Source organism: Janthinobacterium sp. BJB301 (genome assembly GCF_002735685.1).
Classification (GTDB): Bacteria; Pseudomonadota; Gammaproteobacteria; order Burkholderiales; family Burkholderiaceae_D; genus Janthinobacterium; species Janthinobacterium lividum.
Map to the genome: position 1 here is coordinate 230687 of NZ_PDZJ01000002.1, position 915264 is coordinate 1145950.

Annotated in this window: 821 protein-coding genes, 8 tRNA genes, 1 other RNA gene and 6 pseudogenes (2 of these 836 only partly in view); 410 read left to right on the forward strand and 426 right to left on the reverse strand. The window is 63.1% G+C overall.

Annotated features, from left to right (window positions below):
* On the forward strand, positions 1-551 hold the 3' portion of the coding sequence (locus tag CSQ91_RS14325) for a 2-hydroxychromene-2-carboxylate isomerase (RefSeq protein ID WP_099388790.1). 49 nt of this gene lie to the left of the window's left edge; the window shows 551 of its 600 coding nt (coding positions 50-600); its start codon lies beyond the left edge, outside the window; its stop codon occupies positions 549-551.
* Here the strand turns inward: CSQ91_RS14325 and coaD are convergent.
* From coaD to CSQ91_RS14350, 5 genes are all read right to left on the reverse strand, one after another.
* Positions 548-1702, reverse strand: a complete 1155-nt coding sequence (gene coaD, locus CSQ91_RS14330; RefSeq protein ID WP_099389270.1) for a pantetheine-phosphate adenylyltransferase — start codon at positions 1700-1702, stop codon at positions 548-550. The two genes, CSQ91_RS14325 and coaD, sit on opposite strands and share 4 nt — an antisense overlap.
* Before the next feature lie 94 nt (positions 1703-1796).
* On the reverse strand, positions 1797-3131 hold the full coding sequence (locus CSQ91_RS14335) for an ATP-binding protein (RefSeq protein ID WP_099379071.1): 1335 nt from the start codon (positions 3129-3131) through the stop codon (positions 1797-1799).
* Between the two features lie 2 nt (positions 3132-3133).
* On the reverse strand, positions 3134-3793 hold the full coding sequence (locus tag CSQ91_RS14340; RefSeq protein ID WP_034783312.1) for a response regulator: 660 nt from the start codon (positions 3791-3793) through the stop codon (positions 3134-3136).
* Between the two features lie 29 nt (positions 3794-3822).
* A complete protein-coding gene (locus CSQ91_RS14345; protein ID WP_070281235.1) occupies positions 3823-5337 on the reverse strand; it encodes a Do family serine endopeptidase in 1515 nt (504 codons plus the stop codon).
* A gap of 259 nt (positions 5338-5596) precedes the next feature.
* On the reverse strand, positions 5597-6058 hold the full coding sequence (locus tag CSQ91_RS14350; protein WP_092606594.1) for an Hsp20 family protein: 462 nt from the start codon (positions 6056-6058) through the stop codon (positions 5597-5599).
* 222 nt (positions 6059-6280) lie between these two features.
* Between CSQ91_RS14350 and CSQ91_RS14355 the strand changes: the two genes are divergently transcribed.
* On the forward strand, positions 6281-6631 hold the full coding sequence (locus CSQ91_RS14355) for a hypothetical protein (protein WP_035827997.1): 351 nt from the start codon (positions 6281-6283) through the stop codon (positions 6629-6631).
* Between the two features lie 196 nt (positions 6632-6827).
* Here the strand turns inward: CSQ91_RS14355 and CSQ91_RS14360 are convergent, their stop codons facing one another.
* The 4 genes from CSQ91_RS14360 to imuA form a co-directional block, all read right to left on the reverse strand.
* On the reverse strand, positions 6828-7586 hold the full coding sequence (locus tag CSQ91_RS14360) for an alpha/beta hydrolase family protein (protein WP_099388791.1): 759 nt from the start codon (positions 7584-7586) through the stop codon (positions 6828-6830).
* Positions 7587-7656: 70 nt separating this feature from the next.
* On the reverse strand, positions 7657-8361 hold the full coding sequence (locus CSQ91_RS14365; RefSeq protein WP_070260403.1) for a glutathione S-transferase N-terminal domain-containing protein: 705 nt from the start codon (positions 8359-8361) through the stop codon (positions 7657-7659).
* Between the two features lie 81 nt (positions 8362-8442).
* Positions 8443-9930 carry a Y-family DNA polymerase gene (locus CSQ91_RS14370; protein ID WP_099388792.1) on the reverse strand — a complete coding sequence of 496 codons (1488 nt, stop codon included), beginning with the start codon at positions 9928-9930 and terminating at the stop codon, positions 8443-8445.
* A complete protein-coding gene (imuA, locus tag CSQ91_RS14375; protein ID WP_099388793.1) occupies positions 9860-10570 on the reverse strand; it encodes a translesion DNA synthesis-associated protein ImuA in 711 nt (236 codons plus the stop codon). Before imuA ends, CSQ91_RS14370 begins: the two co-directional genes overlap by 71 nt.
* A 206-nt stretch (positions 10571-10776) precedes the next feature.
* Here imuA and CSQ91_RS14380 point away from each other — a divergent pair, with 206 nt between their 5' ends.
* On the forward strand, positions 10777-12042 hold the full coding sequence (locus CSQ91_RS14380; RefSeq protein ID WP_034783303.1) for a putative Na+/H+ antiporter: 1266 nt from the start codon (positions 10777-10779) through the stop codon (positions 12040-12042).
* A gap of 52 nt (positions 12043-12094) precedes the next feature.
* On the opposite strand, the gene CSQ91_RS14385 is transcribed toward CSQ91_RS14380, so the two are convergent.
* The 3 genes from CSQ91_RS14385 to CSQ91_RS14395 form a co-directional block, all read right to left on the reverse strand.
* On the reverse strand, positions 12095-14128 hold the full coding sequence (locus tag CSQ91_RS14385; protein WP_099388794.1) for a GNAT family N-acetyltransferase: 2034 nt from the start codon (positions 14126-14128) through the stop codon (positions 12095-12097).
* A gap of 83 nt (positions 14129-14211) precedes the next feature.
* Positions 14212-15426 (reverse strand): MFS transporter, encoded by a 1215-nt coding sequence (locus CSQ91_RS14390; protein WP_034783299.1) that lies wholly within the window; start codon positions 15424-15426, stop codon positions 14212-14214.
* 308 nt (positions 15427-15734) lie between these two features.
* Complete coding sequence (locus CSQ91_RS14395) at positions 15735-16784, reverse strand: extracellular catalytic domain type 1 short-chain-length polyhydroxyalkanoate depolymerase (RefSeq protein WP_257217353.1); 1050 nt, start codon at positions 16782-16784, stop codon at positions 15735-15737.
* A 387-nt stretch (positions 16785-17171) separates the two neighbouring features.
* Between CSQ91_RS14395 and CSQ91_RS14400 the strand changes: the two genes are divergently transcribed.
* Positions 17172-17777: a PRC-barrel domain-containing protein gene (locus CSQ91_RS14400; RefSeq protein ID WP_070281252.1), complete on the forward strand. Its 606-nt coding sequence runs from the start codon at positions 17172-17174 to the stop codon at positions 17775-17777.
* A 116-nt stretch (positions 17778-17893) separates the two neighbouring features.
* On the opposite strand, the gene hrpA is transcribed toward CSQ91_RS14400, so the two are convergent.
* The gene (gene hrpA, locus CSQ91_RS14405) at positions 17894-22126 is read right to left on the reverse strand and encodes an ATP-dependent RNA helicase HrpA (protein WP_099388795.1); all 4233 of its coding nucleotides are present in this window, start codon (positions 22124-22126) and stop codon (positions 17894-17896) included.
* Positions 22127-22182: 56 nt separating this feature from the next.
* On the opposite strand from hrpA, the gene argA reads away from it, so the two are divergent.
* Positions 22183-23493 carry an amino-acid N-acetyltransferase gene (gene argA, locus CSQ91_RS14410; protein WP_046685875.1) on the forward strand — a complete coding sequence of 437 codons (1311 nt, stop codon included), beginning with the start codon at positions 22183-22185 and terminating at the stop codon, positions 23491-23493.
* 47 nt (positions 23494-23540) lie between these two features.
* Here argA and kdsA read toward each other — a convergent pair whose 3' ends face one another.
* Entirely contained in the window at positions 23541-24386 is an 846-nt protein-coding gene (gene kdsA, locus CSQ91_RS14415) for a 3-deoxy-8-phosphooctulonate synthase (protein ID WP_034750794.1), read from the reverse strand.
* 219 nt (positions 24387-24605) lie between these two features.
* Between kdsA and CSQ91_RS14420 the strand changes: the two genes are divergently transcribed.
* Positions 24606-24878, forward strand: a complete 273-nt coding sequence (locus CSQ91_RS14420; RefSeq protein WP_034750797.1) for an oxidative damage protection protein — start codon at positions 24606-24608, stop codon at positions 24876-24878.
* Between the two features lie 188 nt (positions 24879-25066).
* A complete protein-coding gene (locus CSQ91_RS14425) occupies positions 25067-25591 on the forward strand; it encodes a DUF6622 family protein (protein WP_099388796.1) in 525 nt (174 codons plus the stop codon).
* 32 nt (positions 25592-25623) lie between these two features.
* Here the strand turns inward: CSQ91_RS14425 and rpiA are convergent, their stop codons facing one another.
* Positions 25624-26301, reverse strand: a complete 678-nt coding sequence (rpiA, locus tag CSQ91_RS14430; protein ID WP_092606625.1) for a ribose-5-phosphate isomerase RpiA — start codon at positions 26299-26301, stop codon at positions 25624-25626.
* 206 nt (positions 26302-26507) lie between these two features.
* Here rpiA and CSQ91_RS14435 point away from each other — a divergent pair, with 206 nt between their 5' ends.
* The 23 genes from CSQ91_RS14435 (at position 26508) to CSQ91_RS14540 (ending at position 46521) form a co-directional block, all read left to right on the forward strand.
* Positions 26508-26876: a response regulator gene (locus CSQ91_RS14435; RefSeq protein WP_034786991.1), complete on the forward strand. Its 369-nt coding sequence runs from the start codon at positions 26508-26510 to the stop codon at positions 26874-26876.
* A gap of 2 nt (positions 26877-26878) precedes the next feature.
* Positions 26879-27505 carry a chemotaxis protein CheC gene (locus CSQ91_RS14440; protein WP_034786994.1) on the forward strand — a complete coding sequence of 209 codons (627 nt, stop codon included), beginning with the start codon at positions 26879-26881 and terminating at the stop codon, positions 27503-27505.
* Between the two features lie 5 nt (positions 27506-27510).
* Complete coding sequence (locus CSQ91_RS14445) at positions 27511-28482, forward strand: sensor domain-containing diguanylate cyclase (protein ID WP_070281254.1); 972 nt, start codon at positions 27511-27513, stop codon at positions 28480-28482.
* Positions 28483-28632: 150 nt separating this feature from the next.
* The gene (locus CSQ91_RS14450; protein ID WP_034786998.1) at positions 28633-30300 is read left to right on the forward strand and encodes a sensor histidine kinase; all 1668 of its coding nucleotides are present in this window, start codon (positions 28633-28635) and stop codon (positions 30298-30300) included.
* Positions 30297-30998, forward strand: coding sequence for a response regulator (locus CSQ91_RS14455; protein WP_240317720.1), 702 nt, complete (start codon positions 30297-30299; stop codon positions 30996-30998). Before CSQ91_RS14450 ends, CSQ91_RS14455 begins: the two co-directional genes overlap by 4 nt.
* 248 nt (positions 30999-31246) lie before the next feature.
* Positions 31247-31393: a hypothetical protein gene (locus CSQ91_RS28945; protein ID WP_157814672.1), complete on the forward strand. Its 147-nt coding sequence runs from the start codon at positions 31247-31249 to the stop codon at positions 31391-31393.
* Between the two features lie 83 nt (positions 31394-31476).
* Positions 31477-31650, forward strand: a complete 174-nt coding sequence (locus CSQ91_RS14460; protein WP_070281259.1) for a Flp family type IVb pilin — start codon at positions 31477-31479, stop codon at positions 31648-31650.
* 95 nt (positions 31651-31745) lie between these two features.
* Positions 31746-31919: a Flp family type IVb pilin gene (locus CSQ91_RS14465; protein WP_071653370.1), complete on the forward strand. Its 174-nt coding sequence runs from the start codon at positions 31746-31748 to the stop codon at positions 31917-31919.
* Positions 31916-32986, forward strand: a complete 1071-nt coding sequence (locus tag CSQ91_RS14470; protein ID WP_092606631.1) for a phosphatase PAP2 family protein — start codon at positions 31916-31918, stop codon at positions 32984-32986. The genes CSQ91_RS14465 and CSQ91_RS14470 overlap by 4 nt, the downstream gene beginning before the upstream one ends.
* Positions 32983-33570: an A24 family peptidase gene (locus CSQ91_RS14475; protein ID WP_052140553.1), complete on the forward strand. Its 588-nt coding sequence runs from the start codon at positions 32983-32985 to the stop codon at positions 33568-33570. The genes CSQ91_RS14470 and CSQ91_RS14475 overlap by 4 nt, the downstream gene beginning before the upstream one ends.
* 39 nt (positions 33571-33609) lie before the next feature.
* Positions 33610-34230, forward strand: coding sequence for a methyltransferase family protein (locus tag CSQ91_RS14480; protein WP_034787006.1), 621 nt, complete (start codon positions 33610-33612; stop codon positions 34228-34230).
* 31 nt (positions 34231-34261) lie between these two features.
* Complete coding sequence (locus CSQ91_RS14485) at positions 34262-35608, forward strand: ATP-binding protein (protein ID WP_205412600.1); 1347 nt, start codon at positions 34262-34264, stop codon at positions 35606-35608.
* Positions 35605-36453 (forward strand): Flp pilus assembly protein CpaB, encoded by an 849-nt coding sequence (gene cpaB / locus CSQ91_RS14490; RefSeq protein ID WP_070281266.1) that lies wholly within the window; start codon positions 35605-35607, stop codon positions 36451-36453. The genes CSQ91_RS14485 and cpaB overlap by 4 nt, the downstream gene beginning before the upstream one ends.
* A 22-nt stretch (positions 36454-36475) precedes the next feature.
* Entirely contained in the window at positions 36476-38065 is a 1590-nt protein-coding gene (locus CSQ91_RS14495) for a type II and III secretion system protein family protein (RefSeq protein WP_099388797.1), read from the forward strand.
* Positions 38066-38074: 9 nt separating this feature from the next.
* Entirely contained in the window at positions 38075-38353 is a 279-nt protein-coding gene (locus CSQ91_RS14500) for a hypothetical protein (protein WP_034787014.1), read from the forward strand.
* A gap of 46 nt (positions 38354-38399) precedes the next feature.
* Entirely contained in the window at positions 38400-39950 is a 1551-nt protein-coding gene (locus CSQ91_RS14505; RefSeq protein ID WP_099388798.1) for a Tad domain-containing protein, read from the forward strand.
* A 7-nt stretch (positions 39951-39957) separates the two neighbouring features.
* The gene (locus CSQ91_RS14510; protein ID WP_034787020.1) at positions 39958-40425 is read left to right on the forward strand and encodes a TadE/TadG family type IV pilus assembly protein; all 468 of its coding nucleotides are present in this window, start codon (positions 39958-39960) and stop codon (positions 40423-40425) included.
* Between the two features lie 10 nt (positions 40426-40435).
* Positions 40436-40954 carry a TadE/TadG family type IV pilus assembly protein gene (locus tag CSQ91_RS14515; RefSeq protein ID WP_099388799.1) on the forward strand — a complete coding sequence of 173 codons (519 nt, stop codon included), beginning with the start codon at positions 40436-40438 and terminating at the stop codon, positions 40952-40954.
* 22 nt (positions 40955-40976) lie between these two features.
* Entirely contained in the window at positions 40977-42128 is a 1152-nt protein-coding gene (locus CSQ91_RS14520; protein ID WP_092606640.1) for an AAA family ATPase, read from the forward strand.
* A gap of 43 nt (positions 42129-42171) precedes the next feature.
* The gene (locus CSQ91_RS14525) at positions 42172-43539 is read left to right on the forward strand and encodes a CpaF family protein (protein ID WP_034787023.1); all 1368 of its coding nucleotides are present in this window, start codon (positions 42172-42174) and stop codon (positions 43537-43539) included.
* Positions 43540-43549: 10 nt separating this feature from the next.
* Positions 43550-44524, forward strand: a complete 975-nt coding sequence (locus CSQ91_RS14530) for a type II secretion system F family protein (protein ID WP_092606643.1) — start codon at positions 43550-43552, stop codon at positions 44522-44524.
* A gap of 19 nt (positions 44525-44543) precedes the next feature.
* The gene (locus CSQ91_RS14535; RefSeq protein ID WP_099388800.1) at positions 44544-45491 is read left to right on the forward strand and encodes a type II secretion system F family protein; all 948 of its coding nucleotides are present in this window, start codon (positions 44544-44546) and stop codon (positions 45489-45491) included.
* 13 nt (positions 45492-45504) lie between these two features.
* A complete protein-coding gene (locus CSQ91_RS14540) occupies positions 45505-46521 on the forward strand; it encodes a LytR C-terminal domain-containing protein (RefSeq protein ID WP_099388801.1) in 1017 nt (338 codons plus the stop codon).
* Positions 46522-46541: 20 nt separating this feature from the next.
* Here the strand turns inward: CSQ91_RS14540 and CSQ91_RS14545 are convergent, their stop codons facing one another.
* From CSQ91_RS14545 to edd, 3 genes are all read right to left on the reverse strand, one after another.
* Positions 46542-47054: a hypothetical protein gene (locus CSQ91_RS14545; protein WP_081345913.1), complete on the reverse strand. Its 513-nt coding sequence runs from the start codon at positions 47052-47054 to the stop codon at positions 46542-46544.
* Between the two features lie 61 nt (positions 47055-47115).
* A complete protein-coding gene (eda, locus tag CSQ91_RS14550; RefSeq protein ID WP_099388802.1) occupies positions 47116-47745 on the reverse strand; it encodes a bifunctional 4-hydroxy-2-oxoglutarate aldolase/2-dehydro-3-deoxy-phosphogluconate aldolase in 630 nt (209 codons plus the stop codon).
* A gap of 3 nt (positions 47746-47748) precedes the next feature.
* The gene (edd, locus tag CSQ91_RS14555) at positions 47749-49662 is read right to left on the reverse strand and encodes a phosphogluconate dehydratase (RefSeq protein ID WP_070260459.1); all 1914 of its coding nucleotides are present in this window, start codon (positions 49660-49662) and stop codon (positions 47749-47751) included.
* A gap of 334 nt (positions 49663-49996) precedes the next feature.
* On the opposite strand from edd, the gene pgi reads away from it, so the two are divergent.
* On the forward strand, positions 49997-51661 hold the full coding sequence (pgi, locus tag CSQ91_RS14560; RefSeq protein WP_099389272.1) for a glucose-6-phosphate isomerase: 1665 nt from the start codon (positions 49997-49999) through the stop codon (positions 51659-51661).
* A gap of 9 nt (positions 51662-51670) precedes the next feature.
* Positions 51671-52567 carry an SMP-30/gluconolactonase/LRE family protein gene (locus tag CSQ91_RS14565; RefSeq protein ID WP_099388803.1) on the forward strand — a complete coding sequence of 299 codons (897 nt, stop codon included), beginning with the start codon at positions 51671-51673 and terminating at the stop codon, positions 52565-52567.
* A gap of 170 nt (positions 52568-52737) precedes the next feature.
* Here the strand turns inward: CSQ91_RS14565 and CSQ91_RS14570 are convergent, their stop codons facing one another.
* The gene (locus CSQ91_RS14570) at positions 52738-53691 is read right to left on the reverse strand and encodes a chemotaxis protein (protein ID WP_070281275.1); all 954 of its coding nucleotides are present in this window, start codon (positions 53689-53691) and stop codon (positions 52738-52740) included.
* Positions 53692-54252: 561 nt separating this feature from the next.
* Here CSQ91_RS14570 and zwf point away from each other — a divergent pair.
* Together zwf and CSQ91_RS14580 are read left to right on the forward strand one after the other, a co-directional pair.
* A complete protein-coding gene (zwf, locus tag CSQ91_RS14575) occupies positions 54253-55725 on the forward strand; it encodes a glucose-6-phosphate dehydrogenase (protein WP_070260463.1) in 1473 nt (490 codons plus the stop codon).
* A 211-nt stretch (positions 55726-55936) separates the two neighbouring features.
* On the forward strand, positions 55937-56791 hold the full coding sequence (locus CSQ91_RS14580; protein WP_034750862.1) for an SIS domain-containing protein: 855 nt from the start codon (positions 55937-55939) through the stop codon (positions 56789-56791).
* A 49-nt stretch (positions 56792-56840) separates the two neighbouring features.
* Here the strand turns inward: CSQ91_RS14580 and CSQ91_RS14585 are convergent, their stop codons facing one another.
* Genes CSQ91_RS14585 through CSQ91_RS14605 form a run of 5 tightly spaced genes read right to left on the reverse strand, consistent with a single transcriptional unit; the run spans position 56841 to position 63747 of the window.
* Entirely contained in the window at positions 56841-57296 is a 456-nt protein-coding gene (locus CSQ91_RS14585) for a DUF3304 domain-containing protein (RefSeq protein WP_099388804.1), read from the reverse strand.
* 35 nt (positions 57297-57331) lie between these two features.
* On the reverse strand, positions 57332-59560 hold the full coding sequence (locus CSQ91_RS14590) for a phospholipase effector Tle1 domain-containing protein (RefSeq protein WP_257217355.1): 2229 nt from the start codon (positions 59558-59560) through the stop codon (positions 57332-57334).
* On the reverse strand, positions 59508-59960 hold the full coding sequence (locus CSQ91_RS14595; protein WP_099388806.1) for a DUF3304 domain-containing protein: 453 nt from the start codon (positions 59958-59960) through the stop codon (positions 59508-59510). The genes CSQ91_RS14590 and CSQ91_RS14595 overlap by 53 nt, the downstream gene beginning before the upstream one ends.
* A gap of 42 nt (positions 59961-60002) precedes the next feature.
* On the reverse strand, positions 60003-60932 hold the full coding sequence (locus CSQ91_RS14600) for a DUF4123 domain-containing protein (protein ID WP_099388807.1): 930 nt from the start codon (positions 60930-60932) through the stop codon (positions 60003-60005).
* 13 nt (positions 60933-60945) lie between these two features.
* Positions 60946-63747, reverse strand: coding sequence for a type VI secretion system Vgr family protein (locus CSQ91_RS14605; RefSeq protein WP_257217356.1), 2802 nt, complete (start codon positions 63745-63747; stop codon positions 60946-60948).
* 207 nt (positions 63748-63954) lie between these two features.
* Between CSQ91_RS14605 and tal the strand changes: the two genes are divergently transcribed.
* Entirely contained in the window at positions 63955-64890 is a 936-nt protein-coding gene (gene tal / locus CSQ91_RS14610) for a transaldolase (RefSeq protein WP_034787048.1), read from the forward strand.
* 67 nt (positions 64891-64957) lie between these two features.
* On the opposite strand, the gene CSQ91_RS14615 is transcribed toward tal, so the two are convergent.
* Positions 64958-65815: a hypothetical protein gene (locus CSQ91_RS14615; RefSeq protein WP_143451032.1), complete on the reverse strand. Its 858-nt coding sequence runs from the start codon at positions 65813-65815 to the stop codon at positions 64958-64960.
* A 203-nt stretch (positions 65816-66018) separates the two neighbouring features.
* Here CSQ91_RS14615 and CSQ91_RS14620 point away from each other — a divergent pair, with 203 nt between their 5' ends.
* The 3 genes from CSQ91_RS14620 to CSQ91_RS14630 all read left to right on the forward strand — a co-directional run bounded on the left by CSQ91_RS14620 (position 66019) and on the right by CSQ91_RS14630 (position 70248).
* The gene (locus tag CSQ91_RS14620; RefSeq protein WP_099388810.1) at positions 66019-67092 is read left to right on the forward strand and encodes a patatin-like phospholipase family protein; all 1074 of its coding nucleotides are present in this window, start codon (positions 66019-66021) and stop codon (positions 67090-67092) included.
* Between the two features lie 122 nt (positions 67093-67214).
* Entirely contained in the window at positions 67215-68930 is a 1716-nt protein-coding gene (locus tag CSQ91_RS14625; protein WP_070281281.1) for a methyl-accepting chemotaxis protein, read from the forward strand.
* A 130-nt stretch (positions 68931-69060) separates the two neighbouring features.
* Positions 69061-70248 (forward strand): tetratricopeptide repeat protein, encoded by a 1188-nt coding sequence (locus CSQ91_RS14630; RefSeq protein ID WP_070281843.1) that lies wholly within the window; start codon positions 69061-69063, stop codon positions 70246-70248.
* 14 nt (positions 70249-70262) lie between these two features.
* Here the strand turns inward: CSQ91_RS14630 and hemW are convergent, their stop codons facing one another.
* The 3 genes from hemW to rph all read right to left on the reverse strand — a co-directional run bounded on the left by hemW (position 70263) and on the right by rph (position 72985).
* Positions 70263-71537 carry a radical SAM family heme chaperone HemW gene (gene hemW / locus CSQ91_RS14635; protein ID WP_070281282.1) on the reverse strand — a complete coding sequence of 425 codons (1275 nt, stop codon included), beginning with the start codon at positions 71535-71537 and terminating at the stop codon, positions 70263-70265.
* Entirely contained in the window at positions 71534-72118 is a 585-nt protein-coding gene (gene rdgB, locus CSQ91_RS14640) for an RdgB/HAM1 family non-canonical purine NTP pyrophosphatase (protein WP_070281283.1), read from the reverse strand. Before rdgB ends, hemW begins: the two co-directional genes overlap by 4 nt.
* A 138-nt stretch (positions 72119-72256) precedes the next feature.
* Complete coding sequence (gene rph, locus CSQ91_RS14645) at positions 72257-72985, reverse strand: ribonuclease PH (RefSeq protein WP_034787067.1); 729 nt, start codon at positions 72983-72985, stop codon at positions 72257-72259.
* A 301-nt stretch (positions 72986-73286) separates the two neighbouring features.
* Between rph and CSQ91_RS14650 the strand changes: the two genes are divergently transcribed.
* The 5 genes from CSQ91_RS14650 to CSQ91_RS14670 all read left to right on the forward strand — a co-directional run bounded on the left by CSQ91_RS14650 (position 73287) and on the right by CSQ91_RS14670 (position 77908).
* A complete protein-coding gene (locus CSQ91_RS14650) occupies positions 73287-74177 on the forward strand; it encodes a YicC/YloC family endoribonuclease (protein WP_034787070.1) in 891 nt (296 codons plus the stop codon).
* A gap of 3 nt (positions 74178-74180) precedes the next feature.
* Entirely contained in the window at positions 74181-74504 is a 324-nt protein-coding gene (locus CSQ91_RS14655) for a hypothetical protein (protein ID WP_099388811.1), read from the forward strand.
* 138 nt (positions 74505-74642) lie between these two features.
* Positions 74643-75281: a guanylate kinase gene (gmk, locus tag CSQ91_RS14660; RefSeq protein ID WP_080753685.1), complete on the forward strand. Its 639-nt coding sequence runs from the start codon at positions 74643-74645 to the stop codon at positions 75279-75281.
* A 59-nt stretch (positions 75282-75340) separates the two neighbouring features.
* Positions 75341-75544, forward strand: coding sequence for a DNA-directed RNA polymerase subunit omega (gene rpoZ, locus CSQ91_RS14665; protein WP_010400723.1), 204 nt, complete (start codon positions 75341-75343; stop codon positions 75542-75544).
* Between the two features lie 81 nt (positions 75545-75625).
* On the forward strand, positions 75626-77908 hold the full coding sequence (locus CSQ91_RS14670; RefSeq protein WP_099388812.1) for a RelA/SpoT family protein: 2283 nt from the start codon (positions 75626-75628) through the stop codon (positions 77906-77908).
* 55 nt (positions 77909-77963) lie between these two features.
* Here CSQ91_RS14670 and greB read toward each other — a convergent pair whose 3' ends face one another.
* A complete protein-coding gene (gene greB / locus CSQ91_RS14675; RefSeq protein WP_034787078.1) occupies positions 77964-78530 on the reverse strand; it encodes a transcription elongation factor GreB in 567 nt (188 codons plus the stop codon).
* Between the two features lie 115 nt (positions 78531-78645).
* Between greB and CSQ91_RS14680 the strand changes: the two genes are divergently transcribed.
* The 4 genes from CSQ91_RS14680 (at position 78646) to CSQ91_RS14695 (ending at position 83215) form a co-directional block, all read left to right on the forward strand.
* Positions 78646-79233: a hypothetical protein gene (locus CSQ91_RS14680; RefSeq protein WP_099388813.1), complete on the forward strand. Its 588-nt coding sequence runs from the start codon at positions 78646-78648 to the stop codon at positions 79231-79233.
* A gap of 17 nt (positions 79234-79250) precedes the next feature.
* A complete protein-coding gene (locus CSQ91_RS14685) occupies positions 79251-80759 on the forward strand; it encodes a sensor histidine kinase (RefSeq protein ID WP_257217357.1) in 1509 nt (502 codons plus the stop codon).
* A 23-nt stretch (positions 80760-80782) separates the two neighbouring features.
* The gene (locus CSQ91_RS14690) at positions 80783-81430 is read left to right on the forward strand and encodes a response regulator (RefSeq protein ID WP_034753998.1); all 648 of its coding nucleotides are present in this window, start codon (positions 80783-80785) and stop codon (positions 81428-81430) included.
* 201 nt (positions 81431-81631) lie between these two features.
* Complete coding sequence (locus tag CSQ91_RS14695; RefSeq protein ID WP_070281285.1) at positions 81632-83215, forward strand: diguanylate cyclase; 1584 nt, start codon at positions 81632-81634, stop codon at positions 83213-83215.
* Positions 83216-83305: 90 nt separating this feature from the next.
* Here CSQ91_RS14695 and CSQ91_RS14700 read toward each other — a convergent pair whose 3' ends face one another.
* The 4 genes and pseudogenes from CSQ91_RS14700 to CSQ91_RS29410 form a co-directional block, all read right to left on the reverse strand.
* Positions 83306-84517 (reverse strand): class I SAM-dependent methyltransferase, encoded by a 1212-nt coding sequence (locus tag CSQ91_RS14700; protein ID WP_099388814.1) that lies wholly within the window; start codon positions 84515-84517, stop codon positions 83306-83308.
* The gene (locus CSQ91_RS14705; RefSeq protein WP_070281287.1) at positions 84514-85455 is read right to left on the reverse strand and encodes a UDP-glucuronic acid decarboxylase family protein; all 942 of its coding nucleotides are present in this window, start codon (positions 85453-85455) and stop codon (positions 84514-84516) included. Before CSQ91_RS14705 ends, CSQ91_RS14700 begins: the two co-directional genes overlap by 4 nt.
* Positions 85452-86996 carry an O-linked N-acetylglucosamine transferase, SPINDLY family protein gene (locus tag CSQ91_RS14710; protein WP_257217359.1) on the reverse strand — a complete coding sequence of 515 codons (1545 nt, stop codon included), beginning with the start codon at positions 86994-86996 and terminating at the stop codon, positions 85452-85454. The genes CSQ91_RS14705 and CSQ91_RS14710 overlap by 4 nt, the downstream gene beginning before the upstream one ends.
* Positions 86997-87197: 201 nt before the next feature.
* A pseudogene (locus CSQ91_RS29410) lies at positions 87198-87497 on the reverse strand (hypothetical protein); the annotation flags it as partial.
* Between the two features lie 428 nt (positions 87498-87925).
* On the opposite strand from CSQ91_RS29410, the gene CSQ91_RS14715 reads away from it, so the two are divergent.
* From CSQ91_RS14715 to CSQ91_RS14750, 8 genes are all read left to right on the forward strand, one after another.
* Positions 87926-89407, forward strand: a complete 1482-nt coding sequence (locus tag CSQ91_RS14715; protein WP_070281289.1) for a flagellin N-terminal helical domain-containing protein — start codon at positions 87926-87928, stop codon at positions 89405-89407.
* 84 nt (positions 89408-89491) lie between these two features.
* Positions 89492-89860, forward strand: a complete 369-nt coding sequence (locus CSQ91_RS14720) for a flagellar protein FlaG (RefSeq protein ID WP_070281290.1) — start codon at positions 89492-89494, stop codon at positions 89858-89860.
* A gap of 244 nt (positions 89861-90104) precedes the next feature.
* Positions 90105-92783, forward strand: coding sequence for a flagellar filament capping protein FliD (gene fliD / locus CSQ91_RS14725; protein WP_257217361.1), 2679 nt, complete (start codon positions 90105-90107; stop codon positions 92781-92783).
* 21 nt (positions 92784-92804) lie between these two features.
* Positions 92805-93251: a flagellar export chaperone FliS gene (gene fliS / locus CSQ91_RS14730; protein ID WP_070259350.1), complete on the forward strand. Its 447-nt coding sequence runs from the start codon at positions 92805-92807 to the stop codon at positions 93249-93251.
* A 3-nt stretch (positions 93252-93254) separates the two neighbouring features.
* Positions 93255-93581 carry a flagellar protein FliT gene (locus CSQ91_RS14735; protein ID WP_070259351.1) on the forward strand — a complete coding sequence of 109 codons (327 nt, stop codon included), beginning with the start codon at positions 93255-93257 and terminating at the stop codon, positions 93579-93581.
* 17 nt (positions 93582-93598) lie between these two features.
* Entirely contained in the window at positions 93599-94786 is a 1188-nt protein-coding gene (gene fliK, locus CSQ91_RS14740) for a flagellar hook-length control protein FliK (RefSeq protein ID WP_099388816.1), read from the forward strand.
* Positions 94779-95105, forward strand: coding sequence for an EscU/YscU/HrcU family type III secretion system export apparatus switch protein (locus CSQ91_RS14745; protein WP_034787205.1), 327 nt, complete (start codon positions 94779-94781; stop codon positions 95103-95105). The genes fliK and CSQ91_RS14745 overlap by 8 nt, the downstream gene beginning before the upstream one ends.
* Before the next feature lie 25 nt (positions 95106-95130).
* A complete protein-coding gene (locus CSQ91_RS14750) occupies positions 95131-95877 on the forward strand; it encodes a flagellar brake protein (protein ID WP_080753686.1) in 747 nt (248 codons plus the stop codon).
* Positions 95878-95957: 80 nt separating this feature from the next.
* Here CSQ91_RS14750 and fliE read toward each other — a convergent pair whose 3' ends face one another.
* The gene (fliE, locus tag CSQ91_RS14755) at positions 95958-96260 is read right to left on the reverse strand and encodes a flagellar hook-basal body complex protein FliE (RefSeq protein ID WP_230539976.1); all 303 of its coding nucleotides are present in this window, start codon (positions 96258-96260) and stop codon (positions 95958-95960) included.
* On the opposite strand from fliE, the gene CSQ91_RS29260 reads away from it, so the two are divergent.
* The 14 genes from CSQ91_RS29260 to fliR all read left to right on the forward strand — a co-directional run bounded on the left by CSQ91_RS29260 (position 96157) and on the right by fliR (position 107902).
* On the forward strand, positions 96157-96513 hold the full coding sequence (locus CSQ91_RS29260; protein ID WP_242704698.1) for a hypothetical protein: 357 nt from the start codon (positions 96157-96159) through the stop codon (positions 96511-96513). The genes fliE and CSQ91_RS29260 overlap by 104 nt on opposite strands.
* An 86-nt stretch (positions 96514-96599) precedes the next feature.
* The gene (fliF, locus tag CSQ91_RS14760; RefSeq protein ID WP_099388817.1) at positions 96600-98315 is read left to right on the forward strand and encodes a flagellar basal-body MS-ring/collar protein FliF; all 1716 of its coding nucleotides are present in this window, start codon (positions 96600-96602) and stop codon (positions 98313-98315) included.
* On the forward strand, positions 98308-99306 hold the full coding sequence (gene fliG / locus CSQ91_RS14765; protein ID WP_034787109.1) for a flagellar motor switch protein FliG: 999 nt from the start codon (positions 98308-98310) through the stop codon (positions 99304-99306). Before fliF ends, fliG begins: the two co-directional genes overlap by 8 nt.
* A 43-nt stretch (positions 99307-99349) precedes the next feature.
* A complete protein-coding gene (locus tag CSQ91_RS14770) occupies positions 99350-100051 on the forward strand; it encodes a flagellar assembly protein FliH (protein WP_052140559.1) in 702 nt (233 codons plus the stop codon).
* An 89-nt stretch (positions 100052-100140) separates the two neighbouring features.
* A complete protein-coding gene (fliI, locus tag CSQ91_RS14775; RefSeq protein ID WP_225317475.1) occupies positions 100141-101457 on the forward strand; it encodes a flagellar protein export ATPase FliI in 1317 nt (438 codons plus the stop codon).
* A 32-nt stretch (positions 101458-101489) separates the two neighbouring features.
* Complete coding sequence (gene fliJ / locus CSQ91_RS14780) at positions 101490-101930, forward strand: flagellar export protein FliJ (RefSeq protein ID WP_070259362.1); 441 nt, start codon at positions 101490-101492, stop codon at positions 101928-101930.
* 19 nt (positions 101931-101949) lie between these two features.
* Positions 101950-103215: a flagellar hook-length control protein FliK gene (locus CSQ91_RS14785; RefSeq protein ID WP_257217362.1), complete on the forward strand. Its 1266-nt coding sequence runs from the start codon at positions 101950-101952 to the stop codon at positions 103213-103215.
* 186 nt (positions 103216-103401) lie between these two features.
* Positions 103402-103914, forward strand: a complete 513-nt coding sequence (fliL, locus tag CSQ91_RS14790) for a flagellar basal body-associated protein FliL (protein WP_099388818.1) — start codon at positions 103402-103404, stop codon at positions 103912-103914.
* A 6-nt stretch (positions 103915-103920) separates the two neighbouring features.
* Positions 103921-104907, forward strand: coding sequence for a flagellar motor switch protein FliM (gene fliM, locus CSQ91_RS14795; protein WP_034754035.1), 987 nt, complete (start codon positions 103921-103923; stop codon positions 104905-104907).
* Positions 104908-104957: 50 nt separating this feature from the next.
* Entirely contained in the window at positions 104958-105392 is a 435-nt protein-coding gene (gene fliN, locus CSQ91_RS14800; RefSeq protein ID WP_034754038.1) for a flagellar motor switch protein FliN, read from the forward strand.
* Positions 105389-105979: a flagellar biosynthetic protein FliO gene (gene fliO / locus CSQ91_RS14805; RefSeq protein WP_034787132.1), complete on the forward strand. Its 591-nt coding sequence runs from the start codon at positions 105389-105391 to the stop codon at positions 105977-105979. The genes fliN and fliO overlap by 4 nt, the downstream gene beginning before the upstream one ends.
* 7 nt (positions 105980-105986) lie before the next feature.
* Entirely contained in the window at positions 105987-106745 is a 759-nt protein-coding gene (fliP, locus tag CSQ91_RS14810) for a flagellar type III secretion system pore protein FliP (RefSeq protein ID WP_370385431.1), read from the forward strand.
* Positions 106746-106755: 10 nt separating this feature from the next.
* Positions 106756-107025, forward strand: a complete 270-nt coding sequence (gene fliQ / locus CSQ91_RS14815) for a flagellar biosynthesis protein FliQ (RefSeq protein WP_034754044.1) — start codon at positions 106756-106758, stop codon at positions 107023-107025.
* 22 nt (positions 107026-107047) lie between these two features.
* Positions 107048-107902, forward strand: a complete 855-nt coding sequence (fliR, locus tag CSQ91_RS14820) for a flagellar biosynthetic protein FliR (protein ID WP_099388819.1) — start codon at positions 107048-107050, stop codon at positions 107900-107902.
* Position 107903: 1 nt separating this feature from the next.
* On the opposite strand, the gene CSQ91_RS14825 is transcribed toward fliR, so the two are convergent.
* The 13 genes from CSQ91_RS14825 to flgB all read right to left on the reverse strand — a co-directional run bounded on the left by CSQ91_RS14825 (position 107904) and on the right by flgB (position 120882).
* Positions 107904-109163 carry an MFS transporter gene (locus CSQ91_RS14825; protein ID WP_099388820.1) on the reverse strand — a complete coding sequence of 420 codons (1260 nt, stop codon included), beginning with the start codon at positions 109161-109163 and terminating at the stop codon, positions 107904-107906.
* A 48-nt stretch (positions 109164-109211) separates the two neighbouring features.
* Positions 109212-109655, reverse strand: a complete 444-nt coding sequence (locus CSQ91_RS14830; protein ID WP_070281298.1) for a MarR family winged helix-turn-helix transcriptional regulator — start codon at positions 109653-109655, stop codon at positions 109212-109214.
* 167 nt (positions 109656-109822) lie between these two features.
* Complete coding sequence (gene flgL / locus CSQ91_RS14835; protein ID WP_170846374.1) at positions 109823-111064, reverse strand: flagellar hook-associated protein FlgL; 1242 nt, start codon at positions 111062-111064, stop codon at positions 109823-109825.
* 52 nt (positions 111065-111116) lie between these two features.
* Positions 111117-113084 carry a flagellar hook-associated protein FlgK gene (gene flgK, locus CSQ91_RS14840; RefSeq protein WP_070253730.1) on the reverse strand — a complete coding sequence of 656 codons (1968 nt, stop codon included), beginning with the start codon at positions 113082-113084 and terminating at the stop codon, positions 111117-111119.
* A 214-nt stretch (positions 113085-113298) separates the two neighbouring features.
* Complete coding sequence (gene flgJ / locus CSQ91_RS14845; protein ID WP_070253729.1) at positions 113299-114225, reverse strand: flagellar assembly peptidoglycan hydrolase FlgJ; 927 nt, start codon at positions 114223-114225, stop codon at positions 113299-113301.
* A gap of 10 nt (positions 114226-114235) precedes the next feature.
* On the reverse strand, positions 114236-115351 hold the full coding sequence (locus tag CSQ91_RS14850) for a flagellar basal body P-ring protein FlgI (RefSeq protein ID WP_034787148.1): 1116 nt from the start codon (positions 115349-115351) through the stop codon (positions 114236-114238).
* A gap of 2 nt (positions 115352-115353) precedes the next feature.
* Positions 115354-116004: a flagellar basal body L-ring protein FlgH gene (locus CSQ91_RS14855; RefSeq protein ID WP_034787150.1), complete on the reverse strand. Its 651-nt coding sequence runs from the start codon at positions 116002-116004 to the stop codon at positions 115354-115356.
* A gap of 50 nt (positions 116005-116054) precedes the next feature.
* Positions 116055-116837, reverse strand: coding sequence for a flagellar basal-body rod protein FlgG (flgG, locus tag CSQ91_RS14860; protein WP_034754070.1), 783 nt, complete (start codon positions 116835-116837; stop codon positions 116055-116057).
* 72 nt (positions 116838-116909) lie between these two features.
* Complete coding sequence (locus CSQ91_RS14865) at positions 116910-117653, reverse strand: flagellar basal body rod protein FlgF (protein ID WP_070253727.1); 744 nt, start codon at positions 117651-117653, stop codon at positions 116910-116912.
* A gap of 60 nt (positions 117654-117713) precedes the next feature.
* A complete protein-coding gene (locus CSQ91_RS14870) occupies positions 117714-119261 on the reverse strand; it encodes a flagellar hook protein FlgE (RefSeq protein ID WP_034787155.1) in 1548 nt (515 codons plus the stop codon).
* A 53-nt stretch (positions 119262-119314) separates the two neighbouring features.
* Positions 119315-120010, reverse strand: coding sequence for a flagellar hook assembly protein FlgD (locus tag CSQ91_RS14875; protein ID WP_034787157.1), 696 nt, complete (start codon positions 120008-120010; stop codon positions 119315-119317).
* Between the two features lie 15 nt (positions 120011-120025).
* Positions 120026-120427: a flagellar basal body rod protein FlgC gene (gene flgC, locus CSQ91_RS14880; RefSeq protein ID WP_034754081.1), complete on the reverse strand. Its 402-nt coding sequence runs from the start codon at positions 120425-120427 to the stop codon at positions 120026-120028.
* 2 nt (positions 120428-120429) lie between these two features.
* Positions 120430-120882, reverse strand: coding sequence for a flagellar basal body rod protein FlgB (flgB, locus tag CSQ91_RS14885; protein ID WP_034754084.1), 453 nt, complete (start codon positions 120880-120882; stop codon positions 120430-120432).
* 191 nt (positions 120883-121073) lie between these two features.
* On the opposite strand from flgB, the gene flgA reads away from it, so the two are divergent.
* From flgA to CSQ91_RS14900, 3 genes are all read left to right on the forward strand, one after another.
* Complete coding sequence (gene flgA / locus CSQ91_RS14890) at positions 121074-121769, forward strand: flagellar basal body P-ring formation chaperone FlgA (RefSeq protein WP_034787159.1); 696 nt, start codon at positions 121074-121076, stop codon at positions 121767-121769.
* A gap of 111 nt (positions 121770-121880) precedes the next feature.
* Positions 121881-122189, forward strand: coding sequence for a flagellar biosynthesis anti-sigma factor FlgM (gene flgM, locus CSQ91_RS14895; protein ID WP_034787161.1), 309 nt, complete (start codon positions 121881-121883; stop codon positions 122187-122189).
* A gap of 8 nt (positions 122190-122197) precedes the next feature.
* A complete protein-coding gene (locus tag CSQ91_RS14900; protein ID WP_034787165.1) occupies positions 122198-122665 on the forward strand; it encodes a flagella synthesis protein FlgN in 468 nt (155 codons plus the stop codon).
* Between the two features lie 48 nt (positions 122666-122713).
* Here CSQ91_RS14900 and CSQ91_RS14905 read toward each other — a convergent pair whose 3' ends face one another.
* From CSQ91_RS14905 to CSQ91_RS14955, 11 genes are all read right to left on the reverse strand, one after another.
* A complete protein-coding gene (locus CSQ91_RS14905; RefSeq protein ID WP_143451033.1) occupies positions 122714-123568 on the reverse strand; it encodes a hypothetical protein in 855 nt (284 codons plus the stop codon).
* A 72-nt stretch (positions 123569-123640) separates the two neighbouring features.
* Complete coding sequence (locus CSQ91_RS14910; protein WP_099388822.1) at positions 123641-124003, reverse strand: translation initiation factor Sui1; 363 nt, start codon at positions 124001-124003, stop codon at positions 123641-123643.
* A 64-nt stretch (positions 124004-124067) separates the two neighbouring features.
* On the reverse strand, positions 124068-124856 hold the full coding sequence (motD, locus tag CSQ91_RS14915; RefSeq protein ID WP_099389276.1) for a flagellar motor protein MotD: 789 nt from the start codon (positions 124854-124856) through the stop codon (positions 124068-124070).
* A 5-nt stretch (positions 124857-124861) separates the two neighbouring features.
* Positions 124862-125608 (reverse strand): flagellar motor protein, encoded by a 747-nt coding sequence (locus tag CSQ91_RS14920; protein WP_099388823.1) that lies wholly within the window; start codon positions 125606-125608, stop codon positions 124862-124864.
* Positions 125590-126321 carry an RNA polymerase sigma factor FliA gene (locus CSQ91_RS14925; protein WP_010400804.1) on the reverse strand — a complete coding sequence of 244 codons (732 nt, stop codon included), beginning with the start codon at positions 126319-126321 and terminating at the stop codon, positions 125590-125592. Before CSQ91_RS14925 ends, CSQ91_RS14920 begins: the two co-directional genes overlap by 19 nt.
* 45 nt (positions 126322-126366) lie before the next feature.
* A complete protein-coding gene (locus CSQ91_RS14930; RefSeq protein WP_099388824.1) occupies positions 126367-127230 on the reverse strand; it encodes a MinD/ParA family ATP-binding protein in 864 nt (287 codons plus the stop codon).
* Positions 127223-128551, reverse strand: coding sequence for a flagellar biosynthesis protein FlhF (gene flhF, locus CSQ91_RS14935; protein ID WP_034785293.1), 1329 nt, complete (start codon positions 128549-128551; stop codon positions 127223-127225). The genes CSQ91_RS14930 and flhF overlap by 8 nt, the downstream gene beginning before the upstream one ends.
* 267 nt (positions 128552-128818) lie before the next feature.
* Entirely contained in the window at positions 128819-130915 is a 2097-nt protein-coding gene (gene flhA / locus CSQ91_RS14940) for a flagellar biosynthesis protein FlhA (RefSeq protein WP_099388825.1), read from the reverse strand.
* Entirely contained in the window at positions 130912-132105 is a 1194-nt protein-coding gene (flhB, locus tag CSQ91_RS14945; protein ID WP_099388826.1) for a flagellar biosynthesis protein FlhB, read from the reverse strand. Before flhB ends, flhA begins: the two co-directional genes overlap by 4 nt.
* A 139-nt stretch (positions 132106-132244) precedes the next feature.
* Positions 132245-133243, reverse strand: coding sequence for a fumarylacetoacetate hydrolase family protein (locus CSQ91_RS14950; RefSeq protein WP_099388827.1), 999 nt, complete (start codon positions 133241-133243; stop codon positions 132245-132247).
* Positions 133244-133330: 87 nt separating this feature from the next.
* Positions 133331-134041, reverse strand: coding sequence for a pseudouridine synthase (locus CSQ91_RS14955; RefSeq protein ID WP_034785285.1), 711 nt, complete (start codon positions 134039-134041; stop codon positions 133331-133333).
* 256 nt (positions 134042-134297) lie between these two features.
* Here CSQ91_RS14955 and CSQ91_RS14960 point away from each other — a divergent pair, with 256 nt between their 5' ends.
* On the forward strand, positions 134298-134657 hold the full coding sequence (locus CSQ91_RS14960) for a hypothetical protein (protein ID WP_099388828.1): 360 nt from the start codon (positions 134298-134300) through the stop codon (positions 134655-134657).
* A gap of 367 nt (positions 134658-135024) precedes the next feature.
* On the opposite strand, the gene CSQ91_RS14965 is transcribed toward CSQ91_RS14960, so the two are convergent.
* The 4 genes from CSQ91_RS14965 to CSQ91_RS14980 all read right to left on the reverse strand — a co-directional run bounded on the left by CSQ91_RS14965 (position 135025) and on the right by CSQ91_RS14980 (position 138183).
* Positions 135025-136026 carry a S49 family peptidase gene (locus tag CSQ91_RS14965; RefSeq protein ID WP_034785283.1) on the reverse strand — a complete coding sequence of 334 codons (1002 nt, stop codon included), beginning with the start codon at positions 136024-136026 and terminating at the stop codon, positions 135025-135027.
* A 39-nt stretch (positions 136027-136065) separates the two neighbouring features.
* Positions 136066-136443, reverse strand: coding sequence for a Rieske (2Fe-2S) protein (locus CSQ91_RS14970; protein ID WP_099388829.1), 378 nt, complete (start codon positions 136441-136443; stop codon positions 136066-136068).
* A complete protein-coding gene (locus CSQ91_RS14975) occupies positions 136440-137099 on the reverse strand; it encodes an HAD-IIIA family hydrolase (RefSeq protein ID WP_034785432.1) in 660 nt (219 codons plus the stop codon). Before CSQ91_RS14975 ends, CSQ91_RS14970 begins: the two co-directional genes overlap by 4 nt.
* An 88-nt stretch (positions 137100-137187) precedes the next feature.
* Positions 137188-138183, reverse strand: a complete 996-nt coding sequence (locus tag CSQ91_RS14980; RefSeq protein ID WP_034785281.1) for an RluA family pseudouridine synthase — start codon at positions 138181-138183, stop codon at positions 137188-137190.
* A gap of 686 nt (positions 138184-138869) precedes the next feature.
* Between CSQ91_RS14980 and CSQ91_RS14990 the strand changes: the two genes are divergently transcribed.
* From CSQ91_RS14990 to CSQ91_RS28950, 5 genes are all read left to right on the forward strand, one after another.
* Positions 138870-142013 carry an Rne/Rng family ribonuclease gene (locus tag CSQ91_RS14990; RefSeq protein ID WP_099388830.1) on the forward strand — a complete coding sequence of 1048 codons (3144 nt, stop codon included), beginning with the start codon at positions 138870-138872 and terminating at the stop codon, positions 142011-142013.
* A 92-nt stretch (positions 142014-142105) separates the two neighbouring features.
* Positions 142106-143443: a chromate efflux transporter gene (gene chrA, locus CSQ91_RS14995; RefSeq protein WP_099388831.1), complete on the forward strand. Its 1338-nt coding sequence runs from the start codon at positions 142106-142108 to the stop codon at positions 143441-143443.
* 29 nt (positions 143444-143472) lie between these two features.
* Complete coding sequence (moaA, locus tag CSQ91_RS15000; protein ID WP_099388832.1) at positions 143473-144594, forward strand: GTP 3',8-cyclase MoaA; 1122 nt, start codon at positions 143473-143475, stop codon at positions 144592-144594.
* A 62-nt stretch (positions 144595-144656) separates the two neighbouring features.
* A complete protein-coding gene (gene moeA, locus CSQ91_RS15005; protein ID WP_257217363.1) occupies positions 144657-146504 on the forward strand; it encodes a molybdopterin molybdotransferase MoeA in 1848 nt (615 codons plus the stop codon).
* A gap of 316 nt (positions 146505-146820) precedes the next feature.
* Positions 146821-147732: an MHFG family PEP-CTERM protein gene (locus CSQ91_RS28950; protein WP_180278439.1), complete on the forward strand. Its 912-nt coding sequence runs from the start codon at positions 146821-146823 to the stop codon at positions 147730-147732.
* Between the two features lie 9 nt (positions 147733-147741).
* On the opposite strand, the gene rmuC is transcribed toward CSQ91_RS28950, so the two are convergent.
* Positions 147742-149112 carry a DNA recombination protein RmuC gene (gene rmuC, locus CSQ91_RS15015; RefSeq protein ID WP_099388834.1) on the reverse strand — a complete coding sequence of 457 codons (1371 nt, stop codon included), beginning with the start codon at positions 149110-149112 and terminating at the stop codon, positions 147742-147744.
* Positions 149113-149117: 5 nt separating this feature from the next.
* Complete coding sequence (locus tag CSQ91_RS15020; protein WP_034785429.1) at positions 149118-149513, reverse strand: group II truncated hemoglobin; 396 nt, start codon at positions 149511-149513, stop codon at positions 149118-149120.
* A 132-nt stretch (positions 149514-149645) separates the two neighbouring features.
* Between CSQ91_RS15020 and CSQ91_RS15025 the strand changes: the two genes are divergently transcribed.
* Genes CSQ91_RS15025 through CSQ91_RS15035 form a run of 3 tightly spaced genes read left to right on the forward strand, consistent with a single transcriptional unit; the run spans position 149646 to position 151796 of the window.
* Positions 149646-150911, forward strand: a complete 1266-nt coding sequence (locus tag CSQ91_RS15025) for an MFS transporter (protein ID WP_099388835.1) — start codon at positions 149646-149648, stop codon at positions 150909-150911.
* A gap of 12 nt (positions 150912-150923) precedes the next feature.
* On the forward strand, positions 150924-151271 hold the full coding sequence (locus CSQ91_RS15030; RefSeq protein WP_070281315.1) for a GIY-YIG nuclease family protein: 348 nt from the start codon (positions 150924-150926) through the stop codon (positions 151269-151271).
* 57 nt (positions 151272-151328) lie between these two features.
* Entirely contained in the window at positions 151329-151796 is a 468-nt protein-coding gene (locus tag CSQ91_RS15035) for a MarR family winged helix-turn-helix transcriptional regulator (RefSeq protein ID WP_070281316.1), read from the forward strand.
* A gap of 10 nt (positions 151797-151806) precedes the next feature.
* Here CSQ91_RS15035 and cqsA read toward each other — a convergent pair whose 3' ends face one another.
* A complete protein-coding gene (cqsA, locus tag CSQ91_RS15040) occupies positions 151807-153054 on the reverse strand; it encodes an alpha-hydroxyketone-type quorum-sensing autoinducer synthase (RefSeq protein ID WP_070281317.1) in 1248 nt (415 codons plus the stop codon).
* A gap of 152 nt (positions 153055-153206) precedes the next feature.
* Between cqsA and CSQ91_RS15045 the strand changes: the two genes are divergently transcribed.
* Together CSQ91_RS15045 and CSQ91_RS15050 are read left to right on the forward strand one after the other, a co-directional pair.
* Complete coding sequence (locus CSQ91_RS15045) at positions 153207-154505, forward strand: sensor histidine kinase (RefSeq protein ID WP_099388836.1); 1299 nt, start codon at positions 153207-153209, stop codon at positions 154503-154505.
* Positions 154506-154508: 3 nt separating this feature from the next.
* Positions 154509-155516 (forward strand): response regulator, encoded by a 1008-nt coding sequence (locus CSQ91_RS15050; RefSeq protein WP_070253702.1) that lies wholly within the window; start codon positions 154509-154511, stop codon positions 155514-155516.
* 2 nt (positions 155517-155518) lie between these two features.
* Here CSQ91_RS15050 and CSQ91_RS15055 read toward each other — a convergent pair whose 3' ends face one another.
* Both CSQ91_RS15055 and CSQ91_RS15060 read right to left on the reverse strand, forming a co-directional pair.
* The gene (locus tag CSQ91_RS15055; RefSeq protein WP_099388837.1) at positions 155519-158050 is read right to left on the reverse strand and encodes an ABC transporter permease; all 2532 of its coding nucleotides are present in this window, start codon (positions 158048-158050) and stop codon (positions 155519-155521) included.
* A 24-nt stretch (positions 158051-158074) separates the two neighbouring features.
* Positions 158075-159106: an adenosine deaminase gene (locus CSQ91_RS15060; protein ID WP_099388838.1), complete on the reverse strand. Its 1032-nt coding sequence runs from the start codon at positions 159104-159106 to the stop codon at positions 158075-158077.
* A 570-nt stretch (positions 159107-159676) separates the two neighbouring features.
* On the opposite strand from CSQ91_RS15060, the gene CSQ91_RS15065 reads away from it, so the two are divergent.
* The 14 genes from CSQ91_RS15065 to CSQ91_RS15130 all read left to right on the forward strand — a co-directional run bounded on the left by CSQ91_RS15065 (position 159677) and on the right by CSQ91_RS15130 (position 176574).
* Positions 159677-161599, forward strand: a complete 1923-nt coding sequence (locus CSQ91_RS15065) for a PrkA family serine protein kinase (RefSeq protein WP_034785249.1) — start codon at positions 159677-159679, stop codon at positions 161597-161599.
* Positions 161600-161671: 72 nt separating this feature from the next.
* Positions 161672-162940, forward strand: coding sequence for a YeaH/YhbH family protein (locus CSQ91_RS15070; protein ID WP_034785247.1), 1269 nt, complete (start codon positions 161672-161674; stop codon positions 162938-162940).
* Complete coding sequence (locus CSQ91_RS15075) at positions 162940-164541, forward strand: SpoVR family protein (RefSeq protein ID WP_052140385.1); 1602 nt, start codon at positions 162940-162942, stop codon at positions 164539-164541. The genes CSQ91_RS15070 and CSQ91_RS15075 overlap by 1 nt, the downstream gene beginning before the upstream one ends.
* A 539-nt stretch (positions 164542-165080) precedes the next feature.
* Positions 165081-165737: an energy transducer TonB gene (locus CSQ91_RS15080; RefSeq protein ID WP_099388839.1), complete on the forward strand. Its 657-nt coding sequence runs from the start codon at positions 165081-165083 to the stop codon at positions 165735-165737.
* A gap of 86 nt (positions 165738-165823) precedes the next feature.
* Positions 165824-166753 (forward strand): MotA/TolQ/ExbB proton channel family protein, encoded by a 930-nt coding sequence (locus CSQ91_RS15085; RefSeq protein WP_167468694.1) that lies wholly within the window; start codon positions 165824-165826, stop codon positions 166751-166753.
* A gap of 5 nt (positions 166754-166758) precedes the next feature.
* A complete protein-coding gene (locus CSQ91_RS15090; RefSeq protein ID WP_034785240.1) occupies positions 166759-167187 on the forward strand; it encodes an ExbD/TolR family protein in 429 nt (142 codons plus the stop codon).
* Positions 167188-167292: 105 nt separating this feature from the next.
* Positions 167293-167724 carry an ExbD/TolR family protein gene (locus CSQ91_RS15095; protein WP_177886013.1) on the forward strand — a complete coding sequence of 144 codons (432 nt, stop codon included), beginning with the start codon at positions 167293-167295 and terminating at the stop codon, positions 167722-167724.
* Positions 167725-167802: 78 nt separating this feature from the next.
* Positions 167803-169014, forward strand: coding sequence for a hypothetical protein (locus CSQ91_RS15100; RefSeq protein ID WP_070281322.1), 1212 nt, complete (start codon positions 167803-167805; stop codon positions 169012-169014).
* 186 nt (positions 169015-169200) lie between these two features.
* Entirely contained in the window at positions 169201-170172 is a 972-nt protein-coding gene (locus CSQ91_RS15105; RefSeq protein ID WP_034785236.1) for a bifunctional riboflavin kinase/FAD synthetase, read from the forward strand.
* Positions 170173-170253: 81 nt separating this feature from the next.
* A complete protein-coding gene (ileS, locus tag CSQ91_RS15110) occupies positions 170254-173154 on the forward strand; it encodes an isoleucine--tRNA ligase (RefSeq protein WP_099388840.1) in 2901 nt (966 codons plus the stop codon).
* Between the two features lie 83 nt (positions 173155-173237).
* Entirely contained in the window at positions 173238-173747 is a 510-nt protein-coding gene (gene lspA / locus CSQ91_RS15115) for a signal peptidase II (RefSeq protein WP_034754175.1), read from the forward strand.
* Between the two features lie 17 nt (positions 173748-173764).
* Positions 173765-174985: a bifunctional phosphopantothenoylcysteine decarboxylase/phosphopantothenate--cysteine ligase CoaBC gene (gene coaBC, locus CSQ91_RS15120; protein WP_034785232.1), complete on the forward strand. Its 1221-nt coding sequence runs from the start codon at positions 173765-173767 to the stop codon at positions 174983-174985.
* Positions 174986-175010: 25 nt separating this feature from the next.
* Positions 175011-175460, forward strand: coding sequence for a dUTP diphosphatase (gene dut, locus CSQ91_RS15125; protein WP_034785229.1), 450 nt, complete (start codon positions 175011-175013; stop codon positions 175458-175460).
* A 10-nt stretch (positions 175461-175470) separates the two neighbouring features.
* A complete protein-coding gene (locus CSQ91_RS15130) occupies positions 175471-176574 on the forward strand; it encodes a M48 family metallopeptidase (RefSeq protein WP_099388841.1) in 1104 nt (367 codons plus the stop codon).
* A 146-nt stretch (positions 176575-176720) separates the two neighbouring features.
* On the opposite strand, the gene CSQ91_RS28955 is transcribed toward CSQ91_RS15130, so the two are convergent.
* Complete coding sequence (locus CSQ91_RS28955; protein WP_162835767.1) at positions 176721-176861, reverse strand: hypothetical protein; 141 nt, start codon at positions 176859-176861, stop codon at positions 176721-176723.
* A gap of 98 nt (positions 176862-176959) precedes the next feature.
* On the opposite strand from CSQ91_RS28955, the gene CSQ91_RS15135 reads away from it, so the two are divergent.
* The 5 genes from CSQ91_RS15135 (at position 176960) to CSQ91_RS15155 (ending at position 180713) form a co-directional block, all read left to right on the forward strand.
* Positions 176960-177967 (forward strand): XdhC family protein, encoded by a 1008-nt coding sequence (locus tag CSQ91_RS15135; RefSeq protein ID WP_070281325.1) that lies wholly within the window; start codon positions 176960-176962, stop codon positions 177965-177967.
* Between the two features lie 68 nt (positions 177968-178035).
* Positions 178036-178953 carry a DNA-3-methyladenine glycosylase family protein gene (locus CSQ91_RS15140; protein WP_070281326.1) on the forward strand — a complete coding sequence of 306 codons (918 nt, stop codon included), beginning with the start codon at positions 178036-178038 and terminating at the stop codon, positions 178951-178953.
* A 57-nt stretch (positions 178954-179010) separates the two neighbouring features.
* Complete coding sequence (locus tag CSQ91_RS15145; RefSeq protein ID WP_099388842.1) at positions 179011-179382, forward strand: COG4315 family predicted lipoprotein; 372 nt, start codon at positions 179011-179013, stop codon at positions 179380-179382.
* 21 nt (positions 179383-179403) lie between these two features.
* A complete protein-coding gene (locus CSQ91_RS15150; RefSeq protein WP_099388843.1) occupies positions 179404-179925 on the forward strand; it encodes an RNA polymerase sigma factor in 522 nt (173 codons plus the stop codon).
* On the forward strand, positions 179922-180713 hold the full coding sequence (locus tag CSQ91_RS15155) for an anti-sigma factor family protein (protein ID WP_099388844.1): 792 nt from the start codon (positions 179922-179924) through the stop codon (positions 180711-180713). The genes CSQ91_RS15150 and CSQ91_RS15155 overlap by 4 nt, the downstream gene beginning before the upstream one ends.
* A gap of 43 nt (positions 180714-180756) precedes the next feature.
* Here the strand turns inward: CSQ91_RS15155 and mug are convergent, their stop codons facing one another.
* Entirely contained in the window at positions 180757-181278 is a 522-nt protein-coding gene (gene mug / locus CSQ91_RS15160) for a G/U mismatch-specific DNA glycosylase (protein WP_099388845.1), read from the reverse strand.
* A gap of 150 nt (positions 181279-181428) precedes the next feature.
* On the opposite strand from mug, the gene CSQ91_RS15165 reads away from it, so the two are divergent.
* Both CSQ91_RS15165 and CSQ91_RS15170 read left to right on the forward strand, forming a co-directional pair.
* Positions 181429-181905 carry a (2Fe-2S)-binding protein gene (locus CSQ91_RS15165; protein ID WP_070281329.1) on the forward strand — a complete coding sequence of 159 codons (477 nt, stop codon included), beginning with the start codon at positions 181429-181431 and terminating at the stop codon, positions 181903-181905.
* Positions 181902-184208 carry a xanthine dehydrogenase family protein molybdopterin-binding subunit gene (locus CSQ91_RS15170; RefSeq protein WP_099388846.1) on the forward strand — a complete coding sequence of 769 codons (2307 nt, stop codon included), beginning with the start codon at positions 181902-181904 and terminating at the stop codon, positions 184206-184208. Before CSQ91_RS15165 ends, CSQ91_RS15170 begins: the two co-directional genes overlap by 4 nt.
* Here CSQ91_RS15170 and CSQ91_RS15175 read toward each other — a convergent pair.
* Positions 184205-185401, reverse strand: coding sequence for an MFS transporter (locus tag CSQ91_RS15175; RefSeq protein WP_099388847.1), 1197 nt, complete (start codon positions 185399-185401; stop codon positions 184205-184207). The two genes, CSQ91_RS15170 and CSQ91_RS15175, sit on opposite strands and share 4 nt — an antisense overlap.
* 110 nt (positions 185402-185511) lie before the next feature.
* On the opposite strand from CSQ91_RS15175, the gene CSQ91_RS15180 reads away from it, so the two are divergent.
* On the forward strand, positions 185512-186300 hold the full coding sequence (locus CSQ91_RS15180) for a helix-turn-helix transcriptional regulator (RefSeq protein WP_099388848.1): 789 nt from the start codon (positions 185512-185514) through the stop codon (positions 186298-186300).
* Positions 186301-186359: 59 nt separating this feature from the next.
* Here CSQ91_RS15180 and CSQ91_RS15185 read toward each other — a convergent pair.
* Both CSQ91_RS15185 and CSQ91_RS15190 read right to left on the reverse strand, forming a co-directional pair.
* Positions 186360-186436: transfer RNA gene (locus CSQ91_RS15185), tRNA-Met, on the reverse strand.
* Positions 186437-186577: 141 nt separating this feature from the next.
* Positions 186578-186654 (reverse strand) — tRNA-Met (locus CSQ91_RS15190).
* A 185-nt stretch (positions 186655-186839) separates the two neighbouring features.
* On the opposite strand from CSQ91_RS15190, the gene CSQ91_RS15195 reads away from it, so the two are divergent.
* Genes CSQ91_RS15195 through CSQ91_RS15205 form a run of 3 tightly spaced genes read left to right on the forward strand, consistent with a single transcriptional unit; the run spans position 186840 to position 188960 of the window.
* A complete protein-coding gene (locus CSQ91_RS15195) occupies positions 186840-187430 on the forward strand; it encodes an NUDIX hydrolase (RefSeq protein ID WP_034785201.1) in 591 nt (196 codons plus the stop codon).
* Between the two features lie 30 nt (positions 187431-187460).
* A complete protein-coding gene (gene aat / locus CSQ91_RS15200) occupies positions 187461-188177 on the forward strand; it encodes a leucyl/phenylalanyl-tRNA--protein transferase (RefSeq protein ID WP_099388849.1) in 717 nt (238 codons plus the stop codon).
* A 60-nt stretch (positions 188178-188237) separates the two neighbouring features.
* Complete coding sequence (locus CSQ91_RS15205) at positions 188238-188960, forward strand: arginyltransferase (RefSeq protein WP_034785198.1); 723 nt, start codon at positions 188238-188240, stop codon at positions 188958-188960.
* Positions 188961-189063: 103 nt separating this feature from the next.
* On the opposite strand, the gene CSQ91_RS15210 is transcribed toward CSQ91_RS15205, so the two are convergent.
* Positions 189064-192357, reverse strand: a complete 3294-nt coding sequence (locus CSQ91_RS15210) for a S41 family peptidase (RefSeq protein WP_257217364.1) — start codon at positions 192355-192357, stop codon at positions 189064-189066.
* Positions 192358-192578: 221 nt separating this feature from the next.
* On the opposite strand from CSQ91_RS15210, the gene CSQ91_RS15215 reads away from it, so the two are divergent.
* From CSQ91_RS15215 to CSQ91_RS15225, 3 genes are all read left to right on the forward strand, one after another.
* A complete protein-coding gene (locus CSQ91_RS15215) occupies positions 192579-193628 on the forward strand; it encodes a quinone-dependent dihydroorotate dehydrogenase (protein ID WP_034785196.1) in 1050 nt (349 codons plus the stop codon).
* A complete protein-coding gene (locus CSQ91_RS15220; RefSeq protein ID WP_099389278.1) occupies positions 193628-194674 on the forward strand; it encodes an aldo/keto reductase in 1047 nt (348 codons plus the stop codon). Before CSQ91_RS15215 ends, CSQ91_RS15220 begins: the two co-directional genes overlap by 1 nt.
* A gap of 296 nt (positions 194675-194970) precedes the next feature.
* Positions 194971-197391 (forward strand): TonB-dependent receptor plug domain-containing protein, encoded by a 2421-nt coding sequence (locus tag CSQ91_RS15225; protein WP_099388851.1) that lies wholly within the window; start codon positions 194971-194973, stop codon positions 197389-197391.
* 82 nt (positions 197392-197473) lie between these two features.
* Here CSQ91_RS15225 and CSQ91_RS29265 read toward each other — a convergent pair whose 3' ends face one another.
* The gene (locus CSQ91_RS29265) at positions 197474-198031 is read right to left on the reverse strand and encodes a PEP-CTERM sorting domain-containing protein (protein ID WP_092608397.1); all 558 of its coding nucleotides are present in this window, start codon (positions 198029-198031) and stop codon (positions 197474-197476) included.
* Positions 198032-198389: 358 nt separating this feature from the next.
* Here CSQ91_RS29265 and CSQ91_RS29270 point away from each other — a divergent pair, with 358 nt between their 5' ends.
* Positions 198390-199001 (forward strand): immunity protein Imm33 domain-containing protein, encoded by a 612-nt coding sequence (locus CSQ91_RS29270; RefSeq protein ID WP_070256663.1) that lies wholly within the window; start codon positions 198390-198392, stop codon positions 198999-199001.
* Positions 198998-199351: an MmcQ/YjbR family DNA-binding protein gene (locus CSQ91_RS15240; RefSeq protein WP_099388852.1), complete on the forward strand. Its 354-nt coding sequence runs from the start codon at positions 198998-199000 to the stop codon at positions 199349-199351. The genes CSQ91_RS29270 and CSQ91_RS15240 overlap by 4 nt, the downstream gene beginning before the upstream one ends.
* Here CSQ91_RS15240 and CSQ91_RS15245 read toward each other — a convergent pair.
* The 8 genes from CSQ91_RS15245 to CSQ91_RS15280 form a co-directional block, all read right to left on the reverse strand.
* Complete coding sequence (locus tag CSQ91_RS15245) at positions 199348-200280, reverse strand: CysB family HTH-type transcriptional regulator (protein WP_070256667.1); 933 nt, start codon at positions 200278-200280, stop codon at positions 199348-199350. The two genes, CSQ91_RS15240 and CSQ91_RS15245, sit on opposite strands and share 4 nt — an antisense overlap.
* A gap of 12 nt (positions 200281-200292) precedes the next feature.
* Positions 200293-201363, reverse strand: coding sequence for a sulfate/molybdate ABC transporter ATP-binding protein (locus CSQ91_RS15250; RefSeq protein WP_034747519.1), 1071 nt, complete (start codon positions 201361-201363; stop codon positions 200293-200295).
* Position 201364: 1 nt separating this feature from the next.
* Entirely contained in the window at positions 201365-202291 is a 927-nt protein-coding gene (cysW, locus tag CSQ91_RS15255; RefSeq protein ID WP_034785420.1) for a sulfate ABC transporter permease subunit CysW, read from the reverse strand.
* On the reverse strand, positions 202288-203097 hold the full coding sequence (gene cysT, locus CSQ91_RS15260; RefSeq protein ID WP_099408869.1) for a sulfate ABC transporter permease subunit CysT: 810 nt from the start codon (positions 203095-203097) through the stop codon (positions 202288-202290). Before cysT ends, cysW begins: the two co-directional genes overlap by 4 nt.
* A 299-nt stretch (positions 203098-203396) precedes the next feature.
* A complete protein-coding gene (locus CSQ91_RS15265) occupies positions 203397-204035 on the reverse strand; it encodes a peroxiredoxin (RefSeq protein WP_034785187.1) in 639 nt (212 codons plus the stop codon).
* Positions 204036-204080: 45 nt separating this feature from the next.
* Positions 204081-204647, reverse strand: a complete 567-nt coding sequence (locus CSQ91_RS15270) for an RBBP9/YdeN family alpha/beta hydrolase (protein ID WP_034747509.1) — start codon at positions 204645-204647, stop codon at positions 204081-204083.
* Between the two features lie 44 nt (positions 204648-204691).
* Positions 204692-205696 (reverse strand): sulfate ABC transporter substrate-binding protein, encoded by a 1005-nt coding sequence (locus CSQ91_RS15275; protein ID WP_034785183.1) that lies wholly within the window; start codon positions 205694-205696, stop codon positions 204692-204694.
* A 130-nt stretch (positions 205697-205826) separates the two neighbouring features.
* On the reverse strand, positions 205827-206210 hold the full coding sequence (locus CSQ91_RS15280) for a diacylglycerol kinase (RefSeq protein ID WP_070281337.1): 384 nt from the start codon (positions 206208-206210) through the stop codon (positions 205827-205829).
* 151 nt (positions 206211-206361) lie between these two features.
* Between CSQ91_RS15280 and CSQ91_RS15285 the strand changes: the two genes are divergently transcribed.
* Positions 206362-207141 (forward strand): IclR family transcriptional regulator, encoded by a 780-nt coding sequence (locus CSQ91_RS15285; protein ID WP_034785179.1) that lies wholly within the window; start codon positions 206362-206364, stop codon positions 207139-207141.
* A 33-nt stretch (positions 207142-207174) separates the two neighbouring features.
* Here CSQ91_RS15285 and pbpG read toward each other — a convergent pair whose 3' ends face one another.
* The 3 genes from pbpG to CSQ91_RS15300 all read right to left on the reverse strand — a co-directional run bounded on the left by pbpG (position 207175) and on the right by CSQ91_RS15300 (position 210089).
* On the reverse strand, positions 207175-208248 hold the full coding sequence (pbpG, locus tag CSQ91_RS15290) for a D-alanyl-D-alanine endopeptidase (RefSeq protein ID WP_099388853.1): 1074 nt from the start codon (positions 208246-208248) through the stop codon (positions 207175-207177).
* 177 nt (positions 208249-208425) lie between these two features.
* On the reverse strand, positions 208426-209145 hold the full coding sequence (locus CSQ91_RS15295; protein ID WP_070281339.1) for a nitroreductase: 720 nt from the start codon (positions 209143-209145) through the stop codon (positions 208426-208428).
* Between the two features lie 26 nt (positions 209146-209171).
* A complete protein-coding gene (locus CSQ91_RS15300; protein WP_099388854.1) occupies positions 209172-210089 on the reverse strand; it encodes a DMT family transporter in 918 nt (305 codons plus the stop codon).
* A gap of 350 nt (positions 210090-210439) precedes the next feature.
* Here CSQ91_RS15300 and CSQ91_RS15305 point away from each other — a divergent pair, with 350 nt between their 5' ends.
* On the forward strand, positions 210440-211003 hold the full coding sequence (locus tag CSQ91_RS15305; RefSeq protein ID WP_070256671.1) for a phasin family protein: 564 nt from the start codon (positions 210440-210442) through the stop codon (positions 211001-211003).
* 122 nt (positions 211004-211125) lie between these two features.
* Here the strand turns inward: CSQ91_RS15305 and CSQ91_RS15310 are convergent, their stop codons facing one another.
* From CSQ91_RS15310 to CSQ91_RS15345, 7 genes are all read right to left on the reverse strand, one after another.
* Entirely contained in the window at positions 211126-211845 is a 720-nt protein-coding gene (locus CSQ91_RS15310) for an ABC transporter ATP-binding protein (RefSeq protein WP_070256673.1), read from the reverse strand.
* Entirely contained in the window at positions 211842-212615 is a 774-nt protein-coding gene (locus CSQ91_RS15315) for an ABC transporter ATP-binding protein (RefSeq protein ID WP_034785170.1), read from the reverse strand. Before CSQ91_RS15315 ends, CSQ91_RS15310 begins: the two co-directional genes overlap by 4 nt.
* Positions 212616-212627: 12 nt before the next feature.
* Positions 212628-213845: an ABC transporter permease subunit gene (locus CSQ91_RS15320; RefSeq protein WP_034785169.1), complete on the reverse strand. Its 1218-nt coding sequence runs from the start codon at positions 213843-213845 to the stop codon at positions 212628-212630.
* A gap of 22 nt (positions 213846-213867) precedes the next feature.
* Complete coding sequence (locus CSQ91_RS15325; protein ID WP_034785168.1) at positions 213868-214797, reverse strand: branched-chain amino acid ABC transporter permease; 930 nt, start codon at positions 214795-214797, stop codon at positions 213868-213870.
* Positions 214798-215094: 297 nt separating this feature from the next.
* A complete protein-coding gene (gene ispH / locus CSQ91_RS15335; protein WP_034785166.1) occupies positions 215095-216042 on the reverse strand; it encodes a 4-hydroxy-3-methylbut-2-enyl diphosphate reductase in 948 nt (315 codons plus the stop codon).
* A 9-nt stretch (positions 216043-216051) separates the two neighbouring features.
* Entirely contained in the window at positions 216052-216507 is a 456-nt protein-coding gene (locus CSQ91_RS15340) for an FKBP-type peptidyl-prolyl cis-trans isomerase (protein ID WP_034785165.1), read from the reverse strand.
* Between the two features lie 134 nt (positions 216508-216641).
* The gene (locus CSQ91_RS15345) at positions 216642-218513 is read right to left on the reverse strand and encodes a LamG-like jellyroll fold domain-containing protein (RefSeq protein WP_034785163.1); all 1872 of its coding nucleotides are present in this window, start codon (positions 218511-218513) and stop codon (positions 216642-216644) included.
* Between the two features lie 245 nt (positions 218514-218758).
* Here CSQ91_RS15345 and radC point away from each other — a divergent pair, with 245 nt between their 5' ends.
* The 3 genes from radC (at position 218759) to rpmG (ending at position 220107) form a co-directional block, all read left to right on the forward strand.
* Positions 218759-219433: a RadC family protein gene (gene radC, locus CSQ91_RS15350; protein WP_070256677.1), complete on the forward strand. Its 675-nt coding sequence runs from the start codon at positions 218759-218761 to the stop codon at positions 219431-219433.
* A 247-nt stretch (positions 219434-219680) separates the two neighbouring features.
* Entirely contained in the window at positions 219681-219917 is a 237-nt protein-coding gene (gene rpmB / locus CSQ91_RS15355; protein WP_010400928.1) for a 50S ribosomal protein L28, read from the forward strand.
* A gap of 22 nt (positions 219918-219939) precedes the next feature.
* Positions 219940-220107: a 50S ribosomal protein L33 gene (rpmG, locus tag CSQ91_RS15360; RefSeq protein WP_010400929.1), complete on the forward strand. Its 168-nt coding sequence runs from the start codon at positions 219940-219942 to the stop codon at positions 220105-220107.
* A gap of 154 nt (positions 220108-220261) precedes the next feature.
* On the opposite strand, the gene CSQ91_RS15365 is transcribed toward rpmG, so the two are convergent.
* The 6 genes from CSQ91_RS15365 to CSQ91_RS15390 all read right to left on the reverse strand — a co-directional run bounded on the left by CSQ91_RS15365 (position 220262) and on the right by CSQ91_RS15390 (position 227893).
* Positions 220262-222355 (reverse strand): PKD domain-containing protein, encoded by a 2094-nt coding sequence (locus CSQ91_RS15365; protein WP_180278440.1) that lies wholly within the window; start codon positions 222353-222355, stop codon positions 220262-220264.
* 207 nt (positions 222356-222562) lie between these two features.
* Positions 222563-223732 (reverse strand): DesA family fatty acid desaturase, encoded by a 1170-nt coding sequence (locus CSQ91_RS15370; protein ID WP_369811458.1) that lies wholly within the window; start codon positions 223730-223732, stop codon positions 222563-222565.
* Between the two features lie 172 nt (positions 223733-223904).
* The gene (locus CSQ91_RS15375) at positions 223905-225263 is read right to left on the reverse strand and encodes a mechanosensitive ion channel family protein (protein ID WP_099388856.1); all 1359 of its coding nucleotides are present in this window, start codon (positions 225261-225263) and stop codon (positions 223905-223907) included.
* Between the two features lie 125 nt (positions 225264-225388).
* Entirely contained in the window at positions 225389-226708 is a 1320-nt protein-coding gene (locus tag CSQ91_RS15380; protein WP_070281345.1) for an RsmB/NOP family class I SAM-dependent RNA methyltransferase, read from the reverse strand.
* 21 nt (positions 226709-226729) lie between these two features.
* A complete protein-coding gene (gene purN, locus CSQ91_RS15385; protein ID WP_034785137.1) occupies positions 226730-227338 on the reverse strand; it encodes a phosphoribosylglycinamide formyltransferase in 609 nt (202 codons plus the stop codon).
* 156 nt (positions 227339-227494) lie between these two features.
* Complete coding sequence (locus CSQ91_RS15390) at positions 227495-227893, reverse strand: barstar family protein (protein ID WP_099388857.1); 399 nt, start codon at positions 227891-227893, stop codon at positions 227495-227497.
* 401 nt (positions 227894-228294) lie between these two features.
* Here CSQ91_RS15390 and CSQ91_RS15395 point away from each other — a divergent pair, with 401 nt between their 5' ends.
* From CSQ91_RS15395 to CSQ91_RS15410, 4 genes are all read left to right on the forward strand, one after another.
* Complete coding sequence (locus tag CSQ91_RS15395) at positions 228295-228807, forward strand: glycine zipper 2TM domain-containing protein (protein WP_034785134.1); 513 nt, start codon at positions 228295-228297, stop codon at positions 228805-228807.
* Between the two features lie 222 nt (positions 228808-229029).
* Complete coding sequence (locus CSQ91_RS15400; RefSeq protein ID WP_099388858.1) at positions 229030-229818, forward strand: spermidine synthase; 789 nt, start codon at positions 229030-229032, stop codon at positions 229816-229818.
* Between the two features lie 47 nt (positions 229819-229865).
* Positions 229866-231620 (forward strand): GspE/PulE family protein, encoded by a 1755-nt coding sequence (locus CSQ91_RS15405; RefSeq protein ID WP_180278441.1) that lies wholly within the window; start codon positions 229866-229868, stop codon positions 231618-231620.
* 68 nt (positions 231621-231688) lie between these two features.
* Positions 231689-231764, forward strand: a tRNA-Lys gene (locus CSQ91_RS15410).
* Positions 231765-231837: 73 nt separating this feature from the next.
* On the opposite strand, the gene CSQ91_RS15415 is transcribed toward CSQ91_RS15410, so the two are convergent.
* Positions 231838-233154 carry a caspase family protein gene (locus CSQ91_RS15415; RefSeq protein ID WP_099388859.1) on the reverse strand — a complete coding sequence of 439 codons (1317 nt, stop codon included), beginning with the start codon at positions 233152-233154 and terminating at the stop codon, positions 231838-231840.
* Positions 233155-233196: 42 nt separating this feature from the next.
* Positions 233197-234036, reverse strand: coding sequence for a hypothetical protein (locus CSQ91_RS15420; protein ID WP_143451035.1), 840 nt, complete (start codon positions 234034-234036; stop codon positions 233197-233199).
* Between the two features lie 235 nt (positions 234037-234271).
* On the opposite strand from CSQ91_RS15420, the gene CSQ91_RS15425 reads away from it, so the two are divergent.
* Entirely contained in the window at positions 234272-234682 is a 411-nt protein-coding gene (locus CSQ91_RS15425; protein ID WP_099388861.1) for a hypothetical protein, read from the forward strand.
* On the opposite strand, the gene CSQ91_RS15430 is transcribed toward CSQ91_RS15425, so the two are convergent.
* Together CSQ91_RS15430 and CSQ91_RS15435 are read right to left on the reverse strand one after the other, a co-directional pair.
* Complete coding sequence (locus CSQ91_RS15430; protein ID WP_143451036.1) at positions 234683-235150, reverse strand: hypothetical protein; 468 nt, start codon at positions 235148-235150, stop codon at positions 234683-234685.
* Between the two features lie 39 nt (positions 235151-235189).
* The gene (locus CSQ91_RS15435) at positions 235190-236236 is read right to left on the reverse strand and encodes a lysozyme inhibitor LprI family protein (protein ID WP_099388863.1); all 1047 of its coding nucleotides are present in this window, start codon (positions 236234-236236) and stop codon (positions 235190-235192) included.
* 173 nt (positions 236237-236409) lie between these two features.
* Between CSQ91_RS15435 and CSQ91_RS15440 the strand changes: the two genes are divergently transcribed.
* Positions 236410-238566, forward strand: coding sequence for a dipeptidyl-peptidase 5 (locus tag CSQ91_RS15440; RefSeq protein WP_099388864.1), 2157 nt, complete (start codon positions 236410-236412; stop codon positions 238564-238566).
* Between the two features lie 156 nt (positions 238567-238722).
* Here the strand turns inward: CSQ91_RS15440 and CSQ91_RS15445 are convergent, their stop codons facing one another.
* From CSQ91_RS15445 to CSQ91_RS15455, 3 genes are all read right to left on the reverse strand, one after another.
* Positions 238723-240015, reverse strand: a complete 1293-nt coding sequence (locus CSQ91_RS15445; RefSeq protein ID WP_034786573.1) for an MFS transporter — start codon at positions 240013-240015, stop codon at positions 238723-238725.
* A 157-nt stretch (positions 240016-240172) separates the two neighbouring features.
* The gene (locus CSQ91_RS15450) at positions 240173-240904 is read right to left on the reverse strand and encodes a BON domain-containing protein (RefSeq protein WP_099388865.1); all 732 of its coding nucleotides are present in this window, start codon (positions 240902-240904) and stop codon (positions 240173-240175) included.
* Positions 240905-241008: 104 nt separating this feature from the next.
* Positions 241009-241701 (reverse strand): hypothetical protein, encoded by a 693-nt coding sequence (locus tag CSQ91_RS15455; protein ID WP_099388866.1) that lies wholly within the window; start codon positions 241699-241701, stop codon positions 241009-241011.
* 193 nt (positions 241702-241894) lie between these two features.
* Here CSQ91_RS15455 and CSQ91_RS15460 point away from each other — a divergent pair, with 193 nt between their 5' ends.
* A complete protein-coding gene (locus CSQ91_RS15460) occupies positions 241895-242863 on the forward strand; it encodes an IS1595 family transposase (protein ID WP_099388867.1) in 969 nt (322 codons plus the stop codon).
* Between the two features lie 58 nt (positions 242864-242921).
* Here CSQ91_RS15460 and CSQ91_RS15465 read toward each other — a convergent pair whose 3' ends face one another.
* Positions 242922-244655, reverse strand: a complete 1734-nt coding sequence (locus CSQ91_RS15465; protein WP_099388868.1) for a dipeptidyl-peptidase 3 family protein — start codon at positions 244653-244655, stop codon at positions 242922-242924.
* A 111-nt stretch (positions 244656-244766) separates the two neighbouring features.
* Positions 244767-245366 carry a short chain dehydrogenase gene (locus CSQ91_RS15470; protein ID WP_099388869.1) on the reverse strand — a complete coding sequence of 200 codons (600 nt, stop codon included), beginning with the start codon at positions 245364-245366 and terminating at the stop codon, positions 244767-244769.
* A gap of 112 nt (positions 245367-245478) precedes the next feature.
* Between CSQ91_RS15470 and CSQ91_RS15475 the strand changes: the two genes are divergently transcribed.
* On the forward strand, positions 245479-246396 hold the full coding sequence (locus tag CSQ91_RS15475; RefSeq protein ID WP_034786568.1) for a LysR family transcriptional regulator: 918 nt from the start codon (positions 245479-245481) through the stop codon (positions 246394-246396).
* A gap of 9 nt (positions 246397-246405) precedes the next feature.
* Here the strand turns inward: CSQ91_RS15475 and CSQ91_RS15480 are convergent, their stop codons facing one another.
* From CSQ91_RS15480 to CSQ91_RS15490, 3 genes are read right to left on the reverse strand one after another with little or no spacing between them, the layout of a single operon-like run.
* Complete coding sequence (locus tag CSQ91_RS15480; protein ID WP_230520729.1) at positions 246406-247884, reverse strand: efflux transporter outer membrane subunit; 1479 nt, start codon at positions 247882-247884, stop codon at positions 246406-246408.
* Between the two features lie 40 nt (positions 247885-247924).
* On the reverse strand, positions 247925-249523 hold the full coding sequence (locus tag CSQ91_RS15485; protein ID WP_034786566.1) for a DHA2 family efflux MFS transporter permease subunit: 1599 nt from the start codon (positions 249521-249523) through the stop codon (positions 247925-247927).
* 6 nt (positions 249524-249529) lie between these two features.
* Positions 249530-250729 carry an HlyD family secretion protein gene (locus CSQ91_RS15490; protein WP_099388870.1) on the reverse strand — a complete coding sequence of 400 codons (1200 nt, stop codon included), beginning with the start codon at positions 250727-250729 and terminating at the stop codon, positions 249530-249532.
* Positions 250730-250873: 144 nt separating this feature from the next.
* Here CSQ91_RS15490 and CSQ91_RS15495 point away from each other — a divergent pair, with 144 nt between their 5' ends.
* The gene (locus CSQ91_RS15495) at positions 250874-251590 is read left to right on the forward strand and encodes a TetR/AcrR family transcriptional regulator (protein WP_099388871.1); all 717 of its coding nucleotides are present in this window, start codon (positions 250874-250876) and stop codon (positions 251588-251590) included.
* 23 nt (positions 251591-251613) lie between these two features.
* Here CSQ91_RS15495 and CSQ91_RS15500 read toward each other — a convergent pair whose 3' ends face one another.
* The 4 genes from CSQ91_RS15500 to aceE form a co-directional block, all read right to left on the reverse strand.
* Positions 251614-252783, reverse strand: a complete 1170-nt coding sequence (locus CSQ91_RS15500; protein WP_099388872.1) for a hypothetical protein — start codon at positions 252781-252783, stop codon at positions 251614-251616.
* Positions 252784-253038: 255 nt separating this feature from the next.
* Entirely contained in the window at positions 253039-254823 is a 1785-nt protein-coding gene (gene lpdA, locus CSQ91_RS15505) for a dihydrolipoyl dehydrogenase (protein ID WP_070281363.1), read from the reverse strand.
* A gap of 10 nt (positions 254824-254833) precedes the next feature.
* A complete protein-coding gene (gene aceF, locus CSQ91_RS15510; RefSeq protein WP_099388873.1) occupies positions 254834-256522 on the reverse strand; it encodes a dihydrolipoyllysine-residue acetyltransferase in 1689 nt (562 codons plus the stop codon).
* A 94-nt stretch (positions 256523-256616) separates the two neighbouring features.
* Complete coding sequence (gene aceE, locus CSQ91_RS15515; RefSeq protein WP_034786560.1) at positions 256617-259313, reverse strand: pyruvate dehydrogenase (acetyl-transferring), homodimeric type; 2697 nt, start codon at positions 259311-259313, stop codon at positions 256617-256619.
* A 536-nt stretch (positions 259314-259849) separates the two neighbouring features.
* Here aceE and folD point away from each other — a divergent pair.
* From folD to CSQ91_RS15540, 5 genes are all read left to right on the forward strand, one after another.
* Complete coding sequence (gene folD, locus CSQ91_RS15520) at positions 259850-260695, forward strand: bifunctional methylenetetrahydrofolate dehydrogenase/methenyltetrahydrofolate cyclohydrolase FolD (protein ID WP_099388874.1); 846 nt, start codon at positions 259850-259852, stop codon at positions 260693-260695.
* Positions 260696-260815: 120 nt separating this feature from the next.
* Positions 260816-262900, forward strand: coding sequence for a M3 family metallopeptidase (locus CSQ91_RS15525; protein ID WP_373630521.1), 2085 nt, complete (start codon positions 260816-260818; stop codon positions 262898-262900).
* 5 nt (positions 262901-262905) lie between these two features.
* Positions 262906-263331, forward strand: coding sequence for a DNA polymerase III subunit chi (locus tag CSQ91_RS15530; RefSeq protein WP_034786773.1), 426 nt, complete (start codon positions 262906-262908; stop codon positions 263329-263331).
* Entirely contained in the window at positions 263328-263696 is a 369-nt protein-coding gene (locus CSQ91_RS15535) for a hypothetical protein (RefSeq protein ID WP_099388875.1), read from the forward strand. The genes CSQ91_RS15530 and CSQ91_RS15535 overlap by 4 nt, the downstream gene beginning before the upstream one ends.
* Before the next feature lie 269 nt (positions 263697-263965).
* Positions 263966-265108, forward strand: coding sequence for a branched-chain amino acid ABC transporter substrate-binding protein (locus CSQ91_RS15540; RefSeq protein WP_070301412.1), 1143 nt, complete (start codon positions 263966-263968; stop codon positions 265106-265108).
* Positions 265109-265199: 91 nt separating this feature from the next.
* Here CSQ91_RS15540 and CSQ91_RS15545 read toward each other — a convergent pair whose 3' ends face one another.
* Positions 265200-266102: a LysR family transcriptional regulator gene (locus tag CSQ91_RS15545; protein WP_099388876.1), complete on the reverse strand. Its 903-nt coding sequence runs from the start codon at positions 266100-266102 to the stop codon at positions 265200-265202.
* Positions 266103-266193: 91 nt separating this feature from the next.
* On the opposite strand from CSQ91_RS15545, the gene CSQ91_RS15550 reads away from it, so the two are divergent.
* Positions 266194-267207: an NAD-dependent epimerase/dehydratase family protein gene (locus tag CSQ91_RS15550; RefSeq protein ID WP_099388877.1), complete on the forward strand. Its 1014-nt coding sequence runs from the start codon at positions 266194-266196 to the stop codon at positions 267205-267207.
* Positions 267208-267228: 21 nt separating this feature from the next.
* On the opposite strand, the gene CSQ91_RS15555 is transcribed toward CSQ91_RS15550, so the two are convergent.
* Both CSQ91_RS15555 and ilvD read right to left on the reverse strand, forming a co-directional pair.
* Positions 267229-267540, reverse strand: coding sequence for a c-type cytochrome (locus CSQ91_RS15555; protein ID WP_034786554.1), 312 nt, complete (start codon positions 267538-267540; stop codon positions 267229-267231).
* A 345-nt stretch (positions 267541-267885) separates the two neighbouring features.
* Entirely contained in the window at positions 267886-269751 is a 1866-nt protein-coding gene (ilvD, locus tag CSQ91_RS15560; RefSeq protein WP_034786553.1) for a dihydroxy-acid dehydratase, read from the reverse strand.
* Positions 269752-269921: 170 nt separating this feature from the next.
* Here ilvD and CSQ91_RS15565 point away from each other — a divergent pair, with 170 nt between their 5' ends.
* From CSQ91_RS15565 to CSQ91_RS15575, 3 genes are all read left to right on the forward strand, one after another.
* A complete protein-coding gene (locus CSQ91_RS15565; protein WP_099388878.1) occupies positions 269922-270833 on the forward strand; it encodes a LysR family transcriptional regulator in 912 nt (303 codons plus the stop codon).
* Between the two features lie 79 nt (positions 270834-270912).
* Positions 270913-271743: a prolipoprotein diacylglyceryl transferase gene (lgt, locus tag CSQ91_RS15570; RefSeq protein ID WP_034786551.1), complete on the forward strand. Its 831-nt coding sequence runs from the start codon at positions 270913-270915 to the stop codon at positions 271741-271743.
* Between the two features lie 193 nt (positions 271744-271936).
* Positions 271937-273418, forward strand: a complete 1482-nt coding sequence (locus CSQ91_RS15575; RefSeq protein ID WP_180278442.1) for a GGDEF domain-containing protein — start codon at positions 271937-271939, stop codon at positions 273416-273418.
* Here CSQ91_RS15575 and CSQ91_RS15580 read toward each other — a convergent pair.
* The 5 genes from CSQ91_RS15580 to CSQ91_RS15600 all read right to left on the reverse strand — a co-directional run bounded on the left by CSQ91_RS15580 (position 273415) and on the right by CSQ91_RS15600 (position 275803).
* Positions 273415-273879, reverse strand: coding sequence for an EVE domain-containing protein (locus CSQ91_RS15580; protein WP_099388880.1), 465 nt, complete (start codon positions 273877-273879; stop codon positions 273415-273417). The two genes, CSQ91_RS15575 and CSQ91_RS15580, sit on opposite strands and share 4 nt — an antisense overlap.
* Positions 273880-273958: 79 nt before the next feature.
* Positions 273959-274136: non-coding RNA, 6S RNA (gene ssrS, locus CSQ91_RS15585), on the reverse strand.
* 189 nt (positions 274137-274325) lie between these two features.
* Positions 274326-274637, reverse strand: coding sequence for a cell division protein ZapA (locus tag CSQ91_RS15590; protein ID WP_034747344.1), 312 nt, complete (start codon positions 274635-274637; stop codon positions 274326-274328).
* Positions 274637-274900: a hypothetical protein gene (locus tag CSQ91_RS15595; protein WP_034747342.1), complete on the reverse strand. Its 264-nt coding sequence runs from the start codon at positions 274898-274900 to the stop codon at positions 274637-274639. Before CSQ91_RS15595 ends, CSQ91_RS15590 begins: the two co-directional genes overlap by 1 nt.
* Before the next feature lie 156 nt (positions 274901-275056).
* The gene (locus CSQ91_RS15600) at positions 275057-275803 is read right to left on the reverse strand and encodes a hypothetical protein (RefSeq protein WP_143451037.1); all 747 of its coding nucleotides are present in this window, start codon (positions 275801-275803) and stop codon (positions 275057-275059) included.
* 512 nt (positions 275804-276315) lie between these two features.
* On the opposite strand from CSQ91_RS15600, the gene groES reads away from it, so the two are divergent.
* From groES to CSQ91_RS15625, 5 genes are all read left to right on the forward strand, one after another.
* Positions 276316-276606 (forward strand): co-chaperone GroES, encoded by a 291-nt coding sequence (gene groES / locus CSQ91_RS15605; RefSeq protein ID WP_010400979.1) that lies wholly within the window; start codon positions 276316-276318, stop codon positions 276604-276606.
* A 50-nt stretch (positions 276607-276656) separates the two neighbouring features.
* Positions 276657-278306 (forward strand): chaperonin GroEL, encoded by a 1650-nt coding sequence (gene groL, locus CSQ91_RS15610; RefSeq protein ID WP_034786546.1) that lies wholly within the window; start codon positions 276657-276659, stop codon positions 278304-278306.
* Between the two features lie 247 nt (positions 278307-278553).
* Positions 278554-279030, forward strand: a complete 477-nt coding sequence (locus CSQ91_RS15615) for a hypothetical protein (RefSeq protein ID WP_257217365.1) — start codon at positions 278554-278556, stop codon at positions 279028-279030.
* Between the two features lie 85 nt (positions 279031-279115).
* Positions 279116-279673 (forward strand): GNAT family N-acetyltransferase, encoded by a 558-nt coding sequence (locus CSQ91_RS15620; protein WP_180277015.1) that lies wholly within the window; start codon positions 279116-279118, stop codon positions 279671-279673.
* A 117-nt stretch (positions 279674-279790) separates the two neighbouring features.
* The gene (locus CSQ91_RS15625) at positions 279791-281329 is read left to right on the forward strand and encodes a POT-type proton-dependent oligopeptide transporter (protein WP_162835773.1); all 1539 of its coding nucleotides are present in this window, start codon (positions 279791-279793) and stop codon (positions 281327-281329) included.
* A 51-nt stretch (positions 281330-281380) separates the two neighbouring features.
* On the opposite strand, the gene CSQ91_RS15630 is transcribed toward CSQ91_RS15625, so the two are convergent.
* Positions 281381-283024, reverse strand: coding sequence for an alpha-D-glucose phosphate-specific phosphoglucomutase (locus tag CSQ91_RS15630; RefSeq protein ID WP_099388883.1), 1644 nt, complete (start codon positions 283022-283024; stop codon positions 281381-281383).
* Positions 283025-283192: 168 nt separating this feature from the next.
* Between CSQ91_RS15630 and CSQ91_RS15635 the strand changes: the two genes are divergently transcribed.
* The 11 genes from CSQ91_RS15635 to CSQ91_RS15685 all read left to right on the forward strand — a co-directional run bounded on the left by CSQ91_RS15635 (position 283193) and on the right by CSQ91_RS15685 (position 297094).
* Positions 283193-283678 carry a sigma-70 family RNA polymerase sigma factor gene (locus CSQ91_RS15635; RefSeq protein ID WP_180278443.1) on the forward strand — a complete coding sequence of 162 codons (486 nt, stop codon included), beginning with the start codon at positions 283193-283195 and terminating at the stop codon, positions 283676-283678.
* An 8-nt stretch (positions 283679-283686) separates the two neighbouring features.
* The gene (locus tag CSQ91_RS15640; RefSeq protein ID WP_099389283.1) at positions 283687-284775 is read left to right on the forward strand and encodes a FecR family protein; all 1089 of its coding nucleotides are present in this window, start codon (positions 283687-283689) and stop codon (positions 284773-284775) included.
* A gap of 91 nt (positions 284776-284866) precedes the next feature.
* Positions 284867-287263: a TonB-dependent siderophore receptor gene (locus CSQ91_RS15645; RefSeq protein WP_099388885.1), complete on the forward strand. Its 2397-nt coding sequence runs from the start codon at positions 284867-284869 to the stop codon at positions 287261-287263.
* A gap of 294 nt (positions 287264-287557) precedes the next feature.
* The gene (locus tag CSQ91_RS15650; protein WP_099388886.1) at positions 287558-289819 is read left to right on the forward strand and encodes a TonB-dependent siderophore receptor; all 2262 of its coding nucleotides are present in this window, start codon (positions 287558-287560) and stop codon (positions 289817-289819) included.
* Between the two features lie 76 nt (positions 289820-289895).
* Positions 289896-290642, forward strand: coding sequence for a DUF4198 domain-containing protein (locus tag CSQ91_RS15655; RefSeq protein ID WP_099388887.1), 747 nt, complete (start codon positions 289896-289898; stop codon positions 290640-290642).
* A 2-nt stretch (positions 290643-290644) separates the two neighbouring features.
* The gene (locus CSQ91_RS15660) at positions 290645-290980 is read left to right on the forward strand and encodes a DUF3649 domain-containing protein (RefSeq protein WP_099388888.1); all 336 of its coding nucleotides are present in this window, start codon (positions 290645-290647) and stop codon (positions 290978-290980) included.
* Positions 290977-292599, forward strand: coding sequence for a PepSY-associated TM helix domain-containing protein (locus CSQ91_RS15665; protein ID WP_099388889.1), 1623 nt, complete (start codon positions 290977-290979; stop codon positions 292597-292599). Before CSQ91_RS15660 ends, CSQ91_RS15665 begins: the two co-directional genes overlap by 4 nt.
* Entirely contained in the window at positions 292599-292952 is a 354-nt protein-coding gene (locus CSQ91_RS15670; RefSeq protein ID WP_034786538.1) for a DUF3325 domain-containing protein, read from the forward strand. Before CSQ91_RS15665 ends, CSQ91_RS15670 begins: the two co-directional genes overlap by 1 nt.
* Before the next feature lie 123 nt (positions 292953-293075).
* On the forward strand, positions 293076-293618 hold the full coding sequence (locus tag CSQ91_RS15675; RefSeq protein WP_099388890.1) for a sigma-70 family RNA polymerase sigma factor: 543 nt from the start codon (positions 293076-293078) through the stop codon (positions 293616-293618).
* Positions 293615-294568, forward strand: coding sequence for a FecR domain-containing protein (locus tag CSQ91_RS15680; RefSeq protein ID WP_099388891.1), 954 nt, complete (start codon positions 293615-293617; stop codon positions 294566-294568). Before CSQ91_RS15675 ends, CSQ91_RS15680 begins: the two co-directional genes overlap by 4 nt.
* A 78-nt stretch (positions 294569-294646) precedes the next feature.
* Complete coding sequence (locus CSQ91_RS15685) at positions 294647-297094, forward strand: TonB-dependent siderophore receptor (RefSeq protein ID WP_099388892.1); 2448 nt, start codon at positions 294647-294649, stop codon at positions 297092-297094.
* On the opposite strand, the gene CSQ91_RS15690 is transcribed toward CSQ91_RS15685, so the two are convergent.
* The 10 genes and pseudogenes from CSQ91_RS15690 to CSQ91_RS15735 all read right to left on the reverse strand — a co-directional run bounded on the left by CSQ91_RS15690 (position 297085) and on the right by CSQ91_RS15735 (position 309232).
* Positions 297085-298899, reverse strand: a complete 1815-nt coding sequence (locus CSQ91_RS15690) for a putative bifunctional diguanylate cyclase/phosphodiesterase (protein WP_257217366.1) — start codon at positions 298897-298899, stop codon at positions 297085-297087. The genes CSQ91_RS15685 and CSQ91_RS15690 overlap by 10 nt on opposite strands.
* 168 nt (positions 298900-299067) lie before the next feature.
* Entirely contained in the window at positions 299068-300696 is a 1629-nt protein-coding gene (locus CSQ91_RS15695) for a methyl-accepting chemotaxis protein (RefSeq protein ID WP_099388893.1), read from the reverse strand.
* Positions 300697-300922: 226 nt separating this feature from the next.
* Positions 300923-302398, reverse strand: coding sequence for a xylulokinase (gene xylB / locus CSQ91_RS15700; protein WP_099388894.1), 1476 nt, complete (start codon positions 302396-302398; stop codon positions 300923-300925).
* A 17-nt stretch (positions 302399-302415) separates the two neighbouring features.
* Positions 302416-303306: an AraC family transcriptional regulator gene (locus CSQ91_RS15705; RefSeq protein ID WP_034786532.1), complete on the reverse strand. Its 891-nt coding sequence runs from the start codon at positions 303304-303306 to the stop codon at positions 302416-302418.
* A 69-nt stretch (positions 303307-303375) separates the two neighbouring features.
* Positions 303376-304464 (reverse strand): annotated as a pseudogene (locus CSQ91_RS15710) (ABC transporter ATP-binding protein); the annotation flags it as partial.
* Between the two features lie 2 nt (positions 304465-304466).
* Positions 304467-305507, reverse strand: coding sequence for an NAD(P)-dependent alcohol dehydrogenase (locus CSQ91_RS15715; protein WP_070281392.1), 1041 nt, complete (start codon positions 305505-305507; stop codon positions 304467-304469).
* Between the two features lie 11 nt (positions 305508-305518).
* The gene (locus CSQ91_RS15720) at positions 305519-306346 is read right to left on the reverse strand and encodes a carbohydrate ABC transporter permease (protein WP_070257990.1); all 828 of its coding nucleotides are present in this window, start codon (positions 306344-306346) and stop codon (positions 305519-305521) included.
* Positions 306334-307224, reverse strand: coding sequence for a carbohydrate ABC transporter permease (locus CSQ91_RS15725; RefSeq protein WP_099388896.1), 891 nt, complete (start codon positions 307222-307224; stop codon positions 306334-306336). Before CSQ91_RS15725 ends, CSQ91_RS15720 begins: the two co-directional genes overlap by 13 nt.
* 81 nt (positions 307225-307305) lie before the next feature.
* Positions 307306-308577 carry an ABC transporter substrate-binding protein gene (locus tag CSQ91_RS15730; RefSeq protein WP_034786528.1) on the reverse strand — a complete coding sequence of 424 codons (1272 nt, stop codon included), beginning with the start codon at positions 308575-308577 and terminating at the stop codon, positions 307306-307308.
* A gap of 172 nt (positions 308578-308749) precedes the next feature.
* Positions 308750-309232: a very short patch repair endonuclease gene (locus tag CSQ91_RS15735; RefSeq protein ID WP_306508838.1), complete on the reverse strand. Its 483-nt coding sequence runs from the start codon at positions 309230-309232 to the stop codon at positions 308750-308752.
* A gap of 315 nt (positions 309233-309547) precedes the next feature.
* On the opposite strand from CSQ91_RS15735, the gene CSQ91_RS15740 reads away from it, so the two are divergent.
* Complete coding sequence (locus CSQ91_RS15740) at positions 309548-310780, forward strand: DNA cytosine methyltransferase (RefSeq protein WP_257217367.1); 1233 nt, start codon at positions 309548-309550, stop codon at positions 310778-310780.
* A 102-nt stretch (positions 310781-310882) separates the two neighbouring features.
* Here the strand turns inward: CSQ91_RS15740 and CSQ91_RS15745 are convergent, their stop codons facing one another.
* From CSQ91_RS15745 to CSQ91_RS15760, 4 genes are read right to left on the reverse strand one after another with little or no spacing between them, the layout of a single operon-like run.
* Positions 310883-311800: an Eco29kI family restriction endonuclease gene (locus CSQ91_RS15745; protein ID WP_099388897.1), complete on the reverse strand. Its 918-nt coding sequence runs from the start codon at positions 311798-311800 to the stop codon at positions 310883-310885.
* 35 nt (positions 311801-311835) lie between these two features.
* Positions 311836-312369: a GNAT family N-acetyltransferase gene (locus CSQ91_RS15750; RefSeq protein ID WP_218963752.1), complete on the reverse strand. Its 534-nt coding sequence runs from the start codon at positions 312367-312369 to the stop codon at positions 311836-311838.
* An 8-nt stretch (positions 312370-312377) separates the two neighbouring features.
* Positions 312378-312896 (reverse strand): GNAT family N-acetyltransferase, encoded by a 519-nt coding sequence (locus CSQ91_RS15755; protein WP_034786527.1) that lies wholly within the window; start codon positions 312894-312896, stop codon positions 312378-312380.
* Positions 312897-312932: 36 nt separating this feature from the next.
* The gene (locus CSQ91_RS15760; protein WP_099388898.1) at positions 312933-314207 is read right to left on the reverse strand and encodes an amidohydrolase family protein; all 1275 of its coding nucleotides are present in this window, start codon (positions 314205-314207) and stop codon (positions 312933-312935) included.
* Positions 314208-314588: 381 nt separating this feature from the next.
* On the opposite strand from CSQ91_RS15760, the gene CSQ91_RS15765 reads away from it, so the two are divergent.
* From CSQ91_RS15765 to CSQ91_RS15780, 4 genes are all read left to right on the forward strand, one after another.
* Positions 314589-315431, forward strand: a complete 843-nt coding sequence (locus CSQ91_RS15765) for a phasin family protein (protein ID WP_099388899.1) — start codon at positions 314589-314591, stop codon at positions 315429-315431.
* A 165-nt stretch (positions 315432-315596) separates the two neighbouring features.
* On the forward strand, positions 315597-317348 hold the full coding sequence (locus CSQ91_RS15770; RefSeq protein ID WP_099388900.1) for an ABC transporter ATP-binding protein: 1752 nt from the start codon (positions 315597-315599) through the stop codon (positions 317346-317348).
* Complete coding sequence (locus CSQ91_RS15775) at positions 317338-319146, forward strand: ABC transporter ATP-binding protein (protein WP_099388901.1); 1809 nt, start codon at positions 317338-317340, stop codon at positions 319144-319146. The genes CSQ91_RS15770 and CSQ91_RS15775 overlap by 11 nt, the downstream gene beginning before the upstream one ends.
* 182 nt (positions 319147-319328) lie before the next feature.
* Entirely contained in the window at positions 319329-321386 is a 2058-nt protein-coding gene (locus CSQ91_RS15780; RefSeq protein WP_306508760.1) for a tetratricopeptide repeat-containing diguanylate cyclase, read from the forward strand.
* A 62-nt stretch (positions 321387-321448) separates the two neighbouring features.
* Here the strand turns inward: CSQ91_RS15780 and CSQ91_RS15785 are convergent, their stop codons facing one another.
* Both CSQ91_RS15785 and CSQ91_RS15790 read right to left on the reverse strand, forming a co-directional pair.
* Entirely contained in the window at positions 321449-321778 is a 330-nt protein-coding gene (locus tag CSQ91_RS15785) for a hypothetical protein (protein ID WP_034786523.1), read from the reverse strand.
* A 138-nt stretch (positions 321779-321916) separates the two neighbouring features.
* Positions 321917-323221 (reverse strand): cytochrome-c peroxidase, encoded by a 1305-nt coding sequence (locus CSQ91_RS15790; RefSeq protein ID WP_257217368.1) that lies wholly within the window; start codon positions 323219-323221, stop codon positions 321917-321919.
* Positions 323222-323360: 139 nt separating this feature from the next.
* Between CSQ91_RS15790 and acpA the strand changes: the two genes are divergently transcribed.
* Positions 323361-325481 carry an acid phosphatase gene (gene acpA / locus CSQ91_RS15795; RefSeq protein ID WP_257217369.1) on the forward strand — a complete coding sequence of 707 codons (2121 nt, stop codon included), beginning with the start codon at positions 323361-323363 and terminating at the stop codon, positions 325479-325481.
* A 57-nt stretch (positions 325482-325538) separates the two neighbouring features.
* Here acpA and CSQ91_RS28960 read toward each other — a convergent pair whose 3' ends face one another.
* Positions 325539-326465, reverse strand: a complete 927-nt coding sequence (locus CSQ91_RS28960; RefSeq protein ID WP_180278444.1) for a hypothetical protein — start codon at positions 326463-326465, stop codon at positions 325539-325541.
* 168 nt (positions 326466-326633) lie between these two features.
* Between CSQ91_RS28960 and CSQ91_RS15805 the strand changes: the two genes are divergently transcribed.
* Both CSQ91_RS15805 and CSQ91_RS15810 read left to right on the forward strand, forming a co-directional pair.
* The gene (locus CSQ91_RS15805; protein WP_143451038.1) at positions 326634-327509 is read left to right on the forward strand and encodes a hypothetical protein; all 876 of its coding nucleotides are present in this window, start codon (positions 326634-326636) and stop codon (positions 327507-327509) included.
* Complete coding sequence (locus CSQ91_RS15810; RefSeq protein WP_099388906.1) at positions 327506-329020, forward strand: hypothetical protein; 1515 nt, start codon at positions 327506-327508, stop codon at positions 329018-329020. The genes CSQ91_RS15805 and CSQ91_RS15810 overlap by 4 nt, the downstream gene beginning before the upstream one ends.
* A gap of 211 nt (positions 329021-329231) precedes the next feature.
* Here CSQ91_RS15810 and CSQ91_RS15815 read toward each other — a convergent pair whose 3' ends face one another.
* Entirely contained in the window at positions 329232-329651 is a 420-nt protein-coding gene (locus tag CSQ91_RS15815) for a hypothetical protein (protein WP_099388907.1), read from the reverse strand.
* A gap of 280 nt (positions 329652-329931) precedes the next feature.
* On the opposite strand from CSQ91_RS15815, the gene CSQ91_RS15820 reads away from it, so the two are divergent.
* Positions 329932-331002: a hypothetical protein gene (locus CSQ91_RS15820; RefSeq protein ID WP_099388908.1), complete on the forward strand. Its 1071-nt coding sequence runs from the start codon at positions 329932-329934 to the stop codon at positions 331000-331002.
* Between the two features lie 14 nt (positions 331003-331016).
* Here the strand turns inward: CSQ91_RS15820 and CSQ91_RS15825 are convergent, their stop codons facing one another.
* Positions 331017-331976 carry a LysR family transcriptional regulator gene (locus CSQ91_RS15825; RefSeq protein WP_257217370.1) on the reverse strand — a complete coding sequence of 320 codons (960 nt, stop codon included), beginning with the start codon at positions 331974-331976 and terminating at the stop codon, positions 331017-331019.
* A 109-nt stretch (positions 331977-332085) separates the two neighbouring features.
* Here CSQ91_RS15825 and CSQ91_RS15830 point away from each other — a divergent pair, with 109 nt between their 5' ends.
* From CSQ91_RS15830 to CSQ91_RS15890, 13 genes are all read left to right on the forward strand, one after another.
* Positions 332086-332925, forward strand: a complete 840-nt coding sequence (locus CSQ91_RS15830; protein WP_099388910.1) for a phytanoyl-CoA dioxygenase family protein — start codon at positions 332086-332088, stop codon at positions 332923-332925.
* On the forward strand, positions 332925-333743 hold the full coding sequence (locus tag CSQ91_RS15835; RefSeq protein WP_099388911.1) for a sugar phosphate isomerase/epimerase family protein: 819 nt from the start codon (positions 332925-332927) through the stop codon (positions 333741-333743). The genes CSQ91_RS15830 and CSQ91_RS15835 overlap by 1 nt, the downstream gene beginning before the upstream one ends.
* 101 nt (positions 333744-333844) lie before the next feature.
* Complete coding sequence (locus CSQ91_RS15840) at positions 333845-334306, forward strand: MarR family winged helix-turn-helix transcriptional regulator (protein WP_070281408.1); 462 nt, start codon at positions 333845-333847, stop codon at positions 334304-334306.
* 165 nt (positions 334307-334471) lie between these two features.
* Positions 334472-336847 (forward strand): M1 family metallopeptidase, encoded by a 2376-nt coding sequence (locus tag CSQ91_RS15845; protein ID WP_092608191.1) that lies wholly within the window; start codon positions 334472-334474, stop codon positions 336845-336847.
* Positions 336844-337350 (forward strand): DUF6702 family protein, encoded by a 507-nt coding sequence (locus tag CSQ91_RS15850; protein WP_099388912.1) that lies wholly within the window; start codon positions 336844-336846, stop codon positions 337348-337350. The genes CSQ91_RS15845 and CSQ91_RS15850 overlap by 4 nt, the downstream gene beginning before the upstream one ends.
* Positions 337347-339383 (forward strand): TonB-dependent receptor, encoded by a 2037-nt coding sequence (locus tag CSQ91_RS15855; RefSeq protein ID WP_099388913.1) that lies wholly within the window; start codon positions 337347-337349, stop codon positions 339381-339383. Before CSQ91_RS15850 ends, CSQ91_RS15855 begins: the two co-directional genes overlap by 4 nt.
* A gap of 103 nt (positions 339384-339486) precedes the next feature.
* Positions 339487-340221 carry a 2OG-Fe dioxygenase family protein gene (locus CSQ91_RS15860; RefSeq protein ID WP_034786511.1) on the forward strand — a complete coding sequence of 245 codons (735 nt, stop codon included), beginning with the start codon at positions 339487-339489 and terminating at the stop codon, positions 340219-340221.
* Between the two features lie 142 nt (positions 340222-340363).
* Positions 340364-341725, forward strand: a complete 1362-nt coding sequence (locus CSQ91_RS15865) for a hybrid sensor histidine kinase/response regulator (RefSeq protein ID WP_034786510.1) — start codon at positions 340364-340366, stop codon at positions 341723-341725.
* Positions 341726-341990: 265 nt separating this feature from the next.
* A complete protein-coding gene (locus tag CSQ91_RS15870; RefSeq protein ID WP_099388914.1) occupies positions 341991-342719 on the forward strand; it encodes a CerR family C-terminal domain-containing protein in 729 nt (242 codons plus the stop codon).
* Positions 342716-344134: an efflux transporter outer membrane subunit gene (locus tag CSQ91_RS15875; protein ID WP_257217371.1), complete on the forward strand. Its 1419-nt coding sequence runs from the start codon at positions 342716-342718 to the stop codon at positions 344132-344134. The genes CSQ91_RS15870 and CSQ91_RS15875 overlap by 4 nt, the downstream gene beginning before the upstream one ends.
* 13 nt (positions 344135-344147) lie before the next feature.
* Entirely contained in the window at positions 344148-345323 is a 1176-nt protein-coding gene (locus tag CSQ91_RS15880) for an efflux RND transporter periplasmic adaptor subunit (RefSeq protein ID WP_099388915.1), read from the forward strand.
* Positions 345324-345332: 9 nt separating this feature from the next.
* Positions 345333-348449: an efflux RND transporter permease subunit gene (locus tag CSQ91_RS15885; protein WP_099388916.1), complete on the forward strand. Its 3117-nt coding sequence runs from the start codon at positions 345333-345335 to the stop codon at positions 348447-348449.
* A gap of 131 nt (positions 348450-348580) precedes the next feature.
* Complete coding sequence (locus CSQ91_RS15890) at positions 348581-349552, forward strand: hypothetical protein (protein ID WP_099388917.1); 972 nt, start codon at positions 348581-348583, stop codon at positions 349550-349552.
* A 39-nt stretch (positions 349553-349591) separates the two neighbouring features.
* Here the strand turns inward: CSQ91_RS15890 and CSQ91_RS15895 are convergent, their stop codons facing one another.
* The 6 genes from CSQ91_RS15895 to CSQ91_RS15920 all read right to left on the reverse strand — a co-directional run bounded on the left by CSQ91_RS15895 (position 349592) and on the right by CSQ91_RS15920 (position 357927).
* Positions 349592-350332 carry a tetratricopeptide repeat protein gene (locus tag CSQ91_RS15895; RefSeq protein ID WP_070254494.1) on the reverse strand — a complete coding sequence of 247 codons (741 nt, stop codon included), beginning with the start codon at positions 350330-350332 and terminating at the stop codon, positions 349592-349594.
* 104 nt (positions 350333-350436) lie between these two features.
* The gene (locus CSQ91_RS15900) at positions 350437-351834 is read right to left on the reverse strand and encodes an efflux transporter outer membrane subunit (RefSeq protein WP_099388918.1); all 1398 of its coding nucleotides are present in this window, start codon (positions 351832-351834) and stop codon (positions 350437-350439) included.
* Positions 351831-353033 carry an HlyD family secretion protein gene (locus CSQ91_RS15905; protein WP_052140506.1) on the reverse strand — a complete coding sequence of 401 codons (1203 nt, stop codon included), beginning with the start codon at positions 353031-353033 and terminating at the stop codon, positions 351831-351833. The genes CSQ91_RS15900 and CSQ91_RS15905 overlap by 4 nt, the downstream gene beginning before the upstream one ends.
* Positions 353020-354714 (reverse strand): MFS transporter, encoded by a 1695-nt coding sequence (locus tag CSQ91_RS15910; RefSeq protein WP_070254491.1) that lies wholly within the window; start codon positions 354712-354714, stop codon positions 353020-353022. Before CSQ91_RS15910 ends, CSQ91_RS15905 begins: the two co-directional genes overlap by 14 nt.
* A 208-nt stretch (positions 354715-354922) precedes the next feature.
* A complete protein-coding gene (locus tag CSQ91_RS15915) occupies positions 354923-357334 on the reverse strand; it encodes a catalase (protein WP_099388919.1) in 2412 nt (803 codons plus the stop codon).
* Positions 357335-357573: 239 nt separating this feature from the next.
* Entirely contained in the window at positions 357574-357927 is a 354-nt protein-coding gene (locus tag CSQ91_RS15920) for a DUF883 family protein (protein ID WP_099388920.1), read from the reverse strand.
* Positions 357928-358297: 370 nt separating this feature from the next.
* Between CSQ91_RS15920 and CSQ91_RS15925 the strand changes: the two genes are divergently transcribed.
* Positions 358298-359698: an aminotransferase-like domain-containing protein gene (locus CSQ91_RS15925; RefSeq protein ID WP_070281422.1), complete on the forward strand. Its 1401-nt coding sequence runs from the start codon at positions 358298-358300 to the stop codon at positions 359696-359698.
* Here the strand turns inward: CSQ91_RS15925 and CSQ91_RS15930 are convergent.
* Positions 359695-360108, reverse strand: coding sequence for a DoxX family protein (locus tag CSQ91_RS15930; protein WP_205412594.1), 414 nt, complete (start codon positions 360106-360108; stop codon positions 359695-359697). The genes CSQ91_RS15925 and CSQ91_RS15930 overlap by 4 nt on opposite strands.
* A gap of 185 nt (positions 360109-360293) precedes the next feature.
* On the opposite strand from CSQ91_RS15930, the gene CSQ91_RS15935 reads away from it, so the two are divergent.
* The 3 genes from CSQ91_RS15935 to CSQ91_RS15945 all read left to right on the forward strand — a co-directional run bounded on the left by CSQ91_RS15935 (position 360294) and on the right by CSQ91_RS15945 (position 362839).
* Positions 360294-361274, forward strand: coding sequence for an alpha/beta fold hydrolase (locus CSQ91_RS15935; protein ID WP_099388921.1), 981 nt, complete (start codon positions 360294-360296; stop codon positions 361272-361274).
* Between the two features lie 165 nt (positions 361275-361439).
* Positions 361440-362183 (forward strand): sensor histidine kinase, encoded by a 744-nt coding sequence (locus tag CSQ91_RS15940; protein ID WP_099388922.1) that lies wholly within the window; start codon positions 361440-361442, stop codon positions 362181-362183.
* Between the two features lie 8 nt (positions 362184-362191).
* The gene (locus tag CSQ91_RS15945) at positions 362192-362839 is read left to right on the forward strand and encodes a response regulator (protein WP_257217372.1); all 648 of its coding nucleotides are present in this window, start codon (positions 362192-362194) and stop codon (positions 362837-362839) included.
* A 12-nt stretch (positions 362840-362851) separates the two neighbouring features.
* Here CSQ91_RS15945 and CSQ91_RS15950 read toward each other — a convergent pair whose 3' ends face one another.
* Positions 362852-363133, reverse strand: a complete 282-nt coding sequence (locus CSQ91_RS15950; RefSeq protein WP_099388923.1) for a XapX domain-containing protein — start codon at positions 363131-363133, stop codon at positions 362852-362854.
* Between the two features lie 73 nt (positions 363134-363206).
* Entirely contained in the window at positions 363207-363893 is a 687-nt protein-coding gene (locus tag CSQ91_RS15955) for a hydrolase (protein WP_070281851.1), read from the reverse strand.
* A gap of 209 nt (positions 363894-364102) precedes the next feature.
* Here CSQ91_RS15955 and CSQ91_RS15960 point away from each other — a divergent pair, with 209 nt between their 5' ends.
* Positions 364103-364735 (forward strand): response regulator transcription factor, encoded by a 633-nt coding sequence (locus CSQ91_RS15960; protein WP_034786496.1) that lies wholly within the window; start codon positions 364103-364105, stop codon positions 364733-364735.
* On the opposite strand, the gene CSQ91_RS15965 is transcribed toward CSQ91_RS15960, so the two are convergent.
* Entirely contained in the window at positions 364709-367783 is a 3075-nt protein-coding gene (locus tag CSQ91_RS15965; RefSeq protein WP_099388924.1) for a sensor histidine kinase, read from the reverse strand. The two genes, CSQ91_RS15960 and CSQ91_RS15965, sit on opposite strands and share 27 nt — an antisense overlap.
* A gap of 8 nt (positions 367784-367791) precedes the next feature.
* The gene (locus CSQ91_RS15970; protein ID WP_099388925.1) at positions 367792-368490 is read right to left on the reverse strand and encodes a YoaK family protein; all 699 of its coding nucleotides are present in this window, start codon (positions 368488-368490) and stop codon (positions 367792-367794) included.
* A gap of 249 nt (positions 368491-368739) precedes the next feature.
* Between CSQ91_RS15970 and CSQ91_RS15975 the strand changes: the two genes are divergently transcribed.
* Together CSQ91_RS15975 and CSQ91_RS15980 are read left to right on the forward strand one after the other, a co-directional pair.
* A complete protein-coding gene (locus CSQ91_RS15975; protein WP_099388926.1) occupies positions 368740-370614 on the forward strand; it encodes an amidohydrolase in 1875 nt (624 codons plus the stop codon).
* A 4-nt stretch (positions 370615-370618) separates the two neighbouring features.
* The gene (locus tag CSQ91_RS15980; RefSeq protein WP_099388927.1) at positions 370619-371713 is read left to right on the forward strand and encodes a porin; all 1095 of its coding nucleotides are present in this window, start codon (positions 370619-370621) and stop codon (positions 371711-371713) included.
* A 7-nt stretch (positions 371714-371720) separates the two neighbouring features.
* Here CSQ91_RS15980 and CSQ91_RS15985 read toward each other — a convergent pair whose 3' ends face one another.
* The 4 genes from CSQ91_RS15985 to pepN all read right to left on the reverse strand — a co-directional run bounded on the left by CSQ91_RS15985 (position 371721) and on the right by pepN (position 376237).
* Positions 371721-372161 (reverse strand): hypothetical protein, encoded by a 441-nt coding sequence (locus CSQ91_RS15985; RefSeq protein WP_034786491.1) that lies wholly within the window; start codon positions 372159-372161, stop codon positions 371721-371723.
* Positions 372162-372356: 195 nt separating this feature from the next.
* Positions 372357-372432 (reverse strand) — tRNA-Thr (locus CSQ91_RS15990).
* A gap of 116 nt (positions 372433-372548) precedes the next feature.
* The gene (locus CSQ91_RS15995) at positions 372549-373550 is read right to left on the reverse strand and encodes a class 1 fructose-bisphosphatase (protein WP_092608140.1); all 1002 of its coding nucleotides are present in this window, start codon (positions 373548-373550) and stop codon (positions 372549-372551) included.
* Between the two features lie 32 nt (positions 373551-373582).
* Positions 373583-376237 carry an aminopeptidase N gene (gene pepN / locus CSQ91_RS16000; RefSeq protein ID WP_099388928.1) on the reverse strand — a complete coding sequence of 885 codons (2655 nt, stop codon included), beginning with the start codon at positions 376235-376237 and terminating at the stop codon, positions 373583-373585.
* A gap of 197 nt (positions 376238-376434) precedes the next feature.
* Here pepN and CSQ91_RS16005 point away from each other — a divergent pair, with 197 nt between their 5' ends.
* On the forward strand, positions 376435-377064 hold the full coding sequence (locus CSQ91_RS16005) for a DUF4136 domain-containing protein (protein WP_092608134.1): 630 nt from the start codon (positions 376435-376437) through the stop codon (positions 377062-377064).
* 170 nt (positions 377065-377234) lie between these two features.
* Here CSQ91_RS16005 and CSQ91_RS16010 read toward each other — a convergent pair whose 3' ends face one another.
* The 4 genes from CSQ91_RS16010 to CSQ91_RS16025 form a co-directional block, all read right to left on the reverse strand.
* On the reverse strand, positions 377235-378224 hold the full coding sequence (locus CSQ91_RS16010) for a quinone oxidoreductase family protein (protein WP_034786488.1): 990 nt from the start codon (positions 378222-378224) through the stop codon (positions 377235-377237).
* A 23-nt stretch (positions 378225-378247) separates the two neighbouring features.
* Positions 378248-378637: a methylglyoxal synthase gene (locus CSQ91_RS16015; protein ID WP_034786684.1), complete on the reverse strand. Its 390-nt coding sequence runs from the start codon at positions 378635-378637 to the stop codon at positions 378248-378250.
* Between the two features lie 29 nt (positions 378638-378666).
* Positions 378667-379587: a DMT family transporter gene (locus CSQ91_RS16020; protein ID WP_099388929.1), complete on the reverse strand. Its 921-nt coding sequence runs from the start codon at positions 379585-379587 to the stop codon at positions 378667-378669.
* Between the two features lie 118 nt (positions 379588-379705).
* On the reverse strand, positions 379706-382189 hold the full coding sequence (locus CSQ91_RS16025) for an alkaline phosphatase D family protein (RefSeq protein WP_257217373.1): 2484 nt from the start codon (positions 382187-382189) through the stop codon (positions 379706-379708).
* Between the two features lie 173 nt (positions 382190-382362).
* On the opposite strand from CSQ91_RS16025, the gene CSQ91_RS16030 reads away from it, so the two are divergent.
* The 14 genes from CSQ91_RS16030 to CSQ91_RS16090 all read left to right on the forward strand — a co-directional run bounded on the left by CSQ91_RS16030 (position 382363) and on the right by CSQ91_RS16090 (position 393418).
* Complete coding sequence (locus CSQ91_RS16030; RefSeq protein ID WP_034786485.1) at positions 382363-383088, forward strand: YebC/PmpR family DNA-binding transcriptional regulator; 726 nt, start codon at positions 382363-382365, stop codon at positions 383086-383088.
* A gap of 58 nt (positions 383089-383146) precedes the next feature.
* Positions 383147-384415 carry a phosphoribosylamine--glycine ligase gene (gene purD, locus CSQ91_RS16035; RefSeq protein WP_070254269.1) on the forward strand — a complete coding sequence of 423 codons (1269 nt, stop codon included), beginning with the start codon at positions 383147-383149 and terminating at the stop codon, positions 384413-384415.
* A 243-nt stretch (positions 384416-384658) separates the two neighbouring features.
* Positions 384659-385255 (forward strand): hypothetical protein, encoded by a 597-nt coding sequence (locus CSQ91_RS16040; protein WP_099388931.1) that lies wholly within the window; start codon positions 384659-384661, stop codon positions 385253-385255.
* A gap of 83 nt (positions 385256-385338) precedes the next feature.
* Complete coding sequence (locus CSQ91_RS28965; protein ID WP_180278445.1) at positions 385339-385476, forward strand: hypothetical protein; 138 nt, start codon at positions 385339-385341, stop codon at positions 385474-385476.
* A 4-nt stretch (positions 385477-385480) separates the two neighbouring features.
* A complete protein-coding gene (locus tag CSQ91_RS16045) occupies positions 385481-386128 on the forward strand; it encodes a hypothetical protein (protein WP_099388932.1) in 648 nt (215 codons plus the stop codon).
* A complete protein-coding gene (locus CSQ91_RS16050; RefSeq protein ID WP_099388933.1) occupies positions 386125-386928 on the forward strand; it encodes a hypothetical protein in 804 nt (267 codons plus the stop codon). Before CSQ91_RS16045 ends, CSQ91_RS16050 begins: the two co-directional genes overlap by 4 nt.
* Positions 386929-387029: 101 nt before the next feature.
* Positions 387030-387944 (forward strand): oxygen-dependent coproporphyrinogen oxidase, encoded by a 915-nt coding sequence (hemF, locus tag CSQ91_RS16055; protein WP_034786480.1) that lies wholly within the window; start codon positions 387030-387032, stop codon positions 387942-387944.
* Between the two features lie 44 nt (positions 387945-387988).
* A complete protein-coding gene (nadD, locus tag CSQ91_RS16060) occupies positions 387989-388636 on the forward strand; it encodes a nicotinate (nicotinamide) nucleotide adenylyltransferase (protein WP_225317413.1) in 648 nt (215 codons plus the stop codon).
* Positions 388637-389326, forward strand: a complete 690-nt coding sequence (gene rsfS, locus CSQ91_RS16065; protein ID WP_034786479.1) for a ribosome silencing factor — start codon at positions 388637-388639, stop codon at positions 389324-389326.
* 6 nt (positions 389327-389332) lie between these two features.
* Positions 389333-389803 carry a 23S rRNA (pseudouridine(1915)-N(3))-methyltransferase RlmH gene (rlmH, locus tag CSQ91_RS16070; protein WP_034747108.1) on the forward strand — a complete coding sequence of 157 codons (471 nt, stop codon included), beginning with the start codon at positions 389333-389335 and terminating at the stop codon, positions 389801-389803.
* Positions 389804-389811: 8 nt separating this feature from the next.
* On the forward strand, positions 389812-390432 hold the full coding sequence (locus tag CSQ91_RS16075; protein WP_099388934.1) for a Maf family protein: 621 nt from the start codon (positions 389812-389814) through the stop codon (positions 390430-390432).
* A 43-nt stretch (positions 390433-390475) separates the two neighbouring features.
* Entirely contained in the window at positions 390476-391939 is a 1464-nt protein-coding gene (rng, locus tag CSQ91_RS16080; RefSeq protein ID WP_034747098.1) for a ribonuclease G, read from the forward strand.
* A gap of 2 nt (positions 391940-391941) precedes the next feature.
* Positions 391942-392718 (forward strand): AraC family transcriptional regulator, encoded by a 777-nt coding sequence (locus CSQ91_RS16085; protein WP_099388935.1) that lies wholly within the window; start codon positions 391942-391944, stop codon positions 392716-392718.
* Between the two features lie 73 nt (positions 392719-392791).
* Complete coding sequence (locus CSQ91_RS16090; RefSeq protein ID WP_099388936.1) at positions 392792-393418, forward strand: LysE family translocator; 627 nt, start codon at positions 392792-392794, stop codon at positions 393416-393418.
* Here the strand turns inward: CSQ91_RS16090 and CSQ91_RS16095 are convergent.
* The 3 genes from CSQ91_RS16095 to CSQ91_RS16105 form a co-directional block, all read right to left on the reverse strand.
* On the reverse strand, positions 393394-393933 hold the full coding sequence (locus CSQ91_RS16095; RefSeq protein WP_257217374.1) for a hypothetical protein: 540 nt from the start codon (positions 393931-393933) through the stop codon (positions 393394-393396). The genes CSQ91_RS16090 and CSQ91_RS16095 overlap by 25 nt on opposite strands.
* Before the next feature lie 64 nt (positions 393934-393997).
* Positions 393998-394477 (reverse strand): hypothetical protein, encoded by a 480-nt coding sequence (locus tag CSQ91_RS16100; protein ID WP_180278446.1) that lies wholly within the window; start codon positions 394475-394477, stop codon positions 393998-394000.
* Between the two features lie 126 nt (positions 394478-394603).
* On the reverse strand, positions 394604-395629 hold the full coding sequence (locus tag CSQ91_RS16105; RefSeq protein ID WP_034786474.1) for a LacI family DNA-binding transcriptional regulator: 1026 nt from the start codon (positions 395627-395629) through the stop codon (positions 394604-394606).
* Between the two features lie 206 nt (positions 395630-395835).
* Between CSQ91_RS16105 and CSQ91_RS16110 the strand changes: the two are divergent.
* The 4 genes and pseudogenes from CSQ91_RS16110 to CSQ91_RS16125 all read left to right on the forward strand — a co-directional run.
* Positions 395836-397074, forward strand: a pseudogene (locus CSQ91_RS16110) (malic enzyme-like NAD(P)-binding protein); the annotation flags it as partial.
* A 252-nt stretch (positions 397075-397326) separates the two neighbouring features.
* The gene (locus CSQ91_RS16115) at positions 397327-398538 is read left to right on the forward strand and encodes an O-antigen ligase family protein (protein WP_099388938.1); all 1212 of its coding nucleotides are present in this window, start codon (positions 397327-397329) and stop codon (positions 398536-398538) included.
* 45 nt (positions 398539-398583) lie between these two features.
* On the forward strand, positions 398584-400317 hold the full coding sequence (gene msbA, locus CSQ91_RS16120; RefSeq protein WP_099388939.1) for a lipid A export permease/ATP-binding protein MsbA: 1734 nt from the start codon (positions 398584-398586) through the stop codon (positions 400315-400317).
* A gap of 35 nt (positions 400318-400352) precedes the next feature.
* On the forward strand, positions 400353-401453 hold the full coding sequence (locus tag CSQ91_RS16125) for a glycosyltransferase family 9 protein (RefSeq protein WP_070254278.1): 1101 nt from the start codon (positions 400353-400355) through the stop codon (positions 401451-401453).
* Positions 401454-401468: 15 nt separating this feature from the next.
* On the opposite strand, the gene CSQ91_RS16130 is transcribed toward CSQ91_RS16125, so the two are convergent.
* The 4 genes from CSQ91_RS16130 to CSQ91_RS16145 form a co-directional block, all read right to left on the reverse strand.
* Complete coding sequence (locus CSQ91_RS16130) at positions 401469-402080, reverse strand: response regulator transcription factor (protein WP_099388940.1); 612 nt, start codon at positions 402078-402080, stop codon at positions 401469-401471.
* A complete protein-coding gene (locus CSQ91_RS16135) occupies positions 402067-403662 on the reverse strand; it encodes an ATP-binding protein (RefSeq protein ID WP_099388941.1) in 1596 nt (531 codons plus the stop codon). The genes CSQ91_RS16130 and CSQ91_RS16135 overlap by 14 nt, the downstream gene beginning before the upstream one ends.
* 125 nt (positions 403663-403787) lie before the next feature.
* On the reverse strand, positions 403788-405170 hold the full coding sequence (locus CSQ91_RS16140) for an ATP-binding protein (RefSeq protein ID WP_099388942.1): 1383 nt from the start codon (positions 405168-405170) through the stop codon (positions 403788-403790).
* Positions 405167-405853, reverse strand: a complete 687-nt coding sequence (locus tag CSQ91_RS16145; protein ID WP_070254281.1) for a response regulator — start codon at positions 405851-405853, stop codon at positions 405167-405169. The genes CSQ91_RS16140 and CSQ91_RS16145 overlap by 4 nt, the downstream gene beginning before the upstream one ends.
* A gap of 157 nt (positions 405854-406010) precedes the next feature.
* Between CSQ91_RS16145 and CSQ91_RS16150 the strand changes: the two genes are divergently transcribed.
* The 4 genes from CSQ91_RS16150 to CSQ91_RS16165 all read left to right on the forward strand — a co-directional run bounded on the left by CSQ91_RS16150 (position 406011) and on the right by CSQ91_RS16165 (position 408873).
* Positions 406011-406832, forward strand: a complete 822-nt coding sequence (locus tag CSQ91_RS16150; protein ID WP_070254282.1) for a MipA/OmpV family protein — start codon at positions 406011-406013, stop codon at positions 406830-406832.
* A gap of 88 nt (positions 406833-406920) precedes the next feature.
* Positions 406921-407475 (forward strand): universal stress protein, encoded by a 555-nt coding sequence (locus CSQ91_RS16155; protein WP_099388943.1) that lies wholly within the window; start codon positions 406921-406923, stop codon positions 407473-407475.
* A gap of 46 nt (positions 407476-407521) precedes the next feature.
* Positions 407522-408520, forward strand: coding sequence for a VirK/YbjX family protein (locus CSQ91_RS16160; protein WP_099388944.1), 999 nt, complete (start codon positions 407522-407524; stop codon positions 408518-408520).
* 122 nt (positions 408521-408642) lie between these two features.
* Positions 408643-408873 (forward strand): DUF6139 family protein, encoded by a 231-nt coding sequence (locus tag CSQ91_RS16165; protein ID WP_034786466.1) that lies wholly within the window; start codon positions 408643-408645, stop codon positions 408871-408873.
* A gap of 63 nt (positions 408874-408936) precedes the next feature.
* On the opposite strand, the gene dnaE is transcribed toward CSQ91_RS16165, so the two are convergent.
* Positions 408937-412476, reverse strand: a complete 3540-nt coding sequence (dnaE, locus tag CSQ91_RS16170; protein WP_099388945.1) for a DNA polymerase III subunit alpha — start codon at positions 412474-412476, stop codon at positions 408937-408939.
* A 213-nt stretch (positions 412477-412689) separates the two neighbouring features.
* Here dnaE and CSQ91_RS16175 point away from each other — a divergent pair, with 213 nt between their 5' ends.
* The 14 genes from CSQ91_RS16175 to CSQ91_RS16240 all read left to right on the forward strand — a co-directional run bounded on the left by CSQ91_RS16175 (position 412690) and on the right by CSQ91_RS16240 (position 428868).
* Positions 412690-413586, forward strand: coding sequence for a sulfurtransferase (locus CSQ91_RS16175; protein WP_099388946.1), 897 nt, complete (start codon positions 412690-412692; stop codon positions 413584-413586).
* 399 nt (positions 413587-413985) lie between these two features.
* Positions 413986-415461, forward strand: a complete 1476-nt coding sequence (locus tag CSQ91_RS16180; protein ID WP_099388947.1) for a flippase — start codon at positions 413986-413988, stop codon at positions 415459-415461.
* Complete coding sequence (locus tag CSQ91_RS16185; RefSeq protein WP_099388948.1) at positions 415412-416641, forward strand: O-antigen ligase family protein; 1230 nt, start codon at positions 415412-415414, stop codon at positions 416639-416641. Before CSQ91_RS16180 ends, CSQ91_RS16185 begins: the two co-directional genes overlap by 50 nt.
* A 34-nt stretch (positions 416642-416675) precedes the next feature.
* The gene (locus CSQ91_RS16190; protein ID WP_143451039.1) at positions 416676-417866 is read left to right on the forward strand and encodes a glycosyltransferase family 2 protein; all 1191 of its coding nucleotides are present in this window, start codon (positions 416676-416678) and stop codon (positions 417864-417866) included.
* The gene (locus CSQ91_RS16195; RefSeq protein ID WP_218963753.1) at positions 417859-418680 is read left to right on the forward strand and encodes a 2OG-Fe(II) oxygenase; all 822 of its coding nucleotides are present in this window, start codon (positions 417859-417861) and stop codon (positions 418678-418680) included. Before CSQ91_RS16190 ends, CSQ91_RS16195 begins: the two co-directional genes overlap by 8 nt.
* Positions 418681-419706, forward strand: a complete 1026-nt coding sequence (locus CSQ91_RS16200) for a glycosyltransferase (RefSeq protein WP_143451040.1) — start codon at positions 418681-418683, stop codon at positions 419704-419706.
* A complete protein-coding gene (locus CSQ91_RS16205; RefSeq protein ID WP_099388951.1) occupies positions 419703-420935 on the forward strand; it encodes a glycosyltransferase family 4 protein in 1233 nt (410 codons plus the stop codon). The genes CSQ91_RS16200 and CSQ91_RS16205 overlap by 4 nt, the downstream gene beginning before the upstream one ends.
* A gap of 25 nt (positions 420936-420960) precedes the next feature.
* Positions 420961-421815, forward strand: coding sequence for a dTDP-4-dehydrorhamnose reductase family protein (locus tag CSQ91_RS16210; RefSeq protein WP_099388952.1), 855 nt, complete (start codon positions 420961-420963; stop codon positions 421813-421815).
* Between the two features lie 13 nt (positions 421816-421828).
* Complete coding sequence (locus CSQ91_RS16215; RefSeq protein WP_099388953.1) at positions 421829-422839, forward strand: polysaccharide biosynthesis protein; 1011 nt, start codon at positions 421829-421831, stop codon at positions 422837-422839.
* Positions 422832-423956, forward strand: coding sequence for a non-hydrolyzing UDP-N-acetylglucosamine 2-epimerase (gene wecB, locus CSQ91_RS16220; RefSeq protein WP_099388954.1), 1125 nt, complete (start codon positions 422832-422834; stop codon positions 423954-423956). The genes CSQ91_RS16215 and wecB overlap by 8 nt, the downstream gene beginning before the upstream one ends.
* 50 nt (positions 423957-424006) lie before the next feature.
* Positions 424007-424942: a UDP-glucose 4-epimerase family protein gene (locus tag CSQ91_RS16225; RefSeq protein ID WP_099388955.1), complete on the forward strand. Its 936-nt coding sequence runs from the start codon at positions 424007-424009 to the stop codon at positions 424940-424942.
* 11 nt (positions 424943-424953) lie between these two features.
* Positions 424954-425514 carry a sugar transferase gene (locus CSQ91_RS16230; RefSeq protein ID WP_099388956.1) on the forward strand — a complete coding sequence of 187 codons (561 nt, stop codon included), beginning with the start codon at positions 424954-424956 and terminating at the stop codon, positions 425512-425514.
* 94 nt (positions 425515-425608) lie between these two features.
* Positions 425609-427564, forward strand: a complete 1956-nt coding sequence (locus CSQ91_RS16235; RefSeq protein WP_099388957.1) for a polysaccharide biosynthesis protein — start codon at positions 425609-425611, stop codon at positions 427562-427564.
* 92 nt (positions 427565-427656) lie between these two features.
* Positions 427657-428868: a lipopolysaccharide biosynthesis protein gene (locus CSQ91_RS16240; protein ID WP_099388958.1), complete on the forward strand. Its 1212-nt coding sequence runs from the start codon at positions 427657-427659 to the stop codon at positions 428866-428868.
* Positions 428869-429043: 175 nt separating this feature from the next.
* Here the strand turns inward: CSQ91_RS16240 and CSQ91_RS16245 are convergent, their stop codons facing one another.
* The gene (locus tag CSQ91_RS16245; RefSeq protein ID WP_099388959.1) at positions 429044-430603 is read right to left on the reverse strand and encodes a DEAD/DEAH box helicase; all 1560 of its coding nucleotides are present in this window, start codon (positions 430601-430603) and stop codon (positions 429044-429046) included.
* A 375-nt stretch (positions 430604-430978) separates the two neighbouring features.
* Between CSQ91_RS16245 and CSQ91_RS16250 the strand changes: the two genes are divergently transcribed.
* Positions 430979-431197 carry an oxidoreductase-like domain-containing protein gene (locus tag CSQ91_RS16250; RefSeq protein WP_099388960.1) on the forward strand — a complete coding sequence of 73 codons (219 nt, stop codon included), beginning with the start codon at positions 430979-430981 and terminating at the stop codon, positions 431195-431197.
* Here the strand turns inward: CSQ91_RS16250 and CSQ91_RS16255 are convergent, their stop codons facing one another.
* Positions 431198-432883, reverse strand: coding sequence for a methyl-accepting chemotaxis protein (locus CSQ91_RS16255; RefSeq protein WP_099389293.1), 1686 nt, complete (start codon positions 432881-432883; stop codon positions 431198-431200).
* Between the two features lie 548 nt (positions 432884-433431).
* Between CSQ91_RS16255 and CSQ91_RS16260 the strand changes: the two genes are divergently transcribed.
* The gene (locus tag CSQ91_RS16260; RefSeq protein ID WP_034779829.1) at positions 433432-434151 is read left to right on the forward strand and encodes a Crp/Fnr family transcriptional regulator; all 720 of its coding nucleotides are present in this window, start codon (positions 433432-433434) and stop codon (positions 434149-434151) included.
* Positions 434152-434219: 68 nt separating this feature from the next.
* Positions 434220-434853 (forward strand): annotated as a pseudogene (locus CSQ91_RS16265) (glutathione S-transferase).
* Positions 434854-434864: 11 nt separating this feature from the next.
* Here CSQ91_RS16265 and CSQ91_RS16270 read toward each other — a convergent pair.
* Positions 434865-435347: a GFA family protein gene (locus CSQ91_RS16270; RefSeq protein ID WP_306508768.1), complete on the reverse strand. Its 483-nt coding sequence runs from the start codon at positions 435345-435347 to the stop codon at positions 434865-434867.
* A 54-nt stretch (positions 435348-435401) separates the two neighbouring features.
* On the opposite strand from CSQ91_RS16270, the gene CSQ91_RS16275 reads away from it, so the two are divergent.
* From CSQ91_RS16275 to CSQ91_RS16290, 4 genes are all read left to right on the forward strand, one after another.
* Positions 435402-435893 carry a DUF4265 domain-containing protein gene (locus CSQ91_RS16275; RefSeq protein ID WP_099388962.1) on the forward strand — a complete coding sequence of 164 codons (492 nt, stop codon included), beginning with the start codon at positions 435402-435404 and terminating at the stop codon, positions 435891-435893.
* A gap of 42 nt (positions 435894-435935) precedes the next feature.
* Positions 435936-436382, forward strand: a complete 447-nt coding sequence (locus CSQ91_RS16280; protein ID WP_099388963.1) for a hypothetical protein — start codon at positions 435936-435938, stop codon at positions 436380-436382.
* An 82-nt stretch (positions 436383-436464) separates the two neighbouring features.
* Positions 436465-437178 (forward strand): YjjG family noncanonical pyrimidine nucleotidase, encoded by a 714-nt coding sequence (locus tag CSQ91_RS16285; protein ID WP_099388964.1) that lies wholly within the window; start codon positions 436465-436467, stop codon positions 437176-437178.
* A gap of 97 nt (positions 437179-437275) precedes the next feature.
* Entirely contained in the window at positions 437276-437470 is a 195-nt protein-coding gene (locus tag CSQ91_RS16290; RefSeq protein ID WP_099388965.1) for a hypothetical protein, read from the forward strand.
* Between the two features lie 16 nt (positions 437471-437486).
* Here the strand turns inward: CSQ91_RS16290 and CSQ91_RS16295 are convergent, their stop codons facing one another.
* The 9 genes from CSQ91_RS16295 to ybiB form a co-directional block, all read right to left on the reverse strand.
* The gene (locus tag CSQ91_RS16295; protein ID WP_099388966.1) at positions 437487-437822 is read right to left on the reverse strand and encodes an FKBP-type peptidyl-prolyl cis-trans isomerase; all 336 of its coding nucleotides are present in this window, start codon (positions 437820-437822) and stop codon (positions 437487-437489) included.
* A gap of 101 nt (positions 437823-437923) precedes the next feature.
* A tRNA-Ile gene (locus tag CSQ91_RS16300) sits at positions 437924-438002 on the reverse strand.
* A gap of 109 nt (positions 438003-438111) precedes the next feature.
* Positions 438112-440352, reverse strand: a complete 2241-nt coding sequence (gene rpoD, locus CSQ91_RS16305) for an RNA polymerase sigma factor RpoD (RefSeq protein WP_034779848.1) — start codon at positions 440350-440352, stop codon at positions 438112-438114.
* A gap of 465 nt (positions 440353-440817) precedes the next feature.
* Positions 440818-442614: a DNA primase gene (gene dnaG / locus CSQ91_RS16310; RefSeq protein ID WP_070254315.1), complete on the reverse strand. Its 1797-nt coding sequence runs from the start codon at positions 442612-442614 to the stop codon at positions 440818-440820.
* 130 nt (positions 442615-442744) lie between these two features.
* The gene (locus CSQ91_RS16315) at positions 442745-443197 is read right to left on the reverse strand and encodes a GatB/YqeY domain-containing protein (RefSeq protein WP_034746974.1); all 453 of its coding nucleotides are present in this window, start codon (positions 443195-443197) and stop codon (positions 442745-442747) included.
* 193 nt (positions 443198-443390) lie between these two features.
* On the reverse strand, positions 443391-443603 hold the full coding sequence (gene rpsU / locus CSQ91_RS16320; RefSeq protein ID WP_008451879.1) for a 30S ribosomal protein S21: 213 nt from the start codon (positions 443601-443603) through the stop codon (positions 443391-443393).
* A gap of 155 nt (positions 443604-443758) precedes the next feature.
* Positions 443759-444364 (reverse strand): FxDxF family PEP-CTERM protein, encoded by a 606-nt coding sequence (locus CSQ91_RS16325; RefSeq protein WP_099388967.1) that lies wholly within the window; start codon positions 444362-444364, stop codon positions 443759-443761.
* Positions 444365-444525: 161 nt separating this feature from the next.
* Complete coding sequence (locus CSQ91_RS16330) at positions 444526-445740, reverse strand: NAD(P)/FAD-dependent oxidoreductase (protein ID WP_099388968.1); 1215 nt, start codon at positions 445738-445740, stop codon at positions 444526-444528.
* Between the two features lie 56 nt (positions 445741-445796).
* Entirely contained in the window at positions 445797-446789 is a 993-nt protein-coding gene (ybiB, locus tag CSQ91_RS16335; protein ID WP_099388969.1) for a DNA-binding protein YbiB, read from the reverse strand.
* Positions 446790-446959: 170 nt separating this feature from the next.
* Between ybiB and CSQ91_RS16340 the strand changes: the two genes are divergently transcribed.
* Both CSQ91_RS16340 and CSQ91_RS16345 read left to right on the forward strand, forming a co-directional pair.
* Entirely contained in the window at positions 446960-447637 is a 678-nt protein-coding gene (locus tag CSQ91_RS16340; RefSeq protein ID WP_099388970.1) for a hypothetical protein, read from the forward strand.
* A 144-nt stretch (positions 447638-447781) separates the two neighbouring features.
* Positions 447782-448843 (forward strand): 3-deoxy-7-phosphoheptulonate synthase, encoded by a 1062-nt coding sequence (locus tag CSQ91_RS16345; RefSeq protein ID WP_034779875.1) that lies wholly within the window; start codon positions 447782-447784, stop codon positions 448841-448843.
* Between the two features lie 126 nt (positions 448844-448969).
* Here CSQ91_RS16345 and CSQ91_RS16350 read toward each other — a convergent pair whose 3' ends face one another.
* Positions 448970-449377: a nitrite reductase (NAD(P)H) small subunit gene (locus CSQ91_RS16350; RefSeq protein ID WP_034779878.1), complete on the reverse strand. Its 408-nt coding sequence runs from the start codon at positions 449375-449377 to the stop codon at positions 448970-448972.
* Positions 449378-449586: 209 nt separating this feature from the next.
* Between CSQ91_RS16350 and tsaD the strand changes: the two genes are divergently transcribed.
* A complete protein-coding gene (gene tsaD / locus CSQ91_RS16355; RefSeq protein ID WP_034779881.1) occupies positions 449587-450627 on the forward strand; it encodes a tRNA (adenosine(37)-N6)-threonylcarbamoyltransferase complex transferase subunit TsaD in 1041 nt (346 codons plus the stop codon).
* Here tsaD and eutC read toward each other — a convergent pair whose 3' ends face one another.
* The 21 genes from eutC to ybaK all read right to left on the reverse strand — a co-directional run bounded on the left by eutC (position 450628) and on the right by ybaK (position 471756).
* Positions 450628-451401: an ethanolamine ammonia-lyase subunit EutC gene (gene eutC, locus CSQ91_RS16360; protein ID WP_099388971.1), complete on the reverse strand. Its 774-nt coding sequence runs from the start codon at positions 451399-451401 to the stop codon at positions 450628-450630.
* A gap of 8 nt (positions 451402-451409) precedes the next feature.
* Positions 451410-452798: an ethanolamine ammonia-lyase subunit EutB gene (locus tag CSQ91_RS16365; RefSeq protein WP_099388972.1), complete on the reverse strand. Its 1389-nt coding sequence runs from the start codon at positions 452796-452798 to the stop codon at positions 451410-451412.
* 34 nt (positions 452799-452832) lie between these two features.
* Positions 452833-454296: a TIGR01777 family oxidoreductase gene (locus tag CSQ91_RS16370; RefSeq protein WP_099388973.1), complete on the reverse strand. Its 1464-nt coding sequence runs from the start codon at positions 454294-454296 to the stop codon at positions 452833-452835.
* Positions 454293-454934, reverse strand: coding sequence for a DUF4166 domain-containing protein (locus CSQ91_RS16375; protein WP_099388974.1), 642 nt, complete (start codon positions 454932-454934; stop codon positions 454293-454295). The genes CSQ91_RS16370 and CSQ91_RS16375 overlap by 4 nt, the downstream gene beginning before the upstream one ends.
* Entirely contained in the window at positions 454931-455485 is a 555-nt protein-coding gene (locus CSQ91_RS16380) for a GbsR/MarR family transcriptional regulator (RefSeq protein WP_070281486.1), read from the reverse strand. Before CSQ91_RS16380 ends, CSQ91_RS16375 begins: the two co-directional genes overlap by 4 nt.
* A gap of 67 nt (positions 455486-455552) precedes the next feature.
* Complete coding sequence (locus CSQ91_RS16385) at positions 455553-456671, reverse strand: fatty acid desaturase family protein (protein WP_257217375.1); 1119 nt, start codon at positions 456669-456671, stop codon at positions 455553-455555.
* Positions 456668-457783: a sterol desaturase family protein gene (locus CSQ91_RS16390; RefSeq protein WP_099388976.1), complete on the reverse strand. Its 1116-nt coding sequence runs from the start codon at positions 457781-457783 to the stop codon at positions 456668-456670. The genes CSQ91_RS16385 and CSQ91_RS16390 overlap by 4 nt, the downstream gene beginning before the upstream one ends.
* Complete coding sequence (locus CSQ91_RS16395) at positions 457780-458418, reverse strand: phosphatase PAP2 family protein (protein WP_099388977.1); 639 nt, start codon at positions 458416-458418, stop codon at positions 457780-457782. Before CSQ91_RS16395 ends, CSQ91_RS16390 begins: the two co-directional genes overlap by 4 nt.
* The gene (locus CSQ91_RS16400) at positions 458415-459719 is read right to left on the reverse strand and encodes a F390 synthetase-related protein (RefSeq protein ID WP_099388978.1); all 1305 of its coding nucleotides are present in this window, start codon (positions 459717-459719) and stop codon (positions 458415-458417) included. Before CSQ91_RS16400 ends, CSQ91_RS16395 begins: the two co-directional genes overlap by 4 nt.
* Positions 459716-460546 carry an MBL fold metallo-hydrolase gene (locus CSQ91_RS16405; protein ID WP_099388979.1) on the reverse strand — a complete coding sequence of 277 codons (831 nt, stop codon included), beginning with the start codon at positions 460544-460546 and terminating at the stop codon, positions 459716-459718. Before CSQ91_RS16405 ends, CSQ91_RS16400 begins: the two co-directional genes overlap by 4 nt.
* A complete protein-coding gene (locus CSQ91_RS16410; protein ID WP_099388980.1) occupies positions 460539-461576 on the reverse strand; it encodes an NAD-dependent epimerase/dehydratase family protein in 1038 nt (345 codons plus the stop codon). Before CSQ91_RS16410 ends, CSQ91_RS16405 begins: the two co-directional genes overlap by 8 nt.
* A 10-nt stretch (positions 461577-461586) precedes the next feature.
* Positions 461587-462567, reverse strand: coding sequence for a 3-oxoacyl-[acyl-carrier-protein] synthase III C-terminal domain-containing protein (locus tag CSQ91_RS16415; RefSeq protein WP_070281491.1), 981 nt, complete (start codon positions 462565-462567; stop codon positions 461587-461589).
* Positions 462568-462616: 49 nt separating this feature from the next.
* Positions 462617-463525 carry an ion transporter gene (locus CSQ91_RS16420; RefSeq protein ID WP_034779933.1) on the reverse strand — a complete coding sequence of 303 codons (909 nt, stop codon included), beginning with the start codon at positions 463523-463525 and terminating at the stop codon, positions 462617-462619.
* 92 nt (positions 463526-463617) lie between these two features.
* Positions 463618-465369, reverse strand: coding sequence for a cation:proton antiporter domain-containing protein (locus CSQ91_RS16425; protein ID WP_099388981.1), 1752 nt, complete (start codon positions 465367-465369; stop codon positions 463618-463620).
* A gap of 107 nt (positions 465370-465476) precedes the next feature.
* A complete protein-coding gene (locus CSQ91_RS16430; protein ID WP_099388982.1) occupies positions 465477-466721 on the reverse strand; it encodes a metal-dependent hydrolase in 1245 nt (414 codons plus the stop codon).
* Positions 466722-466750: 29 nt separating this feature from the next.
* Positions 466751-468412: a GDYXXLXY domain-containing protein gene (locus CSQ91_RS16435; RefSeq protein WP_099389294.1), complete on the reverse strand. Its 1662-nt coding sequence runs from the start codon at positions 468410-468412 to the stop codon at positions 466751-466753.
* The gene (locus CSQ91_RS16440) at positions 468409-469368 is read right to left on the reverse strand and encodes a DUF2157 domain-containing protein (RefSeq protein ID WP_099388983.1); all 960 of its coding nucleotides are present in this window, start codon (positions 469366-469368) and stop codon (positions 468409-468411) included. Before CSQ91_RS16440 ends, CSQ91_RS16435 begins: the two co-directional genes overlap by 4 nt.
* 37 nt (positions 469369-469405) lie before the next feature.
* Positions 469406-469696: a DUF427 domain-containing protein gene (locus tag CSQ91_RS16445; protein WP_070281496.1), complete on the reverse strand. Its 291-nt coding sequence runs from the start codon at positions 469694-469696 to the stop codon at positions 469406-469408.
* Between the two features lie 70 nt (positions 469697-469766).
* Entirely contained in the window at positions 469767-470432 is a 666-nt protein-coding gene (locus CSQ91_RS16450) for a DsbA family oxidoreductase (RefSeq protein ID WP_099388984.1), read from the reverse strand.
* Positions 470433-470522: 90 nt separating this feature from the next.
* Positions 470523-471167, reverse strand: a complete 645-nt coding sequence (plsY, locus tag CSQ91_RS16455) for a glycerol-3-phosphate 1-O-acyltransferase PlsY (protein WP_230520638.1) — start codon at positions 471165-471167, stop codon at positions 470523-470525.
* 97 nt (positions 471168-471264) lie between these two features.
* Complete coding sequence (gene ybaK / locus CSQ91_RS16460; RefSeq protein ID WP_034779956.1) at positions 471265-471756, reverse strand: Cys-tRNA(Pro) deacylase; 492 nt, start codon at positions 471754-471756, stop codon at positions 471265-471267.
* A 37-nt stretch (positions 471757-471793) separates the two neighbouring features.
* Here ybaK and CSQ91_RS16465 point away from each other — a divergent pair, with 37 nt between their 5' ends.
* A complete protein-coding gene (locus CSQ91_RS16465) occupies positions 471794-472780 on the forward strand; it encodes an endonuclease/exonuclease/phosphatase family protein (RefSeq protein ID WP_099388985.1) in 987 nt (328 codons plus the stop codon).
* On the opposite strand, the gene CSQ91_RS16470 is transcribed toward CSQ91_RS16465, so the two are convergent.
* Positions 472777-475311, reverse strand: a complete 2535-nt coding sequence (locus CSQ91_RS16470; protein WP_099389295.1) for a sensor domain-containing protein — start codon at positions 475309-475311, stop codon at positions 472777-472779. The two genes, CSQ91_RS16465 and CSQ91_RS16470, sit on opposite strands and share 4 nt — an antisense overlap.
* A 393-nt stretch (positions 475312-475704) precedes the next feature.
* Between CSQ91_RS16470 and CSQ91_RS16475 the strand changes: the two genes are divergently transcribed.
* From CSQ91_RS16475 to CSQ91_RS16490, 4 genes are all read left to right on the forward strand, one after another.
* Positions 475705-476937, forward strand: a complete 1233-nt coding sequence (locus CSQ91_RS16475) for an efflux RND transporter periplasmic adaptor subunit (RefSeq protein WP_034779962.1) — start codon at positions 475705-475707, stop codon at positions 476935-476937.
* 3 nt (positions 476938-476940) lie between these two features.
* The gene (locus tag CSQ91_RS16480; RefSeq protein WP_099388986.1) at positions 476941-480060 is read left to right on the forward strand and encodes an efflux RND transporter permease subunit; all 3120 of its coding nucleotides are present in this window, start codon (positions 476941-476943) and stop codon (positions 480058-480060) included.
* A gap of 369 nt (positions 480061-480429) precedes the next feature.
* Entirely contained in the window at positions 480430-481149 is a 720-nt protein-coding gene (locus CSQ91_RS16485; protein ID WP_205412515.1) for an MgtC/SapB family protein, read from the forward strand.
* Positions 481146-481460: a hypothetical protein gene (locus CSQ91_RS16490; RefSeq protein ID WP_092607970.1), complete on the forward strand. Its 315-nt coding sequence runs from the start codon at positions 481146-481148 to the stop codon at positions 481458-481460. The genes CSQ91_RS16485 and CSQ91_RS16490 overlap by 4 nt, the downstream gene beginning before the upstream one ends.
* Here the strand turns inward: CSQ91_RS16490 and CSQ91_RS16495 are convergent.
* A complete protein-coding gene (locus tag CSQ91_RS16495) occupies positions 481452-482849 on the reverse strand; it encodes a sensor histidine kinase (protein WP_099388987.1) in 1398 nt (465 codons plus the stop codon). The two genes, CSQ91_RS16490 and CSQ91_RS16495, sit on opposite strands and share 9 nt — an antisense overlap.
* The gene (locus CSQ91_RS16500) at positions 482842-483522 is read right to left on the reverse strand and encodes a response regulator transcription factor (RefSeq protein ID WP_099388988.1); all 681 of its coding nucleotides are present in this window, start codon (positions 483520-483522) and stop codon (positions 482842-482844) included. Before CSQ91_RS16500 ends, CSQ91_RS16495 begins: the two co-directional genes overlap by 8 nt.
* Positions 483523-483749: 227 nt before the next feature.
* Between CSQ91_RS16500 and CSQ91_RS16505 the strand changes: the two genes are divergently transcribed.
* The 3 genes from CSQ91_RS16505 to CSQ91_RS16515 are packed head-to-tail and all read left to right on the forward strand — an operon-like array spanning position 483750 to position 489235.
* A complete protein-coding gene (locus tag CSQ91_RS16505) occupies positions 483750-484874 on the forward strand; it encodes an efflux RND transporter periplasmic adaptor subunit (protein ID WP_099388989.1) in 1125 nt (374 codons plus the stop codon).
* Positions 484867-487971, forward strand: coding sequence for an efflux RND transporter permease subunit (locus tag CSQ91_RS16510; RefSeq protein WP_099388990.1), 3105 nt, complete (start codon positions 484867-484869; stop codon positions 487969-487971). Before CSQ91_RS16505 ends, CSQ91_RS16510 begins: the two co-directional genes overlap by 8 nt.
* Positions 487958-489235, forward strand: a complete 1278-nt coding sequence (locus tag CSQ91_RS16515; protein WP_099388991.1) for a TolC family protein — start codon at positions 487958-487960, stop codon at positions 489233-489235. Before CSQ91_RS16510 ends, CSQ91_RS16515 begins: the two co-directional genes overlap by 14 nt.
* 65 nt (positions 489236-489300) lie before the next feature.
* Here CSQ91_RS16515 and CSQ91_RS16520 read toward each other — a convergent pair whose 3' ends face one another.
* The 6 genes from CSQ91_RS16520 to CSQ91_RS16545 form a co-directional block, all read right to left on the reverse strand.
* Positions 489301-489507, reverse strand: coding sequence for a hypothetical protein (locus CSQ91_RS16520; RefSeq protein ID WP_070257461.1), 207 nt, complete (start codon positions 489505-489507; stop codon positions 489301-489303).
* 80 nt (positions 489508-489587) lie between these two features.
* Positions 489588-490505 carry a site-specific tyrosine recombinase XerD gene (gene xerD / locus CSQ91_RS16525; protein WP_231958314.1) on the reverse strand — a complete coding sequence of 306 codons (918 nt, stop codon included), beginning with the start codon at positions 490503-490505 and terminating at the stop codon, positions 489588-489590.
* Positions 490502-491014, reverse strand: coding sequence for a methylated-DNA--[protein]-cysteine S-methyltransferase (locus tag CSQ91_RS16530; RefSeq protein ID WP_099388992.1), 513 nt, complete (start codon positions 491012-491014; stop codon positions 490502-490504). The genes xerD and CSQ91_RS16530 overlap by 4 nt, the downstream gene beginning before the upstream one ends.
* A 425-nt stretch (positions 491015-491439) precedes the next feature.
* A complete protein-coding gene (locus CSQ91_RS16535) occupies positions 491440-492720 on the reverse strand; it encodes a TRAP transporter large permease (protein ID WP_070257459.1) in 1281 nt (426 codons plus the stop codon).
* A complete protein-coding gene (locus tag CSQ91_RS16540; RefSeq protein WP_034780017.1) occupies positions 492717-493289 on the reverse strand; it encodes a TRAP transporter small permease in 573 nt (190 codons plus the stop codon). Before CSQ91_RS16540 ends, CSQ91_RS16535 begins: the two co-directional genes overlap by 4 nt.
* 116 nt (positions 493290-493405) lie before the next feature.
* The gene (locus tag CSQ91_RS16545) at positions 493406-494398 is read right to left on the reverse strand and encodes a TRAP transporter substrate-binding protein (RefSeq protein WP_373606054.1); all 993 of its coding nucleotides are present in this window, start codon (positions 494396-494398) and stop codon (positions 493406-493408) included.
* Positions 494399-494534: 136 nt separating this feature from the next.
* Between CSQ91_RS16545 and CSQ91_RS16550 the strand changes: the two genes are divergently transcribed.
* Positions 494535-496553 carry a sensor histidine kinase gene (locus tag CSQ91_RS16550; RefSeq protein WP_257217376.1) on the forward strand — a complete coding sequence of 673 codons (2019 nt, stop codon included), beginning with the start codon at positions 494535-494537 and terminating at the stop codon, positions 496551-496553.
* Between the two features lie 32 nt (positions 496554-496585).
* Positions 496586-497170 (forward strand): response regulator transcription factor, encoded by a 585-nt coding sequence (locus tag CSQ91_RS16555; protein ID WP_034780029.1) that lies wholly within the window; start codon positions 496586-496588, stop codon positions 497168-497170.
* A gap of 15 nt (positions 497171-497185) precedes the next feature.
* On the opposite strand, the gene CSQ91_RS16560 is transcribed toward CSQ91_RS16555, so the two are convergent.
* From CSQ91_RS16560 to CSQ91_RS16570, 3 genes are all read right to left on the reverse strand, one after another.
* Positions 497186-497689: a hypothetical protein gene (locus CSQ91_RS16560; RefSeq protein ID WP_143451041.1), complete on the reverse strand. Its 504-nt coding sequence runs from the start codon at positions 497687-497689 to the stop codon at positions 497186-497188.
* A gap of 114 nt (positions 497690-497803) precedes the next feature.
* The gene (locus CSQ91_RS16565) at positions 497804-498631 is read right to left on the reverse strand and encodes a siderophore-interacting protein (RefSeq protein ID WP_099388995.1); all 828 of its coding nucleotides are present in this window, start codon (positions 498629-498631) and stop codon (positions 497804-497806) included.
* Positions 498632-498653: 22 nt separating this feature from the next.
* Entirely contained in the window at positions 498654-499346 is a 693-nt protein-coding gene (locus CSQ91_RS16570) for a PadR family transcriptional regulator (RefSeq protein WP_099388996.1), read from the reverse strand.
* A gap of 146 nt (positions 499347-499492) precedes the next feature.
* Here CSQ91_RS16570 and CSQ91_RS16575 point away from each other — a divergent pair, with 146 nt between their 5' ends.
* Positions 499493-499837 (forward strand): DUF3052 family protein, encoded by a 345-nt coding sequence (locus tag CSQ91_RS16575; RefSeq protein WP_180278447.1) that lies wholly within the window; start codon positions 499493-499495, stop codon positions 499835-499837.
* 31 nt (positions 499838-499868) lie between these two features.
* On the opposite strand, the gene queG is transcribed toward CSQ91_RS16575, so the two are convergent.
* Complete coding sequence (gene queG, locus CSQ91_RS16580) at positions 499869-500960, reverse strand: tRNA epoxyqueuosine(34) reductase QueG (protein ID WP_034780040.1); 1092 nt, start codon at positions 500958-500960, stop codon at positions 499869-499871.
* Positions 500961-501038: 78 nt separating this feature from the next.
* Here queG and tsaE point away from each other — a divergent pair, with 78 nt between their 5' ends.
* The 3 genes from tsaE to CSQ91_RS16595 are packed head-to-tail and all read left to right on the forward strand — an operon-like array spanning position 501039 to position 503742.
* The gene (gene tsaE / locus CSQ91_RS16585) at positions 501039-501527 is read left to right on the forward strand and encodes a tRNA (adenosine(37)-N6)-threonylcarbamoyltransferase complex ATPase subunit type 1 TsaE (protein WP_034780043.1); all 489 of its coding nucleotides are present in this window, start codon (positions 501039-501041) and stop codon (positions 501525-501527) included.
* Positions 501491-502891 carry an N-acetylmuramoyl-L-alanine amidase gene (locus tag CSQ91_RS16590; RefSeq protein WP_070281515.1) on the forward strand — a complete coding sequence of 467 codons (1401 nt, stop codon included), beginning with the start codon at positions 501491-501493 and terminating at the stop codon, positions 502889-502891. Before tsaE ends, CSQ91_RS16590 begins: the two co-directional genes overlap by 37 nt.
* A 14-nt stretch (positions 502892-502905) precedes the next feature.
* A complete protein-coding gene (locus CSQ91_RS16595; RefSeq protein ID WP_099388998.1) occupies positions 502906-503742 on the forward strand; it encodes a D-hexose-6-phosphate mutarotase in 837 nt (278 codons plus the stop codon).
* Here CSQ91_RS16595 and CSQ91_RS16600 read toward each other — a convergent pair.
* Complete coding sequence (locus tag CSQ91_RS16600; protein WP_373630530.1) at positions 503739-504719, reverse strand: carbonic anhydrase; 981 nt, start codon at positions 504717-504719, stop codon at positions 503739-503741. The two genes, CSQ91_RS16595 and CSQ91_RS16600, sit on opposite strands and share 4 nt — an antisense overlap.
* A gap of 214 nt (positions 504720-504933) precedes the next feature.
* Positions 504934-505584 carry a VTT domain-containing protein gene (locus CSQ91_RS16605; protein WP_034780059.1) on the reverse strand — a complete coding sequence of 217 codons (651 nt, stop codon included), beginning with the start codon at positions 505582-505584 and terminating at the stop codon, positions 504934-504936.
* Positions 505585-505853: 269 nt separating this feature from the next.
* On the opposite strand from CSQ91_RS16605, the gene CSQ91_RS16610 reads away from it, so the two are divergent.
* The 8 genes from CSQ91_RS16610 to CSQ91_RS16645 all read left to right on the forward strand — a co-directional run bounded on the left by CSQ91_RS16610 (position 505854) and on the right by CSQ91_RS16645 (position 514374).
* The gene (locus tag CSQ91_RS16610) at positions 505854-506792 is read left to right on the forward strand and encodes a peptidylprolyl isomerase (protein WP_099388999.1); all 939 of its coding nucleotides are present in this window, start codon (positions 505854-505856) and stop codon (positions 506790-506792) included.
* A gap of 38 nt (positions 506793-506830) precedes the next feature.
* On the forward strand, positions 506831-508735 hold the full coding sequence (gene mutL, locus CSQ91_RS16615; protein WP_099389000.1) for a DNA mismatch repair endonuclease MutL: 1905 nt from the start codon (positions 506831-506833) through the stop codon (positions 508733-508735).
* Positions 508736-508840: 105 nt separating this feature from the next.
* A complete protein-coding gene (gene miaA / locus CSQ91_RS16620; RefSeq protein ID WP_099389001.1) occupies positions 508841-509800 on the forward strand; it encodes a tRNA (adenosine(37)-N6)-dimethylallyltransferase MiaA in 960 nt (319 codons plus the stop codon).
* 91 nt (positions 509801-509891) lie between these two features.
* Positions 509892-509968 (forward strand) — tRNA-Met (locus CSQ91_RS16625).
* A gap of 61 nt (positions 509969-510029) precedes the next feature.
* Positions 510030-510106: transfer RNA gene (locus tag CSQ91_RS16630), tRNA-Met, on the forward strand.
* Between the two features lie 182 nt (positions 510107-510288).
* Positions 510289-510816 carry a sigma-70 family RNA polymerase sigma factor gene (locus tag CSQ91_RS16635; protein ID WP_099389002.1) on the forward strand — a complete coding sequence of 176 codons (528 nt, stop codon included), beginning with the start codon at positions 510289-510291 and terminating at the stop codon, positions 510814-510816.
* Positions 510813-511814 (forward strand): FecR family protein, encoded by a 1002-nt coding sequence (locus tag CSQ91_RS16640; RefSeq protein ID WP_099389003.1) that lies wholly within the window; start codon positions 510813-510815, stop codon positions 511812-511814. The genes CSQ91_RS16635 and CSQ91_RS16640 overlap by 4 nt, the downstream gene beginning before the upstream one ends.
* 79 nt (positions 511815-511893) lie before the next feature.
* Positions 511894-514374 carry a TonB-dependent siderophore receptor gene (locus CSQ91_RS16645; RefSeq protein WP_099389004.1) on the forward strand — a complete coding sequence of 827 codons (2481 nt, stop codon included), beginning with the start codon at positions 511894-511896 and terminating at the stop codon, positions 514372-514374.
* A gap of 133 nt (positions 514375-514507) precedes the next feature.
* Here CSQ91_RS16645 and CSQ91_RS16650 read toward each other — a convergent pair whose 3' ends face one another.
* The 7 genes from CSQ91_RS16650 to CSQ91_RS16680 all read right to left on the reverse strand — a co-directional run bounded on the left by CSQ91_RS16650 (position 514508) and on the right by CSQ91_RS16680 (position 521505).
* On the reverse strand, positions 514508-515794 hold the full coding sequence (locus tag CSQ91_RS16650) for an MFS transporter (RefSeq protein WP_034780077.1): 1287 nt from the start codon (positions 515792-515794) through the stop codon (positions 514508-514510).
* 544 nt (positions 515795-516338) lie between these two features.
* Entirely contained in the window at positions 516339-516659 is a 321-nt protein-coding gene (locus CSQ91_RS16655) for a thioredoxin family protein (protein ID WP_373630536.1), read from the reverse strand.
* Positions 516660-516680: 21 nt separating this feature from the next.
* Positions 516681-517376 (reverse strand): fumarylacetoacetate hydrolase family protein, encoded by a 696-nt coding sequence (locus CSQ91_RS16660; RefSeq protein ID WP_099389006.1) that lies wholly within the window; start codon positions 517374-517376, stop codon positions 516681-516683.
* A 71-nt stretch (positions 517377-517447) separates the two neighbouring features.
* Positions 517448-518743, reverse strand: a complete 1296-nt coding sequence (locus tag CSQ91_RS16665) for an MFS family transporter (protein WP_034780684.1) — start codon at positions 518741-518743, stop codon at positions 517448-517450.
* 153 nt (positions 518744-518896) lie between these two features.
* Positions 518897-520099, reverse strand: a complete 1203-nt coding sequence (gene pcaF / locus CSQ91_RS16670) for a 3-oxoadipyl-CoA thiolase (protein WP_099389007.1) — start codon at positions 520097-520099, stop codon at positions 518897-518899.
* A 55-nt stretch (positions 520100-520154) separates the two neighbouring features.
* On the reverse strand, positions 520155-520796 hold the full coding sequence (locus tag CSQ91_RS16675; protein ID WP_099389008.1) for a 3-oxoacid CoA-transferase subunit B: 642 nt from the start codon (positions 520794-520796) through the stop codon (positions 520155-520157).
* A 10-nt stretch (positions 520797-520806) separates the two neighbouring features.
* A complete protein-coding gene (locus CSQ91_RS16680) occupies positions 520807-521505 on the reverse strand; it encodes a 3-oxoacid CoA-transferase subunit A (protein ID WP_034780092.1) in 699 nt (232 codons plus the stop codon).
* A 165-nt stretch (positions 521506-521670) separates the two neighbouring features.
* On the opposite strand from CSQ91_RS16680, the gene CSQ91_RS16685 reads away from it, so the two are divergent.
* A complete protein-coding gene (locus CSQ91_RS16685; RefSeq protein ID WP_099389009.1) occupies positions 521671-522498 on the forward strand; it encodes an IclR family transcriptional regulator domain-containing protein in 828 nt (275 codons plus the stop codon).
* Positions 522499-522515: 17 nt separating this feature from the next.
* Here CSQ91_RS16685 and CSQ91_RS16690 read toward each other — a convergent pair whose 3' ends face one another.
* From CSQ91_RS16690 to CSQ91_RS16705, 4 genes are read right to left on the reverse strand one after another with little or no spacing between them, the layout of a single operon-like run.
* A complete protein-coding gene (locus tag CSQ91_RS16690; RefSeq protein ID WP_099389010.1) occupies positions 522516-523373 on the reverse strand; it encodes a ChaN family lipoprotein in 858 nt (285 codons plus the stop codon).
* A gap of 42 nt (positions 523374-523415) precedes the next feature.
* Complete coding sequence (locus CSQ91_RS16695) at positions 523416-523847, reverse strand: YeeE/YedE family protein (RefSeq protein ID WP_070257440.1); 432 nt, start codon at positions 523845-523847, stop codon at positions 523416-523418.
* An 8-nt stretch (positions 523848-523855) separates the two neighbouring features.
* Positions 523856-524281, reverse strand: a complete 426-nt coding sequence (locus CSQ91_RS16700; protein ID WP_034780106.1) for a YeeE/YedE family protein — start codon at positions 524279-524281, stop codon at positions 523856-523858.
* Positions 524282-524289: 8 nt separating this feature from the next.
* Complete coding sequence (locus CSQ91_RS16705) at positions 524290-524643, reverse strand: ArsR/SmtB family transcription factor (RefSeq protein ID WP_099389011.1); 354 nt, start codon at positions 524641-524643, stop codon at positions 524290-524292.
* Positions 524644-524976: 333 nt separating this feature from the next.
* Between CSQ91_RS16705 and CSQ91_RS16710 the strand changes: the two genes are divergently transcribed.
* Positions 524977-525381, forward strand: coding sequence for a PEP-CTERM sorting domain-containing protein (locus tag CSQ91_RS16710; RefSeq protein WP_143451042.1), 405 nt, complete (start codon positions 524977-524979; stop codon positions 525379-525381).
* Between the two features lie 70 nt (positions 525382-525451).
* Here CSQ91_RS16710 and CSQ91_RS16715 read toward each other — a convergent pair whose 3' ends face one another.
* The 4 genes from CSQ91_RS16715 to CSQ91_RS16730 are packed head-to-tail and all read right to left on the reverse strand — an operon-like array spanning position 525452 to position 528203.
* On the reverse strand, positions 525452-525631 hold the full coding sequence (locus CSQ91_RS16715; RefSeq protein ID WP_034746783.1) for a hypothetical protein: 180 nt from the start codon (positions 525629-525631) through the stop codon (positions 525452-525454).
* Positions 525628-526029 (reverse strand): DUF3224 domain-containing protein, encoded by a 402-nt coding sequence (locus tag CSQ91_RS16720; RefSeq protein ID WP_070257437.1) that lies wholly within the window; start codon positions 526027-526029, stop codon positions 525628-525630. Before CSQ91_RS16720 ends, CSQ91_RS16715 begins: the two co-directional genes overlap by 4 nt.
* On the reverse strand, positions 526029-526610 hold the full coding sequence (locus CSQ91_RS16725; RefSeq protein ID WP_099389013.1) for a DUF1697 domain-containing protein: 582 nt from the start codon (positions 526608-526610) through the stop codon (positions 526029-526031). Before CSQ91_RS16725 ends, CSQ91_RS16720 begins: the two co-directional genes overlap by 1 nt.
* Positions 526611-526625: 15 nt before the next feature.
* Positions 526626-528203 carry a sensor histidine kinase gene (locus tag CSQ91_RS16730; RefSeq protein WP_034780121.1) on the reverse strand — a complete coding sequence of 526 codons (1578 nt, stop codon included), beginning with the start codon at positions 528201-528203 and terminating at the stop codon, positions 526626-526628.
* Between the two features lie 214 nt (positions 528204-528417).
* On the opposite strand from CSQ91_RS16730, the gene CSQ91_RS16735 reads away from it, so the two are divergent.
* Complete coding sequence (locus tag CSQ91_RS16735) at positions 528418-528747, forward strand: hypothetical protein (protein ID WP_306508788.1); 330 nt, start codon at positions 528418-528420, stop codon at positions 528745-528747.
* Positions 528744-529589, forward strand: coding sequence for an HDOD domain-containing protein (locus tag CSQ91_RS16740; RefSeq protein WP_092607885.1), 846 nt, complete (start codon positions 528744-528746; stop codon positions 529587-529589). Before CSQ91_RS16735 ends, CSQ91_RS16740 begins: the two co-directional genes overlap by 4 nt.
* A 162-nt stretch (positions 529590-529751) precedes the next feature.
* Here CSQ91_RS16740 and CSQ91_RS16745 read toward each other — a convergent pair whose 3' ends face one another.
* Positions 529752-530078 carry a hypothetical protein gene (locus tag CSQ91_RS16745; RefSeq protein WP_034746769.1) on the reverse strand — a complete coding sequence of 109 codons (327 nt, stop codon included), beginning with the start codon at positions 530076-530078 and terminating at the stop codon, positions 529752-529754.
* A gap of 650 nt (positions 530079-530728) precedes the next feature.
* Between CSQ91_RS16745 and miaB the strand changes: the two genes are divergently transcribed.
* The 11 genes from miaB to CSQ91_RS16800 all read left to right on the forward strand — a co-directional run bounded on the left by miaB (position 530729) and on the right by CSQ91_RS16800 (position 542141).
* On the forward strand, positions 530729-532096 hold the full coding sequence (miaB, locus tag CSQ91_RS16750) for a tRNA (N6-isopentenyl adenosine(37)-C2)-methylthiotransferase MiaB (protein WP_070281530.1): 1368 nt from the start codon (positions 530729-530731) through the stop codon (positions 532094-532096).
* Entirely contained in the window at positions 532093-533157 is a 1065-nt protein-coding gene (locus tag CSQ91_RS16755) for a PhoH family protein (protein WP_034780157.1), read from the forward strand. The genes miaB and CSQ91_RS16755 overlap by 4 nt, the downstream gene beginning before the upstream one ends.
* Entirely contained in the window at positions 533141-533605 is a 465-nt protein-coding gene (gene ybeY, locus CSQ91_RS16760; protein ID WP_034780171.1) for an rRNA maturation RNase YbeY, read from the forward strand. The genes CSQ91_RS16755 and ybeY overlap by 17 nt, the downstream gene beginning before the upstream one ends.
* A 4-nt stretch (positions 533606-533609) precedes the next feature.
* The gene (locus CSQ91_RS16765) at positions 533610-534029 is read left to right on the forward strand and encodes a DUF4259 domain-containing protein (RefSeq protein WP_034780174.1); all 420 of its coding nucleotides are present in this window, start codon (positions 533610-533612) and stop codon (positions 534027-534029) included.
* Positions 534030-534146: 117 nt separating this feature from the next.
* Positions 534147-535025 carry an HlyC/CorC family transporter gene (locus tag CSQ91_RS16770; protein WP_034746750.1) on the forward strand — a complete coding sequence of 293 codons (879 nt, stop codon included), beginning with the start codon at positions 534147-534149 and terminating at the stop codon, positions 535023-535025.
* Positions 535026-535104: 79 nt separating this feature from the next.
* Complete coding sequence (lnt, locus tag CSQ91_RS16775; protein WP_099389014.1) at positions 535105-536622, forward strand: apolipoprotein N-acyltransferase; 1518 nt, start codon at positions 535105-535107, stop codon at positions 536620-536622.
* Between the two features lie 147 nt (positions 536623-536769).
* Positions 536770-537687, forward strand: a complete 918-nt coding sequence (gene glyQ / locus CSQ91_RS16780) for a glycine--tRNA ligase subunit alpha (RefSeq protein WP_034780177.1) — start codon at positions 536770-536772, stop codon at positions 537685-537687.
* A 39-nt stretch (positions 537688-537726) separates the two neighbouring features.
* Positions 537727-539829 carry a glycine--tRNA ligase subunit beta gene (glyS, locus tag CSQ91_RS16785; protein ID WP_099389015.1) on the forward strand — a complete coding sequence of 701 codons (2103 nt, stop codon included), beginning with the start codon at positions 537727-537729 and terminating at the stop codon, positions 539827-539829.
* Positions 539829-540416 carry a D-glycero-beta-D-manno-heptose 1,7-bisphosphate 7-phosphatase gene (gmhB, locus tag CSQ91_RS16790; protein WP_052139990.1) on the forward strand — a complete coding sequence of 196 codons (588 nt, stop codon included), beginning with the start codon at positions 539829-539831 and terminating at the stop codon, positions 540414-540416. Before glyS ends, gmhB begins: the two co-directional genes overlap by 1 nt.
* A gap of 16 nt (positions 540417-540432) precedes the next feature.
* A complete protein-coding gene (locus CSQ91_RS16795) occupies positions 540433-541173 on the forward strand; it encodes a lysophospholipid acyltransferase family protein (protein WP_034780186.1) in 741 nt (246 codons plus the stop codon).
* Between the two features lie 44 nt (positions 541174-541217).
* Complete coding sequence (locus CSQ91_RS16800) at positions 541218-542141, forward strand: M48 family metallopeptidase (RefSeq protein WP_099389016.1); 924 nt, start codon at positions 541218-541220, stop codon at positions 542139-542141.
* Between the two features lie 123 nt (positions 542142-542264).
* Here the strand turns inward: CSQ91_RS16800 and waaA are convergent, their stop codons facing one another.
* The 4 genes from waaA to CSQ91_RS16820 all read right to left on the reverse strand — a co-directional run bounded on the left by waaA (position 542265) and on the right by CSQ91_RS16820 (position 546368).
* Positions 542265-543539, reverse strand: a complete 1275-nt coding sequence (waaA, locus tag CSQ91_RS16805) for a lipid IV(A) 3-deoxy-D-manno-octulosonic acid transferase (protein ID WP_099389017.1) — start codon at positions 543537-543539, stop codon at positions 542265-542267.
* Between the two features lie 18 nt (positions 543540-543557).
* Positions 543558-544580, reverse strand: a complete 1023-nt coding sequence (gene waaC, locus CSQ91_RS16810) for a lipopolysaccharide heptosyltransferase I (protein WP_099389018.1) — start codon at positions 544578-544580, stop codon at positions 543558-543560.
* A gap of 4 nt (positions 544581-544584) precedes the next feature.
* The gene (locus tag CSQ91_RS16815) at positions 544585-545967 is read right to left on the reverse strand and encodes a phosphomannomutase/phosphoglucomutase (protein ID WP_034780201.1); all 1383 of its coding nucleotides are present in this window, start codon (positions 545965-545967) and stop codon (positions 544585-544587) included.
* Between the two features lie 92 nt (positions 545968-546059).
* Positions 546060-546368, reverse strand: a complete 309-nt coding sequence (locus CSQ91_RS16820) for an H-NS histone family protein (protein WP_034780203.1) — start codon at positions 546366-546368, stop codon at positions 546060-546062.
* A gap of 455 nt (positions 546369-546823) precedes the next feature.
* Here CSQ91_RS16820 and CSQ91_RS16825 point away from each other — a divergent pair, with 455 nt between their 5' ends.
* From CSQ91_RS16825 to CSQ91_RS16855, 7 genes are all read left to right on the forward strand, one after another.
* On the forward strand, positions 546824-547663 hold the full coding sequence (locus CSQ91_RS16825) for a symmetrical bis(5'-nucleosyl)-tetraphosphatase (protein WP_070281537.1): 840 nt from the start codon (positions 546824-546826) through the stop codon (positions 547661-547663).
* A 107-nt stretch (positions 547664-547770) separates the two neighbouring features.
* Positions 547771-548691: an AraC family transcriptional regulator gene (locus CSQ91_RS16830; RefSeq protein ID WP_034780206.1), complete on the forward strand. Its 921-nt coding sequence runs from the start codon at positions 547771-547773 to the stop codon at positions 548689-548691.
* A 118-nt stretch (positions 548692-548809) separates the two neighbouring features.
* Positions 548810-549364: a carboxymuconolactone decarboxylase family protein gene (locus CSQ91_RS16835; RefSeq protein WP_070281539.1), complete on the forward strand. Its 555-nt coding sequence runs from the start codon at positions 548810-548812 to the stop codon at positions 549362-549364.
* A 1-nt stretch (position 549365) separates the two neighbouring features.
* A complete protein-coding gene (locus tag CSQ91_RS16840) occupies positions 549366-550451 on the forward strand; it encodes an acyl-CoA dehydrogenase family protein (RefSeq protein ID WP_099389019.1) in 1086 nt (361 codons plus the stop codon).
* Positions 550448-551251, forward strand: a complete 804-nt coding sequence (locus CSQ91_RS16845; RefSeq protein WP_099389020.1) for an ABC transporter ATP-binding protein — start codon at positions 550448-550450, stop codon at positions 551249-551251. Before CSQ91_RS16840 ends, CSQ91_RS16845 begins: the two co-directional genes overlap by 4 nt.
* A 17-nt stretch (positions 551252-551268) precedes the next feature.
* The gene (locus CSQ91_RS16850; RefSeq protein WP_070255916.1) at positions 551269-552513 is read left to right on the forward strand and encodes an ABC transporter substrate-binding protein; all 1245 of its coding nucleotides are present in this window, start codon (positions 551269-551271) and stop codon (positions 552511-552513) included.
* 2 nt (positions 552514-552515) lie between these two features.
* Positions 552516-553280: an ABC transporter permease gene (locus CSQ91_RS16855; protein ID WP_034780216.1), complete on the forward strand. Its 765-nt coding sequence runs from the start codon at positions 552516-552518 to the stop codon at positions 553278-553280.
* On the opposite strand, the gene CSQ91_RS16860 is transcribed toward CSQ91_RS16855, so the two are convergent.
* The 6 genes from CSQ91_RS16860 to CSQ91_RS16885 all read right to left on the reverse strand — a co-directional run bounded on the left by CSQ91_RS16860 (position 553277) and on the right by CSQ91_RS16885 (position 558110).
* The gene (locus tag CSQ91_RS16860; RefSeq protein WP_099389021.1) at positions 553277-554023 is read right to left on the reverse strand and encodes a lysophospholipid acyltransferase family protein; all 747 of its coding nucleotides are present in this window, start codon (positions 554021-554023) and stop codon (positions 553277-553279) included. The two genes, CSQ91_RS16855 and CSQ91_RS16860, sit on opposite strands and share 4 nt — an antisense overlap.
* 87 nt (positions 554024-554110) lie before the next feature.
* Positions 554111-555412, reverse strand: coding sequence for a dihydroorotase (locus CSQ91_RS16865; RefSeq protein ID WP_070255919.1), 1302 nt, complete (start codon positions 555410-555412; stop codon positions 554111-554113).
* 24 nt (positions 555413-555436) lie between these two features.
* Positions 555437-556402: an aspartate carbamoyltransferase catalytic subunit gene (locus CSQ91_RS16870; RefSeq protein ID WP_034746695.1), complete on the reverse strand. Its 966-nt coding sequence runs from the start codon at positions 556400-556402 to the stop codon at positions 555437-555439.
* Positions 556395-556919, reverse strand: a complete 525-nt coding sequence (pyrR, locus tag CSQ91_RS16875; protein WP_034780225.1) for a bifunctional pyr operon transcriptional regulator/uracil phosphoribosyltransferase PyrR — start codon at positions 556917-556919, stop codon at positions 556395-556397. The genes CSQ91_RS16870 and pyrR overlap by 8 nt, the downstream gene beginning before the upstream one ends.
* A 39-nt stretch (positions 556920-556958) precedes the next feature.
* On the reverse strand, positions 556959-557342 hold the full coding sequence (gene ruvX, locus CSQ91_RS16880; protein WP_034747830.1) for a Holliday junction resolvase RuvX: 384 nt from the start codon (positions 557340-557342) through the stop codon (positions 556959-556961).
* A 165-nt stretch (positions 557343-557507) separates the two neighbouring features.
* Positions 557508-558110: a YqgE/AlgH family protein gene (locus CSQ91_RS16885; RefSeq protein WP_034746689.1), complete on the reverse strand. Its 603-nt coding sequence runs from the start codon at positions 558108-558110 to the stop codon at positions 557508-557510.
* Between the two features lie 442 nt (positions 558111-558552).
* Between CSQ91_RS16885 and CSQ91_RS16890 the strand changes: the two genes are divergently transcribed.
* Positions 558553-560016 carry a cryptochrome/photolyase family protein gene (locus tag CSQ91_RS16890; RefSeq protein WP_099389022.1) on the forward strand — a complete coding sequence of 488 codons (1464 nt, stop codon included), beginning with the start codon at positions 558553-558555 and terminating at the stop codon, positions 560014-560016.
* Here the strand turns inward: CSQ91_RS16890 and CSQ91_RS16895 are convergent.
* From CSQ91_RS16895 to CSQ91_RS16925, 7 genes are all read right to left on the reverse strand, one after another.
* Positions 560009-560638 (reverse strand): hypothetical protein, encoded by a 630-nt coding sequence (locus CSQ91_RS16895; protein ID WP_099389023.1) that lies wholly within the window; start codon positions 560636-560638, stop codon positions 560009-560011. The two genes, CSQ91_RS16890 and CSQ91_RS16895, sit on opposite strands and share 8 nt — an antisense overlap.
* Before the next feature lie 29 nt (positions 560639-560667).
* The gene (locus CSQ91_RS16900) at positions 560668-565980 is read right to left on the reverse strand and encodes a hybrid sensor histidine kinase/response regulator (RefSeq protein WP_099389024.1); all 5313 of its coding nucleotides are present in this window, start codon (positions 565978-565980) and stop codon (positions 560668-560670) included.
* Positions 565981-566020: 40 nt separating this feature from the next.
* Positions 566021-568258: a methyl-accepting chemotaxis protein gene (locus tag CSQ91_RS16905; protein ID WP_070281547.1), complete on the reverse strand. Its 2238-nt coding sequence runs from the start codon at positions 568256-568258 to the stop codon at positions 566021-566023.
* The gene (locus tag CSQ91_RS16910) at positions 568258-568839 is read right to left on the reverse strand and encodes a chemotaxis protein CheW (protein WP_070281860.1); all 582 of its coding nucleotides are present in this window, start codon (positions 568837-568839) and stop codon (positions 568258-568260) included. The genes CSQ91_RS16905 and CSQ91_RS16910 overlap by 1 nt, the downstream gene beginning before the upstream one ends.
* Before the next feature lie 59 nt (positions 568840-568898).
* Positions 568899-569264: a response regulator gene (locus tag CSQ91_RS16915; RefSeq protein WP_034780235.1), complete on the reverse strand. Its 366-nt coding sequence runs from the start codon at positions 569262-569264 to the stop codon at positions 568899-568901.
* 36 nt (positions 569265-569300) lie between these two features.
* Complete coding sequence (locus CSQ91_RS16920; RefSeq protein WP_070255929.1) at positions 569301-569723, reverse strand: response regulator; 423 nt, start codon at positions 569721-569723, stop codon at positions 569301-569303.
* An 85-nt stretch (positions 569724-569808) separates the two neighbouring features.
* Positions 569809-569961, reverse strand: a complete 153-nt coding sequence (locus CSQ91_RS16925; RefSeq protein WP_034780237.1) for a rubredoxin — start codon at positions 569959-569961, stop codon at positions 569809-569811.
* 96 nt (positions 569962-570057) lie between these two features.
* Here CSQ91_RS16925 and thiD point away from each other — a divergent pair, with 96 nt between their 5' ends.
* Positions 570058-570915: a bifunctional hydroxymethylpyrimidine kinase/phosphomethylpyrimidine kinase gene (thiD, locus tag CSQ91_RS16930; protein ID WP_034780239.1), complete on the forward strand. Its 858-nt coding sequence runs from the start codon at positions 570058-570060 to the stop codon at positions 570913-570915.
* Positions 570916-570960: 45 nt separating this feature from the next.
* Positions 570961-572250: a glutamate-1-semialdehyde 2,1-aminomutase gene (gene hemL, locus CSQ91_RS16935; RefSeq protein WP_099389025.1), complete on the forward strand. Its 1290-nt coding sequence runs from the start codon at positions 570961-570963 to the stop codon at positions 572248-572250.
* A 5-nt stretch (positions 572251-572255) separates the two neighbouring features.
* Here the strand turns inward: hemL and CSQ91_RS16940 are convergent, their stop codons facing one another.
* Positions 572256-572972 carry an HAD family hydrolase gene (locus CSQ91_RS16940; protein ID WP_099389026.1) on the reverse strand — a complete coding sequence of 239 codons (717 nt, stop codon included), beginning with the start codon at positions 572970-572972 and terminating at the stop codon, positions 572256-572258.
* 286 nt (positions 572973-573258) lie between these two features.
* Positions 573259-574224, reverse strand: a complete 966-nt coding sequence (gene corA, locus CSQ91_RS16945; protein WP_034746658.1) for a magnesium/cobalt transporter CorA — start codon at positions 574222-574224, stop codon at positions 573259-573261.
* Here corA and CSQ91_RS28970 point away from each other — a divergent pair.
* Positions 574223-574381: a hypothetical protein gene (locus CSQ91_RS28970; RefSeq protein WP_161789554.1), complete on the forward strand. Its 159-nt coding sequence runs from the start codon at positions 574223-574225 to the stop codon at positions 574379-574381. The genes corA and CSQ91_RS28970 overlap by 2 nt on opposite strands.
* A 64-nt stretch (positions 574382-574445) precedes the next feature.
* Here CSQ91_RS28970 and mtgA read toward each other — a convergent pair whose 3' ends face one another.
* From mtgA to mpl, 7 genes are all read right to left on the reverse strand, one after another.
* The gene (gene mtgA, locus CSQ91_RS16950; protein ID WP_099389027.1) at positions 574446-575171 is read right to left on the reverse strand and encodes a monofunctional biosynthetic peptidoglycan transglycosylase; all 726 of its coding nucleotides are present in this window, start codon (positions 575169-575171) and stop codon (positions 574446-574448) included.
* Positions 575168-575995, reverse strand: a complete 828-nt coding sequence (gene aroE, locus CSQ91_RS16955; RefSeq protein WP_099389296.1) for a shikimate dehydrogenase — start codon at positions 575993-575995, stop codon at positions 575168-575170. Before aroE ends, mtgA begins: the two co-directional genes overlap by 4 nt.
* 11 nt (positions 575996-576006) lie before the next feature.
* The gene (locus CSQ91_RS16960; RefSeq protein WP_034780245.1) at positions 576007-576864 is read right to left on the reverse strand and encodes an energy transducer TonB family protein; all 858 of its coding nucleotides are present in this window, start codon (positions 576862-576864) and stop codon (positions 576007-576009) included.
* A gap of 139 nt (positions 576865-577003) precedes the next feature.
* Positions 577004-579091 carry a ribonuclease catalytic domain-containing protein gene (locus CSQ91_RS16965; RefSeq protein ID WP_034780246.1) on the reverse strand — a complete coding sequence of 696 codons (2088 nt, stop codon included), beginning with the start codon at positions 579089-579091 and terminating at the stop codon, positions 577004-577006.
* A gap of 2 nt (positions 579092-579093) precedes the next feature.
* A complete protein-coding gene (locus tag CSQ91_RS16970) occupies positions 579094-579708 on the reverse strand; it encodes a chorismate--pyruvate lyase family protein (protein ID WP_099389028.1) in 615 nt (204 codons plus the stop codon).
* Positions 579705-580289 carry a YqiA/YcfP family alpha/beta fold hydrolase gene (locus CSQ91_RS16975; protein WP_099389029.1) on the reverse strand — a complete coding sequence of 195 codons (585 nt, stop codon included), beginning with the start codon at positions 580287-580289 and terminating at the stop codon, positions 579705-579707. The genes CSQ91_RS16970 and CSQ91_RS16975 overlap by 4 nt, the downstream gene beginning before the upstream one ends.
* Positions 580286-581662 (reverse strand): UDP-N-acetylmuramate:L-alanyl-gamma-D-glutamyl-meso-diaminopimelate ligase, encoded by a 1377-nt coding sequence (gene mpl / locus CSQ91_RS16980; protein ID WP_099389030.1) that lies wholly within the window; start codon positions 581660-581662, stop codon positions 580286-580288. The genes CSQ91_RS16975 and mpl overlap by 4 nt, the downstream gene beginning before the upstream one ends.
* A gap of 115 nt (positions 581663-581777) precedes the next feature.
* Between mpl and CSQ91_RS16985 the strand changes: the two genes are divergently transcribed.
* The 8 genes from CSQ91_RS16985 (at position 581778) to CSQ91_RS17020 (ending at position 588760) form a co-directional block, all read left to right on the forward strand.
* The gene (locus CSQ91_RS16985; protein ID WP_034780250.1) at positions 581778-582416 is read left to right on the forward strand and encodes a hypothetical protein; all 639 of its coding nucleotides are present in this window, start codon (positions 581778-581780) and stop codon (positions 582414-582416) included.
* Positions 582417-582435: 19 nt separating this feature from the next.
* Entirely contained in the window at positions 582436-583002 is a 567-nt protein-coding gene (locus CSQ91_RS16990) for a TlpA family protein disulfide reductase (protein ID WP_099389031.1), read from the forward strand.
* Between the two features lie 82 nt (positions 583003-583084).
* Positions 583085-583522: a type II 3-dehydroquinate dehydratase gene (gene aroQ, locus CSQ91_RS16995; protein ID WP_034746628.1), complete on the forward strand. Its 438-nt coding sequence runs from the start codon at positions 583085-583087 to the stop codon at positions 583520-583522.
* 91 nt (positions 583523-583613) lie between these two features.
* Positions 583614-584075 carry an acetyl-CoA carboxylase biotin carboxyl carrier protein gene (gene accB, locus CSQ91_RS17000; protein ID WP_034780252.1) on the forward strand — a complete coding sequence of 154 codons (462 nt, stop codon included), beginning with the start codon at positions 583614-583616 and terminating at the stop codon, positions 584073-584075.
* Between the two features lie 101 nt (positions 584076-584176).
* Complete coding sequence (accC, locus tag CSQ91_RS17005; RefSeq protein ID WP_034746622.1) at positions 584177-585592, forward strand: acetyl-CoA carboxylase biotin carboxylase subunit; 1416 nt, start codon at positions 584177-584179, stop codon at positions 585590-585592.
* On the forward strand, positions 585589-586533 hold the full coding sequence (gene prmA / locus CSQ91_RS17010; RefSeq protein ID WP_034780253.1) for a 50S ribosomal protein L11 methyltransferase: 945 nt from the start codon (positions 585589-585591) through the stop codon (positions 586531-586533). Before accC ends, prmA begins: the two co-directional genes overlap by 4 nt.
* An 8-nt stretch (positions 586534-586541) precedes the next feature.
* Complete coding sequence (locus CSQ91_RS17015; RefSeq protein ID WP_099389032.1) at positions 586542-587810, forward strand: DUF3426 domain-containing protein; 1269 nt, start codon at positions 586542-586544, stop codon at positions 587808-587810.
* An 11-nt stretch (positions 587811-587821) separates the two neighbouring features.
* Entirely contained in the window at positions 587822-588760 is a 939-nt protein-coding gene (locus CSQ91_RS17020; protein WP_070255959.1) for a carbohydrate kinase family protein, read from the forward strand.
* Between the two features lie 49 nt (positions 588761-588809).
* Here CSQ91_RS17020 and CSQ91_RS17025 read toward each other — a convergent pair whose 3' ends face one another.
* Positions 588810-589343, reverse strand: coding sequence for a YggT family protein (locus CSQ91_RS17025; RefSeq protein WP_034780256.1), 534 nt, complete (start codon positions 589341-589343; stop codon positions 588810-588812).
* Between the two features lie 253 nt (positions 589344-589596).
* Between CSQ91_RS17025 and CSQ91_RS28975 the strand changes: the two genes are divergently transcribed.
* A complete protein-coding gene (locus CSQ91_RS28975; protein ID WP_180278448.1) occupies positions 589597-590592 on the forward strand; it encodes a hypothetical protein in 996 nt (331 codons plus the stop codon).
* 900 nt (positions 590593-591492) lie between these two features.
* Here the strand turns inward: CSQ91_RS28975 and CSQ91_RS17035 are convergent.
* Positions 591493-592413 carry a LysR family transcriptional regulator gene (locus CSQ91_RS17035; RefSeq protein WP_099389034.1) on the reverse strand — a complete coding sequence of 307 codons (921 nt, stop codon included), beginning with the start codon at positions 592411-592413 and terminating at the stop codon, positions 591493-591495.
* Positions 592414-592534: 121 nt separating this feature from the next.
* Here CSQ91_RS17035 and CSQ91_RS17040 point away from each other — a divergent pair, with 121 nt between their 5' ends.
* Positions 592535-592864, forward strand: a complete 330-nt coding sequence (locus CSQ91_RS17040; protein ID WP_180278449.1) for a nuclear transport factor 2 family protein — start codon at positions 592535-592537, stop codon at positions 592862-592864.
* Positions 592861-593637 (forward strand): SDR family oxidoreductase, encoded by a 777-nt coding sequence (locus CSQ91_RS17045; protein WP_099389036.1) that lies wholly within the window; start codon positions 592861-592863, stop codon positions 593635-593637. Before CSQ91_RS17040 ends, CSQ91_RS17045 begins: the two co-directional genes overlap by 4 nt.
* An 85-nt stretch (positions 593638-593722) precedes the next feature.
* On the opposite strand, the gene CSQ91_RS17050 is transcribed toward CSQ91_RS17045, so the two are convergent.
* From CSQ91_RS17050 to CSQ91_RS17120, 15 genes are all read right to left on the reverse strand, one after another.
* Entirely contained in the window at positions 593723-594874 is a 1152-nt protein-coding gene (locus tag CSQ91_RS17050) for a ribonucleotide-diphosphate reductase subunit beta (RefSeq protein ID WP_099389037.1), read from the reverse strand.
* 118 nt (positions 594875-594992) lie between these two features.
* Positions 594993-597956 carry a ribonucleoside-diphosphate reductase subunit alpha gene (locus tag CSQ91_RS17055; protein WP_099389038.1) on the reverse strand — a complete coding sequence of 988 codons (2964 nt, stop codon included), beginning with the start codon at positions 597954-597956 and terminating at the stop codon, positions 594993-594995.
* 391 nt (positions 597957-598347) lie between these two features.
* Entirely contained in the window at positions 598348-598959 is a 612-nt protein-coding gene (ampD, locus tag CSQ91_RS17060; RefSeq protein ID WP_034780263.1) for a 1,6-anhydro-N-acetylmuramyl-L-alanine amidase AmpD, read from the reverse strand.
* Positions 598937-600001, reverse strand: coding sequence for a sigma 54-interacting transcriptional regulator (locus tag CSQ91_RS17065; protein WP_099389039.1), 1065 nt, complete (start codon positions 599999-600001; stop codon positions 598937-598939). Before CSQ91_RS17065 ends, ampD begins: the two co-directional genes overlap by 23 nt.
* A gap of 111 nt (positions 600002-600112) precedes the next feature.
* Entirely contained in the window at positions 600113-600373 is a 261-nt protein-coding gene (locus CSQ91_RS17070) for a PP0621 family protein (protein WP_034780264.1), read from the reverse strand.
* The gene (locus CSQ91_RS17075) at positions 600370-601173 is read right to left on the reverse strand and encodes a cytochrome C assembly family protein (RefSeq protein WP_034780265.1); all 804 of its coding nucleotides are present in this window, start codon (positions 601171-601173) and stop codon (positions 600370-600372) included. The genes CSQ91_RS17070 and CSQ91_RS17075 overlap by 4 nt, the downstream gene beginning before the upstream one ends.
* A gap of 229 nt (positions 601174-601402) precedes the next feature.
* On the reverse strand, positions 601403-602386 hold the full coding sequence (locus tag CSQ91_RS17080) for an ABC transporter substrate-binding protein (protein WP_099389040.1): 984 nt from the start codon (positions 602384-602386) through the stop codon (positions 601403-601405).
* A 152-nt stretch (positions 602387-602538) separates the two neighbouring features.
* Positions 602539-604533 (reverse strand): MacB family efflux pump subunit, encoded by a 1995-nt coding sequence (locus tag CSQ91_RS17085; protein ID WP_099389041.1) that lies wholly within the window; start codon positions 604531-604533, stop codon positions 602539-602541.
* A 5-nt stretch (positions 604534-604538) separates the two neighbouring features.
* Complete coding sequence (locus tag CSQ91_RS17090; protein ID WP_070255985.1) at positions 604539-605726, reverse strand: efflux RND transporter periplasmic adaptor subunit; 1188 nt, start codon at positions 605724-605726, stop codon at positions 604539-604541.
* 91 nt (positions 605727-605817) lie between these two features.
* Positions 605818-606159, reverse strand: a complete 342-nt coding sequence (locus CSQ91_RS17095) for a DUF3325 domain-containing protein (protein ID WP_070281569.1) — start codon at positions 606157-606159, stop codon at positions 605818-605820.
* Positions 606156-607859: a PepSY-associated TM helix domain-containing protein gene (locus CSQ91_RS17100; protein ID WP_257217377.1), complete on the reverse strand. Its 1704-nt coding sequence runs from the start codon at positions 607857-607859 to the stop codon at positions 606156-606158. The genes CSQ91_RS17095 and CSQ91_RS17100 overlap by 4 nt, the downstream gene beginning before the upstream one ends.
* Positions 607856-608137, reverse strand: coding sequence for a hypothetical protein (locus CSQ91_RS17105; protein WP_080753264.1), 282 nt, complete (start codon positions 608135-608137; stop codon positions 607856-607858). Before CSQ91_RS17105 ends, CSQ91_RS17100 begins: the two co-directional genes overlap by 4 nt.
* Positions 608138-608253: 116 nt before the next feature.
* The gene (locus CSQ91_RS17110) at positions 608254-610452 is read right to left on the reverse strand and encodes a TonB-dependent siderophore receptor (RefSeq protein ID WP_099389042.1); all 2199 of its coding nucleotides are present in this window, start codon (positions 610450-610452) and stop codon (positions 608254-608256) included.
* 111 nt (positions 610453-610563) lie between these two features.
* Entirely contained in the window at positions 610564-611556 is a 993-nt protein-coding gene (locus CSQ91_RS17115) for a FecR domain-containing protein (protein WP_180278450.1), read from the reverse strand.
* Complete coding sequence (locus tag CSQ91_RS17120) at positions 611553-612062, reverse strand: sigma-70 family RNA polymerase sigma factor (RefSeq protein WP_070255996.1); 510 nt, start codon at positions 612060-612062, stop codon at positions 611553-611555. The genes CSQ91_RS17115 and CSQ91_RS17120 overlap by 4 nt, the downstream gene beginning before the upstream one ends.
* Positions 612063-612301: 239 nt before the next feature.
* Between CSQ91_RS17120 and ffh the strand changes: the two genes are divergently transcribed.
* Positions 612302-613669, forward strand: a complete 1368-nt coding sequence (gene ffh / locus CSQ91_RS17125; protein ID WP_034780269.1) for a signal recognition particle protein — start codon at positions 612302-612304, stop codon at positions 613667-613669.
* 161 nt (positions 613670-613830) lie between these two features.
* Here the strand turns inward: ffh and CSQ91_RS28700 are convergent, their stop codons facing one another.
* Positions 613831-614028: a hypothetical protein gene (locus CSQ91_RS28700; protein WP_143451043.1), complete on the reverse strand. Its 198-nt coding sequence runs from the start codon at positions 614026-614028 to the stop codon at positions 613831-613833.
* 77 nt (positions 614029-614105) lie between these two features.
* Between CSQ91_RS28700 and CSQ91_RS17130 the strand changes: the two genes are divergently transcribed.
* Positions 614106-614501, forward strand: coding sequence for an SWIB/MDM2 domain-containing protein (locus tag CSQ91_RS17130; protein ID WP_071653383.1), 396 nt, complete (start codon positions 614106-614108; stop codon positions 614499-614501).
* 138 nt (positions 614502-614639) lie between these two features.
* Here the strand turns inward: CSQ91_RS17130 and CSQ91_RS17135 are convergent, their stop codons facing one another.
* Both CSQ91_RS17135 and CSQ91_RS17140 read right to left on the reverse strand, forming a co-directional pair.
* Positions 614640-615257, reverse strand: a complete 618-nt coding sequence (locus CSQ91_RS17135) for a lytic transglycosylase domain-containing protein (RefSeq protein ID WP_099389043.1) — start codon at positions 615255-615257, stop codon at positions 614640-614642.
* The gene (locus CSQ91_RS17140) at positions 615254-616993 is read right to left on the reverse strand and encodes a proline--tRNA ligase (RefSeq protein WP_099389044.1); all 1740 of its coding nucleotides are present in this window, start codon (positions 616991-616993) and stop codon (positions 615254-615256) included. The genes CSQ91_RS17135 and CSQ91_RS17140 overlap by 4 nt, the downstream gene beginning before the upstream one ends.
* A 204-nt stretch (positions 616994-617197) precedes the next feature.
* Between CSQ91_RS17140 and CSQ91_RS17145 the strand changes: the two genes are divergently transcribed.
* Positions 617198-617830: an RNA pyrophosphohydrolase gene (locus tag CSQ91_RS17145; protein ID WP_034780273.1), complete on the forward strand. Its 633-nt coding sequence runs from the start codon at positions 617198-617200 to the stop codon at positions 617828-617830.
* 102 nt (positions 617831-617932) lie between these two features.
* Here CSQ91_RS17145 and mqo read toward each other — a convergent pair whose 3' ends face one another.
* Positions 617933-619531, reverse strand: coding sequence for a malate dehydrogenase (quinone) (mqo, locus tag CSQ91_RS17150; RefSeq protein ID WP_257217379.1), 1599 nt, complete (start codon positions 619529-619531; stop codon positions 617933-617935).
* A gap of 132 nt (positions 619532-619663) precedes the next feature.
* On the opposite strand from mqo, the gene CSQ91_RS28705 reads away from it, so the two are divergent.
* From CSQ91_RS28705 to CSQ91_RS17175, 6 genes are all read left to right on the forward strand, one after another.
* Positions 619664-619861 carry a hypothetical protein gene (locus CSQ91_RS28705; protein ID WP_139144129.1) on the forward strand — a complete coding sequence of 66 codons (198 nt, stop codon included), beginning with the start codon at positions 619664-619666 and terminating at the stop codon, positions 619859-619861.
* Between the two features lie 139 nt (positions 619862-620000).
* Positions 620001-620468, forward strand: coding sequence for a DUF1203 domain-containing protein (locus CSQ91_RS17155; protein ID WP_099389046.1), 468 nt, complete (start codon positions 620001-620003; stop codon positions 620466-620468).
* Positions 620469-620527: 59 nt separating this feature from the next.
* Positions 620528-620950 carry a DUF1841 family protein gene (locus CSQ91_RS17160; protein ID WP_070281576.1) on the forward strand — a complete coding sequence of 141 codons (423 nt, stop codon included), beginning with the start codon at positions 620528-620530 and terminating at the stop codon, positions 620948-620950.
* Positions 620951-620996: 46 nt separating this feature from the next.
* A complete protein-coding gene (locus CSQ91_RS17165; RefSeq protein WP_218963754.1) occupies positions 620997-622115 on the forward strand; it encodes a saccharopine dehydrogenase family protein in 1119 nt (372 codons plus the stop codon).
* Complete coding sequence (locus CSQ91_RS17170) at positions 622112-622582, forward strand: DUF2269 family protein (protein ID WP_099389047.1); 471 nt, start codon at positions 622112-622114, stop codon at positions 622580-622582. Before CSQ91_RS17165 ends, CSQ91_RS17170 begins: the two co-directional genes overlap by 4 nt.
* Positions 622579-622962: a DoxX-like family protein gene (locus CSQ91_RS17175; protein WP_052140001.1), complete on the forward strand. Its 384-nt coding sequence runs from the start codon at positions 622579-622581 to the stop codon at positions 622960-622962. Before CSQ91_RS17170 ends, CSQ91_RS17175 begins: the two co-directional genes overlap by 4 nt.
* Positions 622963-623010: 48 nt before the next feature.
* Here the strand turns inward: CSQ91_RS17175 and CSQ91_RS17180 are convergent, their stop codons facing one another.
* Genes CSQ91_RS17180 through nirK form a run of 3 tightly spaced genes read right to left on the reverse strand, consistent with a single transcriptional unit; the run spans position 623011 to position 627487 of the window.
* The gene (locus tag CSQ91_RS17180; protein ID WP_099389048.1) at positions 623011-625284 is read right to left on the reverse strand and encodes a nitric-oxide reductase large subunit; all 2274 of its coding nucleotides are present in this window, start codon (positions 625282-625284) and stop codon (positions 623011-623013) included.
* Positions 625285-625298: 14 nt separating this feature from the next.
* Complete coding sequence (gene ytfE / locus CSQ91_RS17185) at positions 625299-625976, reverse strand: iron-sulfur cluster repair protein YtfE (protein WP_070256015.1); 678 nt, start codon at positions 625974-625976, stop codon at positions 625299-625301.
* 26 nt (positions 625977-626002) lie between these two features.
* Entirely contained in the window at positions 626003-627487 is a 1485-nt protein-coding gene (nirK, locus tag CSQ91_RS17190) for a copper-containing nitrite reductase (RefSeq protein ID WP_070281580.1), read from the reverse strand.
* A gap of 150 nt (positions 627488-627637) precedes the next feature.
* On the opposite strand from nirK, the gene norR reads away from it, so the two are divergent.
* The gene (norR, locus tag CSQ91_RS17195; RefSeq protein WP_034780282.1) at positions 627638-629194 is read left to right on the forward strand and encodes a nitric oxide reductase transcriptional regulator NorR; all 1557 of its coding nucleotides are present in this window, start codon (positions 627638-627640) and stop codon (positions 629192-629194) included.
* A gap of 140 nt (positions 629195-629334) precedes the next feature.
* On the opposite strand, the gene CSQ91_RS17200 is transcribed toward norR, so the two are convergent.
* The gene (locus CSQ91_RS17200; protein ID WP_034780283.1) at positions 629335-629676 is read right to left on the reverse strand and encodes a c-type cytochrome; all 342 of its coding nucleotides are present in this window, start codon (positions 629674-629676) and stop codon (positions 629335-629337) included.
* Positions 629677-629687: 11 nt separating this feature from the next.
* On the reverse strand, positions 629688-630017 hold the full coding sequence (locus CSQ91_RS17205; RefSeq protein ID WP_034746524.1) for a c-type cytochrome: 330 nt from the start codon (positions 630015-630017) through the stop codon (positions 629688-629690).
* 234 nt (positions 630018-630251) lie between these two features.
* On the opposite strand from CSQ91_RS17205, the gene CSQ91_RS17210 reads away from it, so the two are divergent.
* The 8 genes and pseudogenes from CSQ91_RS17210 to CSQ91_RS17240 all read left to right on the forward strand — a co-directional run bounded on the left by CSQ91_RS17210 (position 630252) and on the right by CSQ91_RS17240 (position 640000).
* Entirely contained in the window at positions 630252-631121 is an 870-nt protein-coding gene (locus tag CSQ91_RS17210) for an AAA family ATPase (RefSeq protein ID WP_034746522.1), read from the forward strand.
* Between the two features lie 9 nt (positions 631122-631130).
* Positions 631131-631778 carry a GNAT family N-acetyltransferase gene (locus CSQ91_RS17215; protein WP_099389049.1) on the forward strand — a complete coding sequence of 216 codons (648 nt, stop codon included), beginning with the start codon at positions 631131-631133 and terminating at the stop codon, positions 631776-631778.
* On the forward strand, positions 631772-632941 hold the full coding sequence (locus tag CSQ91_RS17220) for a vWA domain-containing protein (protein ID WP_070256030.1): 1170 nt from the start codon (positions 631772-631774) through the stop codon (positions 632939-632941). The genes CSQ91_RS17215 and CSQ91_RS17220 overlap by 7 nt, the downstream gene beginning before the upstream one ends.
* 311 nt (positions 632942-633252) lie before the next feature.
* Complete coding sequence (locus CSQ91_RS17225; RefSeq protein WP_034780723.1) at positions 633253-634440, forward strand: cation:proton antiporter; 1188 nt, start codon at positions 633253-633255, stop codon at positions 634438-634440.
* Positions 634441-635571 carry a YbdK family carboxylate-amine ligase gene (locus CSQ91_RS17230; RefSeq protein ID WP_034780287.1) on the forward strand — a complete coding sequence of 377 codons (1131 nt, stop codon included), beginning with the start codon at positions 634441-634443 and terminating at the stop codon, positions 635569-635571.
* A gap of 390 nt (positions 635572-635961) precedes the next feature.
* A pseudogene (locus tag CSQ91_RS29275) lies at positions 635962-636444 on the forward strand (sigma-70 family RNA polymerase sigma factor); the annotation flags it as partial.
* A 54-nt stretch (positions 636445-636498) separates the two neighbouring features.
* Entirely contained in the window at positions 636499-637278 is a 780-nt protein-coding gene (locus CSQ91_RS29280; protein WP_257217406.1) for a FecR family protein, read from the forward strand.
* Between the two features lie 256 nt (positions 637279-637534).
* A complete protein-coding gene (locus CSQ91_RS17240) occupies positions 637535-640000 on the forward strand; it encodes a TonB-dependent siderophore receptor (protein ID WP_143451044.1) in 2466 nt (821 codons plus the stop codon).
* On the opposite strand, the gene CSQ91_RS17245 is transcribed toward CSQ91_RS17240, so the two are convergent.
* Positions 640001-641080 carry an alginate lyase family protein gene (locus tag CSQ91_RS17245; RefSeq protein WP_099389052.1) on the reverse strand — a complete coding sequence of 360 codons (1080 nt, stop codon included), beginning with the start codon at positions 641078-641080 and terminating at the stop codon, positions 640001-640003. It abuts the gene before it with no gap.
* Positions 641077-642084 carry a gamma-glutamyl-gamma-aminobutyrate hydrolase family protein gene (locus tag CSQ91_RS17250; RefSeq protein ID WP_034780288.1) on the reverse strand — a complete coding sequence of 336 codons (1008 nt, stop codon included), beginning with the start codon at positions 642082-642084 and terminating at the stop codon, positions 641077-641079. Before CSQ91_RS17250 ends, CSQ91_RS17245 begins: the two co-directional genes overlap by 4 nt.
* 212 nt (positions 642085-642296) lie before the next feature.
* On the opposite strand from CSQ91_RS17250, the gene CSQ91_RS17255 reads away from it, so the two are divergent.
* From CSQ91_RS17255 to CSQ91_RS17265, 3 genes are read left to right on the forward strand one after another with little or no spacing between them, the layout of a single operon-like run.
* A complete protein-coding gene (locus tag CSQ91_RS17255; RefSeq protein ID WP_225317423.1) occupies positions 642297-642605 on the forward strand; it encodes a hypothetical protein in 309 nt (102 codons plus the stop codon).
* Positions 642602-643639: a 4-hydroxy-tetrahydrodipicolinate synthase gene (gene dapA / locus CSQ91_RS17260; protein WP_099389053.1), complete on the forward strand. Its 1038-nt coding sequence runs from the start codon at positions 642602-642604 to the stop codon at positions 643637-643639. Before CSQ91_RS17255 ends, dapA begins: the two co-directional genes overlap by 4 nt.
* Before the next feature lie 10 nt (positions 643640-643649).
* A complete protein-coding gene (locus CSQ91_RS17265) occupies positions 643650-644159 on the forward strand; it encodes a cobyrinic acid ac-diamide synthase (RefSeq protein ID WP_231958290.1) in 510 nt (169 codons plus the stop codon).
* Between the two features lie 55 nt (positions 644160-644214).
* On the opposite strand, the gene CSQ91_RS17270 is transcribed toward CSQ91_RS17265, so the two are convergent.
* The 7 genes from CSQ91_RS17270 to kdpF all read right to left on the reverse strand — a co-directional run bounded on the left by CSQ91_RS17270 (position 644215) and on the right by kdpF (position 653261).
* Positions 644215-644964, reverse strand: a complete 750-nt coding sequence (locus CSQ91_RS17270) for a TorF family putative porin (protein WP_099389300.1) — start codon at positions 644962-644964, stop codon at positions 644215-644217.
* Positions 644965-645096: 132 nt separating this feature from the next.
* The gene (gene kdpE, locus CSQ91_RS17275; protein ID WP_034746496.1) at positions 645097-645795 is read right to left on the reverse strand and encodes a two-component system response regulator KdpE; all 699 of its coding nucleotides are present in this window, start codon (positions 645793-645795) and stop codon (positions 645097-645099) included.
* On the reverse strand, positions 645792-648533 hold the full coding sequence (locus CSQ91_RS17280) for a DUF4118 domain-containing protein (RefSeq protein WP_099389054.1): 2742 nt from the start codon (positions 648531-648533) through the stop codon (positions 645792-645794). Before CSQ91_RS17280 ends, kdpE begins: the two co-directional genes overlap by 4 nt.
* A 159-nt stretch (positions 648534-648692) precedes the next feature.
* Entirely contained in the window at positions 648693-649268 is a 576-nt protein-coding gene (gene kdpC / locus CSQ91_RS17285; protein ID WP_034780301.1) for a potassium-transporting ATPase subunit KdpC, read from the reverse strand.
* A gap of 10 nt (positions 649269-649278) precedes the next feature.
* Positions 649279-651357: a potassium-transporting ATPase subunit KdpB gene (kdpB, locus tag CSQ91_RS17290; protein WP_034780304.1), complete on the reverse strand. Its 2079-nt coding sequence runs from the start codon at positions 651355-651357 to the stop codon at positions 649279-649281.
* A 9-nt stretch (positions 651358-651366) separates the two neighbouring features.
* Positions 651367-653172, reverse strand: coding sequence for a potassium-transporting ATPase subunit KdpA (kdpA, locus tag CSQ91_RS17295; RefSeq protein WP_099389055.1), 1806 nt, complete (start codon positions 653170-653172; stop codon positions 651367-651369).
* Entirely contained in the window at positions 653172-653261 is a 90-nt protein-coding gene (gene kdpF, locus CSQ91_RS17300; RefSeq protein ID WP_034746483.1) for a K(+)-transporting ATPase subunit F, read from the reverse strand. Before kdpF ends, kdpA begins: the two co-directional genes overlap by 1 nt.
* Before the next feature lie 462 nt (positions 653262-653723).
* Here kdpF and CSQ91_RS17305 point away from each other — a divergent pair, with 462 nt between their 5' ends.
* The 5 genes from CSQ91_RS17305 to CSQ91_RS17325 all read left to right on the forward strand — a co-directional run bounded on the left by CSQ91_RS17305 (position 653724) and on the right by CSQ91_RS17325 (position 662030).
* A complete protein-coding gene (locus CSQ91_RS17305) occupies positions 653724-655721 on the forward strand; it encodes a DNA topoisomerase IV subunit B (RefSeq protein WP_099389056.1) in 1998 nt (665 codons plus the stop codon).
* Complete coding sequence (locus tag CSQ91_RS17310; protein ID WP_034780312.1) at positions 655721-657430, forward strand: molecular chaperone HscC; 1710 nt, start codon at positions 655721-655723, stop codon at positions 657428-657430. The genes CSQ91_RS17305 and CSQ91_RS17310 overlap by 1 nt, the downstream gene beginning before the upstream one ends.
* Before the next feature lie 12 nt (positions 657431-657442).
* Positions 657443-659239, forward strand: coding sequence for a J domain-containing protein (locus tag CSQ91_RS17315; RefSeq protein ID WP_143451045.1), 1797 nt, complete (start codon positions 657443-657445; stop codon positions 659237-659239).
* Between the two features lie 48 nt (positions 659240-659287).
* On the forward strand, positions 659288-661642 hold the full coding sequence (parC, locus tag CSQ91_RS17320) for a DNA topoisomerase IV subunit A (RefSeq protein WP_034780316.1): 2355 nt from the start codon (positions 659288-659290) through the stop codon (positions 661640-661642).
* A gap of 199 nt (positions 661643-661841) precedes the next feature.
* Positions 661842-662030, forward strand: a complete 189-nt coding sequence (locus tag CSQ91_RS17325; RefSeq protein WP_034780317.1) for a helix-turn-helix domain-containing protein — start codon at positions 661842-661844, stop codon at positions 662028-662030.
* Here CSQ91_RS17325 and CSQ91_RS17330 read toward each other — a convergent pair.
* The 13 genes from CSQ91_RS17330 to CSQ91_RS17390 all read right to left on the reverse strand — a co-directional run bounded on the left by CSQ91_RS17330 (position 662021) and on the right by CSQ91_RS17390 (position 679792).
* Positions 662021-662374 carry a hypothetical protein gene (locus CSQ91_RS17330; RefSeq protein WP_143451046.1) on the reverse strand — a complete coding sequence of 118 codons (354 nt, stop codon included), beginning with the start codon at positions 662372-662374 and terminating at the stop codon, positions 662021-662023. The two genes, CSQ91_RS17325 and CSQ91_RS17330, sit on opposite strands and share 10 nt — an antisense overlap.
* Positions 662375-662400: 26 nt before the next feature.
* Positions 662401-664722 (reverse strand): M43 family zinc metalloprotease, encoded by a 2322-nt coding sequence (locus CSQ91_RS17335; RefSeq protein ID WP_218963755.1) that lies wholly within the window; start codon positions 664720-664722, stop codon positions 662401-662403.
* Positions 664723-664886: 164 nt separating this feature from the next.
* The gene (locus tag CSQ91_RS17345) at positions 664887-665363 is read right to left on the reverse strand and encodes a hypothetical protein (RefSeq protein WP_034780321.1); all 477 of its coding nucleotides are present in this window, start codon (positions 665361-665363) and stop codon (positions 664887-664889) included.
* A gap of 215 nt (positions 665364-665578) precedes the next feature.
* Complete coding sequence (locus CSQ91_RS17350; protein ID WP_099389059.1) at positions 665579-666796, reverse strand: acetate/propionate family kinase; 1218 nt, start codon at positions 666794-666796, stop codon at positions 665579-665581.
* Complete coding sequence (locus CSQ91_RS17355) at positions 666793-668208, reverse strand: bifunctional enoyl-CoA hydratase/phosphate acetyltransferase (RefSeq protein ID WP_099389060.1); 1416 nt, start codon at positions 668206-668208, stop codon at positions 666793-666795. Before CSQ91_RS17355 ends, CSQ91_RS17350 begins: the two co-directional genes overlap by 4 nt.
* 9 nt (positions 668209-668217) lie before the next feature.
* Entirely contained in the window at positions 668218-670482 is a 2265-nt protein-coding gene (locus CSQ91_RS17360; protein WP_257217380.1) for a DUF3141 domain-containing protein, read from the reverse strand.
* A 47-nt stretch (positions 670483-670529) separates the two neighbouring features.
* Positions 670530-671654 (reverse strand): ABC transporter permease, encoded by a 1125-nt coding sequence (locus tag CSQ91_RS17365; protein WP_099389061.1) that lies wholly within the window; start codon positions 671652-671654, stop codon positions 670530-670532.
* Between the two features lies 1 nt (position 671655).
* Positions 671656-674400 (reverse strand): ribosome-associated ATPase/putative transporter RbbA, encoded by a 2745-nt coding sequence (gene rbbA / locus CSQ91_RS17370; protein ID WP_099389062.1) that lies wholly within the window; start codon positions 674398-674400, stop codon positions 671656-671658.
* Positions 674401-674402: 2 nt separating this feature from the next.
* On the reverse strand, positions 674403-675476 hold the full coding sequence (locus CSQ91_RS17375) for an HlyD family secretion protein (protein ID WP_099389063.1): 1074 nt from the start codon (positions 675474-675476) through the stop codon (positions 674403-674405).
* Between the two features lie 18 nt (positions 675477-675494).
* Entirely contained in the window at positions 675495-676943 is a 1449-nt protein-coding gene (locus tag CSQ91_RS17380) for an efflux transporter outer membrane subunit (protein ID WP_099389302.1), read from the reverse strand.
* Positions 676944-676953: 10 nt separating this feature from the next.
* Positions 676954-677739: an enoyl-ACP reductase FabI gene (gene fabI / locus CSQ91_RS17385; RefSeq protein ID WP_180278451.1), complete on the reverse strand. Its 786-nt coding sequence runs from the start codon at positions 677737-677739 to the stop codon at positions 676954-676956.
* Positions 677736-677921, reverse strand: coding sequence for a hypothetical protein (locus CSQ91_RS28710; protein WP_143451047.1), 186 nt, complete (start codon positions 677919-677921; stop codon positions 677736-677738). Before CSQ91_RS28710 ends, fabI begins: the two co-directional genes overlap by 4 nt.
* Positions 677922-678349: 428 nt before the next feature.
* Entirely contained in the window at positions 678350-679792 is a 1443-nt protein-coding gene (locus tag CSQ91_RS17390) for an IgA Peptidase M64 (protein WP_034780334.1), read from the reverse strand.
* A gap of 209 nt (positions 679793-680001) precedes the next feature.
* On the opposite strand from CSQ91_RS17390, the gene CSQ91_RS17395 reads away from it, so the two are divergent.
* Positions 680002-680604, forward strand: a complete 603-nt coding sequence (locus CSQ91_RS17395; protein WP_099389064.1) for a TetR/AcrR family transcriptional regulator — start codon at positions 680002-680004, stop codon at positions 680602-680604.
* 8 nt (positions 680605-680612) lie between these two features.
* Positions 680613-681797: a DUF418 domain-containing protein gene (locus tag CSQ91_RS17400; RefSeq protein ID WP_218963756.1), complete on the forward strand. Its 1185-nt coding sequence runs from the start codon at positions 680613-680615 to the stop codon at positions 681795-681797.
* Positions 681798-681805: 8 nt separating this feature from the next.
* Here the strand turns inward: CSQ91_RS17400 and CSQ91_RS17405 are convergent, their stop codons facing one another.
* The 3 genes from CSQ91_RS17405 to CSQ91_RS17415 form a co-directional block, all read right to left on the reverse strand.
* Positions 681806-683059: a cyanophycinase gene (locus CSQ91_RS17405; RefSeq protein ID WP_034780338.1), complete on the reverse strand. Its 1254-nt coding sequence runs from the start codon at positions 683057-683059 to the stop codon at positions 681806-681808.
* Positions 683060-683236: 177 nt separating this feature from the next.
* The gene (locus tag CSQ91_RS17410; RefSeq protein ID WP_099389066.1) at positions 683237-686035 is read right to left on the reverse strand and encodes a TonB-dependent receptor; all 2799 of its coding nucleotides are present in this window, start codon (positions 686033-686035) and stop codon (positions 683237-683239) included.
* Between the two features lie 31 nt (positions 686036-686066).
* Positions 686067-687068, reverse strand: coding sequence for a MurR/RpiR family transcriptional regulator (locus CSQ91_RS17415; RefSeq protein WP_099389067.1), 1002 nt, complete (start codon positions 687066-687068; stop codon positions 686067-686069).
* Between the two features lie 201 nt (positions 687069-687269).
* Between CSQ91_RS17415 and CSQ91_RS17420 the strand changes: the two genes are divergently transcribed.
* Both CSQ91_RS17420 and CSQ91_RS17425 read left to right on the forward strand, forming a co-directional pair.
* Entirely contained in the window at positions 687270-688406 is a 1137-nt protein-coding gene (locus CSQ91_RS17420; protein WP_099389304.1) for a succinylglutamate desuccinylase/aspartoacylase family protein, read from the forward strand.
* Between the two features lie 17 nt (positions 688407-688423).
* Positions 688424-689812, forward strand: coding sequence for a YfcC family protein (locus CSQ91_RS17425; RefSeq protein ID WP_083299835.1), 1389 nt, complete (start codon positions 688424-688426; stop codon positions 689810-689812).
* Positions 689813-689817: 5 nt separating this feature from the next.
* Here CSQ91_RS17425 and CSQ91_RS17430 read toward each other — a convergent pair whose 3' ends face one another.
* Together CSQ91_RS17430 and CSQ91_RS17435 are read right to left on the reverse strand one after the other, a co-directional pair.
* Entirely contained in the window at positions 689818-690243 is a 426-nt protein-coding gene (locus CSQ91_RS17430) for a GNAT family N-acetyltransferase (RefSeq protein ID WP_099389068.1), read from the reverse strand.
* 182 nt (positions 690244-690425) lie between these two features.
* Positions 690426-690632 carry a hypothetical protein gene (locus CSQ91_RS17435; protein ID WP_092607672.1) on the reverse strand — a complete coding sequence of 69 codons (207 nt, stop codon included), beginning with the start codon at positions 690630-690632 and terminating at the stop codon, positions 690426-690428.
* A 273-nt stretch (positions 690633-690905) separates the two neighbouring features.
* On the opposite strand from CSQ91_RS17435, the gene argH reads away from it, so the two are divergent.
* Positions 690906-692303, forward strand: coding sequence for an argininosuccinate lyase (gene argH, locus CSQ91_RS17440; RefSeq protein ID WP_099389069.1), 1398 nt, complete (start codon positions 690906-690908; stop codon positions 692301-692303).
* Between the two features lie 51 nt (positions 692304-692354).
* Here argH and CSQ91_RS17445 read toward each other — a convergent pair whose 3' ends face one another.
* A complete protein-coding gene (locus CSQ91_RS17445; RefSeq protein WP_034780353.1) occupies positions 692355-693011 on the reverse strand; it encodes a hypothetical protein in 657 nt (218 codons plus the stop codon).
* A gap of 671 nt (positions 693012-693682) precedes the next feature.
* Between CSQ91_RS17445 and CSQ91_RS17450 the strand changes: the two genes are divergently transcribed.
* The 12 genes from CSQ91_RS17450 (at position 693683) to CSQ91_RS17505 (ending at position 706379) form a co-directional block, all read left to right on the forward strand.
* The gene (locus tag CSQ91_RS17450) at positions 693683-696214 is read left to right on the forward strand and encodes a M4 family metallopeptidase (protein WP_034780355.1); all 2532 of its coding nucleotides are present in this window, start codon (positions 693683-693685) and stop codon (positions 696212-696214) included.
* Between the two features lie 250 nt (positions 696215-696464).
* Positions 696465-697658 carry a type II secretion system F family protein gene (locus CSQ91_RS17455; protein WP_070281608.1) on the forward strand — a complete coding sequence of 398 codons (1194 nt, stop codon included), beginning with the start codon at positions 696465-696467 and terminating at the stop codon, positions 697656-697658.
* 25 nt (positions 697659-697683) lie between these two features.
* The gene (locus CSQ91_RS17460) at positions 697684-699381 is read left to right on the forward strand and encodes a GspE/PulE family protein (protein WP_092608652.1); all 1698 of its coding nucleotides are present in this window, start codon (positions 697684-697686) and stop codon (positions 699379-699381) included.
* Complete coding sequence (locus CSQ91_RS17465; RefSeq protein ID WP_099389070.1) at positions 699368-700156, forward strand: hypothetical protein; 789 nt, start codon at positions 699368-699370, stop codon at positions 700154-700156. Before CSQ91_RS17460 ends, CSQ91_RS17465 begins: the two co-directional genes overlap by 14 nt.
* Positions 700147-700689 (forward strand): hypothetical protein, encoded by a 543-nt coding sequence (locus tag CSQ91_RS17470; protein WP_034780361.1) that lies wholly within the window; start codon positions 700147-700149, stop codon positions 700687-700689. The genes CSQ91_RS17465 and CSQ91_RS17470 overlap by 10 nt, the downstream gene beginning before the upstream one ends.
* Entirely contained in the window at positions 700677-701297 is a 621-nt protein-coding gene (gene pilO, locus CSQ91_RS17475) for a type 4a pilus biogenesis protein PilO (protein ID WP_092607661.1), read from the forward strand. Before CSQ91_RS17470 ends, pilO begins: the two co-directional genes overlap by 13 nt.
* On the forward strand, positions 701294-701830 hold the full coding sequence (locus tag CSQ91_RS17480; protein WP_099389071.1) for a hypothetical protein: 537 nt from the start codon (positions 701294-701296) through the stop codon (positions 701828-701830). The genes pilO and CSQ91_RS17480 overlap by 4 nt, the downstream gene beginning before the upstream one ends.
* A gap of 17 nt (positions 701831-701847) precedes the next feature.
* Positions 701848-703731: a secretin and TonB N-terminal domain-containing protein gene (locus tag CSQ91_RS17485; RefSeq protein ID WP_099389072.1), complete on the forward strand. Its 1884-nt coding sequence runs from the start codon at positions 701848-701850 to the stop codon at positions 703729-703731.
* Positions 703728-704198 carry a type II secretion system protein gene (locus CSQ91_RS17490; RefSeq protein ID WP_257217382.1) on the forward strand — a complete coding sequence of 157 codons (471 nt, stop codon included), beginning with the start codon at positions 703728-703730 and terminating at the stop codon, positions 704196-704198. The genes CSQ91_RS17485 and CSQ91_RS17490 overlap by 4 nt, the downstream gene beginning before the upstream one ends.
* A gap of 5 nt (positions 704199-704203) precedes the next feature.
* Positions 704204-704587, forward strand: coding sequence for a type II secretion system protein (locus CSQ91_RS17495; RefSeq protein ID WP_099389305.1), 384 nt, complete (start codon positions 704204-704206; stop codon positions 704585-704587).
* Positions 704574-705110, forward strand: coding sequence for a type II secretion system protein (locus CSQ91_RS17500; RefSeq protein ID WP_257217383.1), 537 nt, complete (start codon positions 704574-704576; stop codon positions 705108-705110). Before CSQ91_RS17495 ends, CSQ91_RS17500 begins: the two co-directional genes overlap by 14 nt.
* Before the next feature lie 45 nt (positions 705111-705155).
* Complete coding sequence (locus tag CSQ91_RS17505) at positions 705156-706379, forward strand: M24 family metallopeptidase (protein WP_099389073.1); 1224 nt, start codon at positions 705156-705158, stop codon at positions 706377-706379.
* A 30-nt stretch (positions 706380-706409) separates the two neighbouring features.
* On the opposite strand, the gene CSQ91_RS17510 is transcribed toward CSQ91_RS17505, so the two are convergent.
* From CSQ91_RS17510 to paaA, 20 genes are all read right to left on the reverse strand, one after another.
* Entirely contained in the window at positions 706410-708008 is a 1599-nt protein-coding gene (locus CSQ91_RS17510; RefSeq protein ID WP_257217384.1) for a methyl-accepting chemotaxis protein, read from the reverse strand.
* A 65-nt stretch (positions 708009-708073) separates the two neighbouring features.
* Entirely contained in the window at positions 708074-708481 is a 408-nt protein-coding gene (locus CSQ91_RS17515; protein WP_070281618.1) for a hypothetical protein, read from the reverse strand.
* Positions 708482-708491: 10 nt separating this feature from the next.
* Positions 708492-709754, reverse strand: a complete 1263-nt coding sequence (locus CSQ91_RS17520) for a hypothetical protein (RefSeq protein WP_099389074.1) — start codon at positions 709752-709754, stop codon at positions 708492-708494.
* 565 nt (positions 709755-710319) lie between these two features.
* Positions 710320-712371 (reverse strand): phenylacetic acid degradation bifunctional protein PaaZ, encoded by a 2052-nt coding sequence (gene paaZ, locus CSQ91_RS17525; protein ID WP_099389075.1) that lies wholly within the window; start codon positions 712369-712371, stop codon positions 710320-710322.
* A gap of 32 nt (positions 712372-712403) precedes the next feature.
* Positions 712404-713018 carry a phenylacetic acid degradation protein PaaY gene (gene paaY, locus CSQ91_RS17530; RefSeq protein WP_034780378.1) on the reverse strand — a complete coding sequence of 205 codons (615 nt, stop codon included), beginning with the start codon at positions 713016-713018 and terminating at the stop codon, positions 712404-712406.
* 102 nt (positions 713019-713120) lie between these two features.
* On the reverse strand, positions 713121-713852 hold the full coding sequence (locus tag CSQ91_RS17535) for an ABC transporter ATP-binding protein (RefSeq protein WP_099389076.1): 732 nt from the start codon (positions 713850-713852) through the stop codon (positions 713121-713123).
* The gene (locus CSQ91_RS17540; protein WP_034780381.1) at positions 713852-714607 is read right to left on the reverse strand and encodes an ABC transporter ATP-binding protein; all 756 of its coding nucleotides are present in this window, start codon (positions 714605-714607) and stop codon (positions 713852-713854) included. Before CSQ91_RS17540 ends, CSQ91_RS17535 begins: the two co-directional genes overlap by 1 nt.
* Position 714608: 1 nt before the next feature.
* Entirely contained in the window at positions 714609-715613 is a 1005-nt protein-coding gene (locus tag CSQ91_RS17545) for a branched-chain amino acid ABC transporter permease (RefSeq protein ID WP_099389077.1), read from the reverse strand.
* A complete protein-coding gene (locus CSQ91_RS17550) occupies positions 715610-716488 on the reverse strand; it encodes a branched-chain amino acid ABC transporter permease (protein ID WP_034780386.1) in 879 nt (292 codons plus the stop codon). Before CSQ91_RS17550 ends, CSQ91_RS17545 begins: the two co-directional genes overlap by 4 nt.
* Positions 716489-716560: 72 nt before the next feature.
* Positions 716561-717712, reverse strand: coding sequence for an ABC transporter substrate-binding protein (locus CSQ91_RS17555; RefSeq protein ID WP_034780388.1), 1152 nt, complete (start codon positions 717710-717712; stop codon positions 716561-716563).
* A 73-nt stretch (positions 717713-717785) separates the two neighbouring features.
* Positions 717786-718991, reverse strand: coding sequence for a 3-oxoadipyl-CoA thiolase (gene pcaF, locus CSQ91_RS17560; RefSeq protein WP_099389078.1), 1206 nt, complete (start codon positions 718989-718991; stop codon positions 717786-717788).
* Positions 718992-719017: 26 nt separating this feature from the next.
* Entirely contained in the window at positions 719018-720346 is a 1329-nt protein-coding gene (paaK, locus tag CSQ91_RS17565) for a phenylacetate--CoA ligase PaaK (RefSeq protein WP_070254579.1), read from the reverse strand.
* A 67-nt stretch (positions 720347-720413) separates the two neighbouring features.
* The gene (paaI, locus tag CSQ91_RS17570) at positions 720414-720839 is read right to left on the reverse strand and encodes a hydroxyphenylacetyl-CoA thioesterase PaaI (protein ID WP_373630531.1); all 426 of its coding nucleotides are present in this window, start codon (positions 720837-720839) and stop codon (positions 720414-720416) included.
* Positions 720840-720849: 10 nt separating this feature from the next.
* Positions 720850-722418, reverse strand: a complete 1569-nt coding sequence (gene paaH, locus CSQ91_RS17575) for a 3-hydroxyacyl-CoA dehydrogenase PaaH (protein ID WP_099389080.1) — start codon at positions 722416-722418, stop codon at positions 720850-720852.
* A gap of 1 nt (position 722419) precedes the next feature.
* The gene (gene paaG, locus CSQ91_RS17580) at positions 722420-723211 is read right to left on the reverse strand and encodes a 2-(1,2-epoxy-1,2-dihydrophenyl)acetyl-CoA isomerase PaaG (protein ID WP_099389081.1); all 792 of its coding nucleotides are present in this window, start codon (positions 723209-723211) and stop codon (positions 722420-722422) included.
* A gap of 50 nt (positions 723212-723261) precedes the next feature.
* On the reverse strand, positions 723262-724341 hold the full coding sequence (paaE, locus tag CSQ91_RS17585) for a 1,2-phenylacetyl-CoA epoxidase subunit PaaE (RefSeq protein WP_034780398.1): 1080 nt from the start codon (positions 724339-724341) through the stop codon (positions 723262-723264).
* Positions 724342-724381: 40 nt separating this feature from the next.
* Positions 724382-724915, reverse strand: a complete 534-nt coding sequence (gene paaD, locus CSQ91_RS17590; protein WP_070281626.1) for a 1,2-phenylacetyl-CoA epoxidase subunit PaaD — start codon at positions 724913-724915, stop codon at positions 724382-724384.
* Complete coding sequence (gene paaC / locus CSQ91_RS17595) at positions 724915-725667, reverse strand: 1,2-phenylacetyl-CoA epoxidase subunit PaaC (RefSeq protein ID WP_099389082.1); 753 nt, start codon at positions 725665-725667, stop codon at positions 724915-724917. Before paaC ends, paaD begins: the two co-directional genes overlap by 1 nt.
* Positions 725668-725681: 14 nt before the next feature.
* Positions 725682-725966 carry a 1,2-phenylacetyl-CoA epoxidase subunit PaaB gene (gene paaB / locus CSQ91_RS17600; protein ID WP_034746356.1) on the reverse strand — a complete coding sequence of 95 codons (285 nt, stop codon included), beginning with the start codon at positions 725964-725966 and terminating at the stop codon, positions 725682-725684.
* A gap of 28 nt (positions 725967-725994) precedes the next feature.
* Complete coding sequence (gene paaA, locus CSQ91_RS17605) at positions 725995-726984, reverse strand: 1,2-phenylacetyl-CoA epoxidase subunit PaaA (protein WP_099389083.1); 990 nt, start codon at positions 726982-726984, stop codon at positions 725995-725997.
* A gap of 267 nt (positions 726985-727251) precedes the next feature.
* On the opposite strand from paaA, the gene paaX reads away from it, so the two are divergent.
* The gene (gene paaX / locus CSQ91_RS17610; protein ID WP_099389084.1) at positions 727252-728181 is read left to right on the forward strand and encodes a phenylacetic acid degradation operon negative regulatory protein PaaX; all 930 of its coding nucleotides are present in this window, start codon (positions 727252-727254) and stop codon (positions 728179-728181) included.
* Between the two features lie 111 nt (positions 728182-728292).
* On the opposite strand, the gene CSQ91_RS17615 is transcribed toward paaX, so the two are convergent.
* Entirely contained in the window at positions 728293-728553 is a 261-nt protein-coding gene (locus CSQ91_RS17615; protein ID WP_034780410.1) for a hypothetical protein, read from the reverse strand.
* Between the two features lie 141 nt (positions 728554-728694).
* Here CSQ91_RS17615 and CSQ91_RS17620 point away from each other — a divergent pair, with 141 nt between their 5' ends.
* Complete coding sequence (locus CSQ91_RS17620) at positions 728695-729819, forward strand: M14 family metallopeptidase (protein WP_034780413.1); 1125 nt, start codon at positions 728695-728697, stop codon at positions 729817-729819.
* A gap of 57 nt (positions 729820-729876) precedes the next feature.
* Here CSQ91_RS17620 and CSQ91_RS17625 read toward each other — a convergent pair whose 3' ends face one another.
* Complete coding sequence (locus CSQ91_RS17625; RefSeq protein ID WP_099389307.1) at positions 729877-731184, reverse strand: aminotransferase class V-fold PLP-dependent enzyme; 1308 nt, start codon at positions 731182-731184, stop codon at positions 729877-729879.
* 11 nt (positions 731185-731195) lie between these two features.
* Positions 731196-733598 (reverse strand): TonB-dependent receptor plug domain-containing protein, encoded by a 2403-nt coding sequence (locus tag CSQ91_RS17630; RefSeq protein ID WP_218963758.1) that lies wholly within the window; start codon positions 733596-733598, stop codon positions 731196-731198.
* A gap of 398 nt (positions 733599-733996) precedes the next feature.
* Here CSQ91_RS17630 and CSQ91_RS17635 point away from each other — a divergent pair, with 398 nt between their 5' ends.
* The gene (locus CSQ91_RS17635; RefSeq protein WP_139144624.1) at positions 733997-734998 is read left to right on the forward strand and encodes a hypothetical protein; all 1002 of its coding nucleotides are present in this window, start codon (positions 733997-733999) and stop codon (positions 734996-734998) included.
* 66 nt (positions 734999-735064) lie between these two features.
* On the opposite strand, the gene pmbA is transcribed toward CSQ91_RS17635, so the two are convergent.
* A complete protein-coding gene (pmbA, locus tag CSQ91_RS17640; protein WP_099389085.1) occupies positions 735065-736417 on the reverse strand; it encodes a metalloprotease PmbA in 1353 nt (450 codons plus the stop codon).
* Positions 736418-736509: 92 nt separating this feature from the next.
* Between pmbA and yjgA the strand changes: the two genes are divergently transcribed.
* The 3 genes from yjgA (at position 736510) to CSQ91_RS17655 (ending at position 738477) form a co-directional block, all read left to right on the forward strand.
* The gene (gene yjgA / locus CSQ91_RS17645) at positions 736510-737109 is read left to right on the forward strand and encodes a ribosome biogenesis factor YjgA (protein WP_070281632.1); all 600 of its coding nucleotides are present in this window, start codon (positions 736510-736512) and stop codon (positions 737107-737109) included.
* 73 nt (positions 737110-737182) lie between these two features.
* A complete protein-coding gene (mog, locus tag CSQ91_RS17650; protein ID WP_099389086.1) occupies positions 737183-737812 on the forward strand; it encodes a molybdopterin adenylyltransferase in 630 nt (209 codons plus the stop codon).
* Positions 737809-738477 carry an alpha/beta hydrolase gene (locus tag CSQ91_RS17655; protein ID WP_099389087.1) on the forward strand — a complete coding sequence of 223 codons (669 nt, stop codon included), beginning with the start codon at positions 737809-737811 and terminating at the stop codon, positions 738475-738477. The genes mog and CSQ91_RS17655 overlap by 4 nt, the downstream gene beginning before the upstream one ends.
* Before the next feature lie 56 nt (positions 738478-738533).
* On the opposite strand, the gene CSQ91_RS17660 is transcribed toward CSQ91_RS17655, so the two are convergent.
* From CSQ91_RS17660 to CSQ91_RS17680, 5 genes are all read right to left on the reverse strand, one after another.
* Complete coding sequence (locus CSQ91_RS17660) at positions 738534-740087, reverse strand: S1C family serine protease (RefSeq protein ID WP_257217386.1); 1554 nt, start codon at positions 740085-740087, stop codon at positions 738534-738536.
* Between the two features lie 95 nt (positions 740088-740182).
* Complete coding sequence (locus CSQ91_RS17665; protein ID WP_099389089.1) at positions 740183-740749, reverse strand: carboxymuconolactone decarboxylase family protein; 567 nt, start codon at positions 740747-740749, stop codon at positions 740183-740185.
* Positions 740749-741597 carry a fumarylacetoacetate hydrolase family protein gene (locus tag CSQ91_RS17670; protein WP_034746323.1) on the reverse strand — a complete coding sequence of 283 codons (849 nt, stop codon included), beginning with the start codon at positions 741595-741597 and terminating at the stop codon, positions 740749-740751. The genes CSQ91_RS17665 and CSQ91_RS17670 overlap by 1 nt, the downstream gene beginning before the upstream one ends.
* Complete coding sequence (locus CSQ91_RS17675) at positions 741542-742882, reverse strand: MFS transporter (protein WP_257217387.1); 1341 nt, start codon at positions 742880-742882, stop codon at positions 741542-741544. The genes CSQ91_RS17670 and CSQ91_RS17675 overlap by 56 nt, the downstream gene beginning before the upstream one ends.
* A 2-nt stretch (positions 742883-742884) precedes the next feature.
* Positions 742885-744249 carry a KamA family radical SAM protein gene (locus tag CSQ91_RS17680; RefSeq protein ID WP_257217388.1) on the reverse strand — a complete coding sequence of 455 codons (1365 nt, stop codon included), beginning with the start codon at positions 744247-744249 and terminating at the stop codon, positions 742885-742887.
* 282 nt (positions 744250-744531) lie between these two features.
* Here CSQ91_RS17680 and CSQ91_RS17685 point away from each other — a divergent pair, with 282 nt between their 5' ends.
* Together CSQ91_RS17685 and CSQ91_RS17690 are read left to right on the forward strand one after the other, a co-directional pair.
* Positions 744532-744990 carry a cache domain-containing protein gene (locus CSQ91_RS17685; protein WP_071075415.1) on the forward strand — a complete coding sequence of 153 codons (459 nt, stop codon included), beginning with the start codon at positions 744532-744534 and terminating at the stop codon, positions 744988-744990.
* 68 nt (positions 744991-745058) lie between these two features.
* The gene (locus CSQ91_RS17690) at positions 745059-746753 is read left to right on the forward strand and encodes a methyl-accepting chemotaxis protein (protein ID WP_099389091.1); all 1695 of its coding nucleotides are present in this window, start codon (positions 745059-745061) and stop codon (positions 746751-746753) included.
* On the opposite strand, the gene CSQ91_RS17695 is transcribed toward CSQ91_RS17690, so the two are convergent.
* A complete protein-coding gene (locus CSQ91_RS17695; RefSeq protein ID WP_099389092.1) occupies positions 746750-747328 on the reverse strand; it encodes a DNA-3-methyladenine glycosylase in 579 nt (192 codons plus the stop codon). The genes CSQ91_RS17690 and CSQ91_RS17695 overlap by 4 nt on opposite strands.
* Before the next feature lie 290 nt (positions 747329-747618).
* Here CSQ91_RS17695 and CSQ91_RS17700 point away from each other — a divergent pair, with 290 nt between their 5' ends.
* From CSQ91_RS17700 to CSQ91_RS17710, 3 genes are all read left to right on the forward strand, one after another.
* Positions 747619-748485 carry an HDOD domain-containing protein gene (locus tag CSQ91_RS17700; protein ID WP_034780441.1) on the forward strand — a complete coding sequence of 289 codons (867 nt, stop codon included), beginning with the start codon at positions 747619-747621 and terminating at the stop codon, positions 748483-748485.
* Between the two features lie 106 nt (positions 748486-748591).
* A complete protein-coding gene (locus CSQ91_RS17705; RefSeq protein WP_099389310.1) occupies positions 748592-749800 on the forward strand; it encodes a hypothetical protein in 1209 nt (402 codons plus the stop codon).
* Positions 749801-749903: 103 nt separating this feature from the next.
* Positions 749904-750566, forward strand: a complete 663-nt coding sequence (locus CSQ91_RS17710; RefSeq protein WP_143451048.1) for a hypothetical protein — start codon at positions 749904-749906, stop codon at positions 750564-750566.
* 9 nt (positions 750567-750575) lie between these two features.
* On the opposite strand, the gene CSQ91_RS17715 is transcribed toward CSQ91_RS17710, so the two are convergent.
* On the reverse strand, positions 750576-751097 hold the full coding sequence (locus tag CSQ91_RS17715) for a DNA-deoxyinosine glycosylase (protein WP_052140011.1): 522 nt from the start codon (positions 751095-751097) through the stop codon (positions 750576-750578).
* A 95-nt stretch (positions 751098-751192) separates the two neighbouring features.
* On the opposite strand from CSQ91_RS17715, the gene CSQ91_RS17720 reads away from it, so the two are divergent.
* The 4 genes from CSQ91_RS17720 to CSQ91_RS17735 all read left to right on the forward strand — a co-directional run bounded on the left by CSQ91_RS17720 (position 751193) and on the right by CSQ91_RS17735 (position 753992).
* Entirely contained in the window at positions 751193-751621 is a 429-nt protein-coding gene (locus CSQ91_RS17720; protein ID WP_034780447.1) for an Mpo1 family 2-hydroxy fatty acid dioxygenase, read from the forward strand.
* 153 nt (positions 751622-751774) lie between these two features.
* Complete coding sequence (locus tag CSQ91_RS17725) at positions 751775-752224, forward strand: glycine zipper 2TM domain-containing protein (protein ID WP_034780449.1); 450 nt, start codon at positions 751775-751777, stop codon at positions 752222-752224.
* A gap of 320 nt (positions 752225-752544) precedes the next feature.
* Positions 752545-753489 (forward strand): DMT family transporter, encoded by a 945-nt coding sequence (locus tag CSQ91_RS17730; protein ID WP_099389094.1) that lies wholly within the window; start codon positions 752545-752547, stop codon positions 753487-753489.
* Positions 753486-753992 carry a GNAT family N-acetyltransferase gene (locus tag CSQ91_RS17735; RefSeq protein WP_070254603.1) on the forward strand — a complete coding sequence of 169 codons (507 nt, stop codon included), beginning with the start codon at positions 753486-753488 and terminating at the stop codon, positions 753990-753992. The genes CSQ91_RS17730 and CSQ91_RS17735 overlap by 4 nt, the downstream gene beginning before the upstream one ends.
* 336 nt (positions 753993-754328) lie before the next feature.
* Here CSQ91_RS17735 and CSQ91_RS28980 read toward each other — a convergent pair whose 3' ends face one another.
* The gene (locus CSQ91_RS28980; RefSeq protein ID WP_157751284.1) at positions 754329-754466 is read right to left on the reverse strand and encodes a hypothetical protein; all 138 of its coding nucleotides are present in this window, start codon (positions 754464-754466) and stop codon (positions 754329-754331) included.
* A 218-nt stretch (positions 754467-754684) separates the two neighbouring features.
* On the opposite strand from CSQ91_RS28980, the gene CSQ91_RS17740 reads away from it, so the two are divergent.
* Positions 754685-754864: a hypothetical protein gene (locus tag CSQ91_RS17740; protein ID WP_034746290.1), complete on the forward strand. Its 180-nt coding sequence runs from the start codon at positions 754685-754687 to the stop codon at positions 754862-754864.
* Between the two features lie 11 nt (positions 754865-754875).
* Here the strand turns inward: CSQ91_RS17740 and CSQ91_RS17745 are convergent, their stop codons facing one another.
* The 12 genes from CSQ91_RS17745 to ada form a co-directional block, all read right to left on the reverse strand.
* Positions 754876-756306 carry an ABC transporter permease/substrate-binding protein gene (locus tag CSQ91_RS17745; protein WP_099389311.1) on the reverse strand — a complete coding sequence of 477 codons (1431 nt, stop codon included), beginning with the start codon at positions 756304-756306 and terminating at the stop codon, positions 754876-754878.
* Positions 756307-756396: 90 nt separating this feature from the next.
* Entirely contained in the window at positions 756397-757623 is a 1227-nt protein-coding gene (hutI, locus tag CSQ91_RS17750; protein ID WP_099389095.1) for an imidazolonepropionase, read from the reverse strand.
* A gap of 12 nt (positions 757624-757635) precedes the next feature.
* Entirely contained in the window at positions 757636-758211 is a 576-nt protein-coding gene (locus CSQ91_RS17755) for a HutD/Ves family protein (protein ID WP_099389096.1), read from the reverse strand.
* Complete coding sequence (locus CSQ91_RS17760; RefSeq protein ID WP_099389097.1) at positions 758211-759587, reverse strand: formimidoylglutamate deiminase; 1377 nt, start codon at positions 759585-759587, stop codon at positions 758211-758213. Before CSQ91_RS17760 ends, CSQ91_RS17755 begins: the two co-directional genes overlap by 1 nt.
* Positions 759572-760360, reverse strand: coding sequence for an N-formylglutamate deformylase (gene hutG, locus CSQ91_RS17765; RefSeq protein WP_099389098.1), 789 nt, complete (start codon positions 760358-760360; stop codon positions 759572-759574). The genes CSQ91_RS17760 and hutG overlap by 16 nt, the downstream gene beginning before the upstream one ends.
* A 20-nt stretch (positions 760361-760380) precedes the next feature.
* Positions 760381-761940: a histidine ammonia-lyase gene (gene hutH / locus CSQ91_RS17770; RefSeq protein ID WP_034780488.1), complete on the reverse strand. Its 1560-nt coding sequence runs from the start codon at positions 761938-761940 to the stop codon at positions 760381-760383.
* A gap of 19 nt (positions 761941-761959) precedes the next feature.
* Entirely contained in the window at positions 761960-763663 is a 1704-nt protein-coding gene (gene hutU / locus CSQ91_RS17775) for a urocanate hydratase (RefSeq protein WP_099389099.1), read from the reverse strand.
* Positions 763664-763769: 106 nt separating this feature from the next.
* Positions 763770-765443, reverse strand: coding sequence for an amidohydrolase (locus CSQ91_RS17780; protein WP_099389100.1), 1674 nt, complete (start codon positions 765441-765443; stop codon positions 763770-763772).
* Positions 765444-765509: 66 nt separating this feature from the next.
* Positions 765510-766124 (reverse strand): GNAT family N-acetyltransferase, encoded by a 615-nt coding sequence (locus tag CSQ91_RS17785; RefSeq protein WP_099389101.1) that lies wholly within the window; start codon positions 766122-766124, stop codon positions 765510-765512.
* A 145-nt stretch (positions 766125-766269) separates the two neighbouring features.
* On the reverse strand, positions 766270-767928 hold the full coding sequence (locus CSQ91_RS17790; protein ID WP_099389102.1) for a mechanosensitive ion channel family protein: 1659 nt from the start codon (positions 767926-767928) through the stop codon (positions 766270-766272).
* Between the two features lie 75 nt (positions 767929-768003).
* A complete protein-coding gene (locus CSQ91_RS17795) occupies positions 768004-768693 on the reverse strand; it encodes a 2OG-Fe(II) oxygenase (RefSeq protein WP_373630532.1) in 690 nt (229 codons plus the stop codon).
* Entirely contained in the window at positions 768690-769745 is a 1056-nt protein-coding gene (ada, locus tag CSQ91_RS17800) for a bifunctional DNA-binding transcriptional regulator/O6-methylguanine-DNA methyltransferase Ada (protein ID WP_099389103.1), read from the reverse strand. The genes CSQ91_RS17795 and ada overlap by 4 nt, the downstream gene beginning before the upstream one ends.
* Before the next feature lie 180 nt (positions 769746-769925).
* On the opposite strand from ada, the gene hutC reads away from it, so the two are divergent.
* From hutC to CSQ91_RS17840, 8 genes are all read left to right on the forward strand, one after another.
* The gene (gene hutC, locus CSQ91_RS17805; protein ID WP_070254615.1) at positions 769926-770645 is read left to right on the forward strand and encodes a histidine utilization repressor; all 720 of its coding nucleotides are present in this window, start codon (positions 769926-769928) and stop codon (positions 770643-770645) included.
* 330 nt (positions 770646-770975) lie between these two features.
* The gene (locus CSQ91_RS17810) at positions 770976-774299 is read left to right on the forward strand and encodes a PAS domain-containing hybrid sensor histidine kinase/response regulator (RefSeq protein WP_034780814.1); all 3324 of its coding nucleotides are present in this window, start codon (positions 770976-770978) and stop codon (positions 774297-774299) included.
* Positions 774300-774369: 70 nt separating this feature from the next.
* Positions 774370-774828 carry a response regulator gene (locus CSQ91_RS17815; protein ID WP_070254834.1) on the forward strand — a complete coding sequence of 153 codons (459 nt, stop codon included), beginning with the start codon at positions 774370-774372 and terminating at the stop codon, positions 774826-774828.
* Positions 774829-775140: 312 nt separating this feature from the next.
* Complete coding sequence (gene trxA, locus CSQ91_RS17820) at positions 775141-775467, forward strand: thioredoxin TrxA (RefSeq protein ID WP_034780502.1); 327 nt, start codon at positions 775141-775143, stop codon at positions 775465-775467.
* A gap of 155 nt (positions 775468-775622) precedes the next feature.
* Complete coding sequence (gene rho / locus CSQ91_RS17825; protein ID WP_034746249.1) at positions 775623-776885, forward strand: transcription termination factor Rho; 1263 nt, start codon at positions 775623-775625, stop codon at positions 776883-776885.
* Positions 776886-777178: 293 nt separating this feature from the next.
* Positions 777179-777448: a type B 50S ribosomal protein L31 gene (locus tag CSQ91_RS17830; RefSeq protein ID WP_034746247.1), complete on the forward strand. Its 270-nt coding sequence runs from the start codon at positions 777179-777181 to the stop codon at positions 777446-777448.
* A gap of 154 nt (positions 777449-777602) precedes the next feature.
* Positions 777603-779327 (forward strand): ArnT family glycosyltransferase, encoded by a 1725-nt coding sequence (locus tag CSQ91_RS17835; protein WP_034780504.1) that lies wholly within the window; start codon positions 777603-777605, stop codon positions 779325-779327.
* A 198-nt stretch (positions 779328-779525) separates the two neighbouring features.
* Positions 779526-780506 (forward strand): choice-of-anchor A family protein, encoded by a 981-nt coding sequence (locus CSQ91_RS17840; protein ID WP_070281654.1) that lies wholly within the window; start codon positions 779526-779528, stop codon positions 780504-780506.
* A gap of 74 nt (positions 780507-780580) precedes the next feature.
* Here the strand turns inward: CSQ91_RS17840 and CSQ91_RS17845 are convergent, their stop codons facing one another.
* Positions 780581-782260: an AMP-binding protein gene (locus CSQ91_RS17845; protein WP_099389104.1), complete on the reverse strand. Its 1680-nt coding sequence runs from the start codon at positions 782258-782260 to the stop codon at positions 780581-780583.
* 133 nt (positions 782261-782393) lie between these two features.
* Between CSQ91_RS17845 and CSQ91_RS17850 the strand changes: the two genes are divergently transcribed.
* The 9 genes from CSQ91_RS17850 (at position 782394) to CSQ91_RS17890 (ending at position 792128) form a co-directional block, all read left to right on the forward strand.
* Positions 782394-784757, forward strand: coding sequence for a DNA polymerase II (locus CSQ91_RS17850; RefSeq protein ID WP_099389105.1), 2364 nt, complete (start codon positions 782394-782396; stop codon positions 784755-784757).
* Positions 784758-785030: 273 nt separating this feature from the next.
* Complete coding sequence (locus tag CSQ91_RS17855) at positions 785031-786347, forward strand: enoyl ACP reductase FabMG family protein (protein ID WP_099389106.1); 1317 nt, start codon at positions 785031-785033, stop codon at positions 786345-786347.
* 154 nt (positions 786348-786501) lie between these two features.
* Positions 786502-786588: transfer RNA gene (locus tag CSQ91_RS17860), tRNA-Leu, on the forward strand.
* Between the two features lie 171 nt (positions 786589-786759).
* Positions 786760-787986, forward strand: a complete 1227-nt coding sequence (locus CSQ91_RS17865) for a tyrosine-type recombinase/integrase (protein WP_099389313.1) — start codon at positions 786760-786762, stop codon at positions 787984-787986.
* 77 nt (positions 787987-788063) lie between these two features.
* The gene (locus CSQ91_RS28715) at positions 788064-788558 is read left to right on the forward strand and encodes a hypothetical protein (protein WP_143451049.1); all 495 of its coding nucleotides are present in this window, start codon (positions 788064-788066) and stop codon (positions 788556-788558) included.
* Positions 788559-788635: 77 nt separating this feature from the next.
* On the forward strand, positions 788636-788839 hold the full coding sequence (locus CSQ91_RS17875; protein WP_099389108.1) for a helix-turn-helix transcriptional regulator: 204 nt from the start codon (positions 788636-788638) through the stop codon (positions 788837-788839).
* Positions 788836-789138, forward strand: a complete 303-nt coding sequence (locus CSQ91_RS17880; RefSeq protein ID WP_099389109.1) for a hypothetical protein — start codon at positions 788836-788838, stop codon at positions 789136-789138. Before CSQ91_RS17875 ends, CSQ91_RS17880 begins: the two co-directional genes overlap by 4 nt.
* Positions 789135-791342 (forward strand): AAA family ATPase, encoded by a 2208-nt coding sequence (locus CSQ91_RS17885; RefSeq protein WP_099389110.1) that lies wholly within the window; start codon positions 789135-789137, stop codon positions 791340-791342. The genes CSQ91_RS17880 and CSQ91_RS17885 overlap by 4 nt, the downstream gene beginning before the upstream one ends.
* Positions 791343-791594: 252 nt before the next feature.
* Positions 791595-792128, forward strand: a complete 534-nt coding sequence (locus tag CSQ91_RS17890) for a hypothetical protein (RefSeq protein ID WP_099389111.1) — start codon at positions 791595-791597, stop codon at positions 792126-792128.
* Between the two features lie 550 nt (positions 792129-792678).
* Here CSQ91_RS17890 and CSQ91_RS17895 read toward each other — a convergent pair.
* Complete coding sequence (locus tag CSQ91_RS17895; protein WP_099389112.1) at positions 792679-794370, reverse strand: AIPR family protein; 1692 nt, start codon at positions 794368-794370, stop codon at positions 792679-792681.
* A 639-nt stretch (positions 794371-795009) separates the two neighbouring features.
* Here CSQ91_RS17895 and CSQ91_RS17900 point away from each other — a divergent pair.
* Together CSQ91_RS17900 and CSQ91_RS17905 are read left to right on the forward strand one after the other, a co-directional pair.
* A complete protein-coding gene (locus CSQ91_RS17900; RefSeq protein WP_099389113.1) occupies positions 795010-798060 on the forward strand; it encodes an SIR2 family protein in 3051 nt (1016 codons plus the stop codon).
* 622 nt (positions 798061-798682) lie between these two features.
* Entirely contained in the window at positions 798683-799006 is a 324-nt protein-coding gene (locus tag CSQ91_RS17905) for an addiction module antidote protein (protein ID WP_180278452.1), read from the forward strand.
* Between the two features lie 143 nt (positions 799007-799149).
* Here CSQ91_RS17905 and CSQ91_RS28720 read toward each other — a convergent pair whose 3' ends face one another.
* Together CSQ91_RS28720 and CSQ91_RS17910 are read right to left on the reverse strand one after the other, a co-directional pair.
* Positions 799150-799557 carry a hypothetical protein gene (locus CSQ91_RS28720; RefSeq protein ID WP_143451050.1) on the reverse strand — a complete coding sequence of 136 codons (408 nt, stop codon included), beginning with the start codon at positions 799555-799557 and terminating at the stop codon, positions 799150-799152.
* 74 nt (positions 799558-799631) lie between these two features.
* Positions 799632-799997, reverse strand: a complete 366-nt coding sequence (locus CSQ91_RS17910) for a hypothetical protein (protein WP_099389115.1) — start codon at positions 799995-799997, stop codon at positions 799632-799634.
* A 131-nt stretch (positions 799998-800128) separates the two neighbouring features.
* Between CSQ91_RS17910 and CSQ91_RS17915 the strand changes: the two genes are divergently transcribed.
* Entirely contained in the window at positions 800129-800371 is a 243-nt protein-coding gene (locus CSQ91_RS17915; protein WP_099389116.1) for a helix-turn-helix domain-containing protein, read from the forward strand.
* A gap of 215 nt (positions 800372-800586) precedes the next feature.
* Here the strand turns inward: CSQ91_RS17915 and CSQ91_RS17920 are convergent, their stop codons facing one another.
* The 3 genes from CSQ91_RS17920 to CSQ91_RS17930 form a co-directional block, all read right to left on the reverse strand.
* On the reverse strand, positions 800587-801162 hold the full coding sequence (locus tag CSQ91_RS17920) for a GNAT family N-acetyltransferase (protein ID WP_257217389.1): 576 nt from the start codon (positions 801160-801162) through the stop codon (positions 800587-800589).
* An 11-nt stretch (positions 801163-801173) separates the two neighbouring features.
* Positions 801174-801755: an NnrU family protein gene (locus CSQ91_RS17925; protein WP_099389118.1), complete on the reverse strand. Its 582-nt coding sequence runs from the start codon at positions 801753-801755 to the stop codon at positions 801174-801176.
* 68 nt (positions 801756-801823) lie between these two features.
* Positions 801824-802216: an Imm10 family immunity protein gene (locus tag CSQ91_RS17930; RefSeq protein WP_052140012.1), complete on the reverse strand. Its 393-nt coding sequence runs from the start codon at positions 802214-802216 to the stop codon at positions 801824-801826.
* A 147-nt stretch (positions 802217-802363) separates the two neighbouring features.
* Between CSQ91_RS17930 and CSQ91_RS17935 the strand changes: the two genes are divergently transcribed.
* The 3 genes from CSQ91_RS17935 (at position 802364) to CSQ91_RS17945 (ending at position 804099) form a co-directional block, all read left to right on the forward strand.
* On the forward strand, positions 802364-802780 hold the full coding sequence (locus CSQ91_RS17935; protein ID WP_034780821.1) for a GNAT family N-acetyltransferase: 417 nt from the start codon (positions 802364-802366) through the stop codon (positions 802778-802780).
* Positions 802781-802787: 7 nt separating this feature from the next.
* Positions 802788-803534 carry a M56 family metallopeptidase gene (locus CSQ91_RS17940; RefSeq protein ID WP_099389119.1) on the forward strand — a complete coding sequence of 249 codons (747 nt, stop codon included), beginning with the start codon at positions 802788-802790 and terminating at the stop codon, positions 803532-803534.
* Positions 803535-803598: 64 nt separating this feature from the next.
* Entirely contained in the window at positions 803599-804099 is a 501-nt protein-coding gene (locus CSQ91_RS17945; protein ID WP_099389120.1) for a hypothetical protein, read from the forward strand.
* A 3-nt stretch (positions 804100-804102) separates the two neighbouring features.
* On the opposite strand, the gene CSQ91_RS17950 is transcribed toward CSQ91_RS17945, so the two are convergent.
* A complete protein-coding gene (locus tag CSQ91_RS17950; protein ID WP_099389121.1) occupies positions 804103-804909 on the reverse strand; it encodes a class I SAM-dependent methyltransferase in 807 nt (268 codons plus the stop codon).
* A 290-nt stretch (positions 804910-805199) separates the two neighbouring features.
* On the opposite strand from CSQ91_RS17950, the gene CSQ91_RS17955 reads away from it, so the two are divergent.
* From CSQ91_RS17955 to CSQ91_RS17970, 4 genes are all read left to right on the forward strand, one after another.
* On the forward strand, positions 805200-808553 hold the full coding sequence (locus tag CSQ91_RS17955) for an MHYT domain-containing protein (protein WP_099389314.1): 3354 nt from the start codon (positions 805200-805202) through the stop codon (positions 808551-808553).
* On the forward strand, positions 808550-809563 hold the full coding sequence (locus CSQ91_RS17960) for a response regulator (RefSeq protein WP_099389122.1): 1014 nt from the start codon (positions 808550-808552) through the stop codon (positions 809561-809563). Before CSQ91_RS17955 ends, CSQ91_RS17960 begins: the two co-directional genes overlap by 4 nt.
* Positions 809564-809875: 312 nt before the next feature.
* On the forward strand, positions 809876-810712 hold the full coding sequence (locus CSQ91_RS17965; RefSeq protein ID WP_099389123.1) for a universal stress protein: 837 nt from the start codon (positions 809876-809878) through the stop codon (positions 810710-810712).
* A gap of 69 nt (positions 810713-810781) precedes the next feature.
* A complete protein-coding gene (locus CSQ91_RS17970) occupies positions 810782-811651 on the forward strand; it encodes a hypothetical protein (protein ID WP_139144108.1) in 870 nt (289 codons plus the stop codon).
* Between the two features lie 53 nt (positions 811652-811704).
* On the opposite strand, the gene CSQ91_RS17975 is transcribed toward CSQ91_RS17970, so the two are convergent.
* The 4 genes from CSQ91_RS17975 to CSQ91_RS17990 all read right to left on the reverse strand — a co-directional run bounded on the left by CSQ91_RS17975 (position 811705) and on the right by CSQ91_RS17990 (position 816414).
* On the reverse strand, positions 811705-814023 hold the full coding sequence (locus CSQ91_RS17975; RefSeq protein WP_034780543.1) for an NADP-dependent malic enzyme: 2319 nt from the start codon (positions 814021-814023) through the stop codon (positions 811705-811707).
* A gap of 174 nt (positions 814024-814197) precedes the next feature.
* The gene (locus CSQ91_RS17980; protein WP_213086519.1) at positions 814198-814575 is read right to left on the reverse strand and encodes a hypothetical protein; all 378 of its coding nucleotides are present in this window, start codon (positions 814573-814575) and stop codon (positions 814198-814200) included.
* Positions 814568-815161 carry an SMI1/KNR4 family protein gene (locus CSQ91_RS17985; protein ID WP_099389124.1) on the reverse strand — a complete coding sequence of 198 codons (594 nt, stop codon included), beginning with the start codon at positions 815159-815161 and terminating at the stop codon, positions 814568-814570. The genes CSQ91_RS17980 and CSQ91_RS17985 overlap by 8 nt, the downstream gene beginning before the upstream one ends.
* Before the next feature lie 44 nt (positions 815162-815205).
* Positions 815206-816414, reverse strand: a complete 1209-nt coding sequence (locus CSQ91_RS17990; protein ID WP_099389125.1) for an MFS transporter — start codon at positions 816412-816414, stop codon at positions 815206-815208.
* 136 nt (positions 816415-816550) lie between these two features.
* Here CSQ91_RS17990 and CSQ91_RS17995 point away from each other — a divergent pair, with 136 nt between their 5' ends.
* Positions 816551-817072, forward strand: coding sequence for a MarR family winged helix-turn-helix transcriptional regulator (locus CSQ91_RS17995; protein ID WP_099389126.1), 522 nt, complete (start codon positions 816551-816553; stop codon positions 817070-817072).
* Here CSQ91_RS17995 and CSQ91_RS18000 read toward each other — a convergent pair.
* Positions 817069-817635, reverse strand: coding sequence for a hypothetical protein (locus CSQ91_RS18000; protein WP_143451051.1), 567 nt, complete (start codon positions 817633-817635; stop codon positions 817069-817071). The genes CSQ91_RS17995 and CSQ91_RS18000 overlap by 4 nt on opposite strands.
* Before the next feature lie 116 nt (positions 817636-817751).
* On the opposite strand from CSQ91_RS18000, the gene thiL reads away from it, so the two are divergent.
* Positions 817752-818732, forward strand: coding sequence for a thiamine-phosphate kinase (gene thiL, locus CSQ91_RS18005; RefSeq protein WP_070254634.1), 981 nt, complete (start codon positions 817752-817754; stop codon positions 818730-818732).
* Positions 818733-818751: 19 nt separating this feature from the next.
* Here the strand turns inward: thiL and CSQ91_RS18010 are convergent, their stop codons facing one another.
* The 3 genes from CSQ91_RS18010 to CSQ91_RS18020 are packed head-to-tail and all read right to left on the reverse strand — an operon-like array spanning position 818752 to position 823877.
* Positions 818752-821328, reverse strand: coding sequence for an EAL domain-containing protein (locus tag CSQ91_RS18010; protein ID WP_099389128.1), 2577 nt, complete (start codon positions 821326-821328; stop codon positions 818752-818754).
* Positions 821325-823355 carry an ATP-binding protein gene (locus tag CSQ91_RS18015; protein WP_034780560.1) on the reverse strand — a complete coding sequence of 677 codons (2031 nt, stop codon included), beginning with the start codon at positions 823353-823355 and terminating at the stop codon, positions 821325-821327. The genes CSQ91_RS18010 and CSQ91_RS18015 overlap by 4 nt, the downstream gene beginning before the upstream one ends.
* On the reverse strand, positions 823356-823877 hold the full coding sequence (locus CSQ91_RS18020; protein WP_034780562.1) for a YfiR family protein: 522 nt from the start codon (positions 823875-823877) through the stop codon (positions 823356-823358).
* A gap of 320 nt (positions 823878-824197) precedes the next feature.
* Between CSQ91_RS18020 and CSQ91_RS18025 the strand changes: the two genes are divergently transcribed.
* Positions 824198-824680 carry a CinA family protein gene (locus CSQ91_RS18025; RefSeq protein WP_099389129.1) on the forward strand — a complete coding sequence of 161 codons (483 nt, stop codon included), beginning with the start codon at positions 824198-824200 and terminating at the stop codon, positions 824678-824680.
* Here the strand turns inward: CSQ91_RS18025 and CSQ91_RS18030 are convergent.
* Positions 824670-826442 carry a GGDEF domain-containing protein gene (locus CSQ91_RS18030; protein ID WP_034780832.1) on the reverse strand — a complete coding sequence of 591 codons (1773 nt, stop codon included), beginning with the start codon at positions 826440-826442 and terminating at the stop codon, positions 824670-824672. The two genes, CSQ91_RS18025 and CSQ91_RS18030, sit on opposite strands and share 11 nt — an antisense overlap.
* 212 nt (positions 826443-826654) lie before the next feature.
* Here CSQ91_RS18030 and CSQ91_RS18035 point away from each other — a divergent pair, with 212 nt between their 5' ends.
* The 3 genes from CSQ91_RS18035 (at position 826655) to CSQ91_RS18045 (ending at position 830632) form a co-directional block, all read left to right on the forward strand.
* Positions 826655-827383, forward strand: coding sequence for a hypothetical protein (locus CSQ91_RS18035; RefSeq protein WP_034780566.1), 729 nt, complete (start codon positions 826655-826657; stop codon positions 827381-827383).
* Positions 827384-827740: a hypothetical protein gene (locus tag CSQ91_RS18040; RefSeq protein WP_099389130.1), complete on the forward strand. Its 357-nt coding sequence runs from the start codon at positions 827384-827386 to the stop codon at positions 827738-827740. It begins immediately after the preceding gene.
* Between the two features lie 66 nt (positions 827741-827806).
* On the forward strand, positions 827807-830632 hold the full coding sequence (locus tag CSQ91_RS18045; protein WP_099389131.1) for a M16 family metallopeptidase: 2826 nt from the start codon (positions 827807-827809) through the stop codon (positions 830630-830632).
* Between the two features lie 2 nt (positions 830633-830634).
* Here the strand turns inward: CSQ91_RS18045 and CSQ91_RS18050 are convergent, their stop codons facing one another.
* Both CSQ91_RS18050 and CSQ91_RS18055 read right to left on the reverse strand, forming a co-directional pair.
* Entirely contained in the window at positions 830635-831036 is a 402-nt protein-coding gene (locus CSQ91_RS18050; protein ID WP_052140015.1) for a ribosomal maturation YjgA family protein, read from the reverse strand.
* Between the two features lie 100 nt (positions 831037-831136).
* Positions 831137-832018, reverse strand: a complete 882-nt coding sequence (locus tag CSQ91_RS18055) for a LysR family transcriptional regulator (RefSeq protein ID WP_099389132.1) — start codon at positions 832016-832018, stop codon at positions 831137-831139.
* Between the two features lie 99 nt (positions 832019-832117).
* Here CSQ91_RS18055 and CSQ91_RS18060 point away from each other — a divergent pair, with 99 nt between their 5' ends.
* Positions 832118-833422 (forward strand): SGNH/GDSL hydrolase family protein, encoded by a 1305-nt coding sequence (locus CSQ91_RS18060; protein WP_218963759.1) that lies wholly within the window; start codon positions 832118-832120, stop codon positions 833420-833422.
* On the opposite strand, the gene cysK is transcribed toward CSQ91_RS18060, so the two are convergent.
* Both cysK and CSQ91_RS18070 read right to left on the reverse strand, forming a co-directional pair.
* Positions 833383-834315 carry a cysteine synthase A gene (cysK, locus tag CSQ91_RS18065; protein WP_099389134.1) on the reverse strand — a complete coding sequence of 311 codons (933 nt, stop codon included), beginning with the start codon at positions 834313-834315 and terminating at the stop codon, positions 833383-833385. The genes CSQ91_RS18060 and cysK overlap by 40 nt on opposite strands.
* Before the next feature lie 84 nt (positions 834316-834399).
* Positions 834400-834864: an FKBP-type peptidyl-prolyl cis-trans isomerase gene (locus tag CSQ91_RS18070; RefSeq protein WP_034780576.1), complete on the reverse strand. Its 465-nt coding sequence runs from the start codon at positions 834862-834864 to the stop codon at positions 834400-834402.
* Between the two features lie 96 nt (positions 834865-834960).
* On the opposite strand from CSQ91_RS18070, the gene thpR reads away from it, so the two are divergent.
* Positions 834961-835479 carry an RNA 2',3'-cyclic phosphodiesterase gene (gene thpR, locus CSQ91_RS18075; protein WP_180278453.1) on the forward strand — a complete coding sequence of 173 codons (519 nt, stop codon included), beginning with the start codon at positions 834961-834963 and terminating at the stop codon, positions 835477-835479.
* On the opposite strand, the gene CSQ91_RS18080 is transcribed toward thpR, so the two are convergent.
* On the reverse strand, positions 835476-836336 hold the full coding sequence (locus CSQ91_RS18080) for a tRNA threonylcarbamoyladenosine dehydratase (RefSeq protein ID WP_257217390.1): 861 nt from the start codon (positions 836334-836336) through the stop codon (positions 835476-835478). The two genes, thpR and CSQ91_RS18080, sit on opposite strands and share 4 nt — an antisense overlap.
* A gap of 112 nt (positions 836337-836448) precedes the next feature.
* On the opposite strand from CSQ91_RS18080, the gene pdxH reads away from it, so the two are divergent.
* Both pdxH and CSQ91_RS18090 read left to right on the forward strand, forming a co-directional pair.
* Entirely contained in the window at positions 836449-837657 is a 1209-nt protein-coding gene (gene pdxH, locus CSQ91_RS18085) for a pyridoxamine 5'-phosphate oxidase (protein WP_099389137.1), read from the forward strand.
* 127 nt (positions 837658-837784) lie between these two features.
* Positions 837785-839020 (forward strand): SAM-dependent methyltransferase, encoded by a 1236-nt coding sequence (locus CSQ91_RS18090; RefSeq protein ID WP_034780842.1) that lies wholly within the window; start codon positions 837785-837787, stop codon positions 839018-839020.
* A 15-nt stretch (positions 839021-839035) separates the two neighbouring features.
* Here the strand turns inward: CSQ91_RS18090 and msrA are convergent, their stop codons facing one another.
* Complete coding sequence (gene msrA / locus CSQ91_RS18095) at positions 839036-839569, reverse strand: peptide-methionine (S)-S-oxide reductase MsrA (RefSeq protein ID WP_034780844.1); 534 nt, start codon at positions 839567-839569, stop codon at positions 839036-839038.
* Positions 839570-839745: 176 nt separating this feature from the next.
* Between msrA and CSQ91_RS18100 the strand changes: the two genes are divergently transcribed.
* Positions 839746-840252, forward strand: a complete 507-nt coding sequence (locus CSQ91_RS18100; RefSeq protein ID WP_034780584.1) for a flavin reductase family protein — start codon at positions 839746-839748, stop codon at positions 840250-840252.
* 38 nt (positions 840253-840290) lie between these two features.
* On the opposite strand, the gene CSQ91_RS18105 is transcribed toward CSQ91_RS18100, so the two are convergent.
* The 11 genes from CSQ91_RS18105 to CSQ91_RS18155 form a co-directional block, all read right to left on the reverse strand.
* Complete coding sequence (locus CSQ91_RS18105) at positions 840291-840977, reverse strand: OmpW/AlkL family protein (protein ID WP_070281675.1); 687 nt, start codon at positions 840975-840977, stop codon at positions 840291-840293.
* Positions 840978-841076: 99 nt separating this feature from the next.
* The gene (locus tag CSQ91_RS18110) at positions 841077-842468 is read right to left on the reverse strand and encodes an SGNH/GDSL hydrolase family protein (protein WP_099389138.1); all 1392 of its coding nucleotides are present in this window, start codon (positions 842466-842468) and stop codon (positions 841077-841079) included.
* Between the two features lie 239 nt (positions 842469-842707).
* On the reverse strand, positions 842708-843730 hold the full coding sequence (locus CSQ91_RS18115) for an L-threonylcarbamoyladenylate synthase (RefSeq protein ID WP_099389139.1): 1023 nt from the start codon (positions 843728-843730) through the stop codon (positions 842708-842710).
* Positions 843727-844923 (reverse strand): 5-(carboxyamino)imidazole ribonucleotide synthase, encoded by a 1197-nt coding sequence (locus CSQ91_RS18120; protein ID WP_099389140.1) that lies wholly within the window; start codon positions 844921-844923, stop codon positions 843727-843729. Before CSQ91_RS18120 ends, CSQ91_RS18115 begins: the two co-directional genes overlap by 4 nt.
* 15 nt (positions 844924-844938) lie before the next feature.
* Positions 844939-845436, reverse strand: coding sequence for a 5-(carboxyamino)imidazole ribonucleotide mutase (purE, locus tag CSQ91_RS18125; protein WP_099389141.1), 498 nt, complete (start codon positions 845434-845436; stop codon positions 844939-844941).
* Position 845437: 1 nt separating this feature from the next.
* Positions 845438-846331 (reverse strand): phosphoribosylaminoimidazolesuccinocarboxamide synthase, encoded by an 894-nt coding sequence (locus CSQ91_RS18130; RefSeq protein ID WP_034780603.1) that lies wholly within the window; start codon positions 846329-846331, stop codon positions 845438-845440.
* Between the two features lie 104 nt (positions 846332-846435).
* Positions 846436-847500, reverse strand: coding sequence for a class II fructose-bisphosphate aldolase (gene fba / locus CSQ91_RS18135; RefSeq protein WP_010401625.1), 1065 nt, complete (start codon positions 847498-847500; stop codon positions 846436-846438).
* Between the two features lie 82 nt (positions 847501-847582).
* A complete protein-coding gene (gene pyk, locus CSQ91_RS18140; RefSeq protein ID WP_034780607.1) occupies positions 847583-849031 on the reverse strand; it encodes a pyruvate kinase in 1449 nt (482 codons plus the stop codon).
* 112 nt (positions 849032-849143) lie between these two features.
* Complete coding sequence (locus CSQ91_RS18145; RefSeq protein ID WP_099389142.1) at positions 849144-850355, reverse strand: phosphoglycerate kinase; 1212 nt, start codon at positions 850353-850355, stop codon at positions 849144-849146.
* Positions 850356-850432: 77 nt separating this feature from the next.
* Complete coding sequence (locus CSQ91_RS18150; protein WP_034780613.1) at positions 850433-850783, reverse strand: AzlD domain-containing protein; 351 nt, start codon at positions 850781-850783, stop codon at positions 850433-850435.
* Positions 850776-851510, reverse strand: coding sequence for an AzlC family ABC transporter permease (locus CSQ91_RS18155; RefSeq protein ID WP_099389143.1), 735 nt, complete (start codon positions 851508-851510; stop codon positions 850776-850778). Before CSQ91_RS18155 ends, CSQ91_RS18150 begins: the two co-directional genes overlap by 8 nt.
* Positions 851511-851768: 258 nt before the next feature.
* Between CSQ91_RS18155 and CSQ91_RS18160 the strand changes: the two genes are divergently transcribed.
* The 4 genes from CSQ91_RS18160 (at position 851769) to CSQ91_RS18175 (ending at position 854083) form a co-directional block, all read left to right on the forward strand.
* On the forward strand, positions 851769-851963 hold the full coding sequence (locus CSQ91_RS18160; RefSeq protein WP_099389144.1) for a zinc-finger domain-containing protein: 195 nt from the start codon (positions 851769-851771) through the stop codon (positions 851961-851963).
* Positions 851964-852037: 74 nt separating this feature from the next.
* Complete coding sequence (locus tag CSQ91_RS18165; RefSeq protein WP_034746103.1) at positions 852038-852463, forward strand: YybH family protein; 426 nt, start codon at positions 852038-852040, stop codon at positions 852461-852463.
* Positions 852463-853500: a YheT family hydrolase gene (locus CSQ91_RS18170; protein WP_099389145.1), complete on the forward strand. Its 1038-nt coding sequence runs from the start codon at positions 852463-852465 to the stop codon at positions 853498-853500. Before CSQ91_RS18165 ends, CSQ91_RS18170 begins: the two co-directional genes overlap by 1 nt.
* Positions 853493-854083 (forward strand): DUF2946 family protein, encoded by a 591-nt coding sequence (locus CSQ91_RS18175; protein ID WP_099389146.1) that lies wholly within the window; start codon positions 853493-853495, stop codon positions 854081-854083. The genes CSQ91_RS18170 and CSQ91_RS18175 overlap by 8 nt, the downstream gene beginning before the upstream one ends.
* Before the next feature lie 3 nt (positions 854084-854086).
* On the opposite strand, the gene CSQ91_RS18180 is transcribed toward CSQ91_RS18175, so the two are convergent.
* Entirely contained in the window at positions 854087-855676 is a 1590-nt protein-coding gene (locus tag CSQ91_RS18180; protein WP_099389147.1) for a beta-barrel assembly-enhancing protease, read from the reverse strand.
* A gap of 196 nt (positions 855677-855872) precedes the next feature.
* Here CSQ91_RS18180 and moaC point away from each other — a divergent pair, with 196 nt between their 5' ends.
* Positions 855873-856379: a cyclic pyranopterin monophosphate synthase MoaC gene (gene moaC, locus CSQ91_RS18185; protein WP_034780632.1), complete on the forward strand. Its 507-nt coding sequence runs from the start codon at positions 855873-855875 to the stop codon at positions 856377-856379.
* Positions 856380-856550: 171 nt separating this feature from the next.
* Here moaC and CSQ91_RS18190 read toward each other — a convergent pair whose 3' ends face one another.
* A complete protein-coding gene (locus tag CSQ91_RS18190) occupies positions 856551-857471 on the reverse strand; it encodes a sialate O-acetylesterase (protein WP_180278454.1) in 921 nt (306 codons plus the stop codon).
* A 21-nt stretch (positions 857472-857492) separates the two neighbouring features.
* On the reverse strand, positions 857493-858023 hold the full coding sequence (locus CSQ91_RS28985) for a hypothetical protein (protein WP_180278455.1): 531 nt from the start codon (positions 858021-858023) through the stop codon (positions 857493-857495).
* On the opposite strand from CSQ91_RS28985, the pseudogene CSQ91_RS18195 reads away from it, so the two are divergent.
* Positions 857989-858153 (forward strand): annotated as a pseudogene (locus CSQ91_RS18195) (cyclic pyranopterin monophosphate synthase MoaC); the annotation flags it as partial. The gene CSQ91_RS28985 and the pseudogene CSQ91_RS18195 overlap by 35 nt on opposite strands.
* Here CSQ91_RS18195 and CSQ91_RS18200 read toward each other — a convergent pair.
* Positions 858154-858534 (reverse strand): DUF6713 family protein, encoded by a 381-nt coding sequence (locus CSQ91_RS18200; protein WP_099389149.1) that lies wholly within the window; start codon positions 858532-858534, stop codon positions 858154-858156.
* Positions 858535-858697: 163 nt separating this feature from the next.
* Here CSQ91_RS18200 and CSQ91_RS18205 point away from each other — a divergent pair, with 163 nt between their 5' ends.
* Complete coding sequence (locus tag CSQ91_RS18205) at positions 858698-859420, forward strand: flagellar brake protein (protein ID WP_034788650.1); 723 nt, start codon at positions 858698-858700, stop codon at positions 859418-859420.
* A 21-nt stretch (positions 859421-859441) separates the two neighbouring features.
* On the opposite strand, the gene CSQ91_RS18210 is transcribed toward CSQ91_RS18205, so the two are convergent.
* From CSQ91_RS18210 to CSQ91_RS18225, 4 genes are all read right to left on the reverse strand, one after another.
* The gene (locus tag CSQ91_RS18210; RefSeq protein ID WP_099389317.1) at positions 859442-859906 is read right to left on the reverse strand and encodes a pilin; all 465 of its coding nucleotides are present in this window, start codon (positions 859904-859906) and stop codon (positions 859442-859444) included.
* A 214-nt stretch (positions 859907-860120) separates the two neighbouring features.
* Complete coding sequence (gene sucD / locus CSQ91_RS18215; RefSeq protein ID WP_099389150.1) at positions 860121-861002, reverse strand: succinate--CoA ligase subunit alpha; 882 nt, start codon at positions 861000-861002, stop codon at positions 860121-860123.
* A gap of 13 nt (positions 861003-861015) precedes the next feature.
* On the reverse strand, positions 861016-862185 hold the full coding sequence (gene sucC / locus CSQ91_RS18220) for an ADP-forming succinate--CoA ligase subunit beta (RefSeq protein WP_034788653.1): 1170 nt from the start codon (positions 862183-862185) through the stop codon (positions 861016-861018).
* A gap of 72 nt (positions 862186-862257) precedes the next feature.
* The gene (locus CSQ91_RS18225; protein WP_034788654.1) at positions 862258-862818 is read right to left on the reverse strand and encodes a DUF2889 domain-containing protein; all 561 of its coding nucleotides are present in this window, start codon (positions 862816-862818) and stop codon (positions 862258-862260) included.
* A 198-nt stretch (positions 862819-863016) separates the two neighbouring features.
* On the opposite strand from CSQ91_RS18225, the gene CSQ91_RS28730 reads away from it, so the two are divergent.
* Positions 863017-863226 carry a hypothetical protein gene (locus CSQ91_RS28730; RefSeq protein WP_143451053.1) on the forward strand — a complete coding sequence of 70 codons (210 nt, stop codon included), beginning with the start codon at positions 863017-863019 and terminating at the stop codon, positions 863224-863226.
* An 83-nt stretch (positions 863227-863309) separates the two neighbouring features.
* On the opposite strand, the gene recX is transcribed toward CSQ91_RS28730, so the two are convergent.
* Both recX and recA read right to left on the reverse strand, forming a co-directional pair.
* A complete protein-coding gene (recX, locus tag CSQ91_RS18230; RefSeq protein ID WP_070254658.1) occupies positions 863310-863765 on the reverse strand; it encodes a recombination regulator RecX in 456 nt (151 codons plus the stop codon).
* Positions 863766-863992: 227 nt separating this feature from the next.
* Positions 863993-865096, reverse strand: coding sequence for a recombinase RecA (gene recA / locus CSQ91_RS18235; protein WP_034788660.1), 1104 nt, complete (start codon positions 865094-865096; stop codon positions 863993-863995).
* A gap of 241 nt (positions 865097-865337) precedes the next feature.
* On the opposite strand from recA, the gene CSQ91_RS18240 reads away from it, so the two are divergent.
* From CSQ91_RS18240 to CSQ91_RS18265, 6 genes are all read left to right on the forward strand, one after another.
* The gene (locus CSQ91_RS18240; protein WP_034746066.1) at positions 865338-866072 is read left to right on the forward strand and encodes a response regulator; all 735 of its coding nucleotides are present in this window, start codon (positions 865338-865340) and stop codon (positions 866070-866072) included.
* A gap of 2 nt (positions 866073-866074) precedes the next feature.
* Positions 866075-867607, forward strand: a complete 1533-nt coding sequence (locus CSQ91_RS18245) for a sensor histidine kinase (protein WP_070281687.1) — start codon at positions 866075-866077, stop codon at positions 867605-867607.
* On the forward strand, positions 867600-867905 hold the full coding sequence (locus CSQ91_RS18250; protein WP_099389151.1) for a DUF4212 domain-containing protein: 306 nt from the start codon (positions 867600-867602) through the stop codon (positions 867903-867905). Before CSQ91_RS18245 ends, CSQ91_RS18250 begins: the two co-directional genes overlap by 8 nt.
* Positions 867902-869950: a sodium:solute symporter family protein gene (locus CSQ91_RS18255; protein WP_099389152.1), complete on the forward strand. Its 2049-nt coding sequence runs from the start codon at positions 867902-867904 to the stop codon at positions 869948-869950. The genes CSQ91_RS18250 and CSQ91_RS18255 overlap by 4 nt, the downstream gene beginning before the upstream one ends.
* An 88-nt stretch (positions 869951-870038) precedes the next feature.
* Positions 870039-872126 (forward strand): alpha/beta hydrolase family protein, encoded by a 2088-nt coding sequence (locus CSQ91_RS18260; protein WP_257217391.1) that lies wholly within the window; start codon positions 870039-870041, stop codon positions 872124-872126.
* Between the two features lie 33 nt (positions 872127-872159).
* A complete protein-coding gene (locus tag CSQ91_RS18265; protein WP_034788665.1) occupies positions 872160-873386 on the forward strand; it encodes a 6-phosphofructokinase in 1227 nt (408 codons plus the stop codon).
* On the opposite strand, the gene CSQ91_RS18270 is transcribed toward CSQ91_RS18265, so the two are convergent.
* Positions 873383-874231, reverse strand: a complete 849-nt coding sequence (locus CSQ91_RS18270) for an IclR family transcriptional regulator (RefSeq protein WP_080753760.1) — start codon at positions 874229-874231, stop codon at positions 873383-873385. The two genes, CSQ91_RS18265 and CSQ91_RS18270, sit on opposite strands and share 4 nt — an antisense overlap.
* A 163-nt stretch (positions 874232-874394) precedes the next feature.
* Between CSQ91_RS18270 and CSQ91_RS18275 the strand changes: the two genes are divergently transcribed.
* Positions 874395-876011: a GMC family oxidoreductase gene (locus tag CSQ91_RS18275; protein WP_099389154.1), complete on the forward strand. Its 1617-nt coding sequence runs from the start codon at positions 874395-874397 to the stop codon at positions 876009-876011.
* A gap of 184 nt (positions 876012-876195) precedes the next feature.
* Positions 876196-877473 (forward strand): MFS transporter, encoded by a 1278-nt coding sequence (locus CSQ91_RS18280; protein WP_373630533.1) that lies wholly within the window; start codon positions 876196-876198, stop codon positions 877471-877473.
* Positions 877474-877537: 64 nt separating this feature from the next.
* On the opposite strand, the gene purM is transcribed toward CSQ91_RS18280, so the two are convergent.
* A complete protein-coding gene (gene purM, locus CSQ91_RS18285; RefSeq protein ID WP_099389156.1) occupies positions 877538-878581 on the reverse strand; it encodes a phosphoribosylformylglycinamidine cyclo-ligase in 1044 nt (347 codons plus the stop codon).
* Positions 878582-878769: 188 nt separating this feature from the next.
* Between purM and CSQ91_RS18290 the strand changes: the two genes are divergently transcribed.
* The 6 genes from CSQ91_RS18290 (at position 878770) to panB (ending at position 884245) form a co-directional block, all read left to right on the forward strand.
* Positions 878770-879852 (forward strand): AI-2E family transporter, encoded by a 1083-nt coding sequence (locus CSQ91_RS18290; RefSeq protein ID WP_034788685.1) that lies wholly within the window; start codon positions 878770-878772, stop codon positions 879850-879852.
* Between the two features lie 216 nt (positions 879853-880068).
* Positions 880069-880737: a DnaA regulatory inactivator Hda gene (gene hda, locus CSQ91_RS18295; protein ID WP_034788687.1), complete on the forward strand. Its 669-nt coding sequence runs from the start codon at positions 880069-880071 to the stop codon at positions 880735-880737.
* Complete coding sequence (locus CSQ91_RS18300; RefSeq protein WP_070254851.1) at positions 880737-881408, forward strand: HAD family hydrolase; 672 nt, start codon at positions 880737-880739, stop codon at positions 881406-881408. The genes hda and CSQ91_RS18300 overlap by 1 nt, the downstream gene beginning before the upstream one ends.
* The gene (gene pcnB, locus CSQ91_RS18305; protein WP_099389157.1) at positions 881401-882771 is read left to right on the forward strand and encodes a polynucleotide adenylyltransferase PcnB; all 1371 of its coding nucleotides are present in this window, start codon (positions 881401-881403) and stop codon (positions 882769-882771) included. The genes CSQ91_RS18300 and pcnB overlap by 8 nt, the downstream gene beginning before the upstream one ends.
* Entirely contained in the window at positions 882771-883259 is a 489-nt protein-coding gene (gene folK, locus CSQ91_RS18310) for a 2-amino-4-hydroxy-6-hydroxymethyldihydropteridine diphosphokinase (protein WP_099389319.1), read from the forward strand. Before pcnB ends, folK begins: the two co-directional genes overlap by 1 nt.
* Before the next feature lie 110 nt (positions 883260-883369).
* The gene (gene panB, locus CSQ91_RS18315) at positions 883370-884245 is read left to right on the forward strand and encodes a 3-methyl-2-oxobutanoate hydroxymethyltransferase (protein WP_180278456.1); all 876 of its coding nucleotides are present in this window, start codon (positions 883370-883372) and stop codon (positions 884243-884245) included.
* 141 nt (positions 884246-884386) lie between these two features.
* Here panB and CSQ91_RS18320 read toward each other — a convergent pair whose 3' ends face one another.
* Complete coding sequence (locus CSQ91_RS18320; RefSeq protein WP_099389158.1) at positions 884387-885871, reverse strand: aldehyde dehydrogenase; 1485 nt, start codon at positions 885869-885871, stop codon at positions 884387-884389.
* A gap of 309 nt (positions 885872-886180) precedes the next feature.
* Between CSQ91_RS18320 and CSQ91_RS28735 the strand changes: the two genes are divergently transcribed.
* Positions 886181-886924, forward strand: coding sequence for a hypothetical protein (locus CSQ91_RS28735; protein WP_143451054.1), 744 nt, complete (start codon positions 886181-886183; stop codon positions 886922-886924).
* Between the two features lie 387 nt (positions 886925-887311).
* On the opposite strand, the gene CSQ91_RS18330 is transcribed toward CSQ91_RS28735, so the two are convergent.
* The 6 genes from CSQ91_RS18330 to CSQ91_RS18355 all read right to left on the reverse strand — a co-directional run bounded on the left by CSQ91_RS18330 (position 887312) and on the right by CSQ91_RS18355 (position 894031).
* Entirely contained in the window at positions 887312-888145 is an 834-nt protein-coding gene (locus CSQ91_RS18330) for an ABC transporter permease (protein WP_099389160.1), read from the reverse strand.
* Complete coding sequence (locus CSQ91_RS18335; protein WP_099389161.1) at positions 888142-889071, reverse strand: ABC transporter permease subunit; 930 nt, start codon at positions 889069-889071, stop codon at positions 888142-888144. Before CSQ91_RS18335 ends, CSQ91_RS18330 begins: the two co-directional genes overlap by 4 nt.
* A 7-nt stretch (positions 889072-889078) precedes the next feature.
* Positions 889079-890227, reverse strand: a complete 1149-nt coding sequence (locus tag CSQ91_RS18340; RefSeq protein ID WP_099389162.1) for an ABC transporter ATP-binding protein — start codon at positions 890225-890227, stop codon at positions 889079-889081.
* Between the two features lie 138 nt (positions 890228-890365).
* Positions 890366-891826: an aspartate aminotransferase family protein gene (locus CSQ91_RS18345; protein WP_099389163.1), complete on the reverse strand. Its 1461-nt coding sequence runs from the start codon at positions 891824-891826 to the stop codon at positions 890366-890368.
* A gap of 12 nt (positions 891827-891838) precedes the next feature.
* Entirely contained in the window at positions 891839-893209 is a 1371-nt protein-coding gene (locus tag CSQ91_RS18350; RefSeq protein WP_034788700.1) for a glutamine synthetase family protein, read from the reverse strand.
* Between the two features lie 54 nt (positions 893210-893263).
* Positions 893264-894031, reverse strand: coding sequence for a gamma-glutamyl-gamma-aminobutyrate hydrolase family protein (locus CSQ91_RS18355; RefSeq protein ID WP_099389164.1), 768 nt, complete (start codon positions 894029-894031; stop codon positions 893264-893266).
* 282 nt (positions 894032-894313) lie between these two features.
* On the opposite strand from CSQ91_RS18355, the gene CSQ91_RS18360 reads away from it, so the two are divergent.
* A complete protein-coding gene (locus tag CSQ91_RS18360; protein WP_099389165.1) occupies positions 894314-895459 on the forward strand; it encodes an MFS transporter in 1146 nt (381 codons plus the stop codon).
* Between the two features lie 6 nt (positions 895460-895465).
* Here CSQ91_RS18360 and CSQ91_RS18365 read toward each other — a convergent pair whose 3' ends face one another.
* The 5 genes from CSQ91_RS18365 to CSQ91_RS18385 all read right to left on the reverse strand — a co-directional run bounded on the left by CSQ91_RS18365 (position 895466) and on the right by CSQ91_RS18385 (position 901920).
* The gene (locus CSQ91_RS18365) at positions 895466-896266 is read right to left on the reverse strand and encodes a hypothetical protein (RefSeq protein ID WP_099389166.1); all 801 of its coding nucleotides are present in this window, start codon (positions 896264-896266) and stop codon (positions 895466-895468) included.
* Positions 896263-896829: a sigma-70 family RNA polymerase sigma factor gene (locus CSQ91_RS18370; RefSeq protein WP_257217394.1), complete on the reverse strand. Its 567-nt coding sequence runs from the start codon at positions 896827-896829 to the stop codon at positions 896263-896265. The genes CSQ91_RS18365 and CSQ91_RS18370 overlap by 4 nt, the downstream gene beginning before the upstream one ends.
* A 49-nt stretch (positions 896830-896878) precedes the next feature.
* A complete protein-coding gene (locus tag CSQ91_RS18375; protein WP_099389167.1) occupies positions 896879-898768 on the reverse strand; it encodes a beta-propeller domain-containing protein in 1890 nt (629 codons plus the stop codon).
* A 94-nt stretch (positions 898769-898862) separates the two neighbouring features.
* Positions 898863-899486 carry a trimeric intracellular cation channel family protein gene (locus CSQ91_RS18380; RefSeq protein ID WP_070254674.1) on the reverse strand — a complete coding sequence of 208 codons (624 nt, stop codon included), beginning with the start codon at positions 899484-899486 and terminating at the stop codon, positions 898863-898865.
* A 4-nt stretch (positions 899487-899490) separates the two neighbouring features.
* On the reverse strand, positions 899491-901920 hold the full coding sequence (locus CSQ91_RS18385; RefSeq protein ID WP_257217395.1) for a penicillin-binding protein 1A: 2430 nt from the start codon (positions 901918-901920) through the stop codon (positions 899491-899493).
* Between the two features lie 138 nt (positions 901921-902058).
* Here CSQ91_RS18385 and CSQ91_RS18390 point away from each other — a divergent pair, with 138 nt between their 5' ends.
* Positions 902059-902952, forward strand: coding sequence for an HTH-type transcriptional regulator ArgP (locus CSQ91_RS18390; RefSeq protein ID WP_208672440.1), 894 nt, complete (start codon positions 902059-902061; stop codon positions 902950-902952).
* On the opposite strand, the gene CSQ91_RS18395 is transcribed toward CSQ91_RS18390, so the two are convergent.
* Genes CSQ91_RS18395 through CSQ91_RS18410 form a run of 4 tightly spaced genes read right to left on the reverse strand, consistent with a single transcriptional unit; the run spans position 902953 to position 906601 of the window.
* Positions 902953-903825 carry an ABC transporter permease gene (locus CSQ91_RS18395; RefSeq protein ID WP_099389168.1) on the reverse strand — a complete coding sequence of 291 codons (873 nt, stop codon included), beginning with the start codon at positions 903823-903825 and terminating at the stop codon, positions 902953-902955. It abuts the gene before it with no gap.
* Entirely contained in the window at positions 903822-904667 is an 846-nt protein-coding gene (locus CSQ91_RS18400; RefSeq protein WP_099389169.1) for an ABC transporter ATP-binding protein, read from the reverse strand. The genes CSQ91_RS18395 and CSQ91_RS18400 overlap by 4 nt, the downstream gene beginning before the upstream one ends.
* A 1-nt stretch (position 904668) precedes the next feature.
* Positions 904669-905682, reverse strand: a complete 1014-nt coding sequence (locus tag CSQ91_RS18405) for an ABC transporter substrate-binding protein (protein ID WP_099389170.1) — start codon at positions 905680-905682, stop codon at positions 904669-904671.
* Positions 905683-905716: 34 nt separating this feature from the next.
* Positions 905717-906601, reverse strand: a complete 885-nt coding sequence (locus CSQ91_RS18410; protein ID WP_070254678.1) for a TauD/TfdA dioxygenase family protein — start codon at positions 906599-906601, stop codon at positions 905717-905719.
* A 211-nt stretch (positions 906602-906812) separates the two neighbouring features.
* Here CSQ91_RS18410 and CSQ91_RS18415 point away from each other — a divergent pair, with 211 nt between their 5' ends.
* The gene (locus CSQ91_RS18415) at positions 906813-907298 is read left to right on the forward strand and encodes a tetratricopeptide repeat protein (RefSeq protein ID WP_099389171.1); all 486 of its coding nucleotides are present in this window, start codon (positions 906813-906815) and stop codon (positions 907296-907298) included.
* A 21-nt stretch (positions 907299-907319) separates the two neighbouring features.
* On the opposite strand, the gene can is transcribed toward CSQ91_RS18415, so the two are convergent.
* The 6 genes from can to recN all read right to left on the reverse strand — a co-directional run.
* Complete coding sequence (can, locus tag CSQ91_RS18420; RefSeq protein ID WP_034788731.1) at positions 907320-907991, reverse strand: carbonate dehydratase; 672 nt, start codon at positions 907989-907991, stop codon at positions 907320-907322.
* A gap of 136 nt (positions 907992-908127) precedes the next feature.
* Complete coding sequence (gene dnaJ, locus CSQ91_RS18425) at positions 908128-909261, reverse strand: molecular chaperone DnaJ (protein WP_034745985.1); 1134 nt, start codon at positions 909259-909261, stop codon at positions 908128-908130.
* Positions 909262-909422: 161 nt separating this feature from the next.
* Positions 909423-911366 carry a molecular chaperone DnaK gene (dnaK, locus tag CSQ91_RS18430; RefSeq protein ID WP_034745982.1) on the reverse strand — a complete coding sequence of 648 codons (1944 nt, stop codon included), beginning with the start codon at positions 911364-911366 and terminating at the stop codon, positions 909423-909425.
* A 91-nt stretch (positions 911367-911457) separates the two neighbouring features.
* A complete protein-coding gene (grpE, locus tag CSQ91_RS18435) occupies positions 911458-911994 on the reverse strand; it encodes a nucleotide exchange factor GrpE (RefSeq protein WP_034788734.1) in 537 nt (178 codons plus the stop codon).
* A gap of 344 nt (positions 911995-912338) precedes the next feature.
* Positions 912339-913448, reverse strand: a complete 1110-nt coding sequence (hemH, locus tag CSQ91_RS18440; RefSeq protein WP_070281706.1) for a ferrochelatase — start codon at positions 913446-913448, stop codon at positions 912339-912341.
* Positions 913449-913720: 272 nt separating this feature from the next.
* Positions 913721-915264, reverse strand: partial view of a DNA repair protein RecN gene (recN, locus tag CSQ91_RS18445; RefSeq protein WP_092607376.1) — the 3' portion only. The gene runs 124 nt beyond the window's last position; the window shows 1544 of its 1668 coding nt (coding positions 125-1668); its start codon lies beyond the right edge, outside the window; its stop codon occupies positions 913721-913723.

A 915264-nucleotide genomic window follows, 5' to 3' on the forward strand; every position in this document is an offset into this window, starting at 1 on the left:
TGAGCGCCATGCGCATCGACGCGCTGGCGCGTGAAAAGAAGGTGCATGTGATCTGGAAACCCTTCCTGCTGGGCGTCGTCTTCAAGGCGCTGGGCTGGGAGACATCGCCCTTCATCTTGCAAAAACTCAAGGGCGACTACACGTGGCGCGACATGGCGCGCCAGTGCGAAAAGTACGCATTGCCATGGCAGCAACCGAGTTCCTTCCCCCGCACAGCCCTGCTGCCCATGCGCGTGGCGCTGATCGGCGCGGACCAGGGCTGGATTGCGCCCTTTGCGCGCCGCATGATGGCGATGAATTTTGCCGAAGACCGCGACATCGACAACCTCGAAGCCGTCAGCGAAACCATGGAAGGGCTGGGCCTCGATGCGCGCACCGTTCTGGCGCTGGCTGTGACATCGGACAACAAGCTGCGGCTGCGCCGCCAGACCGAGCAGGCACAAGCGCTGAACCTGTTCGGCGCCCCCAGCTTCGTCAGCGCTGGGGAATTATTCTGGGGCAATGATCGGCTCGAGGATGCACTGCTGCATGCGGTAGCCAGCCGCCGTTAAACGCCACTCCCCGCCAGCGCCGCGATTTCCTTCTGCATGTTTTCAATGGCCCGCTCGTTGTACTGGTCGGCAAAATACGCATCGCCAAACAGCTGGCCCGCCTGCGCCTTGCCGCACAAATGCTGCAGGGCCAGGCCCCGCTGCTCGTTGAAGCGCACGGGGTCCACGTGCGCGTATTCGCGGACGATGGCTTGCGTGTAGGCTTGATACACCTCTTCATCTTGCCCGAGAATGGCCAGGTCGGCGCTGAGCATGGCGTCTTTCAGCGGATGGCTGATGCCCGGTCCCTGGAAATGGTCGGTAACGCGTATCAATTGCGCCACATCGAGGTTGTCGCCCGCATCGAGGCCGCTCGCCAGCCACAGCTGGGCGCTCGCCTCTTCGCTCGAATACAGGGCATCGTCGTCGTGGCTGTAAACGGCGTCGTGGAACCAGAACGCCTTCTTGACCAGCGCGCTGTCGCGCTTGGGCGCAAAGGTATTGTCGGCCCACACGCGGATCTCGGACAGGCCGTGCACCAGGTGGTCGAGGTTGTGATAGTGGCGGTCCGCGCCGCCATACGCCTGCGGCCCAGTCAGGTACGCGAACCAGTGGTCCGCCAGCGCGATGTCCGCTTGCGAGGCTGTCGCGTAGTTCCACAGCGCTTCCCACTCCTTGCGCAGGCAATCGAGTATCCACGCCTGGTAGGCCGGGCCGGGGACGAATTTCTTCATGGTCCAATTCCAGCCGACGGGACCTTCCAGCGCCTTGACGAAGCTGGAACTGACGGAACCGAGGTCGCGTGGCGGCATGACGAAAATCGTCTTGGCGCCCTGCAGCACGTCCACATTGGTTTGCTGGATCAGATTTTCATAGTCGAAATCGGCCGTCGTGCGAATGCCGCGGATCAGGTAGTCGCAGCCATGCTTTTTCGCCGCGCGCGCCGTGTAGTCGCCCTTGACGATGACCACCTGCACATTGTCCCAGCCGCACTCGCGCGCGCTCTGCTCGATGATGCGCTTGCGGTCTTCGGCGGGAAATTGGGGGCGTTTGGCAGGGTTTTGCGACAGGAACACGATCACCTCGTCGGCGAGCGAGCGCGCTTCGCCGATCACCCACATGTGGCCGTTGGTGATGGGGTCGAGGGTTCCTGAAAAGCCGATCTTCTGCATGCTGCGCTCCATTTGCTTGAATGCTTATTGCGCAGACAATATATGCCAGCGGCGCGCGCGTCAATGCAACATGCCAAAGATCATGATCAAAACGTTATTTTTTCACGGCTTGCGGGAATTCCACGCGCACGCACAGGCCGCCCAGGCGCTCGGACTTGTCCAGCACCAGGCGCGCGCCGTGGCGCTCGGCGATGGCCTTGATGATGGCCAGTCCCAGGCCGCTGCCGTTGGCGTCCGTGCCGGGCACGCGGTAGAAGCGGCTGAAGACGCGCTCGCGCTCTTCGGGCGGGATGCCGGGGCCGCTGTCTTCCACGGACAAGGTCACGCCGACGGGGCTGGCGCGCAGGTCGATGTCGACCGTGCCGCCCTGCGGCGTGTACTTGATGGCGTTGTCGACCAGGTTGCGCAGCATGATGTTGAGCGCATCGGCCTGGCCCGCCACCTTGGCCGGGTCCATGTGATGCAGGCCCAGGTCGATCTTGCGCGCCTGCGCGATGCCGGCCATGTCGCCCAGCGCGCGCTTGACGACATCGTTCAAGTCCACCGCCTGCAGCTGGTCGCCGCTGGCGGCGCTCGCCTCCTGACGCGCCAGCACCAGCAGCTGCTCGACCAGGCGCGTGGCCCGCTCGATGCCGGCGCTCACGCGACTGATCGCCAGGCTGCGCTTTTCTTCCGATTCGGCCCGCTCCAGGCTCAATACCTGCAGCTTCAGGGCCGCCAGCGGCGTGCGCAATTCATGCGCGGCGTCGGCGACGAAATGCTGCTGCGCGTCGAACGCCGTCTTCACGCGGCCGAACAGCAGGTTCAGTTCATGCACGAGGGGACGCACTTCGTCGGGCAAGCCCGCTTCCGAGACGGGCGACAGATCGTCCGCCTGGCGCGCCGCCACCTGCTTGCGCACGCGCGAAACGGGCGCCAGCGAGCCGCTGACAACCCACCAGACGACCAGCATCAATATCGGCGCCATCAGCGCGATGGGCCCCACCGTGCGCAAGGCCAGGCTGCCGGCCATGCGCTTGCGCACGGCCATGTCCTGGGCGATCTGCACGGTCTGGGAACTGGTTTGCACGGAGAAGATGCGGTAGGTCGTGCCGTTGGCCTTCACATTCGAAAAGCCCAGCACGGCGCGCTGCGGCAGTTCCGCGCGCGTGATCGAGCGGAACACCTGCACGCCGTCCGGCGTCCATACCTGCACCACCATGTCGTTGTTGACGGGGTCGGCAGGCAAGGCTTGCGCATGGTTGGCCAGCGGCGCGCCGGAGCGCAGCGACAGGGCCATCTGCTGCATGTGATAGTCAAAAATCTGGTCGGCGTCATACAGGGCGCTGCGGTAGGCGATCGACGCCTGCGCCAGGGCCGCCATGATGATGGCCGCCAGCAAAAACCACAGCAGGCGGCCGCGCAGCGAGTGCGTCACCGTGACCTTCATCCTCATGCCTTGGGCACCATGTAACCGAGGCCGCGCACGTTCTGGATCAAGTCGCTGCCCAGCTTCTTGCGCAAGCCGTGGATATACACTTCCACGGCATTGCTGTTGACTTCATCCTTCCAGCTATACAGCTTTTCTTCCAGCTGCGCGCGCGACAGCACGATGCCGGGACGCGCGATCAGCGCTTCCAGCACGGCCCATTCGCGCGCCGACAGGTTGACGGGATGGCCCTCGGCGATCACTTCGCGCGTCAGCGGATTGATACTCACGCCCTGGTGCTCGAAGATCGGTTCCGGCCGCCCCGAGGCGCGCCGCAGCAGGGCGCGTATGCGCGCCAGCAATTCGTCGAGGTCATACGGCTTGAGCACGTAATCGTCGGCGCCCGCGTCGAGGCCGGCGATGCGCTGCTCGATGGCGTCGCGCGCCGTGGCGACCAGCACCGGCGTGTCGAGCTTGCGCAAGCGCATCGAGCGCAGCACGTCGAGGCCATCCTTGCGGGGCAGGCCCAGGTCCAGCAGCACCAGGTCATAGGTCTGCGTCTGCAGGGCCGTATCGGCCATGTCGCCATCCTTGACCCAGTCCACCGCGTAATGCTCGGCGCGCAGCAGATCGAGCACCACCTCGCCGATCATCGTATCGTCTTCTACCAGCAATAAGCGCATGGCTTGCCTCTCTCTAGTTACTCTTGTTTTCAGCCCAAACGCACGGGAATGAAGATCTTGTCCGGTCCCCGCTGGATCAGCAAGGCCACCGACTTGGCGGATTTTTCCACCACGTCGCGCACCTGCTCGACCGTGTTGACGGGACGGCCATTCACCGACAATAGCACGTCGCCCGGCTGCACTCCGGCATTCGCGGCGGCGCCGCCCGCGTCTTCCACCAGCAGGCCGGCACTGATGCCCGCCTCGCGTTTTTCATCCGATTGTAACGGACGCAGGGCCAGGCCCAGCTTTACCTTGCCGGCGGCGCTGTCGCTCTTCGCCACTTCGGCCACCTTGTCGGCCGCATTGCCCAGGGTTGCCGTCAGGCTGACGATCTTGCCGTCACGCCAGACATCCATGCTGATCTTGTCGCCTGGCAAAGAGGTGCCCACCAGCGCCGGCAGGTCGGCCGAGCCGATGATGCGCTGGCCATTCACCTTGCGCACCACATCGCCCGACTTCAGGCCCGCCTTGTCGGCCGGGCTGCCCCGCTCCACGTTGGCGACCAGCGCGCCTTCCGGCGTGGCCAGCTTGAACGAGTCGGCAAAGCCCTGGTTGACTTCCTGCACCGTCACGCCCAGCTTGGCATGGCTGGCCTTGCCCGTGGCCACGATCTGGTCCTTGATGCGGCCGGCCAGGTCGATGGGGATGGCGAACGACAGGCCCTGGAAGCCGCCCGTCTGGCTGTAGATCTGCGAATTGATGCCGACCACTTCGCCGCGCGTATTGAACAGCGGGCCGCCCGAGTTGCCTGGATTCACTGCCACGTCCGTCTGGATGAACGGCACATTGCTGTCGTCCGGCAGGGAACGGCCCTTGGCGCTGACGACGCCTGCCGTCACCGTGCTGTCGAAGCCATATGGCGAACCGATGGCCAGCACCCACTCGCCCACTTTCAGGTCGCTGGAATGGCCGAGCGGCACGATGGGCAGGTTGTTGGCGTCAATCTTCAGCACGGCGATATCGGTCTTCGGATCCGTGCCGAGCACCTTGGCGCGGAATTCGCGGCGGTCGTTCAGCTTGACGGTCACTTCGCGCGCATCGCGCACCACGTGGGCATTCGTCATGATGATGCCGTCCGGACTGACGATGAAGCCGGAACCGAGGCCATGCGTGGGCACGTCGCGGCCACCGCGCTGCCCGCCTTGCGGACCCTGGAAGCGGCGGAAGAACTCGAAGAAGGGGTCGTTGCCGAAATCGTCGTTGCCGGCCTGGGCCGAGGGGTCATAGGCCACCTTGGTGCTGCCCGTGACGCTGATATTCACCACGGCCGGGCTGTTGCGCGCGGCGATCTGGCTAAAGTCGGGCAAGGCCACCAGCGGCGCGGCAGCGGCGGGCGCCACGGCGGCAGCCACGGGAGCGGCAGGTACGCCAGCGGCGGCATTCGCGCCAGCATTGTTCTGATGCACCACCATGGCGCCACCGGCGCCCAGCACACCGATCGCGGCCAGCGCGGCTACGGTGCGTTTGATTTTCAGGGATGCGGTATTCGTTTGCTGTTCCATGAATTGCTCCTCATTCAATGAGATTTTGATGTATGCAATATTGGGCCACGAGTCTTAGGCGGTGCTTAACATTTTTCTATTTGGAAACAGGCATTTGCGCCTTTAAGCATGGTTTAATCTTGCGTGCCGCGCGCACCGCGCATGGCGGGCGATGAAGGGCCCGAACGGGCTCCGGACGTGACACTGGCCGGATCAACCGGCCAGTATTTTACTGCATGAAAGGAACCTGCCCGGGCGCCCGGAGGGCGCCACGATCAGATCAGGCCGCCTGACGCTGTTCCAGCGCGCTGACGGTGGCGCCGCTGCCGGAGCCGATCTCGATCTTGCGCGGTTTCAGCGCTTCCGGCACCTCGCGCACCAAGTCGATCGTCAGCATGCCGTTTTCAAACGTGGCGCCCGTGACTTTCACGTGGTTGGCCAGCTGGAAACGCTGTTCGAAATCGCGGGCAGCGATACCGCGATGCAAGAAGGTGCGCTCGACGCCATCTTTCTGCTTGCGGCCCGTGACGTGCAGGGAATCGCGTTCGGTGATGATGTCAATCTCTTCACGTGAGAAGCCGGCCAATGCCATCACGATGCGGTATTTATCTTCCGACACCAGTTCGATGTTGTACGGCGGATAGCTCGGTTGCGCATCGGCGCGCTGTTCGTTGAGCAGCTGTGCCAGGCGGTCAAAGCCAATGGCGGAACGGTACAGGGGAGCAAGGTCAAAAGTACGCATGATAAATATCCTTTTCAAATGAAGCGATAAGAGGGGCGGACCTCACCATGAGCATCCGCTTGTTACCGATATACGGCCTCTCCAGCCCCTTTCAAGGCCTTGAAATTGGCGAAAAGCGCCCCAGACGCCGCCAAATTTGTAAGAAATTTTTACATGCGCAGCCCAAGGGGATTTTGCATGGCGTCCCCCATGCGGCACCGGCTTTTGGTGTATGCTGGCGGCATGAACAATGACACCGACATCCAGCTCAGCGGCCCCTTCAAGGCCACCGACGGCTCCGGCCGTGCCCACGACATCAAGGCCATCCGCATCTTCGACGAAGGCTACGGCATCATCGACGTCTACGTCGATTTCGCCGCCCCGCTCGAAGCGGGCGCCTATAAGGACAAGACCCTGGTCGGCCACATACTGGCCCGCCTGCGCAGCCTCGGCTACGTGGGCCCCGATTTCGGCCACGGCGACCTTGGCTTGCAAGACAAGAAACTGATCGTTCTGGAAGCGCCCGAGGAATTTTCGGCCTTTGCCATCAGCAAGGGCTGGAAGGATCTATCCGCCGAATTTGACGAAGACTGAGAACACCTGACCAAATCTACTGCGCGTCGCGCTTTGCGGCCGGCGATGCTCACCGTGCTTTAGCACGGCTGCGCTTCTCGGCCACAAATCACTGCCGCTCGCTACGATTTTGTCAGATGTTGTAAAGTACCAATAGTATCCGCGCCGCGCCAGCTTCTGCTGCCGCGGCGTTTTTCATGGGCGACCGCTTGCTTACTTAGCTGATATAGCGCGCGCTCCAGGCGGCGATCACGTTGGCAACGTAGGCCGCGTCATCGCGTCCCGTCAACAGATGGTCGGCGTCGTCGAGCGAAACGAAACTTTTCGGGTGCTTGGCGGCCGTGAAGATATCCATCGCGTTCGACAGGCTCACCGTCGTGTCGTTCGGCGCGTGCATCACCAGCAGGGCGCGGCGCAGGCCGGTGATGTGGGTCTTGAGGCTGTGGCTGCCCGCGTCGTCGACGAATTGCTGGCGGATGCGGAAAGGCCGCCCTTCCAGCTGCACCAGCGCTTCGCCTTCGGCGGCGATTTGCTCCAGGTGCTCGCTGAACATGCGCGTCACGTAGGCGGGCGTGCTGGGTGCGGCCAGGGTGGCGATGGCGGTCGCTTCCGGCACTTGCGCGGCAGCGGCCAGCACGGCCGCGCCGCCCAGGCTATGGCCGATCAGCAATTGCGGCGCGGCGTGTTTTGCCCGCAGAAAATCCGCGGCGGCGACCAGGTCGTCGACGTTCGACGAGAAATTGGTGGCGGCAAACTCGCCCTCGCTGGCGCCCAGTCCCGTGAAGTCGAAGCGCAGCACGGCGATGCCGTGTTCCGTGAGACCTTGCGCGATGCGCCGCGCGGCCAGCACGTCCTTGCCGCAAGTAAAACAGTGGGCGAACAGCGCATACGCGCGGATGGCGCCGTCGGGCGCATCGAGGCGCGCCGCCAGCACATGGCCGTGCGCGCCGAGAAAATCTTGCCGAGTGGATTTCATTGTCTCAGATCAAAGCTGCCGCGCAGGGCGGCCGATGGCGCATTGTAGCGCCGCCCGGCTACTTCCTGCTTTAATCCCGCTTGGGAATATTGACTCCTTTGGCAACGGCTGGCCTGGCCAGAAACGCGTCCAGCGCGCGCTGCACATGCGGGAAATTGCCAAAGCCGACGAGGTCGCCCGCCCCATAGAAACCCACCAGGCAGCGCACCCACGGGAAGATGGCGATATCGGCAATCGTGTACTGGCTACCCATGATCCAGTCGCGGCCCTGCAGGCGCTGCTCGAGCACGCCCAGCAGGCGCTTGGCCTCGCCGATATAGCGTTCCAGCGGCCGCTTGTCCTCGTAATCCTTGCCGGCGAATTTATGGAAGAAGCCCACCTGGCCAAACATGGGGCCGATACCGCCCATCTGGAACATCAGCCACTGTATCGTTTCATAGCGCAGGCCTGCGTCCTGGGGGATGAACTTGCCCGTCTTTTCGGCCAGGTACAGCAGGATGGCGCCCGACTCGAACAGGGCCAGCGGCTTGCCATCGGGACCGTCCGGGTCGAGGATGGCGGGAATCTTGTTGTTCGGATTGAGGGACAGGAAGGCGGGCGACAGCTGGTCATTCTGCTCGAAGCTGACCAGGTGCGGCTCGTACGCCAGGCCCAGCTCTTCCAGCAGGATCGAAACCTTGATGCCGTTCGGCGTCGGTAGCGAGTACAGCTGCAGGCGCTCGGGATGCCGGGCAGGCCATTTTTGGGTGATGGGGAAGTCGGAAAGCTGTGTCATGGATATCCTTCATTTCAATTAAAGATGCGGCGCCGGGAAGCCAGTATAGCCAAGCATGGCAGTTTCAGCAGGACAGCGCATTCAGCCAAACAAGCCATGCAAAAACCAGCGCGGCGCGGCATCTTCTCCGCTGCCGGCGATGCGTTCACGGTAGACCCAGTAGTGGGCATGATCGAGGCCTTCGGCGATGAAGTAATCGCGCGCCTGCGACTGGCCCCACCAGCCCGCTTCAATGCGCTCGGCGACAGAGACCATTTTCAGGGGCGAGCCATAGAATGGCCGGTGTTCGCGCATCAGGAGGGCGATGGGCTGGGCCAGCAGCCAGCCGGGACGGGGCATGCCGGGCAAGCCGGGCGGCAAGTCCGGCACCGCGTTTCTGCCGCCGGCCTTGGCAGGCAGCGGCAGCCACTGGTTGGCCGCCTCGGGACGGTAATCGGCGCGCGGCGCGGCCTGCAAGACATTCTCCGTGCCCAGGCGCGCCACCAGCAATTCCATCAAGCGCTGGCGCTCTTGCGGCGTGCCGCCCGGCTCTGGAAACAGGGTGTCGCTGGGCGGCGCCATCGGCTGCACCTGCAGCGCTTCCAGCGTGAGGCCGATCACGGGCGCGTCCAGCGCCAGCTGCGCCAGGCGTTCCTTGAGCAGGCGCACCAGGTGCTCGTCGCGCCAGACGGCCTCGCCCAGGGCCAGGTCGATGACGGTGGGCGCACGCGCCACCCGGCCCCGCTCGTGCGCCAGCAACAATTGGATGCGCTCGACGGCAAATTGCCGCGCGCACAGCCAGCCCGTCATTTGCTGCAGCAGCCGGCGCGCGCCGAACAGCAGCGCGTCGGCGTGCTCCACGCGGTCGAACAATTCCAGACTGGCGCGGAACGTGGGCGGCGCTTCGAGCCACAGGTACAGTTCCGTGCCGTGACCATGCGCATCGTCGAGCATGTCCAGCAAGGCCCCGCCGCAGCGGCGCTGCAAGCCGGGCCGGGGCAAGTGGCGCAGCTGCCCCAGGGTGCGGCAGCCGATGCCGTCCAGCCATTCCAGGTAGGGGCGCGCCGGCGGCAGCAAGGCGCACGGCAGGCGGTCGAGGCGGCGCACCAGGCTGGCCATGCTCAATGTGCGGCCCCGGCGCGTAGCGGCGCGCGCCAGCAGCCAGGCGCCGCGCGCCGTGGGGGCGCAGGACAGCTGGGCCGTGTAGCCGAGCGCGCGCAAGCTGGCCGCGATTTGCCGGCACAGGGCGCGCACGCCGCCGAACAAGCGCAGGCTGGCGCCCGCATCGACGAGCAGGGTCGCTTCCTCGCCCTGCGCCACCAGCGGCGAATATTGCAGCAGCGCCAGCGCCACCGCTTGCAGGGCTTGCGCTTCCAGTTCGGGAGAGCGTTCGTGCAGGCGCGCCTGCGGCGCCAGCATCAGCGCGCCGGCGCGGCGCATGCCCGGCCGGATGCCGGCTGCCCGCGCCAGCGGCGACACGGCCATCACTTGCTCCTGCTCCAGCACCACGCCGAGGCTGTCAATCGACCAGCGCGGGCAAAACACTTCGAGCGGGAGCCGGGGCAGGCACAGGCCGATCCAGAGTCGCATGGCGTAGCAGTAATGAAGGAGGTTGCAGGGGCAGGAACAGGGGCGCGTCGCGCTGCGGTCCCCGGCGCTTGATGAAGCCGATCTCGATGCCGCCGGCGGCCGGACGCACGGACAGGCGCAGCGGCGCCGGCGACGCATCCTGCGCGCCGTGCAGCGGGCGCAGCATGCAAAACAGGGTGTTGCCGGACTGCGCGGCCAGGTGCAGCCGGCGCAGGCTGTCGGCGCGCACATGCGGCTGCCAGAACAGCAAGGCGCCGCAACTACCGCTGCGCAAGATGTTTTCCGCCGCCCACAGGGCATCCTTGCTGCTGGCGCTCTTTAACCACAGCAATTGCGACGGCGCCAGCCCCTGCGCGGCCAGGGCCAGCGCCTGCGGCGGATGGGGCGGCTGCAGCAGCACGATGGGCAAGCCCGGCAGCTGCGCCAGCGCGGGCGCCAGCAGCCGCAATTCGCCGCTGCCCGGCTGCTGCACCAGCAGATCGATGAGGCTGCCGCTGGGCCAGCCGCCGCCGGGCAACTGCGCGGACAGGGCGGCAAAGCCGGTGTCCAGGCAGCGCGTGGCGCCCTGCCCCAGCTGCGATGCGCGCCACAGGGACGGGTGCAAGGCTTCCGGCGAGGCCATCAATTGGGAATGTTGCATAATTGAATATGAAGATAAATACTGTATTTATATACAGTACTATCCAGCCCCGTTTTTGGCAAGGCTTATCTGCGCCGCAGCTCCCCGGGGGACGTCCCGCCACATCCGAAAAACACCGTTTTTCACATCGATTGCTGTACCATAAGCACTCTCCTTACCGTCTGGCAACGTACCAGTCGGCCTCCTCCGTCCATAAGGAAACGCATTTGACCACCATCCAAATCATCAGCGCCATCGTCTTCGGGCTTGCGCTCATCCACACCTTTGCCGCCAAGTCGTTTGAAACCTTGTCGCGGCGCCACCCCCGCCATGCGGGCCTGCTGCACTTGCTGGGCGAAGTGGAAGTCGTGTTCGGCTTCTGGGCCTTCATCTTGATCATCATCATGGCCTTTGTCTCGGGCGGCGATGCGGCCATCGAGTATGCCGAGTCGCGCCATTACACGGAGCCGCTGTTCGTCTTTGTCGTCATGGTCGTGGCTGCCTCGCGCCCCGTGCTCGACGCCGTGCAGCGCCTGTTGAAAGGCGTGGCGCGCGTGATGCCGCTGCGCACGGAACTGGCCCTCGTCTGGCTGGGCCTGGCGCTTGTGCCCCTGACGGGTTCGTTGATCACGGAACCGGCCGCCATGACCCTGGCCGCGTTGATGCTGGCACCGCAAATCTTCCGCCCGGGCATTCCTGAATGGCTGAAATACGGCGCGCTGGGCGTGCTCTTCGTCAACGTTTCCATCGGCGGCACGCTCACCTCGTACGCGGCGCCGCCCGTGCTGATGGTGGCCACCACGTGGAACTGGGATAGCGCCTACATGGCCACCCACTTCGGCTGGAAGGCGGCCATCGCCGTCCTCGTCAACGCCACCGGCGTGAGCATTTTGCTGCGCAAATACCTGCACAGCAACACCTCCGACATCAAGCCGAAGGCCGGTGAAGTGGAAGCGCCAAAAGTGCCGCTGGCCGTCAGCCTGGTGCACATGATCGTGCTGGCCGGCGTCGTCGCCCTGGCGCACCATCCCGTGCTGTTCATCGGCCTGTTCCTGTTCTTCCTCGGCTTCGTGCAGGCGTATGAGCGCTATCAAAGCCCGCTGATCCTGAAAGAGGGTTTATTGGTCGGCTTCTTCCTCGGCGGCCTGGTGGTACTGGGCGGCATGCAGCAATGGTGGCTGCAGCCCATCGTTTCCAGCCTGAAACCGCTGGCCCTGTTCTTCGGTGCCCTGGGCTTGACGGCCATTACCGACAATGCGGCCCTCACTTACCTCGGTTCGCTGATCGTCGGCATGACGGACGAAGCGAAATACATGCTGATGGCCGGCGCCGTAGCCGGCGGCGGCTTGACCGTCATCGCCAATGCGCCGAACCCGGCCGGCGTGGCCCTGCTGCGCCGCGGCTTCAAGGATGAATCGATCGGCGCCGTCGGTTTGCTGGCCGGCGCCCTGCTGCCGACGGCCGTGGCGGGCCTGGCCTTCCTGGCCCTGTAAGCCTCATCACGGGGCGGCTGCCGGCCGCCCCTGCTGCCTTCAATTTCCCTCTTCAGTTCCCTTCATACACGAGGAAATGCAGCCGGTCATAGAACAGGCTGTAGGCATAGTCGAACGTGCCCACGCTGCGAAAACCCTTGTGCAGATACACTTGCAGCGCCTCGCTTTTTTCCCATACCGTCAAGGTGATGCGCGCACAGCCCTTGCGGCTGGCCAGGTCGCGGATTTCATGGAACATCTGCCGGAACAGGCCCTGCCCCCGGTATTTCTCGTCGATGGCCAGGCTGCTGACGAAACAGTCGTCATTGCGCGCATGCGCGAGCACGAATGCGTCATAGGCATCGTCGAGCGCCTTCATGTCGTCTCGGTAATACGAGACGGCGCCGCAAGCCTGGAACTCGGCCATCGTGGCGGCAGTGAAGAAGCCGATGAAACGCCCATCTTCGTCGTGCAAGCCGTGGATGTGCTGCAGATACGGGTCGATATTCTGCCGCCGCTGCAATTCGACGAACTGCAGATTGAGTTTATTGCCGAACGAGCAGTATTCGAGATAGCTGGTGGCAAACAGCAGTTTCGCCATGCGGTTCTTCGTCTCATCGCCCAGCAGTTCACCCGGCACCAGCTTGAGCGGCGCATGCGACAGCAGGCCCGCCTGCGTCTCGTCGCCGGACGGGACGGCATCGCTGGCGGCCGGCATGCGGCTGCCGTGGCGGCCCACGGTCGGGCGCCAGAAATCGCCAGCGGCAATATGCTGCGAACGGTGGGCCAGCAGGTAGCGGCAAAAGACGCCATTCACGCGATCGAGCTGCGGGTCGTCCGACAGCACCGAGTAATAGTGAAAATGGTCGATGTCCGCCCGCAGCTGGGCCGCATACGCCATGCGCGGCACTTCCTCGATATCGAACACATCGACGATGTCGGGCAGGCTCAAAGGATCGTCGAGTTGCCAGCCGATTTCGTCGAGCCTGGCGACGCAGCGCGCATACGCGCGCCGTTCCTCGTCACTGAGGGGAATGTGCACGTCGGTAATGATATCGTCCAGCAAGCGCATGCCCCGGATGCCGCCCGCCACCGCTTCCCGCGCACCGTCATACAGCACGCAATAACGCTGGTAGAACTCGGCATGGCTGAGCAGGGTCACGCCCAGGTTTTTCTTCCATTCGGCATAGAACTGGCCAAACAGCTGCGCCTCGAATTGCGGGCAGGAACGGGGAATCCGCGCATCGATACCCGCATAGGCGAGGTTCACATTGCGCTGGATCACACGCAGCGCGGCATCGTTCTTCTTGGCGATCAGCATGCCCGTTTCATCGAGAAACAGATTCATCCAGCTGACATGCTGGCGCTCTTCGCTGTCGCCATCCTTGCGCTGGAAATAATCGGGTACTTCCGGCTTCATCAGGAAAATCGTCGCCGGATTGTGCGGGATCGTATCGACATCCATATACATGCCGCCGTATTCGCACATGATGAGGATGCGGAAATAATCGGACAAGGTGGCGAAGTAGCGCTGCATATGCAGGGTATCGAGTACGCCGAAGCGGGCCGGCGCGAAATCCAGCGCCAGCGCGCGCAGAGAATTGATATGCAGGGTCGTGCCGCCGATGGCGTAGCGGCCTATCGTGTAGCGCCCGGCGCCGCCCGTGGGGCTGAAGCGCTCGTCATTGCGCAGCTGCTGCGCATCCCACACCCACAGGATGGAGACGTACGGCGCGCCGCCGTTGTGCCGCACCGCTTCCAGCGCCGCGCCCCACTGCTGGATCGCTTCGGCTGCGATGGCCGGCAACGGTCCGCCCATCCAGATGCGGTGCAGGTAGCGCTCATCGTCGCCGAGCGCGCGGGTGGGAATGCAGCTCAGCGACGAGCAGCTTGCTGCATTGAAATGGTTGAAATTCAGGGCGACGAAGCTGCGCAGGGCCGCGATGCCCGCCTGGTGCTCCACGGCCAGCTGTTCCAGGTCGCTGCCGGCCGGCCGGACATCGGCCAGGGTGATGTAATCGAGTTTCAGCCGGTTGATGCGGAACTCGTATTCCAGGTTGAAAATCTTTGCTTGATCGTGTTTCGAGGCCAGGTCATCTATTTTCATGGGCGCACCATTTTCCGCAGGAGAGTGTCAATAAACTTCGCAGGAGGTAAAACAAGGTCGACAACATGCGCATCGCTGCGCCATCAGTGCCGGGCGAGCAGCACCTCGCTTTCCCGGCGCCCCGCCATGCCCCGCGTAAACAGCAGCAGGCAGGCGGCGATGACCACAATGACGGGGATATTGAGCAGCGCATACGTTTCCAGCGCATAGCCGAAACGCTGGCACAGCACGTTATAGAGCTGCAGCCAGGCGGACAGATAAATGCAGTACAACAAGCTCATGGCAGCCGTCGTCAAGGTCACCGATTCCTTGCTGGCCGTGATCGCGCTGCGTATCAGGGCGCCATTGAACAGGCCGAAGCCGATGGAATAGACAAACATGCAGGCGGCGAACACGTCGACGTGATGGCGGCCCGCGCCGGCGCCCAGCATGCCGGCGGCCGCGACCAGCCCGCCCAGGCGCAGCAGATGCACGAGGGGGAAATCCTGGCGCAGGCGCTGGATGGCGATGCTGCTGAGGACAAAGCCCGACAAAATCACGCATTGCAAGGCGATATACGTGGCGTAGGAGGCGCCCATTTCCTGCAGCACGAAGATGGGCGAAAAGCCGATCCAGGCCGTCAGGGGCACGGTGGCCAGCCCGGCCGTGAACATGCCGAACATGAAGCGCTTGTTGCTGAAAATGGCCGCGTAGCTGCGCACGATGGCGGCAAGGTCCAGGCGCGTGACCCTGGGGGCCGCGCGCGGCATGGTCTTGAACAGGCCCAGCAAGGACAGCAGCGCCAGCAGGCCGGAGAGGAAAAAGACGTAGCGCCAGTCCAGCCGGCTGATGATGGCGCTGCCGAGGATGGGGCCGGCAAGGGGCGCGAGGATGGTGGTGCTCGACAGGATGCTGCTCAGCTTGACGGCCGCCATGTCATCGAACAGTTCATGGATCATGGCATAGCCGACGAAGATGAAGCAGCAGCCCATGCCCTGGATGAAACGCGCGGCGAGAAATTGCTCGATCGACGCGGCAAATGGCACGGCCAGCGTGGCCAGCAGGAATAAGGTATTGCCAGTCAGCACCAGCTTGCGCTTGCCGATGGTGTCGGCCAAAGGCCCCAGGAAAATCTGCAGGGAACTGCCGCCCAGCAGATACAGGCTCAGGGACAGGGGGACGAATTTTTCCTCCGCCTGGAACTCGCCGACGATGCCCAGCATGGCCGGCATGATCATGTCGTTCGACAGATAGATATTCAGTTCAAAGACGAGGAAAAACGCAAAAAACCACAGCAACTGCTTGGACTTGATGGACATGGCGCGTTCCGTAACGTGGGTGGCTGCCGTCAGTGCATATCTGCCGTCGGGGCATGGGACGGCAGACACGCTTCACACTGAAAACGTGTACCAATTGTATACCAGTTCGTATTTTTAGCGCCTGTTTTTGTGATTTTTAAATACCGCAGCAATACCAATTAGATAAACTCGATGGTACTGCGGCATGTGGAATCTGTGCTGAAATGGGCGCGGCCAGCGCCCCGCCGCGCGGCAGCGGCCCTGAGGGGGAATGAAAGAACGATGCGTACCAGTGCCTGCGCGCCGTTGCGGCGCGCAGGCACGCTGGCTTACCGGCGGCGGTGGCTGGCGAAGAAATCGAGCAGCATCCTGCTGGCGTCGGGCTTGGCCTTGTCGTTGAACGGCAGGCTGGCATCGCCGCCGCTCCACGCGTGCTCGAGGTGCTCGACCTGCGCCACGCGCAGCAGCACATCCTTGCCCACCTGATAGTCGTGCAGCGCATACGCATGGGCCGGATTGCGTCCGCCCGCCGCGCCGCCAGGCAGACGCTGCGCCGTCACCACGGTATCAAACGGCAAGCGGTTCACGCGCACGCTCTGGCGGACCAGCTGCGTCTGGTTGATGGGCCGCACCACCTTGTCGGCCAGCCCTTGCAGCAGGATGGTGGGCAAGCGGGGAAACGCGGGCTGGCGCGCCAGCACTTCATCGATGGCCGCGTCGGCACGGGCGGCAGCGCCATGCTGCATCACGCCCAGCGCGCCGATCAGGTTATGCCCGGCGCCAAACACGGGCCCGGAATGCAGGCCCAGCGCGGCGAACAGATGGGGATGGTTCAAGGCCACGATATGCGCCATGCCGGCGCCGGCGGAAATGCCGCAGATATAGATGCGCGCGCGGTCGATCACATAGCGGGCCGCCACCTGCTCGATGGCGCCGACGATCAGGCGCACGTCGCCGCCGCCCTCCTGCGTCAGCTTGTCGTACCACTTCCAGCAGCGGCGCGCATGCGAGCGCAGCGACTGCTGCGGATACAGCACGGCATAACCCTTGCGTTCGGCCAGGCGGTTCATGCGCGTGCCTTCGGCAAACTGCGTGGCGCTCTGTTCGCAACCGTGCAGCATCACCAGCAGCGGCCGGCCACGGCTGCGCATGGCGGCGCTGGGCGCCTTCTCGGGCAGGTACAGGAAATAGGGCAGGCGCCGGCCCGGCAACTGCCCCAGCTCCGGCAATGGCGCATAGTGGGCGGCCAGCCACTTGCCCGGCGGGGGCGGCGTTCGCTTGCGCACGCGCGGGGGCGACAGGGGCGTGGCAAAGGGCGCCAGCGAGGGCACGGCGTCGCTGGCAGGCCTGGCGCGCGGCGTCGGCCTGGTCTTGGCCACGGGCTTGCTGCGGGGCTTAGGTTTAGATTTAGGCGTGGGCTTGGCCGGCACGGACCCGAACAGCACCTTGGCCAGCTTAGTCGCAGTGCGCTGCTGCGCCTTACCGGCGCGCAATAACCCGCGCAGCCATTTGGTGGCGGGCTTTACCATGGCAAGCGGCGCCCATGTCGTGGTGGAGCGTACCGCAAGTTCATCCCACTGCATCGTTGCATCGTCAGCATGTGCGGCCTCCTCTTTAGAACGCATAGAGTACCGCAATTGGCTGACCACACCGTACGCTTGCACACCGATAAAAGTGCCGCTGGCACCATTGAGGCAGATCAAGCGCGACTTGGTGCGCATGCGTAATCTGGGTGTTCGATCAGCACTTCACGAGGAGAGAACACCATGAGCTATCTGGACCGCGACATCCTGGGCATGTACCGCAACCACGACGGCCCGGGGCCGGCCCTGATGGGGGCTGACACCCTGCTCGGCGACGATGTCTACAATCACAGCGGCGAGGAACTGGGCGACATCAAGGAAATCATGCTCGACATGCGCACCGGCCAGATCGCCTATGCCGTGCTGTCCTTCGGCGGCATGCTGGGCATGGGCGACAAGCTGTTTGCCGTGCCCTGGGAACGCTTGACCCTGGACACCGTCAACAAGCGCTTCCTGCTCAACGTGGACAAAGACTTGCTGAAAGAGGCTCCCGGTTTCGACAAGAACAACTGGCCCGACATGGGCAGCGATGCCTGGAACCAGCAGATGGAAGCGTTCTATGGCAGCGGCATGCGCTACGGCAGCGGCGCCATGGCAGGCAGCCGCATGCCATCCGGCAGCGACCTGCGCAGCGGCGCCAGCCTGCAATCGGGCAGCGAAGGCAGCCTGACCGGCACCTCCATGAGCGGCAGCCGCGCTGGCACGGGCAGCAGCCAGGGCGACCTGGGCTCGCGTTCGGCGCTCGGCGACGATGAGTTCGATAAACATGGGTCGGGTAGGTCGGATTAGCGGCTAGCCGCGTAATCCGACACCACCAGCGACACCGATAACACCGTTGACACGGCACCACCGGTAGCGCCAACGATGTTGTCGGATTACGCGTGGCTTTGCCCCGCTAATCCGACCTACCGCTGCATCGACTCCCACACTTTCTGCAAACGCTTGGCAGAAACAGGCATCGGCGTGCGCAATTCCTGCGCAAACAGCGACACGCGCAGCTCTTCCAGCATCCAGCGGAAGTCGACCAGTTTCGGGTCCGTATTCTTGCCGGCCTGGCGATCCTTGGCCTGACGCAGATACGGCGCGGCGGCCGATTGCCATTCGGCCATCAACTTGGTGTCGCGCGCGGGGTCGGCGCGCAGCTTTTCCAGGCGCACGTTGATCGCCTTCAGATAGCGGGGGAAATGCGCCAGCTGCGTGTACTCGTTTTCCGTCAGGAAGCGCTTATGCACGAGGCCTTGCAGCTGCGACTGGATATCGGCGGCTGCCGCTGCGGGAATATTCTGCAGGCGCTTGGGCAAGCCGTGGAATTCCGTCAGCACTTGCGACAGCAAACGGGCGATTTCATTGACCAGCAAGACGAGGCGCGACTTGCCCTCCGCCTGGCGCTTGGCAAACGAGGCGGCATCCAGCGGCAGCGGATCTTGCAGGCAAGCGATGTCGAGCGCCTTGTTAATGATTTGCTCGCGCAACTCTTCCTGCGAACCGAGGGCCATGAATTGCATGCCCATCTGCTGAAGACCGGGGATGCTTTTCTCGACGTACTTGATCTGTTCCTTCATTTGCAGCGCGAACAATCGGCGCAAACCCACCTTGTGCGTGCGGGCGGCTACGGTCGGATCATCGAACACTTCCAGGTCGCAATGCGTACCCTTGTCGACCAGGGCGGGGAAACCGATCAGGGTCAGCTTGCCTTGCACGATTTCGAGCAACTCCGGCAATTCGCCAAAGGTCCAGCCCGTCAAGCCCATGTGCTGCGAGACGGTGGCATTCGGGGACGCCGGCGCTGCAGCGGCAGCCACTCCCTTGGCCGGCGCGCCGCCCTTGCCTGCTGCCGCGTTGGCGGCGGCGCCTTGGGCTTGCGCCTGGAGCCGCGATGCCACTTGCGCGCCCGCCACCTTGGCACCGGGCGTGCCCGTGCCGGACACGCCCGACACTTCGGCCAGCTTCTGGAAACTCTGGCGCGCCTGGCCGCCGAATTCCGCCTGCAGGGTGGCCAGGTTGCGGCCCATGTCCAGCTGGCGGCCATGCTCGTCGATCACCTTGAAATTCATGAAGTGATGGGCAGGCAGGGTTTCCGGCTTGAAGTCCGTCGTCAGCACATTGATCGTGATCTGCGTGCGGATGTCGGCGATGATGGCATCGATCAGGTCGCCGCGGCCAAACACGCCCGCCTCATGCACGCGCTCGCAGAACCTGGCCGCGTAATCGGGCAGCGGCACGCAGTGGCGGCGCAGCTTTTGCGGCAGGGATTTGAGCAGCAGATGCACTTTTTCCTTCAGCATGCCCGGCACCAGCCATTCGCAGCGCTCGCGCGGCAACTGGTTCAAGGCATACAGCGGCACGCTCAAGGTCACGCCATCGCGCACGCTGCCCGGCTCGAAGTGGTACGTCAGGCCCATTTCCAGGCCCGTCACGGACATGGTCTTCGGGAACAGGTCCGTCGTCACGCCGGCCGCCTCGTGGCGCATCAGCTCTTCGCGGTTCAAATACAGCAGCTTCGGGTTTTCGCGCGTGGCTTCCTTGTGCCATTTCTCGAAACCGGCGCCATTGCACACGTCCGCCGGCAGCAGCTTGTCGTAGAAGGCGGCGATCAGTTCATCGTCGACCAGCACGTCCAGGCGGCGCGACTTGTGCTCGAGGTTTTCGATGTCCTTGATCAGCTTGTGGTTGTGCGCAAAGAAGGGCGCGCGCGTGTCGAAGTCGCCGCCCACGAGGGCGTCGCGGATGAAGATTTCGCGCGCTTCCGGCAAGTTGAAATTGCCGTAATTGATGCGCCGCTGGCTGTACACCACCAGGCCATAAAGAGTAGCCCGTTCGGACGCCGTCACCTGCGCCGAGCGTTTTTCCCAGCGCGGTTCGCCCCAGGATTTCTTCAGCAAGTGTACGCCGACTTTTTCCAGCCATTCGGGCTGGATCTGCGCCACGCAGCGCGCGTACAAACGCGTCGTGTCGACCAGCTCAGCCGCCATGATCCACTTGCCCGGCTTTTTCAACAGCGAGGAACCGGGCCAGATGTGGAACTTGATGCCGCGCGCACCGAGGTAGCCGGCGCCCGGTTCGTCCTCGCCCTTGAAACCGATATTGCCCAGCAAGCCGGTCAGCAAGGCCATATGCAGGTTGTCATAGGTAGCCGGTGCCTCATTCAATCGCCAGCCCTGCTCCTTGACGATGGTCAGCAGCTGCGAATGCACGTCGCGCCATTCGCGCAAGCGCATCTGCGACAGGAAATTCGTGCGGCAATTGTCCTGCAGCTGGCGGTTGGTTTTCTTGTGCTCGATGGCGGATTCGAACCAGCGCCAGATTTTCAGGTAGCTGAGGAATTCCGACTTTTCATCGGCAAATTTCTTGTGCGCCTCGTCGGCCGCCTGCTGGTGTTCCATCGGGCGGTCGCGCGGGTCTTGCACGGACAGGGCCGAGGCGACGATCAGCACTTCCGTCAGGCACGCGTTATCGAGCGCGGCCAGGATCATGCGGCCCACGCGCGGGTCCAGCGGCAGCTTGGCCAGCTTGTTGCCCAGCGGCGTGAGTTTATTGACCTCATCAACGGCGCCGAGTTCCTGCAGCAACTGATAACCGTCCGCGATCGCGCGCGCCAGCGGAGGTTCGATGAACGGAAAGGTTTCCACGTCCGTCAGGTGCAACGATTTCATGCGCAGGATGACGGCCGCCAGCGAGGAGCGCAGGATTTCCGGCTCCGTGAATTTGGGCCGCAGCAAATAATCCTGCTCCTCGTACAGGCGGATGCAGACGCCGTCGGCGACGCGGCCGCAACGCCCGGCGCGCTGGTTGGCGGCCGACTGGGCGATCGGCTCGACCTGCAGCTGCTCGACCTTGTTGCGGTAGCTGTAGCGTTTCACGCGCGCCAGGCCCGCATCGACCACATAGCGGATGCCGGGCACCGTCAGCGAGGTTTCCGCCACGTTGGTGGCCAGCACGATGCGGCGCGCGTTGCTGGTTTTAAACACGCGCTCCTGCTCTTCGGCCGACAAACGGGCGAACAGGGGCAAAATCTCCACGTGCGGCGGATGGTGCTTGCGCAGCGCCTCGGCGCAGTCGCGGATTTCGCGCTCGCCCGGCAAGAACACCAGCACGTCGCCCGAACCGATGCGGCACAGTTCTTCCACGCCATCGACGACGGCATCCATCAAGTCGCGCTTTTCGCGCGCGGCGGCCGTGCGCTGGCCCGGCTTGTCGGTGCCGCTACTACCCGCGCCCGAACCAGGCATGGCTACCTGCTCGCGCTCCACGGGACGGTAGCGCACTTCCACCTGGTACAGACGGCCCGACACTTCGATCACGGGCGCCGGTTTTTCCGGCGTGCCGAAATGGCGCGAGAAGCGTTCCGCATCGATGGTGGCGGACGTGATGATGATTTTCAGGTCCGGCCTGCGCGGCAGCAGCTGTTTCAGATAACCGAGCAGGAAATCGATGTTCAGGCTGCGTTCGTGCGCCTCATCGATGATGATGGTGTCGTAATTTTTCAACAACGGATCGGTCTGCGTCTCGGCCAGCAAGATACCGTCCGTCATCAGCTTGACGGACGCGCCACGGCTCAGGGTATCGGTAAAGCGGACCTTGAAACCCACCGTTTCGCCCAGCGGTGTACCGAGCTCCTGCGCAATGCGCTTGGCCGTCGAGGAAGCGGCGATACGCCGCGGCTGCGTGTGGCCGATCATGCCCTTCTGGCCGCGTCCCAGCTCCAGACAAATCTTCGGCAACTGGGTCGTCTTGCCGGAACCCGTCTCGCCCGAGACGATGATCACCTGGTTTTCCATCAGGGCCTTGGCGATTTCCGCGCGCCGGCCCGAGACGGGCAAGTCTTCCGGATACGTAATCGGCGGCAGCGGATTGCGGAAAGCCTTTTCCGCCTCGCGCGCGGCGCGGGCCGCATCGCGGGCTTCGCGGCTTTCCTGCCCCTCGCGCGGCGCGCGCGCGGCCTGGGGCTTGCCCTCTCCCGATCGCTGCTGCTGTTGCTGTTTCTGCTGCTCCGCGCGCGGCGGCTGCTGCCTTTGCTGGCTCACGGGCGGGCGCTGACGGCCCTGCGCAGGCGTGGCGGCAGGCGCGGAAATATCCCCGCTGGCGGGCACATTTGCAACGTTGGAAGGAGGGGAAGACTTATTGCTGGCTGAAGACATTGTTTTTTACAGGTATTTTAAGCGCGCACATCGCGCAGCGAATTATAATGCGCTTAATGGAAAACCCTACCCAATTCGTCCAATGGCTGCGCTCAGTCGCGCCCTACATCCACGCCTTTCGCGGCAAGACCTTCGTGGTCGCCTTCCCCGGTGAACTCGTCAGCGCCGGGGCGCTGCAGGTGCTGGCCCATGATTTGTCCCTGCTGCATGCGCTGGACATCAATGTCACCGTCGTCTACGGCTCGCGGCCGCAGGTGGCGGAACAACTGGCCCTGCGTAACGTCGAAGGCCGCTTCCACAATGGCGTGCGCATCACGGATATCGCCGCGCTGGAATGCGCGAAGGAAGCCGCCGGCGAGCTGCGCCTCGATATCGAGGCCGCCTTCAGCCAGGGCTTGCCGAACACGCCCATGTCGCATGCTGCCATCCGTATCATTTCCGGCAACTTCATCACGGCGCGCCCGCTGGGCGTGATCGATGGCGTGGACCTGGAACTGACGGGCATCACGCGCAAGGTCGACGCCGAAACCATCCATTCCATCCTCGGTTCGGACGGCCTGGTGCTGCTGTCGCCGCTGGGCTTCTCGCCCACGGGCGAAGCGTTCAACCTGACCATGGAAGACGTGGCCTGCAGCGCCGCCATCGCCCTGCACGCGGACAAGCTGATTTTCATCACGGAAACACCGATGATGGAAGACGCCACGGGCGTGGAAATCCGCGAACTGTCGTCGCACCAGGCCGAAGCCGTGCTGATGGCGGGCTTCCTGCCGGACGCGACGGCGTTTTACCTGAAACATTGCGTCAAGGCATGCCATAACGGCGTCGAGCGCTCGCACATCGTGCCGTTCTCGATGGATGGTTCGGCCCTGCTGGAATTGTTTACCCACGATGGCGTGGGCACCATGATCAGCCATGAAAACCTGGAAAGCCTGCGCCAGGCCACCATCGAAGACGTGGGCGGCATCATCAAACTGATCGAGCCGCTGGAAGCGGACGGCACTTTAGTGAAGCGGGGCCGCGAGCTGATCGAACGCGAAATCGATTATTTCTCCGTCATCGAGCATGATGGCGTGATCTTCGGCTGCGCCGCCCTGTACCCGTTCCCCGCGCAAAAGATGGCGGAAATGGCATGCCTGACCGTCAACCCGGAAGTGCAAGCCCAGGGCGACGGCGAACGCATCCTGAAACACATGGAAAACCGCGCGCGCGCCGCCGGCCTGAACAAACTGTTCGTCTTGACCACGCGCACCTCGCACTGGTTCAAGAAACGCGGCTTCGTGCCGGCCACCGTCGACGATTTGCCGAAGGATCGCCAGCATATGTATAACTGGCAACGCAAGTCCCAAGTGCTCATCAAGACACTGTAAAAATGAAAAAGCCCGGCATGCCGGGCTTTTTCATTACTTAGATACCATTACTTGATGTTCAGCGGCGCAAACGATTTGACCAGGTCGTCCAGCGCCTTCAATTGCGCCAGGAATGGCTCCAGCTGATCCAGCGGCAAGGCGCTGGGGCCGTCGCAGCGGGCGTTGTCGGGGTCAGGATGGGCTTCCAGGAACAGGCCGGCGATGCCGACGGCCAGGCCGGCGCGGGCCAGATCCGCCACTTGCTGGCGGCGGCCGCCCGAAGCGGCGCCACCGGGGTCGCGCTGCTGCAGCGCATGCGTGACGTCGAAGATGATCGGCAAGTCGTCGCAGGTTTTCTTCATCACGCCAAAGCCCAGCATGTCGACCACCAGGTTGTCGTAGCCGAGGCAGGTGCCGCGGTCGCACAGGATCAGTTGATCGTTGCCCGCTTCCTTGAATTTCTCGACGATATTGGCCATCTGGCCAGGGCTGAGGAATTGCGGCTTCTTGATGTTGATGACTTTGCCCGTTTTCGCCAGGGCCACGACGAGATCCGTCTGGCGCGCGAGGAAAGCAGGCAATTGCAGCACGTCGACCACTTCGGCCACCTGCTGCGCCTGCCATGGCTCATGCACGTCGGTAATCACGGGCACGCCGAACGCCGCCTTGACGTCCTGGAAGATGCGCATGCCCTCTTCCAGGCCCGGGCCGCGGTAGGAATGGATCGACGAGCGGTTGGCCTTGTCGAAGCTGGCCTTGAACACATATGGAATACCCAGTTTTTGCGTCACGCGCACATATTCTTCGCAGGCGCGCATGGCGAGATCGCGCGATTCGAGCACGTTGATGCCGCCAAACAGCGCGAAGCTGCCGGTATTGCTGACATCGATGCCATGGACTTTCACTGAGGTCATAGGGATTCCATCTTGGTTAATTACTACTACTTGGTTGGAAGGGGCGCAGCCAGCGGCTGGCGCGATAAGGCATCTTACTAGCTAGGGCGGCGCAGATCAAATTTGATCCAGCGCAAGGGCGCGGCAAACGGCGTGTCGCCAGGCCGCGACGGCCCCGCGAGGGCTGGCGCAAAGTGCCTTATAATCACGCTTTATCTCTACACTGATTCAGGAGCACAGATGGCCCGCACGATCCACTGCATCAAACTCAACAAGGAAGCCGAAGGACTGGATTTCCCGCCGTACCCGGGCGAACTGGGCAAGAAGATTTACGAATCTGTGTCGAAAGAAGCCTGGGCTGCCTGGCTCAAGCACCAGACCATGCTGGTCAATGAAAACCGGCTGAACCTGGCCGACGCGCGCGCCCGCAAATACCTGGCCACGCAGATGGAAAAACATTTCTTCGGCGATGGCGCCGATGCGGCCATGGGCTACGTTCCGCCGACCGAGTAAGTTTTTCCGTATTCCCGCCCGTGGCCACCGCGCCGCGGGTAGTTTCCCCTTGATTCTCCCCTCCCCCTTTCACGCCGCCTGACGCTGTTTCACGGCTGCCCTTCCCCGTTTCGTCGCACACGGCTCGCCGCCCCCGCCGCCGGCTGGCACAGTACGTCCATCGACAACCTCATTCCAAGGCGGACACCATGTTGCAGCAAATCTTCAGCCACACTCCCCTCTACGTCTGGGCCATCCTGGGCTTTCTCGTCTACCGCGGCGTGCTGGCCAGCCGGGCCCGCGAAGTGAGCTTGCGCAAGCTGTGCATCATTCCCCTGGTCATGCTGGCCCTGTCCCTGAGCGGCGTGCATGGCAGTTTCGGCTTCGCCGGCGTGGCGCCGTTCGCCTGGGGCGCCGGCGCGCTGGCTGGCGCGGCGCTGGCGTGGAGGCTGGCCGATGCGCGCAAGATAGCCGCCATTCCCGCGCGCGGCAGCGTGCAGCGTCCCGGCAGCTGGGTACCCATGATCTTGATGATGAGCATTTTCTGCATGAAATATGCGGTCGCCGTGACCCTGGCCATCGCCCCGGCCTATGCCCATGCGACCAGCTTCATCGTACCTGTCTGCCTCGCCTATGGCTGCTTCAGCGGCATCTTCCTCGGCGGCTTGCTGCGCACCGTGGCCGTGTACCGCCAGGCGCAAATGACAAGCGGCCCGCAAGGGGCCGCCGTTTAAAACATCTATGCCGGCGAACGCCGGCTATCATCTTAGTACGCCAGGGTACGCACGCCTTCCGGCATGCCCAGCAGGCAGACATTGGCGCCGCGCACGGCGAACAGGCCGACGGCGATGACGCCGACGATCTGGTTGATCTGCTGTTCCAGCGCCACCGGGTCGGCAATTTTCAAGCCCAGCACGTCGATGATTTCGCCGCCATTGTCGGTAATGAACGCTTCCGTGCTGCCGGCCTTCAGGCGCAGGCGGGGCGTGCCGCCCAGCGCAGCCAGCTGGCGCGATACGGCAGCGCGCGCCATCGGCACCACTTCCACCGGCAGCGGGAAGGCGCCCAGGGTTTCCACCAGCTTGGAGCCGTCGGCGATGCAGACGAACTGTTTCGCGACGGAAGCAACGATCTTTTCACGCGTCAATGCCGCGCCGCCACCCTTGATCATGGCGCCGCTGGCCGTGATTTCATCGGCGCCGTCGATGTAGACGGCGATCGACTCGACATCGTTCAGGTCGAAGACGGGAATGCCATGGCCAGCCAGGCGCGCGGCCGTCGCTTCGGACGAGGCGACCGTGCCCTTGATGCTGTCCTTGATCTTGGCCAGTTCATCGATGAAAAAATTGGCGGTGGAACCGGTGCCGACGCCGATGATTTCACCTTTTACTACGTAGTCGATGGCGGCGCGGGCTACGGCTTGCTTCAATTCGTCTTGGGTCATGGCATTCAGGCTAAAGTGAGGAATGGCGCTATTTTAACGGATTGCCAGCCTGGCCAGCCGGCCAGCATGCCTGGCGATGCGACTCAATACAACAGGCAGGCGGGAAAACTTTGCCCTAGGGCAATCGCGCACCCAAATACACTCTATGCCCTCTAAAATATGCGAAAATGGCACGATAGTCCGATATGACGTTTCAGGAATAGCACATGAATCACAGTAAACAGGTACTTGTTGTCGATGACAGCCGGGTTTCACGTTTGATGTCGCATCAATTCATCCTCAGCAAACATGCCGACTGGCAAGTGATTGAGGCGGCGACGGGTGAGGAAGCCCTGGAAAAAGTCAAGACCGTCAACCCTGTGCTGATACTACTGGATGTCAACATGCCCGGCATGGGCGGCATGGCGGCGGCAGAACAATTGCGCGTGCTGTGCCCGCAGACGCACATCATTCTCGTCACGGCCAATGTGCAGAACGCCACCCGCAACCGCGCCAGCGAACTGGGCGTGGGCTTCATGGAAAAACCGATCACGGAAACGCGCATCCACCAGTTGATCGAATCACTGGGACTGTGAGCATGGTCAATCTTTCCGAACTCGAGAACGACGCCCTGGTAGAGATATTCAACATCGGGGTGGGCCATGCGGCGGCGGCCATGAGCGAGATCGTGAATGAAGAAGTCACCATGTCGGTGCCGTCGATCACCTTCCTGAACCGTGCCGACGCGGCAGCCTTGCTCGGCAGCAAGAAGGATGGCGAACGCATCTGCGGCGTCAGCCAGCATTACGATGGCGCTTTCGCCACCGAAGCCATTCTGATGTTCCCGGAAGACAAAAGCCTGGAAATCGTGCGCCTGATGGTGGGCGACGCCATGCCGCTGCAGGAACTGACGGAGATGGAACAGGAAGCGATGAGCGAGATCGGCAACATCATCCTCAATTCCTGCGTCGGAACCCTGGCCAACCTGTTCGACAGCGAACTGCATGGCTCGCTGCCCCTGTACCACGTGGGCACCAGCGCGGAAATCCTCTCCTCGTTCGGCGGCCAGGATGACGAAGCCGTCGTGCTGATGCTGCATATCGACTTCGTGCTGTCCAAGCACCAGATCCACGGTTATGTGGCATTCGTGCTCGACCTGTCCGCCTTGCACGACCTGAAACAGCAAGTCAGCCGCTACCTGGCCAAGGTGCTGGGACAGGCGTGACGATCATGCCGGATGTCTTGCATCGACTCGCCCTGCTCGAGAGCATACTCGGCGCCGTCAACCTGGGCGCCATCGTGCTCGATGAGCAGCATCGCATCGTGCTGTGGAATAAGTGGATGGCGCGCCACTCGGCCTGCCAGGCCGACGCCGTGCTGGGCCAGGATTTCTTCGCCGTCTTTCCGGAACTGCGGCACAAGCGCATGGATTCGGCCATCACCCAGGCACTTCGCGACAATTTCCAGTCGCTGCTGTCGCAAACCCTGCACAAGGCGCCGTTTGCGCTGTACACGCATGGCGCGGCCACGGGCGGCAGCGACGGCGAGGAACGCATGCAGCAAGCCATCGCCGTCACGCCGATCAACCTGCCCGGCTCGCCACGCCATTGCCTGATCCAGATCAATGATGTCACCATCGCCGTGGGGCGCGAAAAGCTGCTGCGCGAACAGACCATGGTCTTGCGCTCGCAAACCTTTTCCGACGGCTTGACGGGCATCGCCAACCGCCGCCATTTCGACGTGGCGATCGAGAAGGAAATGCGGCGCGCCATGCGCACCAGCAGTCCGCTGTCGCTGCTGATGATCGATATCGACCATTTCAAGGATTACAACGACCATTACGGCCACCAGCAGGGCGACGATTGCCTGATCCGCGTGGCAGCCGAACTGGCCGCCATGCTGCAGCGCCCCACCGACCTGCTGGCCCGCTATGGCGGCGAAGAGTTTGCCGCCATCCTGCCCGACACGGACGCGGCGCAGGCGCTGCGCATGGCCGAGGCGATCCGCCAGCACGCGGCCGAGCTGCGCATTCCGCATGCCAAGACGGGCAATGACGTCAAGCACATCACAGTGAGTATCGGCATCGCCACGCAGCAGCCGCAGCAGCCGCTGGCCATCTCCGCCCTGATCGGCGCGGCCGACCGCGCCCTGTACCTGGCCAAGCGCGCCGGACGCAACCGCGTGATGGTGCAGCCGCTGTAAAAAAAGCAACATCGGAGAAAGGATTCCAGTAGACATCTTTACGGCGTGTGCGTAGACTCGTCATTGCTTGCAGCAACAATAACAAGAATTTATCTGTGGTATCTATCCCTGCGCATGGCCCCACCATGCGGGACATGGCCAGGAGCGCTTGTGAATCTCGATCCTCCCCTCAGATCAGGCTTGCCGGGTGCCGGCATGGATACGACCATGGTGAACGGCATGCGCCTGCTGCTGTCGAGCGCCACCCTGCTCACCCTGTTCATCGACCCCGAAAGCGCCGGCAAGCTGACCAAGATCACCTGGCTAATCTTTTCCGCGTACACCATGCACAGCCTGCTGCTCTACGTGCTGGCCCTACTGGGCCTCAGCCTGCCCCAGGACATCTTGCTGTACTGGCTCGACGTGGCCTGGTATGCGCTGATCGTGTTTTCCAGCAGCAGCCACAACAATTTATTCTTCCTGTTTTTTTTCTTTGCCATCCTGACATCGTCGTTCCAGCGGGGCTTCGAGGAAGGCGCGCGCGTCACCCTGGCCTCTGCCGGCCTGTTCGCCGCCACCGCCCTGTTCGGCGAAACGGATGCGGAACTGTCGCGCCTGCTGCTGCGCACCACCTTCCTGCTGGCGCTCGGCTACATGATCGCCTACTGGGGTGGTTCGGCCATCACCCAGCGCAGCCACCTGGCGCTGCTGCGCGATGTCAGCCAGCTGTCCAATCCCCGCTTCGGCGTCGACCAGACCATCACCTCGGTGCTGGAAAAAACCCGCAGTTATTTCAACGGCCGCAGTTGCCTGCTGATCATGCAGGACAAGGGTACGCGGGTCTGGTCGCTGCGCAGCGTGATTCACACGGGCACGGGCGTCGTGCATACCAGCTCGCTCCTCAGCGACGACGCGGCCAGTCCCCTGCTCGCTTTCCCGCACGATAAAATCGCGCTGTACAACCAGCCCGCCGGCCCCTGGCTGCCATGGATAGGCGGCGCGCGCATGCTCGAGCCAAACAGCGGACGCTGGCTACGGCATGACGACGCGGCGGGCGCCCGCCTGGCCGAACTGCTCGAAGCGCACGCCTTCATCAGCGCGCCGCTGCCCCTGCGCAATGGCAAAGGCCGGATCTTTATCGTGTCCGCCACCAGCATGAGCAAGACGGATGCCCTGTTTCTCAGCCATATCGGCGCGCAGGCGTTTCCCGTCATTGAAAACATCAACCTGCTCGACCGCCTGGCGTCGCAGGCGGCCTCGCGCGAACGCGAAAAGATCGCGCGCGACCTGCATGACACGGCCGTGCAGCCGTATATCGGCTTGCGCCACGGCCTGGCCGCCCTGCGCAACGAAGCCACGCCGGGCAACCCGCTGCTGCCGGAACTGGAAAAGCTGATCATCATGTCGGGCCAGGTGATCACCGACCTGCGCAGTTACGCGCGCACGTTCAAGAATGGCCAGGTGCAAAGCGAGCCGGAACTGCTGGTCGCGCTGCGCCGCCAGGCCACGCAGATCCGCGAATTCTATGGCATCGACATCGCCCTGCATATCGAAGGCGACCTGCACATCAACGACCGCCTGGCGGCCGAGGTGTTCCAGATCGTCAATGAAGGCATGAGCAATATCCGCAAGCATACGTCGGCGCGCCACGGCGCCGTCAAGCTGACCTGCGTGCAGGGTGCGCTGCACATCAGCATCGACAACGAATGCGCCGCCGCGCACGTCCCCGATTTCCTGCCCGACTCGCTGGCCGAGCGCGCCGCCGCCCTCGGCGGCACGGCCCGCGTCACGCATGGCATGCTGGGCAACACCTCCGTCCAGATCGAGATACCCATATGAATGACGTACGCCACATGCCACCGGCCAGCCATGTCATCAGCGTCATGCTGGTCGATGATCACAAGACCATGCTGTGGGGCCTGGAGCGCCTGATCGGCGGAGAGCACTCCGGCATGCGCGTGGTCGCCACGGCGTCCGACGGCACCGAGGCGCTGGAGCAGGCGAAGGCGCTGCAACCGGACGTGATCGTGCTGGACCTGGACCTGGGCGGCATCAGCTCGCTGGCCATCCTGCCCGCGCTGGCCCAATGCGGCGGCACGCGCGTGCTGGTGCTGACGGCCAGCCACGACCAGGCCATCCTCGACCAGACGGTACTGAAAGGCGCGCGCGGCATCGTCAGCAAGGACGCGCCGGCGGAGATGGTGTTGAAGGCCATCGAAAAGGTGTACCAGGGCGAGCTGTGGCTGGAACACGCGATGCTGGGACGCATGCTGACGCAGTTGACCCAGCCCGGCGGCGGTTCGGCGCACGCCATCGCCATCGCCAGCCTGACCCTCAAGGAAAGAAAGATCATCGCCGCGCTGGTGCACGGCAGCGGCACGCCGGCCAAGCTGCTGGCGGACCAGCTGTTCATCTCCGAACACACCTTGCGCAATCACCTGACATCGATCTACCGCAAGCTGGGCGTGTACAACCGCCTGGAACTGTACGCCTACGCCACCAAGCACCAGCTGGGCCAATTGCCGCCCGGCGCCTGATACCACTGTCCTCCTGCACGGCCACTGCACGGCCGCGCATTCCCTCCCATCGCCAAGCAGCGGCGCGGCATGCGCCCCTGCGTTCCTGCGCGCGCCAGACTCGAGCATGACAATTGTCACGAAAAAAACGAGCAGTTCCTCCTTGCAATAAAAGGATGTTCTTCTGATGTAGATCAAGGTGCCGACTTCTATAGTGGATTTACCGGAGTGCAAATCACCGCGCGGCCCACCACGACACGGAGCACAGCATGCGCCTTGACAAGTTTCTTCCGACGGCCCTGATCACCTATTTACAGGGCAAGGAAAAGGCTGCGTTCTACCGCTATGCCCTAGTGGCGGCCCTCATGGCGGTGGTCTGCATCATCGGATTGCTGGCACTGGGCGAAAGTCCATGAGCGCGCCAGGTCGTAGCACCAGGAAGCAACGCTGCAAAACCGTTTCATCCACCGTCGTACCTTAACCACCACCAGGAGTTGTCATGAACCTCATCAAAAACTTTATCCGCGAAGAAGATGGCGTCACCGCAATCGAATACGGCCTGATCGCTGCCCTGATCGCCGTGGTGATCATCGCCGCCGTCACCATCGTCGGCACGCAGCTGAAAAAAACCTTCAGCACCATCGGCACCAAGCTGACCACCGCCAATGCCTGACGCGCTGCTGTCCGGGCCGGCCCAGCGCCAGCCCGGACTACGCTGCCCAATATTCTCGGCACGCCCACCTTGACGAACGCATAGCGAGGCCCATCGTGAAATCTTTCTTCAGCCGTTTATCCGACGAGTCCGCCGTCACAGCGATCGAATACGCGCTGCTGGCCGGCCTGATCGCGGCAGTGCTGGTGGTCACGATCACCCTGCTTGGCGACCAGGTCAAGCTGCTGTTTGTCTACGTCAAGGACCAAGTGGTCCTGGCCCTGTCATGAACACCCTGCGCGCCTCGCTGCGCACCCACCGCGCCCTGCTGCTGATCGTGCTGCCGTACGCCGCCGTGGCGACGCTGCTGGCCGGCGGCCTGCCCAGCGCATCGGACACCCTCAACGTGCTGGCCGGCTTCTTCATGGCCATCCTGATCGGCCCCGTCTTCATCCTGTGCGGCTACACCATCCATGTCATGGTGATGAAACGCCCGCACCGCCTGTGCCACTATCTGTACCACGATCTGCGCCGCTACCTGAGCAACGAGCGCCTGCTGCACGCGCTGCCGGCCATGCTGCTGATCCCCGTCTTCGCCTCCAGCTTCACCGTCATCAAGGGCGCCATCCCGCGCCTGCATCCCTACACCTGGGATGCCACCCTGTCCGCCTGGGACATCGCGCTGCATGGCGGCAAGGCCCCATGGGAAAGGCTGCAGCCACTGCTGGGCCACCCGCTCGTCACGGGCTTGCTCAACTTCAGCTACCACTTCTGGTTCTTCCTGTTCTACGCCATCCTGTACTGGCTCATCCTCGACACGCGCCGCCCCCTGCTGCGCATGCAGTTCCTGCTCAGCTTTGCGCTGACCTGGATCGCCCTGGGCAGCATCCTGGCCGTGCTGTTTGCCTCGGTCGGCCCCTGCTACTACGGCCACCTGCATGCCAGCGACCCGTATGCGCCGCTGATGGTCTACCTGCATGACGCCAACCAGCACGTCCCCGTCTGGGCCCTGCAAGTGCAGGAGATGCTGTGGCAAGGCTATCAAAGCAAGGGCGCGAACGGTGAACTGGGCATCTCCGCCATGCCCAGCATGCATGTGGCCACGGCCGTGCTGCTGGCCATGATGGGCTGGCGCGTCAACCGCGCCGCCGGGATCTCGCTGACCGCCTTTGCCGTACTGATCCTGCTCGGCTCCATCCACCTGGGCTGGCACTATGCGCTCGACGGCTATGTGGGTGCGGCCGGCGCGGCGCTGGTGTGGCGCCTGGTGGGACGGCTGCTGGGCAGCCAGGCCGCGGCGCCGGCCATGCACATGGCCACCGCTCCCTGCATGAGCAAGGAAGGACTGACATCATGAACGCCCACCTGCCCATGCTGCTGTGCCTGGCCGTACTCGCCACCCTGCTCGCCGCCGCCCTGTGGCACGACCTGCGCACGCGCCGTATCCCGAACCGGCTGGTGCTGTGGGGCACCCTGGCGGGACTGATCATCAACAGCTTCGTGCCGTCCGGCGCCGGACTGTTCGACGCCTCCTTCGGCGGCCTGGGCCTATTGCAGGCGCTGGCCGGCGCCGCCGCCGGACTGGCCCTGCTGCTGCCCATGTATCTGCTGCGCGCCCTGGGCGCCGGCGACGTCAAGCTGATGGCCATGTGCGGCGCCTTCCTCGGTCCCGACGCCGTGCTCGAAGCGGCCCTGCTGACCTTCCTGTGCGGCGGCGTGCTGGCCCTGGCCGCCGCGCTGGCCGGTCAGCGCCTGCGCCAGGTACTGAAAAACACCTATCACATGATGCTGGGCGCGCTGCTGCACAGCCTTGCCGGCGGCGCCGCCACGATCGCCGAACCGCCGCCTGCCACCGGCAAGCTGGCCTACGCCTTCGCCATTGCCAGCGGCACCCTGCTGCAGGTCTTCCTGCACTATACCCACCTGTGGAGCCTGCGCTGAAACGCGCCGCTCCGACGACCAGCCCCCTAGGACCTGACCATGCACACTCTCACCACCCTCTGCCACTCGCGCCACGCCAGCCTGTTCACCAGCATCGCCATGGCTTGCCTGTGGACGTTCTTCGCCAGTGCCCACGTGATGGGATTCCTGCACAGCGGCGACTGGAGCTATCTGCTGTTCTGCGCCGCCGAAACCCTGGCCGCCCTGTTCTTCATCGTGCGCACGGCCCCCGTCAGCGTTTCCACCGATGCGGGCGACTGGCTGCTGGCCATCGGCGCCACCTTCGCGCCCTTCCTTTTGTCTCCCGCCGACATGGCCATCTGGCCCGGCGCGCGCTACCTGCTGGCCGTCGGCAGCCTGCTGCAGATCGCCGGCCTGCTGTCGCTGAACCGCAGCTTCGGCCTGGTGGCGGCGCAGCGCGAAATCAAGACGGGCGGCGTCTACCGCGTGATACGCCATCCGCTGTATGCCAGCTACCTGATTTCCCTGAGCGGCTACCTGCTGGCCAACACCTCGCCCGCCAATACCGTCATCTATGTCGCGACGATGAGCATGATGGTGATGCGCCTGCTGCGCGAAGAGCGTTTCCTGTCCACCGACGTGCGCTATCGCGTCTACATGCGCCAGGTGAAGTACCGCCTGCTGCCTTTCATCTTCTGATATCCGGCCACCCGAACGAGGAGTACCCATCATGCCTGACACCTATCCAGAACGCAGCGACGGCGGCGGCGTCGAACCGGCGGCCAAGCGCGCGCCACGCACGGTCGAGGAAACGGGATTGCCCTTCCTGTTCCTGGTCGAACTGCTGGTCAAGATACTCTTCCTGCGCGGCCAGATCGGCCTGCCCGCCCTGTCGACACACGTAAAACTGGGCGCTGGCGTGCTCGAACCGCTGCTCACCTTCATGCGCGCCGAAAAGCTGTGCGAAGCGCGCCGCAACGGCGGCAGCGGCACCGACGCCGACCTGTGTTACCTGCTGGGCGACCAGGGCCGTCTGCGCGCCGCCGAGTACATGCGCCGCAACGCCTACAGCGGCCCCGCCCCCGTCACCCTGGCCGACTACAGCAACCAGGTACTGGCGCAAAGCGTGGCGGACATGCAGGTCACCCGCGATGATGTGCAGCGCGAGTTCCGCGACGTGGTGGCCAGTTCGGCCGTGCTCGACCAGCTGGGCGCGGCCATGAATTCCGGACGCGCCCTGTTCTTCCACGGCCCTGCCGGCAGCGGCAAGAGCTACCTGGCCGAGCGGCTGAACGGCCTGCTCAGCGGCGCCATCGCCCTGCCTCATGCCGTGATGGTCGATGGCGAAGTGCTGCCCTTCCTCGACCCCATGCTGCACACCCTGTCGCGCGGCGGCCTCGTGCCATCCGACCCGCGCTGGGTGCGCGCCGAACGCCCCGCCGTGCTGACGGGCGGCGAGCTGACGCTCGACATGCTGGACCTGCAATTCGACCATGGCAACCGCTTGTACCAGGCGCCGCCGCACCTGAAGGCCAACAACGGCATCTTCGTCATCGACGACCTGGGCCGCCAGCGCTGCTCGCCCGTGGAACTGATGAACCGCTGGATCGTGCCGATGGCGCGCCACATCGATTACCTGTCGCTGCACACGGGCTACAAGTTCCCCGTGCCCTTCGACGTCATCGTCGTGTTCTCGTCGAACCTGGCGCCGCAGCACCTGGCCGACGACTCCTTCCTGCGCCGCATCGGCTACAAGATCCATGTCGGCCCCCTGAGCGCCTACCACTACCTGGCCGTGTTCCGCAGCACCTGCGCCCAGCTGGGCATCAATTTCGACGAAGCCTCCTACACCTACCTGCTGCACCTGCATAGCCTCTACAAGCGGCCCTTGCTGGCCTGCTATCCGCGCGACATCCTCGCGCAGATCTGCGACCAGGCGCGTTATGAAGACCACCCGGCGCAACTGTCTCCGGAAGTCCTGTTCTGGGCATGGCAAAACTATTTCGGCAGCGATGACGACCTTGCAAGCACACACACCGGACCGGAAGCGGTCCAGCACAAAGGGGAAGCAAAATGAGAAACGCACGCGCTCTGACGATGATGGCCATTGCGGTCATCCTGGCGTTCGCCGCGGTCATCGTGGCCGCGCGCTGGATCAATGCCCAAGCCTCGGGCAACATCAACAAGGTGGCCGTGGCCCAGGTCGACATCAGCCTGGGGGCGCGCCTCACGCCCGACATGGTGCGCATGGTGGACTGGCCATCGAATGCGCTGCCGCCGGGCGCCGTCAACGATCCGAAACTGCTGGAAACGCGCGTCACGCGCACCAGCATCCAGCACGGCGAACCGATCATGGAAGGCAAGCTGGCGCCTCCCGGCACGCAAGGCGGCCTGTCGGCCGTCGTCGCCGAGGGCAAGCGCGCCATGACCGTGCGCGTCAACGATGTGGTGGGCGTGGCCGGCTTCGCCCTGCCCGGCAATTTCGTCGACATCCTCGTCAATACCCAGGGCGAAGGTGCCCGCAAGACGCCGGACCGCGACCCGAACATTTCCAAGATCGTGCTTGAACGCATCCTCGTGCTGGCCATTGCCCAGGAATCGAGCCGCGACGACACCAAGCCCAAGGTGGTCAACGCCGTGACCCTGGAGCTGACGCCGGAGCAGGCGGAAAAACTCGACCTGGCACGCAGCGTGGGCACCCTGTCGCTGGTGCTGCGCAACCAGGTCGAGGACAAGCCCGTCAACACGGAGGGCGCCACCAAGTCCAGTTTGCTCGATGAAAAGGTCGCCATGGCAGCCCCCGCCGCCATGGTGCAAGCCAAGCCGCTCCCGCGCCGCCGTCCTGCAGCCACAGCCGCGCCACAGGCCGGTCCGCGCGTCGATGTCATCAAGGGGCTGGAACGCAGCTCCCAACAATTCTAACCTGCACCAGAGGAGTCACGCCATGAGCACATATTGCACAGCAAGCGGAAGCCGGGTACTCAGCCTGGCGCTTGCCCTCGCCATGATCGGCGCCCTGGCGCCCCAGGCACGCAGCGAACCCGTTGCCGCCACCGCCGTTGCCGCCGACACCGGCGCCGCCCGGACCAGCCGGGCCGCCGCCCGCCCCAAGGCCACGCCGCCGCAAAGCGAATCGCGCGCCGGCCGCACCGAGATGGCGCCGCAAATGAGTCTGGCCGAAGGCAAGTCGACCCTGATGCGCCTGCCGTTCGCCGCCAGCCGCATGTCCGTCGGCGACCCGCGCATCGCCGACGTCATCCTGCTCAATCCCAACGAGGTGTACCTGCTGGGCCGCTCCGTCGGCACCACCAACCTGATCCTGTGGAACAAGAGCAATGACGCCACCATCATCGACCTGGCCGTCGGCATCGACAGCAGCAGCCTGCAGGCACGCATGGCCGAGCTGCTGCCGAACGAAAAGATCAACGTCACGGTGGCGGGCGACACCCTGATCCTGTCTGGCATGGTCAGCGATGTCGTCAAGGCCGACCAGGCCCTGTCGCTGGCCAACGCCTATGTGCAGCGCAGCGCCCGCAGCGGCAGCGCCGCCTCCGGCGCCGCGCCAGCCGCAGGCGCCGCCGCGCCCGCTCCCGCCGCTGCGCCCGATGCGGGCATGCCGCGCGTGATCAACCTGCTGTCGATCGCCGCGCCGCAGCAGGTGATGCTGGAAGTGAAGGTGGCCGAAGTATCGAAAGTGCTGGTCGACCAGCTGGGCGCCAGCCTGGGCATCAACAAGACCATCGGCAGCTGGTCGTACTCGCTGCTGTCCAGCCTGCTCAGCAACAACCCCAGCGGCTTGAGCGGCGCCAGCAAGAACAACTTCTTCAACCTCGACGCGCAAAAACGCGATGGCCTGATCAAGGTGCTGGCCGAACCGAACATCATGGCCATCAGCGGCCAGGAGGCCAGCTTCCTGGCCGGCGGCAAAATCTTCATCCCCGTCAGCCAGACCAACAATAACGGCGTGCCGACCATCACCCTGGAAGAGAAGGAATTCGGCGTGGCCGTGAAATTCACGCCCACCGTGCTCGAAGGGGGGCGCATCAACCTGAGGGTGGCGCCGGAAGTGTCGGACCTGAACAAGGACGGCATCGGCATCACCGCCACCGGCATCTCGGCCACAGCCATCCTGCCATCGTTTACCACGCGGCGCGCCACCACCACGGTGCAGCTGTTCGACGGCCAGAGCTTCGCCATCGGCGGCCTGATCAAGAACAACGTGACCAGCAATATCAAGGCCCTGCCAGGCCTGGGCGAAGTGCCCGTGCTGGGCGCCCTGTTCCGCAGCACGGACTTCCAGACGGACCGTTCGGAACTGGTCTTCATCATCACGCCGCACCTGGTCAAGCCGCTGCCGCCCGACTACAAGCTGCCCACCGACGGCTACATCCAGCCGACGCGCGGCGACATGTTCATGCAGGGAAAAATGGAAGGCAGCGCACCGGCGCCCGCCCCCGCAGCGGCACAGACACCGGCCCCCATGCAGCCGCAAGCGGCCGCGCCCCAGCCTGCCGCCGGCTTCGACCTCAAATAGGAGAACACCATGAAAACCGCACATCGCCTGCCTTGCGCCGCCCTGTTCTGCCTGCTGGCCGGCTGCGCCGCCACCACCACGCCCGTGCTCGATTCGCACTTTGGCGAATCGGTGGCCCTGCTCAAGGCGCAGCAGATCATGTATCCGGACGCCTACCGCAATGCCAACCCGGTCAGCGGCATCGACGGCAAGGCCGGCGTCAGCGCCTACCAGCGCTACCAGAAATCGTTTGCGGCGCCGGAACCGCAACCGAATGTCTTCACCATCGGCGTGGGCGGACGCCAGTAGGCGCCAGTCCCGCGATGCACTTTTCCCAGGCCACCAGGAGACAGCCATGAACACCGCATTTCGCAGGCACGACAAGCAGCAGGGCGCGATCGCCATCGTGCTGGGGCTGACCCTGGTGGTGCTGTTTGCCATGGGCGGCCTGGTGCTGGACCTGGGCCACCTGTACATCGCCAAGACGGAGCTGCAGAACGGCGCCGACAGCGCCGCCCTGGCCGGCGCCGTGGAACTCAACCAAAGCGCCACCGGCATCGACAACGCGCAGGCCAAGGCCATCGCCATCGCGCAAAAGAACCGCTACGACTTTTCCACCACGCTGACCCTGACGGCCGCCAACATCAGTTTCGGCCCCAGCCCCGACGGGCCGTGGTCTTCCGGCGCCAGCGCCCGCACCAGCCCGCAGGGCCAGACCTTCATCCGCGTCGACACGGGCAGCAAGACCTTCGCCACCTACCTGATGGGCATCGCCGGCATCGCCAGCACCAGTACCTCGGGCGTGGCCGTGGCGGGCCGCTTCGTCAACGACGTCACGCCGATCGGCGTGTGCGCCGTCGATCCGGCCAACAAGACGGCGCAATACACGTATCCGGCCGCGCCGGCCGGCACGGGCCTGACGGAACTGCTGGAATTCGGCTTCCGCCGCGGCGTCACCTACAACCTGTTCGGCCTCAATCCGCTGGGCGGCCCGTCCGACCCCTACCTGATCAACCCCGTCGACGCCCCGCCCGGCAGCTGCAGCGCGTCGCATTCGAGCGCAGCCTCCACCGCGCCGTTCATGTGCACGGGCAGCAGCGCCGTCATCACCAGCGGCACGGGCCAGGTCTACACGAACACGGGCCTGTCGGCCTCGCTGGCCGCCTCGCTCAATTCGCGCTTCGACGATTACGGCGGACCCTCCGTGTGCGACCCCGCGACGGCGCCGCCCGACACCAACATCAAGGAATATCCCTGCGTGGGCGGCGCGTCGCCCTGCGCCGCCACCGCCGCCAACTCGCCGCCCACCGGCTGGATGCAGCCGGGCGCCAGCACCCTGCCCAGCCAGCAGCCCGTCAGCCTGTCCGGCAACAAGCCGAATTACCAGCTGCCGTCGGCCGGCGCCGTCCCCGCGCCCTCGGCCACGTTCGCCCAGTTCGCCGGCTACGGCGTGCTGTGGTCCTACGGCCCGGCCTACCAAAGCAATGGCGCCACTCCGGCCAAGGCCGGCACGGCGTACAGCGTCGCGGACGCCAACGCCAACCCCATGTACAGCACGGCCAAGGCGAATTACTTCGACACGGCCAGCTACCCCGTCAGCCCAGGCGCAGGCTTTCCTGCCAGTACGCCGCCTTCGCCGTACAACCAGACCAGCGGCCCCACGTTCCAGGCGCCCTCGGCCGCCCATCCGGGCCAGCGCAACCGGCGCATCCTCAACGTGGTGCTGGTCGACTGCCGCACGGCGCCCGTGGGGCCGGCTTCGTGCGGCGTCATGAATGCGGTGGGCATCGGCAAATTCTTCATGACGATGAAGGCCGATTTCAGCGGCGGCACCAAGCGCCTCGACGTCGAGTTCGCGGGCCTGATCGAGCCCGTGCCGAATTCCGAAATCAAACTCTACAAGTGAGGCGGCCATGCGCATCCACCTTTCCCCCCTCAGGCAGCGCGGCGGCGCCGCCGTCGAATTCGGCATCGTGCTGGCCCTGCTGATCACCCTGCTGGCGGGCATCTTCGGCTTCGGTCGCGCCTTCTGGTACTACGACGCGCTGACCAAGGCCACGCGCGATGCGGCGCGCAACATGTCCGTCAAGGCCAAGGCCGGCATCGCATCGCAGGGCGTGCCTGCCGCCAAGCAGACGGTCGTCGATGCGGCCACCAGCGCCGGCATCAGCGGCTTCACCACGGCCAACGTGACGGTCACCTGCCTGGATGCGGCGTTCAACGACAGCAGCTGCACCGATGGCACGGCGCCGGGCGGCATCCGCGTCGAAGTCGTCAACTACACGCTGTCGGTGGGCCAGTACCTGCCCTTCGTGATCGGCGCGGCCAGCAGCTATGCCACGCCGCTCTCGCCGCGCACCACCATGCGCTACATGCTGTAAGGAGAACGCCATGCGCCACCGCCTTTCATCGTCTCCTCCAGCCGGCCGCCAGCGCGGCGCCGCCGCCGTCGAATTCGCCCTGGTGGCACTGCTGTTTTTCACCCTGCTGTTCGGCATCCTCGAATTTGGCCGCATGCTGTACCTGTACAACACGGTGCAGGAAGTGAGCCGCCGCGCCGCGCGCGAAGCGGTAGTGCGCTGGATCGACCAGACGGACACCGTCAAGACGCTGGCTCTGTTCGGCGGCACGGCCCTGCCTGCCGCGCCGGAACTGACGGCCGCCAACATCACCATCCGCTACCTGAACAAGAGCGGCGCCGAAGTGACCTTGCCGCCGCTCGATCCGGGCGACAACCTGTCGGCCTGCGGCGACATCACGCGCACGGCCAGCTGCATCGACAGCGTGCGCGTGTCGATCGACAACGTCAGCTATACGCCGATGGTCAGCCTGTTCGGTTTTCTCAATATCGCCGTGCCAGCCTCGGTCGTGGTCATGCACGCCGAAAGCCTGGGCTTCCAGATCAACTGAACGCCATTACCGGGAGTACCAAGTGAATATCGTCATCGTCTCGAAGAATGAAGCCCAGCTCAAGCGGCTCACCCGCTTGCTGCGCGAACGCAGCGCGGCCGACCGCGTCGCGCTGCTGGCGAGCATACCGGATGTATTCGACAACGGCGCCACGCCGGACTTGCTGCTGCTGGAGCAGGAGCAGGCGGGCGAGACGGAGCTGGAGCGGCTCGAACTGCTGGGCGGGCGCCATCCGAACCTGGCCATCATCGTGCAATGTCCGCAGCAAAGTCCGCAATTCCTGCTGCGCGCGATGCGCGCCGGCGTGCGCGAAGTGCTGCTGCCGGACGACGACGCGTCCCTGTGCGCCGCGCTGCGCCGCATCGAGGACAAGCTGCAAAAGCAGGTCACGCGCAAGGGCCAGGTGCTGGCCTTCGTCTCGTGCAAGGGCGGCAGCGGCGCCACCTTCATCGCCGCCAACCTCGGCTACGCGCTGGCCGCCGGCGAACAGCGCAAGGTGGCGCTGTTCGACCTGAACCTGCAGTTCGGCGACGCCGCCCTGTTCGTCTCGGACCACAAGCCGGCCACCACCCTGTCGCAGCTGTCGCAGCAGATCGTGCGCCTCGACGCCTCGCTGCTGACCGCCAGCATGATCCAGATCACGCCCGCCTACAGCGTGCTGGCCGCCGCCGACGATCCCGCCCATGCGGCCGACGTCGAGGCGGACCATATCGACCGCTTGCTGACCCTGGCGCGCAGCCAGTACGACTACATCCTGCTCGACGTGGGACGCGGCCTCGACCCCGTCAGCGTGCGCGCGCTGGACCGGGCCGACCTGATCTTCCCCGTGCTGCAGGCCACCTTGCCGTATGTGCGCGACGGCAAGCGCCTGCTCGACGTATTCCGTGGCCTCGGCTACCGCGAAGACAAGATCCGCCTGATCCTGAACCGCTATGCCAGCAGCGACAGCATCCGCGTGGCCGACCTGGAAGCGGCGTATGGCAAGCACGTCTACAAATCCATCCCCAACCACTACGAGGCGGTGGCCGCCTCCGTCAGCCAGGGCGTGCCCATCCTCAAGCTGGCGTCGCACAATTCCGTCTCGCGCGCCCTGCAGGAACTGGCCGCCAGCCTGGCCGGCGAAACCCCGCCCGCCGCGCAAGGCTGGGTTTCGCGGCTGCTGGCGCGCGCTTGATTCCCTACAGCGCGCCTGATACCCCATTCACCGGAGACCGACCATGACTGCCGAAAAACTCACCCTGCGGGACCGCCTGGGCTATGCCCAGGATGACGCCAGCCTGAATGACGATGCCGCGCACCAGGGCGCATCGAGCCAGAGCTACCAGCAACTCAAGCACCGTACCCACCAGGCGCTGCTCGACCGCGTCGATCTGGAAGGCATGCAGCGCCTGTCGCGCGAGCAGATCCGCGAAGAGCTGAAAATCCTCGTCAGCGACGTGCTCACGGAAGACAATGTGGTGATCAACGAGCTGGAACGGCGCTCGCTGATCCGTGACATCCAGGACGAGGTGCTGGGCTTCGGCCCGCTCGAACCGCTGCTCGCCGATCCCGGCGTGTCCGACATCCTCGTCAACACCTACCGCCAGGTGTATGTCGAGCGCCACGGCCGCCTGGAGCTGAGCGACATCTGCTTTACCGACGACGCCCACCTGATGAAGATCATCGACAAGATCGTCTCGCGCGTGGGCCGGCGCATCGATGAATCGAGCCCCATGGTCGATGCGCGCCTGCCCGACGGTTCGCGCGTCAACGCCATCATCCCGCCGCTGGCCATCGACGGACCCGTGATGTCGATCCGCCGCTTCTCGGCCCAGCCGCTGCGCCTGGCCGACCTGATGCTCAAGCACAGCCTGACGGAGGAAATGAGCACCACCCTGCAGGCGCTGGGCAAGGCCAAGGTCAACATCCTGATCTCGGGCGGCACGGGCAGCGGCAAGACCACCATGCTCAATGCGATTTCCGGCTTCATCAGCACGGCCGAACGCATCGTCACCATCGAGGACGCGGCCGAACTGCAGATGCAGCAGCCGCACGTGGTGCGCCTGGAAACGCGGCCCGCGAACATCGAGGGCAAGGGCGAAGTGACGCAGCGGGCGCTGGTGCGCAACGCGCTGCGCATGCGTCCCGACCGCATCATCCTGGGCGAGGTGCGCGGCGCCGAGGCGCTCGACATGCTGGGCGCCATGAACACGGGCCACGAAGGCTCGATGGCCACCATCCATGCGAACACCCCGCGCGACGCGCTGACGCGGCTGGAAAACATGATCAGCATGGCCTCGGCGGGCCTGCCCGTGAAGGCCATGCGCCAGCAGATCAGTTCCGCCGTCAGCGTGGTGGTGCAGGTGGCGCGCCTGACGGATGGCAAGCGCAAGATCATTTCGATCCAGGAAATCACGGGCATGGAAGGCGAGATGATCACCATGCAGGAAATCTTCACCTTCCGCCAGACGGGCATCGGCGAGGACGGCACGGTGCAGGGACATTTCCATGCCAGCGGCGTGCGGCCGCACTTCCTGGAACGCCTGCGCGCCTTCGGCATCAGCCTGCCGGAAACCCTGTTCGATCCCGCCCGTCAGTACCATTAAGGGGAGCATCATGGACTATCTCTATTACGTATTCGCCATCCTCACCTTCATCGCCGTGGTGCTGCTGATCGAGGGGGTGTACCTGGCGTGGAACACCTCGCGCGGCCCGGAAGCGGAAAGGGTGGCGCGCCGCCTGCGCATCATGTCGGCCGGTGCGCATGGCGACACGGGCAGCTCGATGATCAAGAAGCGCCTGCTGAGCGACACCCCGGCCCTGCAGCGCCTGCTGCTCAGCGTGCCCCGCGTGCATGCGCTAGACCGCCTGCTGGAGCAATCGGGGCTGACCTGGAGCGTGGCCAGCTTCGCCGGCGTGATGCTGGCCACGGCCGGCGCCGCGTTTTTGCTGCTCAGCTACTTCGGCGTGCCGTGGATGCTGCGCCTGCCGCTGGTGGCTGGCGCGGCCCTGCTGCCGCTGCTGGTGGTCTTGCGCGCCAAGGCCAAGCGCCTGCAGCGCATCGAACAGCAATTGCCCGATGCGCTCGACCTGATGGCGCGCGCCCTGCGCGCCGGCCACGCCTTCCCCACCGCCCTGAAAATGGTCGGTGATGAAATGAACGCGCCGCTGGCCGTGGAATTTCGCGCCACCTTCGACGAAGTCAATTTCGGCATCGCCATGCAGGACGCCCTGATGAACCTGGCCACGCGCGTGCCCAGCACGGACCTGCGCTACTTCGTCATCGCCGTGCTGATCCAGCGCGAAACGGGCGGCAACCTGGCCGAGCTGCTCGACAGCATCAGCCGCATCATCCGCGAGCGCATCAAGCTGCTGGGACAGGTGCGCGTGCTGTCGGCCGAAGGCAGGCTGTCGGCCTGGATCCTGTCGCTGCTGCCCTTCGGCGCGGCGGCCATGATCCACCTGACCAATCCGCAATTCCTGGAAATGCTGTTTGTCGACCCGGGCGGACGCAAGATGCTCGTCGGCGCCCTGCTGCTGATGGTATGCGGCGTCCTTGTCATGCGCAATATCATCCGCATCCGTGTCTGAGCCCGCAAGGAGAACCCTCATGAACCCCGTCCATTTTGCCTTTCTCGCCCTGCTCTTCATTGCCGTCTTCGGCACCGTGCTGGTGGCCATGCGCAGCTTTGCCCCCGATCCCTTGCGCCAGCGCATGGACAACGCCACCGGCAAGAGCGCGGCGGCGCCTGGCGCATCGGCGCCCAGCCCATGGCTGGCGCGCATGGTGCGCCTGAGCGGTCCGCTGGCCAAACTGTCGCTGCCCGACCAGGGCTGGGAAGGTTCCGTGATGCGCCGACGCTTCATGAATGCCGGCCTGCGGCAGGCGTCGGCGCCCATCCTGTTCTTTTCCGCCAAGACCATGCTGGCCATCGGCCTGCCCCTGCTGCTGTTCCTGGGCCTGAGCGCGTCGGGCAGCCAGATGGCGGGCAAGGCATTGCTGTTCTGGCTGCTGATCGTGGCCGCCATCGGCTACTACCTGCCCAATATTGTCCTGGCACAAATGATCAAGCGGCGCCAGCGCGATATCTTTGAAAGCTTTCCCGATGCGCTGGACTTGATGACGGTGTGCGTGGAAGCGGGCCTGGCCATGGATGCCGCGCTGGCCCGGGTGGCCGCGGAGATCGCCCTGAAAAGCACCGTGCTGGCCGAAGAATTGCACCTGGTGATGCTGGAACTGCGTGCCGGCAACACCAAGGAGCGGGCCCTGCGCAACCTGGCCCTGCGCACGGGCGTCGAGGATGTCGACGCGCTGGTGGCCATGCTGATCCAGGCCGAACGCTTCGGCACCAGCATCGCCGCCTCGCTGCGCGTACAGTCGGACCAGCTGCGCACCAAGCGCCGCCAGATGGCCGAGGAAGAAGCGGCGAAGATCGCCCTCAAGCTGCTGTTCCCGCTGATCTTTTTCATCTTCCCTTCGCTGCTGGTCGTCTTGATGGGACCAGCCTTCCTGCAAATCTACCGCGTGCTCCTGCCCAGCATGGGCAGCGGCAGCTGACCGGAGAACCGCCATGTCACAGCACACCACCCTGATGCTCATGCTCGCCTGCGCCGGCCTGCTGCCCGCCTGCGGCCACCTGCCCGGCCCGGCCAGCCAGGGCAGCCATGTTGCGCCACCCCAGGCGCGCATCGATGACAGCCCCGCCACCCGCACCGCCGCGTTCTGCAAGCTGGGCAAGCGCATGCTGGAACTGGGCGACCCGCGCGCGGCGCTGGCCGCCTACCGCGAAGCTCTGCTGCTTGAGCCCGACTCGGCCGATGCGCGCAATGGCGCCGCCGTGCTGCACGCGCAGCTGGGCCAGCTGGAAACGGCCCGCAGCATGCTGCAGGCGCTGGCGCTGCAAGCGCCGACGGCCAGGACCTACAACAATCTCGGCTACGTGCTGTACCTGCAGGGAGAGTATGCCCAGGCGGCCGATGCGCTGCGCCAGTCGCTGCAGCTCGACAACGGCCAGCAGCCGGCGCGCGCCAACCTGGACCTGGCCATCGCGGCGCTGGCGCGCAGCATCGGCACAGTCGATGCCACCGCGGAGGCCATCGCGCCCGACCTGGCGCCGGCGCCCATGCCAGCAGCGCCGGCCAGCCGCTTGCAGCTGACGCAATTGCAGCCGAATATCTTTGCGCTGAGCTGGCGCGACGCGCCCGTGGCGGCGCAAGCCGCGCCAGCGGCTATCCCCGTCTTGGCCAAGCCGGCGATGCCGCTGCCACGGCTGGAAGTCATCAACGGCAATGGCGAAACGGGAATGGCGGCGCGCATGCGCGGCATGCTGGGCGGCATGGGCATCAGCGTGCTGCGGCTGGGCAACCAGCGGCCGTACGGCATCCAGGCCAGCAGCATCGTCTACCGTCCCGGCCACGCCGAGGCAGCAGCCGCCCTGGCCCTGGCATTGGGCGGCATGCCGCAACTGCAGGCGGCCGGCGACAGCGGCATCGGCGCGGGCGCCGACCTGCGTTTATTGCTGGGCAAGGATGCGGCGGCCAGCCTGCGCGCGCCGGACATGCGCCTGGCATCGAACACGGCGCCGTAGCAGTGGCATCAGCGACGGCGTCAGCGTGGCAGCAGGCGGCGGTCGGCAGGGTTGATCAGGAAGCCCTGCAGGATATCCTGCAGCTGCGGCAGTTTCGCCACGTAGGCGGGAATGCCCAGCTGGCGCGCGCCGAAGTAGTGGGCGATGATGTCGCCCTGCTGCTCCATGTTGAAGTCGGACAGGACGCCGCCAGCCTGCGCATCGTAGCGGTAGGCGCGCTGCCCGATGTAGCCGCCGCGCAGCGCCAGCAGCACGCCATGCAGCAGCACGCCGTAGCCGAGCTGGTACTGCCACACGTGCACCATCTCGTGGATGAAGAACAGCTTGCCGCTGTTGCCTTCGCGGGAAAAATCGTCGCGGTACTGGGCCGGCATGAAGTGCAGGCTGCCGCGCGGCGTCATGGCCGTGTTCTGGTCCTGCAAGCCAAACGGAAGAAAGGAGCCGCGCACGACGCGCACGCGCGCGTAGTCGATGGCGCCCTGGAAGACGCTGCGGGCCATGGCGGTTTCGCCGATGGTGAGGGGACGGCGCAAGACTCGCATGAGAGAAAGAAATAAAGCGCGGCAAGCGGGAAGCCTGCCGCGCCGGAGCCGCTTACGCTGAACGCAGGCCGCTGGCCGCTTTCGCGATTTCCGTGATGCGGTCCCAGTTGCCGGCCGCGATCGCGTCTTTCGGCGTCAGCCACGAACCGCCCACGCAGGCGACGTTCTTGCACGCCAGGAACTGCGACGCCGTCTCTTGCGAGATGCCGCCCGTCGGGCAGAACGTGATGTCCGGCAGCGGGCCGTAAATCGCGTTGAGCATGCCGATGCCGCCCGCCGGCACGGCCGGGAACAGTTTCAGCTGCTGGAAGCCGTTTTCACGCGCCGCCATCACTTCGCCTGGCGTCATCACGCCTGGCAGCAATGGCAGGCCGCTGCTTTTCGCCGCCGCCACCAGGGCGGGAGTCAGGCCTGGCGAGACGCCGAAGACGGCGCCCGCATCGCGCGCCTGCGCGAATTCCTCGGGACGGGTCAAGGTACCGACGCCGACGATGGCGCCCGGCACTGCCGACATGGCGCGGATCGCCTCGAGGCCGTGCTTGGTGCGCAGGGTCACTTCCAGCACGCGGATGCCGCCCGCCACCAGCGCGCGCGCCAGCGGTACGGCGTGTTCAGGATCGTCGATCGCAATCACGGGGATCACGCTCGAAGTGCGCATAATTTCCAGTAGTGTCATGGTCATCTCTTATTTCCTAGCCAAAAAGTCTTCATCGGAACCCGGTACGGTATCACCGACATTGTCGGCGTCGTGCAAGGCGACGGTGGTGGGAATCGGCGACGGCAGGCCGAAGGTGGTGGCACCCTCTTCCGCCGCGCTGACGGTGGAACGGAACATGGAAAACAGCTCGCGGCCCATGCCGACGTGGTTCGGCGACAAGTCGGCCGTGACCAGCGAACGGGCGTGCCAGACATCGGCCGGCACCAGCGCTTCCAATACGCCGGTAAAGGCGTCGAGACGGATGATGTCGCCGTCGCGCACCAGGCCCAGCGGGCCGCCGGCGAGGATTTCAGGCGAGACGTGGATGGCGGCCGGCACCTTGCCCGACGCGCCCGACATGCGGCCATCGGTGACCAGCGCCACGTGGCGGCCCGCATCCTGCAGGTTGGCCAGCGCCGGCGTCAGCGCATGCAGTTCCGGCATGCCGTTGGCGCGCGGTCCCTGGAAGCGCAGCACGGCGACGAAATCGCGGTCCAGCGTGCCCGCCTTGTAGGCGGCCATGAAATCTTCCTGCGAATTGAACACCAGCGCCGGCGCTTCCACCGTGCGGTGCTGCGGCTTGACGGCCGAGACCTTCATCACGGCGCGGCCCAGGTTACCTGCGACCAGCACCATGCCGCCGTCCGGCGCGAACGGGTTCGAGGCGGGGCGCAGCACGTTTTCGTCGGCGCTGGCGGCCGGTGCATCTTTCCAGAAAACCTTGCCGTCTTCGCCGAGGAACGGCTCCATGCAGTGGGCGCGCAAGCCGTGGCCCAGGATGGTGTTGACGTCGTCGTGCAGCAAACCCGCGTCCAGCAGTTCGCGGATCAGATAGCCCGTGCCGCCGGCCGCGTGGAAATGGTTCACATCGGCATCGCCATTCGGGTAGATGCGCGTGAGCATCGGCACGATGGCCGACAGTTCGTTGAAATCGTTCCAGTCGATGACGATGCCGGCCGCCTTGGCGATGGCCACCAGGTGCAGGGTGTGGTTGGTCGAACCGCCCGTGGCCAGCAAGCCTACGACGGCGTTGACGATACATTTCTCGTCAACAATATGGCCGACCGGCAAGTAGCTGGCGCTTTGCGCCGTGATGACGGCGGCGCGCTGGGCGGCCGCTCTTGTGAGCGCATCGCGCAGCGGGGTATTCGGCGTGATGAAGGCGGCGCCCGGCAAGTGCAGGCCCATCACTTCCATCAGCATCTGGTTGCTGTTCGCGGTGCCGTAGAAGGTACAGGTGCCGGCGCCGTGGTAGGCTTTCGACTCGCCTTCGAGCAAGTCTTCACGCGTGGCCTTGCCTTGCGCATACAGCTGGCGCACCTTGGCTTTTTCCTGGTTCGACAGGCCCGACGTCATCGGACCGGCCGGCACGAAGACGGCCGGCAAGTGACCGAAGTGCAGCGCGCCGATCAACAGGCCCGGCACGATCTTGTCGCACACGCCCAGGTACAGGGCCGAATCGAACATATTGTGCGACAGCGCCACGGCCGTCGACATGGCGATGGTGTCGCGCGAGAACAGCGACAGTTCCATGCCCGGTTGGCCTTGCGTCACGCCATCGCACATGGCGGGCACGCCGCCGGCGAACTGGGCCACGGCGCCCACTTCGCGCACGGCTTGCTTGATGATCTGCGGGAAGCCTTCAAACGGCTGGTGCGCCGACAGCATGTCGTTGTACGAGGAAACGATGGCCACGGAAGGCTTCTTGTATTCCTTCAGCGACAGCTTGTCGTTGGCGGGAAAGGCGGCAAAGCCGTGCGCCAGGTTGGTGCACGACAGGGCGCCGCGCTGCACGCCCTGGATGCGGGCAGCATCCAGATGCGCCAGGTAGGCGCCGCGCGATGGCCGGCTGCGCGCGATGATGCGCGCTGTTACGGATTCGACTACTGGATGCAGCGCCATATGGATTTCCTTAAAAATGAGTATTTCGTGAAATTTTACTACAAAATGGTCGCGCAGAAGCACTCTTGCAGTGGCCAGTGGCAGAAATAATCCATTTCTCCACGACATTTCAAGGCAAAACAACAGCGTGCCACGCCCACTTGTCTTGCTTGCCTATCTATTACAGCACGGATAAAACGCTGAAAAAACGCTGAAAATGCCATGCGCCTGCACAAACTGTAGTGAAATTACGTTTTTCTGATGTATTATTCTCATACCAATGCCGGATCCGCTGTTCGCCATCACGAACGCGCCGCGCTCCTTTCAACCGAGACAAGCACCCAAGCCGACCGCCATGCGCCAGCCAGCACCTACTCCTGCCATCACCGCCACCGCCAGTTTCCAGTCCCTGCAAGCGCATGGCGCCAGCCTGCGCGACGTGCATTTGCGCCAGCTGTTCGCGGCCGACCCCGCGCGTTTCTCGACGATGACGGTCGATGCGGCCGGCCTGCTGCTCGATTACTCGAAGAACCGTGTCGACGCCACCGCCATGCGTCTGCTGATGGACCTGGCCCGCGAGCGCGGCGTGGAAGCGCAGCGCGAAGCCATGTTCACTGGCGAGAAAATCAATCTTACCGAACATCGGGCCGTTCTGCATACCGCCTTGCGCGCGCCACGCGGCACCAAGCTGGTGGTCGACGGCCAGGATATCGATACCGACGTGCAAGATGTGCTGCAACGCGTCAAGGCGTTTACGGACAAGGTGCGCAATGGCAGCTGGCTCGGCTACACGGGCAAGCCGATTTGCGACATCGTCAACATCGGCATCGGCGGCTCGGACCTGGGCCCGAAAATGGCTTGCCTGGCCCTGCGCTCGTATGCCAACCCGGGCCTGGAAATGCACTTTGTTTCCAACGTCGACGGCCACGACATGGAAGCGACCCTGTCGAAGGTTGATCCGGAAACGACCCTGTTCATCGTGGCCTCGAAAACCTTCGTTACGGCCGAAACCATGCTCAACGCCAACACGGCGCGCGCCTGGTTCCTGCTCGAAGGCGAAGAAAAGGACCTGGCCAAGCACTTCGTGGCCGTTTCGACCAACACGCAAGCCATCGTCGACTTCGGCATTTCGCCGGACAACATGTTCCCGTTCTGGGACTGGGTGGGCGGCCGTTACTCCGTCTGGTCGTCGATCGGCCTGGCCGTGGCGCTGTCCATCGGCTTTGAATACTTCAGCGATTTCCTCGCCGGCGCGCATGCGATGGACCAGCACTTCCGCCAGGCGCCGCTGGAACAGAACATGCCCGTCGTGCTGGCCATGGTGGGCTTCTGGAACCGCCAATTCCTCGATTGCGGCTCCGTTTCCATCGCGCCCTACCACCAGGACTTGAGCCGCTTTGCCGCCTATTTGCAACAGCTGGACATGGAAAGCAACGGCAAGCGCGTCACCAAGGATGGCGTGCCCGTCGACGTGCCGACCGGCCCCGTCATCTGGGGCGACTGCGGCACGAATGCGCAGCATGCGTACTTCCAGCTGCTGCACCAGGGCACGGACATCACGCCCATCGATTTCATCGCCGCCCTGCGCGCCACGCACGATTTGCCGGGCCACCACGACGCCCTGCTGGCGAACTGCTTTGCCCAGTCGGAAGCCTTCATGACGGGCAAGACGGGCGATGAGGTGCGTCTTGATCTGCAGGCGCAAGGCTTGCCGGACAGCGAGATCGAGGCGCTGGTGCCGCACAAGACCTTCCCCGGCAACCGCCCCAGCAACACCATTTTGATGGACCAGCTGACCCCGACCACCCTGGGCGCCCTGATCGCGCTGTACGAACACAAGACCTTCGTGCAGGGTGTCTTGTGGAACGTCAACAGTTTCGACCAGTGGGGCGTGGAACTGGGCAAGGTGCTGGCCAAGAAAATCCAGGCCGAACTGACGGGCGAAGCCCGTCCCGACCACCACGACAGCTCGACCAATGGCTTGATTGCGCTGGCTAAAGCTGCAAAAGCCGCATACTAAAAGAGATAGATGAATATTTACGAAATTAAGGTAGTGAGCGACAAACCCATGCAAGTGGGCGAATGCCCGCTATGGCATGGCAAGGAAGCGGCCCTGTACTGGGTCGATATCGACGGGCGCGCCGTGCACAAGCTGCACCCGGCCAGCGGCAAGCATGACCAGTGGAGCATGCCGACGGAACCGTCGGCGCTGGCCATCAACGCGGGCGGCGGCCTGATCGTGGCCTTGCGCAGCGGTTTTGCCCACCTCGACACGAAGACGGGCAGCCTGGCGGAAATCGCCCCGGCGCCGTTCGACATGGCCACCACGCGCTTCAACGATGGCAAGGTCGACCCGGCAGGCCGTTTCTGGGTCGGCACGATTTTCGAGCCGCGCAACGCCGATGCGGCGGAAATGTTCGTGCTGGAAAAGGGACAAGTGCGCAAGGTCTGGTCGGGCGGCATGACCGTATCGAACGGCCTGGGCTTTTCCCCCGACAAGCGCACCATGTACCACTCGGATACCACCACGCACCGCATCGACCGCTTCGATTTCGATGCGGCCAGCGGAGCCATTTCCGCGCCGCAGCCGTTCCAGCGTTTTTCCATGGACAAGAAAGCTGCGGACTACGGCGGGCGCCCCGATGGCGCGGCCGTCGACAGCGAAGGCAATTACTGGTCGGCCATGTTTGAAGGCGGCAAGATCTTGCGCTTCGCCCCCGATGGCCAACTGCTGGGCGAAATTACCGTGCCCGTGCGCTGCCCCACCATGGTGACGTTTGGCGGCCCCGACCTGCGCACCCTGTACATCACCAGCGCCAGCCACAACCGCTCGGCCGAGGAAATTGCCAACTACCCTTTGAGCGGCCACGTGCTGTCCGTGCGCGTGGACGTGGCGGGCCAGCCGGAGACGGCTTACCAGGCGTAATCGTTCCAGACATGAAAAAGCGCCGGCACCTGCGAGGGTCCGGCGCTTTTTTACGCTCACGTAAGTCGGATTGGCGGGGCAAGGCCCCGCGTAATCCGACAACAATGTTGGCCATGGTGGCGTCGGATGACGCGGCGTACACCGCTAATCCGACCTACAGTTGCTTCAGCTTACCGCGCCAATACTTTACGGATCGTCTCGGCCAATTCAGCCGCCACGAATTTCGCCACATAACCATCGGCACCCACGCCCTTGACGTGGTCTTCGTTGGTCGAGCCCGTCAGCGACGAGTGGATCACCACGGGGATGTTGGCGAAGCGGCCATCGTTCTTGATGTTGCGCGTCAGGGTAAAGCCATCCATTTCCGGCATTTCCAGGTCGGTCAGCACCAGCGCCACCTTGTCTTTCGCCGTCTTGCCTTCCGTGGCCGCCTGGGCCGAGATGGCCTGCAGGCGTTCCCATGCTTCCTTGCCCGTCTTGGTCATGATGAAAGGCACGCCCATCGCTTCGAGGCCCTTTTCGATCAGCGAACGGGCCAGCGAGGAATCGTCGGCCGCGAGGATCACGGCGCCGGCAGGCAAGCGCACTTGCGGGCCGATGCTGTTCTCGTCCACGTCCGGGTCGCCCGACGGCAGCACGTTGCGCAGGATTTGTTCCACGTCCAGCACTTGCGCCAGGCGCGTCTTGTCCGTGTCGCCATCGAGGCGCGCGATACTGGTGACGAGGCCGCCACCGACGCTCGATTCGGCCGACAGCACCTGGTTCCATTCCAGGCGCACGATTTCATCGACCTCTTCCACGGCAAACGCCTGTGTCGAACGGGCAAATTCGGTCACCATCAGTATCTTCAAGCCATTGCTCTTGCAGCCGACCGCCATCGGCAAGTCGATCACGGGCACGATCTGGCCACGGATATTAACCACGCCCAGCATGTGCGGGTGCGAACCGGCCACGGCCGTGATGGCCGGCATTTCCATGATTTCACGGACTTTGAACACATTGATGCCGAATAGTTCGCGGCTGGTCGAGTGATCACTGGTACCCAGCTTGAACAGGAACAGTTCGAATTTGTTATTGCCTGTCAGGCTCGTGCGTTCATCGACATCTTGCTGCATTGAATTCATTGTGTCCCCTTGAGCCGTCTTGTAAAGTTAAGTCGCCTGCCCTGATGCTGCGGACAGTGCGGACTGCACGTCGCATGGACGTCGGATGGCGGGTTCGGGGCATGGCCGGCGCTAGCGGTGCAGTGTATATCGTACAATTTCTTACAACCAATAGTTGCTATCAATTCGAGCTTGAATTATACGGTTTTTTACTTTCTTCAAAGCTACTTTACGCTGCCAACAGCGATCCTGACAGCATTTCTTGATTTGCTTGTTGCTACAGCGCAAATGATGACGGAGAGAACTAGAAATTTCCCTGGCAACCATGGTTGCTTTGAAAAGGCTATGAAAAGCAGGACACCGCGCCGGCACCGGCGAACGGCATATAATGGCCATGCCGGCGCCGCTGGCGGGCATACCTGGCAAAATGGCGACGGCAGGGGCTGGAATGTAGTAAAATTTCTTGCAATTGCCTGTTCTACGTAGTAAATTTACACCACCGATTATAGTAGCGACAGACTGGCACTTCCGGTCGGTTTCCTCCCCGCTCCGGCCCTTTTACTTTTGCGACGACACTCACTTATGGCACTTACCGATTTTGACCTGGTCCTGTTTGGCGGCAGCGGCGATTTAGCAATGCGCAAATTGTTGCCTGCGATGTATGCGCGCGACGTCGCGAACGATTTGCCGCCGACGGCGCGCATCATCTGCGTGGGCCGCCAGGACAGCGGCCAGGATGCCTTCCTGAAAATGGTGGAAAGCAACTCGCGTCCCCACATCAAGGCCAGCACCCTGAATGCCGCCACCTGGAGCAAATTCTGCGCGCGCATCGTGTATGTGTCGCTCAACGCCAGCGATGCGGCCACGTATGCGCCGCTGGTCGAAGCGCTGCGCGGCGATGCCGACCTGACGCGCGTGTATTACCTGGCGACGCCGCCGCATCTGTTCGCTCTCATCTGCGACAACCTGGAAGACAACGGCCTGGTGACGCCGAACTCGCGCGTGGTGCTGGAAAAGCCGCTGGGCCGCGACCTGGCCAGCGCCAAGCAGATCAATGCCGAAGTGGGCAAGGTTTTCCAGGAATCGCAGATCTACCGTATCGACCATTACCTGGGCAAGGAAACCGTGCAGAACTTGCTGGCCCTGCGCTTCGGCAATATCCTGTTCGAACCGCTGTGGCGCCGCGAGTGGATTTCCGACGTGCAGATCACCATCGCCGAGAAACTGGGCGTGGGCAACCGCATGGGTTACTACGACACCTCGGGCGCGCTGCGCGACATGCTGCAAAACCACTTGCTGCAACTGCTGTGCATCGTCGCCATGGAACCGCCGACCTCGATCGCGCCGGACGCCGTGCGCGATGAAAAGCTGCAAGTGCTGCGCTCGCTGAAAAAATTCACGCCCACCACCCTGGCGCAAAACATCGTGCGCGGCCAGTACCGCGCCGGCCACGTCGACGGCGCCACCGTGCCAAGCTACCGCGACGAGCCGGATGCGCCGGAACATTCGCGCACCGAAACCTTCGTTGCGCTGAAGGCGGAAATCGATACCTGGCGCTGGGCCGGCGTGCCGTTCTACCTGCGCACGGGCAAGCGCATGGCCGACAGCCTGGCCGAGATCGTCGTGCGCTTCAAGCAGATTCCGCACTCGATCTTCAACCAGCCCACGTCGAGCTTCCAGCCGAACTGCCTGGTGATCCGTTTGCAGCCGGACGAAGGCTTGCGCATGAACCTGATGGCGAAAACCCCGGGCGACGGCATGCGCTTGAAACCGGCGGAACTGGAACTCGATTTCCGCGAATCGTTCAAGACCCCGCGCATGGACGCCTACGAGCGTTTGCTGCTCGACGTGCTGCGCGGCCAGCTGACCCTGTTCATGCGCGGCGACGAACTGGAAGCGGCCTGGGAATGGGTCGAGCCGATTCTCGACAACTGGGAACAGAACGACAGCGCGCCGATTCCGTACACGGCCGGCACCTGGGGTCCCGCAGCCGCCAGCGCCCTGATCGGCCGCGATGGCTTGCAGTGGCGTGAAGAAGCGCTTCCTGAAGACTAGTTTGGAAGCGCAAGGAGTCTGGCCTTGCAAGGCCAGACCGTTACGCAGGCGTGGAGCGATGCTCCACGAAACCCCTGCTTCACCCCTGCCTGAAGACTAGTTTGGAAGCGCAAGGAGTCTGGCCTTGCAAGGCCAGGCCGTTACGCAGGGGTGGAGCAGTGCTTCACGAAACCCCTGCTCCACCCCTGCCAGAAAATAGAAGACTAATTTAATGCTGCTTGACTCCATCCGCACCCAGCTCGATTCGCTCTCCAAGTCGGAGAAAAAGGTCGCGCTGGCCGTGCTTGACCAGCCCAACCAGACGGTCAGCCAGAACATCACGGCGCTGGCGAAAAGCGCGCAGGTGTCGGAACCGACGGTGGTGCGCTTTTGCCGCACCCTGGGCTATGACGGCTGGCATGAATTCAAGCTGAAGCTGGCGCAGGGCCTGGCCCTGGCCATGCCGGGCGCGAACGAACAGCCGGCGCAGGACGACCTGGCGGCCGACCTCGTGAATAAAATCTGCAGCCGCTCGATCAACACCCTGCTCGACCTGCGCAACAACCTGAACCCGGAAGCGATCCAGCGCGCGCTCGACATCCTGTCGCGCGCCAGCAAGATCGAATTCTATGGCCAGGGCACGTCGGGCATCGTGGCGGCCGACGCGCAGCACAAGTTCTTCCGCTCGGGCGTGCCGACGGTGGCCTACAGCGATCCGAACATCCACAGCATCGCCGCGGCCCTGCTGCGCGGCGGCGACTGCCTGGTGGCCATCTCGCAGCGCGGCAACAGCCCCGCCCTGGTCCGCTCCGTGAAACTGGCGCGCCGCGGCGGCGCCGACGTCGTCGTGCTGGCCCCATCGGGCACGCCGCTGGCCGACCTGGCGACCGTGCTGATCCCGATCGACCTGGTCTTCAATACCGACCCCTACACCCCGATTTCCGCCCGCCTGGCCTACCTGGTCGTGATCGACGTGCTGGCCGTGGGCCTGGCCCTGCAACGGGGCCCGGAGTTCCGCAAGAAGATGCAGAATGCGCAGAAGGCGCTGCAGGAATTCGACATGCAGTTCGATTCCTTCATCGGCTGATCCCCATCGGCGCCAGCCTCGCTGGCGCTCATCCTTTTCGCGACAGACATCAAGGCATATCAGCAGGTTTTCCGGAATGAAGAATAGGATGATTTTTACTATCGCCATCCACATTTGACACAACAACTCTCACCTCGTCATTCTCAAAAAAATGCATATAGATATCTCCTGGTCTATCATATTTTTCCACTTCCACCATCTTTTCTTTGATTACGTCGGTATGCCCCTCAGGCATATTCCACCGCACTAGAACCATCATCCCCGGATACCACACTCTCGGGATAGAGGCACAGCAAATTTCTGCCCCTCCCGCTCCCCATCTGGCCATATTGGCCCCTCCGGCCCCATCCACCGATGCGGAATAAATATATTTTCCCGTATGGTTGACAATACCCACCTGCGCCGTCGCGGTAGGACTTGGGCCGGCTTCCTCAACCTGCCTGGCCTTGAACGCACAGCCGCTCAGCAGCAAGGCAGTGCCAAGACAAATAATCCATTTCATCATTTTCCTTTCCGCTCCAGCCGCGCTGAAATTACGTCCTATGCGAGCGCTTCGGCCCGCGTTGCGTAGCGCTGCTGCGCCAGGTAAATTTCTTCATCGACTTTGGCTTGCGCAATATCCTGTGTTAAGTTGTCGCTCCATACGAATTCTTCGGGTACTTCTTTTGCCTTGATGCCGGCCGTCGGCATGCGTTGCAGCTCGTTTTCGTGCACGCTTTTCCGGAAGAAGCCGCTTTGCGGATAATAGCCTCGGCGCAAGATATAGCCGCCACCCTCGCGACGCGTATAGGTTTGCGTGGTGATCACCGCGCTGCGCATGGCGGCGCTGTCGGCATCCGTACGGATTGGGTAGGGCGTGCCATACTGCGCTTCCTTGAGCAGTGCTTCCTCATCCGGCGTCAATGCTTCGCCATTCTTCTGCTTCAGTTGCGCGGCTTCCGTCTTCCGGCTGAGCTCATACGCGCGTTTATAAAAGCCGTCTTCAGGCGGTTTATTGGCGAACGAGGCGATCTTGGCCCGCTTGTCGTATTCCGTCACTTCGCCCGCCATATAAAAGCCGGCAAGGGAATCATGTACATAATCGTCAAAAAACCGCATCACTTCGAGCGGTAGCGGTTTGGGGTGATCGAATATATCGAGCGCCCATGCTTCCCATTCATCCAGGGGCGTGTGATTTTGGGCGCGATAGTATTGCCAGTGATTGATGCGCGCAATATCCCGGGCGCTGAACGGTTTCTCCTCATCACCATGGCGAAAGGCCTTGCGCGCGCGCAACGCTTCCAGATCGCCTGCCAGCAAGCGGTTGTAGGAACCCAGATCCTCGCGCTCCTGCGCGCTGGCTGCCTTGAAACTCGCCGTGGCTTCCAGGGTCTTGACGCGCACTGCGCGCCAGCGGTAATACAGCTCCATATGCTTGCTCAGCAAGGCGCCTTGCTTGTTAAGCTCGGCGGTATATGCTTCCCATGCCTTGGCAAGCTCTTGACTGACCTGAAAATCATCTCGGTCCGTTGCCTCCAGTTCACTGAACGGTATCAAGGGCACGCCCTTGATACGGGCCTCCTTGAACATATGTGCCAGCGGGATTTGCGACAGCAAGGCCGCTTGTCCGCCACGCCCCTTTCCCTGCTCGCCCGGACCATAGCCGCCTCCCACGTCGGAGTGCACGCCTGGAAAATACACTTCCTCGATTTTCCCTGTCAGGCGCGTGACGGGAAAATTCATGCGCTGCTCATGCGTGGCAATACAATGCAAGCCGGCTTGGACGCAGGACGGCAGCGGTTTGAGCAATTCATTGGCCCAGGCCCAATGGCCATCGAACATCGCGCCAGGCGCAATCGTGGTTTTCGCGACAGACGCCGAACTGCCCACGGTTGCCACCGTGTCGAAGACGCCAAGAAAATCGATGCTGACGGGGATGCCGGCAAACTTCTGCACCTCACCTTCACCCGGCGTGAGCAAATCGGCAAACAGCTGGCAAAACGCCACCGCCTCGGCGGCACCCCGCGAAAAACCGAACACGGACAGGGTCAGCGATGGGATATGCGGCTTGGGCCGTGCCACCATCGCCTCCCTTAGTTTTTCAATATGCTCAGCGAACCAGTCCGAGTGGGTCATGAAACGCTCCCTGCCGGTTGAGGGATGCGGCACCTTTTTGTGGCCTACGGCATTATCATAAGTACGGGCAAGTTCGCCAGCCTTATCTGATTTATATAATGGAGTTTCATCTCCATATACCGTTCGATGAATTGCATTTAAAACCTGCAACAATCCCCACACAATTCGTGGCTGCCCTCCTTTGGCAAAAGCTTTCCCCTCATCCGTTTCAGTCAATTCACCGATTTCCGCAAATGGAGTTCCGACGCCAGGAATATAATTTCGAAAATATCCCGCACCCCGTTTATTCGATGGAAAACTTGAAAATAGCCGCGCCACATTACTATGACTGGCATTATTGGCGTCGACTACAACATTACTTATAGGAATAGGCTTCTTTGTTTTCGGGTCGAGCACGCCTGTCCTAACCCCATTCCTATCGCGCTCCAGGTTATTATTGGTTCCATCAAAGAAAAGTCCAACCCTTACTGGAATACTGCACGGTGCATTATCTTTATTGTCACATGCCTCCTTGGCAATTTCGGATTGTTCTTTCGTCGACGGTTTGAGAAAGAAATCGACGGGAAACGGCGCGGAATGGGGAGTTTCACTGATCATGATATCAAGGAATATTGGCAGGTTTCCCGGAGTGAAGAATAGGATGAGTTTTTGCACCCCCTCCCGCATTTGACACGACAACTCTCACCTCGTCATTGGGGAAAAAATGCATATAGATATCCCCGGGCTCATCGTATTTTTCCACTTCCACCATTTTTTCTTTGACAATATGCGTATGTTCTTCCGGCATATCCCAGCGCACCCGGACTTTCATTCCCGGATACCATACCCGCGGAATAGAAGCACAACAAACATCAGCCCCCCCCGCTCCCCATCTGGCCATATTGGCACCTCCTGCCCCATCCACCGATGCGGAATAAATATACTTCCCCGTATGGTTGACAATACCCACCTGCGCTGTCGCGGTAGGACTTGGCCCGGCTTGCTCAACCTGCCTTGCCTTGACAGCACAACCGCTCAGCAGCAAGGCGGCGCCAAGATACATAATCCATTTCATGATTTTCCTCTTATAAAAAAATTAGCAGTTGAAGGAACAAGGCTAGGCAGCTGATCGCGCCTGCCAGAAATCGTCGGGCAGCGTGTCGAGCTCGGACAGGTAATTCGCACCCTGGCGCGTCCGCCGCAGCAGGCTGGCCATCGCCGGATGCAAGGTGAAATCATCGGCCAGCATCAAGGCCAGGGCGCTGAAATGCTGACGTTGACCCGCCGCCTCGATGCCGCTGGCATTTGCCACAAGCAAATGACGCGCCACGCGCGCGTGGCACTCGGCCGGAGTACCGGAATGAAACAGGTCCGGCTGCACATCATGCAGATTGGCCAGGATGGCGTCGGCCTCGGCGATATCCACCAAGGAGGCAAAGGCGGTGTCGCTCAAGGGAAATTTATCAAACTCCGCAGGGACGGGACTGGCCTGTGCCGCCCCTTGCCAACTGATCAGGGAACCATCGCGCCGCAGCGACCACCAGCGGTAGATGGGACTCAGCAAATGCGCATATTGGGTTTTCGTCAAGGCCGCCAGCAAGGCCGGCAATGTGCGACTATCGGCCCAGCGCACTGGCCATTCGACGGTATCTGGCGTGATGGCAATCAAATAGGGGCGCAGATGCTGCTCCAGCTGGTCGATATTGAGCGTGCTGGCGATGATGCTGAGCATGGGCTTGCCTGCGCATAGCGAAAACAGGCGCTGCAGCCACGCGGCCTGCTCGCTGCTTGCCAATGGCGCCGCCATTAAATGCGGTGCGGCGCTCTTGAAGTTTTGCAACGAGGTATAGGCATACAGCGACTGGCGCCGCAAGCGGCTCGGGTAGCGCTTGGTGAAAAATTCCTCGTCGCAGGCGCCGTCGAGCAGCGCCAGCAGATGCAGGGGCTGGCCGCCGTTCGCCACTACCGCGTCCGCACGCAAGGCCTGCAGTTGCTGCGCGATCAGCGCTGGAACTTCTGGGTCGGGAACATCGATGGCAAAGTACATCAGGGCTCCTTTTCTAGGCTGCCGTGGGTGCGACAAACGGACTACCGCTACGCAACGCTGCCAGCAGACACGCTTTACAGACGCTGGCAGGCAGCGCCGGCAATGGATAAGCGAGCCGTGTCGGCCCGATAAAACTCTTCCTGCCGGCATGCACCGTGATCTTGCCCGGACACTGGATCGTAATATTGCCGCCCTCGATGGTGATATTCGCCCCGCCCGCCGTCGACAGGCGGATGCTTTTTGCCGCCGCCCAGTCGATATGCGCGTTGGCGCTGATCAGATTGACTTCCTCGCGCGCCTGGACCTGGAGCAGGTCGGCCTGCGCCTGCACGTCGATGGCCTGTTTGGCGGCGATTATCTGCAGGCCGATATTGTTCTCGCCCGCCTTGACCACGCCGCCCAGGGCGCCGATGGCCTGGCCGCTGTGCACGCGCAACTGGCCGCCGCCGGTGAACTGGGTATCCTGGCCGCTCATCAGTGTGACGGTTTCGCCGTTGGCCAGTTGCATGTCTTGCCCCGCGACAACGCCCAGTCCGGCCCTGGCGGCAATCGCGATGATGGCGTCCTTGGTCTGTGGCAACTGGTCGTGCATGCCCGCCACAGTGGCCAGCATCGCCTTGAGCGGCGCGGCCTTGTTGTCGAGCACGCTGGCGTCCGGCGTCTCTGCGCCAAGATGGCTGGCGTACGTTACCGTTTGATGCGTCTTGGCGGCGGTGTTAAATGTGTCGCCCAGCATCACGGCCTGTTTCAGCAGGGCAATGCCGGATCCGTTGTCGCCGGCCGGATCGCGCTGCGACGCGTCGTGCCCGAGCAGATAGCTGGTCACCAGCAGACCCGCCCTGGCGCGCACCGCGCCATACGCATCGGTGCGCAGCTCGGCGCCGGCGCCGCGCAGGCTGCCGCGGTAATTGTCGGCACCGTGGATCAGATGCCCCAGGCTCAGTTCGCTGGCCGCATGGCTGCTTTTCAGCTGTACGCGGCCCTGGCTGTCGCTGTCGTCGAACAGCAGCTGGTTGTAACCGGCCATGCCGCCCGCCTTGCCGAACTCCTTGCTGCGGATGCCCCATTGCGCTGCTCCATTGCGGTGCGCCGCGCTGGCGCCTGCGGCGCCATGCCACAGCGGACTGTTGCCGCCCGCCAGGTTGCCTTGGCCCGCTACCGCGTGATCGTGTGCCGGCTGGAAAACACCAGCGTCACCTGACTCGCCCCCGACGCCGCCCGGGGTCGGTTTGGTGCCGCCCTCGCCCTGCCCGTTGTACAGCGCGCCGATGATGACGGGCCGGTCGATATCGTTTTCCAGGAATTGCACCAGCACTTCCTGGCCGATGCGCGGCAGGAACTGGCTGCCCATGCCGCCGCCGGCCGCGCGCTGCGCCACGCGCACCCAGCAAGTCGCGCCAGTCTCCTGCTGCCAGTGGAAACGGATGCGCACCCGGCCCAGCCTGTCGCAATAAATTTCATCGGCGCCGCTGGCCACGTCATTGCCATCGGCGCCGACGACGATGGCGCTCTGGCTGCCCAGGGCGGTCGGCGTGGCGTGCTGGCGCGCATCGTTGCTGTCATGCACCGGACGCCACGGGGTGCTGGCGGTGATCATCTCGATGCAGTTGGCGTAACCGCTGGTTTGCGCCTGGGCGATCGCGGCAGCGACATCGGAAAATCCTGCGCCCCACTCCGCCACGGTTTCTTCCAGCAATTCCGGTATCGGGCCGAACAGTTCCGCCAATCCCTCCAGGGCCGGCACTGGCAGGTTGTTGACGCCGATGCTGGCCACGCGCAGCACGACATATTCGGACGCGGCACCATCGGCCTGCGGTAACGGTCCCTGCGTCAGGGTAAAACGCGTGCCGGCGCGCAGGGTGCGCACGGTCGAGCGCGCCTGCCACAGCTGGGCGCGCGCTTCATGGGCTTGCATCTGCAACTGCGCGTAGCGCTGCGCCTGGGCGGCGCTGGCGTACCAGTACTGGCCCGGTGTGTCGTAGCTTTCCAGCACCGGCGCGTTCTTGCCGCCAAGCGCGTTGTTGGCCGGCACGCTGGCGGCCACGGCCTTTTTCGCCTTGTAGTCATAGCTGAGCACGCTGCTCAGGCCCACCTGCAGGCTGCGCCGCGCACTCAAGGCTTGCACGCTGTCGCCCGGCTCGCCGACGCGCGCGCCATGAAAGCGCAGTCCGCCCGCCTGCGCGCTGCTGGCGTCCTCGGGCGTGGCGCAGGGCTGACTGCTATCGGCAAACAGGACCAGTGTGTGCGCCTCGAAGCGCCAGGCGATACCCTCTTCCGTCAGCAGGCGGCGGATAAAATCGAAATCCGATTCGCGGTACTGGCAGCAATAGCTGCGTTCGCCCACGTCCTGCATGAAAGATGCGACCTCGTCGCTCCAGCGCCACAGCGCATATGGCGCATACGCTTGCAATACCTCGTCGACGATGACCGTCACGCTCCGATCTTGCCAGACGCGGCTGTTACGCACTTGCGTCAGCAGAAACAACCAAGGCGTGATGCGCAGGCGGTAGCGCGCCAGGCCACCATTGCTGCCCAGCATGGCCGCTTCGCTGACATAGCCGGAAAACTGCGTGCGCGTGCCGTCCGCCAGGCTGATATGCAGGCTGGCAGGCTGGCCCAGCAGGGACGCCAGCGCAACATGGGCGCTGGTGGACAAGGCAATGATGTCGCGCGCGCCGACCTCCTGCAGCCGTTCGTCAGCGGCAAAGGCTTCGACCAGCAAGCCGCTGTCCTGGCCATCGTCGCCGATAGCCAATGCATACAGGCGGGCCGCGCCGTTGAAGGCGGCCACTGCGCTAACGATATCTTGTGTCAAAAGATGCTCTTCATCTGGAGTGTGGCATCGCACATTGCTTATCAGAACAGTGTGCAAAATAAACAAGTCCAGGCAATTATGCGCGAGTTCTCAAAAAAGCAAGATTCAATTGAGCAAGTAGCGCACGGGGAAGACATTAGTCGATGCTTGATGCAATGGATTCGGTACAATACTCCGGCAAGCCCATTCACTCTTTCCCGTGCAGCCATGAACCAACTCGAACAACTGAAGCAATTTACTACCGTGGTGGCCGACACCGGCGACTTCCAATCGATCCAGGCTTACACGCCGCGCGATGCGACGACGAATCCGTCGCTGATCCTGAAGGCCGTGCAAAAGGATGAATACAAGCCGCTGCTGGAAAAGGCCGTGCGCGACCATCCGAACGCCTCCACCGCCGAGATCATCGACCGCCTGCTGATCGCGTTTGGCGTGGAAATCCTGCAAACCATCCCCGGCCGCGTCTCCACCGAAGTCGATGCGCGCCTGTCGTTCGACACGGAAGGTACCGTCGCCAAGGGCCGCGACCTGATCGCCCTGTATTCGAACGCCGGCATTCCACGCGAGCGCGTGCTGATCAAGATCGCTTCCACCTGGGAAGGCATCCGCGCCGCCGCCATCCTGGAAAAGGAAGGCATCCGCTGCAACATGACCCTGCTGTTCTCGCTGGCCCAGGCCATCGCCTGCGCCGAAGCGGGCGCGCAGCTCATTTCGCCATTCGTCGGCCGCATCTACGACTGGTACAAGAAATCGACGGGTATCGACTACATGGGCGCGGAAGATCCGGGCGTGCAATCGGTCCGCCGCATCTACAACTACTACCGCAAGTTCGGCTACAAGACCGAGGTGATGGGCGCGAGCTTCCGCAACACGTCGCAAATCCTCGAACTGGCCGGCTGCGACCTGCTCACCATCAGCCCCGACCTGCTGCAAAAGCTGGCCGACAGCGATGCGCCGGTGGAGCGCAAGCTGAGCGCCGAAGCAGCGCCATCGACCAACATCGTGCAAATGTCGCTGAACGAGGAAGCCTTCCGCTTCATGATGAATGAGGACGCGATGGCGACGGAAAAACTGGCTGAAGGCATCCGCGCCTTCTGCGTCGATTCCGGCAAGCTGAAACAGATGATCTCGGCACTGCGCTGATCACGACCTGCATAAAAAAAGCGGCGTCCGTGCAATGCACGGCGCCGCTTTTTTCATGCCCGCGTGATCAGGAACAGCGGAAGGTGGCCACGCCCTGGTAATTCGCGCCATTGGCCAGCTGCGCCTTGTACGCGGCGATCAGCAGATAGCGGCCAGCGCCGCCGTCGCCCAGCATCAGCTGCGCGCCCGTGCCATTCGACAGGTAGCCGCCGGTGATGCTGCTCGACGCGGCCGAAGCCATGCTGGTAGCAGCACTCACCTTGCCCGTGCTGCCACTGGCGCTGGCATCGATGGACAGCGCCACCTTGGCGCCGGAAGCATCGAACGATACGCTGGCGGTGCCGCTGGCCGTGCCGAAGTAAGCGGTCGACGAGACGCTGCTGCCTCCCGTATAGCTTGGCGCCGTGAACGCACCGGCATCGCAGGTCAACGTGCCGGTCGCTGGCAGTGCGGCGAGCACGTTATAGGCGACATAATGCGCACTGGCATTATTACCGGTCAAGGTCGTGGCGCCGGAAATATTGCTGAACGCGCCCTTGAACCAGCGGCCCTGCGCGAAGGCCGCGTCGCCGCTGATGTCACGCGTCACGGACGGATTGCCCGTCAGGACGATGCTGCCGATAGTGCTCAAGGCGCCGGAGGCGTCCTGCACCAGCGTGCTGGCCTTGCCATTGCTCTGCAAGCCGATCGACGTAAAGACGAAACGGCTGTTGTCGCCATTGACGAAACGGGCGCTGACGGAGCCCGTGTCTTCGCCGGTGGCGGTCGGCGTGACAGGCACCACTGGCGGGGCAACAGGTACTACGGGCGTCACGGGTGGATTCACGGCGACTACCGGGTCAGCTGGGGAGGACGAGCCGCCACCGCCGCAGGCAACGAGAGAGCCAGCGATGAGGGTCAAAACAAAAGCGTGATTCAATTGCATACGATTCCAATAAAAAAGCAGGGCATAAGGAATCCTTGGCACATGCCAAAAATTCAACGTCCAATATTATGCAACATTTCTCAAGAGAATGGTTGCCTTAAAGAAATTTACTAATACTAACAATGTGACTATAACGAGCGCGACTGTTTCGTGACGCCACGCTGGCGGTAAAATAGCTGGCCACAGGCCGTCAACGACTACTCATGCAATCACCGATCACCATCCGCCTGGGCCGCCGCGCCCGGGCGCGCATCGCCGACAACGGCTTGCGCGCGCTTGACGTCGCCATCGTCCCTGCTGCCGCAGGCGGGCCAAAAGGCTTGATCCTGCACCAGCTCGATTGCTGGCTGTTCGGCGACTTCCTGGCCCAGGCGCCACGCCCGCGCCATTTCGTCGGCGCCTCGATCGGCGCCTGGCGCATGGCCGCCGCCGTGTTCCCCGACCCGGTGGCCGCGCAGCGCCGCCTGGTGCGCGAATACGTGGGCCAGCGCTATCCCGACAAGCCCGATGCGGCGCACGTCAGCCGCACCTGCCGCGCCCTGCTCGACGCGGTCCTCGATGGCCAGGATGCGCAGCTGCTGCGGCACGAGCGCCATAGCTTGTCGGTGCTGGCCGTGCGCGGCATCGGCGCGCTGGCGCAGCCGGGCAAATGGCGCGACCGGCGCGGCTTCCTGCTGGCCGCCGCCGGCAATGCCGTGGCGCGGGCGCACTTGGCCGCCTCGCTGGAACGCGCGGTGTTCCATGCGGGGCCGGACGGCGCCAGCTGGCTGCGCTCGCGCTTCGACGCCTTTCATTCGCATTTCGTGCCCCTGGCGCAAGAGAACCTGCGCGACGCGCTGCTGGCCTCCGGCTCCATCCCGCTGGTGCTCGACGCCGTGACGGACATCGCCGGCGCGCCGCCCGGGCGCTATTGGGACGGCGGCCTGGTCGACTACCATCTGCACCTGCCTTACCAGCGCGAACCGGACCTGGTGCTGTACCCGCATTTTGCCGACCATATCGTGCCGGGCTGGCTGGACAAGGCCATGCCCTGGCGCCGCGCGCGCAGCGGCGATAGCGCACTCGACAACATGATCCTCGTCTCGCCCTCGCCCGCCTTCGTGGCCAGCTTGCCGAATGGCAAACTGCCGGACCGGCGCGACTTCCCCCATTACGGGCAGGACCACGCGGCGCGCATGCGCGACTGGCGCCGCGCCATCGCGGAAAGCGAGCGCATGGCGGCGGCCTTCGCCCGCTGGGCCGAGCAGCCGGACCTGCGCCAGGCGCTCGACCTGTAGCAAGGGCGAGACTGCAACACGCGCAAAGACAAGCGCGCTTTTCCCTCGCCTATTGGTCACTTATCAGTGCATACTATGTCGCACAGGCAACCTTCAATCCCTCTGCGACAGGAGTTTCAACCATGCACGCCCTCTCCCACCTTCGTATCGGCACGCGCCTGGCTGCAGGCTTCGCGCTGGTGCTGCTGCTGTCCGTGATCTCCACCTCGTACGCGCTGTACAGCGCCCATGTGAATGCCGAAGCAACGCGGCAAATGATGGAAAAACCGCTGGCCAAGGAACGCCTGGTATCGGACTGGTACGTGCTGATCTACTCGGCCATCGCGCGTACCTCGATGATCGCCAAAAGCACGGATGAAACCTTGTCGAGCGTGTTTGCCGACACCATCGCCGACAGCACGAAACAGGGCAGCGAACTGCTGAAGAAGATCGAGGCGCTGCTCGACAGCAATGAAGAAAAAGCCATCTTCAAGTCGTCCATCGCCGAACGCGTCAAGTACCAGGATGCCAAGACCCTGGTAATGAATGCGCGCAAGGCCGGCAACGCGGCGCAGGCGGAAAGCGCCTACCGCGACAGCTTCGCGCCGGCCGCCGCCAAATACCAGAACAACGTCAAGGCCCTGCTGTCGCAGCAGCGCCAGGCCATCGACGCCACGGCGCAAGCGATCGAGGAAGCCAACGGGCGCAGCTTCACCCTGCTGCTGACCTTGTGCGCGCTGGTGGTGGCGCTGGGCAGCGTCTGTGCCTGGCTGATCACGCGCTCGATCACTCAGCCATTGAAGGCCGCCGTGAAGGTGGCTGAAACGGTGGCCGACGGCGACTTGCGCACGCATTTCGGCACGCCCGCCAGCGATGAAATCGGCGACCTGATGCGCGCGCTGCACGGCATGAACGAAGCGCTGCGCAAGGTGGTGTCGGAAGTGCAGACGGGCACCAATGCGATTGCCACGGCCTCCGGCGAAATCGCCGCCGGCAACCAGGATCTGTCGGCGCGCACGGAACAGCAAGCCAGTTCGCTGGAAGAAACGGCGTCGTCGATGGAGGAATTGACCAGCACCGTCAAGCAGAATGCGGACAATGCGCGCCAGGCCAACCAGATGGCGGTGGCCGCTTCCGGCGTGGCCGAACGGGGCGGCAGCATCGTCAGCCAGGTGGTCGACACGATGGGTGCCATCGATACGGCATCGACGAAAATCGTCGACATCATCGGCGTCATCGACGGCATCGCCTTCCAGACGAATATCCTGGCCTTGAACGCGGCCGTCGAAGCGGCGCGCGCCGGCGAGCAGGGGCGCGGCTTTGCCGTCGTCGCCACGGAAGTGCGCAGCCTGGCGCAACGCTCGGCCGCGGCGGCGCGCGAAATCAAGACCCTGATCGGCGACTCGGTGGAACAGGTCAACAATGGCACGCGGCTGGTACATCAGGCCGGCAGCACCATGAACGAAGTGGTCGACAGCGTACGCCGCGTCACCGACATCATGGCCGAGATCACCGCCGCCAGCGCCGAGCAGAGCATGGGCATCGACCAGGTCAACCAGGCCATCGCGCAGATGGACCAGGTGACGCAGCAAAATGCGGCCCTGGTGGAGGAAGCGGCGGCAGCGGCCGAAAGCATGCAGGACCAGGCCGCGCGCCTGGCGCAGGTGGCGGCCGGCTTCCAGCTCGAACACATGGCGACAAAGGCGCCGGTACGCAGCGCGCGGCCGGCACCCACCCAGCAGGCCAAGCCGGCGGCCAGGAGTGCCGCCAAGCAGCCAGCCATCGCGGCCAGGAGCGCGCCTGCTGCGCGCAAGCCCCAGGCGCAGGTGGCTGGTGAGCAGGATTGGGAAGAGTTTTAAGACTGGCAACAGGGCCAGTCAAAAGGGTTTGACAGCGCCGTGGCGCGCGAGGATACTTGTTTCAGGTGGCAGGGTGCACCACCGGCAGCAATACGTGTTGCGCCTGACATCGTTCTGCGGGAGCACGAACATGAAATGTATCCGCCGCGTCAGCGCACAACTGCGCCTGGGCCTCCTGTCCCCCTTGCTGCTGTGTGCAGCCCTTGCCGGCTGCGCCACGGCACCCGCCACCCCGCCTCCGCCCGACCTTTTCAACGATGCCAGCTTTGCCGCGCCGGCCGTGCCGGTCGACCCGCGGCAGGCGTTTGCCATGAGCGACGCCATGCGGCAGTACGTGCGCGTCGATATCGCGCGCGAGGGGCGCAGCAAGAATCCCCGCCGCGCGCTGGCCGATGCCCTGCGCAACAGGGCCGGGCTGCAGCTTGAATATGATGCCGCCATGACGCGCACGGCGGCACAGGCGTTCGATGCGCGCAGCGGCAATTGCCTGTCACTGGTGCTGATGACGGCCGCGCTGGCCAAGGAAATGGGACTCAATGTGCACTACCAGCTGGTTCTGGGAGAAGAGAGCTGGAGCCGCAGCGGCGGCATGTATTTCGTCGCCGGCCACGTCAACCTCGCGCTGGAACGCCGTGCCGCCGGCAATACCGTCGGCTACGAGGCCGACGCCATCATGCTCATCGACTTCCTGCCTGGCGAAGACCTTGCAGGCCAGCGCACGCTGCAAATCAGCGAGGCGACCATCCTGGCCATGTACCTCAACAATCGCGCCGCCGAAACCATGGCCAGCGGCGAGCTCGATCAAGCCTACTGGTATGCGCGCGCCGCCATCCTGCAAGATCCCACGTTTGCGGGCGCCTTCAATACGCTGGGCATCATCCAGCTGCGCCACGGCGACATCGAGCCGGCGCGGCGCACGCTCGCTTACGCACTGGAACGCTCGCCATCGAATACCGTGCTGCTGTCGAACCTGGCGCAGGCACTCGACGGCCTGGGACGCGCGAACGAAGCGCAGCTGCTACGGCGCAAATTGCTGGCCTTGCAGCCGGAACCTCCGTTCCACTTCTTCAACCTGGGCCAGCGCGCCATGGAAATGGCCGACTACCAGGAAGCGGCGCGCCTGTTCAAGCGCGAGATCGCGCGCGATCCCTACTACCATGAATTCCACTTCTGGCTGGCGCAGGCGTATGCGCGCATGGGACAACTCTCGCAGGCGGGCCGGCAGCTGGAACTGGCGATGGACAACAGCACCACGCGCAGCGAGCACGGGCTGTACGCGGCCAAGCTGCAGCGCCTGCGCGCCGCCACCGCGCACTAGCGCATCAGACCGCGTCAGTCTTCCAGGAACATCTGCTGCAGGTCGTTCAGGAAGCACAACCCCCGCTCCGTCGGGCGGATGACCTGGTGGTCGCGGTACAGCAAGCCTTTCGTTTCGGCCGCGTTCAGCGGCTGCTCGATGGCGTTGATGGCCAGGCCCGTGCGCTCGGCGAACAGGTTCGGTGTAAAGCCCTGCGTCAGGCGCAGGGTATTCAACATGAACTCGAAACCCATTTCCTCGCGCGCCAGCTCGCGCTCTTCCTGCACCGGCTTACCGGCCAGTACCGCGTCCATGTAGGCGCGCGGCTGCTTGTAGCGGGCCTGGCGCAGCACGCGGTGCGGGAACGAAATCTTCGAGTGGGCGCCCGCGCCGATGCCCAGGTAGTCGCCGAATTCCCAGTAATTGCGGTTGTGCTTAGCCTGGCGGCCCGGCTGCGCATAGGCCGACACTTCATAGCGGCCGTAACCGGCCTGCGCGGCGCGCGCGGCCACCATGTCGGCGATATCGGCGCTCTCGTCGTCGTCCGGCAGCACGGGCGGATACTTGGCGAACAGGGTGTTCGGTTCGAGCGTCAGGTGGTACAGCGACAGGTGCGGCGGCGCGAACGACAGCGCCGTTTCCAGGTCCTGCTGCGCCTCGGCCAGGGTTTGCGTGGGCAGCGCGTACATCAGGTCGAGGTTGAAATTGTCGAAATTGGCGTGCGCGATGTCCACCGCGCGGCGCGCCTCGTTGTCGTCGTGGATACGCCCCAGCGCCTGCAGGTGGCGGCCATTGAAGCTCTGGATGCCGATCGACAGGCGGTTGATGCCGCTGGCCCGGTAGGACTTGAATTTTTCCGCCTCAAAGGTACCCGGATTGGCTTCCATGGTGATTTCGCAGTCGGGTTCCAATGGCAGCAAGGTGCGCACGTCCGACATCAGCCGGTCCAGGCCCGCCGCCGACATCAGGCTGGGCGTGCCGCCGCCGATGAAGATGGTGTGGATCTTGCGGCCCCAGATCAGCGGCAGCGCCATTTCCAGGTCCAACCGCAGGGCCGCCAGGTATTCCCCTTCCGGCAAGTCGCCGCGCACCTCGTGCGAATTGAAATCGCAGTACGGGCATTTTTTCACGCACCACGGGAAATGGATGTACAGCGACAGCGGCGGCAGTGCCGTCAGGTTCAGCGCGCCCGGCTGCAGGTATTTCAGGGCCGCCCCGGCCGCGCCGGAAATGCCTTCCTGCGGCGCGGGCGAGGCTCCGGGTTTCGCTGCGGATTTGGCAACGGCGCCCACCAGTTTGATCGGGATCATCGCAGTTTTTCCACCAGCGCGCGCAGGGCCTGGCCACGGTGCGACAGCGCGTTCTTTTCATCGGACGTCAATTCGGCCGCGCACTTGCCCAGCGCGGGGAGGAAGAAATGCGGATCGTAGCCGAAGCCGCCGTTGCCGCGCGGCGTAGCAATCATCTCGCCATTCCAGCGGCCGTCGGCGATCACCGGCTGCGGGTCGTCCGCATGGCGCACGTACACCAGCACGCAGTAGTAGTACGCGGACTTGTCGGCATGCGCTTCCAGGTCGGCGATCAGCTTGGCGCTGTTGGCCGCATCCGATTTCGGCTCGCCCGCATAGCGGGCCGAATACACGCCCGGCGCGCCACCGAGCGCATTGACGCATACGCCCGAATCGTCGGCCAGCGCCGGCAAGCCCGTCAGGCGCGACGCATGGCGCGCCTTTTGCAGGGCGTTTTCAACGAAGGTGTGGAATGGTTCGTCGCTTTCCGGCACGGCGTACTCGCCCTGGGCGTGGACGGAAAAACCGATGGTCGAGAGCAGCTCGTTGAATTCCTTGAGCTTGCCGGCGTTGTTGGAGGCGAGGATGAGGCGTTGGGTCATGTCAGTAGTCCGGTTGAAGTGCCGACATTGTAAACCTTTTGCGCTCCCCTCACCCTGGCCTGCCGCTGCCGCAAAAAGCGGCAGCTGTGGGTTTCTTGCCCGGCGTGGCGGGCAACAGGATGTAAATCTATGTAAAGATCAGATCCCCAATGCCTGCTTCTGCAGGGCGATGAGGTCGGCGATGCCGCCCTGCGCCAGGTCCAGCAAGCGGTTCATGCCGGCGCGGTCGAACGCGGCGCCTTCGGCCGTGCCCTGCACTTCGATGAAGTGGCCCGCTTCCGTCATCACCACGTTCATGTCCGTGTCGCAGCCCGAGTCTTCCACGTAGTCCAGGTCCAGCACCGGCATGCCCTGGTAGACGCCGACCGAGATGGCGGCGACAAAGCTTTTCACGGGAATGGCGGCAATCGCGCCGCGTGCCTGCAACTGGGAAAACGCGTCATACGCGGCCACCATGGCGCCCGTGATCGAGGCCGTGCGGGTGCCGCCATCGGCCTGGATGACGTCGCAATCGAGGTGCAGGGTGCGTTCGCCGAACGCCTGCAAATCAAAGGCGGCGCGCAGCGAGCGGCCGATCAGGCGCTGGATTTCCTGCGTGCGGCCGGACTGCTTGCCGCGCGCCGCTTCGCGGTCCATGCGCGTGTGCGTCGAGCGCGGCAGCATGCCGTACTCGGCCGTCAACCAGCCCTGGCCCTTGCCTTTCAGGAAACCCGGCACCTTGTCTTCGATGCTGGCGGTGCAGATGACCTTGGTGTCGCCGCACTCGATCAGCACCGAGCCTTCGGCATGCTTGGTGTACTGGCGGGTGATGCGGATGGCGCGCAGCGCGTCGACGGCGCGGCCGCTCGGGCGGGATTCAAATGTCATGGGATGTCCTGTGTGATTGGGGTTGCGGCAGCGATTTTACCACCGCGCGCCCGTCTATTTGCAGTCATGCAACAGCGCAAGACGCAATGGCAGGCGGCGCACACATGATCCCTACAATCCTGCCCCGCCAAACACAATTTTCTTTACAATGCCGTAAAACGCACACTATTCAGCAATTTTCAGGCCATCGTGCTCTTCGGTCCTGTTTTGCGGCGCGGGCGGTATTGCCTGCGCTGGCTGATTAAGTGTATAAGTGACTGTATACAAGATCAAATCGGGGAATCCTTTGAGCATTTCAAGCATGACAGGCTACGCGGTTGCCACCAGCGAAGGTGCTGCAGGCACACTGACAATTGAAATCAAGAGCGTCAACTCGCGCTTTCTCGACCTGCAATTCCGGATCAACGACGATCTGCGGGCCCTGGAGCCAGACTTGCGCGCCGCTGTCATGTCCGCCATCACGCGCGGCAAAGTCGAGGTACGCCTGAGCTTTGGCCGCAAGGCCGCGACGGCAGGCACGCAGGCCCTGAACCTGCCCCTGCTGGCCGAACTGGCGCGCCTGCAAAACGAAGTAGGCCAGCATTTTGTCTCCGCCCCCGTCATGACGGTGGCCGAACTGTTGCGCTGGCCTGGCATCATCGAAGAAGCGCAAGTGGGGCAAGAGTCCCTGCAGGCGGACGTGGGCGCGCTGACCAAGCGCACCGTGGCGGCCTTCGTCGACAGCCGCAAGCGCGAAGGCGCGGCGCTCGAAGCGGTGCTGGTGTCGCGCATCGAAGCGATGGAAGCCATCGTCAAGCGCATCACGCCATTGATACCGCAAGTGGTGGCGGCCTTCCAGCAAAAAGCCATCGAACGCATGCAGGATGCGCTGGGCCTGGCCAGCCAGGGCTCGAATTCGGCCCTGTCGCGCCAGGACGCCATGGAACGCATCCGCCAGGAAGTCATCCTGTACGGCATCCGCATCGACGTGTCGGAAGAACTGGCACGCCTGTCGGCCCACCTGGGCGAAACGCGCCACATCCTCACCAAGGGCGGGCAAGTAGGCAAGCGCCTCGACTTCATGATGCAGGAACTGAATCGCGAAGCCAATACGCTGGGAGCCAAGGCGTCCGTCAAGGAACTGGCCGACGCCTCGATGGACTTGAAGCTGCTGATCGAGCAGATGCGCGAACAAGTGCAGAACCTGGAGTAAGCCATGGCCACGCCACGCACAGGGACATTTGCCGCCTTGCTGGCGCTGCTGGCGGCCGGAGCGCAGGCGCAAACGGCGCAGTTGCCGTCGCCATATGCGATCGAAAGCTGCACGGCCGGCTGTTTTACCCTCAAGGAGCGCGGCGCATCCATCTACACGGGCGCCGATGCCGCCTCCTACCGCATCTGCTCGCGCAGTAGCCTGGGCGCGGAAGTGTCGGTCGACAGCACGGTCGTGCGCATCAGCAACCGCGACTGTACAGATGTGAATGGCCGGGCCATCATCCTGAACACGGGCGAAATCACGCTGGGACGGCTGCCCCGCTGAAACGCCCCGGCCAGCTTGATTTTTTACCATGTCGCCAGCGGGGGCTGGCTCACCGCCTTGCCTCTTGGTAAAATACCGGATTGGGCGGCGCCCGTGCAAGCGCAAACGCCGCCATCACACGCATATGGAAAGATCCGCATGAGCCACCCTACCGCCTTCTCCGGCAGCCTGTTCGTGGTCGCCGCGCCATCGGGCGCCGGCAAATCGACACTGGTCAATGCATTGCTGGCGCAAGAGCCCGGCATCAAATTGTCGATCTCGACCACCACGCGCGCGCCCCGTCCGGGCGAGCAGCACGGCCGCGAGTACTATTTCACGACGGCGGAAGACTTTGTCGCGCGCGCCGACCAAGGCGAATTCCTGGAATGGGCGGAAGTCCATGGCAATTACTACGGTACCTCGCGCATCATGGTGGAACAGCAAATGGCCGCCGGCACCGACATCCTGCTGGAAATCGACTGGCAAGGCGCGCGCCAGGTGCGCAAGCAATTCCCCCGCGCGGCCGGCATTTTCATCCTGCCGCCATCGATCGATGCGCTGGAAGAACGCTTGAACAAGCGCGGCCAGGACGAGCCGCACGTGATCACGCGCCGCCTGCTGGCGGCTGGCGGCGAAATCGCACACGCTCCCGAGTTCGAGTATGTTATTATCAATGAAGAGTTTACGGTCGCTTTGTCCGAACTGAGCGCGATCGTGAGAGCGGCCCGTTGCCGGTTTGCGCAACAAGCGGCCCGCAACGCATCGCTATTCGCCCAGCTGGGCCTGCACGCAGAGTAATTAGTCTGCACGCCAGTTCACACAGCGCCCCGCACCACGCATAAAATTTAGGAGTTACTATGGCCCGTATCACAATCGAAGATTGCCTGAAGCAGATCCCTAACCGTTTTCAGCTGACCCTGGCTGCGACTTATCGCGCACGTCAGTTGTTGCAAGGCCACACCCCAAAGGTGGAAGCCAAGGACAAGCCTACCGTTGTCGCACTGCGTGAAATCGCTGCCGGTAAAGTCGGCATCGAAATGCTGAAAAAGGTCCCAATGTAGTGGGAAGCCGCGTGCCGGAACAGTGCTGACCCCTGGTTCTACCGTATCCTTTATTCACACTGTGAAGCAACGCGACGTTTTATGAGTCTGACCCCAGCCGACACGACTTCCGCAGCACTGCCGTCCCTGGCCTCGCGCCAGGCGGCAAAATCGCAGGGCGCTTCCGCGCCCGGCACCGGCACGTCCGGCAGCAACACCCCCGCAGCACCGCCAGCACCCGCCTTGGGCGTGGCCTCCGTCAGCCACCTGGCCGACAAGCTGACCGAATACCTTTCCCCTGCCGACCTGAAAAAAGTCAAGGAAGCCTACCGCTTCTCCGACGAAATGCACCTGGGCCAGATGCGCCGCTCGGGAGAGCCGTATATCTCGCATCCGATCGCCGTCGCCGAAATCTGCGCCGACTGGAAGCTCGACGCGCAAGCCATCATGGCCGCCCTGCTGCATGACGTGATGGAAGACCAGGACGTCAAGAAGGATGAATTGATCGAGCGCTTCGGCGCACCCGTGGCGCACCTGGTCGACGGCCTGTCGAAGCTGGAAAAGATCGAATTCCAGAGCCAGATCGAAGCGCAGGCGGAAAACTTCCGCAAGATGCTGCTGGCCATGGCGTCCGACGTGCGCGTGATCCTCATCAAGCTGGCCGACCGCCTGCACAATATGCGCACGCTGGATTTCATGACGGCGGCAAAAAAGCGCCGCATCGCCAGCGAGACCATGGAAGTGTACGTGCCGATCGCGCATCGCCTCGGCCTGAACAATATTTACCACGAGCTGCAGGATCTGTCGTTCTCGCACCTGTACCCGATGCGCTACCGCACCCTGGCGAAAGCCGTCAAGGCGGCGCGCGGCAACCGGCGCGAAGTAGTCAACAAGATCATGGAAGCGGTGAAAAGCACCCTGTCCATGGCCGAGCTCGAGGCCGACGTCACTGGCCGCGAAAAGACCCTGTACGACATCTATAAGAAGATGCGCAGCAAGCATTTGTCGTTCTCGCAAGTGCTGGACGTGTACGGCTTCCGCGTGGTGGTCGGCAGCTTTGCCGACTGTTACGTGACCCTGGGCACCCTGCACAGCCTGTACAAGCCCATGCCGGGCAAGTTCAAGGATTACATCGCGATTCGCAAGCTGAACGGCTACCAGTCGCTACACACGACCGTCATCGGCCCCTACGGCACGCCCGTCGAATTCCAGATCCGCACCCAGGAAATGCACCGCACGGCCGAATCCGGCGTAGCGGCGCATTGGCTGTACAAGAGCGGCGAATCGAACCCGTCCGATCTGCAGCAGCGCACCCATGCGTGGCTGCAATCCTTGCTCGACATCCAGCAGCAGACGGGTGACTCGGCCGAATTCCTCGAACACGTCAAGGTCGACCTGTTCCCCGATTCCGTCTACGTATTTACGCCGAAATCGAAGATCATCGCCCTGCCGCGCGGCGCCACGGCCATCGACTTCGCCTACTCGATCCATACGGGCATCGGCGACCAGACCGTGGCTGTCAAGATCAACAACGAAACCTCGCCCCTGCGCACAGAGTTGCACAATGGCGACATTGTCGAGATCATCACCGATTCCTCGTCGCGCCCCAGCCCGACCTGGCTGTCATTCGTGCGTACAGGCAAGGCCCGTTCGGCCATCCGCCACCATTTGCGCACGATCAACCTGCCCGAATCGATCGCCCTGGGTCAGCAATTGCTGTCGCAGGCGCTGCACACCCTGAACATCGACGCCGACCTGCCGGCGCCATTGATCGAACGCCTGCTCAACGAATCGAGCGCCAATTCCATGGACGAGCTGTACGCGGACATCGGCATCGGCAAGCGCATGGCCACCCTGGTGGCGCGCCATATCTTCGGCCTGATCGGCGGCGAAGCAGCCAGCATGCCGGTGGAACACAATAGCGGCAGCGAACTCGACCCCGTCACCATCTGCGGCAGCGAAGGCGTTTCGGTACAGCTGGCGCCATGCTGCCTGCCGATCCCGGGCGACCAGATCATCGGCCAGCTGCGCCGCGACCAGGGGCTGCTGGTACACACGAGCGACTGCTCGCAAGCCAAGCGCCAGCGCGCCAAGGAACCGGACCGCTGGATCGCCGTGCGCTGGGGAACCGAACTGAACCGTCGCTTCGACTGCCGCATCAAGGTGCTGATCAACAGCGAACGGGGCATCCTCGCCCGCGTGGCCGCCGAAATCGGCGAGTCCGACGCCAACATCATCTATGTCGGTATGGACGAAGACAAGGACAACGTCCTCGACCAGCTGCGCTTCACCGTGCAAGTCAAGGACAGGGTCCACCTGGCCGCCCTGCTGCGCAATGTGCGCCGCGTCGCCGGGGTCAATAGGATATTGCGCGAACGCAACTAGAAAACGGCTGGCCAGATTCTCTGCCCAGCCGTTTTTTCATGCGGAACACATCAATTCAAGTCTCCCCAGGCGCCGGATACGTCACTTCCAGCAACTCCAGTTCCTGCTCGCCCAGCGGCGTGGTGAGGGTGATCACGTCGCCTTCGCGCGCCTTGGTGATGGTGCGGGCCATGGGCGAGACCCAGCTGATCTTGCCGTTCAGGGGGTCGAATTCATCGATGCCGACGATGGTGATGGTGTGCGTTTCGCCGTCGCTGGTGCGGTAAGTTACCGTGGCGCCGAAAAACACCTGGTCGTTGCCATGGTGCACGCTGGGGTCGACGATGGCGGCCAGGTCCATGCGCTTGGTCAGGAAGCGGATGCGGCGGTCGATTTCGCGCAGGCGCCGCTTGCCGTAGATATAGTCGCCATTTTCCGAACGGTCGCCATTCGACGCCGCCCAATGGACGATGCGCACGACTTCCGGACGGTCGACGTCGATCAGCTGCAGCAGCTCATCCTTGATGCGCTGGTAACCGGCCGGCGTGATGTAGTTCTTGGCGCCGGCGGGAATGGCCAGCGCCAGCGCGGCCGCTTCTTCATCGTCGTCGTTGTCGGATTCTTTTACAAAGGCTTTATTCATCTGCCTATTGTAGCCCCGCCAGGGACCCGCAGGCACACGGGATGCGGGGGCAGACGGGCTTTTTTGACGTATCATCGTGGCAATCGCGGCAAACCTGCGCCGCACACGGAGACGGATGAAAAAATTCTACAGAGTCAGGCGCTGGCTGTTCGCGCCGCTGGTCTACCTGGCCGCCATCTTCCTGCTGATCGAGGAATGGCTGTGGGCGACGGGCGCGCGCATCATGCAGGTGGTGGCGCAATTTCCGCCCCTGCATGCACTGGAAGCGTGGATCAGGCGCCTGCCGCCGTACTGGGCGCTGGCCATCTTCGTGCTGCCAGCCGTGCTGCTGTTACCCGTCAAGCTGCTGGCCCTGCTGGCGATCGCGCGCGGCCATGCGTTTTCCGGCATCGGCGTGATCGTCATCGCCAAGCTGGGCGGCGCGGCCGCCGTGGCCCGCCTGTACAGCCTGACGCGCCCCACTCTGCTGACCTTGCCGTGGTTTGCGCGCTGGCATGGCCTGTTCATGGAAACCAAGGACCGCTGGATCGCCCGCCTGCGCGCCACGCGTCCGTGGCGCAGGATCAGCCGCCTGTCGGCCGCGCTGGGCCGCGCCCGCCGTGCTTGGTGGCAACGCTTGCGCAAGGGCACGCCAGGCCGGCATAATTCCCGCCCAGCCAGAGTGCTGCGCCGCTTCGCCGCCTTCTGGCGCGCCCGCCGCTGATGAAGAAAGACGACTCCATGCACGACACTCTCCAGCTGGCCCCCGCCATGCGCGCGGCGGCGCCGGAAATCTACCTGTACGACTCTGCCAGCTTGCAATTGCTCGATGCCAACGACGCCGCCTGCGACAACTTGCAGTACACGCGCCAGGAATTGCTGGCGATGACGCCGTTCACGCTGGCGCCGCAGCTGGACGCGCAGCACTTGGCCGCCGTGCTGGCGGCCCTGGACGACAGCATCGGCGCGCAAGCCCGGCTGCATGTACAGCAGCGCCGCCGCGATGGCAGCCTGTATTCGCTCAGCCTGCAACTGTCGCGCGCCAGCCGCCAGGGACGCGCCCTGCTCCTGGCCGAGGGCGAAGACTTGCACACGCCGCAGGCGACGGCGGCCGCCCTGGCGCAGGTGCAGTCGCGCTTCAACGCCATCGTCTCGAATACGCCTGGCCTCGTGTACCAGTTCTGCCTGCATGCGGATGGACGGGCATCCTTTGCCTACCTGAGCGACGGCTGCCAGGCCCTGCTGGGCCTGGGGCCGGCACTGCTGCATGCGCGTCCGGAACTGTTCTATCAATTGATACTGGCCGACGATCGCGCCTCGTATCTGGAATCGATGCAGGCCTCAAAAAACGCCTTGTGGAGCTGGAACTGGGAAGGCCGCATCTGGATCGATGCCTGGAAAGACGTCAAATGGATCAACCTGCGCTCCACGCCGCGCGCGCTGGCCGACGGCACGGTGCAGTGGGAAGGCATCATGACGAATATCACGGAAAGCCGGCTGGAACAGATCGAGGTGCGCCAGTCGCGCGCCCGCCTGGCCGAGCTGACTGCGCATATCGACAAGGTCAAGGAACACGAACGCACGCGCCTGGCCCGCGAACTGCACGATGACCTGGGCGGCAATCTGACGGCGATCAAGATGGCGCTGGCCATGCTGGCACGCCGCCTGCCGCCGGACGACCCGCTGCTGCAGGAAAAGGCCGACTATGTCGATGCCCTGGTCGACCGCAGCATCGACGCCGTGCACCGCATTTCGCTGGACTTGCGCCCCTCCATGCTGGACCTGGGCCTGGTCGCCGCGCTGGATTGGCAAGTGAAGGAATTCGCGCGCCAGGCCGGCATCGAATGCCAGTTCATGTCGAACCGCCAGCACATCGAACTGGAGCTGGACCAGGCGACCAGCCTGTTTCGCATCGCCCAGGAGGCGCTGACGAATATCGCCAAGCATGCGCAGGCGAGCAAGGTCAGCGTGCGCCTGGCCCGGCAGCGCCAGCATCTGCGCCTGACCATCGCCGACAACGGCGTCGGCATGCGCCTGTCCGACCGAGCCAAGCCGCAATCGTTCGGCATCCGCGGCATGGCCGAACGCGCCAGCGCGCTGGGCGGCACCCTGAGCCTGATGGACGGGCCGGACGGCGGCACCATCCTCAGCATAAAAATCCGGCTGACCACGCCACGAGAGGCGATAATAGCGGCTGCAGCCAGTGCGCCCGCGCACAGCGGGCCGCCACCAGAAGCGGCCAGTGGGTGAATTAGATAGGAAACAACGCAGTCATGAAAGAAAAAGCCACCATCCGGGTATTTATCGCCGACGATCACGCGATCGTGCGCGAGGGCTTGAAGCAAATCCTCGCCGATACGAAGGACATCATCGTGGCCGGCGAGGCCGAAAATGGCCACGACGCCATCAAACTGTTCCGCGGCTCGAAATGCCAGGTGTTGCTGCTAGACATCTCCCTGCCCGACCGCAGCGGCATCGAGGTGCTCAAGCAGATCAAGAAGGAAAAGCCGGAACTGGCCGTGCTGATGCTTTCCATGCACCGCGAGGACCAGTACGCCATCCGTTCGCTCAAGGCGGGCGCGGCCGGCTACCTGACGAAACAGAGCGCGCCGCGCGAGCTGGTCACGGCCATCCGCCAGGTGGCGCAGGGCTTGAAATACATCAGCGCCTCGCTGGCGCAGGAACTGGCCAACACGGTGGGCGAAGACCACGAAACGGCCTTGCACGACACCCTGTCGGACCGCGAATACCAGACCCTGGTCATGATCGCCTCGGGCAAGGCCGTGGGCGCCATCGCCGAAGAGCTGAAATTGTCCGTGAAAACCGTCAGCGAATACCGCGCCCGCCTGCTGGTCAAGATGAAACTCAAGAACAGTGCCGAACTGACACATTACGCCATCCGCAACCAGCTGGTGGATTGACGGCAAAGCGGCATGCATGCTGGCATCGGGCGAATTGACAGGACTTCTCCTTGCTTCTCGCACAATAAGTTCTTTGCCAACTCGCATATCATGAGGATAATGAGAAATATCTAAAAAGGCTGTGCCTACATGTCCAGTAAATTGCCATCTTCACCAGCAAGCGCTCCCGCTGGCGCCACGAATACCGCCGCCGCTGCGGCGATGAACCCGGCCGATATCGCCCGCGAAGCGTTTCGCCGCCTGGCCACCCGCCGCATCGCCCCCACGCCGAGCGCCTACCGCGATATCTACAATGAAATCGCCGGCATCAGCGAACCGGCGGACAGCCCTGCCGCGCCGGGAGCCGTGCTGGCCGCCAGCGCCAATGTAGAAAAAGGCGCGGAAAGCGGCGCGGAAAACGTCCTGACGCAGTTTGCCGCCAAGATGAGCGAATCGACAGGCGAACTGGGCGACTTTGGCCGGCGCTTCCAGCGCGCCCTGAAAGCACGCGACTGGGACAGCTATGCGCGCACCCTGGCACAACTGGCGGAAAAACAGGTCAAGAAAGGCGGCGGCATCGAATTGCCGCCCCTGCCGGACGGCGAACAGACGCGCACCCTGCGCGAATTGCTCAGCCGCACCCTGGGCTTTGCCGTCGCCACCTTGCTGACGGGAACGCCCGCGCTGGTGGAAGAGGCCGAATCGCTGGGCGCGGCCATCAAGCTGGCCCACACGGAAGAAGCGCTGAACGAAGCGGCCCTGCGCCTGAAACAGCTGTGCTACCAGATCGAATTGAAAAGCGGCGACACGGCCGAACAGCAGGAATTGCTGCTGCGCCTGTTCAAGTTGCTGTTGGATAACGTCAGCCAGTTGCTCGACGACGACAGCTGGCTGCGCGGCCAGGTCGATGCCGTGCAAAACCTGATCGCCGGCCCGCTCGACCAGCGCGCGCTGGAAGACGCCACGCGCAGCCTGAAGGAAGTCATCTACAAGCAAGGCCAGCTCAAGCACAGCCTGTCCGACGTCAAGCTGACGGTCAAGAACATGATGATGACCTTCATCGACCGCCTGGGGCAAGTGGCGGCCAGCACGGGCGACTTCCATGAAAAGATCGGCGGCTATTCGGAAAAGATCAGCCAGGCGGAAAATATCAGCGAACTGAACAGCGTGCTCGACGAAGTCTTGCGCGAAACGCGCATGGTGCAGAACGAAGCCTTGCGCGCGCGCGACAAGATGGTGCTGGCGCGCCAGGAAGTGCAGGATGCGGAACAGCGCATCCACACCCTGGAAGCGAAGCTCCAGCATATGAGCGAACTGGTGCGGGAAGATCAGCTGACGGGCAGCCTGAACCGCCGTGGCCTGGACGACGTGTTCGAGCGCGAGACGGCCCGTTCCGACCGCCGTGGCACGCCGCTGTGCATCGCCATGCTGGACCTGGACGATTTCAAGCGCCTGAACGACACCTATGGCCACCTGGCCGGCGATGCGGCGCTGAAACACCTGGTAAAGATCGTCAAGGAAACCCTGCGCTCGATGGACGTCATCGCCCGCTTCGGCGGCGAGGAATTCCTCATCCTGTTGCCGGAAACCACGGTCGAGGCGGCGTCATCGACGATGACGCGCTTGCAGCGCGAGCTGACCCGGCATTTCTTCCTGCACGACAACGAAAAGGTCTTGATCACCTTTTCCGCCGGCGTGGCCCTGCGCCTGCCCAACGAAGACCAGGCCGAACTGGTCAAGCGCGCCGACCGCGCCATGTACCAGGCCAAGCAGACGGGCAAGAATCGGGTGGTGGTGGCGGACTGAGCCACTTCAAACGGTACGCGCCAATAGAAATGCCGCTCATCGAGCGGCATTTTTGCATTCCGGCGCCAGCTGGGCACCTGGCGGGGAGCATCAGCGGTAAGGATGCTCGTCAGCAAAGAAGTCGATCAAGCCACCCTCGTGCTCAATCAAGATGGACTTGGCGATAATGCCCTCGCGCGCCATTTCCGCCGCGATATCGCGCGCGCGCCATTGCGTGGGGATGATGACCACGTCGACGGGCGCTGTTTTCAGCACGTCGCGGTAGACGATTTCCTGGCCCAGGCCCGGCACAAAGGTGCCGGCCTTGTCGGGATCGGAATCGACCACCAGCGGGAAGCGCTGCGCATCGGCGCCGAACTGATGCATGAAGGCGGCGGCCTTGCCCGTACCTCCCCAGATGGCCACGCGCTGGCCGCCCGTGGCCAGGGTGTCAAGCTGGGCGGCAATGGTCTTGCGGCTGCGCTGAGCGGCAACGGCAAACGCATTGCTGTGGCGCGCCTGGTCGCGCAGCGCCTTCGGAATCTGCAGGCGCACCAGCGCATACACCACTTCGCCGTCATAGCCATGCGCCAGTTGCACCACTTCGCCTGCGCGCTGCATCAGGGTACGGAACGATTCCGTCGTGAAATGCGACATGTGCTCATAGAAGAAATCGGCCAGGCGGCCCGTGGCGAAGACCCTGTCGATGCACGGCACTTCGGCAAACAGCCAGATTGGTTTGTCGGAGCGAGAAGCGGCCCACGCCATCTGCTCGACCAGCGAAGCGGGGTCGGTCAGGTGTTCCAGCACATGGCGGATCACCAGCGCATCGGGCGCGAATTCGGGCACGTCCTGCAGCGGCTGGAAATAGCGCGCGTGAAACTCCACGCCACGGCCCGTTTCCGGCGTGGCGTTCGGATCAAAGCCGATGAACCGCCCCTGCTCGCTACGGGCATCGGCCAGCGCACGCACGAAATGGCCTTCGCCGCAACCGATGTCGATCACCGTCGGCGAAGCCGGCAACTGGGCCAGCAGCACGTCGCGCGTATCGGCCAGGTGGCCTTTCCAGATACCGCCCTTGTTGAACATGCGGTTAGGATTGTTTTGATAGGGAATGGCGTCATAGGAAAACGCGCGGTTCCATACGTGGGTGCACTGCGGGCACTGCACGAAATCGTGTGGCTGCACGGCCATTGCCTGCGCTTCGGCCGCACTGGCCGGCCAGCCCAGGGTAGCCAGGGCTTGCTGGCCGCCGTCGAAAAACGCTGCCGCCACCGTGTGGGCACAGACCGGGCACACTGCCGGGAGCAATTGCTGTTTCATGCGAAGATCACTTTCTTGAAATAGGCAATAGTTTCTTTCAAACCATCATGCAGGCTCACCGTCGGCTCCCATTCCAGGGCGGCGCGCGCCCTGGCGATGTCGGGCTGGCGGCGCACGGGATCGTCGGCCGGCAAGGGACGGAAGACCAGTTCGCTTTTCGACTCCGTCAGGCGCAGCACCAGCTCGGCCAGTTCGCGGATGGTGAATTCGGCGGGATTGCCCAGGTTCATGGGACCGATTTCCTGCGTCTGGTTCATCATGCGCACCATGCCTTCGATCAAGTCGTCGACATAGCAGAACGAGCGCGTCTGCTGGCCATCGCCGTACAGGGTGATCGGATCGCCGCGCAGCGCCTGCACGATGAAGTTGCTGACCACGCGGCCATCGTTCGGATGCATGCGCGGGCCATAGGTGTTAAAGATGCGCACGACGCGGATATCCACGGCCGACTGGCGGTGATAATCGAAGAACAGGGTTTCGGCGCAGCGCTTGCCCTCATCGTAGCAGGCGCGCGGGCCGATCGGATTGACGTGGCCCCAGTAATCCTCGCGTTGCGGATGCACTTGCGGGTCGCCATATACTTCCGAGGTGGACGCCTGCAGGATGCGAGCGCGCTTGCGCTTGGCCAGGCCCAGCATGTTGATGGCGCCCAGCACCGAGGTCTTGGTGGTCGAGGTGGGGTCGTTCTGATAATGCACGGGGCTGGCCGGACACGCCAGGTTATAGATGCGGTCCACCTCCACGTACAGCGGCAGCCAGACGTCGTGGCGCAGCAGCTCGAAGCGCTTGTGGCCCAGCAGGTGGCGGATATTGTCCTTGCTGCCCGTGTAGAAATTATCCACACACAACACATCGTGGCCATCGGCGATCATGCGGTCGCACAGGTGCGAGCCGAGGAAGCCGGCGCCGCCGGTAATCAGGGTGGTACGGGCCATCATTGTTCTCCTGCGTTGTCAATCACAGCCATCCGCGCCTGCCACATGCCCCACATGGCGTCTTCGAAATGGCGGGCAAAACGGGGCGCATCGTAGAGGGGCGAGGCCAGTACCTGGGCGCGCAAGCCGCCGCGCAGGGCCGCCAGCTGCGCCAGGTCTCCGGCTTTCCGGGCCGCGATGGCCACATATTCCTCGTCGTCCGCGGCGATCCAGTCTGGCAAGCCCGCATTGTGCATGACCGACTCGCCCAGGTGAGACAGGAAGCATTCGCCGCAACGCGTGACGATGGGCAAACCCATCCATAATGCTTCCATGCTGGTGGTGCCGCCTGGATACGGGAAGGGATCGAGCACGATGTCGGCTTGCTGGTAGGCGGCCAGCAGCTCGGCGCGCGGCGCGGAGCCTTCCAGGCGCAGGCGTTCGGCGCCTATGCCATGGGCGGCAAAACGGGCGAGGGTGCGGCTGCACACGCCAGCGTCAGTCAATTGCAATGTTTTCAGGAACAGTCGGGAACCAGGCACGGCGTGTAGCACCCTGGCCCACACGGCCACCACGCCATCATTCATCTTGTTCAGTTTATTGAAGCAGGCAAACGTGACAAAGCCGTTTTCCAGGGCGGGCAAGGGGCTGACGGGAATATCGAAGGCTGGCGGGCTGAAACACAAATAGCTGTCCGGCATATGCCACAGCGTTTCCGTGAACGCCCCGCTCTCTTTCAGCGGCGCGACGAAGCGGTCGCCCAGCAGATAATCCATCTGCTGCACGCCCGTCGTGGCGAAATAGCCGAGCCAGGTAGCTTGCACGGGGGCGGGCCGCCAGGCAAACAGCGGCAGGCGGTTATCGGCAGTATGGCCGGCCAGGTCGAGCAAGACATGCACGCCATCGGCTTCGATCATTTTCGCGGCCTCTTCATCTGTCTTGTCGACAATGGGGCGCCATGCGGAAAAATAAGGAGCGAGGCGGTCCGTCAAGTCATCCACCTTGATCACGGTGGGATAGGCAATCAGTTCGACTCGCCGCGTGTTCAGCGATGCCAACATGCCTTCCAAAAAATACCCGACCGGATGCTTGCGCAGGTCGCCCGAGACGACGCCGATGCGCAAGCGCGCGGCATCGCGCCGGCACGACCAGGTTTTGAAAGGCTTGCTGGCACAGGAAGCCACCGCTTTACCGTAACGCCTGGCTTCGGCCAGATGGCGGCCGGCGGCACTCATGGCACTGTAGCTTTGCAGCATCAACAAGTTGCTATGGGCACTGAAAAACTCGGGCATCATGGTGATCGCCCGGCGATAGCTGAGCTCAGCGGGGCCCAGCCGCCCCAGCTCCTGCAAGACCAGCCCCATATTGTTCTGCACTTCCACATCGCGTGGCAATAATCGGACGGCTTTCTGCATGCATGGCAAGGCAGGCCTGAGGCGCCCCTGCATCAACAAGGCAAGCCCAAGCATCTTCCAGGCCACGCCGTCATTTTCCTTACGGCGGGTCAACGCGCGCGCCTCGCGCTCCAGTTCCGGATAACGTTGCTGATCGAACAATATCGTCATGGCTTCCGAGCGTGGCCTCTCAGAAGGGGCGGACACATTTTCTGGCTCAGGCGGTGGCAATGCGATAGGCCCTGGCACGCCATTCATACGCGCGATCAATTCCTGCTGCAAGCGGTCGGTGTCCAGGCTGTCGAGGCCATGCTGGCGCCCGAGCGTCAACATTTGCTGGGCTGTTTCATATTGCCCGGCCACTATCAGTGCTTCAATATAATCGAGCCAACTCGTGGCCTGGTCCGGGTGCGCGCCCAGCACGACAGCAAAATAAGGCACGGCAGCAGCCGCATCGCCGACCCGCATGGACAGCAAGCCAAGCTGCCGATTGGCAAATGGTTCCTGCGGCGCCAATTCCAGGACAGCCAAAAACAGTTGTGCAGCTATGTCCAGTTCGCCATCACGCAAATGCTGCTGCGCCATGTCCAACGCCGCATTGATGGTCTGTGTCACGTCTTGCGACAGCGGCGCGGCGGCGGAGCTGTTTGCGTCCATATCAGTCGTTATCATAAAAGCTCGAGGTTAGGCCAGATCGCGCTGCCACGACAGCCACGGCAGGCGGAATGTGCAATTTGGTAACAATATTACCAGCTATGCCATGCGCCAAGACGACGAGCACGGGGGGAAAGGGGCGGCTAATAGATGCTTTGCAGAATGATGAGGCAGACTGGCATGACTGATGGACAAGTAAAGCAGGCGTGCAAAATAATGAAAATAAACATTTTTCCACCCTCAAGTTTTTCCCGCCTCTGTCGTCTAGCGTGCCGCGGTACGGAAAAATGAGGGTAAAAAAATAAAATAAAGAATGTTTTTCCCTATCAACTTTTTCAGGCAGCCACCGATAAACATTACAACGACGGTTTGATTGCTTCAAAGTACAGAGGCAGACCAACGTGAATAGCACATAGCGCAATGTAGTACCTGTCTGGAGAATTAAAATGGCTGCAGTAATTAACACCAACATCGCTTCCCTGAACTCGCAACGCAACCTGTCGACTTCGCAATCGTCCTTGAGCACCTCGCTGCAACGCCTGTCCTCCGGTCTGCGTATTAACAGCGCCAAAGACGATGCCGCCGGCCTGTCGATTTCCGACCGCATGACGTCGCAAATCAACGGCATGACGCAAGCCACCCGCAACGCCAACGACGGCGTATCGCTGGCGCAAACGGCTGAAGGCGCTCTGTCGAGCTCGGGCGACATCCTGCAACGCATCCGCCAACTGGCCGTGCAATCGTCGAATGCCACCAACTCGGCCAGCGACCGTCAAGCGCTGCAAACCGAAGTCGGCCAGCTGAACTCGGAACTGAACCGTATCGCCACCACCACCTCGTTCAACGGCCAGGCTTTGCTGGACGGCACGATGGGTACGGCCAACTTCCAGGTCGGTGCCGATGCCAACCAACTGATTTCGGCCAATGGCGCGAACTTCCTGACCAGCACCTACGGCAACAACCGCGTGGAAAATGCTGCAGTGCAAGCATCGACGGCCAGCAACGCTGTCGCTTCCGGCAAGCTGGCAATCTCGGGCAAGTTTGGCGCCGCCACCATCGACACGACGACCACGTCGTCGGCCAAGTCGGTCGCCGCCGCAGTCAATGCCAAAACGGCCAATACCGGCGTGACGGCTGAAGCCCGCACCGACGTCAACCTGGACTTGGGTGCTGAAGCGTACTCGTTCAAGATTGCCTCGGACAATGCTGCCGACGTCACCGTATCGTTCGCCGTCACGGGCGCCGCCAACACGGCTGCTGACTTTGCCGCTGGTATCAATGCGATCAATGCCCAAACAGCGAAGACGGGCGTCACCGCCCAATTTGACTCGGTCAATCAAGGCATCAAGCTGAGCAATGCTTCCGGCGCCGATATCAAGATCACCAACGGCACCAATGCCAACGTCAAGCTGGCAGTATCCACCTATGACACGGCAGGCATTAAAGTGGCTGGCCCATTCACGGCCGCTACCGCAGCTGGCGGTGTTGCAACTGCCAACGGCCGCGTCACCTTCGACGGCGACAGCAGCTTCTCGGTCAGCGAAACAGCCGCAACCGGCCTGAAACTGACGGGTGGTGTCGCTGTTGGCGCCAACCAGGGTTCGACGCTGAAATCGGTCGCCACGCTGGACGTCACCACGTTCGACGGCGCCCAGCTGGCACTGAAGATCACGGATGCAGCCCTGTCCACGGTCAACAGCCAACGCGCACAGTACGGTGCTTTGCAATCGCGCTTCTCCTCGGCGATCAGCAACCTGCAATCGACGACGGAAAACCTGTCCGCCTCGCGCAGCCGCATCGTCGATACCGACTTTGCTGCAGAAACGGCCAGCCTGACCCGTGGCCAGATCCTGCAACAAGCTGGTACCGCCATGCTGGCACAAGCGAACTCGCTGCCAAACGGCGTGCTGAGCCTGCTGCGCGGCTAATCTTCGATTAGCAACGCCACATCGCTGGACTCAGGTTCCCCTGCCGGATTTCTTCGGCAGGGGAATTTTCACTAGGGGAGCAACATGACTATCGACACCATAGCTGCCGCCTCCGCAGCGCGCATCGACAAGAACTACCCATCCGCGGAAGCGGCTATCGCACGCCCGCAGACGGCACGCAGCGCGAACACCGGCATCGACGCGACGGCCAACAAAGCCAAGGAACCGAGCCGCGAAGAGTTGGACCAGGCCGTTTCGGAACTGAACCAGTCGCCACAGGTCAAAACTCAGGGCTTGCAATTTTCCATCGACGAAGACAGCCAGCGTACCGTGGTCAAAGTGATTGACCAGGAAACACAGGAAGTTCTGCGCCAGATCCCCACCCGGGAAGCGCTGGAAATCGCCAAGTCATTTGCCTCGGCAAAAGGCCAGCTGATCAGCCAGAGCGTCTAGGCCCATGCCGACAGCAAGCGCAGAACCAATGCAGTATCGCAACATAGCAAGGGAAGCGCGAGCCAGGGCCAGCCAGACAACCTCCGGTCTGGCCCTGCCTTTTATCATGTCACTCATGCAACACTCCTCCACATTTCCCGCCTGACTTTTCCGCAAATAGGAAACAGGGCCATAAAAGCCCCTCTCAAGTCCTGATTAATTCTGCCGATAACAGCTTATATTAGTGTTTTCCTAGGAGCAGACAGTGGCCATCGCACCAACCTTATCCTCCCCGGGCATCGGCAACAGCATCCTGGACGTGAACTCCATCATCGAAAAGCTGATGACCGCCGAATCGGCGCCCCTGGCAGGCTATGACAAGAAAACCGCTTCCTACCAGGCCAAGCTGAGTGCGCTGGGCACCCTGAGCGGTGCCGTGGGCGCCTTCCAGACGTCGCTCTCCGGCCTGAGCAACAGTAACAACTTCCGCGCCGTTTCGGCCAGCCCCGGCGACCCGCTGGTATTCACGGCCACGGCCGGCGCCAAGGCCGTGGCCGGCAACTACAATATCAATGTCAGCCAGCTGGCGCAATCGCAAACCTTGACCTCGGCCGGCTACGCCAGCAAGATCTCCACCATCGGCTCGGGCGCCAAGACGACCATTTCCTTCCAGCTCGGTAAAGTTGCCGGCGGCACCTTCGGTCTGAACGGCACGGCGCTCAGCGGCGCGACTTTGCAAAATGGCATCAGCAACGGCTCCCTGACACTGAATGGCACGGCCATTCCCACGGATAGCACGATCAAGAGTGCGCGCGCGCTGGCCGAAGCCATCAATGCCAAGAGCAGCACCACGGGCGTAACGGCCACGGCGCAGCCGGCCGCCAGCAGCGCCACCCTGTTCGCCGGCTATGGCAATGTTGCCACCGGTGCCGATGGCACCTATGCACTGTCCGTCGGCGGCATCAATATCGTTACGCAGGGCAATGGCGTGGGTGCCGGCGCCGGCATCACGGGCGCCTCGCTCGACACCACCCTGGCCGGCCCGAACGCCGTCTCGAATGCGCTGGCAGAGGCCAACATTACCGTCAGCGGCAAGGCTGCCGACGGCACCCTGCAATTTACGCGCGCCGACGGCACGAACATCCAGATCGAAGAAGTCGTCACGGGCGACGTCAAGGGCGGCATCGGCCATGCATCCACGGCCACCAACACGGGCTTCAACGTCACCGTCGCCAGCTCCATCACGCTCAGCTCGACCAATGGCAGCCCTATCACGGTTGCCGGCAGCAATCCGGCCGCCGCCGGACTGACGGCCGGCACGGGCGGCGCCTATATCGGCAGCGGCTTTACCCAGGATGCCACGCAGGCGACCGGCACGGTGGTCATCGACTCCACGAACAACTCGCTGCAAGGCATCCGCGACGCCATCAACAATGCGGGCCTGGGCGTGACCGCCAGCATTGTTTCCGATGGTTCGGACAAGCCCCACCATTTGGTGCTGAGCTCGGCAAAGTCGGGCGCCAATTCGAGCATGAAAATTTCGCTCAGCGGCAGCGATGGCCAGCCTGCAGACAGCGCGCTGAGCGACTTGCTGTCGTACGACGCGTCGGGCACGCAAAACCTGAATCAGAACAGCGCCGCGCAAAACACCATGCTCAGCGTCAATGGCATTCCCATCACGAACAGCTCGAACAGCATCGACAGCGCCATCGAAGGCGTGACCCTGAACGTGCTGAAAGTAGGCAGCAGCTCCCTGTCCATCTCGAAAGACACGTCGACGGTGAAGACCAGCGTCACCGCCTTCGTCAAGGCCTACAATGACCTGAACGCGTCGATTTCCAAGATGACGTCCTACAATGCGGAGACCAAGCAGGCTGGCGTCATGCTGGGCGATTCGACCACGCAATCGATCCAGTCGCAGCTGCGCAAACAGCTGAGCACCTCGATCACTGGACTGGCCGGCAACCTGAAGACCCTGGACCAGGTCGGCATCACCTTCCAGAAAGACGGTAGCCTGGTGCTGGATTCGGCCGTGCTCGACAAGGCTATCAACGCCAATTTCTCGGATGTGGCCGGCCTCTTCTCCGCGCTGGGAAAAACCACGGACAGCAACGTCAGCTTCACCAGTTCGACGGCCGCCACCAAGCCTGGCACGTATGCACTGAACATTACCAACATGGCCAGCCAGGGCACCCTGAGCGGTGCCCTGACCTTGCCGGCGTCGACGACGATCGCCAGCGATACCACCTGGAGCGTCACGCTGAACGACACGGACCCTGCGGCGGCCAAGAATACGGCCACCGTGACCATTCCTGCCGGCAACTACACACCTGCCCAGCTGGCCGGCATGATCCAGTCATCGATCAATGGCGTAAAAGCCTTCAGCGAAAACGGCGCGTCCGTGACGGCATCCATCGACGGCAGCGGCCGCCTGGTGGTAGCGTCGGCCCGGTATGGTTCCGTCTCCAACCTGGCCGTGGCCAGCGTGACCGGTACGGGCGTCGAGTCGCTGATCGGCGCCGGCATCACCCCCACCAAGGGCACGGACGTGGCCGGCACCATCGGCGGCCAGCCCGTCATCGGTTCGGGCCAGACCCTGACAGGCGCGCCCGGTTCGCCGGCCGACGGCTTGAAGGTCGAAGTGACGGGCGGTGGCCTGGGCGACCGGGGCACGGTGAGCTTTTCGCAAGGCTATGCCTACCAGCTGAACAACATGGCCGCCTCCTTCCTTGGCACGGACGGCCTCATCACGGGCCGCACCACGGGCATCAATAACAGCATCAAGGATGTGGCCGACCAGCGCCAGCGCTTTGCCGACAAGCTCAATACCATCGAGGCGCGCTACCGCGCCCAGTATTCGCGCCTGGACGTGACGCTGAGCAAATTGACGTCCACGCAAACTTATTTGACCCAGCAGCTGGCCTCCATCGCCGCCAACCGCTAAGCCCAACCATCAGGAGAACATATGTTTGGAACCCAACAACGCGGCGTCAACGCCTATGCCAAGGTCGGCCTGGAAACGGGCATCGTTTCGGCCTCGCCGCATAAGCTGATCGTGATGCTGTACGACGGCGCCCTGGTGGCTGTGCTCAGCGCGCAGATGCACATGAAATCGGGCAATGTGCCGGAAAAAGGCAAGTCCATCTCGAAAGCCATCCAGATCATCGACAATGGCTTGCGCGCCAGCCTGGACAAGGAAGCGGGCGGCCAGATCGCCGAAGGCCTCGACGCCCTGTATGAGTACATGAGCGCGCGCCTGCTGACGGCCAACCTGAACAACGATATTACCCTGCTGGAAGAAGTGCAGCGCCTGCTGACCGACCTGCGCGAAACCTGGAACGCCATCGGCGCCACCCCCGCCGCCATTCCCGGTGCCGATTTGAAACGTATGCCCAGCCTTGCGAGCGCCTGACCCATGATGACGAATCAAGAAGTCCTGACCACCTACGAAGCCATGCAGACCCTGACGGGCCAGATGGTAACCGCCGCCACCAACGCCGACTGGGACGAGCTCGAAGCGCTGGAACAGCGCATCAGCGCGCATGTAGCCACGCTGAAGGCGAATGAAGAAAAAGTCGTGCTGGAAAGTGCTGGCCGCCAGCGCAAGGTTGCCCTGATCAAGCAGATCCTGGAAGACGACCGCAAGATCCGCGACCTGACCATGCCATGGATGGCACAATTGTCCAAGCTGATCAACAGCACCGGCACTGAACGGCGCCTGGCCAACGCCTACGGCGCGTAAGCGCACACGGGGGCGCCATGTTGCCGAAGATGGATGCGATCGGCATGACGCCCTTGACCCCGGTCAAGGCCACGCGGGTGGCCGATGCCGTCGCCGACCCGCGCCAGGCCGAGTTCCAGCGCTCGCTGCAGGGACTCATCGGCAAATCCATGCAGGGACAAGTACTGGCCCGCATGGGCGACGGCAGCTTCCTCGTGCGCGTGGCCGGCACCCCCGCCCGCATGCAGCTGCCCGCCGGCGTCCAGCCGGGTACGGAAATCCCCCTGACCTTGATCGGCATCAATCCCCGCCCCTCTTTTCAGATCGGCAATAACCGCGACCAGCCCGCCAGCGCCCTGCTGACGTATGCGGATGCGGACGCAGAACCGGACGCGGCCGAAACGCGTGGTCCCCAGGCCGGCGCCGCCCAGGCGGGCACGCGCGCCAGCAGCACGGCCGCCACCCTGCTCAGCCGTGCCCCCCTGACGCCAGCCAATCTGCTGCCCGCCCTCGCAGGCGACACGCCTGCGCCCGAGCTGAGCACCACCGCGCGCGCCATCAGCAGCGTGCTCAGCCAAGCCGAAAGCGTGCCCGGCGCGCCCCTGTCGCTGGTCGGCAAGACGCCGCTGATGGCCACGCCGGGGGCCGCCCCGGCCCAGGTAGCCCAGAACCTGCGCGATGCGGTCGGCAGCAGCGGCCTGTTCTATGAATCGCATGTGGCCGAATGGGCCGAAGGCAAGCGGCCGCTGGCGTCGCTGCTGCTGGAGCCGCAAATGCAGAAGGCGGCACAGGGCGACATGGCCAAAACGGGTACCGACCTGGCCTCGGCGCAACTGATCAATTTACAGCTGCATACGCACGAACAGGCGCGCGTGCAGTGGCAGGGCGAAGCCTGGCCCGGCCAGAAGATGCAGTGGGATATCAGCAAGGATGCACCGGAAGGACAGCAGCACGATGGCCGCGATGGCGACGAGGAAGCGACGGCCTGGCGCAGCAATGTGCGCTTCCAGTTTCCCCTGCTGGGCGATCTGGCCGCGCACGTGGTCTTGCAGGGCGGCCGCGTGGCCATCCAGCTGCAAGCGGGCAGCGAAGGCAGCGCCGACACCTTGCGCCAGCATGCGGCGCGGCTGGAAGCGTCGCTAGCCGCGGCGGGATGGCCATTGTCGTCGCTGACGATCGCCGGCAAGCCGGACGCTGCCGAGCCAGCGGAAGCAGATGATGCTTGACGACACCAGGCGCAAGGTGCCGCAGACGGCCGTCGCGCTGGCCTACCAGAGCGGCACGCCGGCGCCCAAGGTGGTGGCCAAGGGCAGCGGCCTGATCGCGGACCAGATCATCAGCACGGCGCGTGAACACGGCGTCTTCGTGCATGAATCGAAGGAATTGGTGGCGCTGTTGATGGATGTCGACCTGGACCGCCAGATTCCGCCCGGCCTGTATCGGGCGATTGCGGAACTGCTGGCCTGGTTATATCATATTGAATCTGCGAATGGCGGGCCGATCCCGCCGCCGCCCGACACCAGCGTCAACCTCACCGATACATAGACAGGCATCAATGCAAGCACATATTATGGATTCCGGCCTCGAAAACTGGCATGATTTTGAAGTGGAATCGCGGCGGGAAATCATCGCCTTGCTGCGCAGCATCAGCGAAAAGAACCAGCTGATCCGCATGCTGATCCACGGTGAATCCGATGTGTGCGTCACCTCCATCCTGGAAGTCGATGCGGAACGCGATACCGTCATCCTCGACCGTTCCGTGAACGCCGACCAGAACCGGCGCATGGTGGCCGCTACTGGCATCTCGTTTGAAACCTCGCTCGACAAGATCCGCATCCTGTTTGCCAGCGCCCTGGTGGAAGAGTGCAATTATGGCGGCACGCCCGCCCTGAAAATTGCCATTCCGGAAACATTGATCCGCTTGCAGCGGCGCGAGTATTACCGCATGACGACGCCCGTGAGCAATCCCGTGCGCGTGGCGATTCCCCTGCCGCCCTCGCTGGGCGGCGCCGACACCCTGTTCCCGCTGGCCGACATCAGCTGCGGCGGCATCGCCATCCTCGACAATAAACTGATGCTGGGCGAGACCATCGGCAGGGACTATCCCGGTTGCCGCATCGACCTGCCCGACGTCGGCATCGTCACCGCGACTTTGCAAATTCGCAATTCGCTGGACATGACCCTGCTGAACAACAAGCTGAACCGCCGCCTCGGCTGCCAGTTCGTCGACCTGCCACGCAGCATGCTGGCGCACGTGCAGCGCTATATCACGCGACTGGAGCGCGAGAGAAATGCGCGCATGGCGGGGTTGGGCTAAGCGTCAGTTGACCCAGAACGCAAGGGCTGGGGTCGGCCCCTGAGGGTCCGACCCCAGTCTTCGTTTTGGGTCATCAACAGTTAAACCTGCATGTTCATGATCTCATGATATGCCGAGACTAACTTATTGCGCACCTGCACCGTCGCCTGGAATTCGATGCTCGACTTTTGCATCGACACCATCACGTCCGACAGGCTGACCTTTTCATCGCCCATGGTAAAGCGCTGGCCCAGCGCCGACGAGGCCTTTTGCGCGCCGCTCACGGAGTCCAGCGCGCTCTTGAAGGCATCGGCAAAATTCACCTTCGCTGCCGGCATCTCAGTCTGGATCGCCGGTATTTTCGCCTCCGGCCGCGTGGCCGCCGACTTCAGTTGCGCGATCATCGCCTCGATCCTGCTGCTATCGATACCGCCTGTTTTCACTTTGCCTCCCGATTCTGGTCTGCTGCATAACTGTTCCTTGCCTGTTGCACCCAGAGAACAAAACCCTGGCTTGCCAGGCAACGACGGGTACAATAACTTCCGTCACATGTTGCCAGGATTCCACAATACCAGCGCCAACGCCAGCCGCTCGGCCGAGCAGGCGGCAAAAGCGCCTTCTATTTGGACGATTGAAGCGCGTGACAGTGGCGGATAATTCTGCATATCGCCCCCCTCCTCCCGAGGAAGCGGCCCCCACGCAGCACCGAATACCCGTCAAACCACACGCCCTGGAAGGCAATCATGGCTGTAGCCGAAGAAATCGATGTAAACCGCATACCGCCTGAACCGGCGCCTGCCCGCTCGCCCGTGGAATCCGTGCAAGCCTTCGCCAAGACGCCGATGGGCAAGAATTTCCTGCGCGGCCTGGGCGTGGCGGCACTGATCGCCATCGGCGTGGCCCTGTACATGTGGAACCAGCCGCCCGAATACAAAGTCCTGTTCTCCAACTACACGGACCGCGACGGCGGCGCCATCACCGCATCGCTGGACCAGCTGGGCATCAAGCACAAGTTTTCCGAAGGCGGCGGCGCCATTCTCGTGCCATCCGAACAAGTCCACGATGCGCGCCTGAAACTGGCCGCGCAAGGCTTGCCGAAAGGCGGCAACGTGGGCTTCGAGCTGATGGAAAACCAGAAGCTGGGCGTGTCGCAGTTCCTGGAACAGGTCAATTTCCAGCGCGCGCTGGAAGGCGAACTGGCGAAATCGATCGAATCGGTGTCCGCCGTCGATACGGCGCGCGTCCACCTGGCCCTGCCGAAACCATCCGTCTTCGTGCGCGAACAGCAAAAACCGACGGCTTCCGTGCTGCTGAACCTGCACCCTGGCCGCGGCCTCGACCAGCTGCAGGTGAGCGCCATCGTGCATCTGGTGGCGTCCAGCGTGCCGGAATTGCTGCCAATCAATGTCACCGTGGTCGATCAGGCCGGCACCCTTCTGTCGAACCAGGAAAAGGACAAGGACCGCGCCAACGGCATCAAGAGCCTGGACCCAAACCAATTAAAGTACGTGCAGCAGTTGCAGCAAAGCGTGATCAAGCAAGTCGAATCGATCCTGCTGCCCATCGTCGGCGAAGGCAATGTGCGCGCCGAAGCGACGGCCGACGTGGATTTCTCGCAAAGCGAGCAGGCCGCAGAAACCTACAAGCCGAATTCGCCGCCGGAAGCATCCACCATCCGCAGCCAGCAGACGAGCGAATCGACGGGCGCCGGCAATGCCAACCCGTCCGGCGTGCCGGGCGCGCTGTCGAACCAGCCGCCAGGCGTGGCAACGGCTCCGCTGACGGCCGAGGCACCTGGCGCCCCGGGCGGCGCACCGACGGCACCGACACAGAAGGAATCGACGACGAATTACGAAGTTGACAAGACCGTGCGCTACGAACAGAAATCCATGGGCGGCCTGCGCCGCCTGTCGGTCGCCGTCGTCGTCAATTACCGCCGCACCTTCGACAAGGATGGCAAGGTCACGGTCAAGCCGATTTCCCCTGCCGAAATGATCCAGATCAATAATCTGGTGAAGGAAGCGATGGGCTACAACAAGGAACGCGGCGACAGTTTCAGCGTGGCCAACTCGCCCTTCGACGGCATCGACCGCGCGCCGGAAGGCAAGCTGGAGTGGTGGCGCGACCCGGCCAACTTGCCGCTGGCCAAGGAACTGGCGAAATTCCTCATCACGGCCCTGATCCTGCTGTATATCTTCATCAAGATCGTGCGTCCGATGCTGCGCCCCGTGATGCGCAAGATCGACGATTTCGGCGCGCCGCCGCCCGTCATCGAGCCGGAACTGGCCAAGGACGGCGAAGAAAACGAAGTCCTGCTCAGCGAAGCGGAGCTGGAAGAACTGGAAGAAGATACGGCCCGCGGTTATCGCGAAAACCTGGCGATGGCCCGGAAGCTGGCGCAGGAAGACCCGCGCGTGGTGGCCAACGTAATCAAAGCATGGATAGGCAATAATGACTGAGACAACGGGACTGCAAAAAGCATCGATCCTGATGCTGGCACTGGGCGAGAGCGAAGCGGCCGAGGTCATGAAATTCCTCGGCCCGCGCGAAGTGCTGAAACTGGGCGCCGCCATGGCCACCATGAAGGGCATCGCGCACGAGCAGGTGGTCGAGGTGCTCGACGACTTCCGCGCGCAAACGGAACTCAACTCCACCGTCGGCCTCGATTCGGACGAATACATCCGCCAAGTCCTCACCAAGGCGCTGGGCGACGACAAGGCGTCCGTGCTGCTGTCGCGCATCCTGGGCGGCAAGGATGCGTCCGGCATCGAATCGCTGAAGTGGATGGATTCGCAATCCGTGTCCGAGCTGATCCGCAACGAACACCCGCAGATCATCGCCACCATCCTCGTCCACCTGGAACGCGACCAGGCTTGCGAAATCCTCGGCCACTTCACGGACCGCCTGCGCAACGACGTGGTCTTGCGCATCGCCACCCTGGACGGCGTACAGCCGGCCGCCTTGCGCGAACTCAACGACGTGCTGACGAAACTGCTGTCAGGTAACGAAAACATCAAGAAATCGTCGCTGGGCGGCGTGCGCGCGGCGGCCGAGATACTGAACTTCATGAGCGGCGAGCAGGAAGGCTCCGTCATGGACAATATCAAGAACTACGACAACGACATGGCGCAAAAGATCATGGACGAAATGTTCGTGTTCGACAACGTGATCGATATCGACGACCGCGGCATCCAGCTGCTGCTGCGCGAAGTGCAGTCGGAAATGCTGATCATCGCCCTGAAAGGCGCCTCGCAAGAGCTGCGCGACAAGATATTCAAGAACATGTCGCAGCGCGCCGGCGAGATGATGCGCGAAGACCTGGAGTCGAAAGGCCCCGTGCGCCTGTCGGAAGTGGAATCGCAGCAGAAACAGATCCTGCAGATCGTGCGCCGCCTGGCGGACGAGGGGCAGATTGTCTTAGGCGGAAAAGGCGAGGATTCGTTTGTCTAATTTGATTCCCAAAGAGCAGCAAACCGCCTACCAGCGCTGGGAAATGACCTCGTTTGGCGACGAGCGTCCCAGCGTGGTGGCGGCGCGCAAGCTGCTCGAACCGGACCCCGAGCCCGAGTTCGACCCATTTGCCGAGCTGCACGAGGAAGAACCGGCTCCGCCGCTCGAATATCCGACGCAGGAAGAACTCGACGCCATCCGTGAGGAGGCGCGCGCCACGGCCTTCGACGAAGGCCGCGCGGCCGGCTATGCGGAAGGCCATGCGGCCGGACATGCCGATGGGCACGCGCAATCGTATGCGGAAGGCAAGGCGGCTTCCGCCATCGAGCTGGCGCATCTGCAAACCATCGCCGTCGACTTCGGCACGGCCGTGCACCAGGCCGACGAACTGATCGCCAATGACGTGATGGAACTGGCCCTGCAGCTTGCCAAGGGCATGCTGAAGACGGCCTTGCCCGTGCGTCCCGAACTGATGCTCCCCGTGGTGCGCGAAGCCATCGAATACTTGCCTGTACTGCAACAACCTGCCTTGCTGATGCTCAACCCGGAAGACGCGCAAGTCGTGCGCGACGGCATCGGAGACGAGCTCGACAAGGGTGGCTGGCGTGTCATCGAAGACCCCAGCGTGGAACGCGGCGGTTGCAAGATCGACACGGCCAGCAACCAGATCGACGCGCAGACGTCCACCCGCTGGCACCGCCTGACGCATGCGCTGGGCAAAGACCTGGACTGGCTGGCGCCGTGAGCGAGCCAGTCAAAGGCCCCACAGCCCATGCGGCGCGCTGGCGCGCCTACCTGAGCGACTGTTCGGCCGTGGTCGGTTTTGTCGAACCGATGCAGATTTCAGGCCGGGTCACGCGCGTGGCCGGCCTGGTGATGGAAGCCGTGGGCCTGCGCCTGGCCGTAGGCGCCGCCTGCACCGTGCCGCTGCCGAATGGCGGCCGGGTGGAGGCGGAAGTGGTGGGGTTTGAAGGCGAACGCCTGTTCTTGATGCCGCAAAGCGACGTCGAAGGCATCGTGCCCGGCACGCGCGTGTTTTCCGTCGAACCGGCCATTCCCCGCCCCGGCAGCGTGGCGCATCCGCGCCGCCGCCCCAGCGACCGCGCGCGCCACCTGCCCGTGGGTCCGCAACTGCTGGGTCGCGTGCTCGATGGCGCGGGCCGTCCGCTCGACCAGCTGGGCCCGCTGCACACGACCGACAGCGCCCCCATCAACGTGCGCCCCGCCAATCCCCTGGGCCGCGCGCCCATCGTCGACACGCTCGACGTGGGCGTGCGCTCGATCAATGCCATGCTGACCGTGGGCCGCGGCCAGCGCATGGGCCTGTTTGCCGGTTCCGGCGTGGGCAAGAGCGTGCTGCTGGGCATGATGGCCCGCTACACGGAGGCGGACGTGATCGTCGTCGGCCTGATCGGCGAACGGGGACGCGAAGTCAAGGAATTCATCGAGCAGATTCTCGGCGCCGAAGGCCTGGCCCGCTCCGTCGTCGTGGCCGCGCCGGCCGACACGCCACCGCTGATGCGCCTGCAAGGGGCCGCGTATGCGACGGCGATTGCCGAGTATTTCCGCGACCAGGGGCAAAACGTGCTGTTGATCATGGATTCGCTGACCCGCTACGCCATGGCCCAGCGCGAAATCGCCCTGGCCATCGGCGAGCCGCCTGCCACCAAGGGCTATCCGCCGTCCGTCTTCGCCAAGCTGCCCGTGCTGGTTGAGCGGGCCGGCAATGGCGAGGAAGGCGGCGGCTCGATCACGGCCTTCTACACCGTGCTGACCGAGGGCGACGACCAGCAGGACCCGATCGCCGACTCGGCGCGCGCGATTCTCGATGGCCACATCGTGCTGAACCGCCGCCTGGCCGAAGCGGGACACTATCCGGCCATCGACATCGAGCAATCGATTTCGCGTGCGGCCCATTCGATCACCACGCACGAGCACCAGCAGCAGGCGCGCAAACTGAAACAGCTGTATTCGCGCTATGAACGCAGCCGCGACCTGATCAGCGTGGGCGCCTACAGCGCCGGCACCGATCCCGTGCTGGACCAGGCCATCGCCCTGCATGAAAAGATTGAAGCGTTTTTACAACAGCAAATCACGGAGCGGGTAAGCATGGACGAGAGCTTGGGGCAACTTACCGCTCTATTCGAGTGATTAGGGCTTGCATAGCGGGAATATAATCAGTCATGGCTTCTCCTTCCCAACTTGCAACCCTGATCGACCTTGCCCAGCGCGAAACGGACGACTGTGCCAAGCGCCTGGGCGCGGCCCTGAAAGCGCTTGACGATTGCCGCGAAAAGCTCGACATGCTGTCCGGCTACCGCGACGACTATGCCAAGCGCTTCGAGGCCAGCATGAGCAGCGGCATCACGCCCATGGCTTACCGCAACTTCCAGGCCTTCATGGTCAAGCTCGACAGCGCCATCCTGGGCCAGCAGCAAGTGGTCGAGCATGCGCAAGCGCGCAGCGACAATGAAAAGATGCGCTGGCAGCTGGCCGAACGCAAGCGCATGTCGTACACCACCCTGAACAACCGGGCGCAGGAACAGGCGCTGAAGCTGGAAAACAAGCGCGACCAGAAAGCAATGGATGAGCACGCGGCGCGACAAGCCTATTACAAACGCTAAGCAACACTGAGGCAGCATCATGCAAACCCAGCCAACCCCGATTTCCCAGATAGTCTCGCCGAATGCCACGCCGGGCGCCGCCAATCGCAGCCAGCCGTCCGCCAGCGGCACGGCGGGCGACTTCCAGCGCACCCTGAACCGCCAGATCGAGCAGCGCCAGGCCAGCCGCAATATGGCGCAGGCGCAAGTACAAGCGCCCCGCCCCGCCAGCCCTGCCGCCACGCCAGCACCCGCCCAGGCGCCAGCGACCGAAGCGAAGCCGGCGCAGGCAGACACGGAACAGGCGGCCAGCAGCGAACAGCCGCCAGCGCAATCGAGCGAGGCGGCGACACCCGACAGCGCCACGGCCGAGGCCAGCGTGCCTGCCGCCCCCGCCGCGACAGTCACGCCGCCAGCCGATCCGGCCGCCGAGATGCTGGCACTGGTGGGCAGCATCCAGCTGGCCATCCAGCCGCCAGCGGCCAAGGCCGTGCCGGAACTGCCGGCCCGCGCCAGCGTCAAGGCCGAGGGCAAGAACCTGGCAACAGGGCCCTTGCTGGCAGCCGGCCAGGGCAGCGGCAAGGCCGCCGCCACCGTCATCGCGCAGGCCGACAGCGGCGACTTTGCCGACAGCCTGCTCCAGGCCCAGGGCAAGACAGCCGCCACACCAGGCGCCAGCGTGCCGGCCGGCAAGGCCGAACCTGGCAAGCTGGCCATCGATGCGCAACTGGCAGCCACCGCCAAGGCTGGCGCCGCCATGGCCGAGCCGATCCTGAAGGAAACACCTGCCGACCTGAGCCGCCTGGCGGCCCAGTTGCAGCCGGGCGCGCTGCAGCAGGCCGCGGCCGCCGTGGCCGTGCCGAGCGACAAGCTGGCGGGCCGGGTCGGCACGCCGGCCTGGGACCAGCAACTGGGACAGAAAGTCGTGTGGATGGCGGCCGGCGGCGACCAGAGCGCCACCCTGACCCTGAATCCGCCCGACCTGGGACCCGTGCAAGTGGTACTGACGGTCACCAATGACCAGGCCGATGCCGCCTTCATGTCGGCCCAGCCTGAAGTGCGCCAGGCGCTCGAAGCGGCCATGCCGCGCCTGCGCGAAATGATGAGCGAAGCGGGCATCGCCTTTGGCAGCGCCACGGTCTCGGCCGGCACGCCGGAACAGCAGGACCAGGGTAACCGGGAAGCATCTGGCGGACGCCGCGGCAATGGCCAGGGTGGCGGCGTCTCCGGTGGCGAGATCGCCATCGCGCCGGCCACCGGCACACGCAGCCGGCCCAGCCTGAGTGCCGTGGATACCTTTGCCTGAGGATAATTCGTCGTCCTCGGGCCACAGGCGTGCCCCACAGCGTAACTTTTCGTCTAAAAACAGCGAGTTGAGGGCGCTTCCGCCCTCTTTTCACTGCATCCTTCTGCGCAGAATTTGCCGATAATGACATAATGGCGTCGTGATCCACTTCCATGCACTCGAGTACCATTGAAAGCAAATCCAAAAATGAAAGCAGATCCGAAAGCAGATGCAGGCCTGGCTCCCGCCGGCGCCTCGAAAAAGAAGCTTCTGATCATCGTGCTGGCCTCGGTGCTGGTGGCTGGCGGTATCGGTGGCGGTGCCGCCTGGTACTTCCTGCATGGCAAGGCCGATAAAGAAGAATCGGCGCCCAGCAAGAAAAAACATGCCGCGTCCAAGGCAGGTCCGCCCGTCTTCGTGCCCATCGATGCCTTCACCGTCAATTTGCAGCCGGAAAATGGCGAGCAATACCTGCAGATCGCGTTTACCCTGCAGGTGAGCAGTCCGGAAGAAATGGATTCCATCAAGCTGAACATGCCGAAGGTGCGCAGCCGCTTGCTGCTACTGCTGTCCGGCAAGAAGGCATCCGAACTCAATACCGTGGAAGGCAAGCAGCAGCTGGCGGCCGAAATCATCAATCAGGTGAACCAGCCGTTCGAGGACAAAGGGCCGGAGCAGGACGTGACGGACGTATTATTTACCGCATTCATCATTCAATAAGCAGCCATGGCCGATAATTTCCTCTCCCAGGAAGAAGTCGATGCCCTTCTGAAGGGCGTCAACGGAGACCAGGACGACGCGCAGGCGCCGGAAGATGTCACGGGAGTTCGTACCTACAACCTGGCAACCCAGGAGCGCATCGTGCGCGGCCGGATGCCAACGTTGGAAATTATCAACGAGCGTTTCGCCCGGCTGCTGCGCGTGGGCCTGTTCAACTTCCTGCGCCGCAGCGCCGAAGTGTCGGTCGGTTCCGTGCGCGTCTCGAAATACAGTGAGTTCATCCGTAATCTGGTGGTGCCGACCAATCTGAATTTGGTGCACATGAAGCCGCTGCGCGGCACGGCTCTGATGGTCTTCGATCCGGGCCTGGTCTTCCTGCTGGTCGACAACCTGTTCGGCGGCGACGGACGTTTCCATACGCGCGTCGAAGGGCGCGACTTTACGCAGACGGAGCAGCGCATCATCCTGCGCATCCTCGACATCGTCTTCGAGGCCTATACCAAGTCGTGGGAGCCGGTCTTCCCCGTCGAGTTCGAATATATCCGTTCAGAAATGAATACGCAGTTCGCCAACATCGCCACGCCGAACGAGGTAGTGGTGGCGTCCACGTTTACGGTGGAATTGGGCTCCGTTTCCGGACAAATCCACTTCTGCATGCCGTATTCGATGATCGAGCCGATCCGCGATTCGCTGACCTCGAGCCTGCAGGGCGAGGCGCTGGAAGTGGACAAGCGCTGGATCCGCCTGATGACGCAGCAGATCCAGATCGCCGAAGTCGAGCTGGTGGCCTCGCTGGGCACGGCGCGCGTGTCGTTCGATGAAATCCTGAACATGAAGGTGGGCGACATCATCCCCCTGAATATTCCCGAACTGATCGCCGCCACCGTCGACGGCGTGCCCGTGATGGATTGCACCTACGGCGTGTTGAACGGACAATATGCATTGAAGGTGGAGAAACTCCTCGCCAATGCCGATAACATGAATAACCACTAAATAAAATATCCGGGCCGCTGCGGTCCGCATCAGTACAACAGGAGAAACACATGTCTGACAACCAAGACGACCAAAGCGCGGAAGACGATTGGGGCGCGGCCATTGCCGAGCAGGCCAAGGCGGAAGCCGAAGCGCTGCAGAACCAGGCCGCCAATACGGCCAGCGCGGCCAGCGCCGCCGTGTTCAAGGACTTTTCCAAGCAGGCATCAAAGTCGGAAACGCACAACGATATCGATTTCATCCTCGATATCCCCGTGCAACTGACGGTCGAACTGGGCCGTACCAAGATCGCCATCAAGAACCTGCTGCAGCTGGCACAGGGTTCCGTGGTCGAGCTCGACGGCCTGGCCGGCGAACCGATGGACGTGCTGGTGAACGGCTGCCTGATCGCCCAGGGCGAAGTGGTGGTGGTGAATGACAAGTTCGGCATCCGCCTGACCGACATCATCACGCCTTCCGAACGTATCCGAAAACTCAATAAATGAAGCCTGGCCTGTTGATTTCCACCGTGCTGCCGCTCCTGGCGGCATGCAGCATTGCCCAAGCTGAACCGGCAGCGGCCTCGGCACCGGCGGCCAGCACCGCCAGCGCTTCCGTGGCGGTGGCAAGCGAGACGCCGCCAGCCGCGACGGTGCCAGCCGCCGCAGCGGTGCCGGCCTCCGCGCCTGCCGCCGTCCTGCCCGCCATGCCGCCCGGCGCGCCGATGACGATGGCGCCGACCAGCTCGGCCGGCAGCCTGCTGCAAACCATCCTGGCGCTGATGTTCGTGCTGGCCCTCCTGATCGGCCTGGCCTGGTTCATGAAGCGCTATGGCCCCAAGGTCATGGGCGGCAACAACAAGATGCGCGTCGTCAGTTCGCTCAACCTGGGCGGACGCGAACGCATCGTCCTCGTCGAAGTGGCCGACCAGTGGATCGTCGTCGGCGCCTCGCCCGGCAGGATCAACGCGCTGGCCACCATGCCGCGCCAGGAAGGCGATCTGCCGCAACTGGCCACGGCGCAAAACGGCCCCGCGGCCGCCAATTTTTCCGAGTGGCTGAAACAGACCATCGAAAAACGCAATGGGAAATAAGCAGCAGATGGCGTGGTCCACCTTGAAGACTCCCCTGACCTGGCTGCTGGCGGCGGCCGCCCTGGCCTTGCCGCTATGGGCCATGGCCCAGCCGGGCATCCCGGCCTTCAACAGCACGCCGGCGCCGGGCGGCGGCCAGAATTACTCGCTCCCGGTGCAGACGCTCATCCTGATGACGTCGCTCACCTTTTTGCCGGCGGCCTTGCTGATGATGACCTGCTTTACGCGCATCATCATCGTGCTGTCCCTGCTGCGCCAGGCCATCGGCACGCAATCGGCGCCGCCGAACCAGGTGCTGGTGGGCCTGGCCCTGTTTTTGACCCTGTTCGTCATGGGCCCCGTGTTCGACAAGATTTATACGGATGCGTACCAGCCCTATCAGGAAAACAAGATCACCATGCAGCAGGCGATGGACAAGGGCGTCGATCCCCTGAAAACCTTCATGCTCAAGCAGACGCGCCAGGCCGATCTGGCCCTGTTCGCCAAGATGTCCCGCTCACCGGCCCTGCAAGGTCCGGAAGACGTGCCGCTGCGCATCCTCGTGCCCGCCTTCGTCACCAGCGAACTGAAGACGGCGTTCCAGATCGGCTTTGCCATCTTCATCCCGTTCCTGATCATCGACATGGTGGTCGCCAGCGTGCTGATGTCGATGGGTATGATGATGATGTCGCCGGCCACGATCTCGCTGCCGTTCAAGCTGATGCTGTTCGTGCTCGTCGATGGCTGGCAGTTGCTGCTGGGCTCGCTGTCACAGAGTTTTTACTAGGGGAAATACGATGACACCCGAAAGCGTCATGACCCTGGGCCGCCATGCGATGGAAATCACCCTGATGGTGGCCGCGCCCATGCTGCTGGTCGCCCTCATCATCGGCTTAATCGTGAGTATCTTCCAGGCGGCCACGCAGATCAACGAGGCGACCCTGTCCTTCATCCCAAAGCTGGTCGGCATTTTCGTCGCCATCGTCGTGGCGGGCCCCTGGATGCTGTCCGTCATGCTCGACTACATGCGCCAGGTCTTCACGGGCATCCCGAACCTGGTGGGTTAGTGCAGCCATCGCTGATCCTCCTATGCTGACCCTGTCCAGCATCGAACTCAATACCTGGATCGCAGCACTGCTGTGGCCGCTTAGCCGCATCCTCGGCCTGATCGCGGCCGCTCCCCTGTTCGGCAACGCAGCCGTGCCCGCCACGGTGAAAGTGACCCTGGGCGCGATGCTGGCCATGATCATCGCCCCCACCGTGCCGGCCTTGCCTGCCGTCAACCCGATGTCCTTGCCCGGCTTGCTGATCCTCACGCAGGAGATGCTGGTGGGCCTGGCCATGGGCTTTTCCATCCGCATCGTGTTTTCCGCCATCGAAATGGCCGGCGAGATCAGCAGTCTCACCATGGGCCTGGGCTTCGCCTCGTTCTTCGATCCGCAAACCAAGGGCAGGTCTTCGGCCATCAGCCAGTTCCTCGTCATGCTGGCCACGTTGATGTTTTTGACCGTCAACGGCCACCTGGTCTTGCTGGCGGCGCTGGCGGAAAGCTTTGTCAGCCTGCCGATCTCATCGAGTCCCATCAGCGGCGGCGGTTTCCAGCAATTGGCGGCCTGGGGCGGGGAAATCTTCCGTTCCGGCCTGCAAATTTCGCTGCCCATCATCGCTGCCTTGCTGCTGACCAACGTGGCGCTGGGCATCTTGACACGGGCCGCGCCGCAGCTGAACATCTTTGGTATCGGCTTCCCCGTCACCCTGGGCGTGGGCTTGCTCGTGATCGGCATGGTCCTGCCCTACCTGGCCACGCCATTCCAGAACATGTTCCTGCGCGGCATAGAATCAGCGCGCCTGCTGCCGCGCGGCTTTGCCACGCGCGACCGGCCACCGCCTCCCGCGCCACCGAATCCATTACGCCCTCCGGCTCCGGCCGCGCCGGCGCGCTAACTCACCTCTGGTCGCTGCTGAGCGCGAAGCGCCAGCGCCGCAGGTCGACATTCAAACGCAACTGGTGATGCCTGACCAGGTAGCGCACGCAGACGAGGGCCGCCGCCAGGCCCGACAGGGCGGCTATGCCCAGCGCCCAGCGCGGGCCGAAGGTGTCGGCCACCCAGCCTACGATGGGCGCGCCCAGCGGCGTGCCGCCCGCCGAGATGGCCAGCAGTATCGCCATCACGCGGCCCCGCATGGCGGGTGCCGTCGACAGTTGCACGCTGCTGTTGACGCTGGTGGTAAAGGTTTGCGCGGCGATGCCGATGACCACCAGCATCATGCCGAACAGCCAGTAATTGGGCATCACAGCGGCCAGCGCGCAGGCCAGGCCGAACAGTGCAGCCGCCCCCAGCAGCAAGGCCAGCGTGGGCTGGCCACGTCCCGCCGCCAGCAAGGCGCCGGCCACGGAACCGCACGCCATCACGGAACTGAGCACGCCATACTGGCCGGCGCCCGCATGGAAGGCCGTCACCGACATGGTCGACAGGAAAATCGGGAAGTTCAGTCCGAAGGTGCCGATCAGGAACAGCATCAGCAAGATAGCCATCAGGTCCGGCCGCTGGCGCACATAGCGGAAACCCTCGCCCAGGCTGGCGCGCGTGGCCTTCAGGCGCGGCGCGCGGCGCAGCAATTCCACGCGCAGCAGCAACAGCGAACCGATCACGGCGGCAAACGAGACGGCGTTGATGATGAAGACCCAGCCGCTGCCGACGCTACTGATGAGCAAGCCAGCGACCGCCGGGCCCAGCATGCGCGCCGCATTGAACGAGGTGGAATTGAGTGCCACGGCATTCGTCAAATCTTCTTCGCCGACGATTTCGGCAACAAAAGTCTGGCGCACGGGCGAATCGAAGGCCGTCACGCAGCCCAGCAGGAAAGCAAACACATACACGTGCCACAGTGCTACCTGTCCACTGATGCACAATATCCCGAGTCCCAGCGCCAGCAGTCCCATGGCCGCCTGCGTGCACAGCAGCAATTTCCTACGGTCGAGCAAATCGGCCGCCATGCCAGTGAGCGGCAGCAACAGCAGTTGCGGGCCGAATTGCAAGGCCATGACGATGCCGACGGCGCTGGCATTGTGCTGCGTCAATTCGCTCAGCACCAGCCAATCCTGCGCCGTGCGCTGCATCCACGTGCCGATATTCGACACGAGGGCGCCGCCGGCCCAGATACGGTAATTGGGAATGCGTAGCGAACGGAATGTGTTGTTCATCTGGGCGTGCGGGCTCCTTGCCGGGGTCGTGGTGAAAAATTCAGCGGATCACTCCGCCAAGCGTTTGAGTAATGCCACCGCCTTGTCCAGTTCGGTGACTTCGTCCGGCGTGAGCCGGGTTTCAATGGTGCGCGCCAGCCAGTCTTCGCGCGCGGCGCGGCTGGCCGCGATCCAGGCGCGGCAGCTGTCCGTCAGCGTCAAGATGGTTTGCCGGCCGTCAGCCGGATCGGGCGAGCCCGTCACCATCTGCGCCTCCGTCAACGCTTGCACGGTGGCGGCCATCGACTGGGGCCGCATGCCTTCGGCGCGCGCCAGGCTGCTGGCCGTGGCGGGACCGTCGCGTTCGAGGCGGCTGAGCACGGATGCCTGCGACATGCTGACATCGCCCAGGTGCGCCTCTTCGCGCAGGCGGCGGCGCAATTTGCCGACCAGGATGCGCAATTCGCCGGCCAGTTGCAGAACTTGTTCGTGGTTTTCTTGTGGGGTGCGCATGCTAGCCATGTGGTGGATCAACAGCCCCTACTATAACATATAGACAGGTAGACTGCACAGTTTGACTGCATATCTTGTCAAGACGGCCATCTTGCGGACGCAAAAAAGCCGGGGCGGGAGATGGCCTCCCTGCCCCGGCTTGCCCCTCATTCTGCGATGCCGGCCGCTTAGCTGATGTAGTTGAACAGCGACAAGCCCGAGATGGAAGTGAACGATTTTTGCGCCGCCTGCAGGGTGATCTGCTGCTGGCTGAACAGGGAAATCGCCTTCACCATGTCCAGATCCTGCAAGCCCGACAGGGTGCTCGCATATTGCAGGTCGAGGTCGTCGCCGGCGCTGTCGAGGGTATCGAGCTCCTTCAGGCGCGAACCGACTTCCGCGCGCACCGACAGCACGTTGTCGTAGGCCGTGTCGAGCAGATCGTGCGCCGCGTTCAGGCTGGCCGTCAGGCGCGCCTGCCCCGCGTCGCCCGTGGCCGGCTGGCCCAGTGCGCCGATCAGGTTGGTAATCGTGGTAAAGATCGATTCCTTGCTGCTGGGCTCCAGGGTGAACTTGTCCAGGTCGGCCGGCTTGCCCGCGATATTGACTTGCTGGCCGTCAAAGTTGATGGCGTCGCCCGATTTATAGGCCACCGGCACGGCGGGATTCGGGATGGTCTGGCCCAGGGTCACGTCCGTCACGGTATAGGTCGTCTTGGCATCCGTGCCCGTGCCCGTCACCTGGAAGTCGATCGTGTACTTGTGTCCCGTCAATTTTGTGGGATCGGTGACGGTGCCGCCGGAAATGATGCCGGCGCCGCCGCGCGTGAAGTTGCCCGGATCGGCGGCCGTAGTGAACTTGCCGTTGCCCGTCAAATTGTTCTCGAATACAGTCGCGCCCGAATCGCTGGTGGCCAGGTAGCGCGCCGAGCCCACTTGCAGTTCGCGCTGGCCCTGGTCGCCCACATAGGTGGCGCCGCCCGGCGTCTGGCTGAACGGCTGGGTGGTCGATTTGTAGCCGGAGAACAGGTAGCCACCCGCGTTGTCGGACGTGTTGGCGATGCCCATCAGGTCGGTCAAGCGGCCTTTCAGCTCCGTGGCCAGGCTCTGGCGGTCGATATCCTTCAATGCCGGATTACCAGCTTTCAGCACCAGTTGCTGCACATCGGCGATCAGCGAGGTGGTGCTGGCCAGCGCCAGCTCTTCCTGCGACAGGAAATTCTTGGCGTTCGAGCGGTTCGTCACGAATTGCGTGTTGATCGTTTGCGACTGCGTCACTTCCAGCGCGCGCGCCGAGGCGATCGGGTCGTCGGCCGGCGTCAGGTTGCGGCGATTCGCCGACAGCTGCATCTGGGTGCGGTTCAACGCGCCCTGCAGATTGTTCAGCTGCGTGCTGCCCGCGTCATAGATCATTTTGGTACTGATGCGCATGATGCTGCCCTTCCTGATGGCGGCGGGGCGCTATGCGCCGCCGCTTGAATAATTAACGTCCGAGGCCGATGACCACGTCGAACAGGGTACTGGCGATCTGCATGACCTTGCCGCAAGCCTGGTAGGCTTGCTGGTAGCGCAGCAGGTTGGCCGCCTCTTCATCGAGATTGACGCCGGAAACGGCCTGCTGCTGCGTGCTGGTTTGTTGCAACAACGCAAGACTCGCCAGGCCGCTGACCTGCACTTCGCGCGTCTTGTTGCCGACATAGCTGACAGTTTCCGCGTACGAACCCTGGAACGTGGCCTTGCCGCCATCGAGAATGTTCTTCGTCTGCAAGCCCGCCAGCAAGGAGGCATTGCGGTTGTCGCCCACGCCGCCCGAGTTCGGCGCGATGGTGAATTTATCGCCCTGCGCAGGCGCGCCCGTCATGTTGACGTTGATGCCGCCAAAGCTGAAGCTGTCGCCTTCCGTGTACGGAATGTTCGCCGTGCCGGCAGGGTACGTGGTGGTGGCGCCGTTCAAGCCTTTCACCGTCACGGCCTGGCCCGCGGGGAAGCCCGACAGCGAAGTGGTCGCCTTGTCGTACGTCAAGGTGACGGTACCCGTCAACGCGTTGCCCGGCGTTAGATACGCCTTGTCCACGCTACCTGCGCCGAGCTTGCCGCTACCCGTGTTGCTGACGGGCGCGCCCGTGGCGATCGGCGCGCCGGCGGCCAGCTTGTTGCGGTCGGTAATCGCCACGGCCAGGTCGGAAGCGCCGTGCGCGGTCGGCCTGACCATGAAATTGTCGCCTTCGGCAGCCGCGCCCGTGATCGAGAAATCCACGCCGTCGATGGTTTGCGGCACGGTTTGCGGATAGGGGTTGATGGTCGTTTTCGCGCCGTCGCTCTGGCGCGTCACCACATAATTGGCGCCGTCATACTTGACGGCATAATCGCTGGCCGTCAGCTTGGTCGGATCGCTGACCTTGGCCGACAGCACGGTCGTGCTGGTTGCGTTGTTGCGGTAGTCGGCGCCGATGACGGGATCGGGCAACTTGAAGAAATCGCCCCCCATGTCGCCATTCAAGTCCTGGCCCAGCTTGTGCTGCTCATTGAAGGTGGAGGCCAGCGCGATGGCGACCTTGCCCAGCGAATTCTGGATGCGGTCCAGGCTGCCGCTGCGGAATTCCAGCAAGCCGCCCAGCGCACCGCCGCTGAGGGAACTTTCCGACAGCTTGGTGACGGAAGTGCCCGTCACATAGCCCACGTCCAGGCGGTTCGGGTCCGTCGGCGACGGCGTGGTGGCCAGTTCAAAGTTCTTGTCGCCCACCACCAGCGGTTGGCCCGAGCCGATCGAGACGGTAATCGAGTTGCCGGCGCCAGGCTGAACAGTTGCCTTGACGTATTTGTTCAGCTCCGTGATCAGCTGGTCGCGCTGGTCCAGCAAATCGTTGGGCTGATTGCTTTCATTCACGGTCAGGTTGGTAATCGCCGTATTGAGTTCCGCGATCTGCTTGGCGTAGGAGTTGATCACCTTGACGTTCGAGGTGATCTGCGAATTGACGCCGTCGCCGATTTCCGTCAGGCGCGCGCTGAGGCCCTGGAAGCGCGCGGTCAGCGAATTTGCGCTCGACAACAATGCCTGGCGCGACGAGACGGAAGATGGATTCGAGCTGAAATCCTGCACGCCCTTGAAGAAATCGGCCATCGCCGGCGACAGCCCGGCCGTGGGGTCGGCCAGCATATTGTCGATCTGGCTGATCTGCGTGTAATACGCATCGAGCGAACTGGTGGCCGACTGCGCGCCATTCACCTGGGCCGCCATGAAACCGTCGTACTGGCGCTTGACTTGCGATACCTCGGTACCATTGCCAACAAAGCCATAACCGGCATTATTGAACTGCGCCGTCTGCTGCAGCACCACCTGGCGGTTGTAACCGTCCACGTTGGCATTGGTGATGTTATGCCCGGTCGTCGACAGGCCCACCTGCGCTGCAAGCAAACCGCTCTTACCGATGCTGAGTAGATTCGAAGTCATGGTGTCTTATTTGTTACCGTCAAATGTATTTACGGCAGCCGCGGCGAAAACTTGAAGCGCGCGGCTTGCACAGGGAGAAAGGATATCTCTTATAACACCTAACAAAACCGTAGCGAGCGGATGTGAGTTGCGGCCGAGAAGCGGAACTGTGCGGATGCACAGTGAGCATCGGAGGCCGCAAATCGCGACGCGCAGTAGGTTTTGATAGGTGTTCTTAGCCGACCAGCGAATTCTTGATGATCTTTGTCAGTTTGGCAGCGTAATTCGGGTCCGTCGCATAACCGGCTTTCTGCAAGCCGTGGGCGAACGTGCTGGCGTCGCCCGCGCTGGCCAGCACTTTTTCGTAGCGTTTGTTGTTGGTAATCAACTGTGCATAATCCTTGAAGCTGTCCGCGTAGCTGTCGTAGGCGCGGAATTTTTCCACCTTGCGCTGCGCCTTGCCATTCACGTATTCCGTGGTGACGGCTTCCGTGACCTTGCCCTTCCAGTCGCTGGATGCCTTGATGCCGAACAGGTTGTGGCTGCTGCTGCCGTCGCGGGCGATGATTTCGCGCTTGCCCCAGCCCGTTTCCAGCGCCGCCTGGCCCAGCATGAACTTGGCCGGGATGCCGGTGGCGCGGCTGGCTTCTTCCGCATGCACGCCCAGTTTTTCCTGGAAGGCGCGCACGTGCGGCGCCTGCGTGGCGTTGGCCTTGTCGCTCAGGGTCTTGCCGCTGGCGGCGGCGCTGCCGGCGCCTTCCGTCAGGGCGCCCTGCTGCTGGCGGAAGGCAGCCAGCGCCTGTGCCATGCTCGATGAACGGGGCGACGGCGCTTCGGCGCCATCGGCGGCCAGCGCCTGGTTCGACGACGACAGCTGGCGGATCAGCACGTCCGCCAGGCCCGTGCCCCGCTTGGCCAGGTTCTGGCTCGTCTGCTGGTCCAGCATCGAGGTGTACATCTTGCTTTGCTGGCTATCCATGATGCCGTCCTGCGGCGTGGCTTCGCGCATGCTTTTCATCATCATATTGATGAACATGGCTTCGAATTGCGTGGCCGCCTCTTTCAGGGCGGCGGGGTCCTTCGCCTTGGCGGACTGGCGCAAGCCATCCATGCCCTTGACGTCATAGGCGGCGGTATTGCTGAGGTCGGTTTGACTGATCATGGCGTGCCCATCAAATGATTTCGAGTTCGGCGCGCAGCGAACCGGCCGCTTTCATCGCCTGCAGGATGGCCAGCAAGTCTTGCGGCGAGGCGCCGATGGCGTTGAGGGCCTTGACCACGTCGGACAGCGAGGCGCCGCCCTTGACCAGCATGACTTTGCCCGGTTCCTTCTTGATATCGATCTGCGCCGTCTGCGTGACTACCGTGCGCCCGCCCGACAAGGGCGCCGGCTGGCTCACTTGCGGCTCGACATTGATGGTGACGGACAGGTTGCCGTGCGAAATGGCGCATGTTTCCAGGGTCACGGACTGGTTCATCACGACGGAACCGGTGCGCGCATTCATGATGACCTTGGCCGCCAGGCGGGCCGGATTGACTTCGATGCTTTCCAGCTGGCCCAGGAAGGACACGCGCTGGTCGCTGCCGCTGGGCGACTGCACCTGGATCACGCGGCCGTCGAGCGCGGCGGCCGTGCCGGCGCCGTAGCGGCTGTTGATGGCGTCGACCACGCGGCTGGCGGTGGCGAAATCGGTGGCATTCAATTCCAGGCGGATGGTGTTGTTGGCGCCCAAGGCCGAAGGCACGCTGCGCTCGACGGTAGCGCCGCCCGAGATGCGGCCCACGCTCAGGTGATTGATGACGACTGAGCTGCCGGCCGCCTGCGCGCCCACGCCGCCCACCAGCACGTTGCCCTGCGCCATGCCGTACACCTGGCCATCGGCGCCCTTCAATGGCGTCATCAGCAAGGTGCCGCCGCGCAAGCTTTTCGCATTGCCCATCGACGATACCGTCACGTCGAGCAACTGGCCCGGCTGGGCAAACGCGGGCAAGGCCGTCGTCACCATCACGGCGGCCACGTTTTTCAGCTGCAAACTGGTGCCTTGTGGCAAGTTGATGCCTTGCTGCTGCAGCATCGCCGCCACGCTCTGGATGGTGAATGGGGTTTGCGTGGTCTGGTCGCCGCTGCCGTCGAGACCGACGACGAGGCCATAGCCCATCAGCTGATTCTGGCGCACGCCGGCGATGCTGGCCAGGTCCTTGATGCGCTCGGCCTGCGCCACGGGCGCCAGCAGCGAGGCAGCCAGGCCGCAGATGGCGAGAAAACGGGGAAAGGTCAACGTTGCCATGATCAGAAAGGCAGCAGGCTGAGGAAGAAGCGCGACGCCATCGAGGCCATTTCGGCGCGGTCGATCTGGCTGTTGGTGCGGTATTCGACGCGCGCCTCGGCCACCTGGGTCGATGGCACGACGTTGCCCGTGCCTATGGTGTCGGGATTGACCATGCCCGAGAAGCGGATGAATTCCGTGCCCTTGTTCATGGCGATCTGTTTTTCGCCGGCGACGATCAGGTTGCCATTCGGCAGCACTTCAATGACCGTCACGCCGATCACGCCGGAAAACGTGTTGCTGGCGGACTGGTTGTCGCCATCGGCAAATTTCGTCGCGCCATTTGCCGCCACGGTGCCACCCAGGCGGCCCTGCAGCATGCCCGGCGTGCTGAAGCCCACGCTGCCCGACTTGTTGCCGGAACTGGCGCCCGCCTTGACGGCATTCGTGCGCTCGGTGATGGCGATCGTCATGGTGTCGCCCACGTGGCGCGCGCGGCGGTCTTCGAAGGCGGGACGGTAGGTCGACGGCTGGTAGATGGAGCCATTGTTGACGACCACGGGTTCCGGCATCGGCGCGCGCGTGCTGGTGGGATATTGCACGATTGACGTAGGCGTGATGGCGCAGCCGGACAGCAGGACTGCGGAGAACAAAGCGATGATGGGGTATTGCATGGCGAACCTCCGCTGCCATCCGGCGGCGGATGGCATGACGACTATGAAAATTAAAGTTGCGACAATTTCTGCAGCATTTGATCGGATGTGGTGATGGCCTTGCTGTTGATCTCGTAGGCGCGCTGCGTCTGGATCATGTTGACCATTTCCTCGGCCACGTTGACGTTCGACGTCTCGATATAGCCTTGCATCAGCACGCCGGCGCCGTTCGTGCCCGGGGTGTTGGTTTGCGCCACGCCGGAAGCGCCCGTTTCCATGTACAGGTTTTCGCCCTTCGATTCCAGGCCGGCGGGATTGACGAAAGTGGTCAGTTGCAGGGAGCCGATTTGCGATGGCGCAACGGTGTCGGGCAAGGTGACGGACACGGTGCCGTCGCGCGCCACGGTCAGGCTCAGCGCATTGGTCGGCACGGTGATGGCGGGCTGGATCACGAAGCCTTCCGAGGTGACGAGCTGGCCGTTGGCATCCGTCTGGAACGAGCCGTCGCGCGTGTAGGCAGTGGCGCCGTCCGGCATCAGCACCTGGAAAAAGCCCGTGCCGTTGACCATCACATCGCGCGAATTGCCCGAGGCCTGGGGATTGCCCTGCGTATGGATGCGTTCGGTCGCCACGGTGCGCACGCCGGTGCCGATCTGCAAGCCCGATGGCAGCTGGGTTTGCTGCGACGATTGCGCGCCCGGCTGGCGCACATTTTGGTAGAGCAAGTCTTCAAACACGGCGCGCGACTTCTTGAAGCCCGTGGTGCTGACGTTGGCCAGGTTATTGGCGATCACGTCCATCTGCGTCTGCTGCGCTTCCAGGCCGGTCTTGGCAATCCAAAGGGAACGAATCATGATTTTTCTCCAATAACAGCGCTAACCAGCCCTGTAGACTATTTCTATGTGACCATTATGCGGTGGCCCCCGTCAATTCAAAGCGAGGATCTGGGTGGCTTTCGCCGCGTTATTCTCGGCATTCTTCAACAAGCTCATTTGCGTTTCGAACTGGCGCGCCAGGGCGATCATGCTGACCATGGAGTCGACGGGGCTGACATTGCTGCCTTCCAGCGCGCCCGTGGTCAATTTGACGGCCTGGTCGGCTTGCGCCACCGTGCCATCCTTCAGACGGAACAGGCCGTCATCGCCGCGCACCAGTTGCTGCTCGGGCGGGTTGACCAGCTTGATGCGTCCCAGCACCGTCGATGGCCCTGGCGGCACGTCGGTGGAAATCGTGCCCACCGTGCCATCGCTGGCGATGGCCACCGTCACGCCGGGCGGAATCGCCATGGGGCCCGTATCGCCCTGCACCATCAGCCCGCCCTGCGTTTGCAGCATGCCGTTTTCATTGAGTTTCAAGGCGCCGTTGCGCGTGTAGGCTTCGGAACCGTCGGCCGACTGCACCGCGATCCAGCCGCCGTTTTCCACGGCCACGTCGAGCGCGCGACCCGTGTGCTGCATCGGACCTTGTGTGAAATCGGAACCGACCGTCGAATCGACGACAAAGGCGCGCGTCGGCATCATGCCGTCGGCCACCACGGGCACGGCGCGGAACGAGTCGAGCTGGGCGCGGAAACCCGTGCTGGTGGCGTTCGCCAGGTTATTCGCCGTAGTCGCCTGCTTGTCCAGGATGTGCTTGGCGCCCGAGCCGGCGGTGTAGATGAGACGGTCCATGTGTTTTCTCCGTGCAAAACGAAAGCCGGGAGCAGTCCGAAAGAACCGCTCCCCTTACTCTTAACGCAGGTTGACGAGGGTCTGCAAAACGGAATCCTGCGTCTTGATGGTCTGCGCATTCGCCTGGTAGGCGCGCTGGGCCGTGATCATGTTGACCAGTTCCGCCGTCAGGTCCACGTTCGACACTTCCACAGCCGAGGCGCGCAAGTTGCCCAGGTTGCCCGTCTTGGGCTCGCCCGTGACGGGCTTGCCCGAGGCCGAGCTTTCCACCCAGGCGTTGTTGCCCAGCGGCTCCAGGCCGTTCGGGTTGGTAAAGTTGCTCAACACCACTTGGCCCAAGGCGCGCGTCTTGCCATTGTTGTACTGGCCCTGGATGACGCCGTCGTCACCCACGATGAATTGGCTCAGCTGGCCCGCCTTGTAGCCGTCCGCTTCCGTTTTCTTTTCCGCCGTGGCGGTGCCCAGCTGGGTCGACTTGGTGAAGTCGACCTGGACCGACAGGGTCGCATTCGCGCCCGTGGCCGGGAAGATCGGCAGGTTGACGGTGACAGGCAAGGTTTGCGGCGGCGTCAGGGCCAGCATGGCGGCCCGGTCCAGGCTGCCGACCGTGTTGAAGACCAGCGAACCGGTCTTGACGGCTGGCACCACGGTCACGGCGCGGATGGCAGCGTCGATCTGGTCGGGCGTGCGGCTCGAGTTGACGCCGTTCGGCACGGCACTGCCGTAGGTGGCGGCGATGGCGGCCAGTTGCGCCGGCGTGGCGCCCGCGGCAGCGGCGGCCGCCGAGACGGCGGCACCAACCGCATTGCCATAGGCGACGGCGGCCGTCGTCACGTTGGCCGGCACCAGCGGCACGGCCGTGGCGGCAGCCTGGTAGGCGGCGCGCGCGGCCAGCGAGGCCGGGTCCGTCTGCAGGGCGGCCGCGACCTTCATGCTGGTCACTTCCGTGCCGTCAATGGCCGAGTAGACATCCCAGGTATTGGTGCCCGTCTTGACGTAGAAATTGGCCATGTTGTGGGAATTGCCCAACGAATCGAAGACTTCGACGGGGAACTGCTTGTGGTACGAGGTGTCGTCCGTCGACTTGAACGGCACCGTGGTCGGCATGGCCGTGTTCGAATTGAGGTTGACTTGCGTGTCGACCTTGGTCGTTGCCTGGGGCTTCATGTCCGACTGATCGATTTGCAGGGGCACGACGGCGCCGGCGACGATCTTGCCGTTGACGTCGGCCGGATAGCCGGTCAGTTGCGCCAGCTGGGCGTTGACGATGAAGCCGCTCTTGTCGACCTGGAACTGGCCATTGCGCGAGTACTGGATGGCGCCGTTGACGCTGGTACGGAAGAAGCCGCCGCCATTGATGGCGATGTCGAGGGGATTCGACGACGTTTCCAGGTTACCCTGGTTGAATTGCTGGGCGATTTGCGAGACCGACACGCCGATCCCCGCCTGGTTGCCGCCCACGCCATACAGCGAGTTGGCATAAATGTCGGCGAACTGGGCCTGCGACTGCTTGAAACCCACGGTCGACGAGTTGGCGATGTTGTTGCCGATGACGTCCAGCGATTTGGCGGCGCCATTCAAGCCGCTCAGGCCTTGTTGGAAAGACATTGTGTTCTCCTGGTAGAAATTAGGGGTAGAGGGTCACGCTAAGGGGAAGCGGCTTACAGAATCTGTTTCACGTCGGCCATGGTGATGCTGCCCACGCCCGGAACATTCAATTTCACGCCATTCGCGCCCGTCGACACGCTGGCGACCGAACCGAACATCAGCGCCGTCGCATCCTTGAGCTTGGTGCCACCGCGCGTGGCTTCCACCGTGAAGGTATAGGCGCCGTCGGCCAGCACGACCGGCTTGCCATCCTTGTCGAGATCGGCGGTGGAACCGTTCCAGCCCAGCGGCAAGGTGCCCGCCGCCTGTGCGCCCAGGTCGATGGAATGGACTTCCTTGCCATCCTTGTAGATGATGACCTTGACCTTGTCGGCTGCCGTGGCCAGGTCCACGCCCAGCAGCGCGGCGCTCTTGCTCAGGTTGATATCCTTGCCCGCTGTCAACACGCCATGGCCGATGATGTTGGCCGCCTGCATCGATTCGGCTTGCTGGTAGCTGGCCTTCAGCGTTTCCAGGGTCGTGTTGAGCTTGTTGACGCCCGTCACGGTGGACAATTGCGCCAGTTGGCTGGTCAATTGCGCATTGTCCAGCGGATTCATCGGATCCTGGTTTTTCAGCTGGGTGACCAGCAAGGTGAGGAATTTGTTCGTTTCCGCTTCGACACTGCCTGCCTCGGCAGTGCTCTTCTTCGGATTCATCGTCGCCATCAGATCGGTGGTGACGGCGGTATTGGTATCGATGGTTGCCATAATGATCAGTCAGCCTTATTGGCCGATGGTGAGGGTTTTCAGGAGCAGCGACTTGGCCGCGTTCATGGTTTCCACGTTGGTCTGGTACGAGCGCGAAGCCGACAGCATATTGACCATCTCGTCGACCGTATTCACGTTCGGCATGGTGACGTAGCCCTTCTCGTCGGCCAGCGGGTTCTTCGGGTCGTAGACCAGCTTCATCGGCGATGGGTCTTCGATCACCTTCTGCACCTTGACGGCCGTGGCGCCATTGGCCATGGGCACGGCTTCGAACACCACCTGCTTGGCACGGTAGGCTTCGCCCGTGGCGCTGGTGGCGCTGTCGGCATTGGCCAGGTTGCTGGCCACCGTGTTCAGGCGCTGCGCCTGGGCGCTCATGGCCGAACCGGAAACATTGAAGATATTAAATAGCGACATGATTATTGTCCTCCCTGGATGGCCGTCAGCATGCCCTTGATCTGCGAGTTAAGGAACGTCACGGCCGCCTCGTAGCGGATGGCATTGTCGGCAAAGGCGTTGCGCTCGAGATCCATGTCCACCGTATTGCCATCGACGGCGCCCTGGGCCGGCGCGCGGTACAGCAGCGGCGTGCCGTCGGCCAGGGTCTCGACCTTGCCGCCACCGGCTGCGCCCGCAGCCGCGGCCACGCCCTTGCCCGGCATATGCTGCGGCGCCGTGCCCTTCAGGGCCGGCGGCACGCCATCCTTGCGCGCCATCGCGCCCTTCAGCGCGGCGGCGAAATCGACATCGCGCGCCTTGTAGTTGGGCGTGTCGGCATTGGCGATATTCGAGGCGAGCAATTCCTGGCGCGTCGAGCGCAGGCTCAGCGCCGTCTCGTTGAAGCGCATGTAATCGTCGAGTTTCCCTATCATGTCAGGCTCCGGAAAGATCTGCCACTGGCGCCCGAGATGGCGGAAGGATGGCGGATTAGTGATGACAGGAAACATAGTACGGCGCCCACCAGCAAGACCATCGCCGGATCAGACCGTACTTTTACCCCTTAATCGGGGCTTCGAACGGGGCCGCGCGCACTATCATGGCACTATTCCAGAGGCCTATCACCATGAAAACACCGCTTGCTTTCCTCTTCGCTCTTGCCTCCCTGCCACTGCTGGCCCAGGCGCAAAACGCCGGCCGTCAGACGCCGGAAGCGCTGCGCAACAGCGTGGAACAATTCCTGCAAGTGCAAAGCAACGGCTTGCCCGGCAAGGTGACGGTGACCGTCGGCGCCGTCGATCCGCGCCTGAACCTGGCCGCCTGCCCCGCGCCGCAAGCATTCATGGCGCCGGGCGCGCGCGCCTGGGGCAAGACCACCGTCGGCGTGCGCTGCACGGCGCCAAGCAACTGGACCATCTATCTGCAAGCGAACGTGGCCGTCGTCGGCGATTACGTGGCCAGCGCCGTACCGCTGGCGCAAGGGCAAGCCATCGACGCCAGCCAGCTGGTAACGATGCAGGGCGACCTGGCCGCATTGCCGGCAGGCATCGCCACGGACATGGCCCAGGTGGTGGGCGCCAGCACGAATATTTCCTTGCCACCCGGCACGCCGATGCGCCTCGACACCCTGCGCCGCAAGCCGGTGGTGATGCAAGGCCAGCTGGTACGCGTGGTTTCCAGTGGCAATGGTTTCCAGGTGGCATCAGAAGGGCGCGCCATCGGCAGCGCCGGCGATGGCCAGACGGTGCAGGTACGCACGCAGAGCGGCCAGCAGATCAGCGGCGTGGCGCGCGCAGGCGGCTTGGTGGAGGTCGCCTTTTAAACACGGATGGACAGCGATATTGTGGTCTGGCGCACTAAAGTTTCGGGAGAAGGTGCCGATAATGACACATATCCCGGAGTTTTTTGACTTCGACCAGACGAGGATCACGCTGTGAAAATTACCGACAACACCATTAAAAGCAATCCCGGCCTGCCGGTGGCGCCCGCGAGTACCTCCGGCGCCCGGAATGCCGAGAAAGCCCAGGCAACACCGACAACGTCGGACAATGTACGCCTGTCTCCGCAAGGACAGGCATTAGCGGCCAGTGCAACTGCCGGCAGCGGCGCCGTGTTCGACACGAAAAAAGTCGAACGCATCAAGCTGGCGATCGCCGACGGCCAGTTCCAGGTCAACTCAGAAAAAGTGGCGGACGGTCTCCTCGACACGGTCAAGGACTTGCTGCACTCACGAAATAGATAGGTTCCCTCATGCAATCAGTGACTCCGTTTTCCAGCCTGCGCGACGAGCAACAGCTCATGACCACATTGCTGGCATTGATGAAAGAAGAACAGCGGCATCTGGTTGCCGCTGACATCGATGCAATCACGGAGCTCACGGTGCGCAAGACGGCACTCGTAGGACAATTGAGCCAGCTGGCGGCGCAACGCCACCAGGCGCTGGCGGCAGCCGGTTTCATGGCGGCCGAAGCGGGCATGGAAGACTGGCTGGTGGGCGCCGGCGAAGCGGAAGCGGCGCCCCTGTGGAAAGCCCTGCTCGAGACGACGCGCGAAGCCAAGGAACAAAACCGCCTGAACAGCCTGCTCGTCAACAAGCATATGGTACATACGCAAGGCGCCCTGAACGCCATGCGCCCCCCAGCCCAAAGCGGCAATTTCTACGGCCCCAGCGGCCAACCGACGACGAATACGGCCAGCCGGCGCGTCGTCATCGGCTAATCCCCCTTAGTTAACAGCAACCCGGCAAGGCGCAGCGGCCTTGCCAGCTCAACCGTGCGCGGGACGCCCCGCATGCTGGCGGTATTTCGCCACGATGGCTTGCGCCCTGGCGCTGGCCGCGGCTTGCTGCTCCGGCGTCAGCTCCGCCTGCAGCCAGTGCCAGTACTCATCCTGATACGGATTGGTGACGCCGGGCGCGAGGATATCGTCGTAGACCTGGCGCAGGGCCAGCAGGTAGCCATACGCTTGCGGCGCATCCTTGCGCACCACCTCGCCATCGCGCAAGTACGCCATCATCAGGGTAGCCACGCTGGTCAGTTCCGCCTCGTCCGCCTGCGCCGTCAGCTGGGCGATGGCTTGCCGCTTCCATGCCTGCACCAGCGGATCGTCGGGACGGTTGCGCAGCGCGCTGCGGTCGCCGAACGGGCCTTCCGACAGGAACAGGGTGGCCGCGCCCGGCACGCCCGCCTTGGCGGCGGTGGCCAGGTAGCCGAGCCGGTCCTCGCGCTGGCGCTGTGTCAGGCCCGCGCACAGCTGCTGTTGGGCGGCTTTTTCTTCCACCGTCATCTCGCGGCCCAGTTCGAATTCCATGCCCGGCAAGCGCCCTTCGTGCTGGAAGACGATGCAGTCGTCGATCAGGCTGAACGCCGCATACGCGTCTTCCGCCCTGCCGCTGGCGGCCAGGCGCGCAAGCTGCCGCCCCAGGGTCACGGGAACGGGCGCGGCATCGGCGACGGGGGCGGCGTCGATATTCAGATACGACGCCAGGCTGCGCCCCGCCGGCGCGCTGGCGGCAGCCGCATCCGCTTGCGGCGCGCCGGCGTCGGGTGCGGGCCAGTACACGAGCGCCAGTACCGCCGCGATGGCAGCGGCGCTGGCGATGCCGGTCAGTTTGCTATTCATGATGAGGTGGCGCATAAAAGGAAATGCACGTTACCACAGGCCTGCGGCACAGCCCCGCACGCCTCCGCACGCTCAGCCGCCGGCCTTTTTCGGCTGGTGGCCCAGTTTGACCAGCGCGGCCAGGATGGTGTCGACATGGTCGCCCTGCACCTCGATCACGCCATCCTTGACCGTGCCGCCCGAGCCGCACTGCGTGCGCAACTGCTTGCCCAGCAGGGCCAGCGCCATGGCGTCCAGCGGCAAACCCTTGACCACGGTGACGCTCTTGCCGCCACGGCCCTTGGTCTGGCGCGAGACGCGCACCACGCCATCGCCCGCGGGCGCCGCCTTGGCTTGCGCCTTGCATGCGCATTGCGCCAGCGGCTGGCGGCAGGCGGGGCACATGCGGCCCGTTTCGGTGGAATAGACGAGACCGCCCTGGGAGCTGCTTTTCATGAGGGAACGATAAAAGAGGAAGAAAGCGCGATTGTACCAAGCGGCAGCCCGCAGTTGACGAGCGTCAGTTGGCCGGCGCAGGCGCAGGCGCCACCGGCGCCGTCGGCACTTCCGTCACCGTTTCGGGAATGCCCGACAAAATCGTCACGGCGACCCGGCGGTTGCGCGCGCGCCCTTCCGGCGTTTCGTTCGGCGCCACGGGGATGTTGTCGGCGTGGCCGACGGCCGTCAGGCGCGACGCCTTGACGCCGCTGGCGATGAACAGGCGCACCACGGCGCTGGCGCGCGCGGCCGACAATTCCCAGTTCGAGGCAAAGTTGGAATTACTGATCGGCTGCACGTCCGTATGCCCTTCCACCTGCACGTCGTGCGTATCGTCCTTGAGCAGCACGGCGACGGCGCGCAGGGCCTGGTCCGATTCCACCGTCAGGCGCGCCGCGCCCGGGTCGAACAGCACGCTGGCATTGATTTCCACGCTCACGCCGCGGCTCGTCTGCGTGACCCGCACCTTGCCTTCCTTCACCAGCGGCGCCAGGGTGGAGGTCAGGTCCTGCGCCAGGCGCGTCATGTGTTCGCGCTCGCGGCGGATGGCTTCCGTGCGGCGTTTCAGGGCCGGGTTCGGCAGCGGAATGGCTTGCGGCGCTTCCATGATGATGGGCGGCGCGCCCTTTTCCAGGCTGAAGGCCTGGCCGATGGCATTCTGGAAGACGCGGTATTTGCCTTCGTTAACTTGCGAAATCGCGTACATGACAACGAAGAAGGCGAACAGCAGGGTGATGAAGTCGGCGTACGAGATCAGCCAGCGGTCCTGGTTGTCCGGTTCCTCGTCATACTTCCTGCGCGCGCGCCGCATCATGGTCAGTGCTCGTGCAGCAGGCTGGAAACGCGCTCTTCGATGATGCGCGTATGGTCGCCCGTGGCGATGTCGTACAGCACGGCGGCCGTGATTTCATATTGCACCACGCGGCGCGAAACGATGGCCTTGAGTTTATTCGCCACCGGCAGGAACAGCAGGTTGGCCAGGCCGACGCCATAAATCGTCGAGACAAACGCCACGGCGATGCCGCCGCCCAGCTTGCTCGGATCGGTGAGGTTTTCCATCACGTGGATCAGGCCCAGCACGGCGCCCAGGATGCCGATGGTCGGCGAATAGCCGGCCGCCGATTCCCACACCTTGACGGCCTGGCGTTCGGCCATTTCATAGGCGGAGATTTCCACGTCGAGCAATTGGCGCAGCTTGTCGGGCGCGATGCCGTCGACGATCATCCTCAAGCCCTTGGCGTTGAAGCGGTCGGCCGTGTTTTCCATCAGGCGCTCGAGCGCAAGCGGGCCGTCGCGCCGCGCCGTCAGGCTCCACTGCCCGATGTCGCGCGCCAGCGCGGCACGCGTGTCGGCCGGTGGCAAAAACACCCAGCGCAGCATTTCCAGGCCGCGCACGAAGGTGCGCAGCCGCGTTTGCAGCAGCACGGCGCCGAAGGTGCCGATGACAACGATGGCAAAGGCGGCCGGCTGCAGCAGGGAGGCCATCTTGCCGCCTTCCAGTGCCTGGCCGACCAAAAGGCCCGCCAGCGCCAGCGCCAGCCCGATTACGCTGGACCAGTCCACGCCTGCTCCCTCAAGGTTGCGCGCAGGCGCGCGACGGCCTGGGTATGCAGCTGCGAGACGCGCGATTCCGACACGCCCATCACCGCGCCGATCTCCTTCAGGTTCAGCTCTTCTTCGTAATACAGGCCCATGAGTATTTTCTCGCGTGGTGGCAGCGCGTCGATGGCATCGATCACGGATTGCCGGAAATCGGTATCGAGCAGGGAACGCAAGGGATCGCTGTCCTCGTCCACGCAGTGGCGGTCGAGGAAGCTGTCATTGCCGTCCGGGTCATGAAAGTCTTCGTAGTACACGAGCTGGTGGCCGCCGCCGTCGCCCAGCATTTCCTGGTAGTCGGCCAGCGACATTTTCAGCAGTTTCGCCACTTCCGACTCCGTCGGCGGATGGCCGAGGCGCTGCTGCAGGGTGCTCATCGCCTCTTCGATCTTGCGCATGTTCTGGCGCATGCTGCGCGGCAGCCAGTCGCTGGTGCGCAATTCGTCGAGCATGGCGCCGCGGATGCGCAGCACGGCATACGTCTCGAACTGCGCGCCATGCGTCTCTTCATAGCGGCTAATGGCATCGAGCAGGCCGATCATGCCGGCCTGGATCAGGTCATCGACCTCGACCGAAGGCGGCAATTTCGCCTTCATATGGTGCGCCAGACGCTTCACCAGCGGAATGTGCTCCGTCAGCAAATAGTCCTTGTTCGATTTCCCTTTGACCGTGTACATAGGCTGCTTATTGTTTTCTCATCTTATCTGGTGCTACGGTTCGATTCAGGCGCTGAACTGGTGCGGGCTCCCCGTCTGGTACAAGGTGCCGCCAAGCACCGGTGCCGCCGAACGGGCCAGCCGCTCGGCCAGTCCGCGAAACGCCACCGACGCGCCCGCCAGCGGAAACGCATCGACCACGCTGCGGCCCAGCCGCGCCGCGCGGTGCAGATACTCGTCGGCAGGCACCGAACCCATCGAGGTCAGCTTCACGGCCAGGTAGCGGCTCGCCGCCTGCGCCATATTATCGTATACCACTTTTGCCTCGGATTCGGAAGCGCCGGTGACGAGAATGCCGAACGGACGGCGTCCCAGCTCCTGGCTCAGGCGCTTGATCAGGCAGTACGCCGCCTTGATCGAGGTGGCGCTGGTCGAGACTTGCACGACGATATCGGACGACGCCATCAGCGGCACGGGGAAGCAATCGCCCTCGTCGGCCACGACGCCGTCGACCAGCACGATGCCGCTCTGGCGCGCCATCACCTCGAACGTCTTGCCCAGCCGGCGCAGTTCGTCCTCGCCCGCATAGTCCATGCTGTCCATCAAATGGTTGCGCGCACCCAGGCTGGCCACGCCGAAGCCTTGCGGCACCTGGTGGATGACCTGGTTCAAGCCGCACTGCTGGCGCGCCACGTCGCGCAGGCTGGCGCCGTGCGCCAGTCCCAGGCGCGCCGCCACGCCATCGCTGCCGCCGCTGGCGTCGAGCAGCAGCACGTCATTGCCGCCGTAGACGAGCGACGCGCCCAGGTTGACCAGCATGGCGCCCTTGTCGTCCTGCGGCGTGGCCGAGAGGAACGTCATGACGCGCGGCTGCGGGCCGGCCAGCATGCGGCGCAAGCCTTCGGCCTGGTCGAAATCGAAATTAGCCAAGGTGCACCCCGCGCGCTTCATTGTTGCGGGCGGCCGCCTGCGCCATCAGCAGCGGCAGTTCGGCATCGGAAAACTGCGTGGCCGCCGCATCGCGCTTGAGCTTGAAGGCGCGGTCGATCAGGTAGCCGCGGTCGGCCAGGTACAGGTCTTCCGGCACGCGCTGGCCATTCGACACATAAAACAGGTTCAGCTTCTGGCGGATCACCACGTCGAGCACGTTGCCGATCGAGGCCGCTTCATCGAGCTTGGTCATGATGCAGCCGGCCAGGCCACTGCCCTGGTAGGCGCGCACCACTTCGTTCAACGTTTCCTGCGTCGCCGTGGAGTTCAGGCACAGCAGGCGTTTCACATCGGCGCCGGCGCCCGACAGCATGGCCACCTGTTCCGTGACCATCTGGTCGCGCTGGCTCACGCCCACCGTATCGATCAGCACCGTATGCTTGTTCTTCAATTCCTTCAGGGCGATGCGCAAGTCCGCCTCGTCCTTCACGGAATGCACCATCACGCCGAGGATCTTGCCGTAGATGCGCAGCTGTTCGTGCGCGCCGATACGGTAGGCATCGGTGGTGATCAGGGCCAGTTTTTCCGGGCCGTGGCGCATCACGCAGCGGGCCGCCAGCTTGGCCGTGCTGGTGGTCTTGCCGACGCCGGTCGGGCCCACGAGGGCAAACACGCCGCCCTGCTCCAGCATGGCGTCTTCATTGGCCACCGTATTCAGGTTGCGGCTGAGGACGGTCTTGATCCAGCGCATGCTTTGCGCGCCATCGAGGCCGGCCGGCAGCTTGTCGATCAGGTAGCGCGCCAGGCTGGCCGAGAAGCCGGCGGCCAGCATTTCGCGCAGCACGACGGCTTTTTGCGGCTCGCGCTGCTGCGTCGAACCCCACGAGATTTCCGCCAGCTGGGTTTCCATCATGCCGCGCATGGCGCGGATTTCATTCATCATGCCGCTCATCTCGGCGGCGGCGTTTTCCTTGACGTGCGCCAGCGCGCTGGCCATCATCTGCTGCATGCGGGCCATGTCCACTGGCTCGGAGGCAGCCTGGCGCGGTGCGGCAGGACGTGGCGCGGCCGGGCGCTGGGCCGGGGCGGCCGGACGCTGCGGCGTGGCGAACTGGGTCTGCAACTGGGGACGGGGCTGGGCCATTTCGGAAGCGGCCGGCGGCGACGCCAGCGAAGCGGCATCGTCATTGGCCAGCGCGAGGATTTCCACCACGCCATCGGCCTGGCGGTTCGACAAGATCACGGCATCGGGGCCCAGCGCTTCACGCACCTTGCGCAGCGCATCGCGCGACGAGGCGCCCGTAAATTTCTTCACATTCATGACCGGCCTCCCAAGGCGGGGGTGGCGCAATATTGGCTGAACTGTGTGACCATCATCGACTCCTGTTGCTTGAGTGCTGTCTTCCACATGGACACAGATCACCCGGACAGTTTCCATTATTAGCGATGCTTGCAGGAAACGATCGAAGGAACAGGACGGGAAAGTACCCGTTATTCAGTTTGCCGAGAGGAAATTGATATTTATTTGACCAAAGGCAAGGGCTGGGGCCAGACCCGGCGGGTCTGACCCCGGTACTAATGCTGTCAACTACTGTGCCCCCACCAGCGCCGTGACGCGGATCGTCTTGGTTTCCGGCACTTCCGCATGCGACAGCACTTTGAGCTGCGGCAAGGCGCGGCGCAGGAAACGCGACAGCAAGGCGCGCAGCGGCGCCGGCACCAGCAGCACCGGCGTCAGGCCCAGCGCTTCCTGTTGCTGGGCAGCCAGGCCTGCCTGGTGCGCGATGGTGTCGGCCAGGCCCGGCTCGATGCCGGCGCCGTCGCCGCCATTGCCCATCGCTTGCATCAGCAGGCGCTCCAGGCGGCTGTCGAGGGTCATCACGGACAGTTCGGCCGAGCCGGGGAACAGTTGCTGCACGATGGCGCGGCCCAGGGCCACGCGCACCAGCGCCGTCAGGTCGTTCGGGTCTTGCGTGCTGACCGTATGCTCGGCCAGGGTTTCGATGATGGTGCGCATGTCGCGGATGTGCACGCCCTCGGCCAGCAGGTTCTGCAGCACCTTCTGCAAGGTCGACAGGGACAGCATCTTCGGCACCAGGTCTTCCACCAGGCGCGGCGACTCCTTGCCCAGGTGGTCGAGCAGCGATTGCACTTCCGCGCGGCCCAGCAGCTCGGAAGCGTGCGAAGTGATCAGGTGGTTCAGGTGCGTGGCCACCACGGTGCCTGCGTCGACCACCGTGTAGCCCATCGATTGGGCCTGGTCGCGCAAGCTCGCGTCGATCCAGGTGGCGGGCAAGCCGAAAGCGGGGTCGTTCGTGGCCAGGCCCGGCAAGGTGCCGCTGGCCATGCCGGGATTAATCGCCAGGAACTGGCCGTTGAACGCTTCGCCCACGCCCACTTCCACGCCCTTGAGGGTGATGCGGTAGGCGGACGGCTTCAATTCCAGGTTGTCGCGGATATGCACGGGCGGTGCCAGGAAACCCACTTCCTGGGCAAATTTCTTGCGGATGCCCTTGATGCGCTTGAGCAATTCGCCACCCTGCGTCTTGTCGACCAGGGGAATCAAACGGTAGCCCACTTCCAGGCCCAGGGTATCGACGGGCATGATGTCTTGCCAGCTGGCTTCTTCCTGCTCGGGCGCCACGGTCGCTTGCGGCACTTCGGCCGGTTTTTCGGCCGCCTCTTTTTCCTGCATGCGTTTCTTGCTGATCAGAAAGGCGGCACCGGCCAGCAGCGAGGCCAGCAGCAGGAAGACCATGTTCGGCATGCCGGGAATGAGGCCCATGCCGCCGATGATGGCGGCGGTAATATACAGTACTTGCGGTTTCGCAAACAGCTGCCCCACCAGCTGGGTGCCGATGTCCTGTTCGCTGGCCACGCGCGAGACGACGATACCGGCCGCCGTGGAAATGATCAGCGAAGGAATCTGCGCCACCAGGCCGTCACCGATGGCCAGCAAGGTGTAGTTCTTGAGCGCGTCGGCAAAGCCCATGTCGTGCTGCAGCAAGCCCACCAGCAAGCCGCCGACGATATTGATGACGGTAACCATGATGCCGGCGATGGCGTCGCCGCGCACGTATTTGCTGGCGCCATCCATGGCGCCATAGAATTCCGCTTCCTGCGCCACTTCCGTGCGGCGGCGGCGCGCTTCGTCTTCACCGACCAGGCCCGCGTTCAGGTCGGCATCGATGGCCATCTGTTTACCCGGCATGGCGTCCAGCGCGAAACGGGCGCCCACCTCGGCGATACGGCCCGCACCCTTGGTCACCACGGTAAAGTTGATGATCGTCAAAATGATAAACACGACGATACCGACCGTGTAGTTGCCGCCGATCAAGAAGTGACCGAACGCCTCGATCACTTTACCGGCCGCGTCGGCGCCCGTATGACCTTCCGTCAGCACCACGCGCGTGGACGCCACGTTCAGCGACAGGCGCAACATGGTCGACACGAGCAGGATGGTCGGGAAGGCCATGAAGTCGAGCGGCTTGACCGTGTACAGCGCCGTCAGCAGCACGATGATCGACAGCGCGATATTGAAACTGAAGAAGATGTCGAGGATGAAGGCCGGCAGCGGCAGCACCATCATCGCCAGCAGCATGATGATGATGACCGGCGCGGCGATGCCCTTGCTGGCGTTGTTGCCCATTCCACTGAGCCAGGCTGGCATTCTCAGGCCGTTCATGGTGTACTTCCTTTATTCTTGTCTGCCGCGCCGGCTGCGGGCGGTGTCTGCGATGCGGGGTTCTGCGGGTCGAGCTCGGGCGGCACGTCGAGTTTCTTCGGCTTGTCGGGACGCTCGCCCTGGCCCTTGCCATAGCTGCGCAGCTGGAACACGTAGGCCAGCACTTCGGCCACGGCGCCATACAGCGCCTCGGGAATTTCGTCGCCGATGTCCGTGTGCTTATACAGCGCGCGCGCCAGAGCCGGCGCTTCCAGGATGGCGACCTTGTGTTCGCCGGCCAGTTCGCGGATCTTCGCCGCCACCTCGTCGATGCCCTTGGCCACCACCTGCGGCGCGCCGCGCGAATTCTCGCCATACTTCAAGGCCACCGCGTAGTGGGTAGGATTGGTCACCACCACATCGGCCGTCGGCACATCGGCCATCATGCGGCGGCGCGACATTTCATGCTGCATCTGGCGTATCTTCGCCTTGATCTGCGGATTGCCGTCCGATTCCTTCGACTCTTGCTTGACTTCCTGCAAGGACATTTTCATCTTGTTCGCGTAGTGCCACATCTGGTACGGACCGTCGATGGCGGCAATCAAGCCCAGCGCGCCGACGATCAGCAAAAAGGCCGTGATCAGCAAGCTGATCAGATGAGCCGAACCGGCGCGCAGGGATTCCACCGACAAGCCCAGCACGGCGTCCTTTTGATGCTGCATCACCATCCAGGCGACGACGCCGACAACGAGGGTCTTGGCGATGGCCTTGAGCAATTCCACCAGCGCATTCTTCGAAAACATATTGCCCAGGCCGCGAATCGGGTTGAGCTTGCCAAAATTGGGGGTGAACGCCTTGGAACTGAACAGCCAGCCGCCCACCAGCACGGGCGACGCCAGCGCGACGAGCATGATGGCCAGCGCGTACGGCAGGCAAGTCAGCAAGACGGAGCCCACGTCGTAGCCGATGCGCAGCATCATCGCATCGGGATTGAGTATCTGCTCCCGGTCCAGGGTCAGCCCGGAAACCATGACGGCCGTCAGCCGCCGCACGATGGCGTCGCCGGCAAACCACAGGCAGCAGCCGGACGCCATCAGCACAGTGAACGTTGCCACTTCACGCGATCGCGGAACGTCGCCTTCCTCACGCGCCTGCTCGAGGCGCTTCGGTGACGCGGCTTCGGTCTTTTCTGCGTCGCTGTCTTCCGACATCAATCAACTCCGGTGAAGTCCTGCAGCCTGGCTAGGCGCAATACGGACTGGGCATGTGGCATTATCGGTTCAATTACCGCAACGCCATCAAGGGAAAAGGAGGGCGAATCCCCTGCTTTTCCTTTGCTCCCCAGAAACCTTAGCGGGACTTCCTTGCTTCCGCCTGCTTGACGGTCTGCTCGATGGCGCCAAACAAGGACTTGCCGTCATCGCCCAGCACTTCCAATCGAACAACATCACCAAACAACAGAAATGGCGTGCTGGCGACGCCATCGGCGATCATCTCCTGGTTACGTCGCTCAACGATACTGGAAAACCCCTTCTTGACTTCCTTGTTGGCGACCCCGCCCGCGCTGACCACGCTGCCAGCGCGCGCGTTGCGCGTCTGGCACAGATGGGCGAGCAATTGCGGGTAATTGAACGCCATGTCGGCGCCCGCGTGGGGCTGGCCCGTCAACTTGCCGTTCAGGCTGCAGCGCAGGGCGTGATGCACCTTGCCGCCGCGCCAGGCATCGCCCAGCTCGTCAGGCGTGATGGCGACAGGAGAGCAGGCCATGGCCGGTTTCGCTTGCAGGAAACCATAACCACTCGCCTGCTCGTCGGGCACCAGGTTGCGCAAGGTGATGTCGTTGACCAGCATTAATAGCTTGATGTTCAGGTGCGCCTGGTCGGGCGTGGAGCCCATGGCCACGTCGTCCGTGATGGCGGCGATGCCCGCCTCGTAGTCGATGCCCCACTGCTCGTGCGCCAGGATGATCTCGTCGTGGGCACCGAGGAAATCGTCGCTGGCACCCTGGTACATGCGCGGTGCGTCGCGCAAGTTGGCCGGTACCTCGCTGCCTGCGGCCTTGCAGGCCCGCTCGATCTGCGGCAGGTAGGAGGCCCCGGCCACGCGCAGGCTGCTGCGCGGCAAGGGCGCCATGCAGTTGGCGGGATCGAATTCGAAGGCGCGATGGCCGCGGCCGCTATTGATGGTCTGGTACAGCAAATCGAGCTGGGGCGCGATGAAACTCCAGTCGTCGAGCGCCTTTTGCAGGGTCGGGGCAATGCCATCGGCCAGATGGGCCGTTTTCAGGTCGCGCGAGACGACAGCCAGCTGGCCGTCGCGCGTGCCATCCTTCAGGGTAGCTAATTTCATGGGCGGGAAACTTCGTCAAATGCAGGCAATGGAGGCTAAAGACGCCAAAAAGCCGGGATATCCCCGGCTTTGGCGGTCAGGAAGGGACTAGGCCAGGAGCGCGATCTGCTCGGGCGTCAGGTAGCACCACTCGCCTTCGGCGATGCCCAGCGATTCCAGGGTCAGGCTGCCGATGGCGGAACGGTGCAGCGCGCTGCAATGGTTGCCGGCGGCGGCCAGCATGCGCTTGACCTGGTGGTACTTGCCTTGCTCGAGCACGATTTCCAGCTGGTGCTCGCCCCGCTTGACGCAGACGAGGGCCGCCAGCGGGGCCGGTTCGTCGTGCAATTGCACGCCAGCCAGCAGCAGGGCAACCAGCTCATCCGTTACGGGCTCTTGCGTGGTGGCTTGGTAAATCTTGGGAACGTGGCGCTTCGGCGACGATTGGGCATGGATAAACGGGCCATCGTCGGACATCAGCAGCATGCCGGTCGTATCGTGGTCGAGCCGGCCGACGGGCTGGACTTCGCGCCAGGTGAATTGCTCCGGCAGCAGGGTCAACACGCCAGGATGATGGCTGGGCTTGCGCGAGCATTCGAAGTTGGCAGGCTTGTTCAGCGCCAGGTACAGGTGCTGGCGGACCACCCACTCTTCTTCGAACACGTGCAGCACCAGACCTTCGGTCTCGACGGTGGTGCGGTAATTGGTCTGGGTGACGCCATCGATGACGACATCGCCATCCTCGATGAGGGAACGACAATATTTACGGGTGCCAAAACCCTGCGATTGCAGGATGCGGTCTAGGGATAATTTACTCATGGGCGTGACTTTACCAGAAGCGGCTGGCAGCGTGAAGCGGTGGCACCTGGCGCCCGCGCGGCGGTCCAGGCAGCATGAAACCATGGCACACGCAGAAATACCAAAAAGAACAAGGTGAGATTTGGCGAGAAATGGTTGATTCCTTTGAGAAATATCAAGCGCTCGGAATATCGCATTGATAGACTGAAACTTCGGTAGGAATCCGCCTAACGAGCTTTAGGAATAATAACCAGGCAACGACCCACAAGGACATTGTATGAAGCATACCGATACCATCGCCTTACAAGGCAGCATCGCCGACATGCGCCAGCGCATCGCTGCGGAACAGGCGGCCATGCACAAAGTCAGACTCGGCGTGGCACGCTGGAGCAGCCCCCCTGCGCCGCATGATGCGGACGCGCCGCCATCGCCAGCCAGCCAGACGCACTGGCATGCCGAGGCGCAATGCCATTTCATGTGCTGGCTGGAACTGGGTGGTTTTGCGCACGCGGATGCGGAAACCGACAGCGTGGCCGCGCCTGCCATGGCGGACATACCGTCCGACACCAACGCCAGCGTCGGCGCTGCGGCGGCCAGACAGCCGCTGCCCGCGCACTGCAACGGCTGCGCCGTCTGAGCGCGGCCCGTCCGACCAGCCATGCCCTGCCTTCGCATGCCTGCCTTGCCAGCACGCCCAGACCCATCCACCGACACCGGCCCATTCAGCACACACAAAAGGAAACGGCGGCATTGCGCCGCCGTTCCCAAGCCCCATCGGGACTTTAGTGAGGAATGTAAATTCACTCAAAACCACATCTGCGATGCGGCGAGTAGTTCCAAGACCTGCCAATCAAGTTAGTACTGACAACATAGTTGATATATCGCCCCTCCTTGAAAAGAACTACGCTTTCACTATAGCCCAAGCAGCCCCGTTTTCAAGCCAATTTACCACCTTATTGAAAATCATTCTCGATTGGCTTGCCTGCCAGCCAAGAGTGATGTCCTCAGCGCAACGCCGGTTGTGACTGCTGCACGGCCGCCTTCATGGCGCCCGCGCCCATGGCGGCGCCAAACTTTTTGAGCACCCGTTCCGGCAAGCCTTCATGCTGCGTGTAGTCGACGATGTCTTCCGCCTTGACGATATCGCGCGCCACGCTGTCGACCGTGCCGAAATCGTCGGCCAGGCCCATTTCCACGGCTTTCGCGCCCGTCCAGTACAGGCCGGAGAAGGTATCGGCCGTTTCCTTCAGGCGCTTGCCCCGTCCCGTGCGCACGACGTCGATGAATTGCTGGTGGATTTCATTGAGCATGCTCTGCGCATACGCCTTGTGTTTTTCCGTCAGTGGGCTGAACGGGTCCATGAAGCCCTTGTTCTCGCCCGCCGTCAGCAAGCGGCGCTCGACGCCGACCTTTTCCATCACGCCCGTGAAGCCGAAGCCATCCATCAGCACGCCGATGGAACCGACCACGCTGGCCTTGTTGACGTAGATGCGGTCGGCGGCGGCGGCGATGTAATAGCCGCCCGAGGCGCACATTTCATCGACCACCACATATAAAGGCTTGTCCGGATAGCCCTTGCGCAGGCGCTGCATCTCGTCGACGATCATGCCGGCCTGCACGGGACTGCCGCCCGGGCTATTAATATGCAGCACCACGGCCACGGAGCCGGCATCGGAAAATGCCTTGTCCAGCGCGGGGATGACGACGGCGGCCGAGCCGCTGCCTTCGGACTCGATGGCGCCGCTGATGTCGATCAGGGCCGTGTGGCGGCCCAGGGTTTCGCTGTCGTCGGCCGTGTTGTAGTCATAAAACACCCACAGGGCGAACAGCACGATCAGCAGGCTGAAGACCTTGAAAAAGATGCTCCAGCGACGGTGTGCGCGTTGCTCTTGCAAAGTGGCAAATACCAGCTTTTCCAGCACGTCCCGCTCCCAGTGTCCCGCAGGGGCGCCGTGGCCGGCGGCTGGCGCGCTGCTGGCCAGCTTGTCATTCGTGTTATCGCTCATGGTTCACTTTGCTTAAATTACAGAAAGCCCGTCCCGGCCTCAGGCCGGCAGTGGCTGGACATATTCGTCGGGTTGCCAGTACAGCTGGCCATCGCGCTCGGCCACGGCAATCGGACGCAAGCGCCCGCCCTTGCAGGGGCCGCCCGCGCACAGGCCGCTTTCCGGCACATAGATGGCGCCATGCGTCGAACACATCAGGTACAAGCCGCTGGACTCGAAAAACTCGCCCTCGGCCCAGTCCAGTTCGATCGGCACGTGGGCGCAGCGGTTCAGGTAGCCATACGCCTTGCCGCCGTGGCGCACGACAAAACCGGTGGTCGTCTCGCCACCGGCCGAGACGGGAAAGCGCACGCCCTTGCCGCCATCGGCCACGGCGTCGGCGGCGCAAATGAATACATCGACAACATCGTTCATCATGCGTGCTCGCTCAGCCATTGATGCAGGTCGGCCACCGTGGCGGCCGAATACAGGGGATGGCAAGCTTGCAACTGCTCCACCGGATGCGCTCCATACTCTACGGCAATACTGGCCGCGCCTGCATTGCTTGCCATCAACAAATCATGACTGGTGTCGCCGATCATCACGGTGCGGCGCATATCCTGCCCCAGTTCGCGCGTCAGTTCCTGCAGCATGGCCGGATGGGGCTTGGAAAAAGTTTCGTCGGCGCAACGCGTCGCATCGAACAGCGACAGCAGCTTGACGGCATTCAAGGAGCGGTTCAGGCCGACACGGCTCTTGCCCGTGGCCACCGCCAGGAAATACGCCTGCTGCGAGAGTTCCTGCAGCATTTCGTAGACGCCAGGAAACAAAGCCAGCTCATGGTCGCGCGACAGGTAGTGATAGCGGTAGCGCTCGGCCATGCGCGCATGGTATTTCGGCTCCACGTCGGGCATCACCAGCTGCATGGCTTCCTGCAAGCCCAGGCCGATCACATGCGAAGCGAGCAACTCGGTGGGAATTGGCAAGCCCAAGTCTTTGGCCGAAGCCTGGATGCACTTGACGATGGTCGAGGTACTGTCTATCAGCGTACCGTCCCAATCGAAGACGATCAGATCAAATTGCTTTCTTGCCATGTTTCCCGACGGCATAGCCGCCGGCTCCTTGAGAATGAATGATGGCGACTGACTACCTTGTGAGTAGTGTCACGCGCACGGTGCTTACTTATCGTGCGGCAACGGCCAATGGTTTGCCCAAGCTTACCAAGAAACGCTCGCATTCGGCAGCCAGCGGCGCGTTCAGGGTCATCGTCTTGCCCGTTTCCGGATGCGTAAACGTGATCTGGTGCGCGTGCAGGAACATGCGTTTCAGGGCACCGCGCGTGCTGTCGGCTTTCAACAGGGCACGGTTGAGGGCAAAGTCGCCATATTTATCGTCGCCGGCGATGGGAAAACCGGACGAAGACAGGTGCACGCGAATCTGGTGCGTGCGTCCCGTCTTCAATTCCGCTTCCAGCAAGGCGAAGTTGTGATATTTATGCAACAGTGAAAACACCGTGTGCGACGCCAGACCATCGGCCTGCACGGCCACCCGGCGCTCGCCTTCGGCCGTCGTATATTTATGCAGCGGCAACTTGATATGCTGGCGCGCATTCTTCCAGTCGCCGGCCACCAGCACCAGGTAGCGCTTGTCCGTGACGCCATCGCGCATCTGCTCGTGCAAGTTCGTCAACGCCGAGCGCTTCTTTGCCAGCAACAGCAGTCCGGACGTGTCGCGGTCCAGGCGGTGCACCAGTTCCAAAAACTTGGCGTCGGGGCGCGAAGCGCGCAATTGCTCGATCACGCCGAACGACACGCCCGAGCCGCCATGCACGGCCACGCCGGCCGGCTTGTCGATGACGAGCAGCTGCGCATCTTCGAAGATGATCTTGAATTCGGCGGCCGGCGCGCCCGTTGGCGCCTTTTCGGCCACGCGCACGGGGGGAATGCGCACCACGTCGCCAGCGGCGAGACGGTACAGCTGATCGATACGGCCTTTATTAACCCGCACTTCTCCCGATCGCAAGATCCGGTAGATGTGGCTTTTAGGCACTCCCTTGCACACTCTTAATAAGTAGTTGTCGATGCGCTGGCCTGCTTCTTCCTCGGCGATCGTTACGAATTGGGCTTGCGGCTGAACCGGGGGTGTTGAAGGGGGAACAACATCATTTTGACTCTTCATTTACTATGTCTTCCCAGAAATCTCTCTAAGTCCTTCATTTTGAATATATAATTGTTTTTGCTGCGGCCCTGGCTGCTGCGAGTGTAAGAATAAAAGCACATTTTACACAGGGGCGTCTCCACCGGCCTCGCCAAATTGCAAATTCGGTGGAAAAAAATGTATATGCACCATCCCTGCGCGAATCAAGGTTGCACCGTAGTTGTAATCGGATAACGCGTGGAGATGCTGAAGTGAGTGTATTGGATTATAAGGATAAGTACCCGTTAGCGCGACTTATCGAGTCGGGCTCGCGGGTTGATGAAGTTGATAACGCTTGCCGTTTTCGCCAAACCCCGTATGCGGCCACAATACTGAGGGTTGTCGATGAATAGGCTGAGGCCAAGCCTCGCCATCGCGATCCCTGTAATGAGCCGGCTTACGATTTGGCTCTGAATTTGCTGACCACTTGCATTCTCTGCCCCCGACATCCGGGCTGCTTCAGATGAGTTGCAAGTGTCCTGTGCACTCGGCATGACGATCGACCTCACCGCGCCTGTTGCGGCCGTAACGTATACCTCGTACGCGTTGTTGCTCCGCACGCCTAGGCATTTCCCCCGCCAGCACTCCCGTTCTCGCATATATCCCTGTACTTCGCCGCTTCCCCGGAAGCGGCTTTGAGATGGCCTACGGGTCGCGGAGTTATAAAAATGAAACGCATGTTGTTTAATGCCACGCAGCAAGAAGAACTGCGCGTAGCGATTGTCGACGGACAAAAACTGATCGACATCGATATCGAGACAGCCGGGCGCGAACAGCGCAAATCCAACATCTACAAGGGCGTGATCACGCGCATCGAGCCATCGCTCGAAGCGTGCTTCGTCAGCTATGGCGAAGACCGCCACGGCTTCCTGCCTTTCAAGGAAGTTGCCCGCACGTACTTCCGTGAAGGCGTGGACGTGCGTAACGCTTCCGTCAAGGAAGCGCTGCGCGAAGGCCAGGAAATCATGGTCCAGGTGGAAAAGGAAGAGCGCGGCAACAAGGGCGCCGCCCTGACCTCGTTCGTCTCGCTGGCCGGCCGTTACCTGGTCCTGATGCCGAACAACCCGCGTGGCGGTGGCGTATCGCGCCGCGTGGAAGGGGAAGAGCGCCAGGAATTGCGCGAAACCATGGATAAACTGGACTTGCCAGCTGGCATGTCCGTCATTGCCCGCACCGCCGGCATCGGCCGCAACGTCGATGAACTGCAATGGGACTTGAATTACCTGATGCAACTGTGGCGCGCCATCGAAGGCGCCGGCAAATCGGCCAACGGCGCTTTCCTGATCTACCAGGAATCGTCGCTCGTCATCCGCGCCATCCGCGACTACTTCCAGCCCGACATCGGCGAGATCCTGATCGACACCGACGAGATCTACGACCAGGCGCACCAGTTCATGAGCCACGTGATGCCCGACATGGTGCACCGCGTAAAACGCTACAGCGACGACGTGCCGCTGTTCTCGCGCTTCCAGATCGAACACCAGATCGAAACGGCCTACAGCCGCACCGTGCCGTTGCCATCGGGCGGCGCCATCGTTATCGACCACACGGAAGCCTTGGTCTCCGTCGACGTCAACTCGGCCCGCGCCACGCGCGGCTCGGACATCGAGACGACCGCCTTCAACACCAACTGCGAAGCGGCCGAAGAAGTGGCCCGCCAGCTGCGTCTGCGCGACTTGGGCGGCCTGATCGTCATCGACTTCATCGACATGGAAGTGGCAAAGAATCAGCGCGAAGTGGAACAGCGCCTGAAAGATGCGCTGCACCATGACCGTGCCCGTGTACAAATGGGCAAGATTTCCCGCTTCGGCCTGATGGAACTGTCGCGCCAGCGCCTGCGTCCTTCGCTGTCCGAAGGCTCGCACGTGACGTGCCCGCGCTGCTCCGGCACCGGCCACATCCGCGATACGGAGTCGTCCGCCCTGCAGGTGCTGCGCATCATCCAGGAAGAGGCGATGAAGGAAAACTCGGCCACCATCCACGTGCAGGTTCCCGTGGACGTGGGCGCCTTCCTGCTGAACGAAAAGCGCGGCGAAGTACTGAAGATCGAGAACCGCCACCGCATCGCCGTGATCCTGATCCCGAACAAGCATCTGGAAACGCCACACTACAAGCTCGAACGCATCAAGCACGACGATCCGCGTCTGGAAGACAGCCAGGCCAGCTACAACCTGGCTGAAAGCGCTGAAACCGACATGGCTTACAGCAAGCGCCAGAAGGAAGAAGCCAAGCCGCGCCAGGAAGCCGTCGTCAAGACGATCACCCCTGACCAGCCGGCACCGCTGGTCGAGCGCAAGCCCGTCGAAGCGAAACCGGCTCCAGTGGCCGCGCCTGCCGCACCACAGGGCCTGATCGCCAAGATCATCAGCTTCTTCACCGGCGCCCCGGCACCGGTGGCACCGGCACCTGCCCCCGTTGCACCAGCCAAGCCGGCCGGCGCCGACCGCGGCGACCGCAACAGCCGTGGCCCGCGTGGCCGTGGCCGCAACGGCAAGCCTGGCCGCGAAGAACGCGAACCGGGCCAGGGCCGTCCAGCCCAGGACGATGCAGCAGCGGAAGCACTGGAAAAAGCGGCACGTCCGCCACGCCCACCGCGTCCGCCACGCGAACCGCGTGAAGCCCGCGAAGGCGGCGATGCAACGGCGGCACCACGCGAACGCGGCGAACGTCCTGAGCGCGCGGAACGCCCAGAGCGCGCAGAACGTCCGGAACGCGCCGAACGTCCGCCACGCCAGCCACGCGAAGGCCGCGAACCGCGCGCCGACAAGGCTGTTGTTGCTGAAGTGAAAGCTGAAGAGCTGGCACTGGTTGGCGCCACCGCCAGCGCAGTGAATGTCGTCGTGCCGTCCAACGGCCCGGAATCCGACGCCGCACCGGCGAACCTGCTGAAAGCGCCGGCGAATGCCGGTCCTGAAGGCGAAGAGACGGAAAACGACGTGGAAGGCGAAGAACCGCGCCGCCGCCGCCGTCGTGGTGGCCGCAACCGCAACCGCCGCGACCGCGAAACGGGCGAGCTGATCGAATCGGCAAACGGTGAAAACGAAGGCCAGGATGCACCGGTAATCAGCTTCACGGTTGCTCCGGCGCCGGAAGCTGCCGCCGATGCCGCTCCAGTAGCCGTCGTGGCTGCCGCCGCTGTCGTCGCCGTCGCTGCGCCAGTGGAAGCTGCTGCCGAAACCGCTCCTGCCGTCGTGGCTGAAGTGGTCGAAGTGGTCGAAATCGCCAAGGTCGTGGACATCGCCAAGGTCCAAGAAGCCGCACCAGCCGCTGAAGTGATCGTGGCGCCAGCCCCTGTGGAAGCGGCTGCAGCGCAAGCTGAACCAGCCGCTGCCGAACCAGTACCAGCTGCCGAGTACAGCTTTGCCGAGAAAGCGGAAGCCGCAGCCGTGCCTGCTCCGGCGGAAGTCATCGTCGAAGCGGCGCCAGTCGTGGAAACGGTTGCTGTCGTGGAAACCGTCGCCGTAGCTGAAGAAGCGCCAGTCGCCGAAGCGGCACCGGCCGTGGTGGAAGCGGCTCCGGTGGTTGCCGAAGTGGCTCCCGCCCCTGTTCCTGCACCTGCTCCGGCGCCAGCCCCTGTGGCAGCTCCGGCTCCTGCACCGGCTCCTGCTGCGCCAGTCGCCGCGCCGCTGGACTTGAGCGCAGTGCTCGGTTCGGCCGGCCTGACCCTGGCTGCCACCGATCCGGAAAAACTGCGCCTGGCGCAGGAAGCCGCTGCCAAGGCAGTTGCTCCCGTGCGCAAGCCGCGCGAACGCAAGCCATTGCCGCCGCAATCGGATGAGCCGTTGATCCAGGTCAACACGCAACGTCCATAAGCGCGCCGGGTTCGCCCAGCCGCCAATGATGAAAGGGGAAGCTCAGGCTTCCCCTTTTTTACGTCCACTTCTTTGCCAGCCATCCGCCCGCCATGCACGAGAACGCCAATCAAGCTCCCGCCCCCGTCAGCCTGCGCAGCGCCTTCCGCTACTGGCTCAAGCTCGGTTGCGTCAGTTTTGGCGGCCCGGCCGGGCAAATCGCCATGATGCATGCGGAGCTGGTGGAAAAGCGGCGCTGGATTTCCGAGCAGCGCTTCCTGCACGCCCTCAACTACTGCATGCTGCTGCCGGGGCCGGAAGCGACCCAGCTGGCCATCTACATCGGCTGGCTGATGCACCGCACGCGCGGCGCCCTGGTGGCGGGCCTGCTGTTCTTGCTGCCCTCGCTGCTGGTGCTGATCATGCTGTCCTGGCTCTACATGGCGTATGGCCACGTGGGCGCCATCGCCGGCGTCCTGTACGGCATCAAGCCGGCCGTCGTCGCCATCGTGCTGGCGGCCGCCTGGCGCCTGGGCCGGCGCACCTTGCGCAGCCCCGGGCTGATCGCCATCGCGGCGGGCGCATTTGTCGCCATCGCCGTGCTACAGCTGCCATTTCCGCTGATCGTGCTCGCCGCAGCCCTTCTGGGCATGGCGGGCGGCCGCTGGCTGCCGGGCCACTTTCATCTGGGCGGCACGCAACATGTCGGCGCAGCCCGCTACGGCGCCGCCCTCATCGATGACGACACGCCCACGCCGGAGCACGCGCGCTTCAGCTGGCCGCGCCTGCTGGCCACCTGTGCGCTGGGTCTGGCCCTGGCCTTCCTCGCCTGGCTGGGCCTGGCGCTGGCGGGCGGCGCGGACCAGCCGCTGGCGCAGATGGGCGTGTTTTTCAGCAAGGCGGCCCTGCTCACGTTTGGCGGCGCGTATGCCGTGCTGCCCTATCTGGTGCAGGGCGCCGCCGACCACTACCACTGGATCACCAGCGCGCAAATGATGGATGGCCTGGCGCTGGGCGAAACGACGCCCGGCCCCCTGATCATGATCGTCGCCTTCATCGGTTTTGTCGGCGGCTGGAGCCATGCCGTGACAGGGGAGCAGCTGTGGCTGGCGGGCGTGTGCGGCGCGCTCGTCGCCAGCTGGTTTACCTTCCTGCCCTCGTTCATCTTCATCCTGGCCGGCGCGCCGCTGGTGGAAGCATCGCGCGGCAATTTGCGCCTGAGCGCGCCCCTGACGGCCATCTCGGCAGCCGTGGTGGGCGTCATCGCCAGCCTGGCGCTGTTCTTTGGCCGCCATGTCTTCTGGCAAGAAAACCCGCTGCCGCACTGGGACTGGCTGGCGATGTTCATCGCGCTGGCGGCCGGCGTGGCGCTGATCAGGTTTCAAGTGGGCACCATCAAATTGCTGCTCGCCTGTGCCATCTTCGGCCTCGTGCTATCGTATCTGCCTTGAACGACTCAACGTAAGTGGTATCACCTTTCATGGCTGACAAGATTATCTACCTCGCCGAAGCCCGCAACGGGGCACCGGCGATCCCCGCGCAGCTGGAAAGCCCCAGCGGCAATGTGGCCGACAGCCTGGGCCGGCCCCTGCACGACTTGCGCATCTCGATTACCGACCGCTGCAATTTCCGTTGCGTGTATTGCATGCCGAAGGACGTGTTCGACAAGAACCACGTGTATCTGCCGCACACGGATTTGCTGTCGTTCGAGGAAATCACGCGCATCGCGCGCCTGTTCGTCGAGCACGGCGTGGAAAAGATCCGCCTGACGGGCGGCGAACCGCTGCTGCGCAAGAATATCGAAAAGCTCATCGCCATGCTGGCCGACCTGCGCACGCCGTCGGGCCAGCCGCTGGACCTGACCCTGACGACCAATGGTTCCTTGCTGGCAAGAAAAGCGCAGGCGCTCAAGGATGCGGGCCTGAACCGGGTTACCGTGTCGCTCGATTCGCTCGACGACGCCACCTTCAAGCGCATGAACGATGTGGATTTTGCCGTGGCCGACGTGCTGCACGGCATCGATGCGGCGCACCAGGCAGGACTCGGCCCCATCAAGATCAACATGGTCGTCAAGGCCGGCATGAACGAGCAGGAAATCGTGCCCATGGCGCGCCACTTCAAGGGCACGCCGTACATCCTGCGCTTCATCGAATACATGGACGTGGGCGCCTCGAACGGCTGGAACTTGCAGGAAGTCATCCCTTCGGCAGAAGTCGTACGCCGTATCGGCGCGCAGATGCCCTTGCTACCCATCAACCCGAACTACACGGGCGAAACGGCGGCGCGCTGGCGCTATGCGGATGGCAGCGGCGAGATCGGCCTCATTTCCAGCGTCACGCAAGCGTTCTGCGCCGACTGCAGCCGCGCCCGCCTCTCGACCGAAGGCAAGCTGTACACGTGCCTGTTCGCCAGCAGCGGCCACGACTTGCGCAGCCTGCTGCGCGGCGGCCACAGCGATGCGGAAATTTCCTCGGCCGTGGCGCAGCTGTGGCGCGGCCGCGGCGACCGCTATTCGCAATTGCGCACCAGCCAGACGGATTTGACGGGCGGCGCACTTGAGCACGGTAAAAAGAAAGTGGAAATGTCGTACATCGGCGGCTGAATCGGGAGCGGCGCCCGCTTGCCGCTGCTACCATGGCGTATGCATCCACATTTTCGCCTCTCATGATCAATCAACACGACATTACCGGCCTGATCCTGGCCGGCGGCCTCGGCACGCGCATGGGCCAGCGCGACAAGGGCATGCTGCCCCTGCATGGCCAGCCCCTGGTCCGCCACGTGCTGCAGCGCCTGGCGCCGCAAGTGGGCCAGCTGGCCATCAGTGTCCATGCGGATGCCGGAGATTACGCGCGCTTCGGCCTGCCCGTGTGGCCCGACGCGCTGCCCGGCCAGCTCGGTCCGCTGGCAGGCTTGTACAGCGGCATGCAGCATGCCACCGCCCCCTATCTGCTCACCGTGCCGTGCGACTCGCCATTGCTGCCGCCCGACCTGGCAGCGCGCCTGGCCGCCGGCCTGGCCGAGCACAATGCGGACCTGGCCATCGCCGTCACCGAGGACATCGATCCCGCGACGGGCCAGACGGTACGCCGCCCGCACCCCGTCTTCTGTCTCGTCAAGACTTCCGCCCTGCCCCAGCTCGATGCGTACCTGCGCGGCGGAGAGCGCCGCATGCGCACCTGGCATGGCCCCTTGAAACTGGCCGAGGTGCTGTTCGAGAACAATAGCGCGTTCGGCAACATCAATACCCCGGACGAGCTGGCGGCCCTGCAGGCGCAGGGCCTGTCCGTGCCGATGGCACAAGCCATCCTGGCCGACACCGTCGCGCCTGTCGCCGAGATCGAGGAACTGCCGCTGCCGCAAGCGTTCGAGCGCATCCTGGCGGCCGACATCATCTCGCCCATCAGCGTGCCCGCGCACGACAATTCCGCCATGGATGGCTACGCCCTGCACGGCGCCGACCTCGGTGGCGACACTGCTGTCACCCTGGCCGTGGTCGATACCATCCTGGCCGGGCGTCCCGGCACGGTCAACATTGGACGCGGCCAATGCGCGCGCATCATGACGGGCGCCGTCATGCCGGACGGCTGCGACAGCGTGGTGCCGCAGGAACTGGTGCAGCACGCCAGCGCACAGCACATCACCGTGGCGCCGGACTGCATCCGCGCCGGCGACAACCGCCGCTTCAAGGGCGAAGACTTGATGCAGGACCAGCCTGCCCTGCTGCAAGGCAAACGCCTGGGTCCTGCGGAACTGGGGCTACTGGCCTCGCTGGGCATCGCCACGGTGCCCGTGCGCCGGCGCCTGCGCGTGGCCTTCTTTTCCACCGGCGACGAGTTGCGCTCGATCGGCGAGCAACTCGACGCGGGCTGCATCTACGACAGCAACCGCTACACCCTGCTGGGCATGCTGACCCGCCTCGGCTGCGACGTGCTCGACATGGGTATCGTCAAGGACAATCCGCAAGCGCTGGAAGCGGCCCTGCGCGGCGCCTGCGCTTCGGCCGACGTCATCATCACGTCGGGCGGCGTGTCCAGCGGCGCGGCCGATTTTACGCGCGACATCCTGGCGCGCCTCGGTGAAGTGGCCTTCTGGCAAATCAACATGCGCCCGGGCCGCCCCATGGCCTTCGGCCGGATTGCCAGCGAAGGCGAATCGGCACTACTGCTGGGCCTGCCCGGCAACCCCGTGGCCGTGATGGCGGCGTTCTATTTCCTCGCCCGCCCGACCCTGCTGCGCCTGATGGGCGCCGCTGCGGACACGGCCAGCCTGCCGCTGCTGCAGGTGGCGGCGCAAGCGCCCATCCGCAAGAAACGGGGCCGCACGGAATACCAGCGCGGCATCGTCGAACGGGGCGCGGACGGGCGCCAGCACGTGCGCGTGACGGGAGCGCAAGGCTCCGGCATCCTGCGCTCGATGACGCAAGCCAATTGCATGATCGTGCTGCACGAAGCGCAAGGCCACGTGGCGGCCGGCGACCTGGTCGATATCGTGCTGTTCCATGGATTGACCTGATGCACCACCACCGGCCAGGCTGACGCGCTGGCCGGGCCGTATTCCACGCTGCGTCACCTGTGTCTCCCCCTCCTCTTCACAACGGCCCGCCCTGCGCGGGCCGTTCGCATTGCCCCTTCGCAATCAATTTATCCTGCACGGCAACTGTTCGGCTATCAAGATAAAAATATTAATCATTTCCATGACCAATAAATCAATAAAGACAACACTAATTGTAATAATTTTATTTATTAGTTGATATTGAAGTTTCTTCGGTGATAACATTCAAGCTTGTATAAAGTTCAATTTTGATATTGTTTTCATGAGGAAACTAACAATGAGACACAGCTCATGGATCGCGGGAGCCAGCATGCTGGGCGTGGCATGCCTGCTTGCTACCTTGTCCCTGGCGCCCTTGACCGCCAGCGCGAAAGGCATCGCGCGCGCCGGTGTGCTGGATAACTGCAACTGGAACCGTCCAGGCGTCGACCCGTTCATGGGTGACGTGGTGGCGGCGGTAGACCGCTATACGGATATCGCGCCGCCAGTGCGCGAACAATTGAAGGAGCGCATGCGCGCGCGCCAGTACGATGAGATCGTGGTGATCAGCCGCGACGCCATCCGCGGCAAGGGCAACTACAACACGCGCATCAGCGACATGCATTTCGGCCCTGGCCGCGTTTGCCGCAATGTCACACGTGCAGGCTGGAGCGAACAGATGCAGGAACGGGGACTCGTGTATTGCGTACAGGGCCAGTGCATCCTCGTGCCGACGATTTGCCGTAACGTCAGCCGTATCACGCAGGCACCCGCGTCGGCGCCGCCGGCGGCAGGCGCCGCGCCCGGCGGTGCAGCGCCTGTTGCGGCCGCCCCCGCCGCCCCGGAAGCGGCAGGCGTGCCACTGATCGACAATCCCGACGCCTTGCGCGGCGGTTCTTTCACGGGCGGCGCCATGCCGCCCGAGGTGGCCAGCATTCCGTTCCTGCCTTTCAACAATTATGTGCGCACCGTCGGCGGCATCACGCCGCCGGCCGGCATGGGCGGCGGCGGTGGTGGCGGTGGCGGTCTGCCGCCGGACCAGGGCAGCAGCATCATCGTGCCACCCACCGTGATCATCCCCACCTTTCCACCCACGGTGCCGACGGTCTTGCCGGCCGTGCCCGAACCGCAAACCTGGGCCATGCTGCTGGCGGGACTGGCGCTGGTCGGCTACAGCGCGCTGCGCCGCCGCACTGTGCGGGCGGCCTGAGGCGGCGCGCTACTCGCCGTCGCCGGCGTCCGCCTTACCCAGCAGCAAGGCGGCCGCCTCGCCCGGCAAGGCTTCCACGGATTTCAATTTGCGCGCCATCTGCCGGCTGCGCACTTCCGCGCTTTCGATATTCTTCGCCGCCTTTTCCAGGGTCAGCCGGGTTTGCGACAGCACGTCGCCGAACTTGCCGAACTCCGTCTTGACGGCGCCCAGCACTTGCCACACTTCCGACGAGCGCTTTTCCAGCGCCAGGGTGCGGAAACCCATTTGCAGGCTGTTGAGCAAGGCCGTCAACGTGGATGGTCCGGCGATGCTGACCCGGTGCACGCGCTGCAATTCGTCGGCCAGGCCCGGGCGGCGCAACACTTCCGCATACAAGCCTTCCGTGGGCAGGAACAGGATGGCAAAGTCGGTGGTGTGCGGCGGCGCCAGGTATTTCTCGGCGATGGTTTTCGCTTCGCCCCGCACGGCCCGTTCCAGCTCGCGTCCGGCCAGGGCCACGCCGTCGGCATCGGCCCGCTCGGCCGCCTCGACCAGGCGCTCGTACTGTTCCTTGGGAAACTTCGCGTCGATCGGCATCCACACGGGAGGGCCGCCGTCGGACAGGCCCGGCAGTTTCAAGGCGAATTCCACGCGCGCGCCGCTGCCGGCCACGGTTTCCACGTTCTTCGCATACTGGTCGACAGTGAGTACCTGCTCCAGCAGCATTTCCAGCTGCACTTCGCCCCAGGTGCCACGCGTCTTCACATTGGTGAGTACCCGCTTCAAATCGCCCACGCCCAGCGCCAGCTGCTGCATCTCGCCGAGACCCTGGTGGACTTTTTCCAGCCGCTCCGACACTTGCTGGAACGACGCACTGAGGCGCGTTTCCAGCGTGGCGTGCAGTTTCTCGTCGACCGTCTTGCGCATCTCTTCCAGGCGTGCGCCATTGTCGGCCTGCAAGTCGCGGATCTTGTTCTCGAGCGTGGCGCGCACTTCCAGCATGCGCTGCGCATTCGATTCCGTCAGCTGGGCCAGGGTTTGATTGGTACTCTCGGCAAAGCGCGCCAGGCTTTGCGCCTGCTCTTCGCGCCCGACTTTCCCCTGCGCCTGCATCTGCGTGCGCAGGCTGTCGAGTTGTTGCAGAGTCGCCGCCTGGAATTGCGCCAGGCCGGTGGCCAGGTCCTGGCGCGTCGCTTGCGCCGATGCCTGCAGTTGCAGCCGCACTTCGCGCTCGACCCGGTCGATGCGCTCCAGGCTTTGCTGCTGGTGCTGTTGCACCAGCGCCAGGGTGGTGGCGCCATCGCCGGCCGCGCCACGCGGGCGCAGCAAGATCAATAGCAACAGGACGATGGCGACGATGGCGGCGCCCAGCAGGCTGTAAAACTCGATTGGGCTCATGGGTGTCAGTCAGGCTTGTTGCGCATCCAGTCGGCCGTCTGATAGAACGATTCCATCAGGCGTACGCGCAAGGATTCTTCGATGCCCGTGTCTTCCATGGCCCAGGCCATGGCGCGCAGCCACTGGTCGCGCTCGCTGGTGCCGATGGCGTAGGGCAAGTGACGGGCGCGCAGGCGCGGGTGGCCGAATTTCTCGATATACAAATCCGGTCCGCCCATCCAGCCCGTGAGGAAGAAATACAGCTTGTCGCGCGAGCCGTCCGTCGATGGCGGATGCATGACGCGGATGCCGGCGAACTCGGCTTCGAGCTCCATCAAGTCATAAAAACGGTCGACCATTTCGCGCAGCACGGGGGCGCCGCCGATGGTCTCGTACAGGGTGGGGGCAGTGGTATCAGTCATGGCCGCCATGATAGCGCAAGCGCTGGCGCCTCATGCGGCGGCAGCTGTCGCTGCCACAATAAAAAGCAATATACTTGACTGATCAAGCTTATATCAACTACTATACAACCTTTAAACACAGGAAGATACAGCATGTCGACCACCGCAGAATCCCACTTGATGCGCAATACCAACTTCCGCTGGCTGCTGGGCGGCGGCCTCGTGTCCATGCTGGGCGACCAGTTCAGCATGCTGGCCCTGCCCTGGCTGGTGCTGAGCCTGACGGGCGATAGCCTCAGCCTGGGCATCGCCGTGGCCCTGATGGGCGCGCCCCGCGCCGTGCTCATCTTGTTGGGTGGCACGGTCGCCGACCGGCATTCGCCCCGGCGCGTACTGCTGGTGAGCAAACTGGCCAATGCCGCCATCCTGCTGGCGCTGGCCGGGCTGCTGCTGCTGGACCAGGCCAGCCTGGCGCTGGCGTATGCGGCCGCGCTGGCGCTGGGCATCGCTTCCGCCTTCGGCATTCCCGCCGGCACGGCCATCCTGCCGCAAGCCGTGCCGTCGCAGTCACTGCAAGCGGCCAACAGCCTGCAGATGGGCGCGCGCCAGTTGTCCTTGCTGGCCGGTCCCCTGCTGGCGGCGCTCGTGCTCGGCACCCACGATGGCGCCCGGCACACCGGCATGGCGGCGCTGGCCGCCGCCTTTGCCATCGATGCGCTGACGTTCCTGTTCTCGGCCTGGACCTTGCGGCAAGTCAGCCTGCGGCCACTGGCCGCGGCGGCGGCGCAGGGCATGTGGCGCGACATGGAGGCGGGCCTGGCCATGGTGTGGCGCGACATTCCCTTGCGCAGCTGCTATGTTTACTGGGCGGTGGTGGCCTTCTTCGTCATGGGGCCGCTGCAAGTGGCCTTGCCCGTGCTGGCCAGCGAGCGCCTGCACGGCGCCGCGGCGCTGGGTGTGCTGATGGGCGCGCACGGTGCCGGCACCCTGGCCGGCATGCTGGCGTCCAGCCTGGGCGGCGCCTGGCTGCACCGCCGCTTCGGCGCCACCCTGCTGCTGGTCGATGCGGTCGTGGGCCTGCTGCTGATGGCGCTGGGGCAAATCGGCACGGCCTGGCAGGGCGCGGCCTTGCTGGCATTGACGGGAATGCTGGGCGGCTATGTGCAGGTAGCCATCTTTACGTGGATACAGCGGCGCGTGGCGCCCGCCATGCTGGGCCGGGCAATGGCACTGTTCATGGGCATCTTCCTGGGACTGGCGCCCCTGTCGGCGGCGGCCACGGGTGCGTTGCTGCGCCACCTGAGCGTGGGCGAGCTGTTCTGCGCTGGCGGCGCCCTGCTGCTGGCCGCCGCCATGGCCGCCATATTGTGGACGGATATTCCCCGCATCGGGGCAAGCGATTATGCAGTTCAACCTTAAGGCAGTCACAGCATGGATAAAACACGACAAGCGGCCCTGAAAGCGGCCTACCGGCAACAAGCGCCCGCGCTGGGCATCATCGCGCTGCGCCACTTGCCCAGCGGACGCACCCTGCTCGAACGCAGCCGCAATGCCCCTGGCGCGCTGAACCGCCATCGCTTCGAACTGAACCTGGGCAAGCACCGCAATACGCTACTGCAGGCTGACTGGCAACGCGACGGCGCGGCGGCCTTCCGTTTCGAGCTGCTCGATGCCGTCAAGGTGCCCGACGATCCCGCCTTCGATGCGGATGCCGAACTGGACGCCCTGCTGGCGCTGTACCAGGCACAGCTGCTGGAGCAGGGACAGGCACGCTATTGAGCGGCCATGCTTTACACTTGCGCAATCAAGCACTTCGCAGCGAATTGAAAGGACGTCATGATTGATCACACTCCCCCGCCGCCGGACGGCGCCAGCGCGCTGGACTTCTGCCTGCGCCTGGCGCGCGCCCAGGCCGTGCTGGTGCGCCGCTTCGACAGCATCCTGGGCAATCTGCATGGCCTGAGCTTCAGCGATTATCAATTGCTGTACCACTTGCAGCGCGCGCCAGGCGGCCGCCTGCGCCGCATCGACCTGGCCGAACGCCTGGCGCTGACGGCGTCCGGCATCACGCGCTCCTTGATGCCGCTGGAAAAAATCGGCCTGGTGGCGCGCCAGGCCGATGCGCGCGATGCCCGTGTCGGCTATGCCGTCATCACGGAAGCGGGACAAGCCCTGCTGCTCCACGCCGATGCGACAGCGCAGGCACTGGGCCAGGAATTGCTGGGCAGCGCCAGCGCGGAACAGCTGGCACCGCTGTCCATGCTGCTGGCCGGCATCGCCGGCAGCCAGCCAGCGAACGGCTGACGCATCGCCCTTACACGAGCGCCAGCTTGCGCAGGCGCCGCGTCGACTGCCAGTGTTCCACGCCCGTTTCGTCGCGGATGGCGGCGCAGGCGGCCAGCACTCTTGCGCACTCATCCTCGCGCAAGCCCGCATTCAGGGTCAGGCGCACGATGGCGCGGTTCTTCGCCGTAGCCGGGGCACAAAACATGGCGCCGTAAATGCCGTGCCGTTCCAGCGCCTGGCGCAGGGCCAGGGTGGCCGGTTCGCCGCCAGCCTCCAGCGCCACGATCTGCTCCGTGCCATCGCTGACGTTGTAGCCCAGCTCGCGCAAGCCGTCGCGCACCTGCAGCGTGTGGCGCCGCAGGGTGGCGCGGCGCTCGTCGGCGGCCATGATGAAATCGAGCGCCGCGCCCAGCCACGCCAGCTCATGCGCCAGCAGGCAGGAACTGAAGATGGCGGGGCGTGATTCGGACAAGAAATACCCCTTGAAGCGGCTGGAACAGCTGATGAAACCGGCCCGGCCCGCGAAGGCCTTGGCCAGCGATGCCGTGCGGAAATGCACGCGGTGGCCCAGTCCCCAGGCTTCCACCAGGCCCGCGCCCTGCGGGCCGTGCGTGCCCAGCGAATGCGACTCGTCGACCACCACCACGCAGTCGCTGCGCTCGGCGATATCGAGCAGCTCCAGCAGCGGCGCCAGGCTGCCGTTGGTGCTGTACAGGGCATCGACGACAATCACGCCGCGGCCATGCTTTGCCACCTGCCGCCGCAGGTGCGTCATGTCGTTGTGCAGGAAGGGCACGGCCTGGGCCTGGGCCGACAGCACGCCTTCCCACAGCGACGCGTGAGCCTGCATGTCCAGGTAGACGGGAATGCCGGGGCCGGCGATACACTGCAGCAAGCCGACGTTGGCCGCCATGCCGGACTGCGCCAGGATGCCATCCTCGCAGCCCATGAAGCGGGCCAGCCGGCTTTCCAGCCGGTGCTGTTCGCTACCTTCCTGCAAGTACACGGCCGACATCAGCATGCCGCCCGCATGCGCCTGCAGGGATGCCACCTGCGCCGCCACCAGCGTCGGCTCGGCGGCGATGGACAGGTAGTCATTGCCGGCCAGGAAAATAGCATGGGCGGGGGTCGGTTGCCAGGCATGGGGATGCTGGCCGCCCAGCAGTTTTTCGATGCGCGTGATGTGATGCGCATCCATGCGCCGCACGATGTAGTCGGGCAGGCAGTGTTCGGCACGGGCGAAAGATGGGGTATGCACGCTGGTAGCGATAGTCATGGTTTTTCTCCTAGGGAAAGGTTTGCTGCAAATTAAAGCCTTGACCGTGTTGCAAACCCATCCATTGACGTATATCAATGTCCGACGAGATAACCGTTCAACCAGGAAAATTTACGCGATGATAATGTTCTAAAGAGAATCTAGGCAGAGTCATGACGCAGCAATTGCAAGGACGATGGACACACTGGCGCAGGCGCCTGCTCCATTCGCTGCTGCATGAGCGCGTGCCGCATGAGGACCTGGCCGGCCGAGTCGCCATGCTGGCCGCCGTGGGCACGGTGGCGATGCCGCTGTACTACCTGCTGTGGCATTACTTTTTTCCGCAAGCCTATGAAAACCTGACCCTGCGCCTGACGGGCGTGGGCATCTGCATGGCTGGCCTGTTTGCCCGCCGCTTCTCGGTCCGCTGGCTGTCGCGTTACCTGCTGTTCGCGCTCAGCTACATCCTGCCCTTCTTCTTTACTTTCATGTTTCTGATGAACCATGCGTCGTCCATCTGGAGCGAATCGCTGCTGATCGGCCTGGTCGTGCTGTTTCATTTCGAAACGAAACTGGCGTGCTGCGCCTACCTGATCGGCACCAGCGCCGCCTGCCTCGCCGTCATTCTGCAAGGGGAAGGCGGCCTCCTGCTGCAACGTGAAGTGCTGCAGCAACTGCCCGTGCACTGGTTCACCATTGCCGCGCTGTCCGTGGTGAAAGTGGGCAGCAAGGTGCTGGAACTCGAACGGCTGGCAGGCCTGGCGGCCGGGCTCGGTTCCGTGGCGCACGAGCTGCGCACGCCGCTGACCAGCGTGGAAGCCAATGTGCGGGGCATGCGCCGGCTGTTGCCGCAGCTGGCCGACCAGGCGGACGACATGCCTCCGTTGCAGGAAGCCCTGTCGCGCATCCAGTTCGAAGTGCGCCACATGCATCACATGATCGATCTGTTCCTGATGAGCGCCAGTGCCGTGAACCGCAACCTCCAGCCTAGCCAGGCGCTATCGATGCTGGAGATGGTGAACTCCGTGCTCAAGCGCTACCCATTTACCAGCAACAGCCAGCGCAGCAGCGTCAAGGTGGACGTGCGCGCCGACTTCCAGTTCGCCGGCCAGGACGAACTGTGCGTGGTGATCCTGCTGAACCTGCTGAGAAACGCGCTGAAAGCCATCCAGCGGGCAGGCAAGGGACGCGTGCGCATCATCATCGACGGCGCCCGCCCCGTGCCCAGGCTGCTGTTCATCGACACGGGCTGCGGCATCGCGAAGAACCGCCTGCCGCTGATCTTCGAGCGTTTTTACTCCTATCCCGTACATAACGGCAGCGGCATCGGCCTGGCCCTGTGCCGGCAGATCGTCACCGCCTGGCAGGCGCGCATCCGCTGCGTGTCGCGCGAGCACGCCTATGCGATTTTCATCCTGGAATTCCCCCAGCCCGTGCCTGCCCGCTTCCAACCCTCTTCCCCCGCAAGGTGACGCATGCAACTGCCCGTCTACACCCATCCGACCCTGACCGTATTGATCGACGATAGCGATTCCTTCCTGAAAAGCCTGGCGTTCCAGCTCGATCCCGGCCTGGCGCGCAAGACTTTCCACGACACCAGCAGCGCCCTGCACTGGTTGCGCCAGAGCGCGCAACCGGGCGAAACGCCGCTGCACGTCAACTTCGATACGCAAAACCTGCCGCCCGACCAGTGCAACGTGGCGCTCGACATCGAACGCATCTGGCGCATCAGCGGCCAGGCGCAGCGCTTTGCCGTGCCCTCCGTGCTGGTGGTCGATTATTCGATGCCGCAGATGAATGGTCTGGAATTTTGCCAGGCCGTGCGCGACTTGCCGTGCAAGAAGATTCTATTTACGGGCGCGGCCGATGAAAAAGTGGCCGTGACGGCCTTCAACCGGGGCTTGATCGACCGCTACATCAAGAAGAGCGACGACGATGCGCTCGACATCCTGGAACAGGAAATCGTTGCCCTGCAGCGCGAGTTCTTCCTGCAGCAATCGGAAACCGTGCGCGACTTGCTGATGCTGCACGACTACAGTTTCCTGCAAGACGAAGCGCTGGCCGCCGTCGTGCACGAGCTGTGCCAGCGCCATGGTTTTGTCGAATACTATATTTTCCCCAATCCCAGCGGCATCCTGTTCTTCACGCGCGAAGGCCACGCCAAGCTGATGATCATCGAGACGGAACGCAGTCTGCATACGCAGTACGAGATGGCCCGCGACAGCGACGCGCCCGAGTCACTGCTGCTGGCCCTGCTGGAAATGCGCGTGATTCCCTACTTTTCCGACGCCGACAGCGACGGCATGTACGCGGCGCAGATCGGCGAAAACTGGTTCCGCTACTGCGCCGCGCCCACCATCTGCCTGGGCCGCATGACGTATTTCTGGGCCCTGTTCGACGTGCCGGCGCACCAGTTGGGGCAGCCGGTGATGTCTTACGCGCAATTTCTGCGGGCGGGCGCAGGCGATAGCGTCAGCGCTTAAGACTAGCCTTCCCGCAAGGTCTGCAAGGGCGGATGTTTCAGCACGTTACGCAAGCCCAGCCAGCCGCCGGCAATCGCGCACAGGGCGCCGGCCAGCAAACCAAAGGCCCACACGCCGGGCGCGAAGCTCCAGGCGAACTTGAACTGGTACGTCGCCAGGGCCCAGCCCATGGCGGCCGCGCCCGATGCCGCCAGCAGGCCGGCCAGTGCGCCGACGAGGGAAAACTCGATCAGCTGGGCCTGCGCCAGCTGGCGCCGCGTGGCGCCCAGCGCGCGCAGCAGGCCCGCTTCGCGCGTGCGCTCGTCCTGCGAGCCCATCAGCGCCGCATACAGCACCAGCAAGCCCGAGGCCAGAGTAAACGCGAAGAGGAATTCCACGGCCGTCACTACCTGGTCCAGCACGCCCTGGATCTGCTTGAGCACGCCACCCACGTCGACCACCGTCAGGTTCGGATAATCGCGCAGCAAGGCATTGCCCAGGTCCGCCTGCGCGGGCGGCAGGTGAAAGGCCGTGATCCACGTCTGCGGCGTATCCGCCATGGCGGCCGGATTGATGATGACAAAGAAATTGACGCGCATCGAACCCCATTCCAGCTTGCGCAAGCTGGTAATGGCCGCTTCCACGGGCTGGCCGGCGATGTCGAAGCGCAGCTTGTCGCCCAGTTTCAGTTTCAATGTCTTGGCGATGCCCTCCTCCACCGACGCCTCGGCCGGCGCACCGGGCCCATTGCCGAACCACTTGCCGGCGATCAGCTTGTTTTCTTCCTGCATCGTGGCCATCGTCGACAGGTTGAATTCGCGGTCGGCCAGGCCCTTGGCCCGGTCGTCCTCGTAGGTGGTTTCCGTGATGGCGTTGCCGTTCACGGCCACCAGGCGCCCGCGTATCATCGGATACAAGGGCGCGTTGGCCACGCCGGCCTGGGCCAGGCGCGCGGCGATCGGGTCTTTCTGTTCCGGCAGGATATTGATCATGAAGCGGTTCGGCGCGTCCGGCGGCGTGGCGTTGCGCCAGGCCACCATCAGGTCGCCGCGCACCACCGTCAGCAGCAGCAAGGCCATCAGGCCCAGCGCCAGCGACACCACCTGGATGACGGTGGCGCCCGGGCGGCGCTGCAGGGAAGTGACGGCAAAACGCCAGCCCTGGTGATTGAAGGCGCCGCGCAGGGTTTTCAGCGAGCGGATGCCCAGCCAGCCGGCCAGGCCGAACAGGGCGAAGCCGCCGAGGAAGCCGGCCGCCGTCAGCAGCGCCAATTTCACGTCGCCCGCCTGCCACAACAGCAGCACGACGAAGGCGGCGATGCCCAGGCCGTACGTGGCCACGGCCAGCGCCTGCGGCGGCTCCTGTTCGCGGCGGATCACGCGGTTATGGGGAACATTGCGCAACTGCAAAATCGGCGGCAGGGCAAAGCCCAGCAGCAACAGCATGCCGGTGGCCACGCCCTGCAGCGCGGGCAGCATCGAGACGGGCGGCAAGTCGCTCTGCACCAGTTTTCCCAACAGCTCCAGCAGCACCAGGTGGCCGCCGAAGCCCACCATCACGCCGACCACGCTGCCGGCCAGGCCGACGAGCAGGAATTCGATCACGTACATGGCCGTGACCTGGTTTTGCGTCAAGCCCAGGCAGCGCAGCATGGCGCAGGCGTCCAGGTGGCGCAGCATGAAGCGGCGCGCCGCCATGGCCACGGCGACGGCCGCCAGCATGGCCGACAGCAAGCCGACGAGCGACAGGAAACGGTCGGCGCGGTCCAGGGTCGATTGCATCTGCGGACTGCCCGATTCCAGCGACTCGATGCGCACGCCCTTGATGGCCTGCGTCTTGATCTGGCTTTCCAGCCAGGTTTGATATTGCGCAAGCTCGGCCGCCTTGGCGGGCGGCGCCGACAGCAGCAGCCGGTATGACACGCGCGAACCGTTCTGCACCAGCGCCGTGGCGGCAAGATCGCTGAGGGGCAGCATCACGCGCGGGGCGAAATTGAGGAAGGAGGCGCCGCGGTCCGGCTCGCTGGCGATCAGTTGCGTGACCGTAAATGCCTTGTCGCCCAGGGTCAGGGTGTCGCCCAGCCTGGCGTTCAGGCTGGACAGGATGGCCGCATCGACCCACAGGGTGCCGGGCGCCGGCACCTGGTCGGTTGGCCGTCCCACGGCATCCTGCGCCTCGCTCGGTTTGGTCGTGATTTTCAGCTTGCCCCGCTGCGGGTAGCCGGGCGAGACGGCCTTGATGGACGCCAGCTGCGACAGCGACTGTTCGCCCTCGCCCGCCTGCGCCATGCTGGGAAACGTCACCGTGTCGGCCAGGAGGAAGCCGCGCTTCTGCGCTTCCGCGCGCCATGCGGCATTGACGGGCTGGTCGGCGCTGATGACCAGGTCGGCCCCCAGCAACTGGTGCGCGTCGCGGTTCAGGCCCGCGCGCAGGCGGTCGACGAAGAAACCCACGGCCGACAGGGCCGCCACGGCGACGATCAGCGCGACGAGCAGGAAACGCAGTTGCCCGGCGCGCCAGTCGCGGCCGGTCATTTTCAGGGAGAGGCGGAACATGGGCGGCGGGTCTTTATGAAGATGTTATTGCGCGCTGCCGTGGGCGGCCGCGTGCTGGGCGAAATACGCATCGACGGTGGCGAGGAAGGCGTCTTTCTGCGCTTGCGGCAGGAAGGCGGCGATGAAACCGTTGCGCGCCAGGCGTTGCGCGTGGGACAGGCCCAGCGGCAAGGCGTCGAAGATGGCGTCGAAATTGTCGTTCATGTAGCCGCCGAAATACGCGGGATCGTCCGAGTTCACCGTCACCAGCAGGCCGGCGTCGAGCAGTTGCACCAGGTTGTGGTCATGCATCTGGTCGAACACGCGCAGCTTGGTGTTCGACAGCGGGCAGACCGTCAAGGCGACCTGTTCGCGCGCCAGGCGGGCCGTCAGTTCCGCGTCTTCCAGGCAGCGCACGCCATGGTCGATGCGTTCGACCTGCAAGTCGTCGAGCGCCGTACGGATGTAGGCGGGCGGACCTTCCTCGCCCGCGTGGGCCACCAGGTGCAGGCCCAGCTCGCGGCAACGGGCAAACACGCGCGAGAATTTCTCGGGCGGGTTGCCCACTTCCGACGAGTCGAGACCGATGCCGATGAATTTGTCGCGGTGCGGCAGCGCGTCTTCCAGGGTCTCGAACGCTTCTTCCTCGCTCAGGTGGCGCAGGAAGCACAGGATCAGGGCCGCGCTGACGGGACTGTCCTGGCAGGCGCGGTGGATGCCGTTGATCACGTCGGCCATGGCCACGCCGCGCGCCGTGTGGGTTTGCGGGTCGAAGAAGATTTCCGTGTGCAGCACGTTATCAGCTTCGGCGCGGCGCAGGTAGGCTTGCGTCATGTCATAGAAATCCTGCTCTTTCAAGAGCACGCTTGCGCCAGCGTAATAAATGTCGAGAAAAGACTGCAAATCCGTAAAAGCATAGGCGCTGCGCAAGTGTTCCACCGATTCATAGCCCAGCGGCACGCCATTGCGCTCTGCCAGTGCGAAAATCAGTTCTGGCTCCAGCGAGCCTTCGATATGGATATGCAGTTCGGCCTTCGGCATGCCGCGGACGATCGCGCGCAATTGGGGGGTCATCATGGGTGTTCCTTATAGGGTGACGATAAAAATGCTGGCTCGCACGCGCGGCGCGCAGGGCCATCAGACATGCAGGCATCTTAGCGCAAGATGGCCAGCCTCACCGGCGCCCGGCCGCCATGGCACAGGCCGCGGCAGCGCCATGGCCGGCTCCGGCACGCGCTGGCGAATTGTCGTATGATGATTTAAAAGGTACAAAAAGGTTCATTGAAATTGATGGAAAATCTGATGATTTATCCAATTAAATCAACAATTTACAAACAAGTATTAAGGATATGCTGACATATCTTTTGACTTCCTGATCCTTTAGAGCAATAATAAATTTCATGGGGTAAAGGTAGGTGCAACAAGCGCTATCAACAGTGAAAAAAAAGCCGGCTGGCTACGTCAGCACACGGCATCAAGCGCCAGTTTTTTGGTCCGGGCAATCCGGACTCGCAAAGACAGCCGGGCTTGAAACAACAATAAAAATCGATACGGGGTACAGGAAAAGTTCAGACGGCAAGCCCAGGCGAGTGCCAGGCGGGCGGCCATGGTGACTGGCAGTACAGGTTTACATTAAAGGACATTGACATGACCATTTTTGATAACTATGCAGCACGCTACGAGCGCACCCGCGAAGAGGAAATGTCGCTCACCGAATACCTGGCCCTGTGCAAGAAGGACAAGCTGACCTATGCCAGCGCGCCCGAACGCATGCTGGCCGCCATCGGCGAGCCGCAACTGGTCGACACGCGCAACGACACGCGCTTGTCGCGCATCTTCGCCAACAAGATCATCAAGATCTATCCCGCCTTCCGCGAGTTCTACGGCACCGAGGAAGTCATCGAGCAAGTCGTCTCGTATTTCCGCCATGCGGCGCAAGGCCTGGAAGAACGCAAGCAGATCCTGTATCTGCTGGGGCCTGTCGGCGGCGGCAAGTCGTCGATCGCGGAAAAGCTCAAGTCGCTGATGGAGCATGTGCCCTTCTATTGCCTGAAAGGCTCGCCCGTCAACGAATCGCCGCTGGGCCTCTTCAACGAGGAAGAGGACGGCACCATCCTGGAAGAGGATTACGGCATCCCGCGCCGCTACCTGCGCAACATTCCCAGCCCGTGGGCCGTGAAGCGCCTGCATGAATACAATGGCGATATCAACCAGTTCCGCGTCGTCAAGCGCTACCCGTCCGTGCTGAAACAGATCGCCATCTCGAAGACGGAGCCGGGCGACGAAAACAACCAGGATATTTCTTCGCTGGTGGGCAAGGTCGACATCCGCAAGCTGGAAGACTATGCGCAGGACGACCCGGACGCCTACAGCTATTCGGGCGGCCTGTGCCTGGCCAACCAGGGCCTGATGGAATTCGTGGAAATGTTCAAGGCGCCGATCAAGGTCTTGCACCCGCTGCTGACGGCCACGCAGGAAGGCAACTACAAGGGCACAGAAGGCTTCGGCGCCATCCCGTTCGACGGCATCATCCTGGCCCACTCGAACGAGTCGGAATGGAAGACCTTCAAGAACAACCGCAACAACGAGGCGTTTCTTGACCGTATCTATATAGTCAAGGTGCCGTACTGCCTGCGCGTCTCCGATGAAATCAAGATCTACGACAAGCTGGTGGCCAATTCCTCGCTGGTCAAGGCCCCATGCGCGCCCGGCACCCTGCGCATGATGGCGCAGTTCGCCATCCTGTCGCGCCTGAAAGACCCGGAAAACTCCAGCATCTTTTCGAAGATGCTCGTCTACGATGGCGAGAACCTCAAGGATACGGACCCGAAAGCCAAGTCCATGCACGAATACGTCGATTACGCGGGCGTGGATGAAGGCATGAACGGCTTGTCGACGCGCTTTGCCTTCAAGATCCTGTCGAAAGTGTTCAACTTTGACAATTCCGAAGTGGCCGCCAATCCCGTGCATCTATTATATGTACTGGAACAGCAGGTCGAGCGCGAGCAGTTCGCGCCGGAACTCGAGCAGCGCTACTTCTCCTATATCAAGGAGCACCTGGCGCAGCGCTATGTGGAATTCATCGGCAAGGAGATCCAGACGGCTTACCTGGAAAGCTATTCGGAATACGGACAGAACATCTTCGACCGCTATGTGACGTTTGCCGATTTCTGGATACAGGACCAGGAATACCGCGATCCGGACACGGGCGAAAGTTTCGACCGCGAATCGCTGAACAATGAACTGGAAAAGATCGAGAAGCCGGCCGGCATTTCCAATCCGAAGGATTTCCGCAATGAAATCGTGAACTTCGGCTTGCGCGCGCGGGCCTCGAACGGCGGCAAGAATCCCGCCTGGACCAGTTATGAAAAGTTCCGCACCGTGATTGAAAAGAAAATGTTTTCGAATACGGAGGAATTGCTGCCCGTGATTTCCTTCAATGCCAAGGCCAGCGCCGACGATGCCAACAAGCACGCCGACTTCGTGGCCCGCATGGTGGAAAAAGGCTATACGGCCAAGCAGGTACGCCTGTTATGCGAATGGTACTTGCGCGTACGCAAGTCGTCATAGCGCGGACAGCGAAGGCGCGCTCCCGCCCGATGGATGGCGGGGCGCGCGAGACGAGAGGCAAGGAGGCACCCTTTGACATATCTCATCGACAGGCGCTTGCAAAGCAAGAATAAATCCGCCGTCAACCGCGAGCGTTTCCTGCGGCGTTACAAGGGCCAGATCAAGGATGCCGTGGGGCGTGCCATCAAGGGGCGCTCGATCACGGACGTCGAGAATGGCGAGAAGGTCAGCATCCCCGTCAAGGACGTGGGCGAACCATCGTTCGGCCACGCGCATGGCGGCGTATGGGAAGTGGTCAATCCCGGCAACAAGGAATACCTGAAAGGCGACCAGATCGCCCGGCCGAAAGGCGGCGGTGGCGGCGGGCGGGGCAAGGCGGGCAATAGCGACGAGACGACGGAAGACGATTTCATCTTTGAATTGTCGCGCGAAGAATTCATGAATTATTTCTTCGAGGACCTGGAATTGCCGCATATGGTGAAAACCCAGCTGACGGCCACCACGGAATTCAAGAACCAGCGCGCCGGCTACAATATGTCGGGCACGCCATCGAACATCCATGTGCTGCGTTCCTTGCGCGGTGCGCTGGGGCGGCGCATCGCCGTCGGCGGCGGCGCCCGCAAGCAGTTGGCGCAGGCCGAGGAAGACCTGGCCGAACTGCTGCACGAAGGCGCGCCCGACAGCGACCCGCTGGTGACGGAACTGCGCCGCCTGATCCACCACCTGCACACGCGCCTGCTGGCCATTCCCTTCATCGACCCGTTCGACTTGCGCTACAGCAACCGCGTCAAGGTACCCAAGCCGATGACGCAAGCCGTCATGTTCTGCATCATGGACGTGTCCGGCTCCATGGACGAGTCGCGCAAGGACACGGCCAAGCGCTTCTTCATCCTGTTATATCTGTTCCTCAAGCGCGTCTACGACAAGATCGAAGTCGTATTCATCCGTCACCATACGGCAGCGGCCGAAGTGGACGAGCATGAATTCTTCAATTCGCGCGAGTCGGGCGGCACCGTCGTATCCTCCGCCCTGCACTTGCTCAACACCATCATCGACGAGCGCTATGGCGCCGGGCAATGGAACAGCTATGTGGCGCAGGCGTCCGACGGCGACAACTGGGACAACGATTCCGTGCTGTGCCGCCAGTTGCTGATCAACACCATCATGCCCAAGGTGCAGTACTACACCTATGTCGAGATCACGGATGGCCCGCAGCAAAACCTGTGGGAGCAATACGCGGGCGTGCTCGACCATCACGCCCATTTCGCCATGCAAAAGATCGTCACGCCGGCCGATATCTACCCGGTCTTCCGCGAACTGTTCAAGAAACAGGTGAAATGATGAGTGCAGCCTTTGACCGCGCCAGCAACACCCCGGGCGAACCGTTCGTGCGCCTGCGCCACCCGAACGCCCTGCCCGAGCAGTCGGAATGGACGTTCGAACTGATCGAGCAAATCCACGAGGAAATCCGCCGCGTAGCGAAACAGTTTGGCCTCGACACCTATCCGAACCAGCTGGAAATCATCACGGCCGAACAGATGATGGATGCCTATACCTCGGTGGGCATGCCCGTCTCCTACAACCACTGGTCTTTCGGCAAGCACTTTCTGTCTACCGAGAAAAGCTACAAGCGCGGCCAGATGGGCCTGGCCTACGAGATCGTCATCAACTCCAACCCCTGCATCGCCTATCTCATGGAGGAAAACAGCCTGACCATGCAGTCGCTGGTGATCGCGCATGCGGCCTACGGCCATAATTCCTTCTTCAAGGGCAATTACCTGTTCCGCGCCTGGACGGATGCGGACGCCATCATCGACTATATGGTGTTTGCCAAGAATTACATCGCCGAATGCGAACAGCGCCATGGCGTCGATGCCGTGGAATTGCTGCTCGACTCGTGCCACGCCATCCAGAACTATGGCGTGGACCGCTACAAGCGCCCGGCGAAACTGTCGATGGCGAAGGAATATGCGCGCCAGAAAGAGCGCGAAGCCTATGTGCAGTCGCAGATCAACCAGCTGTGGCGTACCCTGCCCCGGCGCGAGGATGACGAGGACGAGGAAGACCAGCGCAAGGCCGCCCCCCGCTTTCCGCCCGAACCCGAGGAAAACCTGCTGTACTTTATAGAGAAGTACGCGCCGCTGCTGGAACCATGGCAGCGCGAGATGGTGCGCATCGTGCGCAAGATTTCCCAGTACTTCTACCCGCAACGGCAAACCCAGGTCATGAACGAGGGCTGGGCCACCTTCTGGCATTACACGATATTGAACCAGCTGTATGACGAAGGCGTGGTGGGTGACGGCTTCATGATGGAATTCCTGAAAAGCCATACCAATGTGGTCTACCAGCCGCCCATCGACAGCCCGTATTACAGCGGCATCAACCCGTATGCGCTGGGATTTGCCATGATGAGCGACATCCGCCGCATCTGCGAGCACCCGACGGACGAAGACCGCGCCTGGTTTCCCGACATGGCAGGCAGCGACTGGCGCAAGAGCCTAGACTTTGCCATGCGCAATTTCAAGGATGAAAGCTTCATTGCCCAGTATTTGTCGCCGCGGCTGATCCGCGAATTCCACTTCTTTGCCGTGCTTGACGACGACAAGAATGAAAAACTGGCCATTTCCGCCATCCATGACGATGCTGGCTACCGCTACGTGCGCCAGCAGCTGGCCGAGCAGTACAACCTGGGCAACCGCGAGCCGAACATCCAGGTGTGGTCCGTGAATACGCGCGACGACCGCGCCTTGACCCTGCGCCACACGCAATTCCAGCGCCGCCCGCTGAACCAGCAGGCAGCCGAGGTGCTCAAGCATGTGGCGCGGCTGTGGGGCTTCGATGTGCACCTCGATACGGTCGATCCCCAGGGCGTGGTCCTGGGCACCCTGAATTGCCGGCGCGAGAAGCGCAACCGGCGCGATGACCCGGTTGTCCGGCCATGAAATGTTTTGTTGATAATAATCAATAGCAAGAATATAAGCGCTTCCTATGCCCGTATAGGAATTCAGTATGGCCTGACGGCCTCAAATAGGCCTCCAGGAGCGCCTTTTTTGACCTGGGTGAAGTGCGTTCCGCACCCGTTTGGTGCGCACCGAAGGCTAAGTGGTCTGGTTCAGAGCCAAAACATTTCCATAAAGAAAGATTTTTCTCCAAATTTAGCAGTTTCCATATTGGATATCACGAAATATAATTCCGCCATATAGGCACATCGGAGAACTTAGCAGCGGTCGTCCAAAACGGCTGTAAAAAACCGATAAGACCGCCTTTTTTTCTGTCCGAAAGCGTGCAAAGATGACATAAGCAAGTACGTTTTCAGGGCGCAAAAGCGCCAAAAATTTAACCGGTTTTAGGCGTTAAAAATCTGTGTAAAATAAAGAATTCGTATGTATAATTCGGCGACGTCCCGGATACGGCTGGAGCTTTGTGTCGTCATTTTGGGGTTCAGTTGCAAGACAAGAGATGGTATTTGGAGAAAGCAGGCATGAATTTTTCGAACGAGAAAAGTCCCAAGAACTACACAGGCATAACTGTCGTTGTCCTGCTGCACGTTCTCGCGGCTTACGGGATCGCGACGGGCTTGGGCAAGCGGTTAGTTACCAAAATGATGGAACCGGTTGAAACCAAGATTATCGAGGAAGTCAAACCGCCTCCACCGAAGGATCTTCCACCGCCACCACCGCCGCCAGAAATGAAGGCGCCACCGCCGCCATTCATTCCGCCAGTCGAGGTGAACGTGCAGCAGCCGCCGCCACAACAGAACGTGATTGCAAATACGACTGCTGTGAAGCCAGCCACGAATGTATTGGCACCGCCAACGCCGCCTGCACAGCCTGCGCCAACTCCTGGACCAGCCAAATCGGTGCGTACACCGGCAGTGGTTGACTTCAGTGTCTGCGAAAAACCGGCTTATCCAAAGTCGTCGCAGCGCAATGAGGAAACCGGTGTGGTGACACTGTCGTTCCTGATCGGTGTAGACGGCAAGGTCGCTGATTCGAAGATCGTGAAGTCCAGCGGCTTCAGAGACCTGGACAAAGCCGCGGTGCAAGGTATTAGCCGCTGTACATTTAAGCCGGCAACAGTTGACGGCAAGCCGGAACAAGGCTGGCAGCAAATGCAATACGTTTGGTCGCTGGATTAAAACCCGAGACAGTTATCCCCTGTCTCACACTATGATTTCGTTGTCATTACGTTCAGCGATCTGTTATTTTTAATTTTGGAGGAAGCATGTTTAAGAATACCCGTTTGTCCGCATTTTTTGCCGCGGTTCTGTTGTCCGTTACCGCTACTACCGCTCTGGTAGCAGCTCCGGCATTCGCTGACGCGCCAGCATCGGCTGCCGCTTCGGCTCCTGCGGCAGACGCTGCACCAGCACCAGTTGCTGCAGATGCAGCCGCTCCAGCAGCAGACGCAGCAGCTCCAGCCGCTGATGCAGCAGCTCCAGCCAAAACCGAAGAAGTGCACAACCCGTTCGGCCTGTCCGCAGTATGGGACGGCGGCTTCGTGCCACGCGCTACCCTGATCATCCTGTCCATCATGTCGATCGGCAGCTGGTACATCATCATCACCAAACTGCTGGATCAAATGAAGATCTTCAAGCAAGCCAAAGAAGCCGCTTCCAAATTCTGGAAAGCTCCTTCGATCGCTGCTGGTTCGGCAACCCTGAGCGAAGGCTCGCCATTCCGCTTCATCGCTGAATCGGGCACCAAGGCAACCGCACACCATGACGGCGCCCTGCTGGAACAAATCGACCTGTCGACCTGGGTGACGATGTCGATCCAGCGCGCTTCGGACAAAGTCCAATCGCGTCTGCAAGATGGCCTGTCGTTCCTGGCAACCGTTGGTTCGACCGCACCGTTTATCGGTCTGTTCGGTACCGTTTGGGGTATTTACGGCGCGCTGACCGCTATCGGCATGACCGGTAACGCATCGATCGACAAAGTTGCAGGTCCAGTTGGTGAAGCACTGATCATGACCGCTTTCGGTCTGCTGGTCGCTGTTCCTGCCGTTCTGGGTTACAACTGGCTGGTTCGTCGTAACAAATCCGCAATGGAAGACATCCGCTCGTTCAGCGCCGACGTTCACTCGGTTCTGGTTTCCGGCGTAATGTCGACCAGCGAAGCTGGCCGTGCTGCCGGCGCTAAAAAGATCGGATAAGAATCATGTCGATGTCCGTCGGCTCCGACAGCGGAGATGAAGATCAAGTAATGTCAGAAATCAACACGACGCCGCTCGTCGACATCATGTTGGTTTTGCTGATCATTTTCTTGATCACCAGTCCGGTTGTCCTCAAATTGCAGAAAATCGATCTGCCGATCGAGGCCAACCAAGCCCTTCAAAGCAAGCCAGAAAACGTCAACATCGTTGTTAACAAGGACGGTGAGATTTACCTGGGCCAGACCAGACTGAAAGACACGAACGAATTGTTCGATTATCTTAAAGTTGAAGCAGTGAAAGTACCGCAGCCGGAAGTACACGTTCGTGGCGACCAAGAAACACGCTACGAATCGATCGGCCGGGTTATTTACACGACCCAACGTGCCGGGATCCAGAAGGTCGGCTTCATCACCGAACCACCTGACAAGGGCTGATAGCGACTGGCGGCGGCGTCCCGGCAACATGGGGATGCCACCGCCAGAAGCTGACCGGGCGGCAGTTTCGCCCGGTGCTTCGTTGGACTTCTTAAAGGAAACACTATGAGTATGAATGTCGGTTCGGGAAGCGCAGCAGGCGCGGATCCGGAACCAATGATGGAACTGAACATGACGCCCCTCATCGACGTGATGCTGGTGCTGATTATCATGTTGATCATCACGATTCCTAAGCAAAACCACTCGGTGAACTTGAACATGCCGGTCGGCACCCCGCCGCCACCGACAACCGAACCAGTGGTCGTCACGATCGATGTCGATTTTGACGGTACGATCTTGTGGGACAATCAGGTCATTCCTGACCGCGCTTCGCTGGAAGCCAAGCTGAGCAACGTTGCTGCGCAAGCAGACCAGCCGGAAGTGCATTTGCGTCCGAACAAGCTGGTGGAATACAAAGTCGTCGCCGGTGTGATGGCGTCGGCGCAGCGTCTGGGCGTGACCAAAATCGGTCTGGTCGGCAACGAGCAATTCCAGTAAGCTGCAGCAATCAGGTTCTCTTTACATCCGAATAGGCAGGACTTCCTGCCTATTCGCTTTTTACTGAAAGACTTTCTTATGTCCAAGTTTCGTCTCGCTCATCTCGGCCTCGTCATGGCCGCTATCGGTTTTACCGCAGCAACTCCCGTAATCGGCCTGGGCTCGCTGGCATACGCCGCGGACACCGTGCGTGCCGAAGTGGGCAAGCCACTGCAAGAAGCGCAAAAACTCGCTAGCAGCGGCAAAAACAAGGAAGCGCTGGCCAAGCTGCGCGAAGCTGACAGCGTCGGCGGCAAGACCGCCTTTGAAAGCTACCAGATCGAACGCGTGCGCGCTTCGGCCGCTGCCGCCGCCGGTGACAACGGCACCGCCATCAAGGCCTTTGAAGCCGTCATCAATTCCGGCCGCCTGAGCGCCGCCGAAGCCCCGAAATTCACGCAAGCCCTGGCCGGCATGTACTACCGCGCCAAGGACTGGCCGAACACCATCACCTGGATCAAGCGCTCGCTGAAAGACCGCGACGATGCCCAGATGCGCGAACTGCTGATCCAGACCTACTACGTCAGCGGCAACTACGCCGAAGCGGCGAAAGAACTGCAATCGCGCGGCGGCAACTCGGAAGCAAGCCTGCAAATGCTGGCCAACATCCAGTTGAAGCAAAACGACAAGGGCGGCTACGTCGCCACCCTGGAAAAACTGGCATCGAGCTATCCGAAAACCAGCTACTGGGCTGACCTGCTGAACCGCGTTTCGGGCAAGCCTGGCTTCTCGCAACGCCTGGCCCTGGACGTCCAGCGCCTGCGCCTGGCCAACGGCCTGTTCAGCAAACCTTCCGAATACATGGAAATCAGCCAGCTGGCCCTGCAAGCAGGCAATCCTGGCGAAGCGCTGAGCATCATCGAGCAAGGCTACAAAAAAGGCGTACTGGGTACCGGCGCCGATGCGCCACGTCACCAGCGCCTGAAAGACCTGGCCCTGAAAACCCAGGCCGAGCTGAAAGCCAACGCCGCCAAATCGGAAGCGGAATACGTCAAGAACAAGGACGCCGACAGCTTGAGCAAGCTGGGCTTCGCCCTGGTCTACGACGGCCAGGCCGACAAGGGCCTGGGCTTGATGAACGATGCCGTGAAAATGGGTAGCGCCAAGTATGCGGAAGAAGCCAAGCTGCATCTGGGCATCGCTTACATTCACGCCGGCAAGAAGTCCAATGCCTCGACAGCACTCAAAGCCGTCAAGGGCACGGATGGCGCGGCTGACCTGGCCCGCTACTGGACGTTGATGAATAAATAAGACAACATCCTCCGGGAGTTGCAGGCAGCTAGTCGAGTGCCATCCAAAAGCGTTGCCAGCACACCCGCCGGCAACGCTTTTTGTTATTTCAGCAGTGAAATTCGCCCTGTGCCCGCCCTGCCGGGTGTGCATCCCTGAAACAGTCCGTATAATCCCCCTTTTGGCACAGTTTTTCATCAGATTCCTATGAAGGTATTCCGCGGACTTCCCAATGCCCAGGCACGAGCGCCTTGCGCTCTGACCATCGGCAATTTTGACGGTGTCCACATCGGCCATCAGGCTTTGCTGGCGCGCGTGCGCGGCGCCGCGACCGAACTCGGCATTGAAGCGGCCGTGATGACGTTCGAACCACACCCGCGCGAATTCTTCGCGCAGCGCGCGGGCGACCTGTCCAAAGCCCCGCAGCGCATCGCCAACTTGCGCGACAAGCTGCAATCGCTGGACGACGCCGGCATCGACCGTGTCGTCGTCGAGCACTTCAGCGCCCAGTTCGCCGCCTTGACGCCGCAGGAATTCACGGAAAAAGTCCTCGTCGACGGCTTGCACGTGAAATGGCTGATGGTCGGCGACGACTTCTGCTATGGCGCCCGGCGCGCCGGCGACGTGGCCATGCTGCAGGAAGCGGGCCGCCAATATGGCTTCCATGTAGAAACATTGCCTACCGTGATGAGCGGCAGCACGCGCATCTCGTCCTCGGCCGTGCGCCTGGCGCTGGCCGCCGGCGATTTCCCGCTGGCCACGCAGTTGCTGGGCCATCCGTACGCCATTTCCGGCCACGTCATCCACGGCCAGAAGCTGGGCCGTACCCTCGGCTTTCCCACCCTGAACCTGCGCGTGGCGCACCGCCCCGCCCTGTCCGGCATCTTCATCGTGCAAGTGCATGGCCTGGGACCAGTGCCGCTGCCGGCCGTGGCCAGCCTCGGCGTGCGCCCCACCGTCGACGACAGCGGCCGCGTCTTGCTGGAAGTGCATCTGTTTGATTTCGCCCAGTCCTGCTACGGCAAGCTGGTGCGCGTGGAATTCCTGGAAAAACTGCGCGACGAAGAGAAGTACGACGATTTGCCCACCCTGACGGCCGCCATCGAGCGCGACTCGAACCAGGCGCGTGCGTATTTTGAGCAGCGCAGCGGCGCCATTACCGCCACCGACCGAATTTGACGCCGGCCAACTCCACCGCCTGGCGGCACCTGCCGCCGCCAACCCGCTGCAAAAATATACTCCATACCATTAAAGAAGATTATGTCCGATCAAAACAAGCCAGCCACGCCCAAGCAGAACAAGAAGCCTGAAAGCAAATACCCGGTCAACATGACGGAAACCCCGTTCCCGATGCGCGGCGACATGGCCAAGCGCGAGCCGCAATGGGTACAGCAATGGCAAGACAAGAAGATTTACGAGCGCGTGCGCAAGGCTGCCGCCGGCCGCCCGAAATTCATCCTGCATGACGGCCCGCCGTACGCGAATGGCGATATCCACCTGGGCCACGCCGTCAACAAGATCCTGAAGGACATGGTCGTCAAGTCGCGCTCGCTGGCCGGCTTCGACGCGCCGTACGTGCCGGGCTGGGATTGCCACGGCATGCCGATCGAGATTCAGATCGAAAAACTGCACGGCAAGAACCTGCCGACGGCCGAAGTGCTGGAAAAGGCCCGCGCCTACGCCAACGTGCAGGTCGAGCGCCAGAAAAAGGATTTCATCCGCCTGGGCGTGCTGGGCGAGTGGGACAACCCCTACCTGACTATGGCGCACGGCAATGAAGCCGACGAATTGCGCGCGCTGGGCAAGCTGCTGGAAAAAGGTTATGTCTACCGCGGCCTGAAGCCCGTCAACTGGTGCTTCGACTGCCAGTCGGCCTTGGCCGAGGCGGAAGTGGAATACGCGGAAAAACGCGATCCCGCCATCGACGTCGGGTTCAAATTCGCCGAGCCGGAAAAACTGGCGGCCGCCTTCGGCCTGCCTTCCCTGCCGACCGATAACGGTTTCATCGTCATCTGGACCACCACGCCGTGGACCATCCCGTCGAACCAGGCCCTGAACGTACACCCGGAAGTCAAATATGCGCTGGTGAAAGCCGAGCGCGATGGCCAGCCGCTGCTGCTGATCCTGGCGCAAGACCTGGTCGTCGCCAGCCTGGCGCGCTTCAAGCTCGATGGCACGACCATCGCCACGTGCGACGGCGCGGCCCTGGCCGGCATCAGCTTCCGCCACCCGCTGCATGCGGCCGACGCGTTCTATGACCGCTTGTCGCCTTTGTACCTGGCCGAATACGTGACCACGGAAAGCGGCACGGGCGTGGTGCACTCGGCGCCAGCCTACGGCCTGGACGACTTCATCTCGTGCAAGGCGCACGGCATGAAGGACGACGACATCATCAAGCCCGTCATGGGCGACGGCAAGTTCGCCTCGACCCTGCCCCTGTTCGGCGGCATGACCATCTGGGAAGCGTCGAAGCCGATCTGCAACGCCTTGCGCGAAGCGGGCGCGCTGTTCGAAGTCAAGATGTTCGACCACAGCTACATGCATTGCTGGCGCCACAAGACGCCGATCATCTACCGCGCCACCTCGCAGTGGTTCGCCGGCATGGACGTGACGCCGAAGGACGGCGGCGCAACCCTGCGCGAAACGGCCTTGCAAGGCATCGCCGACACCGAGTTCTTCCCGGACTGGGGCCAGGCGCGCCTGCACGGCATGATCGCCAACCGTCCCGACTGGACCCTGTCGCGCCAGCGCCAGTGGGGCGTGCCGATGGCCTTCATCGTGCACAAGGAAACGGGCGACCTGCATCCACGCACGCCGGAACTGCTGGAGCAAGTGGCCAAGCTGATCGAAAAGAACGGCATCGAGGCATGGCAGGCGCTGGACTTGAAAGACCTGATCGGCGACGAAGCGGCCATCTACGCCAAGAACAAGGACACGCTGGACGTGTGGTTCGATTCCGGCGCCACGCACCAGACGGTGCTGGGTGGCCCGCAAGGCCATGGCTCGCACTCGACGCAGCTGCAATTCCCGGCCGACCTGTACCTGGAAGGCTCGGACCAGCATCGCGGCTGGTTCCACTCGTCGCTGCTCGTGTCGTCGATGCTGAACGGCCGTCCACCGTACAAAGCCCTGCTGACGCACGGCTTCACGGTCGATGGCGAAGGCAAGAAGATGTCCAAGTCGCTGGGCAATACCCTGGCGCCGCAAAAGATCTCGGACACCCTGGGCGCGGACATCCTGCGCCTGTGGATCGCGTCGACCGACTACACGGGCGAGCTGTCGATCTCCGACGAGATCCTGAAACGCGTGACGGAATCGTATCGCCGCATCCGCAACACCCTGCGCTTCCTGCTGGCCAATACGTCGGACTTCAATCCGGCCACGGACGCCGTGCCGGTGGCGGAAATGTTCGAAATCGACCGCTATGCGCTGGCCAACATGGCGTCGCTGCAAACGCAGATCGAGAACAACTATGCGCGCTACGAGTTCCACCCGGTGGTGTCGAAGCTGCAGACGTACTGCTCGGAAGACCTGGGCGGCTTCTACCTGGACATCCTGAAGGACCGTTTATACACCTCGGGCCTGACGTCGCACGCGCGCCGTTCCGCGCAGACGGCCCTGTGGCACATCACGCAAAGCCTGCTGCGCCTGATGGCCCCTGCCCTGTCGTTCACGGCCGAAGAAGCATGGGCCGTCTTCGCAGGAAGCGAAGCCTATGCCGCCAGCGATGAAACCATCTTCACGCAAACCTGGTGGCAGCTGCCGGAAGTTTCGGACGCCGCCGGCCTGCTGGAGAAATACACGGCACTGCGCGCCGTGCGCACGGACGTGACAAAACAGCTGGAAGACTTGCGCACCTCGGGCGCCATCGGTTCGTCGCTGCAGGCGGAACTGACGATCAAGGCCGCGCCGATGAAATACAAGCTGTTGACCACCCTGGGCGAGGACTTGAAGTTCGTCTTCATCACCTCGCAAGCCACGGTGGCCGAGGTGGCCGACGAAGCGGCCGAGGAAGTGGTCGTAACCGCGTCGACGGCGCCGAAGTGCGAGCGCTGCTGGCACTACCGTAGCGACGTGGGCACGGACGCCGCGCATGCTACCCTGTGCGGCCGCTGCGTCAGCAATCTGTTTGGCAAGGGCGAATCGCGCCGTTTCGCATAGACTGTCACCCCGGGGCGCTGCCTGCATCCCGCTTCCAACCGCCGCCTGCCACCAGGCGGCGGCTTTATCTTCCCTGGAAAAATATGGCCACTAAAAACCGTTTTTCATCGAAATCGTCATCCTCGGCGTCGCTCGTGCCCTGGCTGGGCATTGCCGCCATCGTCATCCTGTTCGACCAGATCACCAAGATCACGATCCTGAAGACCTTCCGCTATGCGCAAGAGATGGTCATCACCTCGTATTTCAACCTGGTGCTCGCGTATAACAAGGGCGCCGCGTTCAGCTTCCTGTCCGACCAGGGCGGCTGGCAGCGCTATTTCTTCACCGGCATCGCCCTGGCGGCCGCCATCTACATCATCTATCTGCTGAAAAAGCACGCCGGCCAGCGCATGTTCTGCTGGGCCCTGGCGCTGATACTCGGCGGCGCGCTGGGCAACGCCATCGACCGCCTGATGTACGGCCACGTCGTCGATTTCCTCGACTTCCACTGGAAAAGCTGGGGCCATTTCCCCGCTTTCAATATCGCCGACAGCGCCATCTGCATCGGCGCGGCCCTGTTCATCATCGATGAACTGCGCCGGGTAAACAAATAGACACGCAGGAGAACGGCATGGAATTGTCCGGCAAAAAAATCGTTCTGGGACTTTCGGGCGGCGTCGCCTGCTACAAGGCGGCGGAACTGTGCCGCGCGCTGACAAAGGCCGGCGCCTCGGTGCAAGTGGTGATGACGGATGCGGCCAGCCACTTCATCACGGCCGTCACGATGCAGGCCCTGTCCGGCCACCCCGTACACACGAGCCAGTGGGATGCGCGCATCGACAACAACATGGCGCATATCGATTTGACGCGCCATGCGGACGCCATCCTGATCGCGCCGTGTTCGGCCGATTTTCTGCGCAAGCTCGCGCACGGCGTGTGCGACGACCTGCTGTCGACCCTGTGCCTGGCTCGTCCTTCCCACCTGCCCCTGCTGGTGGCGCCGGCCATGAACGTGGAAATGTGGCAGAACCCCGCCACGCAGCGCAATGTGCAGCAGCTGCGCGACGACGGCATCAAGCTGTTCGGCCCGGCCGCCGGCGAACAGGCGTGCGGCGAAGTTGGCCTGGGCCGCATGCTGGAGCCGGAACAGCTGCTGACGGAGCTGATCGCCGCCTTCCAGCCGAAAGTCCTGGCGGGCAAGCGCGTGCTGGTCACGGCCGGCCCCACTTTTGAAGCCATCGACCCCGTGCGCGGCATCACCAATCTGTCCTCGGGCAAGATGGGCTATGCGGTGGCGCGCGCGGCGCGCGAAGCGGGCGCCGAGGTGCTGCTCATTTCCGGCCCCACGGCCCTGGACGCGCCCTTCGGCGTGCGCCGCATCGACGTGCAAAGCGCGCAGCAGATGCATGATGCCGTGCTGGCCCACGTCGACGGCCAGCATGTCTTCGTCGCTGTCGCCGCCGTGGCCGACTGGCGCGTCGCCAACGCCAGCGACCAGAAGATGAAAAAGCAGGCCGATGGCTCCGTGCCCGAACTGCAGTTCGCGCAAAACCCCGACATCCTTGCCACCGTGGCGGCACGCACCAACCTGGCCGGCTATCCGTACTGCGTCGGCTTTGCCGCCGAATCGGAAAACCTCGTGGAATTCGGCTCGACCAAGCGAGAAAAGAAGGGGATTCCCCTCCTGGTCGGCAATATCGGCCAGAACACGTTCGGCCAGGACGACAACACCATCATCCTGTTCGACGAGGAAGGCCATACCGTGCTGCCGCGCGCCTCGAAACTGAACCTGGCGCGCCAGCTGATTTCGGAAATCTCGAAGCGGCTGGCAAAAAATTCACTGCTCAAATAATCCATTTTTAGACGACTTAGCTTCAATGAAAAATATCGACATCAAGATCCTCGACGCCCGCATGAAAGAACTGCTGCCAGCCTACGCCACGCCGGGCAGCGCCGGCCTGGATCTGCGCGCCTGCATCGATGAAGCCATCACCATCGAAGCCGGCCAGACGGTGCTCATTCCCACCGGCCTGGCCATCCACATCGGCGACCCGTCGTATGCGGCCATGATTTTGCCGCGCAGTGGCATGGGCCACAAAAACGGCATCGTATTGGGGAATCTGGTAGGCTTGATCGACTCCGATTACCAGGGCCAGCTGATGGTATCGACCTGGAACCGGGGCCAGAGCGCTTTCACGCTCAATCCCATGGAACGCCTGGCGCAACTGATTATCGTGCCGGTGCTGCAAGTGGGCTTTAACGTCGTCGAGGAATTCGGCGACAGCGAACGCGGTGTTGGCGGTTTCGGCAGCACCGGCAAACATTAAGGATTTTCTCATGCCAGGTTTCCGCCATCTGATCCCAGCCCCGACTTCGCTGCGCCATCTGGCCTCGCCACTGCTGGTGGCTTGCGTTGCCCTTCTCTCTGCCTGCACCACGCCAACGACGCATGTCAGCGGTCCGTTCAACGTCGTGCCGGCACCCGATGCGCCCGCCCCGACGGCGCAGCAAAAGGCGGCGCAGGAAGAACTGGTGAAGATGGTGGCGCTGCAGGACCGCCTGTCGAAAGTCTCGGCGCCCCTGCTGATCAACAATGCGGACCTGTGCAAGACGTATGCGCGCAACCTGCTGGGCTTCACGGCGCAGAACAAGTATTCCTACCCCGGCATCTATGCCGACGCGGCCCAGGCGGCCCTCGGCTACGGCGAACAGATGCAGGTCTCCGGCGTCTTGCCGGGCAGCGGCGCAGCGCGCGCCGGCTTGCGCAAGGGCGACGGCTTGCTGGCCGCCGAAGGCAAGCCGCTGCCGGCCGGGCCGAAAGCGGAAGGCCCGTTCGGCGCCATCGTCGGCCCGCTGGCCTCGAAAAGCGCGAGCCTGAACATGACCATCGCCCGCGATGGCCAGCAGCAGGACCTGAAGATTCCCGTCACGCGCGCCTGCGCCTTCCGCGTCGCCCTGGGCAATGCGGACAATGTCAACGCCTACTCGGACGGCGCGCGCATCATGCTCACGCGCGGCATGGTCAATGCGGCGCAAAACGACGAAGGCATCGCCTTTGTCATCGCCCGCGAAATGGCGCACAACATCCTCGACCACGCGCGCAGCCAGCGCACGGCAGGCACGGCCGGCAGCATCATCGACAGCCTGGGCGCCGTGCAGCCCGACGTGTCGATGCTGACGGGCGCCGCCGGCATCAAGGCCATGCCGCAGGAACTCGACGTGCAAGCCGACACCCTGGCCATCTACCTGCTGGCGCGCGCCGGCTACAACGTCGACAACGCCGCACGCTTCTGGCAGCGCCTGGCCACGCAAGTGCCGGCCACGGTCGCCAATGGCTACACGGCGCTGCATCCCGGCACCAACTCGCGCATGGCCGCCGTGAACCGCGCCGTCACCGACGTGCGCGCCAAGCAGGCGGCGAAGAAACCGCTCAAGCCTTAGAACGCCTACCATAACCTACTGCGCGTCGCGCTTTGCGGTCTGCGATGCTCACTGTGCTCAAGCACAGTTACGCTTCTCGGCCACAAATCGCTGCCGCTCGCTACGGTTCTGTCAGACGTTCTTCATCCTGATCAAACAGGGTTTGCTCAGGCGCCCGGGAAGTTGGGGAAGTAGGTGCCCATGATCCAGGTCAGGGCACCGCAGAACACCACGGCTAAAAACAGGACGATGAGCAGCTTGCCGAACTTGGGAATACCCTCTTCTTGCGTCTTGACTTCATTTGACATGAAAATTCTCCGCAGGGTGATGGAACAGGTAGTATATCCACAATCTTGAATACTTTTCCATACTTTGCCGCGTACCTGCGGCTTTCCTCCTGCGCGCCATGGACAGCATCGACCTTGAAGTTCTGAAAACCAGCGCCGCCTGGCTCGACGCCGGCCACCGCTGCGAACTCGTTACCGTCATCAAGACCTGGGGTTCCAGCCCCCGCCCCGTGGGCGCCACCCTGGCCATCTGCGACGATGGCACGGTGGTCGGCTCCGTTTCCGGCGGCTGCATCGAAGATGATTTGATCGACACCGTGCGCGTGCACGGCATCGTGCGCACGCTGCCGGAAATCGTCAGCTACGGCATCAGCGCCGACGAGGCGCACCGCTTCGGCCTGCCCTGCGGCGGCACCATCGAACTGGCCATCGAGCCGCTGCATGCGGGCAGCCGCGTGGCCGAACTGCTGGCGCGCCTGGAAGCCCATGAACTGGTCGAGCGCCGCCTCGACTTGCGCAGCGGCGCCGTCACCCTGCAGCGCGCCACGCCGGGCGCCGTGCTGGCACTGGACGATGGCGTACTCACCACGCAGCATGGCCCGCGCTGGCGCCTGCTGATCATCGGCGCCAGCCAGCTGTCGCGCTTCGTGGCGCAAATCGCCACGGCCATGGATTACCACGTCATCGTCTGCGACCCGCGCGAGGAATACCGGGGCGGCTGGAACGTGCCCGGCGTGCCCCTGCTGCACGCCATGCCCGACGATCTCGTGCTGGAATTAAAGCTCGACAGCCGCAGCGCCGTCGTCGCCCTCACGCACGATCCCAAGCTCGATGACCTGGCCCTGATGGAAGCGCTCAAGTCCCCTGCGTTCTACGTGGGCGCCATCGGCTCGCGCGCCAACAACGCCAGGCGCCGCGAACGGCTGCTGCAGTTCGACGTCAGCGCGGAACAGCTGGCGCGCCTGCATGGCCCCATCGGCCTGTACATCGGCAGCAAGACGCCGGCCGAAATCGCCATTTCCATCCTGGCCGAACTGACGGCCGTGAAAAATGGCGTGCCCGACGCCCTGCAGATCCAGCACGCGGCGGCCCTGAGCCCGCCCACCACCGACATCTGCGCGCGCTGAAGGCAAACAGCAAGAAACGCGGTGCGCCCGCATCGCCTCCCTGATACCGTCCCTGACTTTGGCCTACCATGACCCTGCTGCACTGGACCCTCCCCCTTCCCGCCGGCTACCGCCGCGACGATGTCATCGCCTTCCACAGCCGCGATGCGCAAGCCGTGGCCGAACAAGTCACGCCGATGGGCCTGCGCAAGGGTATTTTGCTGCGCGGCGTGCCCGTGGTGCTGGACGTGGCGTTCACGGACGCCGCGGCCATCTGCCGCGCCGACATCGACAGCGATGACGATGCCGGTCTTCAAACGCCGCTGCCTGGCGCCCTGCTCAATATCCTCGGCCTGCGCATCGACCCGCAGCCGTTCGCGCAACTGGCCGCCGGCGACACGCTGCTGGCGCCTTTGGTCCGGCGCAATCCGGGCTTGCGCATCGTGCAGTCGGCCAGTCCCTTCGAGGCGCTGACCTGGGCCATCATCGGCCAGCAGATCAACCTGCCGTTCGCCATCGCCCTGCGCCGCACCTTCATCTTGCAGGCGGGACGCCAGCACGGCAACGGCTTGTGGTGCTATCCCGAGGCGCGCGACGTGGCCAGGCTGGAAATCGAGGATTTGACCAGCCACAAATTCTCGCGCGCCAAGGCCGAAACCGTGCTGCGCCTGGCCCACCTCGTCAACGATGGGGAGCTGTCGCTGGAGCTGCCGCCCTCCGGCGACGTGGCGGCCATTTCGCAGGCGCTGCTGGGCGTGAAGGGCATCGGCCCGTGGACTGTCAATTACGCGCTGCTGCGCGGCTACGGCTATGCCGACTGCTCGCTGCATGGCGACGTGGCCATCCGCGCCGCCCTGCAAAAGCTGCTCGGCGAAGAGAGCAAGCCGGACATGGCGCGCACGGAACAGTGGCTGCGCCAGTACGCGCCGCACCGCACCATGGCGGCCGCCCACCTGTGGGCCAGCCTGCATGCGCCGGAAATAAATATTTTGCCTGCGCGGGAATAAACGGCGGGCGGCATGCGTCTATCCCTTGCAAGCCCTCAAAACCTCAAGGAGACCATCATGCGCTTTACCACTTTCGCCGCCACCGCCCTTTTCACCGCCTTGTCCGCCCCGCTGGCCTTTGCCGCCGACGTCATGCCGGCCAACGGCATGCTGGTCAACGCCAGCGGTATGACCGTGTATGTGTTCGACAAGGATGTCGCCGACAGCGGCAAGAGCGCCTGCAGCGGCGGCTGCCTGGTGGCCTGGCCCGCCGTCATCGCCACCGCAGCGGCGCCCGCCGCCCCGTATGGCAGCATCAAGCGCGAAGACAATGGCGCCATGCAGCTGACCTACAAGGGCAAGCCGCTGTACCTGTACAAGGAAGACAAGAAACCGGGCGACGTGGCCGGCGACAATTTCAAGAACGTGTGGCACGTCGTCAAGCCCTAAGCCCCCCCTCCCGCCGCCACGATGACCACGCAAGAGGACAGCCGCACACTGCAAGCCTGCCTGCCCGGCCTGCGCCGCTATGCGCGCGCGCTGGTGGGCGCCGCGCACGCGGACGACCTGGTGCAGGACACCGTGGAGCGGGCCTGGCGCAAGTTCGACCAGTGGCAACGGGGTGGCGAGATGCGGCCCTGGCTGTTTTCCATCATGCACAACCTGCACGTGGATCAATTGCGCCGCCCCGGCCTGGCGCTGCAGGAAATCGACGACGACGCCCTGCTGCCCGCCCCGGAGCACGCGCCGGGGCAAGCCATCGCCATCGGCGAAATGGATGCGGCGCTGGCCCGTTTGCCGCTGGGGCAGCGCGAAGTCATCCTGCTTGTCGCGCTTGAACAGATGCCGTATGAGCAGGTGGCGTCCACCCTGGGCATCCCCGTCGGCACGGTCATGTCGCGGCTGTCGCGCGGGCGCGAGCGGCTGCGCGAACTGCTCGATGGCCACCCGGCCGGTAGCCATGGCGCCCCTACCCTGAAAGTCGTGAAATGACAACGCAAGCCATCAGCGAAGCGCAATTGCACGCCCTGGCCGACGGCGTCCTGCCCCAGGCGCAGCGCGCGGCTGTCGACGCCCACCTGCGCGCACACCCCGAGGATGCCGCCAGGGTGGACGCCTGGCGCGAACAGAACCGGCAATTGCGCGCCCTGTTCGACCCCGTGCTGGACGAAGCCGTGCCGCCGTACCTGCTGCAGGCGGCATCGCCACCGGCGGCGAACGGCGCCTGGCAGCGCCACGCCATGCAGGCGGCAGCGGCCATCGTGCTGGTGATCGCAGGCGGCATGGGCGGCTGGCTGCTGCGCGGCGATGGCGGCGACATGCGGACCACCAGCGCCAGCCCGATGTCCCTGGCGCGCAGCGCCGCCATCGCCCATGCCGTCTACACGCCCGAAGTGCGCCATCCCGTGGAAGTGGGTGTCGAACAGGAGGCGCACCTGGTGCAATGGCTGTCGAAACGCCTGGGCAGCAAATTGCAGCCGCCCGCGCTGTCACCGCTCGGCTATCACCTGATCGGCGGCCGCCTGCTGCCCGGCGATGGCGACGGCCCCGTGGCGCAATTCATGTACGAGGATGGCGGCGGCAAGCGCCTGACCCTGTATGTGGCGAAAGAACGGGCCGGCAGGCAGGAAACGGCCTTCCGCTATACGCAGGAAAAGGAGCTGAGCGTGTTTTACTGGATCGACGGCCAGCTTGGTTATGCCCTCTCGGCGAGCCTGCCCAAACGGGAGCTGGGCAAGATCGCCGACGCCGTGTATGCGCAGCTGGAGCAAGCCCGCTAAGCCCCGCCATCCATGCGCAGGTGCGCTGAACGCCAGCCCGGTATCAGTCCAGCGCACGCCGCAGTTCCGCATACGCGTCGACCAGCCGCTCCTTCGAATAGCCGCGATTGAGCCCACTGGGATTGGGCAATATCCACACGCGCGCGCCGCCGAAGCGCTCCGGCTGTTCGCCCCACGCCAGCTGGCGCTTCCCCGTCATCGCCGCGTAGGCAGCCTTGCCCAGGAAGGCGATCCACTGCGGCTGCAGCAATGCCAGTTTATGCTGCAGGCCCGCCGCCGCTTGCGCGAACTCGTCCGCCCCCACCTGGTCCGCGCGGCTGGTCGGGCGCCCGACGGCCGCCGTCAAACCCAGCCCGAAACCGAGCACGCTGGCATCGTCTTGCGGCGCCACCAGATGCGGCGTGAAGCCGGCCAGGTGCAGCACCGGCCAGAAACGGTTGCCGCGGCCGAGAAAATGGTGGCCGGCCGCCGCCGCGTCCACGCCCGGATTGAGGCCGCAAAAAACCACTTGCAAGCCGGAAGCGAGGATATCGGGCAAGCCCGGAGCCGTTGTGAGGTATGTCATGAAAACTCCGCTATCAGAAGCCGCAGTATGCCACCGGCCCCATATCCTGCAGCGCAGGGCGGGCGGTGCTACCATCCCGTACTGATGCGCTCATCCGTATGGTGGATGGCCGTCGCGCTTTCCCGCACCATCCCACACCGAGGAATAAACATGACGACCCTGACCATCAATGGCAAGCAGCACGAGCTTGCGCTGCCTGAAGACACGCCCCTGCTGTGGGCCCTGCGCGACGAACTGGGCATGACCGGCACCAAATTCGGCTGCGGCATGGCCCTGTGCGGCGCCTGCACCGTGCACCTCGATGGCGAAGCCATCCGCTCCTGCGTGACGCCGATGTCGGCCGCCGCCGGCAAGAAGATCACCACCATCGAAGCCGTGGGCGAAGACAAGGTCGGCCTGGCGCTGCAGCAGGCCTGGCAGGAACATGGCGTGCCCCAATGCGGCTACTGTCAGGCCGGGCAGATCATGTCGGCCACGGCCCTGCTGCACAAGACCCCAAGGCCGAACGACCAGCAAATCCGCGAAGCGATGAGCGGCAATATCTGCCGCTGCGGCACCTATACTCGCATCCACGCGGCCATCAAGCAGGCCGCGACCAGCATCAACGCGAAAGGAGCGGCCAAATGAGCATGCATGACACTCCTGCCGTACATTCGCCTGCGCGGCGCAACTGGCTCAAGGCCGCCGGCGCGCTGGCCGGTTTGACCCTGGTAGCCGGCCCTTCCGGCCTCGTGATGGCGGCCGATGCCGTCAAATACGGCGGCGAGAAGATGGCTGGCGGCGTGGTCGACGACAGCCTGGTCTTCCTGTCGGTCGGTGCCGACGGCATCGTCACCATCGTGGCGCACCGCTCCGAAATGGGCCAGGGCATCCGCACCAGCCTGCCCATGGTGGCGGCCGACGAACTGGGCGCCGACTGGGCGCAGGTGCGCGTGCAGCAAGCGCCCGCCGACGAAGCGCGCTACGGCAGCCAGGATACGGATGGCTCGCGCAGCATGCGCCACTCGTTCCGCGCCATGCGCCACGTGGGCGCCACGGCGCGCCTGATGCTGGAAACGGCGGCCGCCGTGCGCTGGGACGTACCCGTGACGGAAGTCAAAGCCGTCAACCACGCGGTCGTGCATGCGGCCAGCGGACGCTCGCTGTCCTTCGGCGCCCTGGCCGAAGAAGCGGCCAAATTGCCGGTGCCGCCACGCGCGCGCATCAGCCTGAAAACGGCGGGCGAGCTGCGCTACATCGGCCAAACCAGCACGCGCGGCATCGACTTGCACGACATCGTCACGGGCAATACCCACTTCGGCATCGATACGCGCCTCGACGGCATGGCGTACGCCGTCATCGCCCGCCCTCCCGTCTTTGGCGGCAAGCTGAAAAGCGTGGACAAGACGGCGGCCCTGAAAGTGCCGGGCGTGCTGCGCATCGTCGAACTGGCGGGCAGTCCGCCGCCAGCCATGTTCAATCCGCTGGGCGGCGTGGCAGTCATCGCCAGCAACACCTGGGCCGCCATCAAGGGCCGCGAAGCGCTGGTGCTGGAATGGGAAGATGGCCCGAACGGCAGCTACGATTCGAAGACCTTCCGCAAGACCCTGGAAGCGGCCGTGCACCAGCCGGCCAGCCCGGCGCGCGACCAGGGCAAGACGGTGGCCACGCTGGCCGCAGCTCCCGCCGCGCGGAAATTCAGTGCCGAATACTATCTGCCCCACCTGGCCCACGCCACCATGGAGCCGCCCGCCGCCACCGTGCGCATCGCCAACGGCAAGGCCGAAGTATGGGCCTGCGTGCAGGCGCCGCAAGCGACGCGCAGCAATGTGGCCAAGGCCCTGGGCCTGGCATATGACGACGTGACCGTCCACGTGACCCTGCTCGGCGGCGGCTTCGGGCGCAAATCGAAACCCGATTTCGCCGTCGAGGCGGCGCTGCTGTCGAAAGCCATGGATGGCGCGCCCGTCAAGCTGACGTGGACGCGCGACGACGACCTGCAGCACGACTACCTGCACACGGTCTCCGTCGAACGGCTGGAAGCGTCGCTGGACGCGAAAAGCATGCCGACGGCCTGGCTGCACCGCACGGCCGCGCCCACCATCACCTCGACCTTTGCCGCCGGCGCGAACAAGCAGGCGCCGTTCGAGCTGGGCATGTCGGCCATCAACGTGCCGTTCGCCATTGCGAACATCCGCGTCGAAGTGCCCGAAGTGCCGGCCCACACGCGCATCGGCTGGTTCCGATCCGTGTCGAATATCCCGCACGCGTTTGCCATCCAGTCGTTCACGGCCGAACTGGCGCATGCGGCAAAAAAGGATCATCGCGACTACCTGCTCGCGCTGCTGGGCCCCGCGCGCAAGATCAACCCGGCCGACCTGTCGGACGGCTGGAACTATGGCGAAGATCCGGCGAAGTATCCGGTCGACATCGGCCGCATGCGCCACGTGATCGAGCTGGCGACGGCCAAGGCGGGCTGGGGCCGCAAGCTGCCCAAGGGACGGGGGCTGGGCCTGGCCGTGTCCTACAGTTTCGTCACCTATGTGGCGGCCGTGATCGAAGTGGAGATCAATGCGGCCGGCGAAGTCATCGTGCCGAGGGTTGACATCGCCATGGATTGCGGGCCGCAAATCAACCCGGACCGCGTGCGCTCGCAGATCGAGGGCGCCTGCATCATGGGCCTGTCGCTGGCCATGAGCGGCGAAATCAGTTTCAAGAATGGCAGGGTCGAGCAAAGCAATTTCCACGACTACGCCGTGCTGCGCGCCGCCGACGCGCCGCGCGTGATCCACACGCACCTGGTGCCGGGCACCCTGGACATGGAGCTGGGCGGCGTGGGCGAACCGGCCACGCCGCCCATCGCGCCAGCCCTGTGCAACGCCATCTTCGCGGCCACGGGCAAGCGCATCCGCGCCCTGCCCGTGGGCATGCAGCTGGCGAAAAAGGCTTAAGTCCGCCGCGCGGCAGGCAACTGCAGCAGCAACGCTGCGGCGGCGACCAGGGCGGCACCGGCCGCCAGCAGCCACATGGGCCAGTCGAGCAGGAGCAGCACCCCGCCGGTGGCCGCGCCAATGGCACTGCCCAGGTACAGCGCCGATTCGTTGAGGGCGATGGCCAGGTTGCCATCGCCCTGGCGCGCGCGCACGGCCAGCAGTTGCTGGTTCTGCGGCACTTGCAAGGCCCAGCCAGCCGCGCCCCACAGCACGATCGGCGCGAGCATCAGCCAGGCCGACCAGCCGGCCGCCAGCGGCAGCGCGCACAAGGCCAGCGCCAGCAGCAGCAAGATGAAGCAGGTCAGTTTCGGCGCCGCCACCTTGTCCGCCCACGGTCCGACCAGCACGCTGCCCGCGATCCCCCCCACGCCCCAGGCCCACAGGAAGGGCGTGGCGGACAGCGCCGCCCCCTGCGCCGACCACGCCAGCAACGGCGCGATAAACGTGTACATGCCCAGGCTGGCGATGGCCGCCAGCAGCGATACCAGCAGGATGGACAGCACCTGCCCATCGGCCAGCAAGACCAGCTTGCGGCGCAGCGACGTGGCCGGCACCGCCGGCAGCGCGGGCAGCTTCCACAGCAAGGCCGCCAGCGCCAGCCCGCCAAGGACGGCGACCAGCCACAGGGCCGCGGTCCAGCCCAGCTGCTGCGCCAGCAGCAAACTCAAGGGCACACCCAGCACCGTGCCGCCCGCCATGCCGCCCATGATCACGCCGATGGCCTTGCCCCGCTGCTGCGGCGCCGACACGCCGGCCGCCGCCGCGATACCCAGCGCCAGGTAGACGCCCGCTCCGACGCCGGCAATGGCGCGCCATGCCAGCAAACTGCTGAAACCGGGCGCCAGCGCGCTGCCCCCGTTCGCCAGCACGAACACGGCCAGGGCGATCAGGAGGCCCGAGCGCTGCGCGCGCGCCGGCAGCAAGGCCACCACCAGCGGCGAGCCGAGGCCATAGGCCAGCGTAAACGCCGTTACCAGTTGCGCCGCCATCGCCAGGGAAACGGAGAACGCGCTGGCGATCATCGGCAGCAAGCCCGCCGTCACATACGACGCCATGCCCAGCGCGAACGCGCCCATGGCGATCAGGTAGACGGTGGCAGGCAGCGCGGCGGTGGCAGGCGCGAGGCTACTGGAGGAGGAAGAGTCGGACATGGGCAAGCTTTCGGAAAGAAAGCAGGCATTCTGGAATACAATATAAACAATTACAATTTAACTGTTTATGCTATTACTGATAGCAACAGGCTTACCGGAAAGGCAACACCATGCGCACCTTGGCCCGCACCCGCCACGAACTAGCCGCCTACCTGCAGGCGCGGCGCGCACGCCTGTCGCCGGAAGACGTGGGCTTGCCCGGCGGTGGAAGGCGGCGTACGCCGGGCTTGCGCCGCGAAGAAGTGGCGGCGCTGGCCGGCGTGGGGCTGACCTGGTACACCTGGCTGGAGCAGGGGCGCGACATCGGCGTCTCGAGCGCCTTTCTCGACAAGCTGGCCGAAGTGCTGAAACTGGACGCGGGCGAGCGCCGCCACCTGTTCCTGCTGGCGCATGCGCGTCCGCCGGCCGAAGAGGGCAAGACGTTTTGCGTGGTACCGCCGCTGGTGCGCCGCCTGATGCACGAGCTGGCGCATCCGGCGTATGTGCTCAATTTGCGCTGGGACGTGCTGGCGTTCAACGGGGGCGCCGACACCCTGTTTGGCTTCGGCGCGCATGCCGCCTCGCGCCGCAATCTGCTGTGGCTCTTGTTTACCGACCCGCTGCTGCGATCCCGCTTCGCGGCGTGGGAAGAGCAGGCGCCGCTGATGCTGTCGAGCTTTCGCCGCGACTATGCGCGCGCCACGCAGGAAGCGGATATCCACGCGCTGGTGGAGGAACTGGAAAAAGTCTCGCCCGAATTCAAGTTATGGTGGCGCCGCCACGACGTGCATGCGCCATGTGCCGGCGTGCGCCGCCTGACAATCGACGGCGGGGAGGTCGCATATGAACACACCTCGCTCACCATCGATGCGGACCGCCATCTGCGGCTGGTGGTGTATGCACGCCAGGCGCAGGAGTGAACTGCGGCGCACAACGAAAAAACCGCTGATTCTCTTGCGAGAAATCAGCGGCTTCGAATTGGTTGCGGGGACAGGATTTGAACCTGTGACCTTCGGGTTATGAGCCCGACGAGCTGCCAGACTGCTCCACCCCGCAGACGAATTATATACCAGATTGTTGCGCGGCGTAAAGGCGTGAATTGACAATGTCATTCCTGCCCTGTCTGCCGGATATTGTCGTTGGCCAGCAATGGAAAAAGCCGCTGATCTTTTGCAAGAATCAGCGGCTTTCCGGTATTGGTTGCGGGGACAGGATTTGAACCTGTGACCTTCGGGTTATGAGCCCGACGAGCTGCCAGACTGCTCCACCCCGCACAAGAATTATAAGGGCAAACGGGTGGCTTAGGCAATAGCTATCTCAACTTAGGCTGCAATAGAGCTATTTAATTAAAAACCCCGGCCAATTGCCGATTGGCATTGTGTCCGCCCGACACGCCACGCCGCGCGCAATCGGTGTACAGTAAGCGTTACACTAGACTTCCATTTTCCCAAGCCCGCCCATGAAATTCTGCTCCGAATGCGCCCATCCTGTCAGCCTCTCCATTCCGGAAGGCGACAACCGTCCGCGCTATGTCTGCGCCAACTGCGACGCCATCCATTACCAGAACCCGAAAATGGTGGTCGGCTCCATCCCCGTGTGGGAAGAGGATGGCCAGCTGCAGGTCTTGCTGTGCAAGCGCGCCATCGAGCCGCGCCTGGGCTACTGGACCCTGCCTGCCGGCTTCATGGAAAACGATGAAACGACATCCGACGCGGCCGAACGCGAAACGGTGGAGGAAGCGGGCGCGAATATCGAACTGGGCCCCCTGTTTTCACTGCTGAACGTGCAGCGCGTGCACCAGGTGCACCTGTTTTACCTGGCGCGCCTGCGCGACCTCGATTTCGCGCCGGGCATCGAAAGCCTGGACGTGCAGATGTTTACGGAAGCGCAGATACCCTGGGATGACCTGGCATTTCCCACCATCCGCGCCACCCTGGAACTGTTCTTTGCCGACCGCGTGAAAATCCGCGAAGGCGGCAGCTATGGTTTCCATACGGGCGACATCACGCGCCCGATGGCGCGCACGGATGCAGAGCAAGCCCCCGAATAAGCCTCCACCAACTGCCACCTTTGACGCCGCATGATTCCCTGGCTCGATACCCACACCCCGTTTCCCGACGTTTCGCGCGCCCTCACCGACGAGGCGCCCGGCCTGCTGGCGGCCGGCGCCGACCTGTCGCCCGCGCGCCTGCTCGACGCCTACCGGCGCGGCATCTTCCCCTGGTTTTCCGAAGGCCAGCCTATTTTGTGGTGGAGCACCGATCCGCGCATGGTGCTGATGACGGAGGACTTCAAGGTATCCGACAGCCTGGCCAAGGCGATCCGCAAGGTCGAACGCAGCGCCGCCACGGACGGTCGCTGGCAACTGCGCTTCGACGGCGATTTCGACGCCGTCATGCGCGCCTGCGCAGCGCCGCGCAAGGATGGCCCGGGCACGTGGATTTCCGACGAAATCATCGCCGGCTACACGGGCTTGCACAAGCTGGGCTACGCGCACTCGTCGGAACTGTGGCTCGATGGAGAACTGGTCGGCGGCGCGTATGGCGTGTCGATCGGACGCATGTTCTATGGCGAATCGATGTTCGCGCGCGTGACGGATGGCTCGAAGATCGCGCTGGCGCACCTCGTGCGCTTTCTGCACGCGCGCGGCGTGGCCATGATTGACTGCCAGCAAGAAACGAAGCACCTGGCCTCGCTGGGCGCGGCGCCCATTTCGCGCGCGCGCTTCCTCGCCCATGTGCGCGTCGCCATTGAAGCAGCGCAAATCACGGATTGGCAAGCTGCACCACCTGCATAAAAAAGCTATGATATCTCCACGCAGACTTCCATTGCCGCGGACAGACCAGACAGGATCAGCATGACGCACCTGAACGAACTACCGTTTGCCACCCTGCAGTTCTACACGACGGCGCCCTATCCGTGCAGCTATCTGGACGACCGCCAGGCCCGCTCGCAGGTGGCCACGCCTTCGCACCTGATCAACAGCGACGTGTATTCGGAACTGGTGCGCAACGGCTTTCGCCGCAGCGGCATTTTCACCTACCGCCCGTATTGCGACGGCTGCCAGGCCTGCATTCCCGTGCGCGTCGTGACGGGCGAGTTCACCCCGAACCGCAACCAGCGCCGCGCCTGGAGCCGGCACGCCGACCTGCAGGCGGGCGTGGCCACCCTGTCCTTCCTCGACGAGCACTACGAACTGTATCTGCGCTACCAGAGCACGCGCCACGCGGGCGGCGGCATGGACCAGGACAGCCGCGACCAGTATGCGCAATTCCTGCTGCAAAGCCGGGTCAACACGCGCCTGGTGGAGTTCCGCGATGCCGAAGGCATCCTGCGCATGGTCAGCATCATCGACGTGCTGGCCGATGGCCTGTCGTCCGTCTACACTTTTTTCGATCCCGACGTGCCGGGCGCCTCGTACGGCACCTACAACGTGCTGTGGCAAATCGCCCAGGCGCGCGAGCTGGGCCTGCCCTACATCTACCTGGGCTACTGGATCGCGCAAAGCCCGAAGATGGCCTATAAAATCAATTTCAAGCCGCTGGAAGCACGGATCAAGGGGCAGTGGGTGATCCTGTAAAACCTGGGATTATTTGGCAGGTCGGATTAGCGCGCAAGCGCGTAATCCGACACTGCGATGCCAACAATGGTGTCGGATTACGGCGCTTCGCGCCTAATCCGACCTACTTGCTCTTGTCCGGAAACGCCGGACGCTTGGGCTGCACAGGCGGATTCTTCGCCAGTTCGGCCTGGATCACCTCGATCGCCTTTTCCAGCTGCGGATCACGTCCGGCGATGACGTCGGCCGGCGTTTGCTCGACTTCGATATCGGGCGGCACGCCTTCGTTTTCCACGCCCCAGCCATTCTCGCGCGTCCAGAACGCCAGGTTCGGCGCCGTGATGAAGCCGCCATCCATCAGCACGGGGAAGCCCAGCACGCCCACCAAGCCGCCCCACGTCGCCTTGCCGATCAGCGGGCCCATGTTATTTTTGCGGAACATCCACGGCAGCAGGTCGCCGCCCGAACCGGCCGTCTCGTCGATCAGCATGGCGCGCGGCCCCTGGATCGAAGCGGACGGCGTCTTCATGTCGGCGCCGTAGCGCATGGTCCACCAGGCGATTTCCTTCTTCTGCAGGATCTCGATGTAGTAATCGGCCACGCTGCCGCCGCCATTGAAACGCTCGTCGACGATGATGGCCTGCTTGTCCGCCTGCGGGAAGAAATAGCGCTTGAAGTAGGTATGGCCCAGGCCCGCCGTATTCGGCACATACACATACGCCACCTTGCCGCCCGTCGCCGCATTGACCTTGCGCATATTGCCTTCGATCCAGTCGCGGTTGCGCAAGGCATCCTCGGTCGGCACGGGCACCACGGTAATGGTGCGCGCGCCCTTGCCGTCGGCCGATGGCCCCACGGTCAGGTCGATGGCCTTGCCGGCCGTGTTCTCGAAGGCGCTGTAGATATTCGTCGGAGGCAGCAAAGGACGGCTGTCGACGGCCAGCAGGTATTCGCCCGCCTTGACGTTCAGGCCCGGCTCCGTCAGCGGCGCGCGCAGGGCCGGATTCCAGTTCAAGCCGCCATACACTTTCTTGAAGCGGTAATGGCCATCGCGCACTTCATAGTCGGCGCCCAGCAAGCCCCCCGGCACCTTCTTCGCCTCGATAAAATCATCGCCACCGCCACCGCGGTGGTGGCCCACGGCCAGCTCGCTGCACATCCACTGGATCAACCGGTTCAGGTCCGCGCGGCTGGACAGCTCGGGCAGGAAGACGGCGTACTTGTCGCGCATGGCCTTCCAGTCCACGCCATGCATGCCCGGGTCATAGAAGTAATCGCGGTTGATGCGCCACACCTCGTTGAAAATCTGCGTCCATTCGGCGCGCGGATCGGCCTTTACTTCGATGGCGTCGACCTTGATCTTGCCTTCGCCCGGCGCCAGCAGCTTGCCCGTGGCGCTACCCATGGCCCAATTGTCCTTCTGGCGGTACAGCAGCTTCTTGCCATCGGCCGACACTTCGAATTCATCGGCTTCCGCCACCACGGTTTCCGCCTTGCGCTCCTTCAGGTCAAAACGCTGCACGGCCTTCTTGCCGTCGCTTTCGCGCAGCAAAAAGATCTGCCCTGCGGCACCCGCCGTCAGACTGGAGAACTGCGCGGCCGGCAGCGGCAAGTCGACGATGCGCGTGGCGATGCCGTCGAAATCGATGCTGATCGGCGCCATTGGCGCTACGGTCACCTTCGGGTCGTCACGGCCCGTCTTCGGATCGACCTTCGGTTCGCTCTTCGCTTCCGGCTCCGCCTTTGCCGTGTCTTTTTTACTCTCCGCGCTGGCGGCCTTTTCCTCGTCGCTCTCCTTGATCAGGGGCGACGGCAAGTCGCGCCGCAGCACGGCCATCCACACGGTGCGCGTCACCAGGTTGTCTTCATTCTGCTGCGAGAACCAGTTGTTGCTGGGGCCAGCGTTCGTCGAAGCGAAGAAATACAGGTATTTGCCGCTCTTGTCGAACACGGGCTGGGCCACGTCGGACAAGCCATCGGTCACGGGCATCGACTTGTTCTGCTCGACGGAATAGATGTAGGCGCTGCGCGTGTAGGTGGGCGAATTGAGCGTGTAGGCCAGCCAGCGCGAATCGGGCGCCCACGAGGCGCGCATGCTCTTGTCGACGCCATACATCGGCTCCGTGGCGACCTTCTGCACCTTGCCCGTGCCGACGTCGATCACATACATGCTCCAGCCATTGTCGGCAAACGCGATCTTCCTGCTGTCGGGCGACCAGACGGCGCTGTCATAGAAACCGCTGCCATTCAGTTTGAACTTGCGTACGGCACCCTTGCCATCCTGCGCCCGCACATGCAGCTCATACTCGCCCGACTCGTCCGAAAAATACGCGACCGAGCGGCCATCGGGCGACCAGATCGGCGTGCGCTCGTGGGCGCCGGCCGTCTGCGTCAGGTTGCGCACATCGCCCTTGTCGGCGGGGATGGTGACGATCTCGCCCCGGTACTCGAAGGCGATGCGCGCGCCCGACGGCGAAATCGACGCGTCGCGGATATATTTCGCATTCTTGATCCAGCGCGGGCGCGTCTGCCCCAGGTCGCTGGCCACGGCGATGGTCAGCTTGTGCGCCTGGCCGCTGGCGATGTCGAGCGCGTGCAAATAGCCGGCCTGCTCGTAGACGATGGTGCCGTTCTCGGCCGACGCGTTCAGCACGGGGAAATCCGCGTGCCGCGTCAGCTGGCGCACGGCTTTCGTCTTGACGTCATACGCAAACAGGTTGAATTCGCCGTTGCGGTCGGAGCGGAAGTACACGGTGTCGCCCAGCCACATGGGGTCGACGTCGTTCGAGCGCGTCGTCGGCTGGGGGATTTTTTCGATGGATTTGTCGCTGGATGAAAACAACCACAGCCAGGAATTGGTGCCGCCCCGGTAGCGCTTCCACTGCTTGAAGGCCGGCGCCAGCGGGTTGTAGGCGATGCGCTTGCCATCGGGCGAATAGGCGGCGCGCGAGGCATTGGGGATTTCCAGCTGGGTTTCCACGCCGCCCGCCACGGGCACCGTAAACAGCTTTTGGAAGCGGTTGTTGAAGGCGGCGCGGGGCGAGGTGAACATCACTGCCTGGCCATCGGGCGTGAACGACTGCGCCAGGTCCGCGCCCGGGTGGAAGGTCAGGCGGCGCGGCACGCCGCCGGCCGCCGCGACCACATACACGTCGACATTGCCGTCGATATTCGCGCTATACGCGATCAGGCTGCCGTCGGGCGAGAACACGGGATGGGACTTGTCGCCCAGATCGGAAGTGAGGCGCCGCGCGCCGCCGCCATCGAGGTTCGACAGCCACAGGTCGCCCGCATAGATGAAGGCGATGTGGCGGATGGAGACGGCCGGTTCGCTCAGCATGCGGGTGTCTTGCGTATTGGGCAGGGCCAGGGCCGGGTGGCTCAGCAGCAGTGCGCTGGCGGCTGCGATGGCAGTCAAGATGCGTGTCTTTTTCAATCGATGTCTCGCTTATGAAGTAAACAGAACAGGGAAGAAACAGGAAAGTCCAAGGCCGGATGCGGATTATCAATGGATCAATATTGCATTTGGCCAACAAGAACTATACACCCGGCAGCCGCGTGGAACACGGTAAAATACGGCACTTATTTCGCGCGCCGCCAGCCCTTCCCGGCGGCCCGCACACCTACTCAAAGCGCCCCATGTCTGAAAAATTCCTGTACTCCCTCGCCCGCCCACTGCTGTTTTCGATGGATGCCGAAGCGGCCCACCATCTCACCCTGCCCGCCCTGAAACGCGCCAGCGCGCTGGGCCTGACGAAGCTGGCCGGCAAACCGGCAGCCGACCCGCGCACGGTGATGGGCATCACCTTCCCCAATCCCGTCGGCCTGGCCGCCGGCCTGGACAAGGATGGCGCCTACATCGACGCGCTGGCCGACCTGGGCTTTGGTTCCATCGAAGTGGGTACCGTCACGCCGCGCGCGCAGGCGGGCAATCCGAAACCGCGCATGTTCCGCCTGCCGCAAGCGCAGGGCATCATCAACCGCATGGGCTTTAACAATGGCGGCGTGGACGCCTTTGTCGCCAACGTACAGGCGTCGAAGTTCTACCAGGACCGCGCCGGTGTGCTGGGCCTGAACATCGGCAAGAATGCCGACACGCCCATCGAGCGGGCGGCCGACGACTATCTGCTGTGCCTGGAAAAAGTCTACCCCTACGCCAGCTATGTGACGGTCAACATCTCGTCGCCGAACACGAAAAACCTGCGTCAGCTGCAGGGCGCGTCGGAACTCGACGCCCTGCTGTCGCAGCTCAAAGATGCCCAGGCGCGCCTGGCGGACAAGCACAAACGCTACGTGCCGCTGGCCCTGAAAATCGCGCCGGACATGGATGGCGAACAGGTGAAAAGCATTGCCGAGTCGCTCACGCGCCACCGTATCGATGGCGTCATCGCCACCAACACGACCCTGTCGCGCAGCGCCGTGGAAGGCATGCCGCACGGCGCCGAAGCGGGCGGCCTGTCGGGCGCGCCCGTGTTCGAGCTGTCGAACAATGTCATCCGCCTGCTGAAGGCCGAACTGGGCGATGCGCTGCCCATCATCGGCGTGGGCGGCATCATGCAGGGCAGCGACGCCGTGGCCAAGTTCGAGGCGGGCGCGCAGCTGGTGCAGCTATACAGCGGCCTGATTTACGCCGGTCCCGCGCTGATCAAGGATTGCGCGCGCGCGCTGCGCGGCAAACAGGCGAAATGATAGCCAAGGTCAAGCTGGGTTCCAGCAGCCTGGAGGTGAGCCGGATCTGCCTGGGCACGATGACCTTCGGCGAGCAGAACAGCGAAGCGGAAGCGCACAGCCAGCTCGATTACGCGCTGGAGCGGGGCATCAACTTCGTCGACACGGCCGAGATGTATCCGGTGATGGCCAGCGCGCAGACGCAGGGCAGCACGGAGCGCTACATCGGCAGCTGGCTGAAGAAAAGCGGCAAGCGCAGCCAGATCGTGCTGGCCAGCAAGGTGGCCGGGCCGAATTCGCGCATGCACTGGATACGCAAGGGCAAGACGGACCACGACGCGGTCAACATCCGCGCCGCCGTCGAGGACAGCCTGCGCCGGCTGCAGACGGAGCACATTGACCTGTATCAATTGCACTGGCCCAGCCGCAACCTGCCCATCTTCGGCGCCAGCGTGTACAACCCGCGCAAGGAACACGCCTCGGTCGCCATCGAAGACACCCTGGCCGTGCTGGGCAAGCTGGTCGAGGAAGGCAAGATCGGCCATATCGGCGTGTCGAACGAATCGTCGTGGGGCGTGTGCGAATACATCAAGCAGGCCGAGCTGAAAGGCTTGCCGCGCATCGTTTCCATCCAGAACCTGTACAACCTGACGGCGCGCCATTTCGAGACGAGCTTGCTCGACGAAACCTGCCACCGGGAAAATGTCAGCTTGCTGGCCTACAGTCCGCTGGCGTTCGGCCAGCTGACGGCGAAATATATCGACGATCCGCAGGCCAAGGGCCGTTTGACGCGCTTCCCGGCCGGCTGGAGTCCCCGCTACGTGCGCCCCGCTACCATCGCGGCAGCCAGCCAGTATGCGGCGCTGGCCCGCGCGCACGGCTTGACGCCGGCGCAGCTGGCGCTGGCCTGGTGCTACTCGCGCTGGTTCGTGGCCTCGACCATCATCGGCGCCACCAGCGTGGCGCAGTTGCAGCAAAATATCGACGCCCATCAAGTGACCCTGTCGCCGGAACTGGTGGCGGCCGTCGACGCCATCCACGCCAGCCTGCCCAATCCGGGACAGTAGGCGCGCTCCGTCTGGCGGCGCATGCCGCCGCCAGGCTCCCCACGCTCATCGCAGATAGTCGTATTTATACAACAGCTGGCAATTTACTGCTGTGCAGCATTGCGGCCTTGCCGTGCCCGGTCGTATGCTGGAAACGAGGCCATATGCGCTACCCGCGCCATTTGGACGTGTATCAGACATTTATTGCATATCGATAGACAGAACGATTCGTAAGCACGCCACAGGCCCACTGTTACTCTGATGTCATCACCGGACCGCCATGGTTCGCGCATCCACCAACCGAAGAGATATTGTCGATGAGTTCAAGCACCGCCCGCTCCCAGCTTCCCGCCCTGCCCGTGAAAACCGTTATCGCCGCCAGCCTGATCGCCTGCTTCAGCCTGCCAATGCAGGCGCAAGCGCAGCAAGAGCTGCCGGCCGAAGGTGAATTGCAATCGGTGGTGGTCACCGGCACCTTCGCCAAGAACCGCCGCACCATCGATTCCGAATCGCCTATCGACATCCTCACCTCGCGCGACCTGCAAAGCACGGGTTCGGGCGAACTGGCCACCGTGCTGGCGCGCCTGCTGCCATCGCTGAACTTTGCCCGCGCCACGGGCGCCGATGCCAGCGATGCCGTGCGTCCGGCCCAGCTACGCGGCCTGTCGCCCGACCAGACCCTGGTGCTGGTGAACGGCAAGCGCCGCTACACCTCGGCCGTCGTCAACGTCAACGGTTCCCTGGGCCGCGGCTCGGCGCCCGTCGACCTGAACGCCATCCCGCTGGCCGCCATCGACCACGTGGAAGTGCTGCGCGATGGCGCGGCGGCCCAGTACGGTTCCGATGCGATCGCCGGCGTAATCAACATCATCCTGAAAAAAGGCGCGGCCGGCGGCGATATCGAAGTGGGCTATGGCCAGACGCAGGAACGCGACGGCAAGCAAAAATCCATCAAGGGTTCGGCCGGCTTCGCCCTGGGTGACGACGGCTGGGTGCGCGTCTCGGCGGAAGTGGCGGAACGCGACCCGACCAACCGCGCCGGCGCCGACTTCCGCAATCCGCTGGAACCGCGCTACGGCAAGGTCAACCAGCGCTATGGCGATCCGGAAAGCAAGCCGGCAACGATTTTCCTCAACAGCGAATACCGCATCAGCGACAGTATCGACTGGTATGCCTTCGGCAATTATGGCAAGCGCGACACGTCGGCCGCCGCCACCTGGCGCACGGCCCTGATCCAGGACCCCGTCACCAAGGTCTACTCGCAGCGCACACCGATCTATCCGGAAGGCTTCCTGCCGCTGCAAAACAGCACCTTGACGGACCAGTCCATCGTCACGGGCTTGCGCGGTGAAGCGGCCGGCTGGCGCTGGGATGCCAGCATCAATTACGGCAGCAACAAGTTCGAACTGGACCTGGACAACACGGTCAACCAGTCGCTGGGCGCGAACAGCCCCACGCATTTCTATGCCGGCTCGCTGAAGAATGAACAGACCGTATTCAACCTGGACGCGGCGCGCGAGTTTCCCGTCTCTTACTTTACGGGTCCGCTGACTGTAGCCGTCGGCGCGGAAGCGCGGCATGAGAAATACAGCATCGGCGCCGGCGACGCAGCGTCGTACACAGGCGGCGGCTCGCAAGGCTTTGCCGGCTTCCGCCCTGTCAACGCAGGCAGCCACTCGCGCCACAACGAATCGATCTATGTGAACCTGGAAGCGGAAGCGACGAAGAAACTGTCGGGCGGCGTGGCCCTGCGCCATGAGCGCTACAGCGATTTCGGCAGCACCACCTCGGCCAAGGGCTCGGCCCGCTACTCCTTCACGGACGCGCTGTCCTTGCGCGGCACCGTATCGAGCGGCTTCCGCGCGCCATCGCTGGCGCAGCAGTACTACACCATCACCACCACCAACTTCCAGGTCATCAACGGCAACAATACGGCCATCGAGACGGGCACCTTTGCCGTCAACACGCCGCAGGCGCGCGCCTTGGGCGCACAGGACCTGAAACCGGAAAAAGCCCGCAACTACAGCCTGGGCCTGCAGTTCCAGCCTAACCGCAACTTCACCACGACGGTAGACGCCTATCGCATCGACATCGACAACCGCATCCTGTTCTCGGCCAACCTGGCGCTGAACGACAAGCTCAAGGCTCAGCTGGCGACGCAAGGCTCGAGCGTGGGCGCGGCGCGCTACTTCACCAACGCCGTCGACACGCGCACGGAAGGCGTGGACATCGTCAGCACCTACCGCATCGACCTGCAGGACAAGGACCGCCTCGATCTCACCGTGGCCTACAACCATAACAAGAGTACGGTACAGAAAATCGCCGACAATCCAGCCATCCTGACGGCCAACAACCTGAAACTGATCGACCGCCAGAGCATCGACCGCATCACGGTGGCCTCGCCGAAGGACAAGTTCAGCCTGGCCGCCGACTACGGCTTCGGCATCTGGAATGCGCATGGCGTCGTGACGCGCTACGGCAGCTTCACCGTGCCGCAGAACGATGTCAAGCTGGACCAGACGTATGATCCGCAATGGGTGCTGGACGTGTCCGGTTCCGTGAAACTGGGCAAGAACTGGCGCCTGGTGGCCGGCATCGACAACGTCACCAACCGCTACCCGGCGCAAGTGACGAGCGCGGGCAACCTGAACGTCAACGGCACCCAGCCGTACAGCATCTTCGCGCCGAACGGTTTCAACGGCCGCTACTACTACGCCAAGGCTGGCTATAGCTGGTAAATAGCGCTCTGCCATGCAAAAAGCCCGGAACGCATCGCGTTTCCGGGCTTTTTCATGTCTTGCGCCCGCAGGCGCATCAGGCTCAGGCGCGGCGGCGGCGCGCGACAAAACCGACCAGGCCCAGACCCAGCATCAGCATGCCGTAGGTCGCTGGCTCAGGCACGGCAGAGACGGAGTTGTACGCGCGGAAATTGCTCAGGCCACGCGGCAGGTTGGCAATGCTGAAGACCGTATTCGCGGCAAGCGGCGTGTCCCAGTGGAACAACAGTTCGCCACGGCCATAATGCACGGCCAGATAGTCAAAGCTGGAGTTGACGGTAAACGAACCGGACTTGCTGCTGGCCAGGTCGCCCTGGGCGGCAAAGACCAACGAGCCTGCGCCGCTGGAGGGCAGGCCAAACTTGCTGCTGACCAAGCTCTTGATGGCGGCCGCGCTTTGCGCACCGGCCGGGTTGGCGCCGTCATAGACCCAGACCGCATCCGCTGCCACGCTGCCATAGGTGACGGTATTGCCGCCCACCAGGAAGCCGCTCATGGCAGGGTCGGTGATTTCCACCCAGCTAGCAGCCTGGGCCAATGGCGCCAGGCAAGCCGAGACAGCAAGGCAGAGACCCAGCACGGCATGTTTAGTCATGTTCATAGTTTCCCCTATCGATGAATTTCAAAAACTACAATGTTGATTATATTTTTGTTATATTTTTTTGCGATTGGACAAAAGATATCATCCAGGAAATCTAAATGCAATAAAAGAAACATCTTCGGCCATTGAAAATTTCAATTGGTCTTATCAATTTATTGGCGAGGCCTGCTATCACGGGGCTTGCCGCCATCGTTGCCATGAGCACTCGCCGTCCCGGGGAACAGGATTGTTGTATCTCAGCACATGTAAAGTGGCAGGGTCGCCCTGTACCAATGGCAAGCCGGAAGGTATGCGTGGTCATCCTGACACGCAATCGGCTACCATGGGTCTTACTCTTTTTGATCACGGATAAGCAACCATGCCCAGCTGGCACCTGGCCGACGCCGCCGAACTGGCGGCGCGCCATCCCTACACTTTCTATAAATCGCCACCCGAGGCCATCGCCCAGGTGCGCCCCGGCGAGGTGGTCAAGCTGATCTTCGCCTTCCACAGCGACGATCCGCAAGCGCCAGGCGCCGAGCGCATGTGGGTGCTGGTGGATACGGTCGAACCGCATGGCCACTTCACCGGCAAGCTCGACAACATGCCCGGCTACATCCAGGATTTACAGGCCAAGGACCCCGTCGCCTTCGATGCGCGCCACATCATCAATACCCAGCACGACGATGACGATAACCTCGTCAACCGCTACGCGGGCCTGTGCTTCGTGACGAAAAAAGTGCTGGAAGACGGCGCACCCGTCGGTTATCTGTACCGCGAGGAGCCGGACAACGACGACGACAGCGGCTGGCGCTTCACGGCCAACGACGAAAGCGACGACTACATGCACGACAGCGCCAATGTGGCCCTCGTGTCGCTGGGCGCCGTGCTCAGCGTGGACGACCGTTTTATTGCCCTGCTGGATGCTCCGGCCGGCGCGGCCTATGCCTTCGACCACAACACGCAACAATTCATGGCGGTTGACGAATGACAATAGATGAATTGAAGGAATTTTGCGCGGCCCTGCCCGGCGCGCAAGCCGTGCTGTACGGTGCGCCGTCGAATATCCTCGTGTATGCAGTGGCGGGGAAAAAATTTGCGTACTTCAAGACCAGCGCACCGGAGCAGTGGCGCTTCAGCCTGCGGGTCAGCGCCGGGCGCTTTATCGAACTGACGGACATGCCGGGCGTGAAACCGGCCCGTTACATGGGCCGCTTTCACTGGGTGACGATCGTGGATGTGGCGCGCTTCCCGGCCGATTACCTGGCGGAGCTGGTGCAGGATAGCTACGCGCGCGCCGTGACCAGCCTGACGCGCGCGCAAAGGGCTGCCATCGCCTAGAGGGCGTCCTCGCCCGCCATGGCGCGGTCGATGTCTTCGCGCGTCAGGTCCGGCGCCAGTTGCAGGATGAACTCATAGGCGTACGCGCGCAGGTAGGCGCCGCGGCGCACGGCCAGACGCGTCGTGTTGGTGGCGAACAGATGCGACGCTTCCACGGCCCGCAAGCCCTTGTCCCTGCCATGGTCGAAGGCCATCGATGCGACGATGCCCACGCCCAGGCCCAGCGCCACGTATTGCTTGATGACGTCGGAATCCATGGCAGTGAGAATAATATCGGTCGCCACGCCCGCCTTGGCGAACGCATCGTCGATATGGCCGCGTCCCGTGAAACCCTTGTCGTAGGTAATCAGCGGATATTTCGCCAGGTCTTCCAGGCGGATGGGCGAGTGCTCGAGCAGCGGGTGGCCGTCCGGCACGACGATCAAATGGCTCCAGCGGTAGCACGGGAACGACACGAGGTCGGGGAACTGGCTCAAGCCTTCCGTGGCGATGCCGATATCGGTCTTGCCGGACAGCACCCATTCCGCGATGTGCTCGGGCGCGCTTTGCTGCAGCGCGATACGCACGTCGGGGAAAGCGGCACGGAAGCTTTGCACCACTTTCGGCAGCGCATAGCGCGCCTGCGTGTGCGTGGCCGCCACGGACAAGGTTCCGCTGGTCTGGCCGCTGTATTCGAGGCTCGCCTGCTGCAGGTTTTCCGCCTCGATCAAGAGACGGTCGACGATCTTCAGGATACCCTTGCCCGGCTCCGTCAAGCCCGTCAAACGCTTGCCGTTGCGCTCGAAAATCACCACGCCCAGCTCATCCTCGAGTTCGCGGATTTGCCGGCTCACGCCCGGCTGCGACGTGAACAGGGCGTTGGCCACTTCCGTCAGGTTATAGCCGCGGCGGGCCGCTTCGCGGATCGATCGCAATTGTTGAAAGTTCATGGCTATCCTGTATCAAGTTCGGGTGGGTTCAACAAATACATGGAGGCGTTTCGGGCGGACAACCAATGTCTCGCCTTCCTTCAGCTGCAGATGGGTAAAACGCTCGTTCGACATCACAGCTTCGATCAGCTCGCTGTTATCGACGCGCTGCAAATCCAGCTGAGCCAGCGGGCCGATCGCATGCGCGCGGCTCAGTTTCACGACGATGCCTTCCGCGCCCTGCGTGTAGCGGTCGATTTCCAGGTCGTGCGGACGCACATAGGCCGTGCCCTTGCTGTCGCTCACGCCCGCGTAATCGGGCACCTCGAAACTGGCGTCGCCCGTGGCCATCACGCCGTCGTGCACGCGGCCGTGAAACAGGTTGACGTTGCCCAGGAAGCCATACACGAAGGGCGAAGCCGGGTGGTTGTAGACTTGCTCCGGGGAACCGAGTTGCTCGACGGTGCCCTTGTTCATCAGCACCACCTGGTCCGCCACTTCCAGCGCTTCTTCCTGGTCATGCGTGACGAAAATGCTGGTCACGTGCAAGTCGTCATGCAGGCGGCGCAGCCAGCGGCGCAATTCCTTGCGCACCTTGGCATCCAGGGCGCCGAACGGCTCGTCCAGCAGCAGCACGCGGGGCTCGACGGCCAGCGCGCGCGCCAGGGCGATGCGCTGGCGTTGCCCACCCGACAGCTGCGGCGGATAGCGGTCGGCCAGCCAGTCCAGCTGCACCAGTTCCAGCAAATCCTTCACCTTGCGGCGGATCTGGTCTTCCGACGGGCGCTCGCTGCGCGACTTCACGCGCAAGCCGAAAGCCACGTTCTCGAACACCGTCATGTGCTTGAACAGCGCGTAATGCTGGAAGACGAAACCGACTTGCCGCTCGCGCACGTGGCGGTTCGACGCGTCTTCCGCGTCCAGCAGCACCTGGCCGCTGTCCGGATGTTCGAGGCCCGCAATAATACGCAGCAAGGTGGTCTTGCCGCAACCGGACGGGCCCAGCAGGGCCGTCAATTCGCCGGCGGGAAAGTCCAGCGAGATATTGTCGAGGGCGACGAAATCGCCGAAACGCTTGTGGATGTTTTTAACTGCGATGGTCATATCAGTGCTCCGTAGAACGTAAGGCGGAATCGTCGGCGTCGCTCTCGTTCAAACGCCACTCAATGAAAGCTTTCAGGGCCAGGGTCACCAGCGCCAGCAGGGCCAGCAGGGAGGCGACGGCGAACGCGGCGGCGAAGTTGTACTCGTTGTACAGAATCTCCACCTGCAGCGGCATGGTATTCGTTTCGCCGCGGATATGGCCGGAGACGACGGACACGGCGCCGAACTCGCCCATGGCGCGGGCGTTACACAGGATCACGCCATACAGCAGACCCCACTTGATGTTCGGCAAGGTGACTCGGCGGAAGGTATTCCAGCCCGACGCGCCCAGCACGATGGCGGCCTCTTCCTCTTCGCTGCCCTGCGACTGCATCAGCGGGATCAGTTCACGCGCCACGAACGGGAAGGTAATGAAAATGGTGGCCAGCACGATGCCGGGCACGGCAAACAGGATCTTGATGTCGTGCGCCTGCAGCCACGGGCCGAACCAGCCCTGGGCGCCAAACATCAGCACATAGATCAGGCCAGAAATCACGGGCGAGACGGAAAACGGCAAGTCGATCAGGGTCAGCAAGATGCTCTTGCCGCGGAAGTCGAACTTGGCGATGCACCAGGAAGCGGCCACGCCGAACACCAGGTTCAGCGGCACGGCGATGGCTGCCGTGATCAGGGTCAGCTTGATGGCGGAAATCGCGTCCGGATCGATGATGGCGGCGATATACGCTTCCCAGCCCTTCTTGAACGCTTCCGCAAACACGGCCACCAGGGGCACGATCAAAAAGGTCGTCAGGAACAGCAGGGCGATGGTGATCAGTACCGTGCGCACCCACAATGGTTCCAGCACGACGGGGCCGACATTCGGCTCGAAGCGGCGCGCCGTCGGGCGCGCATTGTCCACGCCAGCGATGGCAGTCGTATTCGTACTCATGATTTCTTCGCCTTTCCGCGCGTCCATGCTTGCAGCAGGTTAATCGTCAACAACAGCAAAAAGGAGACCACCAGCATCACCACGGCGATGGCCGTGGCGCCCGCGTAATCGTATTGCTCCAGCTTGGTAATAATGAACAGCGGCGTGATTTCCGACACCATCGGCATATTGCCGGCGATAAAGATCACGGAACCGTACTCGCCCGTGGCGCGGGCGAAAGCCAGCGCAAAGCCCGTCAGCAAGGATGGCAAAATCGTGGGGAAGATGACGCGGATAAACGTTTGCAGGGAATTGGCGCCCAGGCTGGCGGCCGCTTCTTCCAGTTCCTTCTCCGCGTCTTCCAGCACCGGTTGCACGGTGCGCACGACAAACGGCAAGCCGATGAAGGTCAGCGCCACCACCACGCCCAGCGGTGTGAACGCCACCTTGATGCCCAGCACGCCTTCGATGAACTGGCCGAACCAGCCGTTCGACGAATACAAAGCCGTCAGGGTGATGCCGGCCACGGCCGTCGGCAAGGCGAACGGCAAGTCGACCAGCGCGTCGATGATGCGCTTGCCGGGGAATTTATAGCGCACCAGCACCCAGGCCAGGATGCCGCCAAACACCACGTTCAGCAGCGCGGCGATCAGCGAAGCGCCAAACGTCAGGCGGTACGACGCCATCACGCGGTCGGACGTGACGGCGCTGAAGAAGGCGTCCCACGTCATGGTGAAAGTTTTCAGGAACACCGACGACAGCGGAATGAGGACGATCAAGGCCAGGTAAAAGAGCGTGAAGCCCAGTGACAGCTTAAACCCCGGCATGACCCGAAACGGCGCTCCGCGCGCCTTGAGCGGTGCTGCTGATGCTGCAGACATAGAAACTCCTTCTTATTACATTTTTGAGTTATAGAGTGCAATAATCACATGCAATCGTTATAAAAAGAACTAACCATTTCTCATTTGCTTAGATGGATTTTGCATACTTGGCGTTGAAAACGCCGGGCGAAAAAAAAGGGGTCGGACCCTGTGGGTCCGACCCCGGCTTTTGGGGTGGGGTTGGGCACACACTTAACCCAACACCTTGACGGCTGAGGTCAGACCCATAGGATCTGACCCCGTTCTTACTTGTTCGGCTGCGGCGTGAGGCGCAAGTATGGTTTCGCTGCCGTAAAGCCCTTCGGATACTTCTGCTTGATCACATCCGGGTCTTGCACGGTCAATGGAATGATGACGTCGTCGCCATCTTTCCAGTTGCCGGGCGTGGCCACCGTGTAGCCGTCCGTCAGCTGCAGGGCATCGATGACGCGCAGGATTTCATTGAAGTTGCGGCCCGTGCTCAGCGGATACGTGAGGATCAGGCGCACTTTCTTGTTCGGATCGACGATGAAGACGGAGCGCACGGTGGCCGTGACGGACTGTTCCGGGTGGATCATGTCGTACAGCACCGATACTTTCTTGTCGACGTCGGCGATGATGGGGAAGCCCACCACCGTGTTTTGCGTCTCTTCGATATCCTTGATCCAGCTCTTGTGCGATTCGGCCGCGTCCACGGACAGCGCGATGGCCTTCACGTTGCGCTTGTCGAATTCCGGTTTGAGCTTGGCCGTCAGGCCCAGTTCCGTCGTGCACACGGGGGTAAAGTCGGCCGGGTGGGAAAACAGCACCACCCAGGAATTGCCCGCCCACTCGTGGAACTTGAGCGGGCCGATCGAGCTGTCTTGTTCAAAATCAGGGGCGACATCGCCCAGGCGTAAAGTCATCGTGATCTCCTTGTGAGGTTGTGTGGCAATAGGATGTGCGTCGAATCAGGCTGCCTGACGGTGGCGCTTGTCGCTTTGCGCCAGATCAAACAGTGTTTGCAGTTGCGCCTGGCCGTAGACCCAGTCACCGAGGCGCGACTCGGCGTTGATATGACCCAGCGCACCGCCATCAATATACTTGCAATTCCAGCGCCGTGCCCACTGCGCCGCGTGTTCGGCCGTCATCCATGGGTCGGTCTGGCTGGCAATCAGGATGCCGGGGCAAGGCAGCCGCTTTTGCGGCAATGCCTTCGCCACGCCAAACTTGTCGGGATCGGCCGGCCCCACCAGCAGCACGCCGGCCACGCCCTGCGGGTCGCGGGCCAGGCTGTGCGCCGTTGTCAGGCAGCCGAAGCTGTGGGCCACGATCAGGGTCGGGCGCGCATCCTGCCGCCGTACCTGGTCCAGGCGCGCCGACCAGGTGGCCAGGTCGGGAGCGTTCCAGTCGTCCTGCTCGACCCGCTCGAATTGCGGATACAGGCGCTGCCAGCGGCTCTGCCAGTGCTCGGGACCGCTGTTATGCAAGCCCGGCACGATCAGTACCCGGTAATCGGAAAAGCTGCGCAGCGCCATGGTGGATCCTTTTAGTAACGGTCTGGCAATCGTGCCATCCGATATTATTTAGGCTGGTAGATCTGGTCGAAGATCCCGCCGTCGGCAAAGTGCGCCTTCTGTGCCGCCGTCCAGCCCCCCGCCACTTGCTCGATGGTGAACAGGTTGACCTTGGCAAATTGCGACGCGTATTTCTTCGCCGCCTTGTCCGTTGCCGGACGATAGTAATTCTTCGCGATGATATCTTGCGCTTCGTCCGTGTACAGGTAGTTCAGGTAAGCCTCGGCCACCTTGCGCGTGCCGTGCTTGTCGGCAAACTTGTCGACGACGGCAACAGGCGGCTCGGCCAGGATGCTGACGGACGGCGTGATGATGTCAAACTTGGTCGGGCCCAGTTCCTTGACGGCCAGGTAAGCCTCGTTTTCCCAGGCGATCAGCACGTCGCCGATGCCGCGCTCAACAAACGTGGTAGTGGCGCCGCGCGCGCCGGAGTCGAGCACGGGCACGTTCTTGTACAGTTTGCCGAGGAAATCCTTGGCCTTCGCTTCGTTGCCGCCCGGCTGGCGCAGCGCGTAGCCCCACGCTGCCAGGTGGTTCCAGCGGGCGCCGCCCGAGGTTTTCGGGTTCGGCGTGATGACGGAGACGCCCGGCTTGATCAAATCATTCCAGTCCTTGATGCCTTTCGGGTTGCCCTTGCGCACCAGAAACACGATGGTCGAGGTGTACGGCGAGCTGTTGTGTGTCAAGCGCTTCTGCCAGTCGGCGGCCAGCAGCTTGTGCTCGGCCAGCGCATCGATGTCATAGGCCAGGGCCAAGGTCACGACGTCCGCTTCCAGGCCATCGATAACGCCGCGCGCCTGCTTGCCGGAACCGCCGTGCGATTGCTTGATCTTGACGTTGTCGCCCGTCTTGCCTTTCCACTCCTTGGCAAATGCCGTGTTCACATCCTGGTACAGCTCGCGCGTCGGGTCATACGACACGTTGAGCAGGGTGATATCGGCAGCCTGCGCCGTTTGCAGAATGGCAAACGCGCTGATGGCGGCGGCAATGATGATTTTTTTCGACAGCATCTAAGATCCCCGAGTGGTTGAACTTTCAGAACCACCAGATTACGGCGCTATGGCCGCAAAGAGAACGAAGCGTTTCGCCGTTTGATATGCGATTTTCGCATATGGATGGCGCACACCGGGGATAAAGCGGTTAATAGAAACGGTTAAATAATACGACGGCCCACGTGGCGAAGGCCAGGATGCAGGTCAGCAACACGGCCGCGCTGCCGAAATCCTTGGCGTTCTTCGACAGCGGATGGCGCTCCAGCGAGATGCGGTCGACCACGGCTTCCAGCGCGGAATTGATCAGCTCGACGATCAGCACCAGCAGCAGCACGCCGATCAGCACCAGCTTTTCAAAGGCGGAGATGCGCAGCAGCAAGGCGATCACCGTGCCGACGACGAACAGGCCCAGCTCCTGGCGGAACGCGTGTTCATGGCGCCAGGCCGCTTTCAAGCCATCGAGCGAGTAGAAAAAAGCGGAAAAGATCCGCTTCAAGCCACTCTTACTTTTGAATTCATTTACAGGTTGCATAGTTTTCCATATGTAAATCAAGTGCAGTGGACACATTATGGGGGCGACATAGCACTGTGACCATTTATTCGCTGAATATCTCGGAACATTTCACTATTTTTTCACATTATGGTATAAAGAAGCATGAATACTGCATTGCACCAAATCCATCATGAAAATTGAACCGGTCGCGGCCCCCAAGACAACGATACAGGTGATCGAACGCATGGTCGCCCTGCTTGATGCCCTGGCTAAATATTCGGACCCGGTCAGCCTGAAGGAATTGTCGAAGGTTTCCGGCCTGCACCCCTCGACGGCGCACCGCATTCTCAACGACATGGTGCTGACGCGCTTTGTCGACCGCATCGAACCGGGCACGTACCGGCTGGGCATGCGCCTGCTGGAACTGGGCAATGTGGTGAAAAGCCGCCTCAGCGTGCGCGAAGCGGCGCTGGACTTCATGCGCCAGCTGCACAAGAAAACCCAGCAAACCATCAACCTGTCCGTGCGCCAGGGCGACGAGATCGTCTACATCGACCGCGCCTTTTCCGAGCGCTCGGGCATGCAGGTGGTGCGCGCCATCGGCGGCCGCGGCCCGCTGCACCTGACCTCGACCGGCAAGCTGTTCCTGTCGGTGGACGAGCCGAAAGCCATCCGCGCGTATGCCACGCGCACGGGATTGGCCGGGCACAACAAGAATTCCATCACGGATCTGCAAAAACTCGAGCGCGAACTGAGCCTGGTGCGCGAGCGCGGCTATGCGCGCGACAATGAAGAGCTGGAACTGGGCGTACGCTGCATGGCCGCCGGCATCCGCGACGACTCCGGCAAGCTGATCGCCGGCCTGTCGATCTCGGCGCCAGCCGACCGCCTGCAGGATGAGTGGCTGGTGGACCTGGTGGAAACGGCAAACCAGATTTCCGTCACGCTGGGCTATATCCCGCAAGACTAAATATACAGGGCAGCTACGCTACCCTGTATATTTTTAGCCGCCGGGCAGGCTCATATTGGCTGGTTTCAGTGCTTCCAGCCACTTGCGCATGCGTCCCGCATCGGCCGTACGCGACTGTTTTCCCTTGGAGTCAAGGAAGACCATGATCACGGCCCGTCCTTCGATGACAGCCTGCATCATCAAACAACGTCCCGCCTCATTGATGAACCCCGTCTTTTGCAAGCCGATCTCCCAGCCCGGGTTGGCCACCAGGTGATTCGTATTGCCAAACTGCATGGGCTGGCCGCTGGCTTCGACGATGGCTTTCGGGTCCGTCGAGTATTCGCGCAGCAGCGGATGGCGGAAAGCGGCCATGGCCAGCTTGCCCAGGTCGCGCGCGCTGGCCACGTTCATTTTCGACAAGCCGCTGGAATCGACATAATGCGTATCCATCATGCCCAGCTGGCGCGCCTTGCTGTTCATGGCGTCGACAAACGCCGGCAAGCCGCCCGGATAGTTACGGCCCAGCGCCGAGGCGGCGCGGTTTTCCGAACTCATCAAGGCGATGTGCAGCATATTCGCGCGCGTCAATTGCGAGCCCACTTTCAGGCGCGAACTGCTGAACTTGGCGCGGTCAACGTCCTCGTCCGTGATCGTCAGCACTTCATCCATGTCCTGGCGCGCTTCGACCACCACCAGGCCCGTCATCATCTTGGTGATGGAGGCGATGGGCAAGGCCACATTGGAATTCTTTTCAAACAGCACTTCCGCATTGGCCTGGTCCAGCACCAGCGCCACGCTGGACTTGAGGTCGAGCGGATCGCGCGTCAGGTTCAGGCCGGCCAGATCGCCCATGGTCGGCATCGGTGCGGCCATGGGCACGGCCACGCTGCTGACTTTTTGATAGATGACTTTGCGCTTGCCGCGCACCATGACGACCCGGCGCACGGTCTTTTCGCGCGGCACGGCCGTCGCGCCCTTGCGCAGCACGACTTTGACTTTCTTGGTATTTTGTTTCTTGGACGCAGAGGATTTGCCGTTCGCTTCCTTGGCTTGCACGGCAGCAGCCGGCGCCAGCGCAAACAGCAGGGAAGCCAGGATACCCAGCGCAAGTTTAAACTTAGCCATTCGATAATTCCCCGTGAAGCTGTTGCCTTATTGCAGTGTAGCGAAATGCAGAGTAATCGCAAGTCTATTTAACAGTTAGGACAGTATTTATTGCAGCAATGAAATACAAATCGTTGGCGATCAGCAAACAAACTCATCCTTAACCGCTTGTTTGACCGTGTCCGTCGCCAGTAATGTCTATTTGTCCATGAATTTAACAAAGCCGGCCAGCGGCTCGCGTTCCGTGTTCAGGCGGTTCTCGACCTTGTCCGGGTCGGCATAGCCGAGGGCCATGCCGCACACCACCATTTCGCTGGCCGGCACGCCCAGCTCGTCGCGGATAATGTCATGGTAATGGATGAAGGCCGCTTGCGGGCACGTGTCGAGTCCCCGCGCGCGCGCTGCCAGCATGATGTTTTGCAAGAACATGCCGTAGTCGAGCCAGGAACCCTGTTCCAGCACCCGTTCGATGGTAAAGATCAGGCCCACGGGCGCATCGAAAAACTGGAAATTGCGTCCATGCTGGGCCGCCATGCCGGCCGTGTCGCCACGCTCCAGGCCCAGCAGCTGGTACAGGTCCAGGCCGATCTTGCGGCGACGCTCGATGAAGGGCGCCGTCCACTGGCGCGGGTAATAGGTGTACGACGCCGTGCGCGCGGGCGCATCGGCTGCCTTGGGCGCGTCGTAGGCGGCCAGGATGCGGCGCGACAGGCGCAGGCGCGCTTCGCCCGACAGCACATACACTTTCCACGGCTGCATGTTGGCGCCCGATGGCGCGCGCGCCGCCACTTCCAGGATGCGCGCAATATCGTCCTGCGCCACCGGCGTGGGCAAAAAGGCGCGGATCGAACGGCGCGACACGATGACGGCGTCTACGGCTTGCTGCGCCGACTGTGTTTCAGATGCTTGCTTGCTCACTGCCCTGCTCTCCCGCTATATCTAGTCTATTTCTTGACCACGAACACCACGCCGACCACGGCCACCAGCATGCCGGCGATACCCAGCATATTGAACGCTTCGCCAAACATCAGCCAGGCCATCACGGCCGTCGTGGGCGGCGTCAGGTACAGCAGGCCCGTCACTTTTGTCGCATCGCTGCGGCGGATCAGGGCGAACAGCAGGAAGATGGCGCCGATGGACAGCACGAGTACCGACCACAGCAAGGCGCCGATAAAATTCGCCGTCCATTGCACATTACTGAAATGCAAGTCCAGTCCTTCGTAATACAGGGCGAACGGCAAGACCACCACGATGGAGGCGGCAAACTGCACCACTGTGCCGGTGCGCAAGTCGAATTGCGGGCAGTGGCGTTTTTGGTACATGGTGCCGGCCGTCATCGACAGCAGGGCGAACACGCACAGCAGCACGCTTTCCACCGTCAGGCCCACGAGGTTGATCTTCGCATACACGACGAGGGCCACGCCCAGCAAGCCAAAGAACAGGCCCATCCACTGGCGCGGGCGCACGGATTCGCCGATCAGGGGCGCGGCGCAGGCCGTCAGCACGGGCTGCATGCCCACGATCAGCGCAGAGAGGCCGGCCGGCATGCCCAGCTTGATAGCGCACCAGACGCCGGCCAGGTAGCCGGCCTGCATCAATATGCCGGCCACGGCGATCTGGCGGAACTGGCCCACGGGCCACGGCGCGCGCAACAGCAGCACCAGCGGCAGCAGGATTACCAGCACACCCAGGAAGCGCAGCAGCAAGAAGGTCAGCGGCGGCGCATACGGCAAGCCGAACTTGGCCACGATAAAACCTGTGCTCCATAACAACACGAAGAAGCCGGGCAAGGCCATCGGCGCCAGGGTCGTCAGGAAAGAGGCTTTGCCGCTGGCGCCAGCCGCGGCGGGAAGATTGGACATGGTATCAACTCGGGAAACAGGATCGGCACCGGAGCGCTGCGCCAGTGCGGGAGGCAAAGTCTAGCATGCTGCGCCGCACCCGTCCTGAAAGGCGGGGAAATAATGGTTTAGGGCTAAACCATTAACACTCAGAAATCAAATATTTCCGTTTAGAAACAATGGCTTTTGATGCAAATCTATTCAATTGTTGCATCGCACAAGAATCGCTTGACTTCGTTTTTTTTCGCCGTAGAATAGGGTTTGTTGCGTTGCACAATTCTTGTTCAGCTTGAAAAATTTAGATTCACCTGCTTTCCCAAACGGTACACGCAGCATCAAATTAACCAGATTTCGATTTTTTGGAGATTTATATGTTTTCAATTCCTGAGCAATTTTCGTCCGCTACCAAAGCCAACCTGGAAGCCCAATTCGCCCTGTTCTCGTCGTTGACGGGCAAAGCCTTCGAAGGCATCGAAAAGATCGTCGAACTGAACCTGACCGCTGCCAAGGCAACGCTGGAAGAATCGACCGCCGCCGCCAAGCAATTGCTGTCGGCAAAAGATCCACAAGAATTCTTCTCGCTGACCGCTGCCCAAGCCCAGCCTGGCGCTGAAAAAGCCATCGCTTACGGCCGTCACCTGGCTGCCATCACGTCCGGCACGCAAGCCGAGTTCAGCAAAGCTGCTGAATCGCAGATCGCTGAAACCAACCGCAAAGTCCTGTCGCTGGTGGAAGAAGTCACCAAGAACGCGCCAGCCGGTTCGGAAAACGCCGTCGCCATCCTGAAAAGCGCCATCGGCAACGCCAATGCAGGCTACGAGCAATTCTCGAAAACCAGCAAGCAAGCCGTCGAAGCCATCGAAGCGAACCTGACCTCGGCCGTGAACCAGTTCACGCAAGCGGCTGAAAAAGTCGTGCCGCGCGCTGCCAAGTAATTCCTGCGCGACCGCTACGGCGGTCCGCTGTTATCGGCTCCTCCAGGCATCCATCCCGTACTTCCCCGACGGATGCCATTATGCCCCAGCCCAGCTGGGGCATTTTTTATGCCTGATCCCTCTTACTCCCCCAGATACGCCGCCTTCACGCGCGGGTCGTCGAGCATGGCGGCCGCGTTGCCGCCCATGGTGACCAGGCCGGAATCCATCACATAGCCGCGGTGCGCCGCCTGCAGGGCCAGGCGGGCATTTTGTTCGACCAGCAAAATCGTGATGCCTTCGGACGACACCTTGCGGATCACCTCGAAAATTTTCTCGACCATGATGGGCGACAGGCCCATCGATGGCTCATCGAGCAGCAGCAGCTTCGGATGACTCATCAGGGCACGCGCCATGGCCAGCATCTGCTGCTCGCCGCCCGACAGGGTGCCGGCCATCTGCGCCGCCCGTTCCTTCAGGCGGGGAAACACGTCGAACCAGCGGGCGATATCGTCCTCGACGCCCGCCTTGTCCGTGCGCGTGTAGGCGCCCATCATGAGGTTTTCGCGGATCGACATGCGGGTAAACACGCCCCGCCCTTCCGGCACCATGGCCAGTTTCCTTTCCACCAGATGAAACGATTTCGTGCCCTTCAGCGACTCGCCCAGGTAGCTGATCGTGCCCTCGATCTTGCAGGCAGGCAAAGTACCCGTGATGGCTTTCAGGGTCGTCGTCTTGCCGGCGCCGTTTGCGCCGATCAGGGCGATCAGCTCGCCCTCGTTCACTTCCAGGTCGATGCCTTTCACCGCCTTGATGCCGCCGTAGGCCACGTGCAGGCCCGCCACCTTCAATATATTACTCATGCGTGCGATCCCCCCAGGTAAGCCTCGATGACGGCCGGGTTTTGTTGTATTTCGGCCGGCAAGCCTTCGGCAATGCGCTTGCCATACTCGAGCACCGTGATGCGGTCGCACAGTCCCATCATCAGTTTCACGTCGTGCTCGATCAACAGCACGGTCTTGCCTTCGGCCTTGATTTTCACCAGCAATTCGCGCAAGGCCAGCTTTTCCGTCGCATTCATGCCCGCCGCCGGCTCATCGAGCGCCAGCAGGGTCGGATCGGTGGCCAGCGCGCGGGCGATTTCCAGGCGCCGCTGGTCGCCATACGACAGGAAGCGGGCCGTGCGGCTGGCGAACTGGGCGATGCCGACGAAATCGAGCAACTCCATGGCCCGCTTGCGGATGGACGCCTCTTCCTCGCGCGCCGCCTTGTGGCGGAAGATGGCGCCGAAGACGCCCTGGTGCGAACGCACATGGCGCCCCACCATGACGTTTTCCAGCGCCGTCATGTCGCCAAACAGGCGGATGTTCTGGAAGGTGCGGGCGATGCCCGCCTTGGCCACCTTGTGCGGCGCGGACGGCGAATACGGCTTGCCGGCCAGCTCGAAGGTGCCCGTGTCGGGCTGGTACAGGCCCGTGATCACGTTGAAAAACGTCGTCTTGCCGGCGCCGTTCGGGCCGATCAAGCCATATATCTGGCCCTGGCGGATGGTGATGCCCACGTCGGTCAGCGCCTGCAAGCCGCCGAAACGTTTATTCACGCCGGCAATATTGAGAATGATCTGTTCGCTCATGCTATCCCTCCCTTAAGCGGACACGACGCCGGTGGATTTGTTCGGCTGGTCCACATCGTGGTCGGGCCGGTCTTCGTGCTTCGGCGATGGCCACAGGCCGGCAGGACGGTTGAGCATGATCAACACCATGGCCAGGCCATACAGCAGCTGGCGCAGCACTTCCGCCTCGATCACCACGTGGCCGAACAGCGCCTGCTGGGCCGGTTCCACCACGTGGCGCAGCACTTCCGGTATCGAGGCGAGGATCACGCCACCGAGGATCACGCCGGGGATGTGGCCGATGCCACCCAGCACCACCATGGCCAGCACGGCGATCGATTCCGTCAGCGAGAACGATTCCGGCGAAACAAAACCCTGGAACGAGGCAAACATGGCGCCGGCCACGCCGCCGAACGAAGCGCCCATGGAAAAGGCCAGCAATTTCACGTTGCGCGTATTGATGCCCATGGCCTTGGCGGCGATCTCGTCTTCGCGGATGGCTACCCAGGCGCGGCCCAGGCGCGAATGCTGCAGGCGCTTGGTGACGAACACGACGGCGATGCACAGGAAGAGGAACAAAAAGTAATACGCATTCACGGACGGCATGGAAAAGCCGGCCACCATGACGGTGCTGTTGGTGCCCGCCTCGCCCGCCAGGTTGACGCCGAAGATGCGGATCGGGTCGATCAGATTGATGCCTTGCGGCCCATTCGTGAAATTGATCGGGTCGTTCAAATTGTTCATGAAGATGCGGATGATCTCGCCAAAGCCCAGGGTCACGATGGCCAGGTAGTCGCCGCGCAGTTTTAATGTGGGCGCACCCAGCAGGGCGCCGAACAGGCCGGCAACAAAGGCGGCCAGCGGCACGATGATCCAGATCGACAGGTGGATGCCGTTTTCGCGGATTTCCGGCCCCATCAGCTGCACCAGGGTTTCGCCCAGCACGGGATACTGGTTCACCACCGATTCGAGCAGGATGGCGAACTGGGGCGAGGCCAGCAAGGCCGTCAGGTAGGCACCCACGGCATAGAAGGCGATGTAGCCGAGGTCAAGCAAGCCGGCAAAGCCGACGACGATGTTCAGGCCCAGGGCCAGCATGATGTACAGCAAGGCCATGTCGATGATGCGCACCCACGAGTTGCCGAACTGGGCGGCAAAAAACGGAAACACCATCAGCAGCGCGGCCAGGCCCAGCATGCCGGCATAGGCTTTGGTCGGATTTTTCTTAGCGTCAAAATCGAGTAGTGCCATGATTTAATCTCCCAGTTTCACATCAGGCACGGTCGGCCACGCGTTCGCCCATGATGCCGGACGGGCGCAGGGTCAGCACGATGATCAGCACGACGAAGGCAAAGATATCCTGGTAGTGGCTGCCCAGGAAACCGCCCGTGATGTCGCCGATATAGCCGGCGCCCAGACTCTCGATAATGCCCAGCAAGATACCGCCCAGCATGGCGCCATAGATATTGCCGATGCCGCCCAGCACGGCCGCACAAAAGGCCTTCAAGCCGGGGATGGCGCCCATGGAGAACTGGATGGACGCGTAGTTGGCGCCCCACATCACGCCCGCCACGGCCGCCAGCGCGGCGCCGATGGCAAAGGTGGCAACGATGACCTTGTCGGAATCGACGCCCATGAGTCCTGCCACGCGGGGGTTTTCCGCCGTGGCGCGCATGGCGCGGCCCATTTTCGTTTTTTCCACCAGCAACACCAATCCGCCCATCGACAGCGCGGCCAGGGCCAGCAACAGCACTTGCGTTTGCGAAATCACGGCACCGCCTATGTTGATGGGGTCGGTCGACAGCAATTGCGGAAAGGGCAAGGGATTGCGCGTCCAGATCATCATGGCGAAGGTTTGCAGCAGGATGGAGACGCCGATGGCGGTAATCAGGGGGGCGAGGCGGGGGGCGTTGCGCAGGCGGCGGTAGGCGACCCGCTCGATGATGATATTGACCAGAATACAGATGGGAATGGCGCCAAGGATGGCGGTGGCCAGTTTCAGGTAACCGGGCCAGTCCGGCACATAGATGCCCAGCAGTTTGAGGATGGTCAGGCCCACCATGGCGCCGATCATGAGCACGTCGCCGTGGGCGAAGTTGATCAGGTTCAGAACGCCGTACACCATTGTGTAACCGAGGGCGACTAAGGCATACATGCTGCCCAACACCAAGCCGTTAATGATCTGCTGGATGAATGTATCCATGATTGCCCTATCAAATATGCATTTTTCGGGAACAACTTCCGCCAGAACATGGGTCGCTGATACAAAAACGGCACCGGAGGAAGAATTCCTGCAGTGCCATCCCTGGACCGTTCTCACCAGCATGGTGCACGCACTGAAAACGGGCGTGACCTTGCTTAGTCATAACGACAACATATTCAAGCTTGAGGCAATCATAACGATCTTTTGCAAAAACTAAGCTTGGAATAAATCGATCATTTCCGAATTAAATTCGGTTTTGAGGTAACTATTTCATCGATACTCAACAGCCATACAGACTCAGGCGACGTCGCGCTTGATGCCATCGAGGCCTTTCGGCATCGGGAACGTGACGGCTTCCTGCACGCCGTCGAGCGGACGCACGCTACGCACGCCGCACTCTTTCAAGCGGTCGATGACGGCTTGCACCAGCACCTCGGGCGCCGAGGCGCCAGCCGTCACACCCACGCGCAGCTTGCCTTCCAGCCATGCGGGGTCGATTTGCGAGGCATTGTCGACCATATAGGCAGGCGTGCCCATCTTCTCGGCCACTTCGCGCAAGCGGTTCGAATTCGAGCTGTTCGGGCTGCCGACGACGATCACCACTTCCACTTGCGGGGCCATGAATTTCACGGCTTCCTGACGGTTCGTGGTGGCGTAGCAGATGTCGCCTTTTTTCGGCTCGGCGATATTCGGATATTTCGCTTTCAAGGCCGCAATAATGTCGCTAGTGTCGTCAACTGACAACGTTGTTTGCGAAACATAGGCCAGGCTCTCCGGATTGGCGACCTGCAGTTTCGCCACATCTTCGAGCGTTTCCACCAAATGCATGCCCATATCGGCCTGGCCCATCGTGCCTTCGACCTCGGGATGGCCATCGTGGCCGATCATGATGATCTCGCGGCCTTCGCGGCGCATCTTGCCCACTTCCATGTGCACCTTGGTGACCAGCGGGCAAGTCGCATCAAAAATGCTCAGGCCACGCGATTCCGCCTCGGCGCGCACGGCTTTCGACACGCCATGGGCGGAAAACACGAGCGTATTGCCAGCAGGCACGTCATCGAGGTCGTCGATGAAGATGGCGCCCTTGTTGCGCAAGTCGGCCACCACATAGGCGTTGTGGACGATTTCATGGCGCACATAGATCGGTGCGCCAAATTGCTGCAAGGCGCGTTCGACGATTTCGATCGCCCGGTCGACGCCAGCGCAGAAACCGCGGGGCTGGGCCAGTAACAGTTCTTTATCCATCGCTACTCCTTACAGGACCGAAATGAGCTTGACTTCAAAGCGCAGCGGCTGGCCAGCCAGCGGATGGTTGAAGTCGAACAGGGCCGAGTCGTCGCGCATTTCGCGCAGCACGCCGGCAAAGCGGCCGCCGCCCGGGGCGGCGAAGTCGACCAGGTCGCCGATCTTGTAGTCGGCACCGGGCACCGAGTTCTCGTCCAGGGTAGCGCGCGAGACGGACTGCACCAGCTCGGGATTACGCTCGCCAAAGCCTTCGCCGGCCGCCAGCTCGAACGTCTGGTGCGTGCCTTCAGGCAAGCCCAGCAAGCGCTGCTCGAGGAACGGCGCCAGCTGGCCCTGTCCCAGCATCAAGGTCGCGGGATTGCCGCTGAAGGTCGTGACAATGTCAGTACCGTCAACAGTAGCAAGACGATAATGCAGGGTGAGGTAAGCCGCTTCGGTGACGACTGCTGGTTGCTCGTTGGACATAGTAGTTTTCAAGTAACTGGTGCAAAACGATATTGTAAGCCACCCTGAGCCAGCGCGCCCCATGCCATCTCGGCGCGGCCATGCTTTTGTCAAAAAACATGGCCGCGCAACACATCCGACGCCGGATCGGCGAATCAGACGTTGACGTACGTCAACCCGCCCGCCGTGCTGGCGTGATTGCCGAAGCCGGAGCTGTCCTCCAGGTTGCCGTCGAGCTTCCAGCGTCCCACGGGCCGGTGCACGATGCCATACTGGCCATAGTCATACACTTCCTTCGGTGTCAGCACGCGGTCGTACAGGATGACGTCCGACAACTGCCAGGCGGGCGCGCCCTGCTCCAGCGCATGCACGGCGCGGCCGATCACCAGCGGGGTGCCAGTGGCATTCAAGAATGGCGGCGCCATGTTTTGCAAACTCTGATACATGAGGAAATCATCCACATACAGGCTGATGCGTCCATCATGCTTCACAGTATAAGTACAGCGGAACCAGCGGTTGGGAATGTCCACCTTCAAGCCATGCCCATTGCTGTTGGCGCCCAGGCCATTGTCGCCAACGCCATTGAATAAATACAGGAACGTCTTGATATCCTGCGTCAGCAGCCCCCATCCTTTCTTGTTCGCCTGATGCGCGATAAAAGCCTGCGCCAGAGCAACGGTCGAGGAGAAGTCCTGTTGCCGGATGCAATACGACAGCGAAAAATCCGCGCTCTCGTAGCGCACGGACGACGGCACGGTGAGCAGCAGGCCAGGCTTGAATTGCAAGGTCTTCGTCACGCCGAAACAGGGCTTGGGCGGTGCTGGACGCATGGCATCTTGGCCGCGCAAGGCGTCCCAGACAGCCTTGCGTTTGTTACTGTACCCCGGCGTCTCCACCAGGTTCAAACCGGCGCGCTCCATGGTTTTCCCCGCATTCCAGGCCCAATAGCATGCCAGTTGCACGCCCGTACGGCGTATGGCGCTCAGCAAGGCATGCAGGTTGTCTTGTCGTTCGGTATCTTGCAACGCCGTTTCCTGCTCTTTCGACAGGCAAAAGCTGCCAAGGTAATACGGCTTGCCCAAGGCATGGGCAGCGCGCTGCATCACTTGCAGGTAGGCAAGCGAAGACGAGACGAAGTCGGCCGGCAGATCCGCGTTGCTGTTCATGGCGCTGCTGACATATTCATTATTCAAGAACAGGTTTTCACAAATACAGTCGACGGGATCCGGATTTATCAATGGCAGGGTTTCCGCAATGTATTGTTCGAGGGTACCCTGGTGCGGTATATACGCGGGGATTCCTGCATTACCCGAGGAAATCATCCGCCCCAGGGCATCGTTGTCGCGCAGCGCTTGCGCCGTTTCCTGGATGATTTCGCGGGTGGTAGCCAAGTCTATCTTGGCAATGGCCATCAGTTCCTGTGCAGCCATCCAGGCGGCGATGCCGGCGTGGTTGCTGTAGCGCTGCGCAAACGCCTTGGCAAAGGCACGCATGTAGTGGCGTGTTTTCGATTGTGGATTGGCCAGTGCGGCACGCGCGGCGGCATCGTGCTGGTCCGGCGTAGCTCCCGTAGCGCCCGCTTCCCCCACCAACTCCGGCACGGCAAAGGGATTCCAGAATGGACAGGCGATGATGCCGATGCCATTGGCTAACGCATAGTCAAGCAGCGCCTGCACCGCAGCCCAGTATTCTGGCTTGATATTGAGCGCGGTTAGCGTGTTGTCGGTTGCAAACTTTGGCTCGCCAACAACATAGTCCCAGGTCTGGTAGCCCGTGTCGCTAGCCATTCTTCCGTTGAAGGGCGCCACCATCACTTGGATGTACTTGAAGCCGTTGGCCGCAAGATAAGGCAAATCGGTACTGTAATCAGGATGTTCCACTTCCGGCGCCAGCGGTGCGGTAGCGCTCCATTGACGGCGCTCCAGATACGCGTGCGCATTGAGGCCGATGCCGCTGACCTTGCCCGTGTTGACGCCGGCGGCGTTGAACTCTTGCATGACTCCATTGATAACTTTGATGTACGGCATGACGACTCCTGTAAAACAAGTGGAAGACATTGAGTTCAGGGCCCTGACTCCCCGCCGCTGCAACTTGCATGAAGTGCAACGACAGGCAAATCATAGCGCTTGAAAATGGCCAGGCCGGGCATCTTGGTTTTTGTTTTTTTCATATGATTCGCCATGAAGACGAGCTAGCGCAGCATGGCCGCCCGGGGAAGGCGCGACAATCGTTGGCAGGCGCCACGACGAGCCGGGCGCGAACGGGAGGCAAGATGGGCATCAAGGATTGGCCGGCCGGCGAACGGCCGCGCGAGCGCCTGATCGAGGATGGCGCGCAGTCGCTGTCGGACGCGGAATTGCTGGCCGTCTTCCTGCGCACGGGCGTGCGCGGCAAGAGCGCCGTGGAACTGGCGCGCGACACGGTCGAGCACTTCGGCTCGCTGCGTGGCCTGTTTGGCGCCAGCCTCGTGAGTTTTTCCGCCGTGCACGGCATGGGCAGCGCCAAGTTCGCCCAGCTGCAAGCCGTGCTGGAACTGGCGCGGCGCGCCATCATCGAAGACTTGCAAGCGGGCCAGGCCCTCAATTCGCCGCACGCCGTAAAAGATTATTTGCGCCTGACCCTGGGCCACCTGGCGCATGAAGCGTTCCACGTGTTGTTTTTGGACGTCAAGAACCGCCTGATCACGACGCAGGAAATGTTTCGCGGCACCCTCACCCACACCAGCGTGTATCCGCGCGAAGTGGTCAAGCAGGCCCTGCTGCACAACGCGGCCAGCGTCATGCTGGCGCACAACCACCCGTCCGGCACGCCGGAGCCCAGCGAATCGGACTTGCTGCTGACGCGCGCGCTGGTGCAAGCGTTGTCGCTGGTGGACGTGCGCATCCTCGACCATTTCGTCGTTGCCGGGCGGCAAGTACATTCCTTCTCGGAACACGGCCAGATCTAGGCCGGGGCTGGCCAGGCAGCAGTTAACCATGTGTAAACAAGGACATACGTGATAGCAGCAAGACGCTTATCTAACAGTAAACAGCACTGTTTACCAGTGCTTCCCCCTATGACGAAGGGGAAAAGTCAAATTGTTAAATTATTTCAATACAACACGACACAATTGTTTTTCGCAAGTCATTGATAAATCTGCTTATTTTGGATATACTCTCGTTTTTCCAATTTGGAATATCTTTAAGGAGTGCGCCATGGCACGTGTTTGCCAAGTCACTGGGAAGAAGCCGATGGTCGGCAACAATGTTTCCCATGCAAACAACAAAACCAAACGTCGTTTTTTGCCTAACTTGCAGAATCGTCGTATTTTTGTTGAATCTGAAAACCGCTGGGTCTCCCTGCGTTTGTCCAACGCCGGTCTGCGCGTCATCGATAAAGTCGGCATCGACGCCGTATTGGTCGATATGCGCGCTCGTGGCGAAAAAGTCTAATTAGCAGAATAAGGGAGCTATCATGGCAAAATCAGGCCGCGACAAAATCAAGTTAGAATCGACCGCCGGTACGGGTCACTTCTACACGACCACCAAAAACAAGCGTACGACGCCTGCGAAAATGGAGATCATGAAATTTGATCCTAAAGCACGCAAGCACGTAACGTACAAAGAAACCAAAATCAAGTAATTGATATTGTGTTCTCTGATGAAAAAGCCGCTCCGATGAGCGGTTTTTTTATTGCCCAAGCACCCAGGCCTGCAAGCCGCCCACCCCGGCAACCCGCCTCGAATCGCCCGACATCGGATTGGGGACATACGCCGTACGCCCCCGCAGCCGGATGCTAGCGAATCTTCATGCCTAGAATATACCGTGGATAGAAACCGACTGGCGTGGTATAGCCGACAGGTACGCCGCTTGGCCGTAACAAGGTATAGAAATAACGCTCGCCCTCCGATACTTCCATGAATGCATAACCATCATAGTCCGGCCCCATTTGCGTTTCATAGCACGCTGCCGGGTTGGACGCTGGTCCATAAAATGTCAGCTTCAGGCGGAACAGGTTGGCCTTCGAATCGGGAGAAATGGGGGCAATACGCCCCTGGACCCGGCAGCCAGCCTCTGTCGTGCCACTGATGCTGCCATCCGGCGCAATGTAACTGGCGCCGCCAGCCACATACGTCCCGCTGATATCGGCCAAGCTCAACGCCAGCGCATTCTCAATACCATAAGAATCGAAGGACAACGTCACCGTCTTGCCAGCAGCGGCAGACATTGTGCCCACGATGCGCGTTTTCGGCACGATGGTGCCAGATGCCTGAATGCCCTCAATCGACGTGGAGGTGTGAACCGTGCTCTTGTTTCCAAGCTGCCATATGGCACCGTCGCTGAGAAACTCGCCAAATACATGCACCATTCCGCTTGAAAACGGCGAGCCGGTTTGCCAAGCCGTTTCGCCGCCGGGTAATACCAGCGCGAATTCAGGATAGATTTTTGTCGATGGGCGGCGCCAGACGCCTGCCGCGGCATCGGTTCCGGAGGCAAACGAGCCCGCATCGGGATTTGCCAGCGTCACGCTGCGATATGGCTGCCGGCCAATATAGCGCGTTGCGGTCCAGGCACCGTTTGCAGCGCTGTTTGGAATACTCCACGTACCCGCCCCGGTCCCGTCCTGCCCAAATACGCCACGAAAGATGGCGGCAGTTTGCGTACTTTCGGGAATATGCGGATTGACCCGCATATTCAGCGTGACGCTTCCAGTTTTTTCCACATCACCACGCAGTGCAAAGTCGCCCAACAGTTTTCCGTTGGAAATACACATACCCGGCGTATAGCTGCTACCAGAGGGAGAGACAAACAGCACGTCGCAAAAACCGGCATTCGCTCCGGTAAATTCCAGCTTCCAGTAGTCACCATACATGCCGCCATTCGGCGCGCCGCTGACGGCCGGCGTGGTTTGATATGGCGCGTCCAATTGCGCCGTTACTTCAACAATGGCAGTACTCACATAGCGCTCGCCCGGATAATCGACGAGAACACTGAACATGTAGCTTCCGGGCTTATCCGCGACAAAAGTTGGCTTGGCGGTGTTCGCCAGGCTCAGCTCCACCACACTCGTGGCAGGCTTGCCAATAATAGACCAACTGAAATTTGCCGTGACACCGGGTGCAACTTGGCTGCCGCTCGCATCCAGCGAGACTGTCGCCCCAGTTGCTACCGCTTGCGGCTTTCCGGCATGCGCCACCGGTACGGCCTTGAGTTCAACGATGAGCTTTTTGATGTCATCAACCGTCTGCCCCGATACCAGCGCCTGGTTAATCAATCCGAGCTGAATGGAATTAAAATAGGAACCCAAGCGGTCCAGCAACCTGTCATGGGCATCCCCGCCAGCCTTGTCTGCCGCGGTCGCGGCCTTCAATGGCGTGCCGATAAAGTCTTGCAAGAAGCTGATACTGAACTTTGCCTGCAACAGATTCACGATATCCGACTGTGCGGCAAGCACATTGGCGGCATTGACTGTATTGACCAGCGATGCCGCGTCGATGTCCGGGAACAAGGCACTGAGATCACGGCCAAACAACCGCGAGCTGAGCATGTCGGTCAGGGGCGTGATATTGGCAGTTGCCGAACTCCCCGCTCCGACCACAACGGAATGCAATTTGATGCCATTGACGGGAGCGGTCAATTGCAGGAGACATGGAAATTTCCCTTCGACAATTTCCATTTGATAAGCACCATCCGGCCCGGTGCGCGCCTGTGCACTGCCCACCTGGCATTTCGCCTGAATGGAGGCATCGACAAGGGCCAGGCCGGTCGCCGCTGTGCCGCTGAGCGCGAGGCTGCTTTTTACAACGGGTGGAGGATTGGGGATGCCAGGATTGGGACTCGCCGGTTCTGGCACCGAGGTACCGCCACCGCAGGCAGAGAGCGCCGCCATGACACATCCCATAAACGCACTTCGTATTAACATTGCCATGCAAACTTTCCTATTTTAACTAATTAACAAGGAAAGTATTTCACAAAATTATTATTTTGGCAAATCGACATTCTCGGGAAATGCCACGCGAAGCCCCCGTCGCCTTCACGCTCAGGGCAAAAAAAATGGCCCCGCAAGCGGAGCCACTCATGTCACCTCACCGTGCGATCAAGCATAGCTGCGCAGGCGCAGGGAGAAATCTTGCAGCGACTTGATGCCCGACGCTTCGGCGCGCGTGCACCAGTCTTGCAGCTTTTGCAGCAATTGCTCGCGCGTAAAGTGCGAACGTTCCCAGATGGCACCCAATTCCACGCGCATGTGGTGCATGGTTTCCAGCGCCTTGCTGTGCTGGAACAATTCCGACAACTGTTCGTGATGCGCATCAGCCAGCTTGCCCGGCTCGCGCTGCATCAGCTTGCGCGACGATTTCAGGAAGCGCTTTTCCAGCTCGGCCTTGTGCTTCAGGTGTTCCAGCTCTTCCTTCCAGGCATGCTTGATCGATTTCGCATACTTGGCCATCACATCGTAGCGGTTGGCGATGACGGACTGCAAGGTCTCGAAATCCGCTTCCAGCTTGCCGTGCGAAAACTTCGGCTCCGGCGCCAGCTTTTTCACCTTGGCCAGGCCCAGCATTTCCAGCGCGCGGATATACGCCCAGCCAATATCGATTTCATACCATTTCGACGACAGCTTGGCCGACGTCGCATAGGTATGGTGATTGTTGTGCAACTCTTCGCCGCCGATCAGGATACCGAACGGAATGATGTTGGTGGCCGCGTCCGCGCAGTCGTAGTTGCGGTAGCCCCAGTAGTGGCCGATGCCGTTGATGATGCCGGCTGCCGTGATCGGGATCCACATCATTTGCACGGCCCACACGGAAATGCCGATCACGCCGAACAGGATGAAATTGATGACGAACAAGGACACCACGCCCAGCCAGCTGTATTTGGTGTACAGGTTGCGCTCGATCCAGTCCGTCGGCGTGCCGTGGCCGTATTTAGCCATGGTTTCCATGTTCTTCGATTCAGCGCGGTACAGCTCGGCGCCTTCCCAGAAGACTTTCTTGATGCCGCGCGTCACGGGGCTGTGCGGATCTTCTTCCGTATCGCATTTGGCGTGGTGCTTGCGGTGGATGGCCGCCCATTCCTTGGTGACCTGGCCCGTCGTCAGCCACAGCCAGAAACGGAAGAAATGGCTGGGGATGGCGTGCAATTCCAGCGCGCGGTGGGCCTGATGGCGGTGCAGGTAAATCGTGACGCTGGCGATCGTGATATGCGTGACCACCATGGTGTACAGGAAAACTTGCCATGCGGACAGATCGGTAATGCCAGTTGCCATGAACTGCAAAACGTCGTGTAAAACGGAACTCAATGTCATTACTGCTACTCCAAGTGGACAGGGCGTGCGCACGGTCGCTCCAGTGATTCTGGAGGTCCGGCAGAGTTAATTTTAGGCGTGATTGTACGCCCTAATGGGTGCGGTCAGGCAAAATCGGAGGCAGGCAGCGAGGTTAAGGCTGGGTGCCGGATGGGGCGGACTCACCCTCTGCCGCGCTGGCGAGCGGGGCAGGAGGCGTACCAACAATACGCAATTCGCGTTGCGGAAACGGTACAGTGACCTTATGTTCCTGCAAGGTGCGCCAGATGGCGCGGTTCACATTCGACTTCACGCCGCCGGTGCCGTTTTCCGGATCCGCGATCCAGAAGCCGATCTGCACATCGAGGCCGTCGGCGCCGAAACGCACGAGGGTGGCCGATGGCGGATTGCTTTGCGACACACGCGGCACCTTGGCCGTCGCCGCTTCCAGCAAGGGGAAGATGACATCGAGATCCGTTTCATAGCCCACCGACACGGCCGTCGACAGCCAGACCATGCGGTTGCTCAGCGACATGTTCTGCACGCCGCCGGAAATCAGCATTTCATTCGGCACGATGGATTCAACGCCATCGCCCCCCAATAACACAGTATAGCGCGTATTGATTTGCGTGACCTTGCCCGTGAACTGGCCCACCGTGATCATGTCGCCGATGGTGAGGCTGCGGTCCAGCAGGATGATGAAGCCGGACACGAAGTTCGCGGCGATCTTTTGCAAGCCAAAGCCCAGCGCCACGCCGAAGGCGCCGCCAAACACGGACAGCACCGTCAGGTCGATGCCCACCAGCGACAGGCTGACCAGCACGGAAACGAGGATCAGCACGGCGCGGCCCATGCGCGACATCACCACGCGCAAGGAAGTGTGCAGGCCCTGCATTTTCATCAGGCGCTCGTCGAGCGAGGTGCCAGCCCACATGGCCAGCACCAGCAGCACGGCCACGGAAATAGCGGCTTGCAAGATGGCAGCCACGGACACCTTGTTGCGTCCCAGCGGCACGACGATACCTTCCAGGAAGGTATGCAATTCCGGCCACAGGCCCGTGATGTACAGGGCCATGCCGGCCCACACCACGACTGTAAATATCTTTTCCAGCAGCAGCATGGTGGGACTGATGTCGCCATGGCGGGCAAAAATGCGGCGCAGCACATAAAAACCGAAGCGCACCAGCGCCATCGAGGTGCACAGGGGGATGGCAATGCTGAGCAGATTGACCGACTGGAACTTGGCGAGGAAATGCTGCGCAATACCCAGCAGCATGGCCGCCAGCACGGGCGTGAGGATGCGGATGAAACTATCGGTGCGCTGCAAGGTTTCCGGCGTGGCCGGCGTGGCGGCCGCTTCCGCGCGCTGGTGCAGGAACACGCGCAACTGCCGCACCAGCAGCCAGCTCAGCGCCAGGCAGGCGACGATGACCAGCGCCTGCCACAGGATGGCCGGTTGACGGAAATCGTCGACAAAGTCAGTGATCAGGTTGAGCAGCGGGGTTTCGTTCATGGCGGATGGCGTCTGGAAGATGGTGCGGGGGAATAACCGGGCGGGGTGCCCACAGCTTGCGCCAGACAGGCCGGCGCAAGTGCATGGCCACCGCTGCGATGCTGCAGCGGCGGCCCGTGACAGCCTTATTCGGCTGGTTCAGCGTCAACGTCGTCGGCCGGCTTTTCATCGGCGTAGACTTTTTTCGGCATGACCTTGCGTTCGAACACGGCGGCGAAGAAGCCATCGGTCTGGTGCAGATGCGGCAACAATTTCAGGTAGTCGCCCATTTCCAGCTCGATCTTCTGTTCGGCCAGCACTTTGCTCATCGGCACCAGGGTGAAGTCCGGATGGGCCGCCAGGAATTGCTCGGCGATAAAATCGTTTTCTTCGTTCAGGAAGCTGCAGGTGGCATACACCAGGCGGCCGCCGCCCTTGACCAGGCGCGCCGCGCCGGCCAGGATGGCTGCCTGCTTGGCTTGCAGCTCGACGATGGAATTCGGCTGCTGGCGCCATTTCACGTCCGGATTGCGGCGCAGGGTGCCCAGGCCGCTGCATGGCGCATCGACCAGCACGCGGTCGATCTTGCCGGCCAGACGCTTGATCTTGGCATCGCGCTCATGCGCGATCTGCACCGGATGCACGTTCGACAGGCCGCTGCGGGCCATGCGCGGCTTCAGCTTGGCCAAACGCTTTTCCGACACGTCGAATGCGTACAAACGGCCCGTGTTGCGCATCAGCGCGCCCAATGCGAGGGTCTTGCCGCCCGCGCCGGCACAGAAATCGACGACCATTTCGCCGCGCTTGGCGCCGACGATTTGCGACAGGATCTGGCTGCCTTCATCCTGCACTTCGATGGCGCCGCTCTGGAACAATGGCAGGTTTTGCAACGATGGCTTCTTGATCACGCGCAAACCCAGCGGGGCATACGGCGTCGGCGTGCTGAGGATAGGCGCTTCGGCCAGGGCCAGCATCACGTCCTCACGCGTGGCCTTGAGCGAGTTCACGCGCAAGTCCAGCGGCGCCGGTGCGTTCAGCGCATCGGCCAGCTTCATGGTTTCCGCTTCGCCGAACTGGGCGATCAGCTTGTCGAACAGCCAGGTCGGCATGTTGGCGCGCATATTCGACGGCATCAGGCTGCGGTCAATCTGCGTGATGCGTTCCAGCCATTCCACTTCTTCTTCCGTCAGGCCGCCCAAGGAGTCGGCGCCGACGGCTTCGGCCAGGCCGAGGATGGTCAAACGGCGCATGGTCGGGCCACTGCCCGCTTCGGCGAAGTCCGTGAAGAACGATTTGTTGCGCAGCACGGCATAAATGCCTTCGGCAATGGCGCCGCGTTCGCGCGAACCGAGGCGCGGATGGTCGCGGAAATAGCGCGACAGGGTGGTGTCGGCCGGGGCCGTGAAACGTAAAATTTCGCGCAATACTTCTTCAGCATTGGCAAGTATCGCTGGTGGCAATCTCATTGTTATTCTTCCTGTAATATTTTATTGAGGGTCCACGCGGACCTGGCCATGCTCGACTGACAGTTTATCGTCAATGAACAGGCGGATGGCGCGCGGGTAAAGCAGATGTTCCTCTACCAGCACGCGCGCCGATAAGCTCTCTTCTGTGTCGCCTGGCAAGACGGGGACTTTCGCGCTCGCCACGGCCGGGCCATGATCGAGCTCGGCAGTCACGAAATGCACGGTCGCGCCGTGTTCCGTTACGCCCGCCTCGAGCGCCTGGCGGTGCGTCGCCATGCCCGGGAACAGCGGCAGCAGCGACGGGTGGATATTGAGCATGCGCCCCGCGTAATGCTCGACGAAGGGCGGCGTCAGGATGCGCATGAAACCGGCCAGCACGACCAGGTCGGGGGCAAAGCCGTCGATCACGGCTTGCAGCGCCGCATCGAACTGTTCGCGGCTGGCATAATCCTTATTGGCAACGACTGCCGTCGCTATCCCGTGTTCCGCGGCAAAAACCAGTCCCTGGGCATCGGCCCGGTTACTGATGACGGCGGCAATACGGGCTGGCCATTGCTCGGCTTGCGCCGCGCGCACGACCGCTTCCATGTTGCTGCCGCGTCCGGAAATGAGGATAACGATATTTTTCATAGCGCGCATTGTACCCGCTATGGCGATGCGAATCTAGAAAGGCCGGCATTATTGTTGCGGCGCAACATGGGCGCCGGCGCGCCGCAGCCGCCCGAAGATGCCGATTCTCACCTGCGCGGGAAGCCGGTTTGACGGCGCCGCGGCAAGAGTAAGTATTTACTCGAACGAATAGAAGACGCGGAACGGGACTTTCTTCTCGGCCCAGTAGTCGGTCGCGTCGCGGAATACGTCGAGCAGGATCTCGCGCGCTTCCTTGTCGAATTTTTGCGTATTTGGCAATTGCTCGAGCACCACCAGGAAACCCGTCTGCGTGCCGGCCTTGGACATGGTGTCCGTCAGGCACAGGCGCAGGGCATCGAAATTCTTCGCCAGGTTTTTCGGAAACAGGAATGCTTCTGCAATAATGCCGATGACTTGTTGTTTGGTCTGTCCAGCGTTGCAATGCGCATATAAAAAGTGCTGCCCGAGACGGATCGCCTCGTCTTGTAATTCGGTCACGCGAAAGGCACGGATGGACTGGACAAGGTTGGGCGGCACGGTTAGTAACAAACTCATTTTTCCCTCAAATCGACCTGTTATGTATGGATCTCTTCTAGCTGCTCTTCTTATTGCATCCCCGCACGCGGGTCAATGCGCACGCGGTGATTCGATCTGTATCAACTTTTATGCGATTCAGTGCGATTTTATATAAGCCATACGCGTATTAGGGTAACGTGTTGTCCTGCATGAATCAACCCGAATATGATGTCAAACGCAAGATTTGTTACAAACCGCTGGTTTCAAGTCATTTCAACATCTTGTATCGATTGAAAGTGCATGTTACAGACTGTAGGGCAAGGGGCTTGGGCTGTTACATTTTGTTGCCATGCGAAACACTTGTCGCCGTCTGGCGGGATTACTATAGTCCCAAGTTGTAAAAAATACCCTGAAAGATTCTCTACATAACGAGGTTACAAATGAACTTGCAAGCCAAATTGATGATGTCAGCCCTTTGTATCGGTGCATTGCCACTCGCCCAGGCCGCCGACTTTGAAGATTTCGGCAAGGTCGTGCGCGTCGTGCCGCAAGTGGAACAGATCAACCGTCCACGCCAGGAGTGCCGCACGGAATACGTGCAAGTCCAGGCACCGCCGCAACAGCGCAGCGCTGGCGGCTCCATCGTCGGCGGTATCGCCGGCGCCCTGCTCGGCAGCCAGGTCGGTGGCGGCAATGGCCGCACGGCCGCAGCGGCTGCTGGCGCGATTGCCGGCGCCGTCGTCGGCGACCGTGTCGACAACCAGAACAATTACCAGGGCGGCATGCAGGAACAAGCCGTCAAGCAATGCCGTCAGGTCGACCACTGGGAATCGCGCAACAATGGCTACCAGGTCACCTACGACTACCGCGGCCGCAATTACACGAGCATCATGTCCTACGATCCGGGCGAACGCATCCGTCTGCGCGTCTCCATCGAGCCAGCTCAACAGTAACGCCTGACATAAGCTGCTGCGCGTCGGCATAGGTGGCCTGCGATGCTCACCGTACTGGAGTACGGTTGCGCTTCTCGGCCACCTCTGCCTTCCGCTCGCGACGCTTCTGTCAAGCGTTGTTACTCAGTACTAAAATGCCGGCCCCATGTCTTTCTCATGGGGCTGGCATTTTTTATGGCGCCCCGGCGCGGGCTATAATGCGGCACACTTTCAGGCCGCCTTATGCTTATCAAACGAAAATCCATCGAACAAGTCGAATCCTCGCGCCCTGCGCGCAAGCCCCGCTATGCCCCTGTCACCCTGTCGGAAATGGATGGCGTGCGCTATCTGCATTTCGGCACGGAATGGGTGCAGGGCGCCATGCGCATCCGCAAGCCGGACTGGCCGGAGCTCGAGTACGCGCAGCAGATGATGGCGTGGATGCTGTGGATCGAACAGCCGCAGCGCCTCGCCCAGCTGGGCCTGGGCACGGCCGCGCTGACCAAGTTCTGCTACCGCCAGTTCCCGCAGGCGCAGGTCGAGGCCATCGAACTGAATCCGTCCGTCATCACCATCTGCGCCTCGATGTTCAAGCTGCCGCCCAACGACGAGCGCCTGCACGTGCGCGAGATGGATGCGCTCGACTACGTCAACGACGATGCCAACCACGGCACCCTGGACGCCCTGCAGGTGGACCTGTACGACGCCACGGCGCGCGGCCCCGTGCTGGACAGCGCCGAGTTCTATACCGCCTGCTGCGCCTGCCTGGCGCCGCACGGCATCATGACGGTCAACCTGTTCGGCGACCATCCCAGCTACGCAAAGAACATCAAGGCGATGAAGTTTGCGTTTGAACAGGTGATCTGCCTGCCGGAAGTCCATGATGGGAACGTGGTGGCGATCGCTTTCAAGACGAAAGTGGCACTCGATACGGAAGCGCAAGCCGCCCTGCTCGAACGCGCCAAGCAGATCGTCGCCGAGACCAAGCTGCCCGCCAAGTCCTGGGTCAAGGGCATCGTCAGCACCCTGTAACCGCCGGCAAGTCCAGGCAAGGCCGGCAGCCCGGAAAGGCGCCGGCCATGCCCGCATCCCCTCCTTCTCCCGATACGCCGCTGCAACTGCCGCAGCTGCTGGCCTGGCTGCAGGAAGACGGCTTGCTCGACGCGGCGCAAGCGGCCGCCATCGACGCCCAGGCCACCCTGCTGCCGGCACCCGCCCTGCATCCGCTGTGCAGCATCGCCCACGGCGCACTCACGCTCGATGCCCTGTGCGCCTGGCTGGCGCAACGCTCCAGCCTGCCGTATGTGCGCATCGATCCCCTGCACATCGATTTCAGCCAGGTGGCCGACGTCATGACGGCCGGCTATGCGGCCCGCTTCAACATCCTGCCCGTGGAAAGCACGCCTGAGCGCATCGTCATCGCCACAGCCCAGCCATATGCGCTCGCTTGGCAGGCACAGCTGGGAAACCTGGCGCCGCGCAAGCTGAGCCTGGTCATCGCCAACCCGCTGCACATCGCCGACGCCATCGCGCAATTTTTCAGCCTGGCCAGTTCCGTCAAGGTGGCCCGGCAAGCCTCCACGCAAGACCTGGCGCTGCGCCACAATTTCGAACAACTGGTGGAACTGGGGCGCAACAAGACCAGCCTCGACGCCAACGACCAGCACGTGGTGCGCATCGTCGACTGGCTGTGGCAATACGCGTTTGCCCAGCGCGCTTCCGACATCCATCTGGAACCGAAGCGCGACGCGGGGCTCGTGCGCCTGCGCATCGACGGCCGCCTGCACCAGGCCTACCAGCTGCCGCCCGTGGTATTGCTGGCCATGACGGCGCGCATCAAGTTGCTGGGGCGCATGGACGTGGTGGAAAAACGCCGGCCCCAGGATGGGCGCATCAAGACGCGCAATGCGCAGGGCCAGGAAATCGAGCTGCGCCTGTCGACCTTGCCCACAGCCTTCGGCGAAAAGCTCGTCATGCGCATCTTCGACCCGGAAGTGGCCGTCAAGAGCCTGGCCGAGCTGGGCTTTCCGCCGGCGGACGCCGAACGCTGGCGCCAGCTGACAGCGCGCACGCACGGCATCGTGCTGGTGACGGGCCCCACCGGTTCGGGCAAGACCAGCACGCTGTACAGCACCTTGAAAGCGCTGGCCGGCAGCGAAGTCAATGTGTGCACGGTGGAAGACCCCATCGAAATGGTCGAACCGGCCTTCAACCAGATGCAGGTGCAAACCCAGGCCGGCATCGAACTGTCGTTTGCCGATGGCGTGCGGGCGCTGATGCGGCAAGACCCCGACATCATCATGGTGGGCGAAATCCGCGACCTGGCCACGGCTGAGATGGCCATCCAGGCGGCGCTGACCGGGCACCTGGTGCTGTCGACCCTGCACACCAACGACGCGCCCTCGGCCGTCATGCGCCTGCTGGAACTGGGCTTGCCCGCCTATCTGCTGGAAGCGTGCCTGGCCGGCGTGCTGGCGCAGCGCCTGTTGCGCTGCCTGTGCGCGGCCTGCAAGCAGCTGGACACGGCTCCCGGTGCCGCGGCGTGGCAGCGCCTGACAGGCGGCCAGCTGGAGCGGCCAGCCGCCACGTACCGCCCCGTCGGCTGCGCCCTGTGCCGGCACAGCGGCTATCTGGGGCGTGCCGGCATCTATGAACTGCTGGGCGTGACGGAAACGTTCGGCCAGCTGGTCAAGGCAGGCGCCGACCTGCATGCCCTGCGCCGCCAGAGCATCCTCGACGGCATGACGCCGCTGCGCATCGCCGGCGCGCGCAAGATCATCGATGGCACGACCAGCATCGACGAAGTGCTGAAGCTCACGGCAGCCCTGCATTAGCGGGCCAGCACTTTCTCACAGGAATGCTTTGCATTCTTTTTCAACTGATATATAATGCGGCCTCTTTCGGGTCGTTAGCTCAGCTGGTAGAGCAGCGGACTTTTAATCCGTTGGTCGCAGGTTCGAATCCCGCACGGCCTACCACGAATACAGCAGTACAGATCAGGGCTACCCGCTTCGGCGCGTAGCCCTTTTTTGCGCTTGCCGCCTGCCCAGCTTAGCGCTGGCCGCTGGCATGCTCCAATGCAGCCACATCGGCCCGCCCGTCGGCCAGCCGCCCGCACACGAATGCCGACACATAGTTTTGGGTCGCCTGTCCATTGACGCCGACGCCGCGCTGCGGAAGGAAGTTACCGACCGGATAGGCACTGGCGATCTTGAAGAGCATTTCCCGCTCGAGCGGATAGGCCTGGTCGTAGCGCATGATGTTGCGATGCACGTTGTAGCCATTGTTATTGTTCATGTCTTGCGACAGGGGCTTGACCATCACGCGCCCCACGCCCAACTCGCTGGCCCGCATGGCAATGTCGCGCGCCAGCGACGTGGCAAAGGCATAGCGCGCCTGCTCGCCATCGCCTTCACACCAGAAGATGTCGAGCGTGACGCCATCGTAGCGATCGCGCACCATCAGGCGCTTGCGGCTGACGGTAGCCGCCACGTTGCGCGGCGCGGCTGACATGCCGGTCTTGAGCGGATTGAACTTCAGGGCGGAGAAGGCAGGGCCAACGTTGGTTTCGGCATAAGTGTCGCGCTTGCCGCTGTCGTACAGGCGCCAGACGCGGATGCCGACGGCGGCCATGATATCGCCTATGTCGCCGCCTTTCGACAGTTCGTCGGCCAACACCAGCGCATAGGCGCTATGGCCCTTGCCGTCGTTGTCGGGCGTGCGGTCGCCGGCGGTGGTGGCGTACTGGATCAGCGTGTTCGGCCCGGTGCGGATCGACACGGCCTCGCTGTAGGTGACCTTTTCGTCGACCGGCACGTCGCGGCATTTGTCCAATGCCACGACGAGTGCCACATTCTTATCATCCGGCAATTTCTGCAGCATCTCGGCGACGTTGTTGGCATTCTTTTGCAGCAGTTTGAACTGCTCCAGGTCATCGTCCTTCCTGAATGCGGCATGATCCATCCGGAACAGCACCGGCACCGTGAACGCGTGGCCGTGATACTGCATGCCATGGCCGGAATAAAAGAGGAAGACAATCGATCCCTTGGGCAAGTCCGACAGGCTGCTGGCAAAGTCGGCGACACGGGCGTTGAAGGTTGCCTGGTCCACATTGCAATAGTCATGGATCTCGAACCCGAATTTGGCCAGCTGGCTCTTGACCAGATCCGAATCGCTGCAAGGATTCTTGAGGTCGGCAATGTAATCGCCCGATGGCGTGGGATCGAATTTCCCGTTCTGGTCGTAATCCCAGTTGCCGATCAATAAGGCGACACGCTTGGGCGGGCCGGATTGTGCCTGGCAGGGAAAGGCCAGCAGCATGGACACGGCGATACAGAGCAGGGCTAGGATGCGTTTGATCGGATGCACGATATCACTCCTCGGTTGGCCAGGGTGGATGCCGGGGCGGACCTAAGCGCTTTTCAGGCCACGCTCGAACAGCGCGGCCTCAAGCTCGCGCCGCAGCACGAGGCCGCGCATATTCGGCACGCCTGTCCACAGCCGCGCCATGGACCGCAACTCGGCGGGGATGGCATCGTAGGCTTCGTTGACCATGTGCTGGCGGATCATGCGCATCTCGCGATAGCGCGGGCCATCCTTGCGGAAGCTGGCACCGCGGTTGTAGACCAGCGACACGAGCGCGCCCAGGCTGTCATCGGACAGCTTGTCCGTGTTGGGAAGGCGCGCCAGCGTCAGCGCCACGTAACGCGGCAACAGGCGCGTACGAAACTGCTGATCGGCGATGTCCCAGGAAACCGCTACGTCGCGTACCTGCGCCAAGGCATCGCGGGCCTCTTCCCCCGTCAAACCACAGACCTTGCGTAATGTTGCCAGTTCGCCGTCAGCGAGCCGGGCTTCCCAGTCTTCGTTGAGCCAGTCGACCGTGACGTATCCCAAATCATAGCCAATGCCTATCGTGACGCCCGACTCGCCGGCAGGCCAGATCGGCTGCTGGAACTTCGCCTCGTAGCGCGCGCGGTCGGTCACTTCGAAGGTGGTAATGAGCGTGATGGCGGCTTCCGAGATTGCCCGCGAAGACAAGGGAGTACGCGGCGCAATGGCCCGCGATTCGTACTGCTCGCCGAAGCCCTCGCGACTAGTGCGCGTCGCTTCAAGCAGCGACGGATCGTTGATGGCTTGCCGCAGCAAAGTATCGAATGCATCCGACTGCGCCAGCACCTTGCCGCCAGCGAGCAGGCCCAAGGCTCCCAGCGCGACTGCCGCGCCAACAAACTCTCGTCTGGAATGCATCGCATGCTCTCCTCTAGTGTCCGGCAAACATGGCGACACGCCACTTGCAGGAAAAACTATGCAGGATGGCGCGCAGCGCGCCATTGATGCACTTCAATATACAGATATTTATTATTTGAAAATACACAGTTTATTGCACTTGTGCTTGCTGTGTCAGGCCATGCTCTTTTGCTGAAGCATAGCCGCGCATGGCAGTTATACTGGTGCATCCCATGCCGATCCGGAAAGATACACCGTGAAACTTGCCGCCCTGCTGCCCCCCCATCTCCTGCTGTGCGCACTGCCGCTGCTTGCGCAGGCGCAAACGCCCATCGTGCTCGACGGCCAGTACAGCGCGCGCACGGACGAGATGAGCCTGCAGATCATCGGCAACCGCGTCTGCTTCGCGCCCGACAAGGCGCAGTGGGGCCGCCTGCCCCGCCCTGCCGCCACGCACGATGCGTGGTTCTGCTTTTCCAACGATGGCGAGGCGCGCCGGCTGCTGCGCGTGCCCGCGCGCCAGGCCGACAATTGCGGCTGGCAAGCGCGTGCGCGCATCGTCATCGACACCTATCAACCGTATGTGGAGCAAGGCGATGGCAACGACATGGCGCGCCTGGCGTCGGTGGTCAAGGTGGCGCAGCCAAACGCCATCGCCTGCGAGTAATCAGCCCAGTTCGTATTCCTGCAGATACCGGGCAAACAATTCCCCATCGGACAGCGGACACGCCAACCCTGCGCCCCAGTCGGCCAGCAGCAACTGCTCTTTCAAGGGCAGCAGCATGAGTTCAGGCATGGCGTCGCTGCACCACAGGTCGCACACGATGCCGTCGCCGTCCAGGCCCGCAAACAGGGTCTCCGTCGTCTCGCCGCCAAAGGCCAGCACATTCTTGCATTCCACCCGGTAACTGCTGTAGCCCGTATACACGGCGTCGTACGGCTGCAAGGCATCGGCCAGCGACAGGCGCAACTGGTCCGCCGTGAGGCCCAGCGCGCGCAGCGGCGATGGCGGCGCCTCGGGCACGTACATCTGCGTCCAGCCGGCGCCGCTGCGGTGCGCGTCGGCAAATGCCTGCTGCTCGCCCATCTGCGTCAGGCAGTGCTGCAAATTATCCAGCGGCAGCAGTTCGATCATGCAAAAATCATCTTCGTGGTAGTACGCTTCCCGCATGCTTCAATTCTCCAGCAAGTCGTGCAGTTGCACATTGCGCCGCGATGTCAGCAGGCCAGCCCAACTGTCGCTCGTCACGGACGGGTAACGCACTGCGCCAAAGTTCATCCACGCATCGCGGTATGCCAGCCACAGGCGTTGGGTGGCGCGGATGCCATCCGTGCGCACGGCGCCCGCATGAGTTTGCGCCGGCTTCTTCATGAGCTTGCCGTAGATGGCGTTGAGTTCATTGTCGAGCGCCGCCGCCTGTTCCTTGGACATGCTGGCCGGCAGCTTGCCCGCTTCGTACTCGCGCAGATCGTGCGCCAGCAGATCAAGCTCGGCCGTGCGGGCGGCGATGCTCAAAGCGGCGCGGGCCGTGCCGCTCAAATCCGTTTCATTGGCCGCGCGCGCATCGGCAAACTTGCTTGCCGCCGCCTGCAGTTTTTGCAGCGACGCTTGCGCCGCGGCAGGCATGCTTGCGCTGGCTTTGCCTGTCGCCTGCGTGCGCACGCGTTGTTTCTGGCGCGCATCGATGGCGCTGCACACGCCCATCATGTAGCCGCTGGTGATGTCGTCGCACAAATCGATCATGCCGCGTCCGCTGGCATTGATCTTCTGCAAGTGTTCGATGCGCCCTTGCATCTCGGCCGGCGCCGCATCGATGCTGCACGCGTACTTCAGCGCCAGCAACGGGTCTTTCTGCACGCCCTGCCCATTCTGGTACAGCATCATCAGGACAGCGCTGTTCTGCGTGGCCATGGCGCAATGACGCGCAGGACGCCAGTCCGCCGGCTTGGGCGAGGACATACTCTTGGTATCGTAATACAGGTCTGTTGCCTGGCACTGCTGCAGCGATGCCACGGCGGACGGCGCCGGCAGGTCGGCCGGCGGCGGCGCCGCATCCTTGACCTTCAGGCAACCCGCATACCAGGCTGTGCTTTCCGCGTGACCCACGCCCATGGCGCTGGTATTCGGGTACGGTGCGGGCGCCGCGGCAAAAACCGGGGCAGCCAGCAGGCAGCTCGCGCCCAGCAATATCGTTTTCAATAAGGGTAGACTAATTTTCATGGCCGGCCACAGGTAGCATCAGTAAAAGAACAAGTTTAACTGATCAGCCATGGCGCGCCCGCCCGATACGTGGCCGTCCCACGTGGTAAGTAACGGTACACAGCCTTGGCAGTGCAGGAAACCATGGGCAATAATGTTGCCCGCTGTACTTTTTTCACTACCGGACCACGCCCATGACCTCACCCCGTCTTCGCCGTTCCCTCGGCTCCCTGCTGATCGCAGCGGCCTGCGCCTCGCTGGCAACGACCGTCCACGCCGCCGATACCAAGGCCACCACCCCAGTTGCCGCCACGCAAACCAATGCCAGGCACGCCATCACGCATGAAGACGTGTGGCTGATGAAACGGGTGGGCGCCCCTGTCGCCAGCCCGGACGGCAAGTGGGCCGTGTTTTCCGTGGTCGACAGCGCCTACTCTAGCCAAGACCAATCGTCGGACCTGTGGATCAAGTCGCTGCTTGACGACAGCCCTGCGCGCCGCCTGACCTCGTCCAAGGGCGGCGAAAGCGCCGTGGCCTGGTCGCCGGACAGCCGCCAGCTGGTCTTCGTTGCCAAGCGCGACGGCGATGAAGCGGGACAGATCTATCGCCTCGACGTGGCCGCTGGCGGCGAAGCGCAGCGCCTGACCTCGCTCACCCTGGGCGCGCGCATGCCGAAATGGAGCCCGGACGGCAAGCAATTGCTGTTCATCAGCGATATCTATCCAGGCAACAAGACGGAAGCCGACGTCAAGCAAAGCGCGAAAGAGCGCAAGGAGCGCAAATACAGCGCCCGTTCGTATGAAACGACGGCGCCCCGCTATTTCGACAAGTGGCTGACCGACAAGCAGGTGCGGCTGTTCATCGTCGACGCCGACGCCGCGGCAACCCCGCGCGACATCCTGTCGGGCACGCAACTGGTCACCCTGCCGGGCTTTGGCGGCGGCCAGGGCGACGAGGGACAATCGCTGGATGCCGTCTGGACGCCGGACGGCAAGGCCGTCGTCTTCAACGCGGCCACCAACCGCGATGCGGCCCAGCGCGAAGCCGTCTACTCCCAGCTTTACTTGCTGCCCTTGGCGGGCGGTGAAGCGCAGCGTTTGACGCAGGATAAACACAGCTACGGTTCCCTGAAATTCGCGGCCGACGGCAAGACGCTGTTCGCGCTCAGCGACGCGCAAACGCCGGGCAAAGTGTATGACGTGAAACGCCTGGCCAGCTTCGCCTGGCCGATGAGCAACCCTGCGCCGACCATCCTGACGGCCAAGCTGGACCGCTCGATTTCGCGCTTTGTGCTGCCGGAAGGCGGCAAGCGCGTCATCTTCAGCTATGAACATGCTGGCCTGGAAAAGCTGTACTCGATCGACGCCAGGGGTGGCGACGTGCGCGAGGAACCATCCTTGCCGACGGGTACCATCAACTCGCTGAGCAGCGGCGGCAAGGCCCTGGTGGGCGTGTGGGAATCCGCCATCAACCCGCCGGAAATCTACGCCTTCAACGGCAAGCAGCCGAAGCGCCTGACGACCTTCAACACGGACAAGGCAAGTAAAATCGACTGGCAGGCGCCCGAGCACTTCTGGTTCACCACGGCCGATGGCCGCCAGATCCACAATATGCTCGTCAAACCGGCCAACTTTAACCCGAACAAGAAATACCCGCTGTTTACCGTCATCCACGGCGGCGCGGCCAGCATGTGGCGCGACCAGTTCGTGCTGCGCTGGAACTATCATTTGCTGGCCAAGCCCGGCTATGTCGTGCTGCTGACGGACTACAAGGGTTCCACCGGCTATGGCGAGGAATTCTCGCGGGCTATCCAGTTCGATCCGCTGAAGGGCCCTGGCGATGAAGTCAACCAGGGCGTCGATGAAGCCATCAAGAAATATCCATTTATCGACAGCACGAAACTGGCTGCCGGCGGCGCCAGCTATGGCGGCCACCTGGCCAACTGGCTGCAAGCGACCACCACGCGCTACAAGGCCATCGTCTCGCACGCGGGCGAAATGGACCTGATCATGCAATGGGGTACCAGCGATGGCGGTTTCGGCCGTGAAACCAATGCAGGCGGCCCCGTCTGGTCGAACCTGCCCGTGTGGCGCGAGCAAAGCCCAATCATGCAAGCGGGCAACCACGAAAAAGGCACGGGTTTCACGACCCCCATCCTGATCACCGTGGGCGAGCTCGACTACCGCGTGCCGGCCAACAATGCCTTGATGAACTTTGCCGTGCAACAGCGCCTGAACGTGCCGGCGAAATTGCTGGTCTTCCCGGACGAAAACCACTGGATCTTGAAGGGAGAGAACAGCCGCTTCTTCTACAGCGAAGTCGAGGGCTGGCTGGCCAAATACTTAAAATAAGAACACCACAGAACAGTCCATGGCGGCGTTGCATTGCCTAGTCGTACTATTCGTACTGCCTTCGGCAATGCGCCTTGCCCTGAACGTGTTCTGAGGCGTTCTTGAAAACTTGAAAAATGAAAAAGCCAGGCTCCGCTCACGCGGGCCTGGCTTTTTTCATGCGGGCTGGGCAGAGGCCACGGCCGCCTTCTGTCGCTGGATCGCCAGCACCAGCAGCGCGGCGACGAGGCAGGCGGCACCGGCCGCGAACAGGGCAGGATTGTAGGTCAGCATCAGGGTGCGGATGCGGCCTGCGCCGTAGGCGGCCACGGCGGCGCCAAGCTGGTGGCCGGCGAAGATCCAGCCGAAGACCATACCCGCCCGCTCCCGGCCAAACGTGGCCCCCACCAGCTTCACGGTCGGCGGCACGGTGGCGATCCAGTCCAGGCCGTAGAACATGGCGAACAGGGACAGGCCGTACAAGGTGAATTCCGAATACGGCAGCCAGAACAGCGACAAGCCACGCAAGCCGTAATACCAGAACAGCAGCTTGCGGTTGTCATAGCGGTCCGACAGCCAGCCGGACAGGATGGTGCCGAACAGGTCGAACGCGCCCATCATGGCCAGCACGGATGCGGCCGGCACGGCTGACAGGCCCGAGTCGCCGCACAGGGAAATGAAATGCGTCTGGATCAAGCCATTCGTGCTGAGGCCGCAGATGAAAAACGTGCCGAACAATATCCAGAAGGTGCGGTTCGCCGCCACGCTGCGCAGGATCATGAACGGCGTGGCAAACGTCATTGTTGCCGCCGGCGCCGCCACCAGAGGCGTGGCCGGGTCGGCGCCGTAGGGACGCAAGGCCACGTCCTGCGGGCGGTTGCGCATGCACAGGAAGGCCAGCACGGCGACGATGGCGCAGGCGGCAAACACGGGCATGACGGCCGTGCGCCAGCCGTAGTGCTCGATCAGCCAGGCGCCCACGGGCAGGAACAGCAGCTGGCCCGTGGCCGAGCTGGCCGTCAGCACGCCTACCACCAGGCCACGGTGCGTCTCGAACCAGCGGTTCGCCACCACGGCGCTCAAGACCAGCGCCGTCATGCCCGAACCGAGACCCAGCAGGATGCCCCACAGGGCGACCAGGTGCCAGAACTGCGTCATGCGCGTGGCCAGCAGCATGCCCGCTGCGATCAGGCCCAGAGCCACGCAGATGACATTGCGCAAGCCGAAACGCTCCATCAGGATGGCGGCAAACGGCCCCATCAGGCCGAACAGCACGAAGCGCACGGCCAGGGCCGAGGAAATCTGCTCGGCATCCCAGCCGAACTCGCGGCTCAAGGGCTGCATCAGCGCGCCCGGCAAACCCAGCGCGGCCGACGACGTCAAGGCGGTGAGGAAAGTAATGGCGACGATGACCCAGGCAAAGTGCACGCCGCGCCGCTCCAGCCATTGCGAAAAAGATAGGGAAAGCATGCCGTCCTCATGAGAAAAAGTGAATGCCGGTCAGTATTAGCCGACTGGATTCTCCCCATGTTATATTATGATCGTAATTTATACAATCAAAAAAAACTGGAGCCACACTGCTGCGTGCGGCTCCAGTCCCGGCTTTAACGCATCGACAGAATGCGGCTTACTTCACCTTCAAGCCATTCTTCACATCCGTCACGCCTTCCACGCCACGGGCCAGGTCGGCGGCTTTTTTCACTTGCGCCTGCGAAGGCACGAAGCCGCTGAGCATGACGACGCCGTTGACCGTTTCCACGTGCACATCGAGTGCTTTCAAGTCGTTGTCCTTGACGAGGTCAGCCTTGATTTTCGTCGTGATGACAGAGTCGGCCACGGCCGTCTTGGTGCTGCCGGCCGCATTGCGCGTCACGCAGGCGGCCTTGGCCGTCGCATCCATGGCATCGCAATTTTCCTTCGTCGTGGCGGGCGGATTTTGCGCCACATTGGTGCCGGCCCTGGCGCCCGTTTTCGCGTCAGCCAGCGCCGCCGTTTTCGCCGCCTTGGCATCGGTCATGCACGTGGTTTTATCGGCCCCCGTGCGATCGCCGCACTTGGCCTTGGCCAGGTCATACTCGGCATTGGCGACATCCCTGCGGGCCTTGCCCAGTTCGCGCGGCGTGTTGCGGTATTGCGCCACGGCGTCCGAATCGGCCTTGGCGCGCGCCACCCTGGCTTCCTCCACGCAGACTTTTTTCGCGTTGCCGCTGTGGGCGTCGCAGGCGGCCTTGGCCTGCTTGTAGTCGGCCGATGCCTTGTCCGTCAAACTCTTGTACGAGGCATCCTGCGCATACGCGGGCGTGGCGGCAAGCAGGGCGCTGGCACTGGCGGCCAGCATGAGTGCGATCATTTTGTTCATGATGGTTCCTCTCTGGTTAATTGATGCCCAGATTAGACCCCTGCCGCGCGCAAAGCTCCGTGCGACAGCACACGCTGACAGGCCATCCGCGTAAAAAAGCATGTTTATTTGTCGCCGCTCAAGCCCTTCCGCCACAATACTTGCGCCTGTTCAAATGGTGAAACGGACTCATCAAATGCATCCGCGCCAGCGGCCAGCGCCAGCCAGGCTTGCGTGGCGTGCGAACCACTTGCGCCATCGCCAGCCGCGCGCACGCCGCGCATCCAGGCCAGCACATCCTGATACTGCCCGGGGTGGCGTCCATGCATCCACGCCAGGGCTACCAGATCCGCATAGCCCTCTTCGCGGCGCGTCTCGCGCAGCTCCTGCGCCAGCGGTGTCAACTTGCCCCGGCGCATGCTGCGCGGCTCGACAAAGCCGCGTGGCAAGGCATGCCAGTCGCCCTGCGCATAGCGCTGGCAGTGGCCGATCTCATGCGCCGTCATCGCTTCCATCATCAGGCCGTGGCGCGTGGGTGGCACGCCTTGCAGGACACTGTCCGCCTGCGCATTGCCGCGCAAGGACAGCACCAGCTTGCAGCGCCCTGCCGCGTAGCCCAGCGCCAGCGGCACGGCGCCGGGCGCCTCCTGCGGCTGCACAATGATATCGATGGGCAAGCCTTGCGCACGCGCAAACGCGATGACGGCTTGGCCCGCCTGCAGCCAGCGGGTTTCCAGGTCGGTGAGCTTGGCGGCAGCCACGGCGGACACAGGAGACAAAACGATGAGCAAGCTCATCAGCAAGAGCGGATTTGGCATGGGATCGGCGGGAAAAAGAGGATATACCGCTGCAGGGTAAGCGGCGAAAATATTTCCACAAGGAAAAACTGGCAACTTTTCATAAATAAAGACGAAAAAAAACGGCTCTGTCACCGGTAAATAGGGGAACTGCCGGAATCTTTCCTGGACTGTGTTGTCTGACTCTGCATAGTCACCATCCAGGGAGCAGCTCATGCAGGCAGCCGAATGGATCAGCTTTATCGCGCAGTTTGCGCGATTGAACCGGCGCCAGCGGCAAGCAGGAATGCTCCTGCTGCGTGGCGACGCGCCACCCGACACGACTATCGCGCTGCTGGAAAGTGTGGCGCAGCCGCGCTTGGCCTGTCCCGCCTGCCACTCGTCTCGCCTGCACCGGCATGGCCATGCGCACAGCCTGCAACGCTACCGCTGCGTGCCTTGCGGGCGCACATTCAATGCCTTGACGGGCACGCCGCTGGCCCGCTTGCGCCACAAGGCGCTGTGGCTCGATTATGCCGATTGCCTGCTGGAGTCCAGATCGGTGCGCCAGGCCGCTCAGCAGCTGGGGTTGCACCGCAACACCACTTTTCGCTGGCGCCACCGCTTTCTCAGCGTAGCCAGGACGGACCGGCCGCACGGTCTGCATGGCATTGCCGAGGCCGATGAGCTGTATGTACTGGAATCGGAAAAGGGATCCAGGCAGATGACGCGTCCGGCCCGCCGCCGAGGCGGACGTGCCCGCCAACGCGGCATTTCCAATGAACAGGTCTGTATCCTGGTGGCGCGCGACCGCACAGGCCAGACCCTCGATTTCGTCACGGGCAAAGGGGCGTTGACGAAGGCGCAGCTGCACCGTTATTTGTTGCCCATCATCGACAAGGATGTTCTGCTGGTAACGGATGGCCATGCCGCCTACCGGGCGTTTGCCAGGGAGGCGGGCATCAGCCACCAGGCCGTCAACTTGCGCGCCGGCATCCGTGTGCAGGGTGCCGCCCACGTACAGAACGTCAATGCGTATCACAGCCGCTTGCGGCAATGGCTGGGTCCCTTTCACGGCGTGGCGACGCGCTACCTGCCGAACTACCTGGGATGGCGCTGGGTACTCGACGCCAGGCGCATCCGTTCACCAGAAACGTTATTGAAAGCAACGCTGGGAGCATTCCCACATCTGACGGTGACATAGCCAAAAAAAACCGGCGCAGAGGCACCGGCTTTTCACACTGATAATAATCAAGGTCAGCTTATTTCTTCGCCGCCTTGTCCAGCGCGCGGGCCGTGACGAATTCCGGGCGGATATCGTTAGGCACGGCCTTCATCTTGTCGAGCGCCACCTGCACTTCGGGGCGGATCACCACGTACTTGGTCATCAGGTCTTTCGCGCGCGCATAGTCGCCCGTCGCCTCGATGGTCAGGAATTCGCGGTCCAGGTCGATCACGGCCTGTTTGATCTTGCCAAAATCGACGCCGAACTTGCCGTCGCCCAGTGACACAAAGCCGCCCTTGTCGAGGATGTAATTCATCTGGATAGCCATGCCGCGCGCATGCGAATCCGTCAAGCCGAAATGCAGGGTGCGGAAACCGGAGGCAAGGAAAGTGTTGTACAGCTTGCGCTCGGCCGCCTCGCCCTGGCCCAGGGTGTCGTTCAGTTGCCCCTTGTCCATCATGTAGCGCAGCGCGAACAATCCCGTGATGTCGGCCTTGGCTTCCTCGATGGTCGAATAGGCTTCCTTCAAGTCCTGGCGCGGCGTCGATGGCTTGCCGTCGACCACGGTCGCATGCGGACCCAGGCCGTGCATGATTTCATGCGCGAGGATGTGCGTGAAGAAGGAATTGAAATCCACATCCCGCTGCGCTTCGGGCGTGAGCACCAGTTTCGAGATCGGCGTCAGGGTGGCCTTGAACTTGGCCTCCTGCACATTCTTCAACATCACGCGCTTGGAGCCGCGCGCGCTGATGATGCGCTCGTCGTTCGGCAAGTTGTAGGCGGCCGTCTGCACGGCCATGTTGCCGTCACCGGCGCCATATACCTGGTTGACCACCACCATCGGCGCCAGCGCGCCCACTTTCGGGTTGCGGTACCGGGCGTCGAGCGGCAGGTTGTCTTCCAGCTCCTGCATGTGCCTGGCGAAGAAATTGAGCTTTTGCGTTTCCGCCTGGTCGCGGATGTTCACGTAAGCTTCGAACGCGGCCTTGTAGCCGAACAGCTCGTCGTTATACGTCTCGTACGGGCCGATGGTGATGTCGACGGGCGAATCGAGGTCCATCCAGGCGAAGTCGGACGGCAGATAGTCGTTGTCGAGGAAAGCCTTGGCGCGCAAGGTCAGGAATTTCTTCAGGGATGCATTGTCCGTGGCGGCCGCCGCCTCGTCGAGCAGCTTGGCCAATTGCTTCAGTTCCACCTTGTATTCATCCGAATATTTTACTGTGTGGTATTTGCCGTCCTTGCCCGCGCGAATCGTCGTGAAGAACCATTGCGCCTGCTGCTTGTCGTCCGCCGGCAAGCCGTTCATCCACGTTTCCAGGCTGGCCTTGGTGGCGCCCTGCGGATAGAAATTGCCCGCTTCCGGCTTGTGCGCGGGAATGGCGATGCCCGCATAGCTGGCAGGCATGAACGAGGCATGGGCGTCAAGCACCGACCATGGCCCCTTGTTGATCCAGAAATAGTTCAAACGGGCCTGGCCCAGGGCCGACTTGTCTTTCTTCAGGGCCGCCCACAGCGCTTCATTGCCGGACCAGCGCTGGCGCAGCTGCAGCACGTCGACCAGCTTGGCCGCTTCGACCAGCTTGGCGATCGCCTGGCGGTCGCCTGCGGACAGGTGCGTGACATCGGCCGTCAGCGCGACGGGCGCATAGCGGGCGCTCATGCTGGTCAGTTGTTGCGCGGTGGCCGGGGTGGCTGGTGCGGCCGCTTGCGTTGCGGCGCAGGCGCTGCCGACGGCGGCGGCCATCAGCAGGGGAATCAGGATGTTTTTCATGGGGCCTCGGTGTGTGGTTCACAGCAAGCAAGCGCCCCGCACCATCACGGCGCGGCCGCTTCCTTGTTCAGCCTGCGATTGTCCCACCTGCCCCATGGCATGGCAAGCGGCTTACCAGACCTTGTACACCTGCCCCGTCTGCGCCCCTTCCACGCTGCGGCTGTAAGCGAGCGCCACGCGGCTGGCGGCGACCGGTTCGAAGCCGTAGAAGAAGGGGCCATACGACTCCAGCGACTCCTCCAGCACCGTGGGGCTGACGACATTGATGCGCACGCCGCGCTGCAACTCGATGGCGGCGCCCCGCACGAAACCTTCCACGGCCGCGTTGGTCATGGTGGCGGCCGTGCCGAAGCGGATCGGCTGCTCAGCCACGATGCCGCTCGTGAGGGTGATCGAGCCGCCGTCGTTCAGGTATTCCTGCGCCACCAGCGCCACGTTGACCTGGCCCATCAGCTTGCTGTCCAGGCCCAGCTGGAACTGCTCGGGCGTGAATTCGGCCAGGGGGCCGAAATGCAGCTTGCCGGCCGTGACGACGACGGCATCGACCTTGCCGATGCGCTTGAACAGGGCGCGCACTTGCGCGATGTCGCCCATGTCGGCCTGGTGCGTGCCGCTGCGGCTGCCCACTTCGATGATTTCATGGCGTTGCGCCAGTTGGGCGGCGACGGCCGTGCCGATGGTGCCGCTGGCGCCGATGATGACGATTTTCATGCTGCTTCCTTGTGTGGGTTGAACGATGGAGCCAGTATGCGCCGCTTACAAAAAGGAATAAATACGCTAGAATTTACAAGATTACCAACCCAAAGTTTGCAATCAAGGCGCCATGGATAAATTGCGCAGCATGGAGATTTTTGTCGCCGTCGTCGATGCGGGCAGTTTCACGGCCGCCGCCGAGGCGTTCCGGATCTCGCCCGTGATGGTGGGCAAGCACATCAAATACCTGGAAGAGCGGCTGGGCACGCGGCTGCTGGCGCGCACCACGCGGCGGCAAAGCCTGACGGAAATCGGCCAGCAGTATGTGGAGCAGTGCCGCCAGATTTTGGCCAGCATCCATGCGGCCGAACGGGGCGCGGAAGCCATGCGCACGGCGCCGCGCGGCAAGCTGAAGATCACGGCGCCCGTGTCCTTCGGCAGCGAGTGCATCGCGCCGCTGCTGGCCGACTACCTCGATGCGTATCCGGAAGTGAGCCTGGAATTGAACCTGAACGACAGGACGGTGGACCTGGTGGAAGAAGGATTCGATGCGGCCATCCGCATCGGCAAGCTGGAAGATTCCGCCATGGTGGCGCGCGCGCTGCGGCCGTATGCGATGGTGATCTGCGCCGCGCCCGCCTACCTGGCCAGACACGGCACACCGCGCACGCCGGCCGATCTGGCGCGCCACGAATGCCTGGACTTCATGCAATGGACGCGGCATGTGCGCTGGCGCCTGGCCAGGAGCGGCGACGACGACGGCAGCCCCGTGCGCGAGAGCCGCTTCCGCTCGAACAATGGGCAGGCGCTGCGCGTAGCGGCCCTGCACGGCTTCGGCATCGTCATGCAGGCGGAAATCCTGATGGCCGGCGATATCGCCGCCGGCAGGCTGGTGCCGCTGCTGGCCGACTACGTGCCGGCGCCGCGCCCCATGCACCTCGTGTATGCGCGCGACCGCCAGCCCACGCCGAAACTGACGACCTTCATCGATTTTCTGCTGGAACGCTACGGGCCGGCGGCGACACCGCCTCCGGCCACGCTCACGTAACCGGGAAGCTTAGTTCACCTTTGCGGCGGGCGCCGACGCCAGCTTGGCCAGCTCGCCGTCCGGCTGCCAGCCGGCACCTAAAGAGCGGGCCACGGCGACGGTCGCCAGCAGGCGCTGGGTCTTGATCTGCGCGGCGGCGCGGTCCGCGGCCAGCGAACTGCGCTGCGCGTCCGTCACGTCCAGGTAGGTCGAGATGCCGCGCTCGTAGCGCGTGCGCGCCACCAGGTAGGCGCGCGCCGCCGCTGCCTGCGACAGGGCCTGGGCGTCGCCCTGCAACTGGCGCTGCTCCACGTCGGACAGCGCATCTTCCACTTCGCGCAAGGCCGTCAGCAGCTTGGTTTCATGGTTCGCCACGGCTTCCGCATAGCGCGCCTTGCTCAAGTCCAGGTTGGCCTGGTTGCGGCCACCGTCGAAGATCGGCAGGGACAGGGCCAGCGGACCAAAGCTGAACTGGCGCGAACCGCCCTGCGCCAGGTCGCGCAGCTTTTCAGAGGCGTAGCCGAAATTGCCCGTCAATTGCAGCGTCGGATAAAACGCGCCTTCGGCCACGCCTACTTGCGCATTCGCCGCGCGCAGGCCCGCCACGCTGGAAACCAGGTCAGGACGGTGCGCCAGCAGGCTGGCAGGCAGGCCGACAGGGATACCTGGCGGCAGCGGCAAGATGGATGGATCGGCGGCGACCGGCAATTGCAGCGCCGACGGCGGCTTGCCCGTCAGGGTGGCCAGGCTGTTTTCCAGCTGGTTGCGCTGGCGCTTGACTTCATGCAGGTCGGCCTGCGCGTTCGACAGTTCGACTTTCGCGCGCGCCAGGTCCAGCTCATTCGTCAGGCCCGCGTTGAAGCGCGCCTCGACCAGCTGCGCCGATTCGCGGCGCGTATCAAGCGCACCATTCAGGATCGCCATTTCCGCATCGAGGCCGCGCAGCTGCCAGTAGTTGCTGGCCACTTGCGCCGACAGCATCAGCAGCACGCCGTCGCGGTCGGCCTGCGCCGCCAGCGCCTGCGAATCGGCCGCTTCGACCATGCGCTTGACACGCCCCAGCAAGTCGACTTCGTACGACAGCGTGCCACCCACGGAAAAATTGTTGCCGCTGATGGAGCGGTTGCCCAGGGCCAGGCCCTGCGAGGTATTGGCCGAGGTGCGCGAGTTCGAGATGCCCGTGCTGACGTTCACGCTGGGCCCCTGGTTCGCACGCGCCGTGCCGCTTTGCGCCAGCGCCTGCAACAGGCGTTCGCCGGCCGCTTTCACGCTCGGGTTGTCGCGCAGCGCGGCTTGTTCCAGCCGGTTCAGGGTGTCGTCGCCGAACACGTTCCACCATTCGGCCGGCAATTGCGCGGCGTCCGCGCTACCCGCGCCATGGCGGAACGTGGCCGTGTCGATGCCGGCCAGATTGGCGGGCGCCTTGAAATCCTGGCCCACGGTGCCGCAGGCGGCAAGCAGCACGGCCAGCGAGGCGGCTGCGGCGATTTTGGTCATAACTGTGTTCATGATGTGTACCTTCTTGTTCTTGAGGTGTTTGCGTACGCGGTCAATGACCGCCGCCACCGCCACCGGGGGCTTTGAGTTTGTCGGCCAGCCACAGGGGCACGATGCAGGCCAGCAGGATGGCGCCGATCAGGAAGAAGCCGTCGTTATAGGCCATCACATACGCTTCGCGGCGCACGATGCCATCGATCGCCTGCAAGGCCTGGTTGCCGGCCGTGACGGCGTCATAGCCCTTGGCCATGAACGAGGACGTCAGCTGGTCGATGCGCAGCTGCGTGGCACTGGAATAGGCATTGATCGCTTCACCCAGGCGCTGCGAATGGAAGTGCTCGCGGGTGCTCAGGGCCGTGGCCAGCAGGGCGATGCCGATCGAGCCGCCGAGGTTGCGCGTCATGTTGAACAGGCTCGAAGCGGATGCCATGTCCTTCGGCGCGATGCCCTTCATGGCGAAGTTCGACAGGGTCAGCATGACGAAGGGCTGGCCCAGCGCGCGCACCACCTGCGACCACAGCAGCTGGTCGTAGCCGGTGGAAGCGTCCATGTAGGCATTCATCATGCACGAGCCGCCAAACAGCAGCAGGCCGATCGAACACAGGATGCGGTTATCCACCGTCGACGACAGCTTGGCGACGAAGGGCATGATGAACAGCTGCGGCAAGCCCACCCACATGATGACTTCACCGATCTGCATCGGCGAGTAGCCGGCGATCTGGCCCAGGAACAGCGGCAGCAAAAAGGCCGAGCCATACAGGCCCATGCCCGTCACGGCCGACAGCACGGTGGCGACCAGGAAATTGCGCTGGCCGTACAGGGCCAGGTTGACGAACGGTTCGGCGCGCGTGGCGCTGGTGACGACCCAGCCCAGGATGCCCGTCAGGGCCAGCGCGGCAAAGGCGATGATGAAACCCGAGTCGAACCAGTCCTTCGAATTGCCCTCTTCCAGGAAGATGGTCAGGCAACCGAGGCCCAGGGCCATGAAGAAGATGCCCAGCCAGTCGGCCTTCCAGAACAGCTTCAGTTGCAGCGGCTCCTTGTCCAGGCCATAGATCATGCCGACGATCAGCAGCACGCCGGGCACCCAGTTGATGTAGAAGATCGATGGCCAGCCATACAGCTCGGAGAGGTATCCGCCCAGGGTCGGTCCCATGGCCGGCGCCAGGGTCGCCGTCAAGCCAAAGATGGCCATGCCGACGGCGCGCTTCGATGGCGGCAGCTTGAGCATCACCAGGGTAAACGCCATCGGAATCAGGGCGCCGCCGGTGAACCCCTGCAGCATGCGGAAGACGATCATGCTTTCCAGGTTCCAGGCCGCCCCGCACAGGGTGGAGAACAGCAGGAAGAAAGCGGTGGTGCCGATCATGTAGGTACGCAGTCCGAACACGCGCGCCAGCAGCGCGGTGAGGGGAATGACGATGATTTCCGCCACCAGGTAGGCCGTGGAAATCCACGAGCCCTCTTCCTGGGTGGCCGACAGCGAGCCAAGGATATCCTTGAGCGAGGAGTTGGTGATCTGGATGTCGAGCACCGCCATGAAGGCGCCCAGCATGCCGGCGGCGACCGCCAGCCAGGTGCGCCCGGAGACTTTTTCGTCGATCACGGGAAACGCTGGCGGCTTCGCCAGCGTGGTGGAGGGGCTGCTCATGGAAGTTTAGCGGGTGGTGGACTGTGCGGCTGAAACGGGAGCGGCGGCGTGGCGCGCAGCCGGCTGCGTTTCAGGCTGATTCACTTCCACTTCGGCGATCACCGACATGCCCGGCACCAGGCGGCCATTCATGGCCTTGATGTCTTCCGGCTGGAAGACGATTTTCACGGGCACGCGCTGGACGATCTTGGTGAAGTTGCCGGTGGCGTTATCGGCCGGCAGCAGGGCGAATTGCGCGCCCGAGGCAGGCGCGAAACTGTCCACGGTACCCACCAGTTTCTTGCCCGGCATGGCGTCGATGGTCACGTGCACGCTCTGGCCTCGGTGCAGGTCGGCCAGCTGCGTTTCCTTGAAGTTGGCGGTGACCCAGACGTTGTCCTGCACGATGGCCGTCAGTTGCTGGCCCGGCTGCACGCGCATGCCCGTTTCCACGTTGCGCTTGCCGATACGGCCGGCGACGGGGGCCAGGATGCGGTTGTATTGCAGCTGTTGTTCCGCGTCCTTCAATTGCACGCGCAGCACGGCCACTTGTGCCTTGGCCACGTCGCGCGCAGCTTGCGCCGCGCCAATCTGCGCCTTGGCGGCCGAAGCGCTGTCGCGGCGGGCGGCCAGGTCGGCCACGGCGCTCGAGCGGGCCGCGTTGGCCGCGTCGAGTTCCGCTTTCGATACGGCTTTCATCTGGCTTGTGTACAGCTGGCCATAACGGTCCGCATCCTGTTTTGCGCGCAGCAGTTGCGCATCCGCTTGCGCCACTTGCGCCTGGGCGCCGCTGGCTTGCGCCTGCACTTGCGCGATCTGCGCATCGGCCTGCAGCACTTGCTGCTCGGCGCTGGCGATCTGCGCGGCGATCTGCTCGGTTTTCACGCGCTGGTCGAACGGGTCGAGTTCGGCGATCACGTCGCCCTCTTTCACCATTTGATTGTCGTCGATGAAGACCTTGGTGACGACGCCGGAAATGCGCGCCGAGACGGGATGCACGTGGCCGGCCACGTAGGCGTTTTCCGTTTCCACGAAATAGTGGCTGCGGTACCACATGCGGGCACCAGCGCCCAGGGCGACCAGGACGATCAGGCCGGCGATGATTTTCACGCGATTGTTAGGTGGTGCGGAGCTGGCGGAAGCGGCGGGCGCGGAAGGTGCGGCAGGGGCCGCGGGTGGGACGGCACTCAGCACCTTGTGCTCTGCCTGGCCTGGCTGGTTGGACATACTTGCTCCGGAAATGAAATGATGTATGTTCATTATTGGGCAAAGAAAAGCCAAAGTCAAGAAATGAAACGATTGCATTTCATTTTAATTTGCACTACAGTGTGAGCCATCACTTACCTTCCACCTTATAAAGAGACCCAGACCATGTCCGATCCCGGCCTCAGCGACACCGTGCCTACCGACAAAGAATCCGACGACGCCCAGGAGCTTTCCTGCTGCGGCAAGCCTGCCGGCCGCCCGCGCGCGGCCGACATGGAAGCGCGCATGGAAAACCTGCTGCACACGGCCGGCTGCCTGTTTCTGGAAAAGGGGTATGGAAAGGTCAGCCTGGAAATGATCGCCCGCGAAGCCCATGTGGCCGTGCGCACGATTTATGTGAAGTTTGGCGGCAAGTCCGGCTTGTTCAATGCCGTGGTGGAATTGCGCCGCGCCGCCTACTTCTCGACCATGCCGGCGCTGGAAACGGATATGCGGCCCCTGCCCACGATCCTGGGCGAATTCGGCCTGCTGTTCGTGCAACTCGTCACCATGCCGGCGGCCATCCGCCTCAATCGCATGGTGGTGGCGGAAGCGGCCACGCACCCGGAACTGGCGGAAACGTTTTACAAGGTGGGGCCGGGACAGACGCGCGAGATGCTGACCCGGTTTTTCAGCCGCCCCGACATCGCGCCCCTGTTTCGCGCGGAGCTGACGGCGGCCATGCTGTCGCTGCACCTGCTCAATTGCCTGCTGGGGGACCAGATGTCGCGCCTGCTGTTTCCGCCACAGGCACAACCGGATGTGGCGCAATTGCGCGCCAAGGTGGCGGTCAGTCTCGACCTGTTCCTGCGTGGCACCCTGCGCCAGCCGCTGGCGGACTGATGCGGGATGGCTGGCCGGGGAATTCAGCCAGGGCGGCTGCAATCTTCCGGCAGCGCCGCTTCGGCGCGTGCATCGCTCAAGCCCAGCGCCCGCAGGAAAGGCTGGGCCGCCGACGCGCCATCAAGACTGAGTGAAGACTCACTTCCATCGTAGCGATCCGGGCCATAGCGCATCAGGTCGAACGAGGTTTCAAAGCGCTGCGCCAGGAAATACGTGCGGAAATAATCGAAGGAAAACGCCACCTGGCCATCGGCCCGCAACAGCAAGCCATGCGCATACAGCGGCGCCAGCCAATCCCCGGCCGCCATGCTCCAGCCCTTCACGCCACAATAGTCGCTGGCAAAACGCTCCAGCTCCGCCTCGCTGAGGAAGACGGTCTTGGCTTCGAACATCACGAACGCCAGTTCGATCAGGAATTCGCGCGCATCGGCAGCCACGCCGGCGTCCACGCGCTGCTGCGCGCCTGCCTTGCCCAGCAAGCCATCGAGATAGGCGCGCTCGCCTGCCAGTTGCGGCAGCAAGGTGGCAAACACATACTCGGCATCCATCTGCCCCGTTTCCTGGCCATTCGGCGTGTACAGCACCGACAGGGCGAAGTTCTTGCTCACGTCATCGAACTCACGCAGGGACACCGTCCACTGCGTGCCAGCCGCGCCGCCATCGGCCGCGCCCGTGCCAAACTCGAGCACGGCAAAGGCCGCCATCTGACCCTGCGCACTGTACAGACTGCCGGGATTGCTCTTGAACAGGATGCCCAGCGACTTCATCAGCGAACTGGCATCGCCCGTATGCTGGTGGCCATGGAAGACGGCGTGGATATTCTTGTAGTATGCGCGCTGCTCGGCGCTGGCGTGCTCGTCGGCGGAGAAAAAGCTGAAGCCGGCATTGCCCAGCGCCGCAGCCGCGACACCCTGCACGCGGCTGCCCGGCACCAGATAGAAACGCGCGCCGGGCAAGCTGGCCGCCTGCAGCAAGGGGCGCAGGAAGTATTCGTAGACATACACGGGCGTTGTATCGGCACAGGCGTCCAGCGCCACCAGCTGGCCCGTGAAGAAAATCGCATCGATCTTCTTGCCTGCCGCCAGGAGAGCAGCCACATCCTGGTACAAGGCATGCAGCATCACGGCTTGCTCTTGCTCATCGGCCCGGCGCAAACGGACATCGGCAATATGAAGGGCGGTAAATTTTTTCATCGTTGCAAAACTCTCTCAGTACAGCGGAACTTGACCGTATCCCACGCTGGCAACATTCCTGGAAAAATCACACGCTTCCGTTGAAGCAAAAGCAAAACATGGTTACAGACCTCCATTCTGCCACTTTTTCCACACGGCAATACTCACCAATTTTCACAAGACACCGCTGTGCCACGTTTTACTATGCTGCAGGTCAAGGGAAATAAAAAAACCGGGAACATGTCCCGGTTTTTTATACTGAAAGTTAACTCTTTATCAGCGCTTGCGCGGCGGCGGCAAGTCCGTGCACACGCCTTCGTACACTTCCGCAGCCATCCCGATCGACTCGCCCAGGGTTGGATGCGGGTGGATGGTCTTGCCGATGTCGGTGCCGTCGCAGCCCATTTCGATGGCCAGCGCGATTTCACCGATCATGTCGCCCGCATGCGTGCCGACGATGGTGCCGCCGATGATGCGGTGCGTTTCCGCGTCGAACAGCAGCTTGGTGAAGCCTTCGGCACGGCCATTGGCCACGGCGCGGCCGGAAGCGGCCCAAGGGAAGTGGCCCTTCTCGACCTTGATGCCCTTGGCTTTCGCTTCGTCTTCCGTGATGCCGGCCCATGCCACTTCCGGATCCGTGTAGGCGACCGACGGGATCACCTTGACGTCGAAGTGCGACTTCTGGCCGGCAGCAGCTTCCGCTGCCACGTGGCCTTCATGCACGGCCTTGTGCGCCAGCATCGGCTGGCCCACCAGGTCGCCGATGGCGAAGATGTTCGGCACGTTGGTGCGCATCTGGCTGTCGACGTTGATGAAACCGCGGTCTGTCACCTGCACGCCGGCCTTGTCGGCGGCAATCTTCTTGCCGTTCGGACTGCGGCCCACGGCGACCAGCACCAGGTCGTAGACTTGCGGCGCCGGTGCCGTGGCACCCGCTTCGGCTGCTTCGAACGTGACCTTGATGCCTTCCGGCAGCGCCTCGACAGCCACCGTCTTGGTCTTGGTCATGATGTTGTCGAAGCGCTTCTCATTGAACTTCTGCCACACCTTGACGGCGTCGCGGTCCGCGCCCTGCATCAGGCCATCCATCATCTCAACCACGTCGATGCGCGCGCCGAAGGTGGAATACACGGTCGCCATTTCCAGGCCGATGATGCCGCCGCCGATGACCAGCATGCGTTTCGGGATCTGGCGCAATTCCAGCGCGCCCGTCGAATCGACGATGCGCGGGTCTTCCGGCACGAATGGCAGCTTCACCACGGACGAACCGGCCGCGATGATGGCCTGCTTGAACTGCACGACTTTTTTCGAACCGTCGCCTGCCGTCACTTCGATATGGTTCGCGGAGAGGAACTGGCCCACGCCCGTGACGACTTGCGTCTTGCGCGCCTTGGCCATGCCGGCCAGGCCGCCCGTCATGTTCTTGATCACGCCTTCCTTGTAAGCGCGGACCTGGTCGATGTCGATGGTCGGCTTGGCAAACGTCACGCCCGTGTTGGACATGTGCGCCGTTTCATCGATGACGGAAGCGACGTGCAGCAGCGCCTTGGACGGGATGCAGCCCACGTTCAGGCACACGCCGCCCAGGGTGGCGTAGCGCTCGACGATGACGGTGCTCATGCCCAGGTCGGCCGCGCGGAACGCCGCCGAGTAGCCGCCGGGACCGCCGCCCAATACCATCATGTCGACATCGATGTCGACCTGGCCGCTGTAATTGCCGGCCGGGATGGCGGCAACGGCTGCCGGTGCTGCCGCCGGGGCAGCCGCCGGAGCTGCTGCCGCAGGTGCAGGAGCCGCCGCAGGTGCGGCAGCAGCCGCACCTTCAGCTGCTTCCACCACCAGCAGCGCGCTGCCTTCGGCGATCTTGTCGCCTACCTTGACCTTGACTTCCTTGACGACACCCGCGTGGGTCGATGGAATCTCCATGCTGGCCTTGTCCGATTCGACCGTGATCAGGGACTGGTCCACCTTGATGGTGTCGCCGACCTTGACCATCAGTTCGATGACTTCGACTTCCTTGAAGTCGCCGATATTCGGTACTTTTACCTCTACTGTGCTCATCAATCGCTCCTTACAGCAGAATTTTGCGCATGTCGGCCAGGACTTCGCCGAGGTACACGGAGAATCGCGCGCCCATCGCGCCATCGACCACGCGGTGGTCGTAGGACAGCGAGGTGCCCATCATCAGGCGTGGCTGGAAGGCCTTGCCATCCCATACCGGCTTGATCGAGGCTTTCGACAGGCCCAGGATCGCCACTTCCGGCGCATTGACGATAGGCGTGAAGTGCGTGCCGCCGATGCCGCCCAGGGACGAAATCGTGAAGCTGGCGCCCTGCATGTCGGCCGGTTTCAGCTTGCCTTCGCGTGCTTGCAGCGACAATTCCGTCATTTCGCGGGCGATCTGCGAAACCGACTTCTGGTCCGCGCCCTTGATCACCGGTACCACCAGGCCATTCGGCGTGTCGGCCGCGAAGCCGATGTTGTAGTACTGCTTGAGGATCAGGTTTTCGCCCTTGGCGTCGAGCGAAGCGTTAAACGCGGGGAATTTCTTCAGCGCGGCGACGGACGCCTTGATGACGAAGGCCAGCATGGTCAGCTTGGCCGCATCCTTGTTCTTCGCATTGGCCGCGTTGGTATCGACGCGGAACGCTTCCAGGTCCGTCACGTCCGCTTCGTCGAACTGCGTGACGTGCGGGATCATGACCCAGTTGCGGTGCAGGTTCGGACCCGAGATTTTCTTGATGCGCGACAGCGGCAGCAATTCGGTCGTGCCGAATTTGCTGAAGTCCAGCGACGGCCATGGCAGCAGGTCCAGACCCACGCCCGAACCGCCTTTGGCAGCGGCCGGCGCATTTGGCGCGGCGACGGCGCCCGACATCACGCCCTTGACGAAGTTCTGCACGTCTTCCTGGGTGATGCGGCCCTTCGGACCGGAACCGCCCACGCGGGCCAGGTCCACGCCCAGTTCGCGCGCGAACTTGCGGATCGATGGCGACGCGTGCGCCAGCTTGCCATTTGCGGCAGGCGCGGCGGCGGGAGCTGGTGCGGCAGCAGGTGCGGCGGCAGGTGCGGCGGCAGCCACCGGCGCCGAAGCGACGGCGGCCGCTGGTGCGGCGGCAGCTTGCGCGGCAGCTTGCGCGGCAGGTGCAGGTACAGCAGCGGCAGGAGCAGCGCCGCCCGTCGTTTCCACGACCAGTACCAGCGAACCCTTGGCAACCTTGTCGCCGACCTTGACTTTCAATTCCTTGACGACACCGGCATGGCTCGATGGAATTTCCATGCTGGCCTTGTCCGATTCGACCGTCAGCAGCGACTGGTCGACCTTGATGCTGTCGCCCACCTTGACCATCAGTTCGATGACTTCGACTTCCTTGAAGTCGCCGATATCGGGCACGGTCACTTCCACCAGCGCAGGCGCGCCGGCAGCGGCAGGTGCTGGCGCGGCCGCAGGAGCCGCGGCTGGTGCAGCTTCAGCAGCCGGTGCCGGAGCGGCAGCGGCAGGCGCTGGCGCCGAGGCGTCATCCGCCACTTCCAGCAGCAGGACCAGCGAACCTTCGGCGATCTTGTCGCCCACGTTGACTTTCAATTCCTTGACGACACCGGCGTGGCTCGATGGAATTTCCATGCTGGCCTTGTCCGATTCGACCGTGATCAGGGACTGGTCAACCTTGACCGTGTCGCCTGGCTTGACCATCAGTTCAATGATCTCGACTTCCTTGAAATCGCCGATATCCGGGACTTTGACTTCCACAATGCTCATAGCTTGCTCCGTTATTTTATTTGTCAGATGGACCCGCACACACGCCAGGGCGGCACTTTCGCACCGCCCTGGCATCATCGGGTCCGCACAACGATTACTGGGTCACCGGATTCGGTTTGTTCGCGTCGATGCCGTACTTGGCGATCGCCTGCTCCACCACCGACACGTCGATCTTGCCTTCGTCAGCCAGCGATTTGAGCGCGGCCACGGTGACATAATAACGGTTCACTTCGAAGAACTCGCGCAGCTTGGCGCGGCTGTCCGAGCGGCCAAAGCCATCGGTGCCCAGCACTTTATAAGTGCGGCCCTTCGGCATGAAGGCGCGGATCTGTTCTGCAAACGCGCGCATGTAGTCGGTCGTGGCGACGATCGGGCCGTCCGTGTCCTGCATCAGCGACGTCACGTACGGCACGCGCTGCTCTTTCGACGGGTTGACCATGTTCCAGCGTTCCGCATCCTGGCCATCGCGGGCCACCAGGGTCAGCGACGGCGCCGACCACACGTCCGCAGCCACGCCCCAGTCGTTTTGCAGCAATTCGGCGGCGAAGATCGATTCGCGCAGGATGGTGCCGCAACCGATCAGCTGTACGCGCAGCTTGGCGTCAGCCTGGCCTTCCTGCAGCTTGTACATGCCTTTCAGGATGCCTTCTTCCTGGCCTGGCTTGATGCCTGGCTGGGCGTAGTTTTCGTTCATGATCGTGATGTAGTAGAACACATCTTCCTGGTTGGCGATCATGCGGCGCAGGCCGTCCTGGATGATGACGGCGACTTCATGGCTGAAGGTCGGATCGTACGGCATGCAGGTCGGGATGGTCGCGGCGAAGATATGGCTGTGGCCATCTTCGTGCTGCAAGCCTTCGCCGTTCAGGGTCGTACGGCCAGCCGTGCCGCCCATCAGGAAGCCACGGGCGCGCATGTCGGCCGAAGCCCACACCTGGTCGCCGATGCGCTGGAAGCCGAACATCGAGTAGAAGGTGTAGAACGGGATCATGATGCGGTCGTTGGTCGAATACGACGTCGCCGCGGCGATCCACGAGCTCATGCCGCCCGCTTCGTTGATGCCTTCTTGCAGGATCTGGCCAGCCTTGTCTTCGCGGTAGTACATGACCTGGTCTTTGTCGACTGGCTCGTACAACTGGCCTTTCGGGTTGTAGATGCCGATCTGGCGGAACAGGCCTTCCATGCCGAAGGTACGCGATTCATCGACCAGGATAGGCACGACGCGCTGGCCCAGGTTCGGGTCTTTCAGCAGGGTCGAAATGACGCGCACAAACGCTTGCGTGGTCGAGATTTCACGGCCTTCCGGCGTCGCTTCCAGCACGTTCTTGAAGGCGTCCAGGCCAGGCACCGGCAGGGTTTCTTCCGACTTCTGGCGGCGCTGCGGCAGGTAGCCGCCCAGGGCCTTGCGGCGCTCGTGCAGGTAGACCATTTCCGGCGCGTCGTCGGCCGGCTTGAAGAACGGGATGTCGGCCAGCTTGTCGTCAGGGATAGGCAGCGAGAAGCGGTCGCGCATTTCGCGGATGGCTTCGTCGTCCAGTTTTTTCGTCTGGTGCGCCGTGTTGCGCGCTTCGCCGGACTTGCCCATGCCGTAGCCCTTGATGGTTTTCACCAGCAGGACGGTTGGCTGGCCCTTGTGTTCCTGGGCGATCTTGAATGCCGCGTAGATCTTGTGCGGATCGTGACCGCCACGGGTCAGGCGCCAGATGTCGTCGTCCGTCATGTTGGCAACCATTTCCAGCAGCTTCGGATGCTTGCCGAAGAAGTGCTTGCGCACGTAGGCGCCATCTTTCGCCTTGTAGTTCTGGTATTCGCCGTCGACGGTTTCCATCATCACGCGCTGCAGGATGCCTTCCTTGTCCTGTGCCAGCAGGGCGTCCCAGCCCGGGCCCCAGATGACCTTGACGACGTTCCAGCCGGCGCCGCGGAATTCGCCTTCCAGCTCCTGGATGATCTTGGTATTGCCGCGCACAGGGCCGTCCAGGCGCTGCAGGTTGCAGTTGACCACGATGACCAGGTTGTCGAGCATGTCGCGTGCGGCCAGGCCGATCGCGCCCAAGGACTCTGGCTCGTCCATCTCGCCATCGCCGCAGAAGGCCCAGACCTTGCGGTTGTCGGTCTTGGCGATGCCGCGTGCGTGCAGGTATTTCAGGAAGCGCGCCTGATAGATCGCCATGTGCGGGCCCAGGCCCATCGACACGGTCGGGAACTGCCAGAAGTCAGGCATCAGCTTCGGATGCGGGTACGAAGACAGGCCCTTGCCATCGACTTCCTTGCGGAAGTTCAGCATTTGCTCTTCCGTCAAACGTCCTTCGAGGAAGGCGCGCGCGTAGACGCCGGGCGAGGAGTGGCCCTGGATGTACAGCAGGTCGCCGCCGTGGTCGGCCGTTGGCGCGTGCCAGAAATGGTTGAAACCGATGCCCAGCATATTCGCCAGCGAAGCGAACGAGGACAAGTGGCCGCCCAGGTCGCCGTCGGCACGGTTGGCCTTGACGACCATGGCCATGGCGTTCCAGCGCATCCACGAGCGCAGGCGTTCTTCGTATTCGAGGTTGCCGGGACAGTGTGCTTCTTGCTTGGTGGGGATGGTATTGACGTAGGCGGTGGTGCTGGAGAACGGGATCTGGGCGCCGCGGCGGCGAGCCAGGTCAACCATGCGCTCCATCAGGTAATGCGCGCGTTCCGGACCTTCATTTTCCAGAACGGCTTCGAGCGCGTCCAGCCACTCCTTGGTTTCCTGCATATCCGGGTCGGTGCCGATCTGTGTCGTTACCTGGTTCAGTTGAGCTGACATCTGTTGAGTCTCCTTTGTGAACGCCCCACCCCGATTTTCCGGATCGCTGTCGGACGGTATTTCGCTGATTATTTACTATTAAGTCGGTTTAGTGTGGGGATTCTAACAGCGTATTTACTATTTTTCAAATTACGATATAGCATTTCACATCATGAAATCACTCTATGAAATTTATGCTGCGCTGCCGCAAATTCTGCCCGGAAATTAGGGTGATCAAAGTGCCAAAAACGGCGCCAAAAGAACCGCAGGCCCTTGCACTCCCTAGGCCACCAGCACACCAGCAAAACGCATTAACGCCCCAGTCGTCCGCACAGGCATACCGGGCCAAGCGGGCCTGAAAAATGTCGAGGGCAAGGCGCGGCGACGCAGACAGTACGCCAGTACGGCAAGGAGCTGCAACGCCGCCATCGGCATTTTCTCAGGCTCGCGTCTCTGGCCCGCTGTTGTTACGCCTTTGCATAGCCAAAACCGCCCCTTTGCGCCGCCCGGCTTTATAATCTGACTTTTCCCTCCTACCAGCTCTCAGCCTCCCTACCATGCCAGCACAACTGATCGACGGAATCGCCCTCTCCCAAAAACTGCGCAGCGAGATCGCCACGCGCGCCGCCGCCCTCACGGCCAAGGGCACCCAGCCCGGCCTGGCCGTGATACTCGTCGGCGAAGACCCGGCCAGCCAGGTGTATGTCCGCAACAAGGTCAAGGCGTGCGGCGACGTGGGTTTTCACTCGGTGCTGGAAAAATATGAAGCGGACCTGTCTGAAGCGGACTTGCTGGCACGCATCGCCAGCCTGAATGCGGACCCGGCCATCCACGGCATCCTCGTGCAGATGCCCTTGCCCAAGCACATCAACCCGCACAAGGTCATCGAAGCGATCGCCACGACAAAAGACGTGGATGGCTATTCCGTGCTGAGCGCCGGCGAACTGATGACGGGCTTGCCCGGCTTCCGCCCTTGCACGCCGTATGGCTGCATGAAACTGATCGAAAGCACGGGCGTGGACTTGCGCGGCAAGCACGCCGTCGTCATCGGCCGCAGCAACACCGTCGGCAAGCCGATGGCCCTGCTGCTCTTGCAAGCGAACGCTACCGTCACCATCTGCCATAGTGCGACACCGGACCTGGGCCTGTACACGCGCCAGGCGGACGTGGTCGTGGCCGCCGTCGGCCGCCGCAACACCCTGACGGCCGACATGGTCAAGCCGGGCGCCATCGTGATCGACGTGGGCATGAACCGCGACGATGACGGCAAGCTGTGCGGCGACGTGGATTTTGCCGGAGTGAAAGACGTCGCGTCGCACATCACGCCCGTGCCGGGTGGCGTGGGACCGATGACGATCACCATGCTGCTGATGAACACGGTCGAAGCCGCCGAGCGCATTTAAGAGGAGCACCTGAGAAAACGTCCATGGCTGCGTTGCAGTGCCTCGCCGTACTATTCGTACTGCCTTCGGCACCGTGCCTTGCCCTGAACGTTTTTCAGGCGCTCCATATATGAAGACAGAATGGACGAACCGACGATGAACACCAATCCCCTGCTTGATTTTTCCGGCCTGCCACGCTTCGACGCGATTACGCACGAGCATGTCACGCCTGCCATCGATACCTTGCTGGCCCAGGCGCGCGCCACGGTGGCGCGGCTGGAAGCGCCCATGGAAGAAGTGAGCTGGGAAAACTTCGTTGCGCCCCAGGACCAGATCGCCGAAACCCTGGGCCGCGCCTGGAGCATCGTCAACCACCTCAACAGCGTGATCGATACGCCGGAACTGCGCGCCGCCTACAATGCGAACCAGCCCAAGGTGACGGAATTCTTGACCGAACTGGGCCAGAACGAAATCCTCTTCGGCAAATACAAGCAATTGCAGGCCCGCGCCGATTTCGCCAGCCTGTCGCCAGCGCGCCGCCGCATCGTCGACAATGCCGTGCGCGATTTCCGCCTCGGTGGCGCTGAGTTGCCCGAGGACAAGAAAGAGCGCTTTGGCGCCATCCAGGAAGAACATGCGGCCGTCTCGACGCGTTTTTCCGAAAACGTGCTCGACGCCACCAATGACTACAAGCTGCTGGTCGAGAGCGAAGCTGAACTGGCCGGCTTGCCCGACGACGTGAAGGCGGCCGCGCGCGCCGCCGCCGACAAGGCGGGTAAGCAAGGCTATGAATTCTCGCTGCACTTCCCGTCCTATTACCCGATCCTGCAATTTGCCGACAACCGCGCGCTGCGCGAAACTATCTACCGCGCCAACGCCACCAAGGCCTCGGACCAGGGCGACGTCTTCAGCAAGAAAGAGGACTGGGACAATACGCACAACATCGTCACCTTGTTGCGGCTGCGCAACGAAGAAGCACAGCTGCTCGGCTACGCCAATTTCGCCGAAGTGTCGCTGGTCTCCAAGATGGCCACCTCGCCCGCGCAAGTGATCGCCTTCCTGGAAGACCTGGCGAAACGCGCGCGCCCGTTCGCCGAGAAGGACTTGGCAGAACTGAAACAATTCGCGAAGGAAGAGCTGGGTATTGCCGAACTGCAAGCGTGGGACGTGCCTTACGCTTCCGAAAAACTGCAGGAACGCCGCTACGCGTTCTCGGCCCAGGAAGTCAAACAGTATTTCCCTGAACACAAGGTGATCGACGGCCTGTTCCGCCAGATCCAGAACCTGTTCGCCGTCGAGATCAAGCCCGATACGGCGCCCGTGTGGCACCCGGACGTGCGTTTCTACCGCATCGAGCGCGACGGCACACTGGTCGGCCAGTTCTACCTGGACCTGTATGCGCGCGCGGGCAAGAGCGGCGGCGCCTGGATGGACGACGCGCGCGGCCGCCGCGCCGACGCGCAACACGTGCAAACGCCGATCGCTTATCTCACCTGCAACTTCACGGAACCGGCCGTGGTCGACGGCAAGGTACAGCCAGCCCTGTTCACGCACGATGAAGTGATCACCCTGTTCCACGAATTCGGCCACGGCCTGCACCACATGTTGACGGTGGTCGACGAGCTGGGCGTGTCGGGCATTGCCGGCGTCGAATGGGATGCCGTGGAACTGCCGTCGCAATTCATGGAAAATTTCTGCTGGGAATGGGACGTGCTCGAACACATGACGGCGCATGCCGTCACGGGCGCGCCGCTGCCGCGCGCGCTATACGACAAAATGCTGGCCGCCAAGAATTTCCAGTCCGGCTTGCAAACCCTGCGCCAGGTGGAGTTTTCCTTGCTCGACATGCATTTGCACTATGACTACGATGCCAGCACGGGCCAGAGCGTGCAGCAACTGATCGACGGCGTGCGCGCCAAGTTCGCGCTGCTCATCCCGCCCCCGTTCAACCGCTTCCAGAATTCCTTTGGGCATATCTTCTCCGGCGGCTATGCGGCTGGCTACTACAGCTACAAATGGGCCGAGGTGCTGTCCGCCGACGCGTATGCGGCGTTTGAAGAAGCCAGGGCGCTGGGACCGGCCGCCACCACGGCGGCAGGCAAGCGCTACCTGCAGGAAATCCTGTCCGTCGGCGGCTCGCGCCCCGCGCTGGAATCGTTCACGGCCTTCCGTGGCCGCGAGCCGTCCATCGACGCTCTGCTGCGCCACAGCGGCATGGCCGCTTGATCGCCATGAGCCGCGTCGATTTTCACAGCAATGTGCCGGACAAGCTGGCCTACGCCTGCCGCCTGGCCCGCAAGGCGTATATGGCCGGCAACAAGGTCGTCGTGCTGGCGGCCGACAGCGCCCAGCTCGACGCCTTGAACAGCGCCATGTGGACCATTTCCGCCACGGATTTCCTGCCCCACGTGCTGGCCGGCGATCCGCTGGCGGCGCAAACGCCCATCATCCTGACCGATGACGAGGCGGCCGAGCTGCCGCACCACGACATCCTCGTCAACCTGTCGCAGTTGCCGCCCGCCAATTACGCGCAATTCCAGCGCGTCTTCGAGATCGTCTCCATGGATGAGCAGGATGCGCAGGCGGGCCGCCAGCGCTTCCTGCATTACCGCCAGCAGAACGTTCAGCCGACGCACTTCGTGGCAGGGAAGACATGAATCAACCGCCATTCGACCAGGGCATCCCCCTGCTGACGGAGGTGCTGCTGGGGCCGGAGGCGGCGCCCGCCATGCCAGTCGAGCCTGTTGTCGAGGCAGCGCCGGCGTTGCCTCCAACGGTGGCACAACCCGACTGGGACGCCATCGAACAGCGGCTGACGCAACGCATCCTGCACCAGGTGCAGGGCAAGATCGACCATCTGCTGGAAGAGCGCATCGCCCACGTCCTGCAGACGGCCCTGCAAAACGCCCTGATCGGCATGCGCGGCGCCCTGCGCGAAGATCTGCAGCAGTCGCTGGAGCAGATCGTCGCGCATGCCGTGAGCCACGAGCTGGGACACTTGCACCCTCCCGCACAGCCCTGAGTAGCGCCAGCATCGTCGGGTTACGCGCTGCGCGCTAACCCGACCTACCCATCTACCCTATTCCTTCTTGCAACGCCATTCTTTGGTGCGCTCGCGCCTGCGAAATCGGTGCATCGCGCCTCACTTTGGTGATTGTTGCGACAAAATGTAAAAAGCCCGAAATGCGGCTTTGCGCCGCCTGTTTTTTGTTGTACCTTTCTTCACACGTACCGCCTGTCGAAGCGGTTTTCACGAGACGCCGCCGTATCTTTATCCATTGGAGAATGTTTATGCTGCTCAAGACCAAAGTCCTTCCTCTCGCCCTTGCCCTTGCCTTTGCCGGCCATGCGGGCGCACAGGAAATCATCAAGATCGGCCACGTCGCCCCGGTCTCTGGCGCCAGCTCCCACCTGGGCAAGGATAACGAGAACGCGGCCAAGATGGCCATCGAGGATTTGAACGCCAAAGGGTTCAAGATCGACGGCAAAGCCGTGAAATTCGTGCTGGTCCCCGAAGATGACGCAGCCGATCCCAAGCAGGGCACGGCCGTGGCGCAAAAGCTGGTCGACGCCAAGGTCAACGGCGTGGTCGGCCACCTGAATTCGGGCACGACGATTCCCGCCTCGCGCATTTACTTCAATGCCGGCATTCCACAGATTTCACCGGCGGCCACCAACCCGACGTATACCCAGCAGAAATTCAACACGGCCTTCCGCGTCGTCGCCAATGACAACAAGCTGGGCGGAACGTTGGGCGCGTATGCCGTGGGCAAGCTGCAGGCGAAGAAAATCGCCGTCATCGATGACCGCACGGCCTACGGCCAGGGCGTGGCGGAACAATTCGTCAAGGGCGCCAAGAAGGCGGCCCCAGGCGTGCAAATCGTCGGCAAGGAATTTACGAATGCCAACGCGACGGACTTCAATGCCATCCTGACCAGCATCAAGTCGAAAAATCCCGACCTGATCTTCTTTGGCGGCATGGACTCCGTGGGCGGCCCCATGCTGCGCCAGATGAAGGCGCTGGGCATCAAGGCCAAGTTCATGGGCGGCGATGGCTTGTGCACGGAGCCGCTGGGCAAGCTGGCAGGCGACGCCGTGGGCGAAGACATGGTCACCTGCGCGGAAGCGGGCGGCGTGACGGGCGCGCAGCAAAAAGGCATGGACGACTTCCGCGCCCGCTACAAGCAGAAATACAATATGGAAGTGCAGCTGTACGCGCCATACGTCTACGATGCCGTGATGACCATGGCCACCGCCATGGCCGACGCGAAATCGTCGAAACCGTCCGTCTACCTGCCTTTCCTGGCCAAGGTGCACTACCAGGGCGTGACGGGCCCGATCTCGTTCGACGCCAACGGCGACATCAAGGATGGCGCGCTGACCTTGTTCACCTATCGTGACGGCAAGAAGACCAAGATGGAAGTAGTCAAATAATAGAACCTACTGCGCGGCGCGATTTGCGGCCTGCGATGCTCACTGTGCATTCGCACAGCTCCGCTTCTCAGCCACAACTCACATCCGCTCGCTACGGTTCTTGCTGCCCGGCTACATAAGCCAGTAACCCTTCGGCCAGCGCGTCGAAGGTGGCGCGGCAGCGCAGGCTGCCGCGCAAGTCTTCATGCATGGTGACCCAGGTTTCCATCGGTAGCGCAAACGCTTGCGGCAACACGCGCCGCAGGGCAGGATTGCGCGCCGCCAGACCCGCCTGGCACACGCCGATGCCGGCGCCCGCGCGTATCAGGGCCAGTTGCGCCAGGTCGCTGTCGCTGCGCCAGGCAAAATTTTCCCGCGCAAATCCGTTGAAAGCCGCACCCGCGTTGCGCACGAAGGGGCTCGCCTCGTCGTAGCCGATGACGGCATGCTGCGCCAGATCGGCCAGTGCCAGCGGCGTGCCATGCCGCGCCAGGTAATCCACGTGGGCATGCAGGCCCAGTTCGATATCGCCCACCTTGCGCGCCACCAGCTGTTCCTGGCGCGGCCGCAGCATGCGCACGGCGATGTCCGCTTCCCGTCGCAGCAAATCCTGCACCTTGTTACTCAATACCAATTCAATGGTCAAGCCCGGATGGCGCGCGCGCAGGCGGGCCAGGATGGGCGGCAGCACCTCGACGCCCACCACTTCGCTGGCCGCGATGCGCACGACGCCGGCCACGCCCTGCCCCTGGCTGCTGGCGGCGCGCTGCATCAGGGCGGCAGTATGTTCCATGGTTTCCGCATGGGGCCGCAGCGCGAGGGCCACTTCCGTGGGCAGTAAACCCAGCTGGGAGCGCGTGAACAGGGTCGCGCCCAGCGCCTGCTCGAGCGCGGCGATATGCCGGCCGACAGTGGGCTGCGTGATGCCCAGCGCGCGGGCTGCGCCGGACAGGGAACCGTGCTTCAGCACGGCCAGCAGCGAACGGTAGTATTCCCAGGCGATCGAGGTGGTCATACATAAATGTATAGCCTATGGTCGATGCTCGTCAATTCCCAATTAGCCTTGCGCGGCAGATACTGGCTCCATCAACCACACGGAGGACAATATGGACAAAACGGTATTGGTACTGGGCGCGACGGGCGGCATCGGCGGCGAGATGGTCCGCCAACTGCAGGCGGCAGGCTGGCAGGTGCGCGCCCTGACGCGGGGAGAAACGCCATCGCCACGCGGCGATCACGTCGAGTGGCTGCGCGGCGATGCGCTGTCGCGCGCGGACGTGCTGGCGGCCGCCAAAGGCTGCGCTGTCATCGTGCACGCCGTCAACCCGCCCGGCTACCGCCACTGGGGCCGGCTGGTGCTGCCCATGCTCGACAACACGATTTCAGCGGCGATTGCCGAGGGCGCCACCATCGTGCTGCCGGGCACCGTGTACAACTTCGGTCCCGACGCCTTTCCCGCATCGGGAGACTTACTTGCGGAAGATGCGCCGCAACGCCCGCTCACGCGCAAGGGCGCCATCCGCGTGGCACTGGAAGCGCGGCTGGAATGGGCCAGCACGCAGGACGCCAGGGTCATCATCGTGCGCGCGGGCGACTTCTTCGGCCCCCGCGCCGGCAACAACTGGTTTTCGCAGGGGCTGGTGAAACCGGGCCAGCCCGTGCGCAGCGTGCTGTATCCCGGTGCGCACGGCGTCGGCCACCAGTGGTCCTACCTGCCCGACGTGGCACGCACAATGCTGCAATTGCTGGCCATGCGCGCCACCTTGCCGGCCTTCTCTCGCTTTCACATGGCCGGCCACTGGGACCACGACGGCCGGCAAATGACGGGCGCGATTGCCCGCGTGGTGGAACAGGCGACAGGAACTGCGCCCGCCATCCGGCGTTTTCCGTGGTGGCTGGTGGCGCTGGCGTCGCCGTTCGTGGCGACCCTGCGCGAAATGCGCGAGATGCGCTATCTGTGGCAAACGCCCTTGGCCATGGACAATACGCGGCTGCTGGCCGTGCTGGGCCAGGAGCCGCATACGCCGCTCGACGAGGCGGTGCGGGCGACATTGGAAGGCATGGGCAATCTGCAGAAGGCAGCGGGCAAAAAAAACGCGCCGGGATTGCCGGCGCGCTGATTGCAGTTACTGCGGCACAGATTATTTCTGTGCGAGTACCCATTTGACCAGGGTGTGGGCTTCCGCATCGCTCACTTGCGGGTTCGCTGGCATCGGGATCGCGCCCCAGGTGCCGGAACCGCCCTTCATGACTTTCGCCACGAGCTTGGCTTCCGCGTCTTTCTGACCGGCATACTTGGCAGCCACGTCCTTGAACGCAGGGCCCACCAGTTTCGTGCTCACCGCGTGGCAAGCCATGCAGTTTTTTGCTTTCGCCAGGTCCGGATTGGCCAACGCTGCTTGCGATGCCAGAGCCGATACGGCCAATACACTCACCAACATAAAACGTTTCATTGTCTTTTCTCCAAAGTTACTTCCTGCGGCATTTTACTGTGTTTCCGCAGATGCACCACGAGCCCAGATCAAGCGTTTCAATGTAGTAACGCAATGTAGTCAGGAGGCATGCTTATTCTGCCCCATCTGCGCGTCCATGACCATGTTGTTTGTAAGGCGATGTAACGACAGCCGGCCCCGCGCAGCAGATCGGGGCCGGCTGTCTTACCTGCGCAACAGTATCCAACACCTGGCAAAACCGTAGCGAGCGGCAGCGAGTTGTGGCTGAGAAGCGTAGCTGTGCGGATGCACAGTGAGCATCGCAGGCCGCAAATCGCGACGCGCAGTAGGTTTTGCCTGGTGTGGTCAGCGCTTCTTCAGTTGGGAGAGATCGCGCACGGCGCCCCGGTCAGCCGACGTCGTCAGCGCCGCATACGCCTGCAGCGCCTGCGACACATAGCGCTCGCGGTTGACGGGCAGCCAGGCCGCGTCGCCCTTCGCTTCCATGGCGGCGCGGCGCGCGGCCAGTTCAACGTCCGTCACGCGCAAATTAATGGTGCGCTCGGGGATGTCGATGTCGATGAAGTCGCCCTCTTCCACCAGGCCGATGGCGCCGCCTTCGGCAGCTTCCGGCGAGGCGTGGCCGATCACCAGGCCCGAGGAACCGCCCGAGAAGCGCCCGTCCGTGAACAGCGCGCACGCCTTGCCCAGACCTTTGGATTTGATGTACGAAGTCGGGTACAGCATTTCCTGCATGCCGGGGCCGCCTTTCGGGCCTTCGTAGCGGATGATGACAACGTCGCCTTCATGCACGGTATCGGCCAAAATCGCTTCAACAGCGGCATCCTGGCTTTCGAACACGCGCGCCTTGCCCGAGAATTTCAGGATGCTTTCATCGACGCCTGCCGTCTTGACGATGCAGCCCTTTTCCGCCAAGTTGCCGTACAAGACGGCCAGGCCGCCATCCTGCGAGTAGGCGTGCGCCTTGTCGCGGATGCAGCCCGTGCTGCGGTCCGTGTCGACTGCCGCGAAGCGCTCCGATTGCGAGAACGCCGTCTGCGTCGGCACGCCGCCCGGGGCGGCGCGGAACAATTCATGCACGGCCGGATTGTCCGTGCACATGATGTCGTTTTGCGCGATGGCGTCGGCCAGGGTCGGCGCATGGATGGTCGGCAGGGTCGTGTTCAGCAGGCCGGCGCGTGCCAGTTCGCCCAGGATGCCCACGATGCCGCCCGCGCGGTGCACGTCTTCGATATGGTATTTGTCCGTCATCGGCGCGACCTTGCACAGGCACGGTACCTTGCGCGAGATGCGGTCGATGTCGGCCATCGTGAATTCCACTTCCGCTTCGTGCGCGGCGGCCAGCAAGTGCAGCACGGTATTCGTCGAGCCGCCCATGGAAACGTCGAGCGCCATGGCGTTTTCAAATGCGGACTTAGTGGCGATCGAGCGTGGCAGCACCGAGTAATCGTCCTGCTCGTAATGGCGCTTGGCCAGTTCGACGATCAGGCGGCCCGCGCGCAGGAACAGCTGCTGGCGGTCCGAGTGCGTGGCCAGGATGGTGCCGTTGCCGGGCAAGGCCAGGCCCAGCGCCTCGGTCAGGCAGTTCATCGAGTTGGCCGTAAACATGCCGGAGCAGGAACCGCAGGTAGGACAGGCCGAGCGTTCGATCTCGGCCACGTCGGCGTCGGAGACCGTGCTGTCGCCGGCCTTGATCATGGCGTCGACCAGGTCCAGCTTGATGATCTTCTGCGTGCCATTGACCACCTTGACGACCTTGCCCGCTTCCATCGGCCCGCCCGAGATGAAGACGACGGGGATATTGATGCGCATGGCGGCCATCAGCATGCCCGGCGTGATCTTGTCGCAGTTCGAGATGCAGACCATGGCGTCGGCGCAGTGGGCGTTGACCATGTATTCGACGGAGTCGGCGATCAGGTCGCGCGAAGGCAGCGAATACAGCATGCCGCCGTGGCCCATGGCGATGCCGTCATCGACGGCGATGGTGTTGAATTCCTTGGCTACGCCGCCGGCCGCCTCGATTTCGCGCGCCACCATCTGGCCCAGGTCTTTCAGGTGCACGTGGCCGGGCACGAACTGGGTAAACGAGTTGACGACGGCGATGATCGGCTTGTCGAAGTCGCCGTCCTTCATGCCGGTGGCGCGCCACAGGGCGCGGGCGCCAGCCATGTTGCGGCCGTGGGTGGTGGTGCGGGAGCGGTATTGCGGCATGATGGACCTTCCAAAAGTGTTGGTGCCTGACTGTGCGGGTCTGCAGTAAAACCCTGCATGCAGTGGGGGTACGCCAGATTGCCTTGCGCGCGCCCCACTGTCAAATATATGATGCACGTGTCTGTGAGTCGTTTCATATATCACAGAACTTATTCCACATGGAAACGCATATGAACCTTGAACTGCGCCAGCTACGCTATTTCGTTACCGTCGCCGAGGAATTGCACTTCGGCCGCGCCGCCGCGCGCCTGCACATGACGCAACCGCCCCTGTCGCAAACCATCATGGCCCTGGAAGAATTGCTGGGCGCGCCCCTGTTCGTGCGCACGCGCCGCGAAGTGCAGCTGACGCCGGCCGGCACGGCCCTGCTGCCCGAGGCGCGCCGGCTGCTGGCGCAGGCGTTCGATTTGCCCGCGCTGGTGCAGCGGGCCGCGCAGGGCGAGGCGGGGCGATTGAGCCTGGCGTTTGTTTCCTCGGCCGACTACAGCGTGCTGCCGCCGCTGCTGCGCGCGTATCAGACGGCTTATCCGCAAGTACAGATCCAGTTGCAGGAGGCCACTTCCGACCTGCAGCTGGACGAATTGCTGGCCGGGCGCACGGATGCGGGCCTGTTGATCCCGCCCCTGCCCGAAAAGGCCAAAGGGGAACTCGACTACCTGCCCGTGCTGGCCGAGCCCCTGGTGCTGGCCGCGCCGTCCGGCCTCGACATCTTGAACACGCCGGGCGCCGTGCGCCTGCGCGACGTGCCGCCCCTGCCCTTGATTATTTTCCCGCGCGCGATCTCGCCCGCCCTGCACGACGCCATCCTCGGCGTGTTCCGCGCGGCCGGCATCACGCCGCAGATCGGCCAGGAAGCGATCCAGATGCAAACCATCGTCAGCCTCGTCTCGGCTGGCATGGGCATCGCGCTTGTGCCACAATCGGTATCGAATCTGATGCGCCCGGGCGTAGAATACAGGCCGCTGCGGGACGCCACGCCGCTGGTGGAAACGGGCCTGGCCTGGCGCCGCGACAATCCGTCCGCCGTGCTGCAAGGCTTTCTGGCGCTGTTGCGCAAGCAGATAGGCCACCCAGCACGATAAATTAAGTGGCCGCTAAGGCAAAGAACCGCAAGCGCCCCCATACTACGCAACCTTGGCTTTAAACAAAGAAAGAAACTCCATGCTGATACACCCGATGCCCGACCCGATAGCCATCCAGATCGGCCCGCTCGCCGTGCACTGGTACGGCCTGATGTATGTGCTAGCCTTTGCCCTGTTTATTATCCTGGGCCGCGTGCGCATCAAGCAACCGCATATCGCCGTGCTGGGCTGGAAGAAGGAAGACCTCGATGACATGCTGTTCTACGGCATGCTGGGCGTGGTGATCGGCGGGCGCCTGGGCGAAGTGCTGTTCTACCGCCCCGAATACTTCATGCACAATCCGCTCGAGATCTTCATGGTCTGGCATGGCGGCATGTCCTTCCATGGCGGCTTCCTCGGCGTCATCCTGGCCATGTACCTGTGGAGCCGCAAGGCGGGCCGCAACCTGTTCGACGTGCTCGACTTCATCGCGCCGCTGGTGCCGCTCGGCTACGCGGCCGGCCGTCTGGGCAACTTCATCAATGCAGAGCTGCCGGGCCGCATCGCCCCGGAAACCCTGCCGTGGGCCATGCAATGGCCAGGCATTCCGTATCCCGTGCACCCGTCGCCGCTCTACCAGATGCTGGTCGACGGCATCCTGGTGTTCATCATCCTGTGGCTGTATGCGCGCAAGCAGCGTCCGCGCATGGCCGTAGGCGCCATGTTCACCCTGCTGTACGGCTGCGCGCGCTTCTTCACGGAATACTTCCGCACGCCGGACTGGGAAGTCGTGTGGCTGGGTGTGCCGATCACGTCGGGCCAGATGCTGTCCCTGCCGATGATCGTCGGCGCCATCGCGCTGCTGGTGTGGGCGTATAAAAGCCAGGTAATGGGCACGCCGCCCACCAAGGCCCGCCCGGCCAACACGTAAAACCGCTGTTCCCCCCGATGGCGTGCCAGGCAGGCGCGCCATCCCCCTCCTCCGGCAACCTTTCCCTCAAAGCAGCATAATTTCCTTGCGGAATGAATCTTCGCTTGCGATAGCGCAATGATCGCTTTACCCTGCAGCAAGAGCAGGGCATGCAATCATGCTGTGTTGGCAATTCGAGCGGGGAGTCCCATCCATGCAGTATGCGAGGAAGACCACGACATTCTGGCTGGCGCTGGCGGGCAGCTACGTGCTGGCGCAACTGGCCTTGACGGCCTGGGCCGGGACGCGCGGTCCCGCCGTGAGCTACCTGTTCGGCGTGATGGCGCCACTGCTGGCGCTGGCCGCCTGCTGCCGCAACGCCAGACTGAGCCCCCCCGGCGTCGTGCGCACGGGCTGGGGCCTGTTTGCGGCCGCCATGCTGTTCTGGAGCGTGGGCATGGCCCTGTCCGCCTGGCAAGACCTGAGCGGCCATGTGGCGTCCGACACGACGTATTTCTCCGATTTTGCCTATTTCATGTATGGCGCACCTTTGCTGCTGGCCATTTCCTCCGTCAGCGACCGCCACCCTTCGCGCACCCTGCAATGGCTGGACGCCGTGCAAGTGCTGCTGGCAGCCTACCTGACCTATACAGCCATCTTTTCCGTCTCGCCCTTCGACCAGCGCTCGATCGCGCCGATACCCGCCAGCCTGCTGGTGACGACGTACAACGTGGAAAACCTCGTCCTGGCCTGTTGCGCCTCGCTGCGCCTGCTGGCGCACCGCCGCGATGGCGCACAAGGGCGTTTCTACCTGCTGCTCAGCGTGTTCCTGTGGTGCTACGCCGCCTGCGCGGGCGCCTATAATTACCTGACCCTGCATGCGCTGGCCGAAGCCGGTCCCAGCGAGGTACTGCCCAGCCTGCCTTTCCTGCTGCTGGCGGTGCTGGCCATGCGCGTGCAGCCGGGCGAGGAAGAAGCACGGCCGCCGCGGCCGTTGACCTTGCTGATTGACAACTTCAGCCCCATCTTCTTCACGGCAGCCCTGCTGGGACTGGGATTCGTCGTGCTGCGCGAGCATTTCTACCTGGCGGCCAGCGCCCTGTTCGTCGCGTTGACGGTCCACGCGCTGCGCTCGGCCACCCTGCAAAGCCGCTACATGCAAAGCGAACGGGCGTTGCGCGAAGCCCACGACAAACTGGAAAAGCTGTCGCTGACGGATGGCTTGACGGGCATCGCCAACCGGCGCTGCTTCGACCAGACCCTGCAGCTGGAGTGGCAGCGCGCCGCGCGCAACAATCAACCGCTGGCGCTGCTGATCATCGATATCGACTTCTTCAAAAGCCTCAACGATACCTTCGGCCACCCGTATGGCGACGCCTGTCTGCAGCAGATCGCGGCCGCCCTGCATTCCGCGCTGCCGCGCGCCAGCGACCTGGCGGCCCGCTTCGGCGGAGAGGAGTTTGCCGCCATCCTGCCCGCCACCGATGGCGCGGGTGCACTGGCCGTGGCGCACAAGATGCAGGAAGCGATTGCCGCGGCCGCCATCGTCCACGCGCCGTCGCGCGGCGGCCTGGTGACGGCCAGCATCGGCCTCGCGCTCAATGACGCAGGACAGACGCCGGAACAATTGCTGGCCGCTGCCGACCAGGCCCTGTACCGGGCCAAGCAGAATGGCCGCAACCGGGTCGAAGGCTAGCCTGTCAGCTTGCCGGTAATGACTTTCCATTGCGCCGGCGTCACGGGCGTGATCGACAGACGGCTGCCTTTCTTGAGCAGCAGCATGTCTTCCAGTTCCGGCATCTGGCGCATCTCGGACAGGGGCAGCAGCGCCGTCTTCCTGACGCCGCGCACATCGACGCTGATCCAGCGCGGCTGCTCTTGCGTGGCCTTGGCATCGAAATATTTTCCGCCCTCTTCAAACTGGCTGTGATCGGGATACGCGCCGCTGGCCACTTCGGCCACGCCCGCCACGCCCGGCTGCGGGCAGCTCGAGTGATAGAACAGCACGCCATCGCCTACCTGCATGCCATCGCGCATGAAGTTGCGCGCCTGGTAGTTGCGCACGCCAAACCACGGCATGGTGTGTTTGGGCGCCGCCATCAGGTCGTCGATGCTCACTTCATCGGGTTCGGATTTCATCAGCCAATATTGTTTCATATTCACTCCCTATCAAAAGCAACAGGCGTAAAAAAACGGTTGCGCATCGATGCTGCAACCGTTTTCTTGGTACTGCAAATTGGGCCCCGCCTGTGCCGCTATGCCGGCATCCCGAACCAAACGGTTCAAGGTGGTCACGTTAGTTCAATTTCGGGTTCGTCGAACGAGCGACGCTCACTCCCATCAAACAAAATTCGCAACCGATGCGCATAAATGGTTCAAGGAATATATGGCAATCGCGAACACCGCAGGGTAGACCCAAGTTTACTCCTTTGATCGCGCATCGCAAAGACAAATCGTACCGTATCCGCTTAAAATCCAATTAATAACACCGAACAAAACCGTAGCGAGCGGAAGTGAATTGTGGTCGAGAAGCGCAACTGTGCGAATGCACAGAGAGCATCGCAGGCCGCAAGTCGCGACGCGCAGCAGGTTTGGTTCTGTGTTTAAAAAAGGTTTTCCTGGGGCGTCAGCGCGCTATCCAGGACAGTGTGCATGGCCGAGATTTTCTGCTTCACTTCCAGTATCGTCAATTCCGACAGCGGACCTTGCGGCGACTTCACGGAGAGGAATTCCGCGGCCACGCCCAGGGCGGCCAGCACGGCGATGCGGTCATTGCCCTTGACCTTGCCCGCGTCGCGGATGGCTTTCATTTTGCTATCGAGATAGATCGCCGCTTCACGCAGCGCGCGCTCTTCACCATCGCGGCACACCATGCTGTAGGACTGGCCCATGATATTGACATCGACACGCGGCATTACGCTTCCTTCTCGTTCTCGGCAATGTAGGCGCCCGCTTCCGAAGCGGCTTGCTCCAGGCCAGCTTGCACCAGTTCGGGAATTTTTTCCAGCAACGCTTCCACCCGCTCCTGCGCCTCGCGCATGCGTTGCACGTACAGGGCGTTCTCGGCGGCCAGCGCGGCATTGTCCTTGCGCAGTTGCGCGTTTTCACGGCGCAGCGCATGGGTCATTTCGGCCAGCAGGCCTATTTTGTCGGATAATTCGTTGAATTCGGAAATCATCCCGCCACTATAGGGCGGACGCTCCATGGGCGTCAATCGAATCACGCCGCTGTCACACATATTTACATCAATGCAGGGCAGTTGGCGGACAATACACACTTTTTCCGGCGCTTTTCGCCAACTGCGCGCATCCGCCAGCGCCGCGACGGCAACGTTTTACTCGTCGACGTAATCGGCTTCGATATCGAGTCCGCCATAACGGTTTTCGCAAGAGCGGCGCACCAGCGTCTGTTGTCCGCCCTTGCCGTCAAGCACCATCGTCAAATCGCGGCAGGTACGGCTGTAGCTGCCAGGTTTGGCGTCCGTGCCCGAGGGCGTCAGACGCACTGCCAGCGGTACCGCATTGCCCAGGCCCTTGTTGCTCCACTGGCGCGTCTTGCCCTCCTCTTCATCTTTCAAGGTGCGCACGGCGGCCTTCAGCAACGATGCTTGTTCTTTCGCGTTCAGCCTGGCGATGGTGACGTCGGACAGGAAAGGCGGATACACGACGGGCGCCGGGTCCTTGCCCTGCACGTCCCACTTGCCGCTGTTCTGCGAACAGGTGCGCCTGCTCAGGTCTTGCGACTTGCCGCCCGCCGTGACGACGAATTTCAGGTCGCGGCACACATGCGCCTTCAGGCTGTGTTCCGTCATGCCGGAGTTGCTGAAGTTATACGTGACCTTGACCATCACGCCGCGGTCGCCGCCGTTGTCCCACACGTGCGCTTCCTGGTCGTCATCGTCCTTGTTGAGGTCGTTGAACAAATCGCCCAGCAGCCTCTCTTTTTCCTGCGGCGTCAGGGTCGCCACGGTGATCTCGTCGGCGATGGTGGGCGTTTGCGCCGTGGCATTGCCCAGGCAGGCGAGACCGACGAGAGTAGCGCCCAACAGGCGCAGGGCGGGATGGGAAATCGGGAATGGCATGGCGTGCTTTCTGGTGCGAGTGGTGATATTGATATGCAATTGCAATCATCTTATCAAATTTCATAGTCAAACTCTGTTTCCTATGCGTACAGGAACGCCCCCTCTCCGAACGACATGCTAGAGTCGCGCCTGTTGCTGACGCCCGGGAACGAGGCTTGTGCTGGCGCAAACCCTGTGTAGATGCAGGCTCTGCTCAGCATCTATCTATATGTTCCCCTTGAATAAGCCCCCTACCGTCCCTATAATTAGCACTCGTTAGTAGAGAGTGCTAACAAACTCTTTCGTAGCAATCCTCAGGACTGATGGTGCTTGCCAGACCACTGCAGGGAACGCTACGCGGCGGGCGACGCCGCGATGCACCACTGCCGCAGACAGGCAAGGACAGGATGACCTGGGGTTTGCTTGACCGTTGCGGGCTGCTTTCAACGGCGGTCACTGAAAACAGGCCTGGCGCTGTGCCGGACTTGTATTCATTTAGCAACACCTATCCATTGAACTTTAAGGAGTTTTGTATGAATCTGCGCCCATTGAACGATCGCGTCATCGTCAAACGCCTCGACCAGGAAACCAAAACTGCGTCCGGCCTCATCATTCCTGATGCAGCTGCTGAAAAACCGGATCAAGGCGAAGTCCTTGCCGTAGGCAATGGCAAGATTCTCGACGACGGCAAAGTCCGTCCTCTGGATGTCAAAGTGGGCGACCGCGTCCTGTTCGGCAAGTACGCCGGCCAAACCGTCAAAGTTGACGGCGATGAGCTGCTGGTCATGCGCGAAGAAGACATCATGGCGATCGTCGTCAAGTAATTGTTTCCACGTTGTAGACAGATACATCCCGAAACTCAGGAGAATTGAACATGGCAGCTAAAGAAGTAGTATTCGGCGACGCAGCGCGCGCCAAGATGGTCGAAGGCGTCAATATCCTCGCCAACGCAGTCAAAGTCACCTTGGGCCCGAAAGGCCGCAACGTCGTACTGGAGCGCTCGTTCGGCGCCCCTACCGTCACCAAGGATGGTGTGTCGGTAGCGAAAGAAGTTGAACTCAAAGACAAGCTCATGAACATGGGCGCGCAAATGGTCAAGGAAGTTGCTTCCCGCACCAGCGACAACGCCGGCGACGGCACCACCACCGCCACCGTACTGGCACAAGCCATCGTGCGCGAAGGCATGAAGTTCGTTGCCGCCGGCATGAACCCGATGGACCTGAAGCGCGGTATCGACAAGGCAGTTGCTGCCACCGTCGAAGAACTGGCGAAAATCGCCCGTCCTTGCACCACGACCAAAGAAATCGCCCAAGTTGGCGCGATCTCGGCGAACTCGGACTACTCGATCGGCGAGCGTATCGCTGAAGCGATGGAAAAAGTCGGCAAAGAAGGCGTCATCACCGTGGAAGACGGCAAGTCGCTGAACGACGAGCTGGACATCGTTGAAGGCATGCAGTTCGACCGCGGCTACCTGTCGCCATACTTCATCAACAACCCAGAGAAACAAGTTGCCGTACTGGACAGCCCATTCGTCCTGCTGTGCGACAAGAAAATCTCGAACATCCGTGACCTGCTGCCGGTACTGGAACAAGTCGCCAAAGCTGGCCGTCCACTGCTGATCATCGCAGAAGACATCGAAGGCGAAGCGCTGGCAACCCTGGTTGTGAACAACATCCGCGGCATCCTGAAAACTTGCGCAGTGAAAGCCCCTGGCTTCGGCGACCGCCGCAAAGCCATGCTGGAAGACATCGCTGTCCTGACCGGCGGCCAAGTGATCGCTGAAGAAGTCGGCCTGACCCTGGAAAAAGTGACCCTGGCCGAACTGGGCCAAGCGAAACGCATCGAAGTGGGCAAGGAAAACACCATCGTCATCGATGGCGCCGGCGAAGCAGCCTCGATCGAAGCACGCGTAAAACAAGTGCGTGTACAGATCGAAGAAGCGACCTCGGACTACGACCGTGAAAAACTGCAAGAACGCGTAGCCAAACTGGCTGGCGGCGTTGCCGTGATCAAGGTTGGCGCAGCCACCGAAGTCGAAATGAAAGAGAAAAAAGCCCGCGTTGAAGATGCACTGCACGCGACCCGCGCTGCCGTGGAAGAAGGCATCGTGCCAGGCGGCGGCGTAGCCCTGCTGCGCGCACGCGCCAACATCACGGTCAAGGGCGACAATCCTGATCAAGACGCTGGTATCAAGATCGTCCTGCGCGCAATGGAAGAGCCACTGCGCATGATCGTGCAAAACGCTGGCGAAGAAGCTTCGGTCGTCGTGGCAGCCGTACTGGCTGGCTCGGGCAACTACGGCTACAACGCTGCCAACGGCACGTATGGCGACATGGTGGAAATGGGCGTCCTGGACCCAGCCAAAGTGACCCGTTCGGCGCTGCAAAACGCCGCTTCGATCGCTTCGCTGATGCTGACGACCGACTGCATGGTCTGCGAAATCGCTGACGACAAAGCAGGCGGCGGCATGGGCGGCGGCATGGGTGGTATGGGCGGCATGGGCGGCATGGACGGCATGATGTAATGTCCGGCGGCCAGTCGCGCAGGCGACGGCGCGACTGGCCGCATACGCAGGGACAGGGCTGGCAGACCAAAAGCTGCCAGCGCCTCCCGGCGGCCCCGAAAGCCACCTTCTACGGAAGGTGGCTTTTTTTCGCCTGTTGATTTTACAAGCCCGTTTGGCAAGCCCGTTGGCAAGCCCGGCGATTGCCGGCCTGTGCGTTTTGCTTTAGCATGGCCGCCATCCTCCACCTTCTTACGCCACTACCGCCATGCCGCCACGCGCCTCTTCTTCCAAAACCACCATCATCGCCGGCATCCTGGCCGGCTTGCTGGCCGCCGGGCTCGGTGCTTTCTACCTGCATCAGCAGTCCGCGCCGCAGGCAGACAATGCCCCGACCGCGAGCGGCCAGACGGCGGTGCCGGAGCAGAACGCGCGCGCCGTCGATGCGCTGATGGCTTTGCCGGAGATCAAGGCATGGTCGGCGCATATCGAAAAGGCGTCCGGCGGCCGCGCGCACGGCGCCGTGATGGAAACGTCGCCCGAGACGCGCCTCGTCGATGGCGTCGCTTGCTACCAGCTGAGCTTTTTCGAAAGCACGCCCGATGCGGCGCACCGGTGGGAGAGTTTCGTCGTCACGCCCGATGGCAAGCGCATCCTCGTCGACGACATCGTCAGCGGCGACCTGATCAGCCTGGAACAATGGCGCAAGGACAATGCGCCCATGCAGCGCATCGCCACGCAGTAACACCCTTAGCCGACGCGATGGCCAGGGACACTGGCGTTGCAGCGCAAGCTTTACTTTCTGGCATCGAAGCCCGATACTCGCCCACATGCCCGCCATCACTGTCCGCCCCCTCACGCCAGACGACGCCAGCGCCTACCGCGCGCTGCGCCTGGCCGGCATCGCCGAACTGCCCGCCGCCTTCTGCACCACGCATGCGGCGGAAAGCGGCTTGCCGCTGGCACAGATAGCCGAGCGCTTGCACGCCACCTCCCACCAAATAATATTTGGCGCTTTCAACAAGGAACAATTGATCGCCATGGCCGGCCTGCGCCGCGAACCGATCGCCGTCGTGCATGACAAGGCCAGCCTGTGGGGCGTGTACGTGGCGCCGCAGGCGCGCGGGCGCGGCGCGGGACGGCAACTGGTGCAGGCCGCCATCGCCCATGCCTGCGCCATTCCCGAGCTGGGCCGCGTGCGCCTGGCCGTGGCACAGGACAACCACGCGGCATTGACCCTGTACCTGGCTTGCGGTTTTACCCTGGAGGACTGTCCCGCATCGGATGGCATGCTGCAAATGCAGCTGTGGCTGCCCCGCCCTGCGCGTGCAAGTGCCGAAAGTAATGTCTTTATGAAAATCAATACCTTACAAATCCCTGCGAAATAGCGGACAGGCCGTTTTTTCTGTTGCAAGCAAACGCGGCAGGCCTTAGCATCGCGGCTTACAAAAAAAACTTGGGGAGAGCCAATGTCATCGGCCGAGACACAAACTGCCACGGGCAAGATGCCCCGGCAAATACCGTACATCATCGCCAACGAAGGCTGCGAACGCTTCAGCTTTTATGGCATGCGCAACATCCTGACGCCATTCCTCATCAGCACCCTGCTGCTGATGATCCCGATCGACCAGCGCACGGGCGAAGCCAAGCACGTGTTCCACACCTTCGTCATCGGCGTGTACTTCTTCCCGCTGCTGGGCGGCTGGCTGGCCGACCGCTTTTTCGGCAAATACAACACCATCTTCTGGCTCAGCCTCGTGTATTGCGCCGGCCATGCCTGCCTGGCCCTGTTTGAAAACAGCGTCAACGGCTTCTATTTCGGCCTGTTCCTGATCGCCTTCGGTTCCGGCGGCATCAAGCCGCTCGTGGCCTCGTTTGTCGGCGACCAGTTCGACCAGACCAACAAGCACAAGGCCAAGCTGGTGTTCGACCTGTTCTACTGGATCATCAACTTCGGCTCCTTCTTCGCTTCGCTGCTGATGCCGATGTTCCTGCGCGACTACGGTCCATCGATCGCCTTCGGCATCCCCGGCCTGATGATGCTGGCCGCCACCATCGTCTTCTGGATGGGCGCCAAGAAATACGTACACGTGCCGCCGGCACCGCCGAATCCCGATTCGTTCACCCGCGTGGCCCGCACGGCCCTGCTGGCGCGTGTCGACGGCGGTTCGCGTCCCGGCCTGTACGTGGCCTACGTCGGCGTGATCGGCGCCCTGTATGCGTTCTACAGCATTCCCGAATGGGGCTTCGTGATTTCCGCGTGTACGGCGCTGGTATTGCTGCTGGCCTTCGGCAGCATCGGCACGGCCATGCAGCTGGAACGCGCGCGCGGCATCCACCCCGACGAAGCCGTCGAAGGCGTGCGCGCCGTGTTGCGCATCCTCGTCATCTTCGCCCTCGTCACGCCCTTCTTCTCGCTGTTCGACCAGAAGGCTTCGACGTGGATCGTGCAAGCGAACACCATGGAAAAACCAAGCTGGTTCCTGCCGGCGCAGATGCAGGCGCTGAACCCGATGCTGGTGATGCTGCTGATCCCGTTCAACAACCTGGTGCTGTACCCGATGCTGAACCGCTTCGGCCTGGAAGCGACGGCCCTGCGCCGCATGACGGCCGGTATCGGCTTTTCCTCGCTGGCGTGGATCGTCATCGGCTTGCTGCAGCTGGCCCTCGACAGCGGCAATGCCGTCTCCATCATGTGGCAGATCCTGCCGTACGCCTTGCTGACGTTCGGCGAAGTGCTGGTCTCGGCGACAGGACTCGAGTTTGCGTACAGCCAGGCGCCCGTGTCCATGAAGGGCGCCATCATGAGCTTCTGGAACCTGTCGACCACGGTGGGCAACCTGTGGGTGCTGATCGTCAACCGCAGCGTCATGAACGAAGGCGTGATCGGCAAGATCGCCGAAAGCGGCATCAGCGTGACGGCCTTCCAGATGTTCTTCTTCGCCGCCTTTGCCGCCGTCGCCATGCTGGCCTTCGGCCTGTATGCAAAGCGCTACAAGATGGTGGATAACTACCGCCAGGCGGCCATCCCGGCAAAAGCATGATGCCGGTTTGACCTGCCGCAATGAAGAAGGGCGCCCTCAGGCGCCCTTTTTTTACGTCGTCACGGTCGGCCCGTCGCGCCCCGTGCGCTCGCGGATCTGCGCCAGTTGCTCGGCCACGGCGATCAGCCCCGCCAGCGCTTCCTGGGTCGGAATGCCGTGCTGCGCCGGATCGGCTTCATAGCGCTCCAGGTACAGGCGCAGGGTAGCGCCTTCGGTGCCCGTGCCGGACAGGCGCAGCACGATGCGCGCGCCGTCCGTCATGACGATGCGGATGCCCTGCTGCTGCGCCACGGAGCCATCGACGGGGTCCGTGTAGCTGAAATCGTCGGCCAGCGCCACCGTGTAGCCATTGACTACCTGGCCCGGCAAGGCGGCCAGCTGGCCGCGCACGGCCTCCATCAACTGCTGCGCGCCGGCGCTGTCGATGTCTTCGTAATCGTGGCGCGAATAGTAATTGCGGCCATACGTGGCCCAGTGCGCGCGCACGATCTCTTCCACCGATTGCTTTTTCTCTGCCAGCAGGTTGAGCCAGAACAGCACGGCCCATACGCCATCCTTTTCGCGCACGTGGTTCGAGCCGGTGCCGTAGCTTTCCTCGCCGCACAAGGTGGCCATGCCGGCGTCGAGCAGGGTGCCGAAGAACTTCCAGCCCGTCGGCGTCTCGTAGCACGGAATGCCCAGCGCGGCCGCGACCCGGTCGGCCGCGCCCGATGTGGGCATAGAGCGGGCGATGCCCTTCAAGCCCGCGCGGTAGCCGGGCGCCACGCTGGCATTCGCGGCCAAAATCGCCAGGCTGTCCGATGGCGTCACGTCGAAGCGCCGGCCAACGATCATGTTGCGGTCGCCGTCGCCATCCGAGGCGGCGCCGAAGTCGGGGGCCTCATTGTCACCATCTCCGGCCGCCATGATGGCAATCAATTCCTGCGCGTTGACGGGATTCGGGTCCGGGTGGCCGCCGCCAAAGTCTTCCAGGGGCACACCGTTGATGACGCTGCCCTTGGGCGCACCCAGCATGCCTTCCAGGATGGCCGTCGCATACGGGCCGGAGACGGCGTGCATGCCATCAAAGCAGATGCGCAAGCCGCCCGCGAACAGGGCGCGGATGGCGTCGAAGTCGAACAGCTGCTGCATCAGTTCCGCGTAATCTTGCACCGGATCGATCACTTCGACCGTCATCTGCTCGATGCGCACCGAACCCGGTTTGTCGAGATCGATGTCGGCAGCGTCGCTGATGCGGTATTCGGCGATGCCTTGCGTGCAGGCGTAGATGGCCTCGGTGACCTTTTCGGGCGCCGGGCCGCCATTGGCGATGTTGTACTTGATGCCGAAATCGCCATCGGGGCCGCCCGGATTATGGCTGGCCGACAGGATGATGCCGCCGCTGGCGCCATGCTTGCGGATCACGCAGCTGACGGCCGGCGTCGACAGGATGCCGCCCTGCCCCAGCAGCACGCGCGCGTAGCCGTGCGCGGCCGCCATGCGCAGCACCGTCTGGATGGCCGCGCGGTTGTAAAAGCGCCCGTCGCCGCCCAGCACCAGGGTCTGGCTGCGGCAGTCGCCCAGCGTGTCAAAAACGCTCTGCACGAAGTTTTCCAGATACTGCGGCTGGCTGAAGACAGCCACCTTCTTGCGCAGGCCCGAGGTGCCGGGCCGCTGGCCGGCTACCGGCGCCGTATTGATGATTTGAATAGCCATCTTGCCTCCTTGTTAACTTCCGATGGTAACGCATGCCAGGCAAGCGGCAAAGCGTTGTACGTCTGCCACGGTGCGCCAAGCCGCTTAGCGCTACACTCCAGCATGCCATATAATGAGAATCATTCTCATATGCGGCACTCCTGGCTGCGGACTCATACATCGGACGCCGTGGTTGCACGCTATTACCAAGAACTGTTGAACTTTTGCTGGCGCAGCTTGCGCAACCGCGAAGCTGCTGCCGACCTGGTGCAGGAAAGCTATGCGCGCGTGCTGAGCGAAGCGGCCGTGCGCGAACCGCGCGCGCTGCTGTACCGCACGGCGCGCAATCTGCTGATCGACAATCACCGCCGCGCCGCCCTGCGCCAGCATGAGGAGCTCGACGCCCTGCCCGAGGCCGCGCATCCGGCCGCGCCGCGCCACTTGCAGCCGGAGCAGGCGCTCGAAAGCAGCCAGGACTGGCAAGCCTGCGTGGCCGCCATCGACGCCTTGCCGCCCCGCTGCCGCGACGCCTTCGTGCTGCACGTCTTCGAGGAATTGCCGCACGCGCAGATCGCTGCGCGCATGGGCATTTCCGTGAGCATGGTGGAAAAACATATCGCACGGGGCATGCTCAGTTGCCAGGCGCAGTTGCATTCTTTGCGGGAAGCCACATAATGGCGCCCATGACCGCCCACCCGCCCCGCTACGATTTCGGCCCGTCCGCGCAGGACGAGGCGGACTTGCGCGAATACGCCGACTTTGCCGCCACGCAGGACGGCGTGGCGCTGGCCGCGGCAAGCTGGTTCGGCCGGCGCGGCAACCTCGATGCACAGCAACAAGCCGAATTTTCCGCCTGGCTGGCGGCCGACGCGCTGCACGCGCAAGCGTACGCGCAGCTGCGGGAGACGCACCGCGTGGCGCGCAAGATTCCCGCGCAGGTCGCCGCGCGCTGGGCAGTGCCCCACGCCGCGCCTTCCTCCCGCCCCCGCCGCCACTGGCTGCGCGCGCTGCCGTATGCGGCCGCCGCCATGTTGCTGCTCAGCGTGGGCGCGGGCGGCTACCAGTGGTGGCAACAGCAAGCCGTGTTCAGCCAGTCGTATGCCACCATGCGCGGCCAGCGCCTGGCCGTCTCGCTGCCCGACGGCAGCAAGGTAGAACTCGATACGGCCACGCAGCTGCACGTCACCCTGTACCGCCAGCGCCGCGAAGTGCGCCTGGCGCACGGCGAAGCCCTGTTCCAGGTGCAAAGCAGACAGGGCCAGCCCTTCGACGTGCTGAGCGGCCCCTTGAAAGTGACGGTGGTGGGCACGCAGTTTTCCGTGCGCAATACGCTCGAACACGACGGCCAGCTGCGCGTGGCCGTGCAGCAAGGTTACGTGCGCGTGGCGGGCGCAGGACAAGACTTGGCCCACCTGCGGGCCGGCCAGGGCGTCAGCGCCGACGCCGGTGGCCGCCTGTCCGCCATTGCCAGCCTGGCCCCAGGCAGCGTGGCGCCATGGCGCAACGGCAGGGTCACCTTCGACAATGTGCCGCTGGGCGCGGCGCTGGCCGAATTCGAACGCTATGGCGACACGGGCTTCGTCGTGCGCGATCACGCAGTGGCGCAGCTGCGCATCGGCGGCAGTTTCAGCCTGACCCAGCTCGACCGCTTCGCCGCCGCCCTGCCGCAGCTGCTGCCCGTGCAGATCGTGCGCAGCGGCGGCGCCAGCGAGATCCGCATGGCAGCAAAAATGCCGGCGCAAGCCCCTGCGATGCGACTGCCTGAAAAATAAATGCAAATAAGTCGCATTCGCAGGTGAGGGTTTTGCCCGCTGCCGCGTCTACCAAGTTAATCGACAATAAATTAACCTGGAGAAATGCAACATGTGGTCCCCCCGCCTCAATCTGACACCCGCCCCCCTCGCCCTGGCCGCCATGCTGGCCCTGGGCACCATTTCCCTGGCACAGGCGCAAACGGCGCCCGCCGTCACACTGGCCATCACCGCCCAGCCGCTGGGCCAGGCGCTGAATGAGCTGGCGCGGCAAGCCAATCTGCAACTGCTGTTCGCGCCCGAACTCGTGGCCGGCAAGACGGCGCCCGCCGTCAGCGGCACCCTCAGCGTTGCCGACAGCCTGGAGCGTCTGCTGGCCGGCAGCGGCCTGACGGCTGCCATCGACGGCAGCAGCGTCATCATCCGCTCCGCCCCCGCCGCCACGGGCAAGGTGGCGACCCTGGCGGAAATTACCGTCAGCGCCCGTCAGGAGGCAGTGATCGACAGCGAGCTGACCAAATCATACGCGGCGCAAGCGGTGAGCATCGGCAAGGGCCAGCAAAGCCTGCGCGAAATTCCCCAATCCGTCTCCGTGCTGACGCGCCAGCAGTTGAATGACCAGAATTTGCTGAGCCTGGATGACGCCATGCGCGGCGTGACGGGCATCACCGTCGAGGCCAGCAGCACGGGCGGCAACCACGGCAACTTTTATTCGCGCGGCTATGCGCTTGATTCGGTGCAGGTCGATGGCGTGATGACGCCGGCCAGCACGGGCAACGACCTGTCGGCCGGCTTCGGACTGGCCATCTATGACCGCGTGGAAGTGCTGCGCGGCCCCGCCGGCCTGTTCCAGGGCGCGGGCGACCCGGGCGGCACCATCAACCTGGTGCGCAAGCGCGCGCGCGACACCTTTGCCGCCAGCGGCGTGCTCAGCGCAGGTTCCTGGGACCGCTACTACGCGGAAGCGGATGTCACGGGCCCCCTGAGCGCGGATGGCAAGGTGCGCGGCCGCCTGGTGGCCGCGTATGAACACCGGCGCTCCTTCGTCGACCATGTGTATGCGGAAAAACCGCTGCTGTACGGCACTGTTGCCATCGACGTGGCGCCGGGCACCGTACTGACGGGCGGCGTCACCCACCAGCAATACAAGGGCCGTCCCGCCTTCGGCCTGCCCGCGTATGAAGACGGGCGCCTGCTCGACGTGCCCCGCTCCACCTACCTCGACCCGGCCTGGAACCACATCACGGAAAAGGTCACCGAATACTTTGCCGAACTCGAGCATAAACTGGCGAACGGCGGCCAGTTCAAGGCGACCGCCCTGTACCGCGAGCAGGACGAACCGTCGCGCAATTTCGGCTGGTCCGACTGTTCCGCCGATCCCGTCACGGGCGACAGCTGCCTGGTCAGCTGGAACTACCGCAGCCACTGGAAGACGCAGGGCCTGGACGCTTACCTGGCCACGCCGTTCCAGGCATTTGGCCGCAGCCACGACCTGATCGTGGGCGCCGACTACCGCCAGGTGCACAAGAATTTCCAGTATGGCGGCGGAGACAATGCGCCGATCAACATCTTCCATCCCGATAACAATATCGCGCGGCCCAGCTATACCTTTTCCAACGGCAATGACAACCGCACCAAACAGTTCGGCCTGTACGCGCGCACCCGCCTGCAAGCGACCGAGCGCCTGGCCGTCAACCTGGGCGGACGCCTGACGCACTGGGACAACCATACCGTCAACCGCAACGCGTATTTCAACCAGTTCACCGATGTCAGCAACACCATCAAGGCCAAGTTCACGCCGTATGCGGGCCTGGTCTACGAGCTCGACAAGCAGGTGTCGGCCTACGGCAGCTACACGCGCATCTTCTCGCCCCAGTCGACCACGGACGCTGCCGGTCAGACGCTGAAACCGCGCACGGGCCAGCAGTTCGAGCTGGGGCTGAAGGCGGAGCTGTTCGACAAGAACGTCAACGCGCATGCGGCCCTGTTCCGCATGGAAGACGAGAACCGCGTCATGCCCGACCCGGCCAACCCGCTATTCTCCATCGGCGCCGGCAAGATGCGCAGCCAGGGCATGGAAGCCGAACTGAGCGGCAGTCCCCTGCCCGGCTGGAACATCACGGGCGGCTATTCCTATACCAGCACGCGCACCCTCGAAGGCAGCGACGACCAGAAGGCGCAGCTGTATTCCTTCATCGCACCGCGCCACAATGTCAATCTGTGGACCAATTACCGGCTCGCCGGCGCGCTCGATAAAGTCAGCGTGGGCGGCGGCTTGCGCAGCGTCAGCAGCATGTACCGCCTGAACGGGCCCGTGAAATTCGAGCAGGGACCCGTCACCACGGTGGGCTTGCAGGCTGGCTACCGCCTCAGTCCCACACTGGAGCTGTCGTTGACGGTGAACAACCTGTTCGACAAAAAATACTACACGCGCGTGTGGGCCGCCTATGGCTCCAACTTCTATGGCGAACCGCGCAACGCCATGCTGACCCTGCGCGGCCAGCTGTAAACGCCCGCGCTCCTGCGCATGCACGGCCGCCGCCAGCAATGGGGCGGCCGTGCGCGTTGACGGCATCGCTGCGGCTTCATTACCACATCGCTCTCTTGCATGTCTCGCAACCCCGCACTATAATAAGAATAGTTCTCATTCACATTTAGACTCCCACCCGAGTTTGCGCACAGTCGCCTGACTGATGCGCGGCTGGATGACACGCTGCGCCAGCCAGGCACCACCGCCAAGCAAGCCTCCCATACCAAAAACGCCAGCCGCTCGACGGCGGGCACACGAGAAGAAGGATGTTTCATGGCGCGAGCACGTACGCTGGCCGGCATGGTTGCCGGCCCGTTTTCCCCACCAGTTTCCAATGTCGCCATGCGTCCGCTGGCCTTCGCCGTGCATTCCGCATTGCTGACGGCAGCGCTGGGCGCCGGAGCGGCCCTGGCTGCGGAGGCACCCGCCAAGCTCGATGAAGCCACTCTGAGCGAAATCAAGGTAGTGGGCCAGCAAGACAAGGCAGCGACCGAGCACACGGGTTCCTACACCACCAAACAGATGGCCACGGCCACGCGCATGGGCCTGTCGATCCGCGAAACGCCGCAATCGATTTCCGTGGTGACGCGCCAGCGCATGGACGACATGGGCTTGAACAGCCTGGCCGAGGTGCTGGTGCAGTCGACGGGCGTGACGGTGCAGGAAAACGACAGCGAACGCACGAGCTTTTCGGCGCGCGGCTTTTCCATCGGCAATTACCAGATCGATGGCGTGGCCGTCAATTCAGGCAGCAATGCGCTGTTCGACACGGCCATCTATGACCGCATCGAGATCGTGCGCGGCGCCACGGGCCTGGTCAGCGGCAATGGCGACCCGTCGGCCACCATCAACATGATGCACAAGCGTCCCGGCAAGGAGTTCGCCGCCTCGGCCGGCCTGACCGTGGGTTCGTGGAGCAAGGTCCGGCTCGAAGGCGACATCAGCGCGCCGCTGAATGCGGACGGCAGCATCCGCGGGCGCGTCGTGGTGGCAGGCCAGAACCGCCATTCCTACATGGACCTGTACAAGGAACGCAAGCTGGTGGGCGCCGTCATCGTCGAGGCGGATCTGACGCCTGCAACGTTGCTGACGGCCGGCATCGACTATCAAAAGAACACGCCGAAAGGCACGAGCTGGGGCACCACGCCCCTGTTCTTCTCGGACGGCACGCCGGCCAACATGCCGCGCTCGTTCAACATGGCGGCCAAGTGGAGCAGCTGGGAGCGCGCATTCGAAAACAAATACGTCTACCTCGAACACCGCTTCGCCAACGACTGGAAGATCAAGGCTGCCTACGGGCGCCTGGACAGCTCCTCGAACGGCAAACTGTTCTACGGCGGCAGCGGCTATCCGAAACGCGACGGCAGCGGCCTGGAAGTCTGGAGCGGCGCCTTCCCCTACGATGAAAAGCAGGACAACTTCGACCTGTCGGCCAACGGCACCTTCCCCCTGTTCGGCCGCCAGCACGACCTGGTGCTGGGCGTGAACGGCTGGAAGCGCACCGGCACGACGAATGAAACCTTGCTGCCCGATCCGCTGCCATTCGCCACCACCATCCCCGACTTCCGCAACTGGACGGGCGACGTGCCCGAGCCGGCGCTCACGCGCACGGGTGCGCGCGACGTCGCCACCACCAAGCAGTCCGGCGCCTTCATCGCCACGCGCATCAATGTCACGGACAGTTTCAAGGTACTGGCCGGCGCACGCGTCTCCAGGTGGGAAACATATAACGACCGCTACGATACTCAGGGCCGTTTTGTGAAACGCAGTTCCGCCTACAAGACGGACGATGTCGTCACGCCGTACGCGGGCGTGGTGCTCGACGTCAGCAAGAGCACGTCGCTGTACGCCAGCTACACGGACCTGTTCAAGCCGCAAAACCTGAAGGACAAGAACAACGCCTTCCTCGACCCGATCACGGGCAGCAATGTGGAAGCGGGCGTGAAGAGCGAATTCTTCGACGGCGCCGTGAATGCCTCGTTTGCCGTGTATGAAGCCAAGCAGGACAACCTGGGCGAGGAAGACAAATCGGTGCCGCTGACCTTCGTGCTGCCGGACGGCAGCCGTCCCTATATCTCGACGGGCAAGGGCACGAAAAGCAAGGGTTACGAGGCGGAAGTGTCGGGCAGCCCCTTGAGCGGCTGGCAGCTGTTCGCCGGCTACACGCACAGCAAATCGAAGACGGGCAAGGGCGTGGTGACCAACACCATCCAGCCGACCAACATGCTGCGCGTCTCGACCACCTACCGCCTGCCGGGCGAGCTGCAAAATCTCACCATCGGCGGCGGCTTGAACTGGCAGAACGAGATCTACACGACGGCCACCCTGCCGAACAAAAGCAAGATCCGGGTCAGCCAGGGCAGCTACGTGCTGGCCAACCTGATGGCGCGCTATCAGATCAGCCCGAAACTGTCGGCCAGCCTGAATGTCAACAACCTGTTCGACAAGACGTATTTCCGCCGCGTGGGTTTCTATAACGGCGGCTATTACGGCGAACCGCGCAACGTGGCGCTGAACCTGCGCTACCAGTACTGATGCATCGCAGGCCGCTGCTCCCCCCCGGGAGCGCGGCCGCTTTGTCCATTTCACATAAGAAGATAAGGGATACACCATGCACATCACTTCCATCGCGCGCCTCGGCGCCCTCGCTGCCGCCCTGCTGGGCGCGGCCCTCGTTTCCGGCACGGCCAGCGCGCACCAGATCTGGCTGCAGCAGGACGGCAAGGCGGCCAGCGTGTACTTCGGCGAGTTCGGCGACAACCTGCGCGAGGCGTCGCCCGGCCTGCTGGACAAGTTCAGCATCAAGAACGTGACATGGGTGTCCGCCAAGGGCACGCAGCCGCTGCAGGCGAGCAAGACGGCCGGCGCGTTCATCCTGAATGGCAAGGTGGGTGCCGGCGAAAGCATCATCGTCGAGGAAGACAACTACCCGTCGTGGGAAGAGAAAAAGGATGGCAAGAGCACGCGCACCGTGTGGATCCCGGCCGCGCGCCTGATCGCCGATAGCAAGGCGCAAGCACCCGCGCTGACCCTCGACCTGGTGCCGACCGGCAAACCAGGCCAGTTCCAGGTCAGCTACCAGGGCAAGCCGCTAGCGCAAGCCAAGGTCAACGCCGTGGTGCAATCGGGCTGGGGCAAGGAAGCGTGGAGCGATGCGCAAGGCCTGGTCAGCTTCCCGCTGCCATGGAAGGGCACCTATGTGCTGGAAGTGCAGCACACGGACAAGACGGCCGGCCAGCGCGGCACGCAAGCCTATGACAAGGCCATGTTCGTGACGACCCTGAGCCTGGTGCAGCCGCAAGGCGTGACGCCGCTGCCGGCCGGCCCGGCCCTGCCGCCGAGCAAGGATCACGACTGACCATGCAAGCGCCAGCCATCATTAAAATGCCGCGCCTGCGGCTCTCCGCCGGCGCGCTCTACCGCCTCGGCGTGGCTTCGCGCAGCGTGGCGGCCATCGTTGGCGGCTACGTGCTGGCCGCGCTGGTCACCATGCTGCTGTCGGTAAGCCTGCCCATGGCCCGTTCCGAAGCCGTCATGACAGCCACCCTGCTGTCGTTTGCCATCTACACCTGCGCCGTGATGTGGGTCTTCGCCACGCGCAGCGCCCTGCGCGCCTGGCTGGGCCTCGCGATCCCCGCCGCCGTCATCGCCGCCATCCTGCACTGGATGGACGCACTATCCTGGAGTTTCGCATGAAAGAAGGTTTCCGCCAGTCGATGGCATGGCTGCACACCTGGTCCGGCCTGCTCGTCTGCTGGATTTTGCTGCTGGTGTTTTGCGCCGGCACGGCCAGCTACTACCGCAATGAAATCACCCTGTGGATGCAGCCCGAATTGCACGGCGCCGCCGCCAGCCAGGTCAGCACCGAGGAAGCGGCCAGCGTGGCGCAGAAGGCGATGGAAGAGCGGGCAGAAGGCGCCACGCGCTGGTTCATCAGCCTGCCCGGCGAACGCAGCCCGACCACGCAACTGGGCTGGAGCAAGCCTTCGAAGCCCGGCGAAAAGAAACGCGGACGGCGAGGCAATTTTCATAGCGAAAAATCCGACCCGGCCACGGGCGAAGTGCTGTCCAAGCCGCGCGAGACGCGGGGCGGCGAATTCCTCTACCGCCTGCATTTCGACCTGCATTACATGCCGGCCATCTGGGCCCGCTGGATCGTGGGTTTCTGCGCCATGTTCATGTTTGTCTCCATCATCAGCGGCATCGTCACGCACAAGCGCATCTTCAAAGACCTGTTTACCTTCCGGCCGAAAAAGGGCCAGCGCTCGTGGCTGGACGCGCATAACGTGACGGCCGTGCTGGCCCTGCCCTACCACATCATGATCACCTACACGGGCCTGGTCACGTTGATGTTCCTGTACATGCCTTCCGGCGTCACGGCCGCCTACAAGGGCGACCAGGATGCCTTCTTCGCCGAAGCCTTCCCGGGCCGCTCCGGCGACAGCAAGCCAGCCGGCGTGGCCGCGCCGTTGGCACGGTTGGCGCCCCTCGTGCGCCAGGCGGAACAGCATTGGGGCGGTGGCAAGGTCGAGCGCATTTCCGTCAACCACCCGGGCGACGCCAATGCCACCATTTCGCTGACGCGCGCCGGTGGACGCGACATGTCGTCGAAGCAGCCGTCGATGGAATTCGATGGCGTTTCCGGCAAGCAGTTGTCAAGCGATGGCGACGCGCAGCCCGGCGCGGCAGCCACGCAAGGCGTGATGGTTGGACTGCACGTCGCGCATTTCGGCGGGCCGCTGCTGCGCGCCCTGTTCTTCCTGTCCGGCCTGGCCGGCTGTGCCATGGTGGCCACGGGCGCCTTGCTGTGGGCCGTCAAGACGCGCCAGAAGCAGGCCAAGGCGCTGGCCGCCGGCAAGCGCGCCAGCTTCGGCCTGCGCCTGGTCGAAGCGCTCAACATCGGCGCCATCGCCGGCATCCCGATCGCCTTTGGCGCCTACTTCTGGGCCAACCGCCTGCTGTCCGTGACGATGGAAGACCGGCCGAAAGAGGAAATCGCCTGCTTCTTCGGCGCCTGGGCCCTGGCCGCCATCATCGCCCAGCTGCGCCCGTCGCGCGCCATGTGGCGCATGCAACTGGCCGCCGGCGCCTTCCTGCTGGCATCGCTGCCTGTGCTGAACGTCTTCACGACCGGTTCGCACCTGGGCGTGACCCTGTTCCTGGGCCGCGGCCCCGTGGCGGTCGCCGCCTTCGACCTGGTGGTACTGGTGCTGGGCCTGGGCCTCGCGTATGCGGCGTTCAAATTGAAACCGCTGCCCGTGAAGGCGGCCAAGGCAGCACCGGTGAAACCGGCGCAAACGATGGAGGCCGCGTGATGGAGCTGCTGTCGAACTTCCTCGTGTTTGCCCTGTGCTATGCGGGCCTGTCCTCGCTGTGCCTGGCGATGGACCGCCATTACGCCGACCTGCACGGACGCGGCGCCGAACCGCCCGCGCCACTGCGCCGCCGCTTGCAATGGGCCGGCTGGCTGGCGCTGGCGGCCGGCCTCGCCTGGGCCATGCACATCGCGGGCGGCGGCTACGGCCTCGTCTACTGGGTGGGCAGCCTGACGGGCTGCGGCTTGCTGCTGATCTGGCTGCTGCCCTACGCTCCGCACCAGGCCATGCGCCTGGCGCGCATCATCGGCGGCGCGGCCGTACTGGCCGCCGTCGCGCTGGCCTTGCTGTAGAGGACCTGGCGGTCCCGCCACGTGACGGCAAGTGCGTGGCGGGACAGCAACAGCGCATTGCATCGGCACGCTCACCGCGCTAAAATGAGAATAATTCTTATTTGCATTAAGGCCATCCCCACCATGCCAGGCAGTCCGTTCGCGCCCTCCCCCCTGCTGGCCACGCAGCTGGAAATCCATTACCGCGCACACCACGGCTGGCTGGCGCACTGGCTGCAGCGGCGCCTGGGTAACGCTGCCGAGGCCGCCGACCTGATGCAGGATACTTTCGCGCGCCTGCTGGCCAGCGCGCCAATGCAGCCGCAAACGCCTGCCCTGCGCGCCCCCAAGGCTTACCTGGCGACCGTCGCCAAACATCTGCTGATCAACCATTTGCGCCGCCAGTCGCTGGAACGGGCGTGGCTGGCAGCGCTCGCCGCCCTGCCCGAACAGCATCTGCCATCGACCGAGCAGCGCGTGGAAATCCTGCAGGCGCTGCAAGCGGTCGATGCCATGCTCGACGGCCTGAAACCGAAGGTGCGCGCCGTCTTCATCATGGCGCAGATCGAAGGCCATGCCTATGCGGATATCGCCGCGCTGCTGGGCATCGGCGAGCGCTCCGTGAAACGCTACATGGCCGAGGCGCTGACGGAATGCGTGCTGCTGGCGCCGGATTTTCCGGCATGAGCGCCGCTGCTTCGCCATATCCTCCGCTGTCGCGCAAGGTGGCGCGCCAGGCCGTCGAATGGTATTTATTGGAGCAGTCGGGCCAGGCCACGCCGGACGACCTGGCCGCCAGCGCCGAATGGCGCGCACGCGACCCGGAACATGCGCGCGCCTGGAACCGGGTGCAGCAGGTGAGCCAGACGGCTGGCCTGCTGCCGCCGGATCTGGCCGTGCCTGTGCTGCGCCGGCCGCAGCGCCGCGTGGCCGTGCAGGTATTGCTGGCGCTGATGGCGGCGCCCGCCGCGTGGCTGCTGGCACGCCACGAAATGCTGGCCGATTACCGCAGCGGCGTGGGAGAACGGCGTGTAGTGTCCCTGCCCGATGGCGGCACCCTGGTGCTCAACACGGACAGCGCAGTCGACGTGGCGTATGGCGCCGGCGAACGCCTGCTGACCCTGCGCCGCGGTGAAGTGCTGGTGCAGACGCGTCCCGATCATGCGGGCAGCCGCCCTTTCATCGTCGCCACCTGCCATGGCCGCATCCGCGCGCTGGGCACGCGCTTCACCGTGCGCGTCGACGACGACAGCAGCCGCGTGACGGTGCTCGAGCACGCGGTGGAAATCACGCCGCGCGCGCCCTCGGCCACCGTCCGCACGCTCATGGCGGGACAGCAAAGCCGCTTCGACGCCAGCCACGCCGGCCTGCCCACGCCGGCCCCGCTGCAAGCCGATGCGTGGACGCACGGCATGCTGGCGGCGCAGGACATGCGCCTCGATACCTTCGCCTTGGAGCTGTCACGCTACCGCCCCGGCCTGCTGCGCGTGGAGCCGCAAGTGGCGGGCTTGCGCCTGTCGGGCGCCTTCCAGCTCGACGACACGGACGCCGTGCTGGAAAGCCTGGCGCGCATGCTGCCCGTCGACGTGCTGTACCGCACCCCGTACTGGGTCACCATCGCGGCCCGCAAAAAATAGTTGACAAGAATTGGCCCCTTTTTTCGGCATGGCCTGTCCTATGAGTATTACAACGACACTCACCGGAAAGGCAAGACCATGCACCCACCCCGTTTGACTCCCCTCGCGCGCGCCATCGGCAGCGCCGTGTTCCTGCTGTCGCTGGCGCAGGCGCCGGCCATGGCAGCCGATGCCACCACGCCAGCCACCGCGCAAACGGTTTTCCACGTACCGGCCGGCGAGCTATCCACCGCCATCGCCAGCTTTGCCATCGAGGCGAAGGTGAGCGTGGGCGCGGCGGCCGAACTGCTGCAAGGCGTGCGCACGCAGGGCCTGAGCGGCAGCTACACGGTGCCGGAGGCACTGGCCCGCCTGCTGGCTGGCACGGGCCTCGATGCGCTGCCCAGCGGGGAACGCAGCTACGTGCTGCGCAAGGCAGGCACGGCATCGCCCGCCGCGCCGATTGCCGCGACCCTGGGCGAAGTAGCCGTCAGCTCCAGCGCCCTGCGCGACGGCACCACGGAAGGCAAGCGCGGCTACGCGGGCCTGACCAGCGCCACGCGCCTGAACCTGTCGCTGCGCGAAACGCCGCAAGCCGTCAGCGTCATCACGCGCCAGCAGATCGAAGACCAGGGCTTGCGCACCTTGCAGGACGTGCTGGTGCAGGCGCCCGGCATCACGGTCGACCATTCGTCGAGCACGCGCGAATACGACCAGGTATTTTCACGCGGCTTCGAAGTGACGTCGTACATGTTCGACGGCATCCCGACCAGCAAGAACCTGGAAGCGCGCACCTACGACATGGCCATCTACGACCGCGTCGAAATCATCCGCGGCGCGACGGGGCTGATCAGCGGCACGGGCAGCCCGTCGGCCGCCATCAACCTCGTGCGCAAGCGCCCGGGCCGCGCGTTTGCCGCCACGGCCGGCGCGCAGCTGGGCTCATGGGACCGCTACCGCATTGAAGGCGATGTCTCGACGCCCTTGACGACGGACGGCAAGGTGCGCGCGCGCATCGTCGCCGCGCATGAAGACCAGCGCTCGTTCATCGACCGCTACCAGCAGAAAAAGGACGTGCTGTACGCCATCGTCGAAGCGGACCTGACGCCGTCGACGGTGCTCAGCGCCGGCGTCAACTACCAGCAGGAAAAGCTCAAGGGCGCGGGGCGCGAATTCCCCATGTTCTATGCCGACGGCTCGCAGACCCGCTTCCCCCGCTCGATGAACGGCACGGCCGCGTGGAGCACGTATGACCGCGAACAGAGCATGCTGTTCGCCACGCTCGACCATTATTTCGACAATGACTGGATCGCCAAGGTGGCCGTCAGCCGCAGCAGCAACCAGTACGATGCCTTGCAGGGTTTTTCCGGCAACGGCTACCCGGACCGCGCGACGGGCGGCGGCATGAAGCTGTGGCTGGCCAACTGGCACAGCAAGCCGCAACAGTCCTCGCTCGACGCCTACGTCAGCGGCCCGTTCCAGGCCTTCGGCCGCAAGCATGAACTGGTGCTGGGCGTGAGCGCCTCGGAACTCAAGACGAATAGTCCCATCTATCCGGGTTGGCGCCTGACTGGCTACGACTACACGGTGCCGGATATCCACGCCTGGAATGGCGCCATGCCGGTGCCCGACTACAGCGGCACGCGCCTGGGCAGCTCGTACGACAAGGAACGCGAAAGCGGCCTGTATTCGACCCTGCGCCTGCGCCCGACGGACGCGCTATCGGTGATTTTGGGAGCGCGCCTGTCGTACTGGAAGCGCGACATCCGCAGCGATTACGATGCCGACACGGACTTGTACGACGCGATGCGCGAAAACGGCAAGATCACGCCGTATGCGGGCCTCGTCTACGACCTGGGCCGGCACTGGTCGGCCTATGCCAGCTACACCAGCATCTTCACGCCGCAAAGCCAGCGCGACGTCAACAGCCGCTTCCTGGCGCCGCTGGAAGGCAAGAACTACGAAGTGGGCGCCAAGGGCGAATTCTTCGACGGCAAGCTCACCACCAGCGCCGCCCTCTTCCAGCTGAAGCAGGAAAACCTGGCCGAAGCCGATCCGGGCAATGTCTGGATCATCGGCACGGGCGGCGGTTCTTACGCCTATCACACGGTCAAGGGCGCCACTACGCGCGGCTTCGAGGCGGAAGTCTCGGGCCAGCTGCGTCCCGACTGGCAACTGACGGCCAGCTATGCCTATAGCCGCATCCGCAATGCCGCCGGCGCACGCATCCAGACCAACCAGCCGCAGAACATGGCCAAGCTGTGGACCACCTGGCGCCTGGCGCAAGGCGTGCCCGGCCTGGTGCTGGGCGGCGGCGTGAACTGGCAAAGCGATATCTACATGGATGACCGCGGGCCGAACGGCGAACGCTTCACGCAGAAGGCCTATGCGGTGGCGGGACTGATGGCGCAGTACCAGCTCGGCAAGCAACTGGTGGCGACCCTGAACGTCAACAATGTCTTCGACAAGCGCTATTACTCGACGGGCATGGGCGGCTACTACGGCGATCCGCGCAACGCCATGCTGTCGCTGCGCTATCAGTTCTGAATGGCTTCGCCACTTTTGAGCAGCGCCTCGATACCCTCGGGCGCCATGGCGCGGCCCAGGTAGTAGCCAAACGCCTCGTCGCAACCCATCTCGGCCAGCAGTTCCAGCTGCTCGCCGCTTTCCACCCCGCCGGCGATGGTGCGCAGTCCGAGCGTGCGTGCCATCGCCACGATGGCGCGCACCATGGCGCCGTCGCCGCCCGGCTTTCCCACGTCGTCGACAAAACACTTTTCGATCTTCACGGCATCCGTGGGAAAGCGTTTCAGGTAGTTCAGCGAAGCGTCGCCCGTGCCAAAATCGCTGATGGCAATCGCCATGCCCAGCTGGCGGAACTGGCGCAGTATCAGTTCGCAGTTCTGGTTGCGGGCGATCAGAATGCCGGCGGCGATTTCCAGTTCGATGCAATGCCCCGGCACGCCAGCCGCCTCCAGCGCAGCGGCGAAATTGCGTGCGATATCGCGCTGGTAGAACTGGCGCGCCGACAGGCTGACGGACACCGTCAGCATCTGCCCTTGCGCGATCCAGCTGCGCGCCTGCTCCACCGCCGTGGCCATCACCCACGCTCCCACCGGCAGGATCAAGGCGCTTTCCTCCAGTACCGGTAAAAAGTCGAGCGGCATCATCAGGCCCAGTTCCGGGTGCTTCCAGCGCAGCAGCGCCTTCACGCCCGTGATCCTGCGCATCTTCAAGTCCATGCGCGGCTGGTAGTACAGCGCGAATTCATCGCGTTCGAGCGCGTGGCGCAGGGCCGTCTCGAGGATGGTGCGCGAATACGACTGCGTCTGCATGCGCGGCGCGTAGCGCAGGCAGGTACCGGGCGCATGGCGCTTGGCCGCATACATGGCCAGGTCGGCCTTTTCGATCAGCGCATTGACGTCGTCGTCGTCGTCCGGGTACAGGGCCACGCCCACGCTGGCCGCCACCGACAGGCTGTATTCGCCGATGACGAAGGGGGCGGCGATGGCGCCGACGATTTTTTCGGCCACCCGCTCGGCATCGTGCGCCGTGCGCAGTTCCGTCAGCAGGATGATGAATTCGTCGCCGCCCTGGCGCGCCACCGTGTCGACCTTGCGCACGCACTGCTGCACCCGGCGCGCGAACTCCGTCAGCACCTGGTCGCCCACGTCGTGCCCCAGGCTGTCGTTGATGGATTTGAAGCGGTCGATGTCGACGAACAGCACGGCCAGCAACGCCTGGTGGCGGCGCGCGTAGGCGATGCCGTGCTCGAAGCGGATCTGGAAATGCAGCCGGTTCGGCAGCCCCGTCAAGCCGTCGTGGTGGGCGATGAATTCCAGCTGCTGCTCGGCGCGCCGGCGCGCCGACACATCGTGCAGCAGCAGTACGGCGCCGCCCTGCGCCAGCGGCGCGCAGCTGTACTGCACGTCGATGCGCTTGCCGTCGAGATGGCGCAGCAGCACGGCGCCGCGCGCCACTTCCAGCACTTCCTGCTGCGCCACGCAGTCGCGCACCTGGCGCGCCGCATCGATGGGCGTGCCGTCATGGAACAGGGGCAGCAGCTGCGTCACGGGCTGGCCCAGGCCACCGTCGCCCAGCAGTCCGCCCATGGCGCTGGCGCGGGGATTCAGGTACTGCACCACGCCATCGTGGTCCGTGCCGATGACGGCCGCCGGCAGCGCCTGCAACAGGGCCAGCGCATCGGCCATGCGCTGGCCCTGCGCCGCCTGCAGCACGACGCCCGTCGCATGGCGCAGGCGCCACGTGCGCGCCACCTGCCACTGGCAGGCCAGCAGCAAGCTCAGCACCACGGCCAGGACCAGGCACAGCGCCAGCAGCAGCGCCGTCATGCGCCACCCGGCAGGCAAGATTTGGAAGACATGCTTTTCCTTTGCAACGCGCGCCATGCGGCCGGGCGCAGAACCATGCGGAAAGGAAATAGTATAAGAATTTGGGCGCGATATTTGCCTGATCGGGGGCCGCTTGACTGGCATCAAGCGGCACGGGGTAGGTCTTCGTCAGGCCAGCGACAGCCTCCGGGCCAGCGTGGCACCCGCCGGTGCGGCCGCGCCGGGCGCCGCATGCAGCTTGAAGATACTGACGGCGTCGGCCAGGCTGGCCGCCTGCTGCTGCAGCGCGTCCGCAGCAGCGGCGGCCTGCTCCACCAGGGCCGCATTCTGCTGCGTCACGCCATCCATCTGGCTGATGGCGATGCTGATCTGCTCGATGCCGTCGCGCTGCTCCACGCTGGCCACGGCGATCTCGCCGATGATGGCGTTGACACGCTGCACGCTGCTCACCACGTCATCCATCGTGCGCCCCGCCTGGCCGGCCAGCACGCTGCCCTCTTCCACCGTGCGCACGGATTCGCCGATCAGCTGCTTGATTTCCATGGCCGCCGCTGCCGAACGTTGCGCCAGGTTGCGCACCTCGGTGGCAACGACGGCAAAGCCGCGTCCCTGCTCGCCGGCCCGCGCCGCTTCCACGGCCGCATTCAGGGCCAGGATATTTGTCTGGAAAGCGATGCCGTCGATGACGGCGATGATATCGACGATACGCTTCGACGAGGCATTGATATGGCTCATGGTCTGCACCACCTGCGCCACGGCTGCGCCGCCGCGCTGCGCCACGTCGGAGGCGCCGCCGGCCAGCTGGCGCGCCTGGTCCGCGTTGTCGTTATTCTGCCGCACGGTGGACGTCAGCTCGATCATCGAGGCGGCCGTTTCTTCCAGCGAACTGGCCTGTTCTTCCGTGCGCGACGACAGGTCCATATTGCCGCTGGCGATTTCGCCGGACGCCGTGGCGATGGCGTCCGTGCCGGCGCGCACCCGTCCCACGATGGCGGCCAGGTTGCCGCTCATCGCTTTCAAGGCGCGCAGCAGGTCGCCGATTTCATCGCGGCTGCCGTCGGCCACCACGGCGCGCAGGTCGCCCGCCGCCACCTGCTGGGCGATGCCGACGGCCGCACCGAGCGGCACGGTGATGCTGCGGATCAGCCACCACACGGTCACGCTGCCGACGACCAGGGTCACCAGCACGGTGGCCAGCATGGCGATGCTGGCGCTGCGGTGCGCGGCCGCATCCTGCTCCTTCATCTGCGCCATCAGGGTGTGCGACTGCTTGCCGATGGTCGCGACGATGGCGTCGATCTGGCGCGTCGGTTCGCGGTCCATGCCTTTCACCAGCGCATCGACGGCCTGGGCGCTGTCGGCGCGCGCGCCATCATACTTTTGCAGCGCCGCCAGGTAGCTGACGCCCAGCGCGTCGTGCGCCTGCAGCGCCTGCTCCACGGGTGCCGTGTCGAGTTTTAATGCGCCCATCATCGCCTGCAGGCTTTTCAATTCCTTGCGCGTCTGCGCACCGCTGGCAACGAACGCTTCGCGGTAGCGCTGGAAGGCGGCAGCATCGCCGCCGCGCAGCAGGATGTTTTTCCATTCCTGCACCTGGATCTTGAATTCCACCTGCGCGCTGCGCGCCGCGTCCACCGCTTCCGTCAGGGCGACGGAACGCTGCATGGCGTCCGCGCTGCGCGCACTGGCCGCGTCGAGAGCGCTCCAGCCACGCGCGCCAACGAACACCAGCGCAAGGAAGAAGAAGGCGCCCAACAGACCCAGGCGGACGGAGATTTTCAGATTCGCGAGTTGCATGTGTTTCTCCCGGCGGCAAGAACAGGATGGCAACAAAGACGCCACCAAAACTATCCAATTCTCACCAAATAGGGAAATCATGGGGCGCGCCCCGTGAAAAACCAAGCAGCGCTTTCGTTAGAGAAACACTTTCAACATAGAAACAACAAATTACAGCACAAGGTTGACTGGATGGTCATGATTTTCCGTCACCGTTATGGTCATCCGGGCAAGCTTGCTGGCAGCGTCAGCGCGCCACCACAGCCGCTCCCGCGAACTCCTCGCGCAGCAGCGGATACAGCCGCCGGTAGCGCGCCAGGCGGTCGTCCAGCACGGCGGACGCCTGCGGTGCGATGGTTTCCTGCACGGGCGGGCGCGTGCACACCTGCGCGGGCGGCAAGCCCGTCACCGCCATCTGCGCCAAGCGCGCCGCGCCCATGGTGCCGCCAGCCACGCCGTGGTTGTGGCGCAGCACGTCCAGGCCGGAAGCATTCGCGCACAGCTGCGCCCAGAAGCGGCTGCGCGAGCCGCCGCCGACGAACGACGCTTCTTCCAGATGCGTGCCGGCGCTGCGCAAGGCCGCATTGCCGTCGGCCATGGCAAAGGCCACGCCTTCCATCACGCTGTAGGCCAGTTCGGCGCGCCCGTGTTCCGTCGACAGGCCGAAAAATACGCCGCGCGCGGAGGCATCGTTATGCGGCGTGCGTTCGCCGCTCAGGTAGGGCAGGAAGACCGGCGCCGTGCGCGCCTCAACATTTTCCGCCAGGCTGACCAGTTCGCCGATGTCGCTCGACTGCGTCAGCCGCGCCACCCAGCTGAGGCTGGACGCGGCGCTGAGGATCACGCTCATCTGGTGCCAGCGCTCGGGCAGGCAATGGCAGAACGCATGCACGCCCTGGCCCGGATTCGGCGCAAAACCATCGCTGCCCGCGAACAGCACGCCCGAAGTACCCAGCGACAGCAGGCCGGCGCCCGGCTCCACCACGCCCAGGCCCACGGCGGCGGCCGCGTTGTCGCCCGCGCCGCCGGCCAGCAGCACCGGATGCGCGATGCCCCACTCCTGGCACAGGGACGGGCGCACCTGCGCCGCAGCGTCGCTGCCTTCGACCAGGCGCGGCATATGCTCGCGCGTGAGGCCAGTAGCGGCCAGCATGCGCTCGGACCAGTCGCGCCTGGCCACGTCCAGCCACAGTGTGCCGGAAGCGTCGGACATGTCGGACACATACTCGCCTGTCAGGCGCAGCGCCACGTAATCCTTCGGCAGCAAGACCTTGGCCGTGGCGCGGAACAGCGAGGGTTCGTACTTTTGCAGCCACAGCAGCTTGGGCGCCGTGAAGCCGGGCATCGCCTGGTTGCCCGTGATGGCGCGCGACTCGGGCACCAGCGCCTCGAGCTCCACGCATTCGGCAAACGCGCGCGTGTCATTCCACAGGATGGCCGCGCGCAGCACGTGCTGCTGCTTGTCGAGCAGGGTCGCGCCATGCATCTGGCCCGACAGGGCAATGCCGCGCAGGCCGGAAAACGCCACCGGCTGCGCGGCGCGGATGGCCGCGATGACGTCCAGGGTGGCGTGCCACCAGTCCTCGGGATTCTGTTCCGACCAGCCGGGATGGGGGCTGGAGACGCGCAGGGTCACGCCGGCGCTGGCAAGGATGGCCTGGGCGTCATCGGTGAGGATGGCCTTGACTTCGGAAGTGCCGATATCGATACCGAGATAAGTCATTTGATTCCAAAAGAAAGTTAAGAATGGCCGTCGCCTGACGGCTCGGGCATGTTCATCAGCAGGCAGGAGCGGAATTTCGACGGCGACATCTGCTTGTGTGCCAAAAACTGGCGGTTGAAATTGGAGAGGTTGTTGAAGCCCGTGCGATAGCAGATATCGGTGACCTTCATGTCCGTGTTCATCAGCAGCTCGCAGGCCAGCGCGATGCGCTCCTGGTTGACGTATTGAATGAACGAGGTGCCCGTATGCTTGCGGAAGAAACGCGTGAATTTGAGCGTATTCATCTCCGCCACGTCGGCCACGTCCTGCTCGCAAAAATCGAGCGTGATGTTCTGCTTGATATAGGCCAGCACCAGGTTGATGGTCGACGACATGTAGCGGCCAGCCTGCGCCAGGTAGGTGACGCTGGCCAGCGGACGCCGCTCGCGGCAGTCGCACAGCTCGCCGAACAGGCGCGTAAACAGTTCGACCCGGCGCAAGCCCTGCGCCGTCGTCAATTCCTTCATCAGCGGCACCAGGCGCAGGCCCAGCGCATCGGGAAATTGCAAGCCCCTCCCCGCCTCGGCCAGCAGGGCTTTCAGGGGCGCCATCTCCGGGAACAGCAGCGCGCAACGTTCGATGAAGTCGCTGGAAAACTGCAGCACCAGGTCGCGCTCGGGCAGGACCACGCCTTCCGGCAGTTCGCTGACCCAGTTATGCGGCAGGTTCGGCCCTGTCAAGATCAGATTGCCTGCCCCGTAACTGCCGATATGGTCGCCGATAAAAAATTTGCCATTCGATGTGATGATGAAGTGCAGCTCGTACTCGGGATGAAAATGCCATTTCGCCACGGTGTGCGGAAAACCGTGCGCCCACGCGCGAAACGATTCATGGATCGGTTTATGGATCAGTTCCAGGTCAGGCGTCACGGCAGTTCCCTTGCACGGTCTTGGTCACCCTATTCTAACCACTTACTGACCACCGGGCGCCACGGCCAGCCCGCTGTCGGCGTCGAACAGATGCATGTGCTCTTCGTCGAAGGCCAGCGCCAGGGTCTGCCCTACCTGCGCCGCGCTGTTGGCCGCATTCGCCGGCAGCAGGGCCGACAAGGTCAGGGCGCCGCACTGAAAGCTGATCAGCGCTTCGGCACCCAGCAGCTCGACCAGGTCGATGGCGCACGCCAGGCCATGGCTGCCGGCGTGTTCCTGCGGCAGCGCCGCGCGCAAGTGGTTCGGCCGCAGGCCGAAGACCACGCGCATGCCGGCCGGCAGCGGGGCGAAGCGGGGCGAAATCAGCGGCCAGCGGTAGCCGGCGCATACCAGCACCGTTTGCCCGTTCTCTTTTTCGATGACGCCGTCGATGAAATTCATGGCTGGCGTGCCGATGAAACCGGCCGCAAACAGGGTGCGCGGGTGGTTGTACAGCTCCGCCGGCGTGCCGATCTGCTCGATATGCCCGCCCCTCATCAGCACCACCCTGTCGGCCAGGGTCATCGCTTCGAGCTGGTCGTGCGTGACGTACAGGGTGGTGGTGCGCAAACGGCGGTGCAAGCGCTTGATATCGGCGCGCAGCTGCGCGCGCAGCTTGGCGTCCAGGTTCGACAGCGGCTCATCGAACAGGAATACTTGCGGCGTCTTGATCATGGCGCGCGCAATCGCCGTGCGCTGCTGCTGGCCGCCCGACATGGCGCGCGGCTTGCGCTCGAGCAGGCTGTCCAGGCTGAGGATGGCCGCCACCTCGCGCACGCGGCGCTCGATCTCGTCGTTCGGCACCTTCAGGCGGCGCAGGCCGAAGGCGATATTGTCGTACACCGTCATGTGCGGATACAGCGCGTAATTCTGGAACACCATCGCCACGTTGCGCGCGCGGGGCGGCAAGTCGTTGACGACGGCGCCGCCGATCAGCAGCTCGCCGCCGCTGATGTCTTCCAGGCCCGCGATCATGCGCAGCAAGGTCGACTTGCCGCAGCCCGATGGCCCCAGCAGGACGATGAATTCGCCGTCATCGATTTCCAGGTCGAACGGCTGCAGCACGGCCGTCTTCTCGTCATACGTCTTGTGCAGCTGCCTGCAGGCGATATTTGCCATGGTTAGTCTCCTGCCAGTTCAATCTGGATCTTGACGTCGCGCGGATGGCCCTTGGCCGCTTCCTCGAACGCCTGCACGCCGTCGGCAAAGCCGAAGGTACGCGAAATGAAGGGCTTCACGTCGATCTTGCCGGAGGCCAGCAAGGCGATGGCGCGCGGGAAGATGTTCGCGTAGCGGAACACCGATTCGATGCGCACTTCCTTGGCCTGAATGGCGACGATATCCAAAGGCACCTTATCCGGCGGCATGCCGACCAGCACCAGGCAGCCGTTCGGGCAGAGCAGATCGATGATGTTGTCGTAGGCGCGCATGCTGCCGCTGGCTTCAAAAACGATGTCGGCGCCCCAGCCGTCCGTCAGCTCGCGCACCGTATCTGCCAGGCTGGCCTGGCGCACGTCGACCGTGGTGACGGCGGGATTGCCGGCGAACAGGGCCAGTTTTTCCGGCACCAGGTCGGCCAGGATCACGCGCGAGCAGCCGCCCGCCAGCGCGGCCAGGGTGTTCATGGCGCCAATGGTGCCGGCGCCGATCACCACGGCCACGTCGCCCGGCTTGATGGCCGCCTTCCTGGCCGCCTGCAGGCCGATGGCCAGCGGTTCGACGATGGCGCCTTCGCCGAAGCTGACGTTGTCGGGCAGCTTGAAGGTGAACGAGGCCGGATGCACGACATATGGCGTGAGACAACCATGGATGGGCGGCGTGGCCCAAAAGCGCACGGCCGGATCGAGGTTGTACAGGCCGCGCATGGTGGCCGGCGAATCGAACTGCGGCACGCCCGGCTCCATGCAGACCCGGTCCCCTGCCTTCAGGTGCGTGACTTCCGCGCCCACTGCGGCCACCACGCCGGATGCCTCGTGGCCGAGCACCATCGGCGCTTCGACGGCGAAGGGGCCGATCTTGCCGTGCTTGAAGTAATGTACGTCGCTGCCGCAGATGCCCACGGTATGAATCTTGATTTTCACATCGCGCGGGCCGACGGCGAGCGGCACGTCGATATCGCGCAGGGTGATGGAATGCGCCTGTTCCAGTACGAGTGCTTGCATGATAGCCTTCCTTATTTATGTTTGAGCATGGAGTTGAGCAGCCGTCCCAGGATGCCGACGAACAGCAGCGGCGGCAGCGCCAGCAGCACGGTGGAAGCGTTCACCACGCCCCACGGCACTTCCTGGCCCATCGACGTGAAGGCCGACGCCACCACGGGCAGGGTCATGCTTTTCGAGGAGGTGAGCGCCAGCGCGATCATCAGTTCGTTCCACACCAGCACGAAGCTGAAGACGATGCCGCCCATCAGGGTTTTAGAGGCCACCGGCAGGGCCACGTGCCAGAACACCTGGTAAGGGCCGTAGCCGTCCAGCGCCGCCGCTTCCTCGATCTCTTTCGGGATGCGGGCAAACGCGGGAATCGACAGCCAGATGATGGTCGACAGGGTCACCAGCAGATATGTCACCACCATCGACAGGCGCGAGTCGTACAGGCCCAGGTCGATCCAGATCGAGATCAAGGGAATGGCGACGGCGACGGGTGGCAAAAAGCGCAGGGAGAGCAGGAAGAACTGGATATCCTTCTTGGCCGGGATCGGATAGCGGGCGATCGCATACGCGGCCGGCACGCCCAGCACGGCGCCCAGCAACACGGCCACGCCGACGATGGCCACGCTGTTGCCCAGTCCCGTCAGCACTTCGGGGCTGGCCAGCACCTGTTTGTAGTTGGCCAGGGTCGGGCTGAAGAAAAAGCGCGGCACGGGCGTGACGATATCCATCAACTCCTTGAAGGAATTGAGCACGGCCCACAGGATGGGAAACAGCGCCACCAGCACGATGGCGGTGGTAATGGCGGTGGTGGCGGCATGGTCCATGCCGCGCCGAACAGTCAGTTTTCCCATTTGGCGACCCGCTTCCAGAGTAAAGTGAAGATGACAGTCGTGGCCAGCATCATCAGCACGGCCATGCTGGACGCATACGACACCTTGCCCATCAGGCCGATGCCTTGCGCATACGCGTACATGTCCAGGGTTTCGGTGGAGATGCCGGGGCCGCCCTTGGTCATCACGTAGATCAGGTCGAACGAGCGCAGCGACTCGACCATCTTGATGAACACGAGGCTCATGATGGGTACCTTCAGCATCGGCAGCGCAATATACGCATACACCTGGAGCGTGCTGGCGTAATCGAGGCGCGCCGCTTCCAGCGGTTCGGCGGGCAGGGTTTCCAGCAGCTTCAGGATGACGGCGCCGAAGAACAGGCCCCACTGCCAGATGTCGACCAGCGCCACCGCATACAGGGCAGTGGCGGGATCGGACAGCAGGGCCGTGCCGCCCAGGCCCACGCACTCGAGCAGCCAGTTGAGGATGCCCATCAGCGGCGAATACATGAACTTCCAGATGAAGGCGGCCGAGACGCGCGGCAGCAGCACGGGCACGATCAGCAGCAGCGCGATGACGTCACGCGTGCGTCCCTTGACTCTCTCGAACAGGAACACGGCCAGCAGCACGCCGACGATCAGCGAGCCGGCCACGGTGACCACTTCCCAGATGGCCGATACCTGCACGGCATTGACGAAGCGGCGGTCGCCGAACAGGCGGATGAAATTGGCAAAGCCGACGTAATCGCTGTCGCTGTAGCGCAACACGCGATTTTGCAGGGCCAGGTTGATGGCGGCGATGCTGGGCACCAGGCCCAGTATCAGCAGGACCAGCAGCGGCAGCGTCAGAAACACGGCCGGCAGCCAGGTATGGCGTTTTTTACGGATAGTGTGTGGCATAGGAGAGACTCTCGCAACGGACTGTCAGGCACAGGGAAGCTGGCCGCCGCCTTCGCGGGCGGCGGCGGAACGGCATGCGGCTTACTTTCTTTTGCTAGCCCGTTGCATCACTTCCGTCGCGTACTCATTGGCTTCATCGAGCGCGCTTTGCACGTCGCCGCGCGTGCCCGTAAATACCTCTTCCAGCACCACGCCCAGGTTGTCGCCGATGTCCGGCCACTCGGGGCTAGGCCAGATGGTGACGCGCGAGACGGGCGTGGTGTCCGTCAGGCCCGCCTGGATCTGCGGCTTGACGTGCTTGCGGAAGTAGTCGCTGGCGATGGTGCTGCTGCGGTTGTAGTCGCTGAAGACATTGTCCTTCAGGCGCGCCTGCTCCTGTTCCTTGCCCGTGGCGAAAGCGATAAACTTGCCGGCCGCCTGGCGCGTGCATTCATCCTTCGCGCCCGTGGCGGAGATGGCCAGGCCGTGGCCATAGGCGGCCGATGCCAGCGGCGCAGGCGGGCGCACATAGCCGACCTTGTCGACCACCGAGGATTTTTTCGGGTCTTCCATCCAGTCGGCAAACGGCGTCGACTCGATCATGAAGGCCACCTTGCCCGACCTGAACGCTTCGAGTGCATTGCTCCAGTCGTAGGTGGCGCCGCCCGGCGGCGAATACTTGAACAGGTCGCGGTACAAGGTGGTGGCCTTCACGGCCTGCGGCGAATTGAAGGTCGGCACGCCATCCTTTTCCCACTTGCCGCCGGCGGCCAGCATGAACGGCGACCAGCGCCACACATTCATGCCCGAGCCGCGCTGGCCCCGCGCCGCCCAGCCATACACGTTGGGCGGGCTGTTGAGTTTTTTCACGGCGGCGACCAGTTCGTCGAGCGTCTTCGGCACGGCGATGCCGGCCTTTTCCAGCAGGTCGCGGCGGTAGAACAGGAAGTCGCTGCCGCCGATCAGGGGCGCGAAATACGCCACGCCCTTGTACGAGGCGACGGCGCGGCGGCCCGGCAGGAAGTCGTCGTAGTCGGCTTCCTTCGGCAGGTATTTGAGCAGGGGGACGACCCAGCCGGCAGTGGCAAATTCGGCCACGTTGGCTTCATCGATGTAATAGATCTGGTAGGAACCGGCCTTGGTGGAAGCATCGAGCCTGGCCTTGGAGCGGCGGTCGTTTTCGCCGAAATAGCTGATTTGTACCTTGGTGCCGCTTTTCTTTTCATACTCGGCGAGGGTCTTTTCCATCACGGTCAGGCCCAGGCTTTTTTGCGCCAGCACCTTGAGCACAGGCACCGAGCAGCTTTGCGCCGAAGCGTCTGCGAACCCGGCGGACATGAGGGCGCCCCATGCAACAGCAGTCATGATTTTCATAACACGTCTCCATTTTTATAGTCCGGCGGTTTTCCACCGGTATGCCAACTATAAAAACAAAGACCGCGCGCCACCACTACAAAAGGCGCCGGTTTCTAAATACTTTTTTTCAGCCATCCCTCACCTGCTGGCGGATCGTCAAGAGCCAAGATATCCTCATTTGCTCGAGGACTCACACCTCAGGCAAGACACGCCGACAAGGTGCGCCGAGAAATTCTTGTATCGCTTTCGCTACGTTCTGGGGATCACGAAGCTCGCACTCCCACACGACCATGACATCCCATCCACATTGACGCAAGGCATCGACTGCTCGTGCATCGCGTAACTTATTGCCGCTCAATTTTGAGTCCCAAAAATCGATTCGTGACTTAGGCATGCGAGCCAAATCACAACCCTCATGCCGGTGCCAAAAACATCCATGTACGAAGATGACTTTTTTCCTGCGAGGAAATGTCAAATCGGGAGATCCCGGCAGATTCTTGACATGAATTCGATAGCGATATCCAGCTGCGAACACCAGCTTTCGAACCAACAGCTCTGGCCCAGTGTTTTTGCCTTTAACCCGTGCCATCACTCTGCTACGCGATGGCTGATCTATAGTGTCAACCATAATGCACCTCATGAAACCGTGCAAAAATAGTGCCGTTCCTGGCATTTTCAACGGGTAGTTTGAGTCACAACAAATCAGCCCATTGAGTACTGTACAAAAACACAGTAAAATGAGGTCTACAGAGAGATGGACATTGAAGCATATGGCGTGCAGCTACCTCCTTCAGTTTGTTCCTCTTGTGTTCATTGCTTTATACTGCTGCACTACTTAAATGTATCCACATGTATCCACACAGAAGTTGCTATACACACCATCGCATGCAGACGAGAGTGGCAGTTGCCACCCTGCAATGTCAGGTTACGATCAACCACATCGATTCAATAATGTACCGAAAAAGCAGCAGCGTTTCAGCCGCCCCAAATGACCATGTATAACACGCCCGCCCTCTTAGTCCCTTCAGACACACTAGTGACAAATGCTCGTACCATTGAGTCAATTGAACTATTCGCAGGGGCGGGAGGACTGGCGCTTGGTTTTTCCAGCAATGATGTTCAGCATCGCGCAGTTGTCGAATGGAACAGCCATGCGTGCAATACCTTGCGCAATAACAAACTTCAGCAGGTGGAACCGATAAGTCATTGGCCTGATGTCATAGAAGGCGACGTACGTGATTTTAACTATACAAGTCATATCAATATCGATCTAATCACCGGAGGCCCACCATGCCAACCTTTTTCCATGGGTGGGAAGCACGGCGGATTTCTCGACGAGAGAGATATGTTCCCGCAAGCGATACGTGCTGTCCGAGAGGCCCGGCCGCGCGCGTTTACCTTTGAAAATGTACAAGGTCTAAAACGTGCGGCATTCGCCGACTACTTCAACTACATCCTTCTGCAACTTGAATTTCCATCACAAATTTCCAAAACGAAAGAGCTGTGGACAGAACACTTGGCAAGGCTGCAAACATACAAGGCCAAGGGGGCGCCGAGCGAATATCATGTCTATCACCGTCTGGTCAATGCCGCCAATTATGGTGTTCCGCAAAAGCGTATGCGTATCTTTTTCGTTGGTTTCAGGGCTGATGTTCACAAGCCTTGGGACTTTCCAGCTGAAACACATAGTAGTGATGCGCTAGTGCTGACAAAATGGGCAAACGGGAGCTACTGGGAACGTCACCGCGTCGCATCCAAGAAGCGTCCGCCGCGGCCCGAAGGCATAGATAAAAAGATCCAAAAAATTCTAGATGCTGATGACGGCGCAAACATGCTTGCCTGGCAAACCGTCAGAGACGCTATCTCAGATCTCCCCGACCCTGAGAGATCCTCCACAAAGGAATTGGAGTTGGCGCAAGCACATCGCTTTCAGCCAGGCGCAAGAGCTTACGCCGGGCATACAGGGAGCCCGATTGATGAACCAGCAAAGGCACTCAAAGCAGGTGACCATGGGGTTCCTGGAGGTGAAAATATGCTACGCCGCACTGACGGCTCAGTTAGGTACTTTACTGTCAGGGAATCAGCACGTATTCAGACCTTCCCTGACAATTTCATATTTGAAGGTACATGGTCTGAGACCATGCGCCAGCTAGGCAACGCGGTTCCTGTAAAGTTAGCGGCAGTAATGGCACGCGGTGTATGCGCACTTCTGCGAGAATAAAAGTGGATCCCAGCATGGCAGGAAGAATGCAAGAGGTTCACCAAAAGCCCCTGCCCTTCCGCCATATTTTAAAGAATAAATCCGAGTCAAAAAATCGCGCCACTACTCTGAAGGGGGCATGACCTCGGCGGCTACCTGATCGAACAAAGCACCACCTTTTGCAGGAGTAAAGAAACGCTCCCGGTTAATCTGACGCATATCGGCCATGATCCGCTCAAAAATTTGATGGACATCTGTGTAAGGCGTATGTACTGACAAGTGACCAGCAATTTGGTCATTGATCACCTCGATCGATTTCTGGTTCTCAAAAGTTCTATCCGCCCATTCTCGTCCTGGATGCATGGTATCCCAGGGTGAGCGTTTATTGACACGCGTATCGGAACTGTCTCCATGCTTCCCAAGACCAAAGCAGATCTTCGTCTCCGAGTTCCAGATCGGCTTGAAAAAGTTGATCAAATAATCTTCGGCCGACTTTTGATACCCGCTTTGCACAATCAAAAAACGACATTCAAAATCTTCAATTTTCAGTGTAGTAGTTGCTTTTCGAATACTGCGGGCATGTTCATTGAGTCGTGCCGATAGCTTTGTTCCTTGAGTTACAGCATCCTTGGCGCCTTGTCGATCAGGGTCAGCTTTTCCCACGTAGATAGGATGATCAGTATCTTTCAATGGTAAGTAAGGTGAAAAATCGCCTCGATAATAGATCGCATACACCCCGGCACCATAAAATTCAGGGATAGCCGCCAACGAATGCCTTTCCTGCGCAACCATGGTCAAGGCTACTACCCTGCCCGCAGTGTTAGGATCGGATGGATCGAAAATCGATTCCGGACGCCAAACGGGGTCCAACCTTTCCGTGGTCGCCTTGATCTCAGACACCGCCCGCTCTAGTTCCAAACGGATTTTCTTGACACTACGGGCATCAGTACCTGCGTCAACATTGGCTATTCGACTGGCTAGATCGTGCAATTCAATAAGCATAGTTTCGAGAGGTGGAACGACTTTTTTACTTGTGGCCATCTATTTCCTTACCCTATTCAATATTTACGTTCGCACTACGAAAACTGGCGAAAATCCTTGCGGTAGACATTCGTCTCCCTGCCATCCGGCGGCAGGCGCGAGAAACGCTCGAAGCGCAGGCCCAGCTTGTTGAGCAGGTTGATCGACGCCTGGTTCTGCTGCGAAGTGATGCCGTACAGGGTGCGCAGGCGCAGCACGTGCTGCGCATGCTGCACGATGGCGGCCGCCGCTTCCCAGGCATAGCCCTGGCCCCAGTAGGCAGGGCGCACGGCATAGCCGATATCGGGGCCGGGCAGGCTGTCGCGGCGCACCAGGCCGGCCATGCCGACAGGCGCGCCGTCGCTGCGGCGCTCGACGATGTACAGCGAATAGCCATGCTCGCGGAACTGCGCCATGGGTCCCGTTTCCAGCGCGGCGCGGGCCGCTTCCAGGGTGTGGATGTTGCGCTGCCCGATGTTGGCGATCCACGACGGGTCGTTGACCAGCTCCATGTAGAAGGCCGCATCGTCCAGGGTAGCGGTGCGCAGGCGCAAGCGGGGCGTCTCGATGACGGTGATCGGCTCTGTCATGGCGCCCCTCATGCCGGCCACTGCATCGGATCGGTCAGCAGCTGGTACATCACGTAGGCATCGACATAGCCCAGCTGCGCATGGTGGTAGGCCAGCGGCAGGGTGGCAACGACCGTGAAGCCCAGTTTTTTCCACAGGGTGACGGCGGCCAGGTTGGTGCTGACGACGAAGTTGAACTGCATCGCCAGATAGCCCGCGCGGCGTGCTTCTTCCATGCAGTGCACGCCCAGCAGGCGGCCCACGCCCACGCCCTGCGCAGCGGGATCGACCATGAACGAGGCATTGGCCACGTGCGATCCATGGCCCGGCTGGTTCGCCACCAGCTTGTACATGCCCAGCAGGCGCTCGCTGCCCATCACGGCGACAAAGCTTTGCACGCCGGGGCCGAACCAGTAGGCATGGCACTCTTCGCGCGTGGTATCGGCGGGGAAGGTATAGGTGTCGCCGCCGGCAACCAGTGTCTGGAAGATCGGCCACATGGCGTCGAAGTCGGCTTCGTTGGCCGGGCGGATATCAATTTCTTTCAAAGCGGTACTCCCGATAACAAGTGATGGATGATTGTATCAGCGCCCCAGGCGAAAATTGACCGTTTCGGGCCGTCCCGGCAGGTGCAGGCGCGATTGCGCGCGGGGCGCCTCGCTGACGACTTTCCCCCGCCGCAGCACCAGGCGCCGCGCCGCGCGCAGGCGCAGCGCTTCCACCGTGGAGCTGCAATCGAGGATCAGCAAGTCCGCATGGCAGCCGGGCGCGATGCCGTAGCCATCGAGGCCCAGGATGCGCGCCGGCGTCTCCGTCACGGCCAGGAAGCAGTCGTGCATGGCTTGCTGGCCCGTCATCTGCGCCACGTGCAAACCCATGTGCGCCACTTCCAGCATGTCGCCCGACCCGAGGCTGTACCACGGGTCCATCACGCAGTCGTGGCCGAAGGCGACGGGAATGCCGGCGGCCAGCATCTCGGGCACGCGCGTCATGCCGCGCCGCTTCGGATACGTGTCGTGGCGCGCCTGCAAAGTAATGTTGATGAGGGGGTTGGCGATGGCCGCCACGCCCGCCTCGCGGATCAGGGACAGCAGTTTGCTGACATAATAATTGTCCATCGAATGCATGGACGTCAGGTGCGACCCCGTCACCCTGCCCTGCATGCCAAGGCGCTGGCTGTGGAAGGCCAGGGTTTCGATGTGGCGCGACAGCGGGTCGTCCGACTCGTCGCAGTGCATGTCGACCATCAAGCCACGTTCACAGGCAAATTCGCACAGCAGGCGCACGGATTCCGCGCCGTCGGCCATGGTGCGCTCGAAATGCGGGATGCCGCCCACCACATCGACGCCCATGGCAATCGCGCGCTTCAGATTGTCGAAGGCGCCGGGACTGCGCAGGATGCCATCCTGCGGGAAGGCCACCAGCTGCAAATCGAGATACGGCGCCACTTGCCGCTTGACGTCGAGCAGCGCTTCAACGGCCAGCAGGCGCGGGTCGCAGATATCCACGTGCGAGCGGATGGCCAGCAAGCCGCGCGCCACGGCCCAGTCGCAATACTGCAAGGCGCGATCCACCAGGGCGTCTTGCGTCAATTGCGGCTTCAGTTCGCCCCACAGGGCAATGCCTTCGAGCAGGGTGCCGGAGGCGTTCACGCGCGGCAAGCCGTAGCTGAGCGTGGCGTCCATGTGGAAGTGGGCGTCGACGAACGGCGGCGTGACGAGGTCGCCGGCGGCGTCGATCTCTTGCGCGCCCGCCACGGGCAAGGCGGGGCCGACGGCGGCGATGCGGCCGCCCTCGATGGCGATATCGATGGCGCGGCGCCCGTCGGGCAGGCTGGCATTGCGGATGACTAGGTCCATGCGGACACTCCTTCTGTTGGCTACTTGGGGGTAATGACATTATTGCCATTACATCTACTTCCGCGCGAATGCTGCAGTGCAAAAATATAGCGACTGGCAAAAACATAGCCATAGAATCACGATGCGCACCTTGCGCGGGCGCAAACATTCGTCAGACAGCAACAAGCTGATGAATACTATGCCGCCATGATAGGGCGGCGCGATAAAAATAACTTTCAACCAACTCGAATCACCGCTAGAATATTCATATTGCGTTGCATCATAAACAGTCTATGATCAGCTATTCAGCGCGCTACCCACTTTACAAAACGCGGCCAACTCTGGTTTTCGGAATTTTGCAGAGCGTTTTGCCAGCATTTTAATCCGTACAAAGGAGTAAATATGTTTCCGCTTCCTGAACAAATTTCCAGCGCCGCCAAGTCGCAACTGGAAAACCAGCTGCAGATCTTCAGCACGCTGACCAGCAAAGTCTTTGAAAGCGCCGAGAAAATCATCGCCCTGAACTTGAACGCAAGCAAGGCCGCCCTGTCGCAGACAGCGGAAACGGCGCAGCACCTGCTGGAAACGCAGGACCCGCGCGACTTCTTCAGCTACAGCAGCAACCAGGCGCAGCCTAACATCGAGAGCGTGCTGGCCTACAGCCGCCAGCTGTTCGGCATCGCCTCGAGCACCCAGGCGGAATTGCTGGCCTCGGCCAAGGCCCGCCTCGATGCTGCCGCCCCTGCCGCCGCATCCGCCCCTGTCGCCGCCAAGCCGGCGCCGGCCGCCGTACCGGCACCTGCCGCTGCCCCTGTCGCTGCACCTGCGCCAGCAGCGGCCCCAGCGCCCGTTGCCGCCAAGCCTGCCGAAGTGGCCAAGCCTGTCGCCAAGCCAGCGCCCGCGCCTGTCGCCGCACCGGCAGCCAAGCCAGCGGCAGCGCCTGCCAAGGTGGCAGAGAAGGCCGCCGACAAGCCCGCCGTGAAAGCGGTCGAAGCCAAACCGGTTGCCAAGCCTGAAGCGGCCAAGCCCGCACCGGCACCCGCCGCCGCGCCAGCGAAAGCCGCCGCGCCAGCACCGGCCACACCAGCCACCAAGCCGGCCAGCGCCGCCGGCAAGAGCGTGGCCAAGGCCGCCGTGAAGCACGTGCCAGCGCCAGCCGCCAAGCCGGCAGCCAAGGCTGCGCCCAAGGGCACGCCATCGAAACAGCTCGACATGCTGGGCGGCAAAGGCAGCGGCCGCAAGTAAGCGTCGCGCACGCCACTGACGCAGCAAAACAACGGGCTACGGCCCGTTTTTTGCGTGCCCGTCCACAGCGCGCTTTTCTACCTTGTTGTATCCTACGCGTACTTTCCGTCCGCGTGCCCGTCCTTCCGCCCCGCGACACCCCATTACTAAAAACAAAAGGTAACCATGAGTTTATCGAGGCTCATCGCCGGCTTCGTGCGTCAGCATTGGCCGGCGTATGCCGCCGCTGCCGTCATGCTGACAGGCGTGGCAACACTGACCGTCTGGATCCCGCGCCGCGTGGGCGCCATCATCGACGCATTGGCCGCGCACCGCATGACGGCTGCCGAACTGTGGCTTGAGCTGCTGACCCTGCTCGCCGTCGGCGTCGTCATCTATTTCCTGCGCGTGGGCTGGCGCATCACCCTGTTCAAGGCCGCCTACCAGCTGGGCGTGATGCTGCGCACGCGTTTCTACACGCGCATGTCGCAGCAGGGCGCGTCGTTCTACCAGAACCAGCGCACGGGCGACCTGATGGCGCTGGCGACGAACGACATCGACGCCATCGAAATGGCCGCCGGCGAAGCCATGCTGGCCGGCTTCGACGGCACATTGACCTTGCTGATGGTGCTGGGCATCATGCTGCTGGGCGTGGACTGGCGCCTGGCCTGCATCGCCCTCTTGCCCTTCCCGCTGATGGGACTGGCCTTCTGGCGCATTTCCAGCCATATCCACACGGCGTCGACGGATTCATTGAAGCGCTTTTCCGCGCTGAACGACCATGTGCAGGAATCGCTGTCGGGCGTGCGCACCCTGCGTGCGCTGGGCCTGGAAGAACGCAGCAGCCAGCAATTCTCCACCCTGGCCGGCCACGCGGCGAACGCCAGCCTGACGGCGCAGCGCTGGGAAGCGGCATACGAACCGGCCGTCGGCCTGACGCTGACGGCCGCCACGGCGCTGACCCTGGGCCTGGGCGGCTACCTCGTATGGCAAGACCAGCTGACCATCGGCGCGCTGACGAGCTTTTCCATGTACCTGGGCCAGCTGATCTGGCCCATGTTCGCCGCCGGCTGGGTGCTCTCCCTGATCGAACGGGGCCGTGCCGCCTGGCAGCGCTTGCAGCCGATGCTCGATGCGCCGCTGGCCATCGACGACCATGGCACCATCGCCACCCTCACGCCCGGGCCCCTGCAATTGCAGGACGTCGGCTTTGCCTACGCGGGCCAGACGGCGCCCGCGCTGTCTGGCATCTCGCTGCGCCTGGAGCCGGGCCAGACCCTGGGCCTGGTGGGCCCGACGGGCAGCGGCAAGTCGACCCTGCTGCGGGTGCTGCTGCGCCAGGTCACGCCGCAATCGGGCACGGCGACGTGGAGCGGCCAGCCGCTGGACGCGTATACCTTACACGCGCTGCGCGCTGCCATCAGCTGGGTGCCGCAGGAATCGTTCCTGTTTTCCGCCACCATCGCCGACAATATCGCCCTGGCCCGTCCCGGCGCCACGCGCGAAGAAGTGGAGCGGGCGGCGCAGCTGGCCGACATCCATGCCGATATCCTGCAATTCCCCGACGGCTATGCCACCCACGTGGGCGAGAAAGGCATCACCCTGTCCGGCGGCCAGCGCCAGCGCGTGGCGATTGCCCGGGCTCTGCTGGCCGACAACGGTTTGCTGCTGCTCGATGACGCGCTGTCCGCCGTCGACACTGGTACGGAAACGCGCATCCTGCAGCACCTGGAAGAACTGCGCCGCAAGCGCCCCGAGCGCAGCGCCATCATCGCCAGCCACCGCCTGAGCGCCGTCGTCAACGCGGACCTGATCCTGGTGCTGCGCGACGGCCACGTCACGGAAACGGGCAACCACGACGCGCTGATGCAGCGCGACGGCTGGTATGCCAGCCAGTGGCGCTATCAACAACTGGAGGCCAGCCTCGATGCCATCTAAGACCGAACAAGCCACCACCGCCACGCAATCCGTGCGCCGCCAGGCCGCGCAAGCCATCGGCCTGCTGCGCCGCGCCGCCGCGCCCGACCTGCGCCATTTATACTGGGCCACGTTCTGGCTGATCCTCGCCGCCGCCCTGGAAGTGACGGGCCCCATTCTGGGCAAGGCCCTGATCGACCAGCATCTGCTGCCGCGCAACCTGGACTGGACGCGCATGGCATTGCTGCTGGGCGGCTGCCTGCTGACGGGCTGGGTCGCTTCCGGGCTGCGCTACCTGCAGCTGGTGCGCCTGTCCGGCCTGGCCATGCGCTCGGTGCAGCGCCTGCGCGAAACCGTCTACCAGCACGTGCTGCGCCTGCCCATGGCCTTCTTTGACCGCGCCATCACGGGGCAACTGGTCAGCCGGGTCACCAACGACACGGAAGCGGTGAAATCGCTGTACGTGCAAGTGCTGTTCGTCATCCTCGACAGCTCCATCGTCCTGGTCGGCACCATGGCCGCCATGGCCTTCCTCGACTGGCGTTTGATGCTGATCGTGCTGGCCCTGCTGCCGGCCGTGCTGGTCATCGTCTTCCTGTACCAGCGCTGGAGCGCGCCGGCCGTCACGCGCGCGCGCGCCCTGCGCAGCGAGATCAACGGCCAGATCGCCGAATCGATCGGCGGCATGAGCGTGCTGCAGGCGAATAACGCGGAAAAGCGCTTCGGCGCGCGCTTCACGGGCATCAACCAGGACCACTACACGGCGCGCATGCAGGAATTGCGCGCCAACGCCTGGCTGCTGCGCCCCGCGCTCGACATGCTCAACATCGTGCTGCTGGCCGTCGTCATCTTCAGCTTCGGCCGGCGCGAGATGGGCGCCGTCGAAGTGGGCGTGCTGTACGCGTTCATCAGCTACATCGCGCGCGTGATCGAACCCTTGATCCAGATCACCATGCAGTTCAGCCAGTTGCAACAGTCGGTGGTGGCCACGGCCCGCGTCTCGGCCCTGCTGGACGAAGCGCAGGCGCTCGAGCATGCACAGGGAAGGGAAACACCGGCCCTGCGGCAGACGAAAGAGGGCAGCGACCTGCCCGCCGTGGACATCCAGAACCTGACGTTCGCCTACGTGGAAAACCAGCCCGTGCTGCACGACCTGTCGCTGACGATTCCGCAAGGCGCCTTCTTCGGCATCGTCGGCCATACGGGCAGCGGCAAGTCGACCCTGCTCTCCTTGCTGCTGCGCTTTTACCCCGTCACGCGGGGCAGCATCGCCATCAATGGCGTGGCCCTTGACAGCATCGACAACGAGCACTTCCGCGCCGACGTGGGCCTGGTGCCGCAAGACCCCTTCCTGCTGGCGGCCTCGGCGCGCGAAAACATCGACATGGGCCGCGGCTACACGCAGGCGCAGATCGAGACGGCCGCCCGCGCCGCGCATGCGCACGATTTCATCGCCGCGCTGGAACACGGCTACGACACGCCGCTGGGCGAAAGCGGCTCGCGCCTGTCGTCGGGGCAGAAGCAGCTGATCGCGATTGCCCGCGCACTGGCCGGCCAGCCGCGCATCCTGCTACTCGACGAAGCGACGTCGCGCATCGATAGCCAGACGGAGCAGATCGTGCAGCAGGCCCTCAACGAGTTGCGCGGCAAGGTCACCATCATCGCCATCGCCCACCGCCTGTCGACCATCCGCGAGGCCGACCGCATCATCGTGCTGAACCACGGCCGCATCACGGAAGCGGGACCGCACGATGCCCTGATGCAGATCGAAGGCGGCCTGTACCAGCGCCTGTACCTGCTGCAGCAGCTGGCGCAGTAAGGGGGCCTTGTCAATGCCGGCAGTGTGCACTTTCGCAAATTTCTGTACCCCGCATGATATTTCTTGATTGCAACAGAATATAATCTGTTACAGACAGGTGTCATTGCGGGAGCGGGACGTTGGCAGGCAGACAGAATCGGGCATCATGGCGAAAGGCGCATTGGCTGCTGGTACTGGCCTGCTTGCTGCCGCCCGCCAGCCATGCCCAGGTCAACAAGCTGGAGCAGCATATTGCCGCCGTGCGCGAGGATGGCCGCTTCGTCCCCGCGCGCGCCCTGCAGCGCCTGGAGGAGGTGGAAACGCAGGCGCGCAACGCTCCCCTGCTGGTGCGCGCGGAATTCCTGACACAGCTGAGTACCGTGCGCATGCGCCTGGGACAGAACGATATCGCCATGCGGCTGGCCGAGGAACTGATCGCCTACGCCCGCCAGAACAAGAGCGACGTGGCGCTAGCGAAAGGCATTCTCTGCAAGGCCTATGTCACGTTCGCCATGAACGAGCGCCGCGCCTCGCACCTGCTGGCCTTTGAGGCGGAACGCATCGCCAACCGCACGGACGACCTGCCCGTGCGCGTGCAGGCCACCATCAGCGCGGGCCAGTCCTGGGCCGAGGAAGGCAATTTCCCGTTTGCGCTGGCCAAGCTGCAGGCGGCCGTCGACCTGGCGCGCCAGAGCAACTCCCCCTCCAGCCTGGCCGCCGCGCTGAATGCCCTCACCCTGCTGTACACGCAGATGCGCGAATACGACAAGGGCTTCGAGGTGCTCGACGAATTGCTGGCCGTATCCGGCACCCTGGCATCGCCGGGCCGCATGGCGCAGGCCAAGAATACGGAATACGGGCTGGCGCTCGACGCGCAGCAGCCGCAGCGGGGCCAGCGCGCCCTGCTGGCGGCCCTGGCGCTGGAACGCCAGCTGGGCGCGCGCGGCATGGTCGCCGTCACCCTCGTCAATCTGTCGGACAGCTATCTGAAGGAAGGCGACTACGCGCGCGCCCTGCGCTTTGCGAATGAAGCCATCACGGCGGCGCGCCTGGTCAACAATGAACAGGTGGAGGCGACGGCGCGCCTGAACATCGGCCAGGCGCTGATCGGCCAGGGACGTTTACAAGAAGGCAAGCAAAGCGTGGCCACGGGCCTGGCCTACTACGAACGCACGGCCAACCAGCCGGAAATGCAGGCCGTGATGCTGGAATACGGCATGGCGCTGGAAAAGGCAGGCGACCTGCGCGGCGCCGTCACGGCGTATCACCGCGAACGGGGGATCTCGAACCAGCTGTTCGAGAAGCAGCGGCAAAAGGCCGTATATGAGCTGCAGGAAAAGTATGAGGCGGAAAAGAAACAGCGCCAGATCGAGCTGCTGAGCCGCGAGAATCAGATCAAGAGCACGGAAATCGACAACCGCCGCCTGCAGCAGCGCGTATGGTGGCTGCTGGCGCTGGTACTGGCCATGGCCTCCGTCATCGTCGGTTTGCTGTACCGCAAGGTGCGCCACGCGAACGTGCAGCTGAAGGTGAAAAATCAGGAACTCAAGCGCCAGAGCTCGCGCGACCCGCTGACGGCCCTGTACAACCGCCGCCATTTCCAGGAATTCATGCGCAGCCATGCGGGCAAGCCGCAGCCGTCGTATGGCGGCGCCGATGTCGTGGGTGCGCTGTTCCTGCTCGACGTCGACCATTTCAAGCACATCAACGACGCTTACGGCCATGCGGCAGGCGACCTGGTGCTGACGACGATCGCCGAAACCCTGCACGAAGTGCTGCGCGAAACGGACATGATCGTGCGCTGGGGTGGCGAAGAATTCCTCGCCTTCCTGCCAGCCGTCGCGCGCGACGGACTCGACGATATCGCGCGGCGCATCCTCAACGGCATGGCGGCGCAAAGCATCCACTACCAGGGGCAAGCCATCAAGGTACACGTGTCCGTGGGCTTTGCGCCCTATCCGCTGGCGCCGCTGGGACGGCCGCTCACGTGGGAGCGCAGCGTCAACCTGATCGACATGGCGCTGTACCTGGCCAAGGCGCACGGGCGCAACCGGGCGTATGGCTTGCGCGGTTTTCAGCAGGTGGAAAGAACGACCCTGGAAGCGGTGGAGCAAGACCTGGAACGCGCGTGGCGCGACGGCTTTGTCGATTTGAGCGTGGTACTGGGGGGCGCGGACGGAGTGGATAAAACGGAGACGGCGGGGAAGAAGAGGCCAGGCGGCCAGGCCAGCGATGGCGTCGCCGCAGCCGCCATCACCTGACGACAGCTGCGGGGGCCGGGCCGGGCCGGAAGTGGCCGGCCCTGGCGCGCTTGCTACGATGATTACTTGTGCGCGGATTCCTGCATCTTTTCGCCGGCTTTTTCCACTTTCTTGCCGACGGCATCGGCCGCTTCGCTCATTTTCTTGTCGGCGTCAGCGGCGACCTGGTCCATCTTGGCGCCCGTATCGGCAGCGGCCTGGCTCACGGCAGCGTCAGCTTTGGTCGCGGCGGCCTTGATGTCGGCTTCAGCCTTGGCAGCGGCCGCATCGATCTTCTGGCCAGCCTGTTCAGCAGGGCCTGCAGCGACATCGTCCTTCTTCTGGCAGGCAGCCAGTGCCACAACCATCATCCCGGCGGCGCACACGGTCATCCAATTTTTGCTTACTTTCATGATATTCCCTTTCATTGTTATCAAAAGACACAGATCAGTTCGCAATATACACCTGCCTAAAATTTTCTAGCGTGCGCTAACGCACATAAAAACAGGCTTTTGTGGCGTAGTTGTAAGCAATGGTATCTTGATATCTTTTCAGCCATTTTTTCCCTGTGCCGGGCGGGGTGCCTGATAGCCATCCGTCAGGGTATGCAGGAAGGCGATCACGTCGGCGATCTCCGTTTCGTTCAGGGCGGGCGCCTGGCCCGGCTGGCGGTCGAATGGCGCTTCCACGTTCACGTTCGCCACCAGGCCGGGCGGCAAGTCGTCGTATTTGCGCACCTTGCCGTGCTTATCTGCCGGATACCATTTTTGCGGCGCCGTATCGCGCTGCACGTAAAAACGCAGCACCTGCTCCAGGCTGTCAAAGCTGCCATTGTGGAAAAACACCTTGCGCAGGGCGACGTTGCGCAAGGATGGCGTCTTGAAGCTGCCGCAGTATTCCTTGTGCTCCATCAAGTCGGTGCGATCCGGGCCGCACAAGCCCATGTCGAAAAACGCCGGGTCCGCATTGACGGGCAGCTTGCCATTGCGCGGCACGCCGATATTGATCAAGCCGTAATCCGTAAATTGGGGAAAGGCGCCGCCGGCACTCACCTGGCTGATATGGCAGGACGCGCAATTGCCCTTGCGCTCATCATTGAACAGGGCCAGGCCGCGCGCTTCCTGCGGGCTCAAGCTGGCTTGCTTGCGCAGCACGGCGTCGTACTTGCTCGTGTATGGATAGAAATCCAACGGGCTTTCCTGGAACACTTCCAGCGACATCAGCGCCCAGCGCAGCGCCTGGCCCGGCTGTTCGAAGATATCCGCGCCATACGTCTGGCGGAACTGCGCCGCCAGAGGGCCGGCCCGCAACTTGGCGACGACGGCGGCCGCATCGCGGTTGCCCATCTCGCGCGGCGACAGCAACGGCGCCAGCGCCTGTTCGTGGCCGGACTGGGCACGGCCATCCCAGTTGCGCCCGCCCGTGGGGCCCGCGTCGACGCTGTCGTCGCCATCGTCGTCATGGAAATGCTCGGTAAAGGCGGGCGCCGTCTGCAGGTAGCGCAGCGACGGTGCGGCCCGCGTGCCCGCATCCTTCAGTTCGGGGCCGCCCAGCTGCACCGCCAGGGCATTTGGCGGGCCATACGCGTGATCCGGACTGTGGCAGCTGGCGCACGCCATCTTCCCCGACACGGACAGGCTGGGCGCGAAAAACATGGCGCGGCCCATGGCCGTCATCTGGGCCACGGAAGGCTGGCGTTGCAGGGTGGGGGCGTATGCGCCCGACAGATAGGCGGGCTTGGTTGCGGCTTCTTTCTGCGCTGCCGGATGGCAGGCGGCCAGCAGGCAGGCAGCCACGGCGGCAAGCAGCAGGGAGGGATTCGTATTCATCATGGGCTGGCAGCGTAGCAACGGCATGTGACAGCTGCGTGACAAAACCCTGCAAAACCTCATGTATCAAGTCCGTACATTACGTCATGTAACAGGCGCTGACATGTCACGCAGCTGACATATTGCCTGCCTAGCATGCGACGTTTTCCACCCAGAAGGCATGAAAATGAACTTGCACGCAAAAACCTCTTTACGGCCCCTGCCGTTGTTACTGACGCTGGGCCTGGCCGCCTGCGGCAGCAACTATGCGATCACGCCCAGCACCCAGGGCCAGGTGATCGGCAGCTACTATGAAAACGCCCAGGTGTGCCTGGAAAGCGCCACCGCCAGACTCACGTGCGACAGCGCCTCCGCCGCCGTGCGCACGGCCGCCGACGGCAGCTACACGCTCGGCGGCCAGGGCGCCGTGCTGGTGACCATCGGCACGGATGCCATCCGCCATGACGCCATCGGCGACGTGGGCAGCAAGGTGACGCAAAAACTGCTGCTGCGCGCCCCCGCCGGGCACAGCGGTTTCGTCAGCGCCCTGTCGACGGAACTGGCGCAAGTCATGGACGGCAACGGCGGCGACTTTGCGGCCGCCAGCAGCAAGCTGGCCGCGCGCCTGGGCGTGTCGGAAGCGGGCCTGGCGTCCGACTTCAACAAGGCCAGCGGCGACGAGCTGGCGAAACTGAAGGCGGAAAACGCCAGCGTGACGGCATTCATCGCCAGCGCCAGCGCGCAGGCGGCGCCCGCCGACGCGCTGGCGGCACTGAACGGCGCCCTGGCGCTGAACAATATCCAGACCATCGTCGTCATCTATGCGGAAAACCGCGGCTTCGACAATCTGTACGGCCTGTTCCCGGGCGCGAACGGCGTGCCGGGCGTGAACCCCACGTCGACCTCCGCCTACGTGCCGCAGAAGGACGTCGACGGCAGCACCCTGCCCGTGCTGCCGCCCACCTGGGGCGGCATGACGGCGGCAGGCCAGAGTACCGTCATCACCCAGGCGCAATCGGCCAACCTGCCGAACAAGCCGTTCCAGATCGACGACGCCAACAGCCCCCTGTACCTGCCGCAATCGGTCATCACGCGCGACCTGGTCCACCGCTTCTACAACAACCAGATGCAGATCAACGGCGGCGCCAACGACAAGTTCGCCGCGTATTCCGATGCGGGCGGTTTGAGCATGGGCTATTACGACGGCAGCAAGATGCAGCTGTGGGACATCGCCAAACAGTATGCGCTGGCCGACAATCTGTTCATCGGCGCCTTTGGCGGCTCCTTCCTCACGCACCAGTACCTGATCTGCGCCTGCGCGCCCACCTATCCGAACGCGGACACCTCGGTGGCCAAGGGCTCGATCGCGAAGATCGACGTCGACGCCAACGGCAACTTCCTGCGCCTGACGCCGTCCGCCACGGCGCCAAGCACCGTCCTGAACGGCGCGCCTGCCTATGCCAACGACGGCGCGCTGACGCCGGCCGACAGCACGGGCATGTTCTACGCCGTCAATACCATGCAGCCGCCATTCCAGCCCAGCAGCAACGCGCCCGCCTCGGGCGACGGCAGCAAGCTGTATGCGGACACGGGCAAGGCCACCACCCTGCCGCCGCAAACGCAGACGAATATCGGCGACTTGCTCTCTGGCAAGAACATCGACTGGGCCTGGTATGCGGGCGCCTGGAAGGACACGACGGCCCTGGCCACGGCCAGCGCGCGCGCCGGCAGCTTCCCGAATCCGCCGAACTTCCAGTTCCACCACCAGCCCTTCAATTACTTTGCGAATATGGACCCCGTGAAGGCGCCCGCCTACCGCGCCGCCCACCTGCGCGACTTCGACAGCCAGTTCCTGGCCGACGCCAGCGCCGGCAAGCTGCCGCCCGTCGCCTTCTACAAGCCGCAGGGCAACCTGAACCAGCACGCGGGCTACGCCAGCGTGGCCGACGGCGACGCGCACATCGCCGGCGTCATCGCCCAGCTGAAAAAGAGTCCCCAGTGGAAGAACATGCTGGTCATCGTCACCTACGATGAAAACGGCGGATTTTATGACCACGCCGCGCCGCCGAAGGGCGACCGCTGGGGTCCGGGCACGCGCGTGCCGGCCATCCTCGTTTCGCCCTACGTGAAAAAGGGATTAGTTGACCATACGCAATATGATTCGGCGTCCATCCTGCGCGCCATCACGCACCGCTTCGCCCTGCCCGTACTCGATGGCTTGAGCACGCGCGACAAGGCACTGGTGGCCCATGGCGGCAAGCCGATGGGCGACTTCAGCGCGGCGCTGGCGCTGGTGCCGCAAGAGTAAGGCTGAGTAAAATTCGCCCACCCGGCTTGACCCCGGCGGGCGTTTTACATGTTGGCGCTACTGGCCGGGGGACGCATCGAGCAGCGAACGTTCGAGCAATTGCGACAACGCCGTGCGCAGCGCCTGCGTGCGCGCCGCCAGTTCCGGCCGCTTGTAGCGTTCGGCGGCGATCAGGCTGTTTTCCAGGCACACCCGGTCCGAACGCGCCAGGCAGGCGTCGGCCAGGTCGAGCTGGGCGCTGGCCAGCGCCACTTTCACCTTGGCGTCGAGTTCCAGCGTGTCGGGATCGTCGCCCCAGCGCTTGACGTGCACGGCCAGGCGCGTGGCGGCCAGCTCCGGCTTACCCGCGTCGAGGGCCTGGTTGACGCTGCCTTGCAGCGCCAGCCACGCCTGCGCCCGCTGCTGTTGCCTGTCGCAGGTAGCGGCGGACTTGGTGATGCTTGCCTGCAAGCGCTTGATCTGCGCGGCGGGCGCCTTGGCGCTTTTCAGCACGGCCAGCGCGCTGCGTGCCCCGTCCAGGTCGCACTGCGCCGCCAGCGCAGTGGCGGCCTCGACCTGTTCCGCCACGCTGGCAGGCTTGTCGGCGGGCTTGTTGAAAAACCAGATACCGGTCAGCACCACTGCCGCCGCGATCCATGTGCGCAAGCGCACGGGCGGGCGCGGCGGCGGCACCGAGCCCCTGGTAGCAGGCTTGGCGGGCGGCGCCTTGGCTGGCGCAGCTGCCGGCGCGGCAGGCGCTGGCGGGATTGCCTGGGGAACGGGTGCGGGCTGCGGCACGGGGGTGGGCACAGGAATGGGCGGAGCCGCGGGCACCGGCGGCGGCATGCGCGGCATGCGCGGCATGCGCGGCGGCGCTACGGCTTTCTCCAGAACAGGCGCTTGCGCCATCTGGCGCGCGCCGCAAAACGGGCAATGCGCCACGCGCAGCGGCAAGGTCCGGCCGCAAGCGGCGTTGATGCAAACGTCATTCACTGTTTCAAGCACATTCCAACCTTTTCCTGGAGTCATTCCACTGCATTCTGCCGCAATATTACCTTACGCGGGCACGGCAACGGCGCACCGGCGCCGTGTTCCATCGCTTTGATGCCGATCAAAAAGCATACGCCGCCGCGGCCTAAGCTGGAAGCACCGGCCAAGGACAAGGAGAACGCCATGCCAGCCCACCTGATCATCGAAGACGGCCAGCCCTCGTGGTGGGACAGCGCAGATATCTGGGTCGTGCCGGGCAATGATCCGAATGGCCCGCCCGGCGCGCCCATCGCCGGCACCAGCAATTACCTGTGGGGCCGCGTGCACAACACGGGCAACAGCGCCTCGAACGGCGTGCGCGTGGATTTTTACTGGGCCGACCCGTCCGGCCAGATCGCCGTCGGCGCCGCCACGCAGATCGGCTCCGCCTTTGCGGACTTGCCGCCCGGCGCCACGCAGGAAGTGCTGTGCCTGGTGCCCTGGGTCCCCGTCATCGTCAATGGCGGCCACGAATGCCTGCTGGCCGTCGCCCACGGCCCGGGCGACATCAATCCGCTGCCCGATCCCCTGCCCAACGGTTTTCCTTTCCAGCCCAAGCAACACGAGCAGATCGCCCAGCGCAATGTCACCGTGGTGCTGGCAGCGCGGCGCGCGCAATTGCTGAGCATCGCGGTGGCGGCCCTGCCCCGCGCAACGAAAAAAGTGGAATTGCAGATCGAGCAGGGCGGCGAGCTGCCGGAGCGCCTGCTGGCCACCCTGGGGCTTGAGCGATGGCAGCCGGCCAGGGATGCGCGCCTGATCGCTGGCCTGGCGCGCACGCCCCACTGCAATGGCGATGCGCCCGGGGAGCAAAAGCTGGCGCTGGAGGTGCCGCGCGGCCAGGCGCAGGCCGTGTACCTGAGCGTGCGCGCTGAAGCCTTGCCGCCACGCCAGTATGCGCTGCTGCGCGTGCTGGAGAGCCAGGAAGGCGAGGTCATGGGCGGCATCACGTATATCGTCACCGATCTGGAGAAAGAGCAAGCTCAAGAGCAGCAAAGCCCCGAGGAGCAAGCATCATGAGCGATACCCCCCTGCAGGTCCTGACGCGGCCGTTCGCGATCGAGCCCGTCACCAATATCATGCTGCCCGATGGCATCTTCGACAATGCCATCTATGGCTTGCGCATCGCCGCCCACGTCAGCAATATGTCCGGCAGCGCCCTGAACAATGTCACGGTGTACCTGGAAAGCGTGGGGGACCCCGGCATCGTGCCCGTGGCGCGCACTTTCTTCTTTGCCAGCATTCCCGCCGGCGCGGCCATGCTCGTCATGTGGGATGCCGACTTCCAGCATGCGGCGCCCGGCAAGCGCCTCGTCAGCTTCGTCGCCAAGGCGGACGGCTACGCGCCGCGCCGCTCGATCCAGCAAATCTTCGTCTCGCAAACGCGCTTCGACAGCGCCACCAATACCTACACGTGCACGGTCGAGGAAGGCACCCTGGAACTGTCCAAGCCACAAGGCCACCTGCCTGGCAAACGCTGGGGCAGCACGGGCACGGATGGCAAAGGTGGGGAAAATGCGTGCCGCTGCCCGCCCGGCCTGGGACCGATCGTGCCGACCGGCATGACCCTCGTCTGGACGCCGAACCCCGCCTACGCGGGCACGCATGGCGAACTGCCGTTTGCCGACCCGTGGTGGAAGATACTCGCCATCATCATCGCCATCATCGCCGCGCTGGTGGCCATCATTTCAGCCGCACTCGGGTCCGGCAAGGCCAGCTTCAGCGTGGGCGGCACCTTCGAGGAAACCGATCCCAGCGTCGACTGCTGCTCGCTGGAAGGGGCCGGCTCGGGCCAGCCCGAATTCACGGTAGCGGGCGTCGCCTCGGCCATCGCCTCGGGCGCCATCGCCGTCGCCTGCTCCGATATCGCGGATCCGTTCTGGCGTGGCCAGGAAGCAACACCACCGGCCGCCGGCGAACTGACCCTGGCCGAGCGCGTGGTGGCGAAATGGGTGTTGCCCGAAGCGCCGAACGCGGGCTTGCCCTACACGGCCGACATCAGCTGGGAATATCAACGCTTCACGACGGGCGCCACCTACCAGCATGCCGTCACCGAAACGCAGGTCAACATCCATGTGGCGGGGCCCGTGGAAACGGATACGCCCGCCGTCGTGCAAGCTTACGAACCGCTGTGGATACGCGCCAGCTTCAAGCGCGACAATGGCAATGTGTTCCGCGGCACGGAGCTGTATGCCTTCGTGCTGTTCCAGGCGCCGCAGGGCCTGTATTTCGTGGAATCGCTGGCCGACGACGGCCTGGGCTTCGACCCGGGCGCCAACGATGGTGTCTACGCAGGCAGTCTGGACTTGAAGCGGGCTTATCGCACCCTGCTGCAATACGACCAGAAGGTCTACGGCACCTGGCGCGTCTTCGTCTTCGCCCAGGACGTCAACCTGACCAAGCCCGGCACGCCGCCGGAAATCGCGGCCCAGCACATCGGCGGCATGTTCATCGCCAGCGCCATCGAAATCACCTTCGACGACACCCTGCCCTGTCCGCTCAAGGCGCAGGCGAATATCGTCGTGGTGTGAGGGGGGCGTGAGCGAAGTCAGGCGTAGGTCGCGCAGGTCGGATCAGCGGGGCAAAGCCCTGCGTAATGCGACAACATCGTTGGCTCCCGTATGCACACCAGGAGCGGCTGAGAAAATGCTCAGGGCTAGGCGCGCCCCGAAGACAGTACTTCAGTACAGTAAGGTAAATGCAGGGCAGGCAACAACACCGAGGGTGTTGTATCAGCCGCTCTTAAACTTTAACGCTTTCAGGTTTCGCTATCAGCGTGCGCGGAATGATATCCGTCGCCGGGCAAGACTCCATCGCATCCGAATACGCGAGCCAGCGCTGCAGGCTTTCCATGCGGCGGATGGTGATGCCCTTGCCATTGATATAGCCGATCTGCTCGAAATTGGCGGGGCTGGTGGTCAGTTTCGATACGGTGGGCGCATTGTCGACCAGGCGGTCGTAGGCCTTGCGCGCCTTGTGCTCCCACTTGGCCAGCACGGGATCGTCAAAACGGTTGCTTTCAAAATACACGGTGATGGTGCGGTCGTGGTTGGCAAAGCCGACGATGGCCGCCCCCTTGCGTATGGTCAACAGGACATCTTCCTTCACGCCCGTGACGGGAACGAAGAGGGCGGCGCGCCCATCCGTATCCGGCCGTTCCATGGGAATATCTTGTCCGATTATGCTCATCACATCACACTCTTAGTCATCGCCTGCTGGCTTGTTGTCCCTGCATCACTGAAAGCATGCCATGCGCATGCGCGCGTTTGCCGCTGCGCCGGGCCGCTTCCAGGCTGTTTGTCAAATAATACATTGCCGTAAAGCACTACACAAGATAATCAGGGACGCGGCAGCCGCTTGTCCTCCGCCGGATGGGGAATGGTGTGCCCAGCGGCAATCGCCTTATAATGCTGCGATTACTTCACGTCCCCACCTCCGCACCATGACGCTTCCCGAGAATGACACCAGCCGGCTCGACGCCATCAGCGCCGCCGCCACCGAAGTGGCCGCGCAAAACGTGGCCGACCTGCTGGCCATGGCCATCTGCCACCGCCCGGACGAACCGTCCCTGATCGTCTGCGACAAGCGCAGCTGGCTCAATGTCGTGTTGACGGAAGCGTATCGCCAGGCCTTGCCCGACGCGACCTTCATCGATTTCGACGAGGTCACGCCCGATGCAGTGCTGGCTGCCTTTGCCGAGCTGCCGGCCGGCAGCCTCGTCGTGCTGATCCAGTCGACCAGCTTCCGCCTGGAAGCGTTCCGCATCCGCATCGAGCTGTTCAAGCGGGGCCTGAAGGTCATCGAGCACGTGCACCTGTCGCGCATGCCCGGCGTGCAGGGGCTGCATTACATCGCTTCGCTGGCGTACGATCCCGATTACTACCGGGGCGTGGGCCATGCACTGAAAGCGCGCATCGACGGCGCCCGCCACGGCATGGTCGACAGCGGCGGCGAGCAGCTGGTCTTTGCTTCGCCGTTCGAATCGGCCAAGCTGAATATCGGCGACTACAGCGGCATGAACAATATCGGCGGCCAGTTCCCGCTGGGCGAAGTGTTTACGGAAGCGCAGGACCTGGAAGCCGTGAACGGCCGGGTGCGCATCTTTGTTTTCGGCGACACGCACTTCATGGTCAACCGCCCCGACACGCCGATCACCCTGATCATCGAAAAGGGCAGAGTCACGGGCACGGAGCACGCCACGCCGGAATTTACCGCCATGCTGGAAATCATCCGCGCGCATGAAGGTGAAGTGTGGGTGCGCGAACTGGGCTTCGGCATGAACCGCGCCTTTTCGCGCGAACAGCTGGTCAATGACATCGGCACGTATGAGCGCATGTGCGGCATCCACCTGTCGCTGGGCGCCAAGCACGGCGTCTACGCCAAGCCGCAATTCAAGCGCAAGGATGCGCGCTACCACGTCGACATCTTCGCCGTCACCGAAGCCGTCTACCTGGACGACAAAAGAGTGTACGCGGATGGCGCGTGGACGGTGGAACCCCTCGCGCTCAACTGAGCCTCAATTGACCCTCAGCTGAAAAAACCTGCCGCTGCCAGCTCGCGGTCCCACGGCGGCACGGGCTGGTATTCGGCCACCAGGAAATCGATCAGCGCGCGCACCTTGGGCGAAGGCTGGCGGCTGGCCGGATACAGGGCGCTCAAGTGGTTGAGCGGCAGGTCCCAGCCGGACAGCACGGGCAGCAGACTGCCATCGAGCAGATTGCGCCAGGCGAGAAACGTGGTGCTGTAGACGATGCCGAGCCCCCGCTGCGCCGCCTGGTGCAGCACCAGGCCGTTATTCGCCGTGAAGCCCGCCTGCACGCGCACGCTCACCGCCTCCTGCTGGTCTCCCTCCCCACGCTGGAAATGCCAGTTCGTGCCATCCGTCAGGTGGCTGAAATGCAGGCACTGGTGCTGCAACAGCTCTTGCGGCGTCTGCGGCACACCCCATTGCGCCAGATAGGCGGGGCTGGCGCACAGCACGGCGCGGCACGGCGCCAGCGGGCGCATGGCCAGCGCGCTGCTGTCCGGGATGCCGCCCACGCGGATGGTCAAATCAAAACCGTGGCGTATCGGGTCGAGCAGCGCATCGTCGACAAACAACTCGGCCTGCACCTGCGGGTGCAGCAAACTGAAACGGGCGACGGCATCGGCCAGCCACGCGCTGCCGAAACTCGATGGCGCCTGGATGCGCAGCGGCCCGGCCAGCTCCGCCCCCGCTCCCGCCTGCGCCACGTGCGCCACCATGCGCGCCGCCTCCTGCGCCTGGCTGACGGTGGCCATGCACGGCGCCAGATAGGCGCGGCCCGCATCCGTCAAGCTCACTTCGCGCGTGGAGCGGTGCAGCAGCCGCGCATGCAAGCGCTCTTCCAGCTGCATGATGGTCTTGCTGACCATGGCCCGCGTCAGGCCCAGGCGCTGCCCGGCCAGCGTGAAGCTGCGCTGACGCGCCACTTCGACAAAGATTTCCATCGCTTTTAATTGATCCATGTCAAAGATTGTCATCGTTTTGGCGACAATCTGTCAACCGCTGGGCGATTGTTTGCCGCCCTCGCCCATCCTACAATGGCGCTTTCCATTGACCTCCGGAGCCGCCGCCATGCTGACAATCCCGCAACAAGAACAATACCAACGCGACGGCTACATCATCCTGCCCGATTTCAAGGGTGCGGACGAAATCGCCGCCCTGCGCGCGCGCGCCGAGCAGATTGTCAACGAATTCGATCCCAGCGTCAGCCAGTCGATCTTCACCACGCGCGACCAGGCCAAGAACACCAACGATTATTTCCTCGCTTCCGACAACACCATCCGCTGCTTCTTCGAGGAAGAGGCGTTTGGTCCGGACGGCCAGCTGAAGCAGGCCAAGTCCCTGTCGATCAACAAGATCGGCCACGCCATGCACGACCTCGATCCCGTCTTCCGCAGCTTTTCCGCCGATCCAAAACTGGCCGCAGTGGCGCGCGAGCTGGGCCTGGCGGACGCGCAGGTTTGGCAATCGATGTACATTTTCAAGCAGCCCGGCATCGGCGGCGAAGTGCGCTGGCACCAGGACGCCACGTATTTCGAAACCACGCCAGTCAGCGTGACCACCTTCTGGTTCGCGCTGGAAGACGCCACCCTGGACAATGGCTGCCTGTGGGCCGAACCGGGCGGCCACCGCGGCCCCCTGCGCGAACGCTTCATCCGCAACGGCGACCAGGTGCGCGTGGAAAAACTCGATAGCATGCCCTGGCCCGACGACAGCACGGCCGTGCCACTCGAAGTGAAGGCCGGCGCCCTCGTCTGCTTCCACGGCTTGCTGCCCCACTACAGCGCGCCGAACCGCTCGCCCGTCTCGCGCCACGCCTACACCTTGCACGCCACGGACGGCCAGACGGAATACGCGGCCCACAACTGGATACAGCGCGACGATACCTTCCCCGTGCGGGGCTTCGTCTGATGCGCATCGACGTCTTTGCCGCCCACTGGGGCAATAACGAGCTGCCGCCCGACGTCTTCATCGACAGGGTAGCGGCGGCCGGCTTCGACGGCATCGAAATGTCGCTGCCGCTGGACGCGGCACTGCGCGAGGAGTGGACGGACCGTATCGCCAAGGCGGGACTGCAGCTGATCGCCGCGCAGTGGGAAACCGTGTTCCACAGCGACTTCGAGCAGCACCGCGCCGCCCTGGCGGAACTGCTGGAAAACGCCTGCCTGGCGCGCCCCGTGCTGGTCAACACCCACACGGGCAAGGATTACTACAGCCAGGCGCAGAACGCGCAGCTGATCGACCTGGCCGCCGCCATCTCGAAAAAACACGGCGTGCCCATCGTGCATGAAATCCACCGCAGCCGCTTTTCCGGCCACCCGATGCTGCTGCTGCCCTACCTGGCGCAATATCCCGAGCTGCCATTGACAGCCGACCTGTCGCACTGGTGCTGCGCCTGCGAATCCCTGCTGGAAGACCAGCCGCAGACGCTGGCGCAAGTACTGCCGCTGGTGCGCCACGTGCATGCCCGCGTGGGCCATGCGCAGGGTCCGCAGGTAGCCGACTTCCGCGCGCCGGAAGCGAAACCGGCGCTCGACGCCCACCTGGCATGGTGGGACGCCATCGTCGCCCTGCGCCGCGCCGCCGGCGCCGAGCGCATGACGTTCACGCCGGAATTCGGCCCCGCGCCATACACGCAAACCCTGCCCTGGACGCAGCAGCCCGTGAGCGATGCCTGGGAACAGAACGTCGCGATGCTGCATCTGCTGCGCGCGCGTTACGCGCAGTAGTTCGTCACAGGCACTCTCCATGCACCGGGCCAGCCGGTCCGGTGCACGCGTGCATACCAGCCATGCTTGTCATTAAGTAGCGCGCTATATATACTGTGCCCATGGATACCACCACCTCCCCCAACCCCTTGCACCAGGTGCCGCGCCTGGACAGCCAGCTGTGCTTTGCGCTGTACTCGACTTCGCTTGCCATGAACAAGCTGTACCGCAAGCTCCTGCGCAAGCTTGGCCTCACCTATTCGCAATACCTGGTGATGATGGTGTTGTGGGAACGCGACGGCCTGACGGTGTCGGAAGTGGGCGAGCGCCTGTTCCTCGACTCGGCCACCCTGACGCCCCTGCTCAAGCGCATGGAGCAATCGGGCCTGTTGACGCGCACGCGCGCCGCCAGCGACGAGCGGCAAGTCATCATTTCCCTCACGGAACAGGGCGACCAGCTGCGCCATGAAGCAGCCTTGCTGCCCGAAGCCATCCTGACGGCCAGCCACTGCAGCGTGGAGCAAGTTGTGGACATGAAACAACAGCTGAACCAGTTGCGCGACAGCCTGATGAAAAGTGAGTAAAAACGCCGCTTTTCCGAGCAAAATCAGGTAAAGCATTGCCCTGACGGCGCAAGGCAAAAGCTGGCGCAAAATCCGCCTTTCTTTATTACAAATCGATACATGGATGGCCTCACCCTGCGTATAGAATAGTTGCCACTATTTCCTTACAACAACATCAGGGTGAATATGCGCATACCTTTCGGCTCCGTAGCCTCGCTGGCTCTTTGCTTTACCGTGTCGGCCTTCGCTGCCGAACCCTTCGACGACAAGTTCCGCCAGCTCGAAGAGGTGTTGCCTACCCCGAATACCTACCGCACCGCCTCAGGCGCGCCGGGCCACGCCTACTGGCAGCAGCGCGCCGACTACACGCTGCGCGCCACCCTGGACGAAACCAAACGCGAGATCGCCGGCAGCGGCACCATCACCTACCATAACCAGTCGCCCGACACCCTCGGCTACCTGTGGGTGCAGCTGGACCAGAATATCTACAAGCCCGATTCCGACGCGCGCCGTATGACCACGGCGCCGTCGCGCCAGGCGTGGGCCAGGACGGCGGGCGAAGACACCATGAAATTCGAAGGCTTGCGCGGCCTCCTGGCGCGCGGCGACTTCCAGGGCGGCTTCAATATCCGCGCCCTGAAAGGCGCCGATGGCCGGCCTTTGACGTACGTTATCAACCGCACCATGATGCGCATCGACTTGCCGCAGCCATTGAAACCGGGCCAGGATTTCGCCTTCCAGATCGACTGGGATTACCGCATCAACGAACAGAAGGTGCTGGGCGGACGCGCCGGCTATGAAGTCTTCGACGACAAGAACGCCCTGTTCGAAGTGGCGCAGTGGTTCCCCCGCATGGCGGCCTATTACGACGCGGCCGGCTGGCAGCACAAGCAGTTCCTCGGCTCGGGCGAATTCACCCTGGAATTCGGCGACTACGACGTGCAACTGACGGTTCCGGCCGACCATATCGTCGCCTCCACGGGCCAGCTGCAAAACCCGCAGGACGTGCTGTCTTCCGCACAGCGCGAGCGCCTGGAAAAGGCCCGCGGCAGCGACAAGCCCGTCGTCATCGTCACGCAAAAAGAGGCGGAAGCGGCCGAAAAATCCGTCAGCCGCGCGCAAAAGACGTGGCACTTCAAGGCGGCCAACGTGCGCGACTTCGCCTGGGCCTCGAGCCGCAAATTCATCTGGGATGCGCAGGGCTACAAGAAGGGCGGCAGCGATGTGATGGCCATGTCCTACTATCCGAAAGAGGGCAATCCGCTGTGGGAAAAGTACAGCACGCAAGCCATCGTGCACACGATAGAACAGTACAACAAGTACAGCATCGACTACCCGTATCCGACAGCCATTTCCGTCAACGGCCCCGTGGGCGGCATGGAGTATCCGATGATCTCGTTCAACGGCCCGCGCCCGGTGAAAGACAAAAAGACGGGCGAGCTGACGTATTCCAAGCGCACCAAGTATGGCCTGATCGGCGTGATCATCCACGAAGTGGGCCACAACTACTACCCGATGATCATCAACTCGGACGAGCGCCAGTGGACGTGGATGGACGAAGGCCTCAACACCTTCGTGCAATACTTGGCACAGCAGGCGTGGGAAGAAAACTACCCTGCCTCGCGCGGTGAACCGCGCGAAATCGTCGACTACATGCGTAGCCGCGACCAGGTACCGATCATGACCAATTCCGAATCCCTGCTGCAGTTCGGCAACAACGCCTACGCCAAGCCGGCGGCGGGCCTGAACATCCTGCGCGAGACCATCCTCGGGCGCGAGCTGTTCGACTACGCGTTCAAGGAATATGCGCAGCGCTGGAAATTCAAGCGCCCCACGCCCGCCGATTTTTTCCGCACGATGGAAGACGCTTCCGGCACGGACCTGGACTGGTTCTGGCGCGGCTGGTTCTATACGACCGACCCGGTCGACATCAGCATCGACGGCATCAGCGAATACGGCGTAAGTTCAAAGGATCCGGCAACGGAAAAGGCCTGGAAGAAGGCGCAGAAGGACGCCCAGCCGGAATCCGTCACGAGCCGCGCCAACAAGGGCATGCCGCGCCGGGTCGACGCGCATCCGGAGCTGAAGGATTTCTACAACCAGCACGACGATTTCACGGTGACCAACAAGGACCGCAACTCCTATGCCGAGGCGCTGGCCGCTCTGGAGCCGTGGGAAAAGGACTTGCTGAAACAGGGCAAGCACCTGTACCTGGTCGACCTGTCGAACGTGGGCGGCATGGTCATGCCGCTGATACTCGAAATCGAACTGAAAAGCGGCAAGAAGTACGTCGAGCGCGTGCCGGCCGAAGTGTGGCGCTACTCGCCGAAGAAAATCACCAAGGTCGTCATCACGGACGAGCCGATGGTGGGCCTGGTGCAGGACCCGTACTGGGAAACGGCCGACATCGACACCAGCAACAATAGCTGGCCGCGAAAAATCACGCCATCGCGCCTGGAACTGTTCAAGAGCGAGAAGTCGCCCAAGGATAACCTGATGCGCGATTTTCATACGCCATTGAAAGGCAAGAATGGCGGCTCGGCCAAGGGCGACGAGGCATGAAGCGCTGGCGCGCGCTGGCTTGCGCCACGCTGGCCTGCGCCAGCATGGCGGCCGGCGCCCACAATTTCCACATGGGTATCGCCGACATCAGCTATAACGCGGCCAGCGGCAGCACGGAAGTGGTGCACACCTACACGGGCCACGACGTCGAAGCGCTGCTGGCGAACCTGTACCAGCGCCAGTTCGACCTGGGCCAGGAGGACAGCGAAGCGGCCCTGCGCCGCTATGTCGAAAAACAGTTTTACCTCGTGGGGCCGGATGGCAAGCGCCTGCGCCTGAACTGGGTCGGCATGAAGGTCAATGCCGACAACGTGATGATCTTCCAGGAGATCGAACGCACGCGCCTGGCCCCCGCCACGCGCATCCATAACCAGTTGCTGATCGACTTCCTGCCCAGCCAGCGCAATACCCTCAACGTGCAGGACAGCGGCAGCATCCAGACGTTGATCTTCGACCGCCAGAACACGGAACTGCCGATCCGCCAAGTCCCACCACACCCATGACGCCACGCCATCTTCCCCTCCTCCTCGCCACCCTGTTTTCCGCAGCGACCGCCCACGCCGACGACATCTTCCAGCGCGTGCTGGTCGACGGTTCGCGCCTGAACCAGCTGGGCGTGGCCGATTCGGCCAACGCGGGCAGCGTCACGCAACAGCAGCTAGACGCGCGCACCAGCTACCGGCCAGGCGAACTGCTCGAAGCCGTGCCGGGACTGATCGTCAGCCAGCATAGCGGCGAGGGCAAGGCCAACCAGTTCTACCTGCGCGGCTTCAATCTCGATCACGGCACGGATCTGCGCACCACCGTCGACGAGATGCCCGTCAACCAGCGCAGCCATGGCCACGGCCAAGGCTGGACGGACCTGAACTTCCTGATCCCCGAACTGGCCATGCGTCTCGACTACAAAAAGGGGCCGTATTCGGCGGAGCAAGGCGATTTCTCCTCGGCCGGCGCGGCGTCCGTCGTCTACGCGAACCGCCTGACGCAAGGCATCGCCAGCGTGGGCATCGGGCAGAACGGCTTTCGCCGCGCCCTGCTGGCCGATTCGCTCGATGCGGGCGACGGCAGCCTGCTGTACGCGCTCGAAGCTCAGCACAACGATGGCCCGTTCACGCAGCCGGACCGCTACCGCAAGCTCAATGGCGTGCTGCGCTACAGCGAAGGCTATGCCAACAACGGCTTCAACGTCACGGCCATGGCGTATGACGCCAGCTGGAACGCCACCGACCAGATTCCGCTGCGCGCCGTACAGGACGGCACGCTGGGCCGCTTCGACGCCATCGATGCCAGCGATGGAGGCAAGGCGCAGCGCTACAGCCTCTCGGGCGCCTGGCGCCAGACAACGGACGACATGTCGTCCAGGGTCAGCGCATATGTGATCGCCAACCGCCTGGCCCTGTTCTCGAATTTCACGTATGCGATGGATGACCCCGATAACGGCGACCAGTTCGCCCAGCCGGACCGGCGCGTGACGTCCGGCATCAACGCCAGCCACACCTGGCACCGCCACACGGACAGGGGCAGCAGCGACACCACCATCGGCCTGCAGCTACAGAACGACAATATCCACAATGGCCTGTACAACACGCGGCAGCGGCAGACCCTGTCAACCACGCGGCAAGACCATATCGTCGAATCGAGCCTCGGCGTGTATGGCGAAAACAGCACGCGCTGGTCGCGCTGGCTGCGCACCGTGGCCGGCCTGCGCGCGGATGCCTACCGCTTCGACGTGCGCAGCGACCGCGCCGCCAATTCAGGCAAGGCCAGCGACCATTTGTTCAGCCCCAGCCTGAGCGTGATCGCCGGGCCGTGGCGCGATACGGAAGCGTATTTCAACATCGGCAATGGCTTTCACAGCAACGATGCGCGCGGCACGACGATCACGGTCGACCCGAAGACGGGCGAGGCGGCCGACAAGGTCACGCCTCTGGCGCGCTCGCGGGGACTGGAACTGGGCTTGCGCAGCGCCGCCATCGCCGGCCTGCAAACCTCGCTGTCGCTGTACCGCCTGGACTTCGATTCCGAACTGCTGTTCATCGGCGACGCTGGCGCCACCGAGGCGGGCCGCCCCAGCCGCCGCTATGGCATCGAGTTTTCCAGCTACTACAAGGCGGCAAGCTGGCTGTCGCTGGACCTGGACCTGGCGTATGCGCGCGCACGCTCGCGCGGCAGCGACCCGGCGGGCGATTTCATCCCCGGCGCCATCGAAGGCGTAGCCCAGCTGGCCATGACGGTGACGCCGCCGGGGCCATGGTCGGGTTCTTTGCGCCTGCGCTACTTCGGTCCACGCCCCCTGATTGAAGACAACAGCGTGCGCTCCGCGGCCAGCGTGGGCTTGAACGGGCGCATCGCCTACCAGATCGACAAGACCTTGCGCGTGGAACTGGAAGGCTACAACCTGGCCAACCGGCGCGACTCGGCCATCGATTACTACTATGCCTCGCGCCTGCCCGGCGAGGCGCAGCCCGTCGACGACATCCACTTCCATCCGGTGGAATCGCGCTCGCTGCGCCTGACCCTGGTAAAGAATTTTTAACTCAACAAGAATAATTCCTGTCGCACTGCACAGGAAACGCCGCGAAGTCGTAGAATGCCAGGCTGGATAAACTGAGACAGGCCGCATTGCGGCCAGCACCGCCATGAGCACTTCCGCACCGATCTTTACCGACCCGTCCCACGTCAAGGATGCCTTGCGCGATGACGGCTATGCCGTGCTGCGCCCGCAGGACGTGGCCGCGCTGGCCGGCTGCCCGCTGGCCGCGCTGCGCGCGCTGGAGCCGAGCTGGAATACCCTGGCGCTGGACAATTACCTGAAGGATGGCGGCCGCTATCGCCGCCGGCGCCACTCGTGCTTCGTGCAGGATGGCGAGCGCCTGACCCAGACGGCGCACCGTCCGCACTGGCAACCGGTGGAATACAACGCCCTGCACGGCGGCATGCACCGCCTGTTCGAACCGGTCGAAGCGGCTATCGTCGCGCAAGCGGCCTGGCAGCAGCTGATCCGCGCGCTGGGCGACGCCTGCTCGCAGGTGAAGGGCAGCCAGCCCTGGTTCATCGAGGCGCACCAGTTCCGCATCGATACGACCGATGGCATCGGCCGGCCCACGCCGGAAGGCGCGCACCGTGACGGCGTCGATTTCGTCGCCGTGCTGCTGATCGGACGCGAACAGGTCAAGGGCGGCGAGACGCGCATCTTCGAAGCAGACGGCCCCAACGGAAAGCGCTTTACCCTGACCGAACCGTGGTCGCTGCTGCTGCTCGACGATGCAGCCGTGATCCACGAATCGACGCCGATCCAGCCCATCGGCGAACATGGCCACCGCGATACGCTCGTGCTGACCTATCGCGCAGGCCAGTTCCAGGGCGAAAACTGACAAGCGGCCACAGCATTCCCTGTGGCCAAAATAGTTACTTGGAAGTTACTTTTGCAGACCTAAATCCGATATAGTCATACGATGTCGATATTGTGCGCTCACTGCGCCCAGCATCACCACACTGAAATCCTAGGAGAGGTCTGTGGACTCCAACAACCAAATCAAGCCTGACGAAATCGAGATCCTGATCGTCGAGGACAGCCCGACCCAGGCGGAGCGCTTGCGCCGCCTGATCCAGTCCCTGCACTATAACGCGCGCGTGGCGGCGAATGGCCAGCTGGCCCTGGCCGCCATCCGCGAGCGCAAGCCGCACCTGGTGCTGTCCGATATCGTCATGCCTGAAATGAATGGCTACGACCTGTGCCGCGCCATCAAGTCCGATCCGACCCTGCGCGACATCCCCGTGATCCTCGTCACCTCGCTCAACGATCCGAAGGACATCATCCGCGGCATCGAGTGCGGCGCCGACAATTTCATCCGCAAGCCCTACGCGGAAGACTATCTGCTCAACCGCATCAGCCACATGCTGATGAACCAGAAGCTGCGCAAGAACCAGAATGTGGAAATCGGCATCGCCCTGTACCTGGGCGACCAGAAGCATTTCATCAATGCGGAACGCCAGCAAATCCTCGACCTGCTGATCTCCACGTATGAGCAGGCGGTGCAGGTCAACGGCGAGCTGCAGGCGCGCGAACGCCAGGTGATCGAGCTGAACATGCGCCTGGCGCACCATGCGGCCGAACTGGAAACCATCAACCGCGAAATCGCCCTGAAAAACCTGGAACTGGCCGAAGCGAGCCGCATGAAGTCTGCCTTCATCGCGAACATGTCGCATGAACTACGCACGCCATTGAACGCCATCATTGGCTTCACGGGCGCGCTGCTGATGAAACTGCCCGGTCCCCTGACGTCCGACCAGGACAAGCAACTCAATACCATCCGCGCCAGCGCGCGCCATCTGCTCTCGCTGATCAACGACATCCTCGACGTCGCCAAGATCGAAGCGGGCAAGCTGACCCTGTCGATCGAACCCGTGCACTGCCAGGAGCTGATGGCAGACGTGGCCGACACGCTGCGCCCCCTGGCCCAGCAAAAAGGCCTGGCGCTGGAAATGGCACTGGGAGAAGCGGGCCAGCCGCCCGCCATCATCGACACGGATCGCCGCGCGCTGACGCAAATCCTCATCAACCTGCTCAACAACGCCATCAAATTCACGGAACAGGGCACGGTGCGCATCAGCCTGTCCCAGCGCGACGAAGACGGCGTGCTGGTGACGGAAATGAGCATCGCCGACAGCGGCGCCGGCATCAAGGAAGAAGACCAGGCCAAGCTGTTCCAGGCCTTCTCGCAGCTCGATTCCACCTCCACGCGCCACGTGGAAGGCGCGGGACTGGGCCTGTACCTGTGCCAGAACCTGGCCAACGCCATCGGCGGCGCGCTGTTCTTCAACAGCGACTACGGTTCCGGCAGCACGTTTACGCTGGCACTGCGCAGCAAGGCCTGACTTTCTGTGCGCCGCAGCATGGAATGCTGATTTTTTGCCATCCAGAAGAGACCGATACAGTAGTTCTACGGTATTGCACTGCACCATTTTCGGCGCTATAGTAGAACTGTCTCCTCCAATTCGTTCTCCGAACATTGGATTCCGCCCGCGAATACAACCGCGGGCTTTTTTTTGCCTGCGTTTTTCACGCATCTTCATCCTTTCTTAACTAAATCAAACGATTTAGTTATATCAATCGTTTGAGATATATGATTAAATCTCCGGCATGATTGAAAAAAACGCCATCCCCACCTCCCACGCCGACGACGGGCGCAAGCCCCGTTCCGACGGCGAACAGTCGCGCGAGCGGCTGCTGCATAGCGCCATCCGCCTGTTTGCCGAGCAGGGCTACGCCAAGACGTCCACGCGCGAACTGGCGCAGGCGGCCGGCACGAACGCGGCGGCCATCAGCTACTATTTTGGCGACAAGGCGGGCCTGTACCGCGCCGCCTTCTCCCATCAACTATCGAATCCACAAGACAATATCGCCCTGTACGAGCAACCCCATTTCACCCTGCGCCAAAGTCTGGAAGGCTTTTATGCGCAATTGCTCGCCCCCATGCAGCAGGGAGAAATCGCGCGCGACTGCATGCGCCTGTGGTGCCGCGAGATGCTCGAACCGACGGGCCTGTGGGCGCGCGAGGTTGACCAGAACATCCGTGCCGAACACGAGGCGCTCACGCGCGTGCTGGCACGCCACCTGGGCGCGCCCGACAACAGCGACGACATGCACCGGCTGGCCTTTTCCATCGCCTCGCTGGCCCTGCAGCACATGGTCGGCGCCGAGGTGCTGCACACCTTGCGTCCGCAACTGCTGGAATCGCCGCGCGCGATCGACACCTGGCTGGTGCGCATGACCGACTACGCGCTGGCCATGGCCGACGTGGAGCGCCGGCGCCTGGCCCTTCCTCCCTCTCCCCCCACCGCTCAACGACAAGCAGAAGGACAAGCATGACGACTATTCGATGCACCGTTCAACGCGTCCTGGCCGCCAGCATCGTGCTGGCGCTGGGCGGTTGCGCCCTGCAGGGGCCGCCCGCAACGGTGGCCGCCAGCACGCCCGCGCAGTGGCAGGCGCCGCTGCCGCATAACGGCAAGCTGACGGACCTGTCCAGCTGGTGGCAGGGCCAGGGCGACAGCCTGCTGGTGGAATTGATCACCGACGCACAGCAGGTCAGCCCGACCATCGCCGCCGCCGGCACGCGCATCGTGCAGGCGCGCGCGGACCGCATCGCCGGCGGCGCCGCGCTGGCGCCCACGCTCGATGCGACAGGCAGCGTGGTGCGCACCAGCCAGCAATCGGCGCAGCCCAGCGGCACCACCTCGCAGGCGGCCTTGCAGGCTTCGTGGGAAATCGATGTGTTTGGGGCCAGGCGCGCCACGCGCGATGCGGCGCAAGAACGCTACGACAGCGCCCGCGCCGGCTGGCATGAAGCCCGCGTCTCGGTCGCCGCCGAAGTGGCAAACCAGTACTACGCCTTGCGCACCTGCCAGCAATTGCAGGCCGTGGCCGAACAGGATGCCGTCTCGCGACGCGACTCGGCGCGCCTGACGGAACTGAGCGCCGGCGCCGGCTTCCAGCCGCCCGCCAATGCCGCCCTGGCCCGTGCCAGCGCCGCCGAAGGCGCCAGCCGCGCCATCGAACAGCGCGCCGCCTGCGACGTGAATGTCAAGGCGCTGGTGGCCCTGTCGGCCATGCCGGAAGACTCGCTGCGCCAGAAGCTGGCGGCCAGCCCGGCGGTCCTGCCCTCGCCCGTGGCGATTGCGCAACTGCCGGCGCAAACCCTGGGCCAGCGTCCCGACATCTACAGCGCCGAACGCGAAGTGGCGGCCGCCAGCTTCGAAGTGCGCGGCGCGCAGGCGCAGCGCTACCCTCGCCTGAGTCTGGCCGGCTCCATCGGCAAGGGCAATATCCGCGCCGGCGGCACCAGCATCACGGCCAGTACCTGGAGCATCGGCCCGCTGGCCGTCAGCCTGCCCATCTTCGACGGCGGCACCCGCCGCGCCCAGGTCGACGCGGCCACGGCGCGCTACGACGAAGCCGTGGTGAAATACCGCGCCGGCGTGCGCCAGGCCGTGCGCGAAGTGGAAGAGGCATTGGTGAACCTGGCCAGCACGGACGCGCGCAGCGGCCATGCGAAAACGGCCCTGGAAGGCTACCGCGTGTCGTTTGTCGCCACCGAGGACCGCTACAAGAATGGCCTGGCCAGCCTGATCGAACTGGAAGACGCGCGCCGCACGCGCCTGGCCGCCGAAAACACGGTGGTCAACCTCGAGCGCGAACGCAGCGCCGCCTGGGTGGCGCTGTACCGCGCCGCCGGTGGCGGCTGGAGCAGCAGCAGCAGCGCCATCGCCAACAACGCACCTTGACGGATACGACAACATGAAAAAAATGACCCTGAAACCGATGGCTCTCGCCCTGGCCGCCCTTTGCATTGTGCTGGGCGCCGGCGTGGCCCTGTACTCCCCTTCCTCCACGGCGGCCGACGACGCCAAGGATAAAAACGCGGCGCAAAAGCCGGCGCTCACCGTCACCACGGCCAAGCCGCAAACGGCCAGCCTGCCCATCAAGCTGAACGCCAACGGCAACGTGGCCGCCTGGCAGGAAGCCGTCATCGGCAGTGAATCGAACGGCTTGCGCCTCACCGAGGTGCGCGTGAATGTCGGCGACGTCGTGCGCGCCGGCCAGGTGCTGGCCGTGTTCTCGAACGATACGGTGAACGCCGACGTGGCGCAGGCGAAGGCCGCAGTGCTGGAAGCGGAAGCGAATGCGGCGGAAGCGGCCGCCAACGCGCAGCGCGCCCGCTCGCTGCAAAGTACGGGCGCCATCAGCGCGCAGCAGATCAGCCAGTACCTGACGGCCGAACAGACGGCCAACGCGCGCATCGCGTCCGCCAAGGCGCAACTGGCGTCGCAGCAGCTGCGCCTGAAATACACGCAGGTGCTGGCGCCCGACAGCGGCATCATTTCCTCGCGCTCGGCCACCGTCGGTTCCGTCGTGGGCGCCGGCACGGAACTGTTCCGCATGATCCGCCAGGGCCGCCTCGAATGGCGCGCCGAAGTGACGGCCACCGAGCTCATGAGCCTGAAACCGGGCACCCTGGCGCAGGTGAAGGCGGCCAACGGCAGCGTTTTGACGGGCAAGGTGCGCATGATCGCCCCTACCGTCGATCCGCAGACGCGTTCCGCCCTCGTGTATGTCGACCTGCCGGCCAGCGCCGGCAACAATGCGCCGTTCAAGGCCGGCATGTACGCCAGCGGCGAATTCGAACTGGGTAGCTCGGGCGCGCTGACGGTGCCGCAGCAGGCGATCGCCGTGCGCGATGGCTTCAGCTATGTCTTCCGCCTGAATGCCGACCAGCGGGTCAGCCAGATCAAGGTGCAGGCCGGACGGCGCCTGAGCGACCGCATCGAGATTTTAGGCGGCATCACGGCCGACACCACCATCGTCGTCAGCGGCGCAGGCTTCCTCAATGACGGCGACCTGGTACGCAATGTTCAAAACCCGGTAGCAACCCCGGTCGCAGCAGCAGCCAAGCCGGCCGCAGCGAAAAAGTAAGGAGAGGCCATGAATTTTTCCTCCCTCTCGATCAAGAATCCGATCCCGGCCATCATGCTGTTCGCGCTGCTGACCCTGGCCGGTCTGCTGGCTTACAAGGCCAATCCGGTGCAGGATTTCCCCGACATCGAACTGCCCATCGTCACCGTCAGCGCGGTGCTGCCAGGCGCCGCGCCGGCGCAGCTGGAAACGGAAGTGGCGCGCAAGATCGAGGACTCCGTCGCCACCCTGCAAGGCGTGAAAAACATCTACACCAAGGTGCTCGATGGCGTCGTCACGGTCACCGTCGAATTCATCCTGGAAAAGCAGATTGCCGAAGCCGTCAACGATGTGCGCGATGCCGTCGCGCGAGTCAAGGCGGACATGCCGGCCGAGTTGCGCGACCCCACCGTCACCAAGGCGTCCACGGCCGGGCGCGTGGTGCTGACCTTTATCGCCACGGCGAAGCCGGGCGTCGACAACCCGCTCGACTCTCCCGACCTGTCCTGGTTCGTCGACAACACGGTGGCCAAGCGCCTCCTGACCGTGCCCGGCGTGGGCGCCGTCACCCGCGTGGGCGGCGTCTACCGCGAGATCCAGGTGGAACTCGACGAAGCGCGCATGGCGGCATTGAAGGTCTCCGCCCTCGACGTCTCGCGCCAGTTGCGCCTGGTCCAGCGCGAAGCGCCTGGCGGCCGGGGCGACATCAGCGGCGCCGAGCAGTCGGTGCGCACCATCGCCACCGTGAAAACGGCCGATGAACTGTCGCGCGTGGAAGTGCCGCTGCCGGACGGCCGCCATGTGCGCCTGGACCAGGTGGCCACCGTGCGTGACACGGTCGCCGAACCGCGCGCGCTGGCCGAGCAGGATGGCAAGACGGTCGTCGCCTTTGAGGTGTTCCGCACCAAGGGCGCCAGTGAAGTGGCTGTCGCCAAGGGCGCGCGCGACGCCATCGCCGACCTGCAGAAGGAAAACCCCAACGTGGTGCTGCAGCAGTCGATCGACAATGCCTTCCCCGTCGAGGAAAACTTCGACGGCTCGATGGAGCTGCTGTACGAAGGCGCGCTGCTGGCCGTGCTGGTGGTGTGGTGGTTTCTGCGCGACTGGCGCGCCACCCTGGTCGCCGCCGCCGCCCTGCCCCTGTCCGTGATGCCGGCTTTCCTCGGCATCTACTGGTTCGGCTACACGCTCAATACCGTCACCCTGCTGTCGCTGGCCCTGGTCGTCGGCGTGCTGGTCGACGACGCCATCGTGGAAATCGAAAACATCGAGCGCCATCTGCGCATGGGCAAGTCGCCCATGGAAGCGGCCATGGAAGCGGCCGACGAAATCGGCATGGCGGTGATCGCCACCACCTTCGCGCTGGTGGCAGTATTCCTGCCGACGGCCTTCATGAGCGGCATTCCCGGCCTGTTCTTCAAGCAGTTCGGCTGGACGGCCGTGCTGGCCGTGCTGGCATCCTTGGTGGTGGCGCGTCTGCTCACGCCGATGATGGCAGCCTACATATTGAAACCGCTGCCGCACAAGGAAGAGCAGGATGGCTGGCTGATGACGCGCTATCTGACGGTCATGCGCTGGTGCCTGAACCACCGCGGCATCACGGCCATCGCCGCGGCCCTGTTCTTTGTCGGCGCCATCGCGCTCGTGCCGCTGCTGCCGACCGGTTTCGTGCCGGCCGCCGACCGCGCTCAGACGCAGATCAACCTGGAACTGCCGCCCGGCTCCACCCTGGGTGAAACGCAGGCCGTGGCAGCCCTGGCGCGCGATGCGGCCATGCGCACGCCTGGCATCCAGGGCGTCTTCAGTTCGATAGGCGGCGGCTCGAGCGGCGACGCCTTCGCCCCCGGCGCGGCGGCAGAAGCGCGCCGCGCCGTGCTGACCCTGACCACCGTGCACCGCACGGAGCGCAAGGAATCGATGGCGGACCTGGAAACGCAGCTGCGCCACAAGCTCGATACGATCCCCGGCGCCCGCTTCACGGTGGGGCCGCCCGACACGGGCGTCAAGATGCAGCTGGTGCTGCGCTCGGAAGACCCGGTGGCGCTGATGGCGGCGGCGCAAAAGGTCGAGCGCGAACTGCGCGGCCTGAAAGGCATCGGCAACGTCAATTCCAGCGCCTCGCTGGTGCGCCCGGAAATCATCGTGCGTCCCGATTTCGCCAAGGCGGCGGACCTGGGCGTGACGGCCGCAGCCATCGGCGAGACCGTGCGCGTGGCCACGGCCGGCGACTACGACACGGACCTGACGAAAATGAACCTGCCGGAGCGGCAAGTGCCGATCCGCGTCAAGCTGCCCAACAGCGTGCGCGCCGACCTAGCCGCCATCGAGCGCCTGACGGTGCCTGGCAAGAATGGCCCCGTGCGCCTGGCGAACGTGGCCAGCGTCACGATGGAAAGCGGCCCGGCGCAGATCGACCGCTTGAACCGCAGCCGCAACGTGACCCTCGACGTGGAACTCGGTTCGCGCACCCTCGGTGAATTGAACGTGGAAGCGCGCGCGCTGCCATCGATGAAGAATTTGCCGCCATCCGTGAAGATCGCCGAACTGGGCGACGCGCAGGAGATGGCCTCGCTGTTCGCCAGCTTCGGCCTGGCCATGCTGATCGGCGTGCTGTGCATCTACTGCGTGCTGGTATTGCTGTTCAAGGACTTCATGCAGCCGGTGACCATCCTGGCGGCGCTGCCGCTGTCGATCGGCGGCGCCTTCGTGGCGCTGCTGATCACGGGCAGCGCCCTGTCGATGCCATCGATGATCGGCCTGATCATGCTGATGGGGATCGTCACCAAGAACTCGATCCTGCTGGTCGACTATGCGATCCTGGCGCGCCAGGCCGGCATGAACCGCTTCGATGCGCTGGTCGATGCCTGCCACAAGCGCAGCCGCCCCATCCTGATGACGACGATTGCCATGGGCGCCGGCATGATGCCGCTGGCGCTGGGCTGGGGCGCCGACCCCAGCTTCCGTTCGCCGATGGCCATTACCGTGATCGGCGGCCTGATCACGTCGACCCTATTGAGCCTGCTGGTGGTGCCGGCCGTGTTCACCTACATCGACGACCTGGAGCACCTGCTCAAGCGCGGCATGGCCAGACTGCGCCGCCAGAAGGCGCCGCTGCGGCGCGATGACAAGGTAGCGCTGGAAAAATAGGCGTCGCCATTGTTTGCAAAATCGCCCCTCGCGGGCAAGGAAGCGAAGGACCGGCCGCCAGGCCGCGCTCCCTCGCTTCCATCTATCTGGCATACTGCGCCCATTCTCCATGAACGCAATCTGCCCTGCCTATGAATTACCGCACCCCGCTCGTCCTGCTACTGGTATCCGCGCTGCTCGGCGCCTGCTCGGAAAAGACCGCTCCCGCCAGCGCCGACCTGGCCGCTGACGTGGTAAGCGATGTCCCCGCTGCCGCTGACGATGCCGCATCGGCCGAACACGTGCCGCCGCCGGCCGCCACCGCCCCCAGGACGGAAGCGATGAACACGCCGCAGGCGCGCGAGCGTGAAGTGGGCATGATGCGCGCCATCTTCGGCAAGGACTACCGCAGCGACAGCGAGGATGCGCTGGCCGACCTGCCCGATCCTGACAACCACGTCGACAAACTCAGTTACGTGGTCAGTGCCGTCAGCCACAAGCTCCTGCCCGATGGCCGCGCCATCCTGGTGGCGAATGCGGAAACGGCCAACACGGAAGGCACGGCGGAATCGGCGCATGCCTCGTCGGGACTGTTGAACGTCTTTTTCCTGGCGCCCAAGGGCCAGCCGGAAGACGGCCAGTGGCAAGTCGTGAAACGCCTGGAAAACATCGCCGCCCTCGGTTCATCGGGGCAGCTCGGTGAAGTCCACTGGGTCATGCTGGGCGCGAACAAGCCGGGACTGGCGATCCGCCATGGCTATACGGGCCAGGGCTACACCATCACGCAACTGGCCCTGTTTGAAATCGGCGATGGCAAGGTAACCGCGCTCGATGGCGGCATGGACCTGTACTCGGACAATATGGGCGCCTGCACGCCGGACATGGATGAATGCTGGATGGTCGAAGGCAAGTGGCGCTTCGCCCCCGCGCGCAATGGCGGCGCCTACGATGACTTGCTGATCGATTTCAAGGGCGCCTCCGAGAAGATCAAGCCCGGCGTCACGGTCAAGCCGGATGAAGATCCGCCGCGCATCGCCACGCCGTTGAACGGACACGCGCGCTATGCTTTCGATGGCAAGGGATATAAATTAATCGAAGGGAAAAACACGGTGCCTGGCGTTTGACGGGGTCGGACCCGCCGGGTCGGACCCCACGCACGCCAGCTACCTGCGCGCCGCCTCCAGGCGCACCAGCAGCGGCGCATACATGGCACGCGTATGGCTGCTCCAGCGGGCCATGGCGCTGTCGATATCGAGCAGCAGGCGTTCCGACAACACCTTGTCGCCCTGCTGCAGCGCCCAGATCGCGCACTCGGCGCGGCACTCGAAGCTGTTGTAGCGCGTCAGCGCGTCGTCGAATTCCGCCTTCGCCTCCACCTGGCGCCCGCTTTGCGCCAGCGCGCGCGCCGTCAGCAGGGACACCATCTCGGGACGGAAATGGATATCCGTGCGGCGGATGAATTCCAGGTGCGTCAAGGCCTCGGCGCCCCGTTCGCATTCCAGATAGGCGCGCGCCGCGCCCAGGCGAATTTCCAGGTCCGATGAAAACGCTCCCCGCAGGCAGGCTTCGTAGGTCGATGCCGCTTCCTGCGCGTCGCCCGCTTCGAGCAGCGCGCTGGCCAGGCGCATCTGGTTTTGCGCTGTCGGCGTGTACTCGAAAGCGGCTCTCGCCTCGCGCAGTTCGCGGTTCGGATCGAGCACTTGCACGGCCACCGAAGCGACCTTGCGCGCGCCTTGCGGCAGGCGCGAATTGGGCAGATAGATGGCGAAGAAATACACCACGCTGCCCAGCAGCGGGAACATGAATAAAATGAGCAGCCAGTACAGCTGCTGCCCGTTGCGCACCACGTGAACCGCAAAAAATACCGCGATCAGGATGTGGATGCCTATGCCAAAAATCGTCATGCTGCGACCTCGTTCGTGACGGGAGCAGCTGGCACCATGCCGCCGCTTTCCCCGGGCAGAATATTACACTGGCCACGGCAAACGACCGCGCCGTGCACGCGCGCCTATTCCGTCTTGGCGGACCAGCCGCCGCCCATGGCCCGGTACAGGTCGACCGAGGCGACAAGGACGCGCGTCTTCAGTTGCAGCAGCCCCACGTCGGCGCTGTACAGGGTGCGCTGGGCGTCGAGTTCTTCCAGGTACGAGGCGTAGCCATTGCGGTAGCGGTTGTGCGCGATGCGCAGGGTATCGGCCGCGGTGGCGCGGCGCGCCTCGTTTTCCACTGCTTGCTGCCGCAGGCGGTAGATGGCGCCCAGGCTGTTCTCCGTTTCGGCGAAGGCGTTGCGCACCACGTTTTCATACGCGTACACGAGCTGGTCGCGCTGCGCACCGGCCGCATCCGTCTGCGCCTGCACCCTGCCGCCATCGAACAGGGGACCGGCCGCCAGCGCCGTCAGCCGCCACAGGGCGGTGGGCGCATGCAGGAAATCAGTGAGGGTTGTGGCTTGCCCGCCGCCAACGGCCGTCAGCTTGAACGAGGGCAGCAGCTGGTCGCGCGTGGCGGCCAGGCTGGCGTTGGCTGCCGCCAGGTTGTGTTCCGCGCGCGCGATGTCGGGCCGCCGGCGCAGCAATTCGGAAGGCAGGCCGGCAGGCACGCCAGGCGCCGCCAGCTCCGCCAGCGGCAAGCCGCGCGCGATGGGACCGGGATTGCCGCCGACGAGGACGGCCAGCGCGTTTTCCTGCTCGAAGATCTGCCGCTGCAGCTGCGGCACCTGCTCGGCCGCCGCATGGTATTCCGATTGCGCCTGCAGCCATTCCAGGCGCGAACTGTAGCCCACCTCGAACTGCTTGCGCGCCAGCTCGCGCGACTGTTCGCGCAGCTGCAGGGTCGATTGCGTCAGCGCCAGCTGCGCGTCGAGGCCCCGCAAGTTCAGGTAGCTCGTCGCCACGCTGGCGGCGATCGACAGGGCTGCCGCATCGAGACTGGCCTGTTCGGCGCGGTAGCTCTCGCCCGCTGCATCGCTCAGACTGGCCAGCCGGCCCCACACATCGATTTCATAACTGGCCTGCAGTTCGGCCTGGAAGACGTTCGTCACATACGGCTTGCCGCTCGACGCCAGGGTGCGCGTGCGCGTCGGCGAGCCATCGAAGGCCAGGCTGGGCGCGCGGTTCGCATCGGCCTGCGCCAGGCGCGCGCGGTATTCCTGCACGCGGGCGCGCGCCACGCGCAAGTCGCCATTGCGCGCCAGCGCCTCGCCCACCAGATCACTTAAAACCGGATCGCCGAACGCCTGCCACCACAGCTGTTCCACCTGTGTGCCATGCGCGGACGCTGCGCCGCCCTCGCCTTGCGCGCGCCAGCCGGACGGCAGTTGCAGGGCCGATGCGGGCGGCGGTGGCGCGTTGGCGGCGCAGCCCGCCAGCGCCAGCACGCCAGCAATCAGCAGGAGGCGGCGCCTCATGGCTTGGCCTTCGCGGTCGCCTTTTTCGGTGCAGGCGGTGGCGCGGGATTGTCCGCCGAGTCGTTCAGCACGGCCGACGTGTCGACGCTGACCACCACCGACATGCCCGGCACCAGGCGGCGCGCATTCGCCTGGCCCGCATCGATGCGGATGCGCACGGGAATGCGCTGGGCGATTTTGAGGTAGTTGCCCGTCGCATTATCGGCCGGCAGCACGGAAAACTCGGAGCCGGTGGCCGGCGAGATCCGTTCCACCTGGCCCGTCAGCACGGCACCATCGAGCGCGTCGACGTGGAAGGTGGCGCTCTGCCCTTCCTGCACGCCATTCATCTGCGTTTCCTTGAAATTGGCAATCACCCACATCTGGCGCGGCACCAGCGCCATCAGCTGCGCACCAGAGTTCACATACGCGCCCTGGCGCACCGTCACCTGGCCCAACTGGCCGTCGGATGGCGCCACGATGCGCGTGTTATCGAGGTCGATCTTCGCCGCCTTGACGGCCGCCTGCGCATTCGCCACGGCCGCTTCCAGCGCCTGCTTGTTGACCACCACACTGTGCACGCTTTGCTGGGCGATGTCGAGATTGGCGCGCGCCTGCGCCAGCGCCGCCGCCATCTGCGCCTGCGCGGCGCGCGACTGGTCGTGTTCGCGCTGCGACAGGGAACCGTCTGCCACCAGCTGCTCCACGCGATTCAGATCGGCGCTGGCCTTGCGCGCCTGCGCTTCCGCATTGGCCATCACGGCCTCGCTGACGGAAATGCCCGCCTGCGCGCTGGCCTTTTGCTGCGCCCAGTTCGACAGCGCCGCCTGCTGCGCGGCCAGCTGGGCCTGCGCCTGTTCGTAGCGCTGCTGGTAGATGCGGTCGTCGATGCGCACCAGCAGCTGGCCTTCCTTGACGTCCATGAAGTCCTGCACCGTCACTTCCACCACATAGCCCGACAGCTGCGTGCCGATGATGGTCACCTGGCCCCGCACGGTGGCGTTTTCCGTCGTCACGATGGGGCTGGTGAACGGCGGCAGCCGCCACGCATACAGCACGATCAGCACGCCCACCAGGGCCACGGAGGCAAAGGCCAGCGCGGACAGCCACTGGTGACGCCGGTCCGGCTGCGGCGGCGTGCTGCTTGCCGCGGGCGCCGGGGCAGGTGGCGCAGCGGGTGCTGGTGTTGGTACTGGCGGCGTGGTGTTATTTTCTGTCATTGCTCGGTTCCGAATTGGTAATGGGGACGATGGCCATGGCCGTCTGCGCATCGCGCACGGGGCCGACCAGGCGACGCGCGCCGGTGGTGATGCGGGTCCAGGACTGGCTGACCAGCATCCATATCAGGGTGGCGATGGCGACGCCGGCGATCATCAAAAAAACATCGTTATAGGCCAGCACATTGGCTTCGCGCGTGGCGATGGCACCCAGGCGCGCCACGCCCTGGGCGCTGCGCAAGGCAGGGTCCGTCAGCACGCCGCCATAGCTTGCGGCTCCGGACTGCACGCGCGCGGCCACTTGCGGGTCAAGCATGGTGAGATGCTCGACCAGGTAGCTGGAATGGTATTTTTCGCGCGCCGTCTGGATGGTGCCGACGATGGCCGCACCAAGCAGGCCGCCCAGGTTCTGCGTCATGGTAAACATCACGGAAAAGCTGACCAGGTTGCGCGGTTCGGCGATGACGGCGCCCATGCCGGCCACCATGGTGGGACCGAGGAAATACGTGCCGCCAAAGGCCAGCAGGAACTGGCTGACATACATGTTGACGGGGCGCGTCTGGCTGGTGGCATGCGCGTCGATCAGGGCGCCTGCAGCGATCAGCAGCAGCGCGAACATCAGCGAGCGGTTCAACGTCGCCGGATTGATCGTCAGCGCGCTGACCACCAGGCCCGCCACGCTGCCCAGGAGCACGACAACGAACAGGTTTTGCATCTGGTCCGTGTTCAAGCCCAGCGCCTGCAGGAAGCCGACGGCGCCCGTCGATTCGGACAGCACGATACGAAACAGCAGCACGGATAAAAACAGCTTGGCGATCTTGCCCGTGGTGAGCCAGCGCGTGTTGAGCAGCGGGCGCGCCCGGTTATGCTCGATGGCCAGCGAGGCGGCGATCAGCACGATCGAGCATGCCAGGCACACGCCCACCCACTCGGATTCCATCCACCACGCCGTGCGCCCCTGCGCCAGCACGGCGCACAGCAGGGCCACGCCGGGCGCGAACAGGATGAAGGTGAGGAAATCGAGCGGCTCGAACGTCTGCACCCTGTCGCCGGGCGGCAGTTTCAGGGCCAGCACGCAGCCCAGCGCCAGCAGGGCCAGTCCCAGCTCGAACAGGTACAGGCCATGCCATTCGCCGATCTGCAGCAGTTCGGAAGTGAAGATGCGCGCCAGGGGCAGCGCCAGCTGGGCAAAACCGAGGCCCAGCACCACGCCCTTCAGGCGGTGCCGCGCGGGAAACGCCTGCAGGGTGTAGTACAGCCCCAGCACCCCCAGCGCGCCGCCCACCATGCCATGCGCGGCGCGCACGGCGATCGCGGACGGCAAGGTATTCGCATACAAGTGGGCGAAGGTGACGAGCGCATACAGCACCAGGAACGCCTCCGTGAACAGGCGCAGGCCGAACTGCTGGCGGAACTTCACCAGCAGCAGATTCATGGAAACGATGGTCATCACGTAGGCCGCCGGCAGCCACTGCATCTGGTAGGCATAGGCAGCCAGCGAACCTTGCAGGTTCAGCAAATTGGCAGTCACCAGGCCGTTGCCCAGTCCCCCCGTCAGCGCGACGATCAGGCCGACGATGAAATACGCGACACGCTTGGGCGTCGAATGTTCGGGCATCGATGGCGACCCGGGCAAGGTCGGGCGTTCGCCCGGCCCCCAGGTGCGAGGTGTGTACTTGTCCATGCAGTAATCGCGATCCGGTTTGCTGAAGCCGTTCCTTGCTGCTGTTCTGCTTCCTTCAAGCAAATAGTTGCAAATGAACAGTTCTAGTCAGCAGCATATCACCGCAGGACGTTTTTATTGTTTACATTGTTGCAGGGCGTTGCGCATGCAGCTCAAACAGCATAGGCAACGGGGCCGGCGGATCCGGCCCCCGTGCTGATGCAGCCACTCACACCCTCGGCGGATCCGTCTCGCGCGCAAACGCCCGGTGCGCGGCCAGCGCCTTTTTAAAGGCCGCCACGGCTTTCACCACGTCGCCGGAAGGCGCGACGATGATGGCGGGATCCGGCTTGCCATCGGGCAGGGTCGCCGGTACGCCAGCCTTGTCCAGCAAGTCCTTGCCGGCGCCGCTGGCCAGCATCGGCTTGCAGTGGCGGTATTGCAGGCGCAGGAAGTCGAGCGCGTTGGCGTCACTGCCCAGCTGCTGCACGGCACCCTGGCCGTCGGGAAGCACCACGGCGTCGAACAGCACGGACGGTCCCGCCTCGAGCGAGATTTCCACGTCGAGCGGCGCGCCGCCGCTGGTGTCGACTTTGCCCAGGTGGCTGCCCACCAGGCGCGGCACGGCGCCATCGGCCAGCAGCGAGGCATAGATATTGCGCACTTGCGCGCCATCGCTGCCCGGCCCCACCAGGATGGCCACGCGCAAGGTATGGATACCCGTCTTGCCGGGGCGGAAAAAGAGCGACAGGGCTGGCGATGGCGGATATGCCGGCAGCGGCTCCAGGGAGGCGCGCGGCATGACGGGCGGCAGCGCCAGGCCCAGGCCATCGGCCAGGCGCTGCGCCAGGGTCTCGTCGACATTACGCAGCATGGCGACGATGCGCTGGCGGATCGCCACCGTCTGCACCTTGCTCAGCTCAAAGCGGAACGCATGCACGATATGGTCTTGTTCCACCGGCGTCTGGCTGATCCAGAACAGGCGCGCCTGACCATAATGCTCGGCGAATTTCTCGGGCTTGCCGCGCACCTTGTCGCCTTCGGCGGAAGCGGGAAAACTGTTGAAACCCTTCGCGCCCGCCTGGAACGGGCAGCCGCCCGCCAGCGAGTTCGGCTCGTACGCGACCCGGCCCCGGTTGATGGCCTGCCGGTGGATGCCGTCGCGCTGGTTGTTGTGCACGGGCGCCAGCGGCGCATTGATGGGGATTTCATGGAAGTTGGCGCCGCCCAGGCGCGTCAGCTGGGTATCGACATAGGAATGGATGCGTCCCTGCAGCAACGGGTCGTTGGAGAAATCGATGCCGGGCACGATGTGCGCCGTGCAGAACGCCACCTGCTCCGTCTCGGCGAAAAAATTGTCCGGGTTGCGGTTCAAGACCATTTTTCCGACGGGGACAAGAGGGACAAGTTCTTCTGGAATCAGCTTGGTCGGATCGAGCACGTCGAAGGGGAACGCTTCCGCCTGTGCTTCCGTGAAGACCTGGAAGGACAACTCGTATTCGGGATACTCGCCGCACTCGATGGCTTCCCACAGGTCGCGCCGGTGGAAGTCGGAATCGGCGCCGCTGATCTTGACGGCTTCGTCCCACACGAGCGAGTGCGTGCCGGCCATCGGCGACCAGTGGAATTTGCAGAACACGGACTGCCCCTTGGCATTCACGAGGCGGAAGGTATGCACGCCGAAGCCCTGCATCATCCGGTAACTGCGCGGGATGGCGCGGTCCGACATGGCCCACATCAGCATGTGCGTGATTTCCGGCGACAGCGAGGCGAAATCCCAGAAGGTGTCGTGCGCGCTGGCCGCCTGCGGCATGCCATTGTGCGGTTCGGGCTTGACCGCATGCACGAGGTCGGGGAATTTCATCGCATCCTGGATGAAGAAGACGGGGATGTTATTGCCCACCAAATCCCAGTTGCCTTCATCCGTATAAAACTTCACGGCAAAGCCGCGCACGTCGCGCGCCGTATCGGTCGAACCGCGTTCGCCGGCCACCGTGGAAAAGCGCACGAAGACGGGCGTGCGCTTGCCCGCCTTGGCGAACAGCCTGGCGCGCGTATGCTTGCTTTGCTCCTTGTAGCATTCGAAGTAACCGTGGGCAGCCGAACCGCGCGCATGCACGACGCGCTCGGGGATGCGCTCATGGTCGAAATGCGTGAGCTTTTCACGCAGGATGAAATCTTCCATCAGGGTGGGGCCGCGCAAGCCCGCCTTCAGCGAGTTCTGGTTGTCACCCACGGGCACGCCCTGGTTGGTCGTCAGCACGCAGCCGCTATCGTCGCTACGGGCGCCATCCAGCGAGCTATTCAGCGCATTCTCGCCCAGCGCGGGCTGGCCGTCACCCGTCTTCGGAGAAGGTAGCGTTTCGCCCGTGGTGCTGGCCGTGGCCAGCGCTTCGCCGGTCGCCACATGCACGCCTTCGACCGGCGTGCGCGCCGCCTCGCCATACTGGCCATCCTCCTTGGGATTGACGGCCATGGCGGCGGCCAGCTGCTGGCCGGCGGCCGTCTTTTGCAGCAGCGCGCGGGCCACGTCGTTGTCCGCGCCCAGGCTGTGCGGCGCATTGCTGTCGGATGGGCCGGACATGCTGCTCAATACGGAACCAGCACCGTCCGTGGACGGCGTTTTCTTGTTGCTAGCCATTACATCTCCTGTGAGTAATTTGCCCCGGGAAGTAACGCTACAACTCCCTCATTCAGCGCACGAACAGGGCAATCAAAATAATGATGGGAATAGGTATGCCGATCAACCACAACAAAATGGAGCGCATCATCACTCTCCTTTACCGCTTGCTGCTACCTTGTGCGCGTGGGCGCTGGCACGGCCCGCAGACCGGGCCAGCGCCCACGACAACGACAACGACCTTGCCTGGCTGCGTACAGTTACTTACGCGAACCCAGCAGTTTCGACAGGCCATAACCGGCTGCCGCCGCAATCAGCAAGGACACGGCCGGACGCTCGCGCACATAATCGCGGCCCGTCTCGCCGGCGCGCTGGCAGGCTGCGCCCAATTGTTTGCCGCGCGCCATCAAGGTTTCGGAAGCCTTGTTGACGGTGTCGCTGACCTGGCCCATGCGGTCGCCCACCTGGTCCACGCCGTCATGGGCGCGCGTGGCCACCTTGTCGGCCAGAGGCTGGGCCTGGCTTGCCACCTTGTCGATGGTGCGGTGCAAATCCTGGCGGGTATCCTGGACGGTGCCGTTCAAATCGGAGCTGGTTTTTTCAATCGCGTTCATGATGGTTTCCTTTAACAGTGAATAATTTCAACCATGCTCGATGCCGTGACCGAATCATGATTCTCCTCGCTTCGGGGAAAAAGAAGCGGCTAAACGCTGCCGGGCTGAGCCATATCAAACAGTGGATCAGCAGCAAGCTGTTGGTACTACCTTAACCGCCCCCGCCACGCGCCACCGTGCGCTGCCACACCTTGAGACGCAGACTTAAATGCCTGTTGGAAATAGCAATCCCCGCCGGCCTGGCGGGACGGGCGGGCAAACCATCCGTCATGCATCGTCCTGAAGATACAGCCCGCCACGCATAAATGTATGGATTTTTTCAAGGCTTCAGCCCATAATTACGAGAAGCAATACCCATACATAAAAAAAAATGCCCCAATCCAAATCCATACAAGAAGAAAGCCAGGCCAGCGCGTGGATCACGCCCTTCGTGCAGCATGGCGGCCCGCGCTACCTGCAGATCGCCGACATGCTCGAGCGCGCGTTGTCCGACGGCAGCCTGCGCCCGGGCGACCGATTGCCGCCGCAGCGCCGCCTGGCCGCCCTGTACCAGGTCGACCTGACGACGGTAACGCGCGCCTACGACGAAGCCAAGCGCCGCAACCTGCTGGAGGGACATGGCGCGCGCGGCACCTATGTGGCGGCGCCGAAAGTGGAATTGACGCAGATGCTGGACCTGAGCATGAACATCCCGCCACCGCCCGTGGGCGTGGATTTCGGCGACTTGCTGAAACAGGGCGTGGCGCAAGTGCTGATGCGCACGGACAGCGATCTGTTGATGAGTTATCACCTGGGCGGCGGCGGCAAGGCCGACCGCGCGGCGGGCGCCGTCTGGCTCGCGCCCATGTTCGGCGACGTCGATGCGGAACATGTGGTGGCCTGTCCCGGCGCGCAGGCGGCGCTGGCGGCGCTGATCTTGACTCTCAGCCGGCCCGGCGACAGCATCCTGACGGAAAGCGCCGTGTACCCGGGCCTGCGCCTGGCGGCGAGCCAGCTGAACCGCAAGGCCATCGTCGTGGAAACGGATGCCGACGGCATGCTGCCCGAAGCGCTGGAAAAGGCTTGCCGCAAGCACCAGGCGCGCCTCGTGTATTTGAACCCGACCCTGCAAAACCCGACAGCGCACACCATGCCGGCCGCGCGCCGCCTGGCCATCACGGAGGTGGTGCAGCGCTGCGGCATGCACATCATCGAGGATGACCCATACTGGCTGCTGGCGTCCGACGCACCGCCCCCGCTGGCCCATTACGCGCCCGCCCACGTGTCGTATATCGCCACCCTGTCGAAATGCCTGGCGCCGGGCCTGCGCATGGCCTACACCTTGATCGCCGAGGTGCAGCTGCGCGAACGCTTCCTGCAGGCCATGCGCTCGTTTTCCCTGATGGCCACGCCCCTGACGACGGCGCTGACGACGCAATGGATACACGACGGCTCCGCGCACGCGCTGCTGGCCGGCATACGCAGCGAAGCGGACGCGCGCCAGGACGTCATCCGCACGATGTTGACGGGCACCAGCCAGCCGCACAGCAACGGCATCCACGTATGGTATTCACTGCCCAGCTACTGGACCTCGCGCGAACTGGCCGCCACGGCCCGCGCCCAGGGCGTGGCCGTCACGGCCTCGGACGCCTTCTACGACAACCGCCCGCCGAACGCCATCCGCATTTCGCTGGGCAGCATCCGCGACCGCGCACGCCTGGCCAACGCATTAAAGAAATTATCACTGCTGCTGGCGCACAAGCCGGCGCTGCCCCGGGAATTCGTCATTTAACGGCGCAGCCGCGCATCGAGCGAATAACGTCCCGCGCCACTGATGGCAATCGTGCCAAAGACGATGATCAGCAGCCAGCCGAACTGGCCGTCGGCGATGCTCCAGTCCGGGTGCACGAGCAGCATCGACACGCCCAGCAGGAACAGCAATGGCAGGCAGGCCAGGCGCGTCAGCAAGCCGGCGGCGACCAGCAGCGGGCAGAGGATTTCCGCGAACAGGGCGCAGTACAGGGTGACGGCGCGCCCCAGGTGCAGCGGGTCGTCGATATGCGCCAGTTCATCGGAGAAGTGCAGCAGTTTGGGCAAGCCGTGCACGTGCAGTACCAGCAGCGCGCCCGTCACGCGCGCAAACAGCAAGCCCGCATCGGGCAAGAAGGGGCCGGCCAGCGCCGCCATCCAGTGTTTCTTCATGTTTACTCCAGTGGGAAAGCCAGGCGGCGCGGCGCGACGCTGCCAGCCATCATAGGCAGGCGGGCGCCTGGGCGCGACTGGTCTTTTGGCAGAGGCGCCGGCGCGCGCGAAGGCCTAGACTGGCCGATGCCATTACTGGCTCAGGCCGTAACTGGTCCCTCCCCCATCCCCGAAGGAAATGCATCATGTCGAAGAAAATCGAAGCCGAAGAAGTCACATCCCGCCGCAAGCTGCTCGTCAGCGTCGCCGGTGTCGCCGCCGGCGCGGGCCTGCTGGCCGCCGGTGGCGCCAGCGCCGCCGCCAAGCCAGCCGCTGCCGCTACGGCGGCACCGGGCAAGCTCACCGTCAACAGCGTCACCGTCAAGGACGGCGCCGTCATCCACTTCAAGGACTGGGGCAGCGGCACGCCCGTCGTCTTCAGCCACGGCTGGCCACTGCAGGGCGACGCCTGGGAAGACCAGATGATGTTCCTGGCCAGCCACGGCTACCGCGTGATCGCGCACGACCGCCGCGGCCACGGCCTGTCCAGCCAGCCATGGCAGGGCAATGACATGGATACCTACGCCGACGACCTGGCCACCCTGCTCGACGCGCTCGACATCAAGGGTGCGACCCTGGTCGGCCATTCGACGGGCGGCGGCGAAGTGGCGCGCTATATCGGCCGCCATGGCGAAAAGCGCGTGGCCAAGGCCGTGCTGGTGGGCGCCGTGCCGCCGCAGATGGTCAAATCGGAGACGAATCCCGGCGGCTTGCCGATGTCCGTCTTCGACGGCATCCGCGCCGGCGTGCTGGCCGACCGTTCGCAATTTTTCAAGGACCTGACGGTGCCGTTCTTCGGCGCCAACCGTCCCGGCAACAAGGTGTCGCAAGGCATGCGTGACACTTTCTGGCTGCAGGGCATGCAATGCGGCATCAAGAACGCCTACGATTGCATCAAGCAGTTTTCCGAGACGGACTTCACGGCCGACCTGAAGAAAATCTCCGTGCCCACCCTGGTGGTGCACGGCGGCGACGACCAGATCGTGCCGATCGACGCTTCCGGCAAGGCTGCGGCCAAGCTCATCAAGAACGCCAAGCTGGTCATCTATGAAGGCGCGCCGCACGGCTTGCCGGCCACCCACAAGGACCGCCTGAACGAAGACTTGCTGGCCTTTATCAAGTCCTGACCGTTCTACGCTTCCCGCACCGCCGGCCCGCCCGGCGGTGCTACTCTTCCCCGCCGCGCAAAAAAAACCGCCCGCCTCCCCCATTCGTATAACTGCCTTGCCTGATGCGCCGTGCATACTTGTTGCAGCGCGGCATACGCCGCAGCGAACGACAGGAGTTCCGCGATGGCCAGCATGCATTATTTCCCTCAGAAGCAAGACCCCGGTCCGGCGCAGGCGCAGCGCATGGGCAGCATGGACGGTATGGGCGAATTTGCCGCATCAGTCGCGCACGAGGTGCGCCAGCCGCTGGCGGCCATCGCGCTCAATGCCGATGCCGCCTTGCGCTGGCTCGATCACGATCCGCCCCGCCTCGATGAGGCGCGCGCGGCGCTGGCCCTGGTCGCCAGTGCCGGCAGCCATGCCAGCGCCGTGCTGCGCAGCGTGCATGGCCTTGCCTGCAATTCGCCGGACAGCCACGATCATTTTGTGGCCGACGACGCCGTGCAAGACCTGCTGCCGCTGTTGCGCGCGCCACTGCAACGCCACGCCATCCATCTGGAAACGCAGCTGGCGCCGGGCCGCCCGCTGCTGCATGCCGACCCGGTGCAATTCCGGCAAGTCATCCTGAACCTGCTGATGAACGCCATCGAGGCTCTGCGCGACACCGGCGGCCGGCCGCGCACGGTGCTGCTGTCTTCGCGCCTGGATGGCAGCGTGCAGCACTTCAGCATTGCCGACAATGGCGCCGGCATCGCGCCGCAGGCGGCCGGCCGCCTGTACCACGCCCTGTATTCCAGCAAACCGGACGGCATGGGCATGGGCCTGGCCATCTGCCGCCGCATCCTCGACGCGCATGGCGGCCGCCTGTGGCATGCGCCCGGCGCGCCGCACGGCAGCGTCTTCCACTTCACCTTGCCAGCCCCATGAGCACAACCATGCACACGACCATGCCCCCGGCCGATCCGCCGATTACCCTGCTGATCGCCGACGACCACCCGCTGATCCTGGCCGGCCTGGCCTCGCTGATCGCATCACTGCCTGGCTTACTCCTGCTGGGCCAGGCAGGCACGGGCAGCGCCGCCGTGGAGCTGTACCGGCAACTGCGGCCCGACGTGGTGCTGATGGATTTGAACATGCCGGAAATGCATGGCGTCGAGGCGATCGAGCGCATCTGCGCAGACGACGCGCAAGCGAAGATCGTCATCCTCACCACTTACCAGGGCGAGGACAGCGTGCACCGGGCATTGCGCGCCGGCGCGCGCGGCTACCTGCTGAAGGATTCCGGCTTCCTGCAACTGACGCAGTGCATCCGCCAGGTGGCCGCCGGCAGGCACTACCTGCCACCGGAACTGGCCGCGCAGCAAGCCGGCCGCATCGAGGCGAACCGCCTGTCGAAACGCGAGCACGACATCCTGCTGCACCTGTCAGCGGGCAAGAGCAACAAGATGATCGCGCGCAGCGCCGGCATCGAGGTGGGCACCGTCAAATTTCATGTGAATAATATTTTGACCAAGCTCAACGTATCAAGCCGCACCGAGGCGGCCACGGTGGCCGCACGGCGCGGCTTGCTGGCCGCGTTCTAGCTGCCGGGAATATCAGGCGGCGCTGTCGTCCTTCTGCTGCGGCTCGGCCTTGGCCAATGTCGGCTTCGCTTCCACGCCGCTGATCTTCGGCACGCATTCGCTGCGCAGCCACGACACGGTGATGGCTTCTCCCGCCATCAGGCGCTGGACGCCGGGGACGATCTGTTCGCCGATCAGCATGCCCAGCAGGCCGATCAGGGCAATGGCGGGCGGCGCCGGCGAGCGCACCTGCAAGACGGCGTAGATAATGCCAACCAGCAAACCCACCGCCAGCGAAATCACATATAACTTCATGGCGCATTCCTTTCGATGAAAAAAAACGCCGCGCGCGGTCAGGCGCGCGGCGCATGGCACTGCCGCGTGGCGTTTACTTGGCCGGCACCGGCGCCAGGGTGGCGTGTTCGCCATGGATGCGCTGCGGCGCCTTGTGCACCATCGTGTAGGCGTAGTCGACGCCCATGCCGTAGGCGCCCGAATGTTCGCGCACGATGGCCATGACGGCGTCATAGGTTTCCTTGTGCGCCCAGTCGCGCTGCCATTCCAGCAGCACCTGCTGCCACGTCACGGGCACCACGCCAGCCTGGATCATGCGCTGCATGGCGTAATCGTGCGCTTCCTTCGAAGTGCCGCCAGAAGCGTCGGCCACCATGTAGATTTCGTAGTCGCCTTCGAGCATCGCGCACAGGGCGAAGCTGTTGTTGCACACTTCCGTCCACAGGCCCGAAACGACGACTTTCTTCTTGCCGTTGGCGGCCAGCGCATCGCGCACCTTCTGGTCATCCCACGAGTTCATCGAGCTGCGCTCGAGGATATCCTTGCCGGGGAAGACGTCCAGCAGTTCCGGATAGGTATGGCCGGAGAAGCTTTCCGTTTCGACGGTGGTGATGATGGTGGGGATGTTGAATACCTTGGCGGCCTTGGCCAGGCCCACGGTATTGTTTTTCAGCGCTTGCCGGTCCATCGACTGCACGCCGAACGCCATCTGCGGCTGCTGGTCGATGAAGATGATCTGGCAATTATCGGGGGTGAGGACTTCCAGTTTCGGATTGGTCATGATGTCATCCATGAAGAAAGGGTTGAGTGGGTACTGCCGTGCATCGTATGCCTGGCGGCGTGCCCGCACCACTATCTAAATATAGGCTGGCATGCAGGCTGCCTCCGGGAAATGCCCCCTGCAGGAGGGCGGGCGCTGCGGTAAAATACCTTTTGCTCACCATGCTCCGACGACTCTTGATCGATAACTCCTCTTTGCCAGGCAACATCATGCGCAGCGATACGGCGCCGATACGCGTCCTCATTGCCGACGACCACCAGTTACTGCTCGACGGCATCGCGGCCCTGCTGCGCGCCTTTCCCGGCGTGGCGCTGGTGGGCCAGGCCACCGATGGCCAGCAGGCGGTGCAGCAGTTTGACGCACTGCAGCCCGATGTGACGCTGATGGATTTGCAGATGCCGCGCATGAACGGCCTTGACGCCATCGGCGCCATCCGCGCACGCCATCCGCAGGCGCGCATCATTGTGCTGACCACCTACAAGGGCGACACGCAGGTGCTGCGCGCCATCCGCGCGGGCGCATGCGGCTATGTGCTGAAAAGCGCGCTGCGCCACGAATTGCTGGCGGCGATACAGAACGTGCATGCGGGGCGGCGCCACATCACGCCCGAGATCGAGGCGGAACTGGCGCTGTATGCCTGCAGCGACGTGCTGTCGAACCGCGAACTGGACGTGCTCAAGCAGGTTGCGCAAGGCAATTCCAACCGCGAGACGGGCGCCCTGCTGCAAATCAAGGAAGAAACCGTCAAGGCGCACATGAGCACCATCCTGGCCAAGCTGGGCGCCCGGGACCGCACGCACGCCGTCACCATCGCGCTACGGCGCGGCATCCTCGACGCCTGAACGGCGCCAGCGCTGCCACCAGCGGCGCAGCGGGCCGTACTCCGCCGGCCAGGCTCGGTGCGCCGGCACCCGCAGGCGCCACTGCGTGCCGCCCCCATCGCGCCCGCCCACAGTCAGGCGCGCGCCAAGTTTCACCGCGCGCTCGCGCATGCCGGGCATGCCCCAGTGTCCGGGAATCTGCCCGTTCGCCGCGACCACCGGCGGCAAGCCCTGGCCATCGTCGCGCACGAGCAGTTCGATGCCTCCGCACGCATAGCGCACCGCCACCTCGACCACCTGCGCGCGCGCATGCTGGAAGGCATTGCGCAGCGCTTCGCTGGCGATGCGGTAGATTTCATGCGCGGCACGCGCATGCAGCATGCGCGCCTCGCCTTCCTCCGCATAGCGGAACACGATGCCGTGCTGCGCCGCCAGACGCTCGCCTTCGCGCCGCAGGATGGCGCTCCAGCGCGCGCCCGCATCGTCGCCCGCGCGCAGGTCGTGCACATGGTCGCGTCCCTCGCCCAGCATGCGGTCGGCGTCGTCGAGCGCGCGCAGCATGGCGGCGCGCGCGGGGTCATCCTCGGCGATGGCCATGCTGGCATTGTGAAAGTGCAGGATCATCGCCTGCGTGCCCTGCAGCAGGGTATCGTGCAGCTCGCGCGCGATGCGCTCGCGCTCGGCCTGCTGCGCCTCCATCCGCGCCTGCAGGCGCGCGGCGTGCTGGCCCAGCCGCCAGCGGCAAACGCCGTATGCGGCCGCCAGCAGCAGCGCCGCGCACAGGCTGCGGAACCACCAGGTCTGGTAAAAGGCGGGCAGCACGCGGAACGGCAGTTGCGCCACCGTGCTGGCCACGCCGTCGCCATTCGCCGCGATTACTTCAAAGCGGTAGCTGCCCGGCCCCAGGCCCGTGTACTGCGCCAGGCGCCGGCCGCCCGCCTGCTGCCACTGCGTATCGTAGCCGTCGAGCCGGTAGCGGAACTGCAAACGCTCCGGCGTGCCCAGACTGGCGGCGTTGTAATGGAATTGCACGTCGCGCGTGCCTGCCGCCAGCTGCAGGCCGGCGCTTGCGGGCGGATCGACGCGTCGGCCGTCGGCCAGCAGCGCGCCGATTTCCACGCGTGGCGCCGGCAAGGGAGCAAACGTCTGGCGCGGATCGATCCAGAACGTCGCGCTCTGGCGCGAAAACCAGATCTTGCCATCGTCCGCTTCGGCAACCGAGCGGTTGTGCAGCATGCTGATGCTGCCGTTCAAGCCATCGACGGCGTCGTACGAGGTGGCGCGCATGGCATGGGCGGCGTCGCGCAGCGCCAGGTCCACTTCCGCGGCGGGAATGTGCGCGGCGCCGCTGCCGTGATTGAGCCACAGGCTGCCGTCGCGCGCGCGCAGCAGGCCCACCACGCCCTCGGTGGCGCTGGCCGGCTCGCTGCGCAGGGTGACGAAGCGGCCGCCGCGCCACAGCGCCACGCCACGCTGCCCGCCCGCCCACACCTGCCCGCGGTATTCGATCAGCATGGGAATCTTGCCCAGGTCCAGGCCCTGCGCGGGACCGAAGGTGTGCAGCCGCCCCCGTTCCAGCATGGCGACGCTGCCATCGGCATACGATAGCCACAGGCGCCCGGCCGCGTCGGCCAGCAGCGCCAGCGGCACTTTCGCGCCGCCATCGGGCAGCAGCGGTTCGCGCCGCCAGGCCCCGTCGCGATACTGGAAAACGCCGGCGCCGCTGAACACGCCCCAGATGCTGCCATCGGGCGCGAGCACGCCGGCGCGCATGCGCTTGACCGCGGCAGCGCCAGATGGATAGGCGATCGTGCGCAGTACGCGCCCATCCTCGCCGGCCAGCTGCTGCAGGCCGGCGCGGGCCGCCACCCACAGGCCGCCCGGCGATTCCAGGATGGCGCTGATGGGCCCCAGGCGCGGCGCGCGCAGCACCTTGCCGTCGGCCCGCGCCAGCAGCAGCGGCCCCAGGACGTCATCGCGCGACAGCCACATCGCGCCTGCCGCTCCGGCCAGCATTTCCTGGGTACGGAACACTTCGGCCACGCCGGGCGCGGCAGGCGTGCGCAGGACCACGGGCGCGGCCTGGCGGAAACGGTCCAGGCCTCCGTACGTGGCAACCCAGACATTGCCTTCATTGTCGTCGCACATGGAGCCGACGAGGACATTGCTCAAGCCATCGCGCGGCAGGAACGATTCCGTGTCGCTGCTGATGCCCAGCTGTCCCGGCGCCAGCGTGCCGCTGCTGCGCGTGCGGTGCAAGCCGTACTGGCTGTCGAACCACAGGGTGCCCGCGCGATCGACCAGCATGCTGCCGCTGGTGCCGCTGGTATCGCGGTAAATCCACCGATGATCGAGCTGCTCGTAGCGATCCAGCGACTCGATGATGCGGATGCCGCGCATCTCCAGCAAATAAATGCGGCCGTCGGGTCCCTGCTGCGGCGGCGCGCGCAGGTCAAGACGGCCGATGGGCGGCGCGAAGCGCGACTGCGTCGCCTGCCACATGAACAGGCCGTTTTCACTGAACACAGCGATGCGGCCATCGCGGTCGGCAAACACGGCGGACGCCTTTTGCGCCGTGTAGCCCTGCGCCGGTCCCATCGCCTGCCAGCGCCGGCCATCGAAGCGCGAGATGCCGGACACGCCGGCCGCCCACACGGCGCCGTCACCGCCGATGGCAAAGCCCCAGATGGCGCCCGCCGGCACGCCCTGGGGCTCGGCGTAATTGCGCACCACGCCATCCTTAACGTGGCTGATGCCGCCCACTTGCCAGCCTATCCACATGCCGCCGTCGGCGGCGCGCTTGAGCGCCAGCGCCACCGTGTCGGGAAAGCTGCCCTGGCGCGCGCGCACGGGCTCGAAGCGCAGGCCGTCGAAACGGCGCACGCCTGCATGCGTGCCCAGCCACAGGAAACCGTCATTGCCCTGTGCCATGACGATGATATCGTCGGGCGCGCCGTCACTGGCCGTCCAGCGCGTGTGCTGCAGCTGATGGATGCCGCGTGCGGCATCGATGGCCAGCGCGCAAGGACTGGCCAGCATGAACATCAGCCACAGCAGGAAGGCGCGCATGGCGGCTGTCAGGACATGGGCACGGCGGTCCGACCGCTACGCTGCTCCACGACGATCAGCCCGCCCAGCAGCACCAGCGGCACGGCCAGCGCCGCGAAACCGAAAACCAGGTAGCCAAAGCCGGCAGCGATGGCGCCCAGCGCAAAGGCCAGCAGCGGCCAGAAGAACTTGCCGCAGCGCGCGCGCGTGCCCTCGTCGGCCGCGCCGCGCAGCACGTCGACGGTGTCGAGCACGATCTGCGTCACGTTCCCCGTCATCATGGAGGTCGGCGCCAGGTGTGCCAGCAGCAGCCGGCTGGTGGCGCTGTGTACGCCCATGGCGGCCGTTCCCAGCAAGCCTGCCGCCATGGCCATGGAACTGGCATCCTTGCCGAGCGGCTCGGCCAGCACGCCAAACACCATGAAACCGGCCAGCAAGATCCATTGCAGCAGAAAGGCCAGCGTCAGCGCCGGACCGCCGCGGCGCTCGATGGCCAGCACCATCAGGCGCGTGACGACGATACCCGCGATAAAGGCGGGAAAAGCAAGGATTTTCAGCAGGATGGGGATGCGCGTCGGTTCGGCCAGGGCGGCGCCGATCAGCACGAAGTTGCCCGTGACATGGGCCGTAAACAGGCCAAACAGGGCGATAAAGCCCAGCGTATCGACATACCCGGCCAAAAAGCCCAGGCTGGTGCCGTATAAACGGCTATGTGGTGGCTGATCCATCGAATGACTCCCGATACCGTGCAATGCACTAAAAAACGAAAAACGCGCCAGGGAAGCGCCCCGGCGCTACTGCCTGCATGGTAAGCCATGCGGCCGGCCGCCGCCCCCGCCATTCGGCCAGTGCGCGACGCTCCACCTGATCTTTTGGCCCGTGTTCAAGCGCAGGACGTCCGCTACACTGGCCGAAGTGACTTTCGCGCCGCGCACGCCGGCCCCCTCCCCCCTGCACCGCAACCATGGAGCTGCACCATGCCAGAACATACCCTCCCCGCCGCCGCACCCTTGATCCTGCTCAATGGCTGCTTCCATACCGTCGATAAAAGCTGCCCGCAAGCGAGCGCGGTGGCCATCGCCGACGGTAAATTCCTCGCCGTGGGCGATCTTGAAGACGTCATGCGCCACCGCGCGCCCGACAGCCGCGTGATCGACCTGGGTGGCCGCACGGTGATTCCCGGCCTGAACGATTCGCACCTGCACCTGATCCGCGGCGGCTTGAACTACAACCTGGAATTGCGTTGGGAAGGCGTGCCTTCGCTGGCCGACGCCCTGCGCATGCTCAAGGAGCAAGCCTTGCGCACGCCGAATCCGCAATGGGTGCGCGTGGTGGGCGGCTGGAACGAATTCCAGTTCGCGGAAAAGCGCATGCCGACCCTCGATGAAATCAACGCGGCCGCGCCCGACACCCCGGTCTTCATCCTGCACCTGTACGACCGCGCCCTGCTGAACCGCGCCGCCCTGCGCGTGGTCGGCTACGACAAGAACACGCCGAACCCGCCTGGCGGCGAAATCGTGCGCGACGCTGCCGGCAACCCCACTGGCATGCTGATCGCCCGTCCAAACGCCATGATCTTATATGCGACCCTGGCCAAGGGTCCGACCCTGCCGCGAGAATTGCAAGTCAATTCCACGCGCCAGTTCATGCGCGAACTCAATCGCCTCTGCCTGACCAGCGCCATCGACGCGGGCGGCGGCTTCCAGAATTATCCGGAAGACTACGCGGTGGTCGAAGAACTGGCGCAAAAAGAGCAGCTGACGATACGCATCGCCTACAACCTGTTCACGCAAAACAAGGGCCGCGAACTGGAGGATTTTGAAAAATGGACGGAGATGGTCACGCCGGGCCAGGGCGACGACTACTACCGCCATAACGGCGCCGGCGAAATGCTGGTATTTTCCGCCGCCGACTTCGAGGATTTCCTCGAACCGCGCCCGGATCTGGCGCCCGGCATGGACGACGAACTGGAAAAGGTGGTGCGCCACCTGGTGTCCAAACGCTGGCCCTTCCGCCTGCACGCCACCTATGACGAATCGATCGAGCGCATGCTGACGGTCTTTGAAAAGGTCAACCGCGACATTCCGTTCGACGGCCTGCACTGGATGTTCGACCACTGCGAAACCATCACGCCGAAAAACATCGACCGGGTCAAGGCGCTGGGAGGCGGCATCGCCATCCAGCACCGCATGGCTTTCCAGGGCGAGTACTTTGTCGACCGCTACGGTGCCGAAGCAGCCAAGGCCACGCCGCCGATCGCGCGCATGCTTGCCTCGGGCGTGCCGGTAGGCGGCGGCACCGACGCCACCAGGGTCGCCAGCTACAACCCGTGGACGGCGCTGTACTGGCTGGTGTCGGGCCGCACCGTGGGCGGCTTGCGCCTGTACGACGCGGGCAGCCGTTTGTCGCGCGACACGGCGCTGGAACTGTGGACGGCGGGCAGCGCCTGGTTCTCCAGCGAGCAAGGCAAGAAGGGCCGCATCCAGGAAGGCATGCTGGCCGATCTGGCCGTGCTGAGCGCGGATTTTTTCAGCATAGCTGAAGAGGCGATCAAGTCCATCGAATCGGTGCTCACCATCGTCGGCGGCAAGATCGTCTACGGCCAGGCGGAATTTGCCAATCTGGCGCCGCCTCCTATCCCCGTATTGCCCGACTGGTCGCCCGTGAAAAACGTGGCCGGCCACTACCGGTCCGCGCCGCCGCAAAAGAGCAGCGTGATGCAACAGCACCAGTGCCAGGGCGCCTGCGGCGTGCACGCTCACGCCCATGACGTGGCGCGCAAGAGTTCCGTGCCCGTCTCCAGCCACTCCGGCTTCTGGGGCGCGCTGGGGTGCAGCTGCTTTGCGTTCTGAAGCCATGCTGACGCGATTGCCTTTGCTGGCGGCCGGCGCGATCGCGCTGGCGGTTGCCCTGCCCGCCGCGGCACAGGACAATGTGCAGCTGTACGGCCGCCTGAACGTGGCGCTCGAAGCGCTGCACTCGTCCGCCAGCGGCGACAGCGTGCAGCGTGTATCCAACAACCGCTCGGTACTCGGTTTTCGCGGCGGCGAAGACCTGGGCGGCGGCTGGCAGGCGCTGTTCCAGGTCGAGGGCACCTTGTCGCCCGATACGGGCGCAGGATCAATCGCCGCGCGCGACACGCGCGTCGGTATTGCCGGGCCGTGGGGTACGCTCTTTGCCGGCAACTGGACCCTGCCCTACAACAGCGCCACGTCCGCGCTCGACCCGTTCTACCCCACCACGGCCGGCTACATGAGCCTGATGGGCAACGGCGCGGGCGCCACCGAAAGCAATACCAGCAACACGTATTCCTTCGACCGGCGCCAGCAAAACAGCGTGCATTACTGGACGCCGCAGTGGCAAGGCTGGTCGCTGCGCGTGGCGCGCGGCATGGGGGAAGAACGGCTGGCCAGCGGCGCGCGGCCAGCCCTGGCGTCGGCCGCCCTGCTTTATGACGGCGGCACCCTGTACGCCACCCTGGCGCAGGAAGACCATCACGACTACCAGGGGCGGGGGCTGACCGACCGTGGCAGCAAGCTGGCCCTGGCCTGGCGCGTCGACAGCGCCACGCAGCTGGCTGTGGTGCTGGAAAGCCTGCGCTACGCCACGGCCACGGGCCAGCTGCGCCGGCGCACGGCCTACTTTTCCGCCACGCGCCAGTTCGGCCGCCACGGCCTGCGTTTCGGCCTGGCGCATGCCCAAAGCGCCAGCGGCGGCGCGCTGGAAAGCATCGGCACCGTGCGTGCGGGAGCGGATACGGGCGCCACCCACGCCACCGCCGGCTACGACTACCAGCTGTCGAAACGCAGCAGCCTGTATGCCTACTACACGCGCCTGGCCAACGGCCGCCACGGCATCGCCGACTTTGCCATCAACAGCTTGGGGCACGAAACAGGCAGGACGGGCGCCACCATGTCGGGCGTGGCGCTGGGGATCAGGCACAATTTCTGAGCGGCGCTCAGTCCCAGCAGACCGACAGCACGGTATAGCCCTGTGACGGGTCAGGAGCGTTGTCGGGCTTGCCGTAAGGCCAGCCGGGGATGACGCCGTCGGCTTCCATGCCGGCGATCCAGCGCTCCACCTCGTCCTGGCGTGCGGACGTGAAGATATGCACGTTTTCCGCAGGCGGAAAACGTTTCGCGTCCACGTCCGCCTCGCCATAGTCGCACCAATCCTGGTGCAAGCCGACCAGCACCTTTTCCACGTCCGGCCTGGCGGCGATCTCGCGGAACCTTTCATACAGCTGCGCAATAGGCGGGCGGCCATAGCCCCACTGGTTCGGCGCGATCGACTCTTCGTCGGTATTGCCTGCAAAGTAGAGATCGAGATCAATCACGGGTGGCGCATCGCCATCGTAGGCGTCGAGCGAGGCCAGGTACTGGGACAGTTTTTCGGGCATGGGTAGAGTTCCGCTGATGTAAAAGCCAATGCAATATTGTAGCCTGCAGACGTATATGCCGGCGGAGCACCGCGCCTGGGTTCGAGCTCGCGGCCGGCTTCCAATACAGCTTGGTCCCGTCAGCCATGGCGCTGAAATCGAGGACGACAAAAAACCCGCTGACTTTTGCAAGCAAGCGGGTTTTCTGATGAAACTTGGTGCCGTTGGCCGGAATCGAACTGGCGACCTTCACATTACGAATGTGCTGCTCTACCAACTGAGCTACAACGGCGAAGACCCACATTCTACAAACAATGCACAAAATTTGCTAGTGTCAACGCGAACTTTTTTGCATTTTTTTAGCGGCCCGGCTGCCGGCCGCTGAAAATCGTGGAAAAGTGCGGCTTTTTACTCCGCGTGGTAGGCGGTCACGCGGGCCACTTCGTCTTTCGAGCCGAGGAAGACGGGCACGCGCTGGTGCAGCTTGTGCGGGGCGATGTCCATGATGCGATGCTGGCCGTCGGTGGCTGCGCCGCCGGCTTGCTCGACGATGAAGGCCATCGGATTCGCTTCGTACATCAGGCGCAGCTTGCCCGGCATCGACGTGTCGCGCAGGTCGGCAGGGTACATGAAGATGCCGCCGCGGTTCAGGATGCGGTGCACGTCGGCCACCATCGAAGCGATCCAGCGCATGTTGAAGTTGGTGCCGCGTGGGCCCGTGTCGCCGGCCAGCAGTTCATCGACATAGCGTTTCACGGGCGGATGCCAGTGGCGCGCGTTCGACATATTGATGGCGAATTCCTTCGTCGTCGGCGGAATCTGCATATTGCTTTGCGTGAGGACCCACGAACCCATCTCGCGGTCCAGGGTGAAGCAGTTCACGCCATTGCCGAAGGTCAGTACCAGCATGGTTTGCGGGCCGTACACGGCATAGCCGGCCGCCACCTGCTTGCTGCCCGCCTGCATGAAGTCCTGCTCGGTCGGCTGACCCATGCCGTCCGGCGCCTTCAGTACCGAGAAGATGGTGCCGATCGACACGTTGACATCGATGTTCGACGAACCATCCAGTGGGTCGAACAGCAGCATGTATTCGCCCTTCGGATAGCGGTTCGGGATCGGGTGGATCGATTCCATCTCTTCCGACGCCATGGCCGCCAGGTGGCCGCCCCATTCATTCGCTTCGAGCAGGATCTCGTTGGAGATGATGTCGAGTTTCTTCTGTACTTCGCCCTGCACGTTTTCCGTGTCGGCCGTGCCCAGCACTTCACCGAGCGCGCCCTTGCCGACAGCATGGCTGATGGTTTTGCAAGCGCGCGCGACGACTTCGATCAGCAGGCGCAGTTCGGCCGGAATGCTGTTGTTCGAGCGCTGCTCTTCAACCAGGTATTGCGTAAGACTGATGCGTTTCATGAAATCCCTCTGTTTTGATGATTATTGCGGTGTTAATTGGCCAGCGCCTTGCTGACGACTTCCATCACGTCATTCGACAGGCTGGCCTGGCCGGCGACTTTTTCCAGCGCCTCGCGCATGTGGCTTTGCAGCGCCGGCACGTAACGGCGCCAGCGGTCCATGGAGCGCGCCAGGCGGGCCGCCACTTGCGGGTTCAGGGCGTCGAGCGCGATGACTTGTTCGGCCCAGAAGGCATAGCCGCTGCCGTCAGCCGCATGGAATTGCGACGGATTGGCGTTGGTGAAATTGAAGATCAGGCTGCGCGCGCGGTTCGGGTTCTTCAAGGTGAAGGCCGGATGCGTCATCAGTTGACGCACGGCTTGCACGTCGGTCGATGGCGCGGCCGCCTGCATGGCGAACCACTTGTCGACCACCAGCGCCTCGTTCTCGAAATCGCCATAGAAGCTGGCCAGGGCCGCCTGCGCATGCGGCTGCGAGCCGGAATGAATCAGCGCCGCCAGTGCCGCGGCGCGGTCCGTCATGTTGCCGGCATTGTCGAACTGCAGCCGCGCCAGGTCCAGCTCCGCCGCTGCGGGCGCGATCAACAGATACGACAGGGCCAGGTTTTTCAGCGCGCGCTTGCCGGCCGACAGGGCGTCCGGGCTATACTCGCCCGGCGTCTGGTTGGCATGGTATTGCGCCAGCAGCTCAGGTTTCAGCGCGGCAGCGATGGTGCGGCGCATGAACTGGCGCGCCGCATGGATCGCCTGCGGGTCGACTTGCGCCAGGCGCTCGGCGATGATGGTTTCCGACGGCAGGATCAGGGCCAGCTCGCGGAAGGCAGGATCGAGCGTTTCATCGGCCAGCAGGGCGCGCTGCGCTTCGATGAAGGTGTCGTCCAGCGCCAGCGCTTCGCCTTCGGCGACGGCGCCGGTCAGTTTCAGCAGGCGCTCCATGGCCAGGCGCTGGCCCGCTTCCCAGCGGTTCACCGGGTCGCTGTCGTGGCGGAACAGGTGCAGCAGTTCGGCGTCGGTATAGCCGTATTCGAGCACCACGGGCGCGGAAAAGTCGCGCAGCAGCGACGGCACGGGGGCTTGCGTCACATTCGTGAAGCGGAAAGTCTGCGACGCTTGCGTCAATTCCAGCACGACACTGGTGGCGCCGTTCGATGCCACGCCATCCACATACAGCGACAGGTCGCCGCCATCGGCAGCCAGCAGGCCGACGGTGACGGGGATGTGGAACGGCAGTTTCTTCGGCTGGCCCGGCGTGGCGGGGCAGCTTTGCGCCAGGGTCAGCTCGAACGTCTGGCTGGCGGCATCGTAGCGCGTGGAGGCGGTGACGATGGGCGTGCCGGCCTGGCTGTACCAGCGCTCGAACTGGCTGAAGTCGCGGCCATTCGCGTCGGCCATGGCGGCGCGGAAGTCGTCACACTGGACGGCCTGGCCATCGTGGCGCTCGAAATACAGGTCCATGCCCTTGCGGAAGCCGTCGCGGCCCACGAGGGTCTGGTACATGCGCACCACTTCGGCGCCCTTTTCGTAGATCGTGACCGTATAAAAGTTATTGATCTCGACGAAGGAATCGGGACGCACGGGGTGGGCCATCGGGCCCGCGTCTTCAGGGAACTGCGCCTGGCGCAGGGTGCGCACCTGGTCGATGCGCGTGACGGCGCGGCCCGTATCCGTGCCGATCATGTCGGCCGAGAATTCCTGGTCGCGGAACACCGTCAGGCCTTCCTTCAGCGACAGCTGGAACCAGTCGCGGCACGTCACGCGGTTGCCGGTCCAGTTATGAAAGTATTCATGGCCCACCACCGCTTCGATGCCCGCGTAATCGATGTCGGTCGCCACGCGCGCATTGGCCAGCACATACTTGGTATTGAAGATGTTCAGCCCCTTGTTTTCCATGGCGCCCATGTTGAAGTCGCCCACGGCGACAATCATGAAGCGGTCGAGGTCCAGTTCCAGGCCGAAGCGCTCCTCGTCCCAACGGATCGAGTTTTTCAGCGACTGCATGGCGTAGTCGGTCTTATCGAGGTTGCCGTCTTCCACCCACACTTGCAGCAGCACTTCGCGGCCCGACTTCAAGGTGTAGCGCTCTTCCTGGCACACCAGGCGCGCGGCGACCAGGGCGAACAGGTAGGACGGCTTCTTGAACGGGTCTTCCCACTTGGCGTAATGGCGGCCGTCACCGAGGTCGCCCTCTTCGATCAGGTTGCCGTTCGATAGCAGTACCGGATATTGCTCCTTGTCGGCGCGCAGCATGACCGTGTACTTGGCCATCACGTCCGGGCGGTCCGGGAAGAAGGTGATGCGGCGGAAGCCTTCGGCCTCGCACTGCGTGAAGAAATTATGGTTCGACACGTACAGGCCGGACAGCGAGGTATTGTCCTGCGGCGCCAGCACGGTTTCGATATCGAGCGTAACATCGTCCGGTGCCTTGGGAATGGTCAGCATGCTGGCCGTCAGCTTGTACTGCGACGGCTTGAGCAGCTTGCCGTTCAGGCGGACTTGCACCAGTTCAATATGTTCGCCGTGCAATTCGATGCTGCGGCTGGTGCTGGCCGGGTTGTGGCGCATGCGGATCCGGCTCGCCACCACTGTGCGGGCGGGATCGAGATCGAAACCAAGTTCGACGCTGTCGACCAGGAAACTGGGCGGCGTGTAATCTTTGCGGTAAATCGTCTGAGGGCTGTCTGTGCGCATAGGGGTTTGGGTGGGAGCGGAGGCAAAAGCCTATTTTACCAACACCAGCCCCCGATAGTCGCGATTCAGGCCAGGAATGTTGGATTCCCTTACACGCCGACATGCTCGGTAACATTCTGTAATAATGAATAGAAACAAATAGAACTATTCTTATAATACTAAGCGATGAATTGTGTCTACTATCAGGAGGTCATGCAATGAAACGTTATCTCACCATCATGATGGCCGCATTGACCGTGTTGCTGACCGGATGCGCCACCACCATACGCAGCGACGTCACCGTCTTCCACGAGTGGCCTGCGCAATTGCAGGACAAATCGTATGCGTTTGAAGCGCCAGCGGCGGAAAACGACACGCTGGAATACCGCAGCTACCAGAACCTGGTGCGCGCGGAACTGGCCAAGCACGGCTTCGGCGAAGCTTCCGGCCCTGCGGCAGCCAATTTGCGCGTGGCGATGCAGTTTTCCACCGTCGACTATCCTGAGCGCGTGCTGCAGGCGTCCGATCCATTCTGGTATGGCCCCGGCTACTGGCCTGGCCGCTACGGCTACCGCTACGGCGCATGGCCAGGCTATGGCCGCTTTGGCTATAACCCCTACTGGTATGGCCCGATGGACATGGAAGAAAGCGTGCGCCATAAATACGAACGCGAATTGCGCGTGACGATCAATGACCGCAACGGCAAGAAACTGTACGACGTGACCGTGCAATCGACCAGCAACAAGCGCGCCACGTCGCAAGTAATGCCCGCCATGGTCGCCAGCGCCTTTGCCGACTTCCCCGGCCAGAGCGGCGTGCCCCGCAAGGTGGAAGTCAAGGTGGAATAATTACGTGGCAATACAAAAAAACCGGCTGGTGCAGCGATGCGCCAGCCGGTTTTTTTATGTCTACGAATAATACGCTTCTGCCGCAAAGGTCAGCGCGCCGATCAGGGCCACGGCCAATAACAGCACGATCAGCAGGCGGCCGAACTTCGGCGTGCCGTCATTGCTGCCGCTCATGGCACGATGATGGTGGAACCGGTCGTCTTCCGCCCTTCCAGGTCCGTGTGCGCCTGGGCGATATGGGCCAGGCTGTAGCGCTGGTTGATCTCGATCTGCACTTCGCCGCTGCTGACGACGCCGAACAGCGAGGTGGCCATTTCTTCCAGGTTCGCACGGTTCGAGGCATAGCTGAACAGGGCCGGGCGCGTGAGGAACAGCGAGCCGCGCGACGCCAGTTCACTGAGGGTGAAAGCCGGCACGGGACCGGACGCGTTGCCGAAGCTGACCATCATGCCCAGCGGCGCCAGGCAGTCGAGCGAACCCGTAAACGTATCCTTGCCGATGGAATCGTACACCACGGAGACGCCTTTGCCGCCCGTGATCTCGCGCACGCGCTCGACGAAGTTTTCCGTGTTGTAGTTGATGACGTGGGCGGCGCCATGCGCCTTGGCCAACGCCGCCTTTTCATCGGAACCGGCCGTGCCGATCAGGTTCACGCCCAGCACTTTCGCCCACTGGCAGGCGATCAGGCCCACGCCGCCCGCGGCCGCGTGGAACAGGATGGTATCGCCCGCCTTCAGGGCCACCGTGCGGTGGAACAGGTATTGCACCGTCAAGCCTTGCAGCATCATGGCGGCGGCCGTATCGAAAGCGATGCGCTCGGGCAACACCAGCAGCAGGGCCGCCGGCAAGTTGCGCTGCTGCGCATACGCGCCATTGATGCGCGCCGCATACGCCACCCGGTCGCCGATTTTCACTTCCGTGACGCCCTCGCCCACTGCCTCGACGATGCCCGCGCCCTCGACACCGAGGCCATTGGGCAGCGGCTGCGGGTACAGGCCCGTGCGGAAATACACGTCGATGAAATTGAGGCCGATGGCCTCGTGTTTCACGCGCGCCTCGCCGGGGCCGGGCGGCGGCAATTCCACGTCCACATATTCCATCACTTCCGGGCCGCCCACGCGCTGCACGCGGATGGCCTTGGTGGTAATCGTTGCACTCATGCTCATCTCCTTGTCTGGGGGAATCAGGCGGCCGCGCTGGCCCGCGCCTGCAACTGCGACAGCACCAGGTGCGCCGATGACAGATTCGTCGCGCACGCCACGTTGTGCACGTCGCAGGCGCGCACCAGGGCGTTGATGTCCGGCTCGTGCGGCTGCGGCGTCATCGGGTCGCGCAGGAAAATCACGCAATCGATCAAGCCTTCCACCAGCAGCGAGCCGATCTGCAAGTCGCCGCCGAACGGACCGGAATGCTTGCGTTCGACCGCCAGGCCCAGTTCGTTGATCAGGCGGCCGCCCGTGGTGCCCGTGGCCGACAGTTCGCAACCCTTCAAAAAGTCCAGGTATTCGCCCGCCAGGGTAATCATGTCATCTTTTTTCTTGTCGTGGGCAATCAGGGCGATACGTGTTTTCATGGTGAGGACCATTTCAGTGGGTGGAGGAATTATTTCTTTTTCGACAGCAAGTAGATACCGGCCAATACCAGGCTGGTGCCGGCCAGTTGCCAGTTGGTGATCGGCTCATCGAGAATCATGGCGCCCAGGAACAGGGTCGACACGGGGCCGATCATGCCCGCTTGCGAGGCGACGGGCGCGCCGATGCGCTCGACGGCGATCATCGTCATGAAGACGGGCATCACCGTGCAAAAGATGCCGTTCAGCAAAGACAAGCCATACACGGGCATGGGCTGGATCAGCAGCTCGACGGGACGCAGGATGAAAAACTGGGCGATGCAGGCAAAGCTGGCCACGCACATCGCATAGCTAACCAGGCGCATCGAGCCGATGCGCTTGACCAGTTCACCCGAGCCCAGCAGATACACGGCATACGCGCAAGCCGAACCCAGCACGAGAGTCGACCCGAGCGCCACATTGCTGGCGCCGCCCTGCAAGTCGTGCACGAACACCAGCACGATGCCGCAGTAGGACGTGAACAGTGCCAGCCACTGCAGGCGGCTGATGCGCTGCTTGAAATATACGGTGGTAATCAGCAGTACGAAGGTGGGCGTGAGGAACAGGATCAAGCGCTCCAGGCCCACGGAAATGTATTGCAAGCCCAGAAAATCCAGATAGCTGGACAGGTAGTAGCCGACGAGGCCCAGCCCGACGAGGCGCAGCCGGTCGCTGGTCGACAGCGGCGGCTCCGTGCGCATCTTCCACCAGGCGATGACGGCGAATACGGGCAGCGAAAAAATCATCCTGAAGGCGATCAGGGTGACGGCGTCGATCTGGTAGCGGTACAGCAGCTTGGCGACGATGGCCTTGGTGGAAAACAGCACCGCCCCGCCCACGGCGATGGCCAGGCCACCGAGGTAGACGGAACGGGGAATAGATGCAGGGGTTGCTTGCGGGGAACTGGAGCTCATCTCCAGATTGTAAGGCAAAAGCGACAGGCGGCTGATAAGCCCGACGGCAAAAACCGGGGTCGGACCCTGAGGGTCTGACCCCAGCCCTTGCTTTAGGCTTGACGTTTAATAAATAAATTTAAGACACCACCACCGCCGCCGCGCCCGCCGTCACCGTCGCCGTCGTCACCCGCGCAATCACGTTGCTTGGCGCCGCCGTGCCGATCAGTTTATTTACCTGCTTGAACTGCGCCACCAGCTTGCCCGGCGTCAAAGTGACCACCGTATAGCCCTGCGCATCCGTATTCAAATGCTTGATCCACGGGTTATTGCCCAGGCCGGACAATTGCTGCGCCAGGCCCAGCAGGGTCGCGCTGAAGTCAGTGCTCGCTTTCAAGCCGGCCTGCACGGCAGCTACCGTGGCATCGAGCTGCGCCTCCGGCACGCCCTTGGCGGCCAGGGCGCCGCGCAGCTGCACGCGCAATTGCTCCAGCAGGCTGTCGATGGTGGGCGCCGCCTTGCCCATGGTGTAGTCGAGCAGGTTGATGTCGAGATTCACCGTGCCCAGGCCCGTGACGGGAATGGCCAGCGGATAGCTGACGAGGGTGCCGATATCGCCCATGCTGCCGGCGGCCGATTTCAGGTAACTGAAGAAGGAATCGGAGCTCACGCCGGCCGACACCAGGTCCACCATGACGGGCGTGCCGCCGCCGGCGGCGTCGAAATCGTCGCTGACCGTGCCCGCAAAAAACGAGTGGATATCGCCGGTAATCGCCACCACGTTGCCGATGGCATTGTTTTTCAGGTGCGCCATCAGGTTCTTGCGCTCGCTGTTGTAGCCATCCCACTGGTCGCAATTGAGCAGGAAGCGCGTGAAGAATGGCGCCAGCGCCACCTGCTGGCCGGAAGCGGCGACAAAGCTTGACGCAGCGCCCTTGGCCTGCACGTCGGGCTTGATCCAGCCGAAGGCGATCACTTGCGCGGCGGCGGCCGGCGAGCCGCTGTTATAGGCGGCCACCGTGATGCCGGCCTGAGCCGCGCTCAAGCCGGCGCCCACGGCAGCGGCGCCCTGCGCGCCGGCATTGGCTGCCGCGCCGGCAATCGCCATGGCCGCCGCTTGCGCCACGGTCGCCGATGCGCCCGCCGTCGAGGCCGCCACGATGCTTGAGGCCAGCGGCACGCTGCCGCCCACCAGTGGCAGGGTGCTGGCGATGGCCTTGCCCACGTTCGACATGGCGCCCAGCGCCAGCAAGGTGGCGATCGCATCCGTGCCATTCAAGCCCATGCGCAGCAGCGACACTTCATTGCCCCACAGCTTCCAGGTGGACGTCGCTGCCTTCATCTTGCTTTTCCACCAGTCGCGCTGGGTCGTGCCCAGCATGCCGACGGCAGCCAGCGGGTCGGCGCCGGCCTTGGTGGCGGCGGCCATCTTCTGCCCTTCCACGCTGTCGAACAGCGCTTGCGGCACCAGATAGCGGCTGCCGATGCTGCCCAGCGGCTTGCCCGTGGCGGGATTGATGGTCGATTCGGCGATCGCATGGTCGGCGCGGTACAGGCGCTCGTCCGTCATCACCAGCTGCATCAGTTTGCCGAACTGGAAATCGCGGTAGATCTGGATATTCTGGAACGTTGTCGCGGCGGCATCGAACGTGACGTCGGCCGGCATGTATTCGAACCACGCCTGGTTGGCGCTGCGGCGGCGGGCCGGCTGGTGCAAATCGCTGCCGTCGGCGGCCACGAGGCCCTCGTAGGTGGACGCGTCCTGCCAGGCGTCGTCCGTGAATTCGTGATCATCCCAGATGGCGATGAAGGCAAAGCGTTCGTGCACGGCTTGCAGGCGCGCATCGGTGCGGTATTTCTTGTACAGGTAGCGGTAATCGGCCACGGTGGTGGCATATTTCGCGCCGGACGTGCCGCTTTTATACGTGCCGTCCGGCAGTTTCAGCTGGTCGTGGCGACTTTCCACGGCGCCGCTCTGGAAGGCCTCGCCAACCGTTTCATAGATGTAATCGCCCAGGTGGACGATGAAATCCAGGCTTTCATTGGCGGCGATGTGCGACAGCGCGCCCCAGTGGTTGATGCTCCAGTCCTGGCACGTCAGGTAGGCGAACTGCAGCTGCGGCACGTCGGCCGTGGCGGCGGGCGCCGTCTTGAAGCGGCCCACGTTCGAGCGCACGTCGCCGGCGATGAACTGGTAAAAATACACCTGGCCCGGCTGCAAGCCCGTCACCTTGTGGCGCAGCGTATTGTCGAAATCGGCTTTCAGCGGCAGCTTGGCATCGACGATGGGCGTGCCGACCAGGGCCGTATTGCTGCCCAGGGCGGCCGTATTGTCGCTGGCGCTGACGATCAGGCGTACGGCGACCTCGTCCTTGCCGGCCACGGCGGGCGCGACGGCATCGAAACTGGCGGGCACGACGCGCGTCCACAGCATGGCGCTGTCGGCGCGCGGGTCGCCCGAGGCCACGCTTTGCGGGAATTTCCAGTCGCTGCCCGAGGCCAGCGGCACGCCAGGATCGCTGTAATCGGTGCTGCCGCAGGCGGCGAGGCCGGCGGTCGCCACGGAGACCGTGATAAAGCCGCCCAATTTCAGAAATTGCCGCCTATCCATTTGACTTGCCATGATGTCGCGCCCTTAATCTTGATTATTGGAGTGGTGGGATGATGCATAACATGAAAGCGCGTCACTTTAACAACAAAATGTGTCCGCTTGATGACCGGGCCATGCCGCTTTGCGGGGGGCCGATATGCTAAAATGTCGGCCACAATTGAACACCCGTCTAAGGAAGATTCGACATGGCAGGACATAGCAAATGGGCCAACATCAAGCATAAAAAGGCTGCCACCGATGCCAAGCGCGGCAAAATCTGGACGCGCCTGATCAAGGAAATCACGGTCGCGGCCCGCATGGGCGGCGCCGACGCCATCACCAATCCGCGCCTGCGCCTGGCGGTCGACAAGGCGGCCGATGCGAACATGCCAAAAGACAACGTCCAGCGCGCGATCAACCGCGGCAGCGGCGGCGTCGACGGCGCCAACTACGAGGAAGTGCGCTACGAAGGCTACGGCGTGGGCGGCGCGGCCGTCATCGTCGAATGCATGACCGACAACAAGGTGCGCACGGTGGCCGAAGTGCGCAACGCCTTCAACAAGAATGGCGGCAACATGGGCAATGAAGGCTCGGTTGCCTTCATGTTCCAGCACTGCGGCCAGCTGCTGTTCGCGCCGGGCACCGACGAAGACAAGCTGATGGAAGCGGCACTGGAAGCGGGCGCCGACGACGTCATCGCCGATGAAGAAGGCGGCTTCGAAGTGGTCACTCCCGTGCACGATTTCGCCACCGTCAAGGAAGCGCTGGAAGCGGCCGGCTTCAAGGCCGAAGTGGCCGAAGTCATCATGAAGCCGGCGACGGAAACCGTCTACGCGGGCGACGACGCCATCAAGATGCAAAAGCTGATCGATGCGCTGGAACTGCTGGACGATGTCCAGGAAGTGTTTACGAACGCCCTGATCGAGAACTAAGCAACAACATCAAGGGCGGCACCGCCGCCCTGCAACCCACATTGAACGAACGGTACCTATGAAAATTCTGGTAGTCGGCTCTGGCGGCCGCGAACACGCCCTGGCCTGGAAACTGGCCCAGTCCGAACGCATACAGATGGTGTATGTCGCGCCGGGCAATGGCGGCACCGCGCGCGATGCGCGCCTGGTCAATCTCGACATCAGCGACCCGCAATTGCTGGCCGATTTCGTTCAACAGGAACACATCGGCCTCACGGTCGTCGGTCCGGAAGTGCCGCTGGCGGCGGGCATCGTCAACCTGTTCCGCTCGCGCGGCCTGAAAATCTTCGGCCCGACGAAAGAAGCGGCGCAGCTGGAATCGTCGAAGGACTTCGCCAAGGCCTTCATGCAGCGCCACGGCATCCCGACAGCCGCCTACCAGACGTTTTCCGATGTCGCTCCCGCGCACGCCTACATCGACGCCATGGGTGCGCCCATCGTCATCAAGGCCGACGGCCTGGCCGCCGGCAAGGGCGTCGTCGTCGCCATGACCCTGGAAGAAGCGCACCAGGCGGTCGACATGATGCTGGCCGATAACCAGTTCGGCGACGCCGGCGCGCGCATCGTCATCGAGGAATTCCTCGCCGGCGAAGAAGCGAGCTTCATCGTCATGTGCGACGGCAAGAACATCCTGCCGCTGGCCACCAGCCAGGACCATAAGCGCCTGAAGGACCACGACCAGGGCCCGAACACGGGCGGCATGGGCGCGTATTCGCCGGCGCCTATCGTCACGCCGGCCATGCATGCGCGCGTCATGCGCGAAATCATCGTGCCGACCATCCAGGGCATGGCCAAGGATGGCATCACGTTCACGGGCTTCCTGTACGCGGGCCTGATGATCGACGACAAGGGCACGCCGAAGACGCTGGAATTCAACTGCCGCATGGGCGACCCGGAAACGCAGCCAATCATGGCGCGCCTGAAAACCGACCTGGTGACCGTCATGGAGCACGCCGTCAACGGCACGCTCGACGCCGTGGAACTGGAATGGGACCGCCGCACGGCCGTCGGCGTCGTCATGGCTGCCGCCGGCTACCCGGACGATCCTGTCAAGGGCACGTCCATCGGCGACATCCCGGCCGAAACCGTCGATTCTGTCACCTTCCATGCGGGCACCCGCATCGAAGGTGAACGCCTGGTCACCAACGGCGGCCGCGTGCTGTGCGTGGTGGGCCTGGGCGACAGCATCAAGATGGCGCAGAAGCAGGCGTATGAAACCGTGGAAAAAATCCATTTCGACGGCGCCCAGTACCGCCGCGACATCGGCTGGCGCGGCCTGAAGCATTGATCGCCCCATAACGATCACACGGCGGGCCGGCGCGGAATGCATCCGCCCCGGCCCGTTTTCATTTTGATCGCCTCCCCCATTCCTCGCCATGACCATTCCACCCGGCCTTGCCGCACCAGACCGCGATGCCCCGGTGAGCCCCCTGGCCTGGCTGACGCTTGCCTCGCTGCTCGTTGCCGGCCTGGCCTGGCCTGGTACTGGTTCAGCAGCCATGCCGTACCACGCTGTGATACCAGACAAACCGTGGCCGCGGTCACGGATGGCAAATTCAGCCTGCACGATATCAAGCAGGCCGGCTATGCCTGGTCGCAAAAAACCCGTGGCTGCCTGGCTACCGTCATCCAGGACGGCAAGCCGATGCAATACGCCCGGACCATTTCACGCGTGGAAGGCCGCCGCAAAAGCCGGCTGGAGTATGACCATGCGCATCCGGGCATCGTGCAAACGCGCTTTGCCGACATCGCCTGGCATGGCGGCTTTGCGCAGCAGGGCCAGCCCATCGGGCGCGATGGACTGAAGAATGCGATGCTGGCCGGCATGGATGCACTGCGCGGCAAGCCGCTCTACCATGTCAATCTCAACGCGGTGGTGTCGCCGCAGCACTACCGTGAAATCGGCGATATTGAAGCGCTGGGACCATGCAAGGCAGTATTGCCCGGCGTGATTTCCTGCCGCCTGCTGCTGGCCCGCAACGACCTTGCGCCCGCTGCCGCAACAAAGGTGCTGGCAGTGTCGGTGCTGCAGCAAGGCGACTTTACTTTCCAGCGCAGCGAGGATGGCAAGAACTGGTCGCTAACACCGCGATTCAGGACAGAACTGGAGCAGGCGCAACTTCAATAGTGCGCTGGAGAAACGAGATTGCATTGTAAAATTTACCATCTTGATTCTTCACAAACCCACTCCCGATGACAAGCAATCCACCTGTGCCCACGCATACTTCCGTCGAGGCGCTGCATGTGCTGAAGCTGCTCACGCGCCGCCAGCGCGACGCGGCCGGCAATGGCTGGTCGGTGACGACGCAATTTGCCGGCGAACCGCGCCTGGCCAAAGTAAATGAGTAAGTCCATGCATATCGAACCGCCCCACGCATCGCTGGGCCAGCTGCACCAGCTTGGCCTGATCACCGCGCAGGAACTGGACGAGGCCAACTCGGAACGCGATATCGCCGCCCATGAGCGCCTGCACCCGCCCGAGGATCCCGTCGACATGCCGGAACTGGCGCAGGACGCCGATCTGGCCAGCACCCTGGGCTGGCTGCTGCTGACCGATCTGCTGCCCAAGAATGACTTCGACAAGCGCGTGGCCAAACTGCCACCCCGGCAACAGGCACTGGCAGCAGAGGGTGTGCGGCACTACAACCGCCGCGAGGTCGACGCCTTGTACGAGCTCGATTTGCTGAACCAGTTCCAGCGCGATGCGGCACACGCGGCGGCGCCAGCCGACCGCATGTTTTATACGCCCTGGATCGCCATGCGCTGGCTGGTGGTAAACAACATCCTGCCGACGGCGCAGTTCGAAGCGCTGGAAGTGCACGTGCGTGAACATGGCAGCGAACTGGCGCGCGACATCATGGAAGCGTCCAGGCTGCGCCATGGCCACGACCGCATCCCGTACAAGCGTCCACCGGCCTGGAAAGGCGCGCTGATCGTGCTGGGGCTGATCCTGGTCATGTCCGTCGTGTACGGCGTGCTTACCGGAAGCCTGCAGCCATGAGCACCGATCCACGCCTGCTGCCGCTGGCGGAACTGCTGCGCCTCGGCCTGATCACCAGCGACGAATACGACGATACGCTGGCCGAACTGGAGATCATCGACCTGCAGCGCGCGCACAATGCCGCCGAAGACATTGATGTGCCGGAGCTGGCAATGAATGCCGACCAGATCGGGACGCTGGCCTGGCTGCTGAGCGCCGAACTCGTTCCCGAGGACCGTTTTTTCAAGATGCTGCGCAAGCTGCCCGCCGATGAACCACGCCGGCAACTGGCCAGCGCCGCGCTGCAGCAGGTGAACCGGCAGGCGGTCGACGCGCTGTACCAGCATAACCTGATCAACCCGTGGCAGCGCGACGCCGCCCACGACAGCCTGCCAGCCGGCCACCTGGCCGCCACGCCCGTCGCGGCCTTGCGGCATATGCTGAAACAGGGCACGCTATCGCCGCTGCAATACAAGGAGCTGCAAGCGCGCACGCGCGCGCACGGCTCGCCGCTGGCGCGCGTGATCGTCGATGCTGCCGGCAAACCGCCGGTCCAGTATGGCCGGCGCGCCGCGCGCCCGTTCAACGTCCTGATGATAGTGCTGATGCTGCTAATGCTGATGCTCGTGGCGATTGTGGGGCCGTTGTGGTTCAAGCGCGAGCAGCCAACGCCTGCGGCACCGCTGGCGCAACCGGCCGACACGGTGGAACGCGACGACCGGCAGCAGCGTGCGGCGCAAGCACTCGATGCCGCCCGCCAGCCGGGCCATGAGAGCGTGCAATACGATGTCCATGTGGTGCAGGACAAGCCGCCTCGGTAAAGCAGGGTCGGCAACAGCAGCGCCGGTTTTGCTATCACAAAAATCCGTAACAGGGTACAATCCGTCCTTACTTTTTTATTTCGGCCTCGTCGGCCCACGCGATGTCGTCAACTCCCTCTCCTTCGGCCGTCAAGGCCTATTTGCTCGATTTGCAAAGCCGTATCGTGCAGGCACTCGAAGCGCAGGACGGCAAGCCCTTCCTGACCGATGCCTGGCAGCGCCCCGAGGGCGGCGGCGGCATTTCGCGGCTGATCGAGGAAGGCAATGTATTCGAGCGGGGCGGCGTGAATTTTTCGCACGTTACCGGCGCCGCATTGCCGCCATCGGCAGCGGCCGCGCGCCCTGAACTGGGCGGCAAGGCGTGGGAAGCGATGGGCGTGTCGCTGGTGCTGCATCCGCGTAATCCGTATGCGCCCACGGTGCACATGAATGTGCGGTTTTTCAGCACCGTCAATGCCGATGGCGAACCCGTATGGTGGTTCGGCGGCGGCATGGACCTGACGCCGTATTATGGCGACGCGGGCGACGTGAAGCACTTCCACCAGGTGTGCCATGATGCGCTGGCGCCGTTTGGCGACGAACTGCATCCGAAGTTCAAGCAGTGGTGCGACGATTATTTCTACCTGAAGCACCGGCGCGAAGCGCGCGGCGCCGGTGGCATCTTCTTCGACGATTTCAACGCCCTGGGCTTTGACGACAGCTTTGCGATGATGCGCAGCGCCGGCGATGCTTTCGTCAAAGCCTATGTGCCGATCCTGGCGCGCCGCAAGGACACGCCCTACGGCGAACGCGAACGCGATTTCCAGTGCTACCGGCGCGGACGCTATGTCGAGTTCAACCTGGTGTTCGACCGCGGCACCCTGTTCGGCCTGCAGTCGGGCGGACGCACCGAGGCGATCCTGATGTCGATGCCGCCCGTGGTCAAGTGGCGCTACGACTGGCACCCGGAAGCGGGCAGTCCCGAAGCGGCGTTGTATACTGACTTCCTCGTGCATCGCGACTGGCTGCAGGCGTGACCGGAGTTAGCACGACGCATGGCATCGCCGGCAATACCCCATGCGTGGCGCTGCTGGGCGGCAGCTACGACCCGGTGCATATGGGCCATGTCGCGCTGGGCACGCATTTTTCCAGCCTGCTGCACGCCGATGAACTGCGCGTGATTCCGGCCGGCGCGCCCTGGCAAAAGGGCAACCTGGGCGCCACCGGCCAGCAGCGCGCCGAGATGGCCGGCCTGGCGTTTGCCGGCCTGCCCGTGCCGGTCGTGATCGACCGCCAGGAAATCGAGCGCAGCGAACATGGCCAGGCCAGCTACACCATCGATACCTTGCGCCAGGTACGCGCCGAGCTGGGAGCGCGCGCATCCATCGTTTTCCTGATGGGTGCCGACCAGCTGCAGCGGCTCGCGACATGGCGCGAATGGCAGCAATTATTTGAATACGCGCATATCTGCGTCGCGGCCCGCCCCGGCTTCGCGCTGAATGACACCGCAGTGCCGCAAGTGGTCGCCGAAGAATTTTCGCGCCGCCTGGGGTCACTGGAAAGCATCCGCAACACGCCGCACGGTCTGACTTATCTGGCACAGGACTTCGCGGTGGATATCTCCGCCACCGAAATACGTGCGGCATTACAACGGGGGAATCGGGCAAACTCGCTTGTTTCCCCGCTAGTGCTAGACTATATTGAACAACATAATTTATACAAAAGCTAAATGGACATCAAAAAACTGCAAACCCTCGTCGTTGACGCCCTTGAAGACGTCAAAGGCCAAGACATCGCCGTCTTCGAAACGAGTCACCTGACCAGCCTGTTCGACCGCATCGCGATCGTTTCCGGTACCTCGAACCGTCAAACCAAGGCGCTGGCCGCCTCGGTGCGCAACAAGGTCAAGGACGCCGGCGGCGACATCATCGGCATGGAAGGCGAGGAAACGGGTGAATGGGTGCTGGTCGATCTGGGCGACATGATCGTCCACATCATGCAAGCGCCTATCCGCGCCTACTACCGCCTGGAAGAAATCTGGGGCGACACGCCGGTCAAGCTGGGCGCCGCCAAGCGCGCGCCGAAAAAAGCGGCCGGCGACGAGCCGAAAAAGGTCAGCGGCCATCTGGCAGCGAGCAAGGCCAATGTGGAAGCTTCGCCCGTGATCGAGAAAAAGACACCGGCCAAGAAAGCCACGGCCGCCACCGCCGCCAAGAAAGCCCCGGCGAAAAAAGCCACCGCTTCCAAAGCTGTCGGCAAGACCGTGAAAGTCGCGCCAACCAAGACCGAAGCGGCTGCCGTGAAAGCCTTGAAAGCGCTGCCAGAGAAAAAAGTGCGCGCCCCACGCGCGGCCAAGCCGGCAGCCGATGCTGCACCGGCAAAAACCGTGATCAAGCGTATCAAAAAAGTCGAAGCGTAAGCCTCGATGCAGCTCATCATCGCTGCGGTCGGCCATAAAATGCCGGCCTGGATAGAGACGGGCTTCGCGGAATACGCGAAGCGCATGCCGCCGGAATTGCGCATCGTGCTGAAAGAAATCAAGCCGGTGGAGCGTTCCGGCAGCAAGACCGCCGCCACGGCGATGGCGCTGGAACGCGAACGCATCGAAGCCGTCCTGCCCAAGGGCGTACGCATCATCGCGCTCGACGAACGCGGCAAGGACCTGACCAGTGTCGGCCTGTCGCAGCAGTTGATGGCGTGGCAGCAGGATGGCCGCGACACCGCCTTCCTGATCGGCGGCGCCGACGGCCTCGATCCGCAACTCAAGGCACGTGCCGAAGGCATGCTGCGCATTTCCAGCATGACCCTGCCGCACGGCGTGGTGCGCGTGATCCTCGCCGAGCAGCTGTATCGTGCCTGGTCGATCACGCAAAACCACCCCTACCACCGCGTCTGAACTCCCCCATGAAAACGGCTGATCACAAGATCTACCTTGCCTCCAAAAGCCCGCGACGGCGCGAACTGCTGCGCCAGATCGGCATCGATTTCGAATTGCTGCTGCTGCGCAGCGACGGCCCGCGCGGCGCCGACGTCACCGAGGAAGTCCTGCCCGGCGAATCGGCGCTCGACTATGTCGCCCGCGTGTCGAATGAAAAAGCCGCCTTCGCCTGGGACCTGGTGCGCCGCCGCCACCTGACCCCGCGCCCCGTGCTGGCAGCCGACACCACCGTCACCATCGACGGCGTCATCCTCGGCAAGCCGGCCGACCGCCTTGAGGCCGTGGCGATGCTGCAGCAGCTGTCGGGCCGCACGCACGAGGTGCTCACCTCGATCGCCGTGCACTACAAGGATTTCGCCGAGCAGCGCACGCAGGTGTCGCAAGTGCGCTTCGGCGTGCTCTCGCCGGCCTCCATCGCCGCCTACTGCGCCACGCCCGAGCCCTACGACAAGGCCGGCGGCTACGGCATCCAGGGCAGCGCCGCCCTGTTCGTCGAGCATATCGAAGGCAGCCATTCCGGCATCATGGGCCTGCCCCTGTACGAGACGGCGCAATTGCTGCGTGAAGCAGGTTTGCCCCTGCCCTGATCCCGGGTATGATGTCATTCGTCGCCTCCACTTCCCCGCCTCCATGAACGAAGACATCCTGATCAATATCACGCCGCAAGAAACGCGCGTCGCCCTCATCCTGCAGGGCGCCGTGCAGGAATTGCACATCGAGCGCACGCTCACGCGCGGCCTGGCCGGCAATGTGTATTCCGGCAAAGTGGTACGGGTGTTGCCGGGCATGCAGTCGGCCTTCATCGACATCGGCCTGGAGCGCGCCGCCTTCCTGCACGTGGCCGACATCTGGGAAGCGCGCGGCCACGACGGCCAGAACGCGACACCGGCGCCCATCGAAAAAATCCTCTTCGACGGCCAGGTGCTGACGGTGCAGGTGATCAAGGACCCGATCGGCACCAAGGGCGCGCGCCTGTCGACGCAGATTTCCATCGCCGGACGCATGCTGGTGTACCTGCCCCAGGACAAGCACATCGGCATCTCGCAGAAAATCGAAAAGGAAGCGGAGCGCGAGCAGTTGCGCGTGCGCCTGCAAAGCCTGCTGCCGCCCGATGAAAAAGGCGGCTACATCGTGCGCACCATGGCCGAGGACGCTTCCGACGCTGACTTGAAGGCGGACGTCGACTACCTGCGCAAGACCTGGAGCACAATCACGCACGGCGCGCGCACGCGTCCCGCCACCAGCCTGCTGCACCAGGACTTGAGCCTGGCGCAGCGCGTGCTGCGCGACTTCGTCGGCGATGAAACGGCCACCATCCAGGTCGATTCGCGCGAGAACTACGTGAAATTGCGCGAATTCGCGGAAATCTACACGCCCAGCGAACTGACGCGCTTGCAGCACTACACGGGCGAGCGCCCGCTGTTCGACCTGTATGGCGTGGAAGAAGAGATCCTGCGCGCGCTGGGCCGCCGGGTCGACCTGAAATCGGGCGGCTACCTGATCGTCGACCAGACGGAAGCGATGACCACCATCGACGTCAACACGGGCGGCTTTGTCGGCGGGCGCAATTTCGCCGACACGATTTTCAAGACCAACCTGGAAGCGGCGCACGCCATCGCGCGCCAGCTGCGCCTGCGCAACCTGGGCGGCATCATCATCCTCGACTTCATCGACATGGACAATGCCGAGCACCGCAACGCCGTGCTGGCCGAACTGAAACGCACGCTGTCGCGCGACCGCACCAAGGTTTCGGTGAGCAATTTCTCGCCGCTGGGCCTGGTGGAAATGACGCGCAAGCGCACGCGCGAATCGCTGGCCCACATCCTGTGCGAACCGTGCCCCGCCTGCGCCGGCAAGGGACAAGTAAAGACCTCGCGCACGATCTGCTATGAAATCCTGCGCGAACTGCTGCGCGAGGCGAAACAGTTCAACCCGCGCGAATTCCGCATCCTCGCCTCGCAGGAAGTGGTCGATCTGTTCCTCGAAGAAGAATCGCAGCACCTGGCCATGCTCGGTGATTTCATCGGCAAGAAAATCTCGCTGCAGGTGGAGAATGCCTACCACCAGGAGCAGTACGACGTGATCCTGATGTAGTCATGCCGGGCACCACCGCCTTCTGGCGCGACCCGTCTCTCCCCCACGTGGAGAGCCGGCGCGCCTGCCACAGCAGGGCGTGCTACAAGCCGCACAGCCATCCCACGTTTTCCATCGGCGCCGTCGACGCAGGCGGCAGCATCTTTACGGGCAGCAAAGACGGCAAGGTCGCCCTCGGCAATGGCAGCCTGGTGCTGGTGCCGGCCGGCTGCGTGCACGCCTGCAATCCCCTGCCTGACGCCCCGTGGAGCTACCAGATGCTGCATCTCGATGCGCGGTGGCTGCAAGTACACGCGCCGGCGCTCGATGGCGACACGGCAGCGGTGTTGCACTGCCCGCTGCTGTATGCGCAGTTTTGCGGCATGAATGCGCTGCTGTTTTCAACGGCCGGCGCGGCGGAGAAAAATGCGGTGCTGCTGGCGTTCCTTGGCGCCTGCGCCAGCGCCAGCGCAGACGTGCTGCCGTCGGAACGCAAGCCGCTGCCCCAGCAGTTGGCGCCCGTGCTCGCGACGCTGCAGGCGCAGCCCTCGGCCAGCCTGCGGCAACTGGCGGAGGCGGCTGGCCTGAGCCCCTATCAATTGATCCGCGCCTTTCGCGCCGCCACGGGCCTGACGCCGCATGCCTACCAGCTAAATATGCACGTCAACCGCGCGCGCAGCCGCTTGCAGGAAGGGACGGCGCTGGCGCAGCTGGCGCATGAGCTGGGCTTTGCCGACCAGAGCCACCTGCAGCGCGTCTTCAAGGCGCATGCGGGCATCACGCCCGGGCGCTACCGCTAGCCTGCAATTTTCTTCAATACGCGCCGGCAGCAGCATTGCATACTCGCCTCCCTATCGTTACGGAGCGCAAGCCATGCAGGACTTTTTATTGATCGCCGCCGCCCACTTTCTTTCCCTGCTGTCGCCCGGGCCCGATTTCTTCCTGATCGCGCGCACCTCGCTGGCCCACGGCTGGCGCGCCGCCGCCGGCACGTGCATGGGCATTACCGTGGCCAATGCGGTGTTTATCGTGGCGGCATTTGGAGGACTGTCGGTGCTGCGGGCGGGCAGTACGGCATTCATGGTGGTGCGGCTGGCGGGATGCGCCTATCTGCTGTACCTGGGCTGGCTGTTCTTGCGCCATGCGGGCAAGAGCCGCCTGGATGCCAAGCCCGCCACCGGCAAGGCGCGCTGGCGCGGCGGTGTCGTGATGGGGTTTGCCTCCGCCATCCTGAATCCGAAAAATGCGCTGTTCTACGTCAGCCTGGCCACCGTGCTGGCCTCCAGGCAGACAGACACCGCTGCGATGGTCGCATATGGCGCGTGGATGGTCTTTGCCGTGCTGGCGTGGGATATGGCGGTGGCGCTGGCCATCGGCAGCAGCGCCCTGCGGCAGCGCTTTGCGCGCGCGCTGCCGTCGCTGGAACGGCTGTCGGGCGTGATGCTGATCGTGCTGGCGGTGGTGCTGCTAGCGGATCAGGCCGGCAGCGGATCCAGGTAAAACACGGCAAACACTTTCAAGGGCGTGGTTTCCGTCGCTTTTTCCGAGCGCACGACGGAGCAATCGTCGGCGGCCAGGCTGCGCCAGTTCTGGATGCCGACCTTGGCGAACATGGCGTGCGCGGGGGCATTCGCCGCCAGGTCCAGCACCAGGCAGGCGTTGCGCGGGCCGGCGCCGTAGTTGACGGCGCGGATTTCAATGCCGAAGGTCGTCATCCACGGTTCCCACAAGCCTTTTTCCTTGCCGGCCGCCATGCGCTCGAGCATCTCGCCAAACGTCAGACCTTTCTTGACGGTATCGCGCAGTGCTTGCAGCGACGGCGCCAGGCGGGGATCGGGCTGCTTGTTGCCGGCGCGGATCTCGGCGATCGCTTTCAATTCCTTGATGATGGCCGCATCGCGTTCCGTGTAATCGCGCATGCGCGCGTAAAACTCGGCATCGAGGAAGGGATTGACGGTCAGCTTGGCGACGCCCTCTTCGCGGCGTTTCGGGGAGGGCGTGTTGGTTTTGGTCATGGCGATGGAGGGCAAAATACGTTGAGGGCCGCCAGTTTAACACCATGGCGCGTCGGCGGCGGCTTCAGCGCCGCTTTAATGTTGCGCCTGACGGGCGCGGGGCGGCCACTGCGGCGCGCGCGCCAGGCCGCATGAAGTCGCGCCGTGGCCCGAACAGGAAGACGGCGCCCGCATACAGCCCCGCCAGGGGGAAGCGTACCTCCCTGAGCAACTGCTGGAAAATGGCGATCGACTGCGCGCGGGTGACGGGAATGTCGGCGCGCCACTGGCACAGCACGTCATGCACGAGGCTGGCATGATACGTCGCCGGCAAGCCCAGGTGCTGCGCGCCATCGGGCGTGCCCACATAAAATAGGCCGAGCACGCTGATACAGGGCGAACAGCCATCCCAGGCATAGCCGGCGCGGATGCGGATCGCCGATTCGCGTATCGTCACCCACTCGTTTTCAAACTCTATGCCGTCAAGCAAGGGCGAGCAATAACCATAGTCACTGCCCAGTGCATAGCGCCAGGCGTTGCCAGGCATGCCGAAATTCTTCGGCATCAGTGGCCTCCCTGCCGTGCATGCCGCCGTTGTCGCCTATATGTCGTCTGCATGGGGTTATCTTGATCATTATCAATATCAAGATTTAAACATACTCCAGCAAAAGAAGGGCAACAAGCGGCAGACTCAGGCGCGCGGCGCCGCCGTCGATTCGCGCACCACCAGTTCGGGTTTCAGGCGCACGTCGAGCACCGGGGAATCGGGCGAAGCGATGGTTTGCAGGATCAGCCGGGCCGCTTCCGTGCCGATGCCGTGGTGACGGATGCGGATGGTGGTCAGGGGCGGACGGATCATGTCCATGTAGGGCATGTCGTTGTGGCCCACCACGGAAATATCTTCGGGGCAACTCAAACCCAGTTCGCGGATGGCGTCGTAGCAGCCGAGGGCCACCAGGTCGCTGCCCGTCACCACGGCCGTCGTCCGTGGCGACTGGCGCAGCAGTTCCAGCAGGGCCGCCTTGCCGCATTCGCGCGAATAGCCGCTGCTTTCAAACACGAACGCTTGCGAGCGATCGAGTTCGCTGGCCTGGATGGCGGCCAGGAAACCGAGGCGGCGCACGTGGCCCGTGGACAGGTTTTCCGGGCCGGCGATGTGCGCGATATGGCGGTGGCCCAGCGCCAGCAAGTGTTCCACCGCCAGACGCATGCCGACCACGTCGTCGCTGACGACGCAGGAAGCGACGCCCGTCTCGTCGCTGCGGTTGACGGTAACGACGGGCACATTCTGGTCGATGCACATCTTGATGACAGGATCGTCACGCCGTGCGGTAGCCAAAATCAGGCCGTCGACCTGCTGTCCCAGCAGGCGGTTGATGACGAACAGCTGCTCTTCCTCGTCAGCACCCACGTTGGCGACGATGGCCAGGTAGCCATGCTTGCGCAAGCCTTCCTCGATGCCCAGCAGGATCGGTGGAAAGACAGCGTTGGTAATGTCGGGCAAGACCACGCCGATGATGCGCGACTTGCGGGTGACGAGGGTGGAGGCGGCGCGGTTCGGCCGGTAGCCGAGCCGGCCCGCTTCGGCCAGCACGCGCGCGGCCACCTCGGCGCTGACCATTTGCCGCGTTGCCGGGTTCATCACGCGCGAGACGGTGGAAAAGTGCACGCCGCTGGCCCGCGCGACGTCGCTTAAGGTGGGGTTCTTGTTTGTCATGGGCTTCCCGGATCGCAATACGGTGATTTTATCGCAAAAAATGCCCCCGCCGTCAAAAACCGAGCAAACGCTTGCATTGAAATAATGCCGTTGCCCAAAGCGGTTTTGGCCGGCTTTAGTACAATCCAGCCTTGACAGCGTGCAAACGCTTGCATACCATGACTCGGACTTACCACTCGGGCCTGGTTGCCCCTCACAGAATTCCTATGTCTACTTCGCACAGCAAGCACGCCGAACAGAACGGCGAAACCTTCAACCTGAAAGAAGCCGCCCTCGCCTATCATGCGGAACCCCGCGCAGGCAAGATTTCCGTCACGCCAACCAAACCGCTGGGCGACGCCCGCGCCCTGACCCTGGCGTACTCGCCGGGCGTGGCCTTTGCCTGCGAAGCCATCGTGGAAGATCCGCGCACGGCCGGCATCTATACGTCGCGCAGCAACCTGGTGGCCGTGATCACCAATGGCACGGCCGTGCTGGGCCTGGGCGATATCGGTCCGCTGGCCAGCAAACCGGTGATGGAAGGCAAGGCTTGCCTGTTCAAGCAGTTCGCCGACGTCGATGTGTTCGACATCGAACTGGCGGAGAACGATCCCGACCTGTTCATCGACACCGTGGTGCGCATGGAGCCGACCTTTGGCGGCATCAACCTGGAAGATATCAAGGCGCCCGACTGCTTCTACATCGAACAGCAATTGCGCAAGCGCATGAATATTCCCGTCTTCCACGACGACCAGCACGGCACGGCCATCATCGTCGCGGCCGGCATCCTGAACGGCCTGGAACTGGTCGGCAAGGACATCGGCAACGTCAAAGTGGCCGTCTCGGGCGCTGGCGCCGCGTCGATCGCCTGCCTGGACTTGCTCGTCTCGCTGGGCCTGAACAAGTCGCTGCTGAAAGTGTGCGACAGCCAGGGCGTGATCTACCCGGGCCGCGATGCCAGCATGGAAGAGAACAAGGCGCGCTACGCGAACGACACGAGCGACCGCGACCTGGCTGACGCCATGGTCGGCGCCGACATCTTCATCGGTGTCTCGAAGGGCGGCGTGGTCAGCGCGCAGATGGTCGAATCGATGGCCGCCAAGCCGCTGATCTTCGCCCTGGCCAATCCGCATCCGGAAATCGCGCCGGAGAAAGTGCACGCCGTGCGCGACGACGCCATCGTCGCCACGGGCCGCTCGGATTACCCGAACCAGATCAACAATGTGCTGTGCTTCCCGTACATCTTCCGTGGCGCGCTCGACGTGGGCGCCACCACCATCAATGAAGAAATGAAGCTGGCCTGCGTGCGCGCCATCGCCGCGCTGGCCAAGGAGCCGCTGCCGGGTCACGAAAGCAGCGCCCTGACGCCGCTGCAACTGATACCGTCGCCGTTCGACGAGCGTCTGCGCAGCTGGGTCGCGCCTGCCGTGTCGCAAGCGGCCATCGCCACCGGCGTCGCCACCCGCGTGCCAGCAGTCGCCTGATACGCATGGCAGGCAATCCTGCCTTGGCAAAATAACAGCAAGTTACCATTGCTTACAAAAAAACCATGGCTGAAAACCATGGTTTTTTTCATTTCCCCCTTGAGACCGCCTATATAGTTATCGAAGAGTAAATTCCCGGGTGCCGTTTTTGCTGCCACCTTCGATTACAATGACGCCTACTTTATGTTGCTACAGTTGCCATAATGGCGACGTCGTGCGTTACCAAGGATATTCATGCTCGGCCTGACCTCTGTTTGTGTTTTTCTCTTTTCGGCATTGGCGTTGGCGGTCAACAGCGGATATTCTCTCGGCGCGCTGGTTCTTCTACTGGCAAGCGGTTCCCTGCTGTGGAAGCGTCCCAGCCTAGCCCTGCAGCGCCAGGACTACCTATTGATCAGTGTCCTACTGACGTATTTCCTGATCTTCACAGCCAATATGCTGTACCACGGTGATCCTCCGCGCGAATTCGACATGCCCCTACGCGCCCTGCTGGCGGTCCCGGTGCTGCTGTTGCTGTTGGCATATCCACCACGGCCGACGTTCTGGTGGGCCGGATTGTCCCTCGGCGCTATCGCCGGTGCAGCGTATGCATTGACGGAATTTGTCCCTGACAGTCTGATTCGTCCGCAAGCTGCCACCAGCAACCCCATTCATTATGGCAATGTCAGCATGCTGCTGGGCATGCTGACGCTCTGCGGATTCGACTGGGCGCGCACGCAAACGCACCGTTATGCCTGGAGTGGCCTGTTGCTGGCAGGATGCCTGGCCGGCATCGTCGGTTCGGTCATCAGTGGAAGCCGCGGAGGCTGGCTGGCCTTGCCCGTCTGCCTCATTATCATGGCCCTACATCACGCCAAAAACCATGGACGCCGCCATCTGGCCGTCACCATGACGCTGCTGTTCGTCCTCCTGAGCCTGGCCTACGCTATGCCGCATTCGCCGGTACAGCAGCGTGTGGCCACAGTCATCTCCGAACTGCAAAAATACAAAAATGACGGAGATGTCAGCACCTCAGTTGGCCAGCGCTTGGTGATGTGGGATACCGCAACAGAACTCGTAAAAGAGCATCTATGGCTGGGTATGGGTCGTACCGGCTATTTGCAACAGAAAAAAGTAATGCTGGCGGAAGGGAAAATTAGCAAACTCGTCAGCGACTACACGAATGCCCATAGCGACTACCTCGATGTGCTGGTCAAGCGCGGCATCACTGGCTTGCTGGCACTGTTGGCGCTGCTCCTGCTGCCCTTGGCACTGTTTGCTCGCACATCGTACCGCGGTCCCGCAAGCGCCCAGCCCTATGCGCTGGCCGGCGTGGTGCTATGCACTTGCTATATGATTTTCGGCCTGACGACGAGCTCGCTCACCCTGAATATCGGCATCATCATGCTGGTCTTCCCGATGGTGATACTGTGGGCCATGCTGCGTCAGCAAGAACGCATTGCCTGAGCTTCCGCCTGACCGTTTTGCTGTCCCCTGCAAGGAACCATACCGATGCTCACGCCCGACCTGAAGCGCCTCACCGCACTGCACGCGCCCTACAAAAAACACCTGGCCCTGGCCTTGCTGGCGATGGTCGTCACTGCGGCCACGGAACCGCTGCTGCCATATGCGCTCAAGCTGCTGCTCGACAATGGCTTTGGCGGCAAGGTGAATTTTTCCTTCTGGCTCGTGCCGCTGATCGTCATCGGCATCTTTGCCATGCGCGGCGCGTCGACGTTTGCCAGCAGCTACCTGATGAGCTATGTCTCCACGCGCATCCTCAACGAGTTGCGGCGCAGGATGTTTGCCAGCATGCTCAACTTGCCCATCGACTTCTACAACACCCACACGGTGGGCAAAGTCATCAACTCCATCATGTTCGAAGTGCAGCAGATCATCGAGATGGTGACCAAAGTGTTTACGTCGATCGTGCGCTCCTCGCTGACCGTGCTGGGCCTGCTGGCGTGGCTGCTGTACCTGAACTGGGTGCTGACGCTGGTGACCCTGGTGCTGCTGCCCCTGCTGACCATCGTCGTGCGCACCACGGGCAAGCGCCTGAAAAAACTCAACCGCGACTCCCTGGCCGTCAACGCGGAGCTGACCCAGGTCATCGAGGAAACCACGCGCGCCCAGCAAGTGATCAAGATCTTCGGCGGCCAGGACTACGAAAAGTCGCGCTTCGAAGAGCGTGCCGAGCAATTGCGCCGCTACAGCATGCGCATGACCACCACTTTTTCCGCCACAGTCCCCATCACGCAGGTGATCACGGCCGCCGCCGTGGCCCTGGTCATCGTGATGGCCCTGTTCCAGTCGGAGCAGGGGCAGATCACGGTCGGCGGGTTTGTGTCCTTCATCACGGCCATGCTGATGCTGCTGACGCCCTTGAAGCAACTGGCCGAAGTCAACGGCCCCCTGCAGCGCGGCATGGCCGCCGCCGAGGAAGTCTTCCAGCTGATCGACAAGACGCCGGAACGCACGGGCGGCAAGCCGCTCGCCGGGCGCAGCAAAGGCCGCATCGAGTTCAGGGACGTGAGCTTTGCCTATCCCGGACATCAGGAACCGGCGCTGCGGCACATCGACCTGAGCATCGCGCCAGGACAAACGATCGCCTTTGTCGGCATGTCCGGCGGCGGCAAATCAACCCTGGTCAGCCTGCTGCCCGGCTTTTACTCGGCCAGCAGTGGCGAGATCTTGCTCGATGGGCAGAATATCGATGCCATCGCCCTGACCAGCCTGCGCAGCCAGATCGCCATGGTCAGCCAGCAGGTCGTATTGTTCGACGATACCCTGGCCGCCAATATCGCGTATGGCGATGCAACGCCGGACCGGCAGCGCATCGAAGCGGCCGCGGCCGCGGCCTTCCTGTCGGACGTCATCGACGGCTTGCCCGACGGCCTGGAAACGCGCTTGGGCGACAACGGCTCGCGCCTGTCCGGCGGCCAGCGCCAGCGCGTGGCCATCGCCCGCGCGATCTACAAGGATGCGCCCATCCTGATCCTTGATGAAGCGACCTCGGCACTGGATACGGAAGCGGAACGGGCCGTGCAAGCGGCGCTGGAACATCTGATGCAAGGTAAAACCACCCTCGTTATTGCGCATCGGCTATCAACAATTGAACGTGCGGACCGTATCGTGGTATTGTCACATGGGAAAATAATGGAAACCGGCAGTCACCAGCAATTATTGGATGCCAACGGCGCCTATGCCAATCTGCATCGCCTGCAATTTTCCCAGCAAGTGGCTTGACACCATCGAATGAATACCTGAAATCGTACTGATACATGACGCCTTTGATTCCCGCCGAACTTCTACAAAAGTCGGACAAAATTCTTTTCATCGCCCATCTGGCGCTGGGAGACTTTACCTACCTGCAAAACGGCTTCCGCGCCTTCGCCGCGGCCTATCCCCATATTCAGATCCACCTGTGGGTCGACGAAGTGCGCCGCACGTCCGACGCGAAACAATGGGAAAGCCTGCGCACCTATTCGCTGTATGACTGGGTAGAGCAGTCGGGCCTGTTCGCCAAGGTTTACCGCAAGACCTACAGCCCTGCGCTCTACGAAGAGTCACTGCGCGAAGCCAAGGCGGAACACTATCCTGTCGTCGTGTCACTGGCCCACGTACGGCCACAGCAATACGCGGATCTTGCCCGCGCGATCAGCCCGAACGGGCTGGTGATCGGCACGCGCAAGCCGTTCAGCCCACTGCGTCCCTGGCATTACCTGGCCTATCGCAAGATCGATGCCGTGCTGGCCTCGTATGCGGGACAGGATGCCGGCGAGCACCATATCAGCAGCGTGTATGCGGACTGGTTCCATCAATTGACGGGAATCGACATTCCCGTGGCCGAACGCTATCCCTTCGTGCACATTCCCGAGCAGGCGCTGCAGCAGGCGCAGGCGCAACTGGCCACCTGGGGCTTTGCCCCACGCCAGGGTCCGCTCGTACTCCTGAACCCGTTTGCCAAGTCGCACAAGCGCGGCTGGCCGCTGGAACGCATCGCCGAGCTGATCGCGCGCATGCAAGCGATGCCGAAGTGGAAAAATGCCTGCTTCCTGATCAATGCCATGCCGCAGGAACTGGCCAAGGTCGATGCGGTCGTGCAGGCGCGTGGCTTGCCGCGCACGCAAGCCTTCAGCGCTGTCGACAACTTTTTCCAGCTGCCCGCCATGCTGGCGCAATGCGACCTGATCATTTCGGTGGAAACATCGATCATGCACCTGGCGAACGCCGTGCATGTGCCGGTGGTGGCATTGATGCGCAAGAAGAATCCGGAGTGGGCGCCGTTCGACAGCGCCAACAGCACCGTCATCACGGTGGCGCGGCGCAGCGACTGGGTCAAGGCGATCTCGGTCGACCAGGTATTGCAGACCATCGCCTAGACAACACTGCAGTGGCTAACCGGTGCCCAGCATGCTGATGCGCACCAGGTCGGCCACATTGTCGACGCCCAGCTTGTCCATCAGGCGCGCCTTGTGCACTTCCACCGTGCGCACGGAAATGCCCAGTGCCGGGGCGATATCGCGGTTGTGCTGGCCTGTCACCACCAGATGCATCACTTCCCGCTCGCGCGGCGTCAAGGCGCGCAGCAAGGCTTGCCCCTCCACCTGGCGCAGCAATTGGCCGCGCGCATGCGCCTCGCGCGAAAACGCTTCATCGATGGCTGCCAGCAACTTGTCGTGATCAAACGGTTTTTCCAGGAAGTCGCTGGCCTGCGCCTTGAAGGCCTGGCGTGCCAGGGCGACGTCGCCGTGTCCCGTGATAATGATGACGGGCAGCATGCATTTGAGCTCCAGCAAGCGGCGCTGCAGGCTCAGGCCATCCATGCCCGACATGCGGATATCGACCAGCAGGCAGCCAGCCCACTCGGGACGCCAGCTGCGCAGGAAATCCTCTCCGCAGGAAAACAGGGCCGTGCGGTAGCCGCGTATGCCCAGCAGCAAACCCAGCGCATCGCGCACGGCGGGATCGTCGTCGACGATAAACACCGTCAAATTACTTGTCACCATACTCTCCTGTAGCAGCCTCACTGGCGCGCGCCAGGGGCAGGACAAAACGAAAAATGCCATGCTTGCCCACTTCGGCCCATAGCTGGCCGCCATGCGCTTCGACGATGCTGCGGCTGAGCACCAGCCCCAGACCCAGGCCGCTGGCCTTGCTCGAGACAAACGGTTCGAACAGGCGCGCCGCCAGGCTATTGGAAATGCCGGGGCCGCTATCTTCCACGGACAGGCGCAGCCGCCCGCCTTCGAGCCGCTCGGCCGAGACCGTGATGCGGCGCCGTCCCCGCGGCTGACCCATCACCGCATCCTGCGCATTGGCCAATAAATTACGCAACACCAGCTCGATCTGCAGGCGGTCGGCGTTGACGGCCAGCGGCGACGGCGGCACCAGCACCAGTTCGATGCCATGTTCATGGAACAGCGGCGTGAACTGGCGCGCCATGCCCTCGATCAAGGCGCTCGCCTCCACCGCTTCGAGCTGCATCGCGCCCGTGCGGAAAAAGTCGCGCAGGCGGCGCACCACGTCCGCGGCGCGTCCCGATTCCACGATCATGTGTCCCACCGCGCCCTGCAGCAAGGCGCCCGCTTCGCCCCGCTCCAGCAAGTATTCGCACGCCTTGCCATAGGTCGACAAGGCCGTCAGCGGCTGGTTCAGCTCATGCGCGAGCGCGGCCGCCATCTCTCCTGCGGCCGCCAGGCGCATCGTGTGTTTCAGTTCGTCGGCCACTTGGCGCATCTCATCGACGACGATGCCGATAAAAAATCCCACCAGCGCCAGCACGGCATCGAGCAGTTGCAATTCATAAAACTGGATATCGACCGCATGCGTCCATTTCACCAGGGTGATGATGCACAGTTGCAATACAAACACGGCCAGCACGGCGCCATGCAATCCCTGGCGCGAGGCGGCCCAGATCACGGGGAGAAACAGGAAGTAGAAATGCTTGTATTCGGAACGCACGATGGAACCGAAGAGGCTCCACAGCACAAAACTGGCGAGTGCCAGATACGCCAGGGTTTCCCAGCGCCAGACGGCGGCATGCAGACGCTCGCGCCCCCGTTCGCTGAACAGCACCCAGATCAGCGGCATCGACACCAGCATGCCGACCATGTCGCCGATGCCGAAACGCCAGACTGCCGTCCCCCATTCGCCGGCCGGGATGCGTCCCGTCAGCGACAGCAGGGAAATATAGCCGAGCGCATTGAGCACGGTGCCAAACAGCACGATGGCGACCCAGGCGCTCAGGCGGCGCCGGTTGTCGAAGATGTCGCTGCTGCTGAAACTGCGGCGCAAGACTGCGCCCATACTGCCATAGCCGAGCACCAGCCACGCCGAACAGAGCAAGGTCAGGGGCAAGCCTGCCGGCATGCCGCGCACCAGTACCTCGCCTGCCACCAGGGCGATAAACCACGGCAGCGCCGCCTTGCGGCCGTGGATCAGCCAAAATACCAGGCCCAGCGCGGGATCGGGATTCCAGGGGGTGATGTTCAGCCCGTACATCGGGTCAATATACGTGGCCCAGTCAAACAGCAGATACAAGCCGACAAAGGCGGGATACGGCAGGTAGCGGGACAGAAATAGGCGCATAACGGTGTTTTTTTAACTGTCCCGCATTATGCATCGCAAGCGTGCGCCACGCCATGCCAACTTGCGTTATAAGCACATGAAATAATTTTCATGCAATATCGCAAGGCACGCAGGCGGCGTCAGGCTTAGGCCAACGGCAAGCGCACTTCCACCAGCAAACCCAGGCCGCCATTACCTCTGTGCAACTGAATCGTGCCGCCGTGCTGGCGCACGACGGAAGCGACGATGGACAAGCCCAGGCCGCTGCCTGGCTGCACCTGCTGCGGCGCGCGGAAAAAGCGGTCGAACACGCGTTCATACAGGGCCGGCGCGATGCCCGGCCCCTGATCGGCCACATGCAGCACGGCCTGGCCCCGCTCCGCGTGCAGCGACACCGTCACGCTGCTGCCGCGCGGGCTGTACTTGATGGCGTTTTCCACCAGATTGTCGATCAGCGAGACCAGGCTCTCGCGCTGTCCGGCCACGTTGAGCGAAACGCTGGCTTGCAACTCGAGTTCGATATCGCCCGCCTGGGCCAGGCCGGACAGGGCCGCCAGCCGGTCTTGCAGCAAGGTATCGAGCGCCTGCCGCCGCGGCAACTCGCCCCCGCCCGCCTGCACTTCACTGCGCGTCAGCTGCAGCAGCTGGCCCACCAGGCGCGCGGCCCGGTTGCCGCTGTTCAAGATACCGTCCAACAGCTCTTGCTGGCGTGCATCATGCGCCTGCCCCTGCAGAGCCTCGACATTCACGCGCATGGCCGCCAGCGGCGTGCGCAGCTCATGCGTGGCATCGGCGATGAAGCTGCGTTCGCGCGAGGCACTGGCATCGACCCGCTGCAGCAGGGCATTGATATTGTCGACCAGCGCCGCCAGTTCGCCATGCGGCGGCTTGAACGCCAGCGGACGCAAATCCTGCGGCCCGCGCGCCGCCACCTCCTGCGCCACCTTGCGCCACGGGCGCATGGCAAGGCGGATCGACAGCCAGGCCGGCACCAGCAGGAACGGCAAGCTGATCAGCAACGGCAGCAGGTAGTAGCCACGTGAATTGATCGTGACGAAAAATTGCCAGGCGCCCCCCACTTCCAGCACAGTCACGCGGGTTGTCCCTTCGATCAGGCTGCGGCTGCGCCAGGCCTGGCCCTTGATGTACACCACTTCCATCTGCTCGGGGCCGGCGCTGCGGATGCCGCTGGGCGCCGCGGGGGACTTGTAGACCAGTTTGCCTTCGCGCCAGACCAGGATGCGCGGCGCCAGCTCAGGTACCTGGCCCATTTCAAATTCCTCGCGCAAGGCTTCGTCGATCGCGCGCAAGCTTTGCTCCTGGCGCTGCGGCTGCTCGGCCAGGTTATCGGCCACGCTGATAATGGCGTGCAAGACGCCGCGGCTCACCGTGCTCGCTTCGCTCGTCCCCTCGAACAGCACATACGCCACGGCCAGGCTCCACAGTACTGTCAGCATCAGCATTTGCGCCATCATCAGGCGGCGCACCAGGGTAGGCCGGCGCAGCATGGCCCAGAAACGCCCCATCATGCGCCAGCACCCGGCGGGGGGGATGTCTCGCCCTGCTGGTCGATGACATAGCCAACGCCGCGCACGGTACGGATATAACCCTCGCCTATCTTGCGGCGCAGGTTGCCCATATGCACATCCAGGGTATTGCTGGCATTGGCCAGCCCGCCGGGCAGGATGTGCTCTTCCAGCACGCGGCGCGTGATGACCCGGTTGGCACGCATCAGCAAGGTCTTCAGCAGGGCATATTCACTGGCCGTGAGCTCCACGGGCCGGCCATGTACGCTGACCCTGCGCGTGGGCACTTGCAGCAGCAAGCCGCGCAATTCGATGGTGTCGCCATCGAAGCCATAGCTGCGGCGTGCCAGGGCGCGCACGCGCGACAGCAGCTCGGCCAGCACGAACGGCTTCACCAGGTAGTCATCGGCGCCACCGTCCAGGCCACGCAAGCGCTGTTCCAGCGTATCGCGGGCGCTGAGGATCAGCACCGGCAGGCGCGCCGCGCGCAGCCGGGCCAGCAAATCGAGGCCATCGCCATCGGGCAAGCCCAGGTCCAGCAGCACCAGTTCGCAACTGTCGTGCTCGATGCTGCGCGCCGCATCCTCCAGGCTGCGCACCCAGACCACTTGCATGCCCTGGTCACGCAGGGCAATCCGCACGCCATTGCCCAGGTCCATATCGTCTTCAATCAGCAGTATCTTCATGGGGAGTATTAAACCACCGCAAGCTGAAGAATGGGTAAAGAAGCGTTCTTCATCCAATCTTAATAAAAGGCTCATTTTTCCTTCATGGCAAGGATGAATACTGTCGGCTGTCAATCGAGCCACTCCGGACTCGGTTCTCCACCTGACGGAAAACTCCATGCACGCATCTACAACCTTGTTGACCTCGCTGGCACTGGCCTGCGGCCTGAGCTTGAATCCCCTGGCCGCCGCGGCGGCCGAACCGGCGGCGGAAAATGTCTTCACCATCGGCGGCGGCGTCGCTGCCGTGTCCAGCTATTCCGGCGCTGACAAGCTGTCGGCCTCGCCGCTGATCATCCTCGACTACGCCATGGCCAATGGCTTGTTCTTCAGCACTTCGCGCGGCATCGGTTATGGCGGCCAGGCAGGCCCCTTCAGCTACAGCGCCGCGCTGGGCTACCGCGGCAATCGCGAAGACCACAAGCGCAATGGTGCCAACGGCTGGGGCGGCAGCGATTATCTGAAGGGCATGGGCGAAGTCAAGGGCAACGCCAGCGCCCTGCTCAGCGCGGGCTATTCGCCCTTGCCGGGCCTGTCGTTGAGCGTGTCGAGCGACATTCCCCTGTCGAACCGCGAAAACGGCGCCAACGTGCATTTCGGCGCGACAGGCCAGATCTACGGCCGGGCCGATGCCAAGGGCGTGCAGCAAGACAGCGTGAACATCAGCGGCCAGCTCGGCTGGGGCGAGCGCAAGTACGTGCAGACCATGTATGGCGTGACGGCCACCCAGGCGGCGAATACCTCGTTCAAGCAATACACGCCCAAGGGCGGTTTCTATGAAGCACAGGCCACCATCAACTGGGAGCACCGCTTCGATGCGCGCTGGGGCATCAATACCTTGGTCGGCGTCGAGAGCCGCCTGGGCGACGCGGCCAAGAGCCCCATCGTGCAGCGCAAGACATCGCCGATCGGCGCCGTGTATGTCACCTACCGCTATTAAGACCGGGACGGCATAAGGGAAACCCGTACGCTGTTTCGCCAATTTACACAGGGGGGTGGCATAGATAACATGAGACGGTTTTCCGACTATGGCCATCCCTTCCATGCATGCATCGCGCCTTGCGCCGCAACGTCACCGCGCCCCAGACAGCGCCGCGGGCGCGGGCGGCAAGCCGGGCCAGGATACCTTGCTGCTGCTCTTGCCCGTCAAGCGCGCCAGCGACATCATCTACGGCGCGCGCTACGCCAGGCGCTTGCAGGAATGGGGCATCCAGGTCAGCGTCAGCCTGCTGCACGTGACAGCGGCGCCACCGCGCCAGGCCGATGGCTTGCCCCGGCACAGCGCCGGCGCATGCCATGCGCTGGACCCGGCCACGCAGCAGATGATGCACGAGGCGGGACTGTATCTGAGCCGTTCGCAGCTCACCTTCAGCACGCATATTGTCGCCGGCGAGCTGCTGTTTACGATCCTCGATACGGCTGAACTGCTCGGCTGCCACGAAATCGTCCTGCCGGCCCTGCGGCACAGTCCCTGGCAGCGCCGCTTTGCCGGAGCGCTGGCACGCAGGCTGGCGCGCGCCACGCGCAGCGCCACGGTCTTGCTGGCCGATACCGACGGCATGAGCGGACCGCCGCCTGCCTGAAGCGCCGCCGGCGCCAGGCCCATCCACATACACATGGAACCCTTTGATGACACAAGCCATTACCCTGCACGCAGGCCTGAGCAATATGCCGCCAGGCATGTCACGCGTGCGCGAGCTGCTCAAGCTGCAATTGCGGGCACAGCTGCAGCGCCGGCAGACGCGCATCTGGCTGCAGCTGCTCAATTCCCATCCCGTGTTCCAGGACTTGCTGCAAGCCTATCCACGCATGATGCACAAGGTGTACCGCCACTACCTGAGCACGAACCTGTCGTGCCGCCAGCGCGTCGCCTTGCTGGTCGAGCACTATCATTTCATCCTGCAACAAGGCTGGGGCAAGCTGATGACGCAGGCGGCGCGCGCGCCCGTGCGCCTGGGTACCGTACCGGGAAAATCGGGCGCGCCCTACCACCTGCAGCTGTGTTCGCTACAACCGATGGACCGCGAAGGCGAGATGGTATTGCAACTGGCACATGGCGATGACGTGATCTACTCGGTCGCCTTTACCTTCTTCGGTTCCCGCGCGCGCGCCAGCATGAGCGTGGGCATCGGTTGCATCCAGGGTCCGCGCGGTGCGGAAGGCTTGCGCCGCGTGCGCGAGGCCACGCGCGACCTGCATGGCATGCGCCCCAAGGCCCTGATGGTGCGCCTGGTGCGCCAGCTGGGACATGAACATGGCTGCCGCAACATGGTACTTGTAGGTAACGCCAACCGCGCCGTCCACCATTCCGCCAAAAAGGGCCGTTTGTTCGCCGACTACAATGCCCTTTGGCAAGAACTTGGCGCCCAGGCACGCAAGGATGGCGATTTTGAGCTGCCATGCGAAAATCTGCCCCTGCCTGCACTGGAAGACATTCCGTCAAAAAAACGCTCGGAAGCACGCAAACGCCACGAACTGACGCTGGCCATGATCGGCAGCCTACGTAGCGGCCTCGACGCCCATCGCAGCCCGCTGCAGGTCACCACGGCAGGCACTGCGGCAGCCGTCACCGAGGCACGGCAAGCGGCAGATATGGACGACGAAGACTACGCTTCCGCCGCCGCCTGAGCACCGCCCCTCCTCCTGCGGCACACGCTTCAACCCGTGCACGGCACAATCCTGTTACGCTAGCGCTATCGGTATGCACATGTGGTGCGCCGGTTCCCCCAACGCTTACTAGGAGGCAAGTCATGCGCGTAGACATCTACCGCCGGGCCGAGCACGACGGCATTTTTTCCTATCTCGCCGTGCCGGAAGGAAAGCTCATTCCGGAAGAAGTTACCAATACCGACTGGCAGCTGGAAGTACGCGCCAGCGAAGTGGCCGACGATGCCCAGGCCTTGCCCAACTACCATATCGAACAGCCGCACCAGCAGATCGCCGCCAAGGGCTATGCGATCACGGGCCTGAAAGACATGTAAACGAAAAAAGCCAAACCAGCGTGTCCGCGGTTTGGCTTTGTTGTATGCGCCGGGCGGTGCCGGTCAGTATTCGACCGCCACTTCTTGCGCACCCAGCATTTGCTCCAGCGCCATCTGCAACTCATCCGATGGCGCCACTTTCCACTCGTCACCAAACTGCAGCACGCAACTGACGCCCTGCGGGCTGACCTTGGCTGCGATCGGCAGTCCGTCCGCAGCCCGGTGCGGCGTGATCACGTCGCTGATGCGTTTCATGTCCAGCGTCGTGGGCAGAGTCAAGCCCAGCTGGCGGCCATACTGCACCCGCGCGGCGATGATGTCGAAGGCGCTCTCGGCGGTGATGCGCAAGCCGCCCGAAAAACGGTCTTCCGACACCTTGCCCACGACGGCCAGGAATTCATCTTCCTTGAAGATTTTCCTGTTTGAGTCGAACAATTCGCCGTACACCGTCACTTCCACCGTGCCGCTCTTGTCGTCCAGGGTGACGATGAGGATCTTGCCGCGCTGCGTCATCTGCGTGCGCAAGCCCGTGATGACGCCCGCCATCATGCGCGGTTCGCGCGACGGCGACAGTTCCGACAATTTCGTGCGCGCAAAGCGGCGCGCTTCGGGCGCATACGAATCGAACAGGTGGCCCGACAGGTAGAAGCCCAGCGCGATCTTCTCTTCCGTCAATCGCTGTTTGTCCGTCCACACGGGCACCTTGACGTACTCGGGCGGCGCCACCATGTCGCTGTCGTCGCCGCCGAACAGGCTCACCTGGTTTGCCGCCTTGGCGGCCTGGTCGGCGCACTCCATGGCGAACGCCACGGACGCGAGCAGGATGGCGCGGTCGACCTTCAGGCAGTCGAAGGCGCCGCTGCGGATCAGGGACTCGATGGTGCGGCGGTTGATCTGCTTCTTGTCCACGCGCTTGCAGAAATCGAACAGGCTCGTGAATGGCCCGCCCGCCTCGCGCGCGGCGATGATGGCTTCGATGGCGTTCTGGCCGGAACCTTTCACGGCGCCCAGGCCATAGCGGATCTGCGTGACTTTCTTGCCGCTCACGGACGGCGCCGCGCCGCTTGGCGTGAAGCGGTAGTCCGATTCGTTGATATCCGGCGGCAACAAGGTCAGCTTGCAGATTTCCAGCGAGTCTTCCACCAGGATCTTGATCTTGTCCGTGTCGTCCATGGCCAGCGACAAGTTGGCGGCCATGAAGGCGGCCGTATGGTGCGCTTTCAGGTAGGCCGTGTGGTATGACAGCAAGGCATAGGCGGCGGCGTGCGATTTGTTGAAACCGTAGCCGGCGAACTTTTCCATCAAGTCGAAGATCTCGTCGGCCTTTTCCGCCGTCAAGCCATCTTTCGCGGCACCGGCGCGGAAGATCTCGCGGTGCTCGGCCATCTCTTCGGCCTTCTTTTTACCCATGGCGCGGCGCAGCATGTCGGCGCCGCCCAGCGAGTAGCCGCCGACGATCTGCGCCATCTGCATCACCTGCTCCTGATACACCATGATGCCGTAGGTTTCGGACAGAATCGATTCCGTGCGCGGATCGGGATAATCGAAGCGTTCGCCATGCTTGCGCTTGCAGAAGTCGGGAATCAGGTCCATCGGGCCCGGACGGTACAGCGCCACCAGCGCGATAATGTCTTCGAAACGGTCGGGACGGGCGTCTTTCAGCATGCCCTGCATGCCGCGCGACTCCAGCTGGAACACGGCCACGGTCTTGGCCTTGGTCAACAAGTCGTACGACGGCTTGTCGTTCAGCGGCAAGGTCGCCAGGTCGAAGTTCGCCTGCGCCGGATCGAGCTGCTTGATATAGCGCACGGCGCGGTCGAGGATGGTGAGGGTCGTCAGACCCAAAAAGTCGAACTTCACGAGGCCAACGGCTTCCACGTCATCCTTGTCGTACTGCGATACGACGCCCGAATCGCCGCCCTGCGTGTACAGCGGGCAGAAATCCGTCAGCTTGCCCGGGGCGATCAGCACGCCCCCCGCGTGCATGCCGATATTGCGCGTGATGCCTTCGACTTGCTGCGCCAGGTCCAGCAGTTGCTTGACCTCTTCCTCGTTTTCCAGGCGCTCCTTGAGCAGCGGTTCCTCTTCGATGGCGTCGGCGATCGACACGGGCTTGCCCGGCTTGAACGGGATCAGCTTGGAGATGCCGTCGCAGAAGTTGTAGCCGAAGTCCATCACCCGGCCCACGTCGCGGATCGCGCCCTTGGCCGCCATGGTACCGAAGGTGGCGATCTGCGAGACCGCCTCCTTGCCGTACAAATCCTTGACGTGCTGGATGACGCGGTCGCGCCCTTCCTGGCAAAAGTCAATATCGAAGTCGGGCATCGAGACGCGTTCGGGATTCAGGAAGCGCTCGAACAGCAGGTTGTACTGCAATGGATCGAGGTCGGTAATCAGCAGCGAATACGCCACCAGCGAACCCGCCCCCGAACCGCGGCCCGGGCCGACGGGCACGCCGTTTTCCTTGGCCCACTGGATAAACTCGGCCACGATCAGGAAGTAGCCGGGGAATTTCATGTTGCAAATCGTGTCCGTCTCGAATTTCAAGCGCGACTCGTAGCGCGGGCGCTCCTTTTCACGGCGCTCGGGGTCCGGATACAGCTGCAATAAGCGTTTTTCCAGGCCGGCCTGCGACTCGGCGACGAGGAACTGGTCGATCGTCATGCCGTCCGGCGTGGGGAAGTTCGGCAATTGCGGCTTGCCCAGGGTCAGGGTCAGGTTGCAGCGCTTGGCGATTTCCACGGAATTGGCCAGCGCGGCCGGCAGGTCGGCGAACAGTTCCGCCATGTCGGCCTGCGACAGGAAACGCTGGCTGTCATTGAAACGTTTCACGCGCTTGGCGTTGGCCAGCATTTCGCCTTCGGCGATACAGGTGCGGGCTTCGTGGGCAATAAATTCTTCAGGGGAAATGAATTGCACGGGATGGGTGGCCACCACGGGCAAACCCAGCTTGGCCGCCAGGGCCACCGCATGGCGCACCTGCGCCTCCTGGTTGGCCTGGCCGCCGCGCTGGATTTCGATATAGAAATGGCCGGGGAAAATCTCGGCCCAGCGCTGCGCATTGCGCTCGGCCAGGGCCAGGTTGCCATTCTCGATGGCCGTGCCGACATCGCCAAAGTGCGCGCCCGACAGCACGATCAAGCCATTCGCCGCGCTTTCGCCCGGGTACAGGTCGTAGGTATTCGTCGCCAGCGCCTGCAGCCACTCGATGCGCAGTTCGGCGCGGCCCTTGTACTGGTTCGTCAGCCAGGCCGTCGACAGCAGTTCGCACAGCTGCAGATAGCCCATGCGGTTCTTCGCCAGCAGCAGCAGCCGCGATGGCTTCTCGCGGTTGTCGTCATTCGTGATCCACACGTCGACGCCGACGATGGGCTTGATGCCCTTGCCGCGCGCCTCCTTGTAGAACTTGACCATGCCAAACAGGTTCGACAGGTCGGTGACGGCCAGCGCCACCTGCTTGTCCTTCGCCGCCGCCTTGACCACGTCGTCGATGCGCACCAGGCCATCGACGATCGAGTACTCCGAGTGCACGCGCAAGTGGACGAAGGCAGGACCGGGCTGCATCGCTTGCTGTGAACCTGCCGGAGCGCCGGCCTCTTGCATTACCATTTCCATCCTGTGTACCGTTTCGTGCAAAATTCAATGGGGTCTATTCTACCGCGTCGCGGCCCCGGACCGGCGGTGCGGCCCTCGGTTGCGGGCAAGAAATTCCTGCCGTGCACAGCCCGCCGGCAGGGCAAAACGTGGCTGGCCGGGTATCCTGCCTGGCCTGTCGGGCTTATAATATCGGCTGTTCAGTCTAACCCGATCGCCATCATGCAAGCCATCACCCCTGCCACACCCGCCGTTTCCGCCGCCGTCAGCCCGCTGGCCGCCTCGTTTGTCAATATCGCCGCGTATAAATTCATCACGCTAGCCGATACGGAAGCCATGCGTCCCTTGTATCAGGAGCAATGCCTGGCGCTGGAACTGAAGGGCACGATCCTGCTGACGCCGGAAGGCATCAATATGTTCCTGTCGGGCACGCGCGAGCATATCGATGCCTTCCTCGCCTGGGTCCGCAGTGACGAACGTCTGGCCGATCTGGAATGGAAGGAAAGCTTGTCGAACGAGCAATCGCACAAGCGCATGCTGGTCAAGCTGAAAAAAGAAATCATCACCATGCGCATGCCGCTGATCAAGCCGGAACTGGGCCGCGCCCCGTCCGTCGATGCGCAGACGCTCAAGCGCTGGCTCGACGCCGGCGTCGACGATGCGGGCAAACCCGTGGTCATGATGGAAACGCGCAACGCCTTTGAAGTGGACGTGGGCACGTTCAACAACACGCTTGATTACCGCATCGACAAGTTTACGGAATTCCCGGCCGTGGCGGCCGCCCACAAGGATGAACTGGAAGGCAAGACCGTCGTCACCTTCTGCACGGGCGGCATCCGCTGCGAAAAGGCCGCCATCCACATGAAGGAAATCGGCTACGACAGCGTGTACCAGCTCGACGGCGGCATCCTGAAATATTTCGAGGAAGTGGGCGGCGAGCACTACACTGGCGACTGCTTCGTCTTCGACTACCGCACGGCGCTGAACCCGAAACTGGAACCGACGGAAACGGTGCAGTGTTTCGTCTGCCGCGCCGTCGTCACGCCGCGCCAGCAGCTGGCGCCGGAATACGTGTATGAGGTGTCTTGCCCGCATTGTTACGGCAAGCACGCCGCCTAACAACATTAAGTGCCGGTACGTCAGCACTGACACGGGCATTTTCGTACCGGCCAGTATTTTTTGGCCGGAGTTCACATACGCCTGCAGAAAACAATGCAAAAAAGGCAAAATTCCTGAATATGCCTTACAAATGATTACAATTATGCCGAGCAAAATGGCGAACACTACGGCTTAAGAATTTGCTCAATTGCTACAATATATATATCATTGCCTACCCCGGTCAAAAGTCGGCTACAGACTAGTGATCTCGCATTCATTGTAATCAACATTTTTTCCTCGACTCCATCGTCCAGCCCTGTTTAGCTGCTTCTATTTTCGACGCGGGATTACTACTGTAATAAAAATCGTTTAACGGCGCTGCCCTCCGTATTATTTCCCTGGATAAATTGTAATATTTGCATGATTATCAAAAACACCGCTTATAATTTATTAGGATTGGGCTTGCCGCTCTTGGTTGCGGTTGCCTCAATGCCGGTGTTGATCCATAGTCTCGGAGACGCGCGTTTTGGTGTCCTGACACTGATATGGGCAGTGGTCAGCTATTTCGGTTTGTTCGACCTGGGTCTGGGCCGTGCACTTACACAGCAATTGTCGGTTTTGATCGCGGCAGAACGCGATGAAGAAATTGCCCCCATGGTCTTCACCAGTCTGTTGATGATGACAGGCCTCGGCCTGCTGGCCTCAGCCTTGCTCTGGTTTGGCGCCGAATTGGGCGCACGCAGCATTTCGCATGCTAGCGACAGCGCGGAAATCATCGGTTCGATCCGCGTGATGGCCATCGCCATGCCATTCATTGTCCTGACCACGGGTTTTCGTGGCATTCTCGAGGCCAAGTCAGCCTTTGGCGTAATCAATCTGATTCGCCTGCCGATGGGCTTATTCACGTTCCTCGGTCCACTGGCCATCGTCCTCTGGTATAAAAACGACTTGGTTGCCGTTACCGCGGTGCTCACCCTCGGACGTGTCATCGCCTGTCTCGTACATGCTTATTTTGCGGCGCGCTGCTTACCTGGCATGCTCAACGCCAGGCATTTCAGTGCCAGCTTCATGAAGCCTCTGCTGGTGTCCGGCGGCTGGATGACCGTCACCAATATCATCAGCCCTCTGATGTCCTATCTTGACCGCTTCCTGATAAGCACGACCATTTCGGCGGCGGCGGTGGCCTATTACGTGACGCCCAACGAAATGATCACCAAGATCTGGATCATTCCCGGCGCTTTGACAGCGGTGCTGTTCCCCGCATTTTCCAGCCAGATCGGCACTGGGCGCAGCCATGAACTGATGGATCTGTACCGCCGCAGCGTGCTCTACCTGCTGCTGGCGATTACCCCAATGACGCTGATCATTGCATTTGCCAGCAAGGAAATCCTGACGCTTTGGGTAGGCGCCGCATTTGCCGAGCAAAGCAGCAGCGTGCTGCGCATCTTTTCGTACGGTGTGCTCATCAGCAGCATCACGCAAATTCCGTTTTCCTTGCTACAGGGCGCTGGAAAGGCCGCACTGACGGCCAAGGTCCATGTCGTTGAGTTCCCAGTGTATTGCCTGCTGCTGTGGCTGAGCTGCAGCTATTATGGTTTGGAAGGCGCGGCACTGGTATGGCTGCTGAGAATCTGCGCGGATGGCTGGCTCATGTTTTACTTCTCCTTTGATATTCTGGAGATACGATTCACGGAAGTATTTGGCACAAAATTCATTGCCTTGATGACATTGATTACCCTTTCTTTCGCATCCTCCTTGATTCCATTGACAGGGCTGAAAATATGGCAATTTTCGACCTGTCTTGCCATCATTGCTGCCTATATGTGGTTCAGTTTCTTGAGTGAAAATGAACGTCTACTTTCTAAAAGAAAAGTCTATGCAATTTTCGGCAAATAACAACAGCCGGGTCTGGATGGACAGGGTCATCAGGATGCTGGTACCGCTGTATTATGGCGTCCTGTTTTTCATCTTCGTCGGTGAATTCAAGATATTCATCGGCACCAGTTCCGTCAGCCTGCCGATCAGTTTTGCGTTGATCAGCCTGATCTTCCTGGTAAGGCTGCTACGGGAAGACGTGATCATCACGCGCAATGCGCTAATCCTGTGCACCGTTGCCGCGCTCGGCATCCTGACTACCTTGCTGCGTGATCCAGGTCAGCTGCAGCGGGCCATTGCCGCAGTGATTCCACTGGTCGTTTCGGCTATGGCACTGGTCAGCCTGCGTGCCTGGCCAGTAGACATGAACAAGGTGCGCCAGGCCATTATTTATGGCGGCGTAGTCCTGGCCCTATGGACGTACCTGGGATTCATCCAATCTTTCGGCGTGCAAGGCGACTACTATGACAAGAAATTGATGGTAGAAACGCTGCTAGGACGCTCCAATTATCTGGCGGCCTATCTCTTTTTCCTGGCTGCGACTTTTTTTTACCAGAATAAATACCTGTTCCTGTTTTTTGTAGGCGCCATCCTCGCCACCATGTCCAGAGGAGGCATCTTAATCATCAGCCTGTTCATCCTGTACATTTTCTGGACAGACAAAAAGTATTCGCATATAAAATATTTCACGGTCTTTTTATCCATCCTGTTCGCCGTGTATCTATTTTTTGAATATGGCTACAGCATATTCATGATGCTCAACGACAGCGAATTTAAAATCCCTGATTCGTTCAACAATCGCATTATCCTGTGGGGATTTTCAGTTGATTTGATCGCCAACTCCCCTCTGCTGGGTGTCGGCCCGAACGGCTTCCGTTCCGCAATTGAAGCGGCCGGCAATATGGAAGACGTATGGGGCGCGCATAATTCCATATTGTTATTATGGCTCAATTACGGCATAGTTGGCCTGCTACTCTATCTGAAGTATCTGCACAATATTTATCGAGAAATAGCCAAGGCGGCACACAGCGAACCTATTTTTCAATCGATCAAAATTGCGTTTTTATTCCTGTTGCTTTTTTCACTATTTGAACCGCTAATCGGATCAGTATCGTTCGAACTATTACTGGCCATGCTGTACATTACGGCAAAGAATATTAACCGCAAGGACAAAACCGGCCCCAGCCTGCTTGCCGCGTAATACCGCGCCTGCCCATTTTTTTGTGAGTTTGTTTATGCCCATTTTATCCGTAGTAATCGCGACCCACAATCGCAGCGCGTATGCCGTGCATGCCGCAAAGAGTGTCTTGAGCATCAACTCGCCGTTAATCGAGCTGGTCATGCATGACACCAGCACCGACGGCAATTTGCAAAACGAAATCCTGCCGTTACTGGTGGATGCCCGCTTGCATTACAAGCATTGCGCCACCCGGCTGTCAATGACAGAAAATCACAATCTAGCGCTGGCCATGGCCAGCGGCGACTACGTGTGCGTAGTCGGCGATGATGATACCGTTGCCGCCGAGATTCTTGACGCAGTGCAATGGGCCATCGAGCACAAGGTCGATGCGATCTCGCCCAAGGTGGTGGCCAACTATGCTTGGCCGGACTTCTTGTCGAAAACCTTCGGCCGCGGCCACTCCAGCCGCCTGTATATCAATGATTTCTCGTCTGGCATCGCCTATGCGGATTGCGGCAAGGGCTTGCGCGATTCCCTGCAAATGGCTTGCCAGGGTGCCGACGGCCTGCCCAAGATTTATCACGGCATCGTCCGGCGCGCCATCATGGAACAGGTCAAGGCAAAGACGGGCGAGTATTTTCACGGCGTCAGCCCGGACGTATCGGGCGCGCTCGGCATCGCCGCTCTCACCAGCTCATTTGCCGAAATTGATTATCCGCTGACCATCCCTGGCGCGGCCGGCAACAGCAACACGGGACGCAGCGCCATGAATTCCCATCGCGGCAACCTGGAAGACGATCCCCATATCAAGCCCTACAAGAATCTGGTGTGGCCGCCACTAATCCCACGCTTTTTCAGCGTGGAAACAGTCTGGGGCCAGGCCGCCTATGAAACCTTGAGCAAACTGGATGCCGCACAATTGGAGCGTTTCAATTTCCTCCATTTGTACGCGATTTGTCTGGTGAGCCACCCGGATTACTACAAAGAAATTTTTAACGCCGCGATGGTATATCGGCAGCAATACGGTCGGAATGCGACGGTCACCGTGGTGCGCGTACTAATGGGCGCCGCCTGCATTGCCCTGGCCAAGGCCGTGCGCCTGGCCAAGCGGGCGACGCGGCCAAGCGCAGCGGGCGGGCGATTCTTCATCCCGGACATTCCCAACATTCATGCGGCCAGCGACGCCCTGAAAGCTTTCTTAAGTAAAAAATCGACATCATTTAAAGGTAGGAGTGGAAATGTCTAAAAACGAAATCGTCGAATTGATCGTGGCACGCCTGCAAAGTGAAAAGGCGCGCGCCGCCGACATGTTTGCTGCCAGCGCGAACAAGGTCGGAGTACGCCATTGCTACATCGAAAATATGCTTCCCGAGTCGTTGGCCAAGGAAATTTACCATGCCTTCCCAAAGCTGGAACAGATGCGTCTGATGTCGAGTTTTCGCGAAAGAAAATTCACCTCCAAGCATTTTGATCAATTTAATCCGATTCTCAAAGATATTACCTTCGCGATGCAGGACGTTGCCGTGGTCCGAGTTATCGAAGAAATCACCGGCATCGCGCAGCAAATTCCCGACCCGACCCTGTATGCCGGCGGCTTGAGCATGATGGGCGAAGGACACTTTCTCAACCCTCACATCGACAATTCGCATGAGGCGACGCGCCAGTTTTATCGCACCCTGAACCTGCTCTTCTATGTCACGCCGGACTGGGCGCTGGAAAATGGCGGCAATCTGGAACTGTGGGAACCGTCTGTGCGCAAGAATGAGACCATCCATAGCAAATTCAACCGTCTGGTGTTGATGGAAACGACGCCAACCTCATGGCATTCGGTGAGCCCGGTGCAAGTCGACCGGCTGCGCTGCTGCGTGTCAAACTATTACTTCTCGCCCGCTTCGCCGACCGGCGAGCAGTACTTTAACGTCACGTCCTTCAGCGCCCGCCCCGAACAAACGGCGCGCAGGGTGCTGGCATGGGCAGACAACAAGCTGCGCCAGGGCGTACGCGCACTGGTGCCAGGCGGCGTCGGCCCGAAGGATGTGTACAAGGCGGGGGACAAATAAGTGGGACGTCTTTTGCTACATGCGCCTAACGTCCATGTGGGCGGCGGCCTGGTGTTGCTCAAGGAGCTGCTCGCGGCACAGGACGGCGCCTCGTTGTGGGCAAATCTTGACCATCGGGCCAAGGCTATCCTGTCCTTGCCTGCCGGAACAGAAAGCCATTTTGTCAAGGCCTCGCCCATCGATCGCCTCAAGGCCGAACTGCGCCTGCAGCACGCATCCCGTACCGACGATGTGATTCTGTGTTTCCATGGCATGCCGCCCCTGCTGCCGCTGCGCGGCCATGTCGTGGTCTTCCAGCAAAACCGGAATTACTTTGGCCTCACGCCCCTGTCCGAATTTTCTGGAAAAACGAAAATACGCGTGGCGTTCGAACGCATCGTCTGCCGTGCCTTCAAGGGCAATGTCAACGAATACGTCGTCCAGACCCCCTCCATGCGCACGGCACTGATGACTTGGCATGGCGCGAACCCGCCCGTGCGCGTGATTCCGTTTATCGGCGCCATGGCCGGCACGTCCCCTGAAGCGGCCGCAAACGTGCGCGACGGCTATGATTTTGTCTATGTGGCCGATGGTGAAGCCCACAAGAATCACCGACGGCTGCTGGCAGCATGGATATTGCTCGCCGAGAAGAATATCCGTCCGACGCTGGCGCTCACGCTGCCGCCCCATTGCAAAGCCCTGCGCGCGGAGTTCGACAGCGCGAGCGCCAGCCATGGCTTGCATATCGAGCAACTTGGCGTGCTGCCCCATGCAGACATCCTAGCCCTGTATCGCAATGCCAAGGCGCTGGTATTCCCGTCCATGACGGAATCGTTTGGCTTACCCTTGCTTGAAGCGAGCTGGGCCAACCTGCCTATCATCGCATCGGAACTCGACTATGTACGCGATGTCTGCGTGCCCGCCGACACCTTCGATCCCACATCGCCAGTGTCGATCGCCCGCGCAATCCGCCGCTTCCTGGGTGTGGCTGAACCCGTTGCCAGCATCGGCTCGGCAGCGGACTTTCTTGCGGAGCTACGCTCTTGAACCTGCTCGTGGTGAGCCAGTACTTCTGGCCTGAAAATTTTCGCATCAATGACCTGGTCCGCTCACTGGTCAAGCACAAGGTGCATGTGGATGTCCTGACAGGCCAGCCTAATTATCCTGATGGCAAAATTTTTTCTGGCTATACTGCCACCGGCTTTGCCGCGCACGATTGGCATGGCGCGACCGTGCAACGCATGCCGCTGCTGCCGCGCGGGCGGGGTTCCGCGCTCGGCCTGATCGGTAACTACCTGTCTTTCGTCGTAAGCGGCATTTTGCTGGCCCCGTTCGCCCTGCGGCGCAAACGCGTTGATGTGATTTTCGTCTATGCGATTTCGCCGATTCTGCAAGTCATTCCCGCTATTTTCTTGAAATGGATCAAAGGTGCCAAGCTGGTCATCTGGGTACAGGATTTATGGCCCGAGAGCCTGGAAGCGACGGGTTTTGTACGCAACCGCAAGCTGCTGGGCCTGGTCGAAATCTTGGTCCGCTGGATCTATCGCCATGCCGACCTCATCCTAGTGCAATCGGAAGCCTTCGTCGCCCCCGTTGCGGCGCTGGCCGAGCCGGGAAAAATATCCTATTATCCAAACTCAGCCGATGATGTCTTCTTTCAGCAGGCGACACAGCAAGTCAGCCCGGTAGCAGGCCTGCGCGATGGCTTTTCTGTCGTCTTCGCCGGTAATCTGGGAACCGCCCAATCCGTCGAGACCATCATCGCTGCAGCAGTACTGTTGCAGGACCAACCACATATTCGCATAGTACTGGTAGGCGATGGCAGCCGTGCCGCGTGGCTGAAAGCAGAAATTGCACGTTTGAAACTGCAGAATGTCAGCATGGCAGGACAACACCCGATCGAGGCGATGCCAGCCATCCTGCATCAGGCGGGCGCCCTGCTGGTGTCGCTGCGCGATGAAACGATCTTTCGTCAGACCGTGCCCAGCAAGCTGCAAGCCTATCTGGCCATGGGACGTCCCATCATCGCCTGCCTGAACGGCGAAGGTGCGCGCATCGTGATGCAAGCCCAGGCTGGAATCGCCTGTACGGCAGACAACGCCGAAGCCTTGGCGGCGGCCATCCTGGAAATGTCGCGCTTCAGCGAAGCGGAGCGGGAACAGCTGGGCAAGAACGGCTTGGCATACTTTCAACATCATTTTGACAGCGCAATGCTGACCCGAAACCTGATCACGCATTTTGAAAATCTGTTGACAGGCAGTACAGGTAAAAAATAATAAATCGACCAGAAAAGGATAGTTTATGAAAATATTAGTTTTGGGCGTGTCCGGCATGCTGGGCAATGCCGTATTTCGGTATTGTTCCGAAGACAGCCAACACGAGGTCATCGGTTCCGCCCGCAGCGATAGCGTGCGCCGCAATTTCCCCGAGGCATTAGGCCAGCGTATCGTGACCGGCACGGATGTCGATAACCAGGATTCGCTGGCGCTGCTGTTTGCCAAGGTCAAGCCGGATGTCGTCATCAACTGTGTCGGCCTCATCAAGCAAATGGCCGATGCCAACGACCCGCTGCAAGCGATTCCTATCAATTCCCTGCTGCCGCACCGCCTGGCCCGCCTCTGCGACATCGCTGGCGCGCGCCTGATTCATGTCAGCACCGACTGTGTTTTCTCTGGAAGCAAGGGAAACTACCTGGAGTCGGATGCATCCGATGCCAAGGATCTGTACGGCCGTTCAAAATTTATGGGCGAAGTCGACTATCCACACTGCATCACCTTGCGCACGTCGATCATCGGTCACGAACTGAACAGTGCAAAAAGCCTTGTCGGCTGGTTCCTTGCCCAGCAAGGCAGCGTCAAGGGCTACACGAAGGCTATCTTCTCGGGCTTGCCGACGATCGAACTGGCGCATGTGATCCGCGATGTCGTCTTGCCACAACCCGCATTGCGGGGTCTGTACCATGTTGCTGCCGAGCCAATCAACAAGTTTGATCTGCTCACGCTGGTAGCACAATCCTATCGGAAAGAAATTGAGATTGTGGCTGACGAGCAATTGGTGATCGACAGGTCGCTGAACGCGCAGCGCTTCCGGGCGGCGACAGGCTATGTGGCACCAGCATGGCCGGAACTGATCCAGAAAATGGCTAATTTTAAGTAATAAGGAGCTACAAATGTTTAAAGATAAAGTATTGATGATCACTGGTGGCACGGGTTCCTTCGGCAATGCCGTATTGAAGCGTTTTCTGTCCACCGACGTGGCAGAAATCCGTATTTTCAGCCGCGATGAAAAAAAACAGGAAGACATGCGCATTGCGCTGAACAATCCGAAACTGAAGTTTTACATTGGCGACATCCGCAATTACGACAGTATCAATGAAGCGATGAAAGGCGTGCACTATGTATTCCACGCCGCGGCGTTGAAACAGGTACCATCCTGCGAGTTTTACCCCATGGAAGCGGTGCGCACGAATGTATTGGGTACCGAAAATGTCCTCAACGCAGCCGTTTCCAATAATGTGCAGCGCCTGGTCGTGCTGAGCACGGACAAAGCCGTCTATCCGATCAACGCCATGGGCATCTCCAAGGCCATGATGGAAAAACTCATGGTGGCCAAGTCACGCATGCGTGTGGCCGGCGAAACCGTCATCTGCGCCACGCGCTATGGCAACGTGATGGCTTCGCGCGGCTCCGTGATTCCGCTGTTCATTCAACAATTAAAAGATGGTAAGTCAATCACCATCACCGATCCCAACATGACTCGCTTCCTGATGTCGCTGGACGATTCCGTGGACCTGGTACTGCATGCCTTCGAGCACGGCAAGCAGGGTGATATCTTCATTCAGAAAGCACCCGCCTCGACCGTCGGCGACCTTGCCGCCGCATTGAAAGAACTATTCGTCAAGGACAACGAAGTGCGCGTGATTGGCACGCGCCACGGCGAAAAGCTGTATGAATCGCTGGTCTCGCGCGAGGAAATGGCCAAGGCAGAAGATATGGGCCGCTACTACCGCGTGCCGGCAGACAATCGCGACTTGAACTATGACAAGTACTTTGTCGAAGGCGAAACCAAGATTTCGGAAATCGATGATTACACGTCGCACAATACCGAGCGCCTGACGGTAGAGCAAGTCAAGGACATCCTGTTGAAACTGGAATTCGTAAAAGAGCAACTCGATGCGTAAAATCATGACCATCGTCGGTACGCGCCCGGAACTCATCAAGATGAGCCGGGTGATTGCCGAACTGGAAAAATATAGCCAGCACATCCTGGTGCATACCGGCCAAAACTACGACTACGAATTGAATCAGGTCTTTTTCGACGATCTGGAAATTCGCAAGCCCGACTATTTCCTCGATGCAGCCGGCACCAGCGCGATCGATACGATCGCCCAGGTGCTGGTGAAGGCCGACGCCGTATTCGAGAAGGAAAAGCCGGATGCGCTGCTGCTGTATGGCGACACCAATTCCTGTCTCGCCATTATTGCGGCCAAGCGCCGCAAGATTCCCGTCTTCCACATGGAAGCGGGCAACCGCTGCTTCGACCAGCGCGTACCGGAAGAACTGAACCGCAAGGTTGTCGATCATCTGGCAGATATCAATATGGTCCTGACGGAGCATGCGCGGCGTTACTTGCTGGCCGAAGGCGTGCGACCGGAAACCATCATCAAGACCGGTTCGCACATGCGCGAAGTACTCGATTTTTACATGCCGAAGATCGAACGCTCGGACGTGCTGGCACGTCAACACCTGGAAAAGAACAAGTTTTTCCTGATCAGTGCCCATCGCGAGGAAAATGTCGACTCGCCCGATGCCCTGCGGGACTTGCTCGCCACATTGGAAGCTCTGACGGCAAAATACGACTTCCCGGTACTGGTGTCGACGCATCCGCGCACCATGAAGCGGCTGCAAGAAATCGGCATCGACCACCTGGACAGGCGCATTATCTTTTCCAAGCCTTTCGGTTTTGTCGATTACATCAAATTGCAAATGAGCGCTTTCTGCGTGCTGTCGGATAGCGGCACGATCACCGAAGAAACCTCGTTGTTGAATTTATCGGCCATCACCATCCGCAACACGCACGAACGGCCGGAAGGAATGGATGCCGGCACGCTGATCATGTGCGGACTGAAAACGGAACGTGTACTCGAAGCGGTCGATATGATTACGTCCCAATATGACGAAAAAACAGCGCCGGTGTTGGCTGTGGCGGATTATGAGAATCCGTTTGTTTCAAAACAGGTATGCCGGGTGGTCAGCAGCTATATTGATTATATTAATACTAACGTCTGGTCGAAATAGTTCCAAAAAGCATGTATCAGTCACAGTGATAAGAAATACCTTGCAAAAAAATGACTAAGATTCTAGTAACAGGTGCCAATGGGTTTGTCGGCAGTGGATTGTGCACCACCTTGGCTGAGCGGGGTATAGACTACGCTGCGGCAGTACGCAATAGTAATAATGGCAAGCAGTTCGCCATCGGCTCGCTCTCGGAAAAAACGGACTGGACACGGGCTCTGGCTGGCTGCGATGTGGTAATCCATGCGGCTGCCCGCGTGCACGTCATGCAAGACACGTCCAGCAACCCGCTGGCCGACTTTCGTTTGGTAAACGTCGAGGCGACCATCAACCTGGCCCGTCAGGCAGTTGCTGCTGGTGTGCGACGTTTTGTTTTTGTCAGCAGCGTCAAGGTCAACGGCGAAGAGACCACCGGTACGCCGTTCCGGGCATCGGATACCCCCGAGCCGCGTGATCCTTACGGGCAGTCCAAGCTGGAAGCCGAGAAGGCCTTGTTCGCGCTAGCGCGGGAAACCGGCCTGGAGGTCGTGGTTGTGCGTCCGCCGCTGGTCTATGGGCCGGGCGTGCGCGCCAACTTCGATAGCCTGATGAAGCTGGTGGCGAAGGGATTGCCGATGCCGCTAGGAGCCGTACATAACCGCCGCAGCATGGTCGCGCTGGACAACCTCGTGGACTTGCTGGTCGTCTGTAGCACACATCCGGCCGCGGCAGGACAGGTTTTCATGGTGTCCGACAACCGTGACGTCAGTATCACCGAACTGCTGCGCATGCTCGCTGCAGCCATGGGACGCCGCAGCCTGCTGCTGCCCGTGCCCGCCAGCTGGATAGCTGCAGCCGCGCGCCTGCTGGGCAAGTCTGCCGCGGCAGACAGGCTGCTGGGTTCCCTGCAAGTGGATATCGCACCTACCTGCCAAACGCTGTCCTGGCAACCCGCCGTCAGCATGGAGGCGGCGCTCGCCAAGACTGTCTCTCCATTTCGTCACTCATGAATCGGTACTGAATGAAAAAAATATTCGACTTCCTGCTGGCATGCATAGCGCTCTGCATCTTGTTACTGCCAATTACCATTGTAGCCGTTCTGGTCAAGCTTACCTCCACAGGCCCCGTCGTGTACTGGTCCGACCGGGTAGGGCGCCATAACCGGATATTCCGCATGCCGAAGTTCCGTACCATGCGCGTGGGCACACCGGCCGTGGCAACGCATTTGCTGCCCGACCCGAAAAGCGTCCTGACGCCAATTGGTTCATTTCTGCGCAAATCCAGCCTGGATGAACTGCCCCAGCTTTGGAGCATCCTGTGCGGCGACATGAGTTTTGTCGGCCCCCGTCCTGCCTTGTTCAACCAGCAGGATCTGATCGCCCTGCGCACCCGCTATGGCGTCGAGAAAATCTTACCTGGGCTAACCGGCTGGGCACAGATCAATGGCCGCGATGAATTACCGATTCCGGAAAAAGTAAAGCTTGACGTGGAATATCTGCAACGCCGTTCATTTATGCTGGATGTGAAAATTATCTTTTTGACTTTCATCAAAGTTATACGCAAGGATAATGTAACACATTGATTCCGGAAGAGCTCGGTCATCTCGGTCAGAGTAATATATGATGACATCATTGCGCGTAGCGCCCGCAGGAATGCTTTTAATAAGAAACATATAAATGAAATCTTTCCTTGATCTTTCACGTTTTCATAAACAAATCATTGCCGCAACGACAGATTTGTTCATGTTGCCGCTGATTTTTTCTGCTGCCATATTGCTGCGCTATGACGTTGTCGATATGGTGGTTCTGAAACAATACTCCTGGTTGATTCTGCTGGTGCCAGTGATTTCCCTGCCCATTTTCGTGCGGCTGGGCCTGTATCGGGCGGTCATCCGTTTCATCGACCAGAAAATTGTGTATGTGGTGATCCTGGGCGTGTCCGCCTCGGTTGCCGTGCTGGTTGCCATCGCCGCGTTTGCCATTCATATGAGCGGCCTGTCGCGCGGCGTGTTCGGCATCTATTGGGTCAGTGCCATCATGTACATGGTGGCGAGTCGCTTTGTCGCGCGTGGCTTTCTGCTGCACGCCAACGGCGAACGGGCGCCCGTCCGCGTGGCCATCTATGGCGCGGGCAAGGCAGGCACGCAACTGGCAAGCGCCCTGCGCGCCGGCCACGACTATCTCCCGGTAGCGTTCATCGACGACAAAAAGGAGCTGAAAGGCGCCACCATCGCCGGTATCAAGGTCTACCCGTCAACGGACCTGGCGGGACTGATTGCCAAAAGCAGCATCAGCGAAGTGCTGTTGGCCATGCCCTCGCTGGCCAAGAGCCAACAAAAACACATCCTGAACAAGCTGGAAACTCACAAAGTCAAGATCAAGGTGACGCCGCCCGTCGGCAGCCTGGTCACGGGCGAATTGCGGGTTCAGGACGTGCGCGACATTGAAATCGAAGATTTGCTGGGTCGCGACCAAGTCGCCCCCAACCGGGAACTGTTAGCCAAATGCATCACGGGTAAAGCTGTCATGGTGACCGGAGCCGGCGGTTCGATCGGTTCGGAACTATGCCGCCAGATCATCAGCCAGCGTCCAAGCCGACTGATCATGCTCGACATGTCTGAATTTGCCCTGTACACCATCAAGCAGGAATTGAAGAGCACTATCAGCTCCCACGACCTGCAAATCGAATTACTGCCATTCCTCGGTTCCGTACTCGATACCGAGAAATGCACGCGGATCATGAAGTCCTTCGCCGTCGACACCCTTTACCATGCGGCCGCCTACAAGCATGTGCCCTTGGTGGAGCACAACCCGGTCGAAGGCGTGAAGAACAATGTGTTCGGCACCCTCAGCATCGCAAAGGCAGCCATGGCCGCAGGCGTGGGCTGCTTCGTGCTGATTTCAACCGATAAGGCCGTCCGCCCCACAAATGTCATGGGCGCAACCAAGCGACTGGCTGAACTGATCCTGCAAGGATTTTCCAGAGAGCAAGATATCACGCGGTTTTGCATGGTGCGCTTTGGAAATGTTTTGGGTTCGTCGGGTTCAGTCGTGCCCCTGTTTCGCAAGCAGATTATGCTGGGCGGCCCCATCACCCTGACCCATCCGGAAATCACTCGTTACTTCATGACCATTCCTGAAGCGGCGCAACTGGTCTTGCAAACTGGCGCCATGGGCGAAGGGGGCGATGTATTTGTCCTGGACATGGGGGAGCCGGTCAAGATCATGGACCTGGCCAAGCGCATGGTGCACCTGAGCGGCCTGGAAGTGCGCAGCGCCGCCTCGCCGGACGGAATCGAGATCGAACACGTCGGCTTGCGGCCGGGGGAAAAACTGTATGAGGAATTGTTGATCGGTGAAGAGGTTGAAGGCACCGAACATGCCCTCATCATGCGCGCCCAGGAGTCGATGATTCCATGGGTGGAGCTGGAACCGCTGTTAGCCGAATTGCAAAAAGCGTGTGACAACTTCAAATATGACGAGCTCCGTGCCTTGCTGTTACGTACAGTCAGCGAGTACACCCCTCAATGCGGCATCGAAGACTTGATCTGGCTGGAGCACGAAAAACATGCATCCCAGATGCACAAGAACGCCATGCGTGCCGCCGTCCCTGCCGCGGAACATCTGCAGTAAAATCCTGCCTGCGAATGGCAAGAAGTATATGTTCCATATCGGCAGCATTGATATTTATACCCACATTTATGGAAAAGCAGGCCTAATTCAAAATGCAACAAATCAAAGATAATGAAGACGTCGCTTCCCTGACGGAACTGCTTGGAACGGCATGGCAAGCGCGCTGGCGCATCGTCCTGGTCACGTCGCTGATCGTCGTCGCCAGCGTTTCGGCCGCCCTGCATATGGCACAGTACAAGAGCGAAGGCTTTTTCCAGTTTGGCGGCCCAATTCCCTTGCCAGCCGAGAAAAAGCTGGATACCAAGGAAAAAGATCCTGCCAGCGGCATTGCCCTGGCCGATTACAAGCGCTATGCGGCAGCCTTCGGTACGGCCGAACGCTTCGCTGATTTCGTCAAGTACAACAAGCTGGAAGACACCCCGGGTATTGACCAGATGCGCAAGGTTTTCATCGTACGCGGCGGTATCGACAACGTCGTCGAGCCGGTATACCCCTTTTCCAAACTTGACGCCAAAGAACTTGAGCAGCCTCGCGATGGCAGCAATACCAATGTCATCGGCCTGCGTCTCAGCTTTGAATCCGGCAGTCCGCAAGATGCCCAGCGTATAGTTGGCTTGCTGGGCCGCTTCATCATGGATAGCATTGTCTACCTCAGCTATGAAGATGCACTGCGTGTCAAGGCAGCAGAAATGAATGCCAAGATCACCAAGCTCGACAATTACATTATCGACAGCAATCAGCTGCTGGAGGAATATCAACGCAAGGGCGAGAGCTTGAAGCAGGTCGTGGCCCGCTATCCCGATTCGGTGCAAAATGCGCGTCAGTTGGTCACTGTCACGGAAGAAAATGCCCGCTACCTGTCGCCAATCACGCAATTGATGACCAGCGAAGTGCGGATCGTTGAACTTAAGGAAATCATCAACAAGGCCAGGCGCGACCGCCAGCAAGCTGTGGTGCTGCGCGAATACTACGATAAAGCCCGAGCCTTCATGAACCAGACTCGTTCCGGCGAAGTCATCGTGCGCAGTCTGGAAACGGTCAAGGATGGCGTCTTCAAAGGCAAGGACTTGAATGACGACACGATAAAGGAAGTCTACAACACCATTTCGATCGAAAATCAGAGCGCTCTGAGCCTGTATCTGGAAAAGAGCCGTTTCATTGCCGGCCCAAGCCTGCCTGAACGCCGATCCACGCGCCTGTCCTCGGTCATTCTGACCAGCGGCTTGCTGGGATTGCTCTTCTCCGTGATTCTCGTATTCGGGAGCAAATGGTGGCGTGAAAACCGCCAGAAAATGGGTTCCTGACCTTCTCGTAGTAACGCCGCCCTGCCTGCCGGGGGCGGCCCTCCCATCGTGCCGTACCCGGCAGCGCAAGTCCCCTCTTTCTCCCAGATAAAAAAAAGCCCGCGCCAACGGCGCGAGCTCTAATACATCCAAATACAGGCTGGCGGAAAATATTTCTGCCAGCCCAAGCCAACTCTTACTGCTTCAGCAAACCACCCAGCAACGCGGCCACCTTCTGCTTCGGCTTGGCCGCGACAGGCGCCATGCTGGCGGCAGCCGGGGCTGCTGCCTTGGCGGGCTCATATGGCTTCAGGAACCACGGGTCGGCCTTTTCGCGGCGGGCGCCGGGACCAAAAGCGGGACGCGCACCGCGCTCGGCGGAACGGCTGTCGCGGCTGCTGTCGCCAGCATGGCGGCTCTCCGGGGCACGCGCGGGACGCGCCTCGCCACCTTCGCTGCGGCGCGGCGGACGGCGCTCGCTGTCGCTGCTGCGGGCGGGCGCGGGGTTGAAGCCCGTCAATTCACCACGCTTGATGCTTTGCTTGATGAGTTTCTCGATGTCGGCCAGCAAGCGCTCGTCTTTATCCGAGTAGATCGAAATGGCGTCGCCCGAGGCGCCGGCGCGGCCCGTGCGGCCGATGCGGTGCACATAATCTTCCGCGTTGTACGGCAAGTCGAAGTTGATGACGCAAGGCAAATCGGAAATATCCAGGCCGCGCGCCGCCACGTCGGTGGCGACCAGCACGTCGATCTCGCCCTTCTTGAACGCTTCCAGCGCCGCCATGCGCTCCTGCTGGCTCTTATCGCCGTGAATCGCCGTGGCGCTCATGCCTTCCTGTTCCAGCACGCGGGCCAGGCGCGAGGCGCCGATCTTGGTATTCGAGAATACGATGACCTGCTTCAGGTCGCGTTGGCGCAGAAGATGGGCGACCAGGGCATGCTTCTGGTCTTCCGTCACTTTATAGACCACTTGCGTGACCTTGTCGGCCGTCTGGTTGCTGCGCGCCACTTCGATCGTCAGCGGATCGTTAAGGAACGTGGCAGCCAGCTTCTTGATTTCTGGCGAGAACGTGGCCGAGAACATCAGGTTCTGGCGCTGTTTCGGCAGCAAGTTGATGATGCGCTGCAAGTCCGGCAGGAAGCCCATGTCCAGCATGCGGTCGGCCTCATCCATGACCAGCATCTGCACCTGGCTCAGGCTGATGTTCTTTTGCTCGATATGGTCGAGCAAGCGGCCCGGCGTGGCGATGACGATTTCCACGCCGCCACGCAGGATGACGGTTTGCGGCTTCATGTCCATGCCGCCGAAGACGACGGTCGAGCGCAGCGGCGTGTGCTTGGCGTAAGCCTTGACGTTTTCGGCCACCTGCACCGCCAGCTCACGGGTCGGCGTCAGGATCAGCGCGCGCACCGGGTGGCGTGCCGGCGACATGCTGCTGCTGGCATGCGCCATCAGCAACTGGATGATCGGCAAGGAAAAACCAGCCGTCTTGCCGGTGCCCGTTTGCGCGGCACCCATCACATCGCGGCCTTGCAGCACCACGGGGATCGCTTGTTCCTGGATCGGTGTCGGATGGGTGTAGCCTTGGTCGGTCAGTGCGCGCTGGATTTCAGGCGCGAGGCCAAAGTCGGCAAAAGTCAGGCTGGGAGCAGCGGATGCGGCAGGTGCTGGTACAGGTGCAGGCGCAGCGGCGACGGGCGCCGCTTCAGGGGCAATCGCCGGGCTGGGCGTAGGATTCGATTCGGTTTCAGACATAAATTTTCTGGTGTGCCTCCGCACTGCGGAAGCCATGCTTTCTCAATAAACAACATTTCGGGGCACAGGCAGCTCCGTCTTGCAAGCCATGGATCATTGTTCTTGCGGCACCTCCGTGCTCCGGGACATGCTGTAGGGCGTATGCGGGAGCGTCGAAGAGATGTGCTGCGATGGCGGCGGAGATCGCGCCGGCGGAACATCGCGCGCAGAAGATACAATATCAGTGCTGTAAACGATACCCTAATTCACCGCAACTGTACACGGAAACCGTGATTTTTGAGCAAAAAGCGTTCCAGCAACGGCACGCCGGGATGCCGTATGATGGCAACTGCGATGCCAGCTCCGATGCCTCTTCCGCCGCCCCCTGCCCTCACCATGCCCACCCCGCCTTTACCCCACGATCCGCAACCGCAAGCGCCCAGCAAACCGGGCAATGACGAGTGTTGCCACAGCGGTTGCACCTTTTGCGTACTGGAAATGTACCAGGAAGACCTGGCTGCCTACGAAGAGGCCCTGAGGGCGTGGCAACAGCGCCAGCAAGCCGCTACCGCGCCCGCCACTCAGGGCGTCAAAAAACCGCGCAAGCGCGCTTAATCAAAAGCTTTCCCACTCATCCACTGGCGCCGTGCGACGCGCCGTGTCGGCCAATTGACGCGGCGCCGCTGCCGGCGTCACGGCGGCCGGCGCCTTGACGAGGACTGGCGCGCGCGGCCGGGTTGCGGCGGCACTGGCCACGTCGAGCTTGAAGATGCTGACCACGTCACTCAGGCTGGCGGCCTGCTCCTGCATCGATTCGGCCGCTGCCGCCGCCTCTTCCACCAGAGCCGCATTTTGCTGCGTCACCTGGTCCATCTGGGCAATCGCCTGGTTAACCTGCTCGATACCGGCGCTCTGCTCGCTGCTGGCGGCCGTGATCTCGCTCATGATATCCGTCACGCGGGTGATGCTGGCCACGATGTCATCCATCGTGCGGCCCGCCTGGTCCACCAGTTTTGACCCCGCCTCGACTTTCTCGACCGAATCGCCGATCAGGACCTTGATATCCTTGGCCGCGGCGGCCGAACGTTGCGCCAGGTTGCGCACTTCCGTGGCCACGACGGCAAAGCCGCGCCCCTGCTCGCCTGCGCGCGCCGCCTCGACGGCCGCATTCAGGGCCAGGATATTGGTCTGGAAAGCAATGCCGTCGATGACGGCGATGATGTCGACGATCTTGCGCGACGAAGCGTTGATCGACGCCATCGTGCCCACCACTTCGCCGACGACCTTGCCGCCCTCGATGGCGATGCTCGACGAGGTCAGCGCCATGGTGTTGGCCTGGCGCGCATTGTCCGCATTCTGCTTCACGGTCGAGGTCAGCTCCTCCATCGACGAAGCCGTTTCTTCCAGCGAACTGGCCTGCTCTTCCGTGCGCGACGACAAATCCTGGTTGCCGGCGGCAATCTGGCTCGACGCCGTGGCAATCGTATCGGTGCCGCTGCGCACCTGGCCCACCAGCTTTTGCAAGCTGGCATTCATGTCCTTCAGGGCCTGCATCAATTGCCCCGTTTCGTCTTGCGATTGCACAACGATATGCGCCGTCAAATCGCCAGCCGCCACCTGGCGCGCCACGCCGACGGCCTCGATCAGCGGACGCGCCACGCTGCGCGCCACCCACAGCGCCAGCAGCATGCCGATGACGACGCTGCCCACCAGCAGGCCGATCAGGCTGGCACGCGAGGCCGCATACGTTGCATCAGCGCTGGCGCTCGAGCGCACGCCGCCATCCGTGTTAATCGACACCAGCTTATCGAGGGTCACCATCATGTCCGCCATGACCTTGGCGGACGGCCCCACGGCCAACGCGCGCGCCTCTTCCTTTTTCATCTCGCGCGACAGGCTCAGCATGGTTGCATGCAGGCGCATGAATTCATCGTTGAGCGCCAGGAAGCGCTCGAATACTTCCCGCTCGCCCGGTTCGGAAATCAGGCTGCGGTACTTGTCGCCGTCCACCTTCAGCTTGGCCTGGGTTTCCGTCATGCGCGTTTCGTTCTGCGCCATGTCGGCATCCTGCGCGGCCAGCATGTGCGCCAGTTCCCAGCGGCGGAAATCGCTGACATCGCTGCGCATGGACATGGCCGCCAGCACGCTGGGCATCCAGTTGGCGGACAGGTCCGTCGACGCGGTATTGATGCGCGCCATGGAAAAGATCGCCGACACGCCCAGCGCGGCCGTCAACAGCAGCACGGCGCCAAACGACAAGATCAGCTTGGTGGCAATTTTCAGATCAAAAAACCATTTCATGCGTTGCATTCCTTCATTAGACGGGTAAACGGGACAAGATGGCCGCGCTCCGGCAAATGCACGGCGCGGGCAGTGAGGGCAGGCTGCAGCGGAAGTAAACAGTGATGGAGGGCAAGGACAGCAGCGCATCCCGAAACACCAGTCGAATTTCCGCAGCGCAACATTTTATCACCGTCGTACTGCAGCGCAGAGGGGTTTGATCAAGGTATGCGGCCAAAGTTCACGGGTAGCGGGCAAGGCGGCGTATTTTTTCCAGACAACGTTGTTTCTACAGGGAAAAATGCAGCGGCAGGCGTAGGAGTCGGATGACACGAGGCAATGTTCCTAGCCTACATAAGCGCGTCGGCTCATCCGATGCCCGTCCGCGGCCCCTGGTCCTATAGTGGATACAAGATTCAGCACAACGCTAGCAAGCCAGAAAAGCAGCGCCATCCAACAAAATCAGAAGACGAGGCCCTACCATGTACAAAGCTTATAGCAACCTGACCCCAGCAACGAATAACCACGCCGCCGCCCAGCACAACTGGCAAGCCGCTCCCGCCACCCCGATGATCAGCATCACGGGCGCACAACAGAACGAATTGCTGCGCGCCTTGTCGCGCACCGATCTGGAGCGCCTGTTCTGCCAACTGGAATTGGTCGCTTTGCCTGCCGGCAAGCACCTGTTCGATTGCGGCGGCAAGATTGAATACACGTACTTCCCCACCAACGCCATCGTTTCCCTGTTGTATGTGATGGAAGACGGCGCCACCACCGAGATCGCCGTCATCGGCCGCGAAGGCGTGGCTGGCGTGGTGCTGTACGAAGCCGAGCGCGCCACCTGCACGGCCATCGTGCAGACGGCCGGCTACGGCTATCGCTTGAAAACAGCCTTCCTGCGCGAAGTGTTCAATGAAGGCGGCGCGCTGGCACAATTGCTGATGCGCTACACCAGCGCCATGTTCGCGCAAATGGCGCAGAACGTGGTGGGCGGCCGTCATTGCAGCATCGAACAAAAACTGTGCCGCTGGCTGCTGGACCGCCTCGACCGTTCGCTGTCGAACGAATTAAAAGTGACGCAAGACACCATGGCCAACATGCTGGGCGTGCGCCGCGAAAGCGTCACCGTCACGGCCCGCAAACTGCAGGACGAAGGCTTGATCCAGTACCGCCGCGGCACGGTCGAAGTGCTCGACCGCGAAGGCTTGGAAGCGGCCGCCGGCAATTGCTACAAGGCAGCGCGCGCCGGTTTTGAACAGTTCCGCAGCGGCATCAGCGCACACAATTAAGCACCACGCTGGCAAACGGGCAGGCAAGCGGGTATCGTAGATATTCCTGACTACCCCGGAGACTGGCCATGAAACTGATCGGCATGCTCGACTCGCCCTATGTGCGCAGGGTCGCCATCTGTTTGCAACTGCAGGGAATTTCCTACGAGCACTTGCCGCTATCCGTGTTCCGCAACATGGATGCCGTGCGCGAGATCAACCCCGTCATCAAGGTGCCGACCCTGGTACTGGACGACGGGCAAGTGCTGATGGATTCCACCTTGATACTCCACTATCTATCGCTGCTGCGTCCGGGCACCGCCGTCCCCGCCCTCGCCGACAGCGTGCGCGCGCTGCGCCTGACGGGCCTCGCGCTGGCCGCCTATGAAAAAGCCGTGCAAATCGTCTACGAACGCAAGCTGCGTCCGCTCGACAAGCAACATGCGCCGTGGCTGGAACGGGTCAGCATGCAGCTGCATGCCGCCTGGAACGCGCTGGAACAGGAATGCGCGCACCTGCCCCTGCCTGGCGAGACTGGCAGTATCGACCAGGCGGGCGTGACCATCGCCGTCGGCTGGAGCGGGCGTGACCATCGCCGTCGGCTGGAGCTTCGCCCAGCTGGAAACGCCCGATATCGTCAAACCCAGCGATTACCCGGCCATCCACGCCTACACGCGCTCGGCGGAAACCTTGCCCGCCTTCCTGGCCACGCCGCCAGTCTGACGCGCCGCAGGCTATTTGCCTGCGCCGCCCGGCCCGGGTATAGCGGCGGCCGGATCGAAGTGCCACCAGCCCGGCCTGACATCGTCAAACGAGTGATATTCGGGTGCAAAGGCCGCCTGGGCAGGATCGTCAAAACTGCCCACCAGCAAGGCCACCGTGGGCGCATCGTCGATGGCACCGATGGAACTGCCGCAAGCAGCACAGAAGGCCCGGCTGGAATAATCGGAAGAACGGTATGTTGCCGGTGCACCGGCCGTACCCGTCCAGCGCACTTGATCGCGCGCAAACTCCACCCACGCCACCGCCGGCGCGCCCGTGTGCTGCTGGCAATTGCGGCAGGAACAGCTGTGCGGATTGCCGCCCTCGCCTGTCACTTCAAAGCGCACGGCGCCACATAAACAGCCGCCTGTTTGCACCACATTCTCCATCGCATCTCCTCGTTTGCAGCGTTGCGTACCCGGCCAGCCGGCACGTACCCGGTACAATATTGCCATAAACCCACCCTGGCGCAGCCCAATGTGCGTGGCGCCGGCACTATGAAAGAATAAATGGAAGACATCAATTGCGAAGGCTTGCCGCACATCCGCGTACTGGCAGGCGAAAACACCAAGGGTCCCGTGTATGAAACCCTGCCTGCGCGCCAGATCGACGAGCACGTCTACGAACTGCTGGCCTCGCCCGGCCTGACCCTGAACCTGGCGCGCGGCGACATCGTCAACATTGCCAACCCGCTAGCCCCTGCCGATGTACTGAAGCGCGGCGGTAACTTCTGCATCCAGATCTATGCCGACGACGTGTCGCAAGAGGCAGTGGACCAGCTCGAACGCGACGTGCAAAGCCAGTTGGGCGGCACGATGGATGGCCAGTACAAGGGCAACCTCACCTTCAGCGTACCGGGGCATCACGGCATCTACAACGTCAACGCCCCCTTCGACGCCTTCCGCACAGCGACGGGCGTGGAATGGTACTTCGCCAATATCTACGTCAACCTCGACGACGACGATGATGAAACTTTGCTCAACTGGTGGGTCGATATGTAAGCCTATCAGAACCTGCGGCAGGGCAACCATGCGGCGCTCTTCATGCGCCAGGTGCTTGGCGGCATTGAAATTTTCGGCCAAGGGCGCAATCACAAACCCGGCGCCCGCGTGATCTACTTCGGCCGTTCGGCGGCGGGCATCGAATCGCCCAGAACTCTATTCGGTGGTCGGATGAAGCCGCTGGCATTAGCCATCGCGGCCACGACGATGCGGCCCGTTGCCGCAGCGCACGTTGCCGCCGGTTCTTGCCCACAAGCGATTCCCTCGAGCTGGAACCTGCCCGCCGCCAGGCTCGACGGTGTGCGCATGCTGTCCCATCCGGCGAATCAGCCGCCGGCGAACGCCGAGGCCTTGCCTATCCTGGCTCCGCCCAGCGAAGGGGCACGTGCCGTCACCGAGCGCTACCTGCGTATGGATTTGCCAAGAGTCAAACAGTGCATCGCGGCCCTTGAACAGCGAACGAAAATGGTCAGGTTTCAGTGCAAATAGACGACTCGCTAGCACTCCTCAGCGCAACCGAACTCATCGCTACGTGCTACGATGCAAGACAAGTTCCTTTCAATGACACGCCATGAAATACAAGCTATTCCTGTTTGACCTCGACGATACCCTGCTCGACTTCCGGGCGTCCGAAAAACGCTCGTTCCTGCACACCATGGACGAACTGGGCTTGCACGATGGCATCGACGCGCTGTTTTCCCAATACCAGGCGATCAACGTCGACCTGTGGAAACGTTTCGAAACGGGTGACGTGAGCAAGGACTTCCTGAAGGTGGAGCGCTTCCGCAAGACGTTTGCAATGAACGGCATCGCCATCGACCCGGAACTGGCCAGCCGGCTGTATCTTGACTCCCTGCCGGACACGGTCGTGCTCATCGATGGCGCCAAACAAGTGTGCGAAACCCTGTCGCGCATCGGCGAAGTGGGCATCATCACCAATGGCGTCGAATCCATCCAGAACCGCCGCATCGCCGCCTCCGGCCTGAGCGACTGCATCTCCTTTGTTGCCACCTCCGAAGCATGCGGCCACGCCAAGCCGGACGTGCGCTTCTTCGAATACGCGGCCAACATGGCGCGCGCATGCAGCAAGGACGCGACCATCATCATCGGCGACCGGCTGGACGCCGACATCCTGGGCGCCAACCGCTACGGCATCGACAGTTGCTGGTTCAATCCGGACAGCATGGCCAATACCTCGGCCGCCATCCCTACCTATGAAGTGGCCAGCCTGCAAGACATCGTGCCGGCGCTGGACGTGATGCAGATCAACTTGAAACAGGCTTGATCTTCAACAAAGGCTGCACCTGAAATACGCCGACAGCGACACGAAAACACGCCGCTGTTCGCGTACCATCAGGACTCGTCCATCCTGGTGCCAGCCCATGCCTTCCTGCACCGTCTTGCTCGCCATCGAGGCATTGATCCTGTTCTTTGCCATGCTGGCCAAGCGCCAGGCGGGCAAGCTCAGGCTGGTCGGCTACGTGGCCTTTCGCGATGCCACCGCCCCCACCCAGCAGGCGCTACGCGCCGATATCGAACAACTGCTCGCGCAAAAAAACGACGTCGTATCTGTCTGATTACACCATCCAGACATCAATCGCGTGTCAGCACTTCCAGCAACTCAATCTCGAAGACCAAATTGGAATGTGGTGGAATCAAGCCCACCTGCCGCTCGCCATACCCCAGCGCCGCCGGCACCCACAGCTTGCGCGTGCCACCGACCTGCATGCCATGCAAACCCAGAATCCAGCCCTGGATGACCTTGTTATTGCTCAACACACAGCGGAACGGTTCGCCCCGCTTGTGCGACGAGTCAAACTCCGTGCCATCTTCCAGCCAGCCCCGGTAATGGGCAGTCACCAGCGCACCGCGCGCCGCCGTCTTGCCGTCACCAACGACGATGTCTTCAATCTTCACTTCAGCCGTCATCTTGTTTCATCCTTCATCAATCGCAATGCCGCGATTGTACGACAGCATAAAAAAAAGCCCCGGCAGTGGCCCGCCGGGGCTTCGATCACTACTGCAAATTCTGGTGGGCCTCCCGTGAGTCGAACACGGCACCAACGGATTATGAGTCCGCTGCTCTAACCAAGCATGAGCTAGAGGCCCGGGGGACTGCGGCGTGGCGGCGCTGTTGATACCCGCCTCGCGCGGCCGTTTTGTAAACGGACACGCGAGGATAGGGGTATCAGGGGCGCGCGTCAAGCCCTATTGGCTTCTAGTTGCCTTCCAAGAAGCTTTTCAGCTTGTCGGAGCGCGATGGGTGGCGCAGCTTGCGCAGCGCCTTGGCTTCGATCTGGCGGATGCGCTCGCGCGTCACGTCAAATTGCTTGCCCACTTCTTCCAAGGTGTGGTCGGTGGACATCTCGATGCCGAAACGCATGCGCAGCACTTTCGCTTCGCGTGGCGTCAGGGAATCGAGCACGTCCTTGACGACGCCGCGCATGGAGGCGTGCAGGGCCGCGTCGGCCGGCGCCAGGGTGTTGTTGTCCTCGATGAAGTCGCCCAGGTGGGAATCGTCGTCGTCGCCGATCGGCGTTTCCATCGAGATCGGTTCCTTGGCGATTTTCATGATCTTGCGGATCTTGTCCTCGGGCATCTCCATCTTGATCGCCAGGGTGGCCGGATCGGGTTCCGCGCCCGTTTCCTGCAGGATCTGGCGGGAAATCCGGTTCATCTTGTTGATCGTCTCGATCATGTGCACGGGAATCCGGATCGTGCGCGCCTGGTCGGCGATCGAGCGCGTGATGGCCTGGCGGATCCACCAGGTCGCATACGTCGAGAACTTGTAGCCGCGGCGATACTCGAACTTGTCGACGGCCTTCATCAGGCCGATATTGCCTTCCTGGATCAGGTCGAGGAATTGCAGGCCGCGGTTCGTGTATTTCTTGGCGATCGAAATGACCAGGCGCAAGTTGGCCTCCGTCATTTCGCGCTTGGCCTTGCGCGCCTTCATTTCACCGGCCGCCATCTGGCGGTTGATGTTGCGCAAGTCCGGCAGCGGCAAGACGACGCGCGCCTGCAGGTCGATCAGGCGCTGCTGCAGTTCCTTGACGGTCGGAATGTTGCGGCCCAGGATGGCGCTATACGCGTGTCCTGCGTTGACTTCGCCATCGACCCAGTCGAGGTTGGTTTCATTGCCCGGGAAGACCTTGATGAAGTGAGCGCGCGGCATGCCGCAGCGGTTCACGGCCACATCGAGAATCTGCTTTTCGATATGGCGCACTTCGTCGACCTGGCCGCGCAGGGTGTCGCACAGTTTTTCCACGACCTTGGCCGTGAAGCGGATGCCCAGCAACTCTTGCGAAATGGCTTCCTGCGCCTTGGCGTAGGGTTTCGAGTTGTAGCCTTCTTTCTCGAAGGCGCGGCGCATCTTGTCGAATTGCTGCGAAATGATGGCGAATTTTTCCAGCGCCGTGCGTTTCAGGGTTTCCAGCTGCTCGGCGGAGAAGCCGGCTGCGCCGGAAGCGCTCGCCTCTTCCTCTTCTTCGACTTCCTCTTCTTCCGCTTCGCCTTCTTCCTCGTCTTCTTCGACGGGAGCAGCCACGACAGGCGCGGCGGCGACCGGTTCGTTTTCATCGACGAGGCCGTCGACGATTTCGTCGATCTTGATCTCTTCGTTGGCGATGCGGTCGGCGGCGGCGATGATCTCGGCGATCGTCACGGGACAGGCGGAAATGGCCTGGATCATGTCTTTCAAGCCATCTTCGATCCGCTTGGCAATCTCGATCTCGCCTTCGCGCGTCAGCAGCTCGACCGAGCCCATCTCGCGCATGTACATGCGCACGGGGTCGGTGGTGCGGCCAAAGTCGGAGTCAACGGTCGACAATGCGGCCTCGGCTGCCGCTTCCGCCTCGTCATCGCTGGTGACGACGGCAACGTTATCGGACAGCAACAACGTTTCCGCATCGGGCGCGTGCTCGTAGACGGCGATGCCCATGTCATTGAAGGTACCGATGATGCCTTCGATGGCTTCCGGATCGACGATGTTTTCGGGCAAGTGATCGTTGATTTCCGCATAGGTCAGGAAACCGCGCTCCTTGCCGAACTTGATCAGGGTCTTGAGTTTCTGGCGCCGGCGCTCGAGTTCTTCCTCGCTCGCTTCCGTGTCGGACGAGAAAGCGTCCTTCAGCAGCGCGCGCTCTTTCGCCTTGCGATCCTTCGCCTTGGCCTTGTCGACGGCCTTCAGTTCAGCCCGCTCGACGGCGTTCAGGGCGGCGACTTCATCATTTTCTGGCTGGAATTCTTTTGGCTTGCGGCCGCGGCGGCCTGGCACTTTTACCGACGGCAAGACATAACCGGACGTATCGATCGCCGCCAGGGTGGCGGCATCGGTGGTCTGGCTGACCACGGGCGCGCTGGTGACGCGCGCTTCTGGCCGGTCGAGCGCCTTTTCGGCTTTCGTGGTAACTTTAGTGGGCTTTACAGCCGCTTTGGATTCGGGTTTCTTGATTGGCACAGGCGCTTTCGATTACACAACGACTTGCTTTACGGTGGATTAGGATAAAGTTTGCTGCCAGTTCCCTGTCTACCTGCGGGAACCACCATCTTCGAACCTGCCGACAACGCAAATTCGACACTGTTACGTTACTTACACCTCATCGGCCACGATCCGCGGGAAGCGCAGCAATTCCTGTCCACCGGCTGTTGCCAGCCGTCTCGGCAAAAATTCCTGCATCGACCGCGTTGGGAGCGAGAGCCTGGCGCGGCTTGCCAGCGTCTGCGAGCCCTTGCCCGCAACGCCGAAAACGCCAGTTGGCTCTGGCTGCCGACACGATCCACCGCGCCGATCAAGAGCCTAACTTACTGAAAACAAATACTATTTACGAAACAGAACTAGCTTGCCAAAGCACACAATACTTAGCATTTAATTATAGCACGCGAAAAATGTTTTTCCAGTGCGCGCCATACCCTCAGAGCAAGGTTAGCGATTCACCAACTCGGCATCGCGCTCGCGCTCCAGGTCGCCTTGCTCCTGCATGATTTCGCGGTAGCGTACACCAATTTTCTCCGATGGCAAACCCGACGCGAACAATTGCTGCAATTCCGCCTTCAAGGCATTCAATTTGATCTCGCGGATGGTGCTCACCAGCCACGACAATTCGCTGTCGTAATCGGATTCCGTGCCGGCCGCGATCTCGCCGATGATCTCGTCGTATTCGCTGCCCAGCTCCTTCAACTGCTGCGCCAGCGCGGCGAAACTGCCGTGCTCGCCCAGCGCCTGGCCCACGGCCACCAGCTGCCCCAGGCTGTGCGCCGCATCGGGCCCCAGGTGCTGGAAGGCGGTGAGAGCGGCCTCGTCGATACGCATGGTCAGGGGCGGATGCGCCACCAGCATGCGCATGATCTTCAATTCCAGGCCCACGGGCACAGGGCGGCCCGATTTCGGCGGCGCGCGGCGCGCCACGGCAACGGGTTTCGCCAGTTCGAACAGGGCTTCGATCTCGGCCGGCGTGGACTGCGTCAGCTGCGCCAGGCCGCGCACGATCTGCAGGCGCAGCGACGATGGCGCCATCAGCTGCAGCAGGGGCTTGGCATCGAACTGCACGCGGGCGCGCCCTTCCGGTTCCGACAGATCATGCTCGCCCGACACTTCTTTCAGCAAGAATTGCGACAGCGGCATGGCTTCATGCACTTGCTGTTCAAAACCTTCGGCGCCGAATTCACGGATATAGCTGTCCGGATCGTGTTCCGACGGCAAGAACAGGAATTTGATGGTTTTATTGTCCGACACATGGGCCAGGCTCGCCTCCAGCGCGCGGCGGGCGGCGCGGCGGCCGGCCTTGTCGCCGTCGAAGCTGAAAATCACGTTATCGGTCTGGCGCAGCAGTTTTTGCACGTGGGTGGGCGTGCACGCCGTACCCAGGGTCGCCACCGCTTGCGGGAAACCCATCTGCGCCAGCGCCACCACGTCCATGTAGCCTTCCGTCACCAGCACATAGCCGGCGTCGCGGATGGCCTGGCGCGCCTCGAACAGTCCATATAGTTCGAAACCCTTGGAAAACAAGGGGGTTTCCGGCGAGTTCAGGTATTTCGGTTCGCCATGGTCGAGCACGCGGCCGCCAAAGGCGATCACTTGCCCCTTGGTATTGCGGATCGGGAACATGATGCGCTCGCGGAAACGGTCGTAGCGCTTGCGGTTATTGCCCTCTTCATCGACCTTGTCGATCACGAGACCAGCCTCGGCCAGTGCCACCACGTCGTAGTCGGGGAAGACGGAGCGCAGGTTATCCCAACCGCCGGGCGCAAAACCCATGCCGAAGCGAGCGGCCACTTCGCCCGTCAAGCCCCGGTTCTTCAGGTAGGCGATGGCTTCCGGCGCGTGGCGCAATTGCCCGCGGTAATAATCGCACGCCTGCGTCATGGCGTCGGACAGGGCCATGCTTTGCGCCTGGATCTGCGCGCGCTGGGCCGGCGGGATCTTGTCGTCCGCTTCCGGCACAACCATGCCCACGTTCTGCGCCAGGTCCTTGACGGCGTCGACAAAGCCCATGCCCGAGTATTCGATCAAAAAGCCGATCGAGGTGCCATGCGCGCCACAGCCGAAGCAGTGATAGAACTGCTTGGTAGGGCTGACGGTAAAGCTGGGCGATTTTTCACTGTGGAACGGGCACAAGCCCATGAAATTGGCGCCACCTTTTTTCAGTTGCACATAGCGCCCCACGACATCGACGATATCGACGCGGTTGAGCAAATCGGAAATGAAGGATTGAGGTATCACTGGCTAGGGCGGGTCTTGTTATAGGTCAGACTATACTACCGCACGCGGCCTGAGGTTGAGCCAGGTCAACGTGCGGGCTGTTAACAGGCTGCCAGCGCGACGGCTGGCAGCCCTTGATACTATTGTATGCTTACGCTGCCGGCGTCAAGGCTTTCTTGACCAGGGCGGACACCACGGTCATGTCGGCGCGGCCCGCCAGCTTCGGCTTGACGATGGCCATGACCTTGCCCATGTCTTGCGGACCGGCGGCGCCCGAGGCGGCCACGGCGGCAGCCACTTCGGCCGCCACTTCTTCGTCGGACAGGCCGGCAGGCATGTAGCCCGTCAGGTGCACCAGCTCGGCTTTTTCGATGTCGGCCAGATCGGCACGGCCACCGGCCTCGAACTGGGTGATCGAATCCTTGCGCTGCTTGATCATCTTTTCCACGATGGCCGTCACGTGGGCGTCCGTCAATTCGATGCGCTCGTCGACTTCCTTGCGCTTGATTTCCGCCAGCAACAGGCGAATCGTGCCCAGCTTGCCCGCTTCCTTGGCGCGCATGGCGTTTTTCATGTCTTCGGTAATTTGTTCTTTCAAGCTCATGGCAATCCTCGTGTTGGTAAGTGGGGTTCAATGCTCGTGTGTGAACCAAGCAGGCGGCCACAAAAGCGAAAACCCGCTGCGGCGAACCGGAGCGGGCATGCGACTCATCTGAAGTATCACTCCAGGCGAATCAAAACAAAACCCGTGGCGAACAATGCGCCGAACTACCCGGGTTGGTTCTGACTGAACAGTCTTAGAATAATTTTTTCGGCAGTTGTTGGCTGCGGATGCGTTTGTAATGACGCTTTACAGCAGCTGCCAGCTTGCGCTTGCGCTCAGCTGTTGGCTTTTCGTAGAATTCGCGAGCGCGCAATTCGGTCAGCAGACCCGTTTTTTCGATGGTGCGTTTGAAGCGACGCATTGCGACTTCGAACGGCTCGTTTTCTTTAAGGCGAATAGTGGTCATGTAAAATTCAAACCGTTGAGGTGGTGTATAGGAAGAGATAGATAGTAGCAGCTTTTAATCGGAAAGGGAAGCCCCTCCCCCACTTGCGTGCGGCATGCAGCCTGAGATTGCTGCCCGGCTGTGGTGTAAACCACGCATCCTGGCAGCAGTTTACCTCAAATGGCGCTCTTGCGGCGGCGCGCCATGAAGCCCAGCAGGCCCAAGCCCGCCAGCAGCATGGCGTACGTGCCCGGTTCCGGCACGGCGCTGACGTTCATGCTGACGCCATCGAGGAAGGCCGAGGTATCGTAGGCATTGTTCGGGTTGATGCCGGCAAAGCTCAGGGTATGGCTGCCGGCACCGATGTTGAGCGCGTTCACGTTGAAGCCGGTCCAGCCCGTGCTGGTCACCGCGTACTGGCCCAGCAGGCTGCCATCGAGGCTGACCGTCACGGCCTGGCCCTGATCGTAGCCGGGACGCAGCGCCAGGTTGAAGGCGAACGAGTAGTCGGCGGCACCCGAGCTGACGAAGCTTTGCGAGATCGATGCCGTATTTTGCAGGAAAGCAAAGGCGTTGCCCTCCTGCGCCACGCCATTCCACGCCGTGTAGCTGGCCGACACGCCGGCGCCGCCCGTGAAGCTCCAGCCCGGCGCCACATTGCCATAGACGTAGCCGCCACCGACAGAATTGTTTTCAAAGCCACCGTTGCTCAGCACGGGGGTGCTGGCAAAGGCGGCGCTGGTGAGTACGGTTGCTGCGACGGTGGCGATCAGGCGTTTCATGGCGACTCCAGGGCATGGTCAGGGGAATGCCTGACTAATTACCACCAGGCATGAAAAATGTCTAAAAATTAATTTACATGCCAAGTATTCAACATCACTTGATCGAAGTCAAGAACATTGTCACCAATAATCACTTGCCGCGCCAAAATGACAACTGATTGTTACTGCAAGGCAATACCTGCCGCCACGCCGGAAGCCCAGGCCCACTGGAAGTTGTAGCCACCCAGCCAGCCCGTCACGTCAACAGCTTCGCCGATGAAATACAGGCCTGGCACTTTATTGGCCATCATTGTCTGCTGCGACAGTTCGCGCGTGTCGATGCCGCCGCGCGTCACTTCCGCCTTGCGGTAGCCTTCGGAACCGTTCGGCACGATGGACCAGGCATTGATGGCCAGCCCCAGCTTGCGCAACTGCGCGTCGGGCATGTCGGCGATGCGCGCGTCCGGCGCCAGGCCGTTGACGGCCAGCAAGCAGTCGGCCAGGCGCTGCGGCAGCCATTGCGCGACGATATTGCCCAGCTGCTTCTTCAGGGTACCCTTGCCTTCGATCAAGGTCTGCGCCACGTCCACTTCCGGCAACAGGTTGATGACGATGGGCTCGCCCGGCTGCCAGTAGCTGGAAATCTGCAGGATCGCCGGGCCCGACAGGCCGCGGTGCGTGAACAGCAAATCTTCGCGGAAACGCGCGCCCGTTGCCTTGCGGCCTTTCAGGCTGCCCGTCTCCACATCGACTTCCAGGGCGATGCCGGACAGTTCCGCGAACGGCGCCCAGCTGGCCGCATCGAACGTCAGCGGCACCAGGGCCGGACGCGGTTCGACCATCGTCAAATCGAATTGCCTGGCGATGCGGTAGGCAAAATCCGTCGCGCCGATCTTCGGGATCGACAGGCCGCCCGTGGCGATGACGATGCTGGCCGTCTCGATGTCGCCGCTATCGGTCTGCAGCACAAAGCCACCATCATCTTGCTGGACAACATTGTCGATCTTGCACGGCATGCGCCAGTGCACGCCGCCAGCGGCGCACTCGTCCTTGAGCATGTCGATGATCTGCTCGGCCGACTCATTGCAGAATTGCTGGCCCTTGTGCTTCTCGTGGTAACCGATCCGGTATTTTTTCACCAGCGCGAGGAAATCCTGCGGCGTGTAGCGCGACAGCGCGCTCTTGCAGAAGTGCGGATTTTCCGAGAGGAAATTTTGCGGGGTGGCGTTAATATTGGTGAAATTGCACCGTCCACCACCCGAGATGCGGATCTTTTCGGCCAGCTTGGCCGCGTGATCGATCAGCACCACGCGCTTGCCTTGCTGGGCGGCAACAGCCGCACACATCATGCCGGCCGCGCCCGCGCCGATCACTGCCACATCAAATTGTTTTGCCATAAGAATTCCGGTCACCGCTGATTACAAAGACGCCATTGTAAACTGCGGCGACGCGGCTAGCGCGGCCGTGCGGCAATCTGCCGCGATGCCATCAGGCATTGCTCCACCTGCTCGGCGATCGATGCCGGCACGGGCACCTCGCCGCGCAGCACGGCAGCGATCCAGGCGGCCGTGGTGGCCGCATCGCGCTCGGCCGGCAAATGCGGCAACTCTTCCACCAGCAACTGCTTTTCCACCAGCACCGTGCGCTCCACGCCATGGAACCAGTCGATCTGCTGCGCCTTGTTGGCGTTGGCTACCGTCTCGCCTTCCGTGCCGCGCATCAGGAAAGCGTCGCCGCGTGCAGGATCTGAGGCAGTCAGGAAATATTCACCCAGCATTTCCAGGTATTCCGGATGCGTGTACGACACCAGGCGCAGGGCCGGCCCGGCGAACGGCTGCATGATTTTCACCAGGGTATGCGTGGAATTGCGCACGCCCAGCACGCGCCGCAGGGACAGCATGTGCGCCAGGCGCGGCGCCAGCGCGGCGATGGGCAGGAAGGCCGCTTCCCCGCGCGCCATGGCGGCCTCGGCTTGCGCATGGTCCGGCGAGGCGGGCACGCCCAGCGCGGCCAGCACCTCGGCCGTGGTGATGCGGCCCGGATCGCCGGTCACGCCATGCACGAGCACGGGTGCGCCCGCGCGCGCCAGCAGCAGCGCCAGCAACGCCGTCAGGTTGGCCATCTTGCGGGCGCCGTTGTAGCTGGGAATGATGATCGGGGCAAATTCGCCGGCCGGCGCGGCCAGCGGCGCGAACGATGCTTCGGCAGCGTCGAGGAAGCCGGCGATCTCATCCACGGACTCGCCCTTGATGCGCATGGATAACAAAATGCCGCCCAGTTCCAGGTCCGACACGCGGCCCTCAAGCATGGCGCGGTACAGGGCACGGGCGTCGTCGCGCGTCATGCTGCGCGCACCGTTCTTGCCGCGTCCTATTTCTTTGATGAAACGTGCAGCGGGAAATGGCTCACCGGCCACATCGGTATGGGGGATGGAAACAGTCGTCATGGCGCCAGCTTACACGGATTTTTCCCCTTGCAGAGGGGCTGGAAGACGCCATAGGCGCCAATGCAACAGTCTTTCACGCTATTTTGGGGACGAATTTGGACGAATTTACATCGCGACTGCATCCAAACGCGCCACCGCTGCGTATATGACTGCACAGGGGGGGACTCATCATGGAACACGCAAGCAAAAGGGAAAGCGCCTTCGTCGGCATCGAGACGAGCAAGCTGCAGCTGAAAGCCGTGCTGCTCTCGGGCGGCGAAATGCTGTGCAAGGTGCTGGAAAACGACGTGGCCGGCTACCGCTGGCTGCGCAGCTGGCTGCAAAGGAACGACGTGCCCGTCATGGGCTTGCGCGTCTGCATGCGCCTCGATATGCCGTACAGCGAGGCGCCGGCCCGCATGCTGGCCGACATGGGCATGCTGGTCTGCGATGCCCAGCCCGCGCAGCTGGAAGAATATATCCGCAGCCATGGCTTGCCCGGGGACGCGGCGCACAGCGCCGCGGTGCTGGCCCACTACTGCGAGCACAGGCGCCCTGCGCGCTGGACGCCGCCCTCGCCCGCCTATGTGGAGCTACGGCTGTGGCTGCGCCGCCTGCACGCCATGGAAGGCGTGCGCCGGCAGGAATCGGCGCGCCTCAATGCGCACCTGCAGGCCGGCCAGCATGCGTTGCACGCCCTCGTGCGCCAGCAGGTCGCCTGCCTGGACGCACAGATACGCCAGCACGAAAGCGCCATCCTCGACCATGTGCGGCGCCATCCCGGCCTGCCCCGGCCGCCCGAGCTGGCCGGCAACTACCAGCGCATCGCCCGCTATACCTTTGGCGCCAGCCTGGCCGGCGGCCATTGAGCACACAGGGGGCCGGCGGCGTGCCGGCCCTGCCATAAAAACAACTGAGGCATTCCCGTTTTGGCGCCATCCCCGCCGCCAGGCCGCATTTCCGCTACACTATTGCCTCTTAAAGAACGCAATAGCGAAAGCCGAGCCAGAATCATGAATACGCCAGACATCGAAAATATCAACGTCACCTCCTTCGCGCCCATGCCGACACCGGCTGAACTGCACGCCAAGCTGCCCCTGTCGGAAAGCGCCTTCGAGACCGTCAGCCGCGGCCGCGAAGCGCTGCGCAACATCATCGACCGCAAGGACCAGCGCCTGTTCGTCGTCGTCGGCCCGTGCTCCATCCACGACCCCGTCGCCGGCCTCGATTACGCGCGCCGCCTGAAAGCGCTGCAAGAGGAAGTCAAGGACACGATGCTGCTGGTGATGCGCGTGTATTTCGAAAAACCGCGTACCACCACGGGCTGGAAAGGCTATATCAACGATCCGTATATGGACGACTCGTTCAAGGTCAACGAAGGCATGGAAAAGGCGCGCCAGTTCCTGCTCGACGTGTGCGAACTGGGCCTGCCCACCGCCACCGAAGCGCTGGACCCGATCTCGCCGCAATACCTGGGCGATCTGATCGCCTGGACGGCCATCGGCGCGCGCACCACCGAATCGCAGACGCACCGCGAAATGTCGTCGGGCCTGTCGACCCCGGTCGGCTTCAAGAACGGCACCGATGGCGACATCAGCATCGCCGTCAACGCGATTCTGTCGTCGGCGCACCCGCACTCCTTCCTCGGCATTAACGGCGAAGGCAATGTGGCCATCGTGCGCACGCGCGGCAACGCGTATGGCCACGTCGTGCTGCGCGGCGGCGACGGCCGTCCGAACTACGATTCGGTGTCGATCGCCATCGCCGAACAGGCACTGGCCAAGGCCAAGCTGCCGGCCAACCTGGTGGTCGACTGCTCGCACGCGAACAGCTACAAGAAGCCGGAACTGCAACCGCTGGTGATGGCCGACGTGGTCAACCAGATCCGCCAGGGCAACCGCTCGCTGGTGGGCGTGATGATCGAATCGAACATCGTTGGCGGCAACCAGAAGATCCCGCAAGACCTGTCGCAACTGACCTACGGCTGCTCCGTCACCGACGGCTGCATCGACTGGGACACGACGGCGACCATGCTGCGCGATGCGCATGCGCACCTCGTCAATCGCCCGGCGTAAAATAGTACGGCCAACAATGTTGTCGGATTACGGCCCTGTGGGCCTGATCCGACCTACCCGACGGGCGCGTCAATGCGTAGGTCGGCTTAGCGCGCAGCGCGTAAGCCGACACCACCACGAGGCATATCAAGCCATCTGCACATGCGGCAGCACGGCGAACGATCCCGCCAGCGCCTGTTCCGCCTTGCTGGCCGGGATATTGAGTTCATTGACATCCAGGTAGATGCGCCCGTCCATGATGCGCACGGCGTACAGGCGCGCCATGCCCTGCACGGGCGCCACCAGGCGGCCCGAATCGAGTTCGATGATCCAGCTGTTTTTCGGTCCCATCAGGTTTTTCTCCATCAGCACCCCATGCGCCAGCGGGCCGCCCAGACAAGGCACCGTGTCGAGCAAGGCATACACCGTATCGTCAGCCGCGCGGAACAGCGCCACGCCCGGCAAATCCTGCCAGGCCAGGCCCCGTTGCACCATGCGCGCGCCCGCCAGCGGCATGTCCTTCAGGCGGCAAATCATTTTCCATTGTTCCGACATCGCTAGCTCCCTTGAGAAAGGCACATGCACCTCTAAGCAAGAGCGGTGCCAGTGCCGCACAGGCGAAGAATGGCCAAAAACCGGGGGAAAACCGGCCCGCGGCGCACTGCGCAAGTGCACACTGCCGCCGAAATGGTGCGCCGGCCGCACGGTGGACTGCCCGGCTTTCCTTTACAATGGCGGATTACTCCTCCCTATTCAGTACCTTCATGATTGTTCTTGGCGTCGAATCCTCCTGTGACGAAACCGGCCTGGCCTTGTACGACACGCAACGCGGCCTGCTGTCGCACGCCCTCTATTCGCAAGTCGCCATGCACGAGCAATATGGCGGCGTGGTGCCGGAACTGGCGTCGCGCGACCATATCCGCCGCGCCATTCCGCTGCTGGAAGAAACCCTCGCCAAGGCCGGCATCACCCTGCCCGAGATCGACGCCATCGCCTACACGCAGGGGCCGGGCCTCGCCGGCGCGCTGCTGGTCGGATCGTCCGTCGCCTGCAGCCTGGGCCTGGCCATCAACAAGCCGGTGCTGGGCATCCACCACCTGGAAGGCCATCTGCTCTCCCCCTTGCTGGCGTCCGAGCCGCCGGAATTCCCCTTCATCGCCCTGCTGGTGTCGGGCGGCCATACGCAGCTGATGCGCGTCGATGGCGTGGGCCAGTACACGATGCTGGGCGAAACGCTCGATGATGCGGCCGGCGAAGCGTTCGACAAGTCGGCCAAGCTGCTGGGCCTCGGTTATCCGGGCGGCCCCGCCATTTCGCGCCTGGCCGAATTCGGCGATCCGCTGGCCTACAAGCTGCCGCGCCCCATGCTGCACTCGAAGGATTTCAATTTCAGTTTCTCCGGTTTGAAGACGGCCGTGCTGACGGTGGTGAAAAACCACGAAGAAAAAGTCATCGCGAATATCTGCGAGCAGGACAAGGCGAATATCGCGCGCGGCTTCGTCGACGCCATCGTCGACGTGCTGACAGCCAAGTGTGTCTCGGCCCTCAAGCACACAGGCTTGAAACGCCTGGTGATCGCCGGCGGCGTGGGCGCCAACGCGCAACTGCGCGCCTCGCTCAACGCGGCCGCCGCCAAGAAGCGCTTCAAAGTGTATTACCCGGAGCTGGAATTCTGCACCGACAACGGGGCCATGATCGCCTTTGCCGGCGCCATGCGCCTGCAAATCAATCCCGACGCCGCCAAGCACGATTACTCGTTCAACGTGCGCCCGCGCTGGCCGCTGGACGAAATCCGCGAAGTCTGATCACGTCAGCAGGAAGTTGCGCGCGCCCGCCAGGGCCGCGCCTTCCGCCACCGTTTCATCCTTCAAGCCCACGCCCGACAGTTGCCGGCTGAACGCCTGCGACAGCAGGTAGTGCATCCGGTATGCGGCCTGCGCATACGCCAGCCCCTCGGGGCGCACGTTCGAAATGCAGTTGCGGCGCTCGTCCAGCAAACCTGCTTCGGGCGCCCACGTCAGGTACAGGCCCAGGCTGTCGGGGGAACTCAAGCCCGGCCGCTCGCCGATCAGCACCAGCACGGCGCGCGCCTTCAATAATTCCCCCACCTCGTCACCGATGGCCACCCGTCCCTGCGCCACGATGCATACCGGCGACAGCGTCCACGCTTCCAGCGCCAGCCGTTCGCGCAAGGCGGCCAGGAAGGGTGCCGCATGGCGCTGCACGGCCAGCGCCGACAGGCCATCGGCCGCCACCAGCGCCAGGTCGGCTCCCGTGGCACCGGCGGCCAGCCGCAGGCGTGAAGCGTCGTCGAGCCGGCGTCCCAGGTCGGGGCGTTGCAGATAGTCGGCGCGCGTGGCGGCCGCGCTGTGCAGCTGCACGCTGGCCAGCCGCTGCTCCGCCAGCGCCTGCGCCAGGGCCTCGCCATCGAGCGCCAGGTGCACGGCGTCGCGCGCCTGCGCGTGGGCCAGCTGGAACGCCAGCTGCGCGCGGGTCGGCACGCTCACGCCGCGGCGTCCCAGCGCGATGCGCGCCGCCGTATACGCGCGCAGGGCTTGCCAAGGATGGTTCCCGTCCATGCGTCCCCCTAGGTGTCCAGGCGCAGCAGGGCCGCCTGGAAGGCGGGCGCCAGCGCCGTATTCAGGCGACCCTGCGCATCTGTGATCCGCATGCGCGCCAGCCAGGCTTCGAATTCCGGCGCGGGACGCAAGCCCAGCACCCGGCGCGCATACAGGGCGTCGTGGAACGAGGTGCTCTGGTAGCCGAGCATGATGTCGTCCGCGCCCGGCACGCCCATGATGAAATTGCAGCCGGCCACGCCCAGCATGGTCAGCAAGGCATCCATGTCGTCGTGGTCCGCTTCCGCATGGTTGGTGTAGCACACGTCGCAGCCCATGGGCAGTCCCAGCAGCTTGGCGCAGAAATGGTCTTCCAGCCCCGCGCGCATGATCTGCTTGCCGTCGTACAGATACTCGGGGCCGATAAAGCCCACCACCGAATTGACCAGCAGCGGCTGAAAGGCGCGCGCCACCGCATACGCGCGCGCTTCGCACGTTTGCTGGTCCATGCCATGGTGCGCGCCGGCCGATAGGGCGCTGCCCTGCCCCGTCTCGAAATACATGACGTTGTTGCCCACCGTGCCGCGTCCCAGCGACAGGGCCGCCGCCTGCCCTTCGGCCAGCAGGGACAAGTCGATGCCGAAGCTGCGGTTAGCCGCCTGCGTGCCCGCCACCGACTGGAATACCAGGTCGACGGGCGCGCCGCAGCGGATCGCTTCGAGCGTGTTGGTGATGTGCGTGAGCACGCACGACTGGGTAGGAATCTGATATTGATCAATGACGGCGTCGAGCAGCTGCAGCAATGACACCACTTGCGCCACATTGTCGGTGGCCGGATTGATGCCGATCACGGCGTCGCCGCTGCCCAGCAGCAGGCCATCAAGGAGGGAGGCGGCAATGCCCGTGGCATCGTCCGTCGGATGATTCGGCTGCAAGCGCGTGGATAGCCGGCTCTCCAGGCCCAGGGTATTGCGGAACGATGTGACGACCCGGCACTTGCGAGCCACCAGCACCAGGTCCTGCAGGCGCATGATTTTTGAGACGGCGGCCGCCATTTCCGGCGTGATGCCGGCGGCGACGTGGGACAGCGTTTGCGTATCCGTCACGTCATCGAGCAGCCAGTCGCGAAAATCGCCCACGCACAGGTGGGAAATCGGCGCAAAGGCGGCGCGCTCGTGGGTGTCGATGATCAGGCGCGTGACTTCATCGTCTTCATACGGCACCAGCGCCTCGTTGAGGAACAGCGACAGCGGCACGTCCGCCAGCGCCAGCTGCGCCGCCACCCGCTCCCGCGCGCTGGATGCCGCCACGCCGGCCAGCACATCGCCCGAACGGGGCGGCGTGGCCTTCGCCAGCAGCGTTTTCAGGCTGGCGAACTGGTAAACCTGGCTGTCTATCGTATGACTGAAGCGGGGCATGGTTCGGTTCCTCCAATCCCCATCTTACGCCAACTTATAAACTGCACAGCGCCCCTTCCAGCTGCGGATAGCGGAAGGCAAAGCCTTCGCCCAGCAGGCGGCGCGGCGCCACCCGCTGGCCTTCCACCAGCAAATCGCCCTGCTCGCCCAGCAAGGCGCGCATGACGAAGGCCGGCGTAGGCATGACGCTGGGGCGGTGCAGCACGGCGCCCGCCACCTGGGCGAAGCGGCGCTGCTCGATGGCTTCCGGCGCGCAAAAGTTATACGCGCCGCTGACCATGCCCTGCTCACTGCGGCGCGCCAGATGGGCGATGCCGCGGATCACGTCGCGCACATGCACCCACGTGACCCACTGCTTGCCGCTGCCCAGCGGGCCGCCCACGCCGAAGCGGATCGGCAGCAGCATCTGCGGCAGCGAACCCTGGTGGCCGAAGACGAGGCCGAAGCGCATGCAGCCCACCTGTACGCCAAATCTCTCCGCCTGGCGCGCGGCCGCTTCCCATTCCTGGCACAGCTGCGACATGAAGATGGCTTGCGGCGCGCTGTCTTCCGTCAACTCCGTCGCATCGCCCTGCGGCTGTACGCCGTAGTAGCCGATGGCCGACGCCGACAGCAGCACGCGCGGCTTGTGCTGCGCGCGGGCGATCCACGCCACCAGTGCCTGCGTCAGCGCCACGCGGCTGCGGCGCAAAGTGGCTTTGCGCGCGTCCGTCCAGCGCTTCCCGACGATGCGCGCGCCGGCCAGGTTGACGACCATGTCGATGCGCTGCGCATCCGGCAATGCGTCCAGCGAGTCGATGCAGCGCACCTGGCCATCGAACGTCCACGCGGCCTGCTTGGGCTGGCGCGTCAGCACCGTCACCGCATGGCCGTCGGCCAGCAAGGCGCTGACCAGTTGCTGGCCGATGAAACCCGTGGCGCCCGTCACCAGCACGGACTGCGGCGCGGCGGCAAAGCTCAGGCGCTCCTCCTGCTCCGCCGTCTCCTGCACCTTGCGCCGGCCCAGCTGCCACACGGCATACGCATCGCGCAGGCCGGACAGGCCCACGCCCACGCCGCACAGGGCCAGGAAGACGCTGAGCCAGCCATACGGCTGCCACACGAGGGCCGTCGGCAAGCTGGCCCACTCGCTGCTATTGAGCGCCAACAGCGCGATAAAGGCGCCCGCATTGATCGCCAGCACCGTATGCGTGATCCGCTCCGTGGCCGGCAAGAGGCGCGTCTGGTCTTCCACCACGAAATCCCACAGGGTCAGCACGATTTCCACGCCAAAGACGATCACCAGCACCCAGGCCCAGGCGCCATGCCATTCCCAGGCGGCCAGGCCCACGAACAGCAGGCTGTAGATCAGGGCGCGCGTCGCATGGATGGTCAATTCGAGGCGCGCCGATGCCTTTTGCGGCAGCGCCTCCGTGATTTCATGGTGATAGATGGTGTCGAAGGCGCCCAGGCAGCCTTGCGCCGCCATCAGTTGCAGGGCCAGCAAATGCGTATTCATGGTGTTTCCTTCATTTCCGGTGTGGCGGACTCGCGGAACACGCCCGCCTGGGTGAACGTGGTGCCGAACAGCGCGTGGCGGATCTCGATGCGGATATTGAACTGCTGCGGCGTGTCATTGCGGTGGCACAGATAGGTCTTGCCGGGCGTGAGCACGCCGGGCAGCGGCATGCGCCAGCCGAAAAGATCCCAAAAATAGCCGTCGCTGGTGAAGTGCAGGTTGCCATCCTCGACGTGGAGCAGCAGCTTCATGCCCAGCCCCATGCCCACGTATTCGAGCACTTCGCCTTTTTCGCTTTCGGCCATGTGGGAGGTGAAGCGGATGGGCGCGCGGCCATGCAGGCGGTAGGTGCGCTGCTTGAAGATGTAGGGACAGCCGGGGCGCGAATAGACTTCGATATCCACTGGGAAGTCATGGTCGTCGTACGGGATCAAAGCGCCGTCGATGAAAGGGCGCGTGAGCCAGCCCAGCACCTTGCCCAGGCGCGAGCTGGTGAGTTCACTGAGTTCGCCCCGGTAGTACAGGGGCTGGCCCGGCGCAGGATTTTTCTCGAAGCGGCGGCGGATATCCGGGTGCAGGGTCAGCCACTGTGCACCCATCACCTTCTTGAACAGTTCTCCTTCAGAGGGGCCGTTCATGATTTGCCACGCTTGCCCGGTTTGTCTTCCGGGCTGAGGAACTTGGCCACCTTGCCGCCCATCGACAGCATGCGCTGCAGGGTGGCGGGCGGCAGGTTTTTATAATCGCTGTAGGTGCTGCTGAGCATCTCCAAAAACGCCAGCACTTCGCCCATGCGTTCCAAAGTAGCCGGTGGAATGGCCGCATCGTGCTCGCCCTCGATCGCGCACTCGCGCAGCACCGTCAGGGTGGGATCGATCTCGCGCCGCTTGCGCTCTTCCATGATGACGCGGAAGATTTCCCACACATCCTGCAAGGCGACGAAATGGTCGCGCCGGTCCCCCATCACATGCGTGATGCGCGCCAGGCCCCAGCTTTGCAATTCCTTCAGGCTGTTGCTGACGTTGGACCTGGCCACGTTCAGGCTGGCCGCGATGTCTTCCGCCGTCAGCGGTTCATTCGCCAGGAACAGCAGCGCGTGGATTTGCGCCACCGTGCGGTTGACGCCCCAGCGGGTGCCCATCTCGCCCCAATGGAGAATGTACTTTTGCGTAGTTGGACTCAGTTCCATTGCTTTCTCTTATTTCTGTCGTTACAGAAATTTAAGACGAAACGGAAACCGAGTCAAGCGCGATTCGTCAGGGCTTTGCCGGTGGCTGGCCCATGGCGCGCAGGAATTGCTGCTGCGAGGCGTGCAGCTGGCCGTAACCGAGTTCGCGGTACACGAGGCCGTGGCGCGGCGCCAGTTCGGCCAGGATGCGCGCCAGCGCCGGGTAATGGCGGTGGTTCCAGGTGGGGAACAAATGGTGCGTCAGATGCAGGTTCAAGCCGCCCAGCCAGTAGCCGAGCCAGCGCAGGGCGCGCGGCTTCGGCGTCCAGTCGCAGGCCGTATAAAACGTGTGCTGGTACCAGTCGTGCGGCAGGGTGCCGTCCTGCCCCGGTTGGAAAAACTCGACTTCGGCCCAGTGCGTGCCGAGGATCAGCGCCACCAGCGCGCACGAGGCGAGCATCTTGCCCACGAAATACGCGCCCAGCACCACGCCCCAGCCGATGCCGTGCTGCTGCAGCACCCACATGGGCAGCGCCAGCACCAGCGCCACGTGGCCCAGCTTCCAGCCCAGGAAGGACAGCCAGCCACGCCAGCCCTGCAAGCGGCTGTGCGCGGCCACGGGCGTCTTGCCGAAGCGGTCCAGCCAGTCGCCATACCAGTTCAGATACGGCAGCGACAGGGCCGCCACCACGGGCCAGTACAGGTACTGGTAGCGGTACTGCGGCGACCAGCGTTGGAACGGCGTCTGGCGCAAAAACGGATTCGGCTCCGTGTCGAGGTCATAGCCTTCCACGTTGGCGTACGTGTGATGGAAGTGCACGTGGCGGATGGTCCAGAAATCCGTGTCCACGCCCACGGGCAAGCCCACCAGGCGGATCAGCACGCGGTTCCAGGCTCCCTGGCGAAAGACGGCGCTGTGGGCCGCGTCGTGCAGGGTATTCATGGCCAGCGCCATGGCCGCGACGAGGCAAGCCACATAACTGGCGATAAACGGCCAGGTGCCGCCGGCATTCAAGGCCAGCGCATACAGCCCCACCGTCAGCGCGGCCAGAAACACGGTTTTCGCATGCAGGCGCGCGTCGCCGAAGCGGTGTCCTCCTTCGTCCGCCAGGTAAGCGTCGGCGCGCGCGCGCAATTCGCGGCGGAAGGCGGAATCGCGGGCGGGCTGGAAGCGCAGCGGCGGCAGCGAAGGTACAGGCTGCGTCACGCGCGCGTCCCCGCCGCTGCCGGCCACCACAGGCGGCGCGCGCCGTCGAGGCCATGCGCCAGCAGCGCGGCAAGGAAAACCATGCCCCACGCATCGCGCGCGCCATACCAGCCCAGGAACAGCAGCGGCATGGCCACGGCGATGGCGACCCAGGCGATGGCGCCCCAGCGGCGCGCATCCGACAGGCCGCCCAACGCCAGGGTGCCGCCAAAGATCAGCGCAAACAGGATGGCCTGCTGCGCGCCGGCCAGCACCGCTTCGTGATTGACGTAATAGATCACCAGGCCAAACAGGATCACGCCGCCGATGCCGATGAACAGCTCGGGCACGTGGAAAGTGCCGCGCGACTGCCAGTGGGGAAAGCGCGCACGCAGCCATTTGAACAGTTTGCCATTGCTGGCCAGCAGCGGATTATGCGTGGGTGTCATGCCCTTCACGCCATAGCGCATTTCCACGCCCTCGAGTTCGGGCTGAAAACTGCCGAACAACCTGTCCCACAGCAGCAGGGTGCCGCCGAAATTGCGGTTGATATAGCGTTTATCCGTGCCGTGGTGCACGCGGTGGTGCGAGGGCGTGACCATAAAGCTATCTAGGATGCCGGACTTGTTCACCAGCGCATTGTGGTTATAGAACTGCACCGTGTAATGCAGGGACGAGACGACAAGGAAGATTTCCAGCGGCACGCCCAGCACGGCCAGGATGGCGATGAAGGGGAAATTCGTCAGCGACGAATACCAGGAATTGCGCACGCCCAGCGACAGGTTGAAATGTTCGCCCTGGTGGTGCACCACGTGCACGGCCCACAGCAAAGGGATTTTATGATGCAGCCGGTGCATCCAGTAAAAGCACAAATCCCAGGCAAAAAAAGCGAAGACCCATTGTGCCGCCACGGGCCACTGGTCGACGATGTGCAGGTTCACATGGCGTAGCAGCAGGGCGAAGGCCGCCACTTCCACGCCGCGGAACACCCACATCAATATGTGCCCCGAATTGAGGTTGAAGATCACGTCCTTCCACGGTACGGGGGTCTTGCGCACCCATTTCAGGATCAGCAGTTCGGCCAGCACGAAGGCCAGCATGATCAAAAACGACAGGGCAAATGGATTCATCATGGTGCGGTTTTCATGGAAACGGCGCGGCGGGCAGCCAAGGATACCTGCATTTTGGCCAGCATGCCGCCGGCGATGCCAACGGCCAGGCCGGCAGCCAGATCGATGCTCACGTGCCGGCGCAGCGCGATGATGGCGTAGCAGATGGCCAGGCCCAGCACCACGGCCAGCGCGGAGCGCAGCAGGTGGCGCCTGCCGCACAGCGCCCACACGCACAACAACGTCAGGGCGCCGTGCAGCGACGGCAGGCAGTTTTGCGTGGAATCCGCCGCCTGCAGCATGCGCAGCGCCTGCATGCTCCAGGCATTGCCTGCACCTACGGGCGGATACGCGAGCGTGGTCGGATACAGCAGGAACACCACGCCGCACATGACGGCGGAAAGCGCCATGGCGCGCGCCAGCCAGCGCACCCGCGCCGCATCGGCCGCCAGGTAGGCGTAGGGGATCAGGATGAAGAAGGACAGGTACAGCCAGATGGCGGCGTCCGTATAGGGAATGGCGCGGTCGATAGCCGTTTCAGGCAAAAGTACGCCCTGCCCTTGCAGCAAGTCGCTGGAAAAATACACGAGGCCGACGCTGCCCCAGCCGGCCAGCAAATGCAGCAGGCGGCCGCGTACGGTCATGGAAGAAAGGTTCATGCGGTCGCAAGGCGCCGGATGCGGCGCCGTTTCATGGTGGGATCAAAAGGAGGCAGTTCAGCGCTCGTCGTCCATGCCAGGCCGTCGACGGCCACGCCGAGGCCCAGCAGCACCGCTGCCAGGTGCGCGCGCAGGGCGGCCAGGCCCGCATCGTCGAGCGCTGCATGCAATTGCAGCGATGCGTCGCCCGACTGCACCAGGCGGTAATCGGCGTCGGGAGGCAAGGCTTGCGCAAAGGCCCGCGTCAGCACGTCGGCAAACACCGCGACGGGTGCACCGCCGTTCGCCGATGGCAAGGATGGCAAGAACAGCATGTCGTCGCAGCGCCCTTCGATGCCATCGATGGCACGCGTGGCGCGGCCGCATCGGCATGGCGTGGCGCGCGCGATCAGGATGTCGTCCAGGCGGTAGCGCACGATGGGCTGCGTGATGCGCGTGAAGTCCGTAATCACGGGCACGAAGCGCCGCTGCTCTCCATCGAGCCACTGCGGCTCGATATGCACGTACTCTTCGTTCAGGTGCAGCACGCCCTGCTCGCAGCTGCTGGCGAGAAAACCCTCGGTGGCCTGGTAGATTTCATGCACGGCGCCAAACGCCTGCACGATCAGCGCGCGGTCCTGCGCTTCCAGCACTTCGGCCACCGAGATGACTTTTTTCGGCGCCAGCGCCAGGCTGCCATCGATGACGCGCAAGGCCAGTTGGCGCAGCACCTGGGCCGGCGCGACGATGACCGTTGGTTGATATTGCGCCAGCTGCGCGCACAGGCTGTCGAACGGTTCGAACAAATCGTAAAAGGCAAAGGTCAACCATGGCGAGCGCACGGCCGTGTACAGATTGCTGTTCGCGCGCAGGAACAGGGCGACCCGCTCGCCGGAGAACAGGCCGTCGGGCAGCGCCTTGGCCAGCATCACGCCCGCCCATTGGGCCTTTTCGCGGGGGCTGACGGTAAACACGGCGCGCCGCGACGAGGTACCGGACGACAGGCCCACCGTGATGTCGCCGACGGCCGGCGTAAAGTCGCGGCTCTGCTCGGCCGCCATGGCCGCGTCCATCGCTTGCGCCAAAGTCACCCCTTGCGTATTCATGGCGTCGAAATGCTCGAGCATCAGCGCCTTGTTCATCGTCGGCCACTGCGCCAGCGGCAAGCCGCGGTACGGGGCGAAATAAGCGCTGCGCGCGCACAGCACCGCAATGAAACGGGCCAGTTGCCGCTGCTGGTAGGCGTGCAGCTGCGCGCGGTCCGCAAAGTGCAGGCGGCGCGTACGCCAGTACGACAGCAACAGCCAGAAGATACGCTTCACGGGCGGCCCGCCACAGGAACATAGTCCGCCGTGTCTTCGTGCGTGATGCGGATCTGCGCATTGCCCGACCGGTGCAACTGGTGCAGCCGGTTCAGGGTGGCGTAATACGGCGCGCGCTTGTGCTGGATGATAAACGACAGTTCGGACGGTCCGCGCAGCTGCTGGAAACTTTCCGGCACCCAGGCCGCGTCCGACGCCAGCAAGGTCCAGCCGCTCTCCTGCAGCACGAAGGCGCCCAGATGGCCGATGGCGTGGCCGGGCAGGTCGACGATGTAGATCTCGCCCGTGCCGCTGACGTCGCGCCCGTGCGTGAATGGCAGCAGGGCCGCCGGCAAGGCCGTCTCGGGCACGCTTTCCACGAAATCCAGGCGGTCGGCTATATCGTTTGGCAGCAGCTCGGGCACGAAGGCCTGGCGCACGGCGGCCACGCCGGACAGGCCCCGCACGGCGTCCCAGCCCGTTTTGGAGGCCATCAGCCGCGCGCCGGGAAAGTCGCGCAGGCCCGCGATATGGTCGGCGTGGAAGTGCGACAGCAGCAAGGTGTGGATATCGCCAGGCGATACGCCATGCGCGCGCAACTGGCCCTGCAACGATTCACGCTCATCGAAGGAAATCGGCGTCACCCACGCATACATGCGGTACACGCCTTTCGACGTGGCGGCGCGGAAGTGCTCGGCGTAACCCGTGTCCCACAGGTACAGGCCCGCGCGCGTCGCTATCAGGTAGGCGCGCGACGGGAAGCAGCGGCTGGCCAGCCCGCTGCCTTTCAAGACCATGCAGGATGGATGGGTGCAGTGGCCGACGCGAAACGCGGTGATGCTAGCCATTGCGCTCCTTGCCCACCTTGTGCGCCGCCGCTTCCTGGCGCATCCACTGCGCCGTGCGGGCAATGCCGTCCTGCAGGCTGACGATGGGACGGTAGCCGAGCACCTTGCGCGCCTTGGCGCTGTCGAGCGTCATGTCGAAGCTGAGCGCACCGATGCTGTAGGGCGTGAGCGCCGGTTCGCGGCGCGTGAAGCGCGAAGCAAACTGCATCAGGCGCGCCACCAGCGCCAGCACGCGGTACGGCACGCTGACGATCTCGAACGGCTGCTGCAGATGGTCGCAGAACAGGGTGCGCAAAATGTCGCACAGGCGCGCCGGCTCGCCATTCGTGATGTTGAAGGCGGCGCCGGAAGCGATGGTCTTGTGCACGGTGGCCAGCCACATCGCATGCACGACATTGTCGACATAGGTGATGTCGATGATGGCCGCACCGCCATTGGGCAGCGGCAGCTTGCCGCCGCGCTGTTCCAGCACCCTCGCCAGGCGCGGAATCAGCACCTGGTCGTGCGGGCCGAAGATGGCGCGCGGGCGCAGGATCACGCACGTCATGCCGCGGTGGCGGTCGACGCAATCCTGCACCAGTTTTTCCGCCATCGCCTTGCTGCGCGCGTAGGCGTTGACGAAGGCGTCGGGGCGGAAGGTTTCCGGCACGTCGTAGCGGTTGCGGTAATCGAAATAGATGGCCGGCGTGGAGATGTGCACGAAGCGCGCCACGTGCAGGCTGGCGGCCGCGCGCAGCAGCTGGGCCGTGGCCGTGACGTTGGCGGCGATGAAATCGCGCTCGGGGCCCCATGGCGACGACAGCGCGGCGCAGTGCCAGACGGTGTCCATGCCGCGCACCAGCTCATCGACCTGGCGCGGCGATGCTTGCGCCAGATCAAGCGCCACGAATTGCGCGCCCATACGTTCCAGTTCGCGGCCCACGGCGGCGTTGCGGCCCGTGGCGCGCACTTCCACGCCCTGCGCCAGCAGGGTGCGCACGGCATTGCGCCCCAGCCCGCCCGTCGCTCCCGTGACCAGTATCCGCCTCATTACACCACCTTCACAGGTCAAGAATCATGCCGCCGATGGTCAGGCCCGCGGCCGTCCCCATCATCAGCAAACGCTGGCCTGCCACGGCCCGCCCCGTCATCACCGCCTCGTGCAGGGCGGTAGGCAAGGACGCGGCCACCTGGTTGCCGTGCGTTTCAAAGATCTTGATGATTTTAGCATCGGGAACGTCAAGGATGCGCGCCGCATGCGCGAGCCCCAATGGGCTGGCCTGGTGCGGCACGACCACGTCGACTCTTTCCAGTCCCGCGCCCGATTCCAGCATTAGTTCCGCCAGGAAATCCGGCATCACCTTGACGGCCAGGCGGAACACGGCCTTGCCATCCATGCGGAACAGATAATCGCCCGGTTCGCAGCCATTGCGCGGGTTGCGCTCGGTGCCGCCGCCGCGGATTTCGCAGTAGCGCCGCCCTTCCGGATACGTGCCCATCTTGTAGGCGCGGATGCCGGCGCTGCCATCGCCCCGCTCGACGATGACGGCGGCGGCGCCGTCGCCAAAGATCATCGACGCTTCCGGTTCGCTCCAGTCGACGCCGCGCGAGGCGAGGTCGGACGAAACGATGGCGATACGGCGGTAGGCGCTCCCCGCCAGCATGGAGGCGGCCACGCGGAAGGCGGCCATGAAACTGAGGCAGCTGGCGTTGACGTCGAAGCTTTGCGTGCCTGGCGGCAATCCCGCATGTTCGGCAACGAAGCAGGCCGTATTCGGCAAGGCCTGCTCGGGCACGCCGTTGGCGCAGATCAGCAGGTCGATGTCGGCCGGACGCAGACTGGCATTTTTCAGCGCGTCGAGCAGGGCGGCGGCGCCCAGCTGGCTTTGCGATTCATCGGGCGCGGCGACAAAGCGCGACAGCACGCCGCTCTTGCGCAGGGTGTAGCCAGCTGGATGGCCCAATGTCAGGTCCAGGCTTGCGGAAGTCACGCTATGCGACGGCACGGCCTTGCCCGTCGCGATCAGGCGAACTGGAATCATGTTGGCCTTAAAAAAGTAAAGTAAATACGGTTGATGTATGGTCTATGCGCTAATCGCGTGCCAGCGGCGGCAAATCGACGCCGCAGTTCTTGCAGAAATTGGCATCGTCATCGAGCCCTTCTTTCAGGCACGTGGGGCAGGTACGCGTGGTCACCAGCTTGGAACTGCGCTGTACCGTCATTTCCGCGCTGATAATGCCGGTAGGCACTGCCAGGATGCCCCAGCCGAGCAACATCATCAGGGAAGCGATGGTGCGCCCGATGTCAGTGCGCGGCGTGATATCGCCGAAACCGACCGTGGTCATGGTGCTGATGGCCCAGTATATCGACGTGGGGATACTGCTGAAACCGTTTTCCGGCCCTTCCACGACGTACATCACAGTACCCAGCAGAAAGACCACCATCATGACAAAAGACAAGAAAATGAGAATCTTGCGCCGGCTGGCCAGCAAGGCCCGCCCCAGCACCGTGTATTCATGCACATACGACGTGAGCTTGAGGATACGGAACATGCGCAGCAGGCGCAAAATGCGCACGTCGATCAGCACGTGCGCGCCCGGCAGCAGCAAGCCGATGTAGGTCGGCACGATGGCCAGCAAGTCGATAATGCCGAAAAAACTCTTGGCGTAGCGCACAGGATGCTGCAGGCACGACAGGCGGGCGAAATATTCGATGGTAAATAAAATGGTGAAAAACCATTCCAGCGCCGTCAGCCAGGTGCCATAGCGCTCGGCCACGGAGGCGACACTGCTGAGCACGACCACCGTCACGCTGATCAGGATGGCGGCGATCAGCAGCAGGTCGAAGGCGCGGCCCGTGCGCGTTTCCGCCTCGAAAATGACGGTGTACACCTGCTCGCGCCAGCCCCGCTCGGGCTTGCCATATTTCTGCTGCGTTTCCTGCGCCGCCAGTTGCTGCGGCGTCAGGGGCGCCGCGCCGCTCTTCGTCGCGGCTTTCATGTGGGTAGTGTGCTCATATACTATTATTGTATAGATAATTGACAAAGCACGGCGACACGCACGGTTGGGCTACAGGTTTCATTACAACAACACTATGACAGCTTTTTCGCCAGCAGCACGGCATTGCGCCGGTCGCGCTCGGCCTGCACGATGTCCGTCGTGCGTGCTTCCGAGATGCCCACCGTGTGCAGCACGGTGGCCGTCAGCTGCAGCGCCGATTCCAGCGCCTCGGGCACGACCAGGGTAGCGCCCGCCTGTATCAGGGCCACGGCATGCGCCTCGTCGCGGGCCCGCGCATACACGGGCAGCTGCGGATATTCGCGGCGTATCGATTTCACGGCATGCAGCACGGACGCCGCATGGTCCATGGTCAGCACCACGGCGGCGGCCCGGTCCGCATTGACCTTTTGCAACAGTTCCGCGCGCGACGCATCGCCGAAATACACGGGGAAACCGCGCGGATGCAGGGTCGTCACCAGGCGCGCATCGTTTTCAATCGCCACATACGCGATATCCTGCTCCGTCAGCACCTTGGCCAGCAACTGCCCCACCCGGCCGAAGCCGGCGATGATGACGGTGTTGCCCTGCGGCGGCAGCGCGCCGTGCGCCAGGTCGGCCAGCTGATGGTGGTGGCGCTGTTCCCACCAGTTGCCGAAGGCGCGCGCCGCCTTGGCCAGCGCCGGCGTGGCGAACAGGCTCAGGCCCACCACCAGCATGACGAACTGCGCCACCTGCGGGCCGATCAGCTTGGTACCGAGCGCATACGCGACGACGATGAAGGCGAATTCGCCGCCCTGCCCCAGCAGCACGCCCGTTTCCACGGCGCGCCCCCAGTGAAAGCCGCCGATGCGGAAAATCACGCTGATGACGAGGGTTTTCAGCGCAAACAGGCTCAGCACGGCCAGGGGAATCAAGACCGGCGACTTGAGGATTTCGCGCACGTCGATCTGCATGCCCACGGACATGAAGAACAAGCCCATCAGCAAGCCCTTGAAGGGCTCGATCGTCACTTCCACTTCGTGGCGAAATTCCGTTTCCGCCAGCAGCAGGCCGGCCAGCAAGGCGCCCAGCGCCATCGACAAGCCCGCCAGATAGGTCAATCCGGCGATGCCCAGGGTGCTAAGCAGAGTCAAGGCCATGAACACGTCGGGCTGGCGTTTCTTGACGAAAAACTGGAACAGCGGACGGATCACGCGGCGGCCCAGCAGATAGATCAGCAGGATGGCGCCGGCCGATTTCACGGCCGCAAAGCTGAGCAGATACGCGAGGTCGTCGCTGCGCCCGCTGGCGAACACGTCGATCAGGATGAACAGCGGCACCACCATCAGATCCTGGAACATCAAAATGGAAAAACCCGCCTGGCCGGCCGGCGTTTGCAGGGAGCGCTGGTCCGTCAGCAACTGCATCACCACGGCCGTCGACGACAGCGACAGCACCAGGCCCAGCACGATGGACGCTTCCAGCGACAGGCCAAAGTAATACGCCACGCCGCCGATCAGGCAGGCGCTGACACCCACTTGCCCCACGCCCGCGCCAAATACCCAGCGCCGCAGCGCCCACAGCCGTTCCGTCGACAGTTCCAGGCCGATCATGAACATCAAAAACATCACGCCCAGCTCGGCCAGGCCGCTGACCTGCTCGGCGCGGACAAACGAGAAATACGTCAGCCACGTGAACTCGCCGGCCCACAGGCCGAAGCCAAACGGGCCGAACAGGGCGCCCACGGCCAGGAAACCGAGGACCTGGTTGACCTTCAGGCGTTGCAATAACGGAATAAAAATCCCGGCCAGGGCGAGAAACAGCAGGGTTTCCCGCAGATACGGTAAGGCGTGTTGCTCTTCCAAGATAATCCTAATTGAATGGCATTCATGCTGAATTTACAATTGTCGCATGCTGAGCAAGGGCACAGCAGGCGCATCCGCGATATTTTTTCCACAAGGCAACATAACCGCTACTTGCCATCCGCTTTCGGCGGCGCCAGCATGTCGGCACGGGGGCGGTCCCAGCCCGGCACATAGGCGGGGCATGGCCGGCCACGGAACTGCTGCAATTCGACCGTGGTGAAATTCGGCAACATGCCGGGGTTGAAGCGCACGTCCGTCAGCTTGTCCGCATTCAACCTGGGCATGCGGGCAAAGCGGAACCAGGCGTCGACATAGCAATTGTCTTCCTGCAAGGCGCGCAAGGTGGCCAGGCTGCCCGCCGCTTGCGCGGACACGGCGATGCCGGGCGCCAGTTGCTGTCCCCGCTTGCCCGTCTCGGCCAGTCCCGCCGGGCAAGCGGCGGGGGCCAGCGACTCCGGCAGCAGGCTCAGCGTGCCGCGCCGCAAGGTGTACATGTCCGTTTTGCTGTCGAGCGAGACATAGATCCAGCACAGCGGGTTGCTGGGAAACGCCGTCATCGCCACATCCCACACGCGCGTGCCAGGGTCCAGGCGCTGCACGGCCGCCTCGATGCGCGCGCGGCCGAGGGCCGAGGCCACGCCCTGCGTGCCGATGAACGTGGCGGCCAGCGCGAAGGCCAGCAGCAACGGTCCGCGTCCCCGCTCGCCGGCCCGGCCTTGCAGCACGGCCAGGATCACGCCCAGCCCCAGCAGCACGACCAACGAAGCGGGCGCCAGGTAGGTTTTATAGGTGAAGAAGCACAGGGCCGCCGCCAGCGCGGCCAGCAGCACGCTTTTGACGATGCCGTAGTGCAAGGACATGATCACGGGCACGCCCAGCAGTACCCAGAACATGGGCTCGACAATGAAGACCATGTCGCCATACAGCCAGCGGCTGTCAAACGGGTAAAACGGGTGCAAGCCATAGGAATTGAGGAAATCCATGCCCATGTGCAAGCAGAATCCCAGCAACAGGCAAGCCGCCAAGCCGATGCGGGCGGGCACGCTGCTTTTCAGCAACCGGCGCGCACCGGGCCATAGCAGCCACAACAGGGCCAGCAACAGCAGCGCCTGGGGCAAGGCCAGCAGCAAGGTATGCGTGTGGCCCCGGTGGTGCAGCATGTAGCCGAACGGGCGCGGCAGCAGCTTGGTCAGCACCAGGTCCAGGTCCGGCGCGTTGCTGGCAAACCAGGCCGTAAAGAGAAACAGCGCGCGCCGGGTGCGCTGGGCGGGGGCCTGCGGCTCGGGCGGCAGGCTGCGGTGTACCAGTTCGCCGACCCCGAGGCCGATGACCGAATGCGTAATATTATCCATCGGGCAATTTTACAGGACGTGCGCGTGCGCTACAGCTTTTCCAGCTCCGGCCCGCGCATGCCGACCAGCAAGGCGCGCCCGTCCGGCATCACGCGGAACTCGCCATAACGGGCTTTTTCCCAGCGCGCCGCCTCGCCTTCCTTGAAGAACCAGGCATCGCTGACCAGCACCCAGTTCCCATCCTTCGGCGTCAGCTCGAGCAGGAATTCGCTGGGCGCAAGGGCTTCCCTGGTGTACGGGCGCAGCAGTTCCGCCACGCCGCGCGCATCGCGCGTGGCCACGACGAGGGGCCGGCCAGGCGCCCGGTCCACGCTGGCCAGCGTGCTCAAGACGCCAAGGTTGACGAAATTGAGGCGCATGTAGTCGCCCTGCATCAGCGAGCGGGGATCGACGGGTTCCAGCGCCACGAAGATCGCTTGTCCTTTGGCAATCAGCTGCTCTTTTTGCCAGATGCCGCCATTAGCGACCAGCAACACCAGCAGCAAGCCGCCCAGCACGCCCAGGCGCGCGGCGCGGTGTTCGGTGGCCACGCCCGCCGGTTTGCTTTCCACCAGGTGCAGCACGGCGCCGCGCATGGCCAGCCACGACAGGGCGCACAGCACGGCGCCAGCCACGGCCAGCAACGCCGCCTTGCTGGCCAGCGGCCAGGCCAGCTGATAATAAAAGCTGCCGAGTATCCATGCGGCGGCCAGCGCGGCCGCCACGGCCACGCGGGAGCGCCCGCTCGTCAGGCAATACGCGAGGATCAGCAGCACGGGCCCCAGCGCCGGCATGAACCAGGACAGCACGACCAGCACCAGCGCCACGCCGATGGCGGGCAACTGACGCAACGCCGGCCAGCGCCATCCCGTCCAGGCGGCAGCCGCCATGGCCAGCACGAGCGACACACCATTCAAGGCTTGCGCATACCAGGCGCCGGCCTGGTGCCGGGTCACTTCGCGCGCCACTTCGCCGGCAAAACCACCGCCCAAGGCGCCGCCCAGCATGAAGGTCATGCCGGACCAGAAGACCAGTCCCAGCAAGATTGCCAGGACCCACCCCGTCGACAGCGATTCCAGGAAGGCGGCGACGGACGCGCCGCGGCCATCGTTGAAGGCTTGCTTCTGCAGCCAGTGGGCGCCCAGCCAGAGGGCCAGGGCCAGCATCCAGGCCAGATACAGTTGCGTGGGGTCGTTTTCGAAAATAAAGTCGCGCGTGCTATCGACGATGCCCAGCCCCAGCAAGCCGCAGGCGACCAGCCCCAGCAGCACTCGCAGCCAGTCGCGCGGCAAGGCGGCGGCCACCACCAGGCATGCCAGGCACAGCAGCAGCGACGCCGTCTGCGTGGAATAGTCGCGGTACAGGGCATAACCGAGCAAGCCGCCGCCCACCAGCAGGCATGGCACGGCCAGCTGTTCGACGAACAGCGCCACGCCGCGCGTGCGGATCAGCAGCACGGCCGCCACCAGTACGATGGCGGCGACGACATACGCGCCGGGTCCGTGGCGCACGACGCTTTCCAGGCCCACGCCCAGCGCAATCATCAGGGGAATGGCGGCCAGCCAGGCGCCGAAGGCCGTCATCAGCACCAGCGGCCACGGCCGTACATCCTGCGCGGGACGGGTGGCGTTGGGCGGCAGCAGGCCGGCGCGCGTGGCGTCGTCGATCAGGGTGGCGAGCGCGTCGGCTCGTTGACCATGGATAGTGTTCATGCCGCCTCCCGGCGCGTGCGCCACAGGATGCCTTGCACGGTCAGCGCCAGCAGCACGGCGGCCAGCAAGCCCAGCATGGCCAGCGCGCCGACGCCATCGCCATGGCCGTTGAACAGCACGTGCGTCAGCCCTCCCACCAGCAAGGTGTTGATACCGAGCGCGACGGCGCTCAGGCCGAACACATCAAAGAACCGGCCGGTGGCCAGCAGGACGCCGGCGACGGCCAGCAAGCCCAGTCCCGCCCAGTACGGCGACTCGATATCATTGCCGAACAGGGCGCTGACGCCCGTGCCCGTGATAAGGACGGTGGCCAGTACCAGGCCCAGGCGCAAGGCCCAGCTGCCCGCGCCCGTCCAGCGCGCCAGCAGGGGCGAGACAAACGCACAGGCAAGCAGCACGGCCAGCCAGCCGCTGACGAAGATGGACAGATCGGCCGAATCGATGCGCCAGCTGTGGCGCGCCTGCGCCTGCATCCACAGGGTGGCGGCCGTCGACAGTATCAGCATCCATGGCGTCCACAGCACGTCGCTGCGCGCGACCAGGCACAGGGGCAAGGCCAGCACGGTCCACAGGGCGAACAGCTGCCACGGGTCGGCGCCCGTCTGGTACGTCTGGCCGAAATACGCAAACAAGCCGCCGATGGCCAGCAAGGCCAGCAGCAGCAAGGGCACGCGCGCCTTGGGCACGGCGAAGGCGCCCACGCAGGCGGCGGCCAGCACCCCTTGCAGCAGGGCAAAGCGGCCCATGCGGCCCAGCGCTTCCCAGTTGGCGGCGACCCAGCAGATCAAGCCCATGCCCAGCAGTGCGGCGCCCAGCACGGCCACGCCGCGCGGCAGCCAGTAGGCCAGGCGCGCGGGTTCGCGCTGAAAGCCGGCCACTTCCTGCAACTGCCGGGTTTGTCGGGCATCGAGCGCATGGTCCGAGGCGAGTTGGTACACGGCGAGGCGTAAATCCATCGTCTGCTTTCTTTGTCAGGAAATTGGGGGAGTCAGGTCAGCGCTCGACGCTCACGCCGCGCCAGAAGGCGACGTGGCCGGCAATTTGCTTGGCGGCATCCTTTGGCTGGGGGTAATACCAGGCCGCGTTGGCATTCGTCTGACCACCGACGACGAGGTCGTAATAGCTGGCCGTGCCCTTCCACGGGCAGATGCTCGTGTGGCTGCTGGGACGCAGGTATTCCTGCGTCACCGACGATAAAGGAAAATATACATTGTTTTCAACGACTTGCACCTGCGCATCGGTGGCTTGCGCGATGACAGCGCCATTCCAGCTGGCTGTTGGCATTTGACTATCCTCCTTCTGCGCCGAGTGTAGCGCAAAAAGTCTGCCATGGCGCGCGCCATTGGCGCCCCGCTCAAGCGCCGGCGATGATCTGGCGCAAGGCTTGCTCGAACACTTCAGGCGGCTGCCCCCCGGAAATCAGGTGGCGCTCGTTGATGATGACGGCAGGCACCGAGTTGATGCCGTTCTGCTGGTAGAACTGTTCCTGCGCGCGCACCTCGTCCGCGTAGGCGTTCGATGCCAGCACTTCGGCCGCCTTGACGGTGTCCAATCCCACCTTGCCGGCCACGGCCAGCAGCACCGCATGCGAGGATGGATCCTGTCCCTGCGTGAAATAGGCATCGAACAACGCCATCTTGAGTTGCTTCTGACGCCCTTCCAGCCCGGCCCAGTGCAGCAAACGGTGCGCATCGAAGGTGTTGTAGATGCGGCCGCGCTTGTCCATGGCAAAGGTAAAACCCAGCTGCTCGCCGCGCGCGCGGATGGCTTCGCGCGACTGCGCCATCTGTTCCGGGATGGAACCATATTTGCGGGCGATGTGTTCGCCGATATCCTCGCCTTCGGGCGGCATATTGGCGTTCAACTCGAACGGCTGGAAGTGGATGTCGGCCTGGACGGTGTCTTGCAGCTTGTCCAGCGCCTGCTCCAGCGATTTCAGGCCCACCACGCACCATGGGCAGGAAACGTCGGACACGAAATCGATACGGATAGGGGGGGGTGTGACGGGAGTGGAACTCATGGTGGGCAGCCTTTGCGCGAGTCGGTGGCGGCCGCACCGCGCGGCGCCGCAAGCACAGCATATGCGTGCGGGCCGCGGGAAATCAAGCGCTTACTTCTTCTTGACGGTCGCCTTGGCCGCATCCTTCTTGCCACCGATCTTGCTTTCCTTACCGGAGAGCAAGTTCGCGATGTTCTGGCTGTGGCGATAAGCCAGCAGCACGCTCATGACGATCACGGACAGCAAGATGGGATCGACGCCGAACAGCAAGCCATAGTAAAACGGCGCGAACAGGGCCGCCACCAGCGCTGCCAGCGAGGAATAGCGGAAGGCATAGGCGATGATCAGCCAGGTAGCCAGGGTCGCCAGGCCCAGCCATGGATTGATGCCCAGCAGCACACCGAGGGCCGTGGCCACACCCTTGCCGCCGACAAAGCGGAAGAACACGGGCCACAAATGGCCGAGGAAAACGGCGATGGCCACCAGGGCCACGGCTGTGTCGCCCACGCCCAGCGCAGTGGCAAAATGGTCGGCCAGGAACACGGCCAGCCAGCCCTTGGCGCCATCGCCCAGCAGGGTCATGATGGCGGCGCCCTTGTTGCCGCTGCGCAGCACGTTGGTGGCGCCCGGATTTTTCGAGCCATAGGTGCGCGGATCGGCAATGCCGTAGACCTTGCTCATCACCACGGCAAACGATATCGAGCCGAGCAAGTAAGCGGCCACTGTCATTGCCACGGTTGTGATTACTGGATTCATTTCTTCCCTTTATTGTGTTTATTACACCAGCATCGAGGCTGGCGCAGCAGAATATACACCATGGCCGATGCCCGGTAACAGCCTGTCGTCCATTTCATTAATCCTGCAGGGCGCACTGCACCGGCTTGGCTTGCAACAAATCAACAAGCACCTGCGGCGCCAGCGAGACGAGGAAGCCGCGCCGCCCGCCATTGATATAGATGCGTTCAAGCGCCAGGATCGATTGCTCCACGTACACGGGCATGGCCTTTTTCGTGCCGAACGGCGACGTGCCGCCGATCATGTAGCCCGAATGGCGCTGCGCCACCTCGGGCTTGCACGGCTCGACGGACTTGCAGCCGATGGCGCGCGCCAGGTTCTTGGTCGAGACCTTGCAATCGCCATGCATGAGCACGATCATCGGCTTGGCCGCCTCATCCTGCATCACCAGGGTCTTGATCACCGCATGCTCGGGCACGTTCAATTCGCGCGCCGAGACGCTGGTGCCGCCGTGCTCCTCGTACGGATACGGGTGTTCATCGAAGGAAACTTGATGCTTGCGCAGCAACTGCGTCGCCTGGGTCTCGGAAATATGCTCTTTTTTAGCCATGCGTGATACGCTGATCGTTCAGTGAGGAGTGCTAATTATGCAGGAAGAAATCCGCTTTGCCACATTCAATGTCTGCAACCTGGCCCCCGCCGGGGCGAAATTGTATGACAACTTGGAACCGTTGAGCCCGGCGCAATACGCGGCCAAGGCGGAGTGGACGGCGCGGCAGATCGACCTGCTCGACGCCGACGTGATCGGTTTCCAGGAAATTTTCTCGCAAGCGGCCTTGCGCGACGTACTGTCGCGCACGCGCCATTACCGCGAAGCCACCCTGGCCGGCTACGATGCGATGGATGCCGCCGGACGCATATTGCCCACGGTGGCGCTGGTGTCGCGCCTGCCGCTAGCCGGCGCTGGCGTTGCTTGGGCGAATTTTCCTGCCGGCGTGAGCGTGCCTGCCGACAGCCATGTCCTGGATGACAATGCCTGCCGCTTCGCCCGCGCGCCCCTGCACGTCCAGGTCATCTTGCCTGGCGGACAACTCACGGACGTGGTCGTCGTGCATTTGAAATCACGCCGGCCCGACTACCGCCATGGCGACGGCAACGATGCCATCGCCTACGCGCTGGCCAACCTGCGCTCGCTGCAGCGGCGCGGCGCGGAAGCCGTGGCCCTGCGCGTGCTGGCAAGCGAACTGGGCCACAGCGGCCGCCCCCGCATCGTGCTGGGCGACTTCAACGACATCGCCAATGCCGTCACCACGGCCATCGTCATGGGGGCGGGCGGGCCGTGCGAACCACATGGCGACATGCCGGAAATGCGCGCGCGCCTGTACGACGCCAATGCCATCCAGCTACGCCAGGATGCCCTGCGCCACGTGGGCTACACGAATATCCACGACAGCACCTACATGACGATCGACCACATCCTTGTATCCGAACATTTCCACGCCGCCTCGCCGCGCGCCATCGGCGTGGTGCAGGAAGTGGGTTATCTCAACGACCATTTGCTGCTGGGCTTGCCGCATGCATCCGACCATGGCCAAGTGCTGGCACGCATCAAGCTGCTGGGAAATATCCACTAATGCAGCAACCTCGCCAGCGCGCTGCCCTCGACTTGCGCGCTGGCATAGCGGCCCTGGTATTGCTGGCAGCCCTGCCCCCGCAGATACGCCAGCTGCTGCGCCGTTTCCACGCCTTCGGCAATCACCGTCAATTGCAGCGCGCGCGCCATGGCGATGATGGTGGCGGCAACGACCGTGTCGGACTCGCCTGCCGCGCCGTTCGCGGCGGCGGGCAGGAACGATGGATCGATCTTGAGTTTATCCACCGGGTAATGGCGCAGATTGGCCAGGCGCGAATATCCGGTGCCGAAGTCATCGATGGCCAGCCTGGCGCCCAGCGCGCGCAGCTGCGCCAGCACCCCGGCCAGGCGGGCGCCGCCCTTCATCAGCAAGGACTCCGTCACTTCCAGTTCCAGGCAGCCGGCAGGCAAACCCGACGCGGTCAGTGCCTCTTGTACGCCAAGCAATAAATTATTGTGCAGGCATTGCGCCGGCGACAGATTCACAGCCACGTGCCAGGCATGGCCCGCATCGTGCCAGGCACGCGCGCGCAGGCAGGCGTGGCGCAGCACCCAGTTGCCAATCGACACCATCAAGCCGCATTCCTCGGCCACGGCGATGAAGCGCTCGGGCGGCAGCACGCCCAGTTGCGGGTGGCGCCAGCGCAGCAGCGCTTCGGCGCCAACGATCTGCCCGCTGGCAACATCGAGCGCGGGCTGGAACTCCAGCACGAATTCATCGCGTCCCAGCGCTTCGCGCAAGCCCTGCTCCAGGCTGGCCCGCTCGACGATTTGCGCATTCATCTCGGCATTGAAAAACTGAAAATTGTTGCGCCCGCTTTCCTTGGCATGGTACATCGCGATGTCGGCGTTATGCACGAGGGTATCGATGCTGTCGCCATCGCTGGGAAAGATGGCCACGCCGATCGAGGTCGACACATGCAGTTCGTATTCGCCCAGCTGGTACACCTGCGTCACGGCATGCAGCAGGCTGGACGCCACATGGGCCACCTGGTCGATGCCGCCCACCTCGGCCAGGATGATGACGAACTCGTCGCCGCCATGCCGGCTGACCGTATCGACGCCGCGCACGCAGCGCACCAGGCGCCGCGCCACCTCCTTGAGCAGCAAGTCGCCCACGTGGTGGCCCATGCTGTCATTGATGTGCTTGAAATGATCGAGATCCAGGTACAGGATGGCCAGCATGCTCAGCTTGCGCCGCGCGGCCGCCAGGGCCAGCGACAGCCGGTCCAGCAGCAGCACCCGGTTCGGCAAGTCGGTAAGGAAATCGTGCTCGGCCAGGTGGCGCGTGTGCTCCTCGTTTTTCTTGCGCTCGCTGATATCGCTGAGAATGGCCAGGTAATTGCTCAATTGCCCTTGCGAATCGCGGATGGCAGTCAGCGACAGCCAGGCTGGGTAGCGCCCGTCCGCCTTGCGCTGGCCCATGATATCGCCTTGCCAATAGCCATTCGCATCGACCTCGTCCCACACGTGGTCGAAAAACGCCGGCGCATCCGGCTCCACGCCGTGCAGGACGAAGGGCTTGCCCAGCATGTCGTCCAGGCTATAGCCGCTGATCTCGCTGTACGCGGGATTCATGCTGACGACCCGCTGCTGCGGGTCCATCACGACGATGGCGACACTTGCATGCTCGATGACCTGCATCGACAGGTACAGGGCCCGCTCGGCCAGTTTGCGCGAGGAAATATCGCGGATCACGGCGTAAAACAGATAGGTGTGGTCGAGCGTGACGGAAGTGAGCAGCACTTCGCCCCAGAACAGCTCGCCGCTGCACGTCTGATAGCGCCAGTCAAAGCGGCAATTGCCGTCGGCGTGGGCCTGCGCCGCCAGTTGCGTGCCGCTCAACGATGACAATTCGCCATCGGGCTGGCGCAAGGGCGAAAAGTCGCTGAGGCGGCGCCCCAGCAGGCGTTGCCGGTCTTCACATTGAAACAGGGCAATGGCGGCCGGATTCGCCTCGGCGATATGCTCATCGCGCAGCAGCAGGATGGCATCGGCGGATTTCTGGTACAGCTGGCGGAAATTGTCGCCCATCAGCAACAAGGCGCCCTGCGCGGCGCCATCCTGGCCGCTGGCCGTGATGTCGACATCGATGCAGACCACTTGCCGCACTCTTCCGGACTGCATGACAGGAAACACGGTGGAACAGATGCAGCGCGGCGCGGCCCCATCGGCATCCAGCTTCCACAGGCGCGTGCTGCGCGCCTTGCCGCTGTCCCACACGGCCGCCAATTCACCGGCAACCTCCTCGGCCACGGTGGCGGCGTCCGGCAGCGAAGCGGCCACCCTGGCCCACGGCTGGCCCAGCGCCAGCTCCGCCGTCACGCCATACAGGCGCGCCGCGCCAAAGCTCCAGTAGCGCACGATGCCATCGCGGTCGATGCCGCGCACGGCCAGGCCGGGCGCCTGTTCGACGGCGGCAACAATGATGGACAGCAAATCGAGCGCCTTGCCGGCCGGCCCCGCCTGCGGTTCGGCAGCGGCCAGCAAACGGCCCGGCGACGGGGCGGCTCCGACAATCCGATCAGACATCAGGCCCCCCGTGGCGCGGCAGCGCGGCAACCGGCGGGCGGATGGCCTGTCCGGTGGCGCAACCATCCCGACCATTCTTGCGCGCCCACGAATCGGCTTCTTGAGGATGCGCAAGCATCGTGACGCGCACCGCGGGCATGCCGGCAGTGGTTCCGGTCGCCGTTTTTTGCATTCCAGCCCCGATTTTGTGCAATCTGTCGCACGGCGATGGCGGCCAGACTTGAATCTTCCTAAAGTGGCAACATGCGCATCGCCGTGAACGACCGCAGCGGCAGGCGTGCTGCCTGCGGCCGCCACGGTGATGCGCTACCCGAATTCTCCCGGCCAGCGACAGGCCGGGTCCGCACCGAGACCTGGCGCCGAACCCCTGCGCCGCTCCTGACTAAAAAACCTATGAAAAACGAGACCCTGCCCCCCGCCTCCCCCCTTGCCGCCACGCGCCGCCGGCGCTGGCGCACCCCCGTGCTGATCCTGGTCGTGCTGGCCCTGGCCGGCGGCGGCTGGACGGTGATGCAATCGAAGCAGCAAGCCGCCAAGGCTGCCGAACTGCAAGCGAGCAAGAAGAAGGAGCAGGACAAGACGCCCGTGCATGAACTGGCGCAGGGCGACGTGGCCGCCATCGATGCGCGCGCGCTGGCAATCAGCCTGCCCCTGTCCGGCTCGCTGGCGCCCTTGACCCAGGCCACCATCAAGGCCAAGGTTTCCGGCGTGATCCAGGAAACGACCTTGCAGGAAGGCCAGCATGTGGCGGATGGGCAAATCCTCGTGCGCCTGGATGCGGCCGACCAGCGCGCCCGCCTGACGCAGCAGCAAGCCATGCTCGACGAAGCGCAGGCGCGCCTGTCGATGGCAAGCAAAAACGAGGCCAATAGCCAGGCCTTGCTCAAGCAAAAGTACATTTCGCAGACGGCCTACGACACGACGCAAAACTCCGTCGACCTGGCGCGCGCCAGCGTCAAATCCGCCGCCGCCATGGTCGACATCGCCCGCATCGCGCTGGCCGACACGGTGATCCGCGCGCCCATGGCCGGCATCGTCAGCAAGCGCCACCTGCAGGCTGGCGAAAAAGTCTCGCCCGACATGCCCGTCTACACCATCGTCAACCTGGCGCAACTGACCCTGGAAGCCCCCGTCCCCAGCGCGGAAATCCCCCGCATCAAGCTGGGCCAGGACGTGCACTTCAAGGTCGACGGCTTCGGCGCGCGCGACTTCGCCGGCAAGGTCACGCGCATCAACCCCACCACCGAGAGCGGCTCGCGCGCCATGCTCGTCTACATCGCCGTCGACAATGGCGATGGCGCGCTGCGCGGCGGCATGTTCGCCAAGGGCAGCATCGTCACCGAGCGCTCATCCGTGGCGCCGCTGGTGCCATTGACGGCCGTGCGCAATGAAAAGCAGGGTCCCGTCGTGTATGCGCTGGTGAACAACAAGGTGGTCGCCCAGCCCGTCACGCTGGGACTGCGCAACGAGGATGAAGGCTATGCGGAAGTGACGTCCGGCCTGGTGCCGGGCGCGAAAGTCATCATCGCCAAGCTCGATGGCGTCAAGCCGGGCCACAGCGTGACCTTCGCCGCACCGGCTGCCGCCCCTGCCGCGCCGGCAGCCGTGCTGGCACGGAAGGACTGAGCCATGTGGATGACCAAAGTCAGTATTCAAAATCCCGTCTTCGCCACCATGGTCATGGTGGCGCTGGTGGTGCTGGGCATCTTCTCCTACCGGGGCCTGGGCGTGGAAAGCATGCCCAGCGTGCAGTTCCCGTTCGCCGCCATTGAAGTGAACTACCCGGGCGCCTCGCCCGAAGCCGTGGAAAACGACATCACGCGCCCCATCGAGGACGCCGTCAACACCGTCAGCGGCATCAAGACCATCCGCGCCAACTCGTGGGAAGGACGCGCCGGCGTCTACCTGGAATTCGAGCTGTCGACGAACATGGACAAGGCCATGCAGGACTTGCGCGACAAGGTGGCCCTGGTGCGCCCCCGCTTCCCGAAAGAAGCCAAGGACCCGTTCATCGCCCGCGCCGAAGGCGACAACGAACGCCCCATCGCCACCATCGTGCTGACCTCGACCGGGCATGACCTGCGCTCGCTGTCGACCATGACGGAACAGATCATCAGCAAGCGCTTCCAGGGCGTGGCCGGCGTGGGGCAAGTCAAGCTGCGCGGCTTGCGCGCGCGCCAGATCCTCATCAGCATGAAACCGATCGAACTCAATGCCCAGGGCATCGGCGTCGATGAAGTGATCCGCGCCATCCAGGCGACGAATACCAATTTGCCGGCCGGCTCGATCAGCCATGGCGCGGCCGAACAGCTGGTGCGTGTGGAAGGCAAGATCAAGGATGCGCGCGAATTCGGCAAGATCATCGTCGCGCGCCGCGCCATCGGCCCCGTCTACCTGGACCAGGTGGCCACCGTGGTCGACGGCGAACAGGAAGAACTGTCGATCTCGCGCATGAACGGCCAGCAAGCCGTGACCATGGAAATCACCAAGGTGCAGGATGCCAACGTGGTCGAAGTGGGTACCGGCATCCTGAAAGTGGCGGCGGACCTGCAAAAGACGCTGCCGCCCGATATCACCCTGCGCGTGCTGGACGACGAATCGGAACGCGTGCAAAGCCAGCTCAATAACGTCAAGCGCACCATCATCGAAGGCGCCGTGCTGACCATGGTGATCGTCTTCCTGTTCCTGCACTCGTGGCGCTCGACCATCATCACGGGATTGACCTTGCCGATCTCCGTGCTGGCCAGCTTCATCGCCATGAAGGCCTTCGGCTTTACCCTGAACTTTTTGACCCTGATGGCGCTGTCCTTGTGCATTGGCCTGTTGATCGATGACGCCATCGTCGTGCGCGAAAACATCGTGCGCCACCTGGGCATGGGCAAGAACCACTACAAGGCGGCCAACGACGGCACCAATGAAATCGGCCTGGCCGTGATGGCCACCACGTTCGCCATCGTCGCAGTATTCGTGCCGGTCGCCTTCATGGACGGCATCATCGGCCGCTTCTTCCTGCAGTTCGGCATCACCGTGGCGGTCGCCGTTCTCGTCTCCCTGTTCGTCAGCTTCACGCTCGACCCCATGCTGTCGTCCGTCTGGCGCGACCCCGTCAAGGACCGCTTCAAGTATGCGCCGTGGCTGGGCCGCTTCATGGCCTGGATCGAGACGGGCATCGACCGCCTGCACGTCTGGTATGGCAAGGTGCTGGCTGTGGCCCTGCGCTGGCGCAAGACGACCCTGGCCACGGCCGTGGCCCTGTTCGCGGGCAGCCTGATGCTCGTGCCGATGATCGGCGGCGAGATGTTCCCCGAGACGGACCAGGGCTGGGTCAACCTGCGCTTCAAGACGCCTGTCGGCTCCAGCCTCGAATACACGGACAGCAAAGTGCGCCAGATCGAAACGGCCCTGAAGGAGTTTCCCGAGATCGACAGCCTGGTGGCCAATATCGGCACGCCCGATGGACGCAACGCGGCCGAGGTGAACCTGAAACTGACGGACCTCAAGACGCACAAGCGCCGCTCGCAACAAGAACTGGAAAAGCTGATCCGCGAGCGCCTGGCGCCGATCGCCGGCATCACCCTGTCGGTCGGCAACCGTCCCATCTTCATCGCCATCCTCGGCACGGATGAAGGCAAGCTCGATGCGGTGGCGCACCGCCTGATGGACAAGATGCGCACCATCAAGGGCCTGGCCGACATGGAGTACAGCCAGGAAGGCGCCAATCCGTCGACCACCGTGAAAATCAATAACGAGCTGGCCAGCGACCTGGGCTTGTCGGTGCAGCAGATCGGCAATGCCCTGCGGCCTTTTGTTGCGGGCGACACGGTCAGCCACTGGTTAGCCAGCGACGGACAGAACTACGACGTCAACGTGCAGCTGCCGAAATCGGGCCGCCAGAAAGTGGCCGACCTGGCCGACCTGTCGCTGGCGTCCAGCAAGTTTGACGCGAACGGCAAGCCGGTCATGATTCCGCTGCGCCAGGTGGTCGAATTCGTGCCGTCATCGAGCCCGCAAGTGCTGAAACGCCAGGCCTTGCAGCGCCGGGTCGCCATCTATGCGGGCGTGCAGGGCCGCCCTGCCGGCGACGTCGACGCCGACGTGCAGAAAGCCATCAAGTCCATCGACCTGCCGCCCGGCGTGCGCTTCGACGTGGCCGGCAATGCGCAGCAGATGGCCGAAACCATGGGCGGCGCGATGATGGCGCTGGGCATTGCCGTGATCTTCATCTACCTGGTGCTGGCGTCGCAGTTCGGCAGCTTCCTGCAGCCGATCGCCATCATGGTGTCCTTGCCGCTGTCGCTGATCGGCGTGCTGGCCGCCCTGCTGATCACGGGCAGCACCCTGAACATCTTCTCCGTGATCGGCTTCATCATGCTCATGGGCCTGGTCACCAAGAATGCGATCTTGCTGGTCGACTTCACCAACCAGCGCCAGCGCGAAGGCCTGGGGCAGTTCGAGGCGCTGATGGAAGCGGGGCAAGTACGTTTGCGCCCCATCCTGATGACGACTCTGGCGATGGTCTTCGGCATGCTGCCGATGGCCATCGGCATGGGCGACGGCGGCGAATCGCAGGCGCCGATGGGCCGCGCCGTCATCGGCGGCGTCATCACCTCGACCTTGCTGACCTTGGTGGTGGTGCCCGTCGCCTACACCTACCTCGATAGCCTGGGCAAGCGCGCCGCGCGCTTCTTTGGCGGCAGCGGCGGCGAGCATGCAGAATCCGCCGACGACGGCAAGGCACACGCCCACTGATAGACCGGTCGCCTTCACCGTCCCCGCATTGGCGGGGACGACGCGGCGGCTTCCGGCTTCCTGAAGAGAGCTTCAGTTGACCAAAGCTGCCCCACTGGCTAGACTGTCCCCGTTATCAATGATATGGAGTGACTCGTGGGTGCTTGTCCCAGTGACAGTAGTCGATTGACCATCGGCGATCGGCCTTAGGCAAGACGCGCGCATTCCGCCCGCCCTGCCCATGGCAAGGTGCGGTTATACCAGCGGCGATGTCCATTCGTCGCACTTCCCTCCTCATCGTTCCACCGTTATCGTCTGCTGCCCCCTTTACCGGGCGGTTTCCGCACGCCCTGGCACTCGCCTGTTCCTCCCCAGCCGGGAGAAACTATGGTGGTATTTGACTTTGCGCTGCGCGTTGCCGCGGCATTGACCCTGGGCGCCATGATCGGCGCCGAACGCCAGCTACGCCAGCGCATGGCGGGCTTGCGCACGAATGCGCTGGTGTCCGTCGGCGCCTCGCTGTTCGTGATGGTTTCCGTGCTCGAAGGCGATGCCTCGGGCCACATGCGCATCGCCGCGCAAGTGGTGTCGGGCATCGGCTTTCTTGGCGCCGGCGTCATCATGCGAGAAGGCATGACGGTGCGCGGCTTGAACACGGCCGCCACCCTGTGGTGCTCGGCCGCCATCGGTATCCTGTGCGGCCTGGGCTTCGCGCTGGAAGCGGCCATCGGCACGGGCTTCGTGCTGATCGCCAATCTGGTGCTGCGCCATCTGGCACAACGCATCAACGCGCATGGCAGCGAAGCGGGCATCGAAACAGAAAGCATCTACCGCGTGACGGCCGTGTGCGAGGCGGAGCAGGAAGTCCAGGTGCGCAAGCTGATGCTGCGCTTGATCAGCGGCATGCCGGCACTGATGCTGCAATCGCTGCACAGCGAGGATGCCGCGCACGCGGGGCGCATCGAAGTGCGCGCCGACCTGCTCACGCCCTTGTCCAGCCTGGGATTGCTGGAGCAGATCGTCAGCCAGGTGAGCCTGGAAGGCAGCGTTTCGGCCGTGCGCTGGGCGCTGGTGAACAACGCGGAATTTGTCGCCGAGCGGGGGGTATGATGATGAAAAAGTTCTTCCATTGGTTTGCCAGGCAAGCGCCTGTCGTGGCCACCTACCGCCTGACCGTCACCTGCCCCGCGGCGCAAGCCGACCATGTGGTGCGCCTGCTGCTGGCCGAACTCAAGGGCGCAGGTCTGGCGCCGTCGCAGATGCTGCGCAGCTGGGACGACGCCAGGCAGGTGGTGCAACTGATCGCCACGGTGCTGTGCCAGGCCGTGCAGCGCGCCGTGCTGGTACGCTTCGTCAACCGCGCGGGCGCCTGGCCGCAAGTGCGGCAAGTGCGCTGGGAAGGCGTCGCACCGTCAATCTGAGGCGGGCAGGCGCATGATGAACAGGGCGCCACCTTCCGGGCGGTTGCGCGCCTCGATGCTGCCGCCATACGCGTGCACGATGGCCTGCGACAGGGCCAGGCCCAGGCCGAAGCCCGGTGCCTCGCCCGCACGCGCCTGGGCGCCCCGGTAAAAGCGCTCGAACAGATGCGGCAAATCGTCCACGCCGATGCCCGGCCCCGCATCCGCCACGCCCACAAACGCCTGTTCGCCATCGCGCACCACGCGCACCGTGATGACGCTGTCTGGCGGCGAAAACTTCACGGCGTTATCGAGCAGATTGGCCAGTACCAGGTCCACCGGGCCGGCTGCCACTTTGGCCTGGACGGTCACACTTTCATCAAAGACGATGCGGATGCCGCGCTGCGCCGCCGCCTTTTCCAGGCGCTGCGCGGCCGCCCGCACGAGGGGATTGAGCGCGATGGTTTCCACCGCATTGCGCTCCTGGCCCACATCCAGGCGGGTGAGCATCAGCAATTCTTCCACCAGGGTCGTCAGGCGCTGCACTTCGTCGAGGCAGGACGCCAGCGCATCGACATACTCGGGCGACTCGCGCGGGCGGCGCAGGGTGATTTCAATTTCCGTGCGCAGGCGCGACAGGGGCGAGCGCAATTCGTGCGAGGCGTCGGCCGTGAAGCGGCGCTGCGCATCGTAGCCATGCTCCAGTCGGTCCAGCATGGCGTTCAGGGTATCGACCAGGCGGCCGATTTCGTCCTGTGTGCCGGGATGTGGCAGGCGCTGGTGCAGGCTGGCTTCGCCGATCGAATGCGCCTGGTCCACCACATCGTCGATGGCGCCCAATACGCGGCGCGTGAGCATTTCGCCGGCCAAGCCCACGGCCGCCAGCAAGGCCAGCGCCATGGCGGCAAACAGCACCGTGGCTGCGGCCAGCACGTGGTTGGCGTCGTCGAGCGAACCGGCCACCTGCACCGCCAGGCCTGCGCCGGACGATGGCACGGGAATCGAGACCATGCGCAGCGGCTCTTCGCCAAACTTGGGCAGGGTCTCGAAGACTGTCTCGCCGGCCGCCAGGCGCGCCAGCAGGGCGGGCGGCGCCGGCAGCTGCGCCGCCTCCAGGTTACGGCTGCGCGCCAGCACGCGGCCTTCGCCATCGATGATCTGTACCAGGCGGTCCAGGCGCGTCAACGAGGGCTGCGCCAGGCCAGGCGCCACCTCGTGCACCTGCACGGGCTGGCGCGGCGCGGCCGGCAGCATGGCCATTTCCGTCTCGGCCAGCGCCAGCAGGGCCGCATCGAGCTGTCCATGCACGGCGCGCGACAGGCCCCAGTAGCCGGCCAGCGCCGTGCAGGCGACGATGGCGAGGATGACGGCCAGGTGCACCAGCAGCAGGCGCTTGCGAAAGCTAGCCACCGTTGTTTTCCGCCAGGCGGAAGCCGCGCCCGCGCACCGTATGGATCAATGGCGGCAAGCCCGGCGTATCCACTTTCCCCCGCAGGTTGCGCACGTGGACGTCGATCAGGTTGTCGATGCCGATCAGGTCCGCCTGCCATATCTGCTCGGCCAGGCGCGCACGGCTGACCACTTCGCCCGCCTGGCGCAGCAGGATCAACAGAATCGCGTATTCCTTGGGCGTGAGCACCAGCGGCGCGCCGGCCCGTGTCGCCTGGTGGCTGACGGGGTCCAGCGTCAAATCGGCCAGCGCCAGCACCAGCGGGCGGCTGATGTCGGAGCGGCGCAGCAGGGCGCGGATGCGCGCCAGCAGCTCCTCGAATTCGAACGGCTTGGTCAGGTAATCGTCGGCGCCCGTGTTCAGGCCCGCCACCCGGTCGGCCGTGGCGTCGCGCGCCGTGAGCATCAGCACGGGCGTCTGGATGCCGCGCGCGCGCAAGTCGCGGCAAAAATCGATGCCCTGCTTGCCCGGCAACATCCAGTCCAGCACGATCGCGTCGTAGTCGACGGCGTAGCTTTCATCCTCGCCTTCCTCGGCGCTATGCGCCACGTCGACAACAAAGCCTTCTTCCTGCAAGCCGCGGACCAGCAGGCGCGCCGCCTTGCGGTCGTCTTCCACCAGGAGGATTCTCATGCCAGCCTTTCGCGTCGCGCCCTGTTTTCCATGCTGGCATTTTACCTCGCTCCACCGCGCGCGCACCGAACCTGAAGAATGATTCAGGCATTCTTGGGCGCTTCTTCAGGACCACATTGCTATGCTTTTCCGGCGCTGTCATATCTCTGCCCGCGCCCCTTCTGACCGCCCGCCTGGGCACGGCATCCACGCATGCCCCATCACCATCAATAACAAGGAAATACGGGATGAACACGACCACCCGCAACGCCCTGGGCGCCAGCTGCGCCCTCGCTCTCGCCTGTTCGGCCCTGGCCGGCTGCGCCAAACCGACGGCGGCAGCCACGCCGCCCGCCCAATCGAGGCACCTGGACGACGGCAGCATCGCCGTCGACAAGATGTCGCCGCTGCGCCAGCGCCTGCAGGTCGCCGCCGTGCAGGAACAGGAGATCGCCACGCAGACGGATGCACCAGGCAGCATCGAAGCGATGCCGGAAAAACTGGTGAAAATCACGCCGCCGCTGGCCGGACGCATCACGCGTTTGCAGCGCGCCTTGGGCGACAGCGTGAAGGCGGGCGACCCGCTGTTCACGCTCGATTCGGCGGAACTGAGCGCCGCCTACGCGGACGACAGCAAGGCGAAGTCCGCCCTGCTGCAGGCGCGCCAGGAACTGGAGCGCCAGAAAACCCTGTTCGAGGCGGAAATCGCCGCGCGCAAGGAGTACGAAGCGGCGCAGGCGGCTTTTGCGCAGGCCGGCAGCGATGCCCAGGCCAGCGCCGACAAGCTGGCCCAGTACGGCGCCGGTACACGCGGTTCGCGCCGCGACTATGTCTTGCGCTCGCCGATCGCCGGCACCGTGATCGCCATGGAAGGCGCCCAGGGCGGCTACTGGAACGATATCAACGCGCCCGTCATGACGGTGGCCGATCTGTCCACCGTGTGGCTGTCGGCCAACGTGGCCGAGAGGGACCTGGCGCAGGTGGCCGTGGGACAAAAGACCAGCATCACCGTCGACGCCTGGCCTGGCAAGGCTTTTGAGGGCAAGGTCGCGTATGTGGGCGCCGTGCTCGATCCCGAGACGCGCACGGTGAAAGTGCGCGTGGCCATCGACAACCGCGCCGGAGCCTTCAAGCCGGGCATGTTCGCCCACGCGGGATTCGCCGGCGCTTCCCGCCGCGCCCTCCTCGTGCCAGCGGCCGCCGTGCTGCAAAGCGGGCCATCGACGCGCGTGATGGTGGAGCGCAGCCCGCAGGTGTTCTCGCCGCGCACAGTGGAAGTGGGCGCCAGCCATGGCGGGCAGGTGGAAATCGTCTCGGGCTTGCGCGCGGGCGAACGCATCGTCGTCAAGGAAGGAGTGCTGCTCAATGATTGACCGTTTCATCGCCACCTGCTGCCAGCGGCGCGGCATCGTCTGGCTGGTACTGCTGTTTGTCGCCGTCTACGGCGTCTATTGCTGGAAGCAGCTGCCCATCGAAGCCTACCCCGACATCGCCGACGTCACCTCGCAGATCGTCACGCAGGTGCCGGGCCTGGGCGCCGAGGAAATCGAACAGCAGATCACCATTCCACTGGAACGCGCCCTGCTCGGCACGCCGGGCATGCACGTGCTGCGCACGCGCAGCCTGTTCGCCCTGTCGCTGATCACGGTGGTGTTCGAGGATGGCAGCGATGGCTACTTCACGCGCGAGCGGCTGCAGGAACGCCTGGCCAGCGTGAACCTGCCGTACGAGGCCAAGCCGGGACTCGATCCCTATACCTCGCCCACGGGCGAGATCTACCGCTACACGCTGGAATCGAACACACGCTCGCTGCGCGAACTGTCCGAGCTGCAGTTCTGGACGGTGATCCCGCGCCTGCAGCAGGTGCGCGGCGTGGCCGACGTCAGCAATTTCGGCGGGCTGACGACGCAATTCATGCTGGAACTCGATCCCGCAAAACTCGACAGCTACGGTTTCTCGCTGGCGCAGGTCAAGGACGCCATCAACGCCAACAATATCAGCGGCGGCGGCAGCGTCATCGACCGTGGCCAGCAATCGTACGTGGTGCGCGGCGTGGGCTTGCTGCATTCCCTCGACGACATGGGCAATGTCGTCGTCAGCAGCAAGGACGGCGTGCCCGTGCTGGTGAAAGACCTGGGCAAGCTCGCCTACGGCAACGTGGAACGACGCGGCATCCTCGGCAAGGACGACAACCCCGACACCATCGAAGGCATCACCCTGCTGCTGAAGGATTTCAACCCGTCCGAGGCGCTGGCCGGCATCCACGCGGCCGTCGACGACCTCAATGCCAACCTGCTGCCGAAAGATGTGAAAGTGGTGCCCTACCTGGACCGCAGCTCGCTGATCGACGCCACCCTGCACACGGTCAGTTATACCTTGGGCGAAGGCATGCTGCTGGTCGCCCTCGTACTGCTGCTGTATCTGGGCAGCCCGCGCGCTGCCGCCATCGTCGCGCTGACGATCCCGCTGGCCCTGCTGATTGCCTTCATCTTCATGCACCACTTTAAAATTCCCGCCAATTTGCTGTCGCTGGGGGCGATCGACTTCGGCATCCTCGTCGACGGTTCCGTGGTGGTGCTGGAAAACATACTGCGCCGCCGCGAGCGGGAACAGGAGCGGCCCCTCACCCTGCAGGACGCCATCGACGCCACCCTGCAGGTGGCGCGCCCCATCATGTTCGGCATGGCCGTCATCATCGCCGCCTACCTGCCCCTGTTCGCCTTCCAGCGCATCGAATACAAGCTGTTCTCTCCCATGGCGTATGCGGTGGGCGCGGCGCTGGTGGGCGCGCTGGTGGTGGCCCTGGTGCTGATCCCCGGCCTGGCCTGGCTAGCCTTGCGCAAGCCGCGCCGCACCTTCCATAACCGCGCGCTGGACAAGCTGGCGGCCGCGTACGGCCGCTTCCTCGAGCGCATGGTGGGCAGGAAGCGCTGGGTGGCGATGGTGTGCGCCGCCTCGCTGGCGGGCCTGGCCCTGCTGGGCGGCAGCATCGGACGCGATTTCCTGCCCTATCTCGATGAAGGCTCGTTATGGCTGCAGGTGCAGATGCCGCCCGGGATCACCCTGGACAAGGCATCCGACATGGCCAGCGAACTGCGGCGGGCCGCGCTGGAGTTTCCGGAAGTGTCGACCATCGTCACGCAGACGGGACGCAACGACGACGGCACCGATTACTGGACGCCGTCGCACATCGAGGCGAGCGTGGGACTGCATCCATATACCAGCTGGAAATCGGGCATGAGCAAGCAGCAGCTGATCGCGAAAATGAATGAGCGCTTCGCGCGCATGCCCGGCTTTACGGTGGCCTTCATGCAGCCGATGATCGATGGCGTGCAGGATAAATTGTCGGGTGCGCACAGCGACCTGACGGTGAAAATCTTCGGCAACGACCTCGATGAAGTGCGCGCCATCGCCGGCAAGGTGGCGCACGTATTGAAAGGTGTCCCCGGCGCCTCCGACGTGGCCGTGGACGTGGAACCGCCGCTGCCCAACCTGAAGGTGGAACTGGACCGCGCAAAGGCGGCCCGCTACGGCATCAATGCGGCCGACGTGGCCGACCTGATTGCCACCGGCATCGGCGGCGCGCCCGTCGGCCAGGTCTACGTGGGCGAGAAAAGCTATGACATCGCCGTGCGCTTCCCGCCCGCCACGCGTTCCAGCCCCGACGCCATCGCCAGCCTGAAGCTCACGGCCGCCAACGACGCGAGGATTCCGCTGGCGCAGGTGGCCAGCATCAGCACCACCTCGGGCGAGAGCGTGATCGTGCGCGAAATGGGACGGCGCCACATCATCGTGCGCCTGAATGCCCGCGGGCGCGACCTGGCCGGCTTCCTGGCCGAAGCGCGCCCGCTGGTGGCGCAAGCCGTGGCAGGCGAGCACCAGCGCATCAGCGTCGAATGGGGCGGCCAGTTCGAGAACCTGCAGCGGGCGCAAAGCCGTTTGGCCCTGATCCTGCCGATGACGCTGGGCGCCATGTTCCTGCTGCTGTTTGGGCAGTTCCGCAACCTGCGCCAGCCCGCGCTGGTCTTGCTGGCCGTGCCGCTGGCCATGCTCGGTGGCCTGGCCGCGCTGCACCTGCGCGGCATGACCTTGAACGTGTCGAGCGCCGTCGGCTTCATCGCCCTGTTCGGCGTGGCCGTCCTGAACGCCGTGCTGATGCTGGCGCAGATCAACCGCTTGCGCGCCGACGAAGGGCGCAGTTTGCGCGACGCTGTCCTGGAAGGCGCCCGCGACCGCATGCGCCCTGTGCTGATGACGGCCACGGTGGCCGCCCTGGGTTTGACGCCGGCCATGCTGGCCACGGGTCTGGGCAGCGACGTGCAGCGCCCGCTGGCCACCGTCGTGGTGGGCGGCCTGGTGACGGCGACGGCGCTGACCCTGCTGCTGTTGCCGGCCCTGTATTACCTGATCGAGGCGCACGTACACAAACGCCAGACCGATACCGAAGGAGAGACCCATGACACGTTTTAATGTACTGCTGGCGGCCTGGCTGATCGCCCCTTGCGCCATCGCCGCCCCCCTGAGCTTTGAAACCTATTTGTCCGCCGTGGAAAGCCACAGCCTGGAGCTGCAGTCGCAGCAGGAAAGCATCGTCTCGGCCAAGGCCGGCATCGGCATCGCCGGCCTGCGTCCCGATCCCGAATTCACCCTGGGCGCCACGCGCGAAAGCGTGCGCAGCGTCGAACACCGTCCCGTCACGTGGAACCCGGCCATCAGCATGGCCATCGAGACGGGCGGCAAGCGCGCCGCGCGCTTGAAAGCCGCGCACAGCAATGTCGCGCTGGCCGAGGAAACGGTGGCCGGTTTCAGGAGCGAGCTGTATGGCACGGCCGCCGCCGCGTTCACGGAAGCGTGCCGTACGCGCGAAGTGGCCGCGCGCAAGGAGCAGACCATGGCGGCCCTGTCCAAGGTAGTCGAGGCGAATACCGTGCGGCGCAAGGCGGGCGACGTGGGCGGCATCGAGCTGCTGCAGTCGCGCGTGGAACGCGACCAGTTCCAGGCCGACTTGGCGCAGGCGCGCAGCGAGGCGGACAGCGCCATGCTGGCCCTGTCGCCGCCGCTGGGGCGCCAGTTCGATGCGCTGTTTCCGGAGGCGCAGCTGACGTGCGACTTCGCCGCGTATGAAAACCAGGATGCCAGGATGCTGGTACAGCAAGCGCTCGATGCCCGCAGCGATGTGCGCATCGCCCGCGCCACCCTGGACAACCTGCGCGACGGCGCGGCGCTGGTGCGCGCCAACCGCGCCGTCGACCCGACCGTGACGCTGGGCCTGGCCGCCGCGCGCGGCTACCATGATGGCATCGACGCCAGCGGCAATCCCGTCGAAGGCGCTCCCCGCTCCCGTGCGCTGTCCATCTCGCTGGCCATCCCCATTCCCCTGTCGCGGCGCGACAAGGGCGACATCGTACAGGCGGAAGCGGGCGTGACACAGGCGATGCTGGCCCTGCGCCAGGCGGAACTGACAGCGGAAACGCAAGTGCGCACGGCGCAGCGGCAGCTGCGGGCGGCGCAGGACAGGCTGGCGCGCTACCGTGACGGCGTGCTGGTCGATGCGCAAAAGGTGGTCGATGGCATGCGCTTGTCCTACTTCAGCGGCAATGCCTCGCTGCTGGAATGGCTGGCGGCGCAGCGCTCGGCCGACGAGGCGTACCAGGGCTATGTGCAGGCGCGCGCCGATGCGGCCATCGCCAGCACGCAGCTGCAACTGGCGATCGGCCAGCGGCCGCGCTTGTAGCGGGGAAGGAGAGAACGAGGAGATACCGGCGCGGCCATGCCGCACCGGTCGTCAGGAACGGAGAATTACTGGGGCTGGGCGGGAGCGTCGCCTTCGGCGGCCGGATCGGCGTCGACGTCGGCGTCGTCCGCTTCCGGCTCATCGCCCTCGCCGCCATCGGCCGGCTTCGGATTGTTTTTCGCTTCCAGCTTGCGCCTGGCTTTTTCCTCGGCTTTCTTCTTCTTTTCCAGCTCTTTTTGCCGTTTTTCGTATTGGAAATTTGTCTTGGCCATTTACTACCTCTTTAGTTTTTAGATGTTACAGATAAGCATATAAGCCACATTATGACGTAGTTGGACCAAACACCAAATGTTTAGCCTCGCGGATGATGCTGCGCATGCAGCAGTTTCAGCCGTTCGCGGGCCACATGCGTGTAAATCTGCGTCGTGGAAATATCGGAGTGTCCCAGTAACAATTGCACAACACGCAAGTCCGCGCCATGGTTCAGCAAATGGGTGGCGAACGCGTGGCGCAGGGTGTGCGGCGACAGCGGCGCCGTGATGCCGGCGTTCAGCGCGTGTTTTTTGATAATGACCCAGAACATTTGCCGCGTCATGGCGCCGCCGCGCCGCGTGACGAACAGCGCATCGTCCATCTGGCCGTCGAGAATCACGCCGCGCGCTTCCTTCAGGTAGCGTTCGATCCACAGCCGCGCCTGCTCGCCGAACGGCACCAGCCGCGTCTTGCTGCCCTTGCCCGTGATGCGCAGCACGCCATCGTTCAGGCTCAGCTCAACGGATTGCAAGTCCACCAGTTCCGACACGCGCAAGCCGCTCGCATACATGAGTTCCAGCATCGTGCGCTCGCGCAGGCCCAGCGGCGTGCTGACGTCGGGCGCCGCCAATAGCGCTTCCACCTGCGCTTCGCTCAAGGTATGCACGAAGCGCGCGGGCTGCTTGGCCGAGACCATCTTCAGGCACGGGTCGGCCGCGATATGCTTGTGCCGCAGGGCCAGCTGGTAAAAACGCTTGAGCACGGACAGGCGCCGGTTCGACGACGTGGCCTTGCTCTCGTCGTGGCGGGCGGCGAAATACGCCTCGATATCGGCCGTGGACACGTCGTACAGGCCCTCGCGCCCGGGCCGCGCCACTTCCAGCCAGCGCGAAAACAGCCGCATGTCGCGCCGGTAGGCGTCCAGCGAGTTTTTCGACAGGCCGTCTTCCAGCCACAGGCTGTCGCAGAATTCATCGATCAGGGTAGTGTTGTCGGGCGCCAGCAGGCTGTTCATCATCGTGTTGACCACCCCATGCCCGCCACGCCTTCATGCGCCAGCAGCCAGCGCTTTACGCCCAGGTGGAAGCCCGTCGCATCGTCATGGTGGGCAAAGCCGCCCAGGCCGCCAGCGGCCGTGACCCGGTGACAGGGTATGACCACGGGAAACCAGTTGGCGCCGCAGGCCTGCCCCACGGCGCGCGGCGCCGAGCCGATCAGGCGCGCCACGTCGCCATAGGTGCGCACCTGGCCGCGCGGGATGCCGGCGATCGCCGCCCATACCCGTTGCTGGTAGGCGCTGCCCGAGCATGCCAGCGGCAAGTCGAAGACCTGATCGGGATCGATAAAATAGCGCGCCAGTTGCTGGCACGCCCGCTCGGAGACGGCATCCTGCGCGTCGTTTTCCGCAAAGTGCGGCGGCAGATACACCAGCTCGCATACCTGGCCATCCTGCGTGCGCACGCCCATGGCGCCGAACGGCGCGGCCACGATGGCGCTGAACAGTTCACTGCCCTGTTGTTTTTTCATCTGCTGATCATTATTCAAGTGTGGCATATATGCAACCTGCCGGCGCCGGAAACAGCGCCACGGGAATTATGCACCGACTTTGGGCGTGCCGGCGGACGTTTCCCGGGGACGAAAAAAAAGCGCACCAGTCGGTGCGCTTCAAATATTGCTTCACGTTCCCGGTCGTTTGGGTCCGCCGGTGCCGGCTTGTGGCCGCAGACAGCTATGACTCAACAACTTCTGTGAAACGTGTGTCTCCTCAATATATCCCCGGTATCAATACCGTTTTTATAGACCACTCCCCCACTAACCTTGTTGCCAATTCTGTATTTCAGCCTTGCTACCTGGGCGTATATGCATATACGTGTTTCCCCTTAAGGCTGCCCATCATAGCGCATTTATTCGGCCGGATCGACTTTTTTTGCACCATGACGGGGACAACTGTTTTAGTTGTAAATTAAATTTGGCAGCCACAGCGAGATTTGTGGTACGTAGGTAATCAGCACCAGGAAGCCCAGCATCGTCAGCAGCCACGGCATCACGGCCACGGTCAGCTCCGAAATGCCCATCTTGGTAATGCCGGACGCCACGTACAGGTTCAGGCCCACGGGTGGATGGCACATGCCCACTTCCATATTGACCACGATCAAGATGCCGAAGTGCACAGGATCGATGCCCAGCTTCATGGCGACGGGGAACAAAATCGGCGCCATGATCAGCACGATCGACGACGGTTCCATGACGTTACCAGCCAACAACAACAGCACGTTGACCACCAACAGGAAGCTGATCACGCCCAGGCCCTTGCCCGTGATCCATTCGGCCATCGCTTGCGGGATATTTTCACTGGTCATCAGGAACGAGAACAGCACGGCATTGGTGATGATGTACAACAGCATCGCCGACATGGCGGCCGAGTCGAGCAAGACCTTGCCCACTTGCTTGATCTTCAAGTCCTTGTAGACGAAGACGGCGATAATGAAGGCGTACACGGCTGCCATGGCGGCCGCTTCCGTCGGCGTGAAGGCGCCCGAGTAGATGCCGCCCATGACGATGACGATCAGCAGCAGGCCCCAGGCGCTCTTCTTGAACGTGACGAAGCGCTCGCCCCAGCTGGCCTTTTTCATGCGTGGATAATTGTGCTTGCGCGCCAAGAACCACGTGGTCAGGCCCAGCAGCATGGCCAGCATCATGCCGGGAATCACGCCTGCCATGAACAGCTTGCCCACCGAGGTATTCGTGCTGACGGAATACATCACCATCACGATCGATGGCGGAATCAGGATGCCCAGCGCGCCCGAGGTGGTGATGACGCCAGCGCCGAAACCGCGCGGGTAGCCCTGCTTGACCATGGCCGGCAGGATGATGGAGCCGATCGCCACCACGGTGGCGGGGCTGGAGCCGGAGACGGCCGCAAACAGCGCGCACGCCATCACGCCGGCCAGCGCCAGGCCGCCATGCCAGTGGCCCACCATGGAGCTGGCGAAGTTGATCATGCGTCGCGCCACTCCGCCATGCGTGAGGAAGTTGCCCGCCAAAATGAAGAACGGGATGGCCATGATCTCGAATTTCTCGATGCCCGTGAAAATCTTCAGGGCCACCGATTCGATGGGCACGCTGGTCATGGTAAACAGGAACGTGAGTACCGTCAGGCCCAGCGAAATGGAAATCGGCATGCCGGTCAGCATCAGCGCCAGCAGCAACACAAAAATGATCAGCGCGTTCATGCCTTGGCTCCTTTTTCTTCAGCCGTCAGTTCGTCTTCCAGGCCCTCGACGTGCGAATGATCGTGTTTCGGCAAGGCGCCCGTCTTGATGAAATGCACCATCACTTGCAGGAAGCGGAAGCACATCAGGTAGGAACCGAGCGGCACGGCCAGGTAAACCAGCCACATCGGCACTTCCATGTCGGCCGAGGTCTGGTCCGTGTGGCCGATCGACCACACGAAGCTGGCGCCCAGGGTCCCCACGACACCCGTAAACAGGGCGCCGGCACCCAGGCCGAAGACGATGAAACGATCGCGCCAGCGCGGGTTCATGCGGTTGATCAAGACATCGACGCCCACGTGGATGCCCGTGCGTACGCCATACGCGGCGCCGAACTTGGCCATCCAGACGAACATGTAGATGCACAGTTCCTGGGCCCAGCTGGTATTGATTTGAATCAGGAAGTCTTGCACGACCGGTATCGGCAAGCCTGCCAGGTAGCGGTGCACGACCGCGACGAAGATGATGAAGGTGGCCGCGCCCATCAGGGTCGCGATCAGCCACTCTTCCAGGTGATCCAGAAATTTCATGGTGGACTTTCAAAGAATGCGGGTACGCTGACACCCGCGCAGGACGCGCAGGTGCCGTTGCTGCAGAAAGACAGGGATGCCCCTGAAAGCCGCACCGGGTGGCGCGGCCAGCGCTATTACTTCGCGCTTTCCTTGTTGATGGCCGAGATCAGGTCCTTGCCGATGCGCGCTTCCATGGTCTTTTGCACGGGCGCCAGCGCCTTGCGCCACTCGGCCTGTTCCTGCACCGTCAAGGTGTAGATCTGCGTCTTGCCCGCTTTCTTGATGGCGTCGAGGGCCTGGTCGTTGTCGCGCTGGGCGATGGCTTTTTCAAACGTGGTCGCTTCGCGCATGGCTTTTTCCAGCTGGGCGCGGATATCGGGCGGCAAGCCATCCCAGAATTTCTTGTTGACGATGACGGCATAGCCCAGGTAGCCGTGGTTCGACACGGTCACGTGCTTTTGCACTTCATGCATCTTTTGCGTGTACATATTCGACGGCGGATTTTCCGTGCCGTCGACCACGCCCGTCTGCAGCGCCTGATACACTTCCGAGAAGGCCAGCACCTGCGGATTGGCGCCCAGCGCGCGCATCTGCGCGTCGAGCACCTTGGACGACTGGATGCGCATTTTCAGGCCCTTGAAGTCGGCCGGGCTGTGCAGCGGCTTGTTGGCCGACATCACCTTGAAGCCATTGTCCCAGTAAGCCAGGCCCGTGATACCCTTGGGTTCCAGTTTTTTCAGCAGGCTCTTGCCGATTTCGCCTTCGGTAACGTTGTACAGCGCCGTCTTCGTGGGGAAAATGTAGGGCAGGTCGAACGCTTCGAACTCCTTCACGCCCAGCGGGCCGAACTTGGCCAGCGAGGGCGCCAGCATCTGTACGGCGCCCAGCTGCAGGGCTTCGAGTTCTTCCTTGTCCTTGTACAACTGGCTGTTCGGGTACAGTTCGACCTTGACCTTGCCATTCGTGGCTTTCTCGGCCAGCTGCTTGAAACGCTCGGCGGCCTGGCCTTTCGGCGTGTCCGTCGCCACGACGTGGCTGAACTTGATGACGATGGGGGCTTGCGCGTAAGCGTGCGCGCCGGCGGTGGCGCCGATGGCCGCGCACAGCGCGACGAACATGGTTTTCATCTGCATTTTTGTCTCCTGGATGGTTTTTAGAAAAACTTTATTATTTGTCTACTTGGATATTGTGCCAAAGAAACTGCTTCGGCTATTGTGGTTAACCACAATAGCCGGCTCCCGATAAGCCGCTACCCTGCCAGCCATGCCGACTCCCCCAACCCTTGCACGCCGCTTCAAGCTATCGAGCCCGATGCGCTGGCTGCTGCCCGTCATATTGCTGCTGCTGTTCCTGTCCATCCTGTTCTGGCTGCCCTGGCAGGCGCGCCAGATGGAAAGCAACGAGCGCCAGGAGCAATTGATCGCCGACACCCTGTGGGTGGAGCAGACCATCCGCTTCCAGCTGGCGCGCAACGAGGAAAGCCTGTTCAACCTGGGTGTCGATATCGCCAGCGCCTCGCTGGGTGCGGAAAAAGTGCACGAACGGCTGCAGCAGATGCTGCGCAATGGCCGCGAACTGCAACGCGTGCTGTGGCTCGACACCAGCGGCAAGGTGCTGGCCACCAGCGACAACAGCCTGCCGCATGCCCTGTCGTTTTCACCGGCCTCGCTGACGGCGGCCGACAATGCGCGCCGCCTGCACCGGGGCCAGTACGCCCAGCCTTCGCAGCAGAGCGGCTTTCCCGACGCGCCGCCGGGCGCCATGCTGATGGATTACCACCAGCCCCTGTTCGATGGCCAGCGCTATGTCGGCAGCCTGGTGGCCACCTACCAGATCAGCAGCCTGCTCGATGAAATGGTGCCGTGGTGGTTTGCGCAGGATAACCAGATTTCGCTGATCGACCGCGACGACAAGGTGCTGGCGCGGCGCGCCGCCGCCGGTCCCGGCCACGGCGTGTACACGCACAAGCGCGCGCTCGACGTGCCCGGCGCCACCATCACCTTGTTTACCGACAGCGTGAAAAGCCAGCCCAAGCTGCTGCCCAATCTGCTGGTCGGCTCCGTCATCGCCCTGTCGCTGGGTTTATTATGGAGCCTGCTGGCCCTGTGGCGGCATATTTCGCGCCGCCTGGTGGCCGAGGGCGCGCTGCGCCAGCAGATGCTGTTTCGCACGGCGATGGAAAACTCGCTGGTGACAGGCATGCGCGCGCGCGACCTCGAAGGAAGAGTCACATATGTGAATCCCGCGTTTTGCCAGATCGTCGGCTATCCGCCCGAGGAAATCCTGGGCCGTTTGCCGCCCATGCCCTACTGGGTGCCCGAGGCGCTGGAGGAATACCAGCAGCGCTTCGTCAAGGCCCTGGCCGGCAACCCCACGCCGCAGTTCGAAACCTATTTCCAGCGCCCCGACGGCACGCGCGTGGCCGTGCTGATCTTCGAAGCGCCGCTGGTGGACAAGAACGGCCAGCAGACGGGCTGGATGGGTTCCGTGCTCGATATCTCGGACCGCAAGCGGGTCGAGGAACTGAATCGCCAGCAGCAGGAAAAACTGCAAACGAGTTCGCGCCTGGCCACCATGGGCGAGCTGGCGTCGATGCTGGCGCACGAATTAAATCAGCCGCTGGCGGCCATTTCCAGCTACACCACGGGGGCGCTGAACCTGATCCGCCGCGCCATCGAGCATGACGCCCCCGTCGATCCGGGCACCTTGAAACCGGCGCTGGAGCAAGCCAGCGCGCAGGCGCAGCGGGCCGGCCAGATCATCCGCAGCGTGCACGATTTCGTGCGCAAAAGCGAGCCGCAGCGCCAGGATATCGCCATCCGCACACTGATCGACGGCATCCGCGCGCTGATCGACCTGCAGGCCCGCAAATACTATGTCACCATCCAGGAAGAGCTGCCGCCGGACCTGCCGCTGCTGCGCGCCGACCCCGTGATGATCGAGCAGGTGCTGCTGAACCTGACGCGCAACGCCATCGAGGCCATGCAGGATGCGGCGCCGGGACGGCGTATCATGCGCCTGCGGGCCAGCCACGACGCGCAGCAGGGCATGGTGACGGTGGACGTGATCGACCATGGCCACGGCATTCCCCAGGACGTGGCCGAGCGGCTGTTTTCGCCGTTTTTCTCGACCAAGTCCGAAGGCATGGGCATGGGCTTGAACATCTGCCGCACCGCCATCGAATTTCATGGCGGCGCGCTGACCTTCGGCGCCAACCCCGCTGGCGGTACCATCTTTACATTCAGCGTGCCGGCCGCGCCGCGCGCGCCGCACTCGAATTGACTAATAACGCACAACGACAAGCCGGAGACCCCATGCTACACATCATTGACGACGAAGAGGTCGTACGCGACTCCCTGTCCTGGCTGGCCGCCTCGCGCAGCATCGAGGCGCGCAACTATGCCAGCGCGCAGCAATTCCTAGATAGCCTGGACGGCAGCTTCGACGCCGCCGGCGACTGCGTGCTGCTCGACGTGCGCATGCCCGACATGAACGGCATCGCCCTGTTCGACCAGCTGGTCAAGCGCGACCTGACGGCGCGCCTGCCCGTGATTTTCCTCACCGGCCACGGCGACGTGCCGATGGCCGTGGACAGCCTGAAACGGGGCGCCTTCGATTTCTTTGAAAAGCCGTTCAACGACAACGACCTGATGGACCGCGTGCAGCAGGGACTGGCCAACTCGCGCCAGGCGGGCGAACTGGCCGCCGTGCATGCGCGCCTGGCCACCCTGTCGACGCGCGAACGCGAAGTGCTGGACCTGATTTTGGCGGGCAAGATGAACAAGGTGGTGGCCGACAAGCTGGGCATCAGCATGCGCACCGTGGAAGTCCACCGCGCGCATATCTTCGACAAGATGCAGGTCAAGACGGCGGTGGAGCTGGCGGGGTTGTTGAAGTAAAAAGCGTCCTGTACGCTAACGCGTCAGCATGACAGTAGATACCTTGCTGTCGGCCACGGTAACTTCCGTCGTGATCGTACCGCCTTGCTTGCTTTCGACAGGGGTGAATGCGCCGGGATAGAACACAGACCAGCTCACGTTGGTGGTGACGTAATACGTGCCGTCGGGTACATCCGTGAATTCGAACCGTCCTTCGCTGTCGGCCATGGTCGTACGGTCATAGTCACGGATCTTCGGACTGACAGTGCCGACTACCTGGCGTTTGTACAGCGACGCCGGCAGCATCGCCAGCTTGCGCGCATATTCCGTCTTCGGACGCAAGGTGACCTTCTCTCCACCAGCCTTCTTGAATTCGCCGCCTTTGGTCTTCATGAAGGCCTGTCCCTTGACGCCGCCACTGCCTGTTTTACTCAAGGCATCATATTCCGCCTGCTGGAATTCTGGCATGACAACAGGCGGACGCGGAGTGGAACACCCCATCAGCACCACAGCCAGCACGCTCAAAGATAGTAATTTCAACATTCCCTCCTGAATATTATTTCCCAAAAAAAATAATTATATGCAATTGGAAAGTTAAAAACCAGACAATCATCTCATGCGCAGTACCGACCGGCTGATAGGGCTGTTCAGCAATTATTCATCGTGATGCTCGTGATGCTCCGCCGCCCCATGCTTCCAGTAACTGGCCACATGCAGATGCAGCTTCGGCACACCGGCGTCAATAAAGTGCCCGCGCAAGCCCTGCACCTGCGCATGCTCGCACGCCACCCACACATAGCCGTCGCCATCCTGCGGCAAGGCGACCTTCGCCAATTCTTCCAGCAGCAGCGGCCCCTTGCCGCCATTGCGCGCTACCCAGCGCACGTCCAGCTGCGCGGCGCACTCCAACGCGATCTGTTCGCCGTCTTCGACGATCTCGATCACGGCAATCGCCCGCGCCGTGGCCGGCAACTGCTCCAGGCGGCGGGCAATGGCCGGCAAGGCCGTCTGGTCGCCCACCAGCACATACCAGTCGAAATCGAGCGGCACCAGCATGGAGCCGCGCGGTCCGCCCACGCCCAGGGTCTGGCCGGGCGCCGCTTGCGCCGCCCAGCTGGCCGCAGGGCCGTCGCCATGCAGCACGAAGTCGATTTCCAGCTCACGCCGCGCAGCGTCATAGCGGCGCGGCGTGTAATTGCGGGCGATGGGACGCGCGCCTTCCGCGTACTGGATGGGATTCGGGCCATTGCCCAGCACGGGAAACACGGGCGCTGTCTCGCCCGGGGCGGGGAAGAACAGCTTGACGTGATCGTCGTGCGCCGGCGAGACAAAGCCATCCAGGTCGTCGCCCGCCAGGGTGATGCGGCGCATGTGCGGCGTGATCTGCTCGGTGCGCACGACGGTGAGCACGCGCAGTTTCAAGTCATGCCGCACGCGCTCGATGGCATGCGGACGTGGTGCTGCAGGTGATGCAGTAGTCATTGCTTATCCTTGTAAAGTAGGCTCAGTGGCCGTCGACGATGGCATTCGCCGCCTGCTCCAGCACGGCGGAGACGCGCTCGGCTTCCGCGTCGTTCCAGCTGGTCTTGTTCAGCAACAGCGCATGCTTGAGGGTGTGCATGGCCTGGCGCACGCGCTCGGGCAAGGCGTTGCGCGCCTGGACGCGGGCAAACATGTCGAGCCGGGCCAGGATGCCATCCACCTGGGCGCGATTCTCGTCGAGATACGCGCGCCCCAGGTCCGTGATCGTGTAGAGCTTCTTGCCGCTGGCGCTCTCGCTTGAGGTGACGTGATCCTGCTCTTCCAGCAGGGTCAGGGTCGGGTACACGGCGCCCGGGCTGGGGGCGTAGGCGCCGCCGCAACGCTCTTCGATGGCCTTGATGATTTCATAGCCGTGGCGCGGGCTGATTTCGATCAGCGCCAGCACGATCAGCGGCAGGTCGCCGCGGCCGAAGACGCGCTCGGCCCGTTCGCCGCGCCCTCGTCCACCTGGGCCACCGGGGCCGCCATGGCCCATGCCGTCGCCGCGCTCGTCGAAACTGCGCGGGCCGCGGCCATGCATGGCGTATTCGCTGCGGTGCTCGTGGCGGTGTTCGCCATGGTGATGCTGCTGGCCGCAATGGCCGTGATGATGGTGATGGCCGCAATGGCCGTGATGGCCGTGATGGCCGTGTTCTGCGTGGTGTGAGTTTCTCATGTTTTCTCTTTAAAGATATATCGTTAGTAGGTATCGTCATTTTATAACGATATATCGATAAGTCAAGGAGAAATTTGTTATGCTCGTCTTTCCGCAATCGACACGCCGATGCCATGCCTGAAAAAACTGTCCCAGAAAAAATGTATGTGAAAAATGCCACGGCCCTGGCCGTGCTCAATGACGGCGGCGAACATGGGGAATTGCTGGCGCAGTTGCCGCCAGAGCGGCTGGTGCGGGACGGTGAAAATGCCGACTGGCTATTGCTGTTCGCGCGCAGCCGCGCGGAACTGGAGCTGTACCTGCCGGTGGCGCAGGCGCGCCTGGCGCCCGGCGGCGCGGTCTGGGTGGCATACCGCAAGGGCGGAATCAAAGCGGGCAGCGACATCCAGCGCGACGATATCCGCGACTTTGCGCAAACCATGGGCCTCGACAGCGTGGCCATGGTCGCCATCGATAGTCAGTGGTCGGCGCTGCGCCTGAAGCAGGTTTAAACGCAGGGATAAACGCAGAAATAAACGCAGGTCAGGCGATGCCGTGCAGCGCCAGCGCCCATTCGACGTGTTCGCGCACGATGGCCGACGGATGCTCGCGGCGCGACAGCAGGGCCGCGACGATGTCGGCCTGGCCCCGGGCCTTGGTCGCCGCGTTGCCCATGCCGACGGCCAGGTTGCGCAGCCAGCGTTCGTGGCCGATGCGGCGGATCGCGCTGCCTTCCATGCGGCGGTTGAATTCCTCTTCCGTCCAGGCGAACAGTTCCACCATGCCGGCGCTGCCCAGGCTGTGGCGCTCGTCGAAGTCCGGCACGACGGCGCGCTGGGCGAACTTGTTCCACGGGCAGACGGTCTGGCAATCGTCGCAGCCATACACCTTGTTGCCGATCAATGGGCGCATCTCGACGGGGATGGCCCCCTTCAATTCGATCGTCAGGTAGGAGATGCAGCGGCGCGCGTCAAGCTGGTACGGCCCCAGGATGGCTTGCGTCGGGCACACCGTGATGCACGCCGAGCACTGGCCGCAGCGCGGTGTCTCCGGCGGGTCGACGGGCAGCGGCACGTCGATGAGTATCTCGCCGAGGAAAAAGAAGGAGCCGCCCTGGCGGTTGATCAGCAAGGTATGCTTGCCGCGCCAGCCCAGCCCGCCCTTTTGCGCCAGCTCGACCTCCATCACGGGCGCCGAATCGCTGAAGACGCGGTAGCCGAAGTCACCGATCTCGCCCTTGATGCGCTCGGCCAGCTGCTGCAGGCGCGAACGCATGACCTTGTGATAGTCGCGGCCGCGCGCATACACGGAGATCACGGCCGCCGCGGGATCGGCATCGCGCGCCGCCTCGTGCTCACGCCAGTCGGGCCCCAGCGCCGGCGGCAGATAATTCATGCGCGCGCTGATGGCGCGCACCGTGCCCGGCACCAGTTCGGCCGGGCGCGCGCGCTTCATGCCGTGGCTGGCCATGTAATCCATTTCGCCGTGATACCCTGCATCGAGCCAGGCTTGCAAGGGCGCTTCCATGTGCGACAGGTCCACGTCGGCGATACGCACCTCGGCAAAACCCAGCTCGCGCCCCCATTCTTTAATGGTGCGCGCCAAGGCGGCGAGATCGGTGACGGTGGCGGACATAGGGGACTTTACGGAAAACGGCAGGCGCGCGGGCGGTTACAATGACAGCAGCCTCCATTTTATGCGATACCGAAGATAATGACCGAACACTTCAAAGCCCACCTCCACGACGAAGCCGGCACCGCCGCGCTGGGCGCCGCGCTGGCGCGCGCACTGGCGCCGGGCCTGGCGATCTACCTGCACGGCGACCTTGGCGCCGGCAAGACGGCCCTCACGCGCGCCCTGCTGCACGCGGCCGGCCATGCGGGCCACGTGAAAAGCCCCACCTATACCTTGTCCGAACCGTACACGGTGCAGCTCGATGGCCAGAGCGTCAACGTCATCCATTTCGACCTGTACCGCATGGGCAGCGCCGAGGAATTCCTCGACGCGGGTTTTCGCGAAGACTTCGACGGCCGCAATATCTGCATCGTCGAATGGCCGGAGAAAGCCGAGCCGGTGCTGCCGCCGGCCGACCTGAATATTTATTTGAACGTTGCGGGTACAGGACGTGATGTAGAATTGCAAGCGTCTTCTGAATTGGGTCTGTCATGCCTTCACCGTCTCAAATTCGCCCCGAACCTTTGATCTCCTCGCCCATCACCCGGCGCACGGTACTCAAGGCCGGCGGCACCCTGCTGCTGTCCGTGTTCGCGCCCATGTCGGCGATGGCGGCGCAAATTCTCGCCGTGCGCGTCTGGCCGGCCGAGGACTATACCCGCGTCACGCTGGAAAACGACAGCATCCTCAAGGCGACCCACTTCATCGTCAAGGACCCGGAACGCCTGGTGGTCGACATCGAAGGACTGGAACTCAATCCAACGCTCAAGGGCCTGGTGGCGAAGATCCAGTCGAACGACCCGTACATCAAGCAGGTGCGCGTGGGCCAGAACCGGCCCAACGTCGTGCGCCTGGTATTCGACCTGAAGGAAGAGGTCACGCCGCAGCTGTTTACGCTGCCGCCGGCCGGCTCCTACAACCACCGTTTGATTTTCGACCTGTATCCCGTGCACGAGCCGGACCTGATCGCGCAAATGATCGAAAAGGGCGACTGGTCGAGCGACCCTGCCAAGCCGCCAATGGCCGGCACGCATACGCCGCCGCCCGCGCTGCCCCTGCCCGAGAGCGGCAAGCCGCCCGTCGCCGCCGTCGTGCCACCGGTAGCGCCCATCGTGCCGCCCGTGCCCGATATCCGTCCGGAACAGCGTCCCGAAGCACGTCCCCTGCCGGGCCAGAAAGTGGTGCGCATGATTACCATCGCGCTCGATCCCGGCCACGGCGGCGAAGATCCTGGCGCCATGGGCAGCCGGGGCAGCCGCGAAAAAGACGTGGTGCTGGCCATCGCCAAGCGCCTCAAGACCAAGCTGGAACTGCAGCCCAACATGCGCGTCATGCTCACGCGCGACGCCGATTTCTTCGTCCCGCTGGGCATGCGCGTGGAAAAGGCGCGCAAGGTGCAGGCCGACCTGTTCGTCTCGATCCACGCCGACGCCTTCATCCAGCCGACGGCGCGCGGTTCGTCCGTCTTCGTGCTGTCCGAAAAGGGTGCCACCTCGACGGCCGCGCGCTGGCTGGCCAACAAGGAAAACCAGGCCGACCTGATCGGCGGCGTGAACGTAAAGAACCACGACAAGCAGCTGGCCAGCGTGCTGCTCGACCTGTCGACGACGGCGCAGATCAATGACAGCATGAAGCTGGGCAAGGCCGTGCTGCGCGAAATCGGCGGCATCAACCGTCTGCACAAGGGTTCCGTCGAGCAGGCCGGCTTCGCCGTGCTGAAAGCGCCGGACATTCCCTCCATCCTGATCGAGACGGCGTTCATCTCCAATCCGGAAGAAGAAGCCAAGCTGACCGACAACGGCTATCAGGACCAGATGGCCGACGCCATCGTCACGGGCATCAAGAATTATTTTGCCAAGAATCCGCCGCTGGCGAAAAGCCGCCTGACCTGACATGAAAGCCTAGCATGAGCAAGAGTATCTTTGGCGAGCTGCCGGCCGTGACCATCCGCGCCGCCGACGGCGCGCAGGCGACCGTCACCCTGTACGGCGGCCACCTGGTCTCGTGGCAGACCAGCGATGGCCAGGAGCGCCTGTTCTGCAGCCGGGATTCCGCGCTGGACGGCAGCCGCGCCATCCGTGGCGGCGTGCCCGTGATCTTTCCCCAGTTCGGCGCGCGCGGCACGGGCATGCGCCACGGCTTTGCGCGCGTGGCGACCTGGCAGCTGGAATCGAGCGGCGACACCGATGGCGCCGCATGGGCGCAATTTGCCCTGACCCAGGCTGACTTGCCGGAAGCGATCGCCACCACCTGGGCCTATGCCTTCACCTTGCGCCTGCGCGTGGCCGTCAAGGCGCAGACGCTGGAACTGAACCTGTCCGTGCATAACACGGGCGAGCAGGCGTTTCCATTCTCGGCGGCCCTGCACAGCTATTTTTCGATAGATCAATTGAGCGAGGCGCGCGTCGGCGGCTTGCAGCGCGTGCGCTATTCGGACGAAACGCCGCAAGATGCCTTGCAGGCGGAAGAGGTGCTGCAATTCGCGGACAAGCTGGACCGCATCTACTACCAGCTGCCGGGCGCCTTGAGCCTGCAGTCCGGCGGCCATACGCTGCGCCTGGAACAGCAGGGCTTTACGGACGCCGTCGTGTGGAACCCGGGCGCGCAAGACGCGGCCGCCCTGCCCGACCTGGCCGACGATGAATACCAGCGCTTCATCTGCATCGAGCCGGCCCTGATCCAGCCCGACCTGCTGGCCGCCGGCGCCGAATGGACGGGCCGCCAGCATCTCGCATTTATTTAATTCGATTCCTTGATGATGCGTCCATTTGAAGGCTGGATTGGGCGCGCATTCAAGGGATACAAGCGGCTGAACAGCGCCATCTGCGCCGGCGAAGCCTGCACCGGCTGCTTCATCACCAGCCACAACACGCCTTCGCTGCAAGGCGGCTCCGTCATCGATCCCATGTACGTGTAGTACTCGCGCCGCGTGGGCAGCATCTCGGCCGGGTCGAGCAGGATGGTCGGCTGCATGGTCTCGAATTTTTCCAGCGGCAGGTTGTTCCACACGGTCTGGATGGTCGCCTGCGGCGCGCCCCGCTCCAGCAGCAGCGCCAGCACGGCTTGCCGGCCTTCCGCATCGCGGTGCACCAGGTGCACCACCATCTCGAATGCCTTGCCATTGATGCGCTCTTCGGACGGGCGGTGGAAATGGAATTGCTGCAGCTCGAACATGCGGTTCTGCACCGTGATGTAATTGCCGCCGCTCACGCCCACCTGCACCGTATGGCCATTGTCGACCACATTGAACGACGACGGATGGTAGTCAAAGCTGATCTGCTCGAGTTCCACCTTCATGCCGTCGCGGATATCGATCGGCGACTGCCGGCTGCCATTGCCGCACTTGGCCCAGTCGACATTGATCTTGCTCCAGTGGGCCGGGCCGCTGTCGCCCTCGTACGACCAGTGCGTGCCGCGCGGCACGGGCGGTGGTGGCGGCGGCGCGGCCTTCACCACGGCGGCGCGCTTGGCGCGGGCGGCGGCGCGGGCCGCCTGGGTGGCGCGCATTTCCGCCAGGCGCGCCGCTATGCGTTCGGACAGGTCGACTTCGGCCGCTTCTTCCTTTTCGCGCGCCGTGGGTGCGACGACGACAGGCGCCTTGGCCTCCTTGCCCTTCACCGATTCGGTCAGGGTTTTCATGGCGGCCGCGCGCGCCGACGCCGACATGGGCGCGGATGCGGCGGCGCTCGCCGGGGCGGGGGCATCTTTGGCGCTTGCCATGGCCGTCATCGCGGCAAGGCTGCAAGCTAACAGGGCGCTCAAATGTCGCATGGAAATCCAGAAAGTGAGAATACCCTCTGGTTTACGGCTGGAAAGCAACAAAACTTGAATCAGCGCGGGAGTAAAACAGAAACAAGGCAGAGAAAAACGGGATCCGGGGCCGGCTGCGGGCTGTGCCGCAGCGCGCTTGCCCCGGATCCATGCGGCCTTACGCTTACGCCGACTTGCCGACCATGCGCTTGTAGAGTTTCCACAAGCCGCCCAGTACCACCGGCACGACGGCGGCGCCGACACCGATCAGCACGATCAAGGTCAGGTGGTCGCGGATCCACGGGATATTGCCGAAGAAGTAACCCGCCGTCACCAGACCGACCACCCACAACAGGGCGCCCGTCACGTTGTACATCTGGAAGCGTGCATGCGTCATGTCGGAAATGCCAGCGACGAACGGCGCGAAGGTACGCACCACTGGCACGAAACGGGCCAGGATGATGGTCTTGCCGCCGTGCTTTTCAAAGAATTCGTGCGTGCGGCGCATGGCATCCTTGTTGATCCAGCGGTAATCGTGGGTAAACACCCTTTGCCCGATGGCCTCGCCTATCCAGTAATTGAGCGTGTTGCCCGTGATGGCCGCCGTGACAAGCAGGAAGATCAGCAAGCCCAGGTGCATCTGCCCTGTCGCGCAGAACGCGCCGGCGATAAACAGCAAGGTATCCCCAGGGAAGAAAAACAGCACCACGAGGCCTGTCTCGCAAAAAATAATGGCGAACAGCACCGCATACACGAGGGTACCGTACTGCTCGATCAAGAGACCCAGCGTCTTGTCGACATGCACGATCATGTCGAGGAATTGCACAAAATCCATATATTTTTCCCTAAAGGTAGCGGCGGAATCATACACCACCCGGCCAGCGCAACGGCAGTCCCCGGCCCGATATTTCAGGATTAATTATGCGGTGCCCGTGCGCGTGTGGCATTTTAAGGAAAGGTTAAGGAATTACCGCCGCCAACTCGCTCAGGCCAGTTTTCCTGCTGGCATACCATGTTCGGCCCGCGCAACGTTTTTTCAGCGAAATATTGCCATTCCGGTATACACTTTCTGACCGGCGCAACCCGCGCCGACCAGGAGAAAACATGTATCGACACCCACTGAGCGGCCTGACCATGGCCACCGTACTGGGCCTTGCGCATCTGACTGCCCACGCGGCGCCTGTGCAGATCAAGGCGCCCGCCGAACTGCCCGCCAAAGCGGGCTTGGCCGACGTGATCAAGGCTTCGAAACCATCCGACTGGCGTCCGCTGGATCCGGACAACACCCTGTACCTGGACATTCCCGCCGGCCGCGTGGTGATCGAATTGGCGCCAGACTTCGCACCGAAGCACGTGGCCAACATCAAGGCCCTGGTGGCCGAACAGTATTACGACGGCCTGGCCATCACGCGCGCGCAGGACAACTGGGTGGCGCAGTGGGGCGATCCGAACGAGAAAAATCCCAAGCCGATCCAGCATGCGCAGCGCACCTTGCCCGGCGAATTCACCGTGCCCTTGAAAAACGTCAAGAGCTTCACGCGCCTGCCGGACGTCGATGGCTATGCGCCGCAAGTGGGGCATTCGAACGGCTTCCCGTCCGCGCGCGACCCGAAAACCGGCACGGCCTGGCTCACGCATTGCTACGCCACCGTGGGCGTGGGCCGCGACAGCGCCAGCGACAGCGGCGGCGGCACGGAACTGTACGCCGTCATCGGCCAGTCGCCGCGCCACCTGGACCGCGACATCACGGTCGTCGGCAGAGTCGTCTCCGGCATGCCATTGCTGTCGACCCTGCCGCGCGGCACGGGGCCCATGGGCTTTTATGACAGCCCCGAGAAAAACGTGCCGATCAAGTCCATCCGCCTGGCCTCCAGCGTGCCCTTGGCACAACGCGCAAACCTGGAAGTGATGCGCACCGACAGCGCCGCCTACCAGGCCGTGCTGGACGCCCAGCGCCACCGCGGCGGCCCGTGGAGCAAGGTCACGGCCGGCCATATTGACTTGTGCAATGCGCCGATACCGGTGCGGGAGGTGGCGAAGTAGCCGATGCCCGGCAATTCGCAACCCGTTATAATCAGGGCATGAACGCTCCCATCACGCCCCACCGCCCGATCCAGGCCTTGCCTGACCAGTTGATTTCGCAAATCGCCGCCGGCGAGGTGGTCGAACGGCCGTCCGCCGTCGTCAAGGAGTTGCTGGAAAACGCGCTCGACTCGGGCGCCACGCAGATCACCGTGCGGCTGGAAGAAGGGGGCGTGAAACGCATCGCGATTACCGATAACGGCCGCGGCATCGACAAGGACCAGCTACCGCTGGCCCTGGCGCGCCATGCCACCTCTAAGATCGCGTCCCTGCACGACCTGGAAAACGTGGGCACGCTGGGCTTTCGCGGCGAGGCGCTGGCCTCGATCGCTTCCGTGGCTGCCGTTACCGTGACGTCGCGCACGGCGGACGCGGCCCACGCGTGGGAAATCGTCGGCTCGCACAATGGCAGCGTCTCGCCATCGTCCGGCGCGCACGGCACCACGGTCGACGTGCAAGATCTGTATTTCAACACGCCCGCGCGGCGCAAATTCCTCAAGTCCGAGCAGACGGAGTACGGCCATTGCGCCGAAGTCGTGCGCCGCATCGCGCTGGCGCGGCCGGACGTGTCGTTCTCGCTGTCGCACAATGGCCGCACCATCGACCAGTGGAATATCAGCGAACTGGCCAAGCGCAGCGCCCACATCCTGGGCAATGACTTCGCCGAAGCGCGCCTGGCGCTGGACGAATCGGCCGGCACCTTGCGCATTCACGGCTTTGCCGGCTTGCCGACGGCGTCCAAGGCACGTGCCGACGGCCAGTTCTTTTATGTCAACGGGCGCTTCGTGCGCGACAAGCTGCTGGTGCACGCCGTGCGCATGGCCTACCAGGACGTGCTGCACGGCGACCGTTTTCCATCCTACGTGCTGGCGCTCGACCTCGACCCCGCCCTGGTCGACGTCAACGTGCACCCGTCGAAGATCGAAGTGCGCTTCCGCGACAGCCGTTCCGTGCACCAGTTCGTCTTCCACGCGGTGCAGCGCGCCCTGGCGCAGACGTCGGCCACGGCGTTTGGCAGCGTGCCGGCGCCCCTGCCGGCTGCCTCCAGCCTCGGCGGTGATACCGCGGGCGCGGGTTTGGGTGGACCTGGCATCTGGCGCCGCGAGCAGACGCAGACCTCGTTCGGCGCACAATTTACGAATACCTTTGCGCCCTCCTCGCCCGGCGCCGCCCGTCCCTTCTTTGCCGACGCGCCTGGCGTGGCGCAGGACACGTCCGCCTACGGTGCCCTGTTCGGCGGCGGCGCGTCCTCGCCGATCACGCAGGTGGAACCGTACATCGCCTCGCCCGAAGCGATGGCGCGCGAAGAATATCCGCTGGGCTTTGCCCTGGCCCAGCTGCATGGCATCTACATCCTGGCGCAGAACACCAAGGGCCTGGTGCTGGTCGACATGCACGCGGCGCACGAGCGCATCCTGTACGAGCAGCTGAAAAACGCGCTGCAGGCGCAAGTCTCCGGCCAGGACATGCAGGTGCAATCGCTGCTGATACCCGTGACGTTCTACGCGGACGCCATCGAAGTGTCGACGGCGAATGAAAACCAGGACACATTGAAGGCGCTGGGCTTCGACATCGCCGCCCTGTCGCCCACCACCCTGGCCGTGCGCTCCGTGCCGACCCTGCTCAAAAACGCGGACGCGCAAACCCTGGCGCGCGACGTGCTGCGCGACGTGCGCGAATACGGCGGCTCGCGCGTGCTGATCGAGCGCCAGAACGAATTGCTGGGCACCCTGGCCTGCCATACGGCCGTGCGCGCCAACCGGATTTTATCGGTGCAGGAAATGAACGCCCTGCTGCGCCAGATGGAGAGCACGGAACGCGCCGACCAGTGCAACCACGGCCGGCCGACGTGGGTACAGGTCGAGATCAATGCGCTCGATAAACTGTTCCTGCGCGGACAATAGACAGTAGGTCGGATTAGCGCAGCGTAATCCGACACTGCGGCGGCGGCATCACGTCGGATTACGCTTGCGCTAATCCGACCTATGCATCACCTTACAAAAGTCAACATGCAAAACACCCCACACCTCCCCCTGGCCGTCGCCATCATGGGCCCCACGGCCAGCGGCAAGACGGCCAGTGCGCTGGCCATCGCGCAAGCCATTCCATCCGAGATCATTTCCGTCGATTCCGCCCTCGTTTACCGCGGCATGGATATCGGCACGGCCAAGCCGTCGAAGGAAGAACTGGCCCAGGTACCGCATCATTTGATCGACATCATCGACCCGCTCGACGCGTATTCCGTGGCGCAGTTCCGCAACGATACCCTGCGCCTGGTGGAGGAGATCACGGCGCGCGGCAGGCTGCCGCTGCTCGTCGGCGGCACCATGCTGTACTTCAAGGGCCTGGCCGATGGCCTCGACGACTTGCCCGGCGCCGATCCCGTCCTGCGCGCCCGGCTGGAAGAAGACGCGGCCGCCATCGGCTGGCCCGCCATGCATGCGCGCCTGGCGGAGCAGGATCCCGTCACGGCCGCGCGCCTGGCGCCGCAGGATGCGCAGCGCATCGGCCGCGCGCTGGAAATCATCGCGCTGTCCGGCCAACCCATGTCGGCCCTGCTGGCCCGGCGCGAAAAGACCGTGCTGCCATTTCAATTGCAATCGTTCGCGCTGGAACCGTCGGATCGCGCCGTGCTGCATGCGCGCATCGCCACGCGCTTCGACCTCATGCTGAAAGACGACGCCCTGCTCGATGAAGTGGAGCAGCTGCGCCGGCGCGGCGACCTGCACCCGGGTTTGCCCTCGATGCGCTGCGTGGGCTACCGCCAGGCCTGGGAATATCTCGATGGCCACATCGACCGCGCCGCCCTGCGCGAGACGGGCATCATCGCCACGCGCCAGCTGGCCAAGCGGCAGCTCACCTGGCTGCGCTCGATGCCGGAACGCATCGTCATCGATTGCCTCGGTGCCGATCCGGCCTCGTCCATGCTGGCGCAGATCCAGCCCTTGCTGACGCCGTTACAAAAATAATCATGCCTGTGCTGGCGCGTGAAAAATCCGCACATTTTTTTGCGCCGGCATTGACAAGGAAATGGGAAGACTGGATAATGCTCGGCTGTTGGGTGATATAGCTCAGTTGGTTAGAGCACAGCATTCATAATGCTGGGGTCGGTGGTTCAAGTCCACCTATCACCACCAAAGAACAAGGATCATGGCATCACCATGGTCGCAACCAGCATCCGGTCTGACCGGTCTGTTTGGTGATATAGCTCAGTTGGTTAGAGCACAGCATTCATAATGCTGGGGTCGGTGGTTCAAGTCCACCTATCACCACCAAGAATTTGCAGCACTGATAAACCCGCCCCTGCCCCGTGCAGCGGCGGGTTTTTTCATTTCCGCCATCATCGCGCATGCGGCCTGCACGCAACACCTGCCCTCTGCGCATGCATTGGGGATTGTGGCAAGCGGCCCCTGCGGCTTACAATGAGAATAATTCTCATTTATATTACTCATCACCCATGTCCGCCATCCAGCCCAGCCTGCAACAGCAAGTGCATTCGCTCTACAGCGAGCATCACGGCTGGCTGGTCGGCTGGCTGCGCAAAAAACTCAGCTGTCCGCATGGCGCGGCCGACGTGGCGCAAGATACGTTCGTGCGCATCATCGCCTCGCGCGACGCCCTGTTCGGCATGCGCGAGCCGCGCGCCTATCTGTCCACCACGGCAAAGCGATTGCTGCTCGACCGCGCGCGCCGCCAGATACTCGAGCGCAGCTACCTGGCGGAACTGGCCCTGCTGGCCGACAGCCTGCCCGGCGCACCTGCGCCGGACGAGATCCTGATGGCCGTGCAGGCGCTCGAGCAGATCGCCACGGCACTGGATGGCTTGTCCGCCAAGGCGCGCGACGCTTTTTTGCTGCACTACCTGGAAGAACAGCCGCAGGCCGCCGTCGCCGCGCAGCTGAACGTCTCCACGCGCATGGTACAGAAATACCTGGTGCAAGCCTTGCTGGCCTGCCGCCACGCCTGCCCGGCCATGGCGGCATGAACAGCACGCGCACCGACGTGGCGGCCGAGCAGGCCGCACGGTGGATCGTGCGCCTGAGCGCCGACGACCCGTCCGAACGCGACACGGCGCGGGCCGGCTTCGCCGCATGGAAGGCGGCCGACCCGCTGCACGCGACAGTCGCCGCCGGCATGGAAAACCTGCTGCTTCAATTGAGCGCCGTGCGCGAGCCTGCCGGCGGCGACCATCGCCCCGCGCGCGCCGCCCTGGCCGCCATCGCCCCAAAGCGCCAGCGTCTGCGCCAGCTGGCCGCCGCCAGCGCCGTGGCCGTGCTGGCGCTGACCGGCGCGCTGGTCATCAGCGAGCGCCCCGCCTACCTGCTGGCCGACCTGCGCAGCCCCACGGGACAATGGCAGACGCACACCCTGGCCGATGGCAGCCGCCTGACCCTGGGCAGCCACAGCGCCGTCAACGTGCGCTTCAATGCGGGAGAGCGGCATGTGGAACTGGTACGCGGCGACATCCTCGTCGACGTGGCCAAGGATGCGCAGCGCCCTTTCATCGTCGACAGCAACCAGGCGGCAATCCGCGCGCTGGGCACGCGCTTCAGCGTCCGCAAGGAAGGCGGCAGCACCACCTTGAGCATGCTGGAGTCCAAAGTGCTGGCACAGGTGCCGCAACATCCGGCCGTCGTGGTGCGGGCGGGACAGCGCGCGCGCATCACGGACGATGGCGTGGGACCTATCATGGCCATCGATGCGGCCAGCGTGCAGGAAGCGTGGCGCGCGCACCAGCTGGTGGTCGACGACCAGCCGCTTGCCGAAGTACTCGACGAGCTGGCGCGCCACCGCCCCGGCCAGCTGCATTACGACCGCGCGCAGATCGCCGGCATCCGCGTGGCCGCCGTGCTGCCGCTGGACGACACGGACAAGGCGCTGCAACTGCTCATCGACAATTTCCCGCAACTGCGCATCCGCATGCTGACGCGCTATCTCGTGATGGTCGACGCCCCCGCCAGCGGCACCGCAAAAAATAAATAGAGAATTTTTTGCGTTCGCGGTTCCACTGTGCGCATCTCGTGCGTCAAGGCAGCTGAGATCATTCAAAAAAGGCTGTCACATGTACGCTCAAGTCGTTGCCGTTTCCTCCCCGAATACCCTGCGCACGCGTCTGCGCCCGCTGGCCCTGGCCGCCATGCTGCTCGCTGGCGCCGGCCTGCACGCCCAGGCCGTCGCCCAGGCCGTGCCGGCTGTCGCCAGCTACGCCATCCCCGCCGGCCCGCTGGCCGGCGCCCTGAACCGCTATGCGCAGCAGGCGGGCGTCTCCATCGTCATCGACGCCGCCAAGGTGCAAGGCTTGCAAAGCGCCGGACTGCAGGGCAGCTATGCCATCGATGACGGTTTCGCCGTGCTGCTGCGCGGCAGCGGTTACGCCATCGGCAAGACCCCGACCGGCTATGTGCTGGTGGCCGCGCCGGCAACCGCGCCCACAGCGGCCGCTACCTCCGCCTCGGCTGCCGAGCGCACCATGCCATCGATTACCATCGTCGGCCAGGCCGAGCAAGGCGCCACCACCGAAGGCAGCGGCTCCTACACGGCGCGCAAGATCACCATCGGCAAGGGCGAGCAGTCGATGAAGGACATCCCCCAATCGGTGAGCGTGCTGACGCGCCAGCGCCTGGACGACCAGGGCATCACGGACTTGCGCGAAGCTGTCAATAACGTCACGGGCGTGGTGGGCGTGCATGGCGTGGGGCCGGGCGTGGTGATCACGGCGCGCGGCTTCCAGATCGACCAATGGCAGTACGACGGCGTGCCGATCGACCGCAACACCTATGCGCTGGGCAACTGGGGCCAGGAAAACATGGTCATCTACGACCGCCTGGAAGTGCTGCGCGGCGCCTCGAGCATGCTGGTAGGCACGGGCAGCCCCGGTGGTTCAGTCAATCTGGTGCGCAAGCGTCCACTGGCCGCGCGCGCGATCACGCTGACGGGCCGTGCCGGCTCCTGGGACCATTATGGCGCCCAGGTCGACATCAGCACCCCCCTGAATGCGGAAGGCACCCTGCGCGGACGCGCCATCGTCGATGAAGACGATAGCCACTCCTTCATCGACCAGGTGTGGAGCAAGAACCGCACCCTGTATGCGGCGCTCGACTACGACCTGGCGCCCGCCACCACCGTGGGCCTTGCCGCCAGCCATGTCAAGGCCCACGGCCGTCCCACTTTCATCGGCCTGCCCCGCTACAAGGACGGCAGCGCACTGCCACTGCCGCGCTCTACCTTCACGGGCGCCGACTGGAACCGCAGCCAGGTCGAGCAGAGCACCGTCTACCTGGATCTGGAACACCATTTCAATATGCAATGGAGCCTGAAAGCCTCGGCGCTGGGCACGAATGAAAGCACCAGCTCCACGCACCAGCGCACGGCCTTTGAAATCAATCCCGATGGCAGCGGCGCGCGCTATGGCGACTTTTCCACCGATTTCGACAACCGCAAGCGCGGCATCGACGCCTTCGTGCGCGGCAAATTCAATGGACTGGGCATCGCGCAGGAAGTCGTCGTCGGCGCCAGCTATGCCAGCTTCACGTCGACCGACCGCTATGCGCGCGCGTGGGAAACAGGTGCGGATATCTTCAATATCAACCACCATCGCCCGTGGCAGGACTTCGACACCATCGCCGCGCGCCCAGCGGGCGTGACCAGCTACAGCACCTACGACATGCGCCAGAAAGGCCTGTACGCCACCTGGAACGGCCAGCTGACGAGCAATCTGAAGGTCCTGCTGGGCGGGCGCTTCAACTGGTATGACTTCCTATATGCCACGCCGGACGGCTACCGCGACGCCACCAGCGCCACGGCAAAGTTCACGCCATCGGTGGGCCTGATCTATGCACTGACGCCGCAATGGTCGGCCTACGCCAGCTATGCGGACGTGTTCCAGCCGCAGACGAACCACGATGTGGCAGGCCGGACCCTCAAGCCGATCACGGGCAGCAGCTACGAGGGCGGCATCAAGGGTGAACTGCTGGACGGCAAGCTCAACACCTCGCTGGCCGTGTTCCGCTATGACCACAAGGACCGCGCCGTCACCGATTACGCCGCCGGTTTCGCCTGCGATGGCTGGTACTGCTCGCGCGCCTCGGGCAAGGTGCGCAGCCAGGGTCTGGAAGCGGAAATGTCGGGCGAAGTGGCGCGCGGCCTGCAACTGTCGGCAGGCTACGCCTATACGACGACGACCTACCTCGACGATCCGGACAACAAGGGCCAGGTCTTCTCCACGTGGACGCCCAAGCACATGCTGCGCCTTTGGTCGAACTACACCCTGCCTGGCGATTGGGACAAATTCAGCGTGGGCGCCGGCGCCAACCTGCAAAGCCATACGGTCGATACCGAACGCAGCTTCAAGGTTGCCGGTTTCTCGATCTGGAACGCGCGCCTGGGCTGGCAAGCCACGCCGCAAGTGGCCCTGTCGCTCAACGTCAACAACGTGTTCGACAAGCGCTACATCATCCCGTCCTACAACACCACCGGTTCGAATAACTACTTTGGCGATCCGCGCAACGTGCAGTTCACCCTGAAGTACACGCCGAAGTGGTAAACGGATCGGGAGGCTGAGAGCCGGGATGACCGGCCAGAATGATGGCGCGGCGGAGGCGCCATAAAAAAACCCCGGAAGTTGGATGCCAACTTCCGGGGTTCGTTACATAAGGGGATTCAGCTGGCGCGGGTGTTTATTCCCAGGCTTCCTTGCCCGCGCGTGGCTTGCCCACCATCAGCAGCGCGCCCAGTGTCAGCACGGCCGCCAGCGACAGGTAGTAGCCCACGTATTGCAAGCCGTAGTTGGTGGCCAGCCAGGTGGCGATGTACGGCGCCAGCGAGGCGCCCAGGATGCCGGCCAGGTTGAACGTCAGCGAGGCGCCCGTGTAACGCACTTCAGGCGGGAACAGCTCGGACAGCATCGTGCCCAGCGGTCCGTAGGTCATGCCCATCAGGCCCAGGCCGACAGCCATGAAGACGGTCACTTCCCAGGTCACGCCGGAACCGAACATGGGCGCGAGCACCAGGCCGAAGATGGCGATGGCGACGGAGACCCAGATCATGGTCGCACGGCGGCCGCGGCGGTCGGCCAGCACGGCCGAGAAGGGTATCGTCAGGGCAAAGAACAGCACGGCAAACAGTTGCACGATGAGGAACTCCTTGCGCGTGAAGCCCAGCTTGGTCGTACCCCAGCTCAGCGCGAACACCGTCATCAGGTAGAACAGCACGAAAGTGGCCAGGGCGATGATGGTGCCCAGGAACAACATGCGGCCATGCTGGCGGAACACGGTGGCGACGGGCAGTTTGACGACCTCTTTCTTGTCGATGACTTTCTGGAAGTCCGGCGTTTCCGTGATCTTCAGACGCACATACAGGCCGACGATGACCAGCAGCGCGCTGGCCAGGAACGGGATGCGCCAGCCGTAGCTGAAGAACTGTTCATCGGTCATGGTTTCGCTCAGCAGCAGGAAAATGCCGCCCGACAGGAAGAAGCCGATCGGCGCACCCAGCTGCGGGAACATGCCGTACCAGGCGCGCTTGCCCGGTGGCGCGTTTTCCGTGGCCAGCAGCACCGCGCCGCCCCACTCGCCGCCCAGGCCCAGGCCCTGGCCGAAACGGCACAGCGCCAGCAGCAGCGGCGCCAGGGTGCCGATGGCGGCATAGGTCGGCAGCAAGCCGATGATGACGGTGGAAATACCCATGGTCAGCAAGGCTGCCACAAGAGTAGCCTTGCGGCCGATGCGGTCGCCGAAGTGGCCGAACACGGCCGAACCGATGGGGCGCGCGAAGAAGGCGATGGCGAACGTGGCCAGCGACTGCAGCACGGCGGCCGACGGGTCGCCGGCGGGGAAGAACAGTTTCGGGAACACCAGCACGGCGGCGGTGGCGTAGATATAAAAGTCAAAGAACTCGATGGTGGTGCCGATCAAACTGGCGAACAGCACCGTGCCGGGGGAATTTTTCTTGGGGGGGGTGCTCATTTACTGCGCTCCTTGGGGAGGGTGTCTAAAGGCCATTCTCTGGATGTTTTTTCAGGCAGCAGCACAGCACGTTGTCTCCGTGTCGTTCGCATATCATAGCCTTGCGCGCAGGCATTTGCCGCGCATTTGCTATTAAATTTGCAAACAAAAAACAACGGTTTTAGTTGCCGTAGCGAACTGCCGGCAACACGCGCTATCGCGCTGTGAACAGTGCTGATTTAGAGAAACAACGGTCGTGCGCCATCCGGTTACCCGGGGCACGGCAGGAAAGGCGTCAGGGGATGGGCGACGTGTATCAGACCCGGCGTATCGCCAGGCATTCCGTACCAGACCCGCGCGTCGGCATCGCGGCATCGGTCATTTGTGGTGAATCCTTGCCTGCGGCCCCTCCGGGTGGAGCGGGCCGGCGATGATCGCGCCTGCATCACGAAGGATGCGGTTGATCTTGCTGTAAGCGGCTTATGATACGCGCAGTGGTGCAGTGCGGCAAGAAGTTGTGATGGAGCATGTGCGGTGGTGTCGGCTTACGCTGCGCTAAGCCGACCTACGCATCAATCAATGCAAAAGTCTGCTCAATTTCGCGGCTGTCGAGCGGGCGCACGAGGCGCGCCACTTCCTGGCCATCTTTCAAAAAAACCAGGGTCGGCCACAGTTTTACCCGGAACGAACGCCCCAGCGCGCGGCCGGGGCCGTCTTCCACGCGCAGATGCGGCACCGCGGAGTGCTGCACAAACGCAGCGGCCAGCGGCGCCTGGGTGGCGCGGCAGTGGCCGCACCAGTCCGTGCCGAATTCCAGCAGGGCCGGCCCCGTCAACGCGTCGATCTCGGCACGCGCCGGTTGCGCTACAGAATACGTATCGTGCATCATGCCGCTCTCCTTGAAAACTTAGACCACTTTGAGGCGCAAGGTCTCCAGGCCATCGATGGCGCCCACCAGCTCGTCGCCGCGCTGCACGGCCGCCACGCCGGCCGGCGTGCCCGTGTAGATCAGGTCGCCCGGCTGCAAGGTAAAGTAGGTCGACAGGTCGGCAATGGTTTCAGCCACGTTCCAGATCAGCATGTCGATCGTGCTGCCCTGGCGCAGCTCGCCGTTCACGTGCAGGGTGATGGCGGCATGCTTGACGTCGCCCGCCTGCGCGGCGGGGGTGATGGGGCCGATGGGCGCCGAATGCTCGAAGGCCTTGCCCGTATCCCATGGACGGCCCAGCTTTTTTGCTGCGCCCTGCACGTCACGGCGCGTCATGTCCAGGCCGATCGCATAGCCCCACACGTGGCTCAGCGCATCGGTCACGCCGATGTCGCTGCCGCCCTTGCCGATGGCCACCACCAGTTCCATCTCATGCTGGAAATCCTGCGTCTGCGCCGGATACGGCAGCTCGCCTGTCGTGCCGGCAGGCACGGGCAGCACGGCATCGTTTGGTTTCATGAAGAAAAACGGCGCCTCGCGGCCCGTGTGGCCCATTTCCTTGGCGTGGTCGACATAGTTGCGACCCACGCAATAGATGCGGTGGACGGGAAAGCTGTCGGCGCTGCCCGTGACGGGAACGCTGGGCTGGATCGGTGCGGGAATGACATACGACATGAAGACTCCTGATCGGCACGATAACGGTGATGAAAAAGGGACACCGCAGTGTCCCCTATTTTACGGTAACTTTATTTCAGCAGTCCCGAGCGGCTCGGGTCCGGCATGCGGATGGCGACGATGAAGGAAATCAGGCACATGACAGTCACGTACCAATAGAAATACTCTTCCACGTGCCAAGCCTTGAACTGCAGCGCCACGTATTCTGCCGAACCGCCGAACATGGCGTTGGCAACCGCGTACGACAGGCCCACGCCCAGCGCGCGCACTTCGACGGGGAACATTTCCGCCTTGATCAAGCCGCTGATCGACGTATAGAAACTGATGATGGCCAGGGCGATGATGATCAGGCCAAACGCCGCGTACGGGCTGGTGATGTCCTTCAAGGCATGCATGATCGGCAACACGCACAGGGTGGCCAGGCCGCCGAAGAACAGCATCGAGGTGCGGCGACCGATGCGGTCGGACAGGGCGCCGAATACCGGCTGCAGCACCATGTAGACCAGCAAGGCGCACGTCATGACGGCGCTGGCCGTCTTGGTGTCCATGCCGGCCGTGTTGACCAGGTATTTCTGCATGTAGGTGGTAAACGTGTAGAACACGAGCGAGCCGCCGGCCGTAAAGCCGAGTACCGTGATGAAGGCGCGCTTGTGCTTGAGCAAGCCGCGCAGGCTGCCCGCGTCCTTGTCCTTGCGCTCGCTGGCGGTGGTTGTTTCCGTCAGGGATTTACGCAGGTTCAGCGACACCAGGGCCGCCAGGGCGCCAAACACGAACGGGATGCGCCAGCCCCAGGCACGCAACTCCTCCAAGGTCAGCAATTGCTGCAAGACCACCAGCACCAGCAAGGCCAGCAATTGGCCGCCGATCAGGGTCACGTACTGGAACGAGGCAAAGAAGCCGCGCTTGCCCGATTCCGACACTTCACTCATGTAAGTGGCGCTGGTGCCGTATTCGCCGCCCACGGACAAGCCCTGGAACAGACGCGCCACCAGCAGCAGGAACGGGGCGAAGGCGCCGATGGTTTCATACGTGGGCAGCACGGCGATCATCAAGGAACCGCCGCACATCATCAGCACGGAAATCATCATCGACTGGCGGCGGCCGTATTTGTCGGCGATGCGGCCGAACAGCCAGCCGCCCACCGGGCGCATGAGGAAGCCGGCGGCAAAGATGCCGGCCGTCTGCAGCAGCTGCGTCGTCGGGTTACCGGACGGGAAGAAGGCGTGCGAGAAATACAGCGCACAGAACGAGTAAATGTAGAAGTCGAACCATTCGACCAGGTTACCGGAGGAAGCGCCAATGATGGCCTTGATGCGCTGCTGGGAAGTCAGCTGCGCAACGTCGTGCGGAGTATCGTGGGATGTCATATCAGTCTTCTTGTTCGTGTGAAAAAGCCAACGCCAGCCGGGTTGCCCGGGCTGGTTTTGCATCATACGCCCTTGATCGGGGTCAAAAAGCCGCCCGGCATACGCGTTAATACGTATCGCCGGCAACTTTTTTTCGCCTGCGGGCGCGTGGAATCAGACCCGTTCCAGCACCAGCGCGATGCCCTGGCCCACGCCGATGCACATGGTACAAAGCGCGTAGCGGCCGCCCGTGCGGTGCAGCTGGTTGACGGCCGTCATCGCCAGGCGCGCGCCCGACGCGCCCAGCGGGTGACCCAGGGCGATCGCGCCGCCGTTCGGGTTCACGCGCGGGTCGTCGTCAGGCAAGCCCAGCTGGCGCAGCACGGCCAGGCCCTGGGCGGCGAACGCTTCGTTCAGTTCGATGACGTCGAAGTCGGCCAGGGTCAAGCCCGTCATGGCCAGCACTTTCAGGGTGGCGGGCGCGGGGCCGATGCCCATGATGCGCGGCGCCACGCCGGCCGTCGCCATGGCCACGACACGGGCGCGCGGCGTCAGGCCAAAGCGGGCCGCGTTCGCTTCATCGGCCAGCAGCAGGGCCGCCGCGCCATCGTTGACGCCGGACGCGTTGCCGGCCGTGATCGTGCCGTCCGCGCGCACGACAGGTTTGAGTTTCGTCAAGGTTTCCAGGGTGGTGGCGCGCGGATGCTCGTCGCGGCTGACAACGACAGGATCACCTTTCTTTTGCGCGATGCTGACGGGGCAGATTTCACTGTCGAACACGCCCGCCTGCTGCGCCGCCAGGGCTTTCACCTGGCTGGCCAGAGCAAACGCATCCTGGTCCGCGCGGCTGATGCCGAAGTCGACGGCCACGTTTTCCGCCGTTTCCGGCATCGAATCGACGCCGTACTGCGCCTTCATCAAGGGATTGATGAAGCGCCAGCCGATGGTCGTGTCTTCCATTTTCATGCCGCGTGCAAAGGCGCTGTCGGCCTTGCCCATGACAAACGGCGCGCGGCTCATGCTTTCCACGCCGCCGGCGATCAGCAAGCCCGCCTCGCCGCTCTTGATGAAGCGCGCGGCGCTGCCGATGGCATCCAGGCCCGAGCCGCACAGGCGGTTCAGGGTGGCGCCCGGCACGCTGTCGGGCAAGCCGGCCAGCAGGGCCGCCATGCGCGCCACGTTGCGGTTATCCTCGCCCGCCTGGTTGGCGCAGCCGTACAGCACGTCGGTGACAGCCGTCCAGTCCACGTGCGGATTGCGTGCCATCAAGGCACGGATGGGCACGGCGCCCAGGTCGTCGGCGCGCACGCCGGCGAGTCCGCCGCCATAGCGGCCAAACGGCGTGCGCTGCGCGTCGCAGATATATGCGTGGGTCATGTTCTTTCCTCCAAGAAAGTAGTTTGCGTATTGATGGTGACGTATTGATGGTGAACTAACGTCCGTCCGTCAGCGGCACGGCCGTCAAGGCTTGCAGCTGCTCAAAACTCAAGCCCTCGACCAGTTCGACGACCGTGGCGCCGGCGGGCGACAGGTCGAGCACGGCCAGGTCGCTGTAGATGCGGCTGACGCAGGCGATGCCCGTCAGCGGATAGGTGCAGGCCTGCACCAGCTTGCTTTCACCCGTCTTGGTCAGCAATTCCATCATGATCCAGGTCTTTTTCGCGCCGATGGCCAGGTCCATGGCCCCGCCCACGGCGGGAATGGCGTCCGGCGCGCCCGTGTGCCAGTTGGCCAGGTCGCCCGTGGCGGACACTTGAAACGCCCCGAGCACGCAGATGTCCAGGTGGCCGCCGCGCATCATGGCAAAGCTGTCGGCATGGTGAAAATAGCTGCCGCCCGCCAGCAGGGTGACGGGCTGCTTGCCCGCGTTGATCAGGTCGTAGTCTTCCTCGCCGGGCGCGGGCGCGGGGCCCATGCCGATGACGCCGTTTTCGCTGTGCAGGATGATGTCCGCACCAGCCGGCAAGTGGTTCGCCACCAGGGTCGGCAAGCCGATGCCCAGGTTGACGACACTGCCTTCATGGATGTCGGCCGCCACGCGGGCCGCCATTTGATCTCGATTCCACTTATTCACTTGATACTCCTCAGGCAGCTTTGAAGCCGGCGGGGCCGGTGGCCGTGCGCGGCACTTGCACGATGCGCTGCACGAACAGGCCCGGCGTGATGACGTGCTCGGGATCGATGCTGCCCAACTCGGCAACTTCATGCACGGAAGCAATGCTGACTTTCGCGGCCATGGCCATGATCGGGCCGAAGTTGCGCGCCGTCTTGCGGTAGGTCAGGTTGCCCCAGCGGTCGCCCTGCTCCGCCTTGATCAGCGCGAAATCGGCGTGGATCGGTGACTCGAACACATACATGCGGCCATCGATCTCGCGCGTTTCCTTGCCTTTGGCCAAGTCCGTGCCATAGCCCGTGGGCGTGAAAAAGCCGCCGATGCCGGCGCCGGCGGCGCGGATGCGTTCGGCCAGGTTGCCCTGCGGTACCAGCTCCAGCTCCAGCTTGCCCGCACGGTACAGGGCGTCGAAGACGTGGGAATCGGCCTGGCGGGGAAATGAGCAGATGATCTTGCGCACTTGCCCGTTTTTCAGCAGGGCAGCCAGGCCCGTATCGCCATTGCCCGCATTATTGTTGACGATGACGAGGTCGCGCGCCCCCTGGGCGATCAAGCCGTCGATCAGCTCGGCCGGCTGGCCCGCGCCGCCAAAACCGCCAATCATGACGGTGGCGCCATCGTGGATATCGGCCAGCGCATCAATCACGCTGGAACGCAGTTTGTCGATCATTGCTGTCTCCTCCAAATCATACCCATCAGCCATTTGTTCGCATAACGAATAAATATTCGTATTTAGAACTTATTCGTGAGAATATGCCTGATCGGGGCGCTTGTCAATTTGCCGTTTTCGCCAGCGCCATGGCTATAATTGCCACCTTGATCAATTGGAATTGCCATGACCGACCTCCGCAGCACGCCCCTTTCCGCCGTAGACACCCTTGACGCCGACGGCGCACCGCGTCCCGGCGACAGCTATGTGCAATCGTTCGCGCGGGGGCTGGCCGTGCTGCGCAGCTTTGGCGCGGACGCGCCGCAACAGACCCTGAGCGAAGTGGCGGAGCGAGCGCAGCTGACGCGCGCGGGCGCGCGGCGCATCCTGCACACCTTGCTGCATCTCGGTTATGTGGAAGCGGATGGACGGCTTTTCCGTTTGACGCCCAAGGTGCTGGACCTCGGCTACGCCTACCTGTCGTCCTTGCCCGTGTGGACGCAGGCGCAGCCGCTGCTGGAAGAATTGATGCAGACCTTGCGCCAGTCGTGCTCGGCCACCGTGCTCGACGGCGATGACATCGTGTACGTGGTGCGCCTGTCCGCGCACCGCACCATGTCGATCAACCTGGGCATCGGCAGCCGCCTGCCCGCCTACTGCACCTCGATGGGACGGGTTTTGCTGGCGGGCCTGGCGCCCGACGTGCTGCACGCACGGCTGTCGAAGATGGCACTGCTGAAAATCACGCCGGCGACCAAGGTTGATATCGACGTCTTGATGGCAGAGATTGCGCAAGTGCGGCGGCAGGGCTGGTGCCTGGTGCAGGAAGAGCTGGAACAGGGCTTGATCGCCCTGGCCGCGCCCGTGTTCGACCGGGCCGGCAAGGTGGTGGCAGCGATCAACGTCAGCGGCCAGACGGCGGGGCCGTCCGTGGCGCACCTGCTGGAACACAGCTTGCCGAAACTGCTCGAGACGGCAAGCCGGGTCAGCGCCCTGGTGCGGGTGCAGCAGTAGGAATTATTTCCTGAACCTTATTTCTTAAACTTCGCGCACGGGTCCGCGCGCGGTTGCGCCGGCATCGTTTGCGTCAGGTCAAACGTGCCCTTGTAGCCGCTGCCGCCCTGCTCCAGGTAGCCGATGCTGCGCACGTTCAGCTGCGGGTCCGCCAGCTTCAGCCAGCGGGGCACGCCGATATCCTTGCGCACATGGGCATTGCCGGCGATCAGCACCACGTCGCGCGGCGCCTGGTCGCGGATCAGCTTGGCCATCCAGATATCGCGCGCCACCTGGGCGTTGACGACACCGTTGATCATCATGTCGGGCAGCATATTGCAGCGGGCCGCCTGGACTTCCTTCTGTTGCCCGTCCAGGATATCGGCCGGCACGGGTGCGGCCAGGTACGTGGCCACCATGGCGGGCGGCATGGACCACTGGATGCCGTCGCGCACGATACGCGACGCATCGGCCGGCGACAGGTTGCCGGCGACCAGGCTCAGCTGGTAGCTGATGACGAGGTCCAGCACGGGCCGGTACAAGCTCCAGTCCCAGCGCGGCTGTTCCATCACGCGGATGATGCAGTCGGGATCGGCGCAATCGCGCGCGGCGCGCGTCAGCAAATCCTGGTTTTCGCGGTCGAACTGCTCCATCACAATCACGGGACGCCAGCCGGCTGCCAGGCGGCGGCGCAATTCTTCGACGCGCAGGCGCTGGCCTTGCGCATTGTCATGGACTTCGCCCAGCAGCAAGACTTGCGGATTGGGCAAGGTGTCGGCCACGGGCACGAGAGCGGGCGGCGCTTCCTTCTTCAGCAAGCTGCCGCAGGCGGCCAGCGCCAGCATGCTGGACAGCAGGGCGGCGCGCGCGCCGGCGCGGAAAATCACGGTCTTCATGTAAGCAGTATCCAAAGTGGCGATGCGCCAGATTGTACCGTCTCAGACCGGCGCGGGCAGCTTGCGGCGCTCCAGCACTTCAAACAGGACCATGCCGGCCAGCATGGCGCCCACAAACAGCCACGCTTTCGGCTGGCCCGCCAGCAGGGATACGAGGGCGGGACCGGGACAAAAACCGGCGATGCCCCAGCCCACGCCAAAGGCCAGGCTGCCCAGCAGCAAGCGCCGGTCGATGCGCCGCGATGCCGGCAACTGCATGGGCTCGCCCAGCAGAGCCGTGCTGCGCCGGCGCGCCAGCCAGAAGGCTGGCAGGGCCACGCCGATGGCGCCGCCCATCACCAGCGCCAGCGACGGATCCCAGGCCCCGGCCAGGTCGAGGAAAGCGAGCACCTTGGCCGGATTGCCCATGCCGGAGACGATCAGGCCCAGGCCAAAGAGGAGGCCGCTCAACAGGGAAAGGATCAGCTTGCTCATAAGCTTGCTCACAGATGGCGCAACAGATACACGGTGAGGAATCCGGCCGCCATGAAGGCGATGGTGGCCGCCAGCGAACGGGGAGACAGGCGCGACAGGCCGCACACGCCGTGGCCGCTGGTGCAGCCGGCGCCATAGCGCACGCCCACGCCCACCAGCAGGCCCGCGACGATCAGGGCCGGCGTGCCCGCGTCGATCTGCACGGGCGGCAAGGCTTGCCATAATTGGTACAGCAGGGGCGTGCCGATCAGGCCGGCAAGAAAGGCGATGCGCCAGCCCAGGTCGCCACTGCGCGGCCGCAGCAAGCCGCCGAGGATGCCGCTGATGCCGGCGATGCGCCCATTGAACAGAATCAGCAGGGCAGCCGCCAGGCCGATCAGCATGCCGCCGGCCAGCGAGGCCCACGGCGTGAAGTGCTGCCAGGCTATGCTCATGGCCGCCTTCAGTCCGCTTCGTCGTTGAAGGTGGGGCGCGGCGCGCAAAATTGCGCGTACAGCACTTGCAGCACGGCCAGCACGGGCGGGCTGGCGACGCGGTAATAAATCTGCTTGCCATCGCGCCGCGTGGCCACCAGCATCTCTTCGCGCAGCACGCCCAGCTGCTGCGACAGGGTCGGCTGGCCGATGCCCACTTTTTGTTCGAGGTCGCTGACGCAATGCTCGCCCTGCGATAGCTGGCACAGCAGCATCAGGCGGTCGGCATTGCCCATGGCCTTGAGCAGCGAGCTGGCCTTGTAGGCCGAGCCACGCATGGCGTCGAGGTTGTATGCGTGTTGCGGTGTTGCGACTGTCTCCATCTTGCCCTCCCACAGGCGGTCATATTGATCATCATGCGATAAACAATATACTAATCAATATACTGTTTTCCTGCTGGCGATTCGCACAAAAAAACAACAGTGTTTTTTGGCGATAGCGTGCTCATGCAAAGTGTGCGGCAACGATCATGTTTACGCTATCAAAATGACAAATATTCGTAATAAAGAGGAAATAAACGTATCAAAATTGTCACGATCTATGCTGTAATGGGAGAACAGCAGAAAAACCATGATACGCCCCCGTACAGGCGAATTATCCGTCCATGCGCAAGCCGGTTTCGGCTGCGCCGCGCGGTGAACAACAGGGAGAGCACGATGAGTATCTATCAGCCGTTATGCGTGGCCTTGCTGGCGCTGTCGGCCAGCACATGGAGCGTGGCGGCAGTCAGCGACACGGCGGCCGGCAAGCAGCAGGAAACCGGTGAACGCGTGGCGATCGATGAAAGCATCAGCTTGAATAATAATCCCGGCTGGGAAACGCCGGACTTGCCGTATGCACGCCTGCTTGCCAGCAGCGCGGCCGCGGCACCGCACTGGAGCACCAGTGGCGCGCACCATGTGGCCCTGGCGCCGCCCAGGCCCTTGACGGCCGCGCCCGCACAGCAAGCCCACGTGCCGGCCCCCGTGCCTGAAGCGAGCATGTACTCGATGCTGCTGGTGGGATTGGGCCTGGTGGCCTTGAGCCTGCACGGCGAAAAACAGGAAAAATTCGATAACTGACGGCGCCAGCACTGGCAAGGCGCTGCTGAAAAACATTCCGCCTGGTGCGGAATGTTTTTTTATAGCGTCATCATTTGTCCAGCAGGCGGCAGACCCGTTCGATATTCCCCACCGGAATGCCCGACTTCAGGGCCCGCGCGATGCAGCCCGCCTTGTCCGGGCCCGAGGCGGAAATGAGCACGAAGGCCGTCACCACCACGCTGATGGCCACGAGCACGATCAAGACCCCCTTGACGATATCCCAGTTCATTGCGTCTCAACAATGTCATACGTAAAGTCATAATAATGCTTGCCGTCCTCAATGCGGATGGCCAGGCTGCCGGTGAGCCCTTGCAACTGCTGCGTCCCCGTATCGGGCACCACCGTCACCGACAAAGCGGGCGCGCCGCGCGTCATGGTGCCGCTGTGCTGCAAATAAAAACTGCCATGGCGCCCGTCCAGGCTGCCTTCCACCCGCTCCAGCGCCACATAGCCTGCCGAACCGGCCACGCTGGCGCGCGCGCTGAGCATCTCGCCCTGCGCGCTGGCGTCGAGGGCGCCGTGGTAGCGCTTGTCGAGCGACAAGCGCCCCAGCCCCGATTGCGCGGCCGTGTCCGACAAGGTTTCCGGGGTGATGCTGACGTCAAAGGTTCCGGTAATGAAAGGCATCAGTGCTCCTTGGTCGATGTGACTGCCGCATCCGCCCCGTTCAGCAGCGCATGTAATTTTTGTATGGTGGCCCAGTTGCGCGAGGTGACGCCATCGCCCAGCAGCACGCCCAGGGCCGCTACCACCTTGCTGGCCAGCACGCCATCGGGACACCAGGCATACGCGGCCCATCGCCCCAGCGCCAGCGCTTCCGGCTGCCACGGCTGCTGCAAGAGCGGCGCCAGACGCTGGACGTCGGCCGGATTGTTCAGCACCAGCACCAGCAGCCGGGCCGCATCGGCCGCTGGCGCCAGGGGGTTTTGTTCGATCAGTTCGGCAAACTGGCTGGCCGACAGCACCGTCACCCTGGCCGCCACGCCCAGTTTCAGCACCAGCGCTTCCTCGATGCAGGCGGCGGCGTCGGCCGGCGCAACCTTGCCTCCGTCATACACGACGTTGCCGCTGTTGAGCACGGTACGCACCTGCGCAAACCCCAGGTCGCCCAGCAGCTTGCGCAAGTCGGCCATGGCCACGCGCTTGGCGCGGCCCACATTGATCCCGCGCAACAGCGCCACCTGCTGACTGTTTTCCATCTGTGCCATGTATTGTCTCCTTGCCTATGCCTGGCCGGCAGGACCGCTGGCGGCGCCTTCCGGCAATGGCGTCACCTTGGGCAGGCGCAGCAGGAACGTCGCGCCCTGCCCCAGCGTGCTGCTGACCGTGATGGTGCCGCCAAACTGCTTGGCAATCAAGTTGAATACGATATTCAAGCCCAGGCCCGTGCCGCCCTGTCCGCGCCGCGTGGTGACAAACGGGTCGAACACGCGGTCGAGCATGTCCGGCGCGATGCCGCGGCCATCGTCGCGCACCTGCATGGCGATCCAGTCGTTATCGCCAAGCACGCCGATATGGATATGGCCGTCCGTATCCGCATCAAAGGCGTGCTCGACGCAGTTCAAGACCAGGTTGGTCAGCACCTGCGCCAGCGCGCCCGGATAGCTGTCGAGCATGATGCCGGGCGGGCAATCGATATCGATGCGGATGTGCGTCTTTTTCAGGGTCGGCTGCAGGCTCGAAATCACTTCACCGATATAGTCGCGCAATTCGAACAAGCGGCGCGCCTCGCTGACCTGGTCGACGGCGATCTGCTTGAAACTGTGGATCAGGTGCGCGGCGCGATAGGCATTGTTCATGATCAGCCGCGCGCTTTCGCCGGCCGTTTCCAGGTAGCGCACGATATCGGTCTTCTTCACGCTGCCGCCGGCCACCGCCGTGCTGATGGCATCGGTGGCCTCCTTCAGCACCGAGGCGCTGGTCAGCGCGATGCCGACCGGGGTGTTGATTTCATGCGCCACGCCGGCCACCAGGCTGCCCAGCGAGGCCAGGCGTTCCGACTGCAGCAACGATTCCTGCGCGCGGCGCAGCTCGTCCATGGCCTGCGCCGTTGCCTGCTGCGAGCGGCGCGCCATGTCCTCCGCCTCGCGGCTGCCCTCGATGATGGACTTGAGCTTGCGCTGCACGGCATTGAAGCCGCGGATCACGTCGCCCAGCTCGTCGCGCCGGTTTTCCGGCAGCTCCTCGACATCGTCACTGCCGCGCGTGGCCAGATCGAACAAGCCGTCGCGCAACTGTTTCAAGGGCCCGAAGACGATGCGCAGGCTCAGCGCCAGGGCGCCCACCAGAATGATGTCAAGCAGCAACACTTCCAGCACCTTGCGCCGCACTTCGCCGCGCAGGGCCGCATCGATCTGGGCGCGGCTGAAATTGACGATGACCTTGCCGACGATCACGGGCTTTCCACCCGTGGCCGCGGCCACGGCGTCGCGAAACACCAGCGGCGCCTCGACGGGCGTGCCGCCCATGGCCACGTCGGCCGTCAGCGGCACCAGGGTGCCAGCCGCGTCGCGCACTTCGCCCGCGAACAGGCCGACGGAGGCGTCGTAGACGCGGATGCCGACCAGTTCCGGCGGCAGCATTTCGGCCGCGACGATGCTGTCGACCTTGGATTTATCGAGGTCCCACAGGGCGGAAGGCAAACTCGTCTGCAAGCGCGTGAGCACGCCGCTGCGCAGGCGCGCGCTGCCCGATTCGAGTTCCTTGCTCAAGGTATATTGGGTATAGGTACCCGAAATGCCCAGCACCAGGGTGACGATCACGACAAAAAGCAGGGTCAGCCGGACTTGGATACTCACCATCAATCAACACTCCCCGGGCCAGGCCGGTCGCCGGCCCGCGGCGCGGGCGCAGATACGTCAGCGGACAACAGCCTGAATCAAATGTACGGTATGACATGCTTATTGGCAAGATTTACAGCAATACCGTTTTCCACCGGGCCTTGATACAGGTTGAGACATTGCGTCATGGCAATGGTAATATCCCGCAATCATCTAAGGAGTCGTCATGGCGGTCATGCATCAACATCTACCCCTGGAACAAGTTCGTCCTGGCATGGTCTTGTCGGATGTCTTGCTCGATGCGCATGGACAAGTGCTGTTGCCGCAAGGCGCGGTATTGACTGAAAACATGCTGGCCCTGATGCCGCGCCACAACATCGACATGCTGCCGATCCAGGCGCCGCCACCGTCGCCCGAAGAAATCGCCGCGCAACAGGCGGCCGACAGCGAACGGCTGGCCTACTTGTTCCGCAAGCATGACCCGGAGGATCCCCTGGACGCGGCCACCACCTTGCTGCGCAGCTATGTCACGGCATACCGCCTGGGCACGGGAGAGGCCGCATGAGCGCCCAGCTGACCCTCGACGACATCGTCGCCCACCTCGACGATTTGCCCTCGCTGCCCGCCGTCGTCATGGAACTGCTCAACAGCATCGACCAGGAAGACGTCGATATTTCCGTGCTGGCCAAAAAAGTGTCGTACGACCAGGCACTGACGGCGAAAACCCTGCGCCTGGCCAACTCGTCGCAATACGGCTTGCAAGTGAAGGCCACCACCATCCAGCAGGCGATCACGTACCTGGGCTTCCAGACCACGCGCAGCCTGATCACGTCGGCCGCCATCACGGGCTGCTTCCCGGAAGGTCGCTGCCCCGGCTTCGACGACAAGGCCTTCTGGCGCCATTCGGTGGCAACAGCCGCCTGCGCCAAGGTGCTGGCGCGGCAGATCCGCTTCAACCAGGATTACGCCTTCACGGCCGGCTTGCTGCACAACATCGGCCGCCTGGTGCTGGTCAGCAGCTTTCCCGCGCATTACGCGCAAGTCATCGCGCACCAGGCGGCGCACGATTGCAGCCTGCTCGAAGCGGAGCAAACCGTGCTGGGCGTGGACCACGTGCAGGCCGGCGTGGCGCTGGCCGAACACTGGAATTTTTCCGATACCATGCGCCTGGCGCTGGCCAACTACCTGCAGCCGGAAACGCCGGGGGCAGGCTTCCTCGCATCGCTGATCCACGTGGCCAATGCGCTTGTTTGCGCGCTCGACCTGGCGCAGGCGGGCGACGACATGGTGCCGCGCGTCTCGCCGGTGGCCTGGGATGCGCTGGGACTGGGCGAAGACACGTATCTGCAGCTGTTCCGCGAAACGGAGCTGCGCTACGATGAAATCACCTCGGCCTTGCTAAGCTGATTGCTTAAGCGAACTCGGCAGGCACAGCCGCAAACGCAAACGGCTCTCGCTGCGAGGCGAAAGCCGTTATAGGTACTGCGGTACGTCCATGCTGCCCGGTCCACGCCAGCCTGTTGCCGCCAGCAGCTACGCAAGCGGCACAGTCAGCGTACAACCACCACATCAGTGCGCGTAATTCGATTCTTGCGCATCGCCGCGGTCTTCCGCTTTTGGACGGCCCTGGGCGTCGGACAGACGATACTTGGTGCGGCGGTCGCCCATCAAGTCACGCAGGTCACGAATGCTCATGCCCGTCACTTCGTGCATGCGGATCAGCAGCGAGGCGCCGACCGGCAAGCGGTGGTGGCGGATCTTGCTGATGACCGGTGGCGCCACTTCAAGCAGACGCGACAGGGCTGCATCGTTTTTCAGCTGCATCTTGCTCAGCAGAATGTCCAGCAGGTGGTTCGGGTTGTAACTCTCTTGCGATGCTAATGCATGATGTGCCATGATTTTTCCTCGTCTGGTGAATGTAGAAAATAATGCCGATACGAACTTAAGGCTGGCTTAGAGTGTTCAAATAAACGTCTTCCATCGGATTCAGCCCTCCCTCCTTATCGCACTGCCTGTACAGGACTCGCACTGCCACGCCCAGCCAACGTACGCAACTTGCCGCGTGAATAAAGACACTCAAAGCACGTATGACTCGCCAAAAATGAATTGCATATAAGGCAATATACTAGCCCAAACACGCAGCATCTGCGCCTCGCGCAAACTTCCTGATTGTTAAATATCAATCAAGCTGCTGGTTGGCTTGGCAACGATGCTATTTCAACACATTAGGATGCCAGCGGGCGCACACAAGGCTTTGCAGCAACTTGTTACAAATCAATGGTGTCGCACGGCAATAAATGCTTTTGAGCACCACGTCACATGGCGGCATATGCAGGCGGCAACCTTGTCGGCAAGGTAAGCACAACATGGCCCGCCCCGGCGTTTTACGCTAAACTATGGCCTGAACTTGCAGCGAGCCTGCCGCCGGGCAGCCAGAGGCGCCAGGCCGGTCATCCACCGCGCCCGCCCTGAGCGGCCCCCTGCGCTGCAGCATCCCGCCCAGCCATCTTGTTTGCCGCCACATTTACCGATAAGCGCCCAACTCCATGCAGAAAAAAGTATTCATTAAAACCTTCGGCTGCCAGATGAACGAGTACGACTCGGACAAGATGGCCGACGTGCTGGGCGCCTCCGATGGCCTGGTGCGCACGGACACGCCGGAAGATGCCGATGTGATCCTGCTCAATACCTGCTCCGTGCGCGAAAAGGCGCAGGAAAAAGTGTTTTCCGACCTGGGCCGTCTGCGCGACCTGAAGCTGGCCAAGCCGCACCTCTTGATCGGCGTGGGCGGCTGCGTGGCGTCACAGGAAGGCGACGCCATCGTCAAGCGCGCGCCGTATGTCGACATGGTCTTCGGCCCGCAAACCCTGCACCGCCTGCCGCAGATGATCGAGTTGCGCCGCTCCAGCGGCGCCTCGCAAGTGGACATCAGCTTCCCGGAAATCGAAAAATTCGACCACATGCCACCGGCCAAGGTCGAGGGCGCTTCGGCGTTCGTCTCCATCATGGAAGGCTGCAGCAAATATTGCAGCTACTGCGTCGTGCCCTACACGCGCGGCGAGGAAGTCTCGCGCCGCTTCGAGGACGTGCTGACGGAAGTGGCGGGCCTGGCCGCCCAGGGCGTCAAGGAAATCACCCTGCTGGGGCAAAACGTGAACGCCTACCGCGGTGCGATGGAAGGCGGAGAGATCGCCGACTTCGCCCTGCTGCTCGAATACGTGGCCGACATCCCCGGCATCGAACGCATGCGCTTCGTCACCAGCCACCCGAAGGAATTCACGCAGCGCCTGATCGACGCCTATGCGAAGATCCCGCAACTGGTCGACCATTTGTATCTGCCGGCGCAGCACGGCTCCGACAAAATCCTCGGCGCCATGAAGCGCGGCTACACGGGCCTCGAATACAAGTCCATCATCCGCCGCATCCGCGCCGTGCGCCCGAACATGGCCATTTCGTCCGACTTCATCGTGGGATTTCCTGGCGAGACGCAGGCCGACTTCGACGCCATGATGAAGCTGATCGCGGACGTGGGCTTCGACAACAGTTACAGCTTCATCTTCAGCAAGCGCCCCGGCACGCCGGCCGCCAGCCTGGAAGACGATACGCCGCACGAAGTCAAGCTGGCACGGCTGCAGCAGCTGCAGGCGGCCATCGACGCCAACACGCGCAAATACAGCCTGGCCATGGTGGGCACGGTGCAAACCATCCTCGTCGAAGGCCGCTCCAAAAAGGATACAGACGATAGCGAACTGCAAGGCCGCACGGAAAACAACCGCGTGGTCAATTTCGACGCCGGTCCCGACGGCTTGCAATTGACCGGCCAGCTGGTCGACGTGCGCATCACCGAAAGCCATTCCTACACCCTGCGCGGCGAACTCGTCGCCAGCGCACCCGCATTGAAAAGAGCCAGTTGAAAACCAAAGCCCCGATACAGCCGCATTACTTCATCCCCGAGCCGCTGGACAACACGCGCCTGGCGCACCTGTGCGGCCCCCTCGATGAAAACCTGCGCCAGATTTCCGCCGCCCTCGACGTGACGATCTTCCGCCGCGGCGAGAAATTCATCGTCGGCGGCAGCAATGCCGAACGCGCCGTGGAAATCCTCGAGCAGTTCTACGCCATCGCCAACAAGGTCGTGCCGCTGGAGGAAGTGCAGCTGGCCCTGGTGGAACAGCGCGCGGGCCTGTCCGCCGCCTCGGAACACCACGCCAACGCGCCCGCCAGCACCTTCGTCGAGCCGGATATCGCCAGCCCCGTGCTGAAAACGCGGCGCTCCGACCTGCGCGGGCGCACGCCGCACCAGATCGCCTACCTGCGCGACATCCTCGAACACGACATCAGCTTCGGCGTGGGCCCCGCCGGAACGGGTAAAACCTATCTGGCCGTCGCCTGCGCCGTCGACGCGCTCGAACGCGACGCCGTCAAGCGCATCATTTTGACGCGCCCGGCCGTCGAAGCGGGCGAGCGCCTGGGCTTTTTGCCGGGCGACCTGGCGCAAAAGGTCGATCCGTATCTGCGTCCCCTGTACGATGCGCTGTATGATTTGCTGGGCTTTGACCGCACGCAAAAGCTGTTTGAAAAACAGGTGATCGAGATCGCCCCGCTGGCCTACATGCGCGGGCGCACCCTGAACCACGCGTTTGTCATCCTCGATGAGGCGCAAAACACCACCGTCGAACAGATGAAGATGTTTTTGACGCGCATCGGCTTCGGCAGCAAGGCCGTGGTGACGGGCGACGTCACGCAAGTCGACCTGCACAAGAGCCAGACGAGCGGCCTGATCGACGCCGTGCATGTGCTGAAAGACGTGCGCGGCATCGGCTTCACGCAATTTAACAGCACCGACGTGGTGCGCCACCCGCTCGTCGCGCGCATCGTCGACGCCTATGAAACGGCGCAGGCGGCCGGCGCCGACGCCGCCCAGTTACTCCCCTTGTTGAAACCAGCTGCCGCCAAAAATGTCCGAAAAAAATAAACTGTCCCTGTCCGTGCAATACCCGGATGCCCGCCTGGAAACCCTGATCACGCGCCCGAAAGTGCGCCGCTGGGTCAAGGCGGCCCTGTTCGCCCCCGCCGAATTCACGATCCGCTTCGTCGACGCGGAAGAAGGCCGTACCCTGAACCGCGACTACCGCGAAAAGGATTACGCCACCAACGTGCTGACGTTCGCCTACAACGAAGGCGAAGAGTTGAATGACGACGAGCCGACGCGCGCCGACATCATCCTGTGCACGGACGTGCTGGAGAAGGAAGCGGCGGAGCAGAAGAAGAGCGTGGAAGAGCACACGGCCCATTTGATCGTGCACGGCGTGCTGCATGCGCAGGGTTACGACCACATGGATGACGAGGAAGCCACCGAGATGGAGGGCCTGGAAACGGACATCCTCGCGAAACTCGGCATTACCGACCCGTACAAGGAGTAAGAGCATGGGAACCTGGGCACTGGATGCCTTCGGCAACGACTACGCCATGGATTGGGCGCAGGATTTGCACGAATATAAAACCCTGGAACTGGTCGAGACGACGCTCGACAACGTCATCGACAGCCAGGAAGCGCAACTGGAGGCGCCGTTCGCCGCCGAAGCGCTGGCCGCGCTGGAAGTGATCGCGCGCCTGCTGGGCAAGCCGGGCGAGGACGATCCGGCCACCGCGGAAGTGGACGAATGGGTGGCCGCCTGCAAGAAGAAGGTCACGCCGCCGCTGCTGGAAAAAGCACGCCTGGCCTTCGACAAGATCGGCGGGGAAGCGTCGGAACTGCGCCAGCTGTGGCAGGACAGCGAGCATTTCGCCGACTGGCAGGCCGACGTGGCGGCCCTGCGCGCGCGCGTGCTGGGCGCGGACGCCTGAAACGTCGGGCAACGGCGCACTTCAACATATTAAATTTGCATCAAAAGCGGGGAAATCCGGTATTCCCCCACTTTTGGTGTATCCTATATCCCTTCGCAACAACGGCTCACGCCTCCTATGCCCGAGCACCCTAGTGGCGTCAGAACTGACGTCAAGCCCCACCGGTCACTGTTTGAACGCCTGACCGCACTCATTTCCCCCGAGCCAGAGAACCGTGCAGAATTGCTCGAAGTTCTACACGATGCGCATGAACGCAAGCTGATCGACGCCGACGCCCTGTCGATGATCGAAGGCGTGTTTCAGGTATCGGATCTCTGCGCGCGCGACATCATGATTCCCCGTTCGCAAATGGATGTCATCGACATCAGCAAGCCGATCGAGGAATGGATGCCGGAAGTCCTGTCCACCGCCCACTCGCGCTTCCCCGCGATCGAAGGCGAGCGCGACAAGGTCATCGGCATCCTGCTGGCGAAAGACTTGCTGCGTTATTACGCAGAAGAAACTTTCGACGTCCGCGACATGCTGCGCCCCGCCATCTTCATCCCCGAATCGAAACGCCTGAATGTGCTGCTGCGCGATTTCCGCGCCAACCACAATCACATGGCCATCGTCGTCGATGAATACAGCGGCGTCGCCGGCCTGATCACCATCGAAGACGTGCTGGAACAGATCGTCGGCGATATCGAGGATGAATACGACTTCGACGAAGCCGAGGACAATATCCTGTCGCTCAAGGAAGGCCAGTTCGGCCCCCGCTGGCGCGTCAAGGCGCTGACCGAGATCGAGCAGTTCAACGAGGAAGTGGGCAGCCACCTGGTCGACGACGACGTCGACACCATCGGCGGCCTCGTGTCGAAGTATCTGGGCCGCATGGCGCACAAGGGCGATATTTTCGACCTGGGCAATTTGCGCTTCGAGGTGCTGCGCGCCGATGCGCGCCAGGTGCACGTGCTGCTGGTCGAGCGCCTGCCCAACGTGCCGGAACTGGAACTCTGACATGCGCGTGCTGTAAATGCGTTTCAGACGCGCTGACCCCAACGCCCCCGCCAAACCGCCCCGCAGCATAGGGGCGCGCATGCTGACTGCCGCCGTTGCCGGCGCCGTCGCGGTGCTGGCGTTCGCCCCTTTCGGCTACTGGCCCCTGCAAATCCTCAGCCTGGGCGTGCTGTTCTACCAGGTGCTGCGCGCGGCGAACGTCAAGGCCGGCGCGCTGATCGGCTGGGCCTACGGTTTTGGCTGGTGCGCGGCCGGCACGCACTGGCTGTATATCTCCATGCACCGCTATGGCGACATGGCCGCGCCGATCGCGGTCATCGCCGTGGCCCTGCTGGCCCTCCTGATGGCCATTTACGTGGCCATGGCCATGGGCGCGGCCGCCTGGCTGCGCCAGCGCTGGGTGCTGTCCCTGCCCGCCATGACCTTGCTGGTGCTGCCCGCCACCTGGACGCTGTTCGAATGGACGCGCGGCTGGCTGTTTACGGGTTTCCCTTGGCTGGCCACCGGTTACGCCCACAATGCCAGCCCGCTGGCCGGCTTTGCCCCCATCGTCGGCGCGTATGGCCTGGGCTGGCTGGCGGCGCTGTCGGCCGGCGCCCTGCTTTTGCTGACGCACCGCACGCGCTGGTTTGCGCTGGGCGGCGTCATCGCGCTGTACGCGGCAGGCATCGGCTTGCAGTACGTGGCGTGGACGCACCCGGTCGGACGCCCGATCACGGTGCGCCTGTTGCAGGGCAACGTGCCGCAGCAGCAGAAATTCGACCCCGGCTTCGTGCTGGGCGCCCTGCACATGTACCAGAGCGCCATCACCAGCGCGCCGGCCGACCTGATCGCCACGCCGGAAACGGCCGTCACCGTGCTGCCGCACCAGCTGCCGCCCGGCTATCTGGATAGCCTGGCGGCTTATTCTCAGCAGACGGGCAGCACGATTTTGGTCGGCATGCCCGTGCTCGACGAGCAGCAGCGCTTCTACAATGCGGCCCTGGGGATCACGCCCAACGGCGCGCCGGGACCGTATTACCAGTACCGCAAGCACCATCTGGTGCCGTTCGGCGAATTCGTGCCGCCCGGCCTGCACTGGTTTGTCGCCATGATGGCCATCCCGCTGGGCGACATGGGCCGCGGCGCGGAAGTGCAGGCGCCGCTGCAGGTGCGCGACCAGCTGGTGCTGCCGAATATCTGCTACGAAGATTTGTTTGGCGAGGAAATCGCGGGCCAGCTGGCCAGCGCCCACCGCCATGGCAAGCAGTCGGCGTCCGTGCTGCTGAATATCTCGAACCTGGCCTGGTTCGGCGACTCGATCGCCATCCCGCAGCATTTGCAAATTTCGCAGATGCGCAGCCTGGAAACGGGCCGCCCGATGCTGCGCTCGACGAACACGGGCGCCACCGCCGTCATCGACGGCAAGGGCGTGGTGCAAAGCCTGCTACCGCCGGAACAGCAAGCCACCCTGGCGGCCAAGGTGCAAGGCATGGGCGGCATGACGCCATACATTCTGTACGGCAACAAACTGGTGCTGGCCCTGGCCGCGCTGGCCCTGCTGGCGGCCTTCCTGCTGTCGCGCGCCGCCCGCCGCGGCCGCGCCGGGCAGCAATAAGCGGCCGATATTGCCCGAAGAGTCACAGTGGGCCCGTAAAAACCGCTAAAATTAGCAAAACCCCGGCCCGGACACGCTTGACTGGCAGCGTCCGGGCTTCAAGCAAACCTTAACAGCGCGCAGTCTCCCGCGCGGCGAACTCATACGATGCTCACATTTCAACAAATTATCCTGACCTTGCAAACCTATTGGGACAAGCAAGGTTGCGCCCTGCTCCAGCCTTACGACATGGAAGTCGGCGCCGGCACCTTCCACACCGGTACCTTCCTGCGCGCGATCGGCCCGGAACCCTGGCGCGCCGCGTATGTGCAGCCGTCGCGCCGCCCGAAAGATGGCCGCTATGGCGAAAACCCGAACCGCATGCAGCACTACTACCAGTACCAGGTGGTGCTCAAACCTGCGCCGGAAAACATCCTCGACCTGTATCTGGGTTCGCTGGCCGCGCTGGGCCTGGACTTGAAGCAGAATGACGTGCGCTTCGTCGAAGACGACTGGGAAAGCCCGACCCTGGGCGCCTGGGGCCTGGGCTGGGAAGTCTGGCTGAACGGCATGGAAGTGACCCAATTTACCTACTTCCAGCAAGTGGGCGGCCTCGATTGCAAGCCCGTGCTGGGCGAGATCACCTACGGCATCGAACGCCTGGCCATGTATCTGCAAGGCGTGGAAAACGTGTATGACCTGGTGTGGACCGAGTGGGAAGAAAACGGAGTCACGAAGAAGCTGACCTACGGCGACGTCTTCCACCAGAACGAGGTGGAGCAATCGACCTACAACTTCGAGCACGCGAATACGGACCTGCTGTTCGAACAGTTCGGCAACTACGAAGCGGAAGCGAAGCGTTTGATCGAGCTGCAACTGACCCTGCCCGCCTACGAAAAGATCATGAAGGCTTCGCACAGCTTCAATATGCTCGACGCGCGCGGCGCCATCTCGGTGACGGAACGCGCCGCCTACATCGGCCGCGTGCGCACCCTGTCGCGCCTGGTGGCGCAGGCGTATTACGACTCGCGCGAGCGCCTCGGTTTCCCGATGCTGCCCGCCGCAGACCAACCCGCCGCCGCTTGATCGCCTAGCTCATACACCGCCGTACCAGACAAGAACACCATGAACCAAACACTGCTCATCGAACTGCTGACCGAAGAACTGCCGCCGAAAGCGCTGGCCAAACTGGGCGCCGCCTTCACGGCCGGCATCGTCAACGGCCTGAAAGCGCGCGACTTCCTGGAAGCCGACAGCGTCGCCACCAGCTACGCCTCGCCGCGCCGCCTGGCCGTCTCCATCACCAACGTGCGCGAAGTCTCGCCCGACAAATCGATCCGCGAAAAAGTCCTGCCTGTCTCCGTGGCGCTGGACGCGAACGGCAACGGCACGCCGCCGCTGGCCAAGAAACTGGCAGCACTGGGCTTCCCCGAGCTGACGGTGGCCGAGCTGGAACGCGCCGTCGACGGCAAGGCCGAAAGCTTCTTCTACACCTACACGGCGCCAGGCAGCCAGCTCGCCACCGGCGCGCAGGCTGCATTGACGGAATCTTGCGCCAAGCTGCCGATTCCAAAGCTGATGAGCTATCAGCGCCCGGACGGCACCACCGTGCAATTCGTGCGCCCGGCCCACAGTCTGATCGCCCTGCACGGCATCAATATCCTGCCGTTGACCCTGCTGGGCTTGACGGCCGGCCGCACCACCCTGGGCCACCGCTTCCTCACCGATGGCGAACCGATCACCATCGCGCACGCGGAAAACTATGCGCCTTCGCTGATCCTCAACGCCAGCGTCATCGCCAGCAACGAGGAACGCAAGGAGCGCATCCGCGCCCAGTTGCTGGACAAGGCAGGCGCCGACCAGGTGCTGATGCCCGAAGCGCTGCTCGATGAAGTCACCGCTCTGGTCGAATGGCCGGTCGTGTATGAATGCCATTTCGAGGAAGAATTCCTGGCCGTGCCGCAGGAATGCCTGATCCTCACCATGCAGACGAACCAGAAATACTTCGCCCTGACGGACAGCGAAGGCAAGCTGCGCTCGCGCTTTTTGATCGTCTCGAACATCGAGACGGACACGCCAGAGCACATCATCGGCGGCAACGAGCGCGTCGTGCGCCCGCGCCTGTCCGACGCCAAGTTCTTCTTCGAGCAAGACAAGAAGAAGACCCTAGCAGCGCGTCTGCCGCTGCTGGCCAACGTGGTCTACCACAACAAGCTGGGCACGCAAGCGGCCCGCACAGAGCGCGTCAAGTCGCTGGCCGGCGCCATCGCCGCCAAGCTGCAATATGACGTGGCCCTGGCCGAACGCGGCGCCCTGTTGGCCAAGGCCGATCTGCTGACCGACATGGTGGGCGAATTCCCCGAACTGCAAGGCATCATGGGCACGTATTACGCGCGCCATGACGGCGAACCGGAAGAGGTGGCGCTGGCCGCCTCCGAACACTACCAGCCGCGCTTTGCCGGCGACAGCCTGCCGACCACCGGCACCGGCACCGCCGTGGCCCTGGCCGACAAGCTCGAAACCCTGGTCGGCATCTGGGCCATCGGCCTGGCGCCGACGGGCGACAAGGATCCGTTCGCGCTGCGCCGCCACGCCTTGGGCGTGCTGCGCATGCTGCTGGAAAAGCGCTTGCCACTGTCGATCCAGGGCTTGCTGGCCGATGCCGCCGCGCAGTTCGCAACGGTGCCCGGCTTCAAGGATCCGGTCGCGGATGTCACCACCTTCATGCTGGACCGCCTGCGCGGCATCCTGCGCGAACGCGGTTTCTCGCCGAATGAAATCGAAGCCGTCGTGGCGCAAAATCCGGACCGCCTGGACGACATCGTGCAGCGCCTGGAAGCCGTGCAGGCGTTTGCCGCCCTGCCGGAAAGCGCCTCGCTGGCCGCCGCCAACAAGCGCATCACGAACATTCTGAAAAAGAACGAGGAAGCCGTCAGTCAGGTTGCCGCCGGTGGCGTGAACGTGGCGCTGCTGCAGGATGAAGCGGAGAAAAAACTGGCCGCCGCCGTTTCGCGCGTGCAGCCGGAAGTCGACGCGGCCTTTGCCAAGGGCGATTTCACCAGCACCCTGCAAACCCTGGCGCAGCTGCGCGACGATGTCGATGGCTTCTTCAATGACGTGATGGTGATGGCCGAGGATGTCGCCCTGCGCAACAACCGCCTGGCCTTGCTGTCGTCCTTGCACGGCATGATGAACCGCGTGGCCGACATTTCCAAGCTGGCGGCATAATGGGTACTCCGGCGCTGAAACTGATTATTCTCGACCGCGACGGCGTCATTAATCATGACTCGCCGGACTTCATCAAGTCGCCGGCCGAATGGCTGCCGATCCCCGGCTCGCTCGAAGCGATCGCCCGCCTGAACCAGGCTGGCTATCGCGTCGTCATCGCCTCGAACCAGTCGGGCATCGCGCGCGAATATTTCGACATGACGGTGCTGAACGCGATCCACCAGAAGATGCACACCCTGGCGCAGCAGGTAGGCGCCGATATCGACGCCATCTTCTTTTGCCCGCACGCGGGGGCGGACAATTGCGACTGCCGCAAGCCCAAGCCCGGCATGTTCCATGAAATCTCGCAGCGCTACAACACCAGCCTGAAAGGCGTACCCACCGTCGGCGATTCGCTGCGCGACCTGCAGGCCGGCTTCATCAGCGGCTGCGTACCCTACCTGGTATTGACGGGCAAGGGTGAAAAGACCAACGAAACAGGTGGCCTGCCGCCTGGCACCCAGGTCTTCCCCGACCTGGCCGCCGTCGTCAGCCACCTGCTCAAGGCGCCCGCCGCAGCGGCGCCCAGCGTGGCATTGAGTATCTAATCTTCGGAGAACCGCATTGCGTAATATTTCCCTGTTCCTGCGATCCCTGCTGTTCATGATCATCATGATCGTGGCCACCATCGTCTGGGCCTGCGTGTGCTTTTTTGCCGCGCCATTGAGCTACAACAAGCGCTATTGGGTCACCTCGCGCTGGAACGTGTTTATCCTGTGGTGTGCCAAGGTCATTTGCGGCATCCGCTATGAAGTCAAGGGCGCCGAGAACTTCCCCGACGCGCCGGCCATCGTGCTGTCGAAGCACCAGTCGGCATGGGAAACCATCTTTTTACTTCCCAGCCTGCCACGCCCGCTCGTGTATGTGTTCAAGAAGGAGATTTTGTACATCCCGTTCTTCGGCTGGGCCATGGCGCTGCTGCGCATGATCCCCATCGACCGCAAGCAGGGCAAGCATGCGTTCAAGAGCGTGGTCGCGCATGGCAAGCGCCGTCTGGCCGATGGCCAATGGATTATCATGTTCCCTGAAGGCACGCGCATTCCCGTGGGCCAGACGGGCAAGTACAAGAGCGGCGGCACGCGTCTGGCCATCGCCACGGGCGCCGTGGTGGTGCCGATTGCACACAACTCAGGCGAGTGCTGGCCCAAGCAGTCATTCCTCAAACGCCCGGGACTGATCACCGTCTCGATAGGCAAACCGATTTCGCCGGAAGGGCAAACCCCGGACAGCATGATGCAACAGGTGGAAAATTGGATAGAATCAGAAATGCGCGTCATTTCGCCTCACGCCTACAACGCTGGCTAGACGGCATCAGCGCGGTCATCCAGGAGCCGACACTGCGCCAGCAGATGAAGACCATCAAGGTCGGCGACCAGCAACTGGATTTGTTCGCGCATGACGTCTCGACCAGCACGCCCCCGGCGGTGCGCCCCACGGCACCGCCAGCGCCGCCCGTGGCGCCACCGGTAGTGGCGCCCGCGCCCCCCATCATTCGTCCTGCCCCGCCTCCCCTGCCTTCTCCGCCACGCACCGCCGATGGCCCGCCGCTGCGCCAGCTGCAACTGGGCAGCCACCTCGTCGAATTCGCCCTGCGCCGCTCCACGCGCCGTTCCATCGGCTTCATGATCGACGATAACGGCTTGCGCGTCACGGCGCCCAAGCGCGTCACCCTGGCCGAAATCGACAACGCCATCCGCGCCAAGCAAGGCTGGATCGTCTCGAAGCTGCTGGAGCGGGGCGAGCGCAAGGTGCAGCGCCAGCAGCGCCCGCCCGTGGCCTGGGTCGATGGCGCCGTGCTGCCCTACCTCGGCGGCGACATCACCCTGCGACTGCACCAGGCGCCGCGCCACCGCGCCAGCTTCCAGCGCGAGACGAATGAGCTGCACGTATGGGTCACGCCCACGGGCAGCGAGCAGCAATTGAAGGAAAAAGTGAAGGGCTGGTTCCAGCATGAAGCGCGCCAGCTGTTCGAGGCGCGGCTGGACCTGTATGCGGACAAGCTGGGCGTGCGCTACGACTCATTGTCGCTATCGTCGGCCGGCACGCGCTGGGGCAGCTGCACCATCGAGCGCAAGATCCGCCTGAACTGGCGTTTGATCCACTTCGCCCTGCCGCTGATCGACTACGTGGTGGCGCACGAACTGTCGCACCTGCTGGAAATGAACCACAGCCCCCGCTTCTGGGCCACCGTGGAATCGATCTATCCCGATTACGACGGCGCCAAGCAGGCGCTCAGAAAACGCTCGCAAGAGCTGCCAGTCCTGTTCGCGTAAACAACATTGTTGGCGTCGCCTGTCGGATTACGCGCAAGCGCTAATCCGACCTACCTCGATCACGGCAGTAGGTCGGATTAGGCCGCAGGCCGTAATCCGACAACATTGTTGGCCGTGCATCCATCACGGCAACAGGGGCTGGATCGCCGCTATCGTGCGCGGCGTGGCGCCCCGGTGCTGGTTGGCAAACGCCAGCGCTTTTTCTCCCATAGCCGCCAGGCGCGCGGGATCCTGCAGCAGGGCCGACGCCTGCGCCATCAGCGCATCGGCGTCTGCCACCAGCGCGGCGCCGCCGGCGGCAATCGCCTGCTCGGTCACCAGCGCGAAATTGAAGGTGTGGGGACCGATCAGCACGGGCTTGCCCAGGGCTGCCGGCTCGATCAGGTTTTGCCCGCCCAGCGGCAGCAGGCTGCCGCCGACGAAAGCGCAATCGCAGGCTGCATAGTACGCAAACATCTCGCCCATCGAGTCGCCCAGCAGCACCTGCGTGGCCGCCGCAACGGCATCGCCTTGCGCCAGGCCGGACCTGCGCTGCACGGCCAGGCCCTGCGCCGCGATCAGTTTTTCCACTTCGTCGAAGCGCTGCGGATGGCGCGGCACGACCAGCAGCAGCGCGTCAGGTGGCAGGCTGGCGCGCGCCAGCGCTTCGAGGATCAGCGGCTCTTCCCCTTCGCGCGTGCTGGCGCACAGCAGCACGGGACGTGCGCCGATGGCTGCGCGCAGCGCCGCCCCCGTCGCCAGCGCCGCCTCGGGCACGACGACGTCGAACTTGATGCTGCCCGTGACGACCACGTCCCGCACGCCCAGCTGGCGCACGCGATCGGCGTCGTCCTGCGTCTGCGCCGCCACCAGGGTGATGCCGCGCGCCGCATCGGTGATGAGCTTACCCAGGCGCTGCGCCTTGCCTAGCGAGCGCTGCGACAATCGCGCATTGGCCAGCACCACGGGCACTTTGTAGCGATTGCATTGGTGGATCAGATTCGGCCACACTTCCGTCTCCATCAGGATGCAGATGCGCGGCGCGAAATGGCGGATGAAGCGGGCCGGCATGGCGCCCGTGTCGTACGGCAGATAGCTTTGCACGAGACGCGTGCCGTGTTTGGCGAACAGGGACTTGCCCGTGGCGCGCCCCGTCGGCGTCATGTGCGTGAGGACGATGCGGCAAGCGGGCCATGCGGCCAGCAGCGCATCGATCAGCGGCTCGGCCGCGCGCGTCTCGCCGACGGAAACGGCGTGCAGCCAGATGGTGTCCATGGCAGGCGCTGGCTGGCGCCCGTAAAAGCCCAGGCGCTCGCCCCAGTACTGGCGGTAGCCGGGTTCCTGGCGTCCGCGCAGCCACAGCCGCGCCAGCACCAGTGGCAAGGCCAGCCACCAGGCAAGGGTATAAAGAAGTCGCATGATTGTTTGATGTTGAAGTCAGGCGGGAGGATAGTCGGCCAGCAGGCGCTGCGCCGCGGCCAGCACTTCCGGCACGCCGGGCGGCGCGCCTTTGTCGCCCAGGTTGATGATTTTCGGCGACCAGTTGCCTTCCGTTTTCCACAACGGGGAATCGGCATAGATTTCCACCGTCGGACGCACAAAGGCGGCGGCGATATGCGTCAGGCCCGTGTCGACGCCGATCACCAGCGCCGCATGGCGCGCCAGCAGGGTGGCGTCGCCCATCGACAGCTTAGGCAGCACGCGCGCATTCGGCAGGCCGGCCGCCACTTGTTCGGCTTCCGCCTTTTCCTTGGGCGAACCCCAGGGCAGCAGAATCGGCATGGGCGCGAGCGCCTGGCCCAGGGAGATCCAGTTTTCCGGCGCCCATTTCTTGGCGTCGCGCGCCGTGCCGTGGAAATACACGCAATAGGGCGCCTCACCCATCCAGTCCGGGCGCGGCTCGCTGCCGGATACTTCCGGCAAGCCGAAATCGGCCGGCGTGTCGATGGTGTAGCCGAGTGCTGCGGCGGCCACCAGGCGGCCGCGCGCTACCGCATGCGTGCGCGGGTCGAGGGGAATGCTTTTCGTGTGAAACAGACGCGAGATGCCTTCATAGCCGGAACCTTCGCTGCCATTGGCCAGGCCGACTTTCTGTCCGCCCGGCGCCAGGCGCGCGGCGCCCATGATGATGCCCGTCTTGAGCAGGCCCTGGGTATCGAACACATAATCGTAGCGCGTCTGCCGCAGGCTGCGGAAGAAGGCGGCGATTTCCGCGCGCGTCTCTTTCTTGCCCAGGCTCTTGCGCCAGCGCCGCAGCGCGAACGGGAAGATGGTAGCCACGCGCGGGTTCAGGCGCACCAGGCTGGTATAGCCCTCCTCGACCACCCAGTCGATGGTCGCGTTCGGGAAATGGCGGGCGATGTCCGCCACCATCGGCAAGTTATGCAGCACGTCGCCCAGCGAAGATACCCGCACGAGCAGGATTTTCAAGGGCGCCTGTGCGCCAGGTTGACCGGCCATGCTGTCAGAACGGCAGGACAGCGTCTGGCTTGGCCGCCAGGATCACGCTCTTGAACTGTCCCTGGATGCGCGCCAGGGCTTCCGGCGTTTCCGCTTCGAAGCGCATGACGATCACCGGCGTGGTGTTCGACGAGCGGGCAAGGCCGAAGCCGTCCGCGTATTCCACGCGCAAGCCGTCGATAGTGATGATCTGTTCATTGCCGGGGAAGACGGCGTCGCGGCGCAGCATGTCCATCAGCGCGACGTTCTCGCCCTCCTTCAGTTCCAGGTGCAGTTCCGGCGTGCTGTCGGACTGCGGCAGGGAATTGAGCAGGCTTGACGGATCCGCTTCGCGCGTGAGGATTTCCAGCAGGCGCGCAGCCGAATACAGGCCGTCGTCGAAACCGTACCAGCGGTCCTTGAAGAAGATGTGGCCGCTCATTTCGCCGCCCAGCGGCGCGCCCGTTTCCCGCAGCTTGGCTTTCACCAGCGAGTGGCCCGTCTTGTACATCAGCGGCACGCCGCCATGCTTGCTGATCCACGGCGCCAAGTGGCGCGTGCATTTCACGTCATACAAAATCTGCGCGCCTGGGTGGCGGGTCAGCACGTCGGCGGCAAACAGCATCATCTGGCGGTCAGGGTAGATGATCTGGCCATCCTTGGTGACCACGCCCAGGCGGTCGCCGTCGCCGTCGAAGGCGATGCCGATTTCGGCATCCGTCTCGGCCAGGCAGCGGATCAGGTCTTGCAGGTTTTCCGGATGCGCCGGGTCCGGGTGGTGGTTCGGGAAATTGCCATCGACTTCGCAGAACAGTTCGATGACTTCGCAGCCCATGCCACGGAACAGGTCGCCCGCGAATGCGCCGGCCACGCCATTGCCGCAGTCGACGGCGATCTTGATCGGGCGCGCCAGCTTGACGTCGCCCAGGATGCGCTCCAGGTAAGCGGCGCGGATATCGTGCGTGGCATAGCTGCCCGGTGTGCTGCTGGCGCTGCCGTCGTGCGCGACGATGCTGTGGTACAGGGCCTGGATCGCTTCGCCGTGAATGGCTTCACCGGCCAGCACCATCTTGAAGCCGTTGTAGTCGGGCGGATTGTGGCTGCCCGTGACCATGATGCCGGAGCGCGTGTCGAGCACATTCGTGCCGAAATAAACCATCGGCGTAGCCACCACGCCCAGGTCGATCACATCGATGCCTGCCGCTTGCAAGCCCTGCGCCAGCGCTGCCGTCAATTCCGGTCCCGACAGGCGGCCATCGCGGCCGATCACGACCCGCTGCTCGCCCTTGGCCAGGGCTGCCTGGCCAAATGCCTGACCGATCTTGTGCGCCACGCTGGCATCGAGGGTTTTAGCGATGATGCCGCGGATATCGTAGGCCTTGAAGATCGTTCTGGACAATGGAAGCATGGTGTGGGCGGTATAAGTAAGGGAATAGTAGGGTGCCTGGCAAGGTGCAGCGAGCGGCTGACAGCTTGCTACTGCGCCAAGAGTATACCGAATTATACGCGCAGCAGATCGATCGACTTGCCCGATTCCACCCACTGCTTGACCCACAGCGGCTGGCGGCCACGGCCTGTCCATTGCTCGGTCGCATTGTCAGGGTGGCGGTAACGCACCGCGACCTTGCCCGTGCGCGGGTGCAAACCATCGAGTATCAGCTGTTTCAGCGGAATGCCCGCCTGCTGCGCGATGGCCATGATCTGTTCGCGCGCCTTGTTCAAGTCTTCGCGCTCGCGGCCGTTCAATTCCTGCTTCACATTATCTTCCAGCTTGCGCAATTCCAGCATTGTCATCGTTGACAGATCCATCCGGTACATCCTTTACATTAATTTAAATAATAAAATTACGGGAAATATACTACATTGTATAAACAGCTGCGCACCGTTGCATAATCCATCAACTATTGAATCGCGGCCATCAGCGTATTTATCTGCTCAACATTAAGATTCAATGAAGAATATGCCGAAAGCACGCGTGAAAAATAAATAAACAAGGATGCGTGGCATTCCGGAATGGCTGCGCATGCCGCTTGCAAGGCTGGCATGGCGCAGCCATCCATGCCGATAAAAGCGCTGGCCGATTATTATCGATGTACGGCAGCGGGAAATGCAGCCCTATTAAATCCCCATGCGGCATAATCGGCATCCGCTTTTTTCTTCCCGCCGGCCATGCGCGCAATTGCTCGCAGCCCCGCAATGTACCCAACGCCAAAGGGCTGGCATGCTTATAATGCAGGCGCGTAGTTCACTTCACCCCGGCACATATGAAAACTTACTTTATCGGCGATCTGCAAGGCTGCCACGCACAAACCGTCGAGCTGATCGAACGGATCCAGGCGGCAGCGGATGGCCCCTACCGCCTGCTGTTCGCGGGCGACCTGATCAATCGCGGCCCCGCATCGCTGGCCACCCTGCGCCACGTGCATGCGCTGGCGCGGCAGGGCCTGGCCGACAGCGTTTTGGGCAACCATGACTTGCACCTGCTGGCCGTGGCCAACGGCATCCGCCCCGAGCATGCGTCCGATACGCTGGCCGAGATCCTCGATGCGCCCGACCGCGAGGAATTGCTCGCCTGGCTGCGCCAACGGCCACTGGCACTGGAACACGACGGCCATGTACTCGTGCATGCGGGCTTGCTGCCGCAATGGAGCGCTGCCCAGGCCCTGTCGCTGAGCGGGGAAGTGTCCGCCATGCTGCGCAGCGACGGCTGGGTGGCGTTCCTGCGCACCATGTACGGCAACGAGCCGGCCGCCTGGAGCGACGACCTGCAGGGCGCCGACCGGCTGCGCTGCATCATCAACGCCATGACGCGGCTGCGCTTTTGCACGCCGGACGGCGTGATGGACTTCAAGATGAAGGAAAGCGGCAGCCCGCCGCCCGGCTCCGGCCTGCTGCCGTGGTTCGACGTGCCGGGACGGCGCAGCGCTGGCGACACCATCGTCTTCGGCCACTGGTCGGCGCTGGGACTGCAGTTGCGGCCACACCTGATTGGCCTCGATAGCGGCTGCGTGTGGGGCGGAAAACTGTCGGCCGTGTGTCTGGAAGACCGCTCGCTGCTGCAAGTCGACTGCCCTGCCTTCCAGCAGCACAGCGGCAAGCGGTAAGTGACAAGCATGGCGCGCATATGCTTAGTCGAAATCGGTCGTTGGCCTTGCCGCGCGTGGCCCTTATGATGCAACTTTTATGATGCAGCTTTTGCCTGTGCTATCCCATGTCCCCTGATACCGACAGACTGGCGCGCTGGCTGCTCGGCAGCCTGGAACTCGACACCGCCGTCCTGCATGTGGGCCAGTACTGCGGTCGCTGGCGCGCCTCCACGGCAGGCCGGGAACTGGGCAGCTTTCACCTGGTGCTCGATGGCCACTGCTATCTGCACCTCGATGGCGCGGCGCCAATCGCGCTCGGCCCGCGCGACGGCGTCTTCCTGCTGCGCGACTTGCCGCACTTTCTGAGTCCCCACAGCGACCCGCTGCAGGCGGTCAGCGCGCAAGCCATGCTGCCGCTGCAGGCGCCCACGAAACTGCCGGCGACGGCGCTGGCCTGCGGCTTCTTTCAATTTCGCGGTGCCCTCTCAGCGCTGATCGTCGACTCCTTCCCGCCATATCTGCTGATACGCGGCGACGCGCCCGCCTTCAGCGCCGCCGCCGCGCTGTTCGACCTGATCCTGGCGGAAGCGGGCGGCGATCCGGAACAACCGTCGCCGCTCATCGCGCGCCTGGTCGAACTGCTGTTTTTTTACCTGATCCGCCATGTGGCGCAGGGCGAGCAGGTGGCGGCCGGCCTGCTGTCGCTGCTGCACCAGCCCGCGTTTTCGCCGCTGCTCGAACGCATGCTCGACGCCCCCGCCGCCGACTGGTCGATCGAGAACATGGCCAAGGCAGCGTGCATGTCGCGCGCCAGCTTCTGCAAGCATTTCGCCAGCGCCAGCGGCCACTCGCCGGCCCAGTTCCTGCTCCTGCTGCGCATGAAGATCGCGGCGCGCCGGCTGCACGACGGCGTCTCCGTCGAACGCGCGGCCGAACTGGTGGGCTACCGCTCGCACGCCGCCTTTACGCGCGCCTTCAAGCGGGTCACGGGCGAGCAGCCGGGCGCCTACCGGCGCGACCAGCGCCTGCGCCAGCTGGCCAGCTGAAATCAAGGATCTCACAATCGCAGACGAACGAGCACAAAAGGGCGACGCTGACGTCTGTTGCGCGCACGGCATGGCCGATATAATGGCCGGGTGACTTACCAACTTAGCAAGGTACCCCATGTCCCGTCTGACGCTGCACACTCTCGATACCGCTCCGGCCGATAGCCGTCCCTTCGTGGAAAAGGCCATCGCCAACAATGGCTTCCTGCCCAACCTGATCGGCGTGCTGGCCAATGCCCCGCTGGCCCTGGAAACCTATCTGACCGTCTCCGGCATCAATGGACGCGCCAGCCTGAGCCTGATGGAACGCGAAGTGGTGCAAATCACGGCAGCGCGCATCCATGGCTGCGATTTCTGCATCGCCGGCCATAGTGCCATCTCGCTGAAAAAAGCGGGCCAGACACCGGACACGGTGCGCGCCCTGCAGCACGGCCAGCCGACGGGCGACATCAAACTGGACGCCGTCGCCGCCTTCGCCACGGCCGTCATCGCCACGCGCGGCGCCGTCGCCGACAGCGAATATCAAGCCTTCCTGGCCGCCGGCTACGACGAACAGCAGGCGCTGGAAGTCGTGCTGGGCATCAGCCTGGCCACCCTGTGCAATTTCTCCAACAGCCTGGCCGGCACGCCCGTCAATCCGCAGTTGACGCCCTACCTGCCTGGCGCCGTCTGACATGGGCCGCCTCAATCACTGGCTGCACATGCATGCCGACCAGCTTGACCAATCATCGGAACTGGCTGAAACCGTTTTGCCGGCCCTCGCTGGCGACCAGCTGCTGGCCATCGGCGTGCCGCAGGCACATGGCGGCGCTGGCGGCGACGTACGCGACGCCATCGACGCCATCGCCAAAGTGGCCGAGCAATCGGTGACGGCAGCTTTTGTTTTCTGGGGCCAGCGCTGCTTCATCGAATTCCTGCTGCAAAGCGAGAACCGCGCGTTGGCCGAGCGCCGCTTGCCAGGCCTGCTGGCAGGCACGCAAGCGGGCGCCAGCGGTTTGTCGAACGCCATGAAATTCTTGTCCGGCATCGAGCAGCTGCAGATCACGGGCGCGCGCCATGATGACGGCCTGCTGGTCGACGGCGGCCTGGCCTGGGTGACGAACTTGCGCAAGGCGGGCTTTGTCGCGGCGGCCGCCGTGGCGCCGAACGACGGCGCGCCCCCCGTCATCGTCGCCTTCGACAGCGGCACGGCAGGCGTCAAGCGCAACGAAGACCTGGACCTGATCGCCCTGCGCGGCAGCAATACGGCTTCCGTCAAGCTGGCGCAGGTGCACATTCCCGCCGCGGACATCATCAGCGACAATGCGCCAGCCTGGCTGCCGCAGGTGCGCCCATCGTTCCTCGGCATGCAGTGCGGCCTGTCGATCGGCCTGGCGCGCGCCAGCCTGGCAAAAGCGGCGCAGATTTCCGCCGGCTCGCGCAACCAGCTCACGCCCCGCATCGAAGCGCTGCAAGCCACCCTGGAAAACGCCGTCGCTACGCTGCTGGCCGGCGTGCATGATGGCCGCTTCCAGACGCAGGCGCCAGCCATGTTCCGCCTGCGCATACAACTGGCCGACGTGCTGCAGCAGGCGCTGATGCTGGAACTGCAAGCCATGGGCGGGCGCGCCTACCTGAACGCCGAGCAGCAGGGCTTTGCCCGCCGCTGGCGCGAATCGTCGTTCATCCCCATCGTCACTCCCAGCCTGACGCAATTGCAGGCGGCCTTGCAGCTGTTCGACAGCCAGCAGGCTGCCAAGGCGGCGGGAGCCCCGGCATGACGGCAGCGGAAGCGCAAGACTGGGCGCTGCAGGCGCAGGACCTGAGCTACGCCTATCCCGGCACAGCGCCTGTGTTCCAGCACGTCTCGCTGGGCGTGCGCAAGCGTGAAATCGTCTGCCTGCTGGGCGGCAGCGGCTGCGGTAAATCGAGCCTGCTGCGCGTGCTGGCCGGCTTGCAGCCGCCATCGACGGGCGAGATCCAGTTCCTCGATGCGCCCATGCGCGAACCGGATCCGCGCAGCGCCCTCGTCTTCCAGCAGGCGAGCCTCTTGCCCTGGCTGAATGTCACGGGCAACGCCGGTTTTGGCCTGGACTTCAAGCACCAGCCGCAGCTAACGCGCGAGGCGCACCAGGCGCGCGTGGCGCAAGCCATCGAAGCGGTCGGCTTGAAGGGCCGCGAAAAACTGTACCCGTCCGCCCTGTCGGGCGGCATGGCGCAGCGCGTGGCGCTGGCCCGTGCGCTGGCGCGCGAACCGGAACTGCTGTTTGCCGATGAACCGTTTTCCGCGCTCGACGCCATCACGCGCGCCGAGATGCAGTCGCTGCTGGTCGACGTGGTGCACCGCTGGCACACGGCCGTGCTGCTCGTCACGCACGATATCGATGAAGCGATCCTCGTGGCCGACCGCATCTTGCTCATGGGCGGCAAGCCGGGCAACATCGTGCGCGAATGGCCCGTCGCCATCGCCCAGCCGCGCATCGGCCACAGCGCCGACGTGATCGCCCTCAAGATGGACATCCTCGACGCCCTGCAGGCGCTTCAAAAGCATGATCAAACGCCCGCCTTTGCTCCCCATTAATCGACCGGAACATTCCCATGACATTCGAAGACCAAAACAAACCCCTGCACATCTGCGCCTCGTCCGATTGCGATTGCGGCCTGACGCGGCGCGACTTCCTGCGCATGTCGGCCCTGGCCACGGCCAGCGTCGCCTCGCCGCTGCTGTTCGCCGGCGACGCCATGGCCCAGCAAGGTCCGAAAGGCGACGACCAACCCGTGAAGATCGGCTACCTGCCGATTACCGACGCCACCCCGCTGCTCGTCGCGCACGCCCGCAAGCTGTTCGAGGCCGAGGGCTTGCAGGCGGAAACGCCGCGCCTGTTCCGCAGCTGGGCGCAGATCATCGAAGCCTTCGTCGCCGGCCAGGTCAACGTCATCCACCTGCTGTCGCCGGCCACCCTGTGGGTGCGCTACGGCGCCAAGTTCCCCGCGAAAGTCGTCGCATGGAACCACGTCAACGGTTCCGCGCTGACGGTGGCCAACGAGATCAACAAGGTCTCCGACCTGGGCGGCCGCACGGTCGCCATCCCATTCTGGTACTCGATCCACAACATCCTGTTGCAGCAAATCCTGAGCGCCAATGGCTTGACCCCGGTCACGCGCGCGCGCAACGCAGCCATCAAATCGAATGAGGTCAATCTGATCGTGCTGGCGCCGGCCGAAATGGTCTCCGCGCTGGCCAGCAAGTCGATTGCCGGCTACATCGTGGCCGAGCCGTTCAATGCGGCGGCGGAAAACGCCGGCATCGGCAAGATCCTGCGCTTCTCGGGCGACGTGTGGAAAAACCATGCATGCTGCGTCACGTTCCTGTCCGAACGCGACATCAACACGCGTCCCGAATGGGCGCAAAAGGTCACCAACGCCATCGTCAAGGCGCAGCTGTGGACGCGATCGAACCAGGTCGACACGGCCAAGCTGCTGTCGAACGTGGGCGAGCACCGCTACACGCCGCATCCGCTGCAAGTGCTGACGAAGGTGCTGGCCACCACCGATTACGCCAGCTATGAAAAACAGGGTCTGATCGTGCACAAGAACTGGCAGCAGCGCCGCATCGACTTCCAGCCATATCCGTTCGCCTCGTACACGGAAGAGCTGGTGCGCGCCATCGGCCGCACCAAGGTCGAAGGCGATACGCGCTTCCTGGCCAACCTCGATCCGAAGTTCGCCGCGCGCGACCTGGTCGATGACCGCTTCGTGCGCAAGGCCATCACGGCAGTCGGCGGCCCGGCCGCCTTCGGCTTGCCGGCCAACCTGCTGCGCAGCGAAACCGTGGCGGTCTGACGATGGCAAGCAAGTTGTTCACGAAGTTCGGCCTGCCCCTGGTGGGGCTGGCCTGTGCCTTGCTGCTGTGGTCCATGGGCGTGACGGCGCTGGAGAAATCCACGCCGATCGCCACCGCCTTCGCGCCCTTGCCCACGGCGCTGGCGTTCCAGGAGATGGTGGGCGGTTCGGATATCTGGCTGCACGTGGTACTGAGCCTGCAAAGGGTAGCCGTGGGCCTGGGACTGGCCATCGTCATCGGCGTGCCGCTGGGCGTGCTGGTGGCCATGTCGAAGAGCTTTTCCGGCGCGGCCATGCCGCTGTTCCAGCTGCTGCGCATGATTTCGCCGTTATCGTGGATGCCGATTGCCGTGATGGTGCTCGGTGTCGGTGACGCGCCCGTGTACTTCCTGCTGGCGTTTGCGGCCGTCTGGCCGATCCTGCTCAATACGGCGGCCGGCGTGGCGCGGCTCGATCCGAACTGGCTGCTGCTGGCCCGCAGCCTGTCGGCCACGCGCAGCGAGATCGTCTTCAAGGTGATTTTGCCGGGCATTACGGCCGATATCCTGACGGGCGTGCGCCTGGCCATCGGCATCATCTGGATCGTGCTGGTACCGGCGGAAATGCTGGGCGTGTCGGCGGGCCTCGGCTACTTCATCCTCGACACGCGCGACCGGCTCGCGTATTCGGAGCTGATGGCCGCCATCGTGCTGATCGGCATACTCGGTTTCATCCTCGACTACCTGGCCCGCGCCGCGCATGCGCGCTGGCTGCACGTGAAGAACTAAGCCGCCTGGTCCAGCGGCAGCGTGGCGGCGATAGTCGCCTGCGTTGCCGCTGCCAGTTCACGGCGGTGCGCGTCGAGCGTCGCCACTGGCGCCAGACAGGTCAGGCGCGCCGTGATGGGCGGGCCGCTCAGAATCGCCACCATGCTTTGCGCAAAGCTCATGTCGCCGATGAAGTCGACGGCGTGATGCAAGGCTCCCTTGTCATCAACATACACGAGCGCGAACGGCTGCACCGGCACTTGCGCGTCGATGGCCGCCTCGAACAGGTTGGCGTGAAACGGCAGTATCTGTCCTTGCGCGGCGGTCGTGCCTTCGGGGAAGAACGCAATGCGCTCGCCCGCCGTCAATTTATCCACCAGGCCCTGGAAAATCAAACGCAGGTCGCGCTTGCTGCCGCGCGAAATGAAGATGGTGCCGGCACGCCCCGCCAGCCAGCCCAGGATCGGCCAGGCGCGGATTTCCGCCTTGGCGACGAAACGGCAGGGGTGGACGGCATTGATGACGAAGATATCGAGCCACGAAACGTGGTTCGCCACCACCATCGCATGGTCGAGTGCCGGCACGCTGTCTGCCGGCTGCGCCACGTGCACGCCGCAGATGTCGAGCAGTTGCGTCGACCAGCGGCGGATCCGCCGGTTGCGCCCCTCCAGGTCCAGCCAGGGAAAGAGCACGGCGCTCTTGGCCATGCCGCAGCCCAGGTGAATGGCGATGCGCGCGAGGCGGTAGGTAAGCAGAAGTTTCAAATCACACCAACAAATAAACCAGAACCGAAATCCGGGAGCAGACAAGGGATGCCGGGGCAGCGCGCCCCGGTCCATGGATCTGATTTTTTAACGCTGAAACGCCACCTGTCCGGCAACGATGGTCGCCTTGACGATGCCGCTCAGCTCATAGCCGAGGAAAGGCGTGTGCTTGCCCTGGCTGGCCAGCGACGCCGACGACACGGTCCAGCGCGCGGCGGGATCGAAGACGCAGATGTCGGCCGCTTCGCCCACGGCCAGGCTGCCGGCCGGGATGCCGGCGACACGGGCCGCGTCGGCCGTGACCTTGGCCACGGCGCGCGCCAGCGGACGGGCGCCCGCTTGCGGCTGCGCCAGCGCATAGTCGTCGGCCCATTTCAGGGCCAGCGACAGCAGCAGCTCGAGCCCCGTGGCACCGGGCGACGCTTCGCCGAACGGCAGCAGTTTTTCATCGTCATCGACAGGCGTATGGTCCGAGCACATGGCGTCGACCGTGCCGTCAAACAGGCCGGCGCGGATCGCATCGCGGTCGCGCTGGCTGCGGAACGGCGGCGTGACGCGCGCATTCGGGTCGAAGAAGCCGATATCGGCGTCCGTCAGGTGCACATGGTGCACGCCCACGTCGCAGGTGACGGGCAAGCCTTCGGCCTTGGCCGCACGGATCAGTTCCAGGCCGGCCGCCGACGAGATGCGGCACAGGTGCACGCGCGCGCGGCTGGCGCGCATCAATTCGAAAATCGTGTGCAGGGCGATGGTTTCGGACATCACGGGCACGCCGGACAGCCCCAGGCGCGACGCCAGCGGGCCGCTGTGGGCGATGCCGCCGCGGCCGATATGCGGGTCCTGCGGACGCAGCCAGACGGTGTAGCCGAAGGTATTCGCGTACTGCATGGCGCGCAGCAGCACGGTGGTGTCTTCGATCGGCTCTTCCGCTTGCGCGAAGCCGATGCAGCCCGCTTCCGTCAGTTCCGCCATTTCCGTCAGCGACTTGCCCTTCAAGCCCATGGTCAGCGCGCCCAGCGGGTGCACGTGCGCCTTGTTCTGCGTCTTGGCGCGGTATTTCAGCATTTCCACCAGGCCCGGCTCGTCCAGCACGGGGTCGGTGTCGGGCGGGCATACCAGGCTCGTGACGCCGCCTTGGAGAGCCGCCTGCAATTCCGATTCCAGGGTCGCCTTGTATTCGTAACCCGGCTCGCGCAGGCGCGCGGACAGGTCGACCAGGCCGGGGGAAACCACCAGGCCGGCCGCGTCAAACGTGGTGTCGGCCTTGAAACCGGCCGGGGCGCTGCCCACGGCCAGCACCTTGCCGTCGGCGATAAACAGGTCTTGCAAGCCATCGATGCCGTTGGCAGGGTCGATCAGGTGGCCGTTCTTGATATGTAGTGTCGTCATGCTCGCTTACTCGTCCTTGGGCTATCAGCCCTGATTACCAGCCAAAATACTCATCACCGCCATGCGCACGGCGATACCGAAGGTCACCTGCGGCAGGATCACCGCCTGCGGACCGTCGGCCACGGCCGAATCGATTTCCACGCCGCGGTTCATCGGGCCCGGATGCATGACGATGGCGTCCGGTTTCGCCAGCGCCAGGCGCTCGGGCGTCAAGCCATAGCTCTTGAAGTATTCCTGTGCCGATGGCAGCAGCGCGCCGCTCATGCGTTCATTTTGCAGGCGCAGCATGATGATCACGTCGACGCCCTTGAGGCCTTCATCCATGTTGGTGAAGGTGCGCACGCCCATCTGTTCCAGGCCGCCCGGCAGCAGGGTGTGCGGGCCGATGGCGCGCACTTCCGGCACGCCCAGCGTGGTCAGCGCGTGGATGTCGGAACGGGCCACGCGGCTGTGCAGGATGTCGCCTACGATGGCCACCGTCAGATTCGTGAAATCCTTCTTGTAGTGGCGGATCGTGTACATGTCGAGCAAGCCCTGGGTCGGGTGCGCATGGCGTCCGTCGCCCGCGTTGACGACGTGGACGTGCGGCTGCTTGGTGTCGATCAGGTGCTTGGCGATCAGGTAGGGCGCGCCCGATTGCGCATGGCGCACGACGAACATGTCGGCATGCATGGCCGACAGGTTGTCGATAGTGTCGAGCAGGGACTCGCCCTTGCTGGCCGACGACGCCTGGATGTTCAGGTTGATGACGTCGGCCGACAGGCGCTTCGAGGCGATCTCGAAGGTGGTGCGGGTGCGCGTGGAGTTTTCAAAGAACAGATTGAAAACGCTCTTGCCGCGCATCAGCGGCACCTTTTTCACATCGCGGTCGGAAATACCGACGAACGAGGAAGCGGTATCGAGAATGTGGTTGACGATAGACTTCGGCAAGCCTTCGATCGTCAGCAGATGTTGCAGTTCGCCGTGTTTATTCAGTTGCGGATTAAGCATGGTGGGTATCTATGGTGAGCGTGAATTTTCCATCGTCGGCTTGCTTCAGGACCAGGGCCTGGCCCGGCGGCACGGCTGTGAAGGCGGCCACGAAATCGGCGGCCACCGGCAACTGGCGCTCGCCGCGGTCGACCAGCGCGGCCAGCATGATCTTCGCCGGGCGGCCGTAGTCGAACAATTCGTTGATGGCCGCGCGCGTGGTGCGGCCCGTGTACAGCACGTCGTCGACCAGCAGGATGGTGGCGCCGGCCACGTCAAAACTGATCTGCGTCGGCTTGACGTCCGCATGCAGGCCCTTCTGCGCAAAGTCGTCGCGGTAGAACGAGACATCGAGCACACCCAGGCGGTCGAGCAGGTTCAGGTCGCGCGCCAGGCGTTCGGCCAGCCAGGCACCGCCCGAATGGATGCCGACGATGGCCACGTTGGGGATGCCCGCCAGGCCGCTCTGCACTTGCTGCAGCAAGACCGCGTACAGGGCCTCGGCGTCGAGTTGGGAAGGATTCGTAGGATGCGGCATAGAGTTCTTGATCATTCAGGGAGGAAGTCTAGGGTCAGATTAATAATTCGCGTCGAAATACTGTTGCAGGATGATGGCGGCGGCGCGGTCGTCGATCACTTCACCGCGCTTGGCGGCGATGACGGCCGAGGAGTAACGCTCATCGACCAGTTCCACCGGCAGGTTGAAGCGGCCATGCACCTGGTTGGCGAAACGGCGGCAGCGCGCGCTCATCTCGTGTTCCGTGCCATCGGGATGGCTGGGCAAGCCCACCACGATGCGGCTGGCGCCCCACTCCTTGATCAGGCTATCGATGGCGGCAAACTTCGGCTCGTTCGCCGTGGCCGTGATCACGCTGAGCGGCTTGGCCTGGCAAATCATGGTATTGCCGATGGCCACGCCGATGCGCTTCAAGCCGAAATCGAAGGCGAGGATGGTGTCGATGGCGTCACTCGTCACAGCATTTTTCCATAATAAAGATCAACATAGGTGGTGCCAGAAACCGTAGCGAGCAAGCTCAATGTCGGGTTGAGTAGCGGAGCTGTACGAAGGTACAGCGAGCAACGGATGCCCGAAAGTGGGCTGCGCAGTAGGTTTATGGCATCCACCTCATGCGTGTCCGGCCTCGCTCGCCAGCATGAGCGGATCGATACCGAGCAACTTGATGGCCGCCACGTAGCGCTGCTCGATGGGGAAGTCGAACAGGATGTCGGCCGAGGCGCCTACCGTCAGCCAGCCGTTGCGGCCGATCTCGTCTTCCAGCTGGCCCGGGCTCCAGCCCGAATAGCCGATCGAGACCAGCATGCGCTCGGGGCCATCGCCCTTGGCGACGGCTTCGAGCACGTCGATCGACGTGGTAAACGCCACTTCATCGGTCACCGTCAGCGACGAGGAATAGCGCGCGCCCGGCGTGTGCAGCACGAAGCCGCGGTCGTCCTGCACGGGGCCGCCGAACATGATCGGTTCGTTGATGATGGGCGTGTCGCTGCCGGCCGCCAGTTTCAGGTCGATGCGGTCGAACAGCACTTCCATGGTCATGTCGGTGGGCTTGTTGATGACGACGCCCAGCACGCCGTTTTCATTATGTTCACACACGTACACGACCGTGCCGCCGAAGATCGGATCTTGCATGGCCGGCATCGCAATCAGGAAATGGTTGGCCAGATTCAGGGTGGAGGAACCGGTCGCGGCCGGCTCTCCCACACCCTGCATCAGACGATGTCCTGGTAGAGTCTGGTCGATTTTACTCTTTTTCATACGCGATGCTCTCTCTGTGGGCTTGCTGGCAAGTCTCGCTTACCCCGCTATCGTACGCCTGGCACATCCTGCCGCGAATGCTGGGCGGCGGGAACCGTATTGCCAGGCGCTATTCTTGTTATGTTATAAATTAGTTATCAATTTGCTGTACCATGCGGCGACATCCTGCACGCTCAGTGACTTGCTTGATAGGAAACGTCGCTTTCCCTGCAAGCGCATTTCAATGCCAATTGTAAAATTGATTGCAAAATCGCTGTCGCACATAAAGCACCATGAACATACCCGGTAGTTTACACTGAATTGCCGCCGCAGCGACGCCAAAGGCACGACGCGAGCGGCCATAAAGCCCTGTTGGCGGCAAAAAATCGCCTATCTTTGACCCTGAACACGCGAAATAATGACAATCAAGACTTCCCTGGTGTGGTTCCGGCGCGATCTGCGCGCGTTTGACCATGCTGCACTGCATCACGCCCTGCGCCAGAGCCAGGCCGTGCATTGCGTCTTCGTGTACGACACCGCCATCCTGGCAGCGCTGCCGCGCCGCGACCGGCGGGTCGACTTCATCCATGCCAGCGTGGCCGAGCTCGCCAGCGAGCTGCGCCAGCTGGGCGGCGACCTGATCGTGCTGCACGCGGACGCGGCCGAGACCATCCCGCGCCTGGCCGCCGAGTTGAACGCCGACGCCGTTTTTGCCAACCACGACTACGAGCCGCAAGCGATCGCGCGCGATGCCGGCGTGGCCGCCGCGCTCACGCGCGACGCGCGCCTGTGGTTCAGTTTCAAGGACCAGGTCATCTTTGAAAAGGACGAGGTGCTGACGCTCTCGGCCAAGCCGTATACCGTCTACACGCCGTACAAGAATGCCTGGCTGAAGAAAATGCGCGCCGAACCCGCCTGTCTGGCGCCGTTCGATATCGAGCCGCATGCGGCCAGCCTGGCGCCGCCGCGCGCCGGCACGCCGGCGCCCCTGCCCACCCTGGGCGAACTGGGTTTCGAGGCCAGCAACCTGGCCGAACTGGCCATCCCCACCGGCATGGCGGGCGCCAGTCAACTGTTCGAGGATTTCCTGCCGCGCGTGGCCCGCTATGACGTGGCGCGCGATTTTCCCGCCCTGAAGGGGCCATCCTACCTGTCCATGCATCTGCGCTTCGGCACCGTGTCGCTGCGCTATCTGGTGCGCACCGTGGTCGACCTGATGGACCGCGGCGGTGGCAGCGATGGCGCGCCCGTGTGGCTGGCGGAACTGATCTGGCGCGATTTCTATGCCATGATTTTGTACCAGAACCCGCACGTGGAAGGCGGCGCCTTCAAACCCGCCTACGACGCCATCGCCTGGGAAACGGGCCCCGAGGCCGATGCCTTGTTTGCCGCCTGGTGCGAGGGGCGCACCGGCTATCCGCTGGTGGATGCGGCGATGGCGCAGCTGAACCAGACGGGCTACATGCACAACCGCCTGCGCATGGTCACGGCCTGCTTTCTGATCAAGGATCTGGGCATCGACTGGCGCCGCGGCGAAGCGTATTTCGCGCTGCACCTGAATGACTTCGACCTGGCCTCGAACAACGGCGGCTGGCAATGGGCCTCGTCGTCCGGCTGCGATGCGCAGCCCTACTTCCGCATCTTCAACCCCGTCACGCAGTCGGAAAAATTCGATGCCAGCGGGCGCTTCATCCGCCGCTACCTGCCGCAGCTGAAGGCGCTGGGCGACAAGGAAATCCACGCCCCCTGGCTGGTGCCGCGCATGCTGCTCGAGCAAAAAAACATCATGCTGGGGCGCGATTATCCGGAACCGCTGGTGCAGCACGACGAGGCGCGCAAGGAGACCCTGGAGCGTTATGAAGTGGTCAAAGTGGTCAAGTAGGACCACCGGCTTCCTGTGCGGTGAACGGCGTCCACACCGACCGCCAGGCGCCGTGCGGAAGTTTCGCCTGCATGGAAAGGGATAGTCCGCCCGTCCCCAGCTTGTCGCCGGACTGCCATTGCGCATTGTCAAGGCTCAGTGCCCGCGCCCTTCCCATATCCACATTGATCATTTCGCGCGTGTCATAGCCGACTTCCAATATGGGGTGCAGCACCCTCCCCATGCCTGACAAATACAGGGTATCGACATGGACAGCGGGTTTGTCAAAACGTTCGTACTGCCTCGTCGCGGCGGATTTGAACCCCTTGCCCATGGCGATGCCGATGGTGGCCGGACCATCGCACCCCAGCAGCGCGGCGAGTGCCCAATAGTCATGATCGGCAATGACCAGCCTTGCCAGGCAGCGTACTATCCATGCCGGCTCATCGGCCCTGAACGCATTCCAGTAGGGCTTCAGCGAGTTCTGCAGATAGCCCACTTCATGCAACGCCCCGACGAGGTTGATTTGCCTGTCGATGGAGTCGATATCCTGCAACAGATGGGCGGCGGCCGCGGCGACCGCATGCTCACCTTTGGTCATGGCTTTGTCTTCGAGTTTTTTCAGTTTGGCGTGAAGGCTCATTGTTTTCCTGATTTGGCGATGCACGCCTGTTATGGTTGCCGCGGTGTTTCGGCACCAGCCTCCGTTTGCAGGCGCTGCACTTCCGCCAGCAATTCCTCTTCCTGGAACGGCTTGCCGAAATACGCATTCACGCCCAGCTCGAACGCGTGCGCGCGGTGCTTGTCGGCGCTGCGCGAGGTAATCATGATGACGGGGATGGCGCGCGTCTTGTCGTCGCTGCGCACATTGCGCGTCAAATCAAAACCATCCATGCGCGGCATTTCCACGTCGACCAGCAGCAGGGCCGGCATGGCAGCCGGCTCCAGCGCATGCAGCTGTTCCAGCGCATCGACGCCATCCTTGGCCAGCAGCACCTGGTAGCCTTCGCGCTCGAACAGGCGCTGCATCACGCGGCGCACCGTCAGCGAATCGTCGACCACCATCACGCGCACGGCAGGCACGGCCAGCGCGCTGGAAACGGCATGCTGCTCGCTGCTGGCCAGCGCATACTGCGACAACAGTTCCGGATGGTGCTCCAGATGCTGTGCCAGCGCCACCGGATTGAGGATCAGCACGATGTCGCCCGTGCCCAGCACCGTGGCGCCGGCAATGCCCGGCATGCGCGCCAGCTGCGGGCCCACGTGCTTGACCACGACTTCGCGGTTGCCCACCACGTCATCGACCTGCAAGGCCAGCCTGTCATTGCCATTCCTCAGCAACAGCACGGGCGCATAGCGCTGCGTGGCCTGCGCCGCCGGCGTCTCGCCCAGCATGGCCGACAGGTGGTGCAGCGCCAGCGACTGCCCGTGCGACTCGATGCGCCCGGCCGCCCGCACCTGCTCCAGCTGTTCGCCTTTCAGGTGCAGCACCTGCTCCACCAGCACCGATGGCAGGGCATACGTCTTGCCGCTGGCCGCCAGCAACACCACTTGCGTGACGGCCAGGGTCAGCGGCAGGTGGATGGTAAAGCGCATGCCCAGGCCCGCCTGCGTCAGCGTTTCCACGCGCCCGCCCAGGGCCAGCGCTTCGGATCGCACGATGTCCATGCCAAAACCGCGCCCGGCCAGTTCCGTCAGGCTGTCGGCGGTGGAAAAGCCGGGCGTGAAAATCAGTTCGGCCGCCTGCGCGTCGGTCAATGGCGCATCCGTCGCCACCAGACCGGCGCCGTGCGCCTTGGCGCGGATGCGTTCCAGGTCCAGCCCCGCGCCATCGTCGGAAAAGGCGATCGCCACTTCATTGCCCTGCTGGCTGACCTGCACCAGCAGCTCGCCCGTTTCGCTCTTGCCCGCGGACAGGCGCGCGTCGCGCGGCTCGACGCCGTGCACGATGGCGTTGCGCAGCAGGTGCTCGAAGGGCGCAGCCATGCGTTCCAGTACGCTGCGGTCGATTTCCACGCCGCCGCCGCGGATGTCGAGGTTGACGCGCTTGTCGACTTCCTTGGCGCTTTGCCGCGCCACGCGGAACAGCCGTTCGGCGATGCTGGCAAACGGCACCATGCGGATCTGCATCAGGTCGCGCTGCAGCTCGCGCGTCAGCCGCGCCTGCAGCACCAGGTCGTCCGTTACCGCATCGACGCTGTGGCTGAGGTTTTCGTGGAACGAGGCCACGTCGTTGACGCTTTCAGCCATCATGCGCGTGAGTTCCTGCAAGCGCGTAAAGCGGTCGAATTCGAGCGGGTCGAAATCGCGCTCGCTGCCGACGGCCATGCGCGAGGCGATCTGCGATTCGGCCTGCATTTCCACTTCGCGCAGCTGGCGCCGCAAGCGCGCCAGGTTGTCGGAAAACTCGGCCAGCGAAGCGCCCAGCACGCCGACTTCATTCTCCATCTTGGAGCGCGTGATCGACACTTCGCCAGCCTGGTTCACCAGGCGGTCGAGGATATCGGCGCGCACGCGCACCAGGGCCGCCTTCGGTTCGGCGGCCGGCGTGTCTTCCATGCCCGGCAAGGGCAGCAAGGGCTGCTGCAACTGTTCGAACAGGTGCAGCGCATGGTCGTAGTGGGCCAGCAATTCCTCGAAGGCCTGCGGCGTGGCGGTACCCGCATGCAGCATGTTTTCGATATGCGTCTCGATTTCATGCGCATGCTGGCCCAGGCGCATGGCACCCGCCATGCGGGCGCTGCCCTTGACCGTATGCAGGGTGCGCAGCAGCATCTGCGCCTGGCCACTGTCGTGCGGCTGCTGCTGCCAGCTGCGCAGCGCCTCGCCGATCTGCGGCAACAGGTCGGCGCCCTCCTCCAGGAAAACGGACAATAAATCAAGGTCGAGTTCATCGCTGATGCCGGCGCTCGCCGCCAGCAGCGCGGCCGCGTCGGCCGGCATGATGGCGGGCGCCGGCGCTTCCGGTGCCGCGTGCTCCAATGGCGGCGCGTGCTCGAAGCCGGCGTCGAACAGGTCGTCGCCGATGCCGCTGTCCTGCATCGGCGCCGGTGCCGGTACTTCGGCAGCAGCCGGCTGCAGCGCGTCGGCGACGATGCTCGCATACGTCGCTTCGAACAGGGTCTCGAGCTGGGGTACAGGAATCTCGGCCAATGCGTCGGCCGGCGCGTCGGCAAGCGGTTCGGCGGGCTGCGCCGGCGCGCCGACGATGCTGGCGTAGGCGTCCGCAAACAGGGCGTCGAGCCGGTCTTCCTTGCTTTCGCCGGGCGGCGCCGTCAGGGCGCGCCACAGGGTGTTGAGCGCTTCGATCATGTCCGGCTGCGTTGGCGCCAAATCTCCCAGCGCGAACGCCTGCAGCATTTGCCCGATGCGTTGCGTGGCCTGTTCCAGCACGTCGTGCTGTTCGGCGCGCAGGCCGGACAGCGGCGGCACCACCGTTTCAATCACCGTTTCAAGCGCGTGCGCCAGGTCGCGCAGGGACTGGAAACCCACCGTGCCCGAGGTTCCCGCCAGCGTATGCACGGCTTGCAGCGCCTCCGCGCTGACGGCACGCTGTTCATGGCGCCACTCGCCGAAGTCGCGCGTGAGCACGCGCAGCAATTCATCCGTTTCGGCCAGGTAGATGTTGTACAAGGGAAGGCTGATGCGCAGTTCGCCCACGTGCTTGAGGTGATCGTCCGGCGCTTCGTGCAGCGTGGGCGCCGTGGCCAGGGGAAGTCCGATCACATTGCCATTGCTGGCCAGGGGCGCGGCCGGGCGCGGCTTGCGCAATTCGAACGGGCCGCCTTCGCGCACGCGCTCGGCCGCCATCAGCAGCATGCCGGCCTCGCGCTCGCGTCCCGCTCCGCCTTCCAGTTCGGCCACCCATTCGCTGAGCTGGTACCAGCCGTAATTCAGCAAGGTGAACAAGTCGTCGCTGACGGGGCGCGCCTCGGCCAGCCAGGTATTCATGACGCGTTCGATGGCGCCGGCCGCTTCGGCAAACTGCGCCAGGCCGATCATGCGGCTGCTGCCTTTCAGGGTATGGAACGAGCGGCGCAGCATGGCCAGGTGGTCGCCGCTGGCGGCCTGTTCTCGCGGCAGGGCCAGGGTGGTGTCGATAAAGGCCAGCACTTCGCGCGCTTCTGCCAGGAAGATATCGAGCATCTCCGCATCGACATCGGTCACGGCGGGCGCGGCATCCATGCCGGCAGGCGCGGCGGGCGCCAGGGTCTGGTCGAGCAAGGGCACCGGTACGGCACCGGCGGCGGCGACTTTCTCAAATGGCAGGGCGCGGAAGGTGCCGGCGGCAGCATCGAAATGGAAACGCCCGCTGGCCGCCTGCGCATTGCGGCCCAGCATATCGACAAAAAAGCCCAGCGCGCTGACATTTTGCGCGATCTCGTCGAGCGCCTCCGCATGCGCCTCCGCCTTGGCGCCACTACCGGCCAGCTGCCGCACGGCCGCGTCGACCTGCAGCACGGCGGCGCGCGCGTCTTCCTGTCCCAGCCCCGCCAGTTGCTGCTGCAACTGGCCCAGCACGGGCGCGACGCCATCGAGTGCCCCCGCCGGCCGCAACGTATCCGCGTAATAAGCGTTGAGCACCTTTTCCACCTGGCGCAGACCCGTCTTCATTTCCTCGGCCAGCGCGGCTACCGTCTGGCCCTGTTCGATCTGGCGCGACATCTCGCCCGCCGTGACGGGCGGCGGCGCTTCGCCAGCCAGCAATGCCTGCAGGCGCGCGGCGATGGTTTCCGCATTGCCGGCAAAATCGTCGGGCAGGCGGCGCAGCTGCTCCAGCCCCGTGTCGGCAAACAGCAGCGCCACGCCGATTTCATTTTCCAGGGCCGCGCTGCGCCCGCTGGCCACGGCTTGCCGCGCCACGGCCGCGCATTCGCGCAGCAGGCTGGCCAGGGCCGGCTGCTTCAAGGACTCCACATGTGCGGCCACCTGTTGCAGCGACTCTTCGAAATCCGTGCCCAAAGCTGGATCGAGGTCGGCTTGCGCCAGGCGGCTCCAGCTGGCGCGCGCCTGCGCCAGGGCCGTGCGGGCGCCTTGCAAGGCATCCTGGTCAACCTGGCCGTAGCGCCGCGTTTCCACGTCGGCGGGAACCTGCCCCTCCAGGGCGAAAGCGGCGCGCAGCTGGCGTGCCTCCGGCGTCGGCTCGGTGGCGGCCGCGATGAAGAACAGGGCGTCGCGCAGCATCGATTCGGGCAGGCTGGCCGTGCCCTGCGCCAGGCGGCGCAATTGCAGGTTGATCAGGCCGAACAGCTGTTTGACGTTGAGCGTGCCCATGCCCTCGCCGCTGGCCGCCAGCCCGGCAAAGGCCTGCATGGCGAACCAGAAGGTGCGCGCCGGCGCTTCCTGCTGCGCGTCGGCTACCAAGGTCAGGGTGGCGTGCAAGTCGCTGGCATGCTGGCGCCGCGCCGCGTCATCCTGCGCCTTCAGAAAGGGCAACAGGGACTTTTCAAAGCGTCCGCGCCAGGCCGGATAATCGGCCACCGGGGGCGCCTGCGCCAGCGCGATGGCATGCCCTTCCAGCATCGATGCCGGCGGAAAGAACAGGTCGGCCGGGTGACTGCGCTCGGCGCCCAGCATGGTTTGCAGGTCGCGGTAGTAGGGAAACAAACGCGTCGGCTGCGGCGGCGTGCCGGCCACCAGATCTTCCAGGTATTCGATCAGGGCCTGATACAGTTCGGCGACGACTTGCGCATGGTCCAGCGTGTATTCGAGGCTGCCGTCGCGAAAGCGCGCCAGCGCCTGTTCCGCGCCGTCCGTCAGCAGGCTGGCGCCGGCCACGTCCACCATCACCAGCGCGCCATGCGCCTGGTGCAGATGCGAGCGTGCATGCTGCAGGGCCGTGGCGCGTTCCTCGCGCTCGCGGCCACCCGCCTCGAACAGGGCCGTTTTCGAGCGGCCCAGCGCTTCGCGGATTTCCACCATCACCCACGACAAAGGTTCGCTGTCGAACGGCTTGGACTGCTGTGGACTATCAGGTGTGCTCATGCATGCCTCGGTAAGGAAATCGCCTGGACTGGCGCGGCGTTCAGGCGGCGACGCGGAAGCGCGACACCGAATTTTTCAGTTCCTGCGCCAGCATCGACAGTTTATGGATCGATTGCGCCGTTTGCTGCGTGCCATCCTGGGTCTGCTCCGTCACGCTCAGGATATGCTGGATATTCAAGGCCACGCCGCTGGCCGAACCGGCCTGCGTGCCGGTGGCGAACGAAATGCCCTGGATCAGTTCAGCCAGGTGTTTCGACACCTGGCTGATGTCGTTCAAGGCTGCGCCGGCCGCGTCCGACAGCCGCGCGCCCTCGACCACGCCCTGCGTGGACGTTTCCATCGCCCGCGTCGCATCCTGGGTATCGGCCTGGATGGTGCGCACCAGCGCGCCGATCTGCTTGGCGGCGGCGGCCGAGCGTTCGGCCAGGCGCTGCACTTCCTCGGCCACGACGGAAAAGCCGCGCCCCGCCTCGCCGGCCGATGCGGCCTGGATGGCGGCGTTCAGCGCCAGCACATTGGTCTGCTCGGTGATGTCGGAAATGAGCTCGGTGATCTCGCCGATTTCCTGCGACGATTCGCCCAGGCGCTTGATGCGCTTGGACGTATCCTGGATCTGTTCGCGGATTTCATGCATGCCCTTGATGGCGTTTTCCACCGCCGTCGAACCCTGCTGCGCGGCCGCCACCGACTGGCGCGCCACGTCGGCCGAGACGCTGGCCGACTTCGACACGTCGGTAATCGCATTGGCCATCTTGACCACGGTGGCGCTGACGCCCTGGATTTCGCGCGACTGCTGCTGCGACGCGATCAACAGCTTGCTGGAAATGCTTTGCGCCTGCGTCGAGGCGCGATTGACCTGTTCGGCCGTCGCCGTCACCCTCCCCACCAGGCCGCGCAATTCCTCCACCGTATAGTTGACGGAATCGGCGATGGCGCCCGTAATGTCTTCCGACACGGTCGCCTGCACCGTCAGGTCGCCATCGGCGACCTTCTGCAATTCATTCATCAGGCGCAGGATGGCCGCCTGGTTCTGCTCATTCCTGGCCTTCGCCTCTTCCTCTTTTCCCTGCGACTGGAGCCGCAGGATTTCCGCTTCCTGGCGCCGCCGCTCGGCATCGCGCGTGCGGTTGACGGAGTCCTGCAGCAGCACGCGGCCGATGCCGGCCGCCGCGATCAGGGTCAGCAACACCCCGCCGACCATCATCCAGAAGGCGATGCCCAGGGTTTCCTGGTTCACGTGATACATCTGCTGCAGCAGGGTCAAACGCTGGCGCAGGTCTTCGTTCTCGTTGAAGATCAACTGTTCGGCGCTTTTCGCCGAACTGAATTTGTCGAGCCGGTCGAGTATCGACGACACCAGCTTCTGGTACGTGTCGAAACTGGCCTTCAACGCCACCAGGCGGTCGCGCAGTTCGGCGTCGCGCGTGGGCGCCAATTGCAGCGACACGCTGCCATTGAGCAAGCCTTCCACGGCGGTGCGGAAATACGTCGTGTCGCGTCCCAGCGAAAATGCCGTTTCCGAGCTGATGCTGCCCGACGACAGGAATTCGCTGGCGCTGCGGCTCATGCGCTGGCTCAGCATCATCAGGCGGCCGATGACGGCCAGGTCGCGCGCATTGCCGCCACGCTGCACCTTCAGGGCCGCGATTTCCTCGGTCTGCGCCAGCAGCGCCGGCGACAGCCCATTCAATTGCTGCAAGGTCTTGTCGAATTCGCCCAGTTCCGGTTTCAGGCGCAAGATGGTGCTGGCCGCGCGGTCGCTGCTGGCCCACTTCTTGCGCGCGTCGGCCACCGCCGCCAGCAGGGCGGCACGCGACTCGCCGATATCGCGGCCGTGATACGTCCCGCCGCGCAGCATCAGGCGGAAATCCTGGTTTAGTTCATTGCGGCTTTCCTCGAGCTGGCGGAAGGCTTCCGGATTGCCTTGCACGGCGTTGGGCGCGGCCTTGCCGATGCGCTGCGAATGCATCAGCGCATCGCTGGCCAGCTGCGTTTGTGCCGAGGCGATATTGCCGCTGCGCGTATTCAGCCCCACGAACAGCAGGCTGGCGGCCAGGCTCAGGGCCATCAGCGTCGACAGGATGCTCAGCTGCTTTTGCAGCGGAAAATGGCCGATCAGCGGCAGCCTCAAGTCGCTGACCGGCGCGCTGGCCAGCGACTTGCGCCGTCCCAGCGCGTCGCGCAGGCGCAGCGGCAGGTCTGCCGCCGATGCCGGCGCGTCCGCAGCGTGCTGCGCTTCGGGCATGCCGGCCGCCAGAATGGGGGAATTGGCGCCCATCAGCAAATATCCTTGTGGTCGGGGTAGCCGTCAAAGCCGGCATCGAGGAAGCGTTCCGATTGCGCCAGCTGCGCCAGGTCCAGGCGCAGCCACTGCTGCCCTTCGCTGTCGCGCAGCGCCTGCGCCGCCCACGATGGGAGCACACCCTGCACCGCATCGTGAACGCGCACGGATTGCATCGCGCGCAACTGGCGCAAGCCCAGTACGCGTTCGACCAGCAATGCGCAATTGAGGCCCAGACGGGGAGAAAACGTGATGATGCGGCAGTGATTGCCCGACACGCAAGCCGGCTCGCCCATGTAGCGGGCCAGGTCGACGACCGCCGTCAGGCGTCCGCGCATGGCCGCCAGGCCCAGGTACCAGTCCTGCGCCAGCGGCACGCCCTGGATCTGCACGCCGGAAGCAATGACGATTTCGCCCAGCTGCGTCAGGTCGAGCAGGCACGGCCGGCCACCGAGCATCACGCCCAGTTCCTTGCGCGCTGCCAGTGCGCCGCTGCGCGCGGCCTGTATCCGCTCGATCAATTGCAGCTGATACTGGCGCAAGCGCCCCTGCCGCGCGCCCGTCTCGAAAGATGGCATGGCAGCGGCAGGCGAAAGGGCCGCTGTGGACACGCCGTGACCTGGCATCGTGTGCATTCTCAGGAAATCGCGGCGATCTTGGCCAGCAGCTCGGCTTCGACCACCGGCTTGACCAGGTAATCGCGCGCGCCCTGGCGCAAGCCCCAGATGCGATCCGTTTCCTGGCTCTTGCTGGAGCAGATAATCACCGGCACGTCCTGCAGTTCGGGATCGCGCGCAATCGCGCGCGTGATCTGGAAGCCATTCGCACCGGGCATCACCACGTCCATCAGGATCAGGTCGGGCCTGGCCTGCTTGAGTTGCGCCAGCGCGTCGGCGCCATCCTGCGCCGTGAGGACGGCATAACCGGCACGCACCAGCATCTCGCTCAGGTAATAGCGTTCTGTCGGCGAGTCGTCGACGATCAGAATTGTGTGTATGGCCATCTGCTTCCTTGCTGCGTTGTCAATCAATAAAAACACTTATTCAAAATGCCCGGCCAGGTGCAACCGCACGGCCTCCAGCAACGCCTCGCGCGCCAGCGGCTTGGCCAGGCAGGCGCTGGCGCCCGCCATGGCCCCGCGCGCGCGGTCGAACAAGCCTTCCTTCGACGACAGCATCAGCACCGGCGTGGCGTGGAAGGCCGCACTGGCCTTGATCAGCGCGCAGGTACGGTAGCCGTCCAGGCGCGGCATCACAATGTCGCACACGATCAGCGCCGGCCGGCAGTCGGCGATCTTGGCCAGGGCATCGAAGCCGTTTTCCGCCACCACCACGCGATAACCGGCCTCGCCCAGGATCTTCGCGGCCGCGCTGCGTATCGTCGCGCTGTCGTCGATGACGAGTATCGTGGCGCTGGCGCACACGGCATCGGGCGGCGCCTCGGGCAAAAAGGGACGCGTCATGTGATTATTCGACAATCTTTCATACCATAGCACAGGCAGCCGCAATACCTGCGTGCGGCAGCGGCATCCCATGAATCTCGATTGATTACAGCGCCACCATCTCGAAATCATCCTTGCGCGCACCGCATTCAGGACAGGTCCAGTTCATCGGAACATCGGCCCAACGCGTGCCCGGAGCGATGTCTTCGTCGGGCATGCCGGCCGCTTCATCATAAACCCAGCCGCAAATAAGACACATCCACGTTTGGAATTGCTGCGTTGTTTCGTTGCTACTCACGTTCTGCCACCCTTCAATCAAGTAAAATGCTGAATTAGGTATCTTAATCTACCCGCCGTGCAAAACCAAACTTCTCCCCTCATATTAAGCTTCGGCGTGTCCGATCCGGTCGGTGCGATCGGCATCCAGGCCGACCTGGCCACGTTTTCAGCCTTCGGCTGCCATGGTCTGTCGGTCACCACGGGCCTGTTGATCAGCGATACGGCGCGCGTGGAAGACGTGCAGGCGGTCGACCCGGACTGGGTTTCCGACCAGGCGCGCGTGCTGCTGGAAGACATGTCCGTCTCGGCCATCAAGATCGGCGCACTGGGCAGCGTGGAAAACGTCACGGCCATCGCCGAAATCGTCTCCGACTATCCGAACGTGCCGCTGATCCTCGATCCCTTCATTTCGGCGCTGCCGGAACAGGGCATGGACGATGAAGACATCCTGACGGCCGTGCGCCAGCTCCTGATCCCGCAAACGACCCTGCTGGTGCTCTCGCCGGTGGAACTGGAGCGCCTGGCCGAGACCTGGCGCGACGCCGATCCGGACGACACCCTGCAAAACGACGTCGACTACCTGGTGGCCCTGGGCTGCGAATACGTGCTCGTCACCGGCATGCCGGCCGACGCCAGCAAGTCCGGCACGGCCGAAGGCAAGCTGCGCGCCAACACCCTGTTCGGCGAAGACGGCGTGGTGCGCCACGACGAATGGCAGCACCTGCCCGGCATCTTCAACGGCGCCGGCAGCACCCTGTCTGCCGCCGCCACCGCCCTGCTGGCCCTGGCGAACGATGAAGACGATGTGCCGCAGGTGGTCGTGGCGGCGCAGGAATTCACGGCCGGCGCCCTGGCCCACGCGCAGCGCCACGGCATGGGCAAGCTGGTGCCGAACCGCCTGTTCCGGCAGCAGCGCCAGCGCGGCGCCCAATAAGTACAGACGACACAGACAACGATCCACTTTCAAGGCACGATTATCATGACGACGACTTCACAAAACGACATCCTGTTTGCCCGCGCACAAAAAACCACGCCAGGCGGCGTCAATTCGCCCGTGCGCGCCTTCCGCTCGGTCGGCGGCACGCCGCGCTTCATCACGCGCGCCGAAGGCCCGTACTTCTGGGACGCGGACGGCAAGCGCTATATCGACTACATCGGTTCGTGGGGCCCGGCCATCGTCGGCCACGCCCATCCGGAAGTGGTGAAGGCGGTGCAGGATGCTGCCGCGCTGGGCCTGTCGTTCGGCGCGCCGACGGAAGGCGAAGTGCTGATGGCCGAGGAAATCACGCGCCTGGTGCCGTCGATCGAACAGGTACGCCTGGTATCGTCGGGCACGGAAGCGACCATGAGCGCCCTGCGCCTGGCGCGCGGCGCCACGGGACGCGACAAGATCGTCAAGTTCGAAGGCTGCTACCACGGCCACGCCGACTCGCTGCTGGTGAAGGCTGGCAGCGGCCTGCTCACCTTCGGCAACCCGACGTCGGCCGGCGTGCCGGAAGATTTCGTCAAGCACACCCTGGTGCTCGACTATAACAACGTGGAACAGCTGAAAGACGCCTTCGACAGCTTCGGCGCGGAAATCGCCTGCGTCATCGTCGAACCGGTGGCCGGCAACATGAATCTGGTGAAAGCCACGCCGGAATTCCTGCAGGCGATGCGCGAACTGTGCACGCAGCACGGCGCCCTGCTCATTTTCGATGAAGTCATGTGCGGCTTGCGCGTGGCCCTGGGCGGCGCGCAGGCGCTGTACGGCATCAAACCCGATCTCACGGCGCTGGGCAAGGTGATCGGCGGCGGCATGCCGGTGGCGGCCTTCGGCGGCAGCGCGGCGCTGATGCACAACATGGCGCCGCTGGGCGCCGTCTATCAGGCCGGTACCCTGTCCGGCAACCCGGTCGCCGTGGCGGCCGGCATGGCCACCTTGAAACTGATCCAGCGACCTGGCTTCTACGAGCAGCTGGGCGCCACGGCCAAGCGCCTGGCCGAAGGCCTGACCGCCGCCGCGCAGGAAGCGGGCGTGGTCTTCTGCGCCGACTACATCGGCGGCATGTTCGGCATCTATTTCAGCGCCACCCCGCCGACCAGCTACGCGGAAATGATGGCGGGCGACCGCAGCAAGTTCAACGCCTTCTTCCACGCCATGCTGGACGAAGGCGTATACTTCGCGCCCGCCGCCTTCGAGGCAGGCTTCGTCTCGGCACAGCACGATGACGCCGTCATCGACGCCACCATCGCCGCCGCGCGCAAGGTCTTTGCCAAACTGGCATAAGCGTTTTACACGGCCGCAGTGTCCATCACCGCGGCCACCAGCGCCGGCAGCGTGGCCATGTCGCTGAACACGACATGCGCGCCGGCCGCCTTCAGGCGCGCTTCCTGGCCAGCGGCGATATGCCCGCCGCCGATAAACCCCAGCACCGTCATGCCCGCCGCCACGGCCGCCGTCACGCCCGTGACGCTGTCTTCCAGCACCAGGCACTGGCCTGGCGGCACGCCGAAGGCGGCAGCTGCCGCCAGGTAGACGCCCGGATGCGGCTTGGCGTGACCCACCAGGTCCGGCGTAAAGACGCGCTTGTCGAACAGCGGCGCCATGCTGGTCCGCTCGAGCGCCGACAGCACGCGCGCGCTGACGCTGTTCGAGGCGACGGCCTTGGGCAGGGGAATGGCTGCCAGCGCCTGCGCCACGCCAGGCACGGCGCGCAGCTGCGCGTCGCAGGCCGCATCGACGGCGTTGCCGATGGCCATGATCTCGTCGGCCGGCAATTGCGGCAAGCCCAGTTCCTTGTAGATATCCTGCATCAGCGGCACCAGGCGCTGGCCCAGGCGCGGCTCGATCAAGCCTTGCAGGGTGACGCCCTCGGGCAGGTTCTGCAGGCGCGGTCCCAGCAATTCCAGCAGCGCTTGCAGGGCCACGGCTTCGCTGTCGATCAGCACGCCATCGCAGTCGCTGATCAAATGGGTATAGCGCAGTGGGGTGGTGGCGGTATCAGGCATGGACTCTCCAGAAGGCAACGGTGACGGGAAATGCGGCGGCCAGCCGGCCAAGGCAGGCATCGCAACGATCATAGGTGGAACAGGCGGACGCTACCACGCAGAAAACGTCTGAATGACGATACTTTTCTGCAAAAGGCAGCCAACGGGGGAAAGAATCGGGCGCCAGGCAGGCGTCGACGCGCAAATACCAATTCAATACCACGCAATACCAGTGATTATCGCTGATTTTTGAATTCGCTGCGTTCGTCTTGAAACCGGGACGCGGAAAGCGCCCCGGCGATGCGGTTTACTTCAGCCAGCCGCGGTGGCGGAAGTACAGGAACGGCGCGATGGCGCTGGTAATCATCAAGCCCCAGGCCCACGGATAGCCGAACGACCATTCCAGTTCCGGCATCAGCTTGAAGTTCATGCCGTATACGCTGGCGATCAGGGTCGGCGGCAGGAAGGCCACGCTTGCCACCGAGAAGATCTTGATGATCTTGTTCTGGTTGATGTTGATGAAACCGACGGTGGCATCCATCAGGAAGTTGATCTTGTCAAACAGGAACGAGGTATGGCCGTCCAGCGATTCGATGTCGCGCAAAATCTGCCGCGCTTCCTCGAACTGCTCGGAATTGAGCAAGCGGCCGCGCATCAGGAAACTCACGGCGCGACGCGTATCCATCATGTTGCGGCGGATACGGCCATTCAAATCTTCCTCGTGGGCAATCGCATTCAGCGCTTCGGCCGCGTGCGCATCGGTAAATTCCTTTTGCAGCACGCGCGTGCTGACTTCTTCCAGGTTCTGGTAGATGCCTTCGAGCACGTCGGCCGAATATTCGGCATCGGTGGCGTACAGGTCGAGCAGCACGTCCATGTAGTCGGCAATCGAGCCGGGCCGCGAACGGGCGCGCATGCGCACCAGGCGGAACACGGGCAAGTCGTCCGTATGCATGGAAAACAGGATCTTGCGGGCCAGGATGAAGGCGACCGTGATGACGCGCGAGGGACCATCGTCCTCTTCGCGCAGGAAATCTGTGCGCAGGTGCAAGTCGCCGTTTTCCGCTTCGTAATAGCGGGCCGACGCTTCAATATCCTTGACTTCGTCTTCGCCCGGCAGAGTGACGTTGTAGATGGCCTTGACCCAGGCCCGTTCGTCATCGGTAGGGTCGGTCAGGTCGACCCACACCGGTTCGGCATTTTCGAGGTCTGCGCGGCTGTCGATCGGCACCTGGTTGAGCCGGCCATTCTGTAATACAAAGACATTGATCATGCGCGCTCTCAGCCGGATGTTGGGTTATCGTGATGTGCTGGCGCTGGCGCCAAAAATGAAAACAGCGCAAGTGTACCCGCAAAGGCCTTTTCACGACCACCCCCGGCACCGCTTTTTCACGGAAAAAGTGCGGCGTTGCACCAACCGGGCCGATTAAGATGCTGCGCCGCAATAGTGCCAATCAGGCAGCTTTAACTTTATACAAAGAAAGCCGGCTGCCATCAAGGCAATTCCGCCGCTCCCATGCGGCGCAGGATCACGCCCGTACGCCGGTTCAGGTAGCCCGTATCGCGGTGACGGTCATAAAAGCGGGGGTTCGGCAGCATCACGGCCAGTTTTGCCGCCTGCCCGGCGCTCAGGCCCGCCGCGCTGACCCGGTAATAGTGGCGCCCGGCCGCCTCGGCGCCGAAGATGCCCGTGCCAAATTCCACCACGTTCAAATAAATCTCGAAAATGCGCTGCTTTTCCATCAGGCTTTCCAGCATATACGTGATGATCAGTTCCTGCCCCTTGCGCACATAGCTGCGCGAGCCGGACAGGAACAGATTCTTCGCCAGCTGCTGCGTGATGGTGGAACCGCCCGCCACGACCTTCTGCTTCTTGCTGTTTTTTTCATATGCCTTTTGCAAGGCTTCCCAGTCCACGCCTTCATGCTCGGAAAAATTCGCGTCTTCCGAAGCGATGATGGCCCGTTTCAGGTTGTTCGAGATGCGGTTGTACGGTACCCACGTCTGCTTGATCGTGGCGTTGGGATTCTTGTCCTGCAAGACAGACAACTGTTCGCGCATGAAAGCCGTGCTGGACGGATTGTGGTCGACCCACCACCAGATTTGCAGGAAGAAATACAGCTGCACGACGATAAAAGCCAGCACGGGGACGATGAACAGCCACTTGATCCAGCCGTAGCGGCTGCCGCTGCGGCGCTGGCCCTTCTTGCCGGCGCTCACAGGGCACTGCGCAATTGCGCCAGCAAATCCTGCGTCCGCGGCCGCACGCCGCGCCACACGTAAAACGCTTCAGCCGCCTGCTCCACCAGCATGCCTAGGCCGTCGCGCACCTGCGCGCCATGCTGCGCGGCAAAGTCCATGAAGACGGTGGGCTGGGCGCCATACATCATGTCCAGCGCCAGCGTGTGATCGCCGAAGATTCCCGGCGGCACGGGCGGCAAGTCGCCCGCCAGGCTGGCCGAGGTGGCATTGATGACGATATCAAAGACGCCATCGGGCTGCGTGTAGCCGCCGGCGCGCAACTGACCGGGGTGCGCCAGCGCATCGGCAAACTGCGCCACCAGCGCCTCGGCCGTGGCCACGGTGCGGTTGGCAATGTAGATTTCCTGCGGCCCCTGTTCCAGCAAGGGCAGCACGACGCCGCGCGCCGCGCCGCCCGCGCCCAGCAGCAGGACGCGCTTGCCGGAGACACTCACGCCCGCGTTGCGCACGATGTCCGCCACCAGGCCCGCGCCATCGGTATTGTCGCCAAGAATGGTATCGCCATCGAAACGCAGGGTATTGACGGCGCCGGCCGCTTGCGCGCGCGGCGTCAGGACGGTGGCCAGCGCGCACGCGTCCAGTTTGAAGGGCACCGTCACGTTCGCGCCCTTGCCGCCCTCGGCGGCAAACGTACGGGCCGCCAGGGCAAAGCCATCGAGCGGCGCCAGGCGGCGATCGTAGACGATGGGCTCGCCCGTCTGCAGGGCAAACGCGGCGTGGATCAGGGGGGACTTGCTGTGGGCGATGGGATTGCCGAAGACACAATATTGATCGGGATTCATTTCTTGCTTGTTCAATTGCTGCCGCCAGTCAGGTTAGCTTCCATTTTTTCTTCGCGCGTAAATTTGAAGCGGGTAATGACGACCCACAGGTCATCCTTATCACTTGACAACATGTTCGGTGGGAAACGCCCATACGGTGCCGCGCGACGCACGATGGCCAGAGCCGCCGCATCGAGCGCGGGGTTGCCCGAGCTTTTCTCCACGCGGGCGCCGCCTTCCTTCTGGTAAATCGTGCCATCCTGGAAGATGGGGATGTAGACAACCAGTTCGCCATACATCTTGCGGCCATTCTTTTGCGGGAAATTCAGGGTGCCGATTTCCTCGATGCGCTTTTGCAGGGTCTTGTAATACATGGCGTAGCCGACTTCCTGCGTGCTGGGCGTAATGAAAGTCTTGCGCGGACGCTTGTTCTGGTCTTCCACGGTCTGGCTGATCTCGGCCGCCATGCGCGCGATGGCCTTGCTGCTTTCCATCAAGTCCGAACCGGATGCGAGCGGATTGGGCTTGTCTTTTTCCGTAACGGGCGCGGCGCTGTAGGGCGTCGGCCTGGCCGCCTGCGTCAGCAGCTCCTGCTGCTTCTGCTCGAGTTCGGCAATGCGCCGGGCGCTGGCCTTGACGCTGTCGCCCTCTTCCACCTGGCGCATGTCGGGCAAGGGCGACTTGGCGCGGCCCTTGTCGGCTTGTCCGCCACCGTCGAGATTGGCTTGCGCCAGGGCATCGGCCTTCAGCGGCTTGTTCGCATGCTTGGCGTTGACCAGGATCACTTCCAGGCCGGGATCGGTCGCCACGGCCCGCTGCGGGGCCGGGGCGACAAAATGCATCGCCAGCAAGGCGCCGTGCGCCAGCAGCGATACCGCCACGGCAATCATCAGGAAACGATTCTCTCGGAAAGACTTCACGCGCAACCCAATTCGCAACAAACACACCATAACAAGATGGCTGAATTCTACGTCAAAGGGCGGTGCCGGCAACAGTTTTCAGCACCGCCTTGATGGCCTGACGACGGCCTTACTTGACCTCGGGTTCGCTGACCACGTCTTCGCTGGCCAGTTCCGCCACTTCCGCATCGGCGTCGCTGACCTGGTTCGCCGCTTCCGGCGATGCTTCCGGCGCCACGTCGCCCTCGTCGGCGCCTTCGTCGCCCGATTCTTCTTCGTAATCCAGTTCGGCATCGGCCGCCGCATCCGGTACGGCGGCGATTTCCAGCAGGCGCGCTTCGATGCTCAGGTCGACCTCATCCCAGCGCAGCAAGTCCAGCTTGACCTGGGCGCCGCGCGCCACCGATGGCATGCCCGGCAGCTTGATGACCAGCGGAATGTCGACCAGGCGCAAGATCTCGTCTTTCAGCACGACAGCATCGACCTGGCGCGCGTTTTCCTGGTGCAGCCAGCGCAAGCACCAATAGCGTTCCATGTTCGACTGGAAATCGCCATACGCGGCATACGCGGCGTCGAAGGCCGAAACGATGGCGAACAGATTCGCATCGCGCGGCTTGAACGGGGCCACCAGCGGCGCCGTCACGCCATGCTCGGCGCAGGCGATGATTTGCCACTGGTTCACCAGATCCGTATAGCGGCGCAACGGCGAGGTGCTCCACGCGTATTGATCGACGCCCAGGCCCTGGTGCGGCGCCGCATGGGTGACCATGCGCACCTGCATCTTTGCCGCCCAGCTATTGCCACTGCCACCGCCCTGGCTGCGATAGATGCCCGGCACGCCATGGTCGTGCAGCATCTTGCCCCAGGTACTGTTGGCAAAAATCATCAGTTCCGCGACGATCTTGTCGAGCGGCGCGCCACGCTTGCGGCGCGCCACGGTGACGATGTCGTTTTCCACATAGAAATTGAAATCGACGCGGTTATTCTGTTCCGGCTTCAAGCCGAACGCTTCGCGCTTCTTCATGCGGCCCTGCTCCAGCTGCTGCGCCCATTGCCACAGCACGGCAAAATCGGCCTTGTGCGGGTACTCGCCTTCGCCGCTGGCCAGGGTTTCCTCGTTGACCAGGTCATCGAGCTGGTTATGGCGCAAGTTGCTGGCAATCGGCACCAGCTCGGCGCGCGTCTGCGTGCTGACCACGGCCCAGTCCGCTTTCGGGTCCAGCGTGGCGTACAGCGACAGGGCCGGGCACGTCGTGCCTTCCGCGAGCGTGAAAGCATTCACGATTTCGTCCGGCAGCATGGTGATCTTGTCGCCCGGCATGTAGACGGTCGACATGCGCTGGCGCGCCATCTTGTCGATCACGTCTTCCGGGCGGATGCCCAGGCCCGGCGCGGCGATGTGTATACCCACTTTCACGGTGCCATCGGGCAGCGGCTGCACGGAGAAGGCATCGTCGATCTCGGTCGTGGTCACGTCGTCGATCGAGAAGGCGGCCACATCGGCCAGCGGCAGCTTGGCCGTCACGGACGGCACGGGCACGCTCGGGAAGCCGGCGCCTTTCGGGAAGTTTTCGAAGAGGAATTTCGACAGGTGCAAATCTTTCGGTGAAGCAATACCGCCGACAGCCAGCATCAAACGCGGCGGCGTCGTGTGCAATTCCGTGCACGCCGCTTCCAGCGCCTTGTATTCGATGGTGTTCTTGTCCGGCTTGAACAGCAGCTGCAGCACCATGGGCTGCATCGAGGCAGGCAAGCGGTTCTGTTTCAGCTCTTCCACATAGGCGGCTTGCACCAGCGCCTGCTGCTTTTTCTTTTCGATACCGGCCAATGCCGCCTTCAGCGACGCTTCCGGCGCCGCCTTGTAGCGGCCACGGCCTTTCTTGTAGAAATACACGGGCGCCGAATGCAGGGCCAGGATCAGGCCGGCCGCTTCCGGCGGCAACGGTGCGTGGCCGAAATATTCGGCGCCCAGCTCGGCAAAGCCGAACTCGTCTTCGCCTGCCACTTCCCACAGGAAATCGAGGTCGATCTCGGCAGCAACGGCCTTGGCTTGCTCCAGCAGCTCGGCAGGGGATGGCTTTTCATACTGCAGCAGCACATCCTTGACCTTGACCTTGGTGCGCTTGCCGCTGGCCATTTCGACCTGGTACGCTTCACCCGCTTGCGACAGGACCGTGCCGACCTTGAAATCGCCGGATTCTTCAAAAAATAGATTCATTGTTATGCTTTGTTTATTAATGTGTCGGTTGCAACGGTGCGAGTGACGGACGTCAACTCCAGCACCGCCGGCAAAAATACTTCAGTTACCAGCAGCAATCCCTGGTGACGCTGGTACAGGCAGCGGCGGGCAAAAAACAGCGCCTGCTCGCCGGCGCGCTGCCCTTCCAATGCCAGCGCCGCCTGCGCCCGCTGCACCAGCGGGTGGCCGGCGCGCAAGCGGGCAAATTCCAGTTCGCCGCGCCACACCATGCGGTCGCCAAACAAGGTCGTGCCCAGCGAGCGCTCGCCCAGCGCGGAAAACAAGGGCCAGTCCGTGGCCGTCGCCTGCATCGGCACGACGGTATGGCCAAACACGGCCGGTTTGTTATCACAACGCAACAGCACTTCGCGTTCCCATACCCGTCCCGCACGGTGCAAACCAATGATGGCGGCCTCGTCGCTCAAGCAGCGTGCCGTTTCCTGATGCAAACATTGCACGCGAAACGCGCTGCTGTGCGCTTTCAGCTTGGCCGTCAGCGACCCGCCGCCCGTCAGCCAGTGGCGCAAGGCCGGCGGCGCATTGACGGCGTTCACGTGCGCATGCCATTGCGCCTGCCGCAGCGATCCCGGCCTCACTTGGCCGCGTCCGCGTCGATGCCGCAAAATGCCAGCACGGGCGCCAGGTATGCGGCAAATTCGCTGATGCCATGGTCGCTGCCATCGATGACGCACTGCTGCGCCCCCTGATAATGCGCCACCATGTCGCGGTAGTCGAGCACTTCATCGCCCGTGGCGGCAATCAGGAAATAGCGTTGCGGCTCGGTAATTTTCTCTACGGCAAAGGTTCGCAGCTCGTCGATGTATTCGCGCTTGAACTCGAATGGCTTGTCCGAATGAAACTCGGTCGTCACGCCCACATGCTGTTCCAGGTCGATCAGGGGCACGATGGCAGGGTTCAGCAGCACGGCGCGGCAACCGAGCTGCTCCGCCAGCCAGGTAGCGTAATAGCCGCCCAGCGAGGAGCCGATGATCGTCAGGTCGGCCGGCGCCACATCCTTGACCAGCGACAGGGCCAGTTCGATGGCCAGCTTGGGCGAGGCCGGCAATTGCGGGCACAGCCATTCGGCCTCGCGGCCCAGCGCCTGCATCTGCGCGGCCAGCAGGCGCGACTTCATCGACAGGGGCGACGAGCGAAATCCATGCAGGTACAGAATCATCGGCCCAGCGCCTCCAGCAACTTCTGGTGCACGCCGCCAAAGCCGCCGTTGCTCATGACCACGATCTGGTCGCCGGGACGGGCGCTGGCTGCCACGGCGGCCACCAGGGTATCGATGTCTTCGTAGGCGCTGGCAATCTTGCCCAGCGGCGCCAGCGCGTCGCCCAAGCTCCAGCCCAGCGCGGCATGGCTGCCGAAACCGAAGACCAGGTCGGCATCCTTGAGGCTGCCCGGCAGCGCATCTTTCATGGCGCCCAGCTTCATGGTGTTCGAACGCGGTTCCAGCACGGCCAGGATACGGCCAGTGTTGCCTATCTTCTGGCGCAGCCCGCCCACGGTAGTGGCAATGGCCGTCGGGTGGTGCGCGAAATCGTCGTACACGGTAATGCCGTTGACCACGCCACGCACTTCCATGCGCCGCTTGACGCTCTCGAAGCTGGCCAGCGAAGCGCAGGCCTGGGCAATCGGCACGCCCACGTGCCGCGCGGCGGCGATGGCCGCCAGCGCATTGCTGCGGTTGTGCTTGCCCGTGAGCGCCCACGCCACATGGCCTTCCTGCTGGCCATTGAAATACACGTCGAAGCTGCCATCGGCCTGCTCTTGCAGTTGCCAGTTAGCATCTTGACCAAAACTTTCCTTTTCACTCCAGCAACCGCGCGCCAGCACGCGCTGCAGCGACGCTTCGTCGCCGTTGAACACGAGGCGGCCAATGCCGGGCACGGTGCGCACCAGGTGATGGAATTGCGTCTCGATCGCGTGCAGATCGGGGAAGATGTCGGCGTGATCATATTCCAGGTTATTCATGACGGCCGTCTTCGCGTGGTAATGCACGAACTTGCTGCGCTTGTCGAAGAAGGCCGTGTCGTATTCATCGGCTTCGATGACGAAGAAGTCCGAGTCCGCGCTCTTGCCGTCGATTTTGCCGCTGAGGCGGGCGGAAATGCCAAAGTTCATCGGCACCCCGCCGATCAGGAAGCCCGGCGCGTAGCCCGCGTCTTCGAGTATCCAGGCCAGCATGGCCGAGGTTGTCGTCTTGCCATGCGTCCCCGCCACGGCCAGTACCCACTTGTTGCGCAAGATGTGTTCACCGATCCACTGCGGGCCGGATACATACGGCAGGCTGCGGTTGAGGATTTCTTCCACCAGCGGGTTGCCGCGCGAAACCACATTGCCAATCACATACAAATCCGGGTTCAACTTGGTTTGTTCCGGATCAAAGCCCTGGATCAGTTCGATTCCCTGCGATTCCAGCTGGGTGCTCATCGGCGGATACACGTTGGCATCGCAACCAGTGACTTTATGGCCGGCTTCCTTGGCCAGGACAGCCAGGCCGCCCATGAAGGTACCGCAAATGCCGAGAATATGAATATGCATGTGATCAGTGCGAAAGGTGCACGCTTAAGTAAGTAAGACGGTGAGATAAAAAACAGCAAGTGCAGGATTTTACCTGACGCCATGACTTTTTCCGCTTCGGAGTATCATCTCGCTCATGACAAACGATGCATTTGACGATAGCGCGCAGTTGCGCCTGGAAATCGCTGCCGCTGCCGCGCGCCTCGTGGCGCAGGATGGCGCCGACTATGGCAGCGCCAAGCGCAAGGCGGCGCGGCAAGTCCTCGGTGACGCGCCGAACCTGCCCAATATACTGCCTGACAACGACATGATCGAAGAACAGGTGCGGCAATACAATGCCCTGTTCCTGGCCGACAGCCAGCCGGCGCGATTGTTCCAGCTGCGCACGATCGCGCTGCAGGTGATGGAGGCGTTGCAACAATTTCATCCCCTGCTCAGTGGCCCCGTGCTCAATGGCACGGCCGGCCCCCACGACGAGATCTATTTGCAGCTGTTTGCCGAGAGCGCCAAGGAAATCCACATCTTCCTGCTGAATAAAAATGTCGTGCTCGACATGTCGGAAAGCCCGCATTTCAAGGGAGCGCGTTATGATGCGGTCGAGACAGCCAGTTTCTTGTGGAAAAACGAAGGCGTGCACGCGGCCCTGTATGAGCTCGACGATATGCGCGGCGCGCTGAAAGCCAAGGCGGACGGCAAGGTGCTGCGCACCGATATCGCCGGACTGCGCAGCCTGCTGGCCGCCAGCCTCGCCGATGGCGTGCCGGCTGCCGACTAACATTGATATAGATAAAGTTATGACAAAAAAGAATTGGATCGCCTGTGCCATCGTGGCGTTGATGTTTGGCGGCATGGGCGCTTACGTCGGTTTGAGCAAGGAAAAAGCGAAAGAAGCGGAGAAAGATGCGGGACCGCTGACGACCGCCATCGCGCCAGGCGCGACAGGTCCCGTCAACGAGCTGTATGCGCTGTCTCTGCCGGACGCGGCAGGCGCCACGCAAGCCTTGTCGCAGTGGAAAGGCAAGAATTTGCTGGTCAATTTCTGGGCACCGTGGTGCCCGCCGTGCGTGGAAGAAATGCCGGAGTTATCCGAAGTGCAAGGCCACTACGGGGCGAAAAACCTGCAGGTGATCGGTATCGGCATCGATTCGGCCAGCAATATTGCCACTTTTGCCAGCAAGGTCAAGATCGCCTATCCCGTGTATGTGTCCGGCATGAGCGGCACCGACCTGTCGCGCCATTTTGGCAATGCCACGGGCGGTTTGCCCTTTACGGTGCTGATCGGCGCCGATGGCGAAGTCAAAAAGACCTATCTGGGCCGCTTGAAATTTGATCAGTTGCGCGCCGATCTGGATAAATTGTAAATTCGGAGCGTGCTTTTTTCTCTTGCCAATGCGTATCTTTGGCGGCAAAATGCGGAACTTTCGCTAAAACGGTCTTCCATACATGGCAAAAAACCTCCTTCTGCTCAACGGTCCCAACCTGAATTTGCTGGGAACGCGCGAGCCTGAGGTCTACGGCGCCAGCACCTTGGCCGATATCGAGCAGGCAGCAATGGCGCAAGCCATGGCGGCCGGTGCCGACCTGGTTTGCTTTCAAAGCAACCATGAAGGCGCGCTGATCGACCGCATCCATGCCGCGCGAGCGGAAGGGATCGATGCCATCGTCATCAATCCGGGCGGCCTGACCCATACCAGCGTTGCTTTGCGCGATGCGCTGGCCGGGGTCGCCATCCCGTTCGTGGAAGTCCATATCTCGAATATTTATCAACGCGAAACGTTTCGACATCACTCATTTCTCAGCGCGATCGCGCAGGGGACGATCTGCGGCCTGGGTATCGATGGATATCGGTTTGCCATCGACTTTGCGCTTAAAAAACGTTAATCTACGCGATCTGCACGCATTTAGCGCGGCGATAGGTTCTTGGACATCACCGCATCACTCATAAAACAAACTACATTCCTAGGGGTTTTACATGGATCTACGAAAACTCAAGACCTTGATCGACCTGGTCGCCGAATCGGATATCGCAGAGCTGGAAGTTACCGAAGGCGAAAGCAAGGTTCGCATCGTCAAATCGTCGGCCATGCCGCAAAACCAGATGGTCATGATGCAGCCGCAAGGCATGCAAGCCCAATATCAGCCAGCCGCGCCAGCCGCAGCACCAGCGGCTGCTGCCGTCGTGGTCGCCGCCGAGCCAACGGGCTATGTGGTCAAGTCGCCGATGGTCGGTACCTTCTACCGTTCCTCCGCTCCTGGCAGCGCCGCCTATGTTGAAGTGGGCTCGACCGTCAAGGAAGGTGATACCCTGTGCATCATCGAAGCGATGAAGCTCCTGAATGAAATCGACTCCGATAAAGCCGGTGTCGTGACCCAGATCCTGGTCGAAAACGGCCAACCGGTCGAATTCGGTCAACCCTTGTTTGTGATCGGCTAAAACCCAGTCCACACGGCCGGCAACGGCCGTTTGCAGTTTTAGCCCCTCACACTTGTTGTTTCGCCGGCTCGCCGGCTCTCACAGACATACGCGAACCTACCATGTTTGAAAAAATCCTGATTGCCAACCGTGGTGAAATTGCCCTCCGTATTCAGCGCGCCTGCCGCGAAATGGGCATTAAAACGGTTGTAGTCCACTCCGAAGCCGACAAGGACGCGAAATACGTCAAGCTGGCCGACGAATCCGTTTGTATCGGCCCGGCACAGTCGTCCCTGAGCTACCTGAACATGCCCGCCATCATCAGCGCTGCTGAAGTGACGGATGCGCAAGCGATTCACCCAGGCTATGGCTTCCTGTCGGAAAATGCCGACTTTGCCGAACGCGTCGAGAAATCGGGCTTCGTCTTCATCGGCCCCCGCTCCGAATCGATCCGTTTGATGGGCGACAAAGTGTCGGCCAAGCAAACCATGATCAAGGCAGGCGTACCGTGCGTACCCGGCTCGGAAGGCGCGTTGCCGGACGATCCGAAAGCGATCGTGCAAATTGCCCGCAAGATCGGCTACCCGGTCATCATCAAGGCCGCCGGTGGCGGTGGCGGACGCGGCATGCGCGTGGTGCACACGGAAGCGGCCCTGATCAACGCCGTGGCGATGACCAAGACGGAAGCCGGCACGGCCTTCGGCAACCCTGAAGTGTATATGGAGAAGTACCTGGAAAATCCGCGCCACGTGGAAATCCAGATCCTCGCCGACGAACACAAGAACGCCGTCTGGCTGGGCGAGCGCGACTGCTCCATGCAGCGCCGCCACCAGAAAGTGATCGAAGAAGCACCAGCGCCGGGCATCCCGCGCAAACTGATCGAGAAAATCGGCGACCGTTGCGCCGAAGCTTGCCGCAAGATCGGCTACCGCGGCGCCGGCACGTTTGAATTCCTGTACGAAAACGGCGAGTTCTATTTCATTGAAATGAATACCCGCGTACAAGTGGAACATCCGGTTACCGAGATGATCACCGGCATCGACATCGTGCAAGAACAGATCCGCATCGCGGCCGGCGAAAAACTGCGTTTCCGCCAGCGCGACGTCCTGCTGTCGGGCCACGCCATCGAGTGCCGCATCAACGCCGAAGATCCCTTCAAGTTCACGCCATCGCCAGGCAAGATCGTGTCGTGGCATGCACCGGGCGGTCCTGGCATCCGCGTCGACTCGCACGCCTACGCCGGCTACTACGTGCCGCCGCACTACGACTCGATGATCGGCAAAGTGATCGCTTACGGCGCCACGCGCGAGCAGGCGATCCGCCGCATGCAGATCGCCCTGTCCGAAATGGTGGTCGAAGGCATCAACACGAACATCGCCCTGCACCGCGAACTGATGATCGACGCGCGCTTCATCGAAGGCGGCACCAACATTCACTATCTGGAACAGAAACTGGCCGACATGCCGGACCTGGGCAAGAACCTGAATGGCGGCAGCCCCAGCATCGCCAAGAAGTCCGAAATCAAGGCGGGCGCATGAGCTGGACGGAAATCGTCATCGAGATCGCCCGTGACAACGCCGAGGCCATGTCCGACGCGTTGATGGAAGCGGGCGCCCTGTCGGTCTCGGTGGAAGACGCCGATGAAGGCACGGATGCCGAGCAGCCGCTGTTTGGCGAGCCGGGCATGGAACCGAAGGAAGCGGCGTGGGAACGCAGCCGCGTGGTGGCGCTGACGGACGTCGACGCCGACCAGGCTGCCATCGTGGCCGCTGCGGCCCAGGCCGTCGGCATGGCGGAAGTTCCCGCCTTTGCCATGCGCCCCGTCGAAGAGCAGGACTGGGTGCGCCTGACCCAGTCGCAATTCGCCCCGATTCACATCGGCAAGAATATCTGGGTCGTGCCCAGCTGGCACGAGGCACCGGACCCTGACGGCCTGATCCTGGAACTGGATCCGGGCCTGGCCTTCGGCACGGGCAGCCACCCGACCACGCGTTTGTGCATGGAATGGCTGGAAGCCAATCCGGCTCCTGGCAAGACCGTGCTCGACTACGGTTGCGGTTCCGGCATCCTGGCCATGGTGGCCAAGAAACTCGGTGCGCAAACGGTGGCCGGCGTCGACATCGACCCGCAAGCGATCGAATCGGCGCGCGACAATGCCGAACGCAACCAGTGCGAGATCGAATATTTCTTGCCAGACACGTTTGCCACTTCGGCACACGCCACGGCCAAGTTTGACATCGTCGTCGCCAACATCCTGTCGAGCCCATTGAAGCTGATGGCGCCGATGCTGTCGGGCCGTGTCGCCGATGGCGGCGCGCTGATCCTGTCCGGCGTGCTGGCACGCCAGGCGGAAGAAGTGGCCGCTGCCTACGCACCATTCATCCAGCTGGGTGTGTGGGCCGAGCAAGATGGCTGGGTGGCCCTGCATGGCCGCCTGGGCAGCACGCAAGCACCTGCGCCCCGCGCGGAAGGTGCATAAGCACAGCAATGGCCCTCGCCACCAAATGCCCCCATTGCAACACGATATTTCGGGTCGCTGCTGACCAATTGAAGTTACGTGGGGGCATCGTGCGCTGTGGTACGTGCAGGGAAGTGTTTGACGGCAATGCCGCGCTGATCGATCCAGCTGCGGCATCGCCGTTTTTAACGTCCGCTCCCGGCACTGCCGCTCCCCTGCCAACCAGTTATCCGGCCGACAACAGCCTGCCGTCCGCCACGGACGACGAACCCATTTATTCCCTCGACTTCGACACCTCGTTCGACCCGTTCGGCATCCTGCCGGAAACGGCGCAGCTCAAGGAGAACGAAGACGATGGCGAGCACATCGAGCTGGACCTCGACGTGGCACTGCCTGACGAGGCGCTGGCCGACACGCCTGCCGCCGCACCGCTCGACCTGCCTGAATCTGCTGCAACACCGGCAGAGCTGCCCGAACCACCGTTGCCCCAGCCGATGGCGCCCTTCAAGCGCCGCCAGATCGATGACGCGCCCGCCTTCGCCACGTATTTGCGCGATAGCCGCCGCGAACCGAACCTGGAAACCGGCGCCGCGCCGGCATTGCCTGCCGCCGAAAAAGTCAGCCTGGACAAGCCCTTGCCGGCTGCGCATGCCGCAGCCAGCGCTGCGCGCCGGGAACCGACCCTGGCCGACCATTCCTTCACGCCACTGCCCGCCGCCCCCATCGCAGCGGATCCGGACGAAGAGCAGGAGGAGCCAGTCCTGCCGCCGGCCGACGACGAGCCGGCCTTTGTGACCTTGGGCCGGCGCCGCGAACAGAGCGGCAAGGCCTTGCGCGTGGCCATGGCCGCCGGTTCGGTGGTGCTGCTGCTTTTATTATTCCTGCAAGTGATGACCACCTTCCGCAATCCGCTGGCGGCGCAGTTTCCGCAGTGGAAGCCTACCCTGGTCGCGCTGTGCAAGCTCAGCGGCTGCCAGGTCGACTTGCCGGCGCAGATCGAGGCGCTGGCCATCGAACAAGGCGAGTTGCAGACCTTGAAGGACCAGACTTTCTCCTACGTCTCGCTGCTGCGCAACCAGAGCCGCAGCGTGCAAGCCTGGCCCAGCATCGAACTGATACTCAACGACGCCAATGACAAGCCGGTCTTGCGCCGCGTGATCGCGCCGCGCGACTACCTGCCGGCCACGATCGACGTGAGCACGGGGTTTGCGCCGCGCTCGGAACAAACCATCAAACTGTACTTTGCATTAGACCAGCTCACGGCGTCTGGCTACCATATCGCCATCTTTTACCCTTAACAGACACTATCATGACCAAAACATCGCTGATCTGCGGCTCGCTTGCCACCGACACCATCATGCAATTCCCCGGCCGCTTCGGCGAATCCCTGCTGGCCGACCAGTTGCACAAAGTAAACGTGTCCTTCCTCGTGCCCACCATGCGCACGGAGTTCGGCGGCTGCTCGGGCAACATCGCCTACAGCCTGAAAATGCTGGGCGGCGACCCGCGCATCGTCGGCGTCATGGGGCAAGATAGCGCCGCCTACCTGGAACGCCTGCAAAAGCTGGGCATTTCCACCGCCAACATCCTCATCAAGGCCGACAGCTACAACGCGCAGTGCTTCGTCACGGCCGATGCGGACAATAACCAGATCAATGCCTTCCACCCGGGCGCCATGTCGTTTGCGCATGAAAACCCGATCGCCAATGCGGGCCCGGCCAAGGTGGCCATCATTTCGCCGGACGGCGACCAGGGCATGCTCAAGCACGCCGCCGACCTGGCCGGGCTGGGCATCCCATTCATGTTCGACCCGGGTCAACAGTTGCCACGCTTCAATGGCGAACAGTTGATCGACTTCATCAACAAAGCCACGTATGTATCGGCCAACGATTATGAGATGGAAATGTTGATGGAACGCACGGGATTGACCCTGCCGGACATCGCCAGCCGCCTGGAAGCGCTGATCGTCACGCGTGGCGAAAAAGGGTCGGAAATCTATACGGACGGCAAGCGCATCGACATTCCTGTCGTGACCGCCAAAGAAGTGCTGGACCCGACCGGCTGCGGCGACGCCTACCGTGCCGGCTTGCTGTTCGGTATCACCAACGACCTGGGCTGGGAAACCAGCGGCCGTCTGGCCAGCCTGCTGGGCGCCATCAAGATCGCCACCCAGGGCGCGCAAAACCACGTGTTTACGCCGGAGAGCATCGCCGACCAGTTCGAAGCGGCGTTCGGTTACCGCTATTAGTATGTAGTCCGGTCGGCTTGCGCCGAAGCGCCAGGCCGACCTTCTCGCATTACCTCACCACAATAATCATCCCCACCAGCACCTGCGCGATCTGCAGCAGAATCAAAGCCACCAGCAGCGACAGATCCAGGCTGCCGACCAACGGCACCACCTTGCGTATCGGACGCAGCAGGGGCTCATTCAAGGCCCGTACAAACGGCGCCAGCGGCGCATGCGGGTTGACCCAGCTGAAGATGGCTTCGATGATCAGCAAGGCCATGAAACCGTAGAGTATCCATTGCAGGAAGCGTTGCAGCGACTTGAGCAGCACCACTTCGACGGGATAGCCGGAAATAAACAGCACCGAGCTGGCCAGCAGCACGATCAGGAAGGCGCCGATCAGGCTGGCCCAGTCATACCCGCCCACACCCGGCACCACGCGGCGCAGGGGGCGCACCAGCCAGTCGGACAATTGAAACGTGAATTGCGCCACCGACGAAGGCGGCCGCACGCGCACCGCCTGCATCCAGAAGCGCAGCAGCAACACGCCGCCCAGCAAGGTGGCGATGGTATCAACGATCAATGTAAGGATAACGATCAGCACGACTAATTCTCCAAAAAAAAACCGCTGTGTGATTGAGTCACACAGCGGCGTGTTGCCTCATCCAGGCACCCGTATCGTTGGAATTACGATGGGCGGGTGCTGGTTGGGAATGGCCAGGCTGCAGCCGGTGCCAACACGGTTTTTGCTACAGGTGCGATAGGTGCCGATGGTTTGGCGACAGGAGCTGCCTTCTTCGGCGCGGCCTTTTTAGGCGCGGCCTTCTTGGCGGCTGGCTTGGCGGCCACGGCGGCTGGTGCCGCTGGGGCTGCTGCCGACGCTGCTGCAGGTGCTGCTGCCACGACTGGCGCTGCGGCTGGCTTGGCGGCAGGTTTCGCTGCTGCTTTCGCTGCCGGCTTCGCTGCCACCTTGGCGGCTGGCTTGGCTGCAACTTTTGCTGCTGGCTTCGCTGCTACCTTGGCCGCTGGCTTCGCTGCAGGTTTTGCTGCAGCCTTGGCGGCAGGTTTCGCTGCTGCTTTGGCTGCCGGCTTGGCTGCGACTTTCGCTGCTGGCTTGGCGGCAACTTTCGCTGCCGGCTTCGCTGCTACCTTGGCCGCTGGCTTGGCTGCAGCTTTTGCTGCTGGCTTCGCTGCTACCTTTGCCGCTGGCTTGGCTGCAGCTTTCGCTGCTGGCTTCGCTGCCGGTTTGGCTGCTGCTTTTGCCGCTGGCTTGGCTACCGCTTTTGCCGCTGGCTTCGCTGCAGCTTTTGCTGCTGGCTTGGCTGCTGCTTTGGCGGCCGGCTTCGCTGCTGCCTTGGCGACGACTTTTTTCGCTGCTGGCTTGGCTGCCGCTTTGGCGGCCGGTTTCGCTGCTGCCTTGGCTGCAGGTTTCGCTGCGGCTTTTTTCACTGCTGGCTTGGCTGCAGCTTTTGCTGCTGGCTTGGCGGCTGCCTTGGCGACGACTTTTTTCGCTGCTGGCTTGGCTGCTGCCTTGGCGGCCGGTTTCGCTGCTGCCTTGGCTGCTGGCTTCGCTGCAGCTTTTTTCACTGCTGGCTTGGCTGCTGCCTTGGCCGCTGGTTTTGCAGCGGCTTTTGCTGCTGGCTTGGCGGCCGGTTTGGCTGCGGCTTTTTTCGCTACAGGCTTGGCTGCTGCCTTGGCTGCAGGTTTCGCTGCAGGTTTTGCTGCTGCCTTGGCCGCTGGTTTCGCTGCGGCTTTCGCTACTGGCTTGGCAGCCACTTTTGCTGCAGGCTTGGCTGCGGCTTTGGCGGCTGGTTTTGCGGCTGGTTTCGCTGCGGCTTTGGCAGCTGGTTTAGCGGCAACCGTCTTTGCTGCGGCTGCCGGTTTCTTCGCGGCAGGAGCAGCCTTGGCGGCTGGTTTCTTTACTTCTGATTTCTTAGCGGCTGTTGCCATTTGTCTCTCCTTCATCTGAGATGAGAAATTTAAGCTACAAGATTTAAACCCGTCCGACCCACCACAGGGATAGGCCAGGCGAATTATTCATCGGCACAAACGGTCGTTTGCGCTAATGAATTCGGCACCAGCTGAACTGCTGCAACTCCTCACGTTTGCAGCACTTCAGCCATCGTCGGTGCCACCCTGCTTTATCTCGCAGCTGGTGGCAAAGTCTGAATTCGGTCATTCGTTTTCGATGCCGTGCGTTTTTTCGCTCCTCGCATCGCGCTCGCTACAACACCGATGCGTCAAATAAAAAACCGCCATGCCTGAAAAAATTCGGGCACGGCGGCAGACGAAAACGGTGTGGTTTTGTGCATATCCGTGTAAATCTGTATCCCTGTTTTGCGAGGTTTTTTCGCTACCGCGCTGGTTAAAAAACCCCGCATTCTAACGCTCGCATTTGCAATCTCATAAAGTACACGAAAACCTTGTCAATGCGCAACCGGCACGACACGTTTTCGCCCGCTTTTTTGCACGTTACGCGTGCTATCGCACAATCGCGCGCCAAATGCCGCCGCCAGCGTGTCCGGAAACGATATTTACTAGCTGTCTCGCGCGCATTGGCGCCATCAAAAAAATGCGTCGCGGCGCGCGCGATGCGGCGAAAAAATGGCCGCACTTTTCTGTGCCGTCGCATGCGATGCACATGCGCCGCCGCGCCGCTGCGCGCCACGAAAAAGCGGCTAACAAAAAGCGGCATGCGATGCCGCAGCCTGTCTCCAGAACGGTGGCGGCGGGCTGGATAAAAACAGGCCAGGCTAGCGCGCGCCATTGGACGACGCGAGCCGGGAGAGGGCCAGCGCAGTATCGATGAAGGCGCGCAGTTTGGGCTGGCTCTGGGTACGGGCAGGAAAATACAGGAACAATCCACTCGTCGGCGGCACGTAGTTTTCAAGCACCCGCAGCAAGCTGCCGCTTGCCAGGTCACCTTCGATTTCCACATCCGGTATATACGCCAGGCCCAGACCCGAGCGGGCGAAATCGGCGATCAGCGTGGTGTCGTTGACGACCAGGGGCGCGCCGGTTTCCACCAGAAATTCCTCGCCATCGCGCACGAAGCGCCAGCGGTGCAAGGCGCCGGAAGTGTGGAAGCGGTAGGCCAGCGTGTCGTGGCGCACCAGGTCTTCCGGGATCAGCGGCTGCCCTTTCCGCTCGAAGTAGCCGGGCGCGCCAACCACGGACCAGCGCAAGTCCCCCGTCAGGCGCACCGCCACCATCTCCTGCTCCACGGACTGTCCCAGGCGGATGCCGGCGTCGTAACCGTGCGCCAGCAGATCGACCGCGCCATCGTCGAGCGACAGGTCGATGGTCACGTCAGGATAACTGCTGCGAAAACGCGGTATCAATGCGCGCATGACCAGCGCGCCCAGCGCGCGCGGTACCGTCAGCCGCAGATGGCCGGCGGGCCGGTCGCGAAACATGGTCAGCGCGGCGAAGGCGTCATCGATCTGCCGGGTAGCGCCGGCCAGGCTGGCGTACAGGCCCGCGCCGGCTTCGGTGAAGGCGACATTGCGCGTATTGCGCTTGAAGAGCAGCACGCCATGCTGGCGCTCCATCACCTTGACCGCCTTGCTGACGGCCGTCACCGTCACGCCAAGCTGCAGTGCCGCGGCGCTGAAACTTTTGCGCTCGGCGACCGCGAGAAAGGTACGGATACCATCGAGAGAGTTATTTTTCATGCGCGCTCACGCAGTCAATAATGAACCTGAAGTTTAAAGCCTATCGCCGCTGCTGTACTATTTCTCTGCAATTGAACGCCATATGATGGTCGCTCCCTACCTCTCCCCCAAAGGAAGCACCATGTCTCTCCTCATGCCGGCAATCGTCGGCGACTACCTTACCGCCGAAAACCATCACGATAGCGACGCCGTGGCGCAGTGCTTCGCAGCCGATGGCGCCGTGCATGACGACGGTCATGCGTACGCGGGCCATGCCGCCATCAAGGCCTGGAAGGAAGCTGGCAGCAAGCAGTACGGCGCCACCGTCAGCCCCACCTCGGCCGACACCCGGGGCGCGCGCTGCGTGGTCACCAGCAGCGTCAGTGGCAATTTCCCCGGCAGCCCGCTGGAGCTGCGCTTTGCCTTCACGCTCGCCAGCAACCGCATCCAGACCCTGGAGATCAGCGCATGAATACCGATTTCAAGGACAAGCGCGTGCTGATCACGGGCGGCACCAAGGGCATGGGCGAGGCGACGCTGAAACTGATGCTCGAGCGCGGCGCGCGCGTGGCGACCACGGCGCGCGCCGCCAGCGGCAGCTTGCCGGTCGGCGTGCATTTCATCGCGGCCGACCTGCGTACCCGCGTGGGAACCGACACGCTGATCCGGGAAGCGCTGGCCAGCCTGGGCGGGGTCGATATCCTGATCAATAACGTGGGCGGTTCGACGGCCGCGGGCGGCGGCGCACTGGCCCTGGACGACGATGCCTGGCAAGACGCGCTCGATGGCAACCTGCTTGCCGCCGTGCGCCTCGACCGCGCCCTGCTGCCGGCGATGGTGGCACGCCGATACGGGGTGATCATCCACATCTCGTCGATCCAGCGCAGCCTGCCGCTGTACGAGTCGACGCTGGCGTATGCGGCCGCCAAGGCTGCACTGAGCAACTACAGCAAGGGGTTGTCGAAGGAATTCGGCCCGCAGGGCATCCGCATCAATACCGTCTCGCCGGGCTTCATCGAAACCACGGCGGCCCACGCGATGATACGGCGCTGGGCCGGCCACGCCGGCATCACCGAAGATGCGGCCCGCCAGAAGCTGATGCAGACGCTGGGCGGCATTCCCATCGGCCGCCCGGGCAAGCCGGAAGAAGTGGCCGAACTGGTTGCCTTTCTGGCCTCGGACCGCGCCGCGTCGATCCACGGCGCCGAGTATGTGATCGACGGCGGCACCATCCCGACCGTCTAAGCCCGCTGCAACAAGCGCTCCACATGGCAAAAGGCCCCGCATCCGCGAGGCCTTTGTGACATGACTGGTAACGCTATCGGCTGGCTTATTCCCAGTTCAGCGCGCCGCCGGTCTGGTATTCCGTCACGCGCGTCTCGAAGAAGTTGCGTTCCTTCTTCATGTCGATCATCTCGCTCATCCATGGGAATGGATTTTCCTCCTGGGCGAACAGCGGCTCGATGCCGATCTGCTGCGCGCGGCGGTTGGCGATGAAGCGCAGATAGCCCTTGAACATCGGCGCATTCAGACCCAGCACGCCGCGTGGCATGGTGTCTTCCGCGTACGCGTATTCCAGTTCCACGGCCTTCATGAACAGGTCCTTGATCTCTTCGCGGAAGGCGGCCGTCCACAGCTGCGGGTTTTCCATCTTGATCGTGTTGATCAGGTCGATGCCAAAGTTGCAATGCATCGATTCATCGCGCAGGATGTACTGGTACTGCTCGGCAGCGCCCATCATCTTGTTCTGGCGGCCCAGCGCCAGGATCTGCGTGAAGCCGACGTAGAAGAACAGGCCTTCCATCAGGCAGGCAAACACGATCAGGGACTTCAGCAGCTTCTGGTCGTTTTCCACCGTGCCGGTGACGAACGCCGGGTCGGTCAGGGTGTTGATGAACGGGATCAGGAATTCATCCTTATCGCGGATCGACTTGACTTCGTTGTAGGCGTTGAAGATCTCGCCTTCGTCCAGACCCAGCGATTCGACGATGTACTGGTAGGCGTGCGTATGGATCGCTTCCTCGAACGCCTGGCGCAGCAGGTACTGGCGGCATTCCGGCGCCGTGATGTGGCGGTAGGTGCCCAGCACGATGTTGTTGGCGGCCAGCGAGTCGGCCGTCACGAAGAAGCCCAGGTTGCGCTTGACCAGGCGGCGCTCGTCGTCCGTCAGGCCATTCGGGTTCTTCCACAGTTCGATATCGCGCTGCATGTTGACTTCCTGCGGCATCCAGTGGTTGGCGCAGCCGGCCAGGTATTTGTCCCACGCCCATTTGTACTTGAACGGCACCAGCTGGTTGACGTCCGTCTTGCCGTTGATGATGCGCTTGTCGTCGGCATTCACGCGGCGCGCCACTTGCTCGGCGTTCGCTTCGGACGGCTCGGCACCTGCCGACAGGTTCAATTCGGTATTTCCCAGTGGCGCTTGCTGCGCCGGACGCGGCACAGCTGCCGACGTGGTTTCATCATCCCAAGACAACGACATATTCTTCTTCCTTTCCATGCCGGCGAGCCGGCGATCCGCAACAGGCCCGTTGTATCGGACAATGCGGACATTGACAACATTGAATCAGCCCGGCCGTGCCGGGCTGACAACTAAAATCTTACTGGCAGGCTTCGCATTCCTCAAAGCCATCGTCACCCGGACGCAGGTAGCAGGCTTCGCCATCGGCGTCGTCCGCTGCCGCTGCCACTACCGGCGCCACGGCCACTGCTGCTGCCGCCACGACGGCTGCCTGGGCGCTGGTTTGTGCACTTTGGGCGCTGGCCGACATGCCACCGTCGACTGCCACGGCGTTCAGGGCGCCCGTCTTGGAGGTCGATTTCTCCATGTGGGTAGCGGCGATGGTACGCAGGTAATAGGTGGTTTTCAGGCCACGCAGCCATGCCAGCTTGTAGGTTTCGTCCAGTTTCTTGCCCGATGCGCCAGCCATGTAGATGTTCAGCGACTGGGCCTGGTCGATCCACTTCTGGCGACGCGAAGCCGCTTCCACCAGCCAGCTTGGCGACACTTCGAAGGCCGTGGCATAGATATCGCGCAGGTCTTGCGGGATGCGGTCGATCTTCACCAGCGAGCCGTCGAAGTACTTCAGGTCCGAGATCATGACTTCATCCCACAGGTCGCGCGCCTTCAGGTCGCGCACCAGGTAGCCGTTGATTTCGGTGAATTCGCCCGACAGGTTCGATTTTACGTACAGGTTCTGGAACGTCGGCTCGATACAGGCCGAGACGCCGATGATGTTCGAAATCGTCGCCGTCGGGGCGATCGCCACGCAGTTCGAGTTGCGCATGCCGAACTTGGCGATGCGTTCGCGCACCGGGGTCCAGTCCATGGCCGACGAGGAATCGACTTCCAGGTAGCCGCCGCGCTCTTCGGCCAGCAGTTTGACCGAGTCTTGCGGCAGGATGCCACGGTCCCACAGCGAACCTGCATACGATTCATAGCGGCCGCGCTCTTCGGCCAGTTCCGTCGACGCCAGGTAGGCGTAGTAGCAAACGGCTTCCATCGAGGTGTCGGCAAACGACACGGCGGCGTCCGAGGCGAACGGGATGCGCATCATGTGCAGGCAGTCCTGGAAGCCCATCACGCCCATGCCGACCGGACGGTGGCGCATGTTCGAATTGCGCGCCTTGTCAACGGCGTAGTAATTGATGTCGATGACGTTGTCGAGCATGCGCATGGCGGTACGGATGGTCTTGGCCAGCTTGACGTGATCGAGCTTGCCTTCCTTCATGTGCGCCGGCATGTTCACGGAACCGAGGTTGCAGACGGCGATTTCATCGCTGCTGGTGTTCAGGGTGATTTCCGTGCACAGGTTCGAGCTGTGGACGACGCCGACGTGCGACTGCGGGCTGCGGATGTTGCAAGGGTCCTTGAACGTGATCCATGGGTGGCCCGTTTCAAACAGCATCGACAGCATCTTGCGCCACAGGTCCAGCGCGGCGATCTTCTTGAAGACGCGGATTTCGCCGGCGGCGGCCTTGGCTTCATAGCCCACGTAAGCCTGTTCAAAAGCCTTGCCGACCTTGTCGTGCAGGTCTGGCGTGTCCGACGGCGAGAACAGGGTCCATTCGCCTTTTTCCATGACGCGCTTCATGAACATGTCGGGAATCCAGTTCGCCGTGTTCATGTCGTGCGTGCGGCGGCGGTCGTCGCCCGTGTTCTTGCGCAGGTCAAGGAATTCCTCGATATCCATGTGCCAGGTTTCCAGGTAGGCGCAAACGGCGCCCTTGCGCTTGCCGCCCTGGTTGACTGCCACGGCCGTGTCATTCACCACTTTCAGGAACGGCACCACGCCTTGCGACTTGCCGTTGGTGCCCTTGATGTGGGCGCCCAGGGCGCGCACTGGCGTCCAGTCGTTACCCAGGCCGCCGGCAAACTTGGCCAGCAGCGCGTTGTCCTTGATGGCGTCGTAGATGCCTTCCAGGTCATCCGAGACGGTGCTCAGGTAGCACGACGACAGCTGCGAGCGCAGGGTGCCCGAGTTGAACAGGGTCGGCGTCGAGCTCATGAAGTCGAACGAGGACAGCAGGCTGTAGAACTCGATGGCGCGCGCTTCGCGGTCCGCCTCGTTCAGCGCCAGGCCCATGGCCACGCGCATGTAGAACGCTTGCGGCATTTCGATGCGCACGTCCTGGATGTGCAGGAAGTAGCGGTCATACAGGGTTTGCAGGCCGATGTAGCCGAATTGCAAGTCGCGGTCGGCCACGATGGCTTTGGCCAGGCGTTCCAGGTCGAAGCTGGCGAGTACCGGGTTCAGCAGCTCGGCGGCGATGCCCTTGGCGATGTATTGCGGGAAATACGTCAGGTATTCGGCGGCAGCGGCCGCTTGCGGCACTTCCTTGCCGAACACTTCCTTGCGCACCGTGTGCAGCAGGATGCGGGCCGTGACCTGGCTGTAGGCCGGGTCTTTTTCCATCAGCGCGCGCGCCGCCAGAATGGCCGACTTGTGCAGCTCTTCGACGGGCACGCCGTCGTACAGGTTTTTCACTGTTTCAGCCAGGATGGCGTCGGCATCGACGTGCTTTTCCAGGCCGGCGCAGGCGGCGTTGATCAGGTCGCGCACTTCCTGCATGTCCAGCAGGCGGCGCACGCCGTTGTCGGTGACGTTCAGCTGGGGCGCGGTGACTTGCGCGGAGGCGCCTTGCGCTTCCTTCTGCAGGCGGCGCTCTTCCATGTGCTTGGCGCGGTACAGCACGTAGGCACGCGCCACGTCGTGTTCGCCCGAACGCATCAGCGACAGTTCCACCTGGTCTTGCACGTCTTCGATATGGAAGGTGCCGCCGCCCGGATGGCGGCGCACCAGCGCGGCGACGACGCCGTCGGTCAGTTGTTCCACCAGTTCGCGGATGCGTGCCGAGGCTGCGCCCTGGCCGCCGTTAACGGCCAAAAACGCCTTGGTCATGGCGATGGCGATCTTCGAAGGCTCAAATGCCACCACCGCGCCGTTGCGGCGGATGATGCGATAGTCGCCCAATGCCGCGCCCGTGCTCGCCACACTGTTGGCCGCGCCTGGCGCTGGCGATACTGGCGTTGGATGGATGGAAATATCTTGTGGTGATTGCATTGAAGCTCCCGTTGTCAGCTAAAGTCAGCCTGCAGTTTTGCTGCCGCGTGTGTTGTTGAATAGAACGCCCGATGGTCAGGGTTTCTTCAGGTATTTGTTGCTAAATAGTAAATTCATAGTGCATAAAACAGGTCAGTATCCATCTCGCCACACCGCACTGCCCGGCTGGCGCGAAACACGATCAAGGGTGATAAACCGCCAGTTCCAGTGCTTTATCAGCAATCCGGATAGCTTTGACAATAATTCTGAAAACGTCTGTGATGGCACTAGATATAGTCTTTACATCCAACTTCTGCACTAATTGTAGTACCCATCGAAGGGTGATGCAATAGTTTTCCGGCATCCGCCAGCGTAATTTTTTGTCTTTTCTTATACGATTTCGGTTGACTTTTCAGGGCATGGATGGAAAGCCCAATCCCCGCGAAGTAAGCGCTAACGCAGGCTGCCCGCGCAAGGTTTCCAGCCAGCATACTTGGTAAAAATGCCAGTCAAAAAACGGTCCCGGATCCGTCTTCCTTCCCGGCGCGATATGCTCGTGGCCGCGCACCTGGGACAGCCCGTAGCGCGCCGCCAGCGCCACCGTCAGCGCCGCCAGGACATGGTATTGCCGCCGCTGAAAGGGCACATCGTCCGCGCCTTCCATTTCGATACCGATGGAATAGCCATTGCACTGCGGACGTCCCTCGAAGGTGGACGCGCCGGCATGCCAGGCACGTTTATCAGCAGAAACATATTGCAGCAACGCACCATCGCGCCGCACAAAAAAGTGCGCCGAGACTTGCAAGCCACGCAGGTCGGCGAAAGAAGGATCGGCATTATAATCTACCCGGCCCGTAAACAAGTCCGACACATGCGGTCCGCCAAAGTGGCCGCCCGGCAAGCTGATGTTATGGATCACCAGCAAATCGACTTGCGCGCCGTCCGGTCGCGCATCGTAGTATTGGGAGTCATAGCGCAGCGCGCCATCGCACCAGCCGTCTTCATCTATCGTCCATGCGCTCATCAAGTAGGGCTTCCTGTATCGTCAATTTCTGCATGCGGTAACGCAACTGGCGCACGCTCAGGCCCAGTTGGCGTGCCGCCCGCGCGCGGTGGTAGCGCGCCTGCACCAGCGCCAGCATGATCATGTCGCGCTCGGCCTGGCGCAAATACATGTCCAGCGGCAAGACGGGGGGCACGCCATACGCCGCCATGCCGGGCAGGCACAGTTGCCGCTCCGGCAAGGCCGGCGGCGCCCGCGACGGCATGCTGCCCACCGCCGGCGGCAAGGCCAGCCCCTCGAGCGCGATCACGCCGCCGTCGGCAAAGGCCAGCGCCCGCTCCAGCACGTTTTCCAGTTCGCGCACATTGCCGGGAAACGCATACGCGGCAAGGGCCGCCAGCACGGGCGGCGCCAGGCTCACTGCCCGGCGCGGCGACAGGCGCGCGAGGATCACCTCACATAATACCTGCAGATCGCCGCGCCGTTCGCGCAGCGGCGGCAGTGCCAGCTCGATCACATTCAGGCGGTAAAACAGGTCCTGGCGAAACGTCCCGGCCGCCACGCCGCGCCCCAGGCCATGCTGGCTGGCGCACAGGATGCGCACGTCGACTGCCTCGTCAGTACTGCCGCCCAGCTTGCGCACGCGGCGCTCCTGCAGCACGCGCAACAGTTTCACCTGCATGGCCAGCGGCAGGTCGTCGACTTCGTCGAGCAGCAGGCTGCCACCGTGGGCTGCCTGGAACAAGCCTTGGCGTTCGTGCAGCGCGCCCGTATAGGCGCCCGGGCGGCAGCCGAAGAATTCCGCTTCCATCAGCGCTTCGGGAATGGCGCCACAGTTGACGGCGATAAACGGGAAGCTGGCGCGCGCGCCCTGCGCATGGATGGCGCGCGCCGCCAGTTCCTTGCCCGTGCCCGATTCGCCGCGGATGGCCACCGGCGCGCCACAGTGGGCGATGCGGCCGATCTGCGCGCGCAGCGCCTGCATGGGCAGCGAGTTGCCGCTCAGTTGCGGCGCCGGCGGCATGCCGGCGGCGGTGACGGTCTGCGGGCTGGGACGGGACATGGGAGCGCGCCTTTCTGCAATGGCGGCGACGAACCGCCTGCTGCAGATGCTACGCCGGACGGGTGCCGGAGGCCGTTACGATACGGATGAGCAACGCGCGCCGGCACGCCCTTACAAGGTGGCGTGCGCGTGGCTGCAGTAATCGTGGCCCTTGGCCTGCACGTTTTCGGAGGCCGGGTAGTACACGCCGCAATGGGCGCAGCACAGCATCAGTTCGGCATCAGGCAATTCCTGCGGCCGGCCCGGCGGCGCAAACGGATTCGGCTGCTGTTGCTGCTGCGCGCGGGCCCGTTGCTGCATGCTCCGGATCTTGCTGCGGATAGCGAACAGCACCAGGAATACCAGCGCCAGCCAGAATAAAACACGTGTCATGCGAATCCTCGGTGTAAAACCACTTCCAGTACAAAACGGCTGCCGACATAGGCCAGCAGCAAGGTGGCGAAACCGGCCAGGGTAAAACTCAGGGCCGTCTTGCCGCGCCAGCCGCGAAAGCGGCGGCCTGCCAGCAGCGCGGCAAACAACAGCCACGACAGCATGGTAAACACGGATTTGTGATCCCAGTTCAGGGCCTTGCCAAATAGTTGTTCGGAAAACACGATACCCGACAGCACGGTCAGGCTCAGCAGAATGAAGCCCAGGCCGATCATGCGGAACAGCAGTTTTTCCATCGTCAGCAGGGCTGGCAACTGGTCCAGCGCCGTGCCGATGAAGCCGCGGCTTTCGCTGCGCGTATGCAAACGCGATTCCTGCAGCGCCATCAGCACGGCGTGGAAGGCGGCAATCGTCAAGGTGCTGTAGGCAAGCACGGCCACGGCAATGTGCCAGCCGAAGACGGCCGACTTGCCTTCCATGTTGACCTGGCTGCCAGGAAAGGCCCAGGCCAGGCCGATGGCGAGGACGGCGCTGGGCATGACCATGCGGCGCAGTCCGTCCAGGCTGAAATTGCGGTTCTCTATCCAGTAGGCGCCCACCGAGACCCACAGCGCGGCCGACAGCATGGCGGAAAAACCGAAGCGCAAGGTGCCCGGCGCCATCAGGTCGAACCACAAGGTGGCGGCGTGCGCCAGCCAGGCAACGCCGGTCAGGCCGGCAATGAGCCGGGCACGGGACGAGGGAAGCACCGCGCACGCCGCGTACAACAGCGCGGCGATGAAAAAGAAATAGATCTGCATAGTTTAAGTTTACACCATAGCCGACAAGCGCGATTCAGGCGACAGCCCGGTGACAGGCACGACGCCGCCATCCAATGCCGCAAGCCTGCCATGATATCGCGCCTGAGGCATGACGGGGTGGCGCACCCTCAAGATTTCGGCAATCTTTCACGCTACCTGTATATATTAGTATGCCGCAAAAAAATGATGGCCCGCTTAAGCGGGCCATCGGGCATTGCCAATATCCGGTTTACTTCACGTTCAGGCTCTTTTTCGCCTGCTCCAGCAAGTCGGTCTTGACCCAGTCCTTGGCCACGGGCGGTTTCGTCATGCGGCCCACGCCCGTTTTCACCATCACGTCCGTGGTGGTCTGGATATGCTCGGGCGAGATATCATACGAATACGGCGAATTGCTGATCGCGTCGTCGAAGTCATCCTTCGTGATCTGGCCGCGGAACACGACTTCGCGCACATACTTTTCCGCCGTCGCCTTGTTGTCGATAAAGGTCTTGGTGGCTTCGACGAAGCAGCGCATGAATTTTTCCGCCACGGGACGGCGTTCCTTGTAGAACTTTTCCGTCATCACCATGGTCCGCACGGGTTCGCCGATCGGCGTGTCGTACGGTTTGATGACTTCGGTGCCGAAACCCTTGTTGATGGCCTGCGACGATTGCGGCTCGGACTGCATCATGGCGTCGATATTCTTGCCCATCAGCGCCTGGTTCAAGTCGGCGTAGGCCAGGAATACCAATTGCACATCCTTGCCCTTGGTTTCGGAATACGTCAGGCCAGCTTGCGACAGCTCGGCCAGCAGCAGCACTTCCTGGATGCCGCCGCGCGTCACGCCCACGCGCTTGCCCTTGAGTTCCTTGACGCTGGCAATCTTTTGCCCCGCCCCGCCCACCAGGCGCGCGCCGCCCTTGGCAAAACCGGCCACCACGTAGATGGGCGCGCCGCCGGCGCGGCCGGAAATGGCCGCTTCGGACGCCGTCGCCCCCACGTCCAGTTCGCCCGCGATAATCGCCTGCATCACGTCGAGGCCCTTGGCGAACACATGCTCCTCAACCTTGATGCCGCACTTGGGCGCGATTTCCTTGATGTACGACACGGCACCGTAATGGGCGAATTTCAAGTTACCCAGGCGCACGACTTCCTGCGCCTGGACGGCACCCATGCCGAAGGCCAGCATGAGGGCGGCGGCAATACCGGTCTTCAAGGTTAATTTCTTACGCATCGGGTTCTCCTGTGGTGGTTGGTGTGTGCCCGCAAGGGCAAAGCTACGCGAAACACTGCTCTTATTATCAAGAGATAGTACCGCGTGTTGGAGCCAGGGCAACATTTTTTTGCCGGCAGCCACGCTGCCGGCGTTATGACGACCGTCTGTTGCTACTGTCCCGCCAGCGCCACCACGGGGTCGAGTCCCGACGCCTTGCGCGCCGGCATGAAGCCAAACACCAGCCCCGTCACCACGGCGCAGGCAAACGCGCCGGCGATGGCGCTCAGGGAAAAGATCACCGGCACGTCCCATACCAGCAGCAGGCCGGCCACCGTCACGCCAACCACGATGCCGGCCACGCCGCCCACCACCGACACCAGCACGGCTTCGGTGAGGAACTGGCGCAGGATATCGCGCCGGCGCGCGCCCGTCGCCATGCGGATGCCGATTTCGCGCGTGCGCTCGCGCACCGTCATCAGCATCACGTTCATGACGCCGATGCCGCCCACCACCAGGGAAACGGCGGCGATCAGGCTGAGCATCATGGTCATGTTGTCCTGCGTCTTCGCTTCGGCGGCGATCGACGCGGCCGCGTTGCTGATGCCGTAGTCGCGGATGCGGTGGCGCTCGAACATGGTGGCGTCGACTGCCGCCTCCACCTCCGTCACGCGCTTGACGTCGGCCACCGCCATCACCGTGTACGTCGGCTCGCGCTGGCCGAAGACGCGGATGCCGGCCGTGGAAAACGGCAGCAGCAGCACGTCGTCTTCATCCTTCTCGCCCGTCAGCGCCCCCTTCGCGCTCATCACGCCGATCACCTGGAAAGGCACGTTGCCGATCAGGATGCTCTGCCCCACGGGATTGGCCACGTCGGGCATCAGCTTTTCCGCGAGGTGCGCACCCAGCACGGCCACGGTGGCCATCTCGCGCTCGTCTTCCTCGGTAAAGAAGCCGCCCTTGGCCACCGGCCAGGTCTGGATCTGCGGCAGGGCCGGCCCCGTGCCGCGCACATAGGTCTGCACGTCGAGGTTACCGTGGCGTATCACCTTGTTGCCCGTGACATTCGGCAGCACGTGGGTAATGCCCGGCACGTCTTTCAGCGCATCGAGGTCGGCCAGGGTGATGCTGCGTCCGGGAATACGCGAGCTTTCGCCGCGCGACGCCATGTACAGCAGGTTCGAGCCGAATGCGCCCAGCTGCGCCATCACTTGCTGGCGCGTGCCCAGACCGATGGCCAGCATGACGATCACGGAAGCGACGCCGATGACGATGCCGAGCAAGGTCAAGCCCGTGCGGAAGCGGTTAATCCACAACACGCGCCAGGCGGCGCGCGCCGCGTCGAGCAATTCCGTGCCCAGCGACGCGCCCGTGTCGTGGGCGGCGCGCGACATGTCCAGCGGCGGCAGGGCCGTCGACGTGGCGGGAATGGCGATGGCGCCCGAGTCTTCGATGATTTCGCCATCGCTGATCTCGATCACGCGGCGCGCCTGTGCCGCCACCTTGCGGTCATGCGTAATAAGGATGATGGTGTGGCCCGCGTCGGCCAGTTCGCCCAGCAGGGCCATGACTTCGGCGCCGCTGCTGCTGTCGAGCGCCCCCGTCGGTTCATCGGCGAGGATGATGCGCCCGCCATTCATCAGGGCGCGCGCGATCGACACGCGCTGCTGCTGCCCGCCCGACAACTGGTTTGGCCGGTGATCGAGCCGCTCGCCCAGGCCCAGGCGCTTGAGCAGCGCTTCCGAGCGCGCATGGCGGGCCGCGGCCGGCATGCCCGCGTACAGAGCCGGTACTTCCACGTTTTCGCGCGCCGATTCGGTGGCGATCAGGTGATAGCCCTGGAAGACGAAGCCGAACGCTTCGCGCCGCAGCCACGCCAGTTCATCGGGATTCAGGCTGGCCACGTCCTGGCCGGCGAAACGGTAGGTGCCGTCGCTGGGCCGGTCAAGACAGCCAAGCAAATGCATCAGGGTCGACTTGCCGGAACCGGACGCGCCCACAATGGCGACGAATTCGCCGGCGCCGATCGACAAGGTCAGGCCGCGCAACACTTCCACGGCCGGCGCGCCGTCATGGCCGCCATAGCGCTTGCGGATGCCTTGCAGTTCAATCAACGGCGCCGCCTGCTCCGGCTGCCCGGGTTGCCCGAGCGACGCGGCCTCGCTCATGGCGCTCACAGCTGGAACCTGCTGCTGCCGCTGCCGGCCGGCTGCTCGCCCGTGACCAGCAATTCGCCTTCGCGCAAGCCTTGCAGCACTTCCGCGCTGAGGCGGTTGCGCACGCCCACGGTGACGGTGCGCGTATCGACCTTGCCGTCCGCATCCATCACGCGGGCCGTAAACTGCCCCGGCTTGGCGCCTTCTTGCGTCGAGGGTTTCAGGGCCGGCAAGGGCACGGCCAGCACATTGTTCGCCGCGGCCGTGACAAATACCACTTGCGCCGTCATCTGCGGCATCAATTCGCCATCGGCGTTATCCACGTCGAACAGCACGGTATATAAAATCACCTTGCTGGTCGACGGCGCCAGGGCCGTGCCGGCGGCAGAACCGCCTGGCACCGGCGGGGCCGGCAGCACTTGCCGCACCTTGCCGCTCCAGCGCCGCTGGTCACCGCCCAGGGTGGTGAAGTACACGGGCATGTCCGGGCGCACGCGGCGCACGTCCGCTTCCGACACTTCCGTCCACACCGTCATGGCCGACAGATCGGCGATGCGCAGGATATTCGGCGTCTGGTACGTGGCGTTCAGGGTTTGCCCTTCCTTCGCGTCCAGGCCCACCACCTTGCCGGCCATCGGCGCATAGATGCGCGTATAGCCGAGGCGCGCCTCGTCCGCCTTCAGGCTGGCCTGGGTCTGGTCGATCTGCGCCTTCAGGTGATCGATCTTGGCGCCGGCCGAGGCCAGGGTGGCTTCGGCCGTTTCCAGGTCGGCCAAAGGCGTCGAGTCGAACTTGGCCATCTGCTTCTGGCGCACGTGCTGCTGGCCCGCCAGGCGGTGCTGCGCCTGCTGGTCGGCCAGCTGCGCACGCAATCCGGCCAGCGCGGCGCGGCCCGCGTCGACGGTGGCTTGCTGCACGCTGGGGTCGATCTCGGCCAGCAGCTGGCCTTTTTCCACGGCGCTGCCGGGCTGCACGTGCAGGCGCGTGATCTGGCCCGACACCTGCGCGCCCACGTCGACATAGGTTTGCGGCTGCAGCGTGCCGATGGCCGTGACGCTGGCCTCGATATTGCCGCGCTTGACGGGCGCCGTGTCGAATACGGTGGCCGGGCCACGCGTGGCCCACAGTGCACCGGCGCCAAACAGCGCCAGCAAGACCACGCCGCCGAGGATACGGGTGCGGCGGGAAGGCAGGCGGGCCGCCATCAGGAAACCACTTTCAGTACATTCAAAACATCAATCGGTGTCGCCAGGCGTGAAAAGTGCATCGGTCTATCCTTGAAAATGGCAGTCAAAATTACTGCAGAAACGTCACAAGACCTGCCAGCGCGGCGACGGCTGCCAGCAGGGAACTACGAAACAGCAAGCGGGGGGCGTACGGCAGCAGCAGGGCCACCAGCAGCGCTCCCGCGCCGATGAAACCCAGCCAGGCGACCACGCCGACGGTGGCGCTCCAGCCAGCCACGCAAGGCCAGATGGCCAGCGCCAGCAGGACGGCACCGGCCAGTTGCAGCGCGCGCCGCACGTTCGGCGCCGCGTCCCTGCCCCAGACCTGGCCGTGATGGCGGTCCATCGCCAGGGAGAGGCTGGCCATGCCCGCATACGACAGGCCCAGCGCACAGAGGATGGTATTGATCATGACTGTCCTTCCGTATTGACTTGCAGGCTGGCCGAGGGCGCAGCGCTTTCCTTCGGTGCAGCCTTCTTGACCGGTTTTTCCTTGCGCTTGTGGACTTTCCACGCGCCCCTGGCGGCCAGCAGGCCAAAGGCCATGCTGCCCAGTTCCACGCCGGCGCTTTCCCAGTCGCCGCGCGCGATCTGCGCCACCAGGTTGTCACCCGTGCTCAAGACATTGAGCACCGGCAGCAGCAGGCACAGGGCGGCCAGCAAGCCCAGTTGCTCGATCCACGCGCGCTTCTCCCCGCGCAGGCAGGCGTGCACCAGCATCAGGAACCACACGCCGAAGAAGGCGCGCACTTCCCAGCCGGCGCGCTGCTCGATGCCGACGGGGATCAAACGGTTCGCCCACAGGAAACCCACGCAGGCGATGGCCAGGCCGGCAATCGCCGCCACGTTCAGGCATTCGATGACGCGGTACACGCGCTGCGTGTAGGCGCCGAACTCGCCGCCGGACTTCTGGCGACGCTTGACCATGAACAGGATGGCGCCCGTGCCCATCATGGCCGTGCCGGCCAGGCCGCAGAAGAAGTACAGCCAGCGCATCGGCGTGCCGCCAAAGCCCACCATGTGCAGGTTCGACATGACGGAGCGCGTCAGGCCCGCGCCGCCCGTATCCGACTTGCCCGGCAGGCGCACGGCGACCTGCTCGCCCGTGGCCAGCGCATAACAGGCCCTGCCCGAATTGGCGCTAAGGCGCGTGAGCAGTTCCGCGTCTTCATTCCAGCCGTACATGCAGACGCGCATGGAGGCATCGTTCGGATTGTCCAGCACCACGGCGCGGATTTCCTGGCCGATGGCCTGCTCGGCACGCTGCGCAAACGACTCCAGCGCGGGAATGGCCAGCGGCTGGCCTGTCTTCACGGGCTTGCCCGCATCGTTCCAGTCGGCCAGGAAGGCCTTCTTGGGATTGTCCATGCCGTATTGCGCCACCACGGGGGCCGGCACATAGTCATCGCTGAAGAATGCCAGGCCCGTGTAGGCGATCATGAACTGGAACGGCAAGGTCAGCACGGCCACCGCATTGTGCGCGTCGAGCCACGAACGCTGGCCCTTGGCCGGGCGGAAGGTGAAGAAATCCTTGAAGATGCGCTTGTGCGTGATGACGCCGCTCACCAGCGCCACCAGCATAATCATGGTGGTGATGGCGACGATCCACACGCCGATGCGTCCCGCGTGCAGCTCGTAGTGGAAATCGACGAAATGGTGGCCGCCGATGGTTTCCCGTTCCGTTGCCTCGCGCGCATGCTCGATGACGGCACCCGTCAGCGGATCGAGGTCCGCCGAGCCATAGCCGCCGCTGGGCTGGAACCAGTAGGCGGACAGGCCGTGGCCGGGACGCTGCACGGGCCAGATTTCCCACATGTCCGCCTTCGGGTGCTCCTTCGCCATGAAATCAAGCGCCAGCTCCAGGCGGTGCGCGCGGTCCGTGACCTTCGGCAGCGGCGGATCGTTCGCATGCGCCGCCTCTTCCAGTGCGTGCTCGGGCGTCATCCAGTGGCCGATCGGGTCGTCGAAGACGGCCAGGGTGCCGGTCAGGAAAATGGCGAACAGCAGCCAGGAAATCCACAGGCCGCTCCACGTATGCAGCCAGGCCATGGCCTGGCGCAAGCCGCCCTGCTGCGGCGTCTTGACCACTTTGTCTACCTTGACGGCGTTCATGCGGCACCTCGCGACAGCAGCATGCCGATGCCGCCGCAGGCGATGGCCGGCAGCAGCATGCCCAGCCAGGCGCGGCGCAGGTCCTGCACGGCAAAGACCCAGATCACGGCGCAGGTATATACGACGAAGGCGCTCAGGGTGGCCGTCAGCACGGCTTCGGCGCGCGACAGCGGCAGCACGGCCGACAGCAGCACTGCCACGCCGGACGTAAGCGCATAGCCGCCAAAAATGGCGGCCAGCACGCGCGAGAACAACATCATGTTGGCCGATTTCATCATCGCGGCGCTCCCTGCGGCACACGCTGGCTCACGCCATTGCTGGCGTGGGCCAGATTCAACTGCACATTCATAAGCCATGCATCCTTCATCAAGATAGGTCATTCAAAAGTGATTATTTACAGTTTGTAGTTCAAGGTCAGCATCAGGTTGCGCGGCGTACCCACCAGATTGCCGAAGACATCGGAATAGATGCTCTGGTAATAGTGCTTGTCGAGCGCATTGTTGACGTTCAGGCGCAGTTCGGCGCGGCTGTCGATCTGCCACGCCGCATTCAAGCCCAGGATCGCATAGCGGCCCTGGCGCAGATGGTAGCTGCCGTCCGTCGACTCGGTCGCGCCCTGCCCGTACACCGAGGCGCCGACGCGCCAGCCCTGCGCGGCGCCGGACAGGCGATAGCTGGTGGCCAGCTTGAGCTGCTGGCGCGGATAGCGGCTGTTGAAATCCTTGCCGATATTGGCCGGATCGCTGTCGCGCGTAAATTGCGCCTTCACATACGTAAAACCGGCCGACAGCTGCCAGTCGGGCGTCAGCGCGCCCGCCACGTCCAGCTCCACGCCTTCGCTGCGCACTTCGCCCGACGCGCGCTGGCAATAGCCCCAGGTGCTGCCGGGGCAGGGATTGGGGCCAGCCAGGTCGTCCACGCCGCGGTTTTTCTGGCGGATCTGGAACACGGCCGCGCTGGCATTGAGGACGCCGCCAAAGTATTCGCCTTTCACGCCCGCTTCATAGTTGGTGCCGCTGATCGGCTTCAAGGGCTGCCCATTGGCGTCGGTGGAAGCCTGCGGCTGGAAGATTTCGGTCCAGCTGGCGTACACGGAATGCTGCTTGTCGAGGTCATACACGACACCGGCGTACGGCGTGAATTCGCGCGCCACCGAGTAGCCGGCATCGTCCTTGTACCAGCTTACGCGCCCGCCCAGCACCAGCGACAGCGGCTCGGCCAGGCGCATGCGCGTGCCCGCATACACGCCGCTTTGCTCGGTGATGCTGGCCGTGCGCCACTGCGCGTAATTGATGACGGGACGCGCCACGCTGCCCGTATCCCAGTTGAACGGGTCGAGCACCGGCGCCGCCGCGCCCCAGCTGTACGGCGCCCAGCCGCCATAGCTGTTTTTCGACGAACGGCGGTGGCTGGCGCCGACCGTCAGCTCGTGCTCGCGGCCGAACAGGCTGTAGCTGCCAGTGGCATACGCGTCATAGCTGGTGTTGGCCAGTTCGGCGCGGTAGCTTTGCGAATTGAAGCGCAGGGTGTCGCCGCGGCGGCTGATGCCGGAAAACGTCGTGTCGATCTCGGGCGTCTTGCGCGTGGCCGCCAGCTTGGCCTTCCAGCCGTTGGCGAAGCGGTGTTCCAGTTCCGCGAAGATGGTCTTGTCCGTCTGGCGCCAGCCATCGAAGTCGGTGCCCAGATAAGTCGAGCGGGGCAAGTTCAGAAAAGTGCCGTCGGCGGCCGTTACCACGCCCGTGGTGACGCCGTCGTTATCCGTCTTGCGGTAGTGGGCGCCCAGGTTCAACGTGGTATCGGGACGCAGGTCGGCTTCGATGATGCCGTACAGCTGGTGATTGCGGCCATGCAGCACGTCGACAAAATCCTTCTTGTCCTGCACCGTCGCGACGATGCGCCCGCGCAGGGTCTTCGCTTCGTTGAGCGCGTTGGCCGCATCGGCTTCCAGGCGGTAGTTGCTCCAGCTGCCGATGCTGGTCGAGAACGACGCTTGCGGCGTGGCCGTCGGGCGCTTGCGCACCAGGTTGATGGCGGCGCTGGGCGTGCCGCTGCCCGTCATCAAGCCCGTGGCGCCGCGCACCACTTCGATGCGGTCATAGATGGCCAGGTCGTCATTGTCTCCATTGAAGGTGCCGTTCGCGCCCAGGCTGGTGGGCAAGCCGTCGAACAGGATGTTGTCGACTGGAAAGCCGCGTGCGCTGAAACTGCCGGAATCGCCCGTAAAGTTACCCTTTTGCATGACCAGGCCCGTGATCGACTGCACGGCGTCATCCAGGGTGGTGATGCCCAGGTCGTCGATCTGCTGGCGCGTCAGCACGCTGACGGACTGCGGCGTCTCGCGCAGCGACAGGTTCAGCTTGGTTGCCGTATTGCTCACGCCCGTCGTATACGAGCCGCTGCCTTCCGTCGTCGCATCGCGCCCTGCCGTGACGGACACGCCAAGCATGGTTTGCTCGGTGGCGGGCGTGGCTGGCACCTGCTGCGCCAACGCGGAGGTACCGGCGGCCAGGCACAAGGCCGTCACGGCCAGCGCCAGCGGATGCCGCTGAGGACGATGCGATACGAAATTAACAAGATGCAAAACCTGTTGCATGAAAAATCCTGAAAAGTGGCGTCATGAGACGGTAAAAAACAGCCGCCCTACCCTGTAGGTGCCGCGAAAACGAAAAACGGGCAGTCCGGCTGCAAATATTTTTGTGGGGTGCTACGGCGCCGGTTCGACCGTCACCCAATACCGCGTGCGGCTGCGCACCTGCACCGGCAGCGAGTTGGGCAGCATGTTCAAAATGCGCTGGGTGTCGGCCAGCGGAAACACGCCCGACAGGCGCAGCTGGGCCACTTGCGGCGCGCAGTCGATCACGCCGGGGCGGTAACGGGCCAGGTCGGCCAGGAAATCGCCCAGGGTCACGTCATCGACGATCAGCTGCCCGCGCGACCAGGCGTCCGCATATGCACCGATGGCGTGCGGCGCGTCTGGCGCCTGACGGGAAAATGCCACGCCGTGCCCGGCCGTCAGCAGCAAGGGCGCGCCGATGCCGTCGCGGGGGCGGATTTCAACGGCGCTTTCAAACACGTCCACCGTGCTGTAGTCATCCTGCTGGCGCACGGAAAAGCGCGTGCCCAGCGCGCGCACCAGGCCTTCGCGCGTGGCCACTTCCAGCGGCGCGTCGCTGCCGATGCCGTGACCGCTGACGACGAGGATTTCGCCGGCCAGCAGCTCGATCAGGCGGCGGCTGGCGTCGAAACGCACATTCACGGCCGAATCCGTATTCAAGCTGAGCACGCTGCCATCGTCCAGCACTATCTCGCGCCTGTCGCCCGTGGCCGTGCGGTAGTCGGCACGCAGGACGCGCACGCCATCCCAGGCGCCCGTCTGCGCGGCCAGCATGCCGCCGCCGGCCGCCACGCCCAGCCACGCCAGCAACTGGCGCCGCTTGCCGTTGACGGCTTTCTGCTGCGTGCCCGCCAGCGCCTGCGCGGCCGCACCGCGGTGCAAGCCGCTGAACCGCTGCGACACCGCTTCGATATGCTGCCAGGCCAGTTCATGTTCAGGGTCCGCCTCGCGCCAGCACTGCCAGGCGGCGTGTTCCTGTTCGCTGGCCTCGTCCGACATCAATACGGTCAGCCACTCGGCCGCCTGCAGCTGCACTTCCTCGCCGATGGCCGCAGCGGCCGCGGGTTCTGCCACCGTGCTCATGCCGGCAGGGAGAAAAACACCTGGCGGTTGGCGCGCGTCAGGTATTGCTTGACCGAGCTGGCCGATACGTTCAGGCGCGCGGCGATCTCGGCATAGCTGAGACCTTCGAGCTGCGCCAGCAAGAACGCCGTGCGCACGGGACCCGGCAAGCCGTCGAGGGCCACATCGATCTGCTGCAAGGCTTCCAGCGCCAGCAGCCGTTCTTCCGGCGCGGGCGCCACCTCGGGCGGCAGGCAGGCCAGCGCCTCCAGATAGGCGTCTTCCAGCACCTGCCGGCGGTAGCGGTGCGCCACCAGACGCCGCGCGATGGTGGCGAGAAAAGGCCGCGCCTCGCGGATCTGCGGCGCCGTGCCGTTGGTCAGCACGCTGATGAAGGTGTCTTGCGCCAGGTCCGCCGCCTCGCCCGCATTGCCCAGCTTATGCCGCAGCCAGCCCTGCAGCCAGCCATGATGGCTGCTGTAGAGCGCGTGCAGGTCTTGTTGCTGTGCAAAATCGGCGGCCGACATGGCATCCCTTTCCGCTCAGGCGTGCGGCACCCGAGAATGTAAATAAGAATTATTCTCATTTTAACCGTGTTTTTGACTTTCATGCAATCGCGGCATTGCCAGAAATACCAACTAATTCAAAAGCAGGCCAACCGCCAGGCGATGCAGCGCAGGACCGCCAGCCAACCGCGATAAGGTAAAATGACGGCCATCGTCCGGCTTTCGCCGCCCACTCCCAAGCTTTTCATTGCAGGTTCATCATGCTAGATAATCTCACCCAACGGCTTGCCAAAGTCGTCAAGACCATGCGCGGCGAGGCGCGCCTGACCGAGGCGAACACCGCCGACATGCTGCGCGAAGTGCGCCTGGCGCTGCTCGAAGCCGACGTCGCCCTGCCCGCCGTGCGCGAATTCATCGCCAAAGTCAAAGAAAAAGCCATGGGCGAGGATGTCATTTCCTCGCTCACGCCAGGCCAGGCCCTGGTTGGCGTGGTGCAGCGCGAGCTGGCCGCCCTGATGGGCGCCGACCTGGGACCGGAAGCGTCGCAGATCAGCTTTGCGCAGCAGCCGCCCGCCATCATCCTGATGGCCGGTCTGCAGGGTGTGGGTAAAACCACCACCGTCGGCAAGCTGGCGAAATACCTGAAGGAAGAAAAGAAGAAGAAAGTGCTGACCGTCTCGGCCGACGTGTACCGTCCCGCCGCGATCGCCCAGCTGCAATCGGTCACCGCCCAGGTAGGCGCCGACTTCTTCCCGTCTTCCAGCACGGACAAGCCGGTCGATATCGCCCTGGCCGCGCTGGACTGGGCGAAAAAGCACTACCACGACGTGCTGATCATCGATACGGCGGGCCGCCTCGGTATCGACGAAGAGATGATGCGAGAAATCGCCGCCGTCCACGGCGCCGTGAAACCGATCGAAACCCTGTTCGTCGTCGACGCCATGCTGGGCCAGGACGCCATCAACACGGCGAAAGCGTTTAACGATGCGCTGCCGCTGACCGGTATCGTGCTGACCAAGCTCGATGGCGATGCGCGCGGCGGGGCGGCCCTGTCGGTGCGCCACATCACGGGCAAACCGATCAAGTTTGCCGGCGTCTCGGAAAAACTCGACGGCCTGGAAGCGTTCGACCCGACCCGCATGGCCAACCGCATCCTTGGCATGGGCGACATCCTCGCCCTGGTGGAAGAGGCGCGCAAGGGCGTCGACAGCAAGGCGGCGGCCGACCTGGCGCAAAAGATCAAGGTCGGCGGCAAGTTCGACATGAACGACTTCAAGGCGCAGCTGGGCCAGATGAAGAAAATGGGCGGCATGGCCAACCTGATGGACAAGCTGCCAGCCCAGTTCCAGCAGGCGGCAGGCGGCAAGAACATGGATCAAGCCGACAAGCAGGTACGCCGCATGTGCGGCATCATCGACTCGATGACGCCGCAGGAACGCGCCAAGCCTGAACTGATCAAGGCCACGCGCAAGCGCCGCATCGCCGCCGGCGCCGGCGTGCAAGTGCAGGAAGTGAACCGCATGCTGACGCAATTCGAGCAAATGCAGACGATGATGAAGAAATTGTCGGGCGGCGGCATGATGAAGATGATGCGCTCCATGAAGGGCATGATGCCCGGCATGAGGTAGTGGAAGGCTTCAAAATCCGCTGCGCGGGGCGCTTTGCGGCCGGCGATGCTCACCGTACTTCAGTACGGTTGCGCTTCCCGGCCACAGATACCATCCGCTCGCTGTGATTTTGAAGGCCTTTTTTACGCCGCGTGAAATGTAGTTCAAGTCAAGAAACACCGTTATAAAATCATGCCGGATTGCATTTTCATGGCGTCCGGCATCATTTCCTTGCTCCCCGCAGTACCCCTCCCCGCATAGCCAGCAACCATGCCATTTACGGGCAAAAACGCCGTTCTGCGCCCCCAAGCGGTGCGCCCGGGCGACAGCATGGTCATTTCCCTGCTTTTTCCTCGTGAAAACGTGAAAAACACTTGCATACAAGGTAAATCCACACCAATATTAGCCGTGCGATTAATTGCGCAATTTCCCATGTGTTTGTTAAGGAGGCTCGAAGATGGCAACAGCCAAAAAAACCCCAGTAGCAGCGCCAGCCAAAGCAGCAGCAGCCAAGCCTGCAGCCGCCAAGAAAGCAGCACCCGCAGCCAAAGCAGCAGCTAAACCAGCAGCGGCGAAGAAAGCGGCAGCACCGGCAACACCACGCAAGCCAAACGCAGCATTCATGAAAGCAATGACGCCATCGAAAGAGCTGGCCGCCGTTGTTGGCGCAGCACCACTGCCGCGCACGGAAGTGACCAAAAAGGTATGGGATTACATCAAAAAACTCGATCTGCAAGATCCGGCCAACCGCCGCATGATCAATGCGGACGACAAGCTGAAAGCAGTTTTCGGCGGCAAAGCCCAAGTCTCCATGTTTGAAATGACGAAACTGATCTCCGATCATTTGAAATAATCAGATACGCACAGGGCGTTCCGCGCCGTGTGAGTGCCCCGCCGCATCACTGCGAGCGGGGCATTTTTTTGGGGTCAGACCCTCAATGCCGCCAACTCAGGGGCTTGCGCTAACGGTCGAGGGGTCTGACCCCGGCCCTCATTTGAATTCCCACTGCTTCCACGCCGCCCTTACCGCATTCGGATACTCGGGCCGGCCCCGGCTGCCGTTGTACCGCCCCAGCGCCAGGTACAAGTCGCCCTTTTCCATATCCAGGTACATGCGCAGGATCGCGCAGCCGTAGCGCAGATTCGTCTGCATGTGGAACAGCTTGCTGCGGTCGCTGTCGCCGATGACGCCCGTCCAGAACGGCATCACCTGCATGTAGCCGCGCGCGCCGGCCAGCGAGACGGCATATTTGCGGTAAGCCGACTCGACCTGGATCAGGCCCAGCACCAGGGCCGGTTCCAGGCCCGCGCGGCGCGCTTCATACCAGACGGTTTCCAGAAATTCCGTGCGCAGTTGCGCATCCGGCAGCTTGCGCTGCAGACGTTGCGACATCTGCGCCAGCCATTGCTGGTAGCGCTGCAAGTCGGCGGGAGTGGCAAATTTGGGTTGCGGCGGGCGTTCGTCGCGGATCGCGTGCGACAGGGCCAGGCGGACGGAGTCGGCCAGCGCCTCCTCCTTCTGGTTGCCGGCCTGCGCAAAGGGAGCGCAGGCCAGGCCAGCGGCCAGCGCGAGCGCGCCAGCCGTTTTACTTGGCGATAAGCGCTTCACTGCGCCATTTTGCCCTGGATGAAGGCGACGATCTCGTCCGGTGCCACGCCGGTCGCTTCCGCATCGCGGCGGCCCTGGTATTCCAGCTTGCCTTCTTTCAGGCCGCGCTCGCCGATGACGATGCGGTGCGGCACGCCAATCAGTTCCCAGTCAGCGAACATGGCGCCAGGGCGCAGGCCACGGTCGTCGACGATGACGTCCACGCCGGCGCCTTGCAGGGCCGCGTACAGCTTCTCCGTCTCTTCCTTGACCAGTTCGCTGCGGTCCATGCCCATCGGGCACAGCACGACTTCAAACGGTGCGATCGACGCTGGCCAGATGATGCCCTTGTCGTCGAAGTTCTGTTCGATGGCGGCGCCCAGGATGCGCGTCACGCCGATGCCGTAGCAGCCCATCTGCAGCGGCGCAGGCTTGCCGTTTTCGTCGAGGAAGGTGGCTTTCATGCTTTCCGAGTACGCCGTGCCCAGCTGGAACACGTGGCCCACTTCGATGCCGCGCTCGATGGCGAGCGTGCCCTGGCCGTCCGGCGACGCATCGCCGGCGACGACATTGCGCAAATCGGCCACGATGGCAGGCTCGGCCACGTCACGGCCCCAGTTGGCGCCCGTGTAGTGGAAACCGGCCTCATTCGCGCCGCAAACGAAGTCGCTCATGTGGGCGACCGTGCGGTCCGCCACGACGGTGACGGGGGCGCGGGTAGCAATCGGGCCCAGGTAGCCGGGAATCGTGCCGTAGACTTCCAGGATTTCCGCTTCCGTCGAGAAACGGTGGCCGGCCAGGCCGGCAACCTTGCCGACCTTGATCTCGTTCAGCTCATGGTCGCCGCGCAGCAGCAGCATGAAATGCTGTTTCGTGACTTTTTCATCCTTGCCAACGGTTTCCACCGTCAGGGCGATGGTTTTCACGGTTTGCGACAGGGTTATGCCCAGCAGGGCCGCCACGGTTTCGCACTTGACGGTGTCCGGCGTGGCCGTTTTCGTCAGCGCCTGGGCAGCGGCCGGACGCTCGCCCGCTGGCGGCAGCGCTTCGGCCGCTTCCATGTTGGCGGCGTAGTCGGACGTCGGGCAGTACACGAGCGCGTCTTCACCCGTGTGGGCGATGACGTGGAATTCATGCGAACCGGAACCGCCGATGGCGCCGTTGTCGGCGGCCACGGCGCGGAATTGCAGGCCGAAACGCGTGAAGATGCGCGTGTAGGCGTCAAACATGACCTTGTACGACGCCTGCATGCCAGCCAGGTCGCGGTCGAACGAGTACGCGTCCTTCATGGTGAATTCACGGCCGCGCATCAGGCCGAAACGTGGGCGGCGCTCGTCGCGGAACTTGGTCTGGATGTGATAAAAGTTCAACGGCAACTGGCGGTAGGACTTGATTTCCGTGCGCACGACGTCGGTGATGACTTCTTCCGATGTCGGCTGGATCGCGTATTCGCGGCCGTGGCGGTCTTTCACGCGCATCAGTTCGTCGCCCATCTTGGTCCAGCGGCCCGTCTCTTGCCACAGTTCGGCTGGCTGCACGAGCGGCATCAGCAGTTCGATGCCGGCGGCTTTGTTCATCTCGTCACGGATGATGGCTTCCACCTTGCGGATCACGCGCAAGCCCATCGGCATGTAGGTATAGATGCCGGAACCGAGGCGTTTGATCATGCCTGCACGCATCATCAACTGGTGGCTGACGATTTCCGCGTCAGAAGGTGCATCTTTAAGTGTGGAAATAAAAAAACGGGAGGCGCGCATAACGGTGAATTCTTTTTAAAAAGAGAGGGTTATAATCAACCTAATTTTAAAGGATTAGCTGGCTGATGCGTCCATACTTTACACAAATGCGCTCAATTGGTGCGATTCCGGCGCTTTTCGCACCCCGAAAAGGTCACCGGCTTGCGAAGTTGTGGGTAATTATGTAAAAAAAGACGCACTGTCGCAGAAAGTTTGAGGTGCATTATGCTCGACCGTGAAGGGTTTCGGCCCAACGTCGGCATCATCCTGCTAAACGCCCAGAACGAGGTGTGGTGGGGCAAGCGGGTGCGCGAGCACTCATGGCAGTTTCCGCAAGGCGGTATCAAATATGGCGAAACACCGGAACAAGCCATGTTTCGCGAACTTGAAGAGGAAATCGGACTCAGACAGGAACACGTCAAAATTGTCGGCCGCACCCGCGACTGGCTGCGCTATGAGGTGCCAGACCACTTCATCAAGCGCGAGATTCGTGGCCATTACCGTGGCCAGAAGCAGATTTGGTTTCTGCTGAGAATGTGCGCGCGCGATAACGACGTCAATCTGCGCCTGACCGACCATCCCGAGTTCGACGCCTGGCGCTGGCATGAATACTGGGTCCCGCTCGATGTCGTCATTGAATTTAAACGCGATGTCTACCAGCGTGCCTTGCAGGAGCTGTCCCGCTTCCTGACCTGGCCCGTGCATGGCAACGCACAGCAAGCGCACCGCCACACGTCGCGCTACCTGCGCCAGCCCCATGCGCCACGGGCACAGGATGGTACGGCACTGGCCAAGCCTTGCGACGGCATTGCCGCCGAAGGGTGTACGCCGGAGCTGATTTTGCCAGGCAAGGAGTAGTCCGCCGCACCATGAACGCACTCTCCCACGCAAAAGGGGCAGCCTGAACAGGCTGCCCCTTTTTTCATGCCGGCAGGAAACTCCCCTGCCGGTCAGGCCGACTTAGTTTGCTGCCGGCGCTGGCGCAGCGGCGGGAACGTCCAGGGTAATCGCTTTGAGACCCAGGATATTGCTGCTGTAGTGGCGGATCTTGTTGGCCAGAGCCGGATCATTGTTCAGTTTTTGACCGTACGACGGCACCATTTCCACCATCTTCGCTTGCCATTCAGGCGTAGCCAGGCGGCTCTTGAATGCCGTTTGCAGCACCTTGATCATGATCGGCGGCGCGGTCGAGGCGCCTGGCGATGCACCCAGCAGGGCAACGATGCTGCCATCGGCGGCGCCGACGACTTCCGTACCGAACTGCAGCAAGCCGCCTTTGACAGGATCATCCTTGACGATCTGCACGCGCTGGCCCGCGTTTTGCAGGGTCCAGTCTTCCATCTTGGCGTTCGGCAAGTATTCGCGCAGGGTTTTCAAACGGTCTTCCGGCGTGTTCATGACCTGTTCGACCAGGTATTTCGTCAGCGGAATATTGTCATAGCCGGCTTGCAGCATGGGTTTCACATTGCCCGTGCCGATCGAGGCAGGCAAATCGATCCACGAACCGTTTTTCAGGAACTTGGTCGAGAAGGTGGCAAACGGGCCAAACAGCAGGGCTTTCTTGCCATCGATGATGCGCGTATCGAGATGCGGCACGGACATCGGCGGCGAACCGACGGATGCCTTGCCGTAGACCTTGGCCGCATGCGCCGCCACCAGTTCCGGATTGGTCGTCACGAGCCACTGGCCGCCGACCGGCACGCCGCCGTAGCCCTTGGCTTCAGGAATACCCGATTTTTCCAGCAGAGGCAGCGAACCGCCACCGGCGCCGATGAAGACGAACTTGGCGCGCATGGTCTTTTCCTTGCCGGCGTTCAAGTCTTTCACCGTCACGTTCCATACGCCATCGGCGCCGCGCTGGATGTCTTCCACCTGGTGGCGCAGGTGCAGGACCATGCCGTGGCTGTCCGTCAGGTATTTCACGAGGCCGCGCGTGAGATTGCCGAAATTGACGTCGGTACCGATTTCCATGCGTGTCGCGGCCACTTTCTGGCCCTTGTCCCGCCCTTGCATGACCAGCGGTGCCCACTGTTCGATCTGCGCCTGGTCTTCCGAGAACAGCATGCCCTTGAACAGGTTTTCCTTTTGCAGCGCGGCATAGCGCTTCTTCAGGAAGGCAATATTGTCGTCGCCCCAGACAAAGGCCATGTGCGGCACGTTGTTGATGAAGGTTTGCGGCGCGCCCAGGTGCTTGTTGGCTACCTGATAAGCCCAGAATTGCTTGGAAATTTCGAATTGCTCGTTGATGGCAACGGCTTTCTTGGTCTCGATGCTGCCATCGGCCGCTTCCGGCGTGTAGTTCAGTTCAGCAAATGCCGAGTGGCCCGTGCCCGCGTTGTTCATCGCATCCGAGCTTTCGGCGGCCACGGAATCGAGGCGCTCGACCATTTCCATCGTCAGCGACGGATCGAGTTCCTTGAGCATGCTGCCCAGGGTGGCGCTCATGGTGCCGGCGCCGATCAGCAGCACGTCGACCGGTTTTTCGGACGAGGCCGGAGGGGTCTTGTCACATGCCGCCAGGATCAGGAACGACATCAAAAGTAATAGCGATTTACGCATGGGTAACTCCGTTATGAATACTGAGGGTTGGTTCTTCCAGGCCACCCGGGCGGCAAGCGCAAGATCATCGGAAAATGGCTATCCCTCCAGCGCAAGAACGGCCGGATCAAGGGGTAACGATGGTGATGACGCATGCATGCCGCCGCCGCGCCGCAGCTTGCGGCAGCGATGGAGTGGCGATGGTGCGGACAAGGAAAACACGGCGCCGCTGCTGTTTTGGCCCTCGCGCGGGGCCAAACTCACAACACGGCGATTGTCTATAGCAAATATCAAGAACAGCGATTTTATCACCGTTATTTGCCCTTGCCGGGCCGCCAGGATCGTGGATAACACTTACTGTGGAGTATTAATTTGGCAGTAACCAGGCGTTAAAAAGCCAGTTGGTGCAGGAATGCACGGAGCAAGAAACGGATGGCGAGCCCCCATCCATCATGGTCTGATAACGCTTTGACCACACCGGAGCCTGACCATGTCTTTTCGTATCCGCGGCCTGTCGCCCGCCCCTTTCCTGGCCTGTTTCGGCCTGCCCGACGCCGAACTGGCCGCGCTGGGCATTATCCGCCATGTGGTCGACAGCCAGCCCGGTTACCCGGACCGCATCGAACTGCGCGACGCGGCGATCGGCGACACGGTGCTGCTGCTGAACCATGTCTGCCAGGATGCGGACACGCCCTACCGCGCCTCGCACGCCATCTTTATCCGCGAGGGTGCCACGCAAGCCTATGACGCCGTCGACCAGGTGCCGGAATCGATGCGCATCCGGCTGCTGTCGCTGCGCGGCTATACGGAAGGTGGGATGATGGTCGATGCCGATGTGGTGGAAGGCACGGCCATTGAAACCGTGATCGCGCGGCTGTTTGAGAACCCGGCTGTCAGCTATATCCACGTGCACAATGCCAAACGTGGTTGTTATGCGGCCAGGATCGACCAGGCCTGAGAACTTATTACGGCTACGCGGTACAATGACGGCTGCCCTTTAGCCATAGTCCTTCAGCCATGTTCAACCCTTCTTCCGACGATGTGCGCCGTTTCTTTTGTGAAACATTGCGCAAGCATCGCGCCCATGAAATCCTCACGCCGATGGAAGCCATCGCGCTCGACTGGATCCTGGAACACCCCGAGTATGAGAACGAGCTCTCCGACGTCGAGGCGGCGCTGGCGCGCGATTACTCCGTCGAAGGCGGCCAAGCCAATCCCTTCCTGCACCTGTCCATGCATCTGTCGATCACGGAGCAGGTGCAGGTGGACCAGCCGCGCGGCATCCGCCCGGCCGTCCAGCAACTCACCCAGCGCCTCGATTCGGCCCATGCCGCCCAGCACGAAGTGATGGAATGCCTGGGCCAGATGATCTGGGCTTCGCAACGTTCGGGCTTGCCGCCCGATACTGAAGCCTATATCGACTGCGTGCGCCGCCGCTGATCAGGTAGTATCATGTTGCCAAGAAACTCAGCCACTGAAGGATATCTTGGCCCATCACACCATTCTCGTACTCGGCGGTTACGGTTTTTTCGGCACGCGCATATGCCAGGCGCTAGCTGGCAACCAGGATATCCATCTGCTGGTGGCCGGGCGCAACGCCGCCAGGGCCAGGGCACTGGCGGCGCAATTGGGCTTGCCGCCGCAGCAAGCACTGGCGCTCGATGCCGATGCACCTGATCTGGCGCGGCGCCTGACCGAACTGGGCGTCGATACACTGATCCATACCGCCGGCCCGTTCCAGGGCCAGGATTACCGCGTCGCCCGTGCGGCGATCAAGGCCGGCGCCAACTATATCGACCTGGCCGACGGCCGCGATTTTGTCGCCGGCATCGCCAGCCTCGACGACCTGGCGCGCCAGCGCGGCGTGTTCATCACCAGCGGCGCCAGCTCGCTGCCAGCGCTGTCCTCGGCCGTGGTGGACCGCTACCTGCCGCGCTTTCGCCAGCTCAAATCGATCCGCCACGGCATCGCCTCCGGCGCCCGCGCGCCGGGCATCGCCACCATGGCCGGCATCTTCTCGTACTGCGGCAAACCGTTCCAGCGCCTGGTTGCCGGCAGCCAGCAGACCACGCACGGCTGGCTCGACCTGAAGCGCCACCGCTTTGCCGCGCCCGTGGGACGGCGCTTGCTGGGCAGCTGCGACGTGCCAGACCTGGCGCTGTTCCCGCAACGCTATCCGGGCCTCGACACCGTCACTTTTCACGCCGGTTTTGCCGGTGCGCCCGGCCATCTGTTCGTCTGGGCCGCCGCGCAACTGGTGCGCCTGGGCCTGTTGCGCAGCCTGCTGCCGTTGGTCAGGCCATTGCACGCCATCAGCCAATGGGTGGAACCGCTGGTCAGCGACAAAGGCGCGATGTTCGTGACGCTGCAAGGCACGGGACTCGATGACCTGCCGCTGACGCTGACCTGGCAATTGCTGGCGGCGCAAAACCACGGCCCGCATATCCCGTGCGGCGCGTCGATCGCGCTGGCGAACCGGTTGGCCAGCGCCAGCAGCGGTGGCACGCAGCTACCGCGCGGCGCGATGCCCTGCGTGGGCCTGCTCACGGTGGAAAATTACATGGCCGCGCTGCAAGACCATGATGTGACCGAGGTACCGGCATGAGCTGGTACCTGTTCGTCAAATGGCTGCACATCCTCAGCGCCACCATCCTGTTTGGCACCGGCATCGGCATCGCTTTCTTCAAGTGGATCAACGACCGGGACGGCGAGGTGCGTGCGATCCGCCTGTCGGCCGAAAAGACCGTGCTGGCCGACTGGCTGTTCACCACGCCGGCCGTCATTATCCAGCCGCTGTCCGGACTGGCCCTGGCGCACCTGGCCGGCTATCCGATCCTGTCCGGCTGGGTCCTCGCCTCGATGCTGCTGTATGCGCTGGCCGGCGCCTGCTGGCTACCCGTGGTATGGCTGCAGATCCGCATGCGCAGCCTGGCCCGCCTGGCTGACGACACGGGCACACCGCTGCCGCGCCTGTACTGGTTCTATGCGCGCTGCTGGTTCTGGCTCGGTATGCCCGCATTTTCCGCGCTCATGCTGGTCTACTGGCTGATGGTTGCCAAGCCCGCGCCATGACGCCAGCCAAGCTGCAAGGGCTGTACTGGGCCATGCGCCTCGGCATGGCCTTTATCTGGCTATGGACGGCGTTTGTGTCCTGGTATTTGTATCCGCATGCCGAATCGCTCGCATGGCTGCGCCGCAGCGGCATCACGCTGCATACGGAACACGTGTTTGCCGCCTCCTGCCTGGCCGACCTGGCCATGGGCATCGCCTCGCTGTTCCATGCCAGGCCGTTGCTATGGTGGACGCAGTGCGCGCTGGTGGCCGGCTATACACTGGTGATCGCCGTCTTCCTGCCGGAATTCCTGATACACCCTTTCGGGCCGCTGACGAAAAATATCCCGCTGGTCGCCGGCCTCGTCTTCCTGGCCCTATATGAAAAAAGCCGTGGCTAGCACGGCTTCGGGAGATCGATCAACAACACACGGCGGCGCAGCAAGCGATCAGGCTGGCCGTACCGCCTGTGGCAGCGCGGGTGCCTTCGCCTTGCCCAGCAACCCCAGCACCACCTGCAGCGCCATGGCGATGGCGCCGACGATGAATACCACGTCGCCGAAGGTGCGTATCCAGCGCAGGTTCTGCAACAGCGGCTGCTGCATGAATTCCTCGCTGCGCGCATACCACAGGCCCTCCGTCACGCTGGCGTGGAACTGGATGATGCCAATCGGCAGCAGGCTGGTAAAGATCATCAGCACCAGGCCCGCATTCAAGCCCCAGAACGCCGTCTTCATCAACGCAGGGCTGAAACGGTAATCGGGCCGCAAATAGCGCAGCACCAGCAAGGTAAAGCCCAGCGCCAGGAAGCCATACACGCCGAACAGTGCCGCATGCGCATGCACGGGGGTCGTGTTCAGGCCCTGGATATAGTACAAGGCCACGGGCGGATTGATCATGAAGCCCAGCACGCCCGCGCCCAGCATGTTCCAGAAGGCGACGGCGACAAAGCACATCATGGGCCAGCGCAGGTTTTCCATCCATGACGCGCGTTCCTTCAGGCGCCAGTTTTCCCACGCTTCATGCCCCAGCACGATCAGCGGCACCACTTCCAGCGCGCTGAAGCTTGCGCCGATGGCCATCACGGGCGTGGTGGTGCCGGCAAAGTACAGGTGGTGGAAGGTGCCGGGTATCCCGCCCAGCATGAACAGCGAGGCCGATGCCAGGCTGGCCGTCGTGGCCATGCGCACCGACACCAGGCCCAGGGTCGAGAAGATGAAGGCCAGCGCCGTCGTGGCGAACACTTCGAAGAAGCCTTCCACCCACAGGTGCACCACCCACCAGCGCCAGTATTCCATCACCGACAGATGCGTGCGTTCGCCGTAGAACAGGCCGGCGCCATAGAACAGGCCGATGGCGCCGACGGACGCGGTCAGGAGCGCAAGCAGGTTCTTGTCGCCGCCCGGCTTGCGCAGGGCCGGCACCACGCCGCGCAGCATCAACACCAGCCACAGCAGGATGCCGATATATTTGCCGATTTGCCACAAACGTCCCAGGTCCACATATTCATAACCTTGATGGCCGAGCCAGAAATTCCACTCGGGCGGCATCACTTGCGCAATGGCCAGGTAGTTGCCGATGAAGGAACCGACCACCACGGCGACCAGGGCCCAGAACAGCACATCGACGCCCAGACGCTGCCACTTGGGATCCTTGCCGCCATTGATCAGGGGCGCGAGGAACAGGCCCGCAGCCAGGAAGCCCGTGGCGATCCAGAACAGCGCGGCCTGGATGTGCCAGGTGCGCGTGAGCGCATACGGGAACCAGCGCGACACGTCAACGCCGTAGAACTGTTGCCCTTCCACCGTGTAATGCGCCGTAAAGCCGCCGATGAAGACCTGGAAGGTGAACAGCGCCACCACCAGGAACAGATATTTTCCCAGTCCCCGCTGCGAAGGCGTCAGGGCGAACGTGGTGAGCGGATCGCGCGGACCGGCGGCCGGCAGCGCTTCGTCGTGGTCGCGCAAGAAGGCCCAGCCCCAGACAAGGAAGCCCACGCCGGCCAGCAGCACCACCACGCTGGCGACCGACCAGACGAGGTTTTCGCCGCTGGGCTGGTTGCCGATCAGCGGTTCATGCGGCCAGTTGTTCGTATAGGTCACTTTCTGGCCAGGACGTTCGGTGGCGGCGGCCCACGCCGTCCAGAAGAAGAACTGCGTCATCTGCGCGCGCCGCTCGGCACTGGGCAGGGTGTTCTCCTTCATGGCGAAATGCTCGCGGCTTTTTTGCAGCGCCGGCGCGTCGGAGAACAGCTGATCGTAATAGTGCGCCGTGTTGGCGATGGCTTGCACGCGGCGCGGCGACAGGCGCAGCACTTGCGCATCATCGGTACGGTTGCCGCGGTATTCGATCTTGAGCGCCTCGCGCAGCGCCGCCTGCGCGGGGCCGTCAAGCGCCGCGTACGCCTTGCCATGCAGCTCTTGCGCGGCCAATTCCAGCCAGGCCGTCAGTTCGCGATGCAGCCAGTCGGCCGTCCAGTCGGGCGCCTGGTAGGCGCCGTGGCCCCAGATGGAGCCCAGTTGCATGCCGCCGACGGATTGCCAGGCCGTCTGGCCATCGAGGATGCCCTCGCGGTCGAACAGTTGCCGGCCATCCTGCGCCAGCACCTGCGCGGGGATCGGCGGCGCCTGCCGGTAGACTTCCGTGCCGTAGTAGCCGAGCAGCGAAAACGTCACGATCAGCACACCGATCAGGGTGAACCAGAGTTTTTTGTAGGGACCCATGGGTCTTTCCTTTGTCAGTGCACCACGGCCGGCGCAAAGCGCTCGAACAGGATATTGTTTTCAGTGTGGATGTGCGTCATCAGGTCTGCACGGAAGGTGCGCAAGCCCGTGTACAGCGCGCGCCAGGTGGTGCAGGCGCCGGCCGGCGCGGTGATATCGTTCGTCATCGCCTCCATGGCGCGCAAGGCCACGCCATGATCGTCGTGCTCCATGCGCATCACGTTGATGGGCGCGCCGGCCCGGGGCCCCTGGCCGCGCACGATCATCGGGAACAGCACGTCTTCTTCCTTGCGCATATGGCTTTCCAGCTCCTGCGCCATGGCCGACAGGTGTTCCGCCAGCCCGTGCGGACAGTCGGCGCGCTCGCCATGCACCTGCTCGACCTTGCGTGCCAGGCGTATCAGCTCGGGCAGCTGCTCGCGGTGCACGGCGTGGTAGCGCGCCAGGATGTGTTCCACCAGCTCGGTGGCCGAGGCTTCCTGCCAGTCACGCTCGCCGCTGGTATCTGCGCGCCCTGCCAGCAGCCGCAGTTCCTCGACGATGGGCGCCGTGTCCACGCCGGCCGCTTCGGCCGCTGCGCGCAGGGTCTTGTTGCCGCCGCAGCAGAAATCCAGGCGGTGCGCATCGAACAGGCGCGTGGCGCCAGGGATGCGGCGAGCCAGTTGGCCCAGGGATAGCTCGATCATTTCCATAACAGTTCCTTGATGATGAATAGGGTTTATTGGCGGGCGCCCGCGTGGTAGACGCCGGGCACGGGTTCGCCAGTCACTTCCAGCACGCCCACGGCGCCCTTGCCGGCGCGCGACAAGGCATGGTCGACCAGCAGATAGCTGCCCGGATGCTGTACCTTGAGTTCGACGATGGTCGCGCCGCCCGGTGCCACCAGAGTGGTTTGCACATCGTGTTTCGGGCTGCTGATCGAGCCTTCGCTGTACACCTTGTCGAAGATCTCGCCGATGATGTGGAACGATGAAATCTTGTTCGGGCCGCCAACGCCGAAATAGATGCGCACCGTCTCGCCGACTTTCGCCTGCAATTTGTGCGTCTTGCTCAAGGCGCCCACTTCGCCGTTGAAGACGTAGTAGTCGGGCAGTTCATTGGCCATTTTTTCCAGGTTCGGTTCCTGGTGCACGGGCGCGCCGTGCGGACGGCCCGTGTACATCTCGCCCTGCATCACGTAATACTCGCGGTCGACTTTTGACAGACCGCCTTCCGGTTCGACCAGGATCATGCCGTACATGCCGGCCGCGATATGCTGCGGCACCAGGGGCGTGGCGCAGTGATACACGTACAGGCCCGGATTGAGCGCCTTGAAGGTGACCGTTTTTTCCTGCCCCGGCGCCACCTGCGTGTGCTGTCCGCCGCCATGGCCGCCCGTCACTGCGTGCAGGTCGATCGAGTGGATCATCTTGCTGTCCTTGGCATTGAACAGGGTCAGTTCCACCGTGTCGCCCACCTTCGCACGCAGCATCGGGCCGGGCACTTGCCGGTTGAAGGTCCAGTACGTAAAACTGGTGCCGTCATCGAGCTTGCCCGGCAGTTCCACCGTCTCCATGCGGTATTTCAGGGTTTGCGGCGCGCGCGCGCCGATGGCGGCCGGCACGGAGGCCGGATTGGCGGCCACGCTGACGGCCGATGGATCGGGACCGCGCATCGGCGACGGTGCGGGCGTGTACAGGGCCAGCGCGGCGGCCTGGCTCGATTCGCTGGCAGCGCTGCCGGCGCCAGCAGCCTTCGGTGCCCCGGCTTCAGCCAGCGAGGTGCCGCTCACTTCCAGCTTGCCTTCCATGCCGATCTGGCGGTGGCCGGGAATCGAGCAGTAATAGGTGAACGTGCCGGCGCGCGTGACCTTGAAGCGCACGGTGGTGCTGCCGCTATTGGCGCTGAACTTGGCCGAGGCCACGTTGAGTTCCGGGATCAGCAGGTCGTGCTCGGCGCCTTCGCCGCTTTTCAGCACGAGTTCGACCGTGTCGCCCACCTTGGCCGCCAGCACGGGATTGACCTGGCCCTTGGCATCGATGAACACCATCTTGCCATCGACGATATTGGTTTGCAGTTCATAGCGCTTGAGCGTGGCGGCGGCGGGTTTGGCCGCAGTGGCGGCAGCGCTGGCCGGCAGGCTCGCCTGGGCTTGCACGGACAGGGGCATGGCCAGTACGCAGACGGCGGCGGCAATGGCCCGGAGAGAGGGAGTCGTTTTCATCAAGCTTTCCTTGGTCTTGTATGCCGGTTCGGCCCCCTTACCTAGGCAAACGACGTGCCAGGAAAAACTTGTTTTAAATCAACGATTTGAAAATTGCAGGGTCGGTATGACCCTTTTAAAGCATGGTCCGTTGTACCCTGCATGGTACTTATGACCACCACTGCCATCCACCTGCTGCTGCTCACCGACCTGGTCGCCGACCTGCCCGTGGCCGTGCGCCTGCAGCGCCTGGTCGGCAGCCTGCGCGCCCACTTCGGCTGCGAGGCCGTGGCCTTGCTCAAGCTCGATGGCGAGCACTTGCGCCCCGTGGCGATGGCCGGCCTGGCCAGCGACGCGCTGGGACGCCGCTTCGCCGTCGCCGACCATCCGCGCCTGGCCGCCATCCTGCAGCGGCGCGGCGTGCTGTGCTTCCATCACGACAGTTCCCTGCCCGATCCCTACGATGGCCTGATCGCCGAGCGGGCCGGCGAGCCGCTGCCCGTGCACGACTGCATGGGCATGGCGCTGGATCTGGAAGGCGAACGCTGGGGCGTGATCACGCTCGACGCGCTGCAGGTAGGCACTTTCGATACGCAGGCGCAGCGCGACCTGGGCGAGCTGGCCTGCGCCATCGAGGCGGCCGTACGCGTCACGCGCCTGGAGGCGGAAATCCGCGCCCTGCGCCTGTCGGGCGGCGCCATGCTGGCCGATGCGCAAGCGCCGCGCGAGGAACACGATTTCGTCGGCCAGAGCAGCGCCATCACGCACTTGCTGCACGAATTGCAGGTGGTCGCCGATTCCGAACTGCCCGTGCTGCTGCTGGGGGAAACGGGCGTCGGCAAGGAACTGTGCGCGCACCGCCTGCACCGCCTGTCGCGCCGCGCCGGCAAGCCCCTGATCCATGTCAATTGCGCGGCCTTGCCCGAGTCCCTGGCCGAGAGCGAATTGTTCGGCCATGTGCGCGGTGCGTTTTCCGGCGCCGTCAGCGACCGGCCAGGGCGTTTCGAGGCAGCCGAAGGGGGTACCCTGTTTCTCGATGAAGTGGGGGAGTTGCCGCTGTCGATACAGGCCAAGCTGCTGCGCACCTTGCAAAATGGCGAAATCCAGCGCCTGGGTGCGGACCGGCCGCGCAGGGTCAACGTGCGCGTGATTGCCGCCACCAACCGCAGCCTGCGCGAGCATGTGCGCGACGGTTCGTTCCGCGCCGACCTGTACCACCGTTTATCCGTGTATCCCGTGCCGATTCCGCCGCTGCGCGAGCGGGGCAATGACGTGCTGCTGCTGGCCGGTGGTTTCCTGGAACTGAACCGCGCGCGCCTGGGCTTGCGCAGCCTGCGCCTGTCCGCCGCGGCGGAAAACGCCTTGTGCCATTACCGCTGGCCGGGCAATGTGCGCGAACTGGAACATGTGATCAGCCGGGCCGCGCTGAAAGCCGTGATCCGCGGCGCGGACCGCAAGGACATCGTGACCCTGGAAACGGATATGCTCGACCTCGATGCGCTGGAAGCGCCGGCCGGCACGGAGGTGCAATCGCCTGTGCCGGTAGCGTGCGGCATGCCGGCAGCGCCGCTGCTGTCCATGCATCAGATCGTGGAAGCGAGCCAGCGCCAGGCCATCCGGCAAGCGCTGGTCCTGCATCAGGATAACTGGGCCGCTGCCGCGCGCCAGCTGGGGCTGGACGCCAGCAATTTACATAAACTTGCGCGCCGGGTGGGCTTGAAAGCCTGACCAAACCTACTGCGCGTCGTGATTTGCGGCCTCCGATGCTCACTGTGCATTCGCACAGCTCCGCGTCTCGGCCACAACTCATCGCCGCTCGCTACGGTTTTGTCAGGTATCAGAACAACTAGTAGACCCTGCGATACCGCTCAGCGGTGAGTGACCAGGGTGCTCGGCAGGCTGTGGAAGTAGGCGGCCAGGTCCTTGATGTCCTGGTTGCTCAGCGGTTTTACCTGGCCCGTCATGATGGCGTTGTTGCGGCCATTGGGCTTGTCGCCCCGCTTATACGCCGTCAGGGCGTGTTCCAGGTAGTCCTTGTGCTGGCCCGCCAGTTTCGGATAGGACGGATCGATGGGCGAACCGTAATCCTTGCCGTGGCAGGTGGCGCAGCTGTATTTTTCGGCCAGGGCCTTGCCCGTGTTGATATTGCCGGCGGCGCTGGCGCCGAACGAGACGGTGGCGCAAACGAGGGCGGCGAGTAGTTTTTTCATCTGGCTGGTCCTCAGTTCGTCTTGGCTTGTTGCGCATAATACGCGGCGACATCAGCGATATCCTGGTCCGACAGGCTGCTGGCAATGCCCTTCATGCTGGGGTGCTTGCGGTCGCCCTTCTTGTAGGCTTGCAGCGCATTCTCGATATATTTTGCCGGTTGGCCGCCGATCATCGGCACCTGGAATACTTCAGGAAAGGTTGCCTTGTAACCGGGAATGCCGTGGCAGCCGATACACATTTCCACCTTGGCAGGGGCTGCCTTGGCGTTTCCTACAATGTCAGCCGCTGTGACGGCATTTGCTATGCCGGCAAGCACGAGAAGTGCAAATATTTTTTTCATAGTGGCAATGTGAACAAAGGTAATCGGAGAAACGCCAGAGCTGGTTTTTTATTGATTTTATGTATTGACAATTAAGGTTGACAATTAATCTGCTGCTTGCCGATTCTAGCCAAGATATTCTTGCAAGTCCACCTATAAAACCCGCATTGTAGGCAGGCAGGCACAGGCCGTCCGCGTGGCAGTGCGCCACAGTTCTGTTTATACTCACCATTTCCCCACTTTGGCAGACCGCTCATGCAAGCACAGCACACCCAGCAAGGCCAACGCTTCGAAGGTTCCGACAGCTATGTCGCCACCGCCGACCTGAAACTGGCCGTGAATGCGGCGCTGACCCTGCAACGCCCGCTGCTGATCAAGGGCGAACCGGGCACGGGCAAGACCATGCTGGCCGAGGAAGTGGCCGCCGCGCTGAACATGCCGCTGATGCAATGGCATATCAAATCGACCACCAAGGCGCAGCAGGGCCTGTACGAATACGACGCCGTCTCGCGCCTGCGCGATTCGCAGCTGGGCGACGAGCGCGTGCGCGACATCCAGAACTACATCGTCAAGGGCGTGCTGTGGCAGGCGTTCACGGCGCCCGAGCCGGTGGTGCTGCTGATCGATGAGATCGACAAGGCCGACATCGAATTCCCGAACGACCTGCTGCGCGAACTGGACCGCATGGAATTCTATGTATATGAGACGCGCGAAATGGTCACGGCGCGCCACCGTCCGCTCGTCATCATCACCTCGAACAACGAGAAGGAATTGCCGGATGCCTTCCTGCGCCGCTGCTTCTTCCATTACATCAAATTCCCGGACAAGGACACGATGGAGCAGATCGTCGCCGTCCACTACCCGCACCTGAAACAGGAATTGCTGGCGCAGGCGCTGCAAACCTTCTATGAAGTGCGCGACGTGCCGGGCCTGAAGAAAAAACCGTCGACGTCGGAATTCCTCGACTGGCTCAAGCTCCTGCTGGCCGAAGACATCCCGGCCGAAGCCTTGCGCAGCAAGGACAACAAGGCAGTCGTGCCGCCGCTACACGGCGCGCTGCTGAAAAACGAGCAGGATGTGCACCTGTTCGAGCGCCTGATGTTCATGTCGCGCACCAACCGCTAAGGAGTGCCGGTGAACGACATCAGCCCGGACAAGGTCTTCGTCCCCCTGGAACTGCACGGCATCCGCCTCGAAGCGCTGGCGCCGCACCATGCGCCTGGCCTGCGCGCGGCGGCCACGGACGGCGAGCTGTGGAACCTGCGCGTCACCTCCGTGCCCGAGCCGGACCAGGTGGACCAGTACATTTTCAAGGGCATCGAGATGCGCCCTTCGCGCTTCGCCTTTGCCGTCATCGATGTGGCCAGCGGCGAGGTGCTCGGCACCACCAGCTACCACGACGTGGTGCCAGCCATCGGTCGCCTGGAAATCGGCTACACCTGGTATGCCAAGCGCTGCCAGCGCAGCCACGTCAACACCACCTGCAAATTGCTGCTGGCGCATGCCTTCGACACGCTCGGCTGCGCGCTGGTGGGCCTGCGCACCGATAATTTCAACCATGCCTCGCAGGCGGCCATCGAGCGTCTGGGCGCGAAAAAGGACGGCGTACTGCGCCACCATGCGCTGCGCCGCGACGGCACCGTGCGCGATACCGTCATGTACAGCATCACGCGCGGCGAGTGGCCCGAGATTGCCGCCCATTTGCGCTACAAGCTGGCGCAGCGCCCCATCGCCGCACTGCCACGCGCGGGAGCCGCCGGGGCAGAGGAAGCGCCATGCTGATCGACTTCTTCTTCACGCTCAAGGATGCGAAGATTCCCGTCTCGATCAAGGAATTTCTGACCCTGCTCGAAGCGCTGCAAAAGAACGTCATCGACGCTTCGATGGACGATTTTTACTATCTGGCGCGCCTGACCCTGGTCAAGGATGAAGCCCATTTCGACAAGTTCGACCGCGCCTTTGCCCAATACTTCAAGGGCGTCAACGCGGCCTTCGACACGAACGCGGCGATTCCCCTCGACTGGCTGCTCAAACGCATGCAGCGCGAGCTGTCCGAGGAGCAGAAGGCGCAGCTGGAGAAATTCGGCTACGACAAGCTGATGGACCGCCTGAACGAGCTGCTGAAGGAACAGAAGGAGCGCCACGAAGGCGGCAGCAAATGGATCGGCACGGGCGGCACGTCGCCATTCGGCAATGGCGGCACGAACCCGGAAGGCATCCGCATCGGCGGCAAGGGCGGCAACCGCACGGCCGTGAAAGTGTGGGAAGCGCGCAGCTACAAGGATTACGACGGCGAGCGCGAACTGGGCACGCGCAACATCAAGGTGGCCTTGCGCCGCCTGCGCAAATTCGCGCGCGAAGGCGCGGAAGATGAACTGGCGCTGGACGCCACCATCGCCGCCACGGCCAATAACGCGGGCTACCTTGACATCAGGATGCGGCCCGAACGCAAGAACCGCATCAAGGTGCTGATGCTGCTCGATGTTGGCGGCAGCATGGACGACCATATCGAGCGCACCGAGGAACTGTTTTCGGCGGCGAAGACGGAATTCAAGAATATGGAGTTCTTTTACTTCCATAACTGCGTCTACGACTACCTGTGGAAGAACAACCGGCGCCGCAACGCCGAGCGGTTTCCCACCTGGGACGTGCTGCGCAAATACCCGCCCGACACCAAGCTGATTTTCGTCGGCGACGCCACCATGAGCCCCTATGAAATCCTGCAACCGGGCGGCAGCGTCGAATACAACAACGAGGAAGCGGGATCGACGTGGCTGGCCCGCTTTACCCAGGCGTTCCCGAAATTCATCTGGCTCAATCCCGAATCGGAGGGATTATGGCAGTACCGCCAGTCGATCGGCGTGATGCGGCAACTGATGAACAACCGCATGTTCCCCCTGTCGATCGACGGGCTGGAACGGGGCATGCGTCTGCTCAGTAAATAAAGGCACGCAACAAAAAGTCCATGGCGGCAGGGGGCCGCCATGCCGTACACTGCGACACGGCACTACCGTGCGGAGCATCTCCGCTGCGGGCGGGTACCATACGCTGATACCAGCCCTGCCCAACCTGCTGCATCCTGTGCGCGGCCGCCATGGCCGCGACACTGTTCGATTGCGCACATCGTGCGCGCCTTCTGCTCCGGTAGAATCGGCGCATCGCTCTGCGCAAACAATGCACCATCGCTGCACCACGACATTGCCGCGCCAGCCCCGTGCTGCCGGCCGGTGCCAGCGCCATTTTCAAAGGAATGAGCATGCAAAGTCTGATCTCGATCGCCGCCGACCTGTCCTGGCCGTTCGCCATTACCCTGGCCTGGGTGGTGGGCGAATTCGGCCACCGCTGGACTGGCCTGCCGCGCATCAGTTTTTACGGCGTGATCGGTTTCGTCCTCGCGCAAACGCAGGTGGGCATCCTGCCGCAGACGGACGCCGGCCCCATGCTGGTGCTGGCCGACGTGGCCTTCGGCCTGATCCTGTTCGAGGTGGGCTACCGCATCAACCTGCGCTGGCTGAAGAACAATCCCTGGATCGCCGTCACGGGCCTGGTGGAATCCCTGCTGACCTTTGCCGTCGTCTACTTCATCGGCATCGAATTCGGCAGCACTTCGATGACGGCGCTGCTGCTGGCGTCGCTGGCCATGTCCACCTCGCCGGCCACCATCATGCGCGTCATCAACGAGGAACGCAGCTCGGGCCAGGTCACGGAACGCATCGTCCACCTCACCGCCCTCAATTGCGTGCTGGCCGTCTTCACGTTCAACATCATCGTCGGCTTCTGGATGTTCCAGAGCTCCACCGACCTGATCGAGGCGAGCAGCAGCAGCGCCGCCGTGCTGGCCGCCTCCGTGGCCGCCGGCACCGTCTTCGGCATCGTCGTGCCGGCCATGCTGCGCCGCCTGGGCAATATGGCGCAGGATGCCACCGTGGCGTTCGCGCTGTCGGTGATGCTGCTCGTCGCCCTCACCTACACCACCAGCCTGTCGCCGCTCTTGGCCACCCTCACCTTCGGCCTGGTGGCGCGCCACCGCCGCGTCGCCTTCAGCCAGGCGCAGCGCAATTTCGGCGCGCTGGGCGAGCTGCTGACGGTGCTGCTGTTCGTGTATGCCGCCTCGACCCTGGAATGGGCCAGCGTGGCAGCCGGCGCGGGCCTGGCACTGGCCGTCGTCGGCGGCCGCCTGCTGACGAAGGTCGTCGGCGTGGCCGCGTTCTCGCATGTGAGCGGCATTTCCTGGCGCAAGGGCGTGCTGACGGGCGTGGCGCTGACGCCCGTCTCCGTCTTCATCATCCTGCTGCTGGAACACGCGCGCCAGCATGGCGTGAACTTCGGCGACGAATTGAACGCCCTGGCCGCCATCACCCTGGGCCTGGAACTGGTCGGCCCCGTGCTGGTGCAGCGCGTGCTGATGCTGGCCAAAGAAACCCACGAAATCAAGGAGCGCTAAATGCCGCTGGAACCCTTTGGCCAATCGGCCGCGCTGACCTTCGGCGTCGAACTCGAACTGCAACTGGTAAACCTGTCGGACTATGACTTGACGGCCGCCAGCCCCGACCTGCTGCATCTGCTGAATAAAAAACCATTTCCCGGCAACGTCACGCCGGAAATTACCGAGAGCATGATCGAGATCAACTCGAGCGTGCACACGCATCACGGTCCCCTGCTGGAGCAGTTGCAGGAAATCCGCGACACCTTGATCACGGCCGGCGACAAGCTCAATATCGGCATCGCGGGCGGCGGCACGCACCCGTTCCAGCAATGGTCATCGCAAAAGATCTTTTCCAAGCCCCGTTTCCAGGAAATCTCGGAACTGTACGGCTACCTGGCCAAGCAGTTCACCATCTTCGGCCAGCACGTGCACATCGGCTGCGCCTCGGGCGACGACGCCATGTTCCTGCTGCATTCGCTGAACCGCTACATCCCCCACTTCATCGCCCTGTCGGCTTCCTCGCCCTACGTGCAGGGACGCGACACCCTGTTCGATTCGGCCCGCCTGAACTCCGTGTTTGCGTTTCCCATGAGCGGGCGCGCGCCGTTCACCCTCAGCTGGGACCAGTTCTCCAACGAGTATTTCGCCAAGATGGAGAACACGGGCATCATCAAGAGCATGAAGGATTTTTACTGGGATATCCGTCCCAAGCCGGAATTCGGCACCATCGAACTGCGCGTGTGCGACACGCCGCTGACGGTGGAGCGGGCCGCCGCGCTGGCCGCCTACCTGCAGGCCCTGTGCCGCTACCTGCTCGAACGCCGCGAAACGCCGCCGGTGGAAGACGATTACCTCGTGTATAACTACAACCGCTTCCAGGCTTGCCGCTTCGGCCTCGATGGCGCCATCACGCACCCGAAAACCTACGAAACGATGTCGCTGCGCGAAGACATCATGACCACCCTGCGCAAGATGGAACCGCACGCCGAGGCGCTGGGCAGCACGCCAGCCCTGAAACACCTGTCGGACGTGGCCAAGCAGTGGAGCGACGCCCAATATCTGCGCAAGCAGCACAGCCTGCAGGGCAGCGCCGAGGGCATGGTCGATTCGGCGATCCGCTGCTTCCGGGGCGAACCCATGAATTATTGAGGCCTGGCCCGTTCACCCCAACACCTGAACTGCCGGGGTGAGACCCTCGGGCTCCGACCCCGGATCTTGCTTTTGGGGTGCAATCAGAAGCGTAGGTCGGATTAGCCCATAGGGCGTAATCCGACAATATTGTTAGCGCCAGTGCTGGCGTCGGATTACGCGCTTGCGCGCTAATCCGACCTACAGTCTTCTTGGCCGCCTCTCCCTTCCGCTCGCGACGGTTTTGCCGGTCATCGTGACTTTTACCCCAACAGCGCAAAGCCAAAAAACCACACCCGCCGCCCCCGTCATTTACAGCCCCCGCCCCCGCTTGTTACAATAAGTGAGAATGATTCTTATTATTGTTTAAAAACACCAGCCCGGCAGGGCCGGCCATGCAAGGGGAATGCGATGCCGCTGGCAGAGCCGCTACAACGCCAGGACATTGCGACACTGTATGCCGACCACCATGGCTGGCTGCAGGGCTGGCTGCGCAAAAAACTCGGCAGCACGGCGTGCGCGGCCGATATGGCGCATGACACCTTCGTGCGCCTGCTCGACCGCGAAGACGCCGTCGCCGCGCGCGAGCCGCGCGCCTTTCTCGCCACCGTCGCGCAGCGCGTGCTGTTCAACCACTACCGCCGTCTGAAACTTGAAGAGGCTTACCTCGACGTGCTGGCGCAACTGCCGCCCCGGCATGCGCCATCGCCCGAGGAACGGTCGCTGCTGCTGGCCACCGTGTTTGAACTCGACCGCATGCTCGACGGCTTGCCGCCTCCCGTGAAACGGGCTTTTTTACTGCGCCAGCTCGACGAGCTGCCGCAGGAAGACATTGCGCGCCAGCTCGGCATCTCGCTGGCGACAGTAAAACGCCATCTGCAGCGGGCCGCCAGCGCCACGCAAGCGTGGCAGCAGCTGCAAACGCAGCATGAACACCTGCCGCCCGCCATGCAGGCGACCCTGCTGCGCGCCTGCGTGCAGGCGAATGCGCCGCGCCGCCATGCCGTCAAGACCCTGGCCCTGCTGCTGGCCTGCGGCACCTCGCTGTATGCATTCGAACGCCGCGGCCCGTGGCGCGGCTGGACGGCCGACTACCGCACCGGCGTCAACCAGCGCCGCGTCGTGACCCTCGATGACGGCACGCGGCTCACGCTCAACACCAGCAGCGCCGTCAATATCGTTTACAACGGCGAACAGCGCCGCATTCAACTGCTGGCCGGTGAAATCTTCATCGCCACCGGCAAGGATGCGGCACAGCGGCCGTTCTTCGTCGACACGCCGCATGGCAGCCTGCAGGCGCTGGGCACGCGTTTCACGGTGCGCCTGCACGAGCAATATGCCAGCGCCGGCGTGCTCGAAGGCGCCGTCGCCTTGCTGGCCGACGATGGCGGCCAGCGCCTGGTGCTGCGTCCCGGGGAAGGCGCCCATTTCGACGGCGCCGGCTTGCACCGCCAGGCGCTGGCGCCTTATGGCGGCGCCTGGCTGGACGGCATGCTGGTGGCGCGCGACATGCGCCTGGCCGATTTCCTCGCCGATCTGTCGCGCTACAGCGACCATCCGCTGGCCTGCGCGCCCGCCGTCGCCAGCCTGCGCGTGTCCGGTTCCTACCCGCTGGCCGATGTCAGCGCCATCCTCGACGCCGTCAGCGCCAGCCTGCAGCTGCGGCGCAATACCGTCACGCGCTTCTGGGGTCATCAGGTGGTGCGCATCGAACTGGCGGCCCGCTGAAAAAATATTTTCTGCAAAGTGAGCTGTTTCGCCGTGCTCGCGTGACTTGGTAAGTAATGCTCGGGAAATTATTGTGAATTTATGACGAACAGAACCGGATGCTGTGCAAGGCGCCTGCAGCGACGCAGTGCGAGCACTGCTAGCTGCGGGCAACACCGCACAGCGCCGGTTATGGAAGTCAGAAAACACAATAACTTATTGAGGGTTACTTAGATAGGCAGTCTCCATCTTGCGCATCCACGAAAGGTTTTATTCCATGCACCACGCTTCGCGTTCCCTCCTTACCCGCACCGTCCTGGCCTGCGCCCTGTCGCAAATCGGCATGGCCCTGGCCCTGCCGGCATCGGCCCAGACGCAAACCCGGCAAGTACGCACCTACAGCATTCCGGCCGGCGCGCTGGGCGACGTGCTGACGCGCTTTGGCAGCGACAGCGCCATTTTATTGTCGTTCTCCAGCGAGGCCACGCAAGGCTTGCGCAGCGCCGGCCTGCAAGGCAGCTACAGCCTGCAGGAGGGTTTCAGCGTGCTGCTGGCGGGCAGCGGCCTGCAAGCCGTGCCGCAATCGAACGGCGGCTACCTGCTGCAAAAGATCGCCGCCGGCGCCCCTTCGGCGGACAGCCGCGGCGTGGCCGTCATGAGCGGCGTCACGGTGGTGGCGGCCGCCGAGCGCAGCGCCGCCACCAGCGGCACGGGCAGCTATACGGGCGGCCCCGCCAGCGGCGCCACGGGACTGGCGTTGACGCAGCGCGAAACGCCGCAGTCGCTGACCATCGTCACGCGCCAGCAGATGGATGACCAGAACAGCAACGCCGTCTCCGACGTCATGAAAAACGTCAATGGCGTGAGCGTGCAAAACTACGACAGCGACCGCTGGAGCTTCCAGGCGCGCGGCTTTGCCGTCACCAATTTCCAGTACGACGGCGTATCGGCCATCTATGACGGCGTCTACGACTGGGGCACGACGAACAGCGACATGGCCATCTATGACCGCATCGAGGTGCTGAAGGGCGCGACGGGCCTGATGAGCGGCTCGGGCGACCCGTCGGCCACCGTCAACATGGTGCGCAAGCGCCCCACCGCCAGCTTCGAAGGTTCGGCCACCCTGGGCGCGGGATCGTGGGACAACTACCGCGGCGAAGCCGATGTCTCCGGCCCGCTCAACGCCAGCCGCACGGTGCGCGGCCGCCTGGTGGGCGCCTACCAGGACAAGCATTCCTACCTGGACCGCTACACGCAGCAGAAATCCGTCGCCTACGGCATCATCGAGGCGGACCTGACACCCGTCACCCTGCTCACGGCAGGCTTCACGCACCAGGATTACAAGCCGAGCGGCTCGACCTGGACAGGCTTCCCCGTCCTGCTTTCCGATGGCACCCGCACGGATTTCCCCACCTCGTGGAACCCGGCCACGGACTGGAGCCGCCGCGACATGCAGAACACCACGCTGTTTACCTCGCTGGAACATACGTTCGCCAACGAGTGGAAAGTGAAATTGAGCGCCAACCAGCTGCGCAGCAAGCATGACAGCGTGCTCGGTTCGGCCAGCGGCGGCAATCCCGCTCCTGTCACGGGCGCAGGCACGTATTTCTTCATGGGCAAATACAAGGGCGACCGCCGCCAGACCACCGTCAACGTGGATGCCAGCGGTCCATTCACGGCATTTGGCCGCCGGCATGAAGCGATGATCGGCTATTCCAGTTCGACGGCAAAGCAGGATGGTCCCGTCTACGAATCGGTCTACCCTCCCGTGGAAGGCAGCTATTTCGGCTGGCGCGGCCAGTATGCGGAACCGGCATTCAAGCGCCTGGGTGACGACAACGACAGCACGCGCCAGAGCGGCTTGTATGGCGCCGTGCGCCTGCATCCCGTCGATGCGCTGTCCGTCATCGTCGGCGCGCGCGTCAGCAACTACAAGCAGGAACAGGACCGCACCTTCTTCGACGCCGGCACCGCGCGCATCACCTCGCGCATCGAGGAAAACAACGTCATCACGCCGTATGCGGGCGTCGTGTATGACCTCGACAAGACCTATTCCGTGTTCGGCAGCTACACGAGCATCTTCGCGCCGCAGAGCAACCGCGACATCAACCGCAACTTCCTGTCGCCCGTGCGCGGCAAGGGCGTGGAAGCGGGTGTGAAGGCGGAGTACCTCGACGGCAAGGTCAATGCCAGCGCGTCCCTGTTCCAGATCCGTCAAAGCAACGTGGCCAGTTCCGTGGGCGAAGTCAACGGCGAAGAAGCGTATAAAGCCATCGACGGCGTCACCAGCCGCGGCGTGGAAATGGAAGTGACGGGCGAAGTGGCCAAGGATGTGAAGCTGAGCGCTGGCTACACCTACACCCACGTGCGCGACGCGGATGGCAAGGATGTGTTTTCCACCATGCTGCAAACGACGCAGCCTGCCCACCTGGTGCGCGTGCAAGGCACGTGGCGCCTGCCGGCCAGCCTGGACAAGCTGACCGTCGGTGGCGGCGTCAACTGGCAAAGCAGCTACGAAGGCAATATCTGGAATCCCGCCATCGAGGACTATTCGCGCATCAAGCAGGGCGGCTACGCGCTGGTCAACCTGTTGGCCCGCTACGAGATCAGCAAGAACGTCACGGCCAGCCTCAACGTGAACAACCTGCTGGACAAGAAGTACCTGACGGGACTGGGCCTGTTCCAGACGGGCTTCTACGGCGAACCGCGCAATGTGATGTTCACCGTGCGCACGAAGTTTTAATCAGCTTCCGTACAGCGCCAGCGCCCAGGCTGGCGGGCGCAACTCCAGCGCCAGCGACAGGCAAGCGGGATCGAAGCGTGCCGCCAGCAGGTACACATTGGCGGCGCCCTTCGGCTCCCAATTCCCCGTAAAGCCCTTTTCACCGGCCGCCACGCGCTTGCGGTCGAAGGGCACGGCGCTTTTCGCGAACTCCTCGTGCGTCTTTCTGCCCTGCGCATAGGGCGCCAGCCAGGCCAGCGCCTCGGCCAGGCGCCGCGCTTCCGGCGCGCCATACCAGTCGTCGCCATGCGCCTGCGCCATCAGCGCTGTCGTCAGCAGCGGCTCCAGGCTGTAGGTGGTGTAATGCAGGGCATCGCGCTGCTCGAAGTCGAAGGGTACGCCGCCGGCGCCGATATTGCGCGGCACGTGCGCCAGGAAGCGTTCCTTCGCCCGCGCGATCAACAAGGCGTCGCCCGTGACATACGCGGCGGCCGTGCCGATCTTGATGCGGTGGCTGTGCCAGTTGTTGCGCGCCGTGGACGGGCCGCCCACCTTGATGGGATCACTCAAATACCCGTGCGCCAGGGTGCGGCAAAACGCCTGCACCTGCTCGCGCTCGACGCCGTTCAAGCGTTCCTGTACCAGGTCATAGCCCATCAGCAGGCTGGCCAGCTCCGTCTCGTCGACGGGGCTGAACGAGGGCTGATAACTGCCGCTCCAGGCCAGCAGCAGCTGGCGCGCCGCCTCGAAATGCGCCATCTCGCCCGACAGCCGCCAGGCCAGCGCCTGCAAGCGCGCCTGGCGCCAGTCTTCCTGCGCCTGCTGGCTGGTCTCGCGTCCGCCCTCTCCCTTCAGCAAGCCGCCCGTGCGCACTTCGGCCATCAGGTGCACGGGCCGCGCCGCATCCTTGCGCGCCGCCTTGACCACCTGTTCGGCAATGGCCGGCGCCACCCGCGCCTTGAGCGTGCGGGCGCGCGCGGCGGACGTCAGCGCAAACGGCAGCGGCCCCTCATGCGGGCGCGGCGCGGCGCGCAAGCCCGCCAGGGGCAACGCCAACAGTGCCGCCAGCACAGTGCGCCGGCGGATCAGGTGCGTACTCAAAACCGCGTCTCCCGCGCCGCGCGCAAAAAGTTATCGAGGATGGGCGTGCAATCGAGCAGCTCGACGCCGCCCGCCGAATGGAATTCCGGGTGCCACTGCAAGCCCATGACGAAGCGCGCCCGCTGGTAGCGGATGGCTTCGACGATATTGTCCCCTTGCGAATACGCTTCCACGGTGATGTCGCGTCCCAGGTCCTTGACCGACTGGTGGTGGATGGAATTGACGAGCGCCTCGCCCGCCTTCGGGAACATGCCCGCCAGCGACGAGCCTTTGGGGAAGACGATGCTGTGACGGTGACGGTCATACAGGTCGTTGACGTGCGAGGTGGCGCCTTCCACATCCGAGGCGATGTCCTGGTACAGGGTGCCGCCAAAGCCCACGTTGATGAGTTGGCAGCCGCGGCAGATGCCCAGCACGGGTTTGCCCGCATCGACGAATTCGTGCAGCAGTTCCAGTTCGTACAGGTCGCGCGCGCGGTCGCCGTTCCATTCGGGCCGCGTGGCTGCCTCGGAATACGTCTGCGGCGAGACGTCGGCGCCGCCCTGCAGCACCAGGCCGTCCAGGTGGCGCGCATAGTGGCGCAAGGTGATATTACTCGGGTGTAGCTGGCCGCTGGTATTGACCGTCGGGATCATGAAGACCAGCACGTCGCGCGACATGACCCATTGGGCGATCGACTCTTCCAGGTATTGCAGGTTCTTGCTGCGCAGGCCAGTGGCGCCCGGTTCGGGGTGGAAAATGCGTGCCGAGATGCCGATGCGCAGGGTGCGCCGCATGAAATCGCGGCTGGCCTTGTCGCGCATGGAGCGGTAGCGCGACGAGATCACCCGCCAGGCCAGCGCCAGCGGCGTATCGTTGTCCTTCAGGTAGCGGGGGGCCGCGTCGCGCGCACGGTGCTCATCATCGGGTGCCCGGCGGCCCACCCGGTCAGGCCGCGACGGCGGTGATGCTGGCGCTGCGGGATCGGTGGAAGGAGGAAGCTGGGGATCTTTTTCGTCTGACATGGCGGGGCTGACTGAAAGCGGAGACGTTTTCAATATAAACCCCTGCCCCCGAAAGCACGATTCAATTTTGTAACAAAAGCATACGCACGGGGCATCCACGCAACACGCTCAATGCATACGGCCCGTTTACGCTGGCGGCCCCGCTTTTTAGAGAATCTTTACGCCCCCGCTGCTAATCTTGAACGTACCTCAACCACCGCTGCAAAGCCACCATGGAACCCCATTCACGCCTGCAAACGCATCAAGCGCATCAAGCACTGCCCCACCGCCATCCCCGCCTGCCCACCTTCCTCATGCACATCACGGTCGACAAAGCCTGCCTGGCCGAGCTGCGCCAGCTGGTCGTCAAGACCTGCGGCGGCATGCTGTCGTTCATGCGCGTCGAGGCGGTCGACCATGCCGAGCGCATGAAAGTCTGGCTGTGCGTGACGGAACCGGCCCTGCGCCTGACCATGGATGCTGTCATGCGCCTGCTGCCGGCGGCGGAATTTGGCCGTATCAGCCAGGGGAAATCGCTATGAACCAGTATGCCTGCGACCACGCGATGTCCTCATCGCGCATCACCGCGCACTTCCAGGGCATCTGGGTGCCGATGGTCACGCCATTCCGTGACGGCGATGGCGACATCGACTTCGACGCGGCCCAGCAACTCGCGTGCGAGCTGGCCGCCAGCGGCATCGACGGCCTGGTGGTGTGCGGCACCACGGGTGAAGCGGCCATGCTGAGCGCCGCAGAACAGACCATGCTGCTCGACAGCGTGCTCGAAGCCGTCGGCCCCTGCTTCCCCGTGGTAATGGGGATCGGCGGCAGCGATACGCGCAGTGTCGTCGGCACGGTGCAGCGCTACAACGACCATCCGCTGGCCGGCCTGCTCATCTCCGCACCCGCCTATGTGCGCCCTTCGCAGGATGGCATCGTGCGCCATTTCCAGGCGATCGCCGCCGCCACCGACCAGTCCATCGTGCTGTACAACGTGCCGGCCCGCACGGGCGTCAACATCGAACCGCAGACGGCGGCCCTGCTGGCGCGCGACTCGCACTTCGTCGCCATCAAGGAAGCGGGCGGCAAGCTGCAGCAGCTGGGCGAACTGCTGCTCGACACGCGCCTGGACGTCTTGTGCGGCGACGATGCGCTGCTGCTGGCCAGCCTGTCCATGGGCGGCCACGGCGCCATGTCGGCCGCCGCCCAGGTACGCCCCGACCTGTATGCGCAGCTGTACCACCTCGTCAAGCAGGGCCGCCACGGCGCCGCCGGCGCGCTGTTCAAGACCATGCTGCCCGTCATCCGCCTGCTGTTTGCCGAACCGAATCCCGCTCCCGTCAAGGCGGCGCTGGCCATGCAGGGCAAGGTGCGCGACGCATTGCGCCTGCCGATGACGCCCATGTCTTCCGCCGGCCAGGCCGCCCTGGCCGCGGCACTCGATCCATTGATGCAGCTGCCCATATGGACAGCCAGCGACAGGGAAGAGCCGCGCGAAGGCTGTCTGCTGCAGCTGGTCTCCCCTGCCAACATCATGCCAGCCGTGCGCCAAGATGATCATCGCCATCACGGATGAACGCGGGGGGATGGAAAAATCCATCCTGGCCGGGCGGCTGGCCGCCTCGCGCGCGCTGGCCGGACGCAAGGTATTGCTGCTCGATGCCGATCCGCGCCAGGGCGCCATGGCGCAAGCCAGGAACATGCACGACGGCGCCATGCACGGCAGCCTGACGCGGCCGCGCCTGATGGCGCGCGCCATCAGCGCCAAGGGCTTGCAACCGGAGCTGGAACACCTGGTGCACTGCTACCACGACATCGTCATCGACAGCGAAGGCCGCGACTCCATGGGCAGCCGGTCGGCCCTGATCGCCGCGCGCGTGCTGGTGGTGCCACTCGACGGTGTCGTCAACGCCGCCGCGCAATCAGGCCTGGCGCGCCGCATCGCGCACGCGCGCAGCGTCAATCCGGGCCTGCGCGTCCTGCTGGCAACGGACACGCAGGCGGCACCCGCCCATGCCCTGGCCGCGCAGATTCCCGCCGCCCGCGTAGTCAGCCTGGGACAGCTGTACTGCGCCGTTTTCAACCTGCCGGCCTAGCCTGGCGCATCACGTAAAAAAAGGCGGCGCATGCGCCGCCTCTCCTCCCTGTCAATTAAAACGTCTTGCTGACGGTCAGCTGCAGCGCCGTCTTGCCCATGAATTTGCCATTCACGGGCGAGGCATAGGCGGACTTGCCCGCGTTCGTGCCGATCACGGCCAGCGCGCCCGTCACTAAACCGAAGTCGCGCGTGACGCCCACTTTCCAGTCCGTATAGCTAGCCGCGTCGTTGTTTTTGACCTTCTGATGGCCCGCATGCAGGTTGCCGGTCCAGCCGTTCGTCAGGTCGATGGTCGCGCCGATGTCCAGGTAGCCGCTGTTCTTGCTGTTGACGATGCCGAACAGGTTCGAGACGGCGTGCGAATATTTGACGTAGGCGGGACCATACGACAGCTGGCCATAGACTTCCTGCGTGTCCGCGTCGGCCAGGCCGGCGATGTGCTTCAAGCCGTTGTCCGCATACACGTACGCCAGCACGCCCACGTCATAGCCAACGTCGCTGGTCAACTGGCCGCGCTTGCCCGCATACAGGTCCACTTCCACGTCGCCGCTGCCGCCCGCGTCCTTGGTCCACTTGATGGTGGAGGCCCAGGCGCCCGCGTACAGGCCCGTCGGGTTGTTGACATAGTCGGCGCCGCCCTGCAGCGCGGGTTTCAAGCGCGTCTGCGAAATGCCGCGATAACGGTAGTCGGACACGCCGGCCACGTTGAAGCTGATGTCATTATCGGGCTTGGCCTCTTCCGCGTGGGCCAGGCTGCCCGTAAAGGCTGTGGCGACGGCAAATGCAAGTGACATTTTATTCATGGTTTTTTCTTCTTCATTGGTGGTATGGGCCTTTGCCAACATGGCGCAGCTGGCCCGCCGCTGCAAAAATTTTGGGTAAAGCGTCCCCCTGGCGCACGCGGCGCCTGTTTTCCAACAGGGGATTGACAGGTGTTAGAGCGGCAGCAGCAGCCGGTAGCCGACGGCCGTTTCCGTCAACAGGTACTGCGGCTGGGCCGGATCGGCTTCCAGCTTCTGGCGCAGATGCCCCATGTAGATGCGCAGGTAATGGCCGTTTTCGCTGTTCGACGGCCCCCACACTTCGCGCAGCAGCTGCGGATTGGTGACCACCCTGCCCGCGTTCTTCACGAGTACCGACAGCAAACGGAATTCCGTCGGCGTCATGTGCACCAGCTGCTTGTTGCGCGTCACCAGCCGGTCCTTCAGGTCGACCCGCACGTCGCCGAACTGCACCACGCCATCGTCGCTGGCGGCGGGCTGGCGCTGACGGCGCAAGGTGGCGCGCACACGGGCCAGCAGTTCGCCCACGCCGAACGGCTTGGTCAGATAATCGTCGGCACCCGCGTCCAGCGCGCGGATCTTGTCCTGCTCGTCGACCCGCGCCGACAGCACGATGATGGGCACGGCCGACCATTTGCGGATGTCGGCGATGAAATCGATGCCGTCACCGTCGGGCAGCCCCAGGTCCAGTACGATCAGGTCGGGCCGGCGCGTGCCGGCATCGATCAGGCCCCGCTGCATGGTGGCGGATTCGAAAATCTGCCAGCCCTCGTCTTCCAGCGCGGCACGCACAAAGCGGCGGATTTGCGGTTCATCCTCGACCAGCAAGGCGGTGGCGGAAGGTTCGTTCATGTTGGTTTTCCTGTTTCATGGTCGTTGGCGTCATCGAGCTCGGTCTCCGGCGGCGCCGGGGGCGTGCCCAGCGGCAGGCTGAAGACGATGGCGGCGCCCTGTCCCGGCGCGTGCGGCTGCGCGTGGATGGTGCCGCCATGGGCTTCGACGATGGCGCGGCAAATGGCCAGCCCCAGCCCGACGCCCGGCTTGTTCGACTCGCGCTCGCCGCGCGTAAATTTTTCAAAGATGGCTTCTTCTCGGCCCGGCGGCAAACCCGGGCCATCATCAGACACCGCCACCTGCAGGAACTGGCCATGCACCCCGGCCGCGACCGTGATGGTGCTGCCCGGCGGCGTGTACTTGGCCGCATTTTCCAGCAGGTTGCACAGTACGCGCTCGACCAGCACGGCATCGTAGCGCACCAGCGGCAAGTCCGGCGCCAGCTGCGTCTGCACGGCATGCTGCTGCAATTGCGGACCGCTGGCGCGCAGCGCGCTGCCCACCACTTCTTCCAGCGCCTGCCATTGCAGGTTCAGGCGCACCTGTCCGCTCTCGATGCGCGCCATGTCCAGCAAGTTCGCCACCAGGGCGCTCATGCGCACGGTTTCGGACTGCAGCGAGCGCGCCATGTCCAGCTGCGCGGGCGACAAGGCGGGCCGCGACAGGGCCAGCGATTCGGCCAGGCCAACCAGCGACGTCAATGGCGTGCGCAAGTCGTGCGACAGGGCCGCCAGCAGCGAATTGCGCAGCCGCTCGGACTCCATCTGCAGCAGCGCGCCCTGGGCCACGTCGATGTAGTGCACGCGTTCGAGGGCGATGGCCGCCAGCGCGGCAAAGGTATCGAGGTGCTGGCGCTGTTCCGGCACCAGCAGCCAGCGCCCGCGCTGCGCGCCATCGAGCGGCAGCAGCGCCAGCACGCCCCGCGTGCGCATCGGCGCGATCAGCGGCAGGTAGAAAACGGGCGAAGCCGGCAAGGTATCGGTCCCCGTTCCTGCCGCCTGCGCATGGTCGAAGGCCCACTGCGCAATGCCGATATCGAGCGCCTCGCCGCCGTTCGGGGCCTGCAAGCCGCCCTCGTCATCGGGCAGCAGCAGGGTGGCGCGCGCGCGGAAAGCCCGTTCGATGGCGCTTTTCGTGATGTCGAAAATCTGCTCCGTCTGCAGCACGCCGGACAGCTCGCGCGAGAATTCATACAGGGCGCGGGCGCGCGCTTCGCGGTGCGAGGCCACGCGCGCCTGGAAGCGCAGGCCCGCCGTCAGGTGGCCCGTGATCAGGCCCACGGCCAGCATCACGCCAAAGGTGATCACATACTGGAAATCGCCCACGGCAAACGAGAAGCGCGGTGGCACGAAGACGAAATCGAAGCAGGCCACGCCCACCAGGCTGGCCAATGCCGCCGGCCCGCGCCCCAGGCGCACGGCCACCAGCACCACCGTCAGCAAGGACAGCATGGCGATATTGGCCAGGTCAAGATAAGGCTGCAAGGGGACGGAGGCGAGCGCCGTGGCCAGGCTGGCGCCGGCGGCCAATATGTAGCGCCAATGGCGCGGGGGCCGGCGCGGCGCCTCCGCATCTTCGCCGGCCGCGCGCCGGGGCGCCGCATCGGCAGGCGGCAAGCCCACCTCGATCAAATCGATATCGGGTGCCAGGCTGGCCATGCGCGCGGCTGGCGGCGTGTGCCACAGGCGCGTCAGCGTGCCGGCGCGGCCACGGCCCACGATGACTTTCGAGATATTCGCGTTGCGCGCATACTCGACCACGGCGCCGGCGATGTCGGCGGACGGCACAATGGCCGTGCGCGCGCCCAGGTCCTGCGCCAGTTTCAGGGTTTTCAGGATGCGCTCGCGCTGGACCGCCGGCAGGCGCTGCAGACGCGGTGTTTCCACGTACAGCGCATGCCATTCCGCATTCAGCTGGCTGGCCAGGCGCGCCGTGCTGCGGATCACGTGCTCGCCGCCCGCGTGCGGTCCCACGCAGGCGAGCAGCGCGGCGCCCGTCTTCCACACGGGATTGATGGATTTCTCGACGCGGTAAGCCTGCACGTCGTCCTGCACCCGGTCCGCCGTGCGGCGCAATGCCAGTTCGCGCAAGGCGATCAGGTTACCCTTGCGGAAAAAATGCTGCGATGCCCGCTCGGCTTGCAGCGGCTGATACACCTTGCCCTGCTTCAGGCGGCGCAGCAGTTCATCGGCCGGGATATCGACCAGCACCACCTCATCGGCGCGGTCGAATACCGTGTCGGGCAGGGTCTCCGCCACGCGCACGCCCGTGATCCCGCCCACTACATCGTTCAGGCTTTCCAGGTGCTGCACATTCACGGTGGAGAGCACGTCGATGCCGGCCGCCAGCAATTCCTCGACATCCTGCCAGCGCTTCGGATGGCGCGAACCGGCCACGTTCGAGTGGGCCAGTTCATCCATCAGTATCAGCGCCGGCGCGCGCCGCAACGCTTCGTCCAGGTCGAACTCGAACAGGGTCTTGCCCCGGTACTCGATGGCCTTCAGGGGAAGCACGGGCAAGCCGTCAAGCTGGGCCGCCGTATCCTGGCGCCCATGCGTCTCCACCACCCCCACCAGCAAGTCCTGGCCATCGGCCAGCAGTTTGCGTGCGGCCGCCAGCATCGCATAGGTCTTGCCGACGCCGGCCGAGGCACCAAAATAGATGCGCAGCCGGCCGCGCGCGGCTTTCTTTTCCTGTGCCTGCACTTGCGCCAGCAGGGCATCAGGGTCGGGGCGTTGGCTGTCGTTGGGGAGCATGTTGTATTTTAATCTTCCTGGGCATTGTAGGTCGGATTAGCGCGTCCGAAGGGCGCGCGTAATCCGACGACATTGTTGGCTGCGCCGTGGGTAAAGTCGGCTTACGCTGCGCTAAGCCGACCTACGCCGACCTACGCCGGCCAACCAACCGTTGTCAGCTTACTTTGCCATGGCATCCAGCGCCAGATTCAGTTCCAGCACATTGACCCGCGGCTCGCCGAAAAAGCCGATATACGCGGTTTTCTGCACCTTGGCGATGGCGTTTTCCACCTGCGCCAGCGGCATGGCGCGCACGCGGGCCACGCGCGGCGCCTGGTACAGGGCGCCCGCCAGGCTGATTTCCGGATCCAGGCCGCTGCTCGACGCCGTCACCAGGTCGACAGGGATCGGGTTGCGGTTGCCCGGATCGGCAGCCTGCAGGGCGGCGATGCGCGCCTTGACGGCGTCCACCAGGGCCGGATTGGTCGGCCCCTGGTTCGAACCGCCCGAACCGGCACCGTTGTTCGCCATCGGCGCGGTGGCCGATGGGCGGCCCCAGAAATACTTGGGCGAGGTGAAGGACTGGCCGATCAGGGTCGAGCCGACAGGCTTGCCACCACGCTCGACGATGCTGCCGTTGACTTCATCGTTGAAAGCCAGTTGCCCGATGCCGGCCGTGGCAAACGGATAGACGACGCCGCAGATCACGGTCAGCGCGGCAAACAGGACCAGGGCGGGACGTACGATAGTGTTCATGACGGTTCCTTTAGACTAAATTGAGTGCGGACAGCAGCATGTCGATCAGCTTGATACCGAGGAAGGGCAGGACGATGCCGCCCAGGCCGTAGATCAGCAGGTTGCGGCGCAACAGGCTCGCCGCGCCAATGGCCCGGTATTGCACGCCTTTCAGCGCCAGCGGAATCAGCACGACGATGATCAATGCATTGAAGATCACGGCCGACATGATGGCCGAGGCGGGAGTGGCCAGGTGCATGATGTCCAGCGCTTTTAGCTGCGGATAGGTGCCCACGAAGGCGGCCGGGATGATGGCGAAGTACTTGGCGATGTCGTTCGAAATCGAGAACGTCGTCAGCGAACCGCGCGTCATCAGCATCTGCTTGCCGATTTCAACGATTTCCAGCAGCTTGGTGGGATTCGAATCCAGGTCCACCATATTGCCCGCTTCTTTTGCCGCCTGCGTGCCCGAGTTCATGGCCACGGCCACGTCGGCTTGGGCCAGCGCCGGCGCATCGTTGGTGCCATCGCCCGTCATCGCCACCAGGCGGCCTTCGGCCTGGTAGCTGCGGATGAGTTTCAGCTTGTCTTCCGGCGTCGCTTCGGCAAGGAAATCGTCCACGCCCGCTTCGGCTGCAATCGCCGCTGCCGTCAGCTTGTTGTCGCCCGTGATCATGACGGTCTTGATGCCCATGCGGCGCAGTTCCGCGAAGCGCTCCTTGATGCCGCCCTTGACAATATCCTTCAGCTCCACGGCGCCCATGACGCGGCCGTCGTCAACCACCACCAGCGGCGTGCTGCCGCGGCGGGCGATGTCGTCTACGGCGCGCCCCACCTCGGCCGGATACGGCTGGCCCAGCGCTTCCACGTACTTCTTCATGGAGTCGGCCGCGCCCTTGCGCAGCTGGCGTACCTGCTGTTCGCCCGCGATATCCACGCCGCTCATGCGCGTCTGCGCCGTGAAGGGCACGAAGGTGGCGTGCAGGCTGGCCATCTCGCGTTCGCGGATATTGAACTTCTGCTTGGCCAGCACGACGATGCTGCGCCCTTCCGGCGTTTCATCGGCCAGGGAGGCCAGCTGCGCCGCATCGGCCAGCTGCTGCTCCGTCACGCCGGGCGCCGGCACGAAGCTGGAAGCCTGGCGGTTGCCCAGGGTGATGGTGCCCGTTTTGTCGAGCAGCAGCACGTCCACGTCGCCGGCCGCTTCCACGGCGCGGCCCGACGTGGCGATCACATTGGCCTGCATCATGCGGCTCATGCCGGCCACGCCGATGGCGGACAACAGGCCGCCGATGGTGGTCGGAATCAGGCACACGAGCAGCGCAATCAGCACGGTGATGGTCACCGGCGTGCCACTGCCGGCCGCCGCCACGGAAAACAGCGAATACGGCAGCAGGGTCACGGTGACGATCAGGAACACGATCGACAGGGCGACGAGCAGGATCGTCAAGGCGATCTCATTCGGCGTCTTCTGGCGCTTGGCGCCTTCGACCATGGCGATCATGCGGTCGATGAAGGCTTCGCCGGGATTGACGGAAACGCGCACCAGCAGCCAGTCCGACAGCACGCGGGTGCCGCCCGTGACGGCGGAAAAGTCGCCGCCCGATTCACGGATGACGGGCGCCGATTCGCCCGTGATGGCGCTTTCGTCGACGGAGGCCACGCCGGCCGTCACTTCGCCGTCGGCGGGAATGACGTCGCCCGCCTCCACCAGCACCGTCATGCCCTTGCGCAGGTCGGTGGCCGGCGTGGGCAGCCAGGAAGTGCCGTATTTCGGCGTCTGCATTTTCTTTGCCATCACCGTTTGCTTGAGGGCGCGCAGGGACGCGGCTTGCGCCTTGCTGCGGCCTTCGGCCAGCGCCTCGGCAAAGTTCGCGAACAGCACGGTAAACCACAGCCACACGGCGACGGCGACGATGAAGCCGAATGGCGCTTCGCCCTGGCCATTCAGGGCCTGGATGGCCAGCAGGGTCGTGATGATGCTGCCCACGTAGACGACGAACATCACGGGGCTGCGCCACTGCGTGCGGGGGTCGAGTTTTTTGAACGCATCGACGACGGCGGGGCCGATCAGTGCGGAATCGAACAAGGTCAGGCTTGTGCGTGACATGGTAGCCTCTTATTTGATGAAAAGTTGCAGGTGTTCGACGATCGGGCCCAGGGCCAGCGCGGGAACGTAATTCAAAACGCCGACGAGCACGACAACGCCGATCAGCAGGCCGATGAACATGGGGCCGTGCGTGGGCATGGTGCCGGCATTGGCCGACAGGCGCTGCTTGGCCGCCAGCGAACCGGCCACCGCCAGCACGGGCACGATCACGCCGAAGCGGCCGAACCACATGGCGATCGCCAGCATCACGTTGTAGAACGGCGTGTTGGCGGACAGGCCGGCAAACGCGCTGCCGTTGTTGTTGGCCGCCGACGTGAAGGCGTACAGGATTTCGGAAAAACCATGCGCGCCCGGATTGGCCACGCCAACCGTGCCCGGTTCGACCATCACGGCGATCGCCGTGCCCGTCAAGACCAGGGCTGGCGTGACCAGGATGGCCAGCGACACCATCTTCATTTCATAGGCCTGGATTTTCTTGCCCAGATATTCGGGCGTGCGGCCTATCATCAGGCCGGCGATGAAGACGGCCAGGATGGCGAACATCAGCATGCCGTACAGGCCCGTGCCCACGCCGCCGAAAATCACTTCGCCGAACTGCATCAACAGCAGCGGCACCATGCCGCCCAGGGGCATGTAGGAATCGTGCATGGAATTGACGGCGCCGCACGATGCGGCCGTCGTCACCGCCGCGAACAGGGTCGAGGAGCTGATGCCGAAGCGCGTTTCCTTGCCTTCCATATTGCCGCCCGATTGCAGGCTGCTGGCCTGCTGGTCCACGCCCAGGGCTTGCAGGGCAGGATTGGCTTGCTGCTCGGCGCTCATCACGCCAGCCGTCATGACGACAAAGATCAGGGTCATGGCGGCCAGCACGGCCCAGCCCTGGCGCATGTCGCCCACCATGCGGCCGAACGTGAAGCACAGGCCGGCGGGGATGATGAAGATGGCCAGCATCTGCAGGAAGTTCGACAGCACGGTGGGGTTTTCATACGGATGCGAGGAATTGGCGTTGAAGAAGCCGCCGCCATTCGTGCCCAGCAGCTTGATCGACTCCTGCGACGCGACGGGGCCCATGGAGATCGTCTGCGTCGTCGCCACCTGCGCTTCCATCACGGGCTTGCCGGCCGCATCCAGCACGGGCTGGCCGTCGGCCGTCACTTTCGGCGTTTCATACGCCACGTGGTCGAGCAGGGTCACTTCCTTGTAGGCGGAAAAATTCTGGATCATGCCTTCGCCCATGAAGACGACGGACAGCGCCAGGGACAGCGGCAGCAGGATGTACAGGGTCGAGCGCACCAGGTCGACCCAGAAATTGCCGATCGACTTGCCCGAGCGCGAGGCGAAGCCGCGCACCAGCGCGAAGATCACGGCGATGCCGGTGGCCGCCGAAAAGAAGTTCTGGCAGGCAAGGCCCAGCATCTGGGTCAGGTAGCTCATGGTCTGTTCGCCGCCGTAGCCCTGCCAGTTGGTATTGGCGACGAAGCTGACGGTGGTATTGAACGAGGAATCGGGGCTGACGGCGCCCAGTCCCTGGGGATTCAAGGGCAAGAAGCCCTGCAGGCGCTGCAGGCCGTAGACGAAGACGGCGCCCACGGTATTGAAGACGATCAGGGCGATGGCATAGCTTTTCCAGCCCATGGCCTTGTCGGCGGGAAGGCCGGACCAGCGGTACAGCAGGTTTTCCAGCTTTTGCAGCCAGCCCAGGCCGCGCACGGGGCCATCGCCGGCCACCCTGGCCATGTACAGGCCCAGCGGATAGCCGGCGGCCAGCAGCACGGCGAGGAAAGCCACCAGTAACAGTATCGATTGCGTCGTCATCACAGTTCCTCCGCCTTCAGCAGCGCCACCAGCAAATACACGAGCAGGCCAGCCGAGACGACGGCGCCCAGCACATAAAACGCGTTCATTTGACGCTCCCTAATTTGTCGCAGGCGACGGCAAAGCCGGCCGCCACGACGAAAAACACGGCAATCAAGCCGAGATACACGAGATCCATTCCCACCCTCATTCAGGTTTGTTTTGATAGTGAGCAGATTAGCCAAAAGGGTCTAAAAAATTCGTAAAGACTGGGGAGGCAGCTGTAAACAAGATGTAAAAACGGCGGCTTTACCGCATAAAATCCAGCACAATTGGCGCAAAACCACGCGCGCGGCGCACTGTTGTTGCCTTGGAGTAGCGCTATTGCCCGCCGATCAAGATAGAATGCGCGAGCGTCCGCACAAGGACGCCAAGCCTGCCGCACTGCCCTCCCCCAGTGACGCTGGACGGGATATACTGTATATTCATACAGTTATCGCCGCCGCTGTCATTGCGCCCGCAGTGCCCTGGCCTGGCGTTCCAACCACTGTCTTTACTTAGCTTGAACACGTATGGCCACTAAAAAACCAGCATCCGACTACAGCGAATCATCCATCCGTGTCCTGAAAGGACTGGAACCCGTCAAGCAGCGCCCGGGGATGTACACCCGCACTGAAAATCCGCTGCACATCATTCAGGAAGTGATCGACAATGCCTCCGACGAGGCGCTGGGCGGTCATTGCACGCATATCGCCGTCACGCAAAACACGGATGGCAGCATTACCGTCGAAGACAATGGCCGCGGCATTCCCGTCGGCCTGCACCCGGAGGAAGGCGTGCCGACGGTGGAAATCGTGTTTACACGGCTGCACGCGGGCGGCAAGTTCGACAAGGGTTCGGGCGGCGCCTACGCGTTCTCGGGCGGCTTGCACGGCGTCGGCGTGTCCGTCACCAATGCGCTGTCGACGCGCCTGGAAATCACCGTCTGGCGCAAGGAAAGCGACGGCAACGGCTTGCACCACATGGTGTTTGCGAATGGCGACGTGATCGAGCCCTTGAATTCCCGCCCCGCCCCGCGCGACGGCAAGAAGTCGGGCACGCGCGTCACGGCCTGGCCCGACGCAAAATATTTTGATTCGCCCAACATCTCGCAAACGGAGCTGCAACGCCTGCTGCGCTCGAAAGCCGTGCTGCTGCCGGGCGTCACCGTGACGCTCACCAACGCGAAGACGGGCGACACGCAGACCTGGCAGTACGCGGAAGGCTTGCGCGGCTACCTGACCGAAACGCTGGCGCAGGTATCGAATGGCGAAACCCTGATTCCCCTGTTCGAAGGCGCGCAGTATGCGGGCCCGGACTCGGAAGGCTTTGCCGAGGGCGAAGGCGCGGCCTGGGTGGTGGCGTGGACGGAAGAAGGCACCATCGTGCGCGAATCGTATGTCAACCTGATCCCCACCTCGAATGGCGGCACGCACGAATCGGGCTTGCGCGACGGCCTGTTCGGCGCCGTGAAGAACTTCGTCGAAATGCACTCGCTGCTGCCGAAAGGCGTGAAGCTGCTGCCCGAAGACGTGTTCGCGCGCGCTTCCTTCGTGCTGTCGGCCAAGGTGCTGGACCCGCAATTCCAGGGCCAGATCAAGGAACGCCTGAACTCGCGCGACGCCGTGCGCCTCGTCTCGACCTTCACCAAGCCGCCGCTGGAACTGTGGCTGAACCAGCACGTCGACTACGGCAAGAAGCTGGCCGATCTTGTGATCAAGCAGGCGCAGTCGCGTCAGCGCTCGCTGCAAAAAGTGGAAAAGAAAAAATCCTCGGGCGTGGCCGTCCTTCCCGGCAAGCTGACCGACTGCGAATCGTCGGACATCGCGCGCAATGAACTGTTCCTCGTCGAGGGCGACTCGGCGGGCGGTTCGGCCAAGATGGGGCGCGACAAGGAATTCCAGGCGATCCTGCCCCTGCGCGGCAAGGTCTTGAACTCGTGGGAAACGGACCGCGACCGCCTGTTCGCCAATAACGAGATCCACGACATTGCCGTCGCCATCGGCGTCGATCCGCACAGCGTGGGCGATACGCCCGACCTGTCCGGCCTGCGCTACGGCAAGATCTGCATCCTGTCCGACGCGGACGTGGACGGCTCGCACATCCAGGTACTGCTGCTGACGCTGTTCTTCAAGCACTTCCCGGCCCTGATCAACAAGGGACACATCTGCATCGCCCGTCCGCCTTTGTACCGCGTGGATGCGCCGGCGCGCGGCAAGAAGCCGATGCAGAAAATCTATGCGCTCGACGACGGCGAACTGCTTGCCATCGAGGACAAGCTGCGCAAGGAAGGCGTGAAACAGGGCGCCTGGTCGATCTCGCGCTTCAAGGGCCTGGGCGAGATGAATGCCGAGCAGCTGTGGGAAACGACGATGAACCCGGACACGCGCCGTTTGCTGCCCGTCACGCTCGGTGAAGTCGACCACATGGCCTCGGCCTCCCGCTTCAATATGTTGATGGGCAAAGGCGAAGCGGCCGGACGCCGCGCCTGGATCGAAGAACACGGCAATGAGGCGGAGGCGGATATCTGATGATCATCGGTATCGACCTGGGCACCACCAACAGCCTGGTCGCCATCTGGCGCGATGGCAAGGCTTCCATCATCCCGAATGCGCTCGGTGAACACCTGACGCCGTCGTGCGTCAGCATCGACGACGACGGCACCGTGCTGGTGGGCCGCGCCGCGCGCGAGCGCCTGCAGACGCACCCGCAACTGACGGCGGCCGTCTTCAAGCGCTACATGGGCAGTGAAAAGAAGATCACCCTCGGCACGCAGCAATTCCGTCCGGAAGAGCTGTCGTCGATGGTGCTGCGCGCGCTGAAGGAAGATGCCGAAGCCTTCTTGGGGCACAAGGTCGAGGAAGCCATCATCACCGTGCCCGCGTATTTCAGCGATGCGCAGCGCAAGGCCACGCGCATCGCCGGCCAGCTGGCGGGCTTGCGCGTGGAGCGCCTGCTGAACGAACCGACGGCCGCCGCGCTGGCCTACGGCATCCGCGACAAGGAACAGGAAAGCAAATTCCTCGTCTTCGACCTGGGCGGTGGCACCTTCGACGTGTCGATCCTGGAACTGTTCGAAGGCGTGATGGAAGTGCGCGCCTCGGCCGGCGACAATTTTCTGGGCGGCGAAGACTTCGTCACCGTGCTGGTCGACGCCTTTTTGGAAGGCAGCGGCTTGCGCGATGCGGCCGGCAGCCGCCTGTTCGACCCGCGCCAGCAGCAGCTGCTGCGCGATGAGGCAGAGCGCGTCAAGCGCCTGCTGTCGGACCAGCCATCCGTGCGCATGGCCACGCGCTACCAGGACAAGGAATACAGCTGGGAGATCAGCGAAGACAAACTGGCGCAATTGTGCGAGCCCCTGCTAGCCCGCCTGCGCCTGCCCGTGGAACGGGCGCTGCGCGACGCCACCATCCGCGCCGCGGAATTGAATGAAGTTGTGCTGGCCGGCGGCGCCACGCGCATGCCGCTGGTGCGCAAACTCGTCTCGCGCATGTTCGGCCGCTTCCCCGCCATCCACCTGGATCCGGACGAAGCCGTGGCGCTGGGGGCCGCCGTGCAAGCGGGACTCAAGATGCGCGACGCGGCGCTCGACGAAGTGGTCATGACGGACGTGGCGCCGTACTCGCTGGGCATTTCCATTTCGCGCCAGGTCGGCGCGAACCAGTATGAAGGCGGGCATTACCTGCCCATCATCGAGCGCAATTCCGTGGTGCCCGTCTCGCGCACGGAAAACATCACCACCATCCACGACAACCAGAAGGAAATCAACGTGGCTATCTTCCAGGGCGAGTCGCGCCTGGTGGCCGACAATGTCTTCCTCGGCAAGATCAGCTTCCCGATACCCGCGAAAAAGGCGGGCGAAATCGGCATCGACGTGCGCTTCACCTACGACGTCAGCGGCGTGCTGGAAGCGGAAGTGACAGTGCTGGCCACGCAGGAAAAGCACAAGATGATCATCAGCGACAACGCGGGCGTGATGACGCCGGAACAGATCGAGCAGCGCTTTGCGGAACTGGCCGACCTGAAGATCCACCCGCGCGAGCAGATGGAAAACCGCACCCTGGTCACGCGCGCCGACCGGCTGTACGAACAGTCTCTGGGCGACGTGCGCCAGTACCTGGCGGCGCACACGGCCAACTTCCAGGCCGCGCTGGAAACGCAGGACCCGAACACCATCCGCAAGGCACGCCAGGCGCTCGACGAAGTGTTGCGCCAGGTCGAGAGCGAGAGCTTCCTGTAAATGGACGGCGGCATGGACAACGGACAGCGCAGCCTGTGGGCAATCCTGGGCACGGAGCCGACGGGCGACGAGCGCACCCTCAAGCGCGCGTATGCGAAGCGTCTGAAGGTGACGCGTCCCGAAGACGATCCGGCCGCCTTCCAGGAACTGCGCGAAGCGTATGAATACGCGCTGCGCCATGCGCACCTGTTTGCCGAGGAATTGCCGGAACCGCAAACACCCGAAGCGGAAGCGCCAGCAGCGCCGCCGATGGAACCGGCCGACTTGTGGGGCGTCATCGACGAACCCGCGCAGGAGCCGCCCGCAGAACTGTGGGGCGTCATAGCCCAGGAACAGACGCCGCCGCCAGAGCAATGGGGCGTGGTCGCCATCGATCCGGCGCAGGAAGCGGACAACCTGTGGCAGGGCTGCCTGGCGCTGGCGCGGCACGCGGATGCCGGCGAGGTGCTGGCCCGCATCCTGCAGGACGACGCCATGCTGAATCTCGACGTGCGCGAGGAGTTCGACCTGTGCGCGCTGCGCTATTGCGCCAGCGCCGGCTATACGCTGCCGCTGCGCCAGGCCCTGTTCGAGCAGCTGGGCTGGGACCACGATTTTTCCTACCTGGCGCGCAGCCATGCGGACCTGGTGCGCGGCGCCGTGCAGCGCTACCGGGCCGACCGCTCGTTTGCCCATTTCAGCGACAACCGCGACAGCTATCCCGGCCTGGACTGCATCATGTCGCAGCAGCCGCCATCGGCCTACGCGCGCCAGCTGTTCGATCAAAAATTCAACCTGCAGCTGCGCGAACTGCTGCACGCGATACGCTGGCAGCACGGCGAAATGCTGGCTTACAAGCTCGATACGGACCTGTTCGAGCAATGGGAGCAGGCCGTCCATGCCAAGCGCTACTTCAAGCAGACGGCGCTGGCCTCGGGCGGCCTGGGTTTCGTGCTGCACTTCATGCTCGCTGGCGTGCTCGATGCGGCCGGCTTCAAGCTCGGCGACACGGCCGCCTATGCCAGCCTGCTGGGCTTCCAGGCGCTCGCCTTTGCCCTGCTGGCCATGCATGCCTTGCGCTGGCCGGCGCCCCTGTTCGCGCGATTCGATACGCTGCAGGAAGCGCTGCAGGAACGCCTGCCCACGCTGTGGCAGCGGCCCGGCTTGCGGCAACTGGGCTGGATCGTGCCCTACCTCGTGCTGGCGCTGCTGCTGTTCCTGCCCGAACGCAGCGAGACCATGCGCCTCGTTACCGCGGCCGGCTTGTGCGCGTCGGCGCTGCTCGCGTACGCGATGAACCGCCAACTGCTGCATGGCATGCTGCTGCTCCTGTGCCTCGGCCTGTCGCTGTTCGCCGCCATGTTCATGAGCGGCAAAGGCCCTGCGGCGCTGGCCATCGGCGAGGCCATGCCATTGATATTCTGCCTGGCGGCGCTGGCCCTGCGCAGCGCCACCGGCCTGTATGGCGATTGCGGCTTCCCCGAGGCGCTCTTGCCCCGCCTGCGCGCGGCATGGCTGATCGGTTGCGCGGGCTTGCTGCTGCAACTGTATTTGCAACTGCTGCCGGCCGCCCTCGTCGGCGCCGCGCTGTATGCCTGGTCGTGCGCCGGCTTGCTGTTTTCGCCCACCGATTTCAAATGGAAGACGATCTGGCCGGTGGTGCTGGTGCCGTCGCTCGCCAGCTTCGTGCTGGCCGGCCATGCCCCGGCCATCCGCGCCATGCCGATGATGCACAACAGTGTCGAGCTGGCCCTGGCCGTGCTGTATCTGACCTTGCGCTACATGTATCTGACGTATGGCAAGTCTTTTTCCAAACCCGGGCTGTCATAATCAGCCCCACGAATTCAACCGCAACCACTTAACACCGAAACAAGCGCCATGTCCACACAAACCAATTTATTTGACGATGCCCAGCCTGAGCCGATCGAGCCGGATGAACCGGTATTCGACGGCGAAGCGCTGACCCTGTCCACCTTTGCCGAGCGCGCCTATCTCGATTACGCCATCTCGGTCGTCAAGGGCCGCGCCCTGCCCGACGTGTGCGATGGCCAGAAGCCCGTGCAGCGCCGCATCCTGTATGCGATGAACGAGCTGGGACTCAATTCCACGGCGAAGCCCCGCAAATCGGCGGCCGTGGTCGGCGACGTGCTGGGTAAATTGCATCCGCACGGCGACCAGTCCGTGTACGACGCGCTCGTGCGCATGGCGCAGGATTTCTCCCTGCGCTATCCGCTGATCGATGGCCAGGGCAATTTCGGCTCGCGCGATGGCGATGGCGCCGCAGCCATGCGTTACACGGAAGCGCGCCTGACGCCGATCGCCAAGCTGCTGATGGATGAAATCGGCATGGGCACGGTGGACTTCCAGCCCAACTACGACGGCTCGACGGAAGAACCGAAGCTGCTGCCGGCGCGCCTGCCGATGGTGCTGCTCAATGGCGCCTCCGGCATCGCCGTGGGCCTGGCCACGGAAATCCCGTCGCACAACCTGGCAGAAGTGGCGAAAGCGGCTGTCGCCATGATCCGCGATCCGAAGATGACGCACGCCGAGCTGATGGCCATCATTCCCGGCCCCGACTTCCCCGGCGGCGGCCAGATCATCACCCCGCCATCGCAGATCCAGGACATGTACGCGAGCGGCCGTGGCAGCATGAAGGTGCGTGCGCGCTGGAAGATCGAGGAACTGGCGCGCGGCCAGTGGCAAGCCGTCGTGACGGAACTGCCGCCAGGTACCTCGTCGCAGAAGGTGCTGGAAGAAATCGAGGAACTGACGAATCCGAAGATCAAGCTGGGCAAGAAGGCGCTGTCGCCGGACCAGGTGGCCCTGAAGGCGCTGATCCTCAATTCGCTCGACACCATCCGCGACGAATCTGGCCGCGCCGCGCCCGTGCGCCTCGTGTTCGAACCGAAGTCGAAGAACCAGGACCAGACGGAATTCATGCTGATGCTGCTGGCGCACACCTCGCTGGAATCGTCGACCTCGATCAACCTGGTGATGATCGGCGGCGATGGCCGTCCACGCCAGAAAGGCCTGGGCGACATCCTGCGCGAGTGGATCGACTTCCGCTTCGAGACCGTCACGCGCCGCACCGGCTACAAACTGGGCAAGGTCAAGGACCGCATCCATATCCTGGAAGGGCGCGAAGCGATCCTGCTCAATATCGACAAGGTGATCCAGATCATCCGCAATTCGGATGAACCGAAGGCGGCCCTGATCGAAGCGTTCAAGCTGTCCGAACGCCAGGCCGACGACATCCTGGAAATCCGCTTGCGCCAGCTGGCACGCCTGGAGACGATCAAGATCCAGCAGGAACTGGCCGAGCTGCGCAAGGAAGAAAAGTCGCTGCAAGACCTGCTCGACAATCCGGGGTCGATGAAGCGCGCCATCATCCGCGAAATCGAGGCGGACGCCAAGCAGTTCGGCGATGCGCGCCGCACCCTGATCGAGGAAGCGCAGAAAGCCGTGGCGGAACAGAAGGTGGTCGATGAACCGGTCACCGTCATCATCTCGGAAAAAGGCTGGGTGCGCGCGCGTACCGGCATCGGCCACGATGCGGCGCAGTTCACGTTCAAGGCGGGAGACTCCCTGCATGGCGCCTTCGAGTGCCGCACGGTCGACACCCTGCTGGGCTTTGGCAACAACGGCAAGATTTACTCGGTTCCCGTCTCCGCACTGCCCAACGCGCGCGGCGATGGCGTGCCAATCACGACCTTGTGCGACCTGAGCGGCGGCACACCCGGCAACGCCGTGCGCATCCTCCATTACTTCGCGGGCAATGGCGCCACCAATTTGCTGCTGGCGTCGAGCGCAGGCTACGGCTTCATCGCCAAAGCGGGCGACATGACGAGCCGCCTGAAAGGCGGCAAGGCCTTCATCACCCTGGACGATGGCGACGTGCCTTTGGCGCCGAAAGTCATCCCCGAGGCGGCCAGCGCCCTGGCCTGCCTGACGGAAGGCGCACGCCTGCTGGTGTTCGGCCTCGATGAAATGAAAACCCTGTCCAAGGGCGGCACCGGCGTCAAGCTGATCGACCTCGATGCGAAAGACAAGCTGCTGGCCGTGCAGCCGATCACCCAGCGCGGCGTGGTGGTCTCGGGCATCGGCAGGGCTTCGAAACCGCAGGATGCATCGCTGGGCGCCACGGCCCTGGCCGAACACTTCGGCAAGCGCGCCAAGAAAGGCAAGGCGCTGGCGGCCAAGCTGAAACCGGTCTCCATGGCGGCCATCGGCTGATCGGCACCCGGCCATACGAAAAGACAGGTTCGCCTGTCTTTTTTTTCGCCCATCGCCGCGCAGCGGCACAGGAAAAAACATTTCACAGATAATTTGACAGATATGTCCCACGCTCCCGTTATCCCTGCAGGCATGCCACCGGCACGCCGCCCAGCGACAGGAGAACAGCGATGACAAACAAGGTTTCAGGCAGGCTGCCATGCAGCGCCTGACCCCGGCCGAACGGCTGGTGGCGGCCATGGCGGCCGAAGGATTGCCGTATAAAAGCATCGCCAGGGAACTGGGCAAGTCGCCGGCCACCGTGCGCAACCAGCTGCATGCGATTTACCAGAAACTGGGCGTGGGCAACCGCACGGCGCTCGCGCACAAGCTCCGGGGTCATCCTTGACGCCGCGACAGGCGCAGCACGTCGGGCGTCGCTTCGACGATATCGATCACGTCCTGCGTCCCGCCGGCATCGCCCAGCGCATAGCGGCCCATGCCCAGGGGCACCAGCCGGGTAACGGGACCGGCGCGGGGACGGTCATCGGGGCCGTGCGCCATCGACGTCAGTGTCGCCGCCCCTTGCGCCATGGCGCCGGCGGGCGCGCCGAACTCCAGCACCTTGCGTCCCTTGCGGCTGGGAGGAAAGGCGAACGTGGCCGTGGGCCGGTACACCTCGATACCGTCTGCATCCTCCTCGAAGGAATGCGTCCAGCTGCCGCTGGGCAGTGCCGTTGTCATGCCGTGCATGCCGCCTCCCGTGTCAACCATGGATGTCAGAAACACGATACCACGCCGCCCAGGCTTTCATAGCCGCTCACGGAAGGCGACCAGGCCGTGCCGTTCCACGCCTTGTGGAACAGGGCGCCATTCGTGCCCGTGACAAAGACGTCGAGGCGGTTCGGCGCCCAGGCCGTGGCGCGCGGACGCGAGGTGCATATGCCGCCCAGGCTTTCAAAGCCCGTCACGGATGGCGACCAGGCGGATCCATTCCACGCCTTGTGATACAGGGCGCTGTCCGTGCCGATGACGAACAGGTCGAGCCGGTTGGCACCCCACGACACGGCTTCCACCTCGCCCACGCAGATGCCGCCCAGGCGCTCGAAGCCGTCGATGGACGGCCCCCATTTCGCGCCATCCCACCACTTGTGGTACAGGGCGCCATCGGTGCCCGTGACGAAGACGTCGAGGCGGTTCGGCCCCCACGCCACGGCCTTCGGCGCCGAGGTGCAGATGCAGCCCAGGCGTTCATAGCCCGTCAGCGACGGTCCCCAGGCCGTGCCGTTCCACCACTTGTGGTACAGGGCCCGGTCCGTGCCGACGACGAAGACATCGAGGCGGTTCGGCCCCCAGGCCACGGCTTCCGGCTGGCCCAGGCAGATACCGCCCATGGCTTCGTAACCCGTCAAGGACGGCCCCCAGGCGGCTCCGTTCCACCACTTGTGATACAGGCCGCGGTCCGTGCCGACGACAAATACGTCGAGGCGGTTCGGTCCCCAGGCCACGGCGCGCGGGTCGCCCACGCACAAGCCGCCCATCGCTTCATAGCCGGTCAGCGACGGCCCCCAGGCCGTGCCATTCCACCACTTGTGGAACAAGCCGCTGTCGGTGCCCGTGACGAACACGTCGAGCCGGTTCGGCCCCCACGACACCACCTGCGGGGCACTGGTGCAAATGCCGCCCTGCCCTTCATAGCCGGTGACGGACGGCGCCCAGGCCGTACCATTCCATGCCTTGTGGTAGAGCGCGCGGTCCGTGCCCAGCACGAACACGTCGAGGCGGGTCGCGCCCCAGGCCACGACGGGAGAAGAGCTCTGGCGCGGCGTGGCGCCTGCACCTGTGCCGCCCGTGCCGATGCTCGCGCGCGGGCCATCGAGACAGGCCTGCATGCGCGCCACCTGTCCCGCCGTGAACATGAACATGGCGGGATCGTCGACGTAATCCATATAGTTCATGAACATGTCGCCATTCGGCCCGTTGCTGCAGGACACCTGCGGAAACGAGGGCTGGCCCGTGTTCGGCCCGCCCTGGTTGGGCGTGTCGGCCACGTTGTCCGTGCCCGAACACCCGGTACCGTCGTCGCCCCAGATATGGTTCAGATTCAGCCAATGGCCAATTTCATGCGTGGCCGTGCGCCCCAGGTGGAACGGCGGCGCCGCCGTGCCGGTCGTGCCAAAGGCCGATTGCAGGATCACCACGCCGTCGGTGGCGGCCGGGCCGCCGGGAAACTGCGCGTAGCCCAGCAAGCCGCCGCCCAGCTGGCACACCCATATATTCAGGTAGCTGTCGGCCGGCCAGGCATCCATGCCGCCCGTCGCCTGCGACTTGACGGCATCGTCCGCGCCAAACGAGGCCGCCGTCGTCTGGCGCCGCTCGATGCCGCTGGTGGCCGCGCCATGCGGATCGGTCGTGGCCAGCGCAAACTCCACGCGCGCATCGGCCGTCAGGGGCAGGAATGGCGCCGGCGTGCTGTTGACATCCGGGTTGACGCGCCGGAAGTCACGATTGAGCACATCGATCTGGCTGGCGATCTGCGCATCCGAAATATTCTGCGCGGCCGTATTCCACACCACGTGCACCACCACCGGTATCTGCGTCACGCCGGAACGTCCGGCAATGCTGCCGTCGCCCTCGTAGAGCCCGGCCAGGTTTTCGATATCGGCGCGCACGTTCGCATATGATGGATCTTCGCTCAGCAGGCGGCGATGCACGTCCATCGTCGCGCAGGTGCGCTTCTGCGGTGTACCGCCGCCCTGTCCACCGTCGCTGCCCCCCATGCCACCGCCACCGCCACCATCGCCACCCATGCCACCGCCAGCCCCAAACTGCATGCAGCTGGTGGCCGCCATGCCCTGCGGTGCCTGCTGCATGCCGCCGCCCGGCATGGCGCCGGCATCCGCGGCGGCCGTACCCTGGGTAAGCGCAGCCTGGTCGGCATACGACATGCCCAGGCGCGGCCCAGCCATGGCGTCGCCGCCCGCCGCCTCCGTGCCAGCCTGCATGTCGCCTTCGACCGGCATGGGCTGCATGGCGGACACGGCAGGCGCGCCTTCCGCCGAACCGGTAGCCGGCATTTTTTTCGTTTTAGCGGTGCTCATGATGTCTCCCTTCGTCTGTTTGCCAATTCACTATGGCACGGCGAAAAGAGGAGCATTTGTGCCAGATCAAGACTGGCAAGCGGTGCAAAGGAAAAGTGGCAGACGAAAAAAAGACAGCCGAAGCTGTCTTTTGGGCTTGCAGGCCATGGCCCGCAAACAGGGGATTACTTGGCGGCGGCGGCCTTGACTTCAGCGTCGGCCTTGGCCTTGGCTTCTTCCGTCTTGGTGGCGGCGATGGCTTTATCGGCGTTCGCTTCCACTTTTTCCTTGGCGACCTTGGCATCCGCTTTCACGGAGGTTTTGCCTGCTTTCGCATCGGCCTTGGCGGCAGCCTTGTCAGCCTTGGCTTGCGCCTTCATCTTGTCTTCCGGATCGGCATCGGCCACTTTGTCGTGGGCCTTGGCCTTGGTTTTATTCGCCTTGTGCTGGGCGTCGGCTTTCTTTTCGTCAGCCTTCATTTCAGCCTTGGCGACATTGGCGTCAGCCTTCGCATCGACTTTGGCTTCCTTGTTGGCAGCCTTGTTGATGTCATGCTGCGCAGACGCCTGGGCGCTGGCAACGGCTGGGGTGACTGGCGACGTTTGCGCGATGGCAGCGGTGGCAAACAGGGTAGCGATCAGGGCGGCGAGTAATTTGTTCATGATGAGACCTTTCAATATGGTTTAATTTTATTCTTACTAAAGGCGGGCAAAATGTTCAAAATTTGCCAGGCATCGCGCTGTTTCTTGATGTAGCGCAATGGCATGACTTCATAGTAAAGATAACTGGCAAACCACACAGTGCGTTAGCGCACTCAACGGAAAATATGTGCAATTCGGCAAATTTCCCATCGAGCGCGGCTGTACGCTTCAGGACCTCATGCGCGCACGGCCAGTGCCGCGTGGCGAGCCGCCACCCACTCCTCGTTGGCCGGCTCCACGCCCACCACGATGCGGCTGGCATCGGTGGAAATACGGCTGGCGTTGCGCGCATTGGCATCCGCATCGAGCACGGGACCGATGAAGCCCAGCTCGGCGCAGATGCGCTGGCGCAGCTCGGCGCTGTGTTCGCCGATACCTGCCGTAAACACCAGCATGTCCAGTCCGCCCAGCACGGCCGTAAGGGCGCCGATCTCGCGCACGATACGGCGGATATACAAGGCCAGCGCGGCGCGGATACGCTCGCCCGTGGCATCCTGCCGGTCCTGCTGCGCCAGCAAGACCGGCGGGTCGGCCGACACGCCCGACACGCCCAGCAAGCCCGACTCGTGGTACAGCACATGCGCCACTTTTTCCAGCGACAGCTTTTCGATTTCCATCAGGTAGATGACGGCGCCCGGATCGAGCGAACCGCAGCGCGTGCCCATCATCAAGCCGTCGAGCGCGGAAAAGCCCATGGTGGTGGCCACGCTGTGCAAATTATCCATGGCGCACAGGCTGGCGCCGCTGCCCAGGTGGGCCACGATGACCTTGCCGCGCGCGACGGCACCGAAGCGCTGCTCCAGCACCAGCGACTGGTATTCGTACGACAGGCCGTGGAAGCCGTAGCGGCGCAAGCCCCGTTCCCACGCATCGTACGGCAGGGCCAGCATCTGCTCGACCTGCGGCACCGTGTGGTGGAAGGCCGTGTCGAAGCACGCCACCTGGGCGATATCGGGCCGCGATTCGAGCAGCACCTCGATCGCCTCCAGCGCGAACGGCTGGTGCAGGGGCGCCAGCGGCACAAAACTTTTCAGGTCGGCCAGCACTTTGAAATCGATGCGCACGGGGGCGAAATACTTGCTACCGCCATGCACCACGCGGTGCGCCACGGCGCGCAGCGGACGCCCGGCCAGCTGCGCCACCACTTGCGCGCGGATGTATTCGAGGGCCGCGTGATGCGGCTGCTCTGCATCGAGCTGCAAGGCGATTGCCGGCAGGCCGCCGGCGCGGTACGTGGCGTTTTCGCGGCCGATGCCTTCTACCTTGCCGCTCCATTGCGCCTGCTGCGGCAGCACGCCGCCCGCTTGCTCGAACAGGGCGAACTTGATGCTCGACGAGCCGCAATTGAGTACCAGGATCAGGGTGCCGTCGGCATGTTGGAGTGCTTCGTTCATGGCGGCGTGCTCCGGTAATGGTTGGCCAGCATCACGGCGATGGCGCACGAGGCGATGCGGCTGGCGCGCGAATCGGCGCGGCTGGTTAGGATGACGGGGACCTTCGCGCCCAGCACGATGCCGGCGCTGTCCGCGTCGCCCATGTATTCGAGCTGCTTGGCCAGCATGTTGCCGCTTTCCAGGTCGGGCACCAGCAAGATGTCGGCGCGGCCCGCCACCTCGGAGACGATGCCCTTGACGGTGGCGGCGGCGATCGACACGGCATTGTCGAATGCCAGCGGGCCGTCGAGGATCGCCCCCGTGATCTGGCCACGGTCGGCCATCTTGCACAGGGCGGCCGCATCCAGGGTGGCCGGCATGTCCGCATTCACCGTTTCCACTGCGGCCAGGATGGCCACGCGCGGGCAGGCCACGCCGATCACGTGCGCCAGGTCGATGGCGTTGCGCACGATGTCGGCCTTCATAGCCAGGTTCGGCGCGATATTGATGGCTGCGTCCGTGATGATGAAGGGACGCGGATACGCAGGCGTCTGCATCAGGAAGCAGTGGCTGATGCGGCGCTTGGTGCGCAGGCCGGCGCTGGCCGACAGCACGGCCGACATCAGCTCATCCGTGTGCAGGCTGCCCTTCATCAGCGCCTCGACTTCCCCTTTCCCCGCCAGTTCGGCGCCGCGCGCGGCGGCCGCATGGCTATGTTCGACGTCTTCGATGGCGATGCCTTCCAGGCTGAGGCCCGCCTCCAGCGCCACCGCCTCCAGGCGCGCGCGCGGCGCCACCAGCACGGGCGTGATCAAGCCTGCCGCGTAGGCGTCAAGCGCGCCCGACAAGCTCAGTTCATCGCAGGGGTGGATCACGGCCACCCTGATCGGACCCAGGGTGCGCGCGTGCTCCAGCAGGCGCCGCGTGCCGTCGCCGTTATGCAGGCGCACTTCGGGCAAGGTGGCGCGCTTGCGTTCGATCTGCTCGGCGGGCGCGATCACCTGCGCCTCGCCATCGAGCACCACGGCGCCGTGCTGGTTGACGCAGCGGCAAGCCAGCGTCACGTGGCGGCTGCGCGGCTCGCGCGCCGTGACGGTGACGCTGATGGCCAGGGTATCGCCCACGCGCACGGGCTGCAAAAAGCGCAGGGTCTGGCCCGTGTAGACGGTGCCGGCGCCGGGCAGTCGCGTGCCCAGCACGGCGGAAATGAGGGCCGCGCCCCACATGCCGTGGGCGATCACGCCCTGGTAGCGGGTGGCGGCGGCAAATTCGGTATCGAGGTGCTGCGGGTTGTCATCGCCCGACATCACCGCGAACAGGGCGATATCGTCCATGCTCAGGGTGCGCGTGATGCTGGCAGTGTCGCCGATGGCGATCTGGTCGAAGGTGCGGTTACGCACGATATGCAAATCATCGTCTTGGGTAGTGGTCATCGTGGTCTTCTATACAGGGGTAATGTGTTTGGCCGGCTTGGCTTTTGGCCCGGCAGGGGATGCGCCCGCGTCCGACTGCAACGCCTTCGCTTGCGCCTTGACCGCGCGGTCGAAGACGTCCAGCATCTGCTGCAGGCTCGCCTCCTCGTCCGGCGTCGGCGCCTCGGGCACTTGCAGCACTTGCTGCAGCCACTCGGCCAGCGCGCCGATGTCGTCCGGGTCGGCGCGAGAGAGCAAGGTCGGCAAGGCCGCGATGGCCGCATCGAAATCATGCAGCATCAAGCGCGCCTGCTGGCGCACGATACCGCGGAATTCCTCCATGCCGACATCCTGCCGGTATTGCGGCTTGATCAATTTCAGGGCCAGGTTGACCCTGCGCTCGTCGGCGATCATGCGGAAGCGGTAGATGTAGAACAGCGCGCGCACGGCCGCTTCCACCAGGCCGCCCCGCTGCATGTCTTCGTCCATCTTGCGCGTTTCGCAGCGCACGTATTCGCAATGCTCGGGCAAAATGCCGGGATGGGGACGCGGCGGCGCCGTATCGCCGATGGCTTGTCCCGTCAGCGCCTGCACCAGCGGCGAGCCGTACACCAGGTCGAAGGTGGTTTCCTGCAGCGTATCGCGCCAGTCGCGCCAGCCGTTCAAGCCAGCCGTGATGGCGCCGGAGATGGCTTCCTGCATGGCCAGCAGCGGGTTGTCGGGCGCCACCGGCTGGCGGTGGGCGCGCACCTTTTCCGCCTCCTTGGCCACCAGCCTGGCCAGCGGATTATGGTCCGTCCAGCGCTCGTACGACACGCGCAGCGGATGCGCGAGCTGCAGGAAGCGCGCCGTCTGCGGCGTGACCATGGCGCGCACCCACGGCTGCGCAAACGTGCGATACAGGGCCAGGTTCACTTCGGACACGCGCGCGGCAGCGGCGAATTTGCGGTCGTTTTCCACGCTTGGCTGCACGATGGCGCGCACGTCGTCGATGCCGCGGTGTTCGACCTGCAGCACATAATCGCCGCTGGCCAGGTCCGCGTTCGGCGTGTCGGGCGTCTTGTCGACGATCCTCGCTTCGTAGATACCGGCCGGCAGCAGGTTGATCAGGTCAATATTGCTGGCGAATTTCTGGTGTTCCTTGTGCCCCACCTTGGCCGAGACGAAGATACCCAGGTGGCCGATGCTGTCATGCACGGCATACACGATGGTCTGGTCGTGCATCAGCACATCCTTGTCGTCGCGGTACAGGTCCGTGATCCAGCCCAGCGCCTGCGGCGGCGGCGTGATGTTGTCGCCGTTCGAGCAGAACACGACGATGGGCGAACGGATATTGCGCAAGTCCAGGCGCACGCCGTCGGAGGTAATCAACTCCGCCGTGGCCAGGCGGTTGCCGATGAACAGATTGTCGACGATGTACTGCATCTCGACGTCGTTGAGGAATACATGGCCGCCCCAGTATTTTTCAAATTCCAGGTAGCGTGGCGCTTCCGTATCGATGTTCGCATACAGGTTGTACTGCTTGCTCCACAGGGTATTGGCCGGGTTGAGCTTTTCGAAATTCTGCACCAGGCTGGCGCCGTCGAAGCGGCCGTTGCCCAGGTCGCCCGCCAGCGCCGTGGCCCAGCTTCCGCCCATCAGCCCACCCGCGTAGCGCATCGGGTTGCGGCCATGCCAGCCGGCCCAGTAGGACACGGGCGCGCCGGCCACGATGATGGGGCCGAACAATTCCGGGCGCATCGCCGCCGTCATGAGGATTTGCCAGCCCGCCTGGCAATTGCCGATGACGACGGGCTTGCCTTCGCTGAGCGGATGCAGGGCGATGACTTTTTCCAGGAAGGCCGCCTCGGCGTGCATCACGTCTTCCACCGTCTGTCCCGGCACGGGATCGGGCAGGAAGCCGATGAAGTAGCACGGGTGGCCGGCGCGCAGGGCCACGCCGATCTCGCTCTCGGCCTTGAAGCCGCCGATGCCGGGACCGTGTCCGGCGCGCGGATCGACGACGACGAATGGCCGCTTCGACGGATCGGGTTCCGGCGCATCGGGCGTCAAGATGCGCGCAAGGCCGTAGTTGACGGGACGCGCCAGTTCCAGGCCCGACATCACCAGTTCGGCGGGGAAGTCCAGCACGTTCGGCACTTCCTCGGCCATGTGCTCCTGGTACTGGTTGCCGCGCCGGCGCATCACGTCCGCATACAGCACGATGCGCTGCCACGAGTCGCGCGCATAGTCGCCCAGCACGCCCAGCGACGGCAAGCCGCCGGTGGAGAAAAATGGTGCAGCTTCGATCTTCATGGCTATCCTTTTCATGCAAAAAACGCCGGACCATTCCGGCGCGGGGGCTACGCCATCTGGCTGATGGTCTTGCGAAAGCGCGCCAGCGCGAAGGTAAACAGGGCCGTGCCGATGGCCAGCAAGGCCAGGAACGGTTTCCACACCACGTCGATGCCGGCACCCCGGTACAGAATCGCCTGGCTCAACTCGACGAAATGCGTGGTCGGGGCGATCAGCATGATGTTCTGCACCAGTTCGGGCATGCTTTCGCGCGGCGTGCTGCCGCCCGACAGCATCTGCAGCGGCAGCAGCACGAGGATCAGGAGCATGCCGAACTGTGGCATGCTGCGCGCCACGGTGGCGAGGAAGATGCCCATCGAGGTGGTGGCAAACAGGTGCAGCGCCGCGCCGCACAGGAACAGCGCGATGGAACCCTCGATGGGCACGTGCAGCATGCCGCGCACCACCAGGTTCAGCGACAGGGCGGCGGCCAGCAGCACCACGAGGCCCATCGACCAGACCTTGCCCAGCATGATCTCGGCCGGCGTCACGGGCATCACCAGCAAATGCTCGATGGTGCCGTGTTCGCGCTCGCGGATCAGGGCCGCCCCCGTGAGAATAATCGACAGCATCGTCACCTGGTTGATGAGCTCCATCAGCGAGCCAAACCAGGCCTGGCTCAGCGACGGATTGAAACGCGCGCGCATCACCAGCTCCACGGGCGAGACGGTCGCGCCCCGATAGCGCTTGGCGAATTCGGACACCTCGCCGGCGACGATCTGCTGGATGTAGCCGCTGCCGCTGAAAGCCTGGCTCATGCGCGTGGCATCCACGTTCAGCTGCAATTCCGCCTGGCGCCCGCCCAGCACGTCCGTCTGCAGCTTGGGCGGTATCGTCAGCACGAAGGTGTACTGGCCCGCGTCCAGGCCCGCATCGACCTGGCTCTGGTTGATCATGGCTGGCGGCGTGAACTGCGGCGGGAAGAAGGCCGAGGCGATGCGCCCGGACAGAGGCGAGCCATCCTCGTCGACGATGGCGATCGACGCCATGTGCAGGGTTTCCGGCTTGGCCGTGGCGGCCACGTAGATCGCCAAGGTAAACGTGTAGAGGATCAGGATCAGCATCATCGGATCGCGGATCAGGCTCCAGATTTCCTTCACGCCCAGGCGGTAGATATTTTCAAGATGCCGCATATCAGCTCTCCTGTTTCTTCAGCAGCGCCACCGTCACGCCGAGGATCACGGGAATGGCGACGATCAGGGGCCAGAACGAGGCGTGCAGATCGCCAAAGCCCAGCGCCTTGTTGAACACGCCCCTGCTGATATTGAGCATGTGCGTGGCCGGGTACATCAGGCCGATGGCCTTGCCCACGCCTTCCATCGACGAGACGGGATTGAGCAGGCCCGAAAACTGGATGGCCGGGATCATGGTGCCGATCATGGTCACGAACAGGGCCGCGATCTGGCTGCGCGTAAACGTCGAGGCGAACAGGCCGATGCCGGTGGCGCAGATATTGAAGATGAAGGTGGCGCCGATCAGGGTCGGCAAGCTGCCCTTGATCGGCACGCCAAAGGCGGTGACGGCCAGCAGCGCCATGAGGACAAAGTTGAACATGGCCAGCACGACGTACGGCACCTGCTTGCCGAGCAAGAATTCCAGGCGCGTCACGGGCGTCACGTACAGGTTGATGATGGAGCCCAGTTCCTTTTCGCGCACCACGGACAGCGCCGCCAGCATGGCCGGCAGCATCAGCAGCAACAAGGGAATCACGGCCGGCACCATGGCCGGCAGGCTTTTCACGTCCGGGTTGTAGCGGTAGCGCGTCTGGATGGCGACGGGATTGTTCATCGTGATGCCATAGCGGTGCAAGGCCTGGTCGGCCAGCCACAGCTGGTGCATGCCCTGCACGTAGCCCTGCACGGTTTCGGCGCGCATCGGCATCGCGCCGTCGATCCATGCGCCCACCTGTGCCGGCGCGCCGCGCTGCACGTCGCGCGCGAAGCCGGGCGGGATCTCGATGGCCAGCGACAACTCTCCGCTGCGCATGCGCTTGTCGATATCGGCATAGTCGCGCAGAGGCGGACGTTCGACGAAGTAGCGCGAACCGGCCAGGTTGTTCGTGTAATTCTGGCTCAGGGTGGTCTGGTCGTGGTCAAGCACCGCATAACTGAGATCTTCGACATCCAGGCTGATGCCGAAGCCGATGACGAACAGCAGCAACACGGAGCCGCCCAGCGCCAGGGTCAGGCGCACGGGGTCGCGCCGCAGTTCCAGTGTCTCGCGCCACATGTAGCTGAGCATGCGGCTCAGGCTGAAACGGCTGCGCCGGTGTTCCTGCTGCGGTGCGGCCACTTCAGCCTTCTGCGCGGGCACCTCGCTTTCCTGCTCCGCCGGCGCCGTGCCGCCGCCCGCCTCTTCCAGGTAAGCGATGAAAGCCGCTTCCAGCGACGGCGCGCCCTTCTTGCGCACCAGTTCGGCCGGCGCATCGCTGACCAGCACTTTACCGGCATGCATCAGCGAGATGCGGTCGCAGCGCTCGGCCTCGTTCATGAAGTGGGTGGAAATGAAAATGGTGACGCGGTCGCGCCGCGCCAGCTCGATCATCAGGCGCCAGAAATTGTCGCGCGCAATCGGATCGACGCCGGACGTCGGTTCGTCGAGGATCAGCATTTCCGGCTTGTGCACCATGGCCACGGCCAGCGACAGGCGCTGGCGTATGCCCAGCGGCAGGCTGTCGGGCAAGTCGTCCATCACCGCGCGCAAGTCGAAGCGCTGCGCCATTTCGTCGATGCGCGCCCCTATTTCGCCGTCGGGCACGTGGAACAGGCGCGCATGCAGCACCAGGTTCTGGCGCACCGTCAGCTCGCTGTACAGAGAGAAGGCCTGCGACATGTAGCCGACCCTGCGGCGCGTGTCGATATCGCTGGAGTCGACCTCCTTGCCGAACAGCCAGGCCTTGCCTTCGGTGGCCGGCAGCAGGCCCGTGAGCATCTTCATGGTGGTCGACTTGCCGCAGCCGTTCGAGCCGAGAAAACCAAAGATCTCGCCGCGGCCGATGCGGAAATTCACATGGTCGACAGCCGTAAAATCGCCAAAGCGCATGGTCAGGTCTTGCGCCTCGATGGCGACGTCCTGCGCGCTGGCAGCGTCCAGCGGCGTGATGACCACGGGCTGGTGGCCCGCGCGCTTGGCTTCCGGCAGCAGCTTGATGAAGGCCGCTTCCAGATTGCTGCTGTCCGTGCGCGCCAGCAGTTCGGCCGGCGTGCCCGTGTCGAGCACCTTGCCGTCGTCCATGGCGACGAGCCAATCGAAGCGCTGCGCCTCGTCCATGTAGGCGGTGGCCACCATCACGCTCATTTGCGGGCGCTGCACGCGGATGCCGGCGATCAGGTCCCAGAACTGGGCCCGCGCCAGCGGATCGACGCCGGTGGTGGGCTCATCGAGAATGAGCAGGTCGGGATCGTGGATCAGCGCGCAGCACAGGCCCAGCTTCTGCTTCATGCCGCCCGACAGCTTGCCGGCCGGACGCGCCAGGAAGGGCTGCAAGCCCGTGCTGCGGGTCAGCTGGTCGATGCGGCGGCGGCGTTCGGCCGCGTCGTGGCCGAACAGGCGCGCGAAAAACTGCAGGTTTTCCTCGACCGACAGGGTCGGATACAGATTCTTGCCCAGGCCTTGCGGCATGTAGGCGATGCGGGGGCAGACATCGTCGCGGTGGCGCGCATCACGCATGTCGCCACCCAGCGCCATGACGCTGCCTTCCTGTACCGCGCGCGCGCCGGCCACCAGCGACAGCAGGCTCGATTTGCCCACGCCATCGGGCCCGATCAGGCCCACCATGCAGCCGGCCGGCACATCGAGGTCGATGCCGTCGAGCGCCACCGTCTTGCCGTAATGCTGGCTGACGCCCCGGATGCTGACGACGAAATTGTTCACGCCCATGGTCACTGCGGGACCTTCGCCGTCAGTTCAGCAGGCCATGCCTGCTTCGCATCGAGACGCACCCAGGCCACGCCGGGCAAGCCCACTTTTACCAGCGCCAGGTGCTTTTGCAGCAGCTCGCGGCTGATCTGCGCTTTCACGCGGAACATCAGTTTCTGGCGCTCGCTGGCCGTTTCCACCGTCTTCGGCGTGAACTGCGCGCTGGCGGCGACAAACGAGATCGTCGCCGGAATCACGTAGTTGGGCGCCGCGTCGAGGATGATGCGCACTTCGCCGCCCATCGCCACCTTGCCGGCCGCCGTCTCGGGCAGGAAGAAGGTCATGTAGACGTCCGACAGGTCGACCAGGTTGAGCACCTTGCCGCCGCCCGCCAGCACTTCGCCCTGCTGCGCCACCAGGTATTGCACGCGGCCGTCGCGCGGCGCCGTCAGCTGGCCATCGGCCAGGTCGGAATCGATGCGCGCCGTGGTCGCCTCGGCGGCGACGACGGCGGAGCGCGAGCCGACCACCTGCGCCCGGGCCGCGTCGATGGCCGCCTGCGCCGCCGTCACCTGCGCCTTGGACGCATTCAGGGCGGCTGCCACGCTGCGCACGCGGGCACGGTCGTCGTCGAGTTCCTGCACCGAGGAAGCGCCCTCTTTCGACAGGGTTTCGGAACGGGCCAGACGGCGGCGCGCCGCATCGAGTTCGCTTTCGCGCTGCGCCACGATGGCCAGCGCGGCGGCCTTGTCGCTCTCGCGCACGGCCACTTGCGCCTGCGCGCCGACCACGGCGTCGGACGCCTGCTGCTGGCGCGCGCGCGCCTCGTCGCGCTGGGCCGTCAGCGAATCGACCTGCATGGTGGCCAGCGGCTGGCCCGCCTTGACGAAGTCGCCCTCGCGCACGAGGATCTCCTTGACCCTTCCCGCCAGCTTGGTGGCGACGTCGATTTCCGTCGCTTCGATGCGGCCATTGCCGCTGACAAAGCCTTCACCAGGGCCCGTGGGACGCATTTTTTGCCAGGCCACATAGCCCAGCACGAGAACGGCCACGACCAGCGCCGCGGGGAGGAGTTTTTTCTTCAGTTGTGGAGTCATGGTATCGGGGCGATCAAATTAGTGGGTGGAAGCGGCGGCGGAAGTGGCTGGCGCGCCACCGCCCAGCGCCGCATACAGGCTGACCTGACTGGACAGCAGCGCGCGGCGCGTCTGCACCAGCTGCTGCTCGACCGTCAGCAAGTCGCGCTGTGCATCGAGCACTTCCAGGTAGGGCGCTGCGCCATTGTCGTAGCGCAGCTTGGCCAGGCGCGCCCGTTCGCTCTGCGCGGCCAAAGTCGTCTTGCCGATGTCGACCTGCAGCGCCAGCCAGCGCCGGTTCGACAGCGCGTCGGCCACTTCGCGGAAGGCGCCCTGCACGCTCTTTTCATAATTGGCCACGGCCACGTCGCGGCGCACCTCGGCCAGGTCCATATTGGCGCGGATACGGCCCGCGTCAAAGATCGGCAGCACCAGGCGCGGCGCGAAATTCCACGCGCCGCTGCCCGAATCGAACAAGCCGCTCAATTCCGCGCTGGCCGTGCCGTAAGCCGCCGTCAGCGAAATCGTCGGGAAGAAGGCGGCGCGCGCGGCGCCTATATTGGCTTGCGCGGCGCGCAGTTGGTGTTCGGCCGCCATCAGGTCGGGACGCTGCGTGAGCAAAGCCGAGGACAGGCCCGCATGCAGCGGCTGCAGCACGCTGGCGTCGTCGAAGCGGCGCACCTCACCAGCCACCGGCGTCAGGTCGACGGGGCCGCCCACCAGTTGGGCCAGCGCGTGCGCCTGGACGGCGCGCGCCTGTTCCAGCTGCGCCGACAGCGACAAGGCCTGGCTGAGCAGGGTTTCCACCTGCGTCAGGTCCAGCTTGGAAATCGACCCCACCTCGAAGCGGCGCGTGAAGATGCGCAGCGATTCGGCGCGGCTGTCGACCGTGGCGCGCGCCAGTTCCACCCGTTCATCGAGTTCACGCAAGCCCAGGTAGCCATTCGCCACCTGCGCCACCAGGGCCACGCCGACGGCGCGGCGCGCCTCGTCGCTGGCCAGCAAGGTTTGCAGCGCGCTGTCCTGCAGGCTGCGCACGCGGCCCCAGAAATCGAGTTCCCAGGCACTCACGTTCAAGCCCGCCTGGTACTGCGCGCTCGTCATGGGGCGGCCCGTCACGCTCAAGTCACCGGGCACGCGCGCGCGACTGCCGGAGGCGCCCAGCGCAATGGTGGGAAATTGTTCGGCACGCTGGATGCCATATGCGGCGCGCGCCTCTTCCACGCGCAGGGCGGCGATGCGGATGTCGCGGTTGCTGGCCAGCGCCTGCGCAATCAGCGCCTGCAGGCGCGGGTCGGCAAAGTAGGCTTGCCAGGCGACGTCGGGGGCGTGCGCGCCGGCCGGATCGGTTTCCGGATATTGCGCCGCCACCGGCAGCGGCGGTGGCGCGTACGGCGGCGCCATCGAGGCGCAGCCGGCCAGGGCCAGCATGGTGGCCAGCGCGGCCATCCTGGCGCGGTTGGGCAAAGTAAGAACAGCCATGGTCATCATCTTCCAGTCAATTCAGAATGTTGTAGCCGCCATCGACATACAGGGTGCCGCCCGTGATGGCGCGCGCGCCGTCGCCGGCGAGGAAGGCGCACAGCGCGCCCACGTCCTCGATAGTGGCCAGGCGCCGCATGGGCGAGCGCTCGATGGCGTCGGCCATCAGGCGGTCGAAATGGGCAATGCCGGAAGCGGCCCGCGTCTCCAGGGGGCCGGGCGAAATGGCGTTGACGCGGATGCCTTGCGGCCCCAGTTCGGCGGCCAGGTAGCGCACCGACGCTTCCAGCGCCGCCTTCACGGGACCCATCAGGCCATAGTCGGCGATGACTTCTTCGGCGCCCAAATAGCTCATGGTCATCAGGCTGCCGCCGTCCGGCATCAGCGGTTCGGCCAGTTTCGCCATGCGCATGAAGGAGTGGCAGGAGACATCCATGGCCTGCGCAAAGCCGTCGGCGGAACTGTCCGTCACGCGGCCATGCAAGTCCTGCTTCGGCGCGTAGGCGATGGAATGGACGATGAAATCGAGCCGCCCCCACTGCCGTTCGATCTGCGCGAACAGCGCTTCGAGCTGGCCCGGCACGGCCACGTCGAGCGGCGCCATGATGGCCGCCTGCACTTGCTGCGCCAGCGGCTCCACGTGCGGCCTGGCCTTGTCATTGAGCCAGGTCACGGCCAGTTCGGCGCCGGCCGCGCGCAGGGCGCTGGCGCAACCCCAGGCGATGCTTTGCCCATTGGCGATGCCCACCACCAGGCCCCGCTTGCCCTGCAAAGGCAAGTGCTGCGGCAAGGCGGCCGTCATGCCTGGACTGGACGCAGGGCGGGCCACGGCGTGGCCGCATGCACGCAGCGCACCGCGCCGGCACGCATGGCGACGGCGCACATGGCCAGCGTGACGCCACCGGCGCGCGCATGCGGCAAGGCTATCGGAGTGTGGGGGTGTAAGGTACTGCACGCGTCAGGCGCGGGGGTCTGCATCTTCATGAATCGGCTTCCGTCACTGAAATTCGAGGCCGGCACCAGTGCATTCTCGGGGAACTGGTACAGGGCGAAAATTACTCTACAGCATTTAGATACGTGATTCGCGATGAGTCCGGTCCACATGCTTATCGTTTTGAGCTAGGTCAACTATAAGTGCGATTGCGGCAATGCAACATTGATGTAAATCAAATTTTACCGCAATATTATCTAAATGAAATATTTTTCAGGCAAGCGTGCGAGCGTATGTATTTGATAATACTACCGGGCTGACGGGAAGAAAAGACGGCATGCGGGCGCAGATGCATATTGCCTGAAAAACAAGCGGATCTGGGCAGTGGTGGAAGGCAGGCGGCAGGACGAGGCAGAAAGGGGGCCATGCTATTGCGTTGCAACATGGCCCACCATGCATTACAGGACAGACTTGAACGGTCTTATTTTTCCGGCGCCGGTGCGGGACGCGAATACAGGTCGATGATGGTGCTGATGCCATCCTGGCATACGGAGCAGAATGTCTCGCTGCGGTCGAACATGATGCACTGCATCTCCGGTCGGTAGTAGCCGGACGACTCGTAGTTCGCGCCCTCGAAGGCGCCCACCGCATGGCGCTGCGGCGCCTTCGAGAACAGCTGCTGCGTGTACGCCAGGTCGGCCTTGAACAGGTCGCTCATCTCGCTTTCAGGACGGTTGGCCGCGCGCAGGGCCGCGCGCTGCTTCTGGTATTCGCGCGCATGGCTGTCGTATGCTTCCTTCGGCCAGGGCGTCGGCAGCGGCGTGCCGGCCTTGACGTGGTTTTTCCATTTCAGTCTGGCCGGATCGCGCAGCGCCGTGGCGTTCGGCTCCCACGGCTCCTGGCGCTCGCCGTTCGACTGGTAAGCCACGGGCGAGGTGTAGTACTCGTCGGCCAGGCCGGCGAAATGGTGGCCGAATTCATGCACGAACAGGTAATTGGCCCAGTCGCTGTTCGCTGCCGCCGTGCTGAACTGGCCGAAGATGCCGCCGCCGCCGTAGGTATCGTTATTCACGAGGATTTCGATGAATTCATACGGCGCATATTGCGCCAGGTCGCGCAGCGCGCGGTTGTCCGTCGTCAGCACATAGCGCTCGCTGCCGAAGATGTCGTAGCGCGTGCCCAGCGGCGAGGCGTGATGCACGCCCGTCGATGGACGCGACACGCCCGATTCCTGCGTCGGCGCGGCCATGGCCCACACATTGAAGTCATTGGCCCGCTCGCGAAATGGCGAGACGGTAAACAGGTGCTCGGCCAATTTGCGCGCCGTCGCTTCGAACTTGCCCATTTCGGCGGCCGTATAGCCATCGCCCATGATCAGCAGGTCAACCTTGCCGGACGAGGGGCCACTGATGCGGATCGGGATAGGCTTGACGGGCGCCGGCGGCTGCTTGCGGATCACGTCCTGCGCCGCCGGGTCGACATCGGTGCTCCACACGATGGAAAACAGGCCGCGCTCGTCGCGCTTGAGGATGCGCACGCGCACGGGGTGCTCGGGCTGCGGGAAGCGCACGGATTCCTGGAAGGCGCGCGTGGTGGTTTTCGCTTCATCCGTGCTGGCCCATTCGCCGAAGATGGTGGAAAAACCGCGCGAGTACAGCACCTTGCCCGACTTGATGTCGACCACTTCCAGCAGGTTGTTGCCGCGGTTGCTGTCGTCGATGGGACGCGCCAGGTTGCCCGGCCATGGCAGGGGCTCGACCAGCACGCGCTCGACCGCATAATGCTCGCCCAGCGCATTGCCGCTGTGCTGGTAATCGAGGCGCATGGTGGCCGGCAGCGGCGCGTTGTCCGCCTGCGCGGCAGGGACGATGCCGGCGGCCAGCGCCAGCGCGCAGAGGAAGGATCGAATCGGGGTCTGCTGCATGTCATTCCTAAAACGGTAGAAAAACAGGTGAAGGGATCGGTTTTCCAAACAATCGGCGGGCCTGCCGGCAGGCGCGGGAAAAACCGCTGCGGCACATTGTAGCGACAGGAAGGGAGCGTGCAAAGCGCCCATTTCAGCCGATGCGCTTGACCAGGCGATGCAATCGCCTTATATTAGATCGACTAGTCGATTTATAAAAGGACAGAACCATGCGCACCATCGATCCCGGCAAACACGCGGCCCGCCGCGACGCCATTCTCGCCGCCGCGCGCAGCTGCTTTGCGCGCAAGGGCTTTCACCAGACCAGCACCGCCGCCATCTGCGCGCAGGCGGGCATGAGCCCCGGCAACCTGTTTCATTATTTCCCCACCAAGCAAGCCATCATCGCCGCCATCGTCGACCAGGAAGGCAGCGAGACGGCGGCCTACTTCGCCGGCGTGCGGGGCAGCGCCGATGCCTACGGCGCCCTGCTCGATTTCATGGACCTGGTGCTGGCGCTGGCGGCCGACGCGGATTTTGCGGGACTGGCGCTGGACATTTCCGCCGAAGCGATGCGCGACACGGATATCGCGGCCAGGGTGGCGCGCAACGACGCTACCCTGCGCGGCGGCCTGCAAACCTTGCTGGAAGAGGCGGCCGCAGCGGGCCAGGTCGACGCCGCGCTGGACGCCGCGCAGACGGCCAGCTGGATCGCCGCGCTGATCGACGGCATCTTCAACCGGGTCGCCGTCGATCCCCAATACGCCCCGCTGGCGCAGCGGGCCAGCCTGCACCTGTTATTGGCGCGCTTCCTGCGCCCAGCCCTGGCATGAGCGGCGCCATGAAAACCCCGCCCGCGCGCATCGCCGACGTCGACGCCCTGCGCGGCTGCGCCCTGTTCGGTATCCTGGTCGTCAATATCGGCGCCTTCGCCACGCCCTGGTTCGGCCTGGGCTTGACCGATCCGGCCTTTCATGGCGGCGTGGACCGCGCCACGCACTTTCTCGTCGCCTTGCTGTTCGAGACCAAGTTCTACCTGCTGTTTTCCTTCCTGTTCGGCTACAGCTTCACCTTGCAGATGCAGGCGGCGGTGCGCGCCGACGCGCCGTTCGTGCCGCGCATGCTGCGCCGGCAAGCGGGCCTGTGGCTGATCGGCGCCCTGCATGCCGTGTTCCTGTTTCATGGCGACATACTCACCACCTATGCCGTGCTGGGCATCGTGCTGCTGGCGCTGCACCGCTGCGGCGAACGCCAGGCACTCACTCTGGCCGGCATCCTCGTCACCGTCTGCGTGGCATTCTGGGCCGGCATGGCGTGGCTGCAAAGCCTGCAACCGGCGGGCGACGTCGCGGACAACGCCGTGGCGATGGCACAAAAGGCGGCAAGCGCGCTGGCCGCCTACCACGCCACGCCGGCCGCCGTCGTCAAGCAGCACCTGCGCGAACTGCGTGAAATCTGGATCGTCCTGCTGCTGGTGCAGGCACCGTGTGCGCTGGCCATGTTCCTGTGCGGCCTGGCCGCCGGCAAGCGCGAGATGCTGCTGCACGCCAGCGACTATCTGCCGCTGCGCCGCCGCCTGCTGTGGGCGGGCGCGCTGGCGGGACTGCCTGGCGCCGCCTTCTATGCGTGGACCTCCGTGTATGCGCAAAGCCAGGCATGGCAGGTGGCGGGACTGGCCGTGGGCCTGGCAAGCGCGCCGCTGCTGGCCGGCGCTTATGTGGCGCTGGCGCTGGCCCTGTTCGAGCGCCTGCGCGACGGCGCGCTGTTTTCCCTGCTGGCCGACACGGGCCGCATGGCCCTGTCGAACTACCTGCTGCAGTCGGCCATCTGCGCCGTGCTGTTCCTCGCGTATGGCGCACGGCTGATGGGCAGCGTCTCGCCGCTCGGTGCCCTGGCGCTGGCGCTCATCATCTTTTGCGTGCAGTTGCCGCTGAGCCGCTGGTGGCTGCGCGGCCACGCGTATGGCCCCGTCGAATGGCTGCTCAGGGCCTTGACGATCGCCGCGTGGCCGCGCTGGCGGCGGTAGCGCGGCGCTTACTTGTAGCGGTACAGCGGCTGGCGCAACTGGATGGGGCGGATATCGAGGCGCAGCTTCAGCACCGAATACGCTTCCGCCTCGGTCGAGCTGTAGCCGACGCTGTTGACGGTTTTACTGAAGCGGAATTCAAAGCCCAGGTCCGGATACGGATCGCGCGGATTGCCGAAGGCGATGCCGATGGCTTCCTGCTGCGCGTTGTCGATCAGGTTGCCCATCAGGTCCAGCACGGCGTTATTGCCGAGGATATCGTTGGTGAACACGGGTTCGCGCATGTCGGGCTGGTTCGGATCGAGCTTGTTGTCGGCCTTGTCCGGCGACGGCGTAAACACGCGCGTGACGAGGTTGAATTTGTCGCCCCGGTCCAGGTAGCTGATGGCCGCATTGCTGATATTGAAATTTTTCACGCCACGGTCGCTGATGGCGCCCGACAGGTCAATCAGCAAAGCGCCGCTGTAGCCAATGACTTCCACGTCGCGCATGGCGTCGACCACCATGGCGCTGTTTTCATCGATGCCCAGGCCCAGGTGATAGCCTTTTTTCAGCATCACGGGAATCATGCGGGCGAAACGGCCGCGCACCAGCAAATGCTGGTCCACGAAGACATCGCTGCCGATGAAGCCCAGGCCAGGCGCGATCTCGCGGCCATCCGTGACGCCCATCTTGAGCATGTCGAGTACGGGCTTGGCGTCGTAGAACATGGTGGTACTCATGATGGCGGCACCGGCGCTGGAACCGGCGATCACGCCGCCGTTGCGGTAGACCGACCAGATGGCTTCCAGCGCTGCCGTACGGCTGCCGTCCGGACGCAGCAAGGCTTGCGTGATGCGTCCCTGGTCGCCGCCGGCAAAATAAATGCCGCTGGCCGACTTGATCTGCGTGACGATGGCCGGGTCTTCGGCGGCCTTGCGGTAATCCCTGTTCGGCAGCTTGACGGCCAGCGGCACGAAAAAGGCATCGGCGCCATATTGGTTCAGCTTTTTGATGATGCTTTCGCCCGATTTTTCCGGGTTCATCGCGGCCGAGGCCAGCACGGCGATGCGCGCGCCTGGCCCGCCCGACAACTTGACGATGCGCTGCCAGACTTCGGCATTATCGGCGCGCAGGCCGCCGCCGATGATGACGAGCGTTCCCTGCGGCGCGCTGCCGATGGCACTGCCACCCGGCGCCGCCACGGCATGGACGCTGCACAATGCCAGCGCGAACAGCAGCGCGGCGCGGAAGGTGTGATACAGGCTTGCGGATGATTTCATGGTGCCTTTCAAATACAAGAAAAGTGGCGCACGCCTGTTGATGCAGGCACGCGCCCTTGCTGCCAATACTGCTGCTTGCAATACTGCTGCTTGCAACCCAGCGCCATCGCACTACGATGCTACCCGCCGCAGATGACGGCGTTGTTGCGGTATCTCCACGCTTCTATGTAAAACTGCTTACTTGAAGCTGTAATTGGCGCTCGCATAGAAGCGCCGGCCCCGCGGATCCGTGTAGGTCGGGTCATAGCCGGACAGGAAAAAGTAGGCCTGGTTCGAATATGGCGGGCTGGTATTGAACAGATTCTGTATGCCCGCGCGCAGCTTGAACTGCTTGCTGACGGCATACGCGCCCGACATGTCCCACAGCGTGTACGCCTTCACCCGATTCGGCTTGACGACACTGCCGTTATCCGTGTTGATGGCCGAGTTCTGGTCATCGTAGCCGCTCGAATACGTGTTCGACAGGCTGGCCGAATACGGGCCATTGTCCCAGTCGAGCGTGATCGTATGGCGCCAGCGCTGTACCACGCCTTCCGTGACGAATTTATTGAGGTTGCTGATAAAGACGTCGCCGGGGCTGGTCTGGATTTTCGAATCGAGCACGTAGGTGCCGCTCAGGTGGGCGCCGAATCGTCCCCACGCCGTTTGCACACCATGCAGGTCGGCCGTGATGTCGAGACCCGCCGCCTTTTGCGCGCCGCGGTTTTCCTTGCGCAGCTCGATGTAGTCGATTTCATTGTCTTCGTCGCGGTGCACCAGGTCGCCATACTTGGCCAGGTTGCCCAGGATGATGTCGTCGCCGATTTCGCTGATCAGGTCCGTGCGCTTGATGTTCCAGTAGTCGGCACTGAAGGTCCAGTGCCGGCTCGGCTCGAGCACCAGGCCGGCCGTGAACTGGCGGCTGCGCTCCGGTTTCAGCTTGTCGTTGCTGTAGCGGCGCGTATCCCAATTATCGGCGCAGACGGAGTAATCATTGTTCTCGCTCGCGCAATACACGGGATCCGGCAGCGTCGCCGTACTGCTGTAGGCAGTGGGCCGGTGCAGGTCGGACATCGATGGCGCGCGGAAGCCCTTGCCTGCCGAAGCGCGCAGCAGCACCTGCTTGCTGGGCATATAGGTCAGCCCGATCTTCGGACTGAGGGCGCCGCCCACCTGCTGGTAGTGGTCGTAACGGCCCGACAACTGCGCCTGCCACTGTTTGGTAAACGGCAGCAGCAATTCGCTGTAGATGGCTTGCACCATGCGGCTGTCGCTGGTGGCCACGCCGCCTTCGGGCGCCGCGTCGTTGTTGATGTTGTCGCTCATCAGCAACGCCGAAGGACGGAACTCGGTGCGCTCGCGGCGCACTTCGCCGCCCACGGCCAGCGCCATGTCGCCGCCACCCAAGGCCATCAGCGCGCGCGATGCCTTGAAGTCGAGCGCATCCATGGTGCCGCGCGCATGCCGTACTTCGTCATTGACCTGGATGCTGTCGAGCAGCGCCTTGCCCTTCGCGCCCGATGGGCCAAACGGGTTGATGTCGCCGGAGGCGATACCTTCCAACAGCTTGTCGTACAGGACATAACCATGCGTGTCGCGGTCCTTCACGACGTTGACGCTGTGATTGAAGCCCACGTCGTAATCCCAGCCGGCGAGCGTGCCGCTGGCGCCCACCACGACACGCTGGCTCTCGCTGGTCAACTGGCTGGTGCGCATGCCCGCCTCGTTCAGCCGCATGCGCAGCTCCAATTCGCGCGCAGTCGGATTGCCGTCTTCGTCGACGATGCTATCGAGGCCGGTATTGGCCAGCTGCGGCACCTTGCTGTAATCGAGATAGCCGATCACGCGCGCCGACGAGCCCACGTAATAGCTGCGCGAACGGCTCAGCGCCACTTCCGCGTACAGCTGGTGCTCGTTATTCAGTTTCAGTACGCCGCGCGTGAGCAGGTTCTGCTTGTCCGTCTTCGGATACAGCTCCGTGTCGCCCATGTAATCGTAGGTACAGGCATCGACGCCGCCCGTTCCCGCCGGCAGGTACAGATTGGCCGGCGGCGAACAGTTCGGGATCGACGGATTGATCTGCCGGCCGCTGATCGGCTGGCCATTGAGCAGGAAGCCCTGTTCCTGCAAATAGTCGCGCTGCTCCCCCGACAGGCGGATATTCGCCGGGCTGGTAAAACTCGACAGCAAATGCCCCAGGCGCTGCGGAACCTGCAGGTTCGGAATGAACTTGCGTTGCGAGGAACTGAGGCGGTCGGTTTTTTGCAGGTCGACCACGGCGAAGATATTGTAGCCATCCGTGCCCAGGTCGCCCGTGCCGGCCGTGATGCTGGCCGTGCGCTTGCCGGCGCCGCCTTCATCGGTGCGGCTGCCGTAGACGTTCAGCTCCACGCCCTGGTAATCCTTGCGCGTAATGAAATTGATCACGCCGCCGATGGCGTCCGTGCCATACAGGGCCGAAGCGCCATCGAGCAGCACTTCCACGCGCTGCAGGGCGGCGGCGGGAATATTATTCAGATCCACGCCCGCATCGTCGCCGGGAGAGGCAAAGTTGGCCATGCGCCGGCCATTCAGCAGCACCAGGGTCGATGACGTGCCCACGCCGCGCAGGTTGGCGCTGTTGAAGCCGCGCTGGTCGCCGCCGATATTGATGCTGGCGCCGTCCGTCAGGCCTCCCACGTTGGCCGACACGCGCGCCATCAGCTCGGCCGCCGTCGTCACGCCCGCCTTTTCGATCTCGGCGCGCGTGATGATCTGCACCGGCAGCGCCGTCTCCGATTCCAGCCGCTTGATGGCCGACCCCGTGATTTCCACGCGCTGCATTTTTTTTGGCGCGGCGTCGCCGTCCTGCACCTGCACCTGCTCCTGTGCCTGCGCGCCGCCGGCCAGCATGCCCAGCGCCGCCGACACGCTCAGGGCGCCCAGCGCCAGTCGCACGCCTTGCGCCAGCACCGACTCGCGTGGCAAGGAGCCGCCATCCTGTCTTTTCATGTGCATTGCCACTCTCCCCAATGATGATGCCTGATTTTTATAATGACTTTGAGACTGCCTTGCGTTGCTTTGAAGCTGTTTTCCGGGGTCCCTGCACGCCATGCTCGCCGCCGTACAGATAGGCGGCGATGACTTCGCTCAGACGGGCCGCTTTTTCAACGTTCTTCTTGTTCGACACCATCAGCGCCACGGCCAGCGCCTCGATCATGGCCAGCGCCGTGCTGGCGCTGCTGGGCAGGACGGGGTGTGTGCTTTGCGCATACAGCGCGTGATCGGCCAGTTCGGCCAGGGGGGAGGCGGGCGAATCGGTAAGCGCCACGATGCAGGCGCCGCGGTCGCGCGCGAAGCTGGCCAGGCCGATGCAGTCGAGCGTGTAGCGGGGAAACGAGATCACCACCAGCACGTCGTGCGCCGTCAGGTTGACCAAATGGCCGGCCGCCACTTCCGAGCCGCCGATGCCCACCACCTCCACCACATGCGGGCAAAATGGCTGCAGATGCTGCACCAGCATGCCTGCCAGGTTGGCCGACAGGCCAAAACCCATCACATACACCACCCTGGCGCGCGTCAGGCGGCGTACCACGGCCTGCATGGCGTGCGGCGACAGGGCATCGGACGTGGCGGCGATATTCGCGGCCGCATATTCCAGGCTTTCCGTGATAGGCGACGTGGTGCGCGCGCGGCGCTCTATCGTGCGGCGCAATTTGTCGACTGGCTGCAACAGCGATTGCAGGGTTTCGGCCATGGCGCCGCGCATGGCCGAATAATTCTTCTGGCCGATATCGCGCGCGAAGCGGCTGATGGTGGCCGTCGATACCTGGCAGCTGTCGGCCAGTTCCTCGATGCCCAGCGCCGTCACCCTCATCTGGTTGCGCAGCAGGTAATCGGCGATCTGCCGCTGCGAAGCCGAGCCGCCGGCCAGCACGTGCATCAGCGCCTGCCCCAGCGGAGACTGCGCGAACGCGGCATCGGGCGACGCCAGCGTGCCAGCCCGTGGCGTGTGGGGACTGCTGCGTGCAGGATTGGCGGATGCTCTCATATCACTGGCGGCCTGTATTCTGGGGTACTGCGGATCACTGGCGGAAGGCGAAATCGGGTCGCTGGAACTTACTGTACTCATATCAAAAAGAAAACTCAACAAATATTTGTAAAAGGATTTTCATTGATTTACTTCGTGAAAATATTGCTACATAATCGACCGAAATCCATCAACCGCGCCCCGTTTTGGGGCGAATTCACCATGCAAGTACAACAGCACCCCATCTCCACCGCGCACGCCAGCGTAGCGTGCCAATTGAGCAGCTTTCACTTCGGCACCGCGGCAGCCACCAGCCGCAGCGGCAAGAAGGTCTACATCCAGGCGGCGCTGCATGCGGATGAAGTGCCGGGCATGCTGGTGTCGCAATTTTTGCGCCGCGAACTGCTGGCGCTGGAGGCGGCGGGCAAGGTGCATGGCGAAATCATCCTGGTGCCGGCCGCCAATCCGATCGGCCTGGCGCAAGCCATCCACGGCGCGCCGTTCGGCCGCTTCGACCTGACCACCGGCATCAACTTCAACCGCGCCTACCGCCACGTGGCCGATGAATTGAAAACCACGCTCGATGGCCAGCTGGGACAGGATGCGCAAGCCAACGTGGCGCTGATACGCAAGCATGCGCGCGCGGCCGTCGCCGCCTGGCGGCCGGGCACGGATGCGGAGACCTTGAAGAAAACCCTGCTGGGCATGGCCATCGACGCCGACATCGTGCTCGACCTGCATTGCGATAACGAGGCGGCCCTGCACATTTATACGGGCACGCCGCTGGCGGCGCAGATCGCGCCCCTGTCCGCTCTCTTGGGCGCGCGCGCCGTGCTGCTGGAACTGGCGGCTGGCGAAGAGCCGTTCGATGAAGCCTGCAGCCGGTTGTGGTGGGATCTCGACGCGCACTTCGGCGGACGCTATCCGATTCCCGCCGCCTGCCTGTCGACCACGGTCGAGTTGCGCGGCGAAGTGGAAGTGAGCTACGCCCTGGCAGAGCGCGACGCCACCGCCCTGCTGCGCTTTCTCGCCATCGAGGGCGTGCTGGAGATAGCCGGCGCCGGCGACGACCTGCCCGCGCCGCAATGCGAACCGACGCCGCTGGCCGGCGTGGAACCGATCCTTGCGCCGCATCACGGCGTGCTGGTGTATCTGCGCGAAATGGGCGACCAGCTGGCCGCCGGCGACGCCGTGGCCGACCTGATCGATCCCGTCAGCGGCGAGACGACAACCTTGCGCTGCACCGTGGCCGGCGTCTTTTTTGCGCGCAGCGCCCACCGCCACGTCCTGCGGGGCATGAACGTCGGCAAGGTCGCCGGCGCCGTCGCCTTCCGCGGCGGCAGCCTGCTGAGCCAATAAATGTCACAAAAAGCGCCATGAGAAAATTCAAGCTCCCCAATACCTTCGTCCTGCTGTGCGGCATCCTGGCCATGATCGCCCTGGCGACATGGCTGGTGCCGGGCGGGAAATTCGATACCCAGCTGGTGAACGGCAAGCAGCTGATCATCCCCGGCACGTTTCATTATGTCGACAACAAGCCGCAGGGACTCGCCGCGCTGATGATGGCGCCCATCAAGGGCTTCGTCGACGCCAGCCTGATCATCGGCTTCGTGCTGATCGTCGGCGGCGCCTTCGCCGTGCTGCAAAAAACGGAAGCCTTCGATTCGCTGATCAAGGCCATCGCCAAGGCGCATACCAGTTCGCGCTTCGTGCGCGCCGCCATCATCCCCGTCTTCTTCACGATGTTCTCGCTGGGCGGCGCCACCTTCGGCATGAACGAGGAAGCGATTCCCTTCATCCTGATCTTCGTGCCGCTGGCCCTGGCCCTGGGCTATGACACCATCACGGGGGTGTCGATTCCCTTCATCGGCTCGCAAGTGGGCTTTTCCGCCGCATTCCTGAACCCGTTCAACGTCGGCATCGCGCAGGGCATCGCCGGGGTGCCGATCTTTTCCGGCATCGGCTACCGCCTGATCGTGTGGGCCATCGCCACGGCGGTCAGCATCGTGTTCTTGATGTGGTACGCGGCGCGCATCAAGCGCCATCCGGAAAAAAGCCCGACCTACCTGCTCGATATCGAAAAGCGCAGCGAGCACACATTGGACCTGAACAGCTTTGCCGGCATGACGCGCACGCACCGCGCGGTGCTGTGGATTTTCATGGCAACCCTGCTGACGATGGTCGTCGGCGTCGTCAAGTACGACTGGTTCATCGATGAAATCGCCGCCCTGTTCCTGGTGATGGCCATCGTCGTCGGCCTGGTCGGCCGGCTCGACATGGACAGCCTGGTGGCGTCGTTCGTGCAGGGCGCGCGCGACATGGTCAGCGTGGCGCTGGTCATCGCGCTGGCGCGCGGCACCATGATCCTGGCGCGCGACGCGCAGATCATCGACACCATGCTGCACGCATTGACGCCGCTGGTGGCGTCGTCGAGTCCCGTCTTCGCCGCGCAAAAGATGTTCTTCATGCAGTCGGTGATCAACTTCTTCATCCACTCGGGCAGCGGCCAGGCGGCTCTCACCATGCCGATCATGGCGCCGCTGGCCGACCTGGTGGGCGTGACGCGCCAGACGGCCATCCTGGCCTTCCAGTTCGGCGAATTCACCACGCCGATGATCCCCACTTCCGGTATCACCGTCGGCGTGCTGGCGCTGGCGCGCGTGCCCTGGATTACATGGGCCAAGTGGATGATCCCGCTGCAGCTGATTTACCTGGTGCTGGCGCTGCTGCTCTTGATTCCGCCCTGCCTGATGCACTGGCAGTGAGCCAGTCAGCGCCGGTAGATGTCCGGCACATACCGCTCCATCAGCGTCTCCGGCCTGAGCGGCGCCGTAAAGCCGTGACGCGCATACAGGCCATGCGCCGTGCTGGTGGCCAGCATGAAACGGCGCAGACCCTGCAAGTCGGGATGCGCCATCACGGCCTCCATCAAGCGCTTGCTGTAGCCGCGGCTGCGGCACTCTTCCAGCACATACACGTCGACCAGATAGGCAAACGTGGCGTAGTCGCTGACCACGCGGGCGAACGCCACTTGACGGCCGTCCAGCGTGCCGCCGAAGCATAGCGAATGGTCGATCGCTCGCTGTACGGTGGCCTGCGCGATGCCGATGGCCCATGTCGATTGCGTACTGAGAAAATGGTGAATGGCCGGAACGTCAAGTTCCGCCTTGTCGCTACTGATCTTCAAGTGTGGCATCACGCTGTCCGCCTGTCGTGGAAAAAACTGATCATCGGCGATTTGCGCGCTGCTGTCACCTGGGCGGGAGAGAAACGGGGGCGCCGCCCGTTCGAATTGCCCGTGATGAGATACTGCAAGGTGCTGCGAGGTACGGTGCTGCTACTGCTGTTACCGATACTGCGTGCATGGCATGGCCGCGCTTACAGGGCGGCTTTTTCTTCGGCGCTCAGGCGCTTGGCGCTGACATACACGGTGTGCATGGTGGCTTGATCGGCGCTGGCGACGAAGGTGACGGAAGCGGCTGGCGCGGCGCGGAACTTCGGCACGGCGGCGGTGGCCAGGCTGGTGGCAGCGGCGATGGCGATGATGGCGACGAAGATGGCTTCCATGTTTTTAGCGATGTTCATGATATTTTCCTTGAGGTTGAGGGGCGTTGCTGTTTGTCCTGCGATGATTGAACTGTAGGCCGATCCCCCCTGAACTGCCATCGGATTGCGACCAAACGCACGATTCGCGGGACAGAATACAAAAAGCCCGGATGGAACGCACAACGTGCCCGCGTCGTGGCATTTGAGGCTTGCGAGCCCCATTCCCGGCCATTTCAGCGCCCTGCAAGGTCCTAAAAGCCCTACCGCCGGCCAACCTTGTTTATAATCGCCGTACACTAAAGGACTTCTTTCATGACTGATCAATTCTCCAAAAAGGGCGAAGCCTGGTCGGCCCGGTTTTCCGAACCGGTCTCGGACCTCGTCAAGCGCTACACAGCTTCTGTATTTTTTGATAAGCGCCTGGCGCTGTTCGACATCGAAGGTTCGCTGGCCCATGCGGAAATGCTGCATGCGCAAGCCATCATCAGCCCGGCCGATTACGCGGAAATCCAGCGCGGCATGGCGCAAATCTCGCAGGAAATCGCCGCCGGCCAGTTCGAATGGCTGCTGGACCTGGAAGATGTCCACCTGAATATCGAAAAACGCCTGACCGAACTGGTAGGCGATGCGGGCAAGCGCCTGCACACGGGCCGTTCGCGCAACGACCAGGTGGCGACCGACATCCGCCTGTACGTGCGCTCCGCCATCGACGACATCACCACCCTGCTGGCGACGTTCCGCAGCGCGCTGACGGACCTGGCCGAGCAGCATGCCGACACCATCATGCCGGGCTTTACCCACATGCAGGTGGCCCAGCCGATCACCTTCGGCCACCACATGCTGGCGTATGTTGAAATGTTCGGCCGCGACGCCGAGCGCATGGCCGACTGCCGCAAGCGCGTCAACCGCCTGCCGCTGGGCGCCGCCGCGCTGGCCGGCACCACCTTCCCCATCGACCGCTTGCGCGTGGCAAAAACACTGGGCTTTGACGACGTGTGCCACAACTCGCTCGACGCCGTCTCGGACCGCGATTTCGCCATCGAATTTTGCGCCGCCTCCGCCGTGCTGATGATGCACGTGTCGCGCATGGCCGAAGAACTGGTGATCTGGATGAGCCCACGCATCGGTTTCATCGACATCGCCGACCGCTTCTGCACCGGCTCGTCGATCATGCCGCAAAAGAAAAACCCGGACGTGCCGGAACTGGCGCGTGGCAAGACGGGCCGCGTGTACGGCCACCTGACCGGCCTGCTGACCCTGATGAAAGGCCAGCCGCTGGCCTACAACAAGGACAACCAGGAAGACAAGGAACCGCTGTTCGACACCGTCGACACCGTCATCGACACCCTGCGCATCTTCGCCGACATGGCCGGCGGCATCACGGTGAAGCCGGAAGCGATGCGCGCGGCAGCCCTGCAGGGCTATGCCACGGCGACCGACCTGGCCGACTACCTGGTCAAGAAGGGCTTGCCATTCCGCGACGCCCATGAAGCGGTGGCCCTGGCCGTGCGCGCCTGCGTCGATGCGGGCTGCGACCTGGCCGACCTGTCGCTGGAGCAGTTGCGCGCCTTCTCGCCACTGACGGGCGAAGACGTGTTTGAAGTACTGACCCTGGAAGGCTCCGTGGCCGCGCGCGACCACGTGGGCGGCACCGCGCCAAACCAGGTGCGCGCCGCGATTGCCCGCGTGCGCACGCAGCTGGAAAAATAAGCGGCGTCCGTCCCGCAAACGCCCCGCTGCAGCGCTGCAGCGGGGCATTTTTCATTGCGCGACGATCTTCGACAGCACGGAAAAGGCGGCCCCCGTCTGCGACGCTTCCAGCAGCAAGGTCAGCTCCGTATACGTACAGATGATATTGATCAGATTGATGCGCTCCCAGGCCAGGCGCTTGAGGATGGCGTGATACACGCCTGGCGTATAGCAGGTCTCGGGCGCCAGGTGCAGGGTCACGGCCGTCACGCGCTCCAGGCGCGCCAGTTCCTGCTCGCCGCCGAAGACCTCTTCCACCAGCGCGTGCAGGCTGCGGCTGCAGATCACCATCACCTCGTTGACGCCGCGCGTGACCGTGATGAAGGTGCCGCGCTGGGGTGCGGCCAGCGCCAGCAACTGGCGCTGGCAATCATAGGTCTGGTCGGAATAGCGGTAGGTAAAAATCATCAATTCACTGCGCGTGGAAAGTTCTCCCGCGCGGTGCGCCAGCACGATTTCGCCGCTTTTCTGCTGCGGCATCCGTTCGGCCAGGCGGCGCAGCGCCATCACCACGGCGGCCTGCCCCACCGGTTTCCATAAGTCGCTCTGCAATTGCGGCTGCAGCTGGCGCGCCAGTTCCGACAGGTTCAGCAAGCCGCGGCCCAATCCCTCGCTGAGAAAGGCCGATTCCATCACGATCTGTTCCACTTTGGTCGCTATCGAAAGCATAGTTCGTCGGGCCGGTGATTCCGGTGCACGCACCAGGAGCCGGCAACCCTTCCTGAAAAAAGGATGCACTGCGCCAGCGGCCGCGCCGGGCGGCGCGGTCGGACTCGCGGAAAAGAACCCCCTCGCGGGGGGAAGAACCGGCTGGCGGCGGCTAGGAAGGCGGATGCAGCATGAATGCCGCTCCAGAGGGGAAATGGCTGAAACCAACAGCAGAAAACAGAACTGACGTCATGTGAAACTCCCGAATTTTTTTCCCGATGCGCTGTATCTGGACGCGGTCATTGCCGCGTGCGCTTTTTTTGTCTTCGCCTGGTCCGTTGGGGCCACGCGAATACCTAGTGTAGATCGCAACATTTAGAAAATGCAACAGTGTTTTTCCAACAGAACGCGCCATTAGGGGAAGTAGTCCAAAACAAAAGTTACAGCTTGTGGTAGATCAAACTTTGCGCTGATGTAGCACCGATAAATGTTCAATTCTTAACAAAAATTCGCGTAGTGACCCATTTCTTGAATTTTTTGACATGGCGATATCGACAAGTTTAGTGTCCCCCTACCCGGCGTCATGCCACCACAAAACGGCAGGCTATCCGCCTGTCAGGCACGCCGGGGTGGCCATCAGGCATCGCGGCCAGCTCATTCACCATTTCCTTAACCGATACCATGGAGCAGAAATGAATTTACGTTTGACGATAGTTGCCGCATCCATCGCCGCCCTGCCGCTGATGGCTACCACGGCAGACGCCGCCACGCCGCTGCCACAGACCCTGATGGCCGCCCCGGTCGCCCTGGCTTCTCCACAAGAGACCGCCAGCCTGGTCAACAAGCTGGCTGCGCAGGCGCGCAGCCGCGGCCTGAATACCGAACATGGCTTTGCCGTCGGCGCCCAGCATCCTGGCGTCAGCGGCACACGCGTGAGCCGCGTGCAGCACACCTACAAGGGTTTGCCCGTCTTCGGTTCCGAAACGGTCGTGGTCAGCAACAGCGCCGGCGACATCGTCAGCGAATCCGTGTCGGACCGCGCTTCCGGCCTCGGTAGCGGCGGTGTCAATTCCGTCACCCGCAGCGCCACCACCGATATCGACACCACGCCCGCCATCAGCGCGGCGGCAGCCATCGCCGCCGCCGTGGACAGCATTGGCGTGCGCGCCGTCGACCACGTGCCGCCGCATGCGCAACTGCTGATCTACCCCGTCATGAAAACCGTGCGCGTGGCCGGCGCCGAGAACAAATCGGAAGCCGCGTTGAACGCCCTCGACGTGCAGGACGTGGTCGACCACTACGAGCTGGCCTATCTGGTGCAGACGCGCATGATCAGCGGTAACAAGCCCGTCTACTACGACACCGTCGTCAGCGCCAAGGATGGCCGCATCCTGCGTCAATGGAAAGCCCTGAAAACCGTGGCCGGTATCGGCAACAGCCAGTACAACGGCCAGGTACCGCTCAACACCACGCTCACGGGCAGCACCTACACCATGAAGGACCCCAGCCGCGGCACGGGCGGCAGCTTCGGCGGCATGGCCATCACGAATGCCAATCACGGCACCAGCTCGGGCAGCGTGTACAGCAGCACCAGCAATACCTGGGGCGACGGCCAGCAATACATCAACGGCGGCAGCACCACCAACGCCAATGGCCAGACGGCGGCCGTGAACGCGATGTGGGGCCTGATGAACACCTACGACACGCACAAGAATGTGCTGGGCTGGTCCAGCCTGGACGGCAACAACACGGCAACCCACATCGCCGCCCACGTCAACACGGCCTACGACAACGCCTATTACGACAGCAGCTGCAAGTGCATGTACATCGGCGACGGCGGCAGCTCGTTCAACAACCTCGGTTCCATCGACGTGATCGGCCACGAAATGGGCCACGGCATCACGGACGCCACATCGGGCCTGATCTACTCGCAGGAGTCGGGCGGCTTGAACGAATCGAGCTCGGACATCGCCGGTGAAATGGTGGAAGCGTATGCGCGCGCCGGCGGCACGGGCACCACGATCCCCAACACGGGCAACGATTGGATGACGGGCAAGGAAATCGCCAAGAATGGCCAGCCGCTGCGTTGGCTGTACAAACCAAGCAAGGATGGCAGCAGCCCGAATGCGTGGAGCAGCACCATCAAGAACCTCGACGTCCACTACAGCAGCGGCCCGAACAACCGCATGTTCTACTTCCTGTCGCAAGGGTCGAACTCCACGTCCAGCAGCGACTACTACAGCTCCTACCTGAACAAAAGCCCGCTGGCCATGACCGGTATCGGCAGCGACAAGGCTTACCGCATCTGGTTCAAGGCCGCCACCACCAAGTTCACTTCGTCGACCAACTACGCCGACGCGCGCAACAAGGTGCTGCTGGCAGCCGAGGAACTGTATGGCGTGGGCAGCGCCGAGGCGATCGCCGTCAAGCGCGCGTATGCGGCCATCAACGTGGGCGCCGACGTCGATGAATCGACGACGGGCGGCGCGGTGACCATCACCAGCCAGCCGGCCAGCATCACCGTCGCACCGGGCGCCACCGCCTCGTTCGCCGTGGGCGCGGGCGGCGGCACGGCACCGTACACCTACAAGTGGTATCGCAACGGTGCCGTGATCAGCGGCGCCACGTCGCCCGCCTACAGTTTCACGACTGTAGCGGCCGACAGCGGCGCCGTCTTCAAGGCCACGGTGACGGATTCGTCCTCGCCTGCCGTGACGGCCACGTCGAACAACGCCACGCTGACGGTGGGCACGAGCAGCGCCACCGAACGCGTGACGAACGGCGGCTTCGAGTCCGGCGCCACGGGTTGGAGCGGCACCACGGGCGCCATCGGCACCTTCACGGGCCAGACCGCGTACGAAGGCACGAAGTACGCCTGGCTGGGCGGCAATGGCGCCACGGCCAGCGAATCGCTGACCCAAAGCGTGGCCATTCCGGCCGCCGCCACCTCGGCCAGCCTGACCTTCGCGCTGCATATCGACACGGCGGAAACGGGCAATACCGTGTACGACAAGCTGGTCGTCACCGTGAAGAACAGCGCCGGCACGGTGCTGGGCACCCTGGCCTCGTACTCGAACGTGAACAAGGCTGCCGGCTACCAGATCCGCACGTTTGACCTGATCGCCTACAAGGGCCAGACCGTGCAGATCTCGTTTGCCGCGACCGAGGACGCATCGCTGCAAACCTCGTTCGTGATCGACAAGGTCAGCCTGGTCACCCAGTAAGCGGCTGAACATGCGGGCAAGCCATCGCGACAAGGCTTGCCCGCACGGCACGATTGATTTCCTGGCAATTCCAGTCTACCCTGAGGCAGTGATTGCATCTTGCCTGCTGCTGGTACCCGCGACGAATTGAACTTTTTTTTGGATTGTTCCTGACCGATGCCTACTTCGACCTTGTCCGCACGCGCATTCCCTTCTTCCGCTTACCCCATTTTCACGCCCCAGGCCCTCGCCATGCTCGCCTGAGCCGACGATGCAGTTCCACCTTCAGGTGCAGGGCCCGGCGGGCAGCCAGGCGCTGGCCATCGACGCCGCCAGCGAGGCCGAAGCGATCCGCGCGGCCGTGCGCGGCGGCTGGCGCGTGCTGGCCGTCGACGCTGGCGCTGCGCAGGAGACGGGCGTCGCGCTGCGTCCCGGCAAACAGGGCCTGCCTCTGCTGCAATTCAGCCAGGAGCTGCTGGCCCTGCTCGAAGCGGGCCTGAACCTGGGCGAGGCCATGGCCACCCTGCATAACAAGGAAACGCGGCCAAGCGCAAAGGCCACCCTGGCCGCCATCGTGCTCACCTTGCAACAGGGCCTCAGCTTTTCCGACACCCTGGCCGGTTTCCCCGACATCTTCCCCGACATTTACATCGCCACCGTGCATGCGGCCGAACGCTCGGGCAACCTGCCCGAGGCGCTGGCGCGCTTCGTCGGCTACCAGCTGCAGTTCGACGCCATCCGCAAGAAACTCATTTCCGCCGCCATCTACCCGTGCATGCTGCTCGTCGTCGGCGGCCTGGTGACCCTGTTCCTGCTCGGCTACGTGGTGCCCAAATTCAGCGTCGTCTACGAAAGCTCGGGCCGCGAGATTCCCTGGATGTCGCAAATGCTGCTCGGCTTTGGCCAGACCCTGGCCGCGCATCCGCTGCTGTGCGCCAGCGCGCTGGCCGCCGTGGTGGCCGCCGTGGTCTTCGGCATCGCCAATGCCGGCGCGCGCCAGGCCCTGGTCTTGCGCCTGCTGCGCCTGCCCGTGCTGGCGGAGAAGGCTGCCGAATTCCGCCTGGCCCGCTTCTACCGGGCTCTCAGCCTGCTGCTGCACGCCGGCATCCCCCTGCACAAGGCGCTGGCCATGGTCGCGCCCATGCTGCTGCCGGCGCAGCAGGAGCAGCTGGCGCAGGCGCGCCGCGCGGTGCAGGAAGGCATGCCGTTTTCCACCGCGCTGGAACACGCCGGCATGGCCACGCCGGTGGCGCAGTCGCTGCTGAAAGTGGGCGAGAACACGGGCCGCCTGGGCGACATGCTGGAACGCTCGGCCAAATTCCACGACGAGGAATTCGCCCGCTGGGTGGACTGGGCCTCGCGCCTGCTCGAACCGCTCTTGATGACCATCATCGGCGTCGTCATCGGCGGCGTCGTGGTGCTGATGTACATGCCGATCTTTGAACTGGCCGGGAGCTTATCGTGACGGTTTTTACCATGTGGTGCCTGCCATGAACGCGCGCGACGAAGAACGGGCCGTGCTTGATGCTGCCATGCTGCGCCGGGCCCACGCCAGCGCGCTGGAACAGGGCCGCCCGCGGATGGCCGTGCTGCAGGAAACGGCGGCCTTGCCGCCCGAAGTCTTTTTGCGCCAGCTGGCCGCCCTGTTTCGCTACCCGGCCTGGACGATGGCCGAGCTGCAGGCCGCCTTGCCCGCCTTTGCCCTGCTGCCCTACACGGATTGCGCCCAGCGCGACTGCGTGCTGCTGCAGCCGGGCGTGCCCGGCGCGCCGCCCGTGCTCGTCATCGGCAACCCGTTTGCGGAAGACCTGCTGCAGTGGGCCGACTTCGCCCTGTCCACGCCCTTCACGGTGGCGCTGGCGCACCCGGACGACCTGGCCGCCTATCTGCTGCAGCAGGAAAGCGTGCAGCAGGCGATGCAGGAAATGCAGCACGGGGATGACGTGCCGGGACTCGACCAGAGTATCGAGGATATCTCGCTGATCCGCATCAGCGAAGACAGCAGCCCGGTGGTGAAACTGGTGAACTCCACCATCTACGATGCCCTGAAATTCCAGGCCAGCGACATCCACCTCGAATGCGACGTGGCCAGCCTGGTCATCAAATACCGCGTCGACGGCGTGCTGGTACAGGCGGGCCAGGTACAGGGACTGGCGATGGCCGAGCAGATCATCTCGCGCATCAAGGTCATGGCCGATCTCGACATCGCCGAGCGCCGCATCCCGCAGGACGGCCGCTTCAAGGTGCGCGTGAAAGGGGCGGAGATCGATTTTCGCGTCTCCATCATGCCGAATATCTTTGGCGAGGACGCCGTGCTGCGCCTGCTGGACCGGCGCGCGCTGACGGAAGCGGCGCAGGCGCTGCGCCTGGAAAGCCTGGGCCTGAACGAGGACGCCATCGAGCAGATACGCCGCCTGGCCGCCAAGCCGCACGGCATGCTGCTAGTGACGGGGCCCACGGGTTCCGGCAAGACCACCACCCTGTACGCGGCCATCACGGAAATCAATACGGGCCGCGACAAGATCGTCACCATCGAAGACCCCGTCGAATACCGCTTGCCGCGCGTGCTGCAGATCCCCGTCAATGAAAAGAAGGGGCTGACGTTCGCGCGCGGCCTGCGCTCCATCCTGCGCCACGATCCCGACAAGATCATGATCGGCGAAATCCGCGACGACGAGACGGCGCAGATCGCCGTGCAGGCCGCGCTCACGGGCCACCTGGTGTTTACCACCGTGCACGCGAACAACGTCTTTGATGTGGTCGGGCGCTTCCTGCACATGGGCGTCGACGCCTACAGCTTTGCGGCGGCCCTGAACGGCATCGTTGCGCAGCGCCTGCTGCGCCTCAATTGCGCCCATTGCGCCGTCGATGCCAGCGCCGAGGTGCTGGCCGATGCGCAGCAGCTGCGCGACAGCGGCCTGGCCCTGCACCAGGTGCAGGACTGGCAATTCATGGCCGGCAAGGGCTGCGGCCACTGCCGCGGCACCGGCTACAAGGGCCGCAAGGCCGTCGCCGAAGTGCTGATGCTCAGCGACGCCATGCGCGAAATGATCTGCACGCGGGCGCCCTTGAGCCAGATGAAGGAAGAAGCGGCGCGCAACGGCTTTCGCCTGGCGCGCGAAGCGGGCCTGGACCTGGTGCGGCGCGGCGAAACCACTTTAGCGGAGCTCAATCGTGTCACTTATTGAACGCCTTACCCGCGCCACCCTGTGCCTGCACCTGGCGCCGCACGGGCTGCACGGCGTGCTGCGCCGCGCCGGCCGTCCCGTGCCCGACAGCGCCTTCCACCTGCCCATTGCGAACCCCGACGCCAGCTGGGAAGTGGCGCTGGCCGCCCTGCGCGGCTGGCTGGAACAGCACAATGAAAAAAAACTGCCGTTGGCCGTCAGCCTGGCCAGCCGCTGGTGCGCCATGCTGATGGTGCCGTGGAGCGGCGCCCTGCTCGACCGAACCAGCGCGAAGCGCTTCCTGCATAGCCAGTTCGCTGCCGTCTACGGCGATGGCGCGCGCGCCTGGCGCCTGGCTGCCGACGATGCGCCCTATGGCAAGCCACGCCTGGCCTGCGGCATCGATGCGGCCCTGCTGCAAGGCGTGCAGGATGCGGCGGCCGCGCATGGACGGCGCTGCCTGTCCCTTGAACCCATCGTCGGGCCGGCCTGGCGCAGCATCGCCGGCGGCAAACCTGCCGCCTTCGCCCTGGTGGAAGCGGGACGGCTGCTGTTGGCAACGACGGGCGGCGGGCGCATCACGGGCCTGCATAGCCAGTCCTGCGGCGCCGCCTGGGGCGACGAACTGGATCGGGCGTGGCGGCGCTGGAACTTGCGCGCACCACAGCTGGACGCGATCGAACACGTGGCGCTGCTCGACTTGAGCGGCATGCCGCAGGACGAGCTGCCGGCGCGCTTCCAGTCCCTTCCCGTGGCCGGCGCCGCCCACCTGATGCGGGAGGCCGCATGGGCCTGAGCCGCCTGGAATTGCTGGCGCCCGGCGCAGTGCAGACGTTCAAGGGCTGGCGCCTGGCCCTGTGCCTGGCGGGCGGCTTGCTGCTGCTGCCTGCCGCCGTGTACTGGCTGGTGCAGGCGCAGGAAACGCGGCGCCTGGAAGCGCAGCTGGCGCAGCTGCAGCCCGCGCGTCCCGTGCGCGCGCCCTTGTCCGCCAGCCAGCAGCGCGAACGCGACATCGAACTGAAACAGGTGGCCGCCGCCGTGCGCCAGCTTAACCTGCCCGTCACCCGCCTGGTCAAAACCGTGCAGGCGCCGCGCGATGTGCGCGTGGCCTTGCTGGGGCTGGACCTGAACGCGCAGCAGGGACAGGATGGCGCCAGCGTCCTGAAAATCGCCGCCGAGGCGGAAACGCCGCAGGACATGCTCAACTACCTGGCCTTCCTGAACCAGCAGCCCATGTTCAGCTCCGTGTATCTGCTCAAGCACGAGATGAATGCGAACGCCCCCGAACACCCTTATCGTTTTCAGCTGGAGGCGCAATGGCGGCAATAAAACCCGTATTCAAAGCCAGCACGCCCGTGGCCCGCGCGCGCCTGCAGCTGCGCATGCCGCCGCGCCTGGCGTGGGAAGCGCAACGGTTGTGGCGCACCCTCGGCTGGCCCAGCGCCCTCGGCGCGGCCTGCCTGGCGCTGGCCGCTTTCGCCATGCAGCAGGGCGATGCGCTGGCCGCACGCCAGCAGCAATTGGCGGCGCAACTGGCCGCTGCTGCCAGACAGTCGGCGCTGCCGCCGGCACCCATCACGCTCGATGCCGATGCGGACAGCCTGGCCGCCTTTCACGCCTACCTGCCCGCGCATGACAGCATTCCCGACCAATTGAAGGCCTTGCTGGAAGTGGCGCAAAAGAGCGGCGTCACCCTGGCCAAGGCCGACTACAAGCCGCAGGAAGACGGCAACACGGCCTTCCTGCGCTACCAGATCACGCTGCCCGTCAAAGCCGAATACGCGCAGCTGCAGACCTTTATCGTCGATGCCCTGCAGGCGCTGCCCACCCTGACGCTCGACTCCGTGCTGTTCAAGCGCGAGCAGATCGAGGCGGGCGAGATCGACGCGCGCATCCAGTTCATCCTGCTGGTGAAAAAGGCGGAGGTGCGCCGATGAAAAAAGCCGTACTGGGAGGCGCCGCCATGGCGACCTTGCTGGCCGCCCTCTTCGCGCCCGAGGATGAAGGCAGCATCGTGGGACCGGCCACGGCCACCACGCGCCAGGTGGAGCGGGTGGCGCCAGCCCCCCTCGCCGCAGCCGCCGTTGCGCAAACCAATCGCGCGCTGGCCATCGAACCGCGCCGGGGGCTCGATGACGACGAAGCAGCGACCCTGTTCGCCAAGCAGAGCTGGCAACCGGAGACGCCGAAAAAGATCATGCTCGACCAGCAGGCAGCCCAGGCGGCACTACCCGCAGCCCGCGTGGATGCGAACGCGCCGCCACCGCTGCCCTTTCAATTCCTGGGCCGCTTTGTCGACGAAGGCAAGGCCGCCTACTTCCTGCAGGCGGGCGAACGCAACGTGGTGGCGCGCCCCGGCGACACGCTCGAAGAGCGCTACCGCTTCGACGGCGTGGTGCAGGGTTCTCTGCAATTTACCTATCTGCCGCTCAACCTGAAACAGACACTCGCCGTAGGGGACCTCAATTGAAACGACGCGCCGCACATATGTCTCGTACTATCCTCACCCTGCTGCCGGTGCTGTCCCTGCTGGCAGCCTGCGCCGGCAACCAGGCCTATAACGATGGCCAGGCCATGCTGGGCGCGGGCCGCACGGAACAGGGGCTGGCCCTGCTGGAACAGGCGGCGCAGGCCGAGCCGAGCAACGCCAAGTACCGTATCGCCGTCACGAATGGCAGGATGCGCGCGCTGAACAAGCTGAATGGCGCTGCGGAGGCGCTGCGCCAGCAGGGCAAGCTGCCCGAAGCGCAGGCGCTGTACCAGCAGGCGCTCGCGCTGGACGCCAGCAACGATGTGGCGCAGCGGGGCCTGGCCGGCGTGGCACAGGATGAACGGCACCGCAAGCTGGTGCAGGAGGCGCAGGCCAGCTACCAGCGCGGCGGCGAAGCGAATATCGCGCAGGCGCAGGAAGCCCTGCGCCAGGTGCTGCAGGAGCGCCCCGCACAGCGCGAGGCGCTGGCCCTGAAAAACCGCATCGGCGAGGCGCAATCCAAAAGTCTGCCGGCCGGCGGCAAGCTGGCGGCCGCCTACAGGAAACCAGTCACCCTGGAATTTCGCGACGCGCCGCTGCGTTCCGTGTTCGATTTCATCAGCAAGGTGTCGGGCCTGAACTTCGTCTTCGACAAGGAAGTCGATCCCGCCCTGCGCGCCACCATTTCCGTGCGCGACACCAGCATCGAAGAGGCGATTGCCATGCTGCTGGGCGCCAACCAGCTGGAACAAAGCGTCACCAGCGACAAGTCGATCACGATCTACCCGAACACGCCGCAAAAGGTGAAGGATTACCAGCAGCTCGTGGTGCGCACCTTCTTCCTCGCCAATGCCGACGTCAAGACGGTGGCGTTCTCCATCAAGACCCTGCTCAAGGCCAAGGACGTCGTCACCGACGAGCGACTGGGCATCATCATGCTGCGCGATACGCCGGAGATGGTGCGCATGGCCGAACGCATCATCAACGTGCAAGACCTTGCCGACCCGGAAGTGATGCTGGAAGTGGAGGTGCTGGAAGTCAAGCGCACGCGCCTGATGGAACTGGGCGTGCGCTGGCCGGACCAGGCCAGCCTGACACTGGCCGGCGTCGCAGGTAGCACGGGAGGACTCGGCGGCCTGAAGGTGGCGGACCTGCACCGCATCAATGGCGACAATATCAACCTGGGTATCGGCGGCGTCACCCTGAACGCCAACAAGACGGACAGCGACAGCAATATCCTGGCCAATCCGCGCATCCGCGTGCGCAACAAGGAAAAGGCGAAGATCCTCATCGGCGACCGCGTGCCCGTCATTACCGTCACGACGAATAACGGCGTCAGTTCCGACAGCGTCAACTACATCGACGTGGGCTTGAAGCTCGACGTCGAACCCAACGTCTACCTGGACGACGAGGTGGCCATCAAGATCAACCTGGAAGTGTCGAACGTCGTCAAGGAAGTGATCAGCAAGACGGGCACGCAGGCTTACCAGATCGGCACGCGCAGCGCTTCCACGGTGCTGCGCCTGAAGGATGGCGAGACGCAGGTGCTGGCAGGCCTGATCAGCGATGAAGACCGGGGCACGGCCAACAAGGTGCCGGGCGTGGGCGAGCTGCCCGTGCTGAACCGCCTGTTCGGCAGCCAGAAGGACGACGCCATGCGCAGCGAGATCGTGCTGTCGATCACGCCGCGCCTGCTGCGCAGCATCCGCCGCCCGGACCTGACGACGGCCGAATTCAATTCCGGCACCGAGACATCCGTGGGCGGCCGCGCCAGCGTGGGCGGCTCCCCCGAGGCTATCGCCACGCCAGAACAGGCCGCGCCGCGCACCGGCTCGCCCATGACGGGTGGCGACGAAGCGCCTGCCGCCGGCGACAAGGCCACTGTCAAGGGTGGCCAGTGAAAGAGCGGGGCTTTACCTTCATCGAGCTGATGATCACCCTGGCCATCATGGCGACCCTGGCCACGGTGGCCGTGCCGATGGCGCAGGTGGCCTTGCAACGGGCGAAGGAACAGCAATTGCGCAGCGCCCTGATCGAGATGCGCGAGGCCATCGATGCCTACAAGCGCGCTTCGGACAATGGCCGCATCAAGCTGTCGCTGGGCGCTTCCGGCTATCCGAAAAAACTCGAGGAACTGGTCGAGGGGGTGCCCGATCAGCGCAGCGTCTCGAAGCAGAACATCTATTTTTTGCGCCGTCTGCCACGCGACCCGTTCCAGCCCAGGGAAGAAGGCAGCGCCGCCGACAGCTGGAGCAAGCGCGCCTATGCCTCGCCGCCCGACAATCCCAACGAAGGCGAGGACGTGTTCGACGTCGCCTCGCGCTCGACCAAGGTGGGCCTGAACGGCGTGCCGCTCAATCAATGGTGAACTTGATGCCCGCTTCTATCTCACGCCGCGGCTTTACTTTGGTCGAACTGCTGGTGGTGCTGGCGATCATCTCGCTGCTGCTGACGATCGCCATTCCCCGCTATTTCGGTTCCGTGGAAAAGTCGAAGGAAGTCGCCCTGAAGGAAAACCTGCAAGTGCTCAGGAGCGGCCTGGATAAATACTATGCCGACAAGGGCGAGTATCCGGCCGCCCTGGACGACCTCGTGACCCACCATTACTTCCGCAGCGTGCCGCTGGACCCCGTCACGGAGTCCAGCGCCACCTGGCAATTGATCCCTTCGCCCAATGGCGAGATCGGCGGCGTGGCCGACGTGCGCAGCGGCGCCAAGGGCAAGACGCGCGAGGGCATCCCCTTTGAGCAGCTCTAGTTTTCAACGCCGCGCACGGGGCTTCGCGTATATCTGGACCCTGATGCTGGTGGCCTTCATGGGCGTGGGCCTGGTGCTGGCCAGCGAACTGTTTGCCACGGCCGCGCGGCGCGACAAGGAGCGCGAGCTGCTGTTCATCGGCCATGAATTCCGCAACGCGCTGGGCCGCTACTACGACAGCACGCCGGGCGACGGGCGGCCCCGTTATCCCTTGACCTTGCAGGAACTGCTGCGCGACCCGCGCTTTGCCAATGCCCGGCGGCACTTGCGCCGCCTGTATGCGGACCCTGTCACGGGCAAGGCGGAATGGGGAGTGCTGCGGCAGGAGGGACGCATCGTCGGCATCCATTCGCTGTCGCCACAGCTCCCCATCAAGCAGGACAATTTTCTCGACGAAGACGCCAGCCTGCGCCGCAAGCAGCGCTACGCGGACTGGCACTTCACGTATCCGCACGACCTGGTGCTGGCCCCGCCCGATGCCGCCGGCGGCGCGCCCGGGCTCAAGCCGAAAGGCGCAAACTGATATCATGCCCGCATTCCATATTCAGCATCGAGCAAAGGAGCAGGCATGAGCATAGGTGGCACTTCCATCGAACAGGCATTGGCATCGCTATCGGACATGACGGGCGGCATGGTCGCCATCGGCAAGGACGAACATGCGCAACGCATCGCCAGGGCGCAGGCATTCATGCGCAAACAGGGCATCGCCGCGGTCTACCTGAACGCGGGCGCCAATCTCACCTATTTCACGGGCACCAAATGGTATGTCAGCGAACGCATGGTGGGTGCCATCCTGCCGGCCAGCGGAGAGATCGAATACATCGCCCCCGCCTTCGAGGAAAGCACCTTGCAAGGCTTCATGCTCATCGAAGGCAAAGTCAATTGCTGGGAAGAGCATGAAAGCCCGTACCAGCTGTTCGTCGACGTGCTGGCGCGCATGGGGATAGCTCAGGATGAAGCTGCGCCGCCGCGCGTGGGCATCTGCGAAAGCGCCGCCTTCTTCATCTACGACGGCATCAAGCCGCTGGCTCCCGGCTATGCGCTGGAAAACGCGCGCGCCGTCACCGCGTACTGCCGCAGCCGCAAGTCACCGGCGGAAATCGCCCTCATGCAGCGCGTGATGGACATGACCCTGGCCGTGCACGTGGCCACGGCCAGCATGCTGTACGAAGGCATCACGACGGTGGAAGTGGAAGAATTCATCCAGCGCGCGCACCGCAAGGTGGGCGCGCCCCGCTCGTATTTTTGCATCGTGCTGTTCGGCGAAGCGACGGCCTACCCGCATGGCGTCAACTACGTACAAACCTTGAAAGCGTGCGATACGGTGCTGATCGATACGGGCTGCCAGGTAATGAACTACATCTCCGACATCACGCGCACCTATGTGTTTGGCGCCATCAGCGAGCGCCAGCGCTCCGTATGGAACAGCGAAAAGGCGGCGCAGGCCGCCGCATTCGCGGCAGCGCAGCTGGGCGTGCCCTGCGGCGACGTGGATCGCGCCGCGCGCGTCTCGCTGGAGGCGGATGGCTTCGGCCCCGGCTACAAGCTGCCCGGCCTGCCGCACCGCACGGGCCACGGCATCGGCCTCGATATCCACGAGTGGCCTTACCTGGTGGGTAATGACACGACGCCGCTCGACGTGGGCATGTGCTTCTCGAACGAGCCGATGATCTGCATCCCCGGCGAATTCGGCATCCGCCATGAAGACCATTTCTACATGACGGATGACGGTCCGCGCTGGTTCACGCAGCCGGCGCACAGCATCGATGATCCGTTCGGCTTGCACGCGTAAGCAGATGCCCTTGGGTTGGATTACGCTGCGCTAATCCAACCTACTGTACTGCCAGGTAGGTCGGATTAGCGGGGCCGCCGAGGCGCCCTGCGCGTAATCCGACACAGCGCTTCCCTGCGCCAGCTTGAACACGGCCAGCGCCGTGCCCAGCTGCACGGCCTGTTCCTGCAGCGATTCGGCGGCCGCCGACGCCTCTTCCACCAGCGCGGAGTTTTGCTGCGTCATCTGGTCCATGCTGCCGATGGCCACGCCGATATCGCCGATGCCGGCGCTTTGCGCCTGGCTGGCGGCGCTGATTTCGGCCATGATGTCGGCCACCTTTTTCACGGAGTCGACGATCTGGCCCATGGTCAGACCCGCCTCGTCGACCAGCTTCGAGCCGACATTCACCTTGGCCACCGAATCGCCGATCAATTGCTTGATTTCCCGCGCCGCTGCCGCGCTGCGCTGCGCCAGGTTGCGTACTTCGGACGCCACCACGGCAAAACCCCTGCCCTGCTCGCCCGCGCGCGCCGCTTCCACGGCCGCATTCAAGGCCAGGATATTCGTCTGGAAGGCGATGCCGTCGATGACGCCGATGATGTCGACGATGCGCTTGGACGAATCGTTGATCTCGCCCATGGTGGTGACTACCTGGCTGACCACCTGCCCGCCCTTCACGGCAACCGAAGATGCCGACACCACCAGTTCATGCGCCTGGCCCGCGTTGGCGGCGTTGTCGCGCACGGTGGAGGTCAGGCTGTCCATGCTGCGCGCCGTCTGATCCAGGCTGCCCGCCTGCGATTCCGTGCGCGCGGCCAGGTCCGCATTGCCCTGGGCGATTTCAGCGCTGGCCACCTGGATGGTTTCGGCCGACGCCTTGATACCGGACACCATGCCGGCCAGCCGGCCGCGCATCTCCTTCAATGCCGCCAGCAGACTGGCCTGGTCGCCCGCCTCGGTGGCGATCTCCATCGACAGGTCGCCATCGGCCACGGCACGCGCGATCTGGCGCGCATATTCGGGTTCGCCGCCCAGCTGCTGCCAGATGGCGCGCACGACGAAATGCGACACGGCCACCAGGCAGACGATGACGGCCAGCGCCACGGCGATGCTGGTATTGAGCGCATTGCGCACATTGGCCGCACTGCGTTCGATGCCCTGTTTGAATTGCAATTGCGCCTGTTCGTTGGTCTTTGCCAGGTCCGTGTTGAGCACCGCCAGCGCCCCCTGCATGCGCGCCACGGTCGCTTGCGGGTCGCCCTCTTCCATTTCCAGCATGATGCGCGCCGCACTCAGGGCCGGCGCATAGTAGGCATCGAATTCCCTGGCCAGGCGCAGGCCCTGCTCGCGCTGGCCAGGGATCGCCGCGAAGTCGCCCAGCCTGGCGCGCAGCTTGACTGCCTGGCCGCCGACTTGCCCGATACGTTCCTTGTCGCCTTCACTGACGGCATCGCGCAGGGCGTCGCCGACGGCGGCCACGTCCAGGGTCAGCGACTTGGCCATGTCGAGCACGGGATAGTCGGCGCTTTCCGTGGCGTGGATGGAATTGAGCGTGGCCGTGGACAGGTAGGCGCTGACGGCCAGCCCCAGCCCGAAAATCATGGCCGAGACGACAGGCAGCGCCCATATCTTGCGTTTGATGCTCATTGCTGTCTCCTGATGTTATCTCGTGCAAAAGACGGCATGCGTCGCCGCATGTCGTCATGGCGGCCTTATGGCGTCGTCAGCACCACTTTGACGGTGCCGTCGACGGCACTCTTCTCGATATAGCCGATGGCTTTCGGATCGGCGGCCACGGCCTTCTTCACGTCGGCGCTATTGGCCACTTCCTTCGGCAAGGTCGCCTTGCCAGTGAAAACCAGCTTGGACCACAGGGCCTTCGCCTGCGACGGCTCCTTGTCCGTCACCTTCTTGTAGAACTCCGCGCGCACGGGGGCGCTTTCCGGCTGGTCGACCGGCGTCATGGCCGTCGATTTACCGAGGAAGAATTGCGCCACCTGTTCGTTCGTCATGGCGCCGGCGGCGCTCTTCGGATTGACCACCACGACCACTTCGGCCATGGCGGGAACAGCGGTCGACAGCGCCAGCAAGGCAGCCACATTCAAGATCAATGGTTTCATGCGGCGCTCCTTAGAAAACGAAATCGATGGCGGCGGCAGCCACCGTGACGGGGCCATGGAAACCCGGCTTGGCTTGCACGAACAGGCCAGGGCCATTCTTCGGCTTGATGCGGTCGATCTGCACTTTCAGCGCGGCCGAACGGTGGAAGTCCCAGCGCACGCCGATGCTGTCCGTCGATTGCTCCAGCTGATTGCGCATGTACGCGAGGGTGTCGACGCCGGCCGACAGGGCGCGCAAGGTCGGCGTGCAGGCGGCTGGATAACCGGCAGGACAGGATGCGGGCACGGTGTTGTTCACGCGGCCATCGGCCTTCAGGCTGGCGTGGCTGTAGTACGGCAGGAAGGCGCCGATGCGGTAGCCGCCCATCACGTACCACGAGGTGCTGTCGCTGACATAGCTGTCCGTCTTGCGCTTCGCATATTCGGACTGCACCAGCACATTGTTCCAGTCCAGGCCCAGGCCCACGGACGTAAACGATGCCTTCTTGTCCTTGACTTCCAGCGCATCGGCCAGGGCGCCCAACTGGGCGATCTTGTAGCCGCTGCCGGCCGCGCGCAAGCTGCCCATCAAGGTATTCAGGCTGGGCGAATCGTTGATCGTCAGCTTGGTCTCGGCCCGGCCGAAACGCACGGTGAAGGGACCATGTTCGGCCACCACGTTGAGGGCGACGATGGACTTGCCTTCCACCTGCACGGTCGAATCAGGCCCCGTGGCCAGGGTGGCCTTGGTGCGGCCCAGCGCCAGCTGCGTGGTGATGCTGGTGTCGCCCGCGCTGAACTGGTAGGTGCCATCGATGCCGTCGATGCTGTTCAGGGGAACCTGCGAATACATTTCGCCGGGCGGACGCAGCATGGTGTTGGCATAGCCGACGTTACGGTAATCGGAAATCATGAAGACAGGCAGGCCCATGCGGCCGACGCGCACGCTGAAGCTGTCCGATACCTTGGCCTTGGCAAAGGCCCACGCCAGTTCGGCGCCAAAATCGTCTTCGCCATCCTTGCGCGCCAGCCCTTGCACGGTGGCCGACAGCCAGGGATTGACGGTGACATTGGCCTGCAAGCCCAAGTTGGAATCGACGCCTGTGCGGGCGGTGCGGCCTGCGCCGGCAGCCTGGTTCGGGCGCGCGAACTGCGCGCTGTCGGTATCGGCCATGGTCATGGCGGCGGTGCCGTAACCGCTGATCTTGACCGCGGGACCAGGGGCCTCTTCGGCATAGGCATGGCTGATGGCCAGGGGCATGGCCAGCAGGAAAATCAGGACGTGTTTATTCATAGTAATTAAATACCCGTAGCGGTGAACGTTAATCGTGGAATGGGACTCGCGGTCGATGGCTCACCGGCCGTAAAAGGCCGGGTCCGTTTTTTTCGCGCCGCCATCGCCTTGGGCGTCCATGGCGGCGTGACCAGTGAGTAAAACCATGCTACAGAGAAAAGGTTTTACGTTGGAAAGTTTTCTTGAGGCAATGAGCGAATTCGCCCATTTCCATGAAAAAAGCACGCGTTCTAGAGGGGTTTATCTAAATAGCACGCCGTGCAAAACCACACTTAGAGCCTATCCCAGTAGATGAATACATCCCCCGCTGGCGCGCCTCAGAAGCGGGGACTGCGTTGATCGTCGTCGCGTGGCTCGCCACGCGTCCTCCTCACGCCTTGTCCGCGCTCCGGATCCGCTGCCAGCAGAAGACGCTCCCTACTGGGATAGGCCCTTAGCCTATATTTTTCATACACTTATGGATAATTCAAGACGAAAAGGATCCGCATAAAAAAAGCGCCGCCCGCGCGATGATCGCGGGCGGCGCCGTTCAAACCAATCCTGCCAGAGACGCTTACTCTCGGACTTACTCGCGCTTCGACACCAGGGTCAGAATGTCGTAGCTGGCCACCAGTTCCTCGTTCTGGTTCGTCACCTGCACGTCCCACGCGACCACGCCCTGGCCCACGCCAAACACGTCCTTGCGGTTGCGGTCGACCTTGCGCTTGCACGTCAGGCGGGCGCGGATGGTGTCGCCAATCGCCACCGGCGCGACGAAGCGCAGGTTGTCCAGGCCATAGTTGGCCAGCACGGGACCGACGCCTGGCGAGACGAACAGGCCGGCGGCGGCCGACAGCACAAAGTAGCCGTGGGCGATGCGCTTGCCGAACTGCGATTCCTTGGCCGCGATTTCATCGAAGTGCATGTAGAAGAAGTCGCCCGAGATGCCGCCGAAGGCGACGATGTCCGCTTCGCTGACGGTGCGGCGGTGCGTGAGCAGCGAGTCGCCCGTCTTCAAGTCCTCGAAGTGCTTGCGGAACGGGTGGATCGGGCTTTCATTGACGTCCGCGCCGCGCACGTATTCGCCGGTGATGGCCGCCAGCATGGTCGGCGAGCCTTGCACGGCCGCCCGTTGCAGGTAGTGGCGCACGGCGCGCACGCCGCCCAGCTCTTCGCCGCCGCCCGCGCGGCCAGGGCCGCCGTGCTTCAGTTGCGGCAGCGGCGAGCCATGGCCCGTCGAATCGACGGACGCCACGCGCTCGAGCACATGCACGCGGCCATGCGTGGCCGCCACTTGCGGCACCACGCGCGCGGCGATCTTCGGATCGCGCGTCACCAGGGTGCTCACCAGGCTGCCCTTGCCGCGCGCGGCCAGGGCCAGCGCTTCATCGATGTCCTTATAGCCCATCATGGTGCTGACGGGACCGAACGCTTCCACGTCATGCACGGCATCGTTGCCGAAGGCGTCGCGGCACAGCAGCAGGGTCGGCGAGAAGAAGCTGCCGTCAAGGGCACCATCGCCCAAAGGACTAAAACCGTCGGCCGCGCCGAACACCACTTCATTACCCTGCGACAGGGTGGCGACCCGTTCGGCCACGTCGTTCTGCTGTTCCTTCGACGCCAGCGCGCCCATGCGCACGCCATCGATGGACGGATCGCCCACCACCACCTTGGCCAGGCGTTCGCGCAGGCGCGTGCCGACGGCGTCCATCAGGTGCTCGGGCACGATGATGCGACGGATGGCCGTGCACTTCTGCCCCGATTTTCCCGTCATCTCGCGCACGACTTCCTTGACGAACAAATCGAATTCCACGTCGTCTGGCGTGACGTCCGGCGCCAGGATGGCGCAATTGAGCGAATCGGCTTCGCCGTTGAAGGGCACGGACTGGGCGATCAGGTTCGGATTCGTGCGCAGCTTGGCGGCTGTGGCGGCCGATCCCGTGAATGTCACGAAATCCTGGCCATTCAGGCGGTCCAGCAAGTCGCCCGTGGAACCGATCACCAGCTGCAAGCTGCCGGCCGGCAGCAAGCCCGATTCATGCATCATGCGCACGACGGCCTGCGTCAGGTAACTGGTCGCCGTGGCCGGCTTGGCGATGCAGGGCATGGCCGCCAGGAAGCTGGGCGCGAATTTTTCCAGCAAACCCCAGATGGGGAAATTGAAGGCGTTGATGTGCACGGCCAGGCCGCCGCGCGGCACCAGGATGTGCGTGCCGGCGAAACCGCCTTTTTTACCGAGCGCGATGGCCGGGCCTTCGTGCAGCACGTTCGACGACGGCAACTCGTGGCTGCCCATGCTGGCGTAGGCGAACAGGGTACCCGTGCCCCCTTCTATATCGACCCAGCTGTCGGCACGCGTGGCGCCCGACAGGTGCGAAATCGCATACAGTTCTTCCTTGCGCTCGACCAGATACAGGGCCAGCGCCTTCAGGCGCGCGGCGCGCTGCTGGAAGTCCAGCGCCATCAGGCCCGGCACGCCCGTCTTGCGGGCATACGTGACGGCTTCGTCGAAGTCGATCTTTTCCGCATGCGTGTGATAGATGACGCGGTTGTTCAAGGCGCTGTGCAAGGGCACGGCAGCGCCTTCGCCCAGCCAGCGGCCGGCGATCAGGCTTTGCAGGGTGGATATATGAGCCATGTGGTTTACTCCTATGTTGGTTTACTGCGTGCTTACTGCGCTGCTGCGTTCTTGTGCAAATGCAGCGGCAAGGCGGATTCGAAATTCAGGCGCTGGCGGCCGGCCTCGACTTCCGTCAGGGCCTCCACCTCGCGCATCGTCTGCATGGAACGCACGGCCAGTTCGTGATATTGGCCCGTGCCCGAGCTTTTCCATTTGATTTCATCGTCGGTCAGCGCGCGGATGATCTTGGCCGGCGTGCCCACCACCATGCTGCGCGGCGCGACGATCATGCCCGCCTTCACAAAACTCATGGCCGCGACGATGGATTCCTCGCCGATGACGGCGTTATCCATCACCACGGCGTTCATGCCGACGAGCGCATTGCGGCCGATGCGGCAGCCATGCAGCACGGCACCATGGCCGACATGGCCGTCGACTTCGACCACCGTGTCGCAGCCGGGGAAGCCGTGCATGACGCAGGTGTCCTGCAGGTTCGCGCCCTCCTCCAGGATCAGGCGGCCGAAGTCGCCGCGGATCGAGGCCAGCGGACCGATATAGCAGCGCGGACCGATGATCACGTCACCGATCAGCACGGCCGACGGGTGCACATAGGCGCTGGGGTGGACGACGGGGGTGACGCCGTTGATTTCGTAGACTTTGACCATACTCACTTTCCAATACACATGTTGCGCAAGCTATTTCTAAACGCAACGTAGAGCTGGGGTCAGACGGGGACGCCGAGTCCCGACGGGTCTGACCCCGGATTTTCACATGCCCAGATAGGCACTTTGTACCTGCTCGTTATGCAGCAATTCAGGCCCCGGACCGGACAGCGTGATGGCGCCCGTCTCGATCACATAGCCCACGTCGGCGATCGACAGGGCGGCGTGCGCGTTCTGCTCGACGAGGAAGATGGTGATGCCCTGGTCGCGCAGCTCGGCCACGATACGGAATATCTCCGCGATCAGGAGCGGCGCCAGGCCCATGCTCGGCTCATCGAGCAGCAGCAGTTGCGGGCGGCCCATCAGCGCGCGCGCCATGGCCAGCATCTGCTGCTGTCCGCCCGATAACGTCCCGGCCAGCAGCAAGCGCTTTTCCTTCAGGATCGGGAACAGGCCGTACATGCGCTCCATGTCACCGGCCACGTCCTGCGGTGGGCGTGTAAACGCGCCCAGGCGCAGATTGTCTTCCACCGTCATGGGGCCGAACACTTGCCGCCCTTCCGGCACCTGGCAGATGCCGGCGCGCACGCGCCTGTCGGCGCTCATGCGGCTGACGTCCTGGCCGGCGAAGGCGATGCTGCCGGCGCTGATCGGCTGCACGCCGGAGATCGCCCGCAGCAGGGTTGTCTTGCCGGCGCCATTCGCGCCCACCAGTGCCACCAGCTGGCCCTGACGCACTTGCAGGTCGATGCCGTGCAAGGCCTGGATGCGGCCATAATGACTGGTCAGGCCGGCGATATCGAGCACCAGCGGAGTCTGAGGTTTTTCCATTGTCATCATGCCGCCACCCCCAGATATGCCGCCACCACGTCGGGATTGGCGCGCACTTCGGCGGCGGTCCCTTCGGCCAGCTTCTTGCCATAGTCGAGCACCAGGATATGGTCCGACAGATTCATCACCAGTTTCATGTCATGCTCGACCAGCACCACCGTCACGCCCGATTGCGCCACCTTGCGGATCAAGGTTTCGATCTCGCCCGTTTCCGTGTGGTTCAGGCCAGCGGCCGGTTCATCGAGCAGCAGCACTTTCGGTTTGGCTGCCAGCGCGCGGGCAATTTCCAGGCGCTTCAAGGCGCCATACGACATCTGTCCCGCCTCGTCATCGATATGCCGGCCCACGCCGACGAATTCCATCAGGCCCGCCGCCTCGTCGCGGCAGGCCGCATCCGCGCGGCGCACGGACGGCAAACGCAGCATGGAAGCGAACAGATTCTGGTTCAGGCGCAAATGCGCGCCCACCATCACATTGTCGATGGCCGTCATGTTCATGCACACTTGCAGGTTCTGGAAGGTGCGGCTCATGCCGCGCCGCGCCAGCGCATCGGGCGGCATGGCGGCCACGTTCTCGCCATTGAGCAGGATTTCGCCCTTGCTCGGCGTGTAGACGCCCGTGATCAGGTTGAACAGGGTGGTCTTGCCGGCGCCATTGGGCCCGATCACGGAGTGGATATTACCCTCCTTGACGGTAAAGCTCACATCCTGCACCGCGTGCACGCCGCCGAAGCTCTTGCTCAGATTGTTAATCGTCAGCATCTCACACCTCCTGCGCCGGTGGTTTTGCCGCGCCTTCGGGGGCTTTGGGCGCCTGCGGCACCCCTGCCCGTTTGCGTGACCGGCTGGCCAGGCTCGGCACGAGGCCTTTCGGCATGAAGATCATGGTAGCCATCAGGATCACGCCAAACACCACCGTTTCCCAGCCTTCAAAACTGGACAGCAGCTGCGGCAGGATCGTCAGCAGGGCCGCGCCGATGATGGAACCGAAGATCGACGCCATGCCGCCCACCACCACCATCGTCACCAGCTCGATCGAGTGGAAGAAGCCCGCCAGGTTGGGCGTGATGAAACCGATGTAATGGGCACTGATGCTGCCCGCGATGCTGGCGATGACGGCCGACAGCACAAACACGCGTACCTTGAAGCGGGTCGTATCAACGCCGACCACGCGGGCCGCCACTTCCGAACCGTGGATGGCCTGCAGCGCGCGGCCGACAGGCGAATCGATCAGGTTCAGGGCCAGCCACGTCACCAGCAACAGCAGCACGGCGCACAGGATGTACCACGATTTTTCACCGGCGATTTCCAGCCCGGCGACCGAGAAGGCGGACACGCCGATGCCGTCCGGGCCGCCCGTCCACTGCGTCTCGTTGTTGATGACGATGGAAATGATGATGCCCAGGCCCAGGGTCGCCATGGCCAGGGTGTGGCCCTTGAGTTTCAGCACGGGACGCGCCAGCAGCAGGGCCAGCAAGCCCGTGGCAACCGCTCCTGCGGCCAGCGCGGCCAGCGGCGGCCAGTTGTAGTGGGTGGTCAGCACGGCAGACGCATACGCGCCCAGGCCGTAGAAACCGGCGTGGCCCAGGCTGATCTGGCCCGTATAGCCCATCAGCAGGTTCAGGCCGATGACAACGATGGCGTTCAGGGCAATGCGAATCGCCACGTCATAGTAGAACGCATTGGTGAGGAACAAGGGCAGGATGGCCAGCACCAGGGCCAGCAACAACAGGCCACCATGGCGTGAGCGGGCAAAGAAACTCTTCATACACGCTCCGAATTTTTAGCGCCAAACAAGCCTTGCGGCAGGAAGAACAGGATCAATAAAATCAGCACGAAGGGGACGGCATCTTTATAAGCCGACGAGATGTAACCGGCCGTCATGGCTTCGGCGATGCCGAGGATCAGGCCACCGGCAATCGCGCCCGCACCGCCACCCAGGCCACCGAGGACGGCGGCGACAAAGCCTTTCAGGCCCAGCATGATGCCCGCGTCGTAAGACGTATACGTGATCGGTGCAACGAGGATGCCGCCGGCAGCGCCCAGCAGGGCCGACAGGCCGAACGAGAACAGCAGCACCTTGCGCGTGTTGATGCCCACCAGTTGCGCGGCCAGCTTGTTGTGCGAGGTGGCCAGCATGGCCTTGCCCATCAGCGTGCGGCCGAAGAACCAGCCCAGCACCAGCACGATGACGACGGTGACGCCCAGCACCCACAGGCTTTGCGGCAGCAGGCTGGCACCCAGGAATTCGATCGGCGCGTCGCCGGAAAACGCGGGCAGCGAATGCGTGTCCTTGCCCAGCCAGATTTGCACCAGGCCGCGCAGCACGAGCGAAGCGCCAATGGTGATGATCAGGAGCGTGATGACCTGTGCATTTTGCGCCGGTTCGATCACGGTTTTTTCCATCAGCAGGCCAACGATACCGGTGGCGATGACGGCCAGGATGATGGCCAGCGGCAGCGGCACGCCGGCGGCCGACATCACGGCGGCCAGCATTCCGCCCAGCATGATGAATTCGCCCTGGGCGAAATTGATCACGCCGCTGGTGTTGTAGATGATGGTGAAGCCCAGCGCCGCCAGCGCGTAGGCGGAACCGACCGTCATCCCGGAATACAGAAATTGTAGAAATTGTGCGACTTCCATGGTGTCTCCATTATGTTCGGCTATGCGCGGACCGCCTTCGAGGGCGGCCCGCGCAGGTACTTCTGGCTTACATCATTTCGACAATTGCCATTCGCCGTTCTTCACTTCGACCATGCGGAAAGCCGACAGATCCAGGCCCATGTGGTCTTTGGCCGACATGTTGAAGACGCCGGTGGTGCCGACAAAACCCTTGGTCGACTCCAGCGCCGCACGCACTTTGTCGCGGTCCGTGCCGCCGGCGCGCTTGATGGCGTCGACCGACAGGTTCAGGGCGTCGAGCGCATAGCCGCCAAAGGTCGATGGGTCGATCTTGTAGCGGTCCTTATACGTCTTGTCGTAGCCGACGACGATCGCCTTTTGCGCATCGCTGTCCGGCAGCATGGCGCCGATCAGGAGGGCTGGCGTCGGCAGACGCACGCCTTCGGCGGCCTTGCCCGACAGTTTCAGGTATTCGTCGGACGCCACGCCATGCGACTGGTACAGCGGCAGCGCGGCCATCCCCAGCTGGCCATAGTTCTTGGTCACGACCGCCGGGCCCTGGCCCAGGCCGAAGACGAAGACGGCTTGCACGCCAGCGGTATTCTTGATGCGCGTGAGCTGCGCCGTGATGTCCGTGTCTTTCGGGCCGTAGGTTTCATCGGCCACCAGCGTGATGCCGTATTTCGAGGCGACGATTTGCGATTCCTTGCGGCCCGAAGCGCCAAAGCCGCTCGTTTCCGACAGCAGGCCCACCTTGCTGATGCCGCGCTTCTTCATGTCCTCGAACACCTTCTCTGCCGCCATGCGATCCGTATGCGGCGTCTTGAACACCCATTTCTTGACCGGGTCGATGATGACCACGGCGCCGGCCAGCGAGATGAACGGCATGCTGGCGCGCTCCACCAGCGGCGCCATCGCCATCGTCGCGCCGGTGGTGGTGCCGCCGATCAGTACATCGACCTTGTCGGACTCGATCAGGCGCTTGGTAAAACCGTTGGCCTTGGCGGCATCGCTGCCGTCATCGTAATGCACGAGTTCCAGCTTGCGTCCCAGGACGCCGCCGGCCGCGTTGATCTTCTCGATATACAGCTGCAGGGTTTTCAGTTCCGGGTCGCCCAGGAAGGCGGCAGGCCCCGTGACGGACAGCACGGAACCGATCTTGATGTTATCGGCCGCATACGCGCCCACGGCGGACATGGCCAGCACGCCGGCGATCAGGGTTTTCTTGAAGATATTGGCAATCATTGTGGTCTCCACCAGGTTGGCACTACGGTCAAATTGGGTGGTGCTATCTTGCACCTTGTTTTATATACTGCTTTTATACGCGTTCAATAACGACGGCAATACCCTGCCCCACGCCGATGCACATGGTGCACAGCGCATAACGCCCGCCCGTGCGTTCCAGCTGGTTCAGGGCCGCCATCACCAGGCGCGCGCCCGATGCGCCCAGCGGGTGGCCGATGGCGATCGCACCGCCATTCGGATTTACGTGGGCCGCATCGTCCGCCAGCCCCAGGTCGCGCGTCACCGCCAGTGCCTGCGCCGCAAACGCTTCATTGAGTTCGATCACGTCCATCTGCTCGATGCTCAATCCCGTTTGCGCCAGCACTTTGCGCGACGCGGGCGATGGACCAAAACCCATGATGCGCGGCGCCAGCCCGGCCGTGGCCATGCCCAGTACCTTTGCTCGCGGCGTCAGTTTGTATTTGTCGACGGCGGCGGCGGACGCCAGCAGGATGGCGCAGGCGCCATCGTTCAAGCCCGAGGCATTGCCGGCCGTGACCGTGCCGTCCGGCTTGACCACGCCCTTGAGCTTTGCCAGCATGTCCAGCGAGGTATCGGGACGCGGATGTTCATCCATCGTCACCATTTTCGGTTCGCCTTTTTTTTGCGGCACGGCGACGGGCACGATTTCGCGCTCGAACACGCCTGCCGCGTGGGCGGCCGCCCAGCGCTGCTGGCTGCGCAGGGCCAGCGCATCCTGGTCGGCGCGGCTGATGCCAAAATCCACGGCCACGTTTTCCGCCGTTTCCGGCATGGTGTCGATGCCGTACTGCGCCTTCATCTTGCCGTTCACAAAACGCCAGCCCAAGGTCGTGTCTTCGATTTTCGCCGCGCGCGAAAACGCGCTGTCGGCCTTGCCCATCACGAAAGGCGCGCGCGTCATGCTTTCCACGCCACCGGCGATGATCAGTTCCGCCTCGCCCGCCTTGATGGAACGGGCAGCCATGCCGACGGCATCCAGGCTGGAGCCGCACAGGCGGTTGATGGTATTGGCGGGCACTGCCGCCGGCAAGCCGGCCAGCAGCGCAGCCATGCGGCCCACGTTGCGATTGTCCTCGCCCGCCTGATTGGCGCAGCCGTAGAACACGTCGTCGATGGCGGCCCAGTCGACGGACGGGTTGCGGGCGATCAGCGCGGCAATCGGCAGCGCACCCAGGTCGTCCGCGCGCACGCTGGACAGCGCGCCGCCATAGCGGCCAAACGGGGTGCGTACGGCGTCACAGATAAAAGCGTCATTCATGTCTGGTTCCTTGTTCGGGCGGGCTATCAGGAAAAAATCTTCGGGCGCTGGTCAACCACGCGGCGGGCCTTGCCCGTCAGGGTGCGTTCGATGCCGGCGGCGGCCACGAGGCGCACGCGCGTGCTCACGCCCACGTGTGTCTTGATACGGTGTTCCAGCTCGCGCGCCAGCGCGTCCGTTTCACTGGCCGAGATGGTGGCAGTGAGGTCGATACGCAGCTCGGCCACCACTTCCAGCTTGTCGAGGTGGCCGTCGCGCGTGACCACCAATTGATACTGTGGCGCCAGCTTCGGCATTTTGAGGATCAGCTCTTCGATCTGCGTGGGGAAGACGTTCACGCCGCGGATGATCAGCATGTCGTCCGAGCGGCCCGTGATCTTGCCGATGCGGCGCATCGAGCGCGATGTCGGCGGCAGCAAGCGGGTCAGGTCGCGCGTGCGGTAGCGGATGATGGGCAGCGCTTCCTTCGACAGCGAGGTAAACACCAGCTCGCCCTCTTCGCCGTCCGGCAGCACTTCGCCAGTTTCCGGATCGATGATTTCCGGGTAAAAATGGTCTTCCCAGATAACGGGACCGTCCTTGCTTTCGATGCATTCGGATGCCACGCCAGGGCCCATCACTTCGGACAGGCCGTAGATGTCGACGGCGTCGATGCCGGCACGCGCCTCGATTTCCGAACGCATGGCGTCCGTCCACGGCTCGGCGCCGAAGATGCCGACCTTCAGCGACGATTCGGCCGGGTCGAGACCCTGGCGCGTGAATTCCTCGATGATGTTGAGCATGTACGATGGCGTAACCATGATGATCGACGGCTTGAAATCCTGGATCAGTTGCACCTGCTTTTCCGTCTGCCCGCCGGACATGGGAATGACCGTGCAACCCAGGCGCTCGGCGCCATAATGCGCGCCCAGGCCGCCCGTGAACAGGCCATAGCCGTAGGAGATATGCACCATGTCGCCCGCGCGGCCGCCGCCGGCGCGGATCGAGCGCGCCACCACGTTGGCCCAGGTATCGATGTCGTTCTGCGTGTAGCCGACCACCGTGGCCTTGCCCGTGGTGCCGCTGGACGCGTGGATGCGTACCACTTGCTCGCGCGGCACGGCGAACAGGCCGAACGGGTAATTGTCGCGCAAGACCTTTTTATCGGTGAACGGGAATTTGGCCAGGTCGGACAGGGATTTCAGGTCGTCCGGATGCACGCCCGCTTCGTCAAAAGCGGCGCGGTAATGGGGCACGTTGTCATACGCGTGCTTGAGCGTCCATTTCATGCGTTCGAGCTGCAGCGCCTGCAGTTCATCCTTGCTGGCGCGCTCGATCGGCTCGAGGTCATTCGGTGCTGGGGTTCTCTGGACCATCTCTGTCTCCTGATTCGGTTCTATAACTATGTAATTCGTTCCGGCAGTTCAAGCTGCTCTCGTACCTTCAATTGCTGATGACTTCACCCGCCACGCGAATCGACTTGCCACGGAAGAGCGCGATGACGCGCCCTTCCTGGTTGCTGACCTTGACGTCGTAGACGCCGCTCTTGCCGGCCAGCGCCTGCTCGACGGCGTGCGCCGTCAGCACGTCGCCTTCGCGGCCCGGCGCCAGGTAATCGATGGTGCAGCCGGCTCCCACGGTGTTCATGTTGTAGCTGTTGCAGGCAAAGGCGAAGGCGCTATCGGCCAGGGCAAAGATAAAACCGCCATGGCAGGTCTGGTGGCCATTGAGCATGTCCGAGCGCACCGTCATCGTCATGCGCGCATGGCCGGGGCCCACTTCGGCCAGGGCGATGCCCATGGCGGCGGTGGCGTTATCGCGCGACAGCATGGAGGCAGCGGCCGCTTCGGCCAGGGCTTGTGCGGTCATGTTGTGGTCTTCATTCGGCATGGAATCGATCTCCATTGGCAAGTTTGCGGCGCAGCAGCGGCGAGACCCGGTAGCGGTCTTCGCCATAGCCTTGCGCCAGGTGGTGCAGCACCGACACGATGTGCTGGACGCCGACGGCATCGGCCCAGGCCAGCGGTCCACGCGGGTAATTGACACCCTTCTGCATGGCGATATCGACGGCGGCCACCGTGCACACGCCCTGGTTGACGGCGTCGGCCGCCTCGTTGGCCAGCATGGCGACAGTGCGCATGACGGCCAGGCCAGGCACGTCGTCCAGACGCGTGACGATGAAACCGGCCGCCTGGAACAGGCCGACGACAGCCGCATAGGCGGCGTCGCTGCACTGGTCGGCACGGGCCACGGCAATGCGCCTGGCACCGGCGTAATCGAGCGCCAGGTCGAACAGCACCGTGTCCGGATGCTGGTTGTCGTGCGCGCGCTGGGTGGCGCTGCGGCCATCGGTCAGGTAAATCGCGGCGCCATGGCAATGCAGGGCCGGCGCCTCGTCGTGCGCCTGGCCTTCCTGCGTCACGCGGCGGCTGACGGTGATGCCCGCCTGCTCCAGGCGCTGCACCAGGCTGTGGATGATGCCGCTGTGGCCACGGCCATCGCCACCGATGGCGGCCGACAGGGCGACGAATTCGGGCTTGGCCTGCGCGCCTTCCGCCTGCGCCACGGGGGCAGCGGCGCCTTCGCCATACAGGTAAAAACCGCGGCCCGATTTGCGGCCGAGGAAACCGGCGTTGACCATTTCCTGCTGCAGCACGGACGGCGTGAAGCGCGGATCGTTGAAATAGGCGCCGAACACGGATTGCGTGACGGAGAAATTCACGTCGTGGCCGATCAGGTCCATCAATTCGAATGGCCCCATGCGGAAACCGCCCGCTTCGCGCAGCACGGCATCGATGGTGGCGGCGTCGCCCGCCTGTTCGTTCAGCAGGCGCCAGCCTTCCGCATAGAAGGGACGGGCGACACGGTTGACGATGAAGCCGGGCGTCGATTTTGCATGCACGGGGTTCTTGCCCCAGGCAATCGACGTGTCATACACGGTGGCGGCCACTTGCTCGCTGGTGGCCAGGCCACTGATCACCTCGACCAGCGCCATCAGGGGTACGGGATTAAAGAAATGCATGCCAACCAGGCGTTCCGGGCGGCGCAGCTTGGCGGCGATGGCCGTGACGGAAATCGACGACGTATTCGTCGCCAGGATGCAGTCGTCGCCGACCAGCGCTTCCAGTTCCGCGAACAGACCGCGCTTGACGTCGAGATTTTCCACGATGGCTTCCACCACCAGGGATGCATCGCTCACATCGGCCAGGCTGCCGGCCGCCTGCAGGCGCGCCGTGGCGGCTGCCGCATCGTCGGCCGTCATGCGGCCCTTCTCGGCCAGCTTCGCATACATCTTGCCGATATCAAGCAAAGCCTTGCTGACGGCGTCAACGCGCGTGTCGTACAGTTTGACGCGGTAGCCGGCGGCGGCGGCCACCTGCGCGATGCCGGCACCCATGGCGCCGCTGCCGATGACGGCGACGATACTGTTGTTGTCCAAAGCTGCCATATCAATGTCCCTTGAATTGCGGTGCGCGCTTTTCCATGAAGGCGGCAACGCCTTCGCGGTAATCGTCGCTGTTACCGAGATCACTCATCATGCGCGCTTCCAGCGCCAGCTGCTGCGGCAAGGTATTGGCGCCGCTGGCGGCCAGTGCCTGCTTAGTGTAGGCCAGGCCCTTGGTCGGCGCCGTGGAAAAGTGCACGGCCAGCTTGCGCGTTTCTTCCGCCAGTTGGGCATCCTCGACGCATTTCCAGATCAAGCCCCAGTCTTCCGCTTTTTCCGCCGTCAATTTTTCACCGAGCATGGCTAGGCCGATGGCGCGCGCCGAACCGATCAGGCGTGGCAGGAAGAAGGTGCCGCCCGTGTCCGGGATCAGGCCCAGCTTGCAGAACACTTCGACGAAGCTGGCCGACTTGCCGGCGATGACGATGTCGCAAGCCAGCGCCAGGTTGGCGCCCGCGCCAGCGGCCACGCCGTTGACGGCGCAGATCACGGGCATCGGCAGCGCTTTCAGGGCCAGCACCAGCGGCGCATAGTTCTTTTCCACCGACTCGCCCAGGTCCACGCCCTTCGAGCCGGGTTCCACGGCGCGGTCGGACAGATCCTGGCCCGCGCAAAAGCCGCGGCCCGCGCCCGTCAGCACGAAGACGCGCACGGTACTGTCGGCATTGACTTTCGCAATCGCGTCGCGCACTTCCTCGTGCATGGCTTGCGTAAAACTATTGAGCTTGTCGGGACGGTTCAGGGTCAGCGTGGCGATACCCTGCTCGATGGTAAAGAGGATGTTTTGGTAGGTCATGGCGTCTCGCTTGTGTAATAGGTAAGGCAGGGCCCGTGCCCTGCACCGGCTTATTCAGCCTGGTCGAAGTCGACCACGACCTTGTCTGTGAGAGGGAAACTCTGGCAACTGAGGACGAAGCCGCGCGCCACTTCGTAGTCTTCCAGCGCGTAGTTGACATCCATTTCGACTTTGCCGTCGAGGATCTTGCAGCGGCAGGTCGAACATACGCCGCCTTTGCACGAGTAGCGCATGTCGATGCCTTGGCGCAGGCCCGCGTCGAGGATGGATTCCTTGTCCTTGTCCATCGTGAAGGTGGTGTGGTTGCCATCCATGATGACGGTCACTTCCGTTTCCTGCACCACGCCCGCGTCGAGCTGCGCGCGCGGCTTGTGGGCGTTTTTCGGGATGCTGGCGGCGAACAGTTCGATCTTGATATTCTGCTTGGGCATGCCGGCAGCCTGCAGGGCAGCGGAGACACCGAGCATCATGTCTTCCGGGCCGCAGATGAAGGCGTTGTCGTAGTCTTCGACTTTGATCCAGTGCTGCAGGAATTGCTCGCATTTTTCCTGCGTGATGCGGCCGTTGAACAATTCGATGTCCTGCTGCTCGCGGCTCATCACGTAGACCAGGTTCAAACGCTCCAGGTACACGTCCTTCAAGTCCGTCAATTCTTCCTTGAAGATGACGGACGACGAGGCGCGGTTACCGTAGAACAGGGTGAAGCGGCTCAGGGGTTCCGTCAGCAGGGTGGTCTTGATGATGGAGAGGATGGGCGTGATGCCGCTGCCGGCCGCGAACGCCAGGTAGTGCTTGCGGTTGACGCAGTCGAGCGGCACGTTGAAGTGGCCCATGGGCGGCATCACCTCGATGGTGGCGCCGGCTTTCAGGGTATCGTTCGCCCAGGTGGAGAAGGCGCCGCCCGGCGTGCGCTTGATGGCCACGCGCAGGGTGCCATCCTGCACCGCCGAGCAGATGGAATACGAGCGGCGCACGTCTTCCGCATTGATATTGGCGCGCAGGGTCAGGTGCTGGCCCTGCTGGAAACGGAACTGCTGCTGCAGTTCGGCTGGCACGTCGAACGTGACGGCGATGGTGTCGCGCGTTTCGTTGCGCACGTTCGCTACGCACAGCGGATAAAATTTACTCATGCTTCATCTCCAGTTTCTTCGGAACGTGTGCCTGATTTTTTTAGTGGCACTTGAAGTAATCAAACGGTTCGCGGCAAGCCAGGCACTTGTACAGGGCCTTGCACGGCGTGGAGCCGAACTGGCTGGTCAGCTGCGTATGCGTCGAGCCGCAGTTCGGGCAGATCACGTCCAGCTTTGGCATCGCTTGACGTTTTACTCCACCCTTCAAGCCGCTGATGTCGATCACCTGCTGCTGCGGCGGGGCGATGCCATAGCCTTTCAGCTTGGCCTTACCCGCTTCGCTCATCCAGTCCGTGGTCCAGGCGGGCGCCAGCTGGTTCACCAGGGTCACCTTGGCCACGCCATGGCTGCGCAAGGCATCCGTGACGGCGTCGGCGATCACCTGCATGGCCGGGCAGCCCGAATACGTGGGCGTGATCGTCACGATGCATGCGTCGCCATCCGTGACTTCGACGGCGCGCACGATGCCCAGGTCCACCACCGAAATGACGGGGATTTCCGGGTCCGCGACGTCGCCGAGCCAGGCCCAGACCTGGGCGGCGTCCAGCGCCGCAGCGCCAGCGGCCGTGTTCATTACCACTCCGCCCCGGGATAGGCGCGCTGCAGGAACTGCATCTCGGCCAGGATAAAACCCAGGTGCTCCGTGTGCGTGCCCTGCTTGCCGCCCTTTTGCATCCAGGCGTCGGGCGCCGGCATGACAAGCGTCGCTTCGGCGAAGATCTCGGCCACGTGTTCCAGGAAAGCCCGGCGCAGCACGTCCGATGGCGGCGCGATGCCGGCGGCTACCATGGCCTGGTCGACGGCGTCGTACTTGAACATCTCGCCCGTGTACATCCACAGCTTGTCGGCGGCAGCCTGCGTCTTGGCATGGCTGTCCGCCGTGCCGTCGCCGAGGCGCACGACAAGATCGCCGCTGCGGCGCAGGTGATACGTGACTTCCTTGATCGACTTTTGCGCCACTTCGACGATGCGCGCATCCGTCGATTTCGTCAGTTCCAGCAGCTGGAAGTAGTGCCAGCTGTCGAAGAAGAACTGGCGCATCATGGTGTCGGCATAGTTACCGTTCGGCTGTTCGACCAGCAGGCAGTTCTTGAAATCGTGGGCGTCGCGCAGGAAGGCGATGTCGTCCTCGTCGCGGCCCGCGTTTTCCAGTTCGGCCGCGTAGCTGAACCACAAGCGCGTCTGGCCCAGCAAGTCCAGCGCCACGTTGGTCAGCGCCATGTCCTCTTCCAGCGCAGGGCCCTTGCCGCACAGCTGCGACAACTGCTGGCTGAGGATCAGGGCGTTGTCGCCCAGGCGCAGGAGGTAATTGACCTTGTCATCCATTGCAGGCGCTCCCATCACAGGTTCTTGACTTCTTCCGGCATCGGGAAGAAGGTGGGATGGCGGTACACCTTGCTGTTCGACGGCTCGAACAGGGCGCCCTTGTCGCCGGGGCTGCTGGCGACGATATCGGCCGCGCGCACTACCCAGATGCTCACGCCTTCATTGCGGCGCGTGTAGACGTCGCGCGCATGGTTGACCGCCATGGTGGCGTCGGAAGCGTGCAGGCTGCCCACATGCTTGTGCGCCAGGCCGTGCTGGCTGCGGATGAAAACTTCCCACAAAGGCCATTCTTTGCTCATGTTGCTATCCCCTATCTGTCTTATGTATTTACGCCGCCGCTTTGTCAGCAGCTTGCTTGTCTGCATACGCGACCAAGGCATCGCGGAACCATTCGCCGTCTTCATACGCTTTCACGCGCGTTTGCAAGCGTTCGCGGTTGCATGGGCCATTGCCCTTCAGGACATTGTTGAACTCGGACCAGTCGATCTCGCCGAATTCATAGTGGCCCGTTTCCGCATTGAATTTCAGGTCGGGATCGGGCACGGTCAAGCCCAGGTATTCGATTTGCGGCACGGTCTGGTCGACCATGCGCTGGCGCAATTCATCGTTCGAGAACAGCTTGATGCGCCATTGCGCCGATTGGGCGCTGTTGACGGAGGCGGCGTCGGACGGGCCGAACATCATCAGCGATGGCCACCACCAGCGGTTCAGCGCATCCTGCGCCATGGCTTTCTGCGCCGGCGTACCCTTGCACAGCGACATCATGATGTCGTAGCCCTGGCGCGCATGGAACGATTCTTCCTTGCAGACGCGGATCATGGCGCGCGCATACGGCCCATACGAGCAGCGGCACAGGGGAATCTGGTTGATGATGGCGGAACCGTCGACCAGCCAGCCGATGGCGCCCATGTCGGCCCACGACAGGGTCGGATAATTAAAGATGCTGGAATACTTGGCTTTGCCCGAGTGCAAGGCGGCCAGCAAGTCGTCGCGCGACACGCCCAGGGTTTCCGCGGCGCTGTACAGGTACAGGCCGTGGCCCGCTTCGTCCTGAATCTTGGCCAGCAGGATGGACTTGCGTTTCAGGGTCGGCGCACGCGTGACCCAGTTACCTTCGGGCAATTGGCCGACGATTTCCGAGTGCGCGTGCTGCGAAATCTGGCGGATCAGGGTCTTGCGGTAGGCGTCCGGCATCCAGTCCTTGGCCTCGATCTTGATGCCTTCGTCGATGCGTGCCTGAAAAGCGCGCTCTTCTTGACCCATGTCGTCGAGGGAACGGACGTTCTTGAGGCCGGTTTCAACCATTTGTGCGTACATGATCTGTCTCCCATGTCTTTGATTTTGCGCAGCAACGCGGTGCGATGAACAGATAATACGATACAAAAAACGATTTGCATACACTTGATATGAATCATTTTAAAAATTCGTATCTTGTGCAGCTTTTTTGTGCGTATGATATTGCTGATGAGAAAACACTACAGAGCGCCACCAGCGCTTCCGGCAAATTATTGCCGCGCTACCCGCGCAGCCAAGTAAACTGCTGCTTTTATTGATTCGACCGCAACACGGCCAGACCGGAACCACATGAAGAACACCCGCTGCACGGCATGGATAGCCGATTTCCTGGAAAGCGACCCACCGCGCTCGAAGTCCCTGGTGATGACCATCTTTGGCGACGCCATCGTGCCGCGCGGCGGCGCCATCTGGCTGGGCAGCCTGATCGAACTGCTGGCGCCATTCGGCGTCAACGACCGTTTATTGCGTACCAGCGTGTTCCGCCTGGCGCAGGAAGGCTGGCTCAGCTCGCAGCGCGATGGCCGCCGCAGCGCCTATACGATACGCCCGGAGGCGCTGGCCCGCTTCGAACGCGCCTATCGCCGCATCTATGCACCGCTGGTCGTGCACTGGGATGGCAGCTGGACCCTGGTGATCGGGCCGGCCGGCAGCATCGGCGCTGCCGAGCGGGGGGCGCTGCGCAAGGAATTATTGTGGGCCGGCTATGGCCTGATTTCACCGGGTATCTTTGGCCACCCTGCCAGCAATACGGAAGCATTGGAAGATATCCTCGTTCGCAATGAGGTGCAGGGCAAGTTGTATGTCTGCCACACAACAGAGTTGCCGTGTGTCAGCACGCGCCCGCTGCGCGACATGGTGGGCGACTGCTGGGACTTGTCGGAAGTGATGGCTGGCTACGAAAAATTCATCGCCAGCTTCCAGCCGCTGCTGATCCTGCTGCAAGAAGCGCCCGTGTTCGATGCGGAGCAAGCGTTCGTCATCCGCTCACTGCTGACGCACGCCTACCGCCGTGTGCAGTTGCACGACCCGCAACTGCCCGTCGAACTGCTGCCCGAGCCGTGGCCCGGCACGCAAGCCTATGCGCTGGCGCGCGACCTCTACCGCCTTACCTACGCGGCGGCAGAGGAACATATCCTGGCCACCCTGCGCCGCGAGGATGAGCAGACGCCGGACGTGGAGCCATGGTTTTTTGAACGTTTCGGCGGACTGAACACCTGACAAAACGTCCATGGCGGCGTTGCAGGGCCTGGGCGTACGTTCGTACTGCCTGCGGCCCTGCGCCTTGCCCTGGCCATTTTTCAGGCGTTCAGGATTTGCTCACTACTGCGTTCACTGCTTGTTCATGGCGACGACCTGCTTGGCCCCCGCCAGCAAATCCTGCCCCAGCTTTTCCAGCGCATTAGCCTGCACCAGCATGGTGTCGAGGATGGCGGCATTGAAGGTGAATTCGGCCGGCGTGGTATAGCCGGGGAAACGTATGATGCGCAGCAATTCCTGCAAGGTCGTACCCTTGCCCAGGTGCGCCAGGGCATCGCTGAGGGCGCTGACTTTCTTTTCCAGTTCGCGTATGTGTTTGCCGTTGTCATCCATGATGCTCTCCCCGTATTGGAGCTATCACGTTAGCAAAGCGCGTCCGTTGTCGTTTGCGCCAGCACAAAGACCACCGCAAAACAGGTATCATCGCGCCATTGCACACGATGCAAAACCCATACGTTTTTATCAGGAACACTCATGACCATTAAAATCAGCCAGCAATTCGACGCCGGCGCGATCGAGGTGCTGCGCGCCGACGATGCCCAATCCATCGAGCTGAACATCCGCAAGGATTCCCACGCCGACATCACGCAGTGGTTTTACTTCCGCCTGCAAGGCGCGCAAGGCGAGGCGTGCACGATCCGCTTCATGAATGCAGGCAAGTCAGCCTACCCGGACGGCTGGAAAGATTACCAGGCCGTGGCCAGCTACGACCGCGAAACATGGTTCCGCGTACCGACCAGCTTTGATGGCACCGTGATGACCATCGAACATACGCCGGAAGAAGAAAGCGTGTACTACGCGTATTTCGAACCGTACCCATGGGACCGCCACCTGGCCCTGATCGACAGCGCGCAAGCGTCGCCGCTGGTGCGCCTGATCGACCTGGGCAGCACCGTCGAAGGCCGCGACATGAACCTGCTGGTGGTCGGCGACGCCGATGCCGAGAAGAAAGTCTGGGTCATCGCGCGCCAGCATCCCGGTGAAACGATGGCGGAATGGTTTGTCGAAGGCATGCTCGAAGCCTTGCTGGACCAGGCCAATCCGTTTGCCCGCCAGTGCCTGCAAGACGCCGTCTTCTATGTGGTGCCAAACATGAACCCGGACGGTTCCGTGCATGGCAACCTGCGCACCAACGCGGCCGGCGCCAACCTGAACCGCGAATGGATGACCCCGACCATGGAGCGCAGCCCGGAAGTGTTCCTGGTGAAACAGAAAATGCATGAAATCGGCTGCGACCTGTTCCTCGACGTGCATGGCGACGAAGGCTTGCCTTACGTCTTCGTGGCTGGCAGCGATGCGCTGGAAAATTTCACGCCGGCACAAAAGGCCGAGCAAGACCGCTTCATCGCCGACTTCAAGGTGGCCAGCCCCGACTTCCAGGATGAACACGGCTATGAAGACGGCCCGTTCACGCCGGAAGTGCTGACCATGGGTTCGCCCCATATCACCCACGCCTTCGGCTGCCTGTCGCTGACCCTGGAACTGCCGTTCAAGGACAACGCCAACGATCCCGATCCGCAAACGGGCTGGAGCGGCGCCCGCAGCGCCGCCCTGGGCGCTGCCGTGCTGCAACCGATCCTGGCGACCTTGCGCGCTTAAGCCTTACCGCAGTCACGCGGCCCGACCTCGCAGGCGGGCCGCGTTTTTCTCTCAGCCCTAGGCTACCTTGCGCAAGGCTTCCACCAGCCGGTCCAGATGAGACTCGGGCGTAAAGATGCCCGGCGTGACGCGCACGCACGCGCCACTGGCAAGGCCGTCGCGCGGCACGGCAAAGATGCCGTGTTCCTGTACCAGCTTTTTCGACAGCGCATAGCTGTCGGCCACGCTCGTCTTGCCCTTCAGGCGGAACGAAGCGATGGCGCTCGTCAGGCGCGGATCGGCTGACGCCAGCACCTCGATGCCTTCGATGGCGCGCGCCGCTTCCACCCAGCGGTTGCGCAGCAGTCGCAGCCGCGCCTGCTTGTTGGCCACGCCGACCTGCGCATGCAAGTCCAGCGCCACCGGCAAGCTCAGATAAGCGGCGAAATTGACCGTGCCCGTGTGCACGCGCGTGCGGATATCGTCGCCCGTCTTTTCTCCCATATATGCGTCGATATCAACCACCCTGCCCCGCTTGATATACGCAGCGCCCACGCCAACAGGCGCGCCTATCCATTTATGCAGGTTGATGCCGGCAAAATCCGCCTGCAGGTCAGGAATCGTCATGTCCAGCTGTCCGAAGCCGTGCGCCGTATCGACGATCACGTCGATGCCCCGTGCGCGTGCCAGGCGGCTGATCTCGGCCACGGGCAAGACCATGCCGTTGCGGTGATTGACGTGCGTGAGCAGCATCAGTTTCAAGGTCGGATGCCGTTCCATGGCAGCAACATAGGCGGCGATGACGCCATCATGCGTAAACGGTTCCGGCATGGCAATCGACACGACCTGGGCGCCGCGCCGCTGCTGCAGCCAGCGCGTGACGGTGATCATATTGTCGTAATCGATGTCCGCGTACAGCACCGTGTCGCCCGGCCGCAAGCGGTTATAGCCGGCGATCAGGACTTGCAGCGCTTCCGTGGCGCCCCGCGTCAGCACGATTTCATCGATGGCCACGCCCAGCGCCCTGGCCACCGCCGCGCGCGCCGCCTCGAAGTCGGCTGGAAAGCGCATGCGCGCATACCAGGCATTGTCGCGGTTGACCATGGCCAGCTGCTGCTCGTAGTGGCGCAGCACGGGCCTGGCCATCGAACCCCAGAAAGCATTGTCGAGTTGCACGATGGCATCGGTCGTGTCGTACTGCGCGGCCACGGCCTGCCAGTAAGCCTGGTTGCTGGCCAGGACTTCCGGCGTGGTGCCGGCCGGTACCGATGGCAAGGACGGAGGCAGGGCGGCAGATGCCGCCGCAGCCGATCCTGCGCCCGCCGCCATGGGCAGCGCTGCCGCCAGCGAACCCGCGCGCAACAGGGCGCGGCGTTGTGGATTCATCGTCATCTCCCTTAGAATTTCACTTTGTACTCGACGTACAGATTACGCCCGTCCGTGTCGTACGGCGCATTGCGCGAATAGATCAGACCGCGGCTGGCCTGGAAGGTTGCTTCGTCAGGATACTTGTCCAGCACGTTGTCAATACCCACGCGCACGGACTGCTTGTCGCTGATCTTGTAGCTGGCCGCCAGGTCGAGGAATTGCATGGCGCCAAAACGCTGGAAGATATCGCCCGTGGCGTTGCCGGAATTGTCCGTCCACGCGCCGTAATAACGCACGCGGGCCAGGGTATTCCAGTTGCCCAGGTCATAGTTGCCGCTGATGGTGGCTTTCTGGCGCGGCAAGCGCTCCTCGAAGACCTGGCGCTGGGTCGCATTCGTCACCAGGCTGGACTTGCCGTCGTCGACTTTCGTCGTGTTGTAGTTGTAGGCCAGGGTCAGGTTCAGCTTGCCGTCGCCGATACGGCTCAGGTGGCTGCCGACGATATCGATGCCGCGCGTGGTGGTGTCGAAGTCGTTCGTGAAGTAGCTGACCGAGGTGTAGCGCAGCGGATTGGCCATGCCGGCCGGCACGGCAAACGCGGCGGACGTGCTGAAGCGGTCGCTGACCTTGATGTCATACACGTCGACGGAACCGGAGAAGCCCGCCGGCGTCTTCCACGTAAAGCCCAGCGACAGATTCTTCGATTTTTCCGGCTTCAATGCCTTGGCGCCCAGCAGGATGGCCAGCGGATCGTTGTTGGCCAGGCGGCCGCTGGTAAACAGCAGCAGGGTCTTGGTGTCGAGGCCTTGATTCGTGCTGTTGGTGTTCGACTGGCCCGGCGTTGGCGCACGGAAACCCGTCGAGTAGGAACCGCGCAAGGCCATGTCTTCGCTCAAGGCATAGCGGGCCGACAACTTGCCGTTGACGGTGCTGCCGAATTCCGAGAAATGTTCATAGCGGGCCGCGCCGCCCAGGCTCAGGGCCTTCGTGACGGGCACTTCCACGTCCAGATAGGCCGCATAGCTGTCCTGGCCCCAGCTGCCCGCCTGGCGGTCGCTGAAGCCTGGCGCGCCATTCGCATTCGCGTCGAGGCCGATGGCCGCGCCCGGCCCCACCGTCCAGGACGCCACGTCGCCCGCCTTCACGCCATAGGTTTCATTGCGCGCCTCCGCGCCGAAGGCGATGTTGACCGGTTGCGGCAGGGAGGCCACGGGCAATTCATAGTTGAAGTTGGCGTTGAGAATCTTTTCCACCTGCGACAACTGGCCCAGGTAAAACGATGTCGGGCTGCCAGGTCCCATCGAGGCGTTGATGGAATTCGCCAGCTTGTAATCGATGCGGTTGCGCCCCCAGGACGCGCTCACGTCCCAGCCGAAGCGGTCGTTGAAATGACCGCGCACGCCGGCCACCACCTGTACATCATCCTGCTCGTTCGAATAGCTGGGGCTGAAGCCCAGCGGATAGATGCTGCGCAAGTCCCAGCCAGGGAACAGGCTGCTGGTTTTATACGCGCCCGTGCTCGTGTCCGGGTTGCGCCAGTTGAAATCCGAGGTGCCGTCACTGCGGCTGAACAGGCCAAAACCGTACAGTTCTGTCGTGTCGGACAGGGCCATGCTGGCGTTGAAGCCGATGCGCTTGCTGTCGAGTTCCGGCTGGCCCCAGCGCTGCACCGGATTCGGCACCTTCAGTTCCGGATGCGCATTCTGGAAAGCGATGGCGTCGGCCCGCTGGCGCGTGCGCGACGTGGGGTCGGACTTGGCCAGCGCGCCGAAAATCGTCGCCTTGCCCGTCTCGCCAAAGGCAAAGCCCGTCTTCAGGTTTACTTCATTGCCCTTGCCGTCGCCTTCCGAATATTGCGAATGGTGCACGGAGACCTCCGTGCCGAGCGTATCGTCGAGAATGATGTTGATCACGCCGGCAATCGCATCGGAACCGTACTGGGCAGAGGCGCCGTCGCGCAGCACCTCGATGCGCTTGATGGCGGAGACGGGAATCTGCGCCAGGTCCGGTGCCTGCGCGCCGCGCGCGCCGAGCAAGGCGCTGCGGTGGAAACGCTTGCCATTGACCAGCACCAGGGTCTGGTCCGGCGACAGGCCGCGCAGGGTGGCGGGACGCACAAACACTTGCCCGTCAGCCATCGGCAGACGCTGCACCACATATGAAGGCACAAGTTGCGCCAGCACATCGTTCAAGTCCGACGATTCAACGGCGCCGATATCTTCGCGGTTGAACACATCCACTGGCGCCATGGTGTCGAACTGCGTGCGGTTGCTGCCGCGCGTGCCCGTGACGATGACGGCTTGCGGGGTGTCACTGGCGTCGCTTGCGGAAGCTGGCGCAGCGCCATGGGCTTGGGCCGGATGGGCGAACAGGGCGTTCATGGCACACAACAGGGCCACCGCGCGGGCGATGCGGGTACGGGAGTAGGTCATGGAGAGGGTCACTATGCAGGTTGAATCAACAACAACGCGTCACGGCAAGACTCGCATCTTGCATGAAATATCACGAAGTTCGGCTTACTTACATTAAAAGCATCTAAATAGCGCAGATAACGTCAGATGGCGACATCATACGAAGGCAATATTTCATCCGTATGACGAGCTGATCACTACTACCAAGCCGCCGCATGCACACTGCCCCGGCGGCCGGCGGCGACTGGCATTCCCCTGACCGCCAGTTTGCATTTGCGCGCAGAGAGAAACATGCGGTGGCATCGAGAGGGGAAATGGGGGCAACAACGAGACAATTCGATAGATTTCCTACAATCAACACTCCCTATAATGCGACCGCGCAACGACACGCATGCTTGTCGCTATATTAGGTTGTGAAGATGAAGAAACAAACCATACTGTGCGCGCTCGTCAGCCTGCTCACCCTCTCCGCTTGCGGCGGCGGCGGTAGCGGAGGTAGCGGCGGGAATGGCAGCAATCCGGATCCTAAACCGGTGGTGCCACCGACACCGGTGCTGGCATCCATCAATGCCGCAGATGCATTAAAGAAATTCCTGGGCAGCGACCTGACCATCTCGAATCTGGCCTCCAATGATGGCTATCTGGGGTCGGCGACGTTAATCGTCAGCCAGGAATTGGGACAGCCTGCACCATTCATTACCAATGGCGTATCGCAACAAGCGGCGTCCGTCAAAGTCATTTCACTGCTGCGCAGCAATGCCAGCGGCAAGCTGCTATACCGGAACACCTGGAAACTGCATCTGGACGCAAACATGCAGCCCATCGGCATGGCACTCGGCTATGCCGATGCCGGCTACAAAGCGTGCATGTCCGTCACGGGCCACGAAGCATTGCCCGCTCTCAGCAATGCATCCGGCACGTATTTTTCGGGCGTGCAAACGTCGGCGTATGTCGAAGGTTTCAAAGCCGGGAAGTACGCGAATTACTGCGACCCCAGCGCCACCACGACCACCAATGTGGAATGGTCGGTTGCGGCAGGTTCGCCAAATCCCTATTTCTGCCTGACCATGCCTGGCAGCATGTCCAAGACCAAGACGCGGATGTGCGTTCCAGTCGATGCGGCCGGCACGCAGAATAATTCCGCATGGGTCCGACTTTACAACGAGGACGGCAGTGTCGCGATCGACTACAAGAACACGGTCCTGAATAAACCGGTGGAACAATTGGGAACCGCCGTCGATGCCAACAACTATTGGTACGGCGCCGTATGGCGTCCGCAAGACGGCTATGTCTATCAGCGCTACCAGGATAGCAAATTTGCATCCGAGCAAGCATGCAGGGACCAGACGGCAATTAACTGGAAAGCCACCTGGGACGCCTCGAATATTGCGTGGATGTGCGTCAACGTCAAAACGACGTAGAACGGTAAGGTAGTCCCCCGGCCTGCCGGCAAGCATGCCGCCGGCCGGGGTGTGTCAGGGCGGGGCTTAACCGCCCGCCACCACCATGCTCTCGATGAGGATGGAGCCGGTTTCCTTGGTGCCGCGGCGCAAGGCGTCCGCGCCCACGGCCACGATGTTGCGCAGCATGTCCTTCATGTTGCCGGCGATGGTGATTTCTTCCACCGGATACTGGATCACGCCATTTTCCACCCAGAAACCGGCCGCGCCGCGCGAATAGTCGCCCGTCACGTAATTGGTTCCTTGTCCCATCAGTTCCGTCACCAGCAAGCCCGTGCCCAGCTTTTTCAGCATGGCACTAAAATCGTCGCTGGCTGCCGTCTGCTTCGAGGTCAGGTACAGATTGTGCGAGCCGCCCGCGTTGCCCGTCGTCTGCATGCCCAGCTTGCGGGCCGTGTAAGTCGACAGGAAATAGCCTTGCACCACGCCATCCTTGACGACGTCGCGGCTGACGGTTTTCACGCCCTCTTCATCGAACGGGGCAGAACCGACGCCGCCGATCACGTGCGGGTCTTCGAAGATCTGCACGTGCGACGGCAGCACTTGCGTGCCCAGGGAATCGTTCAGGAAAGTGGACTTGCGGTACAGGGCGCCGCCCGAGGTCGCTTGCACGTAGGTACCGAGCAAACCGGCCGCCAGCGGCGCCTCGAACAGCACGGGACAGGTGCGCGTGCCCAGCTTGCGCGCGTTCAGGCGCGACAGGGCGCGCTCGGCGGCGTAGCGGCCGATGGCTTCCGGGCTCGACATCTTGGAGGCATCGCGCACGGACGAATACCAGTCGTCGCGCTGCATCTTGGCGCCCTTGCCGGCGATGGGCGCCACGGACAGGGTGTGGCGCGAAAACGGGTAGCCGCCGATGAAGCCGCGCGAATTGGCGGACACAAAGTGCGATTGCTGCACGTGCACACCGGCGCCTTCGCTGTTCGTGATGCGCGGATCGACGGCAAACGCGGCCGCTTCGGCCCGCTGGGCCAGCACGACGGCTTCCTCGGCGGAAATGAGCCAGGGATAGAACAGTTGCAAATCGCGGGGCGCCATTTCCAGCATGTCGGCGTCGGCCAGTCCCGCGCAATCGTCCTCGGCCGTGAAGCGGGCGATGTTGTAGGCGGCGTCCACCGTGGCGCGCAGGGCGGACGGCGAGAAATCGGAGGTGCTGGCATTGCCGCGCTTCTTGCCCACAAACACGGTCACGCCCATGCCCTTGTCCTTGTTTTGCTCGATCGTTTCGATCTTGCCTTTTCGGACAGAAACGGACAGGCCACCGCCTTCGCTGACTTCGACGGCAGCGTCGGTGCCGCCCGCTTCCCGCGCAAAAGACAACACATCACGGGCTAGTTGCTGCAATTGCTCTTGACTATGGGTAAATACGGAGTCGTTCATGCGCTGTTTTCTTCGGAAAGCCGCTAAAAAGGTTATCATAGCAGTCGTTTACAGTTTACAGGTGCGGCCTACGCGGCCAATCCCGCCTTATCATGCCAAATCCAAACCGGGGAGCTTGCGGCTTCCAATCGACCGAATTCGAACAGGAATATGAACGTCCTTCGAAGTCGGAACTCAAGCGCCAGATGACCGTCCTGCAAAAGCTGGGCGAAGAACTCGTCAATGAGGCACGTGACCGCGTCAAGCGCGTCCCGATGCCGGAAGACGTGCGCGACGCCATTCTCGAATGCCAGCAAATCAAGGACCACGAAGGCCGCCGCCGCCAGCTGCAATACGTGGGCAAGAAGATGCGTACCCTGGATGAGGAAGAAGTTGCCGCCATCCAACGCACCATCGATAGCTGGAAAGGCTTGTCGAAAGCCGACACGGCCAATATGCACGCGATGGAGCGCCGCCGCGACAAACTCTTGACGGATGACAAGGCATTGACCGTCTTGCTGTCGGAAAACCCGGAACTGGACGTGCAGCACCTGCGCACCCTGATCCGCAATGCCCGCAAGGAGCAGGCCGAGAACAAGCCACCAAAAGCTTACCGTGAAATCTTCCAGATCTTGAAAGAGATCGCCAAGAAGAACAACAGCGGCAAGAAAGATGCCGATGAAGATGACGTTGAGCAAGAAGAAGACGAATAAACCCCAGCTCCAGGGCTTGGGTTGACAAAAACCGGGATCAGCCCGGTTTTTTTACGACATAGACAGGTGCCCCATGACCACGATAGAAGACGAATTGATTATCGGCCTCGTGTCGATCTCGGACCGCGCCAGCGGCGGCGTGTATGAAGACCTGGGCATCCCGGCCCTGGAAAGCTGGCTGTCCGCCGCCATCCGCACGCCATTCCGCCTGGAAAAACGGCTGATCCCGGACGAGCGCTCGCAGATTGAAAACACCCTGATCGACATGGTCGACCTGAGCCACTGCCATCTGATCCTGACGACGGGCGGCACGGGCCCGGCGCGCCGCGATGTGACGCCGGACGCCACGCTCAGCGTCGGAACCAAGGAAATGCCCGGTTTCGGCGAACAGATGCGCCAGATCAGCCTGCAATTCGTGCCGACGGCGATCCTGTCGCGCCAGGTGGCCGTGATCCGCGAGACGCCAGAGCGTGCCGCCCTGATCATGAACTTGCCGGGCCAGCCGAAAGCCATCAAGGAAACCCTGGAAGGCTTGAAGGATGCCGACGGCGTGCAACTGGTCAACGGTATCTTTGCCGCCGTGCCGTATTGCATCGACCTCATCGGCGGCCCCTACATGGAAACCGACCCGGCCATCTGCAAGGCCTTCCGTCCCAAATCGGCGCTGCGTCCGGCGCAACCTTTACCTGAGGAAAAAACATGAGCACCTTGCTGGAAACCATAGAACTCGACAGCGCACCGAATCCCACCGTCTCCATCATCTGGATGCATGGCCTGGGCGCTGACGGCAACGACTTCGTACCCCTGGTGAAGGAACTCGATTTGCGCGGCTGCCCCGCCATCCGCTTCATCTTCCCCAGCGCCGGCACCATGCCCGTCACCGTCAACAACGGCTATGTGATGCGCGCCTGGTACGACATCCTCGTGAGCGACCTCGTGCGCCGCGAAGATGAGGGCGGCTTGCGCGCCTCGCAGGCACAGGTCGAAGCGCTGATCGCGCGCGAAAAGGCGCGCGGCATTCCCGCCAGCCGCATCATCCTGGCCGGCTTCTCGCAAGGCTGCGCCATGACCTTGCAAACGGGCTTGCGCCACGCGGAACCGCTGGCCGGCCTGATGTGCCTGTCCGGCTACCTGCCGCTGGCCGACAAGACGGCGGCCGAACGTACGCCGGCGAGCCTGCAGACGCCGATCTTCATGGCGCACGGCACGGCCGACCCCGTGGTGCCGATCGCCCGCGCGCAGCAGTCGCGCGACTTGCTGACCGGCATGGGTTACAAGGTGGAATGGCACGAGTACATGATGCAGCACTCGCTGTGCCAGGAAGAGATCGACGCCATCGGCGCGTGGCTGAAAAAAGTGCTGGCATAAAACCAAACAGGCGCGGTATGCGCCGCGCCTGTTGTCTTGCCAAACGCCGGGAACGATCAGTTCGCCGGCGTTTTTTCATTCCAGATTTTCAGCATGTCGGGCGAGGCTTCCGAGCGGATGCCGTTGTCCGTCAGTATCGATTCCGTCGCTGCCAGCATGTCCTTGCGGGGCACGACAACCAATTCCGCATCGCGCTGCTGGAAACGGAACGTCAGCAACTCATCCGTCTGGTCGCGCAGCAAGGCCACCAGGTGCGCCAGGCTGCGCACGCGCACGCCATTGACGGAATCGACGACCGAGAAGAAACGGGTACTGTAGCCATTCATCAGCTTGTGCGGGAAGAACGGCGCGGCGATCACCACCAGCTCTTCGCGCTCGCTGTCGGGCGCATCGCCGCGCCGCGTGGCCAGCGGATTGCCGGCAAACGCCATGCCGCCCAAAATCGTTGGGTTGCCATTCGGCGCCGCCATGAATTCCGTGGTGGCGCGCGAAAACACCATGGGGCCGAAGATGAAATAGGATGGGTAATTGCCCTGCAGGCCGGCGATGAGCATCGGGTGCGCGGCAGAGACGGGCACCTTGATTTTCAGGGGCGCGCCCTGGCGCACCACCGTCAACGGCAGTTCGCCATCTTTCGCCAGCTGCTGCACCCGGTACTGGAAACGCACGCGGCTGTTGGCATTCAGCTTGACCATGCCCTGGTTATCGATGGGAAAATCGCCGATATGCGTGATGACATCCCACTCCTTGAGCGGATAGGCGGCATCCTTGCTGGCCGGCGACATCACGACGGCGCCCTCGACGCCCTTGGCCAGTTTCAGGTAGGTGCGCAGCGCCGGATTTTCCAGCGTTTGCGTCACGTCACGCATGGCCGGCTTGCCCTTGGGCGCGCCACTGTCCTGGTCGCGCAGGAACAGCTCGATTTCCTCGTTGGGGATGATGTAGCCGATGTTTTGCGCATTGAGCATGCCGGCAAAGGCCAGGCCGATCATCTTGTCGCCGGCAATCACGGGGCCGCCGCTATTGCCCGGGTTGATGGCCGCATCGATCTGGATGCGCAGGCCGGAGACAGGAAAGTTGTAGCGCACGAATTCGATGCGCGAGACGATGCCCTTGGTGATCGACAAGGACGTGCCGCCCGTCGGATAGCCATACGCCAGCACGGCATCGCGCACGTCCGGCAAGACATTGGCGCGCGGCACCGCTTTGTGGCTGGCGAAAAAACTGTCGTCATCGATTTTCAGCAAGGCCAGGTCCATGCCGCGCGAGATGGCCAGCACGGTCGCCGGGATCTTGTCGCCCGCGCCATTCGCCTGGATCTGCACCTGGCTGGCATAGCCGACCACATGCGCATTGGTGAGGATGCGGCGGCCTTCGATGACGACGCCGGAGCCCGTCACTTCTTGCGGCGCCGCCTTGCTCCACGGTTTATACGGATCGGGCCCGCGCAGGGTGGAAAACACCTTGACGACGGAATTTTCCAGGGCGGAAGCGCTGGCGCTGGCGGCCGCCTCGGCGGCAAGCGCACGCACCGTCATCAAGGGACAAAAAGAAAGGGCCAGCGCCAGGAAGGCGCGGCCCATCAGGGTGAAGCACGGACGAGTTTTCATTGAGCTTGTTGGCAATGGAAGGGAAGTAAAATTATATATTGAATAATTGCAACTTCATTACACTTTGTCCATCTTTGCCAGAAAAACTCCTCTCGTCAGACGGGCATGGGCGGCACGCCCAATGCCGGCACGGCCGTCTGCGCGCCATTCATCACCATGGCCAGGAAGGTGTAGTAGCCATTGATACCCATCAAGTCGACCACGCCATGCTCGCCAAACAGCGCCAGCGCCCGCGCATACGTGGCATCGCTGACGCGCTTGTTCTGCTGCAACTCGATGCAAAAATCGTGCACGGCTTGCTCATCTTCTTTCAGGGCAAGCGGCATGCGCCGCGCGGCAATGGCGTCCACGGCCGCTTGCGCGATGCCGTTCTGCACGGCCAGCGGCGCGTGGATGGCCCATTCGACTTGCTGGTCCCACTGGCGCGCCGTCACCAGGATCGCCAGTTCCGACAGCCGCGTGCCGATGGCGCTGCGGTAGCGCAAATACTCGCCCATGCGCTGCGCCGTTTCCATCAGCTCGGGGCTGCGGATCAGCGGCACGAAAGGGCCGTACAGGGCGCCGCGCGGACCATCGATGATGGCTTGCGCGGCCGCGCGCTGCTGGGCGTCGAGCTGGTTCAGCGGCAGCGGCGGCAAACGGTCGATATCGCTACCGGCCATCAGGCAGTCCAGGCGACCACGTCCTGTTGCTGTTCGCCGAGGCCGGCGATACCCAGGCGCATGCTGTCGCCCTTCTTCAGGAAGCGCTGCGGCTTGCGGCCCTGGCCCACGCCCGGCGGCGTGCCCGTGGCGATGACGTCGCCCGGTTCCAGGGTCATGAATTGCGACAGGTAGCTGACGATCTGCGCCACCGTGAAGATCATGGTTTGCGTATTGCCAGTCTGCATGCGCTTGCCATTGACTTCCAGGTACAGGTCCAGATCCTGCTCATCGATGACTTCATCGCGCGTCACCAGCCACGGGCCGACGGGGCCGAAGGTGTCGCAGCCCTTGCCCTTGTCCCACTGGCCGCCCCGCTCCAGCTGGAATGAGCGCTCGGAAATGTCGTTGACGACGCAGTAACCGGCCACGTATTTCAGGGCATCCTCTTCGCTCACGTATTGCGCGCGCGTGCCGATGATCACGCCCAGCTCCACTTCCCAGTCCGTCTTTTTCGAGCCTTTTGGCAGCACGACATTGTCATCCGGACCATTCAGGCAAGTAATGGCCTTCATGAAGACGATGGGTTCGGCCGGGATAGCCATGCCGGACTCGGCCGCGTGATCCGCGTAATTGAGGCCGATGCCGATGAACTTGCCGACTTTCGCCAGCGGCACGCCGAAGCGTGGATTGCCGCGCACCAGGGGCAGCGTCTTTTCGTCCAGCTTGGCCAGCTTGCGCAGTGCCTTGTCGGACAGTTGTGCGCCGTCAATATCGGCAATCACGCCGGACAGGTCGCGCAGTTTGCCTTCTTCATCGATCAGGCCCGGTTTTTCCTTGCCTGGACGTCCATAACGAACGAGTTTCATAGTCTTCCTTGGAGTTGATCATTGCCGCTGTGCAGGCTGCCATTTTACCGGATGGTCCGGCACGCCTGCAGCGGTGAATGAAAAACATCGCAAGTCCAGGCAGTTGCAAGGCCGCCAACACGCCAAACGCCGCCTGGTAAGCCTGCGGCGGATACTGCTGCTGGCTGTTCAGTGGCCAGCAGCCGAGGATCAAGCCAAAGCCCGCCTGCACTAGGAAGGCACCTGTGAAAATGAGCAAATTGAGGCAAGTGGCCGCCCTGCCCGTCAAGCTGGCCGGCATGCTTTGCGCGACGATCGCATACTCGAGCCCTGTCACCGTGCCCAGCAAGGTAAACAGCACGGATAGCAAAGGCAGGCTGGGCAGCACATTGCATGCCATCGCCACTTGCACGGCGACAAACAGGACGATGCCCACGCCCGCCACCTGCATGGGTGCAATACCGCGCCGCCCGGCCCATTCCGTCAGCATGCCCATGCCGATGGCGCCGAAGATGACGGCCGCCATGCCCAGGTACAACAGATATGCCACGCTGTCATCGGACATGCCGCCCACGTCGGCCAGCCAGCGCCCCACCCACAGGCCTTGCACGCCAAAGAACACCGTGTGCGGCAACAGGATCAGCGCGATGGTGCGGCGAAAGGCCCGGTCACGGTAGACACTCCACACGCTGACCTTGTTCATGGCCGCGGCAGGCAGGGGCATGGCCGGCGACAGCAGGCGGATCAGCAAGCCGATGGCCAGCGCCGCCAGCGCCAGGCCCAGGAACACGCCGCGCCAGTCCGTGTAGTGCAGGGCCAGCTTGACGGGCATGGTAGCCGTGGCCGCGCCCAGGCCACCCACGGCGATCAGGTAGCCATGCACGGAAGGCAGACGCGATGGCGCGATGGCGCACGAGATCGCCTTCACGGCCGCCATGAAACAGCCGCCCAGGCCCGCCCCCATCAGGGCGCGCGCCCACATCAGTTCGGTAAAGCTGTGGCCCCGGCTGAACAGCCACACGCCCAGGGCGGCCAGCGCCAGCAGCCACAGTTGCACCGTGCGGGGGCCGTAGCGGTCGAGCGCCATGCCAACTGGCAATTGCACCAGAGCAAAGGCGAGAAAAAAGGCGCTGGTCAGCAGGCCCAGCTGGGCTGGCGTCAGGGCGATGGCGCCCAGTAATTCCGCCGTCAGCACGGCGTTGACGCCGCGCAACAGACACGACAGGTAATGCCCGAGCGCGAACGGCAGGAATACGAGGCAAAACACGGCTACGCCGGAACGGGAAGAGCCGCCGGCGCCGTGCATGCTCAGGCGGCCTGTGCCAGGCGGATGATTTTATGCGGCACGTGCGGCACGGGTTCATCCGTTTCGAAGAAGAATTTCTCCTGGCCAAAGGCTGGCTTCAAATCGTCCATCCACGTCGCTTCCGCATCGAACTTGGCATAAAACGGCCGGCGCACCCAGTCCGGGTTGCGCGCCTGCAAAAATTGCAGGGCAAACAGTTTTTCGCCATGAATGGTGACGATGCCGTCGATGACGATCTTGCCGGGGAAGGCGCTCATGGAAGGCCCGCGCACCGTGCGCGACAGGCCGGACACCATCTGGTAGGCGGCCTGGAAAATCTCGTGCGCCTTCGCCAGGGGCAACTCGAAATAGCCGCGCGGGCCCGTGTCCCGTTCGACAAACATGTAATACGGAATTGCCCCCAGGCGCGTGCCCGTCTGCCACAACTCGGCCCAGCTTGCCGGATCTTCATTGATGTGGCGGATCAGCGGCCCCTGCATGCGCAAGGTGGCACCCGTGGAAACGATGCGTTTCACGGCTTGCTGGGCGATGTCCTGGCGTAACTCGACGGCATGGCTGTAATGGCCCATCACGGCCAGGTTCTTGCCCGCCTTGACGATGCGCTCGAACAGGCGCATCAAGTCATCCGCATCGCGGTCCGAGACAAAGCGCTGCGGCCAATACGCCACCGCCTTGGTGCCGATGCGAATGTTCTGGATGTGTTCCAGGCCCGGCGCCAGCAGCGGCTCCAGGTAGGCGGCCAGTTGCCGCGTATTCATAATCATCGGGTCGCCGCCCGTGATCAGCACGTCCGTCACTTCCGTATGCAGTTGCAGGTAGGCGGCCAGCTCATGCGACTCGCGCGCATCGAACTTCATGTCGTCCATGCCGACGAACTGGGGCCAGCGGAAGCAGAAGGTGCAATACGCGTGGCAGGTCTGTCCCGCGCTGGGAAAAAACAGCACCGTTTGCGCATATTTATGCTGCAAGCCGCGCACGGGCGCATCGTTGACCCGGGGCACGTTGTGCGTCATCTGGCCGGCTGGATGGGGATTCATGCCCAGGCGCAAACCATGCACATAGGCGTCGATGGCCGCCTTGTCGCGCTGCACCAGCACCAGCTCGCGCAAGTGCGCGTACTGCTCGGGCGGCAGCATGTCGCGGTGCGGGAAGACGAGGCGGTAGATGGGGTCGTCCGGGATGTTGTTCCAGTCGATCAACTGATCGAGCACATAGGCATTGGTGCGAAATGGCAAGACGTGCGACACCACTTGCACGGCTTCGCGCTGCTCTTCCGGCAGCCATTCCCACTGCCGCGCCTGTTGAATGGTGTGCCGCGTATACGGCTTGAACTTGGGTGAAAACGGCTCGGTAATGGGTGCGGACACGATCTGCTCCTTGCCTGTAAATAGCGATAACTTTCATGAAACCAGCCCCATATCGGCCAATTCCAGCTTCTTCCTCCCCCATGCCCGGCCAACTCGGCATGCTGTGAAAGTCATCATAGTTCTTGCTGCTTGGAACCAAATTGCTACATATCAACATGAGGTCGATACGTTGCATGCTGCCTACAAGCAACACCGTAGTTTGTTCCATCGCAATTTGATGGAACCGCCGGCGACGTAAATTACGACTTGGCAACACATCCCTCGATACCACAAGGAGCTTTCATGAAACGCTTATTCACGGGTAGCCTGCTGTGCCTGGCATTTGCCGGCGGCAGCGTCAATGCCGCGGTTGAACCAACGGAAAAAGACGCCATCGCCATGGCAGAACGGGGCGCCGCCTTCATGAAGGCGCATGGCAAGGAAGAAATGATGAAGAAAATCACGGCGAAAGACCCGGACTTCGTGCAGGGCTCGCTGTATGTGGACATGCGCGACATCAAGACGGGCATCGTGCTGGCCCACCCCATCAATCCTTCCATCGTGGGCAAGGATTTGACGGATGTGCCTGACGCGAATGGCAAGAAATATCGCCGTGAAATCATCGAGCTGGCGCAAAAGCAGGGCAAGGGCTGGGTCGATTACCAGTACAAGAACCCAACCAGCGGCAAGATCGAACCGAAGACCACGTACATCCTGCGCGTCAACGACGTGGTGCTGGAAGCGGGGATCTACAAGAAATAGGGCAAGGGCGGCGCGCACGAACGCCGCGCGCCGCCTGCGGTTGGAACAGCCATAGCCAGGAGTCAAGCATGCTCAATCGATTACGCATCGGACCAAAATTATTGCTGGCGCCCACCCTGGTCCTGCTGCTGCTGATACTCAGCTCGACCGGCGCCTGGTATGGCATGGTGCGGCAAAATGCCTCACTGGAAAACATGGTACGGGTACGCATCACGCATTTGAAGGCGGCCGCCGACGTACTAGGCGAGGCCAGGCATGTGCACGGCAATATGTACCAGTTGCTGTCGTGGACGAATGGCAGCTTCGCCAAGGCCCGCCTCGATACGCTGGAGCAACAGATCAAGGCGCGCCATGCGGCCATCGGCACCCAGCTGGCCACGCTGCGCGCCACGGCCACGGGCGCCGAACGCACCCTGGTCGATGCGGCCATCACGGCCCTGGCCGGCTATCGCAAGGCGGTGCTGGAAACCATGGAAATGGCGCAGATGGACCAGTCGATCGCCACCAATTCCATGCTCAAGGCGGAAACCCAATTCGTCCAGTTCAATACGCAGCTGACACAACTGTCCGCGCTGGAAACGACGCTCAGCAGCCAGGCCCATGCGACGGCCAGCGCCGAGTTCCGCACCTTGGGCTGGAGCCTGCTGTTGACGGTGCTGCTGTCGATCCTCGTCTCCATCGTGGTGACCATGCTGGTACGGCGCGCCATGCTGGTGGAAATCCGCGGCATTGCCGACGCCGTGCAAGACCTGGCGGCGGGCAAGCTGATGGCCGGCGCGCCCAAGCAAGGCAATGACGAAATCGCCGCCACGTCGCGCGTGCTGGACCAGACCATCGCCCACCTGAACCAGACCTTGCGCACCATCATGGGTGCCGTGCAATCGATCGACACGGCCTCGCGCGAAATTGCCACCGGCAACCTGGATCTGTCGGCGCGCACGGAAATGCAGGCCAGTTCGCTGGAAGAAACGTCGAGCGCCATGGAAACGCTGACGCAAGCCGTGAATGACAACGCCGACAACGCCCAACTGGCCTGCGAGCTGGCGGGGCAAGCATCGACCCTGGCCGTGCAAGGGGGCGCGTCGATGCAGCAAGCCGTGACGACGATGGCGACAATACGCTCCAATTCGCGCCAGATCGTGGACATTATCGGCGTGATCGATGGTATTTCCTTCCAGACCAATATCCTCGCGCTGAATGCGGCGGTAGAGGCCGCGCGCGCGGGAGAGCAAGGCCGCGGCTTTGCCGTGGTGGCGTCCGAAGTGCGCACCCTGGCGCAGCGCTCGGCCCAGGCGGCCAAGGAAATCAAGACCCTGATCGCCACCTCGGTCACTACCATCGATGGCGGCAGTGTAGCCGTGCAGCAGGCGGGCGACAGCATGGACGCCATCGTGGCCTCGGTGCAGCAAGTCAACGAGATCATCCAGCGCGTGAAACAGGCCAGCGCCGAGCAGGCTTCTGGCATCACGGAAGTGAATCAGGCCGTCGCGCAAATGGATGACGTCACCCAGCAAAATGCGGCCCTGGTGGAGCAGGCGGCAGCGGCGGCGGCCAGTTTGCAGGACCAGGCCGTCAAATTGTCGGCGGCCGTGGCCGTGTTCACCCTGGACGAGCGCTCGGCCGCGCCGAGCGGCCATGCCGAAGAAGAAGCGTTCCGGCAACCGGCCAGTGCGCAACAGGAGCGGCGCGCACTGCATAGCCCGCTACGCGGCATGCCCGGCCTACGTACCGCCAAGGATGCATCGCGGCGCCAGCGCAGCTAGATGGCAGGCGCGCGCATTGGCTTACTCAAGTAGGGCGAACCGACCAGCACGAAACGCCACGGCGTCTCCATCGCCTTGGAAATGCCGATGCGCGAGCCCGCCTGCACCGTCACCTCTTCTTCGCGGGCCAGCAGCATGAACGGCGGGGCATCGAGCGCCAGCCGGTTATGCAGATGGCTCACGCCGAGCGCCTGGCACACCTTGCCCGGCCCCGAGCACAACAGCCGCGCATCCTCGACGCCGCGCCGCTCGCGCATGGCATCGAGTCCCGCCACGGGTTCAATCGCGCGTATCAGCACGCCCGCCCCATGCCCCGCTTCGCGGCACACGAAATTCAGGCACCAGTGGATGCCGTACGAGCGGTAGACATAGGCGTGCGCGGGCGGGCCGAACATGGCCGCATTGCGCGGCGTCATGCCGCCATACGTGTGCGAAGCGGGGTCCAGCCGGTCATACGCTTCCGTTTCCACGATACGCCCGCCGACGCCGTCGACCAGCACGGTCACGCCGATCAGCTGGCGCGCCACGCTGCTGGAATCGTCCGCAAAATCGATACCCGCAAGGATTTTTTTCATCCGGCAATTGTACTGCCGCACATCCCGCCGCACGCCTTGCCCCACCTTGAAAACAAATACAACTTGATCTTTTCATCATGAATATCAGGATGGGCAGCGTCGTAAAATGACGAAAATGGCGGTGAGTCCAGGCCAAAACGGGAATTTTTGCGACAATATATTGCAGATATGAACTATTGCCATGCATAAACAGCGATAATCGTCGGGCACTGCGCCAGACGCTCATGAAGCGGGCAGCGGCAGCGCGCGACAGAATAAGCACCGGGCACAAAAATGATGATGAAAGCGTGATGATGAGAGCGGCAGCGCAAAAGCAGGTAGAGCAGGAAGATCCGGTTGACGCCTTGATGCGTTCCATCCGCATCCCGCCGCGTCCCAGCCTGCTGGTCGACTTGCAGCGCGAACTGGCGGAGCAAGACCCGTCGCCGCGCCGCATCGCGCGCATCATCGCCGACGATGTCGGCATGTCCGGCGCCCTGCTGAAACTGGCCAACTCGCCCTTCTATGGCGCCGCGCGCAAGGCCAAGTCCGTCGAGCAAGGTATCAACTTTCTCGGCATCAACCAGTGCAGCGCCATGATGACGGGCTTGCTGGCACGCCAGGCGCTGGAAGCGGAAGGCGTGGAACTGACCAACTTCTGGGATGTGTCGGCCAAGCGCGCGCGCGCGCTGGTATTTACCTCGCGCAAGCTGCGCATCGCCCCGCCCGACATCGCCCATACCTTCGGTCTGTTCTGCGATATCGGCGTGCCCCTGCTGATGAACCGCTTCCCCGACTACGTGAACACCTACGCGGCGGCGGCCAACGATGCGCACAATTGTTTTACGACCCTGGAAGACGCGCGCCACCAGACCAACCACGCGGCCATCGGCTGCTTGCTGGCACGCAACTGGGGCCTGTCCTCGGACGTCTCGTGGGCCATCCTGCACCACCACGACTACACGGTGCTGGCCGACCCGTCCACGGACGATGCCATCCGCTCGCTCGTCGCCCTGTCGCTGCTGGCCGAAAAGGGCATTCAGCGCTACCATGGCAACAGTACCTCGCTGGAGTGGGACAAGGGCGGAGAACTTGCCTGCCAGCATCTCGGCCTGTCGCAGGAAGAAGCTGCCGACCTGCTCGACGAACTGCACGAGATGTTCGATACCGACCATTGATGTATCGGGCGGCCGCGGCCGCCTGTATGATCCGTCCCGGCGCCTGGCATAGCCCTGGCGCCCGTTTCCGTTTGCCTGACCCGTATTTCTTAACCTGTTGATCGCCATGCCCAAAAATAAGCGCCCTGTCCCCCGTAAATCCGCCAACACGCCTGAAGACAAGGACGAGTCCGTCACGCGCATGCTGTGCACGATGGCCCTGAACCTGGCGGAGCAGGAAGACAGCGAATCGCAAGGCACGGTGCTGGCCGAGCAAGCCGTCGAGTTCGGCCGCCTGATCCGCAAGGCCTTGAATCAAAAGAAGGATGAAATCCTGTATGACGCCATCGAGCGCGCCAAGTACGAAGACGTGGGCGCCTACCAGTATTTGCGCAGCCATATCGAGGAAGCGGCGTCCATTTCCGTGATCCGCCGCGAGAATGCCCCGGCCATGGAAATCAACGCCTTCGTCGTGCCCCTGCTGGTGCAAAGCACGGGCGGGTTGAAGGAAGCGGACAGCTTCCAGGACCAGGACGCTTTCGAAGCGCTGGTGAAAAGTTTCCAACAGGCAGAACTGGAAAGCGCCAAGGCCAAGGTGGTCTTGATGAGCCATGCCTACGACCTCGATGAAATCGACCGCATCACCTATAGCCATTTGCACGAGATGGTGCGCGACGCCTACGCGTCGATGACAGACAAGAAGATCGTCGCCACGCCGGGCCTGGAAAGCAGCATCGTCGGCTGGAGCGAAACGGCCTTCGGCCCGCAGGACACGGCCGTCGAACTGCGCTTCCTGCTGGGCTTTGCCTTGAAACGCGTGGACGACCCGTTCTATGCGGAACCGAAGGACGAAGCGGCGCTCGACGCCTGGTTCGACGCGCGCATGGCCCGCTACCAGCAGTGGACGACGGAAGTGGGTGATCTGGTGAAACGCTGCCTGGCGCCGGCCAGCAACGCCCTGGAAGTGAGTTTCCTCTATCAGGATCTGTTCCACGGCGGCAAGGAACAAGGCATGAGCGAGTATGCGATGCTGCAGATGATGTCCGGCATCAACCATGCATTGGCGGAAAACAACGTCGATGCCGGCGACGTCTCGGTGGTCGTCGGCCCGGCCGATGAACACGGTGAAATGCTGTTGCGCGTCAATGTCAGCACGGAGGGCGGCGAGCTGCTGCACAGCGCCGACAAGCCGCTGGACCTGGCCGCCGACCTGCAGGACGAAGTCGACGACATCTGCGATGCGCTGGCCACCATCGGCGTGACCCGCTTGTCCGTGGCGCTGAAATTCGACGCCAAGGGACAGCCGCTGGAAGCGCAGCCATACGCGCCGGCATAAGTCCCGTCGCCTCCCCCGTCGCCTGCCATCTTGGCAGGCGGCAATTATCAAGATACTATCTCCGCGAGCGCGCGCCAGCCTGGCGCACCTTCCGGAGATGCGCATGCCCCAGCCGCAACTGATCAATATTGTCACCCATGTGCTGGCCGGCAGCGCCGCCATCGGCCTGGGCCTGTTCCTGCTGGCCACGGCCAAGGGCACGCCGCAGCACCGTCGCCGCGGCAGGCTGTTCGCGTGGCTGACCTTGCTGGTCTGCGCCACGGCCGCCATCGGCAATCTGCTGTTTGACTATCGCCCCGTCTTTGCCGTGCTGACGGTGCTGGTGCTGTACCAGCTGCTGAGCGGCTGGCGCGCCGTGTACACGCGCGATGCCGGTCCGCAAGCCGTCGATGGCGCGATGACGGCAGCCGCGCTGGCGGCGGGCGGGATGATCCTCTTGCGCCTGCAGCAAGATGCTTCCGGACAGCAAGCCATCGTCGTGCTGTCCTCGCTGGGCAGCCTGGCCACCATCCTCGTCTACGACAGCGCGCGCTGGCTCTTTCCCCGCCGCTGGCATGGCATGTTGTGGCGCTATGAACATATCTACAAGCTGCTCGCCTCGCTGTTCGCCATGCTTTCGGCCGCCGCGGGCAACCTGCTGCGCATGGGCCAGCCCTGGACGCAGCTGGTACCATCCCTGCTGGGTTTGATCTGCATCGCCTGGTTCTGGCTGCGCCAGTACCGGCAGGAACAGGCGCAGCGCCTCATGCACAGGCTTGCCGCCTGACATGCCATCTCACCGGCGCAAAGCCAGCCACGCCTGCAATTTCTGCGCATACGCCAAGGTGTAGGCGGGGCTGCTCGACGGCAAGCTGACGATGCGGTAGCGCTGCGCGTGCTCGCCCAGCACCTTGATGCCCAGCTTGGCGGCAGTGCCGCCGTTGAAGGCGATCGTGTCCAATTGCGGCAGGCTGGCAGCCAGGGCCACCAGGTCGTTGTCGTCGCGGGCGCGGATATTGCTGTCCAGGCTGCCCGTGCGCTGCGCCTGCGCCACCACGTCCCACAGGCCCACGCCGTGCGCCAATAAGGTACTCAACCGCGCCTCATAGGGCAGGCTGGTCAGATCCACGCCCAGCACCTCGCCCAGCAACCTCCAGAACTTGTTTTGCGGATGCGCATAGTATTGGCTGTGCGCCAGCGATTTTTCTCCGGGCAGGCTGCCCAGTATCAGCAAGCGCGTATCGGCGTCGACGACGGGATCGAAACAGCGCTTGCGCGGGTCGGCGGCCACGTCTGGCAAGAAGGCTGGGCTATTCAATTGAGCGGTCCGGAAGGGGAAATGAAGGGCCATTTTACCCGGCCACGCGACGGTGTAGAATTCCCGGACAACCATCCCTATACAAGAGACCGCCCATGCGCACCATCGACACCCTGCTGGCCCAGTATGGCGAAAGCCACCGCAACCATGTCAATGAATGGGTGCACATCGTGTGCGTGCCGCTGATCGTTTTCAGCCTGCTGGGGCTGCTGTGGAGCATACATCCCAGCGTGGCGCTGCTCGGCAGTATTCTGGCCTTATACTATTATTACAAGCTGTCACGTCCATTTGCTGCGGGCATGCTGGCGATGCTGGCCGCCATGCTGGGCCTGCTGCTGCTCATGCCGGCGCTGACCATCCTGCCCGTGTCGCTGGCGCTGTTCGTGCTGGCCTGGATAGGCCAGTTCATCGGCCACCAGATCGAAGGCAAGAAACCGTCGTTTCTGGACGACTTGCGCTTTTTACTGGTGGGGCCGCTGTTCGTGCTGGGTTTTTTGTACCGGCGCCTGCGGCTGGCGTATTGAGCGGCAAGTGCTCATGTAGTCATCTGGTTACGCTGGGCCGGTAACAGATTTTTACTATTCGCAACTAGTTATCTGAGGCAAGTGTCCTTATGATAAGGCATCATCTGCCGGTCGACGCAATCGGCAACCAACTTTTGTCCAAGGGAGTCCCATATGAAAGCACCAATTATTGCAGTGGCATTGCTCGCCACCCTGGCCGGCTGCGCCGTACAACCGAACTCGGCAAATGTCTACAATGCGCGCCAGGCGCAGAATGAACAATCGGTTCGCATGGGTACGGTTGAATCCGTGCGCCAGGTAACCATCGACAAGGGTGAAACGGGCACGGGCGTGCTGGCCGGCGCGGCGCTGGGCGGCGTGGCTGGCTCGACCGTCGGTGGCGGCAAGGGCGCCATCGCGGCCAGCATCCTCGGCGCTGTCGCGGGCGGCATGGCCGGCAAGAGCATCGAAGCGAATGCCTCGAACAAACCCGGCCTGGAAATCACCGTGCGCCTGGACAATGGCGACATGCGCGCCATCGTGCAAGATGCCGACGAATTGTTCCGCCCGGGCGAGCGCGTGCGCCTGCTGTCCGATGGCCGCAAGACCCGCGTCACGCATTGATCTGCTTGCCGGCGCATGCGCTCAGCCGAATGCGCCGGCAGCGAGCAAGGCGGAAGGGTGCAGCCAGATGGCAAGCACAGCCGTCACGACGACATACACAAGCACGCTCCATACTTTGATCTGCAGTGAGGCTGGCATGGCGTCTCCCCTTCAAAGATGCAATTCAGAAAATATTTACTTGATATTAATGTAAATATTTTCATAAATTCAATATTTTCCAGAAGCACTGCGCTGGCTCAATCCCGCGTGTCTCCTGACGGCACATTGGGCAAGCTCGGCCGGGACTCGCCATCCCCGCGCGATATCCGTATACTTGCGCGATGTCCTCTCCTCTCCTGTTCATCATTGCCTGCCTGATCTGGGGCTCCACCTTCTGGGCCATCACCTTGCAGCTGGGCGATGTCGCCCCCGCCGTTTCCGTGGTCTACCGCTTCGGCCTCGCGTCCGCCACCCTGTTTGCCTGGTGCGCCCTGCGCGGCGACCGCTTGCGCCTGCCCTGGCGCGCGCAGCAATGGATGCTGCTGCAGGGACTGGCCTCGTTTGCCCTCAGTTATGTGTGCACGTACAGCTCGGAGCAATATCTGGTGTCGGCCCTCGTCAGCGTGCTGTTTGCCCTGATGGTGTTCTGGACGCCATTGCTCAACCGCATCGCCTTCGGCACGCCCATCACCTGGAGTACCTGCTGCGCGGCGTTTTTCGCCATCTGCGGCATCGTGCTTCTGTTTTACCAGTCCATCGGCGCGGCGCTGCACGATATTCTCGGTGGCGGGAATGGCCATTTCCTGCTCGGTTTCATGCTGGCCCTGGTGGCCACCGTGTCTAGCACGGTGGGCAATGCCCTCGTCATGAAAGTGCGCGAACATTCCGGCAACGTGATGCTGACCATGGCCTGGACCATGCTGTGGGGCACCTTGATGGTGGCCGTCTGGGCCATCGCCACGGGGCAGTCCTGGCAGTTGCCCGCGCGCCCCAGTTACTGGATGGGATTGTTATACCTGGCCATCTTCGGTTCCGTGATCGCCTTCAGCGCCTATTTCACGTTAATCGCCCGCATCGGCACGCAAAAGACCGTGTACATCGGCGTCGTCACACCCGTCATTTCCGTACTGCTGTCGGTGCAGTTCGAACACTACCGGCCCGCCGCCATCGAATGGGTGGGCATGGTGCTGTGCCTGTCCAGCGTGGCCTGGGCCCTGACGTCGGGCGCGCGCAAGACAAGTACCATTGCTTCCCTTTCCACCACTTCACCAACAAAGGCAACATGAGCACCTCTTCCTCCCTCGCCATTCGTCCCGCGACCGCATCCGACGTGGCTGCCATCTTTGGCATGATCCATGAACTGGCCGTGTTTGAAAAACTCGAACACATGATGATCGCCAGGGAATCCATGCTGCACGACAGCCTGTTCGGCGCCCATCCCGCATGCGAAGCGCTGGTCGGCGAAGAACATGGTGAAGTGGTGACCTTCGCCCTGTTCTTCCATAATTTTTCCACCTTCCTGTGCCGCAAGGGTTTGTACCTGGAAGACCTGTATGTGAAGCAATCGGTGCGCGGCAAGGGCTATGGCAAGCAGATGCTGGTGGCGCTGGCGCAACTGGCCGTCGAACGCGATTGCGGCCGCTTCGAATGGTCGGTGCTGGACTGGAATGAAAACGCGATCAACTTCTACAAGGGCATGGGTGCGGACGTGATGCCGGACTGGCGCATCTGCCGGGTCGCCGGCGATGCCTTGACGCAATTGTCGGCGGGTACGCCAAAGCCGGCCTGATTGGAGCGGGAACTGCAAGGAGGGGGAACTGCAAGGAGGGGAACTGTAGCGAGCGGATGCGATTTGTGGCCGAGAAGCGGAACTGTACGCGAGGTACAGTGAGCATCGCAGGCCGCAAGGCGCGCCGCGCAGTAAGTTCCAAAAAAATCCCCGCGGGCTAGCGGCACCGCGGGGTGAACCCATTGTCAAGTGGGAGGGGGGAGAATGCAATCAACGGTTATCAATATAAACGCTGCCGCTTGCCAACACGCCGACCTTTACATTTGCTTACCGGGCCTTACATTTGACTTAAATCTGCCAACCAAGTGTCACCGAGTGTCGCTTGAAAGACACTGATTATTTCCGTGGTTCAATCAATGTGCCGTGCAAACCGATATGTTGTTGCGCAACCCCACTGCCACCCTGCGCATTTTTATAGATTTGGTACACTGTCAAACAGGCGATGCAGCCAGCAACCACGGCAAAAATGACCATGCGACGCTCCTTGAGTATGCTTGAGGGAATCAGGGTCTGCGACGACTGATGATGACCAGGCGAGCAGGGAAGATTCAGTGTGGCATCTTAGGTCTGGGGGGCATTGTGCAATGTCAAACGCGCCAATTTGACGAGGTCATGGCATTTGATATGGCGCAAAGTGGCGGCATTCCGCTCACACAAAATGAACGCATCATTACGCACCTGGGAGCCACATCATGAATGTCTCTGCCAAACCGCTCGTCATGAAAATCTACCGCGCCTACCTGCGCTCCCGCCTGGAACGCTATACGCGCGACTTGCAAGCCATCGCCGAACAGCGCGAGAACGATTTCCAGGCTGAACGCATCCTGCACCAGGCCGTCGTCTCGGTGCGCTCCAAACTGCACTCGCTGTAACCGTGATGCCGTCAGTGCTGCCGGCCGGCCACGGCCCAGCGCTCCACCAGCTCGAACAAGCCTTGCGTCAGCAGGGCCAGCACGGCTGCGGGGATCGCGCCGGCCAGCAGCATGTCGTTGTCATTCAGCGCCAGGCCTATGGTGATGCGCTCGCCATAACCGCCCGCGCCGATGAAGGCGGCGATGGTGGCCGTGCCCACGCTCATCACGGCCGCCGTTTTCACGCCCGCCAGCATCACCGGCAAGGCCAGCGGCAAGTCCACGTGCAGCAGGCGGTCGCGCTTGTTCAAACCCAGCGCCAGCGCCGCCATGCGCAAGCCTTGCGGCACCTGCAAGATGCCCGTGCACGTGTTGCGCACGATGGGCAGCAAGGCATACACGAATAGGGCCACCAGCGCAGGTACGGTGCCGATCATGCCCAGCACGGGGATCAATATCGCCAGCAGGGCCAGCGACGGCACCGTCTGCAGCACGCCGACGAAGGCCAGCACCGTTTGCCGCAGCGGCGCCGAAAACGCCGCCAGCACGCCCAGCGGAATGCCGATCACGCACGCCAATGCCACCGACAGCAGTACCAGGGTCAGATGCTGACGCGTCAGGGTCCACAAGTCGTCGCCGATGATTTTATCGAGCAGATTGCTGCGCGCGGCGGCCGGTTTGTTCGCCTGCGTGCCGGATGCCAGCCACTGCCGCGCCACGTCAGAGAAAGTCTTGCCATCGATTTCCACGGCCGCATTCATGGCGATCATGTCGCTCTCGCTGATGCGTCCCTGCAGCCGCAGCAAAGCCTGCCAAGCGGCGGGAAAACGCTGCGGCACGTCGAGCCGGTACAGGAGCATGGCGTCGTAGCGGGGAAAATACTGCTGCGTATCGGTCAGCACGCGCAAGCCGTACTGGCGGATCTTCGCGTCCGTCGAATAAATGTCGATCACGTCCACCTGGCGCTGCGCCAGCGCTTCATAGGCGATGCCGTGATCGAGCCCGCGCGGGCGCTGCGGCAAGCCATAGCGCGCGGCCAGGCCCGGCCAGCCATCGACCCGGCCGATGAATTCATGCGACAGGCCGAATGTCAGGGCCGGATGCTGCGCCAGCTGGTCCAGGCTGGCGATGGATTTTTCATCACCGCGCATGGCCAGCGCATACGTATTGTTAAAGCCCAGCGGCACGGCCACGCCCAGCCCCAGCGTCGCCAGCTCGCGCCGCATCTGCGCCAGATCGATGGCCTTGTCGTGCTTGAGGATTTCGCTGGCGATGGTGCCCATGTATTCGGCATACACGTCGATGCTGCCCGCCTGCAGCGCAGCGAGCACGATGGCCGTGTTGCCCAGGCCCTGGCGGTGCTGCGCCTTGACGTGCGGCGCGGCGCTCTGCTGGATGATTTCGCCGAGAATATACGATTCCGTAAAGCGCTTCGAGCCCACCTTCAAGGTGCCTCCATCCATGGCATGCGCAGGCGCGGTGGCGAAGAGAAGCGACAACAGCAGATAAAACAGCAAACAAGCAGCACGCACGCGGCGCTCCAGGACGGATGATCAATCCGGCAAGCTTACCACCGGCGCGCGCCAGACACCGCCATGCACCACGCCCGCGCACGGGTTCAGTCCCAGCGCATACGCCAGGTCGGCCGGGCGCGCGATGCGCCACAGGGCGAAATCGGCGCGCTTGCCCACCACCAGGCTGCCCGTCTGGTCCTGCAAGCCCAGCGCGCGCGCCGCGTGGCAGGTAGCACCAGCCAGCGCTTCCTGCGGCGTGAGACGCCACAGGGTGCACGCCATGTTCATCGCCAGCAGTATTGACGTCATGGGCGACGTGCCCGGGTTGCAATCGGTGGACACGGCCATCGGCACGCCAGCCGCGCGCAATGCCGCGACAGGCGGCTGCTGCGTCTCGCGCAAAAAGTAGTACGCGCCAGGCAGCAGCACGGCCACCGTGCCATGTTGCGCCATGGCGGCGATGCCCTCGTCCGACAGGAATTCCAGGTGGTCGGCCGACAGGCCGCCGTAGCGCGCCACCAGCGCCGCACCGCCCAGGTCCGACAGCTGCTCCGCATGCAGCTTGACGGGCAGGCCCAGTGCCCTCGCCGCGTCAAACATGCGCTGCGTTTGCGCCGGCGTAAAGCCGATGCGCTCGCAGAACGCATCGACGGCGTCGACCAGTCCATCGCCAGCCAGCTGGGGCAGCATCTGCGCGCACAGCAGCTCGATGTAGGCGTCGGCCTGGCCCGCATATTCGGGCGGCAGCGCGTGCGCGCCGAGGAAGGTGGTGCGCACGGACACAGGCAGCTCTTGCCCGATGCGGCGCGCCACGCGCAGCATCTTCGTCTCGCTGCCCGCGTCGAGACCGTAGCCGGACTTGATCTCCAGGGTGGTCACGCCCTCGGCCAGCAGCGCCAGCACACGGGGCAGGCTTTGCCGCAGCAATTCATCGTCGCTGGCCGCGCGCGTGGCGCGCACGGTGGACATGATGCCGCCGCCGGCACGGCTGATGTCTTCATAGCTGGCGCCATTCAGGCGCGCCTCGAATTCGTCGCTGCGGTTGCCCGCGTGGACGATGTGCGTATGGCAGTCGATCAGGCCGGGCGTGAGCCAGCAGCCCTGGCCGTCGTGCAGCACGGCGCCGCTGGCCGGCAGCTCGTCGCCGGGACCGAACCACGCGATGCGACCATCCTTGACGGCGATGGCCGCGTCGAGCAGTTCGCCGTAGCCGTGCTCCATGGTGGCCAGGTGGACGTTGTGGATGACCAGATCCCAGTCTTGCATCGCTTTCCCTCCCTAGGTAAACAGGTCGACGCACAAGACGGCCGAACGCTGCAAGGCGTCGAGCCGCCATTCCTGCGCATCGTCGGCGTCCAGCAGCAGCGCATCGTGGCGGGCCAGCGCGAACTGCTGCTCGCCACCGCGCGCCAGCACGTGGCCTTCGCCGGCGACAAACAGCAGGGTCGTCGCGCTGCGCCGTGCCAGCTTGCCCGGCGCCGTGATCTTTTCCAGCTGGTGGCGGCAGCGGTCGCGCCGCGTCATCACATTGAAATCCGTCGTCGTCCCCTTGACCTGCGCAAGCACGGCCGCTTCGCCGGGAAACCACAGCATCGGTTGCGCCGCGCTCAAGGTCACCTTGCGCGTGCCATCGAGCGTCAGCTGCACGCTGTCGCCATCGACCAGCATCAGGCTGCGGTCGATGCCGGGAAAGCTGGAAAACGGCCCGCTGGCCGTGATCGTCGCCAGGCTGATACGCCAGTCAAATTCCATCAGACCGGCACCGGGCGGAGAAATGGCGATTTCCATCGTGCTGCCGCCGCCGTTTTTCCACGGCGCGGCGCGCAGACACTCCTGTGGGATGAAAGTCGCCATCAGAGCGCCCTCAGTTGCGCCAGGGTGCGCTTGTAGCCGGCCGCGATGGCGTCCTGCGCCACATGGCGGCCAGCGCGCACCTGCCACTGGCCGCCGCACAGCACGTCGCGCACCAGGTTGTCGTTGCCGCAGAAAAGCACGCCGCCCAGCACATTTTCGATGGCCACGCCGCACAGGTTCACATGCGTCTCGTCGAGCACCAGCAAGTCGGCGCGGCAGCCCGGCGCCAGGGCACCGAGCTTGCGCCCGGCCGCCTGCGCGCCGCCCTGCAAGGCCGCCTGCCACAGGTAGTCGCCCACATGGCGCTGGTCCGGCGTGGCGGCCACATTGCGCTGCTGGCGCTGCAAGCGCTGGCCATATTCGAGCCAGCGCAATTCCTCGACGGGCGACTGCGATACATGGCTGTCGCTGCCAACGCCGAAACGCCCGCCGGCGGCGATGAATTCGGCCAGCGGGAACAGGCCGTCGCCCAAGTTCGCCTCCGTCGTCGGGCACAGGCCCGCCACGGCGCCGCTCGTAGCCATCAGCGCCACTTCATCGGGCTGCACATGCGTGGCATGCACGAGGCACCAGCGCGCATCGACGTCGACCTGGTCGTACAAGTACTGCACCGGACGCCGGCCGCTGTAATCGAGACTCTGGCGCACTTCGCCCTGCTGTTCGGCGATGTGGATGTGGATGGGGCGATCCGGGGGCAGCGCTTGCGCCACTTCGCGGATCTGCGCCACGCCAGCGGCCCGCAGCGAGTGCGGCGCAAAGCCCACCTCCACCTGCCCGCCGCGCTGCGGCGCCAGCGCTTCGACGATGCGCAGCACATCTTGCGCATCGGTGCGGAAGCGCGCCTGCTCCGCTTTCAACGCCTGCTCGCCGAAGCCTGCATGGCTGTACAGCACGGGCAGCATGGTCATGCCGATGCCGCTGATGCGCGCCGCGGCCAGCACCCGTTCGGCCGTTTCGGCGGGACGCGCATACAGCGCACCGGCCATATCGCGCTGCAGGTAGTGGAATTCGCACACCGCCGTGTAGCCATGGCGCAGGCATTCGGCAAACAGCTGCGCGGCGATGCTTTCCATCTGCTCCGGCGTGATGTGGCGCGCGAAACGGTACATCAGGTCGCGCCAGGTCCAGAAACTGTCCGGCCCATCCCCCGCGACTTCCGTCATGCCGCCCAGCGCCCGCTGGAAGGCATGCGAATGCAGGTTGACCATGCCGGGCAAGACATATTCGGCCACTTCGGCGCCGGCAGGCGACGCGGCGTTTTCCGCCACCGCCGTCAAATCGCCGGCCGCGTCCCACTCCAGCAGCACGTCGCGGCGCCAGCCCTGCGGCAGCAGCGCGTGGCGCGCGAACAGCCAGCCGCTCAACGCGCCACCCATGCCACGGCCGCTTCCATCATCTGGCGCAGCAGCGGCTGCACTTGCGCCGCCAGGTCGGGCCGGTAGCCAAATGGCGCTGCCTCATCCATGTACAGGCACTGGCACATCTCCAGCTGGATCGCATGCACGCGGCTTGCCGGCTGGCCGTAATGGCGCGTGATGTGACCGCCCTTGAAGCGGCCGTTCAGCGCCACGGTAAAGGCATCCTGCGCGCGCGCGATATCGACCACGGCGGAGGTGAGGCCCGCATCGCAGCTGGCGCCATCGGCAGTACCGAAGTTCAGGTCGGGCAGCTTGCCGTCAAAGAAGCGCGGCACGCGCGAGGCGATGGAATGGGCATCCCACAGCACCACGGCGCCATGCATGCGCAGCAGACGGTCCAGTTCCGCGCGCAGCTGCGCATGATACGGCGCCCAGTAGCGCTGCAAGCGCTGCCGCACATCCTGCGCATCGGGTTCGCGGCCAGCCAGGTACAGCGGCTCGCGGTGAAAGGTATCATTGGGCAGCAAGCCCGTCGTATCCTGGCCCGGATACAGATTCGTGTCTTCCTGCGGGCGGTTCAAGTCGATGGTGTAGCGCGACCAGCGCGCCGACAGCACGGATGCATCCATCTCCTGCAAAAAGCCATACAGCTCGCGCAGATGCCAGTCCGTGTCGGCCTTGATCAAGGCCTGCGGCGTCATGCGCGCGGCGATATCGTCCGGTATGTCGGTGCCCACGTGGGGCATCGACACGAGCAGCGGGATGCTGCCTTCGTTGAAGCGAAAATCCATGCTTGTCTCCTTGCTCCCGCTCAGGCGTACAGCGGGGCGAACAAATTCTTGCACGTGCTGCTCAACTCACCCTGCAGCACCATCTGCTTGGCCGCTTCGATATCGGGCGCGAAGAAACGGTCGGCGTCGAAGAACGGCACCTTCTGGCGCAGCTGCTGGTGGACATGCTCGAGGTGCGGCGAGGTTTTCAGCGGACGGTGGAAATCGATGCCCTGCGCGGCGGCCAGCAGCTCGATGCCGACGATGACGGCCGTGTTGTGCGCCATGTCGTCCAGGCGGCGCCCGGCGAACGTGGCCATGCTCACATGGTCTTCCTGGTTGGCGGAAGTCGGCAGGCTGTCGACGCTGGCCGGATGGGCAAGCGACTTGTTTTCCGATGCCAGCGCGGCAGCCGTCACGTGGGCGATCATGAAGCCGGAATTGACGCCCGGGTCGCGCACGAGGAAGGGCGGCAAGCCGGACAGGGTGGCGTCGATCAGCAGCGCGATGCGGCGCTCGGCCAGCGCGCCGATTTCGGAAATCGCCAGCGCCAGGGTGTCGGCGGCAAAGGCCACCGGCTCGGCGTGGAAGTTCCCGCCCGAGACGATTTCCGCCTGTCCGTTGGGACCATCCTGGAAGATCAGCGGATTGTCCGTGACGGCATTGGCTTCGATCAACAGGGTGCGGCCGACGTTGACGATCAAATCGAGGCAGGCGCCCATGACTTGCGGCTGGCAGCGCAGGCTGTAAGGGTCCTGCACGCGCTCGTCGCCTTCCAGGTGCGAGGCGCGGATCGCGCTGTGCGCCACCAGCTGGCGGTACATCTGCGCGGCCAGGATCTGTCCGGGCTGCCCGCGCACGGCGTGCACGCGCGCGTCAAACGGCGCATCGCTGCCCTTGGCCGCGTCGAGCGACAGCGCCCCCGTCACCATGGCCGCTTCCAGCAGGCGTTCGGCCATGAACAGACCATGCAGCGCCAGCGCGTTCGACACTTGCGTGCCGTTGATCAGCGCCAGGCCCTCTTTCGCCGCCAGCACCACGGGCGCGATACCCGCCTGCGCCAGCGCTTCCGGAGCCGCCATCAATTCACCGTTGACGCGCACGTCGCCCACGCCCAGCATGGCCAGCGTCATGTGCGACAGCGGCGCCAGGTCGCCCGAGGCGCCGACGGAACCCTTGGCGGGAATGGCCGGCATGATGCCCGCGTTGTACAGGGCGATCAATGTATCGACGATCAGCGGGCGCACGCCGGAAAAACCGCGCGCCAGGCTGCCGATCTTCATCAGCATGATCAGGCGCACGACGGCATCCGACAGCAGTTCTCCCGTGCCGACGGAGTGCGACAGGATCAGGTTGCGCTGCAATTGCTCGAGCTTTTCATCGGGGATGCGCGTCTTGGCGAGCAGGCCGAAACCCGTGTTGATGCCATATGCCGCATCGCCCTTGGCGACGATGGCTTGCACGGCGGCGGCCGACGCTTCGATGACGGGATAGGCCTCGGCGGCGAGGGTCAATTTTGCCGGCGCGGCCCAGACGGCGCGCAGGTCGGCCAGGGTCATCGCGCCAGGTTTTAACGTCCAACTTTTGGAGTGCTGTGTCATAGTCATTCGCGTCTAAGTCTCAAGGAAGCATGGGAAGAATCAGGCCGTTGCGCTTGGCGCAGGCGGCCGCTGTTTCGTAGCCGGCATCGGCATGGCGCATCACGCCAGAGCCGCTGTCGTTGACCAGTACCCTGGCCAGGCGTTTCGCCGCCGCTTCGCTGCCGTCGGCCACGATGACCATGCCCGCATGCTGAGAATACCCCATTCCCACGCCGCCGCCATGGTGCAGCGCAACCCAGGTGGCGCCGCCGGCCGTGTTCAGCATGGCGTTCAGCAGCGGCCAGTCGGAAACGGCGTCCGTGCCGTCCTTCATGCTTTCCGTCTCGCGGTTCGGGCTGGCGACGGAACCCGTGTCCAGGTGGTCGCGGCCGATGACGATGGGCGCCTTCAGCTCGCCCGTGCGCACCATCTCGTTGAAGGCCAGGCCGGCGATGTGGCGCTCGCCCAGTCCCAGCCAGCAGATGCGCGCCGGCAGGCCCTGGAAGGCGATGCGCTCGCGCGCCATGTCCAGCCAGTGGTGCACCTGTTTATGGTGCGGGAACAGCTCCTTGATCTTCGCATCCGTTTTGTAGATGTCTTCCGGGTCGCCCGACAAGGCCACCCAGCGGAATGGGCCGCGGCCCTCGCAGAACTGCGGGCGGATGTAGGCTGGCACGAAGCCGGGGAAATCGAAGGCGTTCTGCACGCCCTGGTCGAACGCCACCTGGCGGATATTGTTGCCATAGTCGACGGTGTGCACGCCCATGGCGTGGAAATCGAGCATGGCTTGCACGTGGGCGGCGCAGGAATCGGCGGCGGCCACCGTCAGGCGCGCATGGCGCTGCGGGTCCTGCTGCGCCGCCTTCCAGTCCGACACGCTCCAGCCGCGCGGCAGATAGCCGTTGACCAGGTCGTGCGCGGACGTCTGGTCCGTCACCAGGTCCGGCACCAGGCCGCCCGCTTTCGCGCGGCGCACCAGTTCCGGCAGCACTTCGGCCGCGTTGCCCAGCAAGCCGATGGAAATGGCTTCCTTGCGCTCCGTATGATACTTGACCAGTTCCAGGGCTTCGTCCAGGCTGGCCGCCTGCTTGTCCAGGTAACGCGTACGCAAACGGAAATCGATGCTGCTTTGCTGGCATTCGATATTGAGCGACACGGCGCCCGCCATGGTGGCGGCCAGCGGCTGCGCGCCGCCCATGCCGCCCAGGCCCGCCGTCAGGATCCAGCGCCCGCCCCAGTCGCCGCCGAAATGCTGGCGGCCCGCTTCGGCGAAGGTTTCATACGTGCCCTGCACGATGCCCTGCGTGCCGATATAGATCCAGCTGCCGGCCGTCATCTGGCCGTACATGAACAGGCCCTGGCGATCGAGTTCGTTGAAATGTTCCCAGTTGGCCCATTTCGGCACCAGGTTGGAGTTCGCGATCAGTACGCGCGGCGCATCCGCGTGGGTCTGGAACACGCCCACCGGCTTGCCGGACTGGATCAGCAAGGTCTGGTCGTCTTCCAGCTCGCGCAAGGAGGCGAGGATCTGGTCGAAACAGGCCCAGTTGCGGGCCGCGCGGCCGATGCCGCCATAGACGACCAGGTGCTGCGGATTTTCCGCCACTTCCGGGTCCAGGTTGTTTTGCAACATGCGGTAGGCCGCCTCGGCCTGCCAACTCTTGCAAGCCATGACCGTGCCGCGCGGGGCGCGGATGGTACGGCTGGCATCAAAGCGTGGATCGGTGTCCATTGTGCTGTTCATGCTGTCTCCTCGTAGGGTGCGAGCGGGCGTACTTGGCCCGCTCTGGTGCTACCAGCATAGGTTGTCTATACAACCAAGTCAACAGATTTTTGCAAGCCCAAAGTCGCTATTTTTTCTCGAACACGCGCTTGCCCGCCACCCACGTTTGCAGCACCTGCGTCTTGCCGATGGCCTTGGGTTCGACCTTGAACAGGTCCTGGTCGACGACGACGAAGTCCGCCCACTTTCCCGCTTCCAGGGTGCCGATGACCTTTTCCTGGTGCGCCGCCCAGGCCGCGTCGAGGGTGAAACAGCGCAGTGCTTCCGTCACCGTCATCGCTTGCTGCGGGTACCAGCCACCGGCAGGGAAGCCTTCGCTATTCTGCCGCGTCACGGCCGCGTGGATGCCCTCGAACGGGTTCGGCGACTCGATGGGGAAATCGGAACCGCAGGCGATGCGCGAGCCCTGCTTGAGGAAGGTGCGCCACGCATACGCGCCCTTGATGCGCTCGTGACCCACGCGCTGCTCCGCCATGTTCTGGTCCGAGGTGGCGTGCGTCGGCTGCATCGACGGCACGATGCCCAGCGCCTTGAAACGGGGGATGTCGGACAACTGCACCACCTGCGCGTGCTCCATGCGGTGGCGCAGGCCCACGCTGCGGTATTGCGCGGTCAAGGCCTGGTAGCCATCGAGGATCTGATGGTTGCCCGCGTCGCCGATGGCGTGCACATTGACCTGGTAGCCGGCGCGCATGGCTTTTTCCATCTTCGCGCGCATGGCAGCGTCAGGGTAGAACAGCAGGCCGCTGGTAGCAGGATCGTCGCTGTACGGCGCCAGCAAGGCCGCGCCGCGGCTGCCCAGGGCACCGTCGGACAGCAGTTTCACGGCGCGCAAGGCGTACATGTCGCGCGCATAGCTATTTACAGGGCCGTTTTTCGACAGCGCGTCGAAGTCGTCCGTCGTATCCGCGATCATGCCGTACACGCGCACCGTCAGCTTGCCGTGGTCCGCGTAATCGCGGAACAGCCGGTCCTGCATCTGGCCGATGCCCGCATCGTGCACGCTGGTCAGGCCCGCTTGCGACAGCTGCGCCAGCGCGCCATCGAGGGCGGCGCGGTTTTCCACGTCGCCCGGCTTGGGCAGCACGGCATCCATCAAGTCCATGGCGTTGTCGACCAGCACTCCAGTGGCATTGCCGTCCGCGTCGCGTTCGATCTTGCCGCCCGCCGGATCTTGTGTGGCGCGCGTGATGCCGGCAAGCGCCAGCGCGCGGCTGTTGGCCCAACCCGCGTGGCCATCGACCCGGCGCAGCCACACGGGCCGCGCGCTTTCCGCCGCATCGAGTTCGGCTGCCGTGGGAAAGCGTCCCAGCTTCCAGATTTCCTGGTTCCAGCCATTGCCGACGACCCAGCTGCGCTCGGGATGCGCTTTGGCGAAGTCGCCCACGGCCTGCACGGCGGCCGGCAGCGAGGCAGAACCGTACAGCATCACGCCGCTGGCGATCGTCCCCAGGCCGAACACGTGACCATGCGCGTCGATCAGGCCTGGCAGCACGGTTTTTCCCTGCACGTCGACATGGATGGCGCCCTTGGCCGCCTTGCGTTTCACCTGCGCGGCGCTGCCGACGGCGAGCAGCTTGCCCGCGTCGTCAAAGGCCAGCGCCGTGAAACGCAGCACCTTGCCGGCTGCGTTGAGCGTATAGCCGTTGGCATTGTCGATGACGGTATCGGCATGCGCGTGGCCGAGGGCCCCCAGGCAGGCGAGCGTGAGCAGGGTGCGGCGCAGTGGCAGGGTCGGCATTTCCATCTCCAGGTCTTTTAGTCGTTAGCAAAAAGACGAGTGTATAGAAATTGGCAAAATGGTCAATCAGGCAGCGCGGGGCGCTCGTACCATCAGCCAGTAATCGCAGCCCGTGACGGCTTCCGCGTAGCGGCCCGCTGCCACGAAGCCAAGACGGGCATAGAACGGCAGGCTGCGCTCGTTGTAGGTCTCCAGGAAGCACGCGGCGCCAGCAGCATCGACGGCCGCCAGTCCCGGCGCCAGCACGGACGCGCCCAGCCCCTGCCCTTGCGCGGCGGGAGCGATGCCGGCGATCGACAGATACCAGGCATCCTGCAAACCGTGCGACGCCAGCGCGTGCTCCATGTTCGCGACGATGGCCGTGAAATGCGCGAATCCCTGCTCCCCCAGCAGCGCGCGCAAGGCGGCTTCGCGCTGCGCATAGGCCGCCTGGCGCTGGGCCGCCGGCGTATCCGTCGTCCAGATGGCGGCGCCATTGCCCGCGTCATCCGCCAGGTCGACGCGCCCCGCCTGGCGGCCTTCTTCCAGCGCCAGCGCGAAGTAGGCTTCCAGCATGGCCAGCCGCGCCGTTTCATCGGCGCCGCACGCTACCGTGACGGTGCGGTAGAACGGATCGCCGGTCAGGGCGGCGGCCAGGCTGCGGACGGTGCGGGAGGATTCGATGTTGGATGGGCTGGACATGGTTCTCTTTCTGTTCATTGAAACGCCCGGCATCTTAACGCAAGCGCGCAGGCCTTGCGCCCGGTCAATGCCACCAGGGCGCCATGGGCATACCCTGGCATTTTCACGCGAAGCGCGCCATGGCCGGGCAGCATGTCGCGTGACCTTATTTGGCCCCGTCCTCCGGCTTTTGCGCCGGCGCCCTGAACCACTGCTCCGGCGGCACCACATGCGACTCTTTCGGGTCATCGATGTAGTGCGGCGAGGTGATCTGCACGTCGAATTCGTTGAAGACGTCGATGATGTTCTGGTGCAAGCGGTTCAGTACTTCGGCGCGCTGGCGGGGGACTTCGGCGCTGGCGTAGGCGACGAGGCGGTATTGCACGTAGTAATCTTGCAGGGCCAGCTGCATCACGTACGGTTTCGGCGTGGTCGACAGTTCCGTCGTGCGCGAGGCAGCCAGTTCCAGCATGGCGTGCACTTGCCGCCAAGGCGTGGCATAGCCGATGGTGACGGTGGAGTCGAGCACGAAGCCGCCACCGGGCTGGGCGCGCGAATAGTTCTTTGTCGTTTGCGACATCACCCAGGCGTTTGGCAAGGCCACCTCTTCCCCGAGGCCCGTGCGCAGCCGCGTTTCGAACATGCCCACGTCGACCACCGTGCCTTCGCTGTCGCCCACGCGCACGTATTCGCCCTTGCGCAGGGCCCGCGTGTACATCAGGATCAGGCCGCTGGCGCCCTGGCCCACGATGCTCGACGCGCCGATCGACACCATCAGGCCCACCAGCACGGACAGTCCCTGGAAGGCGGCCGTGTGCGAGCCGGGCAGATACGGATACGCCATGGCCAGCGCGAACAGCCAGATCACCACGCTGGCGATGCGGCGCGTCGGCAGGGCCGTGTCCTTGTCCAGCCAGCCGATTTGCAATTCGCCGCTTTCCACGCGCTTGAACAGCGAGGCGGCCGTGGCGGCGATCAGGCGCGCGATGGCGAAGATCACGCAGACCAGCACCAGCCCCGGCAAGGCGCCGATGATGGCGTGGAAGACGTCGGCGGCCACGTCGAACAAATAGCCGCTCAGGCTTTCGCCCCAGGAACGCGTGTAGGGCAGGCGGCCCAGCACGAAGGCGGCCCACAGATACGTGGCCATCAGGCGCAAGCCCCACAGCACGGCGCTGAGCAGCTGATACGCGAAGGCGATGTAGTGTTCGGCATCGAGCACGCGCACATTCTTCAGGCGCACGTCGCGCAGGCGCGAGGCCAGCAGGATGCCGCTGCGGCGCTTGGCCCAGTGATACAGGCGCGTCAAGCCCATCCACACCAGCCAGAACACGAGGGTGGCGGCCGCGCACACGGCGGCCGCGATCGACAGGTAGCGCCAGCTGCCCTGTTCGCGGTAATCGAGCACGGCCTTGCTCAACTCGGCGGCGGCCGTTTTCGCCACGCTTTCCGTCGTGTCGCCGGCCAGCTGGTTGACGTCGCCAGGCACGACGACGAACAGCTGCACGCCATCGAGCAGCACTTGCGTGCCTTCGGGAATCATCCGCGTGCTCGTCTGCAAGGGGCCATTCTTGGCCAGCACGCCTTCCAGCCGGCGCTGCGCGCCGATGGCCCGCTCATCGGGCGGATAGCCGGCCAGCGCGGCTCGGAAGACAAACACCTTGCGGTTGGCAAACATCAGCGGCGCCGTCCTGGCCGCAGCAGCCTGCGACGGCGCCACGACGGACGCGGCCTCCGCAACAAGCGCCGGCACGCCGTCGTCCGCATGGGCTGCGGGCAGCAGGAAAATGGTCAACAGGCACAACAGGCGGAGCAGCGCGGACATGGCAGAAATGAAAGAGTGACAAGAAGCAGCCATCATGCCATGTAATCCTGGAAACTCAAGCGCCGCTGCTACCGTTCAGCTCGCATCATGAAAAATGATGCCCAGGGTGTGGCGCAAGCCCGAACGCAGGCGCGACACGCCATGGCGCATGTTGACGCGGTAACTGCCGCGCGTGCCGTTGACGGGCCGTTGCGCGACAGGAAAGAGCACGGCGTCGCCCTGCGCCAGCGGCACGACCTCCAGGCGCGACTGCATGCGCGGGCGCTGCTCCGTCAGCACGAACTCGCCGCCCGTGAAATCCTCGTGCGGGCGCGACAACAATACGGCCAGTTGCAGCGGAAACACGTGCTCGCCATACAGATCCTGGTGCAGGCAGTTGTAATCGCCCTCGCGATAGCGCAGCAGCAAGGGCGTAGGCCGGGTTTGTCCCGCCGCATGACAGCGCGCGAGAAAATCCCCGTGCGCCACAGGAAAGCGGCTGTCGATGCCCATGCTGGCGTGCCAGCGGTTGGCAATGGCCGCCAGCGGCGGATACAAGGCAGCACGCAGCTCGGCGACCGGCTGCGGCAGCGGATAGGCCCAATACTGGTACTCGCCCTGGCCAAAACCATGGCGCTGCATCACCACACGGCTGCGAAAACGCGCTGATTCTTCGTACTGGGCAGCCAGCGCCGCGCAGGCATCCGCGGCCAGCAGGGCCGGCATGACGGCACAGCCGTATTGATTCAGCTCATCCTCGATCTGCTGCCAGTCCAGCGCCCTCACCGTTCCCCCTCGCGCTCGAGCAGCGCCTGCTTGCGCTCCACGCCCCAGCGGTAGCCGGACAGCGCGCCATCGTTGCGCACCACGCGGTGGCAGGGGATGGCGACGGCCAGGGCATTCGCGGCGCAGGCACCGGCCACGGCGCGCGCGCCTTGCGGGGCGCCGATGCGCCGCGCCAGCTCGGCATAGCTGACCGTGCTGCCGGCGGGAATCTCGCGCAAGGCTTGCCACACGCGCTGCTGGAACACCGTGCCGCGCACGTCGAGCGGCAAGTCCAGGCCCAGGCCTGGCGCTTCGACCAGGCCGACGACTTGCGCCACCGTCTGCTCGTACTCGGGCTCGGCGCCGCGCAGCTCGGCACGGGGAAAGCGGTCCTGCAAGTCGCGCAGCAGCACTTCCGGGTCGTCATCGATCAAAATCGCGCAAATGCCCTTGTCCGTGCTGGCCACGAGGATGGCGCCCAGCGAGCAGGCGCCGATGGCGAAACGGATCACGGCGCCGCTGCCGCCGTCGCGGAACGCGCCCGGCGTCATGCCCAGCAAGCCTGGCGTGGCGGCATACAGGCGGCCGCTGGAATTGAAGCCGGCCGCGTATAACGTTTCCGTGACATTGCCCGCGCCCTGCAAGCCGGCCTTGAGGCGCTCGCCGCGCCGCGCCGCCGCATATGCTTTCGGCGTGATGCCCGTGTGCGCCTTGAAGACGCGGTGAAAGTGAAAGCGGCTCATGCCGGCGGCCCTGGCAAGGCTGTCCAGGTCGGGCAGCTCGTCGCTGGCGTCGATCAGGCGGCAGATATCGGCCACGATGGCCGCCTGGCGCTGGGCCAGCGGCGGCAGATTCGGCTTGCAGCGCTGGCAGGGACGAAAGCCGGCCGCCTCCGCCTGCTCGCAGCTGGCATGGAAAGCCACGTTGCGGCGCAAGGCAGGGCGCGCCGCGCAAGATGGCCGGCAATACACGCCCGTCGTGCGCACCGAATAGTAAAAGACGCCATCGGCGTCGGGCGCGCGCCGCTGCAAGGCATCCCAGCGTTCATCGTCAGTCAGGTAAGCGTGTTCCATGGCGAACTCCGTGCAAGTCTATAGTCAATCTCCAGCATAGCCAGCGCCCATGCGCGCCGCACTCCGGCGCTTGCTTTTGAATTCAAAAAAGGCTGGCGGCAGGCATCGTGCTCGGTGCTAAAATCGGCCATCGCGCCTCCAACCGGCGGCGCGCCCTGCCCGTGCCCCGGAGAAACCGCATTGGACGACCACAATACACAAGAAAATACGCCCATTTTCCAGCGCATCAAGGATTTTCTGCTGGCCGGCATCGCTGCCGGACGCTGGAAGGAAGGCGACGTGATTCCCTCCGAGCAAGCGCTGGTGAAGCAATTCGGCGTCTCGCGCATGACGGTCAACCGCGCCGTGCGCGAACTGACCAGCGAGCAGGTGCTGACGCGGCGCCAGGGATCCGGCACCTATGTGGCGCAGCAAAAGTACCAGGCGACCTTGTTGGAAATCAAGAGTATCGCCGATGAAGTGCGCGCGCGCGGACATATCCACCGCAGCAGCTTGCAATTGCTGGAACGCACCAAGGCGTCCGACCTGCTGGCCAAGCAATTTGGATTGCCGCCGGAACACCCGCTGTTTCATTCGCTGATCGTGCATTTTGAAAACGGCGTGCCGATCCAGGTGGAAGACCGCTGGGTCAATCCCGAGTGCGCGCCCGACTACATGACGCAGGATTTTTCCAGCATCACGCCGAACGAATACCTGATGGCCGCCGCGCCCCTGCAAGGCGCCACCTACAGCATCGAAGCGCTGTCGGCGCCGCGCGACATCGCCGAAATGCTGGCCATCGACACCAAACAGCCTTGCCTGGTGCTGCGCCGCCAGACCCGCTCGGGCGGCAAGATCGCCTCGATCGCCACCATGTGGCATCCCGGACACCGCTATCAGTTCGCCGGCAGTTTTAGCTAAGGCTATCGCCTCGATTGAGTAGCACGATTTCGCGCCAACTTTCTCACGAATTCTCACCAAATCGCGAAAAAAACAGCCATTTCGGGGTGAAAAAAATCCCGTTTTGGCCGTTTCTGAAACTAAATACTCCGAGTAAATATTCGATGCTATAGTTGCCGCCAGAAAGCGCCGCAGGCGTTTATTTGAGCGCGCCTCATGTACTGCCAGCCTAGTCCAATCACGCCCCAGAAAGGGATGCATTTGTCGTATTGCAGCCACACGAGTTTCAGCGCACCACGCCCTCGGCGCCCTGCGCTGCGCCGGCTCGCTCATACGATGCTGGCGGCAGGCATGGCGCTTTCGCTGCCGGTGCAGGCGGCGGCGCCCGGCATGGCGCCGGCATTGCTGTGGCCATATGCTGCCGCCAGTGCCACCGCCCTGGCGGGACTGGCTTGCTGGCAAGCCTGGCGCTTGCGCCAGCAGTTGCGCCGCCAGCCCCAGCCCGCGCATGCCCAGGCTGAGCAGGATGCCATGCAAGCCTTGCGCGGCGCCACCATGGCCGGCTGGACCTGGCGGCGCCAGTCCGACCGTCTGCAATTCGCGCCCCAATACCAGGACGTCCTGGGCGACAAGCATGCCCAGCTCGAGCATGCACTGGCCGACTGGCTGGCCGAAGTCCACCGCGATGACCGCGCGCGCCTGAGCCTGGCCTTTCGCCAGCATCTGGACGGCCAGACGCCCGGCACCTTCAATTGCGAATTCCGTTTGCGTCACAGCGACGGCCACTGGCGCTGGCTGCTGGCGCGCGGCGCCGTCCTGTCGCGCGCCTCGGATGGCGCCGCCACGCAGGCCAGCGGCATCGTCTGCGATATCAGCGAGCGCAAACAGGACGAGCAATCGCGCATGCGCTCGATGCTGGAAGCGGCGCCCGAAGCCATGCTGGTGGCCGACGTCGAGGGCAAGGTGCATTATGCCAACCAGATCGGCGCGCGCTGCTTCGGCTATCCGCTGGCCGAATTGACAGGCATGTCGCTGGAGCAATTGGTACCGGAAAGCACGCCCAGCCAATCCGTGGGCGACCCGCAAGGTCGGCACAGCCTGCCGGGCCGGGTGATGATGGCGCGGCGCCGCGACGGCACGCACTTCCCCGCCAAGGTCAGCCTGTCGCCGCTGCGCATGGCCGGGCAAGTGTTTTCCATCGTCTCGCTGCGCGACATGACGCAGCGGCAACGCGCCGAGGAAGCGCTGCACGCCAGTTCGGAACGCTACCGCCTGATCGTGCAGACGGCCGCCGAAGGCATCTGGATGACGGATGCGAACGGCAAGACCACGTTCGTCAACCCGAAGATGGCGCACATGCTGGGCTACACGGTGCAGGAAATGCTGGGCCGTCCCCTGCTCGACTTCATGGACCGCGACAGCCAGTTGCTGATGCAGCGCCGCCTGGCCAGCCATGGCAGCTTCGCCAGCCAGCCGGACCAGGTCGATTTCCGCTTCTTCCGCAAGGATCAGTCCAGCCTGTGGGGCTTGCTGTCGAGTACCAGCATCCAGTCGGACAATGGCGAACCGGGCGGCACCCTGGCGATGATTACCGACATCACGGAGCGGCGCCAGGCATCGATCGCGCTGTCGAACTCAAGCCAGCGCATGGCGTCCGTGTTCGGCGCCGTGACAAATGGCCTGGTGGTGCAGGACAGCCACGGCCACATATTGGAAAGCAACGCCGCCGCCGAACGCATGCTGGCGGCCAGTCCGGCCGGCAACAGCCTGTGGCAAGCCATCCGCGAAGACGGTTCCGCCTTCGACCAGCGCAGCCATCCCGTGCACATCACCCTGTCGACGGGCGAGGCCATGCGCGACGTGCTGATGGGCGTGCAGCAGCCCGACGGCAGCCTGTCGTGGCTATCCGTGAATACGGAAGCCATCCGCGATGAGTACGGCAAGGTGGGCATGGTCGTGGCCAGCCTGACGGACATCACGTATCACAAGCGCAGCGAAAGCGCCTTGCGCGAACTCAATGAACATCTGGAAGAGCGCGTGGCGCAGCGCACGGAGCAGCTGGACCAGGCCAAGCAGGTGGCCGAAGAAGCGAGCCTGGCGAAGGGACAATTCCTGGCCAACATGAGCCATGAAATCCGCACGCCGATGAATGGCGTGATCGGCATGGCGTATCTGGCCCTGAAGACGGACCTGGAACCGCGCCAGCGCGACTACCTGGAAAAAATCCGCTTCGCCGGAGAACACTTGCTGGGCATCATCGACGATATCCTCGACATCTCGAAAATCGAGGCAGGCAAGCTGGAAATCGAGCGCGTCAACTTCAGTTTCGACCATGTGGTGCAAACACTGATGACGGTGGTGGCGCCACGCGCCGCCGGCAAGAACCTGGAACTGCTGTTCGAGATCGACCCGCAATTGCCCGCCGTGCTGGTGGGCGACCCGCTGCGCCTGGGGCAGGTGCTGATCAACTACGCCAATAACGCCATCAAGTTCAGCGAACAGGGCAGCATTACCGTGAAAGTGCGCCGGGTGGTGGCGGACGCGAAACACTGCCTCGTGCGCTTTGAAGTGTGCGACCACGGCATCGGCCTGTCGCAGGATGAAATGAGCAAGCTCTTCCAGTCCTTCCAGCAGGCCGACACCTCCACCACGCGCGAATATGGCGGCACGGGCCTGGGCCTGGCCATCTGCAAGCAGCTGGCACAGCTGATGGGTGGCGACGTGGGCGTCGACAGCCGTCCCGGCGCCGGCAGCACCTTCTGGTTCACGGCCAACCTGGGCATTTCCGACCAGGCCGCACCCGCCATGCTTGACAGCATGGTGCAGACGGCGGCCGCCATGCGCGCCAGCGCCGACGCGGCCCTGGTGATGCGCACACTCAAACATGCGCGCATCCTGCTGGTGGAAGACAATACGTTCAACCAGCAAGTGGCGCTGGAATTGCTGGAGGAAGCAGGCGCCTCCGTCTGCCTGGCCAACAATGGCGAAGAGGCGCTCGACCTGCTGCGCCAGACGCAGTTCGACTGCGTGCTGATGGACGTGCAGATGCCGCTGATGGATGGCTTGCAGGCAACGCGCCACATCCGCGCCGACCCGCAGCTGGCGCACCTGCGCGTGCTGGCCATGACGGCCACGGCCACCAGCGAAGACCGCGTGCGCTGTCTGGAAGCGGGCATGGACGATTTCATTTCCAAGCCCATCCAGCCGGCCATGATGTACCAGACCATCGCCAGCTGGCTGCCGGCGCACGAAACGCCGCCGCCACCGGCGCGCAGCCGCGCCGCGCCCGCCTTCAAGACCACCCTGGCCGGCGACCCGCAAGTGATCGACCTGTCCATCCTGGCCAAATTGCTGGGCTACAACCCGGAAAAGGTGCGCAAGTTCGCCTTCAAGTTCCTGCAGACCACGCAGGATGGCTTTGGCGACATCGATGCGGCCCTGGCGCGCGGCGACGTGCAGCAGGTGCGCGAACTGGGGCACCGCATCAAGTCGTCGGCGCGCACCGTGGGCGCCCTGGGGCTGGCCGAACTGTGCCACAACCTGGAAACCCTGGCGCCGGGCGAACCGGCCGACGAGGCAGAGCGGGCACGGCGCATCGTTACGCGCCTGTGGCCCCTGCTGGAACAGATTACCGAACAAATCATGAATAACACCAGCTTTGCCAATGACGATTAGCTATCGCCAAATTGGGTTGCGGCAAGGTATCGGCATCGACAGCGATGCATATCAACAGAAAGACATGACGATGAACACTGTATCAAACCAAGCAAGCCAGGAAAACAACGAAGCAGGCCTGGCGCCATTGCGCGTGCTGCTGCTGGACGACGACGTTTTCATGCTCGACGTGCTCAGCGACATGCTCGAGCAGATGGGCCAGTTCGACATCCGCTGCGAGTCGCACAGCGATCAGGCGCTGGCCACCCTCAAGCAGCACCAGCCCGACCTGCTGATCTGCGACCTGTCCATGCCCGACATCGACGGTATCGAATTCTTGCGCATGGCGGCGGAAAACGGCTTCCGCGGCGGCGTGGTCCTGCTGTCGGGCCTGCATTCGGCCGTACGCCTGGCGGCCGAGCGCCTGGCCATGGCGAATGGCCTGCATATCCTGGGCACCTTCCGCAAGCCGATGGAAAGCGCGGAATTGCAGCTCATGGTGAACTTGCAACTGCAGCACACGGCGCGTCTGGCCAACGTACAAGCCTGATCGAGGGGCCGGCCGGGAGGGCAGGCACGGCGCTGCAGGCCAGCAGGCATGCGGCTTTGCCGCCCTGCGGCCACGCACAGGAGGGATATGCTGGCGATATGCCTCAAGTTTTTCTGCAATAATCGCCACGCTTTGAAAAAATGGGTTATTATTTCAGCCATCCCCGCCTGCATACCTCTGGTCGCACCTTCCAAGACATTGAAGTCGTGCCCATTGTCCCCATCTTCTCACTGCATTCCAGGAAGCATGGATGGCGAACCAGCGTATGGTTAATTCCAGGCATTATTGATCCCACCCTCATTTGAGGAAAATATGAGCGAAAATATCAAACACATTAGCGATGCATCTTTTGAAGCAGACGTCCTGAAATCCGAGTTGCCAGTACTGGTCGACTTCTGGGCAGAATGGTGCGGTCCCTGCAAGGCCATCGCCCCTATCCTGGAAGAAGTGGCCAAGGAATACGCCGGCCGCATCCAGATCGCCAAGATGGACGTGGACGCCAACCAGGCAGTGCCTGCCAAATTCGGCATCCGCGGCATCCCGACCCTGATCCTGTTCAAGGATGGTGTTGCAGCTGCTCAAAAAGTGGGCGCCATGGCCAAGGGCCAGTTGACCGCTTTCGTCGACAGCAACATTTAATGTATGATGGGCAGCGCTGCGCCCGCAGCGCCGCCTGACTGGAACCACCGGGAAGCGGCTTTGCCTCATTCGTGCACAGCCTTCCCGAATAATTAATCAACGCCACGCAGTCCCCTCCCCTACCTTTACATCCCGTCTCGGGACACTCAACACATATGCATTTATCCGAACTAAAGGCCCTACACGTATCCGCCCTGCTTGAGATGGCGATCGGTCTTGACATTGACAACGCAGCCCGCTTGCGCAAACAGGAGCTGATGTTCGCTATCCTGAAAAAACGCGCCAAGTCCGGCGAACAGATTTTTGGCGATGGCGCCCTGGAAGTGCTGCCTGACGGCTTCGGCTTCCTGCGCTCGCCCGACGCCAGCTACATGGCGTCCACCGACGACATTTACATCTCCCCTTCGCAAATCCGCCGCTTCAATCTGCACACCGGCGATTCGATCGAAGGCGAGGTACGGACCCCGAAAGATGGCGAACGCTATTTCGCATTGGTCAAAGTCGACAAGGTCAACGGCGAATCGCCGGAGATGTCGAAACACCGCATCCTGTTTGAAAACCTGACGCCGCTGCACCCGAACGAGCCGCTGCGCCTGGAACGTGAAATGAATGGCCAGGAAAACATCACCGGCCGCATCATCGACCTGATCGCCCCGATCGGCAAAGGCCAGCGCGGCTTGCTGGTGGCATCGCCGAAATCCGGTAAATCCGTGATTCTGCAGCACATCGCCCATGCGATCACGGCAAATCATCCGGACATCACCCTGATCGTGCTGCTGATCGACGAACGCCCGGAAGAAGTTACCGAAATGCAACGTTCGGTCCGCGGCGAAGTCGTCGCCTCGACCTTCGACGAGCCAGCCACGCGCCACGTGCAAGTTGCCGAGATGGTGCTGGAAAAAGCCAAGCGCCTGGTCGAAATGAAAAAAGACGTGGTCATCCTGCTCGACTCGATCACCCGTCTGGCACGTGCCTACAACACCGTCATCCCTGCCTCGGGCAAGGTGCTGACCGGTGGTGTCGACGCGAATGCGCTGCAACGTCCAAAACGCTTCTTCGGCGCCGCGCGCAATATCGAAGAAGGCGGCTCGCTGACCATCATCGCCACGGCGCTGATCGAAACGGGCTCGCGCATGGATGACGTGATCTTTGAAGAATTCAAGGGTACCGGCAACATGGAAGTGCATCTGGAACGCCGTCTGGCCGAAAAACGCGTCTACCCGGCAATCAACCTGAACAAATCGGGTACCCGCCGCGAAGAACTGCTGATCAAGCCGAACGAGCTGCAAAAAATCTGGATTTTGCGCAAGTTGCTGTACTCGATGGACGAGATCGAGGCGATGGAGTTCATTCTCGACAAGATGAAAGCCACGAAGAACAACGCCGAGTTCTTCGACATGATGCGCCGAGGGGGGTAAACCTACTGCGCGTCCCGCTCTACGGCCTGTGTTGCTCGCTGTACCTTCGTACAGCTGCGCTACTCGGCCGTATATCGGGCCTGCTCGCTACGGTTTCCCTCCCCTCGGTGGCACATATCCGTGCACTACCGGCCCAAGCCGCTCATCGAGCGGCTTTTTTATTGCCGTCCGCCGGAAAGCGCTATATAATCGACGGTTGCATTATTTTAAACCCTGGCAAGTGATCGGCAATCGGGTCAAGAAGCTGGACGACCGACGAAGTGCTGTTTGGCTACCAAACTAGAGAGAAGACCATGAAAGTCGATACCCATCCAGAATACCGCGAAGTTGTTTTCCACGATCTGTCGTGCGATTTCAAATTCGTTACCCGCTCGACCATCCAAACCCGCGAAAAAATCACCCACGACGGTAAAGAATACCCACTGGTGAAGATCGAGGTTTCGGCTGAATCGCACCCATTCTTCACGGGCAAGCACAAAATCGTCGATACCGCTGGTCGCGTCGAGAAGTTCCGTCAGAAGTTCGGTTCGGTTGGTTCGAAAACCGCAGTCGCAGCAGGCTAATTTTTGCCGCTCCGCGGCAAAAAAGGGCAGCTTCGGCTACCAAGAAAAAGGCAGCCACGGCTGCCTTTTTTGTCTTTGGCCGCTTTACTTTATACTCGCGCATACCCGACGCCATTCGTCGCGTCTTGCCATTTTTTTCTGATACCGACTATCGATGAAGCCAGTCCGCCTTCCCGCCGCTGCCACACTCGCGCTGCCACGATGGGCCTTGTTTGCGCTCGGCCTGCTGTACATCCTGCCTGGCCTGATCGGCCGCGAACCGTGGAAGAACGATGACGCCGCCAGTTTCGGCATCATGTGGACCATGGCGCATGGCGGCCTGAACGACTGGCTGTGGCCCAACGTGGCAGGCCTGTCGCTGCCCGACGAAGGCCCGCTGGCCTTCTGGCTGGGCGCCATCTTCATCAAGCTGTTCGGCTGGATCGACGGCGACGTCTTTGGCGCGCGCATGTCGACCATCGGCATCTTCGTCGTCAGCACCCTGTCCGTCTGGTACACCGCCTTCAACCTGGGCCGCCGCAACGATGCCCAGCCGCTGCGCCTGGCCTTCGGCGGCCAGCCCGAGCCGGACGATTTCGGCCGCACCCTGGCCGATGCGGCCGTGCTCATCTACCTGGGCTGCCTGGGACTGCTGCAGCACAGTCACGACATCACGGCCGAAGCGCTGTACGTGTCCCTGATGGCCTATTTGCTGTACCGCGCCGTGCGCTACATGGAAGGCCCATCCGTGCGCAATGCGGCCCTGCTGGGCCTGGCGATGGGCGGCCTGACCCTCGCGCGCGGCTGGATCACGCCGGCAGCGCTGAGCATTGCCCTGCTGCTGTGCACCGTCTTCCTGCGCCTGCCGCTGCTGCGCAGCGTGCGCCACCTGGCGCTGGCCATCCTGATCGGAGCCGCGCTGACCCTCGTCTGGCTGCTGCCGGGCGAATGGCTGCAACCGTATGGCCACTCGCCGCTGCACGCGTGGATGGAATGGAATTGCCGCCAGTTCAGCGCCCCGAGCCTGAAAAGCCTGCAGTATTTCTTGCGTGTCGGCATCTGGTTCTTCTGGCCAGCATGGCCGTTCGCCGCCTGGGCCGTGTATGCCTGGCGCCGCCAGCACCACGTGCTGCACATCGTCGTGCCGCTGACCTTTGTCGCCATGCTGGCCATCCTGGGCCTGTGCCACCCCGATCCCGACCCGAGCCAGCTGCTGCCGCTGCTGCCGCCGCTGGCCGTGATGGCCGCGTTCGGCTTGCTGACCATGAAACGGGGCGCCATCAACGCCATCGACTGGTTCTCCGTGATGGTGCTGACCATTTGCGCCCTTGCGCTGTGGCTGTTCTGGTTCGCCATCCTGACGGGCTGGCCGCCGAAACTGTCGCATAATGCCCTGAAACTCATGCCAGGCTTCAAGCCCGAACTCGACTTGCTGGCCTTTTTCGTGGCCGCCTGCGCCAGCGCGGGCTGGGTGGCGCTGGTGCACTGGCGCATCTCGCGCCAGCCGGCCGTGCTGTGGCGCGCCGTGGTCCTGTCGTCCGGTGGCCTGATCCTGATCTGGGTGCTGATCATGACCTTGTTCCTGCCGCCGTTGAACTACAGCAAGAGCTACGCCAGCGTGGCGCACCAGATTTCCGTCCATCTGCCGCCAGGCAGCAAGTGCATCAACAGCAACGTCGGCGCCGCACAGCGCGCCTCGTTCGCCTACTTCGGCCACCTGCCGTTTGCCAGCGTGGGGCAGCAGCAATGCGATGTGTTCCTGTTGCAAGACAGCATCAAGGTGCCTGACAGCAAGGAACAACTGCCCGAGCACCATGGCGCGGACTGGATCAAGCTGTGGGAGGGGCGCCGTCCCACGGATGACGTGGAACGTTTCCGCCTGTACCAGCGCGTCAGGTAAGCAGCAAAAAACCGGGCCAGGCGCGGTTTTTTTATGTCCGCAAAACAATCACTATCGACAGGAAAAGTGTTGCTTTTAAATATAGTTAATTACCTAAATTGAACTAGAATTGTTTTTTAGATTATAATGATGGCCTGCGCGATGGCGGTGTCTTGCTTTCCCGCCCTATTCGTCCCCCAATTCACTATGAGATTGTCCATGAAATTATTTACTGCCCGTACCTTGCCGCTCATCAGCGCCGCCCTGTTCGCCTTCTCTTTCAGCGCTTCGGCCCAGGCAACCGTGATTGACCTCGGCGTCGCCAATGGCTACTCGGCCTTCATCTTCGGCAACATCGGCAGCAGCGGCGCCAGCGGCTTCACCAGCGTCGGTGGCAGCATCGCCGCCGGCGGCAATATCTATCTGGACAACTACAACGTCGGCACGAACAAAAAGCCAGGCAGCGCGGCCAACGCGATCGTTGCTGGCGGCAACCTGAACACGGGCTGGGGCACCATCGGTGGTTCCGCCGTGTATGGCGTCAGCAATCCCAACGCCACCTTGACAGCGCCACAATGGTTCCCAACCGGCAGCATCAGCAAAGGCAACGCTTCCACCCTGGACTTCGCGGGTACCAAGCAACAACTGACGACCCTGTCGGGCGACGTGGCCAAGCTGCAATCGAACGGCACCGTGCTTTCGCAAAACAATGGCTTCAAGCTGGTGGGCGACATCAACGCCGACGTGAATATTTTCAACATCGATGCGTCGAACCTGCATAACCTGACCCTGGACCTGTCCTCGCTGAAAAGCACGGCCAGCATCATCATCAACGGCACGGCCACCAACATTACCTTGAGCGGCGGCTTCGACAATTTCGGCAGCTTCGCCGACCGCACGCTGCTGAACTTCGCCAATGCCACTACCACCAGCCTGAACAACGTCGGCATCAACGGCAGCATCCTGGCACCGAACAGCGCGTTTTCCGGTTCGGGCAGCATGAACGGCACCCTGGTCGCCAATTCGGTCAGCTCGATCAATTACGGCCACGTGTCGATGAACGGCTCCGGCTTCAACACGGTCAGCGTGTCGGCCGTGCCGGAACCAGGCACCTACGCCATGCTGCTGGCCGGCCTGGGCTTGCTCGCCTTTGTACGCCGCCGCACGCCAGCGCGCGCACCACAAGCCGCGATGGCCTGAGCTTTACGCTGAATCAATAAAAAACACCGGGCCGCGCGAGCGTCCCGGTGTTTTTTTATGGGCTGGCGAAAGACTTAGTCCGCGCTCAGCCCCAGATCCGTCGCCACCTGCTTGCGCAACAGGTATTTCTGGATCTTGCCCGTCACCGTCATGGGGAATTCCTCGACGAAGCGCACGTAGCGGGGAATCTTGTAATAGGCGATCTGCCCATCGCAAAAGGCACGGATATCGTCGCTGGTAGCCTGCGTGCCCGGACGCAGGATGATGCAGGCGCACAACTCTTCGCCATACTTGGCGTCCGGCACGCCCACGCATTGCACGTCGAGCACGCTCGGGTGGCGGTACAGGAATTCTTCGACTTCGCGCGGATAGATGTTTTCGCCGCCACGGATGACCATGTCCTTCGAGCGGCCGACGATGCTGCAAAAGCCGTTGTCGTCGATCACGGCCAGGTCGCCCGTGTGCATCCAGCGCGCCGCATCGATGGCCTCACTGGTTTTTTCAGGGTCGCCCCAGTAGCCCTGCATCACGGAATAGCCGCGCGTGAGCAATTCGCCCTTTTCGCCACGTGGCACGATACGCCCTTCCGCATCGATGATTTTCACTTCCAGGTGCGGGTGAACCCTGCCGATGGACGACACGCGCATTTCGCGCGGGTCCTCGATGGCAGTCTGGAAACTGACGGGCGATGTTTCCGTCATGCCATACGCAATCGTGATCTCCGCCATGTGCATCAGCTCGATGACCCGCGTCATGACTTCCATCGGGCACGGCGAGCCGGCCATGATGCCGGTGCGCAAATTCGACAGATCGTATTGCTTGAAATCAGGATGGTCGAGGATGGCGATGAACATGGTCGGCACGCCATGCAGCCCCGTGCAGCGCTCGGCCTGCACGGTTTCCAGCACGGCTTTCGGATCGAACCCTTCGCCGGGAAACACCATGGTCGCGCCATGCGTGACGCAAGCCAGGTTGCCCAGCACCATGCCGAAGCAGTGGTACAGGGGCACGGGAATGCACAAGCGGTCCTGTTGCGTGAGGCGCATGGCTTCGCCGATGAAAAAGCCGTTGTTGAGGATATTGTGGTGCGTCAGGGTGGCGCCCTTCGGCGCGCCCGTGGTGCCGGACGTGAACTGAATGTTCACGGCGTCGTCAAACTGCAAGGTAGCGCTCACTTCTTCCAGGTGCGCCAGGTCGGCGTCGGCAATGCCCTCCATCAAGGCGTCGAAATTGTGCATTCCGGGTGTCGCGGCCGTGCCCAGGCGGATCACGTGGCGCAATTGCGGCAGGCGCGGCGACTGCAGGGCGCCGGCGCGCGAACGGGCGATTTCCGGCACCACGTCTTGCACGATGGCCAGATAGTCGCTGGACTTGAAGCTGGGCGACAGGATCAGCGCGCTGCATTGCACCTTGTCGAGCACGTATTCGAGTTCCGAACGCCGGTAGGCGGGGTTGATGTTGACCATGATCAAGCCGGCTTTAGCCGTGGCAAACTGGGTCAGCACCCATTCGGCGCAATTCTGCGACCAGATGCCGACCCGGTCGCCCGGCTGCAAGCCCAGCTTCAGCAAGCCGGCGGCCAGGCGGTGCACGCGCTGCTGGAATTCCAGATACGTCCAGCGCACGTTCTGGTGCGCCACGATCAGGGCATCCTGCTGGCCATGGCGGGCGGCGATGCCGTCCAGGTAGGCGCCTATCGTTTCGCCGATCAACGGCGTCTCGTGGGCGCCGTGTACATAACTGATTGCTTGCATACTGTCTCCAGGGTGTGGGGCGCGGCGCGCTCTTGTTATCGTCTTCGATGCAGAAAATTATAGCCGCAACCGCCCCCGCCCTGCGTCAGCTTGCTGTAATGTGCAGGCCAGCACATCCGACACTCACGGCACCATGACAGGCAACACGCAGCACCCGCCCGAACAGGGCTTCATCCTGACCCGCCACTGGCGCGATACCAGCGCCGGCACGGAAGTCGATTTCTGGCTGGCAACAGATGCCGGGCCCCGCCACGTGCGCCTGCCCGTGCAGACGGCCGTCGCCTTCCTTCCCATGGAGCAGCAGGAACAGGCGCAACAGCTGTTGCGTGGCGAGCGCCATGCGGAACTGCGTCCCCTGTCGCTGTGCGATTTCCACCATCGTCCCGTGCTGGGGCTGTACTGCAAGCAATACCGGCATTTGCTGAAGCTGGAAAAGCAGCTGCGCGCGCACGGCATCGACGTCTACGAAGCCGATATCCGCCCGCCCGAGCGCTATCTGATGGAGCGTTTTATTACGGCGCCGGTGACATTCAGCGGAGAAACACTGCAGGAAGTACAGCTGAAACCGGCGCCCGGCTACCGCCCCGCATTAAAACTGGTATCGCTCGATATCGAGACGACGGCCCATGGAGAGCTGTATTCGCTGGCACTGGAAGGCTGCGGCCAGCGCCAGGTGTACATGCTGGGGCCGCCAAACGGCGGCGATGACGCCGTGGACTTCGACCTCGAATACTGCGACAGCCGCGCACAGATACTCGAGCGTCTGAACACATGGATGGAGCGCCACGATCCGGACGCCATCATCGGCTGGAACCTGGTGCAGTTCGATTTGCGCGTGCTGCGCCAGCACGCCGAGCGCTACCAGGTGCCCCTGAAACTGGGACGCGGCGGCGCCGTGATGGAATGGCGCGAACATGGCGGCAAGCAAGAGCACTATTTTGCGGCCGCGGCGGGCCGTTTGATCATCGACGGCATCGAAGCCCTGAAGTCGGCGACGTGGAATTTTTCCTCGTTCAGCCTGGAAAACGTGGCGCAGACGCTCTTGGGCGAAGGCAAGTCCATCGACAATCCCTACCAGCGCATGGCCGAGATCGACCGGCGTTTCCGCGAAGACAAGCCGGCGCTGGCCCGCTACAACCTCAAGGATTGCGAGCTGGTCACGCGCATCTTTGCGAAAACCGAGCTGCTGACCTTCCTGCTGGAACGGGCCAGCGTGACGGGCCTGGCGGCCGACCGCAGCGGCGGCTCCGTGGCCGCGTTCGAACACCTGTACTTGCCGCTGATGCACCGGCAAGGTTACGTGGCGCCCAACCTGGGCGACGTGTCCGGCGACAACAGTCCGGGCGGCTTCGTCATGGATTCCCAATCGGGGCTGTACGACTCCGTGCTGGTGCTCGACTATAAAAGCCTGTACCCGTCCATCATCCGCACTTTCCTGATCGACCCCGTGGGCCTGGTGGTGGGCACCAGCGGCGACGAGGCCGATACCGTGCCCGGCTACCGTGGCGCGCAGTTTTCAAGGGTCAAACATTGCCTGCCCGCCATCGTGCAACAGGTGTGGCAAGGGCGCGAGACGGCCAAGCGCGAGCGCAACGCGCCCCTGTCGCAAGCGTTAAAGATCATCATGAACGCGTTCTATGGCGTGCTGGGCTCGAGCGGCTGCCGCTTTTTCGACCCGCGCCTGGCCTCCTCGATCACCTTGCGCGGCCACGACATCATGCACCGCACGCGCGAGCTGATCACGGAACAGGGTTACCAGGTCATCTACGGCGACACGGATTCCACCTTCGTGTGGCTGAAAACGGCGCATACGGATGAAGAAGCGGGCAAGATCGGCCGCGCCCTGGTGGCGCATGTGAATGCGTGGTGGGATGCCCACTTGCGCGAAGAGTTCGGCCTGGAGAATGCGCTGGAACTGGAATTCGAGACGCATTACCGGCGCTTCCTGATGCCCACCATCAGGGGCTCGGAAGAAGGCAGCAAGAAGCGCTATGCGGGCCTGGTGGGCAAGCCCGACGGCAGCGAACAGATGGTCTACAAGGGCCTGGAAACCGTGCGCAGCGACTGGACGCCGCTGGCGCAGCAATTCCAGCAAGCCCTGTACCTGCGTATCTTCCAGCGCGCCGCCTACCAGGACTATGTGCGCGACTACGTGGCGCGCACCGTGCGCGGCGAATTCGACGCTCTATTGGTCTACCGCAAGCGCCTGCGCCGCCCGCTCGACGACTACCAGCGCAACGTGCCGCCCCATGTGCGCGCGGCACGCACGGCCGACGCCTACAACCTGGCGCAGGGCCGGCCGCTGCAATACCAGAACGGCGGCTGGATCAGCTATGTCATCACGGTGGCCGGCCCGGAACCGCTGGAAACGCAGCGCTCGCCCATCGACTACCACCATTACCTGACGCGCCAGCTGCAGCCGGTGGCCGACGCGATCCTGCCGTTCCTGGGCGACGATTTTTCGCGCCTTGTATCGGGCCAGCAGGATTTGTTTTAAATCAATTTTACTGACCGGCATGACCAAGCTGAGGTAATATCGGCGCCTGCCGGGCTTATCTGCCCCTGTTTGCAGGCGCTGTGCGCCGCGGCAGCGTAAAATACGCCATGGCGAAAGAATAAGAGCTGTACCCAAGAAGAAGATGCCGCTCCAGACGAGAATCGTTCGCAAGAAGATTGTCGCCACTGAAAGGGCGCATAATTTATCACTATGTTGAACCAGTACGCCGGACTGCCCATCGTCCGCCGGCTAATTTTTGAATGAATTGACACCATGACCGAGATCACGTCCTTAAGAGACATCCCGCAAAAAAATATCTTCCGCAAAGGCGACACCTTTGTGCTGTTCGGCGAGCTGTTCGGCCGCGGCTATGTAAATGGCTTGCTGGACGAAGCGCGCAAGGCGGGCATGAATATCGTCGGCATGACGGTCGGCCGCCGCGATGAAAACATGGCGCTGCGTCCGCTGAACGCGGAAGAGCTGGCGGAAGCCGAAGCCAATCTGGGCGGCCGCATCATCAATGTGCCGCTGATGGCCGGTTTCGACCTCGACGCGCCAGCCGGCGAGCCGACCCCGACAGCAATGCTGGCCGACATGACCCTGAAAAGCTGGCAAGAAGACAAGCTGGACTGGGCGCAGATCGAACGCTGCCGCGAAGCCGGCATCGCCCGCTTCAGCGCTTCCGTGGCGAAAGCCATGGCCGAGCTGGACAGCCTGATTCCTGACGGCAGCAATGTATATTTCGCCCACACCATGGCTGGCGGCATTCCGAAAGTCAAAGTCTTCCTGGCGATTGCCAACCGCATCTACAAAGGCCGCGGCGAGCGCTTCATGTCCTCGCGCGCCCTGCTCGACAGCGACCTGGGCAAGCTGATCCTGATGAACTTCGACGAAGTCACGGCCAACACCCTGCAGCACCTGATCGACGGCAGCGCCGCCATCCGCGCCCGCATCGAGCAAACGGGCGGCCAGGTGCGCTACAGCGCCTACGGCTACCACGGCACGGAGATCTTGATCGACGGCAAGTACCAGTGGCAAACCTACAGCAACTACACCCAGGGCCTGGCCAAGATGCGCCTGGAAAACGTGGCCAAGGCCGCGTGGGAAAAAGGCATCAAGGCCACCGTCTTCAACTGCCCGGAAATCCGTACGAACTCGTCCGACATTTTCGTCGGCGTGGAACTGTCCCTGTTCCCCCTGCTCGACGCGCTGAAAAAAGAAGGCGGCGCAGCCTGGGCCGAAGAGCAGTGGAAAATCTGCCAGGGCTTGCTGGAAGACGGCGTCTCGCTGCAAGACTTGCTCGACCGTATCGCCGCCTACAATGGCGACGCCACCAGCGTGCAGTTCCGCAACTTCGCCGCCTGGCCGATGGACAACACGCCAGAGCTGGCCGACGTCATGATCGGCACCTCGGACGACATCACCAAGCTGCACAAGGACCGCAAGGAACTGATCACAGACCACCTGAGCTCGCTGGTACTGGAAGGCACGGGCCCGCTGATGTTCCACGCCATGTCGGAGCCACAAGCCCCCGTCGTCTGGCTGAACCACGACATCATCGCGCGCCAGCTGAACTCCGTGCATAACTGATACCGGCCCAGCCGCCGTCCGACAACGCCGTCCCGGGCCCGCGCCCCGGACGGCGTTTTTCATGCAAAGCCAGCATCCGATTAATGGGCTAAACCGTATGCCAAGCGAAAAACTTGCCGTATCGCGATAAATCAGTGATAATGCGTCTCGCGTTGCCGGGATGGCGGAATAGGTAGACGCACGGGACTCAAAATCCCGCGCTGGAAACAGCGTGCCGGTTCGATTCCGGCTCCCGGCACCACAATCATGTATCACACCGCATCACCAAACATCAAAACCCGCATGCTTCCAAGCTTGGCGGGTTTTTTGTTGTCTGGCACTGTCTCAGCCAACATCATCCCATCGCACGGATATACCGTCATTTTTGACGGTATATGGGAATAACGAAATTATGTATACCGTCAGGATGACCATGGCATTGACCGACACGTTCGTAAAGCAAGTGAAACTCGTAAAACCCACCGGCGATAAATATACCGATGGCGAAGGCATGTATCTGCTGGTATTGGCCTCAGGCAAATACTGGCGGATAGATTACCGCTATCTCGGCAAGCGCAAAACCATGGCGCTGGGTGTCTACCCTGCCACCACGCTGGCAAAAGCACGCCAACGCCGTGCCGATGTCCGCGAAAAGCTGGCCGATGGCATCGATCCCTCGCTGGCCAAACGCGAAGAGCGCGATGCCAGGACGATTGCAGCCAGCCATACGTTCGAGCTGGTTGCGCGTGAATGGCTCGTAAAGACATCCGCCGAACGCGCCACCACCACCCAGATCAAGGTGACCGGCTGGCTGGAAAAAGATGTCTTCCCTCATATTGGCACGATGCCGATTTCCACAATCAAGCCACGCGATGTCCTTGTCACTGTTCAGAAAATGGAAACACGCGGTGCAGTTGAGTCGGCGCATCGCGTCAAACAGGTATGTGGCCAGGTGTTTCGCTACGCAGTAGCCAGTGGCTTGGCAGAGCGGGATGTGACCGCCGACTTGAGGGGAGCACTGGCGACGGCGGTAACGACCAACTACGCTGCCATTACAGAACCAAAGCAGGTGGCAAACCTCATGCGCTCTATCCATGGGTACAGAGGGCACCCCTATTCGGTTGCGGCTCTGCGTCTTTCGCCATTGGTTTTTCAACGCCCAGGGGAGATCCGGGCGATGGAATGGGCAGAACTGGATTTGGACGCCGCTGAATGGCGTATTCCCGGCCAAAAGATGAAGATGAAAAATGATCACATCGTACCCTTGGCTACTCAATCAGTAGAAATCCTGCGGGCGATGCAAGCAATGACGGGGCAGGGAAAATATGTGTTCCCCAGCATCCGCACTGGCGAGCGTTGTATGAGTGAAAACACGATCAATGCCGCCCTGCGTAGCATGGGCTATGCAAAAGAAGTAATGACCGCGCATGGCTTCCGCGCAATGGCCCGTACCATACTCGATGAGGTATTGGGAGAGCGCCCGGAATTGATTGAGCATCAGCTCGCTCATGCCGTCAAAGACCCTAACGGACGCGCCTATAATCGCACAGCGCACCTGCCAGCACGCTTATTGATGATGCAACGTTGGGCGGACTACCTGGACGCTTTGCGTGAAGGAAAGAACCCGGCTATCTCAACACCGCAGCACTCACACAAATAAATTTACTGCTGAACATGGCACACAAAAAACCAACTGGCCGAAAGGCATCTGAAGCAGCGCGCGCTAGGGCGAAAGACATGCTGGCAACGCTCGGCTCAAACACATCGGACATTCCCGCTGTGCTTGAGTTAGTGAGCGCCATCGTGTGTTTTGCCAGCACTGGCTGGTTCCCGCCAACTGTAAAAGTAGACACAACACGTAAAATCGCAATTGGTCGGAGAGCCTCTTCAGAAGCCCAAGATGCTGCCAAGATGCTTGTGGACACTTACGCTCAGGCCTTGCACAGCATCCCAGATGGGCACTGTCTGAACCCGGAAGAACACCGCGAGGATCAGATTATCATTTCGGCGGAACAAGCTGCTGTCGCGGTAGTGGCTGCATTAGAGAATTTTGTCGAGACAGGATTCTGGGTGGAAACCGTTGTAAGTTTAGAGCGCTTCCTGATTTGCGAAAACTATAAATCTATCCGGAAAAAGGCAAAAACTACCAAAGAGGCCTTGTTGATACTTGCAAAATCACACCGTCGTAGCCAACGGGACTTGGAGCGTCAAGTAGGCAAATTCAAACCGTGACACCGTTTGTCGGTGTTTTTTCGCATCAATTTTGAAATACTCCGGTTACGTCATGTGGCGTTATACCGGAGGAATAGATGGCAGCACGTATCATCAGGATCGCAGACATCGCGACCACACAAAACAAACCAGGCCTCCTGCCCGTAAGCCCAGCAACCATCTGGCGCTGGGTACGCGATGGAAAGTTTCCCAAGCCGTTCAAGATGGGCACATGCATCACAGCCTGGCGTAGCGAGGATGTCGAAGCATTCATCAACCAATGCGCAGGCGGTGCGCAATGATCTGCACTAATAACAAGCCACGGCGCGCTGTTCGCACCCTTTTCATTGAATTCATTCACATCGACGATGGATGGGTCAATTTTGATTTGTGGCTTGCCAGGCGCCAAATGGCCTTCCATATTTGCATGCCCCTCGATCATCCGGTCATCCAGGCCTTCGCCGATGACAACGGCGACCTCACCAGGTTATTTGAACTGCAAGGCGATGCTGCGCATTTCCACCTCGACGGATTTTCGTCCGATGGTTGGTTTGAACATTCATACCTTCGCCGTATCAAGAAAGTGACGGTAGCCAAATGATCGCCATTAGTTGCGAGCTGTCTGTCCTGGAAGCCGCCCATAAATGCGTAACGCGCGGCCTGTCGGTCTTCCCGTTATGGGGGATCAGCAATGGTGTCTGCGCTTGCAAAAGTCCAGATTGCAATGCCAGCATGACTGGAAAACATCCCTGCCATAAAGGGTGGAACACGAACGCAGCAGCTACCGCCCATGCCGTAGATCACATGTTTAAGAACGCGCCACATCTGAACTTTGCCATCGCGACAGGGCTTGAGATCGGCGCCTCGGGAAAGGGGTTGCTGGTCATCGACATTGACTCCTACAAGGAAGGAGCTGACGATTATTTTGATGCCTTGATCACTGCGCATGGCGCGCTTCCAGATACCGTTGAAGTCCATACTGGAGGCGGCGGCCGGCACCTTTACTTCATGGCGCCACTGGGCCTCAGATTCGCTCAAAAGCTGGGGCATGATGGCATCGACATCAAAGGACTGGGGGGCTATGTGGTCGGCCCTGGATCAATGCATCGCAGCGGCAAGTCTTATGTGACAGAAGCATCCAGCGATCTGTTTGAAGATCATCCCATCGCTTTGCTGCCGGATTGGATCGTTGAAAAGTACGGAAAAAGCGGACAAAAACAAGCGGCCAACTTGCAAGTTCCCAAAAACAATATCCAGGCTGACCGATGGGACCTGAGCCGCGCGGAAGTGCTATCTATTCGATATGACTTGAGCGCCATATCAGCAAATTGTAGTCGCGCCGAATGGCTGGAAATTTTGATGGCGCTGCATAGCCGTAGTACCTCGTTGCAAATGCTGGACCTTGCAGATGAGTGGAGTCAGGGCAGCCCGGAAAAATATGACGCCTACGCTGTGCGCGCCGCATGGAATAGTTTCACTAACGATGGCGGGATCACACTCGCGACATTGGCTAACCGCGCGCGACTTGAACGTGTCACAGGCATCGATATTACAAAATTATTGCAGAATCTCAACACAATGCCGATTACCAAAGAACCTAAGGCAACAATCGGTAAAAGCACCTTTTCACTGCGCGAGTGCACAGCGAATCGCTTATTCATCGGCAAACCCAAGCCTATGACTTGGTTAGTCGAAGGAATTTTCCCACAAGGAAAAGCCATCATCTTGGCCTCTCCACCGGGTGTGGGAAAATCATTCATGTCATTGAATCTGGCGCTGGCCGTCGCCTCGGCAGCATCTGCCTTGAATCCGGCATTCTGCTTCGGTGGCCGCGTGAAATCTCACGGCAGGGTTGTGATTGTCAGTGCAGAAGATGATTATGAAGAGCTACACAGGCGTATAGAAGCACTCACCAACTTTATGCCAGAACGTCTGCATGTAGTCAGTCTTCCCGATACAGGCCATTTCTCTTTTTTACAGGGAGATCCCCGCTCAGGACTTGTCCCCACGAAGCATTGGTCGACACTGAAAAACCAGATCGAAGAGCTGGATGACGTACGGTTGGTGATCGTAGATACCTTGCAAGCATTGAGCTGCGGTGACCTGAATGCTGCCGAAGTCGCCCAGGCGATGATGAACGAATTGACGGAACTGGCAAACAAAACCGGGGCTTCAGTGATTGCGCTCCACCACCTTACCAAGGGACTTGCTGAAGGTCAGAAAGGGATGCTCAGTGCACAATCAGCGATGGATGCGATCCGTGGCTCTGGAGCCATTGTAGGTGCCGTCAGGGCGGCTTATTGCTTGTTTCCACATCCAGACGGCAAGAAGGTATGCGAAGCGCTGGATATCCCATTCGCTGAAAGCAAGGTAGCCTATGGACTGGTAGTGAAAGCAAATGGCCCGGCTCGTCGCGACCGTTCAATCTATGTGCGCACCGAGTCTGGATTATTGGTTGATATGACGATGCAGTACCTGCGAGCGATAGGGGAAGAACATTCCTTCCTGGGCCAAGAACTGTGCGCCGAAATTTTGAAAGCGCATTCTGAAGGAAATGGCTTCGCAGTATCGATTAAATCAAAAAATGGCCTGCACCAACGTCGCTACGAACTGCCCAAGCAATTCCACAACAAGACTGCTGCCTGGTTTGAGGAATCAGCGAAGCGCTTGATACAGGATGGCCATATAACAGAAAAGCGAATCACCAACGGTGCGCAGTACGCGCCGGCCCGTCCTCAAGAAACGGTCGAAATGCGCAATGATGTAATGCCACGTAATGCGCAAAGCACTGCCGTATTAGCGTAAGCCATTGATTTTATTGACCAACTTTTAAATGCACGAATGCTAGACAAATATTTTGACATTGCATTCCTAAGTCACTGATTTATATCATTTTTTTTAATGCTTGAATGCCCTCCCTAAAGGGGAGGTTCGTTCCGTCGCTTTCGCACTGTACTGCTCTCCGATGCGGCCGGGTGCCGTCTTAGGTACATGAGTACCCTGTGGGCCACACTTGCACATGCAATCGTCAGTTTTGTTTTTATTTAGGTGCGCAAAATGAAAAAAACCAATTTTGGCCGGGTCCCGGTCATCGAAGATGCGTTGGGTATCAATATAGCTGTGCTGCTGGCTGAAGCAAAGAAAACCGGCCGCAATTTGTTGAGCCTGGCGTGGCAAGGTACTACAGGGCTAGTTACGCTGGAAGCAAAGCAAGTCACATTGATGTTTAGCGGCGTGATCGTCAGTGCTGAGATCTACGCGGTACCGTGCTTGAATGGCCGGTTGAGGCCCCTCCTGAAGTGCCCTCGCGCGCATGAGGGAAATTTTCAAACGCTTTACCTGCGCGAAGGTGAACTGGCCTGCCGGCACTGCCATCGACTGCATTACAGGTCGACATTGGCGCCGTCGGCGACCGAGCGGGCACGACTGGCGCGCTTCAAGCTGATGGCCAAGATGGGCGGCGCTTCCAGTAGTGTCATACCTGACCGCAAGCCGTACTGCTGGCGCAAGCGGCATCGACGGCTAGAAATGCGGTTGGTCGGGCTGACAGGCTTGCACTATGGGGCGCTGCGTGCGAAGTTGGAGGGTTAAGGATGGGAGGTATTCGTATCGCCCATTTTATTCGCCTACTCGACGGCGGCTATCAGTGGATGAAGCGCTTTGGTATTCTCATCAACATGGACAGCGATTCTCACGTCAAGCCGGACATCCAATGACACGTCAAACGGGACACCTATTCTCATATCCAGACATCTAATGATATCGAAGAGTAAGCGATGCGAAAGCCCGCTTCCGGCCTAGCCTGTGTAAAAACGTAAATTGGACCACAGGCCGGCGACACTCGACCTATCAAAACGCTCACCACGACGTTTTCTTGAGGTCGGTAATGGCAAAGCGCCCCCTTAAAACACGCGAATCTAGCGTTTTTACACAGCCGGGCCGCGAAGCGGCCAGTCAGACGTTAGCCCGCATCAGGCATCTGCAGGAACGAGTTTAAAGTTGAACCGATGTCGATTCCTCCTTGCCGTTCACATGCTGAGTCGGAGCAACTCCGGCCAGAAAGGCTCCACTTATCCTCCAAGACTACCAAGTAGTTTACCAAAAATACATGAAATGGCCGATTCCATCCAATCGGCATGAACTAGGAGATGGCCTGAATTTCAGACATTGGCGCCGCTAACAGTGTCTCAGCGAAGGCCGATGCTTTGGCTACTTGATCGGTACCGCCGGCATCCTCGAACATCGCCTTCACTTTCAACGTGACCTCCGTAAGCTCATCGGTGTTGATAATAAGTTGCGCCATACCATTCAATTTGGCCGCGATATCGGATTTGGTTCCCGTGATGGCAATCGCATACACCATCGCAACGTAATATTTGATGTTAGCACTGGTCTTCCGATCAATTTCCAGATCTTTCATGTTGCGTTCAACGGTCCGCATGACTTGAATGACCTTGAGATAAACATCAATCGGCATGTCAAGGCTGAAAATCCGCTTATATTCGGCATCGGAGTTCAGAAGGGTCGACGGCCGCGCGCGCGCTTGATCAGGCTTTTGCAGAATCATTGCCATCATCGCTTGCGCCATATATGGGATGCTTATGATCTGTGAGATCGACATGCCCTTGTTCTTGTAATAGTTCTTCTTGCGGTCATAGTAAAAACCGTTCGACTTTAGGAAATCCTCGATGTTGCGGTGAATTTCATCCGAGCTGCGAAGCGAAGCTGGTGGGATCGCCGTTTGGCTGTTTGTAGCGCGAATAATCCGGTCCCGTGCGGGCTCATCTTTCTCGCAGATAATACGGACCAAGACGGTACGCTTGTCTGCCACATCTTCACTCGACTCCGAGAAATGCTGGTAGATTTCGTGGGACGTTTGCAGGCCATTGACGATCTGAGGATCTTCAATTGTGAGCTGTTTGCCAGCCAGCACGGCCTTTGGGGTAATAATGGTGACGCCGTTGTTGAGATACCAGAAATCCTCGGAATGGGCGTTTTGTAAGGTTTGGCGAATACCTGTGTTGACGATGACGCTTCCTTGATAGTCTCGCACGTTCGACTCGAACAGGCTGCGGGCAAGAGATCCGGCGTCGGAGATAAACTTGTAGTAACTCTTCAAATCGACCAGGCAAATATAGCTACCACCAGCGGTCCCGATTGGCGACTCGGCCACTTCAAGAGCACGCGAGGTTGTCGGGATATCCCGGGTCAACTCTAGCAGACGAGAGGCGCCTACAAACTCGAATGAAAACTCTGAGTTGCTGAACATCGACGAAATCACGTCGCGCAGCTTATCCACTTTACCCTCGACATTGGGATGTGTCGAAACCCCTTGTGTGACATAAAAGTATCGGATGATCAGTTTAGGAAAAGTCTTGGCGAGCAAACCATAGGCCTTTCGAAACAACTCAACCTTTTCGCGGATGTCTTTATTGTAGCGCGCCGCGAAGTCGTCAGTAGCGTTTGCCAAGTTGAACAAATCCTCGGCGGACTCGCGAAATTTGACGACCGCGTCCTCCTTGAAGGTCGGCGAGGTTTTCGACTGAATGATCACGAGCTCAATCGTGTTTTTCTTTTGCGTCGCGTTGATGGGCGTGTCCTCTTTAAGAAGCTCGCCGTTGATGAAGGTGTAGATAGAGTCAATTCCGCCGTCGCCGCCATTACCCACGATCCCATACTCGATATCGTCGTAGGAAAGATCTTGGTTTTTAAGCAGTTCGGTGGCTGCGTAAATCTCAAAATATTCTGAAATGGACGACCCATCTTGGCTTTCTTCCCAGCGCTCCTTGATGATTTGTTCAAGAATAATCTGGTCATTTGTTTTCTTTTCCATGAAGGTCCGCGAAATAGGTTAAGCGTGACGGGCGCCCCCTCAATATACTTATGTCCGCCTGATAGCAGGCGCAACTTTTTATTTAGCTACACGATTACAACCGTGGGAGAGCGTACGATCTTGGTCGGCAGCGGCTCGTGAGCATAACGAATTACCAAGCGAGAAAAGTCACACATTGTCACATCGACGTGAATGACTGCTTCTAGCCGGTGGTCGCCGTCGGCAGGTTACGCCCCAGGCTGTGTGAAAACTCCAAATCGAAAATTATTCGTGGGTAGGATTACCATTCCCAACACCGAGAAAACGGTGTAGCGCGCGTTTTGAGAGAATAATTTTTGAAGGACCAGAATTTTTCTGCGTTTTCACACAGCCTGGCCCCAAAGCGGATTTTCGAAGAGAAACGATCAGTGAGCTGGGGCCATCGCCCTAGGGATGATTAGAACTGCAAATGCTAGACGTGACAACTATTTTGACAGAGGGGGAGCAAATACGAATACTTGCCAAGATTCCTTGAGCTAGCAACATGCTACTTATGCCTTTCGAGCGACTTGCAGGTGTACAACTGCGACCACTGTTTTAATAAATGATTGTCATGAGAAAATCGATTATGATCAGAGTTTCTAATGACAACTTCAACTCATGTATAAGTTCTTCGATCAGGACGACTTGCTGGATCGTTTGTTGCACGCGCAACAAGTGAAACAAAAAAAAATTGTATTCGTACTCGGGAGCCCATTGACTGCCCCGCATGGAACATCGTCAGGAGTTAGTGGGGTCGAAGACATCGTCAACTCGGTGCGCGCGGAGTTCGCTAATGACAAAAATGCCTCGTTAAAACTCGATCACCTGCTAGCGTCAGACACTCAGCATCCTTACCAAAGTGCATTTGAGTTTTTGATTGGGCGACGAGGCCAAACCGAAGCTAATCAACTAATCCGGCGCGCTGTACTCAAGGCTCGCAGATCAATTGTTGCTGGGGCGGAATCAGATGGGGATGCCGCACTGGAGAGACTTGAGAAGGATGTCGAGGGTTGGGCTCTTCCAAACGGCGTCAAAGCTCTAGGGGAAATTTGCACTCGGTATCAAGACGTGTTCGGCAACGTTATACTTACCACCAATTTTGATCCGTTGATTGAAATCGCGATACACAAGTGCGGTGGAGGTTTTTACACCTCGATGACACATGGCGATGGCAATATTGCTCAAACAACATCATCTGGTACCAACATAGTACACCTGCATGGATTCTGGAGAGGTTCGGACACGCTTCATACACCACTGCAACTAGCAAGCCCACGAACTCAACTGCAAAATTCACTTTCGAATCTCATCAAGAATTCATTGGTGGTGGTACTAGCGTATGGCGGATGGGACGACGTAATCACCCAGTCGCTGTCGTCTGCAGTAGCAGACGACACAGCGTATCCAGAAATTATATGGACCTTCTACTCCAGTTCCTCACAAGATATTGAAGTGAAGAACGCTAAACTACTTGAACAGCTGAAGCCAGGTATTTTGAGAGCCCGAGTCAACCTTTATCAGGGTATTGACTGTCACAATTTCTTGCCCATCCTTGCGCAAAGACTCAGCGCACGAAGCGAACTTGACGACGAACCAAATGTCGGTGCCAGTACCATATTACCTACACTTCTTACAGAAGAGCAAGAGGCGTTAGCGACGATCGCAGATGCTTATGTCCAGCAAGTCGTAGATGCATTCCCGAAAAATGACCTTTGGTTTGGTAGGGAGGAAGAGATTCGCGCGTTGACGAATTCCACTGCTCAGTTGATCTCAATTAGTGGCATGGGGGGGCAGGGGAAGTCAGCTCTAGCTAGTACCTTCATGAACCTTTATAGGTCTGCTGCGGGCACTGATGTCATCATGGACTGGCGCGACTGTCGAGAACAGTCGAGTACTATCCACCAGGCGGTCGCCGGCGCGCTCGTAAGGATCGGCGGCGGTGCCTTAGAGACGCTCACCAGCATGTCTTTTTCGGCCCTGTCCTCACATTTCGCGGCACGAGTTGCAAAAGTCAATTCGATAATTGTATTCGACAATATTGATCAATATGTAGATCTTGAAACAGGAAGCCCGTTAGACCAGCTTGCAATCCTGATCGAAAACCTGATCGCTGTTGCCCCATTGGGGAAAGTCCTGTTTACTTCTCGGCCACGAATTTATTTTGAGGACGTTAAATTTCAGGAGATTCAGCTCACCGGCCTGAATGACGCCGCAAGTAAAGCACTGTTCGAGAGGCGTAGCTGCAGATTACTTACTGATGAGGAATTGGCCGAACTGATGAGCCTCACTCATGGCCATCCGTTATGGATAAGCTTTATAGCCGCGCAGTGCAATGCCACGAGTAAATTGCCTAGCTTACTCCTAGGAGAGATACGATCAGGAAAAGGCAACTTACCTGAGAACACAATGAGGTCTACTTGGAAAGCTCTTTCGGGAAAAGGCCAGCAGTTATTGCGAGTGCTAGCTGAACTGGAGCGCCCGGAAAAGCTACAAGACTTAGATGGGTTGGCTGGTATGCGCTGGAATCAGCTACAGAAAGGTTTCACTAACCTTGATAAAATGAATTTGATAGTTCATAAGCAGCAGGAGAACGGCAATGATCTAATTGACTTGCATCCATTAGTACGCTCGTTCGTCCGACGCGAATTCCCAAAAAAAGATCGACAGTCCTTCATTGGGGAAGCTCTTTCTTTCATTCAGAGCCGTTTGGATCGATTTAGTAAGCTGACTGGTGTCGATATACCATTTGAAGTCTTGGATATTTGGTTGCATAAAATTGAGCTTCATGTAAATCAACAGGATTTCCCCGTTGCAATTGAGACACTAAATCGTGTGCATACTCAACTTGAAGCGCGAGGCCTTCACGAGGATTTCTTGCGTCTAAGCAAGAGAATAATGCAGGAAATCGATTGGTCGTACGCAATCTTCACATACACAAAGTTCGACTCTTTTGTTGCCGAATCTATGCACGTTATGGTAGCACTTGACGGACAAACAAGTACCGAAAAATGGATTAATAAATATGAGTCATCGATATCGGGACGAGGACTTCACTACATCAATTTATGTGAAATCCGTTCATATGTAAATTGGTTCGTACAGAATTTTGAAGACGCGATCCATTGGGCAGAACTGGGTGTTGGGCTAAAGAAGGAAGCAGATGTAAATACTCCCTACGACTGCGCGCATACCTTAGCACTTGCTCGGCGGGACTCTGGGCGCCCAGATGAAGCACTGGAATACTTCCTTTACGGAGAAAATCTCGAGGAATGCCTTCGAGAGAATATCGAATCGCAGCGCGACGGCGTGTATTATGGAAACATCGGAAGATGCTTGTTTTTGATGGGCAGTATGAACGACGCCTTACTAGCCTATAAAAAAGTCGCTCAGCTATTTGAGAGCAACGGCACAGACTTCTTAAATCAAGGATTTATTCGTTTCTGGGTGGGACAAGTCATGCATAATCTAACTCGTGTAGAAGATGCATTGTTCTTCTATCTAGCAGCCGTGCGAAAGTGGGAAGCAGTTGCTCCGACAAAGGTTGCGGAAGTCCAATCTAAGCTTGACGATTTATTGACGAGCAGACCAGAGTTGGAGACATTGCTAGGAACTCCAGTTTGGAAGGTAGAAAAACGATTTTCTGAATGGAGTCGAGCCGAGACCTCTTAAGAAAGTTATTTACACCCTCCTCCTCAGTGATGAGCGAGAAAAATACGCCGCGTCCTGGCTTTTGCGCCATGGATAAGCGGCGGTCAGTAGGCGCAGTAGTTTTCAAGCTGGATTGCCCCTTCGGAAATCGTGGCTCCCAATCCAACAGCGTTGTCCCTCCGCTATAGGGCGAATACAGTCTGTCGTGGGGCGTGCTGGATTTCCCCCCGGCATTCTGCCATGCTAGTCTGAACGGCCGGGGTCGGCCATTTGCGGCCATTTGCGGTCATTTGCGGTCATTTGCTTATTCCACGAAGCCGGTATTTTTCTTACAAATTCTTCATAGCCATGCATATCGTGGAGCTGACACAAGCTGGCTTGGCACGTGCCAAAGCGGAAGGCAAGGTTCTGGGCAGGCCAGCTAAAACAACTCCTGCGCACAAAAAAGCTATAATTGAAGGTTTCGCGGGCGGCCAGAGCATAAGTGACTTATCACGCCTCTACGCTGTTTCAAGGTCAACGAACCTAACGGTGGTGAAACCGGCACCGAGCAAGCAATAAATTTAGCGATCTTGTGACAAAATTTTCTCCCATTGATCACTCCAATAAATCGGCATAATTTATCAATGAATCGGAAATATTTATGGAAAATCGTATAAAAGTAGAGGACTTACCCGAATTCGATACAGCCCGCCATCTTGCAAACGAGTTGGCAGTTTTTTCTTATCTAACCGACATATTGGATTCAAACAATGCAACTTTGCTGGCTTCTGCCCTCAGTGATATTTTCCGTGCTCATGGCATAAGCGAGATTTCTGAGACGGCAGGAATTACTCGTAAAGCGCTGTATGAGGCATTGGGCAAGAGCAAATCCTCACGTTCCGAAACGATAAGCCGCGTCTGCGCTGCTCTCGGGATTCGCTTGGCGGAAAATACGGAAAAAAGCCAAGGCTGCATGAAAAAGTAAAATCATTACACAGCTCTCTGCCTGTAATTTAGACATGTATCTTCCCCCTAAGGGGGGGAGAGCCAAGTCACCCCCACTCCATCTGTACTTTGACTAATTCAAATCTCAAAAAAATTACTTATACAAAAAAATTGAACTGCCAATCACCTTCTCTGCCACCATTTCTTACGCGGTTGAAGGAAAACGGGAATTTTATAGTTTTCGACGGCCGCCATTGCCTCCGGTTTAACCTCACGCTCCAGATAAACAGGCTCTCCTTTTTTAGCAGAAAGTCGAGCAAAGTACTCATTCGTTTTTTTCATCGAACACCGAAAAATTACCGCCCGCCCGGCTGTGCTGGCATGTATACAATAGCCAGAAGAATGCAATCGCGGCTTCGTTATATCTAGATCTTTCTGATCGTTCAATGCACCGATGCAGTGCGCTTCTGGGCATACGTAGCAACCATGATGGTGATGTTCGCAAAACTCACGCGGCGCGCGGTCTGATGGCCGCTTTTCCCACCATTTCAACAAACACCATTTAATGGCCGGCCACAGATAATTGGTCACTTGATTCCCCATCTTAGATATCGCTTTGTCTTTCTACGCCTGGAAGGTAGCACTAGCGCCTCATGGCCTGACCTCTATGGGCGATGATACAGTCCTATCAGGCGCTCAAGCTCAGTGTTAACGGCTGTGCGGACAATACGCTGTTTGCTCATCCTGGGAATGTTATCAATCACCCAGTTCATTTTGGCAGTTACCTCAGGCGGCATCTTGTACAAGAGATTGGTTTCTGCTGCCAAACCGGTCAAATCTCCCCAAGGTACCACGCCGGAGCCTGAGGTATGCCCATAGGCCGCATCAATTGGGACTCCTTGTTCCTCGCTGGATGCATCAAGGACGGTGCCTAAATTTTCTGAGGGTTGCTTTTCACAAAAATAATCGTTCAGCATGCCGGCGAGAGCTTGCAATAACGCGTCTGCACTTTGGAGATTTTCACTGCTCATTTCGTATTCCTTATTCAACCCGCCTACGTTGATCTTGATTTGCTGTGCAAAGAGGCGGGAACATAGGCAAAGCAACCAGATGGGGAAGATTACCCGTGGCGCGCGGGGGATGATACCGCGAACATCTTCGGATGCCAATATCTTCCCCACATGCCAAAGAAGCCAGTCTCATTGCTTTTGGCGAAGCCGTGCGCTCTACTCGCATGAACATTGGGGTCTCGCAAGAGGAACTGGCTCATCGAAGCGGCGTTGACAGGTCTTATTTGGGTGCGATAGAACGGGGGGAACAGAATCCTGGACTACTCCATTTGACACGCATTGCCGAAGCACTTGGCGTAGCGCTATCCGACTTGATGGCAAAGGCCAAGCTGTAGTGATATAGTGCAGCAGCGCTCTCTGAGTAGGGCGTCAGATGGGTAGCATGTTGGTATGACGGTATATTTGACGGTACAAGCGAAAGAAATTTTGCCAAGATCGTGGATACATGAAGGTTAGCGGATATTTTTCGATTCCGGCTCCCGCACCACAGAACACTTTAGTTGTAGCTGATCAAACCCGCCCATCGCCAGATGCTGCGGGTTTTTTTATGTCAGCGCCCCAGCCTGCGCTCCAGCCCCGCCTTCACTCCATCCCACTCCGTATCAATCATGCTGAAACGCACGGAGTTGCGCTTGCGCCCGTCCGGCATGATGCGCTCGTGGCGCACGATGCCTTCCTGCACCGCGCCCAGGCGCACAATGGCGGCGCGCGACTTGGCGTTCAGCTCGTCGGTGGTGAATTGCACGCGCACGGCCTGCATGGCCTCGAAGGCATGCGTCAGCAGCAGCAATTTTACTTCCGTGTTCACGCCCGAACGCTGCACGGAGGCGGCCAGCCAGGTGTGGCCGATTTCCATCTTGCGGTTGATACGGTCGATCTTCCAGAAGCGCGTGCTGCCGACGATGGCACCCGTGGACTTTTGCACGATGACGAAGGGCATGACCGTGCCGGCGCGCCGCCCTTCCAGGGCCGTGGCGATGTAGGCGGCCATGGTGGCGGGGCCGGGTACCACGGTCACGGTCATGTTCCACAGTTCGCCATCGGCGGCCGCCTGCAGCAGCTGTGGCCCGTGCTCGGCCTGCAACGGCAGCAACTCGACCAGCTGGCCGCGCAGGGCGATCTCCATCGCTTGCTCCATCAATAGCCTAACGGCCGCACGCCAAACAGCACGCCATGCAACCAGAACGCCAGCAGCAGCCACAACACGCAACCCGCGCCGGTGGCGATCAGGGTGCCTGCCATGGTGCCGCCCTGATACGCCACCCCGGCCGCGCGGTCGCGCTGCACGGCGGCATACAGATCAACTGACGACCAGACGAGAAAGCCGCCGAACAGCAGCACGTCGGCCACGTTGCCGTTGGCCAGCAGATGCGCGACGGCCCACAGTTGCGTGCCTAGCAGCATGGGATGGTGCACCCAGGTCTTGATATGGTTGCGCGGCACATTGGCCGCCGCCAGTAAAATCAGCGAGAACAGCATCAGCAGGGCACTGATGTGGCGCAAGCCCATGGGCGGCGTCCACAGCACCTGCGGTTGCTGGCGCGCCAGACCGTAGCCCCAGATGATCAGGCCCAGCCCGGCGAACGCCACGAGGGAATACAGCCCCTTCCAGCGCTTTTCGCCGAGGCGCGCCAGCTGGGCGCTGCGCCAGTCGTCGGCGACGATGCGCATCGAATGCAAGCCCAGGAACAACAACAAACCGAGTATCAGCACCGTCATCGTCCACTCCCCAGTCCATATCCTCTATCCAGCATACGCGGCACCATGGCCGCTGCCTTCCGCGCAGATCAACGTTCTTCGCGATAGTAGTCGCAACCCTCGAACGTGGTGCGCAGCGCCTGCTGCAGCTGGGCATAGCGCTCGGGCGTCAAATTGAAACGCACGTCGATCTGGCCGTCGTCATCCATCTGCATGGCAGCCTCGGCATCCATCTGCACGGACAGGCGGTTCGGATGCAGGATCACGGCGTGCATGTGGCCATACCAGGCAAATTCCTGGCCGCAGTATTCGATATACGGCTCGTCCATGCCCATGGCCACGTCCTGCTCGTCATACTCGTCGGCGCGCTGCAGCATCAGGTAGACGGGCTCGCCTTTGCCGGCTGGCGCGGCCAGGGTGGTGATCAGGGCGTCGTCTTCATTGATAACGGACAACTCGGTGGCGGTAAATCCTGCGGACATGGCGTGCTTTCAACAATTCAAGGGATGCCGCCACCATAGCGCAAAAGCGGCATGGGCAACATAGCGCGCGGCGAAAAAAGCCTGCCGTCACGAAAATCCATCGCCGCCTATAATTACCGCTCCAAACTATTTCTACAGGAGACCGCCTTGACCGCAGCATCGCCCTACACCATCCGCCTGGCCATTCCCGCCAGCGCCACCTACCAGCACCTGCGCGTCGCCGCCGGCCTGAGCGCGAAAACCACGGAGGCGGCCGCCAGGGGCTTGCCGAATTCCCTGTTTGCCGTGCAAGTGCTGCATGGCGACGAGGTGGTGGGCATGGGCCGCATCATCGGCGATGGCGGCTGCTTCTTCCAGGTGGTCGATATCGCCGTGCTGCCGGCCCACCAGGGCAAGGGCTTGGGCAAGCTGATCATGCGCGAAATCCGCCAGTTCATCGATAGCGACGTGCCGGAAAGCGCGTATGTCAGCCTGATCGCCGATGGCCAGGCGCAAGACCTGTACGCGCAATTCGGTTTCAAGCACACGGCGCCCGCCTCGGTCGGCATGGCGCTGAAGCGCTAGGCGCCCGATGCCGGCCTGGCTCGTATGCAGCATCGCATTCGCGCTGCTGTTGAGCGCTGCCGCCTGGCAGGCCGAGCGCACGCTGCAGCGGCGCGGGCGCACGACACGCTGGCTGTGGCTGGCGGCCATCGCCGCGTCCGTCCTCCTGCCCCTGGCGTGGCTGCCCGGCGTGCTGGCGGCCATGCCGGCGGAACAGGCGCAGCTGAAACTGGGCTGGTTCATGCTATCGAGCGGCATGCTGCTGCTGTTGGCGCTGCGCAGCGTCTGGCTGCTGTCGCACCAGCGGCGCTGGCAAAAAGCCACCTTGCTGGGCACGCCCGTCTTCCTGAGCGGCGGCATCGGTCCCTGCGTGGCGGGGCTGCTGCGGCCCCGCATCGTGATGCCCGTCTGGCTGCAACTGATTCCGCCGCCACAGCAGGCGCTGCTGCTGGCGCACGCAAAATGCCGGCTGGCCGCGCGCGACCCGCTGCTGCTGGCCATGACATACGCCTTGATCGTGCTCATGCCGTGGAACCTGCCCCTGTGGTGGCAGCTGCACCGGCTGCGCTTTGCCATCGAAGTCGATTGCGACGCGCGCATGCTGGCGCACGGCCACGCGCTGCGCGACTATGCCTTCGTCCTGCGCCGGCACGGCCAGTATTATTCGGGACTGACGGGCGCCTCGCCCATCGTGCTGATCGACCCGCTAGCGCTGCGCCGACGCCGCCATCTGATGGCCAGATTTACCCGGAACCAGGCGGCGAACTTGCTATAGTAGCGGCAACGCCGCGCAATGCGCCCGCGCTCCCGGCTCCCCCATCAGAAATCAGAGAGATACCATGCTTTACCTGCTTGCCATCGTGATCGTCATCGCCCTGCTGTACTACGTCTTCAGTGGCCGCACGCCCGCCAAACCGCTGCACAAGCCGCTCATGTCGGTGCGCCAGTACGTGCCGGCGATTCCTGCGGGCGCACCCGCGCATCACTGGACCGATGAGGGGCGCTTTGCGTCGGAAGTGGAAAACGAATCGATGTACCAGCCCGCCATCGCCAAACTGGCCGGCGAGCATGGTCCCGGCAATGCGGAAGAAAAATGCCTGGCCCTGCTCGTCTGCGACGATGCCAATCCGTTCCAGAACAAGGCCATCGCCGTCTTCATCGATGGCCAGCTGGTCGGCTACCTGTCGCACAACGACGCGCTGCGCCTGCGCCGCAACCTGGGCCGCATGGACCTGGTGGGCCAGCTGACCTCGTGCGACGCCGTCATCCGCGGCGGCGGACTGTGGAATGGCAAGCGCCTGTCGTACGCCGTCTGGCTGGACTTGCAGCCCTACAACTAAAAGCTATCCCGCGCGCGCTTGCCTGACGGCGCGCGTGGCGATAAAGCTGGGCAGATACTTTTCAATTTCAAAGCGCGGGTGGGGATGCATTTCCTCGTGGTATCCCGCCAGCACGAAGCCCGTCGCCAGCTGGCCACCGATCTGGCTATCCAGGCCATGGCCGAAGATCAGTGCCTCGCCCCTCTCCATGCGCGCCGCCAGCGCGTCCGGCGGCATATCCTCCACATCCGAATACGGCAGCACGAAACGGGGCCGTATCAAGCCCTGTTTTGTCCATTGCGGGTCGCGGTCGCCGATGAACACGGCCGGGTTGAAAAAGCTGCTCAAGAGCACGCCGCCGTCCGCCAGCACGCGCGCGCATTCGCGCCACACGGGGGCAATGTCCGGTACGTACTGGTTCGACACGGGATGGACGATGACATCGAAGCTGGCATCGGCAAAGCAGGCCAGGTCGCGCATGTCGCCCTGCACGGTGGCCAGCTGCAAGCCGTCGCGTTCGGCCACCATGCGGTCTTTCGCCAGTTGCTGCTCAGACAGGTCGAAGACGGTCACCTGCGCGCCGGCAGCCGCCAGCACGGGCGCCTGTTGCCCGCCGGCGCCGGCCAGGCACAGGATGCGCTTGCCTTGCACGGCGTCCAGCCAGCCGGCCGGCAGAGGTCCGGGCGTCAGGTGGATTTGCCACTGCCCGGCGCGTGCCGCCGCGATGGTGGCGCTGTCGACGGGCTGCGACCATGGACTGTTCTGTGCAGCCTGGGCATCCCAGGCTTGCTGATTATGCCGCAAGAAGTTGTTACCTAAAGGCATCGTCATCCTTTCAGAAAAAAGCAGAACGCGAATGTAGCATGACACCAGGCACGACGTCGCACTTTGCAAAAAAACCACATAATTCCTGATCGCAACTTCCTAATCAGCACCACCATTCCACGGGCACGGCAAGGTGGGCGGCCTACTTTCGCGCATGGGCACGGCTTGCACGACAGGGAAAATAATTACAATTAAGATATTTGTTTCCTGAAATCTGGTAAGGTAATCCGCATCGATCACCCGCAGTGGCGGCAGGCGCACACGCCAGCGCCAAACGCGTCACCTGTTTGCCTACGATGATACCTGCCAGCGTCCAGCACCTGTTCCACGTTCCCGCCGATCCGGCCCAGCTGCATCACGGCGTGCATGCGCCGGGACTGGTGCTGCTGTCGCTGGTGATCGCCATTTTCACGTCATGGATGGCTTTCCAGATGACGGCGTACAGCCGCGCGCAGGCGAGCATCAGCCGCCGCTTGCACCTGCTGTGCCTGCTGGCCGGCAGCCTGGCCCTGGGCTGCGGCGTGTGGGCCATGCATTTCATCGGCATGCTGGCCTTCGAGCTGGGCACCAGCGTCGCCTACGATCCGGGTCTGACCTTGCTGTCCATCGTGCCCAGCGTGGCGGCCTCGTTCGTCGCCCTGGCCACCATCAGCCGGCGCACCGTCACGGCGCCGCTGCTGCTGCGCAGCGGCTTGCTGGTGGGCCTGGGCATCGGCGCCATGCATTACACGGGCATGCACGCCATGCGCATGGGCTTGTCGCTACGCTACGAACCACTGCTGTTCGCGCTGTCGCTCGCCGTTGCCGTGGCGCTGGCCACCCTGGCCCTGTGGATACGCTTCGGCCTGCGCGGCTGGAGCAGCCGCATAGCCGCAGCGCAGCGCACGCTGATCAGCGCCTGCGTCATGGGTTGCGCGATTACCGGGATGCATTACATGGGCATGCAGGCGGCCCGCTTCGTGGGAACGATTCCCCCAGGCAATGATGCCGATGCCAACCGGCCCATGCTGGTGATCAGCGTGACCCTGCTGACCATCGCCCTGACGATCCTGGTCGCCTCGGCCGTGGGCATCTTGCGCTACCGCGAACTGTTTCGCCACCTGAACCAGAGCGAACACTGGACGCGTTCGCTGCTGACGAGCACGGTCGACGGCGTCATCACCATCGACCGCCACGGCAGCATCGTCGACTTCAACGGCGCCGCCGAGCGCATCCTCGGCTGGCGGTCGGCGGAAATCGTCGGCCGCCATGTCAGCGTGCTGGTCAGCGACGTGCGCCAGTCGGAACAGAACGGCCTGCTGTACTACCTGCGCACGGGCGAAGGCGACGCTTCCCACGCCAGCGAGGAAATCGTCTACCTGCGCAAGGATGGCGCCCCCGTGGCCGTGCAGCGTTCGATGGCCAGCGCGCGCCTGGCCGACCAGGATTTATATGTGCTGTTCATTACGGACATCAGCGAACGGCGCGCCATGCTGGCCGCCCTGCGCGAAAGCGAGCAGCAGTTGCGCTCGCTGATCGGCAATATTCCCGGCATCGCCTTTCGCTGCACCACGGCGGAAAACCAGCCCATGCTGTTCATCAGCGATGGCGTGGAAGCCATCACCGGCTATCCGCCCGCCGACTTTCTCGGCGCCGTGCCGCGCCGCACCATCACGGGCCTGATCGCCAGCGAAGAGCGCGCCTACGTCATCGATGTCTTCAACCACAGCGTCGCCAGCGGCGAGCCCTACCTGCTTGAATACCGGCTGCTGCATGCCGACGGCACGGCGCGCTGGCTGTGGGAGCGGGGCACCGTGGTGCACGATGCGGCAGGCGCCGTACGCTGGGTCGATGGCGTCATCCTCGACATCAGCGAACGGCGGCAAATGGAGGAAGACTTGCGCATGGCCAAGGAAAAAGCGGAGCTGGCGGCCGCCACGCGGGCCAGCTTTGTCGCCAACATGAGCCATGAAATCCGCACGCCGATGAATTCCATCCTCGGTTTCACGGATGTGCTGCTCGACTCGCCACTGGCGCCCGAGCAGCGGCGCCACCTCGATACCGTGCGCCAGTCCGGCCGCTCACTATTGCGCCTGCTCAACGAAGTGCTCGATACGGCCAAGCTGGACAAGGGTGCCATGGCGCTGGAATTGCGCGACTACAGCCTGCTGGCGCTGGTCGATGAACTGGCATCCACGTATGGCATCCATGCACGCGCCAAGGGCTTGCGCATGGAGGTGCAGTACGACCCGCAACTGCCGGCCGTGCTGCATGGCGACGAATTACGCATGCGGCAAGTGCTGGGCAACCTGCTCGACAACGCCATCAAGTTCACGCCCGGCGGCGCCGTCAGCCTGGCGGCGCGCTTCGAGGATGGCCAGTTGCACCTGCTGGTGCAGGACAGCGGCATCGGCATCCCCGCGGAACGGCGCGACGCCATCTTTGAACCGTTCGTGCAAGCGGACGCCTCGACCACGCGGCGCTTTGGCGGCACGGGCCTGGGCACCACCATCAGCCGGCAGCTGGTGACCCTGATGCAGGGGCGCATCTGGGCCGATGCCGCCTTGCCGCACGGCAGCGTGTTCCACGTCATGCTGCCCTTGTTGCCGGCACGCCAGGCGGCGCTGCCCGCCAGCGAACGCCGCAGCGTGCGCCTGCCGCCCCTGCGCGTGCTGGCCGCCGACGACGTGCCGCAAAACCTGGAACTGCTGAGCTTACTATTGGGCAAGCGCGGCCATACGGTGGTGACGGCCGGCGATGGCGCGCAAGCCTTGCAGCTGGCGCAGCAGGACGACTTCGACATTCTGCTGCTGGACTTGCAGATGCCGCGCATGGATGGCCTGGCCGCCACGCAAGCCATCCGTGCCGCCGCCCTGCGCGATGGCCGCCCGCGCGTGCCCGTGATCGCCATGACGGCCAGCGTGCTCGATGCGCACCGCAAGGCGGCGCGGGCGGCCGGCATGGACGGTTTCGCCACCAAGCCCGTCGAGTGGCAGGCGCTGTCGCAGGAAATCGCCCGCGTGCTGGGCCTGGCGGCAGAAACGGGCGACGATGGCGACGAACCGGCGGCGCCCGCTGGCGGACGGGTGCTGCACCATGCGGGCGCCCTGCAGCGCTGGGCCGGCAACGACAGTGCCTACCACGCGGCGCTGGCCCGTTTCGCACGCGAGCATCCCCGCTTGCCGCCTGCCCTGCTGGCCGCCATCGAGGCGCGCGACCACGCGGCGCTCTTGCCGCAGAGTCACCAGCTGCGCGGCGTGGCAGCCAATCTCGGCCTGGAACAGCTGGCCGCCAGCCTGGCGGCGCTGGAGCAATGCTGCGCCAGCCCCGGCTCCGCCACGGCACGGCAGCTCGACGAGATGCTGGGCGCCCTGCTGACGCAATGGCCGGCGGCCGTGGCCGCCATCGCCCGGCTGGCGCCGACTGCATTGCCGGCGGCAACGGCGGCTGCCATCGACGCGCCCGCCGCCCGGCAAGCGGCCAGCTCCCTGCTGCACGCCTTGCGGCGCGGCGAACTCGATGACGCGGCGCAAGCACAGTTGCAGCACGCCATGGGCACGCAAGCGGACGCGCTGGCGCCGCTGCGGCATGCCATCGACGATTTCGATTTCACCCTCGCGCAGTCGCTCCTGCACGACTTGCTGCACACCTTCGCACCGGAGTCCCCATGAATGCACCCGCCAGGCCCGTGATTCTCGTCGTCGACGACGAGGCGGCCAATTTGCAATTGCTGCGCCAGATATTGCAGAACGACTACGCGCTGCTGTTCGCCAAGGATGGCGCGCGGGCACTGGAACTGGCGCAGCAGGAACGCCCGGCCCTGATCCTGCTCGACGTGATGATGCCGGGCATGAGCGGCCACGACGCCTGCCGCCAGCTGAAAGCCGCGCCACTGACGGCCGCCATTCCCGTCATTTTCGTCACGGCCCTGAATGACATGCGCGACGAACTCAGTGGTTTTGAAGCGGGCGCCGTCGATTACATCACCAAGCCGCTCAGTCCCGCCATCGTGCGCGCCCGCGTGCGCACGCACCTGTCGCTGGTGCGCATCGACGAACTGAAGGAAACGCGGCTGCAGATCGTCCAGCGCCTGGGCCTGGCGGCCGAATACAAGGACAATGAAACGGGCCTGCACGTGATCCGCATGAGCCATTACGCGCGCCTGCTGGGCGTGGCCGCCGGCATGGACGAGACCGCCGCTGACGACCTGCTGCACGCGGCGCCCATGCACGACGTGGGCAAGATCGGCATCCCCGACCGCATCCTGCAAAAGCCGGGCAAGCTCGACGCGGATGAATGGGCCATCATGCAGACGCACGCGCGCATCGGCGGCGACATCATCGGCGAACATGCGCAAGGCGGCATGCTGGCGCTGGCGCGCGAGATCGCCCTGTCGCACCATGAAAAATGGGATGGCAGCGGCTACCCGAACGGCTTGGAGGGCGAAGCGATTCCCCTGGCGGGGCGCATCGTCGCCGTGGCCGACGTCTTCGACGCGCTGACCTCGGTGCGCCCGTACAAGCGCGCGTGGTCGGTGCTGGACGCCGTGGGTTATCTGCAAGCGCAACAAGGCAGCCATTTCGATGCGCGGCTGGTCGCGCTGTTTGTGCAGGAACTGCCCGCCATCGACGCCATCCGGCTGCGCTGGGCAGAGAAAGAGGAACACCACGCGCCCGCTTGAAGAATGAACTCCCGCCACGGCCAGCGTTGTTGCGTCACACAGGGAAGTGCCGGACAGATGGCGCCGGCGCCGATGCAGACCACTGGAAAGGCAAGGAGTTCAATGTCATTATGGCTGGCGACGGGCCAGACATTTTGATGCACATCAAATGGATCAGCATTTCCTGGCTGTGGACTTGCGGATGGCCATGGCCCGTGTTTTTTTGACCCACATCAAGCCCAGCATAAGAAAACCGCCCGCCAGCAAGGCAATGCTGGACTTGCCCGTGTTGCCGTTCTAGCCTTGTTGCCATCCTGACTAGCGAATGACAACATGGCCTATAAATCCATCCTCGTCCACGCCGACCTGTCGCGCCATGCGCCGCAGCGCATCGCCATCGCGGCACGGCTGGCGCACGCGCACCAGGCGCACCTGATCGGCGCCGCCATGGCGGGCCTGTCGCGCTTTTACGTGGAAAACAACCGCGGCATGCGCGGCAGCGCCGTGGCGGCGCAGATCAACGCCCTGCATGGGCAGGCGGAACAGGCCCTCGACCAGTTTGAAACGCTGGCGCGCCAGGCCGGCACCGTCTCGCTGGAGCGGCGCCTGATCGAAGACGATGAGGATGGCGGCATGGCCGTCAGCGCCCGCTACAGCGACTTGACGGTGCTGAGCCAGCACGACGACAGCGAAGCGCTGCCCGGCGCCATGAGCGACCTGGTGCCCTACGTGATGCTGAACGCGGCCCGTCCCGTGCTGATCGTGCCGCGCAGCGGCAAGTTCACGCAGATCGACAACACCGTCGTGGTGGCCTGGGATGGCAGCATGGAAGCGACGCGCGCCATCGGCCACGCCCTGCCCCTCTTGCGCGCGGCGCGCCTGGTGGTGCTGGCCCTGCTGCACCCGCCGGCCGGCCATGCACAGCCGGCCCGCCATCCGGGCGCCGACATCGCCGCCTACCTGAGCCGCCATGGCGTGCCCGTCGAAGTGCGTCCTGCCATCGCCACGGGCGACATCGGCGCGGCGCTGCTGGCCATGGCCGCCGAAGTGCATGCGGACCTGCTGGTGATGGGCGGCTACGGCCACGCGCGCTTCCGCGAAATTTTACTCGGCGGCGTGACGGAAACGATCTTGCGCCAGATGACCTTGCCCGTGCTGATGGCGCACTGAAACCAAGCGCGCTCCATGTCGTTGCACAATGGATATACTTGCCTGTTTATCCATATCAAAGCAATGTACATGAACCAACAACTCGTCAATTGGGGCAATAGCCTGGCGCCATTCGGCGGCGAACTGCTGTGGACCGCCCTGCCGTGGATGCTGCTGTGCAGCGCGGCCGGCTTCGTGCTGGCGCTCGGCATCTGCTACCAGCTGGCCAGAAAATGCCTGCTGGTGCGCCGTCCCCGCGCCTGGCATGTGGCCGCCAAGCTCAGCTATGTGCTGATCCTGCTCGCGCTGCCGCTCCTCGGTGCCGGCTTTGGCGCCGTGCACAGCGTGCACCGCGTGGTCAACCAGGCCCTCGAGCGCGACTTGCAGCCCGTGGTCGAAGCACAGATGCCGGCGCTGCGCGTCTACCTGGAACAGCAGGTCAAGCTGATCGCCCCGGGCCAGCCCATCAGCGTGCGCAGCCTGCTGGAACCATTCGTGCAAGGCATGTATTACCAGCCCACATCCAGCAGCTACTGGGAACGCAGCAAGGCGCGCTGGATCAATGAATTCATTCTGCGCCGCGGCAGCGTGCTGCTGACGCAGGTGCTGCAGGAACAGCTGATCGCCAGGGTCGGCCTGCTCGGCGAAGCGCTCAAGGGCGCCAACTTCCGTGGCCAGGCGACGGGCGAACTGGCCGCGCTGGGCACCGATCTGGCCGTGCGCCTGACCACCGACGTGGCGCGCCATGCCGACTTCAGCAAACTCGACAAGTCAGTGCCGATGATTTTCATCGACGCCATCAAACGGCAAGCCGGCGCCTATTTCAATTCGCTCAAGATCACGCTAGGCCTGTTCGCGCTGGCGGCGCTGCTGCTGGTATGGGGCGAGATCATGCTGTACCGCCATTACTACCTGCGCCGCCATCCGCCCGCCGCAGCCCTGCCCGTGCCGCCCATGTAAAAAAAGCCGCGCCTCCTTGCGGATGGCGCGGCTTTCAGGCGGCAGCTAAAAGCTTAGGCTTTGCGTTGCGCTACCGCGTCAACGACGCACAGCGCCGTCATGTTGACGATACGGCGCACGGTGGCCGATGGCGTCAGGATGTGCACGGGCTTGGCGCAGCCGAGCAGGATCGGCCCCACGGCGATGCCGTTGCCGGCCGCCGTCTTCACCAGGTTGTAGGCGATGTTGGCCGATTCGATGTTCGGCATGACGAGCAGGTTGGCGTCGTTCTTCAGTGCCGAATTAGGCATGATTTTTTGACGCAGCTTGCTGTCCAGGGCCGTATCGCCGTGCATTTCGCCGTCGATTTCCAGGTCCGGCGCGCGTTCCTTGATGATGGCCAGGGCGGCGCGCATCTTTTGCGCCGAAGCGCTGTCGCTGGAACCGAAATTCGAGTGCGACAGCAGGGCCGCGCGTGGCGACAGGCCGAAACGGGTCATCTCTTCGGCGGCCATGATGGTGATCTCGGCCAATTGCTCGGCGTCCGGGTTTTCATTGACGTGCGTGTCGACCATCACCAGCTGGCGTTCCGGCATGATCAGGACGTTCATGGCGGCATACACGTTGCTGCCGGCGCGCTTGCCCAGCACCTGGTCGATGTATTTCAGGTGCAGCTGGGTGGTGCCGAAGGTGCCGCAGATCATGCCGTCGGCGTCGCCCTTGTGGATCATCATCGAACCGATCAGGGTGTGGCGGCGGCGCATTTCCAGCTTCGCGTATTCCTCGGTGACGCCCTTGCGGCTCGTCATCGCGTAATACGTGTTCCAGTAATCGCGATAGCGCTCGTCGAAGTCCGGGTTGATGACGTCGAAGTCGACGCCCTGCTTCAGGCGCAGGCCGAACTTCTGGATGCGCGCTTCGAGCACGGGCGGACGGCCGACCAGGATAGGACGCGCCAGTTTTTCATCGACCACCACTTGCACGGCGCGCAGCACGCGCTCTTCTTCGCCTTCGGCGTAGACGATGCGTTTGAGTTCGGCCGGCGTGGATTTGGCCATCAGGAACAGCGGCTTCATGAAGGTACCGCTGCGGTAGACGAATTGCTGCAGGCTGTCCGCGTACGCTTGCAAGTCCTTGATCGGACGCGTGGCGACGCCGGAATCCTCGGCCGCCTTGGCCACCGCTGGCGCGATCTTGATCAGCAAACGCGGATCGAACGGCATCGGGATCAGGTATTCAGGACCGAACGACAGGTTGCTGATGCCATAGGTGGTCGCGACGATGTCCGACTGCTCGGCATGCGCCAGGTCGGCGATCGCGTGCACGACGGCGATTTCCATTTCGCGCGTGATCGTCGTCGCGCCGCAATCGAGGGCGCCGCGGAAGATGTACGGGAAGCACAGCACGTTGTTGACCTGGTTCGGATAGTCCGAACGGCCCGTGGCGATGATGGCGTCGCTGCGCACGGCCTTGACTTCTTCCGGCAGGATTTCCGGGTTCGGGTTGGCCAGCGCCAGGATCAATGGATTCGGCGCCATCTTGCGCACCATGTCCTGTTTCAGCACGCCGCCGGCGGAGACGCCGAGGAAAATGTCGGCATCCGGGATGATCTCGCCCAAGGTGCGCAGCGGCGTATCTTGCGCGAAGCGTTCCTTGTCCGGGTCCATCAGTTCCGTGCGGCCCTTGTAGACGACACCGGCCAGGTCGGTGACGTAAATATTTTTCAGCGGGAAGCCCAGATCGACGATCAGGTCCAGGCAGGCCAGCGCCGCGGCGCCAGCGCCCGACACGACCAGCTTGCAGTCTTCGATTTTCTTGCCGACGGCTTTCAGGCCGTTCAGGATGGCCGCGCCGACGATGATGGCGGTGCCGTGCTGGTCGTCATGGAAGACGGGAATCTTCATGCGGTCGCGCAGCTGGCGCTCGATGTAGAAGCATTCGGGGGCCTTGATGTCTTCCAGGTTCACGCCGCCGAAGGTCGGTTCCAGCGAAGCGATGATGTCGACCAGCTTGTCCGGGTCCATCTCGTTGATTTCGATGTCGAAGACGTCGATGCCGGCGAATTTCTTGAACAGCACGCCCTTGCCTTCCATCACCGGCTTGGCGGCCAGCGGGCCGATATTGCCCAGTCCCAGCACGGCCGTGCCGTTGGTGATGACGGCCACCAGGTTGCCGCGCGCCGTATATTTATAGGCATTCGCCGGATCGATGACGATTTCTTCGCACGGTGCCGCCACGCCTGGCGAGTAGGCCAGTGCCAGGTCGCGCTGATTGGTCAGTTGTTTGGTCGGCGTCACGCTGATTTTGCCGGGGCGCGGGCACTCGTGATACTCGAGTGCGGCCAAGCGCAATTGTTGACGCAATTCTTCTTTTTTATCAGATGACGAATCCATGCTGTGCTGCCTTCCTGTTTGGTCGATCGGGTGTTCCGGATTTTATCAGACCGATTCTTTCAATTAGCTAGGTATTTTCCGCTAGCCACAGTCTGATATCACGAAAACGCATAACCTAGCATTGTAAGGCCGTCCGGCGGCACAAACGTCCTGAACAGGAAAAACTATCAAATTTTAGATTTCAATTAGTTTTTGCGATGGAACATCGGCGGCGCGCCACAGCGGCAGCGCGGCGACGGCGCGCTCGATATCGCCCATGTCATCCGCGCCCAGGCTGCTGTCGAACGGCGCGGACAAAATGCTGCGCATCAGCGCCAGGCGCGTCGTCGCCTGCTGCGCGTCGATGAAACGCGTCGTCTCCGCGCAATACTGCGCGCGGCGCTGGGCATCGGCGCCATCATCGTCGCCGTCGGGATAATAATGGCGGCCGATGTGATGCAGCGACTGCAGCAGGAATTCGATCTCGCGCAGGATGCGCAGCGCATCCTCGCCGGACAGCACGATGCGGCGGTTGGCGGGCAGCAGGGAGGGCGGCGTGGCTGGACTATTCAAAATTTTCTTCGATCAAGAAGGCATAGTCGTCATCGATCAGCATTTGCAGATAAGCGTCGAAGCTGTCGGCGATGACCTTGTAGTTGTCGGGGTCGTGCAGGAAGCGCACGATCTGTCCAACCTTGCCGGACGCCGTGGGCGTGAAATCGACATACAGCCGCGAAGAACCGCCATTGTTCATGCAATGCGAAAAACACAGGCGCTGGCCCTGCTTGAGGCCGGCGTCGATGCGGACGTCGACGATGCCGGGATCCTGTTCCAGGTAATGGCCATAGATATCGGCGATGCTGCGCTGGTTCGCTAGCCCGTCCTGCAGAATCTGTTCGACGGAACTCAGGTAATACGGATACTCGAACACGTCCGAGCCCAGCATGTACACCAGCACCGTGCCGCCGGCATACTCCTGATAATAGGTGCCGTTGTACGTGCCCAGCAAGCGCAGCAGGCTGTCCGGGCACAGCGGATACGTCTGGCGCAAGCTGGCCAGTTGTGCCGCGCTGGCGCCGCTGGCCATCGCCAGGTCCACGAACGGTTCTGGTGGCAAGGCATTGAGTACGCCTTCGAGGTAGCGGTCGACGATATCCATACGTGGCTGGTTCCTGATTTGACGGGTGGGCGCAATATAGCAGCTCAGGATACGCGGCTGGCGCACGGCTGGACCAGTGTCCCGCCCGGCGCGAAGCGCACCGCGATCAGCAGCAGGAGCACGACGCCGCCGGCCATCACCATCCACGCCTGGGCCAGGCTGGACGAGTGCTGGCGGATCAGGCCGGCGATGAAGGGCATGCTGCTGGCGATGATGTAGCCGCCGCCCTGCACAAAGCCCAGCAGCGCGCCGGCGCCGGCCGGGTCACGCACGTGGTCCATGCTGACGATCAGCGACAGGGGAAACAGGGAGCCGATGCCGCAGCCCAGTAATATCACGGCGGGCAGCGCCAGTTGCGCAGGCGCCACGATCAGGCAAGCCAGGCCGGCCAGCACGGACAACAATACGGCCAGCAACAGGATGCGGCGGTCGGGGAAGCGGTGGATGATGCTGGAAATCACCAGCCCCGCCAGCACTTCCACCAGGGTCAGGCCGCCGAGCAGCAAGCCGCTGTCGGCCGCGCTCCAGCCCAGCTCCGTATAGAACGGCGGCAGCCAGGCCAGCACCAGGGTGTACGCACCCGTGCCGATGCCAAAGAACACCATCAGCAGCCAGGCACGGCCACTGCCCACGGGCAGGCTGGCGCCCGCGCCGCCGGACACCTCCACGCGCGCGGCCGATGCGCGGCGCCACAGCAGCGCGGCGGCCACGGCAGGCAGCGCCCACAGGGCCAGCAACGCATTCCAGCCCCAGCTTTGCGCCAACGGTGAAGCGGACGCGGCTGCAATGGCCGCCCCGCCCATGATGCCCGTCGTATAAAAGCCCATCAGCTGGCCTGCCCGCTCGGGGAAATGGCGCTTGATGAAGGCCGGCAGCAGCGCCTGCACCAGCGCGATGCCCAGGCCGCCCAAGGCCGCCGTGGCGATCAGGCCGCCGCTGCCATGCAAGGGCCAGCGCAGCGCGCAGGCGGCAGCGATGATGGCGATGCCGAGACCGATGCCGCGCGCCACGCCCAGCCGGCGCTGCAGCTGCGCGCCCGCCAGCGCGCACACGCCCATGGCGAACACGGGCACGGTGGTCAGCAAGCCCGCGTCGGCATTGCTGATGCCCGTGCTGGCCTGGATACTGTCAAGCAAGGGGCCGATGGCCGCCAGGATGGGCCGCAGATTCAGGCCCAGCAGGATGATGGCGGCCACCAGCAGGGCCGAAGACATTGAAGAAGAAAGGGGAGCGGCAGGTCGTGCGGAGGGCATGGGATAGTCCTTGCCTCGCTGGGAGGCACATGGTTTAATGCGTCATCAGAATATGACTCGATGAAAAGTATCTTAACATAAAGATAGAAATCTATCTTGAGGTCGAGATAGATGGTCCCAAGATACAAGGATACCCATGACAGATGCCCCGCAAGAACACACGCGCGCACAATTTGCCGCAGCACAATGGCAGCGCGAACTGCCGCAGATGGATACCCGCGCCATGCAACTGGTGGGCCAGCTGGGCACGGTGGCGCAGCTGATGGCGCGCGACTGGCTCAATCCGCTGTTCGCCGAACACGGCTTGCAACCGGGCGAATTCGACGTGCTGGCCACCTTGCGCCGCTCGGGCGCGCCCTACAGCCTGATGCCGACGGCCCTGTACGAAGCGGCCATGCTGTCCTCGGGCGGCATGACCAACCGCATCGACCGGCTGGAAGCGGCCGGCCTGATCGAACGCCAGAAGCATCCGACGGACCGGCGCGGCGTGCTGGTGGCCCTGACACAAAGGGGATTGGAACTGATTGAAAAGCTGGTGCTGCTGCACGTGGAGAACGAGCGCGCCATGCTCTCGGCTTTGAATTCGGACGAGCAGCGCCAGCTCGACCAGTTGCTGGCCAAGCTGCTGCACGGCATGGCGCAGGCGAAGAAAATTTAGGCGAGCAGACGCGCCAGTTCGCGCAGCGCCGCATGGCCGCGCCGGGCTTTGCGCTGCAATTCTTCCGGCGCACAGTGTCCATACAGGGCCTGGACGTGGCCCTCGCTGGCGGCGCGCAGGTCGAGTTCGCCCGCACCGGGATCGGGCAACTTCCCCTCGACAAGGGTCAGGAAATAATGGCGGGGCGCGCCATGCAGGTTGGTCGCGAACTGCAGCACCAGGCCGCTGTCGAACAGCAGCGCACCGCTGCACGCCCCTGTCTCCAGCAGCAGGCGATACGGCGGCAAGGGCCGCCGCACCGCGCGCAGCACGCTGGCCAGGCGTACTTGATAACCGAGTTCCAATCCATTCGCATGCAAGCGGCCGCCTTGCAGATACACCTTGAACGATGTTTGCACGGCCCGGCTGGCGCGGCGGAACCAGCGCTCATCCTCATACAGGCACAGCTGGCCGCCATCGCACAGCTCGTAAAATCCGCGCGCCAGCAGTTCCGGCGCCGTGAACGTGGCCAGGCCGACGGTCTGCGGCTCGCGCAGCCAGCCATCGTCAAGATAGGATTGCATCAGGGCGTGGATATCGTGGAAGGGCATAGGGGCAAGATCGGCGGTGGCAAAGGCCTGTATTGTAGGCCAGCCTATAATAGCCGGGCCACACCATCATTCAACGAACAGACCACGCCATGGCCCCACACGACGCGCTTTCCGAATTCGACCTGATCAAACAATATTTCGTGCGCCAGCGTCCCGGCCGCGCCACCCTGGGCATCGGCGACGATTGCGCGCTGATTACGCCCGGTGCCGGCAAGCAGATCGCCATCTCGTCGGACATGCTGGTCGAGGACCGGCACTTCTTTGCCGGCGCCGACGCCCGCATGCTCGGTCACAAAAGCCTGGCCGTGAACCTGTCCGACCTGGCCGCCATGGGCGCGCGTCCCGTAGCCTTTACCCTGGCCCTGGCCCTGCCGCAAGCCGAGCGCGCCTGGCTGGCCGGCTTTGCCGAAGGCTTGTTTGCGCTGGCAGACGCATTCGGCTGCGAATTGATCGGCGGCGACACCACCAAGGGCCCTTTGAATATCTGCATCACCGTGTTTGGCGAACTGGCGCCGGGCCAGGCCCTGCGCCGCGGCGCGGCCGTGGCGGGCGACGATATCTGGGTCAGCGGCACCCTGGGCGACGCGCGCCTGGCGCTGGCCGGCTACCGCATGGAGCAGGAACTGGCGCCATCCGACCTGCTGACAGCAAGCGCACGCATGCACACGCCGACGCCGCGCGTGGCGCTCGGTTGCGCCCTGGCCGAAGCGGGCCTCGCGCATGCGGCCATCGACATCTCGGACGGCCTGGTGGGTGACCTCGGCCACATATTGAAAGCGTCGCAGGTGGGCGCCACCCTCGACGTCGACGCCCTGCCGGCCGGCCCCGTGCTGGCGCAACAGGCAACCATCGTGCGCCGCCGCTACACGGCCGCCGGCGGCGACGACTATGAACTGTGCTTCACGGCGCCGGCGTCCTCGCGCGACGCCATCGCCGCCCTGGCGGCAAGCTGCGGCACACCCGTCACGCGCGTGGGCAGCATCGAGGCGCAGGCGGGCTTGCGGCTGGTGGATGCGGCCGGGCAGCCGCTCGATTTGGCGCTGAATTCTTTCGACCACTTCAGCGAATAAAAATAAGGAATCCGCCGAATCAGCGCACCGCCATCCGCGCCAGCCCCGGCTGGTTCACCATCCAGTAGTGCTGGAAGGCCAGGCGGATGTTGTCGCGCAACTGGGTGTCGTCCCACGGTTTCGTATAGAAACGGTAGATGGCGCCCCGGTTGATCGAGTCGAGCACGGCTTCGAGGCCCGTGTAGCCGGACAGGATGATGCGGATGGTTTCCGGGTACAGCTCTTTTACTTTACTGAGGAATTCCGTGCCGCTCATGCTGGGCATGCGCTGGTCGCAGACGATCACGTGCACCCTGTGCAGGGCCAGCATTTCAAACCCTTCGGCCGGCGTGCTGGCCGTGAGAATCTGGTAGCCTTCGGGACGGAACAAACGGTGCAGGGACGACAGCACGTTGACGTCGTCGTCGACGATGAGCAGGGTTTGCGCGGGCTGCGCGGCCGGGTCGTGGCCGGGCGGCAGGCCGGCGCCGGCAACGATCATCTGCCCCAGTTCCAGCGCCGGCAGGGCGCGGCTGAAATAAAAGCCCTGGATTTCATCGCAGCGGTTGCGCCGCAGGTATTCCAGCTGCGGGCGCGATTCCACGCCCTCGGCCACCACGCTCAGTTTCAGGCTGTGCGCCATGCTGACGATGGCCAGCGCGATGGCCGCGTCGTTCGGATTGCTGGTGATGTTGCGCACGAAGGCGATGTCGATTTTCAGCTTGTCGATGGGGAAGCGCTGCAGATACGCGAGGCTCGAGTAACCGGTGCCGAAATCGTCGATAGCCACCTTCACGCCGATTTTCTTCAGCTTGCCCAGCACGACGATGGTGCGCTCGGCGTTCGACATCAGCGCCGTTTCCGTCAGTTCCAGTTCCAGCAATTCCGGCGCCACGCCATGCTGCGCCAGCGCGCGCGTCACTTCGCCTTCCAGGTCGCCTTCGGCAAACTGGCGGCTCGACACATTCACGGCCACATGCACGGGCCCCACTTCGCTGTCGCGCCACTCGGCGATCTGGCGGCAGGCCGCCTGGATCACCCAGGCGCCGACGCGCACGATCAGGCCCGTGTCTTCCAGCACCGGGACGAATTCGGCCGGCGCCACCAGGCCGTAGCCGGGACGGCGCCAGCGCAGCAGCGCTTCCACGCCGCTGATGCGGCCCGTGCGCAAATCCACCTTGGGCTGGTAGTACAGGATGAACTGCTCGTGTTCGAGCGCATGGCGCAGCGCCAGTTCCAGATCCAGGCGCGCCAGCACCTGCACGTTCATGCCGGCCGTGAAAAAGCGGTAGCCGTCGCGGCCCGCCTGCTTGGCGCCGCCCATGGCCGTATTCGCGTATTTGATGAGGGTTTCCGGGTCGGTGGCGTCGTCCGGGTACATGGCGATGCCGATGCTGGCCGTCAGGGTGGCCGCATGGCCGCGCAAGTCGAACGGCGCGCGCAAGGCTTCGCGCACCTGGTTCGCCACGGCCACGGCTTCCTGCTGGTTGCGGCTCATGGTGAGTATCAGCGCGAATTCGTCGTTGCCCAGGCGCCCCACGGTGTCGCGCAGGCGCACGCATTCGACCAGGCGGTTGCTGAACTGGCGCAGCAGTTCGTCGCCCAGCGCCGCGCCCAGGGTGTCGTTGATGCTTTTAAAACGGTCGAGCGCGATGAACAGCACCACGATGCGCCAGCTTTTTTCCTGCGCCAGTTCGACGGCCTGAGCCAGGGTCTGGTAAAACAGGCTGCGGTTCGGCAGCCCCGTCAAGCCATCGTAATGGGCCAGGTGCTTCAGGCGCTCCTGCGCCTGGCGCCGTTCGCTGATGTCGCGCGCCACGGCGATCAGCAGCAGGCCGCCCGCACCCTGCCCGCCCGCCACGGGCGCCTGCGCATACCAGTGCCAGCCCAGCTCCACCGGCACCAGGCTCAGGTCGCGCCGCACCAGTTCGCATTCCGTCACTTCCGTGGCCAGGTGGGCCGGGCCGCCCGGCAGCGCGGCCAGCGGCGGGGCCGGCGGCGACGGCAGCAAGGTGCCGGGCGCCAGCGCCAGCAGTTCGGCGCGCGCATAGCCGAGCAGGCGGCATGCGCCATCGTTGACGTCGACCAGGGTCATGCCCAGCACGTCGACGAGGAAGATGGCGTCGGTGGTGGCGTCCATGGCGCCGCGAAAGCGCTGCAGTTCCGCCGTGCGCTGGCCCACCGTGCGTTCGAGCAGGGTATTGTAGTGGCGCGCGGCGCGGTGCAGCAGCCGCACTTCGAGCATGTTGCGGATGCGCGTGAGCACTTCGAGCGCGTCAAACGGCTTGCTGATGAAGTCGCGCGCCCCCGCTTCCAGCGCGGCCAGCTTGGCGTCCGGGTCGGCGGCGATCACCAGCACGGGCAAATAGCCTTCCAGTTCCAGCGGACGCAAGGCATCCATCACGTCGTAGCCGCTCATGCCGGGCATCACCAGGTCGAGGATGATCAGGTCGAACTGGTGGCGCTGGTGCAGGCCGGCCACGGCGCGCGCGTCGAGGGTGCTGGTGATGGCCGTGTAGCCGCCGCTTTGCAGCAGATGCTCGAGCAGGCGCAGATTGACTTCCTGGTCGTCGACGATGAGAATTTTCGCCGCATAGATATCGGCCTGGCTGATCATGGCGCGCCCGTTCCCTTCTGCCGGCGCTGCTGCGCCACGTAGGCCAGGGTGCTGTTGATCGCCTCGGTAAATTCATCGAGGTTGATCGGCTTGGTCAGATAGCGGTAAAAGCCCAGCGCCATGCTGCGCTCCACGTCGCCCGGCATGGCGTTGGCCGTCAGGGCGATGACGGGGATGTGGGCCGTGCGCGGATCGGCGCGCAGCAGTTTCAGCGCATCCGTGCCGTTCACGTTCGGCAGGTTGATGTCCATCAGGATCAGCTGCGGCAAATGCGTGCGCGCCATATCCACGCCCAGACGGCCATCCGTTGCCGTCAGCAGCTGCAATTGCGGGCAGTAGCGCACGATTTCCTCGACCAGGGTCAGGTTGGCGGGATTGTCTTCCACGTACAGCAAGGTAACGGGGGCGCTGTGTTCGAGCAGCGCCCCGGCCAGGTCCGGCCGCGGCAAGGCCGGGGGTGCGGGCGCGGGCAAGGCATCGACCACGCGCAGTTCGATCCAGAACGTGCTGCCCTCGCCGGGAGCGCTGGTCACGCCGATGCTGCCATCCATCAGCTCCACCAGGCGCTTGGTGACCACCAGGCCGATGCCGCTGCCTTCTTCCGTGCCGCCTTCCTGTCCCAGCCGGTTGAAGGGCTGGAACAGCAGCGCCACCTGTTCGCCGTCGAGGCCCACGCCCGTGTCGCGCACGCTGATGCGCACCCGGCCGCCCGCCTGCGGCGCGCAATCGATAGCCACCTGCCCCTGCTCGCGGTTGTACTTGAGCGCATTCGACAGCAGGTTCAACAGAATCTGCTTGAGGCGCGTGCGGTCGGCCAGCACGTTCAGGGGGCAGGTGTCGGGAAAGGCCATGCCGATGCCGCGCTGGCTGGCCAGCGGCGCGATCATGTCGCGGCATTCCTGCAAGATGGCGTCCAGGCCCACGGGTTCGAGCGACAGGCTGACCGTGCCCGATTCCACCTTGGCCAGGTCGAGGATTTCATTGATCAAGGTCAGCAGGTGGCGCCCCGATTTCAGGATATGCCCGGCAAATTCCTTCTTTTGCTCCAGGGTCGACGGCAGGCGGTCGGAACTGAGGATTTGCGCAAAGCCCAGGATGGCGTTGAGCGGCGTGCGCAATTCATGGCTCATCGACGACAGGAAGGCCGACTTGGCATAGTTGGCGCTGCGCGCCTCTTCCATCGCCATGGCCAGTTCTCCATTCGTCATTTCCAGCTGCATCGTGCGCTCGTGCACGCGCACTTCCAGTTCCTGGTTCAGGCGCATGACTTCCTGCTGCGCCTCGGTGCGCTGTTCGCCTTCGCTGGCCAGCTCGCCGTTCGAGCGCTCCAGCGCCTGCGTGCGCAATTCGATCTCGGCCAGCATCTTGTTGAAGGAATCGACCAGCTGCGCCACTTCGTCGACGCTGAGCTTGCGCGCGCGGCGCGAGTAGTCGCCCGTCTCGATCACTTCACGCGCCACGTCGGCGATATCGAGGATGGGTTGCGTGATGACGAAATCGAGGCGGCGCAGCAGCAGCAAGGCCACCAGCAGCGCCAGCACCGTCACGCTCAGGGCGATGGCCAGGTAATCGGCCGTGCGGCCGGCCAGCTCGTAATCGGCGCGCAAATACACGGTGCCCAGCAGTTCCCCATTGTCGACGATGGGCTTGAACAATTCCACCGAACTGCCCTGGATGCTTTCGCCTTCCTTGCCCGCCTTCGCCGGCAACTCGCCCACATGCTGGTTCGCGCGGTAGCTGGCAAACAGGCTGCCGTCCGCCTTGTACAGGGCGCCGGCCGTCACGCGCGGGCGGATGCGCATCAGGTTGAGGTTTTCCAGCGCCAGGCGTTCGTCGTCGAAGGCCAGCGCGGCCGAACTCATGTGCCCCAGCAGCTCGGCCTGGGTACTGATGTCGGCCACCAGGTTGCGGTGGTAGGCGCGCAAGTCGTAGACGACGATGGTGCCCAGCGAAATGACGAGCGCCACCAGGGTGGTCAGCAAGACCACCGACATCAGCTTGTGGCGGATGGAACGCAGTCGTATCATCTAGGCGCCTCCCGTCTGCACGCGGTAGGCGGCCAGCAGCATGCGCGCGCTGATGCGGATATGCGCCTGCGCCACGGGTTTCAGGGCCACGTCGAAGCGCACCTTATCTTCGGCCATCACAAAATTGATCATGCTGCCCATCGCGTAGACCTCATCCGAATCGGATACCGTCAGCAACGCCAGGCCACGGCTGGCGGCCAGCATCTCCTGCAGCGCCGTTTTATCCAGCGCCCCCAGGTACAGCACGTGCAGCCCGGCCAGCGCTTCGCCACGCCGCACTTTTTTCACCTGCACGGCGCGGCCGTTGACACTATGCCCGGCCACGCTCTGTTCGAGCTGCTCGGCCAGCGCATCGGCGCCCGCCACGCCGATCACCAGCGGAGAGTCGGGCCGGGCAAAGCTGCCGTCGGGCCATTCGACATAGCCGGCAAACTTGTACAGATACCCGGCCTTGACCTGGCGTTCCAGCTCCCCCGGCACCTGCGCCCGCGCCTCGATACACAGCACGCCCAGGAGCAGCAATAGCCACTCCCAGCGGAGAGGGCGGCGGCCAGCACCGCGCGCGGAGCAGCGCAGGGGGCCAGGATGACGCCACCAGGTCCAGTTCAGAATTACCATGACAACCGAGTAAAGATAATGCTATACGAAGGCGCGGCACCATGCCGCTTGCCTGTTCGAGCGATGCGCACCAGGGTGGCGCAGCGACAGAGCGCCTGCCAGCCCGAAGTGGTAGCAAATGTATAAAAGAGTGTACGCATTTTCGCTGGTACCGGGGAAAGTTTCTTTTACCGTTGGCCATGCTACAGTCTTGCCACCATTTTCACCGCATGCAGGAGTCATCCATGAGCAACGAACTCGTCCCCCTCTCCACCGCGGTCGGCCTGGCCTTGCAGGCGAAGGGCCTGCTGCTGGCCACGGCCGAATCGTGCACGGGCGGGGGCGTGGCGCAGGCCGTCACCGATATTTCAGGCTCGAGCGCCTGGTTCGAGCGGGGCTTCGTCACCTATTCCAACGGGGCCAAGACCGGCATGCTGGGCGTGCCCGCCGAGCTGATCGCCGCACACGGCGCCGTCAGCGAGGAAGTGGCCGCCGCCATGGCGCGGGGCACCCTGACCCACAGCGAGGCCCAGGTGGCCGTCTCGACCACGGGCATCGCCGGCCCCACGGGCGGCGTGCCGGGCAAGCCCGTCGGCACCGTCTGCTTCGGCTGGGCCATGGACGGGCGCGTGCAAACACAGCGGCTGGTATTCGCGGGCGACCGCCAGGCCGTGCGCGAGCAGGCCGTGGCGCACGCCTTGCGCGAACTGCTGCGCTTTATCCAGTAGCGGCGGCGATGCAGGCGCGGTCGCGGCCCGCCTGCTTGGCCGCGTACAGGGCGCTGTCGGCGCGCATCAGCAATTCGTGACGGCCGGCGCCGTGGCGCGGATATTCGGCGATGCCGGCCGAAAAGGTGCAGCCGGACAGGCTGTGCGGCGCCTGCCGGATCAGCAACTGGCGGTAGCGCGCGGCGATATCGTCGATCTTGTGCGCCGCGATGAGGCTGTCTGCTTCACGCAACAGCAGGCAGAATTCCTCGCCGCCATAACGGCACACCATGTCGCTGCCGCGCAGCTGGCTTTCCACCAGGCGCGCGAACTGGATCAGCACTTCATCGCCAAAGTTATGCCCGTAGGTATCGTTGACGCGCTTGAAAAAATCCAGGTCGATGATGGCGATGGCCACGGGCGCATCCGCATCGGCCTCGTGCAGGATGGCGTTGAGGCAGGTTTCAAAATGGCGGCGGTTGTACAGGCCCGTCAGGTGGTCGCGCATGGCCTGTTCCTTCAGGCTGTCCTGCAGGGAATTGACATGCAGGATCTGGTGCGCCAGTTCCCGGTTCAGGTGCTCGAGCTTGACGTTTTCCGATTCGCGCGCCGCCTGCAGCTCCAGCGCCTTGTCGCGCTCGGCTTTCAGGCTGTGCATTTCCTTTTCCAGGTTGCGCATCAGGCTGCGCGAGGCGCGCGCCGACTTGCTGCTGGCCTCGTAGGCGGCCTGGTATTGCTGCAGGAAACCATACGCCGCCTGCCATTCGCCCAGCTGGGCATTGATGTCGGACAAGCCGCGCAGGATCTGCTGCTGGTGAAACGGATTGCGCGTCCAGCTCAGCAGGCTGTGCGCCTGCGTCAGGGACGCCAGCGCCTGCGCCGTCTGGCCCGCGTGCAGGTCCAGCTTGCCGCGCACCAGCCACGCATGCATCTGCTCTTCCAGGTCCTGGCCCCGGCGCGCATATTCTTCGGCCCGCAACAGCAATTGCAGGGCGCTGTCGGGCTGGCGCAGCAGGATGGCGGCGTGGGCGGCGATACAGAACAAAAAGGCGCGCACGGCCAGGTCTTCTTCCGGCCACTCGTAAAACGGTTCCACCAGCGCCAGCGCCTCGGCCGGCTTGCCCGTGGCCAGCAGGCACATGGCCAGGTTGGCCGAAACGATGGTTTGCTGGTATTTGAGTTTTTGCGTGCCGATGATCTCGAGCGCCTCGACCAGCAGGGGGATGGCGTCTTCATCGTTGCCCAGGTCATGCTGCGACGACGCCAGGTTCGACAGGCTGTTGACCCGGTGCGCGGGGCTGCCGAAACGCTCGGCGATGTCGAGCGCCAGCAGGAAATTGCGCGGGCCGTCCTGCGTATCGCCACGGTTCAGGGCATCGACGCCCAGGCGCGCGTACAGCATGAACTTGTGCAGCGAATCGGGTATCTGCGCGGCCTGGCTGCGCGCCTGCAGGAAATGCTGCTCGGCATCGGCAAAATCGCCGCGCCGGCTCGCATACGCGCCCTGCAGGGCGGCCACTTCCATGCCCCCTTCCAGGTCGCCGCTTTGCTGGAAATACGCGCCCAGACGCTCGCACGACGGTTCGGCCTCGCCAGCGTAATACGCCAGCCAGCAATGATTGAGTTCCGCATACGCGCCGCCGCGCGCATACTGTTGTCGTTGCGCCGCCGCCAGCGCCATCTGCGCCAGCCGGCGCGCCTGGCGGCGGTTGCCGACCAGGCAAGCCAGGGCTTGCTGATTCAGACGGTCAATGTCGGCTTTATCGAGACTGGAGATCGGCACTGCGTCCTCGTTCACACTCTGGGGTGCATTTTTCACACAAAACTTGCTCTGTATCAATGGTATCCTGATTAACATCATAACCAGATTCGCTGTTCCGCATGGCATATTTGCAAAGGATTGTGGTAAAAATGCCAGTCGTGGCCTGGCCGGGCGCTTGCGCCGCTGTCACGGATCTTTGATTGTCACTGACGCAACAACTTGGAGTAGTCGCAATGCAAAACACGGTACATTTCATCCTGCAGGGCAAGGGCGGCATCGGCAAGACCCTCGTCTCTACCCTGCTGGCCCAGTGGATAGGCGGCAAGGACGACACGCCTTTGCGCTGTTATGACACCGATCAGGAAAACGCCACGTTCTCGCGCTACAAGGCGATGAACGTCAAGCACGTGCCCGTGATGACGGATGCGCGCAACATCGATCCGAAACGCTTCGATGCGCTGATGATCGACATTCTCGAAACGGATGGCAACTGCGTGATCGACAATGGCGCGAACACGTTTTCGCCGCTGATGGGCTACCTGCTGGAAAACGACTGTTTTTCGCTGCTGGAAGAATCGGGCCGCAAGGTCTACATCCACACCATCGTCGGCGGCGGCGACACCCTGCACGACACGGCCACGGGTTTTGTGGCGACAGCCCAATCGACGAAGGTGCCGCTGGTGCTGTGGCAAAACGAACATTTCGGCCTGCTGCAATCGGCGTCCGGCAAGCAGTTTATCGAATCGCAGTCGTACGCCGACAACCGCGTGCGCGTGAAAGGCAGCATTACCTTGAGCCAGCGCAATCCCGACACCTTCGGCGCGGACGTCAAGAAGATGAACACGGCGCGCCTGACGATGCAGGAAGTGCTGCAGAACGACAAGTTCAACATCATGGAAAAGCAGCGCATCAAGGTCGTCTACCGCGACATCTTCGAACAGCTCGACAAGGTGCAGTGGTAGATGGACCAGCACAAACTGCGCAGCCACGTATTCGACAAGACGGGCATCAAGATCGACGTCGATGACCCGATATTCGCCCTCGTGGCGCTGAACGAAGCCGTGCTGGCGGAAACCGTCGAGCGCCAGCTGGCCTTGCTGGACGCCGCCACGCAAGCGCTGGCGGCGCAGGCGCGCGCGGCGGGCGGCTTGCCGCCCTTGCCGGCGGCAGCCATGCTCCAGCCCGTGCCGGTCGTACCCGCGCCAACGCCGACCGGCTTCACGCCGCGCGAATGGCGCCTGCTGGGCGCGGCGGCCATCGTCTCCATCGCCAGCGCATTGCTGGTGCTGGGCGGCGCGGCCCTGCTGTATAGACTGTAGCACCGTCGCGCTGCGCCAGCCACGAGCGAGCAGCAGCGTCTTCTCCACCTATCCCTGGAAGCATGCATGAAACCAATCAAACTGCTGGCCCTCCCCGCTCTGCTGCTGTCGCTGTACGGCGCCCCGCTCACTCTCGCCCACGCCGCCGATGCGGCCGCGACGGCGCCCCTGGGCGCGACGTCCGTGCCGCATATTGCCTACGAAAAATACACCTTGCCCAACGGCCTCGACGTCATTCTCGTGGAAGACCATAAATTGCCCGTCACGGCCGTCAATATCTGGTACCACGTGGGGCCGGCGAATGAAGCGCCGGGCTTGACGGGCTTTGCCCACCTGTTCGAACACATGATGTTTGCCGCCACCAAGCACGTGCCGCGCGGCATGGCCGACCAGTTGCTCGAAGGCGCGGGCGCCACCGACTCGAACGGCAGCACGGATTTCGACCGCACCAATTATTTCGACACGGTACCGTCGAACCAGCTGGAACTGGCCCTGTGGACGCATTCCGACCGCATGGGCTACCTGCTTGACGTGCTCGACCAGACGGCGCTGACGAACCAGCAGGACGTGGTGCGCAACGAGCGCCGCCAGAGCGTGGAAAATGCGCCCTACGGCATCGTGCAGGAAGCCCTGTACCACCAGCTGTTTCCCAAGACCCACCCGTATTACGCCAGCGTCATCGGTTCGCACGCGGATATCCAGAACGCGAAACTGGCCGACATCAAGGATTTCTTCACCAAATACTATGGCCCCAACAACGCCAGCCTGGTGATCGCCGGCGACATCGACAAGGCGAAGACCAAGGAACTGGTCAACAAGTATTTTGGCAGATTCAAGAGCGGCCCGGCCGTGCCGAAACCGAATGTCGTGACGCCGCCCATCACGCAGGAACGCCGCATCGTGGTGCAGGACCGGGTGGAATTGCCGCGCGTCTTCATGGCCTGGCTGACGCCGTCCGCCTACACCAGGGATGACGCGGAACTGTCGATGGCGGCGCATATCCTGGCCGGCGGCAAATCCAGCCGCCTGTACAAGTCCCTCGTGTACGACAAGCAGATCGCCCAAGATGTGGGCGCCAGCCAGGGCTCGAACGCCCTCACCTCCATCTTCACCATCGACGCGACGGCGCGCCCGGGCCACCAGCCCGAGGAAATCGAACAAGCCTTGCAGGCGGAGCTGGAGCAATTGCGCGCCAAGGGCCCCACCGAGAAGGAACTGGAGCGGGCGCGCAACAGCATCGAGACCACCATGCTGAGCCAGGTGGAAAAAATGGGCGGACGCGGCGTGGCTAACTTGCTCAACGAATACAACCAGTACCTGGGCGACCCCGGCTACCTGGCCAAGGATATCGAGCGCTACCGCCAGGTGACGGCCGCCGGCGTGCAGCGCGCCGTCGACCAGTACCTGAAAAACCAGTCGCGCGTCGTCGTCTACGGCGTGCCGGGCAAGCCGGACCTGGGCGCGGAAGTGCCAACGCCGGCGCCAGGCAAGGTCAAGCCTGCGCCAGGCACGGCCATCAATGCGGACGAACCATGGCGCAATGCCGTGCCGAAGGCCGGTCCCGCACCGAAGATTGTTTTACCGCAAGGAAAATCGTTCACCCTGGCGAACGGTTTGACCGTGATCCACCATTACAACGGGGCCGTGCCGCTCGTTTCCAGCCAGCTGGTCATCAAAAGCGGCTCGGGCGCCAATCCGCTGGCGCAGCCGGGCTTGTCGAGCTTTACGGCGCAATTGCTGCAGGAAGGCACGGCCACGCGCAGCGCGCCGCAGATCGCCGACGATGTGGCGCAGTTGGGCGCCCTGCTGAGCACCGGTTCCAACACGGATGCCTCGTTTGCCCAGCTGACGTCGCTCAAGGCCACGTTCCCGCAAGCGCTCGACGTGCTGGCCGACGTGGTGCTGCACCCGCAATTCCCGCAAGAAGAAGTGGAGCGCCAGCGCGCCAGCCGCATCGGACAACTGGCGCAGCAGCGCGAAAACGCGGGAGCCGTGGCCGCCCGCGTGGAAGCGGCGGCCCTGTATGGCCCGCAACATCCGTACGGCTACATCCAGCTGGGCACGGAAGCGGCGCTGAAGGCGGCCAGCCGCGCCGACCTGCAGGGTTTCTGGCAGCAGCATTACCTGCCGAACAATGCGGCGCTGATCGTCTCGGGCGATATCGGCGAGGCGGAATTGAAGGCACTGGCCGAAGCGAAGTTCGGCAGCTGGAAGGCCGGCACGGTGGCGCAGTCCGTGGCCGCCGCGCCGCAGACGACGCAGGCAAAATTGATTATGGTCGACAAGCCGGGCGCGCCGCAAACGGCCGTGCGCCTGTCCGCCATCGCCGTGCCGCGCGCCACGCCCGATTACGCGCCGCTGCAAGTGATGAACGCGGCCCTGGGCGGCTTGTTTACCAGCCGCCTGAACACCAACTTGCGCGAAGAAAAGGGGTATACCTATGGCGTGCGCTCGCAATTCCAGTACCGCAATCAGCCTGGACCATTCTCGATTGCCGCCAGCGTGCGCACCGATGTGACGGGCCCGGCCGTATCGGAAACCGTCAGGGAAATCCGCGCCATGATCGCCAAGCCCTTGAGCGCCAAGGAACTGGCGAATGCGCGCAACTCGCAGGTGCTGTCCTTGCCGGGCCAGTTCGACACGAACGCCAGCATCAGCGCCAGCATGGCGAACGCGTACATCTACGGCCTGGGCCTCGACTATTACACGACCCTGCCGCAGCGCTTTGCCAGCGTGACGGACAAGCAGGTGCAGCAGGTGGCGAAAAAATACCTGCAGCCGGAAAAGCTGATCGTCATCGGCGTGGGCGACAAGGCGAAGATCGCTCCGCAATTGTCCAAGCTGAAGCTGGCGCCGGTGGAACTGCGCGACGCGGAGGGTAACGTCAAATAAGGCTAGCGGCGCTTGAACAGCGCCAGCTTGTCGATGATCGCCGCCACGGCCACGCCGGCCGTGTAGGCGATCAAATCACCCCAGCCGAAGGCGGAACCCAGTACCAGGTGCCCCAGCGGATGCGCGCGCAGCGCGACGAGCCACGGCGCCTGGACCAGCTGGCCGAATTCCACGGCAAAGCAGATCAGCAAGGACCACGATGCCAGTTGCCACGTGCGCATGCGCGTGGCGATGATGCCCAGCGCAAAGACGATCATCATGGCCCACAGGGCGTCGCCCGGATACTTGCCGAGCGCGGCGGGGACGAATTGGGGATAGGCGCGCGAGGCCAGGCCCAGCGCGATAACAGCCACGGTTGCGCCCACCTGCAGCAGGCGGCGGCGTTCAGGTTTTACCAGGAACATATTTCCATTCAAAGGCACAATACGGGCCGAACCATTGCGGCCCGTCCGATATTGTACTGCGCTGCCGTGTCCGCCTGTAGCCTAATGCGCCTGGACACGCTCAGTCCAGGTCGACATTCTGCGCCAGGAAATCAAGCAAGACGCGCACGCGCAGCGGCACATGCCCGCCTTGCCCCACGAACACGGCATGCACTTCCTCGCTGTCGCCGGGGTTGCAGTCTTCCAGTAGCGCCAGCAGACGGCCGGCCGCGATATCGGCCCGCACCTGGAAGGCAGCCAGGCGCGCCAGTCCCAAGCCCGCCAGCGCCAGTTGCCGCAAGGCTTCGCCATCGCTCGCTTGCGCATTGCCCGTGACCGGCACGACGATGTCGCCTTCGGGCAAGCGCAGCGGCCAGCCCGAGCGGGCGCGCGCGTAATTGGCATCGAGCAGATTGTGCGATGCCAGCTCGGCAGGCCTCAACGGCGTGCCGCGCCGCGCCAGGTAGGCTGGCGACGCCACGATCACCATGCGCGTCTGGCCCAGCTTGCGCGCCAGAAAGCTGGAACTTTTCAGGGGCCCGGCCCGCACGGCCACATCCGTGCGCTGCTCGAGGATATCGACCACTGCATCCGTGAGCTCGATGTCGAGCGTCACCTCCGGAAAGCGTTCCAGAAACAGCGGCGCCAGCGGCAGCAAAAAATGCTGGCCGAACGGCACGTTCGCATTCACGCGTATTTTGCCGCGCGGCACATCCTGCACACCGGCGCAGCGCTCGGCCTCGTCCAGGGCCGCCAGCACGTGCCGGCCCCGTTCATACAGGCCGCAGCCCTCGGCCGTCAGTTGCAGCTGGCGCGTGGAGCGGTTCAACAGGCGCGCGCCCAGGCGCTCTTCCAGCCGCGAGACGAGCTTGCTGACGGCCGAGGGCGTCATGCCGCAGGCGCGCGCGGCGGCGGAAAAGCCGCCCAGTTCCACCACGCGCACAAACACTTCCAGTCTGGCCATTGTGAATTCAACTCATAAATGTTCTTCGATGAGATAGTCTAGTACATAAATGGCTTTGCTTTCATCATGCGCACATTCCCCTTGATGAAGCGAGCCGCCATGCAACGATTTTCCCTCCTCCCCGCCGCTCTGCTGAGCCTGGCACTCGGCACGAGCCCTGTCCAGGCCGCCAACGCCGAACCTGCCCGTGCCTGGCTGGCCAGCTGGACGGCCAGTCCGCAAGCCGTGTGGAGCAGCGACTTCCTGTTCCCCAGCAATGTGCCCGCCGTGCTGCACGGGCAAACCGTGCGCCAGGTGGCGCGCCTCAGCGTGGGCGGCCCGCGCGTACGCATCGTGCTGTCGAATGCGTATGGCAAGGTGCCGCTGCGCATCGGCACGGCCACCGTGGCCCTGGCCGCGTCCGGCTCAGCCATCAAACCCGGCAGCCTGCGCACGCTGACGTTTGCCGGCCAACCCTCGGCCAGCGTGGCGCCGGGCGCGCCGATCATCAGCGACCCCGTCGACCTGTCCGTGCCGGACCTGGCCCGGCTGACGGTCAGCATCCATTTGCCGCAAGCCAGCCCCGTCTCCACGTTTCACTGGGATGGACGCGAGACGGCGTGGATCGCCCCGCATGACCAGACGCGGGCCGCGCGCATCGATGATGCACAAGCCGGCGTGCAGACCCAGACCACCACGGCGCGCCTCTTGCTCAGCGCCATCGAAGTGCAAGCGGCGCCGGGGACGCAAGCCGTGGCCATCCTTGGCGATTCGATTACCGATGGCGCCAGCGCCAGCCTGGGGATGGATGCGCGCTGGCCCGATTTCCTGGCCGCTCGCCTGGCGCCGCAGGGCGTGGCCGTGATCAATGCGGGCATTTCCGGTGCGCGGCTGTTGTCCGATGGCATGGGAGTCAATGCCCTGGCGCGCTTCGAGCGCGACGTGCTGGCGCAACCGGGCGTGCGCTCGGTGGTCGTCTTGTTGGGGATCAATGACATCAGCTGGCCCGGCACGGCGTTTGCGCCACGGGTGCAAAGGCCGACCCTGGAGGAGTTGACGGCCGGCTACGTCCAGCTGGTGGCCCAGGCCCGCAGCTGCGGCGTGCGCGTGGTCGGCGCCACCCTGACGCCGTTCGCAGGCGCCCTGCCCGGCACGCCCCTGAGTGACTATTACCAGCCAGAAAAAGATGCGCTGCGCCAGCAACTGAATGCGTGGATACGCAACAGCGGCACGTTCGACGCCATACTCGACTTCGATGCCTGGGCGCGCGATCCCGCGCATCCGCTGCGCCTGCTGCCCGCCTACGACTCGGGCGACCACCTGCACCCGGGCGATGCGGGCAACCGGGCGCTGGCGGAAAGGATAGCCCTGCCGCTGCTATTGAATCAGTCGCCCAGGCCTGCGTACAGAGCAGTGCTCAAGTAACGCTCGCCGAACGACGGGATGATGGTGACGATGGTCTTGCCCGCGTTTTCCGGGCGGCGCGCCACTTGCAGGGCGGCCCACAGGGCGGCGCCCGACGAGATGCCGACCAACAAGCCTTCGTCGCTGGCGGCCAGGCGCGCCGTGGCAAACGCGTCGTCATTCTTGACGCAAATGATTTCGTCGTAGATGGCCGTGTTCAAAATCTGCGGCACGAAGCCGGCGCCGATGCCCTGGATCGGATGCGGCCCCTTGGTCCCCTTCGACAGCATCGGCGATGCTTCCGGTTCCACGGCGATCATTTGCAGGCCAGGCTTGCGTTCCTTCAGCACTTCGCCGATGCCCGTGATCGTGCCGCCCGTGCCCACGCCGGCGATGACGATGTCCACTTGTCCATCCGTATCGCGCCAGATTTCCTCGGCCGTCGTGGCGCGGTGGATGGCGGGATTGGCGGGATTGTTAAATTGCTGCAGCATCAAGTAGCGCGGGTCGGCTGCCACCAGTTCCTCCGCCTTGCGGATGGCGCCCAGCATGCCTTCGCTGCCGGGCGTGAGCACCAGCTCGGCGCCATAGGCGCGCAGCAGGATGCGCCGCTCGCGGCTCATGGTGTCGGGCATGACGAGGGTGCAGCGGTAGCCGCGCGCGGCGCACACCATGGCCAGCGCGATGCCCGTGTTGCCGCTGGTGGGCTCGACGATGACGGTATCGGCATGGATCTTGCCTGCGGCTTCCGCGGCGACGATCATGGACAGGCCGATGCGGTCCTTGACGCTGTGCGCGGGATTATAGAATTCGAGTTTGGCCAGGATGGTGGCCACACTGCCGGCGGCGATGCGGTTGATGCGCACCAGGGGGGTGTTGCCGATCAGTTCAGTGACGTCGTTGGCGATGTTCATGGAAGGAGGCTCCGCTATTTCAAGAAACCCCAGTCTACCGCTTTTAGCGACGGCGCGAGCATGCGCCGCCGCCAAACTGAACAATTACTTCACGTCCAGCAATTCCACGTCGAAGATCAGTGCCGAGTTCGGCGGGATGTCGCCGTTGCCCGCACCGCGCGGACCATAGGCCAGTTCGCCTGGAATGATCAGGGTGCGCTTGCCGCCCACTTTCATGCCGGCCACGCCCTGGTCCCAGCCCTTGATGACCATGCCCTTGCCGAGCGGGAAGTCAAACGGGCCACGGCCCACGGAACTGTCGAACTTCTTGCCGCGCGAATCTTTCGCCAGGGGACGGTACAGCCAGCCCGTGTAATGCACGGTGACATTACTGCCAGCGGACGCTTCCTTGCCCGTGCCGACCTTGTTGTCGATCAGAATCAATTTATCGGCGACAGGGCCAGGGCTCAGCGAGACGGCGGAGGCGGGAACAGGCGCTGGCGCCTGTGCCTGCGCCAGCGACGCGGCGACGGAGCAGATCAGGGCAAACAAAACGGAGCTACGCGTCATGATGTATTCTTTCAGTGAGTTTCGGTAAGATCCCTGCACCTACGAACCTGGCAGGGAACGCCAATAATAGCAAACCGCCGCAACGATAGGAAAAACTTGTCGCCCGATACCCATTGCCCCCGCCTGTTTTACGCCCTGTGGCCCGATGCGGCCACGCGCGCGGCGCTGGCCGCCTGGCAGGCGCTGCTGGACGGCAAGCCCGTGCGCCCGGACAAGCTGCACCTGACCCTGGCTTTCCTGGGCCAGCGCCCGGCCAGCGAGCTGCCGGCCCTGCTGGACATCCTGGCGCACTTGCCGGCGCGTCCCATGCCCTTGCTGTTCGATCACGCCAGCCACTTCCCCAAGCTGGCGCTGGCCTGGGCCGCCCTGGCGCAGCCCTCGCCCGCCCTGCTGGACGTGCGCGCGGCCTGCATGCACGGCCTGATGGAGCAGGGGCTGGCGCCGCGCTTCGAGCACGACCGCTTTACGCCGCACGTGACACTGGCGCGCCAGGCGCCGCCACCGGCCAGCCAGGACTTCGCGCCCATCGCCTGGCAGGCGGACGAGCTGGTGCTGGTGGAATCGTTCAAAAGCAGCGGCGACTACCGCATCCTGGCCAGCAGGAAATTAACCTAGGCGGCGTCCGGCACTGGCATTGGCGCTGGCACTTCAGCAACTTTGTCCTGGCGCAAGCTTTTCAGCACATGGGCGGCCGCCACCATGCCGAAGCTGGCCGTCACCACCACGCTGGAACCGAAGCCGGCACAGTTCAGGCCCGTGACGCCGGCGGGCGCACCATCGATGGTGCACGCTTCCGCGCTCTCGGGCGTGCTCAACGGTTCCATGGAAAACACGGCGTCGACATTGAATTTGTTTTTCACGCCACGGGGGAAACCATATTCGGTGCGCAACAGTTTTCGCACGCGCTTGAGCAGCGGTTCCTGTTCCGTTTTCGCCAGGTCGCGCACGGCAATCAAGGTCGGGTCCGTCTGCCCGCCCGCGCTGCCGATGGTCAGCATGGGAATGTTGCGCGCGCGGCAATACGCGATCACGGCCGCTTTCGCCTTGGCATTGTCGATGGCGTCGACGAGATAGTCGAAATCGCACCCGCCCAGCAACTGGTCCAGATTATCAGGGGTAATAAAATCCTCGACCTGCGTGACCTGGCAAAACGGGTTGATCAGTTCGATGCGTTCGGCCAGGGCCGTGATCTTGGCCTTGCCGATGGTGTCGCTCATGGCCTGGATCTGGCGGTTGATATTCGATTCGGCAACATTGTCCAGGTCGATCAGGGTCAGGCGGCCGACGGCGCTGCGCGCCAGCGCTTCGACGATCCAGGAACCGACGCCGCCCACGCCGATCACACACACATGCGCGGCGCGGAAGCGTGCCAACGCGGGGGCGCCGTACAGGCGGGCAATGCCGCCGAAGCGCCGCTCAAAATCGATCTCGGTCAAGTCCATGGAAATTAGTTCATTGGTGGAGGTATGCATGGCGCCATTTTAACGGACACTGCGCTGGCGGATATTCTAAAATAGCCGAATTGACACAGCGACAAGCTGCATTGTCGCCGCGCCCCCACACCGCCCACCACGAGAACACGCCATGACCTCTCCCCTGTTCGACTCCGTTCCCGGCTTTGACCAGCCCATCGCCGTGCTCAAGCATTGCCACGACAAGATCCGCAAGCAGTTGACGACCTTGCAAAACCTGCTGGGCCACCTGGGACAGAATGGCAACACGCCGGAAGCGCAGCAGGCGGCCAAGGCCGTGTTGCAATACTTCAATAAAGCCGCCCATCTGCACCATGACGATGAAGAGCAGGACTTGATGCCCATGCTGCAGGCGACGGCCACGGGCGAGGACGCCGCCTTGCTGGCGACCCTGGTGCCGGAAATCCTGGCCGACCACCAGCGCATGGACCAGGCCTGGCTGACCCTGCGCCCGGAGCTGGACGCCATCGCGGCCGGCACGGACTCGCAGTTGTCGCATGATGGCGTGCGCGACTATGCCGCCGCCTACCAGGCCCACATGGCCAAGGAAGAGGGGCAACTGGCACCCATGGCCAAGCGCCTGTTCAGCGCGCAACAGATGGAACAGCTGGGCACGGCCATGCAGCGTCGTCGCGGCATCGCACCCGATGCGCCAGAAGCCGCCGCAGTGCCGGACGCGGCCGCCGTGCTGGCGGCCATGCGCACCGATTACGTCCAGTCCAGCCTGAGCGAGACGGATGTACTGGCCGATCCCATCGCCCAGTTCCAGAAATGGTTTGCCGAGGCTGTCAACGCGCAGGTGATGGAGCCGAACGCCATGGACTTGTCCACCGTCACGCCTGATGGCAAGCCCAGCTCGCGCATCGTACTGATCAAGCAGTTCGATGAACGGGGCTTTACCTGGTACACGAATTACCACAGCGACAAGGGCCAGCAGCTCGAGCACAATCCAAACGCCGCCCTGCTGTTCTTCTGGCGCGAGCTGGAGCGGCAAGTGCGCATCGAGGGCACGGTGGTGAAGACCACGGCGGCCGAGAGCGACGAGTATTTCAATGTACGTCCCGTGCAAAGCCGGCTGTCGGCGATTGCCTCACAGCAAAGTACACCGATCGCCAGCCGCGCCGAGCTGGAAAGCCATTACGCGGCCGTGGCCGCCGCCATCGGCGACGCGCAGCCGCCGCGTCCGGCCCATTGGGGCGGCTACCGCTTGCAGCCGGAACGCATCGAGTTCTGGCAGGGACGCCGTTCGCGCTTCCACGACCGCATCGTGTTTACGCGCGGTGCTGACGGGCAATGGAGCATGCAGCGCTTGCAACCCTGAGCAGGATAAGCAAGGCGGCGCAAAGCAAGCTGGTCAATATAGGTGTAGGCTATGAGGGTAGAAGTTACTAAATGACATTGTTTCTCAATTTGCGGCCCCAGCTGGGGTTGCTGCATTGGAGGCCATTTTGTTTGTACAAAACCAACTCAAGTCCTGGATCGCCAGCATCCGCAGCAAGACCGCCTTGCCGCTACGCATAGAATTGTGGAATGGCCAGCATGTCGACCTGTCCAGCGAAGCGCCCAGAGTCACCATCCGCCTGCCGACCGTCGCCTCGGCCCGCTATCTGCTGAACCCGTCGCTGGCCAATCTGGGCTCGGCCTACGTGGAAGGCAATATCGAAGTCAAGGGCACGGCGATGGACATGATTTCCATCTGCAATGCCCTGGCCCGCAATACCTTGAAGCCGGAAGGCAAGCTGGCGCGCATCGTGCGCAGCTTTACGCATGACAAGAGCAAGGATGCCGAAGCCATCCGCTACCACTACGACGTGTCGAACGCGTTCTACGAACAGTTTCTCGACCCCGCCCTCGTGTATTCCTGCGCCTATTTCGAACACGGCGATGAAACCTTGGCGCAGGCGCAAGTCAAGAAGATCGACCATATCCTGAAAAAAATCCAGTTGCAGCCGGGCCAGACCCTGCTCGACATCGGCTGCGGCTGGGGGGCCCTCGTCATTCGTGCCGCACAACAATATGGCGCCCGCTGCGTGGGCGTGACCCTGTCGGAAAACCAGTATGCGCTGGCGCGCGAGCGCGTGGCGGCGGCCGGCCTGGCCCACCTGATCGACATCCGCCTGCAGGATTACCGCGACGTGACGGGCCAGTTCGACCGCATCACCAGCGTGGGCATGTTCGAGCACGTGGGCCTGAAACACTTACCCGACTACTTTTCCATCATCAACAAGCTGCTCGCGCCCGATGGCATGGCGATGAACCACGGCATCACCTCGACCGATCCTGACAATGGCGAAACGCCGTATGGCGGCGGGGAATTCATCGAAAAATATGTGTTTCCGCACGGCGAGCTGGCGCACATCGGCAATGTGCTCAAGACCATGCAGCAAGGGGGACTGGAAGTGCTGGACGTGGAAAACCTGCGGCGCCACTATGCGCGCACCTGCGCCCTGTGGACGGAGAATTTTGAAGCCCATGCCGAGCAGATCCGCCCGCTGGCGGGCGAACGGCGCTTCCGCATCTGGCACGTCTACCTGGCCGGCTGTGCCTATGCTTTCGAGCAAGATTTGATCAGCCTGTACCAGATCGTCTGCGTCAAGGCGGGACGGCGCTCTTCCACCCTGCCCTGGTCGCGCAACTATATGTATGCGCAGGACGCCAAGCCGGCGCCCGTGCTCGCCAGCTGACAGGCACGCTGGGCATCACTTCAGGCGCCCCGCGTACATGGCGCGGAATTTCTCCACCTTGGGCACGACGACCAGAGCGCAATAGCCCTGCAAGGGATGCTGCTCGACATAATTCTGGTGGTAATCCTCAGCCGTATAAAAGGTGGCTGCCGGCGCCAGCTGCGTGACGATGGGCGCATCCCACACGCCGGCCATTTCGGCCAGTACCTTGCGCGCCACGCTTTCCTGCCCGGCCGATTGGTAATGGATGACGGAACGGTATTGCGTACCGACATCGTTGCCCTGCCGGTTCAGGGTGGTGGGATCGTGCAGCGTAAAAAAGATTTCCAGCAAGTCGTGGTAACTGATGACGGCAGGATCGAATTCCAGCCGCACCACTTCCGCGTGGCCCGTGTCGCCCGTGCATATCTGTTCATACGTGGGGTTGGGCACGCTGCCGCCCGTGTAGCCGGACTCGACGCGCGTCACGCCGCGCACTTCCGCATACACGGCAGCGAGGCACCAAAAACAGCCACCGCCCAATACCGCCACTTCCGTCTGCTCATTCATGATGCCCTCCTACAACGCCTCTACGACGTATCATTTCACCACTGTAACGTAAAGCGCCATGGCCTGCAGCGTCGCTTGAAACGGCGCGTGAAGCACCGCACATAGGGGCATGCAGGCCACGATTGCGCTGGCGCGGCCGATTTTTGGCATAATGTCAGCAAATAGACAGGTCACCCATGAACACACGCTCTCCCCGCGCGCCAGCGCAAGAATTCGATACGACGCATTTCCGTCAGGCACTGTCGCAGTTTGCCACCGGCGTGACGGTCATTACGACGCGCCTGGCCGACGGCAGTTTCCGTGGCTTGACGGCCAGTTCCTTCAATTCCGTCTCGCTGTCGCCGCCCCTGGTGCTATGGAGCCTCGGGTCCGTGGCGAACAGCATGCCCATTTTCAGCGGCAACTCGCACTACGTCATCAATGTGCTGGGCGCCGACCAGGCGGAACTGGCGCAGCGCTTTTCACGCCGCACGCCCAATCCCTTCGACGACGTGGAATACGAACTGTCGCGCACGGGCCAGCCCATCCTGAAAGGCGCGTCGGCCTGGTTCGAATGCCACAACCGCAGCCGCTACCCGGAAGGCGACCACGTCATTTTCGTGGGCGAAGTGGAACAATGCGCTTTTGCCGCGCAGCCGCCCTTGATCTTCCACAATGGAAAGTTCAATACACCGCCAGCCTGAGCGGGATAAAAAAAATCCGCCGAGGCGGATTTTTTGTTTTACAGGGTAAAGTTATACCCGATGCTGACACTCACGGCAACCGGGTCGAGCTTGATATCCTGCGTCTGCCCCGTCGAGAATTTCGCCCTGGTTTTCAGGTAGGTCTTGACCACGGCCACGTCGGCAAACCAGCGCTCATTGATGGCCAAGGTGCTGCCGACCACCAGGCTGCCAGCCAGCTTGTTGTCCATGCGGTAGGTCACTGGTTTTCCACCCGGATCCAGCAAGGCCGTCATCTGGCCCGAGCCTTTTTCCTTCTGGAAATATGCATACGTCAAGCCCGCGCCCACGTAAGGGCGGATCATCGCATTCGGCTGGAAGAAACGGTACTGGATGAAGGCCGTCGGCGGCAAGGCTTCCGCCGTCCCCAGCTTGCCCGTGCCCTTGATGGAACCGTCACCGATCAAGTCATGCTTGTACGGCACGCCCAGGATCATTTCAGCGGAAACATTGTCCGTGATCATGTAGGCAAAGGTCAGGATGGGCTTGGTATCCGACTTGACGTCGGCCTTGGTGCCCGGCAGTGCCGGCGCGGAAATGTCGCCACTGTCCACGTGCGGCGTGATCTTGTTGAGGCCAGCCTTGGCCATCCAGGTGCCTGCGCTTTGCGCCGAAGCGCCCGTCGCCATGGCCATCGCGGCTGCCGCGGCCAGCACGCGTACAGCGGTATTCAAACGATTCTTCATCTTGTCTCCTGATTCAATATGTGCGAAGTGTTCCGCTTTCGAGTCTTGTCGCTGCCGGCACCGGCCGCGCCTCCCAGGCACAGCCGGTGCGGCCATCCCTTACAGCCAGCCCCGCACGACCATGTCCTTGGCCACATAACGGGCCAGCAACAGGTTGTTGAACGGCGTAGGATGCACATCGTCGGCATACGAGTAGTGGCTGACGTCGCCCGCCTTCAGGTTCGAGCCATTGCAGACCAGCGAGCTGCCCAGGATATTGCCCGGCGCGCTCAGGTCGCATGCCGTCTCGCTGACGTTGGTCAATCCATACGGGCCAGGATTGGTGCCCTGGTCATGGCTGACGGCAAACACGTCGACCAGCAAGACTTTCGCATTGCCCGTCAAGCCCGCCTTGAGTTCGCCATTGAAGGCGCTGACCATGGCATTGATGAGCGCCTTGGTATTGGCATCCTTGCTCAAGCCCGATGGTGTACCGGCCACGTCCGGCAGGTTGTTGACCACCACATAGTTGGCGCCCTTGGCGATGATCTGATTGGTGATCAGTGCCACCAGTTCCTTGCCGGCCTGTCCCATAGCCGTAACCAGCGCGGGGCCGTTCGCCGCAGCGTAATCGGCGCCAGCCTTGGCACCGGCAGCATTGCCCGTCACCGTCGCATCGGCTTGTGCCTTGGCGACCAGCGGACCATATACGGCAGGCGAAGCGACGGCCGTATTACCGGCAATGACAGCAGCTTGCACGGCGGCACCAACGATGGTCGCCGACGTGGCGCCAGGCGCCGCGCTGGCCGTCTTGACAGCGGCGCCGATGGCAGCCGCTGCCGTGGAAGGATTGGTGGCACCGGCCGCCAGGGCCATGGTCAGGTTGGTGGCGAAGGCCTGCGCGCCAGCGGCCGCGCCAGCAGCCTGGCCAGCGGCAGTCGCGCCCGTTTGCAATGCGCCCAGCTGATACAGCACGTCATTGCCGCCTGCCATCACGAAAACGGCTTCCGTGCCGCTGAACTTGCCGCCGGAAACAGCCAGGTGGTTAGCGATCTGCGTCACCACGGGCACGGTCAGGGCGCCCAGCGGACTGCCCGTCGCCTTGTTATTCGGGCCAACCGGATTGGTCACGCGCGAACCACCCATGGCGTAGCCGAAACAGCCTGCATGCTTGACGCGGGCAACGGCCAAGCCCTGCGCCGCATTGCCTTCCAACCCAGTCTCGGCAGCACATGGCGCGGCCAAGCCGAATTGCGCGGCCAGGTGCTCGGTCCAGTTCTTGCCCGTCAGTTCAGGATTGATCTTGGTATTGTCGCCATTGATGGTGAACTTGCCGCCACCTTTCGCCGCCACCGTACCCACGGCATACGAGCCGACGTCGGACAGGCTGTCGCCGAACGACACCTGCGCCGTGTATTTGACTTTCAAGGTTTGATCACCGCCACTGGCACCGCCGCAACCTGCCAGGACAGCGGCAGCCAGCACGGCCAGCGCGAATTTTGTTTGATGCATTTTGTCTCCTCGGTCTTTTTTCTGGTTTCTAAACGAACGGGCGTGCTATTCGCTACCCAACTAATATGCCATCGTTCCTCAGGCTTGTATAGAAAATATGTTTTAAAAATCAACGGAATAACAACACCGCCGGTGCCCTGTCACAACCGGGCGATCCGCTGAATTATGGAGGATTTACTATGTTTCGTGGCAAGCATCGCTATTGCGCTGCATCAAGAAAAAGCCCCTTGCGGGGCTTTTTATGATGGGGACAGGAATTGCTGCAAGATACCACTTGAGCCGAACGCGGCACGCCGCAAGCGGTCATTCACGCCCAGCCACGCGGGGCCGGTGGGCGGTGCTTCAACGAGTATCAGCTCGGCACCGACCTGGTCCATCGTGCGCAGCGAGGCATACAGCGCATATGCGTAGTTTTCCGGGATCGCCGCCAGGCGCACGCTGGCGCTGGCCGGCGGCAGATCCGAGTAGTGGATCAGGGCCACGCGGCGCCCGTCATTGAGCAGGCGGTTCAAGGTGGCGCCCACGTCGTCGCTGTGTTGCATCGCAACAGGCGTGTGCGGCGCGTAGTGCGATTCCAGGGTGCCCGAGGCGCGCGGCGCAGCTGCGTCCGCCACGGCCGGTGCGCGGCCAATGACGGCAGCGATCTGCTCGCTGCTGATATGGCCGGGACGCAACAGCACGGGACCGTGCGTGGCCAGGCGCGACAGGTCGACGATGGTCGACTCGATGCCCACGTCGCTCTGCCCGCCATCGAGGACCAGGCCCAGCAAGCCGCTATCGAGTTCCGCCGCGAATTCATCGCGCACATGCTGCGCCGTGGTCGGGCTGACATTGCCGAACTTGTTCGCCGACGGTGCCGCCAGGCCGCCGTTGCCGCCCTTGAAGGTGCGTAGCAATGCGATAGCCACCGGATGCGACGGGCAGCGCAAGCCCACCGTATCCTGGCCGCCGGACACGGCGTCGGGAATATGCGCGGCGCGCTTGACGATCAGGGTCAGCGGACCAGGCCAGAAGGCAGCCACCAGTTGCTGCGCTTCCACGGGAATGTCGTCGGACCAGTGCGCCAGGTCGGCGCCGGGCGCCACGTGCACGATCACGGGGTGGTCCGATGGACGGCCCTTGGCTTCATAGATGCGCGCCACGGCGGCCGGGTTTTCCGCATCGGCGCCCAGGCCATACACCGTTTCCGTCGGGAAAGCGACGAGGCCGCCCGCCTCCAGCACGGCAGAAGCCGCTGCCAGGTCGTGTGCGGGCACGCTCACGGCGCGATTCCCAGGATCAGGCAAGCGTCATGCAGGCGCTGCTGCGCTTGCGGCAAGGTGGCGGCGATCAGGGTCAGATGGCCCATCTTGCGGCCACGGCGCGGGTCATCCTTGCCATACAGGTGCAAACAGGCGCCCGGCAGCGCCAGCACCTGGTCCCACGCCGGTTCGCAGGCAACATCGCTGCCATCGGCAAACCAGGCGTCGCCCAGGATGTTGAGCATTACGGCCGGCGAATGCTGACGCACGTCGCCCAGCGGCAGACGCGCCATAGCCCGCACCTGCTGCGCGAATTGGCTGGTGACGCAAGCGTCCATCGTGTAGTGTCCGCTGTTGTGGGGACGCGGCGCCATTTCATTGACCACCAGGCTGCCATCTTCCAGCACGAAAAATTCGATGCACAACACGCCGACATAACCGAGTTCGGCAACCATGGCTTGCGCCGCCCGCTGCGCCTTGGCGGCACAGTCGTCCGACACGTTCGGACCCGGCACGGTGGTGGTAAACAGCACGCCGTCGCGGTGCACGTTTTCGGCGATCGGATACACGACCGATTCGCCGTCCACGCCACGCGCCGTCAACACGGACACTTCATACGCCAGCGGCAGCATCTTTTCCAACAGGCAAGTTACTTGTCCCATTTCCGCGAAGGCGGCGCGCACATCGTCGCGCGTGCGCACACGGAACTGGCCCTTGCCGTCATAGCCCATGCGCACGGTTTTCAGTATGCCTGGCAACAAGTCGTCGTCGATGGCATCGATGTCGTCCTGCGTGGCGATGACCATGTGCGGCGCCGGCAGCACGCCCGACTTGCCCGCACAGTCGACAAAGAAACGCTTTTCCGCGATGCGGTCCTGCGCCACCGATACGCCGTGGGCATCCGGCGCCACGAAGACGTGGTTGGCCAGGCGCGACAGGCTGTCGGCCGGCACGTTTTCGAATTCCGTGGTGACGGCCAGGCATTGTGCCGCCAGGGCGTCGAGACCCGCCACATCGTCATAACCGGCATGGACGAGGCGCTGCGCCACCTGCCCCGCAGGGCAGGCATCGGACGGTTCCAGTACAGCTACCTGGTAGCCCATGCTCTGGGCGGCCTGGGCAAACATGCGGCCGAGCTGGCCGCCGCCCATCACGCCCAGCCACGCCGGTGGATGAGCGGCGGGCAGCAATGGGGAAGTCGATTTACTATTCATTATTTTTCAAACACATTATTCAGGCAAGACCATGGCCTTGGCGGCGGCCGTTTGCGTGGTGCGGAAGGCTTCCAGGCGCTCGGCCAGGGCGTCGTCATTGGCCGCGAGCATCGCCACCGCCGTCAGCGCCGCATTTGCCGCGCCCGCTTCGCCGATGGCGAAGGTGGCGACCGGCACGCCCTTGGGCATTTGCAGGATGGACAGCATGGAATCTTCGCCACGCAAGTATTTCGATGGCACGGGCACGCCCAGCACCGGCACGATGGTCATCGCGGCCACCATGCCAGGCAGGTGGGCCGCGCCGCCGGCGCCGGCGATGATGGCGCGCAAGCCGCGCGCGCGCGCGTTTTTCGCGTACGCATACATTTCGTCGGGCATGCGGTGCGCGGAAATGACTTGCGCTTCGTACGGCACGCCGAACTGTTTCAGGATGGCAACTGCGTTCTGCATCACTTCCCAGTCCGAGGACGAACCCATGATGACGCCGACCAGCGGCTTATTTTGCTCGCTCATCTCAGGCCTTCAGCTTCTCGCCCGTCAGGCGTTCGATGGCTTCGAAATACTTGGCCTGGGTTTTTTCGATGACGTCGGCCGGCAGGGCTGGCGCCGGAGCGGTCTTGCCCCAGGTCAGGGTTTCCAGGTAGTCGCGCACGAATTGCTTGTCGAACGACGGTGGCGAAATGCCAGGCTGATACGAATCGGCAGGCCAGAAGCGCGACGAGTCGGCCGTCAGCACTTCATCCATCAGATGCATGACGCCATTGTCGTCCAGGCCGAATTCAAACTTGGTGTCGGCGATGATGATGCCGCGCGTGGCCGCGTATTCGGCGGCCGTCTTGTACAGGGCAATGGCCACATCGCGCATCTTGGCGGCCAGGTCGGCACCGATGCGCTCTTCCATTTCAGCAAAGCTGATGTTTTCATCATGCTCGCCCAGTTCAGCCTTGGCCGCCGGGGTGAAGATCGGTTCCGGCAGTTTTTCCGCTTGCTGCAGGCCGGCTGGCAAGGCGATGCCGCAGATGCTGCCCGTGTCCTGGTAATCTTTCCAGCCCGAACCGATGATGTAGCCGCGCACGACTGCCTCGACCATGATCGGTTTCAAGCGCTTGGCCACCACGGCGCGGCCCTTGACTTGCTCCACTTCCTCGGGCGCCACCACGGATTCCGGCGCCACGCCGGTCAGGTGGTTCGGCACGATATGGCCCAGTTTCTCGAACCAGAAGTCGCTCATCTGGTTGAGAACCTTGCCCTTGCCGGGGATAGGCTCGTTCATGACGACATCGAAGGCCGACAGGCGGTCCGTGGTGACGATCAAGATCTTGTCGTCGCCAACGGCGTAGTTGTCGCGGACCTTGCCGTGGCCCAGCAATGGCAGGGAGTGGATGGAAGTCTGATAGAGGCTGTTCATAGCGGGGGAATAGTTGGATGAAACGAAACCGGCAGGCAGGGGGTGCCCGCCGGTCGAGAAAGTCGGGCACGGAGCATTGCATCCGGCCCGTTCCAGACAGAATTTTACTTCACAATTTGCGACAGCTCGCCGGCCTTGTAGCGCTCGGCCATTTTTTCCATCGTGATGACCTTGATTTTCGACGCCTGGCCTTCGCAGCCGAAAGCCTGCATGCGCGCGCGCACGATTTGCTCGGCGGCGGTGCGGGCTGGCTTCAGGAAGTCGCGCGGGTCGAATTTCGACGGGTTCTCGAACAGGTACTTGCGGATCGCGGCCGTCATCGCCAGGCGGATGTCGGTGTCGATGTTGATCTTGCGCACGCCGTGACGGATGCCTTCCTGAATTTCCTCGACTGGCACGCCGTAGGTTTCCTTCATGTCGCCGCCGAATTCGCGGATGATGGCCAGCAATTCCTGCGGCACCGACGAGGAACCGTGCATCACCAGGTGGGTGTTCGGGATGCGCGCGTGGATTTCCTTGATGCGGTCGATGGCCAGGATGTCGCCCGTTGGCTTGCGCGTGAATTTGTAGGCGCCATGCGAGGTGCCGATGGCGATCGCCAGGGCGTCGCACTGGGTGCGCTGCACGAAGTCGGCCGCTTGTGCCACGTCCGTCAGCAGTTGCTCGCGGGTCATGGTGCCGTCGGCGCCGTGGCCGTCTTCCTTGTCGCCCTTCATGGTTTCCAGCGAACCGAGCACGCCCAGTTCCGCTTCCACCGTCACGCCGATGGCGTGCGAGAATTTCACCACTTCACGCGACACTTCCACGTTGTATTCGTACGATGCGACCGACTTGCCGTCCGCTTCCAGCGAACCGTCCATCATGACGGACGTAAAGCCCGAACGGATGGCAGCCATGCAGACGGCCGGCGACTGGCCGTGATCCTGATGCATGACGACAGGGATGTGCGGATACGCTTCGACGGCGGCGTCGATCAGGTGGCGCAGGAACGCTTCACCGGCGTACTTGCGCGCGCCAGCGGACGCCTGCATGATCACCGGGCTGTTGAGCGCATCGGCGGCAGCCATGATGGCTTGCACTTGCTCCAGGTTATTGACGTTGAAAGCAGGAATGCCATAACCGTTTTCGGCGGCATGGTCCAGCAGTTGACGCATGGATACGAGAGACATGGTAATACTCCAGATAACAATAGAAACCGTTGCGGCGCTTCGCGGTGGTCAATAACCGCGCCGGCGCCTGAATTCTTGGGCCTTATTCAAATTCGCCCACTGTTACAATCTTCAAGGCATTCGTGCCGCCCACCTGGCCCATCGGCTCGCCCCAGGTGACGACGATCATGTCGCCCTTGCGGACGATGCCCTGCGCCACCAGCAGCTCTTCCGCCTGCTTCAGCACTTGCGCGCTGGGGGCGTTCTGCATCAGATGATACGCCCGAACATTGCGGTACAGCGCGGCTTTGCGCAAAGTCGTCACGCTGGGCGTGAGCGCATAGATCGGCGTATCGATACTGTGGCGGCTCATCCACAAGGCGGTGGAACCCGATTCCGTCAGCGCCACGATGGCTTTCACGCGCAAATGGTGGGCCGTAAACAGCGCGCCATACGCGATCGACTGGTCGATGCGGGTAAATGTGACGTTGAGGAAATCGGCATCGAGCTTGTTGTATTCGGACTGCTCCGCTTCCACGCAGATGGCGGCCATCATTTCCACCGTCTCGATCGGGTACTTGCCCGAGGCCGTCTCGGCCGACGTCATGACGGCGTCCGTGCCATCGAGCACGGCATTGGCCACGTCGGACACTTCCGCGCGGGTCGGCACGGCGTTGACGATCATCGATTCCATCATCTGCGTTGCTGTAATGGCCAGCTTGTTCGATGCGCGCGCCATCTTGATCATGCGTTTCTGCAAGGCCGGCACGGCCGCATTGCCCACTTCCACGGCCAGGTCGCCACGCGCCACCATGATGCCGTCGGACGCATCGAGAATCTCTTGCAGCGCGGGAATGGCTTCCGCGCGCTCGATCTTGGCGATCATCATCGGCTTGTGGTGGTACGGTTCGCCGGCGATATTGGCCAGCTGGCGCGCCATTTCCATGTCGGTCGCGCATTTCGGGAAGGAAATGGCCAGATAGTCGGCCTGGAAACTCATGGCCGTCTTGATATCTTCCATATCCTTGGCCGTCAGCGCGGGCGCGGACAGGCCGCCGCCCTGGCGGTTGATGCCCTTGTTGTTCGACAACTCGCCGCCGATCTTGACGGTGGTGTGGATTTCGCTGCCGTGGATACGCTCGACGATCAGCACGATGAGGCCGTCGTTCAGCAGCAGCACGTCGCCCTTGTGCAAATCGCGCGGCAGGGCCTTGTAGTCGAGGCCGACGCGCTCCTGGTTGCCCAGTTCGCCGTTTTCGCCCCACTTGGCGTCGAGGATGAAGCGCTCGCCCGCTTCGAGCTGGATGCGCGTGTTTTCAAACTTGCCGACGCGAATCTTCGGCCCTTGCATGTCGGCCATGATGGCCACTTCGCGCCCGCACTCGGCCGCCGCCAGACGCACCAGCGCCGCGCGGTCGATATGGTCTTGCGCCTTGCCATGGGAAAAATTCAAGCGCACCACGTCGACACCCGCACGTATCATCTTCACCAGGATATCGAAGTCGGTGGAGGCAGGGCCGATTGTTGCTACGATTTTTGTACCGCGTGGCATAGGAGTCCTTGTGCGCGAGCGAAGGTGAGCAAGGCCGGCTCGATGCTGCATCCGGCAAGGTAAAAGCGCAGCGGTCAGGCTGCGCTTGGTATTGCACTACAGTCAGGCTTTATCAGCCAGCACGTTGCATGAGAATTTCTACTGCGGGCAAAGTCTTGCCTTCCAGGAACTCCAGGAAAGCGCCGCCGCCCGTCGAGATATAGCTGATTTTATCGGTAATGTCGTATTTGGCAATCGCCGCCAGGGTGTCGCCACCGCCAGCGATGGAGAAAGCTTTCGAATCGGCAATGGCCAGGGCCAGGGTCTTGGTGCCGTTGCCGAACTGGTCGAATTCGAACACGCCGACCGGGCCGTTCCAGACGATGGTGCCGGCGGCGGCGATCTGCTGTGCCAGCAGGGCCGCCGTTTTCGGGCCGATATCGAGGATCATGTCGTCGTCCGCCACGTCGGCCACGTCCTTGACGGTGGCAACGGCCACAGGCGAGAATTCCTTGGCGCACACGACATCGACGGGAATCGGCACTTGCGCGCCGCGCTTGGCCATGATCTCGATGATGGCCTTGGCTTCCTCGACGAGTTCCGCTTCCACCAGCGACTTGCCGACGTTCAAGCCGACGGCCTTCATGAAGGTGTTGGCGATGCCGCCGCCGACGATCAGGTTATCGACTTTGTCGGACAGGGCTTTCAAGATGGTCAGCTTGCTCGATACTTTCGAACCAGCAACGATAGCCAGCAATGGGCGGGCGGGCGCGTGCAAAGCTTTCCCCAGTGCATCGAGTTCGGCGGCCAGCAGCGGGCCGGCGCAGGCGACGGGCGCGAACTTGGCGATGCCGTGCGTGGACGCTTCCGCGCGGTGGGCCGTGCCGAACGCGTCGTTGACGTAGATATCGCACAATGTCGCCATTTTTTGCGCCAGCTCATCGCTGTTTTTCTTTTCGCCCTTGTTGACGCGCACGTTTTCCAGCAGGACGACCTGGCCGGCAGCCAGGGATTCCAGGCCGGCACCGTCGACCCAGTTTTGTTTCAATGCGACTTCCTGGCCCAGCAGTTCGGACAAGCGGGCGGCCACGGGCGCCAGGCTGTCGGCCGGCTTGAACTCGCCTTCCGTCGGACGGCCCAGGTGCGACGTCACCATGACAGCGGCGCCAGCGTGCAGCGCGGCGCGGATGGCCGGCACCGAGGCGCGGATGCGCGTATCTTCGGTGATCTTGCCACTGTCATCTTGCGGGACGTTCAGGTCGGCGCGGATAAACACGCGCTTGCCTTGCAGTGCATTTTGGGCGATCAAATCTTGCAGACGAATGAAGTTGAGAACAGCTGACATGGCGATCCAGATGACGAGTGGAAGGAAGTGCGCTATTTTACCGCAATGCCCAGCGCAAATCCCCGATTTGTCCTGCTTTACTGAAAAACGTGCAACAGTCGCAAGCCCGTGAAAACCAGCATGCCAAACACGATGGTTTGCAGCATATTGCGGCGGATCACAAAAAAGAGCGTGGCGGCAATACCGGATAACAGTTTCAAATTGGACAATTCAAGGTGCACTTGCTGCCCCTCCATCAGCATGTCGGGCGCGATGATGGCCGCCAGCGCGCAGGCCGGCGCGTAGCGCAGCATCTCGCCCACGCGGCGCGGAATGGTGATGTGATGGCCGATCAGCCAGAAGGTGCTGCGCGTGGCGGCTGTCGCCACTACCAGCACGGCAATGGCGATCCACACGTCGGCCCTGCCCCAGTCTATGCCGTCAAACATGGCGTTTTGTCCATTTTTCTGTCAACTCTTCCACGGCCATCGCGCTGACCATGCCCACCAACACGGCCACCAGCAAGCCCAGCTTATACGGCAGACTGAAGGCCAGCACGGCCACCGTGCCCGCCACCAGCACGCCGCACAGGGCGGCGCGGCTGAGGATCAGCGGCACCGTCACGCACAGGATCGCCAGGGTGCCGGCAAAGCCCAGCCCCCATTCGGCCGGCACGACAGCGCCCAGCACGATGCCGATGAAGGAACCGATTTGCCAGGCCAGCCAGTTGGGATAGATCAAGCCTTTCAGGAAAGGCAGCTTGGCCGGGTCCGGCGTTTCATGGGGGTAGCGCTGCAGGAACAGGCCCACCGTGATGTCGCCCGCCACATAGCCGAGCGCAAAGCGCTGGCGCCACGGCAGATGGGAAAAATGGGGCGCCAGCAGCACGGAAAAGATGACAAAACGCAAATTGACGACGAGGGCCGTGGCAAAGATCACCCACACGGGCGCCTGCGCGGCCAGCAGCGGCAAGGACGCGAGCTGGGCCGAACCGGCAAAGACAAACAGGGTCATGGCCCCCGCCTGCGCGACAGTCAGGCCGCTTTTCACCATGGCCACGCCCACCACCATGCCCCAGGCGGCGATGCCCAGCAGGGTAGGCGCACCCAGATTCAGGCCGGCGCGCCAGGCGTCTTTCAGCAGGGCATCCTCGCTGGCGGCCGGGACGGCGTTCACGCGATGCTCCTGCAGGCGTATTGTGGTAACTGCACAACAATGGTGCGCGGAGAAAGGCTCCGCAACGGTGATACCGGCAAGGCAAATCCAGTCAGTGTGGCGCTGCAGCTGCCATATTTCCGCAAAAACCCGCGCCGCAGCCGAAGATGATCGAGCCGCCATTTTAGCCATGATTTTTGCTGTCTGCCTGAATCCGTTAAAATCGTGGTTTTGGCAGCAGCCGACTTCCTTCCATACAGCCTCACGGAGCATGACAAGATGACAAAAATCACCCAGCCAGCGGTCGAACTCGACAGTAAAGACCTGCCAGCCCACTGCCCTAACCCGGCCATGCCGCTGTGGTCGTCGCATCCGCGTGTGTTCCTGGAATTCAACAAGGACGGTATCGCCAAGTGCCCTTACTGCGGCACGGCCTACACCCTGAAGGAAGGCGCCAGCGCCGGCCATCATTAAACTGCCCAGCGGCGCGCCCCCAGCGCGCCGTTTTCATTTACACAGCTAGCTGTACCGATCAAGCCGGAGTCGTCATGAAACGTCTGAAAGAACTCAATGGCAGCGCCGCCGAAGTCGAAGCGGCGTTCTACGATGCCTTGCACCGCGCCGACCTCGAAGCGCTGATGGCGCTATGGGCCGACGATGAAGAGATCGTCTGCATCCACCCGGGCGGCGCGCGCCTGATCGGCCACGCCGCCATCCGCGCCTCGTGGGAAACCATTTTGGCCGGCGGCGGCCTGCACATCGTGCCGGCGCAGCTGCATGAAACGCACAATCTGATGAGTTCAGTGCACACGGTGATCGAAGGCGTCACCCAGGAAGAGGGCGGTCCGGCGCATCTGCTGGCGACGAATGTGTATGTAAAAACGCCGCGCGGCTGGCGCATCGTGCTGCACCACGCCTCCATCGCCCCCGGCGGCGCACCGGCCGACGCCGCGGGGACGCAGATCCTGCACTGATGTCTTTGCCTCTTATCTACAACGCCCCCTACACCGCCCCGCTCTGGCTGCCTGGCGGCCACGCGCAGACGATTTATCCGGCCGTGTGCCTCGCCAAGCCTGCCGTGGCCTTCCGCCGCGAACGCTGGCAAGCGCCCGATGGCGACTTCGTCGACGTCGACCTGGTCGATGGCCAGCCGGGCCAGCCCTTCGTGGTGCTGTTCCACGGCCTGGAAGGCTCGTCGAACAGCCATTACGCGCGCGCCCTGATGGCCGAGGTGGCAGCGCGCGGCTGGTCGGGCGCCGTGCCGCATTTTCGCGGCTGCTCGGGCGAAGCGAACCTGGCGCCGCGCTTTTACCATTCGGGCGACGCGCAGGAAGTGGACTGGGTCATGCGCACGCTGCGCCCGCGCGCCACGGGAAAATTTTACGCGGCCGGCGTGTCGCTGGGCGGCAATGCCCTGCTGTGCTGGCTGGGCCAGTCGCAGCACCAGGCCGATTTCATCGATGCGGCGGCGGCCGTGTCCGCCCCGCTGGACCTGGCGCAAGGGGGCAAGGCCCTGTCCTCCGGCGCCAACCGGCTCTACACGCGCATGTTCCTGAACACGCTCAAGCCGAAATGCCTGGCCAAGCTGGAACAGTATCCCGGCCTGTTCGCGCGCGACGCCATGCTGACCGCGCGCGACTTGCACGCCTTCGACAATGTCGTCACGGCGCCCTTGCACGGCTACCGCGACGCCGACGATTACTGGCACCGCGCCAGCGCCAAGCACGTCTTGCACGACATCACCGTGCCGACCCTGGTACTGAATGCGCAAAATGACCCCTTCCTGCCCGGGCGCTTCTTGCCGCGCAGCGCCGCGCCGCAGGTCACGCTCGAATATCCGCGCCACGGCGGCCACGTCGGCTTTGCCGCTGGCAAGTTGCCGGGAAGCACACGCTGGCTGCCGCAACGCCTGATCCATTTTTTTGAAGGCGGCAACACGGCGCCATCGGCACCGCAAACCTGTCACGCTGACGGCACGCGCACTCACACGGAAAACGCTACACATGGATGAACTCGTCAAGCAGGCCCTGACCAAATGGCCGAACGTGCCCCACTGCTACGGCTGGCTGGGCCTGGACGCGCGCGGCCACTGGCGCATGCGCGACCAGCATGCGCAACAGCAACAACTGCCAGGCGACAAGATCGCCCACGTGGCCCTGTTGGGATTTATCAACCGCAATTACGATCATGACGAACGCGGTTGCTGGTTTTTCCAGAACGGCCCGCAGCGCGTGTATCTGAATCTGGAAGCGACGCCGTATATCGCCCGCAGCGACCCGCAGCACGGTTTTGTCTTGCAGACGGGTGCGCCGCTGGAACAGATCGAGCAAGCGTATTGGTGCGATAACGGCGCGCTGATCCTGCGCCACGGCGACATCGTCGCGCAGGTCGATGACCGCGACATGGCCCAGGTGCTGCCTGCGCTGCGCCTCGACGGGCAAGCGGTGGGCGACGAAGCCCTGCTGGCCTGGCTGGAAGATGCGCAAGGCAATTTGATGTTATTGCATAACGGCAAGGAGATTGCCGTGCAGCCGCTGGCCTATGCCAGCGTACCGCAGACCTTCGGCTTCCAGCAGGCGCCGCAAGCCGAATAAAAGTCAGCCCTTCTGGTCCTTGATCTGTTCGCGGCGTTTTTCCTGCAATTCCCGCTCGCGCGCATCGATCACGGCCTGGTCATAAAAGGTCGCGTCCGTCGACTTGCGGGCGATCGTCAGCTGGTCCAGCGCGGCCATGGTGGCGCCCTGCAGCACGTAGGATTCGGCCAGCGCCATGTGCTGCAAGGTCATCTTGCCTTGATCCGCATAGGCTTTCGCCAATAAATCGTAGAGTTCCGGCTCTTCCTTGTAGAGCTGCACCTGGTCGCGCAGATACAGGGTGGATTGCTCCAGCTTGCCGGCAGCCATCAGCGCTTCCGCATACTGGTGGGCAATGCCGCGCGAGAGGGGAAACTGCTGGCGCGCAGCGTCCGCCGCCTTCAGGGCCTGTTGCGCCACTTCCTTCTTTTGCGCCGGCATCAACAGCACTTCCAGCGCCATCGCCGCCAACAGGGAATTGGGGTCCTGCGTGCCGCCCGAGGTAAATACATTCGGCCCGGCCGGCTGGTGCAGGGCCGCATTGGCCGCATCGAGTTCCTTTTGCGCCTCCGCCGGCTTGCCCTGCTTGACGGCAACAAAGGACAAGCCATAGTGGGCGGCCGTCACCTGGAAGCGGCTTTGCTGTTCCAGCTGCGTCTTGAAGACGGCCTTGGCGTTCAACAGGCCTTGCACGCTTTCATCCTGCAGCACGCGGGCGCGGGCCCGGGCCAGGTGAAAACTCAGGCTGTCCGCACGCTGCTTGTAGGGCTGTTCGCGGATGCGCGCCTGGATGTCGGCGATGCGTTCCGTCGTCAGCGGGTGGGTCTGCAGGTAGGCGGGCATCAGGTCGCTGTACGAACGGCTGGCCGCCTGCATGCGGCCGAAGAAGGCCACCATGCCGGTGGTATCGAAACCGGCCTCACCCATGATCTGGAAGCCGATGCGGTCCGCCTCGCGCTCGGCGTCGCGGCCAAAATTGAGCTGGCGCTGGATGGCCAGGCCCTGGCCGGCGGCAAACACGCCCATCGCCACGTCGCCGCCCGCCCGTGAAGCGAGCGCTGCCAGCAGCATGGCCGCCAGCGGCATCAGGGCATCCTGACGCTGCTGGCCCAGCATGCGCGCGATATGGCGCTGCGCCACGTGGCCGATCTCGTGCGACAGCACGGAAGCCAGTTCCGCCTCCGTTTGCGCCGCCAGCACCAGGGCCGAGTGCACGCCGATGAAACCGCCCGGCAAGGCAAACGCGTTCAGCTGGGGGTCGCGCACGGCAAAGAAGAAATAGTCGTAATTCGTTTCGCCGCGCACGCTGGGGCGCGCCGCCACGAGGGCGTTGCCGAAGGTATTCAGGTATTCCAGCAAGGGCGCATCGTCGAGGTAGTCGCGATCGCCGCGGATGCCGCGCATGATTTCCTCGCCGATCTTGCGCTCCATCGCCGGCGACAGGTCTTCGCGCGAGGTGTCGCCCAGGTTCGGCAGGTTCGGCGCCGGCGGCACGGCCAGCGGCGTCCAGCTGCCGGCCGGCTTGGCGGATGCGCTGGCAACCGGCGCCGCTGGCGCGGAGGTATAGGTTTGCGCCAGCGCACAGGGCGCAGCGCAGCAGAGGATGGCCAGCACCGATGCGCGCCGTGAGCCGCGCAGCCATGCCGCAGCGGCGTTTTCAAGGACGATCGGAAGGGAAGTTTTTGAATTCACGGGTGCTATCATACCTTGTTCGCGGCACCCATTCCCACGCACCAAGCATGCGCCATGCCAGTGGCATGACGTCGTGGTCCGGCGTGCCGCGCCCCCACCCCTCACCTATTTTGACGCCATGACAACAGCAGACAAGCAAGCCCCCGCCGGGGAACTGACCCATTTCGACGCCACGGGCCAGGCCCATATGGTGGACGTGGGCAGCAAGGAAGACACGCGCCGCAGCGCCGTGGCCGCCGGCACCATCCGCATGCAGCCCGCCACCCTGGCATTGATTATTTCCGGCACCGCCAAGAAAGGCGACGTGCTGGGCATCGCCCGCATCGCCGCCATCATGGGCGCCAAGCGCACCAGCGACCTGATTCCCCTGTGCCACCCGCTGGCCCTCACGCGCGTCACCGTCGATTTTGAAGTGGACGAAGCGGCCAACAGCGTGCACTGCCGCGCCCAAGTCGACACGACGGGCAAGACGGGCGTGGAAATGGAAGCGCTCACTTCCGTGCAGATCGGTTTATTGACGATCTACGACATGTGCAAGGCCGTCGACCGGGGCATGGTCATGACGAATGTGCGCGTGCTGGAAAAGCATGGCGGCAAGTCGGGCGACTGGACAGCGGCCGTGTGAGCTCCAGCGGCAAGCCACGAGTTGAGTACGCAGCACCGTCAAGGCGTTAGCTTGGCGGCCAGATGCACGCAGGCAGATGCATGGCGCTTCCCATGAAAAGAGCCAGGACCACTAACGCCATGGCGTGTATCGCCTGGCTAAGGGCACAGGGGCGCTGCCCTCATGCAGATGTCATTCAAGAGCAGCTTTCACCGAATCGAGCCACATCGACGCCATTCTTTCTTGTCCTTTTTCGGTGAAATGACAAGCATCAAACCTGTACTCATCACCCAGCAAATTAGTGTTTGGTCCGGGATAACGCTTCAAATGAGGAGCATTACCAAATACTAATTGAGCAGACTCGATATTACGGTCATATGCCATCCCGCAACGCGAATGAATGGCAATCATCCAGCGGTTTACCTTGACTTTACTATTGACGTAGTCAATTACCTCACCCAATCGTCGCACATATAAATCCTTACCGGTACCAAAATCCGAGGAACCCTGGTGCCAAAACGCAAAATCAAATTTAATTTCTTGCGCCTGGATTAATCCGATTGCACTGTTGAGTTTTCCAAATGCCACGCCACCTGCCTGCCAATCCGACACTTTGGTTCCCCCCACGCCGATCGGCATGAAAATCACTTTACGCGCGATACCGGCTCCAATCAGCTTTTTCCCCAGCGGCATCCACATTGATCCATTCTTACAATCGGCCCACTCAAAGGGATCGCTTGCGATTTTTATCACGCCATCTTTACCAACCTGAAATACATTATCCACAGCAGGATAAACATGTTCATTGCAATTCGACGATATCGATTGACCGATGACCAAAATTCGTAGTTCGGGCAAGGGATCAGGAATAACGGGGGTGACGGGAATGACTGGGATGATTGGTGGGACCGGGGTGACTGGGATGACCGGGGTAACCGGGATCACCGGAGTGACAGGCGTGACAGGCGGAACGGGGGTGACGGGGGTGACGGGAATAATTACAGGTGCGTCAGGCGCACTGCCAGTACCGCCGCCGCATGCGGCAATTACCAAAATACAAGATAGCCCGAGAAGATACTTAAACAAACGAAGATTTTTCATCATTGAAGTCATGTTGACATCCATAGAAAAACATCACGTCTGGCGCATACGGTGTTCGCAGGCGTCCACATTCAGGTCACCTTCCATGCAGCATGGATGAAGGGGATATTGCTCATACATCTCAGAAAGTACTAACAACACTCCTGAAATATATCGAATAAAAAAACGCTCGTTATTGAGAAAAATCGAAAGATATGTCTTATAGGAAAAAATGACATTGCTGTCTTCACATGAATCCATGCAAAATACAAAAACAGCAATAGAATAGAAGGTGGCAAGTAATAAGCAGGAAGGATGGGACTTGCAGACTTGCAAACTTGTTGACGCACTTGATAAGCCAGGCAGCGACTGCGAATAGCTGATAATCCACTGCATCAGCAACAACTTCAGATCACCAACAAGGCATTGACCAAAAGCCGTCATCAATACATGAATCAGAAATCTATGGCAGGAAAACAAAAAGATGCTATATACATAGTCTGCCAAGCGTACCTGGCACTCAGTACCTTTAAGCGTCAAGGCCGATATCACAGGCAAGACGGGCGTGGAAATGGAAGCGCTCACTTCCGTGCAGATCGGTTTATTGACGATCTACGACATGTGCAAGGCTGTCGACCGTAGCATGGTCATGACGAATGTGCGCGTGCTGGAAAAGCATGGCGGCAAATCGGGCGACTGGCACGCCGAGGTGTAATCACGCTGCCTGGCGCGCAAGATGGAGCTTGACGCGGCGCAGGTCGCGCAGCAGCCAGGCGCCACACAGCAGGCATAGCGCGATGACGGCCACGGACAGGGGCAAGTGGAATTGTTCCAGCCCCGCCAGCGCAAAGCCGGCATGGATCAGACACGTTCCCACGCCCAGCGCGGCGCATATTGCCGCATAGCGGGACGCGTGTCGGGTGTTCAGCAACACATGCCGGTAACCGGCCAGCACCACGGCAATCGCCGCCAGGTTAAACACGAGAAAACCCTGCACGCCGCCCGGCACATGAAACATCTCCCACTCTTTCCAGTAGGCAGCGTCGATTTGATGCAGGATCAGGAACAACATGGTCCAGAAGTAGCTGCGTTGCATAAGGTTTACGTTCGTCAATATTGACGCAATTGTAAAGCCTGAACCGCGCACCTGCACCTGCGCATGGCATTTTTCGATGCCAATATGAATTTCATTGATATAAATGCTTTTTCATCAAGAAATCATGCATACTGCGAGTCGTCCATATCAAGATGAGCATCGCATGACAAGCAACAAGCCCGCCGCGGAAAGCAAGCTCCAGGACTTCGAATTCGAGGCCATGAATCTGCAGGTGGGGGGACGCATCCAGTTCATCACGCACCGCACCATCAAACCCATCCAGCATTTCTCGACCGTGATCGGCTATGTGAAAGACGAGTACCTGATCGTCAAGATTCCCATGGAAAACGGCGCCTCCATCGTGCTCAACGAGGGTGACAAGCTGACCATCCGCGTGTTTTCCGGCGTCACCGTCTGTTCGTTTTCCTGCAGCGTGCTGCGCATCTTCGGCCGCCCCCTCAATTACGTCCACCTGAGTTTTCCCGACGCCATCCAGGGCACCAGCCTGCGCACGGCCATGCGCGTGAAAGTGGAAATTCCCGCGCAGCTCAGCTATCGCGATGTGGCGGCCGTGCCCGTGTTCATCGTCAACCTCAGCGTCTCGGGCGCGCTGATCGAGGCGCCCAGCATGCTCACGCCCGATGACGAAGGCGTGGCACTGAGCTTTACCCTGCTGGTGCAACCGAACAAGCACCAGATGCGCGTCAACACGCGCGCCCGCATCCAGAACGTCAGCGTGGGCAAGCCGTCGAATGGGAATGCCGCCGGCGTGGCGGAAATCTATACGTATGGCGTGCAATTCATCGACCTGGAACCGACCCACTACACCCTGCTGCAAAACCTCACCTATGAAGCGCTGATCGCAGACCGGCAAAAAATCGTCTGACGCTGGCGCGGCAGACCCCACTTACAGCGTCGGCGTCACGTCGGGAATGTTGTTTTTGGTAATCGCTTCCTTCGCCGCCGGATTCGTCACGGTGGTGCTATTGAACCAGGTCAGGCTGCTCGTGCCCGACTTCATGGTCATCGTCACGGTTTGTCCACCGATACCCGTGCCCAAGTCGGCCGCCAGGGTCAGCACGATATCGCCCTTGTCCACTGTGGCGCTGGCCACTTCGCGCGTGGCGCTGAACACGGGGATGGTGCTGGGCACGGCCTGGGTGGGCGTGCTGCAGGCGGTGGCCAGCCCGCCGTTTTCCTGCACGCACAGGGCCACGGCCGTTTTCAAGGGGGCAGCGGCCGCCAGCACATTGCTGACCTTGGCCCGCATCGTGTAGTCGCCATATTGGGGAATGGCCACGGCCGCCAGGATACCGGCGATGGCCACCACGATCATCAGTTCTATCAGGGTAAATCCGCTTTGCGCGCGCATCGTATCCTCCCATTGTGCATTGCTCACGCCGTGCATGGTGCAAGCGCCATGCCAGCGGCGCGCCCGGGCAGCGGCGGCACACGTGGAAAGAAAAGCGACGCATTTGGGCCGTATCCGACCAGCGCCGTCCCCCCCGGGCCGGGAATCGGCCTGTCTTGCGGACAAAAAAAAGGAGCCGAAGCTCCTTTTTTGTACTGCTATGACCAGGCTGGAATTACAGCATGGCTTTCAGCAGACGCGCCATTTCCGACGGGTTTTTGGTCACGGTGATGCCGCATGCTTCCATGATTTCCAGCTTGGCTTGTGCCGTATCGGCACCGCCCGAGATCAGCGCGCCGGCGTGGCCCATGCGCTTGCCTGGAGGAGCGGTCACGCCAGCGATGAAGCCGACGACCGGTTTTTTCATGTTGTCTTTGATCCAATAAGCCGCGTTGGCTTCGTCCGGACCGCCGATTTCGCCGATCATGATGACCGCGTCGGTATCTGGATCATCATTGAACATCTTCATGATGTCGATGTGCTTCAGACCGTTGATCGGGTCGCCGCCGATGCCGACTGCCGACGATTGGCCCAGGCCCAGTGCGGTCAGCTGACCCACTGCTTCATAGGTCAGGGTGCCCGAACGCGACACCACGCCGATACGGCCCTTCTTGTGGATGTGGCCTGGCATGATGCCGATCTTGATTTCGTCTGGCGTGATCAAGCCTGGGCAGTTAGGGCCCAGCAGCAAGGTTTTGCTGTTGGCTTTGGCCATGCGGTCTTTCAAAGCCATCATGTCGCGGACAGGAATGCCTTCGGTGATGCAAATGGCCAGATCCATTTCAGCTTCGACAGCTTCCCAGATCGCCGCTGCCGTGCCTGCTGGCGGTACGTAGATGACGGAAACGTTGGCGCCGGTTTCTTTTTTCGCTTCGGTAACGTTAGCGAAAATAGGAATGCCTTCGAAATCTTCGCCGGCTTTCTTCGGGTTCACGCCTGCCACGAAGGCAGCTTTGCCGTTCGCGTAGTCGCGGCAACCGCGGGTGTGGAACTGGCCGGTCTTGCCGGTGATCCCTTGGGTAACGACTTTGGTATCTTTATTGATCAGAATGGACATGTTGATTCCTTAATTAAGCTTGACCGGCAGCAGCGGCAACGACGCTCTTGGCTGCATCTTCCATGGTGTCGGCTGCGATGATAGGCAGACCGGAATCGGCCAGCATCTTTTTGCCCAGGTCTTCGTTGGTGCCCTTCATGCGCACGACCAGCGGCACGTTCAGCGAGACGGCTTTCACTGCGGCGATAACGCCTTCAGCGATCACGTCGCAACGCATGATGCCGCCGAAAATGTTCACCAGGATGGCTTTCAGGCCTGGGTTTTTCAGCATGATCTTGAACGCTTCGGTCACTTTTTCTGCCGTGGCGCCGCCGCCGACGTCCAGGAAGTTGGCTGGCTCGCCGCCGAACAGTTTGATCGTGTCCATGGTGGCCATGGCCAGACCGGCGCCGTTCACCAGGCAACCGATGTTGCCGTCGAGCGAGATGTAGGCCAGGTCGAATTTCGACGCTTCGATTTCAGCTGGATCTTCTTCGTCCAGGTCGCGCAGGGCGATGATTTCCGGATGACGGAACAGGGCGTTCGGGTCAAAGTTGAACTTGGCGTCCAGGGCGATGACCTTGCCGCTGCCGGTGACGATCAGCGGATTGATTTCGGCCAGCGAGCAATCGGTTTCCCAGTATGCTTTGTACAGGCCTTGCAGGTTGACGCGGGCGTCGACGATGGAACCGGCAGGCACGCCGATTTTGGTCGCGATGTCGTCTGCCTGGGCATCGGTCAGGCCAACGCTCGGCTCGATGGTGACGTGGTGGATCTTCTCTGGGTGGCTCTCGGCCACTTCTTCGATGTCCATGCCGCCTTCGGACGATGCCATCAGGACGATTTTCTGGGTGACGCGGTCGGTGACCAGCGAAACGTACAGTTCCTGTTTGATGTCGGCGCCTTCTTCCACCAGCAGGCGGTTGACTTTCTGGCCTTCGGCGCTGGTCTGATGCGTGATCAGCTGCATGCCCATGATCTGGTCAGCGTATTCCTTGACCTGTTCCATCGATTTTGCCACTTTCACGCCGCCGCCCTTGCCGCGGCCACCTGCGTGGATCTGCGCCTTGACAACCCACACCGGGCCGCCCAGGGTTTCCGCAGCCTTGACGGCTTCTTCGACGGACATGCACGGAATACCGCGTGGTACCGTCACTCCGAATTGCCGGAGGATTTCTTTGGCTTGATACTCATGGATTTTCATGCTGGCTTCCCTTCTGATACTGATGTGTAAAAATACGGTTAGTGGTGCAAAAAAAACAGGAAAGCGCCGGGATCACGGCTTGGCTACCCAGCGCGGGTAATACTGTGCAACTGCCCCGCCATCCGTGCGCAGGGCGTGGCATTTGTCGAGTTGAAACGGCTTTTCATGCGATAAGTCAGCATTCGCACCGTCACGGGTCGACCAGACATCGCCGGCAAATGCCTGAACCGTCGCAGTCGGCAAGACTTGCGCCAGTTCGGTCAAATGGGTACAGCCAGCGATTCCCGCCAGGCGCTGTTTCAAGTCGCGGCGGAAATTCTTCAATAAATTCAGACCGATCAGCGCCCTGTAAGCGGGGCCGATGGTATCGCAAAAACCGGGATAGGGTACGGCATCGGAGGCAGCCTCGGCCTCGACAATGTTCAGTTCGCGATCGACGGTAATGCGTAAATGGAGGTCATGCAGAGGGGCGCCGGCGGGACGGGGGCCGGAGGCCAGGGTCGCGTCATAGCTTTTGATATCGGTGATATGGGCGTCAATATCCCACAGGCCGTCGTCGCGCACATACGCTTGGACGTCGATAACACGGGAGTGCCGTAGGGCGCGCCGGGATACGGGAGTTGACAGGGGCATAAGACCGATGCCGCTTGCGCGGCCATAATTTAGTAAGCAGCCATGTGCCTAAAGCACTCTGTTCGCAGCTTCTACGAACAGCAACCGCACCTGCGGCGCCGCAAAAACCCTAAAAGTGTAGCACACTGGGCGCTGGTTGCGCCGCAACATAATTTTTCATTGCTTCGATAAAAACATTTCAAAGCATAAAGAATACACATGGAAATTCACACCGTTATCACGGATGGTGATGATAGATATGGCCGATGGATGCCGCGACATACCTCAGATTGCCGCGCCGGCCCAGCCGACGGCAGCGCGGCCAAGCCCGGCCCCATGCAGCGCAACAATATGCCATCCGATTGCCAGGCGGATGGCAAAGAAAGTGAACTTACCAGTAAAACAATGATCCGGAGCGAGCTTGCCTGACAAGCAAGGTACAGGGCAGCCCTGAACTGTTGCAGATGGAACACAGCGAGACCAGGGCCAGCTGGACGGTCAGCGGCGCGCACCTAGTCGTCCTCGGGCTCCAGTCCCTTCAAGGCCACCTGCACGGCACGCTGGGAAAAGCCGCGCTGCATCAGGAAGCGCATCTGCTTGTTGCGCTGCTCGGCATCCTGCGCCACCTCGCCAAATTTGCGGCGCCACACCTCGCAGGCGCGCGCAACCTCCCCTTCGGCCAAGCCCGCCTTGAGTTCCTGCAGCGCCTCGCCACCGATGCCATGGCTTTGCAATTCCGCCATGATGCGGCTATTGCCGAAGCGGGCCGAGCGGCGGTGGATCAGCGACTCGGAAAAACGCTCCTGCGACAGCCAGTTCGCTTGCTCCAGGCTGTCGAGCAAGGCTTCCACATCATCGCCCTCCTGCGCATGGCGCTGCAGCTTGCGCCGCAATTCCATGCGGCTATGTTCGCGCATCGACAGAAAGCGTAGCGCCCTGCCCTTCAGGCTTAGTTGTACTGCGGCCATACACCCACCTTGTCTTTCATTCCACGATCAAGCCATCCAAACACAATCGCCGCCCGGCGCAACAGCGCGGGACGGCGATCGTGGTCATACTATGCGGTGAGCCGCGCGTAGGTCGGATTAGGCCCCTTGGGCCGTAATCCGACAACATTGTTGGCGTCTGATCCGACAACATTGTTGACGTCTGTGGTGTTGTCGGATTACGCGCGGCTTTGCCGCGCTAATCCGACCTACTCTGCCTTGGCTTCCGCAGCCTTGGCAGCCTTGTCGGCGGCTTTATCCGCTTTTTCCGGCTTTTCAGCGGCCAGCGGCGGCAGTTCGCGCACGCCCAGCGAAGCGCGGACCTTGTTTTCGATTTCGCGGGCCAGTGCCGGACGCTCTTGCAGGAAGGCGCGGGCGTTGTCCTTGCCCTGGCCGATGCGTTCGCCGTTGTAGCTGTACCACGAACCGGATTTTTCCACGATCTTGGCATCCGAGCCCAAATCCAGGATTTCGCCTTCGCGCGAGGTGCCGGCGCCGTACAGGATGTCGAAGTGCGCTTCCTTGAACGGTGGCGCGATCTTGTTCTTGACGACCTTGACCTTGGTTTCGTTGCCGATCACTTCATCGCCGGACTTGATCGAGCCGGTGCGGCGGATATCCAGGCGCACGGAGGCGTAGAATTTCAGCGCATTGCCGCCGGTGGTCGTTTCCGGGCTGCCGAACATCACGCCGATCTTCATGCGGATCTGGTTGATGAAGATGACCAGGGTATTCGTGCGGTTGATGGAACCGGTCAGCTTGCGCAGGGCTTGCGACATCAGGCGCGCTTGCAAGCCTGGCAGGGAATCGCCCATGTCGCCTTCGATCTCGGCGCGTGGCGTCAGTGCGGCCACGGAGTCGATGACGACGAGGTCGACGCTGCCCGAACGCACGAGGGCGTCGCAGATTTCCAGTGCCTGCTCGCCCGTATCCGGTTGCGAGATCAGCAATTCATGCAGGTTCACGCCCAGCTTTTGCGCGTAACCGACGTCCAGCGCATGCTCGGCATCGATAAAGGCGCAGGTGCCGCCCAGTTTTTGCATCTCAGCGATGGTTTGCAGGGTCAGGGTGGTTTTACCTGACGATTCCGGACCGTAGATTTCCACCACGCGGCCACGCGGCAAACCGCCCACGCCCAGCGCGATATCGAGGCCGAGCGAACCGGTCGACACGACTTGCACTTCTTCGATCGCTGCGCTGGCATCCATGCGCATGACCGAACCTTTGCCAAACTGCTTCTCGATCTGCGCCAGTGCGGCGGCGAGCGCCTTGGCTTTTTCCGATGCGGGTACTACAGCTTTTTTATCGTCCATATGTTCTTTCAGCCGTTCTACAGTTGCGGATTCACGTGAATCCCGCAGCCTGCGATAGCGCCAGTGGGTTAAATTCTTTACACAGACAGTACTGTATAAAAAAACAGTGATCAATGCAAGCGGAACGTGGATTTGTTTTGAAACAGATCAATACAAGCCTGGTTTCTCACAAAAACTCGCCACCTTGCGGAAAATGAAACACAATACAAACTTCTACCGCCGCAAGCATAGGAAGTGCACCATGCGTATTTTACTTGCCGAAGATGACAGCGTGCTGGCCGATGGCCTGACCCGCTCGCTGCGCCAGTCCGGTTATGCGATCGACTACGTCAAGACGGGCCAGGAGGCCGATACGGCCCTGTCCACCCAGGAATTCGACTTGCTGATCCTCGACCTGGGCTTGCCCAAGATGTCCGGCCTGGAAGTGCTGCGCCGCCTGCGCGCGCGCGCCTCGCTGCTGCCGGTGCTGATCCTGACGGCCGCCGATTCCATCGAGCAGCGCGTGAATGGCCTCGACCTCGGTGCCGATGATTATATGGCCAAGCCGTTCGCCTTGTCGGAACTGGAGGCAAGAGTGCGCGCCCTGACGCGCCGCGGCGCCGGCGGCGGCGCCACCATCATCAAGCACGGCCCCCTCAGCTACGACCAGGTGGGGCGCAGCGCCTACATCAACGACCAGATGCTCGACCTGTCGGCGCGCGAACTGGGCTTGCTGGAAATCCTGCTGGGCCGCACCGGCCGCCTCGTCTCGAAAGAACAACTGGTCGACCACCTGTGCGAATGGGGCGAAGAAGTGTCGAACAACGCCATCGAAGTGTATGTCCACCGCCTGCGCAAGAAGATCGAGGTGGGCGGCGTGCGCATCGCCACCGTGCGCGGCCTCGGCTATTGCCTGGAAAAATACTCGGAAGCGGCGCGCCTGAACGCCGAAGCGGGCGAATCGGCAAGCCCGGCCAGCGGACCCGCCAGCAAGTGAAGGTGCGCGAGGCGCCAGCGGACGAAGCGGACGACGACGACTGGTTCGAACCGCCCACCACGGAGCAGGACGACACCATCGAGCATTCGCTGTTCGGCGAAATCCTCGACTGGATGCTGGCGCCCTTGCTGCTGCTGTGGCCGATGAGCATCGCCATCACCTATCTGGTGGCCAAGGGCATCGCCAATCAGCCGTTCGACCATGCGCTGGAAGACAGCGTGACCGTGCTCACGCAGCAGGTCAAGCAGGCCGACGGCGCCATGCTGCGCCGCGTGCCGGAAAAGAACAGTAACAACAAGGGCCGCGACTTCCTGCGCGGCGACGATATCGACACCCTGTATTACCTGGTGGTGGGTCCGCGCGGCGAATACCTCGACGGCGACCGCGATTTGCCGCCGCCGCAGGACCCCGACAAATACCGCAGCGGCATGGTGCTGTTTCGCAACGACACCATCCATGGCACGCCCGTGCGCGTGGCGTTCAGCTATCTCGACATTCCGTCCAGCAACAACGACGAGCCGCAGCGCGCGCTGGTGCAGGTGGCGGAAACCCTGGAAAAACGCGCCCAGTTGGCCAATGAAATCATCAAGGGCGTGATCTTGCCGCAGTTCATCATCCTGCCCGTGATCCTGGCCCTGGTCTGGTTTGCCCTGGCGCGTGGCCTGTCGCCGCTGGCGCAATTGCAGGAACGCATACGTGCCCGGCCGCCTGACGATTTATCGCCCATCGAATCGGGCCAGGTACCCGAGGAAATCACGCCGCTGGTCGGTTCGCTCAACGAGATGCTGGCGCGCCTGTCGTTGTCGATCGACATGCAGAAGCGCTTCATCGCCGATGCCGCGCACCAGATGAAAACGCCGCTGGCCGGCATGCGTATGCAATCCGAGCTGGCGCTGCGCCAGACCGACCACGACGAGATCCACCGCTCGCTGCTGCAACTGGCGAAAAGTTCGGAAGCGGCCACGCGCCTGGTCAACCAGCTGCTGGCCCTGGCGCGCGCGGAAAACCAGCCTCAGGCGGGCACGGCGTTCGAACCGATCGAGCTGAGCGAACTGGCGCGCGGCGTGGTACAGGACTGGGTGCAAGCCTCGTTTGCCCAGCATATCGACTTGGGCTTCGAGCAGCCCGCCTATGCGATCATGATTTCCGGCAATGCCATGATGCTGCGCGAGCTGCTGAGCAACCTGATCGACAATGCCCTGCGCTACACGCCGTCGGGCGGCAGCGTCACGGTGCGCGTGCGCAGCACCCTGGAACTGGCCATCCTGGAAGTGGAAGATACGGGCCCCGGCATACCGCAAGCCGAGCGGGCCCACGTCTTCGAACGCTTTTACCGCATTCTCGGCAGCAATGTCGACGGTAGCGGCCTGGGCCTGGCCATCGTGCGCGAAATTGCCCAGCAGCATGGCGCCGAAGTCGATATTTTTAACAATCCGCGCGCGCACTCGCCGAAGCTGCCGGGCACCCTGCTGCGCCTGAGCATCGCCCTGTTGTTGCCGGACGCGCCAGAAGAGGATGAGGTCACGTATGGATAAGCCCAGCCCTCCCGCAGTGCCGTTGCGCACGCCCAACTCCGAGCTGCAGTCGCGCCGCGATATCCACTGGCGCAAGACGCGGCGCCTGACGGCCATCCTGCTGCTGGTCTGGCTGCTGACGGGCTTCCTGACCGTGTTTTATGCGCGCGAACTGTTGCATTTAAATCTGTTCGGCTGGCCGCTGCCCTTCTATATGGCGGCCCAGGGCGCCTCGCTGGTGTACCTGGCCATCATCGCCTTCTATGCCTGGCGCATGCAGCGCCTCGACCGGGCTTTTCATGCAGAGGAGCACGCATGAGCGACCAGCGCAGCTTCTTTGCGCGGCTGTGCCGCTACTACCTGCTGTTTACGGCCGGTTTCGCCGCCTTCCTGCTGGCCCTGTCGGTGCTGGAACAGGAAGGCATGCCGCGCGCATGGATCGGCTACCTGTTCATGCTCGTCACCATCACCCTGTACGCCACCATCGGCGTCATCAGCCGCACCTCAAACGTCACCGAATACTATGTGGCGGGGCGCAGGGTACCGGCCATGTTCAACGGCATGGCCACGGCTGCCGACTGGATTTCGGCGGCCAGCTTCATCAGCCTGGCCGGCGGCCTGTACCTGAACGGCTTTGACGGCCTGGCCTTCATCATGGGCTGGACGGGCGGCTATTGCCTGGTAGCGCTATTGATCGCCCCCTACCTGCGCAAGTTCAGCCAGTACACGATTCCCGATTTCCTCGCCGCCCGCTATGGCAGCGGTACCGACAAACGGGGTGCCAGCGTGCGCGTAGTGGCCGTGGCAGCCACCATCATCGTCTCGTTTACGTATGTGGTGGCGCAGATCTACGCCGTCGGCCTGATCGCCTCGCGCTTCACGGGCGTGGATTTTTCCGTCGGCATCTTCCTGGGCCTGGCCAGCATCCTCGTCTGCTCCTTTCTCGGCGGCATGCGCGCCATCACCTGGACGCAGGTGGCGCAATACATCATCATCCTCGTCGCCTTCCTGATTCCCGCCATGTGGCTGTCGGTCAAGCATGCGGACAATCCCGTGCCGCAGATCGCCTACGGCAAGGTGTTGCCGCAACTGAGCGCGCGCGAACACGTGCTGGAAACGGACCCGAAAGAAAACGAGGTGCGTGCCATCTTCCGCCAGCGCGCCATCAGCTACCAGGCGCGCATCGACGGCTTGCCCGCCTCCTGGGAACAAGGCCGTCTGACGGCCCAGCGCCAGCTCGACAGTTTGCGCCAGCGCAATGCCTCGTTGTTCGACATCCGCAATGCGGAGCGCTACCTGATCGCCTATCCGAAAAGTCCCGATGAAGCGCGCGCGCTGTGGCAGGCCGCGCAGGCGCACAACCAGAAGCGCGCCGAGCCGATCATTCCGCACGCACAGCCATTTCCCGCCGCCGACCGGGAGCAGTCCGACATCAAGCGCAACAATTTCCTGGCCCTCGTGTTTTGCATGATGCTGGGCACGGCCGCCCTGCCGCATATCCTCATGCGATCCTACACCACACCCTCCGTGCACGAGACGCGCGTCTCCGTCTTCTGGACCCTGTTCTTCATCTTGTTGATCTACCTCACGATTCCTGCGCTGGCCGTGCTGGTCAAGTACGATATTTACTCGGCTCTTGTGGGCACGCAATACACGAACCTGCCCACCTGGGTGTCGTACTGGGCCAACGTGGACAAGCTCAGTCCCCTGATCAGCATCGTCGACATCAACCGCGACGGCATCGTGCAACTGGCGGAAATATCCATCGATGCCGACGTGCTGGTGCTGGCCACGCCCGAGATCGCCGGCCTGCCTTACGTCATTTCCGGCCTGGTGGCGGCCGGCGGCCTGGCTGCCGCCCTGTCGACGGCCGATGGCTTGCTGCTGGCCATTTCAAATGCCCTGTCGCACGACATCTATTACAAGGTGGTCGATCCCAGCGCTTCGACGCAAAAGCGCGTGACGATTTCAAAATTGCTGCTGCTGGCCGTGGCCTTCATCGCCGCCTATGCGGCCTCGCAAAAGCCGGCGGACATTTTGTCGCTGGTGGGCGTGGCGTTTTCCCTGGCCGCCTCGACCCTGTTCCCGCCGCTGGTGCTGGGCGTGTTCTGGAAACGTGCCAACTACCAGGGCGCGCTGGCCGGCATGCTGACGGGCTTTGGCGTATGCCTGTATTACATGCTGCACACCAGCACCATGTTGGGCGGTAATGCCAGCGGTCAATGGTTTCATATCGCCCCCATCTCCGCCGGCATCTTCGGCGTGCCGGCAGGCCTGGCCGCCGCCGTGCTGGTCAGCTGGCTGACACCGGCGCCGGGACGCCGCAGCACGGGGCTGGTCGAGCATATCCGGGCGCCGGAATAGCACCTTGCTGGTTGAAACGTACAAACAATGATACCTTCAAGAAATAGTGCATAAATAGATATCTTATTTACTATTTCCTGGAGGCGGAATGACACCCAGCAACATTACTTTGGCAAGCTGTGCAACACTCACCCGCGCCGCGATGGCCTGCCTGTTGCTGGCCATCGTATCGCCGCCAGCACTCGCCCAAACGGCAGCCGCCAGCACCAAAGCTATCGTCCCGTCACGCATCGGCGCCACCGCCTTCTTTGACGAAGATCAGATCAGCAGTGTCACGCTGTCGCCTGACGGCAACGCGGTCGCCATCTTGCTGATGGGCGACAACCGGCGCCGGCGCCTGACCGTGCTCGATGTAGCCAGCCAGGAAGTCAAGGTCGTTGCCAGCTTCAGCGACCGCGACATCGGCAACGTGGCATGGGTCAATGCCAAGCGACTGGTATTCGATACCAGGGACTCGCAGGTGGCCGATGGCCAGCGCAAATATGCGCCGGGCATGTTCGCCGTCGACCGCGATGGCAGCAATTACCGCCAATTGGCTTCCATGGATGATATCCCGGATGACCCGCGCTTCGCGTCCAGGAAGTTACCGTCCTCCGTGTATCTGCTGGACCAGTCCGGTACCCAGGATTCCGATGTCATTTATGTCCAGAAAGCCGTCGTGTTCAAGGAGCTCAATGAGAATACGGCGAGGGTCGGACAATTCGATTTGCTGCGCCTCGATACCACTACCCAGCAATGGGAAAAGGTGGCGCCCCCCGCCAAAGGCGTGCTTCACTGGCTGCTCGACCAGCACGGCAAACCACGCCTGGCTACGGCTGTCGAGGGCCGGCGCAAGACGTTCTACTACCTTGAACAGGGCGAGCAACGCTGGCGTGCCATCGCCAGCCAGGATGCCTACGACAACGAACCTCACGCCATTACGCCGCTGGAATTCGGTCCCGATGGCACCTTGTATGTCAGCAGCCGCAACGGCGCCGACAAGCGCACCCTGTATGCCTATGACCTGGCGGCTGGCCGCGTCACGGGCAAGCCGCTGGTGACGCTGGCGGGCTATGATTTCGACGGCGGCATCCTCACGGACCAGAAACGCCTGCTGGGTGTCTACTACACCAATGATGCCACCACCACCGAATGGTTCAGCGCCGACTGGAAGGCGGTGCAGCAAGACATCGATGCGCAATTGCCTGCGACCATTAACCTGATCTCACGCAGCGCCAGGGCAGACAGCCCGCAGCTCATCGTGACGGCATATTCGGACCGCCAGCCCAGTGCCTTCCTGCTCTACAACAAGCAAACCCGGCAATTGCAAAAGATCGGCAGCGCCCGTCCCGCCATCGATGCTGAGCACATGGCGCAAACCGATCTGATGCAATATCGAGCGCGCGACGGCATGGAGATTCCTGCCTGGCTGACCTTGCCCAAGGGGGGCGGCAAGAAACTGCCGATGCTGCTACTCGTGCGCAGTGCGCCAGCAGAACGTGGCAGCCTGTGGTACTGGATGAGCGAGCGACAATTTCTCGCTTCGCGCGGCTATGCCGTGCTGCAAGTCGAATTTCGCGGCAGCGGCGACCGTGGCGACCAGTATTTGCGAGCAGGCTGGAAACAATGGGGGCTGGCCATGCAGGATGACCTGGCCGACGGCGCACGCTGGGCCATCGCACAAGGCATTGCCGATCCTCAGCGCATCTGCATCATCGGCGGCGGCGCCTATGGCGGGTATGCCGCCCTGATGGGCTTGATCAAGGATGGCGATCTGTTCCGTTGCGGCGTGAGCTGGGGCGGCATCACCGACTTGCCGAAAATGTTTACGCAGCACTGGAGCGTCGATCACCGGATGGGCGAGGAAGCAAGACAATACACCATGCCGCAACGCATCGGCGATCCCGTGCGCGATGCCGCCCTGCTCAAGGCCAACTCCCCCATGTATCAGGCCGAAAAGTTGACGCAGCCCCTGCTGTTGGCCTACGGGGGGGCCGACAGCAAGGTCCCCGTCTATCAGGGCACGCAATTGCGCGACAAGCTCAAGCAGAACAATCCCCGCGTCGACTGGCAGTTGTACGCCGACGAAGGCGACCGTTGGGGCTTGGCGGCCACGCGCGTGGATTTCTGGCAGCGCGTGGAACAATTCCTCGACAGGAATACGGGAAAAGACAGCGCCCCGGAAAAAAAGGAGTAGGCTGGAGGGCCGTTCCACTTACGAGGAAATCCCATGCCGTCTGGAAAAATTCTTGTTGCCCAGGGAGGCGGCCCCACCGCCGTCATCAACCAGTCGCTGGTGGGCGTGGTGCTCGAATCGCGGCGCTTTCAACATGTCACGCGCGTGTATGGCGCGCTGCACGGCGTGCGCGGCATCGTCAACGAAGAATTCGTCGATTTGACGCAGGAAACCAGCCATAACCTGGAACTGGTGGCCGCCACGCCCTCGTCGGCCCTCGGCTCCACGCGCGACAAGCCGGACATTGCCTACTGCCAGCAAATCTTCGAAGTGCTGCGCGCGCACGAGATCGAACATTTCTTTTACATCGGCGGCAACGACTCGTCCGACACGGTGCGCATCGTCAGCGAGGAAGCGCACAAGGCCGGCTATCCGCTGCGCTGCATCCACATTCCGAAAACCATCGACAACGACCTGGTGGGCAGCGACCACACGCCCGGCTTTCCGTCTGCCGCGCGTTTCGTCGCGCAGGCGTTCGCCGGCGCCAACCTCGATAACGCGGCCCTGCCCGGCGTGTACGTGGGCGTCGTGATGGGCCGCCACGCGGGATTTCTGACCGCCGCCTCGGCATTGGGCAAGAAGTTTCCCGACGATGGCCCGCACCTGATCTATCTGCCCGAGCGCGTCTTCGTGCTGGAACAATTTCTTGCCGACGTGAAGGCGACGTATGAAAAACATGGCCGCTGCGTGATCGCCGTCTCGGAAGGCATCCACGACGCTTCGGGCGAACCGATCGCCAGCCTGCTGGCCAAACAGGTGGGCAATGAAGTGGAGCGCGATGCGCACGGCAATGTGCAATTGTCCGGCACGGGCGCGCTGGCCGACCTGCTGTGCGACGAGATCAAGGCGAAACTGGGCATCAAGCGCGTGCGCGGCGATACCTTCGGCTATCTGCAGCGCTCCTTCATCGGCTGCGTCTCTGATGTAGATCAACGCGAAGCCCGCGAAGTGGGCGAGAAGGCGGTGCAGTTCGCCATGTGGGGCGATCGCGATGGTTCCGTCGCCATCAAGCGCACGGGCTTTTATTCCGTCGATTACGAGTTGCTGCCGCTCACCGAGGTAGCAGGCAAGACGCGCACTATGGAAGACGAATTCATCAGCGCCAGCGGCACGGACGTGACGGATGCGTTCCGCCTGTATCTGCGCCCGCTGCTGGGCTCGGGCATGCCCGATGCGTTCCGCCTGCGCGCGGCGAAAGTGGCCAAGGTCTTGAAACCCTAGCTGTTTTCCGCCAGCAATAGCGGCCGCAGCTTGACGGCCGCCTCCTTGAGTTGAGGCACATGCTGCATCAGCTGCTCCACGGACTTTCTCGCCACGGGCGCGTGGCAGGCGACGGCCGCCACGATGCGCCCGTCGGCCGCGCAGATGGGCACGGCCACGGCTACCATGCCGTGCACGAATTCCTCGTCGTCGATGCCGATGCCCAGGCGGGCGATGCGCACGATCTCGCGTTCCAGCAGCGCGGGATCCGTGATGCTTTTCGGCGTGCGCGCCTGCAGGGTCAGCATGGCCAGCAACTCGCGCCTTTCCAGCAAATTCATATGCGCCAGGAATAGTTTCCCACTCGCCGTGCAATGCATGGGCGCCCGGCTGCCCAGCACCAGGTGCAGGCGCAGCGGTTCCTGCGTTTCCACGCGGTCCACATAGACGATCGCATTACCCTCGGGAATGGCCAGATTGCACGTCTCGCCCGTGACCGCCACCAGACTGCCCAGGATGCTGCGGCTCACGCGGATCAGGGCATTGTTGCGCAGGGTGGCCAGCGCCAGGTTGGTGGAAGCGGCACCGGGCACGTAGCCGCGTCCCACGGGCGTGCGCAGCACATAGCCATGTTGTTCCAGGGTATCGAGCAGCCGCATCATGCTGGCCTTGGGCACCTGCATGCGCGCGGCCAGCTGCGACAAGGTCAATGGCTGGCTGGCACTGGCCAGGTGCTCGATCAGGCGCAGCACGCGCAAGCCCCGCGCCTCGTCGCCATGGCTGGCCGCCGTGCTGGCAGCTACCGCGCCACCCGCCGAGCTGTCTTCTTCGGCCTCGGCCTGCCGTTTTTGAAACGCATCATGCATGTTCTGTTTCACCTCTCGCGTATGCGGCTGTTTCCGCTTGTCCCGGTGCTGCACGTCTTTTATAAATGGAACCAGATGTTCCAAAAATAATCAATAAAGACCAGTGTATCGCAAAAAACGCCCATCGAGGCGGCTAGATACCGCAACGCAGGAGACAAGAGCAATGTTGCAAACACACTACGATTACATCGTGGTCGGCGCCGGTTCCGCCGGCTGCGTGCTGGCCAACCGCCTGTCGCACGACAGCAACAATCAGGTATTGCTGCTGGAAGCAGGCGGCAAGGACAATAATCCGTGGATACACGTGCCGGTCGGCTATTTCAAGACCATGCACGACCCCAGGCTGGACTGGTGCTACCGCACGGAAGCGGACGCCGGTATCGCCGGGCGCCAGCTGCAATGGCCGCGCGGCAAGGTCTTGGGCGGCTCCAGTTCGCTCAACGGCTTGCTGTACGTGCGGGGGCAGAAGGAAGACTACGACCGCTGGGCCGAACTGGGCAATGCAGGCTGGAGCTATGCCGACATCTTGCCCTATTTCAAGAAATCGGAAGACCAGGAACGGGGCGCCAGCGATTACCACGGCGTGGGTGGCCCCTTGAAAGTGTCGGACTTGCGCCTGCGCCGTCCTATCGCGGAACACTTTATTGCGGGCGCCACGGAAAGCGGCATTCCCTTCAATGCCGACTACAACGGCGCCACGCAGGAAGGCGTGGGCTACTTCCAGCAGACGGCCAGCAAGGGCTTGCGCTGGAGCACCGCCAAGGCCTTTTTGCGGCCTGCCCGCAAGCGTGCCAACCTGCGCGTGGAAGTGCGCGCGCAAATCACGCGCGTGCTGTTCGAGGGCAAGCGCGCCGTCGGCATCGAATTCCGGCAGGATGGCCAGTTGCGCCAGGCGCGCGCCAGCGGCGAAGTGATTTTATGCGCGGGCGCCATCGGCTCGCCGCAGATCCTGCAATGCTCGGGAGTAGGCCCACGCGCCCTGCTCGAGGAAGTGGGCGTGCCGCTGGTGCACGACTTGCCCGGCGTGGGACAGAACCTGCAAGACCATCTGCAAATCCGCCTCGTCTTCAAGACGCGGCTGAAAACCCTGAACGATGAAGTCAACAGCCTGTGGGGCAAGCTGTGGGTGGGCATGCAGTATGTGTTTTCCCGCTCGGGGCCCTTGACCTTGGCGGCCAGCCAGGTGACGGTGTTTACCAGGTCGTCGCCCGAAGTGGAGCGGCCCGACATCCAGTTCCACATGCAGCCACTGAGCGCCGACAAGCCGGGCGAAGGCGCGCATCCGTTTTCCGCCTTTACGTCGTCCGTGTGCCAGCTGCGCCCGCACAGCCGTGGCCACGTGTCGATCAAGTCCGCCGATCCCCTCGCCTATCCGGGCATCTATCCGAATTATCTGTCCGACCCGCGCGACCAGCAGACGGCAATTGCGGCCCTGCGCGTGGCGCGAAAAATCGCCGCCGCCCCGTCGCTGGCGCCGCACATCATTTCCGAGTTCGTGCCCGGCCCGCAGTTCGAGACGGATGCGGAATTGCTGGACGCGGCGCGGCGCTTCAGCCAGTCGATCTACCACCCGAGCGGCACCTGCAAGATGGGACATGACGCCATGGCCGTCGTCGATGACCGCCTGCGCGTGCACGGCATGCAGAACCTGCGCGTGGTCGACGCGTCGATCATGCCGGAAATCGTCTCGGGCAATACGAACGCGCCCACCATCATGATCGCCGAAAAAGCGTCCGACATGATCCTGGCGGACGCCGTGCGGCTGCCCAAGGCTGCCTAGTCCGCGCCCCACGCCACCTCACCCGGGAGGATGCCAGCGGCGGGCAGACGGCCCCGCCCCTCAATGACTTGGCAATCAGCCAGGCATCAAAAAAACACACATAATCGATATCGATTGGAGACTAGATATTATGGATAACAATACGAACAATCCAAAAAAGGCCAAAGAGCTACGGAAAGTCGTGATGGCCAGCGTGATCGGCGCCACCATCGAGTGGTACGACTTCTTTTTATACGGCGTCGTCGCCGGCATCGTGTTCAGCAAGCTGTATTTCCCGGGCGGCGATCCGCTCGTCTCGACCATGCTGGCCTACGGTACCTTTGCCGTGGGCTTTCTGTCGCGCCCCATCGGCGGCGTGATCTTCGGCCACTTCGGCGACAAGATCGGCCGCAAGAGCATGCTGGTGATGACCCTGATGATCATGGGGATCTCCACTTTCCTGATCGGCGTGCTGCCCACATATGACCACATCGGCTACTGGGCGCCCGGCCTGCTGCTGTTCCTGCGCGTGCTGCAGGGTATCGGCCTCGGTGGCGAATGGGGCGGCGCCGTGCTGATGGCGTATGAATATGCGCCGCCCAAGGAGCGCGGCTTCTACGCCAGCCTGCCGCAGATCGGCCTGGCCATCGGCCTGTGCCTCGCTTCCGGCGTGGTGGCGATCCTGTCCTACAGCCTGACGGACACGCAGTTCCTGTCCTGGGGCTGGCGCGTGGCCTTCATCCTGTCGGCGGCCCTCGTCTTCATCGGCATGTGGATACGCCTGAACGTGATGGAAACGCCGGAATTCCAGGCCGTCAAGGAGAAGAATGCGGAGACGCAGATTCCGTTTTTCGACCTGTTGAAACGCTATCCCGGCAATGTCTTGAAAGGCATGGGTGCGCGCTATATCGACGGCGTGTTCTTCAATATCTTCGGCGTGTTTTCCATCACCTATCTGACCAACACCATCAAGATAGACCGCACGGAAGCGCTGATGGGCGTGATGGCGTCGGCCGTCGTGATGTGCTTCTGCATTCCATTCTTCGGCCGCCTGTCGGACCGCATCGGCCGCACCAAGGTATTTTTCTGGGGTTCATTGATCACGGGCGTGTCGTCGATTCCCGCCTTCTGGATCATGCTGCATCACGCCGACAATCCGCTGCTGCTGTGGTGTTCCGTGATCATCCCGCTGGGCGTGCTGTATTCGGCCGTGTACGGCCCGGAAGCGGCCCTGTTCTGCGACCTGTTCGACGCCAAGGTGCGCTACACGGGCATCTCCTTCGTGTACCAGTTCTCCGGCATCTTCGCCAGCGGCCTGACGCCCATCATCGCCACCTATTTGCTGAAGACGGGCAATGGCGAACCGTGGCACATCGTCGGCTACATCCTGTTCGCCTCCCTCGTCTCGGCCGTCAGCGTGGCCATGATCGGCAGGGGCGGTTCGCAACCGGATGGCCGCATGAAGCCGGCGCACGCGCGGTAGGCGCAGGCACGTAAAAAAAGGCAGGCCTCTTGCGAGTGCCTGCCTTTTTTATGTCGATTAAGACTTAGATGACAATCGTTTGATGCTCGTCGCCCACGCGGGCGCGGATGGTGCCAATGCGCGAGACGGTTTCGCCGGCCGCCTGCAATTGCGCGATGGCGGCGTCCGCGTTTTCCTGCGAGACGATGACGGTCATGCCGATGCCGCAGTTGAAGACGCGGTGCATTTCGGCGTCAGCCACGCCGCCGTGCTGCTGCAGCCACGTGAACAGCGGCGGCATGGTCCATGCCTTCGAGTCCAGCTCGGCCACCAGGCCAGGCTGCAGCACGCGCGGGATGTTTTCCACCAGGCCGCCGCCGGTGATGTGCACCATGCCCTTGACTTCCATGGCATCCATCAGCGCCAGCAGCGGCTTGACGTAGATGCGCGTCGGCTGCATCAGCACGTCGGCCAGCTTGCGGCCGTGGAAGTCGCCTTCCAGGTCAGGTTTCGCCACTTCGATGATCTTGCGCACCAGCGAGTAACCGTTCGAGTGCACGCCGGACGAGGCCAGGCCCAGCACCACGTCGCCCGGGGTGATCTTGGTACCGTCGATGATTTTCGATTTTTCCACGGCGCCGACGGCAAAACCTGCCAAGTCGTATTCGCCGGCCGGGTACATGCTCGGCATTTCCGCCGTTTCGCCGCCGATCAGCGCGCAGCCCGCTTGTTCGCAACCCTGGGCGATGCCCTTGATGACGTCGGTGGCGATCGCCACGTCCAGCTTGCCGCAAGCGAAGTAGTCGAGGAAGAACAGCGGTTCGGCGCCTTGCACCAGAATGTCGTTGACGCTCATGGCGACCAGGTCGATGCCGACCGTGTCATGGCGGTTCAGTTCGAACGCCAGGCGCAATTTGGTGCCCACGCCGTCGGTGCCCGAGACGAGTACCGGTTCCTTGTACTTCTTGCTGATTTCAAACATGGCGCCAAAACCGCCCAGGCCGCCCATCACGCCTTCGCGCAGGGTGCGCTTGGCAAACGGCTTGATTGCTTCGACTAAAGCGTCGCCTGCGTCGATATCGACGCCAGCGTCACGGTAGGAAAGGGAAACATTAGAAGTCTGGTTCATGGTGTGGTGGCAGCGGAGGCGGTAAAATAGAAGGCGGATACCCGCCGGCACGCGCGCGCAAGCATGTTTTTCAACATCGTGCGGCAGGACGCCAGCGGGTGAATTCGGTCGATCAAGTCGCTATTTTATCAAACTGCCCCGCCATTTCGTAATTAACTGCCTTTTTTTAACGCAACAGCACAAACTACATGCCATTCGCCATCACCGCCGAACAGAAGCAAACAGCATTTTGGATCGCGGTCTGGCTGGCATTTTTGCTGCTGCTCGTCAGCCTCGGTCCCATCCTGACGCCCTTCCTGGCCGCCGCCATCCTCGCCTACGTGCTCAATCCCGGCGTCGACCGGTTGCAGCGCCTGCATTACAAGCATTTTTACGTGCCCCGTCCGCTGGCCGTGCTGGTCGTCGTAGTGTTGTTTTTCCTCGCCATTACGGCGCTGGTGCTGATCGTCGTACCCGTGCTGCAAAAGGAAATCCCGCTGCTGCAGGCGCAAATCCCGCAATTCCTGAACAAGGCCAACGATTTCCTGGCGCCGAAGCTGCGCGACCTGGGCATCCGCGTGCGCCTCGATGGCACCGGCATCAAACGCATGCTGAGCCAGCAGATGGCCACCAGCGGCGATGAAATCTGGAGCACGGTACTCGCTTCGGCCCGTATCGGCGGCACGGCCGTGCTGGGCTGGCTGGCCACCGTGGTGCTGATTCCCGTGGTGCTGTTCTATCTGTTGCTGGATTGGCATCCAATGCTGGCGCGCATCGCCGGCGCCGTGCCGCGCCGCTGGGTCGGCCGCACGGTGGGCATGGCGCAGGAAGTCGATACCCTGCTGGCGCAATATCTGCGCGGCCAGCTGCTCGTCATGCTGGTGCTGGCCACGTATTACTCGGTGGCGCTGGCCATCGCCGGTTTTGAAGTCGCATTGCCTGTGGGCATCATCACGGGCTTGCTGGTGTTCATTCCCTATCTGGGTTTCGGCCTGGGCCTGATGCTGGCGCTGATCGCCGCCCTGCTGCAGTTTGCCGACTGGAGCGGCGTCATCGCCGTGGCGGTCATCTATGGCTGCGGCCAGGTCATCGAAGGCTTTTTCCTTACGCCGCGCCTGGTGGGCGAGCGCATCGGTCTGAACCCGCTGGCCGTGATCTTTGCCTTATTGGCTTTCGGACAATTGTTCGGTTTCGTCGGCGTTTTGCTCGCTTTACCCGCTTCTGCCGTCCTGATGGTCGCTTTTAAGCATCTAAGACGCCACTACCTGTCCAGCACCTTCTATAATGCGTGACAAGGTGACTGACATAAGCTACTGCGCGTCGCACTTTGCGGCCGGCGATGCTCACCGTACTACAGTACGGTTGCGCTTCTCGGCCACAAATCGCTGCCGCTCGCTACGCTTCTGCCAGGCACTCGATACGACTACAATGTTAAATTAATAAAAATCCAACAACAAACGCGATGACGACGCACAAGCAGTAATGAAAAACAGGACAAGGCGTACGCCATGAAACAACTGGTGCTCGATTTAGGCACAGACCAGGCGCACAGCCTCGATACCTTCGAGGTGGGACAGAATGCCGAAGTGGCGCAGCTGATGCGCCAGTTCGCCGCGCGCACTTCGCGCGAACATTTTGCCTACCTGTGGGGCGAACTGGCCGCCGGCAAGAGCCACCTGCTCAAGGCCCTGGCCAGCACCGAGCGCGCGCGCTACATTTCGCCATTCTCGATCGAGTCCGAATTCGTGTATTCGCCTGATGTGGATTTGTACCTGCTCGACGACTGCGAAAAACTGTCGCCGCTGGCGCAGATCGATGCCTTTGCCCTGTTCAATGAAATCCGCGCCAACAAGGCCTACATGGTGTGCAGCGGCGCCGTGCCGCCGGCCGTGCTGCCCGTGCGCGAAGACTTGCGCACGCGCATGGGATGGGGCCTGATCTACCAGATCCACGGCTTGACGGACGATGAAAAAATCGCCGCCCTGACCCAGGCGGCCACCACCCGCGGCTTGACCTTGTCGCCCGGCGTGTTACCCTATCTGCTGTCCCATTTCCGGCGCGACATGCGTTCGCTGTCGACGATGCTGGACTCTCTCGACCTCTACTCCCTTGAAACCCAACGCCCGATCACCTTGCCATTGTTGCGCGAGTTGCTGCAGGCGGAAGCGAAAGAATGATGAATCTGGCCCTGTTTGACCTCGACCACACCCTGCTGCCCATCGACTCGGATCACGAGTGGGGCGAATTCCTGGTACGCATCGGTGCCGTGGACGCCGCCGAATTCACCCGCCGTAACGACGAATTTTTCGCGCAATACCAGGCCGGCACGCTCGATCCGGTGGAATACCTGGAATTTTCCCTCGGCACCCTGGCGCAATTCCCGCGCGAACGCCTGGAAGCGCTGCACAAGCAATTCATGGCTGAAGTGGTCATGCCGGCCATCCGCCCGGAAGTCGTGGCCCTGCTGAAACAGCACCAGGACGCGGGCGACCTGCTGGCCATCGTCACGGCCACCAACCATTTCATCACCAAACCCATCGCCGATGCGCTGGGCGTCGAGCACCTGCTGGCCGCCATGCCAGAATATGACACGCAAGGCAATGTCACGGGCAAGCTGGTAGGCACGCCGACCCTGGGCGCGGGCAAGCTGACCCACACCTATGCCTGGCTGGAAAAGATGGGCAAGGAACTGGGGCAGTTCGAGCGCAGCTATTTTTACAGCGATTCGCACAACGACATTCCCCTGCTGTCGGTCGTGACCCACCCTGTCGCGACCAACCCCAATACCGCTTTGAGCGCACACGCATCCCTCCACGGCTGGCCATCACTTCACTTATTCAATGATTAAAAAATTCATCCGCAAGATCCTCGGCGTTAAAAAAGAGGCAGCGCGCGACACCACGGCACCCATCGTGCTCGGTCCTGCGCAACACGGAATCGACCCGAAACTGGTGTCGTCGAATGCCATCCGCGTCACCAGCAGCCTGCAGGAAGCGGGCTTCGAGGCTTTTGTCGTCGGCGGCGCCGTGCGCGACCTGCTGCTGGGCGTGAAGCCGAAAGACTTCGACATCGCCACCAACGCCACGCCGGAACAGGTCAAGCGCTTGTTCCGCCGCGCCTTCATCATCGGCAAGCGCTTCCAGATCGTGCACGTGATGTTCGGCCAGGATTTGCTGGAAGTGACGACCTTCCGCGGCGCCGGCGCCGACTCCGCGCCCAAGGATGAACATGGCCGCGTCCTGCGCGACAATACCTTCGGCTTGCAGCACGAAGATGCGCTGCGCCGCGACTTCACCATCAACGCCATGTACTACAACCCGGCCACGCAGGAAGTGCTGGACTACCACGGCGGCGTGGAAGACATCCGCGCCAAGACCTTGCGCATGATCGGCAAGCCGGAAGAGCGCTACCGCGAAGATCCCGTGCGCATGCTGCGCGTGGTGCGCTTTGCCGCCAAGCTGAAATTCACCATCGAGCCGCACACGGCCGCGCCGATCCCCATCATGGCGCCGCTGATCAACAACGTGCCCGCGCCGCGCGTGTTCGATGAAATGCTGAAACTGCTGATGAGCGGCCACGCGCTGGCCTGCCTGCAGCAGCTGCGCAAGGAAGGCTTGCATCACGGTCTGCTGCCGCTGCTCGACGTGGTGCTGGAACAGCCGCTGGGCGCAAAATTCGTCACCCTGGCGCTGGACGCCACGGACGCCCGCATCGCCGCCGGCAAGACCGTCTCGCCGGGCTTCCTGTTCGCTTCGCTGCTGTGGCACCAGGTACTGGAAAAATGGACGGCCTACCGCGCCGCCGGCGAATCGACCATTCCCGCGCTGCACCTGGCGGCCGACGACGTGCTCGATTCGCAGACGGAAAAGCTGGCCTTGCAGCGCAAGATCGGTTCCGACATGCGCGACATCTGGTCGATGCAGCCGCGCTTCGAGCGCCGGGTCGGCAAGGCGCCGTACAAGTTGCTCGAGCACCTGCGCTTCCGCGCCGGCTATGACTTCCTGCTGCTGCGCTGCGCCTCTGGCGAGATCGACATGGACATCGGCGAATGGTGGACGGCCTTTTATGAAGGCGACGAGGAAACGCGCGAAGCGCTGCTCGTCAGCGCCAATGCCGCACCGGGCGCCGTCAAGAAAAAGCGCCCGCCACGCCGCAGCGCGCGCAGCAAGACCGGCGGCGGCTCGGCCACCGGCAGCAGCAGCGACGAATGATGGACGCACCTGCGCTGGTCACCGCTTACATCGGCATCGGCGCCAACCTGGGCGACGCGCGCGCGAATGTGCAGGACGCGATCGCGCGCCTGGCGCGCCTGCCAGGCGCCAGCTTGCTGGACGCCTCGGCCAGCTACCGCACGGCGCCCATCGATTCGAGCGGTGACGACTACATCAACGCCGTGGCGCGCATCACGACCACCCTGCCGGCAGAGGAACTGCTGCTGGCCCTGCACGCCATCGAGGCGGCGCATGGACGCGAGCGGCCTTACCGCAACGCCCCGCGCACCCTGGACCTGGACTTGCTGCTGTACGGCGATGAACGGATCGCCAGCGCCACGCTGACGGTGCCCCATCCGCGCATCACCGAGCGCGCCTTCGTGCTGGTGCCGCTGCTCCAACTGGCGCCCGCCGTCATCGTGCCCGGACTCGGTCCGGCGCAGGACTACCTGGCGGCCGTGGCCGATCAGGCCATCAGTCAGCTCTGACCCCAGCTCCGACCCGTTCCGCTCCCATCCTCTACAATGCCGCTCCTGCAGCAGGCCGCATAAAGTACTACACTAGCGGCGTTGCACCCCTTTCACTCTAGAGAATACCTATGTCCGCTTATTTGCAAGGAACAGATCTGGCCGCAAAAGACAAGGCCGCCACACCGGCGCCGGCGCCATCCAAGCCTGTCGCCAACAAGGCCGTGACCATCCACACCCTGGCCACGCTGCGCGCCGCCGGCGAAAAGATCACCATGCTGACCTGCTATGACGCCAGCTTTGCGTCCCTGATGGACCGCTGCGGCGTGGAGATCCTGCTGATCGGCGATTCGCTCGGCATGGTCTGCAATGGCCACAACTCCACCCTGCCCGTCACCGTGGCCGAACTGGCCTACCACACGGCTTCCGTGGCGCGCGGCAGCAAGTCGGCCATGATCATGGCCGACCTGCCATTCGGCGCCTACGGCACGCCCGAGACAGCCTATGCCAACGCCGTCATCCTGATGCAGGCTGGCGCGCACATGATCAAGATCGAAGGCGGCGCCTGGCTGGCCGAGATCGTCCGTTTCCTCACCGAACGCGGCATCCCCATCTGCGCCCACATCGGCCTGACGCCGCAATCCGTGCACCAGCTGGGCGGCTATAAAGTGCAGGGCAAGAGCACGGAAAGCGCGGCGGAACTGAAGAACGACGCGCTGACGCTGCAAAACGCGGGCGCCGCCATCGTGCTGATGGAAGCCATGCCGTCGCAGCTGGGCAAGGAAGTGACGGACATGCTGAAGATTCCGACGATCGGTATCGGCGCCGGTCCCGATTGCTCGGGCCAGGTGCTCGTCATGCACGACATGCTGGGCGTCTTCCCGGGCCGCAAGGCGCGCTTCGTGCGCAACTTCATGGAAGGCGCGGCCAGCATCGACGACGCCGTCACCGGCTATGTAAAAGCCGTCAAGGATGGCAGCTTCCCGGCGCTGGAACACTGCTTCTGACGTAGTTTGTTTTAAGTCGGCTTGCGCGCTGCGCGCCAAGCCGACCTACGAGACCATCAGCGCCGTAGGCCGGGTAGGTCGGATTAGGCGGGGCCGCCGAGGCCGCAGGCCGTAATCCGACAACACCACAGGCGCAAACCCCTACCCCACCTGTATCCACGTCGTCTTCAGCTCCGTGTACTTGTCCAGCGCGTGCAATGATTTGTCGCGCCCATTGCCCGACTGCTTGTAGCCGCCGAACGGCACGGTGATGTCGTCGCCGTCATACTGGTTGACGTGCACGGTGCCCGCGCGCAGGGCGCGCGCCGTCTGGATGGCTTTGGTGATGTCGGACGTCCATACGGCCGCCTGCAAGCCGTACGGCGTGGCATTGGCCTGTTTCACCGCCTCGCCGATATCCGTAAAGCCCAGCACGGACAGCACGGGGCCGAAGATCTCTTCGCGCGCGATCGTCATGCCCGCGTCCACGCCGAAGACGGTGGGCTGCACATAGTAGCCCCCCGTATCAAGGCGCACGGCCTCGCCGCCGCCCAGCAGCTGCGCGCCTTCGCTCTTGCCGGCCGCGATATAGCCCATCACGGTTTGCATCTGCGTGGCGTCGACGATGGCGCCCATGACGGTGGCTTCGTCGAGCGGGTCGCCGGGCTGGAAGCGCGGCAGCATGGCCAATGCCTTGGCCAGGAATTCTTCCTTGATCGATTCTTCCACGAACAGACGCGATGGCGCATTGCAGCTTTCGCCCTGGTTGAAGAAGATGGAGCCGACGGCGGCCGCCACGGCCTTGTCCAGGTCAGGGCAATCGGCGCAAACGATGTTGGCGGACTTGCCGCCCAATTCCGTCCACGCCCGTTTCAGGTTTGACTGGCCCGCCATCTGCACGATCAATTTTCCCGTGCGCGTGGAGCCCGTAAAACCGATGCAATCGACATCCATGTGCAACGCCAGCGCGGCGCCGGCCTCATTGCCGTAGCCGGGCAGCACATTGAAAACGCCGGCCGGCACGCCCGCTTCCAGCGCGATGTCGGCCAGGCGCAAGGCCGTCAATGGGGATTTTTCGGAGGGTTTGAGGATCACGCTATTGCCTGCCGCGAGGGCCGGCGCGATCTTCCAGGCAGCCATGATCATCGGGTAGTTCCACGGCACGATGGCGGCGACGACGCCCACCGGTTCGCGCGTGATCAGGGCCAGGCTGTTGGCCGGAGTCGGCGCGATTTCATCGTAGACCTTGTCGATCGCCTCGCCATACCAGCGCAGGCAGTTGGCCGTGGCGCCCACGTCCACGCTCTGGCTGTACTTGATCGGTTTGCCCATGTCCAGGGTTTCCAGCAAGGCCAGCTCGGGGCCGTACTTCTGCACCAGGTCGGCGAACTTGATCAGCACGCGCTTGCGCTGCGCGGGCGATTTCCCTGCCCAGCGGCGGTCCTCGAAGGCGGCGCGCGCGGCCTGCACGGCCGCATCCACGTCCGCCCCATCGCAACGGGCCACTTGCCCCAGGAGACGCCCATCGATGGGCGACAGATTGTCGAAAGTCTGGCCTGACTTAGCCCCGGCGCGCTCGCCATTGATAAAGGCGCGGCCATCGATCGCGAGCGCTGCGGCCCGTGCATGCCAGCTGAGATTTTGCATAGCATCTCCTTATAAGTTATCACATATAGAAACCTACCATACAAGTCACCAAACCATACGAACCGTGTAAGGAAGTAGCGTGTAGAAAATTTCCTCCACGGTAACAAGCATGCCTCAAAGTCAAAAATTGCAAGAACAGATCATAAAAAGCAAATAAATGCCTAATTTCCGAAAGAAATGCCAAAAAATGAGCAAACAGAGCAAATTTAGGCTCATAAGCTAAAATTAGAAAGACCCCTAGAAGCAAACAAGAAAGCTCTTGCGCTTAAAATTTACTTGAGGCACAATACATTCATCTTAGGAGGATGCATGGCAAAAATCATTGATTACCCACGCGCGTCGCTGCGCTCGGCATTGCAACTGGCAGAGGCAATTGATGGCTTTGCCGGAAGCTGTAGCCAAGACTTGGCAGCTGAAAAGCTTGGCAAAAAGGTGAGCGGTGCATTTGCCGCACAAATTGGCGCGGCTGTGAAATACGGCCTAATAGATAGCAAAAATGGAAAACTTTCCGTTTGCCCGCTCTATCGAGACTACAAACTGTCTTATACAGCTGAAGACGCGATGAAGTGTTTGCAGAAAGCACTTCTATCCCCACCATTGTTTAACGCTATCTATGAGCGATTTCGGGGGCAAAAATTGCCGATTGAGCATTTTGAAAAAATGCTAATTAGAGAATTTAATGTACCTGATGTAATTGCATCTCGCGTTTCTCGTTATTTTCTTGAAGGCGGCAAGCATTCGGGATTACTGAACGAAGAAAACATCCTCGGCAGTGAGTCAGCCGGGAGTAGCTATGATGAGGTAATTGAAGAAGAGGAAAATTTTCCAGTCACAATATCTAACCCAATAGTTGGTCGACAGGAAAAAGTTGAAACGTCAGATGCACACAAAAATATTAATAGTAATGACTCAGACAATGTAGAAGATTTTTGGTTAAATATTCGCGGTCCGGGAGTGAATTTTTCTATCGAAATAAAAGATAGCGATGATCTCGATATAGTTCACATTATGCTCAAGAAAATTGATAAAGCATTAAAGTTGAAAAATACATAAAAATTAGATATGTACTCTACTCAGGAAAATAGAGTACAAAAAGAAAACGTGTAAAGAGTTGGCGCTCTTTACACGTTGGGTAAAAGAAAGTCAAACGGACTCTGGCTTTCTCTTGAACTGCTTGCTATGTGATAGCTGTATAAGTTTAGTGTTTAAACTTCAGCAATGCAAGCTCCAAGTTTTCTTATCGAGGCCATCCCAGCTAAGAAAGGGGATTGCGATGATGATTTGTCACTATCCAAAGGCCGTTCATGTAAGAGCATATGAACGCCTTCGTCGTGGGCGCATCGAGCATGTACGGCAGCATTGCCGTGCAATGCCTAAGTAATATAATTAGTCATTAACCGTGGGCAGCAAATGCTGCCCACTTAGTTAGTACAATATTTTCTATTTCACAGACATCTGCTTGCGCCGTCTCCGGTCGGCGCGCGCCAGCATCACGGCATACGCGATCACGGCAAGCGTCACCACCAGGATGGTCAGCGCGGCGATGGCATTGACGCGCGGGTCGAGCCCCAGGCGCGCGCGCGAGAAGATCACCAGCGGCATCGTCGTCGAACCGGGACCGGACAAAAAGGCCGACAGCACCACATCGTCCAGCGACAGGGTAAATGTCAGCAGCCAGGCCGACGCCAGCGCCTGCGTGATGTTCGGCAGGGTCACGAGGAAGAATACCTGGTGCGCGCGGCAGCCCAGGTCCATGGCCGCTTCGGCCAGGGATTTACTCATCTCCTGCAGGCGCGACTGCACCACCACGGCCGCATACGCCATGCCCAGCAGGGTGTGGCCCAGCCAGATGGTCAGCACGCCACGTTCGGGGAAACCGAAGACCTTTTGCATGGACACCAGCATCAGCAGCAGGGACAGGCCGATGATCACTTCCGGCATCACCAAAGGCGCGCTGACCATGGCGGAAAACACCGTGCGGCCACGGAAGCGCTGGTAGCTGGTCAAGGCGAAGGCGGCAAACGTGCCGAGGATGACGGACGATGTGGCCGACATGAAGGCGATCTTCAGGGACAAACCGAAGCCCGAGATGATTTCCGTATCGCTCATCAATTCGCTGTACCAGCGCAGCGAAAAACCGCTCCACACCATGTCCTGGCGCGAGCTGTTGAACGAAAAGACGATCAGCACGATGATGGGCAGGTAGAGGAACAGATAGCCGAGAGAAAGCCAGCCATGGCCGAACCAGCGCTGCAGGAAATTACGTCCGTTCATGTGCGTTCCTCCGCGTTCTGGTCCGTCTTGTATTTGTTAAAAATGGCCATCGGCACGAGGATCAGCAAGACCACCAGCACCGTCACCGACGAAGCCATGGCCCAGTCGTTGTTCGTGAAATATTCATCCCACAGCACGCGGCCGATCATCAGGGTTTCCGGGCCGCCCAGCAGCTCGGGAATCACGTATTCGCCCACGGACGGGATGAACACCAGCATGGCGCCGGCGATGATGCCCGATTTAGACAGGGGCACGGTGATGCGCCAGAACGCCTGCAAGGGCGTGGCGCCCAGGTCGGCCGCCGCCTCCAGGAAACGCATATCCATTTTCACCAGGTTCGCGTACAGGGGCAGGATCATGAAGGGCAGATAGGCGTACACCATGCCCACCACCAGCGAAAACGAGGTGTTCATCATGTGCAGCGGTTCGCTTACCACGCCCAGCGCGATCAGCAGGTCGTTGAGCAAGCCGTGGTTGGCCAGGATACCCTTCCACGCATACACGCGCAGCAGGAAGGAAGTCCAGAACGGCAGCATCACCAGCATCATCAGCACGGGCCGGATCGATGGCCTGGCGCGCGCCATGAAGTAGGCGAACGGGTAGCCGATGAAGAGGCAGATGGCGGTGGTGATGGCCGCGTATTTCAATGAACTGAGATAGGTGAGCAGATACAGTTCATCGGCGGCGATGAACAGGTAGTTGGCGATTTTGACCTTCAGCACGACGATGCCGTCGACATACGACAGCAGGCCGCCGAACGGACTGCCCGCCGTGTCCATGTCGGACAGGCTGATACGCAGCACGATCAGGAAAGGCACGAGGAAGGCTGCCGCCAGGAACAGCGAGGGCACGGCGATGACGGCGTTGCGCCCAGTGACCCAACGCAGGGTGACGAGCTTGCGCAGCGATTGCAGGATGGACGTCATGATGGCCTCAGCTGGTCAGCACGACGATGTCGGCGCCATCCCACCACACCCACACGTGCTGTTCGCGCTCGAGGCGCGCGGCGTCGTGGCGGGCCGCGTTGGTGCGCGAGACTTTCACCACCGTGCCGCTGTCGAGGCGCACGTGGTAGCTGGTTTCATTGCCAAAATATGCCATGGCGACGATCACGCCCTGGGCGCAGTTGTAGCCGTGTTCCGCCGGCGACGCGCGCTCGTGCAAGGCGGGTGGCTCGATCTGGATGCCGATTTTTTCGGGGCGCACGGCCACCGAGACATCCATGCCCAGGTTGCCCGTGATGCCATGCGAAACATAGTGCTCGCCATCGGCGGTGGCGATGACCACGTGGTCGGGTTCATCTTCCGTGATGCGGCCGTCGAACAGGTTGACGCTGCCGATGAAATCGGCCACGAAACGGCAGTTCGGCGTCTCGTAGATTTCGCCGGGGGCCCCCACCTGCAGGATGCGCCCTTCGCTCATGACGGCGATGCGCGTGGCCATGCTCATGGCCTCGTCCTGGTCGTGCGTGACCATCACACACGTGACGCCCACCTGCTCGATGATATTGACCAGTTCCATCTGCGTGCGTTCGCGCAGTTTTTTATCCAGCGCGCCCAGCGGCTCGTCGAGCAGCAGCAATTGCGGACGCTTGGCCAGGCTGCGCGCCAGCGCCACGCGCTGCTGCTGCCCGCCCGACAACTGGTGCGGCTTGCGCTTCGCATACTGCCCCAGTTGCACCAGCGCCAGCATCTGCTCGACCCTTGACGCCACTTCCGCCTTTGGCAAGCCATCGCGGCGCAGGCCGAAGGCGATGTTGTCCCACACGGACAAATGGGGGAACAGCGCATACGACTGGAACATCATGTTGATGGGGCGCTGGTGCGGCGGCACATCGACGATGCTGTTGCCCGCCAAAGCGATGCGCCCCGACGTCGGCGTCTCGAAACCGGCCAGCATGCGCAGCAGGGTCGACTTGCCGCAGCCTGAACTGCCGAGCAGGGCGAATATCTCGCCCTTGTTGATCGTCACGGAAATATCATTGACGGCGCGCACGCCATCGAATTCCTTGACCAGTTGATCAATCAGCAAGAAAGGCGCTGGGGCGTCGCTGGCCGACGCGGCGGGTGTTGCTATCGTCATGTGTGGGTGGCTTCTGGGTAAGAGGGTGTCAAAATGAAAAACTGGCCACTACAAAGAGCGGCCAGGATGGAAGTTTAGCGGAACTGCCGCCATTGCGGTCCAAAAAATGCGCAGATGGCGGCAAAATGGGGAAAAAACCTACACCCAGCCCTTCGCCTTCACGTCCGCATGCGTCTTGTCCAGGCACACGCGTATCAAGCCCACCATTTCATCGATCTGCGCGCGCGTCATCACCAGCGGCGGGGCGACGATCATGCGTTCGCCCACGGCGCGCATGATGACGCCGTTGTCGAACATGTGGCCGCGGCAGATCATGCCCACGCCTTGGTCCTCGTCGAACAGCTCGTTGTCATGCACGGTGGCGCCCTTCTTGCGCACGAGGTTCAGGCCCGCGACCAGGCCGCAGCTGTCCGCATAGCCGACCAGCGGATGTTCGCCCAGGCTGGCGAAGCACTGCTTCAGGTACGGTCCCGTATCGTCGGCCACCTTCGCCACCAGCTGCTCTTCCTCGATGATGCGGATGTTTTCCAGCGCCGCCGCGCAGGCAACGGGGTGGCCGGAATACGTGAAACCGTGCGTGAATTCGCCGCCCTGCTCGATCAGTACCTTGGCTACCCTGTCGCCCACCAGCACGCCGCCCAGCGGCACATAGCCGGACGTGACCCCCTTGGCAAAAGTGATCAGGTCGGGCTTTATGCCGAACAGTTCGGAGCCGAACCAGCGCCCCAGGCGGCCGAAGCCGCAGATGACTTCATCGGCGATGAGCAAAATGCCGTACTTGTCGCAGATGCGCTGGATCTCCGGCCAGTAGGTCGATGGGGGGATGATGACGCCGCCGGCGCCCTGCACCGGCTCGCCGATGAAGGCGGCCACCTTGTCGGCGCCGATTTCCAGGATCTTGTCTTCCAGCCAGCCAGCCGCCTTTACACCGAATTCCTCGGGGCTCAAGCCGTGGCCCGACTCCAGGTAATTGGGCTGGCCGATATGCGCGATGCCGGGGATGGGCATGCCGCCCTGCGCATGCATGCCATCCATGCCGCCCAGCGACGCTCCCGCCACCGTGCTGCCGTGATAGGCATTGTGGCGGCTGATGATGGTATGCCTCTCCTTGTAGCCGAGGATATCCCAGTAGCGGCGCACCATGCGCAAATTCGTGTCGTTGCCTTCGGAGCCGGAACTGGTGAAGAACACGTGCTGGAACTGCGGCGGCGAGATTTGCGCCAGCTTGGCGGCCAGCTGCGCGGCCGGCACGTTGGTCGTGCCAAAGAAGCTGTTATAGAACGGCAGCGTCTCCATCTGCCGGTACACGGCTTGCGAGATCGACGTGCGGCCGTAGCCCACATTCACGCACCACAGGCCCGACATGCCGTCGACGATCTTCTTGCCCTGGCTATCCCACAGGTAGACGCCGTCGCCGCGCACCATCACCCTGGCGCCCTTGCTTGCCAGGTCCTGGAAATCGGTGAATGGATGCAGGTAGTGGGCCGAGTCCATTTTTTGGATGGCGGCCGTGTCATACACCTGCGGCGCCGCGTTTTTCTGCGCCACGGAGGCGACCAGGGCGGCGCTCGGCGCCAGCGGATTGTTTGTTGTACTCATTGCGATCCTTTCTTAAACGTGGAGCAGAAGATGCTCGCGCTCCCACGGGCTGATGACGGTCATGAACTCCTGGTGTTCCAGGTCCTTGATGGCCGCATATACGTCGATGAAGCGCTCGCCCAGCACCGTGCGCAGCTTGTCTTCCGCGCGCAGCAGCTGCAGGGCTTCGGGCAAGCCTTGCGGCAGTTCGAACTTCATGTCATAGGCGCTGCCCACCATCATCGGCGTCGCTTCCAGCTGCTCCGTCATGCCGAGATAGCCGCAGGCCAGCGTGACGGCCAGGGCCAGATAGGGATTGGCGTCGGCGCCGATGATGCGGTTTTCCACGCGCCGGTCCTGCACGCCCGACTCGGGCACGCGGAAGCCCACCGTGCGGTTGTCCAGTCCCCACTGGATGTTGATCGGCGCGGCCGTATGGCGCACGATGCGGCGGTAGGAATTCACGTAGGGCGCGACGATGGCCATGGCCGACGGCATATAGCGCTGCAGACCCGCGATGTAATGCTTGAAGATGGGCGCGGCCGAACCGTCCTCGTTGCTGAAGATGTTCAGGCCCGTCTTCGCATCGACGACGCTCTGGTGCACGTGCATGGCGGAACCCGGTTCACCGGCCATCGGCTTGGCCATGAAGGTGGCGTACATATCGTGTTTCAAGGCCGCTTCGCGCAGTGTGCGCTTGAAGAAAAACACCTTGTCGGCCAGGCCCAGCGGATCGCCGTGCAGGAAGTTGATTTCCATTTGTCCCGCGCCGATCTCGTGGATCAGCGTATCGACGTCAAGGTTCATCAATTCGCAGTAATCGTAGATATCCTCGAACAGGGGATCGAACTCGTTGACGGCGTCGATGCTGTACACCTGGCGGCTCGTCTCGGCCCTGCCGCTGCGGCCGATGGGCGGCTTCAAGGGCAAGTCCGGGTCCGTGTTTTTCGCCGTCAGGTAGAACTCCAGTTCCGGCGCCACCACCGGTTTCCAGCCCTTGTCCGCATACAGTTTCAGCACGCGCCGCAGCACGGAGCGGGGCGCAAAATCGACCAGCATGCCGTCGGCGAAATAGCAGTCGTGGATGACTTGCGCTGTGGGATCGGTTGCCCACGGCACCATGGTGATGGTGGTGGGATCGGCCTTCAAGATCATGTCGCGGTCGGTGCTGGAAATGGCGCGGTCGTAGCCGCCATCGTCGACCGGGTAATTGCCCGTCACCGTCATGCCGAGTACCGCTTCCGGGATGCGCATGCCGCGCTCCTGGGTGAATTTCCCGCGCGGCAGGATCTTACCGCGCGCCACGCCCGTCAGGTCGGGTACCAGGCATTCGATTTCCGTGACGCGCTTTTCATTGAGCCACAAATCCATATCCGTATAGGTGAAATTTTCACGTATTGCCATGTTTCCCTCTCGTTGGTCTTGATCGAACACCGCGTACTGCGTGCGGCGCGCCTGTCATCCTGTCTTTCTATGCTGCTGTTCCTGGTAATCGCGGCAAGCCTGGCCGAAGGCGCCGAACAGGCGCATGGAATGCGGATTGTCTTCCACCTGCCATTCCGGGTGCCATTGCACGGCCAGCGTAAAACCGGCGGCGCTGGCCACCGTATAGGCTTCCACCAGGCCGTCGTCGGCCAGGGCTTCCACCAGCAAGCCATCGGCCAGCCGGGCGATGCCCTGGCCATGCAGGGAGTTGACCATCATTTCGCTCTCGCCGCCCAGCAGGCGTGACAGCAGGCCGTCGGGCATCAACTTGATGCGGTGCGCTGGCGCGTACTGGCGCGCCAGGGGATCGAGCACGTTCTCGCGATGGTCCTGCATGCCCGGCACCGCGTGCACGGCCTGGTGCAGGCCACCGCCCAGGGCCACGTTGACTTCCTGGAAGCCGCGGCAGATGGCGAGCAGGGGCAGCTGGCGTGCCAGCGCGGCGCGGATCAGGGGCAAGGTGGTGGCGTCGCGCGCGGGGTCTTGCGGCAGGTCGGGATGGAGGATATCTTCGCCATACAGGCGCGCGTCGACGTTCGAGGCCGAGCCGGTCAGCATCACGCCATCGGCGATCTGCAGCGCCGCTTCCAGGTCCGCATCCGCGCCCAGGGCGGGCAGCAGCAGCGGCATGCAGCCGGCGCCGCGCAGCACGGCGTGCAGGTATTTGTCCTGTGCCATGTGCCAGACGTGGCTGCCAAGCTGGCGCTGGCAGGCGGGAACGAGAACGATGGGACGGCGCATGGGGCTTCCTCGCTGGCGTGACGATCCAATGACAGCACCGTGACGGCGCTGCCGCTCGCTTCACTGTACAGCAGAGCCGGCAGGGGCGGCCACACGGATGGACGTGGCCAGCGGCGGCACACATCGCCTACACTACGGCTTTGCAGTATTGTCCTTATTAAAATCATCATATGCCCGTCCGGCGCCAAACACCAGCGCCGCAGGCAAAGTCCCTTACTTTCCCATGCATCCACACCGTTTTCCAGCCATACCGACCACCTTTTCCACCCTGCGGGGGCAGCCATGAAGCACATGCCATGGCGCGATTTCTTCGCCCTCGTGGTGAGCATCGGCGTGGTCGGCCTGGGCCTGGGCGCCACCATGCCGCTCACCGCCCTGACCCTGCACCAGCGCGGCGTGGGCACGGACATCATCGGCATGATCACGGCCGTCAGCGCCCTCGGCATCCTGGCCGCCTCGCCGTTCGTCTCGCGCTGGGTGGGGCGTTTCGGCGCGCGCGCCACCATGCTGGGCGCCGTGTGGGCGGCGTCGCTGGCGACGATCGCCATGCAGTTTACCGACCACCTGCTGGCGTGGAGCGTGCTGCGCTTCCTCTTCGGTGGCGCCATGGGCGTGCTGTTTACCATCGGCGAAGCGTGGGTGAATCGCCTGGCGCCCGATAATTCGCGCGGCCGCGTGGTGGCCATGTACACCACCAGCTTTACCTTTTTCCAGCTGATCGGCCCCGCCCTCGTGGCGCTGTTCAACGACAAGATCAGCTGGAGCTTCGCCGCCTGCGGCCTGCTGTTCTTGCTGGCCGTGCCGGGCTTGATGCTGATCTCGAACAGCGGCCCGGAACGCGAACAGGAAGAACACGGCGTGAAGTGGACCCTGATCCTGCCGCGCATGCCGATGATCGTTCTGGGCGCCGCCTTCTTCGCCCTGTTCGATACCCTGGCATTGAGCTTGCTGCCGCTGTACGCGATGGAGCACGGCATCGGCACGGACCTGGCGCTGCTGTCGGCCACCGTGGTGCTGGTGGGCGACACGGGCCTGCAATTCGCGCTGGGCTGGATGGCCGACCGCTTCGGCCGCGCCAAAGTCCATGCGGGCTGCGGCGTGGCCGTCTGCCTGCTGCTGCCGCTGCTGCCGTTCGCCGTCGGCACGCCGTGGCTGTGGTGGACCCTGCTGCTGTTGCTGGGCGCGGCGGCGGGCGGCATCTACATGCTGGCGCTGGTGGCCTGCGGCGAGCGTTTCACGGGACTGTCGCTGACCAGCGCCAGCGCCATCGTCAACGCCACCTGGGGTGTCACCAGCGGCGGCGGCCCCCTGTTGACGGGCGTCCTGATGCAATCGGTGGGCGTGAACGCGCTGCCGGCAGTGATGTGGGTATGCGCCGCCATTTTCGTGGGCAGCGCCGTGTGGGAACGCAGGAAGGGGATCGTCTAGCGTTTTTTACTTATTCTCCAGCCGCTGCCGCAGCTCCTCGGCCACCGGATAGTCGGGATAGGCCTGCCGGAACGCCGCCCATTCCTCCTGCGCCAGCGCACCTTCGCCCGCCTTCAAGAGGGCGTCAATCTTCACCAGCCATACGGAAGCGTCGAGCTTTGCGGGCGGCGGCATCGGCGCGGAGCGGGCCGCAACGGGCGCGGGCTTGGCCAGCGCCCGCTGCACCGGTGCCTGGCGCTGCATGCTGGCCTCGGCCTGCATGGCCGCTTGCTGCTCCATCGCATGAGGCATTGCCGTGGCAGGGGGCGGCGGGGCCGGTGGCGCTGGCGCTGGCACGGGTGCCGGCACTGGCTCGGCCTGCGCTGGCATCCTGGCTGCCGCCTTGGCCATGGCGCGCGGTGCCGGCGGCGGTGGCGGTGGCGCAGATACCGTCGCGGGCGCAGCGGCCGGCTCGGACATCACCTCCTGCGTGACCGGCTCCCCGACCACGGGAAATTGCGCAGGCTTCGAGCCGAACCAGTCCACGCCGATCAGGTTCACCGTCAACAGCACAGCCGCGGCCAACCCCAGCGGGACGCGCCAGCGCTGCAGATAGTCCGGTGATTTCTTTGCAGGCAAGGTGCGCTGCACGCCATCGGCGCTGTCGTTCGCCGCTGCCGGCTTGTGCAGGGCTTTTTCCGCGTCCGCCAGAATGGCCGCATCGAGCGCGCTGGAAGGCGCGGGCTGCGGCAGGCTGGCCAGCAGCGCGTTCAATTCTTCGTCGTGATGATCTTGAGGATCTTGAGGATCCGTATCGTGCGTATTCATGCCTGTCCTCCCGCGCCAGCGGCGCTGTCCAAGCCCGCGCGCAATTTCTGCATGGCGTAGCGCAGCCGGCTCTTGACGGTTTCCGCCTCCGCCCCCGTCACCACGGCGATATCGAGGATGCTCATGCCGCTGAACTGCTGCAGCACCAGCGCTTCCTTTTGCTCCACCGGCAGCGCGGCGATGGCGGCATGCAGCAGCGCGTGCTGCTGTTTCTGCTCCAGCGATTGCGGCGGCGATGTGCCCTCGTCCGCCAGTTCGCCCACGTCGTCGTGTTCCTGTCCTTCCCGCTGGCGCAGGATGTCGATCAGACGGTTGCGCGCGATCTGGTACAGATAGGTGCGGAACGCCGCCTGCGGCTGGTAGCCGACGCGCGCCGCATGCAGGCTGGCCCACGCGTCCTGCGCGATCTCGTCCACCCACGCGCGGCGCGGCGAACGCCAGGCCACGAAGCGGTACAGGCCCTGGCTATGGCGCCGGTACAGTTCGCGAAACGACGGCAGGTCGCCGGCGCTGTAGCGCAGCATCAGGTCTTCATCCGTCGCGGTGATCAGGGTATCGGGCATAAGAACCAGTGTAGCCGAACTACGCGGCGGCGACAATTTCGCTACGCCGTCAGCGTGCAGCGGGCGCAATGGGTGCATAGCTGATGCGGCGCACTTCGCGGATCTGTCCATCCTTGAACGCCCCTTCCACCAATTCATAGCCGAGCAAAGCGAAGACCCTGCCCTGCAGGAACAAGGGGCGCGCATTGCCGTACCAGTCCACGCAGGACGCGCGGCAGCCATCGTCCGGCGTTTGGCCGGACCGCGCCGCCAGCGCGCCCAGTTCCGTCAATTGCAAGCCGCTGTTGCGCAGATAGAGAACGGATGCGGCTGACTTGTTGAGGCCAGGCCGCTCGTCCGCGCCCAGGATGGGCAAGCCGATCATGCCCTCGCCGGCCGCTTGCGGCTTGTAGAAAAAGCCGTGGCTGCGCGACTCGCCCTGCGCCGCATCGGCGCGGATATAGCGCGCGGCAACCGCCGCCTGCGCTCCCAGGCGGATGCTGCTGAAGTGCAGATCCCGTCCCTGCGCGCCGATCACCACGGCGTCATCGCCCAGCGCCTCGATGCGCTCCACGCCGTGCGGCAGCGACAAGGCTTGCACGCTGCCCGCATCGGCCCAGCGCACGGCATACAGGGGCTGGCGCGGCCAGGCCTGATCGGCCTGGCGCCGTCCGCCATTGCCGGGGTTCCCATACAGCAGATACGGTCCCACGTAGCGGTTCTGCAAACCGTAGCCACCGCCACCGGGCAGCGCCTTGTAGCTACTGGCGGGCGCGCTGTCGCGGCCATCGGAAAACGACGCCAATGGCACGCGCAGCAAGGCCATGTCGCCCCGCCCTTTTGCGCCATCCCACATGCCATCGCCCTGGCCTTCGGCACGCAGCAGGACATTCAGATGGCCGTCAACGCTTTCCAGGAACGAGAACTGGTCGACGGGGGCACCGGCCACTTTCAGGGCGCTGGGCGCGCTGCCATCGAGGGGAATGCGGAACACGCCGGAGTCGCTGCCGCGGCGCGTGGTCCACACGAACACGGATTCGCCCGACACATAAAACACGCGGCCCTGCGGTCCCATCACGGCCGTCGCTTCGCAGCGCATGTCGCGCTGCGCCAGGTCGCACACGGTGACCGTATGCAGGGTCAGGCCGGCACCCATCTCGGGCTCTTCATCGGTGCGGTAGATGCGCGTGGCCGGAGCGATGCGCTTGAAGTCGGACGGCACGGCATCGGGGCGCCAGCGGCGCAGCGCGGGAAAACCGCTGAACGGGTCGCCACGGCGCAAGTTCAGCGACAGGGGCGAATAGAACACCAGCTTGCTGCCGACCAGGCGGCTCGCGTAATTGCGCGAGGAATAATAATCGTTGGAGCGCAAGTGATAGGTAGAGCGGTAGGCCAGTTTGCCGTCCGCGTTGACGTCGAACAGGCCGATCTCCGTGCCGCCACGGCTGTAGCTGTAGCCGATCACCACCACCGTATCGCCGTCGATCAGCATCTCGTCATACCAGCTGCCCGACGGGTCGCTGCCCGGCGCGAACGCGTCGAGCGAAGACACAGGCTGCAAGGCCTTGCCGCCCACCTGCACGGTGAACAGCTTGCCGCGCCTGAGCATCACCAGGTGCTTGCCATGCAGCTTGACGATGCCGCCTTCGTCCACGCCCGCCGTCTGCACATTGGTGACCGATTCCGCCGCTTCTGCCGATGCTGCCGGCGCGGCTTTCGCCGCCATCGGCGCGGGAGGGGCCGGCGCTGATACCGCCATGGACTGCGCCGTGGCGCGCTGCAGTTTCTGCTGCTCCCTTTGCAGTGCCGCCTGGCGCGCCTGCAACTGCTGCAGGTAGCTGCTCAAGGCCTGCTCGCTGGCAAACGGCGCCAGGGTCTTGCGCGGCGCCGTGCCGGCGGCGTGGCTGCCTGCCGACAGCAGCAGGGACAGTATCAATGTGATCTTGAGGGCGCTGGACATCGCTTCTTCTCCGGTTGGCTGGGGTGTCCAACATGAAACGCAGCGACGGAGAAAAAGGGGTTAAACGCGCGTGAAAATATTCACGCCGCTGCCGTTACTCGAAACCGCGTATGCGGTCGCCGTTGAAATTCGGCAGGCGCCATTCGAAGTGCAAGGCCAGGAAGCGGAACAGGAAACCGGCGCCGATGGACGCCAGCTGCGCCACGGAGCTGTCGACCTTGAAGTACAGCAGGCCCACATACAGGCTGCCCGTGAACAGGGCCACGGTGGCATACACTTCGCGCTGCAGCACGAGAGGGATCTGGTTGCACAGGATATCGCGCAGCAGGCCGCCGAAGACGCCCGTGATCATCCCCGCCAGCACGACGATGGCCGGGTGCATCTTGGCCGACATGGCGATGTCGCAGCCGATCACGCAAAACGCCACCAGGCCCAGTCCGTCGACCAGCAGGAAGATGGCACGCAGGTGGTGCAGGTAGCGCGCGACAAAGGCCGTGACGACAGCCGCGCCGATGGTAAACAACAGGTATTCGGGATGCGCGATCCAGCCCAGCGGATAGTGCCCCAGCAGCACGTCGCGCACGGTGCCGCCACCGAGCGCCGTGACGGTGCCGATCATGCAGATGCCGAACAAATCCATGCCGCGCCGCATGCCCATGATGGCGCCGGACATCGCTTCGGCAACAATCGCCACCAGGTAAATCGTATATAACAGCATGGTCTTACTCTTCCGAAAATGATTTGAGAATTTGTTCGCGTTCGCGCGCTTCGCTCAGGGTGCGCGCTTCGTGGCCCGTGCCGCTGGTGCCGCGCTCTTCGCCGTTGGCCAGGCGCGTATCGGCGCCCAGGCTGCCACTGCCGCAGCTGACGCTGCTGTGGATAAAGGCATGGTTATCCTTCAGGCAGTCGCCGGCCAGGTATTCCGCATACACGTAATCGCCATCGAGCAGGGACAGGCCAGGCGGTTCCGCCAGCACCTGTTCGCGGCGGCCCTGCACGGCCACCTGCATGTAGTCGCGCCAGACGGGCAGCGCCAAAGTCCCCCCGGTGGCGTTGCCCAGGCTTTTCGGCTGGTCGTAGCCGAGCCAGACGACGGACACGAGGCCCGAGGAATAGCCGGCGAACCAGGCGTCATACGCGTTGTTCGACGTGCCCGTCTTGCCAGCCGCGTCGCCGCGCCCCAGCGCCAGCGCACCGCGTCCCGTGCCGCTCTTGACGACGTCGCGCAGCATGCTGTCCATGACGTAGGCGTTGCGCGTGGAGATCACTTGCGTACCCGGCGCCGGCTCGCCCTTGGCGCGTGGCGCCGCATCGCTGAACAGCACTTCGCCGCTGCGGCTGCGCACTTCCTTGATCAATTTCGGCGGCATCTGCACGCCGCCATTGGCGAAGACGGCATACGACTGCGCCAGCTGCAGCGGCGTGACGGCGCCCGCGCCCAGCGCCAGCGGCAGAGAGACGGGATTGCGCGCGCCCTCGAAACCGAAGCGCGTGGCGTAGTGCTGCACGTAGCCGGGACCGGCCGCCTGCATCAGGCTGACGGCGACGAGGTTCTTCGAGCGCACGAGGCCACGCCGCACGCTGATGAAGCCTTCATAGTTGTTGCCGTAATTGCGCGGACGCCAGGGCCGCGCGCCCGTTTCCTGCGGCAGCAGCAGGCGCTGCGTATCGTCCACGGCCGTGCCGGGGAAATATCCCTTTTCCAGCGCCGCCGAATACACGAAGGGCTTGAAGCTGGAACCGGGCTGGCGGTAGGCCTGCATGGCGTGGTTGTAGTGGTTGCGGTAGAAATCGAAGCCGCCCGCCATGGCGACGATTTCGCCGCTGTGCGCCTCGACGGAAATGAGCGCGCCTTCCATCTCAGGCAACTGGCTCACCAGCCAGCGCTTCTTTGCCGCGTCGTGCATCACGCGGATCACGCTGCCCTCGACGATGGCGCGCTTGCCATCCCACTGCAGCTTGCCGCCCAGGCGCGCATCCGATGCCGCCAGCACGATCTCGTCGCCATTGCGCAGCTGCGCCGTCACCTGGCGCTTGCCGGCGGTTTCCACTTTGCGCACGAGGGCGGCGCGCAATTCTCCGCTGTCCTGGTAGGCGGCCAGCTGGCGCGCCACGCTGTCTTCGGAAGCGGCCAGGCGCGCTTCCGGGCCACGGTAGCCGCGCCGCGCCTGCGCATTCAATAGCCCGTCGCGCAGCGACTTGTCGGCCGCCCGCTGCGGCGCCATGCGGATGGTGGTCGTCACGTCCAGGCCCATGCTGTAGGCGCCTTCGGGATAGCTTTGCAGGATCAGCTGGCGCGCTTCCTCGACCGCATACGCGGCCGCGTGCACGGAGCTGTTGCGGTCCTTGTTCAGGGCCAGTTTTTCCGCCACCGCCGCATCGTATTCGGCTGGCGTGATGTAACCGAGTTCGCGCATGCGCTGCAGGATGTAATGCTGGCGCACGGTGGCGCGCTGCGGATTGGCGACGGGGTTGTAGGCCGATGGCGCCTTCGGCAAGCCGGCCAGCATGGCCGCTTCCGCGATGCTGACCTCGGCCAGCGGCTTGTCGAAATAGATATTCGAGGCGGCGGAAAAGCCGTAGGAACGCTCGCCCAGGTAAATCTGGTTCATATACAGTTCCAGCAGCTTGTCCTTGCCGTAGTGCTGTTCCAGCTTGTAGGCGAGCAGCATCTCCGTCAGCTTGCGCTGCACGGTCTTTTCACGCGACAGGAAGAAGTCGCGCGCCACCTGCATGGTGATGGTGCTGGCGCCCTGCGCGTGGTGGCCCGTGACGACGTTGGCGAGCGTGGCGCGCGTCAGACCATAGAAATCGACGGCGCCATGCTCGTAGAAACGCGCATCCTCGATGGCCAGCAAGGCCTGGCGCATGCGCAGCGGGATGTCTTTCAACGGCAGGAATTCACGGCGCTCTTCACCGTATTCAGCCAGCAGCTCGCCTTCGCTGGAGAAAATGCGCAGCGGCAGGGCGGGCTTGTACTGCGCCAGGTGCTCGACGGCGGGCAAATCCTGCCACGCTTGGCGCAGCCACCAGCCGCCCGCCAGGGTGGCGGCCATGCCCAGGCCCAGGGTCAATCCCAGGCCGAATTTCAGATTGCGCGCCAGCTTAGACTGGGGCTTGCGGGGGGTGCTGCCGTTCGCTTGTGCTTCCATGGTGGTATTCCCTTGCTGCCAGGAGGCCGCACGCTGGCGCGTGGCACTCCATCAAAGAGGTATTGTGCACTGCAACACACCCATCCTTATCAAAAGTAAGTATTATTTAGTATTGATAAATTTTTCTTATGTAAGGCATTGACCATGGATCTCAATCCCAAGCACACGGAAGCGTTCCGCGCCGTCGTCGAAACGGGCAGCTTCGAGCAGGCGGCGCTGCGGCTGCATCTGACGTCGCCCGCCATTTCGCAAAGGGTGCGGGCGCTGGAAAGCCAGCTGGGCAATGCCTTGATCGTGCGCAGCCGTCCCGCGCGCGCCACGCGCATGGGCCAACGCCTGATGCAGTATCTGAAGCGCGCCAAGCTGCTGGAAGCGGACTTGCAGGCGGAACTGGCGGTGCAGCAGGATGCCCCGCTGACCCTGGTGCTGGCGCTGAATGCGGATTCGATGGGCACCTGGTTCTTCCCCGCCCTGTCCGAGGTGCTGATACGCGAGCGCGTGCTGCTGGACCTGACCGTGGAAGACCAGGACCACACGTACACCTTGCTGGAGACGGGCATGGCGATCGGCTGCATCAGCACGGAAGCCAAACCCATGCGCGGCTGCACGGCCGAGCCGCTGGGCGTGATGCGCTACTGGCTGGTGGCCACGCCCGCGTTTCGCCAGCAGTGGTTCGCGCACGGCCTGACGCGCAAGGCGGCGCGCACGGCGCCCGTCGTCGCCTACACGCGCAAGGACACCTTGCAATCGTCGTTCCTGCAAGAAGCGCTGGGGCTGCCCGAAGGGGCTTACCCCTGCCATTACGTGCCGGGCGCCACCTCGCACTTCAATGCCATCCGCTATGGCCTCGGCTACGGCATGGTGCCCGAGCTGTTATTGAAGGCGAACACGGATGGCGAGCTGGTGGAAATGCTCACGCCCAAGACCCCGGCCGACGTGGCCCTGTACTGGCACACGTGGAAAGTGCAGTCGCCGCGCATGGAGCAACTGTCGCGGCAAATCATCGCGGCGGCGCGCAGCATGCTGAAATAACTATCGTTGCATGCCCCAGCGTTTCAAGGTGACGCGCTCCAAAGTGCGAAAGCCGATGTTTTCCACCAGCAAGCCGATGACGATGACGGCCGCCAGGCCGGCGAACACCTTGTCCGTGTACAGCTCGTTGCGGTTCTGGAAGATGTACCAGCCCAGGCCACCTTGCCCCGAGGTGGTGCCGAACACCAGCTCGGCCGCGATCAGGGTGCGCCAGGCAAACGCCCAGCCTATCTTCAACCCCGAGACGATGGACGGCAAGGCGCCCGGCACGAGGATGTGCAGCACCAGGCGCAAGCCGTTCAAGCCATAATTGCGGCCCGCCATGCGCAGGGTCTCGGGCACGCCCTGGAAGCCCGCATACGTGTTCAGGGCCAGCGGCCACATCACGGAATGGACGATGACAAAGATCAGGCTGGCGCGGCCCAGGCCGAACCACAACAAGGCCAGCGGCAGCAGGGCGATGGCCGGCAAGGGATTGAGCATGGCCGTCAGGGTTTCCAGCACGTCGCGGCCGATGCGGCTGGACACGGCCAGCAAGGTCAGCACGAAGGCGGCCAGCACGCCCACGGCATAGCCCTGCAGCAACACGGCCAGGGACGCGGCTGTGCGCGTGAGCAATTCACCACTGGCGATGCCGCCGATAAACGCCTGCGCCGTCTGCAGAAAGCTGGGCAGCAATAAATCGTTCTGCGTCCAGCGCGCCGCGCCTTCCCACAGCAGCGCCAGGCTGAGCAAAATGAAAGCTTTGCGCCACAGCGCGTGCTGGCTCACACGCTGCCAGCGCGACAGCGGCTGCTCGACCGTAACGCCGGCCGGCGGCGGCGCCGCATACACGAACTCCTGGCGGATGGGCGGTTCCAGCAGCGCGCTCATACGGCCTCCCTGTGTGCCACGTCCGCTTGCGGGACAGGAACCACTTCCTCATCGAACAGCAAGCCGTGGATGCGGCTGCTGGCGGCCTGGAATTCCACGCTGCCCGCGCTGTGGAGACCGAACTGATGGCTGTTGAGCTCGGCGCGCACCCTGCCCGGATGGGGCGACAGCAGCAGGATGCGATTGCCCACGACCAAGGCCTCCTCGATCGAATGCGTGACGAAGACAAGCGTAAAGCGCAGCTCTTCCCACAATCGGCTCAGCTCTTCCTGCATCTTGCGCCGCGTCAAGGCATCGAGGGCGGCAAACGGCTCGTCCATCAGCAGCACTTCCGGCTGCATGGCCAGGGCGCGGGCGATGGCCACGCGCTGCTTCATGCCGCCCGACAAGGTATGCGGATGGGCATCCTCGAAGCCGGCCAGGCCCACCTTGGCGATCCAGTGATGGGCACGCTCGCGGGCCGCCACCTTGTCCAGCCGCTTGCTGGCCAGCAAGGGGAACATGACGTTTTCCAGCACCGTTTTCCATGGCGGCAACTGGTCGAATTCCTGGAACACGACGACACGGTCCGGCCCCGGCTTATGAATCGGCTGCCCCTGCATGGCGATGCTGCCCGCGCGCGGCGCGATGAAACCGGCCACGGCTTTCAGCAATGACGACTTGCCGCAGCCGGATGGCCCCAGCAGCACGAAACGGTCGCCGCGGAACACGTCGAAACTGACGTCATGCGTGGCGCGCACGGTGCGCTGCTCGGTGCGGTATTCCAGGCTGACATGTTTGACGCTCAGCAAGGGCTGCAAGGTGACAGGGGGACGTACCAGATGAAAAGCGGGTGCGTTCACATCAGCCTCCCTGCGTGATGGCGGGGTCGTCAAAGAAGTAATCGCGCCAGTTGTCGGGCAGGTTGCGGATGGCGCTCACGCGGTGCAGGAATTGCGCCAGGCCATAGGTGTTTTGCGGCGCGATCTTGAATTGCACTTGCGGGTTGGCAAAGATTTTCAGCAGCAGATTGCGGTCCACTTTGCTTTTATTCACCTTGATATAGATGTCGGCCGCGCCTTGCGGGTTGCTGCTCGCATACTGCGCCGCTTCCGCCAGCGCGGCGATGAAGGCGCGGTAAGTCTTGGGATTGTCCTTGCGGTACTTTTCCGTCGCATACAGCAGGGTCGACGAGCTGGGTCCGCCCTGCACGTCATACGAGTTCAGGATGATGTGGGCGTTCGGGTTCTGCGCCAGTTCCTGCTCCTGGAACGGTGAATTGCCGAAGTGGCCGGTCAGCTCCGTGCCGCCGGCGATGATGGCGGCGGCCGCATCCGGGTGCGGCAGGGTTTGCGTGATTTTATCGAGGCGGGCGAATTCCTTATCGCCCCACTGCTTTGCCACCGCCATCTGCAGGATGCACGCCTGCACGGAGACTGACACGGCCGGCAAGGCGATGCGGTCCTTGTCCGTCAAGTCCGCCAGCGTTTTCACCTTGGGATTATTGCTGACCAAGTAGTAGGGGAAATTGCCGAGCGAAGCCACGCCGCGCACGTTCTGCCGGCCTTTCGTCCGGTCCCAGATGGTCAACAGCGGACCCAGCCCAGCCCCCGCGATATCGATATTGCCGGACAACAAAGCGTCATTGATGGCCGGGCCGCCAGACAGGGTGATCCACTCGACTTTCACATCGACGCCCTGCTGCTTGCCATGCTTTTCGATCAGCTTTTGTTCCTGCGCAATATTGAGCAGCAAGAAGGTGATGCCGTGCTGGCCCGCGATGCGGATCTGACCTTCGGCCCGGGCCATGGGCATGGCCATGCACAGCAGGGCAATGGTGGCGAGCAGGCGGCGGGAAAAGGTAAAGATCGGCAACATGGACACTCCTTGAGTCAGATCAACAGTCAAAAAATCAGTACGGCGCATCGCCTTCGATGGTAGTGCGGTAGAGCTTGCGGCGCTGGTCGGGCGGACAGCCCGTCGCCAGGTGCATCAGCGAACGGTTGTCCCAGAACACCAGGTCGTGCGGCTGCCAGCGGTGCACATACAGGTGCTCCGGGCGCACGCTGTGGGCAAACAGTTCGTCGAGCAGGGCGCGGCTTTCGTCGTCGGGCAAGCCGACAATGCGCGTGGTGAAGTGTTCGCTGACGAACAGGGCGCGCCGTCCCGTTTCCGGATGCACGCGCACGACGGGATGGGTCACGGGTTTGACTTCATCGATCTGCGCCTGCGTCAGGGCGGGGCGCCATGGGTTGCGGCGGCGCAATTCTTCATACTGGCTCAGGTAGCTGTGCTCGGCACGGGCGCCGCGCACGGCGTGGCGCAGCGCGGCCGGCAAGCTTTCCCAGGCCAGGTGCATGTTCGCAAACACGGTATCGCCGCCCTCGTCCGGCAACTCTTGCGCATGCAGCATGGAGCCGAGGCTGGGCACTTCCTTGTACGACAAGTCGGAATGCCAGAAATGGCCAGCGTCGCCCAGGCCGATGGGCTGGCCGTTTTCGACGATGTTCGAGATGATCAGCACTTCCGCTTGCGTGGGCAGCTGGAACTGGCGCAGCACGTGGATTTGCAAGGGGCCGAAGCGGCGGCTGAAATCGACTTGCTGCTGCGGCGTGATGCGCTGGTCGCGGAACACCAGCACGTGATGGTCGAGATGGGCGTGGTGCAGGCGCTGGAAATCGCCCAGCGACAGCGGCTGCGCCAGATCCAGCCCCAACACTTGCGCGCCCAGGGGCGCATCGAAAGTCTCGATACGGAAGTGGCTGGTGGACTGCACGGGTTTCAGGACGGCCGACATGGGAACTCGACTAGAGTCAGGGGAAGTCCACTGTATGCCGGCCAGCCTTGCTTGCAAACGAAGCATTTACTATATGGATATGCGCGGCGCGTTGCGCCAGATTGCAACACAGGCTGTCACGCAATGGCACGGCAGCACCGGCTTTGCCCGGAAATGGCGCTAGCACGCAACTTGCTTATCTACCAAGCTTTAACCATCGTCCAGGAAAGCCATGTCCACCTACGCCCTGCTGCTCGCCTTGCTGTTCCCTGCTTCCATCCACGCCCAGGATAGCCAGGGTGAAAGTGATCTCAGCTACAAAGCCTATGTGCACAGCGACAAGCGCATCAAGTGTTTGTACGGCTATGCGGCCGACAAGACGGGCGACCATGCGGCCGCCGTCGCCATCTTTGAAGATTGCATCCGGCGCTGGAACGATGTGTACTCGATGATTTGGCTGGCCCAGCTGTATGAAACGGGCATCGGCGTGACTAAGGACCTGGCGCAGGCGACGGCGCTGATGCGGCGCGGCGCGCATACGAATGACGATGCCGCCTATGCGCGGCTGGCGCGCTACCACTATGGCGTGGCGCTGGCCGAAGGCCGGGGCACGCCGCAGGACATTCCCCAGGCCAGAACCTGGCTGCGCCAGGCGGCGCAGGAGGGCGTGCGGGAGGCGGCCGACTACCTGGGCCGCCTGGAAGGCGCGGCACCTTAGCGCCGCGCCCGCATTGCTTGCTTACGCTATTGCTTCGTAGCGGGCCAGGCGGGTCGCCATGCGCGGCGCCAGCTCGTGGCCAGCCGTGACGGTCACTTCCAGGTCGTTCAGCAAGCCATCCTTCAAGCCATAGACCCAGCCATGGACGCTGAGTTCCTGGCCCCGTTCCCACGCATCTTGCACGACGGTGGTCTGGCACACGTTCAAGACTTGTTCGACCACGTTCAGCTCGCACAGGCGGTCGCCACGCTGGCGGCTCGTCAGCACGTCGCCCAGGTAGCGCTCGTGTTTCTGGCCCACGTCCTGGACGTGGCGCAGCCAGTTGTCGACCAGGCCGATGCGCGTGCCCGTCATGGCCGCATGCACGCCCTTGCAGCCGTAATGGCCGACGATGATGATATGTTTGACTTTCAGCACGTCCACGGCAAATTGCAGGACGGACAGGCAATTGAGGTCGGAATGCACGACCACATTGGCGATATTACGGTGCACAAACACGTCGCCAGGCGCCATGCCCAGCAGTTCGTTGGCGGGCACGCGGCTGTCGGAACAGCCGATCCACAGGTATTCGGGCGACGTTTGCGCTTCCAGGTTCTTGAAGAAGTTCGGGTCTTTCGCCACCATCGAGTCGGCCCAGCGGCGGTTACGCTGCAGCAGTTCCGCCAGGGCCGGGCCATTTTTCTGTTCGGTCATATCGCTCCCATTGTGTGCATACGACTGAATTGGCGGCAGATCGCGCCCATAGGCCGGCGATGCGCGCACATTTCTCAGTCGTGGTGAAAAAAACGCCGGGATGTGTGAGCATCCCGGCGCATGGTATTACGTGTGCTTACTCAAAAAAATCCTTGACCTTGTCTTTCCAGGTCTTGCTTTGCGGACTGTGCTTGGCACCGCCCTCGGTCGTCGACTTTTCAAAGTCGCGCAGCAGGTCTTTCTGTTTTTCCGTCAGTTTCACCGGCGTTTCGATGGCCACGTGGCAGAACAGGTCGCCCGCGTAACCGGAGCGCACGCCCTTGATGCCCTTGCCTTTCAGGCGGAAGGTCTTGCCCGACTGGGTACCTTCCGGGATCGTGAACGACACTTTGCCGTTCAGGGTAGGCACTTCGATTTCGCCGCCCAGTGCCGCCTTGGTGAACGAGATCGGCATTTCGCAATGCAGGTCGTCGCCTTCGCGCTGGAACACGGCGTGCGGCTTGATGTGGATTTCCACATACAGGTCGCCCGACGGACCGCCATTCGTGCCCGGTTCGCCGTTGCCGGACGAACGGATACGCATGCCGTTGTCGATACCGACTGGAATTTTCACTTCCAGGGTCTTGTTGCGCTTGATGCGACCGGCGCCGCCGCATGGCGTGCACGGGTCGGTGATGACCTTGCCGCTGCCATGGCATTTCGGGCAGGTTTGCTGGATGCTGAAGAAACCTTGCTGCATACGCACCTGGCCGTGGCCACCGCAGGTACCGCAGGTGGTTGGCGAGGTACCCGGCTTGGCGCCGCTGCCGTGGCAAGTGTCGCACTTGTCCCAGCTAGGCACGCGGATGGTCGTGTCGAAGCCGTGAGCAGCTTGCTCCAGTGTAATTTCCAGGTTGTAGCGCAAGTCGGCGCCACGGTACACCTGTGGCCCCGCATTGCGGCTGCGTCCACCGCCACCGCCAAAGATGTCGCCGAAGATATCGCCGAAGCTGTCGGCAAAGCCGCCAGCACCGCCGCCGAAGCCGCCACCGCCGCCCATGTTCGGGTCCACGCCAGCGTGACCATAACGGTCATACGCATCGCGCTTTTCCGGATTGGTCAGCATCTCGTAGGCTTCTTTGACTTCCTTAAACTTTTCTTCCGATTCCTTGCTATCCGGATTGCGGTCCGGATGGTATTTCATCGCCAGTTTACGGTAAGACTTTTTGATCTCTTCTTCCGAAGCATTTTTTGCGACACCGAGTGTCTCGTAAAAATCACGCTTTGCCATGTTGTCGGCACCTTGCAGTCTATCTACTGATGTAAAAATTACACGAAAAAGCCGAGTCGAGTGCTGCACTGGGCAACGACTCGGCTCGGCCGGTCTTCGCGGCTAATCCCGCGATGTAGCGTTCAGCCCGGCTGCCCCCAGTTCATGGGAGCGCAAGACAATTACTTGCTGTCTTTGACTTCTTTGAAGTCAGCGTCAACAACGTCGTCTTGCTTGGCGCCTGCGTCCGATGCGCCAGCAGCTTGCTGTGCACCTTCCGCGCCGCCGGCAGCTTGCTGCGCTTGCATGTCGGCATACATTTTTTCGCCCAGTTTCTGCGATGCGCTCGACAGTGCTTCCACCTTGGCGTCGATCTCAGCCTTGTCGCCCGCCTTGATGCTTGCTTCCAGGTCGGTGATCGCCGCTTCGATCTTCTCTTTCTCGCCCGCATCCAGCTTGTCGCCGTATTCGGTCAAGGATTTCCGGGTCGAGTGTACCAGAGCATCGGCCTGGTTGCGCGACTCGGCCAATTCTTTGACCTTCTTGTCTTCTTCCGCGTTCAACTCGGCGTCTTTCACCATCTTCTGGATTTCAGCCTCGGTCAAGCCGGAATTGGCCTTGATCGTGATCTTGTTTTCCTTGCCGGTAGCCTTGTCTTTCGCGCCGACATGCAAGATGCCGTTGGCGTCGATGTCGAAGGTCACTTCGATCTGTGGCGTGCCGCGCGATGCTGGCGGGATGCCTTCCAGATTGAATTCGCCCAGACCCTTGTTGCCGGCGGCGATTTCACGCTCACCCTGGAAGACCTTGATGGTCACCGCAGGCTGGTTGTCGTCGGCCGTCGAGAAGACCTGGCTGAACTTGGTCGGAATCGTCGTGTTTTTGTGGATCATCTTGGTCATCACGCCGCCCAGGGTTTCGATACCCAGGGACAGAGGAGTAACGTCCAGCAACAGCAAGTCCTTGCGTTCGCCCGATAGGACCGAACCTTGAATCGCTGCGCCCACGGCGACGGCTTCGTCCGGGTTCACGTCCTTGCGTGGATCCTTGCCGAAGAATTCCTTCACTTTTTCCTGCACCTTCGGCATACGCGTCATACCGCCGACCAGGATGATGTCATCGATGTCCGACACTTTCACGCCAGCATCTTTGATAGCGATGCGGCATGGTTCCATCGTGGCCGTGATCAGCTCTTCCACCAGCGATTCCAGCTTGGCGCGGGTCATCTTCAGGTTCAAGTGGACCGGTGCGCCGTTCGCCATGGCGATGTACGGCTCGTTGATCTCGGTTTGCTGCGACGACGACAATTCGATCTTCGCGCGCTCGGCCGAAGCCTTGATGCGCTGCAGGGCGATCGGATCTTTTTTCAGGTCGATGCCGTTGATCTTCTTGAACTCGTCGATGATGTAATCGATGACGCGCTGGTCGAAGTCTTCGCCGCCCAGGAAGGTGTCGCCGTTGGTCGACAGCACTTCAAATTGTTTCTCGCCATCAACATCTGCGATTTCGATGATCGACACGTCGAACGTACCGCCACCCAAGTCATACACGGCGATTTTACGGTCGCCTTTTTCGGTCTTGTCCAGGCCGAACGCCAGCGCTGCCGCGGTTGGCTCGTTGATGATGCGCTTGACGTCCAGGCCAGCGATACGGCCGGCATCCTTGGTGGCTTGGCGCTGCGAATCGTTGAAGTACGCAGGCACGGTGATGACGGCTTCGGTGACTTCTTCACCGAGGTAGTCTTCTGCCGTTTTCTTCATCTTGCGCAGCACTTCAGCCGAAATTTGCGGCGGCGCCAGTTTTTTGTCGCGTACGCCGATCCATGCATCGCCGTTGTCGGCTTTCATGATTTGATACGGCATCAGCGCGATGTCTTTTTGGACTTCTTTTTCGTCGAACTTGCGACCGATCAGACGCTTGACTGCGTACAGCGTGTTTTTCGGATTGGTCACGGCCTGGCGTTTCGCTGGCGCGCCGACGAGAATTTCGCCATCTTCTTGATAAGCAATAATCGACGGCGTCGTGCGTGCGCCTTCAGCGTTTTCGATTACCTTTGGTTGACCGTTTTCCATGATGGAAACGCAGGAATTCGTGGTTCCCAGATCGATACCGATAATTCTACCCATGATTTATTTCCTTTTATTTGCTAGATTTCAGATGGTTCTTATATGTGGCAAAGCGGCATGGTTTCAAGGCTTGCTTGATGCCGCCCTCTGATTATTTTGCTTGCGCGGTCGTGACAATGGCTGGACGGAGCAGGCGGTCCGCAATCATATAGCCCTTTTGCAGGACTGACACAATGGTATTGGCTTCCTGCTCTGCTGGCACCACGGCAACAGCCTGGTGTTTCATCGGATCGAGCTTCTCGCCCTGCACTGGCAACACTTCCACCAGGCGGTTGCGCTCGAACGCGGCGTTCAGTTGCTTCAGGGTCATCTCGACGCCTTCTTTCAGCGATTCGATGGTCGGTGCTTCCACCGTCAGCGCCGTTTCCAGGCTGTCTTTCACCGGCACCATGGCTTCGGCAAAGCTTTCCACTGCGAATTTATGCGCTTTAGCAACATCTTCCTGCGCGCGGCGGCGGATATTTTCACCATCGGCCTTGGCGCGCATGAAGGCATCGTGCATCTCTGCAAGACGCGCTTCGGTACTCGCCAGCTGCTCTTCCAAAGTAGGCTCTGCGGGAGTCGATGGGGCAGTCGCCGCGGCGTCCGCTTGCGGATTAGGTACAGCTTGGTTTTCCTGATCTTGCATCTGAAAAGCTCCTACAATCAATGACTTAAATGAGTTAGTCTAACTATCTTTACAACACTAACGGGCAGATGGGGCTATATCCTATTGTTTCAAGGGGTATCCGTGGCAAAACCAGGATTACAGCGATCCATGTTACAGCTTATTACAAAACGCCACCCATTTCGGCCAGCGATCCGTGCGCGCGCCCCCTTGATTTTCCAGGCTTCCCATGGCAAAGCGGGCATTCTACCAGCCCCGCCGCGGCCATCGCCACTGGCGGTGTTGCTATTTGGAAAGCCCCTTGGCTGCGCCAGACATGACAAAGCCGCGCAAGCGCGGCTTTTAGATGGCGAAAAATGCAGTTGTCAGTTGGTCGCGCCCAGCGCCAGTGCCGCCGTGCGCGCCTGCTCGCCCGCTTTCCTGTCCGCTTCGCGCTGCGGTACCGTCTTCATCGTCGGCCAGCCAATCATGTGCTGTTCCGCAATTTCCGCCATGCCTGCGATCCAGGCGGGTGTTTCGTTCAAGCAAGCGATGTAGTGAAACTGCTGGCCGCCGGCCGTTTCAAAATCATGCTTGGCTTCCATGGCGATCTCCTCCAGCGTTTCCAGGCAATCGCTGGTAAAGCCGGGACACAGCAGGTCGACGCGCTTGACGCCCTGTTGCGCCAGCGCCACGAGGGTGGGCGCCGTGTACGGCTGCAGCCATTCGGCTTTGCCAAAGCGCGACTGGAAAGTCACCACGTATTGCTCTTTACTTAATTTTAACTTTTCCGCCAGCAGGCGCGCCGTTTTCAGGCATTGGCAGTGGTAGGGATCGCCCAGCAGCAGGGTGCGCTTGGGCACGCCATGAAAACTCATCACCAGTTTTTCCGGACGGCCATGCGCTTCCCAGTGGTTCAGCACTGAGTCGCGCAAGGCGTCGATATACGTGTCGTGCTCGTGATACTGCTTGATAAAGCGCAATTCCGGCACATTGCGCACGTTGGCGTAATGGGCAAACACGGCGTCGTAGATGGAACCCGTCGTCGTGCCCGAGTATTGCGGATAGGCAGGCAGGATGGCGATGCGCTCGCAGCCTTCGCTTTTCAGCCTGGCCAGCACCTCGGGCAAGGAAGGCGAACCGTAGCGCATGGCCATGGCCACCGTCACGCCGTCGTGACCCCGCTCGGCCAGGGCGCCGGCCAGCAACTTGGCTTGCTTTTGCGTATGCACTTTCAGCGGCGAACCTTCGCGCGTCCAGATCGACGCGTATTTCTTGGCCGACTGGCCGGAGCGGAAGGGCAAAATGATCAGGTTCAAAATGAACCACCAGACGATGCGGGGAATCTCCACCACGCGGGGATCCGACAAAAATTGCTTCAGGTAGCGCCGCACGGCCGACGACGTCGGCGCATCGGGCGTGCCCAGGTTGACCAGCACCACGGCGCTGCGGTCGATACTGCCATGCGTGTACGGAGGTTCTGTTTGAAATGACATGAAGGCTCTTCGAAGGCGTTGGATGGATTAGCCGACCATTATAGTTACATTGCGTCAACATCGGGAAAGATGGAAAGGAACGGCATAAGGCTAACTGCTATTCTCGCCAGACCGGTTTACGCTAACAACGCCTAACAAAACCGTAGCGAGCGGCAGCGAGGCTCGGCGCCCCCGTTGGCCCGAGAAGCGGAGCTGTGCGAAGCATGGGGCCGCCGAGGCAGCGAGCATCGCAGGCCGCGACCCACGACGCGCAGTAGGTTTGGTTAGGTGTACTAGATAGCCAGCAACTCGCGTGCATGCTTGCGCGTGGTGGCCGTGATTTCCAGGCCGCCCAGCATGCGCGCCACTTCTTCCACCCTGGCCTTGGCGTCGAGCATGTCGATGCGCGACGCCGTCTTGCCATTGTCCAGGGTGCTTTTTGCCACCTGGAAATGCTGATTCGCCTGGCTGGCCACTTGCGGCAAGTGGGTCACGCACAGCACTTGCCGTCCCTGCCCCAGGCGTTTCAGCAGCCGTCCCACCACTTCGGCGACGGCGCCGCCGATGCCGCTGTCGACCTCGTCGAAGATCAGGGTCGGCGTGGTGGTGGCGTGCGAGGTGATGACGGAGATGGCCAGCGCGATGCGCGCCAGTTCGCCGCCGGACGCGACTTTCGCCAGCGAGCGGGGCGCCGTACCCGCATGACCGGCGACGAGAAACTCCACTTGCTCCAGGCCATGCGCGGCCGGCTCGCACGGGTGCAGAGCGATTTCAAAGCTGCCGCCCGTCATGCTCAGTTCCTGCATGGCACGCGTGACGGCGTGCCCCAGTTCCAGGGCGGCGGCGCGGCGCGTGTCGGACAAGCGCTCGGCCACGCTGCGGTACTCGGCCTCGATCTTCGCTTCCTGGCGCAGCAAGCCTTCGATGTCGGAAGCGTCGGCCAGGTGCTGCAGCTTTTCCGACAGCTTCGCATGTTCCTCGGGTAATTCTTCCGGCGTGACGCGGAATTTGCGGGCCGTGCTGTGCATGGCTTCCATGCGAGCGTCGAGCTGGTGCAGGCGCTCCGGGTCCAGCTCGACCCGGTCCAGGTAATTGTTCAGCGCATACACGGATTCCTGCAGCTGGATGCGCGACGATTCGATCAGGTCGACAATCGGCTGCAATTCCGCGTCGACGGAGACGAGCTTGCCCAGCTTCTGGTTCAGGGCCGACAGTTGCGACACGATCGGGTGGTCTTCCGACTCGGAAATAGTCGACAGGGCTTCCTGCGCCCCTTCCAGCAGGCTGGCCGCATGCGACAGGCGGCTGTGCTCGTTCGTGATGTCCGTCCATTCACCGGGCTTGGCGGCCAGCTTTTCCAGTTCTCCCACTTGCCATTCCAGGCGTTCGCGCTCGTACAGCACGTTGGCGGCGTTGGTTTCGAATTCTTCGCGCTGGCGCACGAGGGCGCGCCAGCGCTTGTGCAGCGCCGCCACTTGCCGCGCATCCTGTTCCGCGCCCGCTTCGCGCGCCGTCGCCTGGCCATCGAGCAAGGCACGCTGCGCTTCGCTTTTCAGCAGGGACTGGTGCGCGTGCTGGCCGTGGATGTCGACCAGCATGTCGCCCAGTTCGCGCAGCTGCGCGGCCGTGGCGGGGATGCCGTTGATATATGCCTTCGAGCGGCCCGCATTGTCGATCACGCGGCGCAACAGGGCGCCGCCATCGTCGTTGGCGAATTCATGCGCCACCAGCCAGGCCTGCGCCACTTCGCTGACGGAGAAATCGGCCGTGATGTCGGCCTTGGCCGCACCTTCGCGCACCACGCTGGCGTCGCCGCGCCCGCCCAGCGCCAGAGTCA

What these genes read in the sequence shown, in the direction of transcription:
- CSQ91_RS14435 (WP_034786991.1), top strand. Translation starts at nt 26,508, where the DNA reads ATGAATCACAGTAAACAGGTACTTGTTGTCGATGACAGCCGGGTTTCA.
- CSQ91_RS17970 (WP_139144108.1), top strand. Translation starts at nt 810,782, where the DNA reads ATGAACCAACAACTCGTCAATTGGGGCAATAGCCTGGCGCCATTCGGC.
- CSQ91_RS16650 (WP_034780077.1), bottom strand. Translation starts at nt 515,794, where the DNA reads ATGAGCACCCCCCCCAAGAAAAATTCCCCCGGCACGGTGCTGTTCGCC.
- CSQ91_RS14595 (WP_099388806.1), bottom strand. Translation starts at nt 59,960, where the DNA reads ATGAAATGGATTATGTATCTTGGCGCCGCCTTGCTGCTGAGCGGTTGT.
- CSQ91_RS17020 (WP_070255959.1), top strand. Translation starts at nt 587,822, where the DNA reads ATGACCAAAACATCGCTGATCTGCGGCTCGCTTGCCACCGACACCATC.
- CSQ91_RS14745 (WP_034787205.1), top strand. Translation starts at nt 94,779, where the DNA reads ATGCTTGACGACACCAGGCGCAAGGTGCCGCAGACGGCCGTCGCGCTG.
- CSQ91_RS15810 (WP_099388906.1), top strand. Translation starts at nt 327,506, where the DNA reads ATGAGCGATACCCCCCTGCAGGTCCTGACGCGGCCGTTCGCGATCGAG.
- flgL (WP_170846374.1), bottom strand. Translation starts at nt 111,064, where the DNA reads ATGCGCATCAGTACCAAAATGATCTATGACGCGGGCAGCACGCAGCTG.
- CSQ91_RS14970 (WP_099388829.1), bottom strand. Translation starts at nt 136,443, where the DNA reads ATGATGAACGATGTTGTCGATGTATTCATTTGCGCCGCCGACGCCGTG.
- rbbA (WP_099389062.1), bottom strand. Translation starts at nt 674,400, where the DNA reads ATGGGCGTGAACAATTTCGTCGTCAGCATCCGGGGCGTCAGCCAGCAT.
- CSQ91_RS15840 (WP_070281408.1), top strand. Translation starts at nt 333,845, where the DNA reads ATGGATACCACCACCTCCCCCAACCCCTTGCACCAGGTGCCGCGCCTG.
- CSQ91_RS16800 (WP_099389016.1), top strand. Translation starts at nt 541,218, where the DNA reads ATGAAGACCATCAAGGTCGGCGACCAGCAACTGGATTTGTTCGCGCAT.
- CSQ91_RS16505 (WP_099388989.1), top strand. Translation starts at nt 483,750, where the DNA reads ATGAACACGACCACCCGCAACGCCCTGGGCGCCAGCTGCGCCCTCGCT.
- CSQ91_RS16565 (WP_099388995.1), bottom strand. Translation starts at nt 498,631, where the DNA reads ATGACTACTGCATCACCTGCAGCACCACGTCCGCATGCCATCGAGCGC.
- hutU (WP_099389099.1), bottom strand. Translation starts at nt 763,663, where the DNA reads ATGAACAGCACAATGGACACCGATCCACGCTTTGATGCCAGCCGTACC.
- CSQ91_RS14855 (WP_034787150.1), bottom strand. Translation starts at nt 116,004, where the DNA reads ATGCAATACCCCATCATCGCTTTGTTCTCCGCAGTCCTGCTGTCCGGC.
- fabI (WP_180278451.1), bottom strand. Translation starts at nt 677,739, where the DNA reads ATGACGGCCGCCTTGCCGCAGCACTTGCCTTTGCAGGGCAAGCGGGGC.
- fliG (WP_034787109.1), top strand. Translation starts at nt 98,308, where the DNA reads ATGACTGAGACAACGGGACTGCAAAAAGCATCGATCCTGATGCTGGCA.
- hemF (WP_034786480.1), top strand. Translation starts at nt 387,030, where the DNA reads ATGTCGTCAACTCCCTCTCCTTCGGCCGTCAAGGCCTATTTGCTCGAT.
- CSQ91_RS16395 (WP_099388977.1), bottom strand. Translation starts at nt 458,418, where the DNA reads ATGAACCTTTCTTCCATGACCGTACGCGGCCGCCTGCTGCATTTGCTG.
- CSQ91_RS18300 (WP_070254851.1), top strand. Translation starts at nt 880,737, where the DNA reads ATGAATCTGGCCCTGTTTGACCTCGACCACACCCTGCTGCCCATCGAC.
- CSQ91_RS18175 (WP_099389146.1), top strand. Translation starts at nt 853,493, where the DNA reads ATGGATGAACTCGTCAAGCAGGCCCTGACCAAATGGCCGAACGTGCCC.
- CSQ91_RS16285 (WP_099388964.1), top strand. Translation starts at nt 436,465, where the DNA reads ATGAAATACAAGCTATTCCTGTTTGACCTCGACGATACCCTGCTCGAC.
- CSQ91_RS15600 (WP_143451037.1), bottom strand. Translation starts at nt 275,803, where the DNA reads ATGCCATTCCCGATTTCCCATCCCGCCCTGCGCCTGTTGGGCGCTACT.
- CSQ91_RS18190 (WP_180278454.1), bottom strand. Translation starts at nt 857,471, where the DNA reads ATGACTTCAATGATGAAAAATCTTCGTTTGTTTAAGTATCTTCTCGGG.
- CSQ91_RS17535 (WP_099389076.1), bottom strand. Translation starts at nt 713,852, where the DNA reads ATGACAATGGAAAAACCTCAGACTCCGCTGGTGCTCGATATCGCCGGC.
- CSQ91_RS15275 (WP_034785183.1), bottom strand. Translation starts at nt 205,696, where the DNA reads ATGCTGTCGAAAAAAATCATCATTGCCGCCGCCATCAGCGCGTTTGCC.
- CSQ91_RS14335 (WP_099379071.1), bottom strand. Translation starts at nt 3,131, where the DNA reads ATGAAGGTCACGGTGACGCACTCGCTGCGCGGCCGCCTGCTGTGGTTT.
- CSQ91_RS16475 (WP_034779962.1), top strand. Translation starts at nt 475,705, where the DNA reads ATGAAAAACGAGACCCTGCCCCCCGCCTCCCCCCTTGCCGCCACGCGC.
- CSQ91_RS16975 (WP_099389029.1), bottom strand. Translation starts at nt 580,289, where the DNA reads ATGATTCTGTACCTGCATGGATTTCGCTCGTCGCCCCTGTCGATGAAG.
- CSQ91_RS17270 (WP_099389300.1), bottom strand. Translation starts at nt 644,964, where the DNA reads ATGAATAAAATGTCACTTGCATTTGCCGTCGCCACAGCCTTTACGGGC.
- CSQ91_RS16185 (WP_099388948.1), top strand. Translation starts at nt 415,412, where the DNA reads ATGAACGTCTACTTTCTAAAAGAAAAGTCTATGCAATTTTCGGCAAAT.
- acpA (WP_257217369.1), top strand. Translation starts at nt 323,361, where the DNA reads ATGAACTTGCACGCAAAAACCTCTTTACGGCCCCTGCCGTTGTTACTG.
- CSQ91_RS15945 (WP_257217372.1), top strand. Translation starts at nt 362,192, where the DNA reads ATGCACACGACCATGCCCCCGGCCGATCCGCCGATTACCCTGCTGATC.
- CSQ91_RS16215 (WP_099388953.1), top strand. Translation starts at nt 421,829, where the DNA reads ATGTTTAAAGATAAAGTATTGATGATCACTGGTGGCACGGGTTCCTTC.
- CSQ91_RS16715 (WP_034746783.1), bottom strand. Translation starts at nt 525,631, where the DNA reads ATGAACTGGGATATCGTCAAGGGGGTCTTGATCGTGCTCGTGGCCATC.
- kdpB (WP_034780304.1), bottom strand. Translation starts at nt 651,357, where the DNA reads ATGTCACGCACAAGCCTGACCTTGTTCGATTCCGCACTGATCGGCCCC.
- CSQ91_RS14570 (WP_070281275.1), bottom strand. Translation starts at nt 53,691, where the DNA reads ATGAATTCAATGCAGCAAGATGTCGATGAACGCACGAGCCTGACAGGC.
- paaD (WP_070281626.1), bottom strand. Translation starts at nt 724,915, where the DNA reads ATGAACACGGCCGCTGGCGCTGCGGCGCTGGACGCCGCCCAGGTCTGG.
- CSQ91_RS17420 (WP_099389304.1), top strand. Translation starts at nt 687,270, where the DNA reads ATGCAAGTACAACAGCACCCCATCTCCACCGCGCACGCCAGCGTAGCG.
- ffh (WP_034780269.1), top strand. Translation starts at nt 612,302, where the DNA reads ATGCTAGATAATCTCACCCAACGGCTTGCCAAAGTCGTCAAGACCATG.
- CSQ91_RS18415 (WP_099389171.1), top strand. Translation starts at nt 906,813, where the DNA reads ATGTCCACCTACGCCCTGCTGCTCGCCTTGCTGTTCCCTGCTTCCATC.
- ileS (WP_099388840.1), top strand. Translation starts at nt 170,254, where the DNA reads ATGTCCGATCAAAACAAGCCAGCCACGCCCAAGCAGAACAAGAAGCCT.
- CSQ91_RS15815 (WP_099388907.1), bottom strand. Translation starts at nt 329,651, where the DNA reads ATGGAACGGCCGGATACGGATGGGCGCGCCGCCCTCTTCGTTCCCGTC.
- CSQ91_RS17055 (WP_099389038.1), bottom strand. Translation starts at nt 597,956, where the DNA reads ATGCAATCACCACAAGATATTTCCATCCATCCAACGCCAGTATCGCCA.
- CSQ91_RS18360 (WP_099389165.1), top strand. Translation starts at nt 894,314, where the DNA reads ATGAAGCACATGCCATGGCGCGATTTCTTCGCCCTCGTGGTGAGCATC.
- CSQ91_RS16125 (WP_070254278.1), top strand. Translation starts at nt 400,353, where the DNA reads ATGACGCCTTTGATTCCCGCCGAACTTCTACAAAAGTCGGACAAAATT.
- sucD (WP_099389150.1), bottom strand. Translation starts at nt 861,002, where the DNA reads ATGTCCATTCTGATCAATAAAGATACCAAAGTCGTTACCCAAGGGATC.
- CSQ91_RS16325 (WP_099388967.1), bottom strand. Translation starts at nt 444,364, where the DNA reads ATGAAACGCCTGATCGCCACCGTCGCAGCAACCGTACTCACCAGCGCC.
- CSQ91_RS16145 (WP_070254281.1), bottom strand. Translation starts at nt 405,853, where the DNA reads ATGAAGATACTGCTGATTGAAGACGATATGGACCTGGGCAATGGCGTG.
- CSQ91_RS15785 (WP_034786523.1), bottom strand. Translation starts at nt 321,778, where the DNA reads ATGAAAGTAAGCAAAAATTGGATGACCGTGTGCGCCGCCGGGATGATG.
- CSQ91_RS17855 (WP_099389106.1), top strand. Translation starts at nt 785,031, where the DNA reads ATGACCGAGATCACGTCCTTAAGAGACATCCCGCAAAAAAATATCTTC.
- glyQ (WP_034780177.1), top strand. Translation starts at nt 536,770, where the DNA reads ATGCTCACATTTCAACAAATTATCCTGACCTTGCAAACCTATTGGGAC.
- CSQ91_RS17040 (WP_180278449.1), top strand. Translation starts at nt 592,535, where the DNA reads ATGTCTCTCCTCATGCCGGCAATCGTCGGCGACTACCTTACCGCCGAA.
- CSQ91_RS17225 (WP_034780723.1), top strand. Translation starts at nt 633,253, where the DNA reads ATGCAAAGTCTGATCTCGATCGCCGCCGACCTGTCCTGGCCGTTCGCC.
- CSQ91_RS17545 (WP_099389077.1), bottom strand. Translation starts at nt 715,613, where the DNA reads ATGAAGAGTTTCTTTGCCCGCTCACGCCATGGTGGCCTGTTGTTGCTG.
- CSQ91_RS15740 (WP_257217367.1), top strand. Translation starts at nt 309,548, where the DNA reads ATGACCATGTATAACACGCCCGCCCTCTTAGTCCCTTCAGACACACTA.
- CSQ91_RS16555 (WP_034780029.1), top strand. Translation starts at nt 496,586, where the DNA reads ATGCTACACATCATTGACGACGAAGAGGTCGTACGCGACTCCCTGTCC.
- CSQ91_RS16445 (WP_070281496.1), bottom strand. Translation starts at nt 469,696, where the DNA reads ATGCCAACAGCCAGCTGGAATGGCGCTGTCATCGCGCAAGCCACCGAT.
- CSQ91_RS17900 (WP_099389113.1), top strand. Translation starts at nt 795,010, where the DNA reads ATGTATAAGTTCTTCGATCAGGACGACTTGCTGGATCGTTTGTTGCAC.
- CSQ91_RS16885 (WP_034746689.1), bottom strand. Translation starts at nt 558,110, where the DNA reads ATGCAGGGTGTGGGAGAGCCGGCCGCGACCGGTTCCTCCACCCTGAAT.
- CSQ91_RS15910 (WP_070254491.1), bottom strand. Translation starts at nt 354,714, where the DNA reads ATGGACAAGTACACACCTCGCACCTGGGGGCCGGGCGAACGCCCGACC.
- CSQ91_RS15025 (WP_099388835.1), top strand. Translation starts at nt 149,646, where the DNA reads ATGTCGACCACCGCAGAATCCCACTTGATGCGCAATACCAACTTCCGC.
- CSQ91_RS17945 (WP_099389120.1), top strand. Translation starts at nt 803,599, where the DNA reads ATGCTTTACCTGCTTGCCATCGTGATCGTCATCGCCCTGCTGTACTAC.
- hemH (WP_070281706.1), bottom strand. Translation starts at nt 913,448, where the DNA reads ATGTCATTTCAAACAGAACCTCCGTACACGCATGGCAGTATCGACCGC.
- flgC (WP_034754081.1), bottom strand. Translation starts at nt 120,427, where the DNA reads ATGTCGCTATTTAATATCTTCAATGTTTCCGGTTCGGCCATGAGCGCC.
- CSQ91_RS16500 (WP_099388988.1), bottom strand. Translation starts at nt 483,522, where the DNA reads ATGAGAATCCTCCTGGTGGAAGACGACCGCAAGGCGGCGCGCCTGCTG.
- CSQ91_RS16420 (WP_034779933.1), bottom strand. Translation starts at nt 463,525, where the DNA reads ATGAAAGCCGCGACGAAGAGCGGCGCGGCGCCCCTGACGCCGCAGCAA.
- CSQ91_RS17180 (WP_099389048.1), bottom strand. Translation starts at nt 625,284, where the DNA reads ATGGGTCCCTACAAAAAACTCTGGTTCACCCTGATCGGTGTGCTGATC.
- CSQ91_RS17850 (WP_099389105.1), top strand. Translation starts at nt 782,394, where the DNA reads ATGACAGGCAACACGCAGCACCCGCCCGAACAGGGCTTCATCCTGACC.
- CSQ91_RS14770 (WP_052140559.1), top strand. Translation starts at nt 99,350, where the DNA reads ATGACCTCGTTTGGCGACGAGCGTCCCAGCGTGGTGGCGGCGCGCAAG.
- CSQ91_RS15715 (WP_070281392.1), bottom strand. Translation starts at nt 305,507, where the DNA reads ATGCAAGCACTCGTACTGGAACAGGCGCATTCCATCACCCTGCGCGAT.
- CSQ91_RS16010 (WP_034786488.1), bottom strand. Translation starts at nt 378,224, where the DNA reads ATGAGTGCAACGATTACCACCAAGGCCATCCGCGTGCAGCGCGTGGGC.
- CSQ91_RS16530 (WP_099388992.1), bottom strand. Translation starts at nt 491,014, where the DNA reads ATGAAAAAACAACAGGGCAGTGAACTGTTCAGCGCCATCGTGGCCGCG.
- CSQ91_RS15885 (WP_099388916.1), top strand. Translation starts at nt 345,333, where the DNA reads ATGAATTTTTCCTCCCTCTCGATCAAGAATCCGATCCCGGCCATCATG.
- CSQ91_RS16845 (WP_099389020.1), top strand. Translation starts at nt 550,448, where the DNA reads ATGACGGCAGCGGAAGCGCAAGACTGGGCGCTGCAGGCGCAGGACCTG.
- rng (WP_034747098.1), top strand. Translation starts at nt 390,476, where the DNA reads ATGAACGAAGACATCCTGATCAATATCACGCCGCAAGAAACGCGCGTC.
- CSQ91_RS15550 (WP_099388877.1), top strand. Translation starts at nt 266,194, where the DNA reads ATGGACAAAACGGTATTGGTACTGGGCGCGACGGGCGGCATCGGCGGC.
- zwf (WP_070260463.1), top strand. Translation starts at nt 54,253, where the DNA reads ATGGCACTTACCGATTTTGACCTGGTCCTGTTTGGCGGCAGCGGCGAT.
- CSQ91_RS15380 (WP_070281345.1), bottom strand. Translation starts at nt 226,708, where the DNA reads ATGAGATTGCCACCAGCGATACTTGCCAATGCTGAAGAAGTATTGCGC.
- CSQ91_RS17035 (WP_099389034.1), bottom strand. Translation starts at nt 592,413, where the DNA reads ATGAAAAATAACTCTCTCGATGGTATCCGTACCTTTCTCGCGGTCGCC.
- prmA (WP_034780253.1), top strand. Translation starts at nt 585,589, where the DNA reads ATGAGCTGGACGGAAATCGTCATCGAGATCGCCCGTGACAACGCCGAG.
- CSQ91_RS15540 (WP_070301412.1), top strand. Translation starts at nt 263,966, where the DNA reads ATGCTGCTCAAGACCAAAGTCCTTCCTCTCGCCCTTGCCCTTGCCTTT.
- CSQ91_RS17410 (WP_099389066.1), bottom strand. Translation starts at nt 686,035, where the DNA reads ATGCACATGAAAAGACAGGATGGCGGCTCCTTGCCACGCGAGTCGGTG.
- norR (WP_034780282.1), top strand. Translation starts at nt 627,638, where the DNA reads ATGACCACCACTGCCATCCACCTGCTGCTGCTCACCGACCTGGTCGCC.
- CSQ91_RS15325 (WP_034785168.1), bottom strand. Translation starts at nt 214,797, where the DNA reads ATGGATACATTCATCCAGCAGATCATTAACGGCTTGGTGTTGGGCAGC.
- CSQ91_RS18060 (WP_218963759.1), top strand. Translation starts at nt 832,118, where the DNA reads ATGCAACGATTTTCCCTCCTCCCCGCCGCTCTGCTGAGCCTGGCACTC.
- ispH (WP_034785166.1), bottom strand. Translation starts at nt 216,042, where the DNA reads ATGGATAAAGAACTGTTACTGGCCCAGCCCCGCGGTTTCTGCGCTGGC.
- CSQ91_RS16135 (WP_099388941.1), bottom strand. Translation starts at nt 403,662, where the DNA reads ATGCGCCTATTTCTGTCCCGCTACCTGCCGTATCCCGCCTTTGTCGGC.
- folK (WP_099389319.1), top strand. Translation starts at nt 882,771, where the DNA reads ATGGACGCACCTGCGCTGGTCACCGCTTACATCGGCATCGGCGCCAAC.
- CSQ91_RS15535 (WP_099388875.1), top strand. Translation starts at nt 263,328, where the DNA reads ATGAATCAACCGCCATTCGACCAGGGCATCCCCCTGCTGACGGAGGTG.
- CSQ91_RS17200 (WP_034780283.1), bottom strand. Translation starts at nt 629,676, where the DNA reads ATGAAAAAACTACTCGCCGCCCTCGTTTGCGCCACCGTCTCGTTCGGC.
- CSQ91_RS15465 (WP_099388868.1), bottom strand. Translation starts at nt 244,655, where the DNA reads ATGAAAAACATCCTGATTCCCCTGCTGATGGCCGCCGCCGTCGGCAGC.
- hutH (WP_034780488.1), bottom strand. Translation starts at nt 761,940, where the DNA reads ATGACACAGCACTCCAAAAGTTGGACGTTAAAACCTGGCGCGATGACC.
- flgK (WP_070253730.1), bottom strand. Translation starts at nt 113,084, where the DNA reads ATGACTTCGAATCTACTCAGCATCGGTAAGAGCGGTTTGCTTGCAGCG.
- CSQ91_RS17175 (WP_052140001.1), top strand. Translation starts at nt 622,579, where the DNA reads ATGACGCCAGCCAAGCTGCAAGGGCTGTACTGGGCCATGCGCCTCGGC.
- CSQ91_RS17785 (WP_099389101.1), bottom strand. Translation starts at nt 766,124, where the DNA reads ATGTCCAGCCCATCCAACATCGAATCCTCCCGCACCGTCCGCAGCCTG.
- msbA (WP_099388939.1), top strand. Translation starts at nt 398,584, where the DNA reads ATGCTCACGCCCGACCTGAAGCGCCTCACCGCACTGCACGCGCCCTAC.
- paaE (WP_034780398.1), bottom strand. Translation starts at nt 724,341, where the DNA reads ATGAGTAAATTTTATCCGCTGTGCGTAGCGAACGTGCGCAACGAAACG.
- CSQ91_RS16225 (WP_099388955.1), top strand. Translation starts at nt 424,007, where the DNA reads ATGACTAAGATTCTAGTAACAGGTGCCAATGGGTTTGTCGGCAGTGGA.
- CSQ91_RS16635 (WP_099389002.1), top strand. Translation starts at nt 510,289, where the DNA reads ATGTCCGCCATCCAGCCCAGCCTGCAACAGCAAGTGCATTCGCTCTAC.
- CSQ91_RS14495 (WP_099388797.1), top strand. Translation starts at nt 36,476, where the DNA reads ATGAGCACATATTGCACAGCAAGCGGAAGCCGGGTACTCAGCCTGGCG.
- CSQ91_RS15915 (WP_099388919.1), bottom strand. Translation starts at nt 357,334, where the DNA reads ATGGCTAGCAACAAGAAAACGCCGTCCACGGACGGTGCTGGTTCCGTA.
- CSQ91_RS14480 (WP_034787006.1), top strand. Translation starts at nt 33,610, where the DNA reads ATGCACACTCTCACCACCCTCTGCCACTCGCGCCACGCCAGCCTGTTC.
- dnaK (WP_034745982.1), bottom strand. Translation starts at nt 911,366, where the DNA reads ATGGGTAGAATTATCGGTATCGATCTGGGAACCACGAATTCCTGCGTT.
- CSQ91_RS15245 (WP_070256667.1), bottom strand. Translation starts at nt 200,280, where the DNA reads ATGAACTTTCAACAATTGCGATCGATCCGCGAAGCGGCCCGCCGCGGC.
- CSQ91_RS18330 (WP_099389160.1), bottom strand. Translation starts at nt 888,145, where the DNA reads ATGAACGGACGTAATTTCCTGCAGCGCTGGTTCGGCCATGGCTGGCTT.
- CSQ91_RS17780 (WP_099389100.1), bottom strand. Translation starts at nt 765,443, where the DNA reads ATGCCGACCCTGCCACTGCGCCGCACCCTGCTCACGCTCGCCTGCCTG.
- CSQ91_RS16430 (WP_099388982.1), bottom strand. Translation starts at nt 466,721, where the DNA reads ATGGATAATATTACGCATTCGGTCATCGGCCTCGGGGTCGGCGAACTG.
- CSQ91_RS16130 (WP_099388940.1), bottom strand. Translation starts at nt 402,080, where the DNA reads ATGGTGACAAGTAATTTGACGGTGTTTATCGTCGACGACGATCCCGCC.
- CSQ91_RS15405 (WP_180278441.1), top strand. Translation starts at nt 229,866, where the DNA reads ATGCCCGCATCCCCTCCTTCTCCCGATACGCCGCTGCAACTGCCGCAG.
- CSQ91_RS15995 (WP_092608140.1), bottom strand. Translation starts at nt 373,550, where the DNA reads ATGAAACGCATCAGTCTTACGCAATACCTGGTTGAAGAGCAGCGCTCG.
- CSQ91_RS14980 (WP_034785281.1), bottom strand. Translation starts at nt 138,183, where the DNA reads ATGAAGAGTCAAAATGATGTTGTTCCCCCTTCAACACCCCCGGTTCAG.
- coaD (WP_099389270.1), bottom strand. Translation starts at nt 1,702, where the DNA reads ATGCAGAAGATCGGCTTTTCAGGAACCCTCGACCCCATCACCAACGGC.
- CSQ91_RS16020 (WP_099388929.1), bottom strand. Translation starts at nt 379,587, where the DNA reads ATGAGCTCCAGTTCCCCGCAAGCAACCCCTGCATCTATTCCCCGTTCC.
- flhA (WP_099388825.1), bottom strand. Translation starts at nt 130,915, where the DNA reads ATGAACGGCCTGAGAATGCCAGCCTGGCTCAGTGGAATGGGCAACAAC.
- CSQ91_RS15590 (WP_034747344.1), bottom strand. Translation starts at nt 274,637, where the DNA reads ATGCCGCGTGTCGATGTCAATATCATGGGCCAGTCCTACAGCATGGTG.
- CSQ91_RS17505 (WP_099389073.1), top strand. Translation starts at nt 705,156, where the DNA reads ATGAGCATAGGTGGCACTTCCATCGAACAGGCATTGGCATCGCTATCG.
- CSQ91_RS15430 (WP_143451036.1), bottom strand. Translation starts at nt 235,150, where the DNA reads ATGATCGAACTGCTGCCGCTGGATAATTTGCAGCACTGCCTGACGCAG.
- CSQ91_RS14680 (WP_099388813.1), top strand. Translation starts at nt 78,646, where the DNA reads ATGAAAAAATTCTACAGAGTCAGGCGCTGGCTGTTCGCGCCGCTGGTC.
- CSQ91_RS17405 (WP_034780338.1), bottom strand. Translation starts at nt 683,059, where the DNA reads ATGAAATCATCCGCAAGCCTGTATCACACCTTCCGCGCCGCGCTGCTG.
- groL (WP_034786546.1), top strand. Translation starts at nt 276,657, where the DNA reads ATGGCAGCTAAAGAAGTAGTATTCGGCGACGCAGCGCGCGCCAAGATG.
- CSQ91_RS18200 (WP_099389149.1), bottom strand. Translation starts at nt 858,534, where the DNA reads ATGCAACGCAGCTACTTCTGGACCATGTTGTTCCTGATCCTGCATCAA.
- groES (WP_010400979.1), top strand. Translation starts at nt 276,316, where the DNA reads ATGAATCTGCGCCCATTGAACGATCGCGTCATCGTCAAACGCCTCGAC.
- CSQ91_RS15615 (WP_257217365.1), top strand. Translation starts at nt 278,554, where the DNA reads ATGCCGCCACGCGCCTCTTCTTCCAAAACCACCATCATCGCCGGCATC.
- CSQ91_RS17875 (WP_099389108.1), top strand. Translation starts at nt 788,636, where the DNA reads ATGGCAGCACGTATCATCAGGATCGCAGACATCGCGACCACACAAAAC.
- fliP (WP_370385431.1), top strand. Translation starts at nt 105,987, where the DNA reads ATGGCGTGGTCCACCTTGAAGACTCCCCTGACCTGGCTGCTGGCGGCG.
- CSQ91_RS15345 (WP_034785163.1), bottom strand. Translation starts at nt 218,513, where the DNA reads ATGCCGTACATCAAAGTTATCAATGGAGTCATGCAAGAGTTCAACGCC.
- CSQ91_RS16375 (WP_099388974.1), bottom strand. Translation starts at nt 454,934, where the DNA reads ATGAACGGCCCCTCTGAAGGAGAACTGTTCAAGAAGGTGATGGGTGCA.
- CSQ91_RS15445 (WP_034786573.1), bottom strand. Translation starts at nt 240,015, where the DNA reads ATGCTTTCCCTATCTTTTTCGCAATGGCTGGAGCGGCGCGGCGTGCAC.
- CSQ91_RS14735 (WP_070259351.1), top strand. Translation starts at nt 93,255, where the DNA reads ATGATGACGAATCAAGAAGTCCTGACCACCTACGAAGCCATGCAGACC.
- CSQ91_RS15450 (WP_099388865.1), bottom strand. Translation starts at nt 240,904, where the DNA reads ATGAACAAAATGATCGCACTCATGCTGGCCGCCAGTGCCAGCGCCCTG.
- purD (WP_070254269.1), top strand. Translation starts at nt 383,147, where the DNA reads ATGAAAATTCTGGTAGTCGGCTCTGGCGGCCGCGAACACGCCCTGGCC.
- waaC (WP_099389018.1), bottom strand. Translation starts at nt 544,580, where the DNA reads ATGGCCGGTCAACCTGGCGCACAGGCGCCCTTGAAAATCCTGCTCGTG.
- CSQ91_RS15030 (WP_070281315.1), top strand. Translation starts at nt 150,924, where the DNA reads ATGGATAAAACACGACAAGCGGCCCTGAAAGCGGCCTACCGGCAACAA.
- trxA (WP_034780502.1), top strand. Translation starts at nt 775,141, where the DNA reads ATGAGCGAAAATATCAAACACATTAGCGATGCATCTTTTGAAGCAGAC.
- CSQ91_RS15640 (WP_099389283.1), top strand. Translation starts at nt 283,687, where the DNA reads ATGACCGCCCACCCGCCCCGCTACGATTTCGGCCCGTCCGCGCAGGAC.
- CSQ91_RS17695 (WP_099389092.1), bottom strand. Translation starts at nt 747,328, where the DNA reads ATGAAAAAAATCCTTGCGGGTATCGATTTTGCGGACGATTCCAGCAGC.
- CSQ91_RS15500 (WP_099388872.1), bottom strand. Translation starts at nt 252,783, where the DNA reads ATGAAAAAATTTACCGCCCTTCATATTGCCGATGTCCGTTTGCGCCGG.
- CSQ91_RS14360 (WP_099388791.1), bottom strand. Translation starts at nt 7,586, where the DNA reads ATGAAATCCACTCGGCAAGATTTTCTCGGCGCGCACGGCCATGTGCTG.
- CSQ91_RS15300 (WP_099388854.1), bottom strand. Translation starts at nt 210,089, where the DNA reads ATGTCCAATCTTCCCGCCGCGGCTGGCGCCAGCGGCAAAGCCTCTTTC.
- mog (WP_099389086.1), top strand. Translation starts at nt 737,183, where the DNA reads ATGACCACGATAGAAGACGAATTGATTATCGGCCTCGTGTCGATCTCG.
- CSQ91_RS15980 (WP_099388927.1), top strand. Translation starts at nt 370,619, where the DNA reads ATGCTGACGCGATTGCCTTTGCTGGCGGCCGGCGCGATCGCGCTGGCG.
- CSQ91_RS14865 (WP_070253727.1), bottom strand. Translation starts at nt 117,653, where the DNA reads ATGGACCGTCTCATCTACACCGCCGGCTCGGGCGCCAAGCACATCCTG.
- dnaE (WP_099388945.1), bottom strand. Translation starts at nt 412,476, where the DNA reads ATGCAAGAGGCCGGCGCTCCGGCAGGTTCACAGCAAGCGATGCAGCCC.
- CSQ91_RS15050 (WP_070253702.1), top strand. Translation starts at nt 154,509, where the DNA reads ATGCAACTGCCCGTCTACACCCATCCGACCCTGACCGTATTGATCGAC.
- CSQ91_RS15935 (WP_099388921.1), top strand. Translation starts at nt 360,294, where the DNA reads ATGTCGAAGAAAATCGAAGCCGAAGAAGTCACATCCCGCCGCAAGCTG.
- CSQ91_RS17725 (WP_034780449.1), top strand. Translation starts at nt 751,775, where the DNA reads ATGAAAGCACCAATTATTGCAGTGGCATTGCTCGCCACCCTGGCCGGC.
- CSQ91_RS29270 (WP_070256663.1), top strand. Translation starts at nt 198,390, where the DNA reads ATGCCCAGCTGGCACCTGGCCGACGCCGCCGAACTGGCGGCGCGCCAT.
- CSQ91_RS16470 (WP_099389295.1), bottom strand. Translation starts at nt 475,311, where the DNA reads ATGTCTGATCGGATTGTCGGAGCCGCCCCGTCGCCGGGCCGTTTGCTG.
- aat (WP_099388849.1), top strand. Translation starts at nt 187,461, where the DNA reads ATGATTCCCTGGCTCGATACCCACACCCCGTTTCCCGACGTTTCGCGC.
- nirK (WP_070281580.1), bottom strand. Translation starts at nt 627,487, where the DNA reads ATGAAAACGACTCCCTCTCTCCGGGCCATTGCCGCCGCCGTCTGCGTA.
- CSQ91_RS14910 (WP_099388822.1), bottom strand. Translation starts at nt 124,003, where the DNA reads ATGAAAAGCAGCTCCCAGGGCGGTCTCGTCTATTCCACCGAAACGGGC.
- CSQ91_RS17920 (WP_257217389.1), bottom strand. Translation starts at nt 801,162, where the DNA reads ATGGAGATCGCCCTGCGCGGCCAGCTGGTCGAGTTGCTGCCGTTGCAG.
- CSQ91_RS15155 (WP_099388844.1), top strand. Translation starts at nt 179,922, where the DNA reads ATGACAACGCAAGCCATCAGCGAAGCGCAATTGCACGCCCTGGCCGAC.
- CSQ91_RS16290 (WP_099388965.1), top strand. Translation starts at nt 437,276, where the DNA reads ATGCCTTCCTGCACCGTCTTGCTCGCCATCGAGGCATTGATCCTGTTC.
- pcaF (WP_099389007.1), bottom strand. Translation starts at nt 520,099, where the DNA reads ATGACCCACGCATATATCTGCGACGCGCAGCGCACGCCGTTTGGCCGC.
- CSQ91_RS16535 (WP_070257459.1), bottom strand. Translation starts at nt 492,720, where the DNA reads ATGAACGCGCTGATCATTTTTGTGTTGCTGCTGGCGCTGATGCTGACC.
- paaX (WP_099389084.1), top strand. Translation starts at nt 727,252, where the DNA reads ATGAAGAACACCCGCTGCACGGCATGGATAGCCGATTTCCTGGAAAGC.
- CSQ91_RS17755 (WP_099389096.1), bottom strand. Translation starts at nt 758,211, where the DNA reads ATGGCGACTTTCATCCCACAGGAGTGTCTGCGCGCCGCGCCGTGGAAA.
- CSQ91_RS16280 (WP_099388963.1), top strand. Translation starts at nt 435,936, where the DNA reads ATGCGCCAGGTGCTTGGCGGCATTGAAATTTTCGGCCAAGGGCGCAAT.
- CSQ91_RS17950 (WP_099389121.1), bottom strand. Translation starts at nt 804,909, where the DNA reads ATGACGATGCCTTTAGGTAACAACTTCTTGCGGCATAATCAGCAAGCC.
- CSQ91_RS18150 (WP_034780613.1), bottom strand. Translation starts at nt 850,783, where the DNA reads ATGTTTGACGGCATAGACTGGGGCAGGGCCGACGTGTGGATCGCCATT.
- CSQ91_RS16450 (WP_099388984.1), bottom strand. Translation starts at nt 470,432, where the DNA reads ATGAGTTCCACTCCCGTCACACCCCCCCCTATCCGTATCGATTTCGTG.
- xerD (WP_231958314.1), bottom strand. Translation starts at nt 490,505, where the DNA reads ATGATGAACAGCCTGCTGGCGCCCGACAACACTACCCTGATCGATGAA.
- CSQ91_RS16015 (WP_034786684.1), bottom strand. Translation starts at nt 378,637, where the DNA reads ATGAAAACACGTATCGCCCTGATTGCCCACGACAAGAAAAAAGATGAC.
- rpmG (WP_010400929.1), top strand. Translation starts at nt 219,940, where the DNA reads ATGGCAAAATCAGGCCGCGACAAAATCAAGTTAGAATCGACCGCCGGT.
- CSQ91_RS17460 (WP_092608652.1), top strand. Translation starts at nt 697,684, where the DNA reads ATGAACGCGCGCGACGAAGAACGGGCCGTGCTTGATGCTGCCATGCTG.
- parC (WP_034780316.1), top strand. Translation starts at nt 659,288, where the DNA reads ATGTCCACACAAACCAATTTATTTGACGATGCCCAGCCTGAGCCGATC.
- CSQ91_RS16870 (WP_034746695.1), bottom strand. Translation starts at nt 556,402, where the DNA reads ATGCTTAATCCGCAACTGAATAAACACGGCGAACTGCAACATCTGCTG.
- CSQ91_RS17305 (WP_099389056.1), top strand. Translation starts at nt 653,724, where the DNA reads ATGGCCACTAAAAAACCAGCATCCGACTACAGCGAATCATCCATCCGT.
- moeA (WP_257217363.1), top strand. Translation starts at nt 144,657, where the DNA reads ATGATCAATCAACACGACATTACCGGCCTGATCCTGGCCGGCGGCCTC.
- CSQ91_RS18160 (WP_099389144.1), top strand. Translation starts at nt 851,769, where the DNA reads ATGACAAAAATCACCCAGCCAGCGGTCGAACTCGACAGTAAAGACCTG.
- CSQ91_RS14715 (WP_070281289.1), top strand. Translation starts at nt 87,926, where the DNA reads ATGGCTGCAGTAATTAACACCAACATCGCTTCCCTGAACTCGCAACGC.
- CSQ91_RS17480 (WP_099389071.1), top strand. Translation starts at nt 701,294, where the DNA reads ATGAAAAAAGCCGTACTGGGAGGCGCCGCCATGGCGACCTTGCTGGCC.
- CSQ91_RS15735 (WP_306508838.1), bottom strand. Translation starts at nt 309,232, where the DNA reads ATGCCAGGAACGGCACTATTTTTGCACGGTTTCATGAGGTGCATTATG.
- CSQ91_RS17230 (WP_034780287.1), top strand. Translation starts at nt 634,441, where the DNA reads ATGCCGCTGGAACCCTTTGGCCAATCGGCCGCGCTGACCTTCGGCGTC.
- CSQ91_RS16680 (WP_034780092.1), bottom strand. Translation starts at nt 521,505, where the DNA reads ATGATCGACAAACTGCGTTCCAGCGTGATTGATGCGCTGGCCGATATC.
- CSQ91_RS29265 (WP_092608397.1), bottom strand. Translation starts at nt 198,031, where the DNA reads ATGAACATGACTAAACATGCCGTGCTGGGTCTCTGCCTTGCTGTCTCG.
- CSQ91_RS15475 (WP_034786568.1), top strand. Translation starts at nt 245,479, where the DNA reads ATGGATAAATTGCGCAGCATGGAGATTTTTGTCGCCGTCGTCGATGCG.
- CSQ91_RS15595 (WP_034747342.1), bottom strand. Translation starts at nt 274,900, where the DNA reads ATGATTTCCGAATTCAACGAATTATCCGACAAAATAGGCCTGCTGGCC.
- CSQ91_RS16855 (WP_034780216.1), top strand. Translation starts at nt 552,516, where the DNA reads ATGGCAAGCAAGTTGTTCACGAAGTTCGGCCTGCCCCTGGTGGGGCTG.
- tsaD (WP_034779881.1), top strand. Translation starts at nt 449,587, where the DNA reads ATGATTGTTCTTGGCGTCGAATCCTCCTGTGACGAAACCGGCCTGGCC.
- pyrR (WP_034780225.1), bottom strand. Translation starts at nt 556,919, where the DNA reads ATGCCGCATCCTACGAATCCTTCCCAACTCGACGCCGAGGCCCTGTAC.
- CSQ91_RS17655 (WP_099389087.1), top strand. Translation starts at nt 737,809, where the DNA reads ATGAGCACCTTGCTGGAAACCATAGAACTCGACAGCGCACCGAATCCC.
- rpsU (WP_008451879.1), bottom strand. Translation starts at nt 443,603, where the DNA reads ATGACCACTATTCGCCTTAAAGAAAACGAGCCGTTCGAAGTCGCAATG.
- CSQ91_RS14355 (WP_035827997.1), top strand. Translation starts at nt 6,281, where the DNA reads ATGAACAATGACACCGACATCCAGCTCAGCGGCCCCTTCAAGGCCACC.
- CSQ91_RS15135 (WP_070281325.1), top strand. Translation starts at nt 176,960, where the DNA reads ATGGACAGCATCGACCTTGAAGTTCTGAAAACCAGCGCCGCCTGGCTC.
- CSQ91_RS17255 (WP_225317423.1), top strand. Translation starts at nt 642,297, where the DNA reads ATGGAACCCCATTCACGCCTGCAAACGCATCAAGCGCATCAAGCACTG.
- CSQ91_RS17630 (WP_218963758.1), bottom strand. Translation starts at nt 733,598, where the DNA reads ATGACCTACTCCCGTACCCGCATCGCCCGCGCGGTGGCCCTGTTGTGT.
- CSQ91_RS16160 (WP_099388944.1), top strand. Translation starts at nt 407,522, where the DNA reads ATGACACAAGCCATTACCCTGCACGCAGGCCTGAGCAATATGCCGCCA.
- CSQ91_RS28955 (WP_162835767.1), bottom strand. Translation starts at nt 176,861, where the DNA reads ATGTCAAATGAAGTCAAGACGCAAGAAGAGGGTATTCCCAAGTTCGGC.
- cysT (WP_099408869.1), bottom strand. Translation starts at nt 203,097, where the DNA reads ATGCCGGGGTTTAAGCTGTCACTGGGCTTCACGCTCTTTTACCTGGCC.
- CSQ91_RS14670 (WP_099388812.1), top strand. Translation starts at nt 75,626, where the DNA reads ATGAGTCTGACCCCAGCCGACACGACTTCCGCAGCACTGCCGTCCCTG.
- purM (WP_099389156.1), bottom strand. Translation starts at nt 878,581, where the DNA reads ATGAACCAGACTTCTAATGTTTCCCTTTCCTACCGTGACGCTGGCGTC.
- aceF (WP_099388873.1), bottom strand. Translation starts at nt 256,522, where the DNA reads ATGAGCATTGTGGAAGTCAAAGTCCCGGATATCGGCGATTTCAAGGAA.
- CSQ91_RS15775 (WP_099388901.1), top strand. Translation starts at nt 317,338, where the DNA reads ATGCCATCTAAGACCGAACAAGCCACCACCGCCACGCAATCCGTGCGC.
- CSQ91_RS15685 (WP_099388892.1), top strand. Translation starts at nt 294,647, where the DNA reads ATGCACCCACCCCGTTTGACTCCCCTCGCGCGCGCCATCGGCAGCGCC.
- CSQ91_RS14585 (WP_099388804.1), bottom strand. Translation starts at nt 57,296, where the DNA reads ATGATGAAATGGATTATTTGTCTTGGCACTGCCTTGCTGCTGAGCGGC.
- CSQ91_RS16440 (WP_099388983.1), bottom strand. Translation starts at nt 469,368, where the DNA reads ATGGATTTACGCCTCGCCGTGTACCAACTCGCCTCGGACCATGCGCTC.
- CSQ91_RS15765 (WP_099388899.1), top strand. Translation starts at nt 314,589, where the DNA reads ATGTTTCCGCTTCCTGAACAAATTTCCAGCGCCGCCAAGTCGCAACTG.
- kdpF (WP_034746483.1), bottom strand. Translation starts at nt 653,261, where the DNA reads ATGAACGCGTTTTATGTGCTGGGCGCCGTCGTCTCGGCTGGCCTGCTC.
- CSQ91_RS16415 (WP_070281491.1), bottom strand. Translation starts at nt 462,567, where the DNA reads ATGATTCCAGTTCGCCTGATCGCGACGGGCAAGGCCGTGCCGTCGCAT.
- CSQ91_RS17315 (WP_143451045.1), top strand. Translation starts at nt 657,443, where the DNA reads ATGGACAACGGACAGCGCAGCCTGTGGGCAATCCTGGGCACGGAGCCG.
- CSQ91_RS15170 (WP_099388846.1), top strand. Translation starts at nt 181,902, where the DNA reads ATGAGCATGCATGACACTCCTGCCGTACATTCGCCTGCGCGGCGCAAC.
- CSQ91_RS28700 (WP_143451043.1), bottom strand. Translation starts at nt 614,028, where the DNA reads ATGCAAGTGTTTTTCACGTTTTCACGAGGAAAAAGCAGGGAAATGACC.
- greB (WP_034787078.1), bottom strand. Translation starts at nt 78,530, where the DNA reads ATGAATAAAGCCTTTGTAAAAGAATCCGACAACGACGACGATGAAGAA.
- CSQ91_RS29280 (WP_257217406.1), top strand. Translation starts at nt 636,499, where the DNA reads ATGCAGGCGACCCTGCTGCGCGCCTGCGTGCAGGCGAATGCGCCGCGC.
- CSQ91_RS14900 (WP_034787165.1), top strand. Translation starts at nt 122,198, where the DNA reads ATGCAATCAGTGACTCCGTTTTCCAGCCTGCGCGACGAGCAACAGCTC.
- CSQ91_RS17685 (WP_071075415.1), top strand. Translation starts at nt 744,532, where the DNA reads ATGAAACGCTTATTCACGGGTAGCCTGCTGTGCCTGGCATTTGCCGGC.
- pyk (WP_034780607.1), bottom strand. Translation starts at nt 849,031, where the DNA reads ATGCCACGCGGTACAAAAATCGTAGCAACAATCGGCCCTGCCTCCACC.
- CSQ91_RS15285 (WP_034785179.1), top strand. Translation starts at nt 206,362, where the DNA reads ATGAAAATTGAACCGGTCGCGGCCCCCAAGACAACGATACAGGTGATC.
- CSQ91_RS17660 (WP_257217386.1), bottom strand. Translation starts at nt 740,087, where the DNA reads ATGAAAACTCGTCCGTGCTTCACCCTGATGGGCCGCGCCTTCCTGGCG.
- CSQ91_RS16925 (WP_034780237.1), bottom strand. Translation starts at nt 569,961, where the DNA reads ATGTGTCTTATTTGCGGCTGGGTTTATGATGAAGCGGCCGGCATGCCC.
- CSQ91_RS17925 (WP_099389118.1), bottom strand. Translation starts at nt 801,755, where the DNA reads ATGACGGTGCTGATACTCGGTTTGTTGTTGTTCCTGGGCTTGCATTCG.
- CSQ91_RS18240 (WP_034746066.1), top strand. Translation starts at nt 865,338, where the DNA reads ATGCGTATTTTACTTGCCGAAGATGACAGCGTGCTGGCCGATGGCCTG.
- CSQ91_RS15215 (WP_034785196.1), top strand. Translation starts at nt 192,579, where the DNA reads ATGTCTGAAAAATTCCTGTACTCCCTCGCCCGCCCACTGCTGTTTTCG.
- CSQ91_RS15265 (WP_034785187.1), bottom strand. Translation starts at nt 204,035, where the DNA reads ATGACTTTACGCCTGGGCGATGTCGCCCCTGATTTTGAACAAGACAGC.
- CSQ91_RS15035 (WP_070281316.1), top strand. Translation starts at nt 151,329, where the DNA reads ATGATTGATCACACTCCCCCGCCGCCGGACGGCGCCAGCGCGCTGGAC.
- rsfS (WP_034786479.1), top strand. Translation starts at nt 388,637, where the DNA reads ATGGACATCAAAAAACTGCAAACCCTCGTCGTTGACGCCCTTGAAGAC.
- aceE (WP_034786560.1), bottom strand. Translation starts at nt 259,313, where the DNA reads ATGTCAGCTCAACTGAACCAGGTAACGACACAGATCGGCACCGACCCG.
- CSQ91_RS17515 (WP_070281618.1), bottom strand. Translation starts at nt 708,481, where the DNA reads ATGAAACCATTGATCTTGAATGTGGCTGCCTTGCTGGCGCTGTCGACC.
- CSQ91_RS17310 (WP_034780312.1), top strand. Translation starts at nt 655,721, where the DNA reads ATGATCATCGGTATCGACCTGGGCACCACCAACAGCCTGGTCGCCATC.
- fliS (WP_070259350.1), top strand. Translation starts at nt 92,805, where the DNA reads ATGTTTGGAACCCAACAACGCGGCGTCAACGCCTATGCCAAGGTCGGC.
- CSQ91_RS14500 (WP_034787014.1), top strand. Translation starts at nt 38,075, where the DNA reads ATGAAAACCGCACATCGCCTGCCTTGCGCCGCCCTGTTCTGCCTGCTG.
- CSQ91_RS17155 (WP_099389046.1), top strand. Translation starts at nt 620,001, where the DNA reads ATGTCTTTTCGTATCCGCGGCCTGTCGCCCGCCCCTTTCCTGGCCTGT.
- CSQ91_RS16850 (WP_070255916.1), top strand. Translation starts at nt 551,269, where the DNA reads ATGACATTCGAAGACCAAAACAAACCCCTGCACATCTGCGCCTCGTCC.
- CSQ91_RS16005 (WP_092608134.1), top strand. Translation starts at nt 376,435, where the DNA reads ATGAAACGTTATCTCACCATCATGATGGCCGCATTGACCGTGTTGCTG.
- pdxH (WP_099389137.1), top strand. Translation starts at nt 836,449, where the DNA reads ATGACCTCTCCCCTGTTCGACTCCGTTCCCGGCTTTGACCAGCCCATC.
- CSQ91_RS18010 (WP_099389128.1), bottom strand. Translation starts at nt 821,328, where the DNA reads ATGATCAGCCAGGCCGATATCTATGCGGCGAAAATTCTCATCGTCGAC.
- CSQ91_RS16405 (WP_099388979.1), bottom strand. Translation starts at nt 460,546, where the DNA reads ATGGCTAGCATCACCGCGTTTCGCGTCGGCCACTGCACCCATCCATCC.
- CSQ91_RS14535 (WP_099388800.1), top strand. Translation starts at nt 44,544, where the DNA reads ATGAACCCCGTCCATTTTGCCTTTCTCGCCCTGCTCTTCATTGCCGTC.
- CSQ91_RS15055 (WP_099388837.1), bottom strand. Translation starts at nt 158,050, where the DNA reads ATGTTCCGCCTCTCCCTGAAAATGACCGGCCGCGACTGGCGCGCCGGG.
- miaA (WP_099389001.1), top strand. Translation starts at nt 508,841, where the DNA reads ATGCAAAACACCCCACACCTCCCCCTGGCCGTCGCCATCATGGGCCCC.
- fliE (WP_230539976.1), bottom strand. Translation starts at nt 96,260, where the DNA reads ATGATCGCGCAACTGAAGTCGGCGGCCACGCGGCCGGAGGCGAAAATA.
- CSQ91_RS16895 (WP_099389023.1), bottom strand. Translation starts at nt 560,638, where the DNA reads ATGAGCCTTCACGCCAAACTGAAAAAACTCGAAGACAAAGCCATGACC.
- CSQ91_RS16665 (WP_034780684.1), bottom strand. Translation starts at nt 518,743, where the DNA reads ATGACATCCCACGATACTCCGCACGACGTTGCGCAGCTGACTTCCCAG.
- CSQ91_RS16905 (WP_070281547.1), bottom strand. Translation starts at nt 568,258, where the DNA reads ATGGGCGCCAATTCCCCCATTCTGGCGGCCGGCATGCCCGAAGCGCAG.
- CSQ91_RS16865 (WP_070255919.1), bottom strand. Translation starts at nt 555,412, where the DNA reads ATGACGACACTACATATCAAGAACGGCCACCTGATCGACCCTGCCAAC.
- radC (WP_070256677.1), top strand. Translation starts at nt 218,759, where the DNA reads ATGGGCATCAAGGATTGGCCGGCCGGCGAACGGCCGCGCGAGCGCCTG.
- CSQ91_RS15225 (WP_099388851.1), top strand. Translation starts at nt 194,971, where the DNA reads ATGAGTTCAAGCACCGCCCGCTCCCAGCTTCCCGCCCTGCCCGTGAAA.
- CSQ91_RS15960 (WP_034786496.1), top strand. Translation starts at nt 364,103, where the DNA reads ATGCGCAGCGATACGGCGCCGATACGCGTCCTCATTGCCGACGACCAC.
- CSQ91_RS16465 (WP_099388985.1), top strand. Translation starts at nt 471,794, where the DNA reads ATGCAGGAAGAAATCCGCTTTGCCACATTCAATGTCTGCAACCTGGCC.
- CSQ91_RS14960 (WP_099388828.1), top strand. Translation starts at nt 134,298, where the DNA reads ATGAAGCATACCGATACCATCGCCTTACAAGGCAGCATCGCCGACATG.
- CSQ91_RS28705 (WP_139144129.1), top strand. Translation starts at nt 619,664, where the DNA reads ATGCATGCCGCCGCCGCGCCGCAGCTTGCGGCAGCGATGGAGTGGCGA.
- CSQ91_RS17330 (WP_143451046.1), bottom strand. Translation starts at nt 662,374, where the DNA reads ATGCACGGCATGACAACGGCACTGCCCAGCGGCAGCTGGACGCATTCC.
- CSQ91_RS15620 (WP_180277015.1), top strand. Translation starts at nt 279,116, where the DNA reads ATGCCCGCCATCACTGTCCGCCCCCTCACGCCAGACGACGCCAGCGCC.
- CSQ91_RS18165 (WP_034746103.1), top strand. Translation starts at nt 852,038, where the DNA reads ATGAAACGTCTGAAAGAACTCAATGGCAGCGCCGCCGAAGTCGAAGCG.
- CSQ91_RS15100 (WP_070281322.1), top strand. Translation starts at nt 167,803, where the DNA reads ATGTCCAAGTTTCGTCTCGCTCATCTCGGCCTCGTCATGGCCGCTATC.
- CSQ91_RS17280 (WP_099389054.1), bottom strand. Translation starts at nt 648,533, where the DNA reads ATGCTCCCCAACGACAGCCAACGCCCCGACCCTGATGCCCTGCTGGCG.
- fliN (WP_034754038.1), top strand. Translation starts at nt 104,958, where the DNA reads ATGTCTGACAACCAAGACGACCAAAGCGCGGAAGACGATTGGGGCGCG.
- hrpA (WP_099388795.1), bottom strand. Translation starts at nt 22,126, where the DNA reads ATGTCTTCAGCCAGCAATAAGTCTTCCCCTCCTTCCAACGTTGCAAAT.
- CSQ91_RS15495 (WP_099388871.1), top strand. Translation starts at nt 250,874, where the DNA reads ATGTCCGATCCCGGCCTCAGCGACACCGTGCCTACCGACAAAGAATCC.
- CSQ91_RS16890 (WP_099389022.1), top strand. Translation starts at nt 558,553, where the DNA reads ATGACAATCAAGACTTCCCTGGTGTGGTTCCGGCGCGATCTGCGCGCG.
- CSQ91_RS17620 (WP_034780413.1), top strand. Translation starts at nt 728,695, where the DNA reads ATGACCATTAAAATCAGCCAGCAATTCGACGCCGGCGCGATCGAGGTG.
- rmuC (WP_099388834.1), bottom strand. Translation starts at nt 149,112, where the DNA reads ATGAGCCCAATCGAGTTTTACAGCCTGCTGGGCGCCGCCATCGTCGCC.
- CSQ91_RS18275 (WP_099389154.1), top strand. Translation starts at nt 874,395, where the DNA reads ATGTTGCAAACACACTACGATTACATCGTGGTCGGCGCCGGTTCCGCC.
- CSQ91_RS15835 (WP_099388911.1), top strand. Translation starts at nt 332,925, where the DNA reads ATGCGCATCGACGTCTTTGCCGCCCACTGGGGCAATAACGAGCTGCCG.
- CSQ91_RS14720 (WP_070281290.1), top strand. Translation starts at nt 89,492, where the DNA reads ATGACTATCGACACCATAGCTGCCGCCTCCGCAGCGCGCATCGACAAG.
- CSQ91_RS15895 (WP_070254494.1), bottom strand. Translation starts at nt 350,332, where the DNA reads ATGACGATTTTTGGCATAGGCATCCACATCCTGATCGCGGTATTTTTT.
- CSQ91_RS17085 (WP_099389041.1), bottom strand. Translation starts at nt 604,533, where the DNA reads ATGAGCGAGGCCGCGTCGCTCGGGCAACCCGGGCAGCCGGAGCAGGCG.
- CSQ91_RS15860 (WP_034786511.1), top strand. Translation starts at nt 339,487, where the DNA reads ATGAGCACTTCCGCACCGATCTTTACCGACCCGTCCCACGTCAAGGAT.
- flgA (WP_034787159.1), top strand. Translation starts at nt 121,074, where the DNA reads ATGAAAACACCGCTTGCTTTCCTCTTCGCTCTTGCCTCCCTGCCACTG.
- CSQ91_RS15320 (WP_034785169.1), bottom strand. Translation starts at nt 213,845, where the DNA reads ATGGCACTACTCGATTTTGACGCTAAGAAAAATCCGACCAAAGCCTAT.
- CSQ91_RS16195 (WP_218963753.1), top strand. Translation starts at nt 417,859, where the DNA reads ATGTCTAAAAACGAAATCGTCGAATTGATCGTGGCACGCCTGCAAAGT.
- CSQ91_RS16545 (WP_373606054.1), bottom strand. Translation starts at nt 494,398, where the DNA reads ATGAAAACCATGTTCGTCGCGCTGTGCGCGGCCATCGGCGCCACCGCC.
- CSQ91_RS17720 (WP_034780447.1), top strand. Translation starts at nt 751,193, where the DNA reads ATGCGCACCATCGACACCCTGCTGGCCCAGTATGGCGAAAGCCACCGC.
- CSQ91_RS14700 (WP_099388814.1), bottom strand. Translation starts at nt 84,517, where the DNA reads ATGAAACAGCAATTGCTCCCGGCAGTGTGCCCGGTCTGTGCCCACACG.
- CSQ91_RS17955 (WP_099389314.1), top strand. Translation starts at nt 805,200, where the DNA reads ATGATACCTGCCAGCGTCCAGCACCTGTTCCACGTTCCCGCCGATCCG.
- recX (WP_070254658.1), bottom strand. Translation starts at nt 863,765, where the DNA reads ATGGCCGCAGTACAACTAAGCCTGAAGGGCAGGGCGCTACGCTTTCTG.
- CSQ91_RS15965 (WP_099388924.1), bottom strand. Translation starts at nt 367,783, where the DNA reads ATGCGCGCCTTCCTGCTGTGGCTGATGTTCATGCTGGCCAGTCCTTGC.
- CSQ91_RS15440 (WP_099388864.1), top strand. Translation starts at nt 236,410, where the DNA reads ATGACCTCACCCCGTCTTCGCCGTTCCCTCGGCTCCCTGCTGATCGCA.
- CSQ91_RS14370 (WP_099388792.1), bottom strand. Translation starts at nt 9,930, where the DNA reads ATGCGACTCTGGATCGGCCTGTGCCTGCCCCGGCTCCCGCTCGAAGTG.
- fba (WP_010401625.1), bottom strand. Translation starts at nt 847,500, where the DNA reads ATGTCTCTCGTATCCATGCGTCAACTGCTGGACCATGCCGCCGAAAAC.
- CSQ91_RS16085 (WP_099388935.1), top strand. Translation starts at nt 391,942, where the DNA reads ATGCCGGGCACCACCGCCTTCTGGCGCGACCCGTCTCTCCCCCACGTG.
- CSQ91_RS18025 (WP_099389129.1), top strand. Translation starts at nt 824,198, where the DNA reads ATGAGCAACGAACTCGTCCCCCTCTCCACCGCGGTCGGCCTGGCCTTG.
- CSQ91_RS14365 (WP_070260403.1), bottom strand. Translation starts at nt 8,361, where the DNA reads ATGACACAGCTTTCCGACTTCCCCATCACCCAAAAATGGCCTGCCCGG.
- CSQ91_RS15830 (WP_099388910.1), top strand. Translation starts at nt 332,086, where the DNA reads ATGCTGACAATCCCGCAACAAGAACAATACCAACGCGACGGCTACATC.
- CSQ91_RS14785 (WP_257217362.1), top strand. Translation starts at nt 101,950, where the DNA reads ATGCAAACCCAGCCAACCCCGATTTCCCAGATAGTCTCGCCGAATGCC.
- CSQ91_RS17895 (WP_099389112.1), bottom strand. Translation starts at nt 794,370, where the DNA reads ATGGAAAAGAAAACAAATGACCAGATTATTCTTGAACAAATCATCAAG.
- mqo (WP_257217379.1), bottom strand. Translation starts at nt 619,531, where the DNA reads ATGCGTAAATCGCTATTACTTTTGATGTCGTTCCTGATCCTGGCGGCA.
- CSQ91_RS15985 (WP_034786491.1), bottom strand. Translation starts at nt 372,161, where the DNA reads ATGCCCGAAAAACTGTCCCAGTACCTGGCCTCGCTCGACGCCTACGAT.
- CSQ91_RS17070 (WP_034780264.1), bottom strand. Translation starts at nt 600,373, where the DNA reads ATGACACGTGTTTTATTCTGGCTGGCGCTGGTATTCCTGGTGCTGTTC.
- CSQ91_RS17080 (WP_099389040.1), bottom strand. Translation starts at nt 602,386, where the DNA reads ATGCGTAAGAAATTAACCTTGAAGACCGGTATTGCCGCCGCCCTCATG.
- CSQ91_RS16295 (WP_099388966.1), bottom strand. Translation starts at nt 437,822, where the DNA reads ATGACGGCTGAAGTGAAGATTGAAGACATCGTCGTTGGTGACGGCAAG.
- msrA (WP_034780844.1), bottom strand. Translation starts at nt 839,569, where the DNA reads ATGAATGAGCAGACGGAAGTGGCGGTATTGGGCGGTGGCTGTTTTTGG.
- kdpA (WP_099389055.1), bottom strand. Translation starts at nt 653,172, where the DNA reads ATGACGACGCAATCGATACTGTTACTGGTGGCTTTCCTCGCCGTGCTG.
- CSQ91_RS14830 (WP_070281298.1), bottom strand. Translation starts at nt 109,655, where the DNA reads ATGCGCACCCCACAAGAAAACCACGAACAAGTTCTGCAACTGGCCGGC.
- CSQ91_RS17675 (WP_257217387.1), bottom strand. Translation starts at nt 742,882, where the DNA reads ATGCACGGCGCCGGCGGCTCTTCCCGTTCCGGCGTAGCCGTGTTTTGC.
- CSQ91_RS15950 (WP_099388923.1), bottom strand. Translation starts at nt 363,133, where the DNA reads ATGAAGTTATATGTGATTTCGCTGGCGGTGGGTTTGCTGGTTGGCATT.
- CSQ91_RS15490 (WP_099388870.1), bottom strand. Translation starts at nt 250,729, where the DNA reads ATGTCCAACCAGCCAGGCCAGGCAGAGCACAAGGTGCTGAGTGCCGTC.
- CSQ91_RS16910 (WP_070281860.1), bottom strand. Translation starts at nt 568,839, where the DNA reads ATGCCATCTTTCGAGACGGGCGCGCGGCAGGGGCGCTTGCGCCAGTAT.
- CSQ91_RS16230 (WP_099388956.1), top strand. Translation starts at nt 424,954, where the DNA reads ATGAAAAAAATATTCGACTTCCTGCTGGCATGCATAGCGCTCTGCATC.
- CSQ91_RS16030 (WP_034786485.1), top strand. Translation starts at nt 382,363, where the DNA reads ATGGCAGGACATAGCAAATGGGCCAACATCAAGCATAAAAAGGCTGCC.
- CSQ91_RS17105 (WP_080753264.1), bottom strand. Translation starts at nt 608,137, where the DNA reads ATGATGAAATCGGCCAACATGATGTTGTTCTCGCGCGTGCTGGCCGCC.
- CSQ91_RS16510 (WP_099388990.1), top strand. Translation starts at nt 484,867, where the DNA reads ATGATTGACCGTTTCATCGCCACCTGCTGCCAGCGGCGCGGCATCGTC.
- CSQ91_RS18345 (WP_099389163.1), bottom strand. Translation starts at nt 891,826, where the DNA reads ATGAGTACAACAAACAATCCGCTGGCGCCGAGCGCCGCCCTGGTCGCC.
- tsaE (WP_034780043.1), top strand. Translation starts at nt 501,039, where the DNA reads ATGACCGAACACTTCAAAGCCCACCTCCACGACGAAGCCGGCACCGCC.
- CSQ91_RS16765 (WP_034780174.1), top strand. Translation starts at nt 533,610, where the DNA reads ATGGGAACCTGGGCACTGGATGCCTTCGGCAACGACTACGCCATGGAT.
- cysW (WP_034785420.1), bottom strand. Translation starts at nt 202,291, where the DNA reads ATGAGTACGAATACGACTGCCATCGCTGGCGTGGACAATGCGCGCCCG.
- CSQ91_RS17485 (WP_099389072.1), top strand. Translation starts at nt 701,848, where the DNA reads ATGTCTCGTACTATCCTCACCCTGCTGCCGGTGCTGTCCCTGCTGGCA.
- argA (WP_046685875.1), top strand. Translation starts at nt 22,183, where the DNA reads ATGGAAAACCCTACCCAATTCGTCCAATGGCTGCGCTCAGTCGCGCCC.
- can (WP_034788731.1), bottom strand. Translation starts at nt 907,991, where the DNA reads ATGACCGAACAGAAAAATGGCCCGGCCCTGGCGGAACTGCTGCAGCGT.
- CSQ91_RS16730 (WP_034780121.1), bottom strand. Translation starts at nt 528,203, where the DNA reads ATGGTGAGTATCCAAGTCCGGCTGACCCTGCTTTTTGTCGTGATCGTC.
- CSQ91_RS15875 (WP_257217371.1), top strand. Translation starts at nt 342,716, where the DNA reads ATGACGACTATTCGATGCACCGTTCAACGCGTCCTGGCCGCCAGCATC.
- CSQ91_RS15250 (WP_034747519.1), bottom strand. Translation starts at nt 201,363, where the DNA reads ATGACCATCGCAGTTAAAAACATCCACAAGCGTTTCGGCGATTTCGTC.
- CSQ91_RS14905 (WP_143451033.1), bottom strand. Translation starts at nt 123,568, where the DNA reads ATGAATAGCAAACTGACCGGCATCGCCAGCGCCGCTGCCATCGCGGCG.
- CSQ91_RS17425 (WP_083299835.1), top strand. Translation starts at nt 688,424, where the DNA reads ATGAGAAAATTCAAGCTCCCCAATACCTTCGTCCTGCTGTGCGGCATC.
- CSQ91_RS15085 (WP_167468694.1), top strand. Translation starts at nt 165,824, where the DNA reads ATGTTTAAGAATACCCGTTTGTCCGCATTTTTTGCCGCGGTTCTGTTG.
- CSQ91_RS14340 (WP_034783312.1), bottom strand. Translation starts at nt 3,793, where the DNA reads ATGCGCTTATTGCTGGTAGAAGACGATACGATGATCGGCGAGGTGGTG.
- CSQ91_RS16365 (WP_099388972.1), bottom strand. Translation starts at nt 452,798, where the DNA reads ATGCCCCGCTTCAGTCATACGATAGACAGCCAGGTTTACCAGTTCGCC.
- CSQ91_RS18355 (WP_099389164.1), bottom strand. Translation starts at nt 894,031, where the DNA reads ATGCGCCGTCCCATCGTTCTCGTTCCCGCCTGCCAGCGCCAGCTTGGC.
- CSQ91_RS15855 (WP_099388913.1), top strand. Translation starts at nt 337,347, where the DNA reads ATGACGCCACGCCATCTTCCCCTCCTCCTCGCCACCCTGTTTTCCGCA.
- dnaJ (WP_034745985.1), bottom strand. Translation starts at nt 909,261, where the DNA reads ATGGCAAAGCGTGATTTTTACGAGACACTCGGTGTCGCAAAAAATGCT.
- CSQ91_RS16600 (WP_373630530.1), bottom strand. Translation starts at nt 504,719, where the DNA reads ATGGCAAGCGCCAAAGATGCCCCCGCCCCGGCGAGCGCCGCCGCATCC.
- CSQ91_RS16140 (WP_099388942.1), bottom strand. Translation starts at nt 405,170, where the DNA reads ATGATGGGGCGTTTCTGGGCCATGCTGCGCCGGCCTACCCTGGTGCGC.
- CSQ91_RS16605 (WP_034780059.1), bottom strand. Translation starts at nt 505,584, where the DNA reads ATGGATTTTGTGCAATTCCTCGACATGATCGTGCATGTCGACAAGACG.
- CSQ91_RS16250 (WP_099388960.1), top strand. Translation starts at nt 430,979, where the DNA reads ATGCCCACCCCGCCTTTACCCCACGATCCGCAACCGCAAGCGCCCAGC.
- CSQ91_RS16180 (WP_099388947.1), top strand. Translation starts at nt 413,986, where the DNA reads ATGATTATCAAAAACACCGCTTATAATTTATTAGGATTGGGCTTGCCG.
- CSQ91_RS16095 (WP_257217374.1), bottom strand. Translation starts at nt 393,933, where the DNA reads ATGACCAAAACCAACACGCCCTCCCCGAAACGCCGCGAAGAGGGCGTC.
- CSQ91_RS14690 (WP_034753998.1), top strand. Translation starts at nt 80,783, where the DNA reads ATGAAAGAAAAAGCCACCATCCGGGTATTTATCGCCGACGATCACGCG.
- CSQ91_RS15805 (WP_143451038.1), top strand. Translation starts at nt 326,634, where the DNA reads ATGCCAGCCCACCTGATCATCGAAGACGGCCAGCCCTCGTGGTGGGAC.
- CSQ91_RS15280 (WP_070281337.1), bottom strand. Translation starts at nt 206,210, where the DNA reads ATGCAACCTGTAAATGAATTCAAAAGTAAGAGTGGCTTGAAGCGGATC.
- fliO (WP_034787132.1), top strand. Translation starts at nt 105,389, where the DNA reads ATGAAGCCTGGCCTGTTGATTTCCACCGTGCTGCCGCTCCTGGCGGCA.
- cysK (WP_099389134.1), bottom strand. Translation starts at nt 834,315, where the DNA reads ATGAACATCGCCAACGACGTCACTGAACTGATCGGCAACACCCCCCTG.
- CSQ91_RS18255 (WP_099389152.1), top strand. Translation starts at nt 867,902, where the DNA reads ATGAGCGACCAGCGCAGCTTCTTTGCGCGGCTGTGCCGCTACTACCTG.
- CSQ91_RS15525 (WP_373630521.1), top strand. Translation starts at nt 260,816, where the DNA reads ATGGACGAACCGACGATGAACACCAATCCCCTGCTTGATTTTTCCGGC.
- CSQ91_RS14990 (WP_099388830.1), top strand. Translation starts at nt 138,870, where the DNA reads ATGAAACGCATGTTGTTTAATGCCACGCAGCAAGAAGAACTGCGCGTA.
- CSQ91_RS17845 (WP_099389104.1), bottom strand. Translation starts at nt 782,260, where the DNA reads ATGCAAGCAATCAGTTATGTACACGGCGCCCACGAGACGCCGTTGATC.
- CSQ91_RS14515 (WP_099388799.1), top strand. Translation starts at nt 40,436, where the DNA reads ATGCGCCACCGCCTTTCATCGTCTCCTCCAGCCGGCCGCCAGCGCGGC.
- CSQ91_RS15205 (WP_034785198.1), top strand. Translation starts at nt 188,238, where the DNA reads ATGACGCACCTGAACGAACTACCGTTTGCCACCCTGCAGTTCTACACG.
- CSQ91_RS15930 (WP_205412594.1), bottom strand. Translation starts at nt 360,108, where the DNA reads ATGAAGAAACACTGGATGGCGGCGCTGGCCGGCCCCTTCTTGCCCGAT.
- CSQ91_RS16330 (WP_099388968.1), bottom strand. Translation starts at nt 445,740, where the DNA reads ATGGCAAAACAATTTGATGTGGCAGTGATCGGCGCGGGCGCGGCCGGC.
- CSQ91_RS14460 (WP_070281259.1), top strand. Translation starts at nt 31,477, where the DNA reads ATGAACCTCATCAAAAACTTTATCCGCGAAGAAGATGGCGTCACCGCA.
- CSQ91_RS15530 (WP_034786773.1), top strand. Translation starts at nt 262,906, where the DNA reads ATGAGCCGCGTCGATTTTCACAGCAATGTGCCGGACAAGCTGGCCTAC.
- paaG (WP_099389081.1), bottom strand. Translation starts at nt 723,211, where the DNA reads ATGACCTACCAAAACATCCTCTTTACCATCGAGCAGGGTATCGCCACG.
- CSQ91_RS14385 (WP_099388794.1), bottom strand. Translation starts at nt 14,128, where the DNA reads ATGAAAATAGATGACCTGGCCTCGAAACACGATCAAGCAAAGATTTTC.
- CSQ91_RS17690 (WP_099389091.1), top strand. Translation starts at nt 745,059, where the DNA reads ATGCTCAATCGATTACGCATCGGACCAAAATTATTGCTGGCGCCCACC.
- CSQ91_RS16655 (WP_373630536.1), bottom strand. Translation starts at nt 516,659, where the DNA reads ATGCACGATACGTATTCTGTAGCGCAACCGGCGCGTGCCGAGATCGAC.
- CSQ91_RS28735 (WP_143451054.1), top strand. Translation starts at nt 886,181, where the DNA reads ATGGCAAAAATCATTGATTACCCACGCGCGTCGCTGCGCTCGGCATTG.
- aroE (WP_099389296.1), bottom strand. Translation starts at nt 575,995, where the DNA reads ATGAATCCCGATCAATATTGTGTCTTCGGCAATCCCATCGCCCACAGC.
- CSQ91_RS17540 (WP_034780381.1), bottom strand. Translation starts at nt 714,607, where the DNA reads ATGCTGACGATTAACAATCTGAGCAAGAGCTTCGGCGGCGTGCACGCG.
- waaA (WP_099389017.1), bottom strand. Translation starts at nt 543,539, where the DNA reads ATGCGACTTCTTTATACCCTTGCCTGGTGGCTGGCCTTGCCACTGGTG.
- mug (WP_099388845.1), bottom strand. Translation starts at nt 181,278, where the DNA reads ATGACATACCTCACAACGGCTCCGGGCTTGCCCGATATCCTCGCTTCC.
- CSQ91_RS17390 (WP_034780334.1), bottom strand. Translation starts at nt 679,792, where the DNA reads ATGCAGCAGACCCCGATTCGATCCTTCCTCTGCGCGCTGGCGCTGGCC.
- hda (WP_034788687.1), top strand. Translation starts at nt 880,069, where the DNA reads ATGAAACAACTGGTGCTCGATTTAGGCACAGACCAGGCGCACAGCCTC.
- CSQ91_RS16685 (WP_099389009.1), top strand. Translation starts at nt 521,671, where the DNA reads ATGACCGACCTCCGCAGCACGCCCCTTTCCGCCGTAGACACCCTTGAC.
- CSQ91_RS14445 (WP_070281254.1), top strand. Translation starts at nt 27,511, where the DNA reads ATGCCGGATGTCTTGCATCGACTCGCCCTGCTCGAGAGCATACTCGGC.
- CSQ91_RS15690 (WP_257217366.1), bottom strand. Translation starts at nt 298,899, where the DNA reads ATGACGGCGCTGCTGCTGGCGCTGTGCCTGGTCCTGGCCGTGGTGCTG.
- CSQ91_RS14685 (WP_257217357.1), top strand. Translation starts at nt 79,251, where the DNA reads ATGCACGACACTCTCCAGCTGGCCCCCGCCATGCGCGCGGCGGCGCCG.
- CSQ91_RS15195 (WP_034785201.1), top strand. Translation starts at nt 186,840, where the DNA reads ATGAAATTCTGCTCCGAATGCGCCCATCCTGTCAGCCTCTCCATTCCG.
- CSQ91_RS18000 (WP_143451051.1), bottom strand. Translation starts at nt 817,635, where the DNA reads ATGCAATCCTATCTTGACGATGGCTGGCTGCGCGAGCCGCAGACCGTC.
- CSQ91_RS17395 (WP_099389064.1), top strand. Translation starts at nt 680,002, where the DNA reads ATGCGCACCATCGATCCCGGCAAACACGCGGCCCGCCGCGACGCCATT.
- CSQ91_RS17130 (WP_071653383.1), top strand. Translation starts at nt 614,106, where the DNA reads ATGGCAACAGCCAAAAAAACCCCAGTAGCAGCGCCAGCCAAAGCAGCA.
- CSQ91_RS18105 (WP_070281675.1), bottom strand. Translation starts at nt 840,977, where the DNA reads ATGAAGAATCGTTTGAATACCGCTGTACGCGTGCTGGCCGCGGCAGCC.
- cqsA (WP_070281317.1), bottom strand. Translation starts at nt 153,054, where the DNA reads ATGACTATCGCTACCAGCGTGCATACCCCATCTTTCGCCCGTGCCGAA.
- grpE (WP_034788734.1), bottom strand. Translation starts at nt 911,994, where the DNA reads ATGCAAGATCAGGAAAACCAAGCTGTACCTAATCCGCAAGCGGACGCC.
- CSQ91_RS14650 (WP_034787070.1), top strand. Translation starts at nt 73,287, where the DNA reads ATGACAGGCTACGCGGTTGCCACCAGCGAAGGTGCTGCAGGCACACTG.
- CSQ91_RS17915 (WP_099389116.1), top strand. Translation starts at nt 800,129, where the DNA reads ATGCCAATATCTTCCCCACATGCCAAAGAAGCCAGTCTCATTGCTTTT.
- CSQ91_RS15695 (WP_099388893.1), bottom strand. Translation starts at nt 300,696, where the DNA reads ATGCAACTCGCGAATCTGAAAATCTCCGTCCGCCTGGGTCTGTTGGGC.
- CSQ91_RS15065 (WP_034785249.1), top strand. Translation starts at nt 159,677, where the DNA reads ATGACCATTTTTGATAACTATGCAGCACGCTACGAGCGCACCCGCGAA.
- CSQ91_RS17840 (WP_070281654.1), top strand. Translation starts at nt 779,526, where the DNA reads ATGAAATTATTTACTGCCCGTACCTTGCCGCTCATCAGCGCCGCCCTG.
- CSQ91_RS14510 (WP_034787020.1), top strand. Translation starts at nt 39,958, where the DNA reads ATGCGCATCCACCTTTCCCCCCTCAGGCAGCGCGGCGGCGCCGCCGTC.
- CSQ91_RS17470 (WP_034780361.1), top strand. Translation starts at nt 700,147, where the DNA reads ATGGGCCTGAGCCGCCTGGAATTGCTGGCGCCCGGCGCAGTGCAGACG.
- CSQ91_RS17265 (WP_231958290.1), top strand. Translation starts at nt 643,650, where the DNA reads ATGGAAAAATCCATCCTGGCCGGGCGGCTGGCCGCCTCGCGCGCGCTG.
- fliL (WP_099388818.1), top strand. Translation starts at nt 103,402, where the DNA reads ATGAAAGCAGATCCGAAAGCAGATGCAGGCCTGGCTCCCGCCGGCGCC.
- fliM (WP_034754035.1), top strand. Translation starts at nt 103,921, where the DNA reads ATGGCCGATAATTTCCTCTCCCAGGAAGAAGTCGATGCCCTTCTGAAG.
- CSQ91_RS16090 (WP_099388936.1), top strand. Translation starts at nt 392,792, where the DNA reads ATGCAGGACTTTTTATTGATCGCCGCCGCCCACTTTCTTTCCCTGCTG.
- CSQ91_RS17140 (WP_099389044.1), bottom strand. Translation starts at nt 616,993, where the DNA reads ATGCGCGCCTCCCGTTTTTTTATTTCCACACTTAAAGATGCACCTTCT.
- CSQ91_RS15565 (WP_099388878.1), top strand. Translation starts at nt 269,922, where the DNA reads ATGAACCTTGAACTGCGCCAGCTACGCTATTTCGTTACCGTCGCCGAG.
- CSQ91_RS15870 (WP_099388914.1), top strand. Translation starts at nt 341,991, where the DNA reads ATGATTGAAAAAAACGCCATCCCCACCTCCCACGCCGACGACGGGCGC.
- CSQ91_RS14345 (WP_070281235.1), bottom strand. Translation starts at nt 5,337, where the DNA reads ATGGAACAGCAAACGAATACCGCATCCCTGAAAATCAAACGCACCGTA.
- CSQ91_RS18100 (WP_034780584.1), top strand. Translation starts at nt 839,746, where the DNA reads ATGAACACACGCTCTCCCCGCGCGCCAGCGCAAGAATTCGATACGACG.
- CSQ91_RS15955 (WP_070281851.1), bottom strand. Translation starts at nt 363,893, where the DNA reads ATGACCAATCCGAAACTGGAAGTCCTCACCCCCGATAATTGCCAGATC.
- CSQ91_RS16710 (WP_143451042.1), top strand. Translation starts at nt 524,977, where the DNA reads ATGAGTATCTATCAGCCGTTATGCGTGGCCTTGCTGGCGCTGTCGGCC.
- CSQ91_RS15675 (WP_099388890.1), top strand. Translation starts at nt 293,076, where the DNA reads ATGCCAGGCAGTCCGTTCGCGCCCTCCCCCCTGCTGGCCACGCAGCTG.
- CSQ91_RS18015 (WP_034780560.1), bottom strand. Translation starts at nt 823,355, where the DNA reads ATGATACGACTGCGTTCCATCCGCCACAAGCTGATGTCGGTGGTCTTG.
- CSQ91_RS15925 (WP_070281422.1), top strand. Translation starts at nt 358,298, where the DNA reads ATGCCCCAATCCAAATCCATACAAGAAGAAAGCCAGGCCAGCGCGTGG.
- rpmB (WP_010400928.1), top strand. Translation starts at nt 219,681, where the DNA reads ATGGCACGTGTTTGCCAAGTCACTGGGAAGAAGCCGATGGTCGGCAAC.
- CSQ91_RS17375 (WP_099389063.1), bottom strand. Translation starts at nt 675,476, where the DNA reads ATGACTCCACAACTGAAGAAAAAACTCCTCCCCGCGGCGCTGGTCGTG.
- CSQ91_RS15825 (WP_257217370.1), bottom strand. Translation starts at nt 331,976, where the DNA reads ATGGATCAATTAAAAGCGATGGAAATCTTTGTCGAAGTGGCGCGTCAG.
- flgB (WP_034754084.1), bottom strand. Translation starts at nt 120,882, where the DNA reads ATGATAGGGAAACTCGACGATTACATGCGCTTCAACGAGACGGCGCTG.
- CSQ91_RS16240 (WP_099388958.1), top strand. Translation starts at nt 427,657, where the DNA reads ATGCAACAAATCAAAGATAATGAAGACGTCGCTTCCCTGACGGAACTG.
- moaC (WP_034780632.1), top strand. Translation starts at nt 855,873, where the DNA reads ATGACAACAGCAGACAAGCAAGCCCCCGCCGGGGAACTGACCCATTTC.
- CSQ91_RS18280 (WP_373630533.1), top strand. Translation starts at nt 876,196, where the DNA reads ATGGCCAGCGTGATCGGCGCCACCATCGAGTGGTACGACTTCTTTTTA.
- paaH (WP_099389080.1), bottom strand. Translation starts at nt 722,418, where the DNA reads ATGGCAGCTTTGGACAACAACAGTATCGTCGCCGTCATCGGCAGCGGC.
- CSQ91_RS14475 (WP_052140553.1), top strand. Translation starts at nt 32,983, where the DNA reads ATGAACGCCCACCTGCCCATGCTGCTGTGCCTGGCCGTACTCGCCACC.
- CSQ91_RS17495 (WP_099389305.1), top strand. Translation starts at nt 704,204, where the DNA reads ATGCCCGCTTCTATCTCACGCCGCGGCTTTACTTTGGTCGAACTGCTG.
- CSQ91_RS17145 (WP_034780273.1), top strand. Translation starts at nt 617,198, where the DNA reads ATGCTCGACCGTGAAGGGTTTCGGCCCAACGTCGGCATCATCCTGCTA.
- CSQ91_RS16340 (WP_099388970.1), top strand. Translation starts at nt 446,960, where the DNA reads ATGGAACACGCAAGCAAAAGGGAAAGCGCCTTCGTCGGCATCGAGACG.
- CSQ91_RS28730 (WP_143451053.1), top strand. Translation starts at nt 863,017, where the DNA reads ATGGAAATTCACACCGTTATCACGGATGGTGATGATAGATATGGCCGA.
- rdgB (WP_070281283.1), bottom strand. Translation starts at nt 72,118, where the DNA reads ATGACCCAACGCCTCATCCTCGCCTCCAACAACGCCGGCAAGCTCAAG.
- hemW (WP_070281282.1), bottom strand. Translation starts at nt 71,537, where the DNA reads ATGATCCCGATCAAACTGGTGGGCGCCGTTGCCAAATCCGCAGCGAAA.
- CSQ91_RS14440 (WP_034786994.1), top strand. Translation starts at nt 26,879, where the DNA reads ATGGTCAATCTTTCCGAACTCGAGAACGACGCCCTGGTAGAGATATTC.
- CSQ91_RS17760 (WP_099389097.1), bottom strand. Translation starts at nt 759,587, where the DNA reads ATGGGTGGCGCGTTGAGCGGCTGGCTGTTCGCGCGCCACGCGCTGCTG.
- paaC (WP_099389082.1), bottom strand. Translation starts at nt 725,667, where the DNA reads ATGGATGACAAGGTCAATTACCTCCTGCGCCTGGGCGACAACGCCCTG.
- CSQ91_RS14540 (WP_099388801.1), top strand. Translation starts at nt 45,505, where the DNA reads ATGTCACAGCACACCACCCTGATGCTCATGCTCGCCTGCGCCGGCCTG.
- CSQ91_RS16255 (WP_099389293.1), bottom strand. Translation starts at nt 432,883, where the DNA reads ATGAAATGGTTTTTTGATCTGAAAATTGCCACCAAGCTGATCTTGTCG.
- CSQ91_RS14615 (WP_143451032.1), bottom strand. Translation starts at nt 65,815, where the DNA reads ATGCAATTGAATCACGCTTTTGTTTTGACCCTCATCGCTGGCTCTCTC.
- CSQ91_RS16165 (WP_034786466.1), top strand. Translation starts at nt 408,643, where the DNA reads ATGCGCGTAGACATCTACCGCCGGGCCGAGCACGACGGCATTTTTTCC.
- CSQ91_RS16900 (WP_099389024.1), bottom strand. Translation starts at nt 565,980, where the DNA reads ATGAGCACACCTGATAGTCCACAGCAGTCCAAGCCGTTCGACAGCGAA.
- CSQ91_RS18145 (WP_099389142.1), bottom strand. Translation starts at nt 850,355, where the DNA reads ATGTCAGCTGTTCTCAACTTCATTCGTCTGCAAGATTTGATCGCCCAA.
- CSQ91_RS28970 (WP_161789554.1), top strand. Translation starts at nt 574,223, where the DNA reads ATGCGCGCTCTCAGCCGGATGTTGGGTTATCGTGATGTGCTGGCGCTG.
- CSQ91_RS17890 (WP_099389111.1), top strand. Translation starts at nt 791,595, where the DNA reads ATGAAAAAAACCAATTTTGGCCGGGTCCCGGTCATCGAAGATGCGTTG.
- CSQ91_RS17075 (WP_034780265.1), bottom strand. Translation starts at nt 601,173, where the DNA reads ATGCAGATCTATTTCTTTTTCATCGCCGCGCTGTTGTACGCGGCGTGC.
- CSQ91_RS16590 (WP_070281515.1), top strand. Translation starts at nt 501,491, where the DNA reads ATGCCTTCACCGTCTCAAATTCGCCCCGAACCTTTGATCTCCTCGCCC.
- CSQ91_RS15455 (WP_099388866.1), bottom strand. Translation starts at nt 241,701, where the DNA reads ATGCCAAATCCGCTCTTGCTGATGAGCTTGCTCATCGTTTTGTCTCCT.
- CSQ91_RS14620 (WP_099388810.1), top strand. Translation starts at nt 66,019, where the DNA reads ATGCAATCACCGATCACCATCCGCCTGGGCCGCCGCGCCCGGGCGCGC.
- CSQ91_RS17050 (WP_099389037.1), bottom strand. Translation starts at nt 594,874, where the DNA reads ATGTCGTTGTCTTGGGATGATGAAACCACGTCGGCAGCTGTGCCGCGT.
- CSQ91_RS16985 (WP_034780250.1), top strand. Translation starts at nt 581,778, where the DNA reads ATGACAAACGATGCATTTGACGATAGCGCGCAGTTGCGCCTGGAAATC.
- CSQ91_RS15240 (WP_099388852.1), top strand. Translation starts at nt 198,998, where the DNA reads ATGACAATAGATGAATTGAAGGAATTTTGCGCGGCCCTGCCCGGCGCG.
- plsY (WP_230520638.1), bottom strand. Translation starts at nt 471,167, where the DNA reads ATGAATCCAGTAATCACAACCGTGGCAATGACAGTGGCCGCTTACTTG.
- CSQ91_RS18320 (WP_099389158.1), bottom strand. Translation starts at nt 885,871, where the DNA reads ATGCAAAATCTCAGCTGGCATGCACGGGCCGCAGCGCTCGCGATCGAT.
- CSQ91_RS17115 (WP_180278450.1), bottom strand. Translation starts at nt 611,556, where the DNA reads ATGAGCACGGTGGCAGAACCCGCGGCCGCTGCGGCCATCGGCGAGGAA.
- CSQ91_RS16735 (WP_306508788.1), top strand. Translation starts at nt 528,418, where the DNA reads ATGCATCAACATCTACCCCTGGAACAAGTTCGTCCTGGCATGGTCTTG.
- ilvD (WP_034786553.1), bottom strand. Translation starts at nt 269,751, where the DNA reads ATGCCGCAATACCGCTCCCGCACCACCACCCACGGCCGCAACATGGCT.
- CSQ91_RS18260 (WP_257217391.1), top strand. Translation starts at nt 870,039, where the DNA reads ATGACACCCAGCAACATTACTTTGGCAAGCTGTGCAACACTCACCCGC.
- CSQ91_RS18170 (WP_099389145.1), top strand. Translation starts at nt 852,463, where the DNA reads ATGTCTTTGCCTCTTATCTACAACGCCCCCTACACCGCCCCGCTCTGG.
- CSQ91_RS15310 (WP_070256673.1), bottom strand. Translation starts at nt 211,845, where the DNA reads ATGAGTAATATATTGAAGGTGGCGGGCCTGCACGTGGCCTACGGCGGC.
- fliK (WP_099388816.1), top strand. Translation starts at nt 93,599, where the DNA reads ATGTTGCCGAAGATGGATGCGATCGGCATGACGCCCTTGACCCCGGTC.
- CSQ91_RS16745 (WP_034746769.1), bottom strand. Translation starts at nt 530,078, where the DNA reads ATGGCACATCATGCATTAGCATCGCAAGAGAGTTACAACCCGAACCAC.
- CSQ91_RS16490 (WP_092607970.1), top strand. Translation starts at nt 481,146, where the DNA reads ATGATGATGAAAAAGTTCTTCCATTGGTTTGCCAGGCAAGCGCCTGTC.
- CSQ91_RS16175 (WP_099388946.1), top strand. Translation starts at nt 412,690, where the DNA reads ATGCAAGCCATCACCCCTGCCACACCCGCCGTTTCCGCCGCCGTCAGC.
- CSQ91_RS15720 (WP_070257990.1), bottom strand. Translation starts at nt 306,346, where the DNA reads ATGGGAAAACTGACTGTTCGGCGCGGCATGGACCATGCCGCCACCACC.
- CSQ91_RS15890 (WP_099388917.1), top strand. Translation starts at nt 348,581, where the DNA reads ATGAATTACCGCACCCCGCTCGTCCTGCTACTGGTATCCGCGCTGCTC.
- pgi (WP_099389272.1), top strand. Translation starts at nt 49,997, where the DNA reads ATGCGCCAGCCAGCACCTACTCCTGCCATCACCGCCACCGCCAGTTTC.
- imuA (WP_099388793.1), bottom strand. Translation starts at nt 10,570, where the DNA reads ATGCAACATTCCCAATTGATGGCCTCGCCGGAAGCCTTGCACCCGTCC.
- CSQ91_RS16155 (WP_099388943.1), top strand. Translation starts at nt 406,921, where the DNA reads ATGGCCATCCCTTCCATGCATGCATCGCGCCTTGCGCCGCAACGTCAC.
- CSQ91_RS17880 (WP_099389109.1), top strand. Translation starts at nt 788,836, where the DNA reads ATGATCTGCACTAATAACAAGCCACGGCGCGCTGTTCGCACCCTTTTC.
- accC (WP_034746622.1), top strand. Translation starts at nt 584,177, where the DNA reads ATGTTTGAAAAAATCCTGATTGCCAACCGTGGTGAAATTGCCCTCCGT.
- CSQ91_RS14695 (WP_070281285.1), top strand. Translation starts at nt 81,632, where the DNA reads ATGAACCCGGCCGATATCGCCCGCGAAGCGTTTCGCCGCCTGGCCACC.
- CSQ91_RS15395 (WP_034785134.1), top strand. Translation starts at nt 228,295, where the DNA reads ATGAACTTGCAAGCCAAATTGATGATGTCAGCCCTTTGTATCGGTGCA.
- CSQ91_RS15680 (WP_099388891.1), top strand. Translation starts at nt 293,615, where the DNA reads ATGAGCGCCGCTGCTTCGCCATATCCTCCGCTGTCGCGCAAGGTGGCG.
- purN (WP_034785137.1), bottom strand. Translation starts at nt 227,338, where the DNA reads ATGAAAAATATCGTTATCCTCATTTCCGGACGCGGCAGCAACATGGAA.
- CSQ91_RS16690 (WP_099389010.1), bottom strand. Translation starts at nt 523,373, where the DNA reads ATGAAGACCGTGATTTTCCGCGCCGGCGCGCGCGCCGCCCTGCTGTCC.
- CSQ91_RS16610 (WP_099388999.1), top strand. Translation starts at nt 505,854, where the DNA reads ATGTATCGACACCCACTGAGCGGCCTGACCATGGCCACCGTACTGGGC.
- CSQ91_RS15940 (WP_099388922.1), top strand. Translation starts at nt 361,440, where the DNA reads ATGGCCAGCATGCATTATTTCCCTCAGAAGCAAGACCCCGGTCCGGCG.
- CSQ91_RS16520 (WP_070257461.1), bottom strand. Translation starts at nt 489,507, where the DNA reads ATGGCCAAGACAAATTTCCAATACGAAAAACGGCAAAAAGAGCTGGAA.
- CSQ91_RS15670 (WP_034786538.1), top strand. Translation starts at nt 292,599, where the DNA reads ATGGAGCTGCTGTCGAACTTCCTCGTGTTTGCCCTGTGCTATGCGGGC.
- CSQ91_RS14870 (WP_034787155.1), bottom strand. Translation starts at nt 119,261, where the DNA reads ATGTCTTTCCAACAAGGCCTGAGCGGCTTGAATGGCGCCGCCAAATCG.
- CSQ91_RS17435 (WP_092607672.1), bottom strand. Translation starts at nt 690,632, where the DNA reads ATGAACATCGCTAAAAACATGGAAGCCATCTTCGTCGCCATCATCGCC.
- argH (WP_099389069.1), top strand. Translation starts at nt 690,906, where the DNA reads ATGACTGATCAATTCTCCAAAAAGGGCGAAGCCTGGTCGGCCCGGTTT.
- CSQ91_RS14390 (WP_034783299.1), bottom strand. Translation starts at nt 15,426, where the DNA reads ATGTCCATCAAGTCCAAGCAGTTGCTGTGGTTTTTTGCGTTTTTCCTC.
- fliJ (WP_070259362.1), top strand. Translation starts at nt 101,490, where the DNA reads ATGGCTTCTCCTTCCCAACTTGCAACCCTGATCGACCTTGCCCAGCGC.
- CSQ91_RS15580 (WP_099388880.1), bottom strand. Translation starts at nt 273,879, where the DNA reads ATGAAACAATATTGGCTGATGAAATCCGAACCCGATGAAGTGAGCATC.
- CSQ91_RS17670 (WP_034746323.1), bottom strand. Translation starts at nt 741,597, where the DNA reads ATGAAACTCGTTCGTTATGGACGTCCAGGCAAGGAAAAACCGGGCCTG.
- CSQ91_RS17940 (WP_099389119.1), top strand. Translation starts at nt 802,788, where the DNA reads ATGCCGGCCTGGCTCGTATGCAGCATCGCATTCGCGCTGCTGTTGAGC.
- CSQ91_RS15970 (WP_099388925.1), bottom strand. Translation starts at nt 368,490, where the DNA reads ATGGATCAGCCACCACATAGCCGTTTATACGGCACCAGCCTGGGCTTT.
- CSQ91_RS15080 (WP_099388839.1), top strand. Translation starts at nt 165,081, where the DNA reads ATGAATTTTTCGAACGAGAAAAGTCCCAAGAACTACACAGGCATAACT.
- CSQ91_RS15460 (WP_099388867.1), top strand. Translation starts at nt 241,895, where the DNA reads ATGCAGGCAGCCGAATGGATCAGCTTTATCGCGCAGTTTGCGCGATTG.
- CSQ91_RS15485 (WP_034786566.1), bottom strand. Translation starts at nt 249,523, where the DNA reads ATGAGCAGCCCCTCCACCACGCTGGCGAAGCCGCCAGCGTTTCCCGTG.
- rpiA (WP_092606625.1), bottom strand. Translation starts at nt 26,301, where the DNA reads ATGACCCAAGACGAATTGAAGCAAGCCGTAGCCCGCGCCGCCATCGAC.
- xylB (WP_099388894.1), bottom strand. Translation starts at nt 302,398, where the DNA reads ATGACTTATCTCGGTATCGATATCGGCACTTCCGAAGTCAAGGCCATC.
- CSQ91_RS14470 (WP_092606631.1), top strand. Translation starts at nt 31,916, where the DNA reads ATGAACACCCTGCGCGCCTCGCTGCGCACCCACCGCGCCCTGCTGCTG.
- CSQ91_RS16840 (WP_099389019.1), top strand. Translation starts at nt 549,366, where the DNA reads ATGGGCCGCCTCAATCACTGGCTGCACATGCATGCCGACCAGCTTGAC.
- pepN (WP_099388928.1), bottom strand. Translation starts at nt 376,237, where the DNA reads ATGCGCACAGACAGCCCTCAGACGATTTACCGCAAAGATTACACGCCG.
- CSQ91_RS15390 (WP_099388857.1), bottom strand. Translation starts at nt 227,893, where the DNA reads ATGAGTTTGTTACTAACCGTGCCGCCCAACCTTGTCCAGTCCATCCGT.
- CSQ91_RS15180 (WP_099388848.1), top strand. Translation starts at nt 185,512, where the DNA reads ATGCGCACCTTGGCCCGCACCCGCCACGAACTAGCCGCCTACCTGCAG.
- corA (WP_034746658.1), bottom strand. Translation starts at nt 574,224, where the DNA reads ATGATCAATGTCTTTGTATTACAGAATGGCCGGCTCAACCAGGTGCCG.
- CSQ91_RS18045 (WP_099389131.1), top strand. Translation starts at nt 827,807, where the DNA reads ATGAAACCAATCAAACTGCTGGCCCTCCCCGCTCTGCTGCTGTCGCTG.
- CSQ91_RS15130 (WP_099388841.1), top strand. Translation starts at nt 175,471, where the DNA reads ATGCCAGGTTTCCGCCATCTGATCCCAGCCCCGACTTCGCTGCGCCAT.
- CSQ91_RS17210 (WP_034746522.1), top strand. Translation starts at nt 630,252, where the DNA reads ATGCAAGCACAGCACACCCAGCAAGGCCAACGCTTCGAAGGTTCCGAC.
- CSQ91_RS16640 (WP_099389003.1), top strand. Translation starts at nt 510,813, where the DNA reads ATGAACAGCACGCGCACCGACGTGGCGGCCGAGCAGGCCGCACGGTGG.
- CSQ91_RS18050 (WP_052140015.1), bottom strand. Translation starts at nt 831,036, where the DNA reads ATGTTCCTGGTAAAACCTGAACGCCGCCGCCTGCTGCAGGTGGGCGCA.
- ybiB (WP_099388969.1), bottom strand. Translation starts at nt 446,789, where the DNA reads ATGACGACTGTTTCCATCCCCCATACCGATGTGGCCGGTGAGCCATTT.
- lpdA (WP_070281363.1), bottom strand. Translation starts at nt 254,823, where the DNA reads ATGAGCACAGTAGAGGTAAAAGTACCGAATATCGGCGACTTCAAGGAA.
- CSQ91_RS16960 (WP_034780245.1), bottom strand. Translation starts at nt 576,864, where the DNA reads ATGATTGCCGTGGCGGTATCGCTGCTGGCGCACGGCGCCTTGCTGGCG.
- CSQ91_RS17095 (WP_070281569.1), bottom strand. Translation starts at nt 606,159, where the DNA reads ATGATCAATACCATCCTCTGTGCGCTGGGCCTGTCGTATGCGGGCATG.
- CSQ91_RS18210 (WP_099389317.1), bottom strand. Translation starts at nt 859,906, where the DNA reads ATGCGCGCGCAAAGCGGATTTACCCTGATAGAACTGATGATCGTGGTG.
- CSQ91_RS14925 (WP_010400804.1), bottom strand. Translation starts at nt 126,321, where the DNA reads ATGTACACGGTCAAAGGGAAATCGAACAAGGACTATTTGCTGACGGAG.
- CSQ91_RS17455 (WP_070281608.1), top strand. Translation starts at nt 696,465, where the DNA reads ATGCAGTTCCACCTTCAGGTGCAGGGCCCGGCGGGCAGCCAGGCGCTG.
- motD (WP_099389276.1), bottom strand. Translation starts at nt 124,856, where the DNA reads ATGCGGCGCGCGCGCAGGAAGTATGACGAGGAACCGGACAACCAGGAC.
- CSQ91_RS16595 (WP_099388998.1), top strand. Translation starts at nt 502,906, where the DNA reads ATGAGCAAGAGTATCTTTGGCGAGCTGCCGGCCGTGACCATCCGCGCC.
- CSQ91_RS17745 (WP_099389311.1), bottom strand. Translation starts at nt 756,306, where the DNA reads ATGGATGGAGGCACCTTGAAGGTGGGCTCGAAGCGCTTTACGGAATCG.
- CSQ91_RS18395 (WP_099389168.1), bottom strand. Translation starts at nt 903,825, where the DNA reads ATGAGCGCGCTGCTGGAACCGCCCATCCGCCAGGAGTTCGTGTATGCG.
- CSQ91_RS14955 (WP_034785285.1), bottom strand. Translation starts at nt 134,041, where the DNA reads ATGAGTAAATTATCCCTAGACCGCATCCTGCAATCGCAGGGTTTTGGC.
- paaK (WP_070254579.1), bottom strand. Translation starts at nt 720,346, where the DNA reads ATGGTCCAGAGAACCCCAGCACCGAATGACCTCGAGCCGATCGAGCGC.
- CSQ91_RS15480 (WP_230520729.1), bottom strand. Translation starts at nt 247,884, where the DNA reads ATGAACACAGTTATGACCAAAATCGCCGCAGCCGCCTCGCTGGCCGTG.
- chrA (WP_099388831.1), top strand. Translation starts at nt 142,106, where the DNA reads ATGCACGAGAACGCCAATCAAGCTCCCGCCCCCGTCAGCCTGCGCAGC.
- paaY (WP_034780378.1), bottom strand. Translation starts at nt 713,018, where the DNA reads ATGGTCAAAGTCTACGAAATCAACGGCGTCACCCCCGTCGTCCACCCC.
- CSQ91_RS15090 (WP_034785240.1), top strand. Translation starts at nt 166,759, where the DNA reads ATGTCGATGTCCGTCGGCTCCGACAGCGGAGATGAAGATCAAGTAATG.
- CSQ91_RS16920 (WP_070255929.1), bottom strand. Translation starts at nt 569,723, where the DNA reads ATGACGCGTCCCTTTTTGCCCGAGGCGCCGCCCGATGCCGTGTGCGCC.
- CSQ91_RS16025 (WP_257217373.1), bottom strand. Translation starts at nt 382,189, where the DNA reads ATGGCAAGTCAAATGGATAGGCGGCAATTTCTGAAATTGGGCGGCTTT.
- CSQ91_RS18250 (WP_099389151.1), top strand. Translation starts at nt 867,600, where the DNA reads ATGGATAAGCCCAGCCCTCCCGCAGTGCCGTTGCGCACGCCCAACTCC.
- CSQ91_RS15630 (WP_099388883.1), bottom strand. Translation starts at nt 283,024, where the DNA reads ATGGCTATTCAAATCATCAATACGGCGCCGGTAGCCGGCCAGCGGCCC.
- CSQ91_RS17635 (WP_139144624.1), top strand. Translation starts at nt 733,997, where the DNA reads ATGAAGAAACAAACCATACTGTGCGCGCTCGTCAGCCTGCTCACCCTC.
- CSQ91_RS15555 (WP_034786554.1), bottom strand. Translation starts at nt 267,540, where the DNA reads ATGAAACGTTTTATGTTGGTGAGTGTATTGGCCGTATCGGCTCTGGCA.
- CSQ91_RS18290 (WP_034788685.1), top strand. Translation starts at nt 878,770, where the DNA reads ATGCCATTCGCCATCACCGCCGAACAGAAGCAAACAGCATTTTGGATC.
- CSQ91_RS16770 (WP_034746750.1), top strand. Translation starts at nt 534,147, where the DNA reads ATGCCCGAGCACCCTAGTGGCGTCAGAACTGACGTCAAGCCCCACCGG.
- CSQ91_RS18380 (WP_070254674.1), bottom strand. Translation starts at nt 899,486, where the DNA reads ATGCTGTTATATACGATTTACCTGGTGGCGATTGTTGCCGAAGCGATG.
- CSQ91_RS15270 (WP_034747509.1), bottom strand. Translation starts at nt 204,647, where the DNA reads ATGGCGCTGCGCAGCTTTTCCGATTACCGGGTACTGATCGTGCCGGGC.
- fliQ (WP_034754044.1), top strand. Translation starts at nt 106,756, where the DNA reads ATGACACCCGAAAGCGTCATGACCCTGGGCCGCCATGCGATGGAAATC.
- CSQ91_RS16350 (WP_034779878.1), bottom strand. Translation starts at nt 449,377, where the DNA reads ATGTCGGAACAATGGAAAATGATTTGCCGCCTGAAGGACATGCCGCTG.
- CSQ91_RS15655 (WP_099388887.1), top strand. Translation starts at nt 289,896, where the DNA reads ATGCACATCACTTCCATCGCGCGCCTCGGCGCCCTCGCTGCCGCCCTG.
- kdpE (WP_034746496.1), bottom strand. Translation starts at nt 645,795, where the DNA reads ATGAACGAACCTTCCGCCACCGCCTTGCTGGTCGAGGATGAACCGCAA.
- CSQ91_RS14965 (WP_034785283.1), bottom strand. Translation starts at nt 136,026, where the DNA reads ATGAGCGATAACACGAATGACAAGCTGGCCAGCAGCGCGCCAGCCGCC.
- CSQ91_RS18070 (WP_034780576.1), bottom strand. Translation starts at nt 834,864, where the DNA reads ATGACGCGTAGCTCCGTTTTGTTTGCCCTGATCTGCTCCGTCGCCGCG.
- CSQ91_RS17380 (WP_099389302.1), bottom strand. Translation starts at nt 676,943, where the DNA reads ATGACCATGGCTGTTCTTACTTTGCCCAACCGCGCCAGGATGGCCGCG.
- CSQ91_RS17110 (WP_099389042.1), bottom strand. Translation starts at nt 610,452, where the DNA reads ATGCAACAGGTTTTGCATCTTGTTAATTTCGTATCGCATCGTCCTCAG.
- CSQ91_RS17335 (WP_218963755.1), bottom strand. Translation starts at nt 664,722, where the DNA reads ATGAGCACCGCTAAAACGAAAAAAATGCCGGCTACCGGTTCGGCGGAA.
- hutI (WP_099389095.1), bottom strand. Translation starts at nt 757,623, where the DNA reads ATGCAAGACTGGGATCTGGTCATCCACAACGTCCACCTGGCCACCATG.
- CSQ91_RS16720 (WP_070257437.1), bottom strand. Translation starts at nt 526,029, where the DNA reads ATGCCTTTCATTACCGGAACCTTTGACGTCAGCATCACCCCGGAAACC.
- rho (WP_034746249.1), top strand. Translation starts at nt 775,623, where the DNA reads ATGCATTTATCCGAACTAAAGGCCCTACACGTATCCGCCCTGCTTGAG.
- CSQ91_RS16050 (WP_099388933.1), top strand. Translation starts at nt 386,125, where the DNA reads ATGAGCACCGATCCACGCCTGCTGCCGCTGGCGGAACTGCTGCGCCTC.
- CSQ91_RS15790 (WP_257217368.1), bottom strand. Translation starts at nt 323,221, where the DNA reads ATGCCGTTGCTACGCTGCCAGCCCATGATGAATACGAATCCCTCCCTG.
- CSQ91_RS18110 (WP_099389138.1), bottom strand. Translation starts at nt 842,468, where the DNA reads ATGCATCAAACAAAATTCGCGCTGGCCGTGCTGGCTGCCGCTGTCCTG.
- CSQ91_RS17345 (WP_034780321.1), bottom strand. Translation starts at nt 665,363, where the DNA reads ATGAACAAATTACTCGCCGCCCTGATCGCTACCCTGTTTGCCACCGCT.
- CSQ91_RS18375 (WP_099389167.1), bottom strand. Translation starts at nt 898,768, where the DNA reads ATGTCCAGCGCCCTCAAGATCACATTGATACTGTCCCTGCTGCTGTCG.
- eda (WP_099388802.1), bottom strand. Translation starts at nt 47,745, where the DNA reads ATGACCATGACACTACTGGAAATTATGCGCACTTCGAGCGTGATCCCC.
- CSQ91_RS15850 (WP_099388912.1), top strand. Translation starts at nt 336,844, where the DNA reads ATGAAGCGCTGGCGCGCGCTGGCTTGCGCCACGCTGGCCTGCGCCAGC.
- CSQ91_RS17220 (WP_070256030.1), top strand. Translation starts at nt 631,772, where the DNA reads ATGCTGATCGACTTCTTCTTCACGCTCAAGGATGCGAAGATTCCCGTC.
- CSQ91_RS17625 (WP_099389307.1), bottom strand. Translation starts at nt 731,184, where the DNA reads ATGAATCCACAACGCCGCGCCCTGTTGCGCGCGGGTTCGCTGGCGGCA.
- CSQ91_RS16380 (WP_070281486.1), bottom strand. Translation starts at nt 455,485, where the DNA reads ATGGAACTGAGTCCAACTACGCAAAAGTACATTCTCCATTGGGGCGAG.
- queG (WP_034780040.1), bottom strand. Translation starts at nt 500,960, where the DNA reads ATGTCCGCCACCGTCACCGATCTCGCCGCCTTGGCGCGCACCATTAAA.
- kdsA (WP_034750794.1), bottom strand. Translation starts at nt 24,386, where the DNA reads ATGACCTCAGTGAAAGTCCATGGCATCGATGTCAGCAATACCGGCAGC.
- mpl (WP_099389030.1), bottom strand. Translation starts at nt 581,662, where the DNA reads ATGCATATTCATATTCTCGGCATTTGCGGTACCTTCATGGGCGGCCTG.
- CSQ91_RS15470 (WP_099388869.1), bottom strand. Translation starts at nt 245,366, where the DNA reads ATGAAAATCGTCATCATCGGCGCCAGCGGCACCATCGGCACGGCCGTC.
- CSQ91_RS14420 (WP_034750797.1), top strand. Translation starts at nt 24,606, where the DNA reads ATGGCCCGCACGATCCACTGCATCAAACTCAACAAGGAAGCCGAAGGA.
- CSQ91_RS28980 (WP_157751284.1), bottom strand. Translation starts at nt 754,466, where the DNA reads ATGGTCATTTTTGCCGTGGTTGCTGGCTGCATCGCCTGTTTGACAGTG.
- CSQ91_RS16705 (WP_099389011.1), bottom strand. Translation starts at nt 524,643, where the DNA reads ATGGAGACAGTCGCAACACCGCAACACGCATACAACCTCGACGCCATG.
- CSQ91_RS16105 (WP_034786474.1), bottom strand. Translation starts at nt 395,629, where the DNA reads ATGACAAACAAGAACCCCACCTTAAGCGACGTCGCGCGGGCCAGCGGC.
- CSQ91_RS17350 (WP_099389059.1), bottom strand. Translation starts at nt 666,796, where the DNA reads ATGAACGAAGCACTCCAACATGCCGACGGCACCCTGATCCTGGTACTC.
- edd (WP_070260459.1), bottom strand. Translation starts at nt 49,662, where the DNA reads ATGGCGCTGCATCCAGTAGTCGAATCCGTAACAGCGCGCATCATCGCG.
- CSQ91_RS14600 (WP_099388807.1), bottom strand. Translation starts at nt 60,932, where the DNA reads ATGTACTTTGCCATCGATGTTCCCGACCCAGAAGTTCCAGCGCTGATC.
- CSQ91_RS17965 (WP_099389123.1), top strand. Translation starts at nt 809,876, where the DNA reads ATGGCCTATAAATCCATCCTCGTCCACGCCGACCTGTCGCGCCATGCG.
- CSQ91_RS15175 (WP_099388847.1), bottom strand. Translation starts at nt 185,401, where the DNA reads ATGTCCGACTCTTCCTCCTCCAGTAGCCTCGCGCCTGCCACCGCCGCG.
- CSQ91_RS17975 (WP_034780543.1), bottom strand. Translation starts at nt 814,023, where the DNA reads ATGGATTCGTCATCTGATAAAAAAGAAGAATTGCGTCAACAATTGCGC.
- CSQ91_RS17065 (WP_099389039.1), bottom strand. Translation starts at nt 600,001, where the DNA reads ATGTCCCGTCCCAGCCCGCAGACCGTCACCGCCGCCGGCATGCCGCCG.
- CSQ91_RS16410 (WP_099388980.1), bottom strand. Translation starts at nt 461,576, where the DNA reads ATGAGGCGGATACTGGTCACGGGAGCGACGGGCGGGCTGGGGCGCAAT.
- gmhB (WP_052139990.1), top strand. Translation starts at nt 539,829, where the DNA reads ATGGGTACTCCGGCGCTGAAACTGATTATTCTCGACCGCGACGGCGTC.
- coaBC (WP_034785232.1), top strand. Translation starts at nt 173,765, where the DNA reads ATGGAATTGTCCGGCAAAAAAATCGTTCTGGGACTTTCGGGCGGCGTC.
- sucC (WP_034788653.1), bottom strand. Translation starts at nt 862,185, where the DNA reads ATGAAAATCCATGAGTATCAAGCCAAAGAAATCCTCCGGCAATTCGGA.
- CSQ91_RS18035 (WP_034780566.1), top strand. Translation starts at nt 826,655, where the DNA reads ATGCAAAACACGGTACATTTCATCCTGCAGGGCAAGGGCGGCATCGGC.
- CSQ91_RS17615 (WP_034780410.1), bottom strand. Translation starts at nt 728,553, where the DNA reads ATGGATGACAACGGCAAACACATACGCGAACTGGAAAAGAAAGTCAGC.
- ybeY (WP_034780171.1), top strand. Translation starts at nt 533,141, where the DNA reads ATGTCCGAAAAAAATAAACTGTCCCTGTCCGTGCAATACCCGGATGCC.
- thiL (WP_070254634.1), top strand. Translation starts at nt 817,752, where the DNA reads ATGGCCCCACACGACGCGCTTTCCGAATTCGACCTGATCAAACAATAT.
- CSQ91_RS14565 (WP_099388803.1), top strand. Translation starts at nt 51,671, where the DNA reads ATGAATATTTACGAAATTAAGGTAGTGAGCGACAAACCCATGCAAGTG.
- dapA (WP_099389053.1), top strand. Translation starts at nt 642,602, where the DNA reads ATGAACCAGTATGCCTGCGACCACGCGATGTCCTCATCGCGCATCACC.
- miaB (WP_070281530.1), top strand. Translation starts at nt 530,729, where the DNA reads ATGCAGAAAAAAGTATTCATTAAAACCTTCGGCTGCCAGATGAACGAG.
- pcnB (WP_099389157.1), top strand. Translation starts at nt 881,401, where the DNA reads ATGATTAAAAAATTCATCCGCAAGATCCTCGGCGTTAAAAAAGAGGCA.
- rpoZ (WP_010400723.1), top strand. Translation starts at nt 75,341, where the DNA reads ATGGCCCGTATCACAATCGAAGATTGCCTGAAGCAGATCCCTAACCGT.
- flgJ (WP_070253729.1), bottom strand. Translation starts at nt 114,225, where the DNA reads ATGATCAGTCAAACCGACCTCAGCAATACCGCCGCCTATGACGTCAAG.
- CSQ91_RS16940 (WP_099389026.1), bottom strand. Translation starts at nt 572,972, where the DNA reads ATGCCTGATACCGCCACCACCCCACTGCGCTATACCCATTTGATCAGC.
- flhF (WP_034785293.1), bottom strand. Translation starts at nt 128,551, where the DNA reads ATGAATGTGAAGAAATTTACGGGCGCCTCGTCGCGCGATGCGCTGCGC.
- CSQ91_RS15660 (WP_099388888.1), top strand. Translation starts at nt 290,645, where the DNA reads ATGCAAGCGCCAGCCATCATTAAAATGCCGCGCCTGCGGCTCTCCGCC.
- recA (WP_034788660.1), bottom strand. Translation starts at nt 865,096, where the DNA reads ATGGACGATAAAAAAGCTGTAGTACCCGCATCGGAAAAAGCCAAGGCG.
- CSQ91_RS18080 (WP_257217390.1), bottom strand. Translation starts at nt 836,336, where the DNA reads ATGCATACCTCCACCAATGAACTAATTTCCATGGACTTGACCGAGATC.
- CSQ91_RS15140 (WP_070281326.1), top strand. Translation starts at nt 178,036, where the DNA reads ATGACCCTGCTGCACTGGACCCTCCCCCTTCCCGCCGGCTACCGCCGC.
- accB (WP_034780252.1), top strand. Translation starts at nt 583,614, where the DNA reads ATGGATCTACGAAAACTCAAGACCTTGATCGACCTGGTCGCCGAATCG.
- CSQ91_RS14750 (WP_080753686.1), top strand. Translation starts at nt 95,131, where the DNA reads ATGGATTCCGGCCTCGAAAACTGGCATGATTTTGAAGTGGAATCGCGG.
- CSQ91_RS16210 (WP_099388952.1), top strand. Translation starts at nt 420,961, where the DNA reads ATGAAAATATTAGTTTTGGGCGTGTCCGGCATGCTGGGCAATGCCGTA.
- CSQ91_RS17160 (WP_070281576.1), top strand. Translation starts at nt 620,528, where the DNA reads ATGTTCAACCCTTCTTCCGACGATGTGCGCCGTTTCTTTTGTGAAACA.
- CSQ91_RS17910 (WP_099389115.1), bottom strand. Translation starts at nt 799,997, where the DNA reads ATGAGCAGTGAAAATCTCCAAAGTGCAGACGCGTTATTGCAAGCTCTC.
- CSQ91_RS17985 (WP_099389124.1), bottom strand. Translation starts at nt 815,161, where the DNA reads ATGGATATCGTCGACCGCTACCTCGAAGGCGTACTCAATGCCTTGCCA.
- CSQ91_RS14425 (WP_099388796.1), top strand. Translation starts at nt 25,067, where the DNA reads ATGTTGCAGCAAATCTTCAGCCACACTCCCCTCTACGTCTGGGCCATC.
- CSQ91_RS17120 (WP_070255996.1), bottom strand. Translation starts at nt 612,062, where the DNA reads ATGTCGGCCGCCGATTTTGCACAGCAACAAGACCTGCACGCGCTCTAC.
- CSQ91_RS15625 (WP_162835773.1), top strand. Translation starts at nt 279,791, where the DNA reads ATGCCCCGGCAAATACCGTACATCATCGCCAACGAAGGCTGCGAACGC.
- CSQ91_RS18225 (WP_034788654.1), bottom strand. Translation starts at nt 862,818, where the DNA reads ATGCCCCTGTCAACTCCCGTATCCCGGCGCGCCCTACGGCACTCCCGT.
- ampD (WP_034780263.1), bottom strand. Translation starts at nt 598,959, where the DNA reads ATGAGCGCATGGACGATAGATGAAGACGGCTGGTGCGATGGCGCGCTG.
- CSQ91_RS15340 (WP_034785165.1), bottom strand. Translation starts at nt 216,507, where the DNA reads ATGTCCAACGAGCAACCAGCAGTCGTCACCGAAGCGGCTTACCTCACC.
- CSQ91_RS15045 (WP_099388836.1), top strand. Translation starts at nt 153,207, where the DNA reads ATGACGCAGCAATTGCAAGGACGATGGACACACTGGCGCAGGCGCCTG.
- ada (WP_099389103.1), bottom strand. Translation starts at nt 769,745, where the DNA reads ATGGAACACGCTTACCTGACTGACGATGAACGCTGGGATGCCTTGCAG.
- CSQ91_RS17015 (WP_099389032.1), top strand. Translation starts at nt 586,542, where the DNA reads ATGGCCCTCGCCACCAAATGCCCCCATTGCAACACGATATTTCGGGTC.
- tal (WP_034787048.1), top strand. Translation starts at nt 63,955, where the DNA reads ATGAACCAACTCGAACAACTGAAGCAATTTACTACCGTGGTGGCCGAC.
- rph (WP_034787067.1), bottom strand. Translation starts at nt 72,985, where the DNA reads ATGACATTTGAATCCCGCCCGAGCGGCCGCGCCGTCGACGCGCTGCGC.
- CSQ91_RS17865 (WP_099389313.1), top strand. Translation starts at nt 786,760, where the DNA reads ATGGCATTGACCGACACGTTCGTAAAGCAAGTGAAACTCGTAAAACCC.
- folD (WP_099388874.1), top strand. Translation starts at nt 259,850, where the DNA reads ATGCCAGCACAACTGATCGACGGAATCGCCCTCTCCCAAAAACTGCGC.
- CSQ91_RS15575 (WP_180278442.1), top strand. Translation starts at nt 271,937, where the DNA reads ATGCAGTATGCGAGGAAGACCACGACATTCTGGCTGGCGCTGGCGGGC.
- CSQ91_RS28715 (WP_143451049.1), top strand. Translation starts at nt 788,064, where the DNA reads ATGCTGGCAACGCTCGGCTCAAACACATCGGACATTCCCGCTGTGCTT.
- CSQ91_RS17710 (WP_143451048.1), top strand. Translation starts at nt 749,904, where the DNA reads ATGCCCCAGCCGCAACTGATCAATATTGTCACCCATGTGCTGGCCGGC.
- CSQ91_RS18205 (WP_034788650.1), top strand. Translation starts at nt 858,698, where the DNA reads ATGACAAGCAACAAGCCCGCCGCGGAAAGCAAGCTCCAGGACTTCGAA.
- flhB (WP_099388826.1), bottom strand. Translation starts at nt 132,105, where the DNA reads ATGTCGGAAGACAGCGACGCAGAAAAGACCGAAGCCGCGTCACCGAAG.
- paaA (WP_099389083.1), bottom strand. Translation starts at nt 726,984, where the DNA reads ATGTACGCACAAATGGTTGAAACCGGCCTCAAGAACGTCCGTTCCCTC.
- aroQ (WP_034746628.1), top strand. Translation starts at nt 583,085, where the DNA reads ATGGCAAAAAACCTCCTTCTGCTCAACGGTCCCAACCTGAATTTGCTG.
- CSQ91_RS18340 (WP_099389162.1), bottom strand. Translation starts at nt 890,227, where the DNA reads ATGACGATAGCAACACCCGCCGCGTCGGCCAGCGACGCCCCAGCGCCT.
- CSQ91_RS17740 (WP_034746290.1), top strand. Translation starts at nt 754,685, where the DNA reads ATGAATGTCTCTGCCAAACCGCTCGTCATGAAAATCTACCGCGCCTAC.
- CSQ91_RS17205 (WP_034746524.1), bottom strand. Translation starts at nt 630,017, where the DNA reads ATGAAAAAAATATTTGCACTTCTCGTGCTTGCCGGCATAGCAAATGCC.
- CSQ91_RS17170 (WP_099389047.1), top strand. Translation starts at nt 622,112, where the DNA reads ATGAGCTGGTACCTGTTCGTCAAATGGCTGCACATCCTCAGCGCCACC.
- CSQ91_RS17430 (WP_099389068.1), bottom strand. Translation starts at nt 690,243, where the DNA reads ATGCCACACTTGAAGATCAGTAGCGACAAGGCGGAACTTGACGTTCCG.
- paaB (WP_034746356.1), bottom strand. Translation starts at nt 725,966, where the DNA reads ATGAGCAAAGAATGGCCTTTGTGGGAAGTTTTCATCCGCAGCCAGCAC.
- eutC (WP_099388971.1), bottom strand. Translation starts at nt 451,401, where the DNA reads ATGGACGGGAACCATCCTTGGCAAGCCCTGCGCGCGTATACGGCGGCG.
- rlmH (WP_034747108.1), top strand. Translation starts at nt 389,333, where the DNA reads ATGCAGCTCATCATCGCTGCGGTCGGCCATAAAATGCCGGCCTGGATA.
- CSQ91_RS15420 (WP_143451035.1), bottom strand. Translation starts at nt 234,036, where the DNA reads ATGCATTCCAGACGAGAGTTTGTTGGCGCGGCAGTCGCGCTGGGAGCC.
- CSQ91_RS17365 (WP_099389061.1), bottom strand. Translation starts at nt 671,654, where the DNA reads ATGCGGCATCTTGAAAATATCTACCGCCTGGGCGTGAAGGAAATCTGG.
- ybaK (WP_034779956.1), bottom strand. Translation starts at nt 471,756, where the DNA reads ATGGCTAAAAAAGAGCATATTTCCGAGACCCAGGCGACGCAGTTGCTG.
- CSQ91_RS18350 (WP_034788700.1), bottom strand. Translation starts at nt 893,209, where the DNA reads ATGGCAATACGTGAAAATTTCACCTATACGGATATGGATTTGTGGCTC.
- kdpC (WP_034780301.1), bottom strand. Translation starts at nt 649,268, where the DNA reads ATGAACACTATCGTACGTCCCGCCCTGGTCCTGTTTGCCGCGCTGACC.
- moaA (WP_099388832.1), top strand. Translation starts at nt 143,473, where the DNA reads ATGGCTGACAAGATTATCTACCTCGCCGAAGCCCGCAACGGGGCACCG.
- CSQ91_RS15645 (WP_099388885.1), top strand. Translation starts at nt 284,867, where the DNA reads ATGTGGTCCCCCCGCCTCAATCTGACACCCGCCCCCCTCGCCCTGGCC.
- CSQ91_RS15900 (WP_099388918.1), bottom strand. Translation starts at nt 351,834, where the DNA reads ATGAGGCGCCGCCTCCTGCTGATTGCTGGCGTGCTGGCGCTGGCGGGC.
- CSQ91_RS16275 (WP_099388962.1), top strand. Translation starts at nt 435,402, where the DNA reads ATGGAAGACATCAATTGCGAAGGCTTGCCGCACATCCGCGTACTGGCA.
- CSQ91_RS15725 (WP_099388896.1), bottom strand. Translation starts at nt 307,224, where the DNA reads ATGCCACACACTATCCGTAAAAAACGCCATACCTGGCTGCCGGCCGTG.
- CSQ91_RS17510 (WP_257217384.1), bottom strand. Translation starts at nt 708,008, where the DNA reads ATGAGCATCAAACGCAAGATATGGGCGCTGCCTGTCGTCTCGGCCATG.
- CSQ91_RS16540 (WP_034780017.1), bottom strand. Translation starts at nt 493,289, where the DNA reads ATGAAATTTCTGGATCACCTGGAAGAGTGGCTGATCGCGACCCTGATG.
- CSQ91_RS17835 (WP_034780504.1), top strand. Translation starts at nt 777,603, where the DNA reads ATGAAGCCAGTCCGCCTTCCCGCCGCTGCCACACTCGCGCTGCCACGA.
- CSQ91_RS16660 (WP_099389006.1), bottom strand. Translation starts at nt 517,376, where the DNA reads ATGTCGTATGTCATTCCCGCACCGATCCAGCCCAGCGTTCCCGTCACG.
- paaI (WP_373630531.1), bottom strand. Translation starts at nt 720,839, where the DNA reads ATGACCGCACAAGCCCTGGCCGAAGCGGCCGCTGCCTCCATGCTGTCG.
- CSQ91_RS15750 (WP_218963752.1), bottom strand. Translation starts at nt 312,369, where the DNA reads ATGACAGAGCCGATCACCGTCATCGAGACGCCCCGCTTGCGCCTGCGC.
- fliI (WP_225317475.1), top strand. Translation starts at nt 100,141, where the DNA reads ATGCAGATTTCAGGCCGGGTCACGCGCGTGGCCGGCCTGGTGATGGAA.
- pilO (WP_092607661.1), top strand. Translation starts at nt 700,677, where the DNA reads ATGGCGGCAATAAAACCCGTATTCAAAGCCAGCACGCCCGTGGCCCGC.
- CSQ91_RS17450 (WP_034780355.1), top strand. Translation starts at nt 693,683, where the DNA reads ATGAATTTACGTTTGACGATAGTTGCCGCATCCATCGCCGCCCTGCCG.
- CSQ91_RS28950 (WP_180278439.1), top strand. Translation starts at nt 146,821, where the DNA reads ATGAGACACAGCTCATGGATCGCGGGAGCCAGCATGCTGGGCGTGGCA.
- CSQ91_RS16825 (WP_070281537.1), top strand. Translation starts at nt 546,824, where the DNA reads ATGAAAACTTACTTTATCGGCGATCTGCAAGGCTGCCACGCACAAACC.
- CSQ91_RS17990 (WP_099389125.1), bottom strand. Translation starts at nt 816,414, where the DNA reads ATGCCCTCCGCACGACCTGCCGCTCCCCTTTCTTCTTCAATGTCTTCG.
- CSQ91_RS18385 (WP_257217395.1), bottom strand. Translation starts at nt 901,920, where the DNA reads ATGGAAGCACAAGCGAACGGCAGCACCCCCCGCAAGCCCCAGTCTAAG.
- CSQ91_RS16915 (WP_034780235.1), bottom strand. Translation starts at nt 569,264, where the DNA reads ATGGCCATACACACAATTCTGATCGTCGACGACTCGCCGACAGAACGC.
- CSQ91_RS15105 (WP_034785236.1), top strand. Translation starts at nt 169,201, where the DNA reads ATGAAGGTATTCCGCGGACTTCCCAATGCCCAGGCACGAGCGCCTTGC.
- ytfE (WP_070256015.1), bottom strand. Translation starts at nt 625,976, where the DNA reads ATGGAAATGATCGAGCTATCCCTGGGCCAACTGGCTCGCCGCATCCCT.
- CSQ91_RS16570 (WP_099388996.1), bottom strand. Translation starts at nt 499,346, where the DNA reads ATGAGAAACTCACACCACGCAGAACACGGCCATCACGGCCATCACGGC.
- flgG (WP_034754070.1), bottom strand. Translation starts at nt 116,837, where the DNA reads ATGATTCGTTCCCTTTGGATTGCCAAGACCGGCCTGGAAGCGCAGCAG.
- CSQ91_RS18410 (WP_070254678.1), bottom strand. Translation starts at nt 906,601, where the DNA reads ATGTCGGCCGTCCTGAAACCCGTGCAGTCCACCAGCCACTTCCGTATC.
- CSQ91_RS18370 (WP_257217394.1), bottom strand. Translation starts at nt 896,829, where the DNA reads ATGCCCGATACCCTGATCACCGCGACGGATGAAGACCTGATGCTGCGC.
- hutG (WP_099389098.1), bottom strand. Translation starts at nt 760,360, where the DNA reads ATGGATTTTCGCTTCAACGAAGGCAGCATCCCGCTGCTCGTGTCGATG.
- CSQ91_RS17240 (WP_143451044.1), top strand. Translation starts at nt 637,535, where the DNA reads ATGCACCACGCTTCGCGTTCCCTCCTTACCCGCACCGTCCTGGCCTGC.
- CSQ91_RS16725 (WP_099389013.1), bottom strand. Translation starts at nt 526,610, where the DNA reads ATGGCACAGATGGAAAACAGTCAGCAGGTGGCGCTGTTGCGCGGGATC.
- CSQ91_RS15880 (WP_099388915.1), top strand. Translation starts at nt 344,148, where the DNA reads ATGAAAAAAATGACCCTGAAACCGATGGCTCTCGCCCTGGCCGCCCTT.
- CSQ91_RS17735 (WP_070254603.1), top strand. Translation starts at nt 753,486, where the DNA reads ATGAGCACCTCTTCCTCCCTCGCCATTCGTCCCGCGACCGCATCCGAC.
- CSQ91_RS16245 (WP_099388959.1), bottom strand. Translation starts at nt 430,603, where the DNA reads ATGTCTGAAACCGAATCGAATCCTACGCCCAGCCCGGCGATTGCCCCT.
- CSQ91_RS15920 (WP_099388920.1), bottom strand. Translation starts at nt 357,927, where the DNA reads ATGAACGCGATTGAAAAAACCAGCTCCGATTTGAACGGCACCGTCCAG.
- CSQ91_RS18270 (WP_080753760.1), bottom strand. Translation starts at nt 874,231, where the DNA reads ATGCATGATGCGTTTCAAAAACGGCAGGCCGAGGCCGAAGAAGACAGC.
- CSQ91_RS14655 (WP_099388811.1), top strand. Translation starts at nt 74,181, where the DNA reads ATGGCCACGCCACGCACAGGGACATTTGCCGCCTTGCTGGCGCTGCTG.
- CSQ91_RS16515 (WP_099388991.1), top strand. Translation starts at nt 487,958, where the DNA reads ATGACACGTTTTAATGTACTGCTGGCGGCCTGGCTGATCGCCCCTTGC.
- hemL (WP_099389025.1), top strand. Translation starts at nt 570,961, where the DNA reads ATGACGACGACTTCACAAAACGACATCCTGTTTGCCCGCGCACAAAAA.
- CSQ91_RS18265 (WP_034788665.1), top strand. Translation starts at nt 872,160, where the DNA reads ATGCCGTCTGGAAAAATTCTTGTTGCCCAGGGAGGCGGCCCCACCGCC.
- CSQ91_RS16045 (WP_099388932.1), top strand. Translation starts at nt 385,481, where the DNA reads ATGCATATCGAACCGCCCCACGCATCGCTGGGCCAGCTGCACCAGCTT.
- CSQ91_RS16740 (WP_092607885.1), top strand. Translation starts at nt 528,744, where the DNA reads ATGAGCGCCCAGCTGACCCTCGACGACATCGTCGCCCACCTCGACGAT.
- CSQ91_RS15150 (WP_099388843.1), top strand. Translation starts at nt 179,404, where the DNA reads ATGACCACGCAAGAGGACAGCCGCACACTGCAAGCCTGCCTGCCCGGC.
- CSQ91_RS14350 (WP_092606594.1), bottom strand. Translation starts at nt 6,058, where the DNA reads ATGCGTACTTTTGACCTTGCTCCCCTGTACCGTTCCGCCATTGGCTTT.
- glyS (WP_099389015.1), top strand. Translation starts at nt 537,727, where the DNA reads ATGAACCAAACACTGCTCATCGAACTGCTGACCGAAGAACTGCCGCCG.
- CSQ91_RS16435 (WP_099389294.1), bottom strand. Translation starts at nt 468,412, where the DNA reads ATGAACACTATCCATGGTCAACGAGCCGACGCGCTCGCCACCCTGATC.
- CSQ91_RS14455 (WP_240317720.1), top strand. Translation starts at nt 30,297, where the DNA reads ATGAATGACGTACGCCACATGCCACCGGCCAGCCATGTCATCAGCGTC.
- CSQ91_RS15545 (WP_099388876.1), bottom strand. Translation starts at nt 266,102, where the DNA reads ATGACCACCTCGATCGCCTGGGAATACTACCGTTCGCTGCTGGCCGTG.
- CSQ91_RS14950 (WP_099388827.1), bottom strand. Translation starts at nt 133,243, where the DNA reads ATGAAATTAGCTACCCTGAAGGATGGCACGCGCGACGGCCAGCTGGCT.
- CSQ91_RS16815 (WP_034780201.1), bottom strand. Translation starts at nt 545,967, where the DNA reads ATGCTTCCATTGTCCAGAACGATCTTCAAGGCCTACGATATCCGCGGC.
- CSQ91_RS16100 (WP_180278446.1), bottom strand. Translation starts at nt 394,477, where the DNA reads ATGCCGAAGAATTTCGGCATGCCTGGCAACGCCTGGCGCTATGCACTG.
- CSQ91_RS16965 (WP_034780246.1), bottom strand. Translation starts at nt 579,091, where the DNA reads ATGAATCTATTTTTTGAAGAATCCGGCGATTTCAAGGTCGGCACGGTC.
- CSQ91_RS16190 (WP_143451039.1), top strand. Translation starts at nt 416,676, where the DNA reads ATGCCCATTTTATCCGTAGTAATCGCGACCCACAATCGCAGCGCGTAT.
- CSQ91_RS16645 (WP_099389004.1), top strand. Translation starts at nt 511,894, where the DNA reads ATGTACGCTCAAGTCGTTGCCGTTTCCTCCCCGAATACCCTGCGCACG.
- CSQ91_RS28710 (WP_143451047.1), bottom strand. Translation starts at nt 677,921, where the DNA reads ATGAAGATGCAGACCCCCGCGCCTGACGCGTGCAGTACCTTACACCCC.
- CSQ91_RS15650 (WP_099388886.1), top strand. Translation starts at nt 287,558, where the DNA reads ATGGCGCGAGCACGTACGCTGGCCGGCATGGTTGCCGGCCCGTTTTCC.
- CSQ91_RS28945 (WP_157814672.1), top strand. Translation starts at nt 31,247, where the DNA reads ATGCGCCTTGACAAGTTTCTTCCGACGGCCCTGATCACCTATTTACAG.
- CSQ91_RS14875 (WP_034787157.1), bottom strand. Translation starts at nt 120,010, where the DNA reads ATGGCAACCATCGATACCAATACCGCCGTCACCACCGATCTGATGGCG.
- CSQ91_RS16835 (WP_070281539.1), top strand. Translation starts at nt 548,810, where the DNA reads ATGTCCCGTCTGACGCTGCACACTCTCGATACCGCTCCGGCCGATAGC.
- CSQ91_RS18365 (WP_099389166.1), bottom strand. Translation starts at nt 896,266, where the DNA reads ATGAATACGCACGATACGGATCCTCAAGATCCTCAAGATCATCACGAC.
- CSQ91_RS17995 (WP_099389126.1), top strand. Translation starts at nt 816,551, where the DNA reads ATGACAGATGCCCCGCAAGAACACACGCGCGCACAATTTGCCGCAGCA.
- CSQ91_RS16550 (WP_257217376.1), top strand. Translation starts at nt 494,535, where the DNA reads ATGCCGACTCCCCCAACCCTTGCACGCCGCTTCAAGCTATCGAGCCCG.
- CSQ91_RS15165 (WP_070281329.1), top strand. Translation starts at nt 181,429, where the DNA reads ATGACGACCCTGACCATCAATGGCAAGCAGCACGAGCTTGCGCTGCCT.
- CSQ91_RS15905 (WP_052140506.1), bottom strand. Translation starts at nt 353,033, where the DNA reads ATGACAGAAAATAACACCACGCCGCCAGTACCAACACCAGCACCCGCT.
- lspA (WP_034754175.1), top strand. Translation starts at nt 173,238, where the DNA reads ATGGCCACTAAAAACCGTTTTTCATCGAAATCGTCATCCTCGGCGTCG.
- pbpG (WP_099388853.1), bottom strand. Translation starts at nt 208,248, where the DNA reads ATGGCTAAGTTTAAACTTGCGCTGGGTATCCTGGCTTCCCTGCTGTTT.
- CSQ91_RS16390 (WP_099388976.1), bottom strand. Translation starts at nt 457,783, where the DNA reads ATGATGAATCCATTTGCCCTGTCGTTTTTGATCATGCTGGCCTTCGTG.
- gmk (WP_080753685.1), top strand. Translation starts at nt 74,643, where the DNA reads ATGAGCCACCCTACCGCCTTCTCCGGCAGCCTGTTCGTGGTCGCCGCG.
- CSQ91_RS17520 (WP_099389074.1), bottom strand. Translation starts at nt 709,754, where the DNA reads ATGAATAAACACGTCCTGATTTTCCTGCTGGCCATGCCCCTGGCCATC.
- pmbA (WP_099389085.1), bottom strand. Translation starts at nt 736,417, where the DNA reads ATGAACGACTCCGTATTTACCCATAGTCAAGAGCAATTGCAGCAACTA.
- CSQ91_RS18405 (WP_099389170.1), bottom strand. Translation starts at nt 905,682, where the DNA reads ATGTTGCCGATCTTTACCTTTTCCCGCCGCCTGCTCGCCACCATTGCC.
- CSQ91_RS16695 (WP_070257440.1), bottom strand. Translation starts at nt 523,847, where the DNA reads ATGAGCAAGCTGATCCTTTCCCTGTTGAGCGGCCTCCTCTTTGGCCTG.
- CSQ91_RS14525 (WP_034787023.1), top strand. Translation starts at nt 42,172, where the DNA reads ATGACTGCCGAAAAACTCACCCTGCGGGACCGCCTGGGCTATGCCCAG.
- CSQ91_RS16345 (WP_034779875.1), top strand. Translation starts at nt 447,782, where the DNA reads ATGAATACGCCAGACATCGAAAATATCAACGTCACCTCCTTCGCGCCC.
- CSQ91_RS15665 (WP_099388889.1), top strand. Translation starts at nt 290,977, where the DNA reads ATGAAAGAAGGTTTCCGCCAGTCGATGGCATGGCTGCACACCTGGTCC.
- CSQ91_RS15730 (WP_034786528.1), bottom strand. Translation starts at nt 308,577, where the DNA reads ATGAAAATCATGACTGCTGTTGCATGGGGCGCCCTCATGTCCGCCGGG.
- CSQ91_RS17905 (WP_180278452.1), top strand. Translation starts at nt 798,683, where the DNA reads ATGGAAAATCGTATAAAAGTAGAGGACTTACCCGAATTCGATACAGCC.
- CSQ91_RS14400 (WP_070281252.1), top strand. Translation starts at nt 17,172, where the DNA reads ATGAGCTATCTGGACCGCGACATCCTGGGCATGTACCGCAACCACGAC.
- CSQ91_RS18130 (WP_034780603.1), bottom strand. Translation starts at nt 846,331, where the DNA reads ATGAACAGCCTCTATCAGACTTCCATCCACTCCCTGCCATTGCTGGGC.
- CSQ91_RS15060 (WP_099388838.1), bottom strand. Translation starts at nt 159,106, where the DNA reads ATGATGACCCCCCAATTGCGCGCGATCGTCCGCGGCATGCCGAAGGCC.
- CSQ91_RS14705 (WP_070281287.1), bottom strand. Translation starts at nt 85,455, where the DNA reads ATGATGGCCCGTACCACCCTGATTACCGGCGGCGCCGGCTTCCTCGGC.
- CSQ91_RS16235 (WP_099388957.1), top strand. Translation starts at nt 425,609, where the DNA reads ATGAAATCTTTCCTTGATCTTTCACGTTTTCATAAACAAATCATTGCC.
- dut (WP_034785229.1), top strand. Translation starts at nt 175,011, where the DNA reads ATGAAAAATATCGACATCAAGATCCTCGACGCCCGCATGAAAGAACTG.
- CSQ91_RS17250 (WP_034780288.1), bottom strand. Translation starts at nt 642,084, where the DNA reads ATGTCAGACGAAAAAGATCCCCAGCTTCCTCCTTCCACCGATCCCGCA.
- CSQ91_RS17360 (WP_257217380.1), bottom strand. Translation starts at nt 670,482, where the DNA reads ATGAAGATCGAAGCTGCACCATTTTTCTCCACCGGCGGCTTGCCGTCG.
- CSQ91_RS17960 (WP_099389122.1), top strand. Translation starts at nt 808,550, where the DNA reads ATGAATGCACCCGCCAGGCCCGTGATTCTCGTCGTCGACGACGAGGCG.
- CSQ91_RS14580 (WP_034750862.1), top strand. Translation starts at nt 55,937, where the DNA reads ATGCTGCTTGACTCCATCCGCACCCAGCTCGATTCGCTCTCCAAGTCG.
- CSQ91_RS17665 (WP_099389089.1), bottom strand. Translation starts at nt 740,749, where the DNA reads ATGGCCGGTAGCGATATCGACCGTTTGCCGCCGCTGCCGCTGAACCAG.
- CSQ91_RS18040 (WP_099389130.1), top strand. Translation starts at nt 827,384, where the DNA reads ATGGACCAGCACAAACTGCGCAGCCACGTATTCGACAAGACGGGCATC.
- CSQ91_RS17810 (WP_034780814.1), top strand. Translation starts at nt 770,976, where the DNA reads ATGGCGCTTTCGCTGCCGGTGCAGGCGGCGGCGCCCGGCATGGCGCCG.
- CSQ91_RS17555 (WP_034780388.1), bottom strand. Translation starts at nt 717,712, where the DNA reads ATGATTGCCAATATCTTCAAGAAAACCCTGATCGCCGGCGTGCTGGCC.
- CSQ91_RS14505 (WP_099388798.1), top strand. Translation starts at nt 38,400, where the DNA reads ATGAACACCGCATTTCGCAGGCACGACAAGCAGCAGGGCGCGATCGCC.
- CSQ91_RS17830 (WP_034746247.1), top strand. Translation starts at nt 777,179, where the DNA reads ATGAAAGTCGATACCCATCCAGAATACCGCGAAGTTGTTTTCCACGAT.
- CSQ91_RS17700 (WP_034780441.1), top strand. Translation starts at nt 747,619, where the DNA reads ATGATGAGAGCGGCAGCGCAAAAGCAGGTAGAGCAGGAAGATCCGGTT.
- CSQ91_RS14850 (WP_034787148.1), bottom strand. Translation starts at nt 115,351, where the DNA reads ATGGCAACGTTGACCTTTCCCCGTTTTCTCGCCATCTGCGGCCTGGCT.
- CSQ91_RS16150 (WP_070254282.1), top strand. Translation starts at nt 406,011, where the DNA reads ATGCACGCATCTACAACCTTGTTGACCTCGCTGGCACTGGCCTGCGGC.
- lgt (WP_034786551.1), top strand. Translation starts at nt 270,913, where the DNA reads ATGCTGATACACCCGATGCCCGACCCGATAGCCATCCAGATCGGCCCG.
- CSQ91_RS15305 (WP_070256671.1), top strand. Translation starts at nt 210,440, where the DNA reads ATGTTTTCAATTCCTGAGCAATTTTCGTCCGCTACCAAAGCCAACCTG.
- CSQ91_RS17885 (WP_099389110.1), top strand. Translation starts at nt 789,135, where the DNA reads ATGATCGCCATTAGTTGCGAGCTGTCTGTCCTGGAAGCCGCCCATAAA.
- CSQ91_RS17400 (WP_218963756.1), top strand. Translation starts at nt 680,613, where the DNA reads ATGAAAACCCCGCCCGCGCGCATCGCCGACGTCGACGCCCTGCGCGGC.
- CSQ91_RS14530 (WP_092606643.1), top strand. Translation starts at nt 43,550, where the DNA reads ATGGACTATCTCTATTACGTATTCGCCATCCTCACCTTCATCGCCGTG.
- lnt (WP_099389014.1), top strand. Translation starts at nt 535,105, where the DNA reads ATGCTGACTGCCGCCGTTGCCGGCGCCGTCGCGGTGCTGGCGTTCGCC.
- CSQ91_RS15095 (WP_177886013.1), top strand. Translation starts at nt 167,293, where the DNA reads ATGAGTATGAATGTCGGTTCGGGAAGCGCAGCAGGCGCGGATCCGGAA.
- CSQ91_RS17705 (WP_099389310.1), top strand. Translation starts at nt 748,592, where the DNA reads ATGCCCAAAAATAAGCGCCCTGTCCCCCGTAAATCCGCCAACACGCCT.
- CSQ91_RS15760 (WP_099388898.1), bottom strand. Translation starts at nt 314,207, where the DNA reads ATGGACCTAGTCATCCGCAATGCCAGCCTGCCCGACGGGCGCCGCGCC.
- CSQ91_RS15315 (WP_034785170.1), bottom strand. Translation starts at nt 212,615, where the DNA reads ATGAGCGAACAGATCATTCTCAATATTGCCGGCGTGAATAAACGTTTC.
- CSQ91_RS15820 (WP_099388908.1), top strand. Translation starts at nt 329,932, where the DNA reads ATGACGCTTCCCGAGAATGACACCAGCCGGCTCGACGCCATCAGCGCC.
- CSQ91_RS18335 (WP_099389161.1), bottom strand. Translation starts at nt 889,071, where the DNA reads ATGACGTCCATCCTGCAATCGCTGCGCAAGCTCGTCACCCTGCGTTGG.
- CSQ91_RS16075 (WP_099388934.1), top strand. Translation starts at nt 389,812, where the DNA reads ATGAAAACGGCTGATCACAAGATCTACCTTGCCTCCAAAAGCCCGCGA.
- CSQ91_RS15770 (WP_099388900.1), top strand. Translation starts at nt 315,597, where the DNA reads ATGAGTTTATCGAGGCTCATCGCCGGCTTCGTGCGTCAGCATTGGCCG.
- CSQ91_RS16270 (WP_306508768.1), bottom strand. Translation starts at nt 435,347, where the DNA reads ATGGCAATATTGTACCGGGTACGTGCCGGCTGGCCGGGTACGCAACGC.
- CSQ91_RS15435 (WP_099388863.1), bottom strand. Translation starts at nt 236,236, where the DNA reads ATGAAAATTAGTCTACCCTTATTGAAAACGATATTGCTGGGCGCGAGC.
- CSQ91_RS16315 (WP_034746974.1), bottom strand. Translation starts at nt 443,197, where the DNA reads ATGAGCTTGAAAGAACAAATTACCGAAGACATGAAAAACGCCATGCGC.
- CSQ91_RS15375 (WP_099388856.1), bottom strand. Translation starts at nt 225,263, where the DNA reads ATGAACGAAACCCCGCTGCTCAACCTGATCACTGACTTTGTCGACGAT.
- mutL (WP_099389000.1), top strand. Translation starts at nt 506,831, where the DNA reads ATGAACGCTCCCATCACGCCCCACCGCCCGATCCAGGCCTTGCCTGAC.
- CSQ91_RS14485 (WP_205412600.1), top strand. Translation starts at nt 34,262, where the DNA reads ATGCCTGACACCTATCCAGAACGCAGCGACGGCGGCGGCGTCGAACCG.
- CSQ91_RS15845 (WP_092608191.1), top strand. Translation starts at nt 334,472, where the DNA reads ATGCGCATACCTTTCGGCTCCGTAGCCTCGCTGGCTCTTTGCTTTACC.
- CSQ91_RS17550 (WP_034780386.1), bottom strand. Translation starts at nt 716,488, where the DNA reads ATGGAAGTCGCACAATTTCTACAATTTCTGTATTCCGGGATGACGGTC.
- CSQ91_RS17815 (WP_070254834.1), top strand. Translation starts at nt 774,370, where the DNA reads ATGAACACTGTATCAAACCAAGCAAGCCAGGAAAACAACGAAGCAGGC.
- CSQ91_RS15145 (WP_099388842.1), top strand. Translation starts at nt 179,011, where the DNA reads ATGCGCTTTACCACTTTCGCCGCCACCGCCCTTTTCACCGCCTTGTCC.
- CSQ91_RS16820 (WP_034780203.1), bottom strand. Translation starts at nt 546,368, where the DNA reads ATGGATCTGTCAACGATGACAATGCTGGAATTGCGCAAGCTGGAAGAT.
- CSQ91_RS15365 (WP_180278440.1), bottom strand. Translation starts at nt 222,355, where the DNA reads ATGGCGGCGCTCTCTGCCTGCGGTGGCGGTACCTCGGTGCCAGAACCG.
- CSQ91_RS15975 (WP_099388926.1), top strand. Translation starts at nt 368,740, where the DNA reads ATGCCAGAACATACCCTCCCCGCCGCCGCACCCTTGATCCTGCTCAAT.
- CSQ91_RS15400 (WP_099388858.1), top strand. Translation starts at nt 229,030, where the DNA reads ATGCTTATCAAACGAAAATCCATCGAACAAGTCGAATCCTCGCGCCCT.
- CSQ91_RS16480 (WP_099388986.1), top strand. Translation starts at nt 476,941, where the DNA reads ATGTGGATGACCAAAGTCAGTATTCAAAATCCCGTCTTCGCCACCATG.
- CSQ91_RS17930 (WP_052140012.1), bottom strand. Translation starts at nt 802,216, where the DNA reads ATGTCCGCAGGATTTACCGCCACCGAGTTGTCCGTTATCAATGAAGAC.
- CSQ91_RS16990 (WP_099389031.1), top strand. Translation starts at nt 582,436, where the DNA reads ATGACAAAAAAGAATTGGATCGCCTGTGCCATCGTGGCGTTGATGTTT.
- CSQ91_RS14625 (WP_070281281.1), top strand. Translation starts at nt 67,215, where the DNA reads ATGCACGCCCTCTCCCACCTTCGTATCGGCACGCGCCTGGCTGCAGGC.
- CSQ91_RS16700 (WP_034780106.1), bottom strand. Translation starts at nt 524,281, where the DNA reads ATGAGCATAGCCTGGCAGCACTTCACGCCGTGGGCCTCGCTGGCCGGC.
- wecB (WP_099388954.1), top strand. Translation starts at nt 422,832, where the DNA reads ATGCGTAAAATCATGACCATCGTCGGTACGCGCCCGGAACTCATCAAG.
- CSQ91_RS16370 (WP_099388973.1), bottom strand. Translation starts at nt 454,296, where the DNA reads ATGAATACGCATTTGCTGGCCCTGCAACTGATGGCGGCGCAAGGCTGC.
- pcaF (WP_099389078.1), bottom strand. Translation starts at nt 718,991, where the DNA reads ATGAATGACGCTTTTATCTGTGACGCCGTACGCACCCCGTTTGGCCGC.
- CSQ91_RS14825 (WP_099388820.1), bottom strand. Translation starts at nt 109,163, where the DNA reads ATGAACAACACATTCCGTTCGCTACGCATTCCCAATTACCGTATCTGG.
- CSQ91_RS15370 (WP_369811458.1), bottom strand. Translation starts at nt 223,732, where the DNA reads ATGGCAACTGGCATTACCGATCTGTCCGCATGGCAAGTTTTCCTGTAC.
- yjgA (WP_070281632.1), top strand. Translation starts at nt 736,510, where the DNA reads ATGCCAAATCCAAACCGGGGAGCTTGCGGCTTCCAATCGACCGAATTC.
- CSQ91_RS15075 (WP_052140385.1), top strand. Translation starts at nt 162,940, where the DNA reads ATGAGTGCAGCCTTTGACCGCGCCAGCAACACCCCGGGCGAACCGTTC.
- CSQ91_RS15745 (WP_099388897.1), bottom strand. Translation starts at nt 311,800, where the DNA reads ATGGCCACAAGTAAAAAAGTCGTTCCACCTCTCGAAACTATGCTTATT.
- CSQ91_RS16830 (WP_034780206.1), top strand. Translation starts at nt 547,771, where the DNA reads ATGTCCCCTGATACCGACAGACTGGCGCGCTGGCTGCTCGGCAGCCTG.
- CSQ91_RS14975 (WP_034785432.1), bottom strand. Translation starts at nt 137,099, where the DNA reads ATGGCAAGAAAGCAATTTGATCTGATCGTCTTCGATTGGGACGGTACG.
- CSQ91_RS17325 (WP_034780317.1), top strand. Translation starts at nt 661,842, where the DNA reads ATGCAGCGCCTGACCCCGGCCGAACGGCTGGTGGCGGCCATGGCGGCC.
- CSQ91_RS17045 (WP_099389036.1), top strand. Translation starts at nt 592,861, where the DNA reads ATGAATACCGATTTCAAGGACAAGCGCGTGCTGATCACGGGCGGCACC.
- purE (WP_099389141.1), bottom strand. Translation starts at nt 845,436, where the DNA reads ATGAGCGAGCAAAATAAGCCGCTGGTCGGCGTCATCATGGGTTCGTCC.
- CSQ91_RS17445 (WP_034780353.1), bottom strand. Translation starts at nt 693,011, where the DNA reads ATGCTTTCGATAGCGACCAAAGTGGAACAGATCGTGATGGAATCGGCC.
- CSQ91_RS14630 (WP_070281843.1), top strand. Translation starts at nt 69,061, where the DNA reads ATGAAATGTATCCGCCGCGTCAGCGCACAACTGCGCCTGGGCCTCCTG.
- CSQ91_RS18055 (WP_099389132.1), bottom strand. Translation starts at nt 832,018, where the DNA reads ATGGCCAGACTGGAAGTGTTTGTGCGCGTGGTGGAACTGGGCGGCTTT.
- CSQ91_RS14710 (WP_257217359.1), bottom strand. Translation starts at nt 86,996, where the DNA reads ATGACGATATTGTTCGATCAGCAACGTTATCCGGAACTGGAGCGCGAG.
- CSQ91_RS16115 (WP_099388938.1), top strand. Translation starts at nt 397,327, where the DNA reads ATGCTCGGCCTGACCTCTGTTTGTGTTTTTCTCTTTTCGGCATTGGCG.
- CSQ91_RS17355 (WP_099389060.1), bottom strand. Translation starts at nt 668,208, where the DNA reads ATGACCACTACCCAAGACGATGATTTGCATATCGTGCGTAACCGCACC.
- CSQ91_RS17790 (WP_099389102.1), bottom strand. Translation starts at nt 767,928, where the DNA reads ATGTCCGCGCTGCTCCGCCTGTTGTGCCTGTTGACCATTTTCCTGCTG.
- CSQ91_RS17100 (WP_257217377.1), bottom strand. Translation starts at nt 607,859, where the DNA reads ATGAACGCCGTCAAGGTAGACAAAGTGGTCAAGACGCCGCAGCAGGGC.
- fliF (WP_099388817.1), top strand. Translation starts at nt 96,600, where the DNA reads ATGGCTGTAGCCGAAGAAATCGATGTAAACCGCATACCGCCTGAACCG.
- CSQ91_RS17090 (WP_070255985.1), bottom strand. Translation starts at nt 605,726, where the DNA reads ATGGCGGCCCGCCTGCCTTCCCGCCGCACCCGTATCCTCGGCGGCGTG.
- paaZ (WP_099389075.1), bottom strand. Translation starts at nt 712,371, where the DNA reads ATGGCTCATATATCCACCCTGCAAAGCCTGATCGCCGGCCGCTGGCTG.
- CSQ91_RS16260 (WP_034779829.1), top strand. Translation starts at nt 433,432, where the DNA reads ATGATCAGCATCACGGGCGCACAACAGAACGAATTGCTGCGCGCCTTG.
- CSQ91_RS18120 (WP_099389140.1), bottom strand. Translation starts at nt 844,923, where the DNA reads ATGAATAGTAAATCGACTTCCCCATTGCTGCCCGCCGCTCATCCACCG.
- panB (WP_180278456.1), top strand. Translation starts at nt 883,370, where the DNA reads ATGTCCGCTTATTTGCAAGGAACAGATCTGGCCGCAAAAGACAAGGCC.
- fliR (WP_099388819.1), top strand. Translation starts at nt 107,048, where the DNA reads ATGCTGACCCTGTCCAGCATCGAACTCAATACCTGGATCGCAGCACTG.
- CSQ91_RS17415 (WP_099389067.1), bottom strand. Translation starts at nt 687,068, where the DNA reads ATGAGAGCATCCGCCAATCCTGCACGCAGCAGTCCCCACACGCCACGG.
- CSQ91_RS15020 (WP_034785429.1), bottom strand. Translation starts at nt 149,513, where the DNA reads ATGACTGATACCACTGCCCCCACCCTGTACGAGACCATCGGCGGCGCC.
- CSQ91_RS17730 (WP_099389094.1), top strand. Translation starts at nt 752,545, where the DNA reads ATGTCCTCTCCTCTCCTGTTCATCATTGCCTGCCTGATCTGGGGCTCC.
- cpaB (WP_070281266.1), top strand. Translation starts at nt 35,605, where the DNA reads ATGAGAAACGCACGCGCTCTGACGATGATGGCCATTGCGGTCATCCTG.